Annotated in this window: 883 protein-coding genes, 16 tRNA genes, 3 rRNA genes, 1 other RNA gene, 13 pseudogenes, 1 CRISPR repeat array, 3 riboswitches and 2 other annotated features (2 of these 922 running past the window's edge); of the genes and pseudogenes, 266 read left to right on the top strand and 650 right to left on the bottom strand. The window is 42.7% G+C overall.

Features of this window, described 5'->3' with window-relative positions:
- The 4 genes from MFP28_RS06900 to MFP28_RS06885 form a co-directional block, all read left to right on the top strand.
- On the top strand, nucleotides 1-384 hold the 3' portion of the coding sequence (locus MFP28_RS06900) for an ABC transporter permease/substrate-binding protein (protein WP_002906742.1). It extends 1,137 nt beyond the left edge of the window; the window shows 384 of its 1,521 coding nt (coding positions 1,138-1,521); its start codon lies off the left edge, out of view; the stop codon is at nucleotides 382-384.
- Nucleotides 385-534: 150 nt separating this feature from the next.
- On the top strand, nucleotides 535-852 hold the full coding sequence (locus MFP28_RS06895; protein ID WP_002906741.1) for a TfoX/Sxy family protein: 318 nt from the start codon (nucleotides 535-537) through the stop codon (nucleotides 850-852).
- Between the two features lie 91 nt (nucleotides 853-943).
- Nucleotides 944-1,609, top strand: coding sequence for a SatD family protein (locus MFP28_RS06890; protein ID WP_002906740.1), 666 nt, complete (start codon nucleotides 944-946; stop codon nucleotides 1,607-1,609).
- The gene (locus MFP28_RS06885; protein ID WP_002906739.1) at nucleotides 1,606-2,343 is read left to right on the top strand and encodes a DUF3307 domain-containing protein; all 738 of its coding nucleotides are present in this window, start codon (nucleotides 1,606-1,608) and stop codon (nucleotides 2,341-2,343) included. The genes MFP28_RS06890 and MFP28_RS06885 overlap by 4 nt, the downstream gene beginning before the upstream one ends.
- Before the next feature lie 51 nt (nucleotides 2,344-2,394).
- On the opposite strand, the gene MFP28_RS06880 is transcribed toward MFP28_RS06885, so the two are convergent.
- Nucleotides 2,395-3,156 (bottom strand): DNA/RNA non-specific endonuclease, encoded by a 762-nt coding sequence (locus tag MFP28_RS06880; protein ID WP_002906738.1) that lies wholly within the window; start codon nucleotides 3,154-3,156, stop codon nucleotides 2,395-2,397.
- 193 nt (nucleotides 3,157-3,349) lie between these two features.
- Between MFP28_RS06880 and MFP28_RS06875 the strand changes: the two genes are divergently transcribed.
- From MFP28_RS06875 to MFP28_RS06845, 7 genes and pseudogenes are all read left to right on the top strand, one after another.
- Nucleotides 3,350-3,931 carry a GrpB family protein gene (locus MFP28_RS06875; protein ID WP_002906737.1) on the top strand — a complete coding sequence of 194 codons (582 nt, stop codon included), beginning with the start codon at nucleotides 3,350-3,352 and terminating at the stop codon, nucleotides 3,929-3,931.
- Nucleotides 3,928-4,542, top strand: a pseudogene (locus MFP28_RS06870) (class I SAM-dependent methyltransferase). Before MFP28_RS06875 ends, MFP28_RS06870 begins: the two are co-directional and overlap by 4 nt.
- Before the next feature lie 11 nt (nucleotides 4,543-4,553).
- Nucleotides 4,554-5,177: a Type 1 glutamine amidotransferase-like domain-containing protein gene (locus tag MFP28_RS06865; protein WP_002906735.1), complete on the top strand. Its 624-nt coding sequence runs from the start codon at nucleotides 4,554-4,556 to the stop codon at nucleotides 5,175-5,177.
- Nucleotides 5,178-5,281: 104 nt separating this feature from the next.
- A complete protein-coding gene (locus tag MFP28_RS06860; RefSeq protein ID WP_002906734.1) occupies nucleotides 5,282-6,115 on the top strand; it encodes an alpha/beta fold hydrolase in 834 nt (277 codons plus the stop codon).
- 29 nt (nucleotides 6,116-6,144) lie between these two features.
- Nucleotides 6,145-6,642, top strand: coding sequence for a GAF domain-containing protein (locus tag MFP28_RS06855; protein ID WP_032916261.1), 498 nt, complete (start codon nucleotides 6,145-6,147; stop codon nucleotides 6,640-6,642).
- A complete protein-coding gene (gene dnaX, locus MFP28_RS06850; protein WP_002906731.1) occupies nucleotides 6,642-8,312 on the top strand; it encodes a DNA polymerase III subunit gamma/tau in 1,671 nt (556 codons plus the stop codon). Before MFP28_RS06855 ends, dnaX begins: the two co-directional genes overlap by 1 nt.
- Nucleotides 8,313-8,350: 38 nt before the next feature.
- Nucleotides 8,351-8,542, top strand: coding sequence for a DUF3272 family protein (locus tag MFP28_RS06845; protein WP_002906730.1), 192 nt, complete (start codon nucleotides 8,351-8,353; stop codon nucleotides 8,540-8,542).
- Nucleotides 8,543-8,595: 53 nt separating this feature from the next.
- Here the strand turns inward: MFP28_RS06845 and birA are convergent, their stop codons facing one another.
- Together birA and MFP28_RS06835 are read right to left on the bottom strand one after the other, a co-directional pair.
- A complete protein-coding gene (gene birA / locus MFP28_RS06840) occupies nucleotides 8,596-9,531 on the bottom strand; it encodes a bifunctional biotin--[acetyl-CoA-carboxylase] ligase/biotin operon repressor BirA (protein ID WP_002906729.1) in 936 nt (311 codons plus the stop codon).
- Nucleotides 9,532-9,547: 16 nt separating this feature from the next.
- A complete protein-coding gene (locus tag MFP28_RS06835; protein WP_002906728.1) occupies nucleotides 9,548-10,549 on the bottom strand; it encodes a LacI family DNA-binding transcriptional regulator in 1,002 nt (333 codons plus the stop codon).
- A 194-nt stretch (nucleotides 10,550-10,743) separates the two neighbouring features.
- On the opposite strand from MFP28_RS06835, the gene MFP28_RS06830 reads away from it, so the two are divergent.
- From MFP28_RS06830 to MFP28_RS06755, 16 genes are all read left to right on the top strand, one after another.
- Nucleotides 10,744-11,922 carry a galactokinase gene (locus MFP28_RS06830; RefSeq protein WP_002906727.1) on the top strand — a complete coding sequence of 393 codons (1,179 nt, stop codon included), beginning with the start codon at nucleotides 10,744-10,746 and terminating at the stop codon, nucleotides 11,920-11,922.
- A 219-nt stretch (nucleotides 11,923-12,141) separates the two neighbouring features.
- Complete coding sequence (galT, locus tag MFP28_RS06825; protein WP_002906726.1) at nucleotides 12,142-13,623, top strand: UDP-glucose--hexose-1-phosphate uridylyltransferase; 1,482 nt, start codon at nucleotides 12,142-12,144, stop codon at nucleotides 13,621-13,623.
- A gap of 45 nt (nucleotides 13,624-13,668) precedes the next feature.
- Nucleotides 13,669-14,670, top strand: a complete 1,002-nt coding sequence (gene galE / locus MFP28_RS06820) for a UDP-glucose 4-epimerase GalE (RefSeq protein WP_032915949.1) — start codon at nucleotides 13,669-13,671, stop codon at nucleotides 14,668-14,670.
- A gap of 348 nt (nucleotides 14,671-15,018) precedes the next feature.
- On the top strand, nucleotides 15,019-15,609 hold the full coding sequence (locus MFP28_RS06815) for a CDP-archaeol synthase (RefSeq protein ID WP_002906724.1): 591 nt from the start codon (nucleotides 15,019-15,021) through the stop codon (nucleotides 15,607-15,609).
- Nucleotides 15,610-15,623: 14 nt separating this feature from the next.
- Nucleotides 15,624-18,119, top strand: a complete 2,496-nt coding sequence (locus tag MFP28_RS06810) for a PEP/pyruvate-binding domain-containing protein (protein WP_032915947.1) — start codon at nucleotides 15,624-15,626, stop codon at nucleotides 18,117-18,119.
- Complete coding sequence (locus tag MFP28_RS06805) at nucleotides 18,106-18,738, top strand: CDP-alcohol phosphatidyltransferase family protein (RefSeq protein ID WP_002906721.1); 633 nt, start codon at nucleotides 18,106-18,108, stop codon at nucleotides 18,736-18,738. The genes MFP28_RS06810 and MFP28_RS06805 overlap by 14 nt, the downstream gene beginning before the upstream one ends.
- Entirely contained in the window at nucleotides 18,731-19,603 is an 873-nt protein-coding gene (locus MFP28_RS06800) for a phosphatidylserine decarboxylase (protein WP_002906719.1), read from the top strand. The genes MFP28_RS06805 and MFP28_RS06800 overlap by 8 nt, the downstream gene beginning before the upstream one ends.
- Complete coding sequence (locus MFP28_RS06795; RefSeq protein WP_002906717.1) at nucleotides 19,588-20,487, top strand: UbiA family prenyltransferase; 900 nt, start codon at nucleotides 19,588-19,590, stop codon at nucleotides 20,485-20,487. The genes MFP28_RS06800 and MFP28_RS06795 overlap by 16 nt, the downstream gene beginning before the upstream one ends.
- The gene (locus MFP28_RS06790) at nucleotides 20,487-22,970 is read left to right on the top strand and encodes a phosphoenolpyruvate synthase (protein ID WP_002906716.1); all 2,484 of its coding nucleotides are present in this window, start codon (nucleotides 20,487-20,489) and stop codon (nucleotides 22,968-22,970) included. Before MFP28_RS06795 ends, MFP28_RS06790 begins: the two co-directional genes overlap by 1 nt.
- On the top strand, nucleotides 22,957-24,030 hold the full coding sequence (locus MFP28_RS06785) for a hypothetical protein (RefSeq protein WP_002906715.1): 1,074 nt from the start codon (nucleotides 22,957-22,959) through the stop codon (nucleotides 24,028-24,030). The genes MFP28_RS06790 and MFP28_RS06785 overlap by 14 nt, the downstream gene beginning before the upstream one ends.
- Before the next feature lie 212 nt (nucleotides 24,031-24,242).
- On the top strand, nucleotides 24,243-33,440 hold the full coding sequence (locus tag MFP28_RS06780) for an SIALI-17 repeat-containing surface protein (RefSeq protein ID WP_002906714.1): 9,198 nt from the start codon (nucleotides 24,243-24,245) through the stop codon (nucleotides 33,438-33,440).
- A 129-nt stretch (nucleotides 33,441-33,569) separates the two neighbouring features.
- A complete protein-coding gene (locus MFP28_RS06775; protein ID WP_032915945.1) occupies nucleotides 33,570-34,151 on the top strand; it encodes a TetR-like C-terminal domain-containing protein in 582 nt (193 codons plus the stop codon).
- Nucleotides 34,144-34,824, top strand: a complete 681-nt coding sequence (locus MFP28_RS06770) for an ABC transporter ATP-binding protein (RefSeq protein ID WP_002906712.1) — start codon at nucleotides 34,144-34,146, stop codon at nucleotides 34,822-34,824. Before MFP28_RS06775 ends, MFP28_RS06770 begins: the two co-directional genes overlap by 8 nt.
- A 3-nt stretch (nucleotides 34,825-34,827) precedes the next feature.
- Nucleotides 34,828-35,973: an FtsX-like permease family protein gene (locus MFP28_RS06765; RefSeq protein ID WP_002906711.1), complete on the top strand. Its 1,146-nt coding sequence runs from the start codon at nucleotides 34,828-34,830 to the stop codon at nucleotides 35,971-35,973.
- A 409-nt stretch (nucleotides 35,974-36,382) separates the two neighbouring features.
- Nucleotides 36,383-38,803 carry an SHIRT domain-containing protein gene (locus MFP28_RS06760; protein WP_002906710.1) on the top strand — a complete coding sequence of 807 codons (2,421 nt, stop codon included), beginning with the start codon at nucleotides 36,383-36,385 and terminating at the stop codon, nucleotides 38,801-38,803.
- A gap of 201 nt (nucleotides 38,804-39,004) precedes the next feature.
- Nucleotides 39,005-40,042: a M42 family metallopeptidase gene (locus tag MFP28_RS06755; RefSeq protein WP_002906708.1), complete on the top strand. Its 1,038-nt coding sequence runs from the start codon at nucleotides 39,005-39,007 to the stop codon at nucleotides 40,040-40,042.
- 160 nt (nucleotides 40,043-40,202) lie between these two features.
- Here the strand turns inward: MFP28_RS06755 and MFP28_RS06750 are convergent, their stop codons facing one another.
- Nucleotides 40,203-41,669: an alpha-amylase gene (locus tag MFP28_RS06750; RefSeq protein WP_223331330.1), complete on the bottom strand. Its 1,467-nt coding sequence runs from the start codon at nucleotides 41,667-41,669 to the stop codon at nucleotides 40,203-40,205.
- 180 nt (nucleotides 41,670-41,849) lie between these two features.
- Between MFP28_RS06750 and MFP28_RS06745 the strand changes: the two genes are divergently transcribed.
- From MFP28_RS06745 to MFP28_RS06735, 3 genes are all read left to right on the top strand, one after another.
- On the top strand, nucleotides 41,850-44,801 hold the full coding sequence (locus MFP28_RS06745; protein WP_002906704.1) for a CocE/NonD family hydrolase: 2,952 nt from the start codon (nucleotides 41,850-41,852) through the stop codon (nucleotides 44,799-44,801).
- 153 nt (nucleotides 44,802-44,954) lie between these two features.
- Nucleotides 44,955-45,698 carry an ABC transporter ATP-binding protein gene (locus MFP28_RS06740; protein ID WP_002906701.1) on the top strand — a complete coding sequence of 248 codons (744 nt, stop codon included), beginning with the start codon at nucleotides 44,955-44,957 and terminating at the stop codon, nucleotides 45,696-45,698.
- Nucleotides 45,688-47,325: a hypothetical protein gene (locus MFP28_RS06735; RefSeq protein WP_002906699.1), complete on the top strand. Its 1,638-nt coding sequence runs from the start codon at nucleotides 45,688-45,690 to the stop codon at nucleotides 47,323-47,325. The genes MFP28_RS06740 and MFP28_RS06735 overlap by 11 nt, the downstream gene beginning before the upstream one ends.
- A 75-nt stretch (nucleotides 47,326-47,400) precedes the next feature.
- Here MFP28_RS06735 and MFP28_RS06730 read toward each other — a convergent pair whose 3' ends face one another.
- The gene (locus MFP28_RS06730) at nucleotides 47,401-48,174 is read right to left on the bottom strand and encodes an XRE family transcriptional regulator (protein ID WP_002900492.1); all 774 of its coding nucleotides are present in this window, start codon (nucleotides 48,172-48,174) and stop codon (nucleotides 47,401-47,403) included.
- Between the two features lie 104 nt (nucleotides 48,175-48,278).
- Complete coding sequence (locus tag MFP28_RS06725) at nucleotides 48,279-49,121, bottom strand: DegV family protein (RefSeq protein WP_002906698.1); 843 nt, start codon at nucleotides 49,119-49,121, stop codon at nucleotides 48,279-48,281.
- Between the two features lie 134 nt (nucleotides 49,122-49,255).
- Here MFP28_RS06725 and MFP28_RS06720 point away from each other — a divergent pair, with 134 nt between their 5' ends.
- Nucleotides 49,256-49,840, top strand: coding sequence for a TetR/AcrR family transcriptional regulator (locus tag MFP28_RS06720; protein WP_002906696.1), 585 nt, complete (start codon nucleotides 49,256-49,258; stop codon nucleotides 49,838-49,840).
- Nucleotides 49,841-49,844: 4 nt separating this feature from the next.
- Here the strand turns inward: MFP28_RS06720 and MFP28_RS06715 are convergent, their stop codons facing one another.
- The 3 genes from MFP28_RS06715 to coaA form a co-directional block, all read right to left on the bottom strand.
- Nucleotides 49,845-50,366 (bottom strand): DNA topology modulation protein, encoded by a 522-nt coding sequence (locus tag MFP28_RS06715; RefSeq protein ID WP_002906693.1) that lies wholly within the window; start codon nucleotides 50,364-50,366, stop codon nucleotides 49,845-49,847.
- A 57-nt stretch (nucleotides 50,367-50,423) separates the two neighbouring features.
- Complete coding sequence (gene rpsT, locus MFP28_RS06710; protein WP_002895661.1) at nucleotides 50,424-50,660, bottom strand: 30S ribosomal protein S20; 237 nt, start codon at nucleotides 50,658-50,660, stop codon at nucleotides 50,424-50,426.
- Nucleotides 50,661-50,730: 70 nt separating this feature from the next.
- On the bottom strand, nucleotides 50,731-51,651 hold the full coding sequence (coaA, locus tag MFP28_RS06705; protein WP_002906691.1) for a type I pantothenate kinase: 921 nt from the start codon (nucleotides 51,649-51,651) through the stop codon (nucleotides 50,731-50,733).
- A gap of 94 nt (nucleotides 51,652-51,745) precedes the next feature.
- On the opposite strand from coaA, the gene MFP28_RS06700 reads away from it, so the two are divergent.
- The 8 genes from MFP28_RS06700 (at nucleotide 51,746) to MFP28_RS06665 (ending at nucleotide 59,471) form a co-directional block, all read left to right on the top strand.
- Nucleotides 51,746-52,333: a class I SAM-dependent methyltransferase gene (locus MFP28_RS06700; RefSeq protein ID WP_002906689.1), complete on the top strand. Its 588-nt coding sequence runs from the start codon at nucleotides 51,746-51,748 to the stop codon at nucleotides 52,331-52,333.
- Nucleotide 52,334: 1 nt separating this feature from the next.
- A complete protein-coding gene (locus MFP28_RS06695; RefSeq protein WP_032915940.1) occupies nucleotides 52,335-53,612 on the top strand; it encodes a pyrimidine-nucleoside phosphorylase in 1,278 nt (425 codons plus the stop codon).
- Between the two features lie 17 nt (nucleotides 53,613-53,629).
- Nucleotides 53,630-54,292, top strand: a complete 663-nt coding sequence (gene deoC / locus MFP28_RS06690; protein ID WP_002906686.1) for a deoxyribose-phosphate aldolase — start codon at nucleotides 53,630-53,632, stop codon at nucleotides 54,290-54,292.
- Nucleotides 54,279-54,668 (top strand): cytidine deaminase, encoded by a 390-nt coding sequence (locus MFP28_RS06685; protein ID WP_002906685.1) that lies wholly within the window; start codon nucleotides 54,279-54,281, stop codon nucleotides 54,666-54,668. The genes deoC and MFP28_RS06685 overlap by 14 nt, the downstream gene beginning before the upstream one ends.
- 71 nt (nucleotides 54,669-54,739) lie before the next feature.
- Nucleotides 54,740-55,795, top strand: coding sequence for a BMP family lipoprotein (locus MFP28_RS06680; protein WP_002906684.1), 1,056 nt, complete (start codon nucleotides 54,740-54,742; stop codon nucleotides 55,793-55,795).
- Nucleotides 55,796-55,931: 136 nt separating this feature from the next.
- Nucleotides 55,932-57,464 carry an ABC transporter ATP-binding protein gene (locus tag MFP28_RS06675; protein WP_002900481.1) on the top strand — a complete coding sequence of 511 codons (1,533 nt, stop codon included), beginning with the start codon at nucleotides 55,932-55,934 and terminating at the stop codon, nucleotides 57,462-57,464.
- Complete coding sequence (locus MFP28_RS06670) at nucleotides 57,457-58,512, top strand: ABC transporter permease (protein WP_002906683.1); 1,056 nt, start codon at nucleotides 57,457-57,459, stop codon at nucleotides 58,510-58,512. Before MFP28_RS06675 ends, MFP28_RS06670 begins: the two co-directional genes overlap by 8 nt.
- A gap of 2 nt (nucleotides 58,513-58,514) precedes the next feature.
- Complete coding sequence (locus tag MFP28_RS06665) at nucleotides 58,515-59,471, top strand: ABC transporter permease (RefSeq protein WP_002906682.1); 957 nt, start codon at nucleotides 58,515-58,517, stop codon at nucleotides 59,469-59,471.
- 108 nt (nucleotides 59,472-59,579) lie between these two features.
- Here MFP28_RS06665 and MFP28_RS06660 read toward each other — a convergent pair whose 3' ends face one another.
- Nucleotides 59,580-60,545 (bottom strand): polysaccharide deacetylase family protein, encoded by a 966-nt coding sequence (locus MFP28_RS06660; RefSeq protein ID WP_032915937.1) that lies wholly within the window; start codon nucleotides 60,543-60,545, stop codon nucleotides 59,580-59,582.
- Between the two features lie 141 nt (nucleotides 60,546-60,686).
- On the opposite strand from MFP28_RS06660, the gene MFP28_RS06655 reads away from it, so the two are divergent.
- The 7 genes from MFP28_RS06655 (at nucleotide 60,687) to MFP28_RS06625 (ending at nucleotide 68,042) form a co-directional block, all read left to right on the top strand.
- The gene (locus MFP28_RS06655) at nucleotides 60,687-61,973 is read left to right on the top strand and encodes a homoserine dehydrogenase (RefSeq protein ID WP_002906679.1); all 1,287 of its coding nucleotides are present in this window, start codon (nucleotides 60,687-60,689) and stop codon (nucleotides 61,971-61,973) included.
- Between the two features lies 1 nt (nucleotide 61,974).
- Nucleotides 61,975-62,841, top strand: a complete 867-nt coding sequence (thrB, locus tag MFP28_RS06650) for a homoserine kinase (RefSeq protein ID WP_002906678.1) — start codon at nucleotides 61,975-61,977, stop codon at nucleotides 62,839-62,841.
- Nucleotides 62,842-63,174: 333 nt separating this feature from the next.
- Nucleotides 63,175-64,080: a UDP-N-acetylmuramate dehydrogenase gene (gene murB, locus MFP28_RS06645; RefSeq protein ID WP_002906677.1), complete on the top strand. Its 906-nt coding sequence runs from the start codon at nucleotides 63,175-63,177 to the stop codon at nucleotides 64,078-64,080.
- 180 nt (nucleotides 64,081-64,260) lie between these two features.
- Entirely contained in the window at nucleotides 64,261-65,418 is a 1,158-nt protein-coding gene (locus tag MFP28_RS06640) for an ABC transporter ATP-binding protein (RefSeq protein WP_002906676.1), read from the top strand.
- Complete coding sequence (locus MFP28_RS06635) at nucleotides 65,399-66,205, top strand: ABC transporter permease (protein WP_002895634.1); 807 nt, start codon at nucleotides 65,399-65,401, stop codon at nucleotides 66,203-66,205. The genes MFP28_RS06640 and MFP28_RS06635 overlap by 20 nt, the downstream gene beginning before the upstream one ends.
- Entirely contained in the window at nucleotides 66,202-66,975 is a 774-nt protein-coding gene (locus MFP28_RS06630; RefSeq protein WP_002906675.1) for an ABC transporter permease, read from the top strand. Before MFP28_RS06635 ends, MFP28_RS06630 begins: the two co-directional genes overlap by 4 nt.
- Nucleotides 66,972-68,042 (top strand): ABC transporter substrate-binding protein, encoded by a 1,071-nt coding sequence (locus MFP28_RS06625; protein WP_002906674.1) that lies wholly within the window; start codon nucleotides 66,972-66,974, stop codon nucleotides 68,040-68,042. Before MFP28_RS06630 ends, MFP28_RS06625 begins: the two co-directional genes overlap by 4 nt.
- Nucleotides 68,043-68,113: 71 nt before the next feature.
- Here the strand turns inward: MFP28_RS06625 and MFP28_RS06620 are convergent, their stop codons facing one another.
- From MFP28_RS06620 to ppdK, 3 genes are read right to left on the bottom strand one after another with little or no spacing between them, the layout of a single operon-like run.
- Nucleotides 68,114-68,530, bottom strand: coding sequence for a DUF6556 family protein (locus MFP28_RS06620; RefSeq protein ID WP_002900470.1), 417 nt, complete (start codon nucleotides 68,528-68,530; stop codon nucleotides 68,114-68,116).
- Between the two features lie 18 nt (nucleotides 68,531-68,548).
- Entirely contained in the window at nucleotides 68,549-68,728 is a 180-nt protein-coding gene (locus MFP28_RS06615) for a hypothetical protein (RefSeq protein WP_002906673.1), read from the bottom strand.
- A complete protein-coding gene (gene ppdK, locus MFP28_RS06610; protein ID WP_002906672.1) occupies nucleotides 68,715-71,336 on the bottom strand; it encodes a pyruvate, phosphate dikinase in 2,622 nt (873 codons plus the stop codon). The genes MFP28_RS06615 and ppdK overlap by 14 nt, the downstream gene beginning before the upstream one ends.
- A 245-nt stretch (nucleotides 71,337-71,581) precedes the next feature.
- On the opposite strand from ppdK, the gene MFP28_RS06605 reads away from it, so the two are divergent.
- The 11 genes from MFP28_RS06605 (at nucleotide 71,582) to MFP28_RS06555 (ending at nucleotide 81,589) form a co-directional block, all read left to right on the top strand.
- Nucleotides 71,582-72,211 (top strand): CBS domain-containing protein, encoded by a 630-nt coding sequence (locus MFP28_RS06605; protein ID WP_002906671.1) that lies wholly within the window; start codon nucleotides 71,582-71,584, stop codon nucleotides 72,209-72,211.
- A gap of 5 nt (nucleotides 72,212-72,216) precedes the next feature.
- Nucleotides 72,217-73,035: a pyruvate, water dikinase regulatory protein gene (locus MFP28_RS06600; protein ID WP_002906669.1), complete on the top strand. Its 819-nt coding sequence runs from the start codon at nucleotides 72,217-72,219 to the stop codon at nucleotides 73,033-73,035.
- A 42-nt stretch (nucleotides 73,036-73,077) separates the two neighbouring features.
- On the top strand, nucleotides 73,078-74,988 hold the full coding sequence (locus MFP28_RS06595) for a fructose-bisphosphatase class III (protein WP_002906668.1): 1,911 nt from the start codon (nucleotides 73,078-73,080) through the stop codon (nucleotides 74,986-74,988).
- 100 nt (nucleotides 74,989-75,088) lie between these two features.
- Nucleotides 75,089-76,231: a cysteine desulfurase family protein gene (locus MFP28_RS06590; RefSeq protein WP_002906667.1), complete on the top strand. Its 1,143-nt coding sequence runs from the start codon at nucleotides 75,089-75,091 to the stop codon at nucleotides 76,229-76,231.
- A 3-nt stretch (nucleotides 76,232-76,234) separates the two neighbouring features.
- A complete protein-coding gene (gene thiI, locus MFP28_RS06585; RefSeq protein WP_002906666.1) occupies nucleotides 76,235-77,449 on the top strand; it encodes a tRNA uracil 4-sulfurtransferase ThiI in 1,215 nt (404 codons plus the stop codon).
- Nucleotides 77,450-77,470: 21 nt separating this feature from the next.
- Nucleotides 77,471-77,992, top strand: coding sequence for a methyltransferase family protein (locus tag MFP28_RS06580; RefSeq protein WP_002897666.1), 522 nt, complete (start codon nucleotides 77,471-77,473; stop codon nucleotides 77,990-77,992).
- Between the two features lie 102 nt (nucleotides 77,993-78,094).
- Nucleotides 78,095-78,685 carry a hypothetical protein gene (locus MFP28_RS06575; RefSeq protein WP_223331328.1) on the top strand — a complete coding sequence of 197 codons (591 nt, stop codon included), beginning with the start codon at nucleotides 78,095-78,097 and terminating at the stop codon, nucleotides 78,683-78,685.
- A gap of 315 nt (nucleotides 78,686-79,000) precedes the next feature.
- The gene (gene rplU, locus MFP28_RS06570; RefSeq protein WP_002904398.1) at nucleotides 79,001-79,315 is read left to right on the top strand and encodes a 50S ribosomal protein L21; all 315 of its coding nucleotides are present in this window, start codon (nucleotides 79,001-79,003) and stop codon (nucleotides 79,313-79,315) included.
- A gap of 15 nt (nucleotides 79,316-79,330) precedes the next feature.
- Entirely contained in the window at nucleotides 79,331-79,675 is a 345-nt protein-coding gene (locus MFP28_RS06565; protein ID WP_002900460.1) for a ribosomal-processing cysteine protease Prp, read from the top strand.
- A 17-nt stretch (nucleotides 79,676-79,692) separates the two neighbouring features.
- Nucleotides 79,693-79,986 carry a 50S ribosomal protein L27 gene (gene rpmA / locus MFP28_RS06560; protein WP_002895619.1) on the top strand — a complete coding sequence of 98 codons (294 nt, stop codon included), beginning with the start codon at nucleotides 79,693-79,695 and terminating at the stop codon, nucleotides 79,984-79,986.
- Between the two features lie 250 nt (nucleotides 79,987-80,236).
- Nucleotides 80,237-81,589 (top strand): vWA domain-containing protein, encoded by a 1,353-nt coding sequence (locus MFP28_RS06555; RefSeq protein WP_002906664.1) that lies wholly within the window; start codon nucleotides 80,237-80,239, stop codon nucleotides 81,587-81,589.
- 96 nt (nucleotides 81,590-81,685) lie between these two features.
- On the opposite strand, the gene MFP28_RS06550 is transcribed toward MFP28_RS06555, so the two are convergent.
- Nucleotides 81,686-82,426, bottom strand: coding sequence for a hypothetical protein (locus MFP28_RS06550; RefSeq protein WP_002906663.1), 741 nt, complete (start codon nucleotides 82,424-82,426; stop codon nucleotides 81,686-81,688).
- A 236-nt stretch (nucleotides 82,427-82,662) separates the two neighbouring features.
- Here MFP28_RS06550 and MFP28_RS06545 point away from each other — a divergent pair, with 236 nt between their 5' ends.
- The 52 genes from MFP28_RS06545 to sdbB all read left to right on the top strand — a co-directional run bounded on the left by MFP28_RS06545 (nucleotide 82,663) and on the right by sdbB (nucleotide 140,236).
- Nucleotides 82,663-85,440 (top strand): glycoside hydrolase family 3 N-terminal domain-containing protein, encoded by a 2,778-nt coding sequence (locus MFP28_RS06545; RefSeq protein WP_002906662.1) that lies wholly within the window; start codon nucleotides 82,663-82,665, stop codon nucleotides 85,438-85,440.
- Between the two features lie 283 nt (nucleotides 85,441-85,723).
- Nucleotides 85,724-87,685, top strand: a complete 1,962-nt coding sequence (locus MFP28_RS06540; protein ID WP_002906661.1) for a peptide ABC transporter substrate-binding protein — start codon at nucleotides 85,724-85,726, stop codon at nucleotides 87,683-87,685.
- A 123-nt stretch (nucleotides 87,686-87,808) separates the two neighbouring features.
- Nucleotides 87,809-88,666, top strand: coding sequence for a GNAT family N-acetyltransferase (locus tag MFP28_RS06535; protein WP_002906660.1), 858 nt, complete (start codon nucleotides 87,809-87,811; stop codon nucleotides 88,664-88,666).
- 119 nt (nucleotides 88,667-88,785) lie between these two features.
- Nucleotides 88,786-89,688: a LysR family transcriptional regulator gene (locus MFP28_RS06530; RefSeq protein WP_032912458.1), complete on the top strand. Its 903-nt coding sequence runs from the start codon at nucleotides 88,786-88,788 to the stop codon at nucleotides 89,686-89,688.
- A 3-nt stretch (nucleotides 89,689-89,691) separates the two neighbouring features.
- Entirely contained in the window at nucleotides 89,692-90,159 is a 468-nt protein-coding gene (lspA, locus tag MFP28_RS06525; protein WP_002906659.1) for a signal peptidase II, read from the top strand.
- A complete protein-coding gene (locus tag MFP28_RS06520; RefSeq protein ID WP_002906658.1) occupies nucleotides 90,143-91,039 on the top strand; it encodes an RluA family pseudouridine synthase in 897 nt (298 codons plus the stop codon). The genes lspA and MFP28_RS06520 overlap by 17 nt, the downstream gene beginning before the upstream one ends.
- Nucleotides 91,040-91,152: 113 nt before the next feature.
- Nucleotides 91,153-92,262 (top strand): glutamate 5-kinase, encoded by a 1,110-nt coding sequence (proB, locus tag MFP28_RS06515; protein ID WP_032913389.1) that lies wholly within the window; start codon nucleotides 91,153-91,155, stop codon nucleotides 92,260-92,262.
- A 21-nt stretch (nucleotides 92,263-92,283) separates the two neighbouring features.
- Nucleotides 92,284-93,546 (top strand): glutamate-5-semialdehyde dehydrogenase, encoded by a 1,263-nt coding sequence (locus MFP28_RS06510; protein ID WP_002906656.1) that lies wholly within the window; start codon nucleotides 92,284-92,286, stop codon nucleotides 93,544-93,546.
- 2 nt (nucleotides 93,547-93,548) lie between these two features.
- The gene (proC, locus tag MFP28_RS06505) at nucleotides 93,549-94,352 is read left to right on the top strand and encodes a pyrroline-5-carboxylate reductase (RefSeq protein WP_002906655.1); all 804 of its coding nucleotides are present in this window, start codon (nucleotides 93,549-93,551) and stop codon (nucleotides 94,350-94,352) included.
- A 138-nt stretch (nucleotides 94,353-94,490) separates the two neighbouring features.
- The gene (hemW, locus tag MFP28_RS06500) at nucleotides 94,491-95,621 is read left to right on the top strand and encodes a radical SAM family heme chaperone HemW (protein WP_002906654.1); all 1,131 of its coding nucleotides are present in this window, start codon (nucleotides 94,491-94,493) and stop codon (nucleotides 95,619-95,621) included.
- A gap of 3 nt (nucleotides 95,622-95,624) precedes the next feature.
- Nucleotides 95,625-96,374: an acyl-[acyl-carrier-protein] thioesterase gene (locus MFP28_RS06495; protein ID WP_002906653.1), complete on the top strand. Its 750-nt coding sequence runs from the start codon at nucleotides 95,625-95,627 to the stop codon at nucleotides 96,372-96,374.
- A 2-nt stretch (nucleotides 96,375-96,376) separates the two neighbouring features.
- Entirely contained in the window at nucleotides 96,377-97,147 is a 771-nt protein-coding gene (locus MFP28_RS06490; protein WP_002906652.1) for a TIGR01457 family HAD-type hydrolase, read from the top strand.
- The gene (locus MFP28_RS06485) at nucleotides 97,140-97,763 is read left to right on the top strand and encodes a TIGR01906 family membrane protein (protein WP_002906651.1); all 624 of its coding nucleotides are present in this window, start codon (nucleotides 97,140-97,142) and stop codon (nucleotides 97,761-97,763) included. The genes MFP28_RS06490 and MFP28_RS06485 overlap by 8 nt, the downstream gene beginning before the upstream one ends.
- 19 nt (nucleotides 97,764-97,782) lie before the next feature.
- A complete protein-coding gene (locus MFP28_RS06480; RefSeq protein WP_002906650.1) occupies nucleotides 97,783-98,766 on the top strand; it encodes a CPBP family intramembrane glutamic endopeptidase in 984 nt (327 codons plus the stop codon).
- 169 nt (nucleotides 98,767-98,935) lie between these two features.
- Nucleotides 98,936-99,679: a DeoR/GlpR family DNA-binding transcription regulator gene (locus tag MFP28_RS06475; protein ID WP_002906649.1), complete on the top strand. Its 744-nt coding sequence runs from the start codon at nucleotides 98,936-98,938 to the stop codon at nucleotides 99,677-99,679.
- Entirely contained in the window at nucleotides 99,676-100,587 is a 912-nt protein-coding gene (gene pfkB / locus MFP28_RS06470; RefSeq protein WP_002906648.1) for a 1-phosphofructokinase, read from the top strand. The genes MFP28_RS06475 and pfkB overlap by 4 nt, the downstream gene beginning before the upstream one ends.
- On the top strand, nucleotides 100,584-102,545 hold the full coding sequence (locus MFP28_RS06465; RefSeq protein ID WP_002906647.1) for a PTS fructose transporter subunit IIABC: 1,962 nt from the start codon (nucleotides 100,584-100,586) through the stop codon (nucleotides 102,543-102,545). Before pfkB ends, MFP28_RS06465 begins: the two co-directional genes overlap by 4 nt.
- A 125-nt stretch (nucleotides 102,546-102,670) precedes the next feature.
- A complete protein-coding gene (locus tag MFP28_RS06460; protein ID WP_002915309.1) occupies nucleotides 102,671-103,045 on the top strand; it encodes a DUF1149 family protein in 375 nt (124 codons plus the stop codon).
- 2 nt (nucleotides 103,046-103,047) lie between these two features.
- A complete protein-coding gene (locus tag MFP28_RS06455) occupies nucleotides 103,048-103,896 on the top strand; it encodes a DegV family protein (RefSeq protein WP_002906646.1) in 849 nt (282 codons plus the stop codon).
- 41 nt (nucleotides 103,897-103,937) lie between these two features.
- Nucleotides 103,938-104,705 (top strand): 4-hydroxy-tetrahydrodipicolinate reductase, encoded by a 768-nt coding sequence (dapB, locus tag MFP28_RS06450; protein WP_002906644.1) that lies wholly within the window; start codon nucleotides 103,938-103,940, stop codon nucleotides 104,703-104,705.
- Nucleotides 104,702-105,901, top strand: a complete 1,200-nt coding sequence (locus MFP28_RS06445) for a CCA tRNA nucleotidyltransferase (protein WP_002906643.1) — start codon at nucleotides 104,702-104,704, stop codon at nucleotides 105,899-105,901. Before dapB ends, MFP28_RS06445 begins: the two co-directional genes overlap by 4 nt.
- Nucleotides 105,898-107,766 (top strand): ABC-F family ATP-binding cassette domain-containing protein, encoded by a 1,869-nt coding sequence (locus MFP28_RS06440; RefSeq protein WP_002906642.1) that lies wholly within the window; start codon nucleotides 105,898-105,900, stop codon nucleotides 107,764-107,766. The genes MFP28_RS06445 and MFP28_RS06440 overlap by 4 nt, the downstream gene beginning before the upstream one ends.
- Before the next feature lie 40 nt (nucleotides 107,767-107,806).
- Entirely contained in the window at nucleotides 107,807-108,217 is a 411-nt protein-coding gene (locus MFP28_RS06435; protein ID WP_002906640.1) for a GNAT family N-acetyltransferase, read from the top strand.
- Between the two features lie 82 nt (nucleotides 108,218-108,299).
- A complete protein-coding gene (locus MFP28_RS06430; protein WP_002902862.1) occupies nucleotides 108,300-109,259 on the top strand; it encodes an ROK family glucokinase in 960 nt (319 codons plus the stop codon).
- A 104-nt stretch (nucleotides 109,260-109,363) separates the two neighbouring features.
- Nucleotides 109,364-110,203, top strand: a complete 840-nt coding sequence (locus MFP28_RS06425; RefSeq protein WP_002906639.1) for a thymidylate synthase — start codon at nucleotides 109,364-109,366, stop codon at nucleotides 110,201-110,203.
- Between the two features lie 124 nt (nucleotides 110,204-110,327).
- Entirely contained in the window at nucleotides 110,328-110,840 is a 513-nt protein-coding gene (locus tag MFP28_RS06420) for a dihydrofolate reductase (protein WP_002906638.1), read from the top strand.
- A gap of 2 nt (nucleotides 110,841-110,842) precedes the next feature.
- Nucleotides 110,843-111,013, top strand: a complete 171-nt coding sequence (locus MFP28_RS06415; protein ID WP_002895584.1) for a hypothetical protein — start codon at nucleotides 110,843-110,845, stop codon at nucleotides 111,011-111,013.
- Between the two features lie 51 nt (nucleotides 111,014-111,064).
- Entirely contained in the window at nucleotides 111,065-112,294 is a 1,230-nt protein-coding gene (gene clpX / locus MFP28_RS06410) for an ATP-dependent Clp protease ATP-binding subunit ClpX (RefSeq protein ID WP_002895582.1), read from the top strand.
- Nucleotides 112,295-112,304: 10 nt separating this feature from the next.
- Entirely contained in the window at nucleotides 112,305-112,892 is a 588-nt protein-coding gene (gene yihA, locus MFP28_RS06405; RefSeq protein ID WP_002906637.1) for a ribosome biogenesis GTP-binding protein YihA/YsxC, read from the top strand.
- A 354-nt stretch (nucleotides 112,893-113,246) separates the two neighbouring features.
- Nucleotides 113,247-113,513: a TIGR04197 family type VII secretion effector gene (locus MFP28_RS06400; protein ID WP_002906636.1), complete on the top strand. Its 267-nt coding sequence runs from the start codon at nucleotides 113,247-113,249 to the stop codon at nucleotides 113,511-113,513.
- Between the two features lie 23 nt (nucleotides 113,514-113,536).
- The gene (locus tag MFP28_RS06395) at nucleotides 113,537-115,033 is read left to right on the top strand and encodes a T7SS effector LXG polymorphic toxin (RefSeq protein ID WP_002906635.1); all 1,497 of its coding nucleotides are present in this window, start codon (nucleotides 113,537-113,539) and stop codon (nucleotides 115,031-115,033) included.
- Nucleotides 115,026-115,862, top strand: coding sequence for a hypothetical protein (locus tag MFP28_RS06390; protein WP_002906634.1), 837 nt, complete (start codon nucleotides 115,026-115,028; stop codon nucleotides 115,860-115,862). The genes MFP28_RS06395 and MFP28_RS06390 overlap by 8 nt, the downstream gene beginning before the upstream one ends.
- A 111-nt stretch (nucleotides 115,863-115,973) precedes the next feature.
- On the top strand, nucleotides 115,974-116,672 hold the full coding sequence (locus MFP28_RS06385; RefSeq protein WP_002906633.1) for a glucosaminidase domain-containing protein: 699 nt from the start codon (nucleotides 115,974-115,976) through the stop codon (nucleotides 116,670-116,672).
- A 63-nt stretch (nucleotides 116,673-116,735) separates the two neighbouring features.
- Nucleotides 116,736-117,683 carry a homocysteine S-methyltransferase gene (gene mmuM, locus MFP28_RS06380; RefSeq protein WP_002906632.1) on the top strand — a complete coding sequence of 316 codons (948 nt, stop codon included), beginning with the start codon at nucleotides 116,736-116,738 and terminating at the stop codon, nucleotides 117,681-117,683.
- 114 nt (nucleotides 117,684-117,797) lie between these two features.
- Entirely contained in the window at nucleotides 117,798-118,595 is a 798-nt protein-coding gene (locus MFP28_RS06375; RefSeq protein ID WP_002906631.1) for a formate/nitrite transporter family protein, read from the top strand.
- Between the two features lie 238 nt (nucleotides 118,596-118,833).
- Nucleotides 118,834-119,175, top strand: a complete 342-nt coding sequence (locus MFP28_RS06370; RefSeq protein ID WP_002906630.1) for a hypothetical protein — start codon at nucleotides 118,834-118,836, stop codon at nucleotides 119,173-119,175.
- Nucleotides 119,176-119,281: 106 nt separating this feature from the next.
- Nucleotides 119,282-119,911, top strand: coding sequence for a hypothetical protein (locus MFP28_RS06365; RefSeq protein WP_002906629.1), 630 nt, complete (start codon nucleotides 119,282-119,284; stop codon nucleotides 119,909-119,911).
- A 110-nt stretch (nucleotides 119,912-120,021) separates the two neighbouring features.
- Nucleotides 120,022-120,157 (top strand) — a sequence feature (ribosomal protein L10 leader region).
- A 36-nt stretch (nucleotides 120,158-120,193) separates the two neighbouring features.
- Entirely contained in the window at nucleotides 120,194-120,694 is a 501-nt protein-coding gene (gene rplJ / locus MFP28_RS06360) for a 50S ribosomal protein L10 (protein WP_002897628.1), read from the top strand.
- 72 nt (nucleotides 120,695-120,766) lie between these two features.
- Nucleotides 120,767-121,135, top strand: a complete 369-nt coding sequence (rplL, locus tag MFP28_RS06355) for a 50S ribosomal protein L7/L12 (RefSeq protein WP_002900419.1) — start codon at nucleotides 120,767-120,769, stop codon at nucleotides 121,133-121,135.
- Between the two features lie 287 nt (nucleotides 121,136-121,422).
- Entirely contained in the window at nucleotides 121,423-126,987 is a 5,565-nt protein-coding gene (locus MFP28_RS06350; RefSeq protein ID WP_002906628.1) for a ZmpA/ZmpB/ZmpC family metallo-endopeptidase, read from the top strand.
- A 368-nt stretch (nucleotides 126,988-127,355) separates the two neighbouring features.
- The gene (locus tag MFP28_RS06345) at nucleotides 127,356-129,092 is read left to right on the top strand and encodes an ABC transporter ATP-binding protein (RefSeq protein ID WP_002906627.1); all 1,737 of its coding nucleotides are present in this window, start codon (nucleotides 127,356-127,358) and stop codon (nucleotides 129,090-129,092) included.
- A 13-nt stretch (nucleotides 129,093-129,105) separates the two neighbouring features.
- Nucleotides 129,106-130,884 (top strand): ABC transporter ATP-binding protein, encoded by a 1,779-nt coding sequence (locus MFP28_RS06340; protein ID WP_002906626.1) that lies wholly within the window; start codon nucleotides 129,106-129,108, stop codon nucleotides 130,882-130,884.
- A gap of 56 nt (nucleotides 130,885-130,940) precedes the next feature.
- Nucleotides 130,941-131,495, top strand: coding sequence for a GNAT family N-acetyltransferase (locus tag MFP28_RS06335; RefSeq protein ID WP_002906625.1), 555 nt, complete (start codon nucleotides 130,941-130,943; stop codon nucleotides 131,493-131,495).
- 421 nt (nucleotides 131,496-131,916) lie between these two features.
- Nucleotides 131,917-133,245, top strand: coding sequence for a branched-chain amino acid transport system II carrier protein (gene brnQ, locus MFP28_RS06330; RefSeq protein WP_002906622.1), 1,329 nt, complete (start codon nucleotides 131,917-131,919; stop codon nucleotides 133,243-133,245).
- Nucleotides 133,246-133,402: 157 nt separating this feature from the next.
- Entirely contained in the window at nucleotides 133,403-134,113 is a 711-nt protein-coding gene (gene ccdA2, locus MFP28_RS06325; RefSeq protein ID WP_002906620.1) for a thiol-disulfide oxidoreductase-associated membrane protein CcdA2, read from the top strand.
- 27 nt (nucleotides 134,114-134,140) lie between these two features.
- Nucleotides 134,141-134,461, top strand: a complete 321-nt coding sequence (locus tag MFP28_RS06320; RefSeq protein WP_002906618.1) for a hypothetical protein — start codon at nucleotides 134,141-134,143, stop codon at nucleotides 134,459-134,461.
- 70 nt (nucleotides 134,462-134,531) lie between these two features.
- Complete coding sequence (locus MFP28_RS06315) at nucleotides 134,532-135,095, top strand: redoxin family protein (protein WP_002897617.1); 564 nt, start codon at nucleotides 134,532-134,534, stop codon at nucleotides 135,093-135,095.
- 15 nt (nucleotides 135,096-135,110) lie between these two features.
- A complete protein-coding gene (gene msrB / locus MFP28_RS06310; RefSeq protein WP_002906617.1) occupies nucleotides 135,111-136,220 on the top strand; it encodes a peptide-methionine (R)-S-oxide reductase MsrB in 1,110 nt (369 codons plus the stop codon).
- Nucleotides 136,221-136,279: 59 nt separating this feature from the next.
- Nucleotides 136,280-137,014, top strand: coding sequence for a response regulator transcription factor (locus MFP28_RS06305; RefSeq protein ID WP_032909539.1), 735 nt, complete (start codon nucleotides 136,280-136,282; stop codon nucleotides 137,012-137,014).
- A complete protein-coding gene (locus MFP28_RS06300) occupies nucleotides 137,011-138,714 on the top strand; it encodes a cache domain-containing sensor histidine kinase (protein WP_002906615.1) in 1,704 nt (567 codons plus the stop codon). Before MFP28_RS06305 ends, MFP28_RS06300 begins: the two co-directional genes overlap by 4 nt.
- A 222-nt stretch (nucleotides 138,715-138,936) precedes the next feature.
- On the top strand, nucleotides 138,937-139,644 hold the full coding sequence (ccdA2, locus tag MFP28_RS06295) for a thiol-disulfide oxidoreductase-associated membrane protein CcdA2 (RefSeq protein WP_002906613.1): 708 nt from the start codon (nucleotides 138,937-138,939) through the stop codon (nucleotides 139,642-139,644).
- Nucleotides 139,645-139,660: 16 nt separating this feature from the next.
- Nucleotides 139,661-140,236 carry a thiol-disulfide oxidoreductase-associated lipoprotein SdbB gene (gene sdbB, locus MFP28_RS06290; RefSeq protein ID WP_002906611.1) on the top strand — a complete coding sequence of 192 codons (576 nt, stop codon included), beginning with the start codon at nucleotides 139,661-139,663 and terminating at the stop codon, nucleotides 140,234-140,236.
- Nucleotides 140,237-140,286: 50 nt separating this feature from the next.
- On the opposite strand, the gene MFP28_RS06285 is transcribed toward sdbB, so the two are convergent.
- The 3 genes from MFP28_RS06285 to MFP28_RS06275 form a co-directional block, all read right to left on the bottom strand.
- The gene (locus tag MFP28_RS06285; RefSeq protein WP_002904464.1) at nucleotides 140,287-141,531 is read right to left on the bottom strand and encodes an NAD(P)H-dependent oxidoreductase; all 1,245 of its coding nucleotides are present in this window, start codon (nucleotides 141,529-141,531) and stop codon (nucleotides 140,287-140,289) included.
- 17 nt (nucleotides 141,532-141,548) lie between these two features.
- On the bottom strand, nucleotides 141,549-142,154 hold the full coding sequence (locus MFP28_RS06280; RefSeq protein ID WP_002906610.1) for an NADPH-dependent FMN reductase: 606 nt from the start codon (nucleotides 142,152-142,154) through the stop codon (nucleotides 141,549-141,551).
- 168 nt (nucleotides 142,155-142,322) lie between these two features.
- A complete protein-coding gene (locus MFP28_RS06275) occupies nucleotides 142,323-143,258 on the bottom strand; it encodes an FAD:protein FMN transferase (protein ID WP_002906608.1) in 936 nt (311 codons plus the stop codon).
- Nucleotides 143,259-143,516: 258 nt separating this feature from the next.
- Between MFP28_RS06275 and nox the strand changes: the two genes are divergently transcribed.
- The 14 genes from nox (at nucleotide 143,517) to MFP28_RS06205 (ending at nucleotide 160,921) form a co-directional block, all read left to right on the top strand.
- The gene (nox, locus tag MFP28_RS06270; RefSeq protein WP_002906607.1) at nucleotides 143,517-144,893 is read left to right on the top strand and encodes a H2O-forming NADH oxidase; all 1,377 of its coding nucleotides are present in this window, start codon (nucleotides 143,517-143,519) and stop codon (nucleotides 144,891-144,893) included.
- A gap of 149 nt (nucleotides 144,894-145,042) precedes the next feature.
- On the top strand, nucleotides 145,043-146,599 hold the full coding sequence (locus MFP28_RS06265; RefSeq protein ID WP_002906606.1) for a ClC family H(+)/Cl(-) exchange transporter: 1,557 nt from the start codon (nucleotides 145,043-145,045) through the stop codon (nucleotides 146,597-146,599).
- Between the two features lie 118 nt (nucleotides 146,600-146,717).
- A complete protein-coding gene (efeO, locus tag MFP28_RS06260; RefSeq protein ID WP_002906605.1) occupies nucleotides 146,718-147,590 on the top strand; it encodes an iron uptake system protein EfeO in 873 nt (290 codons plus the stop codon).
- A gap of 4 nt (nucleotides 147,591-147,594) precedes the next feature.
- The gene (gene efeB / locus MFP28_RS06255) at nucleotides 147,595-148,803 is read left to right on the top strand and encodes an iron uptake transporter deferrochelatase/peroxidase subunit (protein WP_002906604.1); all 1,209 of its coding nucleotides are present in this window, start codon (nucleotides 147,595-147,597) and stop codon (nucleotides 148,801-148,803) included.
- Entirely contained in the window at nucleotides 148,781-150,481 is a 1,701-nt protein-coding gene (locus tag MFP28_RS06250) for an FTR1 family protein (RefSeq protein ID WP_002906603.1), read from the top strand. The genes efeB and MFP28_RS06250 overlap by 23 nt, the downstream gene beginning before the upstream one ends.
- Nucleotides 150,474-151,190 (top strand): twin-arginine translocase subunit TatC, encoded by a 717-nt coding sequence (gene tatC, locus MFP28_RS06245; RefSeq protein WP_002906602.1) that lies wholly within the window; start codon nucleotides 150,474-150,476, stop codon nucleotides 151,188-151,190. The genes MFP28_RS06250 and tatC overlap by 8 nt, the downstream gene beginning before the upstream one ends.
- Nucleotides 151,190-151,378, top strand: coding sequence for a twin-arginine translocase TatA/TatE family subunit (locus tag MFP28_RS06240; protein WP_002906601.1), 189 nt, complete (start codon nucleotides 151,190-151,192; stop codon nucleotides 151,376-151,378). Before tatC ends, MFP28_RS06240 begins: the two co-directional genes overlap by 1 nt.
- A 69-nt stretch (nucleotides 151,379-151,447) precedes the next feature.
- The gene (locus tag MFP28_RS06235; protein WP_032915927.1) at nucleotides 151,448-152,029 is read left to right on the top strand and encodes a xanthine phosphoribosyltransferase; all 582 of its coding nucleotides are present in this window, start codon (nucleotides 151,448-151,450) and stop codon (nucleotides 152,027-152,029) included.
- Nucleotides 152,030-152,143: 114 nt separating this feature from the next.
- Nucleotides 152,144-153,487, top strand: a complete 1,344-nt coding sequence (locus MFP28_RS06230; RefSeq protein WP_002906599.1) for an MATE family efflux transporter — start codon at nucleotides 152,144-152,146, stop codon at nucleotides 153,485-153,487.
- A 228-nt stretch (nucleotides 153,488-153,715) separates the two neighbouring features.
- The gene (locus MFP28_RS06225) at nucleotides 153,716-155,959 is read left to right on the top strand and encodes an ATP-dependent Clp protease ATP-binding subunit (protein ID WP_002906598.1); all 2,244 of its coding nucleotides are present in this window, start codon (nucleotides 153,716-153,718) and stop codon (nucleotides 155,957-155,959) included.
- A 209-nt stretch (nucleotides 155,960-156,168) separates the two neighbouring features.
- The gene (gene lpdA, locus MFP28_RS06220; protein ID WP_032915924.1) at nucleotides 156,169-157,509 is read left to right on the top strand and encodes a dihydrolipoyl dehydrogenase; all 1,341 of its coding nucleotides are present in this window, start codon (nucleotides 156,169-156,171) and stop codon (nucleotides 157,507-157,509) included.
- Nucleotides 157,510-157,524: 15 nt separating this feature from the next.
- On the top strand, nucleotides 157,525-158,598 hold the full coding sequence (locus MFP28_RS06215; protein WP_002906595.1) for a thiamine pyrophosphate-dependent dehydrogenase E1 component subunit alpha: 1,074 nt from the start codon (nucleotides 157,525-157,527) through the stop codon (nucleotides 158,596-158,598).
- An 18-nt stretch (nucleotides 158,599-158,616) separates the two neighbouring features.
- Nucleotides 158,617-159,648: an alpha-ketoacid dehydrogenase subunit beta gene (locus MFP28_RS06210; RefSeq protein WP_002906594.1), complete on the top strand. Its 1,032-nt coding sequence runs from the start codon at nucleotides 158,617-158,619 to the stop codon at nucleotides 159,646-159,648.
- A 13-nt stretch (nucleotides 159,649-159,661) separates the two neighbouring features.
- Complete coding sequence (locus MFP28_RS06205) at nucleotides 159,662-160,921, top strand: dihydrolipoamide acetyltransferase family protein (RefSeq protein WP_002906593.1); 1,260 nt, start codon at nucleotides 159,662-159,664, stop codon at nucleotides 160,919-160,921.
- An 87-nt stretch (nucleotides 160,922-161,008) separates the two neighbouring features.
- Here MFP28_RS06205 and MFP28_RS06200 read toward each other — a convergent pair whose 3' ends face one another.
- The gene (locus MFP28_RS06200; RefSeq protein WP_223310287.1) at nucleotides 161,009-161,209 is read right to left on the bottom strand and encodes a 4-oxalocrotonate tautomerase; all 201 of its coding nucleotides are present in this window, start codon (nucleotides 161,207-161,209) and stop codon (nucleotides 161,009-161,011) included.
- A 105-nt stretch (nucleotides 161,210-161,314) separates the two neighbouring features.
- Here MFP28_RS06200 and MFP28_RS06195 point away from each other — a divergent pair, with 105 nt between their 5' ends.
- The 9 genes from MFP28_RS06195 to MFP28_RS06155 all read left to right on the top strand — a co-directional run bounded on the left by MFP28_RS06195 (nucleotide 161,315) and on the right by MFP28_RS06155 (nucleotide 169,528).
- On the top strand, nucleotides 161,315-161,887 hold the full coding sequence (locus tag MFP28_RS06195; RefSeq protein ID WP_002906591.1) for a thymidine kinase: 573 nt from the start codon (nucleotides 161,315-161,317) through the stop codon (nucleotides 161,885-161,887).
- A 35-nt stretch (nucleotides 161,888-161,922) separates the two neighbouring features.
- Nucleotides 161,923-163,002, top strand: a complete 1,080-nt coding sequence (prfA, locus tag MFP28_RS06190) for a peptide chain release factor 1 (protein WP_002906590.1) — start codon at nucleotides 161,923-161,925, stop codon at nucleotides 163,000-163,002.
- Entirely contained in the window at nucleotides 163,002-163,832 is an 831-nt protein-coding gene (prmC, locus tag MFP28_RS06185; protein ID WP_002906589.1) for a peptide chain release factor N(5)-glutamine methyltransferase, read from the top strand. Before prfA ends, prmC begins: the two co-directional genes overlap by 1 nt.
- Complete coding sequence (locus MFP28_RS06180) at nucleotides 163,825-164,415, top strand: L-threonylcarbamoyladenylate synthase (RefSeq protein WP_002906588.1); 591 nt, start codon at nucleotides 163,825-163,827, stop codon at nucleotides 164,413-164,415. The genes prmC and MFP28_RS06180 overlap by 8 nt, the downstream gene beginning before the upstream one ends.
- 47 nt (nucleotides 164,416-164,462) lie before the next feature.
- On the top strand, nucleotides 164,463-165,725 hold the full coding sequence (glyA, locus tag MFP28_RS06175; protein WP_002906587.1) for a serine hydroxymethyltransferase: 1,263 nt from the start codon (nucleotides 164,463-164,465) through the stop codon (nucleotides 165,723-165,725).
- A 1-nt stretch (nucleotide 165,726) separates the two neighbouring features.
- Nucleotides 165,727-166,701, top strand: a complete 975-nt coding sequence (locus tag MFP28_RS06170; protein ID WP_002906586.1) for a nucleoid-associated protein — start codon at nucleotides 165,727-165,729, stop codon at nucleotides 166,699-166,701.
- Nucleotides 166,701-167,303: a lysozyme family protein gene (locus tag MFP28_RS06165; RefSeq protein ID WP_002906585.1), complete on the top strand. Its 603-nt coding sequence runs from the start codon at nucleotides 166,701-166,703 to the stop codon at nucleotides 167,301-167,303. Before MFP28_RS06170 ends, MFP28_RS06165 begins: the two co-directional genes overlap by 1 nt.
- Before the next feature lie 114 nt (nucleotides 167,304-167,417).
- Nucleotides 167,418-168,272, top strand: a complete 855-nt coding sequence (locus MFP28_RS06160) for an alpha/beta hydrolase (protein ID WP_002906584.1) — start codon at nucleotides 167,418-167,420, stop codon at nucleotides 168,270-168,272.
- A gap of 275 nt (nucleotides 168,273-168,547) precedes the next feature.
- On the top strand, nucleotides 168,548-169,528 hold the full coding sequence (locus tag MFP28_RS06155) for a DUF1002 domain-containing protein (RefSeq protein ID WP_002906582.1): 981 nt from the start codon (nucleotides 168,548-168,550) through the stop codon (nucleotides 169,526-169,528).
- A gap of 87 nt (nucleotides 169,529-169,615) precedes the next feature.
- Here MFP28_RS06155 and guaA read toward each other — a convergent pair whose 3' ends face one another.
- Nucleotides 169,616-171,178 (bottom strand): glutamine-hydrolyzing GMP synthase, encoded by a 1,563-nt coding sequence (gene guaA, locus MFP28_RS06150; RefSeq protein ID WP_002906581.1) that lies wholly within the window; start codon nucleotides 171,176-171,178, stop codon nucleotides 169,616-169,618.
- 236 nt (nucleotides 171,179-171,414) lie between these two features.
- On the opposite strand from guaA, the gene MFP28_RS06145 reads away from it, so the two are divergent.
- The 9 genes from MFP28_RS06145 to xerS all read left to right on the top strand — a co-directional run bounded on the left by MFP28_RS06145 (nucleotide 171,415) and on the right by xerS (nucleotide 178,402).
- A complete protein-coding gene (locus MFP28_RS06145; protein ID WP_002895508.1) occupies nucleotides 171,415-172,113 on the top strand; it encodes a GntR family transcriptional regulator in 699 nt (232 codons plus the stop codon).
- 152 nt (nucleotides 172,114-172,265) lie between these two features.
- Complete coding sequence (locus MFP28_RS06140) at nucleotides 172,266-172,598, top strand: putative DNA-binding protein (RefSeq protein WP_032907526.1); 333 nt, start codon at nucleotides 172,266-172,268, stop codon at nucleotides 172,596-172,598.
- A 2-nt stretch (nucleotides 172,599-172,600) separates the two neighbouring features.
- On the top strand, nucleotides 172,601-172,816 hold the full coding sequence (locus MFP28_RS06135; protein ID WP_002906579.1) for a hypothetical protein: 216 nt from the start codon (nucleotides 172,601-172,603) through the stop codon (nucleotides 172,814-172,816).
- A gap of 28 nt (nucleotides 172,817-172,844) precedes the next feature.
- A complete protein-coding gene (gene ffh, locus MFP28_RS06130) occupies nucleotides 172,845-174,419 on the top strand; it encodes a signal recognition particle protein (protein ID WP_002906577.1) in 1,575 nt (524 codons plus the stop codon).
- Nucleotides 174,420-174,497: 78 nt separating this feature from the next.
- Nucleotides 174,498-175,298: an alpha/beta hydrolase gene (locus MFP28_RS06125; RefSeq protein WP_002906576.1), complete on the top strand. Its 801-nt coding sequence runs from the start codon at nucleotides 174,498-174,500 to the stop codon at nucleotides 175,296-175,298.
- A gap of 53 nt (nucleotides 175,299-175,351) precedes the next feature.
- The gene (locus MFP28_RS06120) at nucleotides 175,352-175,795 is read left to right on the top strand and encodes a MepB family protein (RefSeq protein WP_002906575.1); all 444 of its coding nucleotides are present in this window, start codon (nucleotides 175,352-175,354) and stop codon (nucleotides 175,793-175,795) included.
- Nucleotides 175,796-176,134: 339 nt separating this feature from the next.
- Nucleotides 176,135-176,767, top strand: a complete 633-nt coding sequence (locus MFP28_RS06115; protein WP_427191999.1) for a hypothetical protein — start codon at nucleotides 176,135-176,137, stop codon at nucleotides 176,765-176,767.
- On the top strand, nucleotides 176,724-176,918 hold the full coding sequence (locus MFP28_RS06110; RefSeq protein WP_427191998.1) for a hypothetical protein: 195 nt from the start codon (nucleotides 176,724-176,726) through the stop codon (nucleotides 176,916-176,918). The genes MFP28_RS06115 and MFP28_RS06110 overlap by 44 nt, the downstream gene beginning before the upstream one ends.
- Nucleotides 176,919-177,331: 413 nt before the next feature.
- Entirely contained in the window at nucleotides 177,332-178,402 is a 1,071-nt protein-coding gene (gene xerS / locus MFP28_RS06105; RefSeq protein WP_002906573.1) for a tyrosine recombinase XerS, read from the top strand.
- Between the two features lie 87 nt (nucleotides 178,403-178,489).
- Here xerS and MFP28_RS06100 read toward each other — a convergent pair whose 3' ends face one another.
- The 28 genes and pseudogenes from MFP28_RS06100 to MFP28_RS05965 form a co-directional block, all read right to left on the bottom strand.
- Nucleotides 178,490-179,128 carry a hypothetical protein gene (locus MFP28_RS06100; RefSeq protein WP_002906572.1) on the bottom strand — a complete coding sequence of 213 codons (639 nt, stop codon included), beginning with the start codon at nucleotides 179,126-179,128 and terminating at the stop codon, nucleotides 178,490-178,492.
- Nucleotides 179,129-179,293: 165 nt separating this feature from the next.
- The gene (locus MFP28_RS06095; RefSeq protein WP_002906571.1) at nucleotides 179,294-180,283 is read right to left on the bottom strand and encodes a lipoate--protein ligase; all 990 of its coding nucleotides are present in this window, start codon (nucleotides 180,281-180,283) and stop codon (nucleotides 179,294-179,296) included.
- Nucleotides 180,284-180,349: 66 nt separating this feature from the next.
- Nucleotides 180,350-182,056 (bottom strand): dihydrolipoyl dehydrogenase, encoded by a 1,707-nt coding sequence (gene lpdA / locus MFP28_RS06090; protein WP_002906570.1) that lies wholly within the window; start codon nucleotides 182,054-182,056, stop codon nucleotides 180,350-180,352.
- Between the two features lie 78 nt (nucleotides 182,057-182,134).
- The gene (locus tag MFP28_RS06085) at nucleotides 182,135-183,178 is read right to left on the bottom strand and encodes a dihydrolipoamide acetyltransferase (protein WP_002906569.1); all 1,044 of its coding nucleotides are present in this window, start codon (nucleotides 183,176-183,178) and stop codon (nucleotides 182,135-182,137) included.
- Between the two features lie 353 nt (nucleotides 183,179-183,531).
- On the bottom strand, nucleotides 183,532-184,524 hold the full coding sequence (locus tag MFP28_RS06080; RefSeq protein ID WP_002900354.1) for an alpha-ketoacid dehydrogenase subunit beta: 993 nt from the start codon (nucleotides 184,522-184,524) through the stop codon (nucleotides 183,532-183,534).
- A gap of 18 nt (nucleotides 184,525-184,542) precedes the next feature.
- Entirely contained in the window at nucleotides 184,543-185,511 is a 969-nt protein-coding gene (locus MFP28_RS06075; RefSeq protein WP_002906568.1) for a thiamine pyrophosphate-dependent dehydrogenase E1 component subunit alpha, read from the bottom strand.
- Nucleotides 185,512-185,733: 222 nt separating this feature from the next.
- Entirely contained in the window at nucleotides 185,734-186,900 is a 1,167-nt protein-coding gene (locus tag MFP28_RS06070) for an ATP-grasp domain-containing protein (protein ID WP_002906567.1), read from the bottom strand.
- Between the two features lie 12 nt (nucleotides 186,901-186,912).
- Complete coding sequence (locus tag MFP28_RS06065) at nucleotides 186,913-187,653, bottom strand: esterase family protein (protein ID WP_002906565.1); 741 nt, start codon at nucleotides 187,651-187,653, stop codon at nucleotides 186,913-186,915.
- 32 nt (nucleotides 187,654-187,685) lie between these two features.
- Nucleotides 187,686-188,510 (bottom strand): alpha/beta hydrolase, encoded by an 825-nt coding sequence (locus MFP28_RS06060; protein WP_002906563.1) that lies wholly within the window; start codon nucleotides 188,508-188,510, stop codon nucleotides 187,686-187,688.
- Nucleotides 188,511-188,674: 164 nt separating this feature from the next.
- Nucleotides 188,675-189,025: a DUF1801 domain-containing protein gene (locus MFP28_RS06055; protein ID WP_002906562.1), complete on the bottom strand. Its 351-nt coding sequence runs from the start codon at nucleotides 189,023-189,025 to the stop codon at nucleotides 188,675-188,677.
- 98 nt (nucleotides 189,026-189,123) lie between these two features.
- A complete protein-coding gene (trmFO, locus tag MFP28_RS06050; RefSeq protein WP_002906560.1) occupies nucleotides 189,124-190,458 on the bottom strand; it encodes a methylenetetrahydrofolate--tRNA-(uracil(54)-C(5))-methyltransferase (FADH(2)-oxidizing) TrmFO in 1,335 nt (444 codons plus the stop codon).
- Between the two features lie 100 nt (nucleotides 190,459-190,558).
- The gene (locus MFP28_RS06045; RefSeq protein WP_002906558.1) at nucleotides 190,559-191,503 is read right to left on the bottom strand and encodes a hypothetical protein; all 945 of its coding nucleotides are present in this window, start codon (nucleotides 191,501-191,503) and stop codon (nucleotides 190,559-190,561) included.
- Nucleotides 191,500-192,000, bottom strand: coding sequence for a hypothetical protein (locus MFP28_RS06040; protein WP_002906557.1), 501 nt, complete (start codon nucleotides 191,998-192,000; stop codon nucleotides 191,500-191,502). The genes MFP28_RS06045 and MFP28_RS06040 overlap by 4 nt, the downstream gene beginning before the upstream one ends.
- A 58-nt stretch (nucleotides 192,001-192,058) precedes the next feature.
- The gene (gene topA, locus MFP28_RS06035) at nucleotides 192,059-194,152 is read right to left on the bottom strand and encodes a type I DNA topoisomerase (protein ID WP_002906556.1); all 2,094 of its coding nucleotides are present in this window, start codon (nucleotides 194,150-194,152) and stop codon (nucleotides 192,059-192,061) included.
- Between the two features lie 84 nt (nucleotides 194,153-194,236).
- Entirely contained in the window at nucleotides 194,237-195,079 is an 843-nt protein-coding gene (dprA, locus tag MFP28_RS06030) for a DNA-processing protein DprA (protein ID WP_002906555.1), read from the bottom strand.
- Nucleotides 195,080-195,210: 131 nt separating this feature from the next.
- A complete protein-coding gene (locus tag MFP28_RS06025) occupies nucleotides 195,211-195,774 on the bottom strand; it encodes a sugar O-acetyltransferase (protein WP_002906554.1) in 564 nt (187 codons plus the stop codon).
- Nucleotides 195,750-196,591: pseudogene (locus tag MFP28_RS06020) on the bottom strand (PRD domain-containing protein). Before MFP28_RS06020 ends, MFP28_RS06025 begins: the two are co-directional and overlap by 25 nt.
- Nucleotides 196,592-196,608: 17 nt before the next feature.
- Nucleotides 196,609-197,373: a ribonuclease HII gene (locus MFP28_RS06015; RefSeq protein WP_002906550.1), complete on the bottom strand. Its 765-nt coding sequence runs from the start codon at nucleotides 197,371-197,373 to the stop codon at nucleotides 196,609-196,611.
- A complete protein-coding gene (ylqF, locus tag MFP28_RS06010; RefSeq protein WP_002906548.1) occupies nucleotides 197,360-198,211 on the bottom strand; it encodes a ribosome biogenesis GTPase YlqF in 852 nt (283 codons plus the stop codon). The genes MFP28_RS06015 and ylqF overlap by 14 nt, the downstream gene beginning before the upstream one ends.
- Before the next feature lie 142 nt (nucleotides 198,212-198,353).
- Nucleotides 198,354-198,692, bottom strand: a complete 339-nt coding sequence (locus tag MFP28_RS06005; RefSeq protein ID WP_002895476.1) for an ATP cone domain-containing protein — start codon at nucleotides 198,690-198,692, stop codon at nucleotides 198,354-198,356.
- A gap of 242 nt (nucleotides 198,693-198,934) precedes the next feature.
- Nucleotides 198,935-199,870, bottom strand: a complete 936-nt coding sequence (gene dapA, locus MFP28_RS06000) for a 4-hydroxy-tetrahydrodipicolinate synthase (protein ID WP_002902934.1) — start codon at nucleotides 199,868-199,870, stop codon at nucleotides 198,935-198,937.
- A gap of 79 nt (nucleotides 199,871-199,949) precedes the next feature.
- Nucleotides 199,950-201,026 (bottom strand): aspartate-semialdehyde dehydrogenase, encoded by a 1,077-nt coding sequence (locus MFP28_RS05995; protein ID WP_002906543.1) that lies wholly within the window; start codon nucleotides 201,024-201,026, stop codon nucleotides 199,950-199,952.
- Between the two features lie 189 nt (nucleotides 201,027-201,215).
- Nucleotides 201,216-201,341 (bottom strand): hypothetical protein, encoded by a 126-nt coding sequence (locus MFP28_RS05990; RefSeq protein ID WP_002906541.1) that lies wholly within the window; start codon nucleotides 201,339-201,341, stop codon nucleotides 201,216-201,218.
- Between the two features lie 183 nt (nucleotides 201,342-201,524).
- Entirely contained in the window at nucleotides 201,525-202,049 is a 525-nt protein-coding gene (locus MFP28_RS05985; RefSeq protein ID WP_002906540.1) for a GNAT family N-acetyltransferase, read from the bottom strand.
- Nucleotides 202,046-202,699 carry a DNA alkylation repair protein gene (locus MFP28_RS05980; protein ID WP_002906538.1) on the bottom strand — a complete coding sequence of 218 codons (654 nt, stop codon included), beginning with the start codon at nucleotides 202,697-202,699 and terminating at the stop codon, nucleotides 202,046-202,048. Before MFP28_RS05980 ends, MFP28_RS05985 begins: the two co-directional genes overlap by 4 nt.
- A 3-nt stretch (nucleotides 202,700-202,702) precedes the next feature.
- A complete protein-coding gene (locus MFP28_RS05975; RefSeq protein WP_002906536.1) occupies nucleotides 202,703-203,314 on the bottom strand; it encodes a DUF5052 family protein in 612 nt (203 codons plus the stop codon).
- Complete coding sequence (locus tag MFP28_RS05970) at nucleotides 203,311-203,844, bottom strand: GNAT family N-acetyltransferase (RefSeq protein ID WP_221621015.1); 534 nt, start codon at nucleotides 203,842-203,844, stop codon at nucleotides 203,311-203,313. The genes MFP28_RS05975 and MFP28_RS05970 overlap by 4 nt, the downstream gene beginning before the upstream one ends.
- Before the next feature lie 76 nt (nucleotides 203,845-203,920).
- A complete protein-coding gene (locus tag MFP28_RS05965) occupies nucleotides 203,921-205,591 on the bottom strand; it encodes a formate--tetrahydrofolate ligase (RefSeq protein WP_002906534.1) in 1,671 nt (556 codons plus the stop codon).
- Between the two features lie 214 nt (nucleotides 205,592-205,805).
- On the opposite strand from MFP28_RS05965, the gene MFP28_RS05960 reads away from it, so the two are divergent.
- From MFP28_RS05960 to MFP28_RS05940, 5 genes are all read left to right on the top strand, one after another.
- On the top strand, nucleotides 205,806-206,489 hold the full coding sequence (locus MFP28_RS05960) for a phosphopantothenate--cysteine ligase (protein WP_002906533.1): 684 nt from the start codon (nucleotides 205,806-205,808) through the stop codon (nucleotides 206,487-206,489).
- Nucleotides 206,490-206,500: 11 nt separating this feature from the next.
- On the top strand, nucleotides 206,501-207,052 hold the full coding sequence (gene coaC, locus MFP28_RS05955; protein WP_002906532.1) for a phosphopantothenoylcysteine decarboxylase: 552 nt from the start codon (nucleotides 206,501-206,503) through the stop codon (nucleotides 207,050-207,052).
- Complete coding sequence (locus MFP28_RS05950) at nucleotides 207,036-207,599, top strand: ECF transporter S component (protein ID WP_002906531.1); 564 nt, start codon at nucleotides 207,036-207,038, stop codon at nucleotides 207,597-207,599. Before coaC ends, MFP28_RS05950 begins: the two co-directional genes overlap by 17 nt.
- Nucleotides 207,600-207,836: 237 nt before the next feature.
- On the top strand, nucleotides 207,837-209,555 hold the full coding sequence (locus tag MFP28_RS05945) for a phospho-sugar mutase (RefSeq protein WP_002906530.1): 1,719 nt from the start codon (nucleotides 207,837-207,839) through the stop codon (nucleotides 209,553-209,555).
- 124 nt (nucleotides 209,556-209,679) lie between these two features.
- Nucleotides 209,680-210,027 carry a thiol reductase thioredoxin gene (locus MFP28_RS05940; RefSeq protein ID WP_002906528.1) on the top strand — a complete coding sequence of 116 codons (348 nt, stop codon included), beginning with the start codon at nucleotides 209,680-209,682 and terminating at the stop codon, nucleotides 210,025-210,027.
- A 42-nt stretch (nucleotides 210,028-210,069) separates the two neighbouring features.
- On the opposite strand, the gene mutY is transcribed toward MFP28_RS05940, so the two are convergent.
- From mutY to MFP28_RS05915, 5 genes are all read right to left on the bottom strand, one after another.
- Complete coding sequence (mutY, locus tag MFP28_RS05935) at nucleotides 210,070-211,230, bottom strand: A/G-specific adenine glycosylase (protein ID WP_002906527.1); 1,161 nt, start codon at nucleotides 211,228-211,230, stop codon at nucleotides 210,070-210,072.
- Between the two features lie 65 nt (nucleotides 211,231-211,295).
- Nucleotides 211,296-212,273, bottom strand: coding sequence for a phosphate acetyltransferase (gene pta, locus MFP28_RS05930; protein ID WP_002900314.1), 978 nt, complete (start codon nucleotides 212,271-212,273; stop codon nucleotides 211,296-211,298).
- A 23-nt stretch (nucleotides 212,274-212,296) separates the two neighbouring features.
- Nucleotides 212,297-213,184, bottom strand: coding sequence for an RluA family pseudouridine synthase (locus MFP28_RS05925; protein ID WP_002906526.1), 888 nt, complete (start codon nucleotides 213,182-213,184; stop codon nucleotides 212,297-212,299).
- Nucleotides 213,181-214,008, bottom strand: coding sequence for an NAD kinase (locus tag MFP28_RS05920; RefSeq protein ID WP_002906525.1), 828 nt, complete (start codon nucleotides 214,006-214,008; stop codon nucleotides 213,181-213,183). The genes MFP28_RS05925 and MFP28_RS05920 overlap by 4 nt, the downstream gene beginning before the upstream one ends.
- The gene (locus tag MFP28_RS05915; protein WP_002906524.1) at nucleotides 213,983-214,654 is read right to left on the bottom strand and encodes a GTP pyrophosphokinase; all 672 of its coding nucleotides are present in this window, start codon (nucleotides 214,652-214,654) and stop codon (nucleotides 213,983-213,985) included. Before MFP28_RS05915 ends, MFP28_RS05920 begins: the two co-directional genes overlap by 26 nt.
- 95 nt (nucleotides 214,655-214,749) lie before the next feature.
- On the opposite strand from MFP28_RS05915, the gene MFP28_RS05910 reads away from it, so the two are divergent.
- The 7 genes from MFP28_RS05910 (at nucleotide 214,750) to MFP28_RS05880 (ending at nucleotide 219,655) form a co-directional block, all read left to right on the top strand.
- Nucleotides 214,750-215,313, top strand: coding sequence for a CYTH domain-containing protein (locus MFP28_RS05910; protein WP_032916260.1), 564 nt, complete (start codon nucleotides 214,750-214,752; stop codon nucleotides 215,311-215,313).
- A 135-nt stretch (nucleotides 215,314-215,448) separates the two neighbouring features.
- Nucleotides 215,449-216,405: a ribose-phosphate diphosphokinase gene (locus tag MFP28_RS05905; RefSeq protein ID WP_002906522.1), complete on the top strand. Its 957-nt coding sequence runs from the start codon at nucleotides 215,449-215,451 to the stop codon at nucleotides 216,403-216,405.
- Nucleotides 216,406-216,415: 10 nt separating this feature from the next.
- Nucleotides 216,416-217,528 carry a cysteine desulfurase family protein gene (locus tag MFP28_RS05900; RefSeq protein WP_032915914.1) on the top strand — a complete coding sequence of 371 codons (1,113 nt, stop codon included), beginning with the start codon at nucleotides 216,416-216,418 and terminating at the stop codon, nucleotides 217,526-217,528.
- A 1-nt stretch (nucleotide 217,529) separates the two neighbouring features.
- Nucleotides 217,530-217,877: a DUF1831 domain-containing protein gene (locus tag MFP28_RS05895; protein ID WP_002906520.1), complete on the top strand. Its 348-nt coding sequence runs from the start codon at nucleotides 217,530-217,532 to the stop codon at nucleotides 217,875-217,877.
- A 68-nt stretch (nucleotides 217,878-217,945) separates the two neighbouring features.
- Nucleotides 217,946-218,167: a DUF4649 family protein gene (locus MFP28_RS05890; RefSeq protein WP_002906519.1), complete on the top strand. Its 222-nt coding sequence runs from the start codon at nucleotides 217,946-217,948 to the stop codon at nucleotides 218,165-218,167.
- A gap of 123 nt (nucleotides 218,168-218,290) precedes the next feature.
- On the top strand, nucleotides 218,291-218,938 hold the full coding sequence (locus MFP28_RS05885; protein WP_002906518.1) for a redox-sensing transcriptional repressor Rex: 648 nt from the start codon (nucleotides 218,291-218,293) through the stop codon (nucleotides 218,936-218,938).
- 24 nt (nucleotides 218,939-218,962) lie between these two features.
- A complete protein-coding gene (locus MFP28_RS05880) occupies nucleotides 218,963-219,655 on the top strand; it encodes a gamma-glutamyl-gamma-aminobutyrate hydrolase family protein (RefSeq protein WP_002906517.1) in 693 nt (230 codons plus the stop codon).
- 67 nt (nucleotides 219,656-219,722) lie between these two features.
- Here MFP28_RS05880 and radC read toward each other — a convergent pair whose 3' ends face one another.
- The 3 genes from radC to gyrA all read right to left on the bottom strand — a co-directional run bounded on the left by radC (nucleotide 219,723) and on the right by gyrA (nucleotide 223,758).
- On the bottom strand, nucleotides 219,723-220,406 hold the full coding sequence (gene radC, locus MFP28_RS05875; RefSeq protein WP_002906516.1) for a RadC family protein: 684 nt from the start codon (nucleotides 220,404-220,406) through the stop codon (nucleotides 219,723-219,725).
- Nucleotides 220,407-220,528: 122 nt separating this feature from the next.
- A complete protein-coding gene (locus tag MFP28_RS05870; protein ID WP_002906515.1) occupies nucleotides 220,529-221,284 on the bottom strand; it encodes a class A sortase in 756 nt (251 codons plus the stop codon).
- A 14-nt stretch (nucleotides 221,285-221,298) separates the two neighbouring features.
- On the bottom strand, nucleotides 221,299-223,758 hold the full coding sequence (gene gyrA, locus MFP28_RS05865) for a DNA gyrase subunit A (RefSeq protein ID WP_032915911.1): 2,460 nt from the start codon (nucleotides 223,756-223,758) through the stop codon (nucleotides 221,299-221,301).
- A gap of 194 nt (nucleotides 223,759-223,952) precedes the next feature.
- Between gyrA and MFP28_RS05860 the strand changes: the two genes are divergently transcribed.
- A complete protein-coding gene (locus tag MFP28_RS05860; RefSeq protein ID WP_002895436.1) occupies nucleotides 223,953-224,939 on the top strand; it encodes an L-lactate dehydrogenase in 987 nt (328 codons plus the stop codon).
- 44 nt (nucleotides 224,940-224,983) lie between these two features.
- Here the strand turns inward: MFP28_RS05860 and MFP28_RS05855 are convergent, their stop codons facing one another.
- The 14 genes and pseudogenes from MFP28_RS05855 to parE all read right to left on the bottom strand — a co-directional run bounded on the left by MFP28_RS05855 (nucleotide 224,984) and on the right by parE (nucleotide 236,983).
- Complete coding sequence (locus MFP28_RS05855; protein WP_032916259.1) at nucleotides 224,984-225,400, bottom strand: NUDIX hydrolase; 417 nt, start codon at nucleotides 225,398-225,400, stop codon at nucleotides 224,984-224,986.
- 58 nt (nucleotides 225,401-225,458) lie between these two features.
- Nucleotides 225,459-225,530, bottom strand: a tRNA-Arg gene (locus tag MFP28_RS05850).
- Nucleotides 225,531-225,617: 87 nt separating this feature from the next.
- Nucleotides 225,618-226,820 carry a 30S ribosomal protein S1 gene (gene rpsA / locus MFP28_RS05845; RefSeq protein ID WP_002897515.1) on the bottom strand — a complete coding sequence of 401 codons (1,203 nt, stop codon included), beginning with the start codon at nucleotides 226,818-226,820 and terminating at the stop codon, nucleotides 225,618-225,620.
- A gap of 163 nt (nucleotides 226,821-226,983) precedes the next feature.
- Nucleotides 226,984-227,055: transfer RNA gene (locus MFP28_RS05840), tRNA-Gln, on the bottom strand.
- Nucleotides 227,056-227,068: 13 nt separating this feature from the next.
- A tRNA-Tyr gene (locus MFP28_RS05835) sits at nucleotides 227,069-227,149 on the bottom strand.
- A 49-nt stretch (nucleotides 227,150-227,198) separates the two neighbouring features.
- The gene (locus MFP28_RS05830; protein WP_002906512.1) at nucleotides 227,199-227,429 is read right to left on the bottom strand and encodes a DUF2969 domain-containing protein; all 231 of its coding nucleotides are present in this window, start codon (nucleotides 227,427-227,429) and stop codon (nucleotides 227,199-227,201) included.
- 105 nt (nucleotides 227,430-227,534) lie between these two features.
- Nucleotides 227,535-228,560: pseudogene (locus MFP28_RS05825) on the bottom strand (branched-chain amino acid aminotransferase); the annotation flags it as partial.
- A 166-nt stretch (nucleotides 228,561-228,726) separates the two neighbouring features.
- A complete protein-coding gene (parC, locus tag MFP28_RS05820; RefSeq protein WP_002906509.1) occupies nucleotides 228,727-231,177 on the bottom strand; it encodes a DNA topoisomerase IV subunit A in 2,451 nt (816 codons plus the stop codon).
- A gap of 242 nt (nucleotides 231,178-231,419) precedes the next feature.
- Nucleotides 231,420-232,238 carry an aminoglycoside 6-adenylyltransferase gene (locus tag MFP28_RS05815; RefSeq protein WP_032916258.1) on the bottom strand — a complete coding sequence of 273 codons (819 nt, stop codon included), beginning with the start codon at nucleotides 232,236-232,238 and terminating at the stop codon, nucleotides 231,420-231,422.
- Between the two features lie 117 nt (nucleotides 232,239-232,355).
- Nucleotides 232,356-232,466: pseudogene (locus tag MFP28_RS05810) on the bottom strand (GNAT family N-acetyltransferase); the annotation flags it as partial.
- A gap of 72 nt (nucleotides 232,467-232,538) precedes the next feature.
- The gene (locus tag MFP28_RS05805; RefSeq protein ID WP_002906503.1) at nucleotides 232,539-232,913 is read right to left on the bottom strand and encodes a GNAT family N-acetyltransferase; all 375 of its coding nucleotides are present in this window, start codon (nucleotides 232,911-232,913) and stop codon (nucleotides 232,539-232,541) included.
- Between the two features lie 63 nt (nucleotides 232,914-232,976).
- Nucleotides 232,977-233,723, bottom strand: coding sequence for a DUF6261 family protein (locus tag MFP28_RS05800; RefSeq protein ID WP_002906501.1), 747 nt, complete (start codon nucleotides 233,721-233,723; stop codon nucleotides 232,977-232,979).
- A 247-nt stretch (nucleotides 233,724-233,970) separates the two neighbouring features.
- Nucleotides 233,971-235,020 carry a hypothetical protein gene (locus tag MFP28_RS05795; protein ID WP_050540611.1) on the bottom strand — a complete coding sequence of 350 codons (1,050 nt, stop codon included), beginning with the start codon at nucleotides 235,018-235,020 and terminating at the stop codon, nucleotides 233,971-233,973.
- Between the two features lie 13 nt (nucleotides 235,021-235,033).
- Nucleotides 235,034-236,983 carry a DNA topoisomerase IV subunit B gene (gene parE / locus MFP28_RS05790; protein WP_002906498.1) on the bottom strand — a complete coding sequence of 650 codons (1,950 nt, stop codon included), beginning with the start codon at nucleotides 236,981-236,983 and terminating at the stop codon, nucleotides 235,034-235,036.
- A gap of 190 nt (nucleotides 236,984-237,173) precedes the next feature.
- Between parE and plsY the strand changes: the two genes are divergently transcribed.
- Nucleotides 237,174-237,824 (top strand): glycerol-3-phosphate 1-O-acyltransferase PlsY, encoded by a 651-nt coding sequence (gene plsY / locus MFP28_RS05785; protein WP_002906497.1) that lies wholly within the window; start codon nucleotides 237,174-237,176, stop codon nucleotides 237,822-237,824.
- Nucleotides 237,825-237,863: 39 nt separating this feature from the next.
- On the opposite strand, the gene nt5e is transcribed toward plsY, so the two are convergent.
- From nt5e to MFP28_RS05725, 12 genes are all read right to left on the bottom strand, one after another.
- Nucleotides 237,864-240,023: a cell surface ecto-5'-nucleotidase Nt5e gene (gene nt5e, locus MFP28_RS05780; RefSeq protein ID WP_002906496.1), complete on the bottom strand. Its 2,160-nt coding sequence runs from the start codon at nucleotides 240,021-240,023 to the stop codon at nucleotides 237,864-237,866.
- Between the two features lie 162 nt (nucleotides 240,024-240,185).
- A complete protein-coding gene (locus MFP28_RS05775; protein ID WP_002906495.1) occupies nucleotides 240,186-241,454 on the bottom strand; it encodes a dihydroorotase in 1,269 nt (422 codons plus the stop codon).
- Nucleotides 241,455-241,466: 12 nt separating this feature from the next.
- Entirely contained in the window at nucleotides 241,467-241,931 is a 465-nt protein-coding gene (locus MFP28_RS05770; protein ID WP_002906494.1) for an NUDIX hydrolase, read from the bottom strand.
- A gap of 8 nt (nucleotides 241,932-241,939) precedes the next feature.
- A complete protein-coding gene (locus MFP28_RS05765; RefSeq protein ID WP_002906493.1) occupies nucleotides 241,940-242,593 on the bottom strand; it encodes a uracil-DNA glycosylase in 654 nt (217 codons plus the stop codon).
- 36 nt (nucleotides 242,594-242,629) lie between these two features.
- Nucleotides 242,630-243,382, bottom strand: a complete 753-nt coding sequence (locus MFP28_RS05760) for a DUF4336 domain-containing protein (protein ID WP_002906492.1) — start codon at nucleotides 243,380-243,382, stop codon at nucleotides 242,630-242,632.
- The gene (locus MFP28_RS05755; protein ID WP_002906491.1) at nucleotides 243,379-244,917 is read right to left on the bottom strand and encodes a glycosyltransferase family 39 protein; all 1,539 of its coding nucleotides are present in this window, start codon (nucleotides 244,915-244,917) and stop codon (nucleotides 243,379-243,381) included. The genes MFP28_RS05760 and MFP28_RS05755 overlap by 4 nt, the downstream gene beginning before the upstream one ends.
- Before the next feature lie 110 nt (nucleotides 244,918-245,027).
- The gene (pyrE, locus tag MFP28_RS05750) at nucleotides 245,028-245,657 is read right to left on the bottom strand and encodes an orotate phosphoribosyltransferase (protein ID WP_002906489.1); all 630 of its coding nucleotides are present in this window, start codon (nucleotides 245,655-245,657) and stop codon (nucleotides 245,028-245,030) included.
- A 79-nt stretch (nucleotides 245,658-245,736) separates the two neighbouring features.
- Nucleotides 245,737-246,429: an orotidine-5'-phosphate decarboxylase gene (gene pyrF / locus MFP28_RS05745; protein ID WP_002906488.1), complete on the bottom strand. Its 693-nt coding sequence runs from the start codon at nucleotides 246,427-246,429 to the stop codon at nucleotides 245,737-245,739.
- 248 nt (nucleotides 246,430-246,677) lie between these two features.
- Nucleotides 246,678-247,616 carry a dihydroorotate dehydrogenase gene (locus MFP28_RS05740; protein ID WP_002906487.1) on the bottom strand — a complete coding sequence of 313 codons (939 nt, stop codon included), beginning with the start codon at nucleotides 247,614-247,616 and terminating at the stop codon, nucleotides 246,678-246,680.
- Between the two features lie 11 nt (nucleotides 247,617-247,627).
- Nucleotides 247,628-248,434, bottom strand: a complete 807-nt coding sequence (locus MFP28_RS05735; RefSeq protein WP_032915907.1) for a dihydroorotate dehydrogenase electron transfer subunit — start codon at nucleotides 248,432-248,434, stop codon at nucleotides 247,628-247,630.
- 208 nt (nucleotides 248,435-248,642) lie between these two features.
- Nucleotides 248,643-249,617, bottom strand: coding sequence for a hypothetical protein (locus tag MFP28_RS05730; protein WP_002906483.1), 975 nt, complete (start codon nucleotides 249,615-249,617; stop codon nucleotides 248,643-248,645).
- A 30-nt stretch (nucleotides 249,618-249,647) separates the two neighbouring features.
- Entirely contained in the window at nucleotides 249,648-250,493 is an 846-nt protein-coding gene (locus MFP28_RS05725) for a hypothetical protein (protein ID WP_002906481.1), read from the bottom strand.
- Between the two features lie 234 nt (nucleotides 250,494-250,727).
- Between MFP28_RS05725 and MFP28_RS05720 the strand changes: the two genes are divergently transcribed.
- On the top strand, nucleotides 250,728-251,636 hold the full coding sequence (locus MFP28_RS05720; protein WP_002897493.1) for a LysR family transcriptional regulator: 909 nt from the start codon (nucleotides 250,728-250,730) through the stop codon (nucleotides 251,634-251,636).
- A gap of 42 nt (nucleotides 251,637-251,678) precedes the next feature.
- Here MFP28_RS05720 and MFP28_RS05715 read toward each other — a convergent pair whose 3' ends face one another.
- The 6 genes from MFP28_RS05715 to rpiA all read right to left on the bottom strand — a co-directional run bounded on the left by MFP28_RS05715 (nucleotide 251,679) and on the right by rpiA (nucleotide 256,957).
- The gene (locus MFP28_RS05715) at nucleotides 251,679-252,410 is read right to left on the bottom strand and encodes an NAD-dependent protein deacylase (protein WP_002906479.1); all 732 of its coding nucleotides are present in this window, start codon (nucleotides 252,408-252,410) and stop codon (nucleotides 251,679-251,681) included.
- An 11-nt stretch (nucleotides 252,411-252,421) separates the two neighbouring features.
- The gene (locus MFP28_RS05710) at nucleotides 252,422-253,183 is read right to left on the bottom strand and encodes a hypothetical protein (RefSeq protein ID WP_002906478.1); all 762 of its coding nucleotides are present in this window, start codon (nucleotides 253,181-253,183) and stop codon (nucleotides 252,422-252,424) included.
- Nucleotides 253,180-253,893 carry a purine-nucleoside phosphorylase gene (gene deoD, locus MFP28_RS05705; protein ID WP_002906476.1) on the bottom strand — a complete coding sequence of 238 codons (714 nt, stop codon included), beginning with the start codon at nucleotides 253,891-253,893 and terminating at the stop codon, nucleotides 253,180-253,182. The genes MFP28_RS05710 and deoD overlap by 4 nt, the downstream gene beginning before the upstream one ends.
- 319 nt (nucleotides 253,894-254,212) lie before the next feature.
- Complete coding sequence (locus MFP28_RS05700) at nucleotides 254,213-255,025, bottom strand: purine-nucleoside phosphorylase (RefSeq protein ID WP_002906475.1); 813 nt, start codon at nucleotides 255,023-255,025, stop codon at nucleotides 254,213-254,215.
- 29 nt (nucleotides 255,026-255,054) lie between these two features.
- Entirely contained in the window at nucleotides 255,055-256,266 is a 1,212-nt protein-coding gene (locus MFP28_RS05695) for a phosphopentomutase (RefSeq protein WP_002906474.1), read from the bottom strand.
- A 13-nt stretch (nucleotides 256,267-256,279) separates the two neighbouring features.
- Entirely contained in the window at nucleotides 256,280-256,957 is a 678-nt protein-coding gene (gene rpiA / locus MFP28_RS05690; RefSeq protein ID WP_002906472.1) for a ribose-5-phosphate isomerase RpiA, read from the bottom strand.
- A 177-nt stretch (nucleotides 256,958-257,134) separates the two neighbouring features.
- On the opposite strand from rpiA, the gene mnmE reads away from it, so the two are divergent.
- The gene (gene mnmE / locus MFP28_RS05685; protein WP_002906470.1) at nucleotides 257,135-258,508 is read left to right on the top strand and encodes a tRNA uridine-5-carboxymethylaminomethyl(34) synthesis GTPase MnmE; all 1,374 of its coding nucleotides are present in this window, start codon (nucleotides 257,135-257,137) and stop codon (nucleotides 258,506-258,508) included.
- Between the two features lie 99 nt (nucleotides 258,509-258,607).
- Nucleotides 258,608-259,568: direct repeats of the CRISPR family, unit length 36 nt; unit sequence GTTTTGGAACCATTCGAAACAACACAGCTCTAAAAC.
- Between the two features lie 91 nt (nucleotides 259,569-259,659).
- Here the strand turns inward: mnmE and csn2 are convergent.
- The 11 genes from csn2 to MFP28_RS05630 form a co-directional block, all read right to left on the bottom strand.
- Entirely contained in the window at nucleotides 259,660-260,322 is a 663-nt protein-coding gene (gene csn2 / locus MFP28_RS05680) for a type II-A CRISPR-associated protein Csn2 (protein ID WP_002906460.1), read from the bottom strand.
- A complete protein-coding gene (cas2, locus tag MFP28_RS05675; RefSeq protein ID WP_002906458.1) occupies nucleotides 260,312-260,656 on the bottom strand; it encodes a CRISPR-associated endonuclease Cas2 in 345 nt (114 codons plus the stop codon). Before cas2 ends, csn2 begins: the two co-directional genes overlap by 11 nt.
- Complete coding sequence (gene cas1, locus MFP28_RS05670) at nucleotides 260,653-261,519, bottom strand: type II CRISPR-associated endonuclease Cas1 (RefSeq protein WP_002906456.1); 867 nt, start codon at nucleotides 261,517-261,519, stop codon at nucleotides 260,653-260,655. Before cas1 ends, cas2 begins: the two co-directional genes overlap by 4 nt.
- Nucleotides 261,519-265,652 (bottom strand): type II CRISPR RNA-guided endonuclease Cas9, encoded by a 4,134-nt coding sequence (gene cas9 / locus MFP28_RS05665; RefSeq protein WP_002906454.1) that lies wholly within the window; start codon nucleotides 265,650-265,652, stop codon nucleotides 261,519-261,521. The genes cas1 and cas9 overlap by 1 nt, the downstream gene beginning before the upstream one ends.
- Nucleotides 265,653-265,961: 309 nt before the next feature.
- Nucleotides 265,962-266,033 (bottom strand) — tRNA-Arg (locus MFP28_RS05660).
- Nucleotides 266,034-266,073: 40 nt separating this feature from the next.
- The gene (rplS, locus tag MFP28_RS05655; RefSeq protein ID WP_009660455.1) at nucleotides 266,074-266,421 is read right to left on the bottom strand and encodes a 50S ribosomal protein L19; all 348 of its coding nucleotides are present in this window, start codon (nucleotides 266,419-266,421) and stop codon (nucleotides 266,074-266,076) included.
- A 118-nt stretch (nucleotides 266,422-266,539) separates the two neighbouring features.
- On the bottom strand, nucleotides 266,540-266,866 hold the full coding sequence (crcB, locus tag MFP28_RS05650) for a fluoride efflux transporter CrcB (protein WP_002906450.1): 327 nt from the start codon (nucleotides 266,864-266,866) through the stop codon (nucleotides 266,540-266,542).
- Entirely contained in the window at nucleotides 266,863-267,237 is a 375-nt protein-coding gene (crcB, locus tag MFP28_RS05645) for a fluoride efflux transporter CrcB (RefSeq protein WP_002906448.1), read from the bottom strand. The genes crcB (MFP28_RS05650) and crcB (MFP28_RS05645) overlap by 4 nt, the downstream gene beginning before the upstream one ends.
- The gene (locus MFP28_RS05640; RefSeq protein WP_002906446.1) at nucleotides 267,237-267,500 is read right to left on the bottom strand and encodes a chorismate mutase; all 264 of its coding nucleotides are present in this window, start codon (nucleotides 267,498-267,500) and stop codon (nucleotides 267,237-267,239) included. The genes crcB (MFP28_RS05645) and MFP28_RS05640 overlap by 1 nt, the downstream gene beginning before the upstream one ends.
- Before the next feature lie 273 nt (nucleotides 267,501-267,773).
- On the bottom strand, nucleotides 267,774-269,156 hold the full coding sequence (gene sufB, locus MFP28_RS05635) for a Fe-S cluster assembly protein SufB (protein WP_002906444.1): 1,383 nt from the start codon (nucleotides 269,154-269,156) through the stop codon (nucleotides 267,774-267,776).
- A gap of 124 nt (nucleotides 269,157-269,280) precedes the next feature.
- Complete coding sequence (locus tag MFP28_RS05630) at nucleotides 269,281-269,721, bottom strand: flavodoxin (protein ID WP_002906443.1); 441 nt, start codon at nucleotides 269,719-269,721, stop codon at nucleotides 269,281-269,283.
- Between the two features lie 105 nt (nucleotides 269,722-269,826).
- On the opposite strand from MFP28_RS05630, the gene MFP28_RS05625 reads away from it, so the two are divergent.
- Together MFP28_RS05625 and MFP28_RS05620 are read left to right on the top strand one after the other, a co-directional pair.
- The gene (locus tag MFP28_RS05625; protein ID WP_002906441.1) at nucleotides 269,827-270,762 is read left to right on the top strand and encodes a DHH family phosphoesterase; all 936 of its coding nucleotides are present in this window, start codon (nucleotides 269,827-269,829) and stop codon (nucleotides 270,760-270,762) included.
- Between the two features lie 107 nt (nucleotides 270,763-270,869).
- Nucleotides 270,870-271,112 (top strand): type B 50S ribosomal protein L31, encoded by a 243-nt coding sequence (locus tag MFP28_RS05620; protein ID WP_002895374.1) that lies wholly within the window; start codon nucleotides 270,870-270,872, stop codon nucleotides 271,110-271,112.
- A gap of 209 nt (nucleotides 271,113-271,321) precedes the next feature.
- Here MFP28_RS05620 and MFP28_RS05615 read toward each other — a convergent pair whose 3' ends face one another.
- The 13 genes from MFP28_RS05615 to uvrC form a co-directional block, all read right to left on the bottom strand.
- Entirely contained in the window at nucleotides 271,322-273,235 is a 1,914-nt protein-coding gene (locus MFP28_RS05615) for a hypothetical protein (protein WP_002906440.1), read from the bottom strand.
- A gap of 703 nt (nucleotides 273,236-273,938) precedes the next feature.
- On the bottom strand, nucleotides 273,939-274,229 hold the full coding sequence (locus tag MFP28_RS05610) for a cupin domain-containing protein (protein ID WP_002906439.1): 291 nt from the start codon (nucleotides 274,227-274,229) through the stop codon (nucleotides 273,939-273,941).
- A gap of 29 nt (nucleotides 274,230-274,258) precedes the next feature.
- A complete protein-coding gene (gene ldcB / locus MFP28_RS05605) occupies nucleotides 274,259-275,053 on the bottom strand; it encodes an LD-carboxypeptidase LdcB/DacB (RefSeq protein ID WP_398578186.1) in 795 nt (264 codons plus the stop codon).
- A gap of 4 nt (nucleotides 275,054-275,057) precedes the next feature.
- A complete protein-coding gene (locus MFP28_RS05600; protein ID WP_002906437.1) occupies nucleotides 275,058-276,785 on the bottom strand; it encodes a TcaA second domain-containing protein in 1,728 nt (575 codons plus the stop codon).
- A gap of 16 nt (nucleotides 276,786-276,801) precedes the next feature.
- Nucleotides 276,802-277,839 carry a DUF6574 domain-containing protein gene (locus tag MFP28_RS05595; RefSeq protein WP_002906436.1) on the bottom strand — a complete coding sequence of 346 codons (1,038 nt, stop codon included), beginning with the start codon at nucleotides 277,837-277,839 and terminating at the stop codon, nucleotides 276,802-276,804.
- A 98-nt stretch (nucleotides 277,840-277,937) separates the two neighbouring features.
- Entirely contained in the window at nucleotides 277,938-278,234 is a 297-nt protein-coding gene (locus MFP28_RS05590) for a rhodanese-like domain-containing protein (RefSeq protein WP_002906435.1), read from the bottom strand.
- A gap of 11 nt (nucleotides 278,235-278,245) precedes the next feature.
- The gene (locus tag MFP28_RS05585; RefSeq protein ID WP_002906434.1) at nucleotides 278,246-279,208 is read right to left on the bottom strand and encodes a zinc-binding alcohol dehydrogenase family protein; all 963 of its coding nucleotides are present in this window, start codon (nucleotides 279,206-279,208) and stop codon (nucleotides 278,246-278,248) included.
- A gap of 275 nt (nucleotides 279,209-279,483) precedes the next feature.
- The gene (locus MFP28_RS05580) at nucleotides 279,484-279,972 is read right to left on the bottom strand and encodes a prolyl-tRNA synthetase associated domain-containing protein (protein ID WP_002906433.1); all 489 of its coding nucleotides are present in this window, start codon (nucleotides 279,970-279,972) and stop codon (nucleotides 279,484-279,486) included.
- Between the two features lie 12 nt (nucleotides 279,973-279,984).
- Nucleotides 279,985-280,569: a uracil-DNA glycosylase family protein gene (locus MFP28_RS05575; protein WP_002906432.1), complete on the bottom strand. Its 585-nt coding sequence runs from the start codon at nucleotides 280,567-280,569 to the stop codon at nucleotides 279,985-279,987.
- Between the two features lie 53 nt (nucleotides 280,570-280,622).
- Nucleotides 280,623-282,029, bottom strand: coding sequence for a dipeptidase PepV (pepV, locus tag MFP28_RS05570; RefSeq protein WP_002906431.1), 1,407 nt, complete (start codon nucleotides 282,027-282,029; stop codon nucleotides 280,623-280,625).
- A gap of 69 nt (nucleotides 282,030-282,098) precedes the next feature.
- A complete protein-coding gene (locus tag MFP28_RS05565; protein WP_032915902.1) occupies nucleotides 282,099-282,704 on the bottom strand; it encodes a nitroreductase family protein in 606 nt (201 codons plus the stop codon).
- Nucleotides 282,705-282,900: 196 nt separating this feature from the next.
- Nucleotides 282,901-283,446 carry a hypothetical protein gene (locus MFP28_RS05560; RefSeq protein WP_002906429.1) on the bottom strand — a complete coding sequence of 182 codons (546 nt, stop codon included), beginning with the start codon at nucleotides 283,444-283,446 and terminating at the stop codon, nucleotides 282,901-282,903.
- Nucleotides 283,447-283,596: 150 nt separating this feature from the next.
- Nucleotides 283,597-285,432 (bottom strand): excinuclease ABC subunit UvrC, encoded by a 1,836-nt coding sequence (gene uvrC / locus MFP28_RS05555; protein WP_002906428.1) that lies wholly within the window; start codon nucleotides 285,430-285,432, stop codon nucleotides 283,597-283,599.
- 364 nt (nucleotides 285,433-285,796) lie between these two features.
- Here uvrC and MFP28_RS05550 point away from each other — a divergent pair, with 364 nt between their 5' ends.
- The 3 genes from MFP28_RS05550 to MFP28_RS05540 all read left to right on the top strand — a co-directional run bounded on the left by MFP28_RS05550 (nucleotide 285,797) and on the right by MFP28_RS05540 (nucleotide 289,329).
- Nucleotides 285,797-287,053 carry an extracellular solute-binding protein gene (locus MFP28_RS05550; protein WP_002906427.1) on the top strand — a complete coding sequence of 419 codons (1,257 nt, stop codon included), beginning with the start codon at nucleotides 285,797-285,799 and terminating at the stop codon, nucleotides 287,051-287,053.
- Nucleotides 287,054-287,134: 81 nt separating this feature from the next.
- The gene (locus tag MFP28_RS05545) at nucleotides 287,135-288,493 is read left to right on the top strand and encodes a carbohydrate ABC transporter permease (protein WP_002906426.1); all 1,359 of its coding nucleotides are present in this window, start codon (nucleotides 287,135-287,137) and stop codon (nucleotides 288,491-288,493) included.
- Nucleotides 288,493-289,329: a sugar ABC transporter permease gene (locus tag MFP28_RS05540; protein WP_002895328.1), complete on the top strand. Its 837-nt coding sequence runs from the start codon at nucleotides 288,493-288,495 to the stop codon at nucleotides 289,327-289,329. The genes MFP28_RS05545 and MFP28_RS05540 overlap by 1 nt, the downstream gene beginning before the upstream one ends.
- 163 nt (nucleotides 289,330-289,492) lie before the next feature.
- Here the strand turns inward: MFP28_RS05540 and MFP28_RS05535 are convergent, their stop codons facing one another.
- The 3 genes from MFP28_RS05535 to rimM all read right to left on the bottom strand — a co-directional run bounded on the left by MFP28_RS05535 (nucleotide 289,493) and on the right by rimM (nucleotide 293,475).
- Nucleotides 289,493-292,054 carry a CAP domain-containing protein gene (locus MFP28_RS05535; protein WP_002906425.1) on the bottom strand — a complete coding sequence of 854 codons (2,562 nt, stop codon included), beginning with the start codon at nucleotides 292,052-292,054 and terminating at the stop codon, nucleotides 289,493-289,495.
- A gap of 190 nt (nucleotides 292,055-292,244) precedes the next feature.
- Nucleotides 292,245-292,967 (bottom strand): tRNA (guanosine(37)-N1)-methyltransferase TrmD, encoded by a 723-nt coding sequence (trmD, locus tag MFP28_RS05530; RefSeq protein ID WP_002906424.1) that lies wholly within the window; start codon nucleotides 292,965-292,967, stop codon nucleotides 292,245-292,247.
- Nucleotides 292,957-293,475, bottom strand: a complete 519-nt coding sequence (gene rimM / locus MFP28_RS05525; RefSeq protein ID WP_002906423.1) for a ribosome maturation factor RimM — start codon at nucleotides 293,473-293,475, stop codon at nucleotides 292,957-292,959. The genes trmD and rimM overlap by 11 nt, the downstream gene beginning before the upstream one ends.
- A 198-nt stretch (nucleotides 293,476-293,673) precedes the next feature.
- Here rimM and MFP28_RS05520 point away from each other — a divergent pair, with 198 nt between their 5' ends.
- Nucleotides 293,674-294,132 carry a hypothetical protein gene (locus tag MFP28_RS05520; RefSeq protein ID WP_002906422.1) on the top strand — a complete coding sequence of 153 codons (459 nt, stop codon included), beginning with the start codon at nucleotides 293,674-293,676 and terminating at the stop codon, nucleotides 294,130-294,132.
- 85 nt (nucleotides 294,133-294,217) lie between these two features.
- Here the strand turns inward: MFP28_RS05520 and MFP28_RS05515 are convergent.
- The 15 genes and pseudogenes from MFP28_RS05515 to lepA form a co-directional block, all read right to left on the bottom strand.
- Nucleotides 294,218-295,027, bottom strand: a pseudogene (locus MFP28_RS05515) (alpha/beta fold hydrolase).
- Nucleotides 295,028-295,203: 176 nt separating this feature from the next.
- Nucleotides 295,204-295,995, bottom strand: a complete 792-nt coding sequence (locus MFP28_RS05510) for an alpha/beta fold hydrolase (RefSeq protein ID WP_002906420.1) — start codon at nucleotides 295,993-295,995, stop codon at nucleotides 295,204-295,206.
- A gap of 15 nt (nucleotides 295,996-296,010) precedes the next feature.
- Nucleotides 296,011-296,559, bottom strand: coding sequence for a putative immunity protein (locus tag MFP28_RS05505; RefSeq protein WP_002906419.1), 549 nt, complete (start codon nucleotides 296,557-296,559; stop codon nucleotides 296,011-296,013).
- Nucleotides 296,560-296,699: 140 nt separating this feature from the next.
- Nucleotides 296,700-298,472 carry a hypothetical protein gene (locus tag MFP28_RS05500; protein WP_002906418.1) on the bottom strand — a complete coding sequence of 591 codons (1,773 nt, stop codon included), beginning with the start codon at nucleotides 298,470-298,472 and terminating at the stop codon, nucleotides 296,700-296,702.
- A gap of 79 nt (nucleotides 298,473-298,551) precedes the next feature.
- Nucleotides 298,552-298,791 (bottom strand): RNA-binding protein KphA, encoded by a 240-nt coding sequence (kphA, locus tag MFP28_RS05495; RefSeq protein WP_002895313.1) that lies wholly within the window; start codon nucleotides 298,789-298,791, stop codon nucleotides 298,552-298,554.
- A 19-nt stretch (nucleotides 298,792-298,810) separates the two neighbouring features.
- Nucleotides 298,811-299,083: a 30S ribosomal protein S16 gene (rpsP, locus tag MFP28_RS05490; RefSeq protein ID WP_002895310.1), complete on the bottom strand. Its 273-nt coding sequence runs from the start codon at nucleotides 299,081-299,083 to the stop codon at nucleotides 298,811-298,813.
- A 128-nt stretch (nucleotides 299,084-299,211) separates the two neighbouring features.
- Complete coding sequence (locus MFP28_RS05485) at nucleotides 299,212-300,039, bottom strand: hypothetical protein (protein ID WP_002906417.1); 828 nt, start codon at nucleotides 300,037-300,039, stop codon at nucleotides 299,212-299,214.
- 11 nt (nucleotides 300,040-300,050) lie between these two features.
- Nucleotides 300,051-300,740: a YjjG family noncanonical pyrimidine nucleotidase gene (locus MFP28_RS05480; protein WP_032916252.1), complete on the bottom strand. Its 690-nt coding sequence runs from the start codon at nucleotides 300,738-300,740 to the stop codon at nucleotides 300,051-300,053.
- Nucleotides 300,741-300,932: 192 nt separating this feature from the next.
- Nucleotides 300,933-301,859: a hypothetical protein gene (locus MFP28_RS05475; RefSeq protein WP_032915901.1), complete on the bottom strand. Its 927-nt coding sequence runs from the start codon at nucleotides 301,857-301,859 to the stop codon at nucleotides 300,933-300,935.
- A gap of 53 nt (nucleotides 301,860-301,912) precedes the next feature.
- Nucleotides 301,913-302,746 (bottom strand): AraC family transcriptional regulator, encoded by an 834-nt coding sequence (locus tag MFP28_RS05470; protein WP_002906414.1) that lies wholly within the window; start codon nucleotides 302,744-302,746, stop codon nucleotides 301,913-301,915.
- 89 nt (nucleotides 302,747-302,835) lie between these two features.
- A complete protein-coding gene (locus MFP28_RS05465; protein ID WP_002906413.1) occupies nucleotides 302,836-303,330 on the bottom strand; it encodes a YkgJ family cysteine cluster protein in 495 nt (164 codons plus the stop codon).
- 167 nt (nucleotides 303,331-303,497) lie between these two features.
- Complete coding sequence (locus MFP28_RS05460; protein ID WP_080556447.1) at nucleotides 303,498-304,142, bottom strand: hypothetical protein; 645 nt, start codon at nucleotides 304,140-304,142, stop codon at nucleotides 303,498-303,500.
- Between the two features lie 104 nt (nucleotides 304,143-304,246).
- Nucleotides 304,247-305,038 (bottom strand): nicotinamide riboside transporter PnuC, encoded by a 792-nt coding sequence (gene pnuC, locus MFP28_RS05455; protein WP_002895303.1) that lies wholly within the window; start codon nucleotides 305,036-305,038, stop codon nucleotides 304,247-304,249.
- Between the two features lie 328 nt (nucleotides 305,039-305,366).
- Nucleotides 305,367-305,999, bottom strand: a complete 633-nt coding sequence (locus MFP28_RS05450) for a hypothetical protein (RefSeq protein ID WP_002906411.1) — start codon at nucleotides 305,997-305,999, stop codon at nucleotides 305,367-305,369.
- Nucleotides 306,000-306,041: 42 nt separating this feature from the next.
- Complete coding sequence (gene lepA, locus MFP28_RS05445; protein WP_032915898.1) at nucleotides 306,042-307,865, bottom strand: translation elongation factor 4; 1,824 nt, start codon at nucleotides 307,863-307,865, stop codon at nucleotides 306,042-306,044.
- A 122-nt stretch (nucleotides 307,866-307,987) separates the two neighbouring features.
- On the opposite strand from lepA, the gene MFP28_RS05440 reads away from it, so the two are divergent.
- The gene (locus MFP28_RS05440; protein ID WP_002906409.1) at nucleotides 307,988-308,803 is read left to right on the top strand and encodes a Cof-type HAD-IIB family hydrolase; all 816 of its coding nucleotides are present in this window, start codon (nucleotides 307,988-307,990) and stop codon (nucleotides 308,801-308,803) included.
- An 82-nt stretch (nucleotides 308,804-308,885) separates the two neighbouring features.
- On the opposite strand, the gene MFP28_RS05435 is transcribed toward MFP28_RS05440, so the two are convergent.
- The 7 genes from MFP28_RS05435 to MFP28_RS05405 form a co-directional block, all read right to left on the bottom strand.
- Nucleotides 308,886-309,461, bottom strand: coding sequence for an NADPH-dependent F420 reductase (locus MFP28_RS05435; protein WP_002906408.1), 576 nt, complete (start codon nucleotides 309,459-309,461; stop codon nucleotides 308,886-308,888).
- A gap of 236 nt (nucleotides 309,462-309,697) precedes the next feature.
- Complete coding sequence (locus MFP28_RS05430) at nucleotides 309,698-310,063, bottom strand: TIGR02328 family protein (RefSeq protein ID WP_002906407.1); 366 nt, start codon at nucleotides 310,061-310,063, stop codon at nucleotides 309,698-309,700.
- Nucleotides 310,064-310,113: 50 nt separating this feature from the next.
- Entirely contained in the window at nucleotides 310,114-311,208 is a 1,095-nt protein-coding gene (gene hemH, locus MFP28_RS05425; RefSeq protein WP_002906405.1) for a ferrochelatase, read from the bottom strand.
- A gap of 195 nt (nucleotides 311,209-311,403) precedes the next feature.
- Nucleotides 311,404-312,687: a glycosyltransferase gene (locus MFP28_RS05420; protein WP_002906403.1), complete on the bottom strand. Its 1,284-nt coding sequence runs from the start codon at nucleotides 312,685-312,687 to the stop codon at nucleotides 311,404-311,406.
- On the bottom strand, nucleotides 312,656-313,303 hold the full coding sequence (locus MFP28_RS05415; protein ID WP_002906401.1) for a hypothetical protein: 648 nt from the start codon (nucleotides 313,301-313,303) through the stop codon (nucleotides 312,656-312,658). Before MFP28_RS05415 ends, MFP28_RS05420 begins: the two co-directional genes overlap by 32 nt.
- Nucleotides 313,296-314,438 (bottom strand): glycosyltransferase, encoded by a 1,143-nt coding sequence (locus MFP28_RS05410; protein WP_002906400.1) that lies wholly within the window; start codon nucleotides 314,436-314,438, stop codon nucleotides 313,296-313,298. The genes MFP28_RS05415 and MFP28_RS05410 overlap by 8 nt, the downstream gene beginning before the upstream one ends.
- 2 nt (nucleotides 314,439-314,440) lie before the next feature.
- A complete protein-coding gene (locus tag MFP28_RS05405; RefSeq protein ID WP_002906399.1) occupies nucleotides 314,441-315,211 on the bottom strand; it encodes an SDR family NAD(P)-dependent oxidoreductase in 771 nt (256 codons plus the stop codon).
- A 138-nt stretch (nucleotides 315,212-315,349) separates the two neighbouring features.
- Here MFP28_RS05405 and pepT point away from each other — a divergent pair, with 138 nt between their 5' ends.
- A complete protein-coding gene (pepT, locus tag MFP28_RS05400) occupies nucleotides 315,350-316,573 on the top strand; it encodes a peptidase T (RefSeq protein ID WP_002906397.1) in 1,224 nt (407 codons plus the stop codon).
- A 43-nt stretch (nucleotides 316,574-316,616) separates the two neighbouring features.
- Here pepT and MFP28_RS05395 read toward each other — a convergent pair whose 3' ends face one another.
- The 15 genes and pseudogenes from MFP28_RS05395 to MFP28_RS05325 all read right to left on the bottom strand — a co-directional run bounded on the left by MFP28_RS05395 (nucleotide 316,617) and on the right by MFP28_RS05325 (nucleotide 333,456).
- Nucleotides 316,617-317,276 (bottom strand): DUF6572 domain-containing protein, encoded by a 660-nt coding sequence (locus tag MFP28_RS05395; RefSeq protein ID WP_002906396.1) that lies wholly within the window; start codon nucleotides 317,274-317,276, stop codon nucleotides 316,617-316,619.
- 139 nt (nucleotides 317,277-317,415) lie between these two features.
- Nucleotides 317,416-317,970: a hypothetical protein gene (locus MFP28_RS05390; RefSeq protein WP_002906394.1), complete on the bottom strand. Its 555-nt coding sequence runs from the start codon at nucleotides 317,968-317,970 to the stop codon at nucleotides 317,416-317,418.
- A gap of 16 nt (nucleotides 317,971-317,986) precedes the next feature.
- Nucleotides 317,987-318,124, bottom strand: coding sequence for a hypothetical protein (locus tag MFP28_RS05385; protein WP_155114568.1), 138 nt, complete (start codon nucleotides 318,122-318,124; stop codon nucleotides 317,987-317,989).
- A 392-nt stretch (nucleotides 318,125-318,516) separates the two neighbouring features.
- On the bottom strand, nucleotides 318,517-318,858 hold the full coding sequence (locus tag MFP28_RS05380) for a DUF2185 domain-containing protein (RefSeq protein ID WP_032915895.1): 342 nt from the start codon (nucleotides 318,856-318,858) through the stop codon (nucleotides 318,517-318,519).
- Nucleotides 318,845-318,982, bottom strand: a pseudogene (locus MFP28_RS05375) (ankyrin repeat domain-containing protein); the annotation flags it as partial. The gene MFP28_RS05380 and the pseudogene MFP28_RS05375, both read right to left, overlap by 14 nt.
- A 38-nt stretch (nucleotides 318,983-319,020) precedes the next feature.
- On the bottom strand, nucleotides 319,021-319,818 hold the full coding sequence (imm47, locus tag MFP28_RS05370; protein ID WP_002906391.1) for an Imm47 family immunity protein: 798 nt from the start codon (nucleotides 319,816-319,818) through the stop codon (nucleotides 319,021-319,023).
- Between the two features lie 396 nt (nucleotides 319,819-320,214).
- Nucleotides 320,215-323,760, bottom strand: coding sequence for a pneumococcal-type histidine triad protein (locus MFP28_RS05365; RefSeq protein ID WP_002906390.1), 3,546 nt, complete (start codon nucleotides 323,758-323,760; stop codon nucleotides 320,215-320,217).
- Nucleotides 323,761-323,769: 9 nt separating this feature from the next.
- A complete protein-coding gene (locus MFP28_RS05360) occupies nucleotides 323,770-324,708 on the bottom strand; it encodes a metal ABC transporter solute-binding protein, Zn/Mn family (protein ID WP_002906389.1) in 939 nt (312 codons plus the stop codon).
- 268 nt (nucleotides 324,709-324,976) lie between these two features.
- Nucleotides 324,977-328,156, bottom strand: a complete 3,180-nt coding sequence (gene carB, locus MFP28_RS05355) for a carbamoyl-phosphate synthase large subunit (protein WP_002906388.1) — start codon at nucleotides 328,154-328,156, stop codon at nucleotides 324,977-324,979.
- Nucleotides 328,157-328,179: 23 nt separating this feature from the next.
- Complete coding sequence (locus MFP28_RS05350; RefSeq protein ID WP_032909561.1) at nucleotides 328,180-329,256, bottom strand: carbamoyl phosphate synthase small subunit; 1,077 nt, start codon at nucleotides 329,254-329,256, stop codon at nucleotides 328,180-328,182.
- Between the two features lie 114 nt (nucleotides 329,257-329,370).
- Nucleotides 329,371-330,288, bottom strand: a complete 918-nt coding sequence (locus MFP28_RS05345; protein ID WP_002906387.1) for an aspartate carbamoyltransferase catalytic subunit — start codon at nucleotides 330,286-330,288, stop codon at nucleotides 329,371-329,373.
- A gap of 107 nt (nucleotides 330,289-330,395) precedes the next feature.
- A complete protein-coding gene (locus tag MFP28_RS05340) occupies nucleotides 330,396-331,679 on the bottom strand; it encodes a uracil-xanthine permease family protein (protein WP_002906386.1) in 1,284 nt (427 codons plus the stop codon).
- 8 nt (nucleotides 331,680-331,687) lie between these two features.
- A complete protein-coding gene (gene pyrR, locus MFP28_RS05335; protein ID WP_002904664.1) occupies nucleotides 331,688-332,206 on the bottom strand; it encodes a bifunctional pyr operon transcriptional regulator/uracil phosphoribosyltransferase PyrR in 519 nt (172 codons plus the stop codon).
- Nucleotides 332,207-332,477: 271 nt separating this feature from the next.
- Nucleotides 332,478-333,110 (bottom strand): Pr6Pr family membrane protein, encoded by a 633-nt coding sequence (locus MFP28_RS05330; protein WP_002906385.1) that lies wholly within the window; start codon nucleotides 333,108-333,110, stop codon nucleotides 332,478-332,480.
- A gap of 7 nt (nucleotides 333,111-333,117) precedes the next feature.
- Nucleotides 333,118-333,456 carry a zinc ribbon domain-containing protein YjdM gene (locus MFP28_RS05325; protein ID WP_002897401.1) on the bottom strand — a complete coding sequence of 113 codons (339 nt, stop codon included), beginning with the start codon at nucleotides 333,454-333,456 and terminating at the stop codon, nucleotides 333,118-333,120.
- Between the two features lie 274 nt (nucleotides 333,457-333,730).
- Here MFP28_RS05325 and MFP28_RS05320 point away from each other — a divergent pair, with 274 nt between their 5' ends.
- Entirely contained in the window at nucleotides 333,731-334,255 is a 525-nt protein-coding gene (locus MFP28_RS05320; RefSeq protein ID WP_002906384.1) for a membrane protein, read from the top strand.
- Nucleotides 334,256-334,275: 20 nt separating this feature from the next.
- Nucleotides 334,276-334,809, top strand: coding sequence for a transcription repressor NadR (locus MFP28_RS05315; protein WP_002906383.1), 534 nt, complete (start codon nucleotides 334,276-334,278; stop codon nucleotides 334,807-334,809).
- 460 nt (nucleotides 334,810-335,269) lie between these two features.
- On the opposite strand, the gene MFP28_RS05310 is transcribed toward MFP28_RS05315, so the two are convergent.
- From MFP28_RS05310 to MFP28_RS05265, 10 genes and pseudogenes are all read right to left on the bottom strand, one after another.
- A complete protein-coding gene (locus tag MFP28_RS05310) occupies nucleotides 335,270-335,737 on the bottom strand; it encodes an 8-oxo-dGTP diphosphatase (RefSeq protein ID WP_002906382.1) in 468 nt (155 codons plus the stop codon).
- 22 nt (nucleotides 335,738-335,759) lie between these two features.
- Nucleotides 335,760-336,185, bottom strand: coding sequence for a hypothetical protein (locus MFP28_RS05305; RefSeq protein ID WP_223331327.1), 426 nt, complete (start codon nucleotides 336,183-336,185; stop codon nucleotides 335,760-335,762).
- Between the two features lie 74 nt (nucleotides 336,186-336,259).
- A complete protein-coding gene (locus tag MFP28_RS05300; protein ID WP_032915892.1) occupies nucleotides 336,260-336,703 on the bottom strand; it encodes a hypothetical protein in 444 nt (147 codons plus the stop codon).
- Nucleotides 336,681-337,099 (bottom strand): annotated as a pseudogene (locus tag MFP28_RS05295) (hypothetical protein). The gene MFP28_RS05300 and the pseudogene MFP28_RS05295 overlap by 23 nt, the downstream one beginning before the upstream one ends.
- On the bottom strand, nucleotides 337,089-337,634 hold the full coding sequence (locus tag MFP28_RS05290; RefSeq protein WP_002906378.1) for a DUF1697 domain-containing protein: 546 nt from the start codon (nucleotides 337,632-337,634) through the stop codon (nucleotides 337,089-337,091). The pseudogene MFP28_RS05295 and the gene MFP28_RS05290 overlap by 11 nt, the downstream one beginning before the upstream one ends.
- A gap of 100 nt (nucleotides 337,635-337,734) precedes the next feature.
- Nucleotides 337,735-338,337, bottom strand: a complete 603-nt coding sequence (locus MFP28_RS05285) for a hypothetical protein (RefSeq protein WP_002906375.1) — start codon at nucleotides 338,335-338,337, stop codon at nucleotides 337,735-337,737.
- 3 nt (nucleotides 338,338-338,340) lie between these two features.
- Nucleotides 338,341-339,540: an AAA family ATPase gene (locus tag MFP28_RS05280; protein ID WP_032915889.1), complete on the bottom strand. Its 1,200-nt coding sequence runs from the start codon at nucleotides 339,538-339,540 to the stop codon at nucleotides 338,341-338,343.
- Between the two features lie 157 nt (nucleotides 339,541-339,697).
- On the bottom strand, nucleotides 339,698-341,686 hold the full coding sequence (gene uvrB / locus MFP28_RS05275) for an excinuclease ABC subunit UvrB (protein ID WP_002906372.1): 1,989 nt from the start codon (nucleotides 341,684-341,686) through the stop codon (nucleotides 339,698-339,700).
- A 161-nt stretch (nucleotides 341,687-341,847) separates the two neighbouring features.
- Nucleotides 341,848-342,795 (bottom strand): CPBP family intramembrane glutamic endopeptidase, encoded by a 948-nt coding sequence (locus MFP28_RS05270; protein WP_002906371.1) that lies wholly within the window; start codon nucleotides 342,793-342,795, stop codon nucleotides 341,848-341,850.
- 76 nt (nucleotides 342,796-342,871) lie between these two features.
- Complete coding sequence (locus MFP28_RS05265; protein ID WP_002906370.1) at nucleotides 342,872-343,807, bottom strand: CPBP family intramembrane glutamic endopeptidase; 936 nt, start codon at nucleotides 343,805-343,807, stop codon at nucleotides 342,872-342,874.
- 195 nt (nucleotides 343,808-344,002) lie between these two features.
- Here MFP28_RS05265 and MFP28_RS05260 point away from each other — a divergent pair, with 195 nt between their 5' ends.
- A complete protein-coding gene (locus MFP28_RS05260) occupies nucleotides 344,003-346,171 on the top strand; it encodes an ABC transporter substrate-binding protein/permease (RefSeq protein WP_032915887.1) in 2,169 nt (722 codons plus the stop codon).
- Entirely contained in the window at nucleotides 346,171-346,911 is a 741-nt protein-coding gene (locus MFP28_RS05255) for an amino acid ABC transporter ATP-binding protein (protein ID WP_002895249.1), read from the top strand. The genes MFP28_RS05260 and MFP28_RS05255 overlap by 1 nt, the downstream gene beginning before the upstream one ends.
- Nucleotides 346,912-346,969: 58 nt before the next feature.
- Here MFP28_RS05255 and MFP28_RS05250 read toward each other — a convergent pair whose 3' ends face one another.
- The 5 genes from MFP28_RS05250 to MFP28_RS05230 all read right to left on the bottom strand — a co-directional run bounded on the left by MFP28_RS05250 (nucleotide 346,970) and on the right by MFP28_RS05230 (nucleotide 354,562).
- The gene (locus MFP28_RS05250) at nucleotides 346,970-348,748 is read right to left on the bottom strand and encodes a serine hydrolase domain-containing protein (protein ID WP_002906368.1); all 1,779 of its coding nucleotides are present in this window, start codon (nucleotides 348,746-348,748) and stop codon (nucleotides 346,970-346,972) included.
- A 64-nt stretch (nucleotides 348,749-348,812) separates the two neighbouring features.
- A complete protein-coding gene (locus MFP28_RS05245) occupies nucleotides 348,813-350,594 on the bottom strand; it encodes a serine hydrolase domain-containing protein (protein WP_002906366.1) in 1,782 nt (593 codons plus the stop codon).
- Nucleotides 350,595-350,627: 33 nt separating this feature from the next.
- On the bottom strand, nucleotides 350,628-352,412 hold the full coding sequence (locus MFP28_RS05240; RefSeq protein ID WP_002906364.1) for a serine hydrolase domain-containing protein: 1,785 nt from the start codon (nucleotides 352,410-352,412) through the stop codon (nucleotides 350,628-350,630).
- Nucleotides 352,413-352,475: 63 nt separating this feature from the next.
- Nucleotides 352,476-354,257 (bottom strand): serine hydrolase domain-containing protein, encoded by a 1,782-nt coding sequence (locus MFP28_RS05235; protein ID WP_002906363.1) that lies wholly within the window; start codon nucleotides 354,255-354,257, stop codon nucleotides 352,476-352,478.
- A 113-nt stretch (nucleotides 354,258-354,370) separates the two neighbouring features.
- Nucleotides 354,371-354,562, bottom strand: a complete 192-nt coding sequence (locus MFP28_RS05230; protein WP_002906361.1) for a hypothetical protein — start codon at nucleotides 354,560-354,562, stop codon at nucleotides 354,371-354,373.
- Between the two features lie 617 nt (nucleotides 354,563-355,179).
- Between MFP28_RS05230 and MFP28_RS05225 the strand changes: the two genes are divergently transcribed.
- Nucleotides 355,180-356,706: an ATP-binding cassette domain-containing protein gene (locus tag MFP28_RS05225; RefSeq protein ID WP_002906359.1), complete on the top strand. Its 1,527-nt coding sequence runs from the start codon at nucleotides 355,180-355,182 to the stop codon at nucleotides 356,704-356,706.
- Nucleotides 356,707-356,781: 75 nt separating this feature from the next.
- Here MFP28_RS05225 and MFP28_RS05220 read toward each other — a convergent pair whose 3' ends face one another.
- The 11 genes from MFP28_RS05220 to MFP28_RS05170 form a co-directional block, all read right to left on the bottom strand.
- Nucleotides 356,782-358,518, bottom strand: a complete 1,737-nt coding sequence (locus MFP28_RS05220; RefSeq protein ID WP_002906358.1) for an ABC transporter ATP-binding protein — start codon at nucleotides 358,516-358,518, stop codon at nucleotides 356,782-356,784.
- Nucleotides 358,508-360,250 (bottom strand): ABC transporter ATP-binding protein, encoded by a 1,743-nt coding sequence (locus tag MFP28_RS05215; protein ID WP_002906357.1) that lies wholly within the window; start codon nucleotides 360,248-360,250, stop codon nucleotides 358,508-358,510. Before MFP28_RS05215 ends, MFP28_RS05220 begins: the two co-directional genes overlap by 11 nt.
- Before the next feature lie 96 nt (nucleotides 360,251-360,346).
- Nucleotides 360,347-361,534 (bottom strand): MFS transporter, encoded by a 1,188-nt coding sequence (locus MFP28_RS05210; protein WP_032908140.1) that lies wholly within the window; start codon nucleotides 361,532-361,534, stop codon nucleotides 360,347-360,349.
- A 125-nt stretch (nucleotides 361,535-361,659) separates the two neighbouring features.
- On the bottom strand, nucleotides 361,660-363,006 hold the full coding sequence (gene asnS, locus MFP28_RS05205) for an asparagine--tRNA ligase (RefSeq protein ID WP_002906355.1): 1,347 nt from the start codon (nucleotides 363,004-363,006) through the stop codon (nucleotides 361,660-361,662).
- A gap of 21 nt (nucleotides 363,007-363,027) precedes the next feature.
- On the bottom strand, nucleotides 363,028-363,393 hold the full coding sequence (locus MFP28_RS05200) for a VOC family protein (RefSeq protein ID WP_002906354.1): 366 nt from the start codon (nucleotides 363,391-363,393) through the stop codon (nucleotides 363,028-363,030).
- 179 nt (nucleotides 363,394-363,572) lie between these two features.
- Nucleotides 363,573-363,923 (bottom strand): hypothetical protein, encoded by a 351-nt coding sequence (locus tag MFP28_RS05195; RefSeq protein WP_002906353.1) that lies wholly within the window; start codon nucleotides 363,921-363,923, stop codon nucleotides 363,573-363,575.
- A gap of 9 nt (nucleotides 363,924-363,932) precedes the next feature.
- Entirely contained in the window at nucleotides 363,933-364,526 is a 594-nt protein-coding gene (locus tag MFP28_RS05190; RefSeq protein ID WP_002906352.1) for a hypothetical protein, read from the bottom strand.
- Between the two features lie 14 nt (nucleotides 364,527-364,540).
- Complete coding sequence (locus MFP28_RS05185; RefSeq protein ID WP_002900142.1) at nucleotides 364,541-364,960, bottom strand: hypothetical protein; 420 nt, start codon at nucleotides 364,958-364,960, stop codon at nucleotides 364,541-364,543.
- Nucleotides 364,961-365,192: 232 nt separating this feature from the next.
- Nucleotides 365,193-365,669: a hypothetical protein gene (locus MFP28_RS05180; RefSeq protein ID WP_002906350.1), complete on the bottom strand. Its 477-nt coding sequence runs from the start codon at nucleotides 365,667-365,669 to the stop codon at nucleotides 365,193-365,195.
- Between the two features lie 251 nt (nucleotides 365,670-365,920).
- Nucleotides 365,921-367,102: a pyridoxal phosphate-dependent aminotransferase gene (locus MFP28_RS05175; RefSeq protein WP_002906348.1), complete on the bottom strand. Its 1,182-nt coding sequence runs from the start codon at nucleotides 367,100-367,102 to the stop codon at nucleotides 365,921-365,923.
- Nucleotides 367,099-367,587, bottom strand: coding sequence for a DUF5590 domain-containing protein (locus tag MFP28_RS05170; protein WP_002906347.1), 489 nt, complete (start codon nucleotides 367,585-367,587; stop codon nucleotides 367,099-367,101). Before MFP28_RS05170 ends, MFP28_RS05175 begins: the two co-directional genes overlap by 4 nt.
- Nucleotides 367,588-367,701: 114 nt before the next feature.
- On the opposite strand from MFP28_RS05170, the gene MFP28_RS05165 reads away from it, so the two are divergent.
- Together MFP28_RS05165 and MFP28_RS05160 are read left to right on the top strand one after the other, a co-directional pair.
- Complete coding sequence (locus MFP28_RS05165) at nucleotides 367,702-368,148, top strand: MarR family winged helix-turn-helix transcriptional regulator (RefSeq protein WP_002906346.1); 447 nt, start codon at nucleotides 367,702-367,704, stop codon at nucleotides 368,146-368,148.
- An 85-nt stretch (nucleotides 368,149-368,233) separates the two neighbouring features.
- Entirely contained in the window at nucleotides 368,234-368,782 is a 549-nt protein-coding gene (locus tag MFP28_RS05160) for an NADPH-dependent FMN reductase (RefSeq protein ID WP_002906345.1), read from the top strand.
- Nucleotides 368,783-369,056: 274 nt separating this feature from the next.
- On the opposite strand, the gene MFP28_RS05155 is transcribed toward MFP28_RS05160, so the two are convergent.
- The 5 genes and pseudogenes from MFP28_RS05155 to MFP28_RS05135 form a co-directional block, all read right to left on the bottom strand.
- The gene (locus MFP28_RS05155) at nucleotides 369,057-369,587 is read right to left on the bottom strand and encodes a hypothetical protein (RefSeq protein ID WP_002906344.1); all 531 of its coding nucleotides are present in this window, start codon (nucleotides 369,585-369,587) and stop codon (nucleotides 369,057-369,059) included.
- Between the two features lie 12 nt (nucleotides 369,588-369,599).
- Nucleotides 369,600-370,256, bottom strand: coding sequence for a hypothetical protein (locus MFP28_RS05150; RefSeq protein ID WP_032915884.1), 657 nt, complete (start codon nucleotides 370,254-370,256; stop codon nucleotides 369,600-369,602).
- A 59-nt stretch (nucleotides 370,257-370,315) separates the two neighbouring features.
- Nucleotides 370,316-370,420: pseudogene (locus tag MFP28_RS05145) on the bottom strand (TIGR04197 family type VII secretion effector); the annotation flags it as partial.
- Nucleotides 370,417-371,145, bottom strand: coding sequence for a peroxide stress protein YaaA (yaaA, locus tag MFP28_RS05140; protein WP_002906342.1), 729 nt, complete (start codon nucleotides 371,143-371,145; stop codon nucleotides 370,417-370,419). The pseudogene MFP28_RS05145 and the gene yaaA, both read right to left, overlap by 4 nt.
- Nucleotides 371,146-371,161: 16 nt before the next feature.
- Nucleotides 371,162-371,746, bottom strand: a complete 585-nt coding sequence (locus tag MFP28_RS05135) for a VanZ family protein (protein WP_002906341.1) — start codon at nucleotides 371,744-371,746, stop codon at nucleotides 371,162-371,164.
- A 129-nt stretch (nucleotides 371,747-371,875) separates the two neighbouring features.
- Here MFP28_RS05135 and MFP28_RS05130 point away from each other — a divergent pair, with 129 nt between their 5' ends.
- A complete protein-coding gene (locus MFP28_RS05130) occupies nucleotides 371,876-372,337 on the top strand; it encodes a DUF1836 domain-containing protein (protein ID WP_002906340.1) in 462 nt (153 codons plus the stop codon).
- A complete protein-coding gene (gene trhA, locus MFP28_RS05125) occupies nucleotides 372,321-372,968 on the top strand; it encodes a PAQR family membrane homeostasis protein TrhA (protein ID WP_002900134.1) in 648 nt (215 codons plus the stop codon). The genes MFP28_RS05130 and trhA overlap by 17 nt, the downstream gene beginning before the upstream one ends.
- Before the next feature lie 30 nt (nucleotides 372,969-372,998).
- Here the strand turns inward: trhA and MFP28_RS05120 are convergent, their stop codons facing one another.
- Both MFP28_RS05120 and MFP28_RS05115 read right to left on the bottom strand, forming a co-directional pair.
- Nucleotides 372,999-373,598: an ECF transporter S component gene (locus tag MFP28_RS05120; RefSeq protein ID WP_002906339.1), complete on the bottom strand. Its 600-nt coding sequence runs from the start codon at nucleotides 373,596-373,598 to the stop codon at nucleotides 372,999-373,001.
- Nucleotides 373,579-374,445 carry a pyridoxamine kinase gene (locus MFP28_RS05115; protein ID WP_002906338.1) on the bottom strand — a complete coding sequence of 289 codons (867 nt, stop codon included), beginning with the start codon at nucleotides 374,443-374,445 and terminating at the stop codon, nucleotides 373,579-373,581. The genes MFP28_RS05120 and MFP28_RS05115 overlap by 20 nt, the downstream gene beginning before the upstream one ends.
- Nucleotides 374,446-374,484: 39 nt before the next feature.
- On the opposite strand from MFP28_RS05115, the gene MFP28_RS05110 reads away from it, so the two are divergent.
- On the top strand, nucleotides 374,485-375,804 hold the full coding sequence (locus MFP28_RS05110) for a PLP-dependent aminotransferase family protein (protein ID WP_002906337.1): 1,320 nt from the start codon (nucleotides 374,485-374,487) through the stop codon (nucleotides 375,802-375,804).
- A 49-nt stretch (nucleotides 375,805-375,853) separates the two neighbouring features.
- Here the strand turns inward: MFP28_RS05110 and MFP28_RS05105 are convergent, their stop codons facing one another.
- The 27 genes and pseudogenes from MFP28_RS05105 to miaA all read right to left on the bottom strand — a co-directional run bounded on the left by MFP28_RS05105 (nucleotide 375,854) and on the right by miaA (nucleotide 402,315).
- Nucleotides 375,854-377,593: an ABC transporter ATP-binding protein gene (locus tag MFP28_RS05105; RefSeq protein ID WP_002906336.1), complete on the bottom strand. Its 1,740-nt coding sequence runs from the start codon at nucleotides 377,591-377,593 to the stop codon at nucleotides 375,854-375,856.
- 1 nt (nucleotide 377,594) lies between these two features.
- Nucleotides 377,595-379,337: an ABC transporter ATP-binding protein gene (locus tag MFP28_RS05100; protein WP_002906335.1), complete on the bottom strand. Its 1,743-nt coding sequence runs from the start codon at nucleotides 379,335-379,337 to the stop codon at nucleotides 377,595-377,597.
- An 87-nt stretch (nucleotides 379,338-379,424) separates the two neighbouring features.
- A complete protein-coding gene (locus MFP28_RS05095) occupies nucleotides 379,425-380,096 on the bottom strand; it encodes an MmcQ/YjbR family DNA-binding protein (RefSeq protein ID WP_002906334.1) in 672 nt (223 codons plus the stop codon).
- 32 nt (nucleotides 380,097-380,128) lie between these two features.
- Nucleotides 380,129-380,761, bottom strand: coding sequence for a copper homeostasis protein CutC (locus tag MFP28_RS05090; protein WP_032915881.1), 633 nt, complete (start codon nucleotides 380,759-380,761; stop codon nucleotides 380,129-380,131).
- Nucleotides 380,762-380,825: 64 nt separating this feature from the next.
- Nucleotides 380,826-381,686 (bottom strand): GNAT family N-acetyltransferase, encoded by an 861-nt coding sequence (locus MFP28_RS05085; RefSeq protein ID WP_002906332.1) that lies wholly within the window; start codon nucleotides 381,684-381,686, stop codon nucleotides 380,826-380,828.
- A 90-nt stretch (nucleotides 381,687-381,776) separates the two neighbouring features.
- Nucleotides 381,777-382,376, bottom strand: a complete 600-nt coding sequence (locus MFP28_RS05080; protein WP_002906331.1) for a hypothetical protein — start codon at nucleotides 382,374-382,376, stop codon at nucleotides 381,777-381,779.
- 203 nt (nucleotides 382,377-382,579) lie between these two features.
- A complete protein-coding gene (gene rfbB, locus MFP28_RS05075; protein ID WP_002906330.1) occupies nucleotides 382,580-383,626 on the bottom strand; it encodes a dTDP-glucose 4,6-dehydratase in 1,047 nt (348 codons plus the stop codon).
- Nucleotides 383,627-383,866: 240 nt separating this feature from the next.
- Nucleotides 383,867-384,460: a dTDP-4-dehydrorhamnose 3,5-epimerase family protein gene (locus tag MFP28_RS05070; RefSeq protein WP_032915877.1), complete on the bottom strand. Its 594-nt coding sequence runs from the start codon at nucleotides 384,458-384,460 to the stop codon at nucleotides 383,867-383,869.
- A gap of 4 nt (nucleotides 384,461-384,464) precedes the next feature.
- Entirely contained in the window at nucleotides 384,465-385,334 is an 870-nt protein-coding gene (gene rfbA / locus MFP28_RS05065; protein WP_002897349.1) for a glucose-1-phosphate thymidylyltransferase RfbA, read from the bottom strand.
- A 134-nt stretch (nucleotides 385,335-385,468) separates the two neighbouring features.
- Entirely contained in the window at nucleotides 385,469-386,293 is an 825-nt protein-coding gene (gene tmpA / locus MFP28_RS05060; RefSeq protein ID WP_032915874.1) for a ZIP family manganese transporter TmpA, read from the bottom strand.
- Nucleotides 386,294-386,316: 23 nt separating this feature from the next.
- Nucleotides 386,317-386,848, bottom strand: a pseudogene (locus MFP28_RS05055) (NUDIX domain-containing protein).
- Between the two features lies 1 nt (nucleotide 386,849).
- A complete protein-coding gene (locus tag MFP28_RS05050; RefSeq protein WP_002906322.1) occupies nucleotides 386,850-387,944 on the bottom strand; it encodes an NAD(P)/FAD-dependent oxidoreductase in 1,095 nt (364 codons plus the stop codon).
- 11 nt (nucleotides 387,945-387,955) lie between these two features.
- Entirely contained in the window at nucleotides 387,956-388,753 is a 798-nt protein-coding gene (locus MFP28_RS05045) for a Nif3-like dinuclear metal center hexameric protein (RefSeq protein ID WP_002906320.1), read from the bottom strand.
- Nucleotides 388,740-389,429 carry a tRNA (adenine(22)-N(1))-methyltransferase gene (locus tag MFP28_RS05040; RefSeq protein ID WP_002906319.1) on the bottom strand — a complete coding sequence of 230 codons (690 nt, stop codon included), beginning with the start codon at nucleotides 389,427-389,429 and terminating at the stop codon, nucleotides 388,740-388,742. Before MFP28_RS05040 ends, MFP28_RS05045 begins: the two co-directional genes overlap by 14 nt.
- A 140-nt stretch (nucleotides 389,430-389,569) precedes the next feature.
- Nucleotides 389,570-390,358, bottom strand: coding sequence for a glutathione-dependent disulfide-bond oxidoreductase (yghU, locus tag MFP28_RS05035; RefSeq protein WP_002906318.1), 789 nt, complete (start codon nucleotides 390,356-390,358; stop codon nucleotides 389,570-389,572).
- Nucleotides 390,359-390,425: 67 nt separating this feature from the next.
- Nucleotides 390,426-391,106, bottom strand: a complete 681-nt coding sequence (locus MFP28_RS05030) for a DnaD domain-containing protein (RefSeq protein ID WP_002906317.1) — start codon at nucleotides 391,104-391,106, stop codon at nucleotides 390,426-390,428.
- A gap of 8 nt (nucleotides 391,107-391,114) precedes the next feature.
- Entirely contained in the window at nucleotides 391,115-392,056 is a 942-nt protein-coding gene (gene metA, locus MFP28_RS05025) for a homoserine O-acetyltransferase MetA (protein WP_002906316.1), read from the bottom strand.
- A gap of 147 nt (nucleotides 392,057-392,203) precedes the next feature.
- Nucleotides 392,204-392,716 (bottom strand): adenine phosphoribosyltransferase, encoded by a 513-nt coding sequence (locus MFP28_RS05020; RefSeq protein ID WP_002906315.1) that lies wholly within the window; start codon nucleotides 392,714-392,716, stop codon nucleotides 392,204-392,206.
- A 312-nt stretch (nucleotides 392,717-393,028) separates the two neighbouring features.
- Nucleotides 393,029-395,248 carry a single-stranded-DNA-specific exonuclease RecJ gene (gene recJ / locus MFP28_RS05015; RefSeq protein ID WP_002906314.1) on the bottom strand — a complete coding sequence of 740 codons (2,220 nt, stop codon included), beginning with the start codon at nucleotides 395,246-395,248 and terminating at the stop codon, nucleotides 393,029-393,031.
- A gap of 105 nt (nucleotides 395,249-395,353) precedes the next feature.
- Nucleotides 395,354-395,944, bottom strand: a complete 591-nt coding sequence (locus MFP28_RS05010) for an HD domain-containing protein (protein ID WP_002906313.1) — start codon at nucleotides 395,942-395,944, stop codon at nucleotides 395,354-395,356.
- 57 nt (nucleotides 395,945-396,001) lie between these two features.
- Nucleotides 396,002-396,772, bottom strand: a complete 771-nt coding sequence (locus MFP28_RS05005) for a hypothetical protein (RefSeq protein ID WP_002906312.1) — start codon at nucleotides 396,770-396,772, stop codon at nucleotides 396,002-396,004.
- Nucleotides 396,773-397,135: 363 nt separating this feature from the next.
- Nucleotides 397,136-397,846, bottom strand: a complete 711-nt coding sequence (locus tag MFP28_RS05000) for a class I SAM-dependent methyltransferase (RefSeq protein ID WP_002906310.1) — start codon at nucleotides 397,844-397,846, stop codon at nucleotides 397,136-397,138.
- Nucleotides 397,847-397,852: 6 nt separating this feature from the next.
- Entirely contained in the window at nucleotides 397,853-398,608 is a 756-nt protein-coding gene (locus MFP28_RS04995; RefSeq protein ID WP_002906309.1) for an SDR family NAD(P)-dependent oxidoreductase, read from the bottom strand.
- Nucleotides 398,605-399,534 carry a ribonuclease Z gene (gene rnz / locus MFP28_RS04990; protein WP_002906308.1) on the bottom strand — a complete coding sequence of 310 codons (930 nt, stop codon included), beginning with the start codon at nucleotides 399,532-399,534 and terminating at the stop codon, nucleotides 398,605-398,607. The genes MFP28_RS04995 and rnz overlap by 4 nt, the downstream gene beginning before the upstream one ends.
- 10 nt (nucleotides 399,535-399,544) lie before the next feature.
- Complete coding sequence (locus tag MFP28_RS04985; RefSeq protein ID WP_002906307.1) at nucleotides 399,545-400,168, bottom strand: hypothetical protein; 624 nt, start codon at nucleotides 400,166-400,168, stop codon at nucleotides 399,545-399,547.
- A complete protein-coding gene (gene hflX, locus MFP28_RS04980) occupies nucleotides 400,161-401,399 on the bottom strand; it encodes a GTPase HflX (RefSeq protein ID WP_002906306.1) in 1,239 nt (412 codons plus the stop codon). Before hflX ends, MFP28_RS04985 begins: the two co-directional genes overlap by 8 nt.
- 31 nt (nucleotides 401,400-401,430) lie before the next feature.
- Nucleotides 401,431-402,315: a tRNA (adenosine(37)-N6)-dimethylallyltransferase MiaA gene (gene miaA, locus MFP28_RS04975; RefSeq protein ID WP_002906305.1), complete on the bottom strand. Its 885-nt coding sequence runs from the start codon at nucleotides 402,313-402,315 to the stop codon at nucleotides 401,431-401,433.
- An 82-nt stretch (nucleotides 402,316-402,397) separates the two neighbouring features.
- On the opposite strand from miaA, the gene MFP28_RS04970 reads away from it, so the two are divergent.
- Nucleotides 402,398-402,568: a DUF3042 family protein gene (locus MFP28_RS04970; RefSeq protein ID WP_002895160.1), complete on the top strand. Its 171-nt coding sequence runs from the start codon at nucleotides 402,398-402,400 to the stop codon at nucleotides 402,566-402,568.
- Nucleotides 402,569-402,656: 88 nt separating this feature from the next.
- Here MFP28_RS04970 and MFP28_RS04965 read toward each other — a convergent pair whose 3' ends face one another.
- A complete protein-coding gene (locus tag MFP28_RS04965; RefSeq protein WP_002906304.1) occupies nucleotides 402,657-403,055 on the bottom strand; it encodes a hypothetical protein in 399 nt (132 codons plus the stop codon).
- A 227-nt stretch (nucleotides 403,056-403,282) separates the two neighbouring features.
- Between MFP28_RS04965 and MFP28_RS04960 the strand changes: the two genes are divergently transcribed.
- Complete coding sequence (locus MFP28_RS04960; protein WP_002906303.1) at nucleotides 403,283-405,166, top strand: DUF2207 domain-containing protein; 1,884 nt, start codon at nucleotides 403,283-403,285, stop codon at nucleotides 405,164-405,166.
- Between the two features lie 49 nt (nucleotides 405,167-405,215).
- On the opposite strand, the gene MFP28_RS04955 is transcribed toward MFP28_RS04960, so the two are convergent.
- The 24 genes from MFP28_RS04955 to MFP28_RS04840 form a co-directional block, all read right to left on the bottom strand.
- Complete coding sequence (locus MFP28_RS04955; RefSeq protein ID WP_002906301.1) at nucleotides 405,216-405,680, bottom strand: nuclear transport factor 2 family protein; 465 nt, start codon at nucleotides 405,678-405,680, stop codon at nucleotides 405,216-405,218.
- Nucleotides 405,667-406,593: a helix-turn-helix transcriptional regulator gene (locus tag MFP28_RS04950; RefSeq protein WP_002906300.1), complete on the bottom strand. Its 927-nt coding sequence runs from the start codon at nucleotides 406,591-406,593 to the stop codon at nucleotides 405,667-405,669. The genes MFP28_RS04955 and MFP28_RS04950 overlap by 14 nt, the downstream gene beginning before the upstream one ends.
- 13 nt (nucleotides 406,594-406,606) lie before the next feature.
- Entirely contained in the window at nucleotides 406,607-407,083 is a 477-nt protein-coding gene (locus MFP28_RS04945) for a GNAT family N-acetyltransferase (RefSeq protein WP_032915866.1), read from the bottom strand.
- Between the two features lie 8 nt (nucleotides 407,084-407,091).
- A complete protein-coding gene (locus tag MFP28_RS04940; RefSeq protein ID WP_002906298.1) occupies nucleotides 407,092-407,841 on the bottom strand; it encodes a PHP domain-containing protein in 750 nt (249 codons plus the stop codon).
- Nucleotides 407,842-407,874: 33 nt separating this feature from the next.
- The gene (hisE, locus tag MFP28_RS04935; protein WP_002906297.1) at nucleotides 407,875-408,189 is read right to left on the bottom strand and encodes a phosphoribosyl-ATP diphosphatase; all 315 of its coding nucleotides are present in this window, start codon (nucleotides 408,187-408,189) and stop codon (nucleotides 407,875-407,877) included.
- 112 nt (nucleotides 408,190-408,301) lie between these two features.
- Entirely contained in the window at nucleotides 408,302-408,646 is a 345-nt protein-coding gene (gene hisI, locus MFP28_RS04930; protein WP_002906296.1) for a phosphoribosyl-AMP cyclohydrolase, read from the bottom strand.
- Nucleotides 408,646-409,404 carry an imidazole glycerol phosphate synthase subunit HisF gene (gene hisF, locus MFP28_RS04925; RefSeq protein ID WP_002906295.1) on the bottom strand — a complete coding sequence of 253 codons (759 nt, stop codon included), beginning with the start codon at nucleotides 409,402-409,404 and terminating at the stop codon, nucleotides 408,646-408,648. The genes hisI and hisF overlap by 1 nt, the downstream gene beginning before the upstream one ends.
- 2 nt (nucleotides 409,405-409,406) lie before the next feature.
- Nucleotides 409,407-410,129, bottom strand: coding sequence for a 1-(5-phosphoribosyl)-5-[(5-phosphoribosylamino)methylideneamino]imidazole-4-carboxamide isomerase (hisA, locus tag MFP28_RS04920; RefSeq protein ID WP_002906294.1), 723 nt, complete (start codon nucleotides 410,127-410,129; stop codon nucleotides 409,407-409,409).
- Nucleotides 410,107-410,730, bottom strand: coding sequence for an imidazole glycerol phosphate synthase subunit HisH (gene hisH / locus MFP28_RS04915; RefSeq protein WP_032915864.1), 624 nt, complete (start codon nucleotides 410,728-410,730; stop codon nucleotides 410,107-410,109). The genes hisA and hisH overlap by 23 nt, the downstream gene beginning before the upstream one ends.
- Before the next feature lie 34 nt (nucleotides 410,731-410,764).
- Nucleotides 410,765-411,349, bottom strand: coding sequence for an imidazoleglycerol-phosphate dehydratase HisB (gene hisB / locus MFP28_RS04910; RefSeq protein WP_002906292.1), 585 nt, complete (start codon nucleotides 411,347-411,349; stop codon nucleotides 410,765-410,767).
- Between the two features lie 11 nt (nucleotides 411,350-411,360).
- Nucleotides 411,361-412,653, bottom strand: a complete 1,293-nt coding sequence (hisD, locus tag MFP28_RS04905; RefSeq protein ID WP_002906291.1) for a histidinol dehydrogenase — start codon at nucleotides 412,651-412,653, stop codon at nucleotides 411,361-411,363.
- Nucleotides 412,650-413,294 carry an ATP phosphoribosyltransferase gene (gene hisG / locus MFP28_RS04900; protein ID WP_002906290.1) on the bottom strand — a complete coding sequence of 215 codons (645 nt, stop codon included), beginning with the start codon at nucleotides 413,292-413,294 and terminating at the stop codon, nucleotides 412,650-412,652. The genes hisD and hisG overlap by 4 nt, the downstream gene beginning before the upstream one ends.
- The gene (locus MFP28_RS04895; RefSeq protein WP_002906289.1) at nucleotides 413,291-414,280 is read right to left on the bottom strand and encodes an ATP phosphoribosyltransferase regulatory subunit; all 990 of its coding nucleotides are present in this window, start codon (nucleotides 414,278-414,280) and stop codon (nucleotides 413,291-413,293) included. Before MFP28_RS04895 ends, hisG begins: the two co-directional genes overlap by 4 nt.
- Before the next feature lie 55 nt (nucleotides 414,281-414,335).
- Nucleotides 414,336-415,394, bottom strand: coding sequence for a histidinol-phosphate transaminase (gene hisC / locus MFP28_RS04890; RefSeq protein ID WP_002906288.1), 1,059 nt, complete (start codon nucleotides 415,392-415,394; stop codon nucleotides 414,336-414,338).
- Nucleotides 415,395-415,867: 473 nt separating this feature from the next.
- The gene (locus MFP28_RS04885) at nucleotides 415,868-416,173 is read right to left on the bottom strand and encodes a DUF4298 domain-containing protein (protein WP_002906287.1); all 306 of its coding nucleotides are present in this window, start codon (nucleotides 416,171-416,173) and stop codon (nucleotides 415,868-415,870) included.
- 33 nt (nucleotides 416,174-416,206) lie between these two features.
- Nucleotides 416,207-419,881 carry a helicase-exonuclease AddAB subunit AddA gene (gene addA, locus MFP28_RS04880; RefSeq protein WP_002906286.1) on the bottom strand — a complete coding sequence of 1,225 codons (3,675 nt, stop codon included), beginning with the start codon at nucleotides 419,879-419,881 and terminating at the stop codon, nucleotides 416,207-416,209.
- Complete coding sequence (gene rexB / locus MFP28_RS04875) at nucleotides 419,878-423,159, bottom strand: ATP-dependent nuclease subunit B (protein WP_002906285.1); 3,282 nt, start codon at nucleotides 423,157-423,159, stop codon at nucleotides 419,878-419,880. Before rexB ends, addA begins: the two co-directional genes overlap by 4 nt.
- 201 nt (nucleotides 423,160-423,360) lie before the next feature.
- On the bottom strand, nucleotides 423,361-423,672 hold the full coding sequence (locus MFP28_RS04870; protein WP_002906284.1) for a hypothetical protein: 312 nt from the start codon (nucleotides 423,670-423,672) through the stop codon (nucleotides 423,361-423,363).
- Nucleotides 423,673-423,718: 46 nt separating this feature from the next.
- Nucleotides 423,719-424,564 (bottom strand): DUF4300 family protein, encoded by an 846-nt coding sequence (locus MFP28_RS04865; RefSeq protein ID WP_002906283.1) that lies wholly within the window; start codon nucleotides 424,562-424,564, stop codon nucleotides 423,719-423,721.
- 33 nt (nucleotides 424,565-424,597) lie between these two features.
- A complete protein-coding gene (locus MFP28_RS04860; RefSeq protein WP_002906282.1) occupies nucleotides 424,598-425,140 on the bottom strand; it encodes a ClbS/DfsB family four-helix bundle protein in 543 nt (180 codons plus the stop codon).
- A gap of 28 nt (nucleotides 425,141-425,168) precedes the next feature.
- The gene (locus MFP28_RS04855; protein ID WP_002906281.1) at nucleotides 425,169-425,573 is read right to left on the bottom strand and encodes a type II toxin-antitoxin system death-on-curing family toxin; all 405 of its coding nucleotides are present in this window, start codon (nucleotides 425,571-425,573) and stop codon (nucleotides 425,169-425,171) included.
- Nucleotides 425,570-425,806 carry an AbrB family transcriptional regulator gene (locus MFP28_RS04850; protein ID WP_002897305.1) on the bottom strand — a complete coding sequence of 79 codons (237 nt, stop codon included), beginning with the start codon at nucleotides 425,804-425,806 and terminating at the stop codon, nucleotides 425,570-425,572. Before MFP28_RS04850 ends, MFP28_RS04855 begins: the two co-directional genes overlap by 4 nt.
- A gap of 135 nt (nucleotides 425,807-425,941) precedes the next feature.
- Entirely contained in the window at nucleotides 425,942-427,687 is a 1,746-nt protein-coding gene (locus tag MFP28_RS04845; RefSeq protein WP_032915861.1) for a glycoside hydrolase family 13 protein, read from the bottom strand.
- Between the two features lie 385 nt (nucleotides 427,688-428,072).
- Nucleotides 428,073-428,663: a type 1 glutamine amidotransferase family protein gene (locus MFP28_RS04840; RefSeq protein ID WP_002906279.1), complete on the bottom strand. Its 591-nt coding sequence runs from the start codon at nucleotides 428,661-428,663 to the stop codon at nucleotides 428,073-428,075.
- Nucleotides 428,664-428,733: 70 nt separating this feature from the next.
- Between MFP28_RS04840 and MFP28_RS04835 the strand changes: the two genes are divergently transcribed.
- Complete coding sequence (locus MFP28_RS04835; protein ID WP_002906278.1) at nucleotides 428,734-429,687, top strand: helix-turn-helix transcriptional regulator; 954 nt, start codon at nucleotides 428,734-428,736, stop codon at nucleotides 429,685-429,687.
- Nucleotides 429,688-429,887: 200 nt separating this feature from the next.
- Here MFP28_RS04835 and MFP28_RS04830 read toward each other — a convergent pair whose 3' ends face one another.
- The 5 genes and pseudogenes from MFP28_RS04830 to MFP28_RS04810 form a co-directional block, all read right to left on the bottom strand.
- Entirely contained in the window at nucleotides 429,888-430,766 is an 879-nt protein-coding gene (locus MFP28_RS04830; RefSeq protein WP_002906276.1) for an aminoglycoside phosphotransferase family protein, read from the bottom strand.
- A 47-nt stretch (nucleotides 430,767-430,813) separates the two neighbouring features.
- A complete protein-coding gene (locus MFP28_RS04825) occupies nucleotides 430,814-430,945 on the bottom strand; it encodes a hypothetical protein (RefSeq protein ID WP_002906275.1) in 132 nt (43 codons plus the stop codon).
- A gap of 131 nt (nucleotides 430,946-431,076) precedes the next feature.
- Nucleotides 431,077-431,361 (bottom strand): annotated as a pseudogene (locus tag MFP28_RS04820) (ATP-binding cassette domain-containing protein); the annotation flags it as partial.
- A 234-nt stretch (nucleotides 431,362-431,595) separates the two neighbouring features.
- Entirely contained in the window at nucleotides 431,596-432,459 is an 864-nt protein-coding gene (locus tag MFP28_RS04815; protein ID WP_002906273.1) for an MBL fold metallo-hydrolase, read from the bottom strand.
- 12 nt (nucleotides 432,460-432,471) lie between these two features.
- Nucleotides 432,472-433,446: a fumarylacetoacetate hydrolase family protein gene (locus tag MFP28_RS04810; protein WP_002906272.1), complete on the bottom strand. Its 975-nt coding sequence runs from the start codon at nucleotides 433,444-433,446 to the stop codon at nucleotides 432,472-432,474.
- A gap of 126 nt (nucleotides 433,447-433,572) precedes the next feature.
- Here MFP28_RS04810 and MFP28_RS04805 point away from each other — a divergent pair, with 126 nt between their 5' ends.
- Entirely contained in the window at nucleotides 433,573-434,094 is a 522-nt protein-coding gene (locus MFP28_RS04805; RefSeq protein ID WP_002906271.1) for a TetR-like C-terminal domain-containing protein, read from the top strand.
- 240 nt (nucleotides 434,095-434,334) lie between these two features.
- Here the strand turns inward: MFP28_RS04805 and gggC are convergent, their stop codons facing one another.
- From gggC to MFP28_RS04560, 49 genes are all read right to left on the bottom strand, one after another.
- Nucleotides 434,335-435,876 carry a streptosactin export ABC transporter GggC gene (gggC, locus tag MFP28_RS04800; protein ID WP_002906270.1) on the bottom strand — a complete coding sequence of 514 codons (1,542 nt, stop codon included), beginning with the start codon at nucleotides 435,874-435,876 and terminating at the stop codon, nucleotides 434,335-434,337.
- 166 nt (nucleotides 435,877-436,042) lie between these two features.
- The gene (locus MFP28_RS04795; RefSeq protein WP_002906269.1) at nucleotides 436,043-436,624 is read right to left on the bottom strand and encodes a hypothetical protein; all 582 of its coding nucleotides are present in this window, start codon (nucleotides 436,622-436,624) and stop codon (nucleotides 436,043-436,045) included.
- Complete coding sequence (locus tag MFP28_RS04790; RefSeq protein WP_002906268.1) at nucleotides 436,617-437,357, bottom strand: ABC transporter permease; 741 nt, start codon at nucleotides 437,355-437,357, stop codon at nucleotides 436,617-436,619. The genes MFP28_RS04795 and MFP28_RS04790 overlap by 8 nt, the downstream gene beginning before the upstream one ends.
- On the bottom strand, nucleotides 437,347-438,246 hold the full coding sequence (locus MFP28_RS04785; RefSeq protein ID WP_002906266.1) for an ABC transporter ATP-binding protein: 900 nt from the start codon (nucleotides 438,244-438,246) through the stop codon (nucleotides 437,347-437,349). The genes MFP28_RS04790 and MFP28_RS04785 overlap by 11 nt, the downstream gene beginning before the upstream one ends.
- 487 nt (nucleotides 438,247-438,733) lie before the next feature.
- Nucleotides 438,734-439,870: an AlbA family DNA-binding domain-containing protein gene (locus tag MFP28_RS04780; RefSeq protein ID WP_002906264.1), complete on the bottom strand. Its 1,137-nt coding sequence runs from the start codon at nucleotides 439,868-439,870 to the stop codon at nucleotides 438,734-438,736.
- Nucleotides 439,871-440,507: 637 nt separating this feature from the next.
- Nucleotides 440,508-441,731: a hypothetical protein gene (locus MFP28_RS04775; RefSeq protein ID WP_002906260.1), complete on the bottom strand. Its 1,224-nt coding sequence runs from the start codon at nucleotides 441,729-441,731 to the stop codon at nucleotides 440,508-440,510.
- Nucleotides 441,732-441,843: 112 nt separating this feature from the next.
- Nucleotides 441,844-443,076 (bottom strand): ComF family protein, encoded by a 1,233-nt coding sequence (locus tag MFP28_RS04770; RefSeq protein WP_002906259.1) that lies wholly within the window; start codon nucleotides 443,074-443,076, stop codon nucleotides 441,844-441,846.
- On the bottom strand, nucleotides 443,069-444,067 hold the full coding sequence (dprA, locus tag MFP28_RS04765; protein WP_002906258.1) for a DNA-processing protein DprA: 999 nt from the start codon (nucleotides 444,065-444,067) through the stop codon (nucleotides 443,069-443,071). Before dprA (MFP28_RS04765) ends, MFP28_RS04770 begins: the two co-directional genes overlap by 8 nt.
- A gap of 169 nt (nucleotides 444,068-444,236) precedes the next feature.
- Complete coding sequence (locus MFP28_RS04760) at nucleotides 444,237-445,583, bottom strand: recombinase family protein (RefSeq protein WP_427192027.1); 1,347 nt, start codon at nucleotides 445,581-445,583, stop codon at nucleotides 444,237-444,239.
- Nucleotides 445,489-446,712 carry a recombinase family protein gene (locus tag MFP28_RS04755; RefSeq protein WP_002906255.1) on the bottom strand — a complete coding sequence of 408 codons (1,224 nt, stop codon included), beginning with the start codon at nucleotides 446,710-446,712 and terminating at the stop codon, nucleotides 445,489-445,491. The genes MFP28_RS04760 and MFP28_RS04755 overlap by 95 nt, the downstream gene beginning before the upstream one ends.
- A gap of 144 nt (nucleotides 446,713-446,856) precedes the next feature.
- Complete coding sequence (locus MFP28_RS04750; RefSeq protein ID WP_002906254.1) at nucleotides 446,857-447,807, bottom strand: LysM peptidoglycan-binding domain-containing protein; 951 nt, start codon at nucleotides 447,805-447,807, stop codon at nucleotides 446,857-446,859.
- 1 nt (nucleotide 447,808) lies between these two features.
- Entirely contained in the window at nucleotides 447,809-448,210 is a 402-nt protein-coding gene (locus MFP28_RS04745; protein WP_002906253.1) for a phage holin family protein, read from the bottom strand.
- On the bottom strand, nucleotides 448,207-448,548 hold the full coding sequence (locus tag MFP28_RS04740) for a hypothetical protein (protein ID WP_002906251.1): 342 nt from the start codon (nucleotides 448,546-448,548) through the stop codon (nucleotides 448,207-448,209). Before MFP28_RS04740 ends, MFP28_RS04745 begins: the two co-directional genes overlap by 4 nt.
- On the bottom strand, nucleotides 448,523-448,759 hold the full coding sequence (locus MFP28_RS04735; RefSeq protein ID WP_002906249.1) for a hypothetical protein: 237 nt from the start codon (nucleotides 448,757-448,759) through the stop codon (nucleotides 448,523-448,525). Before MFP28_RS04735 ends, MFP28_RS04740 begins: the two co-directional genes overlap by 26 nt.
- Before the next feature lie 12 nt (nucleotides 448,760-448,771).
- Nucleotides 448,772-452,065, bottom strand: coding sequence for a phage tail spike protein (locus tag MFP28_RS04730; protein ID WP_002906248.1), 3,294 nt, complete (start codon nucleotides 452,063-452,065; stop codon nucleotides 448,772-448,774).
- A complete protein-coding gene (locus MFP28_RS04725) occupies nucleotides 452,065-452,793 on the bottom strand; it encodes a hypothetical protein (RefSeq protein WP_002906247.1) in 729 nt (242 codons plus the stop codon). The genes MFP28_RS04730 and MFP28_RS04725 overlap by 1 nt, the downstream gene beginning before the upstream one ends.
- Nucleotides 452,790-455,906 carry a phage tail tape measure protein gene (locus tag MFP28_RS04720; RefSeq protein ID WP_002906246.1) on the bottom strand — a complete coding sequence of 1,039 codons (3,117 nt, stop codon included), beginning with the start codon at nucleotides 455,904-455,906 and terminating at the stop codon, nucleotides 452,790-452,792. The genes MFP28_RS04725 and MFP28_RS04720 overlap by 4 nt, the downstream gene beginning before the upstream one ends.
- Nucleotides 455,907-455,929: 23 nt before the next feature.
- A complete protein-coding gene (locus MFP28_RS04715) occupies nucleotides 455,930-456,055 on the bottom strand; it encodes a hypothetical protein (RefSeq protein ID WP_001281455.1) in 126 nt (41 codons plus the stop codon).
- 38 nt (nucleotides 456,056-456,093) lie between these two features.
- Nucleotides 456,094-456,513 carry a hypothetical protein gene (locus MFP28_RS04710; RefSeq protein ID WP_002906244.1) on the bottom strand — a complete coding sequence of 140 codons (420 nt, stop codon included), beginning with the start codon at nucleotides 456,511-456,513 and terminating at the stop codon, nucleotides 456,094-456,096.
- A 2-nt stretch (nucleotides 456,514-456,515) separates the two neighbouring features.
- Nucleotides 456,516-457,094, bottom strand: a complete 579-nt coding sequence (locus MFP28_RS04705; RefSeq protein ID WP_002906242.1) for a major tail protein — start codon at nucleotides 457,092-457,094, stop codon at nucleotides 456,516-456,518.
- A gap of 14 nt (nucleotides 457,095-457,108) precedes the next feature.
- Nucleotides 457,109-457,426, bottom strand: coding sequence for a hypothetical protein (locus MFP28_RS04700; protein ID WP_002906240.1), 318 nt, complete (start codon nucleotides 457,424-457,426; stop codon nucleotides 457,109-457,111).
- Nucleotides 457,423-457,791 carry an HK97 gp10 family phage protein gene (locus MFP28_RS04695; protein ID WP_002906238.1) on the bottom strand — a complete coding sequence of 123 codons (369 nt, stop codon included), beginning with the start codon at nucleotides 457,789-457,791 and terminating at the stop codon, nucleotides 457,423-457,425. The genes MFP28_RS04700 and MFP28_RS04695 overlap by 4 nt, the downstream gene beginning before the upstream one ends.
- The gene (locus tag MFP28_RS04690; RefSeq protein ID WP_002906236.1) at nucleotides 457,778-458,122 is read right to left on the bottom strand and encodes a head-tail adaptor protein; all 345 of its coding nucleotides are present in this window, start codon (nucleotides 458,120-458,122) and stop codon (nucleotides 457,778-457,780) included. Before MFP28_RS04690 ends, MFP28_RS04695 begins: the two co-directional genes overlap by 14 nt.
- Nucleotides 458,122-458,403: a head-tail connector protein gene (locus tag MFP28_RS04685; RefSeq protein ID WP_008282402.1), complete on the bottom strand. Its 282-nt coding sequence runs from the start codon at nucleotides 458,401-458,403 to the stop codon at nucleotides 458,122-458,124. Before MFP28_RS04685 ends, MFP28_RS04690 begins: the two co-directional genes overlap by 1 nt.
- Before the next feature lie 8 nt (nucleotides 458,404-458,411).
- Nucleotides 458,412-459,593 (bottom strand): phage major capsid protein, encoded by a 1,182-nt coding sequence (locus MFP28_RS04680; RefSeq protein ID WP_000036012.1) that lies wholly within the window; start codon nucleotides 459,591-459,593, stop codon nucleotides 458,412-458,414.
- 13 nt (nucleotides 459,594-459,606) lie between these two features.
- Nucleotides 459,607-460,290 carry a head maturation protease, ClpP-related gene (locus tag MFP28_RS04675; protein ID WP_002906234.1) on the bottom strand — a complete coding sequence of 228 codons (684 nt, stop codon included), beginning with the start codon at nucleotides 460,288-460,290 and terminating at the stop codon, nucleotides 459,607-459,609.
- The gene (locus MFP28_RS04670) at nucleotides 460,283-461,545 is read right to left on the bottom strand and encodes a phage portal protein (RefSeq protein WP_032915859.1); all 1,263 of its coding nucleotides are present in this window, start codon (nucleotides 461,543-461,545) and stop codon (nucleotides 460,283-460,285) included. The genes MFP28_RS04675 and MFP28_RS04670 overlap by 8 nt, the downstream gene beginning before the upstream one ends.
- An 87-nt stretch (nucleotides 461,546-461,632) precedes the next feature.
- Nucleotides 461,633-463,225 carry a terminase large subunit gene (locus MFP28_RS04665; protein WP_002906229.1) on the bottom strand — a complete coding sequence of 531 codons (1,593 nt, stop codon included), beginning with the start codon at nucleotides 463,223-463,225 and terminating at the stop codon, nucleotides 461,633-461,635.
- On the bottom strand, nucleotides 463,222-463,695 hold the full coding sequence (locus MFP28_RS04660; RefSeq protein ID WP_032915857.1) for a phage terminase small subunit P27 family: 474 nt from the start codon (nucleotides 463,693-463,695) through the stop codon (nucleotides 463,222-463,224). Before MFP28_RS04660 ends, MFP28_RS04665 begins: the two co-directional genes overlap by 4 nt.
- A gap of 48 nt (nucleotides 463,696-463,743) precedes the next feature.
- Nucleotides 463,744-463,959 (bottom strand): DUF4314 domain-containing protein, encoded by a 216-nt coding sequence (locus MFP28_RS04655; protein WP_000992184.1) that lies wholly within the window; start codon nucleotides 463,957-463,959, stop codon nucleotides 463,744-463,746.
- 79 nt (nucleotides 463,960-464,038) lie between these two features.
- Nucleotides 464,039-464,278, bottom strand: a complete 240-nt coding sequence (locus MFP28_RS04650) for a hypothetical protein (protein WP_000183781.1) — start codon at nucleotides 464,276-464,278, stop codon at nucleotides 464,039-464,041.
- Nucleotides 464,268-465,440 (bottom strand): DNA cytosine methyltransferase, encoded by a 1,173-nt coding sequence (locus tag MFP28_RS04645; RefSeq protein ID WP_002906225.1) that lies wholly within the window; start codon nucleotides 465,438-465,440, stop codon nucleotides 464,268-464,270. Before MFP28_RS04645 ends, MFP28_RS04650 begins: the two co-directional genes overlap by 11 nt.
- Nucleotides 465,437-466,696, bottom strand: coding sequence for a site-specific DNA-methyltransferase (locus tag MFP28_RS04640; RefSeq protein ID WP_002906224.1), 1,260 nt, complete (start codon nucleotides 466,694-466,696; stop codon nucleotides 465,437-465,439). The genes MFP28_RS04645 and MFP28_RS04640 overlap by 4 nt, the downstream gene beginning before the upstream one ends.
- Before the next feature lie 9 nt (nucleotides 466,697-466,705).
- Nucleotides 466,706-467,128 carry a helix-turn-helix domain-containing protein gene (locus tag MFP28_RS04635; RefSeq protein ID WP_002906223.1) on the bottom strand — a complete coding sequence of 141 codons (423 nt, stop codon included), beginning with the start codon at nucleotides 467,126-467,128 and terminating at the stop codon, nucleotides 466,706-466,708.
- A 209-nt stretch (nucleotides 467,129-467,337) separates the two neighbouring features.
- Nucleotides 467,338-467,703, bottom strand: a complete 366-nt coding sequence (locus tag MFP28_RS04630; RefSeq protein WP_002906222.1) for an HNH endonuclease signature motif containing protein — start codon at nucleotides 467,701-467,703, stop codon at nucleotides 467,338-467,340.
- Nucleotides 467,704-467,915: 212 nt separating this feature from the next.
- Nucleotides 467,916-468,482 (bottom strand): type III toxin-antitoxin system ToxN/AbiQ family toxin, encoded by a 567-nt coding sequence (locus tag MFP28_RS04625; RefSeq protein WP_032915853.1) that lies wholly within the window; start codon nucleotides 468,480-468,482, stop codon nucleotides 467,916-467,918.
- Between the two features lie 852 nt (nucleotides 468,483-469,334).
- Nucleotides 469,335-469,562, bottom strand: coding sequence for a DUF7678 domain-containing protein (locus tag MFP28_RS04620; protein ID WP_002906217.1), 228 nt, complete (start codon nucleotides 469,560-469,562; stop codon nucleotides 469,335-469,337).
- Nucleotides 469,563-469,675: 113 nt separating this feature from the next.
- Nucleotides 469,676-470,026 (bottom strand): type II toxin-antitoxin system PemK/MazF family toxin, encoded by a 351-nt coding sequence (locus MFP28_RS04615; protein ID WP_002906215.1) that lies wholly within the window; start codon nucleotides 470,024-470,026, stop codon nucleotides 469,676-469,678.
- 11 nt (nucleotides 470,027-470,037) lie between these two features.
- Nucleotides 470,038-470,526: a hypothetical protein gene (locus MFP28_RS04610; RefSeq protein WP_002906212.1), complete on the bottom strand. Its 489-nt coding sequence runs from the start codon at nucleotides 470,524-470,526 to the stop codon at nucleotides 470,038-470,040.
- Nucleotides 470,519-471,871 carry a DEAD/DEAH box helicase gene (locus MFP28_RS04605; RefSeq protein ID WP_002906210.1) on the bottom strand — a complete coding sequence of 451 codons (1,353 nt, stop codon included), beginning with the start codon at nucleotides 471,869-471,871 and terminating at the stop codon, nucleotides 470,519-470,521. The genes MFP28_RS04610 and MFP28_RS04605 overlap by 8 nt, the downstream gene beginning before the upstream one ends.
- Complete coding sequence (locus MFP28_RS04600; protein ID WP_002906208.1) at nucleotides 471,822-472,133, bottom strand: VRR-NUC domain-containing protein; 312 nt, start codon at nucleotides 472,131-472,133, stop codon at nucleotides 471,822-471,824. Before MFP28_RS04600 ends, MFP28_RS04605 begins: the two co-directional genes overlap by 50 nt.
- Before the next feature lie 242 nt (nucleotides 472,134-472,375).
- Nucleotides 472,376-474,730, bottom strand: coding sequence for a virulence-associated E family protein (locus MFP28_RS04595; RefSeq protein WP_032916239.1), 2,355 nt, complete (start codon nucleotides 474,728-474,730; stop codon nucleotides 472,376-472,378).
- Between the two features lie 10 nt (nucleotides 474,731-474,740).
- On the bottom strand, nucleotides 474,741-476,678 hold the full coding sequence (locus tag MFP28_RS04590; RefSeq protein ID WP_002906206.1) for a DNA polymerase: 1,938 nt from the start codon (nucleotides 476,676-476,678) through the stop codon (nucleotides 474,741-474,743).
- Nucleotides 476,679-476,720: 42 nt separating this feature from the next.
- A complete protein-coding gene (locus MFP28_RS04585) occupies nucleotides 476,721-477,254 on the bottom strand; it encodes a DUF2815 family protein (RefSeq protein WP_002906205.1) in 534 nt (177 codons plus the stop codon).
- A gap of 1 nt (nucleotide 477,255) precedes the next feature.
- Entirely contained in the window at nucleotides 477,256-478,398 is a 1,143-nt protein-coding gene (locus MFP28_RS04580) for a DUF2800 domain-containing protein (protein ID WP_002906204.1), read from the bottom strand.
- The gene (locus MFP28_RS04575; protein WP_002906203.1) at nucleotides 478,382-478,681 is read right to left on the bottom strand and encodes a hypothetical protein; all 300 of its coding nucleotides are present in this window, start codon (nucleotides 478,679-478,681) and stop codon (nucleotides 478,382-478,384) included. Before MFP28_RS04575 ends, MFP28_RS04580 begins: the two co-directional genes overlap by 17 nt.
- Before the next feature lie 15 nt (nucleotides 478,682-478,696).
- Nucleotides 478,697-479,164 carry a DUF4406 domain-containing protein gene (locus MFP28_RS04570; protein ID WP_032916237.1) on the bottom strand — a complete coding sequence of 156 codons (468 nt, stop codon included), beginning with the start codon at nucleotides 479,162-479,164 and terminating at the stop codon, nucleotides 478,697-478,699.
- Nucleotides 479,165-479,383: 219 nt separating this feature from the next.
- A complete protein-coding gene (locus MFP28_RS04565) occupies nucleotides 479,384-481,246 on the bottom strand; it encodes an XRE family transcriptional regulator (protein WP_002906201.1) in 1,863 nt (620 codons plus the stop codon).
- Nucleotides 481,247-481,497: 251 nt separating this feature from the next.
- Entirely contained in the window at nucleotides 481,498-482,397 is a 900-nt protein-coding gene (locus tag MFP28_RS04560) for an aldose 1-epimerase family protein (RefSeq protein ID WP_002906200.1), read from the bottom strand.
- 306 nt (nucleotides 482,398-482,703) lie between these two features.
- On the opposite strand from MFP28_RS04560, the gene MFP28_RS04555 reads away from it, so the two are divergent.
- The 3 genes from MFP28_RS04555 to MFP28_RS04545 all read left to right on the top strand — a co-directional run bounded on the left by MFP28_RS04555 (nucleotide 482,704) and on the right by MFP28_RS04545 (nucleotide 483,325).
- On the top strand, nucleotides 482,704-482,880 hold the full coding sequence (locus tag MFP28_RS04555) for a hypothetical protein (RefSeq protein WP_155114591.1): 177 nt from the start codon (nucleotides 482,704-482,706) through the stop codon (nucleotides 482,878-482,880).
- A 124-nt stretch (nucleotides 482,881-483,004) separates the two neighbouring features.
- Nucleotides 483,005-483,124, top strand: coding sequence for a class III lanthipeptide (locus MFP28_RS04550; RefSeq protein WP_216725501.1), 120 nt, complete (start codon nucleotides 483,005-483,007; stop codon nucleotides 483,122-483,124).
- Between the two features lie 63 nt (nucleotides 483,125-483,187).
- Nucleotides 483,188-483,325, top strand: a complete 138-nt coding sequence (locus tag MFP28_RS04545) for a class III lanthipeptide (protein ID WP_197709054.1) — start codon at nucleotides 483,188-483,190, stop codon at nucleotides 483,323-483,325.
- Nucleotides 483,326-483,596: 271 nt separating this feature from the next.
- Here MFP28_RS04545 and MFP28_RS04540 read toward each other — a convergent pair whose 3' ends face one another.
- From MFP28_RS04540 to MFP28_RS04445, 20 genes are all read right to left on the bottom strand, one after another.
- Complete coding sequence (locus MFP28_RS04540; protein WP_002904809.1) at nucleotides 483,597-484,049, bottom strand: hypothetical protein; 453 nt, start codon at nucleotides 484,047-484,049, stop codon at nucleotides 483,597-483,599.
- Between the two features lie 4 nt (nucleotides 484,050-484,053).
- Nucleotides 484,054-484,263 (bottom strand): helix-turn-helix domain-containing protein, encoded by a 210-nt coding sequence (locus tag MFP28_RS04535; protein WP_032908247.1) that lies wholly within the window; start codon nucleotides 484,261-484,263, stop codon nucleotides 484,054-484,056.
- Between the two features lie 4 nt (nucleotides 484,264-484,267).
- The gene (locus tag MFP28_RS04530; protein ID WP_002906198.1) at nucleotides 484,268-484,789 is read right to left on the bottom strand and encodes a DUF2975 domain-containing protein; all 522 of its coding nucleotides are present in this window, start codon (nucleotides 484,787-484,789) and stop codon (nucleotides 484,268-484,270) included.
- Nucleotides 484,790-485,170: 381 nt separating this feature from the next.
- Entirely contained in the window at nucleotides 485,171-486,892 is a 1,722-nt protein-coding gene (locus MFP28_RS04525) for an ABC transporter ATP-binding protein (protein ID WP_002906197.1), read from the bottom strand.
- Nucleotides 486,893-486,975: 83 nt separating this feature from the next.
- Nucleotides 486,976-487,089 (bottom strand): class III lanthipeptide, encoded by a 114-nt coding sequence (locus MFP28_RS04520; protein WP_221761899.1) that lies wholly within the window; start codon nucleotides 487,087-487,089, stop codon nucleotides 486,976-486,978.
- A gap of 63 nt (nucleotides 487,090-487,152) precedes the next feature.
- Complete coding sequence (locus tag MFP28_RS04515) at nucleotides 487,153-487,272, bottom strand: class III lanthipeptide (protein ID WP_216725501.1); 120 nt, start codon at nucleotides 487,270-487,272, stop codon at nucleotides 487,153-487,155.
- Nucleotides 487,273-487,396: 124 nt separating this feature from the next.
- Complete coding sequence (gene lanKC, locus MFP28_RS04510; RefSeq protein ID WP_427192005.1) at nucleotides 487,397-489,958, bottom strand: class III lanthionine synthetase LanKC; 2,562 nt, start codon at nucleotides 489,956-489,958, stop codon at nucleotides 487,397-487,399.
- A 2-nt stretch (nucleotides 489,959-489,960) separates the two neighbouring features.
- Complete coding sequence (locus MFP28_RS04505; RefSeq protein ID WP_002906195.1) at nucleotides 489,961-490,656, bottom strand: trypsin-like serine peptidase; 696 nt, start codon at nucleotides 490,654-490,656, stop codon at nucleotides 489,961-489,963.
- Nucleotides 490,657-490,942: 286 nt separating this feature from the next.
- The gene (gene rlmD, locus MFP28_RS04500; RefSeq protein ID WP_080556439.1) at nucleotides 490,943-492,298 is read right to left on the bottom strand and encodes a 23S rRNA (uracil(1939)-C(5))-methyltransferase RlmD; all 1,356 of its coding nucleotides are present in this window, start codon (nucleotides 492,296-492,298) and stop codon (nucleotides 490,943-490,945) included.
- Between the two features lie 84 nt (nucleotides 492,299-492,382).
- Nucleotides 492,383-493,732, bottom strand: a complete 1,350-nt coding sequence (locus MFP28_RS04495) for an LCP family protein (RefSeq protein WP_002906193.1) — start codon at nucleotides 493,730-493,732, stop codon at nucleotides 492,383-492,385.
- A gap of 18 nt (nucleotides 493,733-493,750) precedes the next feature.
- A complete protein-coding gene (pheA, locus tag MFP28_RS04490; RefSeq protein WP_002906192.1) occupies nucleotides 493,751-494,584 on the bottom strand; it encodes a prephenate dehydratase in 834 nt (277 codons plus the stop codon).
- Nucleotides 494,581-495,057 carry a shikimate kinase gene (locus MFP28_RS04485; RefSeq protein ID WP_002906191.1) on the bottom strand — a complete coding sequence of 159 codons (477 nt, stop codon included), beginning with the start codon at nucleotides 495,055-495,057 and terminating at the stop codon, nucleotides 494,581-494,583. The genes pheA and MFP28_RS04485 overlap by 4 nt, the downstream gene beginning before the upstream one ends.
- Nucleotides 495,050-496,333, bottom strand: a complete 1,284-nt coding sequence (aroA, locus tag MFP28_RS04480; RefSeq protein WP_002906190.1) for a 3-phosphoshikimate 1-carboxyvinyltransferase — start codon at nucleotides 496,331-496,333, stop codon at nucleotides 495,050-495,052. The genes MFP28_RS04485 and aroA overlap by 8 nt, the downstream gene beginning before the upstream one ends.
- Before the next feature lie 132 nt (nucleotides 496,334-496,465).
- Nucleotides 496,466-496,804, bottom strand: coding sequence for a YlbF/YmcA family competence regulator (locus tag MFP28_RS04475; protein ID WP_002906188.1), 339 nt, complete (start codon nucleotides 496,802-496,804; stop codon nucleotides 496,466-496,468).
- Between the two features lie 18 nt (nucleotides 496,805-496,822).
- Complete coding sequence (locus tag MFP28_RS04470; protein WP_002906186.1) at nucleotides 496,823-497,929, bottom strand: prephenate dehydrogenase; 1,107 nt, start codon at nucleotides 497,927-497,929, stop codon at nucleotides 496,823-496,825.
- A gap of 15 nt (nucleotides 497,930-497,944) precedes the next feature.
- Entirely contained in the window at nucleotides 497,945-499,111 is a 1,167-nt protein-coding gene (aroC, locus tag MFP28_RS04465; protein WP_002906184.1) for a chorismate synthase, read from the bottom strand.
- Nucleotides 499,112-499,202: 91 nt separating this feature from the next.
- Nucleotides 499,203-500,270 carry a 3-dehydroquinate synthase gene (gene aroB, locus MFP28_RS04460; RefSeq protein WP_002906183.1) on the bottom strand — a complete coding sequence of 356 codons (1,068 nt, stop codon included), beginning with the start codon at nucleotides 500,268-500,270 and terminating at the stop codon, nucleotides 499,203-499,205.
- A 10-nt stretch (nucleotides 500,271-500,280) separates the two neighbouring features.
- A complete protein-coding gene (locus tag MFP28_RS04455; protein ID WP_002906181.1) occupies nucleotides 500,281-501,135 on the bottom strand; it encodes a shikimate dehydrogenase in 855 nt (284 codons plus the stop codon).
- Nucleotides 501,125-501,802, bottom strand: a complete 678-nt coding sequence (aroD, locus tag MFP28_RS04450; protein ID WP_002906180.1) for a type I 3-dehydroquinate dehydratase — start codon at nucleotides 501,800-501,802, stop codon at nucleotides 501,125-501,127. The genes MFP28_RS04455 and aroD overlap by 11 nt, the downstream gene beginning before the upstream one ends.
- On the bottom strand, nucleotides 501,799-502,962 hold the full coding sequence (locus tag MFP28_RS04445) for a class I SAM-dependent rRNA methyltransferase (RefSeq protein ID WP_002906179.1): 1,164 nt from the start codon (nucleotides 502,960-502,962) through the stop codon (nucleotides 501,799-501,801). Before MFP28_RS04445 ends, aroD begins: the two co-directional genes overlap by 4 nt.
- Before the next feature lie 250 nt (nucleotides 502,963-503,212).
- On the opposite strand from MFP28_RS04445, the gene MFP28_RS04440 reads away from it, so the two are divergent.
- Together MFP28_RS04440 and MFP28_RS04435 are read left to right on the top strand one after the other, a co-directional pair.
- Nucleotides 503,213-505,408, top strand: a complete 2,196-nt coding sequence (locus tag MFP28_RS04440; RefSeq protein WP_002906178.1) for an LTA synthase family protein — start codon at nucleotides 503,213-503,215, stop codon at nucleotides 505,406-505,408.
- 163 nt (nucleotides 505,409-505,571) lie between these two features.
- Nucleotides 505,572-506,823: pseudogene (locus tag MFP28_RS04435) on the top strand (ISL3 family transposase).
- A 100-nt stretch (nucleotides 506,824-506,923) separates the two neighbouring features.
- Here the strand turns inward: MFP28_RS04435 and MFP28_RS04430 are convergent.
- The 8 genes from MFP28_RS04430 to MFP28_RS04395 form a co-directional block, all read right to left on the bottom strand.
- The gene (locus MFP28_RS04430; RefSeq protein ID WP_032915845.1) at nucleotides 506,924-507,775 is read right to left on the bottom strand and encodes an alpha/beta fold hydrolase; all 852 of its coding nucleotides are present in this window, start codon (nucleotides 507,773-507,775) and stop codon (nucleotides 506,924-506,926) included.
- 14 nt (nucleotides 507,776-507,789) lie between these two features.
- Nucleotides 507,790-509,583, bottom strand: a complete 1,794-nt coding sequence (locus MFP28_RS04425) for a serine hydrolase domain-containing protein (RefSeq protein WP_002906174.1) — start codon at nucleotides 509,581-509,583, stop codon at nucleotides 507,790-507,792.
- A gap of 16 nt (nucleotides 509,584-509,599) precedes the next feature.
- On the bottom strand, nucleotides 509,600-511,381 hold the full coding sequence (locus MFP28_RS04420; protein ID WP_002906173.1) for a serine hydrolase domain-containing protein: 1,782 nt from the start codon (nucleotides 511,379-511,381) through the stop codon (nucleotides 509,600-509,602).
- A 16-nt stretch (nucleotides 511,382-511,397) separates the two neighbouring features.
- Nucleotides 511,398-513,194 carry a serine hydrolase domain-containing protein gene (locus MFP28_RS04415; protein ID WP_002906172.1) on the bottom strand — a complete coding sequence of 599 codons (1,797 nt, stop codon included), beginning with the start codon at nucleotides 513,192-513,194 and terminating at the stop codon, nucleotides 511,398-511,400.
- Between the two features lie 321 nt (nucleotides 513,195-513,515).
- On the bottom strand, nucleotides 513,516-515,813 hold the full coding sequence (pulA, locus tag MFP28_RS04410; protein ID WP_002906171.1) for a type I pullulanase: 2,298 nt from the start codon (nucleotides 515,811-515,813) through the stop codon (nucleotides 513,516-513,518).
- 23 nt (nucleotides 515,814-515,836) lie between these two features.
- Nucleotides 515,837-516,787, bottom strand: a complete 951-nt coding sequence (locus tag MFP28_RS04405) for a diacylglycerol kinase family lipid kinase (RefSeq protein ID WP_002906169.1) — start codon at nucleotides 516,785-516,787, stop codon at nucleotides 515,837-515,839.
- 9 nt (nucleotides 516,788-516,796) lie between these two features.
- A complete protein-coding gene (gene ligA / locus MFP28_RS04400) occupies nucleotides 516,797-518,755 on the bottom strand; it encodes an NAD-dependent DNA ligase LigA (RefSeq protein WP_002906168.1) in 1,959 nt (652 codons plus the stop codon).
- A gap of 105 nt (nucleotides 518,756-518,860) precedes the next feature.
- A complete protein-coding gene (locus MFP28_RS04395; RefSeq protein ID WP_002906167.1) occupies nucleotides 518,861-519,376 on the bottom strand; it encodes a QueT transporter family protein in 516 nt (171 codons plus the stop codon).
- A riboswitch (PreQ1 riboswitch) is annotated at nucleotides 519,374-519,509 on the bottom strand. Its footprint overlaps the gene before it by 3 nt.
- A 28-nt stretch (nucleotides 519,510-519,537) precedes the next feature.
- Between MFP28_RS04395 and MFP28_RS04390 the strand changes: the two genes are divergently transcribed.
- Complete coding sequence (locus MFP28_RS04390; RefSeq protein WP_002900020.1) at nucleotides 519,538-519,978, top strand: GtrA family protein; 441 nt, start codon at nucleotides 519,538-519,540, stop codon at nucleotides 519,976-519,978.
- 72 nt (nucleotides 519,979-520,050) lie between these two features.
- On the opposite strand, the gene MFP28_RS04385 is transcribed toward MFP28_RS04390, so the two are convergent.
- The 15 genes from MFP28_RS04385 to MFP28_RS04315 form a co-directional block, all read right to left on the bottom strand.
- On the bottom strand, nucleotides 520,051-520,758 hold the full coding sequence (locus MFP28_RS04385; RefSeq protein WP_002906165.1) for a B3/B4 domain-containing protein: 708 nt from the start codon (nucleotides 520,756-520,758) through the stop codon (nucleotides 520,051-520,053).
- 17 nt (nucleotides 520,759-520,775) lie between these two features.
- On the bottom strand, nucleotides 520,776-521,225 hold the full coding sequence (locus tag MFP28_RS04380; RefSeq protein WP_002900018.1) for a MarR family winged helix-turn-helix transcriptional regulator: 450 nt from the start codon (nucleotides 521,223-521,225) through the stop codon (nucleotides 520,776-520,778).
- Between the two features lie 120 nt (nucleotides 521,226-521,345).
- Nucleotides 521,346-522,365: a hypothetical protein gene (locus MFP28_RS04375; protein WP_002906164.1), complete on the bottom strand. Its 1,020-nt coding sequence runs from the start codon at nucleotides 522,363-522,365 to the stop codon at nucleotides 521,346-521,348.
- Nucleotides 522,366-522,397: 32 nt separating this feature from the next.
- Nucleotides 522,398-523,321: a YihY/virulence factor BrkB family protein gene (locus MFP28_RS04370; RefSeq protein WP_002906163.1), complete on the bottom strand. Its 924-nt coding sequence runs from the start codon at nucleotides 523,319-523,321 to the stop codon at nucleotides 522,398-522,400.
- Nucleotides 523,322-523,354: 33 nt separating this feature from the next.
- The gene (locus MFP28_RS04365; RefSeq protein WP_002906162.1) at nucleotides 523,355-524,212 is read right to left on the bottom strand and encodes a methionyl aminopeptidase; all 858 of its coding nucleotides are present in this window, start codon (nucleotides 524,210-524,212) and stop codon (nucleotides 523,355-523,357) included.
- Between the two features lie 21 nt (nucleotides 524,213-524,233).
- Nucleotides 524,234-525,511, bottom strand: a complete 1,278-nt coding sequence (gene spxR, locus MFP28_RS04360) for a CBS-HotDog domain-containing transcription factor SpxR (RefSeq protein ID WP_009659239.1) — start codon at nucleotides 525,509-525,511, stop codon at nucleotides 524,234-524,236.
- Nucleotides 525,504-526,055 carry a GNAT family N-acetyltransferase gene (locus tag MFP28_RS04355; RefSeq protein ID WP_002897261.1) on the bottom strand — a complete coding sequence of 184 codons (552 nt, stop codon included), beginning with the start codon at nucleotides 526,053-526,055 and terminating at the stop codon, nucleotides 525,504-525,506. Before MFP28_RS04355 ends, spxR begins: the two co-directional genes overlap by 8 nt.
- 33 nt (nucleotides 526,056-526,088) lie before the next feature.
- Entirely contained in the window at nucleotides 526,089-527,348 is a 1,260-nt protein-coding gene (locus MFP28_RS04350) for a UDP-N-acetylglucosamine 1-carboxyvinyltransferase (protein WP_002895048.1), read from the bottom strand.
- Between the two features lie 245 nt (nucleotides 527,349-527,593).
- The gene (metK, locus tag MFP28_RS04345; RefSeq protein ID WP_002906161.1) at nucleotides 527,594-528,784 is read right to left on the bottom strand and encodes a methionine adenosyltransferase; all 1,191 of its coding nucleotides are present in this window, start codon (nucleotides 528,782-528,784) and stop codon (nucleotides 527,594-527,596) included.
- 383 nt (nucleotides 528,785-529,167) lie between these two features.
- Nucleotides 529,168-529,635: a deoxycytidylate deaminase gene (locus MFP28_RS04340; RefSeq protein WP_002906160.1), complete on the bottom strand. Its 468-nt coding sequence runs from the start codon at nucleotides 529,633-529,635 to the stop codon at nucleotides 529,168-529,170.
- 245 nt (nucleotides 529,636-529,880) lie between these two features.
- A complete protein-coding gene (gene rplT / locus MFP28_RS04335; RefSeq protein WP_000124830.1) occupies nucleotides 529,881-530,240 on the bottom strand; it encodes a 50S ribosomal protein L20 in 360 nt (119 codons plus the stop codon).
- Between the two features lie 44 nt (nucleotides 530,241-530,284).
- Complete coding sequence (rpmI, locus tag MFP28_RS04330; protein ID WP_002895038.1) at nucleotides 530,285-530,485, bottom strand: 50S ribosomal protein L35; 201 nt, start codon at nucleotides 530,483-530,485, stop codon at nucleotides 530,285-530,287.
- Nucleotides 530,486-530,518: 33 nt separating this feature from the next.
- Nucleotides 530,519-531,049, bottom strand: a complete 531-nt coding sequence (gene infC / locus MFP28_RS04325; RefSeq protein ID WP_002895037.1) for a translation initiation factor IF-3 — start codon at nucleotides 531,047-531,049, stop codon at nucleotides 530,519-530,521.
- A 16-nt stretch (nucleotides 531,050-531,065) separates the two neighbouring features.
- Nucleotides 531,066-531,196, bottom strand: a sequence feature (ribosomal protein L20 leader region).
- Between the two features lie 26 nt (nucleotides 531,197-531,222).
- Complete coding sequence (gene cmk / locus MFP28_RS04320; protein ID WP_002906159.1) at nucleotides 531,223-531,900, bottom strand: (d)CMP kinase; 678 nt, start codon at nucleotides 531,898-531,900, stop codon at nucleotides 531,223-531,225.
- A gap of 9 nt (nucleotides 531,901-531,909) precedes the next feature.
- The gene (locus MFP28_RS04315) at nucleotides 531,910-532,347 is read right to left on the bottom strand and encodes an SAG1386/EF1546 family surface-associated protein (RefSeq protein WP_002906158.1); all 438 of its coding nucleotides are present in this window, start codon (nucleotides 532,345-532,347) and stop codon (nucleotides 531,910-531,912) included.
- A gap of 45 nt (nucleotides 532,348-532,392) precedes the next feature.
- On the opposite strand from MFP28_RS04315, the gene MFP28_RS04310 reads away from it, so the two are divergent.
- Complete coding sequence (locus MFP28_RS04310; protein WP_317627902.1) at nucleotides 532,393-532,590, top strand: ferredoxin; 198 nt, start codon at nucleotides 532,393-532,395, stop codon at nucleotides 532,588-532,590.
- Here the strand turns inward: MFP28_RS04310 and MFP28_RS04305 are convergent.
- The 20 genes from MFP28_RS04305 to ftsW all read right to left on the bottom strand — a co-directional run bounded on the left by MFP28_RS04305 (nucleotide 532,587) and on the right by ftsW (nucleotide 558,675).
- Complete coding sequence (locus MFP28_RS04305) at nucleotides 532,587-533,075, bottom strand: EbsA family protein (RefSeq protein WP_002906156.1); 489 nt, start codon at nucleotides 533,073-533,075, stop codon at nucleotides 532,587-532,589. The two genes, MFP28_RS04310 and MFP28_RS04305, sit on opposite strands and share 4 nt — an antisense overlap.
- A gap of 79 nt (nucleotides 533,076-533,154) precedes the next feature.
- Nucleotides 533,155-535,623, bottom strand: coding sequence for an LTA synthase family protein (locus MFP28_RS04300; RefSeq protein ID WP_002906155.1), 2,469 nt, complete (start codon nucleotides 535,621-535,623; stop codon nucleotides 533,155-533,157).
- A gap of 57 nt (nucleotides 535,624-535,680) precedes the next feature.
- On the bottom strand, nucleotides 535,681-537,351 hold the full coding sequence (locus MFP28_RS04295) for a rhamnan synthesis F family protein (protein ID WP_002906154.1): 1,671 nt from the start codon (nucleotides 537,349-537,351) through the stop codon (nucleotides 535,681-535,683).
- 16 nt (nucleotides 537,352-537,367) lie between these two features.
- Nucleotides 537,368-538,573 carry an ABC transporter ATP-binding protein gene (locus MFP28_RS04290; protein ID WP_002906153.1) on the bottom strand — a complete coding sequence of 402 codons (1,206 nt, stop codon included), beginning with the start codon at nucleotides 538,571-538,573 and terminating at the stop codon, nucleotides 537,368-537,370.
- Nucleotides 538,573-539,379 carry an ABC transporter permease gene (locus MFP28_RS04285; RefSeq protein ID WP_002897250.1) on the bottom strand — a complete coding sequence of 269 codons (807 nt, stop codon included), beginning with the start codon at nucleotides 539,377-539,379 and terminating at the stop codon, nucleotides 538,573-538,575. Before MFP28_RS04285 ends, MFP28_RS04290 begins: the two co-directional genes overlap by 1 nt.
- A gap of 5 nt (nucleotides 539,380-539,384) precedes the next feature.
- Complete coding sequence (locus MFP28_RS04280; RefSeq protein ID WP_002906151.1) at nucleotides 539,385-540,320, bottom strand: glycosyltransferase family 2 protein; 936 nt, start codon at nucleotides 540,318-540,320, stop codon at nucleotides 539,385-539,387.
- Nucleotides 540,317-541,465: a beta 1-4 rhamnosyltransferase Cps2T gene (cps2T, locus tag MFP28_RS04275; protein ID WP_002906149.1), complete on the bottom strand. Its 1,149-nt coding sequence runs from the start codon at nucleotides 541,463-541,465 to the stop codon at nucleotides 540,317-540,319. The genes MFP28_RS04280 and cps2T overlap by 4 nt, the downstream gene beginning before the upstream one ends.
- A 113-nt stretch (nucleotides 541,466-541,578) precedes the next feature.
- A complete protein-coding gene (locus MFP28_RS04270) occupies nucleotides 541,579-542,826 on the bottom strand; it encodes a glycosyltransferase family 4 protein (protein WP_002906147.1) in 1,248 nt (415 codons plus the stop codon).
- Between the two features lie 3 nt (nucleotides 542,827-542,829).
- Nucleotides 542,830-544,137, bottom strand: coding sequence for a DUF2142 domain-containing protein (locus tag MFP28_RS04265; RefSeq protein WP_002906146.1), 1,308 nt, complete (start codon nucleotides 544,135-544,137; stop codon nucleotides 542,830-542,832).
- On the bottom strand, nucleotides 544,124-547,105 hold the full coding sequence (locus MFP28_RS04260; protein ID WP_002906144.1) for a rhamnan synthesis F family protein: 2,982 nt from the start codon (nucleotides 547,103-547,105) through the stop codon (nucleotides 544,124-544,126). The genes MFP28_RS04265 and MFP28_RS04260 overlap by 14 nt, the downstream gene beginning before the upstream one ends.
- A 24-nt stretch (nucleotides 547,106-547,129) precedes the next feature.
- A complete protein-coding gene (locus MFP28_RS04255; RefSeq protein WP_002906143.1) occupies nucleotides 547,130-547,909 on the bottom strand; it encodes a glycosyltransferase family 2 protein in 780 nt (259 codons plus the stop codon).
- Nucleotides 547,899-548,258 (bottom strand): DUF2304 domain-containing protein, encoded by a 360-nt coding sequence (locus tag MFP28_RS04250; protein ID WP_002897243.1) that lies wholly within the window; start codon nucleotides 548,256-548,258, stop codon nucleotides 547,899-547,901. The genes MFP28_RS04255 and MFP28_RS04250 overlap by 11 nt, the downstream gene beginning before the upstream one ends.
- Nucleotides 548,258-548,974 (bottom strand): glycosyltransferase family 2 protein, encoded by a 717-nt coding sequence (locus MFP28_RS04245; protein ID WP_002906141.1) that lies wholly within the window; start codon nucleotides 548,972-548,974, stop codon nucleotides 548,258-548,260. The genes MFP28_RS04250 and MFP28_RS04245 overlap by 1 nt, the downstream gene beginning before the upstream one ends.
- 36 nt (nucleotides 548,975-549,010) lie before the next feature.
- Nucleotides 549,011-550,003 (bottom strand): glycosyltransferase family 8 protein, encoded by a 993-nt coding sequence (locus MFP28_RS04240; RefSeq protein ID WP_002906140.1) that lies wholly within the window; start codon nucleotides 550,001-550,003, stop codon nucleotides 549,011-549,013.
- Nucleotides 550,004-550,009: 6 nt separating this feature from the next.
- On the bottom strand, nucleotides 550,010-551,338 hold the full coding sequence (locus MFP28_RS04235; protein WP_002906138.1) for a lipopolysaccharide biosynthesis protein: 1,329 nt from the start codon (nucleotides 551,336-551,338) through the stop codon (nucleotides 550,010-550,012).
- A 314-nt stretch (nucleotides 551,339-551,652) separates the two neighbouring features.
- The gene (gene tuf, locus MFP28_RS04230; protein WP_002895003.1) at nucleotides 551,653-552,849 is read right to left on the bottom strand and encodes an elongation factor Tu; all 1,197 of its coding nucleotides are present in this window, start codon (nucleotides 552,847-552,849) and stop codon (nucleotides 551,653-551,655) included.
- A gap of 122 nt (nucleotides 552,850-552,971) precedes the next feature.
- Complete coding sequence (locus MFP28_RS04225; RefSeq protein WP_002906137.1) at nucleotides 552,972-553,970, bottom strand: anti sigma factor C-terminal domain-containing protein; 999 nt, start codon at nucleotides 553,968-553,970, stop codon at nucleotides 552,972-552,974.
- Nucleotides 553,957-554,427: an RNA polymerase sigma factor gene (locus MFP28_RS04220; protein ID WP_050540615.1), complete on the bottom strand. Its 471-nt coding sequence runs from the start codon at nucleotides 554,425-554,427 to the stop codon at nucleotides 553,957-553,959. The genes MFP28_RS04225 and MFP28_RS04220 overlap by 14 nt, the downstream gene beginning before the upstream one ends.
- Before the next feature lie 122 nt (nucleotides 554,428-554,549).
- Complete coding sequence (gene ppc, locus MFP28_RS04215; RefSeq protein ID WP_002906134.1) at nucleotides 554,550-557,396, bottom strand: phosphoenolpyruvate carboxylase; 2,847 nt, start codon at nucleotides 557,394-557,396, stop codon at nucleotides 554,550-554,552.
- A 46-nt stretch (nucleotides 557,397-557,442) separates the two neighbouring features.
- Complete coding sequence (gene ftsW / locus MFP28_RS04210; protein ID WP_002906133.1) at nucleotides 557,443-558,675, bottom strand: cell division peptidoglycan polymerase FtsW; 1,233 nt, start codon at nucleotides 558,673-558,675, stop codon at nucleotides 557,443-557,445.
- A gap of 154 nt (nucleotides 558,676-558,829) precedes the next feature.
- On the opposite strand from ftsW, the gene MFP28_RS04205 reads away from it, so the two are divergent.
- The 6 genes from MFP28_RS04205 (at nucleotide 558,830) to lysS (ending at nucleotide 564,127) form a co-directional block, all read left to right on the top strand.
- Nucleotides 558,830-559,303, top strand: a complete 474-nt coding sequence (locus MFP28_RS04205; RefSeq protein ID WP_002906132.1) for a glutathione peroxidase — start codon at nucleotides 558,830-558,832, stop codon at nucleotides 559,301-559,303.
- A 208-nt stretch (nucleotides 559,304-559,511) separates the two neighbouring features.
- Nucleotides 559,512-560,369 (top strand): glycoside hydrolase family 25 protein, encoded by an 858-nt coding sequence (locus tag MFP28_RS04200; protein ID WP_002906131.1) that lies wholly within the window; start codon nucleotides 559,512-559,514, stop codon nucleotides 560,367-560,369.
- A 142-nt stretch (nucleotides 560,370-560,511) separates the two neighbouring features.
- Nucleotides 560,512-561,360, top strand: coding sequence for a DUF368 domain-containing protein (locus MFP28_RS04195; protein WP_032915838.1), 849 nt, complete (start codon nucleotides 560,512-560,514; stop codon nucleotides 561,358-561,360).
- Complete coding sequence (locus MFP28_RS04190) at nucleotides 561,353-561,838, top strand: aminoacyl-tRNA deacylase (protein WP_002906129.1); 486 nt, start codon at nucleotides 561,353-561,355, stop codon at nucleotides 561,836-561,838. Before MFP28_RS04195 ends, MFP28_RS04190 begins: the two co-directional genes overlap by 8 nt.
- A 62-nt stretch (nucleotides 561,839-561,900) precedes the next feature.
- Nucleotides 561,901-562,536 carry a histidine phosphatase family protein gene (locus MFP28_RS04185; RefSeq protein ID WP_002906128.1) on the top strand — a complete coding sequence of 212 codons (636 nt, stop codon included), beginning with the start codon at nucleotides 561,901-561,903 and terminating at the stop codon, nucleotides 562,534-562,536.
- A gap of 100 nt (nucleotides 562,537-562,636) precedes the next feature.
- Nucleotides 562,637-564,127, top strand: coding sequence for a lysine--tRNA ligase (lysS, locus tag MFP28_RS04180; protein ID WP_002894992.1), 1,491 nt, complete (start codon nucleotides 562,637-562,639; stop codon nucleotides 564,125-564,127).
- A 98-nt stretch (nucleotides 564,128-564,225) separates the two neighbouring features.
- Here lysS and MFP28_RS04175 read toward each other — a convergent pair whose 3' ends face one another.
- The 3 genes from MFP28_RS04175 to MFP28_RS04165 are packed head-to-tail and all read right to left on the bottom strand — an operon-like array spanning nucleotide 564,226 to nucleotide 567,339.
- Entirely contained in the window at nucleotides 564,226-565,494 is a 1,269-nt protein-coding gene (locus tag MFP28_RS04175) for an ABC transporter permease (protein WP_002906127.1), read from the bottom strand.
- Nucleotides 565,494-566,192 carry an ABC transporter ATP-binding protein gene (locus MFP28_RS04170; RefSeq protein ID WP_002906126.1) on the bottom strand — a complete coding sequence of 233 codons (699 nt, stop codon included), beginning with the start codon at nucleotides 566,190-566,192 and terminating at the stop codon, nucleotides 565,494-565,496. The genes MFP28_RS04175 and MFP28_RS04170 overlap by 1 nt, the downstream gene beginning before the upstream one ends.
- Nucleotides 566,176-567,339, bottom strand: coding sequence for an efflux RND transporter periplasmic adaptor subunit (locus MFP28_RS04165; protein ID WP_002906124.1), 1,164 nt, complete (start codon nucleotides 567,337-567,339; stop codon nucleotides 566,176-566,178). The genes MFP28_RS04170 and MFP28_RS04165 overlap by 17 nt, the downstream gene beginning before the upstream one ends.
- Before the next feature lie 209 nt (nucleotides 567,340-567,548).
- Here MFP28_RS04165 and gorA point away from each other — a divergent pair, with 209 nt between their 5' ends.
- Nucleotides 567,549-568,898 (top strand): glutathione-disulfide reductase, encoded by a 1,350-nt coding sequence (gorA, locus tag MFP28_RS04160; protein ID WP_032915834.1) that lies wholly within the window; start codon nucleotides 567,549-567,551, stop codon nucleotides 568,896-568,898.
- Nucleotides 568,899-569,263: 365 nt separating this feature from the next.
- Here gorA and MFP28_RS04155 read toward each other — a convergent pair whose 3' ends face one another.
- Nucleotides 569,264-569,995, bottom strand: a complete 732-nt coding sequence (locus MFP28_RS04155; protein WP_032915832.1) for a cyclase family protein — start codon at nucleotides 569,993-569,995, stop codon at nucleotides 569,264-569,266.
- Nucleotides 569,996-570,467: 472 nt separating this feature from the next.
- Here MFP28_RS04155 and MFP28_RS04150 point away from each other — a divergent pair, with 472 nt between their 5' ends.
- Nucleotides 570,468-571,013 (top strand): biotin transporter BioY, encoded by a 546-nt coding sequence (locus MFP28_RS04150; RefSeq protein WP_002906120.1) that lies wholly within the window; start codon nucleotides 570,468-570,470, stop codon nucleotides 571,011-571,013.
- Nucleotides 571,014-571,115: 102 nt separating this feature from the next.
- Nucleotides 571,116-571,661: a biotin transporter BioY gene (locus tag MFP28_RS04145; protein WP_002906117.1), complete on the top strand. Its 546-nt coding sequence runs from the start codon at nucleotides 571,116-571,118 to the stop codon at nucleotides 571,659-571,661.
- 24 nt (nucleotides 571,662-571,685) lie between these two features.
- On the opposite strand, the gene MFP28_RS04140 is transcribed toward MFP28_RS04145, so the two are convergent.
- A complete protein-coding gene (locus tag MFP28_RS04140) occupies nucleotides 571,686-571,898 on the bottom strand; it encodes a YdbC family protein (protein WP_002897227.1) in 213 nt (70 codons plus the stop codon).
- A 90-nt stretch (nucleotides 571,899-571,988) separates the two neighbouring features.
- Between MFP28_RS04140 and MFP28_RS04135 the strand changes: the two genes are divergently transcribed.
- Nucleotides 571,989-572,345 (top strand): hypothetical protein, encoded by a 357-nt coding sequence (locus MFP28_RS04135; protein ID WP_002899965.1) that lies wholly within the window; start codon nucleotides 571,989-571,991, stop codon nucleotides 572,343-572,345.
- 26 nt (nucleotides 572,346-572,371) lie between these two features.
- On the opposite strand, the gene MFP28_RS04130 is transcribed toward MFP28_RS04135, so the two are convergent.
- The 3 genes from MFP28_RS04130 to MFP28_RS04120 form a co-directional block, all read right to left on the bottom strand.
- Entirely contained in the window at nucleotides 572,372-572,695 is a 324-nt protein-coding gene (locus MFP28_RS04130; protein WP_002906115.1) for a CHY zinc finger protein, read from the bottom strand.
- A 72-nt stretch (nucleotides 572,696-572,767) separates the two neighbouring features.
- Nucleotides 572,768-574,054 carry a peptidase U32 family protein gene (locus MFP28_RS04125; RefSeq protein ID WP_032908118.1) on the bottom strand — a complete coding sequence of 429 codons (1,287 nt, stop codon included), beginning with the start codon at nucleotides 574,052-574,054 and terminating at the stop codon, nucleotides 572,768-572,770.
- Nucleotides 574,055-574,281: 227 nt separating this feature from the next.
- Nucleotides 574,282-575,211, bottom strand: a complete 930-nt coding sequence (locus tag MFP28_RS04120; RefSeq protein WP_032916229.1) for a peptidase U32 family protein — start codon at nucleotides 575,209-575,211, stop codon at nucleotides 574,282-574,284.
- A 130-nt stretch (nucleotides 575,212-575,341) separates the two neighbouring features.
- Between MFP28_RS04120 and MFP28_RS04115 the strand changes: the two genes are divergently transcribed.
- Entirely contained in the window at nucleotides 575,342-575,644 is a 303-nt protein-coding gene (locus tag MFP28_RS04115; protein WP_002906112.1) for a DUF3270 family protein, read from the top strand.
- A gap of 127 nt (nucleotides 575,645-575,771) precedes the next feature.
- Here the strand turns inward: MFP28_RS04115 and MFP28_RS04110 are convergent, their stop codons facing one another.
- The 8 genes from MFP28_RS04110 to MFP28_RS04075 all read right to left on the bottom strand — a co-directional run bounded on the left by MFP28_RS04110 (nucleotide 575,772) and on the right by MFP28_RS04075 (nucleotide 582,245).
- Complete coding sequence (locus MFP28_RS04110) at nucleotides 575,772-576,254, bottom strand: YtxH domain-containing protein (RefSeq protein ID WP_002906111.1); 483 nt, start codon at nucleotides 576,252-576,254, stop codon at nucleotides 575,772-575,774.
- A gap of 15 nt (nucleotides 576,255-576,269) precedes the next feature.
- A complete protein-coding gene (locus MFP28_RS04105; protein ID WP_002906108.1) occupies nucleotides 576,270-576,668 on the bottom strand; it encodes a DUF948 domain-containing protein in 399 nt (132 codons plus the stop codon).
- Nucleotides 576,669-576,726: 58 nt separating this feature from the next.
- Entirely contained in the window at nucleotides 576,727-577,512 is a 786-nt protein-coding gene (gene lgt / locus MFP28_RS04100) for a prolipoprotein diacylglyceryl transferase (RefSeq protein ID WP_002897218.1), read from the bottom strand.
- Nucleotides 577,505-578,440, bottom strand: a complete 936-nt coding sequence (gene hprK, locus MFP28_RS04095) for an HPr(Ser) kinase/phosphatase (protein ID WP_002894971.1) — start codon at nucleotides 578,438-578,440, stop codon at nucleotides 577,505-577,507. Before hprK ends, lgt begins: the two co-directional genes overlap by 8 nt.
- A 138-nt stretch (nucleotides 578,441-578,578) precedes the next feature.
- Entirely contained in the window at nucleotides 578,579-579,070 is a 492-nt protein-coding gene (locus MFP28_RS04090; RefSeq protein WP_002906107.1) for an NUDIX hydrolase, read from the bottom strand.
- Between the two features lie 205 nt (nucleotides 579,071-579,275).
- Nucleotides 579,276-579,551, bottom strand: a complete 276-nt coding sequence (locus MFP28_RS04085) for a PspC domain-containing protein (RefSeq protein WP_032907817.1) — start codon at nucleotides 579,549-579,551, stop codon at nucleotides 579,276-579,278.
- Nucleotides 579,552-579,688: 137 nt separating this feature from the next.
- A complete protein-coding gene (locus tag MFP28_RS04080) occupies nucleotides 579,689-580,126 on the bottom strand; it encodes a SprT family protein (protein ID WP_002906106.1) in 438 nt (145 codons plus the stop codon).
- Nucleotides 580,113-582,245: a Tex family protein gene (locus tag MFP28_RS04075; RefSeq protein ID WP_002906105.1), complete on the bottom strand. Its 2,133-nt coding sequence runs from the start codon at nucleotides 582,243-582,245 to the stop codon at nucleotides 580,113-580,115. Before MFP28_RS04075 ends, MFP28_RS04080 begins: the two co-directional genes overlap by 14 nt.
- Nucleotides 582,246-582,422: 177 nt before the next feature.
- Here MFP28_RS04075 and MFP28_RS04070 point away from each other — a divergent pair, with 177 nt between their 5' ends.
- From MFP28_RS04070 to zwf, 4 genes are all read left to right on the top strand, one after another.
- Nucleotides 582,423-582,560 (top strand): SPJ_0845 family protein, encoded by a 138-nt coding sequence (locus MFP28_RS04070; RefSeq protein WP_002897213.1) that lies wholly within the window; start codon nucleotides 582,423-582,425, stop codon nucleotides 582,558-582,560.
- Nucleotides 582,557-583,462 carry a permease gene (locus MFP28_RS04065; RefSeq protein WP_002906104.1) on the top strand — a complete coding sequence of 302 codons (906 nt, stop codon included), beginning with the start codon at nucleotides 582,557-582,559 and terminating at the stop codon, nucleotides 583,460-583,462. The genes MFP28_RS04070 and MFP28_RS04065 overlap by 4 nt, the downstream gene beginning before the upstream one ends.
- Complete coding sequence (locus MFP28_RS04060; RefSeq protein ID WP_002906103.1) at nucleotides 583,459-584,277, top strand: TIGR03943 family putative permease subunit; 819 nt, start codon at nucleotides 583,459-583,461, stop codon at nucleotides 584,275-584,277. The genes MFP28_RS04065 and MFP28_RS04060 overlap by 4 nt, the downstream gene beginning before the upstream one ends.
- A gap of 174 nt (nucleotides 584,278-584,451) precedes the next feature.
- The gene (zwf, locus tag MFP28_RS04055; protein WP_002906102.1) at nucleotides 584,452-585,912 is read left to right on the top strand and encodes a glucose-6-phosphate dehydrogenase; all 1,461 of its coding nucleotides are present in this window, start codon (nucleotides 584,452-584,454) and stop codon (nucleotides 585,910-585,912) included.
- Nucleotides 585,913-585,961: 49 nt separating this feature from the next.
- Here the strand turns inward: zwf and ftsY are convergent, their stop codons facing one another.
- From ftsY to yycF, 9 genes are all read right to left on the bottom strand, one after another.
- Complete coding sequence (ftsY, locus tag MFP28_RS04050; protein WP_002906101.1) at nucleotides 585,962-587,482, bottom strand: signal recognition particle-docking protein FtsY; 1,521 nt, start codon at nucleotides 587,480-587,482, stop codon at nucleotides 585,962-585,964.
- A 3-nt stretch (nucleotides 587,483-587,485) separates the two neighbouring features.
- The gene (locus tag MFP28_RS04045; protein WP_002906100.1) at nucleotides 587,486-588,304 is read right to left on the bottom strand and encodes a Cof-type HAD-IIB family hydrolase; all 819 of its coding nucleotides are present in this window, start codon (nucleotides 588,302-588,304) and stop codon (nucleotides 587,486-587,488) included.
- Nucleotides 588,304-589,098: a Cof-type HAD-IIB family hydrolase gene (locus tag MFP28_RS04040; protein WP_002906098.1), complete on the bottom strand. Its 795-nt coding sequence runs from the start codon at nucleotides 589,096-589,098 to the stop codon at nucleotides 588,304-588,306. Before MFP28_RS04040 ends, MFP28_RS04045 begins: the two co-directional genes overlap by 1 nt.
- Before the next feature lies 1 nt (nucleotide 589,099).
- On the bottom strand, nucleotides 589,100-592,636 hold the full coding sequence (gene smc / locus MFP28_RS04035; RefSeq protein WP_002906097.1) for a chromosome segregation protein SMC: 3,537 nt from the start codon (nucleotides 592,634-592,636) through the stop codon (nucleotides 589,100-589,102).
- Nucleotides 592,627-593,325 carry a ribonuclease III gene (rnc, locus tag MFP28_RS04030; protein ID WP_002899941.1) on the bottom strand — a complete coding sequence of 233 codons (699 nt, stop codon included), beginning with the start codon at nucleotides 593,323-593,325 and terminating at the stop codon, nucleotides 592,627-592,629. The genes smc and rnc overlap by 10 nt, the downstream gene beginning before the upstream one ends.
- Before the next feature lie 121 nt (nucleotides 593,326-593,446).
- Nucleotides 593,447-593,806, bottom strand: coding sequence for a YbaN family protein (locus tag MFP28_RS04025; RefSeq protein ID WP_002906095.1), 360 nt, complete (start codon nucleotides 593,804-593,806; stop codon nucleotides 593,447-593,449).
- A gap of 91 nt (nucleotides 593,807-593,897) precedes the next feature.
- Nucleotides 593,898-594,698 carry an MBL fold metallo-hydrolase gene (locus tag MFP28_RS04020; protein WP_002906094.1) on the bottom strand — a complete coding sequence of 267 codons (801 nt, stop codon included), beginning with the start codon at nucleotides 594,696-594,698 and terminating at the stop codon, nucleotides 593,898-593,900.
- A gap of 9 nt (nucleotides 594,699-594,707) precedes the next feature.
- Complete coding sequence (vicK, locus tag MFP28_RS04015) at nucleotides 594,708-596,054, bottom strand: cell wall metabolism sensor histidine kinase VicK (RefSeq protein WP_002894938.1); 1,347 nt, start codon at nucleotides 596,052-596,054, stop codon at nucleotides 594,708-594,710.
- Nucleotides 596,047-596,748, bottom strand: coding sequence for a response regulator YycF (gene yycF, locus MFP28_RS04010; protein ID WP_002894937.1), 702 nt, complete (start codon nucleotides 596,746-596,748; stop codon nucleotides 596,047-596,049). Before yycF ends, vicK begins: the two co-directional genes overlap by 8 nt.
- 340 nt (nucleotides 596,749-597,088) lie before the next feature.
- On the opposite strand from yycF, the gene MFP28_RS04005 reads away from it, so the two are divergent.
- The 5 genes from MFP28_RS04005 to MFP28_RS03985 all read left to right on the top strand — a co-directional run bounded on the left by MFP28_RS04005 (nucleotide 597,089) and on the right by MFP28_RS03985 (nucleotide 600,547).
- Complete coding sequence (locus MFP28_RS04005; RefSeq protein WP_032913415.1) at nucleotides 597,089-597,850, top strand: amino acid ABC transporter ATP-binding protein; 762 nt, start codon at nucleotides 597,089-597,091, stop codon at nucleotides 597,848-597,850.
- Nucleotides 597,851-597,864: 14 nt separating this feature from the next.
- Nucleotides 597,865-598,677, top strand: a complete 813-nt coding sequence (locus MFP28_RS04000) for a transporter substrate-binding domain-containing protein (protein WP_002906091.1) — start codon at nucleotides 597,865-597,867, stop codon at nucleotides 598,675-598,677.
- A 12-nt stretch (nucleotides 598,678-598,689) separates the two neighbouring features.
- Nucleotides 598,690-599,370: an amino acid ABC transporter permease gene (locus tag MFP28_RS03995; protein ID WP_002906090.1), complete on the top strand. Its 681-nt coding sequence runs from the start codon at nucleotides 598,690-598,692 to the stop codon at nucleotides 599,368-599,370.
- Nucleotides 599,371-599,380: 10 nt separating this feature from the next.
- A complete protein-coding gene (locus MFP28_RS03990) occupies nucleotides 599,381-600,040 on the top strand; it encodes an amino acid ABC transporter permease (protein WP_002906089.1) in 660 nt (219 codons plus the stop codon).
- A 108-nt stretch (nucleotides 600,041-600,148) separates the two neighbouring features.
- Nucleotides 600,149-600,547: a hypothetical protein gene (locus MFP28_RS03985; RefSeq protein ID WP_002906088.1), complete on the top strand. Its 399-nt coding sequence runs from the start codon at nucleotides 600,149-600,151 to the stop codon at nucleotides 600,545-600,547.
- A gap of 38 nt (nucleotides 600,548-600,585) precedes the next feature.
- Here the strand turns inward: MFP28_RS03985 and MFP28_RS03980 are convergent, their stop codons facing one another.
- Nucleotides 600,586-600,963 (bottom strand): carboxymuconolactone decarboxylase family protein, encoded by a 378-nt coding sequence (locus tag MFP28_RS03980; RefSeq protein ID WP_002899930.1) that lies wholly within the window; start codon nucleotides 600,961-600,963, stop codon nucleotides 600,586-600,588.
- Nucleotides 600,964-601,040: 77 nt separating this feature from the next.
- On the opposite strand from MFP28_RS03980, the gene MFP28_RS03975 reads away from it, so the two are divergent.
- Entirely contained in the window at nucleotides 601,041-601,403 is a 363-nt protein-coding gene (locus tag MFP28_RS03975) for a MerR family transcriptional regulator (protein WP_002906087.1), read from the top strand.
- 54 nt (nucleotides 601,404-601,457) lie between these two features.
- Here the strand turns inward: MFP28_RS03975 and thrS are convergent, their stop codons facing one another.
- The 6 genes from thrS to ccpA all read right to left on the bottom strand — a co-directional run bounded on the left by thrS (nucleotide 601,458) and on the right by ccpA (nucleotide 608,427).
- Nucleotides 601,458-603,401: a threonine--tRNA ligase gene (gene thrS / locus MFP28_RS03970; protein WP_002906086.1), complete on the bottom strand. Its 1,944-nt coding sequence runs from the start codon at nucleotides 603,399-603,401 to the stop codon at nucleotides 601,458-601,460.
- Complete coding sequence (locus MFP28_RS03965; RefSeq protein ID WP_032915827.1) at nucleotides 603,394-604,038, bottom strand: ATPase AAA; 645 nt, start codon at nucleotides 604,036-604,038, stop codon at nucleotides 603,394-603,396. Before MFP28_RS03965 ends, thrS begins: the two co-directional genes overlap by 8 nt.
- A 262-nt stretch (nucleotides 604,039-604,300) precedes the next feature.
- Nucleotides 604,301-604,783, bottom strand: coding sequence for a hypothetical protein (locus tag MFP28_RS03960; RefSeq protein ID WP_002906084.1), 483 nt, complete (start codon nucleotides 604,781-604,783; stop codon nucleotides 604,301-604,303).
- Between the two features lie 71 nt (nucleotides 604,784-604,854).
- Entirely contained in the window at nucleotides 604,855-606,177 is a 1,323-nt protein-coding gene (locus MFP28_RS03955; RefSeq protein WP_002906083.1) for a glycosyltransferase family 4 protein, read from the bottom strand.
- Between the two features lies 1 nt (nucleotide 606,178).
- Complete coding sequence (locus tag MFP28_RS03950) at nucleotides 606,179-607,177, bottom strand: glycosyltransferase family 4 protein (RefSeq protein ID WP_032915825.1); 999 nt, start codon at nucleotides 607,175-607,177, stop codon at nucleotides 606,179-606,181.
- Nucleotides 607,178-607,422: 245 nt separating this feature from the next.
- Complete coding sequence (ccpA, locus tag MFP28_RS03945) at nucleotides 607,423-608,427, bottom strand: catabolite control protein A (protein ID WP_002894913.1); 1,005 nt, start codon at nucleotides 608,425-608,427, stop codon at nucleotides 607,423-607,425.
- Between the two features lie 162 nt (nucleotides 608,428-608,589).
- On the opposite strand from ccpA, the gene MFP28_RS03940 reads away from it, so the two are divergent.
- From MFP28_RS03940 to MFP28_RS03920, 5 genes are all read left to right on the top strand, one after another.
- Nucleotides 608,590-609,672 (top strand): M24 family metallopeptidase, encoded by a 1,083-nt coding sequence (locus MFP28_RS03940; protein ID WP_002906081.1) that lies wholly within the window; start codon nucleotides 608,590-608,592, stop codon nucleotides 609,670-609,672.
- Nucleotides 609,673-610,054: 382 nt separating this feature from the next.
- Entirely contained in the window at nucleotides 610,055-611,101 is a 1,047-nt protein-coding gene (locus MFP28_RS03935; protein WP_002906079.1) for a FecCD family ABC transporter permease, read from the top strand.
- 1 nt (nucleotide 611,102) lies between these two features.
- Nucleotides 611,103-611,858 (top strand): ABC transporter ATP-binding protein, encoded by a 756-nt coding sequence (locus tag MFP28_RS03930; protein WP_002906078.1) that lies wholly within the window; start codon nucleotides 611,103-611,105, stop codon nucleotides 611,856-611,858.
- A gap of 55 nt (nucleotides 611,859-611,913) precedes the next feature.
- Nucleotides 611,914-612,942, top strand: coding sequence for an ABC transporter substrate-binding protein (locus MFP28_RS03925; RefSeq protein WP_002906076.1), 1,029 nt, complete (start codon nucleotides 611,914-611,916; stop codon nucleotides 612,940-612,942).
- Complete coding sequence (locus MFP28_RS03920; RefSeq protein WP_002906074.1) at nucleotides 612,923-613,615, top strand: alpha/beta hydrolase-fold protein; 693 nt, start codon at nucleotides 612,923-612,925, stop codon at nucleotides 613,613-613,615. The genes MFP28_RS03925 and MFP28_RS03920 overlap by 20 nt, the downstream gene beginning before the upstream one ends.
- Nucleotides 613,616-613,801: 186 nt before the next feature.
- Here MFP28_RS03920 and MFP28_RS03915 read toward each other — a convergent pair whose 3' ends face one another.
- Together MFP28_RS03915 and MFP28_RS03910 are read right to left on the bottom strand one after the other, a co-directional pair.
- A complete protein-coding gene (locus tag MFP28_RS03915; RefSeq protein ID WP_002906073.1) occupies nucleotides 613,802-616,915 on the bottom strand; it encodes a type I restriction endonuclease subunit R in 3,114 nt (1,037 codons plus the stop codon).
- A gap of 13 nt (nucleotides 616,916-616,928) precedes the next feature.
- Complete coding sequence (locus MFP28_RS03910; RefSeq protein WP_002906072.1) at nucleotides 616,929-617,828, bottom strand: AbiH family protein; 900 nt, start codon at nucleotides 617,826-617,828, stop codon at nucleotides 616,929-616,931.
- A gap of 218 nt (nucleotides 617,829-618,046) precedes the next feature.
- On the opposite strand from MFP28_RS03910, the gene MFP28_RS03905 reads away from it, so the two are divergent.
- Nucleotides 618,047-618,622 (top strand): restriction endonuclease subunit S, encoded by a 576-nt coding sequence (locus MFP28_RS03905; RefSeq protein ID WP_002906071.1) that lies wholly within the window; start codon nucleotides 618,047-618,049, stop codon nucleotides 618,620-618,622.
- Here MFP28_RS03905 and MFP28_RS03900 read toward each other — a convergent pair.
- The 10 genes from MFP28_RS03900 to MFP28_RS03855 form a co-directional block, all read right to left on the bottom strand.
- A complete protein-coding gene (locus MFP28_RS03900) occupies nucleotides 618,607-619,143 on the bottom strand; it encodes a restriction endonuclease subunit S (RefSeq protein WP_002906070.1) in 537 nt (178 codons plus the stop codon). The two genes, MFP28_RS03905 and MFP28_RS03900, sit on opposite strands and share 16 nt — an antisense overlap.
- A 13-nt stretch (nucleotides 619,144-619,156) precedes the next feature.
- Nucleotides 619,157-620,143, bottom strand: a complete 987-nt coding sequence (gene xerA / locus MFP28_RS03895; protein WP_002906069.1) for a site-specific tyrosine recombinase/integron integrase — start codon at nucleotides 620,141-620,143, stop codon at nucleotides 619,157-619,159.
- A 57-nt stretch (nucleotides 620,144-620,200) separates the two neighbouring features.
- The gene (locus MFP28_RS03890) at nucleotides 620,201-621,397 is read right to left on the bottom strand and encodes a restriction endonuclease subunit S (RefSeq protein ID WP_032915822.1); all 1,197 of its coding nucleotides are present in this window, start codon (nucleotides 621,395-621,397) and stop codon (nucleotides 620,201-620,203) included.
- Nucleotides 621,384-622,892: a type I restriction-modification system subunit M gene (locus MFP28_RS03885; protein WP_032915819.1), complete on the bottom strand. Its 1,509-nt coding sequence runs from the start codon at nucleotides 622,890-622,892 to the stop codon at nucleotides 621,384-621,386. Before MFP28_RS03885 ends, MFP28_RS03890 begins: the two co-directional genes overlap by 14 nt.
- 103 nt (nucleotides 622,893-622,995) lie before the next feature.
- Nucleotides 622,996-623,502, bottom strand: a complete 507-nt coding sequence (locus tag MFP28_RS03880; RefSeq protein WP_002906066.1) for a methylated-DNA--[protein]-cysteine S-methyltransferase — start codon at nucleotides 623,500-623,502, stop codon at nucleotides 622,996-622,998.
- Nucleotides 623,503-623,537: 35 nt separating this feature from the next.
- Entirely contained in the window at nucleotides 623,538-624,395 is an 858-nt protein-coding gene (locus MFP28_RS03875; RefSeq protein ID WP_002906065.1) for a VOC family protein, read from the bottom strand.
- A gap of 232 nt (nucleotides 624,396-624,627) precedes the next feature.
- Entirely contained in the window at nucleotides 624,628-625,077 is a 450-nt protein-coding gene (locus MFP28_RS03870; protein ID WP_002912933.1) for an Rrf2 family transcriptional regulator, read from the bottom strand.
- A 56-nt stretch (nucleotides 625,078-625,133) separates the two neighbouring features.
- Nucleotides 625,134-625,982, bottom strand: a complete 849-nt coding sequence (locus MFP28_RS03865) for a metallophosphoesterase family protein (RefSeq protein ID WP_002906063.1) — start codon at nucleotides 625,980-625,982, stop codon at nucleotides 625,134-625,136.
- A 93-nt stretch (nucleotides 625,983-626,075) separates the two neighbouring features.
- Nucleotides 626,076-628,799 (bottom strand): FtsX-like permease family protein, encoded by a 2,724-nt coding sequence (locus MFP28_RS03860; protein ID WP_002906062.1) that lies wholly within the window; start codon nucleotides 628,797-628,799, stop codon nucleotides 626,076-626,078.
- A 1-nt stretch (nucleotide 628,800) separates the two neighbouring features.
- Nucleotides 628,801-629,502, bottom strand: a complete 702-nt coding sequence (locus MFP28_RS03855) for an ABC transporter ATP-binding protein (protein WP_002906061.1) — start codon at nucleotides 629,500-629,502, stop codon at nucleotides 628,801-628,803.
- 142 nt (nucleotides 629,503-629,644) lie between these two features.
- On the opposite strand from MFP28_RS03855, the gene MFP28_RS03850 reads away from it, so the two are divergent.
- On the top strand, nucleotides 629,645-630,205 hold the full coding sequence (locus MFP28_RS03850; RefSeq protein ID WP_002906060.1) for a TetR/AcrR family transcriptional regulator: 561 nt from the start codon (nucleotides 629,645-629,647) through the stop codon (nucleotides 630,203-630,205).
- A 90-nt stretch (nucleotides 630,206-630,295) separates the two neighbouring features.
- Here MFP28_RS03850 and MFP28_RS03845 read toward each other — a convergent pair whose 3' ends face one another.
- The 22 genes and pseudogenes from MFP28_RS03845 to MFP28_RS03740 form a co-directional block, all read right to left on the bottom strand.
- Nucleotides 630,296-632,347, bottom strand: a complete 2,052-nt coding sequence (locus tag MFP28_RS03845; protein WP_002906059.1) for a C69 family dipeptidase — start codon at nucleotides 632,345-632,347, stop codon at nucleotides 630,296-630,298.
- A gap of 318 nt (nucleotides 632,348-632,665) precedes the next feature.
- Nucleotides 632,666-634,735: a M13-type metalloendopeptidase gene (locus MFP28_RS03840; RefSeq protein WP_002906058.1), complete on the bottom strand. Its 2,070-nt coding sequence runs from the start codon at nucleotides 634,733-634,735 to the stop codon at nucleotides 632,666-632,668.
- Between the two features lie 426 nt (nucleotides 634,736-635,161).
- The gene (gene tehB / locus MFP28_RS03835) at nucleotides 635,162-636,025 is read right to left on the bottom strand and encodes an SAM-dependent methyltransferase TehB (RefSeq protein ID WP_002906057.1); all 864 of its coding nucleotides are present in this window, start codon (nucleotides 636,023-636,025) and stop codon (nucleotides 635,162-635,164) included.
- 194 nt (nucleotides 636,026-636,219) lie between these two features.
- Nucleotides 636,220-637,263 carry a hypothetical protein gene (locus tag MFP28_RS03830; protein WP_002906055.1) on the bottom strand — a complete coding sequence of 348 codons (1,044 nt, stop codon included), beginning with the start codon at nucleotides 637,261-637,263 and terminating at the stop codon, nucleotides 636,220-636,222.
- 24 nt (nucleotides 637,264-637,287) lie between these two features.
- The gene (locus MFP28_RS03825; RefSeq protein ID WP_002906053.1) at nucleotides 637,288-638,250 is read right to left on the bottom strand and encodes a hypothetical protein; all 963 of its coding nucleotides are present in this window, start codon (nucleotides 638,248-638,250) and stop codon (nucleotides 637,288-637,290) included.
- Nucleotides 638,251-638,425: 175 nt separating this feature from the next.
- Complete coding sequence (smpB, locus tag MFP28_RS03820; protein ID WP_002906051.1) at nucleotides 638,426-638,893, bottom strand: SsrA-binding protein SmpB; 468 nt, start codon at nucleotides 638,891-638,893, stop codon at nucleotides 638,426-638,428.
- The gene (rnr, locus tag MFP28_RS03815) at nucleotides 638,856-641,204 is read right to left on the bottom strand and encodes a ribonuclease R (RefSeq protein WP_002906050.1); all 2,349 of its coding nucleotides are present in this window, start codon (nucleotides 641,202-641,204) and stop codon (nucleotides 638,856-638,858) included. The genes smpB and rnr overlap by 38 nt, the downstream gene beginning before the upstream one ends.
- A gap of 89 nt (nucleotides 641,205-641,293) precedes the next feature.
- Complete coding sequence (secG, locus tag MFP28_RS03810; RefSeq protein ID WP_002894878.1) at nucleotides 641,294-641,527, bottom strand: preprotein translocase subunit SecG; 234 nt, start codon at nucleotides 641,525-641,527, stop codon at nucleotides 641,294-641,296.
- 42 nt (nucleotides 641,528-641,569) lie between these two features.
- The gene (gene rpmG / locus MFP28_RS03805; RefSeq protein WP_080555633.1) at nucleotides 641,570-641,719 is read right to left on the bottom strand and encodes a 50S ribosomal protein L33; all 150 of its coding nucleotides are present in this window, start codon (nucleotides 641,717-641,719) and stop codon (nucleotides 641,570-641,572) included.
- A complete protein-coding gene (locus MFP28_RS03800; protein WP_317627903.1) occupies nucleotides 641,719-642,921 on the bottom strand; it encodes a multidrug efflux MFS transporter in 1,203 nt (400 codons plus the stop codon). Before MFP28_RS03800 ends, rpmG begins: the two co-directional genes overlap by 1 nt.
- A gap of 3 nt (nucleotides 642,922-642,924) precedes the next feature.
- Complete coding sequence (coaE, locus tag MFP28_RS03795) at nucleotides 642,925-643,521, bottom strand: dephospho-CoA kinase (RefSeq protein ID WP_002906048.1); 597 nt, start codon at nucleotides 643,519-643,521, stop codon at nucleotides 642,925-642,927.
- A 5-nt stretch (nucleotides 643,522-643,526) separates the two neighbouring features.
- Entirely contained in the window at nucleotides 643,527-644,351 is an 825-nt protein-coding gene (mutM, locus tag MFP28_RS03790) for a DNA-formamidopyrimidine glycosylase (protein WP_002906047.1), read from the bottom strand.
- A 25-nt stretch (nucleotides 644,352-644,376) separates the two neighbouring features.
- Entirely contained in the window at nucleotides 644,377-644,586 is a 210-nt protein-coding gene (locus tag MFP28_RS03785) for a helix-turn-helix domain-containing protein (RefSeq protein WP_002906046.1), read from the bottom strand.
- Complete coding sequence (locus MFP28_RS03780; protein WP_002906045.1) at nucleotides 644,586-645,077, bottom strand: hypothetical protein; 492 nt, start codon at nucleotides 645,075-645,077, stop codon at nucleotides 644,586-644,588. The genes MFP28_RS03785 and MFP28_RS03780 overlap by 1 nt, the downstream gene beginning before the upstream one ends.
- Before the next feature lie 152 nt (nucleotides 645,078-645,229).
- Nucleotides 645,230-645,700, bottom strand: a complete 471-nt coding sequence (locus tag MFP28_RS03775; protein WP_002906044.1) for an NUDIX hydrolase — start codon at nucleotides 645,698-645,700, stop codon at nucleotides 645,230-645,232.
- A 1-nt stretch (nucleotide 645,701) separates the two neighbouring features.
- Nucleotides 645,702-645,920, bottom strand: a pseudogene (locus MFP28_RS03770) (hypothetical protein); the annotation flags it as partial.
- A 29-nt stretch (nucleotides 645,921-645,949) separates the two neighbouring features.
- A complete protein-coding gene (locus MFP28_RS03765) occupies nucleotides 645,950-646,855 on the bottom strand; it encodes a Fic family protein (RefSeq protein WP_002906042.1) in 906 nt (301 codons plus the stop codon).
- 221 nt (nucleotides 646,856-647,076) lie between these two features.
- On the bottom strand, nucleotides 647,077-647,976 hold the full coding sequence (era, locus tag MFP28_RS03760; protein ID WP_002894867.1) for a GTPase Era: 900 nt from the start codon (nucleotides 647,974-647,976) through the stop codon (nucleotides 647,077-647,079).
- A 66-nt stretch (nucleotides 647,977-648,042) separates the two neighbouring features.
- Nucleotides 648,043-648,441, bottom strand: coding sequence for a diacylglycerol kinase family protein (locus MFP28_RS03755; protein ID WP_002906040.1), 399 nt, complete (start codon nucleotides 648,439-648,441; stop codon nucleotides 648,043-648,045).
- Complete coding sequence (gene ybeY, locus MFP28_RS03750) at nucleotides 648,422-648,919, bottom strand: rRNA maturation RNase YbeY (RefSeq protein ID WP_002906039.1); 498 nt, start codon at nucleotides 648,917-648,919, stop codon at nucleotides 648,422-648,424. The genes MFP28_RS03755 and ybeY overlap by 20 nt, the downstream gene beginning before the upstream one ends.
- Before the next feature lie 411 nt (nucleotides 648,920-649,330).
- A tRNA-Thr gene (locus MFP28_RS03745) sits at nucleotides 649,331-649,403 on the bottom strand.
- 48 nt (nucleotides 649,404-649,451) lie between these two features.
- Nucleotides 649,452-650,021 carry a GNAT family N-acetyltransferase gene (locus MFP28_RS03740; RefSeq protein ID WP_002906034.1) on the bottom strand — a complete coding sequence of 190 codons (570 nt, stop codon included), beginning with the start codon at nucleotides 650,019-650,021 and terminating at the stop codon, nucleotides 649,452-649,454.
- Between the two features lie 130 nt (nucleotides 650,022-650,151).
- On the opposite strand from MFP28_RS03740, the gene ald reads away from it, so the two are divergent.
- Nucleotides 650,152-651,264 (top strand): alanine dehydrogenase, encoded by a 1,113-nt coding sequence (ald, locus tag MFP28_RS03735; protein WP_002906031.1) that lies wholly within the window; start codon nucleotides 650,152-650,154, stop codon nucleotides 651,262-651,264.
- Between the two features lie 68 nt (nucleotides 651,265-651,332).
- Here ald and MFP28_RS03730 read toward each other — a convergent pair whose 3' ends face one another.
- The 8 genes from MFP28_RS03730 to rplK form a co-directional block, all read right to left on the bottom strand.
- Nucleotides 651,333-652,322, bottom strand: a complete 990-nt coding sequence (locus MFP28_RS03730; protein WP_002906029.1) for a PhoH family protein — start codon at nucleotides 652,320-652,322, stop codon at nucleotides 651,333-651,335.
- A gap of 90 nt (nucleotides 652,323-652,412) precedes the next feature.
- Entirely contained in the window at nucleotides 652,413-652,628 is a 216-nt protein-coding gene (locus MFP28_RS03725) for a YozE family protein (protein ID WP_002906027.1), read from the bottom strand.
- A 68-nt stretch (nucleotides 652,629-652,696) separates the two neighbouring features.
- Nucleotides 652,697-653,551: an RNA-binding virulence regulatory protein CvfB gene (gene cvfB, locus MFP28_RS03720; protein WP_002906025.1), complete on the bottom strand. Its 855-nt coding sequence runs from the start codon at nucleotides 653,549-653,551 to the stop codon at nucleotides 652,697-652,699.
- A gap of 104 nt (nucleotides 653,552-653,655) precedes the next feature.
- Nucleotides 653,656-654,213 (bottom strand): ribosome recycling factor, encoded by a 558-nt coding sequence (gene frr / locus MFP28_RS03715; RefSeq protein WP_002894858.1) that lies wholly within the window; start codon nucleotides 654,211-654,213, stop codon nucleotides 653,656-653,658.
- Between the two features lie 19 nt (nucleotides 654,214-654,232).
- Nucleotides 654,233-654,958 (bottom strand): UMP kinase, encoded by a 726-nt coding sequence (gene pyrH, locus MFP28_RS03710; protein WP_002894857.1) that lies wholly within the window; start codon nucleotides 654,956-654,958, stop codon nucleotides 654,233-654,235.
- Nucleotides 654,959-655,148: 190 nt separating this feature from the next.
- Nucleotides 655,149-656,600 carry an APC family permease gene (locus tag MFP28_RS03705; RefSeq protein WP_002906023.1) on the bottom strand — a complete coding sequence of 484 codons (1,452 nt, stop codon included), beginning with the start codon at nucleotides 656,598-656,600 and terminating at the stop codon, nucleotides 655,149-655,151.
- Nucleotides 656,601-656,729: 129 nt separating this feature from the next.
- Entirely contained in the window at nucleotides 656,730-657,419 is a 690-nt protein-coding gene (rplA, locus tag MFP28_RS03700) for a 50S ribosomal protein L1 (RefSeq protein ID WP_002894855.1), read from the bottom strand.
- Between the two features lie 101 nt (nucleotides 657,420-657,520).
- Nucleotides 657,521-657,946, bottom strand: a complete 426-nt coding sequence (gene rplK, locus MFP28_RS03695; RefSeq protein ID WP_002894851.1) for a 50S ribosomal protein L11 — start codon at nucleotides 657,944-657,946, stop codon at nucleotides 657,521-657,523.
- A gap of 151 nt (nucleotides 657,947-658,097) precedes the next feature.
- Here rplK and MFP28_RS03690 point away from each other — a divergent pair, with 151 nt between their 5' ends.
- Complete coding sequence (locus tag MFP28_RS03690) at nucleotides 658,098-658,445, top strand: DUF3397 domain-containing protein (protein WP_002897148.1); 348 nt, start codon at nucleotides 658,098-658,100, stop codon at nucleotides 658,443-658,445.
- A gap of 110 nt (nucleotides 658,446-658,555) precedes the next feature.
- On the opposite strand, the gene gloA2 is transcribed toward MFP28_RS03690, so the two are convergent.
- From gloA2 to MFP28_RS03675, 3 genes are all read right to left on the bottom strand, one after another.
- A complete protein-coding gene (gene gloA2, locus MFP28_RS03685) occupies nucleotides 658,556-658,942 on the bottom strand; it encodes an SMU1112c/YaeR family gloxylase I-like metalloprotein (RefSeq protein WP_002906019.1) in 387 nt (128 codons plus the stop codon).
- Nucleotides 658,943-659,053: 111 nt separating this feature from the next.
- Nucleotides 659,054-661,354, bottom strand: coding sequence for a DNA translocase FtsK (locus MFP28_RS03680; RefSeq protein ID WP_002906017.1), 2,301 nt, complete (start codon nucleotides 661,352-661,354; stop codon nucleotides 659,054-659,056).
- Nucleotides 661,355-661,484: 130 nt separating this feature from the next.
- Nucleotides 661,485-661,667, bottom strand: a complete 183-nt coding sequence (locus tag MFP28_RS03675) for a PspC domain-containing protein (RefSeq protein ID WP_002897145.1) — start codon at nucleotides 661,665-661,667, stop codon at nucleotides 661,485-661,487.
- 227 nt (nucleotides 661,668-661,894) lie between these two features.
- Here MFP28_RS03675 and MFP28_RS03670 point away from each other — a divergent pair, with 227 nt between their 5' ends.
- From MFP28_RS03670 to MFP28_RS03660, 3 genes are read left to right on the top strand one after another with little or no spacing between them, the layout of a single operon-like run.
- Entirely contained in the window at nucleotides 661,895-662,314 is a 420-nt protein-coding gene (locus MFP28_RS03670; RefSeq protein ID WP_002906014.1) for an NUDIX hydrolase, read from the top strand.
- Between the two features lie 54 nt (nucleotides 662,315-662,368).
- The gene (locus MFP28_RS03665) at nucleotides 662,369-663,187 is read left to right on the top strand and encodes a peptidylprolyl isomerase (RefSeq protein ID WP_002906012.1); all 819 of its coding nucleotides are present in this window, start codon (nucleotides 662,369-662,371) and stop codon (nucleotides 663,185-663,187) included.
- 35 nt (nucleotides 663,188-663,222) lie between these two features.
- Nucleotides 663,223-663,459, top strand: coding sequence for a zinc-ribbon domain-containing protein (locus tag MFP28_RS03660; protein WP_002897142.1), 237 nt, complete (start codon nucleotides 663,223-663,225; stop codon nucleotides 663,457-663,459).
- A gap of 53 nt (nucleotides 663,460-663,512) precedes the next feature.
- Here MFP28_RS03660 and MFP28_RS03655 read toward each other — a convergent pair whose 3' ends face one another.
- The 28 genes from MFP28_RS03655 to MFP28_RS03520 all read right to left on the bottom strand — a co-directional run bounded on the left by MFP28_RS03655 (nucleotide 663,513) and on the right by MFP28_RS03520 (nucleotide 691,408).
- Complete coding sequence (locus MFP28_RS03655) at nucleotides 663,513-665,054, bottom strand: ABC-F family ATP-binding cassette domain-containing protein (protein ID WP_002906008.1); 1,542 nt, start codon at nucleotides 665,052-665,054, stop codon at nucleotides 663,513-663,515.
- A gap of 111 nt (nucleotides 665,055-665,165) precedes the next feature.
- Nucleotides 665,166-665,474 carry a DUF898 family protein gene (locus MFP28_RS03650; RefSeq protein WP_002906005.1) on the bottom strand — a complete coding sequence of 103 codons (309 nt, stop codon included), beginning with the start codon at nucleotides 665,472-665,474 and terminating at the stop codon, nucleotides 665,166-665,168.
- Nucleotides 665,475-665,487: 13 nt separating this feature from the next.
- Nucleotides 665,488-666,180, bottom strand: a complete 693-nt coding sequence (locus MFP28_RS03645; protein WP_002897135.1) for a 5'-methylthioadenosine/adenosylhomocysteine nucleosidase — start codon at nucleotides 666,178-666,180, stop codon at nucleotides 665,488-665,490.
- 76 nt (nucleotides 666,181-666,256) lie between these two features.
- On the bottom strand, nucleotides 666,257-666,679 hold the full coding sequence (gene macP / locus MFP28_RS03640) for a cell wall synthase accessory phosphoprotein MacP (RefSeq protein ID WP_002905026.1): 423 nt from the start codon (nucleotides 666,677-666,679) through the stop codon (nucleotides 666,257-666,259).
- A 12-nt stretch (nucleotides 666,680-666,691) separates the two neighbouring features.
- The gene (locus tag MFP28_RS03635) at nucleotides 666,692-667,243 is read right to left on the bottom strand and encodes an NUDIX hydrolase (protein ID WP_002906003.1); all 552 of its coding nucleotides are present in this window, start codon (nucleotides 667,241-667,243) and stop codon (nucleotides 666,692-666,694) included.
- 8 nt (nucleotides 667,244-667,251) lie between these two features.
- On the bottom strand, nucleotides 667,252-668,631 hold the full coding sequence (gene glmU, locus MFP28_RS03630; RefSeq protein WP_002906002.1) for a bifunctional UDP-N-acetylglucosamine diphosphorylase/glucosamine-1-phosphate N-acetyltransferase GlmU: 1,380 nt from the start codon (nucleotides 668,629-668,631) through the stop codon (nucleotides 667,252-667,254).
- A 127-nt stretch (nucleotides 668,632-668,758) separates the two neighbouring features.
- Nucleotides 668,759-669,553, bottom strand: a complete 795-nt coding sequence (locus MFP28_RS03625) for a hypothetical protein (RefSeq protein WP_002906001.1) — start codon at nucleotides 669,551-669,553, stop codon at nucleotides 668,759-668,761.
- A gap of 285 nt (nucleotides 669,554-669,838) precedes the next feature.
- The gene (locus MFP28_RS03620; RefSeq protein WP_002906000.1) at nucleotides 669,839-670,597 is read right to left on the bottom strand and encodes a GNAT family N-acetyltransferase; all 759 of its coding nucleotides are present in this window, start codon (nucleotides 670,595-670,597) and stop codon (nucleotides 669,839-669,841) included.
- A 4-nt stretch (nucleotides 670,598-670,601) separates the two neighbouring features.
- Nucleotides 670,602-671,300, bottom strand: coding sequence for a 3-oxoacyl-ACP reductase (locus MFP28_RS03615; protein WP_002905999.1), 699 nt, complete (start codon nucleotides 671,298-671,300; stop codon nucleotides 670,602-670,604).
- Nucleotides 671,293-671,529, bottom strand: coding sequence for a DUF2829 domain-containing protein (locus MFP28_RS03610; RefSeq protein ID WP_002899859.1), 237 nt, complete (start codon nucleotides 671,527-671,529; stop codon nucleotides 671,293-671,295). The genes MFP28_RS03615 and MFP28_RS03610 overlap by 8 nt, the downstream gene beginning before the upstream one ends.
- A gap of 130 nt (nucleotides 671,530-671,659) precedes the next feature.
- A complete protein-coding gene (locus MFP28_RS03605; protein ID WP_002905998.1) occupies nucleotides 671,660-672,118 on the bottom strand; it encodes a GNAT family N-acetyltransferase in 459 nt (152 codons plus the stop codon).
- A gap of 15 nt (nucleotides 672,119-672,133) precedes the next feature.
- On the bottom strand, nucleotides 672,134-672,559 hold the full coding sequence (locus MFP28_RS03600) for a GNAT family N-acetyltransferase (protein ID WP_002905997.1): 426 nt from the start codon (nucleotides 672,557-672,559) through the stop codon (nucleotides 672,134-672,136).
- A gap of 63 nt (nucleotides 672,560-672,622) precedes the next feature.
- A complete protein-coding gene (locus MFP28_RS03595) occupies nucleotides 672,623-673,567 on the bottom strand; it encodes a S41 family peptidase (protein WP_002905996.1) in 945 nt (314 codons plus the stop codon).
- Nucleotides 673,568-673,704: 137 nt separating this feature from the next.
- Nucleotides 673,705-673,974, bottom strand: coding sequence for a hypothetical protein (locus MFP28_RS03590; protein ID WP_002905995.1), 270 nt, complete (start codon nucleotides 673,972-673,974; stop codon nucleotides 673,705-673,707).
- Entirely contained in the window at nucleotides 673,961-674,167 is a 207-nt protein-coding gene (locus MFP28_RS03585; protein ID WP_002905994.1) for a hypothetical protein, read from the bottom strand. The genes MFP28_RS03590 and MFP28_RS03585 overlap by 14 nt, the downstream gene beginning before the upstream one ends.
- Nucleotides 674,168-674,716 carry a hypothetical protein gene (locus MFP28_RS03580; protein ID WP_002905993.1) on the bottom strand — a complete coding sequence of 183 codons (549 nt, stop codon included), beginning with the start codon at nucleotides 674,714-674,716 and terminating at the stop codon, nucleotides 674,168-674,170. It lies immediately after the preceding gene.
- Between the two features lie 25 nt (nucleotides 674,717-674,741).
- Nucleotides 674,742-676,142: an amino acid permease gene (locus MFP28_RS03575; RefSeq protein WP_002905991.1), complete on the bottom strand. Its 1,401-nt coding sequence runs from the start codon at nucleotides 676,140-676,142 to the stop codon at nucleotides 674,742-674,744.
- Nucleotides 676,143-676,298: 156 nt separating this feature from the next.
- Entirely contained in the window at nucleotides 676,299-678,287 is a 1,989-nt protein-coding gene (locus MFP28_RS03570; RefSeq protein ID WP_002905990.1) for an ABC transporter permease, read from the bottom strand.
- Nucleotides 678,287-679,048: an ABC transporter ATP-binding protein gene (locus tag MFP28_RS03565; protein WP_002894797.1), complete on the bottom strand. Its 762-nt coding sequence runs from the start codon at nucleotides 679,046-679,048 to the stop codon at nucleotides 678,287-678,289. Before MFP28_RS03565 ends, MFP28_RS03570 begins: the two co-directional genes overlap by 1 nt.
- A 178-nt stretch (nucleotides 679,049-679,226) precedes the next feature.
- Complete coding sequence (locus MFP28_RS03560; RefSeq protein WP_263281503.1) at nucleotides 679,227-679,355, bottom strand: hypothetical protein; 129 nt, start codon at nucleotides 679,353-679,355, stop codon at nucleotides 679,227-679,229.
- Between the two features lie 346 nt (nucleotides 679,356-679,701).
- Nucleotides 679,702-680,889, bottom strand: coding sequence for an NADH-dependent flavin oxidoreductase (locus MFP28_RS03555; RefSeq protein ID WP_002905986.1), 1,188 nt, complete (start codon nucleotides 680,887-680,889; stop codon nucleotides 679,702-679,704).
- 163 nt (nucleotides 680,890-681,052) lie between these two features.
- On the bottom strand, nucleotides 681,053-686,272 hold the full coding sequence (locus tag MFP28_RS03550; RefSeq protein WP_002905985.1) for a SpaA isopeptide-forming pilin-related protein: 5,220 nt from the start codon (nucleotides 686,270-686,272) through the stop codon (nucleotides 681,053-681,055).
- Nucleotides 686,273-686,600: 328 nt separating this feature from the next.
- Nucleotides 686,601-687,341, bottom strand: coding sequence for a class I SAM-dependent methyltransferase (locus MFP28_RS03545; protein WP_002897119.1), 741 nt, complete (start codon nucleotides 687,339-687,341; stop codon nucleotides 686,601-686,603).
- Nucleotides 687,342-687,527: 186 nt separating this feature from the next.
- Nucleotides 687,528-689,381, bottom strand: coding sequence for a SpaA isopeptide-forming pilin-related protein (locus MFP28_RS03540; RefSeq protein ID WP_002905984.1), 1,854 nt, complete (start codon nucleotides 689,379-689,381; stop codon nucleotides 687,528-687,530).
- A gap of 289 nt (nucleotides 689,382-689,670) precedes the next feature.
- Nucleotides 689,671-689,856 carry a hypothetical protein gene (locus tag MFP28_RS03535; protein ID WP_002905982.1) on the bottom strand — a complete coding sequence of 62 codons (186 nt, stop codon included), beginning with the start codon at nucleotides 689,854-689,856 and terminating at the stop codon, nucleotides 689,671-689,673.
- Nucleotides 689,857-689,889: 33 nt separating this feature from the next.
- Nucleotides 689,890-690,246 (bottom strand): class Ib ribonucleoside-diphosphate reductase assembly flavoprotein NrdI, encoded by a 357-nt coding sequence (locus MFP28_RS03530; RefSeq protein WP_002905981.1) that lies wholly within the window; start codon nucleotides 690,244-690,246, stop codon nucleotides 689,890-689,892.
- Nucleotides 690,247-690,594 carry a hypothetical protein gene (locus tag MFP28_RS03525; RefSeq protein ID WP_002905979.1) on the bottom strand — a complete coding sequence of 116 codons (348 nt, stop codon included), beginning with the start codon at nucleotides 690,592-690,594 and terminating at the stop codon, nucleotides 690,247-690,249.
- Nucleotides 690,595-690,796: 202 nt separating this feature from the next.
- A complete protein-coding gene (locus MFP28_RS03520) occupies nucleotides 690,797-691,408 on the bottom strand; it encodes a TetR/AcrR family transcriptional regulator (RefSeq protein ID WP_002905977.1) in 612 nt (203 codons plus the stop codon).
- 107 nt (nucleotides 691,409-691,515) lie between these two features.
- Here MFP28_RS03520 and MFP28_RS03515 point away from each other — a divergent pair, with 107 nt between their 5' ends.
- The gene (locus MFP28_RS03515; RefSeq protein WP_002905976.1) at nucleotides 691,516-692,469 is read left to right on the top strand and encodes a hypothetical protein; all 954 of its coding nucleotides are present in this window, start codon (nucleotides 691,516-691,518) and stop codon (nucleotides 692,467-692,469) included.
- A gap of 122 nt (nucleotides 692,470-692,591) precedes the next feature.
- On the opposite strand, the gene MFP28_RS03510 is transcribed toward MFP28_RS03515, so the two are convergent.
- The 13 genes and pseudogenes from MFP28_RS03510 to MFP28_RS03450 all read right to left on the bottom strand — a co-directional run bounded on the left by MFP28_RS03510 (nucleotide 692,592) and on the right by MFP28_RS03450 (nucleotide 704,491).
- Nucleotides 692,592-693,008, bottom strand: coding sequence for a DUF3021 domain-containing protein (locus MFP28_RS03510; RefSeq protein ID WP_002905975.1), 417 nt, complete (start codon nucleotides 693,006-693,008; stop codon nucleotides 692,592-692,594).
- Between the two features lie 10 nt (nucleotides 693,009-693,018).
- Nucleotides 693,019-693,474, bottom strand: coding sequence for a LytTR family DNA-binding domain-containing protein (locus MFP28_RS03505; RefSeq protein ID WP_002905974.1), 456 nt, complete (start codon nucleotides 693,472-693,474; stop codon nucleotides 693,019-693,021).
- 22 nt (nucleotides 693,475-693,496) lie between these two features.
- Nucleotides 693,497-694,342, bottom strand: a complete 846-nt coding sequence (locus MFP28_RS03500) for an ABC transporter permease (RefSeq protein ID WP_002905972.1) — start codon at nucleotides 694,340-694,342, stop codon at nucleotides 693,497-693,499.
- Nucleotide 694,343: 1 nt separating this feature from the next.
- Nucleotides 694,344-695,210 carry an ABC transporter ATP-binding protein gene (locus MFP28_RS03495; RefSeq protein WP_002905971.1) on the bottom strand — a complete coding sequence of 289 codons (867 nt, stop codon included), beginning with the start codon at nucleotides 695,208-695,210 and terminating at the stop codon, nucleotides 694,344-694,346.
- Between the two features lie 150 nt (nucleotides 695,211-695,360).
- Complete coding sequence (locus tag MFP28_RS03490) at nucleotides 695,361-697,361, bottom strand: ABC transporter permease (RefSeq protein ID WP_002905968.1); 2,001 nt, start codon at nucleotides 697,359-697,361, stop codon at nucleotides 695,361-695,363.
- A complete protein-coding gene (locus tag MFP28_RS03485; protein ID WP_002899832.1) occupies nucleotides 697,342-698,121 on the bottom strand; it encodes an ABC transporter ATP-binding protein in 780 nt (259 codons plus the stop codon). The genes MFP28_RS03490 and MFP28_RS03485 overlap by 20 nt, the downstream gene beginning before the upstream one ends.
- A gap of 169 nt (nucleotides 698,122-698,290) precedes the next feature.
- Nucleotides 698,291-699,046 (bottom strand): TraX family protein, encoded by a 756-nt coding sequence (locus MFP28_RS03480; RefSeq protein WP_002905967.1) that lies wholly within the window; start codon nucleotides 699,044-699,046, stop codon nucleotides 698,291-698,293.
- Nucleotides 699,047-699,153: 107 nt separating this feature from the next.
- Nucleotides 699,154-700,254: an AAA family ATPase gene (locus MFP28_RS03475; protein WP_002905966.1), complete on the bottom strand. Its 1,101-nt coding sequence runs from the start codon at nucleotides 700,252-700,254 to the stop codon at nucleotides 699,154-699,156.
- A 5-nt stretch (nucleotides 700,255-700,259) separates the two neighbouring features.
- Entirely contained in the window at nucleotides 700,260-700,958 is a 699-nt protein-coding gene (locus tag MFP28_RS03470; RefSeq protein WP_002905965.1) for a hypothetical protein, read from the bottom strand.
- Between the two features lie 8 nt (nucleotides 700,959-700,966).
- Nucleotides 700,967-702,595, bottom strand: coding sequence for a hypothetical protein (locus tag MFP28_RS03465; RefSeq protein ID WP_002905964.1), 1,629 nt, complete (start codon nucleotides 702,593-702,595; stop codon nucleotides 700,967-700,969).
- A 147-nt stretch (nucleotides 702,596-702,742) separates the two neighbouring features.
- A pseudogene (locus MFP28_RS03460) lies at nucleotides 702,743-702,829 on the bottom strand (class Ib ribonucleoside-diphosphate reductase assembly flavoprotein NrdI); the annotation flags it as partial.
- Nucleotides 702,830-702,840: 11 nt separating this feature from the next.
- Nucleotides 702,841-703,821 carry a sensor histidine kinase gene (locus MFP28_RS03455; RefSeq protein ID WP_002905962.1) on the bottom strand — a complete coding sequence of 327 codons (981 nt, stop codon included), beginning with the start codon at nucleotides 703,819-703,821 and terminating at the stop codon, nucleotides 702,841-702,843.
- A complete protein-coding gene (locus MFP28_RS03450) occupies nucleotides 703,805-704,491 on the bottom strand; it encodes a response regulator transcription factor (RefSeq protein ID WP_032916226.1) in 687 nt (228 codons plus the stop codon). Before MFP28_RS03450 ends, MFP28_RS03455 begins: the two co-directional genes overlap by 17 nt.
- A 149-nt stretch (nucleotides 704,492-704,640) precedes the next feature.
- Between MFP28_RS03450 and MFP28_RS03445 the strand changes: the two genes are divergently transcribed.
- Complete coding sequence (locus MFP28_RS03445) at nucleotides 704,641-705,855, top strand: DUF2974 domain-containing protein (protein WP_002905959.1); 1,215 nt, start codon at nucleotides 704,641-704,643, stop codon at nucleotides 705,853-705,855.
- Nucleotides 705,856-706,012: 157 nt separating this feature from the next.
- Nucleotides 706,013-707,209, top strand: a complete 1,197-nt coding sequence (locus MFP28_RS03440) for a ferredoxin reductase family protein (RefSeq protein WP_032915805.1) — start codon at nucleotides 706,013-706,015, stop codon at nucleotides 707,207-707,209.
- 151 nt (nucleotides 707,210-707,360) lie between these two features.
- Here MFP28_RS03440 and MFP28_RS03435 read toward each other — a convergent pair whose 3' ends face one another.
- On the bottom strand, nucleotides 707,361-707,921 hold the full coding sequence (locus tag MFP28_RS03435; RefSeq protein WP_002905957.1) for a hypothetical protein: 561 nt from the start codon (nucleotides 707,919-707,921) through the stop codon (nucleotides 707,361-707,363).
- A gap of 76 nt (nucleotides 707,922-707,997) precedes the next feature.
- A complete protein-coding gene (locus MFP28_RS03430) occupies nucleotides 707,998-708,717 on the bottom strand; it encodes a suppressor of fused domain protein (protein WP_002894743.1) in 720 nt (239 codons plus the stop codon).
- 197 nt (nucleotides 708,718-708,914) lie between these two features.
- Here MFP28_RS03430 and MFP28_RS03425 point away from each other — a divergent pair, with 197 nt between their 5' ends.
- Together MFP28_RS03425 and MFP28_RS03420 are read left to right on the top strand one after the other, a co-directional pair.
- Complete coding sequence (locus MFP28_RS03425) at nucleotides 708,915-709,442, top strand: DUF2975 domain-containing protein (protein ID WP_002905955.1); 528 nt, start codon at nucleotides 708,915-708,917, stop codon at nucleotides 709,440-709,442.
- A gap of 12 nt (nucleotides 709,443-709,454) precedes the next feature.
- Nucleotides 709,455-709,664: a helix-turn-helix domain-containing protein gene (locus MFP28_RS03420; RefSeq protein ID WP_002894739.1), complete on the top strand. Its 210-nt coding sequence runs from the start codon at nucleotides 709,455-709,457 to the stop codon at nucleotides 709,662-709,664.
- 54 nt (nucleotides 709,665-709,718) lie between these two features.
- Here the strand turns inward: MFP28_RS03420 and lacG are convergent, their stop codons facing one another.
- The 14 genes from lacG to MFP28_RS03350 form a co-directional block, all read right to left on the bottom strand.
- The gene (lacG, locus tag MFP28_RS03415) at nucleotides 709,719-711,125 is read right to left on the bottom strand and encodes a 6-phospho-beta-galactosidase (RefSeq protein WP_002899825.1); all 1,407 of its coding nucleotides are present in this window, start codon (nucleotides 711,123-711,125) and stop codon (nucleotides 709,719-709,721) included.
- A 98-nt stretch (nucleotides 711,126-711,223) separates the two neighbouring features.
- A complete protein-coding gene (locus MFP28_RS03410) occupies nucleotides 711,224-712,930 on the bottom strand; it encodes a lactose-specific PTS transporter subunit EIIC (RefSeq protein ID WP_002905954.1) in 1,707 nt (568 codons plus the stop codon).
- Nucleotides 712,930-713,247 carry a PTS lactose/cellobiose transporter subunit IIA gene (locus tag MFP28_RS03405; protein ID WP_002894735.1) on the bottom strand — a complete coding sequence of 106 codons (318 nt, stop codon included), beginning with the start codon at nucleotides 713,245-713,247 and terminating at the stop codon, nucleotides 712,930-712,932. Before MFP28_RS03405 ends, MFP28_RS03410 begins: the two co-directional genes overlap by 1 nt.
- Nucleotides 713,248-713,295: 48 nt before the next feature.
- Complete coding sequence (locus MFP28_RS03400) at nucleotides 713,296-714,129, bottom strand: PRD domain-containing protein (protein WP_002905952.1); 834 nt, start codon at nucleotides 714,127-714,129, stop codon at nucleotides 713,296-713,298.
- A 196-nt stretch (nucleotides 714,130-714,325) separates the two neighbouring features.
- Entirely contained in the window at nucleotides 714,326-715,306 is a 981-nt protein-coding gene (gene lacD / locus MFP28_RS03395; RefSeq protein WP_002905075.1) for a tagatose-bisphosphate aldolase, read from the bottom strand.
- Between the two features lie 3 nt (nucleotides 715,307-715,309).
- Nucleotides 715,310-716,239, bottom strand: coding sequence for a tagatose-6-phosphate kinase (locus MFP28_RS03390; protein ID WP_002905951.1), 930 nt, complete (start codon nucleotides 716,237-716,239; stop codon nucleotides 715,310-715,312).
- A gap of 12 nt (nucleotides 716,240-716,251) precedes the next feature.
- Entirely contained in the window at nucleotides 716,252-716,767 is a 516-nt protein-coding gene (gene lacB, locus MFP28_RS03385) for a galactose-6-phosphate isomerase subunit LacB (protein ID WP_002894723.1), read from the bottom strand.
- 16 nt (nucleotides 716,768-716,783) lie between these two features.
- A complete protein-coding gene (lacA, locus tag MFP28_RS03380) occupies nucleotides 716,784-717,209 on the bottom strand; it encodes a galactose-6-phosphate isomerase subunit LacA (RefSeq protein WP_009659075.1) in 426 nt (141 codons plus the stop codon).
- Between the two features lie 208 nt (nucleotides 717,210-717,417).
- Nucleotides 717,418-718,173, bottom strand: coding sequence for a DeoR/GlpR family DNA-binding transcription regulator (locus MFP28_RS03375; RefSeq protein ID WP_002905950.1), 756 nt, complete (start codon nucleotides 718,171-718,173; stop codon nucleotides 717,418-717,420).
- Nucleotides 718,174-718,369: 196 nt separating this feature from the next.
- Nucleotides 718,370-719,026, bottom strand: coding sequence for a DUF4230 domain-containing protein (locus MFP28_RS03370; RefSeq protein ID WP_002899818.1), 657 nt, complete (start codon nucleotides 719,024-719,026; stop codon nucleotides 718,370-718,372).
- A 4-nt stretch (nucleotides 719,027-719,030) separates the two neighbouring features.
- A complete protein-coding gene (locus MFP28_RS03365) occupies nucleotides 719,031-719,165 on the bottom strand; it encodes a hypothetical protein (protein ID WP_002905949.1) in 135 nt (44 codons plus the stop codon).
- A gap of 136 nt (nucleotides 719,166-719,301) precedes the next feature.
- Nucleotides 719,302-721,299 carry a methionine--tRNA ligase gene (gene metG, locus MFP28_RS03360; protein WP_032915804.1) on the bottom strand — a complete coding sequence of 666 codons (1,998 nt, stop codon included), beginning with the start codon at nucleotides 721,297-721,299 and terminating at the stop codon, nucleotides 719,302-719,304.
- Nucleotides 721,300-721,426: 127 nt separating this feature from the next.
- The gene (locus MFP28_RS03355) at nucleotides 721,427-722,059 is read right to left on the bottom strand and encodes a DUF421 domain-containing protein (RefSeq protein ID WP_002905947.1); all 633 of its coding nucleotides are present in this window, start codon (nucleotides 722,057-722,059) and stop codon (nucleotides 721,427-721,429) included.
- Nucleotides 722,056-722,511 (bottom strand): DUF3290 family protein, encoded by a 456-nt coding sequence (locus MFP28_RS03350; protein WP_002905946.1) that lies wholly within the window; start codon nucleotides 722,509-722,511, stop codon nucleotides 722,056-722,058. Before MFP28_RS03350 ends, MFP28_RS03355 begins: the two co-directional genes overlap by 4 nt.
- A gap of 142 nt (nucleotides 722,512-722,653) precedes the next feature.
- Between MFP28_RS03350 and MFP28_RS03345 the strand changes: the two genes are divergently transcribed.
- Entirely contained in the window at nucleotides 722,654-723,481 is an 828-nt protein-coding gene (locus MFP28_RS03345) for an exodeoxyribonuclease III (protein ID WP_002905945.1), read from the top strand.
- Nucleotides 723,482-723,492: 11 nt separating this feature from the next.
- The gene (locus MFP28_RS03340) at nucleotides 723,493-723,879 is read left to right on the top strand and encodes a bleomycin resistance protein (protein ID WP_002905944.1); all 387 of its coding nucleotides are present in this window, start codon (nucleotides 723,493-723,495) and stop codon (nucleotides 723,877-723,879) included.
- A 27-nt stretch (nucleotides 723,880-723,906) separates the two neighbouring features.
- On the opposite strand, the gene nth is transcribed toward MFP28_RS03340, so the two are convergent.
- From nth to tmk, 8 genes are all read right to left on the bottom strand, one after another.
- The gene (gene nth, locus MFP28_RS03335) at nucleotides 723,907-724,536 is read right to left on the bottom strand and encodes an endonuclease III (RefSeq protein ID WP_002905943.1); all 630 of its coding nucleotides are present in this window, start codon (nucleotides 724,534-724,536) and stop codon (nucleotides 723,907-723,909) included.
- Nucleotides 724,537-724,630: 94 nt separating this feature from the next.
- Entirely contained in the window at nucleotides 724,631-724,984 is a 354-nt protein-coding gene (locus tag MFP28_RS03330; protein ID WP_002905942.1) for an arsenate reductase family protein, read from the bottom strand.
- 135 nt (nucleotides 724,985-725,119) lie between these two features.
- Nucleotides 725,120-726,295, bottom strand: coding sequence for a 3-phosphoglycerate dehydrogenase family protein (locus MFP28_RS03325; RefSeq protein ID WP_002905940.1), 1,176 nt, complete (start codon nucleotides 726,293-726,295; stop codon nucleotides 725,120-725,122).
- 12 nt (nucleotides 726,296-726,307) lie between these two features.
- Nucleotides 726,308-727,399, bottom strand: coding sequence for a 3-phosphoserine/phosphohydroxythreonine transaminase (serC, locus tag MFP28_RS03320; RefSeq protein WP_002905939.1), 1,092 nt, complete (start codon nucleotides 727,397-727,399; stop codon nucleotides 726,308-726,310).
- A 259-nt stretch (nucleotides 727,400-727,658) separates the two neighbouring features.
- A complete protein-coding gene (rsmI, locus tag MFP28_RS03315; RefSeq protein WP_002905938.1) occupies nucleotides 727,659-728,525 on the bottom strand; it encodes a 16S rRNA (cytidine(1402)-2'-O)-methyltransferase in 867 nt (288 codons plus the stop codon).
- 2 nt (nucleotides 728,526-728,527) lie between these two features.
- Nucleotides 728,528-728,845, bottom strand: coding sequence for a DNA replication initiation control protein YabA (yabA, locus tag MFP28_RS03310; protein ID WP_002894690.1), 318 nt, complete (start codon nucleotides 728,843-728,845; stop codon nucleotides 728,528-728,530).
- Between the two features lie 24 nt (nucleotides 728,846-728,869).
- The gene (locus tag MFP28_RS03305; protein WP_002905936.1) at nucleotides 728,870-729,760 is read right to left on the bottom strand and encodes a DNA polymerase III subunit delta'; all 891 of its coding nucleotides are present in this window, start codon (nucleotides 729,758-729,760) and stop codon (nucleotides 728,870-728,872) included.
- Nucleotides 729,757-730,395 (bottom strand): dTMP kinase, encoded by a 639-nt coding sequence (tmk, locus tag MFP28_RS03300; RefSeq protein WP_002905934.1) that lies wholly within the window; start codon nucleotides 730,393-730,395, stop codon nucleotides 729,757-729,759. Before tmk ends, MFP28_RS03305 begins: the two co-directional genes overlap by 4 nt.
- 311 nt (nucleotides 730,396-730,706) lie before the next feature.
- Between tmk and MFP28_RS03295 the strand changes: the two genes are divergently transcribed.
- A complete protein-coding gene (locus tag MFP28_RS03295) occupies nucleotides 730,707-731,594 on the top strand; it encodes a YitT family protein (RefSeq protein ID WP_002905933.1) in 888 nt (295 codons plus the stop codon).
- 33 nt (nucleotides 731,595-731,627) lie between these two features.
- Here MFP28_RS03295 and MFP28_RS03290 read toward each other — a convergent pair whose 3' ends face one another.
- The 15 genes from MFP28_RS03290 to MFP28_RS03220 all read right to left on the bottom strand — a co-directional run bounded on the left by MFP28_RS03290 (nucleotide 731,628) and on the right by MFP28_RS03220 (nucleotide 748,032).
- Nucleotides 731,628-732,284 (bottom strand): CBS domain-containing protein, encoded by a 657-nt coding sequence (locus MFP28_RS03290; RefSeq protein WP_002905931.1) that lies wholly within the window; start codon nucleotides 732,282-732,284, stop codon nucleotides 731,628-731,630.
- A gap of 500 nt (nucleotides 732,285-732,784) precedes the next feature.
- Nucleotides 732,785-733,495: an ABC transporter ATP-binding protein gene (locus MFP28_RS03285; RefSeq protein ID WP_002894681.1), complete on the bottom strand. Its 711-nt coding sequence runs from the start codon at nucleotides 733,493-733,495 to the stop codon at nucleotides 732,785-732,787.
- Nucleotides 733,495-734,259 carry an ABC transporter ATP-binding protein gene (locus MFP28_RS03280; RefSeq protein WP_002905930.1) on the bottom strand — a complete coding sequence of 255 codons (765 nt, stop codon included), beginning with the start codon at nucleotides 734,257-734,259 and terminating at the stop codon, nucleotides 733,495-733,497. The genes MFP28_RS03285 and MFP28_RS03280 overlap by 1 nt, the downstream gene beginning before the upstream one ends.
- Nucleotides 734,259-735,212: a branched-chain amino acid ABC transporter permease gene (locus tag MFP28_RS03275; RefSeq protein ID WP_002905928.1), complete on the bottom strand. Its 954-nt coding sequence runs from the start codon at nucleotides 735,210-735,212 to the stop codon at nucleotides 734,259-734,261. Before MFP28_RS03275 ends, MFP28_RS03280 begins: the two co-directional genes overlap by 1 nt.
- Before the next feature lie 3 nt (nucleotides 735,213-735,215).
- Nucleotides 735,216-736,085 (bottom strand): branched-chain amino acid ABC transporter permease, encoded by an 870-nt coding sequence (locus MFP28_RS03270; RefSeq protein ID WP_002897070.1) that lies wholly within the window; start codon nucleotides 736,083-736,085, stop codon nucleotides 735,216-735,218.
- Between the two features lie 245 nt (nucleotides 736,086-736,330).
- Entirely contained in the window at nucleotides 736,331-737,491 is a 1,161-nt protein-coding gene (locus tag MFP28_RS03265) for an ABC transporter substrate-binding protein (protein ID WP_002905927.1), read from the bottom strand.
- A gap of 88 nt (nucleotides 737,492-737,579) precedes the next feature.
- Nucleotides 737,580-737,849 carry a YlbG family protein gene (locus MFP28_RS03260; protein ID WP_002905925.1) on the bottom strand — a complete coding sequence of 90 codons (270 nt, stop codon included), beginning with the start codon at nucleotides 737,847-737,849 and terminating at the stop codon, nucleotides 737,580-737,582.
- A gap of 160 nt (nucleotides 737,850-738,009) precedes the next feature.
- Entirely contained in the window at nucleotides 738,010-738,627 is a 618-nt protein-coding gene (locus MFP28_RS03255; RefSeq protein WP_223310285.1) for an ATP-dependent Clp protease proteolytic subunit, read from the bottom strand.
- Between the two features lie 80 nt (nucleotides 738,628-738,707).
- Nucleotides 738,708-739,337: a uracil phosphoribosyltransferase gene (gene upp / locus MFP28_RS03250; RefSeq protein WP_002894672.1), complete on the bottom strand. Its 630-nt coding sequence runs from the start codon at nucleotides 739,335-739,337 to the stop codon at nucleotides 738,708-738,710.
- Between the two features lie 97 nt (nucleotides 739,338-739,434).
- On the bottom strand, nucleotides 739,435-742,095 hold the full coding sequence (gene mgtA / locus MFP28_RS03245) for a magnesium-translocating P-type ATPase (RefSeq protein ID WP_032915803.1): 2,661 nt from the start codon (nucleotides 742,093-742,095) through the stop codon (nucleotides 739,435-739,437).
- 157 nt (nucleotides 742,096-742,252) lie between these two features.
- On the bottom strand, nucleotides 742,253-742,864 hold the full coding sequence (locus tag MFP28_RS03240) for a glutathione S-transferase family protein (protein WP_002905922.1): 612 nt from the start codon (nucleotides 742,862-742,864) through the stop codon (nucleotides 742,253-742,255).
- 150 nt (nucleotides 742,865-743,014) lie between these two features.
- Nucleotides 743,015-743,171: riboswitch (M-box (ykoK) riboswitch) on the bottom strand.
- A gap of 75 nt (nucleotides 743,172-743,246) precedes the next feature.
- Entirely contained in the window at nucleotides 743,247-744,413 is a 1,167-nt protein-coding gene (locus MFP28_RS03235; RefSeq protein WP_032915802.1) for a MalY/PatB family protein, read from the bottom strand.
- Between the two features lies 1 nt (nucleotide 744,414).
- Nucleotides 744,415-745,572: a cystathionine gamma-synthase gene (locus MFP28_RS03230; RefSeq protein WP_002905920.1), complete on the bottom strand. Its 1,158-nt coding sequence runs from the start codon at nucleotides 745,570-745,572 to the stop codon at nucleotides 744,415-744,417.
- Between the two features lie 119 nt (nucleotides 745,573-745,691).
- On the bottom strand, nucleotides 745,692-746,282 hold the full coding sequence (locus tag MFP28_RS03225; RefSeq protein ID WP_002905919.1) for a hypothetical protein: 591 nt from the start codon (nucleotides 746,280-746,282) through the stop codon (nucleotides 745,692-745,694).
- 121 nt (nucleotides 746,283-746,403) lie between these two features.
- Nucleotides 746,404-748,032: a putative polysaccharide biosynthesis protein gene (locus MFP28_RS03220; protein WP_002905918.1), complete on the bottom strand. Its 1,629-nt coding sequence runs from the start codon at nucleotides 748,030-748,032 to the stop codon at nucleotides 746,404-746,406.
- Nucleotides 748,033-748,118: 86 nt separating this feature from the next.
- Here MFP28_RS03220 and MFP28_RS03215 point away from each other — a divergent pair, with 86 nt between their 5' ends.
- Entirely contained in the window at nucleotides 748,119-749,564 is a 1,446-nt protein-coding gene (locus MFP28_RS03215; protein ID WP_002905917.1) for a UDP-N-acetylmuramoyl-L-alanyl-D-glutamate--L-lysine ligase, read from the top strand.
- Nucleotides 749,565-749,609: 45 nt separating this feature from the next.
- Here the strand turns inward: MFP28_RS03215 and MFP28_RS03210 are convergent, their stop codons facing one another.
- A complete protein-coding gene (locus MFP28_RS03210; protein WP_032915801.1) occupies nucleotides 749,610-750,365 on the bottom strand; it encodes a CPBP family intramembrane glutamic endopeptidase in 756 nt (251 codons plus the stop codon).
- Between the two features lie 220 nt (nucleotides 750,366-750,585).
- Between MFP28_RS03210 and MFP28_RS03205 the strand changes: the two genes are divergently transcribed.
- The 4 genes from MFP28_RS03205 (at nucleotide 750,586) to MFP28_RS03190 (ending at nucleotide 754,499) form a co-directional block, all read left to right on the top strand.
- Nucleotides 750,586-751,371, top strand: a complete 786-nt coding sequence (locus MFP28_RS03205) for an ABC transporter ATP-binding protein (protein WP_002905915.1) — start codon at nucleotides 750,586-750,588, stop codon at nucleotides 751,369-751,371.
- Between the two features lie 79 nt (nucleotides 751,372-751,450).
- Entirely contained in the window at nucleotides 751,451-752,386 is a 936-nt protein-coding gene (locus MFP28_RS03200; protein ID WP_032915800.1) for an iron-hydroxamate ABC transporter substrate-binding protein, read from the top strand.
- A gap of 99 nt (nucleotides 752,387-752,485) precedes the next feature.
- Nucleotides 752,486-753,505, top strand: coding sequence for a FecCD family ABC transporter permease (locus MFP28_RS03195; RefSeq protein ID WP_002905913.1), 1,020 nt, complete (start codon nucleotides 752,486-752,488; stop codon nucleotides 753,503-753,505).
- On the top strand, nucleotides 753,495-754,499 hold the full coding sequence (locus MFP28_RS03190; RefSeq protein WP_002905912.1) for a FecCD family ABC transporter permease: 1,005 nt from the start codon (nucleotides 753,495-753,497) through the stop codon (nucleotides 754,497-754,499). The genes MFP28_RS03195 and MFP28_RS03190 overlap by 11 nt, the downstream gene beginning before the upstream one ends.
- A 28-nt stretch (nucleotides 754,500-754,527) precedes the next feature.
- On the opposite strand, the gene MFP28_RS03185 is transcribed toward MFP28_RS03190, so the two are convergent.
- The 8 genes from MFP28_RS03185 to treP all read right to left on the bottom strand — a co-directional run bounded on the left by MFP28_RS03185 (nucleotide 754,528) and on the right by treP (nucleotide 764,367).
- On the bottom strand, nucleotides 754,528-754,722 hold the full coding sequence (locus MFP28_RS03185) for a CsbD family protein (RefSeq protein WP_002894655.1): 195 nt from the start codon (nucleotides 754,720-754,722) through the stop codon (nucleotides 754,528-754,530).
- Between the two features lie 101 nt (nucleotides 754,723-754,823).
- Nucleotides 754,824-755,477 (bottom strand): DUF1803 domain-containing protein, encoded by a 654-nt coding sequence (locus MFP28_RS03180; RefSeq protein WP_002905911.1) that lies wholly within the window; start codon nucleotides 755,475-755,477, stop codon nucleotides 754,824-754,826.
- Nucleotides 755,470-755,982: a YiiX/YebB-like N1pC/P60 family cysteine hydrolase gene (locus MFP28_RS03175; protein ID WP_002905910.1), complete on the bottom strand. Its 513-nt coding sequence runs from the start codon at nucleotides 755,980-755,982 to the stop codon at nucleotides 755,470-755,472. Before MFP28_RS03175 ends, MFP28_RS03180 begins: the two co-directional genes overlap by 8 nt.
- Before the next feature lie 92 nt (nucleotides 755,983-756,074).
- Nucleotides 756,075-757,010, bottom strand: a complete 936-nt coding sequence (locus MFP28_RS03170; RefSeq protein ID WP_002905909.1) for a manganese-dependent inorganic pyrophosphatase — start codon at nucleotides 757,008-757,010, stop codon at nucleotides 756,075-756,077.
- 138 nt (nucleotides 757,011-757,148) lie between these two features.
- Nucleotides 757,149-757,958 (bottom strand): pyruvate formate-lyase-activating protein, encoded by an 810-nt coding sequence (gene pflA / locus MFP28_RS03165; RefSeq protein ID WP_002905907.1) that lies wholly within the window; start codon nucleotides 757,956-757,958, stop codon nucleotides 757,149-757,151.
- A 222-nt stretch (nucleotides 757,959-758,180) separates the two neighbouring features.
- Nucleotides 758,181-760,430 carry an endonuclease/exonuclease/phosphatase family protein gene (locus MFP28_RS03160; RefSeq protein ID WP_002905906.1) on the bottom strand — a complete coding sequence of 750 codons (2,250 nt, stop codon included), beginning with the start codon at nucleotides 760,428-760,430 and terminating at the stop codon, nucleotides 758,181-758,183.
- A gap of 187 nt (nucleotides 760,431-760,617) precedes the next feature.
- Nucleotides 760,618-762,249, bottom strand: coding sequence for an alpha,alpha-phosphotrehalase (gene treC, locus MFP28_RS03155; RefSeq protein ID WP_002905905.1), 1,632 nt, complete (start codon nucleotides 762,247-762,249; stop codon nucleotides 760,618-760,620).
- A 72-nt stretch (nucleotides 762,250-762,321) separates the two neighbouring features.
- Entirely contained in the window at nucleotides 762,322-764,367 is a 2,046-nt protein-coding gene (treP, locus tag MFP28_RS03150) for a PTS system trehalose-specific EIIBC component (RefSeq protein ID WP_002899775.1), read from the bottom strand.
- Between the two features lie 187 nt (nucleotides 764,368-764,554).
- Here treP and treR point away from each other — a divergent pair, with 187 nt between their 5' ends.
- Nucleotides 764,555-765,268, top strand: a complete 714-nt coding sequence (gene treR / locus MFP28_RS03145) for a trehalose operon repressor (protein ID WP_032909640.1) — start codon at nucleotides 764,555-764,557, stop codon at nucleotides 765,266-765,268.
- Between the two features lie 368 nt (nucleotides 765,269-765,636).
- Here the strand turns inward: treR and MFP28_RS03140 are convergent, their stop codons facing one another.
- Entirely contained in the window at nucleotides 765,637-766,977 is a 1,341-nt protein-coding gene (locus tag MFP28_RS03140) for a hemolysin family protein (protein ID WP_002905904.1), read from the bottom strand.
- A 151-nt stretch (nucleotides 766,978-767,128) separates the two neighbouring features.
- On the bottom strand, nucleotides 767,129-768,253 hold the full coding sequence (locus MFP28_RS03135) for an AI-2E family transporter (RefSeq protein WP_002894636.1): 1,125 nt from the start codon (nucleotides 768,251-768,253) through the stop codon (nucleotides 767,129-767,131).
- Nucleotides 768,254-768,327: 74 nt separating this feature from the next.
- On the opposite strand from MFP28_RS03135, the gene MFP28_RS03130 reads away from it, so the two are divergent.
- From MFP28_RS03130 to MFP28_RS03115, 4 genes are all read left to right on the top strand, one after another.
- The gene (locus MFP28_RS03130; RefSeq protein WP_002905903.1) at nucleotides 768,328-769,122 is read left to right on the top strand and encodes an ABC transporter ATP-binding protein; all 795 of its coding nucleotides are present in this window, start codon (nucleotides 768,328-768,330) and stop codon (nucleotides 769,120-769,122) included.
- Nucleotides 769,119-770,681 carry a hypothetical protein gene (locus MFP28_RS03125; protein WP_002905902.1) on the top strand — a complete coding sequence of 521 codons (1,563 nt, stop codon included), beginning with the start codon at nucleotides 769,119-769,121 and terminating at the stop codon, nucleotides 770,679-770,681. The genes MFP28_RS03130 and MFP28_RS03125 overlap by 4 nt, the downstream gene beginning before the upstream one ends.
- A gap of 111 nt (nucleotides 770,682-770,792) precedes the next feature.
- The gene (locus tag MFP28_RS03120) at nucleotides 770,793-771,167 is read left to right on the top strand and encodes a hypothetical protein (RefSeq protein ID WP_002905901.1); all 375 of its coding nucleotides are present in this window, start codon (nucleotides 770,793-770,795) and stop codon (nucleotides 771,165-771,167) included.
- Nucleotides 771,168-771,286: 119 nt separating this feature from the next.
- A complete protein-coding gene (locus MFP28_RS03115; RefSeq protein ID WP_002905900.1) occupies nucleotides 771,287-772,051 on the top strand; it encodes a class I SAM-dependent methyltransferase in 765 nt (254 codons plus the stop codon).
- Nucleotides 772,052-772,597: 546 nt separating this feature from the next.
- On the opposite strand, the gene MFP28_RS03110 is transcribed toward MFP28_RS03115, so the two are convergent.
- The 7 genes from MFP28_RS03110 to MFP28_RS03080 form a co-directional block, all read right to left on the bottom strand.
- Nucleotides 772,598-773,374, bottom strand: a complete 777-nt coding sequence (locus tag MFP28_RS03110; protein WP_002905898.1) for an ABC transporter permease — start codon at nucleotides 773,372-773,374, stop codon at nucleotides 772,598-772,600.
- The gene (locus MFP28_RS03105; protein WP_002905897.1) at nucleotides 773,361-774,314 is read right to left on the bottom strand and encodes an ABC transporter ATP-binding protein; all 954 of its coding nucleotides are present in this window, start codon (nucleotides 774,312-774,314) and stop codon (nucleotides 773,361-773,363) included. Before MFP28_RS03105 ends, MFP28_RS03110 begins: the two co-directional genes overlap by 14 nt.
- A complete protein-coding gene (locus tag MFP28_RS03100; protein ID WP_002905896.1) occupies nucleotides 774,314-774,910 on the bottom strand; it encodes a TetR/AcrR family transcriptional regulator in 597 nt (198 codons plus the stop codon). The genes MFP28_RS03105 and MFP28_RS03100 overlap by 1 nt, the downstream gene beginning before the upstream one ends.
- Nucleotides 774,911-775,149: 239 nt before the next feature.
- Entirely contained in the window at nucleotides 775,150-775,701 is a 552-nt protein-coding gene (locus tag MFP28_RS03095; RefSeq protein WP_002905895.1) for a tRNA (mnm(5)s(2)U34)-methyltransferase, read from the bottom strand.
- On the bottom strand, nucleotides 775,695-776,642 hold the full coding sequence (locus MFP28_RS03090; RefSeq protein ID WP_002905894.1) for a TIGR01212 family radical SAM protein: 948 nt from the start codon (nucleotides 776,640-776,642) through the stop codon (nucleotides 775,695-775,697). The genes MFP28_RS03095 and MFP28_RS03090 overlap by 7 nt, the downstream gene beginning before the upstream one ends.
- Before the next feature lie 59 nt (nucleotides 776,643-776,701).
- Entirely contained in the window at nucleotides 776,702-777,001 is a 300-nt protein-coding gene (locus tag MFP28_RS03085) for an MGMT family protein (RefSeq protein WP_002905893.1), read from the bottom strand.
- Nucleotides 777,002-777,606: 605 nt separating this feature from the next.
- Nucleotides 777,607-778,950, bottom strand: coding sequence for an MATE family efflux transporter (locus MFP28_RS03080; RefSeq protein WP_002905892.1), 1,344 nt, complete (start codon nucleotides 778,948-778,950; stop codon nucleotides 777,607-777,609).
- A gap of 340 nt (nucleotides 778,951-779,290) precedes the next feature.
- Between MFP28_RS03080 and MFP28_RS03075 the strand changes: the two genes are divergently transcribed.
- Entirely contained in the window at nucleotides 779,291-779,863 is a 573-nt protein-coding gene (locus MFP28_RS03075; protein ID WP_002905891.1) for a TetR/AcrR family transcriptional regulator, read from the top strand.
- Nucleotides 779,864-780,067: 204 nt separating this feature from the next.
- Here MFP28_RS03075 and MFP28_RS03070 read toward each other — a convergent pair whose 3' ends face one another.
- The 3 genes from MFP28_RS03070 to MFP28_RS03060 all read right to left on the bottom strand — a co-directional run bounded on the left by MFP28_RS03070 (nucleotide 780,068) and on the right by MFP28_RS03060 (nucleotide 782,164).
- A complete protein-coding gene (locus MFP28_RS03070) occupies nucleotides 780,068-780,718 on the bottom strand; it encodes a phosphatase PAP2 family protein (protein ID WP_002905890.1) in 651 nt (216 codons plus the stop codon).
- Nucleotides 780,708-781,265 carry an ECF transporter S component gene (locus MFP28_RS03065; RefSeq protein WP_002905889.1) on the bottom strand — a complete coding sequence of 186 codons (558 nt, stop codon included), beginning with the start codon at nucleotides 781,263-781,265 and terminating at the stop codon, nucleotides 780,708-780,710. The genes MFP28_RS03070 and MFP28_RS03065 overlap by 11 nt, the downstream gene beginning before the upstream one ends.
- A 131-nt stretch (nucleotides 781,266-781,396) precedes the next feature.
- Nucleotides 781,397-781,544, bottom strand: a riboswitch (FMN riboswitch).
- A 116-nt stretch (nucleotides 781,545-781,660) separates the two neighbouring features.
- On the bottom strand, nucleotides 781,661-782,164 hold the full coding sequence (locus MFP28_RS03060) for a tRNA (cytidine(34)-2'-O)-methyltransferase (protein ID WP_032915798.1): 504 nt from the start codon (nucleotides 782,162-782,164) through the stop codon (nucleotides 781,661-781,663).
- 341 nt (nucleotides 782,165-782,505) lie between these two features.
- Here MFP28_RS03060 and trkA point away from each other — a divergent pair, with 341 nt between their 5' ends.
- Nucleotides 782,506-783,855: a Trk system potassium transporter TrkA gene (trkA, locus tag MFP28_RS03055; protein ID WP_002905887.1), complete on the top strand. Its 1,350-nt coding sequence runs from the start codon at nucleotides 782,506-782,508 to the stop codon at nucleotides 783,853-783,855.
- Nucleotides 783,856-783,860: 5 nt separating this feature from the next.
- On the top strand, nucleotides 783,861-785,300 hold the full coding sequence (locus tag MFP28_RS03050) for a TrkH family potassium uptake protein (RefSeq protein ID WP_002905886.1): 1,440 nt from the start codon (nucleotides 783,861-783,863) through the stop codon (nucleotides 785,298-785,300).
- Nucleotides 785,301-785,346: 46 nt separating this feature from the next.
- On the opposite strand, the gene yidD is transcribed toward MFP28_RS03050, so the two are convergent.
- From yidD to MFP28_RS02980, 14 genes are all read right to left on the bottom strand, one after another.
- Entirely contained in the window at nucleotides 785,347-785,601 is a 255-nt protein-coding gene (gene yidD, locus MFP28_RS03045) for a membrane protein insertion efficiency factor YidD (protein ID WP_032915796.1), read from the bottom strand.
- On the bottom strand, nucleotides 785,598-786,326 hold the full coding sequence (locus MFP28_RS03040) for a pseudouridine synthase (protein ID WP_002905883.1): 729 nt from the start codon (nucleotides 786,324-786,326) through the stop codon (nucleotides 785,598-785,600). Before MFP28_RS03040 ends, yidD begins: the two co-directional genes overlap by 4 nt.
- Nucleotides 786,313-786,882, bottom strand: coding sequence for an SMC-Scp complex subunit ScpB (scpB, locus tag MFP28_RS03035; RefSeq protein ID WP_002894610.1), 570 nt, complete (start codon nucleotides 786,880-786,882; stop codon nucleotides 786,313-786,315). The genes MFP28_RS03040 and scpB overlap by 14 nt, the downstream gene beginning before the upstream one ends.
- Nucleotides 786,875-787,585 (bottom strand): segregation/condensation protein A, encoded by a 711-nt coding sequence (locus MFP28_RS03030; RefSeq protein WP_002905882.1) that lies wholly within the window; start codon nucleotides 787,583-787,585, stop codon nucleotides 786,875-786,877. Before MFP28_RS03030 ends, scpB begins: the two co-directional genes overlap by 8 nt.
- 2 nt (nucleotides 787,586-787,587) lie before the next feature.
- On the bottom strand, nucleotides 787,588-788,319 hold the full coding sequence (gene xerD / locus MFP28_RS03025) for a site-specific tyrosine recombinase XerD (RefSeq protein ID WP_002905881.1): 732 nt from the start codon (nucleotides 788,317-788,319) through the stop codon (nucleotides 787,588-787,590).
- The gene (cbpB, locus tag MFP28_RS03020) at nucleotides 788,316-788,777 is read right to left on the bottom strand and encodes a cyclic-di-AMP-binding protein CbpB (protein WP_002894606.1); all 462 of its coding nucleotides are present in this window, start codon (nucleotides 788,775-788,777) and stop codon (nucleotides 788,316-788,318) included. Before cbpB ends, xerD begins: the two co-directional genes overlap by 4 nt.
- A complete protein-coding gene (locus MFP28_RS03015) occupies nucleotides 788,774-789,295 on the bottom strand; it encodes a metallophosphoesterase (RefSeq protein WP_002905880.1) in 522 nt (173 codons plus the stop codon). The genes cbpB and MFP28_RS03015 overlap by 4 nt, the downstream gene beginning before the upstream one ends.
- Nucleotides 789,274-790,278 (bottom strand): nucleoside-triphosphate diphosphatase, encoded by a 1,005-nt coding sequence (locus MFP28_RS03010; RefSeq protein ID WP_002905878.1) that lies wholly within the window; start codon nucleotides 790,276-790,278, stop codon nucleotides 789,274-789,276. The genes MFP28_RS03015 and MFP28_RS03010 overlap by 22 nt, the downstream gene beginning before the upstream one ends.
- On the bottom strand, nucleotides 790,275-791,069 hold the full coding sequence (racE, locus tag MFP28_RS03005; RefSeq protein WP_002905877.1) for a glutamate racemase: 795 nt from the start codon (nucleotides 791,067-791,069) through the stop codon (nucleotides 790,275-790,277). The genes MFP28_RS03010 and racE overlap by 4 nt, the downstream gene beginning before the upstream one ends.
- Before the next feature lie 98 nt (nucleotides 791,070-791,167).
- Nucleotides 791,168-791,416, bottom strand: coding sequence for a YneF family protein (locus tag MFP28_RS03000; protein WP_002894600.1), 249 nt, complete (start codon nucleotides 791,414-791,416; stop codon nucleotides 791,168-791,170).
- Nucleotides 791,417-791,472: 56 nt separating this feature from the next.
- Complete coding sequence (locus MFP28_RS02995) at nucleotides 791,473-792,723, bottom strand: diaminopimelate decarboxylase (protein WP_002905876.1); 1,251 nt, start codon at nucleotides 792,721-792,723, stop codon at nucleotides 791,473-791,475.
- Nucleotides 792,724-792,827: 104 nt separating this feature from the next.
- Entirely contained in the window at nucleotides 792,828-793,511 is a 684-nt protein-coding gene (locus tag MFP28_RS02990; RefSeq protein WP_002905875.1) for a Bax inhibitor-1/YccA family protein, read from the bottom strand.
- 25 nt (nucleotides 793,512-793,536) lie between these two features.
- Nucleotides 793,537-794,028: an HD domain-containing protein gene (locus tag MFP28_RS02985; protein WP_002905874.1), complete on the bottom strand. Its 492-nt coding sequence runs from the start codon at nucleotides 794,026-794,028 to the stop codon at nucleotides 793,537-793,539.
- Nucleotides 794,029-794,072: 44 nt separating this feature from the next.
- Nucleotides 794,073-794,813 (bottom strand): TrmH family RNA methyltransferase, encoded by a 741-nt coding sequence (locus tag MFP28_RS02980; protein WP_002905873.1) that lies wholly within the window; start codon nucleotides 794,811-794,813, stop codon nucleotides 794,073-794,075.
- Between the two features lie 84 nt (nucleotides 794,814-794,897).
- Between MFP28_RS02980 and MFP28_RS02975 the strand changes: the two genes are divergently transcribed.
- Together MFP28_RS02975 and yidC are read left to right on the top strand one after the other, a co-directional pair.
- Nucleotides 794,898-795,176 (top strand): acylphosphatase, encoded by a 279-nt coding sequence (locus MFP28_RS02975; RefSeq protein ID WP_002897016.1) that lies wholly within the window; start codon nucleotides 794,898-794,900, stop codon nucleotides 795,174-795,176.
- An 81-nt stretch (nucleotides 795,177-795,257) separates the two neighbouring features.
- Nucleotides 795,258-796,181, top strand: a complete 924-nt coding sequence (gene yidC / locus MFP28_RS02970) for a membrane protein insertase YidC (RefSeq protein ID WP_002905872.1) — start codon at nucleotides 795,258-795,260, stop codon at nucleotides 796,179-796,181.
- A 116-nt stretch (nucleotides 796,182-796,297) separates the two neighbouring features.
- On the opposite strand, the gene MFP28_RS02965 is transcribed toward yidC, so the two are convergent.
- The 27 genes from MFP28_RS02965 to MFP28_RS02835 all read right to left on the bottom strand — a co-directional run bounded on the left by MFP28_RS02965 (nucleotide 796,298) and on the right by MFP28_RS02835 (nucleotide 826,282).
- On the bottom strand, nucleotides 796,298-797,533 hold the full coding sequence (locus MFP28_RS02965) for a sensor histidine kinase (RefSeq protein WP_002905871.1): 1,236 nt from the start codon (nucleotides 797,531-797,533) through the stop codon (nucleotides 796,298-796,300).
- Nucleotides 797,517-798,218, bottom strand: coding sequence for a response regulator transcription factor (locus tag MFP28_RS02960; RefSeq protein ID WP_032916220.1), 702 nt, complete (start codon nucleotides 798,216-798,218; stop codon nucleotides 797,517-797,519). Before MFP28_RS02960 ends, MFP28_RS02965 begins: the two co-directional genes overlap by 17 nt.
- 4 nt (nucleotides 798,219-798,222) lie before the next feature.
- Entirely contained in the window at nucleotides 798,223-798,843 is a 621-nt protein-coding gene (locus MFP28_RS02955; protein ID WP_002905869.1) for a GTP pyrophosphokinase, read from the bottom strand.
- 153 nt (nucleotides 798,844-798,996) lie between these two features.
- Nucleotides 798,997-799,479: a transcription elongation factor GreA gene (gene greA / locus MFP28_RS02950; protein ID WP_002894584.1), complete on the bottom strand. Its 483-nt coding sequence runs from the start codon at nucleotides 799,477-799,479 to the stop codon at nucleotides 798,997-798,999.
- Between the two features lie 145 nt (nucleotides 799,480-799,624).
- Nucleotides 799,625-801,124 (bottom strand): endolytic transglycosylase MltG, encoded by a 1,500-nt coding sequence (gene mltG, locus MFP28_RS02945; RefSeq protein ID WP_002897011.1) that lies wholly within the window; start codon nucleotides 801,122-801,124, stop codon nucleotides 799,625-799,627.
- 50 nt (nucleotides 801,125-801,174) lie between these two features.
- Nucleotides 801,175-801,690, bottom strand: a complete 516-nt coding sequence (locus MFP28_RS02940; protein ID WP_002905868.1) for a GNAT family N-acetyltransferase — start codon at nucleotides 801,688-801,690, stop codon at nucleotides 801,175-801,177.
- On the bottom strand, nucleotides 801,690-802,202 hold the full coding sequence (locus tag MFP28_RS02935) for a GNAT family N-acetyltransferase (protein ID WP_002905866.1): 513 nt from the start codon (nucleotides 802,200-802,202) through the stop codon (nucleotides 801,690-801,692). Before MFP28_RS02935 ends, MFP28_RS02940 begins: the two co-directional genes overlap by 1 nt.
- An 11-nt stretch (nucleotides 802,203-802,213) precedes the next feature.
- A complete protein-coding gene (gene murC, locus MFP28_RS02930; protein ID WP_002905865.1) occupies nucleotides 802,214-803,548 on the bottom strand; it encodes a UDP-N-acetylmuramate--L-alanine ligase in 1,335 nt (444 codons plus the stop codon).
- 280 nt (nucleotides 803,549-803,828) lie between these two features.
- The gene (locus MFP28_RS02925) at nucleotides 803,829-804,488 is read right to left on the bottom strand and encodes a hypothetical protein (protein WP_002905863.1); all 660 of its coding nucleotides are present in this window, start codon (nucleotides 804,486-804,488) and stop codon (nucleotides 803,829-803,831) included.
- Nucleotides 804,489-804,542: 54 nt separating this feature from the next.
- Complete coding sequence (locus MFP28_RS02920) at nucleotides 804,543-807,644, bottom strand: DEAD/DEAH box helicase (protein ID WP_002905862.1); 3,102 nt, start codon at nucleotides 807,642-807,644, stop codon at nucleotides 804,543-804,545.
- Between the two features lie 127 nt (nucleotides 807,645-807,771).
- Nucleotides 807,772-809,082 carry a ribosome biogenesis GTPase Der gene (der, locus tag MFP28_RS02915; RefSeq protein WP_002905861.1) on the bottom strand — a complete coding sequence of 437 codons (1,311 nt, stop codon included), beginning with the start codon at nucleotides 809,080-809,082 and terminating at the stop codon, nucleotides 807,772-807,774.
- A 42-nt stretch (nucleotides 809,083-809,124) separates the two neighbouring features.
- The gene (locus MFP28_RS02910; RefSeq protein ID WP_002905860.1) at nucleotides 809,125-809,841 is read right to left on the bottom strand and encodes an NADPH-dependent oxidoreductase; all 717 of its coding nucleotides are present in this window, start codon (nucleotides 809,839-809,841) and stop codon (nucleotides 809,125-809,127) included.
- Nucleotides 809,838-810,737 (bottom strand): primosomal protein DnaI, encoded by a 900-nt coding sequence (gene dnaI, locus MFP28_RS02905; protein ID WP_002905859.1) that lies wholly within the window; start codon nucleotides 810,735-810,737, stop codon nucleotides 809,838-809,840. Before dnaI ends, MFP28_RS02910 begins: the two co-directional genes overlap by 4 nt.
- Nucleotides 810,738-811,892, bottom strand: a complete 1,155-nt coding sequence (locus MFP28_RS02900; protein ID WP_002905858.1) for a DnaD domain protein — start codon at nucleotides 811,890-811,892, stop codon at nucleotides 810,738-810,740. It lies immediately after the preceding gene.
- Nucleotides 811,893-812,366 (bottom strand): transcriptional regulator NrdR, encoded by a 474-nt coding sequence (gene nrdR, locus MFP28_RS02895; RefSeq protein WP_002894570.1) that lies wholly within the window; start codon nucleotides 812,364-812,366, stop codon nucleotides 811,893-811,895.
- Between the two features lie 170 nt (nucleotides 812,367-812,536).
- Nucleotides 812,537-813,352 carry an endonuclease/exonuclease/phosphatase family protein gene (locus MFP28_RS02890; protein WP_002905856.1) on the bottom strand — a complete coding sequence of 272 codons (816 nt, stop codon included), beginning with the start codon at nucleotides 813,350-813,352 and terminating at the stop codon, nucleotides 812,537-812,539.
- Between the two features lie 17 nt (nucleotides 813,353-813,369).
- Nucleotides 813,370-815,562 carry a PTS transporter subunit IIBC gene (locus MFP28_RS02885; RefSeq protein ID WP_002905855.1) on the bottom strand — a complete coding sequence of 731 codons (2,193 nt, stop codon included), beginning with the start codon at nucleotides 815,560-815,562 and terminating at the stop codon, nucleotides 813,370-813,372.
- 287 nt (nucleotides 815,563-815,849) lie between these two features.
- Entirely contained in the window at nucleotides 815,850-816,539 is a 690-nt protein-coding gene (locus MFP28_RS02880) for a response regulator transcription factor (RefSeq protein WP_002905854.1), read from the bottom strand.
- A gap of 9 nt (nucleotides 816,540-816,548) precedes the next feature.
- The gene (gndA, locus tag MFP28_RS02875; protein ID WP_002905853.1) at nucleotides 816,549-817,973 is read right to left on the bottom strand and encodes an NADP-dependent phosphogluconate dehydrogenase; all 1,425 of its coding nucleotides are present in this window, start codon (nucleotides 817,971-817,973) and stop codon (nucleotides 816,549-816,551) included.
- Between the two features lie 423 nt (nucleotides 817,974-818,396).
- Nucleotides 818,397-819,497 carry a DGQHR domain-containing protein gene (locus MFP28_RS02870; protein ID WP_002905852.1) on the bottom strand — a complete coding sequence of 367 codons (1,101 nt, stop codon included), beginning with the start codon at nucleotides 819,495-819,497 and terminating at the stop codon, nucleotides 818,397-818,399.
- Nucleotides 819,487-820,266, bottom strand: a complete 780-nt coding sequence (locus tag MFP28_RS02865; RefSeq protein WP_002905851.1) for a hypothetical protein — start codon at nucleotides 820,264-820,266, stop codon at nucleotides 819,487-819,489. The genes MFP28_RS02870 and MFP28_RS02865 overlap by 11 nt, the downstream gene beginning before the upstream one ends.
- A gap of 21 nt (nucleotides 820,267-820,287) precedes the next feature.
- Nucleotides 820,288-822,936, bottom strand: a complete 2,649-nt coding sequence (locus MFP28_RS02860) for a valine--tRNA ligase (RefSeq protein ID WP_002905849.1) — start codon at nucleotides 822,934-822,936, stop codon at nucleotides 820,288-820,290.
- A complete protein-coding gene (locus MFP28_RS02855; RefSeq protein ID WP_002905847.1) occupies nucleotides 822,929-823,507 on the bottom strand; it encodes an AAA family ATPase in 579 nt (192 codons plus the stop codon). The genes MFP28_RS02860 and MFP28_RS02855 overlap by 8 nt, the downstream gene beginning before the upstream one ends.
- Entirely contained in the window at nucleotides 823,507-824,067 is a 561-nt protein-coding gene (locus tag MFP28_RS02850) for a GNAT family N-acetyltransferase (protein ID WP_032915792.1), read from the bottom strand. The genes MFP28_RS02855 and MFP28_RS02850 overlap by 1 nt, the downstream gene beginning before the upstream one ends.
- 339 nt (nucleotides 824,068-824,406) lie before the next feature.
- Nucleotides 824,407-824,661, bottom strand: a complete 255-nt coding sequence (locus tag MFP28_RS02845) for a DUF1912 family protein (protein ID WP_002905844.1) — start codon at nucleotides 824,659-824,661, stop codon at nucleotides 824,407-824,409.
- A 26-nt stretch (nucleotides 824,662-824,687) separates the two neighbouring features.
- A complete protein-coding gene (locus MFP28_RS02840; RefSeq protein WP_002905842.1) occupies nucleotides 824,688-826,049 on the bottom strand; it encodes a DUF438 domain-containing protein in 1,362 nt (453 codons plus the stop codon).
- Between the two features lie 2 nt (nucleotides 826,050-826,051).
- Nucleotides 826,052-826,282, bottom strand: coding sequence for a DUF1858 domain-containing protein (locus tag MFP28_RS02835; protein WP_002894544.1), 231 nt, complete (start codon nucleotides 826,280-826,282; stop codon nucleotides 826,052-826,054).
- A 252-nt stretch (nucleotides 826,283-826,534) separates the two neighbouring features.
- On the opposite strand from MFP28_RS02835, the gene MFP28_RS02830 reads away from it, so the two are divergent.
- From MFP28_RS02830 to MFP28_RS02815, 4 genes are all read left to right on the top strand, one after another.
- Nucleotides 826,535-827,962, top strand: a complete 1,428-nt coding sequence (locus MFP28_RS02830) for a helix-turn-helix domain-containing protein (RefSeq protein WP_002905839.1) — start codon at nucleotides 826,535-826,537, stop codon at nucleotides 827,960-827,962.
- A 157-nt stretch (nucleotides 827,963-828,119) separates the two neighbouring features.
- Nucleotides 828,120-829,628, top strand: a complete 1,509-nt coding sequence (gene glpK / locus MFP28_RS02825) for a glycerol kinase GlpK (RefSeq protein ID WP_002905838.1) — start codon at nucleotides 828,120-828,122, stop codon at nucleotides 829,626-829,628.
- Nucleotides 829,629-829,696: 68 nt separating this feature from the next.
- A complete protein-coding gene (gene glpO, locus MFP28_RS02820; RefSeq protein ID WP_002905837.1) occupies nucleotides 829,697-831,523 on the top strand; it encodes a type 1 glycerol-3-phosphate oxidase in 1,827 nt (608 codons plus the stop codon).
- Between the two features lie 67 nt (nucleotides 831,524-831,590).
- Entirely contained in the window at nucleotides 831,591-832,295 is a 705-nt protein-coding gene (locus tag MFP28_RS02815; RefSeq protein ID WP_002905836.1) for an MIP/aquaporin family protein, read from the top strand.
- A 185-nt stretch (nucleotides 832,296-832,480) separates the two neighbouring features.
- Here MFP28_RS02815 and rlmD (MFP28_RS02810) read toward each other — a convergent pair whose 3' ends face one another.
- Nucleotides 832,481-833,851, bottom strand: a complete 1,371-nt coding sequence (rlmD, locus tag MFP28_RS02810) for a 23S rRNA (uracil(1939)-C(5))-methyltransferase RlmD (protein ID WP_002905835.1) — start codon at nucleotides 833,849-833,851, stop codon at nucleotides 832,481-832,483.
- Nucleotides 833,852-833,906: 55 nt separating this feature from the next.
- Here rlmD (MFP28_RS02810) and MFP28_RS02805 point away from each other — a divergent pair, with 55 nt between their 5' ends.
- The 4 genes from MFP28_RS02805 to MFP28_RS02790 all read left to right on the top strand — a co-directional run bounded on the left by MFP28_RS02805 (nucleotide 833,907) and on the right by MFP28_RS02790 (nucleotide 836,551).
- Nucleotides 833,907-834,683, top strand: a complete 777-nt coding sequence (locus MFP28_RS02805) for an aminoglycoside 3'-phosphotransferase (RefSeq protein WP_002905833.1) — start codon at nucleotides 833,907-833,909, stop codon at nucleotides 834,681-834,683.
- Nucleotides 834,684-834,709: 26 nt separating this feature from the next.
- On the top strand, nucleotides 834,710-835,486 hold the full coding sequence (gene recX, locus MFP28_RS02800) for a recombination regulator RecX (protein ID WP_002905832.1): 777 nt from the start codon (nucleotides 834,710-834,712) through the stop codon (nucleotides 835,484-835,486).
- Between the two features lie 86 nt (nucleotides 835,487-835,572).
- Complete coding sequence (ntdP, locus tag MFP28_RS02795; RefSeq protein ID WP_002896978.1) at nucleotides 835,573-836,106, top strand: nucleoside tri-diphosphate phosphatase; 534 nt, start codon at nucleotides 835,573-835,575, stop codon at nucleotides 836,104-836,106.
- 127 nt (nucleotides 836,107-836,233) lie between these two features.
- Nucleotides 836,234-836,551 carry a DUF960 domain-containing protein gene (locus MFP28_RS02790; RefSeq protein ID WP_002905830.1) on the top strand — a complete coding sequence of 106 codons (318 nt, stop codon included), beginning with the start codon at nucleotides 836,234-836,236 and terminating at the stop codon, nucleotides 836,549-836,551.
- 370 nt (nucleotides 836,552-836,921) lie between these two features.
- On the opposite strand, the gene MFP28_RS02785 is transcribed toward MFP28_RS02790, so the two are convergent.
- From MFP28_RS02785 to MFP28_RS02705, 17 genes are all read right to left on the bottom strand, one after another.
- Nucleotides 836,922-836,995: transfer RNA gene (locus MFP28_RS02785), tRNA-Pro, on the bottom strand.
- 46 nt (nucleotides 836,996-837,041) lie between these two features.
- Nucleotides 837,042-837,115, bottom strand: a tRNA-Arg gene (locus MFP28_RS02780).
- Between the two features lie 57 nt (nucleotides 837,116-837,172).
- Nucleotides 837,173-837,246, bottom strand: a tRNA-Arg gene (locus MFP28_RS02775).
- A gap of 31 nt (nucleotides 837,247-837,277) precedes the next feature.
- A tRNA-Leu gene (locus tag MFP28_RS02770) sits at nucleotides 837,278-837,363 on the bottom strand.
- A 7-nt stretch (nucleotides 837,364-837,370) separates the two neighbouring features.
- Nucleotides 837,371-837,442: transfer RNA gene (locus tag MFP28_RS02765), tRNA-Gly, on the bottom strand.
- A 14-nt stretch (nucleotides 837,443-837,456) separates the two neighbouring features.
- Nucleotides 837,457-837,529: transfer RNA gene (locus MFP28_RS02760), tRNA-Thr, on the bottom strand.
- A gap of 16 nt (nucleotides 837,530-837,545) precedes the next feature.
- Nucleotides 837,546-837,627: transfer RNA gene (locus MFP28_RS02755), tRNA-Leu, on the bottom strand.
- Nucleotides 837,628-837,632: 5 nt separating this feature from the next.
- Nucleotides 837,633-837,705: transfer RNA gene (locus MFP28_RS02750), tRNA-Lys, on the bottom strand.
- Nucleotides 837,706-837,737: 32 nt separating this feature from the next.
- Nucleotides 837,738-837,810 (bottom strand) — tRNA-Asp (locus MFP28_RS02745).
- Nucleotides 837,811-837,826: 16 nt separating this feature from the next.
- Nucleotides 837,827-837,899 (bottom strand) — tRNA-Val (locus MFP28_RS02740).
- A gap of 3 nt (nucleotides 837,900-837,902) precedes the next feature.
- Nucleotides 837,903-838,018: ribosomal RNA gene (rrf, locus tag MFP28_RS02735) — 5S ribosomal RNA — on the bottom strand.
- Nucleotides 838,019-838,134: 116 nt separating this feature from the next.
- Nucleotides 838,135-841,035, bottom strand: a 23S ribosomal RNA gene (locus MFP28_RS02730).
- A gap of 127 nt (nucleotides 841,036-841,162) precedes the next feature.
- Nucleotides 841,163-841,235, bottom strand: a tRNA-Ala gene (locus tag MFP28_RS02725).
- Between the two features lie 64 nt (nucleotides 841,236-841,299).
- Nucleotides 841,300-842,847: ribosomal RNA gene (locus MFP28_RS02720) — 16S ribosomal RNA — on the bottom strand.
- The 16S, 23S and 5S rRNA genes sit together here with 11 tRNA genes alongside, the layout of an rRNA operon.
- Nucleotides 842,848-843,182: 335 nt before the next feature.
- A complete protein-coding gene (hpf, locus tag MFP28_RS02715; protein ID WP_002903257.1) occupies nucleotides 843,183-843,725 on the bottom strand; it encodes a ribosome hibernation-promoting factor, HPF/YfiA family in 543 nt (180 codons plus the stop codon).
- A gap of 81 nt (nucleotides 843,726-843,806) precedes the next feature.
- Complete coding sequence (locus tag MFP28_RS02710) at nucleotides 843,807-844,472, bottom strand: ComF family protein (RefSeq protein WP_002896976.1); 666 nt, start codon at nucleotides 844,470-844,472, stop codon at nucleotides 843,807-843,809.
- The gene (locus MFP28_RS02705) at nucleotides 844,469-845,767 is read right to left on the bottom strand and encodes a DEAD/DEAH box helicase (protein WP_002908182.1); all 1,299 of its coding nucleotides are present in this window, start codon (nucleotides 845,765-845,767) and stop codon (nucleotides 844,469-844,471) included. Before MFP28_RS02705 ends, MFP28_RS02710 begins: the two co-directional genes overlap by 4 nt.
- A gap of 55 nt (nucleotides 845,768-845,822) precedes the next feature.
- Between MFP28_RS02705 and MFP28_RS02700 the strand changes: the two genes are divergently transcribed.
- Entirely contained in the window at nucleotides 845,823-846,455 is a 633-nt protein-coding gene (locus MFP28_RS02700) for a YigZ family protein (RefSeq protein WP_002908181.1), read from the top strand.
- Between the two features lie 100 nt (nucleotides 846,456-846,555).
- Complete coding sequence (cysK, locus tag MFP28_RS02695) at nucleotides 846,556-847,485, top strand: cysteine synthase A (protein ID WP_002908179.1); 930 nt, start codon at nucleotides 846,556-846,558, stop codon at nucleotides 847,483-847,485.
- 104 nt (nucleotides 847,486-847,589) lie between these two features.
- On the opposite strand, the gene MFP28_RS02690 is transcribed toward cysK, so the two are convergent.
- The 13 genes from MFP28_RS02690 to MFP28_RS02630 form a co-directional block, all read right to left on the bottom strand.
- Nucleotides 847,590-847,952 carry a S1 RNA-binding domain-containing protein gene (locus MFP28_RS02690; protein WP_002901252.1) on the bottom strand — a complete coding sequence of 121 codons (363 nt, stop codon included), beginning with the start codon at nucleotides 847,950-847,952 and terminating at the stop codon, nucleotides 847,590-847,592.
- On the bottom strand, nucleotides 847,952-849,352 hold the full coding sequence (locus MFP28_RS02685) for a bifunctional Cof-type HAD-IIB family hydrolase/peptidylprolyl isomerase (protein WP_032916322.1): 1,401 nt from the start codon (nucleotides 849,350-849,352) through the stop codon (nucleotides 847,952-847,954). The genes MFP28_RS02690 and MFP28_RS02685 overlap by 1 nt, the downstream gene beginning before the upstream one ends.
- Nucleotides 849,353-849,392: 40 nt before the next feature.
- On the bottom strand, nucleotides 849,393-850,025 hold the full coding sequence (locus MFP28_RS02680) for a response regulator transcription factor (RefSeq protein ID WP_223331434.1): 633 nt from the start codon (nucleotides 850,023-850,025) through the stop codon (nucleotides 849,393-849,395).
- A complete protein-coding gene (locus MFP28_RS02675; RefSeq protein ID WP_002908175.1) occupies nucleotides 850,003-850,899 on the bottom strand; it encodes a sensor histidine kinase in 897 nt (298 codons plus the stop codon). Before MFP28_RS02675 ends, MFP28_RS02680 begins: the two co-directional genes overlap by 23 nt.
- The gene (gene liaF, locus MFP28_RS02670) at nucleotides 850,896-851,591 is read right to left on the bottom strand and encodes a cell wall-active antibiotics response protein LiaF (RefSeq protein WP_002893496.1); all 696 of its coding nucleotides are present in this window, start codon (nucleotides 851,589-851,591) and stop codon (nucleotides 850,896-850,898) included. The genes MFP28_RS02675 and liaF overlap by 4 nt, the downstream gene beginning before the upstream one ends.
- 145 nt (nucleotides 851,592-851,736) lie before the next feature.
- Entirely contained in the window at nucleotides 851,737-853,590 is a 1,854-nt protein-coding gene (gene pknB / locus MFP28_RS02665) for a Stk1 family PASTA domain-containing Ser/Thr kinase (RefSeq protein ID WP_002908174.1), read from the bottom strand.
- Entirely contained in the window at nucleotides 853,587-854,327 is a 741-nt protein-coding gene (locus tag MFP28_RS02660; RefSeq protein ID WP_002908173.1) for a Stp1/IreP family PP2C-type Ser/Thr phosphatase, read from the bottom strand. The genes pknB and MFP28_RS02660 overlap by 4 nt, the downstream gene beginning before the upstream one ends.
- 18 nt (nucleotides 854,328-854,345) lie before the next feature.
- Complete coding sequence (gene rsmB / locus MFP28_RS02655; RefSeq protein ID WP_002908172.1) at nucleotides 854,346-855,662, bottom strand: 16S rRNA (cytosine(967)-C(5))-methyltransferase RsmB; 1,317 nt, start codon at nucleotides 855,660-855,662, stop codon at nucleotides 854,346-854,348.
- Nucleotides 855,652-856,587 carry a methionyl-tRNA formyltransferase gene (gene fmt, locus MFP28_RS02650; protein ID WP_032916217.1) on the bottom strand — a complete coding sequence of 312 codons (936 nt, stop codon included), beginning with the start codon at nucleotides 856,585-856,587 and terminating at the stop codon, nucleotides 855,652-855,654. The genes rsmB and fmt overlap by 11 nt, the downstream gene beginning before the upstream one ends.
- An 83-nt stretch (nucleotides 856,588-856,670) precedes the next feature.
- Nucleotides 856,671-859,058: a primosomal protein N' gene (locus MFP28_RS02645; RefSeq protein ID WP_002908170.1), complete on the bottom strand. Its 2,388-nt coding sequence runs from the start codon at nucleotides 859,056-859,058 to the stop codon at nucleotides 856,671-856,673.
- 60 nt (nucleotides 859,059-859,118) lie between these two features.
- Nucleotides 859,119-859,433 (bottom strand): DNA-directed RNA polymerase subunit omega, encoded by a 315-nt coding sequence (gene rpoZ / locus MFP28_RS02640; RefSeq protein ID WP_002893503.1) that lies wholly within the window; start codon nucleotides 859,431-859,433, stop codon nucleotides 859,119-859,121.
- A gap of 25 nt (nucleotides 859,434-859,458) precedes the next feature.
- The gene (gene gmk, locus MFP28_RS02635; RefSeq protein WP_002893505.1) at nucleotides 859,459-860,091 is read right to left on the bottom strand and encodes a guanylate kinase; all 633 of its coding nucleotides are present in this window, start codon (nucleotides 860,089-860,091) and stop codon (nucleotides 859,459-859,461) included.
- A 186-nt stretch (nucleotides 860,092-860,277) separates the two neighbouring features.
- Nucleotides 860,278-861,891, bottom strand: a complete 1,614-nt coding sequence (locus tag MFP28_RS02630) for a ribonuclease Y (RefSeq protein WP_002893506.1) — start codon at nucleotides 861,889-861,891, stop codon at nucleotides 860,278-860,280.
- 286 nt (nucleotides 861,892-862,177) lie between these two features.
- On the opposite strand from MFP28_RS02630, the gene MFP28_RS02625 reads away from it, so the two are divergent.
- Nucleotides 862,178-862,660, top strand: a complete 483-nt coding sequence (locus MFP28_RS02625) for an S-ribosylhomocysteine lyase (RefSeq protein WP_002908167.1) — start codon at nucleotides 862,178-862,180, stop codon at nucleotides 862,658-862,660.
- A 65-nt stretch (nucleotides 862,661-862,725) separates the two neighbouring features.
- Here the strand turns inward: MFP28_RS02625 and MFP28_RS02620 are convergent, their stop codons facing one another.
- From MFP28_RS02620 to MFP28_RS02600, 5 genes are all read right to left on the bottom strand, one after another.
- Entirely contained in the window at nucleotides 862,726-864,183 is a 1,458-nt protein-coding gene (locus tag MFP28_RS02620; protein WP_002901279.1) for a cell division site-positioning protein MapZ family protein, read from the bottom strand.
- A 12-nt stretch (nucleotides 864,184-864,195) separates the two neighbouring features.
- The gene (locus MFP28_RS02615; RefSeq protein ID WP_002908164.1) at nucleotides 864,196-865,350 is read right to left on the bottom strand and encodes a THUMP domain-containing class I SAM-dependent RNA methyltransferase; all 1,155 of its coding nucleotides are present in this window, start codon (nucleotides 865,348-865,350) and stop codon (nucleotides 864,196-864,198) included.
- Between the two features lie 283 nt (nucleotides 865,351-865,633).
- Nucleotides 865,634-866,001, bottom strand: an RNA gene (gene rnpB, locus MFP28_RS02610) — RNase P RNA component class B.
- Between the two features lie 22 nt (nucleotides 866,002-866,023).
- Nucleotides 866,024-866,386 (bottom strand): cell division regulator GpsB, encoded by a 363-nt coding sequence (gpsB, locus tag MFP28_RS02605; protein ID WP_050540614.1) that lies wholly within the window; start codon nucleotides 866,384-866,386, stop codon nucleotides 866,024-866,026.
- Nucleotides 866,387-866,457: 71 nt separating this feature from the next.
- Nucleotides 866,458-866,985, bottom strand: coding sequence for a DUF1273 domain-containing protein (locus MFP28_RS02600; protein WP_002908159.1), 528 nt, complete (start codon nucleotides 866,983-866,985; stop codon nucleotides 866,458-866,460).
- A gap of 67 nt (nucleotides 866,986-867,052) precedes the next feature.
- Between MFP28_RS02600 and recU the strand changes: the two genes are divergently transcribed.
- Complete coding sequence (gene recU, locus MFP28_RS02595) at nucleotides 867,053-867,655, top strand: Holliday junction resolvase RecU (protein WP_002908157.1); 603 nt, start codon at nucleotides 867,053-867,055, stop codon at nucleotides 867,653-867,655.
- Complete coding sequence (gene pbp1a / locus MFP28_RS02590) at nucleotides 867,648-869,786, top strand: penicillin-binding protein PBP1A (protein WP_002908155.1); 2,139 nt, start codon at nucleotides 867,648-867,650, stop codon at nucleotides 869,784-869,786. Before recU ends, pbp1a begins: the two co-directional genes overlap by 8 nt.
- Nucleotides 869,787-869,862: 76 nt before the next feature.
- Here pbp1a and pepC read toward each other — a convergent pair whose 3' ends face one another.
- The 13 genes from pepC to rsmH all read right to left on the bottom strand — a co-directional run bounded on the left by pepC (nucleotide 869,863) and on the right by rsmH (nucleotide 883,440).
- Nucleotides 869,863-871,197, bottom strand: coding sequence for an aminopeptidase C (gene pepC, locus MFP28_RS02585; RefSeq protein ID WP_032916213.1), 1,335 nt, complete (start codon nucleotides 871,195-871,197; stop codon nucleotides 869,863-869,865).
- Between the two features lie 78 nt (nucleotides 871,198-871,275).
- Nucleotides 871,276-871,836, bottom strand: a complete 561-nt coding sequence (locus MFP28_RS02580) for a GNAT family N-acetyltransferase (protein WP_002908153.1) — start codon at nucleotides 871,834-871,836, stop codon at nucleotides 871,276-871,278.
- Between the two features lie 47 nt (nucleotides 871,837-871,883).
- Complete coding sequence (gene nadE, locus MFP28_RS02575; protein ID WP_002908152.1) at nucleotides 871,884-872,708, bottom strand: ammonia-dependent NAD(+) synthetase; 825 nt, start codon at nucleotides 872,706-872,708, stop codon at nucleotides 871,884-871,886.
- The gene (locus MFP28_RS02570) at nucleotides 872,705-874,165 is read right to left on the bottom strand and encodes a nicotinate phosphoribosyltransferase (RefSeq protein ID WP_002908151.1); all 1,461 of its coding nucleotides are present in this window, start codon (nucleotides 874,163-874,165) and stop codon (nucleotides 872,705-872,707) included. Before MFP28_RS02570 ends, nadE begins: the two co-directional genes overlap by 4 nt.
- Nucleotides 874,166-874,272: 107 nt before the next feature.
- Nucleotides 874,273-875,187, bottom strand: a complete 915-nt coding sequence (gene trxB, locus MFP28_RS02565; RefSeq protein WP_002908150.1) for a thioredoxin-disulfide reductase — start codon at nucleotides 875,185-875,187, stop codon at nucleotides 874,273-874,275.
- A 65-nt stretch (nucleotides 875,188-875,252) separates the two neighbouring features.
- Nucleotides 875,253-875,477: a DUF4059 family protein gene (locus tag MFP28_RS02560; protein ID WP_002896945.1), complete on the bottom strand. Its 225-nt coding sequence runs from the start codon at nucleotides 875,475-875,477 to the stop codon at nucleotides 875,253-875,255.
- Between the two features lie 171 nt (nucleotides 875,478-875,648).
- The gene (locus MFP28_RS02555; protein WP_002893523.1) at nucleotides 875,649-876,392 is read right to left on the bottom strand and encodes an amino acid ABC transporter ATP-binding protein; all 744 of its coding nucleotides are present in this window, start codon (nucleotides 876,390-876,392) and stop codon (nucleotides 875,649-875,651) included.
- Nucleotides 876,392-877,201, bottom strand: a complete 810-nt coding sequence (locus tag MFP28_RS02550) for an amino acid ABC transporter permease (protein ID WP_002923363.1) — start codon at nucleotides 877,199-877,201, stop codon at nucleotides 876,392-876,394. The genes MFP28_RS02555 and MFP28_RS02550 overlap by 1 nt, the downstream gene beginning before the upstream one ends.
- A gap of 246 nt (nucleotides 877,202-877,447) precedes the next feature.
- Complete coding sequence (locus MFP28_RS02545; RefSeq protein ID WP_002908148.1) at nucleotides 877,448-878,791, bottom strand: DEAD/DEAH box helicase; 1,344 nt, start codon at nucleotides 878,789-878,791, stop codon at nucleotides 877,448-877,450.
- Nucleotides 878,792-878,895: 104 nt separating this feature from the next.
- On the bottom strand, nucleotides 878,896-879,879 hold the full coding sequence (mraY, locus tag MFP28_RS02540) for a phospho-N-acetylmuramoyl-pentapeptide-transferase (RefSeq protein ID WP_002908147.1): 984 nt from the start codon (nucleotides 879,877-879,879) through the stop codon (nucleotides 878,896-878,898).
- Nucleotide 879,880: 1 nt separating this feature from the next.
- Nucleotides 879,881-882,169, bottom strand: a complete 2,289-nt coding sequence (gene pbp2X, locus MFP28_RS02535; protein ID WP_002908146.1) for a penicillin-binding protein PBP2X — start codon at nucleotides 882,167-882,169, stop codon at nucleotides 879,881-879,883.
- Nucleotides 882,159-882,482 (bottom strand): cell division protein FtsL, encoded by a 324-nt coding sequence (gene ftsL, locus MFP28_RS02530; protein ID WP_002893529.1) that lies wholly within the window; start codon nucleotides 882,480-882,482, stop codon nucleotides 882,159-882,161. The genes pbp2X and ftsL overlap by 11 nt, the downstream gene beginning before the upstream one ends.
- Nucleotides 882,483-882,489: 7 nt before the next feature.
- Nucleotides 882,490-883,440 carry a 16S rRNA (cytosine(1402)-N(4))-methyltransferase RsmH gene (gene rsmH / locus MFP28_RS02525; RefSeq protein ID WP_002901313.1) on the bottom strand — a complete coding sequence of 317 codons (951 nt, stop codon included), beginning with the start codon at nucleotides 883,438-883,440 and terminating at the stop codon, nucleotides 882,490-882,492.
- A 200-nt stretch (nucleotides 883,441-883,640) separates the two neighbouring features.
- On the opposite strand from rsmH, the gene MFP28_RS02520 reads away from it, so the two are divergent.
- From MFP28_RS02520 to MFP28_RS02510, 3 genes are read left to right on the top strand one after another with little or no spacing between them, the layout of a single operon-like run.
- A complete protein-coding gene (locus MFP28_RS02520; RefSeq protein ID WP_002896937.1) occupies nucleotides 883,641-883,856 on the top strand; it encodes a helix-turn-helix transcriptional regulator in 216 nt (71 codons plus the stop codon).
- Nucleotides 883,857-883,903: 47 nt separating this feature from the next.
- Nucleotides 883,904-884,446: a DUF3278 domain-containing protein gene (locus MFP28_RS02515; protein WP_002908144.1), complete on the top strand. Its 543-nt coding sequence runs from the start codon at nucleotides 883,904-883,906 to the stop codon at nucleotides 884,444-884,446.
- The gene (locus MFP28_RS02510) at nucleotides 884,443-884,619 is read left to right on the top strand and encodes a hypothetical protein (protein WP_002896934.1); all 177 of its coding nucleotides are present in this window, start codon (nucleotides 884,443-884,445) and stop codon (nucleotides 884,617-884,619) included. Before MFP28_RS02515 ends, MFP28_RS02510 begins: the two co-directional genes overlap by 4 nt.
- Nucleotides 884,620-884,676: 57 nt before the next feature.
- Here MFP28_RS02510 and MFP28_RS02505 read toward each other — a convergent pair whose 3' ends face one another.
- From MFP28_RS02505 to MFP28_RS02395, 23 genes are all read right to left on the bottom strand, one after another.
- Nucleotides 884,677-884,934 carry a DUF896 family protein gene (locus MFP28_RS02505; RefSeq protein WP_002908143.1) on the bottom strand — a complete coding sequence of 86 codons (258 nt, stop codon included), beginning with the start codon at nucleotides 884,932-884,934 and terminating at the stop codon, nucleotides 884,677-884,679.
- 20 nt (nucleotides 884,935-884,954) lie between these two features.
- Nucleotides 884,955-886,994: a glycine--tRNA ligase subunit beta gene (gene glyS / locus MFP28_RS02500; protein WP_002908142.1), complete on the bottom strand. Its 2,040-nt coding sequence runs from the start codon at nucleotides 886,992-886,994 to the stop codon at nucleotides 884,955-884,957.
- A 2-nt stretch (nucleotides 886,995-886,996) separates the two neighbouring features.
- Nucleotides 886,997-887,914, bottom strand: a complete 918-nt coding sequence (gene glyQ, locus MFP28_RS02495; RefSeq protein WP_002908141.1) for a glycine--tRNA ligase subunit alpha — start codon at nucleotides 887,912-887,914, stop codon at nucleotides 886,997-886,999.
- A gap of 198 nt (nucleotides 887,915-888,112) precedes the next feature.
- Nucleotides 888,113-888,874 (bottom strand): hypothetical protein, encoded by a 762-nt coding sequence (locus tag MFP28_RS02490; protein ID WP_002908140.1) that lies wholly within the window; start codon nucleotides 888,872-888,874, stop codon nucleotides 888,113-888,115.
- A 311-nt stretch (nucleotides 888,875-889,185) separates the two neighbouring features.
- Nucleotides 889,186-893,703, bottom strand: coding sequence for a S8 family serine peptidase (locus tag MFP28_RS02485; protein WP_002908139.1), 4,518 nt, complete (start codon nucleotides 893,701-893,703; stop codon nucleotides 889,186-889,188).
- A 309-nt stretch (nucleotides 893,704-894,012) separates the two neighbouring features.
- Nucleotides 894,013-894,690: a hydrolase gene (locus MFP28_RS02480; RefSeq protein WP_002908138.1), complete on the bottom strand. Its 678-nt coding sequence runs from the start codon at nucleotides 894,688-894,690 to the stop codon at nucleotides 894,013-894,015.
- Between the two features lie 63 nt (nucleotides 894,691-894,753).
- Nucleotides 894,754-896,409: a vWA domain-containing protein gene (locus MFP28_RS02475; RefSeq protein WP_002908137.1), complete on the bottom strand. Its 1,656-nt coding sequence runs from the start codon at nucleotides 896,407-896,409 to the stop codon at nucleotides 894,754-894,756.
- Nucleotides 896,410-896,422: 13 nt separating this feature from the next.
- Nucleotides 896,423-897,112 carry a hypothetical protein gene (locus MFP28_RS02470; RefSeq protein ID WP_002908135.1) on the bottom strand — a complete coding sequence of 230 codons (690 nt, stop codon included), beginning with the start codon at nucleotides 897,110-897,112 and terminating at the stop codon, nucleotides 896,423-896,425.
- A 5-nt stretch (nucleotides 897,113-897,117) separates the two neighbouring features.
- Nucleotides 897,118-898,275, bottom strand: coding sequence for a toxic anion resistance protein (locus MFP28_RS02465; RefSeq protein WP_002908133.1), 1,158 nt, complete (start codon nucleotides 898,273-898,275; stop codon nucleotides 897,118-897,120).
- 530 nt (nucleotides 898,276-898,805) lie between these two features.
- Nucleotides 898,806-899,258 carry a GNAT family N-acetyltransferase gene (locus MFP28_RS02460; RefSeq protein ID WP_002908131.1) on the bottom strand — a complete coding sequence of 151 codons (453 nt, stop codon included), beginning with the start codon at nucleotides 899,256-899,258 and terminating at the stop codon, nucleotides 898,806-898,808.
- Nucleotides 899,259-900,104 (bottom strand): aldo/keto reductase, encoded by an 846-nt coding sequence (locus MFP28_RS02455; protein ID WP_002908129.1) that lies wholly within the window; start codon nucleotides 900,102-900,104, stop codon nucleotides 899,259-899,261.
- Between the two features lie 76 nt (nucleotides 900,105-900,180).
- Nucleotides 900,181-900,375: a hypothetical protein gene (locus MFP28_RS02450; protein WP_002896920.1), complete on the bottom strand. Its 195-nt coding sequence runs from the start codon at nucleotides 900,373-900,375 to the stop codon at nucleotides 900,181-900,183.
- A gap of 157 nt (nucleotides 900,376-900,532) precedes the next feature.
- On the bottom strand, nucleotides 900,533-901,684 hold the full coding sequence (gene nagA / locus MFP28_RS02445) for an N-acetylglucosamine-6-phosphate deacetylase (protein WP_002908126.1): 1,152 nt from the start codon (nucleotides 901,682-901,684) through the stop codon (nucleotides 900,533-900,535).
- Between the two features lie 240 nt (nucleotides 901,685-901,924).
- Complete coding sequence (gene rbfA, locus MFP28_RS02440; RefSeq protein ID WP_002908125.1) at nucleotides 901,925-902,275, bottom strand: 30S ribosome-binding factor RbfA; 351 nt, start codon at nucleotides 902,273-902,275, stop codon at nucleotides 901,925-901,927.
- A 176-nt stretch (nucleotides 902,276-902,451) separates the two neighbouring features.
- Nucleotides 902,452-905,244: a translation initiation factor IF-2 gene (gene infB / locus MFP28_RS02435; RefSeq protein ID WP_002908124.1), complete on the bottom strand. Its 2,793-nt coding sequence runs from the start codon at nucleotides 905,242-905,244 to the stop codon at nucleotides 902,452-902,454.
- Nucleotides 905,245-905,263: 19 nt separating this feature from the next.
- On the bottom strand, nucleotides 905,264-905,560 hold the full coding sequence (locus MFP28_RS02430; protein ID WP_002893557.1) for a YlxQ-related RNA-binding protein: 297 nt from the start codon (nucleotides 905,558-905,560) through the stop codon (nucleotides 905,264-905,266).
- Nucleotides 905,553-905,849 (bottom strand): RNase P modulator RnpM, encoded by a 297-nt coding sequence (gene rnpM / locus MFP28_RS02425; RefSeq protein WP_002893558.1) that lies wholly within the window; start codon nucleotides 905,847-905,849, stop codon nucleotides 905,553-905,555. Before rnpM ends, MFP28_RS02430 begins: the two co-directional genes overlap by 8 nt.
- Nucleotides 905,850-905,859: 10 nt before the next feature.
- Nucleotides 905,860-907,116 carry a transcription termination factor NusA gene (gene nusA, locus MFP28_RS02420; protein ID WP_223321919.1) on the bottom strand — a complete coding sequence of 419 codons (1,257 nt, stop codon included), beginning with the start codon at nucleotides 907,114-907,116 and terminating at the stop codon, nucleotides 905,860-905,862.
- A 59-nt stretch (nucleotides 907,117-907,175) separates the two neighbouring features.
- Nucleotides 907,176-907,664 carry a ribosome maturation factor RimP gene (rimP, locus tag MFP28_RS02415; RefSeq protein ID WP_032908080.1) on the bottom strand — a complete coding sequence of 163 codons (489 nt, stop codon included), beginning with the start codon at nucleotides 907,662-907,664 and terminating at the stop codon, nucleotides 907,176-907,178.
- A gap of 199 nt (nucleotides 907,665-907,863) precedes the next feature.
- Nucleotides 907,864-908,502: a tRNA (guanosine(46)-N7)-methyltransferase TrmB gene (gene trmB / locus MFP28_RS02410; protein WP_002908121.1), complete on the bottom strand. Its 639-nt coding sequence runs from the start codon at nucleotides 908,500-908,502 to the stop codon at nucleotides 907,864-907,866.
- Nucleotides 908,499-909,293, bottom strand: a complete 795-nt coding sequence (gene ccrZ, locus MFP28_RS02405) for a cell cycle regulator CcrZ (protein WP_002893562.1) — start codon at nucleotides 909,291-909,293, stop codon at nucleotides 908,499-908,501. Before ccrZ ends, trmB begins: the two co-directional genes overlap by 4 nt.
- A gap of 50 nt (nucleotides 909,294-909,343) precedes the next feature.
- Nucleotides 909,344-910,390 carry an ABC transporter permease gene (locus MFP28_RS02400; protein WP_002908120.1) on the bottom strand — a complete coding sequence of 349 codons (1,047 nt, stop codon included), beginning with the start codon at nucleotides 910,388-910,390 and terminating at the stop codon, nucleotides 909,344-909,346.
- Entirely contained in the window at nucleotides 910,387-911,118 is a 732-nt protein-coding gene (locus MFP28_RS02395) for an ABC transporter ATP-binding protein (RefSeq protein ID WP_032916210.1), read from the bottom strand. The genes MFP28_RS02400 and MFP28_RS02395 overlap by 4 nt, the downstream gene beginning before the upstream one ends.
- A 68-nt stretch (nucleotides 911,119-911,186) precedes the next feature.
- Here MFP28_RS02395 and MFP28_RS02390 point away from each other — a divergent pair, with 68 nt between their 5' ends.
- Together MFP28_RS02390 and MFP28_RS02385 are read left to right on the top strand one after the other, a co-directional pair.
- Nucleotides 911,187-911,597 (top strand): HIT family protein, encoded by a 411-nt coding sequence (locus MFP28_RS02390; protein WP_002908118.1) that lies wholly within the window; start codon nucleotides 911,187-911,189, stop codon nucleotides 911,595-911,597.
- Between the two features lie 9 nt (nucleotides 911,598-911,606).
- The gene (locus tag MFP28_RS02385) at nucleotides 911,607-911,894 is read left to right on the top strand and encodes a hypothetical protein (RefSeq protein WP_002908117.1); all 288 of its coding nucleotides are present in this window, start codon (nucleotides 911,607-911,609) and stop codon (nucleotides 911,892-911,894) included.
- A 121-nt stretch (nucleotides 911,895-912,015) separates the two neighbouring features.
- Here the strand turns inward: MFP28_RS02385 and brpA are convergent, their stop codons facing one another.
- The 5 genes from brpA to MFP28_RS02360 form a co-directional block, all read right to left on the bottom strand.
- Entirely contained in the window at nucleotides 912,016-913,254 is a 1,239-nt protein-coding gene (gene brpA / locus MFP28_RS02380) for a biofilm formation/cell division transcriptional regulator BrpA (RefSeq protein WP_002908116.1), read from the bottom strand.
- Between the two features lie 7 nt (nucleotides 913,255-913,261).
- On the bottom strand, nucleotides 913,262-913,783 hold the full coding sequence (locus MFP28_RS02375; RefSeq protein WP_002905251.1) for a GNAT family N-acetyltransferase: 522 nt from the start codon (nucleotides 913,781-913,783) through the stop codon (nucleotides 913,262-913,264).
- Nucleotides 913,776-914,216 (bottom strand): tRNA (adenosine(37)-N6)-threonylcarbamoyltransferase complex ATPase subunit type 1 TsaE, encoded by a 441-nt coding sequence (gene tsaE / locus MFP28_RS02370; protein WP_002908115.1) that lies wholly within the window; start codon nucleotides 914,214-914,216, stop codon nucleotides 913,776-913,778. The genes MFP28_RS02375 and tsaE overlap by 8 nt, the downstream gene beginning before the upstream one ends.
- Nucleotides 914,217-914,355: 139 nt before the next feature.
- The gene (locus MFP28_RS02365; RefSeq protein ID WP_002908114.1) at nucleotides 914,356-915,777 is read right to left on the bottom strand and encodes an NCS2 family permease; all 1,422 of its coding nucleotides are present in this window, start codon (nucleotides 915,775-915,777) and stop codon (nucleotides 914,356-914,358) included.
- A 145-nt stretch (nucleotides 915,778-915,922) separates the two neighbouring features.
- On the bottom strand, nucleotides 915,923-916,552 hold the full coding sequence (locus MFP28_RS02360) for a DUF1361 domain-containing protein (protein ID WP_002908113.1): 630 nt from the start codon (nucleotides 916,550-916,552) through the stop codon (nucleotides 915,923-915,925).
- 96 nt (nucleotides 916,553-916,648) lie between these two features.
- On the opposite strand from MFP28_RS02360, the gene MFP28_RS02355 reads away from it, so the two are divergent.
- From MFP28_RS02355 to MFP28_RS02330, 6 genes are all read left to right on the top strand, one after another.
- Nucleotides 916,649-917,461 (top strand): Cof-type HAD-IIB family hydrolase, encoded by an 813-nt coding sequence (locus tag MFP28_RS02355; RefSeq protein WP_002908111.1) that lies wholly within the window; start codon nucleotides 916,649-916,651, stop codon nucleotides 917,459-917,461.
- 216 nt (nucleotides 917,462-917,677) lie between these two features.
- Nucleotides 917,678-918,697 carry an alcohol dehydrogenase AdhP gene (gene adhP / locus MFP28_RS02350; protein WP_002908110.1) on the top strand — a complete coding sequence of 340 codons (1,020 nt, stop codon included), beginning with the start codon at nucleotides 917,678-917,680 and terminating at the stop codon, nucleotides 918,695-918,697.
- Nucleotides 918,698-919,157: 460 nt separating this feature from the next.
- Complete coding sequence (locus tag MFP28_RS02345; RefSeq protein WP_002893577.1) at nucleotides 919,158-920,153, top strand: PTS sugar transporter subunit IIB; 996 nt, start codon at nucleotides 919,158-919,160, stop codon at nucleotides 920,151-920,153.
- Nucleotides 920,154-920,197: 44 nt separating this feature from the next.
- Nucleotides 920,198-921,001 carry a PTS mannose/fructose/sorbose transporter subunit IIC gene (locus tag MFP28_RS02340; RefSeq protein WP_002908109.1) on the top strand — a complete coding sequence of 268 codons (804 nt, stop codon included), beginning with the start codon at nucleotides 920,198-920,200 and terminating at the stop codon, nucleotides 920,999-921,001.
- Between the two features lie 18 nt (nucleotides 921,002-921,019).
- Complete coding sequence (locus MFP28_RS02335) at nucleotides 921,020-922,039, top strand: PTS system mannose/fructose/sorbose family transporter subunit IID (RefSeq protein ID WP_002908108.1); 1,020 nt, start codon at nucleotides 921,020-921,022, stop codon at nucleotides 922,037-922,039.
- Nucleotides 922,040-922,109: 70 nt separating this feature from the next.
- Nucleotides 922,110-922,472, top strand: coding sequence for a DUF956 family protein (locus MFP28_RS02330; protein ID WP_002908107.1), 363 nt, complete (start codon nucleotides 922,110-922,112; stop codon nucleotides 922,470-922,472).
- A gap of 186 nt (nucleotides 922,473-922,658) precedes the next feature.
- Here MFP28_RS02330 and MFP28_RS02325 read toward each other — a convergent pair whose 3' ends face one another.
- Nucleotides 922,659-922,746, bottom strand: the final stretch of a protein-coding gene (locus MFP28_RS02325; protein WP_002908106.1) for a GNAT family N-acetyltransferase. Its footprint extends 545 nt past the window's final position; the window shows 88 of its 633 coding nt (coding positions 546-633); the start codon falls outside the window, past its right edge — the gene reads right to left on this strand; its stop codon occupies nucleotides 922,659-922,661.

Genomic DNA, 922,746 nt, shown 5'->3' with positions numbered 1-922,746 from the left:
GAAGATGGGAATAAGGGACTTCAATCTGTCTATGGACTGAATCTCAATGTGTCAACCATGGAGCCAGCGCTCCGCTACCAAGCTATCCAGTCGGGTGATATTCAAATCACGGATGCCTATTCGACTGACGCAGAACTTGCGCGTTATGATTTACAAGTTTTAGAAGACGATAAGCACCTTTTCCCTCCTTATCAAGGGGCACCTCTCTTGAAGGCTGAATTGCTAGAAAAACACCCTGAATTGGAAGGTATTCTCAATAAGCTATCTGGCAAAATTACGGAAAGCCAGATGAGTCAGATGAATTATCAAGTTGGCATCGAAGGCAAAAAAGCCGAAGCTGTTGCGCGTGATTATCTGGTTAAGGAAGGACTTTTAAAAAAATAAGAAGTAAAAAAGTTAGACTTGTATGGTCTAGCTTTTTTGCTTACTTGAGGATAGACAGACTAAGGATGGAAGGAGATGAGTTGATCTCTTAGTTAGGAAATCTTCATCCATTTTTGGTATAATAAAGTAACAATTCATGGAGGCGTTCCGATGGCATCTAGTCAAGAATATTTGGATTTTATTCTGAAGCAGCTGCAGGGCTTAGGCCAAGAAATTAGCTTTCGCAAGATGATGGGGGAATATCTGCTCTATTATCGGGGGCGCTTATTCGGTGGGATTTATGACAATCGCTTGCTGCTCAAGCCGGTCCAGCCAGCTCTGGATTTTTTTGAAAATCCGGTTTATGAGTCTCCTTATCTAGGCGCAAAGCCAATGCTTCATATAAAAGAAGTAGAAGATGCTGCCTTTCTCTGTAATTTGATTGAAGCTGCCTATCCTGACTTACCAGCACCTAAAAAGAAAAAATAGTCTTTCCTTTACAATGGATATTCTAAAAAGTTGCCGTTTAAATAGACATTTTTTAAATTTTTCTTTATAATGGACTTAAAGGAGGTTTGGTATGCTTTATATTGCTCTTATTGGAGATTTAATAGAATCCAAACAGCTGAAAAATCGCAAGCAGGCGCAGAAGGACCTGCAGGACATGATGGCAGTGCTAAATCAGGATTATCAGGATTATCTGGTGTCACCTTTCACGGTAACGACTGGAGATGAGTTTCAGGCTTTGCTGCGGCCTAATCCAGAGATCATGCAGCTCCTTGATCAGATTGCCTTGGGCTTTCCTCACCCGATTCGCTTTGGGCTTGGTCTGGGGGAGATTGTGACGGACATCAATCGAGAGCAGAGTATTGGTGCGGACGGTCCGGCCTACTGGAGGGCGCGCGCAGCCATTGAGGCTATTCATGAGAAGAACGACTACGGCAGCAGCCGTATAGCTGTATCCTTGGGAGATGAAGAGCTCAGTCAGGCGGTCAATACGGTGCTGGCAGCTACTTCATTCATCCAGAGTAAGTGGAATAACAGTCAGAGAGAAGTTCTGGAGCGGATGCTCATGGAATATATCTATGACGAGAATTTTTCTCATGGAGAAATAGCAGAGCTGTTGCAGATTAGTCCCAGTGCGCTTAGTAAGCGGCTTAAGTCGTCTGGTCTGAAGATCTATCTGAGAAATCGCCGTTTAGCTATGAGAATGATTCTACAGGCAGCAAAGGAGGCTGAAGAATGACAAATTTTATGGGATTTTCAGAATTTTTCATGCAGAATCCGATTCTTGTTTTGACTTTGCTGGCTCATGTACTAGCTGATTTTCAGCTTCAAAGTCAGAAAATGGCTGACCTAAAAAGCCGGCGGATGAATTTCTTAATTCTCCACTTGGGAATTGTTCTCTTGCCCCTGTTGCTCTTGGGGCTCATCTTACCTAATTATCTGCTATATTTCGCCTTGGTCTGGCTCAGTCATGCGCTTATTGACTTCTTGAAGAATAGGCTGAATTCATCGATTGTCCGCCATCATGCTCAAAAGTCAGCCTTTTTACTAGATCAGGTTTTGCATCTGATTAGCATTTTTGCTCTTTATTTTCTCTTAGGACAGCAGAAAATTCCAGCTCCTAATTGGCTGTCTGAGCGCTATCTCATGCTGCAGGCTCTCTTTTTCTTAGCCCTGACTGGTAAGCCGGTCAATATCCTCTTTAAACTCTTCTTCAGCAAGTATCAGGCAGGAGAAGACAGTGGGGAGACTATTGCAGGGGCTGGTGCTATGATTGGGATATTAGAGCGCTTGATTATGGGACTTTCCCTTATTTTCGGGCAGTTTACTGCCATTGGGCTAGTCTTTACGGCTAAGTCTATCGCCCGCTATAATAAGATTTCAGAAAGCCAGTCCTTTGCTGAATACTACCTGATTGGCTCGCTTTTCAGTATGATTGCAGTCTTGTTGGTTTATGGCTGTCTGTATTGGTAAAAAAACAGATCATCATAGCGATGGTCTGTTTGTATGTTCTGATCTATAACTCTACTCAATCATGGTATTGACAGCAGTGCCTGTCTGGTAGTCAATCTCTGCATTTGGAGAAACATTGTCCAAGAGGACATGAGACATTCCGTCTTCATCTATGGTTTCCTTGCCCCCTAGCTGGATGCTGACAACATTGCCTTCTGCGTCGAGCCCGACATACTGGAGCTCAATCTTGCGAGGAAGAAGCTCATTGTCCGTGTATATCGGAGTAACCTTGTAATCCAGCCAGTAATCCGGATTTTCCTCTAACCAGCGCTCCAAGCGATGTTCATAATAGAGCATGCTGTCTGGGTTATTGTCGTCCAGTCCTTGGAAACTGCCAGAGTTGAGCCAAGCGGTCATCGGAACGAGATTTTTTCCTTCGTTATTGAGGCCGCTGAAAGTGAAGCCAATCAGGTGAGCGCGATTCATGAGCCAAGCCCGATCATCTCCATTTCCGTAGTAAAATTTGTAATTGTGCCAACCGATGGGATTGTAAGTGACCTTGGTCTCCTTTTTCTTTTTGGCTTTGTGTTGCTCCTGCATTTGGACATGAGCAGCAGTAGCCCGACCGAACTTGTCCTTTTTCCCAAGCTTTAGCTGATACTCTCCATTCAACTCCAGAGTGCCGATAGCTGTTTCATCGCTATGGTTAAGCAGCTGGACCTTAATCTGGTTCTTCTGATTAGCAGCGACATTCTCTGCAGGAAGAGCCTGTGAAAGTAACAACAAAGAGCCGGCTGACAGGACAAGCCAAGTGCCAAACCTAAACTTTTTCATAAAGAACTCCTTTTAAATAATATATCTCCGACATCATTCTACTAAAAAATAGATTGTTTGACAACTAAAACTTTTCAAAAATATTACAAAAATAAATATCTGTTCAATAAGTGCAGGGTTTGACTAGGATGTGTATTTTTCCTATAATCATAACTAGAGAAAACGCTTGTATAAATTACCTAAGGAGGTGCTTATGAGTCCATCTTTAGAGGAAATGTCGCTCGAGGAGCTGTGGCAGCTTTTTCCGATTTTTTTAAGAGAGCATCAGGATGAGTGGAAAGATTGGTATGAGGAGGAACGGCTTCAACTCTTGAGTTTTTTGCCAGAACATCAGATCGTTCGTCTTAGCCATATTGGCTCAACATCGGTAAAGACCATCTGGGCTAAGCCTATAGTGGATATTTTACTGGAAATTCCTAAAGAAACAGATATGACGGTAATGAAAGACTTGCTGCTGCAAAATGGTTATCTGCTCATGTCGGAAAGCCAAGGGCGGATGTCATTCAATAAAGGTTACACACTGAGTGGTTTTGCCGAGCGGGTTTTCCATCTGCATCTGCGCTATGAGGGCAATCATGATGAACTTTACTTTAGAGACTATTTACAGGAGCACCCTGTTGTAGCTAAAGACTATGAAAAGCTTAAGCTATCCTTGTGGAAGCAATATGAGCACAACCGTGATGCCTATACAGAGGCGAAAACGGATTTTATCAAGAACTATACAGAGGAAGCTAAAGAGATTTATGTCGGAAGATACGAGAGGGGAGACAGATGATTTATCTAGCAATGATTGGTCTTCTGATTATTTTTGCTTTTCTTTACTTCATTTATCAATCAAAGAGACCGTCTGGCTTTATAGGGCTATGGATGATGAAATTATGGAATCGTGTTTATATGCCCATGGTTGTTTGGGCGGTTAGTCAGCTGGATCGTAAGAAGCGATTTCATGCTATTTTGGATGTTGGAGTTGGAAATGGAGCATCCTCGAAATATTTGAAAATGCACTTTCCTGATAGCCAAGTTTTGGGGATTGATATTTCAACTACAGCAATCAAATCAGCTGAAGAATTGTCTGAGCCTGGCCTATCTTTTGAGGTGCAAAATGTTGAGAAAACAGATCTTCCTGTTGAGGAATTTGATTTGATTACAGCCCTTCAGATTCATTTTCATTGATCGAATCTAACTCAAGCGTTCCTAGAACTTAAGCGGATACTTAAGCCAGATGGAATCATCTTACTGGCATGTGAATGGAGCAAATTAGCTTATTACCAACCAGACTTTACAAAGCAAGAAAAAGTTGAAAACTATTTGACAGATTTGGACTTACATCTCATCGATAGTCAAAGAAAGGATCAATGGATTCTTTATAAGATTGTTAAAAAATAAGGAGGTATCCTATGAAACAATTATTTTTATGTTCATATTTTGCGGGAGTTAAGAACTTATTTAAACAATATGCATCTAAAAAGCAATTGGGCAAACATGTGATTTTTATCCCGACGGCTGGAAATGTAGAAGAGTACAGAGGTTATATTGACGAAGCCCTGCAGACCTTTGCAGATTTGGGATTTCAAGTAGAGGTCTTGGATATTTCGGCTTGTGATAGAGAAACAGCTCAGGCCAAAATTTTCCAAAGCAAACTCCTCTATGTCTCTGGCGGCAATACCTTTTACCTTTTGCAAGAACTTAAGAAAAAGCAACTTCTGTCCTTGATAAAAGAGCAGATTGCGGATGGCATGGTTTATGTGGGTGAATCTGCTGGTGCTATCATCACAGCCAAAGACATTGACTATAATAAGATTATGGACGATAAGGCGGTTGCTAAGGAACTGAATGATACAGAGGCACTAAACGAGGTGGATTTTTATGTCCTGCCTCATGTTGGCGAAGAACCCTTTGTCGAAAGCGCTCAGGCAACTCTGGATACATACAGCGACCAGCTGAATCTGCTTCCCCTCAATAATCGCCAAGCTGTGCTTGTGGAGGGTGAAGAAGTGAAGGTTTTGGAGGAGAATAAGTAAGCAGGGTATATTTTCTAGTGGACCTACTCGAGAAACTCTAATAAGAGGAATGAGTGCAATTGCGATAAACTAGATTAAACAAATTAGAATGCGAGTGTTGAACTTTGATTGAAAAAACATATGAAACACCAAGTGGAATAATTCATTATTGGACAAATGATGCTGTTGAATCAACCCAAAGCAATCTTATCTTTTTACCTGGGCTAATTGCTGATCATAGGTTATTTGAAAAACAAATAGAATATTTTAAAGATACATATAGAGTCTTGGTTTGGGACGCACCTGGACACGCTTCATCTTATCCATTTCGTCTTGATTTTACTTTATTTGATTTAGCAACTTGGCTGGATGAAATATTTGTCAAAGAGAGAATAGAAAATCCAATAGTAATTGGTCAGTCAATGGGAGGATATGTAGGACAGGTTTATGCTCAACTTTTTCCTGAGAAATTAAAAGGTCTTGTTATGATTGATTCACCATCCCTTCAAAGGAAGTATTATACAGCTATGGAATTGTGGCTCTTAAAAAATATGGAGGCAATTTATAGAATCTATCCATGGAACTCTCTTTTGAAATCAGGCCCTAAAAGCGTATCAACAACAGATTATGGAAGAAAACTGATGTATGATATGATGATGGTTTATGATGGCGATCAAGAAAGGTATGCTCGTCTTGCGGGATACGGATATAAGATATTTTCAGAAGCAGTAGAGAAGAAGTTTTCTTATGAAGTAAAATGTCCACAATTGGTTATATGTGGAAAAGAAGATCGTGCAGGGTCTTGTATACGATATTTGAGGGCCTATGAAAGAAATACTGGGAAGCCTGTTCAATGGATTGATAAGGCGGGGCATAATTCTAATACCGACCAACCCGATGTTGTAAATAGACTGATTGATGAATTTTTGGATAACAAAATTAAAGAAAAGCTTGGTTGAAAGACCGGCTTTTTGATATAATAGACTCTATGAACACAAAAGAAAAAATTTCAAATTATCAACTTTTATTGGTTCAGTTGGAAGCCTTGTTGGAGGGTGAGACCAATGCTTTGGCCAATCTGTCCAATGCTAGCGCCTTGCTCAATCAAGCCTTGCCTCATTCGGTTTTTACTGGTTTCTATCTTTTTGATGGGAGCGAGCTGATTTTGGGGCCTTTTCAGGGTGGTGTTTCCTGTGTCCATATTACGCTGGGCAAGGGTGTCTGTGGGGAATCTGCGGAGAAAGAAGAGACGATTATCGTAGATGATGTGACCCAGCATGCTAACTATATCTCCTGTGATAGCAGGGCTAAGAGCGAGATTGTGGTGCCCATGGAAAAAGACGGTCGTCTTCTGGGAGTGCTGGATTTGGATTCAGCCTTAACGGGTGATTATGATAAGGTAGATCAGGAATATCTGGAAAAGTTTGTCCAGATTTTGCTTGAAAAAACTACTTGGAATTTTGAAATGTTTGGAGAAAAAGCCTAATGTATCAAGCTTTATATCGGAAGTACCGCAGTCAGACATTTGGTCAGCTGGTGGGTCAGCAAGTAGTGGCCACCACCCTGCGGCAGGCTGTGGAGCAAGGGAAAATAAGCCATGCCTATCTCTTTTCTGGCCCTCGTGGAACAGGGAAGACCAGTGTTGCCAAGATTTTTGCTAAGGCTATGAACTGTCCGAATCAAAAGGACGGTGAGCCCTGCAATGACTGCTATATCTGCCAGGCTATTACTGAGGGGAGCCTTGAAGATGTCATCGAAATCGACGCTGCTTCTAATAATGGAGTAGATGAGATTCGTGACATTCGGGACAAGTCTACCTATGCACCCAGTCTAGCTAAGCATAAGGTCTATATCATTGACGAGGTCCACATGCTCTCGACTGGGGCCTTTAACGCCTTGCTCAAGACCTTGGAAGAGCCAACGGAAAATGTGGTCTTTATCCTAGCGACGACAGAGCTGCATAAGATTCCAGCGACCATTCTTTCGCGCGTCCAGCGTTTTGAGTTTAAGTCTATCAAGACGCAGGACATTATTGGGCATATTGAGTGGATTTTGGAGCAGGAAGGCATTAATTTTGAGCAAGAAGGTGTGCAGATTATTGCTCGTCGAGCTGAGGGCGGTATGCGGGATGCCTTGTCTATACTCGACCAGGCTCTTAGCTTAACTCAGGAAAATCGTTTGACTACAGACATAGCCGAAGAAATCACGGGCTCTATCAGCTTAGGAGCCTTGGATGCCTATGTAGCAGCCTTGATTGCTCATGATGCAGTAGCAGCCTTGGATAATCTCAATCTGATTTTTGATAGCGGTAAAAACATGGCTCGTTTTGTGACGGACCTCCTGCAATATCTGCGTGACTTGATTATTGTCAAAACTGGCGGGGAGAATCATCATGCCAGTGAGCTCTTTCTGGAAAATCTCAAGACACCGCAGGACACTCTCTTTGCCATGATCGATATGGCGACCAAGAGTTTGGCAGATATCAAGAACAGCCTGCAGCCCAAGATTTATACAGAAATGATGACCATTCGACTGGCAGATACTGTCAGTCATCCTGCAGCGGCAGTCATTCCAGATAATCTAGCTGATGAACTTAAGGGATTGAGACAAGAGATTGATAGTCTTAAACAGCAGCTGGCTAATGGCAATGGGAAACCTGCAGCAGCTGTCAAAACTTCGGATATTCGGCCGCAGAAGTCTAAGGGCTATCGAGCAGACCTCAATAAGGTCAATGCCATCCTAGAAGAGGCTGTTGAGAATCCTAGTCTGGCTCGCAGCAATCTGACTAAGCTACAGAATGCTTGGGGTGAGATTATCGAAAGTCTGGCTGGAGCTGATAGGGCCTTGCTGGCAGGATCGCAGCCGGTGGCGGCCAACGAAAGTCACGCTATCTTAGCTTTTGAGTCTAATTTCAACGCTGAGCAGACCATGAAGCGGGACAATCTCAATACTATGTTTGGTAATATCCTCAGCAATGCGGCAGGATTTTCACCAGAGATTTTGGCCATTTCCTTAGAAGAGTGGACCAAGATTCGGGCGGATTTTTCGGCTCGCAGCCGCAATGGCAAAGCAGAGGTTGAAGAAAAAGAAGAGGAAAGCCTGATTCCCGAGGGATTTGACTTTTTAGCAGAAAAAATTACCATTCAAGAGGATTAAAAAAAGATTTTTCTAGGCTTTCGTGTTATAATAAAACTATGAACAGACGACAATTTATTGTGATGGCTGTTTTCACAGCCTTAGAAACCTATTTTTTCAATGAATCCATCATGGCGGGGCGCTATTTCATGGCTGCTTTTTGGGCAGTTTTGGTGCTGCGCAATCTGCAGATTTCCTATGTCATAGGGCGGATTGTGGATGAAATCGATAAACATTTAGGACCGAAATAATGAAAACAGGACTGAGTCATTAAGACTCAGTCCTTTTGAAATGAAATTTTTGATTACCAACTGGTCAACGAGACTTCGCCACTGTTGAGCCAGATTGCCTGACCATCAGTCAGCTGGACTAAGAGTTGTCCGCTGTCTGAGATGTCTTTGGCTAAACCTTGGTAGTCCACGCCTTTTTGGCTAAAGGTCACTTGTCGTCCCAGCACCAAGGAACGCTCCTTGTAGAGATAGATGAGCTCTTCTGGGTCACTTTCGTAGAAGCATTTCCAAATCTCGGCAATGAGCTCATTGCGACTAATGGCTGGTTTCTCTTCAAAGAGGGAGCCAGCTTTTTCTTTAATCTCAGCTGGAAAGTCTCTAATGAAAAAATTAAAGCCAACACCGATGATGACATCGGTGACGAGTCCTGTCTCGATAGAAGTTGTAGCCTCGGTCAGGATGCCGGAAATTTTCTTGTTTCGATAGTAAATGTCATTGACCCACTTGATATCAACCTCTATAAGGGTTAGATTTTTTACTGCCTTGTAGATAGCTCCTGCGGTCAAGATTGTATAGGAGGGGAGCTGGTCGAAGGGGAGGTTGGGCTTGAGGTGGAGAGACATATAGAAGCCACCTTGGCTGGGACAGAAGAAGACACGACCGAAACGGCCACGACCAGCAGATTGGGCAGCGGCCAGATAAAGAGTGTTGGCCGGGCGTCCGGTCTCCATGCCAGCCTTGGCGTCCATCTGAGTGGACTGGCAGTCAGGATTAAATGAGATCTGAACAGGTGAGTTTGCCTCAATCCAATCAGGAATCAGCAAGTCACCAGTTGTCAATCGATAGCTCCGGTTCTTGACGGATTCGATTTGAATACCTTCTTTTTCCAGTTTTTGGATGGCTTTCCAAATGGAAGTTCGTGAAATGCCCAATTCTTGGGCTATTTTTTCTCCGTTGACATAGTCGTCAGCCTGGCTGAGGATGTCAAAGATTTTTTCGTAGGTTTTCATAGGCGGTCTTTCTAGCTTAAAGGCTGCTTTCTCTTAGTGTCAGCTTGGTTGAGAGCTTGATCATATAAGGGATGGGGCTTTCGTCAGTTTTAATCATCTGGTCCAGCATCTGCAGAGCTTGCTTGCCCATTTCCTCTGTAAAGACTGTCACAGTGCTGAGAGGCGGATAGACGTATTTGGCAATGGATGTGTCATTAAAGGAAATAATCTGGACATCTTGGGGAACAGCTATTCCCGCTTCCTGAAGAGCACGGAGGGCACCGACAGACAGAGCATCGCTGGCTATGAAAAATGCTTTGGGCATCTGTTCTTTTTGTTCGTCAATCATGTCTTTCATCAGCTGGTAGCCCGACTCTGAGGAGAACTTGCCTGTCTTGACATAAGTCGGCTGATAAAGACCTTTGTCACTAAGGTAACGGCAGAAGCAGGCCAAGCGCGGATCGTCAAGACTTGTCGTTCCGTCTGCGGTCTCTTCACGTCCAGCAATCATACCGATTTCTCGAAAGCCCTGCTGAAGAAAATGGTCGAGAACATGAGTAACGGCATGCTCAAAGTCCGTTGTCACACAGCTGTGGCCTTGGTCGAGCGTATCGCTATCCACGAAAACCAGGGCAGGACTGTATTGCTCCAGCTCCTTGACTTGCTTGCTGCTAAATTTTCCGATGGCAATGATGCCGTCAATCTGCTCTAGCTGGCTTAGAGAGTCGTTGTTGAAAATCCGTACGATATCATAGCCCAGTTCCTGGGCTTTCTTTTCAATGCCTAAGCGGATGGAGTAGTAGTAAAGATCATCCAGCTCTTCCAGCTCGGTGTACCATTCAACGATAGCGATGCGATGGGTTTGAGATGCAGTCTTTTTCTGCCTGTTGCTTTTTTTGTAGTTAAGCTGTTCAGCGATATCGAAAATTTTTTTGCGCGTCTCATCGCTGACAGACATGGACTTGTCATAGTTCAAAACCCGAGAAACAGTTGCGGGAGAAACACCAGCAGTTTGGGCGATATCTTTGATAGTAGCCATTTGATTTGGTCCTTTTTAATTTACTGTCTACATAAATTATAACTCAAAAATTAGTAAATAACAAAGAAGAATTTAGTAAACATTTTGTTAAGTAAAATTTTACTAAATTTATTGAAGTTTTACTCGGAAACAGTTATAATAAAGATAAAAAAACGATTACAATATCGATTATTCGTTTTAAAGGAGTTTAGCTTATGTCAAACCTAATTTCAGCGGAGCAAGTCCGAGCAGATTTTGCCAAGGTCTTTGGAGTAGAAGCGGACCACACTTTCTTTTCACCCGGTCGGATCAATCTGATCGGTGAGCATACGGACTATAACGGCGGCCATGTTTTTCCTGCTGCGATTTCTCTAGGAACTTATGGAGCGGCTCGCAAGCGGGACGATCAGCTCTTGAGATTCTTCTCAGGGAATTTTGAAGAAAAAGGGATTATTGAAGTGTCGCTGGAAAACCTGCACTTTGAGCCTGAGCATAACTGGACCAACTATCCGAAAGGAGTTCTGCATTTTCTGCAGGAGGCAGGTCATACAATTGACCGAGGCATGGATGTCTATGTTTATGGAAATATTCCAAATGGTTCTGGCTTGTCTTCTTCTGCATCACTAGAGCTTTTGACGGGTGTCATTGCTGAGAAACTCTTTGACTTGCAGTTGGAACGTCTGGACCTAGTGAAAATCGGTAAATTAACTGAAAATGAGTTTATCGGGGTTAATTCTGGCATCATGGACCAGTTTGCTATCGGAATGGGAGCTGACCAGCGGGCTATTTACCTAGACACCAATACTCTCGAGTATGATTTGGTACCGCTTGATCTCCAGGACAATGTTGTAGTGATTATGAATACCAACAAGCGACGTGAGTTGGCTGACTCTAAGTACAATGAGCGCCGTGCTGAGTGTGAAAAAGCTGTTGAAGAACTGAACCGTAAGCTATCTATCGCAACCTTGGGTGAGTTGGATGAATGGTCCTTTGATGAGTATAGCTATCTGATAGAGGACGAAAATTGTCTCAAACGGGCTCGCCATGCTGTTTTAGAAAATCAACGGACTTTGCAAGCACGGGCAGCTTTGCAGGCAGGCGATCTTGACAAGTTTGGCCGTCTCATGAATGCGTCCCATGTTTCTTTGGAGCATGACTATGAAGTGACTGGTCTAGAGCTGGACACCTTGGTTCACACAGCCTGGGAGCAAGAAGGTGTTTTGGGGGCTCGTATGACCGGAGCAGGCTTCGGTGGCTGCGCCATTGCTTTAGTTGGTAAGGATGCGGTGGAATCTTTCAAAGAAAATATCGGCCGCAAGTATCAAGAAGTCGTTGGCTATGCCCCTAGTTTTTATATAGCAGAAGTAGCTGGTGGAAGCCGAGTGCTGGACTAAATCAGAGAAAAGGAACTTGGGTCTGGGACAAAAGTCCTAGCCTCTCAATTGTCTTTGGATTGTCGAGCAAGACGCAGTGGTTGAGTGGGCTCTATTACGCTGATTTCATCAGCTTTTACAGCCCTAATCAACTGTGCGGAGGTGGGACGACGAAATCGAATTCTAACGAATTACCGATTTCTGTCCCACTCTCTTTACTAGCAAGAGAAAGGAAGAACTATGTCCAAGAAGTTACTGGATGCTTTCGTATCAGCAGTGATTGACAATAGCACTTTTGAGGAAATGGACACCATCTATCTGAGCAATCGTGTCATGGCTTTAGTCGGAGAGGCAGTGGCAGAGCAGGATATGGAGGCTGAGCAGCTAATTGACCTTAAGGATGACTTGGTAGCCGTAGCTGTGAAGAATGGGAAGATTGGTGATACTCTGGCTGAGCAGGATATACTGGGAGCTGAGCTCATGAACTTAATCACACCAGCCCCTAGTCGGCTCAATCAGGACTTCTGGACGACCTATGCCTCAAGTCCCGAGCAAGCTGTAGCTGATTTTTACCAGCTTAGTCAAAAGAATGACTACATCAAGGTCAAGGCTATTGCTAAAAACATTGCTTTCAAAGCACCGACTGAATATGGAGATTTGGAAATCACCATCAATCTCTCTAAGCCAGAAAAGGATCCCAAGGAAATTGCGGCAGCTAAAAAGGCAAAGACCAGCCATTATCCAGCCTGCCAGCTTTGCATGGAAAATGAAGGTTACCAAGGGCGCTTGGACCACCCAGCCCGCGCCAACCATCGGATTGTCCGATTTGACTTGGTTGGACAGGAATGGGGCTTCCAGTATTCACCCTATGCCTACTTTAATGAGCATTGCATCTTTCTCCACAGCCAGCACCTTCCCATGGCTATCAGTCGGCTGACCTTTGAGCGCTTACTGGACATCGTGGAGACCTTTCCGGGTTATTTCGCTGGCTCCAACGCCGATCTGCCGATTGTCGGTGGCTCTATCCTGACCCACGACCACTATCAGGGAGGACGTCACACCTTCCCTATGGAAATAGCAGAGCTGGATTGCAGCTTTACCTTTAGCGGCTTTGAAGAGGTGGAGGCAGGCATTGTCAAGTGGCCTATGTCCGTTATTCGTCTAAGGTTTGAGAAGAAGGAACAGTTGATTGAGTTGGCTGACAAGATCTTGCAAGCTTGGCGGACTTATTCTGACCCGAGTGTGCAGGTCTTGGCAGAGTCTGAGGGTGAGCCTCACCATACTATCACACCGATTGCGCGCAGAAAAGATGGATCTTTTGAGCTAGACTTGGTCTTGCGGGACAATCAAACTTCCCCAGAACATCCAGACGGCATTTATCACCCTCATAAGGATGTGCAGCATATTAAGAAAGAAAATATCGGTCTGATTGAGGTGATGGGACTGGCTATTCTGCCGCCTCGGCTCAAGGAAGAACTCAAGCAGGTGGAACTTTTCTTGCTGGGAGAAGACTGTCAGGTTGCTGCCTATCATCAGGAGTGGGCCAATCAACTCAAAAACCAGCATCCGAATGTTTCCGCTGAGACGGTGGAAGGAGTAGTTCAGGCCTCGGTTGGACAAATTTTCAGCCGAGTACTGGAAGATGCGGGTGTTTACAAGCGAACAGAGGAAGGGCAGGAGGCTTTCATGCGCTTCGTCCAATCCGTCGGCATCCAGCCCTAGGAAATGTGTTATAATGAAACTAGCGTAACAGGGAAAGGAAGTTTTATGGCAATTTTAGTATTAGGTGGAGCTGGATATATCGGCTCGCACATGGTAGACCGTCTGGTAGCAGCAGGCAAGGAAGAGGTAGTCGTCGTTGATAATTTGGTGACTGGCCATCGGGCAGCCGTCCATCCGCAAGCAGTCTTTTATGAGGGGGATTTGGCGGATAAGGACTTTATGCGTGGCGTTTTTGCCAAACATCCATCCATCGATGCAGTCATTCACTTTGCTGCCTTTTCACTGGTCGCAGAGTCAATGGCGGACCCGCTCAAGTATTTTGATAATAATACAGCCGGCATGGTTTCTCTTTTGGAGGTCATGCAGGAATGCGGCGTTAAAAACATTGTCTTTTCTTCAACTGCTGCAACTTATGGCATTCCTGAGGAAGTGCCGATTCTGGAAACAACTCCGCAAAAGCCGATTAATCCTTATGGTGAGAGCAAACTCATGATGGAGACCATTATGCGCTGGGCAGACCAGGCCTATGGTATCAAGTTTGTAGCCCTGCGTTATTTCAATGTAGCCGGTGCCAAGCCCGACGGCTCAATCGGTGAGGACCACGGACCTGAAACCCATCTCCTGCCCATTGTGCTTCAGGTGGCTCAGGGCAAACGTGAGAAGATTGCCGTCTTTGGCGACGACTATGACACTCCGGACGGAACCAATGTCCGCGACTATGTCCATCCTTTCGACTTGGCCGAAGCCCATATTCTGGCTGTCGAGCACCTGCGAGCTGGTCATCCTTCAGAAGCCTTTAACCTTGGCTCTTCGACTGGTTTTTCCAACCTGCAGATTGTAGAAGCAGCACGAAAGGTGACCGGCCATCCTATTCCTTTGGAAATAGCAGAGCGGCGCCCAGGCGATCCGGATACGCTGATTGCTTCCTCTGAGAAAGCAAGAAATGTTCTGGGTTGGCAGCCGAAATTTGACAATATCGAAACCATTATCGAAACTGCTTGGAAATGGCATTCCAGTCATCCAAATGGCTATGATGACAGAAGATAAACTGACAAACCAGCTAGAAAAGCTGGTTTTTTACTTTGAATTATAAAACCCTTCTTTACAAATTTTTAAAAGCCTTTTATAATAAAAAGAAGATTGATTGACATATTATCTACAATCTTGTTTATTTGTTACTAATTATTAGTATTTCTTAAAAAATCAGGCAGTTACAGATGCGACGGGAAGCAACATTTTAGAATAACGAATTTTTGTACAACAATCAGATGTGACAGTTGTTGACAATTTGTTGTGTAAGGGCTTTAGAGACTTATGATATAATGAAGTCATAAAAGTCTGAGAAGTCTCTTAATCTTTTCAAACTGATTTTCATAAAAAGAATAGGAAATAAGTATGCGTTCGATTCTTGCCTTATATATCACCCTGATGCCGGTCATTCTGGCTGGAGTACTGAATATGATCTTTTGCAAGTCTTCACTGCTAGAGGCGGCTTATCGACCAATGGATGCTGGGCTGATTTTAAAGGATGGGAAGAGGCTGTTTGGGGCTAACAAGACCTGGAAAGGTTTCTTGGGTATGATTGTCTGGGGAGCTTTGGCGCAGATCCTTTGGGGATTGTTCTTGAAGAATATTCCTAGCCTAGAGAAGTTGCACATGGTCTATGCTTTCTACGAAAATACCGTGCTCTTTAATCTGGTCCTTGGGGCTCTTTTGGGGCTGGCTTATGTTTTGTTTGAGCTGCCCAATAGCTTTATCAAGCGCCGTTTGGAAATCAGAGAGGGGAAGACGGCGGAGAATGGCTGGAAATGGACCTTTATCTGGATAGACCAGATTGATTCCTTGATTGGCTGTATTATTTTCTTGCTTTTCTATATCCCTCTGTCTTGGCAGCAGATGCTTGGCATACTTATTCTCGGGGCGGGCACGCATCTAGGAGTCAATCGTCTGCTCTACTGGGCTAAGCTTAGAAAAAATCGTATGTGAGATGGGAGTTTTTGATGAAAGAACTATGGCTGGAAAAAGAGCCTTCGGTCGTCTATGGCGGTAAAATCAATCAGTTAATCAACCTCTGTCAGCTGGGGCTTTCGGTTCCTAAGGGTTTGATTTTGCCTGCGGATCAAGTAATGGCTTGGCTAAGAGCGGCTCTGCCAGAATACTCAAAAGAGGGACTTAAAGAGTTAATCAAACTGGGCAAGGAGGAAATTGCCGAGTGTTTGCAGCAATATCCCTTGGAGCCAGCTTGGCTACAGGAGTTAGCAGCTTTTTGTCAGGAAAATCAAGCTTATATTGTTCGCAGCAGTGCCCTTTTAGAAGACGGACAGGCCATGTCATTTGCCGGTCAATATGACTCGATTGGCAACTGCCGGACACTGTCAGAAATCGAACAGGGCATTCGTTCTTGTCTGCTTTCCCTCTTTAATCCAGAAGCCTTGGCTTACTGGCAGCGTCAGGGGCTGGCAGAGCAGGATTTTGCCATGGCAGTGCTGATTCAGGAGCAGATAGAGCCTGACTTCAGTGGCGTCTGCTTTTCCCTTGATGTGGCAACTAATCAGGACCAGACCATGCTGTTGGAGTATGTAAAAGGCTCGGCTGATAGCTTGGTTAGTGGCCAAGTTAATCCTGAGCAGCTGACTCTTCCTTGGTACAATCCGACCTGGAGCCAGTTTGAAAAAGTTGAAATGCCTCGGGCAGTCTTGCAGAAGCTGCATGAACTGGTGTTGGAGATTGTGGCGTATTTTGGTCGGGCAATGGATATTGAGTGGTGTGCCGTACAAGAGCAAGTCTATCTGCTGCAGGCTCGGCCAATCACGACAGTGCCAACTAAAATCTACAGTGGCCGCTGGACGACAGCGAATTTTCGGGACGGTGGCGTCGCGGCCCAGCCCTGTCCAAATCTGATGTGGAGCCTTTACCGCCATTCTTGGCAAGAGGCACTCTCCAGCTTTTTGCTGGCAATTGGCCTAGAGCCAGATGGTGTGATGCCGCCGCTGATGCGCCTGCATTATGCTCGGCCTTTCTGGAACTTAGGCGTGGTCAAGCAAGGTATGGAGCAGATTCCGGGCTATATTGAGCGAGACTTTGATGATGAGCTGGGAGTTAATAAAGACTACCAAGGACAAGGTTTTACTAGTAAATTAAGTCCAGCCTTGCTCTTAAATTTCCTGCGGGTCGCTTTGAAAACGCAAAAAGTAACTAAGACTTTTCTGCATCAGGCGCCAGACAAGCTGCAAGAGCTGCGCCAGCAATTTAACCGCTTGAATCAAGAAATACGAGAACTGAACGACCAAAGTCCGCTCCAGCAAGTCGAGAGTCTTTGGCAGTTAGTGCTAAATCAGGCTTATTTAGACAATGAGGGAACTTATTTCTGGCAGGCCTACATCAATACGGTCCAGCTGTCAATGAAAAAGACAACTCTCCTCAAATGGCTGACGGTCGATGAATTTTTTCAACTAATTGCTAAGTTGGGAAATGTTTCGCATACCAAGCCTTTGACTCGAATGCTGGAAGCTGCGGATCTTATTTTAACAGACGAGAAACTGACAGACGATTGGCTGAAGCTATCGGTGGAAGAATTGCAGGGACTGGCAGCACAATATCCTGAGCGAGCAGATTTTATTAAGATTCAGGATTTCCAAAAGGACTTTGGTTATCACTCGGCTCGGGAGCTGGACTTGCGAGTAGCGAGTTACGAAGAAGATGCTCATCAGGTTCTGACAGCGATTCAGCAGTTGGTTGTTGATTCAGCGTATTACCAGGCAGCCAAAGCTTCGCTCAGTCCTGTCTCAGAGTCTGAGCTGGATCTGGCTCATCTATCTCGAGCCAAGCAGAAAAAGATAGAAAAAATCAGCGAAGACCTTCGGAACTTGCTCTGGTGGCGAGAGGAGTTCAAGGATATTTCCACGCGCTACTACCACCTCATTCGTCAGATTAGCCTCAAACTCGGCCGAGCCTATGAAAAGCAAGGCTTTCTGAAAGATTCTCAAGATATTTTTTACCTTAAGAAAGAAAGTCTGACTGCCTTTATGGAAGGGCAAAAGACTGCAGACCAGCTTCAAGAAGAAGCAGCTGATAATCAGCATTATTGCCAGGCCTATCGGAATTTTGAGCCAGTGGGTGATCTGACCGACAAAGAGATGAGCCTGGAAGAGGTGGCCCATGAGAGTCAGGCCCTGCTGACGGGAATGCCAGCCAGCAGCGGTCAGGTAACCGGTCGGGTTCGAGTCCTCTTGGATTTGGCGGATATTGAGACGATTGAACCGGGAGAAATTCTTGTCACTCGCTATACAGATACGGGCTGGAGCTATGTTTTTGGTATTCTAGGTGGTCTTGTGACAGAGTATGGCGGGGTTCTTTGCCATGCCTCCATTGTCGCTCGGGAATGCGGGATTCCAGCTCTGGTCTGCGCTAAGAATGCAACTCAGCTGCTAGAAACTGGCATGATGGTAACTTTAGATGGAAGAAGAGGAGAAATAAGAATTCATGAAGAAGAATGAACCTTTGTTTATCGGTGAATACGACAAATCTGTTATCCTGACCTATATGGGCGCTGCTTTTGCACTGTTGGCAGTCTATGCCATCATTCAGTCCCAGCTGCGGCTAGCCATGATGGCTTTTATCGTTAGCGGTATCTGTGACCTCTTTGACGGTGTGGTTGCGCGACGGATGAAGCGGACTGAAAGTCAGAAGCGTTTCGGCATTGAAATTGATTCGCTCTGCGACATGATTAGCTTTGCGGCTCTCCCGGCTGTGCTCTTTATGACCCAGCTGCCCTTGGGAGCGGCCAATATCATCTTGGCTGTCCTCTATGTCTTGGCTGCGGTCACGCGCTTGGCTCATTTTAACCGTTTGGCCAAACATGATGAAGGATCTGGCTCTTATTTTATCGGCTTGCCCGTGACCTACAGCGCCCTATTTTTCCCTCTGACCTATCTGGTCTGTCAATGGCTGGCGCCTGGTCTCTTTGCCTGGGTGTGGCTGGGCTTGTCTCTTTTGCTGACCTTCCTATTTGTTTACAACTGCCGGATTCCCAAGCCAAATAAGCTGGCCTATCTGGTCTTTGCGATTTTAGCTGTTGCAAGTCTGATTGGTCTGGGGGGTCTCCCGCATGGTTAAGGTCTATCAGAGAAGGACTGGACAGGTAGTGGAACCGACAGAATACAAGGCGGGTCTGTTAGACAAGCTTTATGGTACTGCTTGGGGTCGCTTCCTATTGCCTATCTTGACCCGACCTAGCCTGTCTTATCTTCTGACTTTGAAAGACTACACTCCTTTTTCTCGCAAGAAAATAGCAGCTTTTGTGGAAAATTATCAGCTGAATCTGGCTGACTATGAGGATGGCCCTTATTCTAGCTTTGCCGCTTTTTTTCAGCGGAAAATCAAGCCTGATTTGCGTCCAATCTGTCCTGACAGTCAAGTACTGGCAGTGGCAGATGCCAAACTAGAGGCTTTTACCATTAGTCAGGATTTGCAGCTGACGATTAAGGGTCAGACATACAGACTAGCTGACTTATTGATGGATGAAGAGTTGGCTCAGCTATTTAGAGGCGGAACAGCGCTTGTCTATCGCTTGGGAGTAGAAGACCTGCACCGATATCTGGCAGCTGAATCCGGCAGCATTATCCAAAGACGAAAAATCAAAGGACGCCTGCATACGGTCAGACAGGTAGCCCAGAAGCGGCGCCTGATTTACAAGGAAAATAAAAGAGAATACTGTCTTTTAGATACCGACTTAGGACCTGTCCTGCAGATGGAAATAGGGGCTCTCTTGGTCGGAAGAATATACAATCATAGTCAGGATTATTTGGTCAGGGGACAGGAAAAGGGCTGCTTTGGTCTGGGCGGCTCAACCATTCTTGTCCTCTATCCAGCAGGCACGATTCGCTTGGATCAGGATATTCTGACTAACTCAGACCTCGGAATAGAAACCCAGATTCAAATGGGTGAAAAGATTGGAGAAAAGCTATGTTTAAACGATTAGCTGTTTATTATAAGGAAATGTTTCCTTTGCTGCCGCGCTTTTTTGTGGCGGCCATCATGTTTTTTGAGATTTATTTTGTCCTCTTGCTCAATGACGGAGTGACCACCTTTCACTTTGATCATCAGGAGTTGATTGGGATTTTTACGATTTTTGTCTTTCTAATGATTCTGCGAATTGCGGATGATTTCAAGGACTATGAGACCGATAGACGTCTCTTTCCTCATCGAGCTCTGCCATCTGGCCGGGTGAAAAAGAAGGACTTGGCTATTGCACTCAGCTTTATCGTAGCTGTGTCTGTACTTCTCAATGTTCTCTTTATGAACAATATTGGCTGGTTCCTCTTTCTCTATATCTACGGAACCCTCATGTCCTTCTGGTTCTTCAAGCGTGACAAGATTCAAAATTCTCTGCCACTGGCTCTAGTGACCCATAATCCGGTCATGATGATTTTGAATCTCTATACTATCTCTTTTGTCTGCTACAAGTACAATCTGCCTCTCTTGTCCCTGCCGACTGTCTTGCTGGCCTTTACCATGTATTTCCCAAGTCTGATCTGGGAAGTCTGCCGCAAGATTCGGGCGCCAAAAGACGAGACAGAGTATGTGACCTATTCTAAGCTTTTTGGCTACAAAAAAGCCACTCGCTTTATCGAGGTGGTGACTCTGCTGGATATCTTGACCAATTTTGCTCTCCTCTGGAATATTTCCCATGTCGGAGTGGTAGTCTTAGTGCTGAATGTTATCTGGATGACTGTCCAGTTTGAGCAGTTTATCAAGGATCCGACTCGCTTTAATATCCGGGAGCGGGTGGAGCGTTATACTTATATCACGGAGACGACCATGGTTCTGTCCGTTGCTGTTTATCTCTTGATGGGGGTACTTTGATGAAAAGAATCAAGCAGACAGGGATAGACCAGGTCGGAGGCAAGGCCTATCATTTGCTGAAAATGCAGGCTGCTGGTTTGCCGGTTCCTGACTTTGCAGTGTTTGCTTTTAAGTTTTTTCAAAAATCTGCCAGCTCTGCTGACTTGGAGCGGATGGAAGCAGCTTATCGGTCTGGAGAGTTGGGCTTGTCCCAACTCAGTCAGCAACTCCAGGACTGGGCTAAAGAGCAATTTGCGCAAGAAGATCTGACAGTGGCAGAAAACTGGATTCGGCAGGAGTTTTCTCAGAAAGACTGTCGCTTCGCAGTCCGATCATCAGCAACCATTGAGGATGGGAAGGCTTCATCATTTGCCGGTCAGTTTGAGAGCCAGCTCAATGTGAAGTCGGATGGACTTAAAGAAGCTATCCAAGCGACCTTGCTCTCTCTTTATCAGGAGTCGGCTCTTAGTTATCTGTTTGAGCAAGGCCTATCTTTGAAGCAGGCGCAGATGATTTGCCTTGTTCAGGTTATGCAGGAGGGAGACTTGTCTGGGATTTACTTCACAGCAAATCCCAAGGGCATTCTGAATGAGCATATCATTGTCATCGGTCGGGGCTTGGGCAATAAGGTTGTCGAGGATAAGATTCCTACGACAATGGTGACCCTCCATCCCAAGGACCAGCTCTTTTATACAGAGCAGACAGAGGACTCACCAGACTTATCACAGGAACAACTTGCGGAGTTACATACCTTGGCAAGTAAGGTAAGTCAGCTTTTCGGACCTTATATGGATATGGAGTTTACCTTCGCCAATGGCCAGCTCTATCTCTTGCAGGCACGACCTATTACTACCTTGCCAGAGGGACAGCAGATTATTCTGGATAACAGCAACATTGTCGAGAGCTATCCGGGCGTTTCCAGTCCTCTGACTATTAGTTTTATCCAAGAGGCTTATGCCAGCATTTTCCTCAGTCTGGCTCAACGCTTGGTTGGCAAGGATGCCCCTGAGTTAGCTGCCTATGAAACCACTTTTCAAAATATGCTGCAGTCTGTCAATAGCCGAGTTTATTACCAGATTCAGAGCTGGTATCAGCTACTGCAGCTTTTGCCTTTTTCGAAGAAAATCATTCCTATCTGGCAGGATATGCTGGGAGTGAGAGAGACGGAGGTGCCTCAGATGCCGGTGCACCTGTCTTCTTTCAAACGCCTACAAATCATGCTCCGTATCATCCGAGAGTTTTGGACAGCACCCAAGCAAATGCGGCAATTGGAAGAGCAGTTTGCCCAGATTCAGCTAGAATACGAAGCGAGCTTTTCTCCCGACGCAGATGCAGAGACTTTGATTGGCTTGGTCAGCAAGCTGAAAGAGGATATTCTGGCTCACTGGGACATTACCCTGGTAAATGATCTCTATGCTTTTGTCTATACTGGACTCCTGAAGAAGTCGCGTCGCGGCGGGGCTGTTCAGGCTGAGATTGCAGGAATTGAGCAGATTGAAAGTATGCAGCCGGCTTTGGCTCTGCAGGCTTTAACAGCTCAGCTGAAAGCAGAAGAAAATGCAGAGATTAGACAGGCCATGGCAAGTGAAAGTCCAGCAGTCTTTCTAAGTCGCCAGCACCCTTTGGTCCAAGAAATTGCCCATTTTATCCATGAATTTGGTGATCGGGCTCCAGAAGAGTTGAAGTTAGAAACACCAACCTTTCGAACGCATCCAGAGCGTCTGCTCAAGCTCCTGCTGCAAATGTGCCAGCAAGAGGAGAAGAAGTTGGCACCTCAGAAACTTGAAGAAGAGGTGCAAAAATCAGACTGGTGGACGAATTATCTTCGCAAGCGAGCCATGGCTGGTGTTAAATATCGGGAAAGCTCCCGCTTAAATCGTACTCGGATCTACGGCATGATGCGGCAGATTTTCCGAACTCTGGGCCAGCAATTAGCCGAGCAAGGGCTGTTGGCTACGCCTGACAATGTTTTTTACCTGACAAAGGAAGAATTGTTTGAGCTGACCAGAAAGCCCAGAGATGTTAGCGACTTAATAGCCGAGCGTCGAGAGAAGTTGGAGGCTGACAAGGAGCTGCCAACATTTAGTCGATATGTTTTTGCTGGACAGGTCTTTGAGAAATACCTGAAACCGCAAAACCATACCAGCAGTCATAATACGGCTAATCACGCCTTACAAGGGATTGGCTGCTCGCCTGGTTTCGTTAAGGCTCAGGTTTTGGTCGTAGAAGATGTGCAGGAGATTGAGTCTGCTCAGGACCGGATTATCGTGACCAAGATGACCGATCCGGGCTGGGTTTATCTTCTGACCCAAGCCAAGGGTGTCATTGCCGAGCAGGGGTCTTTGCTCTCCCACACTGCTATTATTTCCCGCGAGTTGGGTATTCCTTCTATTGTTAATGTCAGAGGTGCCTGCAGCCAGCTGCAAAACGATGATTGGATTGAGATGGATGGCCTTACTGGCAAGATTCGACTGATCAAGGAGGAAGACCATGCTGGAAATTAAACCTGTCAAACCCAATACGACAGAGCTGGACGATTTTCTAGCCCTGCCCAAACAGATTTACCAGCCAGACCACCTCATGCAGTCGGAAGAGGAAGAGCTATCTTTGATTGAAGGCAGTCACCCGCTGAGTTCTGACTTAGAAACCTATGCTTTTATTGGCTATGTGGATAGTCGGCCTTGTATTCGAGGGCTTCTGACCTTCTATCCAGATGATGAGGCTGCTTACTTGGGATTTTTCGAGTCGATCAATGACCAACAGATTGCATCTGCTTTTATCGAGCATTTAGCAGGTTTTGCTCGCAGTCTTGGAGTTAGCAGGATTATCGGTCCCGTACAGGCAAGTTTTTGGCTGGGCTATCGAATGCAGCTGACTGGAACAGAGGAGCTCCCTTTTACTGGAGAACCTCATAATCCAGACTATTATCCTCAGTTGTGGCAGGATGCTGGTTTTGAGCTCAAGGAGCGCTATCTATCCAATTTTTATCCCAAGGTCAGCAATCAAACTCATCAGGACAAGCTGGCTCATCGCTTTGAGTCTTTTGAAGAAGCGGGTTTCACCATTTGCTCTCCCAAAAAGAAGGACTGGGAAGAAGCCTCGCTGCAGGTTTTTGAGCTTCTCAATCGTCTCTATCAAGATTTTCCGATTTATCGGTCAATTTCTAGTCAGCAGTTCAGTCAGATTTTTCAAAAATACCAGTATATTCTTGATTTTTCTATGGTTAAACTAGCCTATAAGGAGGGCAAGCTAGCCGGTTTTCTGATTGCCATGCCGGACTATGGCTCTTTGGTTTATCAAAATCTGACTCCTCTTAACCTAGCCAAGCTTTTTTGGACCAAGCGTTTTCCAAAACGTTATACGATTATGTATCTAGGAGTAGATGAGCAATTCTTGGGGTTGGGCTCTGCCTTGGCCTATCCGATTTTTAAAGAAGCGCAGAAGCGACAAGCTTCAGCTATTGGGGCCTTGATTCATCAAAAAACTGTCACGCGCCACTATGCGGCAGAATTGCAAGGGGAAAAGCATGAGTACGGCCTCTTTGAGTTGAATTTGAACCCCTGACTAACAAAGTAAATCACATTTTAAAAAGCAAATTTTCTAACCGAAGATTTGTTTTTTTATTTTTTTAGTTAAAAATGAACACTATTTTCAGGTTGTTCAAAAATCAAAAGATTTCAGCCTTCAAAGATATATTTTTAAGCAAAAGCATTGAATTTTTGTAGGAAATTCTGTAAAATTTTAAGAGATTATTATATGAAGAAAAGGGAATTATTATGGAAAAAAGAATCACTGGCGATACGCTCCAGCGTTATTCTTTTAGAAAGTTATCAGTAGGATTGGTTTCCGCCACTATCGGAAGCTTCTTTTTGAGTACCGCCATAGGGGGAAATATAAGCACGGTTGAGGCCGCAGAAGTCTCAGCCGGCAAAACCGTTCCAGTTCAGTATCACTACGTAGTAGAGTCTGAACTGACTGAAGCTGAGAAGAATGCAGTTGTTAAGGAGCTTCCAAAGTTTGTGGAAGAAAACTCTGATGCTTATTACCTGGTTTACCGTCCAAAGACCCAGGGGCTTTCGGCAAAAAGTTTGCCAAAGACAGGCTACTCAAGTCTGTGGGAAGTAACTTTTGCAGCTGCTGGACTGACTTTAGCAGTCTTAGTGATTGCACGAGGTAGAAATGGTAAGCGATACCTGTCTTCTATTTTGCTAGTGACAGGTCTAGGCTCTATTCTCCTAGCTCCTTCTGTATTTGCAGTGACCAATATTGAATTAGCCGCCTACAATCAAAGGCTGGATTTGACAGTGGGAGATAAGCTGCCGGAGCCTTTAGAGATTGCTGGTTTTGAGTATGTCGGCTATCTGAAAAGCGGTGAACAGGGCAAGGAGAACGCAGCAGGAAGTCATCAGCTTCCTACGGCACAGAAGGACTTGTCAGCTGTTGAAGTCGATCAGAAGGCGGGCAAATCTGCTAGCCTTTCTGGGAATCCGAGTGCTGCCAACAAGCCGGTATCTACTGAGACAGAGAAACTAACCGAGCAAGAAAGAGAAATCATTGCTGCCAAAGAGCGCGAATTTGCTCGGCTTTCTCCAGTCACTGAAGTACCAGAACTGGAATTCAAGAGCCAAGAAAGCAGCCAAACCCAAGTCCTGCCTTATCAAACAGAATACCAATATTCAAATGAACTCGCAGAGGGGCAATCTCAGGTCATTCGCGCAGGTGCCGCTGGTACACGTACTGTTGTCACTCGCAATTATATTGCAGGTAAAGAAATTGTAAAAAGCGAAGTGGTTTCAGACCAGGTAACTGCAGAGCCAGTTTCAGAAATTGTGTTGGTTGGAACTGCCGCAGTCAAATCTGTACCAAAAGAAGCACCAGTGCAAGAAGTCCCAGAGCTTACCAGCTATGGCACTGCACCAGATACTGCGCCTGTGAATGAAGTTCCCGAATTGACGGCTTATGGAACGACGCCCGATACTGCACCGGTTCAAGAAGTGCCTGAGCTAACGACTTATGGCACTGCACCAGATACCGCACCTGTAAATGAAGTCCCAGAATTGACGACTTATGGAACTGCGCCAGATACCGCACCGGTTCAAGAAGTTCCGGAACTAACCACTTATGGCACTGCACCAGATACCGCTCCAGTACAAGAAGTTCCAGAGCTCACCAGCTATGGTAGCGCGCCAGATACTGCACCGGTTCAAGAAGTCCCGGAATTGACGTCTTATGGCACCGCACCAGATGACGCACCCGTGCATCAAGCCCCAGAATTAGAGCTGACTGCGACGGATGAAACAAGAAGAGAAAAGATAGATTTTTCCGTTGAAGAACAGTATACTGATGAGATTCCAGAAGGCAGTCGCCAAATTGTCACACCAGGAGTACAGGGCGAGCGGGCTATTACCACTCGTATCTATACCTCGAATGGCCAAGAGGTTGACCGCCAAGAGCTATCTAATGAAGAAACATTAGCACCAGTAACGCAAATTGTTAAAGTTGGTACCGCTAAGCCAAGCATGGTACCAAACGATGCGCCAAAAGTAGATACTTTGCCAGAGTACCCTCTGACTTATACGGACGAAACTAGAGTTGAAAAAATCAACTTCACAATTCGTGAAGAAGAGACGGACGAGCTTGTCCGAGATGCTCGCCAAATTGCGACTCCGGGTGTCCAAGGCGAGCGTACGATTAAGACTCGTATTTACAGCTCCAATGGTCAAGAAATTGATCGTCAAGAACTGTCCAACAAGGAAACCCTAGCTCCAGTGACGCAAGTAGTCAAAGTTGGTACAGCTAAACCATATTTGGTTCCAACCGATTCACCAAAAACAGACGCCTTGCCAGAATATCCGCTGACTTATACGGATGAGACTCGTATTGAGAAAATAGCCTTCAACATCGAGGAGCAATATACCGATGAATTGCCTCAGGACGCCCGTCAAATTGCGACTCCAGGTGTGCAGGGCGAGCGAACTATCAAGACCCGTGTCTACAGTTCCAACGGTCAAGAAGTTGACCGTCAAGAACTTTCAAATGAGGAAACTCTCGCTCCAGTAATGCAAGTCGTCAAAGTCGGAACAGCTAAGCCGCATATGATACCGAACGATGCACCAAAAGCAGAGGCTTTGCCAGAGTATCCACTGACCTACACGGACGAAACCCGTGTTGAAAAAGTAGCCTTCAATATTTTGGAACAATATACTGATGAGTTGCCACAGGACGCCCGTCAAATTGCAACTCCAGGTGTCCAAGGAGAGCGCACTATTAAGACTCGTGTCTATAGTTCCAACGGTCAAGAAGTTGACAGCCAAGAGCTTTCTAATGAAGAAACTCTGGCTCCAGTAACGCAAATCGTCAAGGTTGGTACGGCTAAACCAAATATGGTACCGAATGATGCACCAAAAGCAGACGCTTTGCCAGAGTATCCGTTGACTTATACAGATGAAACTCGTGTAGAAAAAATTAATTTCAGCATTCGTGAAGAAGAGTCGGACGAATTGGTTCGTGACGCCCGTCAAATTGCGACTCCAGGTGTGCAAGGCGAGCGAACAATCAAGACCCGTGTTTACAGCTCCAATGGTCAGGAGATCGACCGCCAAGAGTTGTCTAATGAAGAAACTCTGGCTCCAGTAACGCAGGTTGTTAAAGTCGGAACGGCTAAGCCAAGCATGGTACCAAACGATGCGCCAAAAGTAGATACTTTGCCAGAGTACCCTCTGACTTATACGGACGAAACTAGAGTTGAAAAAATCAACTTCACAATTCGTGAAGAAGAGACGGACGAGCTTGTCCGAGATGCTCGCCAAATTGCGACTCCGGGTGTCCAAGGCGAGCGTACGATTAAGACTCGTATTTACAGCTCCAATGGTCAAGAAATTGATCGTCAAGAACTGTCCAACAAGGAGACTCTAGCTCCAGTAACGCAGGTTGTCAAAGTTGGCACGGCTAAGCCAACCATGGTCCCAAACGCTGCGCCAAAAGCAGAAGTTCTTCCAGAGTATCCTCTGACTTATACGGACGAAACCCGAGTAGAGAAAGTTGCTTTCAACATCGAGGAACAATATACCGATGAGTTGCCACAGGATGCCCGTCAAATCGCAACTCCGGGAGTGCAAGGTGAGCGTACGATTAAGACCCGTGTCTACAGTTCTAACGGTCAAGAAATTGATCGTCAAGAACTGTCCAACAAGGAGACTCTAGCTCCAGTAACGCAGGTTGTCAAAGTTGGCACGGCTAAGCCAACCATGGTCCCAAACGCTGCGCCAAAAGCAGAAGTTCTTCCAGAGTATCCTCTGACTTATACGGACGAAACCCGAGTAGAGAAAGTTGCTTTCAACATCGAGGAACAATATACCGATGAGTTGCAACAGGATGCCCGTCAAATCGCAACTCCGGGAGTGCAAGGTGAGCGTACGATTAAGACCCGTGTCTACAGTTCTAACGGTCAAGAAATCGAGCGCCAAGAGCTTTCTAACGAGGAAACATTGGCTCCAGTAACGCAAGTCGTCAAAGTTGGCACGGCTAAGCCGCACATGGTACCAGGTAATGCACCAAAAGTAGATACTTTACCAGAGTACCCGCTGACTTACACCGACGAAACCCGAGTGGAGAAAATTAATTTCACCATTCGTGAAGAAGAAACGGACGAACTTGTTCGAGAAGCCCGTCAAATCGCAACTCCGGGAGTTCAAGGTGAACGCACTATCAAGACCCGCGTCTATAGTTCCAACGGTCAAGAAATTGATCGTCAAGAGCTTTCCAATGAAGAAACTCTAGCTCCAGTAACGCAAGTCGTCAAAGTCGGAACTGCTAAGCCAAATATGGTACCGAGTGATGCACCAAAAGCAGATTCTTTGCCAGAGTATCCACTGACTTTCACAGACGAAACTAGAGTTGAAAAAATTAACTTCACAATTCGTGAGGAAGAGACAGACGAGCTTGTTCGAGATGCCCGTCAAATCGCCATTCCAGGAGTTCAGGGTGAGCGTACGATTAAGACTCGCGTCTATAGTTCCAACGGACAAGAAATCGACCGCCAGGAGCTTTCCAATGAAGAAACTCTAGCTCCGGTAACGCAAGTTGTCAAAGTCGGAACAGCTAAGCCGCACACGGTACCGAACGATGCGCCAAAAGCAGACGCCTTACCAGAATATCCACTGACATCCACTGACGAAACGCGTGTAGAGAAAATCAACTTCACCATTCGTGAAGAAGAAACGGACGAACTTGTTCGCGATGCACGCCAAATCACGACTCCAGGTGTTCAGGGCGAGCGAACGATTAAGACTCGTGTCTACAGCTCCAACGGCCAAGAAATCGACCGCCAAGAGCTTTCGAATGAGGAAACTCTAGCTCCAGTAACGCAAGTTGTTAAAGTTGGTACAGCTAAGCCGCATATGGTACCGAACGATGCGCCAAAAGCAGAGGTTTTAGAAGAGTTCGATTTAATTCCACTGCATAATCTATTAGCAGAAGCGGATCAGATTAAAGCTCAGGCACGTTATTTCAACGATAGTCAGAGCCATCAATCTAGCTATGATGCTGCTTTGACAGCAGGTCAAGCGCTTCTAAGTCAATCAAACGCTAGCCAAGCAGAAGTTAACCAACTGGTGGAACAAATCAACCAAGCCAAGGCTCAGTTAAGCGGTCTTGAGGTTGTCAAAACGGCTCTTCAAAACGAGTACGATTTAAATCCAACTGTTAAAACAACTGCTAAATATAAAAATGCGGATTCAGATAAGCAGACAGCTTATACTGACGAATTGACAAAGGCAGAAGGAGTTCTGAATAATCAAACTGCTACACAAGTGCAGGTTAACCAAGCTTTTGCTAGTCTGACAGCAGCCAAAGAAGCTCTAAATGGAGTGCCTAAAGTCAAGCCTACGGTTTCCATTCTAAGTCTGACAGAAAATGCGGACGATAAGTCGGTTACAGTCCAATATAGATTAGAAGACCAGACCCAGTCCTTCCGTTCAGCAACTGCAGAATTGTACCAGGGTGATCAGCTTGTCCGCACTCTTCCGATTACCAATTTCGCAGGAAGTCTGAAGATTGGCGACTTAGACTACTACACAGGCTATAGCCTGAAAACCAAGCTGACTTATGAACTGGATAATGGCAGCTTCACAGGCCTTGAAACGGACAGCCGCAATTTTGAATTGGAATACAAGAAGATTGCCTTCCGAGATATTGATTCGGCAGAGTTTTACAGAAAAGAAAACGACCAGTTTAAGCGCGTCGTGTCCATGAACTCTATGCCTACGGATCTGTCAAACTACTTCGTCAAAGTCAAATCAAGTGAATCTAAGGAAATGCTCCTGCCAGTTCACAGCATAGCGGAAAGTCATAAGGATGGCAGGGATGTCTATAAGGTGACAGTCTCTCTGCCTGAGCTGGTACAAGAAGGTGAGGCAGGCTATAAGTCTGGCTATGACTTCTATATCAGTAAGGCAGTCCCTAGCCAGCAAAATGTCTACACCAGCTTTGCTGGTTTGATAGACGCCATGAAGCAAAATATGGCTGGTAACTATGTTCTGGGAGCAGATTTGGATGCTAGCGAAGTTAGTCTGGCACCTGCGGACTATGTCTACCTCAAAGGGAACTTCACAGGCAGTCTGACAGGTAACCATAATGGCAAGCAGTACGCGATTTATAATCTAGCCAAGCCTTTATTTGAAAACCTCAAGAGTGGTTCTTCTGTTTCTAATCTGGACCTGAAAGAGGTCAATATTGTAGGCACCTATGACTCAGCTGCCCTGGCTCGCAATGCAGAAAATGCTCGAATCACAGATGTTTCAGTCCAAGGTAGAGTAGAAGTAAAAGAAAATGCTTCACAGGTAGCAGGTTTGGTCGTTATTGCTAACAATACGCAAATTACCAATAGCTCCTTTACTGGAACTATTGTGTCAAATGATAAACAGGGTAAAGAATACAATGTCGGTGGTTTGGTTGCCAATCTTAAGGGAGGAAACTCCTTGATTAGCCAAAGCAGGGCAGATGTGACTATTCTAGCAGGCGCTAGAGCCAACAACCAACGCTTCGGTGGTCTGGTTGGCCGTTTAGAAAACAATGCCCGCATCAGTCGTTCTTATGTAGCTGGAAAAATCAAAAACTCTACTAAAAACGGTCAGATTGGTGGCGTGGTTGGCTCCAATTACTTTAATGGCTTGATCGATAAGGTCATCAGCAATGTCAGCGGTACAAATGTTTACAGTATTTCTGGCGATCAGGGATATGAGAACAACCGTATCACAGAAGCTTATGCCGTTGAAGGAAATAAAACACTGGAAAATGACAAGTTTGTCACTTCAACACTGACTCTGAACGAGGCAGAAGAGAAGCTAGCTAGTTTAGACATTACGACCACTCTAGAAGACACGAATCTCAATATTTATTCTGTCAACTATGCCCAGGAAAAGAATGCTCGAGAAGACCGTCTGATAGCTTATGCTAACATGGAAAAACTCCTTCCATTCTACAATAAGGAGACCATTGTTGCCTATGGAAATAAACTTCCAGATAATCACAAGCTTAATACGGAGTACTTGCTGGATGTTGTTCCAATGAAGGGTGACCAGATTATCACTGATATCAATAGCAACAAGACCGGAATTAACCGCTTGATGCTGCACTTTGAGGATAATACGGTTGAATATCTGGATCTGACCTATAAGGGAGATTTCAAATATAAGGCAATTGCAGAATACAGTGTAAATGGCTTAGATCTCCTTTATACTCCAGAGGCTTTCCTATCAGACTACAGCAGGGTTCTCAATCAAGTGCTGCCAGAGTTGAACAAGGTTGTCCTTGACTCACCGGCTATGCGAACTGTTTTAGGCGTGAATGCTGACACTTCTCTGGATGATCTCTATCTGGATACAGCCTTTGACCAAGTCAAGACCAAGCTGTCAGAAGAGTTGCGCAAAGTTCTGGCTATGGACAAGTCCATCAATACTGAAGGCGATGTCGTGGCTGACTATGTAGCTCAGAAGATTACAGCCAATAAGGAAGCCTTCCTACTGGGTCTAACTTATCTCAAACGTTGGTATAATATCAACTATGACAATATCAATGTTAAGGATTTGTCGGCCTATAAGTTTGACTTCTTTGGAAATCATAATGCTTCAACCTTAGATACCATTATTTCACTTGGTAAGTCAGGCATGAACAATCTTAAAGCTAAGAACAACTATATGGCTTATGATGCCTCGCTTTCTGAAGCGACTGGTAAGCGTGGACTCTTTAACTATCTAGAAGGTTATCGTCAGCTCTTCCTTCCGGACAAGAGCAACAATGAATGGCTCAAGACCAATACAAAAGCCTATATCGTTGAGGCTAAGTCGGATGTGCCAGAAGCTAGACAGCTTCAGGATGGAGCCGAGGACAAGAGCAAGTATTCTGTCGGCGTTTATGACAAGATTACTGCAGATAACTGGGAACACAAGGGCATGCTTCTGCCGCTCTTGACCATGACTGAGAAGGGCGTCTATGCTATCTCCAATATGTCTACCATCTCCATGGGGGCTTATGACCGTTATCGCCTTGATGCCAATGGCAGGGTTCGGACAGATGCAGAGCTAGCTGAATTTGTCGAAGACCGAGTGAGAAAAACAGCTGAATACCAGCGCGATCACTATGACTTCTGGTATAAGATTCTAAGCGATGAAAGCAAGGACAAGCTCTTCCGTTCTGTTCTGGTTTACGATGGATTCTCATTGGTTGACAAGAATGGTCAAAAATATTGGGCTCCAGCTAATGACAAAAAATCACTGGCTATGCAGGAATTCTTTGGACCAGCCGGCAAGTGGTATCCTAGCAAGGGCTATAATGCCTATGCTACAGGAAGTGTAACCCACTTTGATGCAGCTAAATTGTTAGAAGACTATGGTAACTCTGTCTACACGCATGAAATGACCCATAATTCTGACGGTGGCATTTACTTTGAGGGCAATGGCCGCCGCGAAGGTCTGGGAGCTGAGCTTTATGCTCGCGGACTCCTGCAGTCCACTCCAAGTGCAGATGAGGCAACCATTACACTCAATACCCTCTTCAAGGTGGACAAGGACTCTAAGACTCGCCTACACACATATAACTTCAAGGAACGCGTTCAAAATGCAGAAGACCTTCAGCACTATGTCCATGGTATGTTTGACATGATTTACACGCTAGATTACCTAGAAGGTACCTCTATGCTTAAGCAGAGCGATGATGCTAAGCTTCAGTGGTTCAGGAAGATGGAGAATTACTATATTACAGATAAGTATGGTAAGGAGACTCATGCTGGTAACCAGACGCGAAGCTTTACTGCTGAGGAAATCAAGCAGCTGAAGACTTTTGACTCTCTGATTGAAAATGATGTCATCACTCGTCGGGAGAATAAGGATAGTGGGAAATACGGTCGAAATGGCTACCTCAGTCTCAGCCTCTTCTCACCAATCTACTCAGCCTTGAGCAATCCAAATGGAGCTCCGGGTGATGTCATGTTCCGCCGTACAGCCTATGAGTTACTAGCAGCTAAGGGTTACCATGAAGGATTTATCCCGTATGTTTCTGGTAAGTACTCTAAGGAAGCCTTTGATGAAGGTAAGAAAACGTGGGATGGATGGTCCGGAAGAGATGTTGGTCTCGTAACTGACCAGAAAGTCTTGGAAAATGTATTCAAGGGTGAATATGATTCCTGGGTAGTCTTCAAGAAAGCTATGTATAAGGAGCGGATTGATCAGCTGACTAAGCTCAAGCCAATCACTATTGAGTACGAGCTCAGAAACCCAAGCAGTACCAAGAAAGTAACTATTCGCTCTTATGAAGAGATGCAGAAGCTGATGGACGAAGCAGTAGCAGAGGATGTACGAAACATTACCAATGCTACCAGCCGTGTTGATGCTAGCTGGGTCAACTTGCTCAAGAAGAAGATTTACAATGCTTATATTCGTGAGACAGACGACTTCAGACAGTCAATCTTTAATAAGTAAGCATTTTAATACTAGCTAAGGAAACTTGGCTAGTATTTTTTACATTTTCCTTGATTTTTGAATTAGGATATGGTTAAATATTTTAAAAAAACAATCGTTGCGCAACAAATGTATCGGAAAGGGATATCAATGCCTCCAAAAAATAAATTCACCAAAGAAGAAATCATTGAAGCTTGTCTAGATCTTGTTCGAGAAGAGGGGAAGTCGGCTGTCACGGCACGAGCTGTTGCTGCTAGATTGAAGTCTTCACCTAAGGTCATTTTTGGTCTTTTTGATAATATGGATGAGCTGAGCAAGGATATCGTCGTTGCTGCCGAGAGGACCTTTGTCAGACAAGTTGAAATTGCCTTGCAGGAAGAAAAAGCCTTTCGGGCTGTTGGGATCGCTTATATCCGATTTGCAGCAGAGGAGCCCCAGCTTTTTCAATTGATTTTTATGAATGAGTCCGAACGTGCTATTCATCAATTTTCTGAGTTCTTACCAATCAAAGATTACAGTTATGAAAAAATGATTTTGTCCATTCAAGAGGAATATGGACTTTCAAGACAGTTATCAGAGCAACTTTATCAACATCTATTTATTTATTCGCATGGAATTGCCAGTATGACTGCTGCAGGAATCTATCGCTTTTCACCCGCAGAACTAACTACCATGCTGACACAAGTTTTCACAGCACTTATAAAGGAACTATTAGGAGAAAATCATGATTGAACTAAAGGGAGTAAGAAAGTCTTACGGAGCCAATGAGGTTTTAAAAGGTATCGATTTACGGATAGAAGAGCAAGATTATTTAGTGATTTTGGGAGCTTCTGGATCAGGTAAGTCAACCTTACTAAACATTCTTTCAGGTCTTGAAAAACCAGATCAGGGTGAAGTTTTATATGATGGAGGAAATATTGCGTCTTTGAGCGAAAGTCAACTGACAAAGTTTCGCAAAGAGAAGGTCGCTTTTATCTTTCAGCAATATTATTTATTGCAAGAGTTGACGGTGGAGCAAAACGTTAAAATGGGAGCCCATCTTGCAAAGAATCAGGATTACCTTTCAATCATTGAGGCCATGGGTTTAATGGAAAAACTCCATCAATACCCTAGTGAACTATCGGGTGGAGAGCAACAACGCGTAGCGATTGCCAGAGCCTTGGCTAAGAAGCCAAAGGTACTTTTTCTTGACGAGCCTACAGGAGCCCTTGATGAGGCGACAGGCAGCCAGATTCTCTCCTACATTGCTCAAATGAAAAAAGAGCTTGGATTTACCTTAGTGATGGTCACTCATAATGAACATATTGCCCAGCTGGCAAATACTGTGGTGAGGGTGAATAGCGGGCAAATTCAGGACATTGTGGTTAATGAAGAGCCAAAGAGCTTAGAAGAGATTGGGTGGTAGACTATGGTAATCAGTATCAAAGATTTACGGAAATTATCTGTTGTCTCCATTATCAGCTTTTGTGCAGTTTTGGTCTCGACTTTATTTGTCAATTTTTACCTTGATCTTCAATCTATTGAGGTTGAAAAATTATCTCTAACAGCCAAGGCTTATTACGATGCTCAAGTTCTCATTGCTAAATTTGTCTCCTTGGTTAGTGGAGGAGTGCTATCTCTCTTAGCTGCTCTTCTCTTATTCTTTTATATCAAGCAGTTTATTGATGATCATAAGGAAGAGTTAGGGATTCTCAAAGCTCTGGGCTACCACAATGTTGAATTAGCCAAGCATTTCTGGATATTTAGTTGCTCTGTTTTTCTAGGAGCCTTGCTTGGCTTTGCTTCTTCATTCTTCTTTATGAAGGACTTTTATGGCTTACGCAATCAAAAAGCTCTCTTGCCCAACATTGAAATTCATTTTCATTGGCAATTGTTCCTCGCTATGGTCATCTTACCAACTATTCTATTTGCCTTATTAGGAATTGGCTATGCTTTGGTTAAATTGAAGCAGCCTAGCCTTTATTTGCTGAAGAGATTAGAATTAGCACAAGTAAAGCAAAAGCATCACAAAACTAAAGTAAATAGGCCTTTTTTGCAAGAGTTGGGAGCTGTTCATTTTTATAAAAAGAAACTATTGATTTTCTTTGTTATCTTCGCAGCATTTTCTTTTGCAGCCATGATACAGCTTTCCCTAGGGTTAAATGGCTTTATAGATGGCACAATTCAAGTCATGATGATGGGAATAGGAGTTCTTTTGTCCCTTTCTATTTTGCTACTTTGTCTAGGCACTGTCGTCCAAGAAAACAAAGCTAGTCTGGCACTTATGAAGGCCTTTGGCTATAGCCAAAAAGAATGTAGTCAAGTTATTCTCACTCGTTATCGACTGGTGGCTTATCTAGGTTTTGTCTTAGGGACGGCATATCAGTATGGTCTTATGAAGATATTATTTAAAGTTATTGTAAAAGATGCTCAGGGTGTGCCCGCCTATTCATTTGATGTTCAGCTTTGCATAATCACCTTCTTAGCCTTTGCGATTTTATATGAACTTTTAGTCACAAACTATTTCAAAGCAATTAGGCGAATGACACTCAAAGAGATTATGTTAGCTGAATAATACATAATTTCCTTTTATAAGCGAAATCCCCTTAGAGCTAAAAATTCTGGAAAAATATCTAGACTAAAAAAGTCTAGGTATTTTTTCTGCCATTTATTTCTAATATATCAATAATAATCCATCCAAGTCTGAATAAATCCATTTTTTGTGACTTTTTTGTAACGAAAGTAGACAAAGAATAGAAAAATGATAATAAAAATTGCAGTTTACAAGGCGTAAATTATAATTTTTATGTTATAATTGATATGTATATGTCATATTTGCTTATCATATACGAGTACTATCATTTTTAGTTTGGTAATAAATCTTGATTTAAAATCGGCTGAAAATGAGGGGGTAGACAGGTGATGGTGTGCCTGCCAGCATTTGTCTAAAATAAAATATAAAAAGAAGGAGGACCGCATTCAAGGTGAAACAAACTTATCATAAAGTGTCTCATGCTCTGATGACTTTGCTGCTTTTGGTATCAACCTTTCTTCCCTTGTTAAGCTCAAGTCCTAGGGTTTCTGCTGCAGAGTTAGGTGAAAGTGATTATCAGCTAACTACAGATGTCACTATTAATACTAATCCTTTAAAGGATACAGGCTACGGTGAAGGTAAATTTTACATTGCTCCGACCTATACATTTGCAGATAGCAAAGTATTAAATAATGGTGATACCATGGTTTATCGTGTTCCATCACAGTTCAAAATTGAGCGAACTTTGGAGGAAAACATAAGTGCACCGGATGGTACTGTTGTTGCCAAGTTGGTGACAGATCCTGTTACCAATACAGCGACCATTACTGTCACAAATGCTGAGTATTTTGCGAAAATGCCAGATACCAAGCGTATTCAATCTTCTTTCACAGTGGTTTGGGCTGATAATATGCCTTATGATCAAGAGCAAGAAGTTAATTTCCCAGGTGCTAGAACCTATAGGCTGAAGCGTATCAAGGTTGATGAAGAACCTCAGGGGTATTCCAAGTGGGGTGTTCAGGATTCTAAGGATCCAAACTACGTCAACTGGCGTATCCGTGTCAATCGTGATGTCCAAAATCTTGGTCAAGTTGTCATTGAGGACGCTATTCCAGAAGGCCAAGAGCTGGATGAAGATTCAGGGATTACAGGTTACTACTTTACTGAGTGGGAAGGTGCTTCTGGCACACGTAAATCCTTTAACCCAAGTGATGTCGTTTCAATCACAGACTCCAATCATTTCACAGTTAATGCTGGGGATTTGAGTGGAAGAGGTATTTATGTTATCTATCGGACACGTTTGACAGAGCCAGTTGATAAGGTGACCAAAAAAGCCTTTAACGATGTAACCGTTACGGCTAATGGACAAAAGATGCCAGATTTAGTATCACGTCCATTTGCACCTTTGACAACTCTTGATGGTGTCGGGGAAGGTACCCGTTCGGATGAAGTTATCTTCAAAGTCAAAAAGGAATTGACTGGCCGCAATTTGGCAGATGGTGAATTTACTTTTGATTTGATCAATAAGGATGACAACGACAAAGTTGTTCAAACGGTAACCAATAAAGCTGGTGCCGTAACCTTTAAGAAACTTCGTTTCAAAAAAGAAGGAACCTTTAACTACGTTATTCGTGAACGAGCAAGCAATCTGCCGGGTGTGACAAACGATGCCAATTCAGACATCAATGTCACTGTTACTGTAACAGACAATAACGGCGTCAAGACAGCAACTGTTACCTATGACCGTGAGGCTTTCAATAATACATACAAGTTAGAGCCAACAAGTGCAGCAATTACCGCTAAGAAAGTTCTGGATGGTAAAGCACTTGAAGCTGATAAGTACACTTTCAAGCTGACTGAGGTTGGCGGAAATAACGTGGAACTACAAGCAACAAATGATGCCAATGGTAATATCAAGTTTCCTGAAATCAACTATGATAAAGAAGGGACTTATACCTACAAGCTGAAAGAAGTAGCTGGAAATGAAGCTGGAGTGACATATGACAGTGCAGAACATACTGTGACTGTCACAGTGACTGAAAACAACGCTAAATTGGAAGCTGCTGTTACAGACAACAATCCAACATTCACCAATAGTTATAAAGACTATGGTGTCAGCTATGAGTTTCTCAGCTCTAACCCAGCCTATCCAAACCTGCCAAAAGAAGTAACTGATTTGCTTCCAGCAGATACTAATCGCTACACTAGTGGTACTAATGTAGACGCTAAGCAGCCTGCTAAAACAAGTGTTACAGTTACTGAAGGCACATGGACTTTCGAAGGCTATGCAGAAACGAATGCACAGACTGTTGCGGATAAGGACCTTAAATTTACTGGTAAATGGAATTTCACTCCAGCACCGAAATATAAGGTAACGTATGAATTTGTAAGCGCAGATACTAATCGCGCCTTACCAGCAGAGGTAACAGAATTGTTGCCGACCGATGCCAATGAATACACAGATGGTACTACAGTTCAAGCGGTTCAGCCAGCTAAGGATTCTATTGAAGTAACTGGAGGTACTTGGAAATTCCTTAAATATGACGCGGATAGTAAAACTATTGCAGGCTCAGATGTCAAATTTACAGGCACATGGACATTTGAAGCTAGACGTCCACAAGGACCAACACCACCACCATCTTCTTCAGATTCGACACCACCACCGTCATCATCTGGTGATAAACCAAGCGGTTCGACTGATGGAACCCCAGGTAATTCGTCAGATAAAGATGGAAAAGATGTTCGTGGATCAGCAACTGGCAAAAAAGTTTTGCCGAAAACTGGCAGTGAAACATCTATCTTTGCGATGGCAGCAGGATTTGCACTGATTCTTTTATCAGCTCTTGTCTATCGTTTCAAAAAAGCTAATTAATATTAGCCAGACAAATCATCTCAGCTAGCTGAGATGATTTTTTCTTGTCTTTGTGCCTTTTTAGCTTTTCTATGAAGAAGAGCAGCAGTACAGCGATAGTAATTGAGGAGTTTTTGCTGTTAATCATTAAAAGCCTGCTGAAAATCTATTTGCTCAGGCTTTCTTTGTGCTATAATAAAGAAAAACGATGAGGAGACATTCATGAATCAAACTGTTCAATATTTACAAGAATTAACGGCTATCCCTTCCCCAACAGGCTTTACGGCTGAGGTGGCAGACTATTTGGTACACACGTTGGAGGGATTGGGCTATGAGCCTGTCCGGACCAATAAAGGCGGCGTTCATGTTGTGGTTAAGGGGGAAAATGACGCCCAGCATCGGGTAGTGACTGCCCATGTGGATACACTGGGGGCTATTGTTCGGGCTATTAAGTCTGACGGTCGTCTCAAGCTGGATCGGATTGGCGGTTTCCCTTGGAACATGATTGAAGGAGAAAACTGTCTGGTTCATTTGGCCAGTAGTGGAAAGACTATCAGTGGGACTATCTTAGTTCACCAGACTTCCTGCCATGTTTACAAGGATGCTGGGACGGTTGAGCGAACTCAGGACAATATGGAAGTTCGTTTGGACGAAAAGGTGACAAGTGAGAAAGAAACGCGGGATTTAGGAATCGAAGTCGGTGATTTTATTTCCTTTGATCCGCGAACCACAGTTACCAAGTCAGGCTTCATCAAGTCCCGCTTTCTGGACGACAAGGTCAGCGCAGCTATTTTGCTCAATCTTTTGCGCGTTTATAAAGAAGAAAATATTCAGCTGCCGGTGACGACTCATTTTGCTTTCAGTGTCTTTGAAGAGGTTGGTCATGGGGCTAATTCCAGCCTGCCGGCGCAAGCGGTAGAGTATTTGGCGGTTGATATGGGGGCTATGGGTGATGACCAGCAGACGGATGAGTATACTGTCTCCATCTGTGTCAAGGATGCTTCAGGACCTTATCACTATGGCTTCCGCCAGCATTTGGTAAATTTGGCTAAGGAGCAGGGCATTCCATACAAATTGGACATCTATCCATTTTACGGGTCAGACGCCTCTGCAGCCATGAGTGCAGGAGCAGAAGTCAAGCATGCCCTGCTAGGGGCAGGTATCGAATCCAGTCACTCTTATGAGCGGACCCATATTGATTCAGTTGTCGCGACAGAGCGCATGGTGGATGCTTATCTAAGGAGTGGCTTGGTGGAGTAAGTGAACTTCATTCTATCTTATTGGCGGGGATTTTTATGTAATGTCAATTCTATAGAAAACAGGAGCTCTTCCTCAGCTATCTCAAAGGCTAGAAACTTAAAAACCGATTCGTCAGTGTACTGCGAATCGGTTTTTAGTTTGTTATATGTAAGAAAATTGATTACCTAACACTCCAGACACTAACTGATTTTTTCTCCACAGGAAATTCTCCCCAGCCTTGGTCGTCAATGATTACGATTTGGGAGCTGTTGCCTAGATAGTCGCTAAATTCTCTGCCAGCCCATTCTGGACCGACAAGCATGGATTTGCTGGTTGCTTGGTCATTACTGATAAGGACAGCGATTGGCTGACCATCGTCCTTACCTTGGCGGGTCCAGCCAATACAGTTGGCATCGTCAAAGTAGTCGGTCTGCTCACCATAGGCAAGATTGAGGCGGATGTCTAGGAGTTTATCTAGCACATCCTGAAAACTTTCTTGAGCAAATTCTCCGCTAATGCCATAGTAGTCTCCATAAAAGACACATGGTAACCCAGCTTCTCTTAGAAGTATGAGAGCATAGGCCGCAGGCTTGAACCATTCTTCAACTGTAGACTCCAGAGCCTGACCTCTCTGAGTATCGTGATTGTCTACAAAGGTTACAGCCGATTCGGGGTGATTTTTCGCTAGTGTTTGGTCAAAAATAGTTCGCAAGTCATAGTCTGCTCTAGATTTGCTGGCATCAAATAAATTATGATGAAGTTTAACATCAACTAGGTCAAAGCGGTAGTCAATATTTTCTAGATAATCATTATTGGCCTTTTCGTCGCTATTCCAAAATTCCCCAAAAACATAGAAATCTTCACCGTATTTTTCAGTAATATCGCGGATGAAATTTTTCATAAAGAAAGAATCGATGTGCTTGACAGCATCTAAGCGAAAGCCATGTACACCAGTGCTTTCAATGAACCAATGAGCCCAGTCGTAGAGATTTTGGATGACTTCGGGATGTTTGAAATCAATATCCGCATACATCAGATAGTCGTAGTTACCATTCTCGTTGTCCACCAGCTCATCATCTGCCCAACCTTTATTGTCCCCTTGGATGAGAAAAATACCTGACTTGTTGTTTTTGGCATCATAGTCAGTACCGGTGAAGTGGTACCAGTGCCATTCAAAGTCATTATAGGCTTTTTTGCGGCCTGGGAAGACAAACTTAGTCCAGCCTTTGATTTCGAAAGGTTCTGACAAGACCTTTGTGCGGTCGTTAGGATCAACTTCAACAACGGTAAAGCGCTCTTTATAGTCTGCTGCGGCCTTGTGATTGAGAACCACATCAGCAATAGCTTCGATACCGTTCTGGCTAAGTGCTTCAATCGCTCGGAGGTATTCTTCTTTCAATCCATACTTGGTGCGGACGGTCCCTTTTTGATCAAATTCACCCAAATCAAAAAGGTCGTATACACCATAGCCGACGTCATTAGAGCCCGTTCCTTTGAAAGCTGGCGGCATCCAGACTTTGCGAATTCCTTTCGCTGCTAAGTTTGGTGCATCTTCCGCTAATCGATTCCAATGCTGACCGTCATCTGGCAGATACCATTCAAAATACTGCATTAAGGTTTGGTTTTCCATATAAATTTTCCTCTTCATTCTCACTGATTGGCTTTATTGTACCAAAAGAAGCAGAAAGGCGCAATCGTTTGCGTCTTTCTGCTTCTATAGATATTTTGACATCTTTCATAGATAAAAGATAGAATAGATTGAAATAAAAGCGCTTACATAGTATAATGGACTTATTATAAAAGACTTTATCTAAAGAAAGGTGTCTTTATGAGAAAGAAAAGACTAGTTACATTACTCCTACCAAGTTTGTTACTTGCACCTTTGGTATTGACGCAAGCTGTTCAGGCGGATGAGGCGACTCAAGCTAGCAGCGAGCGCACGGACAATCTCAAGACAGAAACAGTTGCAAAGGCTTCTGAAACTGGCTCCAAGGACCAAGAGTCAACGACAGTAGAAACTTCAAATCAGACTTCTTCAGAAGATTCGGTGCAGGAAAAGCAAGACAAGCCACCGCTTGCAGCTGAGGGAACGGTACCTAGTCTTAGCCCAGCGCAGGAGCAGGAGCTTGTTGCTTTGGCTAAAGATGTCAGCTCAGCACCTTCCGCTGCCTCAACTGCTGTGAAAGGTCAAGATTTATCTGCCTATACCGGCGGTCTTTCAAATCCTTCACTCTCAGATAAGGAAATAACCCTGCAGGAGGCTGTAGATGAATTGCTCAAGTGGGCAGCAGTCAGTGATTCTCAGTTGGGGAGCAGTGCCGAGGATAGAGCAAATCTAGCAAAGAGTTTGGGGATGATTGAAAAAGAGGCTGATTTGACAGCCAGTGTCCAGGGTGCTAATCTGCAATCTATGTATTCGGTTGCCAAGCGACTGCATGATGCTTATCGCTCCGAAAAGAAAGAGCCCCTCTTTTTGAATGGACGTTCACAGCCAATTTTTCCATATAGTAGTGGTGAAGACAGATATGAGGAGTATACTTATGAAGGCAGTGAGATTGTTCGTTTCTCAGTCTATGTAGAGACTGACTACGATACGGATGGTGACGGTAAGCGAGATTTAGTCAAGGCTATTGTGCAGCTTCCTAAAGCAGCTGCTAAGGGTGATTATAAGGCTGCGACAATCTTGGAAGCTCGTCCCTATGTCGCTGGAACCTTGGACGAAGACCATGTGACGCTAGAAAGTCTCAATCTGCCGACAAACGGTTCTTATGACATGAAGAGCCTGCGCAATCAGCCAGCTAAGCGCCAGCCAGTTTCTAGCATGAGCAGTATTGATGCAGCAAAAAGAGCAATGTCATCGGCTTGGTATTACTACAGTCCATATGAGGGGATTTATGACTATGAAAACTTGAACTGGTATGATTATTTCCTCGTCCGGGGCTATGCCTTTGTTTCTAGCGCTGGTCTAGGAACCAAAGGTTCTGAAGGTTTTAATACAACTGGCTCTGATTTAGAAATTGAAGCATTTAAAAATATTGTCGAATGGATCAATGGTAAACGAACGGCCTACACAGACAGAACTAACAATATCGAAATCAAGGCCGACTGGGCTAATGGCAAGGTCGGCATGACTGGTCTGTCTTGGGCTGGTACGACAACTTTCGGTGTGGCAACGACTGGCGTTGAAGGCTTGAAAACCATTGTTCCAGCAGCTGGAATTGCCAGCTGGTATGATTATTTCAATAGTCAAGGGTCGGCTTACACCAATCCGCCCTACAGTGATTTATCTTGGCTGTCGCTCTATGTCGCTACACGGTTGCTGGATCAAAAAGACTGGTCTGCTATTAGTAACAAGTATGCTGACTACATTAATCAGTTAAATAAGGACCAGAATGCGCACGGCCGTAACTATAGTCCGGTATGGCAGGAGCGGGATTACACGCTACATCCAGAAAAGATAAAGACCAGTGCCCTGCTAGTTCATGGTTTGAATGATGACAATGTCAAAACCAAACACTTTGAGCTCATGTATGATGCGCTAAAAAAAGCCGGTCAAGATGTGAAACTTTATCTTCACCAAGGAAATCATATCAATCCAGCTGCCGTATCTAGAGGCTTTGGTATTACAGCTAACAAGCAAGATTTTTATGACTTACTCAATACCTGGTTCTCTCATTACCTCTATGATGTAGAAAATGATGTCAGCAAACTTCCAGCTGTTTTAGCGCAAAATAACTATGATCCAAATAAATGGACCAGTTATGATGATTGGAAAAGCAGTAATCGCTTGATTCTGACAGCTCAGTCCAAGCGCTTAGAAGAAACGATTTCCAGTGACTACGCGGGAGCGGGAATTGATACCAGCAAGCGTGATGAAGCGGTTAGCAAAGCTTCTTCTAAAGCTAATTTGACCTTTATGACAGATGTCAAAGAGGATATGACCATTAAAGGACATATCCCAGTCCATTTCAAGGCAGCTCTGGCAAAGTGGGGCGGCAGTAATCTGCAGGTCAATGCCCTCCTAGTAGATGTATCAGACCAAGAGTTTGATGTGGTTGGAAACGGCGCAGCCAGTGATGAAAGTCAGAAAGACGGCTTTTGGATGGGCAGCAATCTCAACAATATGGATATCAAAAATTTTGCGACTATCAAAACCAAATACAAAGTCATTGCAAAAGGATGGGTCAATCTGGCTAATCCAGAATCGGGCTATACACCGTCTAGCTCGCAAAATAGTATTGATCCTCAAATTGGTCAATTCCAAGACTATACAGTCTATTTGCAGCCTAATCTCTATACGGTGAAAAAAGGTCATAAGCTGGCTCTTGTTTTCAACACGTACGACCCAAGCGACCTCACGATTGATCGTCAATATGAAGTAACTTTCAAGACGGACTCCATCAGTGCGCTAATACCTACTTTGGAAGCTAGTCGTTTGCAAAAGGCGAACTATATACCGAATGCTCTTGATACAGCTTATGCAGCTCTACCAGAGATTATTGGTGCCAAATTAGTTGCACCAGCAATTTTAGAAGTTCCTGAGTATATCTTTGACAGCGAAGAAGGAAAAGAAGTTCCGTCAGTTCAGTTGGCGGTTCACTATGCAGAACATTATGATCAGGCAGTAGGAAAAGTTCAGAAGATCAGCAAGCAGCAAGCTCCAGCTGCCTTACCTAAAACCGGAAGCAATTCAGATAAGGGAATCCTGCATCTTGGCCTGGCTCTGCTGGTCAGCACACTAGGCTTATCTAGTTTAGCAAAGAAATACAAACAACCGTAGTCGTTCTGTTTAATAAAGCAGCTGGAATTTCATAGTTAGATGAAGTTCAGCTGCTTTTAGCTTTATCTTGTAGCAGTCGTTAGGCAGAGACGAGACAAAAAGCCGCAAAAAGAGTATACTAATCTGTATAGAAATCGGTAAAGGAGCTCTCTTATGATTGAATTTAAAGATGTCACTAAAGTTTATGAAGGAACGGTAGCTCTCAATCAGCTGAATCTGACCTTGCAGAGCGGAGAAATCGTCGGTCTGATTGGTCACAATGGCGCCGGCAAATCTACTACCATTAAGTCATTGGTCAGCGTTATCAATCCTAGCAGTGGACAGATTTTTGTGGATGGGAAAGAATTATCCGCTAATCGCTTGGAAATCAAGAAAAAAATTGGCTATGTAGCCGATTCGCCAGATCTATTTTTGCGCCTAACTGCCAATGAGTTTTGGGAGCTGGTAGCGACTTCTTACGATATGACAAATGCTGAAGTCGAAGAGCGGTTGGGAAATCTGCTCCATATTTTCGACTTTGGCTCTCATCGGTATGAGGTCATTGATTCATTTTCTCATGGGATGAGGCAAAAAGTCTTCGTCATAGCGGCACTTTTGTCTGATCCGGATATTTGGGTTCTGGATGAGCCGCTGACTGGTCTTGATCCGCAGGCAGCTTTTGACCTCAAGCAGATGATGCGCCAGCATGCAGATAAAGGAAATACAGTTCTCTTTTCAACCCACGTCTTAGAAGTGGCAGAGCAGCTCTGTGATAAGGTGGCCATTCTCAAAAAAGGGAAATTGATTTTCTATGGAACCATTGAAGAACTAAAAGGCCAACATCCAGAACAGTCTCTTGAAACCATTTATCTTGGTCTAGCAGGCCGCAGAGAAGAGGTGAGTCCTGATGCGCATTAAAGCTATAAAAAAACTCGTTGATATCAACATCCTCTATGCTATTCAGCCGTCTCAGCTGCAACAGTACCGCAAGATGCAAGCTAAGAATCCTGAGCGCAAGGTCAATGTATCGCTGAAGGCCATCCGCATGTATCTGATTTTAGGACTGGTCTATCTCTTTCTTTTCGGCTTGATGGGCTCCCTGAACCAACTGGTTGGCAATCCGGGGCTCTTTGCCAATTTGGTTTCCGCTTTTGCTCTCTTTTCTATGTCTCAGGGCTTTCTGGTTTTTTACAATGTCTTTTATGAAAGCAAGGACTTGCAGTCTTATCGTCCCTATGCTTTTAGCGAAGCAGAAATCATTGTCGGCAAAAGCATTTCGGTTATTCTGACCTTGCTGATTGCCATTCTGCCTATGTTCAGTTATTTCTTGGTTCTGGCTTTTCAAGGTGGGAATCCTTTCTTGGGCCTGCCCTTGGCTTTGCTTGCTATTCTGATTTTAAGTTCAGTCATCACCTTTCTGATTTTGATTGCCGTCCACTTTATTACCAAGACAGCCTTTTTCAGAAAGTACAAGACCATCCTGTCCAATGTCATTCTGGCTCTTGTTTCCGTCGGCTCCTTTTTCCTCTATTTTATGATTAATCAAATGAACAGCAGAAGCGTTGTAAATCGTACAGAGGTTAAAGCTTTCTTCCCTCCAGTTCAGGCATTTTATGATTTTATTCTTCATCCTTTTCGTGCAGCTTCCTTGCTGGGATTTTTGGGATGGGTGGCAGTTGCGGCTCTTCTATTTTTCATCGTAAAGACCAAGGTGATTCCAGAATTCTATGAGGCAGCTCTCATGACGGGTTCCTCAGTAGGAAAGCGGGAGCGCGTGCATGACATCAATATTGCGGAAGCAAAAAATCTCAAAAAGTTTGTCTGGCGCTACAATACCAGGCTCTTGAGCGAGGGTTCTGTCATTATGCAAGCTATCTTTATGTCGGCCTTTCTCCCTTACATTGTCATTTTCAGTATGGGAATGGGGATGATACAAGGCGGCCTGTCTTTGACTCCTTATCTGGAACCGCGTTTCCTCTTGCCAATGATGGCTCTGGCTGTTTTGATTGCAACACTAAACTCAGGCGGCAGCAACCTTACGGCTATTGGGATTTCTTTGGAAAGGGAAAATTTTGATTATCTCAAGGTTCTCCCCTTTGATTTGAAGCAGTATATTCATCTGAAGTTTTGGCAGCTCTTTGCCGTCCAGTCTATCCTGCCTCTGACCTTGCTTTTCATAACCAGCCTTGTTTCCGGTATGCATCCAGTCACTTTCTTGGGCATGGTGATTGTTTGGGCCTTAATTAGCCTAATGTGGAGTTCTTGGGGTTACTACCGAGACTACAAGCATTTTGTGACTAATTGGTCCAATGTCACAGAATTGATGAGCCGAGATAATAATATGGTGAAAACTCTCTTAGCCATCGCTCTGATTTTAGGAATGTTGATTGTCATTACTCTTCTCTTCTTTATATCCAATGTTCTTGCGCCTCTGGTAATTTATGTGATAGTTGCTCTAGTTTTAGCAGGCTTAGCTGTGTTGTCTTACATAGTCCACAAACACTACATGAAGAAGCTGAATGAAGATTTAGCAGTATTTTATTAAACAAGCATCAGGAAGTCGAAAGACTTTCTGATTTTTTGACTGTAAAAATAACAGCTCTGTACATTTGCAGAACTGTTATTTGTTTTTCTTTATTTTTTCTACATCCAGTGGCATGAAAGTCGCCATAACTCGACCGATAAGTTTAGGTTCTTCCTCATGCGGGATAAACTTATCACTGTATTTTTTATTAAGGGAAATTAGACGAATACCGGATGGATCGTTGAAGACTCTTTTTATAATGGTTTGACCGTCATAGTCAATAGCATAGATAGCGCCGGCAAGTTCGAAATGAGTCTGCTTGATTAGGGCTACAGAATCTCTCGGATACTTGGGCTCTAACGAGTCAGTTCGTACCCAAAGGGCAATATCGTAGTCAATTTCTCTGTCCAGCCAGACTAAATCAGCTTGTTCAGGCTTATGCTGAGAGAGATAGTAATTTTCATAGACCAAGTAGGGGAAGTAGTCGTCCTTTAAGCTAGCTTGTGTTTCTTGCTCAGTCAGGCTAGCTTCTAGTAGCTTTAATCCTTTCTCCTGTCTGTCTTGGTCAAGTTGCTGATAAATACGATTTAAATCGGGAAATTGTTGAGGGATATCTGCAATTAGTCGGTAACGAGGGTCGATTTCTTCAACCTCTACGTCGAAAAATCTTGCAATCTTTTCTAGATTGGCTGCGATAGGCAGAGATGTCCCTTTGATATAGCCAGTCAGTGTACTAGCGGGAATGCCTGTTTCACGAGATAGCTCAACTTGTTTTTTACCTGTTTCCTTGAGAAGTTCTTTGAGCTTTTTAGAAATGAGAAGACTTGCTTCCTTATCTTGGGGGCTTGCGGCGCCTCTTCCTCTGGCCATAATATCAACTCCTTTACTTGGTTTTATTATAGCGAATTAAATCGAAAAAGTAAAGGATTAGGTCAATTATTTGAGCCTAATCCTTTACTTTTTTAGATACCTTATTAAATTTCGTAGCCCATTAAGATTCCGCCTTCTTCAGCATAGAAGCTGCAGAGACCTGAAGTCGGCACCGTTTCGATTTGAGCTTGAGGATACTTTTCTTGTACCAGTTGACTAAATTGCTGGCAGAATTTTTCGTTATTGCGGTGAGCGATGATGAGTCGGCCACCCTTGTAACCGGCTTTGAGTAGCTCTTCGATTGCAGAAGCAAGGGCCTTTTTGGGACCGCGTGCCTTTTGCAGAAGCTCTAGAGTACCAGTCTGGCTAGCTTCACCGACCATACGGATATTGAGCAAGCCGACAACGGTTCCCAGAAGTTTGCTCAGTCGGCCGTTTTTGACCAAGTTATCTACTTTTGCTAGAACGAAGAGAAGTTTTGTTTTCTCCTGATAGCGATTAATGACTTCAACAACTTCATCAAAGCTTAGGTCTTGCTGAATGAGTTCATTAAGCTTGGTTACAAGCAAGTCTACTTCGCCACCAGCAGAAAGACTATCAATGACATGAATCTGAGCATCAGGATGTTCTTCCAAAAAGATTTTCTTAGCAACCTGTGCACTATTATTGCTGCCAGATAGAGTTCCAGTGATAGTCACCACAAAAATCTTGTCGGCTCCCTCAAAGCTTTTGAGATAGTCATCTGGACTAGGGCAGGCAGACTTAGAAGCGGCAGAAGAAGCATACATCTTCTCCATCATAAAATCAATATCAAGTTGCTTATCATCTACAAAGATTTCATTTTCCACTTGAATGGTCAAGGGAACACTTTCAAACCGGGTGTCTTTGGCCAAGTTTGCCATTTCACGAAAGTCACAGCCAGAGTCAGCTATAATTTTCCAAGTCATATTTTTCTCCTTTTTTGTCAAGTATGTACAATAAAAAAATTGACAAAAAACCTGTCTTTTTTTAAAATTATAACATGAAGAATGCTTACTAAAAAGCGGAAACTGTCAGCTGATACAAGAGGGAAGAAATTGTTATGTCGGAAAAGAAAATATCGGAGAAATCACTCGCAAATTTAAAGAAATACAATCAGGAATCCAATCAAATCACGAGAGAGTCTCTAGAAATCTCTCTCATGCAGTTGCTTGAGAAGAAAGAACTCAAAAAGATCACAATTTCAGAGCTGGTTGAGCGAGCAGGGGTTTCCCGCGCTGCATTTTACCGTAATTATAGCTCTAAAGAGCAGATTCTGGAAGAGATTTTTAAAAACACTGTTCAAGGTATTACGGATAAATTGGAAGAGTTTAACTTTAAAACTGAGATGTACCAAATTTGGCTTTTTCTTTTTAAGGAAGCCAAGAAAGAAGCTCGGGTTATCAGTCTAGCCATTGATTATAATTTTGAAAAGCTGCTGACTCAGGCCGTGTTTGACTTTTTGGAAAAGCGCAATCGCAATGCTAAGAAAACGACTAATTCTTACATGAATTCCTTCTGGAGTTCGGCAGTTGTTTCCGTTCTTTCCAAGTGGATTAAGGATGGCATGAAGGTTCCAGCTGAAAAAATAGCTTCTTTAGGCCTACCTCTTTTCCCACAGAAAAAGAAATCAAATAAAAACAAGTGAGTCATTAGGGCTCGCTTGTTTTTAGGTTCTGTAAGAAGCTGTTCAGTTCTTTTTGGTTCCTTAATTCGTAGAATTTCTGAGGAAAGGTTTGTCGGATTCTCTTATATCTTGCCAGTGCTGTTTGACGCCGTCCTTTCCAAAGAACCCAGCAGATAAACTCCCAGTCAAACTTTTCGGAGCAGCCGGGAGCCATGCTTTCTCTGGTCCGGTTACGGTATTTTAGATAGCGTTTGAAAGCTCGATAGAGGCAGTTCCAGCGAGAGAAGTTCAGAAAGATGATTTGGTCGGCTTCTGCCATCCGGCGTTCATAAAAACACCAAGAATAGTTGCCATCAATAATCCAGTTGGTATTTTTTGATAAAAAATTATCCATCTGTTCACTCATCCAATCACGGTCACTATCCTTCCATCCAGGTTGGAACTGCAATCTATCCATGTGAAGTTTGGGAATGGAGTAGTGGTGGGACAGTTGTGCTGCTAAAGTGGATTTGCCAGAACCGGAATAACCAATAACTGCTATTTTCATCCCTATCTCCTTTATATTAGAAACAAAAAAAGCTCCTGAGAGCTCCCTTTGTATGCATTATTTAGCAAGTTTAGCTGAAAGGCGTGCTTTATCGCGGCTTGCTTTGTTTTTGTGGATCAAACCTTTTGTTTCTGCTTTATCGATAGCTGAGCTAGCAGCACGGAAAAGTTCTTCAGATGGGTTTGCTTCAAATGCTTTGATTGCAGTACGCATAGCTGACTTTTGAGCTGAGTTTTTTTCGTTATGTTTCACGTTCAATTCAGCGCGTTTGATAGCTGATTTAATGTTTGCCAAGTTCTTTCACCTCCATTGAAAATACTAACTATCTAATTATATATGAAAAGTTAGGATTTGACAAGCTTTTTTATTTTTTTAAGTAAATTTCATCAATTTCATGATTTCCAGCTTTGTGCAGGATAATTTCTGCCCGATTGCGGGTTGGCTCAATGTAGTCTAGTAGGTTGACAAGATTAATGCTTTTCCAGACATTATGGGCGAAAGCTACCACTTCCTCTTCTGATTGAGTGGTGAAGCGATGGTAGTAGTTTTTTGGGTCGTTTTCAGCCAGCGTCAGCATTTTTTTAAAGCGATCCAGATACCAGTTTTCAATGTTTTCGACTTCTGCATCGACATAGATAGAAAAGTCAAAGAAGTCTGTCATATAGAGACGCTCGTTCTGAGGATTCTGGAAAACATTGATGCCTTCGACAATAACAAAGTCAGCAGCCTTTACCTCTTGCATTTCCTGAGGGACGATATCGTAAGTCTCATGTGAATAGACGGGAATTTGGAAATCCTGACCGTTTTTTATACTGTCCAGAAAGGAAAGAAGCAGCTCCATATTATAGCTTTCTGGGAAACCCTTGCGATTTAAAATGCCGTTAGCTTCTAAAATTTGATTGGGAAATAAAAAACCGTCTGTGGTAACTAGCTCAACTGTCGCATTTGAAAAAGTCCGAGAAAGCAGAATCTGCAGCAAACGGCTGGTGGTGGATTTCCCAACGGCCACACTGCCAGAAACTCCGATGATAAAGGGCTGTTTCCGGCTCTCTTTTTGTAGAAAAATCCCCTTGGAAAAAGCCAAGTCTTCCTTAGAACGTTTATAAATCTGAATGAGATTGGTCAAGGGGAGGTAAATGTCCGTCACGTCTTGCAGGCTAATTTTGTCATTGAAACTCTTGATAGAATTAAGCTCGGCCTGGGTCAGAGGCGGAGTTGTTTTACGATGCAGGTTTTGCCATGTATGGCGGCTGATTTTTTCAAAGTGAAGAAATTCGTTAGTCATAAGTTACTCCTGTATGATGGACTTTAGTATAACATACTTTTTGGAGAAATGAAAACGATTTACAAATCTAGGAAAATTATGATAAAATGGTTGTATGACTAAAATGTATTTTGCAGAAAATCCTGATGCCAAACATGATATTCATGAATTAAATGTAGAACTGTTAGGACAGCAGCTGACTTTTTTGACAGATGCTGGTGTCTTCAGTAAAAAGATGATTGATTATGGCAGTCGGGTTCTTTTGTCTGTCTTGGACTTTGAAGCTGGAGAACGGGTGCTGGATGTTGGCTGTGGTTATGGCCCATTAGGTTTGACCTTAGCCAAAGCGTACGGAGTGGCTGCGACCATGGTAGATATCAACCAGCGGGCCTTGGACTTGGCTCAGAAGAATGCTGAGAGGAATCAGGTATCTGCTCATATCTTCCAGTCGAATGTTTATGAAAAGGTCAACGGCATTTTCGACCATATTATCAGTAATCCGCCTATCCGTGCTGGTAAGCAAGTTGTACATGAGGTTATCAGCGGAAGCTATGAGCATTTGACAGAAGGTGGTGATTTGACCCTTGTGATTCAGAAGAAGCAAGGAGCACCTAGTGCCAAGTCGAAGATGGAAGCTGTCTTCAGTAACTGTGAGATTGTTAAGAAGGACAAAGGCTACTATATCTTAAGGAGTGAAAAATAAGATGCGTGCAGTTGATATTATCCAAAAGAAGAGAGATGGTCTTGAGCTTACCAGTCAGGAAATCCAGTGGCTGATTGAGGGCTATGTGGATGGGACTGTGCCAGACTATCAGATGGCAGCCTTTGCGATGGCTGTCTATTTTAAGGGCATGACGACTCGGGAAATTTCGGATTTAACCATGACAATGGTTGGAACCGGTGAACAGTTTGACTTGTCAGAAATCTCGGGAATAAAAGTAGATAAACATTCTACTGGCGGTGTTGGTGATAAGGTAACTCTGGTCTTGGTTCCTTTGGTGGCTAGCTTTGGTGTGCCTGTTGCTAAAATGAGCGGCCGCGGTCTGGGTCATACTGGTGGAACCATTGATAAATTGGAATCTATTAAAGGATTTCAGGTAGAGCGCAGTCAGGATGACTTTATCAAGCAGGTGCAGGAAATCGGCTTGTCAGTAATTGGTCAGTCTGATCAGTTGGTTTTGGCGGATAAGCTACTCTATGCCTTGCGAGATGTAACAGCAACTGTTGATACGATTCCGCTGATAGCGAGCTCTGTTATGAGTAAGAAGATTGCGGCTGGTGCCGATAGTATCCTTCTGGATGTAACGGTAGGTGAAGGCGCCTTTATGAAAAATATTGATGACGCTCGTGTACTAGCACGTACTATGGTAGATTTGGGCAAGGCTGTCGGAAGAAAAACGGTAGCTGTTTTGACAGATATGAGTCAGCCTTTGGGAACCAGCATCGGCAATCGTCTGGAAATCTTAGAAGCTTTGGATATCTTGCAGGGCAGGGGTCGTGAAGACATCACAACTTTCATTTGTGAGTTGGCTCAGATTATGCTCGGACTGGCAGATGTTGAGAAAACGGTGGAAGAAGTAAGAGAACAGTTGACCAACGGTGCTGCTTTGAAGAAATTTGAAGCTATGATTGCTGCTCAAGGAGGTGACTTGGAAGACCTCTATCGTCCATCCAGTGCAGCTCATATTATAGAAGTAGAAGCAGAACAGGCTGGCTATATCACTGAACTGCCTGCAATGGAATTCGGACTCTTTGCCATGAGACTTGGAGCAGGACGCGCGGTCAAATCTGACGACTTAAATTATGAAACAGGAATTGTTTTCGAAAAGAAAGTCGGAGACAAGGTCGAAATTGGAGAAGTTTTCGCAAAAATTTATTCAAATGAAAAAATTTCTCAAGAACTAGTTACAGAATTTCAAAAAAATGTTAAAATAGGTGATGAAAGCGTTGCAGTAAGCGAGATTATCGAGGTTATTGCTTAATTCTAGGAGAAGCCAACATGAAATTAAACAAATACATAGACCATACGCTTTTAAAACCAGAAGCGTCAGAAGAGCAGATTCTGAAGTTAATTGAAGAAGCAAAAGTTTATGATTTTGCCAGTATCTGTGTCAATCCAACCTGGATAGAGTTTGCTGCGGAGCAGCTGAAAGGCTCAGATGTCAAGGTTTGTGTGCCAATTGGTTTTCCTTTAGGAGCCAATACTTCCGATGTAAAGGCTTTTGAAACGAAGGACGCAATCCAAAAGGGTGCGGGCGAAGTGGATATGGTCATCAATGTCGGCGCTCTGAAGTCTAAAAATTATGATTTGGTAGAGCGAGACATCCGTGCGGTTGTAGAAGCTGCAAACGGTACCTTGGTCAAGGTGATTCTGGAAACTTGCCTGCTGACAGATGAGGAAAAGGTTAAGGCCTGCCAACTGGCTCAGAAAGCTGGAGCTGATTTTGTTAAGACCTCTACAGGTTTTTCAACTGGCGGTGCGACAGTCGAAGATGTTGCCCTTATGAGAAAAACAGTTGGTCCTGACATGGGCGTCAAGGCTTCTGGCGGTGCTCGTTCTTATGAAGATGCGCTGTCCTTTATTGAAGCAGGTGCGACTCGGATCGGAACTTCGGCCGGAGTGGCGATTATGAAGGGAGAAGAAGCCAGTGGCGACTACTGAGTTGATTGACTTGGCTGTCCAAGCTAGTAAAAATGCTTATGTTCCCTATTCTCATTTCCCCATCGGAGCGGTTTTAGTCGCTAAAGACGGACGAGTATTTACTGGCGTTAACGTTGAAAATGCCAGTTTTGGTTTGACCAACTGCGGAGAACGGACAGCTATTTTTAAGGCAGTTTCAGAAGGAGCTTTAGACTTCGAGGAGCTGATTGTCTACGGTGAGACGGAAAAACCCATATCACCTTGTGGTGCCTGCCGCCAAGTAATGGCAGAATTTTTTGCTGAGGATCTAAAAGTGACCTTGGTCGCTAAAGATAAATCGACGGTCGTGATGACGGTCAAGGAATTACTTCCATATTCTTTTACAGATTTAACATAAGTCTGTTATCGGTCATCTGACCAAACTCAAACTTGCAACTGTGTTGCACATCTTATTTAGGAGGTTCAGAAATGAACAAAAAACAATGGCTAGGTCTTGGTCTAGTAACTGTCGCAGCATTCGGACTTGCTGCATGTGGAAACCGTGCTTCTCGCTCAGATTCTTCAAACGCAAAAACTGATTTGAAGGCTGCTATCGTAACTGATACTGGCGGTGTTGATGATAAGTCATTTAACCAGTCTGCATGGGAAGGTCTGCAAGCTTGGGGTAAAGAAAACGGTCTTTCTAAAGATAACGGCTTTACTTACTATCAGTCTACAAGTGAAGCGGATTTTGCGAATAACTTCAGTCAAGCAGCTACAAATGGCTATAAATTAGTTTATGGCGTTGGTTATAAATTAGCACCTGCTGTTACAGCTGCTGCTGATGAAAATGCTGATATTAATTATGTTATTATTGATTCTGTTATCAAAGACAAGAAGAATGTAGCGTCTGCTGTTTTTGCTGATAATGAAGCTGCTTATCTTGCAGGTGTTGCTGCTGCAAAAACTACGAAGACTAACAAAGTTGGTTTTATTGGAGGGGCACGTGGCGAAGTTATCACTCGTTTTGAAAAAGGCTTTGAAGCAGGAGTGAAGTCTGTTAACAAAGATATTTCAGTTGATATTCAATATGCCGAAGACTTTAATAATCCTGAAAAAGGAAGAACTATTGCTGCAACCCAATATGCCGCAGGAGCTGACGTGGTTTATCAAGCTGCAGGTGGTACTGGAGCAGGTGTCTTTAAAGAAGCAAAAGACTTGAATGAGAAGAAAAATGAAGACGAAAAAGTTTGGGTAATCGGTGTCGATCGTGATCAAGCTGAAGAAGGTAAATATAAGTCTAAAGATGGCAAGGAATCTAACTTTGTACTTGCTTCCAGCTTAAAACAAGTTGGCAAAACTGTTCAAGAGATTGCTACTCAAACAGCTGATGGTAAATTCCCGGGTGGGAAAGTAATTACATTTGGTTTGAAAGATGGTGGAGTTGAATTGACAACTTCTAACCTATCTGAAGATGCTAAAAAAGCTGTAGAAGATGCTAAGAAACAGATTATTGATGGTAGTGTAAAAGCACCTGAAAAATAATAAAGATCCAGAAGCGACCCAACCTTCTTGGGTTGCTTTTTTAGGGTATTGAGACATTTTGTCTCAATAGAACCTACTAACTTGATTAGTAGGCTCTACTGAAATAAAATATAATTTTCTAGAAAGGAATACTCTAATGGCACATGAAAATGTCATTGAGATGCGTGAGATAACCAAAGTTTTTGGTGAATTTGTCGCAAATGACAAAATCAACCTACAACTGCGGAAAGGTGAGATTCATGCACTTCTTGGTGAAAATGGAGCTGGGAAATCTACCTTGATGAATATGTTGGCTGGTCTATTAGAGCCAACTAGTGGAGAAATTTTTGTCAACGGAAAATCGGAAAAATTGGATTCTCCTTCTAGGGCTGCAGCTCTCGGAATAGGAATGGTTCATCAGCACTTTATGTTGGTTGAAGCATTTACTGTTGCTGAAAACATTATTCTTGGTAGCGAAATAACGAATAAAGGTGTATTAGATTTGAAAAAAGCTAATGCAGATATCCTTGAATTATCAGAACGCTATGGTTTAGCTGTTGACCCAACAGCTAAGGTTGAAGATATTTCTGTTGGTGCCCAACAACGTGTAGAAATCCTGAAGACCCTCTATCGTGGTGCCGAAATTTTGATCTTTGATGAGCCAACGGCAGTATTGACCCCTGCTGAAATTTTGGAATTAATGGATATTATGAAAACTCTTGTTAAAGAAGGGAAATCTATTATCCTGATTACTCATAAACTAGATGAAATTCGAGCAGTAGCGGATCGTGTCACAGTTATTCGCCGTGGAAAATCAATTGAAACTGTTAGCATTGAGGGCGTTTCAAATAAAGATTTGGCTGAAATGATGGTTGGACGTTCGGTTTCTTTTGTTACTGAAAAGGAAGAAGCTAAACCGAAAGACGTTGTACTTCAAATTTCTGATTTGATAGTGAATGAGAATCGTGGTGTACCAGCTGTTAAAGAGCTTTCTCTTGATGTTCATGCAGGTGAAATCGTAGGAGTTGCTGGGATTGACGGTAACGGTCAGAGTGAGTTGATTCAGGCTATTACAGGACTTCGAAAAGTAAAATCAGGAAGTATTAAAATCAAAGGAAGGGAAGTTGTAGGACTTTCTCCACGAAAGATTACAGAAATGCAAGTAAGTCATGTACCTGAGGATCGTCATCGTGATGGTTTGGTACTTGAAATGATGCTTTCTGAAAATATTGCTCTCCAGACTTACTATAAAGAACCGCTCAGTAACAAAGGTGTTTTGAATTATAATCAAATTAATTCATATGCCCGTAAATTGATGGAAGAATTTGACGTTAGAGCAGCTAGTGAACTTGTTCCAGCAGGTGCTTTGTCAGGGGGAAATCAACAAAAAGCTATTATTGCTCGAGAAGTTGATCGTAATCCAGATCTATTAATTGTCAGTCAACCTACTCGCGGATTGGATGTTGGTGCGATTGAGTATATTCATAAGCGCTTAATTTCTGAACGTGATAAAGGGAAAGCCGTTCTTGTTGTCAGCTTTGAATTAGATGAAATTCTTAATTTATCAGACCGTATTGCTGTTATTCACGATGGAAAGATCCAAGGAATTGTAAAGCCATCTGAAACTAATAAGCAAGAGCTTGGTATTCTCATGGCTGGTGGAAAAATCAAGGAGGGTTCTAATGGATAAAAAAACACAGCAAATTGCTATTCCTTTTATTTCAGTTCTTTTAGGAATCTTACTTGGCGCCATCATCATGTGGATTTTTGGTTATGATGCCTTGTGGGGTTATGAAGAGTTGTTCAAAACAGCTTTTGGTTCCATTAAAAATATTGGAGAAATTTTCCGAACCATGGGGCCTCTAATTTTGATTGCTCTTGGGTTTGCAGTGGCTAGTCGTGCTGGTTTTTTCAATGTTGGTTTACCTGGTCAAGCTTTGGCAGGTTGGATTGCAGCTGTTTGGTTTGCCCTATCTTTTCCAACCATTCCTCGTTTTGCAATGTTACCGCTGACTGTCCTTGTAGCAGCAGTTGCCGGTGGTTTAATCGGTTTAATTCCGGGTTTGTTAAGAGCATTTTTAGGTACAAGCGAAGTTATTGTTACCATTATGATGAACTATATTGTTCTTTTTGCTGGAAATGAAATTATTCGGAATTTTCCTAAAAAACTAATGGTTGATTCCGAATCGAGTATTCCTGTTTCGGCAAACGCTAGCTATCGTCTAGACTTTCTTACAGAGCTTACTAAGTCACGTATGAATATTGGAATTTTCATTGCTTTGATTGCTGTTGCTGTAATTTGGTTTATCATAAAGAAAACCACACTTGGATTTGAAATTCGCTCAGTAGGTCTCAATCCAAATGCTTCAGATTATGCAGGGATGTCGGCGAAACGTACTATTATTCTTTCAATGGTGATTTCTGGAGCTCTTTGTGGTATTGGAGGAGCAGTTGAGGGTATAGGTACTTTCCAGAACGTTTATGTTCAAGCAGGATCTCTGGCTGTTGGATTTAATGGTATGGCAGTTGCTCTTCTTGCTAGCAACTCTCCTATCGGAATCATTTTTGCTGCGTTTCTACTTGGGACATTGCAAACTGGTGCGCCTGGTATGACAACGGCTACTATTCCTCCAGAACTTGTCAATATTGTAACAGCTTCCATTATCTTCTTTGTAAGTGCTCACTACATTATTGAAAAATATATCAAACCTAAAAAACGAATGAAAGGAGTAGAGTAAAGATGAATATTGTTGCTATTCTAACAATACTTGTATCAAATATGCTGGTCTATGCCGCTCCTCTCATTTTCACCAGTATTGGAGGTGCTTATTCTGAGCATGCTGGTGTTGTTAATGTTGGCTTGGAAGGCATCATGGTCATGGGAGCTTTTACAGGAGTTGTTTTTAACCTGACTTTCGCTGAAAGCTTAGGAGGAATGACTATTTGGTTTTCTCTTCTCGCAGGTGGTTTAGTTGGTCTTATTTTTTCTGCGATTCATGCAGTAGCAACCATTAATTTTCGTGCTGATCATGTTGTTAGCGGTACTGTACTGAACTTGCTGGCGCCAGCTTTAGCTGTCTTTCTTGTGAAAGCTATTTATGGAAAAGGACAAACTAATAATATTGATTTGTCCTTTGGTAAATTTGATTTTCCAATTTTGTCTAATATTCCTGTTATTGGAGATATTTTCTTTAAGAATACTAGCTTGATGGGTTATATTGCTGTTGGATTCTCATTTTTAGCTTGGTTCATCATGTTTAAGACGAAATTTGGGCTTCGCTTACGCTCAGTAGGTGAACATCCTCAAGCTGCTGATACATTAGGGATTAACGTTTATCTCATGCGTTACTACGGAGTGTTGATTTCAGGATTTTTGGGAGGAGTAGGTGGAGCTTTGTATGCTCAATCTGCTTCGGTTAATTTCTCTGCTACGACGATTGTTGGCCCTGGATTTATCGCTTTAGCTGCCATGATTTTTGGCAAATGGAATCCAATAGGTGCTATGCTTTCAAGTCTTTTCTTTGGACTTTCCCAAGCCCTGGCTGTTGTTTCTACACAGATTCCTTTCCTTGCTCATATACCTGCGGTTTATCTTCGTATCGCGCCTTATGCGTTGACAATCATTGTTTTAGCCGCTTTCTTTGGTAAATCAGTTGCACCCAAAGCGGATGGTATCAACTATATCAAGTCTAAATAAAACTTTACACCAGTTCTTTAGAACTGGTGTTTTTTGGTGTTTGAAAGAAGTTATAATCATAGGATAGGAATAGAAAAGCCTGCTTCAAGTGAAGCGAGCTTTTTAAGATTAGTTGGTTGCAATTTCATTTAGCAGGTCTTCTGCAGTGGTGGTTGGATTAACGCGTACTCGGTTAAGTGTGAGCAAGCCATTGGATAGGGAGGCTAGACCGTTATTGGTTGTCAGTCCCATCTTGTAGCCAAGGCTTTCAGCAATCTGCAAGGTTGCATCGCTGTATCGTCCAGATGGATAGGCAACGGTGGTTGTGGTTTGAGATAATTCTTTATCTAAGTAAGACTTGGAGTCTTTTAACTCAATTTTTTGTTGGTCTTCTGCAGTCGCTGAGAGGTCAGGATGGTTGACGGTATGGTCTTCAAAAGACATACCTTTGTCCTTCATTTCCTTTATCTCATCTAGCGTCAGCATATCTTCACGACCAGCTTGAACAAATCCGGTAATGACATTATTGGTTGCTTTCATGTCATATTTCTGGAGAAGTGGAAAGGCATTAGTATAGAAATCCCTTAAACTATCATCGAAGGTCAGCCAGACGACTTTTTTATTTTCTGGCAAGACATTCTCCGTCAGTACCTTGTATGCTTCTGCCGGTGTTAGTGGATAGTAGCCTGCGTCTTTCAAGGCTTTCAGATGGCTTTCAAATGTAGCTGGATCTACAATCAAACCAGCATTAGCTGCTTCTGATGGGTCCATGACGTGAATGGCATGATACATCAAGATAGGAACTTGAACTGGCTGGTCTTGCTTGACCCATTTGACCTTGTCTTTACTGCTGTCATCCGAAGCCGTCTTTTTTTCCCGAGTCGGTGCTGACGAAGTTTTAGATGAAGTATTGACCTGGTTCGTTGACACGTTATTAGCTTCTTTTTGATTATGCGAGTTTTGCAACTTGGCTAGTAAAGAAAAGCCACCTACAATCAGGACGAGAAAAAGTAATAAACTCGTTAAAGAAAGCAAAATAGCCCGTTTCCTAGCTTTGCGTTGCTGCATGCGATTTCCTCGGTGTTTTCCTGTCATAATATCTCCTTTTTTAAAAAAAATTACAATTCCTTGCGGAAATTTACATCTATTATAACAAATAAAGAAGTAGTTTTGTAGGCATTTTTTTATAATTTTGTTATAATATTTTTTATACAAGAAATTTTCAAGGAGTGCTTCATGTCTATTAAAATAGCTTTACTTGGTTTTGGAACAGTGGCTAGCGGTGTGCCTTTTTTGCTGAAAGAAAACGGAGAAAAAATCGTTCAAGCAGCTCATTCAGAGATTGAGGTTGCTAAAGTTTTGGTTAAAGATGATGCTGAAAAAGATCGTCTTTTAGCAGCTGGAAATGACTTTAATTTTGTAACAAATGTTGAAGAAATTCTGAATGATTCTGAGATTACTATCGTTGTGGAATTGATGGGACGGATTGAGCCAGCGAAAACGTTCATCACTCGTGCTCTTGAAGCTGGCAAACATGTAGTAACGGCCAATAAGGACTTGTTGGCTGTTCACGGAGCAGAGTTGCTGGAAATTGCTCAAAAGCAAAATGTAGCTCTCTATTATGAAGCAGCTGTTGCCGGTGGGATTCCGATCCTGCGTACCTTGGTTAATTCACTGGCTTCTGACAAAATTACCCGTATCTTGGGTGTGGTTAATGGGACCTCTAACTTTATGATGACCAAGATGGTGGAAGAGGGTTGGTCTTATGAAGATGCTCTTGCTGAGGCACAACGCCTTGGCTTTGCAGAAAGCGACCCAACCAATGATGTAGATGGCATTGATGCGGCTTACAAGATGGTCATTCTTAGTCAGTTCGCTTTTGGTATGAATGTTAAGTTTGAAGATGTGGGTCATCAGGGAATTCGTCATATCACACCAGAAGATGTGGCTGTTGCTCAAGATCTGGGCTATGTAGTCAAGCTGGTTGGTTCTATCGAAGAAACAGCATCAGGTATTGCAGCAGAAGTGGCTCCAACTTTTCTGCCAAAAGCTCATCCTCTGGCTAGTGTCAATGGGGTGATGAATGCTGTCTTTGTTGAGTCCATCGGTATCGGAGAATCCATGTACTACGGACCAGGAGCAGGTCAAAAACCAACCGCAACTAGTGTTGTGGCAGATATTGTCCGTATTAGCCGCCGTTTGAATGAAGGAACAGTTGGCAAGGCCTTTAATGAATTCAGCCGTGAGCTTGTGCTAGCTAAGCCAGAAGATGTAAAGAGCAGCTATTACTTCTCTATCTTGGCACCTGATTCTAAAGGCCAAGTTCTGCATTTGGCTGAGATTTTCAATGCTGAGGATGTTTCCTTTAAGCAGATTCTGCAGGAAGGTACTGACGGCGAGAAGGCTCGCGTGGTGATTATTACCCATGCTGTCAGCAAGACACAGCTGGAAAATGTCACTGCTAAGCTCAAAGAAGTTGCTGAGTTTGACTTGCTCAATACCTTCAAAGTATTAGGAGATTAAGATGAAAATTATTGTACCAGCGACCAGTGCCAATATCGGTCCTGGCTTTGACTCCGTTGGGGTAGCCCTGTCAAAATATCTGGAAATTGAAGTCTTGGAAGAAAGTCAGGAGTGGGTGATTGAGCATGACCTCAATCCGAGAATTTCTAAGGACCGACGCAATTTACTGGTTAAGATTGCCCTGCAGTTGGCTCCAGATATTCAGCCACGCCGTTTGAAAATGACCAGTGATATTCCATTGGCTCGTGGACTTGGGTCTTCTAGTTCGGTCATTGTGGCTGGGATTGAATTGGCCAACCAGCTGGCTCATCTTAATTTGTCGGATTATCAGAAACTGAAAATCGCTACAAAGATTGAAGGTCATCCTGACAATGTTGCGCCAGCGATTTATGGTAATTTGGTCGTATCTAGCTCATCTAGAAATCAGGTATCTGCTGTGGTAGCGGACTTTCCGGACGCAGACTTCATCGCCTATATCCCAGACTATGAGCTTCGGACGGTTGAGAGCCGCCAAGTCTTACCAAATCGGCTTTCTTACAAGGAAGCTGTTGCGGCCAGCTCCATTGCCAATGTTGCGATTGCAGCCCTTTTAAAAGGTGATATGAAAATCGCTGGTCGGGCTATCGAGTCTGATTTGTTCCACGAAAAATACCGTCAGCCTTTGATTAAGGAATTTTCAGATATTAAGTTCTTGGCCAGAAAAAACGGCTCTTATGCAACCTATATCTCAGGAGCGGGACCAACTGTCATGGTCTTATCGCCTAAGCACAATACAGAGAAGATTTATCAGCTTCTGCAAAAACAGAATTTCAAGGGGCAAATCTTCCGGCTTCGGGTGGATACTGAGGGCGTTCGAGTAGAAAAATAAATTATCAAGAGGTTTTCTATGAACCTCTTTTTTCTTTTCTAAGCTAGGGAGTTGATATCCCTATCTTTTTATACCTAACTGTGCTATAATGGGTCTAGCTTAAAGGAGGATAATTCACTTTATGGACCATTTAGAATTACAGGCTCTAGCGACTGAGTTAGCTTTCGGTGCCATCAGAAATGCTCTTTCTAGTCAAACACAACGTTATGCTACTAGACAATTATAAGCGTTAAAAAGCTGACCTTTATCAGCTTTTTCTTTGTAATCTATCGTAAATGCCATAGATTTTTGATATAATAGAGTGTATTTTGTTTACATAAAAGAGAGAAAATCATGCAAAAACTAGAGAAATTAAAATCTGAATTAGAGGGAATCGACATTCGCTTCAATGAGCCTTTGAGTCAATACACCTACACAAAGGTCGGGGGCGCAGCCGATTTCTTAGTTTTTCCCCGCAATCGTTATGAGCTGGCTCGTATTGTCAATTTTGCCAATCAAGAAAACATTCCTTGGATGGTGCTGGGAAATGCCAGTAATATCATTGTGCGAGATGGCGGTATCCGAGGTTTCGTGATTATGTTTGACAAGCTCAACAATGTAGCGGTAGATGGCTATATGATTGAGGCAGAGGCTGGAGCTAATCTGATTCAGACAACCCATATCGCCTTGCAGAACAGTCTGACTGGCTTTGAGTTCGCTTGTGGTATTCCAGGTAGCGTTGGCGGAGCTGTCTTTATGAACGCTGGGGCTTATGGCGGCGAGATTGCTCATGTCTTGGTGTCTTGCAAGGTACTGACTCCTCAGGGTCAAGTCAAAACGCTGGATGTTCGGGATATGAAGTTCGGCTATCGTCACTCACTGGTTCAGGAAACAGGCGACATTGTTATTTCTGCTAAGTTTGCTCTTTCGCCTGGTGTTCACAGAACGATTCGTCAGGAAATGGAGCGCTTAACCCATCTGCGGGAGCTCAAGCAGCCTTTGGAATATCCATCCTGTGGCTCTGTTTTCAAGCGTCCTTTGGGTCACTTTGCTGGTCAGCTGATTAGCGAAGCAGGCCTCAAGGGTCATCGTATCGGTGGCGTAGAGGTATCAGAGATGCATGCTGGCTTTATGATTAACGTCGATAAAGGAACGGCTCAGGATTATGAAAATCTTATTGCTCATGTGATTGAAAGAGTGCGGGAAAATTCAGGGATTACTCTGGAACGCGAAGTCCGCATCATTGGTGAATCTCTGTAAGATAGATTGTTTTCCAGTAGAAGTATGCTGGATAAGGAACTGCAGCTGGCTGCAACTTAGTAAGGGGGTGAAAGCCTATCGACACGGAATTTATAAAGGGCCTTTACAGCCCTCACGAGGTAGCAGCGGTCTGACAGAACCCTTAATCTGTTAATACGAGAAAGAAGGAATTTATGACAATTGAAAAAACCAATCATCGAGTTTAAAAACGTTTCAAAAGTTTTTGAAGATAATAATACTGTCGTCCTGAAAGATATTAATTTCGAGCTGGAAGAAGGAAAGTTCTATACTTTGCTGGGCTCTTCCGGCTCTGGAAAATCAACGATTCTGAACATCATTGCTGGTCTTTTGGACGCGACAGACGGGGATATTTTTCTTGATGGCGTCCGCATCAATGATATTCCGACTAATAAAAGAGACGTTCATACGGTTTTTCAGTCCTATGCACTGTTTCCGCATATGAATGTTTTTGAAAATGTTGCCTTTCCGTTGCGTCTGCGCAAGGTTGATAAAAAAGAAATTCAAGAGCGGGTTGCAGAAGTGCTGAAAATGGTTCAGCTGGAAGGTTTTGAGCGCCGTTCTATTCGCAAACTGTCGGGCGGTCAGCGCCAGCGTGTAGCTATCGCGCGGGCAATCATTAATCAGCCGCGGGTCGTTTTGCTGGATGAGCCGCTGTCTGCTCTGGATTTGAAGCTGCGTACAGATATGCAGTATGAGCTACGGGAATTGCAGCAGCGTCTCGGCATTACCTTTGTCTTTGTCACGCACGACCAAGAGGAAGCTCTGGCTATGAGCGACTGGATTTTCGTTATGAATGACGGCGAGATTGTTCAGTCGGGGACGCCTGTTGATATTTATGACGAGCCCATCAACCACTTTGTTGCAACCTTCATTGGCGAGTCCAATATTCTGCCAGGTAAGATGATTGAAGACTATCTGGTTGAGTTTAACGGCAAGCGCTTTGAAGCAGTGGATGGTGGGATGCGCCCAAATGAAGCTGTCGAGGTGGTGATTCGGCCGGAGGATTTGCGGATTACTCTGCCAGAAGAAGGCAAGCTGCAGGTTAAAGTTGATACCCAGCTTTTCCGCGGCGTTCACTATGAGATTATCGCTTATGATGAACTGGGCAATGAATGGATGATTCACTCGACTCGCAAGGCCATTGTTGGTGAAGAAATTGGTCTGCATTTCGAGCCTGAAGATATCCATATCATGCGCCTCAATGAAACTGAAGAAGAATTCGATGCCCGTATCGAAGAATATGTTGAAGTAGAAGAGCAAGAAGCGGGTCTGATCAATGCTATTGAGGAGGAACGCGATGAAGAAAACAACCTCTAATCTTTTTCTCTTGCCCTACCTGCTCTGGATTTTCCTCTTTGTCTTGGCACCTGTTGTCATGATTATCTGGAAATCCTTCTTCAACATTGAAGGCCAGTTTACTCTGGAAAATTACCAGACTTACTTTACATCGCAGAACTGGACCTATCTCAAGATGAGTCTGAATTCGGTTCTTTATGCAGGGATTATAACTGTCGTAACCCTGCTGATTTCCTATCCGACTGCATTCTTTTTGACTCAGCTCAAGCACAAGCAGCTCTGGCTGATGCTGATTGTCCTGCCGACCTGGATCAATCTTCTGCTCAAAGCTTATGCTTTCATCGGTATTTTTGGTCAGAATGGCTCAATTAACCAATTTCTGACTTTTATCGGAGTAGGACCGCAGCAGATTCTCTTTACGGACTTTTCATTTATCTTTGTAGCCAGCTACATCGAGCTGCCTTTTATGATTCTGCCCATTTTCAACGTTCTGGATGATTTGGATCCTAATCTTATCAATGCCAGCTATGACTTGGGAGCTAATCGCTGGGAGACTTTCCGTCGGGTTGTTTTCCCTTTGTCCTTGAATGGTGTCAGAAGTGGAGTGCAGTCTGTCTTTATCCCTAGTCTCAGTCTCTTCATGCTGACTCGCTTAATCGGTGGTAATCGGGTAATTACTCTGGGAACTGCCATTGAGCAGCACTTTCTGACTACTCAAAATTGGGGCATGGGCTCTACTATCGGAGTGGTACTGATTGTTGCCATGCTCTTTACCATGTGGGCAACCAAGGAAAGGAGAGGGCGATGAAAAAAATTGCAAATCTCTATCTATCCTTTGTCTTTTTGTTGCTCTACATCCCCATCTTTTACCTGATTGCCTATGCTTTTAATGCTGGGGAAGACATGAATCGCTTTACAGGATTCAGTCTTAGTCATTTTCAAAATCTCTTTGAGGATTCGCGTCTGATTCTGATTTTGGTTCAGACTTTCTTTCTGGCTTTCCTGTCTTCGTTGATTGCGACTTTGATTGGAACTTTTGGAGCTATCTATATTTATCAAGCCCGCAAGAAATATCAGGATGCCTTTCTGTCTATCAATAATATCCTCATGGTAGCACCGGATGTCATGATTGGAGCAAGTTTCCTGATTCTCTTTACCACTGCAAAATTCCAGCTGGGCTTTCTTTCTGTGCTGGCTAGCCATGTGGCCTTTTCCATTCCGATTGTGGTGCTGATGATTCTTCCGCGTCTGAAGGAAATGAATGATGATATGATTAAGGCTGCCTATGACTTAGGTGCCAGCCAATTGCAAATGCTGAAGGAAATCATGCTGCCTTATCTGACTCCAGCCATCATCGCTGGCTACTTCATGGCCTTTACCTACTCACTAGATGACTTTGCTGTGACCTTCTTCGTTACAGGCAATGGTTTCTCTACTCTGTCTGTTGAGATTTACTCCCGCGCTCGTCAGGGAATTTCTCTGGAAATCAATGCCCTGTCAGCCTTGGTCTTTCTCTTCAGCATTGCTTTGGTAATTGGGTATTACTTTATCACCCGTGAGAAGGAGGAGACTGTATGAGAAAACTCTATTCATTTTTAGCGGGAATTCTGCTGATTATCTTAGTCTTGTGGGGTGTCAGCTACCAGATTGAAAGTCGGACGCAGAGTAAGGAAAGCGATAAGCTGGTCATTTACAACTGGGGTGACTATATCGATCCTGAGCTGCTGACTGAGTTTACTAAAGAAACTGGTGTCCAAATCCAGTACGATACCTTTGACTCCAATGAAGCTATGTATACAAAAGTGAAGCAGGGCGGCACAACCTACGACATTGCTATTCCTAGTGAATATATGATTGCCAAGATGATGAAGGAAGGCTTGGTAGAAAAGCTAGATCATAGCCAGATTAAAGGCTTGGAAAATATCGGCTCTGACTTTTTAGACCAGCCTTTCGATCCAGGAAATCAGTACTCGATTCCTTATTTTTGGGGAACGCTGGGTATTGTCTACAATGAAAAAATGGTTGATAAAGCTCCGGAGCATTGGAATGACCTCTGGCGTCCTGAATACAAAAACTCCATCATGATAATTGATGGAGCTCGTGAAGTCATGGGAATTGGTCTGAACTCAGACGGTCATAGTCTCAACTCCAAAGATGCTAATCAGCTGCAGGAAGCTGTCGACAAGCTCTATACTCTGACGCCAAATATCAAGGCTATTGTAGCTGATGAGATGAAGGGATACATGATTCAGAACAATGCAGCTATCGGTGTGACCTTTTCTGGCGAGGCTCGTCAGATGCTGGAGGCTAATGAAGACCTACGCTATGTCGTGCCTACAGAAGCCAGCAACCTTTGGTTTGACAATATTGTCATTCCTAAAACGGTCAAAAATAAAAAAGCAGCCTATCAGTTTATTAACTTTATGCTGAGACCGGAAAATGCTTATAAAAATGCCCTTTATGTTGGTTATGCGACACCAAATCTTCCTGCCAAGGCCATGTTGCCTAAGGAAACTCAGGAAGATGAGGCTTTTTATCCGACTGAGGAAACGATGAAACATCTGGAAGTTTATGAGCAGTTGGGCCCTAAATGGTTGGGAACCTACAATGACCTCTATCTTCAAGTCAAGATGTATCGGAAGTGATAGTCAAGTAAGGTTGCTTGATGAATACAAAAAAAACGCCTGGCTCAATGAGCTGGGCGTTTGCTGCTTGCTTAGTTTGAAGCTTCAGTCTGAGTGTTGGTTGCTGTATCTGCAGCAGAGCTAGAGGCAGTAGTGTCGCCTGCTGCTGTATCAGCCGTAGAGCTAGACGCACTAGTCTCAACTGCTGTTGCATCACTGCTGGAAGCAGCTGTATCAGTTGCAGTTGTTGAAGCAGGGCTGCTTGTTTCTTTTTCGATTTCCTTGATAATAGTAGTCGTTGCAGTAGAGCTACTGGTATCAGTTTTTGATTTTTCATCCTTATGGCCAGTCAGATTCATGATCGTGATGCTGGCAATGATGATAGATAAGATACTGGCAACAGTTGCAATAGTCTTTTGGAAGGCTGAAAGGCCAGTTTTAATATGCTGTTTAGTAGGTTTTTTAGATGATTTTGTCTTGTTTTTATTGCTGCGAGAATAGTTTTCCATGCTCGAAAGAATCTCCTTTTAAAATTTCAATGATTTCTTATCTCTCATTATACGTTTTTTATCTGAAAATGTCTTAAAAAAATCAAATTTTTCTCTATGAAAACGCACACAGAAGATTGCTGTTATGAAAAGAAGCTGCTCAAGTTTTGGTTGAGCAGCTTCTTGAGCTAGAATAGCAAAGTAATTACGCTTTTTCATCTTGGAGTACCGTTTGAGCGACAGCCAGCCTTGCTGCTGGAACCCGATAAGGAGAGCAGGAGACGTAGGTGACACCAATTTCTTGGAAGAAGGGGATGGAAGCCGGATCGCCACCGACCTCACCACAGATGCCGATTGAAAGGTCAGGCTTGACTTGACGGCCCTTGCTGATAGCTATCCGCATCAATTCACCAACACCGGCTTGGTCGACACTTTGGAAAGGATCGAAAGGAAGGATTTCTTTCTCCTTATAATGGCCGATGAATTTTCCAATATCGTCCCGTGAGAAGCCATAGGTCATCTGGGTCAGGTCGTTAGTACCAAAGCTGAAGAAGTCCGCTTCCTGAGCCAGCTGGTCTGCAACCAGACAGGCACGCGGAAGTTCAATCATGGTGCCAATTTCATAAGGGAAAGGCTCCTGACCTTGATGCCTAAAGAGCTTGTTGATATGTTGGGTGAGAAAGGCTTTGACAGAGTCCAGCTCAGCCTTGTCCGCAATCAGCGGAATCATGATTTCTGGCTTGACGGTCAATCCTTCTTGACTCAGCTTGATAGCACTCTTGAAGACGGCTTCAACCTGCATCTTGTAAATCTCTGGTTGCGTAATCCCCAGACGGCAGCCGCGGTGGCCCAGCATTGGATTGCTTTCTTGCAGCTGTTCAATGCGGCGAGTCAGTTTTTCTGGCGATTTATGTAGCTTGTCAGCCAAAGCCTTAATTTCCTGTGAATCTTTAGGTAAAAATTCGTGCATTGGTGGATCCAAAAGACGGATAATCATAGGTTTGTCCTGCACGGCTTGGAACATTTGATAGAAGTCGTTTTCTTGGAACTCTAGTAGTTTTTTGAGGGCGGATCTGGTTTCCAATTCGTTGTCGGCTAGAATCAGGCGCCGCATTTCCAGAATCCGTTCTTGACCAAAGAACATGTGTTCGGTACGAGCCAGACCGATGCCTTTTGCCCCAAACTTAATAGCTGCTTTTAGATCTTGAACGGTCTCTGCGTTGGCACGGACTTTGAGCTGTGCGACTTCGTCTGCCCATGAAAGCAGTCGTTGGAGTTCTTGGTCATTTTCGACTAGGACGGTCGGAATCTCACCGCTATAAATGCGCCCAGAGCTGCCATCAACTGAAATGACGTCACCTTCGGTCAAGACAAGACTTCCGCAGGAAACGGTCTTGCTGTCCTCGCTGATGGTCAGCTCTCCACAGCCAGCCACACAGCAGGTTCCCATTCCCCGGGCTACGACAGCTGCGTGAGAGGTCATACCGCCCTGACTGGTTACGATGGCTTGGCTGACGACCATACCTTCAATGTCTTCAGGTGAAGTTTCCTGACGGACTAAAATGACCTTTTTACCCAAGGAGTGGTAGTCTTGGGCGCGCTCAGCTGTAAAGACAATCTCGCCAGTTGCTGCACCAGGGCTGGCTGGCAGTCCTTGAGCCAAGAAAGGAGCATCTTGCAGAGCTTTTTCTTCAAATACAGGATGGATGAGCTGGCTAATCGTAGTAGGAGATACGCACTGGAGAGCTTCTTTTTTGCTGATAATGCCCTCGTCTACCAGATCTAAGGCGATTTTCAAAGATGCTTTGGCGGTCCGTTTACCGTTTCTAGTTTGGAGAATATAGAGTTTACCCTTTTCGATGGTAAATTCAATATCTTGCATGTCCTTGTAGTGGTTTTCGAGAATCTTAGCATAGTCTTGGAAGGCTGCATAGGCCTGAGGGAGAGCTGTCTCAAGTGCAGCGATAGGCTCAGGTGTTCGAATGCCGGCTACGACATCCTCTCCTTGAGCATTGAGCAAAAATTCACCAAATAGCTGATGCTCACCGCTGGCGGGGTTTCTCGTAAAGACGACTCCTGTACCACTGGCTTGGTCGCTATTGCCAAAGACCATGGCTTGGACATTTACCGCTGTTCCCAGGTCGTGAGGAATATTATTCAAGTTGCGGTAGACCTGAGCTCGGGGATTATTCCAAGACTTGAAGACCGCCTTGATAGCAGCATAAAGCTGCTCTTTCGAGCTTTGGGGGAAGGTTTGATGATGCTCACGATAAAGCTGCTTGTACTGGTCGATTAATGCTTGATGTTCATCCAATGTGAAATCCTTGGCTTGTTTTCCAGCATTTTTTTCAAAATAGCCCAATAGGTCATCGAACTCATCCTTGGAAATGCCATAAACCACATCAGCAAACATTTGCAGCAACCGGCGGTAGCAGTTGTAGGCAAAGTCAGCATTGGTCTGCTCAGCCAAAGTCTGGGTTCTTAAATCGTTCAGACCTAGATTGAGAATAGTGTCCATCATGCCCGGCATGGAAAACTTGGCTCCGCTTCGAACAGACACTAAGAGCAAGGCTGAGTCGTTGCCACTGAAATATTTACCGGTTTTTTCTTCCAATTCAGTAACCGCTTTCAAAACATCTTCTTTTAAAGAAGATTCAAAGAAATAAGGACTTTCTAAATATTCGATACAGCTTTCTGTGGTAATAGTAAAACCTGGAGGGACAGGCAGTCCCAAATTGGTCATTTCAGCTAGGTTGGCACCTTTTCCGCCAAGCAGGGCCTTGTCATCTGCACATCCTTCCTCGAAGGAGTAAATCCATTTCGCCATATTTACCTCCAAAATTATGAAATATGTGTCATATTGTAGGACAAATACATTGTAATATACATCACATATATTTGTCAACAGAAAAAAGCATCCTATTTTATTGACAATTTTTCTTTTTTTGTTATAATGTGTTACAAAATGATGATTATTTAAACGTTTAAAAATAAAATATGAGTTATAATTCCTAAATTTTAAGCGAATTCAGGCTAATCATCTATTATAAAGAACGAAGGAGTCAGACCTATTTGAAATTAAGTGAACGGCAAAAGAAAATTGTAGAAATTGTAAAAGAACACCAGCCACTCAGCGGTGAGAAAATCTCTGAATTACTCGATATTTCTCGGGCGACCTTGCGCTCGGACCTGTCTTTTCTGACCTTGGTTGGGATTTTGAAGGCTACGCCTAAAGTTGGTTACACGTACTCGGGCTCAGATTTAGAGACGCTTTTCTTTTTCGATACCTTTCGAAAGGAAGTGGCAGAGATTATGACTTCGCCTGTTTTGGTATCTCATGATTCTTTTATTCAAGATGCCATTATTACCTTGTTTATGTATGATGCGGATGTTCTCTATGTCATTGATGAGCATAAGCTGCTCTTGGGGATTTTGTCGCGTAAAGACTTGCTGCGGGCTTCGCTCAATACTAACATTGATAGCACTCCTGTAGCGGTCTGCATGACCCGAATGCCCCATATTAAAACTTGCTACAAGGATATGAACATTTTGGAAGCGGCAGCAGTTTTGCAGGATTTTGCCATTGATTCGCTGCCGGTAGTGGATAAGAATAATGAGCGTAAAATCTTAGGAACTGTGACCAAGTCAGCCCTGCTGGATTATATTATTCAAGAGGCCAGAAGCGCTGAGGTTAATAGATAAGAGGAATGAACATGAAGAAAGAAATTATTGTTTACAGCATTTCAGATTCTTTGGGGGGGACTTCGCAGAAGCTGTTGTCTGCAGTGACAGCCCAGTACCCAGATATTATTTTTAATAACAGCTATCGTTTTCCATTTATCAACAAGGAAGAAGAATTGCTGGATATTCTGCGTGATGCCATCAAGGATGATGCCCTTGTGATTAGTACTCTGGTCGATGGCAAGCTAGCAGCTGTAGCTAGAGAGTTCAGTCAGGTCAATGGCCTTGCTTATCTGGATTTGATGCATCCATTTTTTGAGATAATCAGAGAAAAGACAGGAACCAGTCCTATAGAGGTGCCGGGTACCTTGCACAGGCTGGACACTGAGTATTTTAATAAAATTTCCGCTATTGAGTTTGCAGTTAAATACGACGATGGCAAGGCGCCGCAAGGATTTTTAGATTCAGACTTGGTGCTCCTAGGCGTCTCCCGTACATCTAAAACACCACTCAGTATTTATCTGGCTAATAAAGGCTACAAGGTTTCTAACCTGCCTTTGATTCCGGAAGTCCCTCTGCCTCAGGTCTTGGAAAAGGTTGATCCGGAGAGAATTATCGGCCTCTTATGTGAGCCGGAAAAACTGTCTAAGATACGCAGTAATCGCTTGAATTCTCTGGGATTGACCCAGTCGACCAGCTACACAGATCTGGAAAAGATATACGAAGAACTAGACTACTCAAAAGAAGTCTTTAAAAAGTATCGGGCTCATGTCATCAATATCACTGATAAATCAATCGAGGAGACGGCTTTCTTGATTGAAGATCATTTGAAGAAATTGAGATAAGAGAGAAGATTGCAAAAAGCGGTTATAGAGTGAGGGCAGAAGATGGAGCAATATAAGCGTATTTTACTGAAAGAATTTGATACTCGGCAGAAGGTCATTACAGAGCTGACCAACCTAGAGGCAATTTTGAACCTGCCCAAAGGAACGGAGCTGTATATCAGTGACATTCACGGGGAGTTTGCTGCTTTTGACTATATTTTGAGAAGCTGTGCAGGTATCCTCAATGAGAAGATCAAGGACTGTTTTGGGGACAGCTTGTCAGAAGCTCACAAAGACCGCTTGTCAGCGCTGGTTTCCTATCCTGAGCTTGTGCTGGGGGAAGAAACTAAAGGCAAAGACTGGTATCAGGAAACTATTCCCCAGCTCTTGAACTTGCTGGCTTTTGCAGGTGCCAAATACAGTCGCTCCAAGGTTAGAAAGGCCTTGCCGCCTCAGTATGCCTATATTATCGAGGAGTTGCTCTATAGTGACAGGGCTTTGGCTGATAAAAAGTCCTATTTTGAGAATATCCTGACTTATGTGATTGAATTGCGGGAAGCTGTACCGTTTATCCTAGGCTTGTCCCGAAGTATTCGGCAGTTGTTGATCGACCATCTGCATGTGGTTGGAGATATTTTTGACAGAGGAGCTGGTAGTGCTCAGGTCATGGATGAACTGCAGCATTTTCACTCGCTTGATATTCAGTGGGGCAATCATGACATTATCTGGATGGGAGCCTTTTTTGGCTCTAAGGCCTGCTTGCTCAATGTGCTGCGCATCGCAGCTCGCTATGGCTATCTCTGGGATATCGAGAAAGATTATGGTTTAAACCTGCGATCCTTGACCCTTTTTGCGGACAAGACTTACCAGTCTAATCCTAAGTTTAGGCCTATTCTTGGTGGTAGAGAGCAGGAGTTTTCAGATGAGGAAATTCTGCAGCTGGAAAAGGTTCACCAAGCCTTAGCGATTATCCAGTTCAAGCTGGAAAATCAGCTCATCAAACGACGGCCTGAATTCCAGATGCAGGATCATGTTATGCTGGACAAGATTGACTATTGGGAAGAAAGTGTTACGATTGACGATACCAAGCATGCCCTGATTAATACCTGCTTCCAAACTATCAATCCTGAAAATCCGTCAGCTTTGACACCAGAAGAAAATCAAGCTGTAGACAGTATGCTGGCCTCGTTCCAAAGTTCTCTTAAGATGGCAGAACATATGAGTCTTCTGATGAACAAGGGCTCTATGTATAAAATCTACAATAAGCATTTGCTCTTTCACGGCTGCATTCCTTTGGAGCCGTCAGGAGAATTCCAGCCTTTCATTCTCAATCAAGCCCATTATGCGGGCAAGGAATTGCTGGATTTCTTTGAGTATCATATTCGGCAGGCGGCCAAGGACAAGGAAGTGGGGGATGATTTGTCGACTGACTTGATTTGGTATTGCTGGAAAGGTAAGCTGTCTCCTCTGTTTGGCAAAGAAAAGATGACTACCTTGGAGCGCTATTTCATTGAAGATAAGGACACCCACAAGGAAGTGGAGAATTCTTATTTTTCTTATCGAAATTCTGAGAAAGTCTGCCAGCTGATTTTGGAAGAATTTGGCCTCTTTTCTCCAGAGTCTAGGATGGTCAATGGTCATACTCCGGTTAAGACGGGCAAGGGAGAGTCGCCTATCCGTGGTGGCGGTTTGCTCTTTGTCATTGATGGTGGCCTCTGCAAGGCATATCAGAAGAAAACTGGAACGGCCGGCTATTCACTGCTCAATAATTCCTATGGCTTCCAGTTGGTGACTCATCAGCCTTTCCAAAACGCTCAAAAAGTCGTTGAATCTCCTTTTGCTCAGACCTCTCTGAAAAAGGTGATTGAAAATGTAGAGGAACGAACCCTCATCAAATCTACTACCATAGGTCAGAGCTTGTTAGCTCAACAACAGGAACTCTTTGGCTTATTACATGAGTTTTATGACCGGTGAAGTTTAGCCCTAAGTTTTAGCAGAATTTAGGGCTTTTTCTTTCTTGTTCCAGTTTCTCTTTCATGTTACAATAGGAGTATTGAAATTTTGAGGAAAGAACATGATTTATTTAGATAATTCAGCGACAACCAAGCCTTATCCCGAGGCTTTGGCCGCTTACACAGAAGTAGCTTCTAAAATCTGGGGAAATCCATCCAGTCTGCACAGTTTAGGCAGTCAGGCAACCCGGCTCTTAGAAGCTTCACGCAGGCAAATAGCAGAGCTTTTAGGTAAGTCTTCGTCGGAGATTTTTTTTACTTCTGGAGGGACCGAAGGAGACAACTGGGTGCTTAAAGGAGTTGCTTTTGAAAAGATTCCCTTTGGAAAACACATCATCGTATCCAACATTGAGCATCCCGCGGTTAAAGAATCAGCCCTCTGGCTGCAGAATCAAGGCTTTGAAATAGATTTTGCGCCAGTGGACAAGGTAGGTTTTGTTGATGTAGAGAAGCTGGCGAAGCTGATTCGACCAGACACCACTCTGGTCTCGGTAATGGCTGTCAATAATGAAATTGGCAGTATTCAGCCCATTCAGAAAATATCCGAACTACTAGCAGACAAGCCGACTATTTCCTTTCATGTGGACGCTGTACAGGCTGTTACGAAGATTCCGACAGCTTCTTATCTGACGGATCGCGTGGATTTTGCGACATTTTCCAGTCATAAATTTCACGGTGTCCGGGGCGTAGGATTTGTCTATATCAAGTCTGGCAAGAAAATCAGCCCCCTCTTAACTGGCGGTGGTCAGGAGTCAGACAAGCGCTCAACGACGGAGAATTTAGCTGGCATTGCAGCGACGGCCAAAGCACTGCGTTTGTCCATGGAAAAGCAAGAATCATTTGCCCAGCGGACGGCTCAGATGAAGAGAATTCTCCTTGAAGAGCTGCAGAAGTATCCAGATGTGGTAATTTTCTCAGACATGGAAAATTTTGCGCCCCATATACTAACCTTTGGTATCAAGGGAGTGCGGGGTGAAGTTGTCGTCCATGCATTTGAAGACTACGAGATCTATATCTCGACTACTAGTGCTTGCTCTTCTAAGGCCGGTAAGCCAGCGGGAACCCTAATCGCTATGGGCGTCGAAAAGTCTCTGGCTCAAACTGCTTTCCGTATCAGTTTGGATCTTGACAACGATATGAGTCAGATGGAGCAGTTTTTAACAACTTTTAAAATTATTTACGAAAAAACCAGAAAAGTAAGGTAAACAATGCAATATTCAGAAATTATGGTGCGCTATGGTGAGCTCTCAACCAAAGGGAAGAACCGCATGCGCTTTATCAACAAACTTAAACGCAATATCCAGGCTGTCTTGTCAGTCTATCCGCAGGTCCATGTCAAGGCTGACCGTGATCGGACCCATGTTTATCTGCACGGTACAGACTATCAGCCAGTCGCTGAGTCACTCAAGCAGATCTTCGGGATTCAGAATTTCTCGCCGTCTTACAAAATTGAAAAATCTGTACCGGCCCTAATCGAAGCTGTCCAATCTATCATGAAGGAAGTCTATCAAGAGGGCATGACCTTTAAGATTTCCAGCAAGCGCAGTGATCACAGCTTTGAATTGGATAGCCGCGAGCTCAATCAGACATTGGGGGATGCTGTTTTTGAGGCCATTCCCAATGTTCAGGTCAAGATGAAAGCGCCTGATATTGAGCTTCGTGTCGAGATCCGTGAAGAAGCGGCCTATATCTCTTACGAGACGATTCGTGGTGCTGGTGGGTTGCCAGTTGGTACTTCGGGCAAGGGTATGCTCATGCTGTCTGGCGGCATTGACTCACCAGTGGCGGGCTATCTGGCTCTCAAGCGGGGGGTAGATATCGAGGCGGTTCACTTTGCAAGTCCGCCTTACACCAGTCCAGGTGCGTTGAAAAAAGCTCAGGATCTGACTCGGAAATTAACCAAGTTTGGCGGCAATATCAAGTTTATTGAAGTGCCTTTTACAGAGATTCAGGAGGAAATCAAGGCCAAGGCTCCAGAAGCCTATCTCATGACACTGACCCGTCGCTTTATGATGCGTATTACGGACCGGATTCGAGAGGAGCGGAGCGCTCAAGTCATTATCAACGGAGAAAGTCTTGGTCAGGTGGCAAGTCAAACGATTGAGAGTATGCAGGCTATCAACGCTGTAACCAATACACCGATTATACGTCCTGTCGTGACCATGGACAAGCTGGAAATCATTGACATTGCTGAAAAAATCGATACTTTCCAAATCTCTATTCAGCCATTTGAAGACTGCTGTACTATTTTTGCTCCAGACCGTCCTAAGACCAATCCAAAAATCAAGAATGCTGAGAAGTACGAAACTTACCTAGATGTTGAAGGCTTGGTTGAGCGCGCTGTTGCAGGCATTATGATTACAGAAATCACACCAGAAGCTGAGACCGACGAAGTTGATGAGCTGATTGAGGAGCTCTTGTAAAAGCTAGAGAAGGTGACGTTTATGCTTGCTGTTTTTCTCTTAATTCCTTTTCTGCTGATTCGTTTTCCTTTATTAAGTCATTTTGGCAAAAATGCTTTGTCACGCGCAGCTTATTTTGCACCAGTCCAAGGAAAAGAAAAGATAGCTTATATGATTTATCAATTGAGCAATCTAGCCTTGTTCATAACTCCTTTTTTGCTTGAAATTAAGTTTGATTTTTCTGTTTTCTTTTATGCTGGTATAGCTATTTACCTGCTTGGTTTGGTTTTGTGTGCTATCAGTATGAGGGATTTCGCTAGACCAGATGAAAACGGTATGAATACAAAGGGGCTTTATCGCTATTCCCGTAATCCCATGTATGTAGCTTACCTTGTTTGTTTTTTGGGAATAGCTTTTTTGACCAAGTCAATGATTTTCATTTTGATTCTAGTCATGTTTCAGACTGCGGCCCACTGGATTATCCTCTCTGAGGAGCGCTGGTGTCTTGAAAAATTCGGGAAATCTTATCAAGAATATCAAGATAGGGTGCGGCGTTATATTTAGAAATTTTTTATCTAATCATTATTTAACAAGGCGGTTAGCGGATAACAATAGAAATACTATTTATCTGATTTGTAACAAAATTAATACTAGATGGAGTTTGAGATGGGATATTGGGATTATTTTTCGAGAGGCTTGCTTCAATCATTTTCTTGGAAAGACGGCTATGACAATGCTTTGTTAAGAGACGTGCCAGGGGAATCATATTTGTTAGGTGTCTTCTCGCATTCTTTGTTAGCCGTATTGATTACTTTTCTTGTTTTTTATGGTTTAAATATTGCTAAATTAAAAGCAGGTTCTTGGAAAGCTCTTATTAGCAAAGAATATCAAAAGAACCCAGTTAAATCTGTATTAGTTCTTGGTTTTGGTTTACCAATTACGATTCTTGTTCTTGTTTTTCATGAAGTTCATAGACCTATAGAAGCTCTACATGTTTATAAATATTTCAAAGAACAAAACGTGCACGCTGATATTGTTCGCTTAATTGATATAGATATACATACTACGACTGGTAGGTATGGAAGAAAGATATTTAGTAATCTTATCTTCATAGTTGAAACAAAAGAAGGGACTCGTAAAGTGAACATTTCCGATGCCACACAGTATGAGGCAGAATTTTTAAAAGAAAATCTTGAAACGCCAACAAATATTTCCGTTCATGTAAATAGTAAGGGTGAAATAGTCTTTGTTCATTAGTAGATAAAATTTAAAGATAATCCTTGAAAATCCGTTTTCATGAGATGAAAAAGCTTGCTAAAGAGCTGCAGAAGTGCTATACTTATAGAGTTGACTATGCACATTCCTGTGCAACCGCACGATCATCGTTGCTCGTCGTATAACAAATTTAAACTTCGTCATTATCGCCTTGCCTAACACAAGTTATGCCTTCGGCTCAATTCCTAGTTTATTCTTTGTTATACTTAGAGCTCTTCTCTTAAGTGGTTCGTCCCACGATGCTAGGCGAGTCTTCACAAAATTCGGGGAAACCCTAAAAATCATAGGAGGTGCATAATGAGCACATACGCAATCATTAAAACTGGCGGAAAACAAGTTAAAGTTGAAGTTGGTCAAGCAATCTACGTTGAAAAGTTGAACGCTGAAGCTGGTCAAGACGTTACTTTTGACGAAGTTGTTCTTGTTGGTGGTGAAAACACTGTTGTCGGAACTCCGCTTGTTGCTGGAGCTTCTGTTGTCGGAACTGTTGAAAAACAAGGCAAGCAAAAGAAGGTTGTTACTTACAAGTACAAACCTAAAAAAGGCAGCCATCGTAAACAAGGTCACCGTCAACCATATACAAAAGTTGTCATCAACGCTATCAACGCTTAATTTTAAGGAGATTAAATGATACAAGCAGTCTTTGAAAGAGCCGAAGATGGCGAACTGAGGCGTGCAGAAATCACAGGTCACGCCGCGAGTGGTGAATACGGCTTTGATGTCGTATGTGCGTCCGTTTCGACGCTCGCCATTAATTTTGTCAATTCAGTTGAGAAATTCGCAGGCTACGAACCGAACTTAGAATTAAACGAAATAGAAGGCGGCTATCTGAAGGTTGAAATTCCTCAGGATATACCGTCACACCAAAGAGAAATGACTCAGCTTTTCTTTGAATCATTTTTCCTAGGAATGGCAAACTTATCGGAGGACTCATCTGAGTTCGTCCAAACCAGAGTTATCACAGAAAACTAACACGGAGGAAAAACATTATGTTAAAAATGAATCTTGCTAACTTGCAATTATTCGCCCACAAAAAAGGTGGAGGTTCCACATCTAACGGACGTGATTCACAAGCGAAACGTCTGGGAGCTAAAGCAGCTGACGGTCAAACCGTAACAGGCGGCTCTATCCTTTACCGTCAACGCGGCACTCACATCCATGCAGGTGTCAATGTTGGACGCGGCGGAGACGATACTTTGTTTGCAAAAGTTGAAGGCGTAGTACGCTTTGAACGCAAAGGACGCGATAAGAAACAAGTTTCTGTTTACCCAATCGCTAAATAATTAATAAGAAATCCCCATGCTCAAATATCGAGCATGGGGATTTCTTATTAGAGACAGCACGATAAAGCATTTGTTTAATGATTCATGATGATGCTCATCATTTTTAGCATACAAACTCTGATAATATTCTAAAATTTTAATTTTTAGACTAATAAATATCTGAAATCGCTTGCAGGTCCTATTTTTTTATGTTATTCTATATAAAATAGATGCAATCATGTTTCTAAATCTAAAAAGATAAGGAGAAATTATGGAAAAAGAATCATTTAAACTTCCAGGCTTTTCATTGTACAAATTGAAAGTTGGATTAGCATCAGCAACTCTTCTATTTGCCTTTTCACAAGCTTCGCATGTTTTTGCAGACCAGGTTGGGACACCATCTTCAAGCGGTATAGCAAAAACTGAAGCAGTAAGCTCTCCGATTGAAGCTGCTGGTGCTGAAATTGCTGCTGATACGACGAAACCTGTTGTTGAAGAATCTGCAGCGAAACCAGGAGATTTGATTGATGTCTCAAAAAATGTATCGCCTGTTGATGTCAAAGAAAGTCAAGAAGGCAATCAAACAGTCCGTGTAGAAACGGCAACCGTTGATGTTACAAAGACAGAAGTGGCTCCGGCAAAGGTTGATAAGGCGCCAGAGCCAATAACTAGACGTACTGAAAATACTTTATCTGGCACAGATGAAAATGGGAATCCCTATACGCAGTATGAGCGAGTAGATAAGACTACAACCATCACCTACACCTCAACGCCACCAACTGTGACAAAAGCTGGTTCAGCTGATATTGTCTTTGTTGTCGACCGTTCAGGATCCATGGGTGGCACAATTGATATTGTTCGTGCAAATATTAATGAATTTGTGCGAAATATTACTAAAGAGGGGATTACAGCACGTTTTGGCTTGGCGACATTTAGTGATGAAGTCTACGGTCGTAATTCTGGCAGCAAAGATGAAGATACGGTTCTAACACGGTTTGGGTCATCTTATTTTACAACTGATCCGGCTGAGCTCGAAAAAGCATTGGCTGCAATTCGTATAGCGAGTGGAGGAGATACTCCAGAAACACCAACTACTGCCCTGAACCAGATTATTTCAACCTATGATTGGTCTAAGTCATCTAAAAATAAGAAATTCGTCGTTTTATTGACAGATGCTGAAATGAAAGAAGATCCTTCAATTCCAACGGTTGCTGATACACTTGCGGCTCTAAAAGCTGCTGGTATAGAAAGAACTGTAGCGACGGTAAAAGCGATTGAGGGAATTTACAAAAATTTTGCAACAGAAGGCAGAGTGCTTGATATCGAAAATAACTTGGCTGATGCTCTGACAAAGGGAACCACTTCATGGATTGTTGAAAGTGTCAATGAAGCTCGTTACTATAAAATCATAAAAGATAGTTATCAATTCTATCTTGAGCGTCGTACTACAATGCCTACTTCTACCGTCTACCATGTTCAGGCACCAACACTTTTGGCCAAATCTGAACAGACTCTTCCTAAAACAGGAAGTAGCGAAAAGGCGGTCTATAGTGTTGTGGGGCTTGGTTTGCTTCTGGCTGGATTGGGGCTAGGTATTAGTGTAAGAAAATCAAAAGAACTATAAGTATCTGCTTATAAAAAATGATTTTTTATTTAAGTGATTTTGAGTAAAATAAATACCAGAAACGAAGACATACGTCCTTATTTCTGGTATTTTTCGTTATGGTGTAACTTCTTCGTCTTTTATATTGACAACGCCATGCCAATTAGTATAATAGGTCTTTCCTTTGTAGTCGAAAGAACCTTGCCTCAAAAGATCGCCATACTCGGTAAAGTAATAATAGTACTTGCCAATCTTATAAAGTCCGTTTTTATAAGGCGATCCATCTCCTCCGATGTAGAAGGTATATTCAGTGAAATCAATAAATCTGTTTTTAACCAGTCGTCCGTAAGAATCAAAGAAGTATTGCTTGCCATCAACAGTGTAAAAGTTAATGACCCTTTGTCCTTTGTTATCAAAATAATAGACGTTACCAGTTGGGCTGGTATAGAAGGAATTTTTTAGATTCGTCGGAATTTGTTCTGCTGGGTCATCTTGAACTTTGTATGTATAACCAGAGAGGTCCGCGCCGTAGTATTTACCCTCGTGAAGAACGATTCTATTTGTAATTCTTTCGCCAGACTCATCATAAAAAGCATTAGGGAACTCACTCTTAGGTGCTTCCGGAACCTTGATAGGTCCTGGATCATCAAAGATAGTAGGGTCGTCCTCAATATCTGGTACACTAGGATCGTAAATACCAACTTCACGTCTAGAAGCCCAGTCAGGGATTGACTTGTTCTCCGCTCGAACTGTTCCGGTGGAAATCAAAGCAGCGGCTAAAGTCGCAGCAGAAGCCAGGGAAAGCCCCAGCCAGTAGCGGCGGTTGAACATTGCTTTGGTGTTCTTTTCTTGTCTCATAGCAAATCCTTTCTATGCAACTGTTACTATAAGATTAAAGAATCTCATTTTTAACAGTTAGGTTATGTTATTTCTATAAAATTATACCTCTGTAACATTTCTATAATATTGTAATACTATTTCATTTTTATAGAGATTATATTACTAATTGGTGATAAAAACGAACAATCATTAGATAATATGTAAACGTTTACAAACATCGTTTTTTGTGCTATTATTATAGGGATGAAAGGAGAATGCCTATGATGAAAAGGTATAAATTGCTATTGGCGCTTGCCTTATCATTACTAGTTTTTTGGCCAATGGGAGCCATAAAGGCAGATACGGTTAATCAGCCGCCAGAATCTGCTAACCAGTCTGAACAAGCAAGTGCTGCAGTTGTAACAAACTCTTCTGATAGTAGTGCAGGGGCTAGGGGCACGCCAAGTCAGGATAGTCAGATTGCCGAAAAAGCCTTGTCAGTCTCTGATGTTCCGTCAGTTGCAGCTACTGAAACTACTGCTTCAACCAAAGAAGGCAATACTGGTAATTTAGTAGAAGATTCTGCCAAACCAGCGACTGTCCAGGCTGTAGAAGCTTCCTCAGGTGCTAATCAAGATCAAGGTCAGGCTGAGACTGATGCACCGTCTGCTTCTAAGAGAGTGCGGGAGCTTGTGGAGGATATGACGCTTCGTCAGAAGATCACCCAGATGCTGATGCCAGACTTCAGAAAATGGCAGCAAGAGGGCCAAGCTGCCCAGTCCGATATGACGGAGCTTAATAAAGAGGTTGCAGAAGCGGTTGATAAATACGACTTTGGCGGAGTTATTCTTTTTGCTGAGAATGTGAAAGGAACTGCTCAAACCTTGGCCTTGACGCAGGCCCTGCAGCAAGCAGCTATCAGTAACCAAGCTAATAATGGCAAGTTGCCGCTCTTGCTCGCTATTGACCAAGAAGGTGGTATTGTCTATCGTTTGGGCAGCGGGACTGCTCTTCCAGGCAATATGGCAGTTGGCGCGACGCGAGATCCAGAGTTAGCTAATCAAGCAGGTCAAATTATCGGACGGGAGCTATCAGCTCTAGGTTTGAATGTCAACTTTGCTCCTGTTTTTGATACAAATAATAATCCACAGAATCCAGTTATTGGGTTGCGTTCCTTCTCTTCGGATCCTAAGGTGGTTGCCCGTTTGGGAACGGCTATGATGGAGGGGATTCAGAAATACAATGTTGCAGTAGCGGCTAAGCATTTCCCTGGGCATGGTGATACGGCGGTAGATTCTCACACTGGTCTGCCTCTGGTAGATAAGTCCTATGCGGAGTTAGAAGCACTGGAGTTGCTGCCCTTCAAGGCTGCCATTGACAAAAACGCTGACATGCTGATGACTGCCCATATTCAGTATCCTCAGATTGAAAAAGACACGGTTATATCTAAACAAACTGGGGAAACCATCTATATCCCTGCCACCTTGTCTGATGACATTATTACCGGCATTGTTCGCAAGAAATTTGGCTACAAGGGAGTGGTGGTATCTGATGCTATGGGCATGGATGCGATTGCTAAAAACTTCGGAGAATCTGAAGCGGCTATCATGGCAATCAAATCAGGTGTAGATGTGGTGCTGATGCCAACTGTCTTACGCAGCAAGAGTGATTTAGCCAAGATTGATAAGATTATCAACGATATTGAACAGGCGGTTCAGAGAGGTGATATTCCAGTCAGCAGATTGGATGAGTCTGTGACCCGCATCTTGAACCTAAAAGAAAAACGAGGTATTTTAGACTTTAATCCATCTGAGCGAACTCAGTCTAAGGCTGAAGCAATTGTTGGATCAGAGTTAAACAGAGATACCGAGAGAAAAATCGCTGCTAGTGCAGTGACGGTAGTTAAAAACGAAGATACTGTTCTGCCCTTTAAGGTCAAATCTGGCGACAGGATTTTGCTGTTAGCAGCTTACGACGATGAAGTTCCTGGACTAGAGCTGGGCGTCAAGCGTCTGATAGCAGATGGAGTGATTCCAGCTGGAGTTACATATGATGCGTTGAACTACAGTAAGACGACCAAGCTAGAAGATTTGAAAGGAAAAATTGACCAGGCTACTCATCTTATTTTGATTTCTGAGATTGGACGGCAATCTCAACTGGCCAGCGATTTCTGGCTGACAAGAGTTCCGACAGAAGTCGTGGACTATGCAAATGCAACTGGAAAACAGGCGGCTGTCATGAGCATTTCCAAACCTTATGATGTAGCAAATTATCCTAATGCTAAGGCTATTGTAGCAGTTTATGGAAACAAGGGCATGGATCCGACTGAGTCTCTGAAGCCTGACAATGCCTTCGGACCTAATATCCCGGCTGGTGTGGAAGTCATTTTCAATGGTCAAAATCATGTTGGGAAGTTACCGGTAAATGTGCCGAGTATCAAGGATGGTATCATGTCAGAGACAGAGGTGGCCTATCCTATCGGGCATGGTCTCTTTTATACCGATCCAGTTAAGGATATCAAAGTGAATGTCCCTGCATCTGCCCAGCTAGATCAGCCTTTTACAGCTACGGTTACCCTGAGTGGACTAAACGGCCTAGAGAAAAATGGCTACCGTCTTGCTCTTAAGATGGATACTCAGCACTTCAGCATTCTCCCTAGTCCAGATTATACCATCTCTGGTGATACTGTTCTGATTTCTAAAAAAGCCGACGATACCAATCCGGTTGAGCTCAGCTTGAAAGGCTTAGTGGAAGGTCAGTTCAGTCCAGTGCTTTCCCTAACCTTGATTGACAGTCAAGACAGAGAATTCAACATGGGAGAGGGTTATTACAAGGAGCTTGTTCAGATTACTGCAGCTAGGCAGAGCATGATTCCAGGTCAACAAAATCCTCCGCAGTTGAGTTTGCGTTCTGTTGAACCTGTAAGTTCTCGTCGGCAGCTAAGTCAGCTTCCTAAAACAGGAGATAGCAGCAGCTTGTTCTTAACCTTGCTGGGTGCCTTGTTCTTGTTTGGAATTGTCTATCTGTATGGCTTATCATACCGAAGACTATAAGAAATAAAAATGAGAATACAGCAGTAATACTTTCGTAGCTTTACTTATTCTTGATAAAATAACAAAAAGGAAGATTCCACAGCAACTTTGCAGTAAAAGCGGATTCTTCCTTTTTTATTTAGAAATTTGCAGAAATGCAGTAACAAAAAGCCTTGTGAGCTTGCTAAAAGAATCCACCCTTAGATATTTTACTCAACTGTCATCGGTTTACTATTTACTTTTTATACGTTTTTTGGTATAATAGTTTATGTTATAAAATATAACATCAAAGGAGGTTCTATCCATGAAAGCATCTAAATGGCTGATTGCGACTGGAGTTGCACTGAGTGCCGGGCTATTGCTGACGGCTTGTAGCCAATCTTCATCTAGCACAAATAATTATACTTACGTTTATAGTTCAGACCCTGACAGCTTGAACTATCTTGCTACAAACCGTGCAACGACAAATGATGTCATTTCCAACCTGGTTGATGGACTTTTTGAAAATGACGAGTACGGAAATCTGGTTCCCTCTATCGCGAAGTCATGGACGGTTTCTAAGGACGGTCTGACCTATACTTATAAGCTGCGTGATGATGCTAAATGGTACACATCCGATGGTGAAGAATATGCAGAAGTAAAAGCTCAGGACTTTGTGACTGGCTTGAAGTATGCAGCTGATGAAAATTCTGAAGCTATTTATCTAGTTCAGGACTCTGTGAAGGGCTTGGATGCTTATATCAAGGGTGAAGATAAGAATTTTGACAATGTTGGTGTCAAGGCTATTGATGACCATACACTCCAATACACTCTGGCCCGCCCTGAGCCATACTGGAACTCTAAAACGACCAGCACGATTCTTTTCCCAGTCAATGAAGAGTTTCTGAAAGCAGAAGGAAGCAATTTTGGCTCTGTCAAGCCATCTAGCATCCTCTATAATGGTCCTTACTTGCTCAAGTCGCTGACTTCCAAGTCTGTGATGGAATTTGTCAAGAACCAAAACTACTATGACAAAGACAATGTGACTCTGGATAGCATCAAGTTGACTTATTACGATGGAAATGATCAGGAAGCGCTGATTCGTAACTTCAGCGATGGCGTTTACAGCACAGCTCGTCTCTATCCGAATAGCTCAGGCTTTGCTTCAGTCAAGAAGAAATACGCGGACAATATCGTATACAGCCCGCAGGATTCTACTTCTTATTACTATAATTTCAACTACAACCGTCAGTCTTACAATCATACTTCTAAAACAACAGACGCTCAAAAATCTGCGACCAACGAAGCGATCATGAACAAAGACTTCCGTCAGGCTATCAACTTTGCCTTTGACCGTACATCTTATGGTGCGCAAGGAAATGGTGAAGACGGAGCGACTAAGGTCTTGAGAAATACCTTGGTACCACCTAGCTTTGTCCAAATTGGCGACAAGGATTTTGGAACTGTTGTTGGGGAAAAATTAGTTAACTATGGTAGCCAATGGCAAGGAATTGACCTCTCTGACGCGCAAGATCCATACTATAATCCTGAAAAAGCTAAGGCGAAATTTGCAGAAGCGAAGCAAGCCTTACAGGCTAAGGGAGTTGAATTCCCGATTCACTTAGATATGCCAGTGGATCAGTCTAGTACAATTGGCGTTCAATGGGCTAGCTCAACCAAGCAGTCTATCGAATCAGCTCTTGGAGCGGAAAATGTCGTCATTGACCTGCAAAAGATGAGCACAGACGATCTTAATAATATCACCTATTTTGCTAACTCTGCTGCTCAGAAAGACTATGATATGTCTACTGGTGGCTGGACTGGTGACTACCAAGATCCATCTACTTATCTTGATACTCTCAATATCAAGAACGGCGGAAGCTTGCAAAACTTTGGATTTGAACCAGGTCAAGACAATGATAAGATTAAAGAGCTAGGCTTGGATACTTATACCAAGATGCTGGAAGAAGCCAATGCTGAAACCAACGATGTGCAGTTGCGTTACGAAAAGTATGCAGAAGCGGAAGCTTGGTTGCTAGATAGTGGCTTGATTATCCCGACTGTTTCACAAGGGGCAACACCGTCTGTTACTAAATCAGTGCCATTTACAAAGGCCTACTCACCAGTTGGTGTCAAAGGTTCAAGTTACAACTTCAAGCTGACCCAACTTCAGAAGGATGTTGTAACGACCAAAGAATACGAAGCAGCTAAGAAAAAATGGAAAGAAGAAGCTACTGCGGCAAATAAAAAAGCCCAGGAAGAACTTGCTGACCACGTTGAAAAATAAAAAATGATTAACTTAGCGACATTGGGGCTGGATTTTTCCAGCCCCTTTTTGAATGGCTTGGTCTGGCTATTCGTGGTAGATTCGTGGTAGAATAGAAAGAAATACTGGAAGGAAGTGAGACGGATGCAAATAAGAATTTATAGTGCATTGCCTGAGAAAGAAAAGCAGGTTTTGTTTGAATTAGTTCAAGAGTGTAATAAGGTGGATGGAGGCTATCGGCTGCCCTATCTGGATAATAATTATAATACAGATCCTGAAATGCCAGCCTTTTTCGTGGCTGAGATGGGTGGTCGAACCATCGGTTTTTTATCAGTCTACGCAGATGAACCTGGCCAAGCTGAGGTTTCTCTCTGTGTTCTGCCATCGTATCGCCGTCAGGGTGTGGCTAATCAGCTTCTGGCTGCTTTTGCAAAAGTAGCGGATAAGTATGAATTGACCGAGATTGAGTATGTAGCGGAGCTAGCTTTTTTGAACGATCAACCTGACTTTGCTAGGAGATTTGATTACCAAGAGGATGAAGCGGAAATCTGGCTGGCACAGCCTGCTCAAGCTTTTCCTCTAGAAGAAAGAGAAGGGATTGAGGTTTTGCAGGGGAGTTTGGACTTGGCTGAAGAGATTGCAGCCTTTCAGTCACAAGTCTTTGAGACACCACTAGATGTTGCTTTGAAATACGCCAGAGAAGCCGTTAGCAGTGGCTCCAGTTTGCTTTACATCTTGAAGAAAGATGGTCGGGTTGTGGCTTCTGTGTCGGTTGATACGGATTTTGGTACCAATTATTTCTTTGGCTTGGCGGTTGATCAAGACTTTCAGGGGCAGGGGCTAGGAAGCTATCTCTTGCTTGCAAGTATGCAGGATTTGAACGAGCGCAATGGACAGGAGTTTCAGATTGTCGTAGAAAAGCAGAATACCCGAGCTTTGAAACTTTATAAAAAGCTAGGCTTCAAAGAGATGACTGAGGTTGTCTATCTAAAAGAAAAATAGCAAATTTGTCTCAGATTGCTCATTAACTTAAAAGGAGAAACCGGCTTCTTACAGCTGGTTTCTTTTGTTCTGCCTTGGTTTATGGTATAATGAGACGATATGTAAAGAAGGAAAATGTTATGAATATTCAACAATTGCGTTATGTGGTCGCCATTGCTAATAGTGGGACTTTTCGAGAAGCTGCGGAAAAAATGTATGTCAGCCAGCCTAGTCTGTCTATCTCTGTCCGTGATCTGGAAAAAGAGCTGGGTTTCAAGATTTTTCGACGGACCAGCAGCGGGACTTTTCTGACTCGCCGAGGAATGGAGTTTTATGAAAAGGCTCAAGACTTGGTCAAGGGTTTTGATGTCTTTCAAAATCAATATGCCAATCCCGAGGAGGAGCGTGATGAGTTCTCAATTGCCAGCCAGCACTATGATTTTTTGCCGCCTTTGATTACTCAATTTTCTCAGACCTATCCTGAGTATAAGAACTTCCGAATTTTTGAGTCGACAACCGTGCAGATTCTGGATGAAGTAGCGCAAGGCCACAGTGAAATCGGCATTATCTACCTCAATAATCAAAATACCAAGGGCATTATGCAAAGGGTGGAAAAGCTTGGTTTGGAAGTAATTGAGTTGATTCCTTTTCAGACCCACATTTACCTGCGGGAAGATCATCCTCTGACTCAGAAAAATGAGCTTGTCATGGAAGATTTGGCTGCTTTGCCGACTGTTCGCTTCACTCAGGAAAAGGATGAGTACCTCTATTATTCAGAAAATTTTGTCGATACCAGTGCCAGCTCACAGATGTTTAATGTGACGGACCGAGCGACTTTGAATGGGATTTTGGAGCGTACCGATGCTTATGCGACTGGATCTGGCTTTTTGGACAGCAATAGTGTAAATGGTATTACTGTCATCAAACTTCGCGACAACTTGGACAACCACATGGTCTATGTCAAGCGTGAAGATGTGGAGCTGACCCAGGTCGGAGAAGACTTTGTATCAGTTATGAAAGAGTATTTTGCACAGAAAAAATAAAGTATGAAAAGAAAAATTATTATTCCTTTTGCAGTCTTGGTTCTTATTGCTGTGGACCAGCTGGTTAAGTTGTATATCGTCAGCGATTTTAAGCTAGGGCAGGTCAAGAGTTTCATTCCTCGTCTGGTGAGCCTAACCCATCTCCAGAATACTGGTGCAGCCTTCTCCATGCTAGAAAATCAACAATGGCTCTTTACATTGGTGACATTTCTGGTTATCGGCGGAGCTGTTTACTACCTCATCAAGCACCTCCATGCCTCAAAGTGGATATTGGCCGGGCTGACCTTGGTGATTGCTGGCGGTTTGGGGAACTTTATCGACCGGATACGTCAAGGTTTTGTCGTGGACATGTTTCAGTTAGATTTTATCAATTTTGCTATTTTCAATGTGGCAGATATGTATCTGACCTTTGGTGTAGCTATTTTGTTGCTGATAATTTTGAAGGAAGAAAAAGATGGAAGTAAGAATTGAGGCCTCAGTAGTTGGTCAGCGATTGGACAAGGCGGTGGCAGAGCTGACAGACCTATCGCGGAGTTTGGCTAATGAGCAGATTAAGGACGGCCGGATTTTGGTCAATGGACAAGCCAAAAAAGCCAAATATGCTGTCAAAGAAGGTGACATCATCTATTATGAGCTGCCTGAGCCAGAAGTGGTTGAGTATGTGCCTGAGGATATTCCGCTAGAAATCGTCTATCAAGATGAGGACGTGGCAGTCGTCAATAAACCTCAGGGAATGGTGGTCCATCCTTCTGCAGGCCATACCAGCGGTACGCTAGTCAACGCCCTTATGTACCACATCAAAGACTTGTCTGGCATCAATGGGGTCCTACGGCCAGGGATTGTCCATCGGATTGATAAGGACACTTCAGGGCTTCTCATGATTGCAAAAAATGACCAAGCCCATGTGGCTCTAGCTGATGAACTTAAGGATAAGAAATCCCTACGCAAGTATTGGGCTATTGTTCATGGGAATTTGCCTAATGACCGTGGGGTGATTGAGGCTCCGATTGGTCGCAGTGAAAAAGACCGCAAGAAGCAGGCGGTGACGGCTAAAGGCAAGTCAGCTCTGACGCGTTTCCAAGTCTTGGAACGTTTTGGTGACTATAGCTTGGTTGAGCTTCAGCTGGAAACAGGCCGAACCCATCAGATTCGCGTCCATATGGCTTACATTGGACATCCTGTGGCTGGAGATGAAGTCTATGGACCGCGTAAGACGTTGAAAGGACACGGCCAATTTCTGCACGCGCGAACGCTGGGCTTTACCCATCCTCGAACTGGTGAAGTGCTGGAATTTACAGCTGAAGTGCCAGCCATTTTCCAAGAAACCTTGGCAAAAATGCGACAAGAATAGAAAGTTCATTCATTATTAAAATACAATTTTTCTCTGACCGCCTCAATCGCGGTCGTTTTTATTTTACGTAAATCGTGGTATAATAAGACAATCTAGCAGTGAAGGAAAAGGAAATGAAAGCAAAGCGAATCGTATTTAAGGTGGGGACTTCGTCATTGACCAACGCAGATGGCAGTCTGTCACGCGCCAAGGTAAAGGAAATTACTCGGCAGTTGGCTCTCTTGCATGAGGCGGGACATGAGTTGATCTTGGTCTCATCAGGAGCTATTGCGGCGGGTTTTTCTTCTCTGGGCTTTAAAAAGCGACCGACCAAGGTGGCGGATAAACAGGCTTCAGCTGCGGTTGGACAGGGCTTGCTTCTAGAGGAATATACAACCAATCTTCTTTTGAAGCAAATCATTTCTGCTCAGATTCTTTTAACTCAGGATGATTTTGCAGATAAGCGGCGTTACAAGAATGCCCATCAAGCCTTATCTGTCTTGCTGAATCGCGGCGCTATTCCTATCATCAATGAAAATGACTCAGTGGCTATCGAGGAGCTCAAGGTTGGGGATAATGATACATTAAGTGCGCAGGTGGCATCCATGGTTCAGGCGGATCTCTTGGTGCTCTTGACAGATGTAGATGGACTCTACACCGCCAATCCCTCTACCAATCCAGATGCACGTCGACTTGAAAAGATTGAGAAGATTAGCTCTGAGCTGATTGATATGGCAAGCGGTGCAGGAACGAGCAATGGAACTGGCGGCATGCTGACAAAAATTAAGGCTGCAACACTGGCGACCATGTCTGGTGTTCCTGTCTATATCTGCTCCTCGCTCAAGACGGATGCTCTGCTGGAAGCTGCGGAGGAAACCAAGGATGGCAGTCTCTTTTTGGCCCAGGAAAAGGGTCTAAAAACGCAGAAGCAATGGCTGGCTTTCTATGCTAAAAGTCAAGGGGAAATCTATGTAGACCAAGGAGCAGCTGATGCTCTCAGAAATAAGGGAAAAAGTTTGTTGGTGTCTGGTCTTGTATCTGTATCTGGTAGCTTTGCCTATCAAGATACGGTGACGGTTTATGAAGAAGGCAGTGGAGCTATTCTTGGTAAAGGGCGCGTGCGTTTTGGCAAGTCTGCTCTTAGAGATATGCTCAAGTCAAATAAACCTAAAGGTGTTGTCATTCATCGGGATGACTGGATTTCTCTGACACCGGAGTTAAATGATTTATTTGCAGAATTTTAGAAGACGAGGAAAGGAGAAGCTATGACCTCAACACAAGCGATTTTTGAAAAGGTTCAGAAAGTCAAGAAGACGATTAATACAGCCACAACGGCTGAGAAAAACCATGCTTTAGAAGAAATGGCAAAGCAGCTCTGGCTTTCTCGAGCGGATATTTTAGCAGCCAATGAATTGGATATGACCACGGCTAAAGGTAGGATTTCAGATGTGATGCTGGACCGCCTCTATCTGGATGAGGAGCGGATTGCTGCCATGGCAGAGGGCATTCGCCAGTTGATTGACTTGGATGATCCTGTAGGGCAAGTCTTGGAAAGGACCGAGCTTGATAACGGCCTTGTCATCAGTAAAAAGCGGGTGGCTATGGGCGTGATTGGGATTATCTACGAAAGCCGGCCTAACGTCACCTCTGACGCAGCAGCTCTGGCTCTAAAGAGTGGTAGTGCAGTCGTCCTCAGAAGCGGCAAGGATGCCTATCAGACAGCGCTAGCCATTGTCACAGCTTTGAAAGAAGGTTTGGCTCAGACGAAGATTTCGCCGAATTGTATCCAGTTGGTTTCTGATACCAGTCGGGCTTCCGCACAGGCTATGATGAAGGCCAAGGGCTATCTGGATTTGCTTATTCCTCGCGGTGGCGCGGGCTTGATTCAGGCGGTCGTGGAAAATGCAACTGTGCCAGTTATTGAGACAGGTACCGGAATTGTCCATATCTATGTAGATAAGGATGCTGATCAAGATAAGGCTTTGGCGATTATTGAGAATGCCAAGACCAGTCGCCCCTCTGTCTGCAATGCCATGGAAGTTCTACTAGTTCATCAAGAGATTGCAGCTGCATTTTTACCGCGTTTACAAAAGATTTTGGTAACAGATCGTGATGCTGCGCAAGAAAACCCTGTTGAATTGCGTTTGGATGAGAAAGCAGCTCAGTATATCTCGGGCTCGCAAGCTAAACCAGAAGATTTTGACACCGAATTTTTGGACTATATCTTAGCAATCAAGCTGATTTCTTCGCTGGAAGAAGCGGTGGAGCATATTGAAGCTCACAGCACCCATCACTCGGACGCCATTGTGACGGAGAATGAGGCATCGGCAGCTTACTTCTCAGAGCAGGTGGATAGTGCAGCGGTTTATGTCAATGCTTCAACCCGCTTTACAGATGGCGGTCAGTTTGGACTTGGCTGCGAGATGGGGATTTCCACTCAAAAATTGCATGCCAGAGGTCCTATGGGACTGAAAGAGCTGACCAGCTATAAATACGTCATCCAAGGGACTGGTCAAGTGAGGAAGTAAAGATGAAAATTGGATTTATCGGTCTGGGAAATATGGGCGGCAGTTTGGCTCGCCTAGTTGCCCGAGATGAAAGATACAGAAGCGAATTACTACTGGCTAATCGCAGTCGTGACAAGGCTGAAAAGATTGCTGTGGAACTTGGTGGTCAACCGGTCAGTAATGCAGAAGTTTTTTCTCAGGCAGAGGTGATTTTTCTGGGTATCAAACCAGCTCAATTTACTGACTTGCTGGCTGAGTATCAGGAAATTCTAGAAAAACGGGAGTCTATTTTGTTGGTTTCAATGGCTGCTGGTCTGAGTTTGGAAATATTAGAAAAATTGACACCTAGCCACCATCGTTGGATTCGGATGATGCCTAATACACCGGTAGCTGTTGGCGAGGGGGTTATTACCTATGCTTTATCCCCAGAAGCGAATCAAACGGACGAAGACTTGTTGCGTGATTTTCTGTCTTCGGCTGGCCTTTTGGTCAAATTAGAGGAAAAACAGTTGGATGCAGCGACAGCTCTTGCTGGCTGTGGACCAGCTTTCGTCTATCTCTTTATAGAGGCTTTGGCGGATGCTGGGGTGCGGGCAGGACTCAGTCGCGACATTTCGCTTGAACTGGCCAATCAAACTCTCTTAGGTGCTGCCAAGCTAAGTCAGGTCAGTGGGCAACATCCGGCTCAACTCAAAGACCAAGTCTGTAGTCCGGCTGGTTCGACCATCGCTGGGGTAGCTAGTCTGGAAGAAAATGCTTTTCGAGGAACGGTGTTGGATGCTGTCCAAGCTTCTTACAAGAGGACGCAGGAGTTGGGGAAGAAGTGATTTAAATCTTTAATTTTTTAGATTATAGGAAAGGGTGTGACTTGCGAGGACAATTTTTGTCTTTACAGGATCACTCTTTTTTTCTTTGTTTAATAATCAAATAAGTCCTCTCTTTAAAACTGTGGTATAATAAGTACTATGCAAACCAAACCGACTTCTGCTTATGTGCACATTCCTTTTTGTACTCAGATTTGTTATTACTGCGATTTTTCCAAGGTTTTTATCCAAAATCAGCCGGTAGATAGTTATCTGGAGCATTTGATTGAGGAGTATAATTCTTACGATATCAAAAAGCTCCGTACACTCTATATCGGTGGCGGAACTCCGACCGCTCTATCGGCGCATCAGTTGGCTTTTTTGCTAGAAAAGCTGACAGACAAGCTGGACTTGTCTTATCTAGAAGAGCTGACTATTGAAGCCAATCCCGGGGATTTGGACCAGGAGAAGATTGCTGTACTTAAAGACTCGCCTGTCAATCGGGTTTCGCTGGGCGTTCAAACCTTCAATGACCGCATGCTCAGGCAGATTGGCCGCAGTCACTTGGAAAAGGATATCTATGAGAATATTGCCGATCTCAAAAAAGCGGGTTTTGATAATATCTCGATTGACCTGATTTATGCCCTGCCCAAGCAGACCATGGAAGATGTGAAAACCAATGTAGCCAAGGCCATTGCCCTGGACATTCCCCACATGAGTTTGTATAGCTTGATTTTGGAAAATCATACGGTCTTCATGAATCGGATGCGGCGAGGGAAGCTACCTCTGCCTAAAGAAGACTTGGAAGCGGAGATGTTTGAATACATTATAGCTGAGTTGGAAAAGGCCGGCTTTGAGCATTATGAGATTTCCAACTTTTCCAAGCCAGGCTTTGAGAGCCGCCACAATCTCATGTACTGGGACAATGCGGAATATTATGGTATCGGAGCGGGAGCGTCTGGCTATGTCAATGGTGTCCGCTATAAAAACCACGGGCCAATTCGTCATTATCTGCATGCGGTGGAAGCGGGCAATGCCCGAGTGCAGGAAGAAGTGCTGACGCTGAAAGAAAAGATGGAAGAAGAGATGTTTCTAGGACTACGCAAGAGGGCAGGTGTTTCTAAAAAACGTTTTGAGGAAAAATTTGGTGTCTCCTTTGAGGACCAGTACGGAGCTGTTGTGGCTGATCTGACTGAGCGGGGTTTGCTAGTGCCAGACAGAGACATGGTACGCATGACCAAACAAGGCCTCTTTTTGGGCGATACGGTTGCTGAGAAATTTATATTGGAGTAAATCATGGGCTTAACTTATCAAATGAAAATGAAAATTCCTTTTGATATGGCAGATATGAATGGCCATATCAAGCTGCCGGATGTTATCCTGCTGTCCTTGCAGGTATCGGGGATGCAGTCAATCGAGCTTGGCGTCAGTGACAAGGATATGCTGGAGCAGTATAATCTGGTCTGGATTATCACGGACTATGATATTGATGTTACACGTCTGCCACGCTTTGCAGAGGAAATTACCATTGAAACAGAAGCTTTAACCTACAATCGGCTCTTTTGCTACCGTCGCTTCACGATTTTTGATGAAGCAGGTCAGGCTATTATTCAGATGATGGCAACCTTTGTTCTTATGGATCGAGATAGCCGCAAGGTTCGTGCCGTTGATCCGGAGATTGTAGCGCCATATCAATCTGAGTTTTCCAAGAAATTACTGCGCGGTCCTAAGTATCCAGACTTGGAAAATCCTGTCAGCAAGGACTACCATGTACGCTTTTACGACTTGGATATGAACGGCCATGTCAATAATAGCAAGTATTTGGACTGGATCTTTGAGGTTATGGGGGCAGACTTTCTCACCCAGCACATTCCCAAGAAAGTCCATCTCAAGTATGTCAAGGAAGTCCGTCCGGGCGGCATGATTGCTTCTAGCTATGACCTAGAAGGTCTGCAGAGCAATCACCAAATTTCCAGTGATGGCGAAGTAAATGCCCAGGCTTTAGTGACTTGGCAGGAGTTTAAACAGGATAATGAGGAAGAGTAGAAATGACTTATAAAGGATATTTGATTGATTTAGACGGGACGATTTATAAGGGCAAGAGCCGGATTCCGGCTGGTGAAGCCTTTGTGCATGAGCTGCAGAAGCGTCATATTCCCTATCTGTTCGTGACCAATAACACCACGCGCACTCCAGAAACTGTCAAAAACATGTTGGCAGAAAATTTCAATATTGAGACGCCACTAGAGACTATTTACACAGCGACTTTAGCAACTATTGACTATATGCAGGAGAAAAATCTGGGCAAGAAAGTCTACGTCATTGGTGATGTGGGACTTAAACATGCTATTGAAGAAGCTGGATATATAGAAGACACAGAAAATCCAGACTATGTAGTAGTTGGGCTGGACTGGGAAGTGGATTATGAGAAGCTGACAATAGCGACTCTGGCTATTCAAAAGGGTGCTCACTTTATCGGGACCAATCCTGATCTCAATATTCCGACGGAGCGTGGTTTGCAGCCGGGAGCGGGTGCTATAAATGCCCTCTTGGAAGCAGCCACTCGGGTTGAGCCAACCTTTATCGGCAAGCCAAATGCCATCATCATGGAAAAAGCTATAGAGCATCTAGGGTTGGCGCGTGAAGAAGTGGTCATGGTAGGTGATAACTATCTGACAGATATTCGAGCGGGAATTGATAATGGCATTCCGACGCTCTTAGTTACGACAGGCTTTACTCTGCCAGAAGAGGTGCCCAATCTGCCTATCCAACCGACGCATGTCTTGTCCAGTCTAGCGGAGTGGGACTTCGATGCGTGATAAGTTGAGATTTTTAGCCAGCGTCTTGTGCTTGTTGGCAGCAGCAATCTTGCTAACCATTTATCTGGCTTGGCTCTTATACCCGATAGAGATTTCTTATTTCAATTTGCCGGATAAGGTTTATTTGAAAGCAGAGACCATCCAGTATAATTTTAATATTTTGATGAATTACCTGACCAATCCTTTTAGTCAAAAGCTAGCGATGCCAGATTTTCGCTCGTCAGCAGCAGGATTGCATCATTTTCAGGCGGTCAAGTATCTTTTTCACTTGGCGCAAGCTATTTTTCTAGTTGCTCTGCCTGCTTTGATTTTCTTTATCAAAAAAGTGGTTAAAAAGGGATTTTTGAGTCTTTACAGACGGGCTTTTCTGGTGATTAGTCTCTTGCCGCTTGTCTTAGGTGTACTGGCCTTTCTGATTGGCTTTAATAGTTTTTTTACACTCTTTCATCAAGTTCTCTTTGCCGGAGACAATACCTGGATGTTTGACCCGGCAAAGGATCCAGTCATTTGGATTCTGCCAGAAGAATTTTTCATGCACGCCTTTATTCTTTTTGCTTTGCTTTATGAGGGAATCTTTTTGACCTTGTATTTCCTAAGCCGAAAGGGTAAGGAGTAAATTTAATATAGGAGATTTTATGTATTATATACCTGAACCTTTAAATCCTAAAAAAGATCTAGGACGATTTTCAGCGACTTGCTTTACTTATTTATGGGTCATGATTGCAGCTGTTTTCATTTATGTATTTGTTGCCTTTTTTATCATCATGCCAGGACAAGGTATGGACATTCAAAAGACGCAAGACATTGTTACCAAATTCATGGAAAAGGACGGCGGAGCCTATATTCTAGCTTCCTGTCTCGGGGTTCTTACTTTCACGGTGTCTCGGGGCAAGCAGCTCTTTAAATACGACCTTCGTCGCAAGGGGCGGAAGATGACTCCTAAAGTTTTCTTTTATATGATTTGCTTCCTTTTATTCGCCCAAATGTTTACAGCTGTTGTCAATCAGATGATGCAGGCTATCATGCAACTCTTCAATCTAGATCTTTCTAGTATGGAATCAGGGAGCGGTGGTTCTGAGACACTAACCATGCTGATTTATTCATCCTTGATGGCTCCAGTTACGGAGGAAATCATTTTTAGAGGTGCTGGATTGCGAGCATTAGAGAAGCATGGAAAGGTTTTTGCCATTCTTTTGACTGCGATTTTGTTTGGTCTCTTTCACGAAAATCTTTATCAGTTTTATTTTGCTAGTTTGATTGGTTTAGGCTTTGGTTATATCGCTTTTGAGTATTCGATTATCTGGTCTATCATTTTTCATGCTCTCAATAACTTTGTCATAGCAGAAGGTATAGCTTTTCTTTCAAAAAAAGCTCCAGAGCCTATTGTTAACATCGTTTTTTATGGCCTATTAATCGCTGGCAGCACAGTATTTCTTTTGCTTTTAATCTTGAAGTGGCCAAAATTTAAGGAATACATTGACGCCAATCGTTCGCTCCCAAGGACCTACCGACAGGCTTTTAAGTCAGTCTGGTTCTGGGTTCTGGTTGTGTTTACTTTTCTTGGTACTTTTCTGCCTGTCATGGCAGCCTATCTTGTATCCTTGATCAATAATAGCTAATTGCCTTTTATTGGGCAGTTATGCAACGATATGAAAGGAGTTGGACGTAGTCCAGCTCTTTTTTGTTCGATAAAAAGATAGAAATTGAAAGTTTTTGATAGAAAATGCTTGACATTGGAAAATAAAGAGGTATAATAATAATCGTAAACGATTCCAAAGGAGGTGCTTTATGCTGAAGTCGGAAAGAAAGCAAGTTATTCTAGAGACAGTCATAAGAGAAAAATTTGTTTCTTTAGAATATCTAGTACATGCTTTAAACACTTCAGAATCAACTGTCAGAAGAGATTTGGATGAATTGGAATGCGAGCATAAGCTGCGACGAGTTCACGGAGGAGCCGAAAGTCTTCATTTTCTGCAAGAAGAGGAGAGTAATCAGGAAAAATCTATCAAAAGCATTCAAGAAAAGACAGCTATTGCCAAGATGGCAGCAAGCTTGATTCAAGAGCATGATGTGATTTTTATTGATGCGGGGACAACCAATGAGCTTTTAGTCAATGAGCTGCATGATCCAAGAGTGACAGTGGTCACCAACTCCATTCACCATGCGACCAAGTTGGTAGAGCGCAATATCCCGACGGTCATTATCGGCGGAAAGGTCAAGCGCTCAACAGATGCCAGCATCGGAGGTGTGGCTCTGAATCAAATCGGTCAGTTGAATTTCGATAAAGCCTTTATTGGAATGAATGGCATTGACGATGGCTTCTTTACCACTCCAGATATGGAGGAAGGAGCTGTCAAAAGAGCAATTTTAGAGAACGCTAAGAAGACTTATGTCTTGGCTGATCTTTCTAAACTAGGACAGACGTCCTTTGTCAAGGTCGCTCCTCTTGCCAAAGCAAGCATTATTACTATTCAAAATGAATCGGAAGTGATTCAAGCGCTGAAAGAAAAAACGGAGGTGATTGAGGTATGATTTATACTGTCACACTAAACCCTTCCATCGACTATATTGTTCGTCTGGACAAGGTCCTTATAGGAAGCGTCAATCGGATGGACAGTGACGACAAATTCGCTGGCGGGAAGGGAATCAACGTTAGCCGAGTTCTCAAACGTCTAGGTATTGAGAATACAGCGACTGGTTTTATCGGTGGTTTTACTGGCAAGTTCATCACAGATACTCTGGAAGAGGAAGGAATCTCAAGCCATTTTGTAGAAGTTGAGCAGGATACTCGTATCAATGTCAAGATTAAAGCAGATGCTGAGACAGAAATTAATGGACCTGGTCCAGAAATTTCCAGTCAGAAACTAGAAGAACTTGAGAAGTTCCTTTCTTCTCTGACTTCAGAAGATACGGTAGTCTTCGCAGGCAGCAGTCCTAAAAATCTAGGAAATGTTGTCTACAAGGAGTTGATTGGCCTGACCAGAAAGACAGGAGCGCAAGTCGTCTGTGACTTTGAAGGCCAGACGTTGCTTGATTCATTAGAGTTTGAGCCGCTCTTGGTCAAACCTAATAACCACGAACTAGGTGATATTTTCGGAGTCAAGCTCGAAAGCTTGGATCAGATTGAGAGTTATGCCCGTCAAATCTTAGACAAGGGTGCCCAACATGTCATCATTTCCATGGCTGGTGACGGTGCCTTGCTGGTAACTCGAGAGGGTGCCTATTTCGCTAAACCTATCAAGGGCAATGTGAAAAATTCTGTTGGTGCTGGCGACTCTATGGTGGCTGGATTTACCGGAGAGTTTGTCCGCTCTGGTGATGTTATTCAAGCCTTCAAATGGGGAGTGGCCTGCGGAACGGCGACCACCTTCTCAGATGATTTGGCGACAGCTGATTATATAAAAGAAATCTATGAAAAAGTAGAGGTAGAAAAAATATGAAAATTCAAGACTTACTAAGAAAAGATGTGATGTTGCTAGACTTGCAGGCAACAGAGAAAAAAGCTGTTATCGAAGAAATGATTCAGAGCCTAGTGAATCATGGCTATGTGACAGACTTTGAGACTTTCAAAGAAGGGATTTTGGCTCGTGAAGCCTTGACTTCTACAGGTTTGGGTGACGGAATCGCTATGCCCCACAGCAAAAATGCTGCAGTGAAAGAAGCTACTGTCCTTTTTGCCAAGTCAAATAAAGGCGTAGATTACGAAAGTTTGGATGGCCAGCCAACTGATCTTTTCTTCATGATTGCAGCTCCAGAAGGTGCTAACGATACTCACTTGGCTGCCTTAGCTGAATTGTCCCAGTACCTGATGAAGGATGGCTTTGCGGATAAACTGCGTCAAGTGACTTCGCCTGATCAGGTGATTGAGCTTTTTGACCAAGCTTCGGAAAAAGCAGAAGAACCTGCTGTTGTCGAACCTGCCAATGAGGGAGGAGAATTCCTTGTAGCTGTAACAGCTTGTACGACTGGGATTGCACATACCTACATGGCTCAAGAGGCCTTACAAAAGGTCGCAGCTGAAATGGGTGTCGGCATCAAGGTTGAAACCAACGGTGCTAGTGGTGTTGGGAATAAGCTGACAGCAGAAGATATTAAAAAAGCTAAAGCTGTTATCATCGCGGCAGATAAGGCCGTAGAGATGAATCGCTTTGACGGCAAGCCGTTGATCAATCGTCCAGTTGCAGATGGTATTCGTAAGACAGAAGAACTCATCAATCTGGCCCTTTCTGGAAATGCTGAGGTTTACAAGGCAGCTAACGGTGGTGGTGCTGCAGAATCCAGCAATGAGAAACTTAGTCTGGGTGGCGCTTTTTACAAGCACTTGATGAGCGGCGTTTCCCAAATGTTGCCATTCGTTATTGGTGGCGGTATTATGATTGCCATTGCATTCTTGCTGGATCAGATCTTAGGTGTGCCAAAAGATCAGCTTTCTAATCTGGGAAGTTATCATGAAATTGCAGCGCAGTTTAAAGCAATTGGTGGAGCAGCCTTTGGCTTCATGCTGCCAGTATTAGCTGGTTATATCGCATACTCAATCGCTGAAAAGCCAGGTCTGGTTTCTGGTTTCGTAGCTGGTGCAATTGCGAGCAGCGGTGCATCATTTGGTGGTGTTGCTTACGCTGAAGGTGGTCAGAAAACTATTGATTTAGTTGGTGTATCATCTGGTTTCCTTGGAGCTTTGGTAGGCGGCTTCTTAGCTGGTGGTATCATCCTTCTCCTTCGTAAGCTTCTTGCAGGTCTGCCTCGCTCACTTGAAGGTATCCGTTCAATCTTGCTCTTGCCTCTTCTGGGCGTTCTTGTGACTGGATTTGTGATGTTGGCGGTCAATATTCCAATGTCAGCAATCAATACAGCCCTGAATGATTTCTTGGCAAGTCTGAGCGGAAGCTCGGCTGTCCTCCTCGGTCTCTTAGTCGGTGGTATGATGGCTGTCGATATGGGTGGGCCGGTTAATAAGGCTGCTTACGTATTTGGTACTAGTACACTTGCAAGCACTGTTTCAACTGGTGGTTCGCCTGTTATGGCAGCAGTTATGGCAGCTGGTATGGTTCCGCCTTTGGCAGTATTTATTGCAACTCTTTTGTTCAAACATAAATTCACTGAAGAAGAACGCGATTCAGGTTTGACAAACATCGTCATGGGACTATCTTTCATCACAGAAGGAGCGATTCCTTTTGGAGCTGCTGACCCAGCCCGTGCTATTCCAAGCTTTATCGTAGGTTCAGCTCTAACAGGTGCTCTTGTAGGATTGTCAGGTATCAAGCTCATGGCTCCTCACGGAGGAATCTTCGTTATCGGTTTGACAAATAATCCAATCCTTTACTTGGTATATGTATTGATTGGTGCATTAGTCAGCGGTATTATCTTTGGTTACCTGCGCAAACCACTTAAAAAATAATATTTAAAGAATCTCGCTTGTCAGTGAGATTCTTTTTTGTGTTTTCTGGCCTGCAAATTTTAGCATGGAAACTTCGCTCGATATATGGTATAATGGGCCTATCGCATATTTTTAGGAGAATAAAAATGAACATACAGCGCGAAAAAGAATTTGTTAGTCAGTACCATTTTGACGCCCGAAATTTTGAGTGGGAAAAAGAAAATGGAACACCTGAAACCAAGGTTGATGTGAATTTCCAATTGGTCAAGAGAGATGTCGAAGCCCACACAACTTCATTGATTGTGATTTTGACCTTTATGATTGTTTTTGAGAATTTTGTTATCAGTGGAACCATTTCGCAAGCCAACCACATTCACGGTCGTCTTATTGAGGAACCGAGTGAATTTGACCACGATGAAGTAGAAGAGCTGGCTCGTCCTTGCCTAACTATGCTCAATCGCTTGACTTATGAAGTGACAGAAATTGCTCTGGATTTGCCAGGCATTAATTTGGAGTTTTAATCATGAAGTTAGCGGTTATCACAGATTCATCGGCCTATCTGCCGGATTCCCTGCTAGAGAACGAAAATCTTTTTGTTTTGGACATCCCGGTCGTGATTGACGGTGAGCCTTATGTCGAAGGCAGAAACTTAACAGCTAGTGAATTTTATGAAAAAATGGCTCAGTCAGATGAACTGCCCAAGACCAGTCAGCCTAGCATTGCGGACCTAGAAGAGATTCTCACCATTCTAGACGGCAAAGACTATACCCATGTTCTGGGGCTCTTTCTATCTAGCGGTATTTCTGGTTTTTATCAAAATATTCAGTATCTGAAAGATGAATTTCATGGTTTGCAAATTGCCTTTCCGGATTCTAAGATTACCAGCGCTCCGCTCGGTATTATGGCCCAATCAGCTCTAGAATGGGCAGAAGAAGGCCTAGATTTTGAAACAATTTTAGCTAATGTTCAAAAGCAGATCGATGGCACCAGCGCCTTTATCATGGTGGATGACTTGAACCACTTGGTCAAAGGAGGCCGTCTGTCTAACGGCGCAGCTATTTTGGGAAATCTGCTCAGTATCAAGCCTATTCTGTATTTTAACGATCATGGTGTGATAGAGGTTTTTGAAAAGATTCGGACGGAGAAGAAGGCAACTAAGCGTATGCTGGAACTTGTCCAAGAAAGAACAGCAGGGGGTGCTTATCAGATTATGGTTATCCATGGCAATGCACCAGAAAAAGCAGCTGAACTTCAGCAAAATCTGCTAGACAGCGGTATTGCTGGCGAAGTTCCTATCGCAACCTTTGGCAGTGTTATCGGGACGCACCTAGGCAAGGGTAGTGTTGCACTTGCTTATATTCCTGTAATTTGATTGTCTGAGTGCCTGAGCTTGTCTCTGTAAGGAGGAGAAACATGAGTATCAAAGTTATTATTGCTGGTTTTAAAGGGAAAATGGGCCAAGCAGCCTATAAAATGGTGACAGAAGATCCTGAACTAGAATTAGTTGGGCTGCTGGATCCTTTTACGGATGAAAAAGAAGTGGCTGGTGTTCCCGTCTTCAATGCTAAGGAAGAATTGGCTGGACTGGAAGCCCATGTCTGGGTTGATTTTACAACCCCAAAAGTAGCTTATGCCAATACTCGCTTCGCCCTAGAACAGGGATTTTGCCCAGTGTTCGGAACGACAGGTTTTACTCAAGAGCAGTTGGAAGAGTTAATCACATTGTCTAGGGAAAAGAAGCTGGGCGGATTGATTGCACCAAACTTTGCTTTGGGAGCTGTTTTGCTGATGCAGTTTGCGGCTCAGGCAGCCAAGTATTTCCCAAATGTAGAAATCATTGAGCTGCACCATGACCAGAAAAAGGATGCACCGAGTGGGACAGCTATCAAGACAGCCGAGCTCATCAGCCAAGTCAGACCAAGCAAGCAGCAGGGAGCTGCTGATGAGGAAGAGTCTATAGCTGGCGCTCGCGGAGCTGATTTCGATGGCATGCGTATCCATTCAGTTCGCTTGCCTGGTCTGGTTGCCCATCAGGAAGTAATATTTGGCAGCCAGGGAGAGGGATTGACGCTGCGGCATGATTCCTATGACCGCGCTTCCTTTATGACAGGAGTTAATCTTGCCATTAAAGAGGTTGTCAAACGCTCAGAATTAGTCTATGGATTGGAACATTTACTATGAGATTAGAAACTCTGCCTTCTGAATTTCAGGAGGCTTTGCCAGTATTAGAGAAGATAAAAGCGGCTGGCTTTGAAGCTTATTTTGTTGGGGGCTCTGTTCGAGATGCCCTTTTGAAGCGACCTATTCACGATGTGGATATCGCTAGCTCCAGCTATCCTGAGGAAACCAAGCATATCTTTGATCGTACAGTTGATGTGGGGATTGAGCATGGAACCGTCTTGGTCTTGGAAAATAACCGCGAATACGAAGTGACGACTTTCCGGACCGAGGATGTCTATGTGGACTACCGCAGGCCTAGTAAGGTTTCTTTTGTGCGTTCTTTGGAGGAAGACCTCAAGCGACGCGATTTTACCATCAATGCTCTAGCTTTGGATGAAAACGGCCAAGTCATCGATCTTTTCCAAGGCTTGGATGACTTGGAAAATCAGATTTTGCGGGCAGTTGGGACGGCTGCTGAGCGTTTTAATGAAGATGCTCTACGCATCATGCGGGGCTTTCGTTTTCAAGCTGCCTTGGATTTTGACCTAGAGCAAGATACTTTTGTGGCTATGAAGGATTGTGCTCCTTTGCTTGAAAAGATTTCGGTTGAACGAATTTTTATCGAGTTTGATAAGCTCTTGCTGGCTCCATTTTGGCGCAAGGGATTAGAGGCACTCTTGACAAGCGGTGCTATAGAATTTTTGCCAGATTTGAAGGAAAGCAGAGCTAAGTTAGAAAGGCTCTTCGAGTTGGATTCGGAGTTTCGCTTTTCAGCCTCTGAGCAGGCTTGGGCAGCTCTTTTACTGGCCTTGGATGTGCAAAATGTTAAAGGCTTTCTAAAAAAATGGAAGACTTCTCGTGAATTTGCCAAGAAAGTAGAAGATTTGGTTGGGATTGCTGACATTCGTTCAGAACGAGACTTGACCAAGCGAGACTGTTATGACTATGATATTGACTTATTACAACAAGCAGAAGAACTTCGTCAGGCGCAAGGTTTGGCAGTGGATTTCTCTGCGATTAAAAGTCTTGATGCCAGTCTGACTATTCACAACAAGCAGGAAATGGTGGTCAATGGAGGCATGCTGATGCAGGAGTTTGACTTTGAGCCAGGACCAAAACTGGGTCAAATTCTGAAAGAGTTGGAATACGCTATTGTAGATGGCCGCTTGCCTAATGACTTAGAGGCCGTTTACGCCTATATCAAGGAGAAGAAATGAGCGATTTTATCGTTGACAAGCTAACCAAATCAGTAGGAGATAAAACTGTTTTTCGGGATATTTCCTTTATTATTCATGATCTGGATCGGATTGGTCTGATTGGTGTCAATGGAACAGGAAAGACAACGCTGTTGGATGTGTTGTCAGGCAAGTCGGGCTTTGATGGAGATGTCAGCCCTTTTTCTGCTAAGACAGGTTATAAGATTGCTTATCTGACTCAGGAGCCTGATTTCGATGAAGAGCAGACGGTGCTTGATACTGTTTTGTCCAGTGATTTACGGGAAATGCAGTTGATTCGAGAGTATGAGCTGCTCCTGACGGCTTATGATGAAAGTCAGCAGTCTAGACTAGAAGCAGTTATGGCCGAGATGGACTCGCTACATGCTTGGGAAATCGAAAGCCAGGTCAAGACGGTTCTGTGCAAGCTTGGTCTGACAAATCTGTCTCTCAAGGTTAGTCAGTTATCAGGAGGCCTTCGTCGCCGAGTTCAGCTAGCCCAGGTCCTCTTAGGTGATGCCGATTTGCTCTTGCTGGACGAGCCGACCAACCACCTAGATATTGATACCATTGAATGGCTGACGCATTTCTTGAAAAATTCCAAGAAAACCGTTCTTTTCATTACCCACGACCGCTATTTCTTGGATAATATTTCAACACGGATTTTTGAATTGGATGGCGGTCGCTTGATTGAATACCAGGGAAATTATCAAGATTACGTCCGTCTCAAGGCAGAGCAGGATGAGCGAGATGCGGCCTTGCTTCATAAGAAGCAGCAGCTATACAAGCAGGAGTTATCCTGGATGCGGCGGCAGCCTCAGGCTCGGGCAACCAAGCAACAGGCTCGTATAAATCGTTTCCATGACCTCAAGAACGATTTGGCAGACCAGACGACTGACAGCAATCTGGAAATGAACTTCGAAACCAGTCGTATCGGTAAGAAGGTCATCGAGTTTCAAAATGTAGACTTTGCTTATGATCAGAAGCCCATTCTCTCTCAATTTAACCTTTTAATCCAGAACAAGGACCGCATTGGGATTGTTGGAGATAACGGTGTCGGCAAGTCGACCTTGCTCAATCTGATTGCCGGTAAACTTCAGCCTCAGGCTGGTCAGCTCATTATCGGAGAGACAGTTCGAGTGGCTTATTTCTCTCAACAGATTGAGGGCTTGGATGAGTCTAAGCGAGTCATCAATTATCTGCAAGAAGTGGCTGAGGAGGTCAAGATTGGCAGTGGAACGACTTCCATTGCAGAGCTCTTAGAGCAATTTCTCTTCCCTCGTTCTACTCATGGGACTTTGATTGAAAAGCTATCTGGCGGAGAGAAAAAGCGCCTTTATCTGCTCAAGCTTCTTTTGGAAAAGCCGAATGTCTTGCTTCTTGACGAGCCAACCAATGATTTGGATATTGCAACTCTGACGGTCTTGGAAAACTTTCTGCAAGGCTTTGCCGGTCCAGTTATTACAGTCAGCCACGACCGCTATTTCCTAGACAAGGTAGCCGGCAAGATTTTGGCTTTTGAGAATGGAAGTATCAGAGAGTTTTTCGGAAATTACACGGATTACTTAGACGAAAAAGCCTTTCTGGCTGAAAGCTCTGCTATTTCCCAAAAGACTGAAAAGGAAAAATCGACCAAGGTGCGCGAGGATAAAAAGCGCATGACCTACTTTGAAAAGCAGGAGTGGGAGACTATCGAGGCCGATATCGAGGCGCTGGAGGAGCGGATTTCTGAGATTGAAGTGGCCATGCAGGAGAATAGCTCTGACTTTGCTCGCCTGTCTGAACTCCAGCAAGAACTGGATGAGCAGAACGAGAAAATGCTGGAAAAATACGAGCGCTATGAATACCTAAGTGGGTTTGATGGATGAAAGAAGTAGTGTTTAGGCAGAAATCTAAACGGAGGTATCTATGAAACTAAGATTAGAAAATATCGACTCGAAAAAGACACAAGAACTGGGAAACTTAATCAGGGCCTACAATCGATCTAAGAGGGAGCCCTCCAAAAGTGAGCCTCTTAACATATATGTAGAAGACGAACAAGGAAATCTGCTGGCTGGTATGGCGGCCGAAACTTTTGGTAATTGGCTGGAGATTGAATATTTGTATGTGAGCGAAGATTTACGAGGGCAAGGCATAGGCTCAAAAATACTGTGTAGGGCTGAACAAGAAGCCAGAGTAAGAAAATGCAAATATTCATTTGTGGATACGTATCAGTTTCAAGCCCCAGACTTTTATAAAAAGCACGGCTATACAGAAGTGTTTGCGCTGAAAGAATACCCCTATACTGGTGAAAGGTATTATTATACAAAAGACTTGTGAGTTTACTTTTCTTTATGCAAACCTTTTCCTTACTGAAAAAATCTGATATAATGATGATAAATAAAACACAGAGGAGAACATCATGTCGAAAAAAATAATCGGAATTGACCTTGGTGGAACATCTATTAAGTTTGCGATTTTGACTTCAGAGGGCGAAATTCAAGAAAAATGGTCCATCAAAACCAATGTTTTGGACGAAGGCAGCCACATTGTAGAGGATATGATTGAGTCAATCCTGCATCGTTTGGACTTGCTTCAGCTTTCAGCAGAGGATTTTATCGGAATTGGTATGGGCTCGCCAGGAGTTGTTGACCGAGAAAAGGGCACTGTTATTGGTGCTTACAACCTCAATTGGAAGACGCTGCAGCCGGTCAAGGATAAGATTGAAAAAGCGACTGGGATTCCTTTCTATATTGACAATGATGCTAACGTTGCTGCTTTGGGTGAACGCTGGATGGGGGCTGGAGAAAACCAGCCTGATGTAGTCTTCATGACACTAGGTACAGGTGTTGGCGGAGGAATTGTTGCCGAAGGCAAGCTCTTGCATGGACTTGCTGGAGCAGCAGGAGAGTTGGGCCACATCACTGTTGACTTCGATCAGCCGATTCAATGTACCTGTGGCAAGAAAGGCTGCCTAGAGACTGTTGCATCTGCGACTGGTATTGTTAATTTGACTCGTCGCTATGCTGATGAGTATGCTGGTGATGCTGAGCTGAAAAAACTGATTGACAATGGTGAAGATGTCAATGCAAAGGTTGTCTTCGACTTGGCGAAAGAGGGCGATGAGCTGGCTCTGATTGTCTATCGCAATTTCGCGCGTTATCTAGGTATTGCCTGTGCCAATATCGGCTCTATCCTAAATCCATCTACAATTGTTATCGGAGGTGGCGTATCAGCTGCGGGTGATTTCTTACTTGATGGCGTGCGCAAGGTTTATGAAGAAAATAGCTTCCCGCAGGTTCGTACTTCAACCAAGTTGGCCTTGGCTACTCTTGGAAATGATGCTGGCGTTATCGGGGCAGCTTCATTGGTATTACAATAATTCTACAAGTATGCTTCATTTGTTCTCCTGCAGAATGGTCTGTAGGAGAATTTTTATAGAAAATTTGCTATACTAGAAAAAGCTCACTGGACGAAGGAGAAATCATGACGTTAGCAGATACGATTTTCAAAGAGAATATTAAAAAAATTATGGAGCAGGGTGTTTTTTCTGAAAATGCCCGTCCGCGCTACAAGGATGGAAATGTGGCTAATTCCAAATATATCACTGGCTCTTTTGCGGAATACGATTTGAGCAAGGGAGAATTCCCAATCACGACTCTGCGCCCTATTGCTATTAAGTCTGCCATCAAGGAAGTCCTTTGGATCTATCAAGACCAGTCTAATAGCTTGGAATTGCTCAATGACAAATACAATGTTCATTATTGGAATGACTGGGAAGTTGGCGATACAGGTACTATTGGGCAGCGCTACGGAGCTGTTGTCAAGAAGCACAATATAATCAATAAAATTCTCCAACAGTTGGAAGCCAATCCTTGGAACCGTCGCAATATCATCTCTCTCTGGGATTATGAAGCTTTTGAAGAAACAGATGGCTTGCTTCCATGTGCTTTTCAAACTATGTTTGACGTTCGTCGTGTGGATGGAGACATTTATCTGGATGCAACTCTGACTCAGCGCTCAAATGATATGTTGGTTGCTCACCACATTAATGCTATGCAGTACGTGGCTCTGCAGATGATGATTGCCAAGCATTTTGGCTGGAAGGTCGGTAAGTTCTTTTACTTTATCAATAACTTGCACATCTATGATAATCAGTTCGAGCAGGCGGAGGAACTATTACGCCGGGAACCTAGCGACTGTCAGCCACGGCTCGTTTTAAATGTGCCGGATGGGACCAATTTCTTCGATATCAAAGCAGAAGATTTTGAGTTTTTAGACTATGATCCTGTTAAACCTCAGCTGAAGTTTGATTTGGCAATTTAACGATTTTGATAAGTGTATGCGAAAACTGCCAACCTCTGCAAAAGTTCTGCTTGAATCATACTTTAAACATGCCTTTTTACAGCAAATTTGATAGAATAGAGTTACTAATACAAAGGATAAAAGGATGACAAAGAAGATTATTGCCATTTGGGCTCAGGCAGAGGATGGTCTGATTGGAAAAGACAAGGTCATGCCCTGGCATCTACCGGCAGAATTGCAGCATTTTAAGTCAACGACGACTGGACATGCTATTTTGATGGGGCGAGTGACCTTTGATGGTTTGCAGCGTCGCGTTTTGCCAAATCGGATTAGTCTGATTTTGAGCAGGGACAAGAACTATCAAGTTGACAATGAAAATGTCTTGCTGTTCAGCAAGGTGGAAGATGTCTTGGATTGGTACCACAAGCAAGATAGAAACTTGTATATTATCGGCGGAGCGCAGATTATCAGGGCTTTTGAGCCGTTTTTGGAAGAATTGATTCAGACTCAGATTGCTGCTAAACTTGAAGGAGATACCTATTTCCCTGAGACATTTGACTGGGCTCCTTATCAGGAAGTTAGCAGTGAATTTCATGCCAAAGATGAAAAGAATCCTTATGATTTCACTATAAAAAGATACCAAAGGAAGGACTCGTAAGAATGGAACGTAGTATTTTTGGTTTTTTTACGGCCTTTTTATGTGTCATTTGTCTTATTTGTGCCGTTCAAACCTTTCGGAAAAAGCGGTTTGGACTGGCAGCTTTATTTTTGCTGAATGCTTTTACAAACTTGGTAAATTCCATTCATGCTTTTTATATGACACTTTTTTAACATGTACGAAAGAAAATAAATAGATTTAGAATTTTAGAATTGGAGTAAACAATGCCTACAAGTCGTAATGATGATATGATGGTTTTTTGTTCTTTCTGTGGGAAGAACCAAGATGAGGTGCAGAAGATTATCGCTGGTAACAATGCCTTTATCTGTAATGAATGTGTGGAGCTGGCACAGGAGATCATCCGTGAAGAGCTAGCCGAGGAAGTGCTGGCAGATTTATCTGAGGTACCAAAACCTCAGGAGCTGCTGAATATCTTGAACCACTATGTTATCGGGCAAGACCGAGCTAAGCGTGCCTTAGCAGTAGCGGTCTATAATCACTACAAGCGTATTAACTACCACGACAGCCGTGAAGAAGAAGATGTGGAACTGCAAAAGTCAAATATTTTGATGATTGGTCCGACTGGGTCAGGTAAGACCTTCCTGGCGCAGACTCTGGCTCGCAGCCTCAATGTGCCTTTCGCCATTGCGGACGCAACAGCTTTGACTGAAGCTGGTTATGTCGGAGAAGATGTTGAAAATATCCTTCTCAAGCTTTTGCAGGCGGCTGACTTTAATATCGAGCGTGCTGAGCGCGGGATTATCTATGTCGATGAGATTGACAAGATTGCTAAGAAAGGCGAAAATGTCTCTATCACCCGTGATGTTTCTGGTGAAGGAGTTCAGCAAGCTCTGCTGAAGATTATCGAAGGAACAGTAGCTAGTGTACCGCCGCAAGGTGGACGCAAGCATCCGCAGCAGGAAATGATTCAAGTTGATACCAAGAATATTCTCTTCATTGTTGGCGGTGCTTTTGACGGTATCGAAGAAATCGTAAAACAGCGTCTGGGTGAGAAAATCATCGGTTTCGGTCAGAACAACCGAGCAATTGACGAAGATAGTTCCTATATGCAGGAAATCATCTCAGAAGACGTTCAAAAGTTTGGAATTATCCCTGAGTTGATTGGCCGTTTGCCTGTTTTTGCTGCTCTGGAGCAACTGACAGTTGATGATTTGGTTCGTATTCTGAAAGAGCCTAGAAACGCCCTTATTAAGCAGTACCAGGCGCTTCTATCTTATGATGATGTTAAGCTTGAATTTGACGAAGATGCTCTGCAGGAGATTGCCAATAAAGCGATTGAACGTAAAACAGGTGCACGTGGGCTTCGCTCTATCATCGAAGAAACTATGATGGATGTCATGTTTGAAGTTCCGAGTCAGGAAAATGTTAAACTTGTCCGCATTACCAAAGAAGCAGTAGATGGAACAGATAAGCCTATTCTAGAAACTGCCTAACGAGGTGCTTATGGAAATCAATACCCACAACGCAGAGATTTTGCTGAGTGCAGCCAATAAATCGCATTACCCTCAAGACGATATTCCAGAGATTGCCTTAGCTGGCCGCTCCAACGTTGGCAAGTCCAGCTTCATCAATACACTGCTTAATCGTAAGAATTTAGCGCGAACTTCTGGAAAACCTGGGAAAACTCAGCTGCTAAACTTTTTCAACATTGATGATAAACTGCGTTTTGTCGATGTGCCAGGTTACGGCTATGCCCGTGTTTCCAAAAAAGAGCGTGAAAAATGGGGCCGGATGATTGAGGAGTATCTGACCAGTCGTGAAAATCTCAGAGCGGTTGTCAGCCTTGTTGATCTTCGTCATGATCCGAGCGCAGATGATGTGCAAATGTATGAATTTCTGAAATATTATGACATTCCAGTTATTCTAGTAGCGACCAAAGCTGATAAAATCCCTCGCGGAAAATGGAATAAGCACGAGTCAGCTATTAAGAAAAAGCTGGACTTTGACAGAAATGATGATTTCATTCTTTTTTCCTCAGTCACCAAGGATGGCTTAGATGCTTCTTGGGACGCGATTTTGAGTAAGATTTAAACTTTAGTACTGATCTTGAAAGTTAGATAATTGAAGTTTAAAATTATGAGTAAAAAAACAACTTACTTCTGAAAATATCGGAAGTAGTTTTTTTATCAACTCTTTGACAATATAATCTATTATGTTATCTATTCTGAATGAAAAAAAGAAATCCTGTCAAGATAGAATGATAGATTTTATTTGAATTAATAATAAATATATTTTTTTGAGTTTTGGCATTTCTAAATACCTTGCTTATAACTTTTGTGGATAAAAGGGAGATGGGTGCTATTTTTATAGAATGATACTATATTTTTTAGCAAAAAATATATAGTTGTGATAAAATAGTATAAAATACAACTTGGAGAATAGAAAATGAGCGGTACACTTTTGAGTAATAGTGAAATTTCAGCTACCCACAGTAGAGAAATTAAGGTTGTGGCAGCTAAGAAGGAAATCAAGACCAATAAAGATACAGTCAGTCGTTATAGTGGTAATTCTTTAGCTCATAATCACTTAGATAAAGAAAAGCAGATGGTTAGCCAAATGTTGGAGTCTGTTAGTCAGTTTGCAGATTGTATTCAGGAAATAGGCATCAACTTTGATTTGATGGACTCAGATATTGCTTCTAAGATTGGATAAGTAAGGTAATAGGAGGAAATGCAATGGGTGTGAAAGTTGAAATTGGAACGATGAGTGTTCAGTCTACCTCAGCCAAGAGTGTTTTGGATGAACAGGTTAAGACTTGTCAGCTACTTATTGAACGCTTCAATCAATTTTGTGAAGACGATTCTTTAAAGGGTAAAGGCTATACTAGTGCCAAACAATATTCTAAGTCTGTCTATCTTCCTCTTTTGAATGGAATGCTTATTTATCTTGAAACACTTAGTCAAGCTATTTTTAGCTTGCATCCTAAGTATACTAGCGAGGTCGGTAATGAAAGTTTAGATCAAGATATTCTTGAAAAGCAGATTTCTGCCTATGAGATTATTAAACAGGTTCAGGAAGCTGTTCTTTCTCTTCCTGGTGCCAGTAAAATTATGTCAAGTCAAACCAGACAGAGTATTTCAGATAGCATTAATAATCTTTCTGATCAAATCTCAGTTATTCAGGAGAAATTAGATAAACTCTTAGCTTTTGATAGTAGCTCTAGTTCATTGTTTAATCAACTGTCAGATCTTAACCAAGCTATCAAAGAAGGTTTGACTTCAATTCAGCTCAACAAGCAATTCCAAGGAGGTGTTTTTCTTCTTCCGACTAATATGAGTTGGAAGAAGAAATTAGAGTCTGATAGAAAAACATCTTCTTTAAAAACTCCTCAACAACACGATCATTATAAAGGGAAAAGCAATGGAATCTATGGTGGTAATCAAAGTTCTCCTTTAAAAACTTTTCAAAAAGGTAGCAAGGAAGAAAAAAAACAACTAATTGATATTATTCAAAAATATCATCCTGAACTTGATACTAACGATGAAATTGAGGATTTTCTTGCTAAACTGCAGGACGAAGGATGCGCTTATGTAGCAATGACTAATTCTATATTTAGTCGGTTTAAGGGTACTGAAGAAGAGTTTCAAAAAAAGTTTGGCTTTTCAATGTATATAGAGAAGGATGGTAAAAAAATTCCAAATTATGATGCAGCTATTGTTGATTTTTACGCTAGTAAGGACAATAAGGAAAGATTTTTATGGTTTGAATGGACTGATGATAGTAAAGATAAAAATACTGAAAAAGACTATGAAATGGAAAATCCTAATGGAGACTATAAAAATAGAGTTGGTTATGGTATGACTAATGAGGATGTTGAGAAAAGATTCGAAAGTTATATGGAAGAACATAATATTAAAGTGGACTTTATTTACGAGCAAGAAGTTGGCTCGAATGCATTTTTTAAAGAAACTAAGTCGATAGCTCCAACTGTAGAGAATTATAATGAATTAAAAAAAGAAGGAGAAGTATACCTTTCAGCAAAAAGTGGATCTGTCTTTTATCCTGTAGATAATAAAGAAAATATTCAAGAGCTAGAAGGCGGCCATATAGTGACGATAACTGGAGTTACAAACGATGGTCGTTTTATTGTAAGTACATGGGGCGATCAATATACTATAGCTCCCGAAGATATCGAAGGTGGGTCAATTCAGGTAGTAAAGTATTATGAATAAAATTAAATTATTGTTTATTATTTCTTTTATATTAGCATTTATTTTAGGGGTGGTATTTATGTATATCCAAAATGATAATTATTCTCGACCGACAAATATTGATGTGTTTTATCGATTTATGCGAAAGACTGATATTAATCAGATTGATTTTGAAAAAGCTTATGCTTTGGGTCTATCAGATAATAAAAAAGAAATCAATAAAGAGTATTTGAACCAGCAAGATGCCTACCGTGAAATACTTTTCGATTATATCAACCGGCAAATTGATTTTACAGAATTTGATAAGGAGATTTCAAATCTAGAAATTTCACAGTTTTTCCGCTTGGTTAAAAAGCCTTTAAAAGATATTAGTAATCGAGAGATGTATTATTCTAGTTTATCTCACTTAGACTCAAGCTATCTTTATATCCACAATGATATTCATATAGAAAGATTAAGTGAAGAAGAATTCCAAACTTTAGAAGATATAGAAAGTGGTAAAATTGTAGATGAAGTAGAAAAAGAAGAATTTTTGAAAAAAACGCTTGTTAGAGTAATTTCATATTATGGGGAAGGAAAAGATAATTTTGCTGTCCAATATCGCGTACACGGAGGAGGAGCAATAAAATCTGATATACTTCATTCTTCCCTTCTTTTTTCTATTGAATATCGCAAACCTAAAAATGCAGGAACTTCAGATTATTATTCTGATGAGAATACTGCTAAGCGAGAATCTGAGCGTCAAAAATACGAAGAACTCGTTCCTAAATACGAGCATATCTTTTCAGAAAAACTAGGCGTTAAGGTTCAGATTGAGAATTCGCTCTATTCAAACATAAGACTCACATAATTATACTTTTTCTGTTTTTAATTGTTATCAATTTGTAATTTATCAGGACTATTATTCTGCTTTTTAGTATGTTACAATGGTATCATTAACATCTTATTCAGGAGAAGTGCTGTGAAAAAGAGAATTTCAAAAAAAGGTAAGAGAATCCTTTCAGCTTTATTCATCATGACAACGACGATTGCTGTTGGTTTCGTCTTAGCAAAGCATATTAATCCTGCTAGTGCCAATAATAGCGACCAGCAGCCTATGAATCAAACAGACTATTTCATCTCACAAATCGGTGAGCCAGCGCGTCAGTTGGGACAGGACAACGATCTTTATGCTTCTGTTATGATTGCCCAGGCTATTTTAGAAAGTGGATCAGGACAGTCTGGTCTGTCAGGTGAACCTCATCATAACCTTTTCGGTATCAAAGGTAACTATGATGGTCAGTCTGCTAATATGGATACTTGGGAAGATGATGGAGAGGGAAATGCTTATACCATCAACGATAGTTTCCGTTCATATCCTAGCTATGTAGAGTCTCTGCAAGACTATGTTGCGGTTCTCAAACAGGGGCATTTTGCAGGCGCATGGAAGAGTAATGCACCAACCTATCAGGATGCAACAGCTGCCCTGACTGGTGTCTATGCGACAGATACTAATTACAATGCTAAATTGAATTATATTATTGAAAAATACGATTTGACTCGCTTTGATTCACCACTCTATGAGTCTGGTGCTGGCTATATCGTTTACAATCCTTATCGTCAGCAATACACTACTCAAGATATCTTAGACGTCGATACCGCTTGGGCGAATAGATTTTAATAAAGACAACAAAAAAGAGGGAGACCTCTTTTTATGTTTAATCGTAGATTTTAGGAGTATTTCATGGGAAAATTTAAAGATTTGCTTGACAAGCAAGAAATTATTATTTTAGATGGAGCCTTAGGTACAGAGTTGGAAAGCCTGGGTTATGATGTATCTGGTAAGCTTTGGTCCGCTCAATACCTATTAGACCAGCCTCAGATTATTCAAGATATGCATGAAAGCTATGTAAGAGCTGGCAGTGACATCATTACTACATCCAGTTATCAGGCCAGTATTCCAGCATTTATAGAGGCAGGACTAACTTCTGAAAAGGGTTATGATCTTTTAAAAGAGACAGTCTTCTTAGCACAAAAGGCAATCGAAAATGTCTGGACAGGATTATCTCCTGAAGAGCAGAAACAGAGACCTTGTCCTCTAGTTGCAGGCTCGGTAGGGCCTTATGCCGCCTATTTAGCTGATGGTTCGGAGTATACGGGAAACTACCAGCTGAGTGAAGAAGAATATCGAGATTTTCACCGTCCGCGTATCCAAGCTTTACTAGAAGCTGGGAGTGACTTGTTAGCTATTGAAACGATTCCAAATGGAGCAGAAGCGGCAGCAATCCTCCGACTTTTAACTGAGGAATTTCCGCAGGCTGAGACTTATTTGTCCTTTGTTGCCCAGTCGGAGAATGCCATATCAGATGGCACTAAGATTGAGGAATTAGGGAATTTGGCTCAAGAAAGCCCACAAGTCTTGGCAGTTGGTTTTAACTGTACAGCTCCACATTTAATTGCTCCATTATTAGATGCACTTGGACAAGTGTGCAACAAACCTTTTCTGACCTATCCAAACTCTGGCGAAACTTATAATGGCTTGACCAAGACTTGGCATGACGATCCAGAGCAGGAGCGGAGCTTGCTGGAAAATAGTAAACTTTGGCAAAATCAAGGTGTACGGCTTTTTGGCGGTTGCTGCCGAACACGGCCAGAAGATATTGCTCAGTTAGCAAGAGGATTTAAGGGTTGAAAAGTTATTTTTCAATCATTTTTTAGAAAATTTAAAAAGGTTCTCGAAAACGTTATCAAAAGAAAGAACTTTGTGATATACTATACATAGTTTAAATTAATAGGAGAATTTTTTATGCCTGAATCGACATTTATCCCTAAAATTGAAGCAGCTTGCCGCAAGAAAGAAGCTTTGTTTGATACAAGTAAGGCCAAGTACGCTGTTCGTTCCATCTTTGCTGGAGCTTTTCTAACCTTTAGTACTGGTGCTGGAGCTATTGCGGCAGATTTGACGAATAAGATCGTTCCAGGAACTGGGCGCTTTCTCTTTCCTTTCATCTTTGCTTGGGGATTGGCTTACATTGTCTTTCTAAATGCAGAATTGGTGACTTCCAACATGATGTTTCTGACTGTTGGTACCTTTTTGAAGAAGATTGACTGGAAAAAAGCCTTAATGATTTTGCTTTATTGTACCTTTTTCAATCTGATTGGCGCCTTGATTGCCGGCTGGCTCTTTGCTAACTCGGCTGCTTATGCAGGGCTTAGCAAAGATAGTTTCATTTCTGGTGTTGTGCAGATGAAGCTTGCTCGATCTAATGAGCTGATTCTGCTCGAGGGAGTGTTAGCCAATATCTTTGTTAATATCGCTATTCTTTCCTTCGTCTTGGTCAAGGATAGTACAGCTAAGCTCTTCTTAGTTATATCAGCCATTTATATGTTTGTATTCCTGACTAACGAACACTTGGCAGCCAACTTTGCTTCCTTCGCTATCGTGAAATTCAGCTCAGCAGCAGCGGAAGTGCAAAATTTTGGTATTGGAAACATCCTACGCCACTGGGGCGTAACCTTTATCGGTAACCTCATCGGTGGTGGCCTACTCATAGGTTTGCCATACGCTTGGTTTAATAAAAAGGAAGAAAATTACGTGGATTAGAATGCAGCCTTAGGGCTGTATTTTTTTGAAAAAATATTTGAATTTTTACACTTCAGAGGTCTAATTCAAACCAAGTGTAAATTCCTTTCAGTTCTTTAGTACGATCTTTGACTAACTTTCTAGTCTCTTTTTTAATGTTCATTGCCTATCAATCTCTAATATCTAAGCAAAACAGTTGACAGAATTATCGAAGTTTGTTAAATTAATTTGGTATATTATGTAATCAAAAGGAGATGTTATGAATAAGATTACTATTCAGTCACCAGATGGAAGAAAAGTCAAAACCTTGTCACCATCCTACTCTATTACAACCTTACTATTTAGTTTTTTTGTCCCGCTTTTTCGAAAGGACTGGAAATACTTTGGTATTATTTTAGGTTCTTTCTGCGCTTTGCTTGTTATTGCTGTGCTTTTCATTCCAGAAGATTTGTTAAAGCCAACTGGAACAGCCTTTAATTTCTTTTGGACTTTTTTCTATAATCGTTTTTGGATAAAAGATCGTGTTTTCAAAGATGGATGGCTGCCTGCAGATGAAGAAAGCAGAAGTCTGCTTAAAAAGACTTTTCCTAATATGCCATAAAACTACTGGAATAAATTTTTTCTATGATAAACAAAGTTACATACACAAGAGGGGGAATGCGATATAAAAGGAGATAAAGAATTGAGTTTAGGAGGAACTGTGGGAAGTGGGAAAAAGATTTGAGTTTTCGCCGCTTAGAGCTAGAATTTTGATGATGATTGGTCCAGTAATAAGTGCTATCTTCTTTGGTTTATATTCGTGTAGTTTTATTTATTATACATTAAAAGAAGGATTATCATTTTGGCTAGATATGATTCGTGATAATTTTATGTTTATTCTTTTCTTTATTTGGATCCATATGAGTTTAGTCGAGTCTATCTATAGAATGATAAAAAATAATCTTTTGTTAAACAGTAATATTCAGGAATTGAGAGGTTGTTACCCTGAGCTTGAGGAAGACTGGCAAAATCTTAATGATGCGGACTACCTTGACAAAGATTTGCAAGTTTTGGTTTATGGCGATCATCTCATTTGTTACAGGACATTTGATATTGCCTACCTACCAGAATGTTCTAAGATAGGTGCATTTATGAAGGCGTCTGTTTTTCGTCTTTCCCGTTTTCGTGAGGTAAGACGAGTTCATTTTTCTGCATGGTACCTTGATGGCAGTGAATCTGAACTCCGGACAGATGAGTTGCGAAAGTTTATTGGAATGAATCAGAATGCTCATAAAGACGCCTTATTTGATTATTTAAGAGAGAACTTTGATTATATTGAACTCGAAACATACGACTAAGGGAAAGAAGTAGATATTAGTCAAGTAAGAAATTTGCAGAAAATAATGACTAAATTTAAAAAGATTGTATAAAAAGCTTGCAATCTTTTTTTTCTTTTGCTATAATTATCAATGGTTTGAAAAAACTGCCTAAGACAGTAGGGGAGCTCGACTCATAAAGATCCTACCGAGGACAAAACGTATCATGTAAAAAGAAGCGTATTGTACTTTCGTGTCTAGGTTTGGGCGCGTTTTTCTTTTGGAAAATTCCCAAGCAAAATAATTACGGAGGTGAAACACTAAATGAGTGAAGCTATTATTGCTAAAAAAGCGGAACTGGTTGACGCAGTTGCTGAGAAAATGAAAGCTGCTGCATCTATCGTCGTTGTTGACGCTCGTGGTTTGACTGTTGAGCAAGATACCGTTCTTCGTCGTGAGCTTCGTGGAAGTGAAGTTGAGTACAAAGTTATCAAAAACTCAATCTTGCGTCGTGCAGCTGAAAAAGCTGGACTTGAAGACTTGGCATCTGTTTTTGTTGGACCATCTGCAGTAGCATTTTCTAACGAAGATGTTGTTGCTCCAGCGAAAATCTTGAACGACTTTGCTAAGAACGCTGATGCACTTGAAATCAAAGGTGGTGCAATTGAAGGCGCTGTCGCATCAAAAGAAGAGATTCTTGCACTTGCAACTCTTCCAAACCGCGAAGGACTTCTTTCTATGCTCCTTTCTGTACTTCAAGCGCCAGTTCGCAACGTTGCACTTGCTGTCAAAGCAGTTGCAGACAACAAAGAAGACGCAGCTTAATCTTAAGCTACGCAGCGTAGCCTAGCTACGAAAAAATATTATAAATTTAAAAATTATTTGGAGGAAATAACAATGGCATTGAACATTGAAAACATTATTGCTGAAATTAAAGAAGCTTCAATCCTTGAATTGAACGACCTTGTAAAAGCTATCGAAGAAGAATTTGGTGTAACTGCAGCTGCTCCTGTAGCTGTAGCTGCTGCTGGTGCTGGTGAAGCTGCCGCTGCTAAAGATTCATTCGATATCGAATTGACTGCTGCTGGCGACAAGAAAGTCGGCGTTATCAAAGTTGTACGTGAAATCACTGGTCTTGGCCTTAAAGAAGCTAAAGAACTTGTTGATGGTGCACCAAACGTTATCAAAGAAGGCGTTGCTGCAGCAGAAGCTGAAGAACTTAAAGCTAAATTGGAAGAAGCAGGCGCTTCAGTTACTCTTAAATAATAGAGTTTCCAATCATAGAAATCAACCAAGTCGAAAGACTTGGTTTTTTTGTATCCAAAAATCATTTTTATGTTAAAACGCTAACCAAAAATAGGATTCTATGATATAATTTAGACAGATTATTGCGATTTAGGAGATATTATGAATAAAATAAAAGTTATATGAGATTGTTGATTAGGAGATTTTTATTAGGGGGATTCAGATGAATGAATGCAATGGCTTACGGTTGCTCATTCTCTGGTTTAAAGGATTTGTTATTCTTTTTAGAATAATTTGAAAGGGATTTTATGAAAAAGTTTTTTGGGGAGAAGCAAACTCGTTTTGCTTTTAGAAAATTAGCTGTCGGGCTTGTTTCGGCTGCTATTTCTAGTTTGTTTTTTGTGTCTATCGTTGGGGTTGACTCTGTTCAGGCACAGGAAAAGTTGAATGTACACTATAAATACGTGACAGATACTGAAATAACTCCGCAAGAAAAGGAGTTGATTGTAAGTGAATTTCCTAAAATGCCTGAAGGCAATGAGGAGACTTACTATCTTGTCTACAGGTTAAACTCAAATGCTGGATCAAAAACCTTACCGAATACAGGCGACAGTAACAATTCCAATACTATGATGACGGCTGGTTTGTTAACGACGATAGGATTGGTTGTTTTTGTTGTGTCGAAAAGAAAGGTTAAAAGCAAGTTCCTACTGACTGTTTTGGTGGGGGCTAGTGTCGGTGGAGGTTTGATACTATCCGTCAATGCGCTGGAAAATGGGATCTTGCTACAGTATAATGCGGAATATCAAGTGTCGGCTGGGGAAAGTCTGCCGTCACCAAGTGAAATTTCAGGCTATACCTATGTTGGCTACATTAAAGAAGAATCGATTCAGAAATTATTAGACAATAAGATTCTTAACAATCAGCAAAATGCTAATCTAGATAAAGAAACTTTAAACCAAAATAAGAAGCTAGATTATTCTCTTTCTTTTGATAAGAATGGGCTGAAAAATCAAACGCTTGGCGTCAATACAATTGAGCCTCAAGATGAAGTCTTGTCTGGCCGAGTAGCTAAGCCAGAACTATTATATAAAGAAAAGACAATTGAAACTGAGATAGCCTATGAAGAACAAATACAAGAGAATCCGGATTTAGCAGAAGGGACTGTAAGAGTAAAACAAGAAGGCAAACCAGGCCGTAAAATCGAAGTCGTTCGGATTTTCACAGTAGATAATGCGGAAGTTTCTAGGGAAGTTCTTTCGACAAAGATAGAGGAAGCGATTCCTAAAATAGTGGAAAAAGGGACTAAAAAGCTTGACGCGCCTAGCGACAAACCAGTAGCTTCTAACTTAGTGGCACCCGAGCAAGTCGCTCCCTTACCAGAGTACACAGGCGTCCAAGCCGGTGCAATCGTTGAGCCTGAACAAATTGAACCGGAGATTGGAGGTGTCCAATCTGGGGCAATAGTCGAACCTGAGCAAGTTACTCCATTACCTGAATACACAGGTGTTCAATCCGGTGCAGTAGTGTCACCCGAACAAGCGACTCCATTACCTGAATATACAGGAAGTCAAGCGGGAGCGGTTGTCGAAGCTGAGCAAGTTAGTCCATTACCTGAATACACAGGAACGCAAGCAGGTGCAATTATCGAACCCGTGCAAGTTACTCCATTGCCGGAGTATACAGGTGTTCAATCAGGAGCAATCGTAGAACCTGAACAAGTGTCTTCGTTACCAGAATACACAGGAACTCAAGCAGGAGCAGTAGTAGAACCTGAGCAAGTTACTCCATTACCAGAGTACACAGGAGTTCAAGCAGGAGCAATCGTAGAACCTGAACAAGTGTCTTCATTACCAGAATACACAGGAACTCAAGCAGGAGCGATTGTTGAGCCTGAGCAGGTAGAAGCTCCGCAAGAGTATACTGGAAACATCGAACCAGCAGCTCCAGAAGCGGAATATCCTGCTGAAAAAGCTCAAGAACCGAAAGAGCAGAAGCAAGAACCAGAAAAGAATATCGAGCTAAGAAATGTATCTGATGTAGAGCTGTATACTCTAACGGATGGGAAGTACAAGCAGCACGTTTCTCTGGATGCAGTTCCAAGCAATCAAGAGAATTATTTCGTGAAAGTAAAATCTTCTAAATTTAAAGATGTTTTCTTGCCGATTTCTTCAATAGTCGATAGCACGAAAGATGGCCAACCAGTTTATAAAATTACTGCAAGTGCTGAAAAATTAAAACAGGATATCAACAATAAGTACGAGGACAATTTTACTTTCTATTTAGCTAAAAAGGCAGCGAAAGAAGTCACAAACTTTACTTCCTTTAGTAATTTGGTTCAAGCTATAAATAATGATCTTGGTGGAACTTATTATTTAAGTGCTAGTCTGAATGCCAATGAGGTCGAACTAGAAAATGGCGCTAGCAGTTATATAAAGGGTAGATTTACAGGTAAGCTCTTTGGCAGCAAAGACGGAAAAAATTATGCTATTTATAATTTGAAGAAGCCTTTATTTGACACTTTGAGTGGAGCTACTGTAGAAAATCTGGCTCTTAAAGATGTAAATATCTCAGGGAAATCTGACATTGGGGCCCTTGCAAATGAAGCGAATAATGCAACAAGGATTAACAATGTCCATGTAGACGGTGTTCTAGCTGGTGAACGTGGCATTGGTGGCTTGGTTTGGAAGGCTGATAATTCTAAGATTACGAATAGTGGTTTCAAGGGAAGAATTATCAACTCCTATGAAACGAGGTCTCCATACAATATCGGAGGATTAGTAGGTCAACTGACTGGCATCAATGCAGTAGTTGATAAGTCAAAAGCTACAATTACCATCTCATCAAATGCAGATAGTACAAACCAAACTGTCGGCGGCCTTGCAGGTCTTGTTGAGAAGAATGCGCTTATCAGCAATAGTTATGCCGAGGGCAACATTAATAATGTGAAACGCTTTGGAAGTGTTGCTGGTGTGGCTGGCTACTTGTGGGATAGAGACTCTAACGAAGAGAGACATGCTGGAAGATTGCACAATGTTCTTAGCGATGTCAATGTTATGAACGGGAATGCGATTAGTGGCTATCACTATCGAGGAATGAGGATAACTGACTCGTATAGCAACAAAGACAACAGAGTCTACAAAGTGACTCTTGAAAAGGATGAGGTTGTCACCAAGGAATCACTCGAAGAGAGAGGAACAATCCTTGATCCTTCTCAAATTGCAAGCAAGAAATCTGAAATTAACTCTCTTTCTGTACCGAAAGTCGAAACTTTGCTGACTAGCACTAATAAAGAAAGTGATTTTTCTAAGGTTAAAGACTATCAAGCCAGTCGAGCTTTAGCATATAAGAATATTGAAAAATTACTGCCGTTTTATGATAAGGCAACCATTGTCAAATACGGTAATCTGGTAAAAGAAGATAGCGCTTTGTTTGAAAAAGAAGTCTTATCTGCAGTCATGATGAAGGATAATGAAGTGATTACAGATATCGCTTCGCATAAAGAGGCGGCTAATAAGCTCTTACTTCATTATAAAGATCATTCATCTGAAAAGCTAGATCTCACCTACCAATCTGACTTTAGTAAGGTAGCTGAATACCGTGTGGGCGATACAGGTCTAATCTATACGCCAAATCAATTCTTGCATAGTCATAGTTCAATCATTAATGAAGTTTTGCCTGATTTGAGAGCAGTTGATTATCAGTCAGAGGCTATCAGAAACACCCTAGGTATTTCTTCAGGCGTTTCACTGACGGAATTATACTTAGAAGAGCAGTTTGCCAAAACGAAGGAAAATCTAGCAAATACACTGGAAAAACTGTTGTCTGCCGATGCAGTCATTGCCAGCGAAAATCAAACGATTAATGGTTACGTCGTTGATAAAATCAAACGCAACAAGGAAGCCTTGCTTCTAGGTCTGACTTATTTAGAACGCTGGTACAACTTTAACTATGGTGACGTGAATATCAAAGACTTAGTCATGTACCACATGGATTTCTTTGGTAAGGGCAACGTATCACCGCTAGACACAATCATTGAATTAGGTAAATCTGGCTTTAACAATCTTTTGGCCAAGAACAACGTAGATGCTTATAGCATCAGCCTAGCAAACAATAATGCAACAAAAGATTTGTTCAGCACGCTTGCCAATTACCGAGAGGTATTTTTACCAAACAAAACAAATAATCAATGGTTCAAAGAGCAAACCAAGGCTTATATCGTTGAAGAAAAATCAGCTATTGATGAAGTGAGGGTCAAACAAGAGCAGGCTGGTAGCAAATATTCTATCGGGGTGTATGATCGAATTACCAGCGACACTTGGAAATACCGAAATATGGTCCTTCCTTTGCTGACAATGCCTGAAAGATCAGTCTTTGTCATCTCGACTATATCCAGTCTTGGTTTTGGTGCCTATGACAGATATAGAAATAATGAGCACAGAGCAGGAGCAGAACTCAATAAGTTTGTTGAGGATAATGCTCAGGAAACTGCAAAACGTCAACGCGACCATTATGATTATTGGTATAGAATATTAGACGAGCAAGGCCGTGAAAAGCTCTATCGAAATATCTTGGTCTATGATGCCTATAAGTTCGGAGATGATACTACTGTTGACAAGGCTACAGTAGAGGCGCAATTTGACAGTTCTAATCCGGCTATGAAGTATTTCTTTGGACCTGTTGGAAACAAGGTCGTACACAATAAGCACGGAGCTTACGCTACTGGGGACAGTGTTTACTACATGGGCTATCGGATGCTGGACAAGGACGGAGCCATTACCTATACCCATGAAATGACGCATGATTCTGATAATGAGATCTATTTAGGCGGATATGGAAGAAGAAGCGGACTTGGTCCAGAATTCTTCGCTAAGGGCTTGTTGCAAGCACCGGATCATCCGGATGATGCGACAATCACGGTCAACTCAATTCTCAAATATGACAAGAATGATGCGACTGAAAAATCTCGTTTGCAAGTCCTTGATCCAACTAAACGTTTCCAAAATGCGGATGATTTGAAAAACTATGTTCACAACATGTTTGATGTCATTTATATGTTGGAGTACCTAGAAGGGATGTCAATCGTGAGCCGCCTGTCCGATGTGCAGAAAGTGAACGAGCTAAGAAAAATCGATAATAAATATGTCCGAGATGCGGATGGAAATGATGTTTACGCAACGAATGTGATAAAAAATATTACAATGGCGGATGCGCAAAAATTAAACTCATTCGACAGTCTCATTGAAAATGATATTCTTTCAGCGCGTGAGTACAAAAATGGTGATGTAGAAAGAAATGGCTACCATACGATTAAACTCTTCTCTCCGATTTATTCGGCTTTAAGCAGTGAAAAAGGAACGCCTGGTGATCTTATGGGACGGCGTATGGCTTATGAGCTTCTGGCAGCCAAGGGCTTCAAAGATGGTATGGTCCCTTATATCTCTAATCAATATGAAGATGATGCCAAGCAAAATGGAAAAACAATCAGTATCTATGGTAAGACCAGAGGTCTGGTAACAGACGACTTAGTTTTACGCAAGGTCTTCAATGGTCAATTTCATAATTGGACTGATTTTAAGAAAGCTATGTATGAAGAACGTAAAAACAAGTTCGATAGTCTGAACAAAGTCACATTTGATGATACAAGACAACCATGGACAAGCTTTGCTACCAAGACTATAAGTACTGTTGAAGAGTTGCAATCCTTGATGGATGAAGCAGTTCTCAAAGATGCAAATGACAATTGGTATTCTTGGAGCGGCTATAAACCAGAACATGACAGTGCTGTCCACAAGCTTAAAAAAGCAGTCTTCAAAGCTTACCTCGATCAAACCAAAGATTTCAGAAAATCAATCTTTGAAAACCAGAAGTGATTGGTTTGAGATTGTCAACTAGTCTGCAAAGTTGCAAGTCTGAAATGTTAGGGCAGAGCTTGAATTACTCTTAAATTCAGACCTTCTTGCAGATAAGAAATGACGAACCTAGTGAAAACTAGGTTTGTTTTTCTATATAAGTCAAGCAATTAAAACTGTAGCTGGTCTGCTTTCAGGAAGTTTGCTTCTGACAGTCATTTATGAGGCTGATGATAAGCAGAAAAAAGTCTAAAATGACCTTTACCCTCCTTCATATTTTTGTTATAATATTCATATTAAGGCGTGCATTTGCGCGCTCTTTTCTGTGTTTTAAAGGCACTGAGTGCTTTAGAGTGAGTTATTTTTGAATAGATGGTGAAGGAGGAGTTATGTTATACATTTGGTCTTATTTGAAGAGATATCCTAAGTGGCTGGTCTTGGACTTTGTTGCGGCAATCTTTTTTGTGATTGTCAATCTAGGGTTGCCAACGGTGCTGGCTCGGATGATTGATGAGGGAATCAATCCTAAGCAGACAGATCGGCTCTTTTTCTGGGCTTGGGTCATGTTTGGCGTTATTATCTTAGGAGTGCTGGGGCGAATCGTTCTGGCTTATGCGGCTGGGAAGCTAACGACGACCATGGTGCAGGACATGCGCAATGATCTCTATGCCAAGCTGCAAGAGTATTCTCATCATGAGTATGAGCAAATCGGTGTGTCCTCTTTGGTCACGCGCTTGACCTCGGATGCTTTTGTACTCATGCAGTTTGCAGAGCAAACCCTGAAAATGGGTGTCATTACTCCCATGATGATGCTGTCCAGTATTCTCATGATTTTTCTGACCAGCCCATCTCTAGCCTGGATTGTAGCTGTTTCAGTGCCTTTCTTGGCTGTCGTGGTCATTTATGTGGCGGTTAAAACCAAGCCCTTGTCTGAAAAGCAGCAGAAGACCCTTGATAAGATTAACCAGTACGTGAGGGAAAATCTGACTGGTCTGCGCGTTATTCGAGCTTTTGCAAGAGAGGAATTTCAAGAGAAGCGTTTTGCTGACGAAAATGAGGTCTATGCGCAAAACTCCAATAAGCTCTTTAAGCTGACTGGTCTGACTGAGCCGCTCTTTGTGCAGATTATTATTGCGATGATTGTGGCCATTGTCTGGTTTGCCCTAGATCCTTTGCGGGACGGCAGTCTTGAAATCGGAAATCTCGTTGCCTTTATCGAATACAGCTTTCACGCCCTGCTATCCTTCCTCTTCCTGGCCAATCTCTTTACTATGTATCCTCGGACGGCGGTATCGAGCCAGCGGCTCAAGGAAGTCATGGACATGCCCATTTCAATCAATCCTAATGAAGATGGTGTAACCGAGACAGAGACGCAGGGTTATCTGGAGTTCGACAATGTAACCTTCGCTTATCCAGGTGAGACGGAGAGTCCTGTGCTGCATAATATTTCCTTCAAGGCTAAGCCGGGTGAGACTATTGCCTTTATCGGTTCAACTGGTTCTGGTAAGTCTACGCTGGTACAGCTGATTCCGCGCTTTTACGATGTAACACTAGGTAAGATTTTAGTGGACGGTGTGGACGTCCGTGAATACAATCTGAAGGCACTGCGTCAGAAGATTGGCTTTATTCCGCAGAAGGCTCTGCTATTTACTGGAACTATCGCAGCGAACCTACGCTACGGAAAGGAAGAAGCCAGCCAAGAGGAACTGAGTCAGGCGGCTGATGTAGCTCAAGCCAAGGACTTTATCGAGAGTCGGGAAGAGCGTTTTGAGACTCATCTGGCTGAGGGAGGCAGCAATCTATCCGGTGGGCAGAAGCAGCGGCTTTCTATCGCCCGCGCGGTGGTCAAAAAGCCGGAAATTTATATCTTCGACGACTCTTTTTCTGCTCTAGATTATAAGACAGATGCGGTGCTTCGTCGTCGCCTCAAGGAAGTGACAGGTCAGGCAACGGTGCTGATTGTAGCCCAACGGGTGGGAACCATCATGGACGCTGACCAAATTATCGTCTTGGATCAGGGTGAAATCGTTGGACGCGGGAAGCATGAAGAGTTGATGGAAACCAACGATATCTATCGTGAAATTGCGGATTCACAGCTGAAAAATCAAGCTTTGACAGAGGAATAGAAAGGAGACTGACATGAAAAACACATCAAGTTTTGCTCGTCTGTGGAGCTACCTAAAAGTTTATAAATTTGCAGTCGCCTTTGCGATCTTCCTCAAAATCCTCAGCGTCGTTATGAGTGTCGTCGAACCCTTTGTCTTAGGTTTAGCCATTACTGAACTGACAAATAATTTGCTGGATATGGCAAAGGGAGTAGCTGGTGCCCAGATTAATGTGTCCTATGTTGGCTGGGTCATGGTCTTGTATTTTGTGCGGGCGATTTTTTATGAAATCGGTTCTTACTATTCTAATTTCTTTATGACCAATGCAGTGCAGGCTACCATTCGTGACTTGCGCAATGAACTTAGCCATAAGATTAATCGTATCCCCGTTTCTTACTTTGACAAGCATCAGTTTGGTGACTTGCTAGGGCGTTTTACCAGCGATGTCGAAGCTGTTTCAAATGCCTTGCAGCAGTCTTTTCTGCAGGTTATCAATGCAGTCTTCACTCTGATCTTGGTTATCGTCATGGTATTGGTGCTCAATTTGCAACTGGGAGTAATTGTGGTTGTTTCGATTCCGATTACCTACCTTAGTGCTTGCTTTATCGTGAAGAAATCCCAGCCTTACTTTAAACAGCAGGCAGATGCACTGGGAGCTATGAATGGCTTTGTTCAGGAAAATCTGACTGGTTTTAATATTTTGAAGCTCTATGTCAGAGAAGAAAGCTCTCAGGAAGATTTTCGTCAAATTACGCAAAACCTGCAGAAAGTAGGTTTTAAAGCCAGCTTTATTTCTGGTTTGATGATGCCTGTTTTGAATGTTATTTCAGATCTGACCTACCTCTTGCTGGCTCTGCTGGGTGGCCTTCAGGTTATTGCTGGGCGCCTGACAGTCGGGAATATGCAGGCTTTTGTTCAATATGTCTGGCAGATTAACCAGCCTATTCAAAACCTAACTCAGCTAGCAGGTCAGCTACAGAGTGCCAAGTCCTCTTTGGACCGGATTTTCCAAGTGCTGGACGAAGCAGACGAAGTCAATGATAGGGCAGAAAAGCTGGAGCAAGATCTGACAGGTCAGGTTAGCTTCAAGGATGTGGACTTCCAGTATGTAGCAGACAAGCCGCTTATTCGGAATTTCAATCTGGAGGTCAAACCTGGAGAAATGGTCGCCATTGTAGGTCCGACTGGTGCTGGTAAGACCACGCTGATTAATTTGCTCATGCGTTTCTACGATGTGACCAAAGGCGCGATTACTGTGGATGGGCATGACATTCGCCATCTGTCCCGTCAGGACTATCGCAAACAGTTTGGTATGGTGCTGCAGGATGCTTGGCTTTACGAAGGGACTATCAAGGAAAACCTTCGTTTTGGTAATCTGCAAGCCACTGATGAAGAAATTGTAGAGGCAGCAAAGGCAGCTAATGTGGACCATTTTATCCGTACCTTGCCAGGCGGCTACAATATGGAAATGAACCAAGAATCCAGCAATATCTCACTTGGTCAGAAGCAGTTGCTTACGATTGCGAGGGCTCTTTTGGCTAATCCTAAGATTTTGATTTTGGATGAAGCGACCTCGTCTGTCGATACACGGCTGGAGCTCCTGATTCAGAAAGCTATGAAGACACTCATGCAGGGTCGGATCAGTTTTGTCATTGCCCACCGACTGTCGACCATTCAAGAAGCGGATAAGATTTTGGTGCTCAAGGATGGTCAGATTATCGAGCAAGGTAATCATGAGAGCCTCTTGGCTGATAAAGGATTTTATTATGACCTCTATCAGAGTCAATTTTCTAAAAAAGCAGAAGAAGCTTGATAATGCTTGCTAAATTTTTTGACAACTGCTAGAATATTAAGCAAAGTGAGGTAGCAATGTCTTTAACTAGTCAAATTATTACAGCAGAATTTCCCGATTTGGATAAGGTTGAGGCCTTAAACCGCGAGGCTTTTCCTGTAGAGGAATGGGTGCCTATCAGCGAATTTCTCCGTTATACAAACGATAAGCGGTCTCATTTCTTTGCCTTCTACAATGAGGAAGAATTTGTTGGTTTTGCTTTTGCAGTTTATAACGAAAAAATGTTCTATGTCAGCTTCTTTGCGATTATGCCGCACCTTCGCAGCCATGGCTATGGGGGAGAAATTATTCATAAACTGACAGAGTTTTATCAAAAGACCATGGTTCTTGAGGTAGAACGTGTCGATGAAGAATGTGATAATTTAGAGCAACGTCAAGCACGTATGGATTTCTATAAGCATAACGGCTTTCGAACGACCAATGCCTTTCTGGAATATGAAGGATTAAGCTTTGAAATCCTGTATTTGGGAGACCACTTTGATGAGGAGGCTTATCGAGATATTTTCCATATGCTGCAAGAGAAGAACTTTTTTGAATTCGAAATTAAGTACCGAAGATTTAGCGATGTATAAAGAGTGCTAAATGATTTATAGCCATTTTTAAAAGGTTGAGATAGGATGTCTCAACCTTTTCACCTTGAAAAATCTCTTTTATTTTGTTTTGAATCGAGAAGTACAAGATTGCGTTTTTCATGAATTAATCAACAGTAGAGTGTGTCCGTTTAAATAAAGGAAACTATCTAAAATATAGGTAATAGTGGGGTTAGCAGAATACGATTTAAAACAAAAAGCGTTATTTCGTTTTATAACATTCAAAATCTCCAAAAAATCTGTGAATAAGCGAGGAATTTGCTCAAAATTCCAGATAAATGATTCGATTTAAATCATATATTTTTTTGATTTGAATCAATATTCTGAAAAAGTTAAAAGTCTTGCGGAGCGGGCCATTTCCGTATATAATGATAAGGCATGAAAAAATTTAAAGGAGATTCCTGTGATTAAAAAAGGTGCCTTGACAGGCTTGCTCTTATTTGGAATATTTTTTGGTGCTGGGAACTTGATTTTTCCGCCCTCGCTTGGGACATTATCTGGCCAGCATTTTTGGCCAGCTATTGCAGGATTTGTTCTGTCTGGGGTTGGACTTGCTGTTCTGACTTTGATTATTGGAACGCTCAATCCTAAGGGCTATATCCACGAGATTTCTCAGAAGATTGCGCCTTGGTTTGCTATTGTCTATCTTGTAGCTTTGTATCTGTCAATCGGGCCCTTCTTTGCTATCCCGCGGACTGCGACGGTGGCCTATGAAGTTGGTATCGCTCCTATGCTGTCTAAAAATATGACAGGTATCGGGTTGATTGTTTTCACGACCCTTTACTTTGCGGCTGCTTATCTGATTTCTTTGAATCCATCTAAGATTTTGGATCGAATTGGACGTATTCTGACGCCGGTTTTTGCAGTTTTGATCATCATCTTAGTCATTCTAGGAGCTTTGAAATACGGAACAACGACACCTCAGCAGGCTGCGGAAGCTTATTCTGCGTCAGCTTTTGGGCAAGGGTTCTTGGAAGGTTATAACACTTTGGATGCCTTGGCTTCTGTGGCTTTCAGTGTCATTGCGGTAACAACTCTTAACCAGCTAGGTTTCAAGAATAAAAAGGAATATGTTTTAACCATCTGGGTTGTTGGTTTGATGGTAGCCTTGGGTTTTAGCGCCATGTATATCGGTTTGGCTTTTCTGGGCAATCATTTCCCAGTTCCAGCCGAGATTATTGCCAAAGGCAATCCAGGTGTTTATGTCCTATCGCAGGCGACACAGGCTATCTTTGGACCTACAGCACAGATTTTCCTTGCAGCTATGGTTACTGTGACTTGTTTTACAACAACTGCGGGACTTATTGTATCGACTGGGGAATTCTTCCATAAAACTTTCCCTAAGGTATCTTATAAAGTTTACGCAACTGTCTTTACTTTGATTGGATTTGCGATTGCCAATCTTGGCCTCAATGCCATTATCCAATATTCTGTTCCAGTCTTGCAAATTCTCTATCCAATTACCATTGTTATCGTACTGATTGTCATTGTCAATAAATTCTTGCCACTATCCAAAATCGGTATGCAATTGACAGTAGCAGCAGTGACTGTGATTTCCTTTGCGGGCATTCTTGGGCAGCAGTTCAATATTACAAAGGTAAGTGATATTGTAAATGCCCTTCCGTTTGCTCAGACTTCCCTGCCTTGGTTGGTGCCAGCTCTAGTTGGAATCCTACTTTCTCTCTTTTTGCCAAATAAGCAGAAGAGTGAGCGCTTTGAGATAGAAAGCTAATAGATGACATACGCCACAATGTGGTGGATGTTTTTGCCAAATCCAGAAATCTCAAGCAATATAACATCAAATTCAAGTTTTTTCAAATCTATCTCCCTATTTTTAGGGAGATTTTTATTTTATACTAGAGTCAGAAATTGATAGAGAGGTTTTTTAAATGGCAACAAGTTTTTTGTTCTTTATTTCTGTTTTTCTGGCGGGGATTCTCTCTTTTTTCTCGCCCTGTATTTTACCGCTGATGCCAGTCTATGTGGGGATTTTGCTGGATACAGAACATCCGAAAACGGTTCGGTTTATGGGAAAAGACATTTCCTGGTATGGTCTAGCTAAGACGCTCTGCTTTATAGCTGGCTTATCAACTGTATTCTTAGTTTTAGGCTACGGAGCTGGCGCGCTAGGGCAAGTCCTCTATGCCCCTTGGTTTCGCTACTTTTTGGGCGGGTTTGTCATTCTACTGGGAATCCACCAGATGGGAATCATTAATATCCAGCAGCTGCAAAAGCAAAAGAGCATCCAACTTAAAAAGAATAGTAAAAGAAGTGACTTTCTTAACGCTTTTCTCTTGGGGATTACCTTTAGCTTTGGTTGGACGCCCTGTGTGGGACCTGTTCTGAGTTCTGTTTTAGCAATTGCAGCTTCTGGAGGTAACGGCGCTCTTCAGGGAGGCTTGCTTATGTTGGTTTATACACTTGGATTAGCGCTTCCATTTCTAGCAATGGCTTTGGCTTCTGGCTGGGTATTACAGCGCTTTGCAAAACTCAAACCTTATATGGGAACGCTTAAGAAAATCGGCGGAGCACTCATCATTCTCATGGGAATTTTGCTAATGCTTGGAAATTTAAACGCCTTAGCATCATTATTTGGATAAAAATTATATAATTAAAGGAGACACATCATGAAAAAAATCACTACACTTACAATCGCTGCACTTAGTATCTTTGTCCTAGCAGCCTGCTCTAATCAAAAATCAGATTCTGATATGAAGAAGACGGATGACAGTAGCATGATGAAGAAAGATGATATGAAAAAAGACGATATGAAGAAGGAGAATATGAAAGACTCCAGCATGTCTGATGATAAAATGAAAAAGGATGACATGAAGGACTCTTCTATGATGTCCGACAGTAAGTCTGACATGAAAGATGATATGAAATCAAGCGATTCGAGCATGAAGGATGACATGAAAGATTCATCCGAAATGTCATCTGACAAATAAGAATTCCACCATAGGAAAGAAAGTCGTCAGTTTTGTCGGCTTTCTCCTTATTTTGAAAGGAAAGAAAACAATGAAGAAGTTATCAATATTGACTATCAGTCTGCTTTGTGTCGGCTTTTTGGGAGCCTGTTCAAATCAGAAGATGAACTCAGAAGTTTCTAAAAGTGATAAAAGCAATATGCAAACAAAAGCTGATTCTGGGCAATCTACCAAGATGGCAAAAGACTTTAGCCTGCAAGGTGTGGACGGCAAGACCTACAAGTTATCTGATTTCAAAGGCAAGAAAGTATACCTTAAGTTTTGGGCTTCTTGGTGCTCTATCTGTCTATCTACACTTGGTGATACCAATGATTTGGCTAAGGAGCAGTCAGGAAAAGATTATGTTGTCCTGACGGTGGTGTCTCCGACTTTTAATGGAGAAAAGTCTGCCGATGACTTCAAGGAATGGTACAAATCTTTGGATTATAAAGACTTCCCAGTTCTCATGGACACCAAGGGTGAATTGCTGAAAGAATACGGGATTCGCTCTTATCCATCTGCACTTTTCGTAGGCAGCGACGGTTCTCTTGCCAAGACGCATATTGGCTACATGAGCAAGGAAGATATTGAGAAAACATTGAAAGAAATCAAGTAAAAAGGAGCAATAAACATGGAAGGAAAATGGAAGATTCTTCTGGTTCTGCTTGGCTTGCTTGTCTGCTTTGGACTGGTCTATGTGATTGCGGGGAATGGTAAGCAATCGTCACCTGAACAGATCAAGAAAGCTTCAATGAGCAAGACAGAAGCGGTAGCCAAACAAAAGACAGAAGATGTCAAGGAAGAAGACAAGCGGGAGATTTATCTGGCTGGCGGCTGTTTCTGGGGAGTAGAAGAGTACTTTTCTCGTGTGCCAGGTGTAATCGATGCAGTGTCGGGATACGCAAATGGTAAGGGTGACACGACCAAATATGAATTAGTTTCCCAAACTGGTCATGCTGAGACTGTTCACATTACTTACAATGCCAAGAAAATTTCGCTAAAAGAAATTCTGCTTCACTATTTCCGCATTATTGATCCAACTTCTAAAAACAAGCAGGGAAATGATCAGGGTACCCAGTATCGGACAGGCGTCTACTATACGGACGAAGCTGATCTTGAGACTATTAATCAGGTCTTTGATGAGGTTGCTAAGAAATACGATAAGCCTTTAGCTGTCGAAAAAGAAGCTCTGAAAAACTTTATCAAGGCAGAAGATTATCATCAGGATTACCTAAAAAAGAATCCTAATGGATATTGCCATATCGATGTCAATCAAGCTGCTTACCCTGTTATCGAAGCTAGTCGCTATCCTAAGCCTAGCGATGAAGAGATTAAGGCTAAACTCTCGCCAGAAGAATACGCAGTCACACAAAAGAATGATACAGAGCGGGCTTTTTCTAACCGCTATTGGGATAAGTTCGATGCTGGTATCTACGTGGATGTGGTGACGGGAGAGCCTCTCTTTTCATCAAAGGATAAGTTTGACTCAGGCTGCGGTTGGCCGAGTTTCACACGTCCTATCAGTCCAGATGTTGCGACTTACAAAGAAGACAAGAGTTTCAACATGACACGGACGGAAGTTCGTAGCCGAGTTGGAAATTCACATCTGGGCCATGTTTTCACAGACGGCCCTAAGGACAAGGGCGGCTTGCGCTATTGCATCAATAGTCTGTCCATTAAGTTCATTCCAAAAGCTGAGATGGAGGAGAAGGGCTACGGCTATCTTTTGGATTATGTTTAAGAGCATTTTGATTGAAAATTTGCTATAATAAATCCAGTATAAATAAGGAGTTGAATCTTGTGTATTCAATTATGATTGTAGAGGATGAGTATCTGGTAAGACAGGGGATTGCGTCCTTGGTAAACTATGAGCAGTTTGGTATGCAAGTTATTGCCCAGGCTGAAAATGGAATAGAAGCTTGGCAGAAATTTCAGGAAAATCCTGCTGACATCCTGCTGACCGATATCAACATGCCACAGATGAACGGTCTCGAACTGGCCAAGCTAGTCAGAGACCAGGCTCCTAAGTGCCATATCGTTTTTCTGACGGGATATGATGATTTTGACTATGCTCGGACGGCCATTAAGCTCGGTGCAGATGACTATCTTCTCAAGCCATTTTCCAAGGATGATGTTGAGGAAATGTTGGCCAAGGTGCAGACCAAGCTTGATAAAGAACGCAAAAGAGCCCAGATTCAAAACTTAGTCGATCAGGGACAGCGCTCTGAGTTGGAAGAGGCGATTCATGCGCGTCTAGCTGATTCAGAATTAAGCCTGAAAAGTTTGGCTTTCCAATTGGGGTTTAGTCCGTCCTACCTAAGTGTTCTTATCAAAAAAGAACTAGGCTTGCCCTTTCAAGATTATCTGATCCAAGAGCGGATGAAAAAAGCAAAACTCTTACTCCTGACTACAGATTTGAAGATTTATGAAATAGCAGAGCAGGTAGGTTTTGAAGATATGAACTATTTTTCTCAGCGTTTCAAGCAGGTGGTCGGGCTGACACCTCGACAGTTTAAAAAAGGAGAGGAGAAATGAAACGATATCCGCTTCTTATCCAGTTGATTGTCTATATTTTTCTGCTGGTTCTTTTACTCTTGGGGTTTGTTGGGAGTCTTTACTATCAGACTAGCTCGGGGACTATTAGGCAGCTGACAGAGCGGACGACGCGAAATAGCATGGAGCAAAGCGGACAGTTCATTGCTTCCTATTTGCAGAAATTAAAGCAAACTACATCTACACTGAGCAAGGAAGAAACGATTCGGAAGTTTGCTCAGAATCAAGAAAGTAGTGAAAGGTCAGTACAGGCTTTGATGAAAACCATCATTGAAACAGATCCGGATTTGGTGTCGGCAGTATTGGTTACCAAGGACGGGCGCGTGGTCTCAACAGATTCTCAAATCAGCATGCAGACATCCTCTGATATGATGAATGAAAAATGGTATCAGGAAGCTATCCATACCAGGGCCATGCCTGTCTTGACTCCTGCTCGGAAAGAATCTCTGTCATCAGAGAAGGAGAAGTGGGTTGTTTCTGTCACTCAGGAAGTAGTAGATGAAGCAGGGCAGAATCTCGGTGTTTTACGTTTGGATATCGGCTATAAGAGTCTCAAAGCCTATCTGGATCGGCTTCAGCTAGGAAAGAAGGGTTTTAGCTTTATTGTCAATAGCCAGCATGAATTTGTCTATCATCCTAAGAAGAGTGTTTATTCCTCTAGTCAGGAAATGAAAGCTATGCAGTCCTATATCTCGGTCAAGGACGGTTACGCAGACCAGAAGCAGGCGTTTGTCTATCAGATTGATATCGCAGACAGCGACTGGACTTTAATTGGCGTTGCCTCTTTGGAGCAATTGCAAATGCTTCAGTCACAGATGCTTTATTCTTTTGTGGGAATGGGTGTTTTAGCACTCCTGATGTGCTTAACTGGTATTTGGTTTGTCCTGCGTTTGTGGATTAAGCCTCTCCAGAATCTACAAGCAGTTATTCTGAAGATTGGAGCAGGCGACTCAAATCTGCGAGCGGAAGCTAAGGGTTCTCCAGAGTTGGTTGACTTGGCTCAGCAGTTCAATAAAATGCTGGACCAAATTGAACAACTAATGGAAGCTGTCAAGGCTGAAGAACAAAATGTCCGCCGCTATGAGCTCCGAGCTCTCTCAGCTCAAATCAATCCCCATTTCCTTTATAATACCTTGGATACGATTGTCTGGATGGCTGAGTTTAATGACAGCAAACGTGTTGTTGAGGTAACAAAATCACTCGCTCAATATTTCCGCTTGGCGCTCAATCAAGGACATGAACAGATTGCTCTCAAAGATGAGATTGATCACGTTCGTCAGTATCTCTTTATCCAGAAGCAGCGCTATGGTGATAAGCTCCAGTATGAGATTGAAGAGGATGAATCTCTAGCTGATTATAAACTGCCCAAGCTGGTACTACAGCCCTTGGTTGAAAATGCCATCTACCATGGTATCAAGGAAATTGACCGACAAGGCATGATTAGAGTGACATCGGCAGTAGAAGAAGGACAACTGATATTGTCTATCTATGATAACGGCCGCGGCTTTGATGTCAACACCTCTATGGATGCGACTCTCCTTCGCTTAGGTGGTGTCGGCCTGAAAAATGTTGATCAACGTTTAAGATTGCAGTTTGGAGACGACTACCATATGGAAATCCAGTCCGAACCAGATAAATTTACCCAGATTAGTCTTTATTTGCCGCTAGTTACAGATGATTAGGTCTATTAAGTTTTAAAATATTCAAGCCGGTAGAACTTTCTCCGGCTTTTTACTGTTTGAAAAAACTGTACTGGTTTTGCTGTTCATCAAGCGAAATTTTCTCTTTTCCTAGTCTCATGAGTTTGCAAGAAAATTACCGTAGCCGATTTGTGAAAAATCTATAAGATTCATTTATAATGATAAGTGAATGTATTTTCTACGTAAGTAGTTAGAGGAGAGAAAATGGAATCACCTTTATTTTTTGTGTCAGTTTTTTTAGCTGGTATTTTGTCCTTCTTTTCCCCTTGTATTTTTCCTTTGTTGCCGGTTTATATTGGCATTTTATTGGATGACAAGGAGGTCAAGACCCTAAAAGTATTTGGCCGGGAGCTTGCTTGGCAAGGCATGGTCAGAACGCTCTTTTTCATTGCAGGCATCTCGACAGTCTTCTTTTTGCTTGGCTTTGGAGCTGGATTTTTAGGAACTATTATTTACAGTCCGACCTTTCGTTATGTGATGGGCAGCCTCATCATTCTGCTAGGTCTGCATCAGATGGAGCTTATTAATATTCGTCAGTTACAGATTCAAAAGAGCTTGACTTTCAAAAAGAACGGTCAGAAACATCATTTTTGGTCTGCTTTCTTACTGGGGATTACCTTTAGCTTTGGTTGGACTCCCTGCATCGGTCCGATTCTCAGCTCAGTCCTGGCTTTAGCAGCTTCGGGTGGAAATGGTGCTTTTCAGGGAGCAATTTTGACCTTGATTTACACTTTAGGAATGGCTCTGCCTTTCCTAATCCTAGCTTTGGCATCTAGCTTTGTTATGCAGTATTTTAATAAAATCAAGCCTTATATGGGTCTGATGAAGAAAATCGGCGGAGCCCTGATTATTCTGATGGGAATTCTGCTGATGTTAGGACAGCTTAATGCCCTGTCTGGACTTTTTGGATAAAAGGAGAGAAAGAAATATGAAAAAATTCGTTACATTATTAGCAACTGTGTCAGCTGTAGCCTTTTTGGCAGCCTGCTCAGAACAGGAAGAGAAGCCTATGACTATGCCTACAACCAGTAGTTCATCTAGCGAAGTTGCTCAGACAAGTACAGTCGCCCAAGCAGCTGTCGGTCAAGAGGCGCCTGACTTTACTTTGCAGTCTATGGATGGAAAAACAGTCAAACTTTCTGACTACAAAGGCAAGAAAGTTTATCTAAAATTCTGGGCTTCTTGGTGTGGACCTTGTAAGAAGAGTATGCCAGAATTGGTCGAATTGGCTGGTAAAACAGATCGTGATTTTGAAATCTTGACAGTTGTAGCACCAGGTCTCCAAGGAGAGAAGTCTGTCGAGGAATTTCCAAAATGGTTTCAAGAACAAGGTTATAAAGATGTACCAGTTCTATTTGATACTTCAGGAGAAATTTTCCAAGCCTATCAGATCCGCAGTATCCCGACTGAATTCCTCATTGACAGTCAAGGGAAAATCGGTAAAATCCAGTTTGGAGCTATCAGTAATGCTGATGCAGAAGCAGCTTTCAAGGAAATGAAATAAAGCGAAAAAAGAATGGACTTATGATCCATTCTTTTTAGTTTGTAAGGTAATTAAGCGCTAGCACCTGAAGTTGCATCAGCTCCTCCGTCTCCATGACCTCCATCGCCTCCAGCATCAGAAGCACCAGAAGTAGCGTCTGCGTCTCCATGACCTCCGGCAGGAGCAAATGGTCCGCTGCCTCCAACCAAACGTTGGCCAGTCTCTTTTAAGTACCAGTCAAGCCATGGTTGGAAATTAAAGACGATTTCATTGATACCTGCGTATGATCCGTCTGGATAGTACATAGCTTGGTAGTTGTGGGTATTGATAACGCCTGCAGGTGAACCTGGGACGATTGTACGTACGTATTCTTGGTTTCCGTTGCGAAGTGTTCCGATAACCCACTCTACATTCTTCATCCGAGCTGGTGGAAGAGAACCATGAACGGTTGACATGCGGCTACCTGATTGAGGTGGCACACGTTTGGCAAACATGGTGTCTGGATCTTGGTGGGCGTTGTTGTAGTAAAGGAACTGGTTGTTATCGTCAGCGTATGTCAATTCAAATGGCATAGCTTTTAAGAACATATCAATTTGATTAACAGTCAAGATACCATGGTCCAGTTTGACATAAGTATCACCTGAAACAGCGCCAGTGATTGCTGCGACTTTTTCTACCCATTCTGGATCATCTGGATCAACTTCCGTAATTGTCGTAGCGATTGGTTTTCCGCAGTCTAAGTCTTCAGGTTCAATTGGTTTTGGTTTTTTCAATTTTGAAACGACCTCTACATATTTGATAAAATTATCTAAGCATGTTTCAAGGAAATTCACAGTTCCTTCGTTGGTGATATTGCCATCATTGTCAAAAGCTTCTTTGGCTTTGCCCAGCAAGAACTCATTGCCTGGAAGGGTGTAAGCATTGACACCAGGTGCGTCTAGGATTTTACGCAGGTGAACTTGAGCGCGAGATGTTCCTTGGTCGTAGTAAGAAGCACCAACAATCATGACAGGCTTGTTTTCGAAAGGATGAACCTCGTAAGAGAGCCATTCTAAGACACTCTTCAAAGGAGCGCTGATAGTATGATTGTGCTCAGGGGTTGCGATGATGACACCGTCTGCACGTGTGATTTTGTTATACAAATAACGCAACTGGAAACTTTCATCCCATTTTTCATCCTGGTTAAACATTGGGACTTCATCGATTTCTAAGACTTCCAATTCAAATTTAATTTTGAACTGACGACGGATGAATTCCAATAATTTTCGGTTATATGATTGTTCGTAGTTTGATCCTACAATTCCAACAAATTTCATTCTTTCAGTCTCCTATCTTACAATTTTTCCCAGTTAAATTCTTCAGCATCTTTGCGAAGCAATTCTTGTGCGTTGCGCAATTTTTCAGTGATTTTGACAAAGATACGGAAGTCATCAAAGATAGCATCCAATTTTTTGACAACGTCAAGATCTACCAAGTCTCCGCTTTGATCAAAAGCTTGAAGAGAATGTGAAAGCAAGAACTCATCTGGAAGAACAGTTGCCTTGATTTCTGGAGCGTTCAAAATTTGACGGAGCTGCAATTGGGCACGAGAGGAGCCAAGTGTACCATAAGAAGCACCAGTGATCATGACAGGTTTGTTCAGCAATGGATAGATTCCGTAAGAAAGCCAAGCCAGAGCATTCATGAGTACAGCTGGGATAGAGTGGTCATACTCGGGTGTTCCAATGAGCACCCCGTCCGCAGCATCGATTTTTTCGGCAATTTCTGATACCAACTCAGGGACATTTCTGTCAGCAGGTTTATTAAACATTGGGATATCTTTAATCTCTACTAGCTCGATTTCAGCCTTGTCAGCGAAGTGCTTAGACATATATTGAAGAAGTTGCCGGTTTGTAGAACGGTTAGAATTTGTTCCAACAATTGCAATAAGTTTTAACATAAAATTTCCTTTCTGAAATGAAGATACAAATCCCTCGTAGGTGCATTTATTTTTCTTAAGGCAAGTAAAAACCTGAAGAAAAAGAGGGTGTTTTTAAATGGGCATGTTTATAAAAGCTAGAGCGATAGAGTTACCGCTTAGTGTGGCAGCAAATTTATCACTTTTGAATTAAGAAGCAGGAATTATCTGCTCTAAAAGGCCTGAGCTGAAGAAGAGCTGACTGTCTTGGGTGATAATCAAGGCTTCAATCCCTGCTTGCTCTTCAATCTGGGACAGAATCGATGTCGGACTTTCGCCAAATAAACGAGTTGTCCAGATTTCGCCATCTACGGACTTGTCTGAAACAATGGTCAGACTAGCCAATTGATTTTCGATAGGATAGCCTGTTTTGCGGTCCAGAATGTGATGGTAGTTTTGCCCTTCAACTCTAAGGGTTCGCTCGTAGATTCCTGATGTGACCACTGATTGATTAGTGACAGCTAAGATAGCTGAGTGCTTGCCACGAGGCTGCTTGGGATTTTGGATGCCAATTCGCCAGGCGCGCTGGCTGACTGCATTTTGCCCAATCGTCAGAACATTGCCACCGAGATTGATAAGAGCAGAAGTCACTCCCTGACTCAGAAAATAGTCCTTAATTTTATCAGCGATATAGCCTTTAGCCAAAGCGCCTAGATCCAGCTTCATACCTTTCTTAGCCAAAAAGACACTACGGTCTTCTGGATTCAGTGCAAGCAAGTTTGGGTCAGTCAGGCTCAGAACTTGCTGAATCTCCTCTGTACTTGGGAGCCGGGCGTCTGAAAATCCTATCCGCCAAGTCTGGACTAGAGGGCCGATTGTGATATTTAAGTGGCTGCCTTTTGCTAAGCTGTGATATTTTCCCAGCTCAATCAGCTCAAAAAGCTCTGGATGAACTGAGACGCTTTTAACTCCTGCCAAATGGTTGATAGTCATAAGTTCAGAGTCTTCATCATTGGCACTGAAGCGATTTTTATAGACATGAAGCAGTTGGACCACCTCATCTAAGAGTATTTCCGCTCGCTCATGATAGAGAGAGATGCAAATTGTACTCCCCATCAAATGAAGCGAGCGAGAAGCGAAGTCCACATTATCACAACCTTTCTAAAATTAACCTCTCTGACCTTATTATATCAAAAAGATACCGGTTTCACAATCTTAAAATTGTTATATTTTCAGAAAATTAACTTTCGCACAAAGCTGTATTTTCGAAGCGATGAGACAGCGGTAGTATAGCTTTTTAGGCTGTATAAGAATTTTTGAAAATTTCGAGCAAATTTCTTGTAAACGCTCACAGGAGATGATATACTTGTCTAGTAAATTATAAATTAAGGTAGGACTATTCTTATGAGTAAAATCGTTGTAGTTGGTGCAAACCACGCAGGTACAGCGTGTATTAATACAATGTTGGATAATTATGGTGCAGAAAATGAAGTAGTTATTTTTGACCAAAACTCAAACATTTCATTCTTGGCATGCGGAATGGCCCTTTGGATTGGACAGCAAATCAGCAAGCCAGATGGACTTTTTTATGCAGATAAAGAAACTTTTGAAGCAAAAGGCGCAAAAGTTTATATGAATTCACCAGTTGAGTCAATTGATTATGATGCGAAAAAAGTTACAGCTATTGTAGACGGTAAAGAGCATGTAGAATCTTATGACAAATTGATTTTGGCAACAGGTTCTCAGCCAATTCTGCCTCCGATTAAAGGTGCTGAGATGGATCCTAACAGTCGCGAATTTAAGTCAACCTTGGAAAATCTGCAGTTTGTTAAATTGTATCAAAATGCTGCAGATGTTATTGAGAAATTGCAAGACAAGAGCAAACATATCGAACGTGTGGCAGTAGTAGGAGCTGGTTACATTGGGGTTGAGTTGGCAGAAGCCTTCAAGCGCCTAGGTAAAGAAGTGATTCTGATTGATGTTGTGGATACTTGCTTGGCAGGTTACTATGACCACGACTTGTCTGAAATGATGCGTCAAAATCTTGAAGACAATGGTGTTCAATTAGCCTTCGGTCAAACTGTTCAGGCTATTGAAGGTGAAAGCAAGGTAGAACGTATTGTAACGGATAAGGCTAGCTATGATGTAGATATGGTTGTTCTGGCGGTTGGTTTCCGTCCAAACACTGGTCTTGGTGCTGGCAAGTTGGAAACATTCCGCAATGGTGCTTTCTTGGTGGATAAGAAGCAAGAAACTAGCATCAAAGATGTTTATGCAATCGGTGACTGTGCAACTGTTTATGATAACTCTATCAATGATACAAATTACATCGCTTTGGCTTCTAACGCCCTGCGCTCTGGTATCGTAGCAGCTCATAATGCTTGCGGTCATGAATTGGAGTCTAATGGTGTTCAAGGTTCTAACGGTATCGAAATCTTTGGTTTGAAGATGGTTTCAACTGGTCTGACAGAAGAAAAAGCTAAACGCTTTGGTTATAGCCCAGCTGTGGTTGAGTTTAAAGATACTCAAAAACCAACTTTCCTTGAAAAGGTTGAGCATCATGATGTTACAATTAAGATTGTCTATGATAAGGACACGCGTGTAGTTCTTGGGGCTCAGATGGTTTCTAGAGAGGATATGTCTATGGGGATTCACATGTTCTCATTGGCCATTCAGGAAAAGGTTACAATTGATAAATTGGCCTTGCTGGATCTTTTCTTCCTGCCACACTTCAACAAACCGTACAACTACATTACTCAAGCAGCTTTGCGCGCTAAATAAGAAAATAAGTAAGTCTGGGACAATTCCTAGACTTTTTTGTATAGAGCCTTAAAAAAGAAAACTGAAAGAAGAAATTTTTACTTCATCTGTTTATCAGGCCTGCTTTGTGCTAAAATAGTGGTAAAGTAAATATTTAGAGGAGATTGGGAATGGCAAAAGAAGCTAGCTCACGTGAGGACGACATCAAGAGAGAATTTAATTTCGCAACTCATTCAATTATTTCCCAGGTTTTGCGTGGTGTCTTAGTTGGGATTTTTGCTGGACTGGTAGTGGGCGTTTTTCGCTTTCTGATTGAAAAAATCTTTCATTTAGTGCAGGATGTCTACCATTGGAGTCAGCAGTCTATGCTTTGGTTGCTGGCTTTGGTGTTCCTTTATGCTTTCATCGTCTTGCTCAACGCTCGCTGGGTAAAGTCGGAGAAAAATATCAAGGGATCAGGTATTCCGCAGGTCGAAGCAGAGCTGAAGGGCCTGATGTCGCTTTCTTGGTGGAGTGTTCTCTGGAAGAAATTTGTATTGGGGATTTTAGCCATTTCAAGCGGTCTGATGTTGGGTCGAGAAGGACCAAGTATTCAGTTGGGTGCTATGAGCGGCAAAGGCGTCTCTAAATTTCTGAATTTGAGTGCCGCTGAGGAGAGAGCGCTCATTGCTAGCGGTGCGGCGGCAGGCTTAGCAGCAGCTTTTAATGCACCAATCGCAGGACTGCTATTCGTGGTAGAAGAAGTTTACCGCCATTTTTCACGCTTTTTCTGGGTTTCTACGCTAGCGGCCAGTCTAGTTGCGAACTTTGTCTCACTCTCCATGTTTGGACTGACGCCAGTGCTGGAGATGCCGGATAATATCCCGGTCATGAAGCTGGAGCAGTACTGGATCTACCTAGTCATGGGCTTGCTGCTGGGCTTGTCAGGCTATATTTATGAGAAAGTCATTTTGAATATTCAACAGGTTTACCAGTTTTTGGGGCGCTTGTTTCGAATTTCAGAAGCTTATTATCCTATTTTAGCCTTTGCTTTAATTCTTCCGATTGGTTATTTCCTGCCTCACTTGCTGGGTGGGGGCAATCAGTTGATTTTATCCTTGACCGCTAGTCATTATACTGTGGGAACCTTGCTCTTGTTTTTTGTTCTGCGTTTTGTTTGGAGCATGCTGAGTTACGGAAGCGGGCTGCCAGGTGGTATTTTCCTGCCTATCCTTGCTCTGGGTTCACTGCTTGGCAGAGCAATGGGGGCGGTCTGTCTGCAGCTAGGTTTGATTTCTCAGGAGCAATTTCCGATTTTCATTATTCTGGGTATGAGTGGCTACTTCGGTGCCATTTCTAAGGCTCCACTGACAGCCATGATTCTGGTCACAGAGATGGTCGGTGACATCCGTAATCTCATGCCGCTGGGACTGGTCACTCTGACTGCTTACATTATCATGGATCTGCTAAAAGGAGCGCCAGTCTATGAAGCCATGCTGGAAAAAATGTTACCAGACAGTATCGAGGACCAGGGAGATACAACTTTAATTGAAATCCCTGTTTCTGAAAAGATTGCTGGTCGGCAGGTGCATGAGCTAAACTTGCCTGATGGGGTCTTGATTACCATGAATGTCCACAAGGGAAAGACTCAAACGGTCAATGGTAGCACGCGCCTCTATCTGGGAGATACGATTTACTTGGTGCTGAAAAAGACGGAAATCGGAAAAATCAAAGAAGAGCTGCTTTAATGGTCTTAATATAGAGTTTTTGATTAAATTGTCAGACAATTTCTTGAAATATAAGAGAAAAACTGGTATAATTTACAGGAAATAATCTCTATCTAGGAGAGAAAACAAAGGAGTCACCATGAAAAAACTTGGCATCGTCCTATTTTCAACGGCAATTTTACTGACTGGCTGTGCAGCCAACAACTCTTCAAACAAGACTGGCTCAAGCAGTCAAGCGTCCAGCAGCCAAACGGCTGTCAATCAGAAAGAATTGGACAAGGCGACGGCGGATTACAAATCTTTTGTCCAAGGACAAATTGATCAGCTCCTGACAGATACGGAGAAGTTTCGTGATACCCTTAAAGAAGGCAAGCTTGATGAGGCTAAAAAGCAATATCCGCTTATCCGGATGGCCTACGAGCGCTCGGAGCCGATTGCTGAGAGCTTTGGTGAATCAGACGTTAAAATTGACTTCCGCTTAGTCGACTATGTGGATGAAAACAAGACCGAAGAAGGCTGGTCTGGTTTCCACCGCATCGAAAAAATCATGTGGGAGCAAAATACGACCAAAGGAACTGAAAGCTATGCTGATCAGCTGGTCAATGATATCAAGGAGCTAAAAGCTAAAATCGCAACAGTTGAAGTGACTCCGGATATGATGTTGACGGGCGCTGTTGACTTGCTCAATGAAGTAGCGACCAGCAAAATTACAGGTGAGGAAGAAGTATTCTCTCATACTGATCTCTATGATTTCCGAGCAAATATTGAAGGAGCAGAAAAGATTTTTGAGCTCTTCAAGCCATTGATTAAGGACAAGGATGAGAAGCTTGTCAAGACTTTGGAACTTGAGTTTAAAAATGTCAACGGTCTTTTAGACAAGCACATGACTGACTCGGAAAACTACAAGCTCTATACAGAATTGACAAAAGAAGACACCAAGGAGCTAGCAGAAGCTGTGACCAAACTGGGTGAGCCTCTTTCACAAATGGGAGTCATTCTAAACGGGGAGTAATCATATGACAAACGACGAAAAATGGTTTAATAAAAAGATGGATCGTCGTGAATTTCTTAAAAAAGCAGGGATTGGAGGCGCTGGTCTTGCACTGGGTGTCTCTGGTGCATCTGCTTTTTTAGCTAATCAGGAGAAAGAAGATAAGAAATTCGCTGACGGTGAGGAAGAAATCAGCTTTTATGGAGAGCATCAGGCGGGTATTACAACTCCGATGCAGAAGAATATCTACTTTGTTGTGTTGGATTTGCATACGACAGATAGGGAGACCATTATCCAGCTCTTCAAGGACTGGACAGCCTATAGCGAGAAGCTGGTAGATGGAGAATTGGTCAAAAAAGATAATTCCAATGCTCTTTTGCCGCCAACAGACACTGGAGAAACTGTCGGTCTCAACCCTTATCGACTGACCTTGACCTTTGGGGTATCAGCCTCTTTTCTGAAAAAAATGGGCTTATCAGACAAACGACCTAAAGCTTTTCGGGATTTGCCGCCTTTTCCAAAGGAGCAGCTTAAAGAAAAATATACTGGTGGCGATATTGTCATCCAAGCCTGTGCAGATGATGAGCAGGTGGCCTTTCATGCGGTCCGCAATTTGGTCCGCAAGGGGAGAAATGCCATCACTATGAGGTGGAGTCAGTCAGGCTTTGCTGCTATCGGAGACCGGATGTCAACACCTCGTAATCTCTTTGGATTTAAGGACGGCACAGCCAATGTGACCAAGGAAAAAGATTTTGACAAGGTCATTTGGTGCGACAGCAAGGACTGGATGCAGGGCGGCTCTTACATGGCTGTCCGCCGAATACAGATGTTCCTTGAGACCTGGGACCGGACCAATCTGCAGGAGCAGGAAAACACTTTTGGCCGCTATAAAGATAGCGGAGCGCCTTTTGGCAAGAAAGACGAGTTTGATGAGGTTGATTTGGACCTGTTGCCAGAGGATTCACATGTCCGTCTGGCCAAGGAGGTTGATAAACCCATATATCGTCGGTCTTACTCTTACTCGGACGGGATTGACGAAACTACTGGTCAGTTCGATACAGGACTGCTCTTTCTTTCCTTTCAGAAAGATCCAGACAGCTTTGTCAAAGTTCTGACTAATCTAGGCGCTCAAGATAAGATGAATGAATATGTCACGCATATTGGCAGTGGCTTGTTTGCCTGCTTTGGTGGAGTGAAAAAAGGAGAATACCTTGGTCAAAAATTATTTGAATAAAAGCTTACTTGTCTTGGGGTTCTTGCTGATCTTTTTGGCTAAGCCGGTTTTAGCGGATGATAGCTACAGCAGTCTATTCGTCAAAATTACTGATGCTGGCACTGCCGTCAAGCAGAAGGATCAGGAAAAAGCCAAGCAGCTAGTCGGAGAGATCAAGACTGACTTTGAAAGGGTGGCTAACCATGACTCAGCAGCGGGACAAGAGGTAAGTAAGGCACTAGACTTATCGGGTCAGGTGACTGAGGAGAAGTTGACACAGATTTCTTCTGCCCTCTTGAAATTTGAGAAAGAGCAGAATCCAGTCGACTTAGAGGCTGAGAAAAAGAAGCTTCTCAGTAAGCTAGAGCCAAAATTTGAAAATCTACAAAAGGCTATTAGTGCTAAGGATTTAGAAGCGACAAGAGAAGCATACAAGAAGATGAATAGCACCTGGACTACCAATGAAAGCGTGGTGCGAGACAACAGCACAGCTCATTATGGCAAGGTAGAAACAGCCATTTCATTCCTGCGCAGTGCCATTGAGACGGAGCCTACTAACTTTGACATGATTCAGTCTTCTTTTGATGATTTGAAAACCGCCATTGATAGTTTTGTCAAAGGAGAGAAAGTCCAAGAAACTGCTGGCAATCTGACGCTGAAAGATGGGATTAAGCTACTAGAGGAGGCTTTGAGTCTCTTCCAAAGCGGAGATGATAAAAAAGCCGCTACTAAGATGAAAGAGTTCATCACTATTTGGCCAACGATAGAAGGAGATGTCAGTGTCAATAACCCTTCGCTTTATACCAAGGTAGAGAGTCAGACGCCTGTTATTATGGTCAAGGGGAGCGAAGAGAAGTATCAAAAGCAGCTAGAATCCTTGATTAGTGAGTTGTCCCAGATTGACACAACAGCTTTCTATCATTTCTTTGATGCTATGCTGATTTTGCTGCGTGAGGGTGTAGAAGCGCTCTTGATCGTCATGGCTTTGATAACAACTCTGAAAGCCTCTAAGATGAAAAAAGGACTCAAATGGGTTTATGCCGGGGCAGCGAGTGGAGTTCTAGCCAGTGCTGTGATTGCAGCTTTATTGCAGTTTCTTTTCCCGGCAGTTGCTTCTGGATCCAATCGTGAGATTATCGAGGGTGCAGTGGGAATTTTCGCTGTCGTCATGATGATATTGGTTGGTATCTGGCTGCACAGCAAGGCATCTATTGAGAAATGGAATGACTTCATGGAAAGTCAAATGAAGGCTGTAACAGCCACAGGCAGTTTTCTTTCCATGTTTGCTCTTAGCTTTCTGGCAGTTTTCCGTGAAGGGGCTGAGACCATCCTCTTTTATGCAGGAATTCTGCCGCGCATCACTATGACTGATTTCCTTTTGGGAATCGGCTTGGCTGTTCTGGTCTTGGTCTTGCTGGCCTTTATCATGAGCAAGGCGTCTGGTCTTCTCAAGCCACACAGCATTTTCTTCTGGCTGACTTGGCTCATCTATGCCTTGGCCTTTAAAATGCTGGGCGTCAGCATCCATGCCCTTCAGCTGACCAATATCCTACAGACTCACTTAATCAATGGCTTTGTGACAGTAGACTGGATGGGGATTTATCCAAGCCTAGAAGTGGTAGTTAGTCAGGCCCTCTTTATCCTGCTAGTCGTTTATGTTAGCTTTAAAAATCAGAAAAGCGAGCAGCAGCATGGATAAAAAAGAGCAGACTATTATTGAGCATTTGATTGAGTTCAGACAGCGTTTTCTAGCGGTATTAGCTTGCTTCTTCGTGGTTTTTCTGGTTGGCTTGCTCTTTTCAGCCGATATTTATCGATGGCTGACCAGTAATTTTGAGCAGAATCTGCTGGTGTTAGGGCCGGATGACATCCTTTGGATTTATATCAGTCTGGCTAGTCTTGTCGCTTTTTCCCTGACCTTGCCATTTTTGGTTTATCAGGTGTGGGAGTTTGTCCGACCGGCTTTGCGGGCCAATGAAGCACGGGCTGTTTTCACTTATATCCCAGCTACCTTTCTCTGTTTTGTTCTGGGGCTGGCTTTCGGCTTTTACTTTGTGACTCCAGCTATTTTGAAGGTTTTGCTGTCGCTGGGTGAGGGCCTCTTTGAGACACGACTGACAGCGCAGAATTATCTTAGTTTCGTCTTTCATACCACTATTCCGATTGCTTGCCTTTTTGAGTTGCCGGTTCTGGTGTCCTTTTTGACTTCTATCGGTTTGCTCAATCCGAAATTTTTGGTAAAATATAGACGATACGCTTACTTCATTTTGCTGGTTTTAGCAGTTGTCCTGACACCGGCTGACTTTATCAGCGACTTGTCTATGACAGTGCCTTTGATTTTGCTCTATGAAGTCAGCATCCTGCTTAGTCGCATCATTTATCAAAGAAAATCAACGAGGAGAAATTAATGGGACTTTTAAAAGACATCGGAGTACCTGGGGTAATCATTATTGTTCTGGGAGCCCTACTTATTTTCGGACCAAAACGCCTGCCCGAACTGGGGCAATCTATCGGTAAAATGTTTTCAGAATTCAAAAAAGCAGTCAATCATGCTGGAGAAGAAGAAAAGACCGAGAATAAAAACGAAAAAGAGTAAAGGAAAAGCACGGATATCCGTGCTTTTTCTGCTAGAATCAAGATGGATTTTGGAAAGGAAGGAGGACGAATGAAAAAATTAGAAGAACGGATTCTCAGAGATGGACAAGTCTTAGGTGAAAATATCTTGAAAGTTGACTCTTTCCTGACTCATCAGGTTGATTTTTCATTGATGAAAGAGATTGGCCAGGTCTTTGCGGAGGCAGTAAAGGATGCAGGAATTACCAAGGTAGTGACCATTGAGGCTTCTGGTATTGCTCCGGCTGTTTACGTAGCAGAGGCACTGGGTCTACCAATGATTTTTGCTAAGAAGGCCAAAAACATCACAATGACAGAAGGGATTTTGACGGCTGAAGTTTATTCTTTTACCAAGCAAGTGACTTCGACCGTTTCGATTGCTGGGAAATTTCTCAACTCTGATGATAAAGTGCTGATTATTGACGATTTTTTGGCGAATGGTCAGGCAGCCAAGGGATTGATCACCATTATTGAGCAGGCTGGAGCACAGATTGAAGCAGTTGGCATTGTCATTGAAAAATCGTTTCAGGGTGGCCGTCAACTTTTGGAAACTGCTGGTTATCGTGTCCTTTCTTTGGCGCGAATCGCAGGATTTGATAAAGGGCAGATTGTCTTCACCGAGGCAGATATATAATTTCCTTTTCCTTTTGACTATCTGTCTGGCTTATAGTATAGTAAAGATAGTTGATATTCTAAAATCTAAGCTCATTGATTTTACTTGGGTAGAAAAAGTTTTTGAGGGATTTCTATGCACCAAACTCATAATTTAAATCAGCGGATGCGGCTCTTTATTTCTATTTTTTTGCCAATTTTGATCTACCAACTGGCCAATTTTTCAGCCTCATTTGTCGATACGACCATGACTGGCCAGTATGACACTCTGCATCTGGCTGGTGTTTCTATGGCAACTAGTCTTTGGATTCCATTTTTCGACCTGCTGATAGGGATTGTTTCGGCCTTGGTACCCATAATCGGGCATCATTTAGGACAGGGAAAAAAAGAAAAGATTGCTTCTGATTTTTATCAGTTTATTTATCTTTCTTTGGGGCTATCGCTAATTTTATTTGCCTTGGTATTTGTGGGCGCTCCTCTGGTTTTGGCCCACCTTGGCTTAGAGCCCTTGGTAGAAGGAGTAGCTAAGAACTATCTCTGGTATCTGGCGCTTGGTATTATTCCTCTTTTACTCTTTAGCACCATTCGTTCTCTGTTTGATGCTCTGGGGTTGACCAAGCTTTCCATGTATCTCATGCTCTTACTTTTACCTTTGAATGGCACTTTTAATTATGCCCTAATCTACGGAGCATTTGGTTTTCCAGAAATGGGCGGAGCTGGAGCTGGACTTGGGACTTCTTTGGCTTATTGGGGTTTGCTCCTCATATCCTTGTTAGTAGCAGCCAAACATCCAAAAGTTCGAGCCTATGAGCTATGGAAGATTCGACCGCTAGACAAAAAAGGCTTAATCGAAGGCATTCAACTTGGACTGCCTATTGGCGGAACGTTTTTTGCTGAAGTCGTGATTTTCTCGGTTGTTGGCCTGGTCATGGCTAAGTTTTCGTCTCTAATCATTGCCAGCCATCAGGCGGCCATGAATTTTTCAAACTTAATGTATGCCTTTCCTATGAGTATTTCAACTTCAATGTCCATCATTGTTTCTTATGAAATTGGAGCCAATCGTCCTGACGATGTTAAGAAATTCTGTAAACTTGGGCGGCTGACGGCCTTGGGAATTGCTGGATTTACCTTCCTCTTTCTCTATATCTTACGCGACCGTGTGGCTGCTCTCTATGGGTCGGATACCGAGTTTATCCATATGACATCTGTTTTTCTGACCTACAGCCTCTTTTTCCAATTAGCAGATACTTTTGCGGCTCCTTTGCAGGGTATTCTTCGGGGCTACAAGGATACTCAGGTGCCATTTTACTTAGGTTTGATTGCTTATTGGGGAGTTTCGCTGCCTCTGGGGCTCTTCTTAGATTACTATACTAGTTTAGGCCCTTATGGATACTGGATTGGTCTCATTGCCAGCTTGGTGACGAGTGGCATTCTCTTTCAGTGGCGGCTTAATCGTTTGGCTAAAAATATTACAAATTAAAGAGTGTTGGTTTGTCCCTTTAGGATAAATTAGTGCTCTTTTTTTCACAATCTTTTGTTAAAATTAGATTAAAACATGAAAAACGCTTACATTTTTTCTAGTATATTGATTGTGAAAATGATATAATAAACATAAGATTATCAAGTTAAGTTTTTGTTAAAATAGGTTAATTTTTAAAATATTGTTTGCAGTTGACTTTGGTTTTCAGTAGAAAAGCGAGGAAACTATATGACCGAACACTATACCAATCTTTTGCAAGAAGTACTAAATGCTGCAAAGGAATTAGCTATTCAAAAACACAATTATCAAGTGGACATTCCGCATGTCTGGACAGTGCTGACCCAGCCTCAGGCTTTTGCCTTGGAATTCTATACCGGTTTGGACCTTGATATTAATGAATTTATCAGCGTCATCAATCAGGAGCTGGCCAAGATTCCTGTATTTTCACATACAGACAAGAACCGATTTGGACGTCAGTATAGTCAACGCCTCAAGAATCTTTTGGATGATGCAGAGGCTGAAAGGGCGGAACTGAGGGACGAGGTGGTAACAGTAGAGCACCTGATTCTCAGTCTATTTCATCAGCAACGAAATCCGATAACTGTCTTTTTGAAGCAGGCAGGAATTGATAAGGAGCTAGTTGCGGCAAAGTTGAATAAAGTTCGCCAAGGCAAACGAGCAATCTCTCCAAGTCAGGAGAGTCGCTATCAAGCCCTGAGCAAATATGCGACTAACTTTAATCAATGGCTGGCTGACCAGACCGATAGACAGGTAATTGGTCGAAAAGACGAAATTGACGATATTATCCGTGTGCTGTGTAGGAAAGAGAAAAGCAATGCCATTCTCCTAGGTTTTCCAGGTGTTGGAAAATCCAAAGTGATAGAGGGGTTTGTTGGAAGATTACTTACAGATGATGTTCCAGAAAAATTGCAGGGCAAAGAAGTTTTTAAGTTAAATCTAGGCGGATTGATTGCTGGAACTAAATATAGAGGAGAGTTTGAAGAGCGCTTCAAGGCTGTTTTGGATGAGGTGCTGGCTGCTAAGGGGAAGATTATTCTTTACATTGAGGATATTCACCAAATCGTGACAGCAGGGCGGACGGAGGGCTCTCTTGATGCAGGCAATCTTTTAAAGCCACTCTTGGCTCAGGGTCAGATTAATATCATTGGCACAACGACTTTTGCTGCTTATAGAGAAAGCTTCGAGCTGGATCAAGCTCTGGAAGGGCGTTTCCAGCGGGTTCGCATTGAGGAGCCCGATCAAGATAAGGCATTGGCAATTCTGCAAGGACTGCGGGAGAATTATCAGGACTTTCACGGAGTTAGGCTGACGGACGAAGCTTTGCAGGCAGCAATCAGTCTTTCAATTCGTTATCTGTCAGATCGTTATTTGCCTGATAAGGCACTGGACTTGATTGATGAGGCGTGTGCTGTTAAGAAAATTCAGCTAGGTCAAGCGCAAACTGAACGACCAGACGTCAGTCGTGAAGATATAGCTAGTATCGTAGAGCGTATAACAGGAATCAAAGTGCAGGGAATCATGGACAATGAACGCGAACACCTGCTAAATCTAGACAAGCTCCTACGCCAGAGAATTGTAGGGCAAGACCAAGCTGTTCGAAAGGTTTCGGAGGCCATTTTGCGCTCGAGAGCAGGAATTCAAAATCCAAAGCGTCCAATTGGGTCCTTTCTCTTTCTGGGGCCGACTGGAGTCGGGAAGACTGCTCTGGCAAAATCCCTTGCTGAGCGGCTGTTTGGTAATGAGCTGGAAATGGTCCGGCTGGATATGTCTGAGTACATGGAAAAACATGCCGTAGCTCGTTTAGTTGGTCCGCCGCCAGGTTACGTCGGATTTGAAGAGGGAGGACAGCTGACAGAAGCTGTTCGTAGGAGGCTTTATTCGATTGTTTTGCTGGATGAGATTGAAAAAGCCCATCCAGATGTATTCAACTCTCTGCTGCAAGTCTTGGACGAAGGGCGATTGACAGACTCTAAAGGCCGTACTATTGACTTTAAAAATACTATTTTGATTATGACAAGCAATATTGGCTCCCAGCAGATTTTGGAAAGTCTCAAAAGTGAACAGGGACTGACTTCTGAAACGCAGGATGAAGTTCTATCTTTGCTTCAACATAGCTTTAGACCAGAGTTTTTAAATCGGATTGACGAGACGGTTATTTTCAACCCTCTAAGGGCAGAAGATATGGTCAATATCGTAAAGATTATGGTTCGGCAACTTCAGGAAAGGTTGAAACATCAGAAGATTCAGCTTCATCTGAGCGAAGAAGTTTACGCTTTTTTAGCCCAGAAAAACTACCAACCAGAATTTGGTGCTCGCCCTATTCAAAGAAGCATTATGCGCTATCTAGAAACGCCTTTGGCTCGTTATTTGGTCGAAAATAAGGAAACAACTGAAATGACAGTTCATGTCAGTTTGAAAGATGGGCAACTGGATTTTAATTATTTGGTATAAGATTCTTTCAAAAAGTAAGCGCTTACTATATATAGACAAAGAAAAATGAAGAAAGGAGGTTTATCTTTTTCAGAGCAGACTGTATCTTAAGATTTCGAGATGAGTCTTAGATATATGAATAAATAATGAGATGCTTTTTGCATCTATAGCCGACAGTAATCATTTTGATTGTTGGAGTACCCTTTGCATTTTATGAAAGGAGGCCTGTTTTGTCTGTTTATGATGTTTTGATTATCGGTGCTGGACCGGGTGGTTATGTGGCTGCTGAAGAAGCCGCTCGTTCGGGCAAGAAAGTGGCTGTGGTAGAAAAGAAGTCTATCGGCGGAACCTGCCTGAATGTAGGATGTATACCGTCTAAGGCCTATCTCCAGCACGGTCATTGGCTGTTGACAATGGAAGATGCCAGACGTTATGGTATTGAGAGCAAGCTTGAAAGGATTGATTTTGAGAAATTGGTAGACCGAAAGAATCAAGTTGTTGCCAGTTTGCAATCTGGAATTCATGCTAGCTTTAAGTCTTTAGGCATTGAGTATATAGAAGGTCAGGCCAAGTTTGTCAAAGACCGAACCTTCTCCGTCAATGGTAAAGAAATCAGTGGTAAAGATGTTATTTTGGCTACTGGCAGTTATCCTTTTGTGCCTCCTATTAAGGGGTTGAAACAGGTTGACTATCTAACGACGGATACGTTTTTTGACTTGAGGGAGCTTCCTGAGAAGTTAGTCATTATCGGAGGTGGCGTTATCGCAATTGAGCTAGCTTTCGCTATGGCTCCTCTGGGTGTTGCTGTCACTGTTATTGAGGTTGCGCCGGAAATTCTTTTGACCGAAGAAGCTGAAGCGCGGCATGTGATTCAAAAGAAATTAAAGAAAATGGGGGTGATGATTTATCAGGGAGCGCAGATAAAGGAAGTAACTGGTAATTCTGTCTTGCTTGAGAATGAGCAGGTTGCTTTTGACCATCTTTTGGTCGCTACTGGCCGCAAACCAAATCTAGAGCTAGCACAGGATATGGGTTTAGCTTTGACAGAGCGAAATTTTGTCCAGGTGGATCAATACTACGAGACATCAAAAGAGCATGTGTATGCTATTGGTGATCTCTTAGAATCTTATATGCTGGCCCACGTAGCTAGTGCAGAAGGGATAAAAGCTGTGAGAGCTATCTGCCGGAGAGCTGAAGAAGCGGTTGATCCGCTGGGTGTTCCCCGTTCACTCTATACCAATCCTGAAGTGGCTTCTTTTGGGCTCAGTAAGGAGGAGGCTGAGCAGGCGGGCTATGATGTTCTGGTCCAACAGCTGCCTTTCTCTTATAATGGGCGGGCTATCGCTATAGGTGAGACAGAGGGCTATGTCAAGTTAATTTCAGAAAAGAAATATCATCTTCTACTAGGTGCAGTCATCGTCGGTCCGAACGGTACAGATCTTCTGCAGAATTTGATTTTGCTGAGGCAGGCTGAAGCAACGCTGGATCAAGTTCTTGAAACGGTTTTTGCTCATCCGACCACATCAGAACTAATACAAGAAGTCGCAAAAAGACTCGTTCAGGACGATTAATGAGGAGGTAAAAATATGTCACATTATAAAGATTTACCACAAAGATTGACCAAAACAAGAAGCCAAGGGGCTGTATCGGAGCTAGTCGATTTAAAAGTCCATGATGCTACCGAAGTTGAGGTGGAGCAGATTTCCAAAGAAAAAGCCAAGACCATGTATAAAACCATGTGGGATATCCGTAATTTTGAGGAAAATACCCGGCGTTTCTTTGCTGCAGGACAGATTCCTGGTTTTGTTCACCTTTATGCTGGAGAGGAAGCGATTGCTACGGGCGTCTGTGCTAATCTGACAGACCAGGACTATATTACCAGTACTCACCGGGGACACGGTCACTGTGTTGCTAAGGGCGGTGATTTAAAGGGAATGATGGCAGAAATTTTTGGCAAGGAGACTGGACTTGGAAAAGGAAAAGGCGGATCTATGCACATCGCCGATTTGGACAAGGGAATCCTTGGTGCTAACGGTATGGTTGGTGGAGGATTTGGTCTAGCTACTGGTGCTGCTATGCGTAACAAGTACTTGAAAACAGACAGTGTGGCTGTCTGCTTCTTCGGTGACGGTGCGGCCAATGAAGGAAATTTCCACGAATGTCTCAATATGGCATCAATTTGGAAACTGCCAGTTATCTTTGTCAATGAAAATAACCTCTTTGCAGAATCGACACCGCAATGGTATTCTTCAGCGTCTGGTACCATTGCTGAAAGAGCAGCTGCTTATAATATGCCTGGCGTTCGGGTTAATGGTAAGGATTTATTCGCTGTCTACCAAGTAGCCAAGGAAGCTGTAGAGCGGGCTCGTAGAGGGGAAGGACCTACCTTGATTGAAGCTGTAACATATCGGGATCATGGTCACTTTGAAGGGGATGAGCAGAAGTATAAGGCTTTGGAAGGTGAAGAAAAAGACTGGGCTGATGTGGATGCTCTAGATATCTTCCGTGACTACGCTATCGAGCACGGCCTCTTGACTGAAGAGGAACTTGATGCCATATTAGAGGAGTCTCGAAAGGATGTGGAAGAAGCTATTAAATTTGCTCAAGACAGTCCAATTCCTCGTTCCGAGTCTCTGCTGGAAGATGTATTTGCTGATTGATAGAAGGAGGTTGATCAAATGGCTAGACAACTGTTATTTATGAAAGCAATCAATGAGGCGCTGGATCAGGCAATGGCAAAAGATGACACCGTAATCCTTCTGGGAGAAGATATTGCTGGCGGTGTAACAGTCAAGCACTTGGAAGAAGAAAACGAAGATGCTTGGGGCGGTGTAATGGGTGTGACCAAGGGACTCATGCCAAAATACGGCCGAGAGCGGGTGATTGATACTCCGATTTCCGAGCACGGATACGTGTCAGCTTCTGTCGGAATGGCTCTGACTGGCTTACGGCCAGTACCGGAGCTGATGTTCAATGACTTTATCGGTTTCTGCTTTGACGCTATTCTGGGGCAAGGCTCAAAAATGCGCTATATGTTTGGCGGTAAGGCCAAGGTTCCGATGACAATGCGGACCATGCATGGAGCAGGAGCTTCGGCTGCAGCTCAGCACTCGGGTTCTTATTACGGTCTCTTTGGTTCTATTCCTGGTATTAAGGTAGTTGTTCCAGCAACTCCGTATGATGCTAAAGGGTTACTGCTGGCTTCCATTGAAGACGACAATATCGTGATTTATTCAGAAGATAAGACTCTCTATGGTATCAAGGGAAAGGTGCCAGAAGAATATTATACAGTTCCAATTGGAAAGGCTGCTGTCCGCCGTGAAGGAACAGACCTCACTATCGTTACTATCGGTAAAATGCTTTATGTTGCTTATGAGGTAGCGGATCGCTTGGAAAAAGATGGTATTTCGGTCGAAGTAATTGACCTGAGAACAGTAGCTCCTTGGGATGAGGAGACTGTCTTTGAATCAGTCAAGAAAACTGGACGACTGATTATCGTTGATGAATCCAACCCTCACAATAACACAGCGACGGATATAGCAGCTGTAGTGACTGATAAATGCTTTGATTATCTTGATGGTCCGGTAAAATGCGTCTGCGCGCCAAATGTGCCAGTGCCATTTGCTGTGAATCTGGAGCAGCTCTATATCCCTAATGCTGATAAGGTTCTGACTGTTGCTGCAGAATTGATTGACGATCTGAAGAGATAGAAGGGAGGCAAGTATGGCTACAGAAATTGTAATGCCTAAGCTAGGCTTAACAATGACCGAAGGTTTGATAAATAACTGGCTGGTCAAGGAAGGAGACACCGTAGCTGCTGGTCAGCCTGTCTTGGAAATCAGTTCTGAAAAATTGACCAGCGATGTAGAAGCACCAAGCGCAGGAGTGATTTTAAAAATTATCAGTCAGGCGGGCGATACTGTCCCGTGCAAGAAAGTAATTGCATGGATTGGTGAAGCAGGAGAATCTATTCCAGGTATGGAAGCAGATGGAGCCTCTGCGAACCAGTCAGAAAGTGAGCAAGAGGCAGCTGATGCAGGGGTTGGACTAGCAGAAAAAACTGCTGCAGCAAGTTCCAACTCTGTCGGAAACAGTGAACATGGACGTATTTTCATCACTCCTCTTGCCCGCAAGATTGCTAAGGAAAAAGGATATGATATTTCCTTGATTTCAGGAACGGGAGGCAATGGCCGTATTACCCGACGAGATGTGGAAAATTATAAACCAGAGGCGCTTCCAAACCAAACACCTGAAAGTAGCTCAGCAGTCCTTCAGCATGCTGCTCAAGTTGACTATGGTGCAGGATTGATAGGTATGCGCAAGACTATTGCAGAGCGGATGATGAATAGTCTCCAGGCATCTGCTCAGGTGACCTTGCATCGTAAGGTGGCTATCAGTCGACTGATAGCCTTTAGACAGGATATGAAGGATAAGGTCGCTTCTCCACTAGAAAATGGCGAAATCAGCATCACGACTCTGCTTACAAAGGCTGTTGCCAAGGCGTTGAAAGATCACCCTCAGCTCAATGCTTGGTATTTCAATGGTCAATATCAGGAAGTAGAAGATATTCATATTGGTATCGCGACGGCGCTTAGTGATGGTTTGGTGGTTCCGGTCATTCGTCACGTGGATAAGCTAACGCTGGCTGACTTGGGCTTAGCTATCAAAACGGAAGCCAATCAAGCTCGTAAAGGAACTTTGGATCCAGCTCTTTACTCAGGTTCAACCTTCAGTATTACTAATCTCGGGGGAGCAGGGATTGAGTATTTCACTCCTATCCTAAATACACCAGAAGTAGCCATTTTAGGAGTTGGTGCCTTGCAAACGGCGCTGGCTCTTGACAGTCAAGGACAGGTCTACGAGCAAAAATTCCTGCCGCTCAGTTTGACTTTTGACCATCAAGTCGTAGATGGTCAGCCCGCAGCGGAGTTTCTAGCCAGTCTAGCGGACAAATTGGAGTCTCCTTACGACTTGGTTTTCTGATAAAAGAATGAATGGTGAATTTCATTCCTGAATGATAAAGAAAAAAGCCAGCAGTTTATATCTTCACAAACTGCTGGCTTGTCTCTTTTATTTTTCCCGCATTTGACCTTGTGGGAAGTAGGTTCCTTCTGGCATGTCGTTAATAATGACATGGACAGCAGACTGAGGTGCGCCTGTATTTCTGACAACAGCTTCAGTTACTTCCTTGGCAAGAGCTTTTTTCTGCTCCAGAGTACGTCCTTCAAACAAATCAATTCTAACAAATGGCATATTTTCTGCCTCCTTTATTTCGTTATTATTATTTTATCACAAATGAGGTTTTAAAGAGTAGTGAATTATGGTAAAATAATGTGAAGTAAAAATGGAGATAATGAATTAGCAAAGATTTAAATTATGGCTCAGTTATACTACAAATATGGCACGATGAATTCGGGCAAGACCATTGAAATTTTAAAAGTGGCCCACAATTACGAAGAACAAGGCAAGAGCGTAGTCATCATGACCTCAGCTGTTGATACCCGTGACGGTTTTGGCGTTGTTTCTAGTCGCATCGGCATGAAACGAAATGCCGTAGCTATTGAAGAACAGACGGATATTTTTGGCTATATCCAGCAGCTGCCTGAAAAGCCTTATTGCGTTTTGATTGATGAGGCTCAGTTCTTGAAACGCCATCATGTCTATGATTTGGCTAGAGTGGTGGATGAGCTGGATGTTCCAGTTATGGCTTTTGGTCTGAAGAACGATTTTCGCAATGAACTTTTTGAGGGTTCTAAGCACCTCTTGCTCTTGGCTGACAAGATTGAGGAGATTAAAACGATTTGTCAATATTGCTCTCGTAAGGCTACCATGGTTTTACGGACTGATAACGGAAAGCCTGTTTATGATGGTGAGCAGATCAAAATTGGCGGCCACGAGACCTATATCTCAGTCTGCCGCAAGCACTATTTTAACCCCGATATTAAGTAATCCAACGATAGAAAAAAGGAGATGATGAAAAATCTATGAACATCTATGAACAGTTACAAGCGGTTGAAGATCGCTACGAAGAGCTTGGTGAACTCCTAAGTGACCCTGATGTGGTCAGCGATACCAAGCGTTTTATGGAGCTTTCTAAGGAAGAAGCCAGCACCCGAGATACGGTGACGGCATACCGCGAGTATAAAAAAGTCCTGCAAAACATCACAGACGCCGAAGATATGATTAAAGACGCCTCTGGTGATGCAGACTTGGAGGAAATGGCCAAGCAGGAGCTTAAGGATGCCAAGGCTGAAAAAGAAGAATACGAGGAAAAACTAAAAATCCTCCTTTTGCCTAAGGATCCAAATGACGATAAGAATATCATTTTGGAAATCCGCGGGGCTGCAGGAGGAGACGAAGCGCAGTTGTTTGCAGGAGACCTCTTGCAGATGTATCAAAAATATGCTGAAAGCCAAGGTTGGCGCTTTGAAGTCATGGAGGCATCTTATAATGGTGTAGGCGGGATCAAGGAAGTGGTCGCTATGGTCTCAGGTCAGTCGGTCTACTCAAAGCTTAAGTATGAATCTGGCGCTCACCGCGTACAGCGAGTTCCAGTAACCGAAAGCCAAGGTCGTGTTCATACTTCAACAGCAACTGTCTTGGTGATGCCTGAAATAGAAGAAGTAGAATACGACATTGATCCTAAAGATTTGCGGGTGGATATCTACCATGCTTCAGGTGCTGGCGGACAGAATGTCAATAAGGTTGCGACTGCTGTTCGAATCGTTCACTTGCCTACCAATATCAAGGTCGAAATGCAGGAAGAGCGGACCCAGCAGAAGAACCGGGATAAGGCTATGAAAATCATCCGAGCTCGTGTAGCAGACCACTTTGCTCAAATCGCTCAAGATGAGCAGGATGCAGAGCGCAAGTCCACAATTGGTACAGGTGATCGCTCAGAGCGGATTCGCACCTATAATTTCCCGCAAAATCGAGTGACAGATCACCGTATCGGCTTGACCTTGCAAAAGCTGGACACGATTTTAGCTGGCAAACTGGATGAAGTCGTTGACGCTCTGGTTCTCTATGACCAAACGCAAAAACTAGAAGAGCTGAATAAATAATGACATTGGCTCAATATTTGGCGGAGTTAGAGCAAGAGCTGCTAGCAGCGGGAGAAGAAGCAGAAAACCTATCTTTCGTTTATAGGGCTCTCAATGAGCTCTCCTTTACCGACTTTGTTCTCAAACTTCGGACAGAAGTCAGCCAGGAAGACCATAAACAGCTAAAAGCAATTCAAGAGCAGCTGCTTGCTCACAAGCCAGCTCAGTATATCATTGGCAGCAGTGACTTTCACGGCCTGACTCTCAAGGTGGACGAGCGAGTTCTGATTCCGAGGCCTGAGACGGAGGAGCTGGTGGAGCTGATTTTGTCAGAAAATCCCGAAAGTTCTCTGTCTGTCTTGGATATTGGAACGGGTAGCGGAGCCATTGCTCTGACACTGGCAAACAGCCGTCCAGACTGGCAGATTACTGCTTCTGATTTGTCAAATGATGCTCTTGCCTTGGCAGCAGAAAACGCTCAGTTCTGCAGACTTAACCTTGCTTTTGTCCAATCCGATTGCTTGGATGCAATTCAAGGAAAATTTGATATCATTGTCTCCAACCCGCCCTATATTTCAGAAGCGGATAAGGACGAAGTCGGACTTAACGTTCTGACCTCAGAGCCACACATGGCCCTCTTTGCTGAGGAAGATGGCTATGCCGTCTATCGGAAAATAGCCGAGCAGGCAGGAGACTATCTGACAAAAAAAGGAAAAATCTATCTGGAAATTGGTTACAAGCAAGGAGACGGTGTTGCTGATTTGCTAAAAAAATCTTTTCCCCAAAAACGAATCCGAGTCCTGAAAGATCAATTTGGCAAAGATAGAATGGTGGCGGTTGACAATGGATAAGATAGAAAAGAATCTGGCAGCGGGCGGAGCAGTTGTTCTGCCGACAGAAACAGTGTATGGTCTCTTTGCCCAGGCTTTGAATGAAGAGGCGGTTGAGCGAGTCTACGAATTAAAACGAAGACCTAGTGACAAGGCTCTTAATCTCAATGTTGCTAGCTTGGAAGAAATTTACAACTTTTCCAAGAACCGGCCCTGCTATCTGGATCAACTCTACCAAGCTTTTCTGCCTGGACCGCTGACTATTATTCTCCAAGCCAATGACCGAGTGCCAGCTTGGATAAACTCAGGTATGGAAACTGTGGGCTTTAGAATTCCTAATCATCCAGTTACCCTAGATTTGATTCGAAAGTACGGGCCCTTGATTGGTCCATCCGCCAATCTTTCTGGAAAAGCTAGTGGAACTTCTTTCCAGCAGATTATGATGGATTTTCAAGAGGAGGTCTCGGGAGTAGAAGATGATGACTTTTTGACAGGTCAGGATTCAACTATTCTGGACTTGTCTGGAGAAAAGGCTCTTATTTTACGCCAAGGGGCAATCACTCGCGAGGATATTCTCGCCCAAGTAAATGATATAAAATTTTAACTTTTAGGACCTAAGGTCCTATTTTCGCAAAAGAAGGGAGACACCTTATGATTTTTGACCAAGAAGACTACAAAGCATTTGACCCAGAGATTTGGGAAGCAGTTGCTAAAGAAGAAGAACGTCAGCAGCATAATATTGAGCTGATCGCTTCAGAAAATGTCGTTTCTAAAGCTGTCATGGCTGCTCAAGGTTCTATTTTGACCAATAAATATGCTGAGGGCTACCCAGGTCGCCGTTACTATGGTGGGACAGATGTAGTGGATGTGATTGAAAGTCTAGCCATTGAGCGTGCCAAGGAAATCTTTGGTGCCAAGTTTGCCAATGTGCAACCTCACTCAGGTAGCCAGGCTAATTGTGCAGCTTATATGGCTTTGATTGAGCCAGGTGATACAGTTATGGGCATGGATCTGTCTGCTGGCGGTCACTTGACTCATGGTGCATCAGTCAGCTTCTCTGGTCAAACCTATAATTTTGTATCCTATAGTGTTGATCCAGAAACAGAATTGTTGAACTTTGATGCTATCCTCCAGCAAGCCAAAGAAGTTCAGCCTAAGCTGATTGTGGCAGGGGCTTCAGCCTATTCTCACATCATCGACTTTTCAAAATTCCGTGAAATCGCTGATGCAGTGGGTGCCAAGCTTATGGTAGATATGGCTCACATCGCTGGTTTGGTTGCTGCTGGCCTCCATCCTAGCCCTGTGCCTTATGCGGATATCACAACCACGACGACCCACAAGACATTGCGTGGCCCTCGCGGCGGCTTGATCTTGACAAATGATGAAGAATTGGCTAAGAAGATCAACTCAGCTATCTTCCCAGGCATTCAAGGCGGACCATTGGAGCATGTCATTGCAGCCAAAGCAGTTGCATTTAAAGAAGTGCTTGACCCAGCTTTCAAGGTTTATGCCCAGCAGATTTTGGATAATGCCCAAGCTATGGCCCAAGTCTTCCGTCAGCATGATAAGTTCCGTGTGATTTCTGACGGTACTGAAAATCATCTTTTCTTGGTTGATGTCACTAAGGTTGTAGAAAATGGGAAAGTAGCGCAAAATCTCTTGGATGAGGTTAATATCACGCTTAATAAAAACTCCATCCCTTACGAGACTTTGTCACCATTTAAGACTAGCGGAATTCGTATCGGTACTGCAGCTATTGCAGCTCGAGGCTTTGGTGTAACAGAAAGCATCAAGGTAGCCGAGCTCATTATCAAGGCTCTGGAAAACGCTGAAAACGAAGCGGTGCTGAATCAGGTGCGGGCGGAAGTTCGTGAACTAACGGACGCTTTTCCACTCTATGAGGGCTTGAACTAAGATGGATATTTACGTAAAAAAAGCGATTATTCATCAATTCAGTCCAGTTGATACCGAACTGCTGCTGGCGGATAAGTTTCTCAACATTACTCCCAAGATTGAAGAATATCTGCGCAAGAAGATTGAGCGGGTATACTCTGATGATGCTAAGACAGGTGTTTTCGATCCCGAAAACGTCTTTTTAGCCCAGCTTTCAGACGACTTACTGGAAACATCAGTGACAGTGGCCAAGCTTTGGCAGGAGGAGTTTTCTGTCAGTGAAAACCAGAAAACCAACGATCTGATTTTTGTCCAGTTTGACAAAGAAGGTGTGGAGCACTTCGCTTTTCTGCGGATTGCTCTGCGGGAAACCCTAACCCACTTGGGTGGTGAGGTGGACAATCCTATCAAGCTGACGCAGAACAATCTGCCTGGCTTTGGTACTGGTGCGGACGAGGCTTTGGTTATCAATCTCAAGTCTCGCAAGTACCATCTGATTGAAAAACGCATCAAGTATAACGGCGCCTTTCTCAATTATATGTCAGACAATCTCTTGCAGGTCAATCCGACAATCTCAGCCAAGAAATCAATCAAAGCGCTTGAGAAAACTGCTCAAAAAGTTGCCGAAAGTTTCAACAAAGACGATTTCCAGTTCCAGTCCAAGGTCAAATCCAGTATTTTCAAAAATCTGGAAGAAAATGACGAACTGTCGCCTGAGAAATTGGCCGATGATCTTTTTGACAGCAATCTGACTGCCCGACTTACCTTTATTGACCAAGTCAAGGAAGCTATTCCTGAGCCAGTCAAGTTTGATGAGATTGACAGCAGCCGCCAGAAGAAAAAGTTCGAAAATCAGAAACTCTCCCTTTCAAATGGAATTGAGCTCATCGTTCCCAATAATATCTATCAGGACGCAGAGTCGGTAGAATTTATCCAGAACGACAACGGGACCTATTCTATTTTGATTAAGAACATCGAGGATATCCAAAATAAATAATGTTTAAATTTCTAAGAAGACTGATTTTAGTCCTTTTCGTGCTCTTTGCCGGCTATAAGATTTATCAGGTTCATCATGATGTCAAGCAGGTTATGAAGTATCAGAGCTTAGTCAGAGAAGTGCTGGACGAGCAGGACACGGCAGCCAATGAAGAATTGGTACTAGCCATGATCTATACAGAGACCAAGGGAAAAGACACTGATGTCATGCAGTCCAGTGAAAGTGCGACTGGTCAGACTAATGCTATCACGGATAACAAAGAAAGTATTCGCCAGGGCGTCCAGACCCTGTCTGATAACCTAGAGTTAGCCAGCGAGAAAAAGGTAGATGTTTGGACAGCAGTACAAGCCTATAATTTCGGTCAGTCCTATATCGACTACGTCGCTAAAAACGGTGGTGAAAATACGCTAGAGCTGGCTAAGAAATATTCCAAAGATGTAGTAGCGCCAAGTTTAGGAAATGTAACAGGCAAGACCTACGGCTACTATAACCTGATCTCTATTTTTCACGGACCAGAGCTCTATATCAACGGCGGTAATTATTATTATTCCCGTCAGGTCAAGATGAACATGCACATCATGCGCCTCTTAAAATGGTTTTAGAAAGAAGTTTTCAAGCTTCTTTCTTTTTTGATGGTGAAGTAATAATCCGGATATTTGTAACCACGATGGATACATGATATAATTTTGTACATCTATCATAAAAAGGAATGAAAAATGAACAAAAAACTTGGTTTTAAGCTCCTTATTCTAGTTTTGGTGACAATTGCCGGTCTAACAGCTTTTTACAACCATAAAGAAGTCACGGCACTCAATACAAAACAATATGTTCAGTCAACAACGCCGACCTTGTTTTTCCACGGTTTTGGATCCAGCTCTAATGCTGAAAATCATATGACAGAGGCAGCCAAAAAGGCTGGAGTCACTCAGACAATTATCACAGCAAATGTCAGTAAAAACGGGCAAGTAAGCTTATTAGGCGAGATACCGAAAGGTGCAATCAATCCTATTATCAAGGTAAACTATGAAGATAACCGCAATGCCGACTACGCTCAAGATGGTAGGTATGCAGCAGCTGTGATTCGCAAGCTACAAGAAACTTATGGCTTTAAGAAGATGAATCTGGTAGGCCATTCGATGGGAAATATGTCCATCCTCTTTTATATGCTGGAGAACGGTCAGGATGAAAAGCTGCCCGAGCTGCAAAAGCAGGTCAATATTGCCAACCATGTTAATGGTCTGCAAGGAAGGGACTTGCCTGAAGATTTGAGAATCCTAGACGACCAAACTGGCCAGCCTAGTGCTATGAGCCAGACTTATCAAAAACTACTGGGATTACGAGAAGTATATCCACAAGAGCAGGTAGATGTCCTTAATATCTACGGCGATTTCAAAAATGAATCCGACGGTTCTGTACTCAATATTTCTTCTCGCAGCCTTAAATATCTCCTGGTTGAGAATGCCAAATCTTACCAGGAAAAGAAAATCACAGGTCAGTTGGCTCAGCACAGCCAATTGCATGAGAATCCAGAAGTAGACGAATTACTGATTGACTTCCTTTGGAAAAAGTAGAAAAGAGCAGTTACTGGCAAGCAAATCCAGTGACTGTTTTTTCTTTGAACTTCTTTGAGAAATGTTGTAAAATGTATCTATTATCTCAAGCCCTCAATGGATGAGATAATAATAACTCCATCATTGCAGCAACTTACCTGAAGCACTCTGAACATCAAAAGGAGCGAAAATCACAAGCTCAAGAAACAGAAATTCGAGTCAGTCAGATAGAAAGTTTGCTGCGAAAAAAGCTATAGAATTTGGGAAACTATAGCGGGAGGAAAAGAGGAAAAAATATGAAATTCAAAAAAACTTTAATGACAGCAGGAGCCTTGCTGGCTACTCTGTTTACTGTATCGACAGCAGCTGCCGATTCAAATGTTCAGAAAGTCATTGATGAGACTTACGTGCAACCTGAGTATGTGCTGGGTTATTCCTTGGATGAAAGCCAAAAACAGCAGACCTTGCAGATGCTGGGCTACAATTCATCCAGCGACAGCAAGCCTCTCAAGACCATGACTCCAGAAGTCTACTCTAAAATCATGGATGTTGCCAACGACCCTAGCCTGCAGCTTTATTCTTCTGTAAAAATCCAGAAGTTAGGCAGCAATAAGCCATTAGAGGTGAAAATTGTCACTCCGCAAAACATCACTAAGGTTACAGAAGATATGTATCGGAATGCAGCTGTTACTCTAGGTGTTCAGCACGCGCAGATTACCGTTGCGGCACCGATTCCGGTAACAGGTGAGAGCGCCTTGGCAGGGATTTACTACTCTCTGGAAGATAACGGTGCGTCCATTCCTCAGGAAAATAAAAACCTAGCGCAGGAAGAACTAGCTACCCTTTCTGGTATCAATGCTGAAAATACAGGTAAGGAAGGTTATGACGCAGACAAGCTCAACGTAGCCCTGGCTGATATCAAAGCGGCTGTTGCCAATGCCAAGAAGAACAACAGTAATCTGACAGCAGATGATGTCCGTAAGATTGTTGAAAAAACCTTGAAAAACTACGGTCTGACTCAGTCAGTGACCAGTGACCAAATTAACCTCATCGTGAATTTTGCTGTCAATCTTTCAAACAGTGGAGTCATTACGGATTCTGACTTTACAAAGACGCTTAGCGACTTGAAAGACAGCATCGTTTCAAAGGCAGGGGATACCTTTAACAATATTAACCTCAACTTTGATGCAAACGGCCTCCTTCAAGAAGGCGGTAATTTCTTTTCTAATATCTGGAATGCCATTGTCAACTTCTTTAAAGGATTGTTCGGCGGTTAATTTCAAGACTATATAAAACAAGGCTAGGACATTTTAGTCCTAGCCTTGTTTGTTTTTACAGTTATCATTTAAAATAAGATTTGTTTGTTACTCCCACTCTACAGTTGCAGGTGGTTTGCTGGTGATATCATAGACAATGCGGTTGACATGGTCTACTTCGTTGACGATACGAACAGAGATTTTTTGCAGAACATCCCAAGGAATCTTGGCAAAGTCAGCTGTCATGCCATCAATAGAAGTGATGGCGCGAATCGCAATTGTGTAGTCGTAAGTCCGGCCGTCACCCATGACACCAACAGAACGGACTCCAGTATTAACAGTAAAGTATTGCCAGATGTCGCGGTCAAGACCAGCTTTGGCGATTTCTTCGCGGAGAATAGCATCAGATTCGCGAACTGTTTCCAATTTTTCCTCAGTGATTTCTCCCATAACGCGAATAGCAAGTCCTGGTCCTGGGAATGGCTGGCGCCAGACAATTTCATCAGGCATACCAAGCTCGGTACCCAAAGCACGCACTTCATCCTTGTAAAGTGTATTCAACGGCTCAATCAGCTCAAACTGCATATCTTCAGGCAGACCACCAACATTGTGGTGAGACTTGATAGTCTGAGCAGTGTCAGTACCGGATTCGATAACGTCTGTATAGAGAGTACCTTGAGCCAAGAATTTTACATCTTTTAGTTTGCTGGCTTCGTCGTCAAAGACATAGACAAACTCGTTTCCAATGATTTTACGTTTTTGCTCTGGATCTGAGACACCGGCTAGTTTATCAAGGAAACGTTTAGCAGCATATGCCTTAATGATATTTAAACCAAATTTGCCGCCCAGCATATCCATGACCTGATCTGCTTCGCCTTTACGCAAAAGACCATGATCCACAAAGATACAGATTAGTTGATCGCCGATTGCTTTCTGCAGGAGAACACCGACGACAGAAGAGTCTACACCACCAGAAAGTCCCAACAGTACCTTCTTGTCACCAACGGTTTGTCGGATTTTTTGAATTTCCATGTCAATGAAGTTATCCATAGACCAGTCGCCTTTGGCTCCACAAATATTAAGAGCAAAGTTACGAAGAATATCATAGCCAAATTCTGAATGACGAACCTCAGGGTGGAACTGAATACCGTAGATTTTCTTAGTTGGATTTTCAATAGCTGCAAAAGGACAGTCAGCAGAAGTACCAGTACGGACAAAGTCAGCAGGAATTTCTGTTACTGCATCTCCGTGGCTCATAAGAACTAGCTGGCTTTCAGGTGTTCCGTTGAAAAGGCTGGAGTTGGCAGTATGTGACAGAGTTGACTGCCCATATTCTCGATTTCCAGCATGACCAGCAGGGACAACCTTGCCGCCCAGCTTGTGAGTCAAAAGCTGCATACCATAGCAGATTCCCAAAATCGGGATTTCCAACTCGAAAATTTCCGGATCAATATCAAAGGAGCCGTCTTCATATACAGAATTCGGACCGCCGGAAAGGATAATTCCGATAGGCTGGATAGCACGGACTTCGTCAGCGGTAATCTTGTGGCTCTTCAGCTCAGAAAAAACACCGATTTCACGAATGCGGCGTGAAATCAGCTGGTTGTACTGGCTGCCGTAATCAAGCACGATGATCTTTTCGACATCTTGCAATTCAGTTCTAGTAGTCATCTGTTCCCTTTCTTAAAAGAAGTAATCTTTTCCCCTCATTTTATCACAAAAAAGGAATTTTTCCAAGGTAATAAAGCAAGAGTGCTGAAAAAACGAATATGAGTCTTTACTTGGCTAAACAGCTAGAATCGTGAGAAAAGCAAGCATTTGAGAGCTAATCTTTATCATTTAGTTTGACATTTGAAGTATTTGGTACTAAAATAAAGGAAGGTACCAAATAAGAAAGAAGAGTCAACATGTTGCCCGCATATATCAAAATTCATGATCAGATTAAGAAAGACATTGACGATGCCGTTTGGGAGATTGGGGAACGCCTGCCCAGTGAGCGAGATCTAGCCGAAACCTTTAAGGTCAGCCGTATGACCCTGCGTCAAGCTATCACACTCTTGGTTGATGAGGGAGTGCTAGAGCGTCGAGTCGGTAGTGGCACCTTCGTTGCCAGTACACGTGTTCAGGAGAAAATGCGCGGCACCACCAGCTTCACAGAAATCATGAAGGCGCAAGGCAAAACGCCATCCAGCCAGCTTATTTCTTATCGGCGTACCTTGCCGAGCGAGCAGGAAGTGGAAAAGCTAGGCATCCATAAGACAGAAAATGTCATTCGGATGGAGCGGGTTCGCTACGCTGACGATTTGCCGGTGGTCTACGAGGTGGCTTCAATTCCAGAGAAGTTCATTAAGAATTTCAAAAAAGAAGAGGTAACCAGTCATTTCTTCCAGACCTTGCAGGAACATGGCTATAAGATTGGCAAGTCTCAGCAGACGATTTATGCTCGGCTGGCTAAGGAAAAAATTGCCAATTACCTTGATATTCCCCGTGGCCATGCCATCTTAGGACTGACTCAGATTTCTTACTTTGATGACGGAACAGCTTTTGAATATGTAAAAAGTCAGTATGTTGGCGATCGTTTTGAATTTTATTTGGAAAACAATTAATTATTGCAAAACCCTTGGTTATCACCAAGGGTTTTTATCTTGTCTTTTACACAGAAGAAAAAGCTGATTGAAGTTTTGCAATCTCATATTTCGAGTGTTTATTTCCCTTGTCAGACTAGAGTTTATCATGCTTTTCTGGTATAATGTTTCTTATGGAAATTGAAAAAACAAACCGAATGAATGCTCTCTTTGAGTTTTATGCGGCGCTTTTGACTGACAAGCAGATGAACTATATCGAGCTCTACTATGCAGATGATTACAGTCTGGCGGAGATTGCCGAGGAGTTTGGTGTTAGCCGTCAGGCCGTTTATGATAATATCAAGCGGACAGAGAAGATTCTGGAAGACTATGAGAAAAAGCTGCACATGTACTCGGACTACATCGTCAGAAGTCAGATATTTGACCAGATTACAGAGAAATACCCTGACGACAGCTATCTGCAGGAGCAGATTGGGATTCTGTCTGGTATTGACAACCGAGAGTAATCATGGCTAAACAAGTTATCTACAAGGGAATGTCTTGCTGGTTGTTAGAGTTGGAAGAATCTTTTCCTGCCAGAGTACAAATCATCTCCTCTGACGATCTTTCTAAGGCAATGCAAGAAGGCTTCAGCTGCTGGGGCTACCCAAATGAGATTATGAAAGAAGTCTCTGCTGAAGAATACGCTTGTTTAACACGTTTTGGAAAATTTCCACTGAATTGATTGAAATAGAAACTAGGAGAAATAAAAAATGGCATTTGAAAGTTTAACGGAACGTTTGCAGAACGTCTTTAAAAATCTGCGCAGAAAAGGAAAAATCTCAGAGAGCGATGTTCAGGAAGCAACCAAAGAGATTCGTTTGGCCCTCTTAGAAGCCGATGTTGCCCTGCCAGTTGTCAAAGACTTTATCAAGAAAGTCCGTGAGCGCGCTGTCGGTCATGAGGTTATCGACACCCTCAATCCAGCGCAACAGATTATCAAGATTGTTGACGAAGAGCTGACAACTATCCTGGGTTCTGATACTGCTGAGATTATCAAGTCACCAAAAATTCCGACTATTATCATGATGGTTGGTCTGCAAGGGGCTGGTAAGACTACCTTTGCTGGTAAGCTTGCTAATAAGCTCAAGAAAGAAGAAAATGCTCGTCCGCTCATGATTGCGGCGGATATTTATCGTCCGGCGGCTATTGATCAGCTGAAAACACTGGGACAGCAAATTGATGTACCTGTTTTTGCTTTAGGTACGGAAGTTCCAGCTGTTGAGATTGTTCGTCAAGGTTTGGAGCAAGCCAAGGCTAACCACAACGACTATGTCCTGATTGATACGGCTGGGCGCCTTCAGATTGATGAAAAGCTCATGCAGGAGCTGTCAGATGTCAAAGCGCTGGCTAATCCGAATGAAATCCTCTTGGTTGTCGATGCCATGATTGGTCAGGAAGCGGCTAATGTCGCTCGTGAATTTAACAGTCAACTGGAAGTGACCGGGGTTATCCTGACTAAGATTGATGGCGATACCCGTGGTGGTGCAGCCCTGTCTGTTCGTCAGATTACTGGTAAGCCTATTAAATTTACTGGTACCGGTGAAAAAATAACTGATATTGAAACCTTCCACCCAGACCGCATGTCCAGCCGGATTCTGGGCATGGGGGACATGCTGACTCTGATTGAAAAAGCCTCTCAAGAATACGATGAGAAAAAATCGCTTGAAATGGCTGAAAAGATGCGGGAAAACACCTTTGATTTCAATGACTTCATTGATCAGCTGGATCAGGTACAAGGCATGGGGCCTATGGAAGATTTGCTCAAGCTGATCCCAGGTATGGCTAATAATCCTGCCCTCAAAAATATCAAAGTGGATGAGAAAGAAATTGCCCGCAAACGTGCTATCGTATCCTCTATGACACCGGCTGAGCGTGAAAATCCTGACTTGCTGAGTCCTAGCCGTCGCCGTCGGATTGCCAATGGTTCAGGTAACAGCTTTGTTGATGTCAATAAGTTTATCAAAGACTTCAATCAAGCTAAGCAGATGATGCAGGGCGTTCTGTCAGGCGATATGAGCAAGATGATGAAGCAAATGGGGCTCAATCCAAACAATATGCCTAAGAACATGCCTGGTGGCGGAGGGATGCCCGACATGTCAGCTCTGGAAGGCATGATGGGCCAAGGCGGTATGCCAGATATGTCAGGCTTAGGAGGAGCCGGCATGCCGGATATGAGCCAAATGTTCGGCGGCGGACTCAAGGGTAAGGCCGGAGAGTTCCTGATGCGCCGCAGCATGAACAAAATGGCCAAGCAAATGAAGAAAAACAAAAAGAAGCGGAAGTGATAACAAAAAAACAAGTCGCATAACTAAGTTTTATGTGGCTTGTTTTTGGAAACATCAGATTCAGATACGGAGACTAGAATGAAGCCTTTTTTGACTCAATTGATTCATCGACTTGCTAAAACCTTTCAAAAATTATTGAATAAGCTGCCTAGCCACCCTATTTCTCATCTTCCTGACAGCAAGGTCGAAATTCAACCTATTATCATGATTCCAGGTAGTTCGGCGACAGAGAATCGATTTAATCGAATGGTTAAAAAGCTCAACCGCAATCAGCATCCACATCATAGTCTGGTTCGTATTAAAGTCTGGAATGACGGGCATATAACTTACCGAGGGCATTTGAAGCGGAAGGATAGAAATCCCATTTTTGTGGTTGGCTTTCAAAATAATAGCGATGGTTATGAAAACATCAAGCAGCAGGCGGCCATGTTTGACGCTGCCTTGACTATTTTGCGAGAGAAATATTCTTTTGACAGCTTTAAGGCGCTGGGGCATTCTAACGGCGGTCTAATTTATACAGTATTCCTGCAGCAATACCTAGCAAACCATTCTGGGTTAGAGATGGAAAAGCTCCTGACTATTGGCAGTCCTTATAATCTAAACAAGAAAAATCTCAATCATCGAGTTGAGATGTTAGATGATTTTTTAGCCAACCAAGGAAAACTTCCTAAGGAGCTGCAGCATTTATCAATTTTGGGAATTTTTTTCCGAGATGGTGACGGAATTGTCCATAAAAGCAGTGTAGAGGCTGGAAGCTTGGTTTACAAAGGAAAGATTGCTTCACACAGAGAAGTAGTCGTCGTAGGCAAAGATGCACATCATTCATCCCTACCACAAAATGAGCAAGTAGTTGATTTGATTAAAGGGTTTTTATTCTAGTAATTATTTTACATAATTTAATTTTGGTAAAAAATTAGAAAGGCGACAAAACAATGAAAATAACAGAAATTCTTCATAGGTATTATGGTGACTTTGATCTGATAAATGAAAAATGGAATGAAGACTATGAAAGCATTTTGATTAGGCCAAAGGATGATCAAGAATATAAAAGATGCCGTTTGGCAAAGAAAACGCCCAGAAAAGAAGGCTACTTTACAGTCTTTTGGAAAAAAGACCAAGACAACAAGAATATCCCTTATACTGATAAAGACTTGGGTGATGAACTGGTTATTGTCGTCATCGAGGACCGTCATTGCGGTATATTTATAATTCCCAAAGAGGTGGCTATCAGTAAAAAAATTCTTTCTACAAAGGATTGTAAAGGAAAGATGGCTATGCGGTTTTATCCGTCCTGGTGCACAAATTTAAATAAAACAGCTCAGGCAACACAAAAATGGCAACTGGATTATTTTCAAAAAATCGAATTAGAAGAATAAGTTTCAGGTAAAACAAGACAGAGTTTAATTTCTCAATTTTGTCTTGTTTTTATTATCTATTTTGTAGTAAAGTTAGATTGCTTAAAACTAAAAGTTTATGTACAATTGACTTATCAAGGGCTAAACCCTTGATACAACTGAATTATTAGCATAAAGTACATTTTGAGTAGTGATTTATGGTGATTAGGTAGTAGGTTCAATTGTATATTTTGGTGGTTATGGAGTGGGTGAGGGGAGTTGGAATAATGTACATTTTAGTTCTATATTTATCTGTTTAAATCATGTAAAAGCCGTGTTATAATTTAGAAAAGGAAAATTATACTTTTAGGAGGACAACATATGAGCAGTCGTGATAAATACACAGTAGAGTTAAAACCTTCAGTATTAGATATTAAACAAGCTTACTTTGACTACCCTGAATTGAAGAATTTGCTAGAAAATTCTTCATATGATGATGGTGGATTCTTCATTCTGAATAACAATAAGATGTTTGATGATGATAAATGGCCTAATATTTGTCAGCATAAAATTATTTTGGACGAAATACAAAATATTGAAATTAAAACAATAAAGGTATTGTTGTCTAAACGGTTTAATAAAGACAAAGATAATTTTGAAGTTTCCGAGACTCATAAGGATAAAAAAGGGAAGTATTTAGAGTGGACAATTAAACCTGATAATGTCTATGGCAAACAACAAATAGACATTGATTGTTCAGTGTGTCCCAGTGAGGATATTTTTAATCGAGGACATTTAATAGCAGATTCAATTATTGGTTATTGTGACGAATTTGATTACCGTAAACGGGAAGACTTCGTTATGATCACTAATTGGTGTAATCGAGCCAATACTAATCACAAAACTAGAAAAGCTTGTGGTATGTTCTATTTTGAGAATGTTATACTTAATACATTAGAAAAAGGAATTGATGTTGAATATAGAGTTACGCCGAGGTGTTATTTTAGAAGCTAAAACGCCAAACAAAGAAGCGTTTGAAGTAGAAGATGATGATGTTATCATGAATGAATTTAATGTCTTTATTCCAAATGCTCAAAATGGTTTAGCCATCAATTATAAAACAGGTTCAATAAAAGCCACTAGATGCAGAATCAAAAGAGACTGATAACCTAGTCACCTTAAAAGACTTATACGAAGCCGAGGGTTTCAAATGACTAAACTAAGGTTAAGCCATTGATATAACTGAATTAAAAGTATAAAGTACATTATTTAAAAAGTGTATGCTTTTAGCTGGTCATGAAGATGTGACAACTTCATCTCACTATTTTTCAAATTTAAGCCAATTTATTGAATGTCGTAGTTATCAAATGTATCGTAAACTAATGAGGAAAGAAATGTCCCGAATTTAAGTATACGAAGGATTTAGTTTTCACGGGAATAACGTAACGTACATTTTTTGCTTAAAATTTTTTTGTTAATTGCTTACCTCCCTCTATCATCTTTCCGAAAAACTATAATTTTCTTGAAAAATATATCTAGATATGCTATACTACTATTATAGAAAAACGGAGAAATATAATGAGACGTGAACTGTTATTAGAAAGAATTGATAAACTTAAGGCCACTATGCCCTGGTACATTCTAGAATATTACCAATCAAAACTGGCGGTGCCTTATAGTTTTACAACCTTATACGAATATCTCAAAGAATATGATCGATTTTTTAACTGGGTGCTAGAATCTGGTATCACGGATGCTTCGCATATTGCTGAGATTCCTCTTTCTGTCTTGGAAAACATGAGCAAGAAAGACATGGAGGCCTTCATTCTTTATCTGCGAGAGCGGCCGCTTCTCAATGCCAACACGACACAAAACGGTGTTTCTCAGACAACTATCAACCGAACTCTGTCAGCTTTGTCCAGCCTCTACAAATATCTGACTGAGGAAGTTGAAAACGAGCAGGGTGAGCCCTACTTCTATCGAAATGTGATGAAAAAGGTTGCTACTAAGAAGAAAAAGGAAACTCTGGCTGCTCGTGCTGAGAATATTAAGCAGAAGCTCTTTTTAGGAGATGAGACAGAAGAATTCCTCCAGTATATTGATACAGAGTACCCTAAGAAGCTCTCTAATCGCGCTCTGTCCTCCTTCAACAAAAACAAAGAACGTGATCTAGCTATCATTGCCTTGCTGCTAGCCTCTGGTGTTCGTCTGTCTGAAGCTGTTAATCTAGACCTGAAAGACATCAATCTAAAGATGATGGTCATTGAAGTGACAAGAAAAGGCGGAAAAAGGGACTCTGTCAATGTTGCTGCTTTTGCTAAGCCCTATTTAGAAGAGTATCTAAACATTCGGAGTAAGCGATACAAAGCCGAAAAGACTGATACAGCTTTCTTTTTGACTGAATACCGCGGCACTCCTAATCGAATCGATGCTTCCAGTGTTGAAAAAATGGTGGCCAAGTATTCTGAGGACTTCAAGGTGCGAGTGACACCTCACAAACTCCGTCACACGCTTGCTACACGTTTATACGATGCAACCAAATCTCAAGTTCTCGTTAGTCACCAGTTAGGGCATGCTAGCACTCAGGTAACAGACCTCTACACCCACATTGTCAATGATGAGCAAAAGAACGCTTTGGATAAATTATAATATTACATAATTTAAAATATGTGAATTTAATATTAACAATAACAACAAAAGAGCGAAAAATCTATTTTAGATGCTTCGCTCTTTCTTTTATAAAAACTCAATCCAATAATTACGATGGGGTTCAACAATCAACGGTTTGCCCCAGAAGTGCTTGAGATGTTCTAGATTTGCTGCTGTAACTGGTCGATTTTTGGTGTTGTACTTTTCAGCGCTTTCTCTAGTTAGGAAGCATTTGACCGCTTCGTAGGAGCCTTCTGCTGTCTCTCTATTCAGCCCTTCAAAGCTAATTTCATCACCCGGCTGAGGATTATCCGTAAAGAGTTTTCCGATAAAATAGACCGTTTTACTCTTCATCAGATCGTAAGCCTTGATATTCTCTATTCGATTATTAGCCGCTGCAAACATGATACAAAAGCTGTCTACAAGATCCTTCAAGGGCATCAGGTCTTCCTTGGGAACGAAAACATCTACCATGTAGAGCCCGCCAATGACTAGGTTTTGGAAAGAAGGTTGCTGAATAACATTATCCAACGCCATGCCAAGCGGTAATTTCACAGCTTGATAGCCTGATTTTTCAAATTCTTCTTTCTTTTTCTCATAATCTTCTGGAGATATGATAACATAAAAATTGTCTGGATTAGGAGATGGTTTTTTCTTCAGAAAAGCTACAACTGTGCGGTCCAACTGCTCAAACAGACCAAGGCTTTCTACTGGGACTTTCTGCATCAAGGCACCCCTTTCTCTAATTCCCTATCATTTTATCATATCTGGTAGATAAAGCCTAGAGAAAACTAGCTGGTTAAGGAAACGTAAGAATGTTGTTGATTTGAAATATACTGTTTATATGAAAAACCAAACTCTTTGAGAGTTTGGTTTTCTTTATGTCATATTTTAACCAACGATAGCTTCGGCAATCTCTTCTCTGCTGATTCCAGCAAAGTAGCGGCTAATATCAATCGTTTCAAGAGCTCTCAGGACATCTTCGCGTTCGTATTTAACACCGCGCAGCACATCTTCTACTGCTGCTACATCTTCAATGCCAAAGAAATCTCCATAGATTTTAATATCCTGAATCTTGGATTCAACAACATTGGCGAAGATTTCTACCTTACCGCTGGTAAACTTGGTGCCACGACGTACATTGTATTCAGGCGATTTACCATAGTTCCAGTCCCAAGTTCCAAATTTACTATCTCTGATTTGCTTGATTTCTTCCAGTTCTTTCTCGGAAAAGACATATTCTGTCATTTCTGGATACTCTTTCTTCATATAGTCCAGAAGCAGGTCACGGAATTCTTCGACAGTAATCTTTTCTGGCAATTCATTGACAATATTTGTCACGCGTGCACGAACGGATTTAACACCTTTTGATTCGAACTTGTCTTTAGAAACTTTAAGCGCATTGGCCAAGACAGACAAATCAACATCAAAGAGCAGGCAACCATGGTGCATGATACGGCCGTTAATATAGGCCTGCGCATTGCCGCAGAACTTCTTACCGTCAATTTCCAGGTCATTACGGCCAGTGAATTCAGCCTTTACCCCAAGTTCTGCCAAGGTGTTGATAACTGGCGTAGAAAAACTCTTGAAGTCAAAGGCACGATTTTCGCTTTCCTTAGAGATAATGGTGTAGTTGAGGTTGTTTAGATCATGATAAACAGCTCCCCCGCCGCTGATACGACGCACGACTTCAATGCCATGCTCACGAACATAATCACGGTTGATTTCTTCGATGGTGTTTTGGTGACGCCCCACGATGATAGAGGGTTTGTTAATCCAGAGCAGGAAAATTTCATCCTCGTCTAAGAGGTGTTTGAAAGCATATTCCTCCAAAGCAATATTAAAAGCTGTATCATTTGAGTAATTAACAATGTATTTCATAAGCTACCTCTTTATACGATAGAGACTGGAACAATGATGTATGCCCAGTCTAATCTATCTTTTAAATTATTTTTTCTTAGGTGAGTGAACTGCCAATCCCAGTACGTCCGCAAAAGCTTCGTACATAACTTCTGAGAAGGTTGGATGACCGTGGATAGTCTTAAGCATTTCTTCGACAGTGATTTCCATTTCGATGATGGTTGATGCTTCGTTGATCAATTCTGCAGCAGCAGGACCAATGATATGAACACCGAGCACTTCACCATACTTCTTGTCAGCAATGACTTTAACGAAGCCTTGAGCTGCGTCTGAAGCGATAGCACGGCCATTAGCAGCGAAGTTGAACTTACCAATTGTTACATCGTATTTCTCACGAGCTTGCTCTTCTGTCAAACCAACTGCTGCTACTTCTGGCAGGGTGTAGATAGCTGCAGGTGTCAGATTGAGTTTAGCAACATGGTGGTTACCTTTCAGAGCATTTTCAGCAGCGACTTCACCCATACGGAAGGCTGCATGAGCCAGCATCTTAGTACCATTGATATCACCTGGTGCGTAAATACCTGAAACAGAAGTTTCCATGTACTCATTGACCTTGATACGGCCGCGATCCAGTTCGAACTCAACCTCGCCAATGCCTTCTAGGTCTGGCACACGTCCGATAGAAAGCAAGGCCTTATCTGCGACAATATCTTCTTTCCCTTCAACCTTGATACGGAGTTTGCCGTTTTCTTCGACGATTTCTTCCAACTTGGTTTCAGTAAGGATAGTCATACCCTTGCGCTCCAAGATGAGGCGAAGGTTTTTAGAAACTTCCGCATCCATAGCTGGGACGATACGATCCATCATTTCGATAACGGTTACCTTGCTACCGAAAGTCATGAAGGCTTGTCCAAGCTCAATACCGACAACACCACCGCCGATAATTACCAGATTTTCTGGCACTTCGTTCATTTCCAGAATATCATCACTGGTCATAACAAGAGATGATTCCATACCAGGAACATTGATTTTGCTGACTTTTGAACCACCAGCAAGGATGATTTTCTTGGTTTCAAGCAATTCTGAACCATTTACCAAAACATTCTTATCTTTAGTAATGGTACCAATTCCCTTATGAACATCTACGCCATAGCTGCGGAGAAGGCCGGCAACACCGCCAACAAGCGTATTGACAACCTTATTTTTAGTTTCAAGAACCTTGTCCATGTCCACCGAGAAACTTGAATTTTCAATGATGATTCCTCGATTAGCAGCATGACCAAGGTTTTCAATGATTTCAGCATTGTGCAAGTAAGTCTTTGTAGGGATACAACCACGATTCAAGCAGGTTCCGCCCAGCTCAGACTTCTCAACCAAGGCAATCTTGCCACCCAGCTGGGCTGCTTTGATAGCCGCTACATAACCAGCAGGTCCGCCACCGATAACAACGATATCGTAAGCATCATCACTCTTATCTTCATCTGTGCTGGCTGCCGCTGTTGCAGGAGCTGGTGCTTCCGCAGGTGCAGATCCGCCAGCAGTTGGGATATTTTCTCCTTCTTCTCCTAAGTAACCGATGACTTCCGTTACTGGAACAGTTTCTCCGTCACCTTTGAGAATGGCAATCAGGTAGCCATCTTCTTCAGCTTCCAATTCCATGCTGACCTTGTCAGTCATGATTTCCAGAAGAATTTCCCCTTCTTTGACAAATTCGCCGACTTTCTTATTCCATTGGACAATTTGCCCTTCGGTCATATCCACGCCGGCTTTTGGCATAATTACTTCTAAAGCCATTTTTCTTTCCTTTTCTAATTTAATTTTTCATTTGCTGAGTGTTTCGTTTCTTTGTTTTTCAGACTAGCAAAGAAAATCTTATACCAACATTGAAATTGGGTCTTCAATAAGAGCCTTCAAGTCCTTCATAAACTTAGCTCCAGCCATTCCGTCAACTACACGGTGGTCAATGGTCAAGCCTAGGCTCATAATTGGACGGATAACAATTTCGCCATTAACAACGACAGGTTTTTCCACTGTCGAGCTCACACCTAAGATAGCAGAGTTTGGTTGATTGATGATTGGCCCAAAAGACTGAACGCCAAACATACCTAAGTTACTGATTGTGAAAGTTGAGTTTTGCAGCTCGCTCGGAGCTAACTTGCCTTCCAAAGTACGTCCGATTACATCTTTAAAGGCTACCACAAGCTCTGATAAAGTCATTTTCTCTGCATTGTAGACAACCGGTGTCATCAGGCCATTATCCATACCGACTGCCATTGAAAGGTTGACATAGTTGTGTGTGATAATGGTCTTACCATCCTCTGTCAAAGTCGAATTGAGATAAGGATGCTTCATCAATGTCTTCACAACAGCCAGCGAAAGCAGGTCTGTGACAGTTACTTTTTTGCCAGTTGCTTCCATGATTGGATCCAGCACTTTTTTACGCAAGGCCAGCATTTCTGTCATATCAACATCATAGTTAAGGGTGAATGTTGGCGCCGTCAGATAAGATTCTACCATCCGCTGAGCGATAACTTTCCGCATCGGCGTCATTGGAATACGCTCAATTTCACCGTAAGGAGTGACATTATCAGGCACTTCTTCCACTTTTTCAATTTGAGCAGGAGATTTGATTGTATCGCTCTCAACATTCTCAGGCAAGAAAGCAAGAACATCTTTCTTCATAATCTTGCCACGATGGCCAGTTCCTTGAATCTCTTGCCAAGCAATATTGTGTTCTTGGGCAATTCGTTTTGCCAGTGGTGAAATGCGCACCACATTTGTATCTTTATAAGTTTCCACGTCTTCTTTGTGGACACGACCGTTTGCGCCTGAGCCAGAAACATCATAGAGGTTGATTCCCAAATCATCCGCTAACTTTCTAGCTGCAGGAGTCGCTCTTAGCTTATCATCAGCCATGACCTCTCCAATTCTAATTATGATATTAAGGGCGTAAAAAAAATCAAAATGAAAATAGAAAACTTAACGAAGAAATTTTAGTTTCTAGAAAAGTTAATTTTTCACACAGACTTTAGCCCATGTTCAACTCTACAAGTAACTTGGATACGAAACGTATCTCAAGTTACTACGGTTAACGCTATCTGCGACCAACCTAGTAGACTTACTAATTCGTTCATCGGATAAAATCGGTCCGAATAACGATTGTCTGCAATTAGTAAAATTTTAGCTACTTTGACCCTCTACACAAGATTAGATTACATAAAATAATTTATGTAATCTAATTCGTAAGAAAGCCTTTTCTTTATTATACCTTATTCTTTATGATATGTCTTCCGAATAGCGTCTTTAATGCTTTCAACAGTCGGAATCATCGCGTTTTCCAAGTTTTGCGCATAAGGCATTGGCACGTCTTCACCTGCACAACGGCGGATTGGGGCATCTAGATAGTCAAATGCTTCAGACTCAGAAATAATTGCTGAAATTTCACCAATGAAACCGCTAGTTTTGTGGGCGTCATTGACCAAAACGACCTTTCCAGTCTTCTTAACAGAGTTGATGATAATATCCTTATCAAGTGGCACCAATGTACGTGGGTCGACCACTTCTACAGAGATGCCTTCTTCTGCTAATTCTTCAGCCGCCTGCATGACACGGCGAAGCATTTTTCCGTAGGTAACAACTGTTACATCGGTACCTTCTTTTTTGATTTCGCCAACACCGAGTGGGATCACATACTCAGGATCTAGTGGCACTTCGCCTTTTTGGTTAAATTCAGACTTATATTCCAGGATAATGACTGGGTTGTTGTCTCGGATAGAAGCCTTAAGGAGCCCCTTCATATCAGCAGGAGTTCCTGGAGCGACTACCTTAAGTCCTGGAATGTGGGTAAACCAAGATTCCAAAGACTGCGAGTGCTGAGCTGCAGAACCAACTCCATTACCTGCCGCACAACGGACAGTCATTGGCACCTGCCCTTTTCCGCCAAACATATAGCGCGTTTTAGCGGCTTGGTTGACAATAGCATCCATGGCGATTACAGAGAAGTCCATAAAGGTCATGTCTACGATTGGACGCAGCCCTGTCATAGCTGCTCCAGCTGCTGCTCCAGAAATAGCTGCTTCTGAAATCGGACAGTCACGTACACGCTCTGGACCGAACTCTTCCAGCATACCAACAGATGTTCCGAAATCTCCACCAAAGACTCCAACATCTTCTCCCATCAAGAGTACATTTTCATCGCGACGCATTTCCTCAGACATAGCGAGGATGATGGTATCACGAAAAGACATAGTTTTAGTTTCCATTTTCTTTTTCTCCTCTCTTTAGTCTGCGTAAATATCTTCAAAGGCAGATTCAAGCGGTGGGAATGGGCTTTCTTCTGCAAATTTCACAGATGCTTCTACTGCTTCTTTGACTCCAGCTTGGATAGCTTCCAGCTCTTCCTCGCTTGCAATCTTGTTTTCCAGCAAGTATTTACGAAGATTTTCGATTGGATCTTTTTTCTTCCATTCTTCTACTTCTTCACGAGTACGGTATTTACCTGGGTCAGAAGACGAGTGTCCCAACCAACGATAAGTCACACTCTCAATCAAGACAGGTCCTTTACCACTGCGAACATGCTCCACAGCCTTTTGGAAGCCTTCATAGACATCCAGAACATTATTACCATCTTCGATGAACATACCTGGAATGCCATAAGCTGCGCTGCGCTCGTGGATGTGCTCTACATTGGTCATTTTCTTGATGTCAGCAGAAATACCATAGCCGTTATTGATACAATAGAAAATTACGGGTAGATTCCAGATGGAAGCCATGTTGACTGCTTCGTGGAAGACACCTTCGTTAGTAGCACCGTCACCAAAGAAGCAGACAACAATCTTGCCTGTCTTCTGCATTTGCTGGGTCAGAGCTGCTCCGACAGCAATTCCCATGCCGCCACCTACGATACCATTGGCACCAAGATTTCCAGCGTCTAGGTCAGCAATATGCATAGAACCACCTTTTCCTTTACAGGTCCCAGTGTATTTTCCTAGGATTTCAGCCATCATTTCGTTGAGGTTGATTCCTTTTGCGATAGCTTGACCGTGTCCCCGGTGATTAGAAGTCAGCAAATCATCCTCATTCAAAGCCAGCATAGCACCGACATTGGCTGCTTCCTCACCTACTGAGAAGTGAGTCATACCAGGAACCTTTCCTTTTTTTACAAGTTGAGCAATTTTTAAGTCCATGCGACGGATTTCTTCCATCTTACGGAACATCTCTAATAAAAGATCTTTATCTAAAGTTGCCATTTTTTTGCCTTTCTAAGCATAATTCTTCTACTTAATTCTATCTAAAGCTGTAAGCACTGTCAAAACTTTTGCTCACTTGCATTTCACAAAGAAAAACCAGTCAATCCATTGGATAAACTGGTTTTCGATACCAAAATAGAAATTTCACAAACTTTTTGTGCTAGAGTAGTTTTTACTATTTTGAAACTGTTATACGAAAATAATAGCAGAGCATGCTTCCGATTAATCTGCCTGTTTAGCAAAATCTGCAATCATCTGCTCCATTTGCTCACGGCTTGGTGTTGTTAGCATATAGAGGTAGTCACCTTGAAGCTCCGCAAATGCAGCCGGCATGTCTTTTTTAACCTTGAAGTTATCTCTGTATTTCTCCAGCAAGTCAGCCTCAGGGTAAGCATAGTTTGTCGATGCACGGCGTGAGGTTGCCAGACAGAACAAAGGCTCCATGTGGGCAGCTGGGAAAGGCTCTCCTGCTACAATTGCTGCATAGCCTCTGTAAAGATCGATTGAGTGGGCGAAATTATAGACATCAATGGTAAAGCCGCCAGCTGGACGGTTATTGTACTCAATGGCTACATAATCATCACCCTCGCGGAAGAACTCAATATGGAAAAAGCGTTCTTTCATGCCGAAGATTTTGACAATCGCTTCTCCATAAGCACGCAGTTTTGGATCCATATCCTTAAGAACGTAGTAGGAATTGTCCATCTTATAGATCATCAAATCAAGCGGCGTATGAGCATAATCAAAGGTGGTTGCAAAGACGATCTGACCGTCCTTATCTACCAAACCGTCAAAAGTACAGATTTCGCCAGACTGGACAAACTTTTCAAAGAAATAAGCTGTCTGATGGTCCCATTCTTGCTTGAACCGTTCGACATCTTCTGCTGTTTCTAGCTTAAAGGTCGCAGCTGCTCCCACTCCGTTATCAGGCTTGGCAATCAAAGGCAGACCGAGTTTCTTGACAGCCAAATCAGCGCCTGCTTCTGTATTGACAATCTGACCAGGTACGACTGGAACGCCTGCTTTTTTAAAGAGTTTCTTCATTTCTGATTTGAACTTGGTCTTTTTCAAGTCTTTTGGTTTTGCTCCAAAGACATTGAATTGCTCGCGCAACTCAGCATCCAGTTCCAGCCAGTATTCATTATGTGACTCAATCCGATCAATAGGTCCATGCTTGTAGAAGAGAAAGGCAACTGCTCTTTTTACTTCGTCAAGATTTTCAAGATTTTCTACTCTGAAGTATTCAGTCAATGAATCCTTCAAAGGCTGGTCTAGCTGGTCATAAGGCTCCTGACCGATTCCCAGAACAGTGATTCCTTTGTTAGCCAGTTCCACTGTAAACTGCTGAAAATTTTGCGGATAGTAGGGAGAAATAACGATATAATTCATAGGAAACCTCCTTTAAAGATTGAGTTCATTAAGGAAATAAGGTATTTGCTTACGCCACCAAATCCAGTCATGGGAAACATCATGGCCCCATTCAGCAAACCAAGCTGGAATATTCTTATGCTCAAAAGCTTCTTTCAGCGTGTAGAAGGAAGGCAAACCATCCTGCTCCCAGTCGCCCAAGCCAGTACAAACGATAATATCGGCCTGTCGATAGCGGTCAATAAACCAGCCATCATTTTGGTTCCAGATATAGTCGGCTGGTGAGTTTTGATAAATGACTTCGTCGTTCAAATTGTCACCAACAAAGAAACGTGCATCGTAGACACCACTGAGGGCAATCACTTTATTGAAAACATCCGGATGCTGCAGGAAGAAATTAACGGCATGATAAGCACCCATGGAGCAGCCTGTCGTCATCATAGGGTCAAACCAACCTGTCTTATGTTTGACAAAAGGAATAGCTTCCTCGATGACATATAGCTCATAGGCACGATGCATTTCTGCTCGGTCGTGAGGATGCTTCCAGTCCGCCAACCAACTCTCACTATCAACGCTACTGAGAGTGAAAAATTGGACCTTGCCGGCCTCGATAAAACCAGCGCAGGCCTCAATCATACCGAAGTCAGCATATTCATTATGGCTGCCGCCTGATGATGCGAAGACTATAATCGGGAGCCCAGCATGGCCATAGCGATTGACATACATTTCACGACCTAGATTGCCGCTCCAATGACTTAAAAATTCTACATGCATAGTTTTTACCTCTTTCTCACTGTTTGACTAGATTACCATTTCTCGCTGATAAAACGGAAACAGTCTGGCAAGTGCTCTGCCCAAGCGATTTCATTATGAATAGCTCCAGACTGGATCTTAATCTGAATATTTGCCAAATCTACCCCAGACACAAGCAACTGTCGGAAATAGCTGAGCGATGAATCAATATAGGCCTGCTTGATGTTGCCAGCCATCAATGTCTTATCCGTATCATCAGCCTCTTCTGTCCCAACATAAATGAAAACTCGCTGGTCAGCCTGAAGTTTTTTTCTCTCAATATAACGGTCAAAGGCTTCCTGATGCAGCCAATTTGCTGATGAAAAGATGCCCAGACAACCAATCTGATCTTGGTATTCAACGCCGATAAACTGGCTGATATTTCCCCCAAGAGAAGAGCCAATCATGGCCGTATGCAGTCGATCTGACTTGGTCCGATAATGCTGGTCGATAAAAGGCTTGACGACTTCCATGACAAACTCCGCATACTCCGTTCCCTTGCCGCCAAACTGAATGCCAGGAATATTGGACTCTTGGAACTTCCAAGCTGAGTATTCATTCATCCGCCGTTGGCCATCGTTGTCAATAGCCACAACAATCATTTTCTCAATATCAGGATTACGCTTGATTGTCGGAATGACTTTCCACGAATGACCGCTGAAAGACTCCTTGCTATAGAGAACGTTTTGGCCGTCGTGAAAATAAACGACTGGATAGGTCTTGTTTGTATCCTGGCTATAGTTCTTTGGAAGCAAAACGCGGACACGGCGTTTTTGCTTAGTATAAGGAACGACCAACTCATGTGTCTTCATTTCAAGGTAAAAATAGGATTTATTCATTTTCAGAAAACTTTCTATTTTCAAAATTTTTATTTATTATATCACAAATTAAGCAAAAAAGTTAGGAAATTCCTAACTTTTTAATGATTTTTATTAGATAATGATAGAAAATAGATTATTTATCCAAATAAGGCTGTAAATCCTGCAAGGCTCGCTCAGCAATTTTATTCTGCTGCTTTTTGAGCCAATCGCAAGTAATCCGTCAAATGCTTGTTTTCTATATCTTCAAGCGTATGTAATTTCAAATGGCGACGGCCTTTACCCTTGCCTTCCAACAAACCGTATGGGTCTGCCATCTCGGCGCCACGACCAAATTCCACAGTTACATGCTGCTTATAAACAAAAATGCCGCAAAACGGTTCGGGGGCGGCAAACAAAATACCGCCATATTTCACTTCTTCGACTACTGTATCTGACAGTTGCCGTATTTTCGTGCGCACACTATTGGCGATTTCATACAAGGCAGGATTATTAATTAGCCAATCATCCAGCAGATTTTTTACTTTTTGGTTCATGGTCTCCTCCTAATTTGAGATTGTAGGTTGGTCATTGATGTCCGATTTCCAAATTTTTTATTTATTATAGAACAAAATCAAGAAAATCCTAACTTTTTTTAAATTTCTTGATAAAATTGTAAGTCTTTTAATGCTCGCTCGGCGATTTTTTCGTAACGTTCTTTTTTATCACGAATGCGCGGACCTTCCAATTCTTTGATAATCCCAAAATTGACATTCATGGGTTGGAAATGCTTGCTGTCTGCATGGGTAACATAATGTGGCAGGCTACCGATAGCTGTTGTTTCTGGAAAGACAAGTGCTTCTTCTCCCTTGAAGAGTCGAGCGGCATTGATACCAGCAACCAAACCAGAAGCTGCTGACTCGACATAGCCTTCAACTCCAGTCATTTGACCTGCAAAGAAAAGATTTGGCTGTTTCTTAGAGCGGAAAGTCTGTTCTAGCAGATTTGGAGAGTCCATATAGGAGTTTCGATGCATGACGCCATAACGTACAAATTCTGCATTTTCAAGGCCGGGAATCATCTGAAAGACTCGCTTTTGCTCGCCCCACTTGAGATGAGTTTGGAAGCCGACAATGTTGTAAAGACTACCTGCTGCATTGTCCTGACGAAGCTGCACCACAGCGTATGGCGTCTTATATTCACCATCTCGAGGCCCTTGGTAGTCATCTGGATATTCTAAACCAACCGGCTTCATCGGTCCATAAAGCATGGTTTTAATGCCTCGCTTGGCCATAACTTCAATAGGCATGCAGCCTTCAAAGTATTTTTCTTTTTCAAAGGAATTAAGCGGTGCTTCTTCGGCATTGACCAAAGCATCATGGAAATCCATAAATTCTTGCTTGGTCATGGGTGCATTGAGATAGGCTGCTTCTCCCTTATCATAGCGGGATTTGAGATAGACCTTGGTCATATCAATAGTATTGACATCAACAATCGGCGCTGCTGCGTCGTAGAAATAAAAACCGTCACCTCCATTGAGCGCGTGGATTTTTTCTGCTAAAGCATCGCTGGTCAAGGGGCCAGTTGCAATGACTGTGATAACATCCTCTGGAATTTCAGTGATTTCTTCACGAATGACCTCAATCAATGGATGGTTGGTCACTAGCTCCGTCACCATCTGAGAAAATCCTTCTCTATCAACCGCTAGAGCGCCACCCGCTGGCACCCGAGTCGCTTCTGCCGACTTTAAAATGACCGAGTCCAACCGTCGCATTTCTTCTTTGAGCAGACCAACTGCATTGGTCAGCACATCTCCTCGCAAAGAGTTAGAGCAAACCAGTTCTGCAAAGTCCGCAGTTTTGTGTTGAGGAGTTGACTTAACACCCCGCATTTCATAGAGTTTGACTGGGATGCCACGCTTGGCAATCTGGTAAGCTGCTTCACTGCCAGCCAGACCAGCACCGATAACATTGATATAGGATGATGACATGATTCTCTCCCTTGGATATTTCTAGATTTTCACTCTGACCATTATAACAAAAAGATAGTAAAAAAGACAGACAGGAGAATTCCTGAATGTCTTTCCAAAATCATTGTTTATTGAAGCTGAATGACTTATAAGCATACAGATGCTTATTGTCTTCGTAACTTATACCAAAGCCTACTTCTGTATTCCTAGGTAGTTTATCGATTTGAAGTATTTGAACAAGTAAGTATTCAAAATCAGAGTCTGTCCAATTGTCAATATCTTCATTAGCTAATTGTAGGTTTTGTTTTCGTACTTGTTCTATATCAACGCTTATATGAATACTAAAAGTCGAACGATTGTCAGCAACTCTTTTTAAGAGTATATCGCGATTAAGAGCAAGCAAATCTTCATCTAGTTTATTTGCTCTACTTAGGTCTAAGTCCTTGATTAACGGAGCTAGTTCTTTGACATCTGTTTTCAAAATTGCTTCTCTTTTTTCTTGTTCTTCAAGATGAGTTTCTGGGTTGCCGCTATATTCTTCTTTTGGCACCAAAGAATATCCTGAGTCAAAGGAGTGCAATTCAATTGAGTTTTTAATATAAAGCTGTCTAATCATATCTTCGCTCAAAAATGTAGAGGTCAAGCCATCACTTTGAAGTAATCTATTGTATGCTTCTTCAAGTCTATCATAATTGTCATCGCCAGAAACATACTCCATTTCTAAACGATAGACTTTTTTCTTGGCCAAACCAAAGAAAATTTTCTTCTCAACTTCTTTAAGTCTCGGGTTGTATCTGAGGACTGGAGTTTTCTGAACATAATCTTTTTCAAAATCCACATAGACATCAACAAATTTTTTGTTTCCTTCAACGTAAAACGGAAATCCCTGATAGCCAAAAGTATCAGCAGTAGAGTATCCTTCTGCTTCTAGTCCTGCAGCTTCTATTACGGAACTAATATTTGATATAGCCGTACTACTTAAATCATGATCTACACTGTTGTTGCATGCTGACAAAATAAATAATGCGAGAATAGAAAACAGCACACTAATTATTTTCTTAATCACTTTGCTTTTAACATCTCCTCCAAGTAAGCAATCTTAGCAAAATCCTTATGATTGTTATTTTCATTTCGGTAAGAATCTTGGGAAGAAGCACGGTAGATAGCTAAAAATTGCTCTGCAGTTGGCAGTAGAAATTCAACTCCTTCAACTTCTTTTCGAGACAGCTCCGCTATTGGCACACCTGAAAATGGCTCCAAGGTTTCCATGACTCCAAATTCAATAGATAAGTCTTCTTTTTGAAATTCATGCTCGTGCAGATCGACTAAGCGATAGCCCAAGCGTTCCATCATGGGCTCAATCTTATCCATATCATAAATGCGCTCTTCATCTGGTGCTTCCCAGCCACGTTCATCACCATGAACATGAATATCAATATCCCGCGCCTGCCAGTCCTGACCAGTAACCTGCTCCAGCCCCAAGGAGCCCATCAGCAGTGGAACAATTCCCATCTTGTTCAGTTGAGACGCGATTTTTAGAAATTCTGCAAATTTATCTGTCATAAAACTGCACCTCTTCTTCAGAAAATATTTCACGTAATATAAATTATGTAAAAAACAGTTATTTCACTTTTTCTTCTTCGTAATCTCCATTACTGCAGACCACTTGCTTGCCGCCACCACGAACTTTCTTTTCAATCAGATAATGGTCACATTTTGGACAGTTCCGACCGACTGGCTTGTCCCAAGATGTGAAATCACAGTCTGGATAACGATCACAGCCATAGAAAATGCGATTTCGCTTAGTCTTACGCTCGATAACTTGACCTTTCTGGCACTGTGGACAGGTTACGCCGATCTCCTTGACAATAGCCTGAGTGTGACGACAGTCTGGGAAATTGCTGCAGGCGTAGAACTTGCCAAATCGACCCAACTTAATGACCATGGGACTGCCACAGACCTCACAATCAAAACCAGCTGGTTCATCCTTGATTTGGATTTTCTCCATTTCGGTCTCGGCTTTAGCGACTTCCTTTTCAAAAGGTCGATAAAACTCGTCAATAACTTTCTGCCACTGCTCTTTGCCAACTTCTACATCATCCAATTTTGCTTCCATTTCGGCTGTAAATTTCACATTTACGATGCCTGGGAAGAATTCGACAATCAATGAATTGACAATCTCACCTAATTCCGTCGGCTCAAAGCGCTTGGAAACCAGCTTAACGTAATATCGTTTCTGAATGGTCTCAATGGTCGGTGCATAGGTAGACGGACGACCAACACCATTTTCTTCTAAAGTCTTGATGAGAGTCGCTTCAGAATAACGAGCAGGCGGCTGGGTAAAGTGCTGTTCTGGATTGGTATTGACACGTTTGACGGTATCCCCCTTTTCCATATCCGGCAGCATTTTATTCTTGTCAGAGTCATTGTAAATAGCCAGATAGCCATCAAACTTGACCTGACTGCCATTGGCAGCAAATTGGACACCATTTTGCCCCAGCTTAACATTCATTGTATCAAAGACTGCTGCTGTCATTTGGCTGGCTAAAAAGCGGTTCCAGATTAGCGTATAGAGCTTAAGCTGATCCTTGTCCAGATACTTTGCGATGCTTTCTGGTGTATTGAAAACGCTAGAAGGACGAATGGCCTCGTGGGCATCTTGAACGCCAGAAGCGTTCTTAGCCTTGCTGCCATGTTTAGAATATTTAGCGCCAAATTTATCCGTGATAAAGCTTGCTGCTTCATTCTGCGCTACCGGACTGATACGAGTCGAGTCGGTACGCATATACGTAATCAGACCTTGTACGCCAGAACCGATATTAATCCCCTCATAGAGCTGCTGAGCAACCATCATGGTCTTACGTGTCCGGAAATTAATCTTATTAGCGGCATCTTGCTGCATAGAGGAAGTCGTGTAGGGCAGTGGAGCATTGCGTCGACGCTCTTTCTTTTCGACACTGTCGACAGTAAAGTCATCACCCTTGAGGTGAGACAGGACTTCTTTGACCTCGTCGTTGTTAGACAGCTTCATCTTTTTACCATTCATACCATAGAAGCTAGCCTGAAACTGACGAGTTCCCTTCTTGAAGGTTCCATCAATTGTCCAGTATTCTTCTGGTTTGAAGGCATTGATTTCATTTTCCCGGTCGATAATCAGCTTGAGGGCGACAGACTGCACCCGACCAGCTGACAGGCCTTTTTTGACTTTCTTCCAGAGAATAGGAGAAATAGAATAACCAACCAAGCGGTCCAAAACTCGACGAGCCTGCTGTGCATCGACCAGATCCATATCAATCTGGCGCGGCTCTTTAAAAGCGTTCTTGACTGCATCTTTGGTGATTTCATTAAAGACGACACGGTTTTTCTCTTTCTCATCCAGATTCAGAATGTGAGCCAGATGCCAAGAAATAGCTTCTCCTTCGCGGTCCGGGTCACTTGCTAGAAAGACTTGCTTAGCTTTCTTGGCTTCTTTTTTCAAGTCATTAATTAACGGACCTTTACCACGAATATTGATATATTGCGGCTCATAGTTATTCTCAAAATCAATGGACATAGTAGACTTTTTCAGGTCACGAATATGACCGACACTGGCCAGAACCTTGTAGTTTCGTCCCAGATATTTTTCTATTGTTTTTGCCTTAGCAGGCGACTCTACGATGACAAGATTTTTCTTGGTCGTAGACTTTTTCTTTGTTTTTGTTACCAATTTAGACACCTTCTATAAGAAATAAATCTCATAGAGTTTAAACTATTTTTTGATAGATGTCAACTGCTAACTTTTCTTATAGGAAAACTTGTTTTAAAAATCAAACTCAGAAAGGACGTCAGAGCCTGATGTGATGCACTTTGCACCCTCTTGAATCAAATGATGGCAACCGTCAGATTTTCCATCTAAAATTGACCCCGGAATAGCAAAGACATCTCGCCCTTCTTCCATGGCTCGCTCACAGGTAATCAGACTGCCTGAACGCATCTTAGCTTCTGCCACGATGACGCCTCGACAGAGACCAGCGATGATACGATTTCGCTCTGGAAAATGAAATTTCAAAGGCTGTTCACCTGGACCATACTCTGTCAGCAATAAATGATTTTTGCCAATGTAAGCTTGTAATTTTTTGTTAGCCTTGGGATAGAAGACATCTAATCCCGTCCCAATGACAGCAATGGTCTGACCTCCGTTTTGTAGAGCAGCCATGTGAGCTGCTGTATCAATCCCTCGAGCCAGCCCGCTGACGATAACCAATTCATTATTTAGCTCTTTGATAATCTTTTTTACTGAGGCATTTCCTTGCTTGCTGCTGTCTCTACTGCCAACGACCGCAGCTTTGGGCAATTCTAGTAGATTTAGATTTCCCTGATAAAATAACAAAGTCGGGGCATCGTAAATTTCACATAAATCCCAAGGATAAATATCATCCAAGATAGAAAAGGACGGAAAAAGTTCAAATTCTTCCTTCAAAGCTGGTAAATCAAGCCTCTTGTATTTCTCTATAAAGAGTGCAGGATTGCGGCACTCAGATACGACAGCCTTATCTCGCAGAGAAAGCTTGCCATCTTTACTCTCGGCGTATCTCAAAACATTTAAAACCTGATGATTAGTCAAACCAGCTTTTTTCATTTTATAAATCTCAAAATTATTCATTTTTTCACCTCACTTTCTTATTCGTAAAAAAGTTCAAAAAAAGAACTGCAATACAGTTCCTTCTTTACGATTCTATTAAATTTGATGTTGTCAATAGCTGGTTTCTATGCCTATCGCCTTTAACACATCTTTTATTCTTTATGAACAGGGATTTCCTTAATAATCTTAGCAGGATTGCCAGCCAAGACTACATTATCACCAAAAGACTTGGTCACAACCGCTCCTGCTCCGACTACCACATTATCTCCTAGTGTCACGCCTGGCAGAATTGTCACACCTCCGCCAGCCCAAAAGTTATTACCAATAGTGATTGGGGCTCCGTACTCAATTCCGGAATTTCTTTCCACTGGATCAAGCGGATGAAGAGGTGTCAGAAACTGGCAATTTGGACCGAGCATAGCATTGTCTCCGATGCGAATAGGGCAAACGTCCAGCATAGTTAGGTTCCAGTTAGAACAAAAATTTTCTCCTAAATGAATGTTAATTCCGTAGTCGCAAACCAAATCTGGCTTCATAGCAAGATTCTCCCCTGTACTGCCAAACCATTCTTTGATAATAGCACTTCTCTTGTCGCTGTCTTGCTCTTTGTTAAAACGATATTGAAATTCTTTGGATCGGGCTCTAATTTTTCTTAAATCTTCGTCTTGTGGTCGGTAAATCTCTCCAGCAATCATTTTTTCGTATTCGCTTTGCATGTCATCCTCCTTTTCATGCGTGACAAATGGATGGTCAGGTAAAGTTGTTCATCCTCTGATATTTGGTAATTTCTGGTTTGCTTTAAAAATTCAGCAATCTTCCTAGTGGTTTCATAGGCCAAGGGATACTTACATTTAAGTAAGTCAAACATCTCATTGTCCTCTAGGTCACGGTGGCCTCTATCAGTCAGGACTCGCTCACAGAAAAATTTTAGATGGGTCATGAAGCGCTCGAGGTAGATGTCTTCCTCGTCTAAAGAAATTTCCAAACTGTACTTGACAATGGTCATGATTTCCTCCATCATCATAGTCAAATCACGCGCAGCACCGTCGCCATTTTCCAGCTCTGCATTGACCAAGGTCAGCGCCATAATGCTGCTTCATCATCTGGAAGTTCCTTGCTGACATATGCGCTCAAAAGCTGTTTTGCAAACTGACCAACCTCAAACTCGATAGGAAAAAAGCGTTTAATATCCCATATGAGGAAATTCTTGAGATAAATACCATCTTCCAAGCGCAGCAAGACTCCGTGGATATGATCTGCCATCGCCAGAAAAGCACTGTCTTTGAGCTTCTTCTGCAGTTTCTCCTTTGCGAAAGAAATAATCTTATCTGACATTTCCATGACCTCTGCTGGCAACTCCATCAGAAGCTGTCGTCTATTTTCTGACAAGACATACTTTTTCTCAATCAGCTCATCTGGAATCTCCTGGCCAACTTTTCGACCAAAGGCCAGTCCTCGTCCCATGAGAATAACTTCTTCTTGGTTTTCTTCAGAAATCACCACATTATTGTTTAAGATTTTACTGATAAGCATGCCTCACCTCTTCGTGCCTATTCATACATGGATTTTATTGGTTCAAATGTCTTGCGATGAATAGGAGTTACGCCGTTTCGTTCCAATCCTTGCAAATGACTTTTAGTCCCATAACCGGCATTTTGCGCAAAATCATAGCCAGGAAATTCCTTGTCGTAGTCTGTCATCAGCTTATCCCGAGTAACCTTCGCTACAATACTGGCCGCTGCAATAGACAGAGAGTTAGCATCACCTTTGATGATGGACTCTTGCGGAATCTCAACATCCAGTTTCATGGCATCAATCAGCAGATAATCCGGCTTGAGACTCAATTTAGACAAAGCCTCTTTCATAGCAAGCTTGGTCGCTTCGTAGATATTGACTTGATCAATAATCTCATTGTCCATCAGGCCAATACCGACTGCCAAGGCTTTATCCATGACTGCTTGATAGATTTCTTGGTGCTTTTTCTTAGGAATCTTCTTACTGTCGTTGAGCCCCTTAATTTTACATCCTGGAGGTAAGATTACAGCTGCAGCGACAACTGGTCCAGCTAGAGGACCACGACCGACCTCATCAATCCCAGCGATCGCCCGATAGCCGGCTTGATAAAGCTCTTTTTCATACCGTAACATCTGCTCCAGACGCAAATCCTCGTCTAGCTCCGCCTGAATGGCTCTTTTACGCTTTTCAATCGCCTTTTGAACTCCGCTCCGCTGGTCATTAGCTGCTTCGGCCAGAAAAGGATCAGTCAAATCTGTCACTAACTCTAAACGTTGCTGGATTTCTTTAATCGTTGCCATCTAGTTCTCCAACCGTATCCAAACAATAACGACCTAACTTGCCATCGCGGACATCTTTGACAAAAATGCTGTAAAAACGATCGTAGTCATCGCGGAAGCCGAGTTTCTGGGTCATATCCATAATCATATCTGGCGCTTCCTGACTTAGATCCAGCTGCTTGAAGCGTGATGTCAGCTCCTCAGGATAGTGCTCCTTGAAATAATCGAGGCCAAAAATCGTCACCTCATCCATCGGTAGCAGATTATCCTTAATAGCTCCAGTCAGGGCAAGCTTGAGAGCAACCGTCTCATCTTCAAACTTAGGCCAGAGAATCCCTGGTGTATCTAAGATTTCCAAGTCTTTATTTGACTTGAGCCATTGCTGCCCCTTGGTCACACCAGGCTTATTACCTACAACAGCAATTTTCTTGCCTGCCAAGCGATTCATGAGGGTTGATTTTCCGGCATTGGGAATACCGATTATCATGGTGCGCAGGGTTTCGATGCGAATTCCTCTCTCCTTCTGACGCGCCAGTTTATCAGACATAAGTTTCTTAGCTGCATCCGTTACTTTTTTAACAGCAGATTGCTCTTTGGAATTAATAGATAAGGTCGGAATCCCTTGGCTTTCAAAATAGCTCTGCCATTCTTTAATACGAACAGGGTCAGCCAAATCAGCTTTGTTTAAAATCAAAAGCTTGGGTTTATCACCCACAATCTTAGTCAGCATAGGATTTTGACTGGATAAAGGAAGCCTGGCATCAACCAGTATCGTCACAAAATCAACAAACTTAATATTTTCCTGTACCTGTCTCCGTGCCTTGGACATATGCCCCGGAAACCATTGAATCGTTGCCATAATTTATCCTTTCAACGAATATCATTAATGAAATTTTATATCCTTAACTATTTTAACATATTTCTAGAATTTAAGCGGATGAATGCTAAAGTGATCTTCTCTACCTCAAGAGTAAAAAAAGCCCTATTGGGCCTTTTTAACTTTATCTTACTTGTTCAAAATGCAGATGCACAGCGATATGATCTCCATAGCCGTTGCGCTCTAAATCGCGCTGCAAGCGATAGGAAATATAATGCTCTGCAATGGTAATATAACCTGCACCCAAGAGACGGCTTTCAACCATGGACTGAATCATGCTGATTGTCGCACGCTCAACCTTAGCTTCTTCCAAATCCAGAACCACTTTCTTTGTAACTTGCGCTAAATTCTGACGCAAATCATCTGTCAACACATAGACAGTCTGAGCTGCCTTTAAAACTGCTTGATAAATTTTATCTGGGTCAAATTCTACAACCTCACCGCTCCGTTTAATAACTTGCATAAAAAACTCCTTTTATAATATATATTTCTAATCTGATGTATGTCTCTAACATGACTGCTGCCAATCTAGTTATCTATAGTCTGCTCAAAAAGAAATTCCAAAGCTAGACCATACTTTTACATTATATAATTTTTTCCAATATTTTTCAAAGGATGCTTCCATTTTTTTAGCCTTAAAAGACCATATGAAAAAGGACCGCTCTGGGCAATCCTTTCTAGAAATATTTTTTTCAATCTTATCAATCAATAATCCGGTCTCAGGACACCTTTAACCGTCTCTTTGGTTGCTTGGTAGTCGCCATCAACCACGACCTTGATAATACGTTTGGCATCTTCTTCAGGCGCAGGCACAAGCGGTAAGCGGGTTGGACCAGCTGCAAATCCTAAGTAATTAAGGACTGCCTTGACAGGGGCAGGGCTTGGGTAAGAGAAAAGAGCATTGACTTTAGGGATGAATTTCCGTTGGATAGCTGCTGCTTTTTTGATGTCATTGTGCTCAATAGCATCCAGCATTTCAAACATTTCATCACCATTTGTGTGAGAAGCAACTGAAATAACTCCATCAGCTCCCAGATTCATAGCATGAAAGGCATCACCATCCTCACCGGTATAAATCAGAAACTCCTCTGGACGATGCTCAATCAGATAGGCCATATTCGCTAGACTGGTACATTCTTTAACGCCGATAATATTTGGATGTTCTGCCAACCTTAGCATAGTCTCAGGTGTCATCTCAACTACTACCCGTCCAGGTATATTGTAGATAATGATAGGCAGGTTTGAAGCATCCGCAATGGCTTTAAAGTGCTGATACATGCCTTCTTGAGAAGGTTTATTGTAATAGGGTACGATGGCCAAACCAGCCGCAAAACCACCGAATTCATCTACTTCTTTGACGAATTCGATAGAGTCGCGCGTTTCATTGGTACCAACACCCGCAATCAAAGGGACACGCCCCTTGACAACTTTTTGAACTGCCGCAAATAATTCCAACTCTTCATCGTGAGTTAGAGTTGGACTTTCAGCAGTTGTTCCAGCTAACAAAATCCCATCTGTATGATGCGCCAAAAGGTGCTCAATCAAGTCTGGGATAGCTTCAAAATTGATGGAACCATCTTCATGAAAAGGAGTAATAAAAGCTGTGATGATTTTACAGTTTTTCAGATCCGCATATGCCATAAACTTACCTCTCTTTATACGAAAAGAGGGTTGAAAGAACGATTATTCAACCCTGTGCTGTCAAGTTTCCTTGGTCACTTTATTTTAATTCAAAAACAATTTCTGCTGTCGGACGAACTAAACCACGCTCATGCAGTGTCTCTGCAATTTGGACAGAATTCCAAGCTGCGCCTTTAAGAAGATTGTCTGAAACAACCCACATATGGATTCCTTTTTCTGCATCAAGATCTTTACGAATCCGGCCAACAAAGGTTTCTTTCTTACCAACCGCATTGATTGCTTGTGGATAAACCTGATGAGCTACATCATCTTCCAGAACAGCACCTGGGAAAGCTGCGATTGCTGATTTTACCTGAACAATAGGTGCAACTTCCTTAGTCTCGATGTAGACAGACTCTGAGTGAGCAGACAAGATAGGAAGACGGACACAAGTCGCAGAAACAGCAATAGAATCATCTTCCATGATTTTCTTAGTTTCCTTAGTCATCTTCATCTCTTCGTAAGTATAGTCGTTATCTGTGAAGACATCAATCTGAGGTAAGGCATTAAAGGCAATAGGGTAATTTTTTTTATCGCCGCCGCATGGCAGGATATTGGCTTCCGCATCCTTAGGATTTACACCATCATTGAGAACAGAGCGTAATTGTGCTTGGGTTTCAAGAATGGCTCCCATGCCTGCACCAGAAACCGCTTGATAGGTAGACACAATGATGCGCTCCAGACCCCATTTTTGACGAACAGGCTCTAAAGCTACCATCATCTGAATTGTCGAGCAGTTAGGGCAAGCGATAATTCCCTTGTGCTGATCTAAGGCATGGGCGTTGACTTCTGGAACAACTAGAGGAACATCGGGATTTTGACGGAAATAAGAGGTGTTATCGACCACTACCGCTCCAGCTTTGACTGCGTAAGGAGCGAATTTTGCCGAAGTAGAACCACCAGCTGAGAAGAGAGCAATATCTACACCTTCAAAAGCCGTTTCAGTTGTCTCTTCGATAGTAATATCTTGTCCCTTGAACTGGAGAACTTTACCAGCTGAACGAGCAGACGCCAGATAGCGTATTTTATCAATTGGAAGGCTAGATTCTTCCAGCATTTTAATCATTTGAGATCCAACGGCACCAGTGGCACCTACTACAGCAACTGTATATCCCATGCGATAACCTCTCTGAATTTTCAAAAAATTTTTATTGTTAGTATTATACTATTTTTAGGGAAAAATGCAAATATTTCTGAAGAATATAAGTGCGATATTTTGATAAAACACACTAACACTCATGCCTCTCTATGAGAACTTTCAAGGTTTACAGTTTTTGTTCTCACGAACAAAACTGTATCCACTGCTCTATGACTCAACTTCCTCCTGCGGACTCATTTCATCAAGAGCAATAGCACTCACGATGCCAATCGTCTCAGTATCAATGTCTCTAAGCCCAGCTGCGACTAATGGTCTTGCCACTCTAAGAGACATAGAAAAATCCCCAATCCGTAGACTGGGGATAAGGGCACTTTTGTGTGATCAGCAGGTTCACACAACTGATCAAGGTCCGCTCCTGCGTTATGACCTCCCATGCTTCAATTTGCAGAAAATCTGCATATCGACTCATCGCACGAAATATAGTTTACCTTATCTTTTCCCGTTTTGTCAAGGTATTTAATCTAAAATATAAATAAAAACTTGTCTATCCTTCCATTCCTGACCTTCTTTTTGGAATTTTTTTCGTACTCCTTCAAGATAGAAATCAGCTTGCTCCAGTAATTTTTGCGAAGGGATGTTCTGTAGATCAACATGTGCTTCTAAACGATGAAATCCTAGTTCAAGACTAACTTTCTTGAGTTCTTCTAACATAGCTCTGGCGTAGCCCTGACGCCAAAATTGATTATGTATCGTATAACCTATTTCCGCCCATTGGAAATCGTCTCTAGCTAGCACAAATAAATTAACCATACCTACATGTTTTCCGCTTTTTGCATCGTGAATTCCCCAAATATACTGCTGGTCTTTCTCTCGAAAATCGCGGTGCTTTGCCACCAAATCCGCAAACCAACTTTCTGTACAAATTGTCATATCTAAAAGCCCGTCATCAAATGATGATTGGGATGGTAGTCTATTTGAAAATCCTTCCAGCCAAACTGAGTAATCCTTCTCTTCCAGATATTTTAAATAAATATGTTTCATAAATACTTACTTCCCTCTCGAATACTAAGCGCTGCCATTTCTGTCTGATGCCGCTCGATAGAATCTCTGACCCAGTCTGGATTGGTTTTTGAATAATCTCTCAGCGCCCAGCCGATGGCCTTGTTAATAAAGAATTCTGTTCGGCCTAGATTATTCACTAAAATCTTCTCCAAGAGCTCTGTGTCTGTTTTCTCTTTTCGTAGCAGCTGATAATCGATGGCCAAGCGCCGTAACCAAATATCCTCATCACAACTCCAAGCTACAATAATCTCTTTGGTTTCCGGAAATCGAGCAATGATTGATCCAACCAAGCGGTCCAAAAAGTCTATGGTATCCCACCAAGATTTTGTTTGGGCCAGCTTTTTCAAACGTGGCAAGTCAGATGGTGTCAATAGTTTCTTGCGAATCTCCAGATAATCTAGCGCAGTGTACTGCAGTTCTCGATAGGGATTTTTCCAAGCTTCATTTATAAAATTCCAGTCAATGACGGAGTCAGTATGTTGTTTGAAAAAAGCCTTTGTGAGTTTCCGCCTGGCCGGAGTCTTGACTCCTAGAAACTCAAATTTATTTTTCATATAGGCTTTCATAGCCACCACATCATCTGGGTTAGCTACAGCTTTTAACTCTTTAACCAATTCCTCTATATCCATAGTTTACTCCAGCAATTCACGGTCATAAATAGTGTAGTCACAGCGGTAAATCACGAGGCGCTTGCCGTCAATCAGCAACTCAGAGGTTTTAGGAGCATCGGATTTATCTAGAGAAACACGATCGCCAGCATAGGCAGCCAACGGAGTGCCGTTTTGAGAGCGAATCAGAACAACCTTTTTCTTTCCGGTAAAGTCGTTTTTAAAGGCTGAAATCATGCGATTTAAAACAGGGACAGAATGGCTATTCTCCTCAACATCTGCAGTCTTTTGATATTGAGCAAAGACATCTTTCAAGCCTTTTTCTTCTGCAATCAAGGAAGAGCCCACATGGTCAATCTCATACTTACCCAAGGTTATTTTGAGCACAGAAGAATCTTCCTTGGAATTTCCTTCCGCATCAACTGAATCAAACTCCTCGTTACGCGAGATGGATAGTGACTTGCCCGACATCTGGTCAATAAGCTGAGAATTTTCATCATAGGTGCGAACCGTCATCTCCAACCCCAACCATTCCTCCTTGGCATTTTTGAACCAATTTTCAACGGCCTGACAGCCGCTCAAAGTCAAAAGGGCAATGCTTAGAAGAGTTATTAATAAATGTTTCTTTTTCATCATTTCCACTCCATTTCTTTTAAAAGTTTGATGGGGCCAGCTTGCTTGTCCAAGGACTTTTGCAGCCAAACAATGTCATGCCAACGCTCGAATTTATAGCCGATTTTAGGGAAATGCGCTACTTGCTGGTAGCCTCTTTTTTGATGCAAAGCCAGGCTGGCTTCGTTAGGCAGAGAAATACAGGCTAGAAAATGCATATATCCCATCTGATCTAACAGGTCTTCAAGCTCATCATAAAGCCTGCTGCCGACTCCCTTTCCTCGAGCATCTTGACTGACATAGACGGACAATTCCGCAGCCCAATCATAGGCTGCACGCGCATAATAAGTCGAAGCATAGGCATAGCCTAAAATTAAACCATCTTCTTCCGCTACCAGATAAGGATATTTTTCCAACGTTTTCTCAATCCTAGTTGCAAAATCCTCGATGGTCGGGACTTCATACTCAAAAGTGATGGCTGTATTCTCTACAAAAGGCGCGTAAATATCAAGCAAGGTCGCAGCATCTGATGGTCTTGCAAATCTAATGTTCATGTTGTCTCCATATTCTATTCTCATTATTTTCACTATTATACCAAAAAAGACTCGTAAAGAGCCTTTTAAACCAAGATCAAAATAGACCAATCACTGTGCCGTCTGCTGCAACATCCATATTAAGTGCTGCAGGACGTTTTGGCAATCCTGGCATGGTCATGACATCTCCTGTCAAAGCCACGATAAAGCCTGCTCCAAGTTTTGGTACCAGTTCACGAATGGTAATTTCAAAGTTTTCTGGCGCCCCCAGAGCAGCAGGATTGTCAGAGAAGCTATACTGTGTTTTGGCCATACAGATTGGTAGCTTGTCCCAGCCGTTTTTGACAATTCCCCGAATCTGCGTCTGCGCTTTTTTCTCAAAATTCACCTTCGAACCACGATAGATTTCTTTGACAATTTTTTCGATTTTTTCTTCAATAGAGAGATCATTATCATAGAGGCGAGTGTAATGAGCAGGTTCTTCATTAATGGTTTTGACTACAGTCTCAGCCAGAGACATACCGCCTTCAGCGCCATCAGCCCAAACACTGGCTAGCTCAACTGGCACATTGATTTCTGCACAGAGTTCCTTAAGAGTAGCAATTTCAGCTTCTGTATCAGTAACAAATTCATTAATAGCAACAACTGCTGGAATACCGAACTTACGGATATTTTCAACGTGGCGTTTAAGATTAGCAAAACCTGCACGAACTGCTTCTACATTTTCTTCTGTCAGTGCATCTTTCGCAACGCCGCCATTCATCTTAAGTGCACGAAGGGTTGCAACAATGACTACTGCATCTGGAGAGGTTGGCAAGTTTGGCGTCTTAATGTCCAAGAATTTTTCAGCACCAAGGTCCGCACCAAACCCTGCCTCAGTCACTGTATAATCAGCCAAGCGCAGCGCTGTGCTAGTCGCCAAAACAGAGTTACAGCCGTGGGCGATATTAGCAAACGGTCCACCATGAACAAAGGCTGGTGTCCCGTAAATAGTCTGAACTAGATTTGGCTTAATCGCATCTTTCAATACCAAAGCCAAGGCACCTTCGACTTCAAGATCACGGACATAGACTGGTGTACGGTCATATCGATAGCCAATAACAATGTTAGCCAAGCGCCTTTTCAAATCTTCAATATCCGTAGCTAGGCAAAGAATTGCCATAATTTCAGAAGCGACTGTGATATCAAAACCATCTTCGCGCGGAATACCGTTAACTGGACTTCCTAAGCCAACAGTCACATGACGAAGAGCCCGATCATTCAGGTCAACTACCCGCTTCCAGATAATGCGGCGCTGATCGATTCCCAGGGCATTTCCTTGATGTAAATGATTATCAATAAGAGCTGACAGGGCATTATTAGCAGTCGTAATGGCGTGCATATCACCAGTAAAATGCAAGTTGATATCTTCCATCGGTAGAACCTGCGCGTAACCGCCGCCAGCTGCTCCCCCTTTGATGCCCATAACTGGCCCCAGAGACGGTTCCCGGATAGCAATCATAGTTTTCTTGCCAATTTTATTGAGTGCATCAGCTAGTCCAATGGTAATGGTAGACTTACCTTCTCCAGCTGGTGTCGGATTGATTGCCGTTACCAAAATCAGTTTGCCAACAGGATTTTTTTCAACCTCACGAATCTTATCAAAGCTGAGCTTGGCCTTATACTTACCATATAGTTCCAAGTCATCATAGTCGATGCCGACTTTTTTCACCACATCAACAATAGGCTGCAATTCAACACTTTGAGCAATTTCAATATCTGTTTTCATCAAGAACTCCTCTATACAACTAATATAAAGATTATAACAAAAAAGAGCAAAATCTACATGATTAAGCTTTAAATAGATTTTAATGTTCGGGAAAAAGGAAAGTTAGGAAATTCCCGTCCTCTGAAATATAAGATTTTAGAGAATTATTTTCCGCTGTGACACTCTGCAATTAGAATTATTTTACTAAATTTCTTTTTTCTTGTAAAATAGTGCTATGAACATATTGATTACTTCTGGCGGGACCAGCGAGAAAATCGACCGTGTCCGCTCTATTACCAATCATTCAACAGGCCGGCTTGGGAAAATCATAGCTGAAACTTTCCTAGACAAGGGCGATCAGGTGACTCTGGTGACGACTTCCAAGGCTGTTCGATCAGCAGCTCATCCCAATCTTACCATTGTACAGATTGAAAATGTTGCAGAACTGCTTGAAACCCTAGAACCGCTCGTTCACACACATGATGTACTGATTCATGCAATGGCTGTCTCAGACTACACCCCCGTCTACATGACTGGTTTGGAAGCTGTAGCAGCTAGCCATGACATGACTGAATTTCTGAATAAGACTAACTCAGAAAGTAAGATTTCTTCTCAGGATGATGTTCAAGTTCTTTTTCTCAAAAAGACACCAAAAATCATCAGTTTAGTAAAAAAATGGAATTCAGCCATTCGCTTGATTGGATTCAAACTCTTGGTCAATGTTACTAAGGAAGAGTTACTCAAGACCGCACGAGACAGTCTCATAAAAAATCAAGCAGAAATTATCGTCGCCAATGATTTGACAGAGATTTCTAACCATGGGCACAGAGCCTATCTCGTCGGAAAAGATACTGTAACTCAAGCTCAATCCAAAGAAGAAATTGCTCAGCTCCTCTGCCTGCATATACACAATACATAAGGAGGATTAAGATGACTCAGATTACCTTAGCTGTCAGCGGAAGTATATCAGCCTATAAGGCTGCTGACATCACTAGCCGTCTAAAGAAAGAGAACTTTGAAGTAGCTGTCCTCATGACCAATGCTGCGACAGAATTTATCACACCGCTGACCCTGCAAGTCTTGTCACAACGGCCAGTTTCAATTGATATTATGCAAGAACCTGACCCTAGCAAGGTCAATCACATTGACATCGCTAAAGAGTCTGACCTCTTTTTGCTAACGCCAGCTACAGCCAATACCATCGCTAAATTAGCCAACGGCTTAGCCGATAATATGGTAACAGCTACTGCCTTGGCTCTGCCGCCTCATACCAAGAAAGTTTTGGCTCCAGCTATGAACACCAAGATGTATGAAAATCCACTAACTCAGGAGAATCTAGAACGTCTTCAGCGTTTTGGATGGAAAATTATTCAGCCACGTGAAGCAGTGCTAGCCTGTGGCGATCAGGGGACAGGTGCTCTAGCTGAAATTGATACGATTATTGATACAGTAAAGGAACTTATTTATGAAAAAACAGTCTAAAATTGCTCAAATTGCTATTTTCTTTGCCATCATGTTGGTACTGCACCTGCTCAGCTCGGTTATTTTCAACTTACTTCCAGTACCGATTAAACCGACGATTATTCACATCCCAGTGATTATCGCCAGTATCCTCTATGGCCCTAAAGTCGGAGCTGTTCTAGGCGGGCTCATGGGATGTATCAGCGTTGTTACCAATACCTTGGTTTTATTACCAACCAGCTATCTCTTTAGCCCTTTTGTGCCAAACGGAAGCTTTTCTTCGCTTCTTGTTGCCATGGTGCCTCGAATTCTCATTGGTATCACTCCTTATTTCGTATACAAAGCAATGAAAAATAAGGTCGGCTTGATTGTAGCAGGTTCCGTCGGTTCTGCCACCAATACCATTTTTGTCTTGGGCGGTATCTTCTTTCTCTTTGCAAATGTATACCAAGGTGATATCAAAGCACTTCTGGCTGTGATTCTATCAGCAAATTCCATTGCCGAGTTAATCATTTCTGCGGTTTTGACAGCAACTATCATTCCTGCGCTTGAAAAAGCGCAAAAATGATGATGATTTAGTTTTCTGGACCAAGCAATGCTTTGGTCTTTTTTAATCCAGCATTTCCGCTATACCATTCTGAAATTCTTGAAACAATACCTTGAAAAGTATTTCATCGTTTTCTAGGTAACCTCTTTCAAAATTAATGAAAATGTGCTACAATGTAAGCGATTAAGAAAATTTAAGAGCAGGATTTTTTACTAAAATTTCCATCTCTTCATTTCAAAAATAAAGGAGACTCCACCTATGACTTATCAAGATAACTTCAAAAAATGGCTTGATTATGCTGAACTTCCTGACTATCTTCGTGAAGACTTGAATAGTATGGACGAAAAAACTAAGGAAGATGCCTTTTACACCAATCTTGAGTTTGGTACTGCTGGTATGCGTGGTCTGATTGGCGCTGGTACCAATCGTATTAATATTTATGTTGTCCGTCAGGCAACCGAAGGTTTGGCTCGCTTGATTGAAGAAAAAGGTGATGAGTTCAAAAAACGCGGTGTCGCGATTGCTTACGACTCCCGTCATTTCTCACCAGAATTTGCCTTTGAATCTGCTGCTGTTTTAGCAAAACACGGCATCAAGTCCTATGTCTTTGAAAGTCTGCGCCCAACTCCAGAACTTTCATTTGCGGTACGTCATTTAGGAACTTTTGCTGGTATCATGATTACGGCCAGCCACAACCCTGCTCCATTTAACGGCTACAAGGTATATGGTGAAGACGGCGGACAAATGCCTCCGCATGATGCAGATGCATTGACTGACTACATCCGTGCGATTGAAAATCCTTTTGCTATTGAGGTCGCTGATGTTGAAGCTGAAAAAGCTTCTGGCTTGATTGAAGTGATTGGCGATGCTATTGATGCTGAATACCTCAAGGAAGTTAAAGATGTCAATATCAACCAAAAACTGATTGATGAATACGGCAAAGACATGAAGATTGTCTATACTCCGTTGCACGGTACTGGTGAAATGCTGGCTCGTCGCGCTTTGGCTCAAGCTGGATTTGATTCTGTAGAAGTTGTTGAAGCTCAAGCTGTAGCTGATCCTGACTTCTCTACTGTTAAGTCTCCAAACCCTGAAAGCCAAGCAGCCTTTGCCTTGGCTGAAGAATTAGGACGTAAAGTTGGTGCAGATGTCTTGGTCGCAACTGACCCAGATGCTGACCGTGTCGGTGTAGAAGTTCTGCAAAAAGACGGCAGCTATCTCAATCTTTCAGGTAACCAAATCGGAGCCATCATGGCTAAGTACATCTTGGAAGCTCATAAGAGCGCTGGAACTCTGCCAGCTAACGCAGCTCTCTGCAAGTCTATCGTTTCCACTGACTTGGTGACTAAGATTGCTGAAAGCTATGGCGCAACCATGTTCAATGTCTTGACTGGTTTCAAATTTATCGCTGAAAAGATTCAAGAATTCGAAGAAAAGCACAACCACACCTACATGATGGGATTTGAAGAAAGCTTCGGCTATCTGATTAAGCCATTTGTACGTGATAAAGATGCTATCCAAGCTGTTTTGGTTGTGGCTGAGCTTGCTGCCTACTACCGTTCACGCGGCTTGACTCTGGCTGACGGTATTGAAGAAATCTACAAAGAGTATGGTTACTTTGCTGAAAAGACTATTTCTGTAACCCTGTCTGGTGTTGATGGAGCTGAGCAAATCAAGTCTATCATGGCTAAGTTCCGTGACAATGGTCCGAAAGATTTCAACGCTACTGCTATTTCTGTCACAGAAGACTTTAAGGCTCAGACTTCTACCGCTATAGATGGTACAGTTACAGCTCTGACAACTCCTCCAAGCGATGTGCTGAAATACACCTTGGCTGACGGTTCATGGATTGCCGTTCGCCCATCCGGAACAGAACCAAAAATCAAGTTCTACATTGCCGTTGTCGGTGACAGCAATGAAGACGCTCAAGCAAAAATTGCTGCTATTGAAGCAGAGATTAATGCTTTTATCAAGTAAAATAACACTATCAACCAATCAACCAGAGAATGAATTTCACATTCTCTGGTTTTTCGTTTCCAAATCAAGCATTTTTCTGTTTTTTATGGCATACTAGTTTTATCAAAAGAAATGAGGATTATTTATGGAACAATTTGCTCAAAATATTAAAGACCTTGAAGTCACAACTGTTGACCGCGCTCGTCAAGCGATTGCTGACAAAGAGACAGCAACTTTCTTCGTTGGTCGCAAAACTTGCCCTTACTGCCGTAAATTCGCTGCTACTCTTGCTGGCGTTGTCGCTGATACCAAGGCGCATATTTTCTTTATCAATAGCGAAGAAGCTAGCGAATTAGAGAAATTGCAAGCCTTCCGCTCTGAATACAGCATTCCGACGGTTCCTGGTTTTGTTCATGTTCAAGACGGCCAAGTCTCTGTTCGTTGTGATTCTTCTATGACTGCAGATGAAATTAAAGCTTTTGCAAACTTGTAAAATTGATTCAAAAAAATCTGAGACCAATTAGTCTCAGATTTTTTATTTATTTCTAGCTTCCTGAAAAGCCTCCCACATCTTCTGCTGGGGTTTGGCAAAGGGGTAATTGCCAAAATCTTCTGGATGAAGCCACAAGACCTCTCCATCAGCTGCGTGTTGGCTATCTTTGACTCGTCCATAAGCTAGCTGAATATGCCACTTACGATGACTGAAAACATGCTGTACTTTTGAAAAGGACTGCTGCTGCCAATCAACAATCAGATCATAATCCTGCTCAAAACTTTCTTGAGGAGACAAGTCCAGACTTGACTGATTTTCTGCCACCTCAAAGAGGGACATCTGATTTTCAGTTTGAAATTCCTCAATTTCAATCAAGGGAAAATGCCAAAAACCTGATAACAAGCCAGCAGCCTCATTCTTTTCAAGCAAGAATTCTCCCTGTTCATTTTCAATAATCAAGCCCTGCAGATAGACCGGAACCGGCTTCTTTTTAGGGGCTTTAATTGGATATTTATCCATAGTTCCGTGCAAATAGGCCGCGCTGAACTCTTTTACAGGACTGTCTTCTGGATGAGGATTAACAGGAGCTTCGATATCTGACCCCAGATCCATCAGTGCTTGATTGAAATCTCCGGGTCTATCTGGATCAATCAGAATCTCCATCATAGCCTGAAATACCTTCCGATTGCTAGGTTGGCCAATATCTAAATCAACTTCAAATAATCGACTCAGCACCCGCATGACATTGCCATCTACCGCAGGCTCAGCTAGTCCAAAGGCAATACTAGCAATAGCACCAGCAGTATAAGGTCCAATACCTTTGAGGCTAGCAATTCCTTCATAGCTATCAGGAAATTTTCCAGCGAAATCCGTCATTATCTGCTGGGCTGCTTTTTGCATATTTCGCACCCGCGAATAATAGCCCAACCCTTCCCAAGCCTTAAGCAGTCTATCTTCTGGCGCCTGTGCTAAGTCAGCTACTGTCGGAAACAAGTCAAGAAAACGTTCATAGTAAGGAATCACCGTATCCACCCGAGTCTGTTGCAGCATAATCTCAGAAACCCAGATATGATAAGGATTATTTGTTCGGCGCCAAGGGAGGTCACGTTTGTTTTTATCATACCAAGTCAATAATTTCTCACGAAAAGAGGCGATTTTATCTGCCCCCCACATCTCAATTCCATATTCTTTCAAATCTAACATAAATCTAGTATAGCATAAGGCAAGAAAAATAGGAGAGCTTATGCCCTCCAATTGTTTCCTATCGTTTAATAATGACCGACTGCCTGACTGGCTGTAATCAAAGTCAGTTTGTAAACATCATCCGCATTACATCCTCGAGAAAGGTCATTAACTGGATGGTTAAGACCCTGCAAGATAGGTCCTACCGCTGAAAAGCCACCTAAACGCTCTGCCATTTTGTAGCTGATATTCCCAGCCTCAATACTTGGGAAGACAAAGACAGTCGCTTGACCAGCCACAGGGCTGCCAGGTGCTTTCAGCTCTGCTGTTGCGGGAACAAAAGCTGCATCAAACTGCAATTCACCATCGATAGCCAAGTCTGGACGCATTTCCTGAGCCAGCTTAGTCGCTTCCACTACCTTATCAACCTTTTCACCGAATCCAGAGCCCTTGGTCGAATAGCTGAGCATGGCAACTTTGGGATCGATACCGAAAATTTGTGCTGTCAAAGCTGAGTTAACAGCAATCTCCGCCAAAACATTGGCATCTGGATCGATATTGATGGCACAGTCACTGAAAATGTAGCGTTCGTCATCACGCACCATGAGAAAGGCTCCTGAAGTACGAGACACCCAAGGCAGGGTCTTGATGATTTGAAGAGCCGGTCGAACAGTCGCTGCAGTGGAGTGAATCGCGCCAGATACCATCCCTTGAACCTTACCAAGATAAACCAACATAACACCAAAGTAGTTAACGTCTTCCTTTAGCAACTGACGTGCTTCATCTGCAGTGATTTTCCCTTTACGGCGTTCAACGAATGCTTCTACCAGTTCTTCAAAGCAAGAACAGTTTGAAGGATCAATAACCTGATATCCTTCTTTTACTCCCTCAATTTCCAGATAAATACGGATTTTATCAGGATTCCCCAAAAGAACTGGTGTAATATCGGTTTCTTTCACCAAGCGTTTAGTTGCTTGCAAAATCCGTGGCTCCTCACCCTCTGGCAAGACAATTTTTACTTCCTTATCTTTCAAGGCTTCACGAATTGAATCAAAAATTTTCATGTTTCTTAAAACTCCTTTATCTCTTATTCTTTTAATTTCTCAATAACTTGTTTAAAATCTTCTGGCAAAGGACTGGCACGCTCAACTTCCTGTCCGCTAAAAGGGTTATAAAATTTCAAAGAATGACAATGTAAAGCTTGTCGCTCTATTCCGTGTTCCAAACTCCCTCCATAAAGGTCGTCACCCAAAAGCGGAAAGCTAATATGTGAAAAATGAACGCGGATTTGATGAGTCCGCCCAGTATGAAGATGGATATCCACCAGATAGACATCTCCAAATCGCTCTATGACCTTGTAACTGGTATGGGCGTACTTACCATCCTCTGTCACGCGCCTCGTAATGATACTCTCAGGATTACGCCCAATCGGAGCAATAATCTCACCTTGCTCTTCTAAGTCACCAGTCCCCCGAACCAGAGCGTAATAGCGCTTTTCTATCAGCTTCTTCTGCAGCTGCTTATCCAATCTGGCATGAGCATAGCCATGCTTAGCAAAGAGCATGAGCCCACTTGTATCCTTATCCAGACGCGTCACGATATGCACCTGCTGGTTTTCATAGCCCTGACCAATATAATAAGCCTTAACGAAATTAGCCATGGTATTGGAATGATTAACACTGGGAATGCTAGCCACCCCTGCCGGCTTATCTAAAACCAAGAAATGCTCATCTTCATAGATGACAGACAAGTCCTTATCAACAGCTTTCAGACTCTCAAATCCCTTTTCAGACGGGATGTCAATCGTCACTTTATCGCCAATATCCAAGAGATAAATAGCGTTCTGAGGCTGATGGTTGACAAGAATGTTCCCGCCGGAAAATTTTATCTTTGCCAAGAGGCTTTTGGAAATTTCGTGCCGCTTCAAAAAAGTCTTCACCTTGACATGCTCATCAGCAATAAACTCAAACCTCATTCCTTGCACTCTCCAATAAAGGAGTCTCTGACACGATTCCAAAAGCTGGTATGGCTTGGTGAAGCCACAAAATGTATCTTGTGATTGTCAATCTGATACTCAATGCGGACAATGTTTTTGAAAGAGAAAGTCTGATTATCGACCGCAATAGTGTGATAATCACTGCGGGTCGGCACTAACTCAATCTTATCCTTTTTAGGAACAATGACCGACGAGCCCAACGTCCGATAAACCCGATTGTTTAGACTGGCAATCTCTGTCACCTGCAAGGCTTCGATTGTCGGATGCAATACCGCTCCACCTAGAGATTTGTTATAGGCTGTACTGCCTGTCGGAGTAGAAACGGAAATCCCATCTCCTCGGAAACGCTCGAAATGAACCCGATTGATAATGACATCAGCTACCATAGTCCGATCCGAACGCTTGATTGTTGCTTCGTTCAAAGCACGAATGGTGCGTGTATCACCATTTTCAAAAGTGATTTTCACATTTAAAATTGGATAAGAAACCTGAGCGCCAGTATCCAGTTTAAGATTTTCGACCAGCTTATCCAATTCAAAATCACGGTAGTCTGTATAAAAGCCGAGATGCCCTGTATGCACACCGACAAAGCGGACCCGATCCAGCTGTTCTTCATACATATGAAAAGCTGATAGCAGCATGCCGTCACCACCCACCGAAATCACGATGTCGGGATTCTTAGGAGTTAAAATAAAGCCATACTGTTTAAGCTTCTGCTTTAAATCTTGATAAACTTGTTCGCTCTGTCTTTTCCGATTGCGGATAATCGCTATTTTTTTATCTGTATTCTTCATCTGTATCATCACTATTTCCCACACCATCATTTAACTTGCGGTGAAGAGGATCAAAGAGAGCCTGCGCCTCCTGGATAGCATCACGGATTTCTCCCATCTCCTCATCCAGCTGATAGGCAAGGTTAGCTGTGGTTTCCAAGCGACACTTGATCTCCTCGGGAAATTCTCCTTTATACTTGTAATTCAAAGAATGCTCAATCGTAGCCCAAAAATTCATCGAAAGGGTGCGAATCTGAATTTCAGCCAGAATAAGCCTATGACCATTAATCGTATCAACCGGATACTCTATAATCACATGATAGCTTCGATAGCCACTGGCTTTTTTATTTTTAATATAATCCCGCTCCTGCACAATGCGCATATCAGTCCGGTTTCGCAGGACATCTAAAACCTCATCCACATCATCGACAAACTGAACCATGACTCGTAAGCCTGCAATATCCTGCATCTCCTGCTCGATATTTTCCTCGCGAATGCCTCGCAGAACCATCTTTTCTTTAATGCTCTCAATCGGCTTGACGCGTCCGGTCACAAACTCAATCGGAGAATGACGTTGCTGCTTGCGGTATTGCTTTCGCACTCCACGCAGCTTAATTTTCAGCTCTCCAACTGCTTGAATATAGGGGTCTAAAAACTCTTCCCATTCTATTGTCATACACTTACCTTGTCATATCATTATTTTTTGTATAAAATAAACACAACTGTTATTATAACATAAATCGCTTTCAAAAAAAAGAAAAGGATATGAAAATGAATCACTTAGAAATTGAATTCAAAACCATGCTGACCAAAGAAGAGCACGACCGTCTGCTCCAGTTATTTGCTGATATTTCCCCTATTAGCCAGACCAACTACTACATCGAGTCAGATCAACAGAGTATCCGACACGCCCACATGGCTTTTCGAGTACGAACTTTTAAACATCACGAAGCAGAGCTGACGCTCAAGATTCCTCAAGAAGTCGGAGCCTTGGAACTTAATCAGAACTTGACACCAGAAGAAACTGAAAATATTTTACAGAACAATGAATTTCCTACGGGAGAGATTTTAGAAACGCTGCTTCAGAAAGAAATTCCCATCCAAGACTTGAAGATTCTAGGCTCTCTAGAGACTATCCGCTATGAAAAAGAAGACGAAATCGGTCTGCTTGCTCTGGATGAGAGTCACTACTTGGGCAAAACAGACTTCGAACTCGAAGTCGAAGTTGAAGATTTCGAAAAAGGAAAAGAAAATTTCCTCAACTTCCTAAAACAGCACAAGATTGACTACAAACCTGGCAAGAGCAAGATAGCAAGATTTTCTGAAAACTTGTAAACCAACAACCACAAAATAGCTGAAATAATCTAATTTTTTTGGTAAAATAAAAGATAGCAATCTAAATGCTGTTGAAAAATAAATTTCATGGAGCATTAGATATAGAAATGAGACAAAAAGAGGACGGTCCAACTCATGTCAGATAAAAAAAATATGAAGCTTTTTTCCCTCAACTCCAATCATTCCATAGCTGAAAAAATCGCTGAGGCTGCTGGGGTTCCTTTGGGGAAACTTTCCTCCCGTCAATTCTCGGACGGCGAGATTCAGATTAACATCGAAGAAAGTGTTCGTGGCTATGATATATACATCATTCAGTCTACTAGCTTCCCTGTCAATAATCACTTGATGGAGCTCTTGATTATGGTGGATGCCTGCAAGCGTGCAAGTGCCAACACGATTAATGTTGTGATGCCTTATTTTGGTTATGCCCGTCAGGATCGGACTGCTGCCCCTCGCGAGCCAATCACAGCTAAACTGGTTGCCAACATGCTTGTCGGCGCTGGAGTAGATCGTGTGATTTCTCTGGATCTTCATGCCGTGCAGGTCCAAGGATTCTTTGATATCCCAGTTGATAACCTCTTCACTATCCCACTCTTTGCCAAACACTACTGCAACATGGGGCTTACTGGCGATGATGTCGTTGTCGTCAGCCCTAAAAACTCTGGTGTTAAACGCGCTCGCAATCTGGCTGAATATCTGGATGCTCCTATCGCTATCATTGATTATGGCGAAGATGAGGCGGGTCGCTCTGAGGGATATATCATTGGAGATGTCGAAGGTAAGAAAGCAATTCTGATTGACGATATTTTAAATACCGGTCGGACTTTCTCTGAAGCAGCTAAAATTGTCTGTCGCGAAGGCGCAGTCGAAATCTATGCTGTATCCAGTCATGGTCTCTTCGCGGATAAAGCTGCGGAATTGCTGGATGATTCTCCTATCAGGGAAATACTTGTAACAGACTCTGTTGATACCAAAGAAAAAACACCTAAGAGTCTCCACTACATTACAGCAAGTGAACTGATTGGTGATGCTATTGTCCGCATTCAAGAGAGAAAACCAGTCAGCCCACTCTTTGCCTATCAAAAGAAATAAGGTAACCGGAGTGATTTATTTAGATAATGCCGCTACAACTGCTTTGTCGCCCGCTGCAATCCAAGCAATGACCAAGACGATGACTGTCTTTGGAAATCCATCCAGTACGCATAGTCACGGCCGAGAAGCTAGTAAACTCCTCAGACAGGCGCGTGAGGATATTGCTCAAGCTCTGCATACTCAAAGCAATAAGATTATTTTTACTTCAGGCGGTACTGAAAGCAACAATACTACTATCAAAGGCTATGCCCTTCGTCACCAGAACCGAGGGAAGCATATTGTCACCACTGCTATTGAACACCATGCTGTCTTAGAAGTGGTGGAGTACTTAGTAGACAAATTCGGCTTTGAAGCTACTTTTGTTCAGCCGGTGAATGGTCAGATTCGAGCGGAGGATATTAAAAAGGCACTTAGACCTGACACTATTCTTGTGTCCGTCATGGCGGTCAATAACGAGACGGGTGCTGTCCTTCCTATTAAGGAAATTGGTGAATTACTGCAAGAACATCCTGCTGCTTTTCACGTTGATGCTGTTCAAGCAATTGGTAAACTTCCCATCTACCCAGACGAGCTAGGGATTGACTTCCTCTCTGCATCAGCACATAAGTTTCATGGTCCCAAAGGCGTTGGCTTCCTTTATGCTGAGAAGATGAATTTTGACAATTTCATGCATGGTGGTGACCAGGAAGAAAAACACCGGGCCGGAACTGAAAATCTAATCTCTATCACAGGCATGGCGGCGGCTCTGTCAGAGAGCATGGAACATCTAGAGGAAAATCTAGAGCATGCGCAAGACTTAAAAAACAGCTTACTTGCTGACTTATCAGACATTGACTATTACTTAAATGAAAGTCAGCCAAGCCTGCCTTATGTCATCAATTTGGGATTTCCCAATCAAAAAAATGACCTGCTTCTGCTTCAAATGGATTTAAATGGTTTTTCCATTTCAACAGGCTCAGCCTGCACAGCCGGAGCTATACAACCCAGTCATGTTTTGCAGGCAATGTATGGCAAGGATTCCAACCGCTTGCATGAGTCCATTCGGATCAGTACTTCGGACCAGACGACTCTGCAGGAGATTCAATTATTTGCAAAGAAATTAAAAGAAATTTTAGGAGGATAAGATGGCCTTTCAAACATCTGTTAGCTTAGAAAACTGTGAATATACCTATTCACTTCACCCAAATGTCAAGAAATTTACCTTGCGCGACAATACATTCGCTGAAAGCAAGGTTGGCAACTATGAACTCTCTCGTCTGCTGGAATCTGTTCCCAACAGCGGAAATGGTTTTCTGCTGAAAATCATCGTCAATAAAGATTTGAATGGTTTCAAAATCAATATCACTGACAAATCAGGCCTGCGCTTGGTCAATATTTTCAAATCAGAAGACCATCACATTATCCAGCAAAAATTTTATTTCTTGATGGATAGCTTGGTTGAAAGAAATATTTTTGAAAAGACACCACAATAAGCAAGATTCTCGCAATTTTGCTTTTTTGGTTTTGACTCTTCAAACCGAACCCAAAGAAAGGATTAACGATGGTTGAACTGACCTATTTGGACTCATATAAGGTGAAACGGTCACTTACCTATGAAGACTTCGATGAATTTCTTCTAGCCTTCTCTGGCTGCGTCACGGTTCCTGACTCTCTCAAAGTACTTTCCATCACTTATAATGGACACCAACTGCCATTTACAGGGTTAATCGGCGACTTATACCGCCAGATGTACCAGTTAGACTTGACTCCCTACCAGAACTAATCCTTCGCAGTTACAACATAACTTAAACTTTCACTCTTTTCTTTTTTAGTGAATCAAACACTCTTAATTAGTTGATTTTTTCACAAACTTCCTATAAAATAGAATTAGAAAGGTTGTGATTTTGTGAAAACTGAAAAAAATACTACAATTCCCCGAGCTACTGCTAAAAGGCTATCGCTCTACTATCGTATTTTTAAACGTTTTAATGCTGAGAAGATTGAAAAAGCAAACTCCAAACAAATTGCAGAAGCCATTGGTATTGACTCTGCTACTGTCAGACGAGATTTTTCTTATTTCGGTGAACTTGGCCGCAGAGGATTTGGTTATGATGTCAAGAAATTGATGAACTTTTTTGCTGACCTCTTGAACGATAATGCTATTACCAATGTCATGATTGTTGGTGTTGGTAATATGGGACGTGCTCTGCTACACTATCGTTTTCATGAGCGCAATAAAATGAAGGTTGTAATGGCTTTTGACATAGATGACCATCCAGAAGTTGGCAGCACAACCAGCGATGGAATTCCTATCTATGGAATTTCCCAAATCAAAGAAAAAATACAGTCAGGAAATGTGCAAACTGCCATCCTAACTGTACCTAGCGTAAAAGCTCAAGAAGTCGCATCTATCTTAGTTCAGGCTGGTGTCAAGGGCATTCTCTGTTTCTCACCTGTAAACCTATCCCTGCCTAAGGATGTGGTCGTCCAGTATGTTGACCTGACTAGCGAACTGCAGACTCTACTCTACTTCATGAGAAAAAATGAACATTAATTTGAAAGAGGTATTAAACACTCTATGAGTAAACCTATTATTGGAATAACCGGAAATGAAAGAGAAATCCCAGACGATCACTTCATCCATATGAGCTATACGGCGACAGGATTCGTTGAGGGTGTCAAAGAAGTTGGCGGAATTCCAATGATTTTGCCAATCGGTGATGAAGAAATGGCTAAACAGTATGTTTCCATTGTCGATAAATTAATCATCACAGGCGGTCAGAATGTATGCCCTCAATTCTATGGTGAAGAGAAAACCATTGACAGCGATGATTATCTACTCAAACGGGACATTTTTGAATTAGCTTTAATCAGGGAAGCTCGCCGCCAAAATAAACCAATCTTCACTGTCTGCCGCGGAACCCAACTTTATAATGTAGCCCTAGGCGGTACTCTTCATCAAGATATTGAAGATCATTGGCAAGATAGCTCTGCTGAGTACACAACTCAAAGCATGGTGACCAAGAACGGCTCTATTCTGCACGAAATCTATGGCCCTGCATCTGAAATCAACTCCTTCCACCACCAAAGTATCAAGGATTTAGCGACTGGCCTAGAAGTCATCGCCTATGATCCTCGCGATAAGATTATTGAAGCCATCACTTCTACTGACGGCAGTCCTTTCCTTGGCGTTCAATGGCACCCAGAGTTCCTATTCGGCTCCAGAGAAGGAGACCTAGCTCTGTTTGATTATGTTGTCAACAGCCTTTAATACCTCTGTTCATAGATAAACTTCTGTTCTACTCGAATAGAAGTTTTTTATATTCAAGTAAATCAAATTATATCATATCTGTCTCCTCTCGGTAGCTATAGTAGTTGGATTTGGACACAATCAAATGATCCAAAAGGACCAAGCCCATCATCTCACATGCTTCTTTCATATGCTGGGTCACCTCATCGTCATTTCTGCTGGGAACGACTGAGCCTGATGGATGATTGTGTACCAGTATGATAGATGTCGCTAGATGCTTGAGAGCGTAGTGGAGAATCTCTCTTGGCTCAGCAATGCTTCTGCTTACCGTCCCCATAAAAATAGTCTGCTGGTGCAGGATTTGATTTTGACTATTAAGATAAATGGCAACCAAGCACTCCTGCCTCATATCTCCCAATTCCTGCTGCATCTTCTGGGCTAATTTTTGACTGCCCATAATCTGCTCTTTCTGCAGAACCTCTGCTCGGTTAATCCGACGGCCTAATTCGATAATAGCCTGCAGTTCCACAGCCTTAATCGGACCTATTCCAGAAATAGTCTGCAATTCCTGCAAAGTTAAATACTTAAGATCGTTCAAACTGGAAAGCGATGATAAAATTCTTTGAGAAACTTGAAAAACAGTTTCTTTTTTGTTGCCTGTTCTGAGAAAGATTGATAGAAGCTCCTGATTACTGAGTTTTTCAGCCCCTTCTCTCATCAAACGCTCCCGCGGCATCATGCTAATATCATCTTGAAATGAAATGCTATACATAGAAACCTCCTTACCTTATTATTCGGAAAAAGAGTCAAAATCAGCAAGAATTGATATAAAAAAACTCCAAAAGTTAGAGTTCTTTCTAACCTTTGGAGTGAAATTTTTTTAGTCTCTTGCCTTTAAATCTGCATTTGATTATAGGACTTACTGAAAGATTCAAGAACATCCTTAGGAGCCTTGTCATACTCGACAGAGCCTTCTAAGGTTCCCTTGACAATCGTTCGATTGGTTGCCGCAGCATCCTCACAAGTAACCAAAGTAATCTCTGTAACGCCTTCGGTATCCTCAATCAAATCCGTTCGATCTGGAGTTACCGTTTCAACACTAGTGATTACATAAGTATAGACATGCTCTTTATCAGTGATATAGATCTTCATGCCAGCCTTAGCACGATCCAGTGGGGAAAAGAGCATGTTGCTAGCCCCTGTGATGCCAAAGACATGGTGGCTAGCCAAGGCATAATTCCCCTGCCCCATCTGCTGGGTCTCTTTCATCGTACCAGCACCATAATACAATCCAGCATTATCCAGCCCTTTGAAGATCGGCAAATTCATGGATACTTCTGGAATTGAGATACCTCCGATAACAGGCAGTTGCTGGGCTTTCCACTGAGCATTGATAACTGCTTCTGTAGAAAGCGACTCTACCTTATTAAAATCAAAGCTAGTCTCAGCATTTTTATTTTTATTAATAGAGTCTTTGGAAACCTTGCTGACCTGATATTGGTTGGTATGCCAAACCATAATCATGTTTCGAATTTGCGCATTAAAGATTAAGCCCAGAGCCACAATAATTAATAATGTCGCAACAATATTGATAAAAATATTTCTTTTGCTTCTTTGTTTTCTTTTTCGACTTCTTTTTCCTTGTACCATATAGAGGTCCTCTTTTACGATTCGTTTTCTTCCTCTGCTACATCTTCTTTATCGTCTGCTTCGACGCTTGTAAAGGTGACAATCTGTGCATTTTGGTCCAGACGCATGACCTTAACTCCCATGGTTGAGCGGCCTGTCTGAGAAATATTCGCCACACTTGTCCGAATGATGACACCAGTATTAGTGATAATCATCAAATCTTCCTCGCCAGTTACTGTCATCAGACCGGCAAGAGGTCCATTCTTATCAGTGATATTGGCTGTTTTAATCCCTTTACCACCACGGCCCTTGGTTGGATACTCACTGGCAAGAGTTCGCTTACCATAGCCTTTTTCAGTAATGACAAGCACTTCGTCTCCCTCAGCAATCACACCAGCTCCAACAACCTGATCGCCATCTCGAAGATTGACTCCGCGAACACCAGTCGCTATCCGGCTCATGCTCCGGACAGCTGTCTCATTGAAGCGGACAGAATAACCAAACTTAGTACCAATGATAACGTCTGCAGCACCATCCGTCAGAAAGACATTGATTAACTCGTCTTCATCCTTCAAATTCAAAGCTTTGAGACCATTCTGACGAATATTAGCAAATTCTGTTACACTGGTCCGTTTGACCACCCCATGACGGGTAGTAAAGAAGAGATAGGAATCATCACTTCGGTCTTGCTGAACATTTATGATAGTCTGAATAGTCTCTCCTTCATCAAGCTTCAAGAGATTGACTACTGGCAAGCCCTTGGCTGTCCGACCGTACTCAGGAATTTCATATCCTTTGAGACGATAAACTCGACCTTTATTTGTAAAGAAGAGCAGTCTATCGTGGGTGCTTGTTGAAACCAGCTCTTTGACGAAGTCATCATCTTTGACACCAGTTCCTTGAACACCGCGGCCCCCGCGTTTCTGAGCAGTGAATTCAGCCTGATTCAGACGTTTGATATAACCTTTATTAGACAGGGTAATCAAAACATCCGCTTCCTCAATCAAATCTTCATCTTCAAGAGAAAGAACTTCTCCCACCATCAGCTCAGTACGGCGGTCATCCGCAAATTTACGCTTGACCTCATCTAACTCTTCCTTGATAATAGCGATAACGCGCTCTGGCTTAGCCAAAATATCAGCCAGGTCTGCAATCAAGGCAATCAGCTCATCGTATTCTGACTGAATCTTATCACGTTCCAAGCCAGTCAGACGGCGCAGACGCATATCGAGGATAGCCTGACTCTGGCGCTCAGATAGCTCAAACTTAGCCATCAATTCAGCCTGTGCTTCTGCGTCCGTTTCGCTATTACGGATAATCCGAATCACTTCATCAATGTGATCCAGCGCAATCAGCAAACCAGCCAAGATATGAGCTCGAGCTTCTGCCTTTTCTTTATCGAAGACCGTCCGTCGAGTCACTACTTCCTTTTGGTGTTCAATGTAGGCTAACAAAATCTCACGAAGAGACAGAATCTTCGGCACACCATTTTGAATAGCCAGCATATTGAAGCTGAAATTGGTCTGCATCTGAGTCAGCTTGAAAAGGTTGTTTAGAATGACATGTGCAGAGGTATCACGACGAACCTCAATGACAAAACGGACCCCTTCACGGTTAGATTCATCACGAACAGCTGTGATACCATCAATTCGTTTTTCCTGCACCAGACGAACAATATGCTCGTGGACCTTGGTCTTATTAACCATGTATGGAAACTCGGTTACGACAATTCGCTCACGGCCGTTTTTCATTTCTTCAATTTCAGTGCGAGAACGAAGAACAATCGAACCCTTCCCTGTTTCATAAGCCCGGTGAATACCGGACTTGCCCATAACCAATGCTCCTGTCGGAAAATCTGGTCCAGGCAGGACTTCCATAATATCGCGAGTTGTTGCCTCTGGATTATCCATGACAAGCTTAACTGCATCAATAGACTCACCAAGATTATGAGGTGGAATATTTGTCGCCATCCCAACCGCAATCCCTGTCGCACCGTTTACAAGCAAGTTAGGGAAGCGAGCAGGAAGAACTACGGGCTCTCTCTCGCTAGCATCATAGTTGTCAATATAATCAACAGTGTTTTTGTTAATATCACGAAGCATCTCCAGAGCAATCTTGCTCATACGTGCTTCTGTATAACGTTGAGCAGCAGCTCCGTCTCCGTCCATAGAACCGAAGTTTCCATGGCCATCTACAAGCATATAGCGATAGCTCCACCATTGAGCCATCCGCACCATCGCTTCATAAATAGAGGAGTCTCCGTGCGGGTGATACTTACCCATGACATCCCCAGTAATACGAGCTGATTTCTTGTGAGGCTTTTCAGGCGTCACGCCCAGCTCATTCATACCATAGAGAATCCGACGGTGAACTGGCTTTAGTCCATCACGAACATCTGGAAGTGCCCGAGCCACGATAACGCTCATCGCGTAATCGATGAAACTAGTCTTCATTTCACTAGTCAGATTAACATTTACTAAGTTTCTGTCTTGCATTAAAAAATGCCTTTCTTTCATATTAAACTACCCTTTATTATACCACATTTTCTTTAATTTTTCAGTATTTTGAACCGTTTGTAAAAACGTTTACATCGCTAGATACACAAGTTGACCGTGACAAAATATGGCAAAAGTGGTAGAATGAATGTGTACGGGAAATGTTCCCTAAAAAAATAAGGAGATGTTTAGAAATGACTGCTACTAAACAACATAAAAAAGTCATCCTTGTTGGTGACGGTGCTGTAGGTTCATCTTACGCATTTGCTCTTGTAAACCAAGGTATTGCTCAAGAACTTGGTATCATTGAAATCCCTCAATTATTTGAAAAGGCTGTCGGTGATGCTGAAGACCTTAGCCACGCCCTCGCTTTCACTTCACCTAAAAAAATCTACGCTGCTACTTATGCAGACTGTGCGGATGCTGACCTCGTTGTTATCACTGCAGGTGCACCTCAAAAACCAGGTGAAACTCGTCTTGACCTTGTTGGTAAAAACTTGGCTATCAACAAATCTATCGTTACTCAAGTCGTAGAATCAGGCTTCAACGGTATCTTCCTCGTTGCTGCTAACCCAGTTGACGTTTTGACTTACTCAACTTGGAAATTCTCTGGTTTCCCTAAAGAGCGTGTTATCGGTTCAGGTACTTCACTTGACTCAGCTCGCTTCCGTCAAGCTCTTGCTGAAAAGATTGGTATTGATGCTCGTTCTGTCCATGCCTACATCATGGGTGAGCACGGTGACTCTGAGTTTGCGGTTTGGTCACATGCTAACGTTGCAGGTGTCAAATTGGAGCAATGGTTGCAAGCTAACCGCGACTTGAACGAACAAGACTTGGTTGATCTTTTCATCTCCGTCCGTGACGCAGCATACTCAATCATCAACAAAAAAGGAGCAACTTACTACGGTATCGCGGTTGCTTTGGCTCGTATCACAAAAGCTATCCTTGACGATGAAAATGCTGTATTGCCATTATCAGTCTTCCAAGAAGGACAATACGGTGTTGAAAATGTCTTCATCGGTCAACCTGCTATCGTTGGTGCTCACGGTATCGTACGTCCAGTAAACATCCCACTGAACGATGCTGAGACTCAAAAAATGCAAGCTTCTGCTAAAGAATTGCAAGCAATTATTGATGAAGCATGGAAGAATCCAGAATTCCAAGAAGCATCTAAAAACTAATTTAAAAAACATCTCCTGATAAAAGGGGATGTTTTTTAGTTGTTTTATATAGGTTTGTCGGCAAAAATATCTATCAAATAAGGTACGATGAGCTCGCTCTCTATGTCTTTCAAAGAAGAAATCCAGACAAAGTCTGTGTGCTCTTCTGGATCTAATATAATATCACGCTCTTCCAAAATTCTACCCTCATAAACTAAGCGTGTGAAAACAGTATCTTTGCTAGCATCAAACTGACTATCTTCATGGATAATCTTATCAATCCGAATCTTTTGATTAACCTCCTCCATAGCCTCACGTAGAGCTGCCTCTCTAGGCAGTTCATTCTCTTCCACACTTCCGCCTGGAATATCCCAATAAGATGGATAGACATTAGGAAGATCTCGCTTTATCTTAGACCGTTTGATAAGCAAATACTTCCCGTCCTCCTCGATTAAGGTATGAGCGATTAATTTTACTGTCATTGCATTTTCCTCCCAAAAAAGAGCAAAAAAAGACTCCAAAGAGTCCAATTTTAAGTCATCCACCCTGAGAGAATCGAACTCCCATCTCAAGAACCGGAATCTTACGTGATATCCATTACACTAAGGGTGGCAACTAATTCATTATAACTGATTTTCTCTGAAAATACAAGTGAAAATCAGAAAAAGAAGTTGAGATTTCTCAACTTCTTTTAACTAATTACAATTCAATATCGCCAAACAAATCAGCCATTGAGAATCCAGTTTGAGTTTCTGGAAGTTCAAAGTCACGTTTTTCTTGACGTTTTGGACGACGAGGACGTGATTGGCGTTTCTCATCTTTTTGTCCTTCTTCTTGAGCTGGACGTTCTTCAAGAGCCTTGATAGAAAGTGATACACGCTCATCAGCAGCATTCACTTCAAGAACCTTAACAGTTACTTCTTGACCAACCTTAAGGGCATCCTTAGGGCTTTCAACACGTTTGTGAGAAATTTGTGAGATGTGAACTAATCCATCGATACCTGGCAATACTTCAACGAAAGCACCGAAATCAGTCAAACGTTTTACAGTTCCTTCAATCACATCGCCTGCAGCAAGTTTTTGCTCAACGCCATCCCATGGTCCAGGTGTGGTTGCTTTAAGAGAGAGGGATACGCGGCCTTCTTCTTCGTTCAAGTCAAGGACTTTCACTTCGATTTCATCACCAACTGATACAACAGACTTAGGTGATACGTTACGCTCATGTGACAATTCAGTCAAGTGAACCAATCCATCAACTCCGCCAAGGTCAATGAACGCACCGAAGCTAGTGATGCGAGCAACTTTACCAGTTACAATATCACCAACATTCAACTTACCAAAAACTTCAGCACGTGCTGCTGCAGCTTCAGCTTCTACAACCTCACGACGTGAAAGGATGAAGCGGTTTTCTTTTGGATCTACTTCTTTAATCTTAGCATCAAACTCTTGACCTACAAAACGCTCAGTGTTACGAACGAAACGAGTATCAAGCATTGAAGCAGGGATAAATCCACGAAGTCCTTCAAACTCAACTGAAAGTCCACCTTTAACAGCACGAGTGCCCTTAACAGTGACAACTTCTTCTTCACGACCAACCAATTTGTCCCAAGCTTTGCGAGCTTCCAAACGTTTTTTAGATACCAGGTAAGTTACTGTGTCTGTATCTTTACCTACTACTTGACGAAGAACAAGCAATTCAAGTGTTTCACCTGGTTTTACAAGGTCGTTGATATCAGCGTCGCGGTCGTTTGTCAACTCACGAAGAGTCAAAACACCTTCAACACCAGTTCCAGCGATTGCAACATTAGCTTGGTTAGCGTCAACAGTCAATACTTCAGCAGTAACGACGTCACCTGGCTCAACTTGGCTAACACTGTTTAGCAAATCTTCAAATTCATTCATCTAAAAAAATCCTCCAACAATCAAGCTTACGCTTGACATACTACTTATTTATTTTCCTAAGCACCCGCAAATGACATTGATCTATCGTTAACGATTTCCATCCTATAAAGAAATAAAACACCTAAAGACATTTTATTATTTTATCAGATCTATTACCTAAGAACTGGGGTAGCTGGATTCGAACCAACGCATGAGGGAGTCAAAGTCCCTTGCCTTACCGCTTGGCTATACCCCATTAATATAAAGAATGGAGAGAGAGGGATTCGAACCCCCGAACCCGAAGGAGCGGATTTACAGTCCGCCGCGTTTAGCCTCTTCGCTATCTCTCCGACAATCAACGCTATCTATTATAACATTGATACAATGAAAATGCAAGCCCTATTTGCTTAAATTATAGGTTTCAATCAAAGTTTCCACGGCTCTTTCAAGTTTTTTATAAAAACTTTCAGCATTTCCATTTTTGATAATTGCAAACTGGCCATCTAGTTCAGCAATCTCGCCGATAAGCTTCTTGCCAATAGCAAGACTATAACCGTCGAATTGGTCTGCTCCGACTTTCACTTTGCTATCTGTGATTTGAATTTCAATCTTTTTATCTTTTTTACTCATAACTTACCTCTTTCAAATCTCTATTGTACACGAAAAAGGCTGACTTCGCAAGCTATCTTAGGCTAGAATCATAGAAAAACTGCCCAATCAAGGACAGCTTTTAGGTTATATTTTCACAATCCAACCTTCCGGCGCTTCAACATCACCGAATTGGATACCAGTTAATTCGTCATATAGCTTCCGAGTGACTGGTCCGACTTCTGTCTCGCTATAAAAGACATGGAAATCATCGCCGTGCTGGATACCACCGATAGGAGAGATGACTGCAGCTGTTCCACAAGCGCCAGCTTCAGTAAATTTACCTAAGTCTGCCAGTGGAACATCACCCTCAATCGGTTTAAGCCCTAGTCTATGCTCGGCCAGATAAAGCAAAGAATACTTGGTGATGGATGGCAAGATTGAGGGACTGAGCGGCGTTATAAACTCATTATCCTTGGTAATGCCAAAGAAGTTGGCAGAACCCACTTCTTCAATCTTGGTATGGGTTGCTGGATCCAGATAAATCACATCAGAGAAATGCTTATCCTTAGCAATCTTTCCTGGTAATAAGCTAGCAGCGTAATTACCACCCACTTTTGCCGCACCAGTTCCGTTCGGTGCCGCGCGGTCATAGTCATCTGACACAATGAAGTTAGTCGGAGTCAGACCGCCTTTGAAGTAATTGCCGACCGGCATTACAAAGATTGTGAAAATGTATTCTTCAGCTGGTTTCACGCCAATAATATCGCCGACTCCAATCAAGAGAGGTCGAATGTAAAGAGTTCCACCTGTTCCATAAGGTGGAACATATTCTTCATTAGCTCGGACAACCTGCTTGACTGCATCCACAAACATTTCTGTAGGAACTTGCGGCATGAGCAAGCGATCAGCTGTCTGCTGTAAACGTTCCGCATTTTTATCTGGACGGAAAAGCTGAATACTGTCATCCTTAGTTCGATAAGCCTTAAGCCCCTCAAAAGCCTGCTGGCCGTAGTGAAGGCTAGGAGACGACTCAGAGATATGGAGCGTAGCGTCCTCTGTTAACGTTCCTTCTTCCCACTGGCCGTTGCGATAGTATGCTATGTAGCGATAAGGCAGTTTCATATATGAGAATCCTAGATTTTCCCAGTCAAGATTTACAGTCATGGTCTTTCTCCTCTTCTTCCAAACTTCATTTTTAGATACTCCCTATTTTACACCTTTTTGAGATATTTTCAAGTATTATTTTCAATTTTCAGAAAATTTTGTTATTCAGTGTTTTTCTGCTATCAAACTTTTAGAAATTGAAAAAACCAGCTCCTGCGAACTGGTTTGATGATTATTTGATGTAAGCTGAGAAGACTTCTTCGTCTGAAATGGTATCAGAAATGAAGCTGCCGTTGCTAGTTCTCTCAGACAGGCTGAGATCAGCTAAATTAATCTCATAGGCAGCTCCTTTATTAGAAAGCACCTGCAAAATCTGCTCCTCACTGGCTTCTGCTTCAGTAGTAAAGAGGTCAAAGTCCACTGCTTCGCCATAGACTGGTCCAGCTGCAAAGACACGATGGGGCTTGGTCTTAAGCTCTCTCAGAACTTGAAGACCGCGATTTGCTCGACTAGTAACAGGAATGTCTGCGACTGCCATACGCTTGAGCGAACCGCGCTGAGTCAGGAGGTAAAGCGAGTCTGTATTGGCGATAAAGGCCGCTGCTAGGACGTCGTCTTTCTTGAGGTTAATGGCTTTAACACCAGCTGCCTTAGCTCCGATGACAGGTACTTCCTCAATATTGAAGCGAAGGGCATAGCCGTTCTTGGTCACGAGCATAACATCATCCAGCTTAATCGGCGCCAGAGCAATGACCTGGTCATCTTCATTTTTCAGCTTGGCAAACTTGAGTGACTTAGACTTGTAGGTCCGCCAAGGACTGAACTCCTTACGCTCTACACGTTTGATTTGACCTAACTTGGTCGCTGCAAAGTATGTGCCTTCCTCAAAACTGTCCAGCAATTCCGTGTAGATCACTTCTTCTTTGGTATCAAAGTTGCTGATGGTCTGGCTGAGGTGTTCTCCGATTTCTTTCCAGCGGATATCTGACAGCTCATGAACAGGCCGGTAAATAACATTTCCCAGGCTGGTGAAAATCAATAAATGCTGAGTCGTCTTGGCCTGGCTAACAAAAATCAATCGGTCATCGTCACGCTTGCCCATCTCCTCTAAGGTTGAAGCAGAGAAAGAACGCGGACTGGTCCGCTTGATATAACCAGAACGTGTCACGCTGATATAGGTCTCTTCCTCAACAATCAGACTAGCTGTATCAATCTCAATGGTGTTTGCTGTATCCTGCAGCTCGCTGAGACGCGGATTGCCAAACTTCTTCTTGACATCGCGGAGCTCCCGCTTCATAAGGTTATACATGGTGCGCTCATCACCGATAATAGCAGCCAGCATAGCAATCTTCTCGCGGAGCTCTCCTTCTTCCTCTTCCAGAACCACTACGTCTGTATTGGTCAAACGGTAGAGTTGGAGAGTGACAATAGCCTCAGCCTGCTCCTCGGTGAAATCATAGCTGACTTTAAGATTTTCCTTGGCGTCTGCTTTGTTTTCAGAAGCACGAATCAGGGCAATCACTTCGTCCAAGATGGAAATAACCCGAATCAGTCCTTCCACGATATGAAGTCGTTTTTCAGCCTTAGCCTTGTCAAAGCGGCTGCGAGCTAGAATAATCTCCTTGCGGTGGGCAATATAACTGGTCAAGATGGGTACAATTCCCACCAAACGAGGCGTGAAATTGTCAATCGCCACCATGTTGAAGTTGTAATTAACTTGCAAATCAGTGTACTTGAAGAGATAGTTGAGAATCAGCTCAGTATTTGCGTCTTTCTTTAGCTCGATAGCAATGCGAAGACCGTCCCGGTCAGATTCGTCCCGCACCTCAGCAATGCCGGCTACCTTATTATTGACCCGAACATCGTCAATCTTCTTGACCAAGACTGCTTTATTAATCTCGTAAGGAATCTCAGTGATGACGATTTGCTCTTTTCCGCCCTTTAGCTTTTCAATCTCAGTTCTGGAGCGCACTACAACTCGACCTTTACCAGTCTCGTAAGCTTTCTTAATCTCATCTCGACCTTGGACAATAGCTCCTGTCGGGAAGTCTGGACCAGGCAGAAACTCCATGAGTTTGTCCACCTTGGCAGACGGATGGTCAATCATATAGATAACCGCGTCAATGACTTCAGCGAGATTATGGGGTGGAATGTCAGTCGCATAACCAGCGGAAATCCCAGTTGCTCCATTAACCAAGAGGTTAGGAAAGGCTGCCGGCAGAACAGTAGGCTCCTTCTCGGTATCGTCAAAGTTCCAAGCAAAAGGAACAGTATCTTTCTCGATATCCTGCAAAAGATAGCCAGCCATCTCAGACAGGCGCGCCTCAGTATAACGCATAGCCGCCGGTGGATCACCGTCCATGGAACCATTGTTCCCGTGCATCTCAACGAGAATCTCGCGGTTTTTCCAGTCCTGAGACATGCGAACCATGGCATCGTAGATGGAGCTGTCACCATGGGGGTGAAAATTCCCCATGATGTTCCCGACTGACTTGGCAGACTTACGGTAGCCCTTGTCGAAGGTATTGCCGTCCTTGTTCATCGAATAAAGAATACGGCGCTGCACAGGCTTCAAGCCATCTCGAATATCCGGCAAGGCCCGCTCTTGAATAATGTATTTGGAGTAGCGACCAAAGCGCTCTCCCATGATGTCCTCAAGGGACATGTTTTGAATGTTACTCATAGGATACTAAGCCCGTAAAATACAAAGTAAAAATAGGAAATTCTTGCAGTGAGCGATGCTCACAAGAGAATTTATCTTTTTCACACAGTATTTAGGGCGTGTTCAACTCCTTTCAAAGAATGTAGAGTAGTTTTTTATAAAATAAAGGATATTTTACGGAAATTAGTCCCGTGTTCAGTTACTATAAGTAACCAAACTATCCTTTCTGTAGTTTAATGTTTTAAATTACGTTCTTTATTTAGTCAGTGATTGGGAAGTCTAGCCTCAGCATACTCAATCATCTTCTCTGCAGTTTCTTTGTCATAGTGGAAGCCGGTTTTGAGAGAGAAAGCTTGTGCCTCTTTGTGGAAAAAGTGCATGGTAGCTAAGAGAGACTTGGTGATTCTTTTCCGGTCTGAAAAGTCAAGTAAGGCTGTATATTCTTTCTCTTTCTCAGCAGGCAAATGCTGAAAGAGGTACTTGTAGTTCTTGCCAACATCGACCGTTCCCTTTTCTGCTGCCACTTGCCAAGCTAAAAGCTTGAGCAATTCTTGCTGACAGATTCCATACAGATGATCCGTCGCATAGACCAGGTGGTTCCGATGAATGCCCTTGACTACATAAGCTGACACCCACCAGAACTCATTGCAGGATTTGTCAAAGTCAGTCGCACTGGCGGGTGCGGTCCAATAACGCTTGGGTGTCGGTGTATAAGGAGCAAACAGCCCCTGCGGATCATCCAGCACCGTGAAATCTGCTTCGCTATCCACCCACTCTTTGATGTATTCCTTAGGACAAAGGGTCAAATCTATCCGATTGCCATCTTCAAAGAGCATGAGATAGAGACGACGATGGTCAAGTAGGACATGCTGCTCAATCATGCGCTTGCCAAATCCTTCCAACCAAGCAAGGTCGGCTATCAGACCATCCAAATCCTCTACAATGTAGAGCACATCATAGTCTTGGAACTCGTCTTTGGGAGCCTTTGGATTTGTCCGCGAGCCGGACATAGCAACAGCCTCGACCTGTAGCGCTTTTGCAGTTTGCAAAATCACATCAAACATCTTGGGTTCAGTTCTCATGGGAATACCTGCCTTTTTAGTGAAACTCTTGATTCTGTAGAGGACATGTCTATAAAGCGGACTGTCTGCTGGAACTTTTTCGTTATCAAATTCTTTGACAAATTCCATGCTCAGTTTTTGCATGACTTTTTGTGAAGGGAGATTGAGTAAGGATGTAAAAGAGTAAACTTCTGACAAGCCAGCTTGCCGAAAAGCAAAGTCTAGACAGACTTGGGCAGCCTCCGTCGCATAACCATCTTGGCTAGTTCAAGCGAATCCGTCAGACCCAGTTTATTGTCAAGCGTCATTGGCTTGCTCCTCTCATTCAGATTTTCTAAATCCTGTACCAACAGGCTTAAAACCTACTGCCCGATAAAATCCATCTGCTTCAGATATTAATTCAATCCGTGTCAAAGGATATTTTTTGTGGATCTCCTCAATCAGCTGCTGTCCCAGTCCTTTTCTGCGGTGGGATTTAACAATAATCATTTCAGCTAAAAAGGTCGTCAGCACTTCATCCGTCAGATAACGGGCAAAACCAAGGATTTTCTGGTTCTCTTCAACTACCAAGTAATGGGACAGATTTGTTGAAAATAATGATGTCACTTTTTCCTCTGTAAAAGAAAGCCATTTTTCATTTTGATAAAAGGCATAAATAGCTTGACAATCTTTTGTGCTTGCAGGTCTGATTATCATTTTCTACTCCTTTCAAATCCGATGCGACCACTAACAATTTTTCAACTCAAATTTAGTTATATTCTAGTTGCTCTCCGCCACTTCTTCTTTCACCTTCTTAGCTGGTTTGCGTTTTTTGTAGCGGCTGCGGATGGTGTTGAGGTGGTCGCGGAGATTGACCATGTGCGTTCTTTCAGGATAAGCATAAGCAATGATTGCAGTGAAATCCACTAGAAAATCATAGATTTCTTGCAGCTTAAGACGGACGTTCTTATTCTGGCTTGGTGTCTTGCCCTTGAGCTCAGTCAGTCGCTCCTTGTAGACCTTTTCAAAGGCTTTCTGAGCAGCAGTCAGACTGTCGACATGGGCTTCCAGATGAAGCTTAGCCAGCGCTGTCTGGTAGGTTGGTTTTTTCAGCTCTTGGAGCAAGTGGTTGATGCCCTCGGTCTCCTTTTCCAAGCTAGTCGCAGCTAGACCGGTGTAGTTTTTCAGAAGCTGAGACAGGATCTCATAAGCTTCCTTGGTCGCTGCATCCTTGACCCTTGCAAAGGCCCGAACTAAAGACTGGAGCGTGCCCAAGGCATCATCGCGCTCGCAGTCAGCCTGATCCAAACTAGCCACCAGCTTGCTGGACTTGGTCTGATGAAGCCCGCCCTGCAGCTGTTCCAGAAGTTTGTCCATTTCATCCAGCTTGGTCGTGTAAATGCCATCCACCTTATTTTCCTTGATAAATGCCGCAACCTCGCTCCGACTCTCGGACATGAGCTGGAAAAATTCTTTGTTTTCCAAAGTATGAACATCTACACTAGTAATTCCATAAATTTTTTTCATTTTTATAATCTCCTAAATTTTTTATTTATTTTAACTTTAATTCCCTTTTTATCTTTTCTGATTTTCTGAAAAAGTTTTTTGCTTTAAAACCGCTTGCCAGAAAAACAAACGTTCGTCTTTTGCTCAAAAAATACTCGCCAGATTTTCTGCCAAACAGAATTTGCCAAAAAATGCCTTATCAGAAAATCTGACGACCTCACTTTAGCTCTGGCGAGCTTGACAGAAAATCTGGTGAGCGTCTCTAGGACTAAGGAAGACAATTCCTTGTAGGGGATATGCTATTTTGGGGGTTAAACCCTGATTTATAGCTGTATCTATTATTTTTATCTCTTCGAATTAAATACTTTTCACGTTTTTTTATAAGTCTTAAAAACTTTTCTGTGCTTAATAATTTTTCTTTGTATTTTTCACCGCCATGATAGTAACACTTCTTCAACTCTTTGTATCTTGGTTTTTCTAAAAGCAGTTGCTCTTGGAAAATTTCTTGAGCGATTGTATTACTTTTTCTGATTCTCACATCAGCAAACCAGGAAATACAAGCAGTTTGAAAAATTAAAAGAAGAAGAAAAATTCCTAAAGGATTAATTTCATTTATTTCAATACTAATAACAAAAGTTACTATAGACAACAGAGTTATTATAATTGCATTAATATCAATTATATCTTCAACTTCAAAAATTGAAATTCTTTGAATATAAAAATACATCAATACTGTTAAAATAATCATGTTTAATACTACGATATACCAAAATTCTGTAATTTCTTTACTATTAAGTAGCTGTGATTCAAAAATTACGGACCAGATTTTTTTATTAGTATCAATTCTTAAAATTTCTATCAGCAACGTTGTAGGATATCCAGTTTCTGCCCCTAGTAAAATTAATAAATATAAATTTGAAAAAATTTTTCTAATAACTTTTATCATGGGCACAAAGCCACAAATTAGAAAATATACAAATTGTATGGGTAATCTAATGAGAGAAAGAAATGCTGTTAAACCTACGCATAGTAATAGAATTAATAAAAACGAATTCTTAACAACGTTGTTATAAAACGCTAAAAAAACAAACATAAAAACTAGCGAATACAAAGTCTCTAGAATTAAATTGCTTAACTCTATTTTTTTTAGAATTCTCAAATGACTTTCATTCTCAAAAAAAGTAAGAAACTCTAATTTTTTAAATCTGCTAAATTCAGATAAAGTAGACTTGCTTAAAAATTTTTCCAAAACCCAAATTTGAAATTTTTCTAATATATTTTTCAAAAAAATAAGTATTTCTTTAACTTTATTATTCACAATCACTCCTGTATCAAAACACCATCTCCCCACTCTCTTCAAGCGTAAACTTGACATTATCCTCAATCCACTTGCGGCGTGGTTCGACCTTGTCACCCATGAGGACATTGACACGGCGTTCGGCGCGGGCCAGATCTTCGATGGTGACACGAATGAGGGTGCGGGTGTCGGGATTCATGGTGGTCTCCCAGAGTTGGTCGGCGTTCATTTCACCGAGCCCCTTGTAGCGCTGAAGCATAGCACCCTTGCCAAACTTGCGGCGCAGGTCGTCCAGCTCGCCATCGGTCCAGGCATACTCGACAACTTCGCTCTTGCCCTTGCCCTTGGACATCTTGTAGAGAGGCGGCAGGGCAATATAGACGCGGCCAGCCTCGACTAGCGGGCGCATATAGCGATAGAAAAAGGTCAGAAGCAAGGTCTGGATATGGGCACCGTCAGTGTCCGCATCAGTCATGATGATAATCTTGTCATAGTTGGCATCCTCAAGGGTAAAGTCTGACCCAACACCTGCTCCAATCGTGTAGATCATGGTGTTGATTTCTTCGTTCTTGAGAATGTCGGCCATCTTAGCCTTAGCAGTATTGATAACCTTACCGCGCAGAGGCAGGATGGCTTGGAACTTACGGTCACGGCCTTGCTTGGCAGAACCACCGGCAGAGTCTCCCTCGACCAGATAGAGTTCGTTCTTGGCTGGATTCTTGGATTGGGCTGGAGTCAGCTTACCAGAGAGCAAGCCCTTGTCTTTTTTATTCTTCTTGCCATTCCGGCTTTCGTCACGTGCTTTACGGGCTGCTTCTCTGGCATCTCTAGCCTTGATAGCTTTGCGGATGAGATTGGAAGCTAGCTCACCATTTTCCAAGAGGAAGAAAGTCAGCTTGTCAGAGACGATGGAGTCCACGGCCGGACGAGCCAAAGGACTGCCCAGCTTGTCCTTGGTCTGACCCTCAAACTGCAGGTGCGCCTCAGGGACCAGGATGGACAGGACAGCAGCCAAACCTTCGCGGTAGTCCGATCCTTCTAGATTCTTGTCCTTTTCCTTGAGCAGGCCGGTCTTTCTGGCATAGTCGTTCATGGCCTTGGTAATAGCGGTCTTGAGTCCCGTCTCGTGAGTCCCGCCGTCCTTGGTGCGAACATTATTGACAAAGGATAGGATATTATCGGCGTAGCCGTCGTTGTACTGAAGGGCCACCTGAACTTGGAAGCCGCTCTCTTCGCCCTCGAAATAGAGGACAGGGGTCAGGGTTTCCTTGTCTTCATTGAGGTAGCTGACAAAGTCTTCAACTCCGTTTTCATAGTGAAATTCTACTTCTTCGTCAGTCCGCTCATCAGTCAGCGATAGGCGGACGTTCTTGAGCAGGAAGGCTGATTCCTTAAGCCGCTCCGCAATGGTGTTGTACTTGAAGTCTGTCGTTGAAAAAATCGTATCATCCGGCATGAAGGTCACTTTGGTCCCAGACTTAGACTTAGGTGCAGTGCCGATTTTCTTGAGCGTAGTGACTGGTTTCCCACCATTTTCAAAGCGCTGCTTGTAAACAGTCCCATCCCGCGTGATTTCCACTTCCAGCCAGCTGGACAGGGCGTTGACAACAGAGGAACCTACACCGTGGAGACCACCTGAGGTCTTATAGCCACCTTGGCCGAACTTACCTCCGGCGTGGAGAACGGTGAAGATGACTTCAACCGTAGGAATACCCATAGCGTGCTTGCCGACTGGCATCCCGCGTCCGTGGTCTGCGACGGTCAAACTGCCGTCCTTGTTGATCGTCACATCGATCCGGTCGCCGAAGCCTGACAGGGCCTCATCAACAGCATTGTCCACAATCTCCCAGACCAGATGGTGGAGTCCAGCTCCGTCGGTCGATCCGATATACATCCCTGGACGCTTGCGGACGGCATCCAACCCTTCTAATACCTGAATGGCATCGTCATTATAATTGTTAATATTGATTTCCTTTTTTGCCACAAGAACCTCCTAATGATTCATCTTTTCTATCTTACAAGTTTTTGGCAAATATTGCAAAGATTTTTTTGAAAAAACTGCTGATGAGGACTGATTTTACACGAAGAAGAATCCAATATCCGAGTAGACATTTCCTGCTATAAATTCTATCCTTTTCTATTGTAAGAAAGCGAAATAATGGTATAATAAAATCATGATGAACACGATAATTGGATTAATACTAGCATATTTACTGGGCTCTATTCCGACTGGGCTTTGGATTGGGCAAATTTTCTTTAAGAAGAACCTGCGGGAATACGGCAGCGGCAATACCGGAACGACCAATACTTTCCGAATTTTGGGAAAGACAGCGGGGACGGCTACTTTTGCTATCGACTTTCTCAAAGGAACTGCAGCGACCCTGCTGCCTTTCTTTTTGCATATTGAGGGAGTTTCGCCTCTTATCTTTGGCCTCTTGGCTGTGATTGGCCATACCTTTCCTATCTTTGCTGGCTTTAAGGGTGGAAAGGCAGTGGCAACCAGTGCAGGGGTTGTTCTGGGCTTCTCACCAGCCTTCTTTGTCTATCTGATTGTCATCTTTGCCAGCATTCTATATCTAGGAAGTATGATTTCTCTGGCAAGTGTGCTCTCAGCAGTCATCGCTATCCTGTCAGCGCTGCTCTTTCCTCTAGTTGGCTTTATCCTGCCCAGCTATGACCTCTTCTTCACTCTGATTATCATTGCGCTGGCTTTGATTATTATCCTCCGGCACAAGGACAATATCCAACGTATCAAACAGAAAAAAGAAAATTTAATTCCTTGGGGCTTGAATATCACACATCAGAATCCTGAGGCTAAGAAATAAAACGGAAGTGAACAACTTCCGTTTTATTGTGTCTTCTAACTAGTCTTCTTTATGACTTTTCTTAATTCCTGCCAATCCCAAGAATCCTAAAACCATACCAACTAAGCTCAGGGCAACGGCCGATTCGCTGCCTGTCTGTGGCAGTCCTTTAGCTGCAGGATCCTTAGTAAAGGTCTTGGCAACATGGACAGGTACTTGCTTGGTTTGAATTGGCGTGTTAGCCAGTGGAGCTGCCTGTTTTCCAGGATCAGCTGCTTTGGCACCAGCTGGGTAGGAAGCTGCATTAGCTGGATCTGTTCCTTGCTTGATTTCTTCAATATCTGTGTAGCCATCACCATCTGTATCCTTAGTGGATGAAATAGAGATGGCGCGTGAGTTCGGATTGATAACTGCATAGGCTGTCAAATCAGCTTTTGCAAGATAGTCTGCAAAAGCCACATCCATCGATGGTCCTTCCTCGCGAGGACCGCCCAGCATAGTATAGCCGTCACCACCAGCAGCCAGGAAGTCGTTTGTCGTCAGATAGTAGGTCTTATTTGGATCAAGAGGCTCATAAACACCCGTTTCTTTGTTCTTAATCTCAATGTGGAGGACACGCTGATCAGATGGCAGAGTGGTGTCGTAGTAGACTTTAGCTCCAGAGATTTGCAGGTAACCACCACTTGGTTCCAGCAAGGGTTGTCCGTTCTCATCCAGCACAGGATTGCCATCTTTTTCCTGAAGGATAGAGCCCAGAGATTTGGCAAACATATCTGCGATATTTTGACCAGTCACCTTGATTTGAGAAATAGTGTTCCCAAAAGGCAATACGGCGATAACATCTCCCTTGGTGATTGGCTTGTCTTTAGCAATAGTTTCACGCAGGCCGCCTCCGTTAGTAACAGCCAAGTCTGTTTTATTGGCAAAGCCAGTTTGACCATAATCGTAGAGAGCATCGGCTACGACATTACCCAGATTGGTTTCCCGAACGCGGACATTTTCACGATCGCCATTAAGCTCTACAGGACTGTTAGCCACGATAACTTTGGCATTATCTGCGTCGTACCTAGCTTTAATCTTGCTGACCATGTCTGCTACAACTGGGTCTGGAGCGACTTTTTTAGCTGTTTCAGCGGAGATTTGCTGAGGATTTCCCAGAAGTTGATTGGCCTTGAAAGTTACTTTTCCGATATTGTGTAGGTAGCTACCAGTCTGGTTGTAGGTGACATTATCGCCATAAGTCGTAGACTCTACTGTGTGGGAGTGGCCGTCAATAACGGTTACGCGCTTTCCTTTGAGCTTAGGATTTTTAGAAAGAGCTTCAGCCAAGGTTGAACCGCGCCACTCAGTCGGTGTGGTCGTGTCAACACCCAAATGAGCCAGAACAACATAGTTTTTGTAGTTCTTTCCTTCTGCCGCTGCGCGTGCTTCAATTTCGTCAATAACCCGATTAACCTCTGTGATTGGATCAGTGAAGGTCACACCTTGGATGTTTTTAGGGTGAGTTTTTGTAGCAGTTTCTGGTGTTGTCACACCGATTACTACGAATTCGTCTCCCTCAACCGCTGGATCCTTGTCTACAATGGTAGATGCTTGGAAAACTCGAGCATTGTTGGCATAAGTATTGGAGCTGAGGAGTGGGAATTTAAGAATTTCCTTGTATTTTTTCGCCTCATCCAGACCAAAGTCAAACTCATGGTTCCCGACTGCCATAGCATCGTAGCCAATTTCATTGAGGATTTTCGCCCGTTCTTCCCCTTTTGAACTATTAGAAATTGGCAGACCTTGGAAAGCATCACCCGCATCAACAACTAGTACTTTAGGATTTTTAGCGCGCTCTTCTTTGATAACAGTAGCCAATTTAGCATCGCCGATAACGCCTTTTTCCTCTACGATGCGGCCATGCACATCGTTAGTATGGAGAATCGTAGCCTCTGGTAGATTTTCTGACTGGGCTGGTGCTGCAGCGGCTTCTGTCGCAGCTGGACCAGCCGGAGCTGCTGTATTCTGACTATCTGCTGCTGGCTTTTCTTCTGCTGAAGCTGCTGGAGCAGTTGGTTGCACTTCAGAAGCTGTCTCAGCAGCTGGCTGATTGGTCAACTCAGCCTTTGCTGGCTCTGGACTAGCCTGAGCCTCTTCTGCAGAGACTTGATGGGCCAAAAAAGCAGGTGCCAAAAGCACTGTCGATAGAACAGGTAAGATGAAAAATTTCTTCTTCATATAACGAACACTCCTCTTTAGTATTTTGTTATATTATACATCTTTTTGGCTCAAAAAGGAACTAAACCGCTACTATTTCAACAAATATTCGGTTTTTCAGAAAATTACTAGAAAATTTTCTGTGTTAAAAAGACCCTGAAATTCATCAGAGTCTAATCTATATTATCCTTCAAAGACAACTTCCCCATCACAGATGGTAAACTTCACTTGACCCTTAAGCTTTTCACCAACAAAAGGTGAATTAGCTGCCTTGGAGGCAAAGTGGTCAGTTACAAGCCTATCTGCTTCTGGGTCAAATATTGTCAAATCGGCAGGACCGTCCTGAGCGATGAAGCCAGCATCAAAGCCATACAACTGAGCTGGATTGACTGTCATTTTTTCCAAAAGTTCCATCAAACTCAGATGACCAGACTCAACAAGGTAGGTCAGACCTAGAGAAAGCGAAGTCTCAAGACCAGTCATGCCAGAAGGCGCCTGAGTGATATCGGCCACATTTTTCTCATCAGCATGATGTGGAGCATGGTCCGTCGCAATGACAGAAATGACACCAGACTTGAGCCCCTCAATAACCGCCAGACGGTCCGATTCTAAGCGCAGAGGCGGATTCATCTTAGCATTGCTGCCCTTGGTCAATAGCAGAGCTTCTGTTTTAGAGAAGTGTTGAGGTGCTGCTTCAGCGGTGACTTGAGCGCCTAGCTTCTGAGCGAATTCCACCACCTTTACACTCTCAGCCTTGGACAAATGCTGAATATGCACATGGGCCTTTGCATCATAAGCAATCATAACATCGCGGGCAACCATGCTGTACTCTGCCACACCTGTCGCGCCACAGATATGAAAATTCTCTTTAGCAATATGTTCATTGAAACCAAGTATGCCGTTAAGATTAGGATCTTCCTCATGCAAGCTGATAAAGGTGTTATTTTTACGCGCTTCTACGAGCGCTTGACGGACAATGCCAGCGTTGGTCAGTGGAATACCGTCATCAGAAAAACCTACTGCACCAGCTGCCAAGAGACCTTGGAAATCTGTCAGATGCTGTCCATCAAAATTCTCTGTGATTGTCGCGACCGACTTGATATGGATATTTTCCCGACTAGCCGACTCCAGTACTTCTTTCAGAGTTTCAACCGTAGAGATAGTCGGATTGGTATTGGCCATCATAACAACTGTCGTAAAGCCACCTGCTGCTGCTGCCAAAGCCCCCGTATGAATATCTTCCTTATGAGTCTGGCCTGGCTCCCGGAAATGCACATGTATATCCACCAAACCTGGAGCCACAACCAAACCACTCGCGTCAATAACTTTTGCTCCTTCTGCCTGCAAATCTTGACCGATTTTGACAATTTTCTTCCCCTCGACCAAGAGGTCAGTAATTTGGTCAAAACCAGTCTTAGGATCCATAACTCGTCCGTTTTTGATTAATAGCATCGTCTTATCTCCTTATTCGTAAAAGTCCACCTGCGTGTCCAAGAGCTTATCCCCATCATAAACAAACTTTGCAGAAAAGAAAGGCTTGTCTTCTAAAAGCCATTCAACAAAAGTATGATCGCCTTCCCAGGTTGGTTTAGATAAAACCTGGTCATAGGGCACCCATTCCAAAGCCCCTTCGTTGCAGTCAATCAGTTCACCCTCGAACTCAGTCACCTTGAAAACATAGGTGTACCAGTCCAAGTCGGGAGTAAACTCTGGAAAAGTGATAACACCTTTGAGAACAGGCTTAGCCTTTAGACCTGTTTCCTCTAGAATCTCACGTGCAGCGCATTCCTGCGGGGTCTCTCCTCGCTCTAGCTTGCCACCGACACCAATCCACTTCCCAGCATGAACATCATTGGGCTTTTTGTTGCGGTGCAACATAAGAAACTCCCGGCCATTATCGATATAACAAATCGTTGCTAACTGAACCATACTACCTCCTAAGCTAACCAATCGATAGGTTCCAATCCCTTAGCCACTAAGAAATCATTGGTACGTGAAAAAGGTTTGCTGCCAAAGAAACCACGATACGCAGACAGCGGACTTGGGTGAGCTGACTCGATGATCAAATGTTGAGGATTGCTTATCAAGGCTTTTTTCTTGCGGGCGTAAGAACCCCAGAGAATAAAGACAACTGGATTAGTCTTCTCATTAACTACCTTGATAATAGCATCTGTAAAAGGCTCCCAGATTAAGCCGGCATGCGCATTGGCCTGACCAGCAGGCACTGTCAGGCCAGCATTGAGCAAGAGAACACCTTGCTGAGCCCAGGAAGTCAAATCATGCGACTCTTTCACTCCGATATCATCAGCCAGTTCTTTAAGAATATTCTGCAAAGAAGGCGGAGCTGGAATGTCATCAGGTACCGAAAAACTCAATCCCTGTGCCTGTCTCGGTCCGTGGTAGGGATCCTGCCCTAAAATAACCACCTTAACATCTGCTAAATCTGTCGTCTGAATCGCATTAAACACCTTTTCCCGAGGTGGGTAAATGGTTCCTGAAGCATACACTTCGTCTAAAAAATGATTGATTTTTGCAAAATAACCTTCCGGCAGCTGCTCCTTAATCAAAGCATGCCAAGCTGAATGTTGCATACATGTCTCCTCTCATTTCCTACGATAAAAATTCTATTACTTAATCCACCTAAGCGCTCTTTTGAGTTCTGCTCTGCCATTTTCCAGAAAACAAGAACCGTGAGCCAGAATGATTTTTTCTGGTTTCCATGCTAACATCTGCTCTAAGCACTCCTTAGCTTCTTTTTGATGACCGATAAAGGTCATGCGGTAGTCAATAGGTGTCTGGCCATCCGGAGCTGCAACTCGAACTAATTTATAAGCCTTGCCTCGAATCTGACTTGGAAAATGCTCTGTTTCAAAATTCTCAATCAAATCTGTCAAAATCAAGGTTTGACTGTCCTTATGAAAAAAGACAACTTCCTCAATATAAGTACTTCCCTTGAAAACCAACTGATCTATCTGACCTGCCCAAGCTTCTGGAGCCTCATCTGTCAGCTTTTCATCAAAAGAGACTGGTATTTTCTGCTTGACTGCTCTCTCTTCCACTCCTGGGCTAGACCAAGCAATTGCCTCAGGATAACGCTTCTTCCAGTCAGCTATATAGGCATAGTGAATCTTATTAGGTGAAACAAGATGCGCAACTGGTCCCAAAGCGTCCAACTGGTCAAACAAGGCTTGATTTGGTTGGATTGGTGAATGACACCAGAGCTGGCCATTTGCTAACTTGATGACAGTCATGCGGGTAGAAAAAGGCAAATTTGTCAGCACCGCATCCATCTCAATCAAATCACCATCTACAATCCAGATATTCTCAGCAATGGGCTTCAAGGTATAAAGCGGTTCATAGATAGGAACAGGTCTTTTCATTTCAAAGAGTCCTTCTTTCTAGTCCAAAAGCGAAACTTCCCTAGAACTTGAGGATACTGGGCTAATCCTAGGGCGGATAAAATCAAAATCTGTGGCAAAAACTGAATCAGATAACGGGTCTTTCCTCCTTCAAAAATCTGCAAAAAGAGCAGACCGCCAAAAACAGCTAAGGTTAGAAAATTCAGCTCATCACTGGAGCAATATTTCCAAAGAGCAAAGACAAGTCCTGCCGCCATGACAATCCAGACCACCTGCTTGGACAGCGAGAAATAGACAAATTCTGACTTGTCAGTGTTCAGGAAGAAGTCACGGATAAACTGAGTTAAAGGATTATCTTTCGTATCTTGGTAAAAAGGCGATATATAAGGCGTCTTTTCATTTTCGACACTGCGGTAGAGCCAGCCCAAATCTCCTTCTGCTACAGTCAGAGACTGCTTATGGAAGAGATGATGAGCTAAAGTCAAAGGATTATATTCACTTAAGCGCCGCTTGATTTCCTTAATAACATATTCCTTGGCAAACATGCCATTGTTATAGTCATACTGCTTATCGGGCTCAATATACTGCAAGAGCCCTTCTTTCATATCTTCCTGATTGTGGCCATTGAAGGTCAGACCTAGATTGATAAAGAGCAGGGGACCTTTTGCCAATCCCTCTCCCTCTATAATCGGCACTTCCGTTTGATGCTTGGACAAATAATGCAGCGGGGCATAGCTAATCGCAAAACTGCAAGCAAAAACGACTAGTGTCAGAAAGAACTTCTTCCAGTTCTTTTTGAAAAAGAGAACTCCGAAGACAGCTATCAGCAGAATCATTACTGTTGGTCTAAAGAAGAAAGCCAGACTAGTCATCAGTCCAAGCAAGATACTGCGCCAAACCAGCTGTCGGCTTGATTCCTCTCCTTTCAGCAATCCCAGAACTAGGAAAATCTGCAAACTGATGAAAGGAAGGGGCGGAATATCGGTATACATTGAAAAGAAATAAGGAGAAAAGCCCAGTAAAAGCACATAAAGACTAAAGACAGCATCTGCAGCCTTTTGGGAAAAATACTTTTGGCAGCTCTTGTAGAGAATCAAGGCCGTTACGTTAGTATAAACAATATTCAAGGCCTGCATGACCCATAGACCAGATTCCCCAAATACGTTAAAGAAAAAACGCTCGTAGAGAAAGAGTGAGACATTGTTAGGGTTGCGGGTCAGATAGCTGGAAATGGAGCTTTCTTTCAGAGTTTTGAAAGCCCCTGTAAAGACTACTGCTGCATCCCGCCTAATCAAAAGCTCAGCTGAAAAGAGCATTATCAGCTGAAAAATAAAGGCAGCTAGCATAATAAGAAATTTATGCTTCATCAACCAATGATAAGCTTTTTCTAGCAAATGCCGATAGCGATAGGCCAGATAAGCCAAGCCAACAAAGGCAATTATAGCTATACTATTCAGCTCTGCAACATGCCAGATGGCAATCAGAAACCAGTGAACAGCCGTAATTAGCATAACTTTCTGTAATATCGAAAAGGATAGATGATAAATCTTAGACATAGCTCTATTATACCAAATACCGAGACTTTAAGCCATTTTAAAAGGCAAGACAAGGACGTTTTACAGAAAAATGACCTGAATAAGAGTCAGATCATTTTATTTGTATTCGTCTAAACATGCCAATTTTCTTGGTCATGCTTAAATTTCTCAAGCAAGGCCAAGCCCTCAGGACTGACATAACCTTCTGCTTCAGCCAGAGTGATTAGCTCAGTGTAGTTAGAAAGGGTTACTAATTTCACACCCGCATCATTAAAGTTCTTTTCTGCTTTTGGTAGCTCATAGGTAAAGATAGCTGCTGCGCCAATCACATCCGCACCTTCACGTTTCGCTGCAGCAATCGCATCCAAGACCGAACCACCAGTAGAGATTAAGTCTTCAATGACAACCATCTTCTGCCCAGGCGCTACGCGACCTTCGATTTGATTGCCCGCTCCGTGATCTTTTGGTTTGCTGCGGATATAGGCAAATGGCAGGTTCATCTTATCTGCAATAATGGCTCCGTGAGGAATGCCCGCTGTCGCAGTTCCGGCAATGACTTCTACATCTGGAAATTCCGCCCGAATCTTTTCAACGAAACCATCCTCGATCAAGGTCCGAGTCTCTGGATAAGCCAAGGTCACACGGTTGTCCGTATAAATAGGTGATTTGATACCTGATGCCCACGTAAAAGGCTCTTCTGGCTTCAAATACACAGCTTTGATTTTCAATAAATCACGCGCAATCTCTTTTGCTAAAGTCATTTTTTGCTCCTTATAAATTTGAATGTTTATGATGCTGTTAATTTTGTATATCGATTTAAATCGTATCTCTTGTTCTTACTTAGCTATTCCACTGCTTCTTAATCTCGTGGTAAGCATCCCAAGGATTTTTAGCTTGGATAATCGGACGTCCTACTACAATATAATCACTGCCGATTTGATGGGCTTCCTGCGGTGTCATGACCCGTTTTTGGTCGCCGATTTCTGATCCAGCTGGCCGAATACCCGGCGTTACACAGAGAAAGTCTTCCGCAGTTGCCGCCTTAATCAATTCAACTTCTTGAGCTGAGCAAACTACGCCATCCAAACCAGCTTCTTTGGCCTTCCGAGCGTAATTGACGACTGACTCCTGAACCGTAGTCTGGATATTTTGGCAATCACGCATATCTTCCTCACTGGTCGAGGTCAGCTGGGTCACCGCAACCAACTTAGCCTTATCACCCAAGACCTTCTTGGCTTCGCTCATCATCTCCACACCGCCTGCTGCATGAACCGTCACCATGTCGATGCCAAATGTTCCTAAGACAGACATAGCTGAGCGCACAGTATTGGGAATGTCGTGCAGTTTCAGATCCAAGAAAATGCTGTGTCCAAGACCTTTCAGATAATGAACGATTTCTGGACCGATGGCATAGAAGAATTCCATGCCGATTTTGACATAGAGTTTTTCATCTTCCGGAAAATGTTCCAAGAAATCTTTGACATCATCAAAAGATGGAAAGTCGAGGGCGATAATAGGCCGTTCTTCACGCATGAGGGGAAAATCTCCTTTTAAATTATTATCTTCAAAGAAGTTTGCTAGGCATCCATATCTCAAAACCAACCGTCACGTTAGGCTCAGAGACATAGAAAAAACCTTGCCCGAGAGCAAGGTTACACGAAAATGTGGCAGTATCTGCCATTCAAACGTATGTACCTTAGTAGCCTCTCTGGACTTCTTTAAAGGTTATATTTAATTTATTCTATAATTTCACAGCAGTATTGTCAAGTAAAAATGTAACTTTAAAGCAAATTCTCTCGAACTTCTTTACGTAAGCTTTCAAGACTGTCAATACCGTATTTATCCATAACCTTAGGCAGATCTTCAATAATGGTCGGGCAGGCATAAGGATCCGTGAAATTAGCAGTTCCCACTCCAATAGCTGAAGCGCCCGCTATAAACATCTCCAGAGCAGCCTCCGCTGAATCAACTCCACCCATACCAATAATGGGAAGTTTACTTGCCTGCGCCACTTGACGGATTAGCTTGAGCGCTACCGGAAAGACAGCTGGACCCGACATACCACCTGTGCCATTAGCGATAATAGGCTTGCGCGACTTCAAGTCAAATCGCATACCTACTAAGGTGTTAATCATGGTAAAACCATCAGCACCAGCGTCTTCAACAGCCTTAGCTACCTGAGTGACGTCTGCTACGCTCGGAGTCAATTTGACATAGACTGGTACAGCAGAAGTCTCTACTGCTGCTTTGGTTGCTCCGTAAGCCAACTCTGGAACTTGACCAATCAAAAGGCCAGCATTTCCATGGTCAACATTAGGGCAGGAGATATTGAGCTCGATAGCCTTGACATTGGGAGCTTGAGAAATTTTCCCAGCCACTGTGGCATATTCTTGATTGGAAAAGCCCGCTACATTAGCAATGATTGGCAGGTCGGGATAATGCTTTTCCAGCCAGGGCAGTTTTTCAGCTAGAACAACCTCAACACCTGGATTTTGAAGGCCAATGGCATTGAGCATACCAGCTGGCGTTTCTGCCACCCGCGGAGTGGGATTGCCAAAGCGGGGGTTCAAAGTCGTAGCCTTTATCATGATAGAACCCAGTAAGTCCAAGTCATAGTATTTGGCATATTCTTGTCCAAAGCCAAAGCAGCCTGATGCTGGAATAATTGGATTTTTCAAGTCCAAGCCTGGCAAAGAAACTCTTAAACGTTTATCACTCATTCTCTCCCCTCCTAGACAATAATCGTGCCCGTTTCAAAGACCGGACCGTCTTCACAAACGCGCTTATTGACTGACTCGTCCTGACCTGCCACATGAACGACGCAGGCATAGCAAGCGCCCATACCACAAGCCATACGAGACTCCATGGAGAGATAAGCATGCGGATGGTCCTGAAACTTACGATCGACATACTGGAGCATGGCTGGCGCTCCACAGGAATAGACAGCCGCATAGTCTTGAGTCATCTCATCTACCACCGCTGATACATAGCCCTTGCGACCATAGGAACCATTATCCGTCGTGACAATGACATCAGCGTATTTTTTCATTTCTGATTCCAAAATGACAGCAGCTTTATCAGCAAATCCCAATACAGCCGTCACCTGAGCACCCTTGGCATGCAATTCTTTAGCAACCTCAAGCAGAGGTGGAACACCAATCCCACCACCGATAATCAAAGCGTGGTCACCTGCCCTCACAGGACTTAAATCAAAGCCATTTCCCTGAGGCCCCATAACATCAAGAAACGAGCCGAGTGGCAGTTGAGAAAAAATAGCTGTCCCGCCGCCTTCTATCCGATAAATAATGCGACAAGTCAGATTGTCTCGGTCAATCTCTGCGATTGAGATAGGCCGGCGCAAAAGCTTGCTGTCATCTGGTACCCGAATATGTAAAAACTGCCCAGCCTGCATCTGGCTGACCATTTGGCCCTTTAGGAGCATAGAAAAAATATTAGGTGCAATTTCGACTTGCTCCAACAGCTCCATCTGCTCCAGCATAATCTTGCCAAATCTCTTTTTACAACTGTCACTAACCATGACAACCTCACTTTCTAAAAGAAAAACCTCGCCGCAGCAAGGTTTCGCAAAAAACAAGGCAATCTGCTTGCCTCTTATACCGTTTTTCCCACCTTGCAGCCTCACTGGACTTGATTAAAGGTTAAATTGTAAACATTATATCGTTAGAGATAAGGATTGTCAAGACATAAAAATATTAGACTTTTCATGTCTCCGACTTATCACAGCCTTACCAGTCCTTGTCAAATTCACTCTTTGCATCTGCAAGACGAAAGCTGCCATCCTCCTGCCTCTTGAAAATCAAAGACACCCTATCCAATTTTCGTTCAGCAGGTGGACGATGAATATTAAAATAATTCACCCGCAACGATAACGGGCTATAATCTGTATCGCTTCCAGAAAAATTACTATCTGAAGGCAGTCCAAATCGAGCAACAATCTCCTGATATGTCATTCCACCTTTTCCATATTGACTATCACCTACTGTCAATGTATCCATATCTTCTGGCTTCCACTTAAAAACAAACTCATTTTTGATAGCTGGTAGGTTATGAATGTCATCCAAGTAAACTGCCGTTTTAGTTATTAAATAGTACTTTTTTCCATTGGAATCGGGGTCATAAAAACCCAAACTGATTTCCTGAGGATGTCCTGATGAACCATATCTCGGAACATCTACAATTCTTGTCTTATAAGTTAGTGTCAATCCATTTTCGGTAAAACTCACATTTGAACCCTTACCGTATTTCGTAATAACCTCTTCCAAAGTCGGATTATTTTCCCACTCCCCGACTTTGGCTATTTTGAGTTCTACAAAATTGTCTAATGTCCAATTAAAAACAAACTTTTTTTCATCTTCCTCAACAATTTTCTTTTTCAGTTCCTTCTGTTTTTTGTCCATTTCTAACTCAGCTTCATCTTGCTGAGTAGTAGAGCTTTCTTTACTAACTGACGACACTGTCTTATTATATTTGTACTTAAGATTGGCTCTAGGAATCTTTTGAGAAAAATAATAGAAGCCAAAGAATAAAGCAAATGACAAGGTCAAACAAAGAAGAATAAAGGCCGAATTAATCCTTTTTTTCTCCTCCTGTATGGCCATCATGCTAAGTTCTTCTCTTTTTATCTTTTGTTGTTGATAAAGTTCTTTTTTTATGGCTCTAAATGAATTAGCATCATGTTTTTTCTTGCTACTCCTTCTCAAGATTATCTCCTCTGTCTTTTTTATTTTAGTTTACTGGTTTTGTTTAGAAACCAAACGCCATGTTCCATCTTCTTGCTTATAGAATTCTAGATTGACAGACTTCAATTGTTCCGGATTTGTCAAAGAATGAGGATTATGATAAGTAACTCGCATTTGAAGTTGATTGTCCTCTCCCAAAATCGTCTGATACAGCGGCAAACCAACATTTGAAACAATCTCATCATACACCGTACCTTTGTCAGTACCTTCTCTAGCACCAATAACAAGACTATCAATATATTCTTGTGTCCATAAAAAGTTTCTATTAGGATTTTGATCCACCTTAATTTCATCACTTGCAAGGTTAGAATGGTACTTGGAAATGAGCTTATAGACACCATCAAATTCAGCAAAGGTTAAAGAAACATAACCAAGAGCACCATCCTTCTCTTTCCAAAAAAGACGAATATGCTTTTGAATTTCATTATTTGATGAAAAATCAATCCACGAACCAGCTTCAACAGGTCTTCCAAATTCTCTTAAAACATCTTCCAAGGCCGCTCCGCCTTTAGCTTTGTCCATGGGTAGAGAAACTGCCTTGTCAACCGTCCAAAGAAAGGAATCACTTTTTTCTGGAGGAACTGTAAGACTTTCAGCGAATTTTTTTACTTCAGTCTTCTTATCCTCTAATTTTTTTGATGGTGAAATAATCTGACTTGACTGGCTCACCGGTTGCTTAGATTTAGTCTTTTGCGATATAGAAAGCATCAAAAAAACTGCTCCAACGATAGAAAAGCCAATAATGGCTAATAGAACGAATGGTAAGAACTTAGACTTAGATGTCTCCTTCTCTAACTCAAGAGCAATATCTTCAAAAGAATCTTCTTTTCTCTTCATAACTACTCCTTTTACAGTCTAAAAATCATCATATCACGAATAACTTGAAATTGCAAAACCTGTTTCATTATAAAAGACTTGATAAAATCGCTCTATAATTCCGATAAGAATAAACTTCAAAAATGTCACTATATCCAATAGAATTTCTTTTACCATCTGTCCATTTAATAAATTCAATGCTAGCTTTCATTGATTTATCAGGAAAAAATCCCCAGTTTGTGATAAAATAGTCCTATGAGAATTCAACAGTTACACTATATTATCAAAATTGTCGAGACTGGCAGTATGAACGAAGCTGCCAAGCAGCTTTTCATTACTCAGCCTAGTTTGTCTAATGCTGTGCGGGATTTGGAAAATGAAATGGGTATCGAGATTTTCATTCGCAATCCCAAAGGAATTACCTTGACTAAGGACGGCATGGAGTTCCTTTCCTATGCTCGGCAGGTAGTTGAGCAGACGCAGCTTCTAGAGGAGCGATATAAAAATCCAGTCGCCCACCGTGAGCTTTTCAGCGTTTCTGCCCAGCACTATGCCTTTGTAGTCAACGCTTTTGTCTCCCTGCTAAAAAAAAGCGATATGGAGAAATACGAGCTCTTTCTGCGAGAAACTCGGACTTGGGAAATTATTGACGACGTAAAAAACTTCCGCAGCGAAATTGGCGTCCTCTTTCTCAATAGCTACAACCGCGATGTTCTATCCAAGATGCTGGATGACAATCATCTGATTGCCACTCATCTCTTTACAGCTCAGCCCCATATCTTTGTCAGCAAGTCCAATCCGCTGGCCAAGAAAAAGCTGGTCCAATTATCTGATTTAGAAAACTTCCCCTACCTCAGCTACGACCAAGGAACTCACAACTCCTTCTACTTTTCTGAGGAAATTCTCTCTCAGGAACACCATAAAAAATCAATCGTCGTCAGCGACCGTGCGACCCTCTTTAATCTTTTGATCGGTCTGGATGGCTACACGATTGCAACCGGTATCCTCAACAGCAACCTCAACGGAGATAATATCGTGTCAATCCCACTGGACATTGATGATCCGATTGAGCTGGTCTACATCCAACACGAAAAAGCTAGCCTATCCAAAATGGGAGAACGCTTCATTGAGTATCTGATTGAAGAAGTGAAGTTTGATAAATAAACTGCAAAAAAACACCCGAAAAAGCTTTTTCAGGTGTTTTCGCTATTGTTTCAACTTCCCCATCACTTCCCCTATCTTACCCTCAATGACTAGATCTGCCTGGCTGTCTTGAGGGATGCTGGTCTTGTTGATGACAACCAAATGCTTACCTGCAAAATACTGGATGAGGCTGGCTGCGGGATAGACGACTAAGGAAGTCCCACCGATTATCAGCAGGTCTGCTTGATGGATAGCTTGAGCTGCCTGCTGGAAAACTTCCATATCTAGCGGTTCTTCATAGAGAGTCACATCTGGTTTGACAATGCCACCACAGTCAAGACAGTGAGGAACGGTACCCTTCAAAGCTAGAAAACCGGCCAAATCATAGAATCGCTGACAATTCAGACAGTAATTTCTATCCGCACTGCCATGAAGCTTGAGAACCTTTTTCGAACCGGCCATTTCATGCAAGCTATCGATATTTTGAGTCACCACAGCCTTGAGCTTGCTCGTCTTCTCCAAGTCTGCCAAGTAGACATGAGCCACATTGGGCTTAGCATCCGGATAAAGCAGATACTTCTTGTAAAAGTCAAAAAACTCCTGCGGATAGCGCTCAAACATCGTGTGAGAAACCAGCTGCTCTGCTGTAAAATGCCTTCCTAGCTTAACGCTGTATATCCCATCTGAACTTCGAAAGTCTGGAATATTGGATTCCGTCGAAACACCCGCTCCACCGAAAAAGACGATATTTTGACTGTGGTCTATTAATTCTTGCAGTCTTGCAATCTTATCCATCCTGCTACTCCTTATAAGAAACTTTCTATGACCGCATTCGCTCGGTCGAAGTAAAAAGGTTTCCTCTGGTAGACAATGCCTGTCTCCTGCGCCAAATCAATCAAAAGCTCCATAAAGTGCTGAGATGAGAAACCTGTCGTCCTGTGCAATTCTTCCTCATCAAAAGGCTTGATAAGATGAGCCAGTGGATTACGGACTGACTTTTCTAACTCTCTTAGCTGCTGTGCCGACTCTTTGACAGATTCAGACAAATTCAACTGCAAAATCAGCTCCGTCAAACTAGAAGAATTAACCGTGCTTTCTGCATGAAAATTTTGCAGATCAGGATTATCTGAATGTCGCATCTTTTCAAACTTCCATCGGTCGTAACTAGCCCCTCGAGAATTATGAATATAGCTGTCAATATCTGGTATTTGCATGCGAATCAGCCGCATAAAAATCCGATAAATAGCCGGACTGACTGCTCGGATAAAGTCAATCAGCTGCTCATTTCTCAGCTTGGCTTCCAGATCATAAAGGTAATTGACCAGCTGCTCATCCGCTTCATTTTTATGGCAAAAAAGCTGAAAATCAGCTAGGTTAGCCCCGGTGATTTCCAACTTTAGATTCATCATAGATTGGATGTTGAGCTCTCTTCGCTCCGCTAAAGCCTCAAGAAGAAGAACCAAGTCAGACTGGACACTGCTTCCTGCTCGCTCAGCCACCTTATACGCATAAGCATAGTCATAGCGAGAAATAGCAAAGAGAATAGCTTCTTTGACAAATACTTTCATGCTTCTGCAATCAAGGTTTCCAAACCAACCTTCATCATATCTGTAAAGGTATTTTGACGCTCTTCTGCTGTCGTATCCTCTTCAGGATTGACCAAGCTATCAGAAATAGTCATGATAGCAAGAGCATCCACATGGTGTTGAGCAGCCAAATAGTAAAGAGCTGCCGCTTCCATTTCAACTGCCTTAACCCCCCACTTACCAAGCTCGATATTCTTTTCAAAGTAGTTTGAATAAAAGACATCAGACGACAAGACATTCCCAACATGGGTTGTCATACCAAGACCTTTGGCGATATGATAGGCCTTATCTAGTAAATCAAAGCTAGCGATCTGCGGAAAATCATACTGTGGCCAGTCATTACGGATAATGTTGGAGTTAGTTGCAGCCGCCTGCGCCAAAACCAATTCACGGACATGGACATCAGCATTTAGCGAACCAGCTGTTCCGACACGGATCAGCTGGTTCACACCGTAATCAACAATCAGCTCACGCGCGTAGATAGAGATTGATGGCATTCCCATCCCTGTCCCCATAACAGAAACACGCTCACCTTTGTAAGTACCAGTGTAGCCGAACATATTGCGGACTTCATTAAAGCAAACAGCATCTTCCAGGAAATTCTCCGCAATAAACTTAGCCCGAAGCGGATCACCTGGAAGAAGAATTTTATCAGCAATCTCGCCTTGTTTAGCAGCAATATGAATAGACATAGTTAAGATACCAAACCCGTCAAAAGCAAAGGGAAAATAAGAGATGCTCGCTAGACCATCTATCTTTTTCCCACCGCTTTTAGGGTGGGTTCAATTCCTTTCTTTCTTATTTTTAATATTTCATAGAAAGACTAGCCCGAGTTCAATTCAAACTCAGATACCCTTCCTTTCTGTGTTTATTTGAAAGATAGTTTTCCTCTCGTGTTCAAATCTGAACAACTCACTCTACCTTTCTTTAGTTTAATGATTTTATCAGCTAGATAGAAAGGCTGTTCCGGATTTAATTACCAACCCAGACACTCCGCCTTTCAACATTTTTTTACAATTCAGCAAGTGTTTCTTTAAGTAATCGTTTGAAATCACCCTTGACACGTTCTGTTACTTCAACCACTTCCTCATGATTAAGCTCTTCTTGGAAACCAGCAGCAAAGTTTGTAATGCATGAAATTCCAAGGACTTTCAAACCAGAATGTGCTGCTACAATCACTTCAGGAACAGTAGACATGCCAACTGCATCCGCTCCAAGTGTCTTATAAGCGCGGATTTCTGCTGGTGTTTCATAAGTCGGTCCAGTTACACCGATATAGACACCCTCATCCAGCTTGATACCAAGCTTATCAGCAACTTTATGAGCGACGGCACGGTATTCTGGAGTGTAAGATTTAGACATATCAGGGAAACGCGGACCAAATTCATCCAAGTTTTCACCAATCAAAGGATTTTGGCCAGTCATATTGATGTGGTCAGTGATTGCCATAAGCGTACCAGGACCATAGCCAATACCGCCAGCAGCATTGGTAACAATAACACCAGTCGCACCAAGAGCCTTCATCACACGCACTGGGAAAGTAACGATTTCTAAAGGATTTCCTTCATAGAAATGGAAACGGCCTTGCAGTGCCAAGACTTTCCGTCCTGCCAAGTCTCCATAAACTAATTTCCCAGCGTGACCAACAACAGTTGAGCGGCCCCAGTTTGGAATATCCGCATAGTCAAGACTAACGGCATTTTCGATTTCTTCAGCCAATTCTCCCAAACCAGATCCCAAAATCAGACCAAATTCAGGTTCTGTCATACCTTTTTCTTTCAAGAAGGCTGCTGTTGCTTTGATTTTTTCTGATAAGCTTGTCATAAAACATTTTCCTCACTCTCTTATAATGCTTATACCAATTTGTCCAAGAAGCTTTCGCCAATCATCGCCTTGTCCACTCTGAAGTTTTCAGCAACGGTAGCTGAGATATCCGCAAAGTGTCCGACAGGAATATGACCATGACCGCTCAGCGATTTTCCGAAGACCAAAAGCGGAATGTATTCACGAGTGTGGTCGGTTCCAGCATAGGTCGGGTCATTACCATGGTCAGCAGTAATCATGAGCAAATCATTTTCACGCATGTTTTCAATGATTTCTGGGATGCGCGCATCAAACTCTTCCAAACAATCACGGTAGCCATGTGGATCACGGCGGTGACCATAAAGAGCATCAAAGTCTACTAGGTTAGTGAATGAAAAACCTTCTTTGAAATTCTCGTCTTTCAGAGCTTTGACCAAAGTATCTACACCATGATTGTTAGACTTATTGTGTCCCAAGTCATGGTTGATTCCAGCACCGTTGAAGATGTCGTTAATCTTACCAACAGAATAAGTATCAATTCCAGCTTCATTGAGCTTATCAAGTACAGTTGGATTAAACGGAGAAACGGCATAGTCGTGACGGTTGGCTGTACGAGTGAAGTTGCCTGGCTCACCTACATAAGGACGAGCGATGATACGTCCCAGAAGCGCAGGCCGTTCCATGGTAATAGAGCGGGCGAACTCACAGATACGATAGAGCTCTTCCAAAGGAATCACTTCTTCGTGTGCCGCGATTTGTAATACTGGGTCTGCAGAGGTGTAGATAATCAGCTCGCCTGTTTCCATCTGACGAGGACCAAAGTCATCAATAACTGCTGTACCAGAGTATGGCTTGTTAGCCTCACGAATGATCTTGCGACCAGAAAACTCTTCAATCTGAGTCAGGATTTCTTCTGGGAAGCCATTCCAGAAAGTATCAAAAGGCTCAGTAATATTGAGACCCATGATTTCCCAGTGTCCTGTCATCGTGTCTTTTCCAAGAGATACTTCTTCCAGCTTGGTATAGTAACCGCTAGGATTTTCTTCTTGAGGAACGGTCTTCAAAGGAGCAGGACGCTCGATATTTCCCAGGCCGATCTTAGCCATGTTTGGCACATTCAGTCCTACCGTTTTGGAAATATGTCCCAGAGTATCTGAAGCACCATCTGGTACCCCTGCATTGACAAAATTATTAGCATCTGGTGCAGCACCGATACCAACTGAGTCCATGACTACCAAGTGAATACGATTAAATTTTGGCATAAAATACCTCTTTCTATTTATTGGCCTCTAAAACTTGAAGACCCGATTTTCCAGCAACAATGACCTTGTCTACCATTTGATTAAACAGTCCATGCTCCACTACGCCCACTACATGATCTAGTTCTTGCGCAAACTCGACTGGATTTTCAATCACACCTAAATCTAAGTCGATAATGAAATTCTGCATGTCCGTAACAAAACGCTGACCGTCCTTCTGACGAAAGGCTGGGTTATAGCCCGCACGTTCAAAGCGACGAAAGAGCTGCTCAGCACCGTACTGAACAACTTCTACTGGTAGCTTGAAGGCACCTAGCTTCTCTACCATCTTGCTCTCATCGACCACCCAGATATAGTGCTTAGTAGGAACCGCCACGACTTTCTCCATGAGAAGTGCGCCGCCACCGCCCTTGATACCGTTAAAAACTGAATCAACCTCATCAGCACCATCAACAGTGACATCCACCTGATCCACATCGTCGATAGACTTGAGCGGAATGCCCAGCTCTTCAGCCTGTTTGCTAGTGACACTGGAAGTCGTAACAGCTGTAATCTGCAATCCTTCTTCCTGGATACGCCGACCAATCTCTTCGACAAAATAATAAGCAGTTGAACCCGTCCCGAGACCAACAATCATCCCGCTTTGGACAAATTCAGCAGCCTTTATCCCTGCCAGTTTCTTTAGATTTTCCATAGCACCTCCTCGAATCACACTACTTTCATTATATCATGATTCTCACTAACATGAAAGTGTTTTCTTTGCCAGACTTAAATTGCATTCTTTCCGCTTGATAATCGAAAGCCTTGCTCCTCCTTGATTTTTGCGTTACAATTAGGGTAATTGATTTTAAAAAACAAGGAAAAACACAGTATGATTACCAGAGAATTTGATACAATCGCTGCAATTTCTACGCCTCTTGGCGAAGGGGCCATCGGTATCGTCAGACTAAGCGGAACTGACAGCTTTGCTATTGCCCAAAAAATCTTCAAAGGGAAAAATCTGAGCAAAGTGGCCAGTCACACACTCAACTACGGCCATATCGTCGATCCTCAAAATCAGGAAATTCTAGACGAGGTCATGCTTGGTGCTATGCGCTCTCCCAAGACCTTCACGCGCGAGGATATCATTGAGATTAATACCCACGGCGGAATTGCGGTCACTAATGAAATCCTGCAGCTCGCTATCCGCGAGGGCGCTAGAATGGCTGAGCCTGGTGAATTTACCAAGCGGGCCTTTCTCAATGGGCGCGTAGATTTAACTCAGGCCGAGGCCGTTATGGACATCATCCGCGCCAAGACCGATAAAGCCATGAACAATGCTGTCAAGCAGCTGGATGGCTCCCTCTCTGACCTCATTAACAATACCCGTCGGGAAATCCTCAACACACTGGCTCAAGTCGAAGTAAATATTGACTATCCCGAGTACGACGACGTGGAAGAGATGACGACCCAACTTATGCGAGAAAAAACAGCAGAGTTCGAGGCATTGCTGAGCAATCTCCTCAATACTGCACGACGAGGTAAGATTTTACGCGAAGGTATTTCCACTGCTATCATCGGACGGCCTAATGTTGGCAAGTCCAGCCTGCTCAACAATCTCCTGCGCGAGGACAAGGCCATTGTGACTGATATCGAGGGAACGACTCGTGATGTGATCGAGGAGTATGTCAATATCAAGGGCGTGCCGCTCAAGCTCATCGATACCGCAGGCATTCGGGAAACCGACGACCTTGTGGAGCAGATTGGAGTTGAGCGCTCTAAAAAAGCCCTGCAGGAAGCTGACTTGGTTCTATTAGTTTTAAACGCCAGCGAGCTTCTGACGGATCAGGACAAACAATTGCTCGAAATCAGTCAAGATAGCAATCGTATCGTCTTGCTTAACAAGACTGACCTTGAGGAAAAGATTGAGCTGGATCAGCTGCCAGCAGATGCTATCAAGATTTCTGTCCTCCACAATCAAAATATCAATAAAATTGAAGAACGCATCAATCAGCTCTTCTTTAAAAATGCTGGTATCGTCGAGCAAGACGCTACCTACCTGTCCAACGCCCGTCACATTTCCTTGATCGAAAAAGCTCTGGAAAGTCTGCAAGCCGTCAACCAAGGCTTGGAAATGGGTATGCCGGTAGATCTACTCCAAGTCGATATGACCCGCACCTGGGAAATCCTTGGCGAAATCACTGGCGACGCTGCACCAGACGAGCTCATCACCCAACTCTTCAGCCAATTCTGCCTAGGGAAATAGAAAATAAGAGGACTGAATAAAACAGTCCTTTTTATGATAAGTAAAAACGAAACAACACAGCTCTAAAACCATCACTGAATGGCTTCTTAAAAATGGTTAGTTTTGGAACCATTCGAAACAACACAGCTCTAAAACGGATAAATGGCTGGTACGAGGAGAAGAAGAGTTTTGGAACCATTCGAAACAACACAGCTCTAAAACTTAGAGATAGTAATTTATTCGATGAATATAGGTTTTGGAACCATTCGAAACAACACAGCTCTAAAACGTAAGCAACAGGTTTGCTTTTGAGGTTGGGGTTTTGGAACCATTCGAAACAACACAGCTCTAAAACTTTCAGACCATACGAAACCTATTTACAAGGGTTTTGGAACCATTCGAAACAACACAGCTCTAAAACATCAGCAAGGACTTACTAAAAAAAGTGAATGTTTTGGAACCATTCGAAACAACACAGCTCTAAAACATTATGGTGGCAATGGTAATCGATTTTTTGGTTTTGGAACCATTCGAAACAACACAGCTCTAAAACACTGGGTCAGATGGTATCCAGGACAGTATCGTTTTGGAACCATTCGAAACAACACAGCTCTAAAACTCACTAATCTACATCTCTTTTTTTCAAAAAGTTTTGGAACCATTCGAAACAACACAGCTCTAAAACTGCGGAGCATAACCATTAGTCCCCCATATAGTTTTGGAACCATTCGAAACAACACAGCTCTAAAACGTGTCTCTGGTATGAAAGCTGTCTTGAACTGTTTTGGAACCATTCGAAACAACACAGCTCTAAAACTTATTGACGCACTTCCTCAGCTTATTGAAGGTTTTGGAACCATTCGAAACAACACAGCTCTAAAACAAAAACCTATAAAACTTCAAACACTTTAAAGTTTTGGAACCATTCGAAACAACACAGCTCTAAAACAAAACAGCTGTATATGACGATTCAAAGCTTGTTTTGGAACCATTCGAAACAACACAGCTCTAAAACTTGTCTTGGCTCGTTTATGATGAAGATTTTGTTTTGGAACCATTCGAAACAACACAGCTCTAAAACCTCGTAGAAAAATTTTTCTCACGAAATTTCGTAATCGCGCTATTCGTCCCAGCTAGACTTCAGCTCGCCAGATTCCAATTGTTACTCTTAATTATACCATATTTTCAGGGTTCAAGAAATAGTCTTGATCAAGCACATATTGCGGAAAATCATAGACTTTCCGAGGTTCGACAAATAAGACCCTTAGTTGATTGAGTTGGATATACTCTATCAGATTTCCTAACTCATCCTTTGATAGATAGGCGGTCACATTGATGAAAACAAGGAGTTTCTTTTTTGAAAGATATTTAAAAACTTGGACAATTTCTAGCATCTTTTCAAAAGGTGTGTCACTCAGAGTTTCAACTTTGACTCCTAGCGCATCGATCAACTCTAGAATGGTGATTTCATCGTACTCTAGATCCAATTCATTTTCCAAACACTCAAACCCCAGCAGTTCTGTAATCGCAACTAACAACTTTTCGATTTTTGACTTTACTTCTGGTTTATCATTTAGTTGATTTTCCAGATCGGTATGTATCAGTTTGAGCATGGGTGGAGAGTTGAGATTGTAACCCAAAATATCTGTAATCAGAAGCAGCTCTGATTCTTTTAAAGCTTTTAAATGAGTGTCAAATAATTTCAGCTCTCCTTCATCAGAATATTGGTACAATTGCTTGACGATCTTTGAAAAGGTAAACTGATCTTCAAGCACCAAAAAGGTTGCATTTTGAATATCTATCGGTTCATCTAGTACCGGAAAATTAATGTTCATCTATAGGCTCTTCTCCTAGAAAGACTAACCGAGCATCAGAGTTTGCTACGCTGGTATCGTGCTCACCATTTAAGTATATCATCCGAGAAAACTGTTTTTCCGTAACTGTTAAGAGAGTGATGTTTCCCTTTTTGGGATTTCGAGTCTTGAGTCGCTCAATCATGGCATTATTAGCAGAGTTGTTGAGCAAGAGTTTGCTATAGATGGAGAATTGGTGCATGATAAACCCCTCATCTATGAGGAACTTCCGGAATTTCCGATAGGCCTTGCGTTCCTCTGCAGTATCAACAGGCATATCAAACATTAAAATCATACGCATATATCGATAACTCATATCCTAAACTCAGGAACTCCTTTCTCTGGTTGATTGAGAGCTTGGATGACTTTCTTAGTATAGTCACTGACGATATTGGTCAGATACATATCCTTTCCATTGTAGTGGAAGGTGTCTGAGAAAATAGTGAAAAGTTCTCGTTTGATTTTGACAAAAGAACTGTTTCGATTTTCATAGACAATTCTGTCAATAATCGGACGGAAAGGCTCCATAATATCACTAGCTAGGTTGAATTGATTAAACTGATTGGCATGTTTCAAGCCGAACTGGGTCATGCAACCCGACAAAACAATCTCACGCGCAAACATACTTAAAATCAAGGTGTAGCCGTAGTCTAAGGCCGCATTGACATCATTATCTTGCTCACGACTAAAATCATTCCCAAATAAGGTGTTGAAATAAATACGAGCTGCGTGTCCCTCACGGTTACTAGGATCAAATAAATCCAACCTATGATAGAGATCGATGACGGACTGGCTCTTTTCCAGAAAACCACAACTTCCCAGATAAAAAGCTTGATTGAGAATTTTTTGTGCAATAATGGTAGTCCAAACTTGTGCTTTAGCTTCCTCGTTCCATGTGATTTGCCGAGAGAGTTGCAAACTGGAATCGTGTCGACCATAGTAAGGCATTAAGTATGCCGTTGGCAAGCGTTTATCATCACAAAAGATGACCAGAATATTTTCATCCACCAAGCGTTTAATTAGCATAGTGGAGAGAACGATATCTGTCGTCTCCAAAAGTAGGATGTCCACCTCGGACAGATGAATCAACTCTGTCCGAGAGGCATCTTTAAAAATCAAGTGGTTGTTCTTGTAGGAGAGCTTAGAGTGCGTATTGACTACAATGGTTCTCCATCCCATTAGTCTTCTCCCAGTTTGCTTAAGTCAATCCGAGTCTCATAGAGACCAGTAATGGATTGATGGATGAGGGTAGTATCTAAAAATTGTGAATTGGGCTTATACCTTACACTTGACTGACTAATTTCAACACCAAGGAATTTAAAAGCTCCAGGAGCTCCAAATGAGGTGAGTTTCAAAAGCGAGATAAAGGATTCGCTTAACTGATAAATATCTTTATCGGCTTGATCAAACGCTTGTTGTAATAACAATTCAACATTTGGCTTTTGGATATATTTTTTAGATAAAGAAATGATTGTTGTTAATAATTCTTTAAATTCATTTTGATGTGCTTCAACATACTGTTTATGAATTGGTTCACTAATTTTATTAATTCGCTGTGCGTGGTAAAGTAAAGCAGTGAGGTGATAAGGTAAAATTAATTCATTCCCCTTTTGCAACTCAATAGAGCTTGCTAATAATCTTCGCTGTCCATCATTGAACTCAAAGAGACTATACTTAGGTAGTTTTATAATAAGATTAGAATTGATATTTTTATAACCACACTCTTCAAGGTAGGTAACTGGGTTTGATTCAAATTTCTTTTTATCTTGAATGGTTATTCCAACTATCTCTTTAATCCTCTTTAACTTTTTAGCCTTTCCTTTTCCTTTTTCAATATCTGCTATAACAAGGACTGAATAAGCGATTGTAGGTCTTGCGTAGCCGCCATATTTCTCAGGTGATAAACTGGATTTGATAGGGATTAGTTTACTTGCATCAACTACTTTTTTCTTGGACACGATATTGTTATCAAACAAACCACCATTTTGTCCGACGGTTTGTTCTTCTGTCTTCTTCACAATATTCACCTGCGGAAGTGAAAGAACTTTTTTGATTGTGGCAAAGTCTTTTTCTTTATTCCAAGCGATTTCTCCTGTGTCATTAGAATACTCAATATTCTCTCTTTTTTTAATCGTTCCGTCAGCGTAGCGCACCTTTTCTTTGAAGAAATTCAATAAGTTTGAGTAGAAAAAATATTTTTCAGTTGCTTTATCAATAGTATTAGAAGCTTTTGATTTTAAGATGTATCTTTTAAGATCATATTTCTGATAGTCACCATAGACAAATTCAGGCTCAAGTTTAGGATATTTTTTAAGGATAGCCTTTGCAACCACTGCATTCAAGTAGGCATCGTGAGCGTGGTGGTAGTCGTTGATTTCCCGCACTTTGTATAAACCAAATTCTTTACGGAAGTTTGAAACAAGGTTGGATTTCAATGTAATAATTTTGACAGTACGAATTTTCTGGTTCTCCTCATTCACTTCTGTATTGAAGCGGGTATCCAAAAGCTGAGCGACATGTTTTGTGATTTGTCGTGTTTCAACCAACTGACGTTTGATAAATCCAACTTTATCACGCTCATCTAGTCCACCACGTTTAGCCTTAGTTAAATTGTTAAATTTACGCTCTGAAATCAATTTGGAATCCAATAATTGTTGCCAAAAAGCTTTTCTTTTTTGAACAACTTCTATACTTGGAACATTATCTGATTTACCTCGATTATCTTTGGAGCTGGTTAGGACACGGTTATCGAGAGAATCGTCCTTTATAAAAGCCTGTGGAATGATGTGGTCAATGTCATAGTTGCTTAGTTGGTTGATATCAATAGCTTTTCCAGTGTACATATCCTTTCCATTTTGAAGATAGTAAAGGAAGAGACGATCATTTTGCAATTGAATATTATCTGTAGGATTTTCTTTTAAAATATTTGAATCAAGTCCAGGTGCTAGATTTTTTAGTGCATCTTCAATGCGCTTATATCTTTGTTGGGAATTCTTTTTCCCTTTAGCAGTTGTCTGATTTTCTCGTGCCATTTCAATTACAATGGACTCTGGATTGTGCCCCATAACCTTAACAAGTTCATCAACAATCTTGATACTTTGTAAAATTCCTTTTTTGATAGCAGGACTACCTGGGATTTCTTGGACAACTTGCTTCACATCATCTGTCTTGCCAACTACTTGTGCTTTTTGGATAATTTCTTTGAAGGAAAGTCCGTCATCGTTGATTAACTGCATAAAGTTACGATTGCAATCTCCATCATCAATCAAGTATTCAAGGATCGTTTTGCCAGTTTGTTTATCACGGATGCCGTTAATGAGCTTGGCAGAGAGTTTTCCCCAACCAGTATAATGTCGACGAGTCAATGCCTTGATTACTTTCTCATCAAAGAGAGTGTCATATTGAGCAAGGCGTTGCTTAATCATTTCTCGATCTTCAAAGATTGTGAGAGTATGGATAATATTTTCAAGAATCTCTCCATTTTTAGGATTATCCATAAATTCTTTATCCTTGATTATTTTAAGTAAATCATGATAAGTAGAAAGACTAGCGTTAAATTGTTTTTCAATTCCTTTTAGTTCGATTCCATCGTAGCCATCAACATTATGTAGATAATGAATGATGTCTTTTTCAGTTACTTTTCTTTTATCTTTGAATAATTGATTGACAATTTGCTTCTTCTGCCCACTATCAAGGAATTGATAGTCTCTCAATCCTTCTGCAATAAATTTTACTTTTGTTAATTCATTATAGACAGCAAATGTTTCATACAACAGACTATGCTTGGGCAAAACTTTTTCTTCTGGGAGATACAAGTCATAGTTAGTCATCTTATTGATGAAGTCTTCTGCAGAGCTTGCTTTATCAACAACTTCTTCAAAATTCCAAGGTCGGATTGCTTGGTCAGAATTTCGAGTTAGCCAAGCAAAATCACGATTGCCACGAGCCAAAGGGCCAACGTAGTAAGGAATACGGAAGGCCAAGATTTTCTCAATCTTTTCTCTGTTTTCCTTCAGAAATAGATAATGTTCTCCTTGACGACGGAGAATGGCATTCATCTCTTGAAGATGAATTTGGTGAGGAATAGAACCATTATCAAAGGTGCGTTGTTTTCTCAAAAAATCTTCGCGTTCAATTTTATTAAGGAAATAATCTGCTCCTTCTAATTTAGAGAGAAGATTTTTGATATATTTGTAAAATGCTTCTTGAGTGGTCTTGCCATCGATAAACCCAGCATATCCATCTTTAGATTGGTCAGAAAAAACTTCAGCATATTTTTCTGAAAGATTATTTTTGATGAATTGTTTTAAAGCTGCTAAATCTTCTTGGTGGTTTTCATAGCGCTCAATCATAGATGCTGATAGTGGAGCCTTGGTTGAAGGATCTGTGACAGTTAAGATTCCTGATAGAAGAATGGCGTCATAAAGTTTTTTAGCAACTAGGAAAAGGTCTGCAAAACCATCTCCAATTTGTCCGAGTAAGTTTTCCAAATCCTCATCATAGGTATCTTTAGAGAATTGTAGTGGAGCTTTTTCTTCTAAGTCAAAATGTTTTTTAAAATCAGCCTGATTTCCTACAATTAACTTGAGAAATTCTGAAAAGAGACCAGTGGATTTTTCATCAGAAAAGAGTTTTAGAACGCGTTCTCTCTTTGTAGATTTACTAATTTTATCAGTAAAAATTGCTTCTACTTGTGCGTTTTGTCCACTAAGTGAACTTCCTTCAAAGGTGTTGTCGTAAATGCTTATAAATTCATTAAAAATTTTTTGGATATCATTGTTTTTAATATCGAAAGATTCTTCATATAAAAAATGTCCGCGGTATTTAATCATATGAGCTAATGCCAAATAGATTAAGCGCAAGTCAGTTTTTTCTTTTGAGTCCGCCAGGTGTTTTCTCAAATGATAGATAGTCGGGAATTTCTTATGATATTCTTTTTCTTCTTCCAAGGTAGCAAAAATAGGGTATTTACTTCCTCTCTTATCCTCAGGAACTAAAAAGGAGTCATCTAAACGATGGAAGAAACTACTATCCAACTTGCTTATTTCCTCAGAAAAGATTTCTTGAAGATAGCGAAGACGATTTTTTCGACGGGTATAGCGACGGCGCGATGTTCGTTTTAGACGTCTATCTTCAGCAGTAGTCCCTTCATCAAATAATAAAGCTCCAATTAGATTTTTCTTGATAAAGTGTTTATCAGTATTGCCCAGAACTTTCATCTTTTTCGATGGCACCTTATAGTCATCCGTAATGACGGCCCATCCGACGCTGTTAGTTCCGATATCGAGTCCTATTGAATATGGTTTCTTCATAAAAAATCCCCTTTTATAAATTTGTTTTTTATGTCAATATTTTAACACAAAAATGTTTACATTTAAAGAAAAATATTATATAATTACTTTGTTGGAACTATTCGAAACAACACAGCAAGTTAAAATAAGGCAGTGGTACTTAAGCCCAGTTCGTATTCAACTTGAAAAAGTGTGCACCGATTCGGTGCTTTTTTATTTTCTATACTAACCGTATTGTACTCCTATTTCCTAAAAAAACAATTTATTTTATAGATTTTTTATTTAAACATAGAAAAAAACTACGTTTGACAACGTAGTTTTTCATATCCATGTCCCCTGCCGGAATCGAACCAGCAACTACTCCTTAGGAGGGAGTTGTTATATCCATTGAACTAAGGGGACTTAGAGAAAAACTCTGCCCAACGACAGAGTCTTTCTAAGATTAACGGCGAATTTCTTTGATACGTGCTGCCTTACCTTGCAATGCACGAAGGTAGTACAATTTAGCACGACGGACTTTACCGTAACGAACGACTTCAATCTTGTCAACACGTGGAGTGTGGATTGGGAAAGTACGTTCAACACCGATACCGTTAGAGATTTTACGAACGGTGTAAGTTTCTGAGATACCAGCACCTTTACGAGCGATAACCACACCTTCAAAGATCTGGATACGTTCACGAGTTCCTTCGACAACTTTCGCGTGAACGCGGACAGTGTCACCAGGACGGAATGCAGGGATGTCAGTACGAAGTTGACCTTCAGTCAAACTTTGGATTAATGGATTCATTTTTTCTACTCCTATCTTACTAATCTTAAGATTCGAGACCACAGCGGATTAGTCGTTTTTTGTGCTTCCATTAGGCACAAACTATATTATATCAAAATTTCTAAAAATGTAAAGATGTTTAAATGAAAATTCCCAAAAGAATCGCTAAAAATCCGAGGATATAGGTCAAAGCCAAATAGAGAAGAAATTTCTTTCTCTCTGGAAAGAGAGCTGCCAACTCAGCATTCAAGGTGGAAAAAGTCGTCAAACCACCACAGAAGCCTGTTGCTAAAATCACATAAAGCTGCTTATCTTCTATATGATTATAAAAATATCCAATGAGAAAAGCACCTAGCAAGTTTGCCAATAAAGTCCCAATCGGCAGATATGCTCTGCTATTGACCTTGGAGAAAACATAACGCACAAGAGAACCAGCGCCGCAGCAGATTAGTATCGCCCACATCATGGCTTCACCTGCTTTCCAGCCCATAGGGCGATTGCAAGGCCACCACCTACACTTAAGACTAGATAGATAAGAAGCTCCATATAGCGCCCTGAATCTGCTAGTTTGATACTGTCTAGCAGAAGACCAGAAAAAGTCGTCAAACCTCCGCAAAAACCGGTCGAAAGTGCTAAAAGCAGACGCTGGGACTTAACTTTACTGCTAAGATAGCCCTTGATAATATAGAGCAGCAAAAAAGTTCCCAAATAATTGACCAATAAGGCAGCCAGCGGAAATGGATCAGCAAAAACTGATAAGAGAGCTACTTGGTAACGTAGCCAACCGCCTGCCATTGCAGATAAAGCCACAGCTATCGAGTTCTGTACTTCTTTCATTAGATTTTTTTATTCTGAAATTCACGCGAGCGTTTTAAAATGTCAGAAAAGGTCGCAACAACAGTTTCCTTATAGTCTTTGTTTTCAACCTTATCCGCCACTCTGGCAAAAATCACATCTTCTCTCTTGCTATCCAAGACAGCTGCGCCTGTTAATTTTTTTAAAGCTACGACTTGGCCAACCAGATTCATGCGTTGCTCCAACAGGGCAACGATTGCATCATCAACTTGATCGATTTCCTGTCTGATTTCTTCTAACGTCATCTGCTTCCTCCTTGTATTCTATCTATCATATCAAAATATAGTAAAATTTTCTAGTTCAATTCTAAATAAAAAGGTCTCAAGGACCTCGGATTAAGGGGGACTTGAAAAGGCGAGCCCCTATCTACAGATTAAAAAGGATCCCCGAACCTTATTAAAGAGCACTCGCTCAACCGAGTCCTTATCCACAACCTAAAACAGTCCCCCGGACATTATTAAAGGGAACTCGCTTTTGCGAGTTCTCATCAGCAGATTAAAAAGGTCCAGTGGACCTTTTTAACCAACTGAGCCTTCCATACTCATGTTGATGAGTTGGTTGAGCTCGACGGCGTATTCCATTGGAAGTTCTTTGGTAATGGGTTCCATAAATCCATTGATAATCATAGCTGTGGCTTCTTCTTCACTGATGCCGCGACTCATCAGATAGTAGAGCTGATCCTCAGACACTTTGGAAACCTTGGCTTCATGCTCTAGCGCGACATTTGAATTATGGATTTCATTAAAAGGAATAGTATCAGAACTGGACTCGCCATCCATCAGAATGGTATCGCACTCGATATGAGATTTGGAGCCTGCACTATTCTTACCAAAGCGAACCTGACCACGATAGTCTGTCTTACCGCCATCCTTGGCCACTGATTTAGAAATCAAGGTACTGGAAGTCTTGGGTGCATTATGAAATACCTTACAGCCCGCATCTAAGTGCTGACCATAGTTGGCAAAAGACATTGATAGAACAGAAGTTCTTGCATTGCGACCGTTAAGAATGCTACACGGATATTTCATATTGACCTTACTGCCTAAGTTCCCATCAATCCACTCTAAGGTGCCACCCTCTTCAACAACCCCTCGCTCCGTTACAAGATTATAGACATTGTCCGACCAGTTTTGAATGGTCGTATAGCGGAAAAAGGCATCCTTTTTGACAATGATTTCGACATTTGCAGCATGAAGACTATTGCTTGTGTAAGTCGGTGCTGTACAGCCCTCGATATACTGGATAGAGCCCCCCTCCTCGATAATCATCAAGGAGCGCTCAAACTGGCCGGCATTTTCACCATTGATTCGAAAATAGGTCTGAACAGGAACTTGGCACTGGACGTTCTTAGGCACATAGATAAAGGTTCCGCCGGACCAAACCGCACTATTAAGCGCAGAAAATTTATGCTCAGCATTTGAAATCACAGTACCAAAATACTGCTTGACCAAGTCCGGATATTCCTGAACAGCCGTATCCGTATCAGTGAAAATAATCCCCAGCTTGGCAAACTCTTCCTTCATATTGTGATAAACCACTTCAGATTCATACTGAGCCACAGCTCCAGATAGAAAGCGCTTCTCAGCTTCTGGAATTCCCAAGCGGTCGAAGGTTTTCTTAATCTCTTCTGGGACTTCATCCCAACTGCGAGCCCGATCTCCGCTTAGCTTCTGGTAGTAGATAACATCATCAAAGCGAATCCCTGACAAATCAGGGCCAAAGTCGGGCATCGGCAGCTTATGAAAGAGTTCCAAGGAGCGCAGACGATAGTCCAGCATCCACTGGGGCTCATTCTTGATTTCTGAGATTTCTCGAACTACTTCTTCTGTCAGTCCTTTACCAGTCGAAAAGAGCGGCTTGACATCATCATGAAAGCCAAAGGCATAGTCGCGTTCTTTCATAGGAACTCCTCCTTTATCTGACGGATAGCGCTTACTTACATTATACTCCTAATCATGAGAATTGTCAGAAAATAACATTTTCGCAAAACAAAAACGACCGCAGCCGTTTCCTCTATTTATCACTTTAAACTTTATTAACCAAGCCTTCTGCAAAAGCTTCCAAGCGCGCAATATCATCATCTTCTGCAGATAGGTCTACTTTAACGCTTTCTGCACCTTTCTCCGCTCCTGTAGCAGCAAAGGCAGCATCAAAGTCATCAACAGCTTTGCAGAATTCGTCATAGAAAGTATCGCCTGAACCGACCACTCCGTAGACCTTGCCAGACAAATCCAATCCGGACAAGTCTTCGTAGAAGTCCATCATCTCATCAGGTAGCTCACCATCACCATAGGTATAGGTCGCTACAATCGCAATATCTGCTTCCAAGAAATCTTCTGCATCGACAGTGGTGCACTCGTCCACTTCAACTTCTACATCCAGGTCTCTTAGCTTATCCGCCACAATATCAGCAATTTCCTCGGTGTTTCCAGTCATGCTGGCAAATACAATTTTCGCTAAGGTCATAGTTTCCTCCAAATTCTAATCTGCTCTCATTATATCATATCTTTTTTATTTTAAAAATAAAAACTCTTATGCTACAATGGGTAAAGAAAGTTGACGAGGTTATTTATGACTCTTTATCATGATATTTTAAGTAAGATCAAAGAATACGATACTATTATTATCCATCGCCATATGCGGCCAGATCCTGATGCTCTTGGCAGTCAGGTCGGACTGCAAAAGCTGCTTCAGTACCATTTTCCAGAAAAAACAATCAAAACAACAGGCTACAATGAGCCCAATCTCATGTGGTTGGCGCAAATGGACCAAGTTACAGACGAAGAATACCAAGAGGCCTTAGTTATCGTCTGTGACACCGCTAATACAGCTCGCATTGATGATCAACGCTACACAACAGGCGACTTCCTCATCAAAATCGATCATCATCCTGATGATGAGGTTTACGGAGATATTTCTCTAGTTGATACAAGCTCTAGCAGTGCCAGTGAAATGATTGCTCTCTTTGCCTTTGAAAATAACTTAGACTTGAGCAAGGAAGCTGCAGAACTCCTCTATGCTGGTATCATCGGTGACACTGGTCGCTTCCTTTATCCTTCCACTAGCGCCCGCACATTCGAAGTAGCTGCCAAGCTGCGTCAATATGATTTCGACTTATCAGCCTTGTCTCGCAAAATGGACTCTATCAGCCACCAAGTCGCTAAACTGCAAGGCTATGTCTATGAGCAATTGGAAATAGATGAAAATGGTACTGCGCGGGTCATTCTGCCTCAGGAAGTTTTACAAGCCTATCAATTGACCGATGCTGATACTGCGGCCATTGTCGGGGCACCTGGACGAATTGAAGAAGTCGGTCTGTGGGCTATTTTTGTTGAGCAGCCTGAAGGTCACTACCGTGTCCGCATGCGTAGCAAGGTTATTCCTATCAACGGTATTGCTAAAAATCATCATGGTGGAGGACACCCACTAGCCAGCGGAGCCAATGCATTTTCAAAAGAAGAAATAGAGCAAATCTACACCGAGATGAAAGAATTGGCAAAAAAGTAAGAAATTAGTCTAAAAGTCTTGTCAAATCAATCAGAATTTGATAAACTATCAAAGTAACTAATCTATGGCTCGCAAAGAGACCATGGCAGAAAGGAAATTTTTGTAAAATGAGAAAAGATATTCATCCAGAATACCGCCCAGTTGTCTTCATGGACACTTCTACCGGCTACCAGTTCCTTAGTGGTTCAACTAAGCGTTCAAACGAAACAGTTGAGTTCGAAGGGGAAACTTACCCATTGATCCGTGTAGAAATTTCATCAGACTCACACCCATTCTACACTGGACGTCAAAAGTTCACTCAAGCAGATGGACGTGTGGATCGTTTCAACAAAAAATACGGTCTCAAATAATCATAAGCACCAATCGGTGCTTTTTTTGTACTCAAAAGTTTCTTTTCGCCTTTTTAAGCTTTAAAATCTGTTCACAACCGCCACTTTTGCTTCCGAGTTAATACAACAAAAAAACTCCAAAAGTCAGACGATTAAAATCTAACTTTTGGAGTGTGCTTTATATGCAACCAAAGATTAAGAGCACAGATATTTAAGAATACAATTCCTTATTATTTATAGCTGTAAGCCCAGTAGTAAACACCATTTCCGTCTACAACTGTCGCTACTGCCCCTTCAGTTACGTTAGGATCAAGAAGCAATTCTCTCAGACCGCTGTTAGCCCATTTCTTAACGACAACAGATGGATCTTCATCACGACGTCCAACAAAGCCTGAGCTATCGTATTGACGTGAGATTTCATTTACTTTTGGAAGTGCTTGATTTTGATAAATGTCTTCTGACCATGTCAACTCTTTCAAGCCTTGAGCTTTACGCTCTTCATTGATTTTAGCGAAAGCTTCTTTAGCTTTTGAAACATAGTCATAGTTTGTATCGTTTGTTGCTTCAACACGGTAAACAAACTTAACATAACCAAATTCTACATCACTGTATTTCTTATCCTCAACACCACTCTTAAGGTTTGCGATCAAGACATAATCCTTAGCATATGGGTTTTCTTTAGTATTTTCAAAGATTTCTGGATCTTCGATTTCCCATTCAACCTTGGCATCCCATCCTGCGTTATCAAGGAACTTAGGATTCATCTTTTCGATAACGTAGTTCTTGAACTCTTCAACGTTCTTGAATGGCAGCGGTTGACCTGCTTTAGCAGTTGTCACTAGGTTAGTGGAGTACAATTTCACGCTAGAGTTTTTATCACTGTACATGTATTCATCATCAGCAGTGTTTTCGTGAAGTTTTGGATCAACACCTGGATCGTTTGGATCTGTCATACCTTGCAGTTTCCATTTTTGTCCAATCCACTTCCAGTATGCTGAATAACCTGTACGCTCTGTGTTAGATGGTACATAATAGTAGTGTGTACTACCATCGAAGTAGTAATTTTTATCATTCTCAAGGGCTTTATCACCTGGTTTTCCTGGTGGGTAAACCAATTTTGGAGTTTGTCCATTTGGTGCCCACGCCAAATGCTCAAGACCTTCTGCAGGTTTTTCAACGTATGACGGGATTTGATCTTCACTTGGTTTATCAGTCGTTACCAAACCAGGAGTTTCTGGCACAGCAGGTGTTGTTGGAGTTTCTGGTTTTGGTTCTGCTGGTTGCTCTGGTTTCGGAGCAAATGGATCAAACTCACCTTCTGCACCGTTAATTGGAGGATTTTCTGGCAAATCAACACTTGGTACCTCAGGTTTTGGTTCTGCTGGAGTTGTTGGTTGTTCCGGTCTATCATTTGGAGCTGGAGTTGGTTGCTCTGGTTCCGCTGGTGTCGGAGTTGGAACCTCTGGTTTTGGTTCTTCCGGCTGGCTTGGAGTTGTTGGATTAGTTGAGTTATCAGCAGAATCCTTAACAAACACCCACTTACCATTTTGATAGTAGTAATAGTCGCCATTATCTAATACATAGTAATGATAACCATTTTCATAACGATAATGCGGATCGTTTTCCAAGTTGTTATTGGATGTGCTGTTATTGTTAGTATTTGTCAATGGTTTCCACTCACCATCACGATAGATGCGGTAAGAACCATCCGTCATACGGTAGTAATGGTTACCATTCCAGTAAATGTAGTTTTCATCGTTTGCAAGATTGTTGTAATTATTCCAACCATTATAGCCGTAGTTGTTGCTATAGTTGTAATTCCAGTTGTTATAGCCTGGATAATAGTTATTGTAACCATAGTTGTAATTATAGCCATTGTAGCCGTAGTTATAGCTATAATTGTAGTTATTGTAACCATAGTTATAATTGTTGTAACGGTAGTTGCGGTTGTTACGGTAATTATAGTTGTTATAACCATAATTATAATTGTTATAGCCGCCATTCCAGTAATTATAGCCTGGTTGATAGTAATTATAACCATAACCATAATCTTGAGCCTGAACATTATTCACAAGAGCAATTGCTGGAATAATAGCCGCAGCTGCTACAACAGATCTTGATAAGAGTCTGAAACGATTGTTCATATTAATTAAACCTCCAAAGTGACCAACATCACTTCATATTTTTGTGGGGGGGAATTTATCTTTTGTGCACAACTTCATAAAAAAGAATTTTACGAAAATACAGCCAGCTGACAGTTGACTTCTCCATCAATATCAAACGCAAAAAACGAATCACTAGTTAGTGAATCCACCTTGTTAAAGGTTGCACATAAATGTTTTTATAGCATTTGATTTAGAAACAAAGAAGTCAATATGCTTGAAAATACTTTTTTATGCATATCTCACCCTCGAGATGAATTATAGCACAAGAAATTTTTGAATGCAAGCATTTTAGTTAACAAGGTGTAAATTATTTTTATGGGTAATTTTTTATAGTTCGTATTTTTGTTTCATTTTCTATTTTTTATCTATAAAAATCATTAAAATCTTCTCATTTACGAACTAAAAAAATATAAAAATGTTTATAATTTGGTTTACACTGTGTAAATTATTTTTATTACTTATTTATAAAAACTCCTCACCCTATCATTCCGATTTTTTATTTAAGTTTATTTTAAGCTTATATTAAGCCTTTTTTAAGCTAAACTTAAGTTTGTTTTAAGAATCAAAGAATCTGTTTATAAATTTCTTGATTGTGGGTTTTTATTTATATAAATGAATAAGTTTTAAAAAGTAGTAAAAAATACTAGAAGCATTTATTTCAGCTTCTAGTATTTTGAATTTATTAATATTTTAGTTGTTTGATAACCAAGAGGTGGCTATCTTCCTCACCGACCAAGCTATGTGGCTCATTGGGCTCCATCGTTAAAAAGGAACCTGCAACTAGCCGTACGGTTTGTTCTCCGGCAGAAAAGCTTACATTTCCTGATAAACAAACAACTGTTACTAGTGCATCAGCACTGTGCTCTGGTACTTCTTTTCCTTTAGCAAGATGCAGATGATGGATGATTCTGCCTTCTTCTTGCACAGGTGTTTCTGCAAAATCATTATTGGGATTGGTAACAAAAAATTTCATTTTCTTCCTCCTTCTAATGGATGATGTGACTACTGATCTTCATAGCCTCCACCAGTAATGCCGAAATATTCTTCTAAAGATTTGCCTGATTGAGCAATTTCCTTGGCTTCTTGACCAATATAGCGCAGATGCCAGCTTTCAGGCATATAGCCAGTTGAACCTTCCTTACCCTCTAGATAGCGAACGATAAAACCGTATTTATAGGCATTATCTAGAAGCCATTGACTTGCTCCAGCTTCTTGTACGAGATTGCCATTCTTGTCAATCAAGTCAAATGCCAAACCAGTCTGGTGCTCGCTGTAGCCTGGTCGAGCTGAATAGCGGTCTGCAGCTGCCTTACCATCCTGATTGACATAGTTTTGATAGAGCTCGGTTTGAGTATCATAGCTGCGGAAACCACTGTATTGGTCGCTAATGGCATAGCCTTGTGCCCGCATGTCTGCAATCAGTTTGAGCAATTCTGCTTTAGCAGTCGCATTCTCACCTGGGTTATAGGAAGCAGACAAAGGGTAGTGTTTGTTGACAACAAGAATCTCATCATATTTCCCTTTGACACTGTAGTAGCTTCCATTATAAGAAACATTTTGATCAAGAGTTTTGGCCTCGTGATTTTGCTCCTTTTTAGTATCAGTGCTATCTGAAGATGGTGTCATATCTTGGCTAGAATTTTTGTCTTTTTCAGCATCTTGTTTCTTAACTGTACTAGTTGAGCTAGCCGCTTGTTTATCAGAGCTATCTCCAGTAGTGTCTTTACCAGACGAACACGCGCCTAGAACAAGAACAGATGCTGCAAGAAAAATTAGTTTACTGTATTTCATTGTCATAATATCAACCTTCTGAAACTTCAAGATTATAGATTACAAAAGAATCCCCGCTAGGTTTCAAGTAATAAGTCTTATTTTTACGATTTACACTATTTGGAGTGTTATCGACATAGTGGACTGTGTAGTCCTCATATGTTGTCACGATATAGGAACCATTTTCTTCCTTGATTTCGCGGATATCCAAAGCTCCTGGCTCATAATAGTTAATTTTCGCTTTCTTAACACCACCAGTGGTCCACTCAACCATTTCTCGATATACTGCACTAGAGGTATCGTAGTATTGAGAATAGTTGTTGCTTCTGTTAGAAACTGAGCTGAAAACAGCACTGCGGTAGTCATTAAGGAAAGTAGAGACTTTTGCTTTTTGAGCCTCAACCTTTTTCGCTTCTTCGTTCTTTTCTATAATCTTAGAAACTACTTCCTTAGGAAGCGATAATTTCACATTAGTAGTATCATCTTCCACAATCACTGTCTCTTTATTGGTAGTAAAGGTAGTATCAGAGATAGTAAACTTAGCATAAATTTCAAGCTCTTGATAAGGAACAAGCTGCAACTCAGGGGTCAAACTGCTACCACTTTCTTTACCATTAACAACGATTTTAATATCTGTTGCTTTTGAAGTTTCAGAAGGCATCGTAATTTTTAGCTGTTTCTTTTCAGATTTGAGATCCAGTTTGATTTCATTATCTTTAGCCGTAGCTAAATCAAGCTGAACCTTACTTTCTACATCTCCAACATCCGTCTTACCTTTTAGTGTAAGGTCTTGTTTGATGAAGTGATATTCACCCAATTCAGTGTCTGTATTTTTCTTAAGAGTAATAGTTTTTTTCTCACCAGGTTTAATGGTAGCATTATCCAAATTTGTATTGACTTTAACTTTGACTGGATAGGAAACCATTTGATATTCCTGGAAAATACCAAATTTCTTACTCTTTTCAGTAACACCTAAAATCTTATTATTGTTGTCATCAATATAAGCAGATTTGCCATTTGACTCAACAATATTATCTAGCTCAGTTTCGAGATTAATTTCCTGGCTCTCTAGGTGCTCAACTAAAGCTCTTGCTTCAGCACGCGTCCACTTATCGGATTGAGTAGAAAGAAGACTTGCCACTTCATCAAAGTCTTTACTAGAGACGGCTTTTGCAAAATGGTCTGTGACCACTTTAACTCCAGTTATAGAATTTAAATAGAAGAAAGCCCCAATCAAAGCAGCAACTAAAAGGGTTGGCCCTCCAATCATGATTGCTTGCTTCTTTGATATTCCCTTTTTTGCCTTTTTTACTGGTTTCTGTGGCAATTGCGAATCGAGCAGTTCAGACCGAATAGGCAAGTTAGAGAATCCTTGACTCTTAGCTTCTGCAAATTCTTCTTTGGTAGGTTTTCGACCAATATTATTTTCAAAAGCTTGCAGCCAATTCTTACGAAGCTCTTCATATTGACTAGATTCAAATGCGCCTTGCTTCTCATCTTGAGAAGAGGGTTGAACCGATTCTTCTGTGACAGAATCTTCAGAAGGTGTCTCCTGAACAATATCTTGATTATCAGAAGCTTCATCAGTAGTATTTTCTACTGATGAAGTATCTGTGGTTGCTTCCCCTGCTTCGCCTGCAATCTCCTTAATCTTTTTTGGATCAAAGTTAGATTGTTTGCCGGCTTGGAACTCACTTGCAGTTGGTTTTCGACCAATTACTTTTTCAAAGAGATCAACCCATTTTTCTTTTGTTGCCATAAATCTCCTCCAATTATTACATCATTATGATACTAGCTAGTAGAGAAAAAGCGATGAAAGAGAAGATAATTGTAATCACACCATTGATAATAATGGCCAATAGATATTTATAAAAAGGATCCATAGAGTTGTTTGTCTTGGAATAAATCAAAGCAAAGGTAGCTCCAACTCCAATCAACAAGAGTCCAATCCATGTGAAGAACAGAGATAAATGAATAACACCCAACAGAGCAAACAGAGCTGAAGCAGCAATAAATGGAAGAACAATGGCATAAAGTCGACCATACCAATCAAAAGCCTTATTAAAGGTAAAACTTCTATCTTGGTAGACCAAACGCTTCACAACAAAACCACCTAATATAATAGAGAAAAGGAAGAGAGCCGCTGCTATCAGAGAAACAAAGAAGACTTTGAAATTAAAAGTCGGTCCATTATACATACCAAAACTCATGATACCAATGGTACTGAAAATATTGTAGTTTGCAACAATAGCAAAAAAGAACGCTGTCAAACCTAGAGAAAGGTAACCATTCACCTTACTGCTCTCAACTTCAGATGTCGGTGATTTCCAAGCTGAAACGAGCCAAGCCCAGAAACCTTTCATTGTTTTAGAAAACTCGCTGGGTTGAGGAGGTTGCTGACTGTAATAAGCCTGTGGTCCTTGTTGAGGTATTTGTGAATTGAACTGTCCTTGCTGCTGGTTGTTCTGATAAGCTTGTGGACCAGAAGACTGAGGCTGTCCAGCAAAGGGACTTGCTTGCTGAAATCCTTGTTGCTGATAAGCTTGTCCCTGATTTGCAAATTGATTTGGATTTGCTTGTTGCTGAGGAACTTCTTGATATTGTTGAGAAGCCTGCTGAGCAAAAGGCTGTTGGAAGTTTTGCGGCTGTTCAAAGCTTGATGAAGCCGGACTAGCTTCACTAGAGGCTTGCTCCGCACTTACCTGTTCAGCTTCCACAAATTCCCCGGCAGCCAATGCTTGGGCAATTTCTTCCTCTGTAGCCGAGCGTCCATTAACGGCCTCAAAATATTCAAGCCAATCTTCTTTTGACATAGATTTTCTCCTATCCTTAATTTATTATACTACTATAGTATACAAAAAAAGGGCCGGAAATTCAATCTATTCCGGCATTTGCTCTTCTTAATCGCTTGTCATATCGTCAATTTAGCAGGAAAAGCTTCCACTCCTCCTTCGACATTGATTACTTGGTAACCCTTAGCTTCCAAAAATTCGCAGGCACGCGCTGAGCGTCCGCCTTTTTGGCAGATGATATGGTAGGGGATTTGTTTATCTAATTTTCTATAATTTTCAGGCAAGGTGCTGAGAGGCAGATTCTGAGCCCCAGAGATATGTCCAGCAGTAAATTCATCCACCTCGCGAACGTCAATCAACTGCAGTTCTTCTGCCTGTAATTTGTCATATAAATCTTTCGCACTAATTTTTTGCATTCTTTTTTCTCCTATTCATTCATAATCACGATTTTTCCAAAACCTGCCGTCCCCTCGACAAATGCATGAGCTTTGGGCACCTGCTCTAGGGAAAAGACACGCCTTGGTGTAACATTGACCTGATAGCGGTCAATATAGTCAAATAATTCATCCATCAAGTCTTGACTCACATGAGCAGAGTGAAAACTTGTCAGAAAACTGTTATTTCTAATTTCCTCAATTGGGTTGAAACCTGCCAGCTCCCATTGGCAACCCAAGAGGCCGGTCACACAGATAATCCCGCCCTCTGCGATATGGTCAAAAGAATCCTTGACAGTTGCTGGACCGACCAACTCAAGGATTTTATCAAACTTCTCCTCTGTTTCCAGTCGGCCATCCTGATCTATGATGATATCGTCGTAAGCTTGGTGTTTGAGTAGAAATTGTTTGGAACCGCTATTGACCGAACCAACGATATGTGTGTCTGGAAACTGTGCCTTGACCAGACGAGCAAAGGCCAAACCGACACCGCTAGTGGCAGCCCGAACCAAAATCTTGTCATTGGGCTCAATGCGCAGATTTTTCATAGAACCTAGGGCAGTATAATAGGTCTCTGGCACTGCAGCCAGCTCTGTCCAGGTCAGGTTGGTCTCGACTGTATAAATTTGGTCGTTCGGCAGGAGAACATACTCAGCATAAGAACCATCAAAAGCTCGCCCCATTTCGCCCATGATGGAAACCACTTTCTGGCCAATCTCTAAATCTGCTCGAGTCGTCTCGGCAACTTGGCCAACACACTCAATGCCTAAAATCCGAGGAAAGGTGACACTAGGCGATAAACCCTCACGAGTAAAAATCTCCGAGCGGTTAATCCCAAACCCTCTGATCTTGACCAAGGTCCAGCCCTCTTGAAGTTCTGGAATCGGTCTTTCTTCCAGAAGAAGCTTTTCTGGACCACCCGCTTCGTAAATGACTATAGCTTTCATCGTTTCCATAGAATCACCTCGCTTTCTACAAAGTTTAGCATTCTAAGCTTAGACTTATCAAAAAATCAGTCAGCTACTCCTGCAAGTTCTAATAGTTCTTTGAAAAACTCATCAGCCGACTGTTGGAGAATCTCCTGAGGGAAACCAAGTTGCTGGATACTTCCTTCATTCAAGATCAAGATAGAGGTACAGAGGTGCTAGCAAACGAGTGATACCAATCTGCTAGGTTTGACCACCCGAGAGAGAAGCTGGATAATACTACTCTAACTCAGTAAAACGGTTAGTTAAAGCTCAAGAACTTGGTAAGAGTAGCCCAAATCCTCCAAGAATTTAAACAAATCTGTTGTAGAAATAAAGATGGTCTTTTCATTGGTATTGGGATGGAAAGTCATGATATCCTCTGATACGATGTCCTTATCAAAATAAACTTGAATATCTTTTTCCTCATTGTTGAGCAGACCAAAAGGTGAAACCGTTCCTGCTGATAGGCTCATTTTTTCAGCCAAGGAGTCCAATGAAGCCATACGAATTCGGTTGGCTGAAACCAGCTCTTTAAACAAATTCATATCCAAACTCTTCTTATCATCCATAATCAGAAGGTAATACTGAGTTTTCTTCTTATTGGTCAAGAACATGGACTTGGTTCGAACGCCTTCCATACCTTCAATATAGCTATCTGCCTGCTCTGTCGTAAATGCAGGTGGGTGCTCTACTACATCAAAGGTAATCCTCAACTCTTGCAACTTATTAGCTACCTGTTGATAAGCATCCATAGTTTTTCTCCTTTATTGATGAATAATCTTTTGCACCAATGCTTGTAAGTCTGGAACAACCTGCTCTGCAAACCAAGGATTTTTAGCTATCCAGATTTGGTTGCGGGGCGATGGGTGTACCAAAGGGAAAAAATCAGGCAGGTAGTCTTGATAATGCTGAACTGTCTCGGTCAGCTTGATATTTCCTGTTTGATGCAGATAATATTTCTGTGCATACTGACCAATCAAAATGGTCAGCTCAATATCTGGCAAAAGCTCTAAAATCGGCTGATGCCATTTGTCCGCAAAGTCCTTACGAGGCGGTAAATCACCAGATTTCCCATGTCCTGGAAAATAAAAATCCATGGGCAAAACTGCAAAGTAGCCAGAATTATAAAACGTGTCTTCATCAACATCCAGCCATTCCCTCAGTCGGTCACCACTCTTATCTTTCCAGTAAAGCCCTGCCTCTTGAGTTTTCAGCCCCGGCGCTTGACCAACAATGTTAATTCGAGCATTTTTTGGTGCCGCAAAAAGCGGCTTGATCCCTTGCTTCGTAAATTCTTTATTTTCTGGGTCGGCCATGATGGCCTTAGTAATATCATCTAATGTATGCATAGCAGCTCCTTGCAAAGAAACTCATTTGGCAAGACCAAACGAGTTCTTCTTTTTTATTTGATTAATTCGTAGATAGCTTCCGCGTAAATGGCCGCAGCACGGAAAAGGTCTTCTACATCAGTAAATTCGTTGGCTTGGTGCATGGTGTTGACATAGTCTGGGAACATAGCACCAAAAGCCACACCGCGCTTCAAAAGACGGCCAAAAGTTCCACCACCAATGACTTGCTCATGCCCTTTGAGACCTGTTTGTTTTTCATAAACACTCAAAAGAGTTGCTACCAATTCATCATCTGCTGGAACATAGTGTGGAGTGTGTCCGTGTTCAGACAAGCTCACAGACACAACACCAGTAACTTTTTCAAGACCGGCCTGAATTGTTTTCGGATCAGTACCTTGAGGGTAACGGATGTTCAGAGCAATGGTATTGTCAGCCTTGGCACTGTCAAAATGGAAAACACCAGCATTCATGCTGAGAGCACCCATTTTAGCATCTGTATAAGCAATTCCTAACTTCTCACCTGCAAAGTCCTCGTGCAGAACTTGAGCTGCAACTTCCAGATAAGCTTTGGCGTCACCAGCAAAGTCAAATTGGTTAAGGAAGAGAGCTAGATAGGTTGCTCCGTTGATACCGTCCTCTGGTGTAGAACCATGAGCTGATTTCCCAATGACTGTCACTTCAAGAGCGTCGCCACTTGCTTTCAGACTAGCTGAAACCTTTTGCGTAGCAGCAAAGTCTTGTAATTTGGCATCCAATTCCTCTGCATCAACTGGTGATGTAAAAATAGCTGTCGCTGATTCTGGCACCATATTCTCACGAAGTCCACCAGTGAAGCTCTTGAGTTTAAAGCTGCCATCATTACTGTTACCAAAGTGGAGATATTCTGTGATATTCCCTTTTTCACCATTAATGATTGGAAATTCCGCATCTGGTGAGAAACCAAAGTCTGGCTCAGGCAAACCAACATGCTTGAAATAATAGTCCATGTCTTGCCAACCGGATTCCTCGTCTGTCCCCACCACAAAGCGCACACGCTTAGATACTGGCAAGCCCAAGTCTTTGATGATTTTCAAACCGTAGTAACAAGCCATGGTTGGCCCTTTATCATCAGACGAACCACGCGCATAAAGCTTACCATCAATAATTTCAGGTTTGTAAGGATCTGTATTCCAACCACTTCCAGCAGGAACCACATCCATGTGGGCAAAGATTCCCAATTCTTCCTCACCCTCACCAAAAGTAAAGTGGCCAGCATAATTGTCAACGTTCTTGGTTTCATAACCATCGCGTTCAGCGATTTCTAAAAACTTATGCAGAGCTTGAACAGGACCAGGTCCAAAAGGATGTTCCTTGTCTGCCTTGGAATCGTCCCGTTCTGAGTTGATTTCTAAAAGACTGAACAAGTCAGCTAAGAGAGCTTCTCTTCGTTTTTCAACTTCTGCTTTAAAATCAATTGTCATTATATTACCTCAATCTATAATTCGATTTAAATCGATATTGTTACGAATTAAATCACAAATGCAATTATATCAACGTTTCTCAATGATTTCATCAACCGGCAAACGATAACTTGGTTCTAGTTTTTCATCTGTATAACCAACCGTAATCAAGAGTTCCGGACGGAATCGCCCATCAATTTCTAAAACCTCATTAACCTTAGATTTATCGAAACCTAAGATAATGTTAGAGCCGATACCTTGGTCAGTCAGAGCCAGAACAAGATTCATGGCCACCAGACCAGCATTGAGAGATAAATAATCGCTCTTTTGCTGCTCACTATAGCGAGCAAACTCAGCAGGCAGATTCTGCATGTAGAATTGGAGCTGTTCGTCAGAGAAATTCTTAACTCCAGCCACACGCGCAATCTTGCGAGCCCGCTTGGTTAAATCAGTATCAGTAAAGAGTGCAATGGTCACTGGAGCTTCTTTAATCTGATCTTGGTTAGAGCCAAAAGCAATTTCTGCTAAGTCTTGATTGCGCTCTCGTACTACTACAAATTTCCATGGCTGGCTATTGTGGGCACTAGGTGCCAAAGTCGCAATTTCAATCGCTGTACGGACATCCTTTGGATCCACAGGTTTATCATTGAAATGCTTGGTTGCGTGACGCTTTTTATTGAGTTCTAGAAATTTCATAAGTCGCATCCTTTTCTAAATATACTAGCTCCATTTTATCATATTTTGTAAGAGTTTGCAGAAGTTTTTTATTGGGAGAAACTTTACACCGTAACTGTTATGAACATTTTAGGCTTTCTCTCAAATATTCTTTCTTCAATTGATTTTAAATTTTAGGAATAAAAAAAGCAGGTGATAGTCACCTACTTTGTAGATATTACTGAGCTGACGTAAGTGGAGCAAGAGCTTTATAAGCACCTTCAATCGCTTTCTTCATAGTATCACGTCCTGCTTTCAATTGCTGAGCAAATAAAGCACGATTTTGTTCTGGAACTTCTGTATCATCTGAACCAACACTTGAAAGCGTTTCATTAAATGTCTCTCTTGAAGTTTCCATAGACTGAATTGCTGGTTCTACTTGTTGATTGTATGCTTCTTTCCCAGCCTCAGGTACTTTAGCCCCGATTTCATTTATGTACTTTTTATAATTATCAATCAACTTACTAAAGAGGGCTTTCATGTCACCGATTGTTTTAGCATTGTCAATTTCTTCATCTGTCAAAAGAACAATTTCTGGGATTTCTGCATTTGAACTAGCTGTTTTTGATGATGTTTCAGAGCTACTTGATTTATTCTTTGAAGTAGATTTTTTTTCTACAGAACTTGAAGCTTTTTCAGAAGAATCTGAAGTTGTTTTTCCAGAACATGCTGCTAAAGTTATAACCGATAAAAGCGCTACACTAGCCGTAATAATTTTTTTCATTACTGTCTCCTATTAATAAAGAATAGATATATTATAATACAAAATTATTTTATTGTCAAACATTATAGGCATTATACTAGTCACTCTATTTCTGCTATTTTTCTCATTATAGAAAAAATTCAGCATACACAGTCCTCATCTGAGATTTGTCTATTCTAAATCTGCTTGCGTTTCTGCCACCTCTCGCAACTGTGTTTGTTCCCGCTCCTGAGTTTTCGGATTTAACTTCTCCCGCACTGCTTCTGCCACTGCTCGCGGCACGCCGACTTCGACGATTTGGTCGACACTTGCTTCTTTAATCTTGGTTAGAGATTTGAAGTGTTTCATAAGATTTTGCTTGCGCTTAGGTCCCAAGCCTTCAATGCCATCTAGTTGCGACGAGAAGGAATTTTTAGACCGGAGCTGGCGGTGGAAGGTAATAGCAAAGCGGTGGACTTCATCTTGGATACGCTGAAGTAGGAAAAATTCCTGCGAATTGCGGGATAATTCTACAACCTGCAGAGGGTCGCCAAAAAGCAATTCATGAGTTTGGTGCTTGTCATTTTTTTGCAGTCCAGCGATGGGAATATCCAATCCCAACTGCTCCTGAATAACTTCTTTAGCGACATTGACCTGGCCCTGTCCACCATCAATGACAATCAGATCAGGCGGAGTCAGTCCATCCCGAATCACCCGACTATAGCGCCGCTTGATGACCTCACGCATACTAGCGTAATCATCCGGTCCTATGACAGTCTTGATCTTATATTTGCGATAATCCTTCTTGCTAGGTTTACCATTGACAAAGACTACCATAGCTGATACAGGACTGGTCCCCATAATATTGGAGTTATCAAAAGACTCAATACGAACAGGTGTTGGAATGTTAAGGAGCTGCCCTAGATTCTCAATAGCACCTTGGGTCTTTTCAATAGATTTCTCCAAGAGGTCAAATTTCTGCTGGAGACTAACTCGGGCATTTTTGATAGCCAGATTGACCAGCTGTTTCTTTTCGCCTCGCTGGGGCTTAAGCACCTTGGTATCCACCATAGCTCGGACCGCTTCTTCGTCAATATCTGCTGGAATCAAAATTTCATTGGGCTTGAGGTGAGATTTTTCCTGATAAAATTGTCCAATATAGGTTAAGAAATCCTCATCTGGATCATTGTAATAGGGAAAAAGATTGACGTCACGCTCGATTAGCTTGCCCTGGCGGACAAAGAAGACCTGTACGCACATCCAGCCCTTATCCACATGGTAGCCAAAAACATCCCGATTCTGCAAATCCTTGGCCATGACCCGCTGCTTGGTTCGCAGGGTGCCAATGGACTGAATCAAGTCGCGGTACTCAGCTGCTTTTTCAAACTCCATAGCTTGCGCTGCGCCAGCCATTTTCCCCCGTAAATCCTCAATAATCTGGTCATCCTGCCCCTTGAGAAAGGCCGCTACCTCCTGGGCCAGCTCCTTGAAATACTGGCTGTCGACTTGGCAAATAGTGTGGGCCTTGCACTGCCCCAGATGGTAGTAAAAGCAGACCTTTTCAGGTGGATTGGTACACTTGCGGAAAGGAAAGAGCCGATCTAAAAGCCGTTTGATTTCATTGGCCGCGCCGACGTCCGGATAAGGTCCGAAATAAAGCCCGCCATCCTTTTTGACTTGGCGCGTGATGATGAGACGCGGATAGGTTTCGTTGGTAATCTTGATAAATGGATAGGACTTATCGTCCTTGAGCATGATATTGTACTTGGGCTTGTTTTCCTTGATTAGATTAATCTCCAGAAGCAAAGCCTCAATGTTAGACTCGGTGACAATAAACTCAAAATCCTCAATCTCAGAAACCAGGGCCTCAGTTTTGGTGTCATGACTGCCACGGAAATAAGAACGAACCCGATTACGAAGATTCTTGGCTTTTCCGACATAGATAATGGTACCGTTTTTGTCTTTGTGAATGTAACAGCCGGGACTGGTCGGCAACAGTTCCAGCTTTGATTGGATTAGCTTATTCATAGGTCTATTATAGCAGAAAAGAATAGCATACAACAGAAAGACGTTAGAATGTTAGAAGATCAAAAGTTTTATTCCTTTCTTTGGTAATACTGAACTATAACTTGTCTTTATATCTTCTTGCATGTACCAAAAATCTATCTCAAAAGAAACATGATTTTCTTCACAATAAAGCGTTTTCTAGGTAAAAATCAAGCAAGCGATTGCACAGCCATTTTAATAGGCTTTTATTATATAAACAGAAATAAAATAGAAAAATTTTAGAAAAATTAATATATTTTTAAAAAAATTTCAAAAAAAGACTTGACAAAAATTGCAAACGGTTGCATAATAGAATTGTAAATAAAAATTCCGGGAGGAAATAGGAATGAAAACATGGAAAAAAGTGGTATTAGGCAGTGTCAGCTTGCTGGCTGCAGGAACGCTGTTAGCAGCTTGTAGCTCGAATAGCAGCAAGGAGAGCTCTTCTTCTAAAGCCGATAGCAAGACCTTGAAACTTTGGGTACCAACCGGTGCTAAAGATTCTTACTCTGATACAGTTAGCAAGTTCGAGAAAGAATCAGGCTACAAGGTTGACGTAGTCGAAATGGAAGATCCAAACGCTCAGGAAAATCTGACAAAAGATGCTAGTACTGCTGCCGATGTTTTCTCTCTGCCACATGACCAACTTGGTAAATTAGTTGAAGCCGGAGCTATCCAAGAAGTTCCTTCTAATATGGCAGAAGAAATCAAGAAGAACGATACAGAACAAGCAGCTATTGGTGCTCAGTACAAAGGTAAAACTTATGCTTTCCCATTCGGTATCGAGTCACAAGTAACCTACTATAACAAGTCAAAACTTTCTGCTGACGATGTTAAGTCTTATGAAACCATCACTTCTAAAGCTAAATTCGGCGGAAACTTGAAAGAAGTTAATGCCTACGCTACTGCTCCACTCTTCCTTTCTGTTGGCGACACTCTCTTTGGTAAAGATGGTGAGCAAGTAGACGGAACAAACTGGGGTAACGAAGCTGGTGTGAACGTTCTGAAGTTCATCGCAGCTCAAAAGAATAACAGCGGTTTTGTAAACGTAGATGCTTCTAACCTTCTTGCTAAATTTGAAGATGGTTCAGTTGACGCTTTCCAATCAGGCCCATGGGACTACGCAGCTGCTGAAAAAGCTGTCGGCAAAGACAACCTTGGTATCTCTGTTTACCCAACAGTTAACATTGGTGGACAAGACGTTCAACAAAAAGCTTTCCTCGGTGTAAAACTTTACGCAGTTAACCAAACACCATCAAACGGTGACACTGAACGTATCGCAGCAAGCTACAAACTGGCTCAAGCACTTACTAGCAAAGAAAGCCAAGAAAACCAATTCAAGTTTGAAGGACGTCACATCATCCCAGCTAACAAAGAAGTACAAGAGTCTGACGATGTGAAGAAAGATGCCTTGGCACAAGCTGTTATCACAATGGGATCTTCTGATACCTACACAACAGTTATGCCTAAACTTAGCCAAATGTCTGTCTTCTGGACTGAAAGTGCTGCAATCCTCAGCGATGCTTACAATGGTAAATTTGGTGAAGATCAATACCTCGCAAAATTACAACAGTTTGATAAAGATTTAGCAGCAGCTAAATAATCCTCAAACGAATAAAAATAAGCATTGAAGTGAGGAGGGCAGCCTCCTCACTTCTTTCTTTGTAAATATAAGGAGAATACTATGACTCAGTCATCCTATGACAATGCATCCATGGTTCAGGTCTTTAAAGAGGGAACCTGGGATGTCAAACTCTCTTTTCTGGTAATGGGACTGAGCAACCTTGTAAACAAACAATTTATCAAGGGGCTGCTCTTCCTCTTCTCAGAAATTGCTTTCCTGATTGCTTTTGCAGTCCAAATCATACCAGCTATTGGCGGCATGATTACATTGGGGACTCAAGAGCAGGGAGAGGCTATCAAAAAAGTTAACGGTTTGGAAATCACCGTTCAAGTAGCGGGTGACAACTCTATGCTGATGCTGATTTTTGGACTTGCTTCTCTTATCTTCTGTGCAGTCTTCGCCTACATCTACTGGTGTAACCTGAAAAGTGCTCGTCACTTAATAGCTCTCAAGCAGTCCGGTCAGAAGATTCCTAACTTCGTTGAGGACTTCAAAACCCTTGCTGACGGCCGCTTTCACATGGGCCTAATGAGCATCCCTCTTATCGGAGTACTGCTCTTTACCATCTTGCCTCTGATCTATATGATCTGTTTGGCCTTTACTAACTTTGACCATAAGCATCCAGCTCCTAAGTCACTCTTTGACTGGGTTGGCTTCTCTAGCTTTGGCGATGTTTTCTCAGGTCGCATGGCTAGCACCTTCTTCCCACTTTTAGGCTGGACCTTGATTTGGGCGGTTGCTGCGACAGCTACTACTTTCTTCTTCGGTATCGTTTTGGCTCTCTTGCTCAATACCAAAGGCCTCAAGTACAAGAAAGTTTGGCGCACACTCTTCGTTATTACTATCGCAGTTCCACAATTCGTATCCCTGCTCTTGATGCGTAATTTCCTGAATGACAATGGACCTTTGAACGGATTATTGCAAAGCCTCCATCTCATTCAGCATCCAATTCCATTCTTGAGTGACCCTGTTTGGGCTAAGTTCTCAATCATCCTTGTCAATATGTGGATTGGTATTCCATTTACCATGCTGGTAGCGACTGGGATTATCATGAACCTCCCTAGCGAGCAAATCGAGGCTGCTGAGATTGATGGAGCTAGCAAGCTTCAAATCTTCAAGAGCATTACTTTCCCTCAAATTCTCTTGATTATGGCGCCGTCACTCATCCAGCAGTTTATCGGAAACATTAACAACTTCAACGTTATCTACTTCCTGACAGGCGGTGGACCTACTAACTCTTCCTACTATCAGGCAGGCTCAACTGACCTCTTGGTTACCTGGCTCTATAAACTGACCGTTTCTGCCAAGGACTACAATCTAGCATCTGTTATCGGTATCCTGATCTTTGCAATCTCTGCAGCCTTCAGTCTCTTAGCTTATACTAGATCCGCATCATTCAAGGAAGGAACTGCTAAATAATGAAAAATAGAAAAAAACTCAGTTTATTAGGGATTTATGTCTTACTGGCTGTTCTAGCGTTTATCTGGCTAACGCCGATTATCTGGATTTTTCTGACCAGCTTCCGTGGTGAAGGCTCTAATGCAGTCCCTTACTTCTTTCCTAAGACTTATACTCTTGACAACTATATCAGACTGTTTAATAACAACACATATCCTTTTGTTCAGTGGTTTATGAATACCCTGATTGTTGCAACAGCGACCTGTATCCTGTCTACTTTGATTACTGTGGGTATGGCTTACTCACTCAGCCGTATCAAATTCAAGCATAAAAATCGTTTCCTCAAGCTGGCTCTGGTACTTAACATGTTCCCAGGCTTCATGTCTATGATTGCGGTTTACTACATCTTGAAAGCACTCAATTTGACACAAACCCTTACATCACTGATTCTGGTTTATTCAGCTGGAGCGGCTCTAGGCTTCTATATTGCTAAAGGTTTCTTTGATACAATCCCATATTCCTTGGACGAATCCGCTATGATTGACGGAGCGACCCGCTTCCAAATCTTCCGGACTATTACATTGCCGCTTTCAAAACCGATTATCGTCTATACAGCGCTTATGGCTTTCATGGGACCTTGGGTTGACTTCATCTTTGCCTCTGTGATTCTAGGCGATGTCAAGGAAAAATATACAGTGGCTTTGGGACTTTTCCAAATGCTTAATAAGGACGCCATCAATAAATGGTTCTTGCCATTCACATCTGGAGCGATTATCATCGCTATCCCAATCACTCTTCTCTTCATCTTCATGCAGAAATACTACGTAGAAGGTGTAACAGGCGGAGCAGTCAAATAGAATCTATTATGTATATCAAAAACTTCCGACAATTAATATCGGAAGTTTTTATCTTTCTTAGAAAATGTGGAACTTAACTCCTCATCCCTTTTATATGAGATTGCTTATTAACTTGGACAAAAAAATGAGTCTGGAAATCATTCCAATCTCATTTTTTATTTCATTAATTATAATCTTCGTCTCTGCGACGGCGCTTGTTCGTTCCCAAAAAGGCAGCTGCACCAAGTGCCATACCAAAAATTGCAAGGCGTTCTGCTTCTGAGCCAGTATTTGGCAGAATAGCAGGAACTGTTGGAGCCTTATCAGCTGTCGTAGCCACGCTAGCAAGTTGAGCTGCAGGATTTACAACAAAATCAGTAAACGCACCACCACCTGCCGCTTGAACGGCACCCGTAGTGGCTCCTTTGACTTCACGAGTGTTCGCATGAACTTCTGCAGTCTTAGCATCTGAATCTTTCTTAGATTCATCCTCTGCACCTGGACCAGCAGCTCCGCCTTTTACAGCAGTTAGAGTCTGTTTATCTTCACCTGAGCGATAGTTACTATTCAGAGCATTTCCATATAGGAGAGCTGCTTGATTCAAGATATTCAAGAGAGTTTCATAATTCGCTTGAAGACTGTTGTAGGATTCCTCAAGGACAGCTAAAGTTGCAGTCTCTTGATTTAAGATTGCTTGTTTAGCTTCAAAATCAAGCTGCGCTTCTGCCAACTCCCGCTCTGCTTCTGCAAGTAACTGAGGAGCATTTTGAAGGTCAATAACTTTCTTTTTAGCTGCAGCTAATGTTTTTTGAGCAGACAGCAAGTCCTCTTGAGCAGTTGTCAAATTAGCTTTCGCAGCTTCTTGAGCAGACTGAAGTTCTGCCAACTTATCCTTAGCTGCCGCTAGAACTGCCTGAGCATTGCTCAAGTTAGTTTGGTAAGGAGCCAAGCTTGCTGCAATCTTAGCTGTTGCTCTGTCAAGAGCTTCTTGCTTGAGAGCAACATTCTGCTTAGTCAAAGCTAGATTATTTTCAGCAGTTGCTACCTTCTGACGAGCTGCTTCAACTGCTGCAATTTGAGCTGCCGCTGTCTTTTGAGCATCAGCTAATTGAGCATTTAGGATATTGATAGCTGATTCCTGACCAACTTTTTGAGCCTTAAGTTCAGCTAATTGATTCTTAAGTGCTGTAACATTAGCGTTAGAACCTGCAGAACGACCACCACCAGCACGCAACAACTGCTCCATAGCAGCAACAGTCAGCAACGTACCATTATTAACACGCTGGTTAAAGTTGCTAATGTGATGGAAACCAACCTCGGATGTACCATGAGGTGTGCCAAATTGGTTTGGATGCTTATCATAAGCTGCTGAGATAGCATTGGCTTTATTGTCCATCATCTGAACATAGTGACCAATCTGAGCAAACACACCTGCTCCAACTCTCATGTAGATAGCATTAGCATCAATCTGAGTTTCATCAGTAGGCAGTCCATATTGCGCCGCAATCTGCTGGTAAAGTGTTTTTTCTTCATGCCAGAAATTGACAGCTCCTTGTGGGTCAAAGCTAGTCGCTACATTTTCGTTACCAATCAACTTACCCATGTGCCAGTTATTACGCTCAAAGTAGATAGTCTGAATCTGGCTAGCCACATTCGCATACGGATCAACCAACAGCTCTTGTAAGCCGGCATTACGACGGTAAGCATTAATCGCTTTAACCAACTCTAAAGCTTGCAGGTTATTTTCTAGACTAGCTGGACTGGTTGGGTCAGAATTAACTGAGATACCAAATTCATTTTGTCCGCGTTGGTAAACAGCAAGTGCATTGTTAGCAGCATCACGAATTTCTTGATTAGCCGCATTGTTACGAACATTTTCTAAAAATTGAGAATAAGTCGTATTGCGAAGGTCAACAGGAGCTGTTGCTGCTGCTTTCTCAGCAGCAGGAATCTGTCCTTCAAGAGAGCTGATAGCTTGATTGGTTTGGCTCAAAGATGCCTTTGCCTGATTGATTTTATTCTGGATTTCAGCCTGCAATTGTGGAGCAGAAGACGCTGCTTGTTCCGCCTTTGTCAACTCAGTCTTTGCATTGTCTAAAGCGGTCTGTGCTTGACTTTGCTGGCTCTTAGCAGTTGCTACAGCTTGCTCCTCTGAGTTAAGTGGTGTTTTAGCTTGTTTCAATTCAGTCTCGGCAATGTCTACCAGAGATTGGCTCGCCTTAATAGTATTCGCTTGATCTTTAACGGCTTGGTCTGCCTTGGCAGCTTTAGCCGCTGCTTCTCGAACAGCAGTGTCTTTTGCGCCAACCTCTTGCTCTGCTGTTTTTGCTTCCGTCTCCGCCTTAGCAACATTTTCTTCTGTTGCTTCTGCCTGCACTTCTTTAGCAGTCTCAACAGCGGCTTCAGCCACTTTCACACTAGTTTTTGCATCTTCAGCTTCTGTTTTAGCAGTATCTACTATCGATCTTTGCTCATCAAGTTTAGCTTTGGCTACTTCAGCATTTTCTTGGGCAACAGCTACATCTGCTGCTGTCACTGGTTTCTCAGTTACTTCAGTCGCTTTTGGAGCTGTTACAGTTGATTCAACCAACTCATCCGCGTGCACTTGATGGGTCAGTCCACCAGAAATAATAGTTGTAGCCGCGATACCAGTCGCTACAACAGACTTGCCTATTTTCTTTTCCATAATCAATCTCCTTTTTATAATCTCACATACTATAATTAACCTGGGTATAGCAGCCCGCATAGTAATATACTATCACAAAACGCTAGTATTAACTAGTAGCAAACGTATAGTTTTAATAGTTTTTTTATTACATTTTAGTTACAAAAATGTTTTATTAGAAAAATAAGCTGGTTTTTCCAACAAAAATGAGCATTTCTGTATTAAATAAAGCAAAAACTCCTAGATCCTTTCTAAGAGTTAACCTTGCTTGTCAGTCCGATTGAGCTTGTCGAATTTCTTCTAACATCGCTTCTTCTTCGGCCGTCATCTTATAGCCTTCTAGTAAGTCAGGACGTCTTAGATAGGTCTTTTTCAGACTTTCATAGAGACGCCACTTGCGGATGTTTTCATGATGGCCGCTCATAAGGACTTCCGGAACGACCATACCCCGATATTCATAAGGTCGAGTGTACTGAGGATATTCCAAGAGTCCAGATGAAAAACTATCATCTGTATGACTGACTTCCTTGCCAATAACCTCTGGAATCAGGCGAACGGTCGCATCAATCATGGTCATGGCCGCCAATTCTCCTCCAGTAAGGACATAGTCCCCAAGCGAGATCTCATCTGTCACTAAAGTCTTGATCCGCTCATCATAGCCTTCGTAATGGCCACAGATGAAAATGAGTTCTTCTTCCTTAGCCAACTCCTCAGCATAGGCTTGGTCAAAAGTCCGACCAGCAGGATCTAGCAAAATCACGCGCGGTTGCTTCTTTTCAATGGCATCATAGGCATCAAAAATAGGTTGAGCCCGTAGCAGCATACCCTGACCTCCGCCGTATGGCTCGTCATCTACATGCCGCGATTTTTCTGCCTTCTCTCGGAAATTGTGGTAGTTGATTTCTAAAAGGCCTTTTTCCCGCGCTTTACCTACAATCGAGTGCTCCAAGGGAGCAAACATCTCCGGAAAGAGAGTCAAAATATCAATTTTCATCGTCCAGTCCTTCCGGTATCTCTACATCAACGCGACCTTGCTCAATGTCAATCCCCAGTACCACTGGCGGAATGTATGGTAAAAGCAAATCACGCTTGCCTTTGCGTTTGACAACCCAGACATCATTAGCTCCTGGCTGCAGAATTTCCTTAATCCTACCAAGAAGAAGGTCATTTTCATAGACTTCAAGACCGATGATTTCATGGTAGTAAAATTCACCATCTTCCAAGTCCGTCAAATCTTCTTCTCGGACTTTCAGAGTAAAATCACGAAATTTCTCAATGTCATTGATGTGGTACATCCCCTTAAACTTGATAATATCAAAGTTCTTGACCTTACGATGACTAGCAATCTCCACATCCATGACAAACTGATCCTTCTTGTCAAACAGGGCAAGGATATTACCTTTTTTAAAACGCTCTTCTGCAAAATCCGTCACTGACAAAACCCGCATCTCACCTTGCAGACCTTGTGTATTGACGATTTTTCCAACATTAAAATAATTCATCTCGACTCCAACATATTATACTCTGCCTAGTATTTTATCATGATATAGGGGAATGTACAAGGGAGATAAGAGGGATTTCCCTTGCCTATATTTATTTGATTAAAATTGCTGTTTAATGTATAATTATACATATAGAGCCACAACACTATAAACACTCAAGTGTGTTTACGCAAAACTAGAAAGAAGTTGGTGACGACTATGGGAAAAAAGTTAAGTAAACTCCTGCTCTCTACTGCTATTCTAGCCACAACAGCCGCCAGTCTGACTGCTTTGACACAGGTCAAAAAAGGCCAAGCAATGGAAAATGAAACGAGGGAAACTAGAAATCTCTCAGCCCTTGATGAAAAAATTGCTCAAATTGACAATCGAACCATCAAGGCTTTTCTAGAATACTATGCTAGTCAGAACATGACCTCCGCATCGTCTCTTCCAATGATAGATGATCTCGAGTCCAATACTCGCATCATAGTTATTGATACTGATGATGCGGATAAAAGTTTGCCACCAGCCATCGGAACATCTGTGGACGGATCCGAAGGGCCTGTAGGTGGAACTGTTGATGCTGATGGCAAATACATTGAGTTTGATACCAGTGACCATAGCAAATCCGCAACCGTTCAGGAAATTCGAGATGCTATTGCTGAGATTCTAGGATAAAACTCTCATAAATGCGTACTAAATAGCTGAGATAAAAATCTCAGCTATTTTGCATATATATTTACTCCCGCTTTCGATATACCATTTAAAGCTTGTATACCTCTTGTCCATCACACTTCAAAAAAAGCTCAACTATCTTTTCTGACTGACTCCAATGTAAATAATGATGGCTGCTTCCGAAAATTATCTGGATATTTTGTGAAGCAAATTCGGAATCTTTATATTCTTGTTCTCGATAGGCCTGACTCAGGATAAAAATTGGGAATTGAAAAGAGATATCTAAGTTCTGAAAATCGCTTTCTGCGATACTGCAGTAATGTTGAAATCCTTCTTGTACAGATTTTAATCTATCTGAACTCCTTTCTGCCTTAGCCCATAAGATTTTAAAATCAGCTGCTGAAAAACTCTCTTGACCTATTTTTTTCAGATATTCATATCCTCCACCGAGCGTCTAAACTTTCTCCTGTAAGGATAAAAATTCGGGATAAGGATTCTGAGCTAATTCTCCATATAGAACAGAGTAAGTGGTCGGCTCAATCAAGATTAGTCCCTGACAAAACGGCTCTGACTCAGCAATTTTTACTGCTACAAGACCACTAATACTGTGCGCGCAAACAGCATACTGGAGGACTTTAAAATGCGATAAAACCTCTATAATAGATTGAACCAAATCGTCCAAAACAAAATTTTCTTGATTTTCCAGTGGGCTTTGGCCAGCATTAGGGTAATCTATTGTTAAATAGCCCCAATTTTTAGGTAACTTCCGAATGACTGGCAAAAAATTTTCATAGGTCGGCAGACTCCCTGCACCGCTTAAAAATACAGCAATCTTTTCCGCAGTTTGATAAGATACAAATAGCTGTCCTACTTTCGTTTTGATTATTCTTTCTTTCATAATGTTTCCAATCAATTCTTAAAAATATTATCTGGGCACACACTACTATCTGAGAGCTAGCTATTTTACTAGTGGAATAATGGCATACCAATACCCAAAATTATATACCAAAATTTTTTTATATTCAATAAAGCTCCGTGTTACAAGAGGCAGTTGCTAGTTTTGCCTTAGAGGTGTTAGACACTCTCTTCGAAAACCTGTTTAGCAAAGTCCTCCAGCAAAGCATTAAACTTGGCTGGTTGACATAGATTTGACGGATCAAAAGAATCAGCAATGACAACATCTTGAGCATGACTAAGATGTTTCTTAGTTGTTTTCATCATTTGGACTAATTTCCCTGAAAAATCCCCCGCCAGCAAAAGTGTAGGAATCTTGCATTTATCCAAGGCAGCACGATAATCAATGGCTTCAATTGCCCTGCGCTGCAAAACAGACTCCTCAGGTCGCATCCGGTCGAATAAATCAACAAAATAAGAGCGAGCTAAAGGCCATCGTTTATAAATCGGCAAGGTTAATAGCTTCATAAACCATGAGTATTTCACCAAAGGAGCCGTAAGTTGAGCCAGAGTATTCATCATTGGCGACAAATCCGTCGCACAAAAAGTATCGCACAAGAAAGCTCCCTTAAAGATTTGCGGATTTTGAGTCATGAGGTGCATGGTTAAGATACCGCCATAGGAAGTCCCTCCGATAATGGCTTGGCTGATACCTTCTTTTTCCAAAATCGCCAGCACATCTGCTGCCTGTATATCTAAAACCTGATCCGCCTGACAAGTCAGCTGGTTTGATTGCCCATTTCCTCGTAAATCAGGCGCAATAACCTGATAGCGATCCTTAAAAAAATCTATCTGAGGCTGAATCATGCACGAGTCAGCACTCAGACCATGCAGGAGCACAAGCGTTTCTTTATGACCTCGCCCTTCTATCCGATAGAATATCTTAGCATCAGTTCTTTCGATATGGTCCATCCTATTGCCTCCATTCTAGATTTCATTTATACTTTTCTGCCATTCTTTGGCCAGTTCTATCTGTTGCTTTCTTTCTCTGACAACTGCTTGCATATCATCTGGACTCTGCAGATTTATTACTTTCACAGCATAATCAGCCGAGACAATGGCATGACCTCGCATGTGGGCTGTTGCAACCGCTTGGGCAAAGACACGCGCGGCATACTTACTAACTGGTGATTTGGCTTGCTGCGACAGCTGCTGAGCTAAGAAACCAGCCTTTCTCAGCTCATAGGCAGAAACTTTATCCTCAAGTCGCGCCTCAAACACTTCCTGAACTTGAGTCAAGATTTGCTGTTTTTTAAGATCGTCACCAATATCTATCAGAGCTATAAATCGAGTGGCATGTTCCATTGCCCATTGAGCAAGCTGCTTCTGAGGAAGCTGAACCAAGATTTGCTCCAGTTTCAATCTTTTTTGACAATAATCAAGAATCTTGATCTTGTAAGGGCTGGGTAGACTCACTTGTCCATTCTCATAACACTCTCGTTCATGGGCGTTCCAAGCATAATCTTCTGGTTTCATTGCTTTCTCTTTCTCTATTACTAGCTAGCCTAAACTAGGTGAAAAACTCCTTTATTACTGAAAAGAGAATATTCCTAGTTTTCTTGGAGGTTTTCCAAAAATCCTTCCACATTTGACATAATTAGATAATTTTATCAAAACTACAAAATAGTATCATTGATATCTTCTAATATCTTAAAACTTAATGAGATCGTTTTATCACCTATGTTACACTGTATATTTCTATATTTTATTCTTTGCGTAATCAATTCTCTTTTATGATTTGATTGTAAAAGATTTAATAATTGTTCAACAGTTGCCTCACCAGAATACAATTGAGGCAATATATCTATAGAGTGTATATTACCTTTTTCACTAATATGAATCTTAGGAGTTCTCCTATTCATAAAATTAGAAAAATCAATCTCATCAATAATATATACTTCATCTTGTTTTGAATTATACTGACTAACATTGGACACAAACATATTTATCACTCTTTTTATATCACTACTATATATCCCAAGTTTTTTTGCCATTATTTTTTTCTCATTTTCAGTAAAATATTTAGAATTTCTTTTAAATTTTTCTATATAATTATTTAACTCAGCCTCATTCTTATAGAACTCAATGATATTAGTTGGTTGATTTTGTGTTTTAGCTTCTAGAATAACTAATGTCTCATCTTTAAAAAATATTCCGTCAATTTCATATGTCTCCCCATCAATATTCCGTTTTATCCCACCAGACTGTTTAGAAAATTGTTTTTTTGCTAAGCTGTTAATATGAATTTCAAAATTTCTTCCTTTTTGATTTATTCCAGTCTCTTTACTTTGTTGGTTTTTTGATATAACAGATAAAATTGTTCTTGAAAAATCTGTATACAAAACCAAACTAGATAGTAGAACATAAACTTCTTCAAACTCTATAAGTGGACTATCATATAAATCTCTAGAAGAAGTTTTAAAAATCAGTTGCTTAAGCAAGTATTCTGGCAGCCCTTTATCAAAAAATAGCTCTCTTAATTTGTTCTTTGAAATTACTACAATTCTTTCATCGGATTCAAAGCATAATTCGTATAAAAGCCAATAAGCATCCATCCACTGTCTTAGTTTAATACCATCATATTCTTCTTCAAAATTTTTAGTATAAAAATATTCTTTAACCTGCTTCTCTAATAATTTATATAAACTTCGTTTTTCATCAAATTTTTCTAATTTAGTATCAAAATCAAGATTGGGTTTTCTAGCCAAAAGAGCTCTAAAATCTTTTAAATCTAAATAAGTTGCCAAAGCATATAATCGTTTTATACTAAAATCACCTATCTCTTTAATATGAATTTCGTTATCATAAATCTTAAATTCAATGTCACTGTATGTCCATAAGTCAATTACTAAACTAAAAATATTTAAGCGACTAAAAATAGAAAAAATATTTTCAATTTCTGACTGAGTTAAACTAGCGCCTTTTTCCCATTTAAAGACTGTCTTTTTTCGAAGTGAATCTTTTAAAACATCTCCTAATCTTAACCAAATTTCTTCAATTCCATCACTTAAATCTGTAAGCCTGTTGTTACCATTCTTAAAAAATTCATAGTATGCTTGTGCGTAGTATAATGATGATTGTAGAATATTTTTCTTTTTGCTATCTAAAAGAGATTTTTTTTCAATCTGAATCATCTCATAAAGTTGATTCAAGATTGAGACCTCATATAGAAATTTATTTACAATCTGTTCATTCAATATAAAAAATTTCTTCACTAAAATATATTTAGCTATAAGTTTAGTACCATCACTAGAATTTCCACTTGTAAAAACCCCAGATAATTTCAATAACTTGATGTAGTCATTGACATCATGAGCCTCATATAAATGTTTATAAAATTCAACAGTATTAATTTTGTTTTTATATTTATTAATATTCCAATATTTCATAAATTTTTAAAACCATAAAATAGCAAGAAAATATCTTCCGCTCTTCACGAAAAAACGGGACACACCGGTCCCGTTCTTCTTACTTCTCATCAATAACAATGCGAACTTTTTTATATTCAGTTGGGACAGAGTAAACAATCGTCCTTATAGCGGAGATAGTACGACCTTTACGACCGATTACACGTCCAACATCACTCTGATCAAGATCCAGGTGATATTCTAAAAATTCAGGTGTATCCTCAATCTTGATAGTTAAGGCATCTGGCTGTGAAATCAAAGGTTTCACTATCGCAATAATTAGATTTTCAATCGTGTCCATATGTCAACCTACGCTTCTATTATTTAGAGTATTTTGAATCGTGGAATTTCTTCAATACGCCTTCTTTTGAAAGGATGTTGCGTACAGTATCAGAAGGTTGTGCACCATTGCCCAACCACTCAAGGATACGGTCTTCCTTCAAAGTCACTTGGTTTTCAGCTACAAGTGGGTTGTAAGTACCAACTGTTTCGATGAAACGTCCGTCACGAGGTGAACGTGAATCTGCAACATTGATACGGTAGAAAGGTTTTTTCTTAGAACCCATACGAGTCAAACGGATTTTTACTGCCATTATTAAGGTCTCTTTTCTTTATTTTTTTCTTTTGGTGAAATAGCAGAGCTATTAAGCACATGTTCTATTATAGCAGATTAAAAAAAGCTGTCAAGTTTTTTTCTTGACAGAGTTAAAATTTTTTTAGATTAGTCTTTTTGGTTGTTTAAAACTATCTGTTCAGAAAGGTTTTCATATTTTTTAAAAAACAATTTGACTGAAGCGTCTTTAGGAAAAGCACCTAAATCCATATACTTATTAATGGTCTCTGGTGCATAATACTCTGTGTCTCCACTACGACTATTATAAGACCTAGTTTTTACTTCATCTTCAGATATACTTTTCTCATCCAGCACTTGGTCTGAATGAAATTCGAAAAACCATTTTAATAGATCAGATTTATCCATTTTTTTGACAATCTCTTTTAGCTTATCATGATTTTCTGGATTATTCCTGAATTCGACTAAAAACTTACTATATAGCATGAGATATTTATTTAGGCTTTCTGAATCATCAACTTTTTTAGAGGACGAAACGCTTATAGTCTGAAATTGAGCTCTGTCAAATCCTGATTTTTGCTGGCATTCAGCTGTCATGTCATCTTCCATTTCGCCCTCAATCTCATCAATTAAGCTAGTTATTTCTTGGTTTACCAAACAATCCAGTAGCTGATCTGCTGTTCGCTCTCCGTAAAATATCTCATAAAATTCGATTTTACTGCCCTTTCGATCTGGGTGGTATTTTAGAATAGGATACTTTTGGATATCTTCCTCGGTGAAATACAAATCAATTGTCGCACCACCTCCCTCGTAATGATAACTGCCATCAGAACTAACCTTGACGGGCTGAAAAGGGAGCTTTTTAAAAAGAGCCTTCGTTGTTCGTATGCTTTCGTTGACTTCTTCTTTCTTAGCATAACAAGCAGTCAGTAGCAACAAACTGGCAAGAAGTGAAAATAAAACGAGGATTTTTTTCATTTGCAGTCTCCTTATGGGACCAAGAGTCTGATAATGTCGTCATAAGAATAGGCGGCATAGGTCGGCTGAAAAAGACTTTCATTTTCTAGCTGCTTGGGATTGTACCAGAGAGAGTCCAGTCCAGCATTATTAGCGCCAGCAATATCTGCCGTCAAGGAGTCTCCAATCATCAAAGTCTGAGACAGGGCGAAATCTGGTATCTGCTCTGCTATTTTTTCATAAAACAAAGCTTCGGGCTTCTGAGTCCCCATCTTTTCCGAGATGAAAATATGGTTAAAATAGGGCGCAATGTCGGAATGGGCCATGCGACCGTTCTGAATAGCCGTGATGCCATTGGTCGCTCCGTAAATCTCATAATCAGCTTCTGTCAGACTGTCCAAAAGCTCGCTAGCACCAGCGTAGGTTTGTCCTTGCTGAGCAATATGCTGCTGATAGAGAAGGGCTAACTCGGCGCCATCCTTCTCAATGCCAAAATGAGCGAAAAGACGAGAAAAGCGAGTATTGACTAGCTCAGGCTTGGTGATTTTACCCTGCTCCAGTTCCCGCCAAAGCCCCTTGTTCATGGGAATATAATAGTCTTTGTAGGTCTGAATCTCCGTCACGCCCTGCTCCTCCAAAAAATGAGTCAGGGCAATGTCTTCCGCTGTATCAAAATCCAGCAATGTATGGTCAAGGTCGAAAAGTAGAAATTTGTATGACAAGGTAGAAATCCTTTCTGTAATTGTAGCAGCTTCATTATACCACAAGCCATAAAAAAACCAGCCGCTCAAAAATGAACGGCTGATTTCTAATCTATTCCACTACTGGAATCCAGACTTTCATTTGATAGTTTGGTGGCTCTTGTTTTGATTCTGCTGCATTACCAAACAGCATTTTCGTTTTTCCCACTTCTTCTACTCTACTTTATAGCGAAGGCACAAATCTCTAAATTTATTATCTAGTGCTGCAATATCAAACAAGACTTCTGATAGTTTCTGGTAATCTTCCTTGATACAACATAGATGAGCTTGGCCGAACAATTTTGCTAAATTTTCTTTTAGTTCAGATCTGACCGTATCGTGGTCTTTTAAGAAGTTGCTCATGTATAGATTTCTGATAGAAGCTAATTTGAAACTAAAGTATTGATGAAGATGTTTTTGTTCTTCATTCAAGCCATTGTCCGCTACCGACTTAGCATATCTTTTGATCACATTCTCCTCGCCACGTTCATATTGTTGCTTCATCAACATAGATGTTTTCTGGTAAATCTCTTTGGAAGTAGGAGATTTGATTTTTTTAAAGTTTCCCCACATGGAGAAAGAACCTCTTTTATAGTCGATATTTTTAGCTTCCCAGGCATTCGCAAATTCTGACAAACTCATTTTCATACAAGCAAAACCCGCTGGATCATGGAAATAGATAAACTCATCATCTAGATCATAAACTGAAACAAAATGGTCCACCTCATACAAATGAATATGATTGGGATTATAAGTGAGATAACCCATGTCCAAAGGGCCAAGAACAACTGCCCCACTAAGTAAGAACTTACTTAACTTTTCTCTGATAGAGAGAAGATTCACCTCATTTGAATCCTTTATATAGTATTCATCATATGTAAAACCCAGAATGTCTAAAGAATGACTGATAGAACTATCTGGCATCCCATTATCAAAGAAGACTAGCGGGTGTTTTTCATCTTCCTTTACAATACTAGCGCCATTTCCCATTACCATAATGGCTTCCAAAAACTCAGGGCGAACATCATAACCATACGAATGCAGTACCATCGCAAGTGAATATGTATAACAAAGAGAAACGTCCCCAAAATACATCTGCATAGCATCATCCTCCTCTGTAATCAACACCTAAAAAATGACTTGCAAGCACCATTTTATTTCACCACAGGTATCCAGAGTTCTATTTGATAGTCTGGGGAGGACATATCACCCTCGGTGTAAACTTCAAAATCTGGTGCTCCTGAGTGGCGATAGCCAGTTTCTGGAAAAAAGACTTCTAAGACGTATTTCCAAGCATGGTGGATGCTGGCTGGTATAGCCCCCTTGACTGGCACGATGGCATATTCAGCTTCCGGGATTTCCTTGATTGACAGACCTAGTTCTTCTGCTTTCGCTTTATCCGTCACATCATAAGCGGCCATATAGTTGATAATTTCGCCTTCTTTAACATCAGTGCAGACGCCAAAGAATTGGCCACTGCCCAGACTTTCTAGGCTTTCAATGCTGTGATTAGCATAGAGCTGCTCCCATGCAGACGGGCACTGGCTATTGTCAATAGCTTCCAATAGGACGCCTGCTACGGTAAAAGCAGGTTTCTTTTGAATCTTGATATCCATGTTCTTTCCTCCTGTAATCTTTAAGGATAATTGAAGTCTAGGAAAGACGCGATAAGGTTTTCCATTTCGAACTTCTGAGGGAGTCGCACCATGGAATTTCTTGAAGGCTGCGCTAAAAGCATCGGCAGACTCATAGCCGTATTTCATCGCTATGTCAATGACTTTCTCAGAGCTTTCCCGCAAGTCTGTCACAGCTTCTGACAGCCTGCGATTGCGCAAGTATTCCGCTAAAGTCATATCTGCTAGGATGGAAAAGAGCCTGCTAAAGAGAGCATAAGAATAGCCCGATAGCTGCTGAAATTTCTGCAAATCCACTTCTGCGTCCAGCTTACTTTCCAGATATTCCATGGTTCGATTGAATTGATGCATCATATTCTTTTCTTCTTACCTCCTATCTATAGTCTAACAGATATAAGATACTTCTGCCCTAGAATTTTTGTACAAGATTTAGAGGGGGGATTTTACAACCTATCCCGCAGCTTCTCCACAAAGAGATAAGCCGCTGGACAGGTCAGGGTATTTTTGATTGTCAGATGATTAATCTGATGAATCTTCTTGCGGTCTGTGTGAGGGAACTCTCGGCAGGCCTTGGGACGGACATCGTAGATTGAGCAGAGATTGTCTCCACCTAAAAAAGGACAAGGCATAGCCTTGAAAACCTTGTCACCGTCTTCGTCCACCTGTAGAAACTCCTCTTCAAAAGCCGGCAGCTTCATCTTGAAATACTTGGCAATACGGACAATATCGGCATCCTTAAAGTCTGGTCCCAGCGTCTTACAGCAATTGGCACAGGCTGTACAGTCAATCTCCTCAAAGACCTCATCATGGATTTGCTGGGCAATCTTATCTAGATTTTTTGGTGGCTTTTTCTTGAGACTGGCTAAAAATTTTCGGTGCTCTTTCTGCTTCTGCAAAGCTAGTTGATGGTATTTTTCAAGGTCGATTTCTTGAGTCATATATTTTTCTTTCTGTATTCAAATTCTTTTTATTATATCATAAAATGAGCGCTCTTAAATGTTGTCAAACTTAAAGAATATTAGATATTCCATCTCACAAAAAAATCTGAGAACGAGTCCCAGATTTGCTTTTTATGAACTTAGAGAGCAATTATCAAATGCGGTCTCTAAATGCTTTTTCCACCGTCCTTGCTGACGCTCCACGTATCTTCGATATAAGGGATAAATTCATACAGAGTGTCTTCATCGCCTTCAAAGGACATCATATAGACCTTATCGCCTTGTTTGAAGACCCAAACCGTTAGGTTTTGAGTGGATTTTAAAACAACATTAATCTGAAAGGCTTCATTTCCAGCTACTGTACTCTTTGCTCCCCAAAAATCATCGACTTCCTTATTATCCTTCCAGTGGTAAGCGATCCGTTGGGCAATAGTTTCAGCGTTGAATTCTTCACCTTCTCCGATATTGGCTTTTTCTTTTGTATAAGCGTTCATCGTGACAATGTTATAGCCACTTCCATCCGTATACTGGACGCTGTCACCACCATCTACGTCTGTAAACTTAATCCAATTATCAGGAATACTGATATAGCCATAATCATCAGAGCCGACGCGCATAGTACCAGTTGTCTTTGACGAATCTTTTTCTCTACGACTACTACTGCTTGTATCGCTGTCATCTCTCAGGGAAACCCGACTGGAAGAATCAGATGCTTTCCGACTGCTATAGCTCTTAATAAGGCTACAAGAGGACAGGGAGAGGCCGGCTAAGATTATCAGGGAGAGCAGAAAGTACTTCTTTTTCATGGTCATTCCTTCCTAAATCTAATAAATTTTACTAATACTAGTTTACCATATTTTTAGGACGAAAGGAAAGAGAGACATTGTCACATCCGATTTCTTTTCCGTTTATAGGACTATGCTTTTTTAGCGGCCTTATTCCACTGGTACCATCCGACCAAGCTGTTGATTAAATAGATCAAATATTTCCCTTGAATCTGAAGACTTTCACCCCACCAGAGGTAAATAGAAAAAATATTGGTCGCTGCCCAGAAAATCCACTGTTCGCGATAAACAGCCGTCATCAAGATCTGCCCTACACCATTTGTCGCATCTGTGATTGAATCACGATAAGGACGATTGGCACCCACAGACTGATAAATCAAGCCAAAGACCAACCACCAAAGCACACTAAGCGATAGATACTTTGTCCATCCTTTGGCATCTAGCTTACGAGCAACAAACTCTTGCTTTTCTTTTTTGAACTGACCTTGGTAAATCCACACCAAGAGTCCAATTGGCTGCATGATTGTAAAGTAAAGAGTCGTCAGGACCTCGCCATAGAAACCTTTCTGCAAAGCCAAAATCAAGTAAATCACAGAATTGATCAAACCAAAGAGGTAATTGCTAGCCCGTCCTTCAGAGACGAAGATCACACAGATAATCCCAGTCAGACTACAAATCATCCCCGTCCAATCCACGATGCGATGTTCATATATCAGCTCTAGCCAGAGCGGAAAACTCCCTAGAATCAAGAGATAAACCCATTGACCTAGACTGCGATGAGCAAACAAATCGTCCCAGATAAGCTTCAAGGTACCAGAAAAGCCGAGCTTCTTCATGCTAGTCACCATTCGTTTGTAGCCACCAGACATTTCAGAAAGCGTCAGCTTCATGTTTGCGATTTTCTTTTGGATATAAGTATTCATTCTTTCTCCTTTTGTTTTTTAAGAGCCGTGTCAAATTGACTTACGGATGCAACGCTCTATTATTTTCAAACACGCACAAGATTGTCTTATGCAGTGTTCACATTTTATCATATTCCTATTTCAGAAAATGTCAAGTAAAATCCAAAAAAGATTTCCTAACGTTCGGATTTTGATAAAAGACCTACAAATTTCTGTAAGTCTTTTTACTTAGATTTGATAGTAGTCGAACGTTTTTTCTGATTTGTTACTATCTTTTTGTGAAGCATAATTAGCTTCTACACTGAAAAAACAAGAGACTTAATAAATAAGCCTCTTGTTTTTTAAACTATTATTCGCTTACTGCTCCCTTGCCATCAAGGCTCCAAGTATCTTTCATGTTTGTAATGAAATCATCAAGAGTTTCTTCGTCGCCTTCAAAGGATAGTATATAGACTTTGTCATCTTTTTGGAAAACTAATGTATTAGCAAGTTGCCCCGATTTCAGAATGATGTTTATTTGAAAGGCTTCTATTCCTGAGACAGTACTTTTAGAGCCCAACATCTTCTCAATATTATCTTTTTGACTCCAATTATAGGCTACATGCTGAGCAATTGTTTCTGCATTGAAAGTCTCACCATCTGCTACTTCAGCTTCTGCCTTGGAAACAGCATTCATGGTAACGATATTATAAGCAGAACCGTCGGTGTATTGGATAAGTCCCTCAACCTCTGCATCAAAAAATTTAATCCATTTACTTGGGATATCGATATAACCAAACTCTGGAGAACCAACACGTTTTGTTTCTTGATTGGTTTTGTTCTTGCTTTTTTTAGAAGAAGAATTTGAAGACTTCTTTTTCACTTGTGCACTGGAACTGGTTGAAGAACTAGATTGACCAGTCTTTTGTCCAGAATTGGCACACGATGCAAGAGTAAGTGAAGTTAATACCAGAACTGCTCCAAGCAGATACGAGCGTTTCATGATTTTCTCCTTTTGGGATATATTACCTAGAGAGATAAGACTTTATTCCTCATCCATACTCAGGACACTGAGGAAGGCTTCTTGTGGGACTTCGACAGATCCGATAGCTTTCATGCGTTTTTTACCGGCTTTTTGTTTTTCTAGGAGTTTGCGCTTCCGAGAAACGTCACCACCATAACACTTGGCCAAGACATTCTTACGCAGAGCCTTGATGTCTGTACGAGCCACGATTTTCTGTCCGATGGCTGCCTGGATGGGTACTTCAAACTGCTGACGAGGAATGATTTTCTTAAGCTTGTCTACAATCAGCTTACCACGCTCATAGGCAAATTCCTTGTGAACGATAAAGCTGAGAGCATCAACCTTATCGCCATTGAGGAGAATATCCATCTTCACCAGCTTGGACGAGCGATACTCAGAGATTTCATAGTCAAAGCTAGCATAGCCACGAGTAGAGGACTTGAGCTTGTCAAAGAAGTCAAAGACGATTTCAGCAAGCGGGATCTGATAGATGACATTGACCCGATTATCATCGATATAGTCCATGGTCACAAAGTCACCGCGCTTACGCTGAGCCAACTCCATCACTGCTCCGACAAATTCCTGCGGTACCATAATCTGCGCCTTGACATAAGGCTCCTCAATGGAATCAATCTTGGTCGGATCCGGAAACTCACTCGGATTGGACACATCAAGGGAAGCACCATCCGTCATATTGACCTTATAGATAACGGATGGCGCCGTCATAATCAGATCAATATTAAATTCACGCTCCAAGCGCTCCTGAATGACGTCCATGTGTAGCAAGCCTAAGAAACCACAGCGGAATCCAAATCCCAATGCCTGAGATGTTTCCGGCTCAAACTGCAGACTGGCATCGTTTAGCTGGAGCTTTTCGAGCGCCTCGCGCAGGTCATTGTATTTATTGGATTCAATCGGATAGAGACCAGCGAAGACCATAGGATTCATCTGCTTATAGCCAGCTAGTGGCTCTGCAGCTGGATTGTCCGCCAAGGTCACTGTATCCCCGACCCGGGTATCCTGTACAGTCTTGATAGAGGCTGCGATATAACCAACATCCCCTGTTGCTAGGAAATCGCGGCCAATAGCCTTAGGCGTAAAGATTCCGACCTCAGTCACGTCAAAGGTTTTACCGTTACTCATGAGCTGAATGGTATCTCCTGGCTTGACCACACCGTCCATAACCCGTACTTGCAGGATTACCCCACGATAGGCATCGTAGACTGAGTCAAAAATCAAGGCTTTTAGTGGTGCTTCAACATTTCCAGTCGGTGCTGGAACTTTCTCCACAATCTGCTCTAAAATTTCCTCAATTCCGATGCCAGCCTTGGCAGAAGCCAACACGGCTTCGCTTGCATCCAACCCAATCACGTCTTCAATTTCTGTCCGCACCCGCTCTGGGTCCGCAGCTGGAAGGTCAATCTTATTGATAACTGGCAGGATTTCCAAGTCATTGTCCAGCGCTAGATAGACATTTGCCAAGGTCTGAGCTTCAATTCCCTGAGCCGCATCCACGACCAGAATCGCCCCTTCACAGGCCGCTAGCGACCGCGATACCTCATAGGTAAAGTCCACGTGTCCCGGCGTGTCAATCAAGTGGAAAATATAGGTTTCGCCGTCCTTGGCAGTATAATTGAGCTCGATAGCATTGAGCTTAATGGTGATACCGCGCTCCCGCTCCAAGTCCATGCTGTCCAAGAGTTGGGCCTGCATTTCCCGGCTGGAAACCGTTTCGGTTGCCTCCAAAATCCGGTCAGCCAAGGTTGATTTCCCGTGGTCAATGTGGGCAATGATGGAGAAATTGCGAATCTTCTCCTGACGTTTTTTCAAATCTTCTAAATTCATTTTTCTCATCCTTTTAGGGTATTCTATTTATTATAACACAAGACCAGTGATTTTTCCTATTGACTCGGACTTTCTCTGTAAATTATGCTATACTTATCACAGAATAATTTTGGAGATAAACAATGATAAAATTACTTGCACTTGATATGGATGGAACTCTCTTGAATTCTCAAAAAAAGATTTCCCAGGCTCACATCGATGCTCTGCACCGAGCTATTGAAAAAGGAGTCAAATTGGTTCTCTGCACAGGCCGTCCCTTGGTTGGTGTCAAGCCCTATTATGACAAGCTGGGCCTTGCACAAGAAAACGAATATGTCATCGTGGACAATGGCTGCGCTACACACCAGACCAGCGACTGGAGTCTGGTGGACTGGCAAGAGCTTAGCGGTCAGGATATTCGCTATCTCTACTCCCTGTCTGAAAATAGCCCTGTCCAGCTGACTCTCTTTGATGAAGAGCATTATTTCGTTGTCGGAGAAAAAGCCAGTTCCTATGTCGTGAATGATTCTAGCTTAGTATTCACCACTCCAACCGAGATTAGCCTTGAAGAGGCTTGCAGTGGTCAACACAGAATGTTTCAAGCTATGTTTTTAGGCAGCCAAGAGCAGGTAGATGCTTTTGAAGCTGACTTTGGCCAAGAAATCTGCCAGCGTTTCAGTGGTGTTCGCTCTCAGCCGGTCATTTACGAGGCCATGCCATCTGGTGTGACCAAAGCCTTTGCCCTAGAGCGATTGGCTAAACAATTGGACGTCAATCCTCAAGAAATCATGGCAATCGGTGATGCCAATAACGACATCGAAATGCTGGACTATGCAGGTCTCGGTGTAGCTATGGGCAATGCTTCAGACCATGTCAAAAGCCTAGCCGATGCCGTCACGGATAGCTGCGAGGAAAATGGGGTTGCTACAGCTATCGAGAAGTTTATTTTGAATCCGTAAAAGTATAAATCCCCAGAAGTGAAACTTCTGAGGATTTTGTTTTCAGTCTAAGAATTAGCCTGCTTTGAGGCTAATTTTTTCTTTATTTAATAACAGCAAAACCAGCTGTCCAGTTGATTTTCTCACGTACGGCAAGTGTTATTTGCAAGAATCCCATTGCCTCTAATTCACGGGCACGTTTGAGCTCGCCCGCATCAATCGTATCTAAACCACCTTCTTGGATATATCCAGCAAGAATCTTCTTAGCTTCTTGGTCATCAGATGCCAATTGAACAGATGTTTTTGCTTTATCAGCGACTTGTTTCGAAGCAATTGTCGCCGCAAAATTTGTGTTAAAAGCTTTGACCAAACGAGCTTCAGGAATTAACTTAGCAATTTCTTCTGCTGCTGAACTCCCAGCCGGTGTAAGCAATTCATCCATATTCTCAAAGTTTACAGGGTTAGAAATATCTACTAAGATTTTTCCAGCGAGCGCTGCTTTATTAGCTTCAAGAATGCTTGCAATTGCAGCGTATGGAACAGCCAATACAACAATATCACCCGCACGTTTTGTAAGACCTTCTTTACCTACAAAATCAACTTCATGTCCACCTGAAGTGAATACACTTGCGATTGCTTGTCCCATATTTCCTTGTCCAAAAATTGTAATGTTTGCCATATTATATTCCTCCTTTTAAGTTACAAATTTTTATTGTAACATTCTTTGTTACATCTTAAATTATAACACATGGAATTGTAATGCCAATAATTACAACTCAGCAAATTTAAAAAAATTTCGAGTTCCTAAAAGTCACTGATATTTTATCACAAAAAACATATAAAAAAGGAAGAGCACTATATCTTCCTTTTTGTTGTTCTATAACCTTAACACGATGCCGTCTTGGTACTTGGAAATCAGACAATATCCATCCCCTTCTCTTTGAGATTTTCCAGGCATTCTTGCAGATAGGATGCGTCATGCTCCGGATAAATGGGATGTTCAAGCTCCTCAGCTAGCAACTCCTGGTAAGGTGGACAGGTCTTGCCACGGTATTCCTTGTCCAGCCAAAGGCTGTCTGGCTGATAGCCCCGCTTCTGCATCTCCGCCATAATCAAGAGATGATAAGCATACAGGCAATAAGGACTGTGCTCAAAAACGTAGTTGACCGTCGCATGCGGCTTGCCCCACCCTCGTCCTCGTAAGGCTGCGCATTCTCGATGCTGGCCTAAAAGCTGCTGGCGCGGAAGTCTTTCAATCAAATCTTGGTGCCAAAGTCTCACATTTTCTCCTTCTAGAATGATCTTATAAAGTCATCAACGAATATGAACAATCAACTCTTGGGCAGTTTTCCAGCTTTCTCCAACATTTTCTTGACAAAATATGGAATCTTAACATTCTCGCGGCCTTTTTTCTCAATCAGCTTCTTGACGAAATCTGGCATTTTCAGCTCTTCATCCTCTGCAAGAATCTGGCTGCTCTCCTCCGACGGCTGTAATTCATCGAAGGTTTCTTCTTCTGGAAAACATTCTTTGAAGGGTTCATGCTCATGGCGGCGGATAGTTTGAATCAGGGCGTCAATTAAACGGGCATCTGCATTGGGCATAGGCGGTCTATGATAGGCAACTCCCAGATCTTCGCAAAGTTCCTTACACTCCACGTCATTGTCAAAAAGGACCTCTATATGCTCACTGATAAAACTAATCGGCACAAAAATATAATGCTTCGGATGCGTTTCTTGCTGGCGCATGTAGTCCAGCACGTCAGGTTTGATCCAAGGGAGCCCGATGTCACTCTCGCTTTGCCAAACATTGAGATAATCCTCTTCTGTCAGACCTAACCTTTCAACAATCAAACGGGCATTGTCATAGATCTGATCAATGTAAGGATCTCCGAAATCCAATGCCAGAATAGGCACACTGTGGGCTGAGAAGAAAATCTTGAAGGTCTCTTCCCCAACCTCTTCTGTAAGAATCTTTCTCAGCTCCTCTACCCAATAATCAAGAATAGCTTCTTCCTGATACCATTCCTTAATGATATTAAAGCGGATGCGGTCACTCTGGATAAACTTCTCATAACCCATGACAGAATAGTAAGAAAAATGCGGCTCTAGGATCAAACAGATACATTCCTCAATACCATCCTCTTCCATCTGCTCAATCACATCTGGTATAAAAGAACGTGAAAATTTATTGGCAAAATAAACCGCATACTCGCCAGCCAAACGCTGACGGACCTTTTCCACCTCTTCTAGACTGATACGCTGCAGAGGCGTTCCACCAATGAGTACATAGTTATCATAGAGGGTCTGAATTTCATGGTCTTGCGGCCTGACACCGCGGCGAATGTTGGTAAAGAATTCAGCCACTCCCTCAAAGCTAATCTCCTCTGGCGAGCCAAAAGTCATCATTAGAATTGCTTTCTTCATTATCTTTCCTCTTCAGTCACTCCGAGAAAGCCAAGCTGGCTTTCCAACGACTTTCTTGTAATCACTTTCATTTTAACATCTTAAAAAAGACTTGAATAGACCAAAAAACCTATTCCTTGAAAAGAATAGGAAAATTTAATAATTCAGACACTTTAATATTGGAAGTATGCTTTAATAGTTTGTTGAGTTTTCCAGTTATAAATCAAGCTTGAGCAGTCGCCCCAGCTCTTGATAGAGAATCTCTGTAGGCTGATATTCTTTGCTTTGCTGGGAAAGAGTTTTCAACTGAGACCAATCCGTGCGATCTATCAATTCCTTAAAAAGCCGCAGCACTTCTGCATCAGTCTTTCTGCGAGCAACCAGCCCCACCTGAGCTAGCTCAGCACGAACGGCATTGTCAAACTGGTCATAATCCTGAGGCAAAATGAGACTGGGAATCTCGTGCTCAATACAAGACATCATGATGCCCGTTCCTGCGTGGTGAATGGCGAAATCTACCTTATCCAGAATATCTGTATAGGGCAGATAGTCAAAGAGCAGCAGGTTTTCCGCAAGTCTCTTCGGAGCATTGCCTAAGCCACTAGCTTCTCCCAAGGTGACGTAAAAGAGGTAATCTGGGTAGAGTTTGCTTAGCTTTTTCGCTCGCTCCACCATGCGCTCCTTCTCCCATTTCAAATGCGTACCGCAAGTCACTAAAACCCGCTTCTTATCGGTCTCAAAATATGACTCATGATCTACTGGCAAGCGATCAAAGGACAAGCATTTGTAGCCAAGCCAGCGGAGGTGCTTAGGAAAATCATCTCGAAACTCCAGCTCTTTCATGCCCAAAGCTAAGATAGAGTAAGGCGAGTAAATAGCTTCTGTGCCATCTTCCCGATAGAGTTTAAAATCTTGATAGTCTCCCAAACTCTTCCGGACCAAAGCAAAGGCCATTTTCTTTCCACAGCGAATAGCTTGCCTGCCCAAGGCATCTCTGAATTTGTACAGGACACCCTGATGAGGTTTCCAGCCTCCTAAATAAGTCGGAGTTGTCGTCCGGCACTCAATCGCAACCGGACTCGGAATCGTGGTTATCCATGGGATGCCAAAGCGATCAGAAATCAGGCCTGCTGGTGAAGCAACAAAATCCGCTATGGCCAAATCCGGTTTACCGCCCTCTTGCCAAATTCGATTTAACTCATCTATAACTTCTGGAATTAGTCTGGAATTGGCCCGAAACTGCTGATAGGCAATCAAAAGATTGCTTTGCTGCGGAGTATTGGCGATGTCTTCCATCACTGTCGGTCTTTCTGGAAAGAGAGCCAGACAGTCAAAACCAATTTCCTCCACTAACTCTTTCTTTTGGCAGCCAGTGATGACCCGAATCCGAAAACGCGGATCCGTCAGCAGAGGCTTGACTAAGGTCAAAGTAGGCAGCAGGTGCCCACTAAATGGCACACTAATCACATCAATCTTTATCACTTTTTCTAATCCATTCATAAACTAATCCTTTCACATCTTCCCTGTATTCATAATCAAAATGGTTGCTATCCACCATCACATCAGCTGGATGGCCATCTAGAAATCTGCTGTAAATATCCTTCCTGCCCTTGATGACCAGCAAATCAATATCCTTACGATTTAGGAGTCTCCGTGAAACAGGCCCCAGCGCAATCACTCTCATTCTGGAGGGCAGATTTCCCTCAGCCAAGCCCTCCAGCCACTGAGTCAGCATATTGAGCCCCGAGCTCTTGCAAATAATGACAGCCTCCTCAGCATCTAGTAAAGGAGACAAATGCCGTTGCAAAGCCTCCTGAAAGCGAGAATTGTAGAGAGTATGCCAATAGTAACGGATATTGGAAATGGAAGCTGTTAACAAGGAAACTTGGGTTTGTCTCCCATGCTCAAATCTCTGGTTAAACGGAAAATTACTAGCCACCACTGAGAAACCCGGTGGACAAATCTGCTCAAGAAACTCAAGCTGTCCTGCAGTCAGACTAGCACTCTCCAAATGACTGCTGCCACTGAGAAAAAGCAAGACCTTGCTAGATTTCAACATGGTTTGATCTAGCGACAGAGCATCCAACTTATCCAAGTACTGCTTCATCTTACTCATAGCGGATTTTCCCATCCGTCACTCGAATCTTCCTTCCCCGCCAGTTAATCACCCGCGGACTGAGCAAGACATAGAGGAAAAGCCAAGGCAAGAGTAAATCATTCAGGACTTCGTAGAACACCTCATCAGGATGCGGCCGACCGGATAGAATGTGACGACGATAAGCCAGCATCCAAACCGCCTTGACCAAGAGCAAAATCAAAGCCAGCAGCACAAAAGGCCAGCCAAGAAAGAAACTAATGAGCAAGGCAGGAAGGGGCAGGAAACTAGGCAGAGCAATTAAAAAAATAACCTTCCAGTCCAAGTGCTCCTTCAGATAGATAGAGCTAAAAAGCAGCCAACGCTTCATTTGCAGCAGATATTGCTTGGCATCCTTGATCGTAGTCCGGACATTACAGGTCACCCGCGTCTGGATAATCTCCACTCCCTTGCTGCGCAGAAAATCCGCTACAGCCAAATCATCACATAGAAAGTCTTTAATAGCACTGAAGAGCTTCTGCTCCCTAGCCAGTTCAAGTGGCAGGATGTAGAACATTCCATTAATCGAGTGGTTGGCTTTGACTTCTGCCATGGTAAAATAGGTAATGAAAGAATTTCCATTGACAAAAGCCGCTACTAGCTTAGACCAGAAATTACTTCGCTCCTGATTATAGGGAATGCCTGTCAAAATAACATTCTCACCTAGATGAGCTGCCAATTCTCCCATTTTTGAAAAATCAATGACGCTGTCGTCGTCGAGAACAATCAAATAAGGTCGAGTCAGCTCATCTATAATCTGCTCAATCTTATAACTCTTAGGATTAATCCCCTGGGGGACATCCTCCATGAGAAAAATGCGAATGCGCTGGGCATAAGAAGGATTTTGACAAATCTTGTCAGCCACTCGCTGCGCCTCTGGGTCAGACTGATCAATCAGCCAGTAAAACTCAACTGCTTCAGTCTGTTGGAGATTGGCTAATAAATCATTTTCCAAACGAGGATCACCAGATAGGATGGGCTGGACCACCGTATAAAGCTCCTCTTGAAAGTCCGATGAAGAGCTCTGCCCTTTTTTCAAATAAGCCAAAGACAAGAGCCAACGCAAGATAAAGAGAAGCAGGTAAGCAGATGTCAGCAGGAAAAAAATAAGTTTCATGTTCAAAGCCCCTTTCGTAGATATGCGCCAGCCAAATGGATAATCCATCTTTGCGGAAGTAGCTTCATGAGCCAAGCCAGTAGTCGATATCTCTTGCCCACTATAGCATAGGAACGGCCTTGCTGGAGCAGTCCGGTGATGCGTCGTGCTGCTATCTCCAGGCTCATCTGTAATTTAGCACCACCCAAAGCATCCTGCAGCTCTGGAGGAAAGATGGCAGTCCGAACCGGTCCCAGTATATAAAGACAAACTCTCATTTCAGAGCCTTTGAGGCGCATCTCTTCTTGCAAGGCTAGACAGTAAGTCTGCAAAGCGGCCTTACTGGCGCTGTAAGCTGCCAGATAAGGATGGGGACAAAGTGCCGCTAGTGATGAAAGCTGGACAAGTCTTATCTTGCAATTGCGCTCCGCAACTTGCTTGATCAGCCGAATCGGTGCTTGGTAATTGACCTGCCAGAGGGCATTTTCAGCAGCTTCCGAAAGAGATAGCGCTGGACCAAAATTCGCCACACCGCAGCAATTAATCAGTAGATCTGCCTCTAGCTGCTGAGCAAAATCGTCTACCGCAGCCGCATCCAGCAAATCCAAAACTCTGCAGGAAAGCTTAGCTCTAACTCCAGACAAGTCCTCTTGCAACTGAGTGAGCTTCGCTTCATCTCTGCCAACCAAGACCAGCTGGTCTGTCCTTTGAGCCAGTTCTCTAGCCAGCTGACGACCTACACCTCCCGAAGCCCCCAAAATCACAGCTTTGCTGATTGTTTTTTCCATTTGCATAGATATAGTTTACCAGATTTTGACAAGATATAAAACTAATTGCTAGATTTTGCCTTTATACCCAAGAAACGAAAAACATTTCTCACTCTCCCCTGAATATGCTAAAATAGATTTAAATGAAATGAAAAAGGAGCATTTATGAAATATCCTAATCTTTTAGATCGTTTCCTGACGTATGTCAAGGTCAACACGCGCTCAGACGAGACATCTACAACTACACCCAGCACCCAGAGTCAGGTGGACTTTGCCAACAATGTCCTCATTCCTGAGATGAAGCGGGTCGGCTTGGAAAATGTCTACTACCTGCCCAACGGCTTTGCAATTGGAACTCTGCCAGCCAATGACCCTAGCTTTACCCGCAAGATTGGCTTTATTTCCCACATGGATACAGCAGACTTCAACGCAGAGAACATCCAGCCGCAGGTCATTGAGAATTATGATGGCGGTGTGATTCCGCTAGGACAATCTGGCTTTAACTTAGATCCTGCGGACTTCGCCAGTCTCCATAAATACAAGGGCCAAACTCTGATTACGACTGACGGAACCACTCTTTTGGGAGCAGATGATAAGTCAGGTATTGCTGAAATCATGACTGCTATCGAATACCTGTCTGCCCATCCAGAAATCAAGCATGGAGAAATCCGAGTGGGCTTTGGACCGGATGAGGAAATCGGTATCGGGGCTGATGAGTTTGATGCTGAGAACTTCGATGTGGACTTTGCCTACACAGTAGACGGCGGCCCTCTAGGAGAACTCCAGTACGAAACCTTTAGCGCTGCTGGAGCAGAACTGACCTTCCAAGGCCGCAATGTCCATCCGGGAACTGCTAAAGACCAGATGGTTAACGCTCTTCAGCTGGCTATTGACTTCCACAACCAACTGCCAGAAGCCGACCGACCAGAGAAAACTGAGGGCTACCAAGGCTTCTACCACCTGATGAACCTGACCGGTACTGTCGAAGAAGCTCAAGCTAGCTACATTGTCCGTGACTTTGAGACAGAGGCTTTTGAAAATCGCAAAGCTGCTATGCGGGCCATCGCTGATAAGATGAACCAAGAGCTGGGCAACGAACGCGTTATCTTGACCCTCAAAGACCAGTATTACAACATGAAACAGGTCATTGAAAAGGACATGACACCTATCCATATCGCCAAAGCAGTCATGGAAAGTCTGGACATCCAGCCTATTATCGAGCCTATCCGTGGTGGAACTGATGGCTCTAAAATTTCCTTTATGGGCATCCCGACCCCTAACCTCTTTGCCGGCGGCGAAAACATGCACGGCCGCTTCGAATATGTCAGCCTAGAAACCATGGAACGCGCTGTCGATACCATCATCGGCATTGTTACCTACCAAGAGTAAAAGAAAACCACAGAAATTTATGAGGAATTTCTGTGGTTTTTTCTCACTCTGGTAATTCTATCTTCAAACTCATATCTGTATTCTGTAATACCTTCTGAGCAGCAGCTAAGAAGGCTAGTCCATTATCCGATGGAGAATACTGGAATGTGATATGGATGACTTTTTTGTCAAAACTATCGCCATATCTCTCCACATACTGCTTGCTTTCGAGGAAGTAGATGTAGTTGTTGAGTTTTTCTTGCAAAATTTCCAGATGGACTGCTTCTATTTCTTCCTGCCAGTCAACTGGATCCACTAGAAGAAGCTCCAAATGATTATCAACTGTACCAATGGCGTCAAGTTCGCTAGGTTCCAGTTCTGAAACAATGGCTTTGGTGACGATTTGGGTAAATTCTTCAGGAGAAAATATTTTTTGGTTATAAGATAAATCATTGAAAATTAAGTCAGGGTTATTTTGTATAAAAATTTTATTCGACTCTTCTTGTGTATATTGTTTTTTAGATTTCCAAAAACCATATTGCGCATAAGTCATCAACTCTTTGCCAGTATGTTCTCCCGACATGTAACTATCTGCAGCTTCTTTGGGAATTTCTCTAATCACTTCTGGGCAGGTAATATTAAAAGTTGGATAACGCAAGAAATACTTATCACCATCTTGACAAATTTCCAACATATCTTTTTGACTTACATAAATTGATTCCATTCTTATCTCCTTTGCCTTTTACCAAATATCCACTGATTATTTATTCCCTATTTTTTTGCTTTTCTTATGATGTAATCCACCTTACTATAAAGGCCAGTGCCCTGTTTCAGCATAAATCATAACTTTATATGCTCCTCTATTAGTATGCTAAACCAAGTTTTGTCCATTTTCCTGTATCTAGATCTAATAGGAAATGAAAACAATCACGACCGTAGGAATCTCGATTCTCCTCAATAACTGCATCGCAAACAACTTTTATTTGGTTACTAAGAACATCTGTGACATAGACCATAGTATAACCCTCAGGAGATTTAACTTGATAAATGAGATTACCATATAAATCCAATATTTTCATTTCGGTAACCGAAGTCAGTTCAGACGAGATTCTATAAATAACTAAAATCAGTTTTTGATTGGGGTAGAAAGAGACTGATTCTTTATTAGGAATCTCTATTTCATGTTTTTTATTATAGCCCCAGGAAATAATGTCAGTCGACTCATGATATTGGAGTATTAACACCCCATCTATAGAGTAATAATAAAAATCTGATGCAATAAAATTTTTTCCAACTCCAATAAAAATAACATTTTTATCTTTATCAAAGTCTGCAAATATTATATTTTCTATGTGAATTTCTATAGTTTCTCCATTATTCTCCCACTTAACACTTTGGTCAGTATATTTAAACCTCATATAAACTATCCTCTCACTATTCTATATTACGAATTCCAATTATCTCTAAATGTTTCATTTTTTCTCTCCCCATCAACATTTCAATCTGATTGAGACCACCTGGCAAATCTACCTCTAAGTCTGGTATACCACTGCGACCAAACTTTGCATTCATATAATCGCTCGCCTTGCCGAAACCAAAGCCCATATCTTGTCCAAACACTAAGTTCTAAAGCGCCGAGGTCGGATCTTGACCGCATAGACAACTTTAGATACATCGTTCACGTCATCTGCATATTTGCCTGTCGTTGCCAAATTCTTCAATAAGTTTGGACCCAATGTGCCAAACTTCGTCAGATAAGCTAGTGATCCCATTTATGTCAAAGTCGTAGCTGCATCTATCCCAACCCAAATTCGATCCTCTGTTTAAAGACGATCGCCTGTTATCATGTCCTGACCTTGGAGATTATCACTTAATGTAAAAACAGGAACTTGCCTGCAACTAAAAGTGTATAAACAAGTTCCTTACAATACATCATAAAGACTTAGTCGAGATACAAATGATACTCAATTAACGATCTCCTCGATTGTAGTCTCTCTATCTCTCACCAAATCATAAAATCCTACGTGAACACCCTCCTCATATAGCCAGCATAAGTCTGTACCGTATGGAGCTTCAAAAATTTCCAGCATAACGGGAGCAATTTTTACAATGCTATTTGCTCCTAAGATTGAGAAATTTTTTGAATTAGACAAGTAAGCATCGCCATCTTCGATTGATAAAAGTGTCCAACCATTTAACTGTGGAATAGCAGATTTTTCACGATAGGAATATCGAATAGCTTTTCCATCAAGAATGTTGTTTGAAACAACGAAACCGCCAATATCTTTGCTGTTAATTTCTACCATCTTCATACTCCTTTATAATATCAAGCAGACTACTTCTCCAAGAATATTCTTCAGCATAATCTAGACATGATTTACCAGATTTATTTTTTAACTTATAATCCGAACCGGCCTCTAGTAAAAGCTTACGGGATAAAATATTTTACAATGTTTTATCCAATACTTTTAGTTTTCAACAGGATAACCATAAAAATACTTCATGCCTTCTACCCAATGTTTTTTGATTAGTCGATCAATATAACTAATCATCAAATCAATTTCATCTCTTGAAATTACAACATTAGTGTCAACTGGAACTTTTTCGCCCGAATAGATAGACAAAAGTGACGACTGAAGATATAAATGATATTTTTCTTTCTTTTGAGCAGCGATGTATAGAGCAGTCATAATTTCTTGTGTAAATAAACCAGGAAAAGCAAGAGAAGTATTATAATAATAACAATCTAAGTTTTTAGTTTTTACTACATCTATATATAGATTTTCTACTTCCTCTAACGTTGCGTTCTCTGATAAAACAGAGCGATATTCGAGAAAAGAATCCAACGCATCTTGTATAGCAATTTCTAAATCATTATCAGAATCTTCCCATTCTTGCCACAGCGTCAAAAGATATGGAATAACTTGATATGACATTGTTTCAATTGCACCAGTAACGAATGTAAAAGCTCCAAATTCCGATACAGAATCTAAAAAACGAAAATTATTAACATCTTTTAAATCATCATTTGTACACACTGAGCAAAATAACCTGATACATAAATTTAACACAGCTTCATCTTCTGTTTGATTCATTAACTCAATTAAAAGATTTTTAACGGAAAAATCTCCCTTTTTCATTATTTCAACAATTAACAGTATGCACTCACGCTCGTCTTGTACCGAAAGCAAGCTATTCTTTAATTCATCCAAACTTAATTGGCTTACCTCGCCATACCAAATTCCTGGCAGTAATACTTCACTCATCTATCAAGCTCCTATCTTAAACCTTGCTGTCTTTGCCATCTCAATACTTCATTTTGGAAATTAGTGACCTCAGTATGATTTGGATTATTTCCAAATACATATAGCCTCACTTTCTCTTTGATGTATTTTCAATACCTTTGGATCCTTTTTACCATAACCATTTTCATGATAAAAACTAGTATCTAATCCTTCTAATTCTGAATGCCTAATCGTTGATTCTCCAGTAAACTGAATATTTTCCGGAACATTCTCACCACCAAAGCTGTTCTCTGTTTATTTTAACACAATATCAATCAAATAAGTATATGCTTGTGAAAATCAAAAACGAATGATGGTATTAGACTTAGCTTGGTCTTCATCATTCGTTTTATTCTTGTTTTACATCAAAATGTAAGCTTAGCTAATCTGAACAGTTTTCAGCTGGCCGTCAGCTCCTGTAAAGCTGATGCTTCTGGTTGCAGGATTATAGCTGAAAGTCTCTGGGCTGACACCATAGAGCTGAGAAAGCTCCTCCAATTTCTGGTTGAATGCTTCCTCTGTCATGCCAAAACTCGCTGCTAAGCTTGATTGCACAGCTGGATTTGCAGTTGTCGAAGCTTCTGCTGGCTTATCAGATTGGTTTTGAGCTGCTTCTCTAGTGGCAGATTCGGAAGGTAGATTGCCAGTTTGCACAGTTTTTGGAGCACTGCTGCTTGCTGGCTGACCAGAAGTAGGCTGTTCAGCCTGTGCTTTCAGGAAGCCTTTTTGCACCGCATAGGCATCTGCTGCTTGACGCTCGGCTTCTGACAAGTCTTTCTTGTAAATATAGTGCTCGTGATCCAAATGGGCTACCCGATAGCCTTGCTCATCCGCTCCGACCATATCCTGCAGATTAAAATGATAGTCATCATCTTCCCTATGCTGAGAATCGGACTCGTTTGCCCCCTCAGGATGGACGAGTGACTGCTGGAAGGCCAGGATTTCCTTAAGTAGCTCTTTCTTGTCTGTAGCTCTCTGTCCAAGCTTATCAAAAAGCTGGTCCAGCTGCTGGTATTGCTGCTCACTTCCTTGATTCTTTTCCAAATACTGATGAATCGACATGAGCAGATTATAAAGCTGTTGATAAACTTCCTGATTTTCCGTGTTAGCTGGCTCTTCCTTTTGTCCAGCAATGGTTCGGCTCATCTGATCCAAAAGCTTCTGACTCGCTGTCAGTAAAGCTTGCTTATCTGAGCTGCTGCTCTTTAATTCCTTGCCTAGTTCCAAGATTCTAGCTGCATAGTCTGCTCGGCTGTTTTGGTCCTTTACTTCTCCAAGTAATTCCTGCGCTTTTCCAAGAAAGACAAGAGCTTGAGCACTCTTCTCGCTCTCATCCGAGGTGCCAAAATCATCATAAATCCCCTTCAAAAAGTCATAAATCATGGCCTTATAGGTTGGCTGATCTGGCTCTCCCTGATCCAGCTCTGTCTTTTCAGAGGACGGAAAAGGCTGGCCGCTAGCAAGGGCAGCTGCAATCTCTTTCTTAGTCTGATAGAGCGCGGGGAAAAGCTGCTGAAGATTGGTCGCTTCTATAAAGGCTTGGGACTTATAGAGTGTCAAGGTCAGCCCAGCCGCTTTTCTGCGCAGCTCAGGGCTCAAGCGCCCATCCTCTAATGCTTGGTAGAAATAACGAATATAATCAACCGCTGTGACGCCTGTCCGATCATGATAATCTTCTAAAGCGGATAATACTTGTCCTAGCTCTGCCATTTCAGCTTGATTCTGCCCAGCATAAGCATTTTGCAGACGCTGCAGCAAGTCAGCTTTCTTCAGTCCATAGCTATCCGTGTCAAGTCGGTTCATTCTCTCCAAAAGTCCTTGATAGCTCTTGTCTAGCTCTGTCTCTTGGATTGGCTTGACCGTCTGATCCACATGGATAAACTGCTTATCAAAGTTATCCAGACTGCTCAGGTAGCCAGCAGTTGAGTTGCTAGGCAGCTTCTTCATGGTTTCCACGAACTGCCCCAAAGCAAGCTCAATCCGCCGCTGCATAAGAGGATCATCGGCATAGAGACGCTGACTGTCCGCTTTTAGGCTTTCTACTTTTTGCAAAATAACGGCCTCATCATAATCGCCCTGCTCATACTTAGATTGAATCTGAGGCAGACGATTTTTCAAGGCTTCTGCTGCGCCCTTGGACTGAATCTTGATATAGTGGTTATGGTCGCCATGAGGAATGACAAACTGACCATCTTCTACCTGCAGACTGTAAGGCGAAAGACCTGAGCGCAAGGCTGTTGTGTAGAGCTCATTCATGAAGTCCAGCTCTGCATTGCCCGTTACCAGAGGAATGCGGACATGCTCCTTGCGGACAGCATAGGGGTGGATATGAGTCGGATCATAGGCTTGGTCAGGGTTATTAAAGACAAAGAAGCCATTTGAGATGCGAACCGCCTCCTTGGGAACGCCATAGGTTTGGCAGATATAAGCAATCTTTTCCTCATCACTGGCATCGCGTGAATAACGTTCAGCGTCATTGACTGCTGCTGACGGTTTTACTGGTTGCTGCTTAGCCAAGACCCGCTCCGCTGCTTGAATCTGTTCAGCAGTCAAGTCTTTCTTGTAAAAGTAATGAGCATGGTCTCCGTGCGATACCATGTAGCCTTGGTCGTCCTTGCCAATGACAGCCTCCGCATGAAAACCATGGTCGTGATCAAGCTGTGATGGTAGCTGAGGCTTCAAAGCTTGCAGTGGATCGCCCAGCGGCTCATAAGTATAACCAATAGGAATCAAGCGGGCAATCTTCGCTTCCAAGTCTGACAGCTTGTCATAAGGAATGAAATGATGATGGTCTCCGTGGGGTATAACGACCCCATTTTCTGTCCGACGACTGATTTTCAGCGGGTCAAACACCACGCCGTCTCCTTCATGATAGCGCTGAGACTGAGGCAGGGCATAGAGTTGCTGCAGCAGACTTGGTAAAGATGGCTGAGATGGTTGAGTCGGCTGAAGCGGATTTGGCGGATTCGGCTGAGTAACCGCTAAGCCAGGACTTGGCTGCTCAATCTTTGAATGATTTGGCAGCTGTGGAGACGGATTTGAGACTGGCCCACCCTGATTGATAGCACTATTCTGATTCCATGTGTTGGAAGAAGCTATTGTCCTACCGTAGTTAGGCGGATTCACACTTCCTCCGGTCTGCCTGCTATTCCAGTAGCTCTGAGCCGCAGCCAATTCTGCTGGTGACAGGTCGCTCTTAGGAATGTAGTGAAAATGCCCGCCATGCGGCACGATAAAAGCATCACCAGTATCTTCGATGATATCAGACGGACTAAACGTATAACCATCATCCGTCCTATATCCCCCTTGGCCTTGGTAAGAAACTCCTGCAAGGTCTGCTGCCGTCTTTCCCGCAGCTAAGGACTTGCTGGGCTGGCTGAAATCGCGAGTCTTGCTTGATTTTGCAGTGGAAGATTCGCCACTATCGCCTTCTTCCTTGGTCTTATGCAGCTTCTTCTGCCTAGCAATCTCATCCACTGAGCGGACATTACTGGTATGTTTGGCATCCTTGAGGTAGAGATAATACTTCCCCTCCACCTTGATGATATAACCATCCTTGACCTCATTGACAATATCTGTTTGCTGCAGCGTGTAGTTAGGATCTCGGATAATCAACTCTTCGCTGATAATGGCATCAAAAGGCACCTTTCCATCAAAGTAATGATAATGGTCTCCATGGGAAGTGACATAGCCCTGATCTGTGATTTTCACGACAATCTGCTCTGCTTCAATACCTTCCTCATCATTGATTTGGTCAGGTGTCAAATTTTTATCCGTCTTGTCACCCGAAGTCTTGTCCTCAATATAGGCTACTTTGTTATCTTTGGTCTGAGTTCGAGGTTGAACTTGCCATTGGATAAGCCCATAAGTTCCGACGCCGAGAGCTAATACAGCTGCTGAAACAAGGAAATATTTCTTTTTCATGATTGTCTTTTATCCTTTCAAATCTTTAGCTAAAACTGCTAGATTTTTTTCTAAATTTTCTAAATAAGATAGTTGGTTAGCTGGGTCTGCTTCCAGAGGATTCAGCTCCTTAATTTGTACACCTGTTGCCTTGACCAAGGTTTGAGCCACTTTGGAAGAAGCATTGCTTTCCACAAAAATGGTCTTCACCTGGTGCTCCTTGACAAAGTCTTCTATCTCTGTCAGCTGACGCGGACTAGGCTCCTGCTCCGGTGAAATACCCGCAATGCCCAACTGGGTCAGCCCGAAGCGCTTGGCCAGATAAGAAAAGGCTGTATGCTGGGTGACAAAGGTTTTGTTGGGCGCTTTATCGAAAATCTCCTGATAGCGTTCTGTCAGTTTTTTGGCCTCTTCTTGAAATTTTCGAGCATTGGCCTGATAAGTATCCCGATGGTCGCTATCCAGCTCCGACAGTTTGTCAGCGATAATCTGAGCTTCCTCTGCGGCCTTCTGAGGATCCAACCAGGTATGGGGGTCATAGAGCGTCTTCTCATCCACTCCCTCTCCCGCTTGGACATCTTCCAAGCCAGCGACTCGATCCAACTCCATTCCCTGGGAAGCCTCAAGGACTTGAACCTTGGAATTCTTGAGACTAGGATTCAGCTCTCCAGCCCAGGACTCCAAGGTCCGTGAGTGATAGACAAAGACATCTGCCTCATAGATGGCTGCCACATCATTGGCTGAAGGCTCAAAATCATGAATGCCGCTACTAGACTGAATCATGCGCACGTCATTCAGCTCGCCTGATATAGCCTTAACCATAGAGTAGATAGGATAAAAGCTGGTTACGATCTTCAAGCCTTGCGGCGGGCTGGATGGACTAGATTCTTTTTGTGACTGACACCCCCAGAGACACAAGGCCAGGGCCAGCAGACTAAGGCATGCTGAGAATTTTAAAGCGTGTTTCACAATATCTCCTTAACTAATTATTAACCGGTTTATTAACCGGTTAATATCATACACCTTGTCAACTTCTTTGTCAAGTTTTTTTAAGAAAATAAAGCAAAAAGGAAGTAAGATTCTTTCCCACTTCCTCTTTGCTTTTAATTCCAATATATTGAAAGGTTATTTAATATTACTATTCAAGGACAGAATAAGCTTGGACAGATGCTTTTCTCAAAGATTACTTTTCCGACTTGCAGACGGTAAAATGACAATCTGGAAGTCAAAAATCGTTCTATATCGCTTCTGTAGTGAAACTGCGGCTTTCCAGCACTTTCAGCATGGCATCAGCTGTGTCCAAGGCTGTGAAAAGTGGAACTCCGTGCTCAATAACTGAGCTGCGGATTATTTGACCATGCTTATCTGCTGTCCGCTTGGTTCCGACCGTGTTGATAATAGCCTGAACCTTGCCCTTGCGGATATAGGCTGGGATGTCCTTGTTATCATCACTGCCGATTTTTTCTACCAGACGGACGTGTAGGCCATGATTTTCAAAATAAGAGGCTGTTCCCTTGGTTGCCCAGATACCATAGCCAATATTGGCAAAACGCTGAGCCAGCTGCAGGGCTTCTTCCTTGCTATCGTCTGCAATAGTAAAGACGACATTACCAAAGTTTGGCAGATGGAGATAGGAAGCCTCAAAAGCCTTGTAGAGCGCTTTTTCCAAAGTTCGGTCGCTGCCCATAACTTCGCCGGTAGACTTCATTTCAGGTCCCAAGAGACTGTCGACCTTCGCCAGCTTGGTAAAGGAGAAGACTGGCGCCTTGATATGAACCATGGAACTTTCTGGATGAAGACCGTCCTCATAGCCCAGCTCTGCCAAAGTTTCCCCAAGGATCAAACGAGTCGCTACTTGCGCCATCGGAATATCGGTCACCTTGGACAAGAAAGGAACAGTCCGGCTGGCCCGTGGATTGACCTCAATGACATAGACCTGCTCATCTTTGATGACGAACTGAATATTCATCATGCCGATACAGTTGAGTCCCAGAGCCAAACGCTTGGTATAGTCTGCAATAGTATCCTTGACTTTCTGAGATAGGGTTTGTGGAGGATAGGCCGCCATGGAATCCCCTGAGTGAACTCCTGCCCGCTCGATATGCTCCATAATCCCAGGAATCAAGACCTGACGACCATCAGAAATAGCATCAACCTCACACTCATCACCGACAATGTAAGAATCAACCAAAACCGGATGGTCTGGACTGGCCTTAACCGCTGTCCGCATATAAGAGCGTAGATCCGCTTCGTTTTCTACGATTTCCATAGCACGACCACCCAAGACATAGGAAGGTCGCACCAGAACGGGGAAGCCAATCTTACGAGCAGCCTCTACTGCTTCCTCTTCATTAGTGGCTGTCTGACCCGGCGGCTGCGGAATATCCAGTTCCTTCAGCGCTTGCTCAAAGAGATCCCGGTCCTCAGCTCGATCCAAGTCCGCTACTTGGGTACCTAAAATCTTAACACCTGCCTTGGACAGTGGCTCTGCCAGATTAATGGCTGTCTGCCCACCAAACTGTACGATAACTCCTTTAGGCTGCTCCAGCTCAATGACATTCATGACATCTTCAAAGGTCAGCGGCTCAAAGTAGAGCTTGTCAGAGACAGAAAAGTCAGTCGATACAGTCTCTGGATTGCTATTCATGATAATCGCTTCATAGCCAGCTGCCTGAATAGCCTTTACAGAATGAACAGTCGCATAGTCAAACTCGACCCCCTGTCCGATTCGGATAGGACCAGAGCCCAGCACCAGAACTGATTCCTTGCTGGATTTGACAGATTCATTTTCAAAGCCATAGGTAGAATAGAAATAAGGCGTCGCAGACTCGAACTCAGCAGCACAGGTATCCACCATCTTGTAAACCGGCACAATCTTCTGCTCCTGCCGGATGCGACGCACCTGCTCGGCTGTCATGTCCCACAAGGCTGCAATCTTAGTATCCGCAAAGCCATTTTGCTTGGCTTTCTTGAGCACATAGCTATCTCCGATATGACTGGCCAGCTCCTGCTCAATTTCGTAAATATGGAGCAGCTTATCCAGAAAAAAAACATCAATCTTAGTCAACTCAGCAATTTCATCCGGACTGTATCCGCGGCGAATGGCCTCTGAGATATAGAAAAGTCGGTCGTCTTGCGCCTTGACAATCTTCCTCATCAGCTCGTCATCGCTTACTTGACTGAGAGCAGGCAACTCGTTGTGGTCCGCACCAACTTCAAGAGAACGGCAAGCCTTGAGCAGACTCTCCTCAATATTGCGGCCGATAGCCATGACTTCCCCTGTCGCCTTCATCTGGGTTCCCAAACGTCGCTCACCCTGCTCAAATTTATCAAATGGAAAGCGTGGAATCTTAGCGACTACATAGTCCAGAGCCGGCTCAAACATAGCATAGGTAGAGCCTGTCACTGGATTGATGATTTCATCCAATGTAAGTCCGACTGCGATTTTCGCCGCCAACTTGGCAATCGGATAGCCAGTCGCCTTAGAGGCTAGGGCTGATGAGCGGGAAACCCGCGGATTGACCTCAATGACATAGTACTTAAAGCTATGCGGGTCCAGAGCCAGCTGCACATTACAGCCCCCCTCAATCTTCAGCGCACGGATAATCTTGAGGCTGGCGTCCCGCAGCATCTGGTACTCATAGTCTGAGATGGTCTGACTAGGTGCAAAAACGATAGAATCACCTGTGTGGATGCCGACTGGATCAAAGTTTTCCATATTACATACGACCAGCGCATTGTCGGCACCATCCCGCATGACTTCGTATTCAATTTCCTTAAAACCTGCTATAGAGCGCTCAATCAGACATTGAGTAACTGGAGAGAGTTTGAGGCCATTCTCTGCGATTTCCTGCAGCTCTTCTTCATTGCTACAGATACCACCGCCAGTTCCTCCCAGTGTAAATGCCGGACGGACAATGACTGGATAGCCGATGCCAGCCGCAAATTCCAGCGCTTCATCCACTGTATTGACAATTTCTGACTCAGGGATGGGCTGGCCAAGTTCTTCCATCAGCTGCTTGAAGAGATCCCGGTCTTCCGCTTTGTCAATGGCCGATAACTTGGTCCCTAAGAGTTCCACTCCCAGCTCTTCTAAAAGCCCTGACTTGGATAATTCCATAGCCATATTGAGTCCAGTCTGACCGCCCAGAGTAGGCAGAAGAGCATCTGGCCGCTCCTTACGCAATATCCGCGCAACAAACTCCAGCGTGATAGGCTCGATATAAACTCGGTCTGCAATTTCCTTGTCCGTCATGATGGTCGCTGGATTAGAATTAACCAAGACAACACTGTAGCCCTCTTCTTTCAAGGACAGGCAAGCCTGAGTCCCAGCATAGTCAAACTCCGCAGCCTGACCAATAACAATCGGACCAGAACCGATGACCATAATTTTCTGAATATCTTTACGTTTTGGCATAGTGCACCTCTCAATCTTGCTTCCTAGTAAGCCTGATGGGCATCCATCATTTCCATAAACTCATCAAAGAGATAATCTGCATCATGCGGTCCCGGCGCAGCATCCGGGTGGAACTGCACAGAAAAAGCTGGATAGTCCCGATGGCGCACACCTTCGACAGACTTATCATTGATTTCTTCATGAGTCACAATCAGGCATTCTGGCAAATCCTCACGACTGACTGCATAGCCGTGATTTTGACTTGTAAAGTCAACTCGGCCTGTCGCAATCTCACGTACCGCATGGTTGAAGCCACGGTGGCCGAACTTCATCTTATGCGTCTTTGCACCATTAGCCATGGAGAAGAGCTGATGTCCCATGCAGATTCCGAAAATTGGAATCTTGCCCTGAACACCACGAATCATGTCCAGAGCCTCCGGCACATCTTCCGGATTTCCCGGTCCATTTGACAGCATGACGCCGTCAGGATTGAGCTGGAGAATTTCCTCAGCTCTGGTATCATAAGGTACTACTGTCACACTACAGTTGCGTTTGGCTAACTCCCGCAGGATAGAATGCTTGAGACCGAAGTCCACTAATACCACACTGCGACCCGTTCCCGGAGCTGGATAAGACTGCTTGGTAGACACCTGCTTGATGTTATCAGTCGGCAGAACTGTAGCCTGAAGCTGGTCTTGCAAATGCTCAATACTATCATCCGCATTGGCAATGGTCGCCCGCATAGTTCCATGCTGTCGGATAATCTTGGTTAGCGCCCTTGTATCAATTCCCGAAATGCCTGGTATCTTCTTGATTTTGAGGAACTCATCCAAAGACAATTGCTGGCGCCAATTGCTTGCACGACGTGCATACTCATAGACCACCACTCCCTTGCAGGTTGGCAGAATGGATTCATAATCGTCCCGATTGACACCATAATTTCCAACCAAGGGATAGGTAAAGGTCAGAATCTGGCCGTTATAAGACTGGTCCGTAATTGATTCTTGATAGCCTGTCATGCCTGTGTTAAAGACGATTTCGCCTGTCACGAAAAGATCCGCTCCAAAAGCTTCCCCTTCGAAAATCATGCCATTTTCTAATATTAAAAGTCTCTTTGCCATTGTTCCCTCCTGTCCAAGATGCAGACCGCCCATGACCATCCACATAAGATATATAATAATAGGGAGTGGGATTGCTTCACACAGCTTCACCCACTCCCGGCCTACTGTCCGAGATTATTGACGACCTTTCAGAACTGCTTCGATAATAGCCATTCTGACAAAGACGCCGTTGGTCATTTGTTCAACGATACGCGATTTTGGTGCTTCAACCAGATGATCCGCAATTTCTACATCGCGGTTAACTGGAGCTGGATGCATGAGAATCGCTGTATCTTTCATACGGTCATAACGCTCTTGAGTCAGCCCATGCAGTCTGTGGTAATTTTCTTTAGAAAAGATGGACTCGTAGTCATGGCGCTCATGCTGCACGCGCAGGAACATCATGACATCCACTCCTTCAATCACCTCATCAATAGTGACAAACTTACCATAGTCCGCAAACTCTTGGCTCCGCCATTCTTCCGGACCTGCAAAGTAGAGCTCTGCCCCCAAGCGCTTGAGAATTTGCATATTTGACTTAGCCACGCGCGAATGGTCCAAGTCACCAGCAATCGCAACCTTGAGCCCTTCAAAGCGACCAAACTCTTGGTAAATAGTCATCAGGTCCAGCAAGCTCTGGCTAGGATGCTGACCAGAACCGTCTCCTCCGTTAACGATGGAAGTCGTAATTGTTGGACTTTCAACTAGCTCTTTGTAATAATCTACTTCTGGGTGGCGAATGACACAGACATCAACGCCTAGGGCAGACATGGTCAAGATAGTGTCATACAAGGTTTCTCCTTTATTGACCGAGCTGGTCTTGACATCAAAGTCCAGAAGATCGCAGCCTAACTTTAACTCCGCTACCTCAAAGGCCTTGTGGGTCCGAGTCGAAGGCTCAAAGAAGAGGTTAGACACGATATGCTGCTCATCATAATGAACTTTAGCGCCATTTTTAAATTCGATTCCGCGTTTAATCAAGGCCATAACTTCTTCATTTGACAGAGTTTCCATAGAAACAAGGTTCTTAAGAGCGATTTGATTGGATGACATGATGTAATTCTCCTTTATGAAAGAATGAGGGCTTCCAGAGTGCTGCAAGTAAAGTCGCTCTGAGAGCAAGCTATTTTTGAACAAAAGTTAATGATTTATCGCCTGGCTCAATCCTTGGGCTCAGGCAGGACAAGATAGAGGACAATTCCCAGAATAGTTGACAAGGCAACTCCTGAGATTTGCAGACCCGACAACTGCAAGGTCAGACCACCGATACCAGATACCAAGATGACACTGGCAATCAAGAGGTTCTTTTTATTGTCAAAGTTGGTCTGTGCTTCGATCAGAATCTTGAGACCACTCGAAGCAATTACCCCAAAGAGAGCGATGGAAATACCACCCAGCACAGGACTCGGGATGGATTGGAGCAGGGCTGAGACCTTGCCCACAAAGCTCATGACAATGGCCAGCACTGCTGCGCCAGCAATGACATAGACACTGTAGATTTTATTGAGCGCCATAACTCCGATATTCTCTCCGTAGCTAGTCACCGGCGGTGCTCCGAAAAGCCCTGCAATAATCTGAGCCAGACCATCTCCGGTCAAGGTCTTGTCCAGTCCTGGATCCTTGAAGAAATCCTTGCCTGTCAAGCTATTCAGCACCATAACATGCCCGAAGTGTTCTGTCATGGTTACAAAGGCGATAGGCGCCATGGTTAAAATCGCACTAGGATAAAATTTCACATCGTAGTCCAAGAAAGGCAGACTCATAGGCGGAAGGTGGAACCAAGAAGCTTGCCCAACCTTAGCAAAAGAAACGATTTCCTGCCCAGTCACAGCCCCTAAAATCAAGCTAAAAATGTAGCCGACTATCAAGCCTAGCAAGACTGGGATGATTCCCACAATCTTCTTACCATAGATATTAAAGAGAATGACTGCCAAGAGAGTGACCATACCGATAATGAAGTAGGTCAAATCATAAACCTTTTCCCCATTTGCTACAGTCTTATTCATCACATCGCTAACAGCTGTTCCAGCCAAGCTCAGACCGATGACCATGATGATAGGCCCTACCACTACTGGAGGCAGCACCTTGTCAATCCAAGCATTACCAGCAAACTTGACAATCAGTGCCACGATAAAGTAAACCAAACCACCAGTGATGGCTCCCTGAGCAACCGCTCCGATACCATCTGTCTTCATCAGCATCTGCATGGCTGCGATATAAGCAAAGCTGGATCCCATGTAAGCCGGAATCTTGTACTTGGTAACAGTCAGATGGGCCAGTGTCCCCAGACCGCTGGAAAAGAGGGCTACCGCTGGGTCAATTCCCACCAGAATCGGTACCAAGACTGTCGCCCCAAACATGGCGAACAAGTGCTGAAAGGATAGTCCTAAAAGCAGACCTGGCTTTGGCATATCATGCACATCATACTTAACATCTTGACTCATTTAGCTTATTACTCCCCCATAATCAACACGCGATCTTGACCGTCTGTCTCGGTCATCTCAACGATAATCTCCTCAGTTTGGCTAGTCGGAATGTTCTTGCCAACATAGTCTGCCCGTATAGGCAGCTCACGGTGACCACGGTCTACCAAGACAGCCAGACCAACCCTAGACGGCCGTCCGTGACTGACCAGATTGTCAATAGCTGCTCGAATGGTCCGTCCTGTGTAGAGGACATCGTCGATTAGGATTACTTGACGGTCGGTAATATCTACTGGAATCACTGTCGTATCTTCCTCAACCTTGATATCATCTCGGAAAGGCTTGGTATCTACTTCTGCGACCGGAATATCAATATTCTCCAACTGAGCCAACCGCTTCTGAATGCGGTGTGCCAAGTGAACCCCGCGGGTCTTAATGCCAGCCAAGACTACTTGGTTCAAGTCCTTGTTGCGCTCGATGATTTCATAGGTAATCCGCGTAATCGCGCGATTCATGGTGATGTCATCGACAACTTCTTTTGTTTTCATTCTTTCCTCCTCAAACAACAGAAAAAGTCTCCTTATTACAAGGAGACTTCAGAAAAATCTAGTCAGGCAAGCTAAAACAAGACGCACTTGCTTACACTCCACCCATCTTTTTACTTGCTCCTTGTCTATCTCTCTGGATAGAATTAAAGGATTATTTAATTTTTTATACTATATCACAAATTCAAAACTATTTCAAGAAAAAAATTGTATTTTTTCTGTTTGACTAAATAAGGATTAGTGAAATCTGTTTTTCATCTACAAGTACATGTCTCTAAGAAGTCTTCTTCTTTGAGAAAGAGATAGATTTTATCCCATAAAAGACAAAGCCAAATACCAGATAGGCTGCAAAGATAATCATACACATCTGGATGACATAAGGCCAGCCTTTCTTAAAGACATTGAGGAAAAAGTAAGGAAACGGATTGTCCTTGGATCTTGGAATATCTATTTTCAGGAAGAAGCCATTAAAGAGGGCAAAGGCCATGTAGACCAAGGGCACACTTGTCCAAGAAATCGGATCAAACCAGCGGTACTGGCGCGATTTGTCAAAGATTACTGTATCCAGAAGAAAAGCCAAGGGGACTATATAATGACAAAGAAAATTCTCTAAACGGTAAAAATCTGTCGCAATCGGTGCCAGCAAGAGGTGATAAACGACACAAGTAATCATGATGGACATGGTCACCCCGCCCTTGATTCTCAAGATTTTAGGCACCTTCCAAGCATCTCCAGGTCTCGTCATCAGATAGACCAGGTAGCCCGTAAAGAGCAGGACCAAGAGATTGGACAGAACCGTATAGTACATGAGCATGCCCACGCCATACTTAGTGATTTCCAGATACACACCCAAAAAGGCTAGAATAAACAGAATAATTCGATAAATTAAGATAAAACTGCGATTCATAAAGACCTCAAATTTTCTTAACAAACTCTGACTTGAGCTTCATGGCACCGAAGCCGTCAATCTTACAGTCAATATTATGGTCGCCTTCCACGATGCGGATATTTTTCACGCGCGTTCCTTGCTTGAGATCCTTAGGTGCACCTTTGACTTTCAGATCTTTAATCAAGGTAACTGTGTCGCCATCTGCCAGCTTATTGCCATTAGCATCAATCGCTACTGGACCTTCCTCTGCTTCTTGGACCTCAGCTGGATTCCATTCATAGGCGCATTCTGGGCAGACCAAGAGCGTTCCATCTTCGTAGACATACTCTGAATTACATTTGGGACAGTTTGGTAAGTTGTTCATTTTTTCTCCATTTCTAGTCAAGGCTGCTAAATTTCCATACCAGCCTTCTATGTATGATTAAGCTCTTCTTTCATTCTTCAAGTCCAGCAGAACACTAATCGATGTGAAGGTCAACTAAATCCTAAAAATCTAGTTTTCTCCTATTTCCACACCTTTCTAGTATAAGCTATTTTAAGCATTTTGACAAATCTCTTTGAGGATTTCCTACAGGTCTTGACCTTTCTGCAAAAACAGTATACTATACTAGTGTATATACAGATAAAAAGGAGTCACTATGAAACCAAAATCTAAAAATCAGTTTATGACACTGACCGCTTTTTTGACTGCACTAGCTATTGTTATCCCACTAGTTATGCCGATTAAAATTGTCATACCGCCCGCTTCCTTCACCTTAGCCAGCCATGTCGCTATTTTTTTGGCTATGTTTATTTCCCCTCTCATGACGGTGATTGTCGTGATTGGGTCTGCTATTGGGTTTGGAATGTCCGGACTTCCTTTTATCATCACTCTTAGAGCCCTGTCCCACTTGCTCTTTGCTAGCATCGGCGCTCTTTATCTGCAAAAGCACCCGGACACACTGGACAGCCAGAAGAAGACTTGGATATTTAATTTCCTACTGGCCTTGATTCATGCCTTTGGTGAAGTGGTCGTCTGCATCCTCTTTTACACGACTTCTGCCTATCCTGCTAATGCTTTCTATATCTTATTTGGTCTGGTTGGACTTGGTACGGTCATCCATAGCATGGTCGACTTTGTCATTGCTAAGTTCATCTATCAAGCGCTGAAAAAGATTCGCTAGAGCTTGAAGATTCCTGACTTTTGGTTTACAATGAAGCTATGACCAAGCAAAGACGAGAAGAACTATTAAACCTTTTGAAAACATCATCTGCTGCCCTTAACGGCCAGTCACTGGCTGAACATTTCCATGTGACCAGGCAGATTATCGTGCAAGATATTGCCCTCTTGCGGGCTGATGGTGCCCCCATCCTCTCAACCAATCGTGGCTATCTTTATAAAGACCGCCAAGAAAATGCTGCTGTCCATCAGCTCTTCAAGGTTCAGCATGGGGCTGAGGATATGGAGGCCGAGCTGCTGGCTATCGTGGATAATGGCGGACGCGTACAGACTATTTTGATTGAGCATCCAGTTTACGGCGAAATTCAGACTTATCTGAAGCTGACCTGCCGCCGAGATGTCCAGCATTTTCTCCAACAGGTCGCATCCTGTGCCTTTCGCCCCTTATCTGAGTTGACAGATGGAGTCCACTATCACCTAGTACAAGCCGACTCCCAGCAGGATTTGGACTATGTAGAATCTGCCTTGAGAGACCTAGGATTTTTACAGGATAAATAACAAGCAAGAAAAAGACTGATTAGGCCCCAACCTATTCAGTCTTTTTAGTACATACTCTTGCGCCAACCGGCTTTCAAATGATAGATAGTCGCTATAAAAATCACTGATAAAACAATCAAACTATTCTTTAAAAGAAATTAAAAAAATTAATATTCCAGAAAATACAATACTAATAATTGACAAGACCAAGACCCTATTCTCGCTTAAATCTGTGTACAAAGAATAAAGAAAAATGAGCAAATTAAGCAAAATCACTGATCTATAAAACCTAGATTGACTCTGCTTCCATCCTTTTAAAGTATGAAAAGCAAATGGAAATCTCAAACCGAATCCAGCATTTCTAGAAGAAAAAAATGGTTTAAGCCCAAAAGAAAAAATGCAACAATAGCAATCCATAATGAAATCATGACAGTCATCCACCTTTCTATCTTTGCACTTCAGACACAAAAGGAAACATTTTTTAATACATACTCTTGCGCCAGCCGCCTTCGATACGCTCGTGATAGTAATATTCTGACAGTTCCTCATCTTCCATCATACGCAGAAGTTCTAACATATCGTAGGCCAAGTCCAGCTGGGGCAGGCTATCCTTGTCTACCCAAGAAATCTCGCCCTCTTCTGTCGAATGAATCTGACCAGAAAATTCGGTCGCTTTGTAACAAAAAACGATGTAGCGAACTCCTTCATCCGTATGCCAGTTCTTAACCCCAACCAATTTCGGAAGAGAAATAGTCAACCCCGTTTCCTCTAAAATCTCACGGACAACTGAATCATGGAGAGATTCTCCCTTTTCAATATGACCACCCGGAAAAGCATATCCAGACCAACGATAGCGCTCAGGAGAGCGATATTGCATTAGAAGTTTACCGCGCGATACATCTTCAACAAGGCAGATGTTTGTTAGAATTGTTTCTTGGGAACGTGACATAGTTTCACTCGCTTTCTATTTGTTAATATTCAATCCGAAATTTCACTTCGGACTTCATCATAAAAGGATTAACTAAATCGTGGTATTCACGATAACCATGAAGCAAAGTTCCTCTAACGATGATAACTTCTCTATCTACTATTCTAAAATCTACTGTAATTGGAATGCGTGAATCTTCTATAAAAGAAAAAGATAAAAGTGAAACACCCCAGATACAAAAAACTGCAAAAGCACTAAAAAGCTCTAGGATACGATGTCGCTTTTGATCTATCCTTGATTTATAAAATTGAGACCATAAATGAAACAATAAAGTTAAACCAAGACAAAACAACCAGATATTCCACATAGTTGGAATAAATGCTAAACCAAATGTTAATAAAATAAGATGGAAAATGACAAAGGATAACAAGGCAAGATAAACTATTCTAAATAAATTTAAATATCTCAAAATAATTTTTTTCCTCTTCTCGAGATTATGACTAGATCTAAAACGGGCTATGGATTTGCTCACTTTCTAAGTTATTAAAACATATCTTCGTTATATTTCACTTCTGACTTCATGATGAAGAGATTGATCAATTCATGATGTTCATAGGTACTTTGGACCACAAAACCTCTGACAATGATGATTTCTTTATCTTGTATATGATAGTCTATATTGATGGGAATGGCTGGATCCGAGATAATTGACAAAGCAAAGAATGCCGAAAACCAAAGATAAAGCGCCACCAATCCACTGAATAATTGAAAAATAAGGTGATACCAGTGAAAATCTCTTGTCCTAAAAAAGACTATCCAAGGATGGATAAAGATGGTCAAACAAAGAATAAAAAACCAACTATTCCACAAAACTGGAGTAAAGGATAGACCAAAAGGTAACAAAATCAAATGAAGAATGACAAAGGTTAGCAAGGCCAGATAGAGTGTTTTAAATGAAAATAATTTAGACAGATTTTCTTTTGTCATGATTTTTCCTCTTTTTTTCATTATATTTCAAAATCAACATCGTTAACGCTGGCATGAAGAAAAAGATTAAATAAGATAAAGAAAAACTTCTGAAAAACCTTTCAACGTGTTGAAGCCTTCTTCTCTTAGACTTCCAAACCAAGAATAATATGGAAGAACAATCAAGAAAACCAAATTTATATACAAAGGGCTAACATATTTAAACTCACGAAGTGGAGCAGGGATACTCTCATTACCAAATGTTAAATATCCCACTCCAATCGCAACAACTATTAAGACTAAATAATTTAAAAAAGCTTCTACTATCCAATGTTTTTCCAACCAAATACTAAATTTATTTCCCTGAGCTTTTACTTTTCTTTTGTTTTTAGTTTTCTTTTTGGTCTTACTTCTCATTCACCAACTCCACAATCTTCTGGAAAGTCTTGCCGTTTCGGATAGTCAGTTGCTTATAAAAACTAGATTTGAGCAGTTTCTTATGGTAGTTGGACTTGAGATAGTCCGCTTGGTCAGCATTACTATAAAAGAAAGCCGTCTGCCCGAAATGCAGCTGCTCCTTGTCATTCGCCCAGCTGCCTGCCAGCTCTTGAACAGTTTCCCTATCTGTTTCCGGCAGATAAAAGAGAACATCTCGCCGAAAGGCTGTTTCATCCTGCCACCAACTAGGCAGATTTGCTGTTTCTTTTTTAAGCATGGCAGAGCTGACAAGGACAAAAGGCAGAGGGAAATCGTAAGACTGACTGAAATAAGCAGTCAAGCTCTCCCGAATCCTCTCCTCCTGCTCCTCGCTATCAAAGAAAAGATTGCCGCTATTGATGTAGGAAACTGGATTTTCAAAACCCAACTCTACTAAATCCTTCTTCAAATCAGCCATAACGACCTTGTTTTTCCCGCCGACATTGATGCCGCGGAGTAAAAGTGCATAACGCATATAGTGCTCCTTAAAAATATATCTATTATTTCAAAACTAACTGCTAGAGTTTCTCATCATCTAGTTCTTACATTGTCTTACATAATTTGGATCCAATTAATTATTTTAATAAATCAGCTAAAAATATTTCATTATTTTTATTATTCCATTTTGTTGTATCACTTTTACTTTTGTATTTTCTTATAGCATTAACTAAGCCTACACAATGATTTAGATCCTTTTTAATTCTATCATACGATTTTACATGATTAGCTTTTTTCTTTAATTGAGCAGCAAGAAATACACTTGGTCTATCTTGTGATTTCACTTTTTCAAACTGTCCCTCTAATTTACGAAAATATATTTCAATCATTTCAATCTCACTTTTCGTTATTACATGATAGATTCCTCTATCCTGCAATTTATCCAAATAAGGTTGAACAATTTTATATGGTATTCCAGACCTATCTTCAATAATAAAAATAATTATTTTATTTTCTTCATAATCTTGAGTCAAATAATGGTTCGAAAATGTTGTAGGATTACCATAAAATCTATTCGATCCTCTATAAGGAGAATCTAGTCCATCAATTTGATCATAGTTTACAACTTGGCTATAACTAAATTTTAAACAATCATTTTCAAGTAATAACTCAATAATAGCCTTTTCTGTTGCTCCTTCAACAATGATAGCAACAAGTGTATCTGATGTTATATTAACCATAAATCATCTCTCCATTAATTCATGACTCTCTGAACTCAACAATTTAATACTTTTATTCATACTTTCCCTCATCATTTTATAGGAAGAATTTTTCGGAGCCGTTCCTAAACCATAACTACCTGATAAGATTAGATCGCTTTTCTTCCTATCAGATCTATCTTTTTCACCAATAATATTACTCATTTTTTCAATATTTATAAGAGGATTCTTTTTTAATACGTAAATACTATCACTTCTATCAATAAAATCAGTAATCTCAATGTAGTGAGTAGTGAATATCAATGTTGCAGAATTTTTATTTATATTACTATTAAAAAGTTTTATTAATTGTACCGCAATTGATTTATTCAAGTGATTTTCTAACTCATCAATAATTAAATATCCGCCAGAATTTAGAATAAATTGAATATTTAATAAAATCATTATACCTTTAATTGTACCTGATGATAAGAATCTATTTAAATCAACAATATTTGATTCTATCAACTCTTTCGAGTATTTAAATCTAATTTTGAACTTTTTTGTATCCTCTTCGAAAATTAAAGATTCAATACTATCATCTAAAAAATTTACATAAGAAATATCCATATCATTAGCAAAATATTGAATTTTATTAACATCAGTAATATTAGTTAAATCTACAACACTATCTTCAACCAATTGATGGTTTTTTCTATTCAATACACCTGAAAAAATAGAATCTGTCTGTTTTAGATAAGTAACATCAATATCTTTTCGAGAAATAGTCTCCTCAAAGTTTGTAAAAATCTTATCTTTAGATTCTGTTTTCTTCACTTTTTTTCTATAAAGGACTTCATCTTTAAAGTATAATGAATTTGACTTATCTTTAGAAATAATTGATTCAATTTTATAAATCCACTCCTGATTAAAAATATAATTTTCACAAATCACTTCATCATCAAAATAATTTCCAATTTCAGGAATATCATCCTCAGATAAACTTTTATTTTTAATAAATATATTTAGCATTGCCAAAACTAGTTTTAAACTAGTTGTTTTTCCAGATGCATTTATACCTAACAGAGCAATTGAATTTAATTTATATAACTTATTAATTATATGAGAAACACTATTACTTTCTTTCTCATATAAATTAACGTTTTTGCTAGCAAAAAAGTCAAATTCAAACACTCCATTTTTGAAGTAAGACAATCCACGGATTTTTGTTTTCAGTATTTTCATTATTCCATCCTCCTGTATATACTATACCACACTTATTCTTCGTTTTGTTGTTTTTAACGTTATTTTCGATAAAATAACAAACATTTTGATAGAAATATACTTTTTGAAGAATATTTTTACGAAACAATCGATTTTTAAAACCCATTATATTTATCCCTCAATCCATCGTCTTTATTTCCAGAATCATATCGCGAATCTGCGCCGCCAGCTCGAAATCCAGAAGTCCGGCAGCTTCTTGCATTTGGCCTTCCAGTTTCTTGACCATGTCCTTGCGCTCTTGCTTGTTGAGGCTTTCGATTTCGACAGTTTCTTCCTTGTCTGGCAGGGCAGCCTTGGTCACGCTGATCAGGTCACGGATTTCTTTCTTGATGGTCTGCGGTACAATGCCGTGCTCTTCATTATATGCCATCTGGATTGCCCGACGGCGGGCAGTTTCATCAATAGCTCGCTGCATGGACTGGGTGATGGTGTCCGCATACATAATCACATGTCCCTCGCTGTTGCGGGCTGCCCGGCCAATGGTTTGGATTAGGCCACGCTCGTTACGGAGAAAACCTTCCTTATCTGCATCAAGAATTGCAACCAGACTAACCTCAGGCACGTCGATTCCCTCGCGCAGCAGGTTAATCCCAACCAAAACGTCAAAGACACCCAAGCGCAAATCACGGATAATCTCAGTCCGCTCCAAGGTCTTGATATCCGAGTGCATGTACTTGACCTTGACACCCATTTCTTTAAAGTAGTCCGTCAAGTCTTCCGCCATCTTCTTGGTCAGGGTTGTGATAAAGGTTCGCTCATTCTTTTCGACACGGGCATTAATTTCTCCCAAAAGGTCATCAATCTGCCCCATAGTTGGGCGGACTTCCACTTCTGGATCCAGAAGCCCTGTCGGCCGGATAATCTGCTCAATAACAGTATCCGTCTGTTCATTTTCATAGTCACCCGGCGTAGCCGATACATAGACAATCTGGTGAACATGGCTCTCGAACTCCTCCCGGCGCAACGGACGGTTGTCCAAGGCAGACGGCAGGCGGAAACCATAATTAACCAGCATCTCCTTACGAGAGCGGTCGCCATTGTACATGCCCCGAATCTGTCCCATGGTCATGTGACTCTCGTCAATCATAATCAAAAAATCATCCGGGAAAAAGTCCAGAAGGGTATAAGGAGGCTCTCCTTCGCTTCGACCATCCATGTGGCGAGAATAGTTCTCAACACCGTTAGTATAGCCCATCTCGCGCAGCATTTCGATATCATACTCCGTACGCTGTTTCAAGCGTTGGGCTTCCAGAAGCTTGCCTTCCTTCTCAAAGATACCAAGCTGCTCCTCCAGCTCGGCCTGAATCTTAGCAATAGCTACTTCCATGTGGTCTTCATTGGTCACGAAGTGAGTGGCTGGGAAGATGGCCAAATGGTCCACCTCACCCAAGACTCGTCCTGTCAAGGCTTCAACCTCACGAATCCGGTCAATCTCATCTCCGAAAAACTCTACTCGAAAGGCATGCTCATCCCGAGAAGCTGGGAATATCTCTACCACATCACCACGAACCCGAAATTTCCCCCGCTGAAAGTCAATGTCATTGCGCTCAAACTGGATATCTACCAAGTCATTAAGCAGCTTATCACGAGAAATCTCTAGGCCAGGACGCAGGCTAACTACACTATCAGAGTATTCCTTAGGCGAACCCAGACCATAAATACAAGAGACCGAAGCCACGACAATCACATCATTACGCTCCAAGAGGGCTGATGTCGCTGAGTGACGGAGCTTATCAATCTCATCATTAACCGAGCTATCCTTTTCGATATAAGTATCGCTAGAGGGGACATAGGCCTCAGGCTGGTAGTAATCATAGTAGGAAACGAAGTATTCCACTGCGTTATTAGGGAAGAACTCCTTGAACTCACCATAAAGTTGGCCGGCCAGCGTTTTATTATGGGCGATAACCAGAGTTGGCTTGTTGACCTGAGCGATAACCTGGCTCATGGTATAGGTCTTACCAGTACCAGTCGCCCCCATGAGAATCTGAGCCTTCTCGCCCCCCTCGATATTATCCACCAACTGCTCAATAGCCTGTGGCTGGTCACCTGAAGGCTCATATTTAGAAACCAATTCAAATTTATTATCTGTTATTCTGTTAATCATCTTTTATTCCTTAAATTGTGCTTCTATCATTTTACCATATTTGCCCTATTTTCTCTGGATTTGGGTATAACTAAGAGGCTCATACTTCTACCATCGTCTGTCCCTTGTCATACACCTCTTTAAAAGACATAAAAAAAGCCCAGCTCAACTGGGCGAAATGCTTATTTCTTAAACATCAGCGCCTGAGGCAGGCGATTTTCTTTCTTTAGTGACCAGTAAAGATAGGCAATGCAGCCAATCAGGACGATACTGGCAAAAATAGATCCTTCAGCACCGAAAGCTCCGCCGGATAACAAATCCACAGATGATTGTGAGCTATAGTTCAAGATTGAGGTAGATGCTCCTTGGCCACTGACCTGAATACCATAGATATTTCCTTGCACAAAATTCCAAGCGCCGTGCATACCAGCCAGTACCCACATATTGTCATACTTGAGCATAAGGAAACAAGCAAAGATACCGTCTAGTATGATATTGACAATAGAAAGAACGGTCACACCAGGGTTAAAGAGGTGCAGTGCCCCGAATAGAGCACTAGAAATCAAGATACCAATGAAGATATTTGACTTAGCGCTAACGGCTGGAAAGAGCCAACCACGCGTCACTAGCTCTTCTGTCCCACCTTGGAGAATCCAGAAAGGAATGATAGCTACAACAAAAATCAAAGACTGCAAGTTAAGCTGACCTAATTTCAGACTGCCTGTCCCCGTTACCAAGAGCAAGACAACAACCAGTGAAAACTGAACGGCTCCAATAAGGAAGCCTTTAAGTAGATTTTTGAACCAGTCTTGTTTATAAAATCCCAGACTAGAAAAAGGACGCTTCTCACGATATCGAACCCAGAGGAAGACAACAAGAGCGATAAAAAAGAAAGTAAATAGTTCAAAAAATAGACTATAGTGACGGAAAAATTCCATAAGTGCTGCTTGGCCTCCAGCGGGGTTTGTCGCACGGAACAAAATACCAATAACAAGCCCAATCGGAAACATTCCGAACATTCCAGCAAAACGACCTCCATAAACAAAGCCAATAGCAATCAAGATAGCTAACCAAATCGGCGGAATATAACGCGATTGCTTGATAGCATCCAACATACGAGATTTAAACATATAATTATTCCTTTCCTTATTTTAATTTATTATAGCATATTATTTTAGGATGAGCAAAAGAGAACCGTTCGCACAGTTATTGTGTCTTCCCTACTAACTCTGTCAAAACACCATCTTTTTTTATCTTAAAAAGCAAGTAAAACACGGCCAACAAGAGAATGAGCGAACTGAAAATAGAAGCTTCAGCGCCGAAAGCTCCACCAGTCAGCCAGCTCCATTCTGACTTTGGAATAAAGTTCAAGACTGCCGCATCAACACCCGTACCACTAACGCTGAAACCATAGATATTGCCTTGGCTAAAGTTCCAAGCAGTATGAAGTCCTATAATCCGCCAGACATTGTCCGTCCAGAGCAGATAGAGACTTGCAAAGAGCCCGAATAAGGCAATGTTAAGAATGGAAAGAATACCAATATCTGGATTGCCTAGGTGCAAGAGGGCAAAGAGCAGGCTTGAAGTCAGCAAACCGATGGGGAGGTTGGTCTTTTTGACAGCAACTGGCAGCAGCCAAGCCCGTGTCACTAGCTCTTCTGCTCCACCCTGAATCATCCAGAGTGGAAACAAAATCAAGATATAGAGAAAAGGCCCCATTGTCAGCCGTCCCCATTCAAAAGAGCTAGCTCCGATCAACAGCATAAGCAGAGCAACTAGACTAAAGAGGAGAAAACCTACTGCCAATCCTTTGACTAACTCCACCAAGCTTCCTTTTTTAACAAAGCCTAGAGTCGAGAGCGGTCGTCCTTCAGCCCAGCGCACCCAGAGAAAGAGAACCAGTATCATAAATACAAAGCCAAATAAGAGAAAAGGCAGGGCAAAATTGAAGAAGATTTCAAAGAATCCGCCTTGCCCCAAGAAACCTAGCATAAGACTAAGCACAGCCGAAATTGGCTCCAAAGCCAGATAGGCCAATTGTTGTCCTCCTTGCACAAAAATAACAGCCAGTAAAAGAGACAAAATATAAGGAGGGACAAAGCGAGCTTGATTGACTCCGTCTAAGATACGTGATTTTTTCATAAGAACCTCATTCTATCCTTGCTTTCATTCATTTCCAGTATAGCAGACTTTGCTTTAAGTAGAAAGAAAAGTTGCGGCTATCTTTGAGAAACTCAGAGAGTTTATATGTCAGAAAACCTAACATAAAAACAGGAGAAATTTGCCTAATCAGTGATTTTTTGCTATAATGCTAGAATGCTAAAAAGGAGGAAGAAAATGAAGAAAAAATTCTTAGCAGTCTTGCTAACATTATTTCCATTTTTTGCGTTAGGGGCAACAGCCCAGGCAGATACGGTCAAAATCGTGTCCGATACTGCTTACGCACCATTTGAATTTAAAGATTCTGATCAGACTTACAAGGGGATTGACGTTGATATCATTAACAAGGTCGCAGAAATCAAGGGTTGGGACATTGACATGAGCTTCCCGGGCTTCGATGCAGCTGTCAATGCCGTCCAAGCTGGCCAAGCGGACGCTATCATGGCTGGTATGACCAAGACAAGCGAGCGCGAAAAAGTCTTTACCATGTCTGATACCTACTATGACACTAAGGTCGTTATCGCGACGACCAAGGCGAACACCATCAGCAAATACGAACAGCTGAAAGGGAAGAAAGTCGGTGTCAAAACCGGTACAGCTGCCCAACGCTTTCTTGAGAAGAACAAGGATAAGTACGGCTTCACTCTCAAAACCTTTGACACGGGTGACTTGATGTATAACAGCCTTTCTGCTGGTGATGTCGATGCAGTGATGGATGATCAGCCGGTCATTGAGTACGCCATCAATCAAGGCCAAAACCTGAAAATTTCTATGAATGGTGAGGCTGTCGGAAGCTTTGCTTTCGGTGTCAAAAAAGGCAGCAAACATGAGCACTTAGTTACTGAGTTTAACGAGGCTTTGGCGCAGATGAAGGAAGACGGCAGTCTGGAAGAAATCATCAATAAATGGACGGCTTCTAAAGGTAGCTCTGACTCTGCCGTTCCAGAGACTTCTACTCCTGCCGGTCAAAAAGCTAGTCCAACAAAAGACAAATACATCATTGCCAGCGACTCATCTTTTGCTCCATTTGTCTTTCAAGATGACAGTAACCAATATACTGGTATTGACATGGAGCTGATTAAGGCTATTGCCAAAGACCAAGGCTTTACTGTGGAAGTAACCAACCCTGGCTTTGATGCAGCTATCAATAGCGTTCAAACCGGTCAGGCAGATGGAATTATCGCTGGCATGTCTGTCACAGATGCCCGCAAGAAAACTTTTGACTATTCTGAACCTTACTATACAGCCAACTCTATCTTGGCAGTCAAGGACAGCAGCAATATCAAGTCCTACGAGGAACTCAAGGGCAAGACAGTCGGTGTCAAAACTGGTACCGCTTCTCAGACTTTCCTTGAGGAAAACAAGAGCAAGTACGGCTACTCTATTAAAACTTTCTCAGATGCAGCTTCCATGTATGACAGCCTTAATACTGGCTCTGTCGCAGCTGTGATGGATGATGAGCCCGTTGTCAAATACGCTATCAAACAAGGCAAGAAGCTTAAAACACCTATTGAAGGTACACCAAGCGGAAAAGTCGCTTTCGCAGTAAAAAAAGGCAGCAATCCTGAGCTGATTGAGATGTTTAACAATGGGCTGGCCAACCTCAAAGAAAGCGGCAAGTACCAAGAGATTTTAGACAAGTATCTGGCTAGCGAGGAAAAAGAATCCACTGTAGATGAGTCCACTATTTGGGGCTTGCTGCAAAACAACTACCAAGAACTGCTTAAAGGTCTGGGAGTGACGATTGCTTTGGCACTGATTTCATTTGCAATTGCTATGGTTATTGGGATTATCTTTGGTATGTTCAGCGTCAGCCCTTATAAACCGCTGCGCTGGATTGCAGAAATCTTTGTCGATGTCATTCGTGGTATTCCACTGATGATTGTGGCAGCCTTTATCTTCTGGGGTATTCCTAACCTAATCGAATCCATGACTGGTCAACAAAGCCCAATCAATGCTTTCGTTGCAGGAACCATCGCCCTCTCTCTCAATGCTGGCGCCTATATCGCAGAAATTGTCCGTGGAGGTATCCAGGCCGTTCCAGTTGGACAGATGGAAGCTAGCCGCAGCTTGGGGATTTCCTACTCCAAGACCATGCGCAAGATTATCCTGCCACAGGCAACCAAGATTATGTTGCCAAACTTTGTCAATCAGTTTGTCATCGCACTCAAGGATACAACAATTGTCTCAGCTATTGGACTGGCCGAGCTCTTCAAAACGGGTAAGGACATCATCGCCCGCAACTATCAGAGTTTCCGGATGTATGCTATCCTAGCTGTGCTCTATCTCATCATTATCACACTCTTGACCCGCTTGGCAAAACGCTTAGAAAAGAGGATTAAGTAATGGCAAAATTAAAAATCGATGTGAATGATCTTCATAAATATTACGGGGAAAACGAAGTCCTAAAGGGGATTACTGCTAAATTCTACGAGGGCGATGTGGTCTGCATCATCGGTCCTTCTGGATCTGGTAAGTCAACCTTCCTACGCAGTCTCAACCTTCTAGAGGAAGTGACCAGCGGAACCATCACGGTTGATGGCTTTGATTTGACGGACAAAAAGACTGACGTGGATCTGGTCCGTGAAAATATCGGTATGGTCTTCCAGCACTTCAACCTCTTCCCGCACATGACCGTTCTGGAAAACATCACCTTTGCTCCTGTTGAGCACAAGCGCTTGACCCAAGACGAAGCAAACAAGCTGGGTATGGAGCTTTTGGAAAAGGTCGGCTTGGCTGATAAAGCTGATGCTAGTCCAGACAGTCTGTCTGGCGGGCAAAAGCAACGGGTAGCTATTGCTCGCGGTCTGGCTATGAATCCAGACATCATGCTCTTTGACGAGCCTACTTCTGCCCTTGACCCTGAAATGGTCGGCGATGTTCTCAACGTTATGAAGGATCTGGCACAGCAAGGTATGACCATGCTGATTGTGACTCATGAAATGGGCTTTGCCCGTCAGGTAGCCAACCGCGTTATCTTTACCGCTGATGGTGAATTCCTAGAAGACGGCAAGCCTGACCAAATCTTTGACAATCCACAGCATCCACGTCTCAAGGATTTCTTGGACAAGGTACTGAATGTATAAAAACAAACGAAGAGCCAGCTTATATGCCGGCTCTTTTCTTGTTTCAAAATTTTTTAAACTACATCACCCACCATTGGTAAAGTGACCAGTAAAGAATATTAGCTACTATGGCGAGGGCGGATAGACTAGTCAGAACCGTCAAGAAGAGGCGGCCTTTTCTGAGACCCTTTTGAGCCTTGCTAAAGAGCGGATAAACCGCACATCCTGCTAAGAATAGGCCCAGTCCTGCAAAGACCATATAACGCCACTGAGAGATGATACTGAGATCCGTAGCGTTGAAGCTAAGCAGGAGCAACAGTAAATTGCAAGCTACGGTCACTACTCCTGCAGTTGTTAAAATGTGCCACCATTTCCAAGCTCGATTTTGCTTGCTTTTCACCTTGCCAAAGGCCAGTCGATAAAGGACCAGCGCAAGCCGCATAAGTAGATTGACCAAAGCATAAACAAGACTAAGAGCAGCCAAAGCAATCAACCCAAACTTAGTCCAGATTTCCCAGTCAGGGAGTCTCTCCAAATCACTGACTGGAGTAGCAATTCTCGTTTTGCCATTTCCACTTTTATAAATAGTCCAAAACAAATGATCCATTCGCTCCGAGGACGGCTTCTTCATATGAAGCATATTACCTGGAAAGAGCTGGTACAAAGAGAGCGGACCTTGGTTAAAATTCCGAAGAATTTGATAATAGCCTGGTTCGAACTTTTTCTGAGTTTCTGCACTGGCTGTCGGACGTTTTCCGAAAATCAATTCTGGCATGCCACCATTATAAATTTCTTCCAAGCCTTGATTGGTCATGATTACCTGCCCGATACCATTCTTCAGATCCAGCCGAAGAAAGCTGGAAAAACCATTTGTATTACCGCCGTGTCCTAGCACTGTAACGGCAAATTCACTAGCCCAGAAGCCATGAGCATTACGAACGATATCTGTACCAGGATAATACGAAGTGCCAGTGTATAGTTTGTCCCAAGTCTCTGACCGAGCAAAGAGAGTTTTTCGACTTAGCAGGGCCTGAGCAAATTTTTGCAAATCACTCAATGTTCCTGTTGCCCGACCAACTGGATACAGGCCGACTTCATAAAGAGCATCGCCTAACAGGCTGCCATCTGCCGCATATCCTTTTACTTGCTTGCGCTTGGCTTGGACATAAGCATTGTCGGACAAGTCTTGAGCTATGGCTGTTCTCTCCATTCCCAGAGGCTTGAAGATATGCTTATGAGCATAATCAACAAAGGATTGCCTCGAAATTCGCTCCACAATATAGGCAGCCAATCCAGTACTGTAGTTGGAATAAGCTGTCGTTGTACCTGGCTCAAAGGACTGAATCGGCTGATATTGGAGCAGCAAGTCCTCTAAACTCTTATCCCCTTGCATATAGAGAGGGGCTTCGTCAAAGCCAGACTGATGGTTCATCAGATTCAACATAGTGATGGGCTTGTCGTAGCGGAGATTTCTGAGAAAGCCCTCTGGCAAATAGGTGCGAATATCTTCTTCTAGGTTAATCTTGCCCTCTTCCCAGAGCTGCATGACAGAGACCCAGACAGTTAGTTTGGTCACGGACCCCCATTCAAAGACACTATTGTCATCCGTTTGGAGTCCTTTTTCTTTATCCATAAAGCCAAAATTTCCTTGATAGATAGTGCCTTCTTTGTCAAATACCGCCGTTGCCATGCCAGCTGTTGTCTTTTCGTGCTCTTTGACATAGTCTTGGATTTTCTGACCAATTTTGTCTCGTTCCGTACCAGACGGCAACTTCTGCTCTTCAGCTAGCGCGGTGGCTGGGCGAAAAAGCCCCAATGTTAAAATAGTTAAAAGTGTGAGAATAAATGTTTTTTTCATGCGATTCTCCTTTGCAGAATTATGCAGACAAAGCCCACCTTCCCAAAGGAAGACAGGCAACTTATCACATCACCCACCACTGGTAAAGCGACCAGTAGAGAATATTGGCTACGATAGCGAGTGCAGATAGACTAGTCAGAACCGTCAGGAAGAGGCGACCTTTTCCGAGACTCTTTCGAGCCTTGCTAAAGAGCGGATAAACTGCACATCCTGCTAAGAACAGTCCCAGTCCTGCAAAGATCATATAACGCCAAGATTGAACAATTGAGTAATCCTGATTCATGGCAGCCAGTAAAAGCAGAATGAGATTACCAGCAAACAGCAGCATCCCTAGAGAAGTCAGGTAATTCCAAACCTTCCAAGAGCGAGGAGCCGAACTTTTTGCTTTACGCAGGATGAGACGGAAACTGCCAATCAGAAAACTAATCAAGACATTTCCCAGAGCAAACACGAGCGCCAGAGCTCCGAGAAACACGACTAGATAATGCCTAAAGAGAACTGAATCAGAAATCCTTTCTGCATTAAGGACACCGAATTCGAGGCGGTCAGCACCTTGGCTTCGGTCAATAGTCCAGAAAGTGCTTAGCAGATCCGGCTGATCTGAGACTTTGTTAATCTTTTGGATGGCCCCGGGAATCATGAGCATGAAGGACAGTGGCCCCCTATTATAGCTTCTCAGATAGTGGTAAGAGCCAGACTTGAATTGCTTTTTAGTTGCTTCGCTGACAGTCTGCATCTTGCCAAATATCAGCTCCGGCATTTGAACATTGTAAACTTGTTCATACAGTTGATTGGTTAAGATGACTTGGCCGATGCCATTTTTCAGATCCAAGTAAAGATAGCTAGAAAAGCCATCAGCATTACCACTGTGTCCCAGCAAGGTAACACCGTAGTGACTGGCCCAAAAGCCATGAGCATTACGAACAATATCCGTACCAGGGTGGGTAGAGGTTGTTGAGTAAAGCTCGGTCCAAGTTTCTGGACGATGAAAGAGCGTCTTACGTTCCAGCAAGGCCTGGGCGAATTTCTGCAGGTCTCCTAGAGTCCCCACAGCCCCTCCGACTGGGTACATCCAGAGCTTAAATGGTGTATCACCCAAGAGCTTACCTTGGTCATCATAGCCCTTGTCCTCCTTGCGCTTTTCCTGTACATAGGCATTGTCCGATAAGTCAGGCAAGATAGCAGTACGATCCATGCCCAGCGGCTCAAAAACATGCTCATGGACATAGTCTGCATACTTCTGCCCAGATATCCGCTCCACGATATAAGATGCTAAAGCCGTGCTGAAGTTAGAGTATGATGTCGTCGTACCCGGCTCAAAGGACTGAATAGGCTGGTAATCACGGAACTGCTCTTCCAAGTCGCTCTTGTCTCCCTTTTTGTAGAGTGGCATTTCATCAAAGCCAGCCTGATGGTTCATCAGATCCAGCATGGTGATAGGCTTATCGTAGCGAAGATTGCGGAGAAAGCCTTCTGGCAGATAAGTTTTGATGTCTGCTTCTAGGTCGATTTTGCCCTCTTCCCAGAGCTGCATGACCGATACCCAGACCGTCAGTTTAGTGATTGAAGCCCATTCAAAAACACTGTCATCGTCAACTTTGACTTTGTTTTCCTTATCCACATATCCAAAGTTTCCCTTGTAGATGGTCCCGTTTTTATCAAAGACAGCGGTCGTCATTCCGACAGTTGTCTTTTCATGTTCCTTGACAAAACTTTCGATTTTTTGACCGATTTGGCTGCGCTCCGTGCCAGAAGGGAGCTTCTGCGAGTCAGCTAAAACAGCGCTCGGTCGGAAGATTCCTAGCGTCAAAATGGTTAAAAGAATGATTAAAATAGATTTTTTCATGAGAGACTCCTTTGTGCAATGGATCTGCGCTTATTACAGACCCCACCACTGATAAAGTGACCAATAGAGAATATTGACAACGATAGCTAGAGCTGACAGACTAGTCAAGACAGTCAGGTAGAGTCGGCTCTTACTCAGCCCTTTTCTTGCCTTGGTCAGAAGTGGAAAGACTGCACAGCCAGCCAGAATCAATCCCAGACTGGCAAAGACAATATAGCGCCAGCTAGCTAGAAAGCTCAGATCGTCGGTAGCAAATGTGTTGAAGAGGAGGAGGAAGTTTATAGCCACACCTACTCCAGCTAAAGAAGTTAGGTAAGTCCAGATACGAAGAGGTTTTGGTGTTTTAGATTGACCTTTTTTGAAGACCAATCGGAAGAGATCCAGTCCGCCCCGTGCTAAAAAGAGAATGATACTGAAAACAATTCCGGCTGCCGCTGAAATAAGCAAGGACCAGTCTTTCAGAATCTCGCTATCCTTGACTCTGAAGTTGTCGCCATAGGAAGCTGTTACCTTAGTCTCGTCTCCACTACCGCTGACTACTGAAAAATTCTGAGTCAAAAGCGGATTGTCCTTGGATTTCTCAACAAACTGAGTGTAAAGCAAGATTCTGGAGATAGACATAGGACCACTGGCAAAGGAGCGAGCAGATCGGTAATTTCCAGACTGGAATTTGTCAAAGGTGGCTGAGTCCGTCTTTTTCTTAGGTCCAAAAACCAAGGCTGGCATTTCATAGTTATAAACCAACTCATGATCTTGATTCGTCATAACGGTCATACCTATACCATTTTTCAAGTCCAGCAGAATATAAGATGAGTAGCCAGTCGAGTTTCCTCCATGGCCAACAAGCGTCGTGCCGTACTCCCGTGTCCAAAAGCCGTGCATATTGAGCGGCATATCCGTTCCTGGATAATTCGAGGTTGCTGTGTAGAGAGTTGTCCAAGTCTCAGCGTGCTTAAATAGCTTTTCTTTCTTCAAAAGCGCTTGGGCAAACTTCTGGAAGTCAGCCAGAGTAGAGACGGCATTCCCTGCCGGGTAAAGTCCTAAATGAAAATAGCTAGTTCCCATAGATGTCCCGTCCGCCCGATAAGAGATTTGCTCCATCCGCTTCTGGTAAATCTTTGGATTTTCTTTAAAGTCGGCTGATAGAGCAGTGTCTTTCATTCCTAGTGGTTGGAAGATATGCTCATGGACATAGGCCGAGAAGTCCTGACCGGAGATTCTCTCAACGATATAGGCTGCCAGACTAGCTGAAAAGTTCGAGTAGGCTGTCATGGTGCCTGGCTCGTAAGACTGTTCTGGCTGATTAACTGCCAGAATCTCCTCGATAGACAAGCCCTTATCTTCCTTATAGGCGTGGGTAGACTCGCCAAAGCCGGCCTGATGGTTCATGAGGTCTGTCATAGTGACGGGCTTTTCGTAGCGCAAAGTCTTCATAAATCCCTCTGGCAGATAGGTGCGAATGTCTTCGTCAAGGTCAATCTTACCCTCTTCCCAGAGCTGCATGACAGAGACCCAGATAGCTAGTTTCCCGACTGAGCCCCATTCAAAGACGCTGTTGTCGTCGGCTTTAATGCCTTTTTCCTTGTTCATATATCCAAAACTGCCTTGGTAAATAGTCCCATCCTTGTCAAAAATGGTTGTTGCCATACCGGCTGTTGTCTTTTCATGTTCCTTGACAAAGTCTTGGATTTTTTGACCGATCTGGTCACGTTCGATACCAGATGGTAGCTTTTGAGACTCCTCAGCCAGCGCAGTAGCTGGCTGGAAGAGTCCCAGAGTTATAATCGTTAGAAGCGTTAGAATAAATGATTTTTTCATGCGATTCTCCTTACAAAATCACGTAGACAAAGCCCGCATCCCTTCAGAAAGGCAGGCAACTTATCACAGCGCCCAGAACTGATAAAGTGACCAGTAGAGAATATTGGCAACGATGACCAGAGCTGACAGACTAGTCAAGACAGTCAGGAAAAGTCGGCTCTTGCTCAATCCTTTTCTTGCCTTGGTCAGAAGTGGGAAGACTGCACAGCCAGCCAGAATCAATCCCAGACCGGCAAAGACCATGTAGCGCCAGCTAGAAAGGTAGCTAGGGTCACTTGCTCCTAAAGCTAAGAAAAGGAAATAGAAATTGACAGCAACTCCCACTGCTGCTAGGGAAGTCATATATGTCCATATACGAAGTTCTTTAGGTGTTTTAGACTGATTTTTTTTGAATACTAGTCGGAAAAGATCGAGACCGCCTCGCACCAAAAGCTGAAGTAAAGCATAGATAACTCCTACTACCATGGAAATCAATACCGCCCAATCTCTCATCACGTCTATATCTTTTACTTTGAAAGAATCACCATAGGCATATGTTACTTTTGCTGTTCCATTTTGCTCACTGACTACTGCAAAATCACCGTTCAAAAATTTATTATTAGCTGAATTTGTAACATAACTGGTACGTGGGAATATTCTAGTGAAAGACAGGGGGCCTGTTTCATAATACCTTGCTGATCGGTAATTTCCTGCTGGAAATTTGTCGAAAGTTTCCTGCGGAGTCTTTTTCTTAGCTCCAAATACAAGAGCTGGCATATCGTAATTATAGACCTCTTCATGCCCTTGATTAGTCATAATGGTCATACCAATACCATTTTTCAAATCTAACAAGATATAAGAAGAAAAACCATAGGAATTACCACCATGACCGACAACCGTCGTGCCATATTCTTGGGTCCAGAAGCCGTGCATATTGAGCGGCATATCTGTTCCCGGATAGGTAGAGCTAGCAGTGAAAAGCTTCTCCCAAGTTTCTGACTTTTTGAAAAGCTTCTCCTTCTTCAAAAGTGCTTGGGCAAATCTCTGAAAATCACCCATGGTACTCGCTGTAAGACCGACAGGGTAAAGACCGATATTCATGTAATTCACACCTAGAGATTTACCATTGATATCATAAGTCATCTCTTCCTTCCGTTTCTCAAGGACGTAATCATTATCTATATAGCCAGTTAAAAGAGATGTTTTGTTCATACCTAATGGTTGTAAGATATGCTTGCGGGCATAGTCCGCAAAGCTCTGACCGGAGATTCGCTCAACGATATAGGCTGCCAGTCCCGTACTGAAGTTAGAGTATCCAGTCATAGTGCCTGGTTCATAGATTTGAGCTGGCTGATTGATCGCAAGGATTTGTTCAATATTCTGCCCTTTATTTTCTAGATAAGCGTGAGAAGAGTCCTCAAAGCCTGCTTGATGGTTCATTAGATCCAACATAGTAATGGGCTTGTCATAACGGAGGGTCTTGAGAAATCCCTCAGGCAGGTAATTGCGAATATCTTCTTCAAGATTAACCTTGCCCTCTTCCCAGAGCTGCATGACCGATACCCAGACCATTAGCTTCCCAGCAGATCCCCATTCAAAGACACTATCGTCATCGGCCTTGATGCCTTTTTCTTTATCCATATAACCGAAATTTCCTTGATAAATTGTACCATTCTTGTCAAAGATAACAGTCTCCATACCGGCCGTTGTCTTTTCATGTTCCTTGACAAAGTCTTGGATTTTCTGACCGATTTTGTCACGGTCCGTACCAGACGGCAACTTCTGCTCCTCAGCCAAGGCTGTAATTGGTCGGAAGAGTCCTAGAGTTATAATCGTTAAAAGAATTAGAATAAATGATTTTTTCATGATATTTCCTTTCTATTTAGCTTCAACAATCGCATAGGCGATACTTCTGTATACCATTCGGATAAAAATTCTTAACATAGCTTTCTCCTTTCTTATGCAATAATTTACGATATCTAATCAAAGGTCACAGTTTCTACAGCCACCCTTGTCGCTTCATCTTTCTTGACATAGTCCTGAATCTTTTGGCTAATCTGAATGACCGCCGTGTTAGACTTCAAAGATTGCTCCATCGTCTTAGCTTGAGGCGTTTTTACTAGCCCTATGCTTAGGACTGTTAAAAGCCAGAGAAATAAAGTTTTTGGCATGGTTTCTTACTCCTTAGATACAATTTAAAATGACGACCGGAATCTATCACATTCCAGCTCTTCTTATCTTTTACAAATTTTAGGCCTATTTGTATAATCATTTTATATATATAAATTTTATATACAAGACGATTATATATAATTTTCTGGTATATGTCAAATTTTTATATAATTAAAAAATTATATATCAAAATCAGCTTAAAAACCTTGAAACCAATATTCTTAGAGAGTTTATAAAAATTGACTCCAAAAAATTTTTTAAAATTTTTATTTTTTTGAAAGCGCTTGACGAATCTACTATCTTTTGCTAGACTTAAGACAGAATTATTTCGGAGGTACACGGAGACATGAAAAATTAAGTCTATTTTTTAAAGGAAACTTTATTTAGTAGATTTTGTCATGTTTCTGCATATCCGCGGGATGTTCATTTTTTGTGCTTTCTAGCTTCTATTTGCTTATCTTTAGATCAATCCTGTCGCTCCTATGACCGTGTAAGCTGGAAGCCTATGAACGAATAATCCTACTTAGACACTCCTGTGTCTGCTTTGTGCAACTAAAAACAGCTCTGCTAAATAAAGCAGGGCTGTATTTTGTGTTATAAAACGAAGGAGACATCTATGCTTCAAATAAGAAATCTAACGATTACCCACCTAAAAGACCTGAAGGAGCTAGTAAAAGATTTGTCACTGACAGTCAATCAAGGAGACAAGGTCGCTATTATCGGTGAGGAGGGCAATGGCAAGTCCACCCTGCTCAAGCTCTTGCTAGACGAGCGACTGGTCAGCTCCTATGTCAGCTACAGCGGACAGATTGATAAGTCCTATACTGCTGCTGTCTACCTGCCCCAGCAGCTGCCTTCAGAGGATGCCCTACTGACGCTCAATGACTATTTCTTTGCAGATTTTGAGACCGATCTGGACTATGCCAAGCTCTACCGCTATGCTGGAGAGCTCAACTTTGACAGCCAGCGTTTTGCCAGTCAGCAGCAGCTCTCTAGCCTATCTGGAGGAGAAAAGCTCAAGGTCCAGCTCATCAAGAAACTAGCCAGTGATTGGGATATTCTCTTTCTTGACGAGCCCTCTAATGACCTCGATCTTGAAACTCTGACTTGGCTGGAAAACTTTATCAGCCACAGCCAGAGAACGGTTCTTTTCGTCTCTCACGACGAGCACTTTCTCGCTCAAGCTGCGACCAAGATTGTTCATCTGGAGCGAATCAAAAAGAAGCAGGAGGCTAGAACCAGTGTCAAGAGTCTGGACTATGAAAATTACCGCCATCAACGTCAGGAGGCCTTTGAAAAACAAGGTCAATTGGCACGGAAAGAGCGGGAAGAACATGCTAAGACTATGGAAAAACACCGACGGGTTAAGCAAAGTGTGGAGCATACTTTACGAAACACCCATGACGCTACTGCAGGTCGACTGGTGGCTAAGAAGATGAAAAACGTCCTCTCACAGGGCAAACGATTTGAAAAGGCAGGTGCTGAAATGACCGAAATCCCGACACAGGAAGATGCCATCAGCCTTCACTTCTCAAACATAGAAGCTCTGCCATTGACCAAAAGAATCCTCAAATTAGAAGGACTGAAACTGGAAACAGACGAACGACAACTGGCGGAGAACCTGACTCTGGAGATCTGCGGCCAGGAAAAAATCGGACTGATTGGTGCTAATGGTGCAGGAAAATCCACTTTGCTTAAGGAAATATGGAAGATCCTGCGTGAGCAGACAGACATGCGAGTAGGCTACATGCCCCAGCATTATGGTGACTTGCTGGCTGACGAGAGCAGCCCTTTGGATTTTCTGGCTCCCTCTGGCGACAAGTCCCAGGAGGAGAAAATCCTGACGCATCTAGCCAGTCTCCAGTTCACGCGCGACGAGGCCCGCCACCCGATTGGGCAGCTTTCCGGCGGTCAAAAAGCCAAGCTACTCCTGCTCAAACTAGTCCTAGACCGCCCCAATGTCCTCCTGCTGGACGAGCCAACCCGCAACTTCTCTCCCACCTCTCAGCCTCAGGTTCGCCAGCTATTGGGGACCTATCCTGGCGCCATTATCGCTGTCTCCCACGATCGGATCTTTCTCAAAGAAGTCTGCCAGAAGATTTATAAACTGACGGAAACAGGGTTGGAAGAACTTGAACTATAAGCAAAAAGAGTTGGAAATTCCAACTCTTTTAGTTTTGTTTAGCATCAATCTGTGAACTTTAATAAAGCTCCCCTTCTACTCCTGCGCCGTCTGCATTTGGTAATAAACACCTCTGGCTGCCATGAGCTCCTGGTGATTACCATGCTCGACGATATCACCATCTACCATAACGAGGATGATGTCAGCATTTTGAATAGTAGACAGGCGATGGGCGATGATAAAGCTAGTTCGTCCCACCATGAGCTTGCTGAAAGCCTCCTGAATCAAGACTTCTGTCCGAGTATCGATGGAGGAAGTCGCCTCATCCAAGATTAAGATTTTAGGAACAGCCAGGAAGACACGCGCAATGGTCAAGAGCTGCCGCTGACCTTGAGAAAGGGAGTCCCCAGCATCCGCCAGATAGGTGTCATAGCCCTGAGGCAGCTGCTGGATAAAGAAATGAGCGTTGGCCGCCTTGGTAGCTTCAATGACCTCTTCTCGGCTGGCATCTGGCCGACCAAAAGCTATGTTGTCATGAATGGTTGCTGTCTTGAGCCAGGTCTCCTGCAGTACCATACCGAACTGCTGACGATAAGAGGCTCTGGTGTAATGCGTGATGGGAACACCGTCTAAAGAAATCAGACCACTATCAACATTGTAAAAGCGCATGAGGAGATTGATCAAGGTTGACTTACCAGCGCCGGTCGGACCGACAATAGCGACCTTACTAGCTGCTGGAATCCTTATATTCAAATCCTGAATCAGCTCTTTGCCAGGCTCATAACCAAAAGCCACATGCTCAAAGCTAATCTGTCCTCTGACATCTTCCGACTGGAGGATTTCCTGACCAGACTCTGCTATTTCTTCTTGGTCCAAAACGCTGTAAATCCTCTCCGCACAAGCTAAAGCGCTCTGCAATTCCGACATGACTGACGATATATCATTGAAAGGCTTGGTGTACTGGTTGACGTAGTTGAGAAAGGTTACCAACTGCCCAACCGTAAAACCTGTTCCCTGAATGATTCGGACAGCCCCAAAGCCTACAATCAAAGCATAGATCAGGGCATTGATAAAACGAGTCGAAGGATTAACCGTCGAAGAATAGAAAATAGCCGCCTGCGAATAGTCTGCATAGGTTTGATTACTGCGAGTAAAAGCTGTATCAAACTGATCCTGAGCATTAAAAGCCTGAATCAAACTTTCCTGGGTCAGACTTTCCTCAATCAGCTGGGTCTGCGATCCTCTGGCCTGTGTCTGCCGTTGGAAAAAGCTAAAACTCTTTCTGGCAATAAAGCGAGCTAAGAAGAGAGAAAGGGGCGTCAAAAGCAGAACCAAAAGCAGGAGAAAAAAGTCCAATCTGGCCATACTAATGATAGTCACTAAAATTGTCAGCAAACCCACAAAAAATTGATTGAAAACCATAAGCAGGCCATTGCTGAGCTGCTCCAAATCCGTCGTCACCCGACTAACCAAGTCTCCGGTTCCTTGCCGGTCTAGATAGACCAAAGGTAGATAATGAATTTTCTTGATGACACCTTGTCGGAGCTGCTGGCTATAGCGATAGACCAGCTGATTATAGAGCAAGGGATTGAGCCACTGAATCAGCGTATTGGCTAAGATAACCAGCAGCATCTGGCCCAAAATCGGCACCAAATGCTGGTCCGCTTGAGGCAGAAGAACGCTATCGACCGCATTCCCGATTAAAACTGGGAGAAGAACAGTCAGAGCCACTTGAGCCACCGTTCCCAGACTAGCTAGGAGAAAAAGCCAGCGCGCCTGCAGCAAATCGCGAGTCAAGCGCCTCAAGCTGCTAGGTGATGTCTTATGCTTCATGCTTGCCCTCCTCTCCTTGACTATGCTGTGAGTGATGGATTTCTCGGTAAACGGCAGAGCTGACTAAGAGTTCCTCATGGCGACCAAGGGCCACCTGCTCTCCCTTATCCATCACTAAGATTTGATCCGCTGAGCGCAAGCTATTGGTCCGCTGAGAGATCAAGACCAGACTGGTCTCAGTCAATTCATTCTTAATAGACTGCAGGAGTCTTGCCTCTGTCAAATAGTCCAGAGCAGAGGTTGCATCATCTAAAATCAAGAAAGGAGCCTTCCGCAAGACAGCTCTGGCAATGGTTAAACGCTGACGCTGTCCACCAGAAAAATTCCGACCAAAGGCCTCTACAGTCGCATCTAAGCCACCTTCCTTCTGAGAGACAAAGTCTGCCGCCTGAGCAATCTCTAAAGCCTGCCACAAGTCTGCGTCTGTTGGCTTAGTTGACAATCCTAAAGTCAGATTGGAGCGAACGGTTCCTTGGAAAAGCTCTGCCTTCTGAGGTACCAGACTGATCCAAGACCGCCATTCTCTGAGATTTTTAGGACTGCGTCCTTGGGAAAAGATGGTCAACTGACCAGCAGCCACAGGATAGAGATGAGCCAGCAGCTGAACCAGAGTAGACTTACCTGAACCTGTCCCGCCAATAACCCCCAAAGTCTGACCTCTTTTCAAATCAAAAGTCAGACCAGTCAAGGCTGGACCAGCTGCATTTGGATAAGAAAAACTAACCTGCTGGACTTTAATAGCTTGATTTGGCAGAGCCGTTTCCTGCACTAATTCTTGCAGGACATCTTCTTCTGCTTGCTCAAATACCTGACTGATACGACCTGCACTGATATAGCTTTGATTGAGCGAGTTGACCAACATAGCCAGCTTGAGCAATTCCACCAAAATCTGCAATAAATAATTAACCAAGGCCACTAGCATCCCCTGGGTCAGTAAGCCCTTGCCGATAAAGCTATTCCCCTGCCAAATCACAGCAATCAGAGTACCATTGACTGTGAGAAAGGTCAGAGGGCTAATCAGACTAGCCAGAGCTCCCGTCCTGATTTGCCAGGTTTTATAGAGCTCATTGCGATTGCGAAAGGTCTGAACCTCGCGCTGGGTCTGACCGAAAGCTCGTATGACCCGCATGCCCTGCAGCTGCTCACGCGTCAGATTAACCAGTTGGTCCGTCAGCTGGCGAATTTTGGCATAGAGAGGATTCATCAGGCGAGACATGAAAACGATAATAGCCGTTAAAATTGCCACCATGAGCAAGAACCATAAGGTAATGACCGGACTGATAGTAAAGGCCATAATGATGGAGCCAAAAACGATGATAGGAGCTCGCAGAAAGAGACGAAGAAATTGATTGATGCCCGTCTGAATCTGATAGGTGTCGCTGGTCAGCCGGGTCACCAAGCTAGAAGTCGTCAACTCATCCCGACTAGCCTTGGGCAAGCGCAGAATCTTTTGATAGAGATCACCTGTCATCTGACGAGTAAAGCCCACAGCTGCCTTTGATGAATAATACTGGGCCACCACCGCTACCACCACGCCCAGCGCAGCCAAGCCCATCAAAAGAAAAACCATCCAGTAGAGATGGGAGCTGTCGTGTCTAGGAATGGTCTCGTCCACAATCCCCGCAATCAAAATCGGAACCAGCAGTTCAAAACTGGCTTCCAAAAGCTTGAACAAGGGCCCCAGCAAAGACTCCCTGATATAGCCCTTGAAATATTTCAATAAATCTTTCATACTGCCTACTTCTCCATTAAACTGTATTTATTTTACCATAATTTTCAAAGGGTAAAAAATATTCTCCTTCTGAATATCAGAAAGAGAACATTAATCTTAGACTTCTTGTAAATTCTGGCTTATTTTCTTTAATCCCAAATGCAAAAATGGTGTCACTACTAATAAAAAGGTGCCCAAAGCTATAAAAGTCCAATCGAAGCCAAAGTAATCAATCAACCAGCCTGTCACAGGGAAAATGACAATCATACTCAGGCTGAACATCATAGAATAAACACTGAGCATGGTCGCCCGCACTTCACTTGGCAGCTGCTTTTGTAAATCATTGTCAAAAATCGGCTGGAAAAGAGCATACAAGGCGTTGCTGATTAGATAAATCAAAATATAGATGACTGGTGTTCCAAAATAGGACAGCAGGTAGCTTGCTCCAGTTAGAAGAACCACTGAAGGAAAGAGTTTTAAGGCAGAATATTTCTTTCCAATCATACTCGCCAGATAGACCGCCAAGATATTCAAAGCACTGCCAATTAGCATGACTACCGAAATCTGCCAATCTTTTAAATCAGGCAATTGATTTTGATAATAAAAATAAAACATACACATCAGCGTTCCGATGATTTGGGAAAGAATCATCCAGACAAAAAGACTAGGATTTCTCTGCAACTCCTCTTTGACAGCCCAGATAATCTTTTTCATAGTCAGACGTTCTGCTTTCTCTGCTTTGACACTTGGCTCTTTCAGCATCCAGGTCAAGAAAAGAACGATGATAGAGGTGCCAATCATGATATAGTAGGTCAGATGCAATTGTCCATGGACAAAAAATCCAGCCCAGACTGTTCCCAAAGACCGGGTCGCTTCAGCCACCCCAGACATAAAACTGGAGATGGACAAGTAACGTTCCTTGAGTCCGGCCTCCACAGATGAATCATAGACCATAGCTGCGCTTGTCCCCGAATCAAAATTATAGGACCAAGCACTAATCACCATAGCCAACGCATAAACCCAGAAGTTCCCCTGCCCGGCCAACATGAGAACAGAAGACACAATCCCGGCTATCCGGCTCAGATAAAGATTGGTCTTGTAGGAAAAGCGATCCGCCAACATACCAGAAGGAATTTCACAAATAACGCTAGTCGCATGAAAGATACTTTCCAAAAGGCCAATCTGCCAAAGGGACATGCCGTTTTGACTTAGAAATAAAATCCAAAAACTAGTAATGCCTAGAAAGGCAAAAAATTCTACTCCGGCCATAAGACCGATATTTTTCCGATAACTTCTTTTAAACATATTTTCTCCTTTAACAAGTGTTTTTTCATTTCTATCCTTTATCACTTGTTAATCCGCTGGTTACATAATCTCCACCTCTTCTTTCTAGTGCTTTGAAAAAACGCCCCCTGGGCGTTTTTATTGATTTACGGTTTAATACGGTGCAGCATACGTGGGAATGGAATGGCTTCACGGATATGCTTGGTACCTGCTACAAAGGTTACCATGCGCTCGATACCGATACCAAAGCCACCGTGAGGGACTGTTCCATACTTACGAAGATCCAGGTAGAATTCATATTCTGAAGTATCCATACCAAGGTCATTCATCTTAGCAACGAGGGTATCGTAGTCTTCCTCACGCATAGAACCACCGATGATTTCACCGTAGCCTTCTGGAGCAAGCAAGTCTGCACAGAGAACACGGTCAGGATTTCCAGGAACCGGCTTCATATAGAAAGCCTTGATAGCTGCTGGGTAGTTCACGACAAAGGTTGGTACACCAAAATAGTTTGAAATCCATGTTTCATGTGGCGATCCAAAGTCATCACCATGTTCCAGATGCTCATAGTCAGCATCCTCATCATTTTCATGGGCTTGCAAGAGGTCAATCGCTTCATCATAGGTAAAACGCTTGAAAGGCTCTGCAATATAGCGTTTCAAAAGTTCTACATCACGTTCCAGTGTTTCCAAAGCTTGAGGAGCGCGGTTAAGAACACCTTGGATCAAGGCTTTAACATAAGCTTCTTGCAAGTCGAGTGACTCATCATGCGTCAAGTATGAATACTCTGCATCCATCATCCAGAACTCAGTCAAATGACGACGGGTTTTTGATTTTTCTGCACGGAATACAGGACCGAAGTCAAAGACACGACCAAGAGCCATGGCACCTGCTTCCAGATAAAGCTGACCTGACTGACTCAAGTATGCTGGAGTTCCGAAGTAGTCGGTTTCAAATAGTTCAGTAGAGTCTTCTGCCGCATTTCCTGACAAGATTGGGCTGTCAAACTTCATAAAGCCATTCTTATCAAAGAATTCATAAGTAGCATAGATGATGGCATTGCGAATTTGCATCATGGCTACTTGCTTACGAGAACGCAGCCACAAGTGACGGTTGTCCATGAGGAAGTCAGTCCCATGTTCTTTGGGCGTGATTGGATAGTCATTTGACTCGCCAATGATTTCGATGTCTGTGATGTCCAGCTCATAACCAAATTTTGAGCGCTCGTCTTCCTTGACAACCCCTGTCACATAGACAGAAGTTTCTTGGCTAAGCTTTTTAATCGTATCAAACTTCGCCAATCCTTCTTCTTCGCCAAATTTCTCGATGAAGTTAGGCTTGAAGGCCACCCCTTGGAAAAAAGCTGAACCATCGCGCAGCTGCAAGAAAGCAATCTTACCCTTACCTGACTTATTGGTAACCCAAGCACCGATGGTCACTTCTTGACCAACATAATTTTTCACATCAATAATTGTTACGATTTTCTTTGACACGTTTTTTCTCTTTTCTATTTTTTATTCTTTATGACAGACTGCCTCGACATTATTACCATCCGGATCCAAGACAAAGGCTGCATAATATGATGAAAGGTTCCCCCGATAATTTGGCGCACCGTTGTCTTTTCCCCCTGCCTTTAAACCAGCCTCATAACAAGCTTGAACCTGCTCATGGTTTTCTGCCAAAAAAGCAAAGTGAATCGGAGACTGCTCTCCCTCTCCCAACCAAAAATCTCCACCAGGATGTGGGCTGTTGGGAGCAACAAAACTGAGTAGAGAACTACTTCTAAAAGCCAATTTGTAGCCTAGAGGAGAAAGAAAACTTGTATAAAAGTCTTTTGAAATTTGTAGATTCCTGACCTTTATCTCAAAATGATCAATCATATCTGCCTCCTAGATTGGTTGCTAAATGTCACTTTATTTCAAGACAAATCTTTTGGACATCTGTTCTATATTTTACCATAAAGCGATTGCAATAGCTATCCTTGAAGAGGCTAAATCTCAGAAAAATTAAAAAACCAGCCTCCTAAAGGCTGGCGGATAACTCTCTCTGAATAAGAGGACTAATTTTTCGTTCCATATAACAGTCGATCAACCATGTCATCATCATAGTTCAAGACTTTTTTCAAAGCCATCTTAAAGCGCTGATCACTGAGAATCTGACCTCCAGGACTCTGGTCAATCGTCGCATAATTCCCCTCCCCATCCTGAGTAAAGGCTACAGTCAGCTCTTGGTCAGGGTCTTCACAAACATCTCGCTGAGGATCTTTTGAACTGCTTGATGGACGAAAGTCCATTCTTTGCAGACGAAACGACAGTTCTTTATGAAAAGCCGCAATGTCCTTCTGACGATTGGCCACTGGCTCATGTTTGTCCAGCCAAGTCAAAACATCTTCTTTTGTAATATATATCATCTTCCCCTCCTAAACCAAATCAAAGCTCGCCCTGTAAACGACCGTATCATAGCTTGGGCTAGCTGCTGACAGAGCTGCTTGAATGATATGGAGCACGCGCTGCTGTTGACCTTCAAAAGCTAAAGGCAAGAGCATATTGGAGACATTTTTGACAATCACTCCCTTAGTGAATTCCCCATCTTCATAAGAAAAATCCTGCTGATGAAAAATGGTCTTAGTCTTAAATTCAATCACCTGTCCTTGCAAGATTAGCTTATAAGTCTTCTTCCAGTTGGTTCTGCCACCAAAGCGATAAAGGACCAGATAAATCCCCAAATCATGATCTGCAACCCAATCGCCCGTCTCAAAGACTAGCTCGTCATCAATCCCAGCCTTCTTTAAAAGCTCAATCCCTTCTTCAGAAATCATCTCGTGCACGAACTTCCAACTTCCTTCCTGGGGAAGAGTTGCTGTTCCCTCAGTCTCCTTCTGAGGACTACTACTGACTTCTTTATGATGAACTCTTTTAGGGGTAAATTCTTCCTCCCAAGTCATCTCTTCTTCTATGTCACTGACAGCCCGCCTAGTCGGTAAAAAATCCAGACACTTTTCTAATAATCCCATATCCTATCTCCTCTTTATCTGTACTCCACGTGGTTTACTTCCCTTATCTTTGTATCATAATAAGGGTTAATCTGCGACAGGGCATGTTGAATCACTGTTACGATCTTGTCCTCTCGTCCTTTTAAAACCTTGGGAATTACAAGTTGGGAGATTGTTTCTGTTGATAGACCTTTTACACTTTGATCTTCCTCATTGCGAACTGGATATCTATCGGCCCGCTCTTCTTCTAGGCGAAATTCAAGCAAGTGACCACCGAGAATCATGGCTAAAACCTGATATTTCCCTTCCCCAATACGAAATTGCTTGACGCAGAGAAAAATTCCTCTCTTCTCATCCTCTAGTAAAAATGGCAGAGCCAGTTCTTTTTCTTCAATAGAAAAATCCTCGAGAAGCTTCTTCTCCCTTTCCCCTATTTCCTTTCTGATAAAACCCATTTTATCTCCTTTTGTACAAAATAATCTTCATCCCTATTATTACTTAAGTAAAAAGACCATGAGGAACACACTGCATGTCAATAGAATGCAGGGCTAGACCAAATGGACTTCTTTTATTATACACCGAAACACCATCGTCTTCAACTAAATACTCCTCAAATTTTTAAGTCGTCTGGTAATTCCTATCAGAAAGTGACTTATACATAGTTAATCTAGCATGGATAACTGCTATTTAATCAATAGGCGGATCATTCTTTACCTCTTCTTCTGTCTTCCAGTAGGTCATACTGCTCTTCTTAGTGTCTACATCTCCCTTATCATTAACTACAATACGGACCTTAAAATAGGTTCGCTCAATCTGAGGATTATAGCGAGTCTCATAAACCATCGTAAAATCCGCATAGCCCGTCCCAGAAAGTTCCTGCTTTGCAGATCCCCCCTCAGTATTTTTTAATTGCTTACTATTCAAAGTTCGCATCTTTAAATTTAAACCTGGCTGGTAATTATTCAAGTACCAATCCTTACAGGCCGAAGAATTCTCATAATAGTGGATACGATAGCGATTATCTTTTGCTTGTAAGCTGTAGCTTGGTTCATCCGAATTAGACTGGGAAATTGTGGTCCATCCTTGCTCTGAATCAACAAAAGAACAAGCGGTCAATAAAACAAAACTAACTCCCATGAATAAGAAAAGTAAATGACGTTTCATATCCTTCTCCTTTCACTCCTGTTTGCAAGCTCTGAAAGCTAAATTCCAACTCCTCCCAGCTTTTATTTTCTAAACAAAATCTTCTCAATTCGACCAGAAAAATTGAAAGCGATTTTATGATATTCTATATTATTTTACCATTTTGTCAAACTATTTGCCAATGCAGTTGAGGGGAATTGAAAAAGACGAACGCTGAGTTCATCCTTATCTATTGTTTATAAATCTTCGAAAGTAGTGTAAGATTGAGAGATCTATTTGCTCTCCATAAATTGCTGCAGGCGCTGAACGGCTTCTTTGAGCGTATCCAAGTCCGTCGCATAGCTAAGACGGACATTTTCTGGCGCACCGAATCCTGCTCCGGTCACCAGAGCCACGCCAACTTCTTCTAAAATAGCTGTCGTAAAGTCGGTCACATCTGTATAACCTTTCATTTCCATGGCTTTCTTGACATTTGGAAAGAGATAGAAAGCTCCTTGTGGCTTGACAACTTCAAATCCTGGCACCTGAGCCAAGAGAGGATAAATAGTATTCAGACGCTCTTCAAAGGCCTGACGCATAGTCTCAACCGTTTCCTGACTGCCAGTCAGAGCTTCGATAGCTGCATATTGAGCCGCTGCTGTCGGGTTAGATGTTGTCTGACCTGCAATCTTACTCATAGAAGCTATAATCTCCGGCTCACCAACTGCATAGCCAATCCGCCAGCCTGTCATGGAGTAGCTCTTAGAGACACCATTGATGACCACCGTCTGCTTGCGAATCTCCTCAGACAGACTGGAAATTGGCGTAAATTTATTACCGTTATAAACCAGACGTCCATAGATGTCATCTGCCAAAATCAGAATATCATGCTCCACAGCCCAGTTCCCAATCGCCCACAGCTCATCCGCTGTATAAATCATACCCGTCGGATTGGACGGCGAGTTCAAAACCAAAACCTTGGTCTTATCAGTACGAGCAGCTTCTAGCTGTTCCACCGTTACCTTGAAATTATTTTCCTCAGTGGCTTGAACAAAAACAGGAGTCCCCTCGGCCATCTTAATCTGGTCGCCATAGCTGACCCAATAAGGCGTTGGAATGATAGCCTCATCACCTGGATCAAGCACACTCATAAAGAAAGTGTAGAGGGAGAATTTAGCTCCGGTTGCCACCGTCACTTGATTCGGCTGGATGGTGTAGCCATAATAGTTGGCAAAATACTCTACCACTGCTTCTTTTAGCTCTGGTAGACCGCTAGTCACCGTATAAAAGCTAGCACGCCCATCCTCAATGGCAGCTACAGCCGCATCTCGGATGTTCTTAGGCGTCGGAAAATCCGGCTCTCCCAGAGTCAGAGACAGAATATCCCGCCCCTGCGCTTTCAAAGTCTTAGCACGCGCTGCTGTTGCCAAAGTCACGCTTTCTTCCATCTTTAAGACACGATTTGATAATTTCATAGTCCCTCCTTGCTGACCAACTGTCCGCTTTCAAAACCAATCAGGTAGTAGGTGCCTCCCGACTTGACTTCCCAGATGGGCTGATCCTGAAAATAGCCCATGGTCACCTTATCAATAGTTCCGGCTCCATTTTCCTTGGCAATGCTCTCCGCCTCTGTCTGACTGACACCTTGGTCAAGTCGATAGACCCGAATCTCATTGGAATCTTTGGCAATCAAAACAGCTTTTTCGACACCTTTACTGGTCTTACCAAGCAGACTGTAGTAGGATTCCTGCCCATTGTAGATGGCAAAAGAATCCACTTTTTCAAGATCTGCGTATTCCTTGGCCAAGCGTCTGCTTGCTTCCTTAGCTGACTGCCTCGGCTGCATAGACACTTGCAAAACAGCAAAAAATGAAAAGACAAGAACGCTGAGAACGATAAAAATACCGATAAGGTACTGCCAAATTGGAAAACTGGCTTTATTTCTATTTTTATATTTCACTCCGTCATTATACTACAAATACTCCTATTTTTCTATCTTTTTTTGATGAGAATATTCGTAAAATTCTAAAGCAATATCCTTGCATATGATACTATTTATTGGTAAAATATTGTTATGAAGATTACAGACGATTTAAGCAAAGAAACTCTGCTTGATTTGAAAACCATGATTGTCTTTCACAAGGCAGCAAGAACCATCCGTGCCATTGAAGCCCAGATTTTTAAAAAGCATGATTTGACTCCTACTCAGTTTTCCGTCTTAGAAACCTTGTACAGCAAAGGAGAACTGCGCATTCAGGACCTGATTGACCGCATATTGGCTACTTCTGGCAACATGACTGTCGTCATCAAAAATATGGAACGCGACGGCTGGATTGTCCGCACCTGCGACCCAAATGACCGCCGGGCTTTTTTGATTGGCTTGACGGAACAAGGTAAAGCTAAAATTGAAGCCGCCCTGCCTGATCATATTAAAAATATCCAGCAAGCTCTGTCCATTCTCGAAGAAGACGATAAGCAGGATTTGATTCGTATTTTAAAAAATTTCAAAAAATTGAGCTAAATAATTGCTAACTAGTAATTAATGTTGTAACATATATTGTAACAAGAGAAATATCTCTTTATTTTATAAAAAAGGAGACAATGCAATGTCTAAAGTATTATTCATCGTCGGCTCACTTCGTCAAGGTTCTTTCAACCACCAATTGGCTGAGCAAGCTGAAAAAGCTTTGGCTGGCAAGGCAGAAGTTTCATATCTTGATTACAAAGATGTACCATTCTACAACCAAGACATCGAAAGTCCTGCTCCAGCTGCTGTTGCTAAGGTTCGTGAAGAAATTTTGGCTGCTGATGCCATCTGGATTTTCTCACCTGTTTACAACTGGGCTATTCCAGGAGTAGTGAAAAACCTCTTGGACTGGGCTTCACGCGCTCTGGATCTGTCAGATCCAACTGGCCCATCTGCTCTGAATGCTAAGGTTGTTACTGTTTCATCTGTAGCTAACGGCACATCACCAGATGAAGTATTCAAGCACTACCGCAGCCTGCTGCCTTTCATCCGTATGAATGTGGTAGAACCATTCACAGGTGTTGGCATCAACCCAGAAGCATGGGGAACTGGACAACTGACTGTCGCAGAAGACAAACTTGCTGAACTCTCAGCACAGGCTGATGCTCTTTTAGCAGCCCTTAACTAAAAAGAGAAGATTATAAAAAGAAAAGAAAACTTATAAGACACTAACCCCTCGCAATGATTTGCGAGGGGTTTTAGATTGCATTATTGATAAGAGCAAGTAGACAGCCTTAATCATACAAAGTCTGATACATTTTTTTCATAAAGCCATCAATCTCACTTTGAACAATTTTCAACAAGCGGTCTTCTTCGGATTTAATGTTCTAAGACTGCTATTTTATCATCCTGTTTGTTAGTATGTTTTTAGGTCTCAGCATTTTTTCTCCTAACCAAGATTATTACTTATCCACCACTTGAGCCTCAAAGCGTGCTGGTTTGTCGTCCACATTGGTAATGGTAATCGTGTAGGGGATTTCTTCTGTCACCCCAAATACTTCCTTTATTTCCCCTTGAACCACTATTCCATCACTCTCTAAATAGATACTTTTACTCTTATCATTCGGTAAGTCTTTACGCTCTGTTCCATCTTTAGAAATAATAATCTCAGTTATTGACTGCTTCTCAACATTATAAACCGTATTACTTCCTTTCATCCCCCAGCCTTTTCGGCCCGATAATTTTAATTTAGCATCATCTTTTTTATCTAAAATCAATTCCGAATTATATTCAAGCTGATCCGTATTTGGAGACACCCTTAATTCAACACTTTGACCTGGTTGCAAAGTGTATTTGCCGTAGTTTAAAATTGCCTGAACGTACCAGACAACAAACAGACTATACAGCAGGCCAATAATAATTCTTGAACGCCAGCTTTTAAAGCGGCGCAAAAGGAATAATAGAGAGGCAATAAAAATTACTGAAGTTATCATTCTTTATTTTCCTTATAGATTCCGTATCGTTTCAAGATTCCATCCATTCTGCAATATTTCGTTCTCTTTCCTTTTTCTCCGCTGACCCGACAACCTGATACATAGCAACAGTACTATCATACGAAGAATCAAATAGAACAAACGAAGAATTTTCATCTTACCAAGAGCAGACAAGAAGTTCTCCCTTGCATGTCCCACTTCTTGACCTAACTGTTCAACCGTTTTGCCTGTTTCCTCTTTAATAGCAGCTGCATTCTTTGAAATCAAATAATATTTTTTCTCTAAACTAGTGGTATAGGCTCTGGATATTGGCTCGTCTAAGAAAAAATATACTCTATCAGCATACTTATCTTCAGACAGAGTATAGTATATTTCAGCTTCACTCTCCCATTTTTTAGGAAAACTAGTTATTCTAATATTTTCATAGTCCAGATGCATAATGCCATCCAAAATGTCACTAGTCCATTCTTCCGCATAGTGGTATAGATTCGCCTTTCTATCTACTATTGGCCAAACCATAACGTACCGACTATGCATGAATTCCTTGGTCAGAGCCGAGTTGCTAGCTAGACTGGTCACACCAATCTCGTATACTGACCAAACAAGCGCAATGAGCATTAAGAAAGCTTGAGTTGGTTTGTTTTTAAAATAGTTTTTCATTTTTAACATTTTACTCTTTGATTGCATACCTGACGGCCTGCTTCCATCCCAGCAATCACTGTAGCTTAGCTAAACTCTACCTGCTGATTTTGCCTGTCGCTTGTATCTACTCCAACCAATTCACTGATAGCATTTTGATCATAGATAGTACTTGACTTGATTTTTCTTTTCACACTTCCTTCACATAAACAAGCGCTTTTTCACTAGATAGATCAGGTCGGTAGGTGAAGCCTGCAAAGCTTAATTTTCTCATCTGTTCGACTTCTGTCACTTGGTTAGTTATTAGAGTTGTTAAAAACTCACCACGCGCTTTTTTAGAAATGGTCGAATGGACTTTTAGCTTGCCGCCTCGGTCTTCCAGAAACTTGAAGCCTATCATACGCTGACGGCTTTCCTTAGAAAAGACCGTTTCAAACTCGCTGGACAGAAGGGAGAAAATCATCTCATCTTCTGCCAGAGCTTGGTCATATGCTTCTTTCCAAAATGCCTTGAGACTATTCCCATCTAACTTGAGTGGCATCATAAAGTCCAAGCGATGGGGCGCTATGGGCTCCAGGGCTGGGATGACACCGTAAAGCGCTGATGTGATGGCAAGATGCTTCTCGATATACTGACTTTCCTCCTTGGTATAGTCCTGTCTCTTGATATGACGGTACATGAGTCCATCAAAAAGATAAAGGGCTGGAGCATGCTGCGCAGTTCCTTCTCGCAAAGCCTGAATGGCTTGCCACTCTACCTCCGCTCTTTCTGGGGAGATTTTATAAAATGATGCCAAGTCAGTTACTGACATGGTTGCCAACTCATCCAACACAGCCTGAGTTTGTGCTGAAAGTGGATTAGGAGTTGCTGATGGCGCAGTTAGATTCAACTCTTTGGCAGTTGGGATAAGAATTTTCATAGTTTCCTTCTTTCATTTAGTGAATATGACGAACAACCCATTTACCCAAGGCTGTCTCTAGTAGATAGGTGCCGATAATGAATCCTAGCAGATTAGTCAGGATATCACCCAAGTCAAAAATGCCAAGATGAAAGAGATACTGGCTCCCCTCAACCAGACTGATAGCCAAGGTAAAATAAGCTAAATGTTTCCATGACAGCTTGCAGAGAAAGCCCAGCGGAATGAACATAATGATATTCATGGTGGGTACCAGCTTATCTCCGTAAATCCAATTATAGGTAAAAGACTGCAGGTCCAGACTGAAGCCCTGCCTGCCGATATTTTTCAAAAAGAGGGCATAGAATAGAATGAGAAAATAGAGGGTGTAACTGGCCAGCACCAGCCAACGAGGAATGTGCCGACTGTAGAGGCCGCGAATAAAAAGCGAGCTGATGGCTGTCAGAGTCAGGATGATAGAAGCTGGTATCAGCAGGTTCCACTCTGGCTGATTCTTGTAAAATACGACGGCTACGCAGGCATAAAAAAAGCGCATATAGAGCCAAGACCAAAAAATCAGACTGCCTAGGAAGGCTGCCACATCAAAGATTGTTTGTTTTTTCATCTAAAACCTCCCTTTCTTCTTTTTAAAATTATATCAAATTTCAAAGGGACATTCTATTTTTTGCTTGACTTTGATTTACAGAGATGTTATCATCTAGTTATAAAGACTAGATAAGAAAGTGATAAAGATTTGAACGCTCAACAAGTTTTTCCCAAGTGGGACGAAATACCAGAACTAGACCTATATTTAGACCAAGTTCTGCTCTATGTAAACAATGTCTGTGGCTCTTCTATTTCAGCTGCTGACAAGGGACTGACCGCTTCTATGATTAACAACTATGTCAAGCATGGTTATATTGCCAAGCCGGTCAAGAAAAAATATCAACGTCGCCAAGTAGCACGCTTGATTGCCATTACGACCTTAAAAACGGTCTTTTCTATCCAGGAAATCTCGGCTACTTTAAATATGCTGCATAAAGAAGCCGATTCGCGAGAGCTTTATGATGACTTCGTTGACTACATGAATGGCAATAAACTAGAGGTGGCACCCATCATTTCCACAGCCTGCCAGACGGTCAAACTCTATCAAAAGACCTTATCCCTAATTCAAGTACCAAGTGAGGAGGAAGAAAATCTTGAACTACGCGCTTAAACTCAGTAAAAAACTATCCTTCGGTGAAGAAATTGCCAACGCTGTTACACATGCGGTAGGGGCTGTTCTGATGCTGATTCTGCTGCCTATCTCAGCTATTTATAGCTATGAAGGGCATGGGTTGGTGGCTGCTGTCGGAACTTCTATCTTTGTTATCAGCCTCTTTCTTATGTTCCTCTCTTCAACTGTCTACCATTCAATGTCCTATGGCTCGACCCACAAGTATATCTTGCGTATTATCGACCACTCCATGATTTACATCGCCATCGCTGGCAGCTACACGCCAGTCGTGCTGTCACTGATGAATAACTGGTTTGGCTATCTCATCATTGCTATCCAGTGGGGCACGACCATCTTTGGTATTCTCTATAAGATTTTCGCTAAGAAGGTCAATGAAAAATTCAGCTTAGCTCTCTATTTGATTATGGGCTGGCTGGTGGTCTTTATCATTCCGCAGATTATCGGTCAAACCGGACCTGTATTCTGGGGACTCATGCTGGCTGGTGGCCTCTGCTATACTGTAGGAGCTGGCTTCTATGCTCAAAAGAAGCCCTACTTCCACATGATTTGGCATCTTTTCATTCTAGCAGCCTCTGCTCTGCAGTATCTGGCTATCGTATACTTTATGTAAGACAAATACACAAAAACCGTCTGAGGATTCTCAGACAGTTTCTTTTTTTATGCTATTTATTGATTTATCCTTGCTTTTCAGTGGCCCTCTGTGCTTGTGAGCTTTTCTGACTTGCTGAAAGATTGGATATAAGATTGGGACGGCGATAACTGTCGCTAGACTGGAGCCAAATGTACCAGTAATCTTAGCTACTGCCAGCAAAAAGGCTGCTGGTAAACTACTCCCGCCAAACAGTGTTCCTGTCAGAGTGTACTTGAGGATATTAAGCACAATCTTCACTAAAGCTGCGGCTACTGCTGTCACAAGAATATTTCTTAGTTTATCATTTCTCTGAAAGAGTCCTTCATACAGAAAATGAATCACCACGGCCACCGCAAGTGCTTCTAACAAGATAATTGGGATTTCGGCTGCATAACCATTTAGCAAGTCAAATATTCCCAATCCAATAGCAGCCGCTAAAAAACCGAGCTTACTGCCAAAAATCAGACAGCCCACTACCACCAGTGCATTTCCAAAGTGAATAAACTGAGCTCCCACAGGAATTTTAAAAAACTGAATGCTCAAAAAAATCAAAGCAGCAAATAAACTAATCATAGTTAAGGTTTGCAAATCAATTGTTTGTTTCTTCATCTTTTTCCTCCATTAAGGCTTGAAAACCAGCAAAAAGCTCTCCTAGGTAGGGCTGGTAAAAAACGCCCTTCTTTGGATCTATTTGCTCTTTAAAGCTAAGTGCCAAGCTCTTTTCAATAAACTTCAAAATCACAGGCAGGGCTTGATTGATGTCAATCCCCTGAACAAAAGCCGCAGCTACAAGTGTCGTCAGTATATCACCCGTTCCAAAAAATTGCTGGGGCAGAGCTGGACCGGAAAAGAGGTTAAACTCCTCTGTTGTCGCATCAAAATAGGCCACACCAATCTGCTTTTCTTTCATGGGCAAGCCAGTTAGCAAGACCTTGCTCGGTCCTAACTCAGCCAAACGCTTGCAGTAGTCCTCCCATCGATCTTCTGATAAACTCTCTTCGTAGGGTTCCTCTAACAACAAACAGGCTTCCGTCAAATTGGGCAGAACCAAATCGGCATGTTGGCAGAGGCGACGCATATGGTCTAGATGAGCATCTGAAAATCCCTGATAAAATGTTCCCTTATCCCCCATGATAGGATCCACGATAAGGGGCAAACTTTTTTCCTTCTTAAAGCGCAGCAAATTTTCCACCTGAATATCAGACTTCAAATATCCTGTTATCAGAGCTGAAAAGTCGAACTCCAAGCTCTGCCATTGTTTCAAAAAAGCAAGCATCCCATGCGTGTAATCATCCATATAGATGTCTGAAAAACCGCCTGTATGAGATGACAAAATCATGGTTGGCAAGAGGGCCACCTCTAGCTGGCAAATTGCAAAAAGTGGCAGGGCAGCTGTTGCGGCAACCTTACCTAAGCCAGAAATATCTGTGGCTAGAATGACTGTTCTTGTTTTCATGACTCCTCCTACTCGCTCTCTATTGTAAAATATCTGAAAATGAGTTACAATATGAAAAAATCAAATCTGTATGGGGACAGTTTTATGGTTAAAGCAAAATACCAACGCATCGTTGATAAGATTACTAAGGATATTAAAGAGGGAAAATTGGCTACTGGTCAGAAAATTCCTTCTGTCCGAAAGCTTGCAGAGCGTTACCACTGCAGTAAGGATACCGCGCAGAAGGCTCTAATTGAGCTCAAATATCAGAAGTACATCTATGCCGTTCCCAAAAGCGGCTACTATGTACTGGAGAATGCTCAGGAAGAAAAGCAGGATTTGGAGTTGCCTGTGAGGGATGACCGCCACCATGCTTATGAAGATTTCCGACTCTGTGTAAATGAAACTCTGATAGGCCGGGAAAATTATCTCTTCAACTACTACCCTCAGCAGGAAGGACTGGCAGATCTGCGTCACTCTGTGCAAAGACTAATGCTGGACTCTGCTGTCTATGCTTCTAGGGATCAGCTGGTACTGACTTCCGGCACCCAGCAGGCTCTCTATATCCTTTCACAGATTGAATTTCCCAATCAAAAAGAGCATATCTTGGTGGAGCAGCCAACCTACCATCGGATTAATGATCTTCTGCTAGCGCAAAAGCTTCCTTATGAAACCATTGAAAGGACTCCGCAAGGAATCAATCTGCAAGAACTTGAGAAGATTTTTCAAAGCGGAAAGATTAAGTTTTTCTACACTATTCCTCGTTTTCACTATCCCTTGGGTCACTCTTACAGTCGGCAGGAAAAGGAAGAGATTCTTCGGCTGGCACAGCTCTATGATGTCTATATTGTAGAAGATGACTACCTATCAGACTTTGATAGCCGGCGGGAGCTAACCTTTCATTATCTAGACAATAGCCAGCGCGTCATCTACATCAAGTCCTTTTCTACCAGCCTTTTCCCAGCCCTGAGGATTACCGCCCTGCTCCTTCCACCCCAGATTCAAAAGACCTTCATCACTTACAAAAGCGCAGTGGACTATGATAGCAACCTCATCATGCAGAAGGCCCTATCACTCTATATCGACAGTCTCATGTTTGAAAAAAATAGGCTGGCGCTGCTGCAGCTTCAAGAAGAGGAAACAAGAAAAGCCCAGATACTACTGGAACAAGCTCAGCTGCCACTATCCAGCTATCTGACCAAGGATGGCATTCTGTTAGACCTGAGGTCACTTTCTTCCGTTAGCGCTCTCAAACACAGCAACCTGCCGCTTGACTTCTTTGAACAGAGCTACCTTACTAGCTGCCCTTACCAGTATGCTAAACTGCCTTATGATAACTTAGAAGAAAATGTAGAGAAATTAAAAGACTATTTAAAATAGGTGTAGAATTCCAAATGAATTCTACACCTTTCATTTATAATCAAGCATTTCAAGACTCCATCATCCCAGCCTGTAGTTGGTACATTTTCTTATAGGTGCCATCTTGGGCTAACAATTCTTCGTGACGACCGGATTCGATAATGCGACCCTTATCTAAAACATAGATGCAGTCGGCATCTTGAATAGTAGACAATCGGTGGGCTATGGCAATGGTTGTCCGACCCCGCCGCATTTTTCTCAGTGAGGCTTGAATCAGCTCCTCTGTTTCCGAATCAATATTGGCTGTCGCTTCATCCAAAATCAAGATTTTAGGCTTGGTGGCGATGGTTCTGGCAAAGGCTAGAAGCTGCCGCTGACCGCTGGAAAAAGTCGCTCCCCGCTCAGTCACGGGGGCGTCATAGCCTTGAGGTAGCTGACTGATAAAGCCATGAGCATCTACAAACTTAGCCGCTTCTATAATTTCTTCTCGCGTCAGCTGCTTTTGGTAAAGCTGAATATTGGAAGCAACGGTACCGTGATAAAGGAAGGGATCCTGCAAAACAAGGCCAATCTTTCGCCGCAGCTCCTCCTGACTATAGTCTTTAATATCACTGCCATCAATCAAAATCTGTCCCCGCTCAAACTCATAAAAACGCAGGAAAAGATTGATAATAGAGGACTTGCCAGAGCCAGTCGAGCCCACAAAGGCAATCGTCTGCCCTTTTTTGACAGAAAAGGAGATATCCCGCAAAACATCTCGCTTTCCATCATAAGAAAAGGAAACATGCTTGAATTCGATGCTGCCATCTTGGATTTGCAAGTCTTGGTTAGCCTGCTCAGGCTCGTAGTCAGTGCGGTCTATAATTTCAAAAACCCGCTCCGCAGCAACCATAGATGTCTGTAGAACAGAGTAATTCTGCATAACATCAATCAAAGGATTAAAAAGCTGATTAACATACTGGATAAAGGCATACATAATACCTGCCGTAATACCCGCCACTTGCCAAGTCAAGCCAAAGTAAGTCAGAATCACTCCATAAGCCAAGATTTTCAGCAGGGACATGGCCGGCCTCAGAAAGAGACTGTTGATATTGAGATAGCGATTGGTGAAGCCTAAATGCTGACCGTTGATTTCTTCAAATTCCCGCAGCAAGCGCTTCTCTTGCCCAAACGCCTGAATAATCCTCATCCCTTCAATACTCTCAGATAGCTTGACATTTAAATCGCTGAGCTTATTCCGGACCTGCTTCAGCTGACGATTGGATAGATGCTGATAGAGCAATATAGAGGCTACCATCAGAGGTAAAAAGAGAGCGATCATGAAGGTCAATTGCCAGTTGAGGGCAAACATGGCGCTCAAAGTAACAACTAAAATCAGCAAGGAGCTCAAAAAATTAGAAAAAATTTCACTGAACATATCTGCGACTGCCTGAGTATCATTGGTCAGGCGGGAAACGATAGCACCAGCTGGCGTCCTATCAAAATAAGCCATTTGCAGACGCTGGATATTGGCAAAGCTTTCCTGCCGCAAATCCCTCACCACGCTTTGAGCCACGCGCGCAAAGGAATACTTTCCCAAGAAGGTAAAAAGTACCCGCAAGAGGAAAAGACCATAGTAAAGAGCAAGCAAAGGCAGGCCAGCCCAAGCTTGATTGCGGCCGATAAACTGATCAATAAAATAGCGGGCCAGAAGCGGCAATGCTGTTGTGACCAGAGTCGTCATCAGGATGAAGGTCAAGGCCATACTGCTCACTATTCTGTAGCGCCACATATAGCCTAGGAGGCGATGAAAAGTTGCTTTCTTTTTCATATTAATCTTCCTCCTTCAAGCTTTCTGCCAGCTGCTGATTATGGTATGTCTGAGCATACCAGCCCTTTTGCTCCAGCAACTCTTGGTGGGTGCCTCTTTCCTTGATACGACCATTTTCCATGACCAAAATCAAGTCTGCATGCACCAAGGCCGACAGCCGATGAGCTGTGATGATGGTTGTCTTGCCAGCACGCTCAGACTTTAGATTTTCTAAAATCAGGTGCTCCGTCTTAGCATCAACAGCTGACAGAGAGTCATCCAAAATCAGAATATCAGGATTAGTTATAATAGCCCGACTCATCGCCAAGCGCTGCTTCTGCCCACCAGACAGAGACAAGCCACGCTCACCGACAATCGTATCCAACCCCTCTGGCATAGCCTGAATATCCTCATACACACCGCATAGTTGAGCGGCAGCTAGAACCTGACTATCTGTCAGCTGGGGATTCGCAAAGCGGATATTGTCTCGAATGGACAGAGCAAAGAGCATCTGTTCCTGTGGTACATAGCCGATGAGACGACGCAAGTCTTTGAGGCGGTAGTCTCGGATATCATGGCCATTCAGATAGATAGCCCCCTCCTGAATATCCTGCTCCCGCAGCAACAAGCGCAGAAGAGTGGTCTTCCCAGAGCCCGTCTGACCGACAATTCCCAGTGTCTGTCCCTGCTCAATGGAAAAATGAATATCCGATAAACTAGTCTCCTCTGCATAAGCAAACTTCTGAATGTCATAATCTAATCGACCATTTTCCGCATGAGAAAGGGGTTGTTCAGCTTCCTTGACATCTGACTCCTGAGCCAACAGTTTCTCAATCCGCTCATAAGAAACAGCCCCTCGCTGGCCGATGTTAAAAAGATAGCCTGTAGCCTGCAACGGCCAAACCAGCATATCCAGATAGGTGATAAAGGTAACCAACTCTCCTATGGTGAATTGCCCTTGGGAGATGAAAATTCCACCGAAAATCAAGGTCAAAACATAAGAAAGACCGATAAAAAGCAAAACCAAGGGGTCAAAAAGAGAATCGTACTTGGCAGCCAAAACGTTTTTTTCGTAGACCTCTTGATTTGTTTGGGCAAAAGACTGAGTCTCCGCCTCCTGATAGCCAAAGGACTTGGTCACTCGAATCCCTGAAACACTCTCCTGAACCTTATTGTTCAAATCCGAAAATGCCTCTTGAGCAGCCTTAAAACTTTCATGATTTTTTCGGCCAATCAAGCCCGTGCCCCATGACAAGAAGGGCATTGGCACAATGGCAATCAAGGTTAGCCGCCAGTCCAAAACGAAAAACATAGTCAGAAGGGTCACCAGGGCTGTAATAGAAGCATCCACAGCTGACATGACTCCGCCACCAGCCAGACTGACAACTGCATTGATATCGTTGGTCGCATGGGCCATCAAGTCCCCTGTTCGGTATTTCTGATAAAAAGAGGGAGACATGTGAGTAAAGTGCTCGAACAATCGAGAGCGCAAAATCCGTCCCAGACTATTGGACGTTCCTAAGATATAAAGGCGCCAGACATATCGCAGGCCATACATGATAAAAGCTGAAGCAATCAGCAACAGCAAATTAAGGAGCAGCTCTTGAGAAGTCAGATGTTTGCTAGCAATTCGGTCAATAACCTGACCGATGACTCTGGGCGGTATCAGATTGAAGACACTGACCAAGGACAAGGCTAAGATACCGATGATATAGCGCTGTTTTTCCAACTTAAAAAACCAGGCTAATTTTCTAATGAGGTTCATAATTTCTCCTATTCTTACTAGTCTTTTTATTATACTGTTTTTTGAGGAAAAATGAAACACAGCGGATTGGAGCGCTGTGCTTCGATTCTATTTTTTACTTGTCAGCTGGTAACTTACAGCCAGCAAATCAAAGATTTCCTGATCGCTCAAGGTATCATCCAAGGGCAGACTGAGCCAGTATTTCTTATTCATGTGAAAGGCCGGGTAAATACCCTTTGTCTGAATCAGTTCTGCTACATGATCATTCTTAACATTCAGCACCTCAATAGCGCCGCTTCGCTCTGCTTCAAACTTAGACCAGTCTGTGGTCAAAAAAGCTCCGTACCATTTTTTACTGTCCTGGTGACGGAAAACCCCAGCATTGGTCGAGCTATTTCTGGACGACTTCTCCCAGAGGTACTCTATTTGCCCCTGATACACCTCAGCTGCATGATCTCGCAGTCGCTTACTCTGCTCATAGAGAAAGCCAACCTCGTCAAAACAGTGCTGACGGATAGCCAGAAGAGCTGCCTGACAAGCTTCACGAACCTGACCGACAAACTCCCCCGTCACCTGCTCCATCTTGACCTGCAGATAAGCGTCATCAGTGTCACAGTCAAAAACCTGATAGTCTAGGTTCCTACCTCTAATAATTACTTCCAAGCGAAAGTCACCCTTCATAATCTCCTGCGAAAAATGGTAAGCTTCATCAGACTCCTTAAAACCGTAAGTCTGAAGCTTATCTGGATTAGCCTTGTATTTTTCAAATAATTCCAACATTTTATTAGGAGCCGCTAGAGCCCTTCTCCTCCTTAAAATACAATTTTAGTTCCATGCAGCTGGTCAACTGCCAGACTGTCTATTATTTGCTGACGATTTCCCAGATGAATGCCACCACCCGGCATTATATCAATCCGATCAGCAGCATGCTCGATTAATTCATCTAGCCAAGCAAAATGCTCCTCAATCGGCTCATTAGCAGGTCCTCCGTGGGTCAAAATTCGCTGGACACCGTTCTCAATCAGCCAGTCCATTTCGCCAAACTGGTATTCAGCTGGGATTGAATCAAAAGCCATGTGGAAGACTACTTCCAGTCCCTTGCAAGCCTCTAGCAGGCGCTGCATCTTCGAAACATCTATTTCGTTCTTCTCCGTCAAGACACCAAAAACGACTCCCTGACTGCCGGCTTCCTTGGCTTTTTGGATATCTGCCAGCATAATCTCAATTTCAAGATCCGAGTAAACAAAATCTCCGCCCCGAGGCCGAATCATTGTCATCACAGTCGCACCGTAAGGCTTGGCTAAGTCAACTGCTGCTTGAATTACGCCGTAGCTGGGCGTCGTACCACCGACAGCCAGATTATCACAGAGCTCAATCCGTTGAGCTCCCGCCTTCATAGCCTTTTCTAACAAGGTTACATTTTCCGCACAAAATTCATAAAGCATCATCTCACCTCTGACTTAATATATTGACTCCCTCTATCTATTATAACACAAGAGCTTCGCGATATCAGCTCTTATCAAATTTTCTAGCTTCTCTTTTACACCAGTCAAGCCAATGGATCTGATAGTCTTCCTTGGACAAAATGCGGTTCTGTAAGTCAGCTATAGAGAATATGCCTCTTTCTTGACAAGACTGAATACAGTATTGATAAAAGTCCCAATTAAGCTCGTCCCTATCATAATAGATGGGAATATGGGAGAGGCCAGCCTGATATGCCTTAAAGGCTCTGCTATGTCCATCAGTAAAGAAAACTTTTCCATCCATACGCTTGACAGGTAAAGCTTCAAGTTCTTGTTGGTCAAAATCAATACAAATCCTGTCCAGCTTTTCCCGTGAAAGGTAGAACTGACTGGGCTGGATCTGCGCTATGGGCAAGGTCAAATCAAGTGTATAGGACCTACCTCTCTCCCTAGCATGAGTTGGATAGAAACCAAGCGACTCAAATAGACTGCGAGAGGGCTGATTGAAATCGTAAATTTCTTGAACTGCTAGTTTTTGATAGCCTAGATTGCGTGCACGCCGAATCAAAGCAGAAAGAACTTTCTTGCCAACTCCTTTCCTACGGTAGTCCGCATTTCCAATGATAATAGGCAAATCATCTTGCCAAAAGGTCACATCCCCAATAGTCAACCAACACTCCTGCTCCAATACTTCAATAAAATACACTTCACCTCGCGAAGCCAAATACTCATACATCCTTTGAACTCGCTCCGGCGAATAGGGCTCTCTTCTGCCATCAATCATATAAATCATATCTGGATCTTGGTACCAGTCCAAGGCTAGCTCAAACTGACCATCATAGGCCCGCAAACGCAGATTGTCGTCAATAACAATCAGCTCCTCTTGCTGAATATTAGGAATAGGCATCTTCTCTCCCTCACAATGCTATTGCTCAAATAATAGTATAAAAACTCCATTTGATTCGGAAGGGCTCCTCCTCAAATGAAGTTTTCTTTTTTAGATTCCATAACCCATGCTGAACTGGATTTTAGCAGCACCGTTCTGGAAGCTGATTTTATTAATACTGAATTGACTCTGCGGCAGAGCTAGAAGGAAACTATCTCCCTCCGTTGTGATAGATGAATTAGAGGCCTGCATTTGTTGCTTCAGCATGCCTGTCACCCAAGATTTAGGGATAGGAAGAGAGCCTAGCTTGGCACTATCAATTGTGATGTGCAAGACATTATCTCTCACCGTCACATCCACCTCTAGGTCCAGCTTACTGTCAATGAAGAGCAGCTTGACTGGATACTGGATGCGCAGCTTATTGCCTTCAATACTGTAAACACTGTTCAGCAACTCCTGATTCTCAGAGTCAGTCAGAGAAGACTTGAGCACCTGATTAAGCTGGACGCTATTGAGAGAAACTTCCGTGCTGACTCCCTGAGCCGTCACATTGGCATTGCTCAAAGCTGGCTCAATAATACTCATCCAGGAAGCACTGCCTTGAACATTTTTTAATTGTTGACTTTGATTAACAGATGCAGGAACCAGAAACAGCACCGCTGCAAGCAACAGCACCAAAGCAATTCCCACTACTCTTTTTACCATTTTCATGTTTGTATTCCTTTAATTTGAGAAAATCCCTCTAGCTAAAAACACAGAAAGGATTTATCTTATTTTACACTATTTTTGCATAATTTTCTGTAACAAACATATTAAAAAGCTAACAATCCTGTGAGAAAAGGCTGGGATAGATAATCCCAGCCTCTCAATCACATAGCGCTAGTTTTACAAGGCTCATCATAGATAGCCTATTCTTATTTAATCACTTCCTGAGTCTTAGCATAGTTGGCTTCGACTGCTTCTTTTTCAGATTTCCACCAGTCTTGGTTGTCCGTGTACCACTTGATCGTCTCTTTGAGACCCGCTTCAAAGTTGGTGAACTCTGGCTTCCATCCTAGCTCATCGCGGAGCTTGCTGGCATCAATGGCATAGCGGAGGTCGTGGCCGGCACGATCTGTCACATGGTCATAAGCATCTGCTGGCTGTCCCATTTCCTTGAGAATCAGCTCCAGCACTTCCTTGTTGTTCTTCTCACCATCAGCACCAATCAAGTAAGTTTCACCGATTTGACCCTTGGTCAAAATTGTCCAAACACCTGATGAATGGTCATTAGTATGAATCCAGTCACGAACGTTTTTACCTTCGCCATAAAGTTTTGGCTTGATACCGCTCAAGATATTGGTGATCTGGCGCGGAATGAACTTCTCAATGTGCTGGTAAGGACCATAGTTGTTTGAACAGTTAGAAATCGTCGCTTTCACGCCAAATGAACGCACCCAAGCTTTAACGATCAAGTCTGAAGCTGCCTTGGTTGATGAGTAAGGTGAGCTTGGATTGTACTTGGTTTCAGCAGTAAATTTCTCACCTGGTCCTTCGCCATGACCTGGCAAATCTTCACGCAGAGGCAGGTCCCCATAGACTTCGTCAGTCGATACATGGTGGAAACGAATGTCGTATTTACGAGCTGCTTCCAAGAGTGTGTAAGTTCCGATAAAGTTGGTGTGGATAAACGGACTCGGGTCATTGAGTGAGTTGTCATTGTGGCTTTCTGCCGCATAGTGAACGATAGCATCAGCTTCGGAAGCCAGCTTATCTACCAAAGCTGCATCAGCAATATCTCCAACAACCAACTCAACGCGGTCGCCTAAAATTTCTTCAATATTAGCCCGATTACCCGCGTAGGTCAGCTTGTCCAGCACTGTCACATGAACATCTGGAAAGTTATTGTAAACATAGTGGACAAAGTTAGAACCGATAAAACCAGCTCCACCTGTCACGATAATTTTTTTGTATTCAGTCATTTTTATTCCTTAACTTTTTTATAATTGCCTTAAGTGGTAGGGACGCAAGCAAACCTTCGGTTTCATCGCTTATTTTTGAGCCTCATGTCTCAAAAATCCCCTATCATGTAACAAAATAAACAATTTGTTACATGACTTACACCACAGCGGCAATCATTTCTTCCACTCGCTTCGCTCGGATAGGAGCTGAGCTAAATCATATATTTCAATATAAATTAATGCGTCAGAAAAGAATTCTTTTTACAAATCTTCTTTTCTTAAAGGTTTGACATCCTTAAGTAGCGGATGGTTCTTGTCTGCTTCTGAGACTTCTGCTGCTTCTAGGTTTTCCCACTGGATGCCTAAAGCCGGGTCTGCATAGTTGACAAAGGCATACTTAGGTTTGAGTTCCAAAGCCCAGTAGTCATTGACCAGGTAGCTATATGAAACGGTATCAGAAAGCACTTGGAAGCCGTTGGCTACACCCCGAGGTACAAAAATTCCCTTGCTGGCATCAATTACTGTCTGATAGGTATTGCCAAAGGTGTCACCCTCGCGCAAGTCAACCCAAGACCCCAGTACCTTACCGTCATCTGCAACAGAGATGTACTTGTCCCATGGTTCAGCATGAAGACCACGCAGGACATTTTTACGAGAAAAGCTGACATTATTTTGCAGTTTTCCTTCTGCAAAGAAGCTTTCAGGAAAGCCTAGCGGCAGCATTTTTTCCTTTTGGAAATTCTCCTTAAACCAGCCTCGGTTGTCCCCGCGTACAGGGATATCAAACTCCAGCATACCTGGAATTCCAGGAACCTCACGCGCTGCTAATTCCTTATCAAAAAATTGTTCCGTCATCTTCTTATTCTTCTCCAATCAAGCGCAAGAGATAGTGGCCATATTCATTCTTTTTCAATGGCTGCGCCAATTCATGCACTTGCTCTTTAGTGATATAGCCCATACGATAGGCAATTTCTTCCAGATTCGCCACCTGAACGTTCTGCATCCGCTGAACCGTTTCAATATATTGAGCGGCTTCTAAGAGACTTTCGTGGGTTCCTGTATCCAACCAAGCAAAACCACGTCCCATAAGCTCAACAGACAAATCACCACGATCCAAGTAAGCCTTGTTAACATCTGTAATTTCTAATTCTCCGCGAGGACTTGGCTTGATGTTCTTGGCAATTTCTACGACATCATTATCGTAGAAATACAGTCCTGTCACTGCATAGTTAGAGCGCGGCTGTTCCGGTTTTTCTTCGATGGAGATAGCATTCATATTCTCATCAAATTCTACTACACCAAAGCGTTCTGGATCCTTGACATGGTAGCCAAAAACAGTTGCTCCTTTTTCCTTAGCAGCAGCATTTTGGAGCATTTTGCTCAGACCTGGTCCATGGTAAATATTATCCCCAAGAATCAGCGCCACGCGGTCATCTCCAATAAAATCAGCCCCAATGATAAAGGCTTGTGCAAGTCCGTCTGGACTTGGCTGCTCAGCATAAGAAAGCTTGATGCCAAACTCAGAGCCGTCACCCAGCAGATCTTCAAAACGAGGCAGATCCGTCGGAGTGGAGATAATCAAGATGTCCTTGATACCAGCCAGCATAAGAGTTGACAGTGGATAATAAATCATGGGTTTGTCATAAACCGGCATGAGCTGTTTTGACGCAGCGCGGGTCAATGGATACAAACGTGTACCAGAACCACCTGCAAGAATAATACCTTTCATATGAGTTTCCTCTCTTAATGTATTCTCCTTATTCTACCATTTTTGAAAGCGGATGTCATCCTTTTCACTACTCCTAAATAAAAGAAAAATAGCGGAAATTCCGCTTTCTTCCGCTATTTGATTCTAAGTTGGCATCACCCCAAAGCCACATCCAAGACCATCATGAGAACAAAGCCCATCATGAGACCTAAAGTCGCCACATCGGTATTGCCATTGGTCTGCGAATCCGGTATCAGCTCCTCTACCACCACGAAAATCATCGCCCCTGCTGCAAAGGAGAGGGCATAGGGCAGAATAGCCATCATGGCCATGACAGCTACAGCGCCCAAAACAGCACCAATTGGCTCTACAATAGCAGACATGGAGCCCCAGTAAAAGGCTTTAAGTCGAGACTTACCGTCCGTCCGAATCGGAATGGACAGAGCCGCTCCTTCTGGGACGTTTTGCAGGCCAATTCCCAAAGCCAGGCCAATCGCGCCAACAAAGGCTTCTGGACTAGGATTGGCCGCTAAAGCACCAAAGGCTACTCCAACTGCCAAACCTTCTGGAAAATTGTGAATGGTAATGGCTAAAAAGAGCAGAGCCGTCTTGGACAGCTTCTTTCGGCTATGTCCAGGAACACTCTCAGCCTCCGAAATGTCTTTGCTCAAGTGCAAGTGAGGCACTACTGCATCAATCAGCCGCAGGAAAAAACCTCCCACTAAAAAGCCAATTGCTGCAGGCAGCCAGGATAGCTTGCCATAAGAACTTTGGGCATACTCAATCGACGGCGCCAAAAGCGACCAAAAGGAAGCCGCAATCATGACGCCTGCCGCAAAGCCCATCATAATATCCAGCAGCTTGCGACTGACTTGTTTAAAGAAAAATACAACAGCCGAGCCTACAATGGTACATCCCCATGTAAAAAGCCCAGCCAAGAATGCCTGCATAACCACAGGCTGCGATCGTAACCAGTCCATAAACTTCTCCTTATCCTCTGAAATCAATCATACAAAATCGTCTTGGTTTCCCCTATACAGTGTTTTTCCTCATTCCAGTAATGAATCCGCTCGAAAGAGCCTTTCCGCCAGTAGAGAGGCAAACGTTCACGTATGTCATCCTGCATGTGTATTTGGTCAAGTTCCGAAATCTTCCACCATTTGGGCTCCCCTTCATGATCGTTTCCCCTAACTTGTCCTTCAAAGGCAGTACAAAGAAAATCGTAATATACATACCGTTCTTCTTTACTTGGATTAGTGAAGCCTGAAATCCCCTTCAATTCCAAGTTTAGAGCAGTCAGACCCGTTTCTTCTTTTAATTCGCGCCTTGCAGCTTCGAAAAAAGATTCTGGAAACTCTTACGAAGGTAAAAAGCTAAGCTTTTCCCATCCACAACCTTCACCAGTCTATCCCCAGACTGGTGAAGCCGCCTGGTTGTATCCATCCTTTAAAGTTATCATGTTGGCGATTAAGCAGTAAAATTTTATCATCTTTTTTAACACAAACATTGACCCAATTCAAAATAGTTTCTGTCATATCAAACCTTCTTCACATACCGCTCGATAGGATAGTCAGCTAGATTCAGCAGTCCCGCTTCACCTAGAGCCATCTGGACTAATTGGCGTCCGATGAGCGGGCCAGTTGTCAGACCAGAAGAGCCTAACCCACTGGCAGCGTAAACATGCGACAAGTTTGGAACGGCTCCAAAGAAAGGAGAAAAGTCGCTGGTATAAGCTCGCGTTCCCACGCGCTCGCCTAAAATCTCTGCAGTAGCCAACCTCGGCAAGTAAGTTTCCGCTTCTTGCTGCAACAGATCCAGCACTTTCTTATCGATCGTCAAATCAAAGCCCTGATCATTTTCATGACTGGCACCAACACTGACCTTGCCCGCCAGAAAGGGAATGATATCCAGCTCGCCCTCAGGCATAACAACTGGGTAGTCATCCGTCTTTTCAGCCAGCTTAAAATCACGTAGCTGTCCCTTTTGCGGCCTAACATCTGTCTTATAGCCCAGTGGCTGCAAGATTTCTCCCAGCCAAGCTCCCACAGCCAATATAACAAAATCGAAGCTATGACCATCCACCAGAAGTTGCTCTCCTTCTACTGTCAATCTTACCTTTTTCTCAACCAATTCTGCCTTGCTGGCTTTCAGAAGCGTCTCCGTCAAGAGCGCTCCCTCCACACGGGCACCGCCGGAAGCATAGAGAAGTCGCTCAAAGCCTTGCAAGTCTGGAAAATTCTCCTGCGCTTCCTGACGACTGAGAAGACTCAATTCCCCTATTAACGGCGACTCTTCTCGGCGATTAACAGCCAAATCATAAAGCTCCTGCAGCTTGCTCTCATCCTTTTTCAGCAGATAAACACCTGTTTGTTGGTAAAAGTCTGTCTGGATTCCAGCCGCTTTCAGTTCCACAATCAAGTCCTGATAAAAATCAGCGCCCAGACGCGCCATCCTGTACCAAGCCTTATTGCGCCGCTTGGAAAACCAAGGACTGATAATGCCAGCGGCTGCCTTGGTTGCCTGCCCCTTGCCGTCATCAAAGACAGTCACTTCCACATCTGGGGATTGGGACAGATAGTAAGCCGCTGTTGAGCCAACAATCCCAGCACCAATCACTGCTACTCTTTTCATGTCGCATCCTCTCAAATATGTCGGAAGGGATTGGTCGAAGCCTGACTAGCCAGAATCTCAATCTCCCATCCCTCTTCTGCCTTCCAAGTATCAAGCTTTTCTTTTAATTTTTCCGTAAAAAGAACCTCGATATGGTGTCCAGGATCCAGCGCCAAAAGCCCTTCTGTCAGCATTTCCTGGGCAGTATGATAGTAAATATCACCTGTTATGTAGACCTGCGCTCCCTTGGCAATGGCCTCTTGATAAAAGGACTGACCGCTGCCACCGCAGATAGCTACACGCTCAATCACGCGTTCGAGATCCGCTTCTTCATAAGCGACCAGACGCAAACTATCTAGTCCAAAAGTTGCCTTGACCTTAGCCGCAAAGTCCCCAAAAGTCTGAGGAGCAATCTTCCCAACGCGGCCAATACCGTGCTCTGGATCAGTCTGACTAAGAAAACTTGTCTCCTCAATCTCTAAAAGCTGACAGAACCAGTCATTAAGCCCGTCCTCTACAACATCAATATTGGTATGACTGACATAGACAGCAATATCATGCTTGATGAGGTCTAAAATCATCTGATTTTGAGCCTTATCTGCCACTAGGTCCTTAAGAGGGCGAAAGATAGGCGCATGCTTAACGATAATCAGTCCAGCACCTGCCTCAATAGCCTCCGCCACTGTCTGCTCGCGAATATCCAGCGCCACTAGAACCTTATCCACTTCTTTGTCCAGAGTTCCAATTTGCAGACCTGAAATGTCGCCCTCCATGGACAGCTCTTTCGGGCAGTAGGCTTCATAACGGGCGATGATTTCACTTGCTAGCATGGAGTACCTCCTTGATACTTTCGATTTTTTGGGACATAGCAGAGCGTTCCAGCTCATTCTTTTCTGGAATATGAGCCAAAGCTCCTGCAAGTTTCTTCAGTTCTTTCTGCCATCTTAACTGAAAAGCAGGTGACTGTTGCTTCATCAGAAAAGGACCAAAGCGCTTTTCTTGCTCTGTCAAAGTTTGCTGACCTTCTTCTGCTACTAGGATTTCGTAAAACTTCCCTGCCTCTTCTAAGATATCCTCAGCCAGCAAGCGAAAGCCATTAGATACCAGCCAGCTGCGAAGTTCATCCTCTCGGTTATTGGGCTGCAAAATCAAGCGGGAAATGGCTCCAAGCTTAGCTCTGCCATTTTCCAAAATCTCTGAAATCAAGCGACCACCCATGCCAGCGATAACGATGGTGTCAATCTGATCTTCTGCTTCAAAAGCAGCCAGTCCATTGGCCAAGCGAACCTCAATCTGCTCCATCAGAGCATGCTCTACCACATTTTTCTGAGCAGACTGAAAAGGCCCCTCTACCACTTCTCCGGCCAGAGCCTTCTCAATCCGCCCCTCCTGAATCAGGTAAATAGGCAGATAGGCGTGATCGCTCCCAACATCCAGCAACTTTGCCCCATCCGGCACAAAAGCTGCTACTCGCTCCAAGCGTTGGGAAATAGTCTTTTTTTGCATTGCTTACTCTTTTCTAAACATTCTTCTATTCAGTATATCATTTTTAAGGGTTTAAAAAAAGCAGCAGAGGAAAAATCAGCCTGTTGATAAACTGATTTTGTCTCGCCACTTGATGATGGGGTGTTCTACCCATCACTTTTTTATTTGATTTCCTGATACTTGGCAGCTAAACCAAGCTGAACTGCCGGACGAGCTGCAATCTTCTCCGCCCAAGCAGATAGGTGTTTGTAGGATGCAGCATCCAAGAACTCAGCAGCGCCTGGATAGATCTTATCCTGTACTAACTGCCCATACCAAGACCAGATAGCAATATCAGCAATACTGTAGTCATCTCCAGCGATATAAGATTTGTTGGCCAATTCTTTATCTAATAAATCAAGCTGACGCTTGGCTTCCATCGTAAAGCGGTTGATAGGATATTCTAGCTTTTCTGGAGCATAGTTAAAGAAATGACCGAACCCACCACCCAAGAAGGGAGCCGCTCCTGTCTGCCAGAAGAGCCAGTTGAGCACCTCAGTCCGACCAGCCAAATCTGACGGAATGAGCTTTCCAAACTTCTCTGCAAGATAGAGAAGGATATTCGCTGATTCAAAGACAGAAATCGGCTTATGACCTGACTGATCCAACAAGGCCGGAATCTTAGAGTTGGGATTGATTTTCACAAAATCTGAGCCAAACTGGTCGCCATCCATGATGCTAATCTTATAGAGGTCATAGGCTGCCTCAGTGATACCCGCTGCCAGTAGTTCCTCTAGCATAATCGTCACTTTGACCCCATTTGGAGTCCCAAGTGAATAAAGCTGAAAAGGCTCTTTACCGACAGGAAGCTTCTGCTCAAAGCGCGCGCCTGCAGTAGGCTGATTGATACCTGAAAATTTTCCTTGGTCGCTGTTCGCAGCGGACCAGACTTTTGGCAATTGATACGTCATATTTTTCTCCTTTTTTATAAAACCAATGGCCTGTCGTATCTAACAGGCCACCATAAATCTAATAAAATCAGTCCTTCCACAAATTCATGGCATTGAGGAAATCATCTGAAACTGTCACATTTTGAGGATTAGCTGCTTCACGTTCTTCCCGTTTGGCTTCTACCTGAGCAAGTGTAGTGATACCTTCCTTGCGCCAATTGCGCAAGATAGCCTGAATATACTTCCAGTTGGCCTTGCCATTAAACACAGCCTCACGAAGGGCAGCCTTGACCAAGTCAGGATTGGTTTTGTCGTCTTGAACAGTCTTAGTCAAATCCTCAATTTCAAAGGGTGTCAAGAGACGGCCCAGCTCCTGCTGGAAGGTCTCCACCAAGTCTTTCAAGACATTCTGAGGTGCCTTTGCCACAGTCTGCAGACCACTTTTGGCTGCCAGCAGTTCATCCAGCTTTTCCAAAGCCGGCGAAGCATCAAAGATAACCTCTGTCTCTCCATTCAGCTCAATGGTCTTATACTGCAAGAGACCTTTCTCCGTCAAATGGGACATAGAGCGATTGACTTCTGACAGGGTCTTGCCAATATGCTCCGCAATCTGACTAGGCGCCAGCTCTTCCAGAGAAGTAGTATTTTGCAGATAGAAAAACTGCCAGACCAAAAAATCATCGCTGGAATCAAAGATGTCCTTAAAATGTAAAAGAAGAGCACTCGGGATTACAAGATTACCCGATTTAAAAGCTGATAAATAAGTCATGTCACCTCTTATAGATAAGCAAAAAACGATACATCATTTTCAGGACTCTCCCAGTCGAAAGGTGTCTCCTGATAGACAGCGTAATTGACCCAATTGCTGAAAAAGAGTGCCGCGGCCGAACTCCAACGCAAGGCCGGTGTCGCATGGACATCATCGTTTTTGAAATAATTCTCTGGAATGTGTGGATTCTTGCCCGCCTTCAAATCGCGGAAATACTCCTTGGATAGAGTATCGCGGTCGTATTCCATGTGACCGAAGCTATACACCTCTCGCAAGTCCCGGCTAGCCAGCACAGAGAGACCCATATCCTCTCCATACGAGAGAATTTCCAGATTGGTCAGATTGACAATATCTTCCTTCAGAACTTCAGTATGACGGGAATGCGGCGCATAAAACTCATCGTCAAAGCCACGAAAAAGTAGATTACTGCTGTCAGCCAACTGGCTATAAACACCTGATAATTTGCGTGTCATCTGATGCTTGTCAACGCCGTAGCGAGCGTAAAGTCCAGCCTGAGCTCCCCAACAGATATGCAGAGTCGAAAAGACATGGGTCTTGGACCATTCAATCACCTGCTGGAACTCTTCCCAGTAGTCCACCGCTTCAAAAGGCAGATGCTCTACCGGTGCACCAGTGATAATCAAGCCATCAAAATAGCGATTTTTAACCTCATCAAAAGTCTTATAGAAAGTCTCCATATGCTCTGCACGTGTAGTTTTAGACTGATGAGAGCTCATGTAGAGGAAGTCAATAGTCAACTGCAGCGGAGTATTAGCCAAGTGGCGCAGTATCTGAGTCTCCGTCACCATTTTCTGGGGCATGAGATTGAGTACCAGAATATTCAGAGGGCGGATATCCTGATGGTCCGCCCTGTCGTCATCCATGACAAAGATATTCTCAGAACTTAAAATGTCAACAGCTGGCAGTTTCTTATCAATCTTAATTGGCATGAAAATATCTCCTTCAATCGTTAGAAAGGCTTGGAAATACTTTTCCAGCCTATTCTTTGTTTATCCAATGTACTTTCATTATACTGAAAGGAGATATAGTTTTCAATTATACTTTTTCTCTAACTAGATATAGTTAGAAACTATGCATTAATAGTGCATTAGAACCTTGTAATCGTAATCGCCGATAACTTCGCGACCCTTGAGCTCATCCAGCTCAATAAGGAAGGCACAGCCAGCTACTACACCGCCAAGGCGCTCGATCATCTCAATCGTTGCTTTCACTGTTCCACCAGTCGCAAGGAGATCATCGACAATCAGAACGCGCTGACCTGGCTTGATAGCATCGGCATGCATGGTCAGGGTATCCATACCATATTCTTTTTCATAGTCAGCTGAGATAACTTCACGAGGAAGCTTGCCAGGCTTGCGGACTGGAGCAAAGCCGATTCCTAACTCAAAGGCAACAGGACAGCCCACGATAAAGCCACGAGCTTCCGGTCCAACGATCATGTCAATCTTCTTGTCTGTCGCATATTGAACAATCTCACGAACAGCGTAGCTATAAGCATTTCCGTCTGCCATCAATGGACTGATATCGCGGAATGTCACGCCTTCCTTTGGATAATTTTCGATTGTTGCAATGTAGTCTTTTAAATTCATGATATACTTTCTTTCAAAAAAATTTTTTACTCTCTATTATATCACTTTTTCATCCAAATGGTAACAGAAAACTTACTTTTTAAGGGAATGTATTACTTTTATTTGAAATCCTATTCCTCATCCATACAGATAGAAATCTCTATCAAGCTAAAAATCCTCTCCATCAGATGGAGAGGATTAGATTTATTATAGATGCTAAGGTGGTTTCAAATCTATCGAAAAGAGAGAAAAAACTCAGTTTTGACGCTTAGGATAATGTCATTCATCTAATATTTTCTCTTTTGCGGGACTTTGGCTTAGTCTTGTACCATCTCATCTCTCCATCAAATAATCATAAATCTCCTGTACAGTGCCCAGTGCCATGAGTTCTTGTTCTTTGACTAGGCGCTTGAGGTCTTGGTAAATGTGACTGCTGTCAATTTCTTTCTTTTCAGCTTCCTTATTGACCGTCATGACGCCTCCTGTGATGCTGACAAAACCAAGTTCTTCAAAAATCTGAATCATTTTGACCAAGAGAATAGGATCAATTTTCAGATAAGCTGCTAGGTCCTTGAGCTTATAGCGAACGTCAAATTCGGGAAACTGATAGATTGTCTTATAGAGTTTGGCAAACTGCTCACGGTTGCCATAACCAGTCAGATAATATGGCTTAGCAATTTCATTCTTAAAGTAAATAGCTTCAAAATCCTGAGACTGAATAATCTTCTTCAAGTCCTGCAAATCATCGGGAAGGTCATAAACCACGACTGCTCTGCTATTTGTCAAATCTGGTAACTCCTCTGTGAAACGCAAGACTGGAACCTTGTCAGGCAGCGTCGCATTTTTGCTGCGGATATTGAAAAGCTGAACGCCGTCCACACGAGCATCTACCAGCATGAGCTGGAGACTGGTCTGTCCATTCCATTTATTGACAGAGAGGCTGACAGCCAGCTCCAGATTCTTGGTTTGGGCAAACTCTGTCGCCAGGCTTCCTTGCCCAAAAGCTACTACTTCAAAAGATGCATCTTCCTGAGAAATTTTCAGCTTAAGATGACTGTTGCCAGCCCCCATAGTCCGAGTATTGTCCACCTTAAAGTCCTTGAGGTAAAAAAGCGGCTTCTTATTGTCCATACCAAAAGGAGCCAGTTTTTCAAAGCTTTTGAGTGTATCCAGGGTCAGTTCTGGCAGGTGCAGTTCCTCGTCTAAGTACAGGGCTGTTTTGCCAGTCAAATCCAAATCATTGTCTAAGATGTAGGCTGTCAGGATATCAGATAGCTCTGCTAGTTTGTCTGCTTCAAGAGTCATTCCAGCTGCTCCAGCATGGCCACCAAAAGCTACAAAGAGATCACGATGACTGTCCAAGGCCTCAAAAATATTGACTGCTTCAATACTGCGGGCGCTGCCCTTAGCGATGCCATCCTCGATATTAAGCACTATGACCGGCTGGTGCAGCTCTTCCAGCAAGCGACCAGCGACAATCCCTAGCACACCGGGATTCCAGCCTTCCTTGGCCAGCACCTGCACTGGTCTCTTAGGGTCCAGCATGGTTTGTGCTTCTTCATAAATCTGCTGGACGATTTCCTTGCGCTCGTCATTTTTCTGGTTGATCATAAGAGCAATGTCACGAGCTTCTTCGTCATCAAAGCCTGTTAAAAGCTCAACCGCTGGATTTGGATCATCCAGTCGTCCCAAGGCATTGAGTCGGGGGGCAAGCTGGAAGCCAACCGTTTCTTCATCCAGTTCGTCTGGCTGAATGCCTGCAATTTTGAAAAGTTCCTGAAGTCCTACTCGCTGGGTGTTTTTGAGGACGGAAAGACCGTATTTGACTAAAATCCGATTTTCTCCCGTCAGACTAACCATATCAGCAATGGTACCGATGGCAACTAAGTCCAAAAGTTCGACTTGGACTTCTTCCAACAAGGCTGTTGCCAGCTTAAAAGCCACCCCACAACCAGCTAGATGCTTGAAAGGGTAATCCGCTCCGCTATGTTCCGGATGGACAATCGCATAGGCATTTGGCAGCTCCTCAGGCATGGAGTGGTGATCCGTCACGATCACATCCACGCCCAGAGATTGGGCCAGATCGATAGCTTCAAAACCAGCCACTCCATTATCCACTGTAATAATAAGCGAAATACCTTGATTTTCAATAAAATACTTGTAAACACTGCTATTAGGACCATAGCCATCCGTAAAGCGATTAGGCAAGTAGACCTGACACTCAGCCCCCAACTGCTCCAAGGCTTCCTTGACAATAGATGCTGAGGTCATCCCATCAGCATCATAATCGCCATAAATCAAAATCTGCTCGTAATTCTCAATCGCTGCACGAATGCGCTCCACTGCCCGCTCCATATCATGCAGGTCATGAGGGTCATGAAGCTGGTTTAAACTAGGCTCCAAAAATTCCTGTAAAGCTTCTTCAGTCTGCACACCTCTTTGGTAAAGAAGACTGGCAGCGGCGGGGTCCAATCCGGCTTTCTTGGCCTTTTTTAGAAATTTTTCGTCTGTAAAATTAGTGGCAAACTGCCAGTCGTATTTTGAGCTAATCATGATAAGTGAAACACTTTCTCCGTTCAATCTTGTCTGAATATTATAACATGAAAAGACTGGTTCAACCAGTCTCAAACTTCTTATCTTCGAGCAAGGTTCTCAGCCTCACTCATCTAGATAAAGTCCCTTAGCAACGCTTTTATCAATAACTTCCTGAGCTAATCCCCAAAGACTTTCAGAGGTTTCTTGAATAAAGGATTTCTTTGCGATGACCTGCGACTTGGTCAGGCCATGAGGGTTATCATGAGGCTGAGCAACTTCCAAGTGATTGAGCAGGGGAACCAGAGCATCAAGTACTCGGGCATATTTAGCCTCTATGCTAATGCCGGTTTCAAATTCCTGCCAAAGCTCTAAAAAGGAATCCTGCTGATCTAGTGGCAACTTGTCCAAACTGATTTTCAAGGACCCCAGCTCTCTATCATAAGAATCGCTCTTGCCCACGTCGTCAAAGATAAAGGTATCACCAGCATATATTTCGCCCAAATCATGAATCAATAACATTGACATGATCTTTTCCAGATTGACCTCTTCGGGGATATATTCTCGAAAAACTAGCGCCATGAGCGCCCCCTGCCAACTATGCTCAGCAGAATTCTCAAAACGATAAGCGTCCAAGGTCCGATTGTTGCGATGAGTGGCTTTCAGCTTTTCCAGCTCATTGGTAAAAGCTAGCTGCTGTTGTAGACGTTCAAGCATGTGGAACTCCTTTGAAATGTTTTTATAGCTAATTCTATTCAAAATTGATAGTTGCTCTTAACGCTCTATATGATTTTCTTCAAAAACTAAACTTTCACTTCTTTTCTGTTTTTTCCCTCGCCATCGAATCACCAACTCTGACGTCAGGTGGGTCAGGATAATCGTCAGAAGGAAGGCCCAACGGCCATTTTCCCACTTGGTCAGCTGCTGGGATTTGAGCAGAAAAAAAGATAACTCAATAAAGATAGGATGGAGGAAGAAATAAAGGATACTTAGATCTTTTAAATGTCGCCAGTTTTTTTTGCGCTTCCACTGAGTTTTTAACAGCCAATTGAATAAGAAGAGCGTAAAGGGAATGAGAGCAAAGAAAAAATTTTTATCCAGTCCCTGCCTGATGTAAACCAGCACTCCTTCGCCTGCTAGGAAAAGACTTGCCAACAGAAGAGACAGCCAGCGTTTTTTCTGAAATAAGGCTATCTGCCCGTAATCAGCTGGAAAGTAGCCTAAATAGATAAAAATGGACGTATAGAAGAGGCCATTCCTGCTGGTGAAAAAGAGCTTGGCATAAGCATCATACCAGTCTGTCAGCAGACTAGGCGACAGATAGGCGTGATAAGTCTCAATAGCACCTAAGGTGTAGAGAATTAACAAAAGGGCAAATGTTTTCTTGGGCCCCAACTTCCTATACAAAAAATGGACCAGCAGCAAGCCTAAGATAAAGGCGGGGATATACCAGAGCTGGTAACTCATTCCGATGTAGAGGAGCGCTGCTAGAATAGCCAGAGGAGCTAGGTAGAGGGGCAAATGCAGTGATTGGAAATAAGTCAAGGCGTAGGGAAGGTAGACCAGACTTCAAAAACCATAAACCTTTAAAATGCCTTTAATATACAGAGTTAGTTTCACAGCTTGAGGCTCTTGCTTCCAGTGTACTCGGAAAAAATAGGCTGAAGAAATTAAAAAGAAAGGGACCGCCATGCGGCCAAACATACTCTTCTGAATAAAATGTAGAGCTTCATGTTCAAAAAGCCTCTGGCAATGGACCATAATCACCAAAACAGAAGCAATATATTGAAAAAGGCTGAGCAGGGCATAATTGACAGGTTGCTCTGGCTCTATGACTCCTCTCCTTTGCATCAAGCTTTCTCCTTACGAGGTTTGTTTAAGATGTAAATGAACACTTTTTCATTCAATTTAGGACTTGACTAGCCAAACATGCTGAAAGGCAGCGATGTCCCGATAAGGAGATTGGTTGCAGACAACCAGCTCCATCTCAAGCATCTTTTCAGCCCAATCAGGGGCAGTTTTGTAGTCATTGGATTGCAGCCCATAAAAAATTCGTACTCCTTGATAATCCTCAACTTCTAATGGAAGACCTGAAATCACATCTTGGATCTGATAGACCTTAGCAGCCCCCATGCTGTGGGTTTGATATGCCTCACCCGCCAAAAGCTGCTGGGCCTTTTCTGGGTCATTTTCAAAAACCACCGTATGCATAACTCGTCCAACCTCGTGATGCTTAACCAGAGAAATTTTGCCGCCCTTTTTTAATAGTCTGGAAAATTCTGCTAAATAAAGAGCAGGGTCAGATACATACTCTAAGACATTATGACAGACGATGACATCAAAAAACTGGTCTGGCAATGTTTGCAGAAGCTCCAAGCTGCCTTGCAATTGCTCATAGGAAAAGTCCTGCTTGCGCTCAGCAATCATTTCTGAACTAGGCTCGATGGCGGTCACTTGGTTGTTTTTCGCTAGAAAATCAGCCACAATTCCAAAACCACTGCCGAAATCAAGGATTTTCTGGCCCCTCAGCGACTCTAGAAAGGCAAAAACAATATCATACTGAAGCTTGCCCCAAGGCGCCTGCAGATGAGCTTTGTAGGCTTGTAGATTAGCTGTCATAAAACCTCACTTATAATTAAACATATTGGCTGCCATCTTGTCGGCAATTCTTGGAAAAAGAGTATAAAGCTTGTGAGCCAGATTGAGAATTCCAGGTAGATTAATTTCCCGCCTCTTTTTGCCAAAGGAGCTGACAATTTTGCTCGCTACAAAGTCAGGCTCAAGGATATACTTGTCAACTGCTTTTACATAGGAACCATCAGGATCCGCTTGATCGAAAAAGGAAGTTTTAATAGGACCTGGGTTCACCGACGTGACATAAACCCCAAAAGGCAGGAGTTCCAAACGCAGAGCATTGGAAAAGCCAATAGCAGCAAACTTGGTCGCCGAATAAAGACTGGACTTGCTACTTGCAATGAGGCCGGCCATACTAACGATATTGACGATATGTCCTTGACCTGCCTGCTTCATGCGAGCTCCAAAGATACGGGACAGATTCATCAGGGCAAAGGTATTGACTTCAAACATGGCCTCGATATCACTGGAAGTGATTTTGTCAAATTCTTCAAAAATCCCATAGCCAGCGTTATTAACCAGGACATCTACGTGGCCATACTGGCTGTCAATCCGCTCAGCAAATCTTTCCAAAGCTGAACTGTCTGTGATATCCAGCTCCACTAAGTCAAGATTTTCCCTTTCTCTATATAGTTTTTCCAGCTTAGTCTTGCTCCGTCCGACCAAAATCAGTCGGTCATGGGGCAAGAGCTTAACCATTTCCTGAGCCAGCCCACCGCTAGCCCCTGTGATGATGATGGTTCTCATATCTCCACCTCTTCCAAGTCTTTGACCACATGGACCTTTTCAAAGACAGCACTGGCATCGCGGCGCATTTGGCTGATGTCCTTGGCTAGAAAGCGGGCACTGATATGATTGAGCAGGAGGCGCTTAGCGCCGGCCTCCTTGGCTACTTCTGCGGCTTGCATATTGGTAGAATGACCGTGATTGCGGGCAAGTTTTTCATCTCCCTTGCCATAAGTTGCTTCATGGACCAGTACATCTGCTGCCACTGCTAAGCGAACGCTGGCAGCAGTCTTCCGAGTATCACCCAGAATAGCAATGGTCTTGCCCGGACGAGGGGCTGAGATATAGTCGGCTGCAATGATTTTGGTCCCATCTTCTAGGACGATATCCTGACCGTTCTTGACCTTGCCAAAGAGGGGGCCAAAGGGAACACCCGCTGCTCGTAGCTTATCTGCATCCAGCGTTCCTTCCAAATCTTTCTGCATCACCCGATAGCCCACACAGAAAATCGTGTGATCCAGCTTATCCGCATAAACTGTGAACTTGTCCGTTTCAAGAATCTTGCCCAGACTGTTTTCATCAAACTCATGAAAATCAATCCGATAAGGCAGACGAGAACCAGACACGCGCAGGCTAGACAGTACAAAATTCTTAATACCTTTGGGACCATAAATTTCCAAGTCCGTCTGCTCTTCATTAGCCTGAAAAGAACGACTGGATAAAAAGCCCGGCAAGCCAAAAATATGGTCGCCATGCAGATGCGTGATGAAAATCTTGCTGATTTTGCGCGGTTTAATCGTCGTCTCCAAGATCTGGTGCTGGGTACCTTCACCGCAGTCAAACATCCAGACTTCATTGATTTCCTCTAACAGCTTGAGGACAAGGCTGGATACATTGCGAGCCTTGGAGGGCTGACCGGCTCCGGTTCCTAAAAATTGTAATTGCATATTGTTCTTTCTAAATGATATAAATCATGGCAGAGCGATTCTGCGAGTGATAATATTTTCTACCAGCATAGGACTGAGCCAGCTGACTGACTTCATCTTGATTGTAGCCCAGAACTCTTTGGCTGCCATCCGCTAGCTGCTGCCAATCGGTCAAAGCAGTCAGCGCCTGACTGTCCACGACTTGCGACTCAGATTTGAGAGGCACCATTTTTATTCTCCCTGCTTCTTCGTAGACCAAGTATTGTGGAAAGACTTGGGCGATTTCAAAGAGCAAGTCGTCTGTTACCGACTCTGGCTTTTCAGGAAAGACCAAGCCGACTTCCTCGCTCTCATAGCAAAATCCATAGGACTTGCCAGAAAGATTAAGCCGTACAAAAGGTTTATTTTCTACAAAGCTAGGCTCCGTATTCCACAAGTCCAGCGCCTGAGTAATTTCTAGAAAATAGGCTGTTGCGGCTTCCGGACTTTTCTTTTGATAAAGCTCAGCAAAGTAAGCATTGATAACGCTGGGCGGAGGAGTGATGAAGCTACGCTTCTGCTCCTTTGTCAGTCCAGCCAATACTTGCTCTAAGTAGACCCTGTCTAGGCTTGTAAAACCGCCGTATTTCAGGGCCAAGTCAATATAATCAGTCATAAAATTCTTCCAGTTTCCATTTGTTTTTCTCGGCAATCCAGCCTGAAATGACTTCGACATCGTCTATGTATTCTCGATTTCCCATAATCGCGACTTTCTCTAAATCATGAATCTTGTAAGCTTTAGCCGGCGCTACTTTGATGGTAAAAGGCAGGAAAATCTCTTTCATCCGCTCCAGTAGGACTTGCTGCAAAATAGCTCTGCTATTGTCCGCCTTAGCCGAAATTAAAGAATAAGGAGTCAGGGTCGGAGTGAAATACTCCGCCTTGTCTGCTTTGTTATAGAGAGTCAGCCGGGGAATATCCAGCATGTCCAGCTCTTTCATGATGTCGAGTACGGTCTTTTCATGCTCCTCATGATGAGGGTCGCTGGCGTCAATAACATGGACCAGCAAATCGACATTTTTACTCTCTTCTAGTGTGGATTTAAAGCTGGATACCAGCTCTGTCGGCAAATCCTGAATGAAGCCAACTGTGTCTGTCAGAGTGACATTGAGCTGGCCACTGAGGTTGATGTTCTTGGTCGTAGCGTCTAGCGTCGCAAAGAGTTCGTCTGCCTCATACTGGCTCTTGCTGGTCAAGCAGTTCATAATCGTAGACTTTCCCGCATTGGTGTAGCCGATGAGACCGATTTTGAAAATACTGGATTCCAGCCGTTTTTCACGAACAGTAGCCCGATTTTTCTCGACCGCCTTGAGCTGGCGCTCAATATCATGAATCTGATTGCGGACACTACGTCGATTGAGCTCCAGCTGACTTTCACCAGGCCCGCGGGAGCCAATTCCACCAGCCTGACGGCTGAGCATAATCCCCTGGCCAACCAAGCGAGGCAGCAGATACTTGAGCTGGGCTAGATGCACCTGCAGCTTGCCCTCATGACTCCTAGCCCTCATGGCAAAAATATCCAAAATCAGCTGCATACGGTCAATGACCTTAACCCCCAAGCTTTCCTCCAGATTGACATTTTGGCGAGGTGTCAGGCGATTATTGACAATGACAGTCGAAATCTCTTCGGCATCAACCATCTGTCGGATTTCTTCTAACTTGCCAGATCCGACAAAGGTCTTGCTGTCATACTTTTCCCGCTTCTGGCTATAGGAACCGACTACCTCAGCCCCTGCCGTCTTAGCCAGACTTTGCAGTTCCTCCATGGATAGGTCAAAATTCTCCGTGTCTGCTAGTTCCACACCGACCAGAAAGACACGCTCTGTTTTTTTCTCTGTTTCTATCATCTCATATCCTTACTAAGACTTGGTCAGCCAGTTACTTGTCCAAAAAATTCCTGATGTCCTTCATGACCTGATTTTTATAGTCTGGATTTCCCACCTGATAGAAGGTCGCGGACATCCGGTTGCGAAACCAGGTCAGCTGGCGCTTGGCGAAACGACGGGTATTCTGCTTGAGCTTGTCCACTGCCTCTTCTAGGCTCATCTGACCTTTAAAGTAGGGGAAAAGTTCCTTGTAGCCAATCCCCTTACTAGCTTGACTGGTCGGAGCTTTCTCAAACAGCCAGCGAGCTTCTTCTAAAAGTCCGGCTTCTAGCATCAGGTCTACTCTCTGATTGATTCGCTCATAAAGTCGCTCACGCTCATCATCTAGGCAAATCAGCAGCGCTTCATAGTCTGGTTGATTGTTTTCTAGTTGACCGCCCAGATGGGCAATCTCCAGCGCCCTCATAGCCCTGCGTCGATTCATCTGTGGAATTTCGATACCCAGTTCTGCTATTTTTCCAAACAAAGCCTCATCTGACCAACTGTCTAGCTGCGCCCGATAGACCAGAATCTCCTCGTGAGGGACGGAGCCGCCCAGATGGTAGCCCTCAAGCAAGCTCTGGATATAGAGCCCTGTGCCACCGCAAATGATGGGAAGCTGACCTTGAGCCTCAATCTCACGAATAGCCTGAGCTGCCTCAGTCACAAAATCATAGGCAGAGTAGCTTTCTCCAACCTCCCGCACATCCAGCAGATGATGGGGAATGCCCTCTTGCTCCTCCGGACGAATCTTAGCCGTGCCAATATCTAAGCCACGATAGACCTGCTGGCTGTCACCGCTGATGATTTGGCCATTAAAGCGCTTGGCTACCTCGATACTCAGAGCTGTTTTTCCAACTGCCGTAGGCCCCACTATCACAATTATCTTGGTTTTCATCTTTTTTCCTTGAAAAAATTTTGATTTTTCGTTACTATTAATTATAACATAAATAATAAAAGTTCAGAAAAGGAGAAATCACATGGCTAAAGGATTTGGAAAAGGCGTTCTTACAGGAGTTGCAGCTACTGTTGCTGCTGTGGCAGGCGCAGTTTATGCCGTCAAGAAAAAAGTCATCGAACCTGAAGAACAAAAAGCAGCTTTCATTGAAGAAAACCGTAAAAAAGCAGCTCGCAAACGTGTAGCACACTAAGCCTGCACATTTCACTAAAAAGCCTGGAAAAATCCAGGCTTTTTTTTTGAAAAAACAGCAGTCAAATCGACTGCTGCAAACAAAGCAATTAGACTCTAAGAGCCCTCTCTTTCTTGGGCGGTTGAATACCATGAGAGCTTAAGATATAATTGCTTAAGAGTAAGAATACTAACAGCTCAAGAACAAAAAACAAATCGAAAGCAGGATTGGAAGACAGAGAAACGAAAGGAATTGCGAGACACACAATTATGACATAAAAGATTTTCAAGCGTTTGATATAAAGCCAGAAGAGGTCAAGGCTTTGCCTGCCATTGATCTGCGACTTAGACTTGCTTCCCGAGTACCAGATGATAAATGCTTCCGCAAAAAAGAATAGACCTAGCAAAATGATCATTCTCCAAAAATGAACCTGCAGTAGAATTCCCGCTGCTAGCAATAACAAAACACCCAAGCTCAATGCTAGCACTGCTCGCCTAGTATTAGCCATAAAATCAACTCCTTTATATGACTACGAAGAACAGTCAGATTCATTGTTGCTAATTGATTAGATTGCTCTAGGAGAACATATTTTATTTCGGCTTTATTTTACCACTTGGCAAGAAAACTTACAAATAATACGATAAAGCATTTGTAGAAGCCATTGGTTACTGAAAAATAGACTCAGACAGAGCTTTAGAAACGTGTTATAATAAGGCATTAGCGAAAGGAAGATTTATGAAAAACACCTACAGTTTTAACAGACTACTGCTTAGCCTAGCACTTCTTACTTCATTATTTTGCATCTTTGTTCCTCGTCACATATTTGCTGACGATGTCGAGAGCAGGATTATATCCTATGTAGGACAGCTAGAGCTGTATAGCGATAATACAGCAACTTTTACAGAGGAAGTAACTTTTGAATACGACAGTTCCTATAACGGCCAATATATCACGCTGGGCCAGGCTGGCAAGATGCCTAAAGGCTTTCAAATCGAAGACAATCCTAAGATAGATATTATCACCAATGGACAGAAAAAGTCCCCACAAAAGATAAAAGAAGAGGCTGTAAAAGATGGGAAAAAGATTACAATCTATAATTCTGGTAAATCTGGTGATCAAGTCATTATCACTATAACTTGGAAATTACGAAATATGCTTTGGGTGTATCAAGATATAGCTGAGCTGAATTGGATACCTATTTCTGATTGGGATGCGGATATTCGACGATTATATTTTTCTGTTTCTACGGATCGTTTCGATACTAGTGCTCAGCTTTTCGCCCATACAGGCTTCAATAAAAACCAACCAAAGGTAGAAAAATTAAATCAGATTCTGGCGGTTAGGTCAAATAATCTCACAAAAGGAACAAAACTTGAATTGCACGGCGCTTGGGACAAGAGTATATTTACAGATATTGATACTGCCAGTATTATCCCTTCAACCCACCGCAAGCAATTTGAAGAGAAGGAAAAAGAAATTGAACAAAAACAGAAGCAACATAGCTTTATAATTTATGTACTAGGTCCAGTCATTGCTCTCTCGTTTCTGATTATAAGTCTGGCTTGCTTTCTTTACTATTTACTAAGATTTTATTATCTAAACAAGCTTCCTAAAAATACGCGACTCTATGAACCGCCTCAGAATCTTACTCCTCTGCAACTTGCATACAATATCTATAATATATCAATTGAAAAATCTCTTGCTCATACTAGAAAAACAGGAACTCCTAGCTTTTCTAGTTTAGTACAGGCTACTTTAATGGATCTGATTGACAGAGGAAATATAAAATTTCGCATTGGAAGATCAGGAGAGAAACTGGAAATTGTTCACTTAGATAACCTAAGTCGCTACGAGATAAAACTGTTGGAAATGGTCTTTGGCGATAAGGATAAAGTTACTCCTGATACAATGTTCCCAGATTACCAACAAAGCTCCAAGTCTTCTACACGACAGAAATTTCAAGAGGCTCTACGTACTGTTGCGAACTATGTCCGTCAAGAAAGAGTCGATTTAAATCTCCCTATACGATATCGTAAAATAAGCAAAAAAGAAGAAAGACCTGTTTCATTAGCTTATATTTCCTATTATATTGGTATTATTATTCTCTCTTTAGGTTCTCTTTTTTATAATCCTTTTACTACCGGACAGTTTGATTACTCATATTCCTACATTTATCCTTTGCTTCTATTTGTCGCGTGGTTCCTTGGGAAAGCAGCTCAAATAAAATTGAATCGAATGGCAGATAGATACCTAAAAAAGGAATTTAGAGAAGAAGTAATTGAATGGCAGAGCTTCTCCAACATGCTGCGCGATATTGCTCATCTTAGTCAAACTGAGGTAGAGGGAATCATTCTCTGGAATCGAATTCTAGTATATGCGACTCTTTTTGGCTATGCGGAAAAAGTCAGTCAAACATTAAAAGGAAGAGACATTCAATTAAAAGAAACAAATCTTGAAAGTTTCTTCTTCAGTAATATATCTACAGGTTTTGCTACAGGCTTTAGCAATGTTGATATTTCATTGAATCCTCCCAGCTCAAGTAGCTACTTCAGCTTGTCATCTGGTATTTCAGGTGGCTTCTCAGGTGGTGGGGGCGGAGGAGGCGGAGGCTCCTTCTAACATAAACTATAATACAAAAGGCCGCTGTTTGAGCGGTCTTTTGTCATAGTTATTTCCCTTGCATAAACTCTTGGAAACGATGAGTATCAAAGTAAATAGTAGACGCAATCAATTTATCTGATTCGTCAAATTTTAAAAATTCTGCCACATCCAACTCTAGTTCATTTCCTTGTGGTGACTGCAGGCGATAGCCATTTAAAGCCACTACTTCTCGTCCCTCTACCAATAACTTCTTCACTTCAAGATGCTGACTTAAAGCATAGAATTGACCTGCACCTTGCAGATAAACATCACGTCCTTGTCTGATCTCCTGACTATCACACATCCCATAATCAAAATGTTCAGCCACGAAATCTTCCCATCCACCTTTATTGACTGCATTAAAATAGCTTTCTGCTAATGTTTTTGTATCCATATGTTGAACCTCCAAAAATAATATAGGCAAGCACTCAAACAATGAGATTTTCAAGCCATTTAAGATTATACAAAAAGCAATATGACTACAGTCTGTCATATTGCTGAAGATTTTTTTGAAGAGAATCAATTAATTTATCCTGCAGTTCTTTTGGTGATATGACTTTTACTTGATGAGCAAAACTTAAAATCAATTCGAAAAAGGCTGGTGTCAATGCTCTGAAAGCATGGACCTTTATTCTGGTTTGCTCAACAGTGATTTCTTCTTCTGTGAAGTGGTCATAAATCTTTGGGGGCGCAGACTCTGTGAAAATTAGCTCTATTTCTTCTTTACTGCCCTCAACTTTATCTTTGGATGGATTTAAAAAAAGCTCTAACTTTTCTTGAGATAAAAGCGGGTAATCTCCAACATTGACAACCTCTTCTACTGGCTGCAAATCACGAATCCTGCTGAGTTTAAAAAAACGAAAATCTAACTTTTCTAAACAGTAGCCGATAACATACCAAGCATTTAGTTTAAAAATCAGACGGTATGGAAAAATCGTTCTCCGGCTTTGTTCTTGTTTTTTAGAATAGTAGGAAAAGGAAATTTTCTTCCCAGTTTGTATAGCCTGTTCAATCTCAAGTAAATAATTTGTATTAAGAGACCATGAACTGAGATCAAAATAAAATGGATTGACCTTGTCGGTCGCTTCTTGAGAAACAAGCTTATGCTCAATGCTGTCAAAACTAGGATGTCCAACAATTTTGCCGACATTTTGGCTCATATTGATGATAAACTGCTTTTCTTCTTCTGTGAAAAAGCTGCTGTCCATCTTGTAGTCATCCGGTATATAAAAACCACCCTTATCTCCGCGTTCTGAGTAAATAGGGATTCCAGCTAAGCTGAGCGTATCCATATCTCGATATACGGTACGAGTAGATATTTCAAAACGTTCAGCAATTTCTTTAGCTGTTATCTGCCTTTTATTCAAAAGGGCTAGTAGAATATAGATTAATCGTTCTAGTTTCATGAGTTTTCTTTTCTTATTTCAATCGGCACAGCATCAAATAATCATCTTCCCTCTCTTCAACCGTGACAAAGCCCAGTCTTTGATAAAAGCGAACAGCGGGATTGTCTTTGGAAACGGAAAGGGAGACACTTGGGTAGCCTTTGGCCTTGAGCAAGTCCAGCATGGCTGTCATCAACTGCTGACCTAGTCTTTGGCCTCTGAAGTCAGTCAGAAATGAAATAGACAGAGAGGGCGTCTGGTCATCATAATAGCCGTAATCTTTCATGATGCGAACCCAAACGGCTCCGACCAGCTGGCCGTTCACTTCTGCTGCTAAAGTCCAATCATCTGGCTGCTGACCAAAGTCCTTGATATACATCTCTAATTCTGGTTCCTTCAAGATACTTCTGGGCAGCAGCTCTAGACCTGGGGGGATGAAAATAGCTTGGTAAAGAAATTCCTCTAAGAGTGGGATTTCCTCTGATTTTAAAGGCCTAATCTCAGTCTCGATTTCTCCTTCTAGATCAACTGCTCTTCACCTATGCCAGCCTCCGCTAAGATTTTGGCAACTCGGTCAAATTGCAAGCGGAAATGCTCCAGCTTGTGGCCATCTGATCCCACTGAAAAGCGCTGACCGCCCAGCTCCTTAACTAGAGAAAGAGCATAGATATAGAGTTCCTCGTGACCATATAGATACATGGACTTGCAGTTAAGCTCAAAGGCCAGACCATGGTTAATCATCTTTTTAAAAAGCTGTCGTAGCTCTGGTTCAAAAGTTTTTAACTCCTCTACGGTAAGCTCGAATTTGCGGAAACCATAGTCAAAGTGAGCTAGTACATCTGCTGGCACAGCCTCGATAGCCTCTTCTAACTCTCTAAGGTAGGAGGGAATCAGCTCCATCTTATCCAGCTGCAAGACCGGATCTTCCAGATAGTCAAAACTGCCATTGTGGTGGACAGACAGGAGCTTGAGATCATAATCCTTGTCCGCTAGGAAAGCTAGAATATCATCCTTACGCGGAGCGTAATAGCCAATTTCAATGCCCTTCTTGATGCGGTTGCCATATTGCTGGTTCAGCTCTGCTATTTTTGCTGAATAGGCCGCATAGTCAGGTACATCATCATGGGGCGAGGCAGCTTCGTAGGGGTAGGGATTGGACAAATCATAGTGCTCGGTGGTGACAATCTCGCCTTCGTAATGGTCCAGATAATCACAGAAATCCGCCTCAGAATCATAGGAAAAATAGGTATGAAGATGGTTGTCGCGCATGCTGGACCGCCTTTCTGCAAATCTTATATCCGTTTAGTAATGGTCAATTTCAGGTCGGTCATGAATCCGGCTCTGCTTGCCCTGACGGGCCTGGAGGACGGCCTCTACCTCTTCCAGACTGACGCCAGTCTCGACGAGAGCGACCGCCAGATGGTAGAGCAGATCAGCTGTCTCATTGGCCATCTCGTCCTTGTTAGCATTTTTAGCCGCAATGACCACTTCTGTCGCTTCTTCACCGACTTTTTTGAGAATCTTGTCCAGCCCCTTGTCATAGAGATAGCTGGTATAGGAGCCTTCCTTGGGCTCTTTTTTGCGTTTGAGGGCTTCTTGATAGAGAGTTTCTAGCATAGTACCTCCTTGTTACTGTCTTTATTTTACTATAAAAAGTAATTCTTTCCAATGGCAAGCTGATGTCTTTGTTTTATTCTTGCATTAACCAAGTACTAAAGTAAGGGAGCTTTTAGTCAGTTTTGCCGTCTTCTTCATCCCAGATTGTATGGAAAAAGCAGGATTTAGCACCGGTGTGGCAGGCTGCTCCCAGCTGGTCTACCTCGATCAGTAGGGTATCTAGGTCGCAATCAGCTGTGATTTTTTTGACAGTCTGGTAGTGGCCACTGGTGGCTCCCTTATGCCAGAGCTCCTGACGTGACCGGCTCCAGTACCACATCTGACCGCTGGTGCGGGTCAGATGGTAGGCTTCTTCATTGAGATAGGCCAGCATGAGGACTTCTTTGCTGGTGTGGTCTAGGATAATGGCAGGTATAAGACCGCCTTGCTTTTGAAAATCTAACTTCACTTCTGTCATCAGATGCGCACCTCCAATCCAGCTGCCTGCATGGCTTTTTTGGTCTCTGCGATGGAGACCTGACCATAATGGAAAATCGAAGCGGCCAAAGCACCCGTCGCTGCAGTCTTTTCAAAAACTTCTAGGATATGCTGGCTACTGCCAGCACCACCAGAGGCGATAATAGGAACGGAAACCACTTGAGAGACAGCTTCCAGCATTGGCAAGTCAAAACCAGACTTGGTCCCGTCCTTGTCCATACTGGTCAGAAGAATTTCCCCCGCTCCAAGACTGACAGCTTCTTGAACCCAGTCTAACAGATCGCGACCGCTGTCCTTGCGGCCACCAGCCAAATAGACATGCCAGCTGCCATCCGCTTCTTTCTTAGCATCCACGGCTAGCACCACGCATTGACTGCCGAATTTCTCGGCGCAGTCAGCTAAAAGCTGAGGATTTGCCAGCGCTGAGGAATTAACTGCAACCTTATCCGCACCAGCCTGCAGCATCCGCTTCATGTCCTCAACCGTGCGAATGCCGCCCCCGACGGTAAAGGGAATGAAAACCTGCTCCGCCACGCGCCGGACCATCTCGACCGTCGTGTCCCGCTCCTCATGGGTGGCGGTAATGTCCAGAAAGACCAACTCATCGCAGCCGGCTTCATAGTAAGCCTTGGCCGCATCAACTGGATCTCCCACATCAGTCAGATTGACAAAGTTGATACCCTTGACCACCCGGCCGTCCTTGACATCCAGACAGGGAATGATTCGTTTTTTCAGCATGACTAGCCCCTTTCTGCTTCCTTGATCTGCTCTAGGCTAATTCGTCCACTGTAATAGGCCTTGCCCACAATGGCACCAGCCAAGCCCAGTTTTTTCAGCTCTTCTAAGTCATCCGCTGACTGAATACCACCAGAGGCAATGACATGAGCATGCTTGAGAGCTGCCAGCAATTTTTGATAATGCTGGATATTGGGGCCAGTCAGAGTCCCGTCTCGGTCCACATCTGTATAGACAAAGAGACGGACACCGATCTTTTCCATGGCCAGCGCCAGACTGATATAGTACTGATTGCTGGTTTCCAGCCAGCCCTCAGTCGCAACCAGCCCCTCTTTCGCATCAATGCCAATTACAATTTTGCTGCTTCCAAAGCGCTCCAGTGCGGCCTCGACAAAATCAGGATTCTTAACAGCCATGGAGCCAATAATGACACGGTCAATGCCAACCGCCAGGTAATCTTCAATCTGCTCCAGACTGCGAATGCCGCCCCCGACTTGGATGGCTAGACCAGTCTCCGCTTTAATCTGGGCAATCAAATCCCGATTGGCCGCCCGACCTTCTAAGGCCCCGTCCAAGTCAACCACATGAATCATGGTAACGCCGGCTTCTTTGAAAACTCGAGCTTGCTCCAAGACATCGGGATTGACTACCGTCTTCTGACTAAAATCCCCTTTTAAAAGGCGGACGGCCTGACCGTCTTTGATATCAATAGCGGGCAGTATTTTCATAGACATACTCCTTAAACTTCTCTAGAATACCGAGACCGACAGCACCAGACTTTTCTGGGTGAAACTGGCAGCCAAAGACCGAGCCTCTGCGAATCATGGCTGGAATAGGTAACCCATAATCAGCCGTCACATCCAAGTACTCCTCCGGAACATCTGTATAGTAGCTATGGACAAAATAGACTGACTGGCCCTCGAGACCAGCTGTCAAAGCAGACGACCGCTGGACCTGTAAGTCATTCCAGCCCATGTGAGGCACAGGCAGACCAGCCTGATCCGGAATCCGGCGGCAAACACCGGGAATCAAGCCCAGTCCAGAGCTTTGACCATTCTCCAATCCAGACTCCAGCAGGAGCTGCATGCCTAAGCAAATCCCCAAGAGAGGTTTGCCATCGGCCACAGCCTGCTGAATAACTGACACCAGCCCTCGCCTTTCCAACTCCTGCATGGCAGTAGGAAAAGCACCGACACCAGGTAAAACCAAACCATCAGCGTCCAAAATTTCCTGCGGGTCAGCTGACAGATGCGCTTCTACTCCGACCTGAGCCAGAGCGCGGAGGACATTGGCAGTATTTCCCGCGTCATAATCAATAACAATCATCATCTCTACATCAACTCCTTTCACTCAGAAGGACAAGCTAGAGCAAGCCCTTGGTGGAGTTGACTCCATGAATCTCTGGATTTATCGTAATAGCCTCCCGCAGAGCTCGTCCAGTCGCTTTAAAGAGGCTTTCTGCCTTGTGGTGACTGTTCTTGCCATGAAGGATTTTCAGGTGCAGATTCATCTGCAGATTAAAGGCTAGGGCTTGGAAAAATTCCTCCACCAGCTCGGTATCAAAATTCCCTAGCTTGGGATTATCAAAATCCGCCTCAAAGACCAGATAGGAGCGACCTGATAGGTCCAGACTGGCCATACCCAGCGTTTCGTCCATGGGCACAAAGCTAGTGCCGTAGCGGTTGATACCTGCCTTGTCTCCCAAAGCCTGACGCAGAGTCTGTCCTAATACGATGCCCACATCCTCAACCGTATGGTGGCTGTCCACCCATAGGTCGCCTTCAGCCTTAACCGTCAGAGAAATCCGACTGTGGCGGGCAAAAAGGGTCAGCATATGGTCAAAGAATCCGACACCGGTCTTGATAGCTACCGGCTCCTGTTGGTCAAGATTGACAGCCAGTTCAATATCGGTCTCCTGTGTTTTACGCTTGATTTCAGCTTGTCTCATGGCAACTCCTTTTATTTTTCCTGTCTGCGGGCTTCGATGGCCTTAGCATGTCCCTGCAGGCCTTCTGCATAGGCCAGACTGGTAATATCCTTGTCAGCCGCCCCTACAGCAGCACGGCTGTACTGGGTGTACTGGATGCGCTTGATGAAGTCATAGACACCCAGAGCTGATGAAAAACGGCTGGTGCTGGTTGTCGGTAAAACGTGGTTGGCTCCCGCATAGTAGTCACCAATCGGCTCACTGGTATAGTGTCCCAGAAAGACAGAGCCAGCATTTTCAACCTGATCCAGATAGCTGTAAGCATCATCCATGGCAATTTCCAAATGCTCCGGTGCCACCTGATTCATGAGCTCAAACATAGCTTCCTTAGAAGGCGCAAGAATGATGCGGCCATTATTCTCAATCGAAGCACGCGCGATTTCCTCTCGTGGCAGCTCTTTCAGCTGTCTATCCAGCTCTGCTTCGACTTGGTCTGCCAGCTCCTCCGAGTCGGTCACCAGAATAGCTCGAGCTAATTTGTCGTGCTCGGCTTGCGACAGGAGGTCAGCTGCCACATAGATTGGACTGGCTGAACGATCCGCAATGACTCCAATCTCCGAAGGCCCAGCAATCATGTCAATCCCCACGACACCATAAACCATCTTCTTGGCCGTAGCCACAAAGATATTGCCTGGTCCCGTTATCTTATCTACCTTGGGAATGGTCTCAGTTCCATAAGCCAGAGCTGCTACACCTTGGGCTCCGCCAATTTGGAAAATCCGATCCACACCAGCCAGCTTGGCTGCGACCAAAATCGCTGGGGTAAAGTGCTCTTGGGGCGGTGTAATCATGATGATTTCTTTGACACTGGCAATCTTAGCTGGGATAACATTCATGAGGACGGAGGACGGATAGGCTGCGGTGCCGCCAGGTACATAGGTGCCGACCCGCTCAATCGGCCTAATCAACTGACCACGGACAACGCCCTCACTGGGACTGTCCTCAAAACCAGTCTCCAACTGCTGGCGGTGGTAGGATTCGATATTAGCTTGGGCATTTTTCAAGGCGGCCAAGACCTCTGGATCAATCTCCTCAAAGGCCTGGTCAATCAACTCCTGCCCAATCTCAAAGTCTGTCACCTCAACCTTGTCAAAAAGCATGGTATAGTCTCTTAAAGCTTGGTCACCGTCTTGTTTGACCGTTTCAATAATCTCAGCCACCGCTTCTTCCACATCTAAGTTCTGCTGGCTGAGCTGCAGCTGCTCTTCGTATAAAATCCGTGAAATTTCTTCGTTACTTCCGCTTAAACGCTTGATAATTGTCATTTAAAAGCCACCTCTCTTCTTCCTACTAGGGATTCAATCTTTGCCACAAAAGGCATGATATTCGGGTTATTTTTCAGGGAAGCCTGATTGGCAATGAGCCGGGCTGACACCCGACAAATGTCCTCAAAAACCAGCAGGCCGTTAGCTGACAAGGTATGCCCCGTCTCCACAATATCAACAATGGCATCCGCCAAGCCCAGCACCGGTGAAATCTCCACACTGCCTTGGATGGAGATGATTTCCACATCTTCCCCTTTTTGATTAAAATAATCAGTCGCCACTGTCGGATACTTGGTCGCAATCCGCTTGCGCTTGTGATCATGAGGGTCATAGCTGGGCACCGAGGCCAGTGAGAATTTACAAAGGCCAAAGTTCAGATCCAGCAGCTCCAGATAGCCAGTCGGATGCTCAAAGAGAATATCCTTGCCGACAATGCCTAGATCAGCAACTCCGTGGCGCACATAGGTCGTCACGTCAGGCCCTTTGACCAAGAGAAAGCGAAAGCGACTGTCTGGACTTTCAAAAATCAAGCTGCGCCCCTTGTCTGCCATGAAGGACATATCAAAGCCAGCCTGGGTCAAGAGCTTGACCGTATCTTCCTCAATCCGCCCCTTGGTCAGGGCAATGGTAATCTGACTCATCTGCCATCACCTTCCTTTCCACCCTCGTCCGGTAGGTCATCATGAATGGCCTGATAGACACTGTCAATGTCTAGGGACCAGCCGATAGCTGTCAGCTCTGCTGCCCCGAAGCGCTTGAAAAGCTGATCATAGCGACCACCAGATAGAAAAGCATCTGGTACTCGGTCGCCAAAGACCTTGAAGGTCAGGCCGGTATAGTAAGGCATGGTCGCTACCTGCCCCAAGTCCATGGTCGTCTGATCCAGCAAGCCTGATAGACTCTGCAGAACCTGCTCCACATCATCTAGAGCCGTCAATATCTGCTCGTTGTCAACTATTTCTCTAGCCCTAGCTAAAACCTGTTGGCTAGGACCAAACAAATAGGGCAGCTCCTGCAAAAAATCATCAAATTCACTAGGTCTGGTCTGGGTGAATTCAAAGAGTCCCGTCCTGTTTTTCTTGCGAATATAATCAAGCAGCTGGGCCTCCTCCTGCGAATCCAAGGCCAGACTCTCTAGGATGGTCTGCAGGATCGCCGCATGGGAAAACTCGAACTGATAAGACTTAACCTGCGCCAAATCCAGCGATTGCTTGGCTGTCTTGATAGCCTCAAGCACCGCCTCACGAGCTGGATAGCCTATAATCTCAATACCAGCTTGGCTGAGCTCGTTGGCAAGACCACGCAGCTCTTCTTGATAGTGAAAGACCTTGCCTGAATAAGAAAACTTAGTCGGCGTATGGACCCTGGTCGAAGCAATAACCCGACCAATCTGGCTGGTCACATCTGGCCGCAGCACCAATAGCTCGCCTTTTTTATCGAAAAGATGATAATGATTGGGCTCCACATGGTCACTGAAGACCTCGAAGTGCTCCAAAGTCGGCGTGTCAATCCGATTGAAGCCCTGAGCCATCAGGAAATCACTGATGTCCCGCTCAATCTCGTAGGTCACACGCGCCCTCTTGAAAAGCTTGTCATGCATGCCAATCGGAAGGGTGATCTTATTCATAGGCTGCTTTCCTTTCTTGCTCTATTCTTACACTAGCTGGCTTTGAGTCAAACTCTCAGCTGCTGCAAATGTCCTTGATAGCTGCCAAGACTGTCTCCATCTCTTCTCGCCGTCCGATAGAGATACGCAGAGAGTCTTTGATTCGTTCTGCTTTTGGAAAATACCTCACATAAATCCGACGCTCCTCTAGCTGCTGAAAAAGCTCTGCTGCAGAGATTCTAGTAGGCTGGGCTAGGACAAAGTTGGTCTGACTGGGCAGGACTTGGAAATCCAGCGCAGCCAATTCTCCAGCAAACCAATCTCGGGTCTCTTGGATGGCTCTGCCGGTCTCCAAATAATAATCCCAATCTTCCACTGCCGCAAGGGCTAAGCGCTCTGCTAACATATCCACTGAGTAAGGATTGATGGAGTCCTTAACGGCTTTCATGACAGCTATTAAGTCTGGATGACCGATGCCGTAGCCTACCCGCAGACCAGCCAAGGCCGCGTCCTTGGAAAAGGTCCGTGTGATAAAGAGGTTGGGATAGGTTTTTAGAAGAGGCAGGGCAGATTGACCGCCAAAGTGAATATAAGCCTCATCCACCACCACGACCACATCTTGATTGGACGCTAGAATTTCTTCCAACTGATCCAGCGGCAGATAAATCCCCGTCGGGGCATTGGGATTAGCTAGGATAATGCCGCCATTATCTCCAAAATAATCGGAAGGATGGACCTCAAAATCAGCTGTCAGTGGGATTTCTCGAAAAGGCACATGGTAGAGGTCCGCCCAGACCTTGTAAAAACCATAGGTCAAATCCGGAAACAAGACCGACTCGCCGCTGTTAAAGAAAGCCAGGAAAGCCATGGACAAGATGTCGTCACTGCCGTTGCCAATAATGAGCTGATCGGGCGATACACCCAAGTTTGCTGCCAAAGCCTGACAGAGATCCGCCTGATCCAAACTGGAATACTTGCGCAACTCCTGAGCATCAAAGTTCTGCAGGGCCTCTGCCACCTTAGGACTCGGCCCATAAGCATTTTCATTGGTATTGAGCTTAATCATGTCTGGCTCATTGGGCTGTTGCCCCGCTACATAAGGATTGATCTGTCTGAGACCTTTTAGCTTCACCATCTTGCCACCTCTCTTTCACACACTAGCCATTATCTGACTCTGATTATCTTTTAAAACTTCTAATAAATGAAAAACGAAATTTACCGCTTTGCTAAAGGAAAATGGGGGAATCTTCTAGTTTAAATATAATAAAAAGCCCTCGCAAAAAAACTTTGCAAGGACGTTGACACGTGGTTCCACCTTTATTCGGACCCCAGTCGCCTGAGGACCCTCTGGGAGTACGAGACTCCAGATTGATAACGGCAATCAGCCGTCGGACACTAGTTTCAGACTGCTGACTGATTTCGCATCCGCACTCAAGAATGTGTCGTCTAAGGATTGCATGCCGTCTCACCATTAGGCACTCTCTGTTTCTTGTCTTAGACTTTTTCTCTCATCGCTTTCAATTTATTGTTGAATATTCTACATGAATTTTTATTAAAAAGCAAGAGGAAAATTGAAAAAAATTAAATATTTTTTTCTTTCTAAATGAATTAACGCTCTTTCAGCATAGCACTGGACAAATCCAACATATTGATTGCTGTTTCAAAATGCTCCCCCATCAGATCATAGACAGCATCTTCGCTTAAGACGCCGCAAGCTATATTTTTAGGGAAATCCGGGCCATTCGAGAACTCTAAATCATCAAAAAATTCCTGACCAGTATAGTAGTCCCTCAGCTGGATATAATCTGACTGGCAGCGCTCCAGCTCAGCTAAAGCTTCCTGAGCTATTGCCAATACCTGAGAATATTTATTCAGGTGCTTTTCCATTTTTTGAATGCGTTCTAACTGTTCCACAGGCTTCCTTCCTTTCCAGACATGACAAGCTAATCAATCCACCTTAACTACCTGCAGCTGCTCACCGCCAAGCAGAATCAAATATTTTTCAATCTGCGAAATGCCATAAGAACGGCTGAGAGCTTGAGCATATAAGTCTAGCTGGCCACAATAGCGAGCAATCAACTCAGACGAATCCTTGTATTTATCCGTCTTGTAGTCAAAGAGAATGATTCGGTCCTCAAAAAGCAGGTAACCATCCAAAATCCCCCGCAAAACAAAGTTCTGACCGCTAGCGTCATCCCTCTTGAGCATGGCAAATGGTGCTTCTCGACGAACTCTATCACTGTTCTCAATCAAGAGTCGCCCCAAATCCGTCTCGAAAAACGATGCAATCTTAGGCAGCTGAATCTGCTTTTTGACCGCTTCATCGGCCTGAACCTGAGTTAAAGCAGAACGAAGTACAGCCATGCTGGGACTGCTATCCAAAGGAATCCGTTGCATGAGTTCATGAACAGCACTGCCGACTTGCGCTCCAGTCACTTTGGCTTTCTTGCCAAAATCAGGCAAGTCAAAGTTAGGCTGAGGCCGAAAAGCTGCTCGCTCATCCATGATATCCAGGCCATCCGTATCCATGATCGGCTCATAAAACTTCTTAATCTGGCTTGGAGTTCGCACACTAGGAAGCTCAATGGCAGAGCGATACTGGCTATTCAGCCGGTCCACGCTTTCTAAAATATCCAGAGCCCGACGGATATCGTCCGACTGACGATTATCTGCCAAATCATCTGCTGGAAAGAACAGAGGCTCATTAATTCGCCCTATCTCTTCAGCAGTTAGCTCCTCATCAGTAACAAAACGGGTCTCGTAGGCGAGATTCTCATCAGAAAAAACAGCCTGAATAGCATAGAGCCAGTCTTGGAAATTACTGAGCTGGCTACGCAGACTGGCAGACAAACGTCCTTGTTGGCTCTTGCCCCACTGACGCTTGTCCAAGGCCTCTTGACTGCCCTTTCCGACCAGATAAAGCTTGGTTTCAGCCCGCGTCATGGCCACATAAAGCAAACGCATTTGCTCAGACAGACTTGCCAACTGCAGTTCTGCAAGATTCTGCTGATAAGGCAGCGTATCCATGGAAATGCGCAGCTGATTCGGCGCATAGGGGTCTTCCACAGACACCGATACATCCGCCACATACTTGATGCCGACTCCCTTGGTCCGGCTAAGGATAATAGCAGAGCTGCTATCCTGACGGTTGAAGGCCTTGTCCATATTGAGCAGGAAGACATACTTGAACTCCAGCCCCTTACTCTTATGAATGGTCATGAGACGAACGGCGTCCTTAGGCGCCGCCACTGGCACACTGGCCAGATCGTGTTGATTTTCCAAGATACGGTCAATCATCCCGATAAAGCGAGACAGGCCTTTAAAGCTAGACTTTTCATACTCATTAGCCCGCAAAGAGAGAGCATAGAGATTGGCCTGTCTCTGGGCACCATTGGCCAGAGTTCCCACCATGTCATAGTAGAAACGATCCTGATAGATCTTCCAAATCAAATCATACAGGGAGTGCGTCTTGGAATAGGTCCGCCAGTCTTGCAGGGTCTCATGGAAATGCTGCAGCTTTTTCTGCAGTTCCTGAGTGACTAAAGCAGGGTGCAAGCCTCTTCCTTCAAGGGCATTGACAAATTTTTCATAGAGATTTTCCTGAGAATGCTCTTGACTGGCCTGCAGGGACAGTCGAGCCAGCTCGTCCTCACCAAAGTCAAACATGGGAGACTTGAGAAGGGCGGTCAGGGCATAGTCATTCAGCGGATTATTGATGGTCCGCAGGGTATCCAGCATGACTAAGACCTCAACTGACTGCAGATAGTTTGCGGCGCCATCATCTGGTACCAACGGAATCTGGTGCTGCTCAAAGGCAGCTAAAATCAAATCATTGCGGGTTCTGGATGCCGTCAGCAGCGTAATATCTTTAAAAGCCACTCCTTCTTCATTATGCAGGCGGATGATTTCCTTGATGACTAGATCCACTTCTCCAGCTGATACTGCCTGTGGCAAGCCTTCATCAGCCTCCTCTTCCAGACTCTCCTTGGAGCCTTCATAGATTAAGAAGGAAGCGCGGTTAGCTGGATTAGGCTCGCGTTTGGCAGGATTTCCAGCCACCAGATAGTGGGTTTCGTTGTAGTCGATTTCACCAACTTCTTCATCCATCAGACGTTTGAAAACATCATTGGTTGCTTCTAGCACCTCAAGATGACTACGGAAATTTTCCTTAAGGACAATCAGCTTGCCCTGGCTGCTATCCTCTTGATAAGCCTTAAACTTATCACTGAAAATCTGCGGATCCGCTTGACGGAAGCGGTAGATAGACTGCTTGATATCACCTACCATAAAGCGATTTTGCCCTCTGGAAAGCAAGTCCAGCATGCGCTCCTGCGTGTGGTTGGTATCCTGATACTCATCCACCATGACCTCGTGGTAACGTTCCTGATAAAAGCGATGCACCTCTGGGAATCTCTCTAAAATTTCAATAGCAAAATGGCTGATGTCTCCAAATTCAAAGGCATTTTCTGCTTTCTTACGCTCTAAGTAAGCCTGTGCAAAGTCCGCCACAAAATCCCGCAGAAGCTCAACCAGAGGCAGACATTCATCCTGATGCTGCTCAATAAAGTCCAGCTGATAAAGCTGCTGGTCAAAGCTTCGTAGCCGCTCAATCATAGGCTTCCTGGCTTCATTGTAGTCCTTGGCCATTTCTTTTTTGAGCTCATCTGCATTCTTGCCAACCCGAGCTGTAAAGGCTTGGCCATTGGACAGTTGGGAAAGGGCCACGATCTGTTTGAGAATCTGAGCTGTTTCTTCTATCGAGGGCAGTTCATTCAGCCCTGCTAAGGCGGTCAGAGCGTCTTGGACATTCTCCTGATACTTGGCGCCCACAAACTCTCTTCCTTCATGCTCCAGATGGGCAGAAAAGAAAGCTTCCAGCTCCCAAAGGGCTGATTTGATTTGACCAAATATCCGCTCTCTCTCTGCTGCAAAGTCACTGTGCTCATAGCCATAGAGGAAGGTTTCCTCCAGCCAGCGCTGAGGACTGCTGGTTGACTGTAGAAAGCTGTAAATCCGATAAACTTGCTCCCGAAAGCCTGATAAATCCTTGCGCTTACCAGTAAAATTTTTTACCAAACGGCTAAACAAAGCCTGATGCTCGCTGGCATAGTAACAGTCAAACACTTGGCTGAAAACTTCATTTTGCAGAATCAGCTGCTCACTGGCAGACTGGAGAATCCGAAAGTTCGGTGCCAAACCAAGCAGGTAACCATAGCGACTAAACACTTTCTGGGTAAAGGCGTCCATGGTACCAATATCGGCATTGGGCAGATCAGCTAATTGCTGGGCCAAATGTTGCTTGAGTTCAGGACTCTTGGCCTCCTTCAAGGCCTGGCCCAATTCCTTCTCCAGCCTCTCTTTTAGCTCGCCTGCCGCCTTGACGGTAAAGGTTGAGATAAAGAGCTGCCTGACAGCAACACCCCGAAGAATCTGGTCTATGATTCGCTGGACCATGACAAAGGTCTTACCTGATCCGGCCGAAGCGGAGACCAGAATATTCTGGCCAGAGGAGTAGATGGCCTCAATCTGCTCTGCCGTCTTTTTCTGCGACTTGTCCGAAGCAGCTTCTTGGGCTTGCTTAAGAGCAATTTCTTCTGCAGTTAAAAAAGGAATTCTCTTCATTTTTCCATCTCCTCCCTCATCTTTTCTAGCCAGGCCTGGCGCAACTTCTCACCAGTCGGCCGTCTGTCATACTTGCTTGTATCCAGCTTTTCCAGCTGCCGTGCCTGTCCTAGATGGAGATTGGCTTCAAAGCCAGTAATAGCCTTAAACTGCTCTACATAAGGAGCAATGCTGCGCCCATTCTCTGTATAAGGATTGACTGCAAAATGGCCTGATAAAATGCCTTCTGCAGCTTTTTTATAGAGATAAGCATTGTAGGCCAGCAGCAAGTCCAAGTCTTCCTGACTCAGCAAGTTGGTCTTATTTTTCTCATAGAGCGGACCAAGCTCCTTGACAGCGTCAGCCACAAAAAGTCCCTTGTACTGGAGTGGCTTCATAGACTGATTGACTGCATCCGACAAGGTCTTGGTATCTTTAAGCGCCACAATCGGATCGGTCATCTGCAAATACATGGCGCCAAAAGTTCCCTTATCCTCTTGATAGTCTGCTAACTCCTCAATCGCTGCCAGATAGGTCGGCAGCTGAGAATTCAGTCCATTAAAGAACTTTTCAAAGCTGAACTTAATATCGCCAGACTTATAGTCCACCACTCCCAGACTTTCGATCTTGGTCAGACGGTCAATCCGGTCCACCTTACCGCTCACGGTCACGGCTCTGCCATTTTCCAAGGTCAGGAAAGGCTTAGAAGCTGAGCCAAAGCCAGTCTCCTCGCCAATGGTCTCAATCCCAGTTGGATGAGCCAGCACGCGGCCGGTCGCCCGCGCCGTATCTAGCAAGAGCTGGCGCGCAAAACGGGTCTGACCTGACTCACTGTAGATACTCTCAAACTCGGCCTCTCGACTGGTCTCTTCCATAGCCTGCGCTAAACGCCGGTCAAAATCAGCTGACGAATCATCCTGCAGGACCTTTTCAAAGATCCGGTGAAGGAAAATCCCATGACTGCGAGCATCTGGATGAATGGTCCACTCTTCCTGCAAGCGCAGAACATACTTGAGAAAATAAGCATACTGATGCCGGAAATATTCGTTTAGAGCAGACGCTGAAAGTCGGAGAGGCTGCTCCTGAGGGTAGAGGGCTTGCAGAGTTTCCAGTTGTAGAGACTCTGTTTTTAGTTCCTTACTAATTTGCGGAATGCTAATTCCTTCTGCAGCCAATTTCTTGCGGAGAACCCGCACAGCCACCGCCCAAAAAGTCTGCTCCTCTGCTGTCCACTCTCGGTCAATCTCCTCTTGGTGGAGCTCGATGATTTGAGACAAGAGAGCTCGGTAGCTGCCAATATCATCACTGGAAGCCTGAGGCTTTTTGACAATGATGGGCAAGGAAAGTGGAGCTGCAGTCAATTCCAGTAGATAGGTCGACATGCTGTCCTCTACTTCATTGACCAAGGCTGGCGCAGACAAGACCAGCTCTTTGGTAGCAGAATTCATCAGCGACAGAGCCGTATAGCGATTCTTCTTGAGATTTTCTGAGCTAACAATCTGGAGTTCCGCCTGAGAATCCGTTGCGTCATTGAGCCAAGCCCTATCTTCATCACTGAGCAAACTCTTGTTTTGCGCGATTTTCGGGAAACGCTCCTGGGTCAATCCAATCGCATAGACATAAGGAGCAGCTAAAGGCTCTATCAGGTCATAAGACTGGACCTTGACCACATCTACTGTCGCCGGCACCGTCCGATAGTTGGACAAAAGCATACCTGACAGGATCAAGGCTAGAAAATCGTCTAGTTTGACCTTACTATCTGCAAAGACCTGAGCAAACTGCTCTAAGACATGGCTGAAAGCCTTCCAGACTTCCTCATGGCGCTCCTGCTCCTGCTGACTTTCTCCCTGCAGCAGAGCCGTCAAATTGTCAGACAAACGGGCCGCTTGGACAAATTCTGTAAATTTAGCTAAGAGCCCCGACGTTGTCTGGCTACGGGATTTGAAAAAATCTTGCAATGGAGTCATAACCCGACGACGAATATGATTGAGACGGTCTAGGTCAAATTTCCCTTGGCTATTGGCCGTGAAATCCTTGGCTAGCTTGCCGGCTCCCTTAATGTCTGCAAAGCGCAGATATTGCTCAAAATGATCCAGCTCCTCTTGAGCCAAATCGCCATAGAGCTCCGTCTTTAAGAGATTGAGCAGGTCTTCCAGTTGGAAATTATAGCGTTTGAGCCGCTCTAAGGACTCGACAAACTGAACCAGCGGATGCTGGGCCATTGACTCGCTCCGCCCTAAATAGTAGGGAATCTGATATTGGTCAAAAATGGTCTTGAGCTGAAGCTGGTAGGCTTCCACATCTCCCAAAAGCAGACGAATATCCTTATAGCGCACACCATCATGAACCCGCTGCCGGATGGACTTAGCCACATACTCCAACTCTTCTTTCTGGTTCATAGTAGCCCAAATTTGAAGCTGTGAGCGGTCTGTCTCACTAACTTCAACAGCCTGCTCAGAAAAATCATAGCGACTCTCCAAGACCTTGGAAATCCGTCCAAAGGCATCTTCTGCTCCCGCATGAGAGATATAGTCAGGCTTGACCTGATAGTCCTCGGCTAGCTTTCTCAAAAAATCCACGCTGGCCTGATAGAGATTGCCCTCACGAAAGGCTGCTCGATAGGCTTTTTGGCTGGCATAGGTCCCAATGACAATCTCCACACCTTTCCGATGCAGAAGACCGACTAAGTATTCCTCTTCGGCAGAAAAACGAGTAAAGCCATCAATGACCAGGGCCAAAGTCTCCAACTCCTCATCCGTATCACCAGCCAGAATATGCTGGGCAAAAGCAGCAATCTGAGAAGACGAATCAAAATCGCCCTTATTCAGAGCAGCAGTCACCGCTGTAAAAATCTTGACCAGATCCTCTCGCTTCTCAGGCTCCTCAAGAAATTCCAGATCCGCAAAGGACATCTGGGCTGTCTGCAGTTCATGGTAAAGATCCATCAGCTGCTGGATAAACTGGGAATCCTTCTTAATCCGGCCATAGACCTTAAGCTCTCCATCATCTAACTCTGTCAAGGTCCGATAAATCAGCATTCCCAGACCAATATCGTCCAAACTCTGCCCTTGCCGAACATCATTGAGGACAAAATACCGAGCCATCTGGGCAAAGCGCGTCACCGTAATGGCAAAGGAAGCCTGAGTTTTCAGGCACTCCAAAACCGCCCGCTCCTTCTCAAAAGAAAGCGAATTAGGCGCAATATAAAAGACTCGCTTACCAGCCGCCACCAAGCTCTCAGCCTCAGCCACCAAAACCTTGGTCAAAGAATGGCGAATATCTGTATAAAGTAATTTCATAGCCTGCCTTTTCCTCTAGAAAATATAGGAACATTATACCATTTTTGCCAATAATTCTCATGGAGAATAGTCCCAAAGCCCAATTAGAACTCAACGTCCAAATAGAGCTTTAATAACTAGCCTCATCATGCTAAGAAACAAACGAAAAAGCCACTGCTTCCAGTGACTTCCTAAGGCTCTCATTTTTTTCAAAGTAAGAGTTCATTTGATTTTATGCTTATTCATCTTTTCTTCAAAAATGCTTGTCATAATCACGCGCAATTCCTCTCTTTCCTTGTCAGGAAGTTCGCCTTGCTGCTTAGCAACAGCGAATAGTTCAGGATATTGCTTAGCAACTCTCTCAACTGTCTTGGTCGTCGCATGCCCTCTCACGAAGAAAGGAATCCTCTTAATCCATTCCTTGGGCACAAGTGCTAAAATCTTTTGGGCAGCTTCCTTATCGGAAATTTCTGCAGTGCTGAGCCCTTGATTAATCTGCTCCTGTTCCTTTTTTGTAAAATCTTTTAATTCCATACGCTAAATCTCCCAGTTCTATTTTCTTAATGCTAACTAAAGCACACTACTTACCCTCTACCCACTTATCGTTGTCCATGATAAAAGGTTTGGCCAGTCCTTCCCCTGTGTAGTCCTTATATTTGGTCTGCAAGTATTTGTAGACATCTTCCTTGGTCGCAAACTTGATTGCCTGGTATGGCTCTTCAAAGGTCAGCTTTTCGACAAACAGATAGCCGTCTTTATCTGGAACCAAGACGCCGACATGACCTACAAAGAGAGAATCACCGTCAAGATTGTCGTGGACAATGACTGAAAGCATCCGTGCTTTTTCACTAAATTTGAACTGTTTGAAGTATTCCTCCATCTTCTTAGCATGGACTTTTACATCTTGAGTCGCTTCAGTCTTGACTCTTGAAAACAGGATATTAAATTCTTCCTTATCCTTGGCATCAAAGAGCTTGCCCTTGTCAATCGAATCATTATCTATGAACAAGAGTTCGTCATCTTTTTCGATTTGAGGGATGTCGATGCTATTTTTCAACAAAGTGTAAGTATTAATCCGACAATTTGTCCCGATAAAATCGCCCTTTTTTGCCTGCCACAGAGGATTGATTTTTTCTACGTCATATTCAGTTTTGGTAAACTTAGTGAAATCGCCCCTTAATCCAGTAGAGCCGACAAGTCCATTGTAGTCATTGACTAGATTGACAAAGTTATCGACACTGTCTTTATCCAAGTCAGCAGCCAACAAACTCCTCACTTCTTCGACACTCTTTTTACTGTTTAGATTTGAATAAGTCGATGTAGTTTGACTTGTTTCTTTATTTTTCTGCGAACTAGCGCATGCTGCCATCCCAAAAGCTAAAGCTAAGCAGGCGCAGGACATGATTATTTTGCTGTATTTCTTCATTCTTATTTCTCTCCAATTCTTGTCTTCTATAGATTATTTTGCCTTGCAATTTTTTTGATGTGCCTTCAATTTTTTCATGGCCCAGTCATAATGGCTAGAAGTTGCACTTACAAAATAGGAACCTAGTACAGTCCCTCCGACCCATTTATAGACATTTTTTGAAAATAATTCTTCATTTGTAAATGTGTTAGCTAAGTTCAAAACATCTTGATGGGACTGACGAAAGATCTCAGTTGCCTCTTCAAGAGAAGTATTCTGATGTTTCTTCCAAAATTCCAGATTCAGCTCTCCATAGGTCCTCCAGTTGTAGGGCGCAGGAAGAAAGGGCTGCTCTTGCCCCTTTTGATTGGAATACACCCAATCCAACAAGAGCTGATGCCATTCATAGAGGTGAATCAAAACATCTCTTACATTTTTATCTCGTCTCCAATGGGCCTCTTTCTTCTTTTCATCCCGAGAAAAATCAAAAGGGGTATGTAACTCTTGATCAGATAATTTGGAAATGAGAGTTTGTAACTTCTCATAGTTTTCCTTAGCAGCTAGCATCAACTCTTCTTTAGTTTTCGGTCTAGGCATAAGATTGCACTCCTTGCATAGTTAAAGCTTAATCATTACGAAACGAATGTTCAGAAACCCATTTTGAGTAGCTTTTTAAATTTTGCTCCGACAGCGATTCAACCGCTATTCTTACACACATTTCAACCGCTTCTTCAAGTGTAACAGAAAAATGATAACCGTTTAATCGCAAAAATTTTACTAAAACATAAAAAGCCGTTCGTTTATTAGCACTAGCAAAAACATGCTTTTTTATCAATTGAACAAATAAAATTGTCGCCTTATCAAAGATTGATGGATAAAGAGGTTTCCCAAAAACAAATTGTTCAGGTAAGTTCACAATCATATTTAGTGCTGATGGACTAATCGTCTTGATTTGTTCTTTCGGAGAATAGCGCTGAATAACTAAAGTATTAATCTTTGCAATTTGCTTTTCTGTTAAATAGACTGTCATTTTTCCACCAAAGCTTTAAAAATATCATCGTATTCATCAAAAATATTATCTAAATCCAATTCAAAAGATTCGTCAGAAATATAAGTAACCTGATTTTCAGTCTTTTCTGGAGTAAAGACAATTTCGCCACTCGGTAACAATTTAGCATCGTAATGCACGCCACTCGGAATATTAAATTCACTTGGAATCGTTATTGTTATAGAATTCCCTTGTTTTCTAGTTTTTACTGCCATCTTGCTTCCTCCTTAGGGATATTATAACAGATAATTACAGTAATTACAAAATAGAATAATCTTTCGACTTCTCTTATCTTATTTGGAATACATCATGGGATTAAGATATTCGCTAAACACATCTCAAATGTTAGACTAATCACAATAAACTACAAATCCCTTTGGTAAGATGAGAACTTGCTGGTCATCAGTTTGGCATTGACTCACCAAATCAGCTGAATCTCTGTCTAAAAGATAATTCTCATTCGACTGATTAAAAACGGCTCGGATTGCTTGATGATCATGTTGCCATTCTAAAGCCAGCACATCCGGCTTGATTTCTTCTAGGGTAAATTTCCCATACTGAATAATATCCGCAGTTTCCTTGCGAAGCTGAATCAAGTTCTTCATAAAATTAAGCATGACATTATCACCAGAAACCCGGTCCCAAGGCATGACCCGTCTACAATCCGGGTCCATACCTCCGCCCAATTCTAGCTCGGTCCCATAATAGATGCAAGGCGTTCCCCTTTGTAAAAAGAGAAAGGCAAGTGCGGATTTGACAAGCTGGATATCACCTTTGGCAGTCGCCAAAATGCGCTCCGTATCGTGCGAATCCAAGAGATTAAACATAACCTCAGAAATCTGCTGCTTGTAGTACATGGACTGGCAGTTAATCTCAGCTATAAATTGACTGGTCTTCTTGCTCCTGCTCAAAAAGTAGTCCTTGATACTATCGGATAGAGGATAGTTCATGACTGCGTGAAACTCATCTCCATTTAGCCATGGCTGTGATGTATGCCAAACTTCTCCAAGAATATAAAGGTCAGGCTTTTTGGCCAAAACAGCCTTACGAAAATCTCGCCAGAATTGGTGATCAACTTCATTGGCCACATCCAGCCGCCAAGCATCAATATCAAAATGTTCAATCCAATAGGTCGCAACGTTTAAGAGATAGTCTTTCACCTCAGGATTTGCCGTATTCAACTTAGGCATATAGCTGGCAAAGGCAAAGGTATGATAAGGGAGTTCTTTGGGATTCACAAGCTTGTCATTCGTCACTGGGAACTCTTGAATGTGGAACCAGTCTTTGTAAGCTGACTTTTCACCATGCTTGAGAACATCCTGCCATTGAGCGGATTGATCGCCCATATGATTGAAAACTGCATCCAGCATAACCTTCATACCACGCAGATGAGCTTGCTCTACCAGTTGACGGAAAGTCTCCTTGTCCCCAAAGTGTCGATCAATTTCAAAGTAATCAGTCGTATTGTACTTGTGATTGCTTGGCGATTCAAAGATGGGACAGAGATAAAGCCCTGTAATCCCTAGGTCTTGTAAGTAATCCAGATGGTCGATGATCCCCTGTAAATCCCCACCAAAGAAATCCGTAGGTTTAGGTCTGATAGATGAATCCCAAGCTAAAGCTCCTGCTGGTGAAAGTTCAGCATCTCCGTTTGCAAATCGTTCTGGAAAAATCTGATACCAGACCGTTTTGGAGACCCATTCAGGAACCTGGCAGCCGTCAATTTCGTGAATATAAGGGAGTTTAAATCTGTTGCCCTCCGAAGCAAGATTTTCTGGACTATTGTCAACGAAACCTTTATCCCCATACAAGATACTTTGGCCTTCTTTATCTCTCAGCTCAAAGAGATACTGGAGCCGACCAAAATCAACCGACACTGCTACTTGCCAATAATCAAATAGAGCATCTGAGGTCACCTTGACCATCTCTTTCGTATCTTCATAAGCATTCTCGAGAAAAACAAAAGGATCTCCATAGTGCAAAATGATTTTCTCTATATCCTCTTTCTTAGTCCTAATTCTGATATGCACTTGACCTTCTTTATAAAGATAGGCATACTCCGACTCCGGCCTGTGGTAAATGGCTGTTAATTCCATACTTTTCATCTCCTAGATTTCTCTTTTTGAGCTCATCGTAACTTTATGCAAACGATTCCATAACTAGCCCTAGTATACTATTTTAAAAAAAGGATTGCAAGCCATTGTTCAAGTTTGGGAATAGGAGGTAAAGTAGGGAATATTAAAAAGCCTTGAGGACAAGACTTAATATTAGTTTCTATCTTGAGATTTCATTTAATTCTATGTATAGTCGTATACTCTACTTTTACTCCACCTCATATTTCCACTAAAAGTTTCTTTAAATTGATCTTTAGTATAATTCCGTCCATTGACTATAATGTTTCTAGCAATACAAAAAATCAGCTAGTATCAACCTATTAATGTGTTCAAAAGTATAATATTGACGGTATAATCAATAGTTTAATTAAGCAAAAGGGTTTCCATATTTTTTTGAATAATCGTAAAAACCATGCCTATGGAGATAGATTGTTTTTTCTATTTCATTTTTTTCAGCATAATCAATGCTTTCAAGAATTAATTGCTCAAATTCAATTGGTGCTGTACCATTTGCAGTAACAAGGTTCTTATCTCTTACAGCTTGCTTAAATTGAAATTCATCTTTATTTGAATATTGGTCAAAAGTATTCCATAAACTCAAATCATTTCCTGTATGTTTAAAATTATTTAATAAACCATTTCTAGCCATAAAATCAACTGAGCCACAAATTGCGCCGAGAATTATATTGTTGTTTAAAGTATGGTTAACTAGATTAATAATATCAGAATCATCATTTGTCCAAGAGTTCCCACCAATTAAAATTAATAAATCATATTGAGAAGGAATTTCTTCTAATAGATAGTCAATCTTTGTAGTCAGACCTCCTATAGATTTAACTTCTTTCTGAGTAGAAATTGTTTTGACAGTCCATTCTCCACTCATATTGATTGTAGAAGAAATGTAAGCAACTTCCCAGTCAGCATAGTCATTAAGCAGTAATATAAGTACAGTTTTCATTTTCTTTACCTCTTTCTAAAAATATTATACAATTAAATTATGTCATCATATGTCAGTATTAAGGAGTATAATGGTAAAATCAACAAGATTAATAGATATTTGGTTGTATATAAATAATCATAAAAAATTTACAACTACTGAACTTGCAAAAAAGTTTAATGTCTCTACTAGAACTATTCAAAGAGATATAGATGAATTAAGTCTTCTAGGCGTGCCTTTTTATTCCGAGGTTGGTAGAAATGGTGGTTACACTTTGTTACATCAAGAAGTGTTGCCCCCTATTTCTTTTTCAGAAGATGAAATAATTTCAATAATTCTTACCTACAAAAGCATGACACAATACAAAGATTTTCCTTACCAGTTTGAAATCGAAAGTGTCATTACAAAATTACTTTCAAACTCTTCGGATTCTCTACTAAAAAAATTAAACCAAGCTGAAAAGTGTTTCTTTTTAAAAGTTCCTGTGAGAAATGAAAGAAATCCCTTATTGAAAGAGATATTCAATGCTTGTATAAATAATAAGTGTATCGAAATAATATATGATTCTTTAAAAAATTCAGACAAAAAAATACTGTCTCCAATAGGAGTCTATTCCGATAATGGCTATTGGTATTTTTGCGCAATAGATAATCAAGTAATGGAAATGAGAACATATCGAGTAGATAGAATTAAATCTTTAGTTAGCAATGATAATATTCTCAGCGTAAAAGATCAGATAACTATTGAAGAGGCACTAGCTAATCAAACCCAAAGTGATGAAGCAAATAAACTATTGGTCAAAATGAAAATTAATAAAAAAGCAATTAGAATCTTAAATACACCAATTTTAGATTTTTCAAAAATCAAATGGGAGCAGGATAACAACTTTTGGGGTGTATACGAAGACTTATTTAGTCTAAATGAAATAGATTATTTATCATCATTATTAACTGTATATGGAGACAATGTTAAAATAATAGAACCTACAAATCTGATTGAGAAAATGAAAGAACATTTAGCAAAAGTGGTTAATTTATATGACTGATGCCTCTACAAAAATATAAGATTTTCTTAATCGTCATTACAAGTCATAAAAGGGGCATACAGCTTAGCAAATTTACCCCCAAATTTTTTATTGCTTTTATCAATCACTTTCAACACTCCTTGTAAATAAATTAGACTCGTTATAATCTGAACAAGTAATCGTGGCATAATTTTTTCCAAATTGATATTCCAATGTTTAAATTATTCAGTATTATTCTTGTTCTTATACCAACTTGGGACTAATTGGTTCATATAATCATACCATTCTAAAATTTCCTTAGCTTGATTTTGCATTACTGATACTTCTTCTTCTCCATAAGAAATAGCCCATGGAAGAGCACCAACTAGGTTACTTAGAATGTAAACAGCAAGAAGTTTCCAAAATAAATCTGGAACCTTGTCATCAAAATATCCATCTATCATACCTGATGCAAAAGAGGGAGATACTTGAGCTGACCACACAATACGATTGAACTCCTCCCAAGGATCTCCAAAGTCAAAACGATCAAAGTCAATGACATAAATCTCACGATCTTCTCCAATCATGAAATTTCCAATATGATAATCACCATGTTGCAAAACTTGGGGTCTATTCTTTAGCAGTTCACGGTTTTCGTTCAAAAAATCAATGAAGACCTGCCCACTTTCATATTGGGCGGGACATTCTTTGTATTTGGAGATTTTATCATCAATTTTTCGATTAAAAAAGATTTCCCAGTCTTCACAAACTTCTGTAGCAGGAATTGTATGAATCTTTCTAAGTATCCTTCCTGCTTCTATCCCGTAAAGGTATTGTTGTTTTTCTGAATAAGTTAAAATGGTATCTATTGCATCTTTTCCGTCTATCCACTCGTGTATAGAATGCACCTCGTCACCGCAGAGTTCAAATTTAATCGGTTTACACATACGAACTCCAAGAGATGCAACCTTCTCCATCATATCAAATTCAATTTTCTTAGAATCTAACTTCTCTTTATCAGAAACACGCAATAAATATTTTTGCTGGTTCTGGTCTGTAACACAATATTTTTTATCATCTGACCAGCCTTTACTTATGGCTATCTTACTAATAAACTCCATCAATAACTCCTCGATTAACTTTACAACACTACTATATAGTTCAAACTCTAATTCAAGAAAATCGCTTTATTTTTTAAGCTTTTAAAATTATTCAGTTGTTCATCAAGTTCTTCAACATAATCTTCGTTTGACATTTTTGTACTGATATTTTCAGACAGAGTTGTTTTTTTATTATCCATTACATCGCTCTTCTATACTCCTTAGTTAACTTTATTGTATATTATAAATGGAAAAAAAGCTAATCATCTTATTTTCCAGCCCACAAAAAGGAGTGGCCTCTGCCACTCCTTTTTGAAATCTATGCCTCCACCTATCTCTCCAATTTTATCACCTTATCATAGCGCTTCAACTCCTCTTCGCTATAGTGATGAATCACTTCCACAAGTGCTTGTGGGAGAGAGAAGAGAAGCTGGCTGATTTTCTCTTGGTTTTTTAGATCCAGATTGGCCTTGACCTCATCAGCCAGAATAAATTGGCGATTGTGATAGAGCGCGCGGGCAATTTCTAACCGCTGCTTCTCACCACCTGGCAGGGTTTGGTTGCTGGGTGTTTTGCCTTCGAGAGCTTTCAAACCGATTTGCTGCAGGATTTCTTCATTTGCATGACGGTTAATGCTCCCTTAAAAATTTTACCTTTATAGATTACCACATTACCAAACTAACCATCACATTCATAACAAAAGATTTTGTTGGTGAATGGATTGCAAGAATACTGGATAATATAAGCATTGGTTTTGATAACTCTATCTAAACTAAACTTTTTTATTGCCATGAGACAATCATATAGGGTACTAGTGAAAACGATAAAGTGATTATAGTCTCAATTCTACTCACCTCGGTAACGGACCAAAATGTTCTCTATAAATATCTGGGTCATGCGAAGGTATGATTTCCAAATCTGGATTTGCCTTCCAAATTTTATTTAACAGATTATATAAATCATGATATTGCTTTACATTTGCATGTGCAACATTTGTAAGAATAGAACTGTAGGCTATCTCTTCATAATTGCCTCTGCAATAAACCGCGTCCACACATAGGAAGTAACGTTCGCTCTCAGAGCAATTCAAAATAAGCCCCATCTGTCCTACTGAATGTCCAAATAAAGGAACCAGTATCAAACTCCCGTCTTGGAAAATATCAATACTTTTATTAAAAGGCCCATAAGCTTTTCCTTGGTCAAAATCAACAATCTTCATTTGTTCCTGCTTCAACATAGAGAACAAGGGTTTGAGATAGCCTTTTTTGAGTAGCTGCAGATCCGTTTCCTGTCCAAGTTCCCACTCTTCTTTTGAAATATAGACCGGAGCATTTGGAAAGTCACAGACACCTCCAGTATGGTCGATATGCAAATGAGATAAAATAATAGTAACATCATCAGGAGATATTCCTCTTTTTTTAAGTTGTTGTTTTGCATCTTCTTCCTTATGAATTTTGACGGGGAGAATCCAATTTAGAATATTGTATGGAAATTTTTTAGTCACTTCATAATATCGGGAATGGTAGCCTGTATCAAATAGAATCGTTCCATGAGTCGGATGCTCAATAATAAACCAAAAAGCTGGTCCCCAAATATGCTTTCTGGGGCTCCCTTTTTTTATCATATTTAATTTTGTTCCATAAAAACCTGAATTCATCAGAGTGAGCTTACACTTTGGGGTGTTTGTTTTTACGGATGGTAATTTCAGATTCATCGTATTATCCCTCTATAAGATTTTATTTGTCAGGCTTCCTAAGTGTTCGATTTCTAAACGTATTGTATCGCCTTTTTCTAGGAAATGTCCATTTTCAAGGCCACAACAATTTACAACGGTTCCTGAACCAATAAACTCACCAGGGTAAACATTTTCTCCCTTGGAAGCATAAGCAACAGCTGCTCCAAATGAATATTGAAAACACTCAGTCGAACCAGTCGCAACCACTTTACCATTTATTATAACAGTTGTTTTTAACTTATATAAATATGGCAAAACTTCATCTGCCGTTACAACTGTATTTGAAATGGAGCTGGCAAAGTCTTTCGATTTACAAGGACCCGTTGAATTCATTTCTTCATATTGTACGTTCCTAGCACTAAAATCGTTCAAGATACAAAAAGCACCAATTGCATCCATGCCTTCCTGTTCTGTTGCATCATAAATTTCTTTTGTAATAATCATACCTACTTCTAACTCATAGTCTTTTAGAGTTGTATATTCAGGAAAGGCAAGCTCTTCCTTATCACCTAGAAATGAAAGGTGATTCCCTTTATAATAAAGCGGATGTTGATAAAAGGCTTTGCTAGGTTTTAGTTTAGGGAATGGTCTGCGGAAAATCAGTTCATAGCCTTTTACAATAGGGTATAAATTCCTCATAGTCATTTTAACCAGACCACGACCCGCATTAATCATGTGAGTATCTGATAACAAGAAATCACGGTAAAGCAGCGGTTGGAATGGGATTATCTCTTCCATATCAGATGTAACTTCACTAGATACAGAAGCGTTGTGAAGACCTTGAATTAATCGCTCTTTGTGTTCTTCATAATATTGCAGAAATGAAATGAGTTCACCACTGCAAATCTTTAGATCTTCATTATAGGTCTCTTCTGCATATCTGTCTATACGTATCCATCTTTCATTTTCTAATACAGCCAGAGTTTCTACTCCACTCTCAACAAGACGATATTTTCTTATTTTCATATCCCTTATCCTTTCTTTGGATATAATACCAATAATCTGGTATAATTTGTTTCACATACGTATTTTAAGAGACTATAGTCCCAATGTCAATGGGGGAATGTGAAACAAAAAAGGAGAAAATGTTCCATGGATAAAAGAAAAATTGCCAACCAAGAAGTCAGAGACAAATTCTTTCAAGCATTAATGAGCTTGCTAAAAGAAAAGCCTGCCTCAGAAATTACGATTACAGAGCTCATCAACCACTCGGGTGCAGCAAGAGTCTCTTTTTACAGAAACTATAAATCTATTAATGATGTTCTCTATGATAAATTAGACGCCATGATTGAAGAATATAATCAACATAAGCTAACAGATTTTGAGAAATATGATGACTATGAATTTATTCTGAACCTCTTCCTCTTTTATAAAAAATACGCTGATGTCATTCTGACTGCCAATCGTGCCAACATTAGTATTGATGTATTAGATGAAATCAGTGATTACCTTATCAGTATAAACGGAGATATGAAAGAAAATTCTATCAGGAAATATGAATTATACTACTACTCTGGTGCCTGGTACAATGTTGTTATCCATTGGCTTGAATCCGGTATGAAAGAATCTCCAGAAGATATGGCAGCGGAATTTATTCGAATTGGTAAAAACTAAGAATTAGTCTGTAAAATTTAAAGAATCTACAAATCAAAAGATCCTAATAAAAAGCAACGACAAAGAAACCAGCCGCTGCTTTTTTGCTCTATAGAAATAGTTTTGTTCAAATATAGTTATCCCTGAATATCAGAAAAGCTTCCTCATACAAATTCAATATAGTGAAAATCAGACAGATTATTTTCCAACTCACAAAAAGGAATGGTCTCTGCCACTCCTTTCTGAAACCTATACCTCCACCTATTTCTCCAGTTTTATCACCTTATCATAGCGTTTCAAGTCCTCTTCGCTATAGTGATGAATCACTTCTACGAGTGCTTGAGGGAGCGAGAAGAGAAGTTGACTGATTTTCTCTTGATTTTTTAGATCCAAATTGGCTTTGACTTCATCAGCCAGGATAAATTGGCGATTGTGATAGAGAGCACGGGCAATTTCTAGCCGCTGCTTCTCACCGCCTGACAGAGTTTGATTGCTAGATGTTTTCCCTTGGAGATCTTTCAAACCAGTTTGTCGCAGGATTTCATCCATCTTTACTGAATCCAGTTCTTGTCCCAGAGCAATATTTTTTTCTATGCTCAAACCATCAAAGATATGACTAGACTGGAGAATGTAGGCTCCTGCCTGATAGAGTTCATCCGAGGTTAGCTCTTGCCCATGGTAGCGAATCCGACCATGACTGGGCTTAATTTCACCATAAATTAGGTTCAGTAAGGTGGTTTTCCCAGACCCACTTTCTCCGATAATAGCAATCTTTTCGCCTTCCTCAATAGTTAGGTCACAAGGGGCTAGAATTTCTTGACCATTACGCACTACACTTACTTGATTTAACTGGATAGGAAAGACAGAACCTTCGAGAACAGAAGGCATGTCAAAGCCCACTCCCAGCAATTTTTGATATTTATCACAGAGAGACTTAGCTGATTTTCTAGTATTGATAAAATAAGACAACTCCTGAAATTGATAGCCAATATTATACGATACAAGGTAAATCCCTACAAAGCTGGCTGCAGATAGGTAGTTATAATAGGTCATAAAACCACCAATGACAATAGGCGCAACAGAGCAAAAAGCATCAATTCCATTGATAAAGAGACTATTTATGGTCCGTTGCTTCTCATAGGCGATTTCTTCCTTTAGAGCCTTATGCAAATCTTTAGAAAACAGTTTGAAAAACAAACTTTGTCCCCGATAATACCGTATGGAACGAGCACCTGCGATCATATTGGTTGCTTGAGAGACATAGACTTGGTTCGCTAGGGACTTCTCCTTCGTAATTTCATCCAAACGTTTAGAGCCAATTCCACTACAAAGAATAGGTATCGAATAAAAAATGATAAAGAGCAAGCCAAGATAAAAATTAGTCCAAAGAGCATAACAGATAGAGACGGTTGTAAATCCCAAAGAAGAAATGATAATAACAGTCGACTCAATATAGTTATCTTCTAGCTGTTTTACATCATTTTCCAAGTCTGACAAAACTTCTTCATCCGCTATCCGACGGCTATATAGAAAAGTCTGAAAGATAGCCTTCTTAATACCCGACTTGAAGTCTGTCAGCACTCGTGCATAGTAATAACGTTTCCCCGCCAAACCTAGCAAGAGAATAAAATTTCCAACAATCCCCCAAAACAAGACCTGCCACAGCAAATGCAACTGGTGATTGGTAAAACTAGAGACAATATACTGAATCAAAGCTGGTGTAATGATAGCCTCCAGCCAAGTAATCATAATCGCCACAAAATAGAAGAATAAGTGCTTCTTGGTTACATAAGATCTAAGCATAACGTATAAACCTCCTGAAATTATTTACCAACTTAGATAGTCGTTTTTTCTAGACGAGGATATAATAGGAGCCTGAATATTTGAATGAAACCATTAAACGTAAGCCTACTTTATAATTTTTCAGAGAAAGGCTTAAATAACTAGTTCTATACATATCAATTTACTTTTATTTTTTATTCAAAAACATATCCAACACATCTGCATAGCTAACAAAGGGAGCTGGAAATACTAGTCCAGAATAAAATAACATTATCGTATTAAATAAATTCAATAAGACGGATACTCGTTTAAAGCGTTCTGTTAACTTAATTGCCATGGTATATAAGACAAAAAATACAGCATAATTAAGTATTGACATCAAAATCAAATCCACTAAATGGAATGAGGGCATAAAAAATTTTCCATTAAAAAACATATGCGATAGAATGATTGAAGTCAAAAAAATGAGTGTCGACCAAATAAAATAAGTTGTTGATCTAGCAATATAAATCATCATTGGTGTCCGTCTAGTTGTTTTGATATTTGTATATTGATTAGTGCGAATTTCAAATTCCAACTCCTCATTAGCAAGCAATATCACATTAGTTATCGAATAATAAATAAAAAAATAGAGTAGATTTATCGGTTTATCACTATTGAAAATAATAATGATTCCTGTGATAAAAATCATGGAATAAATCACTTCGCAAATACTATCAAACGTGTATCGAACTCTATAATTGAAATATCTTCTTAATTCACTAAACATGGAAAAGGCTCCCTCTTTTTTTAGCAATGTTCAATAAAGTGAAAAATAGGAAAGTTCCAGCTGACCAATATACTGCACAATAGACTATAATAAAAAAGATACTCTGGTAGGACGGAGAAATAATAAAATTCCTCAAGGCATAGTAAGGGAAAAGCTTTCCTATAAAGCCAAATAAACCACCTAGCGGTGTTAGTATGCCAGTAAAATACAGCATGAAATAAGAAATTAACGATGTAATGCTAGAAGTACGATTAAAAATGAAGCAGAGGCTTGATAGGCAAAAGCCCAAACCATACATGCTAATAATAGTTAGCATACATGCAGCGAGGTTTCCAACTAACTTTAAAATACTATCCGGAAAATCAATATCATTTAACGTGGATAAAACGATAAATATAGGGATGGCTTTAACTAGATCCACCAATATCTGAACAATAATTTTAAACATTAAAACATGAAAAACACTCTTACTACTCTGGATTACACTAATCAAAGTTCTGTCATAAAGGTCATCCTCAATAAAAAAAGTTGGGTGCGTAATACTATGACTCGTAAAATACCAAGTAAATAACAAACATAACAATAAAAATTTACTTTGTGTATCTTTAAAATATTGAAGATAAGCTGAAACCATTATCAAAATTCCAAAATTTGAAAAAAATAAATTAAATTTAAACTGCATCATCTCTTGCAGCTGTCTCTTTAACTCCCTTCTTATTTCTTTAATCATCATTGATAACCTCATACAATATTTCTTCGATGCTTTCCTCAACTTCTTCAAAAAATATCATCTCAAAATTATTAAAGATATTATTTTTCACCTGACTATCTTTCACTTCAACAATCAATCTTTCATTTTCTACTTGATAAGATAAATCAGGAAACAATCTCTCAAAAGCATCTTTTTCAGAATCTGAAATACCAATTCTATATTTAATCCATCTGGTATTTTTCCCAAAAACTTCTGAGAAACTACCTTGCTGTATTATTTTCCCTCTACTCATGATACAAATTCTTGTTGATATTTCTTTTGCAAAATAGATATCATGAGTCGTCATGAGAACAATGGTTCCTTTTTCTTGGCTGAGAGTTAGTAACAATTTCGCAAACTGCTTTTTGGCAATGACATCCAGACCATTAGTTGGCTCATCTAAACACAATACTTTTGGCTTACAAAGCAATGCAATAATCAAAGACAATTTTTGTCTCGTTCCTTGTGACAATTCGGACACCAAGACATCAACATAGGGATGGAAAGCTAGTTTATTAAATAAATCCTCCAATTCATCCTTAACCTGACCACGCGAACTTTTATTCAAATGTAAAAAGTAATCAATATTTTGATTTGCCGTCAGATATTCATAGTAGCCTCTACCGCTTTCTAGTACGAGCTTGACATTGTTATGAATACCTTTCGAAGTATTCTTACTACCAAAAACAAATAAATCACCTGCGTCCTGTAACATTAAGCCAGAGATAATTTTTATGAAAGTTGATTTACCTGCACCATTGGTGCCCACTATAGAAACAATCTCTCCTGAATGCGATCCAAAGCTAGGAATGTCCAATACAACTTTACCACGAAAATTTTTCTTTAGATTGCGTACAATAATTTCATTCATACTCGCATTAACCTATTTCGATTACTGATACTTAGACTGCCAAAAATTTAAAAAGAAGGATTTTTGAATGACTTTCACTTGAATATTCCTAGTTTTTCACCAGCAAAGCTACACATTCACCGGTTCGGACTTACCGTATCATTTCGTCGGTTTCCCTCCTCATTCTACGAGTCCTATACCCCAGGGCACCTTCTCGACCTTCGGTCTCACCTTGTCGCATGGGCGGACTCAAAAGGTTCAGTGAACCTTTTAAGGATTAGCTACGTTTCACTAACAAACTTACCGCCTCAACATGTGCTGACGTTATCTTCCTATACTATGAAACGAAATAAAGACCGTCCGAATATTTGAATTAAACCATTAAACGTAACTTATCAGTTTACTTAGTACATCTTCGACATACAAAATAGCAATGAAAATTTTGAGGAAATCGTTCTTACTATTATGCTGGTTTAGTTACTGGCCGCCATACTTCATAGATATACTTTTAAAAGTTTTTATGTGATCTAAAATCCCTTAATTTCGCATTCAAAAACTTGGCCACTTGAATATCGTGGGTATTAATTATTTTTGTTCGATTCGCAGTATCTCCACTCAATTTAGGTTTACGAAAAATATCCAAATTTTCGTATATTAGGTTTTTGACTATGAGTTTATCAAATTCTTCTTTTTCTTGCACTGATTCAAAAACAAGTATCAACTCAAGAAACCTTCTTTGAGCCGAACAAGCTTCTTGGTTTTTTTCGTCAAGAAGAAATTTGTGAATTAGCCATTCTGGACTTCCATCTATAAAATAATTGTAAGAAACATCAATTTTTTGTTCTTTATCAATTGAAAGAATCTCCCACCTAGGACTTGAAGTTGTATATCTACCTGAGTCCATCACAATCAACTCATCCTCATAAATAATTGTCTGATGGTATTTGAATTGATAAGACATGAAATAGTGCCTACTGTTCATCATATTATGAGCGTAGTACACATCTTTACTTCTATCTTCAGAATCCTTATCCTCTACAAAAACAAATTCTGGAAATTGCTTATAATATCTTCCAACAGAATTACTCTCCCATCCATCCTTATCTTCTATGTAATGGAGTAATCTATCAAACGGTGATAAATCAATTCCAAATCGCTTTCTCCATAGATATTCAACTTCTTGTTGACTCGCAACGCTATCAATTGGGGTATTAGTATCCTGCCTTCGTGTATATATTGTCCCAGCTGGAATACATGTTTTCCCATCTTTATACTTCTTTTCTAAATAGAAAGGGGTATTATCGGAATTCTTTATGATTAACACATCAATTTCTTTTGAATTAAGAGTTATGGTTTCAATTGTTATAAACGGTACATTTCCACCAGCAAAACTAGTATTCCTAAGCATATCTACAATCATGGCTTGAGTTTTTCTGCCTTCATCATTGCTGACTCCCTTTATTTCCCCATGATCTGATACTCCAAAAATTAAATAGGAATCATTCCTAGAAGGTATGTTAGAAAGGCATAGAATATCATGGATAAATTTAGCCTTATTTTGATGGTATTTTTCTTTGAAATCCCAATACTCGCCTTCTCTTTTTAGACTAATCAGGTCCATAATAGCAGTCTTGGAAAAACTCATGACTAATTGCTCCTTAGTTTTCTATAAAAGATATGTACATACACAATTTACAAGTTTACAAAATCAACTACTCAGAACGATTATTTGTCTCAAATCTCATTGACCCTCTGGTTTTTCAACCAGTATAGTAATTAGCTTCCAGTCAATTGGGATTATCAATATCAATAATTATTGCTTTTCTGTTTATATTTGTTCTGAATAAAATCATTCATAAACTTATCGACTGTTCCAAACTCAAAATTCAAAATGATACCTCCATTTAAAATCCATTCATAAAGTTTGCACACTTTTCTAGCTTTCCCTTGTTTTCACGAAGAATCTCTACAGCTCTGAAGAAACCTTGCTGAAGCGTTTCCTTATCAATATGTCGATTAGTACAGCCTTGAACACTTTTCACCTTATAGTGGTTGTCACACTGCTAGACTAGCCGTTTCCCTCTGCTTGTGGTCAAGTTCTTTCAGCCAAACAGACCTCCACATTATTTACAAAAAAATTCTTGAATCTTGGCTTTTTTTCATCTATCCACCGGTACATATTATTGATGTACTCTCGATTTCTTATGCTACTCATTTTATATTGAAGATCACTGATTTGCCGTTCAAGATTTGAAATCTGTTCTATTTTGCGGTTGATAGCATCATATTCTATCAAAAATCCCTTCAGCGATAGTATCATACGCTGTTAAATTCATATTTTGTGGGGTAGTATCTAGAGTAGATGTATTTATTTTATAACTATTAACTTTGATTTCTCTTTGACACATTGCACAAGGAGACTTTGTAGTTGATAAATGAATTTTCTGTCTGGTGGAAATATCTTTTATTTCGACTCCATTATTTTCTTCTCGAAGTTTTGCAAATAACTTTCTTTCACAACAAGTAAACATACGCCTATTCTTCTTATCTACATTTTGTGAAACAAAATCTTTATATTCAATATATCGTTTTAGGTCATTCAAATAATATCTAACACCATCCGCAATATCTACAATCTTAACACTTTTTTTATCAAAGGATTCAAGTACCTTTTTAAATTCATTTAATATCCTATTTTTATTGCCATCTAAAGCAATACCATTAACAGCGATATACTTTTCACCGTCAAACTCAATCGTAGCATAACATGAGATATTAGAACTTTCAAACGCTTTCTTATAAATCTTATCATCTGGGTTAGATAAATACTTTTTTATTCTCTGAGGAAATCTTTTGTGGAATATTCTTGTATTTCTAATATTTACAAAATGAAGAGAACCATCAAGCGATAACATACTGTTTTGTAGTGCATTGATACGACCTGAAAATACTTTAGAAAGGTTCCGCGTCAAAAAAATCAAAAATTCAATGCCTCTTTCATCAAGCACACCATGAACCAAATTTTCTCTCAAATCTCGTCTCGTTCGCCAGTAATACCAATCAAACTCGTACATATATTCGAAGAAATTATCCCAATATCTATCAAACACATCCCAAAAGAAAAATAAGATTTCTTCTATTCCTCTACAAAGAATGATAAATTCCAATAATCTATCAGAATTGTCTGAACAATTTGGTATTTCTAAAATATCAGTCAATTTATAAACGTAGATAAACTCTAACTTGAGTAATAAATCATGTAATTCAGAAACTTGAGAAATACTCTCTTTCAAGTCTACTACGTCTACATCTTTACCACAAGTCAAAATAAGTGACTCAGTCGCATAAAACTCCCTAACTGTATTCAGAGCATCAATTATTGTATCTTCATTTTCTAATAAAGAATTATAGACGTCTGAAGCAATATATTTTTTGAATTCCCAATCACAATCTTTTAAGAAATTTTTCAATTTACTTATTTTTTCCCCAATATTTTTATTCTCCATAAATTGAACCTACTATCTATCATTTAACAAACAAAATTCTTAATGAATCTCTAAAGGTATAAATTGACACTCTGAACTATACTAGACAGAAACTTCCGACTTAAATCATAAATTATTTAATTCTTCGATTTAAATCTTCCATGACAGGGTCGAAATCAAAGGTGCGTTGACAATCTGAACAACTATAAAAAGGTAAGTAGGTAGTTGAATTAATATTTAGATATAAGTCTCCCGAACAATCAGGACAGGCTGCTCTATATTCAGAGAATAAGCCAGATTGCTCACGTTGATTAATCGCAAAGACAAAAAAAGACACGTTTTCTGCTCCAGCTTGAAAAAGAGCTTCCGCGCAGGCTTTTAGTGTTGCACCAGTAGTGACAACATCATCAATGACCAGAATGTTTTTCCCGGTTAAATCCTTTGTTACTGTAAAGACGTTTTCTACATTCGTCAACCGTTCTTCAGTGCTTAGATATTTTTGTTTTTCAAAATCCCTTGTCGCAATTAAAAATGGTGAAATATCTTCTAGTTGTTGTAACCATTTATCAGTTCTCGAAAAAATATGGTCAAATATATCACTAAATCTACTTTCCTCTTTAGGACGAGGAGGAACATAACAGAGTGCATCAAGCTTAAAACTACCAGGAAAAGACCCTATTGTTTGGATAATAAGGTCCGAAAGTTTTGTATTAAATTTACCAAATAACTTGCTGCTAGAGCTTTTATTAGAAATAATCACCTTAGAATATGGGTGTAATTCATGCATATAATGTTTAGAACCATAATATCTCCCCAACGAGAACAGTCGAACTCTCTTAGAATCCGAAATAGGATATAATGAATGAATATATCTACTAATGAATTGACTGGTCGACAATGGGATTTGATTTTCACCAAAATAATTTTTTCCCACAAGATTTTTCGCAATTACTTTTTCATAAAGTTCATCAAAGCTGTAGAGTATAACGTCTGGGGTATTGTCTAATTGCTCATATTTCAAAATATTCTCTGTTATCAAGACGACCCCGCATAATAACTTCATTGAACGTTTAGTGAATCGAGGCTCTTTAGAGACTAAAATAATTTCAGAGGTCCGTGCATTGAGGCGTTCCTTAAAAAGATCAAAAAGAGATAATGAGGGCCAAAGAACCATTTTTACTGTTTCAACTTTTATAATATCACTTTCATCAATAAAACCAGGCAGCCCTTCTAAGTCGGTTAAAAACAGACAATTAAACTCGGACTCATATATTTTCTGAATGTCTCTCCAATCATCGGTAGATAAAAGAGGAAGCTCAGAAATATGGAAAACGATACCTTTTATCTCACTAACATTTCTAAGCAAGTCTATTTCCCCCCTCCTCAGAGATAATATCTAACGAAAAGTCCAAAGGGATAAGCTCAAATTCTTCATCAATATCAAACTCCCCTTTAAAGAAACTACTCTCTGCCAAAATCTTTAGTGCATCGCTAGGATTATGCATCACTTTGGCTCCTTTTTTAACAAACTTCTCTGGCCAAGTTATATGTTTATTTTCTAATGCACTCTCAGGTAGAAGAACCAATCTCCCCTGTTTAAGAGCATAATCAGCTTGAATAAGAGAGCCAGATGTTTCCCCTGCTTCCATAACAATAGTCGCAAGAGACAGAGCACTCATAACCCGATTTCTCATTGGGAAGAACCACCGTTGAGTTTTTGATGCTGGAGAGAATTGAGAAACTACTAAGCCTTTCTTCTCTATCTCTAACTGCACTTCTTTGTTTTCTGCTGGATAGTACTGATTTAAATGAGTTCCTATTACAGCAATAGTATCTAAACTTAAATCAAGCGCTGCTTTATGAGCAGAAACATCAATTCCCTTTGCTAAGCCTGATACTATAGTAATTCCGTTTTTACCAAGTTTTTGAGCTAGCCTAGTTGTGTTGTATTTAGCCTTTTCAGTCGCATTTCTTGAACCAACAAGCGAAACCTTTCGTAATTCGTATAGAAGACTTTTTCTGCCTCTAATATATAAAAATCTAGGTGATTTTTCTGTTGATTCCAGCATATCTGGATAATCGCTGGTCCCCCGTTTTATTATCTCATCTGCTTCTTTCAATTTTGAAAACTGAGAAAAAGCAAACGCGTACTCATGATTTAATTGATCTTGATTGATTTTGAAATAAGCGCTATACAAATCTAGATAATCTAAAATAGGAGATGACTCTTTACCTTTATATTCTTCTATAAATGAATCAAAAATTGGCTCAAATTTCCCATCTGTCATTTTTAAACAGTTTTGCAAAGTTGAAAAATTCAAAGCTTCTTGTTTAATCTTATTATCTATTTTAAACATGTGCCCTCCTTTCCAAAAATCAATTTGTGCCTTATCATTATAACATATTCCATGTCAAATTAATTTATATATGTAAAATTGACTTTAAAAATTTAAAACTTATCTTTAATTATAACATTAAAATAGAAAAAAAGCTGTAGTGATAGTATCTCATTCTGTAACTACAGCCTTATAAATTTACTTCTGTTCCTTCTAAAAACTTAACGGTGATGTTACCGTCTTCTCCAAGACTAATCTTCTCGAGAACCTGGCACATTTTTCTTCCATTGAATTCTTCCTGATTACTATTAAGTGTCTCCTTTAATTTAGCCGCATGGTACCTCTCCAGCTTTTGTTCTTCTCTAAAGTTATCCCACTTATCTCGTAGCTTTTCTTTATTTTCCCTTAGAATTTCTAAAGCTCTAAGGAAAGCTTGCTGCAGCGTTTCCTCGTCAATATGGCGATTAGTACAGCCCTGAACACCTTTTACCTTGTACCGGTTATTGCACTGCCAGACAGGCCGCTTGCCCCTGCTCGTGGTCCAGTTCTTACGTCCAAAAGCTGAACCGCATTCTGCACAGAACACCTTGGTAGTAAAAGGGTTGTCCTTATTTTGCATGATGTAAAAGTTTAGTTGATGTTCTTCACGAAATGCTTTTCTCCTTGCTAATTCCAGTTGCACTAGTTCCCATGCTTCTTTATCAATAATAGCTTCATGGCTATCTTCTACATAGTATTGGTTGACTTGACCATCATTAACACTACGTTTTTTTGTCAAAAAATCTACAGTGAAGGTCTTCTGTAATAAGGCATCTCCCTTATACTTTTCATTCTGAAGCATCTTTTGAATGGCACTTGGATACCAATTAGCTTTTCCAGTCCAACCACATATGTCATTTTCATTTAAATACCTAGCTATAGACTCAGGGCTAAATCCCTCTAAAAATTTCTTGTAAATCATTTTAACTGTTTCTGCTTGTTCAGGAACAATGATTAATTTACCATTCTCATCCTTATCATATCCCATAAACTTAGTGGTATTCACACGAACCTCACCACGCTCAAACTTCTTACGGATTCCCCAGGTCGCATTCTCTGAGATAGAACGAGATTCGTCTTGGGCCAAGGAAGAAAGAATGGTCAAGAGCACCTCACCTTTGGCATCCAAGCTGTCAATATTCTCCTTTTCAAAGGTAACTCCAATTCCAAGTTCTTTTAACTCCCGAACATATTTCAAGCAGTCTAGCGTGTTCCTAGAAAAACGGCTGATAGACTTCACAATGATTCTATCTACTTTGCCTTTTCGGCAGTCAGCTATCAACCTATTAAACTCTGTGCGTTTCTTGGTATTAGTTCCTGAAATCCCCTCATCCGCATAAATATCAACCAACTCGTAGAGAGGATTCTGCTGAATATACTCTTTGTAATACCGAACCTGGTTCTCATAGCTTGATAGCTGTTCGTCTTGGTCGGTGGATACTCGGCAGTAGGCCGCCATTCGGATTTTCTGAATGTGTTGCTTCTGCTCGACTTGTATCGTTTTCTTTGCTGGAATAACTGTAATATTTTTTGCCACCGATGTTCTCCTCCTTTACCACTGTGGGCTCATGGATACTCCAATCCTGTACTACACTGTCTGGCACGCGCATGCCGATGCAGGCGACCTTCCCTTCTCGGATATACTTGCTGCAGACCCACACAACCTTTCCTTTGTAGTACTTCTGTCGTTTTAAAGTAGAGCCACAATGCTCGCATTTCAATAAGCCACTCAAAGGATATCGTCTATTGTAATCAATGCTTAGCTTTGCCTTTCGATTCTGTTTCAGTCGCTTTTTAACGGCTTCCCAATCTTCTCTGGATACAATAGCTTCATGGTTATCTGTAATCAGGTACTGCTGCACCTGACCTTGGTTGAGCCGTTGCTTGGCCTTGATTTCCGCAAAATAGTATTTTTGCAGGATTGCATCTCCCTTATACTTTTCGTTTTTTAGAATATTGGTAATGGTGCTTGAATACCATTTCCCACCGTCTACCGTAGAAAGTTTCTCTTCATTGAATAGCTTTGCGATGACATGAACTCCCATACCAGATAAATAAAGGTTATAAATCCGTTTGACGATTTTAGCTTCCTCAGGATTGATGATTAACTCACCGTTCTCATCCTTGTCATAGCCTAAGAAGCGCTTGGTATTAATCACTAGCTCCCCTCGCTGGAACTTCTTCTGAAAAGCCCACCGTTGGTTCTCACTCATGTTGCGAAGTTCTTCTTCTGCGTAGCTGGCAAGAACCGTAAGCATGACCTCACCTTCGTTCGATAAGGTATGAAGATTTTGTTCTTCAAAGAAGATATCCACTTGAATAGTTTTCAGTTCCCGGCTTACTGCAAGTAATAACTCCGTGTTTCTGGAAAAGCGAGAAATGGACTTAGTATGAATGACATCAATCTTTCCCGCCCTGCAATCCTCCAGCATCTGCTGAAAGCCTGGACGCTTGGCCAGTTTGCCCGAAATCCCCTGATCATAATACACCCCGATAAAATCGACATCTTTTTTGTTTTGATAGAAATGATTATAGTAGGCTTGCTGATTGGTGAGGGAATCCTGCTGTTTTTCTGTCATGGTTGAAACCCGCGCATAGGCACAAACTCTTATCTTTCCTGGCTTCATTCCACTCTCCTTTCTTCCTTACTATATATCACTCTAAAGGCCAAATTTATCAAGTATTCAGCCCACTCATTCAAGCATTTTTCTAGTTGAAATGCTGTCTATGTAAAAGGCCTACATGAAAGGTTCCACACAGACCTTAGCATTTTATTCAATCCGTAACACTTGACCGGGGTAAATCAAATCTGGATTTTCAATTCCATTGATAGCTGCTAAGTGCTGATAGTTCGTTCCGTACATATCCGCAATAGCGGAAAGCGTATCTCCGTTTTCAACTGTATAGGTGGTGCTACTAGGTGCTTGCGCACTTCCAGTAACCTGCAGAACTTGCCCCGGATAAATCAAGTCAGGATTGGCAATCCCATTGATAGCGGCTAATTCCTGATAACTTGTTCCATAAAGAGCCGCAATAGCTGATAAGGTATCCCCTTCTTGAACCGTGTAAGTCCCAGTTGACGCTGGGGCTGTTGCTTGCTGTGGCACTTCTGGCCGAGGTTCTGGTACCTGTCCGGTATAAACAGAACGCAAATCCCGGTACATATAGTTGGAATCCACTCGGCCACTGATACCGCCAACAACTCCGTCACTGGTAAATTGCCAGATATCCGTCGGAACAGCACAAGCAGCCACCTGCCACTGAGCTACCCAGTTGGTATAGCGGGACAAGTCGCCCATATTCTGGAACCAGTACAGGCTCGCATACACACCAGTCCAATAACCAGCGGCTTCTACATTGTCACAAAACAGTCGGCAGATAGCCGTAGAGGTTTCCCAGCTTACGCCCCCATTGTTGGCTTTCCAGCTGTCCGCATCTTCCATATCAATGTAAAGCGGCATAGAGGGATGGAATTGTCGGGCAAAATTCAAAAAGGCATTGACCTCAGCTTGTGCTTCTCCCAAGTTTCGAGCATAGCTATAATGGTAGAAACCATATGGAATCCCAACCCGTTCACACTCAGATGCGTTTCGACGTGCTCGCAAATCTTCCGCAAAGATGCCCCAGGACGAACGAATAATCACAAAGTCAACATTGTTTTTCAACTGATCAAAATCAATAAAACCATTGTGTTCACTAATATCTACTCCAAATAAAGCCATCTTATTTTTCCTCCGATTTTAATTGTTTCAAGGTTTGCTTTAGTTTTTCTGGAACTGGTAAACCAATCCGAGCCGCATTTTCAATGATGCTGAGTCCTTCATTGGACAAGTAATAGAAAATAATAGCCGTACGGATAATACCACCCTGTTTTAAAATGTGGGTATCAATAATCTGCCCCATGGCCACCAGCATCAAAATCACAGCCTTTTTAAAGAGACCTCGAAAACCTACTTCACTGGACAGTTTCTTCTCCACCACAGCTGCCATCAGCCCACTAATATAATCAATAGATATGAAGAAAATCAAGGCAAAAATAAAACCATCCCAATCACCAAAAACACTTCCTAAAAGTCCTCCTACTGTGGAAAACAAGACTTTATTCGCAAAAACTAACTGTTTCATGATGCATTTTCCTTTCTATGCGGTTCGCTCCAGTCTGGATTCCCTTTTTCATCAAACTGCATGATATAGAAATTCTTGTGGAATAACTCAGACAAATTCATGGTAGGGACTGTCGCTCCCCACTGAGTCAGAGCTCCCACTGTTTCGACTTCCATCAACTGACGTCGACCTTCTTTAATCACGGGACGCTTTTGTACTTCTCGGTACATATAAAAATCCTCCCCCTCATTTTTGCAGCGAATGAACTCACCATTCTCACGCATATAAGTGAGTGCTGCCACCAAATCAAAAGGTTCTGTAATTCTACTTAGATCAGGTAGTAATTCCTTTTCTTCCATCTTTCTTTCCTCCATCTATTTTTAATGGTGTAGTTGCTTCTTTGAGATCAGCTTCCAATTCTTCTTTCTTCTGAAGGAGAACTTGGTAAGCTTCCTCTTTCTGAGTCAATTGAATGGCTAAGAGGTTCTTTGATGTTACCTCATCAGCCAGCTTTCTGGTCAGCTCTTCAATGGTTAATCGAAGAGCCTGATTAATTTCTTCTGAATTCATTTGTTTCCTTTCTTATAAATGTCCGACTAGGTTTCTGGTATCCCACCAAGATGGATGCCCCTCACTATGGCTAGCCCTGTATTCATAGAGCGCCCCAATGCTATTAGACATCCGTTGTAATACCTCGTGAAGTGAGACATAATTACCGCTTGTATCTAAATAGAGCCAAACATCGCCTGTATTAATGGTTGAATCCCTTCTGTCCTGTTTCCTGCTCGGGCGCAGTTGGAGTTTTCCTGTTGTGGTCATGACCCAACCGTCTTTATTATCATAGGCAGAACTGGCAAAAGATAATTCATCCCCAACCAGATCAAGTGAATCGATATTGTACCCATTCCAAGCTCGAATACCGACAAAGCCACTATCATTGGAGCTTTCAGTGCCATAACGATTGGAGCCAATAACAGTTACACCCGCTCTTCCTTTGCCATCGACATTCCCTGTCGCAAACTTAATAAACTGGGTTGGATAACCAGTCAGAACTCGTTTCAAGGCTGCTTGGTCTGTATAATACAAAATCTGACCTGCATTGAGACTGATTTCCATAGCTCGATTTATGGCTGTTAGGATACCACCTGATATCTTGTTCGCAGATAAAGTTACCGACTGCACCTGGCTGATGAAGGCCTGCTTTGAGAAAAGCTTCCTCAGATAAGCTTCGGTCGCAGATAGCTTGTTAAACAAGGCATCATCTACTTTCAGTTTCTCAGCCGTTACTGCTTCTGCACTTAAGATTGCGGTTGTGACTGATCCCGATTCAAAGTTGGCTGTCTTTAACTTATCCACCATGGCAGACTTAATCACAGCATGGTCAATTAAAGTTTGTCCTGTGATATGAGTGAGTCTACCATGGATATGATTTACTCCATTCGCTAATAGATTCAAACTGTTTAGTACTGCCCCACTTGAAGTCAAATACTGAACCGACCAACTGTTTGCGAGCTGAGTTTGAACAGTAGAAACTTTCTGGGTCAAATCCGTCACCTTGGTCACATAGGAAGAATCTGTCAGGACAATCTGGGCCAAGTTATGTTTGACACTGTCTTCCTTTGAGCCAATGAGCCGTGAGTACAGATTAACTGTTTCCTGAATCTTTTGAAAGTCACTGCTGCTGGTTTTGCTATTGACTGCCTGCATGATTTCTGAAAAACGTCCCTCCAATGTCTGAGAATAAGAAGCAATCTTTGTTTCTGTATACTGCCTATCATCTTCTGGTGCTGGACTTGGTGTTGTCGCAATCGTTCCATCTTCCAATTGAGGGTCACGGATGTAGAGAATATCACCAACCTGCCAGCCATTTGAATAACAGACCCAGGACCAATATTTCTCAAACTTCACGCTAAAGGGGTGAACAAACCGATGCCATTCAGTTTGAAGCGTCACGGTCGAAACACCACCTGTCTCAAAACCAAAGCGAACCGATACCGAACGACTCGCTTTCATATCAGCCGCATAGACCATCTTCTTCCCTTGCCATTCAGTCCCTCTCATATCAAAAATAGGCTTATGAAAACCGCCATTTCCTGCTTTGGTACAAATAGCTTTGAGATAGTAGCCACTTTTGGCATTCGTATCCGGCACCCGTTCAAACTTCCATTCTGATACATTAGACGAGAGGGGTAACAGACCATCAAAATCATAATGACGGATGTAGTTGCGCCCACCAATTTGCAAACTCTCAAAGCGACGATTTAAACCTTTCACATCTTCTGAATAGGAGGCTTTTGCGACATAGTCCTTGGCTACTTGCTCTCGGACAGTTCTGGCCTGATTGGCTGTTTCCGTCCGCACATACTGCTCCAGTCGTTCGCGCCGTTCACCATCTTTTGAAACATACCCCTGAACCTGTTGGAGAGTTGTTTCAAGACCGGATAGAGTTTGCTTGACTTCTGTCTTACTGACAAAAGTACCCATTTTCTGAAGAGTTTCTGTTTGAAAAACTTTCAATTCTGCTGTTGTTCGATTCGTTACTTCTTGGACGTTGTTCAGAACTTTCTGAGTGGATCCTACCTTCCCTAATGCTTCTTCCGTCTTTTGAGTAATCGTATGAAGAGACGACTCTGTCGTTTTCGTAAAAGCAGTAAACGAACTCTGAATCTGTTCACGAGTCTGAGCTGCAATTTCCTCTGCCTTTGCTTTTGCCTTTTCAATGCCATCTAATACAATACTCTCTTGCTTCTCAAAAGCTGCATCAAAGGCTCGATTGGCATTTTCTAAGGCTCGTTCAATCATCAACTCTTGACTGACTTTAGCAAGATTCAAAATGGAATGTGCTGTAGCAGTTATATTTGAAGAGCTCCCATGGCTACTTACTTTTGCAGTATCATCAAAGGTCAATGAGATATATTCTTTAGTCAGCGCATCATATTCATAAGCTATTGCTTGTTTGATGACATCTACATGGTGTTTTCTGCTCTTTAGAGTAATCCAGTCAGCTAAATGAACCGTTTGACCATCTAGCTCATAAGCTTCTATCACAATTGCATCTTGCTCTCGGTCAATCTTATCATGATAGAATTTACTCTCACCCCATTTTCGCAATTCCTCAAGGGTTTTAAGATTGTTATTCGTGAATTCTTTTTCGTTGATATAGGGATAAGCATCAAGCAAAGGACTGTCAACAGTCACGGTTAACGTCTTCTCTTCTTTAGCTCCGTCTGGTTTAAAGGTCGAATGAACATGGATACGTGTCACTACAGTTTGCGAACTTCTATTCCGTTTGTATGATTTCAGGTTCTGATGAGTCGTAACAATGACACCACGATTCTCTCCTCTGTGCTCTTGAATGGAGAATGAGAAATTATCTCGAATGAGCTCCCCTTCCCAGGTTCCGACAATGGAATGAGCACCATCTAACAGAACGTTATAAAGCGTAGTTGTCTCAGTCGTATTAAAATCCCTATGTTTGGTAATATCACTTGTGAAAGAAAAAGGATCAAGACTTGTCTTAGCCGCCTGGACCATGCTAGACAAGGCCGTCATACAACCTACTTGAGAATTTCCAGTTGGCTTAATGGAATGCCGCATGACATCATCCGTAATGTGGTAACACAGAACCTCCACATGGTCATCCATTTCAACTGGTTTCTTAATCCGAAAAAGCTGTTCTCCTAATTCAGGAACAGGAGCCTTAATGAGTTTATCTACGTTCAACAGACGATAAAGATGGCTGTCCGTTATAGGATACTTGAGGGTTAAGGTAAAATCTCCATTCAAGGTTTCTTTTACCCTAGCAGATACCGCTTCATAAAGGGGGATACCGTTCCATTTAACCGTTTGTACTTCCTTATCCAATAAATAAAGCATTAAGCCCACCCCCAGACAATCTCAAAACGAATGGACTGAATCCCAGTTCCCAATACGACTCCCACTGTTTTATCTTTTGAAGAGTCAATCGTCAAAAAGTCACCAGACCAATTGATTCTTTTTCCTGATGAGGTTCTAAAACTTGGTTTGTCAGGGTTGTTATCCATTACTAGTGTTTCACCAGACTCTATTTTCTCCAAACGAATAACCTGACTACCAATCGTAAAACTGGTTTCAGTTGAAGTGTTTCCCATTATTGTCAATTTGGGAAAAGCCAAAGCCGAACCCTTCGTTCGCAAAGCACCATTTTGAGTGAATGACTGACTATCTGTATCTTTAAAGAACTTTGTGGGATGGCATTGGAATGTAGCTTCCATTTCATAAACTCCATTCTTGTCCTTTATCATTTTTGAAACAAGTACCTTATAGCACCAAAGCCGAACTGTCTTCAACTGCTCACTCTCCATCCAAAACTGTTCTTTAGAAAAGAGAGTCAAAAACTGAAAGAGTTCTTCTTCACTTGGTTTGACCACATAAATCTTAAATGTCAACTCCATCACATTGCGATGCTTGTTGGTTTCCATGACGGCACCACTGATCCCCCTATGCTCAAGGAGCTGAGTCTTGCTGCCTTTCATGACAATCGGTGGACTGTTTTCCACTATTACCTTAAAAGGAAACGAAGAAGTATGCACTCCATCAATGACTAATTCATTGTATCGAATCATGTTCCCAATCCTTTCAGTTGTTTTTGCCTAGCGAGTTCTTCTGCCAATCTTCCTGCTACATGTTCTGCCAAGAGTTCTAAATCCCCTTCTTCTCTGATCACAACATCTGAAATAGTGATAGTAATCTGTGGCAGAGCATCCAAGGTAGAAGCAATTCCACGACCAATCTGACCCAATGTTTCTCGGTTTAAGGGAAGAACCGCTTCTCTGCCTGTCTCCCCTCCTGCTAAGAGATTCGTACCATTTAGGCCAAAGATGGTTGGCTTGGTTAAAATCCCACCCTTGGCATACCATTCAATCCCAATCCGTGGAATATCCCCCTTTAACCAATCAAGCGGATTGGCCGACCCGCTGACACTAAAGTGCGGCAATGGAATATGCGGCCAAGAGATATGAAAATTAAAGAGATTCTTTATGGCATTGATTGCAGAGGATACGGCATTTTTAGCCCCATCAATCGCTCCAGAAATGGCATTTTTGATTCCATCCCAAATATTTCGAACAGTTAAGAAGATGTTGTTTAGAACATTTGATATGGTCTGCAAGATCCCATTCCAGATATTGGATAGTGTGCTTGCAATCCCCTGAACAATCCCTGTCACCGTGGATTGAATGGCATTCCAAATGGATGAAAATAAAGAAGAAAGGGCTGATAGAATATTTGAAACACTATCTCTGATACCGTTCCAGCTATTCACTATAAATTGCCAGATGGCATTAAGAATGGTGCCAATGATGGACTGAATCCCTTCCCATACGGTAGATACAATTTGCTTAATGGTTTCCCAGGCACCAGACCAATCCCCAGTGATCACCTGCATGACCAATGTGATAATGCTAAGAATAACATTTAGGACTGTTTCTATTATCGTCTTGATAATATCCCAGGCTGTTGTGACAACAAGCTTGATATTCTCCCAAACAGCTGTTAGATAAGGCCCAATTAAATCCATAATGGTGGTGATTACCGTCGAAATGGCATTCCAGACTGTTGTTGCAGCATCTTGAATCAACTGGTGATTTTCCTGCCACCAAGAAACCAAGGTTCCCCAAATTTCCATCACAAAGTCTACGACTTGCTGAACGATGAAAGAAATAGCTGAATAGATAGCATTCCAAGCTTCAGTAACAGCCGTTCTGAAAGCTTCATTATGTTCCCACAGTTCCTTAATACCAATGACTAATAAAGCAACAGCTGCTATCACTGCAAGAACAATCCCTACAATCGGAGCAGCCGCAGCAAACATTCCTCCAATCGTCGTCCCAAGAGCTAAAGCTGCAGCTTGTAAGGCCACAATAATGGGTAAGAGAATACCCGCAACAGTCACCAGCCCACCCACAACCAGAATGAACTCCCGCACAGGTTCTGGAAGATTCACGAACCATTCCGCAACACTTTTTAAAAGCGGGACAAGTTGTTGGAGAAACGGAGCTAGGGTTTCTGCAATCGCTCCTCCAACTTCGGCCATGGCCTCTTTAGTTGCATTTTGAGCTAAGGTGAACTGATCAATAGGGTCAAGTGTTGCTTCATAGGTGGAAGCAACCACTCCCTTTGCTTTTTCTGCGGTTCCTGCTAAATCATCAAAAGATAGAGCCCCCCGCTTAATGGCATCCACCATCCGTGGAGCAGCTTTAGTACCAAAGATACTGGATGCAAGCGTTAAGGCTTCCGTTTCACTAGTGCTGTTTCGGATTTGTTCGACCGTTTCTTTTAAGCCTTCACTCAGTGTCTTTCCTTTAGCTGCATAGTTGACTGCTGCTTTGGAGAGAGAAGAAAGAGCAGCCGAAGAATCGACCCCACTTTTTTCAAACTGCCCCATAAGAGCCACACCCTCATCAAACGAAAGTCCTAAAGCCTTAATTTGTGGAGCACCTTGGATAGCTTTGTTCATCAAATCCTGAACACTGACTCCAGTCGCCTGGGCCGTATAAGTGACAGTATCTAAGACTCGATTTAAATCACTCGTCTCAAGTCCATAAGCTTCAATAGCTTGTTTTGCAGAAATAGCTGATTCCGTCACGTCCGAACCATTGATTTCTGCGTACTTAATCAAAGTCGCAGAAGCGTCCTTTAAGGCATCACCAGTCAACCCAAACTGGGTATTAAGCTCACCAACAGCACTGCCCACTGTTTGAAAGTCCGTTGGAATTTCAGTCGCAAGGCCTTTTGCAATATCTGTCATCTCATCCAGTGCTTTTCCGCTGGCACCGGTTTTGGTGACGATGATATCCATCCCTTCGTCCACTTCTCGAAAAGCTTCCAGTGTTGCTTTTCCGAAGTCAATCAGCTTCTGACTGATTTCGCTCAGTTTTTCACTGAAGTTGGCTAGAATCTCAGACCTTAGAAGATTGTTAGTTTCTGCTAAGCTGTGGTTAGCATTATCACTTGCCCCACTCATGCTGCTCATCTCATCTTGCAGATGATGATAAGCTGTCTTGGTTTCATTGAGTGACTTTTCTAGTTTATTGGCTTCAACTGAGTTCTCACCGTATTCAGCCTTGGTCAACTCTAACTGCCGTTCTAAATTGGCAATCTGTCTCTCGACAATCTCTGACTGAGACGCAACCTTTTTCTGAGCAAGGGCCAGTTTTTCAGATTCACTGGCATTACGACCTAGCTGACTTTCTTGCAACTTAAAGGAGGAAGCGACTTTCTCACTCTCTGATGCTAGTTGATTTTGTTCAGCTCCTAAAGCAGCTAGTTTACTTTTGTTGCTGGTGACACTGGAGCCATTTTGCTCCAAAGCTCGGTTGACACCCTCTAGCTTATTTTCATAGCTTTTGAGAGTGTTCTGAGTGATTTCGACCTCTCTTTGAAAAGCCCGATACTGATCAGCTCCGATTTTCCCGCTTTGAAACTGAGCTTCTACCTGAGATTGGGCTTGACGTAGTGTCTCTAGCTTCTCTTTGGTTGTTTGAACTTGCTTGGCTAAAACCTCTTGTTTCTGAGTTAAGAGAGTGACATTGCCTGTGTCAAATTTTAGTGCCTTATCAATTTGTCTCAGCTCTCGGCTTGCTTCTAAGGCTTCGTGGTTCACCCCTTTTAGAGCTTTTTGTAAGGGCTGGGTATCGCCTCCAATTTCAATTGTGATTCCTTTAATCGTTCCAGCCATACCGTCACCTCCTTACCACCACATCAAAAATTATCAAAGTCTACCTGCGTAGCCTTGCGAGTTCTATCTGCTTCTTTAGTACGCACTTCCACATAGTCTGTCTGATAGTCCAGTGCCATGCCAATCGTTATCTCTTTTAAATCTGACATGGATAGTCCTGTCTCTTTACAACAGTGAAGATAGGATTCTACCGTGAAGGTTTCGCTGCTCGCTTCTTCCGACGCATCGACTTTTTTCTGGTTGTCATCCCTTGATTTAACAATTCCATCAGAACCGGTCCTACTGTTTGAAGCGGAAATTCTTCTAAGCCCATAAAGAACTCTTCAAAAGGTTCAATAGATGGGTTAGCTGATTTGGCAAAAACCCAAAAGAGCCGGTGGAAAAACGTCATATCAAAATCCGCTAACATGCTCATATCCACATCAGATGCAGATAAAGTTTTGCCTTCTTCTAGCTGTTCAACTTTTTTTAGAATCGACTCAGCCTGCAACATTTGAAACAGGTCCTGGAAATAATCTTTTCCAAATTCTTTTTTATAGGCAATTGGTGTGTAAGCATTGGTCGCAAGCTCAATTTTCTTACCTGATAACTGAATCGTTTTCCGCATGATTAACCTCCCGGTTTCACAGTTGGCTCATAGACTTTTGTAAACCAAGTCTTTTTGACATCTTCTGGGGTATCCTCTGTGGTCCTGCGACGGACGATTTTATCCAGCGGCCGAGGACTGGCTTTGAATTTCAATTCTACTTCGTTGATGTCTGAACCGCTCTTTGTTTTAGAAGCAACGGTTGGCCGGCTTGCATAACAATAATAGAGCACATGAAGCGTTTCTTTCTTATCCCCTTCAAAGCGAAACATTAAAGCAAAGTTTTTCTTTTCGCTGCTTGCAATTTCTGAGATGACTTTACTCTGGGCATCGATAGTTTCTCCCAACACTCGGGTCAAAAATTCCTGTGTCAAAAGAGCCAGTTTCAGAGTTCCTTCATAGCCATCATTGGATTCTGTCGTATAAAAATTGATGTTGTCTGCTTTATATGAACCAGAATCGCCTTGTGGCTCCAAGGTCAGCTCTGCGGCACCCCTAAGTCGCTCCACTGCTCCGTAGGTCAGCGACCCATCATCTCCTTCTTTGGTCACTTCTGCCCAATGGACATCCTGCAAACCAAAGGTGACTTTATTTTTCTCCATCGGATTTTTCCTTTCTATTGACTTAAATGATAAATAACCTGATACAGCTTTTCTGTATCCAGATAGGTTTCTTCCTTGTCAAAAAAGAGAGAATGAATGTCGAGTGCCGCTTCTATTTTCTCTTCTAAACCAAGGTCTTTTTTCTCGGTATAAAGCTCCAGTCTGACTTGACTTCCTTTGTGATAAGCCAGATTATCTGCTCCATAATTCTGAGAAGCAGGAAACCAATACACCAAAAAGGGAGGAGCTGGACTATGCCCCTCCTCAAAATGGTGGTAAGCACAGGACAAACCTAGACTGCTTAAAAATGGAAACCACTCATCTTTTTTCATAACTTCTCCTTCAAGCGCTCTTCAAATTGTCGAATCATCTTTTCTTCAACAGGAGCAATATGCCGAATTCCTTCAACCCTACCACCGCCTCGTTTGGCATGACCATTTTCTAAGAGATGCGTCAGTCCTGGTGTTCGATTATGAATCGTTTTTGTCAAAGCTAGATTCGTTTCTTTAGTCGCGGTAGAGGTCCATCCTCGAGCATATTTTCCCCGATTTTTTGGAGAATGTTGCTTTAACTCATTGACGGCTTCCTGCGTACTGTCTTCCACCACTGCTTTCACTGTTTCAGTAGACCTTTCAACATAATCTTCTAACTCCTTTTGAACAACCCGAGCTAGGTCAGACGGGTCAATTGTTGGCATATTGTACCTCCTCTGTCGCATCTATCAGGATTATCTTCTGAGGATAAGTCAACGAATCAATGGCCTTGATATTATAAACCTTATTATCAAAGCGTAGACGAGTGGTTTTACTATCCAACTCTTGAATAGCTGGGTCATAGCGCAGCGTAAAGCGTAACTGATGAATATTCTTGACCATTACTGTTGCAGTGCCTTCCGTTTCAAGAAGTACCTTGCAGGAACACCACCTAGAAAACAATTGCTGCCACTGACTGCTTTCATTGCCAATAGCATCTTTCACAATGACTCGTTTTTCAAAGAAAACCCGTTTGCTTAATGGAGCTATCTTCATCAGAACACATCCCTTCTGTGAGCAGAAAGAAGAGCCTTGAGGAGTTCTACCAAACTCTCCTGCCCTCCTTCTTCTCGGTGCTCGTAAAGATAAGCTGTCCCAAACAAAACAATCGTCTGAAGGAAGTCAACTTCTTTCTCCTCCGTCACTTCCTCCAGATTCTTGCGTAGGATACTGGAACACAACTCTTCACTGGCAGAAATCATGACTTGAATCAAGTGGTCATCCTCTGAGTGTTCAACCCTTAGATAGTTCTTTGCTTCCTCCAAACTAATCTTCATGAGAAGCCTCATTTCATGGTCAAAACTTTAACCGCTTCATTCAGAATTAACTTACCATCCACACGCTGACTAGCAAGGAAGCCAACTTGACCACTTTCTGCATAGAGCTCATTCAGACGCTTAAAGGAACGTCCTTGACGGTCCGCAATCCAGTAGTAAGAAAAGTCACCGAAAGCCAAAACTTTCTTACCTGTATCAATCGTTGGTACAAAGCTAGAGGTGAAATAAGGACGATTCAGAATCATATCTGGTACACCAGCTTGAACAGATGGCTGCCAGATATAGTTGCCATTATTGTCCTTGAGTTTCCGTAAGGCTTTGACAGTCGAATCGTTCAAAATCCATACTGCATTTTTCCGATAAGGTGATTTAAGCGAGTGATACAAATCCATGACATCGTCAAAGGTAATCGTCGCACCACCACTAGTCGCCCCTTCAGTGACCGTTTGAAAAATTCCAGTTGGCTTACCTGTTCCATCACCAATCAGAAAAGCTTCTTCTTCCTTCACACCAATACGACGAGCAAATTCATTAGCCATATAGCTTTCCAAATCAAAGACGGAATCATAGAGCAGCTCATCAGAAATCTTAATGGCTGTTCCAACCTTATGGGAACCAAGCGTTACTTGACTAAAGGTATCTTCTGATTCCTTAAACTTAGAGTTCTCATCCATCCAAGTGGCTTCACCGTTCCCTGACACAACTGGAATCTTCCGCTCCCCGCTTGAAGTCTGAATGACCGTTGCAAGACTCCGCATGAAGTTTTCTTCTTGAAGAGCCTGAATCAGGCGTTTCTCATATTCATCTGGAACCAAGTAACCGCCACGTGAGTCGTCTCCAATACTGAGGGTATTTTCGATATCATAGAAGTTTTTCTTGCGGATATTGTTCCAAAAAGCTGTGTTATAGGCTTTAGAGGAACGTCCGCCTTTTGGATTTCCTCCGCCTACAGTTGGATTGGCAACAATCGCTTGACTAACCGGACTGGCTAATTCCTTATCCAGTGCTTCCTGCCGCTCCAAGCGTTCAATCTCTTTACCAAGGCGAACAACCTCATCTTCCATTTCTTCATAACGGGCCGTATCTTCTACAGAAACCAGCCCCTTATCATCCCGACAGGTATCCAGAAAGCTTTTTGCTTTCTCCCATACCTGTGCTCGTTTTTCCCGCAATTGTAAAATTTTACTCATGGTTATTCCTTTCTTATTTCAAGAGTGACAACCGTTTCTCTAACTGAGAAACTGGTGTTTTGGGCTGAGGTTTTTTATCAGCCAATTTTAAAAGCAGCTGGTTGGTCACCGCTGCTCGACTAAACATCATACTTTGAACCGTCCCATCTTCATGAGGTGCAGGCTCATACAAAATAGAATCCGCAAATCCAAGTTCAAGAGCCTTCTTAGCATTAAACCAAGACTCAGCATCCATCAAGTGGGATAGCTGTACCCGAGATAAACTAGTCTTAATTTCATAGGCATTGAGAATGGACTCTTTGACTTCCGATAACATAGCAATGGCTCTCTCCATTTCTTTAGAATCGCCAATTGCGACTGTCATCGGATTGTGAATCATCATCATAGCTACTGGACTCATATTGACGGTGGTTCCCGCCATAGCAATGACACTGGCTGCCGAAGCTGCAATGCCATCAATATTGACGGTCACGTCATCTTTGTAGTCCATTAACATGTTGTAGATTTGGGCTGCCGCAAAGACATCTCCACCCGGTGAATTAATCCATAAGGTCAATGGACCACTGCCACTCATGAGTTCATTCTTAAAGATTTGTGGAGTCACATCATCATCCACCCAGGATTCACTGGCGATTGTGCCATTTAGATGCAGTACGCGCCCCATTTCATCCTCGCTGAAATTCCAAAATTTATTCATGACTCTCTCCTTCTTGATTTGTTTTCATAAATCCTCCTGCATCCTTTAACTTGGTCATATTTCCATTAATGAGATAAAGGTCACCACCTTCTTCTGACGGTATAGGGTTAAGTTCTTCTAACTTCCTGATGTCATTGGTTGATAGCCAACCGTTTTGTCGGCCAATCGCATAGCCATTCATCCGACTTTGGTAATCCCCACGAAGCAAGCCGTCCACATTAAATTTGATGAAATGGGTCTTCTTCTCTTCCGGCAGCAGCAAACTTTTCTTAAAAGCCTGTTCAAACCGAACCACCCAGGGGTCCAAGGTATACTTAACAAACTCAAGAGATTGTTGCTCAATATTAGAAAAACTGGACTTCTCTAAATCTCCTACCATGTGCGGTGGAATCCGAAAGAGACGCGCAATCTCATTAATTTGAAATTTGCGTGTTTCCAAGAACTGCGCTTCTTCAGGCGGAATGCCAATTTGCTTATAGCTCATCCCTTCTTCCAGGACTGCGACCTTATGAGCATTTCGTGTCCCCTGATAGACTGCATTCCAGGAATCTCGGACCTTTCCTGGGTCTTTTAAGATACCCGGGTGTTCGAGAACTCCCCCAGGGTTAGCCCCATTGCCAAAGAAACTAGCGCCATATTCTTCACAAGCAAGTGTCATCCCCACTGCATTCTTTGCCAGAGCAATCGGAGAATAACCAATCAGACCATCAAACCCTAATCCCGGAATGTGAAGCACTTCTTCTTGTGATAAGACGATGCTCCCTTTTTCCTGAAAATTAGGATTGTCTTCCTCATAGCGATTGTAAACATAATAGAGCTTGCCCTTTTCACTACGGTGAACACTCATCTGATCCGGCAGCAAAGGATACAGTCCAATCACCTGACCTGAACGGTCACGAAGAATCTGAGAATAGGCATTTCCCCAGATCAAGAGATGGCTCATCAAGGTTTCCCGAAAGACAAAAGATGTCATGTCAGGATTCGGCTCATCATGCAAAAGCGTGTAAAGGACATGTTCCGTATCCTTTGCTTTTCCTCCTTCGGTGTATCGATAAACATGAAGAGGTAAAGATGCAATGGTCTCTGACAGAATCCTTACGCAGGCATAGACCGCTGTCGTTTGTAATGCCGTCCGTTCATTGACCGTTTTCCCACTCGTGGTTCGACCAAAGAGTAGCGAAAAGTCATTCCCTTCATACTTATTTTTGGGCTCTCCCCTCTGTCGTTTTAGTCCTAATCGTTCCAATATTCCCATAGTCATCTCCTTTTCTAGGCATGAAAAAAAGCACCTCGCTTGAGATGCTTTACAATCACTCTTTCAATTGTGGAAAATCTAATAAATTTAAAAGTATAAGATTCCTCGCTCATCATAAATACTACCGTCATTCTTTTGATGTCGAATGCACCTGTCTAAAGCCATAATGGTCGCAATAATCCCGTCAATCTTTTCGACAGATTTTTCTTTATCAGGCTTAATATTTCCGGCTGGGTCCTGTCTCATGACTACGTTTTGGGCCATCCATTTTAGAACCGGATGACCTCCATGCTGGATTTTACCTTCCATCATAAGTTTATAGTACTCTTTGGAAGGTGGACTCATGTCCTTATAGCCCTGACCAAATGGAACCATTGTTAAGCCCATGCCTTCTAAGTTCTGAACCATCTGTGTCGCATTCCAGCGGTCATAGGCAATTTCTTTGATATGATAGATAGTGGACAGTTTTTCAATGTACCGTTCAATAAATCCATAATGAACAACATTCCCTTCCGTGGTAAGAAGAAATCCTTTCTTTTTCCAGACATCGTACAACACATGGTCTCGTCTAGATCTAAGAACCAAGGTTTCTTCAGGCAACCAAAAATATGGAAGAACTTGATAGTTCTCTGCTTCATTTCTTGGTGGGAAGATTAGGACAAAGGCTGTAATATCTGAAGTGGAAGATAAATCCAGACCAGCATAACAATCTCTTCCTTTGAGACTCTCAACATCAATCGGCTGTCTTCCTTTATCGTAGATATGTTCCGGAATCCAAGTCACAGCTGAATTGGTCCAGATATTGAGTCGCAATTGCTTGAATACATTTTCTTCTGCCGGGTTATCTAAGGCATTCAGATAAGCTTCTCGAACCCGGTCAATCCCAATTGTATGACCAAGGGAGGGATTAGCCTTTAGCCAATTCTCTTCATCGTTCCAATCATCTTCTTCTGAAAGGCCATAAACAACTGGATAAAAGGTACTATCTTTTTTTCGCCCCTTTAGTATATCTAAGGCCTTGGTATGCAGTTCATAGCAGATGGAGTTTTTGTCATTTCCTGCTGTCGTGATAATAAAAAAGAGGGGCTGCTCTCTGGCATCACCACTCCCTTTGGTTAAGACATCATACAAATGACGATTGGGCTGGGCATGGATTTCATCAAAGACCAAACCTGATACATTGAGTCCATGCTTGGTTCCAGTTTCAGCCGATAATACTTGATAGAAGCCTGCATTGGAATAATTGATGATACGTTTAGTGGCACCCATGACTTTGGAGCGTTTTTCTAAAGCCCTGCTCATCAAAACCATTTGCTTGGCCACATCAAAAACAATAGAAGCCTGATTTCGGTCACAAGCTGCTCCATACACTTCGGCACTGGCTTCCCCATCTGCGTATAAGAGATAAAGAGCAATTGCAGCAGCCAGTTCAGACTTCCCATTCTTTTTGGGAATCTCTACATAGGCCGTCAGGAACTGTCGATTCCCATCTTCCTTTACGATACCAAAAAGGTCACGTACAATTTGTTCCTGCCAGGGTAATAATAAGAATTTCTGTCCCGCCCAGCGCCCTTTGGTGTGGCAGAGATTCTGAATGAAGGTTACTGCCCGGTCTGCCTTTTTCTCATCATAATGAGAAGTTGGAAGCATGAAGGGAGAAGGGATATAGTGATACGTCATAAGCGACCTCCAAGTAAATCTTCCATTTCATCTCCTGAACCCACTTCTGTATCCATTGAAGCCAGCCGTGTTCTGGCAGATGGCGTTAAGCCAAACTGCTCACAGAACTTGAGCATGATTTTGAGATTGGTCTGAGAAATGGAAACTTGTGGCACTTGTTGGAGATAGCCATTGGGAGTTTTGATGATAGAGCCGTGTTTTGAAAGAAACTCTTCTGCTTCCTTCCAGCGTGCATAAGCTTGGCAGTAACCCGCAAAAGCCATCATATCCATATCAGTTAAAAGTCCCAACCCTTCCAGGATTTTACCTATACGCTTCCATTCTTTTTTAGCATCTTCTTCAAGCCAGGAAGGGCATCTAGGGGCTTTCTTCTTAGGCTGAATTTCATTCTTTGGAAGGGGGCGCTTGCCAGGATTACCTTCCAAGATTTTCAAACTGGTTGGTTTGGGCTTTCTGCCCTTTTGTGCCATGCCCTCACCCCCTTCAGCCCACAAGAAAAAGCCCGAAGGCTTAATTTCTTATGAATCGATTTTCTCTACTTCATCAATACCATGTAACACATGGAGTTGTCGGCCATTGTCCCATTGAACAACCAAGGAACCAATATCATCTACATCTTCCACCGTTCCCAACATACCAATTGGCACTGGATTCGGGTCTTCCATTTTTAAGAGTCGCACCCTTGTTCCAGCAGGATACCGCTTTTTTAATAATTCTACAATCTTCGCATTCATCTTTGTTCTCCTTTGGGGTTCAATTTGTTCAGTGGTATAATAGCTCTATTATACATATTTATCCAGTCACAAGAGATAATTATTCGAATATTTTTTGACTTTCAAGAGTGGTCTCCACAATCAATTGCTCAATCATTTGATTGATATATTTCAATTCTAGATAACCAAACTGATTGGTCTTCAATGCCCTCTTAATATGCATAAGCAGTTCCTGAAGTTGTATTTTGGAAACTGGTGATATCGATGGAAACGACTCCAATTGAACAGCAATTTTTTCAAGATAATGCTTGGTTTCTGATTCAGGAAGATTATTCGTCATGATTTTCCTTTATCGCATTTAGAATGGCTTTCCCAATAGCAAATACAACTGATACTGTCACACCGTTACCTGCTTGTTTATACAACTGAGCATCCGAATTTACGGCACAAGCTTTTTCAAATAACTCATCAGGAAATCCTTGAAGCCTGAAGCATTCTTTAGGAGTCAATCTTCGAATCTTAACTGTTTTTCCCTTCCAGACAACAGCTCCCATTTGCCCTCCGCAAGAAAGGTTATGAGCCAATCCTTTTCCAACTCGTGCTCTTCTTGTTCTGGATCCTGGATAAGATAAATCAACTGAATCTCCAACATTCGCAACTTGATAACCTTTCTTAGTACCATTGCGAACCTTTATCCCCTCTTGCTCAGCAACTTCTAAAACTGCTGTATTCATAGCTGTTCTTTTTGTCACCCCTGATGTATAGCGAGCAGTGATACAGCGTGCTGTATTTGTTACCTTGGGAGCTGTCAAAGATTGGTCAATCATATAAAGTCCTGTTTTAGCACCTACTCCGCCTCCCTCACCAACAAGAGTCGTTGAAATGCCAGAAGTATCATAAACTCTGTAACTTTGCATGCCACCTATAAGCTGCTTAAGATGGCTGCTGCTTTCTCTGCGGACAGGTAATACTTGTCGTCTACCTCTGCTTCTAAGATGTCCGAGAGTATAGACTCGTTCTCTGTTTTGTGCGACTCCGTAATCTTTGGAATTAAAAATCTGCCATTCGAGGTCATACCCTGCTTGCCCCAGACTAGAGAGATAGTCGAGATAATCTCGTCCCCGGCTGCTTGATAAAAGTCCCTTAACATTTTCAAGGAGTATCCACTCGGGTTTATCCTTTTCTTCTTGGCTTTCGAGCAAAGCAACAAATCTAAAAAAGAGTCCACTTCGTTCACCGTATAATCCGGCTCGCTTTCCTGCGATAGACAGATTTTGACAAGGGCTTCCCGCACACCATAAATCTGCTTTTGGAAGTTGTGCTGGGTTGATGCTTGTGATATCGTCATGGAACCATTCTCCTTTCGTTTCATACATGGCTTCATATGATTTTCTTGCAAACTTATCCTTCTCGCAATAGCCAATACATTTCATTCCCGTCAACTCTAATCCACAACGAAAGCCACCGATTCCTGCAAAGAAATCCAGAAAAGTTATCGTCATTGTGCTTCCTCCATTTCATTCACAGCTTCTTCAAAAGATAAGGTCCTGCCTTCACGGATTAGTTTCACATCCGTCTTTTCTGTTGCTTCCATGTAGCGTTTGACAATAACATCCACAAACTTCTCATCCAGTTCAATGCCATAACAAATTCGACCTGTCTGATCAGCCGCAATCAGGGTAGAGCCACTGCCTAAAAATGGGTCTAGAACAAGAGTCCCTCGCATAGAAGAATTTTGAATCGGATAAGCCATGAGCTGAACAGGTTTCATAGTTGGATGCTCTTTGCTGGATTTTGGACGGTCATATTCCCAAATGGTCGTCTGCTTTCTATCAGAAAACCATTGGTGTTTTCCTTTTTGTTTCCAGCCATAGAGCACAGGTTCATGTTGCCACTGGTAAGGGCTTCTACCTAATACCAGAGCATTCTTTTTCCAAACGCAACAACCGCTCAGATAAAAGCCAGCATCCTTAAAGGCCCTTCTGAAATTCAATCCTTCTGTATCTGCATGGAAAACATAGATGGAAGCATCATCCTCCATGGACTGTTCTACATTGACAAACATGTTAAAAAGGAACTGATAAAAATCCGCATCGGACATATCATCATTTTTGATTTTTCCCGCAGTTTCTTCCACATTAACATTGTAAGGAGGGTCAGTTACGACAAGGTTGGCCTTCTTATCTCCCAGGAGAAGCTGATAAGTTTCTAGCTTTGTAGAATCACCACAAATCACTCGGTGTTTCCCAAGATGCCAGATATCTCCTTGTTTTGAGATAGTCGGTTTTGTCAGCTCCCCATCTACATCAAAGTCATCTTCTTTCACTTCCTTGTTGTGAACCTTAGAAAATAGCTGATCGATTTCCGGGGCTTCAAAACCGGTTAGGTCTAAATTGAAATCCGCATCTTGCAAGTCCACCATCAGGTCTGCGAGAAGTTCTTCATTCCACGCGCCTGTGATTTTATTTAAAGCAACATTCAGAGCCTTCACCTTATTCTCATCATAAATCCGAACCTGAACACATTGAACTTCTTTATAGCCTAAGTCAGATAAGACGGTCAGTCGTTGATGGCCTCCAATTACAGTGCCATCGAAATTAACAATAATCGGGTCAACATAACCAAACTCCACAATGGATTTCTTGATTTTTTCGTATTCCTTATCACCCTTCTTGAGTTTCTTTCGTGGGTTATAAGCTGCTGGTTTTAAAGAGTCAACGGGTAAAGAAACCCATGTCATATCTTGTGTGACTTTCATACTACCTCCTTAGTAAAAACGAGATTGAATATAGCAGGCATGGCTACAAAACTTCCGGTTCGCATTGCCGTATGATAAAAAAGACTTACCGCAATGTTTGCAAGTCAATTCATAGTAAGCTGTATTTTGCTTCTGATGTAATTCTGGATGGTTCTGCCACCAGTATCTCCGACAGGCATCTGAACAAAACTTCTTAGGTCGCCCAGTTCCTTTGGGGATAAAGGTTTCTTTACAGTGAAGGCAACAAGGAAGGCCGCTGGCTTGGTCTTTCATCATCTTTGTGACGGCATTTCGATAGCCCAATAGTTCCGGATTGCGTTTGCAGTAATTGCGAACAGAATCCCTAGACAAACCGACTATCTTTCCAATTGATTGGTATCCCAAACCTTCAGAACGTAGTTTTCTAATCTGTTTTCGTTGAAAATCGTCCATTTCTGCCTCCTTTCTTTACTGAAATCTCTAACCTTTTAAACCATAAAACGAAAGAAAAATCAGCCATAACATCTTGTTACAGCTTGTTTCTCAGTTATTTATTTCTTCAAAAAATATACCCCTTTTGCATTTTGCGAAAATGCACGTTTGAGGGGGCCACGGTCTTGTGAGAGACAGCTCACAGAGATTTTATCCCCCCCTCCCCTTCACTAAAAATCATATCCATAAATTGGAGTATGGTCTTCGGTCATGGTTTTATGGTCATGACAGGATTTACAAAGAGGTTGCCAGTTGCCCTCATCCCAGAACAATTTTTGATTTCCTCGATGTGGAACGATATGGTCCACCACCGTCGCCCGCCTGTAACGATTCCGATTCAGGCACCGTACGCAAAATGGATGAATCTTCAAGAAACGAAGTCTGGCTTTGTTCCATCGTGAATCGTACCCTTTTGCCTTTGTGGACTTTACTTCCAGTGAATGAAGGTGGCTATGTTCCTCACAATACTTGGAACCGTAAGGCACTAGCCTTGGACAGTTTGGATGCTTGCAAGGCAGAGCGGGTCGTCTTGGCATGGCCTTCACCCCTCTCTATATTTTTTCACATCTTAATCATATCACAATATTTCGTGCAAAGCAGTACCGACTTAGTACCGTATTAGTTCCGGGGTAGTTACGCTTTAGTACCGCACTAGTTCCACCCTAGTACCGGGGTAGTTCCTTCTTTTTGATTTTTGCAGTTTTTATTTGACAAATAAAAAAGACGCGATTTAAAACGTCTTTCTAACTTATTTATAATTTTGCAAAGCTTTCTCTAGCGCAACATAATCACAATGAAATTTACTCAGAGCGCTCCCTTTTGCTATCGTCTTACTATAGATTTTAGACGCATACGAGATGATTTTGTCTTGTTCGGACTTACAAAACTTATGCTCCTTGTAAAATAGGAATTGGTAGTTCAATTCAAGAGTTTTGAATTCTATTTTCTTATACGCTCCCTCTGCAACTGGAATCATTTTTCTAATATCTAAGACAGCAAGAATGTGATATTTTTCATCTAATGAGTTTGGATGATCACGATAAATTGCATTTTTCTCATTGGAGTTCTTATCAACTAAATCGTAAATCATTAAATAATCACGACTTCGCATTGGTTGCTTTTTATGCTTTTTCTTCGCAGACGTTAATGGAATGAAATACTTGATATTTCCAATATCAACCAGTATACCTACGTATGGCTTTATCGTTGCTCTGTAAGAAGGATGGTAATATACATTGGAATCAACTTGATATAGATATTCAATGTAATCATTGTCAATTTCATAAAAAGCAATAGAATCGTTTAAGAACTTCACTAGAGTTTCTCCGTGTAATTTATATATAAAAAGCTAGGAAACTCCTAGCTTAGTTTCACTTTGGGGTGTAGGCAGTGAATCGCCTCCTTTAACGCTCACATTTGGGATATAGGCAGTGAATCGCCTCCTTTAACGCTCACATTTGGGATATAGGCAGTGAATCGCCTCTTTCTATAGTCATTATACAATAAGAAAGGGGGTTATGCAAGTGATTAGCAAAATTTTTTCCACATTCTAAACAAAAACGGCCTACAGCAAGCTGTAAGCCATTTATTTTAGTCGGTTTATTCTGGTATCTGCCACCCGCTTGGCTCTTATGTCCAAGATTAATATCAGATTGACCATGAGCCGACCACTCAAATTAAAAATTCTCATTTCACACTCGGTTAATTTTTGTTTACCAACAAGTCAGAACCGTCACTTGTCTCATCAAAGTGATGACATGAGAATATCTCATCTACATTATATTATACGTTAAGTAGACCTATTACGCAAATGAACAACGAACCATGCGCCTGTAATAATTCTCCATTATGTATGCTGCCATATCTGAGATGGCTTCCTTTGTCACTGGCATAACCTGCATGCTGTAGGTTTGTTGATTATAAAGTGTTAAGAATTGAAACTTGATATGGTAGATATAAACTCCTGAAACAAATAAAGTAGATAGGGTTTCAACTTCTAAGATTTTCAAGTGTAGCACCTCTTTCTGTTGGTACTTCTAGTATAACTAAAAACAACTGATCAGGGGTTGCTAGCCTCTCAAATGTACAAAAAAATGCCTGAAATGACCATTTCTTGTATCTCAGACATTTTTAAGGCAGAAACTTCAAATATTTCTGCGCTCTATATTTAAGCTGGAAAACGTTCTAGAATCTGGTCCAAAATTTCTTCTAGGCTTTTATCTTCCGGATACATTTCCCAACCCCTGTCGTAACTAATGACTTCCTCACCGTCTACGTCCACTCCCAATTTAAAGATGCGTCCGTTGTCTATTCCATCCTCGAAAGGTTCAGTGCTTACCTTCGCTAGGTAAACCACCTTTCGATTGTGACTTGTAAATATTCCTTCTTGCCACATGTTTCTGCCTCCTTTATTTTTTTAATGGCTTTACCCCTTTTCTTTTTTGTAAATGTATGTTACAGTACTACTCTTTATTTATCAAGTGATTAGCGAAGATTATTCAAAATTTTTTAAACTCCTATCTGCACCCGTAAAGCCCGGTCAATCCGCACCAGCCAGGCTTCTTCTCGAATAGTCATGACCTTATTTTTCAGCTGAAACTTATCCACCGTAAGGACCTGTTCTGCTAAAACCAAGCTGGACCATTTGAGCCCTTTGAAAACTTTCTTAGGTAGATACACATGAGTAGGCAGGTGCTTTTTCTTTTGAACCTGCTTGGTTAGAGGAACAACCGTAACCAAATGAGAATGATCGTTAGCTTTATTATTGCTGACGACGATGGCCGGTCGAATCCCTTGCTGAATATGACTGTTTTTCTGATTTCCAAAATCTACGTAATAAATATCGCCTCGTTTGCACATATGGTTCTCCTCTAGCTAAGTAAAAAATCTTCTAACTGCTGGTTTCTAATGGCATAAATCAATCGCAGTTCCTTAATGGCTTTCTGCTTCCACCTGCTAATGGTACTGCGGCTGATATGGTACTTGACCATGAGATTGTCCCAGCTTTCTGACACAATGACTAAATCCGTCACAAACTCCGCCAAATCATCTGGAAGCTGACTGATAGCTACTTCAAAAAAATGCAATTCCTGAACTAAACGACAGTAGCGCTTTGACAAATATTGATAAAGCTCCCGATTGGCTTTCTCTGTTTCTTCCTTGTAGGATAAAGCAATGATCTCACTGCGATAAGGATTCTTACTGGTCTGTACCCTTGGTTCATCAGACCGACCATAGACCATGGTATCCAGCATCTCATTTTCTGAGATACCGACAAACTGGTCCAACTGACTACGTAAGAGCTTCATCTCCTTTTCCATGTTCTTGTAATCATAGAAAAGGCTCTCTATTTTATCCATCCGCTTCCTCCTCTCTCAATTCATATTTGACGGCATCAATCAGGGATTGCTGAGAGATGTCCTTTTCTTTCAATCGTTTCATGACTTGTTCGTCCATCGTGCTCTTTGTAATGATGTGGTGAACAACCACCGTTTCTTTCTGCCCTTGACGCCAGAGCCTGGCATTAAGTTGCTGGTACAGCTCCAAAGACCAAGTTAAGCCGAACCAACAAATGGTATGACCGCCAGCTTGAAGATTCAGTCCATGACCACTGCTTGCCGGGTGAACCAAACCAAGGACTATCTTTCCCTTGTTCCAGTCCTCAATATCCTGATTGCTTTGAATCACTCTAGCTTCTGAAAAACGTTCCTTGATGCGTTTCAAATCATGCTGGAACCAATAAGCGACTAACAAAGGCCGGTTATTCATACTCTCCACCATTTCTTCAAGAGCCACTAACTTCTGATCATGCAAGAGTACCGCCTTTCGATTCTCATCATAAACCATGCCATTAGACATCTGCAGTAATTTATTCGAAAGGCTGGCACTGTTTACGGCATCAAGTACCTGCCCCTTGATAGAAACCATCATCTCTGTTTTAAACTCTTTATAAACAGCCAGTTCATGCTCCGACATTTCAACCAGTACTTCATTGTCCACTCGTTCTGGCATATTGAGATAATCGACTGCCTTCATAGAAATCGTCATATCCGCTATCTTGTCATAAATCGCTTCTTCTGCGCCATCCTTTGGCTTATAAGAAAAGATAACCTGACCATTTCGTTTGTCGGGGTCAAAATACTGATTGCGAAATCCTGTGATAAAGCGCCCTAAACGCTCTCCGCCATCTAAAATGCCAATCTCAGAAAATAGGTCCATGATGTTTCCAGGAGTTCCCGTCAGACCAACCATGCGCTTGATTTTAAATCGAACTTTCTGTAAAGCTTTGAATCGTTTGGCTTGATAAGACTTGAAGCTAGATAGCTCATCAATCACCACCATATCAAAATCAAAGAGATGATTCTGAATCAACCAGACGATATTTTCCCGGTTAATGGTATAGATAAAGGCTACGCGTGATAAAGCTACTCTCCGTTCTGATTCACTGCCAATGGCTATTGAAATATCAAGGCCCTTTAAATGCTCCCACTTGTCGAGCTCACTCTTCCAAGTATGACTGGCCACTCGAAGCGGGGCAATGACCAAGACTTTTCTGACCTCAAATGAATCCAATATCAAATTCCACAATGCCGTTAAGGTAATCACGGTCTTTCCTAGTCCCATATCAAGAATCAAACAAGCTGTCTCATGCTCCTCAATGAATCGAGTCGCCACCTCTTGATAAGGATGTGCCTTGTATGTCATCTAGTATTTCTCCAATCTTTTCTTTATCGTCCAGCACATAAACCAGAAAACCTAGCTTTCTTAACTGTTCCATACGCCTGACCTGAATTCTTCTCGGCCTTTCTCCTGGGGCTTTTAACTCCACAAAACCAAGCCGGCCTTGAGGTAAAACCACAATGCGATCAGGTACTCCCACCAAACCAGGTGAGACAAACTTCATGGCAAGGCCACCTCGCTTTTTACTTTCTACTCTCAATTTTTCTTCAATTTCTCGTTCTCGCATCTTTCTTCTCCCAGGGTTTCCGATAAGGGTTGCCAAAAGGGTTCAAACTCCTTACGCGCGTATGGGTGCCCATTACCCCTATTTTACTAGTAGTAACACTACTCTCTTAGAGAAAATAGGCAACTAAGGAAACTAGTACTAGAGAAACCACTATTGGCAACGGCTTTGAGAGGTTTCCCATTCGGTTGCTAAAAGGTAAAATCGAAAACCTTTGGAAACCAACTAAGGCTTTCCAAGTTGCCTTACGACACCCGGACAAAAGCTCGTTGAGTGCCATACAGAGAAAATTTCATCTTACCAGTCGTGTTTCCAGTGTACTTATTCCAGCCACCGATCTTATTTAGAATTCCTTCAATTTCATAGGAATCAGCCTTTTTGATATTCTGTCGTTCCTTTCCAAAACACTCACACCAAATTTCCATAATGCAGACCCGGTCACGTTGCTCTGTCCCTTTCAAAGTCTGACTGCCAAAGTCACTACCAGCCAAGAAAGTCCGTCGCTCATATAAGTCCATCTTGGCCCAGTTATCTGGCAATAAGGTATCCAGGTACTCAGCTACAATGCCTTCCCGGTCATCAGATTCCATCGCTTCCTGCCGCTCTCGATTGGCTTCTTTTTCGGCAGTCCCTTTGAGAAAGAGCTCATCTCCCGCTTCATAATAGACCTTGGCTTCGGCCCACAGTTGATCCACATCTGTTAGCTCCCAAGGCTTCAAAGGACTGTTCTCAGACACCCGCACTGGCCAAAAGCGCCGGTTCCCCGTCACATCTCGTAAGAAACCACCTTCTGAATTGGTTGACCCCACAATGATACAGGCGCGTGGATGACTTTCTACATTGACTCCATAAGCCTGACGAAACTTATCGTCCTGCCGAGAGATAAAAGCCTTCACAGTTTCCACATCCGTTTTCCGTATCCCGGTCATCTCGGATATCTCCAGGATCCAATAGCCCTGCAGTTTCTCCGCTGCTGTTTTATCGCGCATATCAGAAATGGCTAAGGAGTCAGAGAACCATTCTTGGCCCAGCTTAAAAAAGAAGGTGGACTTGCCCAGTCCTTGCGGACCATTTAAGACAAGAATCGAATCAAACTTAATACCAGGTTCATAGATCCGGGCAATAGCTGCCACCATGGTCTTTCGCATGACAGCTCTGGTATAAGCTGTATCCTTGGCCCCCAGATAAACAATAAGCAGCGAATCAATCCGCTCGATGCCGTCCCACTCCAAGGGTTCCAGATATTCCTTAATAGGGTGATAAATCCGGTAGGATGTGACCACTGCAAGTAGAGCATCCTTGAACTTGGTCGGGGACCAAATCCCATAGACCCGCTCAAAATAGAGCTTGGCATTGGCCAGATCGGAATCATTCCAACCTGGTCGCGAGCGTCTCCAGGGAAGCTCACCGATCACATCGATGACATTTTTGAACTCATTGTAAACAATATTCTGTAGGTTCGGATCAAAGTGCAGTATGGTCGCAATATTAGAAAGCGTGTCCTTGACGCGCCCCGTCTTATCCAATTCCAAGCTCGACTGCCAGTTATCCCTATCTGTAAACTCGAGGGTCGCATCTGCCAAGCGCTCTCTGGCCAGCGTCTCCCTCGTTGCCACATCCTTTAATACAAAGTCCTGCATGGCTTTATAAGATGGCTGCTTGGTGGTATCCTTCTTGTCCTCATCATCTTGATCCCCAAAGAGGTGCAGACGGACCAGGTCAAATGCTGAAAGCAAACGATGTCCATAAGGATCTGTCGCATGATGGCTATAAGCAAACTTATCATCATAGATGACCAGACCAGCACTGGTTGTCGCATGGACATAGTCAAAGCGCCCTGGGATGCTGGAAGCTTTGTAAACTTCTCCCAGAAACTTCTCAATCGCTTCTGTAATCGTGTAAGTCCGATTGAAGGCCCCAATCAAGCCCGTCTTTTCTAGTGGATCTGATTGCTTGGCCATGGCCCGCTCCAGCAGTTTATTCTGCCGACTGGATACCGGCCACTCAGTCGTATCCTTCCAATTCTGATAACGGGCCAAGACTTGATCAGGGTTGAGGAAATCTCCCTCAAGTTTCTTAAAAACAAATGCTCCGTCTTGTGAGGTGGAAGGCCAGTACATGAGGCGGCTCGGTTCATAGGTCGTATCATCAAAGAGCTCCATCCCAATATCCTCAGCCACTTTTCTTGCGACTGCTTGGTATTCCTCAGCCGTTACTTCTCGTGATAAAGGGATAATGAGCCGCAGTCTTGGATGCTCACTCGTATGCTTATGGGTCGAATAGAAATAAGCAAAGAAGGAAAAGAAAAGCTCAATCTCTTCCATAATGCTGGGAGTCGCAAAGTCCATATCCAGCGTCAGAGCAGAACGCGCAAGAACTGCATCCTTTTTCCGCCTCCCCTTATCCAGCCGTCCAAGAACAAAACCTCCCACATCTTTGATGCTATCTTGCTTAGCCTTAGGCAGCCTTTGGTACTCGGCTACCGTTTCTGCTGTGCGAATCGTCCTTGAGATCCGCGCCTCAAACTGTTCTAGCGAATAGGTCGTTTGTGTCCACACCTTATCTGTTCGTTTATTTCCGAGCGAAATCGAAAGGTCCATTCTTTCCTCCTTAATCTTTCTGATAAAATTGACAGGCATAGCCATCAGCTCTTAGAGGGAGTCCTTCCGCCCAGTCTGGTAGGGTGGCAAATAGCTGACAGACTTCTTCAACACTAGCTTCTCCCTCTTTAACTTCTACCACGGCTTCGTCATGCACATGAAGGACAATGTCAAGTTCTTGTTTCTGTAGTTGCATCATGCCATGAGCCAACAAGTCTCTGGCAATGCCCTGGACGATGTTCTCCACTAGCTTGGGACCATATGTGTCTATACGACTCCATTTCTTATTCTCTCCAATTCCTTCATAAGTGAGCCCTGGCTTCCCAAAAGCATTCAGCTCCATCCGAGGTTTGACATAGGCTAGCTTGCGACCTGAAGGAAGGGCGATGAAAAACATCCCAGCCTGGTAATAAAGAAGCAGATTCCCTACTTTTTGAGGTTCCCTAGTCTCATAGACCTCTTTTGAGGCCTTATCAATGACCCACCAGAAGGCCACAATATGGGGATTGGCCATGCGCCACTGGTTCACCAAAGGCTGTAGTTCCTCTTCGTCTAACCCCATATCCAGGGCACCCATGGCCTTTAAAGCTCCAACGGAGCCTCCATAGCCTAGCGCCAACTCCGCAATCTTTCCCTTTTGCCTCAGATGCCCATTCACACCATGCTTTTCCACCGGCACCCCAAACATGGAAGCAGCCGATGCACAGTAGATGTCCCCGCCTTGTTCAAAGACCTCTAACCGCCAAGTTTCACCAGACAGCCAAGCCAGGACCCGCGCTTCAATCGCCGCAAAATCTGCCACAATGAACTGATGGCCACTCTTTGGCACAAAGGCTGTCCGGATCAATTCCGAGAGAACATTGGGGACATTGTCATAAAGAAGATCCAGGGCCTTCAATTGGCCATCCTTAACCAAAGTGCGAGCCAAGTCTAGATCCTTCAGTTTATTCTGTGGCAGGTTTTGGACCTGGACTAGCCGCCCGGCCCAGCGACCCGTGCGATTAGCCCCATAGAACTGAAGCAGGCCGTGTACTCGATCGTCCGAACAAACACAGCGCTCCATCGCCTGGTATTTCTTCACAGAAGTCTTGGACATTAAGAGACGAAGCTTTAACATCTCAAGGATCTCGCCATCTACTTCTTTTAATTGCTTGGCCACATCCTTCTTTCCCAGTGAATCCATAAAGACTCCCTGATTTTCCAACCAACCTTTGAGCTGGGAAACCGAATTAGGATTGTCTAAACCACTTAGCTCGTAGGCTCGTTGCGTCACTTGTTCTTTATAGGACAAATCCCCCAGAATAGCCTGACTCACCAGCTCCTGATCAACCGCAATGCCTCGATCATTGATGGCTTGATCTAGTTGATAAAGAAGTTGTTCACTCTCAAGTAGCGGGTAGTTGCTCAGCCGTTTTCTAATCGCTTGTTCCACTTCCACATCTCGTTTGCAGTAGCGTTTAAAGAGTTCCCAATCTTCTAGCGCATGGTGTGGCCAGTTACGCTCTCTCATTCCATTCGCTATGGTCGGTCTACAAGGCAGACAGAAATAACGGATCAAACGCTGGCCCTCTTTCATCTTCTGCTCTTCTATGTTCAGAACCCGCCCCACTCCTTCTAGAGATAAGGGTAGACCAAGACTTGCGGCCTGAACAGCAGTACAAGACCAAGAGCGGGCAGACAATTTCTGTTTGAGATACTTGGAAAGACAGACCCGCTCAAAATTGGCATTAAAGGCGGTTTTGACAACAGCGTCATCTCGTAAAGCAGAAAGAATGCCTTTGGGAAGTTCTTCTCCCTGAGCTAGATCCACAATCTGTGTGTTCTCTTCATCGATCTTGTAGGCAAAGAGCAAGATTTCAAACTGCGGGCTATCCACATAACGATAAACACCGCATTTGGTTAAGTCCACATCTGAATAAGTTTCAATATCAATACTGAGTGTTCTCATTTCTCCTCCGTCTATGTAAAGAGGTGGAGCACCACCTCTCTTCTAAGCCAAGAAATCGTCGTCTTCAATCGTGCCAAATTCATCCTCAGCTCGAACCCGACCGCCAAGCGGCTCTCCATCTTTCAGCTTTTGGATATTACCGAGTCCCGCTGCTACTCCACGATTGCCATTGGAATTAAAGCCGTAGAAGGTCACCGACACCCGGCCATAACAGCCCGAATAGACCTCTGCTTGATCCAGGATTGGTTGAACCTGTTGGTCCACGACCTGGGGTTTCTGCTTGGAATTACAATTGATGAAATAACTATTGGCATAGGCTTCATCATCCGGTCGGTCAATATCTCCATCACGAAGAGGGAGTTTGAGATTGGCTGGAATCTTCCCACCGAATTTTGAAATCGCCTCTTGCTTGGCGAGTTCCACAGCTTGCTTGATTTTCTGAATGGTCACCTGATCTGTTTTCGGAATGATGACGGACACGGAGTATTTAGGCTCGGAACCATTAATAGATTGTGGTTCCCATACATTAGCATACGACAGGCGACCTGCCACAATGACTTTTGTTTCTTTTGACATATTAGTTTCCTCCAAATTCAGCTGCCGCTGGAATATATTCTTTTCGTTTATCGCTCTCTGGGACAAGGGTTAGTTTCCCTTGCGGTTTATGAACCAGGTGTCCCAGGACTCGGTTAAATTCTTTCTTGCCCATCCGTTTCTCTAGTTCCGTCAGAGAAACGAGACTTTGTTTATAGAGATCAGTGAAACCTTCTGCTTCTGCCGCTTGAATAACGGCTTCTTCATTCGTAAACTGCCGGATAGAGCGACCTTCTACTAGCTTAAAACCTGCCCAAGACTTATGAGATTCAACGGCGACCTTAGTCGCATAGTCTTTAATCTCAGTCGCCCACTTGACCAAGTCGTCCACATGAGCGAGGATTTCTTCAATCTCCCCATCTGTCAATAAGTGCGGAGAAGATAACTGGAATTTTTCAAGCTGCTTATGATAGTCCATCCGTGCCCGAAGGACGGCATTACAAGTAGAGAACTGGCACCAAGGTCCATAGGTGACCTCCCCTTCTCCCTTAAAGGCTAATTCTGCTTTGGGCTTCAATTCCTTTTCTGCCCAGTCCAGCAAATCTTCTCGTTGCAGGATGGCGGTGGAGATATTGCCTTTTCTTGGTTGAAAAATGGTCATCTTGACTTCTTCAATATCATAAAGAGCGTCATAGAGTTCCAAGGCTCCTAAAGCATAGAGTTTCATCTGCGGATTGTTCTCTGCTTCCACCAGCACGCCTTTGCCATATTTAAAATCCATGACATGAAGAAGTCCTTCAGCTACTAGGACACAGTCTGCTGTCCCAAAGCCCTCTGGCACATAGTGGGAAAAATCAACCATCTGCTCAATCAGGATAATGGGCTCATTTGTCCCCTGTTTCAAGAGTTCCAATTCATCTAAGATGAAGGCCACGTAATCTTCCGTACACTGTTCCATCTCAAGTGTCAGCTCGCCTTCCGGTTCTTCCGCCTTCACTCCAAGAGCCATTCGCAGCTTGTATTCAGCCAGCGCATGGGCCAAGGTCCCTTCTTCTGCGGCAGAGCTGGTCCTTTGTTCAAAGAACTCCTCTAAACGAGCGAGAGGCGGGACCGTTAGCCAGCGGTGGCTGGAAGATGCTGATAACAATGCATGTTGTTTTTCTGCCATATCAGAGTCCTTTCGCATCTTCTAACAGGGAAGGATAGTGCTTCTGTTCTACCGCCGAGAGCTTGTTGGCTCCGTACTGTTGGAGCAAGTCTCGTACCTGTTCTGTTTTACCCGCCCGGGACTTCTCAGCCAGGACCTTACGGATATCTTCAATGGTAACAGTTGGTGAAGCAGCCTTTTCTACTTCTTCCGGTACCTTCTCAACAGTCTCTAGACGGAAGGGGCTGCTCAGCTCCTCTAAGCTATCCGCCAACAGGCGTAAGTTCTTCACTACGGTTTCTAATTTTTTCATTTGAGCCATGCCATTTCTCCTTTCTTACTCTAGGAACATACTGGGAAACTTAGACCAGACAGATTCTTTTGTACTTCTTTGAGTACCTTCTCCAGCATACCGGACCTTATGTCCGCTACACTGAATGGCAAAGAGGGACTCGACCCGATCATCGATGTCCATGGTATGAGGATTGATGGGCTGACCATTCTCATGGAACAGTCGAAAGGGTTTCCCTAGCTCTTTGGCTGTATCAATCTCATACTTCATACCTTGAGAGATGGTGGGACCATAGACCCAGATTTCATCACAGCGCTTCAACAACTCCTGACCCATGGTCAGACCCTGAATCCGCTCATCCGGATTCTGATCATTAAGAAACCGTGTCAAAAGTAAATGTGGAGCCAAGGGCACATAGCCAGCTTTATTAGCTTGCTTAGAGTAGGCGATTGCCTTCTTTTCATTTTCTACAACATTCCCTCGATAGGGTGAACAAATAAATACTGTTTTCATTCGGAAAAATCCGTCCTTCATCATTTTTTGGAGTTACTATCGATGGCCATCTCCAACTCACAAGACTAGTATAGAACCATTTGGCGAAAGGCAACAGAGCAAAGAATGAAGGCTTTTGAACGGAAGAATGCGGGTTTTGAAGTAACCCCTTGCGTAAAAATCCTATTAAAACGCAAAAAAGAACCCCTCAAAATATGAAGGGTCCCAAATAAATTTTTTTCAAATCGTTTTGACATCCATGGATAATAGGAGCTGATTCACCTCTTCCAAGGACAGGTGGTAACAATTCCTAAGTATCATTTTGTAGGCACAATGGTGGGGAACCTGATTGTTAAAACGACAATTGCTTTTCTCAATCAGATCAAAGCTAAAGTCTGGATAAAGTTTTAATGCGATACACACCGCCACAATATTCTCTATCTTATTCACATTGTCATGTTGCGTCTCCATTCGAGCGATGGTAGAGATACTGAGACCACTATGTTCAACCAACTTCTCTTGACTGCAATGTTTTCGATCTCGATGGGAACGCATGGTCCCACAAAAGTGATTGGGGAGCGTAGCCATGATGCGCATAATCTCTGGGAAAATCTGACCTGTGTATTCCGGAAGGGAACGAATCTCGATCAGGTGTTCAGAGAAGTCCAGCTCAATGTTTAACTCAGGTAAGTTTCCACGGTACAGGATGTAGTCATTGAAGTCCTTAGGGCTAATGCTTCTCTTCCCCTTATAGTGAATGTCAAACACTAGGCAACATTCATCCATATGGGAATAAGCATATTCTGTCATCTGGTAAACACCAGGCTCCAACATTTTGACATACTTTTCACTGTTTAAGCAGAAATGCGAGTCAACATAGACATATCTACCTGAGTCCATTAGTTCTCTAAATTGTTCATTTTTCCAATTCAGAAAACAAGCATTGTTAAAAGATATGGTAAAGGTCTGATTATTTTGAATCGCATCAGCTTCACAAGTATAGCTCTTAATGTATTCCTTCCCTACATACTTGTAAATACCTTCAAACTCTGTATAGCCAAGCTGCATCAATCGAATTTTAACAGCCCAGCGTGAGACTTGGAAAAAGTGAGCTAAGTCATCAATGACCTTCTCAAACATCGCCACACGCTGATCAGTATCAAACTCCAAGGAATACTTTGCAAAAAACTCTTGCACCATCATCTTAGTTGTTTTTCCCGGCATTAGGATCCGAGCTGCAATGTTATTCGCTTGCCACTCCATCCAGTCATAAGTATTCCACTGACCTTCCTTAAACGCTGGTCGATGTATGCGACTGGAAATTTTTAGTTCTTGACTGCCTAACAAACTCTTATACTCATGATGAGTACGATGCAATAGCCAATGCACGCACTCATGAATGATGGTGTTGTTATAGCTTCCTTGATTCCGAAGTCCTTTGACCTGAGGATCCACTAAGACAGTCCCGCCTGGCACCATTCTTTTTACTTCTTGATCGTTTTCAAAGAAAGTCACTAGACTATCTTTAAAAACCATCTCACCAAAGATAGATCCATCTTTAGACAAAGTTCCTTCCTCAATAACGACTCCTAGCTTTTCTGCAAAGTCGTAAATCGGAAGGCCCATCGGAGAAACCAGCATATCAGGACAATAAGCCTCTAAAATGCCCTCAGCGATTTTGTCCATATCCTTGGCTCGGATATAAGGAACAAATTCAGTTGAGAAATACGGAATCGGTCCCTTCTCATTTGAATGAACATACGATTTGATTTGTAAGATTTCCAATTGAGATAGTCCATTTTCTAAGTGATACCTAATCCTCACGAACAACTGTATATCCGCATTATCCAATTCCACATCAAACTTCGTCTGAACACGAACGGCCAGATGAGCCATCACTTTCAGGTCCGATTCAATCAAACCATTTACTAGATTACTAGCTAACATCTTTTTGATGGTAAAATCGTCTAACTTGATGGAGAGGATTCTCCCCTTTCGAAGGCTAGGAATTTCAATAGACTCTCTATGGTTAAAAACATAGGAATGAAGCTCAATAAATAAATAATTATAAAAATTATTTTGGATGGTTGATATAAACGACATACGAATGCCTCCTTTGAAATTTATTTATACTCACTAAAAATCTAAAGGAAACTAGAAAGTGAAGCGAGATCTAGCTCACAAAGTTTCACTTCGATTTATTCAGAGTATTATAGGTTTTGTATATCCCATAATAAGTTTGTTATTTCAACCTTTTTATAAGCAGCTTCTATCCTTTATTTTTTATCTTACTATATTTAGTATATCAAATTTAAACATGTTTTTAAAGTATTTTCAAAAAATTTTTTTGAATTCTATCCATCCACTTCAATCACATAGCACTTATGATCCGATTTCCCTGGAGCAATCAAAGTTACATTTTGTTTGAAATCAAAAAATCCAGATTCATTCACGGAAGTTGATAACCCTCCCCATGGCTCAATGGCGATAAACGGACCTTTGTTTGGAGTTGACCAGAGAATTAAATTAGGGAAATCCTGGAAATCAACTTTAATAGTCTTGGTATGATTTCTTGACTTAAGCACCACAGATCGAGAATGAAGTTGGTCTAGCGTAATCGCATCCTTCTCAAACAAAGCATAATCCAAAGGTAACGACTTCTGCTTTACTAAAAATGAATGCCGAGCATTAACATCTATTAAACCTGTATCTGGAAACGACTCTGGAATGGTACAGCTCTCCTCTCTCTCAAATTCGATAGAATAATCTTCATAAGATTCACCCGGGATCAGAGGGCAATTAAAGCCCGGATGCGCTCCAATAAAATAAGGCATTAGATTCTTTGTTCCTAGATTTTCTACTAGATATTCAATCTCAATTTTGGATTCATCTAAAGAGTAAAATATGGTTAATCGAAATGGATACGGATACTGCTCCAACATCTCTTCATTATTTTCAATCGTAAACATGACTTGCCGTTCATTGATTTGCGTAAACTGAAAGTCTTTCTTTCTAACTAATCCATGCCGTGGCAGTATTCCTTCCAGAACCTCCCCATCTTCCATAATATACATAGCCTTATCATTGCGAACACTACCACAATTTGGAAAAAGGACTGGTGCTTGGCCACTCCAATATTCTGGATCACCTTGCCAAAGATACTCCACACCATCCCTATCCTTGATAGATGCTAACTCGCCGCCTCTTTCTTTGAATTGGACGGTTAAAAATTCATTTGATAGTTCAATAACCATGATGCTCACCTCTAATCCTTAAGCTTTTCCAAAAGGCATAAAGTCTTCTTCAAAACGAACGTGGTCTCTCTCTGATTCTTCAACTAATTGTAGAAATAAGTTCTGGAACTCTTCCAAATAACTCTTTTTTTGAAGAAAATCCACAGTGTTTGTTTATTTCAAGCATTTCTGATTTGATTAGCAGATGCGAATGGAATGCTAACAATCTAACACGTTGTTAACCTACTGCTTTTTATTTCCCTTATTGAGCAGGAATATGATATAATAGATAGAGAGAAAACGCTAACATCTCTTAGGACACTCCAAATGTATGCAATAGATATAGATAAAGAATTGATGTTTCCAGGGGATTATGGTTATAAATTGTCTGGAGACTTATTTTCAGGTTCATCAGGTGTGCTTCTTGCTTTAGAGACCTTAGGTGGGAAGAGTTGGAAAAATTTGTTCCCACTCATTCCTGAAACCTTAGATCAATTGCTATAATAGGTTTTGTCTAATTTTAGGGAGGTATTATATTTATATAATATAGGGTATTTTTATGGAAATCAATGCTTTTATAATAGATAAAATTAGAGTAGTTTAACCATAATTAAAAAGGAGAACAGATATGAAAAATATTCTATCTTTACAACAACTCAAAGTAAAAGAAAATACAAAGTTGATGGCTAAATCATCAAGAAGCACAAACTGCAAAAACAGTAGCCATGCTAGTTGGTTTATTTGTTAGGTAGTTTCCTAGTGTAGTGGGTTTACTTCTCATTTTCAATCTTCTTATAAATAGGAGGAAGCAATGAAGAAAATATTATCCTTACAAACTATGCTTTCTACTGAACAAATAAAATTCTGCAGCGCATCTAATATTAGCGTGATGTGTAAAAAGCATAGTTCTATTAGCTTGTTTTTATGTGTGAAAACAATAAATAAATAAAAGACTGTGTTAACAAACTCTATATTCGTTATTTATTATAATGGTTTGAATTTCAGGCTCTCAACTACTCTGAGCAATTAGTTAGGTCATAGTGGTAGGAGGGCCTTTTATTATTCTCCACTTGTCATTTTAAGTTTGACAATTTCATTAACCCCAGAAAGCCATAGGTCGCGATTTTTGTTTATCCAAAACCCTGTCGATAAGATAAAGTCCCGATAAATTAATCTTTACGGGACTTCATAAGAAATGAGATCAAATAATTAAACTGCTACTAACTATTATTTCCCCTCAGAACCAATAAAATCTTACCTGTATAATCTGAGGAAATCTTCAATGAATTAATCGACTCAACTTTTATCTGTTTTATTGCAAAATATGTTTTACCATGATAACGAATATTAAAATCATGATAAGAACCTTTTTCTACAGATTTAAAAGGGTTATTATTAAAACTAAAGTCTGTTTTCCTAATTGTTTCAATGTTTTCTTTTGTGCTCATCACATAAACATATCCAGAAAAATTACTACTTATAGCCAACTCATCCCCAATCTTTTGCTCAGATACTTGAGTTATTCCTAGATCCTCAATATCTTCTTTGGGGGTCTCTTGATTGATTTCTGATTTAATATCTTGCACGGTATCGTTAGCGCCGAAATCACATGATACAAGTATGAATGAAGCGATTAGACAAATCATACCTATAAATATACTTTGTTTTCTCATTATCTTAACTCCTTTTGTATTCAAATATATCACCAGGTTGGCAATCAAGCTCTCTGCAAATATTTAATAATGTAGCAAATCGTACCCCCTTAGCTTTTCCCGTTTTTAATATTGATAAATTCGCTTCTGTAATATTGATTCTATTTGCCAATTCTTTAGAAGTGATATTCCTAGATTTAATTATTTTATCTAAATTTATCTTAATTTCTTCCATCTCATCAAATAATCTCCTCATTTTCTTTCTGTATATAATATCCTTTTTTAAACACTATAATTAAAAAATAATTTAATGCCAAAAATAAAATATTAATCAAGTAATTTTTTATTGAAAAATCAAACAAGCTACTTACATTATCTATATTCAAAATATTAATAACTAGATTAATTAATAACTGTAAAATTGTTGAACTAATTAAAAATAGAAAGGATTGTTTTAGATATTTTAAATTTTTAATTTTAAAATACTTATCGTTGCTAAACTCTAACAATAACCTACTCCATATCCCTAATAATTTTATAAATATAAAGCATATAACTATTGCCATTATAAGAATTAATAAGGGATAAATAATTGGTGCTTCAATTATGAAATCCCCATAGTCAAATATAAAATTCCCCTGACTATTCTGCCCTCCAAAGAAAATTCCCGCTACTCCTACTAACAATAGAAAAATAAGCAGAAAAATTAGGTACCGTGCAAAAGATAGAATAACTCCAATTTTCGTTAAAAGTTTATCCATATGTATACCTCCTTCTAATTATCGTATTAGAATAATTCTCTTTTCAAGATTATTCTAATACAATAATTATTCTTTGTCAATAGTTTTGCCAATTAATCTCAATTACTTAACACATATGAAGCTCACAATCACCTTAAAAAAAGTGATACTACTAAAATAAAAAATACCTCTTAATACTAAATCCGTTTTAAAGAGGTAAATTATTATATTTCTAAAAACTAACATTTGCTAATACTTGATTTACTGAAAAAGTTGATTAAACACAGTGTGCTATAATACACTAAAGTAATGATACTTTCAAGCTCGTCTCGTAAGAAAACTCACCTATCTCTCAAGAGTTAACAATACTCTTTCAATTGTCAGGTATTTATAATTTACACCCTAATGTACACTATCTTCCAGTAATCGATTATACAGCTCACAGGATTCTTTTAAATCATTATGCGTTCCATTATACTCTATTGTTTTATTATTTAATATAACGATTTCATCAGCAGAAATAATTGTCTTCAATCTATGAGCAATTATCAGAACTGTCTTTCCTTTCAAATACCTTTCTAAAGCAATTTGAACAAGCTTTTCTGTATGAGTATCCAAAGCAGATGTAGGTTCATCAAGTAAATAGATATCAGCATCCTGTAAAATCGCTCTAATTAAAGCGATACGTTGCCTTTGTCCACCTGATAATGTTACTCCTTTCTCTCCAATTATAGTTTCATATCCTTGATCCAAGCTATTCACAAAAGATTTCAAGTTAAATTGTTCCACCAATTCATTTAATCTATCCATCGAATAATGACTTACGCCATAAGTTATATTTTCTAGTAATGAACCATATGATAACTCCGTATCTTGTGAAAGGAAAGCAATTCTAGTCCTCCACGCTTTTAAAGGAATACTAGCAATATCTTTTTTGTCAAAGAATATCCTACCGTTTGTAGGAAGATAAAATCTTTCAATTAGCGAAAAAATTGTTGTTTTTCCAGCACCACTTACTCCAATAATAGCAGTAGTTTTATATAGCGGAAATTCATAATTAATATTTGTAAATATAATTTCATCATTATTATATGAAAACTCAATATTTTCTAAAAACAATCCCTTCTTATCTGTAATATTTCTTTCTACATCCTCAGATATCATATTTTTCTCAATAGGTTCTGAAAGTACGTCTTGTATCTTTTGAACAGAAGCTTTAAATTTTTGATAGTTAGCGAAGAAAGAAATTAATTGTGAAAATGGATCAGCCAATTGAAATAGGTATACTATGCTTGCAACTAAAGCTCCATTTGAAAGTGTACCATTTGATAACCTATACGTTCCATAACCAAATGTGATGACTAAAAGAACCATTACCACCATAGACGATATAGGAGAAAGAACGCCTAGTATTTTTCCTTCTTTAACACCAGTATTATACAAAGAATTGAACAAAGCACTTTCTTTTTTTAACTCCTCACTCTCAGATGTAGTCGCCTTAACTAGTCTAATTTTTGAAAGCGTTGAGCTTAGATCATTTTGTAAATTTGAAATATCTTTTCGATATTCTATAGATATTTTATATTCTTGATTCCCAAAATATCCAGTAATCAATACAGCCATTGGTACTGCAATTCCCAATAGCATAGCTAATTTCCAATCTATTGTAACAAGAATTATTATTGAACCTACGATAGAAACAATATTTGTAAAAAAGGAACTAATTTGAGTATTTAAAAATTCTAATATTTCGCCTGTATCGTGGATGATATTTGTTACAACCGCACCCGAACGATTTTTATCAAAATACGCTACAGGTAGTTTTAAAATATGAGACCATATCTTTATACGAATGTCCTTTACGATATTTTCTGATGTTTTATTTACAAAATAAAATGAAAGCGCAGTAAAGAATAATTGAACCAGAAAAAGTACTATAATCAACAGTATGTCAATGAGGTAAAGTCCATTTTTCATATTATCAATTAATTTCATGATAAAAATTGGAATGCTAAGGGAGACAAGGGTGCCAGAAAGTATTAGAAAACTCAAAAAAATAAGATATAGTCTATTTGGAATATACTCCTTTAAAAATAATATGTATAAATTATTCTTTCTTTTCATTCTATTACTCTTTCTATACAACTAGCCTTGAAAGACTTCAAGGCTAGTTAGGGTATTAATAGGTAAACTTTTACAGAAGAATTTTAGCAGAAAAACCAACTATTGTTGCTACTCATACGACAATTTAGACTCATACTAGATTTTGATCTAGTACCACTTGTTTTTTTTAATTGCTGTAAGGATAATATTTTCTTCATTGCTTCCTCCTATTTATAAGAAGATTGAAAATGAGAAGTAAACCCACTACACTAGGAAACTACCTAACAAATAAACCAACTAGCATGGCTACTGTTTTTGCAGTTTGTGCTTCTTGATGATTTAGCCATCAACTTTGTATTTTCTTTTACTTTGAGTTGTTGTAAAGATAGAATATTTTTCATATCTGTTCTCCTTTTTAATTATGGTTAAACTACTCTAATTTTATCTATTATAAAAGCATTGATTTCCATAAAAATACCCTATATTATATAAATATAATACCTCCCTAAAATTAGACAAAACCTATTATAGCAATTGATCTAAGGTTTCAGGAATGAGTGGGAACAAATTTTTCCAACTCTTCCCACCTAAGGTCTCTAAAGCAAGAAGCACACCTGATGAACCTGAAAATAAGTCTCCAGACAATTTATAACCATAATCCCCTGGAAACATCAATTCTTTATCTATATCTATTGCATACATTTGGAGTGTCCTAAGAGATGTTAGCGTTTTCTCTCTATCTATTATATCATATTCCTGCTCAATAAGGGAAATAAAAAGCAAAAAGCCTGCAAAACCTCTAAACAACCCACTATTATAGCAACAAAGAGTCTCGGACAGTGGAATAATTTGTTTAAATTTTTCTAAATAAGAAGTATCACCAGTCTGCTTTTCAAGACAAAGTAGAGCAATTGCAACTCCTACTCCTCCACCTGCAAGATAAGGTAGTAATCTCTGTTCGTCTTCTACATGTAGGATGCCATTATCATCCAATATGCAGCTCTCCAATTCCTTATTTAGCATTAATTCCGCATGGTTGAGCCATTTATTATTTCTTGTTACTCTATATAAAGCATTATAAAATAGAGTTGCTCCACTCCAACCGTCAAACAATCCCTTTGGAAAGAAATCTGGATCCTTTGAATAGATGTCAATATCACTATCAAAGATCTTTTTAATTCTATTAGCTATGTTGGTAGCTTTTTCCAAAAAAGAAGCATCATGTAAAGCAATATAAAACGATAAGTAAGCAAGCCCAATTCCTGACAGTCCCGTCATTAATGTTATATCTGTTTCATCTTCTGAAATATTTATAGAGTCAATAATTCTCATTGAACGTTGAGTTTCTCCGATCTCAAACAACACACAAGCTATGCCTGCCTTACCTGAAAATAGACCACAATCTACTTCAGATAAATACTTATCTTCAGAATATTTTATAGCCCACTCTTTAACTGTTATAGGAATCTCTCCAGTTCTTATTAATGACATTATTACTCCGAACCCACCAGTTAAAACATTATACAGCCCTCCTGAATATTCGTATTGCCTTATATCTCCTGGTATTAATTGTTTCTTCTGAGGCTTTATATGAGACATTATTCCTGCTCTAACTTTTGAAATTAATGTTTGCAAATCATATTCCTGAAAACTATCTTCAGCATTTGAATAATACATTCGTTTTGTCAATGGTAGCTCTGCCTTTAAGTTCACAACATAATCGTATGCTTCCTTGCCAAACGTTATTAAAATCCATTCATCTATTTTTCTTTCATTTTTGATATCAATATCCTGTATCGGGGCTATAGGTACTAGCATAGAATAAACCATTCGATAAAAGCTGAACCAGTCTGATTGTTTTCGTGTTTTGGAATGCTTAGAAATAAATCCTGGAGTAGCTAAACTGGGGGCATATTCTTCATCAATTGGTCCTGCAGTTTCAAAATCAATAACCTTAATTTCTAGTGTCTCGTTATTAATTAATATATTAGAAGGAGACAGATCTCCTATTCCAATACGTTTGTTGTGTATTTTTTGCAGTGCTGCTTTTATGTTCTCAGCGATATCCAATACCTTATAAAAATAATCTTTCCTTTTATTTTTTGAGCCATTAAATGGATAATTCTGGGCAATCCAAGACTGAAGTGGGATCCCATTAATTACCTCTTCAATCAAATAGACATTTTCCCATGCTTTAAAAAAATCATAAACATTCACCACTTCATCAATGTCTAACAACTTGGATAAGGCACTAAATTCAATCGATAATCTTTTAAATCCATCTTTTCCTGTACTGTCTAAACCTGATTCTGGTCTTCCTTCCTTGATAATCACTTCTTCTCCAGAAGACATGACTGTTGCTTTGTAAACTCCTCCTCCGTTACTAAAATGAATAGCTTCAAATATATTATAATCATCTAAATTACTCGCATCTAAGGATTCTCTTTCTTTTTCTGCCTCCATTAATTTTATTTTTTCAGGAATTTCTACAAATGATGGAACAACATAACCGGGTATTCTTTGATCCGGTATAATTTCTCCATATTCATCAATTATACCAGATTGTCCATCTCTAGTACGCATTTCTAAAAATCCGCCATATCTAAAATAGACATTTCCAAAAAACCATCGATTATCGTTTAATATATATGCTCCCAATTCTAAACCAGAAAGTACTTCATTTAGCTCATCCAGTAAAGTAAAAAATAAATAAATTGTGGCTGGATATATCGTAATGAATTTTCCTGAAGCGCTTCTATCCCCATATTTCGAGTTTTTTACAAACAAATCCCATGTACTCATAACAAATTTAAAATGAGTATTCCTAGAAATAAGAAGTTTTGATACAATGTCCAATGTCTTTTGAGTGTTTTCGAGTGTGGAGCTGATATGAATCTTCCATCCCTGTGGGGGTATAGGAATACCAATTGGTCCACAATAATGCCAATGTTTTTCTTTATCAATTTTTGAGTACCATCCTTCCGGCAAATCCTTTACATAAAGCTTTGTTTTCTTTTTATTAGCTTCCCCCGAGCGCTTATAAAATTTACAATTTGGCGTTAAATACATTTCATATCGTAAATCCATAGCTATCCTCCATCATATGTTCTCCAACTGTGAGTTTCAATAAAGCTAGGCCTCTCTTCTTGCTCTTTCACAAGATAGTCAAGTATAAGCTTGAAGTCTTCATTCCAAGGCGCACACCATAAAACACCCTTTTCAGACACAAAAGACAGACTAACTGTCCCAACAATGTTAAATCTATTTTTACTTTGGCATAACAAAGGACCTCCTGACATACCTTCTTTTTTACAAGTTTTAATTCCTATTAAGTTTGAAAAATATAAACGATCTGCTATTCCTATATTATTTTTTTTTATATACAACTTATTCGCAAATATTATCTTTCCTGGAAAACCAGCAATTATAAAACTTTCATTAATTGGAATATTGAAATACGGTGTTAGATAGGATTTATCAAATTTTAGGCAATTATCATCGCAATCTATAGTAAAAAAAGCAATATCATACTCTGGCGCATATAATTCCGACCAATATTTATGTAAAAAAACATCTCCAAGTGTATAAGTTATTTTACTGCTTGGGATAGTAAATTTGAAATCCTTATAAAATACATCATCATTTATATTATAAACGCAGTGTGCAGCTGTTGCTACAATCCATTTGTTTTTATAGTAAAAAATACACCCCGAGCCTTTCTGTCTCCCTTTTCCGTCCCCTTCATAAGAAAGAATACCAATACGATTTTCTAATTTATCAACCATAGCTTCCTCCAAAAGAAACCGCTTACTTAATTGGATTATAACACTTTTTTAAGAATAGTTCAATTTTTTATAAAGCAAGTTAAAATATAATAATAACTAATCATTATTTGATTATAAAATACTATTTATTCCTATCATCAGTCTATAGTAATAAATTTTTCCCAAAAAGTATAGTCGTAAAATTATTCTTACTATTCGAATATAAGTGGCTTTTTTAATACATCCCTACTAATACCAAAAAGCCACTGTTTCCAGTGACTTCGTAAAGCCTTTCGCTAAAAGATTCTTACGCTTTCACCAGCAAAGCTACACACTCGACGTGATGCGTTTGCGGAAATAAGTCCACCGGCTGGACTTTCTTCAATTCATAGCCCAACTCTTGGTAGAGTTTGATATCACGCGCCATGGTCGCAACATTACAGGAGATATAGGCAATGCGGTCAGCTCCTGTTTGGGCACTTGCTTTGATGAAGCTCTCTGTCAGGCCCTTGCGGGGTGGGTCGACAAGGATAGCGGTTGGCTGAATTCCTTCCTTGAGCCAAGTCTTCATGGCATTTTCAGCTGTGTCACAGACATAGTGAGCATTGGTAATGCCATTTAAGGTAGCATTCTTCTGGCTATTTTCTACTGCTTCTGGGATGACTTCTACTCCATAAACTTCCTTGACATGCTTGGCAACTGATAAGCCAATAGTTCCGATTCCTGAGTAGGCATCAATCACCACATCATCTTCTCTTAAGTCCGCAAAGTCAATAGCTGTTTGATAGAGCTTCTCTGCCATTTGAGTATTGACCTGGTAAAAGGCTGGTCCAGAGATTTGGAAGTTGTTACCCAACATTTGGTCCATAATATAATCTTGACCATAGAGAACCCGCCATTCTTTCCCGAAAATAGCATTGGTATTCTGGTCATTGATATTCTGTATGATGGTCTTGATAGCAGGGAAGGCTTCTGTCAAGCGGTCAATCAGCTGCTCTACTCGGAAAATCTTGGGACGGGTTGTGACCAGGATTACCATGATTTCCCCTGAATAATGCCCACGGCGAACAACTAGATTGCGAATGAGTCCAGTCTTTTCTTGCTCGTCGTAAGGTTTGAGGTCAAAGCGACGCAGTAAGTCGCGTGTAAAGAGGATAACTTGGTCAATGACTGGATCCTGAATATAAAAATCTTCAATCGGCAGGAGGTCATGGGAATTTTTCCGGAAAAATCCTGTTTCCAGCTGGCCATTGACACGGCGGACAGGCACTTGAGCCTTATTACGGTAGCCCAACGGCTGCTCCATACCAAGTGTCGGCGGCACCTCTACATCAGACAAACCAGCAATCTTATAGAGACTGTCCTTGACCTGCTTGCGTTTGAAGTCTAACTGGGCTGGATAGTTCAGATGCCCCAAGTCGGCAATCCCCGTACGCAGATAGGCCATATCAAGATTTTCATTGCGCTGATCTGAAGTACGGAAAAATTCCTCCACCTTGCCAAAGCCAATTTTTTTGTTGACCTTGAGCACACGCATGCGGATGAGTTCACCCGGCAGGGCATTTTCCACAAAGAAAACCAGGCCTTCTGCCTTGGCCACCCCTGCTCCCTCATGGCTCAGATCCACAATTTCAACTTCAATCATATCATTCTTTTTTAACATATTTTTCTCTTTCTGCTTTATCGCTCTGCCTCTTCCCAAAAGAAAAGGCAGGACATCGTCCTACCTTTCATTATATCATATATCTTATCTGAGACCCATTTGCTGCAGTCTTTCTTTATAGGCTTCAAAGTCAATCAAGAGCCCTTGGCCACCGTACATGTCATAGGTATCAACCCAGTCGCCATTTTCCGGAATCGTCAGGCGCTCAACCCCATTGCGGGAATCTCCTGCCATAGAGAGACCATTAGTCAAAAGGAAGCTGTAAGTCACATTGGTCGAAGTCAAGGCAAAGACCTTACCAAGAGCCTCTGACCCAGTAAAGAGCTTAGTCGGATCTTTGACCTGCTGGAAAACAGCTGTCAAAACTTCCTGCTGGCGGCGGGTCCGGCCAAAGTCACCTTCGTCATCCTTACGGAAGCGAGCGTAGTTGAGCAAGGTCCGACCGTCCATCTGCTGCTGACCTACCTTGATTGTTTGATTGGGTACCACACCGTCTTTCATATTCAGGTCATCTGGTACTTCAACTTCAGTCACCCTTTCCCCATCAATGGTTGAGAACTGGGCATTCATGCTGACGCCATTTGGGAAAAGGGTGTCAATAGCTGTCGCAAAGGTCTGGAAATCCACCAGTGCATAATATTTGATGTCCAAATCGAAATTGTCCTTGAGCATCTGGCGGACATAGTCTGCACCGCGGTTGTGGTTTTGCTCCCCAATCGTATAGGCAGAATTGAGCTTTTGGTCATAGTAATCGGCCTGCGACGGGTCCGTGTACTCATTGCTGACGCCGTCAATGTGAATAAGAGTATCACGCATAAAGCTGACCAATTTCACCTTGTGGTCCTTATTCCCAACGTTCAAGACCATAATGGAGTCAGTCCGCGTCTCAGTCGAGTCGTCACCAACCCGGCCATCCGTCCCAAGAATGAGGATATTCACTCCGTCCTTAGTATCCTTGCCGTCAAAGAATTCCGTTTCTGCTGGTTTAGAATTGCCAGTATGAGCTGTCGTCAAGCCTTTGATAAACATGAAAATCATGCCCCCCAAGACCATAAGCAGGAAAATCCCTGCCCAGAGCAGAATCCGTTTCAAGCGGATTTTTTTGCGGGGTTTCTTAGGCTTATCTTGTCCCAGACCAGCTCCTGCCAGAGCTTCCGACGCTTTCTTTTGCTTTCTGCTGCGAGAAGAACGCTCAGGGTACTTGGGCAAGAGGCCAGAAGAATCCATTTCCACTGGCTCTTGCTCATAGGCGTCGCTAACTGTATGCGGCTGCTCTTCATGGTCAGGCGCACTGGCTGAACCGCCAATCCCCTTGGACTTCTGACGCAGATAGTCAAATTCTTTCTTTTCTTTAGCGTTTAGATAATAATAATTTTTATAGAGATAATCTAAGCGGAGCTGTTCATGATGGCTAAGATTTTCTGGTTTCTTCATCTCTTCTCCAATCTACTGCTACTTGTCCTGAATCAGAAACACACTGTAGCTACCAAAAATTTTATAAGTAATTCCAAGACTTGTCAACTCTTGATAGGCAAAATCCGCCAATTTTTTCTGTTCGTTGTCAATGTCAATAATGAAGAAATACTCTCCCAAAGCCGTTTTTAGAGGCCGGCTCTCAATCTTGGTCAGGTCAATCCCACGCCAAGCAAAGGTCGACAAAGCCTTATAGAGGGCACCAGGCAAATTGTCCGGCAGGGTCAAAGCCAGTGTCTGCTTGTCTCCTACCTTGACCAGTTCAAGCTCAGGCACCTCATGACCTAGAATCCAGAAGCGGGTATAATTTTCTTCCATTTCCTGAATGTCGCTGGCTGCTACTTTAAGCCCGTATTCTGCTGCAGCCGTGCGCGGGGCAATAGCCGCAAAATTCTTTTCAGGATGTTCTGCCACAAAACGAGCTGCATAGGCCGTACTAGCTGTCACCTCAATGGCAGCCTGCGGATAATGCTGGCGGATGTATTTCTTTCCTTGGGCAATAGCCTGCGGATGAGAAAATATCTTCTTGATCGGCTTCTCCAAATCGGTCACCAAGAGCTGCTGCTTGATGGGCTGTACAATCTCAGCCACCGCCTGAATATCTGCTTGATGAAAGAGATAGTCCAACGTCTCATGGACACTGCCCTCAATGGAATTTTCCACCGGAACAACCGAGTAATCCACTTCCCTAGCCTCATAAGCCTTCATGACCTCGGTGATATTCTGATAGGGCACCAAGTCCTGGCTGGGAAAAGCAGCCTGGGCTACATGGTGAGAAAAGGAGCCTCTAGGACCTAAAAATGCTATTTTCATTGAATTTCCTCAATAATTTCCTGCGGGCTTTTGAGCCTCGTATCAACAATCTGGGTCGCTACTTCCTCATACCAGGCCTGACGCTGCTCAAAAATCTGCTGCAAGTCTGATTTGCTCTGGTTTAAGAACAGAGGCCGCTCTTGCTCAGCATCCTGCTGAATTCGCTGGTAGAGCGTTTCAAAATCTGCTTTCAGGTAGATATTGTCAGCATTCTGAGCCAGCAGTCTGCGATTTTCAGGGCTGACCACCACACCGCCGCCAGTTGAGACCACCAAGTCCGTATCAATCAACTCAGCCAAGAGCTGGACTTCAGCAGCCCGAAAGGCCGCTTCACCATGCTGGTCAAAATAGTCCTTGATTGACATGCCCAGCCGCTGGCAGAGCAGTTCATCCATATCGACAAAGTCTTGGGCTAAGCCTCGGGCCACTGTGGATTTTCCGGCTCCCATAAAGCCTAGCAATATCCTAGCCATGCATCAAGCCCTCCAAGTCGTTGAAGAAGCTTGGATAGCTGGTCTTAATGGCTTCAGACCGCTCAAGTTCTACCTGACCACTTTGAGCCAACAAAGCAGCAATTGCCGTCATCATCCCAATGCGATGGTCACCCAAGGTGTTGACCTGTGCGCCGTGTAAAGGTGTTTTCCCTTCGATAATCATGCCGTCTTCCGTCGGGGTAATAGCTGCGCCCATGCTATTGAGAGCGTCTGCTACTACCTGGATCCGGTCGGTTTCCTTGACTTTGAGCTCCTCTGCATCACGAATGACAGTCCGTCCCTGAGCCTGCGTCGCAAGAAGAGCAATAATCGGCAGCTCATCGATCAAGCGCGGGATAATCTCGCCGCCAATCTCAGTGCCCTTAAGCTCAGAAGTCTCAACGGTAATGGTTGCAGACTTGGCTACTGGATCAACATCTGACAGCGTCATCTGTCCGCCCATGGCCTCTATCACTTCTAGAATCCCTGTACGAGTTTCATTGATGCCGACATTCTCTAAGACAATCTTAGAGTCCGGTACAATCAATCCAGCCACCAGCCAGAAAGCCGCGCTGGAAATGTCTCCTGGGACCGTCACTTCTTGGGCAGTGAATTCCTGACTGCCCTGAATGCGAATTTCCTTCCCCTTGACTTCAATCTGCCCACCAAATTGGGCAATCATATCTTCTGTATGATTACGAGTGATTTCCTTTTCTATAATAATCGACTCTCCCTGAGCCTGCAGGGCAGCAAAAATCAAGGCCGACTTAACCTGAGCAGAAGCCACTGGCAGCTGATAATGAATAGACTTCAGTTCCCTACTGCCCTTCATCTTGAGCGGTGGTAAATCACGCTCAGTCCGACCAGCAATCTCGACTCCCATCTGCCGCAGAGGGATGGTCACCCGATCCATAGGGCGCTTGGATAGACTGTCGTCACCAAACATCTCCGCTTCGAAATCCTGACCAGCCAAAACACCAGAAATCAAACGGATAGACGTTCCAGAATTGCCCATATCCAGCTTATTTTTCGGTGCTTGCAGACCTTCAAATCCTACACCATGTATCTTGACTAGATTTCCATCGTCCTCAATCTGCACGCCTAAGTCACGAAAAACCTGCATGGTAGACAGCACATCTTCTCCTCGCAGAATGTCGCGAACAGTAGTGACCCCCTTGGCCAAACTGCCAAAAATAATGGAACGGTGACTGATAGACTTATCTCCAGGTACGCGGATACGCCCTTTCAGGCCTCTTACATTGGTTGATAATTTCATAGGTGACCTCGTACTTTCCTTTGTTGCTTCTTATTTTATCATAAAAAGACCAGAAATTCTTAAAATTTCTGGAATCCTAGCTGAAGCAAAAAGAATCCAGGTATTCAGCCCAGATTCCTCTTTTTTATTAGCTTACTTAAGCAAATCCTGCACCGGATCAAAGATGATACGCTCAATGTCCGCTAGATAGATGGACAATTGCTGCTGCTTATTGAAGAATTCAGAAAGAACAGCATTGCCCTGAATCTTCTCACCAAAGGAAGTCATCTTGTCCTGTACCTCCTGAGTCGGTACCTGACCAGTATGAGCCAGCTGTTGCAACTCCTGCTGGAAAGTCAGATAATCCGCAAAAATAGCCTTCGCTTCGCTATCAGCATCTACTGCTTTCTTGCTTTCTGCGACTGCTTGGTACTCAGGCAATTCACGCAGATTTCTGCTCAGTTCATTGGCTAAATCATAAATATTTGACATAGAGTTCTCCAATCTATATTAGTCTTCGGACACTAGGTAATCCGTATTTTCTCTTACTATTTTAGCAGATTTTTCCAAATCTTGGTGATTTTTAAAGGTGATTTGCAGAATACCATTTATATCTTCTCGGTTTTCCTCGTTGATACGAATATTGACAACTGAAATTCCGCGCAGAAGCTCCAGAATGCCCAAAATCGCATCTTCTTCGTCAGGCACTTCAATAAAGAGGTCATAAAAGCTGTCCACACCGGCCCGCTTATGAATTTCCATCTGCTTGCGGCTCTGCCGTCCTCGGTCGAAAAATTCCCAGATAGCTGTCTCGTCCTTAGCCTCAATCGCTGCGGCAACCTTGTCTAACTGGTCTTTAAAATCTTCCAGCCGATCCAAGATAGCTTGAGGATTGGTCAAGAGAATAGAGGTCCACATACCAGGCTCACTCTCTGCAATCCGCGTCATATCTCGAAAACCGCCAGCTGCAAAAGACTGGGTCAGCTCATGCTCTTGGCTATAAGCTGCCGCTTGCTCCATAAGACTGGAGGCTAGGATATGCGGAAAATGGCTGATTTGACTGGTCACTCGGTCGTGCTCGGCTGCGTCCACTTGGATAAAGCGGGCATGAAGACCACTCAGCAAGTCTCTCATTTCCTCAAGAGTACCTGACTTGGTTAGGCTAGAGGGCGTAAAGATATAATAGGCATTTTCAAAGAGAGTGACATGGGCAGCCTTGGCTCCGGTCTTGTGACTTCCGGCCATAGGGTGAGCACCAACAAAACGGACGGGCTTATTCTGCAGATACTTTTCTGCTGCTGCCACAATCTCAGCCTTGGTTGATCCAGCATCTGAGATGATAACATTTTCCTTCAGGCTCAGCTCTGCTATATCCTTGATAAATGCTATGGTCTGCTTAATGGGCACAGCTAGAATAATCACATCAGCCAATGGAGCAAAGGCGGCAAAATCATCCGTTACCCGGTCTACCATTCCACGTTCCAAGGCGACTCTGCGCGATTCCTCACCGCGGTTGTAGCCGAGAACTTCATACTCAGGGTGGTCACGCTTGATGCCCAGAGCCAAGGAAGCTCCAATCAGTCCCAGACCTGCGATATAGACAGTTTTTCTCTCCATGCCCACTCCTCTCTTCTAAAAGTTCTTGACAAATTCCCGATGGCGGGCTACCGCATCCTTTAGTTCTTCTAAATTGTCCGAAGAGAACTTCTCCAGAACTTCAGTGGCTAAAACTGTTGCCACCACGCTTTCCATGACAACACCCGCTGCAGGCAGAGCAGTAGGATCGCTCCGTTCTACTGTCGCCTTATAAGGCTCGTGGGTCTCAATATCCACGCTCATCAGTGGCTTGTAAAGGGTTGGAATGGGCTTCATAACACCGCGAACCACGATTGGCTGACCATTGGTCATACCGCCCTCAAAGCCGCCTAGATTATTGGTTCTGCGAGTGAAGCCATCTTCCTCAGACCAGAGGATTTCATCCATGACTTGACTGCCCTTGAGACGACCGGCTTCAAAGCCCACGCCAAACTCAACTCCCTTGAAAGCATTGATAGACACGACTCCTTGAGCAATCTTGGCGTCCAGCTTCTTGTCCCATTGGACATAGGAGCCCAGACCAACCGGAACACCGCCAACGACAGTCTCAATGACACCACCGATGGTATCCCCGTCTTTCTTAATCTGATCAATGTAGGTCTTGATTTCTTCTTCGCGATCGGGATTGACAATGGAAACCTCTGACTGAGCAGCTCTTTCCTTGATTTCTGCTACAGTGAGCTGATCTGGCACATCAATATCAATGCCGCCAAAGGTTACGATATGGCTGGCTACCTCTACACCGATTTCTTCCAGTAAGCGCTTGGCTACTGCTCCGACTGCTACACGCATGGTCGTTTCCCGTGCAGAAGAGCGCTCTAGGGAATTTCGCAAATCATCAAAGCGGTATTTCATACCTCCGACCAAGTCAGCATGGCCAGGGCGTGGTTTGGTAATCTTGCGCAAGCCTTTTTTCTTTTGGTCCACATCAGCTGCGCTCATAATCTCCAGCCACTTCTGGTGATCCAGATTCGTGACATTGAGGGTAATCGGTCCGCCCATGGTCAAGCCATGACGAACCCCAGACGTAATCTCGACTTGATCGCTTTCAATCTTCATGCGGGCACCGCGACCGTAACCACCCTGGCGTCGCTTGAGCTCAGCATTGATATAGTCAGCGGTCAAAGGAAGACCAGCCGGCACTCCCTCAATAATAGCTGTCAGACGTGGTCCGTGGGATTCTCCTGCAGTTAAGTATCTCATACATTTTCTCCTATTCTGAGATGGAAAAAGTTGGACATTCTGTCTATTTTTTCATCCAAACTGTCCAATCGTCTTAAACTCCATCTGGCACTTATTTCTTCAGAAATTCTTTCATCTCTTCCAGCGGAATCTGGTGAATACTTGCCGAACCCAGCTCGGGCACCAATACCAGCTTGATAGAATTGCCTCGAGCCTTCTTATCATGGGTTAAGGCCTGATAAAGAGCATTCTCATTCCATGGCTGATAATCCACCGGCAAGCCAAACTTCTGACACATACGGATGATGTCTTCTGTGATTCCAACTGGCATGAGGCCTTTCTTTTCAGCGACACGAGAAACCTGTACCATGCCAATCGCCACAGCTTCACCATGCATGACTTTTCCATAACCCGCTGTCGCCTCAATAGCGTGCCCAATAGTATGGCCGAAATTCAGATAGAGGCGGACGCCATTATCCAGCTCATCCTCGACCACAATCTTACGCTTGACATCGCAGGAATGGTAGATGATGCTCTCTGCATGCTCCAAAATAGACTCTGGACTTCCATCCATTTCTGAAAGCTCATTCCAGAGTTCCTTATCCTCAATCAAGCCGTACTTGACCACCTCGCCCATGCCTTCAATCAATTCACGTTGCCCTAAGGTCTGCAAGACATCTGGGTCAATCAGAACTCCGTCAGGCTGGGTAAAGGTCCCGACCATATTCTTTGCCCAAGGCGTATTGACACCTGTCTTACCACCGATAGAGGAGTCCACTTGAGCTGTCAGACTGGTCGGAATCTGCACAAAATGAACGCCCCGCATATAGGTAGAGGCAACAAAGCCCGCCAAATCACCGACAACACCGCCACCCAAGGCCACGATACCATCGCTGCGGGTCAGACCAACCTTGACCAAAAACTCATAGACTTTGTTGACCGTCTTTAAGTTCTTGCTGGCTTCACCCTCCAAAAAGTCAAAGACAAAAGTCTCAAATCCAGCCGCTTCCAAGCTCAGCTTGACCTTTTCCGCATAGAGTCGAGCCACTCGATTGTCCGTGACGATAACTACCTTTTGAGGCTGCCAAAGCTGACTCAGCCAACTTCCAGCCTGAGATAAAGACCCCTTTTCGATGAGAATATCATAGGGATGATGCGGGAGATTCACATTCAATTTCATAAGCGCCTCCTTATTTGTATAATTCTTCTAAACACTGCCAAATTTCCTGACTGGGCATGGTCTTGCCGGTCCAAAGCTCAAAGGCTTCTGCTCCCTGATAGAGCAGCATACCAAGTCCATTGACCGCTGTGACATTTTGATTTCTGGCCCATTTGAGAAAGGGCGTTTCAAAAGGTTGGTAGATAACATCCGCAACTAAAATCTGGCTAGGCGACTCAATCTGTTCAGGCAGGGGCATGCTGATGCCATCCATACCTAGACTGGTCCCATTTACCAGAAGGTCTGATTGGTTGATTGTATTCTGCAAGCTATCCGCATCCTCCAAGGTTAGTACTTGGATACGACTCTTGGTTTGGTGGCTGATAACTGCCATTTTGCTGACTGTCTTCTCATAGGAAGCTTGCCGAGTAAAGACGAAAATTTCCTCTGCATTGTCCAAAGCTGCTTGGGCAATAATCGCTGTCGCTGCTCCACCTGCCCCCAAAATCGTCATTTTTTTTCCCCGAATAGCAAAAGAAGGCAAGCTCTTAAAAAATCCCTTGCCATCTGTGTTATAACCAACTAAAATTCCATTTTTATTCACAACGGTATTGACTGCTCCGATAAGGCGGGCGCTGACATCCAGCTCATCCAAATAAGGTATCACTTCCTGCTTGTAGGGCATGGAAAGATTGACACCAAACATATCGTATCTGCGGATATTTTCTATACTGGCCTGCAGATCCTTTGCTTCTACTTCCCAAGCTAGATAAACACCATTGACACCAGTCTTTTCAAAAGCCATATTGTGAATAAGAGGAGAAATACTGTGCTTAATTGGCTTGGCAACCACAGCAGCCATGCGGGTGTGGCCATTAATTCTCATTCAAAATCTCCTGGATTTTCTTCATATTGCTCAGAGAAATCTGACCAGGTGCTGACGCCATATCCTGACTGGCAAATGACCAGCTGGAACCTGTCAAGTCAGCCGCAATGCGTGAAATTTTGCCGACTTTTCCCATGGAAATGGTGACAAAATCCTGCTCAGGATTCAAAGTCTTGAAACCGCGAGTATAGTTCATCAAGTCCAGCACATCCTGCTCATTATGAGCCATGACAGAAACCTTGACCACCTTAGGGGTCAGAGAAGTCAGCTCAGACAGAATTTCCATCATATTTTCAGGTGTTTCTTCGAAATTATGGTAGCTTAACACCAGATTAGGAAACTCTAGCATTTCTTCAAATTTCCCCTTGTGAGAGAAATATTCAAAGTCGATATAATCCGGCTGGTAAAAACCGGCCACTTCCTTTATGAGAGCTACGTATTCATCATCGGATAGTTCGATTTCTCCGCCTTCCTGACGGGTCCGCAGCGTGAAAATCAATTCACGTCCGGCAAATTTTTCAAAAATAGCTGGCGCAACATTTAAAATATCATCCTTGGCCAGAAAATCTGCCCGCCACTCAATAATATCCGCATCTTCATAGCGTGATACATCAATTTCTTGAGCTTCTTCTAAACTCTTGGGCATTACAGAAACGACTAATTTCATTGGTCCACCTTTATTGTAAATACCTTGAGGTAATTACTGCTCCCGTCTTTTTTATTATAGACAAAGTCTGCTGGCAAGCCATACTCCGCAAGATAGCGGTGCTTTCTGCCGGCAAGGCCTTTTTCAATTTCTTGTTTAAACTTACTTTTGGAAAGATTGGCTGCATTGGTACTTAAAATCATGATTCCCTTAGGATTCAGGATTTCCAAAGCTTGTGCAACCAAACGATGATAATCTTTAGCAACTGAAAATGTTCGCTTTTTATTTCTGGCAAAGCTAGGCGGATCTATCACAATGACATCAAAGCTTAGAGCGTGACGCTTAGCGTATTTAAAATAATCAAAGACATCCATCACCTGAAAGCGATGCTGATCCAGTGTCAGACCATTGGCCATAAAATGAGCTTCAGACAGCTCACGGCTTCGCTTGGCCAAATCAACTGATACTGTCTGACTGGCACCGCCCATGGCTGCTGCTACTGAAAAAGCAGCTGTATAGGAAAACATATTGAGTAAACTTTTACCAGCAGCCAGACCATCTACCAGACTGGCACGCACCTCGTGCTGATCCAGAAAGATACCGGTCATGAGACCGTCATTCAGAAAAACCTGATAGCGAACACCGTTCTCCAAGACTGTGAAGGTTTCTGGAGCCTCCTCTCCGTAGAGATGGGCCGATTCATAGTCCAAACCCTTGAAACGAATCTTTTCATAAGCTCCCTGAATCTCTGGGAAAACCTTAGCGAAGGCTGTCAGAATCCGCTCCTTTATAGCAAAGACAAAGTCATTGTACCAAGAAAAAAGCGCAAAGTCATTGTAGAAATCCACTGTGAAGCCACCGAAGCCATCCCCCTCTTGATTAAAGAGTCGAAAGGCTGTCGTGTCAGACGAATGAAAATAAGCAGAACGTCTGCTCTTAGCCTGCTCAAAGAGACCTTGAAAAAAATCCGAGTTCAGCTCTACATTCTTCTGGGAAATCAGCCAGCCAACTCCCTTATTCTGCGGAGAGAGATAGGCTGTGCCTAAAAACTTTCCCTGACGGTTTTGTAGCTCCACACATTGATTCTGAAGCGAGAGAGCGCCAAAATCCTTTTTATCTAATAAAAGAATGCCCTTTCTCAGTTTTTCTTCTGCCTGTTGAGTAACAGTAAGTTTATTCATAAATTATATTATACCAAAGATTGTGAAAATTCTCAAAACATATTTTACATTTGAGTTAATAAAAGATTTCACAAACGAGTGCAAAACGACTATAAACCTCTCTATAGAGAGGATAAGGCTTTCATAGGAATATTACAATTTCGCCGATTTAAAATATCTCAAATACGGCTCAAATTTTCCTTAACTGGAGAAATTATGTTATACTTAGAGGAGAAAATTTTTAGGAAATAAGACAAGGAAGTAACTTTTTGTGAAAAAAATAACCAAGAATTTACTCAATTTCATGAGTACGAGACTAGGTTTTGTCTTGATTTTACTGGTCCTCTATTGGATAAAAACCATGTGGGCCTACACGATTGATTTTAACCTTGATATCCAAGGTGCCTATCAAGTATTTTTAGCTATTATAAACCCTTTCCCTATCAGCCTCTTGCTGCTAGGTCTAGCACTTTATGTAAAACGAACCAAATTATTCTACAGCCTAGCCTTCGGAATCTATCTGCTCCTCTTTGCTTGGCTGGTATCTAATTCCATTTACTACCGCGAGTTCAGTGACTTTGTTACGGTCAACACTATGCTGGCTTCTAGCAGCGTTTCAGCTGGACTTGGGGAAGCAGCACTTGAGCTCTTCCGCCCTTGGGATATTCTTTATCTGATTGATTTCCCGATTTTGGCCTTCTTATTCTTTAAGAAATACATCCGTATGGATGATCGGCCTTTCAATAAACGCGCCAGCTTTGCTGTAACCTCCTTGTCCGCCATGCTTTTCTCAGCCAACCTTTTCTTGGCTGAAATTGACCGGCCTGAGCTCTTGTCACGTGGATTTTCCAACTATTATGTCGTTCGGGCTCTGGGCTTGCCAGCCTTTCTAGGTTACAGTGCCAACCAGACATATACCGCCAATCGTGAGCGCTCCAAAGCATCTGAAAAAGACTTGGAACCAGTAACAGAATATATCCAATCCCATTATGCGGAACCTAATCCAGAATATTACGGGATTGCCAAAGGACGCAATGTCATCTATGTCCATCTGGAAAGCTTCCAGCAGTTCCTGATTGACTATAAGCTGCAGGCAGATGGGAAAGAGTACGAGGTAACACCTTTCCTTAACTCTCTCTACCACTCCAATTCGACTCTGGCTTTCTCTAATGTCTTCAACCAGGTCAAGGCTGGTAAGACTTCTGATGCTGAAACTATGATTGAAACTGGGCTCTTCGGTCTCAACCAAGGATCCTTCATGGTCAACTACGGTGGTACCAATACCCAGCAAGCAGCACCTTTTATTCTTTCCAAAAACGGCGACTATACTTCTGCTGTTTTCCATGGAAATACTGGAAGCTTCTGGAATCGTAATACTGCTTACAAGCAATGGGGTTATAACTATTTCTTCGACGCATCTTACTTTACTAAGCAGGACGATACCAACTCCTTCCAGTATGGTTTGAACGACAAGATTATGCTGAAAGATTCCATCAAATATCTGGAACACCTGCAGCAGCCTTTCTATGCTAAGTATATCACGGTTTCCAATCACTATCCTTACACGACTAGCTTGATTGGTGACGAAATTGGCTTCCCGCTGGCCAAGACCAAGGATGAAACCATCAACGGCTACTTTGCCACTGCCAACTACCTAGATTCTTCTGTCAAGGCCTTATTTGACTATCTCAAAGAATCTGGCCTCTATGACAACTCTATTATCGTTCTATATGGAGACCATTTTGGAATTTCCCAAACCCGCAATCCTAACTTGGCCCCTCTTGTAGGCAAGACTTCTGAGACTTGGTCCAACTACGACAATGCCATGATGCAGCGCGTGCCTTACATGGTTGTAGTCCCTGGCATGGACAAAGGAAAGATAATTGATACCTACGCCGGTCAAGTAGATATGCTGCCAACATTGGAGCATTTACTAGGCATTGACTCTAAAAACTACCTTCAGGTCGGTCAAGATATGTTATCAACTCAGCATCAGCAAATCACAGCATTCCGATCCAGCAATAACTTTGTCACTCCAAAATACACTAGCTTCAACGGACGGACCTACTACACCCAAACCGGTGAGGAAATTACCAATCCTGACGAAACCATCAAGAAAGAACTGGATGAGATTCGTAATGCCGCCAATACTCAGCTGAAGATGAGTGACGCTATTCAGACCGGCGACTTGATTCGTTTCTACAAGGGGAATGACTTAGGCAAGGTCAACCCTAAAGATTACTCTTATCTTAATTCAATGAAGGCCTTGTTGGCTATTGAAAAGGAAAAAGGTGACCAATCAACCAGTCTTTACTCTAAACGAGGCAATGTCTCCACTGTGGACCTCTTTAATTCGCCAAGCTATCGTGCACTGCATCCAGAGCAGTTCCAAACTAGCAGCAGCGACGAAGACAGCAGTCAAGAAGACTCAAGCTCTTCCAGCTCTAGCTCCACAGCCAATCCATAGATAGCAAGAGCCTTAAGTCCAATGGACTTAAGGCTTTTCAGGCTCTATAATTTCTGTAGTGGGTAAAACCGCTGTAGGAATGATGGAGCCTCTTTTGTTGTAGAAAAAAAGTCCCATAAGTCCTATAATGAAAAGCGATGAAACTATCATTAGAAAGACTCTTATGGAACAGTTCAATTTTATCACAAACTTACTGGGAATAAAAGACCAGAATATCACTATCTTGGATGTTCTAGATGCTGGTACACATAAAGAAATCATCGCTAAGCTAGATTATCTAGCTCCTGAATGCCCTCACTGTCAAGGACAAATGGCTAAATATGACTTACAAAAAGAATCAAAAATTCCCTATCTAGAGTGTGCGGGATACAAAACGCTGATTCACTTAAAGAAACGACGTTTCCGCTGTAAAGTCTGTAGGAAAATGGCTGTCGCAGAGACTTCCTTAGTCAAGAAGAAGCACCAAATCGCAACCATCGTCAAGCAGAAAATCGCTCAAAAACTAATCGAGAAAGTCCCTATGACAGCCTTCGCTGAAAGCTTAGCTGTCTCTACTTCCACCGTCATTCGTAAATTGAAAGAATTCAAGTTCAAGACTGACCTTAACTGCCTTCCAGAATACATGAGCTGGGATGTGGAAACAGTCAGGGAAGTGACTGTTTCAATCGGCAGATAGAGATGAGCTTCATTGCACAGGATTTCGATTCCAGAAAGATTATAGCTATCTTAAGATGGGCGGACTCAAGCAACGATTCGCAATCACTTTCTGCGCTATTCCAGACAGGTCCGAAACCAAGTCAAAATCATTACCATGGACATGTTTAGTCCCTACTACGATATTGCCAGAAAACTATTCCCAAACGCTAAAATCGTCCTTGATCGCTTTCACATTGTGCAACATCTCAGCCGTGCTATGAGTCGTGTTCGTGTTCAAATCATGAATCAATTTGATCGAAAATCACACGAATATAAGGCACTGAAACGCTACTGGAAACTCATTCAACAGGAGAGCCGTAAACTCAGCCATAAACGCTTTTACCGTCCAACTTTTCGCATGCACTTGACCAATAGAGAAATTCTGAAAAAGCTACTTTCTTACTCTCAAGAACTCAGAGAACACTATGAACTCTACCAACTCTTACTGTTTCATTTTCAAGAGAAACAGGCTGACCATTTCTTATGTAAATCCTATTTTTCAAACTGTTTTTAAGACCTTCTTGAAAAACAAGGATAAGATCCTGAACGCATTGGAACTGCCCTACTCAAACGCAAAACTAGAAGCTACTAACAACCTCGTCAAGGTCATCAAGCGCAATGCTTTCGGATTTCGGAACTTTGACAATTTTAAAACTAGAATCCTCATCGCTTTGAACATCAAAAAGGAGAGGACTGATTTAGTCCTCTCCAGATTATAACTTTTCATCAACCCACTACAGTTGACAAAGAGCCCGAAAAAGAGGGATAAGTTGCAGATAAGTGAAAACCTCTAAAGTTAGAAAACTTTAGAGGTTCATGCTAAGGTTGAAAATGCTGGTGCAAGATAGCAAAGTAGTCTTCTGGATTGTGGAGAAATGGGAAGTGGCCGCTGTTTTTAATGGTGAACACCTGAGCGCTGGGATAGCGGCTGATGACAAAGTGCATGCTAGCACCAAAAATATCATTGTCACCGAAAGTCACGGTAATAGGAAAAGCAGGATGTTCTAGGCGGGGCAAGAGAGGATAGGCCATAATTTCCTTTCTTGTCTGATTGCCTGCCCGGACTGAAACATTGCTCAAGTTAAACGTCACATCGCGAAAGGCTGGATAGTCGGCATTGTAATTGCGAGCAACCTGACGATAGAGAGCCTGCGAAGCCTTGGAACTGCCAAGACCTCCCAGCAGAGAATAGATTCCCATTTTCAGCCATTCGATAGTCGTGCAGTGATTTTTATTGTAATTCATCATTTCCTTTTCCATTTGTTTCCACTGCTTGCCCGTGCCTGTTCCCGGCGAGGAAAGAAAGAGACTAAGGAGCCGCTCAGGGATTTTGCTGGCGTAGATTTGCGCGTACAATCCACCCCAGGAATGCCCCAAAAGGTGAAATTTATCTACATTGAAGTGGTCGGCGATTGTGTTGATGTCTGCAATGTAGGCCTCCATGCTGTAGTCGCCACTCGGACAGGGCGATTTCCTCGTTCCCCGCTGGTGAAAGACAATCAGTTGATAATCTTTTTCGAGCTTAGGGATAAAGAGCTTGAAGTCATCAGGCGTTCCCGGTCCACCGTGCAGCAGGATAATCGTTTCCTTGTCAGGATTGGGATAGCAAACGGTGTAGAGTTGGTCGGAGCCGTTTTGAATCATTGTTTCGATTTTTTGAGAATGGGTCATAACTTTCCTTTCTTTTAGTAGAGCGTCCACCACTGATATAGGCTCCAGTAGAGGAGATTGAGAACGACGATAAGTGAAGCATTGCTGGTCAAGTAGGTCAAGATTTTTCGACCCTTGCTCACTTGGAATTTTGAGCGCAGGAAGAATGAGGCAATAAGGCTAACCAGGAGGCTAACTCCCACAGCTGCAAAGCCCATAGAAAGCCAAACACGGCTGTTTGGTGAGGAATGTAGACTCAGGACGCTTTGGATAAAGAAGTAAAGCAGGAGCATGGTAGATAGAATGAACCCGCAAGTCAGGTATTGCCAGAGCGACCAAGCAAGCGGTGTAAGTTTGTGATTTTTCCGCTTGAAAAGAAGCCGATAGAGTTTGACCAGTAAAGCAGATACAGGGATGAGGAGGGCATAGAAAGCAGCGAGGCACCACAAGACGAGACTGCCGTAATCCTTGACTACATCCCATGTGGAAAGTTTAAGGTAGTCTGCGATAGGCAATTTCAGCCGTTCTTGCTTGCCGTTTTTCTCCAATTCCCAGTATTTTTGAGTGACAAATTTACTATTTTTCTCAAGATAGTTAGTTATTGGCGGAGCAATGCGCGTGATTGATAAGGCATTGGTGAAAACGCGACTTGAGCGATAAACGCCCGGTTTAAACTCTGCTTTTATCTTCTCTGAAGTAGTTGCCTTGTTTCCATAAATCAGCTCAGGAATTTTTTTAAGATAGTTACTTTCGTATTGTTGATTGGTTAAAATGACGGTAGCGATACCTGATTTGAAATCCAAAGTTAATATGGATGAAAAGCCAGCCGTATTACCACCGTGACCGAGGATAACGCGGTCTTGATAAAGGTCACTCCAAAATCCGTGAGCATTGATTGGGAGTTTGCTATCAGGAAAAGTCGAAGTCGCCGTATAAAGGGTGTCCCAAGTTTCCGCGCGCCTAAAAAGTGTCTTCTTTTGCAGGAGTGCTTGGGCAAAGGTCTTAAAGTCTTTCAAAGTTCCTGTTGCTCGCCCGCTCGGATAGTAAGGATTAGGCTTGTTTGCCTCGCCAATCAGCTGACCGTCTGAGGTGTAGCCCTTGATTTCCTTGCGTTTTTCGACCACATAGTCATTATCCGAAAAATCGGGCAAAATAGCGGTGTGCTTCATACCTAAGGGCTGAAAAATATGCTCGTGCACATAGTCAGCGTAAGATTGTCCGCTAATCCGCTCGACGATGTAGCCAGCAAGCACCGTTCCAAAATTGGAATAAGCAGTTATTGTCCCCGGCTCATAGGCTTGAATAATCGGCGCCTTTTGTAGCGTATGGGCTAGGTCTTTGTCTTCATTTTTGGCCAAGTCAACATCTGCGAAGCCTGCTTGGTGGTTCATGAGGTCAAGCATGGTAATGGGTTTGTCAAATTTGAGCTTGCTTTTGAGAAAATCCTTGGGCAGATACTCTTTGATGTCGGTTTTTAGGTCAATTTTCCCCTCTTCCCAGAGCTGCATGACGCTGACCCAGACGGTTAATTTCGTTACAGAGCCCCACTCGAAAACTGAGTTGTCATCCACCGCCCACTTTTTTTCCTTGTCTACATAGCCAAAATTATTTTGGTAAATGGTTTGACCGTCCTTGTCAAAAATAGATGTTGCCAGTCCTGCGCTGGTTTTCTCGTTTTTCTGATAATAATCCTCAATCTTCTGTCCGATTTGGTCGTAAGATGTCCCCGACGGCAATTTTTGCTCATCGGCTCGAACTTGCGCTACTCCAAAAGCGAGCAAGCCGCAAGTCAGCAGCGCCACAGTGCTCTTCAAAAATGATGTTTTCATGATACTTACCTTTCTATTAAAGTGCCCACCATTGGTACAGGCCCCAATAAAGGATATTGAGAACGACGATAAGTGAAGCGCTGCTGGTCAAGTAGGTCAAGATTTTTCTGCCTTTGCTGACTTGGAATTTTGAACGCAGAAGAATTGGCAAAACAGAACTAGCAAGAAGCAGCAGACCCGTTATTGCAAAGATGACATAGAGCCAAGCACTGTTATTTGGCGAGCCGCTGATGTTCATATTATATTGCACGATGAGAATGGTTATGAGTACAGTGGACAAAACAAGTCCGCAAGTCAGATAATGCCAGAGCGACCAAGCAAGTGTCACAGGTTTGCGGTTTGTCCGCTTGGCAAGGAGCCGGTAGAGCTTGACCAGTAAAGCAGATACCAAACTAAGAAGAGCATAGAAGATTGCTAACCCCCATAGGATGACACTGCCGAATTCTTTGGCAACTTCCCAGTTAGATAGTTTAAAGTAATCAGAAACTGGGCGCTTGATAAATTCTCGCTTACCGACTTTCTCCAAGCTCCAGTAAAATCGATTTTCACTATTTTTATCAATATAGAAGGTCGCCATATTTAGTCGCGCAATGGATAAAGGCCCAAAGAATTGACTAGCGTCACGATAAAAGCCGGGTTTGAGTTCTTCTTTCTTTTTGTTGGGAACATCTTTCTTTTGCCCATAGACCAGCTCGGGAATTTTCTCAACATAATTTTTCTCGCCCAGTTGGTTCGTTAAAATGACAGCAGCGATACCTGATTTTAAGTCTAAGGTCAAACTTGATGAAAAACCAGCTGTATTACCACCGTGCCCGAGGATAACTTGGTCTTGATAAAGGTCACTCCAAAAACCATGAGCATTGGTAGGAAGATCGCTATCAGGATAGTTAGAGGTTGCTGTATAAAGGGTGTCCCAAGTCTCTGAACGCTTAAAAAGTGTCTTCTTTTGCAGGAGTGCCTGAGCGAATGCCTTGAAATCTTCCAAGGTTCCTGTTGCTCGCCCAGCAGGGTACATTTCTATTAGATATGGAGCTTCGCCAATCAACCGACCGTCTCTAGTGTAACCTTTGACTTCCTTACGTTTTTCTACTACATAGGGATTATCTGATAAATCGGGTAAGAGAGCGGTGTGCCTCATATCTAAAGGTTCAAAGATATGCTCGTGGACATAGTCAGCATAAGATTGTCTGCTAATCCGCTCGACGATATATCCTGCCAGAGCCGTCCCAAAGTTAGAGTAGGCTGTCACTGTTCCCGGCTCATAGGCTTGATAGATATGTACTTTTTTGAGCGTATCTCCCAAGTTCTTACTAGTTCCCTTGGCAAGCCCCGTGTCTCCAAAGCCTGCTTGGTGGTTCATCAGATCCAGCATGGTGATTGGCTTGTCGTATGTGAGCTTGCCTTTGAGAAAATCCTTGGGCAGATACTCTTTTATATCTGTTTTAAGGTCAATCTTGCCTTCTTCCCAAAGCTGCATGACGCTGACCCAGACGGTCAACTTGGTGGCAGAGCCCCACTCGAAAACTGAGTTGTCATCCACCGCCAACTTTTTTTCCTTGTCTACATAGCCAAAATTATTTTGGTAAATGGTTTGTCCGTCCTTGTCAAAAACAGATGTCGCCAGTCCCGCACTGGTTTTTTCGTGTTCCTTGTAGTAATCCTCAATTTTCTGACCAATTTGGTCGTAAGGCGTGCCTGACGGCAACTTCTGCTGGTCAGCGTAAGCGTGACCAGCTCCCAGAGCGAGCAAGCCGCAAGTCAGCACAGTTAAGCAATGTTTAAAAAATGATGTTTTCATGATACTTACCTTTCTATTAAAGTGCCCACCATTGGTAGAGGCTCCAGTAGAGGATATTGAGAACGACGATAAGTGAAGCGCTGCTGGTCAAGTAGGTCAAGATTTTTCGACCCTTGCTCACTTGGAAGGTTGAGCGCAGGAAGATGGGCAGCGCAGCATTGACCAGAAAAATCAGTGCTAAGAAGGCAAAGAGAATGGCTTGCCAGCGATAATCGGGCATGTACTTGCCCGAAACGGCAACGATGACGAGACCTGCTAGATTGACTAGGCTAACCAAAATCAGTCCGCAAGTGCCATAATGCCAAATTTTCCAACTTCTTGGAGTCGGTCTTTTGCTTTCTTTTCCAAAAAGTGAGCGATATATCTTGCTCAAAGCAGCTAACAGAAGAACAAGTACGGCATAAACCGATGCCAGTCCCAGCAGAGCGACAGAGCCATAATCCTTTATCACCTCCCAAAGCGAGAGCTTTTCTAAATTATTATAGGTTGTTTCAACTTCTGTTCGGCCTTGGCGCTGTTGCAAAAGCCAATAGTTGCTGACTAATAAATGACCGTCTTTTATCACATCTTTCACATAAAAGGTATAAGCGGGGGCAAGGCGCGAAATAGAGGTCGGGCCTTGCTGAATGGAGCGAGAAGTTCGATACATGCCCTCTTGAAAGTCTTTTTGAGACTGGCTAGGGGCTTGCTTTTTCTTACCAAAGACCAAATCGGGTAGACCAAAAGAATAGGTGGCTTCTTCTCTCTGATTTACCATAGTAACCATGCCAATACCCGATTTGAAATCTAGCGAAATCAGGGTGGAAAAACCGGCAAAAGAATAGCCGCCGTGTCCTAAAATCGCCCCTGTCTCATACTCTGTCACCCAAAAGCCGTGAGCGTTCTTAGCGACTGCTTTATCTGAGAATGTAGAAGTTGTCTGATACAGTTCATTCCAGGTTTCTGGGCGCTTAAAGAGCTTTTCCTTTCTCAAAAGAGCTTGCGCGAACCGTTTGAAATCGGCAAAAGTCCCTGTCGCCTGTCCCGCTGGATAAATATCTGCGGGAAGCAATTTATCTAGATATAAGTTTCCATTTGTATCATAGGTTTTCTCGCCCTGCCGCTTGTCTCGGACATAGGTATTGTCCGACAAATCAGGTAAGAGAGCGGTGTGTTCCATACCCAAGGGCTGAAAAATATGCTCGTGGACATAAGCCGCAAAGTCCTGTCCGCTGATGCGCTCCACGATATAGCCTGCTAGAGCTGTACTGTAATTGGAATAGGATGTCACCGTCCCTGGCTCATAAGTTTGAGCGGGCTGGCTTTTTAGTAATTCTTCCAAGCTCTTGCCTGCTCCTGTGCTCAGCGGCGTTTCATCAAAACCCGCTTGGTGGTTCATCAGATCCAGCATGGTAATGGGCTTGTCGTATTTGAGGTGTTTCAGGAAATCCTTGGGCAAATACTCTTTTATATCTGTTTTTAGGTCAATTTTTCCTTCTTCCCAGAGCTGCATGACGCTGAGCCAGACGGTCAATTTGGTGGCAGAGCCCCACTCAAAAACCGAGTTGTCGTCCACAGCCAGCTTCTTTTCCTTGTCCATATAGCCAAAGTTCTTTTGGTAAATGGTTTGGCCGTCCTTATCAAAGACTGCTGCCGCCAGTCCCGCGCTGGTTTTTTCGTGTTCCTTGTGGAAATTTTCAATTTTCTGACCGATTTGGTCGTAAGGTGTGCCTGACGGCAACTTTTGCTCATCAGCTTGGACTTGCGCCGCTCCAAAAGCGAGCAAGCCACAGCTTACTAACGCCACAGCGTTTTTCAAAAATGATGGTTTCATGATATCCTCCTTAAGATGTATTTTCCCCTTTGCACCCTTATCCTAACAAATGGACAATAGTAAATCTACCCCTTTTCGGTAAGTGGTAAGATTTCCTAAGTAAGTGGTAGAAAAAGTAGCTCTATAATTTCTGTAGTGGGTAAAACCACTGTAGGAATGAGCGAAATGCTTTCGGATTTCGGAACTTTGACAACTTTAAAACTAGAATCCTCATCGCTTTGAATATCAAAAAGGAGAGGACTGATTTAGTCCTCTCCAGATTATAACTTTTCATCAACCCACTACGGTTGACAAAGAGCCGCTTTTCATGTAGCTAATAACTTATTGAATAACTTCAAAAACAGAAACCGTCAGATTTTCAACATAGAAAGGCTTCTTATGACGGCTATTGCCAACTACGAGGCGCAGCTTATCTGCATTCGGCAGATAGTAAGGCAGGCCGCTGGCATTAAAAATGACTTGATAGTGCTTGTCATCCTTGATTTCAAAGATAATCAAACCACTGCCCTGCTCGGCTGATTGGACAAAGACATGCTTATAAATATCTTCATAGGTCTGATAAGAAAAGGCTTTGCAGCTTGTCTTGAGACGAATGATGTCCTTGATAAAATCAATACTCTCTTGATGATCCGGCAAAATATCCCAATTCACCTGATTGACTGCATCTGGCGCATTGTAACTGTTCATAGCCTTTTCTCGATCGCTATGCAGGACTTGACCGTCTTCCCCCGTAGCTACGAGCTTAGTACGGGAAAATTCCTGTCCAACCTCCATGAAAGCCATACCTTGCATGAGTAGGTTCATGGCAGTTGCCAGCTCAATCCGCTTGGTGCGAGTCAGAACATCATCATCAGGATGCAACTCCGCAAGCAAATCATGCAGATTGAAATTGTCGTGAGCCTCCACATAGTTAAGGACTTGATCAGGACTGAGATAGCTGCCTAGCTCACTGCTGCCAAGGATAGACTTAGCGACGATATCCTCCGTCGCCTGACCACTGACAAAGCCAGCCTTGATGCCGCCGTAAACTTCTGCTCCTTTGACCGCATCCCGCTCTGTATCATTGAAAAATCCAATCCGTGGAAGCTGGTAGGCATTGTCTTTCTTGGCCTTGTCTTCTGGCATCAGGCCCGTTCCCATATCCCAACCTTCTCCATAGAGCAGGATTCTCGGATCCACCTTATCCATAGCTTGACGGATGGCATTCATCGTTTCCACATCATGAATGCCCATCAGGTCAAAGCGGAAGCCATCCACATTGAACTCCTCTACCCAGTACAGCAGAGAGTCAATCATAAACTTGCGGAACATCTCGTGCTCGCTAGCTGTCTCACTCCCCACACCAGTTCCGTTTTGGAAAGAGCCGTTAGGATTCATCCGATAGTAATAATCCGGTACCGTAGCTTGGAAAGCAGAATCATAGGTTGAGTAGATGTGATTGTAAACAACATCCAGTGTCACAGAAATCCCCGCATCATGGTAGGCCTGAATCATTGTTTTCAAATCGCGAATGGCCTGCGCTGGGTCGGCAGGATTGCTGGAAAAGCTAGTCTCCGGAGCATGATAGTTCTGCGGGTCATAGCCCCAGTTGTAGATTAGCTCTCCATTTTCATCGTAGTTCTTGTGACGGTCAGAGACAGGCTGAAGTTGGACAACATTAACGCCTAAATCGCTGATATAGTCAAAGCCTGTTTTTTGCCCTAGATGATTGGTAGTGCCTGTTTGACAGGCCCCCAGGAAAGTCCCGCGCAGCTGACTGTCCACGCCTGAAGTCTCCGATTTGGTCAAATCCCGAATATGCATCTCATAAATCACTGCCTGATTTGGATTGTCCAAACGCCAGAGAGCTTCTTTGCCCTGCCGAACTTGAAAACCAGCTACTTCTGTCTCATCTGCTCCAAGAATCGCTGAGCGCTTGCCATCTGGACTGGTCGCAACAGTATAGGGATCACGAGTATAGAAATTGCGGTATTCAAAGCTAACATGATAGTGATAAGTTTTGCCGGTCAAGTCTTCAGCTATTTCAGCTGACCAGACACCAATGGTATTTTCCTTATGGTCGTGAGAATATCGTTCTCCTTTTTGCATTGGGAAGATTTTATAAACAGGAGCTTGATTGTCAGCTGATTCATACACTACCAGCTCTACCTTCCTAGCTGTCGGTGCCCAAACTTTAAAAGTATGTGCACCGTCCGTCTGACGATGTCCCAACCAGCCTTGATAGCCCCAGCATTCATCAAAGTAGTCTGTTCTCAGGGCCATATCAAAGTTATGCGGCCGCCGGCGTGAATACTGGTGACTGGTCGTTGCAGACTGCAGGGAATAATAAACCTGAGCATCTCCCTCAATCAACCAAATCTCCGTCACCAGATGAGGAGGCAACAAATCAATATGATAGTCACAGGACTGGCTAGACCAGTCTGAACGTTTGATAATCACATGAGCGTGATTTAAGGGCTCCCAAGTCTCAAATGATAATTCTCCCTGAATACCAAAATAATCAAGTTTGGAAAAGGCTGCTTCCTTTCCCCATTGGTTTATTTGCCACTGCCACATATCATAGGAGAAATAATCTCCAGTAGGATTGTGGTAATGGACTAAGACTTTATAGTCTAGCATGTTCTTTCATCTCTCATCTATAATTATTCTATTGAAAGGGCCGTCTGACTGATTTCATCGATATTGGCAAAAAATTCCAAATGTCCGTGCAGCACTTCCAGTTCAACAGGCGTATCACCGCCGTATTCTCCATCCAAATTCAGCATAAATGGACCTTTTTTGTCTAAAATTTCTAGCTGCAGCTTGCTTGTTTTGAGGTATTCTACATTGATGTCCCCTACGTGTTGACCACCATTGATAGCCTGCATCATCAGGCTCAGCATATCAAAGAGATTGGCTGTCTTGACCAAAATCAAGGTAAAATTCCCGTCGTCTAATTTAGTATCTGGCGCTAGCTTTTCAAAACCACCAATAGAGTTGGTCAGAGCCGCAAACATCAGCGAAATCTTCCCTTCAAAGACACCGTGATCGTGCTTGATACGGACCTTGCGGAACTTAGAGCGAGGGAGCTTTTTTGCTCCTTCTGCGACATAGGCAAAGTAGCCTAGGCGGGATTTGACCTCGCTAGGTACGCTATAAGTCAGCTCTGTTAAGGTTCCAGCTGCTGCAATATTGATAAAATACTTGTTCCCATAGGCCCGGCCAATATCCATCTTTATGGTCTGGTTCTTTTCAATAATGCGGGCTGCCGCTACCGGATCTCCCATGGGAATCTTCAGAGCACGCGCATAATCGTTGGTTGTGCCAGTTGGAATAAAGGCCAGTTTAGGCCGTTCATCCAGATTCGCCACGCCATTAACTACCTCATTGATGGTACCGTCGCCGCCTGCCGCAATAATCAAATCAAATCCTGCTTTTGCTGCTCTTTCAGCTTCTTTTTGAGCAGAAAGAGGCGCTGGAGTGGTCTGGTAGGCGCTGGTTTCATAGCCCACATCCTCCAAAACATCCAGAACTTCCGCTATATTTTTCTTAATAATTTCCTGTCCCGAAGTCGGGTTATAAATCAATCGTGCTCGTTTAATCTTATCCTTCATACTTCAGCCTCATAAGCTATCAAGCCAATCTTCATCCCGAATTTCAATTCCCAACTCCTGAGCCTTGGCCAGCTTGCTGCCGGCATCTTGGCCAGCCACTACCAGATCCGTTTTTTTAGAAACAGATCCGGAAACATTAGCACCTAGACTCTGCAATTTTTCTTTAGCTTGATTGCGTGTCAATTTTTGTAATTTACCAGTCAAGACAACCGTCATACCAGATAGGGCTGCATCAGCTGCTGCCTTTTGCCCCAGATAGTCCAGATTCACACCTGCTTCCTGCAGCTCCGCCAAAAGAATCTGAGAGCCTTCCTGCTCAAAATAGGTATGCAGGCTTTGGGCAATCACAGTTCCAAGACTGTCAATAGCCGCAATCTCTTCTTGGCTGGCCTGAGACAGCTTAGGAATATCATGGAATTTCTCCAGCAAAATCCGACTGGCCTTGCTTCCCACATGGCGAATCCCCAAGCCGAACAAGAGGCGTTCAGCCGAGTTTTCCTTGGAAGCTTGAATAGCAGTATACAATTTATTTGCTGATTTTTCCTTAAAGTTCCCTAGTTCTAGTAAATTTTCTACCGTCAGCCGATAGATTCCAGCCACATCCTTGACTAGATTTTGAGCAAAGAGCTTCTCTACCACTGCTGGACCAAGGCCGGTAATGTTCATGGCATCCCGGCTAGCAAAGTGAATTAGCCCCTCCTTGATCTGAGCTGGACAGAGCGGGTTAATGCAGCGCAGAGCGACTTCATCTTCAAAGTGCACTAGCTCACTCTCACAGCTCGGACAGTGACTTGGTATTTCCAGAGGCTCCTCTGAGACACGCTTGGACTCGACCACTCGCAAGACAGCAGGAATAATATCTCCCGCTTTATAGACGATAACGGTGTCTTTCTGACGAATATCCTTCTCCGCAATATAGTCCACATTGTGCAAGGTTGCTCTGCTGACAGTCGTTCCCGCTAGCTGCACTGGCGTCAGATTGGCTGTCGGAGTCACAACTCCCGTCCGCCCCACTGTCCAGTCAACAGACAGAAGCTGGGCTTCCTTTTCCTCAGCCGGAAACTTATAGGCAATAGCCCACTTGGGTGCCTTGACAGTAAAGCCAAGCTCCTCTTGCACCGCCAAGTCATTAACCTTGATGACAATACCGTCAATCTCATAAGCCAGACTGTCTCGCTCCTGAGCAATCTTTTCGATAAACTTCCAAACTGCTTCGATAGAATCCGCCAGAATATGAGTAGGATTGACTGAAAAGCCCAAATCTGCCAGCTTGTTTAAGACTTCTTCTTGGCTGTCAGCCTGAGTCGGACTGGCTTCTTGGTAGAGGAAGGTTGCTAGATTGCGCTTGGCCACAACTGCTGTATCCAGCTGGCGCAAGGTTCCCGCTGCCGCATTTCGAGGATTGGCAAACTCTGGCTCACCATTCTCCTGCCGCAGCTGATTGACCGCATCAAAGGAAGCCTTGGGCATGTAGCACTCTCCTCGAACGGTAATGTCCAGCGGCTCTTTCAAGGTCAGCGGAATATCCTTGACCCGCTTGAGATTTTCAGTGATGTTTTCACCAACAGAGCCGTCCCCCCGAGTCGCCCCTGCTACCAATATTCCCTTTTCATAGGTCAGGGAAATAGAGAGCCCGTCAATCTTGAGCTCACAAAGATAAGAGACCTGAGGAAACTCCTTACGAACTCGCTGGTCAAAGGCTATTAATTCTTCACGTGAAAAAGCATCCTGCAAACTAAAGAGAGGATACTGGTGTGGATATTTTTCAAATCCTTCTAAAATCTTCCCTCCCACCCGATGCGTCGGACTGTCAGGCAGGATATCTGTTGGGTACTTTTCTTCTAACTCCGCTAACTCACGATAGAGTCTGTCATACTCGCTATCCGATACACTTGGCCTGTCTGCCGTATAATACTCATGGGCATATCGGTTGAGCAATTCTACTAATTCTGACATTCTTTCTTTCATACTTCTATTTTATCACAAATACACAAAATCTTCCTCTATTTGTTCCGAATTCTTCCTAAAAAACAAGAGGATATAAAAAGAGCGGAAATTCCGCTCTCTGCTGTCTTATTTTGTCAAATCAATACTTTTTGCAATCTGGTTAATAATGATAGCTCCAGCAATCAAGGAAGCAAATTCTCCAATGGCCGTTGTAAACCAAGTCAGGAAGAATGGCAGGCCTTGCAAGAAATGTAACTCTGCAGCAATAGTCACCATCGAAATAGAAAAGAATACTGCAAAATAGAAATGATCCAAACGAATCAAGCCTTTAATCAGATATTGATTCTTATAGCGACTGAAAAAATAGACACCCAGTGACAGGAAGACCAAGGTGGACCCACCGCCAACAAAGACATCAACGATTCCAAAACTATAGAGATTGGCAATCATACAGCCAATGGTCACGCCCATGATATACTTACGATTATAAAAGGCCATAAAGTTCATCATTTCAGAAATTCTGAACTGGTAAGCACCATAGCTAATAGCATTTAAAGGGGGCGTAATCGTAAGGGCTACATAAATGGCAGCAACAATGGCAATCTGAGCCAAATCACGAACTCTCAGTTTTTCTTGTTTCATGTTTTCTCCTTTAGCGGCTTTACCGCGTGTAATATGCTTGGCGAAAGAAGCTAAGCGCCAAGGGTTGCGTCACATGAGAGGAGCATCATTAGTTGATTCCCCACAGATTTGGCAACCCAACTAGTATAGCATAAATCCTAGAAATATGATAGACTATCTTTATGAAAACTTTAATCAAAAAATTCTTTGACAATGAGGTTCTGGCCTATCTTTTCTTTGGTGTGGCAACAACTGTCGTATCCGTTGTCAGTCGGATGCTCTGCTATGAATTGACGGGAAACGAACTACTGGCTACGATAATTGGTGATATTCTTGGCATTCTCTTTGCTTTTGTAACCAACGATACCATCGTTTTCAAGCAAGCAAGGAGTGGCTGGCCTTCTAGACTTATCAAATTTTTCACTGCACGTTTGGCTACTATGGGCTTAAATTTACTGCTAACCTTTATTTTTGTCACTAGCTTCCCACAGATCATAGGCCAGTTTGTCAATAACAATATCAAAATGGTCAATACCATCGAAACCTTCATTGCTCAAGTACTAATCATCGTTCTCAACTATGTCTTTAGTAAGATTTTTGTCTTTAAAAACAAGGAGAAATAACAACAAATCAGTCTATTTCACCCTATAAAAGCAAATCTGGACCAGATAATTCTGATCCAGATTTTTTTATTCCTAAATTTCCAAGCTTGGATTATCAAGCGTCAGATGGGTGATTTCACCTTTGACACCAGAATAGTCCTCAATCAGAGTCTGAAGCTCTATCATAGCTGCTTGAGCACGCACGGCCTGCTCTTCGTTGATGGCCTCGATAACCAAGATGGCATTCTTGGTCTCCTCGGTCAGCATAGTTCGCTGGGCTTCTCGCCAGTTAAGGCAACGGCAGACAGCCCCTTCTTCATCATAGTAGATGATTTCTTCTGGAAGTGCCGGTGCGTCACTCTCAGCACCCAGCGGGAAAAAGGATTCCCCACCCTTGGCTTTTCCTAGATGAAGACCTCCGACAATCTTATCCAAATCCTCACCGCCACATGGAACCGCATAAGACAGCGAGACACTGTTGTAGATATCGACCAAAGGATTGATTGGATGAAATTCCCGTCCCTGACTGACCCGCTTGAGCAGAGCTTCGATAGAGGAACGCGCTCCTTTCTTGGTCTTGAATTGGCTGAAAGCCTGCCGCCACTCCTGAATGACTTCATTTTGAGTGAAGTTCTCATCTAAGATAAAGTCCTCAGCTCGCTTTGCTCCCTTATCCAGCAGGGATTTGAAATATGGATCCTTACTTTCATCCACACTATTATCCAGCCCCTTGACCACTAAAACACTAATCTGACCTTCCGGAAATACTTGCCAAAATTCATGTTCAACTGTAACTTTCATGATGCACCTCTTTAATCTTAATAGTTTCTTTTTTGTCCTTTTTTGACGGCTTCCCAGTCACCTGTGATGTTTTCACGCACTCGGATCAGCATTTTCTCCAAGGCTTGAACTTCCGCTTGAGAAAAGCCCTGCAGGGAAGTCTCTTCAGAATAGTCATTCTCAGCTAGGATCAAAGGATAAAGTTTTTCTCCTTTTTCCGTCACAAACCATTCCTTGTTCTTCTTGTTGCCCTTGGCTGCCTTCTGCTGGACCAAGCCCTTGGCCTCTAGCTTCTTGACAGAGCGGGCAATCGTTGAGCGATCCACCTTGAGAAGCTCCGACAGCTCCTCTTGGATGATCCCTGGATTCTCCGCGATTCGCACCAAATAAAGGTATTGACCTCTTGCTAGCTCTATGTCACGGAACTCAATATTAGCAATGGAATCCAAAGCTCGGGCGATAATCCCAATTTCCCGCAATACTGACATATCCCCTCCTTTTAATTTTGATTTAAATCTATTATACCATTTTTTGTTGCAAATGCAATAAAAATAATTGAAAAGAAAAAAGAGGAAAATCCTCTTTAAATTTGGCAAAAATGTCTTTTTCTAGTTTTCATCTTCCTTATAGTATTTTTGTAATTCTTCCGCTGAATTAATGACATGTTCCTGCCCATCTACTGAATATTCAGCTGGGATAGTTACATTCTCAAATACATTCGTTCCTGGCGGAAAGAAGAGTTCAGCAACCTTCTGAACCAACTTGATATCAGGTTCTTCATTTAAGAAAGCTACACGAGAATCATAGCCTTGCAAAATCTTGTGCAATTCGGGATAATCTTGACCAAGGACTGTTTTTTTAAGATTTTTGCGAGGATACGTATCATTTAAACCAACACTGGTCATAGATACGCTTACTCCTTTCTTAGCGAGGTTATCATAAAAGCTTGTATTGGAAACAAAATTATTTTTAGTAGATAACTTATCAGTTTTCACTTTATCAGCTGGAAGAATCTTTCCCTCATCCAAATCAATGAAGTAAACTTTATAATCCTCATCGTTTTCAGAATGTTTGGGATGAAGAATAATCCTAACGTACTTCTTCTCACTAGTCGCACCTCTCCCCATTCCTATTGAGTCTATTTCAGAAGGAACAAGATTATCATCAAAAGAACGCACCATCTTAAAAATATCAAATTCTTTTCTTTCTAGTTTTTCTCCCACCAGTTTATAAACAGCCAACCTCCAATATTCTCCTTTTTCTGGTACATTCCGATTAAAATCATATAGCCCTTGCTCTGGATTATTCTTCAGCTTCATATAGTTATTTACAAAATAGCCATAACTAAATTCCCTTACACTAGTAAACTTACTTGCTTCTGACTTAACTGTTGCCATTTTCTGCATTTCTTCCGAGTCTACAAGCTCCCAATTATAAAATAAAGCCTTTTTTCCTTCAAAAAATTTATAATTCGGTCTATACTCAGGCACATAGTAGGTATATTGACCATAATTTTCTTGAAATTGTGCCTTTTGACAATTATCCCAGATATAATAGCCTACAAATCCTAGAAGCAAGAGCAGAGTGATCAAAATACTCTTCCATTTTGTTATTTTTTTACTTTTCATACTTATTTATCCTTTTCCACTCTAAAACAACATTAGTCTTCGTCATCCTGCTCTTTCTTCTTGAAAGTAAAACGTCCTGTGCTTTCAACTTGAAACCCTGACTCACAATAGCTCTGGATACTGGCATTGAGCACTGCGCCAACAATCAAAATTTTAGCAATCATGATAAACCAAAACATCATCACAACCATAATAATGGAGCTAAAAAAGCGGACATCAACTAGGTGATTTAAATAATTATCCATGTAAACAGAAAAGATATTCAGTAAAGCCAGAATGGTCAGGAGCACAAAGGCGCTGCCAGGCAGAACATAGCGTTTTTTGTTGATTTTCACGTTAGGCAGGAAATAATAGAACATAACCAAAACCGCAAAGAGTAAGGCATAAATCAGGGGCTCGGTAAAATTCTGCAAGTGCTGATAAAGCTGGTTATCTAGCTTCCAGTAAGTACGGAGGAAATCCAGCGACATATGGCCGAACATGGTCAGAAAGAGGGCCAAGGCAAAGAGAATCTGCAGACCTAGACTCACAAAGAGACTCATGACGCGATGAGAAATCAGCCCCCGACTCTTAGCCACCCCATAGGCTTTGTTAAAGGCAATCTGGAGGAAATTCATGGACTTGGAAAAAGTCCAAAGAGCCGACAAGACTGAGAAGCTCAGCAGACTAGTCGAAGGCTGGGTCAGAACTTCACGCATGACTTTTGCCACAACATCATATAAAGTCTCTGGAAGCATGTCCTTGATAGCTGTCAGAAAATCCGCCACCGGAATGTGAAAATAGGGCAAAATATTCACCACAATCAAGAGCAAGGGAAAAACAGAAATCAACCAATAATAAGCAACTGCAACGCTGCTCAGCTCACTATCTGCCTCTTTATAAAAACGGAAAAATTCTCTTAAAAACTGATTTTCCCGAACCTTACTAAATAATTTCTTCACTCTCTTCTCCTTCAAAAAAAGCTGAGACAAGTGCCCAGCCTTTGATTTCTAATAAGTCCCTTCTTCTCCCTGGCTGGTCAGAATGACAGGACCATCTTTTGTAATGACAAACTGATGCTCATACTGACAGGATAGGCCGCCATCCAGCGTTTTATGTGCCCAGCCGGTCTCAAAGTCCGTATCAATTTCCCAGGTACCTGTATTGATCATGGGCTCGATAGTCAGAACCATTCCCTCACGCAAGCGCAAGCCGCGTCCTGCTCGACCGTAATGCGGCACCATAGGCTCCTCATGCATGGTTGGGCCAACACCGTGCCCCACCAAATCCCGCACAACGCCATAGCCATGACTTTCAGCATATTCCTGAATTGCTGCGCCAATGTCACCGATACGATTGCCAACCTTAGCTGCCGCAATTCCACGGTAGAGACATTTTTTGGTCACATCCATCAGCTGCTGAGCCTCTGGGCTAATCTTCCCTACTGCATAGGTCCAGCAAGAGTCTGCCACACCGCCTCGGAAGCTCTCTGTGTGTTGCTTCATCTCTGCTACATTGTCAAAATCTAGCTTGGACACATCCAGCTCGGCCTTATCGACCAAGCCAACCACCATATCAACGCTGATGACATCACCTTCTACCAGCTTCTGATGACGAGGAAAGGCATGGGCCACTTCGTCATTAAGAGAGCAGCAAGTCGCATAAGGATAGTCCATGATAGAGCCTTCAACACCAATTTGCAGAGGCAGCACATTGTCTTCTTTACAACGCTTGCGGACATACTCTTCGATGTCCCACATGTCAATTCCTGGCTTAATCAAGTCTCTCAAACCAATATGGACCGAAGCCAGAAAATCTCCACTCTTGTCCATCAAGTCAATTTCACGCTGTGATTTTAAAGTAATCATTCTTTCTCTAAATTCCTCTTCTTAATTAATTTTCACTGTAATCGTCGCTTTGGCAACCAGCATCGCTTCCAGATACATCTCAAAGTCAATAATAGCTGTCCGCCTAGTCTGACGGATAATGCGCGGCTGGATATGCAGCAGGTCATCAATCTGAACCGCCTGAAAGAAATAAATCATCAGCTGATCGATTATCAGGCTGCGGCCGCTGTTGACCATGAGCTGCTGGGTAATCCGAGTCAAAATTTCTGTCAGCACACCGTTGGCCAGCACACCATTTTGCTCCAGCATAAATGGCTCAACGGTGAAGGAAAACAAATCATCCTGACGGCTAATCTTCTGTCCCACTTGCTCACTGAAAGTCGGCAGGCTGGAAATCTGAGAACGGCTCATTTTTTCCATAATGTCCCGCCGCGTAATCACACCTAGCAAGGTCTGGTTGCTGCGAACCACTGGTATCATTTCAAAATCTTCTGCAATCATGCGCTGACTGATATTAGCAATATTGGCAGATAAGCCTGTCATAAAGACGTTTTTCGTCATGACCTTGTCCAAGGTTGTCAGAGGAGACTTATCCCCCGCGTCCCGCATGGTTACTACTCCTACCAGCATCTGCTGCTGGTTGATAACCGGAAACCGGCTGGCACGATTGCGACGAACCAAGTCCAAATAGTCACGAACAGTATCAGTATCATGCAAGAAGCCATACTCGTGGCTGGAGCGATAGACCTGCTCCACTGTTAAAATATCGGTCTTGATCTGCATATTGGACAGGGCCCGATTAATCATGGTTGCAACGGTATAGGTATCGTGCTTGGTCCTGAGAACCGGTATATTGAGCAGATTAGCCATCTTCAGAACTTCCGAGCTGACTTCAAAACCTCCAGTAACCAACACCGCATTCTCATTTTCCAGAGCCAAGAGCTGAATTTTCGTCCGGTCTCCGACAATCAGGAGACCGCCCTCTGTCAGATAGCGCAGGATATTCTGCTCCGTCATGGCTCCGATGGAGAACTTATTAAACTCTTTTTCCAGACCGTCTTCTCCGGCCAATACTTCTGAGCCAGTAATATCAACGATTTCCTTGTAGGTCAGATGCTCCAAGACCACTTTCTTGGACTTGACCCGAACCGTACCACTCCGAGGCCTAGTCTCAACAATACCGCGGTTCTCCGCTTCCTTGATAGCTCGATAGGCCGTCCCATCGCTGACTCCCAGGTAGTTTGAAATACTGCGGACACTGACCCTCTTGCCGATTGGAAGATTTTCAAGATAGGTTAAAATTTCCTGATGCTTACTCATTAAAATCTCCTCTCTCATAACGGTACTCCAGATAATCTCGCATCTTCCTCGTGTACCGGTCACTTCCTTTAAACTGCCGGTAGAGGCTGAAGCCAGATTTTTGAGCTACCTTCTGACTGGCTAGGTTCTCTGCATGAGTGATAATGCTGAGACGCTTGAAGTCAAAGCGGGTAAAAGATAGAAAAGCAATTTCTCGAACAATTTCTGTCATCAGCCCTTGTCCCCAGTAGTCTTGCCGCAGAAAATAGCCTAACTCAGCCTCTTTTTTAATCTCGTCCATCTTTTCAAACTTGACAGAGCCAATCATTTCCTGCGTTTCCTTGTGACAAATGGCCCAAATCCCCAGAGGATTTTTCATAAAGAAATTGGCAATGACGTATTCACTTTCCTCTAGGCTTGCTTCTGTCGGAAAAATGAACTGAGTATTTTCCGGATTGGACGCAATCTTATATAGGGCCCCCGCATCTTCAAAGACAATGGGCCGCAAAAAAGCATGCTCCGTCTCAATAAATGAACAGGCCGCCAAATGTGTCCATAAATTCATCTGCTACCTCTACAAAAAATAAGCGAAAAACGCTTATTCTTCTATCAGCTGGATATCTGCACCCAGACTTGTTAATTTTTCAATAATATTAGAATAGCCGCGCAGGATAAACTCGATATTAGTGATCTCTGTCTTTCCTTGAGCCATCAAACCTGCAATAACCAAAGCAGCTCCTGCTCGTAAATCGGTTGCCTTGACCTGAGCTCCCTGCAATTGATTTGGCCCCTCATAGACAATCTGGTCGCTGCTAGTTGAAATCTTGCCTGCCATCTTAGCCAGCTCCGCCACATGGTTAACCCGCTTCTCATAGATGGTGTCCGTAATCTTACCGTGGCCATTAGCCGTCAGTAAGAGCGGAGTGATCGGCTGTTGTAGGTCAGTTGCAAAGCCTGGATAAGGGGAAGTCTTGATGTTTATAGCTCGCAGGTTTTGCTGCTCTTCGACAAAAATGCTGTCTTCAGAAACCGTCATCCGAACACCCATTTCCTCAAGTTTGGCAATAAAACTCTCTAAATGCTCATAAAGGACATTATTAATCTGAATTCCCTGACCAATAGCTGCAGCAAGGGCGATATAAGTCCCTGCCTCGATACGGTCTGGAATTACTTGATGACGAGTTCCATGAAGGTGTGGAACCCCCTCAATCGTGATAATATCAGTTCCTGCTCCACGGATGTGCGCTCCCATATTATTCAAGAGAGTTGCCACATCAATGATTTCAGGCTCCCGCGCTGCATTTTCAATAATAGTCCGACCTTTGGCCTTGACAGCAGCCAACATCGTGTTGATGGTAGCACCCACGCTGACCGTATCCATATAAATGCTAGCGCCTTTCAGCTGCTGGCCTCCTGTGGATAGGTTCATGTAGTTGCCGTCCATGGTCATCTTAGCCCCCATGGCTTCAAAAGCCTTGAGGTGCAAGTCAATAGGACGCGGACCCAAGTCACAGCCACCAGGCAGACCTACCGTCGCTTCACCATAGCGACCAAGCAAGCTGCCATAGAAATAATAAGAAGCCCTTAGACTGTTGATCTTTCCATAAGGCATAGGGACGTTTTGGATACCACGCGGATCAATCGTCAGACTGTCCTCAGAACGAGTAACACTAGCCCCCATGGCAATCATAATATCAATCAGACTATCCACGTCCGAAATATCTGGAACACCATCCAACGTTACAATATCATCCGCCAGAATCACAGCCGGAATCAGGGCAACGACACTGTTTTTAGCACCATTAATAGTCACCTCTCCTTTTAAGGGGCGACCACCATGTATTACAATTTTTTTCATGTTTAAAATAAAGCTCTTTCAAGGTATTGCCATTTATTATACCACAGATTCGGGAAATTTCCTATACTTTTAGATAAATAAGACAATTGAAATTAAAATGAAACAGGGAAAATGGCTTTTTCAACAGTACTTTCAGAAAAATACAGTATTACCAAGACTGAGAGAAGCGCAAGGCTAGACTGCTTGCCTTGCAAATATTACCTATATAAAAAAGCTCTCAACCATTACGATTGAGAACTGTCTTCTTACTGCACTGCTGCTTTCAATGCCTCTACCTTATCCAACTTTTCCCAAGGCAGGTCAATATCTGTCCTACCCATGTGGCCATAAGCTGCTGTCTGACGATAGATTGGATGTTTCAGATCCAGCATTTGAATGATACCGGCCGGACGCAGATCAAAAATCTGACGAACTGCTTCCTGAAGCTTGCTTTCTGCAACAGTACCAGTGCCAAAAGTATCGATGCGTACAGAAACCGGCTGAGCCACACCAATGGCATAGGCTAACTGCACTTCTGCTTTCTTGGCCAGTCCCGCCGCCACGATGTTTTTAGCAATGTAGCGAGCTGCGTATGAAGCAGAGCGGTCGACCTTGGTTGCATCCTTACCAGAGAAGGCACCGCCACCGTGACGAGCATAACCGCCATAAGTATCCACAATAATCTTACGGCCAGTCAAGCCAGAGTCTCCTTGCGGACCGCCAATTACAAAGCGGCCGGTTGGATTGATGAAAAATTTTGTCTTATCATCCAGATACTGGGCTGGGATTACTGCTTTAATCACCTTTTCAATCACATCACGATGAATCTCTTCATTAGTCGCTTCTGGGTCATGCTGAGTCGAAATAACCACCGTATCCACGCGCACAGGCTGGTCATTTTCATCATACTCAACTGTCACCTGTGACTTAGCATCTGGACGAAGATAGGCAATCTCTCCTGATTTGCGCAACTCTGCCAATCGACGGACTAGCTTGTGACTGAGCGAGATAGGAAGCGGCATGAGCTCCGGCGTTTCATCCACTGCAAAGCCAAACATAAGCCCCTGGTCTCCAGCACCAATTAAGTCCAATGGATCTTGATCCACATTCCCACGAACTTCCAGAGCTTCATTGACACCTTGAGCAATATCTGGAGACTGCTCCACCAAAGACGGATGCACACCGACTGTCTCTGCTGAAAATCCATACTCTGTATTGGTGTAGCCAATCTCTGCAATGGTATCACGAACCACACGATTGATATCCACATAAGCTGTGGTCGAAATCTCACCAAAAACATGAACCGAGCCCGTATAAACAGCTGTTTCAGCAGCCACATGGGCATCTGGATCCTGACTCAAGACAGCATCCAAAATAGCATCGGAAATTTGGTCTGCAATCTTGTCAGGATGCCCCTCCGATACAGACTCAGACGTGAAAAGTTTACGTTCTGACATAGAAATGTCCCCCCTTAAAAAATATTAAACAAATAAACAAACTCCAAAATGATGAAAATCTTATCAGCTGCGAGTTACGACGCGAAAGAAATAAAAACGATACCTTTTTATTTCTGAGCTAGTAAAGCGCATAGGGTGACCGCAATATAGCGGCAGCCGTAGAATGACGAGCGGCTTTGAAGCCGTAATTGTTTGCGAGTTACAAAGTACTGATAGAAGTTTCCTACCATCTTATCGGGACTATATAACTTTCTCATTATACCACTTTTCACTAAAAAATTCAGAATTTTTTAAATAGAAAAAGCTATAGCCGAAAACTATAACTTTATTCTTTGGATTTACTTGGATTGAATAGGCCACTAAACTCACATATTCAAAGTACACTAAACCAAATCCGTCTGAGCAATCGCCTTCTTGACATCATCCAGCGGCAGATGAACTAATTCTACCTCTTTCTCCTTGTAGAGATACTGAGCATAGTCATCTATGCGATATTGGTTGATGTAGACTACCCGTTTGCAGCCGACCTGAAGCAGTTGCTTGGTACAATTGAGGCAGGGAAAATGGGTCACATAAGCCGTAAAGCCCTTGGGAACGCCCCGCTCGGCTCCTTGCAAGATGGCATTAACCTCAGCATGCAAGGTCCGAACGCAGTGACCGTCAATAACCAAACAATCATGGTCAATACAGTGCTCAGTCCCCGAAACAGAGCCATTGTAACCAGTTGAAATAACCTTATTATCCTTGACCAAGACAGCGCCAACTTTGGCTCGCTTGCAGGTTGAGCGATTAGCAATTAAGAGAGCCTGAGCCGCAAAATACTGGTCCCAAGCCAAACGATTCTCTGACATGATTTCTCCATTCTATTCTTATTTTTCAGAAAGCAAGCAGATTCGGTAGGTCTAGACTCCAAGTTAAGAGACACATACTGCACTCTCTCTGGCTCTGCTCAGGCCAAATGGATAAGCCAAGCCTTCAAAGTAAGCTTATAACTGCTGGTTTCTCAGCATTTTCTCTATTATAACTTAAATCGGCTTTTTAAACTAGTCAAAAAGGTAAGAAAAAGAACCAAGGAAATCCTCAGTTCTTATTTTAATTATTTACCAAGCTTAGCTTTAGCTGCATCTGCAAGAGCTGTGAAAGCTGCTGCATCGTTAACAGCCAAGTCAGCCAACATTTTACGGTTAACTTCAATCTCAGCCAATTTCAAACCATGCATCAATTGTGAGTATGAAAGTCCGTTCAAACGAGCTGCCGCATTGATACGAGTGATCCAAAGTTTGCGGAAGTCACGTTTTTTCTGACGGCGGTCACGGTATGCATAGTAGTAAGAGTTCATTACTTGCTCTTTTGCAGTACGGAACAAGATATGTTTTGCTCCATAGTAACCTTTAGCTAATTTTAAAATACGTTTACGGCGTTTGCGTGATACAACGCCACCTTTAACACGTGCCATTTATATTTCCTCCAATATTTCCTAGATAATCGTTACAGTAGCTCTTATTTCAGACCTGTAAGCATTGCTTTGATACGCTTGAAGTCTCCTGCATGCACCATTCCTGCTTTGCGAAGATGACGGCGTTGTTTTTTAGTCTTTCCGTGGAAACGGTGAGAAGTGTAAGCACGGAAACGTTTCAAGCCACCAGAACCTGTACGTTTGAAACGTTTAGCTGATGCGCGGTGTGTTTTTTGTTTTGGCATAATGTTTTCTCCTTTTTCTATCTTTCTGACAATCTATTTTTTGTCAGGAATTGGCGCCATCTGCATGAACATCTGACGTCCATCCATCTTAGGCTTTTGCTCAATGATAGCAACATCCTGAGTCGCTTCAGCAAAATCTGCTAAAACTTTAGCCCCGATTTCTTTGTGGGTAATCATCCGGCCTTTGAAGCGGATAGATACCTTTATTTTATTTCCTTTTTCAAGGAATTTGCGTGCGTTGCGAAGTTTAGTGTCAAAGTCTCCCTTGTCAATAGTTGGGCTGAGACGAACTTCTTTCACAGTAACAACACTTTGTTTCTTGCGTTGTTCTTTTTGTTTTTTCTGGTACTCAAATTTGAACTTACCGTAGTCCATAATTTTTGCAACAGGTGGTTTAGCTTGTGGCTGAATCAGGACCAAATCGACATTTGCTTCATCCGCAAGAGACTGCGCTTCGCTCAGCGGTTTAATACCTAATTGTTCGCCGTCAAGACCGATCAAGCGAACTTCACGCACACGAATTTCATCATTGATGAATAAGTCTTGTTTTGCTATGGTTTTCACCTCTTTTTTTATTTTTAGAGAAAAACAAGTGCGGACCTGCTAACGCAAACCCGCACTACACGATAGTATTTCATTACTGAAACTGAATCCTGTAGAGCCAGACAACGTTAGTCGCAAGGCGAGAAGCTCTCACTTCTGCTTTTCTCAACTCTACTATCATACCAATTTTCATTTTATTTGTCAATGATTTTTTTCGCTTTTTCTTCGATAAATGCAACAACTTCAGAAATGCCAATACCAGTTGTATCAAAATGTATGGCATCTTCTGCCGGTCTCAATGGCGAAACTTCGCGGTGACTGTCCTTATAATCCCGCTCTGCAATTTCTTCTTTCAGTTTGTCCAAATCAGCTGGAATTCCTTTCGATAGATTTTCCTTATAACGGCGCTCAGCTCTTTCATCAACCGAGGCTACCAGATAAATCTTGAGCTCAGCCTGTGGCAAGACAACCGTTCCAATATCACGGCCATCCATGACAATCCCTCCCTGAGCTGCAATTTGCTGCTGCAAGGCCACCAGTTTCTCACGGACTTGAGGAATGGCAGATACCCAGGAAACATTATTAGTAACTTCATTTTCCCGAATCGGGAGAGTCACATCCACGTCGCCAACAAAGACTAGCTGCTCGCCATCTTCTGCTCGGCCAAAACTAACTGAATGATTATTGAGCAAGTCTACAATTTCAGTGACATTTGCTTCCGTCAGATGATGCCGCAGAGCCAGATAGGTTGCAGCCCGGTACATGGCTCCTGTATCTAAATAAGTATAGCCAAAGTCCTTGGCAATAATCTTGGCAACAGTCGATTTTCCACTGGAAGCAGGACCGTCAATCGCAATTTGAATCTGTTTCATAGCTGGCTCCTACTCAATCTTCACAACGTCACCTGGATTGGCATACCAAGAACCAGTGGACATATGAGAAGGGTTAAGCTGTTCAAGCTTGGCAATAGAAATACCTGCACGCGCCGCAATGGCTGCCTCACCTTCACCAGGCTGGACAGTCAGAGTTCCTTCAGAGGATTCTGTAGTATTTGCCGCTGGCTGCTCCGCTGTAGAAGACGCTTCACTACTGGAACTTGCTGCTGAAGTGCCGTAGAAACCTTCCATTTGAGTTTGTCTATTACTTCCTCCAGTAGACAGATAGGTCAAGAAGCACACCACCGCAACCACTAAAATAAAGAAAATAATGGTTAATATGGTCAACAAACGATCAGCATTCAAGGCACTAAACTTCTTAGTTCGTTTCAACTTATCTTCTCCGTTATCGTATACATCTTCTTCCCATGGTTCTTTTTCCATGACTTCCTCCTTGAGTTTTTCTTAAAATCTTATTACAATATGGGTATGAAAGTAACACTCATTCCCGAACGGTGCATTGCCTGTGGGCTCTGTCAAACCTACTCTGATCTCTTTGACTATCATGACAATGGCATCGTCAAATTTTACCAGGACGACCAGCTCCTAGAAAAGGAAATCGCTGTGGAACCCGATGTCGTGGAAGCCATCAAAAATTGCCCAACCCGAGCTCTTTTGAAAGACTAGGTTTTTTTGGACTGACTGCCATAGTAAGCTTCAAAATAGTCAATATGGGTAAAATTATCTACTAATTCTACCTCACCCTTAAAATGCTCATTAAGGGCCAGGGCATTAACAAAATATTTCTTAGGCCACTTGCGCATACAAAAACTCCGGCTGCGGCTCTGCCCTTTAAAATATAAGGTAATTGACGTCTTGGTCACTTCGACTTTTTCAATATCTGAAATCTTGACCTTTATCGGAGTAAAGGGATTGGCTGTGATAATTCGCAAGGTTCCATCGTCATAAATGGTAAAATAACGATGAACTCCCATTCCCAGCAAAACCATGAACAAGAAGAAAGAAAACAGAACAAGAGTCGGCACTCGTGAGCTTTCATACATCAAAGCCAGGCCAACAAAAATCGGAATGACCGATAAAGACCAATATATTATCAGGATAGCTACATCTGGCTGCCAGTGATAGCGAACCTTACCGAAAATCTTTATCATGCTCACACCCCCATACTATTAGTTTAGCATAAATTAAGAAAAAATAGAACAGGTAGACTTGCCTATTCTATTTTTTTATTTATGATTTTGCTGTCTTAAAGAAGCTATCAGACAAGTAGCCCTTGCCTCTGACCATATCATACTCAATCAGTTTCAAATCATCTGCTATTTCTTGAGCTTCTTCGTCCAATTCCTTTTTATCCACGCTGGCCTTATGCAATACTTCTGTTAATAAAGCATAGTAAGGTGATACTTTGGAATTTGTCTGCTCCAGCAAGAGAGCGGAGAAATCACTAGAATTGACTCTTGGATAATCGAGTTTAGGAGTTTCATAATTGCTCCAAACGAAATAATCTGTCAGATATTGGCTTTCTGGATCTTCTTTAAAGGCTGACTGAGGATAGAGACCTGGCAGATGATCGCCATAAAAGACGACTGTTACCTTTTTATCTACCTTTGAAAGCTTCTCAAGAAAATCCATGGTTGCCTGATCCGTATGGTAAAGCATTCTGACATAGCTGGAAAGAGATTCGTTCCCTTCCTTGCTAAAATCAGGATAGCTGGCAGACATGTAGACAGGATTGGGCTCACTCCAAGGCATGTGGTTCTGCATGGTCATGACAGAGAAAAATTGCCCCTGCTTGCCATTCAAATGTTCCAAGACCTGATTATAGGTCGTTTTATCGCTGTAATTACCACCTATATTATCACCTTTCAGGCCTTTAGTGCCATAGTGAATAAAGGTATCAAATCCCAAATCCTGATAAATGACATTTCTGGCATAATTGCTAGGGGAGGCCAGATGGATTACTGTCCGATTCTTAGATGAATAAGCATCACTAATGGAAGGAAATCTATTCATCCTCGGGACAATTTCAGTATAGAGAACCGAAATAGATGGAGACAGATTATAAAAAGGCAAACCTGTCAGGGTCTGAAATTCCATGTTGGCCGTTCCTCCACCATAGCCGTCTGACTTCATAAGTCCACTGGTGGTGCGAGTTTTAACTTCCTGAATATAAGGAATTGGATTCTCAGACATAGTAACGCCATCAACCCGAGCAGGGTCAGAAAAACTTTCACTCAGGAGATAAACTACCGTTTGATCTTCGATTTTATTCTGGCGGTCTTTGTTAATAGCTTCCGCAACATTCTTATACTTTTTTTCTATCTCTTGAATCTTTTCCTTAGAATAGCCACGTGGCTCAATCATGGTTGTATCCGACATCTGTGAAAACCAGACAAAAGAAAGGGAGCGCAGCTGTGAATTGACAGTATTTCCCATCCAAGTCAGGTCATGGTAATTATTCAAGACCGAAATGACTGGGATATTCTCTACTATTTTGCCATTCTTTTTAGTGGCAAATATATCCATGACTCCCAAGAAAAAGACCAGGGGCAGGACTAGCAAGAGGAGCTGGTATTGAAGAACGGTAATGAGCTTGCCTGGCAAGATTTTCTTACGCAAATACCAGTAGAAAGCGCCTAAAGCAACTAGTCCCAAGATAGCATAAAATCCATAATTGCCTCCGAGAAAGTCAAAGAGGGTCTTGGGGTTTCTCAGCCAGACCATATCACTAGGTAAAATCGGCTCTTGGCGATACTGAAATTTCAGACTACTGGCTATGGTAGCAACCACCACTAACGCTGTTATCAGCATGGTTGGCAGGAGAAAATGATTGAAAATCAGGTAAAGAGCCATAAAAATCATGAAAAAAACGATGATTTGAAAGAGACTGGCTCCAGTGAAAAGATACTGATCCAAAACAATCACGTCTCCTCGGATACTATTTTGGATTGTATAGTTAAAGACAAGAGCAAACACTGCACTCAGTACAAAAGCTACAGACACACTGGCTTTATTCTGAGCGAGATCGCGCAATCCCTTCACAGCTAGAAAGCTGGGGAGAGAAAGCAAGATAAAGATAAGTGCGATAAGGAAGAGAAGAGTTAGCATAAAATTCTGCGTTATGTCCAACTTGCCTTCCTTAAGGAAATTCACTAAATAGCTTTGGTGGTGTAGCAATTCCGGCATCTTATCGTCCATCAAAGCAAGAAATAGGAAGAGCTGGGATAGAAAAAGATTTTCCAGTACCTCTCTATTTTTCTTATCAACCTGCAAGAACTTACCTGGGAAGCGTTTTTTAAGCTTTGGAAAATGGATAAAAATATACGCAAATAAGAAAATCAAAAGCAAGCCAGGCAGGGAGTTAAGCTGCCAAAAATGATTGCTAAACACTCTATCTACTTTGAACTCAAAATCATTGACATGCTGCGTTACTGTCAGTAAGTAAGAAAATCCTGTATAAAGAGCGTAAATAATAGCTGACCATAGGAAAAATCTTTTGCTGAAGAGCTGAGACAAAAGCTTGCCCAAGCCAAACAAAAGAGGAAGCAACATCAGAAAGGCCAGCCACAAGGCTGGATAGCTCCGCAAATCTTCGCCTTCCTCCAACAATAAGACTGTCGTAACAGCAACTATATCTAAAAGTAAAAAACTAATTAGCAGGTATGAGAACTGCTTATAGTGGTTGAGTAAAAATTTCATTTTTCTTTCTGGTAAATAGTTAAATTCTCTAGCGAGATTTTTTGTAAACCAAGAATCTCACTTTTTCTTTAAAAGATTGGACAAACGATTTCGAATCTTTTGAGATAAATTTTTCTGACCTAATTTTTCTTTTTGCTCGGCCAACTCTGCCTTTTTCCTCTGCCAGTCCAGTAAAGAGGGGAGGGAAGATAAGGGCATAATCTTGAAATCATAATGACTGTCCCAAGCTAGATAAACCAATAAATGCTCTAAAACATCAGACAGCTCCTGCTCAGAGGATGGCAAGCTTTCTAAACTCTTCATCTGGAACAAACTAGCCAAAGCAGAGTATTTAAACCATACAAAGCCACCGTAGACTCTCGTCAGAGAAGGGGGAGTCATAAAGTCAAAAGACTTATGCAAACCAGCTTCCTGCCAGATAGCAGCCAGCCTTGGACGCAGCGGTTCTGACTCAAACAAGCCATCTCTGACTAGACGTGGCAAATCTGGAATAACCAGCCCTACAGCAGACTCCTGTTCTAGCGCTTCTATGCTTGCATCCGCATAATCCACCATCAGATTTATCAAATCAGAGCGCATAGCTTGGTCAAAAACAGCCTGATTTTCCATTATTCTATGAGTAGATAGATGGCCGATATAAGCATAGTCTTGCAGAATTTCCTTCTGCTCCAGCATGGCAAGCCAGGCATGAGATTTCTGGCTTAGTACAAGCTGAACTTTATCGCCCAGATGAGCCAGAGTTGTCTGCAGCTGTTTCAGCATTTCTGGCTGCGTTACAGTCACTAAATACTGATACTGAGACGATAGAGAGAATAGCTTGTTCTGATACTGCTGAAAAATAGGAAGATCCGTTACATGGATATGCAGGAGGACAGGCTGATTTGTCCGATAGTTCGAAGTTGCCTGAGACAAATACTTATCCTGCAGCAAACAAGGAAGGTCTGGACCAAAATGATAGAACAGGTGTTCCCTAATCAGGGAAGTCGGATAGGATGAGTTGGTTTCAAGATCTTCCAGCAAATACCTAGCCAAAAAAGGATTGCCCGTGAGAGCCTTTACCTTTAGAAAAGGAAGCTTTGCTTCCAGAATCCTAAGAGGCTTATAGTATGAAAAATCTGGATGAAGCAATTCTCCTGCTTCTTCCTGACGGGTATCAAGGAGAGCTTGATATCTGAATCCTGCCTCTACAAAACGCTTGGTAAACTTAGTCTCGTAATGGTCTATCACATCTTGAACGTCAGTAAAATCTTCTACCTGCGACCAAAATTCTCGGAAAGCCTTGTCTTTAAGAACTGACTGCTTAAAGGTGACAAAGTAGCTCTGCAGGTGTTCTTCAAAGTATCTGGTCTTGCGAAAATTAGTCATTCCCCAAAAATCGACTTGCGAATCCTCTTCAAAGCGCTGATAAATGGGCGCCAAATCCCATAGTGGACCAAAGCAAGTGTCGTTTATGAGAGTCAGGGAGTCTGAGTTCTCCAAAGTGTCAAAACCCAGCCAGTTAATACCGTCACGCCAGGCTGCAAAATCAAAGCCTCGATTATCACGCTCAAGCAAGTCAGAAATTCCCAAGTCTTCTCTCAGCCGGCATTTGTCCTCATTGCTCAAAGAACTATTTGAAATAAAAAGAATCTTAGAAAAAAGCGGCTTTAGCTGCTCCAATTGATAGAAGACATGACCGCTTATATGATTGCATTTATTGAAATGAACATAGAGTAATATTCGTTCCATGAAAATACCTTATTCTTTATGATTGAGAAATCTTCCAACTGCCATTACGCTGGATTAAGCCAGTGGCAGAATCCTTAGCAGAGACATCGTCATCCTTAATATCCTGGCGATTGACTAAGATAACAGGGTTGTTCTGAGAGTCTGCAAAGGCTAGAATCTGTTCTTCCTGATCCCTCACTGAAACCTGCAGCTTTAACTTAGCGTTATTTATCTGTGACACATGGCACTTATAAGTCAAGCGCTTCTGTCCAGGTCCTTCTGTCGGCTGATCCATGGAATTATCATTGTAAAGCCAGATAGTTCGATCGATATCTGTCAGAGAAAAGGAAACATAGGTCGGGAGGTCTTGATTAACCCGATAAGAAATTTCAAATTCAATCTCTTGTTCAGGTGAAATCTGAGGCGAATGCAAGAGCTTAACCTTCAAATCAGAAACTGCTGCATTCTCAACCTGGAATCCTTCGTTCATGGCTTTTGTTTCAGTCGCATTGTCCAGACTGTACTGGTTTGCCACATCATCAGGATTGCCGATAGCCTTGACCAAGCCATTTTCAATCAAGACGGCCTTATTACAATATTTTTTAACAGCTCCCATGTCATGGGTCACCAGAATGGTCGTCTTACCTGACTCCTTGCGATCTTTGAAATAGTCATTACACTTACGCTGAAAGGCTTCGTCCCCAACAGCCAAAACCTCGTCCAAAATCAGAATATCACCCTGAGCTTTGATGGCCACTGAAAAGGCCAGACGAACCTGCATACCGCTGGAGTAGTTCTTGAGTTTTTGGTTCATAAACTCTCCCAGCTCGGCAAACTCCACGATATCATCGTACATGGCGTCTACTTCTTCTGTTGAGAATCCCAGCATGGCACCGTTCATATAGACATTTTCGCGGCCAGTTAGTTCTGGATTGAATCCGACACCCAGCTCAATAAAGGAAACCAACTTACCATCAATAGTTACCTTGCCCTTCTCCGGAATATAAATCTCAGAGATAATTTTCAGGAGGGTAGACTTACCAGAGCCATTGCGGCCGACAATCCCGTAGAAGTCCCCTTTTTCGACCTCAAAGGAAATATCTTTCAAAACATGCTGTTCTTTGTAGCCTTTAATCCCCTTAAAACGATTGACCAGACTGGTTCTCAAACTCTGAGTAGCCTCAGTAGGCAATCGAAAGAATTTACTTACATGGTCGACTTTTACTGCAATATTATTTGACATTATAAAATCTCCGCAAATCTCTTAGCATTTTTATTAAAGAAGAACAAACCTAGAGCCAATATCACAAAAGGAATCAAGTAAGGGATGAGGGCGATTAGTTTGTTATTCACAATATCCCAGCCTCTGACATTAACAGGAGCAACAATGAAATGGCGCATATCCTGCAGCATCTGGGCAATCGGATTGAGCATCATAATTTTAGCTACAAAAAGTTTTTTACCATCCAAAAGGAAGTTCAGAGAGTAGATAATCGGGCTGGCGTACATTCCTGCTTGAAGAGCCACTTCCCAAATCGGTCCAATATCCCGATACTTCACAAACAAGGAAGAAAGCATGAGGGCACAGCCCATTGCCAAGACCAATACTTCCAGAAAAAGAGGAATAATTACTAGCGTATGCAAGCCGAATTCCACCTGATTGATCAAGGCGAAAAGGAAAACAACGACTAGATTAATCAGAAAATTGATAGCTGCTCCAAGAACCGATGAAAAGACGATGGTATGTTTTGGAAAGTTCAATTTACGAAGCAAATCTCCCCGAGAAACGATGGAAAGCATGCCCATATTGGTGGCTTCAGTAAAGAAAGACCAGAAAACCATCCCCAGCAAAAGCCCTACTGTATAGTGGGGTGTCCCGTCATCAAAGCGCAAAAAGCGGACAAAGACCAAATACATGATGGTAAACATCATCAATGGCTTCAAAATCGACCAGAGATAGCCGACCAAAGATCCTTGATAACGCAACTTAAAATCCGTCTTGATTAATTCTTTCAAAAGAATTCGATTTTTTTTACTAAAAAAATCCATGAATATTACTCCTTATAAGCAAACTTTGTGAGAATGAGGCTTGTAAAAACAAGGGTATGGAAAGTGCGGTTTTTACGGTAGCCATACTGGCGAATCCTGCGCCAGCGCTCCTTGGTAGAAACCTCCATAATGGTCACAAAGTTCTCAATTAACTCTCTATTTTCAGCAGTCAGCGGCAGGACCAGCAAATTTCTAGCCTGGGTCTGACTGTCTTTTATCAATTTCCAATATTTGGTAAAAAGAACATGGGGACGCACCCAGTTTTTTACTCGTTTTCTGAGCGTTCGAGCTCCCAGCACATTATTCGAATGCTGACGATAGAGCTCACCCGGCTTGTCAATATAGACTAGATTGCCAAAAGCCGCAGCCAGCAAGCCCAAATACCAGTCGTGCATGAGCAGTTCATGTTCTTCTTTCCCAGTCCAAAGTTGGGCCAAGGCGCGATTAATCATAGAAACGCCACCCGTCACCGTATTCTCCGTCAACTCTTGGACTAGTTCTGTATTAGCGTGATCTGACTGAGTGCGAATCATACTTTCATGAACAACCTGTAGCTCTTGATCCACGACCTTCAAGTCAGTATACACCAGCAAGGGCTGACTGCTATCATATTTGTCTGCCTCAGCCAATTGCATGGCAATCTTGTCTGGCAGCCAAACGTCATCTTGGTCGCTAAAGAGATAGAAATCCGAATCTTGGTATTGAAGCAGGCTATGAAAACTCTGAATGACACCCAGATTTTGTGGATTTCCCCGATTGATAAAGGCAATGCGGTCATCCTTGCGGCAAAAGTCCTCAATGACAGCCCGCGTCCCATCTGTAGAGCCATCATCACGAATCAGCAGTTGCCAGCCCTTATATGTCTGCTCTTGAATACTCTTAATCTGCTCGGCCAGAAACTGCTCCCCATTATAGGTGGACAGAAGAATGGTCACTTTCATGATAAAAATAAATCCTCGTATTCACCCACAATTTTTTCCCAGGTGTAGTTTTCTTTCATATTTTCTTTGGCGGCTTGACCTAGCTCCGTAAAATCAGTTTGAGCATCTACTCGGTCAATCAGCTGGGCCAGCTGACCAGGTTCTTTTTGCCAGTACAGAGTCGTCTCTTTTGCTACCTTACGGTTAAAGTCCACATCTAGCACCAGATTGGCATCTGTCTGAGCTAGTGCTTCCAAGAGTCCCGGATTGGTCCCGCCAACCTCATGGCCATGTATGTACGCAAAAGCATGGTTACGGATATATTTGAGTAGATTCTGATCATAGACCGTCCCAGCAAATTTAATGCGAGAATCATGGTCAAAGCCTGTTTTCTGCTTGAGATCTTCAAAATAAGGATTGCCCTCATGATTGCAGATAATCAGCAAATCACGTTGGGTCTTGGATTTCATGAATTCTTGAATGATGGTTTCATAGTTGTTTTCCGGAACGAAGCGTCCGACAATGAGGTAATAGTCTTTTTCCTTACTGGCCCACTTTTCAAAGAAGACCCTGACCTTGCCTTCGTTTTCTGTCAAATTGGACAGATAAAGGTCGGTTCCATAAGCGATACAGGTCGTTTTAGACCAAGGATAAGCTTTTTGAATATAGCTTTCAATGCCTTGATTGTCCGCGATAACCAAGTCTGCGTGCTTGGTCATAACCTTCTCAGAATATTTGAGATAGGCTTGGACTGGCTTAGACCACTTGGCCCGCTTCCACTCCAACCCGTCAGGATTGATAAAGAATTTACCGCCTGCCTGATGGATACGACGAGCAAATGGAAAGATAAAAGCACCAATCGTATTTCCAAGAATGTAAAAAATAGGCTGTTCAATCTGCTCTTTTTTAGCAAACTTGAGGGCATAGGAGACAGCCATCATATCATAGGCAATTACTCGGGCTGGGCCAAGCTTAGGTGGCTTGACTGTAAAACAGTCTACCCCCTTGTAATCAAAATGATGAAAAGCTTCATCATCTGATAAGCAAGCCACATGATATTGGATGTGAGAAGAGATTTGATGCTCTGTCAATTTCTCGACAAAGGTTTCAAATCCTCCATATTTGGCAGGAAGTCCCCGACTCCCAATGATGAAGACATGTTTCATGATTTCCCTCAATTCAAGATTTTACAATCCATTCTATTATACCACTTTCTAGTGTGTTTGTATAATACAAAAAGGACAGGTAGAGCCGCGGCTGAACTTGTCCTTTTCTTTCTTTAACCTCTTCTACCAGAAAGCAGCTTATTTTTCACTTTGCGTAAGAAAGAGCTGGCTGGTTGAGAGGGTAAATTTGTATCCAATAAGCACTTGACATGGCGCAAGGAGTTAGCCTGATACATTTCAGTATTTTCAATCTTATCCAATAAGGTCTGGTAAACACTCTGAACTGTGTAGCGCTCTTGAATCTTGCCAAGATTGGCCACCGACTGGTCTTTTAATCTTTCAAAGTTTGCCAAGGAAATATTTATCTTATCAGCCAACTCCTCGATATTGCCAGATGAATACAGCTGGCCTTCTTCAAAGATTTCATAGGCGGATAGATGACCAGGATTATCCGACAAAATGGTCGGAAGGCCATTCATAATCGCTTCAATATAGACTAAACCAAAGGTTTCCATCGCAGAAGGAAATACCACTAAGTCTGCTGCCGTCACGTCTGACCAAGGATTGTCCTTGTGTCCCAGGAAGCTAATATTTTTTACCTGATGTTCAGAGATATAAGTATCGCATCTTTTTTTGTACTCCTCATCCCAGGCACCGATAAAAACTAAGGTCGGTTTTGGCTGAGATAGCTGGTTATAGGCTTTTATCAATTCTAATTGATTTTTCCGCTCTGTCAAACGTCCGACTGACACAATACGCCTTTCGGCTCCATCCTTTTCTCCTGTATTAGTAGGATGAATTTTCGTAAAAGGGGCAAAAGACAAGACTTTTCTGTTTGGCAGCAGCTCCTGTAACTGTCTCTGCAAGGCACCTCTAACTGCAAATATTTCCTGCGAATAATCACTGATAAAATCTAGCTTTTCCTTATAGTAGCCAAACTCTCCGTCAGGAAATTCATGAATCAGCCAGAAATGCGGAACATCCTCGCAGGCCGCTGCCACTGCACCTTGAAACATATTGACCGTATTGGTAATAACCAAATCAATCTTTCGCTCCGTTAGTATCTTTCTGAGCGCTGAGGTATTTTCTTGATAAGACCGAGCTCTAGACTCAGGACTACCTGGCAGGCCACCAGGCGCGTCCTCCCACCACCATTTAACTGAAGGCAAGGCTATAGTCTCAATATCCAAGGCTGCCAGGCTGGATATATAGTCTTGCTGAACGGCTACATGATAATCCGGAATCGCATTGATAACCTGATGGCCCGTCTCTACCAGGTATTCCATCAAATTGACAATAGAGATTTCAGCTCCATTATCCAGCGTTCCAGTCGGCGAAATGAATAATATCTTTTTTTTCATAGCTTATCCTAATACATTCCAATAAAAGGGCACCATCAAGTAGAGGGAAACCAAGAAGTTAGCTACCAGAGTCCCAACCATCATTTGATTCACCACTCTGTCTTTAATATCCAAGGTTCCTAGATTAGCAACAGTTGGTAGCAGTAAGATCAAGAAGGGTGTAAAATAACGTCCCTGAGCACCAACTGATATCATGGCACCTTTACCGAGGACAATGGGTGTCCACTGCAGATACATAATTGACACAACAGCAATCACTTGAACCAGAAACAGATACCGCGACATGACTGCGTAGCCCATGGTCATAAAATCTTTCTGCGACTGCAAAAAGATAAGCGCCAAAACTGCCACATCGATAAAAATCAACCAAAGCGGCAGCTGGATAGTAAAATTCCCCAAAAAGCCAAACATACCAATTGTCAAAATCGTATTCAAGTCGCCATTAACACTTTGCTTAAAGAGCGTATTCAGCAAGACTTGGCCATAGTGCAAGAGCCCTCCCTGATTGCGAAATGCCAGATGCAAGGCAAGAAAGAAAGCGGAAAAGCCAAGTACATAGAAGATAGGGCGATAACGAGCTACAAAAGCTTTGGTTGCAACAAAAGGCTTGTTCAGAACCGCAAGGAATCCTTCAAACTCAAAGTCAACAAAAGGCAGCAAGCCTAATAAAAGGACATTATTCGGTTTAGTGACAAAGAGGCCTATAGAAATCACCAAAAGCTCCAGTACATTTCTATTAGTAAATCTCTTATGGTAGGCAATATTGGTCAAAAAGCCAACCGCCAGCATAATCTCCAGATAGCTCATCACATCATAAGAGAGAGAAGCTGCCTGCTGGACCATAATAGGCAAAAGAGATAGGAAAAGCAGAGCTTTTTTGCCATATTTGAAATATTTAATCAGCAGATAAACCCCGATGATGTATGCCAAGGCATTAAAGAGCCGCCCCATCATCACGATGAAGCCTACTGACGGATAAAGCAAGCTTCCTAAGGTCATACCTATGAGCTGAGGCAGGAAAGAGATAGCCTTGAGATTAAAGCCAAAGGCAAACTCTTCTTGCGCCAGATCTATCTTCTCTGAGAACAGCTGCTTGTACTCTGCCGGCGAAACATTCGGAGTGGATGGGATTTTGTCCATCCATTTATATGTTCGACTGGTAGGTTTATGGAAGATTTCCCATGTCATACGAGCGTGATTGGTCTCATCAGGCACTCGATTAATCGGCTGTGCAATCATAAAAGTCAAGACAAAGATACTTGCCAGCAGCAAGAAAATATTCTCAACTTTTACTTCTTTATTTCTTTTCAAAATAAGTCACCATTTCATCTTTTTTATCTAAACTGCAATTTTCTAATACAAAAGCGTAGGCATTCTCCGCCAGTTCTCTGCGTAAATCCGCAGAAAGAATCAGGCTTTCCAGCTTTTCTTTCCATTCACCATCTTTAGCCAAAAGTCCAGTCTGACCGTCAATCATCATATCAGAAAAAGCACCGATATGACTGGCAATCGTTGGCACCTTGACTAGAGCTGCTTCTATCCACTTGATTTCTGACTTGGCCCGATTAAAGACTGAGTCAACCAGCGGAGCTAGATTAATATCAACCTGGCTAATCAACTGAGGCAAGGCCTTCCAGTCCACATACTCATGGACAACAATACGCTGCGTATATTGTTTCATATCCTGCGGGATATCCAAGTGCCCTACAATATGAAGCTCCACGGATGGGTAGTTGTCCAGCACTTCTTTGATAGCCGGCTTGATGAGCTCAAAATTTTCATTGTGGCTGATGGAGCCAGAGAAATAGCCGATTTTGATTCTATCGTCTTCACCAAAGTCTTCCTTCAAGAACTGCGAGCTAACCGCAATCAATTCGCTGGACGCCAGATTACGATTCAGCAGAACTGAGTCCTTGTATTTGAGCAATTCCTCTTTTAACTGATTAGTGGAGGTAATCGCTCCATCACAAGCCGCCAGCATTTTTCCGTAATTCTTCACCCCAGCATCATAATTGCCCTTTTCCTTCTCAGATAAGCCTTGTGTATAGCTTAGCTGGTCGGTATAAAGGGTATCAAAGACCAAATCATCAATATCAAAATAAACTGGCTTATGCTCCTCCCGAGCCAAATCACATAAAAGCTGGAGTTGAGCGGACCAAGGAGCGCGGTAGATAATGATGTGGCTGGCATACTGGGCCTGATCCAGACTAAACTTAGACGCATTGACCACTTTCACAGCAAAGCCATTCTTTCTAAGCTGCTCTGCCTTATTGAGCACACGGTAGCGCGTACACTGCGGAATGATATTCTCTACACCGTCAATGATGAGGATATATTGATCACGAGGCACATCTTTGAATTTTTGAACAATGTTCTCAAGAATTTCTACTGGATAATCTGTCTTCTCCCGAACGTAGTCCAACAAATCAGGAACTTCCGATTCTCTTTCCAGACCTTGCCACAAAAACTGCTGATCATCATAATTCTTCAAAGAAGTATACTTAATCAGAGGACTGCCCGCCTTTAACATCCTTAATGGGTGAATATACATAGCCGAATCCCGATTTTCGTGAACCAAGGCGTCGTAACGATAGCCCAAGTCAGCAAAGTACTTGGTAAAAGTCGTTTCATGCTTTCCGATAGCTTCTTCCCGTGAATCCGTGTCAGTCAGTACTTGCCAATAGTCGTAGAATTCTTCGGACTGAAGCAGCAAAGGCTCAATCACCAAAAAATAAGACTGTAGGTGGTTGGGAATGTAACCATAGCGGTTAAAACCAGTGATATCTTCCTGAGTTTCACCATAGGAAATTCCCCAAAAATCAAGATTTCGGCCAACCATAGTTTGAAAGACAGCCGCCAGATCACTCATAGGTCCGATATTGGTGTCATTGACGAGCATCAGCTGAGAACAATGCTGTAGCGTTTCCTTTCCTAAGGAAAGAATGCCTTCACGAAAAGCTGCCGTATCATAGCCGGTATTATCCCGCACCAAGACTTGTCCATATTGTCCTAAGATTTCTAAATCTTCTGCAGCCAGTCCGCCGTTAACGACGATGAGAGTCTTATCAGCCAAAGCTGCTAACTTTTCTAAAAAGATTACTTTATATTGCTGCAAGCGTGGCTCGGATTCAAAAATGACATAGACTAAGACTTTTTCGCCGCTTGAAACTGAAGCTAAAGCTTTTTCTCGTTGAGAGTTCCGCAGCCATTGATAATAATGAACCTTAGGAGACTTAACTTGGCGTTTCAAACGAACCAGCTGTTGCTTAATCCGACTTAAAACAGCTTTGATACTGCGAGGATTTTTGACTAATCGAGCCAGACGTTTCAATGGCGTAATCACGCCATTCCCCAGCCGATAGGAAATAGATCGGCGAATACGAAACTGCTCCTGAATAGCCTCATCACGCTGTTCTTTTATCGTTCTCAGTCTGGATTTCAAGGAGTCTAGATTTTTATGTAACTGCCGCTGATCCTCCTGCAGTTCAAGAACATAGTCGTTCACTTTATCCATATGCTGAATCAGTTCATCCAAACGTCCTTCCAGTGTAAATATGTTCTTGCCCAGAGCTTGGTAAATTTCATCTGGTATCTGTTTTACATACTTACGCAGAATTTTCAGATACATTTCGTAATGATATCTCGTAGAATTCCGTTTAGAGATTGATTCCTTATCAAAGACCCGATAATTCAGCTTTGTTTTTGCATCATAAACTGGTTTCGCGCCTTGATTGATAATTAAGTTTAAAAGGAAATCATAGTCTTCCAGTTTTTCACGATTCAGAGCTTCATCATAATAAATACCATCAGCAACCGAACGACGAATGAGAGAACAGTTGGAAATAAAATTTTCCGTTAAGAAAGCTAGCTTGTCATAAGGCCGTGATTTAAGGTAAACTTCCTTTTTATCAGGATCATACAAATCACCGTAGACAATATCTGCCTCCTCTTGCACCATGCTTATATAGAAGCTCTCAATATAGTCTGAATCCAGAAAATCGTCACTATCCACAAAAATAAAATAAGTGCCTTGAATTTGCTGCAAAGCCTTGTTTCTTGTCTTGACGACCCCCATGTTTTCATGGCTTTCAAACCGCGTCGGAAAAGGGGAATCCACCAAAACAGCCTCTATGATTTCAGCAGAATGGTCAGAGGAGCCATCATCCAATACCAGTAACTCAATATTTCGATAGGTCTGAGCAAAAATACTGCGCAAACACTGTTCAATATAATCTTGATGGTTGTAACAAGTTACAACAACAGATATTAAATCTTTCATATACTTTCCTTGTAAATAACTCTATTAGTTTGAGTTAGCATCTTGACTCTTCATGTATGCTTTATTTATCAGATTAGCAACCCACTTAGGCCAGAAAAGCTGGTACATGAACAAGTCCTCTTTGCTTCGAGTATTATCTGAAATAGTCTTGGTTGTTTCAGACTCTCCATGAATCCGGTGGCACATAAGCTTCTCAGAAATATAAGCAAAGCGACCCTTATAGGCGCTAATCTTGTACCAAGCGTACCAATCCAGACTCACGCGCATTTCCTCATCAAATCGAAAATCCCTTAATGCCTCTAAGTTGTAAGTCACTGCCGGACAGGAAATGGGATTGCCAAAAGCCAGGACCCGATTTCTCCAAAAACGGCTGGATGGCATCAGATTCATGGTTTTAAGCATGAGAGTCTTGATTTTCAAATTGGTATTAGCCGGAATTTTAACTCCATTTTTCTCTTCAAAATAGTCTGTATAGGCAATGAGAATCTCCTTCGACTGCTCTATTTTTTGCATCACTGCTTCTAGATAAGTTGGCTCATAGTAGTCATCCTGATGAGCAATGGTAGCATAAGAAGTCTCAACAAAGGTAAGGGCATTATTCCAGTCCTTACCGATACCACCGCCTTCTTTCGTGTAAAAAGGAATACCGTACTTCTGGCACAGCTGCTTAATTGAATCTAGAGGTGTTGAGCTATAGCAGATAATCTTTGATGGCAAGGTTTGAGCTTGCAAAGACAGGATACAAGCTTCTAAAAATTCACTTTCGCCATAGGCGCAAATCACCCAGGTATGGTTATTTTTCATCTTTTTCACTCTCTAACTTGGACATTCTTTGCTTCATGATGGACAGTTCTTGCACCAACTGCTTGATTTGCTCCTTTTGCTTGGAAATGGAAATAGTATGTAAAAAAACAATAACCAGCAGGAAAAAGATGGCCAAGGACATGACAAAGTTTGAGGTCAACTCAAAGCCCAACAATTTGGCAATCGAAACTGGAATCCAATCAAATACAGAAATAACAATCAGTACAAAGCCAATAATAATCCACATAAAGGCTTGCTCAAATAAAATATTATTTTGATTGATATTCCGAAAGACAAAATACAGGAATAGGACTGAAGCCACTAGCATAACAATAGACAAAATGGACATTATTCACTCTCTTTCATAAAAGCAGCAATCAAGATCGAAGAGCAAACTTCAATCATATAGCGAATGGACTTAATCGGAGTAATTGAGGAGACTCCTCCTGCACGTTCAAACATATTGGCTGGTGCTTCCACCACTTTATATTTCCGCTTCAAGATATGGACGATTGATTCTGGCTCAGGATACTTGATAGGATAGCGCGCAGCGAATTGTCGAATAATGTCACGATTGGCCAAACGATAGCCTGATGTGGTATCCAGAATCCTTTTGCCTGTTGTTAATTTAATAAAAGCTGAAATAATGGTAATGCCAAAACGCCGCATAAAAGTCGTCTGAAATTCTGAAGACTTGTCACCGATAAAACGAGAACCAACAACCAAATCAGCCTGCTGACGACGAATAGGCTCCAGCAAAGCATCCAGCGACTCAATATCATGCTGGCCGTCTCCATCAAACTGTACGGCCACATCATAATTCTTCTCAAGAGCATACTTATAGCCCGTCTGAACAGCTCCGCCAATCCCTAAATTCATAACCAAATGAATAGCATTCAGATGATGGCTATCCAAAATCTCCTTAGTTCTGTCAACTGACCCATCATTGATAACTATGTAGTCTAAGTCAAAATCAACTTTCTTCCGATATTCTACAATGCTCATAACCGTATTTAAAATACTTTCTTCCTCATTATAAGCAGGAATTATCATTAAAACTTTCATTAATTTAATCTATTCTTTCTATAACATGTCATTACATTATTTTTTGTTTTTCTGCAACTGTTTTTTTCTATATTTCATAAAGCTCGGGATTAGGGAATTGATAATCTTATATCTTAGCATTGGAAAAGGCTTCATAACAATATTAAAGATTCTAAAACAAACAAAATACAGCTGCCAACCTTCTTCCATTGGTGTATCCTTCCATGGAGTTTTGTGTAGATAATAGAGATACTCCTTTTTAAACCTATGTGTGTTCCCTTTCCGCCAAGGTCTCTCTTCACCAAGATAGTGAATAATTGTAGGTGCTTTTCGGAAATGATTAAAATCTTCCTGTGATATAAACTTAGTTGGCTTACTTAATTCACTCAACGTTTTGTAAGGATAAACATCATAAATATTAAAATAATTAAAGGAAATTGGCAAGGTAAAAATTTGCTCTTTCAAGGCTCCATTTAAGGCATCTTGGTCTGGTGCGAATAGCTTCCCTTCATGAAACTGATAAAATTCTATGACCTTTTTACCAATCTCTTCCCTACGCCATTTTTTTAGATCAATCAATAGGACGCCCGAATTATGATAGGGGTACTCTTTCAAAGCTAGAAATTCCTTTCTTGACTTATCCACAGTTGGTTCGGGACACATACCTATTACCTTATCTCCCAAGTCGCTATAAAACAATGAACCTAAATCTTCTAGAACTAGTGTATCTCCATCGAGATATAAGATCCTATCAACTTCTTGTGGAAGAAGTTTATCTAAAAAAAGACGTGCTAAAATAATTGAAGACCAACCGTTTGTATCAAAATCAAAGTCAATATAGTCTGCGATATTATTTATAGAAATAATACAAACTTTTCTATCGTAACTTTTAACGAATTCTTTTAATTTATTTTGATTCTCTTGGCTTATCCTCTCGCCAATTAAATATACTGTAATATTCTCAGCAGATTTATTATTCTCAAATATAGAACACATACAGGTTGCAACTTGAGGTACAAACGCATCATTTAATGTAAATAAGATATTCATAGAATTCTACTTCTTTCTTTTTTCCTGATTTTTAGCAACGCCATAAATAATCAGACTTGTTGCATAAAAGACGCACATGGAGATTAAAAAGGAATTAGCAGCTCCCAGCAATTTTTGATCACGGATAAATGGTAAAGTAATAAATTTTGAAACAGCAAATGTCAATAAATAGGCTATCATCAGATAATGCTGTTTTCTAAAGATGGTCATAATGATATCAACCACTAGAGCAAAAACATTCAAAATACCGCCTATAAGTAATATTGTGAAAGGAAGTTTATACTCCTGTAATTGGATACCATAGACAGCACTAAGCACTTCTGTACCAATCAGATAGCCCAAAATAACAATAACAAGTCCTAAAACAGTCATTACTAGATTTAGCGTATTGACCTGTTTGAAAAATAGTGTAAATTTCTTTTCATTCCAATAAATGGAAAGCTGTGTAGTCAACGGTCTCAGGACGAAAAATAAAAGGGATAGGACAAAGACAGGCATGAATAGAACATTAAAATCTCTTTGAACCCCAGATGAAAAATAGCCATTTGTCAAAAGGTAATCAATATCAATTTTTGGCTCGTTATAGATATACGTTAGCAAAAATCCATTTAAAAACAAGGGAAAACTATTTTTCAAAATAGAATACACATTTTTTCTGTCATCATGGAGTTTAGGCGAAAACTTTTCCTGAGAAAAATGTAATCTACAGTTTCTGAAATCTAAGGGGAAGGTCAGAATAAAATTCGCACAACAAATAACAATACTAGCTACCATCAATGATTTTGTAAGCACCAGGACTATCGCAAATATTAACATACAAATCCAGCTCCTATAGAATTGCACCTTTCCGGCTAAATCTGATCTATCTTTTTGCTGAAATAATCCTTGAAAAACATCTGAATACGCATCTATAGCCCGATAAACAACAAGCAATAAAATAATACTAGATTTGTAAACATCATACCCTTGCCATAGAGTATAGATAAACGATGTTAAAATCATCAAAAAGACCGTAAAAAGTCTCGTATTATGATAAGAACCAAATTGGTATCTTTCTTTTACATCCGTAGATTGCAGATTTCTAACTTGAAAATAACCTAGAACAAAGAACTGCTGACCAAGAGCATAAGCAATACTAAAAATATCAGAATCTCTTGAATCTAGAAATCTAGAAGCTAGTAGAAGCAAGACGACTGATATCAATGAAGATGAGACTGTCCCCAACATGTTCCATATATAGTTATTTTTCAGTCCTTCTTTTGAGATTATTTTTTCTATTTCTTTATTACCGTCATTATTTTTAGCATAAGGTGATGATCCTGATTTTGAGGGCATTTTTCTTCTCCAAATGTATTCTATTTCTTATTATACTATACTTTCAGTGAAAAGTGAAAATCCTTCTTGAAAGAATCTCTCTTTTAAATGATACTTTCTTCTCCAACCTAATTAAAAAGGACAAAACTTCTATCAAGCTTATATCTATACTTCTTCTCTTTCCGTTTCCTAAATCATCTTAAAGGTGGTTCTGCAAAATCAAGCTATCTATTCTGGAGATTACCGACTACCTTTTATTCTTCTGTATACTAAAAAACCCCGTTTTCACGGGGTTTAGTGTCTGACTATAATTGTTATCTGGGAACGGAATCGAATTAAGCTTCGATTTCTGTAACCATACCTGAACCAACGGTACGTCCACCTTCACGGATAGAGAAAGTAGTACCTTGTTCAACGGCGATTGGGTGGATCAACTCAACGTCGATTGTTACGTTATCACCAGGCATTACCATTTCAGTACCTGCTGGAAGTTCGATTGAACCTGTAACGTCAGTTGTACGGAAGTAGAACTGTGGACGGTAGTTGTTGAAGAATGGAGTGTGACGTCCGCCTTCTTCTTTAGTAAGGATATAAACTTCACCCTTGAATTTAGTGTGTGGGTTGATTGAACCTGGTTTAGCAATAACTTGTCCACGTTCGATTTCATCACGTTGGATACCACGGAGAAGCACACCTACGTTGTCCCCTGCAAGACCTTCGTCAAGCTGTTTACGGAACATTTCAACACCAGTAACAACTGCTTTTTGGATTTCTTCTTTGATACCAACGATTTCGATTTCGTCGTTGACTTTAACGATACCACGGTCGATACGTCCTGAAGCAACTGTACCACGACCAGTGATTGAGAATACGTCTTCGACTGGAAGAAGCAATGGCTTGTCAGTATCGCGTTCTGGTTCTGGGATGTACTCATCAACAGTGTCCATCAATTCCATGATGATGTCTTCATATTTAGAGTCACCTTCAAGAGCTTTAAGAGCTGAACCTTGGATAACTGGAAGATCGTCACCTGGGAAGTCGTATTCTGACAAGAGGTCACGGATTTCCATTTCAACCAATTCAAGCAATTCTTCATCGTCAACCAAGTCAACTTTGTTCATGAAGACGATCAAGTGTTTAACACCAACCTGACGTGAAAGCAAGATGTGCTCACGAGTTTGTGGCATTGGTCCGTCAGTTGAAGCTACTACAAGGATAGCTCCGTCCATTTGAGCGGCACCAGTGATCATGTTTTTAACGTAGTCCGCGTGTCCTGGAGCGTCGATGTGAGCGTAGTGACGCTTAGCAGTTTCATACTCAACGTGCGCAGTGTTGATAGTGATTCCGCGTTCGCGTTCTTCTGGAGCAGCATCGATAGACGCATAGTCCTTAGGTTGGTTAACTGCTGAAGGCAAGCGACGTGCCAATACAGTTGTGATAGCTGCTGTCAAAGTAGTTTTACCGTGGTCAACGTGTCCGATAGTACCAATGTTAACGTGTGGTTTACTACGATCGTATTTTTCTTTTGCCATTTGAGTAAAAGCCTCCAATAAAATATATTTTATAGATAGACAGTAGGCAATACAGTCTAACTTTCCTTACTATTTTATCAAATTTAAATGAAAATGCAAGTCTTTTAGCATTTTTTTGTGAATTATTCCTTGTCTAACTGATAGTAAGGCTGATTGGAAACGGAAGCACCAATACTCGAAGCAGCAATCCATTCTTTCCCTTCTAATTGGCTGAAATTCTCAGCTTTCCCAGTCAGAATAATACCAGAAAAGGTCAATTGATCCCGATTTTCTGCTTCACGAATATCTAGCTGACCAAATTTCTTGAGATAGGACTCAACCTCATTGTACATGTTGTACCCACTAACACTTGGGAAAAGATTTTTATCTGCCTTTTTCAGATAATCCAAGAAAGTCTGCTGCTCTTTCTTAGCCTCTTTTGCCTTCTTCCTAACATCTGAATCATAAGTAAAGAGAAGACTAGCGTTAGCTCCATAGGTCAGCTTGGGATCAGAATACAGTTCAATACCATTTTCACTATCTTCTGACTGACTGCCAATCCAGTACCAGTTGATTTTGAGATTGTTCGGTATCATCTGCTGGATTTCCTTATAGGTATAAGGCTTATCAAAAGTCAAAGCTACTTCCACCAATTGATTCGGCATTTCTTTGACAGAAGCCAACTCTTTAGGCATAGAATTACTATCCTTTGTCCCTTTGGCATTGATATTATAGAAGACCGGATATTTTTGACGCAAGGTTCGCGTATAGGTTCCTGAGAGAGACAAATAAGTCCCTTCCGCAGTCGGATCTCTAAAAGCACCTATGAGTGAATAGTTTCCCTCATAGGAAGGATAAGCCACCTTCACTCCATCTAAATCCTTGAAACGATCGGAACGTAAGGTCCCTGAAAAAAAGGAAGTTTGAGTGTGGTAAAGACTATCATAGTCAACATTAGGATAGGCGATTTCGGACATAACTTCGTACTGTTTTTGTAAGTCTCGTCCGTTACTAGAGGCTAATTCTACCAGCCCCTTTCCTAGAAGACCTAAGAGAACTAAAGATACAAAGGAACTAATGACGACTGTCTTCCAGAGTCTTTTTCTTCTGCTTTTCTTTGCAACATTTTCAAATGTTTCCATTTCGATATCCTTTCTTTTCCAGCTCCTTTCGGAGTTTAGCACGACTGCGCATCAGCTGAATCTTGACCTTGCTCACTGAGTAAAACATAATTTGGGCAATCTCCTTGACCGTGAAATCTTGAAAATAATAGAGTTCTAAAAGCGTAGCTTCCTTGAGTGGCAGATCTTCTATCATACTTCTTAGCAGCTCATAATCTTCATTTTCAAAGGGATTGACCAGATCCTTTCCAAAAAATTCTTTTCGCAAAATCTCCAAATAACGTTTATCTCTCCTATATCTGTCGATATAGCGCCGAATGGAAACTCGATACATCCAAGCTCGCATCTTTTCCGCCGGAATAATAACTTCTGTTTCCAACATCTTGACAAAAACGTCCTGCACTACATCTTCTGCTTCCACTTTAGAAGCCCCTGACTTCTGCAGATAGGAGACAATCTCGCGAGCAAAGCCTATCAAGATTGTTTCATATTCATCTAGTTTGATAAGCTCACCCCCCTCCTTCACTAGTATAACGAATGGAAAAGTCTTTTGGTTACAAAAATAGAAAAAACCGGAACAATTCCGATTTTTTCTTTGTATTAGCCAGAGTTTCTCAGACCTGTCGCAATACCATTGATGGTGATGTGAATCAGCTTTTCTTGATCTGGTGTAAGCTGGCCGTTTCGCTGACGCTTGATTAGTTCTAGTTGGATATAGTTCAAAACATTGAAGTAAGGCATACGATAGTGCAAGCTATCTCTCAGATAGGTGTTTTCTGCTAGGAGCTCATCATGACCTTCAATCTCTAGAATGACATCCTTGGTCAGCTGCCACTCATCTAAGATAATATTGAAAATATCTCGCACATTCTGATCTTCGCAAAGCTGCGCATACTCAAAAGCAATATTCATATTTGACTTAGACAGAACCATGTCTACATTTGACAAGAGTGACTTGAAGAAAGGCCATCTCTTATACATAAATTGCAGAAAGGCTAAGTTATTTTCTGGGTCTTCATCAATGAATTCCTTGAAACTTGACCCAACACCATACCATCCTGGGAACATAACTCGACTTTGAGACCATGAGAAGACCCACGGAATCGCCCTGAGGCCACCGATTTCAGTGATGGTTTTACGGGCAGCTGGACGTGAACCGATATTAAAGCTAGAGATAGCCTTGATCGGGCTAGATTCAAAGAAATAATCGTAAAAACGCTCATCGCCAAAGACCAAATCACGGTAAATCTGATAACTACGATCAACTACTTGGTCCATAATTCGCTCATATTTATCAGACGTATGGCTATCGCTCTTCTTATGAGTTACCATGCGGTTAATGGCAGCAGACACTAGCATTTCCAAGTTATAGTAGGCTGCGTCTTTGTTTCCATATTTATTGCCAATGACTTCCCCTTGCTCGGTCAGACGGATCCGGTCATTGATACTGCGGAGTGGCTGAGAAGTAATGGCTTCATAGGTTGGGCCGCCACCGCGTCCCACTGTCCCTCCCCGGCCATGGAAGAAGGTAATTTTTACGCCAAATTGATCACCGATAGCTGTCAACTGCTGCTGAGCCTTGTAGAGAGTCCAGCAAGAAGACAGGTAGCCACCGTCCTTATTACTGTCTGAATAGCCCAGCATGATTTCCTGATAATTATCCTTAGAAGCAATCCACTTCTGCGCAATCGGCAGAGACAGGTATTTCTCCATAGTATCACAGGAATTGTCCAAGTCCTCAATGGTTTCAAAGAGCGGAACAATCTGGACACGTGCCCCGTTTTCATCAATCAGCCCTACTTCCTTAAGCATAATAGCCAACTCAAGTAGATCTGATACACTGGTCGAGTGAGAGATAATATTCTGCTTAATGACTTCCTCACCAATGGCATCTTTTAGCTGACGGGCTGTTTTGAAAATCTCCAGTTCTTTTTGCAGGAGTTCAGACTTAGGCTCGTGAGTAGCTGATAGGATACGAGGATCTTCAAGCAGCTGCTTGAGCAGTACTTGGCACTTCTCTTCCTCAGACAGACTACTATAATCTTGAACAATATTAGCTGAAGCCAAGAGCTCAGCCACACAGGCCTCATGAACGCTGGAATCCTGACGCATATCAATGCTGGCCAAGAAGAAGCCGAAAACATCAACCGCTTGGAGAAGTTCAGTCAAGTCCCCACTTACCAAGGCTTCGCCATGATGTTCGATAAGAGAATCATAAATAACCTGCAAGTCTTTTTTAAATTCCTGAGCTGTTTTGTAAGAAGGTGTCTCCTCCTTCTTCAGCTCAGTCAGGGTCTCGCTGATACGAGACTGAATATAGTTAGGAATGATTTCTCTTCCTTTATTGCTGACAGAAAGGTTGGCTTTCGCAGACAATTTTTCCTCAGCTCGGTCAGTCAATCGCTGACCGTCAGTTGAAAAGTTGCCTTCTTTAAGGTAAAGCAAGGTCTGAATCAACTTGGACTGGATATAGTGGAAAGCACGGCGGTAAGGCTCATTTTCACGATAAACAGACTTGTCAGTAGATAGAGCTGCCATTTCTGCTACTGCCTGACTGGTTTCTGAGAGATTGGTCGAGAGTGAGAAGGTGCGATAGAGTGTATAAACCTTGTCAATGTAATAGTTGAGGATGACTTCACTCTGGAGGGTGGCTGACAGTTTCAGAGTTTCTGCGGTTACAAAAGGATTGCCATCTCGGTCTCCGCCAATCCACATTCCCATGGTAATAGGCTTAGGATTATCCAGCTTGATACCGCGCTCTTCTGCCAAGCGTCTGTATTCGACCATAAAGTTGGTGATTGCTTGTAGGAAAGAGCTGTTATAGTACTCCATAACATTGGTAATCTCATTGGTCACTTTCAGCTTCTTCTCACGGATCATATCTGTCTGCATCATGAGCTCAATATAGCGGCGGAGATTTCCTAGCCACTTCTTCTCATTGACTAGTCCTGCTTTAACATCTCGATGCTGACGCAGCAAGCTATGGATATGATTGGTTAAGTCCAGAATAGTCTTGCGCTGAACTTGCGTCGGGTGAGCAGTCAGTACTGGAACAACATTCAAATTTTCCAGAATCTCCTGAGCATTTTCCCGCGTTGAAATCAAGTCAATAGTTGTTGACAGTTTCCCAAGATAATCTTGATTAATATTGTTCTGGTGGTTGATTTCATAAGCTAAGTCCACGTCTTCTGAGATATTAATCAAAAGCGGCAAAATAGAGAAATAACGAGAAATATAAACCATTTCATCTGTCGTTAGTTCTTCTACAATCGCTTTTAACTCATGATATTTGGAGTTAACCGCCAGCTCCTCCATGAGGGAGATTTTTTCAAAGGTCTCAGGGCTGAGAAGATTCCGAGTAATATCGGCAAGCAAGTCTGTCAAAATGGCGACTTCTTCTCGAATCACTTCTTTATTGCTGTAGCTTTCTAATTTGTTAAATGACATAATCTGCACCTTTCATTTTTGCAACAACTGTTCACACGAACTGCGATTAAGTTTCCTCAGACTGGCCTTGCGCCTCCGCTTCCATCTGTTCATAGAGGGCATCACGTCGCTCATTGGCATCAATATTAAGTACCAAGGCGATGGCTACTGACAAGACCAGAAGACTGTTCCCTCCTTGCGATAGGAAGGGGAAGGTTACTCCTGTAGACGGAATAAGGCCTGAAATTCCACCGATATTGATGAAGGTCTGCATGAGTATCATACCGCCGATTCCCAAAGCCATCATGGAGTTAAATGGATTCTTGGCCCGAATCCCGACCAAGATAATTCTCAAAATTAGGAAAAAGAGTAAGGCCAGAATCAGACTGGCACCAAAGAAACCAAACTCCTCTATCACGATAGAAAAAACAAAGTCCGTATGAGCTTCCGGCAGATAACCGCGCTTCTCAATAGAGTTCCCCAAGCCTAGACCAAACCAGCCGCCGTTACTCATAGCATAGTAGGAATTAGCCAATTGGTGGCCTGAGCCAGACAGGTCCTTGAAGGGATTGAAGAAAGCACTGAAACGCTTGGCCACATACCCAAAGACTGGAATCTTGGCCACGCGCTCAACCCCAATCAACCAAATGCTCGCCAGAACCAATCCCGAAACACTGACAATGGCTCCCAGCATCGTAGAAAACCATCGATAGCCAATCCCGCTGACAGCAATCATTATCACGACGGTCAAAAATAGAATAGTCGCATTTCCAAGGTCTGGCATAATCGCTACAATCCCAATCAGAATAGCCACCATGGTCCGCCAGTCGTTAAAGGCTTTAGGAAACCAATGGTTATGGGTCAGGGCTTGGTAGTCATAGACCTTTATCTCCTCCTGCCTCTTAGTGAAGCGAAAAGCTAGATACCAGACCAGAATAATCTTCAAATACTCCGCAGGCTGAATACTGAAAGCTCCAAGCTTGAGCCAACCATGGGCACCGTTAATAGTCCCTGTTATAAAACGAGATAAGAGCAAGAGGATAATCTCAGCAAAGATAACTATAGTCAGGATGCCTCCTTTTTTCAGGAAACCCAAGCGGATTCTATATAGGAGCGCAATTATAAAGAGACTTATTACACAAAAAATCCCCTGATTCAAGACCATGCCAAAACCATTTCCTCCGGCCTGAATCGAGGTAGGACTCGTCGTTGAATAGACCACAATCAATCCCAAAACAGATAAAATCAAATAGGGAATCAAGATGGAATAATTCAACAAGTGCTTCTTGTCAATTTTCATATTTCACCATTAAACTTCTAAAAATTCAATTCTCATTATACCACCTTTTGGATTGAAAAAAAAGCATTAGTGCAGAGACTGGAATAATATGAGCTTGCTTTCTATCTTTTGCATGAAAAAGTGTTAAGATAGAGGTCAGATAAAGGAGGATAACATGACAAACATTTATGATATCGAAATCCAAAAACAAGACGGAAGTCTGCAAAAAATGAGTAATTATAAAGGAAAGATTCTGCTGATTGTCAATACAGCGACCGGCTGCGGCTTCACTCCTCAGTACCAAGAACTGCAGGAACTCTATGAGCGCTATCAGAAAGACGGATTTGAAATCCTGGATTTCCCCTGCAATCAGTTTGGCCAGCAGGCTCCTGGAGACGCTGCAGAAATCAATAGCTTTTGCAGCCTTAACTACGGAACGACCTTTCCCCGATTTGCTAAGATCGATGTCAACGGTCCTCATACTGCTCCACTCTTTGACTGGCTCAAAAAAGAAAAGGGCGGTCTTCTGGGTGAAAAGATCAAATGGAATTTCACAAAGTTTCTGGTCAGCCGAGACGGAACAGTCATCAAACGTTTCTCTCCGCAAACTTCTCCCAAAAAGATAGAAGAGCTCATTCAAAAGCTATAAAAGATCAGAAAAGAAAGACGATTTAGCCAACGGAAACTCACCTTCCACAGCTTAGCTAAGCTCTTTTAAAAAAACAAGACATTTTGAGCTTTCAAAATGTCTTGTTTTTGCTTTATAATATTTCAATTATATTACATTTTATTCATTTTCTAGCAATTCTGGGGATATTTTTTGCTTTTTTATTTGTTTTAAGTTAAAATAAACCAGTATGAGGAAGAGGATTAAACCGCTTGCAATCCTAATTTTCTTTGCTTCTTTTATCACTTTTATTTTGATAAGCAAGCAAATTACTGACTCTCAGGAAAAGCAAGCACAGGCAAAAATTTCACAAACTAAACAAACTCCAAGTTCCTCAAAAAAAGAGGAAACATCTGACGATTCGTCCTTGGATGAAGACTTTATTTCCAGACCAATCATTGACATTTCTGGCTGGCAACTGCCAAGTGAGATTAATTACGACTTACTCGCACAGAATGTTTCAGGAGTAATTGTCCGTGTTCATAGTGGAGCGCAGGCAAAAAAAGAAAATGCAGCAACCCATCTGAATGGTCTGGACAAGTCTTATGAAAGACACATCAAAGAATTTCAAAAGCGTAACATCCCTGTTGCTGTCTATGCTTATGTGGCCGCCAATAGCAAAAAGGAAATGGAAAAAGAAGCTGAAAGTTTCTACAAGGCTTCTGCCAAGTACCATCCAACCTATTATTGGCTAGACGTCGAAGAAAAGACCATGTCTGACATGAATGCGGGAGTTGAAGCTTTCCGAGCCAAGCTAGAGTCACTTGGTGTTAAAAATATTGGTATCTATATTGGAACTTATTTTATGGAGGAGCATAGCATCTCTACCGATAAATTCACAGCAATTTGGATTCCAACTTATGGAAACGACGACGGCTACTACAATGCTGCGCCAAATACAGAGCAAGATTACGACTTGCATCAGTACACATCACAAGGTCAGCTGACTGGTTTCTCTCATTATCTTGATTTGAACCAGCTGTCAACCTTGAAAGACCAGACAGCTACCTATCAAAAGCTATTTACAGTTCCTAAAGAAAGTCAATAGCTCAGAACGACAGCTCAATTCTCAAAGACTGCTGTCGTTTTTTATTGTCACAAAATAGGAAATTTCCAGCCATTCCCTCTTAATAAAGCCTATATTTTATGATATAATGATTTGATAAATGAAATTAGAAAAGGAAAATACAATGATTTCTTGGTTGAATAGAATTTTCAAAGGAATGGTCATTGCACTTGGCTTTATTTTGCCGGGAGTTTCAGGCGGTGTTTTAGCAGCTATCTTAGGTATTTACGAGCGCCTGATTCATTTTTTAGCACATTTAAAGGAAAACTTCGTCGAAAACGTTCTCTATTTCATACCAGTTGGAATCGGGATGATTTTGGGAATAGCTGCTTTCTCCTATCCTGTCAATCTGCTGCTCGACAACTACAAAGTGATTGTCCTCTGGGGATTTGCCGGAGCTATTATCGGAACTGTTCCTAGCCTTATTAAAGAGTCTGTTGCTAAAAATGAGCGTGATCGGATTGATATTCTCGTTTTCTGGGTCAGCCTCATCGTCTCAGGAATCTTTCTTTATTCCCTAAACGGTATGGTCGGCACCTTGCCAGCCAACTTTCTCTCTTTCATCTTAGCAGGAGCCTTGATTGCACTGGGCATTTTGATTCCTGGACTCAGTCCGTCCAACCTTCTCTTAATTTTAGGACTCTATGCCCCTATGCTGAATGGATTTCGCAAACTGGATCTCTTGGGAACCTTTCTTCCTATTGGAATCGGAGGCGCCTTGGCTCTGATTCTCTTCTCTAAGCTCATGGATTATATTTTGAAAAACTACTACTCTCGTGTCTATCACTTTATCATTGGCATTGTCCTATCCAGTACACTTCTCATTGTAGTGCCACAAGCAGGAAACAGTGAAAGCATCAGCTATCATGGAGTTTCTATATTGACACTTGTTCTTGCAGCTTTTTTCTTCGGTCTGGGAACCTGGCTGGGACTCTGGATGTCGCAATTAGAAGAGAGATACACTAATGGCTAAAAAAACAAAAATCAAAAAAACACTGGTCGAGCAAATTTTAAGCAAGGCTAAGATTGAACATCGAGGCCTGAAGCTAAATGCCTTAGCTGAACAGCCAGTCGATGGTTCGGACCGTTCGCAGATTTATAAAACCTTGGCCTTGACAGGAGACAAGACTGGTACACTAATCGGTATCCTACCTATCACAGAACATCTGTCCGAAAAGAAAATGGCCAAGATTTCCGGCAATAAAAAAGTCAGTATGATTCCCCAGAAAGACTTGGAAAAGACAACGGGTTATATCCACGGAGCCAATAATCCTGTCGGTATCCGGCAAAAGCACAACTTTCCAATCTATATCGACCAGTCGGCTCTAGAGCGAGATAGCATTATCGTTTCTGCCGGCGAAGTCGGCCGCAGTATCGAAATCAAGGCTCAAGATTTGGCCGATTTTGTTCAAGCTGACTTTGCAGACCTCAAAGAAAATCCTAGCTCATAATTCTTCAATACTGCACCTAATATTCTCAATAAACTCTAATAAGGAAGAAACAATCAACCACTATGAAATTATACTTTGTCCGACACGGAAGAACGGAATGGAATCAGGAAGGCCGCTTTCAGGGAGCCAGCGGTGATTCGCCACTGCTGCCAACCGCCGTTGAAGAACTGCATAACCTAGGAAAACATCTGGCTCAGACACAATTTGACAAGATTTACAGCAGCGATCTCCCACGTGCCGCTCGCTCTGCTGAAATTATTCAAGAAGAAAGCCAGTTTCCGACTGAAATCGTATCAATACCTGAACTGCGAGAATGGCAGTTGGGAAAACTAGAAGGCGCAAAAATTTCTACCATTGAAGCCATCTATCCACATCAGATGGCTGCCTTCCGCCACAACCTTTCGCAATTTAATCATACTTTTTTTGACGCTGAGTCAGTCTACCATACGACCCACCGGACCATTTCCTTTATCAAGACCTTAAAGGACAAGGACTATGAACAAGTGCTCATTGTTGGGCACGGTGCTAACTTAACTGCCAGCATTCGGACCATGCTGGGCTATGACACACCTCTCCTGCGCAAGAATGGCGGCCTGACCAACGCCAGCATCACCATCCTTGAAACAGAAGACTTTGAGAATTTTGAGCTGATCTCTTGGAATAATACGGATTATTTAGTTGAAAAAGCAGAAAATTAAGGCTGGATTTCTAGCTTTTTTTCTTACTTTATAGCCAAATATAGATGAATTTCCCTATCTTTTGTGATAAAATAGGTAGGAAAACTTTTGGAGGAAAAACATGACTACTGAACATATCGAGGAATTAAACGACCAGCAGATTATCCGCCGTGAAAAAATGGCTGCGCTGGCTGAGCAGGGAATTGACCCTTTTGGCAAACGCTTTGAGCGAACTGCTAACTCTGCTCAACTGAAAGAAAAATACAACGATAAAGATAAAGAAGAATTAAACGAACTCAATGAAACAGCTATTATCGCTGGCCGTCTGATGACCAAGCGCGGTAAAGGAAAGGTTGGCTTTGCTCACATCCAAGACCGTGAAGGCCAAATCCAGATTTATGTGCGTAAAGATGCTGTTGGTGAAGAAAATTATGAAATCTTCAAAAAGGCGGACTTAGGGGATTTCCTCGGTATCGAAGGTGAGATTATGCGGACGGATATGGGGGAGCTTTCTATTAAGGCAACCCACCTTACTCATTTGTCTAAGGCTCTGCGCCCCTTGCCTGAAAAATTCCACGGCTTGACAGATGTTGAAACCATCTACCGCAAGCGTTATTTGGACTTGATTTCCAACCGCGAAAGCTTTGAACGCTTTGTTACTCGCTCAAAAATCATCTCAGAAATCCGCCGTTACTTGGATGGCCAAGGCTTCCTTGAAGTTGAAACTCCTGTTCTACATAACGAAGCAGGCGGTGCTGCTGCTCGTCCATTTATCACCCACCACAATGCCCAAAACATTGATATGGTACTGCGGATTGCAACTGAGCTTCATCTTAAACGTCTTATCGTCGGTGGTATGGAGCGAGTTTATGAGATTGGCCGTATCTTCCGTAACGAAGGAATGGACGCAACTCACAATCCAGAGTTCACTTCCATCGAGGTTTACCAAGCCTATGCAGATTTCCAAGATATCATGGACTTGACGGAAGGTATTATCCAACATGCAGCCGTTTCTGTTAATGGAGATGGACCAGTCAACTACCAAGGGACTGAAATCAAGATCAACGAACCATTTAAACGCGTTCACATGGTTGATGCCATCAAGGAAATTACTGGAGTTGATTTCTGGCAAGATATGAGCTTTGAAGAAGCTGCTGCCTTGGCTCAGGAAAAGAAAGTTCCGCTTGAAAAGCACTTCACCGAAGTTGGTCATGTTATCAATGCTTTCTTTGAAGAATTTGTGGAAGAAACCTTGATTCAGCCAACCTTTGTCTACGGTCACCCTGTAGCAGTGTCACCTCTGGCCAAGAAAAATCCAGAAGATCCACGCTTCACGGACCGTTTCGAGCTCTTCATCATGACCAAAGAATATGCTAATGCCTTCACCGAGTTGAACGATCCAATCGATCAATTATCTCGTTTTGAAGCACAGGCCAAAGCCAAAGAACTGGGCGATGACGAAGCAACTGGCATTGACTATGACTTTGTCGAAGCTCTGGAATACGGTATGCCACCAACTGGAGGCCTAGGAATCGGTATCGACCGTCTGGTTATGTTACTAACAGACGTGACTACCATTCGCGATGTTCTGCTCTTCCCAACGATGAAATAATCTGTATTTTATACGATCTTAAGAAAACAGATCCTGCTGGAATCCCAGCAGGATTTTTACATCACAAAAAAGTCTGGTTTCCCAGACTTTTGGTTGTATTATTCATACCTCAGTGCTTCAATTGGATCTAGTTTAGAGGCCTTGTTGGCCGGCAGGATACCGAAGAGAACACCGATAGTCGCTGAGAAGAGAAGGCTAACGATGCTGACTGTGAGTGATACCGTCACTGGAGTTCCTTCCAGCATTTGACTCATGGCCGAGCCTAGTACAGACGCAAGTCCCGCAGCTAGAACCAGTCCAATCAACCCACCAATCAGTGTCAAAATCATAGACTCAATCAAAAATTGCATCAGTATGTTGCCACGTGTTGCTCCCAGAGCTTTCCGCAGACCGATTTCACGGGTCCGCTCAGTGACAGATACCAGCATGATATTCATGACACCGATACCACCTACAAAGAGAGAGATTCCGGCGATGGCACCGATAACTCCTGTCATAGCACCATAAATATTTTGCACTTCCTGATAGAGGGCACTATCATCTGTCACTTGATATTCGCCCTGTTGGAGACCAGCAATTTCTGTTAATTTCTTGGCAACCTTAGGGCCAAGTTCTGGAACTAAGCTTGTATCATTCACTCGAAGAACAATCTCTGATATTTCATCTACTCCAAAGTTTGCGGCTATGAGAGTATTGGTCGTAATGGCATTACCACCATAGACCTGCATGGAGCCCGATGCAGCGGCAGTTTCAGGATCTCTATAAACCCCAATCACCCGATAGTTACTAGCACCTACTGTTACAATCTTATTGATGGCTTCTTCAGCGGAAGAAAAGAGAGTCGCAGCCAGATCTTCGTCCAGCAACACAACACTGGCAAAACCTTGATAGTCTTGCTGCCTCAAAGCACGACCAGCAATGATTTTGTATTTTTTCACCTGAATATAGGTCATGTTTGCACCGACAAAGTTGACGCGCTCAGCCTGCTTATTTTCGTAGCTAAAAGTTTCCATAGCAGAGTTGGTCACATAGTAGCCATCCACTCCCTTGATATGGGTCAATTCCTTAACCCAAGCTTCCTGGGCTTTGGGTGGCTCCACCACTTCTTCGCTTTCATCTTCTACATTTACAGAATAGAGATCAGCCGTTTGTGTGTAGGAGCCGTCCTTGCTCTTTTTAGGAGAAAAGACAAGGCGCATGTTTTTCTGACTTTTGGTAAAACTCTCATTGACCCGCCGGGTAATGGAATCTCCTAAGGCCATGATAACTACAACCGAAGCCACTCCGATAATAATCCCAATCATGGTCAGGAAAGACCGCATTTTGTGTCCAAGAATGGAGCTAATGGCAAATTTCCAGTTTTGCATTAGACTAGTCCTCCTTCCTTAGCGCTATCAGATGAGATGACACCGTCACGGATGACAATCTGCCGTTTGGCATAGGCCGCAATCTCAGGCTCGTGGGTTACCATGATAATGGTTTTCCCTTCTCGATTGAGCTCAGTCAAGAGCTCCATAATTTGCTCACCAGTCTTGGTATCCAAGGCTCCTGTTGGTTCGTCAGCCAGAATCAGAGAAGGATTATTGACCAAAGCACGCGCAATGGCTACCCGCTGCTTCTGTCCACCGGAAAGCTCTGAAGGCAAGTGATGCATCCGCGTGTCTAACTCCACCTTGGTCAGAAACTGCTCGGCCAAGGACTTGCGTTTAGACTGACCGACACCTGCATAGATCAAGGGCAGTTCCACATTTTGCAAGGCATTGAGCTTAGACAAGAGAAAGAACTGCTGAAAGACAAAGCCGATTTGCTTATTTCGAACCTTGGCCAGCTTCTTATCACCTAGCTTAGCTACTTCTTCGCTTCCCAGATGATACTCACCAGTTGTCGGACGATCCAGCATCCCAATGATATTCATCAGAGTAGACTTACCAGATCCAGACGGTCCCATGATGGCAACAAACTCGCCCTCTTCAACCTCCAGACTGATGTCTTTTAATACCTGCAGTTCCTGGTCTCCATTGCGATAGCTCTTATTAATATTTTTTAACTCAATTAGCTTCTTCATAAGATTTCACCTCTTGACCGTCTTTCAAGCTATCTGTCGGATTGATGATAACTTTACTATCCTTTGTCAAACCAGATGAGATTTCTTGATTTTCAGCATCAGCATTTCCGAGCGTTACTTCTGTCTTCTTAGCAACTCCTTTTTCCAGAACCCAAACATAGTTCTTGTCCCCGTCCATTACCACACTGCTAACTGGCACAATGAGTCCCTGAGTATTGTTTTTAACTTCAATATTGACAGAGAAACCTTGTTTGAGCTCACCAATCTCGCTGGTAATATCAATTGTAAATGGATATTTAGAACCTGAAGCTGTTCCGCTGCCACCAGTTCCAGACGGTTGAGCCGCTGCCTGCTGGCCGTCTTTCGGATAGTTGGAAATGTAGCTGATTTTACCAGTCCATTTCTTGTCTGGGTAAACCTTTGATGTAATGGTCACTTCTTGACCAACAGACAAATTAGCCAAATTGTATTCGGACAATTCTCCCTTAATTTGCAGATTACCATTGCTGACGATGTGAACCAAGGTTTGAGTGGCACCAGTTGTTGATTTTGAAACATCACGGTTGACTTCTACGACCGTACCATCTGCAGTGCTGGTCACTGTTAAGGCATTGAGAGTAGCTTGCGCTTTATTCATATTATCAACTGCATCAGCCCGAGCATCGCGCAGGTCAGCTGCCTGAGACTCCACAGAACGCTGAGCCTGAGCTTCAGACGCCCCATCAGCTTCTTCGTCGCCGGTAGTATTTACAGTCACACCATTGGTTTGCAAGTCATGCAATTGACGATCGGCTTTGCTAACCGCCCGAGCAGCTGCATCATAAGCAGCCTGAGCCTCTGAACTTTTATAAGTAACCAATGCTTGACCGGCAGTCACCTGGTCACCGACATTGACCAGTACATTTTCTAAGTCACCCTTGGTGCTGTCATAGTAGATGTACTGCTCGTTGCTGGCTGTGACATTTCCTGTCAGCAAGACTGAAGAAGCTACTGAGCCTTCCTTGGCCTTTTGAACTAAGGGAGTCGTATCGATCGGTGCCTCAGAAGGATTCCCTCCATTTAGAAACATGAAGAGAATTGCTCCTGCAACAACTGCAATCGTAGCTCCAATAATGCTAAATAATTGCCATTTCTTTAACTTTTTCATCTCTTTTCCTCCTCTTGATGAAAACGATTTTCTTTTGTTATATTATATCACAAGGCTATCATAATTCTTCTAAAAAAATTTACAGTTTTTCACAAATGGTTGCTATTTTATCTCAGATAGTCACTCCACTTAAATCCGTAGCAGATTTTTGCATTCACCTGCTAAAAAAGGTACAATTACCTCATATAATAGAAGGAGATTCTAACAAGATGAAAGAATTTGATATGATTGCTATTGGCGGTGGCAGCGGGGGAATTGCTACCATGAATCGAGCCGGCGAATACGGTGCCAAGGTTGCCGTTATTGAAGAAAAGAAACTGGGTGGCACCTGTGTCAATGTTGGCTGTGTCCCAAAGAAGATTATGTGGTACGGAGCTCAAATAGCTGAAGCTATCCAGCATTATGGACCAGACTACGGCTTTACCTCTGATAATCAAGCTTTTGATTTTGCTACCCTTCGGAAAAACCGCGAAGCATACATTGACCGAGCACGTTCATCTTACGATGGCAGCTTCAAGCGGAATGGTGTCGAGCTGATCGAAGGCCGTGCCCGCTTTGTTGACGCAAACACTGTCCAAGTCAACGGCGAGCTCATTCGCGCCAAGCATATCGTTATCGCGACCGGTGCTCATGCTGCTATTCCAAATATACCTGGCGCAGGCTACGGAGAGAATTCCGACGATGTCTTTGCTTGGGAAGAGTTACCTGAATCTGTAGCCATTGTCGGAGCAGGATATATAGCAGTTGAGCTAGCTGGCGTGCTCCATGCTCTAGGAGTTAAAACAGATCTTTTTGTTCGTAAGGATCGACCACTGCGCAACTTTGACAGTTATCTGATTGACGGCCTGCTCCAAGAAATGGAGAACTCTGGACTCCAGCTTCATACCCATAAGATTCCGCAAAAGCTGGAAAAACTGCCTGATGGTCAGCTCAAGCTCTATTTTGAAGATGGCAGCAGCCACACAGCCCAGCATGTTATTTGGGCAATTGGTCGTAAACCAAACGTCCAAGACCTCAATCTAGAAGCAGCTGGCGTCACTCTCAATGAACGTGGCTTCATCGCTGTAGATGAGTACCAAAACACTGTGGTTCCAGGTATCTATGCTCTTGGCGATGTAACTGGTGAAAAAGAATTAACTCCTGTTGCCATCAAGGCTGGACGAACTCTGTCTGAACGTCTTTTCAATGGTAAAACAAATGCTAAAATGGACTACTCAACTATTCCAACTGTTGTCTTCTCCCATCCTGCTATTGGGACAGTCGGCCTAACTGAGGTAGAGGCTGTTAAGACTTACGGAGCTGAAAATATCCACGTTTACACATCTAGCTTCACATCCATGTATTCAGCTGTCACCCAGCACCGCCAACAAGCTAAGTTCAAGCTCATCACAGCTGGTGAGGATGAAAAGGTCGTTGGCCTGCACGGCATTGGCTATGGAGTAGACGAGATGATTCAAGGTTTTGCTGTTGCTATCAAAATGGGCGCTACCAAGGCTGACTTTGATTCTACAGTTGCTATTCACCCGACTGGCTCCGAAGAATTCGTGACCATGCGATAAAAAATTCAAAATCAGAAGAGGTTTGGTATTCCAGCCTCTTTTTGATTTCTGCTACCATTTTATAATAAAGATGATGACCGTTCCATAACCTAATCTTTCATTTTACTGACAATTCTTACATTTTTGTAAGATTGTAAATTTTAGCTATTTCAGGTTCATTTGATATCCCTTTGAAATATCCACTTAATGAAAGAAAGTCAGATTTTTTCAGACCATAAACTTCTACATCACTATTTTAAAAGATAATTATCAAATATCCATCAAGAAATATTAAAGAATTTCTAAAGATTATGAAAAACATGCTTTACTTGCTAATTTTTATAGACGATAAGGAGCCTGAAATGAAATCTCAGACTCCTTTTTCTTTATGGTAAAATAGCTACTGCCCTCACTGGTGAACCGCTGGCTTGATGCCAGTTGGGAAAGCTAATCGAGACGAGAGCACCCTTAGCCGGAAGCTGATCCAGATTGGTCATAACTTCTAGCTGATAAATGTCCTGCTCCAAAAGATAGTATTCATTAAGCAATCCATGCTCCGCTGTAGGGATACCCGCATCTGTATCAAAAGTTTCGTGACCTACCGCCTTGACACCACGCTCATGGATAAGAAACTCTAGAGCATCTCGTCCCCACCCAGGAGTATGCTGAATCTCCTGATCATCCAGATTGCGCATAGCTGATTGACTCGGCCAACGCTTGGACCAGTCTGAGCGAAAAGCAACAAACGTTCCTGACTCAATCTGCCCGTGCTCCGCTTCAAAATCTAAAATATCCTGCTTGCCCAGAATAAAGTCTGGATTCTCTGCTACTTCCTTAGACTTATCAATAACCACCAAAGGCAGGAAAAGATCTTTTAGTTCAATCTCTTCCAACCAGCGACCACCCTCCACAAAGTGAATCGGAGCATCAATATGAGTCCCGTACTGGCCAACTACAGAAAACTGCTGAACATGAAAACCGTCTTTCAAAGTGAAAATGTCCTTCTTCTCCAAGGCAGGTAGAGCTGGAAAATGCGGACTGTCTTCCCTAATCTGATGGGACAAGTTAACCCATTTTTTCTCCTGTAGTTCCTGATAAATTTTTAATAAATCTGTCATAGCCTTCTCCAATCTAGTCAGTCTTGCTTTGGGAAGATGTTGATTACGCACCCACACCTCTAGCAAAAACTCTTATTTACTATTGCATTATTATATCAATCAAAGTGTGCTGCTGCAATTCTTTACAGTTCTTTTAGATAATCCTTTTTTATTGAAAATAATATAGTTTAAAGCTATAGCTAATTTTTCTAATGAGGCCTATTCAAACATTGAAAATTTTGATATGATAGTACAAAGCAATCCAGAAATGAGGAAAACTGATGAGTAAAACAAAAAAACTTCTTGCGGCCTTGGGCATCCTTTTCTTTAATATTTTTGGTCTTATCGCCTTCATCGTCTTGCTCATCAGAAGCAAGAAACGAAAATAAGAATCTGACTGTATAATTGTCTCGTCCGATTAAGAAGGACTTGACTTTTTTTTTATTTAGCTTTTAAAATAGTTACCATAAAATTAAAAATAGGTTTACTATTTATGAACAAGAACAAAGCATTTCTTCTTGCCCTCCCAGCTATTGGAGCTGCCTTCCTAGCTGTCCTGTCCCAATTAACTATTTCCATCGGCCCCGTTCCCATCACGCTGCAGACTTTTGCTGTCGGTTTGATTGCGACGATTTTCAAACCTCGCGAAGCGGTTTTGTCAGTCATTATTTATCTACTGCTGGGAGCTATTGGTCTGCCGGTCTTTGCTGGAGGAAGCGGTGGTTTTCAGGCTCTCTTTGGTCCAAGCGCCGGTTATCTCTGGTTCTTCTTACCCTTTGCGCTTGTGACATCCAGTCTGACTCATAAGGACAGTCCTTTCTATATGATTTTTATAGCTAATGTATTGGGTGCCGCTCTCGTCTTTGTCGGTGGTATCTTAGGGCTGCAGTTCTTTGGAGGACTTGATTTCTCTAAGTCAGTAGAGGTTGGCCTAACTCCTTTTATCCTGCCTGGATTGATAAAAATTATTGCCATCACCATTATCAGCATCCCTATTTTTAAGAATCTGAAATTTCATTCCTACTTTTCAGAGAAATAAGAATCTGTCTGTATAATTGTCTCGTCCGATTAAGAAGGACTTGACTTTTTTTTATTTAGCTTTTAAAATAGTTACCATAAAATAAAAAGAGGTTTACTATTTATGAACAAGAACAAAGCATTTCTTCTTGCCCTCCCAGCTATCGGAGCTGCCTTCCTAGCTGTCCTGTCCCAATTAACTATTTCCATTGGTCCCGTTCCCATCACGCTGCAGACTTTTGCTGTCGGTTTGATTGCAACGATTTTCAAACCTCGCGAAGCTGTTTTGTCAGTCTTTATTTATCTGCTACTAGGAGCTATTGGCCTACCAGTCTTTGCTGGAGGAAGCGGTGGTTTTCAGGCTCTCTTTGGTCCAAGCGCCGGTTATCTCTGGTTCTACTTACTCTTTGCCTTTGTGACATCCAGTCTGACCCATAAGAATAGTCCTTTCTATATGATTTTTATAGCCAATATATTGGGTGACGCTCTCGTCTTTGTCGGCGGTATCCTAGGACTACATTTCTTGGGGGGACTCGATTTCTCTAAGTCAGTCGCGGTTGGCCTTACTCCTTTTATCCTGCCAGACTTGCTAAAAATGGTTGTCATCACCATTATCAGCATTCCTATTTTTAAAAGTCTGAAATTTCATCCCTACTTTTCAGAGAAATAGAAAAAACTGATAGAGCTTTCTCTATCAGTTTTTAAATGCATCCACGAGAACTTGGAATTCTTCATTAGATAGTGTAATTCCCTTGCCCATTTTGCTGTGGTCTGGACTCCAAGTCCGAATATCATACTTAGCTGGTGCTCCGTTAAAGCTAACGCGGTTGAGCTCCTTGGTCCAGCCCTTGTCATTTTCAGACAGGACCAGAAGTTTTTCTTCGATTTCGAATGTAAATTCTGCCATATTTCACCTCTTGTTTTATTTTCCAACTAATAATTCGTAAAAGAATTTACAATTTAGGGAATTTTGTTATATAATATATTGTAACAAGTTATGGAGATTTTAGCTATGAAAAAATATCTCGAAATGATTTTACAAAGAGCCAACGAATTTATCAGTGGCAAAAAGAATGAACAAGGACCAGAGGACAGCGGCCGCATCCTGCGTACCATCGAGCTAGCTCTGCGAAAACAATCTGGTGTCCACGTTATCTTTCTGGATAAAAGCTTCACTGGCGATATTGTTAAATACGATCGCGAGCGCCTGCAGCTGATTATCAAGAATTTCAAGAAAAGTATGACCACTATTATCCGCGTGCAGGACATCAAGCGAATCAGTCTCGTACCCAATAATATCCGTGAAGCCCAAAAGAAGGACATTCGCATCACCAATCGTCGTTTCAAAAGATAACTCTTCTATCCAGCTGGATGGAAGAGTTATTTGTTTGTCTGAAAATAAATTGATTGATGCTTCTTGCATCCTGGATTAAAAGGATGAGCGCAGATAGGACAAGCATCCTTACAGTCAAGATACTGAGAAATAGTCAACTCTGTCCTGCAATGACCGCAGAGAACTACTCGATCTTCTGACCGACTGACAGGATAGGCCAGAAAAGCATGATCTTCGTAGCAGTCATGACAGAGAAAGCAAGGATAGTATTTCTGACAAGCAAAGCACTTAAGGGCTATGATATCTCTCTCACTGTGATAATGCTGGCAGCGAGTCTCCTCATCAAGAATATCGCCATAAACCTGAATCATGCTACTTCCTCTCTGAAAATCTCTATTCATAAAGATGGCTTTTGGATTAAAAAGCCACCTATGAATATAAGATTAAGCTCGGACGGTCACGCTAGTGCCATCTTCCTTGTAAAGATTAATCAAACCTTCCTTGCGAGCCCGCACCATATCGCCGGCCTCTACAGGCTGCTCCAAGTGAATGGTCAGAAGCTCCATCGGATTAGGAGCCCGATCAATTTTATTACCATCAGCATCACGAAGGTCTGTGACAAAGGTTTCAAAATGACGGAAGCCTGGTCCATAAAACTCAACCTGATCTCCTTCATGGATAACATTTCGCTGACGGATAGTCGCTGTCTGACTGTCTGCGTCATAAGCTACTACTTCAGCTACAAATTTGTATTCCGGAATCTTGCGTCGCGCTCCGAACAGCTGCTCATTCTCTGTTGGAGTATGATAGTAAAATCCTGTGGCCAATTCGCGTTGAGCAACCTTCCACATCTCATCAACCAAGTCCTGCTTGATAGCTTCAAACTTTTCAGGACTTTCTAAGTAGGCATTCACAGCTGCTTTATAGCAGTTAGTCACAGTAGAAACGTAATGAATGGACTTCATCCGTCCCTCAATCTTCAAGCTATCCACTCCATTTTCAATCATGTCTGGTATGCGATCAATCATGGACATATCAACCGCGGACATGGAAAATTCTTCTGGAACTTCCCCCTTCAAGCTCTTACGTTCTTGACCAAAAGGCATGTCGTAGAGGTCATATTTCCAACGGCAGGATTGCGAGCAGCCTCCACGATTGGCATCGCGCATACTCATGTGATTGGATAACGTACAGCGTCCAGAGTAGGAAATACACATTGCTCCATGAACAAAGGCTTCTATTTCAACGTCAGTCCGTCGGCGAATTTCTGCTAACTCAGCCATTGACACTTCGCGAGCTAGGACAACGCGTGTTAGTCCTAAGTTCTTCCAAAACTCAAGCGTTTCATAGTTGGTCGCACTGGCCTGAGTCGACAGGTGGATTTCTAGACCAGGTGCTTCTGATGCTGCGATAGCAATCAAAGCTGGATCTGAAACAATGACAGCCGCAATCCCAATGTCCCGCAAACGGCGGAACCACTCACCAGCTCCCTCTTCATTGCCCTCGTGCATGACCATATTGGCCGCTACATAGACCTTGGCACCATAGCTAGCCGCAAACTGAACCCCTTCTTCCATCTGTTCAAAGGTAAAGTTGCCAGCTCGACTGCGCAGACCATAGGCCTGTCCGCCAATAAAAACAGCATCTGCTCCATATCGAACAGCTACTTTTAGCTTTTCCAAAGTACCAGCAGGTGATAACACCTCTGGTCGTTTCAACTTTCTTGCCATCATTTTCTCCTATTTGCAATATAAAAGTGTTGATGTCTAATCCTTATTATTTTATAGTAATTTACCCCTAAAAGCAAGGTTCTTTGAATTATTTTCACAATTCTAATTTTTAAATTATTCGAATTAATTCAAAAAATAGTTTAAAACATCTATTTTTTAGTTCTACCTTATCAATCTTATTTTTGTTTTCAAAAAAGAACTCCTAAAAGGAGCTCTAGTTTCAATGTTTATTTTACCATATCGGGGTCATAGTCATAAAATCCTGTATCAAGAAAACGATTTTTCGGATGTAGTTTATGAATCACCCCATCCAGCACAAAGGCTTGATATGAGCTAAACTTACCTTCTTCAATCAAATCTCTCGCCTCAACAAAAATCTTAGCAATCTCAACAAAGTTGTGGCCAGGTGTGTAGAGACCTTCCAACTTCCAGTTGCAGAAGCCATGGTCAACCAATTCTATCAGCTTGGTCATCAAATCCAAGTCATTATTGGCAAAAATATGAGTACCATGATTGTCCTCAAAAATCGAGTAATGGCTCTGCGGATCGCTTGGTTCTGCTAGAAATAGATCCCGTTCTCTCGTCTTCTCATCATAGATATGAGTAAAATTATAGTAATTCTGCAAAAGAGGACGCTTGGAGTGATGGATGACACTAGCTCCGTAAACCAAGACTTCAGCAGGAATTTCCAGAATCTCTGGCATCTTAAAAAGCTCAGCAGAAGGAATCTCACGCGCTAGGACAGCTTCTGAAACTCCAGCGTTCTTAGCCCAAAAGTTAATCTGACGGCTGCTGGTAACCATGGTAGAGGCATCGTAAATAGTCTTTAATTTATAGCCATCTCGCTGCAGCACATAGAAAACACCAGCATCCCCAACGGTAATATAATCTGCCCCAATCTCCTGCAAAAAATCAAGGTAGGGCTTGATATTATCCATCATTTCCTGATGCATGAGCGCGTTCACTGCAACGGTCAACTCTTTTCCTGCTTGGTGAACTAAGTCAGAAATTCGATTTAATTCGTCTAAACTAAAATTATGAGGCAAACGAAGGCCATAATTTTTCTCGCCGACATAAATTCGATCGACATTTGCCTCTAATAGTTCCTCAACTTGTTCTATACTTTCAGCTGTTGCTGTAATAATTATCTTTTTCATAAAACCATTATAGCAAAAAAATATAAAGGAGTGGTTTTTCATTCGAATTTATTCGTTTTGTAATCCTTTTGTAATATTTAAAACTGCAAAAAAATGGTAGAATTAGAGGGTACTGTAAGGAGAGAGAATTATGCACGTAAGAAAATACCAACAATATGATGACCCAACTGACTACTACTATCAAGAAATTGAATCTGAACAAACACCACTCTATCAAGAATACCTACCGGAAGCAGAAACATCACCAAGATTAAGTGAACTCTTTTTCTTCTTAAATATTGCTGTTTTCTGTATCTTGACAGTTTTGTTTAGCTTTGTATTTTTGAGTTTAAAAATGAATACATTTATGTCCTTCACTTTGGCCATTGCTTCCAGCCTGATTAGCATTCAATCTTATCGTCTGTTCGCAAAGAAACGCCAAACTAGCAAATAAACCGGCCCTGTGATTCTACGATTTTAAAATAAAAATATAAGAAGAAACCGAAGACGCCTTATGTCCTCGGTTCTTTTTTCGTTCTTGCAAACAAAGAAGACTAGCAATTTTGCTAATCTTCTTTGTTTTATTTTTCTTCTTGATTATCAGTTTCAGCAGTCTTTTCTTCTTGACCTTCTGTCGCTTCTGCTCCGAAGTCAATGATGATTTCTTCTGAAGGTTCCTCTTCTTCCTCTTGGAAGATCACAGGCTCTTCCTCTGCAAAGTTACTTTCTTCTTTATCAAATTTTTCTTTGATTTCGTTAAACTTATCCTGCGAGTAGTCCACGACTGATTTTGTCGTTTCTTTGACAGATTCGATGACTGTTTCAGTTGTAATCTCGCCTTTCTCAACCTTTTCCTTGGTTTGTTGAATTGCGCTGACAGCTTGATTTGAAAAGTCTTTAGCAGACTGAACGACAGCTTCGTGGATATCATCAGGATTTTCTTGGTATTCCTTAACAAAGTCCCGAACCTTATCTGTCGTTTCCTTTCCTTTCTTACTGGTCAGAAAATAGGCAGCAGCTGCACCTGTAACGGCGCCCAATAACAGTGATGAAAATTTTCCCATAATAGACCTTCTTTCTTATCTTTTAAACAATTTTGAAGCAAAACGCAAAGCAGATAAACCAGCTGTTGTCTTAACAGATCCCTTGCCAACAGACACAGCTTTTTTACTCAGCGTGCGCGCCTGAACGTTTAAATCTGAAACAGACTCAGACAGGTCCGCTACAGCTGTAAACAAAGGATCAATAGTTGCGACTTTTTGATTGATGTCGTCAGTCAAGACATTGACCTTGGCCAGTAAATCATTGGTTTGGTGAAGGGTCACGTTGACATCAGAAGTCAAGACCTTGATGGTATTTTCTGTTTCATCTAGCATCTTACCAGCTTTCTCGCCCAGATTTTTGACTGTTATCGTCAAGTAAATCACGAAGATAATAAGGGCAACTGCCAGTAAAGCATAAGCAATTTCAATTATCATATTTCTCTCCTTTCATCGCTGACATCTCTTATAAAAGAGTCAACGGATCTATTATTTCTTATTCTTGATAGTAAGGGGCTTTCTTTTTTCTTTGGTAAATGATGATGCCGATTCCGACAAAAATAAGAATCAGAGATAACCATTGGGAAACACGCAGACCAGCAAACATGAGACTGTCTGTCCGCATCCCCTCAATGATCATCCGACCAAATCCATACCAAATTAGATAGAAGGCAGCGATTTCTCCCTGTCTCAGCAACTTAGGCCGACGGCGGAGAACAATAATCAAGATAAAACCAAGTAGGTTCCATAGAGATTCATAGAGGAAAGTTGGCTGTCTGTAGCTGCCTTCGATATACATATTTTCACGAATAAAGCTAGGCAGATAGTCCAAACTCTTAACTGCCGCACCATAGGCCTCATGGTTGGCAAAATTTCCCCAGCGACCAATACTCTGGGCAATCATCACACTTGGTGCTGCAATATCCAGAAAATCAACTGGGTGAATCAGCCTTCTCCTACAAAAAAAGTAGAGAACGATAGCACCAGCTATCAGCCCGCCGTAAATGGCAATACCTGCTATTCCGCCATTCCAGAAATCAATGATTTTTATCAGATTCTTACCGTAATAATCCCACTCGAAGGCCACGTAATAAAGCCGGGCACCCACGATGGCTACGGGAAAAGCCACTAGGATAAAATCCAAAATATCATCAGGAATAATCTTCCGACGCGGAGCCTCTTTCATGGCAAGATAAACGGCTAATACTAAGCCTGTGACAATACAGATGGCATACCAGCGAATACTGATAGGTCCTAGTTGGATAGCTACTGGATCAATCATGTTTCACCTCATTCCGGCTAATTAAATCGGTGAGGCGCTCTTCAAAGATCTTTGTAGCATCATAGCCCATTTGCTTAGCTCGATAGTTCATCGCCGCGGCCTCAATCACGACTGAGATATTGCGGCCAGTCTTTACAGGAATCCGAATACGTGGAATTCTGACACCGGCAACCTCCAGCTCCTCTGTATCATTACCTAGACGGTCAAAAGTCTTTTGAGTATCGTAATTCTCCAAATAGACAGCTATCTGAACTTGAGAAGAATCTTTGACTGCACTGGCTCCGTATAAGCTCATGACATCAATGATACCAACACCACGAATTTCCAATAGGTGGCGCAGTATTTCAGCCGGCTCTCCCCAAAGGGTCACTTCATCCTTGGCATAGATATCCACTCGGTCATCCGCAACCAAACGATGGCCACGCTTAACCAATTCAAGTCCTGTCTCACTTTTACCAATTCCACTGTCCCCTTGGATGAGAACACCCATGCCATAGATATCCATCAGGACCCCATGAACACTGGTTCTCTCAGCCAGCCGAGAATCAAGATAACTGGAAATTTCTCCAGACAAGCGGCTAGTAGAGGCTTTGCTTCTAAGAATAGCAACCTGCTTCTCATCAGCCGCATCAATCATTTCTTTAGGAATCTCTAAATTTCGAGCAATGATAACCACCGGCGTCTCAGGCTGGAACATTTTCAACAGTACTTGATGGCGATTATGAGAGCTCATCTTCATCAGATAAGACCACTCTTTCATCCCAATCAGCTGTATCCGCTCGGGTGTATAAAAATCAAAATATCCAGTCATTTCAAGTCCAGGCCGAGAAATATCTGAAGTTTTAATTTCTTTTTCCAGTAATACTTTATCACCGTACTCCTGAGACAGACGAGACATTTTTAAGAGGTCTTTGACCTTTACTGACATTGTCTTCTCCCTTCAAATTTGTCTGCTTCTATTATAGCAAATTTTTACCTCAAAAGAATCTTTAAGATTGATTTTAGAACGAAAAAATATTTTGATTTAAATCAACTTTTTAGTAAAAATAGAAAAACAGCCATGGTCTTAGTCAAGCAGGCTGTTAAGAATCTTCTTTTGGTTCTTAAAACAAGGATGGTTTTCTACAAAATCTGGGACCTCTTTCAGAGGCAACCAGACATGAGCATCTGTTTCGCCTTCCTGATAGCGGACTTGACTCTTATCGCCAGACACAACCACCTCATAGTAGTCGAAATGGCACTGATCATTGACAGAGCACACCTGCTCCAAAAGTCTGATGCTGTCAGGAACCAAGCCTGTTTCTTCTTCTAATTCACGTAAGGCGGCTGTCAGACTATCCTCTCCAGCCAGCACACTGCCGCCTGCTCCGAACTCATAATAGCCAGGATAAAGGCTTTTATTGGCTGACCGTCGCATAAAGAGAATATCACCATCCTGATGGCGAACCAAGACATTAACACAGAGATGAAACTGTCCTTCAGGAATTTTTTCTCCTCGAACCAGGAGATGAGGGAGTTGATTTCGATTTAAGTCATAGGCATTCCAAACTTCTGTCATATTTCCTCCTTAGATAAATTGCTAATATTTTGGTGAAGTTTTTAAGTGTCAATTTACCTGGTTTTCTATCCTGCTTCTTTTTTAGATTTTATCTAAAAGAAGCAAGCAGAAAATAAATCACGGTATAGAAATGTCTTACTAAAACATTCCCTACTTCAAGTAAAAAATCGGGAGTGCATCCCGAAATTTTCTATTTTATTAAGAATTACCAAAACCAGCCGTCTTTATCGTCTTCGATAGCTTCTGCTTCTTTTCGTTTGCGCGGGCCGGTTCCATACATTTCTTCTTCTATGTCTTCTTTATAGGGCATAACCATGGCCAGCAGGATATAGATGAGAATTCCCAAGCCGAAATTGACCACAGTAAAGATAATAAAGAGGAAGCGCACCAAGCTCAGATCAAAATCAAATTTATCACATAGACCGGACAAGACACCGGAAATCAGTCGATTCTTTTTCAACTTATAGAATTTCACGTTCATGATAGAGACCTCAATGATCATATTTACTTTATTCTACCATATTTCATGAGAAAACAATCGGGCCAAAGGCTGATTATGCCTTAGAAAGTTCATTCTTTAAAAAAGAGAGTTCTTCAAGGAACTCTCTTGCTAATCTATCAAGCATTCTCTGACAAACGGAGCTTGCCCATACAGCGTCCGCAACGGTATTTTTGAAGATTGACTCTACGTCTGCGACGGATAAGTGCTCCGCAGCTCAGGCATTCATAGATGAGAAAAGATTGCGAGTTGGACAACGCGGGAGCGTAGCGCAGGCCATCAACTTTCTTAAGCAGTTCTTTAAAATCTCTATCCCCATGGCGGTAACCTTTGCCCTGATAATAGAGGTGATAGTGAGCTAACTCATGGCGGACAATTTTTCGAAAGATCTCCAGCCCAAAAGTTTCATAGATTTTTGGGTTGAAATCTAGATGACCATCTTTTGGAAAGAAGCGTCCCCCTGTAGTGCGGAGACGCTTGTTCCAATAAGCTTGGTGGCGGAATTCCCAGCCAAAATCCTCAAGCGAAACCCGCTTGACATAGTTAGTTAGATTCATTTGGTGCTATCAGAGAGAGGTTGACCTTCTCCCGATCCACATCCAATTTATCCACCCAGACAGTGACCAAGTCACCAACAGATAGGACTTGACTAGGATGCTTAATATAGTCTGTGCTCAGCTTGGAGATATGGATAAGACCGTCTTCGTGGATACCGATATCCACAAAGGCTCCGAAATCGACAACATTGCGGACGACCCCTTCCAGCTTTTGACCGATGCGCAAGTCCTTGATATCTAAGACATCCTGCCGCAAAACTGGCACGTCAAAGGAATCTCGCAAATCTCTGCCAGGCTTGAGCAAATCAGCAATAATATCTTTTAGGGTTTCTTCTCCCAAGCCTAGCTCTGCAGCCAAACTAGCAGTCTGCACTGCTTTTAATTTGGCTTGGGCTGATTCATCCAAACTGCTAATTTCCAGACGCTTAAAGAGATCCTCCACCGCCTTATAAGACTCTGGGTGAACGCCTGTATTGTCTAGCAGGTTATCACTTTCAGGAATACGCAGGAAGCCGGCCGCCTGTTCAAAAGCTTTTGCGCCCAGACGTGGCACTTTCTTGATAGACTCGCGAGACCGAATCAAACCTTCTGTTTCCCGATATTTGACAATATTTTCTGAGATAGTTTTATTAAGACCAGCTACATGGGCCAGCAGGGCAGGACTGGCGGTGTTAATGTTAACTCCGACTTGGTTGACCACGGTATCAACGACAAAGTCCAGGCTTTCAGACAGCTTTTTCTGGCTGACATCATGCTGGTACTGACCAACTCCGATGGACTTAGGATCAATCTTAACCAACTCTGCTAAAGGATCTTGCAGGCGGCGGGCAATAGAAATAGCTGAGCGCTTTTCAACAGTCAAATCCGGAAACTCATGACGAGCCAGTTCACTAGCAGAGTATACAGATGCTCCGCTTTCATTGACGATGACATAGCTGACATTTGGATGAGATTTCAAAACTTCCGCTACAAAGGCTTCGCTTTCTCGGCTGGCAGTGCCGTTTCCGATGGCAATGATTTCCACGCCAAACTGCTCAATCAGATCTGACAACTCTTTCTTAGAAGCTTCAATCTGAGCTGGTTTTGCTGGTGGCACGGGATAGATGACATGGGTCGTCAGCATCTTGCCTGTCGCATCAACAACAGCCAGCTTGGCTCCTGTTCGAAAGGCTGGGTCAAAGCCCAGTACTACTCGACCTTTGAGAGGGGCAATCAGGAGAAGATGGCGGAGATTATCTGAGAAGAGCTGAATCGCTCCATCCTCAGCGGCCTCAGTCAGCTCGGTCCGAATACGGCGCTCCATGGCTGGAATGATTTTCTTTTTAACAGCTTGCTGGACAGCTTCGATAATATAGGCATTTTTCACCTTGAAACGTACTTCAAAGAAGCGCAGGATCTTCTCAAGATTGTGCTCAAAACCAACCTTGAGAATACCTAGCTTCTCACCACGATTAAGAGCCAGAGTCCTGTAGCCTTGCATAGTCGCTACTTTTTCAGAAAAATCATAATAAATTTGGAAGATCTGCTTTTCATCCAAATCACCGTCTTTGAGACTGGATACGATAGAAGAATTGGTCTGCATCTCATGGTAGGTCCAAGCCCGCAGCTTAGTATCTTCGGAAATTGCTTCAGTCAGAATATCCACTGCTCCAGCTAGAGCAGCTTCTGCTGTTGGAAAGGCTTCACTAGTCAGTTTCTCTGCTTCTTCCTGTAGATTAGCCGCATCCTGTAGGATGAAGCGAGCCAAAGGAAAGAGACCTGCTTCACGCGCAATCGTAGCCTTGGTACGGCGCTTCTCCTTGTAGGGCAGATAAAGTTCTTCCACATCAGCCAGCTTTTCAGCAGCCTCAATCTCAGAGCGAAGAGCATCCGTTAGTTTTCCCTGCTCCTCAATTTTAGCTAAGACCGTCGCTTTACGCTCTGCCAAGGCAGTCATGCTCTTATCTAAGTCAATGATTTCCTTAATCTCGACCTCATCCAGATTTCCTGTCATTTCCTTACGGTAACGAGCAATAAAAGGAATCGTATTTCCTTCAGCAGTCAGATCTAGGACCTGTGATACTTGGCTTTCTTTAAGGCCCAATTTCTGGGCAATTTTTTCAATATTTATATTTTCCATAACAATCCTATTATATCACAAGTGCTTTGAAAGATAGGCAGTTTTAGAACTATTTAGTACTATTTGTACAAAAAAATTAGGGTAAATCAGCGACAAAGAGTCTCTTATGTTTCAAAATTTCATTTTTTGATGATTGGTAGTATAATAGAATTATTATTTTAGAAATGAGGTGCCTTTATGGCTGTTAAATTTACTAGATCAGACGATTTGGACAAGATGTTCGAGGAGTTTGCGACCCTGCCCAAGATGGAAAAGGTAGAGTTCCCTGAGGAAGACAAGAAAAAATCTAAAAACGAGAAGGATAAGAAAGAATGAGCTTCTTCTCTCAGCTACCGGCCAGTGTCCTGCAAGCCGGTGCCATCTTTCTCTCCATTATCATTGAGGCCCTACCTTTTGTTCTGATTGGAAGTATTATTTCTGGCTTTATCGAGGTGTATGTCACGCCAGACAAGGTTTATCGTTTCCTGCCCAAGAACAAATGGGCTCGGATTTTCTTTGGGAGCTTGATTGGTTTTGTCTTCCCCTCTTGCGAGTGCGGAATCGTTCCCATTATAAATCGGTTTTTGGAAAAGAAAGTTCCCAGTTACACGGCTGTGCCTTTTCTGGTAACGGCTCCAGTCATCAACCCCATCGTGCTCTTTGCGACCTACTCAGCCTTTGGTAATTCCTTCCGAATGGCTCTGCTTCGTGCTTTAGGTTCTATGGTCGTGGCTATTCTTTTAGGGATTTTTCTGGGCTTCTTTGCAGATAGCAATATCCAAAAAGAAAATCGCAAGGCTGTTCATGAGCATGATTTTTCACATCTCAGCAAGGGACAAAAGTTTTTTCAGGTCTTTGTGCAGGCCATTGATGAATTTTTCGATACAGGTCGCTATCTGGTCTTTGGCTGTCTCTTCGCCAGCCTGGTCCAAGTCTATGTGCCAACCAGAATCTTGACCTCCATCAGCTCAACACCAGCTGTTGCTATTCTCCTGCTCATGCTGCTGTCCTTCCTGCTCTCACTTTGCAGCGAAGCTGATGCTTTCATCGGGAGCTCCTTGATTGCTAGTTTCGGCTTATCGCCAGTCTTAGCTTTCTTGGTCATTGGGCCTATGCTAGATGTCAAGAATCTGCTGATGATGAAAAACTACTTTAAGACACGCTTTATCTGGCAATTTATCAGCCTGGTTACCGTCGTCGTCTTTCTTTACTCTTGGCTTGTGGGGGTAGTGCTATGATCCGATTTCTAATCTTAGTCGGCTACTTTGAGATCACCATGTACCTACAGCTGACAGGCAAGCTCAACCAATATATCAATCTCCACTACTCCTATCTGGCCTATCTATCTATGATTCTATCTTTTATCTTGGCAGTTGTGCAGCTCATCATCTGGATGAAGAAAATGGAGGTCCACAGTCATTTAAATACTCGCTGGGCCAAGTTAGGCAGCGTGATGCTCCTTGTCATTCCGCTTTTTATGGGAATTTTCTTTCCAACTGTTACCTTGGATTCGACAACAGTTTCGGCCAAAGGATTTCATTTTCCACTAGCTGAGGGAACTTCAACTGCTATTCAGCAGGACGAAGGCACTACCAGTCAATACCTGAAGCCTGACACTAGCACCTACTTTACCAAAGGAGCTTACGAAAAAGAAATGCGGGCAGCCGCCAAGAAATATGTCAAGCAAGATTCCATTCAGGTCACAACTGAGAACTACATGGAAATCATGGAGGTCATCTATGATTATCCCGACGAGTTTGTAGGCAAAACGCTGGAGTTCACTGGATTTGTCTACAATGACCCCAGCGACCAGAAGAGCCAATTTCTCTTTCGTTTCGGTATTATCCATTGTATCGCCGACTCAGGTGTCTATGGCCTCTTGACGACTGGAAATACCCAGCATTTCGAGAATAATACCTGGATTCATGCCAAGGGAAAAATTACCATGCACTACCATAAAAGTCTGGGACAAAGCCTGCCAACTCTAGAAGTTGAAAGCTTTGATAAGGTAGAAAAACCGGACAACCCTTACGTTTATCGGGTATTTGAATAAAGAAAACGAGGCTGGCACAATCGTGTCTTAGCCTCATTTTTTATCTTTGAATATGTTTCAAGCAGCGGTCAATTTCTTTCTATTTATCTCCCTTTTCAGAAACCGAATTTCTGAATACAATCTTTAGAAAAATTGTGATAAAATAGAGACATCATTTAGAAAATAGGTATCAGGATGTCTTCAAAAGTTATTGTAACAATTTTCGGAGCCAGCGGTGACTTGGCCAAAAGAAAACTCTATCCATCCCTCTTCAGGCTCTATAAGTCTGGCAATCTTTCCAAGCATTTTGCAGTCATTGGAACCGCCCGCCGGCCTTGGAGTAAGGAGTATTTTGAGTCTGTCGTTGTCGAAGCAATCGCTGATTTAGCCGACAGCCCCGAGCAAGCCCAAGAGTTTGCCAGCCACTTCTACTATCAAAGCCATGATGTGCAGGATACCGAGCACTACATTGAGCTGCGCAAGCTTCAAAATCAACTCAATGAGCAGTACCAAGCCGAGCACAATAAACTCTTCTTCCTGTCCATGGCTCCGCAATTTTTCGGTACTATTGCCAAACACCTCAAGTCTGAAAATATCGTAGACGGCAAAGGCTTTGAACGTTTGATTGTCGAAAAACCTTTCGGGACAGACTTGGCAACTGCCAGCCAACTTAACGAAGAACTCTTAGCGGCCTTTGATGAAGAGCAGATTTTCCGTATTGACCATTACCTAGGCAAGGAAATGATTCAGAGCATCTTCGCTATCCGCTTTGCCAATCTTCTCTTTGAAAACATCTGGAATCGTGACTACATTGACAATGTCCAGATTACTTTTGCTGAAAAGCTAGGTGTCGAAGAACGTGGCGGTTACTATGACCAGTCCGGTGCTCTACGAGATATGGTGCAGAATCATACTCTGCAACTCCTGTCACTCTTAGCTATGGACAAGCCGAAAAGCTTCAGCAAAGAGGACATTCGGGCAGAGAAAGTCAAAGTTTTTGAACGCTTGGTACAGCCCGATAAAAAAGACTTGAAACGCTTCTTTATCCGCGGTCAATATAAGTCTGGCACAGTCAAAGGCAAGAAATACATCTCCTACCGGAGCGAGCCTAATGTCAATCCTGACTCTATGACCGAAACCTTTGCTTCAGGAGCTTTCTTCGTAAATAGCGAGCGCTTCCGTGATGTTCCATTTTTCTTCCGAACTGGTAAACGCCTCACTGAAAAAGGCACTCTTGTCAATATCGTCTTTAAGCAAATGGAGTCTATCTTTGGTGAGGAATTAGCACCAAATGTTCTGACCATTCATATCCAGCCGACTGAGGGCTTCTCTCTCAGCATGAATGGCAAAGAGGTCGGCGAACGCTTCAGCTTAGCTCCCCTCTCTCTGGACTATCGAACGGACGCAACAGCTAGCGGTGCTTCCCCTGATCCTTACGAAAAATTAATCTTTGACGTCCTTAACAATGACTCAACCAACTTCAGCCACTGGGATGAAGTCCGCTCCAGCTGGGAGCTGATTGATCAGATTGAAGAGCTATGGCGTAGCAACGAAGTGCCTCTTCATGAGTATCCTGTCGGTTCTATGGGACCAGATGCTTCTTTTGAACTCCTTAGAGAATTTGGAGCTGACTGGCAGTGGTCTCCAAACAAATAAAATTTAAAAATTGTTCATAAAAAACCAGTACTCGTACTGGTTTTTTGTTTTATACTAAGCCTTCAAGCAGGCCTTTCATAAAGTTCTCTGAGTTGAACTCACCGATATCATCAATCTTTTCTCCAAAGCCAATCAGCTTCACTGGAATATCCAATTCCTGACGAATGGCTAACACAACCCCACCTCGAGCTGTTCCATCAATCTTTGTCAGTACAATTCCTGTGACTGGAGTAATTTTAGAAAATTCCTTGGCCTGAACCAGAGCATTCTGACCGGTTGAAGCATCGAGAGCTAGGAAAGTCTCATGCGGTGCTTCTGGATCCACCCGCTTAATAATGCGGCCAATTTTCTCCAGCTCAGCCATGAGGTTGTCCTTATTTTGCAGGCGACCAGCCGTGTCAATCATAAGAACATCAACCTGCTCTGACTGAGCGCGCTCCATACCGTCATAAACCACGCTGGCAGGATCACTCTTTTCAGGCCCCGTTACTACTGGAACATCTACGCGCCGACCCCATTCAGCCAGCTGAGCCACTGCTCCAGCTCGGAATGTATCTGCTGCTACCAACATGACTTTCTTGCCTTGTTGTTTGTACTTATAGGCTAGTTTACCGATAGAGGTGGTCTTACCGACTCCGTTGACTCCAACAAAGAGCATGACAGTCAGACCGTTTTGGAAATTGATTTTTTCATTAAAGCGGCCATCTTTCTCATAAATGTCCACCAATTTTTCAATAATCAGCTGGCGCAGAGCAGCTGGTTTTTTAGCATTTTCCAGACGGGCTTCATAGCGTAGTTCCTCAGTCAGACTGGAAGCCACTTGAACCCCTACATCACTAGTGATGAGCAGCTCTTCCAAGTCTTCGAAGAACTCTTCATCTACTGAGCGGAAATTGGCAAAGAAGGCATTAAGCCGTGCTCCAAACCCTGTCCGAGTTTTCTTTAGGCTGCGGTCATATTTTTCCTGAGTAGATTCCTCTTGAGAAAGTTCAGCAGGCTCTTCTGCAGCTGCTACTTCTGATTCTTCAGCAACATCAGCTGCTTGGTCGACCTGTTCTGATTCTGTTAGTGACTCAGCTTCTGTTTCTAGCTCGAACTCATTATTTGAATCAGTTCCCACCTCCTCATAGGGAGCAGCTTCATGCTCGGTATGAGATGGTGCTTCATACGAAAGATCTGTTTGTTCAACAACTTCTTCTACCGTTTCGTCACTGCTTTCAGGTTGGTGCTCTTCTAGAGTTTCTTCAGTCTGACTTGCTCCTTGAGCCACTTCTTGATTTTCTGCAATAATTTCTCTTTCATGCTCTGGCTCCTTGCTTTCTTCTTGGATAGATTGAGATGCTGGCTCTTCAACATCAGCCAAACTATCTTTTGTATCCGAAATTTGGTCATCAAGTTGCTGCTCGTCCTGATAGGACTGAACAGCTTCCGCTTCAAGATTTTCTCCTGCTTCTGGAACAGGCGCTATTTCTTCTTCAAGCTCGCCAATGTTTTCCAATGCTTCCTTGACAACTTCTTCAATCGGTGGTTCTTGTTTTTTTCGGCCGAAAAGGCGGTCAAATAATCCCATCGACTAATCCTCCTTTAATACATATTCTTCAATAGCCCAAGCCACTGCATCCTCATCATTGGTCATAGGTGTCACCACATTGGCTGCTTCTTTGACGCTGGCTACTGCATTCTGCATAGCCACTCCCAAACCAGCCCACTCAATCATAGACAGATCGTTGGCTTCATCACCACAGGCCATGGCCTGACTTCTCTCAATGCCTAAATGGGCAATCAGTTTCTCCAAGCCATTGGCCTTATGGACATTTTTAGGGGACCACTCCAGCAACATTTCTCTAGATTTGAAAATCTCATAGCGCTCAAATAATTCCGGTGAGATTTGCTCAATAGCGGCATCCAGTGGTTCTTGAGCATAAGCGGTGACACATTTATTATAAGTCTGCTGGCTGGACAAATCACTAAAATCAATAGACTCAAAAATTAGAGCAGGATTGAACTGAGCATAAAGCGAATCTTGATCTGATTGAATCTGATAGACAAGCCCTTCGCAGATAGCATCGAGCGGTATGTGGAGCTTATCCGTCTCCTCGTAAATCCGAGCCACATCATCATAAGAAAAGACTGTTTTATCAAGAATTTCTCCAGTATTGCGCTGAACAAGACCACCATTAAAAGTAATGGTGTACTCATCCTCTCGACCGTCTGTTCCTAGCTCATGCAGGAAAAAGTCCATGGCTTTGAGGGGGCGACCCGTAGTCAGAACTACTTTAACTCCCTTGGCCTGAGCTGCTTTTAAAGCCGCTAAATTGCGGTCAGAAATCTTCTTGTCTGAAGTCAGGAGAGTTCCATCCAAGTCCAGAGCAATCAGTTTTATATCTGCCATTACAATCCCTCCATGTAAGTGATAACCGACTGAGCATCATGGTGGCCGATGACTTCCTTGGCGACTTCTAAAATCTCAGGGCGAGCATTTTCAGTCGCGATCGGATAGCCAGCCACCTGCATCATGTGCATATCGTTGAGATTATCGCCAAAAACCATAACCTGAGAAAGATCTATGTCTAGCTTCTTGGCCAGCTCGACAATGGCAACCCCCTTATCCACATGGTCCAGAACGATGTCAATGGACTTGTAGCCAGTTGTCATGGCCTTGACTCCATCGATATTCTCATTGACCCAAGCTTCACCAGCTGCGACTTGGTCCTCAGCAAAATTGGTCGTAAACTTGAAAATTTCATCGTCGATATCAGCCAGGCTAGCTACTTTTTGAATATTTTCATTATAATGAGCACTGAAAGAAAGATAGGTCGGATCCACAGTCTCCAAGACATAGCAGGCACGTTTGCCCGTCAAAAGCAGCTCGTTGACATTGACATAGGGAGATTCCTGCAGCTTGTCAAAAACATTGAGATAAAAATTCCGAGGCATGGTTGCTTCATAGAGATCCTCGCCGTGAAATTCCACTAAACTACCGTTTTCAGCAATAAAAATAATCTCATTGCGTACTTCCTCAAACAGCTTTTCCAGCGACAAGAGACCCCGTCCGCTGGCTACGGCAAAGTACATATCTTTTTCTTTGAAGCGAGCCAAAACTTGCTTGAGGCGGTCCATATCAAACTGACCTTTACTGTCCAAAAAGGTGCCATCCATATCCGTTGCTACTAATTTTATACTCATTTTACATACTTTCTAAATCTTTTAACTTGACCGAGACAATCTTGGAAACCCCAGATTCCTGCATGGTAACTCCGTAAATAGAGTCTGCAGCTGACATGGTTCCCTTACGGTGAGTGACCACGATGAATTGGCTGTCCTTGTCAAATCGATTGAGATAATCCCCAAAGCGTTTAACATTCGCTTCGTCCAGCGCTGCTTCGACCTCGTCCAAGATGACAAAAGGAATGGTCTTAACGCGGATGATAGAGAAGAGTAGAGCCAAAGCTGACAAGGCCTTCTCGCCACCGCTCATCAGATTAAGCGACTGGATTTTCTTTCCCGGTGGCTGCACGGAGATTTCTACACCAGCTGTCAGCAAGTCTCCCTCCGTCAATATCAGGTCTGCCGAACCACCGCCAAACATCTGACGGAAAGTCACTTTGAAGCTTTCACGAATGGCTTCAAAGGTTGATTTAAAACGTTCCTTGACTTCGTCATTCATCTCTTCAATCGTCTCTAAGAGCAGATTTTTGGCTGATAGGACATCGTCTCGCTGCTCATTGAGGAAGTTCAAACGGTTGCTGACTTCTTCAAACTGCTCAACTGCTTCCAGATTGACTGGACCTAAAGCTCGAATGGCTTTTTCCAGATCCTTAACTTGGCTTTCAGCAGCTGGTAAACTTTCTAAAGGCCGAGCCTGGCTGCTTGCTTCATCAAAGCTCATCTGATAGTCATCTGTCAGATTGCTTGCCAGACGGCGCATGACATCCATGAGCTTATCCTTTTCTGCCTCTGCTTTAGCCTGCCGGCGAATCAATTCTTCATTTTGATGGCGGGCTTGCTCCAAACGACTGGCAATATCGTCAGACTGACCTTCTAGATCTTCAAGCTCAAATTTCAGACGAATCAGTCTTTGATCCAGCTCAATCTTTTCTTGCTTGGCGGTCTCTAATTGCTCTTCCAGAATCGTAATATCCACCTTTTGCAAGCTGGACTGCTCCTTTTGCTCCATCAAAAGTTCCAAGGTCGACTGCTCTTTTGCAAGGCTGGCTTTTTCCTCGGACAGACGTTCCAAGTCATTCTTTTCAAAGCGTTGATTGGAGGTCAGCTCTGTCCGCTGGAGCTTGAGTTCTGCTAGGCGAGAGGAAAGCTTGTCGAAACGAGCTTGAACAGCATCTTTGTTCGACTTAACCTGCTCTATTTCTGCTGTGATATCCGTTTTTTCTTGCTCAATCTCAGTCAAGCGGGTCTGCAGTCGGTCTTTCTCTTCTGAAATATCCAAAGCAGATTGATCAGCCAACTCCTGTTCTTGTAGATTTTTCAGACTTGTGAGCTCTTCTACGCGCTTGGCTAACTGTTCATAGGCTAGATTAGCCTTTTGCTCAGCCAAGCGAGCCTGCTCACCATCTGTCTTGATTTGTTCCAATACCTGCTTGGCCTGACTTAGCTGGTTTTGCAGAATTTGCACTGCTTCTTCCTGCTCTTTCAAGCTGAAATTTTTCTGCTTAATCTCTTCAAGCAAAGCATCTAGCTCCGGCTTGATAAAGATAGTATTGTTGTTGCGGTTGGCACCACCAGCATAAGATCCGCCAGTCCGAAGCTCTGTTCCATCCAAAGTCACCATGCGAACCTGATAGCGCACTTGGCGAGCTGCTGCTCTGGCATGCTCCACTGTATCAAAAATAGCAGTCGTTCCCAGCAGATTTTGAAAAATGCTGTCTAACGATGACTTATAGCTGACCAAGGAAGAAGCCAGTCCCAGAAAACCAACACTTTTTTCAATCGTAGCCCGGTTATGGTCAGGCAGCTGACGCGGCTTGATGGTTGTTAAAGGCAGGAAGGTTGCCCGGCCAGCCCGATTTTTCTTCAGAAATTCGATAGCCCGAGTCGCAGCTGCCTCATCTTCCACGATGATATTCTGACTGCTGGCTCCCAACGCAATTTCCAGCGCTGTCTGATAGTGAGGATCGAAGCTGAGTTTTTCGCTGACTGCTCCAACAATGCCACCCAGTCGGCCAGCTTCCTGCAGCACACTCTTGACCCCAGCATAGAAATTGCTGTGATTTTTGAGAATGGCTTCCAAACTATTAGAACGTGCCTGCTTGTTTTTGAGGTCGTCCAAAAGCTCAAACATCTTAGTCTGCTGATGCTTATAATCAGCCTCTAGCTTCTCTACTAACTGGATCTGACTTTGGTAGTCTACTAGTAGATTCTTGAGGGCTTGGCGAGCAATTTCCAACTCCTCCAAACCAGCTTGCTCCTGCGCCTGACTAGCCTTCAAATCAGCCTGCAGCTTAGCATAGTCTGCCTTCTTGCTCTCAGCTAGTTTAAGCTCGCTAGCCAGCTGGCTCTCCAGAGAAGTCAAGTCATTAGAAAGATTTGCCTCTTCCTGCATGAGCTTGACATACTGCTCACGCAGATGTTCAATCAGCTGGTCTGGATCATCTGAGAAGTCTGCTAATTCTGCTTCCAAAGCAGAGATAGACTGCTCATTGTCACTCAGTTTGGCAGCTATTTGGCTCAATTCAGCCTGCTTGTCCTCTATGTTGCTTTCTATCTGAGCCAGTTTTTCTGACAAAGTGGCCAAACGCTCTTCATTTTCCCGGCGGCTCGTCGCTGCCTGGCTGGACTCCAACTTAGAAAGGTCAATCTGCCGCTCCAAATCACTGATTAAGCGGGTCAATTCCAGCAAACTAGCTTGATCATCAGACAAAGTTTGATTGAGCTCATGGCGCTTGGCCTTCAAGGTTTGGTTTTCAACTTCCAGCTCATCGCGCTTGCTGTAGTAGGCTGCCAGCTCCTGCTGGATATTCCTTAAATCTTCTTCAGCCTGAGTCAACTTTTCCTTGTTAGCTGTCAGCTGAGCGACCAAAACATCCAAGTAAAGCTCTCGGCGCTGGCCATCCAGACTCAAGAAGCGCTTAGCAGTTTCAGCCTGCTTCTCCAAGGGCTTAACCTGGCTCTCCAGCTCGTAGATAATGTCTTCCAGTCGATCCAGATTATCCTGAGTTTGACTAAGCTTGCTTTCCGTTTCCTTACGACGTGTCTTATACTTAAGCACTCCAGCAGCTTCTTCAAAGATTGCCCGACGTTCCTCTGGCTTGCTGTTGAAGATTTCCTCAACCTTCCCTTGGGAAATGATGGAGAAGGAATCTCGTCCCAGTCCAGTATCCATGAAGAGATCATGGACATCGCGCAGACGGACTTTTTTGCCGTCAATCTTATACTCACTGTCACCGCTGCGGTAAATGTGACGCTCCACCCGAATCTCATTGGCAGCATCCTTGATAAATTGGTCGCTGTTGTCCAGAACCACTACCACTGATGCGTAATTAAGGGGCTTGCGGGTTTCTGTTCCCGCAAAAATCACATCGGGCATCTTGCCGCCCCGCAGACTTTTCACACTGGACTCTCCCAAGGCCCAGCGCAGGCTCTCCGTAATATTGGACTTGCCGGAACCGTTTGGCCCAACAACCGCAGTCACTCCCTGATCAAAGACAACTTTAGTCTTATCAGCAAATGACTTGAAGCCCTGAATTTCAATTTCCTTTAAAAACATGAAGAACTTTCCTTTTCAAATGCGTTTTTAGCAGCTTCCTGCTCGGCCAGCTTTTTAGAACGCCCCTGGCCTTGACCGGACTTGCGGCCATTGATAAGAACAGCCACCTCGAAATTTTTGGCATGAGCCGGCCCTGTCTCGGAGACGACCTGATAGGTAATTTCCACATCACCATTAATCTGCAGCAACTCCTGCAGCTTGGTCTTATAGTCCGTCACCCGCTCAAAATCTCCCGCTTCCACCTTAGGAATCATGACTTGATAGAGAAAGCTTTTGACTGCTTCCACACCCTTATCTAAGAGCAAGGCACCTAAAAAGGCCTCAAACAAATCTCCTAAAATCGTATCACGATTCCGGCCGCCAGACTTCTCCTCTCCGCGTCCCAGCTTGATAAATTGATCAAACTGACAATCACGGGCAAAGCCTGCCAGGCTCTCCTCCCGAACAATCATGGAGCGCAGCTTGGACAAGTCGCCCTCTGGTCTCTTAGGATACTTGGTATAAAGATACTCCGAAATAATCAGTTGCAGAACAGCGTCTCCTAAAAATTCCAAGCGTTCATTGTGTGAAATTTTTAAGAGGCGGTGCTCATTGGCATAGCTCGTATGGGTAAAAGCTGTTTCCAACAAGGTCTCATCAGAGAAAACCAAGTCAAACTGCTCCAGCAATGCTTTTTTCAAATTTTCCATTACTATTTTACATCATGCTGACTTCAGTCAGATAAGCAGCATGATACCTTTTCCTTTCCAAAGATATACAGTCTCTATTATAACAAAAAACAGGCGCAAACGCACCTGCTGACAGTGATTTCTATTCCTTATCCGGAATTACTTTAAACAAATAATAGGTGATAAAAATGGTCAGACCCAACAGACCAATCTTGACCCAAATAATAGGCGCTAGAAAAATGGAAATGCCCATCAAGATATAGATGGAAACGATGATCTTTTTCTTACGCTCCTTGGCAATCGTTCCTGTCTCTCGAAAATCTGCCACATAGGTCTGATACATCTTTGTATGATAGAGCCAATTCTCAAAACGCTTTGAACTGCGCGAAAAGCAGGCAATGGACAATAGAAGAAATGGTGTCGTAGGCAGGAGAGGCAGAAAAATCCCCAAAACTCCTAACCCTAAAGATAAGAGACCTACCACAAAGTAAATTGGTCGCATACAAGCTCCTTTGCAAAATAAAACCGTTACTTTTTAAATATATAATGGATACCGCACTAGAGCAAGAAAACCAAACCTTTCGGTCTGGCGTTTAAATACTCGTCAAAGGCGTTGCGGTATCAGGCGAGGTATCATAGACTTGGAAGTCGTGACCGACTGCCATATCAGCTTGAGCCAGTTGATTGACCATGGTCATGTGAGCCAATTCCTTGATATTATTTTCTTTACTGAGATGTCCCAGATATATTCGCTTGGTGCGATTGCCCAGAGTCCGAATCATGGTCTCTGCTCCGTCCTCGTTGGACAAGTGGCCCATATCCGACAGAATCCGCTGCTTAAGACTCCAAGGATAGGCACCACTGCGAAGAATTTCAATATCATGGTTGCTCTCAATCAGATAGCCGTCGGCATTTTCGATAATCCCAGCCATCCGGTCACTGACATAGCCCGTATCCGTCAGCATGACAAAGCTTTTGTCATCTTTCATGAAGCGGTAAAACTGTGGACAGACTGCGTCATGACTGACACCAAAGCTCTCCACATCCAAGTCTCCAAAGGTCTTGGTCTTGCCCAATTCAAAGATATGCTTTTGACTAACATCCAGCTTGCCCAAGTCCTTTTCCATAGCCTTCCAAGTAGCCTCATTAGCATAAATATCCAGATGATACTTGCGGGCCAACACTCCAACGCCATGAATGTGGTCCTTGTGCTCATGAGTCACTAAAATAGCATCCAAATCCTCAGGCTTGCGGCCAATTTCGCCCAGCAAGCTCGTAATTTTCTTGCCTGATAAGCCAGCGTCAACCAGAATCCGCTTTTGGTCTGTTTCCAGATAGAAACAATTACCGCTTGATCCTGACGCCAGAATACTGTATTGAAATCCTTTAGTCATGTTTACTTTCTATATATCTTCATTATCCCAGTCGTCATCCCGGACGCCATCATTCTCATAAGGCAAGACAATGGTAAAGGTCGAGCCCACACCATACTCACTCTTAGCCCAGATAAAGCCCTGATGCTGCTTGATAATTTCCTTGGCAATAGCCAGCCCCAGACCCGTTCCGCCCTGTGCGCGGCTGCGTGCCTTGTCCACTCGATAAAAGCGATCAAAAATCTTAGGCAAGTCCTGCTTGGGAATTCCTAGTCCCTCGTCTGCAATAGAGAGAATCAACTGCTCATCCGTTGTCTTGATGGAAACAGTAATGGTTCCACCATCCGGCGAATACTTGATGGCATTGTTCATGATATTATCAATGACCTGGGTCAGCTTATCTGTATCAATCTCTACCCAGATCGGTGTTATAGGATAATCACGGATAATCTCATATTTCTTAGTTTCGTCTTGATTTTTTATCTTGTCAAAGCGATTGAGGATAAAGGTAATAAAGGCCGTGAAGTTCGTCAACTCCACTTCCAGATGGCTGGTCTCATTATCAATACGGGACAGACTAAGCAAGTCCGTCACCATCCGCATCATGCGGTTGGTTTCATTGAGCGATACCTTGACAAAGTCCGGTGCTACTGGCTCAGACAAAGCTCCCTCATCCAGGGCTTCCAGATAGGACTTAACACTGGTCAGCGGAGTCCGCAACTCATGGCTGACGTTGGAGACAAAGAGGCGACGCTCCCGCTCTTCCTTATCCTGCTCTGTCGTATCATGCAAGACAGCTACCAAACCAGAAATAAAGCCCGACTCCCGCCTTACCAAGGCAAAGCGAACCCGCAAACTCAAGTACTCACCATTTTCATCCTGAGAATCAATCGTCAGCTCAGGAACATTGGTAATCAGGTCCCGCAAATCATACTCGTCTGAAATCGAAAGCAGATCCAAAATACTCATATTTTGGACCTCATCTCTCTTAACTCCCAACTGCTTGGTTGCCATATCGTTGATAGTGATAATCTGCCCCCGGCGGTTAGTCGCAAGCACGCCATCTGTCATATAGGACAGGATACTGGAAAGGCGTTTTGTTTCTTGCTCAAGGTTTTCATGTGTCAGTCGAATGACCTCTGAAAGATCATTGATACTGTTGGTCATATCTGTGATTTCTGGACTCCCTTGCATGTCCAGCACTTCAGAATAGTCACCTGCAATCAAATCTTTAACCTTTTGATTAAGCTGTACAAGCTTTTGATTATCCCGGCGATTTTCCAATAAAAGCAAGGCAACAACTACAATGAAGCCGATAATAATGATTGCAAAGACAAAATCCGCAGAAATCACAAATTGTTTAATTGCTTCAATCATTATTTCTCATATAATAGCCAACTCCGCGGCGAGTCAAGATATACTCAGGTCGGCTTGGCGTATCTTCAATCTTTTCACGCAGGCGGCGAATGGTCACATCCACTGTACGGACATCGCCAAAATAGTCATAGCCCCATACTGTTTCCAGCAAGTGCTCACGTGTCATCACCTGACCGATATGTGTCGCCAAATGGTGAAGAAGTTCAAACTCGCGGTGAGTCAACTCCAGCTCCTTGCCATGCTTCTTAGCAACAAAAGCATCTGGCAAAATCTGCAGTTCCCCAATGGTCAGCTCGTTCGGGCCACTTTCTTCTACTTGGTTTTCCACAACAAGGTCTGCCCGACGAAGAAGTGCCTTGACACGCGCCTGCAGCTCACGATTTGAGAAAGGCTTAGTCACATAGTCATCTGCACCGATTTCAAGGCCGATAACCTTGTCAAACTCACTGTCCTTAGCAGACAATACAATAATCGGAACATTGCTGGTCTTACGAATAGTCCGAGCCACTTCCAATCCATCCACTTCTGGCAGCATCAAGTCCAAAATCAAGATATCTGGCTGTTCTGCTTCAAACATTTCCAAGGCTTCCTTACCATCAAAAGCAGTCAAAACCTCATAGCCTTCCTTGGCCATATTAAACTTAATAATATCTGAGATTGGCTTCTCATCATCTACAACTAATATTTTCTTCATATGTTCACCTTAACATAAGATTGGGATTGAATCAACTCCATGATAGAAAAGTTGTGACATAGTCAGCTAAGTCGTCCTGCATCAACACGTGCAAAAGGCAATCTAGTTTGCCTAGCTAGACTCCCAATCCAATTTTATTTATTTATCTAGTCTTATTATACCAAAGTTTTCTTAAAAAACACTAATTCAAGCCATTTTTATTCCACATTTGTAGAAAATGGACAATTCTCATCTAAAAAATTTTTTTCCTAAATGGAAATACTCATTTTTATTCAATTTGACAGTTTATTTATTCTATGGTAAAATCTATGTCATATTATCTAACACAAAGGAGAAAGATATGGCTTTAGTTGAATTTAAAAATGTCGAAAAGTATTACGGAGACTACCATGCTCTGCGCAATATCAATCTCAGTTTTGAAAAAGGGCAAGTAGTTGTACTGCTGGGACCATCCGGCTCAGGAAAATCTACTCTTATCCGTACAATCAACGCTTTAGAAGACATTGACCAGGGAAGCTTAATTGTCAATGGCCACGAGGTCACGAACACTGCTGCCAAAGATTTGGTCAACTTACGCAAAGAAGTCGGAATGGTCTTTCAACATTTTAATCTTTACCCCCACAAAACGGTGTTAGAAAATGTTACCTTGGCGCCTATTAAAGTTCTAGGAATGGATAAACAAGAAGCTAACAAAATCGCTCAAAAATATCTAGAATTTGTCAACATGTGGGACAAGAAAGACTCTTACCCAGGCATGTTATCCGGTGGACAAAAGCAAAGGATTGCCATTGCCCGCGGTTTAGCCATGCATCCTGAGCTCCTGCTCTTTGATGAACCGACTTCTGCCCTTGACCCTGAGACAATCGGGGATGTTCTGGCTGTTATGCAAAAACTAGCCAAAGACGGCATGAATATGATTGTGGTCACACACGAGATGGGATTTGCCCGTGAGGTAGCTGACCGCATTATCTTCATGGCAGACGGCGAGGTGCTAGTAGATACTACTGATGTTGATGCTTTCTTTGACAATCCTACCGAACCTCGTGCTAAGCAGTTTCTCAGTAAAATTATCAACCATGAGAGTGATAATGTGCTTTCTTAAAAAGGAGAAGACCTATGAAACTACAAAAAATACTCATTATCCTACTCTTACTCCTTCTGACTCTTGGCTTAATCAATGCCGCTCCCGCACAAGCCGATTCCAGTACCAGCCAACAGGTCAAGGCCATCCAGAAACGCGGAGTCCTCAATGTCGGTGTCAAGCAGGATGTACCTAACTTTGGTTACCTCAATCCTGATAGCAATACTTACAGCGGCTTAGAAATCGATATTGCAAAGAAGATTGCTAAGGAACTAGGCGTCAAAATCAACTACGTCCCAGTTACTGCACAAACCCGCGGACCACTTCTGGACAACGGACAAGTTGACATGGTCATTGCGACCTTTACCATCACAGATGAGCGTAAGGAAATCTATAATTTCACAACCCCTTACTACACTGATGCTTCTGGTTTTCTAGTTAATAAATCCAGCAAAATTACAGACGTTAAGGACTTGAATAATAAGACTATCGGCGTCGTCCAGGGCTCTATTACTCAAACCTTACTGGAAGAAATCGCCCAAGAGAAAAAACTCAACTTCAAATATGTGGAGTTAGGCTCTTACCCTGAACTTGCTGTTTCCTTGCGAGCTCACCGTATTGATGCCATTTCTGTTGACAAGTCTATCCTGACTGGCTATGTAAGCTCCAAGTCAAACATTCTGGATTACAGCTTCAAAAAAGCCGATTATGGTGTAGTAACAAAAAAATCCAATACTCAATTGAATGACTATGTAGATAGCCTAATTTCTAAATGGAAGGAAGACGGCAGTCTGCAGAAACTTTATGACAAATATAATTTAAAACCATCTGCTTCAACAGATGATTAGAAAGGAGACCCTATGAGTTTTAGTATTTCTTCTTGGCAGGCCTACTTTGCGGACTTTGGCAAGTTTTTCCAAGGATTCCTCTTTACCTTAGCTATTTCTATCGGTGCCCTGACCTTGGCTCTTCTACTAGGGATTTTCTTTGGAGCTATCAGCACAGGTAAGCATAAAGTTCTACGTGGTCTAGCTCGTGTTTTTGTTGAGTTTTATCAGAACACACCACTCTTAGTGCAATTTGTAATTGTCTTTTACGGTCTTCCGCTAGTCAGCAATTACACCATCATGCCCTCAATCTATTGGACTGCGGTTCTCTGTGTGGGACTGTACCACGGTGCTTATATCGCCGAAGTTATCCGATCAGGTATCCAGTCCATTCCTCGCGGGCAGACAGAAGCTGCACTATCTCAGGGCTTTACCTATGTCGAAACCATGCGATACATCATCCTGCCTCAAGCTTTTCGGATTATCCTGCCACCGCTAATCAATCAGGTCGTCAATCTGATAAAAAATACATCTACCGTCGCTATTATCTCTGGTATGGATCTGATGTTCGTGACCAAGTCCTGGTCTGCTCTGAACTCCAACTACATCCCAGCCTTTGCCGGAGCTGCTCTGCTCTACTTCCTCCTTTGCTTCCCAATCGCTAGCTGGGGACGTAAGGTAGAGGAAGCCAATAAACAAGCTTACAGCATCTAAGGAGGTCTCTATGGAAAATATTTTAAAAGTCTTAACCGCAAACAACCTCCTCTTTATCCTTAAGGGACTCTGGCTGACACTGCAAATTTCTTTCATTTCCATTGTTCTATCAACGGTTTTTGGAACCATTCTAGCAGTCATGAGAAACGGAAAAAATAAACTGCTCAAGCTGATTGCCAGCATTTATATCGAATTTGTCCGTAATGTACCCAATCTGCTCTGGATTTTCACCATCTTTTTAGTCTTTCAGATTAAGTCAACACCAGCCGGTATCATCAGCTTCACTGTCTTTACTTCTGCTGCTTTGGCAGAAATTATCCGGGGCGGTCTCAATGCCATTGACCCAGGACAGACTGAAGCTGGCTTATCTCAAGGATTTACTCAGTTTCAGATTCTGCGTTACATCATCCTACCTCAGGCTATTCGGAAAATGCTGCCAGCCATCATTTCTCAGTTTGTCACAGTGATTAAGGATACCAGCCTGCTCTATTCTGTTATTGCGCTCCAAGAACTCTTTGGTTCTGCTCAAATTCTAATGGGGCGCTATTTTGAAGCTGAACAGGTCTTCGCGCTCTACCTACTAGTAGCAGCCATCTATTTCCTGATTAACTTCGCCATTTCCAGCTTCTCGCGCAAGCTATCCCAACGCTGGGCTCAAGCTGCAGAATAAGTAGCTCAGATACAGACCTACTGTGCAAAAGTTGAGTTTACCAACTCAACTTTTTTATTTTTAACATTTGTGGTAGAATAATATCAAAGGATAGACAAGGAGAACGATATGAAAAAACTGACATTGCTTTTCACCACTTTCTTAACACTAATCTTTCTCAGCGCTTGTGGTCATTACGCTAGCTTTCAAGGAAAATGGAAGGCTCAGAAAGCAAATGGAGAGGACATTGACATTGTCTTCAATGACAAGACCGGCAAGCTAGGCGATAAAGAATTTCACTATAAGATAGATAAGTCAGGCTATCAAGATAACACCAAATATTACAGTATCACTGTCAGCGACACCTATCACTACACCATCCTTTTCCCAGATGATGATATGAAAATAGCTACTCTTCTAGAACCTGATGACCCGTCTAGTGACCCTCTCTATGGGGAAATGCTCTATGCCATGAACCGAAATGAGTATCCTGATTTTGATGATTATGTGGATAAATACTTGAATTAAAACTAGAAAGACCACTGATGTAGTCAGCGGCCTTTTTATTATTCTTTTTTAAATAGTTTGTCAGCTAGAAAAACAGCATTTAGTACTCTAGGAAATCCAACGTAAGGGATGCACTGCAAAAAGCATTCTATAATCTTTTCGGGGGTTAAGCCAACATTTAAAGCCGCTTGAATATGTACTTCCAGCTGTGCTTCACAACCTCCCTGTGTCAAAAGGCTAGCAAGAGTGACGATCTCTCGCTCCTGTAGATTCAGTCCCTCACGACTATAGATATCGCCAAAAGCAAATTCTACAATGTAGTCTCCTAGATCGGGAGCTATTTCTTTCAGAGAGGAAATGACCTTCTCACCGCCCTCACCATCAATCTGATTGAGTCTTTCTAATCCACGTTCAAATCGCTTATTTTTCATTTGCATTTACCTCCTTAAACGATTACAATGTCATTATAAATCTTAGACCATACTCTAAGTCAAGAAATCAAAGGAGGTTTTTTATGAAAATCGGTCTATTTGCCCAAAAAGTGAATTTATCAACGCATACACTCCGATATTATGAGAAACGAGGATTGATTAAAGTTGATAGAGATCAAAGCGGTCAGCGTTCCTACGATGAGAACGATCTTGCCTGGGTTCAGTTTATTCAGCGTTTAAAAGATACGGGTATGCATTTGAAAGATATTCAGAGATATGCTGATTTGCGCTATCAGGGTGATGGCAGCCTGAAAGAACGCTTAGAAATGCTGCAGAAGCACCGCAGTTTTGTTCAAGAACAAATTAAAAATTGGCAAACATCACTAAAAAAATTAGATAATAAAATTGAATGGTATCAAGCAGAAATCAGGAATCTTCCTAAATAGTCTATAAACGAAACCCGAGCCAATTGCTCGGGTTTAATTGTTATCTAATGAGTTCTACTTTTCAAGGCGTGATTTGTTGGCAATGTCTGCTAAGATTTGCTCTACAAATTCGTCTACTGGTATTGTATGTGTTTCTTTTTGACCGTAGCGGCGGACATTAACAGTACCGTCTTCAACTTCCTTGTCACCAACGATGAGCTGATAAGGAATCTTGCTAGTTTGTGAGGCACGAATCTTGTACTGCATCTTTTCATTGCGCTCATCCACATCAGCACGAACCCCCTTGTCGCGCAGCTTTTTAGCCACTTGCCAAGCATAGTCAATATGGGCTTCGTTAGAAACTGGAATCAAAGTCACTTGATGCGGAGCCAGCCAGGTCGGAAAGGCACCCTTGTAATTTTCAATCAAGATGGCTGTGAAGCGCTCCATGGTTGAGATAACCCCACGGTGAATCATAACTGGGCGATGCTCTTCACCGTCAGCTCCGACATACTTGAGGTCAAAACGCTCTGGCAAGAGGAAGTCCAGCTGGATAGTTGACAGGGTTTCTTCATTTCCTAGGGCTGTTTTAACCTGGATATCAAGTTTAGGGCCGTAGAAGGCTGCTTCTCCTTCTGCCTCAAAGTAGTCCACGTCCATTTCGTCCAAGGCTGCTCGCAGCATGGTTTGGGCATTTTCCCACATCTCATCGTTATCAAAATACTTATGCGTATCCTGAGGATCACGAAGAGACAGACGGAAACGATATTCTGTCAAGTTGAAGTCAGCGTAAACGTCGATAATCAACTGCAGCGCACGCTGGAATTCTTCTTGAATCTGTTCTGGCGTTACAAACAAGTGGCCATCGTTCAAGGACATTTCACGCACCCGTTGCAAACCAGTCAGGGCACCAGATTTTTCATAGCGGTGCATCATGCCAATCTCAGCGATACGGATTGGCAGCTCGCGGTATGAGTGAACATGGTGTTTGTAGACTTGGATGTGGTGAGGGCAGTTCATGGGACGAAGAACAAACTCTTCTCCATCACCCATATCCATGGTTGGGAACATATCCTCTTGGTAGTGCTCCCAGTGGCCAGAAGTCTTATAAAGCTCCACAGAAGCCAAAGGTGGAGTGTAGACGTGTTGGTAGCCGGAAGCCAACTCTTTATCAACGATGTAGCGCTCTAACTCGCGACGGACCGTCGCACCATTTGGCAGCCAGAATGGCAAACCTTGCCCCACCTCTTGAGAAATCATGAAGAGATCCAGCTCCTTCCCTAACTTACGATGGTCACGTTCTTTAGCCTCTTCCCGCATTTGCAGATATTTCTTCAGGTCTTTCTTGTCAAACCAAGCAGTACCATAGACCCGCTGCATCATGGCATTGTCGCTGTTCCCGCGCCAGTATGCTCCAGCCACGTTCAAGAGATGGAAGATTTGAATCCGACCTGTGGATGGAACGTGAGGCCCACGGCAGAGATCCACATATTCACCCTGACGGTAGATGGTCAAACCACCCTCATCTTCTGAGTGCTCTTCAATCAATTCCAACTTGTAAGGATCGTTTTTGAAAATTTCACGCGCCTCATCCTTAGTCACTTCCTCACGGATGGATGGGAAATTTTCTTTGACGATTTTCTTCATTTCTTCTTCGATACGAGGCAGATCTTCGTTAGAGATTTGACCAGCTTCATTGTCCGTATCGTAGTAGAAACCATCCTGAATGGCAGGACCAACGCCCAAGTGAATATCTGGGAAAAGACGGCGAGCTGCTTGCGCAAAGAGGTGGGCTGCTGAGTGACGCAAGATGTCTAAAGCATCTTCGTGGTCAGGTGTCACGATTTCAATGGCACCATCTTCAGTGATGGCACGAGTCGTATCAATCAGTTTGCCGTTGAATTTACCAGCCAAAGCTTTTTTAGCTAGGGAATTGCTGATAGATTGAGCAATTTCAAAAGTAGTAACACCAGATTCGAATTCACGAACAGCGCCATCTGGGAAAGTAATCTTAATCATGTGTTTTCTCCTTTAATATTATATTGTTTCTGTTAAGCAATTTAAAGATTCGAGCAATCTCTTCCACAGTCTGCTTTTCTGACTGACTACCATCTGTTATGAGGCTAGGATAGCCTAATTTCATCGCTTCCTTACGAACCATTTGGGCAAAAAGAATGTCTCGCTGCATCCAGTTTTCAAAAGCTTGCTCAGGATTGGTTGTTCCCTCTAAGACATAAGGAACCCATTCTCTCTGTCTATAATGCTTTTTCTGAAAATCAGCTGTCGGAGTCAAGCATAGATAGGAAGACGCTGGCCATTCAAGCTCCTTTACCAAGTGAGGCAAAAGTCCTGCCCCCTCAACCAAGAGTGGTCTATCTTGATTTTTTATCAAGTAAGATTTTACATAAGGAAAAATCTCTTCATAAAAGCGCCATTCTTCATCTGCCATCTCTTCTGGATTTCTCATCCAGATTTGTTCCGGATTTCTGTCCTGTCTAAGAAGGCAAATCGGCTGTGAGTCTGCACTTGCTTGACTCATCATCTCGTCTACCAAATCATCCAGTTTGATATGAAGCAGCTGATACTGTCTAGCAAGAAGTGAAGCAATTGTTGACTTCCCACTACAAGGCGATCCGCCAATCATATAAAGCACCATTCTCCCTCCTTCTGACAAAAGAAAAACGACATCCATAAAAGGACGTCGCAACGTGGTTCCACCTTCATTTATGCAAGCCAAAAGACTTACACCTCGAATCGGCTCTAACGTAGCCACCGTTTTATGTTTGCATAAAAGCTAATAGAGTAGTCCCAACTGCATCCTCTACGCGATTTCCAGCTCCACGCGCTCTCTAAAAGATTTCCTGCAGGTGATATGTCTCTAGAAAACATTATAGCACGATTGGAGAAATTTGCAAGAGCTATTGACCATCAAAACCAGAAAAACGATTGAGAGCCTCTTGACTCAAGATAGCTGCTTGACGTTTTTTACGGTGTTGCTCTGCCAAAAGCATTCCTCCCAAAGAAAGGAATAACAAGACATGAATATCCCTAGCATTATAAAGCGTGGAAGTGATTGGATTATAAATCTTGTCTCCTGAGTAAAAAAGTCCGTCAAAAAAGTTTTTGAATAGGTAATAATACTGAACCCCTGGAATCAAAAGAAGAAAGGGCAGTGAAAAGCCTTGGATCCGAGTATTTATATAAACAATCACTGCGCCAATCAAAGGAAGCAGCAAAGCATAATAAAATAAATTAAGATTAGAAAGCCAGCTCAAATCGCTTCCCATACTTTCTGTATTGTCTATAAGATATCTCCAAAGCTCTTGCCAAATCCAATCTGAAGCAATGAAAATGCCATAGAACAAAAGCAACCACGGCAACTGTTTGAGATATTTTTTCATAAGATTTCTCCTCTATTTCTAAACAAAACCTTGCATAAATAGCTATTGCCACAATGATGCAAGGCATGCTTCTATTCTAATAATTTAGTAATATTCCTGATTTTTTTCACTTGCTTACTCGAAGCTTTGAGGATACGAACGGAGCCATTGATTGGAAGAGAAATGACTTTTCCAGGCAGATAGGCCACTGTCTTGGCCAGACGCTTGGCAGCACTTTCCTCTGGGCTGAGCTCGTTATGGAAGTCCTTGGAAATAGTCAAATCTAGATAAAACTCATAGACTCTGCGGCCAAAGTTCTCCGCTGAAATCTCGTAGAGCTTATTTGCTAGCTTCTGCTCATCCATATCAGGCGTCGCAATTATTGCCTCTAAAATAGCGCCTGATAAGTCTCGCTCTTGGTAATAAAGGGTTCCAAAAATCTTGTCGCTGATAACATTATCCAGATAAGGATTTCCATGGGCAATAATCGGTGTGCCGCTGGCTAAGCTTTCCAGATAAGTCAGACCTTGGGTCTCACTGGTTGAGGCAGAGATAAAGAAATCCGCAGCTTTGTAGTAAAGGGCCGTATCACTAGGAGCAATCATCCCCGTAAAGATGACAGCTTCTTCAATCTGAAGCTTAGCAACCAATTCTTTCAAGTCTTCCGCATAGGGGCCGTCGCCGACAATGACTAGCTTGACTTTGTCATTTTCTTCAAGGACGGCAGGCATCGCCTCAACGATAGCCTGGATATTCTTTTCATAAGAAATTCGCGACAGACTGAGCAGCATAATCTCATCTTCAGCCAATCCTAGCTTGAAACGGAGCTTCTTGATATCCTCACGTGAAATTTCCGGCCGCTCAAACTTCGCCAGCTCAATCCCTGTCGGAATCACCCGTTTTTCTGCTTCGATTTTATAATCAACCAAAAGGTCATAAACAATCTCGCTAGGGCAGATAACCCCATCCAAGTCACTCATGAAGCCACGGACGATGTACTTAACCATGCTAGGACGGATGACCATCCCCTTGGCAATATAGTGCACATAATCCTCATACTGGGTATGATAGGTATGTACTACCGGAATCCGCAGCTCTTTGGCAATCCAAATCCCCAGCAGCCCTAATGAAAACTCAGTCTGGGTATGGATAATATCCAGCTGGTACTGGCGGGCAATTTCTAAGGCATGAGAAAATCCTCGATAAGCCACTCTTCGATCCTTAAAGGCAAAGAAAGGTACGCTGGGAATCCGAATAATTTGCCAATCCTCATAACGATTGACATCCTTGTCCGTCGTTGTAAAAATAAATACCGTGTGACCTAATTTTTCCAGCTCCGTCTTCAAAGTCCGAATACTGGTAGCAACCCCAGAGACCTGAGGAAAATAGGTATCTGTAAAAAGACCAATACGCATCTTACATCTCCAAAACTGTTTGATAAGCCTTAACTAACTGATCTGCAACATCGTCAATAGAGCGACTTTTAGCCACCTGATAGCCTGCTTCGCACTTGTCCACCTTTTTATCCAAGATATTTCTCAGAGACTGGACAAACTCGTCTACGTTATGACAGAGCTCGGCTGAATGCTCATCTACCCAGCCATGATAGACCGGGATATCACGCAGCACAACATTCTGCTCACTGGCCAAGGCTTCCAGGACAACAATTCCTTCTGTTTCCTCATAGGACGGGAAAAAGAAGGCATCTGCTCCTGACATGGCTCCCTGGAAAACAGCTCCCTTAAAATAGCCAGGGAATTCGACATTATCAGGGTGGTCAAAGAGAACCAAACGGCGAATCTTGCGCGGAATCAACCAGAGATTAATAGAGCCCAGCCAGATAAAGCGTACATCAGGCATCCTGCGGGCAACCTCTACAAAATCCTCAATCCCCTTGCGGCGGAAATAAAGACCAGCACAAACGACCACCTTCTGCCCTTCTTCAATCTTAAAATACTTTTTAAAAACTTCTTCCTTGCGAGCATCTTTCTTATACTTAGGCAGGTCAATACCGTTTGACACAGCCACCATAGGCGTAGTGACCCCATAAGACTGGATCAGCTGCTTGGAATACTCCGAAGGTGTGATAATGAAATCCGCCTTTTTATACATGTGAGTCAGATATTTACCAAAAAGCGGAGCAAAGAGATTGGATCCAATAAAGGAATTTTCAAAGTCCTCCTTGGTCGAATGCCCATGCATAATCACTTTTTTATTGCCCCTCTTGGCAGCATGCAGAAGAAGCAAGCTACGGGGACCATAGGTATTGATGTGGACCACATCATAATCTCCTAAAACGTCCGTCGTATAAGGAATCCCAGCCAAATCCAAGGCGTGCATCTGGTGCTGGAGGGCTCGGCCGATTCCTGATTTCTCCAAAACGGACTTTCCTTCAAGGTACAGTAATACTTTCATACTTCCTATTATACCGAAAATCAAATAAAAAGGAAAACCACAAGGGCAAATGAGGTAAAAAATCCATCCAAAGCCTGATAGCATATAGAAAACGCTCTAGCTGAACGGAAACACAAAAAAGCTGAGGTACTACACCTCAGCCTCGCTTCATAATCATGAAACTCTCTTAAAGCAGTCATTGACTTAGTCTCTTCAGTCGCTTTTCAAGCTCAGAAGACTTGATAATCAAGCTTCTATCTCACCGCTTATTTCCGAGTTGATTTACGCTCGCTAATGCTGTGAGCTAGGAGAACTTCGCGTTCTTCCAATTCTTCCTTATGCATAATCTTAGTCAGCATGCGCATACTGATTGCGCCGATGTCATAGAGAGGCTGACCGATTGTGGAAAGGTTAGGACGAGTGAAACGAGCTACTTGCGAATCATCACTGGTAATGATTTCAAAATCTTCTGGAACCTTGATGCCTTGATCAGACAGACCATTTAAGAGGCCTGCAGCCAGTTCATCTCCTGTGACAAAAGCAGCTGTTGCTTTGGAAGCAATGACACGCTCTGCCAAGTGGTAGCCATCATCATAAGAATATTTAGATTCAAAAACCAAGCCTTCGCTATATGAAAGTTTCTTGTTCTTCAAGCCATCTTTATAGCCTGATAGACGGATTTTCCCGTTGATATCATCTACAAGCGGTCCGCTAACAAAGGCAATTTTCTTATTGCGCTTAGCCAGTAATTCTACAGCATCAACAGTTGCTTGCTTGTAGTCAATATTGACGCTCGGAAGCTGATGCTCCACATCGACAGTACCCGCCAAAACGACCGGTGTGCGCGAACGTGAAAACTCTGAGCGAATTTTCTCTGTCAGATGATAGCCCATGAAAATAATCCCATCCACCTGTTTAGAAAATAGAGTATTGACAACGGAGACTTCCTTATCATCGTCCTCATCACTGTTAGCCAAGACAATATTGTATTTATACATTTCAGCAATATCATCAATCCCTTTTGCCAGAGTTGAGAAATAGCTATTGGTAATATTTGGAATGACAACGCCGACGGTTGTAGTCTTCTTGCTGGCTAGTCCACGTGCTACTGCGTTTGGACGATAGTCAAGACGATCAATGACCTCTAAAACTTTTTTACGTGTGTTTTCTTTGACGTTCTTGTTTCCATTCACTACCCGACTGACTGTCGCCATCGAAACTCCCGCTTCACGGGCGACATCATAAATGGTTACTGTGTCGTCTGTGTTCATATAGTTTCCTTTCTTCTATTGAAAATATCGTTTTCACTTTCCTACATTCACCATTTTATCACTTCTTGTAAACACTTTCAAGTATTTTGATAAGTTTTTGAAAAGTCTTGCTTTTTTTGACATTTTTTGCCAAAATAGAGGCATAGAAAGAAGGTTGTGACCATGACAAAAATTCAACAAATCACCCACTATCTCGAGAATGAGAAGCTAGATGCTGCTGTTCTGTCTGATCCAGTCACTATCAATTATCTGACTGGTTTCTACAGTGATCCGCATGAGCGGCAGATGTTTTTGTTTGTCTATCCTGACCATGAGCCCCTGCTCTTCGTGCCAGCTTTAGAAGTTGAGCGGGCTTCAGGAGCTGTTCCCTTTTCAGTCCTTGGCTATATGGACTCGGAAAATCCTTGGCAGAAGATTAAAGCAGCCTTGCCGGCTCACTCCTTCAAGACAGTCGCTCTTGAGTTTGATAACTTGATTTTGACCAAATATCATGGATTGAAAACTGTCTTTGATAGTGCAGAATTTGCCAACCTGACACCTTACGTCAACCGCTTGCGCCTAATCAAGTCTGCCGATGAAATTCAGAAAATGCTGGTAGCTGGGCAATATGCGGACAAGGCTGTTAATATCGGTTTTGACAATATCTCACTGGAAAATACCGAAACAGATATCATCGCTCAGATTGACTTTGCCATCAAGCGCGAAGGCTATGAAATGAGCTTTGAAACTATGGTACTGACAGGAAATAATGCAGCTAATCCGCATGGCATTCCCGGAGCAAATAAAGTCGAAAATAACGCCCTCCTGCTCTTTGACCTTGGCTGCATGGTCAATGGCTATGCCAGTGATATGACACGGACCGTTGCTGTTGGCCAGCCGGACCAGTTTAAAAAGGATATTTACCATCTGACATTGGAAGCCCAACAAGCTGCTCTTGACTTTATCAAGCCAGGCGTCACAGCTCATGAAGTAGACCGTGCTGCTCGGCGAGTTATCGAAAAAGCGGGCTACGGTGAGTATTTCAATCACCGCCTCGGCCATGGTATCGGTATGGATGTGCACGAATTTCCATCTATCATGGAGGGTAACGACATGATCATCGAAGAAGGCATGTGCTTCTCTGTTGAACCTGGTATTTACATCCCTGGTAAGGTCGGTGTCCGCATCGAAGACTGCGGCCATGTTACTAAGAATGGTTTTGAACTCTTCACCGAAACTAGCAAGGACTTGTTGTATTTTGAATAGAATTTTATCAGCCTATATTATGTCTTGAATGATTATTGAACATCGTTATAGCTATCTTAGTTCTTAAGCATTTATAATTTCAAAAAACGATAGAAAAGTTTCTGTCGTTTTTTCTTGTTTCCTAGTAATTATAATAAGTCATTTAGATTCACCCACTTTTTCTCCAATGAAGTAGTCTCTAGAGACATTCCGAAAAACTCAATTACTCAGCTCTAACCAGTTCTTACACTAGCAAGATGATTTCATCACTGAAAGGATAAAGCGTCATTAAATCTTGTCATATCAGAGGTTTTTAACCCTTCTTGCCCTTCTGATTTAAAAATGTTATAATTTTTTATGAAATTGTCTAAAAATTCTAATCTTTGCTGTTAAGGAGGTCTGGATGCTCTTCAAAAGGTCAGAAAATCACGGATTTTCTCGCTATATCTGCCTACTCTTGCTTCTCATCATTTTTCTGACTTGCTCCCTCTTTTTAGCTGTATCTTTAGGATCGGTCACTATTGATATACAGGATACTTACCAGATTATTTTCAGCAAGCTCGGAGTTTTCCTTGGCACAGGCAAACTATCGCCTTCTACAATCGCTATTGTTTGGAACATGCGGGTTCCAAGAGTGCTCTTGGGAATCCTAGCTGGTGCCGGGCTGTCTGTCTGTGGCAGCGTCATGCAATCTACTGTCAATAATCCCATCGCAGAGCCTTATATCCTGGGAATTTCAGCGGGTGCAACATTCGGAGCCACACTGAGCATTATCTTAGGGCTCAAATCCATTACTGGCACAGGTGCCTTTATAGGAGCCATTCTGGCATCGGCAGTGGTCCTTTTTATCGCATCCATGCAGGGAAAAATGACGACAAGCAGTCTGATTTTATCAGGAACAGTTGTAAATGCCCTTTTTATCGCCTTTTCCAACTTTATCATTTCTGTCGGTGCTAATGCTGACAGCCTTATGACAATCAAGTTCTGGACCATGGGCTCACTGGCCGGAACTTCTTGGTCAGATCTTGCCTTGCCAGCTCTTGTTGTTGGTCTCTCCTTTTTGTTTTTCTGTTCCCAGTATCGTATTTTCAATACTATGATGATGGGGGACGAAGCAGCTTTGACACTGGGGGTACCTCTGCATTTTTACTGGTTCCTCTATATCACAGTTGTCGCAATAATGACTGCGGTGCTGGTTGCCTGCTGCGGCATTATAGGCTTTGTCGGACTAATCACTCCGCACATTACTCGTAGATTAGTTGGTACCAACTACAAAAGGCTCTTTCCTATCGCTACCCTGCTCGGCTCTCTCTTTCTTGTCTGGGCAGATGTTTTAGCTCGAATTTTGGTCAAAAATGCCGAGCTGCCGATTGGGATCTTCACCGCTTTGGTCGGCGCCCCCTTCTTTATCTACATTGTAGCCAAAAGCCGAAAGGAGGTAAGCAGCTGATATGGATATAACTTGCCAAAATATCCACTATTCTATTGGCTCAAAAGAGATTTTAAAAGGAATTTCGCTCAAGATTGAGGGAAATCAGTTTCATACCATTTTAGGGCCAAACGGAAGCGGCAAAACTAGTCTGCTCAAAACCATCTACCGCCAAATCAAACCCGACAGCGGGAACATTTATCTAGACGGAAGGCCGCTTGAACAGGTCAGCATAAAAAAAGCAGCCCAGAAAATAGCCGTTGTAACTCAGTTTAACCATCTTCAGTTTGACTGTACCGTCCAAGAAATCGTCATGCTGGGCAGGACGCCGCATCTGTCCCTTTTTCAAAAAGAGAGCGAAAAAGACTATGCCCTTGTCCGTCATGCCTTGAGTCAGGTGGACATGCTGGACAAGAGAGAGCGAACCTATCTATCCCTGTCTGGTGGTGAGAAGCAAAGAGTCCTGCTGGCACGAGCTTTGGCTCAACAGCCAAGCCTACTGCTCCTAGACGAGCCGACCAATCATCTGGATATCAAATACCAGCTGGATATGCTACGTATCGTCAAAGACCTGAACATCAATGTTTTGGCTGTTTTACACGATATCCAACTGGCTTGTCGGTATTCAGACTATTTGTACCTCATGAAGGGAGGTGAGATTGCATACCAAGGCGCTCCAAAGGAGGCCATCACCCATGATTCACTGCAAACCGTTTACGGTATTCAGAGCAAAGTGATCTGGACCAAGGATCGACAGGCCATGATTCAGTATCTATAAGAATCTGTTTTCAGCTTTATCTATACAAGCTCCAAGCCCAAGAAAGGAAGGCAATATGAAAAAAACACTCAGTATCTTACTCGTCGCAACTGCTGCACTGACAATGGCAGCCTGCAATTCTTCATCTAAGGAGAGTACGAAAGAAAGCTCAACTTCACAATCTTCCTCCAAAACAGAAAGCGCGAAAAAGAGCACAGCAGAGACAAAATATCCAGTGACAATCAAAACTTACGATGCCGAAGGCAAGGAGATTGATCAGGTCTTTGAAAAGGCACCGGAAAAGGTCATTACCAACAACCTTTCGACGACCGAAATCCTGATTGAACTAGGATTGAAAGACAAGATCGCTGGTATGCTCAATCCAGACAACGATGTCACAGATAAATACAAGGCTGATATTGCTTCCATTCCGCAAGTCGGCGACAAGAAAACCGTATCACAGGAAACTGTGCTATCTTATGAGCCAGATGCTCTTCTTGGCCGAAACATGATGTTTTCTGAGAAGTCTCTGGGGACAGTCAGTGCCTGGAATGAAAACAAAATCCCTGTCTACACACAGAAGGCTTCCCTGTCCAATACCAAGCAAGACCTAGGAAATATCGTTGAAGATGTCAAGAATATAGGAACCATCTTTAATGTCCAAGACAAGGCCAATCAGTATGCTGACCAGCTGCAGACAAGAATTGACACTGTCAAGAAGGCCAATAAAGCTAGCCAAGGTGAAAAGAAAAAAGCGCTCATCATGTGTGCCTACAATGATGAGACTTTCGGTGCTTATAAATCTGCCCTGCAGGAGAGCCTGCTTAACCAGCTCGGATATACCAATGTAGCGACCGGAACCTCTGACTTGACCTTGGAAAATCTGGTCTCTATGGATCCTGAAGTCATCATCTATGTAACCAGCGACCGCAACAAGTCTATGGATGAGCAAGCAGTTGATCTAATGAAAGCCAATCCAGTTCTGGAAGATGTCCCAGCGGTCAAAAATCAGAAAATCATGACCATCTCCTATGATGAGTTCATGGATTATGGTCCTGCTGTAATCGACTCACTCGAGAAAATCAATGACTTTGTCAATAAATAAGACCTTTGTCTGGGAGGGTATCACTGTCAATATTGCCCTGCCCCAAGATTATGACGGATTACGACCTTATCCAGCAATCTTGCTAAATGATGGACAGATAAACTACCTGAGCAGGCTTTCTTCATCGGTAATCTTGATCGGACTGATATCAAACAACAGGCTGGACGATTATACACCCTGGAAAGCCAATGCTCTAAAGCCTGGCAATCCCGATTTTGGCGGCAGAGCAAATAGCTACCACCAGAAACTATTCAAAGGTATATTAACAGAAATCAGACAGCACTACCTACTGGATGACAAGAGAATTGCCTATGGTGGCTACTCTCTTGGTGGACTAGCGGCTGTTCACAGTCTCTATAGTGTCTGCGAAGTTCCCTGTGTCTTTTCTATCTGCGGCTCCTTTTGGTACCCAGGTTTTACCGACTATTGCCAGACACAGGAGTTGAAAAACAAGGACTGTCTAGTCTATTTGCAGAATGGAAAGACTGAAGGCGCAAATCACTCGAACCGACTTTCCAAAGCTCCTTTTTATGCCAAAGAAATTCATCGCTTGATTCAGAAAGAAATCCTTACCACGTGCTCCGTCTTTGATCCTTATGGACATCATGAAGCCCTCAAAGAGCGCTATGCTGCCTTTGCCGACTGGCTGGCCACACAATGGCATATTGACTAACGAAAAACCCCTTTGTCACTTACAGTAGCTGACAAAGGGATTTTTTGTTTATTAATGCAAGCAAAAGACTCTCACCAGTAAAATGGTAAAAGTCTTGAGTAGAAAGATTTATTCCGTTTTCTCCCCCACCTCTAGTTTCAACAAAAAGGCTTTTTTATCAAGGCCGCCAGCATAACCGGTCAAATTTTACTTCGATTCAAATTCTACACTACTTTCAGCAGCCATCAGTTGGTCAGAAAATAAATAGGACTCATAATTATTATCAGGATTATCCGTCCACATTTCACATTGCTTGATAACAGTCACAATGGCATCATCGACACCCTCCGGTGGATATTTGTATTTCCTAAGGAGCCGTTTAACAAGCATGCGCATACGAGCACGCGCAGAATGTTTTTTCTGCCAATCAATAGTTCTGCTTTTGCGCAATGTCTCCGTTAATTCATGAGTCATTGCAACAAGCTCATCATTTTCATAAAAATCTTTGACTGCTTGTGGTTGCGTCAAAGCATCATAGAAAGCTAATTCTTCATCGGTAAGACCTAAAGAATCCCCCTCTTCGTGAGCTTTCGCCATTTCTTTGGCCATTTTCATTAATTCAGCAATAACTTCTTCATTTGAAAGCATGCCATTCAGATATGCTCTCATCGCTCGCGAAAGAATTTCAGAGAACTTTTCGGATTTGACTAAATTTGTTCTTTGATATAAGGTAATCTGCTCTTGTAATAATTTTTTTAAGAGTTCTACCGCTATGTTTTTTTCCTTCATTTTAGAGATTTCGTCTAAAAATTTAGGATCAAATAACGAAAATCCTGTATCAATATCTGAGAATAAATTAATGACACCTTCACTCTTGATAGAAGCTTTTAGTAACTCATTGATACGATCATTAATATCTTTCAGAGAAAGCTTTTTACCCTCCCCAGTTATTCGTGTCAGCAATGTTCTGACTGCTTCAAAATAAGCTGCTTCAAAACGTTGCTCAGGAGTAAGCAAAGAACGACAAAGTGATAACGCTTGGCGTAAGAGTAACGATTCTTTTATGAAGAGCTCTTTCTTCTTCTCCTTGTCTACACTTGACAAGAAGTTTACCCCACCACTAATTGTTTTAGCTCTGATTAAATCACTTGATTTAGAGAGCATGAATTCTGAATAGTCAAACCCATAAAACAAATCACGACAGACTTCTAGTTTTTCAACAAACTTTGGTAAAGCTGTCTTAGCTATATCAGTGTCCCCAAAGTTACCTTTGTCTCGATTTGTATAATCGTTCATGGCTTGCTTTAAAGCACTTGCAATACCGATATAATCAACTACAAGTCCACCCTCTTTATCTTTATATACACGGTTAACACGAGCGATTGCCTGCATAAGATTATGACCTTGCATTGGCTTATATACATACATGGTTGCAAGGCTAGGAACATCAAATCCAGTCAGCCACATATCAACGACGATAGCAATCTTAAATGGGCTTTCATTGTCTTTAAACCTTTTAGCCATCTCTTCTTTATGGCGCTTATTCCCTACTATATCGTGCCATTCTTCCGGATCATTATTACTAGAAGTCATGACAACTCCAATTTTTTCTGTCCAATTCGGACGCTTTTCAAGTAAGGTACGATAAATTTTCATCGCAATCGGACGAGAATAAGCAACAATCATTGCTTTTCCAGTTAATTCCTGCGCACGATTTTCTTCATAATGAGTAATAATATCTTCACACAAGGCACTAATAGTTTGATCGGCCCCTAAAATACTATCAAGACGACCCAATTCCTTCTTGCTTCTATCAATCGCATGTGATTCAGCGCTTTGTGCCATCAAGTCATACTCTGTGTCAATCAAACGCAAGATATTTTCATCTAGTTTTAAATGCATGACGCGACTTTCATAATAGACGGGCCGAGTGGCGCCATCTTCAACCGCCTGTGTCATATCGTAAACATCAATGTAATTACCAAAAACCTCTGTTGTAGACTTATCTTTAGTAGAAATAGGCGTTCCAGTAAATCCAATATAAGTCGCATTTGGCAAGCTATCTCTAATCAATCTGGCTGCTCCGACGACTAGTTTCGCTTCGCTTTCTCCATCTTTTCCTTTGGTAATTTTAATCTTTTCTTCAAGTCCATACTGACCACGATGAGCCTCATCTGCCATGACAACAATGTTTCTTCTATCAGAAAGCGCCTCTTCTGACTCTGAAAACTTCTGCATAGTTGTAAATATAATGCCATTGGCTTGGCGACCAATCAATAGTTCTTTCAGATGTAAACGGCTCTCTGCCCGAATTGGTGTCTGTCTCAGAAAATCTTGGCATTTGGAAAACTGTCCATATAACTGTTCGTCCAAATCATTTCTATCAGTCAAAACGACAATAGTTGGCGAGTCTAAAACTTTCTGCAGCAGATGAGCATAGAAAACCATGGATAGAGATTTCCCACTCCCTTGCGTATGCCAGAAAACACCTCCCCGTCCATCGCTTTTAGTTGCCTTCAAAGTAGATACCGCAGCCTTATTCACTGCAAAATACTGATGATAAGCCGCTAAAATCTTAGCATCCTCAGAAAAGCAGATAAAATTCCTTAAAATATCCAGAAATCTAGTCTTATCAAAAATACCTTCAATGAACGTGGTAAAATTAGCATACTGAGTATCTTCAAAACTACCATCAGTAGTCTTCCACTCCATAAAGCGGTCTTCACCAGCAGTAATTGTCCCCGCCTTTGAAGTGGCTAGATCCGTCATTACGCAAAAAGCATTATAGTTAAATAAATTTGGAATTTCTTTCTGATATGTTTTAAGCTGACGATAGGCATCAGAAGCATCTGTTTCTTGACGAGAAGGACTTTTTAACTCAAAAACAACTACTGGCAAACCATTCAAAAACACTATAATATCAGGACGTTTATTACTCTTCTCTACAATTGTCCATTGATTAATTACAGTAAAAGAATTATTATTTACATTATCGAAATCAACTAAATAAACGAGATTAGATTGTTTTCTTCCTTGATGAAAATAGGAAACTTCTATACCGTTTTGAAGATAATTTGTAAAAATCTTATTTTTTTGAAGCAAGGAACCTGTTTCAAAACGCTGTAACTTTTCAATTGCATCTTGAATTGCAACAGTCGGTAGCTTAGCATTGATCCTTTCCAAAGCAGCATAAAGTTCCTCCAAATATAAAGGTGTTCTATAATCACGCTCTACATCTGGACCATAGACATATGAATAGCCCAAACTATCATGAAAAAGTTCAATGACTGCATGTTCGTAGTTGTCCTCAGTGAATCCCATAAATTAAACTCCTTTATTTCTCTACGACGCTATAATTTCTTATCCCAATATGACATACCATCATCTCAATATTCATAATTGTCCGTTCATCAAATGAGAAAAATTTCCAATTGGCAAGAGGGAAGGTAACATTTAAATACTCAAAATAAGGGAAATCAATTGCACAAGAATGGCCATATACAATAATTTCATTTATTAATTTATGACCACTAAGAAATTCTTCTACAAGCTCAATTTTAAACTCTTTTTTGAAAGACTCAACTTTATTAATTAATATTTCATGAGCTGTTCTAACATAGTAGTCTTCAAGACTGTTAATGTATTCTTTTATTGATGTGTCCCTATATGGCCCTCGTCCCTTTTGCCGTATATCTTCATGAATATCTTCAGGCGAAAAATCCCCTTCGGGATAACCTAACAATAAGTTCTCATTCCCTGATTCTCCATGAACATGTAAAACTCTATCTATTTCAATACCATAAACTTGCTCAAGTGTATGAGTATAATTGAAATTGATATATAGATCTCCATTAGTGAATAAGTCTTTAAAGAATCTCTGAGGTGTAATATTTGCAAGTTTTCCTTCTGCTTGATTTGCAAATTCTTCTAAAGATTCCTTCAAATTGCCACTCATTTCCGCCTCAAGTATTATTCCATCACGGTCACTTTCTCTATCAGATGAATGATCTGGGGCGTAGTATTCAAATATTTCTGCCAAAGAATTAAAATCAGGTTTTGCCAATAGATTTTCAAAATCAGACCAGATATTAGGTTCTGCCGATTGATATAGTTCCCAAAAATACGGATTAGATTCATTCTTTTCAGCAATTTCTCTAAAGTCTGGATCAAATCTTGTCGGCAACCGGTGGGCAAGATCAAAACCATTGCCTATTATAAATAATATATTACTCATAAAAGTATTTCCTTCAAAATTTATCTATCTTGTTCGTACTTTATCTTTTAATTTTTCTTGAACAAATGACTTAATTGAATTCAGTATGATTGCGGCCATCTTATCCTTTTGTCTATCAGATATTTTTCGTTTATTGAACATATCCAATATGAATTGATAATCTTCATAAGTATCAAAATGATTATTTTTTAAGTTAGGTAAATCATCATTTAGAGCAGATGGCTATTACAATATTTGAAAGTATGTTCACTAATGTCTCTTCAGGGCAAACTACAATTGGTAAATATATCATTCCTAAACGAGGTAAAAATCTACTTTCAAAGGATGCGATATTTGGAAGAGTTCCTGTAGTAGCTGGAGGTTTACAGCCTTCGACATTTCATAATATAGCTAATACAGAATATCCGGTCCTTACCATTTCAGCTTCAGGTGCTAACGCAGGTTATGTTAATTTATGGCACGTTCCCGTTTGGGCATCTGACTCATCATATATTGATTCTAAGATGACCAATAATGTATATTTTTGGTATGTCATGTTGAAGAGACGTCAACAGGAGATATATGATTCTCAGACAGGATCAGCACAACCCCATATCTATCCAAAACATATTGAAATTATGCCAACAATTGAACTGTCGAAAAAAGAAATTAATCTTTTTACAAAAAGAGTTACCCCACTGTTTAAAACGGTTGGAAATAACTTAGAGGAGATTAATAACCTCCAAAATCTTCGAGAGAGCCTTCTTTCCAAACTTTTATCAGGAGAGATTTCAGTAAATCAAGCCACTAAATGATGATTTATCTTTTTATTATTCTCAATTTTATCATCTAGCGCCTTAAGAATTTTACCAATTCTAATTTGTTCTTTTAGCGGAGGACATAGAATTTCGTGATTTTTGACAACATCTAGCTGAACTCTTTGTCTACCTGATGTTCCTACCATTGATTTAATAGCAACTTCTCTGATATTTGGAGCAATCATCAAATAATAAACGAAATTTTCATCACTAATATTTTCTTTAGCTCTTACAACAATAAACTCAGTAGACCCAAACCCTACTTCATCTTCGTCTAATAAATTTACCTTAGACGTTTTTCCATTTTCAAGACTTGGAGTAATACGAGCCATTAAAGTATCCCCATTTCTGAATTTGGTACCACCTCTAAATTCTAAATACTCAAACTCGGGAATATCGCGCGTAAAAGGTTCTAATTTTTCCATCGCTATTTTTTTAGCAATAGCTCCCTTGGACAAAGTTTCTCGGGGATTAAATTCTATAATATCCGAAAGTTTCACTTTCTTCCAATTATTCAATTTCTGCTTCTCCTCAACCTATATATTTCCTATGCGAATTTTTTACATTCGCTTGATTGACCATGGCATAGTGCATGGTTGTATCTATTTTGACATGACCAAGCAAGTGCTGGACTTGTTCGATGGGCATGCCTTTATCTATGGCGCGTGTCGCCAATGTCCGTCTGAATTTATGTGGATGGACTTTATTTAAATCTGCTTTTTCACCGAGTTGTCTCAATCTTGTTTCTACCCCTCCGATTAGCAATCTATCATGTGGCGAAGACAAGGAAACGAACAAAGCTGGATTATCATCCTGACGACTGTCCAAGTAGTTTATCAAGTGAATCTTTGTTCTAGCGTCGAAGTAGACGATTCGCTCACTATTCCCTTTACCAAAGACAAGGCATTCTCTTTCATAAAAATTAATATCCTCTCTATTCAATCTCACTAGTTCGCCTACCCGCATTCCAGTTGAAGCCAATAAATCAATCATCGCCAAATCACGAATCTCATCGCAAGCATCTCTTAAAAGTTCCAAACCTTCATCAGAAAAAGTTTCTTTGATCGTTTTATCCGTCTTTATCTTACGAATCCTACGCACAGGGCTTTTGAGAATGAAATCCTCATCTTCAAGCCAACTAAAAAAACTACTAAAAATCCGACGCATATTATCAATAGTTACTTTGCTAGATTTTCGTTCTCGTTGATAATGTGCAAGATAAGTCCGTAAGTCACTAGTCGTTATATCTCTTACAGTCAAATTAAGACTAGTAAACATATTTTCAATGACCATTCTATAGTATTTTAAAGATTTTTCACTACAGCCTTCAATTCTCTTGGCAGAAATAAATAGCTCAAGCAATTTCTCATTACTCTTCTGCTCATTTACTGTTTTAATCTCTGCAACTTCTACATTGATAAAAGTCGCCATTAGTACCTTTTGCAGATTTTCTAACTGTTGAAGACTTAAATGCTTGGCCATATCTGTTGTAATTTGCGTGATTAATTTATCTTTCATAAGCTACCTACCTTTCGTTTTTATTATACTCTACGGGTAGCTTAAAAAGATAAATCATCATTTAGTGGCTTGATTAACAGAAATTTCGCCAGAGAGAAGTTTTGGTAAGAGAGTGTCTCGGAGATTTTGAAGATTTTCAATTTCATATATACTATCTTGTAGAGTCTTAATCAAGGGAGAGACTATTTTTGAAAAATTTTTTATAACTTTTTCTGTAGGTATTGGAATTTTTAACTCTGCTAATCCATTCTCCCAAACAGCATAAGGCATAGTTGATCCTTTGGAGGTGCTCTGAGCGTATTCAATGCTGCTTTTTAAATCACAAGTAAGCAAACAGTATTCTAGATAAATCTTATTAAATGGACGAAGAACAAAGCATGTTGAACGCGTAATTCCTGTAAAAGGAGAGATACAAACTCTATGAAAGTATACACGCATTGCTCCCAATAGAATATCATTTTTCTTAAAAGTAATTAAACTACTTTTTGCTTCATCATTTGATTTATAAGAATTCAAACTTAAAGAATGCATTGGCAAAATATCTATTGGAACATATGGGAGTTTTTGCTTGTCCTTATCATTAATACCGTTTTTAATTAACTTAAGAACATCGCTTAACTTTCCAATTGTCCAATCATTTGGCATCTTTCCTCCAAACGGTTCAAAATCAACAAACCAAGATTTAAAAATAGCTTGTGCCATCTGCTCTAAATGATGATTTATCTGTTTGCTTGTTTCGATTTTATCATCAATAGAACTCAATACATTTGCGATTGCCCTTTGAGTATTCAAATCGGGAATCCTGATATTCATCGATTTCACCATTTTTGTAGTTATACTACCACGAATACTATTTGAATCGGAAATTGCTCGTAGTTCTTCATATCTACTAGATAAATTATAAAACAAAAATTTTTTATCTAATACTTTCTCATTTGCTCTGATTGCTATCACTGATTGATTGATAAAAGTATCAATATTCAAAAAAGAAACTTGTCCTCTTGTGTACCCTTGACCTGCTGAAGCCATTACAACATCACCTTTCAAAGCCTGTCTTGTACTGGAATTTTGGGCACCACTATTTGTTATTGTCTTTTCTGTAACATTGATATATCTATTTCTTGTTTCGCCAGATGACAGCCATGGTAAAGAACCGTTCCAGTAATCACTGTTCTTAGTATTAGGAGTTCCGCCGCTAAATATAGTTTCTATAAGTTCTCCTATTCTATATTCTTTCCAATCACTTAATTTCAAACCCAATCTCCCCCAATCTTTCTCGAATCTCATCTTCTAATTTATGGGATTTAATAAAAAGTTCTGATAGCTCTGTCGTCAGTCGGTCCATCTTCTCTTCAAATGGTTCTCCGTCATCTTCTTTTTCCTCAATACCTACATAACGCCCTGGCGTAAGAATAAAATCTTGCTTTGCAATTTCTGCTGTTTCAACAGATGCACAAAAACCTTTAACATCTTCAAGGTTTCCATTTTGAAAGGCTTCAAAGGTATCTGCTAACTTCTTAATGTCTTCGTCGCTAAAGTCGCGATGCTTACGGTCAATCATTTCTCCCATATTTCGAGCATCGATAAACAGCGTCTTTCCTTTTTGTTTTTTATTTTTACTGATAAACCAGAGACAGGCTGGAATAGTTACACTGTAAAAGAGATTAGCTGGAAGAGCTATAATTCCCTCAATTAAGTCATCTTCGATAATTTTTTTACGAATGTCCCCTTCACCGCTCTGAGTTGATGAGAGTGAGCCATTTGCCAGAACCAAGCCAACCTTGCCATTACTAGGATCCATGTGATGAATCATGTGCTGAATCCAAGCATAGTTTGCATTGCTATTAGGTGGAGTTCCGTATTTCCAGCGAATATCATCTTGCAGTTTATCTGCTCCCCAGTTGGAAATATTAAAAGGGGGATTAGCCATGATATAGTTAGCTTTTAGTGTCGGATGTAAATCATTGAAAAAGCTGTTCGCTTGGTGCTCACCAAAATCCGCATCAATACCTCGGATAACCATGTTCATCTTGGCCATCTTCCAAGTATCTGCATTAGATTCTTGACCAAAAACAGATAAATTATTAATATTCCCACTATGATTCTTTATAAACTTAGCTGACTGAACAAACATACCGCCTGAACCACAAGCAGGATCATAAACACGCCCTCTATAAGGCTTTAATATTTCTACAATCGTTTTTACGATACTGGTCGGAGTATAAAATTCACCACCTCGTTTTCCTTCATATGCCGCAAACTGTTCAATACAATATTCATAAGCACGCCCAAGTAAATCTTTTTCATTCTCACCTTCATACATTTGAATATTAGTAAAAATGTCTACAACTTCCCCTAAAACTCGCTTATCTAAGTCTGGACTGGCATAAATCTGAGGAAGGACATTCTCTAGACTAGGATTATCCTCTTCAATTTCACGCATGGCTTCATCCAAGACTGTGCCAATTTCCGAAGAATGGGCATGACTCGCAATAAATTGCCATCTAGCTATTTCAGGGACAAAGAAAATGTTCTCCTCTGAATATGCATCAGGATCATTCTCAAATCCGTCACCCTCTGCAAGTAATTGTTGGTATTTTTCTTCAAAAGCATCTGATACATATTTTAAAAAGATTAGACCAACAATAACTTTTCTGTACTCTGACGCTGAAATGTGCCCCCGAAGTGAATCTGCAGCATCCCATAGTTCCTTTTCAAATCCAATATTTGCGTTTGATTTTTTCGCCATTTTATACTCTTTTCCTATTTTAATCACATCCATTTTACCATATTTAAAGTAAGTTAAAAAGCACCGAATGGTGCTTTTTTAGCTTATCAATAGTTTAAAATAGTCATCCTCTCGTTTTCTCCGCCGCCTCTAGTTTCAACAGGAAGGCTTTTTTATCAAGACCGCCGGCATAGCCAGTCAGTTTGCCGTCGCTTGCGACAATCCGATGACAAGGAATCAGAAGGGAAATGGGATTATGACCAATGGCACCACCGACTGCTCTAGCGGAGCCAATCTTACCGTACTCGGCTTGTAATTCTCGTAGAATATCTGAATAGGTAGCCGTCTGACCGTAAGGAATCTTCTGCAGTACTGTCAGAACCTTGCTTCTAAACTCAGTCACTTGAGGTGCCAATAGAATTTCATCTGTCGCGGGATTTTCTCCCTTGAAATAAGCATCCAGCCAAGCAGAGACGCGTCGGCTGATTTCTGTCTCCTCCTGCTTCGCTTGCTCCAAATCGTAGCCTGCTCCAAAATATTTCTGGCCCTCAAACCAAAGTCCCAACAAGGCATTTGCGTCTGTCAAGATGAGAATACGGCCAATCGGAGATGTATAATAAGTCTTGTACATATTTTTTCTTTCTTCTAGCTTCTTGATATGCCTTATTATACCACTCTTGTCTTAATTTTTGCCACAATCCCATCTGGGTCTGTGACTTCTAGCTCTTGAGAGCTAATCCATCGGACTAGTGCCTTCAAGTCCAGAGCATTTTCATAAATAGCTACTAGGTCTTCTTTTCCTTCTACTTGCGCCTCAAAATAGGCCAATCCCTGTTGCTTAGGTTGGCGATGATTCAAGTGAGAACCTCCCCATTCATTGACGGCTAAATGATGATGATAGTTTCCGGATGCCAGCCAGCTAGCAGAAGGTACAGAAAATTTATCCTCCAAGTCTAGAAGTTTTTGGTAAAAATGACTGGCAGCTCTGCTATTTTTCACAGACAGGTGGACATGACCCATACGAGTGCCTTCAGCAATACTAAACGGCTGGATTTCCTGACCGAGTTCATAGATTTCTTGAGCCGCTAGCGCTTCCGTCACTCCGATAATGCGGCCATCTTCTCGGATATCCCAATCAGCCTGAGGCTTGTCCCGATAAAGTTCAATGCCGTTGCCTTCTGGGTCCTCCAGATAAATGGCTTCACTATAGCCGTGGTCCGCTCCTCCGATCATAGGAACTTTATTTTCTGATAAATGCTTAAGGATATCCGCCAAAGCTTGACGACTTGGAAGCAAGAGTGCTAGATGATAAAGACCGTAAGCCGACTTGACGGTCTGCCGGTCACTGGTCGCTAAAAGTCTTACCAGAACTTGTCCGTCCCTGCCCAAAGCCACCTGTCCGTCCTGCTCTTCCAAAAGCTCCAGCCCTAAAACACGCTGATAAAAGTCCTTTTGTCTTGTTAGGTCAGCTACATAAAGTGCCACCTCTCCTAGATAAATCTTGCTTTGATATTCAAAAGTCATGTACTTTCTCCTCTCTTAAATTTAAAATTTCAGCAGTTCGCCTGCTCAACCTTTCTTTTTATTTCCTCAAAGCTGAAATACGTTCCATGATATGGATTTCCATACCTCCATTTGCTTCGAAGTCTTATTTTTATATTGTAATTATTTATATTACATCTATTAGTATACCACACCTTAATGTAATGTCAATAATTACATCTCGTAAAATTCTTAACAAAAAACAACCTGCTTCCTAGGAAACAGATTGTTCTTTAATTTCTTTTTCGGTCGCTGCGACAACTTCGTCAAGACTGGTCTGAGCCAATTCAGCTTCCATGGCTGCCTGAATAGCTGCCAAGCGGTCATCTAAAACATTGTGAATGTTCTTGCCGATAGGACAGTCTGGATTGGGCTTGTCATGAAAGCTAAAGAGCTGGCCGCTCTTGCCCAGACACTCAACCGCGCTATAGACGTCCAACAGGCTAATGTCTTTCAAATCTTTGGCAATCTCTGCTCCTCCAGTCCCACGAGCAACGGTAATCATCCCGGCATTCTTGAGCTGAGACAGGGTTTTGCGAATAATAACTGGATTGACGCCAACACTGCCGGCAAGGATATCACTTGTCAGTTTTTGTTTTTTTCCCTCCAAAGCCAGAACAATCAGCATATGAGTGGCAATGGTAAAACGGCTAGAAATCTGCATTTTTTCTCCTCCCTCATCATTTTCTCTCACTATTATATCCCAAAAAGGGTGTAACTTCAAGAGTTACGACTGGACTTTAAGAAAGCTGCAATCTCATCCGCATAGCCTTCCCGCTCACTGATTTCTCGCAGCAGGTCGTGATTGTGGGTATGGTGGATACCATTGACCAAGCTCTCCTGATAAATCTCATAGTAAGGCAAGTGGAGCTCCCGAGCCAAGCTCAGCTCCTGTTCCACATCGTAGGCCACGCGCCGAAGGTCAACATCAGCTAGACCAGTCTCATCTATCTCTAAAATGGCATACTGGGCTCGCAAGTCCTTACGCAAAGCTGAATCTAGAAAGAACGGCTGACCAATAGAGCCGGGATTGATAATCAGCTGTCCATTGGTCCCGTAGCGGAGAAACTGCTGGTGAATATGACCATAAACAGCGACAGCGCAGTCGTTTCCCTCAAAAAGGCGGTCGAAATCGCTCTGCTCGCCAATATGAATCAGCTCCCGCCCCCAATTCTTATCTGGCAGATGATGGCTGACCGCAATCTTCAATCCCTCTACTTCTGTTAGGATTTGCAGAGGAAGTTCCTGCATACGGTCAATCTCTTCAGGCTTGATTTCCTCTAGGACAAAATGGCAGAGCCGGGTCAGGTAGAGATGGCTGGGACGTGTCAAGTCTAACTTTTGATGCAGAGCATGCCAGAGACTCTCTTCCCAATTCCCTCTGACCTGTAGGCTGATGGGCAGCTGCTCCATCCTATCTAGGATATTTCTGCGACCGGTTCCTGGCAGGAGCAAGTCCCCCAAAAACCAATAGTCTGTCACTTGCTGGCTTTCCGCATCCGCCAGTACTGCTTCCAAGGCTGTGCTATTCCCATGCACATCGGATAATAAGGCAATTTTTCGTGTCATAGCGTGTCTTTCTCTTTCTTTACAAGGAATATTATATCAAAGTTCAAAAAAACTTCCACCTCACAAGTGAGGGAAAGTTTTGAAGTATTTTTATCAATCAACAGACTTGAGTGCTTCCAGCATATCCACCCGTCTGAGGCGGTAATTGACAAAGAAGCCAAGCAAGGTCAGAATAAGAGTCACTGCTGTTAGAGGAAACAGATAGACTGAGGGACTTACTTGAGGGTTTAAGCTGATAATGCTAGGCGCAACCTTCTCAATCAAAAAACGATGCAGGAAGAAACCGCCTAGAAGCCCAACTGCCATCCCAATAACTGAAAGAATAATGGTCTCTCGATAGATATAGAGGGTCACTTCCTTATTATGGAAGCCCAAAACCTTGATGGTAGACAGCTCGCGAATCCGCTCAGCCACATTGATATTGGTCAGGTTGTAGAGAATGACGACAGCTAAAAGAATGGAAATCAGGACCAAAACCAGCATTGTATTATTAAGAGAATCAGCTAGAACGTTGAACTGCTTCACCATGCTTGCATTTTGGGAAACACTCTTGACAGACTTGAGGCTCATAAATTCATTGGCCTTATCCACAATTTTTTTACTGGAAGAGTCCTTGAGTCGCACTAAATAAGCGTTTTTCTCAGGCTTTTTGCCGTAAATCTTCTGATAATCAGTTGCTTTCATAAAGGCAAAATGGCCAAAATGATTCTCATTGACTGCTGCAAGCTTGACAGACTTGCCACCCAGCTCTATACTGCTACCAGGTCTAACTCCAGCTATGCGGACCAATTTATCCGAAACAACTATACCGTCCTTGAGAGTCAACTTTTGCTGGTTGTCGGGGCTTTCCAGAGAAATAAAAGGTTCAAAATTTTCCTTGTCCGTAACCATTAAAGTGACTGATTCTGTCTCTTTTTTTCCTTTGTATTTCTCTGTCAAGGTTTCACTATGGATTTCCTGATAATCAGCAATCGAGTCATCTGCCAACATCTTTTTCAGCTCGTCTTGCTCAGCTTGATTCTCCCCAGGATTGACAGCGACAATCAAGTCGTAGCGCAGAATCTCCTCAAACTGACGTTTGGGAATACCACCAATAGAAGATTGGAGTCCTAGTCCGGCAAAGAGCAGGGCAACAGAACCCGCCACACCAAAGATAGTCATAAACATTCGCTGCTTATAGCGAAAGATATTGCGAGCTGTGACCTTCTGAGTAAAGCTAAGACGTCGCCAGATAAGGGTCAGTCTTTCCAAGAAAATCTTGGAGCCCTTGACCGGCGGCTTGGGCAAAAGCAAGTGGGCTGCTTCTTCTGTCAGCTCCCGTCTTGCCACCAAATAGGCAGGGAGAACACTGGATAGAAGGGAAAGTCCAAGGGCCAGTATACTATAGGAAACATAAAAATATGAATGCGGGGCAGAGAGCACCATCCCTCTGGTAATAATAGAAGAAATCACTCCAGACAAGAAATAATGTCCCAGCAGAATCCCTACGAGGGTACCTAGACTCCCCGCCACCAAACCGTAAAGAGCAAACTTGCGAATGATATCTCGACTATGATAGCCTAGAGCCTTGAAGACGCCTGCATTTGTTCGCTCCTCATCGACAAAGCGCGTCATAGTGGTAAAAGTCACCATAGCAGCCACCAGATAGAGCACCACTGGGAAAATATTACCAATCGACGCAATACTATTCATGGAGTTTTTATACATATGATAGCCATTCCCACCTGGCAGAGACTTGCGGTCATAGCTATGATAGGCCGGCTCTTTCAAACGACTCAGGTTTGCCTTAGCGTCTGCTAGCTTGTCCTTGCTAGCTGATAAGTCTTTCTCTGCCTGTGCCAGCTCAGATTTTTTCTGATTGAGCTGGGACTCAGCTTCCTGAATCTGCTGCTGGCTCTGGCTGAGCTGTGCAGGAGGGAGGATAGAAGCGGCTTGAGCTACTGCTAGCTGGCTTTTTTGTTGATCCAGCTGACTCTGAGCTTGCTCTAATTGTTTTTTACCTTGTGTCAGTTCGCTCTCAGCCTGAGCAATCTTATCTTGGCCCTTCTGAATGGTGCTTTTGGCATCTGCCTCTAATCGCTTAAAGCGAGCCACTCCGTTATCTTCCAGGCTCTTGTCCAAAGCTGTCTGGTGCTGCTCCAAACGCTCCTGATAACTTTCAGAGAAGGGAGCCAGCTTTTCTAAATCATGATAGCGCAGGCGGGCAATACTGTAAACATCTGTATCAAAGGCCTTGGGGCTGACTACAGCATAGGCTGATAAAGCCCCGCTGCCACTAGTCGCATTGCCCAAATTTCTATCAGACCAAAGCTCTGCGGAGTTGACAAATCCCACAATCTTATAGGTCTTGTTTTTCAGAACTGACCGACTGCCTGCTTTTTCGGTCAGTTCAATCTCCTGGCCAATTTTATATTTTTTTGACCAAAAGCTAGCCAGGGCAATTTCTTGCTCTTTCTTAGGAAGACGACCGGTGGTCACTTGAAAGTTTGAAATATCCTTGGTATCTGAGAATACTCGGAGGGCCTCCTCGTTCACGGTGACATCTGTCAGATAGCCAAACTCGACATCAGCTCCCTTAACAGCTTCCAGCTCTTTCTGATCCGCTGCATCCAAACCATAGTCCGCCATAACAGCCAAGTCCATGGTTCGCTGTTCTTTCAAGTAATCTGTTGCTGTTCTGCGCATATTGGGAGGAGCGACTTTGAGCCCCACGAGAGCTAGAGAACCCAGCATCATGAGGATTAAAATAGATAGGAAACGTCCTTTAGAGCTAGTGAAGGAGCGCAGAATATCTTTCCAATAAATCTTTCTCTTCATATCAATACTCCAATGTACTTATATCCTGTGGTTGATCATTGACTGTGATACTCTTGACTCTCGCGTCATGCATGCGGATAACCCGGTCAGCAATGGGAGCCAAGGCAGCATTGTGGGTCACGATAATAACTGTCGCTCCTTGATTGCGAGACATGTCCTGTAAGATTTGCAGCACTTGCTTGCCGGTATTGTAGTCCAAAGCCCCTGTCGGCTCATCGCAGAGCAAAATCTTAGGATTTTTTGCCACAGCCCGAGCAATAGAGACCCGCTGCTGCTCCCCACCTGACAACTGCGCTGGAAAATTATTGAGGCGATTTTCCATACCAACTGCGGTTAGAACGGCCACTGGATCTTGAGCATCTTTGACGATTTCAGAAGCCAATTCGACATTTTCCTTGGCCGTCAGGTTGGGCACCAAATTGTAAAACTGAAAGACAAAGCCCACGTCATTGCGGCGATAGTCCGTCAGCTGGTGGGAATTGTAGTCAGCAATATTCTGGCCGTCTATCAGGATATCTCCCTCATCATTGGTATCCATACCTCCAAGGATATTGAGCACCGTAGACTTACCAGCACCAGAAGCGCCTAGGATAATGACCAGTTCCCCCTTTTCAATCTCAAAAGAAATATCATGATTGGCAACAATTTCTGTGTCACCTATCTGATAACGTTTAAAACTATGTTTCATTTCAATATAAGCCATATCGTTTCTCTCCTTTTCAAAGCTCGTCCTCTTAAATCAACAAGGTGTTGATTCTAAATCACAGATATTATATAATGAGCTTAGATAAAAAGCAATAACCAAAAATCAACAAAGTGTTGATTTAAGTAAAAAGGAAGAAAAAATGGTCCAGAAACGAAAAACTAGTACCAAGGAAGACATCAAGGAAGCCTTGATTCAGCTACTATCAGAGGAAAGGTTTGATACTATCTCCATCAGCAAACTCTGCAAGCGGGCTGGGATTAACCGCGGCACCTTCTACCTCCACTACCAAGATAAATATCAGATGGTTGATAGTCTCAAAAACGACATTATCTCCCAACTTTCTAGTTATAGCTTGTTTGAAGCGGAGAACGCATATCCCAAAAAGTTAATGATAGCAAAATTTCATATACTGCGCGCTAATGAACGTCTTATCAATGCCCTGACCAGAAGCCATTATATTGACTTTCGCGAAGCTATTCGGGAGTACATAACCACTATCATTCTGAGTGATAAGCAAAAGGCTGCTACCCAGCGTTTTTTAGAGGAGAACTTTCACATCCCTCAGAAATACGCCTTGGAAATCTTCCTATCCAGTGTTGAGGGGATTATTTCTCTTTGGATAGCCGGCGGAGCTAAAGAAGAACCTGAAGAACTCACTGACATCATTTTGACTACTTATAACTATGATTATTTAAGATAAAGGCTCTAGCTTGAAGGATAGCCTGGACAAAAGTCGTTTTTTCTACTATGAAAGGCCGAGCAATATGTTCGGCCTTCTTTTTATTTTAGATTAGTTTTTCTTTGTTTTCTTCAAAAGGAAGAAGACTCCTGCTAGGATAATCAAGCCTGCAAGGCCCATGATGGTGACTTGCTCACCTGTTGATGGTAGGTCTTTCTTCTTAGCCTTGACGGACTGCTCATTTCGATACTGCACTTGATAAACAGAGAAATGATTGGTCGTGAAGCTAATGGTCTGGTTTTGATTAACCGTTACATCAAATTTCTCAACCTGCTTGCCAGTTTCATCCAGAGCATAGACAGCATCTACTGGCAGGTCTTTGCGGACTGGGATCGTCACAAGGGTCGGACTGACCTGATGCACCGGCTGACCATTCGGATCGGTCAAGCTAATGTCATAAGTATCTGTCGGCTGAATCTTGCTTTCCAGTTTTTTCACTGACAGCTGATGACCGGCCCTGACCAAGTCAGCATTTTTCAAGCGAATGCCAGTTGCGACATCTACCAAGCTATCATCTTCTACATTGACTTCCGTCCGTGTATCTGAACTGCTAGAAGTTGCTGAAGAGGATGAGCTTGACGAACTTTGAGATGACGAAGAGCTGCTCGAATCTTTGCTGGAGCTGGAAGGAGTTGTTTTTGTTGCTTCCTTGATTTTAGCTTCCATTTCAGCTTCTAGCTCTTTCATTTCCTTAAAGACTTGGGCTGCTCGAGCCTGTGTTTCCTCTGTGACTTTGGCTGAAGAGTCTGGCAAAGCTGCATTGGCTGCATCTAGAGCATTTTGCTCCTCAATAAAGCGGGCTTCCAAGGCTTTCCACTTGTCTTGGACAGAAGTACCAAAGAGGTCCTGATGCTTGGCTGCCATATCGTAGATATGAGATGCTACCCAGTACCAAGAGTCTGGACTGTAGCCAGTTGTGTTGACCTTATAAGCATCGTAAGTATCTGTGATATTACCATTATAAGGCAGGTAAGGTGAGAAGCGCGGACTGCCTACCGCCAGCCACATAGTGCCACCGCCCATATTGGCTGGAACACCGTCTTTGAGCTGGAAGATATGAGCTTCCATGACATTTGGGTTGCCCAGCGGATATTTGTAAACAGGGTCTGTCGTACCGCGTTGTGGCAACCCCTTACCATCTAGCTCCATTTGGTCCAGCGGTTTGAACTGAGTACCCTCAAAGCGATTGCGCTGCATAGCCATTACATCTGCTACACTGATCTTTCTGTCTGTGGAGTGCATGAGGTCAAAATAAGAGTCGTTATAAGACACGGCCGCATTTGGATCTAGACTAGTGATACCTGCCCAGGCACGAGAACGATCTGCCTCTGCCATCGGTGGATTATAGGACTGAGAAATGTGGAATTTGCCGTCAATTTCTTTATAAGAGTTAGCTTGCTTAGCTACATCCTGAACACCTTTTGAGGCAATGACGTTTTCTGTATCGTCAAAGTCAACACTGCCCAAGAAGAAAGTATTAGGAAAGACTGCATACTTGTCATCTGGGAATTTAATAGCAACATATTGGTGGCCAGATAGGATTTCCATATACCAGACACCAGTCTTGTCAGCAATGGTGATAATATTACCCTCTGCTGCTCCCTTCTCTCTGACAATCTGCGCCATCAGCTCCACACCCTGACGGGCAGTCTGAACATGGGGCAGAACGACGGTTGTCAGGATAGACTCTGCCAAGCCATTTTCTACATAAGGATCCACTTTTTGGATGGCATCATTAGCCTTGGCAGAAACAGTCGCAGAAATGGAAACACCGTATTCATTGAAGCCAACCTCATCAAAAATACCTTGGGATGGGGTCACATCTGATACCGAAGTATACTTGTAGCTTTCTGCCGGCAGGGTCCATTCAAAACCGTTGGCTTCATCGACTAGTTTGGCACCACTCGCATTAGTCTTTCTCGGATGAACCAGAAAGACCTTATTGTGATTTGGCTCCAAGTCCTCTGTCCGACCGTAAAGCCTTGTGCCGTCTGCCGTCAGGTCTTTCCCGACAATAAATCCTGTGCAGGCTTCGACCACTTGGAAAGGAAAGAGAAAAATGGTCGAAAGAGCTAACAAGGAACGAAACAATATTTTTTTCATAAAAATATCTCCTTTATGTTTTGTAAAAAATTACAAAATTAAATACTATATTCAGTATAGCCTTTTACTCTAGGTTTTGCAAGCGATTTCATTTTTTTGACGTGTAAGATTTACTAGATAAATAATTCATTTCAAAATAGAAAAAAGCCAGATAAAATCTGACTTTAAAGACACGTGGCTGCGGAGGCACAAACCGCAGCCGCGCAAGTATTGCAGGAAAGAATGGATAGGAGAAAAAGGACAAACTTCTCTCCTATTACCAAACTGGTTGTGCTTCATAGATTAGATTATTTTATCGTCTTCTCTAGACAAGCAATCTTACCATACGCTGACCCGCTTATCTGGAGCCAGATACATGGCATCACCTTCTTTGATTTCTGGATAGGTTTCATAGAAGGCCTCTACATTTTTGAGTTGCTGGTTGACCCGCAGTTCGGACGGAGCATGGACATCTACCTTCAGAAGAAGTTGGTTAAATTGCAGACTGGCCTTGCTTCTCCAGATATTGGCATAGTTTTCAAAGTAATTCTTCAAGTCCGCATCTGGATATTTCTTTTTCACAACTTCAAGAGTAGCTGAAAGTCCTCCAGCATCGGCTACATTTTCTGTTACCGTAAGCTTGCCGTTGACCTTGCCACCGTAGATTTCAATACCATCCCACTGCTTGGTAACAGCTTCAATTTTCTTGTCAAAAGCTTTCTTATCTGCTTCAGTCCACCAATTGTTCAAATTCCCCTCTTCATCAAAGTTTGCACCGTTTGAGTCGAAGGCGTGAGTAATCTCATGACCAATAACCATACCAATACCGCCGTAGTTCTTTTCCATCTCTTGCTTAGCATCAAAGAATGGATTCTGCAGGATTGCGGCTGGGAAGTTGATACTGTTATTTTCCTGTGAGTAGTAAGCGTTGATATCATAGGAAGGCATGACCCACTCGTCCTTGTCTACTGGCTCCGAGAAGTGCTCAACATCATATTGATGTTTTGCTTGACTCAAAGCAATTGCATTCTCAAAGAAGGATTTCTTATCGTCTACTTTCAAGGCCTTAGTCACTACGCGAACTTTTTCAGGATAGCCGATATAGAGTTTCATAGTATCCAGCTTCTTGACTGCCTTCTGTTTGGTTTCTTCTGATAGCCATTCGTTTTTCAGCATACGTTCCCGATAGACTTCCTTGATATCCTTGACCATTTGGGTTACTTCTTGCTTGGCTTCCTCACCGAAATATTTACGTCCATAGTAAAGACTGAAGACATCTGAAAAAGTTCCTGTTGTCAGATTGTAGGCTGCATCTTCTTTTGAAGTTGCTTCCTTAGTTCCTTGCAAGGATTTTTGGTACTCTGCAAAAATCAGCCGATAGTCATCGGTTAGAAAACTAGATGCTGATGCTGCCTGCTTCACAAGCATCCAAGATTTGAGCTTGCCAAAGTTCTTGTCATTGACTACCTTGGCAAAATTTTCATAATACTTAGGGTTAGGAACATTGACATCGCCAGATTCCTGGCCTAGATAGTCATTGATAATATCGTGAAACTTAAAGGTATCAGAGTAGGCATTGATGTCTTCTGCCGTCTTAGGATGGTGAAGATTTTTAATTTCCGAAGTTTCTTCATTACTTTGGGCATACTTGGCCAGTTCTCCATCAAATTCTAAGGCTTCTTTGACAATCTTTTCGCTCTCTTTTTTACTGTAGCCCAGCTTTTGCATGGCTTCTTTGAATGCTTTTTCCAGCGGATCCATCATCCTTTTCTTAGCAGCTTCATCTTCATAGTAGCTCTTATCCGGCAGCATAAGACTTGGACTGGACAGATTCACTTGTTTCTGATTGGTATTTTCTAGGTTAGAACTGATTTCAAAGGTAAACGGCAGAGCCAAACCGCGTTTTTCCCAGTCAACAGCCTTGCCAGCTAGGTCCTTTAGATCGGACAAGTCTTCAATTTCCTTGAGATAGGACTTGAGAGGATCTAAGCCATCCTTTTCCCGCTGCTTGAAGTCAGTCGCTTGCTGGTAGTATTTGATAAACTCAGGCATGCCTTCAATCGTTGACTCTTCTTTACCAGAGACTAGATTTTTGACATCCGCCTTCATCTTATCCTTGACCTGCTCGTTCAGTTCATAAAACACACCATTAGACGGCTGGTCGCTAGGGATTTCTGCCTTTTCCAGCCATTTTTTATTGATGGCCTGATAGTAATTGGTCCTCACTGTGGCATTCTTATCAATCGGTGTCTCCTGAGGGACAAAGGTCTTATAAGCCCAGTAGCCACCGGCAGCCAAGATTAGGCCGGTCACAGTCAACGTAGAAGTTAGAATGATTTTCGTTCTTTTCTTCATGAGTTCCTCCTTGTATATTAAGTAAAATATAATTGACTTTTTTATTTTACTCATTTACTTTAACATATTCTTTTTTCCTCGTCAACAGAAAACTGAAGGTCTGGAAAAATTTGCCGCAAGAAGAGAGAATAAGGTCATTCAGTCTGCTTTTAAAAGTGATCTGGTCTAGAGTCACACTTAAAGAAAAACTAAAGTTTTCTACCAGCTGTCCTGTTGCTTCCAGCTCTTTTCTCTCCCCCTTGCACTTTCTAGTATAGCCTCCAAACTTCAGATATTTCTAAAGAAATTCTAAAATATTTCTAAAGTTTTTTACTAAAATAAAAAAAGACTGAGACAAAAATGCCTCAGTCTAGTTTTATTCTGTTCAAAAAATATTGAGGCTGAGACATTTTAAATTATCTCCCAGACCTTTTAAACCAGAACCTCAAAATAAGTGAGCCAAGCTAAATTTTAAAAAATTTGGTTCTTTCCTACTGTCTCCTACTGAACCTTTTTAGCCAGCATCGTCGCAAAGCGCAGCTGAATTCGATTGCCGTTTTCATCCCGGCGATGGAGGTGACCAGGATTTTCATTGTACTTAACCAGCTCCCAGTCCTTGTAATACTCGGCAAGCTCGCCTTCCTTAAAAGTAAAAGGAAAGGGAACAGAGCATGGGAAGTCTTCTGTATCCATAGCACAGACGATGAGATTGTAGCCACCAAGCGCTGTATGCTCTTGCATATTTCGGATAATATCCGGAATCCGCTCCGCCTGTAGGAACATAAGTACAACAGTGGAAACGATCAAATCATAAGTCTGGGTCAGACTAGCTGAGTTGATGTTGTAGCTACCCACTGGCAGATCTAAATCCTCCTGCTCCACAATGCTACGTAGGATCTCCAGTGCCAACTCATTCTGATCTACGGCCGTCACTTCAAAGCCCTGCTTGGCTAGAAAGAGAGCATTACGACCTTGACCACAGCCTAGATCTAATGCCCGCCCTGGTCGGACTGTTTGCATAGCTTCCAAAACCTCTGAGTGAACTGGATTGCTGCCGTATTTCTTAGGAAAATAATCCTCAGGCCGACAGTAAAACTCCAAATACCACTCCAAATCATCTGTTAAGGCTTCAACCCGATGCCAAGCTTGAGGTTGAGCAAAAGGATTGTCCTGACCAGCCTCAAAGATGTGCTCAGCCAGCTCCTCACCCTCCTCTGACATCTCGACAAACTTAAGATGTCCCTTGAGAACAGTGATTTTACCCCAAGTTCCCTCTTTGGTATTGTGCTTTCTCTTTACCGCTTCTGGCATGGTCTCAGCAGTCCACAGCGGCATACGTTTATAGGCTAGCAATTCTTCTGTCATAAAAAATCCTTTCTCTAAAAGCCAAGCTCCGAATAATCTAACTGTCTTTATCATACTCGAAAAGCACAGACTTGACAAGTGGCAAATTGAACGGCCTTCCCTGCAAAAAGAAAGAACTGGTCAATCAGCCAGTTCTTTCTCACATAGGAAGTCTACTTTCTTTTACTTTTCAGCATCTATCTCTTTACGACTCATCAGTATACCCTTTCTTGTAAAATTGATTTATTCTGTTTTTGTTTCATTAATTCCTTATCCTTACTCTCATCATAAAACTGGTTGAATTCCTCTTTAGAGTTAAAAGGATGTTCCAATCCATCTTTACTGATACTTGCTGGAATCACACCTTCATATAAGTCTGTATTCGAAGGAACTAACAGACTATAAAACTCTAGATAGTCTTTAACGCTCTTATCAAGTATATAAAGTTGAGAGTTCGTTTTTTCCAATAATGCCGCTGCCTTTGGGTCTGTTTGCGCCATTAAGATATTTCGAATCCAACTTGTATCCACAGCTTCGCCTAAAGGATATATAATAGGAAATCTAAAATTCCCCAACTTTTCTTTAAATTGTTGCGTATTTAGTTTAAAATTAAAGGTTGGACTTTGAAATTGTGCTGTCTTATTATCTTCCCATTCAATTTTTCGAGTATCAAGATTGTACCAAAGAGTTTGAAACTTCTCATGTTCCCCAGACTCAGAGGCAAGAATAGACAAATAATTATTTCCATCAATGACAGTTAATGTTTCCTCTATTCCTCTAGGTAAATATTTAGAATTATAGTCTGAAACTAATTTATACAAATCTTCTTTATAGCCTTCTAGCTGTTGATTCTTAACGTGGTAAATGGATAAGGTATAATAGTTATCTTCATTTTTTTTATCAAGATAATTCGGTCCTGAAGGAAGTTTCATGTTCTCTCGAACAATATAGTTGGCATTACGCGCACCAATTGTCACTTGCACTGGTCTATCTGCGTTTTTCAGAGTAGCATACTTGCGAACTAAGGCATCTTCCTCTGGATTTTCTGATTTCCAATGAACAGCTACCCCTGTACCATTTTCAAGAAAAGAATAGTCATCAATTGTAAAAGTTCCTGTATAATAATTTAAGGATTCATAAGTTTCTTTTTCTTCCTTAGCTTTTCGAAGCTGATCTTGTTTTAACTGATACTGCCAAGCAAATATAGCAAGTCCCAAGACCGCTAAAGAAAGAAGACTTAACAATAGTTTTCTTATCATTGTTCACCATTCCTCTTATTGTTTCTATTTTTCTTTTTGTGGATGGGTTTCAACCCAATGCTTGAAATCATTAAAAGATCGAATCTGTGTTTTCTCTCCAGTTGTTTCATCTGTGGCATAAAGTTCCATTACATCCTGACCTTCGGGCGCAAACCAATGAATTAAATCATTAAACCACTCCTCCTCATTGTATTGGTCTGGACGGAAATAGATTTTATTCATGTCTCTCATTTTTTTCGCAATTTCAGGATAAATCTTAGCAAAATTAGTACCTGAAACTTCCACATAATCACCTATTTTATACGATGGTATTATGTAGCCAGAAACATACTCCATACCATACTTTAATAGTGCATTATTAATCTGATCCCCTATTCCACCTCTTACAAGATCCATAGTCTTATATATTGTTCCTCTCATATAAGTTCTAGTATCCTTCTGATCTAAAAGTAGATTAATCTCTTTTTCTGACATCTCTTTTTCAATTTTTCCTGACTCCAATGCTAGAATAAAATATTTGATTTTCTCCGGTTTCCCTTTTTCATACGAGTGCATACTAAAAGTTAGAAATTCTTTTCCGTTCCTTGTAAATTGTGCACGAATTTGCTTAAGCCTATAAGTATTCTCTTGTCCTAACAAATCGTAGACATTGACTTCTTTACTAGTTATTTTAGATGGATCCTGCAAATTATAAATCTTGATTTTGAAATATTCCTCTTTACTAACTTTAGACGACGTTAAGCCATCCTCTTCAGTAAGAATATTATACTTGAAATCTGTTATATAATTCTGTCCATAATTGAAAGAACCATCATTTCTGCTAGTAACCAATACATATTTGTTTTGACTGAACAACTCTATTTGATCAACATTATAGTCTTCTTTATCATACTCTTTTTTTCTCCCACTTACTAAAAAAGCGAAAAGAACTACTAAAGTCAGAAGAAGTCCTCCAAGAAATATGAAAAATTTTTTATTGAGTTTCATTTGCTTACCACCAGTTTTTAATTCATCTAGTCATTTATTTTGATAGTCCTTGGAGTCATTCCGCTTTTTCATCAATCATTCACAAAAAGAAATCATCCTTAAACTTGTTCCCTCCCATTATAGCATAAATCAAAAGTCCGAGTTGGATACCAAAAAAGACCGGTCACCCAGTCTTTCATCTTGTATTAAAGTTCTTCATCTGTCTTGCGATGTCGCGGTTTTGCTCGCGGCGTTTGATGGACTCGCGCTTGTCGTAGTCGTGCTTCCCTTTGGCCAGGCCCAGGAGCAGCTTGGCATAGCCATCCTTGAGATAGACCTTGAGCGGCACCAACGTCATACCAGTTCCCTTGGTCTCCTGCTCCAGCTTTTGGATCTGATTCTTATGCAGCAGCAGCTTTCTGCGGCGCTCAGGCTCTTGGTTCCAGATATTGCCCTCTTCATAAGGGGCGATATGGACATTGCTGAGCCAGGCCTCACCGTTCTTGATCTGGGCAAAGCCGTCTTTGAGATTGATGCGGGCGGTACGGACGCTCTTGATTTCCGTCCCAGTCAGCACCATGCCCGCCTCGATGGTATCCACGATGGTGTAGTCGTGTCTGGCCTTTTTATTTTGCGCGACGACCTTTCCTTCTCCCTTTGCCATGCTTGGCTCCTTTCTTGACTAGTTCCTTGTAAAATGCCTTCTGGCTCTTGCCTTTCTTGGACTTCTTATCTTTCTTATCTCTGTTGCCTTTTTCTTTGGAAGAATGGCTGCGCTTGTCATCCTCACGGCGTCTCTTTCTGCCTGACTTGCCTCTGCCACTCTTGCTAGTCTTTTCTACCAGGTCAAATTCACTAGGCAGATACTCAAAGTCAATCTCGCCCGTAGCTTTATCCGCTCGGACCAGCTTGATGCGAATCTGCTGACCTACCTTGAAGATCACGCCAGACTTTTCTCCTTGCAGGGTCATGGTCCGCTCATTGTAGCTGTAAAACTCTGGCAGGTTGGTGACATGAATCAAGCCTTCGACCGTATTGGGCAACTCGACAAAGAGTCCGAACTTCACGACGCTTGAAACCACGCCGGCAAACTCTTCCCCAACAAATTCTTCCATGTACTCAGCCTTCTTCATAGCTTCAACTTCACGCTCGGCCTCGATAGCCCGACGCTCTCGGCTGGAGGACTGACTGGCAATCTCTGGAATCACTTGCTCAAAATGCTCTGCTATTTCTTTAGATTTGCCATAATCCTGTACCATCCGATGAACCAGAAGGTCCGGATAGCGGCGAATCGGACTGGTGAAATGCGTATAAAACTCCGCTGCCAGACCATAGTGCCCGTGATTGTGCTCAGAGTAGCGAGCCTGCTGCATGGAGCGCAAAAGCATCATGGACAGGACTTCCTCATAAGGCTGGTCTTTGACCGCCTCCATAATATCCTGCAGAGCCTGCTGACTCATAGAGCTAGCCATCCCGTATATCCGAATCCCAAAGCTAGAGGCGTAGTCGATAAACTTCTGCACCTTCTCCGCCTTAGGCTCCTCGTGGATCCGATAGATGAAGGGCAGATTTAGCTTAGCAAAATGCTCAGCCACCGTCTCATTCGCCACCAGCATAAAGGACTCAATCATGCGCTCAGCAATTCCCCGCTGACGCAGGACAATATCCACCGGCCGACCTTCTTTGTTGACCATGATTTTGGCTTCATTGGTGTCAAAGTTGAGCGCACCGCGTTTAAAGCGCATGCTTTCCAGAATCTCATGCAGCTGGACCATGCTGTCAATACTGGGCACAATGGCCTTGAACTGCTCAGCTTTTTCCTGATTTCCAGCAATGATGTCGTTGACATCACTGTAAGTCATGCGAAAGGTTGTCTTGATAACAGTCTGAGTGATGATATGCTTGACCACGCGCCCCTTGGCATCTATCTCCATGATAGCCGACTGGGTCAGCCGGTCCACATTGGGATTGAGGGAGCAGATACCGTTGGACAGGCGCTCTGGCAGCATAGGCACCACGCGGTCGGTCACATAGACAGAAGTCGCTCGATTGAGGGCTTCCTTGTCCAGCTCAGAGCCTTCTTTGACATAGTTGGACACATCTGCGATATGGACGCCTAGCTCAAAGTTGCCATTTTTCAGACGCTTGATATGGACAGCATCGTCCAAGTCTTTGGCATCCGCTCCATCAATGGTGAAGATAACCTCTTCACGCAGGTCCAAACGTCCTTCCAAATCACTCTCTGTCGGTGCATCTGGAACTCGCTCTGCCTCTTCCAAGACCTTTTCTGGAAATTCAGAGACAATGTCCATAGACTCCAGCACTTCCAGCACATCAATACCTGGATCGTTGACATGACCGACTACATCGACCAGACTCGCCACAAAGAAATCGTGTTTCTTGGTTGGATATTTGTCAATAGCGACCTTGAGCACCTCTGTACCATCCAGAACCATAGCTGGTTTTTTGACATAAATAGGCTGGCGGATTTTCTGATTTTTCGAGCGGATATAGCCCGCATACTTGGGCTTTTCCTCATCCAGAACCAGCTGGCCAACTGCTGAAGTCAGGCTGTGCTCCAAAATATCGATAATCTTAGCCTCAGCTGATGTTCCCTTGATCCGGTCTGCCACCTTGGTAATGACTACTTCCACCGTATCGCCATCAATGGCATGATTGACATCATTACGGCCGACAAAGAGGTCATCCTCTTCCTCATTCAGGGTGACAAAGCCAAAGCCATTCTTGTGGGCATGAAAAACACCCTTGAGCGTCAGACGCTCTTGCTTTTTCTTCTCATAAAGCTCAATCCGCCCCTTGTCATCAAAGCGAATCTGATGCTTTCTTTCCATCTGGGAAATGGTCTTGACCAAGCTACTAAAATCTTTGGAAGACTCTTTCCCCAAAGCAGCCGCCAGCTCATCTACGCTAGCCTGCTGCCTGTCTTTTAAATATTCAATGATTTCTGATTTCATATTCCTCTTCTCTTGATGAGTTCTTTCTTCATCTCTTTTAAATCTCTTTAAAACTTAAAAAATAGGCCGAGACGAAGTCAGAGCCCATTTTATTTACTAGATAATACTGCTAATACCAATGCAATCAGTAGCCAGAAGAAAATCATGATTCCCGTCATACGCTGCATCACAGCTTCAAAACCGCGTGCCTTAGGACGTTCAAACAAATCGTTGGCACTGGCATCAAAGACGTTGCTAGACTGATTTTTGGTTGGCTGCATGAAAATTGCAATGACAATAATAGCTGATAAAATGACTAAAATGGTTAATAATAGGTTGTACATAAATAAAAACTCCTTAAAATCCTATCTATTTTATCATAAAATCTACTTGGATTCAAGATGTAAAGTCACTTTTCTTTCCTTAGGACAATACTTTAAGACCTCAATTTTGTCCGGATGCGTTTTAGTATTTTTGCTGGTCAGATAGTTCTGACTGCCGCAGCTGGAACATTTTAAATTTATTTTAACGCGCACTAGATATCCTTCTTTTTAAATAAATTTCGAAAACTAAAGAGATTGGCCAGCATACTGACAGCAACTAGCCCTGCTGTTGCATAAAAGACTGAATGATAGCCATAGGCTGCCGCAATGAACGATCCAGACATAGGGCCGACCACCCCACCCAGATAAAAGAAAATCTGATTATAGCTGAAAATCCTAGAGATTCCAAATTTGGGTGTTATCTTACTTAGCAGAGCATTGACACCTGGTATCAGCGCCCCTGTTCCTAGACCAAATAAAAAGCGATAAAAGCCTAGCTGCATAGGGGAGCCAGCATTGGCACAGAGCAGATAAATCAGGATTGAATAGAACTGAGCCAGCACCAGGAGCCTGTGATTTCCGATACGGTCTCCTAACCGCCCCAAAATACTGGAGCTCATCATGCTGGAAAGTCCCATGCTAGAAACGATGAGACCCGAAACAAAAATCAGATTGTCCTTTTGACCCAGTTCTCTGACATAGAGGGCAAGGATAGGGCTGATAGATTGAGCTGCAAACTGGATAACAAAGCTGGTCAGAAAGAGATTAATCAGCATCTTAGGATACCTGAGTTGACGCAGCAATTCCCTATAGCCTACCTCTTCTTGTCGGGTCACTGGCACAAAATCCTCCCGAATCAAATAAAAGGTCATTAAGGCTGATGCTAGAAAAAAGGCGCCAATCAGAAGAAAGACATTGCGAATACCGAACATCTCCGCAATCAGACCGCCAATAAATGGCCCCATAAGATTACCCGCAACGACACCGGTCGAGAGAGTTCCCAGAGCATAACCCGTTTTTTCCTTGGGAGCCTGACTGGCAATCAGAGCTGTGCTGTTGGGAACATAACCAGCGAAAACACCGTTTAGAAAGCGTAGGAGCAAGAGCCAGAAAATATTGGGCACAAAGGCAATACCGCCCATAGTAAAAACCATGGCAAAAGCCGCACGTACCATCATAGGCTTGCGGCCATATCGATCAGCCAGACTTCCCCAAACAGGAGAGAGCAGGGCCGCTGAGATTGCAGAGAGAGAAATCCCTAGCCCAGCGTAATACTCCACCTCATGACCTCTGGCACCCAGCTGCTCCACGAAAAGTGGCATAAAAGGCGTCACCAGAGAAATGCTGGCACCTGTCAGGAAGTTCCCAAACCAAGCGACTTTCAGGTTATGTTTCCAATTTACTTGTGTCGTGATAAATCATCTTCTTTCTAATTTCTGCAAAGCATTGCGAATCTGCTGTCGAGTTTCCTCAAGCGAGCCATTATTATCTATCAGCACATTCGCCCTCTTTCGTTTTTCTCGGAGAGATAGCTGAGCTGCTATGCGTTTTTCTGCCTCTTCCTGACTGAGAGCATTTCGAGACATAAGACGACTGAGCTGAGTTTCCTCTGTCACATCCACCAGCCAGATTTGGTCAAACCAGTCTTCATATTGTAACTCAAACAGCAAGGGAAGATCCATAAAAAAGATATCTTCCGTCTCTGCCAGCAAATCTCGTCTGCCAGCCAGTTCCTCGCGGATAATCTGATTTTGTATTTGACTGGACTGCTCCAAGAGTTCGGGATTCCCAAAAATCATAGCTCCCAGCTTAGGCCGGTCCAAGCGCCCATCTTCCTGTAAGATAGATGAGCCAAAAGTAGATAAAAGAGCTTGATAAAGCCGTCCCCCCGGCTCTTGCAGCTCATGCACTACCTGATCCGCATCAATGACCTGATAACCCTGCCGTCTTAAAAACTCTGTCACAGTTGACTTACCCGAGGCAATGCTGCCAGTGATACCGATAATTCTTACCATGACAGCTACCTCGCTTTCTGGCAGTGAGGACAGAGATGAGTACCGCGTCCACCCAACTTAATTTTTTCAATCGGACTGCTGCATCTAGCACAAGGTTGGCCAGTCTTTCCATAGACCTGCAGAAAATCCTGCATAGTGCCATCTTCACCCAAAGCATTACGATAGGTCCGAATGGTCGATCCTCTCTTTTCAATCCCGAGCTGCAAAACTTCTATAATCTGCTCACGCAGCCGCTTGGCCTCAGCAGGCTTTAGACTAGCTGCAGGCCTGGCCGGATGAATCCGCGCCCGCCAAAGGGCCTCGTCTACATAGATATTGCCCAGTCCAACGACCAAAGTCTGCTCCAGCAAATAGGGTTTTATAGGCTTCTTGGAACGACCCAAAGCTGCTGCAAAAGGCGCCAAAAGAAAGTCCGCCTCTGTCGGCTCAGGACCAAGCTTTCTGGCAGTAAAATAAGTCTCCAGCTGATCCTTTCTCAATAGCTCCATGGTCCCAAACTTACGAACATCCTCATAAACAAGCGTTCCACCATCTGTCATCTCGAAAAAGACATGGGCATGCGTGCGCTCAGGCACCGCATCAGGATAAAAAAGATACTTGCCTTCCATTCGCAGATGGGAAATCAGCACTCCACCCGTCAGGTAAAAAAGCAAATACTTGCCCCGACGGCCAATCCTTTCAATGGTCTGACTTGGCAAGTCATGGACAAAGCTATCCACTCCCGTACCAATCATCTTAGCATAGCGGACCCGCACCTGCCCAATCGTCTTGCCAACAACTAGACGTTCCAAACCACGCCGAACCGTTTCCACTTCAGGTAATTCAGGCATAAAGCTCCTTTCTATCTTCTATTTATTAGTCAGAAATATACTCTAAAATATCAGCAGGCTGACAATCCAACGTTTCACAGATAGTCAGCAAGGTTGCAAAACGAATACCTTTAGCCTTACCTGTTTTTAGAATAGACAAATTTGCTTGTGTAATGCCAATAATTTCCGCCAATTCTTTAGAGGTCAAGCCCTTTTTTTCCAATACTTTATCTAAATTAACTTTGATTTTTCCCATCACACAAAACCATCTACATCTTCTTGAATCGTCTTCCCGTTTTTTATGACAAGATGCAAGACCTCTAAGACAACTACCAAAGCCAGACTATCAATATAGGGCAGAAATATATTATCTACAAACTCTATCCACGACTGTATAGATTTTTGACCGATAAAAATATCCCATATAATACTACCAATAGGTAAACAAGTAACTAAAATCAACAGATATTTACTAATCCTATAACTTTCGTTCGTAAAAAACTGGTGAACTAGCATGCGGTGTAGAAAAGAACGAATCAGACCAAAGAGCAAAATCGGAAGCAAACCCAGCCAAATCATTTCATAAGATACCCTTAATAACTCTGCAAGTGGGGTAGCAGTTGATTGCCAGTTATAAATCATCAAGACAATGGCTACAAAACCTCTAGCTAAAAACCAGAAAGCACAAAATATTTGTACCAAACAAGTAATTATGGTTATTACTTGTTTCAAAATTCGCATCTTCATAGCTTACCTCCTTATTGTTTTACGATAATTTACCCTTACAATTATTATAAAACAATAATTCAACTAGGTCAAGAAATATTGTAAAACGATAATTCAATCAAACTATGCAGTATGATTTTGTTCTAAATAAACGACCTGCTCATAGTAAGTTATCAAAGCCCCATTGCAAAGCTGTCCGAAAAATACTCATCCAGCATCAGGCGGTGTTTATCTGATACATTTTCCAGCTCTGCTATTTCTTCTTTAGAAAAAAAGCCTAACCGTAGTGTTTCCTCATTGTGAAAATTGGAAATATCAACATTCTCCAGTGCCTGCAACTCATACAGAAAGACAACCGTCTGCACTTTGTCACCATTAGGATAAGATTCATCAAAATTAGTATAAACATTCAGCAAGCGCTTGGCTTCAACAGCAATGCCTGTCTCTTCGTGAAATTCACGCAGGGCTGCTTGAAGAGAAGTTTCCCCGAGCTCCATAGCTCCACCAGGAATCGCCCATGTTTTCTTATCACCTCGCAACTGCAGAAGCACACGACCTTCCTCGTCTGCCAGAATTCCACCAGCAAAATTCAGAATAACCTTATCGTGCCCCACCTTAGAGCGAATATAGGAAATATAGTCCATATCAAAATCCTTTCAATTTCTTTGGAAAGGCAGCATTTTGAAAGAAATAGCGCAGCAGCTGAATATGCGTATCCACATCACTAAAAAGCCAAGCATGCCCTTTGTAAGGATAGTAGGCGTATTCAGACCTAACATTTTTCTGTGCCAACCTGCGGTGCCAGTCATGAATGGTTTCGGCTTCTTTCCCCCCTGAGATAAAGAAAGCAGGATTGGCAAAATTTATATCAATCATAAATAAATCTGCTCTCCTTATGCTTCATCACCAAGAGATAGAATCTCCAAATACATATCCAATCTTTCATTGATATATTTGGCAAATAAATCCTCCATTGCCGATAAACTTCCTTTTGAATGAAAGTCATCAAATGCTTGATAATAGGCCAATCTATCCGTAAATTTTATATCAATCGGTGGATAGCCCGCCTTCATCAACTCCAAATTCACCAAGAGCCTCCCCGTTCGGCCATTACCGTCAATAAACGGATGGATACTCTCAAAGGCAATATGAAACTGAGCTAGCTTGGTCACCATATTTTCCTGACTTACAGCATAGTCCACTAGGAGCTTTTCCATCAATGGAGCAATCATATACGGCTGAGCTGGTTCATTGGCTGCTCCCATGATGCGCACCGGGACTCTCCGATAAATACCTCGGTCATTTTTTTTATCCGATAATACTAGATAATGAATATCCTTTATCATCTGTTCTGACAAAGGCTGGTTCTCCTCAACAAGCCTTTGAACATACTGAAAAGCCTCCTGATGACCGATTGCCTCCATATGATCTTTTAAAGGCTTTTGGTCAATAGTCAATCCACGCAGGACCAAATCTGTCTCACGCAAGGTCAGAGTATTGCCCTCAATGGCATTTGAGTTATAAGTATATTCGACTGTGAACTCTTCATTCAGCCGCTCCAGCTCTCCATCCGTCAAAGGGCGAAGTTTTGACAGCTGCATCATCTTTTCATCAATCAAGGGCAAGAGGCTCTCGACTTTTTTATAACGGCCATCTGCTGGCTTTCTGGCATCTGAGGGAATCCTCCACAAACGCCCTTCTTGGACAGCACCCGGAATCTTTCCCTGACTGCACAGAGAGCGAACTCGACGATCAGAAATCCCCCAGAGATCAGCTGCCTGCCTCACTGTCATATACATGAGCACTCCTCACTTTCTCCCTCTATTATACCATAGTTCGGAACAATACGAGGATTAACGGAACAATATTTGTAGATTAACGGAAGGATAATAAATATTAAATAACGTAATATCAACAATTTTCTATCTTGCTGCTAGTTTGTAGTAAAAAGAGATAACAAAATGTTATGCTCTCTTTCACTACTATTTTAAACATATTTTTTCCTAGCTTCCTTAGGGATTCAATACTCCTTCTTATTATAGCCAAAGTCCGCCAAGTCCAGCTTCTTGTCCCGCCAGTTTTTCTTGACCTTGACCCAAGTTTCTAGGAAGACCTTGTCCCCCAGCATGAGCTCAATATCGCGCCGAGCCATGGATCCGATTTTCTTCAGCATGGAACCGCCTTTACCGATGATAATGCCTTTTTGGCTGTCACGCTCCACCATGATAGTCGCTCGGATATGGACCTTGTCCGTCTCCTCGTCTCGCTTCATACTGTCAACGACCACCGCGACTGAGTGGGGAATTTCCTCCCGTGTCAGCATCAACACCTTCTCCCGAATCATCTCAGACACCAGAAACCGCTCCGGATGGTCGGTAATCTGGTCTTCTGGGAAATACTGGAAGCCTTCCTCCAAATTCTCACTAAGGATGTCAATCAGATGGGACACATTATTGCCTTGCAGGGCTGAAATCGGCACGATTTCTTTGAAGTCCATCTGCTGACGGAAATCATCAATTTGCGCTAAAAGCTGATCTGGATGAACTTTATCAATCTTATTAACCACCAAAATAACTGGTACTTTAGCCGCTTTCAGGCGTTCGATAATCATGTCATCGCCCTTGCCACGCGGCTCATCAGCCGGCACCATGAAGAGGACGGTATCCACCTCACGCAGGGTGCTGTAAGCTGCTTCCACCATAAAATCGCCTAGAGCCGTCTTAGGCTTATGGATTCCCGGCGTATCGATAAAGACAATCTGCTCCTTATCCGTCGTGTAAATCCCCATAATTTTATTGCGAGTGGTCTGAGCCTTATCGCTCATGATGGCAATTTTTTGCCCCATAACATGATTCAAAAAGGTTGATTTCCCAACATTAGGACGTCCTAAAATAGCTACAAAACCTGATTTAAAAGTCATAATTTCACCTCTATTATTTCCATTTAAACAGCAGAAAATCGGCAGTCTCCCCCGATTTTCAAATCTTTAAAAAATCCAATCCCAAATCTTGGGAACAAAAATAATCAGCCCTGTCACAACAGCAAAGCCAGACACGACCAGAACAGCTCCCGCTGCCATATCCTTGGCATTCTTTGCCCGCATAGAAAAGTGGTAATCACTGGCCAAATCCACGACATTTTCAATGGCAGAATTGACAATCTCAAAGGCAATGACCAGAAAAATGCTCAAAAAGAGAAAGAGCCATTCTATCGCGGACAAGCCAAAAATCAGTCCCGCAACTATCACCGCCAGAGCCGAAAGTACATGCTTGCGCAGATTGCGCTCCTCTTTAAAGGCTGTAAAAATACCAGTTAAAGCAAATTCCAGACTCGAGACCACATCTCGATTTTTCCATTTGCGTTTGTTATTTCCTTGTGAGTCCATAAGCAGTTAAAATTTCTTCCTGTAAACCAAACATTTCTGCTTCTTCTTCCGGCGTATAGTGATCATAGCCGTTGATATGCAGAAAACCATGCACTGCCAAAAAGCCCATCTCCCGCTCAAAGCTGTGGCCGTATTCTTCAGCCTGCTCACGCGCCTTGTCCACTGAAATGAACAGCTCGCCGATATAGGCGTCAAAATCCTCCAGCATCTCAGCTAGCTCAGGGTGGTCCAGCAAATCCTCCTCGTCAACAGCAATATCCAGCTCAGGCTTGTACTCCAAGCTAATCACATCCGTTGGCCGATCCGTATCTCTATATTCCAAATTGAGTTCATGACTGCGCTCATTGCTGACAAAAGTCACAGCCATTTCCTTATTTTCCTTGCCCGTTTTCTGGGCCGCAAACTCCAAAATTTCCTGGGTCTGTTTAAGAATCTCTTCCGAAACCTGACCCGTTTCATCTACTATTTCGATATACATATCTTACCCGCTTTGCTAGTATTACCTTATTATATCATATTTCGACTCACTTTAGGGAGCCGAGGGCAGGGTTTTGGAAAATAGCAGAGCAGATTTGTCAACCACTCACCGCAAAGACAAAAGCAGTTCTTTTTTTATTTTATACCTTCCCGAAACTTTGCCTTTCACTACCTGCTATCATTGACAAAAAGACAAGGCTGGGAAAACCCAACCTTGTCCTACAAGATGCTAATTGCTGACAAAAACATCACGTTTAAATCAATGAAAGTAAATAAATTGTTTTATTTTATAGTTTTAATATTCTTCTATAAAGTTTTTGGGATAATTTTGGGTTTTAATACGATTTTATTTCAAATCAAACAAAAAAACGACCAATTGGCCGAGATAGTGTATTATTTAAAAGTATTATAATGCTAATTGCCGGGATCGAACCGGCGACCTCATCCTTACCATGGATGCGCTCTGCCAACTGAGCTAAATCAGCGTACCTATCTAATATATCATGTAGATAGGTGCTTGTCAATATCCTTTCTCATTTTTTTGCAAAATAATCTTCCTTAGTCAGATAGTAATAAACCCGTGTCACAATGCGGCCTTTCTCATGTTTGTCTAGTGATGCGTAAGGCTCTTCGTGGGAATATTTCATACCAGACTTGACCATAACCCGGCCAGAAGCGGGATTGTCCACATCATGCAGCGCTACAAGTTTATTCATTCCGACTTCCTCAAAAGCCAGCTTGATGACTGCGCGATTGGCCTCTGTCGTGTAGCCCTGATTCCAGTATCTTTTATTGATTACATATCCGATAGCCGCCGTTTTCAAGTCCAGCCTGATCTTATGCAGGTCAATAGTCCCGATGAATTTGCTGCTTTCCTTTACTTCTATTCCCCAGCGCCCCAAAGGATTGGCCAGATAGAAGAGAGCGATATTGTTGCGTGTTTCTTCCAGGCTTTTGTTAGTCTCAAAGGTATAGCGAGTATTTTCCTCATCCGAAGCGTACTCAAACATCGCTGGGGCATCTTCCAAGGTCACTGGACGCAGAATCAACCGCTCAGTTTCCAGTCTGGTATGACGGGCCAGTTTGACATAAATATTTTCCATCAGGGCCTCCTATTTTTTCTTAACAGAATAGCACAATTCACTAATGAAAGCAAACCGCTCCGATTTTTTCTTGATTTTTGAAGCGTTTTCATATACAATAAAAACATCTTAAAAAAGGAGCATATTTTTTATGTTAATCGGTATTCCAAAAGAAATCAAAAACAATGAAAATCGTGTCGCTCTAACACCAGCTGGTGTTCATAGCCTCGTTGGTAAAGGCCATGAAGTTCTGATTGAGACAAATGCGGGGCTGGGATCTGGTTTTACAGATGCAGACTACCAAAAGCAAGGTGCAAAAATCGTCCCTACTGCTGCAGAAGCGTGGGCAGCTGAGCTAGTGGTCAAGGTCAAAGAACCTCTGGCAGCTGAATATGGCTTCCTGCGTGATGACCTCTTGCTCTTTACCTACCTACACATGGCTGCCGCTCCTGAACTAGCAGATGCTATGACAAGTGCCAAGACAACTGGTCTGGCCTACGAAACCGTTCGCGATCAAGATGGACAACTGCCACTCTTGGTACCTATGAGTGAGGTAGCTGGACGGATGGCTGTCCAAATCGGAGCCCACTTCCTGACTAAGCGCGAAGGTGGATCTGGCGTACTTCTTGGCGGTGTTCCGGGTGTTCCGAAAGGAAAAGTTACCATTATCGGTGGCGGAGTCGTAGGGACCCATGCCGCTCGTATCGCTCTAGGACTAGGTGCTCAAGTGACTATTTTGGATATCAGCGCTAAGCGCCTGTCTGTCCTAGAAGATGTCTTCGGTCATCAAATCCAGACCCTTATGTCTAATCCGTTCAATATCGAAGCTAGCGTTCGAGAGGCAGATGTCGTGATTGGCGCAGTACTCATCCCTGGTGCGAAGGCTCCAAAACTGGTGACAGACGATATGGTTAAGCAAATGCGTCCTGGCTCTGTCATTGTAGACGTAGCTGTTGACCAGGGCGGTGTCATTGAAACAGCCGACCGCGTGACGACCCACACCGAACCTGTCTACGAAAAACATGGTGTCCTCCACTATGCAGTTGCTAATATCCCTGGTGCCGTAGCCCGCACTTCTACCATTGCCCTGACCAATGTCACCCTTCCTTATATTGAAGCCTTGGCAGGAAAAGGCTTCAAACAAGCCATTGCAGATGACCAAGGACTGCGCCAAGGTGTCACAACCTACCAAGGTCACATCACCAGCCAACCAGTTGCAGAAGGCCTCAACAAGGACTACACATCTATTGACGAACTCGTTTAGTTGAAAATTTCGACTTTTAAAATTAATCCTACAAAAAAGAGCAGAAATAAATCTGCTCTTTTCGTATGTTATTTCATTTCTTCTGGCTCAGTTGCTGCCTCTTTAACAGGAGCTGGTTCATAAGCTCGGATAATCTCCGCCACCACTGGATGACGAACGACATCCTTAGCTGAGAAATGTACAAAGTCGATCTGGGAGATGTTCTTTAATTTCTCCTGAGCATCAATGAGACCCGACTTAACATTGCGAGGCAGGTCAATCTGGCTGATGTCTCCATTGACAATCATCTTGGACTGGAAGCCCAGACGTGTAAGAAACATCTTCATCTGCATGATGGTGGTATTCTGTGCCTCGTCCAGAATTACAAAAGCATCATCCAGCGTCCGCCCCCGCATATAGGCTAAAGGTGCAATCTCAATGATTTCTCGCTCCATGAGGCGCGTCGTTTGATCCTTACCCAAAATCTGATACAAGGCATCATAGACCGGCCGCAGATAAGGATCCACCTTTTCCTTAAGGTCACCAGGCAGAAAGCCCAAACTCTCACCAGCTTCCACTGCTGGACGTGTCAGGATAATTCGCTTGACCTGCCCACGCTTGAGAGCTGTCACCGCCAAGGTCACCGCCAGAAAAGTCTTCCCTGTTCCAGCTGGCCCGATCCCAAAGACGATATCATGATTTTTAACGCTGTCCACATAGATTTTTTGGCCAAGTGTCTTGACCCGAATCGGCTTGCCATAGCTGTCCTTGATAATCTCTTCTTCGTAAAGAGCTACAAACTTATCAATTTCATCATTTTTGACCATGGTGATGGCTGTCACAACATCGGGAGTACCGATGGTCATGCCACGATTGACCAAGACCAACAGAGCCTGAATGACCTGTCTGGTCTCTTCACAGGCAGCCTCCGTACCCAAAATCTGCACAATCTCGGTTCGGGCATGAATGGTTACCTTCAATTCCTGCTCCATCAGGCGCAGATGGCGTTCATTAGAGCCAAAGAGATGAAAAGCATCATCTGGATGGCCCAGTTTCAATTCTACTGAATGTTCCTGCAAACAAAGAACCTCTCTATTTTAATTTATTGAATGAATTACCTTTATTATATCAAAGCAAGCAGAAAATGACTATCCCTAGCCACTATCCACTCAATGTGCCTGATACTCTTCCCAAATAGCATCGAACTCGCCCAAGTTAAAGGAAAAATTTGCGTGCTCCTCCAGAAAACGACTGACCTCGTCAAAATCATCCGTATGCTTGGGAAAGGCCGTATCCTGAAAAGCCAAATCCGCCAAAATAGCCTTGGACTCCTTGCTCTTAGGATTGCGTTCTGTCATCAGCCAGCTGTAAAAAGATTTTCTCATAGGTTCCTTTCATTTCTTTAAAATCGTATTTCTATAAGCATCAGCTCTAGATACACGACTCTTTATCCTCACACCAACTCCGTTCCAGTCGGGTCCTGCTTGATTTTACCAGCTTTCATCAGCCCACCTAGAGCTTTTTTAAACTGGCCTTTGGAAATGCCAAAGGTAGCCTTGATGTCGTCTGGTGAAGACTTGTCGTTCAAGGTCATGAAGCCGCCATTGCTCTCCAGATAAGTCAGAATCATCTGAGCATCATTTTCTAGCATTTCAAAGGAGCGAGGCTTGAGGGAGAGGTTAAGCGTGCGGTCTACTTCACGGAAGCCAATCACCCGTGCATCCAAGACTTGTCCTAGACGTGGCTCTGCATAACGCTCACTTGGATGGATGAAGCCCAACATATTATTCTCCGGCAGGTAGACAAAGGTGCCAGAAAGCTTGAGCCGATAAACGATGGCTGGCCAGTTTTGATTTTGCATGTTATTGTAGGCAGGACGAGCCAGACGCTGGAAATCCTCTTGATAAGCCAGTTGGCCCCAGATGCGATCTTTCTTGTCCACATCCAGACGGATATAAAGGCGGTCGCCTTTCTTAGGCCAAAGTTCCTTGATTTCTGGCAAGATGTCAAGTGACACGACGATTTGCTTATCAGGCAGACCGGTATCGACAAAGACGCCTAGATCCTTGCGAACCTCCGTTACTGTTCCCCAGCCAAACTGGTCTTGGGTCGCTGTAACTTCAAGAGTTGTCAGGCGAAGCTTCTGCTTCATATCGCTGTAAGCAAAGCCTTTGACAGACTGACCCAGCTCATGCGCCCCCTCTTCCTTAGAAAGAGCGTAAACCTGACCATCCTTTTGAACAAAGTAAAAACGATCATTTTCATCCGTGATGATACCCACGATGAAGCTGGCAAGATTTGTATTCATATAGACCTATTTTCTACCTTGCTTCTTCAAACCAGGCAAGGATTTTTGATGTTAAAACAACTCAGTCAGCCAAAGCCAACTGAGTTTTGATTCTGATAAAAATGTTAAACTTCTAAAAGTTCTTTTTCTTTATTGGCTGTCATCTCATCGATATGTTTGACAGCATCGTCCGTTACTTTTTGAATATCCTTTTCCAAAGTCTTCAATTCATCTTCAGTGATTTCTTTGGCTTTTTCCTGCTTCTTAGCTTCGTCCATAGCATCGCGGCGGATGTTACGGATGGCAACTTTAGCATTTTCACCGACCTTTTTCACTTCTTTAGCCAAGTCCCGGCGAGTTTCCTCTGTCAGAGCTGGAATGACCAGACGAATCACAGATCCATCGCTGGCTGGCGTAATCCCAAGGTCAGAAGCATTAAGCGCACGCTCAATGTCCTTGATAGAAGACTTGTCAAAAGGTGTGACCAAAAGGACACGTGCTTCCGGAATCGTAATCGAAGCGATTTGATTGAGCGGAGTTTCTACTCCATAGTACTCCACATGGATGCGGTCTAAAAGGCTGGCATTGGCGCGGCCTGCACGGATGCTGCCAAATTCACGAGCCAGACTTTGGTGCGAGTGGGTCATTCTTTCTTTTGCTTTTTCTACAATTGCATTTGCCATGAGTTTCTAATCTCCGTTCTTATAAATTATTTGATACTGTTGTTCCGATTTGCTCACCGATAACAACACGCTTGATATTGCCCGGCTCATTCATATTAAAGACAACTAAGTCAATGTCATTGTCCATAGACAAGGTCGAAGCCGTTGAGTCCATAATCCGCAGTCCCTTGCTGATGACATCCCGGTGGGTCAGCTCATCAAACTTAACTGCGGTCTTGTCTTTCTTAGGATCGGCATTGTAAACACCGTCCACGCCATTTTTGGCCATAAGAATCGCATCTGCTTCAATCTCTGCTGAACGTAAGGCAGCAGTTGTATCGGTTGAAAAATAAGGAGAACCAATACCTGCACCGAAAATGACGATACGGCCTTTTTCCAGATGACGAAGAGCCCGACCTCGGATATAAGGTTCAGCTACCTGCTGCATAGCAATCGCAGTCTGCACGCGCGTATCTACACCGACTTGCTGTAGTGAATCCGCCATTACCAGCGCATTCATGACAGTGCCCAACATACCAGTATAGTCGGCCTGCACGCGGTCCATGCCTGCTTCTGCTGCCGGCTCACCCCGCCAAAGGTTTCCGCCTCCGATAACCAGAGCAATTTGAACTCCCAAATCATGAACTTCTTTGATTTCTTCCGCCATCTTCTGAACAGTCTGAATATCAATACCAACGCCTTTTTCACCGGCAAGAGCTTCACCTGACAACTTAATCAAAATACGCTTATACTTAGGTTCTACCATTTTTTTACTCCTTATTTTATCTGTACTATTTTACCACATTTTGTGATTTTTATATAGTTAAATCACTGAAATTTTTCTTTTTTCCTTTTAGTAAAATAGCAGAGCAGGCAAGCTCATTTCACAGAAAAACCAGCCCCATCATCAGATAGGACTGGGAATGAATACTTTAATCATCTTTTGCTAGGTCTACTCACTGCTTGAATGACTGTTTCTTTTCTCGTTTAGCTAAGAGTGGCAGGATGACACCCAGACTGATCAAGACGATTGGCGTCAGGATATTTGTCAAGAGAGAGAATTGCCATCCAGCTGGATCTTTGGCAAAGTCTACTTTCGGAACCATCCCTAAAATACAGGCAAAGGCTGTAAAGAGGAAGCACCAAGCTCCGATGGCAAAGCCAACTTTTGGATTTTTGGTAAACTTGTACTCAGCATCTTTGTACTTTTTCCAAGCTTTGTTTAATAACATATAGGCCAGGAATACCCAGAGATACCGCATGGGCATAACGATGGAGTTGAGGTTGGTCATCCATTTGACCAGGCCGTCAATTTCTTTGATTCCAAAGATAGGCAGAATAATTAGTAAGCTAACCAAAATCCCAGTCAGGATGTAACCGTTAATGAGGACTCCTTTTGATGTCCGCTTGCGCAGCCAACTTGGGACAAACTCTTCATCGGCATTATTGAGCATGATTTGCAGAGGCGCGTCAATAGAGAAAGCCAGTGCAGCAATCTGTCCAACCATGTTGGTCAGGGCATAGATGACTACTAGTACATTGCCCACTCCCCAGTAGTTGCCCAGCTTTTGGAAGGCTTGGTAAGCGCCGTTTCTCATCAGGTCTTCAGGAATATTGCTGCCATCAAAAAGCATGCCCATAGCAATAGAGCCTAGGATAGCAGATGCTCCAACCATGACAGCCATGACAATCATCCCCTTTGGAAATTCCTTGGCTGGATTGCGTGTTTGGTTAACGTAAGGCGAGATTTTCTCAGCCCCGCCGACCGCAAAGACTAAGAGGGAGATAGTCGTGAAATAAGAAAAATCAAAATTGGGAATGTAAGTGCTAAGCTTATCCATATTGGCCGTCGCAAACTGCATGTCAGGTTTGATAAAAGGCGCCCCGACCGCCAAGAGAACGAAGAGGAAAGACATAATCAGCATGGCACTTCCCGCCAAGCCCCCAATCACCTTGAGCGTGGACAGCCCCTTGGTAGACAAATAGAGAAAGGCACCGAAAATCAGCAAGCTAAGAATAACAATCCAATGAATATCAAGACTGCTCAAAAAGTCGCCATTTCCCTGAATAGCCCAGCCCAGCGGAATCAAAACACCCTGTGGCTTTTGAGCCAGATAAGGAATATGCACCACCCAATAAGTCCAGGCTGCAAAATAAGCCAGCCGCTTGGTAGAGGTTTTCTCCACCCAGTCACTGACACCGCCTCCGCTCTCCTTAAAAGTCGAGCCTAGCTGCCCCACGATGAGGGCATAGGGAATAAAGTAAATAGCTAGGATAAGAATCCAAGAAACAATTACAGAAATGCCTTGCTGGGAGTAGTTATTAACTACATTGCCCAGACCCCAGACCATATTAAAAGCAATCAGAGATACCATCAGCCAGGTTAGCTGGTTCTGATCTTTTTTCATGACACCGTCTCCTTTTATTATAAAATAAATTGATTCGATATTATTATAACATGTTTCTATGAGTTTGTAATCGTTATCAGCATTTTTATTTCAAAAAAAGAACTACCCGAAGGCAGTTCAATTTAATTCTTAAAGTGAGTTTACGTCAACCTTGATACCAACACCTTGTGTAGTAGTGATAGTCAGGTTGGTTACGTAAGTACCTTTAGCAGTAGCTGGTTTCGCTTTTTGGATTGTGTCGTTGAAAGCTTTGAAGTTTTCAACCAACTTGTCAGCTTCAAATGAAACTTTACCAATGATAGCTTGTACGTTACCTGCACGGTCTGCACGGTAAGTAATCTTACCACCTTTAGACTCTTCAACTGCTTTTGCAACGTCCATTGTTACAGTACCAGTCTTAGGGTTTGGCATCAAGTTACGAGGTCCCAGGACACGTCCAAGGCGACCTACAAGAGCCATCATATCAGGTGTAGCGATTACTACGTCAAAGTCCAACCAACCGTCGTTGATTTTTGCAACGAGGTCATCTTCACCAACGAAGTCTGCACCAGCAGCTTTCGCTTCTTCTGCTTTAGCACCACGTGCGAAAACAAGAACACGTGAAGTTTTACCAGTTCCGTTTGGCAATACCATTGCGCCACGGATTTGTTGGTCAGCTTTTTTAACGTCGATGTTCAAGTTGTAAGCAACTTCTACAGTTGCATCGAATTTTGCAAAGTTAGTTTCTTTTGCAAGTGCTACAGCTTCTTCTACGCTGTATGCTTTTGTGCTGTCGATTTTTTCAAGAGCAGCACGAAGTTGTTTGCTTTTTTTAGCCATTTTATCTTTCTCCTTGTAAGTGGTTCAATCGATTTTCATCTCCCACGTCACTCGTCAATCTGATCAAGTGTAGTGCGGGCAAATGGGATGAGCGTTATTGATTAGTCAACAACAGTGAATCCCATAGAACGAGCAGTACCTTCAATCATACGCATTGCAGACTCAATGTTTGCAGCGTTCAAATCTGGCATCTTAGTTTCAGCAATTTCTTGTACTTGCGCACGAGTAACTGTTGCAACTTTCGTTTTGTTTGGCTCACCAGAACCTTTTTCAACGCCTGCAGCTTTCTTCAAAAGAACAGCAGCTGGCGGAGTCTTAGTCACGAAAGTGAATGATTTGTCTTCGTATACTGAGATAACAACTGGAATAATCATACCAGCTTGATCAGCTGTACGAGCATTGAACTCCTTAGTGAATCCCATGATGTTGATACCGGCTTGACCAAGCGCAGGACCAACTGGTGGAGCTGGAGTAGCTTTACCAGCAGGGATTTGCAATTTTACAAGTTTTTCGACTTTTTTAGCCATTTTTAAATCCTCCTTTGTGGTTTTGGCGGTAAATAAAGATTTTTACCTCCCACAAGTATGCTTTTCGCATACCTTTCTATTATACACTAAACTTTGTTAAATGCAAGGAATTTTATCTTCTTTTTTGAATTTTTTGTGGTAAAATAATCTTATGACACTATTAAAGATTGCTTCGATTTTATTTATCTTTTTAACTTTGATTTTAACCACTATTACAGTGCGAGTTTTTCAATTAAGAAAATACGGTTTAAACTTTGCGGATTTGGCTTTTCCGCTTTTTGTTGTGGAATTTTATATTATTTCAGACAAGGCCTACTATCATAGCTTGCTGCCCCAACTGACTCTAGCTCTCTCAGTTCTCGCTATCGCCATCACCATCTATTTTCTCAAGAAAAAACGGAGCTTCTACTACCCTAAGTTCTTTAAGTTCTTCTGGCGAGCAGGTTTTCTTCTGACCTTCTTCATGTACCTAGCCATGGTCATCGGACTCTTTTTGTAGCAATATAAAATAAAACCCATCGGTTATCAGATAGCCGATGGGTTTTTCATATGCGGGACTTACAAGTCCTTCTTTTGCCGTGAAAGAAGGACCTCCCGATTTTCCTAGTTTTATTCATGAATCTCTAAAGGCAGTCCATCCGGATCAAAGAAGAAAGCCATCTTACGGCCGTCGAAGTCGTCATAGCGCAGCTCAGTATGGGGAATCTCCAAACGGTCAAATTCCGCTAGCGTTTCTTCGACATCTTTCACTCGGAAGGCCAGATGCCGTAGACCGGTATGCTCTGGAGCAGGCAGGGCTGGACGCTTGGGAGCTTCTTCCTTGATAAAAATTTCCAGAGTCAGATTTCCCTTGCGGACATTAAAAAGAATATCCTGCTTGTCCGGCCGATGGTGCTCGTCTAGCATATCAAAGCCCAGCTTGTCCACATAAAACTCCCTGGTCTTGGCATAATCATGACCAATGATGGCTATATGGTGAATGGTGTCTAGTTTCATACTTTTTTCCTTTCCTTGGCAATGTGTAAGTAGAGAAAATCTGCCGGCTGACTGCTGGCAGATTTGTTTTTATCAAATGATTATCTTGCTAGCAGACTAGTGAAATTAGAATTAATTCGTCTGCAAAACTTTTCTCGGCTTGGTTCCCTCGGCCGGCCCGATAACGCCTGCCGCTTCCAGCTCTTCCATGAGACGAGTGGCTCGGTTAAAGCCAACCGAGAGTCGTCGCTGAATCATAGATGCACTGGCTTTCTGAGTCTCGATAACCAAGGCCTTGGCTTCTTCAAAGAGGGGATCTCCTCCATCATCTCCACCGCCAGACTCAATATCGCTTTCAGATACTTCACCCGGATCAAAGCTATCGTCATAATCAGCTTCAGCTTGGTTCTTGACAAAGGCTACGATTCGCTCCACATCTTCATCTGAGATAAAGGAGCCCTGCAGACGAACCGGATGGTTTTCATCAATAGGCTTAAAGAGCATATCCCCACGTCCCAAAAGTTTTTCCGCTCCATTTTCATCCAGAATGGTCCGACTGTCTGTCCCACTGGATACAGCAAAGGCAATCCGAGAGGGTACATTGGCCTTAATCAGACCGGAGATAACATCTACTGATGGACGCTGGGTAGCCAGAATCATGTGAATCCCAGCTGCACGCGCTTTTTGTCCCAGACGAATAATGGCATCTTCCACTTCCTTGCTGGCCACCATCATAAGGTCAGCCAGCTCGTCCACGATGACGACGATTAAAGGCAGGGGCACCTGCTTGTATTCTGACTGAGCATTGTACTCGGCTACTTTAGCATTGTAGCCAGCAATGTTACGGGCACCGACCTTGGAGAAGAGTTCATAGCGGTTTTCCATCTCATCTACAACCTTCTGGAGTGCACGGCTAGCCTTGCGAGGATTGGTCACGACTGGGATAAGCAAGTGAGGAATGTCATTATAAACGGACAGCTCCACCATCTTAGGATCCACCATCATAAACTTGACTTCATCCGGTCTGGCTTTCATGAGAATGCTGGCAATAATACCGTTGACGGCCACAGATTTTCCAGAACCAGTAGAGCCCGCTACCAAGAGATGGGGCATCTTAGCCAAGTCAAAGGAGCGGACAGAGCCGTTGACAGCCTTCCCAAGTGGGATTTCTAGGAGCTTGTTGGCATCCGTTTTCGACTGTTCCCAGAGTTCTCGGAAAGTCACGGTCGCAACTTCAGAGTTGGGTACTTCAATCCCGACTAGGGATTTCCCAGGAATTGGTGCCTCAATCCGTACATCCTTGGCAGCTAGGGCAAGAGCCAAGTCATCAGCCAGATTGGAAATCCGATTGACCCGAACACCAACAGCTGGCTTGACCTCGTACTTAGTGACGGAAGGTCCGATTTCAGCCCGCTCAACAGCAGCCTTGATCCCAAAACTAGCAAAGGTCTCTTCCAAAATCTTAATATTGTCGCGGACAATGCGCTTTTCTTTAGACTGATTCTTAGGCTTGTCGGGCGCAAAGAGGTTGATGGTCGGCAGCTTGTAGTCCAGACTTTCCTTGGCAGTAAAGTCCACTTCAACGTCTACATCTGCCTCCTCCGTCTCTTCTTCGCGACCAAAGTCCAGAGGCTCATGAGGATCATACTCTCCCACTTCCTCATAGTCTGCCTCGTCAAAGTCCACAGCTGTATTTGACAAGTCCTCGTCATCTAAAATCTCTCCTGTTTCAGGATCGACTTCAGCTTCTTCCTGCTCTACTTCAATGGCTTGCATAGCTGCCTGTGCAGCTTTCTCTTCCTGCTCCAAGAAACGAAGCTGCCGCTTTTCTTCCTGCTTCTCTCTCCAATTTTGAAAGGCTGCCATAGCCTTTTCTGAAATGTCATAGATAGACCAAGGGCTCATAAGCAGACCGCCCAAAAGAATGAGCAGCAGACCGAAGAAATAAGAACCGATATTTGAAAAAAGGAAAGAGATAGGCGCGTACAGGAGAGAGCCCAGCAGGCCGCCACCCGCGAAGGAGCTGACCTTAAAGGCTGTCAGATCAGTCAAGACCCTGCCTAGAGTTGTGGATAAGACAGCTGCCCCTTCTAGCTTCAACACACTGACGAAATAAGCTTGGAAAATTAACTCCAGTCCCAAAAAAAGGCTGATAAATCCTGAAACCGACCCTTCGTGCTTGTGCAGCCACTTGAAAAAAAAGAGATAGCCAAAGCTGGCCAGAATAGCCAGATAGGCCAAGCTTCCCACCAAGAGGCGAATCATGTTATAAATGGTAACCCCAAAGGCGCCCAGCTTTATCGCTGCAAACAAAAGAATAAGAGCCAACACAAAGGTGGCAATCATTCTCTTTATTGCTTTTTGTCTTTCTAATTCTGCTTTTGTCGGCCGACGAGTTGTCCTGCCTTTTTTCGTGTTTTTCTTAGTTGCCATAACCCTTATTATACCATATTTGAGCCTTAGATGAGAAATCTTTTATCTAGATCAGAAACAAAAAAACTTATTTATCCACGCAAAAAGAACTGGGCTAGCCAGTTCTCATTTCACTATCACATAATTCTTATTAAGCCTCTGGCATAACCGCCCAGGCAATCAAGTAAGCCAAGACACCTGTACCTGCTGCACAGCAAAAAACAATACAAAGAATACGGACCAAGGTTGGATCTAAATCAAAGTAGTTTGCGATACCAGCACATACACCAGCGATTTTTTTGTTGTTGACATCTCTTGTCAGTCTTTTCTCCATGGAAAACACTCCTTATTATTTTTACACTGTTTATTTTACCATAACATTTCTCTATGCACAAGTTCGCCTGCTATTAAACCCTCTCTTCAGATAAAATTTAATTACATCAAGATGAATTTGTTCACTCTACCATACTTTTAGCAAGTCTCAGCAAAACTCTTGTTCTTGTGTTAGAATATAAGGAAATTCTAATTAATTAACAGTAAAAACATATCAGGAGGAAGATAATGCGAGCCGGAGTCATTCTTTACAATCCCCAAACCAAGCAAATACTGCTCATCCACCGCTGGAAAAATGGAGAAGAGTATTTTGTAATACCGGGCGGCGGAGCCGAGTCAGGTGAGACAGCAGTCCAAGTAGCTCAGCGAGAAATTCAGGAAGAGCTGGGTTGGAGCTTGTCTGAAAAGCAGCTTCAGCCAGCCTTTACTTTCAGAAATGGCCACCGCTTAGAAATCTATTTTCGCGCCACTATCAGCCATACATCAACCCCCATGATTAAGGGCGAGGAAGCCCTTCGCAGTCATGCCCAGAATATCTATCAACCTGAATGGCTAGATATAGAAGCAATTCGCAACCTAAACTTACAGCCAGAAGGACTTAAAAATCTGCTCCTGGATTGTCTGACACAGGAGGGTTTGAAAAACTAGCCTAATTGTAGTAAAATATCAGTAGTTTACAATCTAATGTGAGAAAGGTTTTATATGAAAAAAATTCTTCTTATCAGCCTCTTATCAGGACTTGTCTTGGCTGGCTGCTCTGGTAAAGGTAAGAAAGAGGAGACTACTAGCTCCTCCAACTCATCCAGCAGTTCCTCACTAGTGAGCTCTAGCTCTGACCCAGAGGAAACCAGCAAACTCCGTGAGCAATTCAAGGATGCCATGACCAACGAAAATGCCAATTTTCCGCAGCTATCTACAGAAGTTGCTGAAGATGAAGCGGAAGTCAAGTTGGTAACGACTGAAGGCGATATCCGCATCAAGCTCTTTCCAAAACAAGCCCCACTAGCCGTTGAAAACTTCCTGACCCATGCCAAGGAAGGCTACTATGACGGCGTTTTATTCCACCGCGTTATCAATGAATTTATGATTCAGACCGGAGATCCTAAAGGCAACGGCACTGGAGGCGAGTCTATCTGGAAGGGCAAAGACAAGTCTAAAGACTCTGGAAACGGCTTTAAAAATGAGTATTCTCCATATCTCTATAATATTCGTGGTGCCCTATCCATGGCTAATGCAGGCCCTGGTACCAATGGCAGTCAGTTCTTCATCAATCAAAGCAAGAAAGATTTGACTAGCCAAATGTCTACGGATTCCTTCCCAGCTAAAATCATCGAAGCCTATAAAAACGGTGGAAATCCTACTTTAGATGGCGGTGCTTATACCGTATTTGGCCAAGTGTTGGAAGGTATGGATGTGGTGGACAAAATCGCTGCCGCAGAAACAGACAATAATGACAAGCCTAAAAAAGATATCAAGATTGAAAAAATCGAGATTATCAAGGACTATGACTTCAGCAAATAAGCTTGCCGCCCAACCAATAAAGGAGGGAAATCAATATGATTATCTGGGGATATAAAGGTTATCAGAAAAACGTAGGACAGACCCAAAGCAATATCGAGTGTGCCAACTGCCACAACGTCGCACCTTGGGACATTATTGAAACCGGCCGAAAGTTTACACTCTATTGGATTCCTACCTTTCCTTACGGTAGAAAACATTACCTCACCTGCCCAGTCTGCCAGCACGGCAAACAGATTGAAAAGCAGGAAATCGAGCAGTTTTTGAATTATTAGCAACAGAAAGAGACGATTCTCAATGAACCGTCTCTTTTCTTTTTTAAATTTTATCAAGTCAACTGGTTAAAATCCCAGATCTGGTCCATCCAGCCTTCATAGAAATCAGGCTCATGGCAGACCATAAGGATGCTGCCCTTGTATTCTTTCAGAGCTCGTTTGAGCTCTTCCTTGGCATCGACATCCAGGTGGTTGGTCGGCTCGTCCAGCACCAGAACATTATTTTCTCGGTTCATTAGGAGGCAAAGTCGGACCTTGGCCTGCTCTCCACCTGAAAGAACCTGGATCTGGCTCTCGATGTGCTTGGAAGTCAGGCCACATCTGGCCAGAGCTGCTCGGACTTCTGCTTGGTTAAGAGCCGGAAAGGCGTTCCAGACTGCTTCCAGCGGTGTCTGACGATTGCCGCCCTCAACTTCCTGCTCGAAATAACCCAGCTCTAGATAGTCCCCACGCTCGACTTGACCTGCAATAGGCGGAATAATCCCCAGCAAACTCTTGAGCAGGGTTGTTTTTCCAATTCCATTTGCCCCGATGATAGCCACCTTCTGATTGCGCTCAAAGGTCAGGTTAAGGGGCTGGGTTAGCGGTCGGTCGTAACCAATCTGCAAATCCTTGGCTTGGAAGATAAAACGTCCAGGTGTGCGGGCAGGCTTGAAGTCAAAGGTAGGCTTTGGCTTCTCACTTTGTAGCTCAATAATATCCATCTTATCCAGCTTTTTCTGGCGGGACATGGCCATATTACGGGTCGCCACACGGGCTTTGTTGCGAGCCACAAAGTCCTTAAGGTCCGCAATTTCCTTCTGCTGGCGCTCGTAGGCCGCTTCCAGCTGAGATTTTTTCATCTCATAGACCTCTAAAAACTGGTAATAATCCCCAGAATAGCGGGTCAACTGTTGATTTTCCACATGGTAGACGATATTGATCACATCATTCAGGAAAGGAATATCATGCGAGATCAGAACAAAGGCATTTTCATAGTTCTGTAGATAACGCTTGAGCCAGTCAATGTGCTCCGCATCCAGATAGTTGGTTGGCTCGTCTAAGAGCAGGATATCCGGTTTTTCAAGAAGCAGCTTAGCCAAGAGAACCTTGGTCCGCTGCCCACCAGATAGCTCCGTCACATCACTCTCCATACCGTAGTCCATCACACCTAGTGCCCGTGCAACCTCGTCAATCTTGGCATCTAAAGTATAAAAATCTCGGCTCTCCAAGCGGTCCTGCAGCTCGCCCACTTCTTCCATCAGGGCATCAACATCCGCTCCTTCCTCAGCCATGCTCATATAGATTTCATTGATACGAGCCTCCGTCTTGAAAAGCTCGTCAAAGGCCGTGCGCAAGACATCGCGGACAGATTGGCCTTGCTCCAAAACAGCATGCTGGTCCAGATAGCCAGCCGTCACATACTTGGACCACTCGACCTTACCTTCGTCTGGTAGCATTTTACCTGTCACAATGCTCATAAAGGTTGACTTTCCCTCACCATTGGCACCGACCAGGCCGATATGTTCACCCTTGAGCAGGCGGAAGGATACATCCTCAAAAATAGCCCGGTCTCCAAAACCGTGGCTGAGATTTTTCACTTCTAAGATACTCATTTTTTCTCCTCTATCATTGATTGCAGTTCCTTGATTATACCATCAAAAGGGATTTTTTGGCAAGACAGAAGAAAAGGAAAAGCGAGCCACTTAAGTCTCGCTTGCTTGTTTTCAATTCACATGATGCGTATGCTTGGTAATCCACTGGGTCAGTTTGATTTTCAGCCAAAAGCCATAAATACCAAAGGTAACAATGGTCAGGAGCCACCACTTGATCCAATTCCCAAAAAGCTGCATGGCAGTACCATCAAAATAAAGACGGTGCCCGTTAATAACTGTATGTTTTATCTTCCAATTATACAGAATACACATGCCCCAAGGTGCACAAATTCCTAGCGTAAATACTGTAATCAAGGTAGCTAAAATCACATGACCGATGTAAGAAAAGAGACCACCATCAAAATAAGACTCTTTATACATACTATCTCCCCCTTTAAACCAACTCTTTCAGAAATTGAATCAGGGTTTCTGCAGAGCGTTTACCAGCTTCAAGAATGAATTCATCAAAAGTGACATTGGCATCATGGCTAGCTGTGTCGCTCATGGCGCGAATAACCATAAAGGGCAGGCCAATCGAGTGAGTAGCCTGGGCAATAGCTGCCCCTTCCATCTCAACAGCCAAGACATCTGGAAAATGCTCCTTGATGCGGTCAATCTTGTCTTGACCAGCAACAAAGCTGTCACCTGTCGCAATCAAACCTACTCTAGCCTTCTGATGAGTCTTGTCTAAAATTTTCTTCATTTCAGCAACCAGATAGCGACTCGCTTCAAAATAGAGTGGCTGTCGTGCCATCTGACCGTAGTCATAGCCAAAGGCCGTCACATCCACATCATGGTAGACCAGACGATCTGCGACCACCACATCGCCGATAGCCAAACCTTCTGCCACTGCTCCAGCTGAGCCTGTATTAATCACAGCTGTAACCTTGAAATCATTGACCAGAACAGTCACACTCATAGCGGACATAACCTTGCCAATCCCGCTTTCGACTAACACCACTTCATGGTAGCCGATAGAGCCCGTATGATAGACATGGCCCAAACGTAGGTGCTTCTGCGGGTTTTCTAAATGCTCCAGCAGAATCTTCAACTCTTCGGGCATTGCTGCGATAATTCCAATTTTCATATAATACCTCAAATCATCTGATGAAAAAGAAGCTTAGACAGGCTAGGCTTCCTTTTAAGTGCAATAGAGCAGGTTTTTAAGGCCACCAAATAATAGCAGCAATCAAACCAATCAGCAGGATAACTACCCAAAGGAGAATCTTATTGAGTTTGGCTTGAAAGAGGCTCCGCTTTTGGTTTTCAATCCGACGGCTCTTAGTCACGGTCGGATCTACCTCAATGTGCAGAGTCTCATCCGTAAACTCCTCTTGGTTTTGAGCAGTCTGATAACCAAAACGACTCTGATTCTGCTGAGACCGAGCTTCTTCATAACCAAAGCGGTTTTGAGGGCTTTGATAACCAAACTGAGTATCCTGTCGGCTGGACTGCTGCGAGCTAAAGGAGCTTCTGCCAGTTGAAAGAATCTTGGTTTCCTCGTCATCCATGAGAGGCGGCCCCGAAATATCCTCACCGCGGTTGGCCCGCTCAATGATTTCATCTGTTAATAAAGCTTTTCCCATTGATCTACGTTCCTATTTATTCAGATTTTTTTGTTGCCAGTACTGAAGGGCCATGATGGTCTTGGCATCGCAGATGTCACCGTTTTGCAACAACTGATGTGCCTCCTCCAGACTGACTTCAAAAAGTTCCAATGTTTCATCCTCGTCTTGGGGACGAGGGTTTTCGACCTTTGTTAAATGGCTGGCGCTGTAGAGCTTGATTTTTTCATTGCAAAAACCGATAGCAGAGTAGAAATCATAGACCAACTCCAGCTGTCCAGTGTAGCCGGCCTCTTCTTCTAATTCTCGGAGGGCAGCCGCTTGGGGATCTGCATTCTCTCCTACCTCCAGCTTGCCAGCTGGAATCTCGTAAGAAGTCGCTTCAATCGCCTTGCGGTACTGCTTGACTAAAATCATCTTATTTTCCGGGGTGATAGCAATCACAGCAACCGCACCATTATGAAAAATCAAATCCCGTTGGGCTTGACCCTTGCCCTCTGGCAGCTCTACCTGGTCCTGGACAACTTTAAAAATCGGTCCCTGATAAATCTCCGTCCGTTGGACGGTTTTTTCTTCAAATTCCATGATTAAACCTACTTATTTTGAGGGTGATGAGGAAGTCGCTTAGCATAATCTTCCTTGTTAATCTGACGGCCACGTCCCAGAGCAATAGCATCTGCTGGCACGTCCTTCGTAATGGTAGAACCTGCACCGACTAGTGAGTTATCACCTAGCTCAACTGGGGCAATAATGGTCGAGTTGGAACCAACAAAGACATTGTCGCCAATGATAGTCTTGTACTTCTTCTGACCATCATAGTTAACCGTAATCGTACCCGCACCAAAGTTGACATTAGCACCAACTTCAGAGTTTCCAATGTAGGTCAAATGACCAGCCTTGGTATTTTCGCCAATTGACGATCCTTTAACTTCTACAAAGTTGCCGACATGGACATCCTTGGCCAGACTAGAACCTGGACGAATATGAGCGTAAGGTCCGACCGTCACTCCATCCGCAACACTTGACTCTTCAATCATGGAGTTGGTAATGACAGTCCGTTCTCCAATGACAGAGTCCACAATATAAGTACCATTGGTCAGGATAGTCTCTGCCCCAATCTTGGTCTGACCTTTCAGGGTCACATTTGCTTCAACTTGAACCTCTGGCGCAATTTCTACATCCACATCAATATAGGTCGCATGAGGATTGACAAAGCTGACACCATTGACCATATGCTGCTGGTTAATCCGACGGCGCATTACACTCTCAGCTGTAGCAAGAGCCACACGGTCATTAACCCCCAGACTCTCATCAAAGTCTTTCAGCGTATAAGCGCCGACTTTTTCACCATTTTCGCGGAAAATACCAATCACATCTGTGATATAGTATTCGCCTTGAGCATTATTGGTATTGATATTTTTGAGGGCTTCAAGGAGACGGGCATTGTCAAAGACGTAAGTCCCCGTATTGATTTCCTTGATTTGCTGCTCAAAATCAGAAGCATCCTTCTGCTCGACAATTTTCAAAACTTCGTCGTGCTGATTGCGAACGATACGGCCGTAGCCGAAAGGATTATCTGCTTCTGCCGTCAGGATAGTCGCAACATTCTTGTGGTTGATATGGAAGTCAATCAGATTTTTCAGGCTTTCTCCTGTAATCAAAGGAGTGTCGCCAGCAATGACCAGCGTCTGACCTGTCAGATTTTCCAAAACAGGCTCGGCCATCATAACGGCATGACCAGTTCCCAACTGCTCGGTCTGACGGACAAAGTCTGTCTGACCTGCCAAGACTTGCTCAACTAGCTCCGCCTTGTGCCCAACAACTGTCACGGTCTTTTCTGGATTAATAGCATTGACGCTGCGGAAAACATGTTCCAACATGGAAATCCCTGCAACCTTGTGCAGTACCTTTGGCAAATCTGACTTCATGCGAGTACCCTTACCCGCAGCCAAAATAATCGCGTAATTTGTCATCAATTATCTCTTTTCTGTAGGATATCACCTTTATTATATCACTAAAAGGTAATTTTTAAAAATTTAAAATCAAGCCATCCCCTTAAAAATCTGCAACGAAAAAACTTTTGCACAAAAAAATCAGCCTTTAAACAGCTGATTTTGCTTCTTTTTCTTTGATTTTCTTTGGAAGATGGACTTTTGCTTTGCCATAGTCTTTGAAAACAGCCCGCTGCTTGAAGTAAATCAATTCCCCATCTAAGGCTGTATCTTCATCCAAATCCATGGTCATATCAATAGAGCGAATGGTCCGAGTCTTAGGGTCAACCACAAAGGCAACCTGACACTTCTCAATGTCGATGGTCGTATCATAATGCTCATCATTATAAGCATAGTAGAAGGCATCGATAAGGTCATAGGCCAAATCACCTTCTGCCGTCACCGAAAACTCATAGCCCCCGTCCACTTTTTTCTTAGTCAGTTCTGACTCATTATCTACCATGACCTGCAGCAAAGCCTTAAAAGAGGACATGCCCGAATAGCCATCAATATGTTTCCGTGACTCAGTGTCATCAATGGTCTCAAATCCATCCTTTTCTTCCAAGTACATCCGATCTTCGCTGAAATAATGGGTCAGTTCTTGATCATCATAGGTTTCGTAAAGCTTAGCTAAATAAGGTGAATCTGAAACAGTCAGCTGTTTAACCGTCTTGGCTTTTCTTTTTTTGTAGCCTTCTAGATAGGTCGACTCAGACAGCCGATCCATGTAAAAACTATCATGATCGAATTTTTTCAAAGATGCATCCACTACAGCCGATAGCTTAAAGCGGGATTCAAGAGCTTCTGCGATTCCTCCAGGCTTAAAGTAAGTATAGAGAAAGGTTCCGCCAATCAGTACAAAGCAGACACAGCCGTAAATGATAAAAAAATGAACCTTCTTCAAAATTAATCCTCCTAGAAGCCTTCTGTCGTTTTATAGCTTTTATTATAAGCTTTTTTAGACCTATTTTCAATCTTTTTCAGAAACGGTCTTTGAAGACTGTAGCGGAAGAAATGCTAATTGGTTTTTCAAACTCTCAAAGTCATTGCCAAATGTATCTACAAGGCAAGTAGCTGTCCTGAAAATTCAGTTCTCCATTTTCCTTAGCATACAAACAGAAATCATCATCTAGCTTTTCTGATTTCACAGCCTGAATGATATCTTTTAAGTCATAGCTTTGGTTTTTCTTCATTGGTCAAAAGTCCCTTTCCATTCATAGGCCGGATAAGCTCCTAGACTCTGATAGCCCAAGCTTTCTGCAACCTTCTTGGAAGCTTCATTATGCGCATCCCAGAGAGGAAAGAGTGAGCGGTTTTGGGCTTCTAAAATCATCTGGGCACCCAAGATTTTGGCCAAGCCCTGCCTTTGGTAGGATAGCTTGGTAGCAATTTCAATCTCAAGGGCTCCATGATAGACCAAACCTGTTGATACAGCAGCGATGATTTCCTCTCCTGAATAGAGCAAAAAGCCAAAGCCACCCTCCGCTTGAAAATGATCAAAATCAGAAAAATCACCCTGCAAATCCTGAGACCAGGCTTCCCTAGCCAAACACTCATAACACTCCTTATCAATCGGACTAAGGTAGTAATTTGCTGGTAGCCTGCTCTTCCATTTCTCCAAAGCCTCTGTATCAAAATCAGCCCTGTCCGAAAAAGCGTAGCGAGTAAACTGCTGCAACTCACTCTGACTATCTAAAAATTCTCGCCAGCTGAAATCCTCAGAGATGATAATCTTATCAGCCAGACCATACTGGCTACTATAATCCTGCCAAAAATCCCGATCCACCTGACCAACTGGAAAGATGAAATTTCCTAGTTGGTAAAGGCAGGATGTCTCAGGCGCATTCATGAAGAACTGCCCTAGGCCAGCATCCAAACCGTAAATCACCATATTTTTGGTCCAGGTTTGGAAAAGGTTCTTAGCTTTTTCATTGTTTTCATTATTCATTTACTTACTTCAAACTCCAGCCGCCGTCAATTTTGATAATCTCGCCCTGCATAGCAGAAGCCTTACCACTGGCTAGAAAGAGACTAACATCAGATACTTCCTGAGGATCCAGCCAGCGCTTGATAGGCGTTTCCTCAGCAACCCAGTCTGCCAGTCCGCCTGGCTCAAAATCTGCAGCAGTCATAGCTGTCTTGACAGCACCTGGCGCCAAGCCAAACACTTGGATATTTTTATCCGCATAGTCTAAGGCTATCTGCTTGGTCAGGCCAGCCAGAGCATGCTTAGAGGCTGTATAGGCAGCACCGCCACCGCCAGCCAGAAAGCTAGCAATCGAGCACATATTAATGATGATACCAGACTTTTTCTCCAGCATTTTCTGCAGGTAAAAGCGAGTGATTTTCATAGTTGCGGTCAGATTGAGGGCAAAAATCTGCTCCCAGTCCTCGTCGCTGGTCTCGTGCAGGGGACGATAATCGTCCAAAATACCTGCTGTATTACAGAGAATATCCACCTCAGGCAAGCTAGTGAAGAGTGGTGTCAAATCACCTGTCAAATCCATCTTGACAAAACGTAGCTCATTTAGAAAGCCAGGATTTTCATCCTTGTCCACCCCATAAACCCGGTAGCCATTTTCCAAAAAGGTCAGAGCCTGAGCTCGGCCGATGCCAGAGCTAGCTCCCGTCACCAGTACCGTCTTAGTCATCTACTTCCACCCAATCTGTCGCGAGGACATCACAAGGAGTCGGACTCCACATGGAGAAACCCTCCCCTTCACCTGAAACATTGATGAGGAAATAAGGTGTCACCTCAAGAGCCACCCCATTCTGCTCAATCGTATCAAAGAGCTGGACGTAGTTTTCCGCTCCGCCCCAGCCTGTACGTACATATTTTTTCTTGGCCTTAAGGCCTGGTAAAATTTCTTCAAATGTCATGGTTTTCTCCTTTTGTTTATTGGTAATCATTGACAAATTCCCTGCTAGCCGCCAGTAGTCATAAGTATATTGAACGACTTTTTCTTGACTGTCAACAATTTTATCTGCTGCTTTGCAATAAAGTCTAAAATTAGACCTTCTTCTCCATCTCCACAAAGAGATGAATATCGCCATTGCTTTCCTGCGGAATGCGCCTCACCATTTCAAAGCCCATATTGAGATAAAGCTGCTGGGCTCGGTGATTGAAGTCAGCCACGGATAACCTGATGACTTGGGGCGCAAAATTTTCCATGATAAAACCCAGAATTTCCTGCAAAAATGCCGCGCCCTGACCTTTTCCGCAGTGCTCCGGCTTCATCCCCAAACCAAGCTCCAAAATTCGATTTCCTTTCTGCTCTAAGCAGAAAAATCCATAGAGTTCCCCTTCTCTCAGGACTTGATAATAACGGTCCCCACGCGCTTCAGGGGAGACCATTTCTTCATAATCCTCCAAGTCATTTTTCATGTCATAAAAGTCATAAGGCACCTCATAATGCCAGTCCTTAGCAATTTCTAAAGCATGCTGCTGGGTTAGTGGTTCAATCATCATCTACTCCTCTTTTTTCTAAAATCCCCAATAAAAGCGTTTCTGGTCTGCTTTTTCGCTGCAGCCGAGGCTGCGATAAAATTCATGGGCTGCGGAGCGGGAAATGCCTGAATTAATCCGAATTCCTGTGTAGCCTGCTGCTTTTCCCTCTTCACGCAAAGCTTGCATCAGCGCTCTGCCATGTCCCTGCCCTTGAAAATCCTGAGCGACGGCCAAAGCCAAGAGATTGAGCAAGGACGGGAAATAGAGACAGTCGTAGCTAGCAGCATGAGCATAGCCTATGACCTGACCGTCTTCTTCAACTACCAAAATCAAATGCTGGTCATTCTCTAGTAACTTTTTCAGTTGAGCCTTCGTCGCTTCCCTATCGAAATCGTAGCCCAGACACTCATCATTGAGCCGCTGAATGGCTGCAGCATCTCTTAGTTTTACTTTACGAATCATCTGTCACCTCGTTCTTCTCTTTATTATAGCAGAAAAGCAGTCTCTTTGACTGCTTTCAATGAACTATTCTCCTATCTGTCCCTTCAACCAAGACTCCGCCTCTTCTAAAGGCTGGTCTGTTAGGACATCGGGCTGAATTGCCTCATTCTTATAAAGCTTGCCCGTGCGATCTAGGATACTCGAGGTAGTCAAGAGCAAAACCGCTCCATCATATAGTTGATAATAATTATTTCCCGTAGTATAGCTTGCCGTTGGCTGACCAAAAATTTTAACATTTTCAAGTCCCTTAAAAGCTAAAGCAGTCATTTCTCCTGAGCTTCCTGTACGTTCATTGGTAAGGACGGCTATGGGCACTTTCTTTGCTTTATCATCAGTCTGCTCCAAACCAAGCTGTTTCAGAATATCTGATCGAGAAACCGCGCTCTTGCTTCCATTTTTTTCAATGAATTGGAAGAGGTCTTCATCAGGCAGAAGAGAGGATAGTCCAGCAAGCATCGGATACATATTCCCGCCGGTATTATCTCTCAAATCCACAAGAACTGCCTGATAATCATCCTTTTTAAGAGCTGCTGACAGTTTCTTGGCATAAGTCTTCGCCGCTTGTGCATCACCGGTAAAAGCAGGAACTTTTAAATAGAGAATACCCTCCCGATTCTGCACTTCAGGCTGATTTTTGCTTTCCGGACTATTTTCGGGATTATCCTGTGGACTTAAAAAATAAGAATGTTTCCCGCCAGCCTCTTTGGTTAATTTTTCCAAGACAGGATAGGTATCTTGATAAGTCTTGGCAGATTCAAGTTTCTCTAAGGCTTTCTTCTTCTCATTTTCCCAATCTTTATCCGTATAAAGACCGAAATCAAGCTTTTTCACGACCGAGCGAGCGTAGTCTTGCGGACTAGGCGGAAAAAGAAAAATGCCATAGTCTGGACCAAAGTAGGCTAGAAAACCTATTAAAAGAGCAAGCAAAACCAGTACTGTCCCCAAGCAACCTAAAAGGACTTTTTTCATAATTGCACAACCTTTCTTGTGAGGATTTCTGAGCTAATTGTAGCAAAATAGAGACACGTTTTCCATGTCTCTACCTTACATTTATCATCGTCAATCTTACATTTTTGTAAGATGATTTCGTTTAAATCTACAAAAGCTTATTTCCATCTCTCACTCTTGGAAAATGCAATCATCAAACCAGACCCAGCCAGAACTGCCAGAATAACAAGACAGATATTTTTGAGTGGATAGAGCCAGTCTTTATTTTTCTCATGCCAAGTTGTCTTCCAAAGCCCGACATAATCAGCATTCATATCTTCGGGCTGGTTCAGCTGAATATTAATCACAATCGCCAGCAAAATCAGGGCAAACAAAGCAAGGACAAAGAGCCAGATTTTCTTCTTTTGGGTTAGGTTAAGGTTCTTCATTGTTTTCTATTTCTATTAGTTCAAATTCTATCTCTTTGTCTCCACTAACTTCTATACCTCTGAAAAACAAGACTATTCCAATAAAAATAGGTATTAATAAAAAGAATCTGGGCTGAGTAAAAAACATAACAAACAATACTACACTTGATAAAGTGCTTAATACCAATAATTGACGAATGCTAAACCGTTTCATTTACCACACCTCTATTCCGTTAGGCAATTTTTTAATAGGCTCTTTTGTCCTTACTTTTCCAATCAAGCTAAGTTTGCAACCTTTTTTATTTAGAAAAAATTCAAGCCGTTTCTTTCTATAATACTTTACAAGAAACATAGCAAGAACCATCGATCCTATCGCCACACCAATATTTACAAGACCAGTTCCGATATCCATTGGTCGATTTATTGGCCCAAAGAAAAAATTTAGTGGAATTATTTTTCTCAGCATTCTAGCCAAGATAAGACCTATGGAAGTTCCTGCAATAGCAGGTAGATTATTTGATTTGTTTAAAAATTCAGTATGCGGTATGAAAGAATAGTCTGTTTGATAAACCTTTCTAGAACAGCCACAAGACATTGTTCCATTTCTCTCCACGAGATATTCCTGTCCATTATCAGAAATTATTAAGAACCATCCGAGAAAAGTTTTCTTACCATTCAAAGAGATATTATAGCATCGGCCTTTTATACAATTTTTCTTCATAAAACTCTTTCTGCTTTGTTTATAGTTACCAAGTTTCTGCACTTCATCTTCTCAACCAATCTCTTCGCTACTTCTCTTTTACAGCGATTTCTGAGTTTCGATAGCCATAGAAAGCATAGATGAGACTTCCCAGCGCTAGGGCAATTCCAAAGGCCTGCCAGGTTTCCTTGGTATACTGGGTCATGAAGGACAGGCAGATGATAATGGATAAAATCGGTGTCAGAGGTACTAGAGGCGTTTTGAATTCTCCCGCTTTGGGCATTCCTTGATCTTTCCGCAATTTCAAGACAGCAAGTGCCAATAAAATCAGATAGGCCAAGGTACAGATATTGAGGAAAGAGGCGATGCTAGCCAAGGGGAAGATACCGGCACAGACAGCTGAGGCAATCCCTACTAAAATCGTTGCATTCTTTGGCACCCGACTGGTATCTGTCAATTTTTTAAAAGAGCGAGGCAAGAGACCATCACGTGCAATACTGTAAATCATCCGCGACAGGGCGTAGGTCATGGAGATACAGACTGTAATCAGAGTCAAAATAGCGACGATAGAGATATAGTTAGCTGCCCAGCCAAGTCCGACGCTGCGCAGGGCAAAGGCCACCGCATCAGAAACATCCAGCTTGCTATAGTGGACAATCCCGGTTAAGACCAAGGTCACCAAAATATAGAGAATGGTCACGATGCTCAAGGACAAAACAATCCCGCGCGGAACGTTCTTTTGGGGCTCCTTAATTTCATCGACCGCCATGGAAATGGACTCAAAGCCTAGAAAAGCAAAGAACATGAGTGAAGCTCCAGCCATGATGCCGACCTTCCCACCATAAATTTCTCCAAAGCCAAATGGTGCAAAGTTAGACCAATTTTCTGGTTTGATGAAGAAAAATCCTGCAATAATAAAGAGTGCCAAGGCTGAGAATTTCAAAACCACCAAGGCTGAGTTGAAGCGCAGGGCGGCCTTTGAGTTCAAAAGGACAACTCCCGTAACAAAGGCCAAGACCAGAATGGGCAGCAAGTCCACATAAGTACCTGCTTTGGGATTGAAGGTGCCATTCAGAGCTACCGGCAGCTGGATACCAAAGCCGCTCAGCAAGCCCTTCAGATAAGAGCCCCAGCCAGAGGCAACACCTGAGATAGCGGTCATGAACTCCATGATAGTTAGCCAGCCAGCCAGCCAAGCAGGAAATTCTCCCAGAACCGCATAAATATAACTGTAAGCTCCGCCATTAGCCGGAATCCGTGAGGCAAACTCAGCGTAAAAAAGAGCTGAAATACTCACACAAAGAGCTGAAATGACAATCGAAACGGTCAGAGCAGGCCCAGCATATTTGGCTGCTCCAGTCCCTGTAATGGTGAAAATCCCAGTTCCTACCATGGCCCCAATACCAAGCAAAATTAAATCAGGAATTTTCAAGTGACGGCGCATACCCGTTCTGTCCTTACTGGCATCTTTTTTTCTAAAAATATTCATCTATTCTTATTCTCCTAATTGCATTAACGCCCTATTTTATCATATTTCCTCCCTTTTAGGAATCTTTCTCAGAAAAATACCGAAAAGAAAGGCTGAGAAAAATCTCAGCCTAGGTCTTTAAAATAGATGAAAGATATATAGAGCCTGTTTCTGCTATCACATAGCCACAATTTTGCGATAGCTGCGAGAAGTAATGAGAAAGACACCAACATATACTGCAATAAATAGAGCGCAAACACCGAGAGTCACTACTAACATAAGTGTGGCATTCAGCACCCCTAAAGCAGATAAAATCAAGCTCAGCATGTGATAGGCAAAAGCCAAATGAAGAAAGGCAAAGATTAGGGGTAGGAAGAAGACTATCAGAATCTGCCTACGAATCGTTTTCTTAATTTGTTTTTCGTCCAATCCAACCTTTTGTAAAATAACAAAGCCTTCTCGATCTTCATAGCCTTCAGAAATCTGCTTGTAGTAGATGATAAGAACAGTTCCAAGCATAAAAACGATTGATAAGAAAATTCCAATAAAGAACATACCGCCTAGCATTCCTTTTATTTCTTGCTTATCAAAGGCAGTCACCGAACCGTAAATAGCTTGATTTTCAGGTAAGGTGGTATTAAAACTGCTTAGCTTTTCTTGGTATGCTTCTTTGAGTTTTCTCTGTTCTTCTTTTGGAAGCTTGAGATTTAATCCTCCATAATAGTTAACATTGACAGCGTAATCGTTCATCAATGAAGAAAAGATTTGACTCGGATTTTTAGCTACCATATAGATTTTTTCAGGCACTATCATATTCATCGGATCGGGTAGATTACCGAAAACGAAATCTTCTTTTAATTTTCTCTTGATTTTTAAATTTTTATCAGCTAGCTGCAAATCTTTTTTGCTATCTAGTTCCAGTCCTTGCTCAAATATGGCCACTTCATCATCTTTAAGCTGAAGATTTTGACCCGTCATTCCTTGATAATCACTCTCAGAAATGGCCAAAATATAAAGATTTGGAGTGAATGATTTCTGTCCCTTAGAATAAATATCTAGCTGATTACCAGCTCGGCTTCTAACTCCTATCGTATAATACTGGTAAATAACTTTTTTACTAATCTGTAGCTGCTGCTCTTGAACAAACTCTGTCAAAGCTTGGTCCAGCACCTCACCTGTTATTTCTTTTCCTTGGATACTGAAATCATGCGGGAACATGGCATTCTGCATATAATCACCACCAGCATAAATGTTGGCTCCACCAGATAAAGTAACCAGAACCATTGTCGACAAAATAGAAATCGTCGCTAAACCGATTGCATTTTTCTTCATTCGAAAAATTAGATTAGATACTGAAATCATGTTATCAGGCTGATAATAAAACGTCTTCTTCTTTTTCAAAAATTGCAAGAAAACAGTTGTTCCTGCATTAAAAAGCAGATAAGTCCCTAGAATAACAAAAAGTACGGCCACGAAGAAAATGATAATGGCTGCCATCGGATTAGATACACCTAAAGCAAGATAATAGCCAAAAACGAGAGAAGACACACCAATAATAGTTTGCAAGAGTAAAAAACGACTCTTTTTCTCCCCGCTATTTTTTTCTTTGACTAATTGCAGAGCATCAAACTTTCTTAAGTAAAAGCCATTCTTAATCAGCAAGCAGAAAAATACAAAAGCATAGAATATGATAATCAATACCATTACAAAAGGTTGAAATGTCGAAACCAGAACCACCTTGGTACCCATGAGCTTGAGCAAAAAGGCATAAATCAGCTGGTCAAAGAGAAGACCTATAGTCAACCCCAAACTCACAGCCACTAGGCCGAAAATCAGCAGCTCAATAAAAGTCATAACAAAGAGATGGCGTTTATTGAGCCCCAACATGCCGTAAAGCCCCAGCTCTTTAGAGCGATTCTTCATTACAAATTGATTGGCATAGAAGACAATAATTCCAGCTGTGATGTTTACAATAACGACCCCAAGAACCAAAACAAAGATAATAGAGCTGGCACCTGTCATTTTGGATAGGTTGGGATTAAAAGCCAAGGAGTTGAAAATATAAGAAATGGCTACAGCCACACAGGTAGCCAGTGCAAAGGGATAATAGAGACGACGGTTCTTAATCAGATTGGATACCGCCAATTTTGCTGCTAATCGAAACACTAGTCCTTCACCTCACTTGCCATAACTGTCAGAGTATCAGAAATCTCTTGGAACATTTGCCGCTCAGTCTTGTCGCCGCGGAAGATTTGATTGTAGAGAATCCCGTCCTTGATGAAGAGCACCCGCTTGGCGCGGCTAGCCGCTGCTGTTGAGTGAGTCACCATGAGAATAGTTTGACCTCGTGCATTAATGTCGTCAAAGACATCTAGCAGGGCTGCTGAAGACTTGGAATCCAAGGCTCCCGTCGGCTCGTCCGCCAGCAGAATCTCAGGATCTGTGATAATTGCCCGAGCTACTGCAACCCGTTGCTTCTGGCCACCGGAAATCTCATAAGGAAACTTCTCTTGCAGCTTGTTAATCCCTAGCTCGTTGCAGGTCGTAACCAGCTTTTGCATCATCTCGGTAATGGGACGACGAGAGAGGACTAGCGGCAGGAGAATATTATCCTTGACCGACAGGGTATCCAACAGATTGAAATCCTGAAATACAAAGCCTAATTTCTCTCGGCGGAAGCTGGAAGCCTGGCTGTTTTTGATGGTTGCTGTGTCAGTTCCGTTGAGAAAGACGCGGCCCTCAGTCGGCTTGTCCAGCATGGCTAGAATGTTGAGCAGGGTGGATTTCCCAGAACCCGACTCCCCCATGATGGCGACATATTCGCCTTTTTCTACCGTAAAATGAATGTCTTTCAAGGCCTCTACTTGGCTGCCCTGAAAGCGGGTTTTATAAATTTTTTTCACATGCTGTACGTCTAATAATGTCATACTCGAACCTCTTTCTTATTTAACTTGATACTACTATCATACCGGAAAGACAGACAAGTTTCCATAACCTAATCTTTCATTTTGCCTGCCAATCTTACATTTTTGTCATCTTGTGCTTCAAGTCGGATAAAGAGAAAAGCCAACTGACCTTTCTCTTATCCTTAAATACTGGAATCTATCAGTGACTGTACAGCCAGAAATAATATTGACTGGAAGCGCAGCCTAGGCGTGTCTTCTCGATTTCTTCCTTGGAAATCTTTTGAGCTTTAGGTTTATTTTGACGATGGTTAAAAAGATTGATTTTCATAGCAAGCCTCCTTCTTGAAATCTGATTATTAGTTTGGAAGACGTTTATCTTCTTTTTCTTTACACTTATAGGATAGCGAATTCCCAGGCTAGCTGCCATAAGATAACCTTTCATTTTAGCCTTTAAACTTACATTTTTGTCACTTAGAAAAAATAGTTTTTAATTGTCCTTAAACTGCGTCAATAGGCATAAATTCACCGATACCTATCGGCTTCTTTCATCAAGGACATAAAAAACCGGAATTTGTTTCCGGTTTTCATGATATATTTCCTAAATTTAAAGATATAGAAGTTTTCTTCCAGAGGAGGTTCAGACTTCTGTCAATACTATCTTGAGCAGGCTATTCTTACTGCCCCTCATCCCCATATTTACCAGTATGAAGATGGGTAATAGTGTCATGACCAGGTAGAGGAGGCAGCCCGCCAGAATCCTTACGGCTGAACACTTCAAGCAAGCCCGGTGTCAATTGAGAATTTTTCAACTGCTCAGGGCTAATCTCATGGACAATTTCTGCTCCTCGTCCCGTCTGTACTTTATAGCCAAATAGCGGGTCAATCAGGGTACCACGCCCGATTGCAACTAAATCCGCAGCTGTATCCTCAATAGCAGCTTCTGCATCTTCCTGACTAAAGATACCACCGATTGTAATCAGTTTAGTTTGCTCATCCATCACTTCCTTAAAATGATCTGCATAGGTCTTGTCTGATCCTGTAGGTTTTGAAGCATAGCCAGCCAAAAGCGACAAATGGATGTAGTCTAATTCGTGCTTGACCAGCTCCTTGACCAAAAGCTTGGCTTCTTCATAAGTATAGCCCACTTGACCTTTATGGATTTCATCTGGGCTAATCCGATAGCCAATAATAAAATCTTCTGGCGCATACTTGGCTGCAGCACGCTTCACTTCCTCGACTACTGCCAAAGGAAAAGCCATACGTTTTTCCAAAGTTCCACCCCATCTGTCCTGACGAACATTGGAAGTGCTAGAAAAGAATTGCTGCAGCAGATAGTGATTGGCACCATGGATTTCCACTCCTGAAAAACCAGCTTGAACTGCACGTTTGACTGCCCGACCAAAATCCTTGATAATTTCAAGGATTTCTTCATCGGTCAATTCTCTCACCGGATATGGCAAGAAAGAAAAATCTAAGGCACTGGGAGCCAATACTTCCTCACCCTTCAAAGCACGGCCGGAAGCTGCTATCCCACCATGATGAAGCTGCAAAATCGCTTTATTGCCATCTTTTTGAAGGGCAGTAGCTAATTTTCTCTCCCCTTCGATGTGGTCATCAGAGTAAATACCTAATTGAACTGGATAGCCAGTCTGGTAACAAGGCCCTCCTGATGGACTGACATAATGAAATTCAGTAATCAAAAGACTGGCTGCCTGAGAGCGTGCTCCGTAGTATCGCAAAGTATCATCAGACACAAATCCTCCTTCTAAGCCACTAAAAGTATACATAGGGGACAGCACCAAACGGTTGGTTAATTTGGCACCGTGGCGCAATTGAATCGGGTCTATAATTTGTTTAGACATAGTAAAAATATCCTTTCTTCTTTGACAACTATTATAGAAGATTCAGAGGCAAAAACAAGGGCTTTTCAGTAAGTGGTATTAACCATCCGGTATCCGGTAAGAAAACGATGGTCAGTTGCATAAAAAAACAAGCGTCAATTTTCATTGACACTTGCTTTCTGTTTTATTTTTTGAAACGGATTCCGAAATAAACCCCACAACCAACTATCAGAATCAGACCAAAAGCAAGTAGCGTAAAGCTGATTTCTGTACCTGTGAAAGGCAGAATTTTCTTCGTCTTTCCCTTGTCTCCAGGTTTATCTTGGTCTTTTTCTATTGGTTTATCTTGATTTGATTTTTTCGGATCTGGTTCATCTGTTTTTTTAGACGGATCCTTGTCTGGGCCAGTCGGTTTCGTTTGGTCAGTTACGACTAACGTCCCATCCTTGTATTCTACTGTATTTCCGTCAGCATTTACAACTGTTACTGTGCCATCGAGATTCACTTGGAACACAATGTCGGTAACAGCTAGGTAACCGGTTGGGGCTGCAGCTTCATGGAAGGTATATACTCCAGGAGCTAATCCAAGCTCATGCGATGTATTTGCTTCTGAAGTCCATTTTGCTACAGGATTGCCAGTTGCCTCTTTGCCTTGGAAAATTTGAATCTCTGCACCAGCAATTTCTGTACCGCCGAGGTTGACCTTACTGAAGGTTACCTTACGTGGAAGATTATCGTCCTTATCCGTTACTGTAACAGTTGAGCCGTTGGTTACGACCTTGTTCTCTTCACCCTTAGAGTCTTTCTCGCCGACATTGGTTACTTCTACTGTTCCGTCAGTTTTTACTTGGAAAGTAATGTCTGTCACTTTGAGGTAGCCGGTTGGTGCCGCTTCCTCATGGAAGGTGTAAGTACCTGGAGTCAAGTTCAATTCTTTAGACTTACCAGCTTCAGATGTCCAGCTTTCTACTGCTTGGCCTTCTGCCTTGTTGCCCTTGTAGATCTTGATTTGAGCTCCTGCGATTTCTGTACCACCAAGGTTTACTTTACTGAAAGTAATCGCTTTGGGACTATCATCGTCTTTATCCGTTACTGTAACAGTTGAGCCGTTGGTTACGACCTTGTTCTCTTCACCCTTGGAGTCTTTCTCTCCGACATTGGTCACTTCCACCGTTCCATCATGTTTGACTTGGAATGTGATGTCCGTTACTTTGAGGTAACCCGTTGGAGCCGCTTCCTCATGGAAGGTATAAGTGCCAGGTGCCAAGTTGATGTCCTTAGACTTACCTGCTTCGGATGTCCAGCTTTCGACTGCGTTTCCTTCAGCTTTCTCGCCCTTGTAAACCTTGATCTCAGCACCGGCGATTTCAGCACCACCGAGGTTGACTTTGCTGAATGTCACCTTACGTGGGAGATCATCGTCCTTGTCGGTAATAGTTACTGTTGAACCATTGGTTGCAACGGTGTTAGCTTCGCCCTTAGCGTCTTTTTCTCCTACGCTAATCACTTCCACTGTACCGTCATACTTGACTTGGAATGTGATGTCGGTAACCTTAAGGTAACCGGTTGGGGCTGCCTCCTCATGGAAGGTGTAAGTGCCAGGTACTAAATTTATATCCTTAGACTTACCAGCTTCAGAAGTCCAGCTTTCGACTGCTGTGCCTTCAGCCTTGTTGCCCTTGTAGATCTTGATTTGAGCTCCTGCGATTTCTGTACCACCAAGGTTTACTTTACTGAAAGTAATCGCTTTGGGACTGTCATCGTCTTTATCGGTTACAGTTAGAGTTGCACCATTCGCTACAACACGGTTGTCTTCACCCTTAGAGTCTTTCTCTCCGACATTGGTCACTTCTACTGTTCCGTCAGTTTTCACTTTGAAAGTGATGTCGGTCACTTTGAGGTAGCCTGTTGGAGCGGCTTCCTCATGGAAGGTATAAGTACCAGGTGCTAAGTTGATGTCTTTAGACTTACCAGCTTCGGATGTCCAGCTTTCAACTGCATCGCCTTCAGCTTTCTCGCCCTTGTAAATCTTGATCTCAGCACCGGCAATTTCAGTACCGCCAAGGTTGACCTTACTGAAGGTCACCTTACGTGGGAGATCATCGTCCTTGTCAGTCACTGCAACAGTTGAACCGTTTGTCGCTACGGTGTTAGCTTGGCCCTTAGCGTCCTTCTCACCAACATTGGTCACTTCCACTGTGCCGTCATGTTTGACTTGGAAGGTGATATCCGTTACTTTGAGGTAGCCCGTTGGAGCGGCTTCCTCATGGAAGGTATAAGTACCGGGTGCTAAGTTGATGTCCTTAGACTTACCAGCTTCGGATGTCCAGCTTTCTACTGCTTGGCCTTCAGCTTTTTCGCCCTTGTAAATCTTGATTTGAGCACCGGCAATCTCAGTACCGCCTAGGTTTACTTTACTGAAAGTCACCTTACGCGGGAGATCATCATCCTTATCGGTTACTGTAACAGTCGAACCATTTGTCGCAACGGTGTTAGTTTCGCCCTTAGAGTCTTTCTCGCCAACATTGGTCACTTCCACTGTACCATCATGCTTGACTTGGAAGGTGATGTCGGTCACTTTGAGGTAGCCTGTTGGAGCGGCTTCCTCATGGAAAGTATAAGTACCTGGAGTCAAGTTTAATTCTTTAGACTTACCAGCTTCAGAAGTCCAGCTTTCTACTGCTTGGCCTTCAGCTTTTTCGCCCTTGTAGATCTTGATTTCAGCACCTGCAATTTCAGTACCACCTAGGTTAACCTTACTAAAGGTAATCTTACGCGGTAGGTCATCATCTTTGTCAGTCACCGTAACAGTTGAACCATTAGTTGCAACGGTGTTAGATTCACCCTTAGCGTCTTTCTCGCCAACATTAGTCACTTCCACTGTGCCATCTGTTTTGACTTGGAAGGTGATATCAGTAACTTTAAGGTAACCCGTTGGAGCTGCTTCCTCATGGAAGGTATAAGTACCTGGTGCCAAGTTGATGTCCTTAGACTGATTAGCTTCGGATGTCCAGCTTTCTACTGCTTGGCCTTCAGCTTTGTCTCCCTTGTAGATCTTAATCTCTGCACCAGCAATCTCAGTACCGCCGAGATTGACCTTACTGAAAGTAATGGCTTTAAGACTATTGTCCTCTTTATCGGTTACAGTAAGAACCAAGCCATTTGCTTCAACAGAATCTGTTGCTCCTTTAGCATCAACTGTAATGGTGCCATCAGAATGAACTGTGAATTTAATATCTTCTACAGCTACAAATCCAGCAGGAGCAAGGCTCTCTTTCAGAGAATAAGTTCCTGGAGCTAATTTTACTACCTTAGATGCGTTGGCTTCGGATGTCCACTCTGCAAGAGGCTTAGCTTCAGGACGAATCTGACTGCCTTTGTAGAGTTTCAATTTCGCACCAGGAATTTCCTTCCCGTTTGGATCTACTTTCTTGATCGTCACATCTCGTTCTGAGTCGTCATCCTTGTCTGTTACCTTCAAGATTGCTCCGTCAGTCACAACCTTATTGTTTTCACCTTTGGAGTCTTTCTCACCGACATTGGTCACTTCCACTGTGCCGTCATGTTTGACTTGGAAAGTGATGTCGGTTACTTTCAGGTAACCAGTTGGAGCTGCTTCCTCATGGAAGGTGTAAATACCAGGCTCCAAATTGATTGCTTTAGACTGATTAGCTTCGGAAGTCCAGCTTTCTACTGCTTGACCCTGCGCTTTGTTGCCTTTGAAAATCTTAATTTGAGCGCCAGCAATCTCAGTACCGCCCAGGTTGACCTTACTGAAGGTAATGGCTTTAGGACTATTGTCCTCCTTGTCAGTAATCGTCAGAATTGAACCTGCTGCTTGAACGGTATCTTCTGCTCCTTTTTTCACAAGAGCAACAGTACCATTAGCACCTACTGTAAATGTGATATCTTCTACATATTGATAACCAGCAGGAGCGTTAGCTTCAGTCAGTGTATAGGTTCCTGGAGACAATTTTATTACTTTAGAAGTGTCAGCCTCAGAAGTCCAGTCTGCAACGGGAGCTTCTTCCTGAACAACATGATCACCTTTATAGATTTTCAGTTGCGCACCAGGAATTTCTTTCCCATTTGGATCTACTTTTTTGAAAGTTACATCCTGCTCGGTTACCGTCTTCTTATTGACGATCTCGCGCGATACAGATTTGTCTGTTCCAAAATCCTGGGAACCAATCTTAATTTCCTCAGTTAATTTATCATATCCTGTAGGAGGAGTAACTTCACGGATGGTATAATCATCACGCAACAAGTCACCCAAGTTGGCATTCCCGTTAGAATCTGTGGTTAATTTTCCGACAACTGCACCGCTCCGATCACGAACAACTTCAAATTCTGCACCTTGCAAGTTCTCACCATTTTCATTAACCTTATGAAGCTTAATAGTGAAAACATAGCCTTCTCCAACACCGCCGGCAATCTGATAAGAACGATTTTCAGCTGATGTCGTTGTCTGACCACCATTATAGGTCATGGTAGCACTGTTGGAAACGCGCTCACCATCAACTAGATCGTAATCTGCTTTTGTCTTATAGTCCAGCAAATACCCGAAACCATCCATGTCGCCAAGGTCAATCGTGAATCCATCACCAGCAGCATTTTCCGTAATTTTTGATTGGAAATTTGCTGTCACGTCTTCTGTTGAATCCCGCACCCAATCTCCATTATTCCAGCGCCAAGCAATTTTATAGACCCGAATTGAGTCCCTCATGATTTTAAAATTAGGCGAGGTAATCTTGTCAGTTATCGTTACATCGGTATAATGTTCCATATTGCGGTTAATCGCAATATTGTAATGAACTTCATTCTTACCGTCTTCTGCTGCCTGATAAGAGCTCTTTTCAATTTTTGAGTCATATCTTTTGGGCGGTCCGTTATAATGGACGATTCCCGGATACAACATCCGACCTCCTACGGTAAATCCACCATTCAAGTCACCTTCTTGTCTCACAACATCATGGTCAACTCGTGCATAGAAGAAGAATTCTCCTTGGACACCAGACTTTTGCTCAACATAATTTGTATAGGTCAAAGTAATGGTCTTGTTGGTTGAATCCAAAAATCCATTTGCCACTACGTTATCCGAGCTGTCCTTAAGTTCAATAGCTGAAGAGTTCCCAAAAGCATACTCAGAAGGCAAGGTGATTGTTGTCGTATCTCCTTGATGTACTTGGTTATCCGGCAAGACAAACTTTGCGTAAACTCGAAAAGTTTCCCAAATATCAACCCCCTGCGTTAATTCTCCACCAGAAGAATTCTTTATACTCATCTCCGTGATAGCATTACCAATCTCAGCTGCTTGCACCTGAGTCAGTGGAGCCAAAGATGGCAGAATTACTCCTAAAAAAAGAATAATAAGGTGGAGCAATGCTCTAATCCTTTTGTTCATGCAATTTTCCTTTCTCACAATATTCAGTTTTAAATGTACAATGTAATTGTATACTAACTGAGCTTCCCCATCTTGTCAGTGCCCACTTTCTAAAAAGCGAACATTTATAGATACATTACATCTACATTTTATCATACTATAAGAAAAATGGCTATACACAAAAGGAGATTTTTTTTTACATTTGTTTACCTTTTTGTCATTTAGAAAAGGTAGACGATTTGCATAGTTCATTTGCAAATCAGATCAATATTGTTAAGGTCAATCGTGTCTGATAAGCAATGTCCCTAATAAAGCAGAAAAACCGGAAACAAAGTCCGGTTCTTCTGATTTATTTCCTAAACGTCAGGGCATAAAATTTTCCGTCCCAGAGGAGTTTCAACTCCTTCTCTTTGACACCGGCCGGTATAGCGGCCTCAATTTCTCCTAAATCAACAGTAGCGTCCTTAAAATAGTCCTTGCTGAAGTGGTTCTTCTTATATTGCTGGTCCACATAGTCTGCCGTCTCGTCTGAGATCATAATCTTAGTTCCTGGCTTAGCCACTCGCAGCATTTCCTGCATGGCCTTGGCCTTATCGCTAAAGAAATTAATTCCGCCGATATGATAGACGATGTCAAAGCTATTATCCGCAAAGGGCAGGTCCTCTGCACAAGCATGAAAGAGCTTCAGATTGGTCTTCTTGGCGCAGGATTTCTGGCATTTTTTTAGCATGCCTATGGAAATATCCGCCCCAACAAAGTCTAGGCTTTTCAGGTCAATATTTTCAGGAATGTAGCGCAGGTCTTGACCCGTCCCGATAGAGACATAAAGGACGGATAGATGATCCTTCCATTCTATTTCTGCCATCTGGTCCTTTCTCAGCTTGTCAATAGCCTTGCCATGGAGAAGTGGCCCCATCCATTTCTCACCAAAATCATACCAGCGAGCCAAGCGATTGTACATGGTCATATACTTGGCATTGTCCCCTGAGACATAGTCCGGATTCAGCGCCAGATAGATGTCTCCATCTTTTTGAAAATCCGCCAACTTCAAACCTGGCTTCAGCTTCTCTTGTATTTTTGTATCTGTCATATCTTCTGTCTCCTTTTTCTATTTGCCATTTATTATAGAGGATTCTGAGACAAAAACAAGAGTTTTTCCGTAAGTGGCTGCCCTGCATGAGTAACTGGAAGAAATTGCTAAGTAAGCTGCAAAAAAACTAGACAAAAAATGTGCAAACAAAAGAAGATAAAGCATTCTGCTCTATCCTCTCTTTATTTATTTGCTCAGTCGAGTCTTACGGTAAAGTCCTAAAAGAGCCAGGACTACCAGACCAGCAAGAACCAATCCAAGGCTTTCAGCAGAGCCAGTCGCAGGAAGAACTTTTTTAGATTTTCCTTGACTGTCTGCTGCTTTATCAGAATCAGATGATTGATTTGGCTTAATACCGCCTTGAACTGCTTTATCAGGGGTACCAGGTTCAGCTGGTGCCGCTTGGTCAGTAATGAACAACTTACCATCCGTATATTCTACAGCATTGCTATTAGCGTCTAGAACTGTTACAGTACCATCTTCATTAACTTGGAAGATAATATCTGTCACAGCCAAGTAACCTGTCGGAGCCGCTTCTTCATGGAAGGTGTAAATACCCGGCTCTAGGTTAATTTCTTTAGATTTGTTAGCTTCTGAAGTCCAAGATGCGACAGGGCTGCCCTTGCTTTCCCGTCCCTTGAAAATCTGAATCTGAGCACCGGCAATTTCCTCACCAGCTAGATTGACCTTACTGAAAGTAACCTGTTTTTCCGTTGGAGTCTGCGTTTGCTTATTGACCACATTGACTGCAACCAGTCTGCTGTCTCCAGAATCTCCAGATGCCGGACTGCCGACGTTCAAAGTTTTACCAAAGTCTGCTGGACTGATAGTAATATCCTCTGTCAGGCGGTCATAACCAGTTGGAGCAGTCGTTTCACGCAGGATATAAGTGTCGCGTAGAAGATTACCAACTTCCGCATTCCCATCCGCATCTGTCGTGATTGTTCCAACAACCTTATTGGTCGCTTTCCGCACCACTTCAAAGACTGCACCGCTCAGAGAAGCATTAGACTCATCTGTCTTGTGAACCTTAACCTTGAAGTTATAGCCTTCTGACTTTCCGCCAGCAATCTGATAAGAGTATTCATTGGTCACAGACACGGTCTCGGTATTGTTGTAGTTCATGGTAGCTTTATTTCCTACAACCTCTCCATCAGCCAAATCATAATCAGCCAATGTCTTGTACTCAAGCAGGTAACCGAAACCTTCTACGTCACCGAAGTTGATTGTCAAGCTATCACCTTCAGCTCCAAAGGTCATTTTAGACTGGAAGTCTGCTGTTACGTCTTCAGTCGAATCACGTGCCCAATCACCATTATTCCAGCGCCAAGAAACCTTATAAACTCGTACAGAGTCTTGAACAATCTTAGCGTTTGTATTACCCAGCTTGTCCGTCACAGAGACATTTTTGTAGTTGCCCATGTTACGGTTAATGGCTACATTGTAGCGGATTTCATTCTTAGCATCGGCATCCCACTGAAAAGCACTCTTTTCTAGCAGAGACTCATACTTTTTCGGAGGTCCATTATAGTGAATGCTGCCGGCTGGAATTCTATTATTGCCTACCGTGAAAGTAGCTGGAATATCCCTTTCCTCTGTGACAACTTCGTGGTCAATCCGCGAATAGAAGAAAAACTCGCCTCTGACACTGGACTTCTGCTCCACATAGTCTGTGTATGTCAGCGTGATGGTCTTGGCATTGCTATCCAGGACTCCATTAGCCACCAGGGCTCCGTTTTCATCCTTGAGCTCAATAGCTGAGGAATTCCCAAAGGTAAATTCGTTCGGCAAATGAATCACTGTCGTATCACCCGCATGGGCCTGGTTGTCCGGCAGGGCAAACTTAGCATAGACTCGGAAGGTCTGCCAGATATCTACACCATTGGTCAGCTGCTCACCAGAGTTAGTGGTCAGGTGCATCTCAGTGATGACATCATTGAGCTCCGCCGCATGAGCCTTAAGGGTTCCGGCTAGGAAAGGCAGGAACACGCCTAGACAGAGAATGATGAGCTGAAACCATACTCTCAGTTTTTTATTCATGCAATCTTCCTTTCTCACAAGTAAAATTTGTTTAAAAGTACAGCGTATTGGCCAGCCAGTCGAACACGTTCTTTTCATGTTTTTCTGCCTTTTTGACAAACACTGGAAAGACAATACTAATTCATTGTACCATATTGACTATTAAAAAACTATAGGAATGCTCAGAGGGTTTTAACATAAAAAGGAGAAAGAAGATGTTAGTCTTCTCTCTCCTTTTGGTAAGCAAAACAGGCCAAAAGATGACCTAAAAATCATTGAACAACTTCAGCTCTTCTATTTTGACAAAAAGTCAATCTTTCTGTGATGCACTGGAAGTTGCATCTACCTGATTCTGATGTATTTCTTCTTGTTTGGAAGAATTTCTTTCCGTCTCATCTGAAGTGTCGGGCTCTTTCTGTACATGCCCGCAGGCCGTTAGGATAAAGACAGAAATCAGAGCCAGAAACAAGTTCCCAATGTTCTTGAACCTAGACATACGAGTCCTCCATTTATGCGAAACTTGATGAGACTAGCACTCCGCCAAAAATGCCTGCACAGTCTTGACATCTTCTTGACTGCCGCCTCGGTCAATATCGCAGATATGCTGGAGCCCATATTTTTCGATAATCAGGGCAGTCGCCCCGCAGAAGGTCCGGCCGTGTTTAACAGAGTCGCCATTGTTAACAAAACCTTTAATCAGCCCAGGATGTTTCTTGATAAAGCGTTTGGTAGACCAAGGAATTTTCCCAGCTCCAGCATTTCGAGTAATGAGAATACAAGGCTCTTCCAGCTTCTCCTTGATGGTCTGGGTTCGATAGCCCAGTGATTCTGCAAATCGTTTACCAACACCAGTATTTGAATCATAAACTACAATCATCTTCATCACCTACTTTCTTAAAAAAAGAATAGCAAACCAGGCCGCAAAGCCTAAAACCACAACATCTGAGATGAGCATAAGCATGAACTCCAAATCTGGCATCATGTGAATGTACATCAGCAATGCTAAAGTTGTCAAAGCCAGTACCGTCAGCTTAGCAACTGCTGGCAAGCCCGGAATCAAAGCTGCTCCGATTAGGATCACAATGAGACCTCCGACTAAAAATGACTGAAAATCCACACTCAAACTAAAACCAACTGTCACACCGCCGTAGCCAATGGTCAAAAGACCAATCAGCACCAGACACATACCCAAAATAGCCATTCCGCTCATGGCAAATCCTCCTTGCTTATTCATTCTTTTCCTCACTTTCTATTGTTGAATGAACTTTTACGAGTATTCATTCATATCATGATAAAAAATAATGTACTTTATCTAATTACGTTCCTCTCCATTTCCGAATCACAGGACATAACCCATCACCTCCTTTGTTCATAAATAAATGAATGAATGTTTTTATAAATTCATTCATATCTGCTTCTAAGAAAAGGAATTTCCTCTATTTGGAAAAAATTCCCTTAACAAAATATTTAACTAAAGTCTCAAGACTATCGAAGTAGCCTGAAAATTCCTGCTCTGTGACATGCATGTCTATGTAGTAAATCAGGTCATAAACCTTCATGATCTCAGCTATTTTCTCCTTCGAAAAGCCCTCTTCCTGCAAGCGCTGACTGAAGGTCTGAATCAGAAACTGATGAAAGGCATTGGACGCTCGGCCGGAATCCTGATTATAGTAATCATGCAGAATCTGAGAAATGCTTGGCTTGTTCCACTCAGCCAGAATTTTATTGGGTGAAATCAACTCAAAAGTAACTGCAAAAAGTTGTTCAACGATTGCCTCGGGCTCTCCCTGCCAGTCCACACGTCGCATGGTTTCCTCACGTATACGGCTATTTTCAGCAATATAAACCTCCAAGAAGATGGCTTCCTTGGACTCATAATACTTGTAAAAGGATCCGACAGCCATCTGGCTTCTCTTAGCAATATCAGAAATTCCAGCTGCCTTATAGCCTTTTTCTGCAAAGACTTCTCTAGCCGCAGCCAGGAGCTCATTTTTTTTATCCATTTCCACGCCTCTTTTGTGAATGAATTTATTTTTATGTTCATTCATATTTTAACACAATCTTGCCACTTGTCAAGCATTTATGTTATACTATACAAAAAAAGATAGTTTGCTAATCAAATTATTTTTTTAGATTATATTTTGGAGGTTGAGCTATGCTCAAGGAAAGGCGAAACCAGGGTACCATCCCCCTACTGGTAATTTCTCTTATTTTTCTAATTGTTGCTGCAGTGATGGGCTTTATCCAATACCAAAAAGTCAACACCAAGACTGCCTATGACCGAAATAGCGAGTCTGGAGCAGATTCAGCAGTCTATGCTGAAGTGTCATATATTTTCCCAGAGGCCCTGATTGAAGTAGAAGATAATACTCAAGTTTGGCTGGTTGCCTACCAAGACGGATATGTTGGTCTGCAGGCTAAAAAAGGGGACAAGCAGATTGCCCAGCTCTTGGAAAAAGAGAAGAGTGGAGAGCTAGAAAAAAATCCTGTCCGAATTGTTGGCTCCTACGTTAATGCTAACTCCCCTAAAAAAAATCAGGGATATATCTCTAATTATGGCAGCCTCGTTCGCAGTCTCCTAGCAGACAATCCCGAAGTCATCACAGTAATGTCAAGCAGCTCCTATATCTCTATCACTGAATTTGAATCTGACAATCTTGCATTCATGTTCTATATTCTGTTTTTGATTGGACTCAGTGCTTTCTTTGTCGTTATAGGAATTATCGGCCGCAAGAAAAATATCGCTGCCTACGAAGAAATCTATGCAGCCTATCCAGAGGCCAAGGACAATCTCAATATCCTGCTTGAGCAAGCTTCTTTCCACGACGATGTGCTGAAAATTGCTGTTTATAAAGACCATCTCATTACCTACTATCGAGGTTTCAAAGCAATTGATCTCAAACAGGTCGTCCATCTCTACCACCATATTCTCACCATGCATCGCGGCTTCGTTGCTTCAAACAGAAACTCAACCTTAGTTGCTGTTCGAAACAATCAAAAGAAATACCAAATGCCTATTAAGAACATTGGTAAAACAACAGATACCAAACTCCAGTCAACCTTTGACTATCTCTACAACCACTTCCCTCATATCAGATTGGGAGTGTAATATCACATAAAACTCAAGCTAGAAAATCCAGCTTGGGTTTTTTAGATACAAAAAACAGGAGCGGGATACAATCCAGCTCCATTTGTTTTTATAATATGCTTGTCAGAACGTTTTTCAGCAAGTCACTTGCCTTCTTTTTCCTTTCTGCGCTTAGCCAAGGCGCTGTTAATCTTCTTGGTCTTAAGATTTGTATCCAAGTAACGAAAGAGCCATACAAAGAGATAAATCAGAATAAAATTAAACCAGAAATGCCAGCTGGCAATTAAAAATCCCCAGTTATTATAGACCATGAAACAGCATACTAAGACTGCGACAGCGGCGAAATGCAGTAACATCGAGACTGAAAAAGAGAATCGATCTTCAAGAGTTTTTAACATTGAACTGATAATCCCAATCAAGCCGCTCATCACCATGACACTGACGATATTACTTGTTGTGGGCGGATTTTTTTGAATAGAGAGAGCAAGGACAATCAGATAGACTGCACTCCCTGTTTGGATGCCTATTAATATAGCGTGTAGACATTTTTTTATACTCATCACTTACCTCCTAGATTCCCAGATATTCCATCAAGAGTTTGACATAGCGACGGCTAACTTCGGTCTTGATTTGATTGGTCAGCTTGGCCGTCATATTGCCAGAAAAGCTGTCAGACAAAGACTCCAGATGGTCAATATTGATAACAGCATGCCGGGAAACCTGAATAAAGTTCGAGCTGCTAATCCGCTGCTGAAAGCGAGTCAAGGTCTCTGTCGTCTGGTAAATGCCATCTCTACTGTAAATCATCAGAGTTGTCTGGTTGATGTCTGCTAGGATAATATCTTCTGTCCTCAACATGACCAGTTTATCGTCCGACTTGATAGGCAGGACGCCACTTGGCCCTGCCTTGTACTGTTCTAAATAATCTAAGATGGCCTTGGCTTCTGCCCCTAGCTGGTCTGCCTTGACCACAACCAGCGGATCCTTGGATGAAATGGTTGGATCTGTTTCAAATTTTGCTTGCAAGAGGAAGCTCCCTATTCACATTCTATTGTAGTTTCAGCCGGCGGATGGCAATCATATTTTGCACCATCCAAATAAGCGCTATTGCAACTAAAACTACTCCAACTATATAGAAAGTTTCTGTCCTTGTCAAGAGCTCCTGCCATTCAATGCGAATTCCCATTGTTTTTTCAAAAGTTGCTTGTGACTGGCTGCTATTAGTAAAAGTATCTGTTAGACTTTCTTTCATGAGAACCTGTCTGAAAAGAGATGCCATGTAGTTAGAAGGCGTAAGCTTCATCAGGTTTTGCGCCATATTCGGCAAGGTTCCAATGGGGATATAGGTACCCACTAGAAAACCAGAAGTTGCTCCGACTACTGTTGCCAATTTCCCTAAACTATCCACTGATTTGAAGCATTGAACAATCAGAGCATTTATCAGTGTGGCCAAGAGGCTGTTTAAGATCATCAGAAGAACCAGGTAAGGAAGGATTCCCCACTCAAAGGAAATGTTATCCGCTAGCGTAAAATAGCTGAGCATAAAGGCAAACATAATGACCTGCATCAAAAAGCCGATAATAACAGAGCTGACAAGATAACTAAGCTGCAAGCCCCATGGTCCCAAGTCTGTGATAAAGAGGTCGTCTGTCACCTTCCGCTCCCGGTCTTCGACCTGCCGAGAGAAAGCTGCCAATGTGGTCGTTAATCCTGTAACTGCCAACACGCCGCCAATCAGCCACAAGTCCATCAGCTGGCTGGAATGGTCTTTGTAATTATTTTTCAAAAAAATGATATAAAGCACAAAGGGAATAATGGCTCCGAAGAGGGACAAAATTACCCCACTGCGGTTGCGGAAATAAAGTAAAAAATTACGTTTTATCAAAGCGAGCATATTAGCGTACCTCTCTTCCTGTCAGTGCCATAAAGGCATCGTCCATGGTTCCGAGTTGGAATTCAAATTGTTCGATATAGGAACCAGCCTGAGCCAATAAGGTCAGAGCTTCTTGAGTCGTTTTAGGGTGGAGGATAAATTCCCCTTCCTTGACTTGCTCCCAAGCGCAGCCTCTTGGCAAGCTTTTCTCTAAACTTGCTGCATCTTGACTTAAAATCCGTAAGACATTGCGGGCATAGTTTCCCTTAATCTTGTCTGCAGAGCCTTGGGCAATGACCTGACCATGATCTACGATATAGATCTTATCTGCATCATCAGTTTCATTGAGATAGTGGGTTGTCAAGACAATGGTCATCTGCTCTTCTTTCTGAATCCGTTTGAGTAGGCTCCAAATACTCTCCCGAGTCTGAATGTCCAGGCCTGTCGTAGGCTCATCTAGAAAAAGCAGGTCGGGACTGTTGAGCAGGGCTCGCGCAATGTCCACCCGACGCTTTTGGCCGCCAGAAAGTGTCCCGTAGTGCTGGCTGGCGAAGGCTGACAAGCCCAGCTGAGAGACCAAGCGTTCGATTCTACCTGCCGTCATCTCCTTATACTGCTTGGCTCTGATAGTCAGATTTTCCAAAACTGTCAGCCGGGCGTCCAACACACTGTTTTGGAAAACCACACCCAACTTAAGCTTTTCAGCATAGCAAATCTGCCCGGATGTCGGCCGCAAGAGCCCTATCAGCATCTGGATAGTTGTCGATTTTCCTGCACCATTAGGGCCTAGAATAGCTGTAAAACTGCCTCTCTCAATCTGAATATTCAGATCATTAACTGCCACCTTATCGCCATAAACCTTGCTAAGATTTTTCGTTTCTACTAACATGATCTTTTCTCCTTTTCTTTACTTCTGAGACTATGATAGCAAGTCTTTTTTGAAAAATCTCGGCTTTTTGGACAAGCGGTAAAATGAGGGAGATGAGAGGTAAAAATCCAGACATCAAAAAATCCCCGACCAGAGGTCAGGGATTTGCTCTTAGCGGGCGACAATCTTGCGGTAACTGCGTGAAGTCAGTAAGAAAACTAAAATATAGGTCAGGAGGAAGACTCCGCAAGTTGCAAGTGTTGTCTGAATCAAAAGAGGAAGATTGGTCACACCTAGTAGGGCAACTATCAAGCGCAACATGTGAAAGACCGCTGCTACATGTAGAAAAGCAAAGATGAGAGGTAGGAAGAAAACAGTCAAAATCTGCTTGCGAATGGTACTTCTAGTCTGCTTTTCATCTAAACCAACTTTTTGCAAGATGATAAAGCCATCTCGGTCTTCATATCCTTCAGAGATTTGCTTGTAGTAAATTACTAGAACAGCTCCTAGGAGGAAGATAACCGAGAGGAAGACACCGATGAAGAGCAAGGTTCCAGTAAGTTCTTGATAGCTCTTTTCTGAACTATAACGGTCACTAGCCATTGCGAAGCTACCATCTTGAGCTTGTTCCTGATCCAAAGTGTCCCTCAACCCCAGTTGGACTTGCTCGACAAACTTTTTACTTCCCTTAGTCTCTGAAGCAACTCCAATGTAGTAGTAATGATCCACATCGAGATTAACCTCTTTGTTATCATTGACCACCATATAGAGACCCTGCTCCATGGTCACATCGTTTGGATTAGGAATTTCCCCATGCGTGAAATTCGACGATAAAAGCTGCTTAATCTTCCAGTCCTTGCCATTCACTCGAAGAGGCTTGTCCTTATTTAAGGAAATATTTTTCCCGTAAACTAAGGTTTCATTGTCTGCCAAGTCTATCTTTTCCCCTGTCATTTTTTCATAATCCTGACGATTGATAACTGTAATCGTGCCGGCAGACTTGGTCAAGATACTTGTATCCGACTCCAGCTCTCTTTGCATTGGAACTGTCACATCATTACCAGCTAATTTCATGATGAAGGCTGATTGGTAGAGATAGGTAGTATAGCTTGGCTTCTTCAGACCTGTGTCCTGAGCGACTTGCTGGACCTTGTCTAACAGAGCCTCCTTCTGATCGGTCGATTTCGGCAAGACGACGCTGACATTGTAATCCTTTGGATGCAAGGTTGTAATATAATCCTGACCCCCAACATAGATATTGATTGTACCAACCAGAGTCACTAAGAGCATGGTAGATAGAATGGAGATAGTTGCCAATCCTGCTGCATTTTTACGCATCCGCGAGATGAGATTGGAAACAGAAATGAAATTTTGCGTTTTGTAATAGTAGCCTTTGCGCTTTTTGAGAAATTTCAATAGTGTAATCGAACCTGCATTAAAAAGCAGATAGGTTGCGATGATAACCATAACCACAGCTATAAAGAAATTGCCGATAGCAGCGACAGGCTTGGTAACGGTCAAAGCCATATAATAAGCCACACCCATGAGCAGAAGCCCCAGCAAGGTTTGCAGCAAAAGGAAGCGTCCCTTCTTCTCGCCTGCTTTCTTTTCTTTCATTAGATTAAGAGAGCTATAGCGTAGAAGACGCGTAGAGTTGAGCAGCAAAATCACCGCAAAAGCGACACCCAGACTAGCTAGAGTCATCCAGACATTCTGCCATTGGAAGGTCGAGGCAAGAACTGCCGGCATTCCCATCAATTTCAAAAGAACTGCGTAGAGCATCTTATCTAAAGCTAGGCCAGACAAGATACCCAGACCAACTGTAAGTAGATAAAAGACACAGAGTTCAAAGAAGGTCATGACTAGCAGATGCTTTTTCTCCATGCCCAACAGACTATAGACTCCCAACTCTCGGGAGCGGTTTTTCATGACGAAGCTATTGGCATAGGTGATGAGGATAAGGACGGCAATCTGAATGACATGGATACCAAACTGCAAGGTCATGCGAGCAGCTGCACCGCCATAAGAGACCTCCATATTGGGGCTATGAGCTAGTGAGACAAAACTATACAAAATCGCTGTTGCCAGTACCGTCGCCAAAGCAAATGGATAATACAAACTGCGATTTTTAACTAGATTGGACAAAGCTAGTTTACTCGTTAGTTTGAACATAATTGCCCACCTCACTTGCCATAACTGTCAGAGTATCAGAAATCTCTTGGAACATCTGCCGCTCGGTCTTGTCACCGCGGAAGATTTGATTATAAAGAATCCCATCCTTGATAAAGAGCACTCGCTTGGCGCGGCTAGCCGCCGCCGTTGAGTGAGTCACCATGAGAATGGTTTGACCGCGGGCATTGATGTCGTCAAAGACATCCAACAGGGCTGCCGAAGACTTGGAATCCAAGGCTCCCGTCGGCTCATCCGCCAGCAGAATCTCTGGATCTGTGATAATAGCCCGAGCCACTGCGACCCGCTGCTTCTGGCCACCGGAAATCTCATAAGGAAATTTCTCTTGCAGCTTGTTAATCCCCAGTTCGTTGCAGGTTGTAACCAACTTTTGCATCATCTCGGTAATGGGACGGCGAGAGAGGACTAGCGGCAGAAGAATATTATCCTTGACTGACAGGGTGTCCAATAGGTTGAAGTCCTGAAAGACAAAGCCTAATTTCTCTCGGCGGAAGCTGGAAGCCTGGCTGTTTTTGATGGTTGCTGTGTCAGTTCCGTTTAGAAAGACGCGACCCTCAGTCGGCTTGTCCAGCATGGCTAGGATGTTGAGCAGGGTGGATTTACCAGAGCCTGACTCCCCCATGATGGCGACATATTCACCTTTTTCTACTGTAAAGTGAATGTCTTTCAAGGCCTCCACTTGGCTGCCCTGAAATCGAGTTTTATAAATCTTTTTCACGTGTTGTACGTCTAATAATGTCATCTTGCTTCCTTTCTATTCAGCAGGCTCCTATTAAAGCCCTGCTTTTAGCAGTATTTATGAACTGTCTCCTAATTGATAAGTCTATTTTATCTCAATACCAACCGCCCTGCCATAACCTAAGCTTACATTTTAAAGTGCAATCTTACACTTTTGTAAGATGAGATGGACTTTATTTTACCCAAAAGGCAATCAAAGCAATTAGCCAAAGGTGGGCTGGATAGAAAATATAGAAGAAATATTTGCTCCATTTGCTGCTAGATCCTCGCTCACCATTGTAGAAGTGCAAGAGAGGAAGAACACTGATAAAGAGCCAGTCTGAATTATAGAGCAACATCGATAGCGTGTCCTGCAAGGTTGGATAAATTTGAATACTCATGGCAAAGAGAACTCCCGCCCAAACTACATAGGACAAGTTTCTGAAAAAGACTTGGTTTCTAAAAAGGTAGGTCAAGAGCATGAAAGGAAGCAGAGCCATGCCACCTTCGCTAAAGAGAAGCCCAGCCAGCAAAACTAATACTCCTGCTGCTATCCGCAAGCCACGCTTCCTATCCTTAGCAGCTCCGCCATTTTCAGAAAAGCCAAAGAAAAGACTCAGCATGAGGACCCCGCAGGCCAAGGTCAGGAAGATGTTGTGAGTGAGGTAAATGCCCTTCTCCTGAAAGAGAAGCGTCAGGATACAGTTTCCTGTTTGCATCAGGGCTGCCCAAAAGAAGAGCCGCATATTGTAAGCCAGGCGGTTGCGAGTGTGGAGAAAGCCTTCCACTGCCATGAAGGCAAATGCGACTCCGACACAGCGGGTTAGGGCATGCAAGACGCCATCCCAGCCGTCCGGCACTAGCCCCGGTATCTGACTGATATGGTCAAAAACCATAAGAAATGCCATGAAGAGCTTCAACTGAAAAGCATTTATACCTTTTGATTTCATTTTTCTGTCTCCTTCTTATTTCTTGCCTCTATGATAATAAAAAAGAAAGGCCGGTACCATAACCTAACCTTTCATTTCAAACAAAAAACCTTACAAAATTGTAAGATTTAATTCTTTTGTTGAAAATCATCTAACTCTAGTAAGGAGAGTTCGTCTAAAGTAATTCCTTCTTTTCTACTTAAGCGAATAGATTGTTGCATGACTAAATTATCATATATATTCCTAACAAATCTTCCATTCGAAAAATTATCGTTTGACAAACCAAGTTCATCTGAAAAGAAAGATAATAAAACTCTCCTCAAGTCTTCGCTTATTTTATAATCATCTTTTAAACATAGAACATCTAAAATTTCCAATAATTCTAAAGCAGTATAGTCATTAAATTCTATAAATCGATTAAAGCGAGACTTTAACCCGGCGTTTAATTCAAAAAAAGTACACATCGGTTTTGTGTAACCTGCAACAATAACAACCAAATCTTCACGAAAGTCTTCCAAAGCTTTCGTGAGTTCGGTTAAACATTCACGCCCGTACGAATCACTATTTTCATTTTCAGTTATACTGTACGCTTCATCAATAAATAATACTCCACCTTTAGCTTGTTCAATTACTTTTTTTACTTTTAAAGCTGTCTGACCTTGATAACCAGCAATCAAATCTGTTCTCGAAGCCTCAATAAAATGACCTTTCGATAATAAACCTAATTGTTTGTACATTCTTCCTATGATTCTAGCAACAGTTGTCTTTCCTGTTCCCGGATTTCCTGTAAAGGCCATATGTAAAGTACGGAAAGGTATTTTTAAACCTTCTATTTTTCTTAAAGACTGAACCTTTTGATAAGCAACTAAATTATTAATTTCTTTCTTAACATTCTCTAATCCAATTAATTGATTTAACTCTTTTTGCAAATCTTCTAAAGAAATATTTTCATCTAGTTTTGGCTGTATTTTATTTTTGGAATCTCGTATATAAGAATATCCAACAAACTTCAACAAATCATCCGATACAATTTTTGCAAGCTTTCTAGTTTCTCTCCCTGTTGCTTCATTTTTATATATTTTAGAAATCTCTCTTAAAAAAATTGTCGCATTATTATCAGAGTAATTTGAGATAACCTTTTGCACTAGAGAAATAAGGGAACCGTGCGAGCCAGTAATTGCATCTAATTTTATAGTTAAATCCATCAATTCAGTTTGATAACTATTCATAGTGACTACCTCAATAAACTAAAAAATAATATAAATATTAAAGTAGCAATTGTAAATCCTAATAATATAAAGACAGTTGTCAACTTATTAGAAACATTTTGAAACTGTTGATGAGTATTTGTCAACTCTAATTGTAATTTAAAAATTTGATTATCTTTACTCACTTTATATTCATTATTTAAAATGACACTTTTTTCTAACTGCTTCGCCTGAGTCTCCACTTGTTTAATTAAATTAATAGATTCATTTGTATTAATTTTAGAGTTAAAATCATTAATATCATCTTTGAATTTTTTCAAAACTTGAAGAGTAGACTCTTGTCTCTTAATACTATTATCCAGCCTTTTTTGCTCTATTTGAATATTCTGATTTGTTTTTTCTATTGCTTTTACAGTACTCAAAATAGCTTGAATATAATCTTTATCCAGGATCTCAAGTGCTTGATAAACTTGTCCAAACTCCTTAATTAAGTCTTGTTGTCTATCATAAAAATTAGCAAAATAATTTTGTATTTGTTCGATTAACTTATTAAACTCTGTCCCCGTCACACCATGCTCTGAAAATTCTAAATCGAAAATTTTTTCATGAGTACGAACTTTCTCGAACTTCAAATTTTCTGTATCTTGCTCAGCAAATTTCTTTAATTGTTCCTTAGCTACTTCAAAATCATGATTAGTGATTTGTAGACCCAATCTATTTTCCATAATAACTCCTAATTTGATAATTCATCTAATAATGCATCAATATCTGCAAATTCATCCTCCGATTTTTCAGCACAATCCGAGGTCAATTTAGTAAAGCTTTCTTCCATTTTGCTTACAGCAAATTGATGTCTTTCTTCTATCGTACTCAAAGCAGATAATTTATCAGATTGTGACATTAACATTCCTAAATCTGTCAAACGAGCCTGAAGAATTAATTTATCATTATTTCCATCAATTTTTTTATTATTTAACTCATTTATTTGTCTTAATATTATAGTTTGATCAATTAATTTTAACACAAAAGCTCCTGAAACACCTGCTACTGTTGCTCCCATAAAGGTTCCAATAATACTTGCCAGACTCCCCAACAACGGAATTTCTATAGCGAGTGTTGGAACAGCCCCAGCTATACTTGCTGCAATTGTATCACTTAAAACAATAGCACTAGTTGTTGTTACTCCAGCTATAATAATTTTTCCAAGCTCCAACATAATAGTATTTATGTTTTTAGTATTATTTTCAGGATTCCTAAGGTAGTCTATTACATCTTTCAAAGATGACCAACCTTGTTGGACAAACGTCCAGATTCTCATAAAAGTTCCTACAACTGGACCGATAATTGAAGTTGCTAATACTGCAATCATTGATTCCCCAACACTTATAATATGTTGAGATAGTTTAGAGACAAAGGAACTAATGGCTTCTTTGGCTTTTCCAATAAATGTATTGAAGTTCTTTTCTTTTTCACTAAACCAAATGATAAACTTCTTGATAATTTCTTTCAAAAACTCAGATAAAAGCTGGAAAATTGCTGCTTTTAATGCTTTACCAGTTACTTTAAAAGCTTCTTTGCGCCGTGATAATTTGCCAGATTTTATCGCTTTTTCTTTTGCTTCTTTTTTTCTATTCTTTAGTTCTTCTCTAGCTTCTACCTCATCTTTTTCTAATTGTTTTCTATCAATATTGAATCTTTCTTCAGGTCTTTGTCTATTTCTTTCAGAGTTTAAGAACTCTGTCATAGTCTTATCACCTTTTGACATATTTGCGGAAGCATCTAAATCATGCAAATTTTGAGAACTATTTGCAAAATCTTTAACTTCTTCTTTAGAAAAATATGTAGCAAGTTCAATATCATTCAACTGCTCTTTTATAGAAATTGTGTGATCTTTATGAATAGAAGCTGAACCCTTTTCTCTATTCTTATCAAAAAATTTACGAGCACTTTTCTTGAGAACTCTATCGCCTTTTTTATTAAAAGTAAAATTACTTTGCCATACATTATACCTTTCTTTATAATCTACATCCTGATTATGAGTTGCAAATTTAGCTTTCTCAAAATTTTTCGATGTTTGTATGTGCGCTGATTTTCTTAAATCTAATGTCTGACCTCGATTTTCCTTTATAAATTCCTCGCCCAATTGAACAGCTAGTTGATTTTGTACTTGTTCCCAAATGATATCTTGTATAGCTTCTTCAAGATAACGATTATTTTGTAAATTATCTCGTTCTATATCAATTGATGTCAAATCCCCTAATATTCTATCTAAATCACTCTCAAGTTCCTTTTCCAACTCTCTTAGATTATGATAAATTGCATTATTCTCTTGTAATCCTAAATCACTATTCTTATTAACCATTTTATCTCCTCTTATTTAAAGCAATGATTTTCTCCATTTCAACATGATTTCTCACAGTACTTACTATCTCTAAAACTAGATAAACTAGTGTTTATTATTCTCTAAATCTTATATAAAAATTCTTTTACTGCTTTCTTATCTTCATCATTTCCAGACTGACTGGCTAGGCAGTCCCAGACTTTTAGCAAATTTCTTGCCCAAACCAGTCAGACTATCATAAACCACTACTAGCAACTTTCTTCCTCCTACTCAAAGATCAATTTCTTCTCAGGAAAGGCGATGGAAACCGTCGTTCCCTGACCAACTTGAGAGTCTATAGAAATCTTGTGTCCCAACTGGTCAGCAATTTTCTTGGACAGATAAAGACCTAAGCCTGATGACTGCTGGGTCAGACGACCATTGTAGCCTGAGAAACCACGCTCAAAAACCCGCAGCAAATCAGCATTTTGAATGCCCAGACCCGTGTCCTTGATGTAGAGGCTGCCCTCGTGAAAATAAATCTCTATGCTGCCTTCTTTGGTGTATTTAAGACTATTAGACAGGACCTGCTCCAAAATCACTAGAAACCACTTTTTATCAGTGACAATCGTGTGGTCTAGGTCATGAAGATTGAGGCTGAGTCCTTGCTGAATAAAGAAAAGAGCGTATTTCTTGACTACTTCTCTGACCAAATCAGCCAGATTTTCCTGCTTCAGCACTAGATCGTCGTGGAAGCTTTCCAGACGGAGGTACTGAAGCACCAGATGAACGTAGGATTCGATCTTGAAGAGCTCCTGCTCCAACTGAGACTTGGCTTCCTTATCCTTCAAGTCTCCAATCAAAAGTGAACTGGCTGCAATAGGTGTCTTGACTTGATGAACCCAAAGAGTATAGTAGTCCAGCAAATCATTGTATTTCTCCTGTTCAACCAAGAGCTGATTCTTCTGCTCGTACTCCAGCTCCTCCACCCTTTCCTGCAAGAGCTTTTCTAGAGGAGTCTGCGCCTGAGCAGAGGCATGCAGCTTCTGGCTGCGATAGCTCTTAAAGGCCGTCCAAGCATCTGCTCCGATAAACAAGAAAGACAGAAAAGCCAGCAAGAGCGCGACATATTCCAGCAGACTGCGGTAAGTATCAAAGACAAAGGCAAATAGCAGAATAAAGCCTAGCAGCAGAATCAACAGAGCTAGAAAAAATCGCCGTGAATAAAGGTAAGACTTAAAAAAGAAAAAATTATCCTGTGTGTCCATTGATGAGACCGTATCCTATTCCTTTTTTGGTTTCGATGAAATTCTTCAGTCCGTGCTCTTCAAGCTTCTTACGCAGGCGAGCCACATTGACCGATAGGGTATTATCATCGATGAAAAAGTCACTGTTCCAGAGTTCCTTCATCAGATCATCACGCGCCACGATACCATCAGAATGCTCGAATAGAACCCGCAAAATCTGAAATTCGTTCTTTGTCAAGGTCACCACTTTCCCATCAAAGACCAGATCTGTCGACTTGAGATTGAGAATGACACCTTGGTGCTCCAGGAGACTCTGGTCGTTTCCAAACTCATAGGAACGGCGCAGCAAGCCCTGAACCTTAGCCAGAAAGACATTGTTGTCAAAAGGCTTGGTCACATAGTCGTCTGCCCCCATATTGATAGCCATGACAATGTCCATTGACTGATCGCGGGAAGACAGAAACATGATAGGCACCGTTGAAATCTTGCGGATTTCCTGACACCAGTGATAGCCGTTAAACAAGGGCAGACCGATATCCATCAGCACCAGATGCGGCTCCTCTCGGACAAAGACAGTCAGCACATCCATAAAGTCCTCGACTGCCACTACCTGAAAGCCCCACTGTTCCAGCATTTTCTTAACCATCTGACGGATGACCGGATCATCTTCTACTAGTAAAATCTTGTGCATCTTTCCCTCCCGATTGCTTGCTAGTAACATTATACCAAAAAATGCGCTTGCTTGTTTATCATCCTCGGTCTAAGGTATGATTTTTCTGGAAAAGAGAAATTCTATCAGAAAAATATGCTATACTAACTAGTAGAAATTGGAGATATAACATGAGCAATATTTTTACTTACCTTGAAGAAGTGCAGCATGACAGCATTTATGATAAACCTTTCAATGAACTGGATCTGCTAATTCTGACAGAGCTAACCTACTTGCCTTTTGACCAACTAGTGCATGAAGACATGTCCCCCTACTGCGACTGCCGACTGATGGATTTGGCCGACCAAGTACCGCGCGACCTCTCCATGATGGTTAGCAAAAATCGTCTGAAACTATTGGATTTGGCCGCAGCCTCTACCCGCTTTAAAAATCTAAAACTGATGGGCTATGTCAATGACGTTGACCAAGATATCCAGAAGCAATTCGCTGCCTTGATTTTCAAAATCAAGCCTGATACCTATGTCCTGGTCTTTCGCGGTACGGACGACTCCATCGTCGGCTGGAAGGAAGACTTCCACATGACCTATATGGATCAGATCCCTGCTCAGAAAACGGCTGCCCGCTACCTGCAGAAAGCCTTAGAAAATCTGCCCGGTAACTTTATCCTAACCGGTCATTCCAAAGGAGGAAACCTGGCTTCTTATGCAGCCAGTCAGATGGAAACGTCGCTCCAAGACCGCATTGAAGCCATCTACAGCTATGACTCTCCCGGTCTCAATCACTCTGTCATCGAAAGCGATGGCTATCAGGCCGTGGTTGAAAGGATGAAACGCTACCTGCCTCAGAACTCCATCGTCGGCATGATGCTGGAAACACCTAAGGAAGCTAGGATTGTTAAAAGCAGTGCCATCGGCGGCTTTGCCCAGCACGATACCTTTTCATGGAAAATCAAGGGAGCCTCTTTCCTATTGCTGGATACACTAGATGCAGAGAGCCTACAGATAGACAAGACTTTTAAAAATTGGGTCAGCACCGTTTCAGATGAAGAACTTAAAGACTTTTTCGACCTCTTTTTCGGACTGATTTTAGATGCTGGTATCCAATCTGTCGACGAATTGTCCAATGTTGAAAACTTTAACAAAGTCCTCGATATCCTGAAAAATGCTCAATCTCTAACAGAGCAAGAACGTGACATGCTGCTGCGCTTGTCCAAGCTCCTACTGAATATGCGTGTTCAAAGCTGGAAGGACGACATTAGCATACCTAATCTTTCTGAAATTGGCAAAGATATTCGAGAAAATCTATCACGCTGGAGTAAGCAGTTGCCTTTCGGCCAGTCTGAGACTGATAAAGTGGAAGAGACTGCTACAGAAGTTCACGAGTAAAATCGCAAAAGTCCCACTAGCTTGGCTAACGGAAGAATTGACCTATCCATCCCAAAAACAAAACAAGCTCTTATCTTGACAGCTTGTTTTTTCTTTGTTAAAATGTAACAAAAACACTTACAACTAAGTAGTGATAAAAATCAGAAAGGAAACCATCATGAAATCTATCAAAGGGATCGCCCTTATTGCTGTTAGCATAATCCTGACCATCTATGCTTGGGCTTCAGCTGGGATGACCAACTTTATCGTACCCGGTCTGGCCTTGACTACCCTCTCGCTAACTTTTTTACTTGCGACTCGGAACTCCCTATTGGAAAAATGGTTCCATGGCATCGAAAAGATGTACGCCTATCATAAGTTTACAGCTATCTTTTCCGTCGTCCTGCTTGCTCTCCACAATGTTGCCATGGGTGGCAGTCTCTGGGGCTCTCATCTAGCAGCCCAGCTTGGAAATGTCGGCATCTATCTCTTTGTCAGCATTGTTCTGGTGGCCTATCTTGGCAAGCACATCAAGTATGAGGCTTGGCGCTGGATTCACCGCTTTGTCTATCTGGCCTATATCTTTGGTCTCTTCCACGCCTATATGCTGATGGGCGGTCGACTCCTGACACCGACCTTGCTAGGCTTCGTAGTCGGATTCTACGCTATCATCGGTTTAGCTTCTGGCTTTTATATCATCTTCCTCTATCAAAGTTTGGCCTTTCGCCATCTAGGGAAAATTCTGCAGGTCAAACGCCTGAACCACGATACCGTGGAGTTGAAGATCCAGCTTAGTCAAAAGCTAGACTACCAGTATGGGCAGTTTGCCTTTGTCAAGATTTTCCAAGAGGGATTTGAAAAAGCGCCACATCCTTTCTCTATCTCTGGCGGCCATGACAATATCATCTACTTTACCATCAAGAACTCTGGTGACCACACTAAGAAACTTTATAACAACATTCAAGAAGGAACCAAGGTCACCATTGACCGAGCTTATGGTCACATGATTCTTGACCAAGGACAGGAAAAGCAGATTTGGATTGCTGGTGGGATTGGTATTACCCCCTTCATCTCCTATATCCGTGAAAATCCTAATCTGAATCGTCCAGTCAGCTTCTACTATGCTTACACTGGAGCTGAAAATGCAGTCTACCTAGACCTACTCAAAGACTACGCAGCCAAGAATCCGCAGTTTGATCTTCATTTGGTCGATAGCAAGGTCTCCGGCTATTTAGACTTCAAGAATTATCCTTTGGACGACAAAACTACTGTCTTCATGTGCGGACCTGTCAAGATGATGGATAAACTAGCCAACGAATTTAAAAAGACCAATCCTAAAGCAGAGCTGGTCTATGAAGGCTTTAAATTTAAATAAAGAGTATAAAACATCAGGAGCAACGATAAGGTTGCCCCTGATGTTTTATTGTCTAGTAATAAATTGAAATGAACCATGATACAGCTTCGGAAGTCTACCTAATTCGGAAAAATCTTCTCCAAGGAATCAGGAACAATTTCAATAGCTGATGTTACTGTTTTTTAGGCATGTTTGAAACAAAAATATAAGACATTTTCAAAACACTTACCAGTTTATCACGTTTCTCTTTTAAGTTCTGCAGGAACGGATCCCGTACTTCTGCTGGAACTTCTAAATCATCTGAACCATACTGAGATAATTGATCACTAAGAGTCTGTTTTGATTCCTCAAAAGCTTTCAAACCTTCTTCCGCTTCTTTGTCAAAATCTGCTCTTTCAGACTCGGAGAGTTTTTCTTTAATTTCTCCACTATATTTGATGTAATTATCCGCAAGCTTATTGTACACGGTTTTCAAATCGCCAATTGTTGTTGCATTAGCGATTTCTTCGTCTGTAACCAAAACAAAGTCAGGTGTTTCTAAATTGGCACTTGACGAAGTGCTTGAGCTGCTTGAGTTACTTTCTTTACTGCTTGATTTTGAAGACTTTTTAACTGAGCTAGAAGCAGCCTTGCTTTCTGAAGATTTAGAAGTAACGGATGAATGATTATTTGAACATGCTGCTAAGGTAACTGCTGCTAAAAGAGCCACGCTGGCTGAAAAAATCTTTTTCATTTTTATCTCCTTAAATAATAAGTAATTTCATTATAGAATAAAACTAATAAGCTGTCAAAAAGTTGCAGAAAACTCGTCATCCAACAAGCGACTGCCGACCATAGTCTGTTAGGTCACTCCCCAAGCGAGCGTAGAGGCCTTGGGCAGTCTCTTCTTCATTGAGGATTTGCTGTAATTCTGCATCTGTCACACCAACCAACTCAATAAAATCTACCCGGCCGTGGACTGTCTCCAAAGGCTGGGCTTCTACATCCGGAACCGTGATAAAACCTGTCAAAGCAGACTCCTGTTCACGGTCAAAGCCAAGAAGCTGTCCAGTATAAATGTACTCAAAAGGCTGATAAACCTCTCCGGTCTCAAAGGTCCGGCGCGCCAACTCCTGAAAAATCGTGACGATATTGATAAATTCATCATTAGCTTGGTAATTTCCTTTTTTCAGTCGCATGGTAAATTCAAAACCATAGCCACTATAGTTTGGATCTTCACTGAGCTTTTCATACAGCTCAGATAAACCATAACTAACCAAATGCCAAGAGTCACCTGCATCATAGACATCTACACCATCCAGCGGATCCGGCCCGCCAAAACGCCATTTTACAATGGCCTCAATATGGTCTACCGGCTCTTGATTATTATATATCCGAGCAAATTCTGTTGAGATGGCTTCCCATCCCGGAGCTTCCACATAATCTTCTACCGGCTCGACATCTTCTACTACTTCTTCGTACTCTTCATAGACAACTTCCTCAGCTTCCTGATTTTCCGACTGTTTTTTAAAGAAATCAAAAATTCCCATTTTTTCCTCCTTGAATTAATTTGAAAACAGTATAGCATAAAAAATAAGGAATTACTTTTATGATAGAAGGAAATTTATTTTTTGTTTTTATCGTTTTTCGATATATTTTTCTTGAAATACAATAAAAGATAGATTATAATAAGAATAAAAGGAAAAGAAAATCTACTGCCGGCTGATTTTCGATAGAGGTAAGCATCATGAAAAAGATTGAATTAAAAAATAACTCTTTGCTCAAAGATATCGTTACTCTTCTGAATCTTATCATAGTGGGTTATGCTGCGATTCTGGTCTTTCTTACTATCCTAAGTGTGATTTCTTACACCGGCCTTTCTGACAGGTTGGGAATAAAGCTCAATGTTCAATTTCTGCCCTCAGTTGATTTTTCAAATTGGTGGAGTATTATAGCCTTTGTTATAAATCTTCTCACAGCTTCTTTGACTATTTATCTCATCTATCTTGCTCGTAATTTCATCAAAAATTTGATTGGTGGAAAGATTTTTGATTCATCAAACACGCAACTAGCTGATAGGGCATGGAAAGTCTTTCTGGCTCTGACCTTTCTTTCCGTTAAGGTTGCTGCATCAGGCAATCCCATCGCCCTCCCCTTCTCTCTTAATGCCAGTATGAGCTTTACACCTCTCTTGGGCGCTCTGATTATTTGGCTGATGATGAAAATTCTGGAAAAGGGGATTGATATAGCTGAAGAGAATGAATTTACCATCTAGGAGGCTGCTATCATGATTATCGTTAATCTTGATGTCCAGCTGGCCAAGAAAAAGATGAAACTGGGCGAACTGGCTGATATCATCGGTATTACCAACGCCAACCTTTCCATTCTCAAAACGGGCAAGGCTAAGGCTATCCGCTTTAGCACCCTCAATGCTATCTGTCAGGCCCTTGATTGCCAGCCTGGAGACATCCTAGAATTTACAGATGATGAAGAATAAAAAAACTCCCGTCCTAGCCGATTTTATTTAGCTAAGAATGGGAGTTTTGCTTTTCTATTCAATCATTTGTGTTTCAGCTAGTTTCTTATACCAGTGAGCGGATTTTTTCGGATAGCGTTCCTGCGTTTCAAAGTCTACGTAGAATAAGCCGTAGCGTTTTTCATAACCGTTAGACCAAGAAAAGACATCCATCAGAGACCAGATAAAGTAGCCCTTGACATTAGCCCCGTCCGCAATCGCATCGGATAAAACTTCCAAATGCTGCTTGACGTAGTCAATCCGAGCATCGTCGTAAACTGTATTGTCCACAAATTCATCTTTATAACCCAGACCATTTTCTGTGATATAAATCTTCTTGTAGTTTGGATAATCTTTCTTAATCCGCATGATCTGGTCATAGAGACCTTGCGGATAGATAATCCAATCCCAATCAGTTTTTGGTATATGGGTTGGAGATTCTCTGCGCCCTACACCCTTAATCTGGTACTTGGAGCTTCCCTTTTCGCCTTTTCCGTTATGGATAATTTCTGTTTCACCGTCAAAGTCGCGCATCCAGTCACTCATATAGTAGTTGATGCCAAGGAAGTCATTGAGGTCTTTAGCTGCTTCTAAAGCCGCAAAGTCTTCATCTCGTAGATCCAGCTGACCACCATTGACCTTAAGGATATGATTCACTCCTGCCAGAGTTACATCTGAATAGTGCCCCAGATAAGTCGCATCTAGGATAAACTTGTTATGAATAATATCTTCCAACTCTGCTGCTCTGACATCTGCTGGATTTTCTGGGTCGTAAGGGTATTTTGTCGGCAGGGCATGAACGACACCGATTTCACCCTTGTAGCCCTTATCCTTATATAGCTTAACGGCACGGGCATGAGAGACCATCATATTGTGATGGGATTGGAAAACCTTGGCCAAGTCATACTGGATACCCGGCGGGAATTTTCCGACTAAGTACTGACCATCACCAATGGGACCAATTTCATTGAAAGTTGTCCAATAGCGAACTTCTGGAAATTCTTCAAAACAGAAAGCCGCATAGTCCACAAAGTGCTCAATATTTTCTCGATTGAGGAAATCTCCATTTGAATGAAGGGCCTCTGGTGTATCAAAGTGGTGAAGGGTCACAAAAGGTTCTACATGGCGTTTGTGGCATTCTGCGAAAAGATTATGGTAAAATTCCACACCTTTTGGATTGACCTCGCCATAGCCTGTCGGGAAAATCCGTGACCAAGCAATGGAGATCCGAATCCCATTGACGCCATACTCCTCAGCCAATTTCAGATCCACTGGGTATTTATGGTAAAAGTCACTGGCAGGTTCTGCCGTGTACCAGTAGTTATCCTCTAGGTACTTATCCCAGGCAACAGGTCCTTTTCCATCTGTGTGGGTTGCTCCCTCAGCTTGATAGGCTGCTGTTGCACCACCGAAAATAAAATCTTTAGGTAAGCTTTTTGTCATCTTATTTTCCTTTCAATAGCCTTTGAGGTGAAACAAGTAAGTAAATAGGTGAATAACAGGGGAATTGAACTTTGCTTCACCTCAAATGAACTAACAAATTAGTTGTTGAATTGCTCCTGAACGAAGGCCAGTGCTCCTTTACCATCACGGGTTAGTTTGATGTATTGGGCACCTTCAGTCTTAGCCAGCTTGATACCCAATTTATCAGTTTCGGCCTTCATATCTTCAAAGTTGGAGGCAACTTGAGGAGCCAGGATAACTAGGTCAAACTCAGGCAGCATTTCACGGTGAGCACCGTAGCCACCCGCTGCTGCTTTGACAGGAACATTGTATTCAGCTGCTGCTTTATTCAAAGCGTTAGCCAGCAATCCGCTAGTCCCACCGCCTGCACAGAGCACCAGAACATTGGTTTCTTCGCTAATATTGTTTTGCGCTGGAGCTTCTTCATCCACTCCTGCTTTTTCAAGGATAGCATCCGCTTTAGCAGTGTTAAAGTTAGCTGCTACTTTTTCTTTAAGAGCATCGTTAGCTTTGCCAGAACGTTCTTCTTCTAGGATTTGTTCGTCATAAACCTTGACAAATGGATAGTAAATAACCACATCCACTACGACAAGAAGGGCTGCAAGAACAAAGGAAAGAAGCTGGAAGTTGGTACCCAGCACAATTCCCAGAGGTCCAGGTGTCACCCAAGGAAGGTTGGCTGAGAAGGAGTTCATGTTCAAAGTATCAACAAAGAATTTGAAAATCCATACGTTTGCGATAGGAGCAAAGATAAATGGAATAAAGAAAATCGGATTCAGTACGATTGGAGCACCAAAGAGAATTGGCTCATTGACACCGAAGAAAGTTGGAACAACAGATGCCCGTCCAATTGCACGGTTACGCTCGGACTTACAGATCCACATGAAGAGGAATGGAACAATCAAGGTCGCACCAGTACCACCCATAGTAACGATAAACATTTGCGTACCAGAAGTGATGACCTTATCCGCATGCTGCCCAGCTTGTACCAAAGCCAAGTTGGCATCGATATTGGCATAAGTAATGGCAGCAATGGCAGGCTCAACGATAGACGGACCGTGAATTCCCACGAACCAGAAGAAAGCATAAGCACCAAAGATAAGCGTGATTCCCAGATAGCCATCTGCCGCTGAGAAGAGTGGAGCAAGAAGTGTTCCGATGGATTCAGCAACGGTTACTCCTAGACTTGCTTTAACAAGCAGTTCCAAACCGTAGAGTAGAACGACTGAAACAGTGAATGGAATCAAGTCTTTAAATACTTGCGAAATATTTGGTGGAACTTCTTCTGGCATGCGAATGGTGACATTATTTTTTACACAAACCTTGTAGACATTAACCGTAACAAAGGCTGCAATGAAAGCTGTCAAAAGACCTTTGGTTCCCATGAAGGCAGTCAGGAAGCCACCTTCCTTGGCAGGTTCAGCCGCCATGAGGAGGAAGCCGACCATAGAAGCCAGCATAGTAGACAAGAAGTTAATCTGGTTTGTCGCAGGCAGGTCGCGGTTGACAGAGTCTGTCAGCGCCTTGGCAGTGGTCCCACCCACAAAGAATGCCAGAATCCCCATCGAATAGCTATAAGGAGTCATAAGGAAAGTTTCAATATCCTTAGACCAGTGGAAGCCCCAAGCATTTGGCACATAGGCAATCAAGATAAAGATAGATGAGAAGAGGATGACTGGCATACCAGCGATAAAGCCATCCCGAATAGCACGGAGATAGATATTCCGAGAAATCTTCTCAAAGAAAGGCTTCCCTTTCTCAATAAGTCCGATGAGTTTGTTCATTATTTTACTCCTCTTTTGTATAGTTCAATCAAATGGTGCATCATGTCTTTTAGCAAGATAGTAGTCATTAAGTGATCTTGGCCGTGCATCATGGTCACACTGTAAGCCAAGTCCTCACCAGCAGCTTCTTTTGTCAAGAGACTGGTCTGAGCATGGTGAGCTTCAGCGATGCAACCATTGGCTTCTTCTACCAAGGCATCTGCCTTAGCAAAATCCCCAGCCTCTGCGGCTTTCAAAGCTTCTAGGAGCTTGGAGCGAGCGTCACCAGCATAGGCCACAATTTCAAAACCGAGCAATGTTACTTCTTCTCTATTCATGAGAGTTCCTCCTTGTATTCTTGTGTAAAATTTTATTATTATTTTCTATTATAAAAGGCGTTGAATATGCAGCACCAGGTAGACCCGTTCGCTGCGGTAGAGATCAATTCCCGTCTTCTGGGCAATGATGTGGTAAATATCACTTCCGACCTGATAGGCTTGAGGATAGGTCATCTGGATCTGACTTTCCATTTCCAGCAGGGAAACATTGTCATCACGGCTTCTGTCCAGATAGTCCAAAAAGTAGTTCAGGTGAATCATAAAACGGTCATAAAAGTTGCTGTTTTCTGCACTTCTTTTAATGCCATTTTTCTTCAGCTCTGCCTCAACTGCAGCCAGAATATCTTTTCGTCTGCCCAAATGGCTTTGTCCCTCAGGATTGGTCTCCCCTTCGGCATTGATAAAGTGATAAGCAATGCGATTGACCTCGTCGCTAGGGAAATGATCCAACAACCGCTCACGGTATATCGCTACGGCTTCCTGAGCAATTTGATAAGGAACAGGGTATTTGTCAGAAGCATCCGGCAGGTCACTCTCCTTGTACCGCCCCTGCTGCACAGCCTGATAAGAACAGTAGATGTGATCCGTCAGCGTGACATAGATATAGTCCTGGACAGGATAATCATACTTCTTAGAAAGGGTGTCAATCACATCATAAGTCACTGTGATAAAGTCTAGCGGAACATCTTTGAGCAAGGCCACAAAGTTTTCTTTAGACTCTTCCGTTCTTAGGCGAAAGATTTTCTCAATCTTACTTTCCAGAACGATATCACCCTTCTTTTTATTAAAAGCTATGCCACTGCCAATCAGAACAACCTCTTCACCATTTTCATGTTTGGCTAGAGCAACATTGTTGTTCATAGGATGTATGATTCGATACATATCTCCTCCTCTTCATTTTCTAGGGTTCTGGCAAAACAAAAAGACCACAAACAAACCGAGGCTATATCTTCCCTCAATTTATTTGTGGTCACGCCTAATCCAACTTAGTAACGCTCACCCTATTCAATTTCTGATTTCATTATAGCATATCAGTCTCAGAATGTAAACCCTTACTTTATTTATTTTTTAACAAATTTTAGACTCTTTCTTTCCAAGAGGTAGCTGTTTTTTGAAGAACCTTGTTGAGCTCATCAATATTTTCAAATCCTGTTGTACGAAGCCACTTGCGAGCTGCTTCTTCACCTTGCTCAATATAGTCTTTGACACTGCCAGCCCAAGTCGCACGTCCACAAAGAACGCCGTTGAAGTTAGCACCTGACTCATGAGCGAACACAAGTGTTTCTTGGAAGAGTTTCGCTGATACACCCGCACTCAAGTAGATGTATGGCAGGTTCGTTGCCTCATCCTGTTCCTTGAAGAAGGCTGCAGCTTGTTCTTTAGTATGCACCACTTCACCATCGCCAAAGCCTTCAACGTATTTAACGTTGACTGGAACTTCCACTTTCAAGACATCAATGTTGAAACGTGGATCTGAGAAGACCTTCATAGCTCCGATAACCTTGTGAGGTTTCACTTTAGCGTACTCAGCGCTGGAAGCATCCGCAATCTTTTCATCGTAAGCCAAGATTTCAAGGAAGAAAGGAATATCTTCTGCCACACACTCTGAACCTACACGCTCGATATAAGCCTGCTTTTGCTGGTTAAGTTCTTCAGAGCTATCTACATCGTAGTAAAGAAGGAATTTCACTGCATCTGCACCTTGTTCTTTGATGCGTTTTGCAGACCAAACATCCAGACAGTCAGGCAAGCGCTTGGTGCTAGAAGTATCGTAGCCTGTCTTTTCATAGGCCAATAACAGGCCAGCATTTTTGTCCAGAGCTTTAGTAGCAGGCAGGCCATACTCAGGATCCAGCAGCATAGACGAAGCGTAAGGAGTCAGTTCTTCTGCAACCAAAACTTTCAGTTCTTCCATTTGAGCTACTGTTGGTTCTGCTTCCTGGTGTTGAGCCATGAGGCGTTTCAAAGCACCGCGTTGGTCAAATGCCAAGGCAGAAATGATGCCATTCTCATCAGAAAGTTTTTCCATGTACTTGCGTTTTTGTTCTGTTAATACCATTCTTTATACCTCTTTTACTGTAATTTGATTATATAAATTATCATAATTGTAAACATTGACATGACCAGTCATTTTTTCTTGGGCATTGAGCATGCCCAGAACATTTGCTTTCTTCAATAAGGAAGCATCATCTAAGCGAAGACTCAGAGCCGAAGAAATCCCTGCAACAGTTGAGTCGCCGGATCCAACTGGATTAACCACTTGGATTTTAGGGATATCTACTTTATAGAAAGTGTCCCAGTGTTTGGCAAAAGCGCCATCTGCACCGAGTGATACGATGATCCACTCGATTCCTTCAAATAGCGGTTCTGAAAGGACAGCTTTTAATTCATCCAAATCTTTGGAAACCTCGCGACCCAACAACTGAGAAAGTTCCTCATTATTAGGCTTGATGGCAGTTGGTTTGACATCTGATTTAAGCACAGCTTCCAGAGCTGCCCCAGAGCAATCCAGCACCACCTTATTGCCAGCTTGATTAGCCATTTCAATCAGCTGAATATAGTAGTCTTTCGGCAGGCCCGCTGGCAGACTGCCCGAGATACTGACAACATCTGCCTCAGCCATCAAAGACCGGAAGTGTTCTTGGAAATCCCTCGCCTCATCTGCTGTAATAGTCGGACCGGCTTCCAGGATTTCTGTTTGTTTACCTTCGTGTAAGATAGCAATACAGTTTCTCGTATCTCCTGAAATGTTATAAAAGCATTGTTTAACATTAGGATGAAGGTTTTGTAATAAGAACTCTCCATTAGTCCCACCAATCAGTCCCGTCGCAGCGACATTGTCTCCAATTTCTGCCAAGACCCTGGTTACGTTGAGGCCTTTGCCGCCCGCTGTTTTACTGACTTCCGCAACACGATTAACAGTATCTATTTTCAATTCTTCTAAAGGATAGGAAATATCGATAGAAGGATTCATGGTCACTGTAAGAATCATCTGGCTACCTCACTAGTCGTGGTACTCTCCACGATCCCATTTTTCAAGAAATTCTGTAAAGAAGTTGGCATCTGTTTGATGAGCATTGTGAGTCTCAACGTGCTCAATTTTTGCGATCAATTTTTTATTTTCTTCAGTTGGCTTGTACTCCGCATGAATGAAAGCTTCAATGATGTCACACATAAGGAGCTCACCAGTGATTTTTCCGCCAAAACCGATAACGTTGGCGTTGAGCTCTTCTTTAGCATAGAGAGCTGAAGTCATGTCACGTACCAAAGCTGAACGAACACCAGGAACTTTATTTACAGCGTTGTTGATACCGACTCCTGTACCGCAAATACAAACACCAAGATCCGCTTGACCACTAACGACTGCTTCCCCTACTTTTTTACCAAAGATTGGGTAGTGAGTACGAGTATGGTCATAAGTACCAAAATCAAGAACTTCATAGCCTTTTGATTTTAGAAAATCTGAGACTGCCATTTTTTCATTGGTAACGATATGGTCACATCCAATTGCAATTTTCATTTGATTTCTCCTTTTCTTAGCACATCTTGTTGAGCATGTCGACCCGGATTTGGTGGCGGCCACCGTCGTATTTCCCATTGACAAAGCCTTTGGCAATGTTCTTAGCCAGACCTTCACCAACGATTTCAGCTCCCATTGTAATCATGCGAGAGTTGTTATGGCCGCGAGTCATGTAGGCAGAGCGTTCATCTGAGACTTCCGCCGCTACCATACCTTTGATTTTGGTCGCTACCATAAATGGACCAGCACCATAAGCGTCAATGACAATACCAAGATTTTCCTCTTGTTTATTCACCTCAGCCGCAACTGCAAGGGTCACATCAACAAAATCTTGACCTTCTTTCGTCACATCCACCACTTCAAAGTTTTCTCCGACGAGAAAATCCTTGACCACATCTTTCAGCTTGCTTCCAGCAGCATCTGCTCCAATAATAATTGCCATGAGCATTCTCCTTTGTTTGATTTTTTGCACAGAATATTGTTTATAAAAAACACTTTCTGTTTCCTATAAGCATACTATACTCCTTTAAAAGTTATTTGTCAACAGATTTTTGTTTATTTTAATCAAAATATTTTTAAAGATGATTAAAATAAACAAAAAAAGCCCTAAAAAGAGCTTTCTGATAATTTTTTCATCCATTTAAAATAAACTAAGAAATAATCTTGGTATAAACCTCCAGTTCTTCTTGAGCATTTTCAGACATCTGGTCTGTGATAACAGCTGTAATATCAGCCAAAGGACAGATAGAAGTGAAGTCTTCCTTGCCAATCTTAGAAGAATCAATCAGTAGGTAAGTCTCTGTCGAGCGCTCCAAAGCTAGCTTCTGAGTATAGGCCTCCTCAAAAGAAGAGGTCATAATCTGCCCGTTTTTGATACCATTGCCACTGAAAAACATCTTAGTAAAGTACATCTTATCCATGATGGCATTGGTCATCTCGCCGACAAAGGCTTGAGTCGCTTCCCGCATCTCCCCACCAAGTAGAAAGACTTTGAAGGTATCCGACTTCTTCTTCAGAAGATCATGAAAGATCGGAAGACAGTTGGTAATCACGCGCAAGTGCTGATTGCTGATTTCCTCAGCCAGCACTTCTACAGAAGTCCCTGGTCCAAGAAAAATAGTATCGCCATCTTCAATCAGCTCCACAGCCTTCTTGGCAACAGTCCGCTTTGCCTCGATATTCTGATAAAGCTTCTCTTCATGAGGGATTTCTCTGTATTTAAGGTGCTGATTACTTTTAGCCCCACCATGAACTCGAGTCAGCAGCCCTTTACTTTCCAGCTCAATCAAGTCCCGCCGAACCGTCATGTCTGAAACCTTCATACTCTCTACAATCTCAGCAACCGTCACTGTCCCAACTCGATCCACCAGCTTAACTATTTCGTCCTGTCTCTGATTTTTACCCATACTATTCCCTCTCTACACTCTAGTTTTGTTTATTATAACTCATTTTTCTGTTTTTTTCCATGTTTTTTGTTTGTTTTAAACAAAATTGAAGGTTTGTGATATGGTATGGGACATAAAAAAGCACCTTGCAATGATGTGCAAGATGCTTTCTCCAGTTGATAGAACGATATATTTCACTATAAAGAAATTTTGATTCCTATTGATTTACATTTTTAAATGTTAGTTTAGCATCTGGGTCAATACTAGTTACGATATTTGTATAATAGGTTTCTGCTGATTCTGTGATCAGTTCCTTATATTGCTCAAGATATTCTTCTTGCTCTTTATTGCTAAGAGCTTTAACTACATCCTCTCCAGTACCAATATTTTCAGTTGCTCCACTCAACAATTCTCCGCTTGGAGCAAGTATCTTATATTGTTCTTTAGAACTTTTCGACAACTCTATTCCTAGAACTTGATATTTAGGGATGGTTAGCTCATACTCATGCTCAGCGATTTTCTTAACCTTAATTCCTTCTTTTATCCCAAACTTAGCATCGTAATTAAGAATTATGACACCTTTTTTTATAGAGAGCGGAATACTGATATTGGTACCAGGGATTTTCTTATCTTTTTCAACCAGTTCAACTCTTTGAATACCTGTATTTAAAAAAACACTTTCATTGACTTTCTCCAGACGAGTAATTTGCATATATATCTGTTTGCGCTCGTCTGAGGCATTTATCCCCTGAAAATATCCAATGATATTATAAGTTTTCGCAACAACAAAAAAGATAGCGAGAACGGCTACCACAATCCATATGTAAACCTTAGCCCCCAAAACTTTTTTTATGAAATCCTTAACTATTTTCATTATACTACTTCCTCCGAATCAAAAATGCTGCTCCAAGGCTAATAATAGCTAGAAAAGCTGCTAAATAAGGGTTCAGCGGAAAGAGAATGATAACTAAAAGCAACAACAAAATAAGTGATGCAATTTTTACTATTTTCATAATACAACTCCTAAAACTTTTTCAATAAAAATTATATAAATATATATACCTTTTGTCAAGCGGTTTCAAAGAGAATATTACATCAAAAATCCCCCAGCAGAAGGCTGCTGGGGGATTGTCATTAGATCAAAGATTGCTAGCCAATCAAACTTCCATTTGGGACCTTTTCGTCCACAGTAAGGAGAGTCAGTTGGTCGCCGTGCTCGGCTGATAGAATCATACCTTGGCTGATGCGGCCCATCATCTTGCGAGGTTTGAGGTTGGCTACGATTTGGACTTTCTTACCGACCAGTTCTTGCTCATTTGGATAGTATTTAGCAATACCAGAGAGGATTTGGCGATCCTCACCGTCACCTGCATCCAAGCGGAACTGAAGAAGCTTGTCAGAACCTTCAACTTTAGAAACCTCTTTGACTTCTGCAACACGGATTTCCACCTTATCAAAGTCATCAAACTTGATTTCCTTGCGGTTAAGTTTGAGCTCGACTTCTTCGGGATTCCATTCTTTTTCAACCTCAGGTTTGTTGCCTTCCATTTGTCCCTTGATATAGGCAATTTCTTCTTCCATATCCAGACGTGGGAAGATTGGTGTTCCTTTTTCTACAACTGTCAGGCCTGCTGGGAGCTGGTCAATTGCTAGGTTTTCCAGCGAAGCTGCTTGAGGCAAGCCAAGTTGGCTGAGGACAGACTTGCTGGTTTCCATCATGAAAGGCTCAATCATGTGGGCCACAACACGAAGGCTAGCTGCTAAGTGGCTCATGACTGCTGCCAGTTCTTTGACCTTGGAATCATCCTTAGCCAGAACCCAAGGAGCGGTTTCATCGATATATTTATTGGTGCGGGAGATGAGCGTCCAGACTGCTTCTAGGGCGCGTGGGTAGTCTACTGCATCCATGTGTTTGTAGTAGTCAGCGATGGATTCAGATGCCACCTGAGCCAGAGCTCCGTCAAAGTCTGTCACATTTTCTTCGTAGGCTGGCACTTGACCGTCAAAGTACTTGTTAATCATAGAAACAGTACGGTTGAGCAAGTTTCCAAGATCATTAGCTAACTCATAGTTGATACGACCTATATAGTCCTCAGGTGTGAAAGTTCCATCAGATCCCACAGGAAGACTGCGCATGAGGTAATAACGCAATGCATCCAAACCATAGCGTTCTACAAGCATTTCGGGATAGACCACATTGCCCTTAGACTTGGACATCTTGCCATCCTTCATGACAAACCAACCGTGGGCAATCAGGCGGTCAGGCAGCTTAATATCCAGCATCATGAGCAGGATTGGCCAGTAGATAGAGTGGAAACGCAGAATGTCCTTGCCCACCATGTGGAAGACTGTTCCATTCCAGAATTTATCATAGTTAGCATGATCATCCTGACCGTAGCCAAGGGCTGTCGCATAGTTGAGCAAAGCATCAATCCAAACATAGACCACGTGTTTAGGATTAGATGGCACCGGCACACCCCAAGTAAAGGTCGTCCGAGATACGGCCAAGTCTTCGAGACCTGGCTCAATGAAGTTTTTCAGCATTTCATTGAGACGACCGTCCGGCGTAATAAAGTCTGGATGAGATTTGAAAAATTCTACCAAGCGGTCTTGGTACTTGCTGAGACGGAGGAAATAAGACTCTTCTGATACCCACTCAACTTCATGTCCAGATGGTGCGATTCCGCCAATTACTTTCCCGTTTTCATCACGGAAGACTTCTGCCAGCTGGCTTTCAGTGAAAAATTCCTCATCAGATACAGAATACCAGCCTGAATATTCACCCAAGTAGATATCATCTTGGGCTAAGAGTCGTTCAAAAACATCGGCTACAACCTTTTCATGATAGTCATCGGTCGTCCGGATAAATTTATCATAAGAAATGTCTAGCAGTTTCCAGAGTTCCTTGACCCCAACCGCCATACCATCTACATAAGCTTGAGGACTGATACCAGCTTCTTCAGCTTTTTGCTGAATCTTCTGTCCATGCTCGTCAAGGCCAGTCAGATAGAAAACATCGTAGCCCATGAGACGCTTGTAGCGAGCCAGAACATCACAGGCAATGGTCGTATAGGCAGATCCGATGTGAAGCTTACCGCTTGGGTAGTAGATAGGGGTCGTAATATAAAACGATTGTTTTTCAGTCATTTTTAATCCTTTCAAGGCTAATGAAACCTTTTTTAATAGCACTTCATTATATCATATTTTGTTAAGTTTGCGAAAAGACATTCATTAACATTCAAATCAATTAAAAAACCTAGAAAATATTCTAGGTTTAATAGGTTACAACATTCAAGTTTCCACTTTCATACTCGGCGATGAAGATATTTGAAATATCAGTGTATCCGTCTTTAGCCAGTCTCTCCACCAGCCAGTCTTCTGTTTTGTCAATAGACTCCAGAATATCAATTTGGACAACACCATCTGTGATAAGGGGATATTTAGGATTCTCTTCACCAGCCTGTACAATAATCAGCTGGCCGTTTTGCTCTATAACCGCCCGTTTGACCTGCTTGAGCTGGAAAATACCTTGGCTGCGCAGCTTCAAAGCCACATCTGCTGCTGAAAGACCAACAGAACGGCAGGCTTCGGGAATTAATTTCCCATGCTGAATCAACGTTGTCGGCTTGCCATCAATCAAATGCTTAACTGCACGGACATTGTTATTGAGCCACTTTAGGGTCAAGACCAAGATGGTCCACATGATGAGAATGACAGCATACTGAAGAATGTTAATGGAGCTATTATAAATCACCCCACCGATAATGCCACCAAGGACATAGTTTTGAATCTGGTCGATTGCTGAATTGGGCGCCAGATTTCCTTTTCCCGTCACGTTGATGACAAAAACCAGTGAGAAAAGCCCCAGCGCTAGTTTAATTAGGATTTCAAGAAAATTCAATGTCATTTTTCAACCTCCACTATTTCGATATCTGTCATCTTATGCAAGTCAATTTTTTCAAGCAGATATTTATCCGGCTCACTGCCACTCATAGCCCGATAAAAGTTCTTTCCGACCTTCAAAATCGCTCCATCAGTTGCGGCTGAAGTATTGACATAGACCTCCGACTTATCCACACCCAAGTCTTCTGAAATGACCTCAATGAAATGCAGAGAGGTTTGAAACTGGTTGTTAGAGTCTTGGTCAGTCTGAAAATTGCTAATGCCAATCAAGACCATAGCCACTAAGGCCAAAACAGAAATAATGGCTAATTCCCGGAATTTTGAATCACGCTTATTGCGATAGGCCTTAAAAGCAAAAAAACCTGTCACAAGCAGCAGCAAGACAGAAAGCGCAACAGTCACCCAGTTTTGCTGGCTAATCTGACTCAAAACATAATCATAAGAATAGAATTTCATGGTTTCTTCCCTCTATTTTTCTAGGATAATTATAGAAAAATTTTCATTATTTTTCAAGCTTTCTTACAATCACTTTGCTATAAATCAGTCCTAAATTTTGTTATAATAAACTCAGCAAACTTCTACTAGAAAAGGAAATTTTATGAAACTCATCTCTTGGAACATTGACTCTCTCAACGCTGCATTAACCAGTGATTCTGCCCGAGCTAAGCTCTCTCAGGCCGTCCTCCAAACCTTGCAAGCAGAAAATGCAGATATTATCGCCATTCAGGAAACAAAACTGTCTGCGACAGGTCCGACAAAAAAACACTTGGAAATCTTGACAAATCTTTTCCCAGACTATGAAAACACTTGGCGTTCCTCCCAAGAGCCGGCCCGCAAAGGCTATGCAGGAACCATGTTCCTCTACAAAAAAGAACTGACGCCAACCGTAACCTTCCCAGAAATCGGCGCTCCGTCAACCATGGATGTCGAAGGCCGCATCATTACGCTGGAATTTGACGGCTTCTTTGTCACTCAGGTTTATACGCCTAATGCTGGCGATGGACTCAAACGCTTGGATGACCGTCAAGTCTGGGATGTCAAATACGCTGAATACTTGGCAACACTAGATCAACAAAAACCAGTCCTCGCTACTGGCGACTACAATGTGGCCCACAAGGAAATCGACCTGGCCAATCCAGCCAGCAACCGCCGTTCACCAGGCTTTACTGACGAAGAGCGCGCTGGCTTCACCAACCTGCTGGCTAAAGGCTTCACCGATACCTTCCGCCACTTGCACGGCGATATCCCTAACCAATACACTTGGTGGGCACAGCGCAGCAAGACTTCTAAAATCAACAATACAGGCTGGAGAATCGACTACTGGCTAACCAGCAACCGAGTGGCAGACAAGGTGACCAAGTCTGATATGATCGACTCCGGTGCGCGCCAAGACCACACACCGATTGTCATGGAAATTGAGCTCTAAGGAGAAAGCTAATGGACTATCAAGCTGTCATTCCTGAATTCGTGGTATCTGACATCGACAAGTCACGCCACTTCTACTGCGACTTGCTGGGATTCTCTGTCGAATACGAGCGTCCAGAGGACAAATTTCTCTTCCTCTCGCTTGAAGACTGCCAACTTATGCTAGAAGAAGGCAGCACAGAAGAATTAGCCCAACTGACCTATCCTTTCGGACGTGGTGTCAATATTTCCTTCGGCATTGAAGATGTCCCTCAGCTCCACAAAAAACTACTGGAAGCTGACTATCCTATCCATCGTCCGCTGACAAAAAGAGAATTTCGAGTGGGAGATAGCTTTATTTATCCCCATGAATTTGCGATTTTGGATCCAGATGGTTATTTTTTAAGATTTAGTGAATAAGAAAGCGAAGTCATTTGACCTCGCTTTTTAAATGTCTTTAAAGTTATAAAGTTGCGGATAGTGATCGCACTCGGGATTTTTAGGATGGCAGATAGCCCGTCCAAAGTAAATCATGGCCTGATGGGCTGGCAGCCAACGTTCTGGTGGGAGAACATCCATAACTCGCTTTTCTACCTCTAGTGGCGTTGCCGACTTTTTAACGATATCATGGTGCTTGCAAATGCGCTCCACATGAGTATCGACAGCAAAGGCTGGAATACCAAAGCCCACACTCATGACAACATTGGCTGTCTTGCGACCAACACCAGCTAGACTTTCCAATTCCGCCCGCGTTTGTGGTACTTGGCCATCAAAGTCGTCCAAAAGCTGCTGGGCGCATTTCTTCAAAAACTTGGCTTTGTTGCGATAAAGACCTAGGCGGGAGATATATTTAGCAATGTCTGCTTCACCAGCCGCAGCCATGTCCTGTGGACTAGGATAGGCTTCAAACAGAGCCGGCGTTGCCTTATTGACTGCAGCATCTGTCGTCTGAGCCGACAGCATGACCGCTACCAAAAGCTCAAAGTGATTGCGAAAATCTAGACTGGGCTTAGCATCAGGGAAAAGAGCAATAATCTCTTCAATGACATGACGAGCCCGTTTTTTTGATAAAACCATGATTCTTCTTTCTAAGATTGAGATAGATTTATTATATCATGAAAGGAAGAAGCATCCAAAAAACATGATTGAGAATGCAGCTGTTCTTAATACTTTACAAACCTAACTCTTCATACGCCTTCCGGTAGCCAATCTGCAAGATTTGGTTATCTCGCACCAAGAGCGGTCGTTTAATCAACATGCCGTCTGTCGCTAGTAAATCTGCAGCTTCCTGAGCTGTGAAATGTGGCACCTTTTCTTTGAGCCCTAGTTCACGGTATTTGAGACCGCTAGTATTGAAAAAGGCCTTGAGCTCAAAGTCCGAATTCTGAATCCAGTCTAGGAGCTGATCCCGGCTAGGTGTATTTTGGACAATATCCACCGCTTCAAAATCCACTCCTAATTGATTGAGTTCAGCCTTGGCCTTGCGGCAGGTAGAGCATTTTGGGTATTCGATAAATTGTAACATTGTTTTTCCTCCGTCCCTATGATAGCCCAGCTAGCTCCTTCTTGTCAAGCCGAGACTCATTAGAAAAAGCCGACAAGCGAAAGGCTTATCGGCTGATACAGACTTATCCCCTAGGGAAGTATAGTCTGTTTTTTATTATTTCTTAATCAAACGCACGCGCACAATATTATCGCTATTTTCAAATTTATCAACCAACTCCTGAATCTTGCTTTCGTCTGACTCATCCAAATCCAGCAAGGTATAAGCATAATCACCCTTGGAACGATTGATGATATTGTCAATATTGATATTCAAATCACTAACCGCTGTTGAAATTCGAGCCACAATATTCGGTACATTTTTGTTAATCAGGGTAATCCGATAAGGCGCTGAGAGTGCCTGACGGACATTAGGGAAATTCACAGAGTTGATAATCTCGCCCGTTTCCATGAAGCGGCGAATGGTTTTGCCAGCCATAATGGCACAGTTGAGCTCAGCTTCTTCGGTCGATCCACCCAAATGCGGAAAGACTGTAATCTGCGGATGACGGAGCAGCTTTTCTACACCAAAGTCTGTGATATAGCGCTTGACTACACCAGCTTCTATGGCTTCAAAGAGGGCAGCATTGTCCACCAGCTCGCCACGAGCAAAGTTGATGAGAGTTGTTCCCTTTTGCATAAGACCAAAAGCAGCCTGATCAAAAGTAGCGCGTGTATCATCAGTCAGAGGGACGTGGATAGTGATATAATCACTCTTCTCAAAGATTTCCTTAATGTCTGCTACCCGTTTGACATGGCTAGAGATATTCCAAGCTGTTTCAATGGATACATAAGGGTCATAACCCAGGACATTCATCCCCAGACGATAGGCATCGTTGGCAATGCGGCCGCCGATAGCTCCTAACCCAATGACTCCCAAAGTCTTCTCTGCAATTTCTGTCCCAGCAAACTGCTTCTTACCAGCTTCCACTTGCTTGGGAACATCATCACCAGAAAGGCCATTAGCCCAACTGTTAGCTCCGATATAGTCACGTGCAGATAGGAGAATAGAAGCCAAGACTGCTTCTTTTACCGCATTGGCATTAGCTCCTGGCGTATTAAAGACCACAATTCCCTGAGCCGTTGCCTGATCGACAGGAATATTATTGGTTCCTGCCCCCGCTCGCGCAATGGCTTTGAGCTTGCTCGGAAATTCCTGTCCATGCAGGTTTTGACTGCGCAGGATATAAGCATCTGGATTGTCAGACTTGTCTCCGTCAATCTGAAAAGCATTGCCCAGCTCCTTAAGCCCGATTTGATTGATGTTATTAAAGGTTTTGACACTAAAGACCATAGATTCCCTCCCTTAAGAATTTTCTTCTTCAAATTTCTGCATAAAGGCAATCAAGTCCTTGACACCTTGGAGCGGAAAGGCATTGTAGAGACTAGCTCTCATGCCGCCTACGCTGCGGTGCCCCTTGATATTCTTGAATCCCGCTGCTGCAGCCTCTTTGTTAAATTTGGCGTCCAGCTCTTGGCTAGGAGACACAAAGGGAATATTGGCTACTGAGCGCTGCTCCTTGTAATGGACTGGACTGCGATAAAAGTCAGACTGCTCAATGAAGTCGTACAAAAGGCCAGATTTTTCACGATTGCGCTTTTCCATTTCTGCTACGCCACCTAGTTCCTTGACCCACTCAAAGACCAGTTTGGCCATATAGATGGCAAAAGTCGGTGGTGTATTGTAAAGAGAGCCATTGTCCGCCTGAATGCGGTAATCCAACATGCTAGATAGAACTGGTTCGTCATCCAGCAGGTCTTCTCGAATGATGACAACTGTCACGCCGGCAGGTCCGATATTCTTCTGAGCCCCAGCATAAATCAAACCGAAATCCTCTACTCGGTATTGAGCAGCCAGGATATTAGAAGACATGTCCGCCACAATCGGCACGCCATTGGTCGCTGGCAGATCATAAATAGCCGTTCCTTCAATAGTATTATTGGTTGTCAGATGCACATAAGCCGCCTGCGGATCAATCTCCTTTTCATCAAAAGAAGGAATTTCCGTGTAATTTAAATCCTCTGACGAAGCCAAAAGAATAGGCTCAAACGGAATGAACTTAGACAGCTTGACTGCTTCAGTGTAAGCTTTCTTTCCCCAAGATCCAGCCACTAGGTAATAGGCCTTGCCGCCTTGGGCTAGATTAAGGGGAATCATACTAAACTGGGTAGAAGCTCCCCCCTGTAGAAATAGCACGCGGTAATTGTCTGGAATATCCATGAGCTCACGCAGCAAGCTCTCAGCTTCTTTGATAATATCGTCAAATTCTTTGGATCGGTGGGACAGCTCCATCACACTCATGCCACTTTGGGCATAGTCTAAAAACTCAGCCTGAGCTTTTTTCAAGACTTCCTTGGGCAATACTGCCGGTCCAGCAGAAAAATTGTAAATCGTCATATCCTACCTCCAAAATTTATTTTGTATATCATATCACAAAGTTTAGAAAATATCTATTTTATTTCAGAAATCTAGTACTTTTTTAGGTAATTCCCGAACATTGTTGAAATATAGATAAACAAAACCAACTGTCTAATCCAGATAACAAAAAAATCCTGATTTTAAGTCAGGATTAAATAGTCTTACTAAAAAGCTGAGTTACACTTTTTACAATTTTTAAACAGACAACTGGTTGTATTGAGAAATTTATGAGCTTCTATCAATCCTTATTTTCATGATAAACCGCATAGAGCTCGCTCTTGTTCCTGCCGTATTTCTTGGCCACTTCCTTGATAGCCTGATTTTTTTTGCTGCCGGCTTCAACTAAAAGATCAATCTCAGCTAGGATCTGCTCCTGAGATATGTCGTGAGGAGCATCTTCTGCCGCCCCAGCTACAATCAAGAGACACTCTCCTTTAGGCGGATGTTCAGCCGTATAAGCCAACAAGTCTGAAATCAGCCCTCGCTGATACTCCTCGTGAATCTTAGTCAGCTCGCGCACCAAGACGACTTGGCGGTCACCATAAACCGCCAGCATATTTTCCAGCGTCGCCCGAACCCGATGAGGAGATTCGTAGAAAATCTGGGTCTCAGGATAGGATTTTTTGCTAGTGAAAAATTCCTTCTGCTGGCCAGCCTTTCTAGGCAGAAAGCCATAGAAAATATGCGGTTGGGGAGCCAGTCCGCTGGCAATCAAGGCTGTTATTCCAGCACTAGGACCAGGAATTGGCACTACAGTAATTCCAGCTTCTAGCGCTGCCTGAACCAAATCATGTCCAGGATCAGAAATACTGGGCAGACCAGCATCCGAAACCTGAGCTATATCATTTCCGCTTTGAAGCATGTCCAAGAGGATTGGAATTCTTTCCTTGGCATTGTGCTCATGAAAACTGATCTGCTTAGTCTCAATCCCAAAATGCTTGAGCAGAAGGCCCGTATTTCTCGTATCTTCAGCCGCAATCCTGTCAACCTCTTTCAAGGTATTGACCATGCGGAGGCTCATATCGTCCAGATTACCGATAGGAGTCGCGACCAGATAGAGTTTGCCGTAGGCAGTTTCGCCCTTAAAACTTTTTTGAACCTGCATCACTACTCCCTAAATAACAATTCATCGCAGAACATGCACTCTGCGTCATTCTCCCGGCGCTGACCATAGAAATCCGTACAGACATGAAAGCCGTCATAATAAAGCTTACGCAGATTATCCCGGTTTTTCTTGGTCTTGGTCGGAGCTTCTTTCTCCACCTCTCCCAAGCGCTCCCTCAACTTGTCATTTTCCAGATGCAGAGCAATATTTTCCTCTACCACACTCTTGAGATTTTTCTTGACAGCCTCCACCTCAGCAAGGGTCACTAAAAGCGTCTGTGAAAAATCATCTAAGGCGTCAAATAAGTCTTTTTTATCCATTTTATACTCCTGTGCTGCCTCTTTTTACTTTCCCTTCAAAGTCATATATTCTAAAGCGTTTTGAAAAGATACGTTGGCCCGCCACATCTTCCGAGACAGCAAAAGCTGCTCCAAGGCCTGTCGACCGCTCTCTGTTGCTATCTCTTTATAAAATAACACTTCCAAGAGCTTGAAGACCTGTTCCTGCTTCTCCTTATCATCAGCCAGCTTTGCTAGACGCGAAACCTGCAGAAATGCCTGACTGGAGCGATTTTGAAAATCCTTGACAAAGCGCTCGCATTCGCTGACTAATTCAAAAAAGGCATTATTATGAGCCAAGCTTTCCGCTTCTGACTGAGTCTGACTATAAGCAGCTAGTAGCTCCGCTCGACTTTTAATCAAGCCATCCTGTTCCAAGCTGTGCTGCAGAACAGCTGTATTTTTCAAGAAATGATAAACCTGAGTCCGACTCCGAATCGTCGGCAGAATCAGCTGTTCATCAGCAGTCAGGAGAAAGATATAAATCTCGCTCTGCGGTTCCTCAATGACTTTGAGCAAGGAATTGGCTGCATTAACATGCATCCGATCCGCATCGCAGATAATGAAAACCTGCCGACTGCCTTCTAAGCCACTTTGAGAGAAGTTTTGGACCAACTCCCGAACTCGGTCTGTTTTAATAATGTTATTAACCGGTCGCACCACAGTTACATCAGAAAAATCTTCTTCTGCAATCAAACGACAAGAACGACAGGACTGACAAGGCCAGACGCCTTGCTTATTCTCACAAAAGAGACTTTGGGACAGAATTTGGGCCATTTCAAAACTGCCAAAAGCTCCGGTAAACAAGTAGGCATGACTAAGCCGCCCCTGTTCCAGAATATGCTGAAACTGCTCAAACAAGCTGGGCTGGCTTTGCTGTATATCTTTTATCTTCATGACGGATTCCCAAATCGTTCCTGAATGATGGCCAAACTATCAGCCACTACCTTATCCAAAGGTTGGCTGGCATCTACCTTGACAAAGCGCTCAGGCTCCTTGTCAAGAATCGCCAAATAGCCCTGCCGAACCCGCTGATGCAGGTCTAAACCCTCCAGATCAAGCCGATTCACCTCTCGGCTCTCACTCTTAGCAATCCGCGCCAGCCCTTCTTCCACATCAATATCAAAATAGAGGGTCAAATCAGGCTTGAGTCCATCTGTCGCAAACTGATTGAGCCATTCAATATCTGCCACATCCAGACCCCGTCCGTAGCCCTGATAGGCAACTGAACTATCGATAAAACGGTCCATCAAGACAAGCTTTCCTTGCGCCAAAGCTGGCAAAACCCGCTCAGTCAAGTGCTGACGGCGACTGGCAATGTACAGCAAGAGCTCAGTTTTAGCATCCATAGCCGTATGACTAGGTTCCAAAATCACTTCGCGAATGGCCTCCGCAATCTGGACGCCGCCCGGCTCCCGTGTTGTAATCAGACCAGTGCCATAACTTTGCAAAAAAGGAAGCAAGGCTTCCAACACACTCGACTTTCCAGCCCCTTCCGGGCCTTCCAGCGAAATCAAAATACCATTTTTCATCTTTACCTTTAATCTCTAACTTCTATTTTTTGATCATTTTAAGAAAATGCAGATAAGACTTGCCCTAAAGCTTGATATAAGCTACTTTTACAGCATGTCCAAACGGTTGAGCAACCTGACAAGAACCGATTCCGTCAGCTCATTATTTTCACCCTACTCTTTTTTATCTATTGTTTATTTTACCAAAAAAAAAGCCAAAAGCCCATCATAAGAAAAGACTTTAAGAATTTTTTCAAAGTGTTTCACAAAGGCTAAATTTTTGGTAAAATATATTCAGAAGAAATTTCTGGAAATAGATTTAGGAGGATGTTATGTTTAAATTAAAAAACGTACTGGCCATCATTTTTGGGGCTGGAATTTTTTCTTTTGGGATTCATTATTTGGTCATTCCTTTTCATTTATATGAAGGTGGCGCGACGGGTTTGACCTTGATTGCCTACTATCTGTTTAAAATCCCTGTCTCGACGACCAACCTGATTATTAACATTCCTCTCTTTATTATTGCTTGGAAGCTACTGGGCTCGCGAACCCTCTACCTCAGCATTCTGGGAACCTTCTCTGTATCTGCTTGGCTCAAGATTTTTGAAATCCTACCTGCCTCCAAACACCTGCAAGACTATTTTCTTTCAGCTCTGGACGGGGATGTTTTACTGGCCTGTCTTGGAACAGGGATTGTTCTGGGGATTGGACTGGGCATCATCTTCAATGCTGGCGGAACAACTGGAGGTACTGACATTGTAGCCCGCATCTTTAATAAATACACTAGCATTTCCATGGGCAAACTCATGCTGACAGTTGACTTTGTAGTCATTACCTTGGTTCTCCTTGTTTTCAAAGACCTACGCATGGTGTCTTATACCCTAATGTTTGTCTTTATCACCTCGCGCGTCATTGACTTGATTGCAGAAGGAGGCTTTGCCGGCAAGGGATTCCTTATCGTTACCAGCAAACCGGCTGAACTTGCTGAAGCTATCAATAACAAGCTAGATCGTGGAGTGACTTTCCTCAATGGCCAAGGCTTCTATAGCAAGCAGGATCTCCAGATTGTCTACTGCGTTGTATCCCGTAACGAAATGCAACAAATGAAGAAACTTATTAACCAAGTCGATCCATTTGCCTTTACTACTATTACTGAAGCCCATGAGATTTTGGGCGAAGGCTTCACTTTAGATGCCAACAAACAACCTATTGTACGTTAAAAACCTCATCTAATGATGAGGCTTTTTTATCGCTTATAAAGCTTTTGCAGAAGTATGTGTAATCTCAGCTAGCTCAATCGCATGCTCTTCAAATTTTTTCTTGAGAAGAGCTGTATCTATATTACCAGCTAACTGTACTTCAATGACGACTTTGCCATCCTTGCGTGGGATATTGACGGTATTGGAGATGTTGAGATTTTCTTCCACCAGAAGACGGATAATCTGCTCAAGAACCCCCACCTTATTCTCAGTGACAAAGCGCAGACGGACTCCCTCTTCACCATAGCCAGATACTTCTAAGAAAGCCTTGAAAATATCACGGTCAGTGATAACTCCGTAAAGCTGCTCATTATCCACGACAGGCAAGATACCAATCTTATTTTTCAGCATCAGATAGGTCGCATCTTCCAGACTGGCAAACTGAGAAATTGTGACCACATCACGAATCATAACATCACCAACTTTTGTTTTGTTGAGAAGATAGTTCATCTCATAAATGGACAGACTCGTTGCCTTAGATGGACTAGCTTCTGCAATCGTTCCTTCTGTCACCAGTCCCACTAGTTGGTCATTCTCAATCACTGGCAGACGGTGGAGTTTTTGCTCACGCATCATATCTGCCGCATGAGCAATCGTAGTATTTGGGCTGATATAAACCACCTTACGCGTCATAAAATCTTTAACTGCCATAAAAGTTCCCTCTACTTCCTATCCATAATTCTTATACTTATTATACTTTATTTTGCAGCTGATTTCAAACGCTTCCAAGGTCTTTGCCTAAGTTTTCAAAATTTAGAAAAATCCCTCGATTGGAAAAATTTGAAGATAGGAAATGGCTAGCTATACTATCTTAAGCATCTAGGAGAAGAAAAAAGGTCCATTGGACCTTTTCAAAATGTTAAGTTACTATCGTAACTTTCTATCAACAACCTAAAAATGTCTCCCAGACATTTTGAAGAAAACTCGCTCTCGCGAATTCCCATCTGCAACCTGAAACAATCCGGTGGGCATCTTGACGAAAACCTTGTTTTCTTTATCTGCAACTTAAAAAGGTCCATTGGACCTTTTCTAAATGTTAAGTTACTATCGCAACTTTCTATCAACAACCTAAAAATGACTCCCAGACATTTTAAAGAAAACTCGCTACCGCGAGTTCCTATTTGCAACCTGAAACAATCCACCGGATTGTTTCAGCCACCTAGATATGCTTTGCGGACTTCGTCGGAAGCGAGGAGTTCTTGTCCTGTTCCAGACAGAACGATTTTACCTGTTTCAAGAACATAACCACGGTCGGCGATAGAGAGAGCCTTGTTTGCATTTTGCTCAATCAAAAGAACTGTTGTGCCTTGCCGCTGGATATCTTGGATAATATCGAAGATTTCCTGGATAAAGATTGGCGCCAAGCCCATAGAAGGCTCATCCAAGAGCAACAGCTTAGGCGTAGACATCAAAGCACGTCCCATAGCCAGCATCTGCTGCTCACCTCCTGAAAGGGTTGCAGCATCTTGGTTTTTACGCTCTTCCAAGCGTGGGAAACGAGAGAAGACCTTTTTGAGATTGGCTTGATTTTCTTCTCGATTTGTTTTGAGAAAGGCGCCCATTTCCAAATTTTCCAAAACGGTCAAACCTGGAAAGACATGACGTCCTTCTGGTACTTGCGAAAGTCCAGCTGCTACGATTTTTTGAGCAGGAACTTTTTGAATTTCATTGCCTACAAATTCAATTTTACCAGCACTTGGACGAACCAAGCCTGAAATCGTGCGGAGAATGGTCGTTTTCCCAGCGCCATTGGCACCAATCAGGGAAACGACTTCTCCTTCATTGACTTCAAAGCTGACATCACGGACAGCCTGAATCATGCCATAATGGACAGAGAGATTCTCAACTTTAAGCATGGACATTAGGCTTCACCTCCTAGATAAGCTTCAATAACGCGTTTGTCATTCTTGATTTCATCAGGTGTTCCGTGCGCAATCATGCGGCCGTACTCCAACACATAGATTCGCTCAGTAACTTCCATTACCAAACTCATGTCATGCTCAATCAGCATGATAGTAATGTTAAATTCGTTTTTAATCCGTCGAATCAATGCAGTCAGCTCTGCTGTCTCCTGAGGGTTCATCCCTGCAGCCGGCTCATCCAAGAAGAGGATCTTTGGCTCCGTTGCCAAGGCCCGAACAATCTCCAAGCGGCGCTGCTGACCATAAGCTAAGTTCTTAGCCAAGGTTTCTGCTTCCTTGTCCAAGTCAAAAATTTTCAGCAACTCCAAAGCCTTGTCTTTGAGTTCTTCTTCGTTTTTGTAGTAGGCTGGCAGGCGGAAGAAGGAAGCTAACACATGAGCCTTATGATGGTTACCGAAGGCAATCAGAACATTATCCAAAACACTAAGGTCCTTAAAGAGCCGGATGTTCTGGAAGGTCCGCCCTAGCCCTAAAGCAGCAATCTTGTAAGGAACCTTACCATTGAGCAAATGACCATCCAGTGTCACTGTCCCTTCACTCGGCTCATAGACACCCGTTAAGAGATTGAAAAGAGTCGTTTTCCCAGCACCATTAGGGCCAATCAGACCAACCAACTCGCCCTCGTTGAGTTCCAAGATCACATCGCTGACAGCAGTCAAACCACCAAAGTTTTTAGTTAGATTTTTCACATCAAGAAGTGCCATTATTCTTTGACCTCCTTATTCTTTTTGAAGAGCTTAGACAGGCTGAGCTCCCATGTTCCCAAAAGTCCGCCTGGACGGAAAATCATGACCAAGATTAAGGCCAAAGAATAGACAATCATCCGAATGCTGGACACATCCTGCAGCAGCATATTGAGAATTCCCAATACTACTGCAGCCACAATGGTTCCAGTCATAGAGCCTAGACCACCAAAAACGACAATAATCAAGATATTGATAGTGTTGGTAAAGGAATAGTCCTTAGGAACAACTGATCCAACAAAGCCAGCTTGAAGAGAGCCAGCAATAGAAGCCGTGATAGCTCCTAAAACAAAGGCTGTCACTTTGATTCTAGTAGTATTAACCCCAACAGACTCGGCAGCAATCTCATCCTCACGGACAGACAGAGTACTGCGACCGATAGGACTGCGCAGGAAATTCAAGGTCAAAATAGTTGTGATAACAACAAAGACATAGACCATCTGCCAAGAAGTAAAGGGTGGAATGGATAGGATACCAGCTGCGCCATTCGTCAAAGTACCGCCATTAATAATTAGAATCCGGATAATCTCAGAGACACCAAGAGTCGCAATCGCGAGATAGTCCCCTTTAAGACGAAGCGTTGGCAAACCAACTGCCAAAGCTACAATACCAGCAATGACTGCTCCTACCAGCATAGCAATGAAGAAAGCTCCATAAGTTGGCGATTTAGAGCCAATAATTGCTACAGCGTAGGCACCGATAGCCATAAATCCAGCATGGCCAAGAGAGAATTGGCCCGAGAATCCGACGATGAGGTTGAGCCCGACCGCCAGAATAATATTAATTCCGATCTGCTCTAAGATTTGAATGTAAAAAGCGTTGAGAACACCGGCACTAACCAATACTGTCATCAGCAAGTAGCCGATTAAGACAAGGCCAAGCCAGAAAATATTTACCTTTAAATTCTTTTTCATACCTTACACCTTCTCTTTCACATTTTTGCCGAGGATACCAGCTGGACGGATCAGAAGAATGACAATCAAAATCGCATAGACAATGGCATCGCGGAAATCAGATAATCCAAGCGCTGTCGCAAAAGTCTCCAAAAGACCGATAACAAAGCCACCAAGCGCGGCACCAGGAATGATTCCAATACCACCGAGAACGGCCGCTACAAAGGACTTAATACCTGGAGTCATCCCCATCAAAGGCTCCAATGAATTATAGTAAAGGGCAATTAGGACACCAGCAGCCCCTGCAAGAGCTGACCCCAAAGCAAAGGTGAAGCTGATTGTCCGATTGACATTGATTCCCATGAGCTGGGCAGCATCACTGTCTACAGATACAGCTCGCATAGCCTTACCCATCTTTGTCTTCTGCACGATGAACTGCAAAGCCACCATGAGGAAAATCGAAATTCCCAAAATCAGCAACTGAATATTTGAGATAGAAATCGGCCCTAAGTTAAAGCGTACTGTTTTAATAACCTGTGGGAAGGAACGAGTATTGGCACCGACAAAGAAAATCATGCCATACTCGAGGAGAAAGGAGACCCCAATGGCTGTAATCAAAGCCGCAATCCGAGTCGAATTACGCAGAGGACGATAGGCTAAAAACTCAATAACCACACCGAGAATCGCTGTCCCAATCATCGCTAAAATGAGAGAAAGGAAGAAATTAAACTTCAAGATATTAATCAAGTAATAACCCATAAAGGCACCAATCATATAGATATCGCCATGAGCAAAGTTAATCAGCTTAATAATCCCATAAACCATGGTATAACCCAAAGCCAGAAGCGCATAAACACTACCCAGGATTAGACCGTTGACTAATTGTTGGAGCATTAGACACCACTCTTTCTATAATAAAATAAGGAATGGGAGAAAAATCAGCAGACTAGGTCGTGATTTTATCATCCCACTCCCAAAATACGAATAATAGTTGATTGAGAAACGAAGAAGAATAGATTATAAAACAATACTCTCTCAAATCCGCAGATTCATAAAGAAAGAAATCATCTACTAACTTGCTCAAGCAACTAGAAATAGAAAACAAGTCAAAGACTGGGATAGCCCCAGCCTCATAACTCTTATTCCGCTTTAACTGTTTCTACAGTATCTACTTGACCGTCTTTCAAGCCAATCATCAGAGCTGTTTTCACTGGATTGTGGTCTTTATCAATAGTGATTGAACCAGTTACTCCATCGAAACCTTTAAGCTTAGCCAAGTTGTCTTTGATATCTACAGAAGTTTTAGCACCTTTGGCTGCTTCTGCTGCCATATAAACAGAGTCATATGCCAGAGCTGCAAACATAGAAGGCTCTTCTTTGTACTTAGCTTTGTATGCTTCAATAAACTTCTTAGCTTTTTCTGACATTTCACCAGAAGTTGTAAAGCCAGATACATAGTAAACATTTGTAGCTGCAGCTGGAGTTGCTTGCTCAACAAACTTAGCATCACCAAAGCCATCAGGACCAACGATTGTTTGGTCGATACCCAAACCACGCGCTTGATTGACAATTTTACCAGCTTCTGTATAGTAACCTGGAACAACCAGAGCGTCAAATTCTTTGCCCTTAATCTTTGTCAAAGCAGCTTGGAAGTCTGTATCCTTAGATTGGAAAGTTTCTGTTGCTACAATCTCACCCTTGAATTCCTTCTTGAAGGCATCCGCCATTCCTTTAGCGTAGTCACTGGATTGATCGTAGTAAAGAACTACTTTCTTAGCTTTCAAGTTATCAGTAACATACTTAGAAATGATTTTACCTTGGTAGCTATCAATGAAGGTTGCACGGTAAAGATAATCTTGCTTGTTGGTCAAATCATCCTGAGTCGCACTTGGTGTAATGATTGGTACACCTGCTTTAGCAGCATTTGCAGTAGCTGAAGCAGTAGCTCCAGAAGTCGCAGGACCAATGATTGCATTTACCTTGCTTTGGGTAACCAAGCTAGTAGTGATGGTAGATGCTTCAGCTGTTTCTGATTTGTTATCCTTATCAGTAACTTCAATCTTCTTGCCATCTACGCCGCCAGCAGCGTTGATTTCATCAACGGCCAACTGAGCACCATGTTGTTCAGCTGTACCGTAGGCTGCTACTTCACCTGATTCTTCAAAGTTAAAACCAAATTTAATCGTATCGCCAATTTCTGTACCAGTTGCTGTTGAGTTGTTATTGGATACTTCTCCACAAGCTGCGAGAAGAGCCGCACTAGCAAAAGCTACTAGGGATAGTGCAAATTTTTTCTTCATTAGGAAATCTCCTTAAGTGATTTGATTGATGATATAGTAAGAATATATCGAATTATCTGACAATTGTCAACCCTTTATAGAAATTTTATCAAATGATAACGTTTTCTTGCTCTCTATACAGGCTTCCAACAAAGTTTTGATCTAGTTCTTTTATGTGAGAAATCCGAACTTGCTTAACGTAGCGCTCCTTGGGCAGATTTTCCTGTAAGTTCTGGGCTTCCTCTTGATTGACATAGAGATGCAGATAGCGATGCTTCTTAGAATGATAAATAATATCCCCAAAGTTAGCTAGCTTTTTGGCATCTCGATTATAGTAAAGATAGACAATCAAGCCCACTCTTTCTCCTCTCTCTATCATAAAACTCCTTTCCGGTCCATGTAGTTCTTAGATGATTATAGCAAAGATAGGTCAAAAAAACTAGCCCTCAAAAGCTTTATAGTCAGCTTAAAACACCAGAACTTGGTAGCTTGTCAGATTCAAAACAGCAAAAAAGGAGCCGCTTTTGGCTCCTCCTCTGTTAGCTCAGATTGCTATTTTCCATGATTTCGTCAATAAAGCCGTATTCCAAGGTTTCCTGAGCACTCATCCAGTAATCGCGTTCCGCATCCTTATGGATTTGCTCAACGGACTTGCCAGAGTTTTCGGCCAAGATTTTTTCCAAGGTATTCCGAGTTCTAAGCAAGTGCTCAGCTACAATGGCCATATCCGTTTGCTGGGTACCACTTCCAGCTCCGCCCATCGGCTGGTGAATCAGATATTCTGCATTTGGCAGCATGAAGCGTTTGCCCTTAGCGCCACTGGAAGCAATGATTGTTCCCATGCTGGCAGCTACACCCATAACAATGGTCTGAACATCAGACTTGATGAAGTTCATAGTATCCACAATGGCCAGACCTGCTGAGACAGATCCCCCCGGCGTATTTACATAGAGGTAAATATCTTTAGTATTGTCTTGAGCGTCCAAGAAAAGGAGCTGGGCAATGACTGAATTAGCCATATTATCCTCGACTGGGCCAGTCAGCATGATAATCCGATCTTTTAATAGCCGGGAGTAAATATCATAGGAGCGCTCCCCTCGGCTGGTTTGTTCAATAACTACAGGAATCATAGTTTTCTCTCTTTCTCTTTTTAAAATTTTCTATCAAACTAGGAAATAGAATTTCAAATTACGAGACTATTATATCCTTTTGGTCAAAAAAGGTCAAATAGAAACTTTTATTTAGTTCCGAACAGACGATCTCCTGCATCTCCCAGTCCTGGTACGATATAACCATGGTCATTGAGATGGTCATCCAGAGCCGCTGTGAAAATATCAACATCTGGATGAGCTTCCTGCAAGGCTTTTACTCCTTCAGGTGCAGAAACCAAGCAGACAAATGTAATATGGCTAGCACCACGTTTCTTCAGAGAATCCACAGCCAAGATAGCAGAACCACCCGTAGCTAGCATTGGATCTACAACAAAAATCTGACGTTGGTCAATATCTTCTGGCAACTTGACCAGATATTCAACCGGCTTCAGGGTTTCTTCATCACGGTACATTCCGATATGCCCAACTTTAGCTGCTGGAACCAAGCTCAGAAGTCCATCCACCATGCCAATACCAGCCCGCAGGATTGGTACAATAGCTAATTTTTTCCCTGCAATCTGCTTTTGAACTGTTTTCGTAATCGGTGTTTCAATTTCTACATCTTCAAGTGGTAAATCGCGCAAAACTTCATATCCCATGAGCATTGCGATTTCATCAACTAATTCACGAAAAGCCTTGGTAGAGGTATCTGTACGACGCAAGATAGACAATTTATGCTGAATTAGTGGATGAGCAATAACTTCAAGTTTTCCCATGATTGGATTTCCTTCTTTCAATTTATTCTTCTTATTATATCAAAAAAAGAGTGAAAAGGCTTGCTATAAGCAAGCCTTTTCAAAGATTTTCTTCACCTTACAGCCATTCTCTATAGCGCTTGATATAAAGGTGTTTAACAAGGGTTACACTAACCATATAAAGCGCAATAATCAAGAGGAGGAAAAGGAAATAAGTGCCGTTCAGCGGAGCCGTCTTCAGAACTGACGCAAAGAGGCTGTATGGCAAGGAAGTAACAAAGAGAGCTGCTGCCATAGTGGTAACAATGACAGACAAAGCAGGACGGCTTTGCACAAATGGCAACTTAGATGAGCGCAGCATGTAGATAACCATGGTCTGGGTCCACATAGACTCAATGAACCAGCCTGTTTGAAAAAGAGTGATAAAGGTCTCTGCCTGTCCACTACCTGCTTGATAGCTACCTCCTGTTATCATAGGCACGATAATAAAGTAGAGCACCAGATAGGTCAAAACATCAAAAACGGATGAAATCGGTCCAATCCAAGCCATAAAGCGGGTAATAGAGTTAGCAGACCAAATCCGTGGTTTCTTGAGAAATTCACTGTCAACGTTATCGAAAGGTAAAGCTATACAGGACAGGTCATAAACCAGATTGAGGACAATCAGATGAACTGGTGCCATAGGCAGAAAAGGCAGAAAAATGCTGGCGAAGAGAAGAGAAAAGATATTCCCAAAATTGGAACTGACTGTCATCTTGATATACTTGGTCATATTGGCATAGACCTTGCGTCCTTCTACCAGACCTTTCTCCAGAACCATGAGGTCCTTGTCAAGCAGAATGACATCTGCTGTTTCCTTGGCAATATCGACAGCTGTATCAACAGAAATACCAACATCTGCTACTTTCATAGAAGGCGCATCATTGATGCCATCACCCATGTAGCCAACCTTGTGGCCATTGGCCTTGAGTTGGAGAATAATCCGAGCTTTTTGGTCAGGTGAGAGCTTGGCAAAGACTGTTGTGTCCTCCACTGCCTGACTCAATTCTTCATCAGATAAGGAATCCACCTCTACACCCAGCAAGATATTGTCCACATCTAACCCAACCTTTTCACAGACTGCCTGGGTTACCTTATCATTATCACCCGTCAAAATCTTAGTGGCAACACCGTACTCAGCCAAGGTTTCAATAGCTGGAGCCGCAGATGACTTAGGAGGATCTAGAAAGGCCAGATAGCCCGTCAAAATCATGTCAGATTCATCCTTCACTTCATAGTCGTAATCTTCTTCTAAGTCTGACTTGTAGCTAACACCAAGCACGCGCAGGCCTTGCTCATTGAGTTGAGCCACTTCCGCAAGGATTTCTTGACGAATCTCCTCAGTCAATTCCGTAATGCGTTTCTTGTATTCTACATGGCTAGAGATAGCCAGCATTTCCTCCAAGGCCCCCTTGGTCACCATGCTGATGACATCCTCATCATCCTTAACAATAACGCTCATACGACGACGCTCGAAATCAAAGGGCAGTTCATCAATTTTCTTAAAGGTTTGGTCTAGATTACGGACAATCTCATGCTTTTCTGCTTCTTTCTCCGTCCGATTGATAATAGCCCGATCCATGAGATTTTTGAGACCCGTTTGATAGTAGGAATTGAGAAAGGCACGACGGAGCACTGCTAAGTCCAAATCACCATGAATATCCAGCGGGTATTCCAAGACTATCTCGTCCTGGGTCAGTGTACCCGTCTTATCCGTACAGAGGATATCAATAGCTCCTAGGTCTTGGATGGCATTCAGCTTCTTAATCACGACCTTTTCCTGAGCCATGATAATAGAACCTTTAGCCAGGCTCGCTGTGATAATCATGGGCAGCATTTCTGGAGTCAGGCCGACCCCAACACTGAGGGCAAAGACACCTGCTTCCAGCCAGTCGCCGTCTGTCAGACCGTTGATGAAGAACACGACCGGAACCATGACGAGCATCAGACGAATCAAGAGCCAGGAAATGCTATTCATCTCGCGCTCAAAAGAGGTCGGCTCATCATAGGTGTTAAGCGTCTGCTCAATGGCTCCCATCATGGTCTCATCGCCAACCACCAGCACCAGAGATGTAGCTCTTCCGGAAATAACGTTAGTTCCCATAAAGGCCAGCGACTCTGTTTCTAAAAGGCTATCTAGATTTTGCCCATCCGACTTGGCCAGACAGACCTTTTCTACTGCATCACTTTCCCCTGTTAGTCCAGACTGCTGAACAAAGAAATCACGCGAATCCAGTAGCAGCACATCTGCAGGAATCATGTCTCCGGCACTAAGCTTGATGATGTCTCCTACAACAAGCTCATCAATCGGCAGTTCCTGCTCTGTTCCTTCTCGAATAACTGTAGCCGTGTTGACAATCAGCCGAGACAGATTGCTAGCAGCGCGGTCGCTCCGCAATTCCTGAACAAAACGAATGCCTCCAGAAATCAGCACCAGAACAACAATGATGATGGAAGTCGTCGGATCTTCCTCACCAGGCTTAGCCAGCCAAACATTGGTCACTAAAGACACTAGGGCAATCACCAATAAGATGACTGTAAAGGGGTTAATGATAGACTCATAAATTTTCTTTAGAATAGAGTCTTCCTGACCCTTTGTGATGATATTTTCACCATAAAGGTCACGATTTTCTTCAACCTGTTCTTCTGTCAGGCCTCGAAAAGAACTCTTGTAAAAAGCCAGAGTTTCTTTTACAGGAAGCTGCAGGGCAGCAACTAATCTTTCTTTTACTGTTTTCATTGGTTTCTCCTTGATGTATGATTGATAAATTTCATACACAGGAACCAATCACTTTATAAGGACAGAACGACACAAATCAGCGATTGGCTGTGTATGTGCGGTTCCGGATAATCGTCAATTTGCATCGCGTGTCTCCTTTCTTAATTTATAAAAACAATTAAAAGTCCCAAGATGCCTGCAAGACGTCAAAATTGGCATTCATCTTCTGTGTCCAATCTTGCAATTCTGGAAAATTTTCTTTCAAAGAAAATCCAATAACTTCTTCACGTAAATTCCACCAATCTACAAGAGCAACTACTTGGATTGTTGCAATATTTAAAGAGAGCCCTTGCTCAGTAGCCAGTTTCTCTAACAAAGACAAACTCCGTATATTTCTCTCTTCAATTTGCTGATGTCTGTCTTTCCACCAATGTTCTTTTTCATGGAAAAATTTTTCCGCAACAATCGGCATTGTATTTTCCAAAATTCCTTCAGCAACGGACAGTATATTTAAAACATGCCATTTCTCCATTCCATTAGGGAAAAGTGAGACTTCCTGACCTAGTTCGTCTAAATATTGAGAAATTAAATCACTACCATATAACCATTCTCCACTGGAAGCTTGAAAAGCAGGAATTCTACCTAAAGGATTATCTTGATTGTGCGGTGAATTTCTATCAAAAGCCACCTGAACTTTCTGAATATCCACTTGCTCCTCTAAATGATGGTGTAAAATTGTAACATATACTTTACGCGCAAAAGGACTGGTACTAGAATACCAAAATTTCATTATTCCTCCTCTTTCTTGTTTCTTAAGAGGCAGGCAATCAACTATTTACTCTCTTGAAATATTTTCATCAAAAAAAGAATACCCTGCCAATTTCTCGGCAGGGTTGTTTGCATGTCAGGTTATTCGCTTCATTGTTTTAAGCACAGATAAAGCAAGCATTCACCGTTCAAGCTTTAACTCCATAAGGCGATGAAATGAGCTTAGTCTTGACCTTGGCGATCAGGACTGTTAACCAACGAGTAGTGTCTCCACTGCTTTGCGGTAGTCATCCGTATCCTTATGGTAGCCTCACCTACCGATTTTCCACTATTACTATACTCCTCTTTGGGAGGATTGTCAATCATCTTTTCTCGCTTGAGATAAATTTCAAAAATATTTTGATTTATTTTGGCAATACCTCTGCAATACGGGAGCAGATTTCTTCAACCATGGTCTCTGGAGCAGCAACATTTAAGCGGGCATGACCTTTGCCTTCTTGACCAAAATCACTTCCTCTATTCAGGACGACCTTTGCCTCTTCTCGTAGCAGCTGAAAAAGCTGGTCATCTGTCAGGCCATAATCTGAAAAGTCCAGCCAAATCAGATAAGTCCCTTGAGGCTTCATGACCCGCAGACGCGGCGCTTCCTTGGCAAAATAATCAACCACAAAATTCACATTCTTCTCAAGAACTTCCTTGAGCTCCATCAACCAAGACCAACCGTAACGATAGGCTGCTTCTGTAGCTAGAAATCCAAGACCAGGAATTTCATGCTGGTTATTGGCCAGCTGGCGTTTTTTAAACTGATGCCGCAAGTTAGGATTCTCAATCACAGCATAGGAATTTTTAGTCCCAGCAATATTAAAGGTCTTAGTCGCACTTGCTAAAATCAGACTAAAGTCCTTAAAGTCAGGCGAGACAGTATTGAAAGACTGATGCTCATGGCCAAACAGCGTCAAATCTTGGTGAATTTCGTCTGAGACCAGGAGGACGCCATACTTTTGGCAGAGGCGGCCAATTTTCTCTAACACTTCCCGTTCCCAAACTCGACCTCCGGGATTGTGCGGATTACATAAAACATAAATCTTGACTTCATTGTCTGCAATGTCCCGCTCCAACTGCTCAAAGTCAATCTGAAAGAGACCATCCTGCTCTATCAAAGAATTGGTAATAAGCTGACGATTATTGAGCTTGACACTGCGGGCAAAAGGAGGGTATACAGGAGTGTTGATTAGAACGGCATCACCTTCCTTGGTAAAGGCTTGGATAGCCGTTGAAATAGCAGGAACAACCCCCTCTATAAATACCAAAGCATCCCGTTCAAAAGTATAGTCGTGCTCATCCCGCTCCCAATCTAGAACAGCATTGATTAACTCTTCACTGGCATAGGTATAACCATAGACTAACTGATTAGCGTAGTCATGAACGGTTTGCTGGATTTCAGGCAGGACTTCAAAATCCATATCTGCAATCCAGGCTGGCAGAACCTCTTTGTCCTTCTCCGCTTCTTTCCATTTATAAGTATGATACCCTACACGACAGGGTGCTTTTTCAAAATTATATCTTCCCATATTATTCACTCTCCAAGGCTGCGCGTAAATCGTCGACCAAATCTCGACTATCCTCAATTCCAATCGACAGGCGCAGCAAATCATCTGTCAAGCCATAAGAATGACGCACTTCAACTGGAATGTCTGCGTGAGTCTGGGTCGTCGGATAGGTAATCAGGCTCTCCACTCCACCCAAACTTTCCGCAAAGGTAAAGACTTTTAGGCTATTTAAGAGATGAGGAATCTTCCCTTCGTCCACAACTTTAAAGGAAATCATCCCCCCCTTGCCTGGATAGAGAACCTCTTTGACCGCAGGAGATTGCTTCAGAAAAGCGACTACTTCTTGTGCATTCTGAGTAGATCGCTCCATACGAAGAGCCAGTGTCTTGAGACCGCGCAAAAGCAGATAGCTGTCAAAAGGAGACAGGACTGGCCCAGTTGTATTGAGGTTATAGAAAAGCTTGTCATAGATAACAGCATCATTGGTCATGATGGCTCCAGCCAAGACATCATTGTGCCCGCCCAGATACTTGGTCGCAGAGTGCAGAACTATATCAGCTCCATCCTCCAGCGGTCTTTGGTAAATAGGACTGTAGAAGGTATTGTCCACAATGACAGCTGCTCCTCGCTCATGAGCCGCCTGGGAAATGCGGGCAATGTCAAACTCTACCATAAGAGGATTGGTCGGTGTCTCGATATAGACAATATCTATATCCTCTGTTAGACTATTCAGAAGTTCTTCTTCTGTATTGGCATAGGTAAAAGCAAAGCGCCCTTCCGCTTCAGCCTGAGCAAACCAGCGGAAAGAGCCGCCATAGAGATCCCGAACAGCCAAAACCTTGCTGCCGACCGGAAAGGCACTAAAGGCCAGCACAATAGCCGACATACCAGAGCTAGTCGCTAGGGCATAATTTGCACTTTCGATAGCTGCCAGAGTCTCTTCCAAGCTAACCCTTGTTGGATTCTTGGTTCGAGTATAGTCATAACCTGTTGACTGACCAAACTCAGGGTGCTGGTAGGTCGTTGAAAAATGCAGGGGTGTTGTTAAAGCACCGGTTGTTTCATCTTTTTTAACCCCAGCCTGAGCCAGTAGTGTATTTAATTTTACGTCCTTACTCATATTAACCTTCCAATCCTTCGCTAATATTTCACCCTCTATTGTAACATCTTTTGAAAACATTTTTCTTTTTTCTTTTCAAGAGCTAGCTATAGTTTGAAACTATAATGTTAAAGTTTTAGAAAAACAAATCTAAAAATAAAAAAGCCTTATGGCTTTTTAATAGATATGAAAGCGTCTATTTAGGATTTTGACTCTATCTTAGAATTTTTCTTATAGGCATGATATTCGTCATAAGTCTCTAAAGAGGGAATGTTATTCACGTCAGACTGATACTCATCAACATGCTCATGGTATTCTTCTTTAGCAACAAATGGGTTGTTTATATAAACTTTGATATGGATATCTGAACTACTACGTAATAGACCAGAGGAAATAACCTGATTGGTTACAATGGTATAACTGTCTTGTCCATGTTCAAAGTAAGTTATACGATGGTGTTCTGAGACTAGTAAAAGAGCTATAGTTAAAACAAAACTTGTTATAATCCCAGTTAAAGTTAATATTAAGTTAATAAAAAACATCCAACCTCTATTTTCCTTCCTCAGTAGTAAAAACCAAACCGGAAGAACAAAAATACAAACGAAACAAAGTATATAATCTAAGAAATAGAGTCTAATAAAAGTAAAGCCCCAGAGAATAAAACTACCGTATGCAAAAATACTCCTCTTTCCTCCTTTTACATAATAAAGAACGAGGACAGACTCTATCAATAGAGGAATCAGAATATAAGAAAGCATACTTTGGACAAAAACCAGTATGTATAAAAGCATTATTTCCTCCTAGAAATAACTCTTATTTCTATTTTATTGAAAGACAAAACTAAATAAAACAGCCATTTGTGTGATATTTCTTTATAGCAAAACAAGAGTTGCCAGACAACTCTTGTAAAATTTATCTAATTCCAAAGCGTCGACGCAAACTAGCTGCCTTTGATCCAATAAAGCGATCCATAAGGCGAACTTTGAGCGCCAGACCGCCATAGACAGCGAGGCCGATACCCCCAATCAGAGCGATATAGACAAAGCTGGAAATCCGTCCGCTAGGATGAAGGAAGAGACCGATAAGAAGCTCTGCCACCAAGACAAAGATGCACATCAGAACTGTCAGAATCACTGACAGGAGACTCCGTTTAAAGAGGTTCTTAGGATTCAGACCTGTTACCTTGCGAATTTCCTGATACATGAGCAGGATTGGGATAATCAAGCCGACTGTCGTCGCAAGAAGAGGACCATAAGCTTTAAAAATATAAATCAATGGCACTTGAAGCACCAACTTGACTCCTACTCCATAGAGGAAGTAAATAATCGCCTTTCTATTCTGGAAGAGGGCCTGAATCATCGGAGCCAACACCGTATATAGACTGAGGATAATGGTCTGCAGCATAGCAAAGATGAAAAGTCCCAGGGCTAAGCCATCTGGCTTGCCATAGAAGACAGTATACAGAGGCTCAGCAACCAAAACAGCACCAATAGTAGCTGGCAAGATAAAGAAAATCAGCATGCTGAGATTGTCCTGCACCAAGCGGGCAGCCGAGCGAAAATCACCTTTGACATAGTTCTCGGTCAGAAGCGGAATCCCGACACCACCGATAGAAGTAGCCACTGCAATTAAAATCATGGTAATTTTATTAGGATTGGCTGAGAAATAGGCAAACTGAACCAGCAGCTCGGACTTGCTGTACTTGCTGATCCAGCCCATGACATGGATAAAGGTAGCTTGGTCAATAATCTGAAAAAGCTGAATGGCAGATCCTGTGATAATGAAAGGAATAGCTTCTCGGATGGTATCCCAGAGGAGGGCACGGCCATTAATTTCCCCTGCATTGGCAGGCTTATGAAGGATGGAAATCAGCATCCCTGTCTTCCAGAGATAGAAGGCTAAGACAGCCATGCTAGCCAGCATACCGATAAATGCTGCAAATGTTGACTGGGTAACCGCTTCTACATAGTTGCCAGAACCGATTTTCATGATGAAAAAGGCTGTCAGCAGCATCCAGATAACCCGAATGACCTGCTCCGCAATCTGACTGATGGCATAAGGCTTGAGATTGTTAAAACCTTGGAAAAAACCTCGGATAACGCTCATCGATGGGAATATCAAAACAGCCAAAGACAGACTCTGCATGACTGGCACCAAGTCTGAACCACCGCCAGACATAGAAGCGAAAACTGGTGAGAGCAGGTACATAATCACTGCAAAGACAGCTCCCAAAAGTAGCATAAACTTGAGAAACTCGCGAATCAAAGTAAAGCTGTGCTCTTCCTTGTCAATGGTATTGTACTTAGCCACCTGCTTGGCCACTGCCACTGGCACGCCGGCTGTCGAAATCAGTAAAAACCAGGCATAAATATTGTAGCCCATAGTAAAAAGGCCGTTGGCCTCAGCACCGTGCTTGCCCATCCAGATATACCAAGGAATGATATAGATGGCCCCCAGAAGACGACTGATAAAATTGCTGGCAGTTAGCCAGGCAGTTCCCCGCAGCATCTGCTGCTGCTGGCTTGTTGTTTCTTGGCTCATAGAAAACCTCTTCTATTTATTCTTCTTTTATTATAAACTTTTCCTTGCCTCTTGTAAAACCCAGCCATAAGGTTTACAATAGATTTATGATTAAAATTGAAACCGTATTAGATATTTTAAAAGAAGACCATAATTTTCGTGATATTGTTAAAGACGGAGAATACTTCTTCTCCTACAGCGGCTTGACTTTCGATAGTATCAGCTATGACAGCAGGGAAGCGGATGCCTCTACCCTCTTTTTTGTCAAGGGTGAGGCTTTTAAGAAAGAATTTCTAGAAAAAGCCGTCTCAGCTGGCCTGCGCTTTTATATCAGCGAGACAGACTTTCAAGTGGGCATTCCGGTCCTCTTGGTCAACGATGTCAAGCAGGCCATGAGTCTCTTAGCCATGGAATTTTACGGCCATCCGGAGAAGAAACTCAAATTACTTGCCTTTACTGGCACCAAGGGTAAGACAACTACAGCTTATTTTGCCTATCAAATCCTTTCCCAAAGTCATCGCCCTGCCCTGCTCTCGACTATGAACACTACTTTGGATGGAGAGACTTTCTTCAAGTCAACTCTGACTACACCAGAGAGCCTGGATCTTATCAAAATGATGGCCCAAGCCCTTGCTAATGGTCGGACCCATCTCATCATGGAAGTTTCCAGTCAGGCTTATCTCAAGAAAAGGGTCTATGGCCTAACCTTTGATGTCGGTGTCTTTCTCAATATCAGCCCCGACCATATCGGTCCAATCGAGCATCCTACTTTTGAGGATTATTTCTACAATAAGCGGCTCTTGATGGACCATAGCCGAGCAGTTATCGTAAATAGCGACATGGATCATTTCCAAATCGTGAAAGAGCAAGTCGCTTCTATGGAACATGATTTCTATGGAGCAGGCTCAAGCAATACTATCACGGATTCTCAGGCTTTCAGCTTTGAAGCTGCTGGGAAATTAGCTGGCCACTACGATATCCAGCTCATTGGCCGCTTCAATCAGGAAAATGCAATAGCAGCTGGCCTTGCCTGTCTGCGACTGGGCGCTAGCCTAGAAGACATCAAAAAAGGAATTGCCGCAACCCGAGTCCCAGGCCGCATGGAAGTTCTGACTCAGAAAAACGGCGCCAAGGTCTTCGTTGACTACGCTCACAATGGCGTCAGCCTGAGCAACCTACTGTCTGTGGTAGAGGAACACCAAAAGGGCAAGATTATCCTCCTCTTAGGTGCTACAGGCAACAAGGGTGAAAGTCGCCGCAAAGACTTCGGTCTCTTACTCAATCAGCATCCTGAGCTGACTGTTATCTTAACTGCGGATGACCCTAACTATGAAGATCCTATAGCCATTGCGGAGGAAATCGCATCCTACATCTCCTATCCAGTGGAAAAAATAGCCGACCGAGAAGAAGCCATCAAAAAAGCTCTCAGTCTGACAGACCAAGAGGGAGATGCCGTCATTCTGGCCGGTAAAGGAGCAGATGCTTACCAAATCGTAGAAGGAGAAAAAGTAGCCTATCCAGGAGACTATGCTCTTGCAGAAAAGTATTTATAAGGAAAAAGGCGAACATATCGCCTTTTTATTGTCGTTTTGTAAAAATTACCGCCATTTAATCAGCACATACATCAAGCTGGAGCCAAACATATCCGCCAAGGCGTGCATGAGAAAGAAAGGCAAGAGGTTCTTGACCTTGTACTTGTAAATGAAATAGTAAAAGAGACCGTACACCACTCCGATAACCAAGGCCCACAGCATGCCCTGATAGGTGTGGAAAGAAATCCGAATGATAGTAGAGTAGGCCAGCGCCCACCACTTATACTTATCCTTAACAGAGGTCATAAGACCCAGAAAGAAGAATTCTTCATAGAAGCCATTGAGAAGTCCGTAGAGGATGGCCATAGGTGTCAGTTCAGCAAATTTCCGGAAGATTTCCAGAATATCTACATAAGACCAGAGAGTTGGATCAAAGTAATTATACTCGCCGCTCAGCGTCGTCACAATGTCACCAAAGAACCCTACTGCTACAAAAATAAGAGGGGTCCAGAGGAGAACCGACCAGCTCAGACGAATAGGAAGCTGCTTAAAGTCAAAGCGCCGAAACAATAGGTAAAGAATGGTCAAGACCAGCATCAGCAGCTGAAAATTGAAATTGCTAGAAAAAGCCGCTCCTTCAGTGGCTGTATTGGTCACTGTTTCAGTCGCTCCTGTGCTGGAAGCTGGTGCAAAGCTAGCTAAATAAAGCTCCGTTGAGCGGTAAATAAACTGCCCAAACATGAGCAGGGTAATCACAGCAATATCAAACCACCTCAGCTCTTTCAAAGGCGTAGAGGGGCGTAGGTTTGTCAATAATTTCATCATTTCTCCTTTCACCACCTGTAAATTTATATCATCATTGCAGGTTCTTTTTTATATTTCTATCTTAGCATGAAAAGCTTAAATTTTTATTATTTACAATTTTATAAAACTTTTTTATTTTATTTTTATTAAATTGTCAGAAAACTCTTTTTTTAGAAAAATTTTTATGGTATAATAAAAGATGTAATTCTGATAGAAGAATCAGCCAGAAAGGAAGTCTATGTCCACTATCTCTGCAGCAAGTATCCAGGTCGCCTACGATCAAAAGGTTATTATTGACGGACTGGACTGCCAACTAGCCGAGGGAAAGATTACAACTATTATCGGTAGCAATGGCTGCGGTAAGTCCACTCTTCTCAAGGCTTTTACTCGTATTTTACCGACAAAAGCCGGCAACATAACCCTAGATGGACAGTCCATCGCCCTACTGCCGACCAAGGAGGTGGCGCAAAAGATTGCCTTGCTGCCCCAAACCATGGAGGCGACCGATGGCATCACTGTTTATGACCTGGTCTCTTATGGCCGCTTTCCGCATCAAACTGGTTTGGGACGGCTCAGTACAGAAGACCGGGAAAAAATCTGCTGGGCCATGGAAGCAACTCAAGTCAGCGAATTTTCAGACTGGCAGGTGGATGATTTGTCTGGAGGTCAGCGTCAGCGCGTCTGGATTGCTATGGCTTTAGCTCAAGATACAGAGACTATTTTTCTGGACGAGCCGACCACCTATCTGGATATGAATCACCAGCTGGAAATCCTGGAGTTGCTGAATGACCTCAACCGACTCAGCGGAAAAACCATTATCATGGTTCTACATGACATCAACCTAGCTGCCCGCTTTTCCCATCAGCTGATTGCTATGAAAAATGGGCGTATCCGGTATCAAGGAAGTGCTGAGCAGGTCATGACATCGGATATTCTGAGAGACATTTTTCAGATTGAAGCCCAGATTATTCGGGATCCTATTCAGGATAAGCCGCTCTGCCTCAGCTATCAGCTCGTTAAATAAGTCATGTATTCATAGATAAGTTTCCCATATCTTCTTCATGGATACAACTTCTAAACTTTTTATAGAATTGGAGGAAAAAATGAAAAAGTTTTTATCATTTGCCACCCTTACTGTCACCATCTTCCTTTTAGTTGCCTGCGGCAGCTCATCTAAATCCGAAAACTCTGCCTCTTCAGACAAGGTCGAGCTATCCAGCAAGCCCAAAATTGACGGATTCCACTACTACGGCGATATTCCTAAAAATCCAAAACGGATTGCCAGCCTCTCCTCTACCTACACAGGCTATTTGCTGCAACTAGGTTTCGACCCTGTCACTGTAACATCCTATGATGCTAAAAATCCTGTCCTCAAGGAAAAAGTCAAAAATGCCAAGGTTCTGATGCCGGAAGATTTGGAGTCTATCGCCAAGCAAAAGCCAGACCTTATCGTGGTAGATGCCAGTGACAAAAATATCGATGAACTAAAGAAAATCGCTCCAACTATTGCCATTGATTATGGAAAAAATGACTATTTAGAAATCCTGAATCGCTTTGGCCAAATCTTTGGTAAGGAAAAAGACGCTGATCAATGGATTGCTGATTGGAAGAGTAAAACAGCTGATATTGGCAAGCAGTTAAAAGAAAAGCTGGGACAAGATGTCACTTTCACGGTTGTCGGGCTATATGAAAAGGAAATCTACCTCTTCGGTAACAACTGGGGACGAGGCGGAGAAGTTATCTACAAATCTCTGGGATTTGATGCCCCACAAAAGGTGAAGGAGGAAGTATTCCCGAGTGGCTACTTGCAAGTCAGCCAAGAAACGGTGAGTGAGTATACTGGCGATTATGTCCTGGTTGCAGCTGAAGATGATAAAACGGGCAGTGCTCTTTACGAAAGCGATGTTTGGAAATCTATTCCCGCTGTCCAACAGAACCACATCTTAAAAGTGGATGCCAACGCCTTTTATTTCAACGATCCATTGACACTTGAATACGAACTCAAAACCATTCAAGACGGCCTTGAAAAAATGAACTAGGCCATTCCTTGCAGAAAACTTAGACTAGTAAAAAACATTGCTAGTAAGCGATATATCTCCTGACAGCTATTTGATTTTCGACTATATAAAGGATACCAGATGACGCTTCATACACTCTTCACTCAAAAAAATAGGCCAAATATTTTTTGGCTTGTTTTTTTCGCCCTCATTCTCCTGCTGATTAGCGGACTCTATCTCTACCTGCGCTTTGGCATTCCCAGCTACTCCCATCGGCAACTGATAGAAACACTGAGCCATCCCTTCAAGGAAAGTCCAGCGCAGAACATCATCATAGATCTGCGCTTACCTAGAGGAATTGCAGCTCTGCTAGTCGGAGCTAGCTTGGCCGTTTCAGGAGCCATCATGCAGGGGATTACCCGCAATGCCATTGCTGATCCAGGACTTTTGGGAATCAACTCAGGAGCCGGCCTAGCGCTCATCTGCGGTTATGCCTTTTCTAAGAGTATACACTACAGTAGCATCCTCCTGCTCTCACTTGCAGGAGCCTGTCTAGCCAGTATTCTGGTTTTTAGCCTCTCCTACCATCCTAGAAAAGGTTTTGAGCAACTACGTCTCGTCTTATCCGGTGCCATGGTAACAACACTCCTGACTGCCATCGGGCAAGGCTTGACCATTTACCTCAACCTGACCAATGCTGTCATCGGTTGGCAGGCTGGAGGGCTTCTAGGAACCAATTGGAAAATGCTGCAAATCATTGTTCCCTTTATCTTATTAGGCCTCTTACTGGCTCAGCTATTTTCTCACCAACTAACCATTCTCAGCCTCAATGAAACAGTAGCCAAGGGCTTAGGCCAGCGAACGACTCATATGACCCTGCTCTTTCTAAGCCTCGTTCTACTGTTATCAGCGGCAGCCGTTGCCCTAGTAGGAAGCCTTGCCCTCGTCGGACTGATTATTCCACACTTTGTCAAAACCATCAGCGGAAAGAACTACCAAAAAATCTTGCCACTGGCGATGCTAACAGGAGCGTTCTTTCTACTAATCTGTGATTTTGCTGCAAGTCATATGGTCGGTCTGCCTCTTAGCTCTATTATCAGTCTCGTTACGCTGCCAGTCTTCCTGTGGCTGATGAGAAAGGGGGCCTTCTATGAGAGATAAAAAACGGATTCTTTTGCTTCTAATAAGCCTCAGCCTCCTGACTTTCCTAATTTTCCTACTGTCTCTATCATCAGGCGATCAGGAATTTAACGTCGGAGAAGCTTTTCGATATCTGCTGGGGCAAGGAGATGATGGCAGCGCCTTTATCATGGAGCAGATCCGCCTGCCTCGAATTCTGGTCTGCCTTCTAGCAGGAGCTTCGCTAGGGATGAGCGGTGTACTACTGCAGACCTTTACTCGAAACCCACTTGCCGATTCAGGAACCTTGGGAATCAATGCAGGAGCTGGTGTTATCATTACTCTTGCTATCAGCAAGCTAGAAGTGACCGATCCTTTCTATATCCGCTATCTTCCCTTCATCGCGACCTTTGGCGGTATGCTGACAGTAGCCCTCATTTACCTGATTTCACATCAAAAAGGCCAAGCTATCAGTCCCGTCAAGCTCATTATTGCTGGCGTAACCTTGTCAACCATCCTGTCTTCCAGTATGATTGCCATCACCGGCCGTGTCAATCAGAACAAACTGACCTATGTAGTTAGCTGGCTAGCTGGTAAGATTACGGGCAATAACTGGGAAAGTCTAGCTATTTCTGGCCCCTTCTTGCTTTTATTCTGGCTGCTGACCTATCTGCGCTCCCACAAGCTCAATATCCTCAGCCTAAATGATGAAACAGCTCTAGGCCTGGGGCTTCATCTAAAAAGAGAGCGGCAGATAACCCTGTCATTAGCCAGTGCTCTCGTCGCCTTTAGTCTATCCCTAGCTGGAAATATAGTCTTCATCGGTATGTTGGCTAGCCATATCAGCAAACGATTCCTGCCTAGCGATCATCGCTTACTCTTTCCAGCCGCCATGCTGCTAGGCGCCTTTATCATGACAGGGGCAGATACTGTCACAAGAACCTTCCTCATCGGAAGCTCAGTCCCGACAGGCATTTTGATTTCCATTATTGGAGCTCCCTACTTCCTCTACCTTATGTATCAGCAAAAAAAATAATCAGCCGAATAATCGACTGATTGTTTTTTTATTTATCCAAGCTGTTTTTGATACCTTCAACGGCACCTTCTACAGCTTCTTTAGCATCTTCAGCAACTTCTTTGGCTTTAGCAACTGTTTTTTCTACAAAGCCTTCTGCTTCTGTCTTGTTATCTCCTGTAACTTTGCCAACGCCTTCTTTAACAGCGCCTTTAGCTTGATCGAATTTATTTTCTAGTGACATATGATTGCCTCCGTTCTTTTTTTACAGTATCCGATACCGTTTACAGTAGTATATGTTTTTTCTTTTCAAAGGTCAAATATTCTGCTCATTCTACAGGAACATCAGTCCAGATGAAAAGTAAATCTCTCCTTATCAAAGCTTGCCTGTAACTCATACTTGCCTGCTTCGTTTTGCCGGATATAGCCCAAAATCACTAGGCTATCGACAAAAATGTCCCGCCGTTTCTGCATGAGCTCATCCTTGCGGACATACTTAAGAAGAAAGGTCGTCATATACTTTAGTGCATACTCGGGATTGACATCGCCCAAGACAGCATAGAGGGGCTTTTGTGCCTCAGACAGGGGATACTGGCGCTGCATCTTGTAAAAATAATTTGCCAAGGTCAGCTTATCCCGCAAAAAATCCGTCTCTTCCAGCAAGACCGCCGCATTGGTCTGATTGGAAAGCTGGGTCTCAAAGCGCAGCTCCAACAGTTCCTGATAGAGGGGACTGTCATCACGGATAAAGACCTCCTGATCCAAACGCAAATCCTCCAAACTTTCCACAAAAGGCAGCGTCAGGTAATATCGCTTGTTCTCCCGCTTAATGTAGCCAGCTTTGATATAGTCCTCTATTGAGCGGTCAATGTTGGCCACGCTCTCAAAGTCTCTCTTAATCTCCCGCAGAATCACTGCCTCATGCTGATCCAAATAATCAATCAGCTCCTGAAAAAAAGGCTGGCGCGTCAAACGACTGGGATTGATGATTTTAATCATGTAGTTCTCCTTTGTAGATGAGTTTTTTTGACTGAGCCAGCTGGCTAGGATTCGTCCCAGGCTGATTTAAGGGCACATCTAAGCCCAATTCTCGATAGTATGCCTTCCAAAAATCAGAAATCAGATTTTTCTCATCGCCAAACTGCATGGGAATCGTATCAAAAATCGGCAAAATTTCCGCAATATACTCCGAACAGTAAAAACCATCGGACTGCGGATAGAAGCTGAAATTGTATGGCTTTCCTAGATGTAATTTGGCCCTTTTAAAGACTGCTTCTGCTTCAATAGCTGGATAGCAGTACACGTCATAAACATCCTCATCTTGTAAAAAATCAGACAAATCTTGATTGACAACACCATTCTCATGGGTTGCATGATAAATCTCACCATTAAAAAAGATGGCCACGTGGCTATATGAACCAGTTGCTGCTCGGATTGCAGCAGCAATTTCTGAAGCTCCGACTGTAAAAATCAAATCTCCGTCTTGTAAATCTTGAATCTTCATTTCTCTCGCCTATCAAAAAAGGAGCCGAAACTCCTTTTTAGTATGAGGGGAATGGTCCCTCATCTAGTAACTTATTTAACCAAATAAGCTCTTTAAGCACTAAAGCTTTCTGTCAGTTGAGGCACCACTTGCTTCTTACGAGAAACAGCGCCTGCTAGGAAAGCATGGTTGTTTTCAAGAACAAAGTTGAAGGCTGCTTCGACCTTGTCCATATTGCTTCCGATAGCCAAAATTTCTGAGTTTGAGTTAATAATATCTGTAATCATCAAGACAAAGTCAGAGTAGCCATTATCAGCGATTGCTTTTTCAATAGCCGCTTCGATTTCTGCTTGACGCTCCAAGACTTCAGCAATATCAACTGTGTTGACCTGTGCCACACGGACATTGTTTCCGTTCAGCTCAAATGTTTTCGCATCGATGTCAATCAATTCTTCTGCAGACTTGCTAGCCAAGTTTGTACCTGCCTTAAGCATTACCAAACCATACTCTTCCAAGTTGACACCAGCCAGCTCAGCCAATTCTGGTGCAATGACCTTATCAGTTGGATGAGTTGTTGGTGACTTAAGCAAGAGAGTATCAGAGATCAAACCAGACAGCATCAATCCTGCAATTTCTTTTGGAACTTCTACGCCGTGCTCCTTGAACATACGGTAAACAATAGAGGAAGCAGATCCCACTGGCTCCAAGCGCATGTAAAGCGGACTAGCTGTTTCAAAGTTAGCAACACGGTGGTGGTCCACCACGCCATAAACTTCAACTTCAGCAATATCTGCCACAGACTGCTGGAATTCATTGTGGTCTGTCAAGATGACTTGCTCAGCCCCTTCTGCCTTGGCAGATGTAATCACGCGCGGTGCAGCCACGCCAAAATAATCCAATACAAAGGCTGTTTCTTCATTAGGCTCACCCAGAGCAACAGCTTCTGTATCCAAGCCATAAGCTTCGCGAGCCAAATAAGCAAAAGCGTAAGATGAACCGATAGCATCTGAATCAGGATTTTGATGACCGAAAACTAAAATTTTAGACATGATAAACCTCTTCTTTTATATAAACTTATTGCATTTATTTTACCACAATTACAGGCATTTCACAAAAGCAGAAGGACATTTTCTTAAGAAAAATGGACTGGTCAACCCACCAGCCCATTTATTCGTACTCAAAGTAGATTAGCTATTATGCACCCGATTCATATACTCTGTATAGGACTCCGTCTGCATGAGTTCCTTGGCATTCTTGACCCGATCAGCTGTTGGAGGCTTAACTCCTTCCAGTTTGTAAGGGATACCCAGCTCCCGCCATTTGAATTCACCCATGGTATGGTAAGGTAGAATTTCAAACTTATCAACATTCTTCAGAGTCTTTACAAATTTACCTAGCTCAATCAAGTCATCATCACGGTCGGTCAATCCCGGCACCAAGACGTGACGAATCCAGACTGGCTTTCCAATGTCAGACAAGTACTTGGCACAAGCCAAGATATTCTTGTTGGTCTGGCTGGTCACAATTTTGTGCTGTTCTTCGTTAATCTCTTTGATATCTAGCAAGACTAAATCCGTCACTGCCATAAGCTTGTCAAATTTTTTCAGATAGCGAGGCGTATTTCTGAATGGTAGGGCACAGGTATCCAATGTACAGTGGATGCCCAGCTCCTTAGCCTTGGTAAAGAGGGCAATTAGAAAATCAATCTGCAGCAAGGCTTCTCCTCCACTGACAGTAATACCCCCTTTATTCCCCCAGAAACCCTTATAACGGAGAGCTTCTTGCAAGACATCATCCACTGTCCGCAGCTGAGATTTGTTAGTCTCCATCTCCCATGTGTCCGGATTATGGCAGTACTGGCAGCGCATGTGGCATCCCTGCAAAAAAACAATAAAACGGATACCCGGTCCATCAACAGCTCCAAAACTTTCGGTGGAGTGGACCATGCCCGTTACCTTTCCATAATCAACTGCTTCTTCAATTTTCTCTTCAACCATCGCGCAACCTCTTAACTCTGAAAACGTTTTATAACTAACTACATTATAACATGATTAAAGCAAAAATAAACTTAATTTGCCTATTTTTTAGAAAACAAACTGTTTTTCAGTTTCATTTTCAGTGTTTTACAACAGATAAAAATTTTGAGCGAAAGCAGTAGGCAAAAAAATCAGGGCAAAATCTTTATTCCACCCTGATTTCACTTTTTAAATTGATTTTAGTTAATTTCTGCTTCTCTTTTTGAGAGTAAAAGCAAACATTAGCAAGGCCAATCCCAAAACTGCCCAGCCACTGTTATTTTGACCGGTCTGCGGGAGCCCCTTCTTCTTGCTGCTAGCTGTCTGACCTTGTCCAGTTTGATTGGACGATGGAGGATTGGTCTGAGAAGGAACTCCTTGCTCTGCTGCTACAGAAGATTGTCCAGTTGACTGAGACGGCTGGGAACTGTCAGATGTTGAAGCTGCTACATCCTTAGAAAAGTCCAGCTGCACCACTACTGGATCATGGTCTGAAGCTCTGCCATGTTCCTCCATGAAAGAGGCATTGATATGGACAGGTGCAAAGACCGCCTTGCCTGCCAGGTTCTTCGAAATGAAAATATTGTCCAAGCTTTGGTTGCTGCCGCGGTAGAAGTAGGAATAACGGTCAGCCGCATCATGCTCCTGCATGAGATTAATCAGTTCATTGCCCGCCAGTGCTTTAGCTGTTTCGGAAAATTCAAAATCATTGAAATCTCCAGTCAGTACAAACTTAAGGTTAGGATTTTGTCTCAGCCCTTCTTGAACAAAGCTATTTAAAATTTTAGCCTGCTCTATCCGAGCAGCCTGCGTATGCTGAACTGCTGGCTGAGCGGAGCCATAAACGGCATCATCCCCAATCTTGGACTTCAAATGATTGGCGATAACAACGATATGCTGTCCCTTGAATTCAAACTCAGCTGCCAAGGATTTACGAACCTTAGTAAAGGCTGGATTTGTTGGAGCAATCCGGGCAGGATTCTTAACCAAATGGCCACCAGAGAAGCTAGCTGCTTCGTCACTCGTACCAGCTTCTTTTTCGACTAACTTCACCCGATTTGGATCGTAGAGAAAGGCCACGCGGATATTAGAGCCAGGCTTGCCTCCATCTTGACCGTCAAGTGGGGCAACTTCGGTGTACTTATAAGTTTTTCCGCCCAGTTCTTTGATGCGGGCCGCTAGTTTTTCACCACTTTTGACACCGCTGGTCGTTCCGTCATTGACACTGCCATTCTCATCTTGAACCTCAATGAGCGTAATGATATCTGGACTATGGATTTCATTGATAAAGGAATTAGCGATTCTAGTCACTTTTTCCTCAGGCGTTTCACCTTTTTTAGCATTAGCAGAAAAATTCTCGATATTGTAGGAAGCAATAGTCAGCTTGTCCTCGCTTGGATAGATAGGAGAGACCTGTCTCTGCAAGCCACCGTCCACCAAATCAGGCAGCTGAGTCGGCTCCAACTTGTAAATCTTCCCACGATAGGTCACAACACCGACCACATCACCATTGAAATAATCCTTGGCCTTGGCAATAAATTTATTGCCAACATAGACTGGAATGGTTGCGGTATTTTGGGCGTTTGGACGAAGATTGAGACCTCCGATATTGTTTAATGGCAAGGCTTGGTAGCCTTCAGGTAAGAGATAAATGTCTCCACGGTACTGCGGGCCTAAAACGCGGGGCATCTTCACCGTCGTCAACATTCCTTCCAAACTTTCCCAGTAGTCCAACGCTTCACTTTGAGGCTGATAGTTATTAATATCGTTATCGACCGTATCCTGAGGCATATTAGCCACGATGTCTACTGGAGCAGGTAAGTCAGCTTTCCCTTCCTTGATCACCTTGGAAGCGACAAGCATGGTGACTGTCAAGCTATCACTGGGCTTGTTGAAAGTTTGCCCCTGACGAACGCTGAGCTCTTCCATATAGCCTTCTTTGACACGACCTTCAAGACTAAGTTTGTCTCCAACATCGACTTTTTCTTTAGAAACAACATAAAGGGCATCAGAAGTCCTGCTATTTCCATCAGGAGTCACGTCTTGAACATAAAAACCATAGCGGTCTGTTTTCGTCACAACTACATTGGAAACTTGAACTTCTTTGTCCTCATAGGGAGAGGCTTGTGATTCTCCCTGAATGGTTCCCACATTGGGCACAGCTTCTGGTCCGCTAGCCGCAGCTTGTGCTGCAGCAGGGGCTTGGTCTGCCTTTTCCACTGTCTCTGTAGAAGCTGGCCTTGACTCTCCCGATTCTACAGATGGACCCTCCGCTTGACTGGCAACCGACTCATCGCTTATAGTTGGATTCTCTGTAAGAGCTGCCGCATCTGAAGTCGACGAACTTACTGCTTCTTCTGCTCCGACCGGTTGGACAGAAAAAAGCAGGAATAAAAAAGCAACTAGCAAGACCACTGTGGGAAAGAGCTGCTTGTACGAAACTTGTTTTTTCATGAACTTCTCCTTTTCTGTATAAATGTATATTATCCTATTTAATTTTTATTATAAAGAAAAGAATCAAATTTTGCAAAGGCTTTCTTAAAATTCTGTATTATTTTCTCTCGCTTCAGACAAATACTTGTCTAGGCTGGCCCAACAAATAAAAAAGAATCTGGAATTTTTTCCAGATTCTTTCGAGACTTTAGTTTTCACCTATTAAGATTGCCAAGGTTTCGTATGGCTGCAGGGTCAGCACATGGTCAACCTGATTCTTGCCGTAGTTGGATAGGAGAACCTGACCATTTTGATAATCCGGCAGGATGTCCACTGTAATCGGATCAGCATAAAAGTTGTTAAGGACTAAAAGTTTTTGTCCTTGCCACTCCCGCTCAAAGGCATAGACCTGAGGACTGTCCTCATAGGCTGGCTGATAGCTGCCCTCTGCGATGATAGGTAGTTCCTTACGCAGGGCAATCAATTTCTGATAAAAGGTAAAAATCGGTCCCTTGATTTCATTTTCCACATTGATAAGAGGATAGGATTTGCCCGCCTTCAGCCATGGAGTTCCTGTTGTAAAACCTGCATTGACCGAATCATCCCACTGCATAGGCGTCCGAGAATTATCACGAGATTTAGCCTTGATAATCTTGAAAGCTGCTTCTGGCGATTGACCTTCAGCAAGTAAACTCTGGTATGCATTGAGAGACTCGACATCCATATAATCTTCCATGGAGTCATAATCAGGGTCCACCATGCCAATCTCCTCCCCCATGTAGATATAAGGCGTCCCGCGAGACAGATGAATACTGGCTGCCAGCATGGTCGCCCCTTCATTACGAAAATCCTCTACATTGACAAAGCGATTGAGAGCTCGCGGCTGATCATGGTTGTTCCAAAAGAGGGCTGACCAGCCATCATGATCGCTCATTTCCTTACCCCAAGTGTGGAAGAGGCGTTTTAACTCTTCAAAGTCAAAGGCCTTAAGCGTCCATTTCTGTCCAGCTTCATAGTCCACCTTGAGATGATGGAAATTAAAAGCCATGGACAGCTCCTGCCGGTCTGGTGCCGTGTAAAGAATGCAATTGTCAATCGTCGTAGCACTCATTTCGCCAACCGTCATAACGGAATCGTCCTGCCCAAAGGTCGCTTCATTCATCATACGCAGATAGTCATGCACGATTGGCTTATCAGTATAGGCCGGCTTGCCCTCCTGCTCTGGACAGTCCAACAGCACCTCATCTTTTCCGATGACGTTGATGACATCAAAGCGGAAGCCCTTGACGCCCTTGTCCCGCCAAAAATTCACCACTTTAAAGAGCTCTTGACGAACATTGGGGTTGCGCCAGTTAAGATCAGCTTGAGTGACATCATAGAGATGCAGATAATATTTGCCCGTATCGCCAAATGGAGCCCAGGCGCTGCCGCCAAACTTGGACAGCCAGTCCGTCGGCTCATCCCGCAGGATAAAGAAATCCTGATAGTAGGAATCCCCAGCCAGTGCCTTTTGGAACCACTCATGTTCAATCGAGCAGTGGTTAAGAACCATGTCTAGCATGAAGTCAATACCATACTGCTGGCCGACCTTGACCATCTCTTCAAAATCTGCCATATCTCCAAAGATAGGGTCTACCGCAGTATAGTCAGAAATATCATAACCATTGTCCCGCTGCGGACTCGGATAGAAAGGATTGAGCCAAATCATATCTACTCCCAGCTCTTTCAAGTAGGGAAGTTTTTCAATAATCCCTCGAAAATCTCCCAAACCATTGCCAGTTGTGTCTTTAAAAGATTTTGGATAAATTTGGTAGACAACCTTTGTTTTATCAAGTGTCATATTTTCTCCTTTTTTGAGAAAAGGGACAGATTTTAAAGCACCGTCCCTTTCTATAAGTCATTTCATTTTTCTTTAAAGTGGCTTAACGTTCATCAACTGACTTCCTCGCTCAACTGCCCGAGGAAGTTGTTCAAGTTCCTCCACTTGATAACTGTCTGAGTTTGTAATGATGACTGGTGTTTCTGTTACATAGCCTGCTTTCTTAATCATGTCTATATCAAAGGAAATGAGTTTGTCGCCAACCTTGACCTTATCTCCTTGAGATACATAACCTTCAAAGCCTTTGCCCTCCAGATTAACAGTGTCCATTCCGATATGCATCAGGATTTCAACACCTTCATCTGACAAGATGCCGATGGCATGCTTGGTTGGGAAGAAGACGGTTACTCTACCATTAACTGGTGAAACCAACTCACCTTGGCTAGGGACAATGACAACTCCACGCCCCATCAAACCTTGCGCAAAGACAGGATCCGTTGCCTGATTCAATTCTTTGACTTCCCCTGCCAACGGACTAGTAATCGTTACAGGAGCTGATGAATCAGCTGCTTGCACCTCTGGAGATGACTCGGCTTTGGTTTGCCCAGCAAATTCTGCCTCTTCCTGAGCTGCAAATTCTGCTTGCAATTCTGGATCTTCCTCTGCCTTCGTTAAGAAGCCTGTCTTGTGGAAGAAGAAAGTCAGGAACATTGGTACAAGGATTGCTACAAGCATAACTAGAAGGAAAGGAAGCCAATAGTTTGCTTGAATAGAAAGGATGGCTGGTAAGCCACCGACACCAATACCAGTTGCTGTAACATTAAAGCTAAGGGACAAGACTCCGGCAATAGACGAACCAATCATCCCCGCAACAAATGGGTAAACGTACTTGACATTGACCCCAAAGAGAGCCGGCTCAGTAACTCCAAGGTAAGCAGAAATGGTCGCTGGAAGCGAAATTTGTGCCTCTCTTTCATCACGACGATGCATGAGATAGTAGGCAAATACAGCTGAACCTTGAGCAATATTAGACAGAGCAATCATGGGCCAAAGAGCTGTTCCACCATAATCATTAGCTAACTGTGTATCAATCGCATTGGTCATATGGTGAAGACCTGTAATCACAAACGGAGCATAAAGGGCACCAAATACTGCACCAAACAACCATTTGAATGATCCTGTCAAACCAAGAAATACGAACTTAGACATTCCTTGTCCAACCCACCAGCCAAAAGGACCTAAAATCGTGTGAGCCAAAATCAAAGCTGGAAGCAGAGAAAGCAAAGGAACAAAAATCATAGAAATCACTTCCGGAATCCGTTTACGCCAGAAAATTTCTAAGTAAGAGAGAGACAGACCAGACAAGAGAGCCGGAATGACCTGACCTTGGTAACCATATTTGTGAAACTCAAGTATCCCAAAATACCAAGTGTAGTCTTTAGCAATCACAGCTTTAGAGGTATTGGCTACATCATAAGCATTCAGCAAATGTGGAGAAACCAAACAAATACCTAAGACAATCCCAAGAATCTGACTGGTTCCCATCTTACGGGAGATAGACCAAGTAATCCCCACTGGTAAGAAGTGGAAGACTGCTTGTGCCGGCAGCCAAAGAAAGTCATTAACATTGCTCCAGAATTTGGACACATCCACAATTGTATTATAAACCGGTTGTCCATTTTTTACTTGTGCAACTCCATCAACAATCTTTCTACCCAAAGCTTCAATATGCACGCCCTCAAGGACATTGCGGAAGCCAAGGATTAACCCTCCGACAATCAAGGCTGGAATCAAGGGTGTAAAAATTTCCGCCAGAGTGGCCATAACCCGCTGAAGGGGATTTTGCTTGCTCTTGGCAGCAGACTTGGCTGCTTCTTTTGATACTCCTTCAATACCTGATACAGCAGTGAAGTCATTATAAAAGATTGGCACATCATTTCCAATGATGACTTGGAATTGCCCAGCATTTGTGAAAGTTCCCTTGACCACTGGAATTGCCTCAATAGCCTTGACATTGGCCTTTTTATCATCTCCAAGTACAAAGCGCATCCGCGTTGCGCAGTGACTAACTGCTGTGACATTCTCTTTGCCGCCGATTGCATCTAGCAGATCCTTGGCTTCCTTCTCAAATTTTCCCATTTGACTACTGGCTGAATGAGAATCCAGCACTCTCCTTATATTTTTTACGAGTTAGTTTTTCAACACATCTCTACAAATTATTGTAATCGATTTCAAAGATGTATGCAAGTTGTTTGTTGAAAATATCCCTCATTTTTGATAAAATTTTCTATGTTGTATGCAAAAAAGAAAACAAGTGAAGTTTATGATGAAGAAATACAAACAATTGTTCAAACAGATTGAGAAAGATATTTTAGACGAGCGTTATGCTGTCGGAGACTTCTTACCCAGCGAGCATCAGCTGACAGAAGACTACCAGGTCAGCCGCGACACTGTGCGCAAGGCTCTGGCTCTGTTGCAGGAAGAAGGATTGATTGAAAAGGTCCGCGGACAGGGTTCCAAAATCATCAAGCAGGAACAGTTCGACTTTCCAGTGTCTAAGCTGACCAGCTATCAAGAAGTAGTCAAGCAGAATAATATGCAGTCCAAAACCAATGTTGTCAGCTTAGAAAAGATTACCGTAGATCAGAAACTGTCCGACATCACTGGCTTCCCTCCCTACCGACTGGTTTGGCGAATCGTCCGTCAGCGAGTTGTAGACCAAGTCGCCTCTGTATTAGATATTGACTATTTAGACAAGGGCATCGTCCCTGACCTGACAAGGGAAATCGCTGAGCAGTCCATTTATGCCTATTTGGAAAATGACTTAAAGCTCAATATAGCTTATGCCAAGAAGGAATTTACCATTGACCACGCCAATGACCGAGACAAGATTCTCATGGACCTCGGCAAGGACCAGCAAGTCGTCTCTGTCAAATCCCAGGTCTATCTGGCAGACGGCCGCCAGTTTCAATATACCGAGAGCCGTCACAAGCTGGACAAATTTCGCTTTGTGGATTTTGCTAAGCGCCAGAAAGAATAACCTTGAGTTCCCCATCCAGACCACAAAACTACCCCTGCCTTCCAGCTGGCAGAGGTGGTTTCTTTTATGAGTAGTCTATGGCTGCTTTGTTTTGGAGCGACAAAGAGCCTCAAAATTCTTTTTACTTGTTTTAGGAGATTTATATGAAAAAATTAGTTAAGGGCTTCTGCTGCTTTTTAAACGTTACTGATTCTTATTACTTCCTTTCCTGCTTTTGCGCCTGAGGGGAATGTCAATACTTGCTTATCATATAGGGTAACTTTAGATGTCATTGGACTGTCCTCATTTCTATTTTGATGGTATTAGTATAATCCCAGAAACTTAAGACAGACTTATAAAAAACTTGAAAGAAACTTAAAAGGCTAAGTTTATTTCTCAGCCTTTTCTGCTTCTTCAATAATGTCAGAAATTTCAACCTTAACCTTCGTAACACGGCCATTTTTAACCTTGTCATTGGTCAAAATGAGTAGCTTATTTTGACTTTCGACTTCGTAGCTAATGCGTTCCTTCGGATCTGGAATAGTCCCCACACAAGTCAAGTAATAACCAGCTATCGTATCCACATCATCGCTTTCGATTTCGACTTCAAAATATTCATTAAAGTCATTGAGGGTCATGGTTCCTAAGACAATGTAGGTATTCTCACCAATTTCATGAACTTCGATCTCAGCCTTGTCAGTCTCATCGTCAATCTCACCGACAATCTCCTCCAAGAGATCTTCCAGTGTGACCAGACCAGCCATACCTCCATACTCATCCAAGAGAATCGCCATTTGATTTTGCGTATTGCGCAGCTCCTTAAGCAAATCATCGACAAACATGGTTTCCGGTACAAAGAGTGGCTCCTGCAAAATCTTGCGCAGAACGATATTGTCAAAACCATTGATGAACCCTTCATTAAGCAGTCGCTTGGTATGAATCAGTCCAATGACATTGTCCTTATCCCCATCATAGACAGGAATCCGCGAGAAGCTCTGTTTGAGAATGCTTTCGATAATTTCTTTAGTATCGTCCTGAATGTCCACCATAAAGGCATCCGTCCGCGGCACCATCAGTTCACGCGCCATCAGCTCATCCAGAGAGAAAATCCCCTGCAACATCTCAATCTCATCTGCATCCAAGGTCTCTTCGCTCTTGGTCAGCATATACTCAATCTCATCCCGAGTCATCTTTTCATCTGCATCATCAAACTTCATCGGCGTTATCCGGCTCAGAAGATTAGTCGACGCTGACAGCAACCAAACGAAGGGGCTGACAATCTTGCCAAGAAAGATAATGACTGGTGCAGCCCGCACAGCTAGATTGTCTTTCAGGTTCATGGCAATGCGCTTCGGATAAAGCTCGCCCAAAACAATAGAAATATATGTCAACAAGACCAAAGCCAAGAAAGTTCCGATAGCACGTGCTGTTTCGGAATTTCCCATCCAAGAAGAGAACAGTTTTCCCAGATTATCCGCAAAGCTGGCCCCAGACAGGATATTGATAACTGTAATCCCAACCTGAATAGTTGATAAGAAGTTATTGGGGCTTTCTAAGACTGCCAAGAGACGGATATACTTGAGGTCCCCCTCTTCAGCCTTTTGCTCCACACGCGCTCGATTGAGCGATACCATTGCCATCTCAGCTGCTGAGAAAAAGGCATTTAACAAAGTCAATATAAACAGTAGTAAGGCTTGCCATAAAATATTCTGACTGCCAGGGTCTTCCATTGATTCTTTCTCCTCGAAAAGTATAGGTAAATCTGATTATATCATATTTTTAAATTTAGTGCACAGGAAATGAAAATAAGACGGAAGGCCTTCCTTCCGTCTTATTTTCTGGTATCGAGACTCTGGAATCAATCGATTTCCAAACTCATCCTTATTTATTAATAATCCCAAACTCTTCGTTCTTCTTCTGCTGCTGGGCTTCCTTGTGATTATCATAGAGGTTAGCCAAGAACTTGGCGATTTCCTTGAGGATAGAATAGGTCGGGATTGCCACAATCATCCCCAGCACACCATAGATATTGCTGGATAAGAGCAAGAGCACCATGATGGTAATAGGATGGACCTTCATCACACCGCCAACGATACGGGGGTAGAGGATATTACCATCGACCTGCTGGATAATCAACATGTAAATCAAGGCCGCCACCATCTTCTGAGGATCGGTAAAAGCATACGTAATGACCATGGGAATCAAGCCGATACTCGGTCCTACATAAGGAATCAGATTAGCCAGACTGGAGAAAATAGCAAAGACCAAAGCGTACTTGAGCCCAATCACGCTATAGCCAATATAGGCCAGAGCACCGATAATCAGGGCATCGATTGAAATTCCGCTGATATAGCGGGCAACAGTAGCATTGAGATTAGTCAGCAAACTAGAGATATTGAGCTTATCGCGCTTGAGGACTGTCCGCTCCAGCATGGGCAAAAGCTTATGGCCGTCCATGAGGAAGTAAACCAAGAAAATCGGTGTCATAATCAAAATCATCAGCGTATTGACGACTGCTGACAGAACACTACCCAGACTGTTGGTCACACTGTTGAGAATATTCTGCAGAATATCCACATAAGACAGATTGAGCTGCTGGATGGTGGACTGGATATTCAGATTTCGAAAGAGCGGATTTTTAGATAATTGATTAACAAAACTTTGAATTTCCCAATAAAGACCTTGCGTTGAATTAATCAAACTGCTCAGCTGATTAATCAAAATCGGCAAGAGGTAAATAACGCCCAAAGCAATTAAGCCAAACAAAAGGCTGAGCGTGATCAGAATCCCAATCATTCGGTTGATTTTGAGCTTGTCCTGGAGAAATTTCACCAGCGGATTCGTAATATAATAAAGAAATCCTCCCACAAGAAAGGGAATCAAGATGGTATTCACAACGCTAACAATCGGGGTTATCATATCCCCCATTTGGCGCCAGATAAAGAAGATAATCGTTAGCAAAAGGACCTCACTGGTCCAAAACATCAGCTTACTTTTATGAAACATTTGACTCCTCCTATCAGTTATTTTACCATAAATTTTGTTATAATAAAGGAGATTTAACGAAAGAAAGAGTAAAAATGGAAAAGATTATCAAACTAGAAAATGTAAGCTTGGCTAAACAAGGCCGAACCATCTTAAAAGATCTCAACTGGCAGGTGAAAAAGGGGGAGCATTGGGCTATTCTCGGTCTCAACGGTTCTGGAAAGTCTACTCTCCTGCGCTTGCTCATGGCTGAGCATTGGAAGACTAAGGGCAAGGTGACGGTTCTCGGTACAGAATTTGGCGCCGGCGACATTCCTCAACTGCGAACTAAGATTGGAGTAGTTGGCTCCTTCATTGCTGAACGCCTGCCCAGCCGTCTCACAGCTGAAGAAATCGTCCTGACAGGCAAGTATAAAAGCAGTATTCTCTACGCTCCTTACGGGCAAGAGGAGCTGGACCAAGCTAGGGAAATGCTGGCTTCCATTGGCGGGCAAGAATTGATTGGCCGAAGCTACATCAGTCTGTCTCAAGGGGAAAAGCAGCTCCTGCTGATTGCACGCAGTCTCATGGAAAAGCCAGAACTACTTATCCTAGACGAAGCGACCAGCGGTCTGGATCTCTTTGCCCGCGAGCGCCTGCTGGATCAGATTGGTAAGATTACACAGATGGACCAAGCTCCAACCATCCTCTATGTCACCCACCATGTAGAGGAAATCACTGCTGCTATGGATCATGTCCTGCTCCTGAAAGAAGGTGAAATCATAGCCCAAGGTTCTAAAAAAGAAATTTTTCAAAAAGAGGTCATGGATCGATTTTATCCCCAACCAGTCGAGCTGATTGAGCTGGGAGAAGACCGCTATTTCGTCAAGGTGGAGGTCAGGTCCTCATGAAGCAATTTTCTAATACCATCTTCAACCTGGGCTACTTCCTGATTCTGACCATGACTGCGATTGCCTTGCTTTTCCTGTCTGGACAGATTCTGCTGTCCCATACTTACATCCCTTTAAGGATTGCTGAAGGGGTCCAATTCGTCAGTAATCCTTGGTATTTCTACCCTATACTCTTACTTTTTCTCCTCAGCCTCTTTTTAATCCGGCCCCTGTTGGAAAAGGTTCAGACCAAGCATCTTTTTTGGTTTTTGTCCTTCCTCTTTATAGCAGCAGCGATTTTTCTGATAACGGCCTACGATGGCCGCATCCGAGCTGACGCCAAGCACGTTTTCAATGCAGCGCTGGCCTTCAACCGAGGAGATTACAGCTCGCTGACAACCGTTGGAAGCTACATGTATCGCAATCCCCATCAGCTAGGACTGATGACTCTGGAGCGACTTTATGCTTTTATTTCTCCGACGACTCAGTTTGTTTTTAGCATGAATGTCGTCTGGACTTTACTCAGTCATTTCTTAATTTACAAAATCACAGCTCTCCTCAATGCCAGAGAAATGATTCAGAAATACACGATTCTACTGACCTTTCTCTTTTTACCACAGCTCTTTTTCATCCTCTTTGTCTACGGTACCATTCCCGGGCTCTTCTTCTGTCTGCTCAGTCTCTATGCTTTTATCAAGCTGGATCAGAAAGGAAACCTGCTCTATGCCTTGCTGGGAGCGGCCAGTATCAGTCTGGCCTGCCTCCTGCGCAACAACTACATCATCTTTGCCATCATGCTGATTGGAGTCTGCTTCCTGTCCATCTTTTATAAATGGTCTTGGAAGAAACCCTTAGCTATCATCCTGATTTTAGCCGGTATCGTCCTTTCAAACAAGGGTCTGACGGCCTACTATGAGCAGCTGATTGGGGGCAAGATTGGTGTCGGTACCCCAAAAATCGCCTACATCACTATGGGCCTGCGGGATGATCCCAATCGGCAGACCTTGGGAGGCTGGTACGATGCCTACAATACCAAGATTCTCAAGCGCAACAAATACGATGAAAAATTGGCTACAGAAATGGCTACTCGGGATTTGAAGGACATTTTGATTCACTTCAGTAAGCATCCGGCTTATGCGCTCAAATTCTTCTACGAAAAGGTCAAGTCGACCTGGACTGAGCCAACTTTTCAGTCTATTTGGACTGGACCTCAGATTGAGCGCCAGCAATATATGAAACCAGCTGTCCTGCGCAGCATTTATGAGGAAAGAAAAGGTTATCAGATTGTTAATTTCCTGCTCTTGACCCTGCTAGCTAGTATCTATCTGCTCTCCTGTTTCTTTATCCTGCATAAATTTTTCGTCGCCGAGGAAAAGCTGACGCCTTTTGACCTCTATCCCTTCATCTTTCTCTTGGGGGGCGGCCTCTTCCACTTCTTCTGGGAAACCAAGAGCCAGTATGTCTATATCTATGTCCTCCTTCTCATCCCTTCCGCCGCTCAATCCATAGTCGACCTGAGCGATTGGTGGAAGAACAAAGGAAAAGGGAAATCAACAGACCAGCTTGAGAAAGACCTATAAAACTTGAACATTTGACAAGAATTCCTTATAATTTTATAGGAACATTAAGTGAAACAAAGTTGAATTTGTAATTAAAATTTTTTGTATTCTGCGAAGGGAGAATAGTGATTTATGTTTTCAATATTAGGTGCAGTATTATTTGGAATTATAGCAATTATGACAGTTCTTGTTGCTTGCGGTCTGCCTTTGGGCGAATATACAATGGGTGGACAACATAAAATCTTACCTAAGAAATTTAGACTTGCGGCAGTCATTTCGATAGCTATTCAAATTTTTGCCATGATCATTATTTTGCAAGCCGGAGGTTTTATTCCCCTGTGGCTGTCTTTCAAGGTTACTAAATATATTTGTTTCTTCTTTGCCGCTTACCTATCCTTGAATACGATTATGAACATGATTTCAAAAAGTAAGAAAGAAAAATATGTTATGACTCCGATTTCACTTATAGCCGGAATATGTTTTTGGATAACAGCATTTCAGATGTAGTATATGAAATGAAGATCATCTACAGTGCGCCAAATTGGAATTTGTAGAGGTGAGAAAAATGTAATGGCAACATATTCAACTTAAATCGAAATAATATAAAATTATGAGGAGATTATAAGATGAACAATTATATAAAATTAAATGAAGATAGATGGAATAATGTAAAAAATGACTATACTGAGCCATTGACACATGAAGAATTAGAAGAAGTTAGAAAACATCCAATTTCTGTTGCATTAACTGTCGGGAAAAAAGTTCCAAAAGAATGGTTTGAAAAAGCAAACGGAAAAAAGATATTAGGTTTAGCTTGTGGTGGTGGACAGCAGGGACCAGTTTTTGCTATAAAGGGTTATGATGTAACCATAATGGATTTTTCTAAATCACAATTACAAAGAGATGAGTTGGTTGCTAAAAGAGAAAGCTTAAAAATCAATACAGTTCAAGGCGATATGACAAAACCATTTCCATTTGAAAATGAAACTTTTGATATTATTTTTAATCCGGTTTCAAATGCATATATAGAAGATTTAGAAAACATGTATAAAGAAGCCTCTCGAGTATTGAAAAAGGGTGGACTCTTAATGGTCGGATTCATGAATCCTTGGATCTACATGTATGATGCTGACATTGTATGGGACAAACCTGATGAGGAATTGCTTTTAAAGTTTTCAATACCTTTTAATTCAAAAGAGCTTGAAGAGGAAGGCAAGATAACCATAAATCCAGAATATGGATATGAATTTAGCCATACCTTAGAAACTCAGATTAGAGGACAACTCAAAAATGGTCTCGCTATGATAGATTTTTATGAATCGTGTGACAAAAGACATAGATTATCACGCTATGGAAATGACTATATAGCTACACTCTGCATTAAACTATAATATTATAGAAAATGCTTCGGGAGAATAGCCCGTTTTATTTTCCGTGAGGGTTAAAATCTAAAAATCCCAGTTTGTATAATTGAATATAACAATTTGAGAAACAGTAAATCGCAAAGGTTTACTGCTTTTTTGCTCATTTTGAGAAATCATAACCACCCGTGAAAATGAGTGGCTTGTTCACCGGCTATAAACTATTTCCCTCCGGCTACGTCTAAAGACGTTCGCTGAACTTCTTTTAGGTTAATGCTATGTTCTGTTCGTTTAATTAATGCCCATAACAACGGGATTTTACCTTGTTCTAAAACCGCCATCTGAGAACGGTTTGACACTTAACTTATCAAAGACAAGGTCATTTTTTTCCAATCACGTATATTAGAAACTATCTTTTCATTTAGGCAAACGATATTCACATAGCCCCCTCTCCCCCAAAACTTTCGATTGTCATAATATAACCCCTCTTGTTTTTCAATCTGAACAGGAGGGGTTGTTTTGAATGGAAATGAATAAGACTTAGCTTTGTGTTATTAGCATTTTCATCACTTCATTTTAATCGTAATCAGCATATCTCCACCAAGCTATTGTTGCGATAAGACCTAGAATACTTACCCCAAATAAACTGACAATGCTCCCAAAATTCAATAGTGCTTTTCCTGCAATACCACTTGCAAGTGCAGGAATCGCCCATGGAATGTATTTTCCAAAGTTAAGAGCAGAACCAAGTTGAGAAAAAATAATAGTAAAAATGATAAATGCCAATGGTGACAAATATCCCCGGCCTAAACAAGCAAAAAAAGCTACTGGCGTAGAGAGTATGATTGTAAGAGTAGTACAAAAACCAAAAGTAAGTATACCTTTGAAAATCACCGTTAAGTTCCCACCATCAAGTCCAATCAAATTGGCAGCCAACAATCCCAATAAAAGTGCAAAAATTGATAGAATATAGCTCCATAGAGCGATAACGATAAACTTGGATAATACGATTGTATCTCTTTTTATTGGGAGTGCTAATAGGTCTATCATCGTTTTATCAGAATATTCTCTACCAAAAACCCAAGATGCTGTAAATCCAAAAATGAGCAATCCCCCAACAGAAATGACTTGTGATACAGTCATTAAGTACGACGACCAGTCTGTTATCCTCATCATTTCCATTTTTGCAGAAATCAAACCAAGATTTTTAAAATTCTCTGGATATTTCATCATAGTTGCAAACAGCCCAACAATAAAAGGAACTAAACAGATAGAACAAGCAGTTACGATGGAAAGTTTTGATTTTATTAACTTTCTCCATTCAATTAAAATACAGGAACTAAGCTTTTTCATTCGAGATTCCTCCATGATAGTCATTCAGTATTCTTAAGAAATAATGCTCTAAATCTTCTTTCTCAACAGCCAGCGATTTAGGTGGATAACCTTCCTGAACCAGCAATGTAGCAATTTTTTCCGGGTAATCCACAGATTTTGTATCAATTAGTTCTAAGAAATCGATATTATTTTCTGTGTCTGATTGAATGTTTACCTGATAGCCCTGGTTAGATAATACTTCTTTCATGGCCTTATTATTAGAGCCACTTACTAGTAACTTCTTTTCTAAGTACTGTTCTAATTCTTTGCTTTCAACTTCTCTTATAAGTCTGCCCTCATGTATAATGACTATCCTGGTAGCAATTTTAGATATTTCTTCCAGATTATGACTTGAAATAAGAACAGTTGTACCTAGATTATTCGCCAATTCCTTTAATAGTTCCCTAACTTCAATAACTCCAAAAGGGTCTAATCCATTTGTCGGCTCATCAAGAATTAAGATTTTAGGTTTATGAATAATCGCTTTTGCAATTCCTAAACGTGCAACATTTCCTAAAGAAAGATGCTTCTCCTGTTTATGTTCATATTGCTTTAGTTTTAATTTTTCAATTACCCAGTCAATATTATCTTTATTAACCCCTCTTAATTTACTAACTATTTCTAAATTTTCTCTTACAGTTAAGTCTGGATAAGAATAAGGCGTCTCAATAATATAACCTATTTCGTTTCGAAGTTCTAAATTACTCAGATCTAACTTTTTTCCTTGGATATAACATTCTCCTGATGTAGATTTTATCAATCCTAGCATCATTCTCATCGTCGTTGTTTTCCCTGCACCATTCAGTCCTAAAAAACCTACTATTTCACCAGGTTTTATTGATAGATTCAAGTTGTTGACAACATTTTTTGTTCCATATCTTTTAGAAAGGTTTGCGGTTCTAATTGCTTCTTTCACCATTACCTATCCTCCTTAGTAATTTGTTCCACAATTCCTTGTATGACTAACTTCAATGTGGTATCAAATTGTTTTTCGCCGATTTCCTTGATGTGTAGAATAGTCATAGCAATCGTTCTAAATAAAGCAGAGACGATTTCTAACGATACATTTTCTCTAATGTTGATTCGGGATACAATTTTTTTAACCATCCTATCATCTATCAGATGATGATTTGCTATCACTTCTCTTGGCAACTTTCTTACAAGTAATTCCATTTCATGATTTTTAAATATGGTATACATAAATGAATAGCGAAAATCTTGATAAAAATCATAAAGTAACTGTACCAGACGATTTGTATCTATCTTGGCTTCCATATCTAATTGTTCTGTCAGGCGATCCATAACATCTATTTGATATTCTTCTAAGACCGCAAAAAATAACATTTCCTTTGAAGAATAAAAATTATAAAAAGAACCTTTGGAAATATCTGTCATTGCTGCCATTTGGTCAACTGTGGTTTTCTTAACCCCATATCTTTGAAGGCATTCCTTTGCAACTTTATGTAATTTCTTTCTAATTACTTCTTTTTCTTCAGCAGTAAAAGCAGTAGCCATAACTTCCTCCTAAAAACATTGTGACGTTTTTTGTTTTTATAGTCATAGATTATCATATAAACTGAAAAATGTCAAAAGTCTTATATCTTCTATGTAAGAAAATATAAGATTTTAAATTTACACACACCTTAATTATCTTCATTTAGACCTGATTATTCGATTTTCACGATTTAAAAAATAAGGATACAGTACTGAAAGCTCCTATTATCTGGCTTTTCTCTCTGTATCCTTATTGTATCTCAAGTTCCTTCTCTCAATTTTTCAATCATGACCAAAAAAGGCGGATTATTAATCTGATTGATGGTCTTGTAGAGGGCAACAGTGAAATCCTGCTGAGGCAGTTGACTGACAAAGTCTAGGACCGCATCTTTTTCAACTTCGCCACCTTCATGCCCGTAGTAAATCATGATCGCTGCGCGGCCGCCTTTTTCTAAGCCCCAACAGACCTTTTCCAAAGCTTCCAGCGTCGTATCTGGTCGGGTAATGACAGACTTGTCCGCCGAAGGCAGGTAGCCAAGATTAAAAATAGCAGCCTTGAAATGGTCTGTGTATTGGTCCAGGGTCTCATGGCCAGCCAAGATTAGCTGAGCATTGTCCAAATCCGCTTCCGCCAAGCCTTGGCGGGTCTTTTCCACAGCCTGCTCCTGAATGTCAAAAGCATAGACCTGCTTGGCCAACTTAGCCAGAAAGAGGGTGTCGTGCCCATTCCCCATAGTAGCATCCACCACGATATCTTCCTTGGTCACCACTTCTGCCAAAAAGGCATGGGCCATCTGTAAGGGTCTTAACATACGAATCTCTGCTCCTTTGCTTTACAGCCTTGCCTGCTGCCACGGCGACGCATTTCTGCCTCAATGGCATTGAGAACTTCCCATTTATTGAGGCTCCACATAGGGCCAATCAACATATCTCGCGGAGCATCGCCTGTGATACGGTGGATGACAATATGCTCGGGGATAATCTCAAGCTGGTCGCAGACGATGGAGACATATTCCTCCTGACTGAGCAGCTGCAGCCGCCCTTCATGATAATCCCGCTGCATACGGGTATTAGTCATCAAGTGAAGCAAGTGAAGTTTAATTCCTTGAATGTCATTGTCTGTCACACAGCGGCGGACATTCTCCAACATCATCTCATGAGTCTCACCCGGCAGGCCATTGATCAAGTGAGAGACAATCTCCGCCTTGGGAGCCTGCTTACGAACTCGCTGGACCGTCTCCACATAGAGCTCATAAGAATGGGCACGATTGATGAGGTCCGAAGTCTCCTCATAGGTAGTCTGAAGCCCCAGTTCCACGGTCACATGCATACGCTCGGACAAGTCAGCCAAGTAGGCGATGGTCTCATCAGGCAAACAGTCCGGCCGAGTTCCGATATTGAGTCCAACGACACCTGGCTCATTAATGGCCTGCTCATAGCGCTCACGAATCACTTCAAGCTTCTCATGGGTATTGGTGAAGTTCTGGAAATAGACCAGATACTTGCGAACATCCGGCCACTTGCGGTGCATAAAGTCAATTTCCTTGTAAAACTGCTCGCGGATGGGCGCATCTGGTGCCACAATAGCATCACCAGAGCCCGAAACGGTACAAAAAGTGCAGCCTCCATGCGCTACCGTACCATCCCGATTGGGACAGTCAAAGCCCGCATCAATAGGCACCTTAAAAGTCTTTTCTCCAAAAAGTTTGCGATAATAATCATTCAAAGAATTGTAAGATTTCATACCTTTCATTCTACCACAAAAAAGAGTATAGAAACAAAAATTCCCTCTTTCACAAGGAAAGAAGGAAATCACCGTTCCCACAAATAAACTTTTAAATCCACACAGCCATTGGCCTTCAAGTCCACTCCCTCCGCCCAGAGCAAGTGCCTCTGGTCTTCCCAGCCAGGTGCGAGGCGCCCTGCTGCATTAACCACCCGATGGCAAGGATGCTTGCTACCATAAAGTTCCGACTGACTGAGAATCTTTCCCACCAAGCGAGCGTTTTTAGGCCGCCCAATCAAACGGGCAATCTGGCCATAGGTCGCCACGCGCCCAGATGGAATGGTATCTACTAACGCCAAAACGGCATCGATGAGTTCTTGATTCAAAACGGAAATGACCCTCCTTTTTACAAAGTGGATCAGAAAGGCCGGAACACTACCCTTCGTTTTAGAAGCTATATTATTAAACCTCTTTCATTGATGATGTACTCATATCATTTCCGAGCAACTTCCATTCCACTTATAGATATAAAGCTTTCTTACCCTCCAGTTCATGGCAAGATTGTTCCTAAGATAGAAGCAATCGAAACTTACTTCTACAGCCTTATTGATTAGCTAACTCTCTAAAAAACTTCCAATAATAAAGGTTTAAGAGGTTATAAGTTTTTATACATTCCATTCTACCACAAGATCCGGCAGTGACTCGAAAAATCCCTTCTTCCATAAAGAAAAAGGGATATAATTATACTCAAATAATATATATAAAACAAATATAATCAAACTACAGATTTTAATGCTTCTAACATGTTTATATTTTTTAAACAAAAATTTACTACAGAACCTAACCTAGAATAGATAAAATTAAATTATCTCTTTATAGATATACATCGTCTCTCTTATCTATTTTGTAATTCATATTATTATTAGCGACAATCTCGCTGTCTCCTGATTTATATCGTTTAAAAGAATTACCCATCTCTATATAGGTCATTTTATGCCTCCATAATGTTTCTTAATTTAGTCATCATAAATTTTAGCCAAAACATTATAATCACAAGTATCAAAAAATCTGAAATAAAATAAGAGGACCACAGGCCAGTTATTCCAAACAAAATTGGTAAAAATAACGCTAAAGGTATTTGAAAAATGATCTGTCTCAGAATAACTAAAAAAGTAGATATCCGCGAGAAAGAAATATATTGAAAATAGTTAGTTCCGATATTGATGATTCCTTGTACAGGTAACGAAATCATAACAAGTCTTAAGGCTGTACTAGAAAACTTTATAAACTTCGGATCGCTTGAATTAAAAAGTGTAGCTATTTGCACTGCAAAAATTTGAATTACAAGGAACAAGAACAGAGAAAAAATTGTGCTGATTATTAGTGAAAGACTAAGTGATTGCTTTATTCTACTATAATTTTTTGCACCATAATTAAAACTAATTACAGGCTGAACTCCATTTGTAATAGCATTCATCAAAGAAATAATATAGCGATAGATTGAAGAAGTTATAGATAAAGCAGCAATACCATAAGTACCAGCATAATCAAAAGCAACCCTATTATATAATATCAGTAATATCACAGATATGACCGTTGTGAGAAAGAATGGCAGCCCCATTGCAATAATTTTATTAATAAGCTTTTTATCAATAAATAATAAGCTCTTCAAATCTATTTTTAAATCGTTAGATTTTCCAGTGTACTCTCTGAATGTCAAGATAAGTGCAGCAAGATTAGCCAGAACTGTAGATAAAGCTGATCCAAAAAAACCAGTATGAAATACAAGAATTAGAACTGCACCAGTCCCTGCATTCACAAGAAATGAAATAGCATTGATATGTAAAACTTCTTTAATCTTACCTTGGGCCCGCAAACAGTACAAAAGAGTGTGTGAGACAAAATATATAGGTGACCCAATAAGAAATGTAAGGCAAAATTCCTTAACATAATGATACAGTTCTTGTGGTGCCCCAAAAATAATCAATAAGCCTTCTAAGGAAAACCACAAAAGTATCGACTGTAGAATTGATAAAATTAAAGAAACTTGGATAGAGGAATCTAAAATTAATCGGGCATTTTTGTAATCCTTTTTGCCAAGTGAGATTGTCAACAAGGATGCTGTTCCTTCGCTTGCTAGAGCTGAAAAAGCATAGACCAAGGCATATATCATAAATGTATATGTATTAGCAGAATTTCCCTCAATCCCTAAGGTCTGTCCAATGAATATGCCATCAACTAAATTATAAGATCCACTTACTATTGCTGTAACTAATGAGGGAATAATTAGTTGAACTAACAGTTTTTTTACAGATATATTTTCTAATTTATTCATGACTATGTCTCATTTGTTCAAAGCTCTTTCTATTCCTAAAGATTCTTCCAGTCATATACCCTTTTAGACAACATTTCCCCATTTGATAAAGAGCATAGACACAATATAAATTACATAATAACATTTTCATTATACTGCTTCCAGTACCAAAAATTTACAAAATGTAGCCAAAATATCTCGCTTTTACAGAATAATCAAAAGCAATTTAGAAAATTTTTTACAAACTGTAATTTTTTTGTTAGTATTGAATCTAATTAATTATACTTAGACTAAAATAATTTTTTAATAATAACAATAGAAGTACTAGGCTACATATTGACTGACAAGGAGAATAACAGCGATGACCAAAGATACGCGAGAAAATATTATCACTGCTTTCTTTCGACTTTCTGAAAAATATCCTGATAAATCTAACTTTTCTTTTTCTGAGATTGCAGAAGAAGCAGGCATAGCGAGACAAACAATCTATAAAAATCATTTCAACTCTTCTAACGAAATAATTGAAGCTATTCATCATGACATTGACGAACGAATAATGTCAAAAATGCTAGATTTTGTACCAGGTTCAAATGGATCCGATAATGCTCTTCTTATTGACTTCCTTGCTTCTGAAATAATACCATTAATTTATGAGAATAGAATCTGGCTAAAATATCTTTATTCAACTGCAGCTGATCCTAATTGGGAACTTTTTTTAAAGAAACAATATAAGACTTGGATTAGCCAAAACATTCAACTGTCTAGTAAAATGGGTTTATCTAGAGAGTTTACTGAAGAATTACTTGTTAATTATACTCTATCAATTATAAAGTCATGGATTACACAAGCAATTCCAGAATCTCCTGATGTTTTTTCTAAAAAATTCAAATTACTTTGCAAGCTATCTATTCAAGATATTATGCAAAATGCTTAAAACTAAAAAAACACCAAATGAACTACTTACCATGTCCATTTGGTGTTTTTCAATAATTCAATTATAACTCATTTTTTAACGGCCAGTGTATGATAACTGTAAATCCAAAACTAAGTTTGAATTCTAAAACTCAAGAATTATGCCATAAATGATTTTTCGACTCTGTAACTCTGTTTCTATTGATTATTCTTATCAAAGTAAACGCTATTTCTGCTGTCCCTTGAAACGCCACTGAAAACGCAGCTTGTCATAAAAAGGAAATTCGATATTGAGAATGGCAAAGCCCATCAAGGCTCCTCCGATCACATCTGTCGGGTAGTGCACGCCCAGATAGACTCTGGATGCCATAATCGTTAAGATAAAGACCAGAAGCAAACCTTGTACCAAGCGCTTGATTTTTTGGTTTTGAATTCGTTGCTGAGCGATAATAATCAAGGTCCCAAGAACAATGGCTGTCGCCATGGAATGTCCACTCGGGAAAGAGTAACCGCCCTCTTGGACCAAATGCGAAAGACTCGGCCGGCTTCTGTGGTAAACGAGTTTAATCAGCTTAATCAAAATCCCGTGTAAGACCAGATTTCCCGCTAGCAAGGCAGCTTCTAGCTTCCATTTTTTGTAAAGGAAAAAAAGGACAAGAGCTGAAACCCAGATGATAATCCCCATCGGATCAATCACACTGGTCACTAGTTTGAAAAATATCGTCAAAGCTGCAGGCAAGTCTCCCCGCAGCCAGGTCTGAATCGGGGTGTCAAAGCTGGTCAGCTGGTCAGGATAAAACTTGACCATGTAGCCTAGCATGACGAAAAGTAAAAGGGCAAAAGAGCCCTTTGTTAGATAAGATTGTTTATTTTTCATAGCGTTTTAGGACGGGCTGCAAAAGCTTGTATATCAGCCAAAAGACGACAGCCCAGATCACTCCTTCTAATAGGTTAAAAGGGACAATCATGGTCAGCAGATACTTGGAAAGACCGTATGTTTTATAAATATCAAAACCTGCAAACCTTGCAAAGAGAGGAACTGCATAAATAACATTTACAACAATCATTGTAACAGTTAGACCAAGCGTTGCTACCAAAGAAGCCTTTATATAGTCAAACAAGCTCTTCCTTTTTTTCCACAAGAGGGAAAAAGCACAAACAAAGACTGCTACAGCCAGTATATTCATGGGTAGACCGATTAGAGTGCCTACGCCATTATTATTCAAAGCCAGCTTTAAGACAGAGCGAATCAAGAGCACTGCCAGAGAGCTTTTTAAATCCAAGACTACCAAAGCCAGTAAAATCGGAATAATTGAAAAATCCAACTTTAGAAACTCGGTTATCAAGGGAATCTCATAAAGCATGAGTAGAAATGATAGAGCAGATAAAACTGCTACAATCGCCAACTTACGAGTATTTGTCATCACAGGTTCCTCCAATTTATAAAAATTAGAGAAGCCGGAAAGGCCACTGAAAAAAGCTTGTCAGCTAATGATTATTTAGTATAAGGCTCAGCCCTTAAATAAAGATTAAACGGCAAGAATGCTTCACTGCCTCTCGTCTTCTCCCATCCAGACTATACTGTCGGTTGTGGAATCTCACCACATCAGCTTGCGCTCGCGGACTTGATTTGGCATTGAGAAAAAAATTCCAATCCAAAAATTACCGCCGGTCGGGAATTTCACCCTGCCCTGAAGACATCATTATCATAACAAAAAAAACCTGCCAGAGCAAGCATTTTGATTGATGTAATTAAAAATGTTTCAACAATAGTATTCTATCTATTAGAAAAAATTACTGCTTAGATACATTCATCCCACTACTTCAGCTTGTCCGCTTCATACTCATGTACCAAATCTAAGCCAGCAAAATTCTGCTGGCGCAGGGCTTCATAGACAATCATGCAGACAGCATTTGATACATTAAGGCTACGGACATGCTGGTCGTTCATGGGAATACGCAGAGCCTTTTCTGGATGACGACGCATAAATTCCTCTGGCAACCCCTTGTCCTCACGACCAAACATAAAATAGTGCGAACCTTCTGCTGCAAACTTTTCCTCAGAATAGACCTTCTCTGCAAACTTAGAAATCAGATAAAGACGGCCATCCATCTGCTCCATAAAATCGCCTAAACTCTCATAATAGGTGATGTTCAGCTTATCCCAATAGTCCAGCCCAGCCCGCTTCATCTTGCGATCATCAATGGGAAAGCCCATGGGCTTGATGATGTGAAGCGGCGAATTAGTCGCGGCACAAGTACGGGCAATATTTCCGGTATTCTGCGGAATCTGAGGCTCAAAAAGAACGATATGATTTTTCATAATAAGAATATTTTTCCTAGTATTTTTCTTTAGATAAAAAAATAGCCACACTGCCCGGAGTCAAGCTCAGCAAACAGCGTGGTTAAGGCTTCATTAACTTACATCACAACAGGTTTGAGGTAAACCAATGAAGGTACTCATTTAGTATAACACTTTCAGCCTACAAGTCAATAAAAAATGCTCAAAAAGTTGTACTTTTTTTAAAAATATCACAGGAAGATACCATTTTTGTAAAAAAATATTGGCAATTCTATAAATAAGCAAGCTATTCTGTATTTTATAGATGAAATTTAAATGAAAAAAGAGTATGATAGATACATACTTTGGAGGAATCTAAACTTATGAAAATTATCGTTGTTGGCGGCGGGAAGGTCGGAACGGCCCTCTGTCGCTCCTTAGTGGCTGAAAAACATGATGTTATCCTGATTGAGCAGGATGAAGCTGTTCTCAACCAGATTACCAAGCGCTATGACATTATCGGTATTGCTGGCAATGGAGCTAACTTCAAAATCCTAGAACAAGCGGATGTTAGTCACTGTGACATCTTCATCTCCATGACCGAGCATGATGAGGTCAACATGGTTTCAGCTGTTCTGGCCAAACGGATGGGGGCTAAGGAAACTGTCGTTCGGGTGCGTAATCCTGAATATTCCAACCCTTACTTTAAGGAGAAGAACATCCTAGGCTTCTCGCTGGTGGTCAATCCTGAGCTCCTAACTGCTCGCTACATCGCTAATATCATTGACTTCCCTAACGCCCTATCAGTAGAGCACTTTGCCAATGGCCGGGTGGCACTGATGGAGTTCAAACTCAAGGAAGACAGCAATCTCTGCCAGATGAGTATTTCCCAGTTCCGCAAGAAATTTGGAAATATCATTGTCTGTGCTATTGAGAGAAAAGGGCACTTGGAAATTCCTGACGGCGACTTCACTTTGGAGGCCGGCGACAAGATTTATGTCACAGGTAACCGCCTGGACATCGTTCAATTCCATAATATGGTACGACCTAGAGTGGTTAAGAGCCTGATGATTATCGGAGCAGGCAAGATTGCCTACTACCTGCTCAATATTCTCAAGAATAGTAAAATCGAGCTCAAAGTCATTGAATCTAACCATGAACGGGCAACCTTTTTCAGTCAGGAATTTCCTGATCTATATGTCGTCCATGGAGACGGTACTGCCAAGGATATCCTGCTGGAGGAACGCGCCAATAACTTTGATGCCATTGCTACCCTGACTGGTGTAGATGAGGAAAATATCATTACTTCCATGTTTCTTAATAATCTGGGTGTGCAGAAAAACATCACCAAGGTCAACCGGACTAGTTTGTTGGAAATCATTGATAACCAAGACTTTGCCAGCATCGTGACACCTAAAGGTATCGCCGTTGATACGGTTATGCACTTTATCCGCGGTCGCTACAATGCTCAGTTCTCTAACCTAGAAGCTCTGCACCACGTAGCCAACGGCCAAATCGAGACCCTACAATTCCAAATCAAGGAAGAAAACAAGATGACTGGTATTCCTCTATCTCAGCTTCATCTAAAGAAAGATGTCCTGATTGCGGCCATTATCCGCCAAGGTAAAGCTATCTTCCCTACAGGCGATGACAATCTGCAAGTTGGAGATAAAATTGTCGTGACCACTCTGCTGCAAAATATCACGCAGATTTACGATCTGTTAGCGAGGTAGGCCACATGAATAGATCTATGATTCGCTACCTGCTGGCAAAATTACTACTGATTGAGGCGGCTCTGCTAATCGTGCCCATCATCGTCGCTCTAATCTACGGTGAACCTTTAAAGGTCTTTCTCTCTATTGGGGCGACCATGGCTATCCTGCTAGTTTTAGGTGGCATAGGCTCTTATTTTAAGCCCAAGGACCTACATATCTACGCCAAGGAAGGGGTACTGATTGTAGCCCTTTGCTGGATTCTCTGGTCCTTCTTCGGAGCCCTGCCCTTTGTCTTCTCTGGTCAGATACCGGACATCATCGATGCTTTCTTTGAGGTCAGCTCTGGCTTTACAACCACGGGAGCGACTATTCTCAACGATGTCGGCGTTCTCTCTCATTCGCTGCTCTTCTGGCGCAGTTTTACTCACTTAATCGGAGGGATGGGAGTGCTGGTCTTTGCCCTAGCTATTATGGACAATGCTAAAAATGGCCACTTGGAGGTCATGAAAGCAGAAGTTCCGGGCCCAGTCTTTGGCAAGGTTGTGTCTAAGCTCAAGAGTACGGCCCAAATCCTCTATATCATCTATCTGGCTCTCTTTGCTATCTTTGCTCTGCTTTATTTCCTAGCGGGTATGCCGCTCTTTGACAGCCTTGTGATTGCCATGGGAACAGCTGGTACGGGAGGATTCACCGTATACAATGACGGTATTGCCCACTACAACAGCTCACTGATTACTTATCTGGTCAGCTTTGGGGTCTTGGCTTTCGGGGTCAACTTTAATCTCTACTATTACTTGCTGATTCGCAAGTTTAAGGCCTGCTTTGGTGATGAAGAGCTTAGGGGTTATCTCTGGATTGTCTTTCTTTCCACTTCCTTGATTGCCTTTAATGTCTTCCACCTCTATCAAGGCTTTGCCAAGAGTGTGGAGATTTCCTTCTTCCAGGTTTCCAATATCATCACAACGACTGGATTCGGCTATGGTGATACGGTCAAGTGGCCCCTCTTTTCTCAGGTCATCCTGCTTCTGCTCATGTGTATCGGGGGCTCGGCCGGATCAACCGCTGGGGGATTCAAGGTCATTCGGGGGATTATCATTTCCCGCATTGCCAAAAATCAAATTCTCTCTACCCTATCACCCAATCGGGTCCTAACCATGCATGTTAATGGTGCAGTCTTAGATAAGGATACCCAGCACAAGGTCCTCAAATATTTAGCAACCTATGTTTTGATCGTGCTGGCACTCATTTTCATCGTCAGCCTGGATAACAACAATCTCATGACAGTTGTCAGTGGTGTTCTATCCTGCTTCAACAATATCGGTCCTATGATTGGGACGACGGATACTTTTTCTATCTTCAGTCCTTTTTCTAAGCTATTGCTATCCTTTGCCATGATTGGCGGACGTTTGGAAATTTACCCAATTCTCCTGCTCTTCTTGCCTAAGACTTGGTCTAGAAGGTAGGAAACACTCTGAAATTATAGAAAAAAAAGTCACACTAGCTAAATAGCTAGTGTGACTTTTTGCTTGTAGCGTTTCTTTTCAGACTGAAATGGTCTGGTACAGGATCCTCTCCTGACTGAGACCAAGGATGACAGCGGAGAATTCGCGCCAAACCCATCAAAACTCCCTTGGCACCATGCTTCTGGATAGCCTCTATCATATAGTTAGAGCAGGTGGGCCGAAAGCGGCAAGATGGAGGAAAAGCAGGTGAGATGAAACGTTGATAAAAGCGGACAGGAGCAATAAGCAGTTTCTTTATCATTTCTTGGTCTTGGTTACAGCCAGTGTATGCAGCTGGCTGACTTCTTTTTTACTGAGCTTACGATACTCACCAGGCTTGAGGCCAGTCAGGTCCAAATGACCAAAGCGAGTCCGTGACAGCTTATCCACTTGCAGTCCGACTGCTTGGAACATCTTCTTGACCTGATGGTTACGCCCTTCGTGGATGGTCAGCTGAACGACCGAGCGATTTTTCGCCGGATCAACCTTAATAATCTCATAAACTGCTGGCTGGGTTTTGCGCCCCTCGATTTCAATACCGCGAGTCAGAGGACGAAGAACTTCTTTATTGGCCAATCCTTTGACACGCGCCACATAGACCTTGTCAATCTCATTGCGGGGATGAATCATCTCGTCGGTAAAGTCTCCGTCATTGGTCAGAATGAGGATACCAGAAGTGTCCCAGTCCAAACGACCAACCGGATAAATCCGCTCCTTGACCTGGGGCAAGAGATCCACGACTGTCTTGCGACCCTTGTCATCACTGACAGAGGAAATGACCCCGCGTGGCTTATTGAGGAGGTAATAAACCTTCTCTTCATTGTAGATAGGTTGGCCTTCTACTTCCACACGGTCGCCAGACTTAACGTTCGTCGCCAGCTCACGTACCACTTGGCCGTTTATACTGACCTTCCCCTGCCTGATTAGCTCTTCTGCCTTACGGCGGCTGGCTATCCCAGCATGAGCGATGTATTTATTGATTCTCATCGATATCTGTCCTTTCAATAAAGAGCTGGCTTTCTTCAGCAACTAGCTCTGTTTCTTCGACAATCGGCAGCTCATCTAGGTGATTGATCCCCATATAGTCTAAGAAATAATCCGTTGTCACATAGAGATTTGGCCGGCCAATGACTTCCTTTTTACCATCCTCTCGAACCAGTTCAAAAGCCAAGAGTTTGGCCAATGCACCGCTGGAATTAACCCCGCGGATGTCATCTATTTCTACTCTTGTAATCGGCTGCTTATAGGCAATGATAGACAAGGTCTCAAGTGCTGCCCGCGACAGACTTTGATTGATTGGCGCCCGTGAATAGGCCCGAAGAATCTCAGCAAACTCTGGCTTTGTGACCAGCTTGTATGTCTTTGAAGTTTCCAGCAGGGTCAGGCTAGAGTCTGGATTGGCTTCATATTGCTCAGCCAACTTCTCCAAACTCTGAATAACCCCGGTCGGCGGCAAAGAAAGGATTTCTGCCAATTGATGAACCTTGAGTCCATCTTCTCCCGCCACAAAAAGCAGGGCTTCAATCTCTGCTAACTTACTCATTTCCTCTTCCTACTAAATAAATATTTCCAAAATTTTCTTCCTGAATGACTTGCACTTCCTGCACCTTGACCAATTCCAATGTCGCCAGAAAGAGAGTAATAACTTCATTCATGTCCTTGGTCTCTGCAAATATCTCCTGCAGAGCCAGACGGCTCTTACTAGTACAGCGCTGACGCACCACTTCCATCATGTCCTCGATCTTGTACTCATCTCGCACAATGGTCGTATGGCTCTTAGAAAACTCCTCTTGCTTTTTGGCTATAACCTTGGAAAAAGCTAAGAAAAGATCTATCGTTGACTTGTCATGCAGGAGCTCAGCATCTTCATAAACCAGCTCCAGCTTGGGCTTAGAATAATAAAGCGCTCGGTCATCATGCTGGAGCGACATTTTCTCACCCAAGAGCTTGAACCTGCGGTATTCCTCAATCTGACTCAAGAGGTCTTGCTCCAAATCATCTTCCAACTCAGCATTATCCGCCACCTTAGGCAGAAGCTTGCGGCTCTTAATCAGCATGAGCTGGCTTGCCATGACCATGTACTCGCCCGTCACTTCCAGCTTCATGGCCTGCAAGGTGGCCACATAAGCCAGATACTGCTCGATGACCTCCGTAATGGGCACATCATAAATATCCACCTGGTACTTAGATACAAGGTGGAGCAGCAGGTCCAGCGGGCCTTCAAAATCTTTTAGTTTGATATCCATTTCTATCTATATTTTTCTAGTGTAATCATGGTTTTCAAGCCCAAATCTTGGGCAATATCATAAAGGCCAATTCCCTTCTCCCGCTGGCGCAAGATAAACTGCTCACGCAGACTTTGGGCAGATAGACTGGCTTGTCCCTGCTCAATCAAGAAGGCCTCTAACTGACGGAAACCCCATTGACGAGAATAGGATTTGCCGTTTTTCTCAAATAAATACGTCCCCGTCAGATAGTCTTCTAACTCACCCGTCAGGCTCTCAGGAATCTTGATAACCCGCTTCTGACCGGCCTTTTCAATCTTCAAAACCTGAAAGTCCAGATTAACATCTGCCACTCTGACCTGCAGAATCTCGCTGGGCAGCAAGCCCATTTCCAAAATAAGAAGAGCCATCAGACGCCCCCTGGGAACGCTTGATTCCTGCCAAAAAGCAGACAGATCCAGCAGTTCATTTTCCTGCTCCTTCGATACGGAAACCTTGGGCAAGACCAAGCGGTGAAACTCCTCAATAAGCTGCTGCTGATAAAGGAAGTAGAGAAATTGATTGACTGCTGAGAGTTTCCGCTTCTGAACAGCCGCCTTAAAATCCTTGATAGAGGCCTGATAAATCCGCAGATTGGTCTCGGTAATCCGACCATGCACTTCTTCGATAAACTGCTCCAAATCATAAGAATAGGCAATTTTAGAATTTTCTGAGATGTTTTTTTGATTTAAAAACGGTCTAATGTATTCTTTCATTTTTTGCGAATTTCGTACTTCTTGCTAAAGCCGTGCAACAAAGAATTGACAGCTTTCAAAATAGACTTTCTAGTAATAATTCCGTAAAAATGCTGATCCTCGCCCACAACCGGCAGAAAGGACTCGTCGACCAGCTTATGAAGCACATCTGATACAGTATAATCTGGCCCAACTGTCAAGTCGTCCATTTTGGTCATGTGGACGATGTCTGTCATCATGAATTCCTCTTCTGGCAAATCATGGCGCATGCGATAGGACATGATGTCTGTCAGGGAAATCGTGCCAACAAACTTTTTATCTGCCGTCACGACTGGTACACGTGAGTATGTCATCTGACTCAGCAATAGGATAGCATGATCCACATTATGGGTGTCAATCATAACCGCCAGATTCTCCCCAGGCGTCAAAAAAGTTTCTTCATGTTCCAGCAGATAGTCTTCAAATTCCTTAGCAATCATCGGCTAAACTCCTTGGACAAGCTTGGATAAAGTTCATGATTTCGCGTATAGTAATCAACTTTAAAGCGGTCATCATCAATCTCTACCTTAGCGTAGAGACGTTCGTTGATCAGGCCGCGTGGCTGGCTGATGGAGCCCGGATTCAGAAAGAGCGTTTTGCCCTCCATTCGAGCATCTGGAATATGCAGGTGACCATAGAGACAGATGTCTGCATTAACCTCTTGCGCCCACAAATCCAGCTTTTGAAAAGAAAAGTTAATATGGAAGAGATGCCCGTGGGTCTGGGCAATAATGGTCCCCGCCAAATCCGTCACCAAGCGTTCTGGATAGCCGTCGTAAAAGTCCATATTCCCTGCAACAACCTGAATCCCTTGCCATACCTCATCATCAGAAGGAAGCTCAGAATCTCCGTTATGGAAAATCGCATCTACCTTTCCAATATAATGATTCCTAATTTCTTCTACAATAGCACGGTCGCCATGAGAATCACTCATGACTATAATGGTTTGCTTTGCCATGCTGGAAATACCTCCACTAATTTCTTAACTGCCTGAGCTCGATGGGATTGCGCATTTTTTTCTTCCATCGTTAGTTCGGCAGACGTTTTTCCTGTTTCTCCCACTAAAAACAAGGGATCATAGCCAAAGCCATTTTCCCCTTTTGGCTCATGGGCAATGTAGCCCGGCCAATCCGCTTCAACTACCAGAGACTCCCTGTCAGGACTAGCCACCACTAGGGTCGTATGAAAATGGGCAGAGCGGTCCTTGATTTCAAAAACCATAGCCAATTCATGCAGGAGCTTGATGTTGTTTTCATCATCTGTCGCGCCTACTCCAGCGAAGCGAGCCGACCATACTCCAGGCAAGCCGCCTAAAACATCGACCTGCAGACCTGAGTCGTCAGCTAGCACCATTTTACCGGTCAACTTACTGATTGTCTCCGCCTTGAGCCGCGCATTTTCCTCAAAGGTGGTTCCCGTCTCTTCCACTTCTGGCAAATCAGGATAATCATTGAGATTTTCAACCTTATAGCCCAGCTTATCAAAGAGTTTGCGAAACTCTGCTGTCTTTCCTTCGTTACGAGTCGCAATCAAGATGGTATCTCCGACAGCCATCTCGGACTCCTGCCCCTGACCAAAAAAGTCGGTCATCTTAACTCCATCCTTAGACAGGAAGAAGACCTTGCGCAGCAAGTCCTTTTCTGTAATCAGAATAGCTCCCTTATGACTGGTCGCCTTAAAATCCCGCTTCTGGCGGTCGTTAATCATATTGAGGACAAACTGAATATAGGACATGGGCGAGCCGTATTTGACCACAACTGTGGTAAAGGCGTTGTATTCTTCATCCAAATCCCGCTCAATCAGCTCGCTTAACTCTGCATCTATATGCTCCAAGAGCCTGTAAGGGATGTCGTTGAAATGATAGCCAGCCTTGCGAAAGCGGGTCCATTCTCCGATATACCAATTGTTCTCGTCAGTGTATTCATAAATTTTATTTGTCATAAGCTTACATGCTCCACATTCACTTTCAGGTCCAGCCAGCTTTCTGCAATCTCCGAAAAGCTTTTGGCATTGGCAGTTGTGTAAAATTGGTGATTGAGCTCCTGTTTTTCCCGACTGCGGTTGATTTCAAAGTAATTGAGTAGGACAGAAATATCCCGTACGCACTCTGCCCCGCTGTCAATCAGTTTCACATCCGGTCCCATCATGTTTTGAATGATAGGCCGGAGCAAGGGATAGTGGGTACAGCCCAAGACAAGGGTATCTACTCGGCCAGCCAGAGGCTGCAGCGTTTCATAGACCACTTTTTTGGTAAGACTGGAATGGAGTTCATTGGACTCTACCAAAGGTACAAACTTAGGGCAGGCCAAACTTTCCACCTGCATCTCCGGCGAGAGCGCTTCAATCTTCTGACGATAGATATCAGAGGAAACAGTCATTGGCGTTCCAATAACACCGATGCGGCCGCTGGCAGTTGACTTAATAGCCGCGCTAGCCCCCGGCAGAATCACGCCCAGTACTGGAATATCCAGTTTTTCCTTCACTTCTTCCCAGACAACAGCAGTCGCTGTATTGCAGGCAATGACTATCATCTTAACATCCTTGGTTAAGAGGAAGTTGACCAGCTGCCAGGTATAAGCGCGAATCTGCTCAGCAGGCCTAGGACCGTAAGGAGCCCGCGCCGAATCTCCGATATAAATGACCTCTTCGTGGGGGAGCTGCCGCATGAGCTCACGGACTACAGTCAAACCGCCCACTCCTGAGTCTAAAAAACCGATTGGTCGATTATCCATAAGGTCTTCTTTCTAAAACAAGGGACTGGAAGCCGATTCCAAATCCCCATTTTTTTATAGATTTTCTCTACTGGTATTAAAAGCCAGCCTCTAGAAAATTATTTTTTCTTTTTGCTCTTAGCAAGTGCAGCTTTCTGCTGGCTGATAATTTGACGATAAACTTGCTGTACTTTCGCTTCATTTGGCCGTTGGCCGCTAGCGCTAAGCAAGGTCCGAACTGCTTCTACATTCAAACGCGGATTTTCTGCAAATTCCTTCTCCACTTGACGACGAAGCAGATACATACCCAAGATCACGCCTCCAGCAAATGCTGCCATAATCAAGAAAATTGCTAAAACTAAATTCATATCGAGAACTCCTCTATTTCCATTTTTACATTGCTCTTCATTATATCAAATTTTCTCTATTTTTCAAAATCAAAGCCATACAGTGTCGCAAAATAATCTTCTGGTTTTTCTGCCCGACGAATCATGCGAACATTGCCATCTTGTTCCAAGAGAATTTCGCTGGAGCGGAGCTTGGCATTGTACTGATAACCCATAGAGAAACCATGAGCACCAGTATCGTGAATCACCAAAGTATCACCGATTTGGCTGACAGGAAGCGGGCGATTAATAGCAAATTTGTCGTTATTCTCGCAGAGGCTGCCGACAACATCCACAATCTCTGTCTCACCCATAGGTCGATCCATATTAGTAATGTGGTGATAAGAACCGTACATGGCAGGACGTAGCAGATTGACCGCAGAGGCGTCCACTCCCAGATAGGTTCGGTAGGTCTGTTTCTTATGGGTAACTTTGGTGACCAGCAGGCCATAAGGTGCCAACATAAAGCGGCCCAGCTCCGTATAAATCTTGACCTGTCCTAGGCCAGCCGGAGTTAGAATAGCTTCATAGGCCTGACGAACTCCTTGACCGATGACCGCAATGTCATTTTCCTCACCTTCAGGCTGATAATTAATGCCGACACCGCCAGATAGATTGATAAAGTCCAACTCAACTCCTGTCTCAGCCACCACTTCTACAGCCAGCTCAAAAAGCTGACGGGCCAGTTCAGGATAGTAGTCATTGCTGACAGTATTTGAAGCCAAGAGGGCATGAATCCCAAACTTCTCAGCTCCCAACTCCTTGAGCTCTTTGAAAGCTTGAATCAGCTGGTCCTTGGTCATACCAAACTTGGCTTCTTCTGGATTATCCATAATGCTGGTTCCCAGCTCAAAGACACCGCCAGGGTTGTAACGGCAAGAAATAACCTTTGGAATACCCGCGGCTTCCTTTAGAAAAGCCACATCTTCATAGGCATCCAGATTGATAGTCGCTCCCAAGTCACGCGCAAACTGAAATTCCTCAGCTGGTGTGTTATTGGACGAAAACATGATATCCCGTCCAGCAAAGCCCAGCTTTTGGCCCATGAGCAGCTCAACATAGCTGGCACAGTCCACCCCACAGCCTTCTTCTTTGAGGATTTTTAAAATAGCAGGATTGGGAGTAGCCTTGACAGCAAAATACTCTTTAAAACCTGGATTCCAAGAAAAGGCCTCATGCAGGGCACGCGCTCTTTCCCGAATTCCCTTCTCATCATAAAGATGGAAAGGGGTTGGAAACTGATCCGTAATCTCAGCTAGCTTTTCACGACTGACAAAAGGAGTTTTCATACTATTCTCGCTTTCTATTTGCTGGCTTTATTATACCATAAATCCATAGGAGAAACAAAAAGCACTGGAGCAAATGTCCAATGCTTGAGCCTTATTTAGCTTAGTTATTTGTTTCTTCCAAAAATACGCAGCAAGCTGAGGAAGAGATTAATGAAGTCCAGATATAGGTGCAGAGCCAGCGAAATTGCCCAGCCATTTCCTGGATTGCCATTGGTCTGCTCATAGACATAGCGAATCTTCTGATTGTCCCAAGCGATGAGTCCTGAGAAAATAAGGACACCAACGATACTGATGATAAAGTCCAAGCCACTGCTTCTCAAGAAGATATTAAGGACGCTAGCAGCGATAATACCAATCAAACCGGCCATACAAGCTCTGCCCATTCCGGAAAGATCCTTCTTGGTCACCTTGCCGATAAAGCCCATGGCAAAGAACATAACGGTCGTTGTCAGAAAGGCTAAGAGAACAGTTGACTGAAGATACAGCGCCATGATAATACTTAAGGTAAAACCATTGATGGCTGAATAAGCTAAAAACATAGGCAACGCCGCTGGGCTATTGCTCCGAGCAGTTCCAGATGCTACCAACACAAGGATAAACTCAACTGCAATAGCTGCATAATAGATCCAGACAGATCTTGTCAAAATAGTATAAATAGCATCTTGAAAGACAAATAGCATCAAGAGAGACACGACTGCTGAGATTCCAATACCGACACCAACAATAGAATAAATCTTGGCATAGAAAGAATTAATATCTGATTGATCTTGAATAATAGAATGATTCATAGTTACTCCTTTTATAATAAAACATTTACGGTTTCAGCATCTTTCGATGAAAGAGCTTGCGATTACCGCTCTTGCGTCTCCAAGGTGCCGTCGCTTCTTTGACGGCCCAATATTTATCCACCATCGTCACAATATAAGACTCCTTATAGCGCGGCGGAGCAATGGTCGCCCCCCACATGTGCTTGATGATAATGTCCTCTTCGACCTTATTGAGCTTGGTAATCTTGCGGGCGTTACGAACTGCTAGACGGGGATGCACCCAGGCATGACTCTTCTTGAACTTGGTTACACGCCAGTCATAGTAGAATAAGTCATGAAGCAGGGCACCGCGTGCCGTGCTGCGGGCATTCCAACCAAATTTTTTGGCAATTCTGTAACTAGTATAACTTACATTGATGGAATGTTCAAGTCTATTGGAATGAATATGATGGGGAATTTCTTTCAGGCGCTGTACACTGGGCTTTTCAATCAAGTGCCCAACATAGGCCATAAATTCCTCGTCCTTTTTGTAAGGCATAGAATCACCTCCCTTGCCAACTATTATATCTCTTTTTCTGATTTTTAGCTTAAATGAAAGATTAAAATACCAGCAGCGACAGCAACATTGAGACTTTCTGCCTGCCCCTTCATGGAAATATGGACCAGAATATCAGCTGCTGCCGTCATTTCTGGACTAATCCCCTGCCCTTCATTGCCCATAACTAGAGCAAAGCTCTCTTTGCTACCCACCTCTCTATAGTCAATAGACGCAGACGACAAGGTCGACGCTAGAATTGGCAGACCGGAAGACTGAGCCAGTATAATAAAATCAGCCGTATCCATCCGATAAACGGGCAGGTGAAAATGACTCCCCTGCATAGAGCGCAGCGTTTTTAGGTTATAGATATCTGCTGACGAGCTGGAGATGAAGACTCCATCAAAGCCAGCTGCATCTGCTGTCCGAATGATGGTACCGACATTACCTGGATCCTGAACATCCTCCAAGAAAAGATAGTGTCCACTTAACTCCTCCGGTATTTTTTCCCTTTCAAAAGCCACTTCCGCGACAATCCCCTGCGGCGTCTTACTATCAGCCAAATCTGCTAAAATCTCTGGACTGACAAAAATCATTTGAGAAAAATCAGCTAATCGCTCTGCGTATTCCGCTAAAGCAAAAATCCGAATCAGCTCTGCCCCGCTGCTGACAGCTTCCTCAAATAAATGCCAGCCCTCAATCAAATAAGAATCCTTGCGGTATTTTTTGTGATGAAGTTTTTTAGCTTTTTTTACCACATTATTGGCTTTTGAGGTTATAATATTCATAAGAACATTATACCACAATTTAGCAGACTTGCACTCATACTGAGGGCTTAAATCCCCTCGGTCCGCTCACTAAAGGAGGACGCCATGCAGAAAGTAAAAATGATAGCTCAAGGACGAGTACAAGGGGTTGGATTCCGCTGGGGAGTTTATTCTCTAGCGCTGGAAATCGGAGGTATTACCGGCCGGGTCTGGAACAACGACGACGGTACTGTTGGCATTCTGGCTCAGGCTGATGACCCAGCTCTGATGGCCAAATTTATCCAAGAAATCCGCAAGGGACCGACACCTTTTTCTAAGGTCAGTTATTTGGATGTAACCATGGCTAATTTCGACTCCTATCCCGACTTTAAAATTTCAAATTAGGTCTGCAGAACTATTGTATATTTTGCAAAAAAACAGTAGAATAGATAGGTATTATTTTTTAGAAACAAAGGATATGAACTCGTGAAACATTTCAAACGCTTTTTATTCTCCGGTATGGGACTGGCTGCGCTTCTTTTCCTGTCTGGCTGTGTAGGCCGCGACAAGGCCGGTAATCCTTCTGGTCTGATCTGGGACGTGATTGGTCAGCCTATGGCGGATGGTATCCAATTCTTTGCCAAGAATTCAGGTCTGGGTTATGGTCTGGCGATTATCATCGTTACGCTCATCGTGCGGATTATCATTCTGCCGCTGGGAATCTATCAGTCTTGGAAGGCAACGCTTCAGTCTGAAAAGATGAACTACTTCAAGCCGATTTTCGCCCCAATCCAAGAGCGAATCAAAAATGCCGAAACTCAGGAAGAAAAAATGCAGGCTCAGCAAGAACTGATGGCTGCTCAAAAAGAGAATGGACTCAGCATGTTTGGCGGTATAGGCTGTCTGCCTCTGCTCATCCAAATGCCTTTCTTCTCAGCCCTCTTCTTTGCAGCCCAGTATACTCAAGGAGTTGCAGGCAGTTCCTTCCTCTGGATTAAAGACCTGGCCAAAAGCGACTTGGCTTTGACTGCCATTGTCGGTATTCTCTACTATATCCAGTCAGTGCTCTCTCTGCATGGTATTGAAGATGAAACTCAAAGAAACAGCATGAAACAGGCTTCTTATATGAGCCCTATCATGATTGTTGGTTTCTCATTCCTCTCCCCTGCCGCAGTTACTCTCTACTGGGTAGTCGGTGGATTTATCCAAATCATCCAGCAATTTATCATCAACTACATCATTCGACCTCGCTTGAGAAAACAGGTAGCAGAGGAATTTGAAAAAAATCCTCCTAAAGGCTTGAAAAAAGCGAGTCGGGCTAAAGATGTTACTCCAAAAACTCAGCCGGCTATTGAGCAAAAGAACAAAAAGAAAAAGAACCGCAATGCTGGTAAGCAACGGTCAAGATAAAGAAAAATTCTTCTAGTATTAGCTAGAAGAATTTTTTTAATCTCGAGTAAGAATCAGCGTAACCGATACAAAAAGCTCAGCAAACAAAGCAATAACTGATGAACGAGGTGACTCTATCACAATAAAACGGTAAAGCCAATCAAGCCTTTCTTATATGAAACCCAAATCCTGCCCTTGAAAATCCGCACCAGACTTTCTGCCATGGATAGGCCAATCCCGTAGCCAGGCTGCTTCTGATTGTGCGATTCGTCTTCGCGATAAAAACGGTCAAAGAAACGACTGTAATCGACATTTTTGCCGTCCGCGTAACTATTGGCTACCGTCAGACGAGCTCGTTTCCCCCGCTTAGCCTTAGTCAAGGTGACAAAAATTTGCCCATCTTCATCACAATACTTGCAGGCATTGTCAATCAGGATACTAACCAATTCATAAAGTTCATCTTCAGTTGCCTTGACATGGATGTCTTCCTGCAGCTTGATCTCGTACTTCTTTCCTGCTTTCTCGATGACAGACTTGAAGTTTCCAGCCACTTTTTTGACAACTTCTGAGAAATTCACATCTACCAAGGTAACATCTGGCTGCTCTTCCAGACGGGCCAGAACGACCATTTGATTGATTAGGTTGCTGAGGCGCTTGACCTGGTCCTTGGTGCTTTCTGTCCATTCATTTTCGCCAGTCATCAGCTCTTGCAGCTCCGTATTGGCTGAAATGATTGCCAATGGCGTCTTCAGTTCATGTCCCGCATTAGTGATAAAACGCTTCTGATTTTCATAGTTTTTGATATAAGGACGGATGGCAAAGTTGGAAAATCCAGACACGACTAAGACAAAGAAAATAAAGCTATAGAAGCACAACTGGATAGACAGCCAGAAAAAGTCATTGCGGCTTTCGAGATAATTGGTCGAATCTAAGACCACCAGTAAATAGCGCTTAGTCTTGGAATCCTGCGTTATCTGGTAGGAATAAAATTGACTGCCTACCTTAAAAACCCCACTGCTGCGGCTGTTCTTAATCACTTTATTAGCGTAGCTAAGCGCCTGCTCCTTAGATAGATTGGAAAGATGGTCTAAGTTGGTGGAGTAAAGTGTTTTGTCTTCGTTATAGACCACGCTGAAATAGCGGTATTGGTAAATCGTGTCAATGGTGATACGGTCGTTTTGCAAGCTCTCTGCTGTTTCTTCTACGCTGGGAAAATCTCCATTATTGGCAGATAGAATATTGAGAACGGCTTGGATTTCTCCGTTGGTCTGCAGAAAGCGAACGGAGTTTAAGACAGCAATCATGGTCAGCAAAATACAGACAATAGCCGCCGAAGCCAGCAGAATGAACCGAATTTTAAGCTTCCGAAACATGGCTTTCTCCTTCCAGCGGCACCAGAGTGAAACTGCCGCCTTCCTCACCCAAGATAGCAAGGTCAGCATGAATAGCCTTCAGCTTCTGGCGCAAATAGGAAATATAAATCCAGACGAAGCCTTCGTCCAAATCCTCATCCTCGTCATTAGCCCAAACATGACGGAAGATTTCCTGAGTAGAAAGACTTTTCTGGGCATTGAGCATGAGAAATTCCATCATTTTAGATTCCTTACCGGCTAGTCGAATAGAGTTGGAGCTAATGAGCTCATGCTCTCCGACATTGAGGCTGGTTTGGCCAATCTGCAGCAAATTGGGGGTGAAAGTCGCTACCCGTCTGGACATAGAGCGCAGGCGAGCCAGAAGCTCTTTCAGAGAGAAGGGCTTGGTCAGATAATCATCTGCACCGGCATCCAGACCTGTGACCTTGTCATCCACCTCTGACATAGCTGTCAGCATAATAACATGGGTCGTATTGCCGGTTTGGCGGATTTCTTTCAACGCTTCAATGCCTGTCTTGACCGGCATCATGATATCCAGAATCATCAAATCATAGGCATTTCCCTTGGCCAAGTCCACAGCTTCTTGCCCATCAAAGGCTGTATCAACCTGATAGCCTTCATGGGTCATCGCCGTTTCCAAGACACGGGACAGCTGTTGCTCATCTTCAGCTAATAAAATCTTCATCATCTCACTCACTTTCTCGAATCAAATTGCGGATGGTCTGCATGGTCACATCACAGGAAGCCAGCTCATCTGCACAGCGTTTCAGCTCGCGGACAATCCTCTTGCTGTCTTTAATCTCATGCTTGTACTTCATCTGATGCTCTAAGCTGGCCCAAGAGTCCATAGCAATGGTCCGAAGCTGGATTTCTACAAAATAGCGGCCGGGATTTTGACCATGACAGTCCTCATAAGGAGTCTCCACCTCTAATATCAAGTGGTAGGAGCGATACCCATTAGGCTTGGCAGCTCGGATATAGTCCTTTTCCAGAACTATCTCACAGCCCTCCAGCTGACGAAGCACCTCAATAGTCTGATAGATGTCCTCGATAAAACCACAAACAATCCGAATCCCAATCGCATCACGAATTTCTTTCAGGGCAGACTCTGGCACCCTAGGCAGATTCTTGCGTTGACATTTCTCTTCCATACTGGCTGCCTGCTTGACTCGTGCATTAAAATGCTCAAAAAGCTTCTGCCCTGTTTCCTGCTTGACCCGATCATTAGCCTCTTGAATACGCTGGCTAAGATCCTCTAAAATCTTGGGCAGATAGTCCCCATATTTCCCATAAATATCTTGCTCTTGCATACAGTTCTCCTACTTTTCTAGCTTATTCTCATTATAGCATAACCATCTGTCTTTTCTCTATTTTTCCCCTGCTCTTCTTATCTATCCTATACTCTCTGTCTTAAAAGAAACGAAAAAAGAACCAGTCTTCTAGCCAGTTCCTTTTGGTATTTATTAAACGGTTTTTTCAACCTTGAGAATTTTAACGTCGTAGCTGCCAACCGGTGTTTCGACTGTTGCAGTATCACCTGTTTTCTTGCCAATTAGAGCTTGACCAATCGGGCTTTCATTGGATACCTTGCCTGCGAAAGCATCTGCACCAGCAGAACCAACGATAATGTAGACTTCCTCTTCGCTTTCGCCTACTTCTTGAATGGTAACTGTTTTGCCGATAGCCACCTCGTCCTTAGCTACAGCGTCACTGTTTACAATCTCAGCGTAGCGGATCTTGGTTTCCAGACTGGAAATCTGACCTTCCACAAAAGCCTGTTCGTCCTTAGCAGCTTCGTATTCACTGTTTTCGGACAAATCGCCGTAGGAGCGGGCAATCTTAATACGTTCTACCACTTCTGGACGACGCACCAATTTCAATTCTTCTAATTCTTTTTCTAGTTTTTCCTTTTCCTCTAGGGTCATAGGATAAGTTTTTTCAGCCATTTTTTCTCTTTTCTTTTATTTTCTTTTATTTTAAAACTAAAACAAGAGGCTGAGACAAGTCTGTATCAGTCCCTTTTTTATATAGCAGGACTGAGAAAGCTAGAACTAAATGCACTAGCTTTCTCTTATCTGCAATGATAGCAGTCTAATTAGAACTGCTGCTGGATTGAGTGAGCTTGCTGTTGACATGCTCCTCAACATTTTTGGCGTGTTCCTCATAAGTATTAGCGAAGTAAACAGCACCTGTTTCAACATTTGCCACAAAGTAGAGGTAGTCCGTCTTACTTGGATTAATGGTAGCCTCCAGAGCAGATAGGCTAGGACTATCAACTGGCCCAGGCATAAGCCCTTCTTTTTTATAGACATTGAAAGGTGAGTCAATATTGGTATCAATTTCAGCGTCCTCTTTCAGAGTCGTTTTCTTTCCTAGCTTGCCTTGAGCATAAAGGATGGCGATATTACTCTGAAGCGGCATCGCTTGATTGAGACGGTTGTAAAAGACGCTGGCAATATCTTTGCGATCTTGGTCTGTTGAACCTTCTTTTTCCACCAGAGAAGCAAGTGTCAGAACTTCATTAACCGTTAGGTTCTTCGCTTCAATAGTAGAGTAATAAGAAGACAGATTGGTATTCATAGCGCCCAACATCTGGTCAATCAAGCTTTCCAAATCCGCATCCTCACCATAGTTATAAGTGGCAGGGAAGAGGTAACCTTCTAAGCGGTACTTGACTCCACTGTCCTTGCTTGGCAATGTGCCCAGCAGCTGTGGATACTTAGCCGCCATCTTGGAAATGAAAGCTTCATCCTGCACCTTAGCTAGGAAATCGTCCTTACTAAAAGGTGTCTTGCTAGTCTTTTTAGAAGTTGCAGCTGCATTAACCGTCACAGCCTCTGCAATCTGCTCCAGTGTATATCCTTCAGGAATAGTAACCTTGCCAACAACTGGTGGTTGCGGTGTATCTGTTCCACCTTCCTGAAGCTGCCGAGCAATGGTATCTAGGTCCATACTCTTCTGGAGATTGTAATAGCCAGACTGGTAATTGTTAAAGCTTTTAATCTTGGAATAGAGACTAAAAACTTGGGCATTTTTAATCAGCCCCTTTTTCTCGAGGATTTCCCCAATCTGTTTAGAGCTAGAGCCTTCTGGTACTTCAACCGTCACATACTCTGTTGCGTTTGCATCAACAGGTTTAAGAGCTGAAGATACATAAGTATAGCCGACAACTCCTGTGACCACAAGTCCCAGCAGGACAATCAGCAGAACAGTTGTCATAATCCTGCGGGCTAATGTGTTTTGACGTTTTTTCTTGACCGTATTGTTGGCTCGATTAGCCCGAGATAGGACCTCATTGGGCTTCTTATCTTCCTCATCCACTCGGCCATAGACCTGAGGGTGAGCCTTTTCATTCTCTGCAACCTTGTAGGAGACATCTACCGAAGCCGGTCTAGCTTCAAAGTCCTCCGCAGCTGCTGTTTCTTTTGCAGAAGCAGCGTCCGCTTCTGATTGGCTAGTTGAAGAGGGTGTTTGTTCTTCCTTTTCTCCAGCTAAGTCTTTCAAAATCTGCTCTTTAAAGCTCAGATTCTTCTCTTTGTCTTGTGATTTTTCAGTCAAAAATTTGACCTCCTTCATCATAATCCCTAACATTATATCTTAAAAGTCAGATAAATGCAATAAGAGTAGGATTTTCTAGCTTATTATTGGTTTTTTTGCAGTTTGAGACTAGGATTTTCCCAGACCATATCAAACCAAGTAGCGCCTGCATAAGTTGATTGTGACAAACCTTCATTTACAAAGGCATGCTTCTCGTAGTAAGCGGTGAGGTAGTCGTGGCAGGTCAGATTGATGCCGTGGCGTTCATCTGCTATAGCAATCTCTTTCATAGCTTCCAATAGCTTGCGACCGACTCCCATCCCCTGAGCATCCTTCGAGATAGAAAGGCTGGTCAGAGAGATAAAGCCACCGTCCAGATGACCATAATCTTCAATCTCCTCTGTAAAGGAAATGTCCTTTAAATAACGTTCTGGACGAACAGGTCCCTCCAGATAGCCTAGAATCTTACCATCCTTTTCCGCCACCAAAAAAGTCGAAGATAGGGTTTGGATATGAGCTGCTAGACTTTCTCGGCTAACAGCCTCTTCTGGACTGAAATTTTCCAATTCGATAGCATAAATGGCATCTAAGTCAGCCATTTGAGCTTGACGGATAATCATCACTTCTCCTTAAAATTGGGATTTTCCCACACCATATCAGACCAAACAGCCCCACCATGAGTTGAGTCAGAAATCCCTTCGTGGACGAAACCATTCATCTCATAATAAGGTATCAGCTCATCATGACAGGTTAGGCTAATACCTTGCCGGTTTTGCTGAACAGCTGTCTCCTTGAGAGCTGCAAGCAACAAGGTTCCGACCCCCTGCCTCTGAAAATCCGGATGGACGGACAGACTTTGGATAGCAATGAAGCCACCTTCTGGAGAATTAGCACCCACCTTGCTAAAGAGTTCATCTGTCAGATGTCGCACCTGAATAGCTGGTCCAACAATATAGCCCGCCAGCTGACCATGCAGCTCTGCTAGCAAAAAGGTATCTGGAATCTGCTCAATCCGCTCTTTGAGAACTTCTGAACTAGCTGCTTCTGCTGCTGGAAAATTCAGCTGCTCGATTGCAAGAATTTCCTCCCAGTCGCTCAAGTCAGCCTGTCTGATTCGAACCAGAGCTTCCATCAAGTCTCCTCCTACTGAACGTTGCTGGTAAGATTGGACAGGAGACGTTCAAAGGAATATTCATAGGTCTGGATATCTCCAGCTCCCATAAAGACGTAAACGGCATTATCATGGTCAAGAAGCGGAGAAACATTATCCACGTCAATAACCTTGGCCCGCTTCACAATCTTTTCAGCCAGATCTTCGACCTTGACATCACCATTGTCCACTTCACGCGCAGATCCGTAAATCTGAGCTAAATAGACTGAGTCAGCCTGATTGAGGGCTTCCGCAAATTCGTCCAAGAGAGCAATAGTCCGAGTGAAGGTATGCGGTTGGAAAATTGCCACGATTTCCTTGCTTGGATACTTCTGACGTGCTGCATCCAGAGTCGCGATAATTTCCGTCGGATGGTGAGCAAAGTCATCAATGATAACTGTTTCGTTGACAATTTTCTCTGTAAAGCGGCGCTTAACCCCGCCAAAGGTCTTGAGATGTTCCCGAACTAGATTCAGATCAAGACCTGCAGTATACAAGAGGCCGATTACTGCTGTCGCATTCATAATGTTGTGGCGGCCAAAGCTTGGAATCTGGAACTCACCCAGCTCTTGCCCTCGGAAAGAAACTTTAAAGCCTGAACCGCTGGTAGAACGCAAGAGGTCGTGAGCAACAAAGTCATTGCCCTCTTCCTTGAAGCCATAGTAGTAAATCGGGGCATTGGACGTAATCCGGCGTAGCTGCTCGTCTTCTCCATAAATGAAGAGTCCTTTGGTAATCTGCTTGGCATAGTCATTGAAAGCGTTAAAGACATCTTCCAGGCTCGTGAAATAATCCGGATGGTCAAAATCGATATTGGTAATAATCGAATATTCCGGATGATAAGGCATGAAATGACGCTCGTACTCGTCCGACTCAAAGACAAAATACTTGGCATTGGCAGAACCGCGGCCTGTGCCATCCCCAATCAGATAGCTAGTATCCGTGATATTGGACAGAACATGGGAGAGAATCCCCGTTGTAGAAGTCTTCCCATGGGCACCAGCCACTCCCAGGCTGACAAAGTCACGCATGAAGCCACCTAAAAACTCATGGTAGCGTTTATAGCTGATGCCGTTTGCGTCTGCATAGGCAATTTCTACATTGTTATCTGGACGGAAGGCATTGCCGGCAATGATTTCGAAGTCTGGTTGGATATTCTTTTCATCAAAAGGCAGGATGGAAATGCCAGCCTGCTCCAGACCGCGCTGAGTGAAATAATATTTATCAACGTCACTGCCCTGAACCTTATGGCCCATCTGATGCAGCATCAAAGCCAAAGCGCTCATACCAGAGCCCTTAATCCCGATAAAATGATAGGTTTTCGTCATGATTACTCCTTAAGATACAAGGCCATAAAAGCAAGTCCCAAGAGGAAAATCTCCGCAGACCCTCATCAGCCCGCAGGGATTTTCTTTCTTCACAAGCTTTTAGGCACCACCAAAACACCAAAGAAGCCGGACCAATCAATAAGTCCCAGCTTCTGGCATCGATCCTCTTCAACCGATGATGGATGTTATATGCAGATAGATTTTACATTTACATACGCAAACAACAATTTCCTTTTTACATCAGAAAACTGTAGGCAGAAAAGACTCGAGCAAGCCAGCTTTATTCGCTGTCCAAGCCTGTCAAATTCAGCTCTTGAGCCTTGGAATGCTTCAACTGCTCCTCCTTAGCCCTATCCTGATTATAGATCTGACTGGTTTTTAAAAAATCATAATTGTTCTTCTTAGGCTTTTCTTCCGGCTCCTGCGGCTGAGGGCTATACTCAGGCTGAATATCCGCCAAAATATAGTTTTCCTGCTGAAGCCTGTCGCCAAACTTCGTAAATTCGCCCGATGTATTCTTTTGAAAAGGGGCTGTTGGCTTCGGTCTTTCCGCATTAGAAGCTGTCGGAAGCTTTCTGTTGCGGACCTTAGTCGGAAGGTCGCTGGTCAGATAAGACGCTGAACGCTTCTTTTTCAAATCTGCCCGAGCTTCCTCGCGTGCCTGCTCAGCATAACGAATGGCCGGATCTTTCTTATCAATCGGCTTTTTAAAATCCTTGAAAGCAGACTGCTTTTGCAGCGGTCTTCTGATAGCCTGACTGGCAGCGATGGGAGCATGCCTGCTGGAATCCACAATCGGCATCCATTCCAAATAATTACGGTCTGTATAGTCTCCGGTAATGTTGCTAATGAGATCCAGTTCATCATAAAGATTCATATGCGGCATTTCCGTCAGCATGATTTCATCATCTGACACCAGAGGAAATTGTTTATCAGTCATATCTTTTTCCTTTCAACCCTTCATTATTATAAACTATTCAGGCTATTTTTCAAGCTATTCTGCCGAAATTCCCAGAATTTCTCGAATTTCCTCCACAGAGAGACTGGATTTGGCTTCTGCTCCGTCAAGAATAGTCGAAACCAGATTGCGCTTGCTCTCCTGCAGCTCCTGTATCTTCTCCTCAATTGTACCCCGTGTAATCATCCGATAGACTTCGACATTGCGCTCCTGACCGATACGGTGGGCACGGCCGATGGCCTGGGCCTCAACCGCTGGATTCCACCAGAGGTCGACCAAGATGACTGTGTCAGCACCGGTCAGATTGAGACCGACGCCACCAGCCTTGAGGGAGATCAGAAAGGCTGATCGCTGACCGTCATTGAAAGCAGTAGTCATGTCCTGGCGCTCCTTGGCTGGAGTAGAGCCTGTAATCTTAAAGGACTCCATGCCTAGCTTATCCAGCTCACTCTCGATAATATCCAGCATACCACGAAATTGTGAAAATATGAGGACACGACGATTACCATCTTGTATCTGTTCAAGTAATTCACGCAAACTTTCCAGCTTACCGCTCTCGCCCTCGTAATCTTCCATAAACAACTTCGGAGTGTCACAGATCTGACGGAGACGCATAAGACCTGACAGAATCTCTATCTTGCTGCGGTTGATTTCATCTTCTGTCGCATGGATAATTCTGTCCTGCATTTGTTTGAGCAGAGCCAAATAAATAGTCTTCTGGCTATCCGCCAATTCATTGCGATAGGCAACTTCAATCAAATCAGGCAATTCCTGCAGCACATCTTCTTTCTTGCGCCGCATGACAAATGGTTTGATATAGCGAGCGACTTTCTCAGCCGGCAGTTTTAAAAATTCCTTTTTGTTTGGCAAAAGTCCTGGCATGACAATCTGGAAAATAGACCAAAGTTCTCCCAGATTATTCTCAATCGGCGTCCCAGAAAGAGCAAAAGTATGCTCCACTTCAAAATCCCGCAAATACTGGGCAATCTTGGTCTGGTCATTCTTCATCACCTGAGCCTCATCCAAAATCAGATACTGGAAGTGGTTATCCTTGTATTCTTCCACATCCTGCCTGAAAGAAGCATAGCTAGTAATGGTAATCTGATGTTTCTCCGCAATCAGCTCATCACGAACATTTTTCAGACCATACACCACCGCCACATCCAAATGCGGAGCAAATTTAGCGAACTCATCGCTCCAATTGTAAATCAGGCTGGATGGCGCCAAGATTAAGACTTTCTTAGAGTCATCTATACGCGAACTCAGAAAAGAAATCGTCTGCAGGGTTTTTCCTAGTCCCATATCATCAGCCAGAATTCCACCGAAGCCATACTTATCCAGCATGGATAGCCACTTGACACCTGTCTCTTGGTAATCCCGAAGGTCAGCCTTGACTTGCAGCTTAGGAAGAGGGAATGCCTCAGGATGAGTCAGGTCAAAGGCCAGCTGTTGCACATCTTTTGAAAACTGTACTCTATCCTTGCCCTTGAAAAACTCTGCCAGTTGATAAGCAGCTAAACTGCTGGTCTGAATGAAACCATTTTTAGTCCGCTTACTCCGCAGCTGCTGCAAAGTCCGACTCATCTCCTTGGTCTCTTCATCGAAAATCAAGACTTGCCCAGACTTACTGATAAAGAAGTCCTGCTCCTTAAAGAGCGAATCAAGAACTGCGTCAATCTCTGACTGCGCAATGCCAGCAAAATCGAAACCAACATCCAAGAGGCCGCCCTTCATCTTAACAGAGATCCTTGAACTTTCTGTCTGTGCCAGTGCCTCTAACTCTTCTGTCATGCTGACACGGCCCAAAGCCTCAAAGTTGGGAATGACTTCTGAGAAGAAATGGTAAATTTCTTCCGGCTTCAGAGGTGGTCGCTGGCTGTAAAAGTCTGCCACAAAACCTGCCTGCAGCATTTGCTTAAATACTTGCTGCTCATGCTCAAAATTACCTGCAAAAGGCAGACGTTCCAAATCTTTGCGAGTCGTCACTTTCCTGTCTCCATAGTCAAAGACAGTGTCCAAAATCAGACGCTTGTCAGGACCGATGTCAAAGTCAAACTTGGCTGTAAAGTCATGAATCATCATACTTTCAGATGCTTCTACCCGACCAACCTTTTTAAACTCAGACAAACTGGAAGCCAGCTTAGTCCTTTCTGACAAGTCGAATTGCAGGCGCTTCAACCGATCATGCTCTATAGGCAACTCCCGTAAAGCCTTCATCAGTCTAATCTGCTGAGGATTTAGCTGGTAGAAGGTATCTCCATAAAAAATAAACTGGCCATCATAAAGCATCTTATAATTCTTCTCAGCAATAACTAGCTCAAAATGCTCTTCATACTCTTCCACTTGGAAAGTATAAACTTCTGCCTCTTCATGTAAATCTTGGAAAAAGACTTCACTGTAGTCATAAAGGCTGTACTCTAAGCGGAAAGAAGACAGATTCATCAGGAAGGTAACCCCCTCTTCAAAGATACTAGCCGGGAAGAAAAGATTGCGCCCAGCATTTGGGAAAATCAAAGAAGAATCTTGCCCCTGATAGTCAGACACTAGTCCTTGCAGAAAAACGAGCAAATCTTGACTGGCTTCATCAAAATCCTCCAAATGAATAGCCTCATAGTAACTCTTACCAATCTGATAATGCCCGCTCTTTTCCAAGGTCCGAAGGAAGGAAAGAACATCTCGGACAACATAAGAGCGCTCGTCCGGCAAGCGACTGATTCGTAAACTCCAGAGAAACTGTCCTGTATAAGAATCCTCTTGACCAGTAGCCGAGAGCTCATAACGAACCTGTTGATTGGATTTATCCGGCAAGACCTTATCCAAGAACAAGCTTCCGAAAGAAACCAGCTCTTGGGTCTCCTGACTGGTCAACTCCTCTTCTTCCATACTCTTTAGCACATCTTTCCCCGATGGGGCATTTTTCAGATAATACTCCAAGGCTGCCAGATGGGCACAATATTTTTTCTTCTGGAAAAAGTCGCAATAGCAAAAGATGACATCATCATCCAAGCTATAGCGCAGATTGCACTCATCCACACGAGCATATAAAAGAGAATCACTGACCTCAAGGATTACTACCTTATTGTTTTCAACCAGGGCAATTCCTTCTGTCCGAATCTTACCAGGAATTAATTTTGCCATAATTACCACCTTACATTTATCTCACCATTATACCATACTTTCGACATAAAAAAAGAAAAGCAAGCTCTTATGCTTACTTTCATTTTTACATATAAACGTATGTTTGTCAAATTGCTGTTTTACAACTCTACTTCCGCTTCCTTGCAATCAAGTGAATCGGGGTTCCTTCAAAGACAAAAGCCTTGCGGATTTGATTTTCCAGGAAACGCAGATAAGAGAAGTGCATGAGTTCTTCTTCGTTGACAAAGATGACAAAGGTCGGCGGTTTGGTTGCTACCTGAGTCGCATAGAAAATCTTGAGACGCTTGCCCTTGTCAGTCGGTGTCGGATTAATCGCGATAGCATCCATGATAACATCATTGAGGACCGCAGAGGGAATACGGGTATTCTGACTCTGACTGATTTGCTTAATCATATCCGGCAGCTTATGGAGACGCTGCTTGGTCAGGGCAGAGACAAAGATAATCGGTGCATAAGACAAGTACTGGAACTGGTCACGGATATCTTCTTCCCAGTCTTTCATGGTATGGTTGTCTTTTTCCAGTGTGTCCCACTTATTAACAACGATAACAATACCTTTTCCTGCTTCATGGGCAAAGCCAGCGATTCGCTTGTCGTACTCACGAATTCCTTCTTCAGCATTCAGCACCATCAGAACGACATCTGAGCGGTCAATGGCCCGCATAGCCCGCATGACAGAGTATTTCTCCGTATTTTCATAGACCTTGCCTGACTTGCGCATACCAGCCGTGTCGATCATGGTAAATTCCTGACCTTCACTGTCCGTAAAGACCGTATCAATAGCGTCACGCGTAGTACCAGCCACAGGACTGGCAATAACCCTATCCTCACCCAAAATGGCATTGATCAAGCTCGACTTACCGACATTAGGACGGCCAATCAAACTAAACTTAATCATATCAGGATTTTCGACCACTTCTTCATTTGGCAGATTTTCAACGATAGCATCAAGAACATCCCCTGTACCAATCCCGTGGACTGAGGAAACTGGGAATGGATCGCCCAAGCCCAGCGCATAGAAATCAAAAATCTCATTGCGCATTTCAGGATTATCCACCTTATTGACCGCTAAAATAATCGGCTTATGGGTCTTGTAGAGCATGCGAGCCACATACTCGTCCGCATCCGTGATACCTTCCTTGCCAGACACGACAAAAACGATGACATCTGCTTCGTCCATGGCGATCTCAGCTTGGTGTTTGATTTGCTCCATAAAAGGCGCGTCAACATCGTCGATTCCGCCCGTATCAATAATACTAAACTTACGGTTGAGCCAGCTTGCTGTCGCATAAATTCGGTCGCGGGTCACCCCTTCGACATCTTCCACAATGGAAATCCGCTCACCGGCAATCCGATTGAAGAGCGTTGATTTGCCGACATTGGGACGGCCGACAATGGCAATAGTTGGTAAGGCCATGTTTTTCCTCTTTCATTCTTTAGGACAGAGCCAAACTCCACCCTATTTTTCTAATTTCTTTTCTTTGAACAATTGGTCAATAGCCTGATTAGGCTCCTGACCAAATTGAGCAGCTAGGCGCTGACTCCAGGTTTCCTTAGCTCGCTCGCCAGCATATTCAGTCTGTACGCGGTCATAGGCTTGGATAGTTGAACGATCCTGTTCATGATATTCTTCCTCAAATACCACTGCTTCATAAGGCAGCCGCGGCTTGACTGCATGGTTCTGGTTGGGAGTCCCCAGAGCAATCCCAAAGACCGGATAAGTGTAGTCTGGCAGATTGAAAAGCTCTGCGATTTGACTGGAAGCATAACGAACCAGTCCAATGATTACTCCGCCATAACCCAAACTTTCAGCTGCTAAGAGAGTATTTTGTCCAGCTAAAGCAGCATCTACTGAGCTAATCAGGAGATTTTCTGTTCCCTCAGGATAAAAGTCTTCCGAATGCATGTGAACGCCTTTTTGGGCACGATTGAGATCACCAACAAAAAGCAGGAAGGCTGAAGACTGCCGAATGGCTTCTTGGGGGACCAAGTCAAAGAGGGCTTCTTTTTTCTCTTTGCTTCGCACCACAATGATAGAGCAAGACTGGAAATTCTTCCAGCTGGACGCAGCCCGCCCAGCATCAATGATAGCACGTAATTCCTTATCCGAAATCTGCTCCTCCGTAAAGCGGCGGACAGACGTATGAGCTTTCATCAAGTTAATTGTTTCATTCATCGGCGGTTCTCTCCTTCTAGGCGCACCTCCTGAGCCAGAAACTTAATTCGCTCCATAACCCGCTTAGCCTGCCAAGTCTCATCGCCATTCTTAGAGCTGGCAAAGTGACGCTCTAAATCCGCAAAACTAAAGTTAGAAGTAAAGAAAGTTGGCAGATTTTCCTGCATGCGGTGCTGGAGAATGACCTGCAAAATCTCATCGCGCATCCAGGCGCTAGACTGCTCTGCACCGATATCGTCCAAAATCAGCACTTGAGCTGTCTTAACCTGATCAATCTTCTCCTTGACCAAGCCGGAACTGATAGCATTCTTCACATCCAAAACAAAGCTTGGGTAATGTAGCAGAGTCGTTGAAACACTGCGTTTTTCTGACAAATCATGCGCCAGAGCAGCCATCATGTAGCTCTTCCCTACCCCAAAATCACCGTAGAGATAAACAGCCTTCTGATAATGCGGAAACTCAGCAACAAAGTTGGTCAACAGTTCAAAAGCCTTGTAGCGACCAACATCGTCCAGATCCACCTGAGCCAGACTTGCTTCTTTGAGGCTGGCTGGTAGACTGATAAGATTGAGACGGCTTCTAATGGCCTCCTGTCTCTCCTGCTCAATCAACTCAGGCGTCTCTTCATAGGCAACATCTGCATAGCCTTCATTCTTCACCAAGATTGGCTTATAACCCTTGGCAATATAGGTCTCGTCCCCCAGCAAAAAGCGGTTGCGCTCCGTAATATATTGGTTAAACTTGGAGACACTGCGCTGAATCTCAGCTTGGGTCAGATTTTCCTGCTGGATAAAGGCTGCCACATCTGGGTCCGCCATGATTTGCTTGACCAGCTCCTGATAGTCAAACTGCCGCACCTTGCTCATATGAGGCATATTCTGTCCTATTTTCTCCATTTATTCGCCTCCTCCTTCAAGTTTGGCTAAGAGCCGACGTTTCTGCTCTTCTAGCTCGGCCTGCTTCTCTGCACTCGTTTCGTTTTTATAATCTGGCTGACTCCAGTCAGGTACGTTGCTCTTGGTAGAGCCTTGTCCAGATTTAGCTGGACGGTTCTGGGGCTGCTGGTTGCGCTCACGGATTTTCAAGACTGCTTCCTCAGCTGTCGTCACCTTTTGATAAGAAAAATCATTAGCTACCTTGAGGGCATACTTTTCATTGAGATTGGCTGAATCCACCTTATTAAAGGTCAAGAGTAAGACTACGTTGATAACCTCGTCCAAAAGGCCTAATTCAGCTAAATCTAGCAAAAGCTTTCTCTCCGTCCGCGTAATAGCAGCCTGACGAGTTTTCTTAATTTCTGCCAGAAAGACCATTGGCGATGTTCGCTTCGCTTCTTGGATGATAGACTGCTCCTGCTTAGAAAATTGACCTTCTACTGGCTTCTGAGCTAGCTTTTGCTTCATCCGCTTGGTAGAAATGACCTGAGAAACAGCAGTTTCTCTAGCCAAGACATAGGTCTCATACCAAGTCCACTTTTTCTGCTCAGCAATTGCAAACAATTCTAACAAATCTTCCTTTTCATTGGCAAAGCGAAGATTGTCCTGAGCCATCCGTTGCTTGAAATACTCCAAGTCAAAATCATTGGCCTTTCGCACTGTCCTTGCTTGCTCAGCTTCCATACCAAACACCTGCATAAAAGGCTTGACCAATTTCTCTCCGCTAGGATTTTCTGGTCGCAGGGCTTCTGCAGCAGCTTCGCCGATTTTCTTTTCCAAGAGCCGACTGTACACATTATGGCTGAAAAATTCCTCCGCCGTTAAGGTCGGGTGGAGTTGAATCAGATAATGGTCATCTGTTTGATAAAGATCTACTAGCTTAATCGCCGCTAAACGCTCAAAACTTTCTTCTAAAATATTAAGTCCAAAATCTAAATGATTAAGAATCTGACTGAAGAGGTGCTGCTTTTGCCCATTATCCTCAAAAGACAGCAGATAAAGATAAAGTGCTACCGCTTCTCTCCCCAAAATCGGCAGATAGAGCTTGGTCAAGACAGCAATATCTGGGCTGACTGCATTATTGCGCAAGAAAGAAAACTGATGGTTTGGTTTCATTTATTTGTCCTTTTTCTTCTTGGACCCCTTGGTAATCTGCTTGAGCAGGCTTTCCAGCTCGCCCACATCCTTGAAACTCCGGTAAACACTGGCGAAACGAACGTAGGTGATTTCATCCAGCTCGGCCAGTTCATCCATGACTAAGGATCCAATATATTCACTATTGATTTCATTGTCGCTCTGACTGCGGACTTTTTGCTCGATTCGATTGACAATCTCCTCTATTTCGTCACTAGATACTGGTCGCTTTTGAGCGGAGCGAATAATACCGTTAAAAATCTTATCCCGAGAAAATTGCTCGCGTGTCCCGTCCTTTTTGACAACAACTAGGGTTCTCTCTTCAACGCGCTCGTATGTCGTGAAACGATGCTGACATTCTTCACATTCACGACGGCGACGGATTGTATTCCCATCTTCTGCCTGTCTGCTATCAACCACACTTGATTTATTCCCACCACATTTCGGACAACGCATACCATTTCCTCCTAGAATCCTAATACTTCATTATAACACGTTTTCAAGAATAACAAAAGACAGCCGTTTGGGGTGTAATATTTCACCATTTTGCCCTAAAAATATGTTTATCAAAAAGAAAAAGAGAGGCAAACCTGTCTCATTCTCAGTCTTGCCCCATCTTTTTACCATTATAAAGTCACTTGCACTTCTAAACCAAAGTGGTCACTGACAACAGGGGTTTCTTTCCCGTCAAAAACGACAGCGGAACGCTCAACGTCCATCCCTTGGCTAGTGAAAACATAGTCTATCTTCAGAGCATGCTTATTATCATCCCAGCCTGCGATAGTCCCTTCTACAGTTGCCTCTCCGATAGCTTCTTTTGCAGCAGTATGACTATCCTGCAGCTTCAGCGGACTGGCTAAGATGGTCTGGTAGCCTTGCTGGCCGACTGGATTGTTGAAATCGCCCATCAGGACTAGAGGAGTTTCTGCTTTTAGAAGCTCTGCTTCAAGCTTAGCCCATTCCCCCTGAAAGCCTTTGTCCCACCATGACAGATGGCAAGAGGCAATTGTCAGCAATTGACCTTCTACCTCAGTCTCAGCTAGCAAGACCTTGCGGGTATGGTAATCCCTAGGATCATTAGCCTCTGATACCAGAACTTCTCTAGGAGCTAGTGGTTTTCTGGATAGGATTGCCACTCCTTCGTTATAAATATCAAACCCAATATGATTATAGGCCCAGGACCAATGATAGTCCAGTCCTGCCTCAGCCAACTTTTCTACCAGACATAGAGCAAAATGGTCTTGATGGATCTCAATTGCACCCTCAACCGCCTGATAGAAAGGAGCCTGAACAACCTGTTCAGACTCCGTTAATTGATTGACTTCCTGCAGGCAAATGACATCATATTTTTCTTGAAGAATGCGTTCCGCAAGCTGATTAAGCTTGGTTTCTTGCTCTTCTTCCATCCAACTATGAGTATTTAATGTCAGGAATTTTGCCATGATTTCTCTTTTCTATATTACAATTCAACCTTAGCAACAACTGTCTTAGCAGATGATTGACCAAGTTTTTCTACTGTCACAGACTTGATGGCTGCTGCATTAGTGAAGACTACGATAGTTGAAGTTTCGCGTCCTGCTTCCTTGATTGCTCCCAAGTCAGCCGTTACAAGAAGATCTCCAGCTGCAACTTTCTGACCTTCTGAAATATGAACTTCGAAAGGTTTACCTTCAAGGCTAACAGTTTCCAAACCAATGTGTACCAAGACTTCCAGGCCATTATCTGTCACAAGACCGATAGCGTGCTTGCTAGGGAAGACGCTAGTTACTGTACCAGCAACTGGTGAATAAATCTTACCGTTTTCAGGCTCAACTGCAAATCCGTCACCCATCATCTTTTGTGAGAAGACTGGATCTTTAACATCTGCCAAGTCAATGACTTGACCGTCCGCAACAGTTTCAACTTCCTCAGTCACACCTTTGTAAGTAACTTCGGCAGCCGCTGATTCTGCTTTTTGGCTCGGAAGTGTTTCAGGAATCACTTCACCAGAATCCAACAAGTCTTGGATATCAGACTTAAGAACGTCAGCTTTTGGTCCGTAGATAGCCTGAACACCTTGACCTTTCATAACCAAGCCCATAGCGCCTTCAGCTTTCCACTGTTCTTCTGTTCCAACTTTTTCAGCATCTTTGACAGTCACACGCAGACGAGTCATACATGCATCTACATCTACGATATTAGCGCGACCGCCCAGAAGGTTGATAACATTTACTGCTTGAGATGCTTCAGCAACTTTACCGCCAGTTGACTCTGATGAAGAAGCTTCATCTGAACCATCTGCTGTTTCATAGTTACCGTTACGTCCTGGAGTTGCATAGTTGAACTTCTTGATCATGAAGTTAGAAATGAGGTACATCACAACACCAAATAGGATAGTTACCCAAATGAAGTTGATGATATCCATTCCCAAGCCAGCATTGATGGCCATAGGAGTACGGGTCAAGAATTCGATAGAACCGAATGAGTGCACACGAAGGTTAACGATGTCAGCCATTGCAAACGCAGCACCTTGTACAAATGCATAGATGATATACAGCGGTGTTGCAACGAACATGAACATGTACTCGATTGGTTCAGTAACCCCTGTCAAGAAGGTCGCCAAAGCAGTCGCAATCATCATACCTTTGTATTTGTGCTTCTTGTCAGCATCTACATTGTGATAGATAGCCGCCGCTACCCCCATAAGGATACCGAATGAACCAATCATCTGACCAACCTTGAATCGAGCTGGATGAACTGTATCAAGCAAGTGTTGGTAAGTAGAAGGATCAGCTGATTTCGTACCAACCAAGTCAGTTACCCAAGCCAACCATAGTGGATCTTGACCAGCTACAGTTGTTCCCGCACCAGAACCAGTAATAACGTGGTAAACACCACCTAATTCTGTGTAGTTCATCGGAATGGTCAACATGTGGTGCAAACCAAATGGAAGCAAGAGACGTTCCAAAGTACCATAGATGAATGGTGCCAAAACTGGTGCAGTATCTTGTGAGTTAGCAATCCAAATACCAAAGCTGTTGATACCTGATTGAACAACTGGCCATACGAATGACAAAACAATTGCCACGATTACTGAGCGCAAGATAACAACGAAAGGTACAAAACGCTTACCATTGAAGAATGACAAGGCATCTGGCAATTTACGGAAGTTATAGTATTTGTTATAAGCTGTTGCTCCGACAAAACCAGCGATAATTCCGACAAAGACACCCATATTCAGAGCTGGTGACTCCAGAACGCTGATGAAATAATCAGAAACCTTAATTGATGCACCAAACATTGTTTTAACTACAGCTGCCTTATCTGAGAGCATATCGCTGGTAACGCCAAACATAACACCAGTGATACGGTTAATCAGGATAAAGGACAAACCTGCTGCGAAGGCACCGCCAGCACGTTCTTTTGCCCAGCTTCCACCGATAGCCAAAGCAAAGAGGATATGCAGGTTACCGATAACCCCCCAACCAATCTGCTCTAAAACACCGCCAGTAGTGACTAAAACACCTAGATTTGGATTAATCATCGGAATCGATTTACCGATACTAATCATCAGTCCTGCTGCCGGCATAACAGCAACGACCACCATCAAAGCTTTACCGAATTTTTGCCAAAATTCAAAGCTAAAAATGTTCTTGAATGAATCTTTCATCATTCAGACCTCCTTATATTTTTTGCAAACCACTCCTTTTTGTGAAATCGTTTGCATATCGATACATCTATTATAGCACGATTTTTTATTTTGTAAAGGCTTTTATAAAAAAATTTTCTCTTTTTTTGCACCTAAAATACTGCATTTTTTCTTCAAGAGTTATATTTTTGCCATATTCCAACGAAAACGATTGCATGAAATAACCACAAAGTCCGCATTATTTCTCCTATCAATACTGTAACAAGCGCAAAAAAACTCCGTCTCTCAAGGAGAACAGAGTTTTGAATTTTTTATTCTTGCATGGCATAACCAACACCGCGAACGGTTTTGATATAGCTTGGCTGCCCCTCCACATCAATTTTACTGCGCAGATAACGAATATAAACATCTACAACGTTGGTCTCGGTTGCACTCTCGTACTTCCAGACACGCTCCAGCAGTTGCTCACGGCTCATAACCTTATTGCTGCCCATCAGGGTTACCAGCAGATCGTACTCCCGCCGCGTCAGTGCAATAACTTCCTCACCGCGGTAAACCGTGTGATTTTTAATATCTACTCGCAGATTGCGATAAGAGGTCGGAATTTTCAAGAGGCTGCAGTGCTGGTCGATAAAGTCGCGCCCGCGGAAAATGATAGAGACACGCTCCACTAAATCACTGATAATGAAAGGCTTGACCACGTAGGAAACAGCAAAATGCTGGATTGCTTCCTGCTGCTCCGCAATCTCTTCGCGACTAGCCAGAACGATAATAACGGACGCAGGCTTAATCAAGCTCAGCTGCTTAGCAAAATCGCTGGCAGTCATATCTTGAAGATCATAGTTGAGCAAGAGCAAGTCATAATCCACATCCTTAGCCAGAGCCAGCCCCTCTTGACCAGTCTCAGCTAAATCTACAAGAAAGCTTTCCTTTTGCAGTTCCAAACTCACAAATCGGGCAAGATTTTTTTCATTTTCTACTAGTAAAATTCGCTTTGCCATAGGCCTATCCTATTTTTCGTCGTACCAAGAATAGTGGTAGGTACCTTCTTTGTCTTTACGGTTGTATGTATGAGCACCAAAGTAATCACGCTGTGCCTGAATCAGATTAGCTGGCAGATTTTCCGCGCGGTAGCTATCAAAGTAAGCAATGGCACTGGAGAAGGTTGGCACTGGTACTCCTGCCTGCACAGCCAAGCTGACAACATCACGGACTGCCTGCTGATACTTAGCTGTAATATCCATGAAGTATTCATCCAAGAGCAGGTTGGCTAGGTCAGCATCACGGCCATAAGCATCTGTAATCTTTTGCAGGAAGCGGGCACGGATGATACAGCCAGCACGCCAGATAGAAGCAATCTCTCCGAACGGCAGATTCCAATTATTTTCCTTAGAAGCTACACGCAATTGAGCAAAACCTTGAGCATAAGACATGATTTTTGAGAAGTAAAGAGCCTGGCGGATCTTTTCAATCAGCTCTGCCTTATCTCCCTCAAAGGTGAAAGCAGCTGGTTTTGGCAATACCTTGCTGGCAGCCACACGCTCATCTTTGTAGGTAGAAATGTAACGCGCAAAGACTGACTCAGTAATCAATGGCAGTGGTACACCTAAATCCAAAGAAGATTGACTGGTCCACTTACCAGTCCCCTTATTGCCAGCCGCATCCAGAATGTAGTCAACGATTGGGCCAGCTTGACCTTCATCGTCCTTGCGTGTCAAGATATCCGCTGTAATCTCAATCAGATAGCTGTCCAGCTCGCCTTTGTTCCACTCTGTGAAGATGTCAGCCATTTCACTAGCTGAAAGCCCCAGCAAGTGCTGCATAAGGTCATAACTTTCAGCGATAAGCTGCATATCTCCATATTCAATCCCGTTATGGACCATTTTTACATAGTGACCAGCACCATCAGGACCGATATAGGTCACACATGGTGCACCGTCTTCAGGAGCTTTAGCAGAGATTTCTTCCAAGACATCCGCTACCAACTCATAAGCCTCTTTTTGACCACCTGGCATGATAGATGGTCCTTCCAATGCGCCCTTTTCACCACCGGAAACACCTGTACCGATGAAGTTGATACCAGAGTTAGCCAACTCTTCATTACGGCGAATAGTATCTTTGTAGAAAGTATTTCCACCGTCAATCAGGATATCGCCCTTATCCAAGTGAGGGAGCAAGGCCTGAATAGTCGCATCTGTACCGGGACCAGCTTGAACCATCAGCATAATCCGACGTGGCTTTTCAATAGAGTTGACAAAAGACTCTACATCATAGCTTGGCACAAAGTTTTTCTCAGGATGAGAGGCAACGACGTCCTCTGTTTTGTTTGCTGAGCGGTTATAAATGGCAACTGTATAGCCACGAGATTCGATATTTAGGGCAAGGTTACGGCCCATAACAGCCATACCAACAACACCAAAATTTGCTTTAGTCATTATGTTCTCCTATAGTTTGTTTGTCTTATTTTATCATTTTTAAAGCTTAAAAGAAAGTAATAAGTCGGAGAGGGATGAAAGGGGGGATGGGGAGAAAAACCAAGCTCAGATGTAACTGAACTTGGTTTTGGGAGTTTACAGTAAAATAGAGACTTTCATAGTAGTCTCCAAATGCCTAGTTGGAATGTTCTCTGGGTGAACACCGTGAATATCACGGCCATCCAGATGAGTATATAGGTGATTTAACTGATAAGCATAACATGCATACTAATAAACTAATTGATTTACAACATTAGGAACTCGTTAGTCTGTTCAAATCTTAACTCAATTCCCCAATACCTAAGAAGAAGTCTGCAATGATGTACTTCTCAGGACGGTTTGAACTTGCAGGATTTGGCATGTAGTAACCTGTTTTCTAAAATATTAAGGAGCAATTGAAAAATTTTTAAGTTGTTCCTTAATTTCTCTTTGAATTTTTTTCCCAGTTCCTGAAAAATAAGAGTTACTCCAATCAAATTCTTTTCTGCTTTCAAAATATTCTAAATACGTTTTTTGATTATTCATTGGCAAACCAATTTCTTCAATTAAATCAGCTAATAATAGCAATAAAGCCCCCATACCATTAGTTTTAACTAAAAGACTATCTAATTTTTCTTTTTCGTTAATAGAATTCCATTCTTTTTCATATATTCTTGAAATCAAATTAAAATATACAAATGTATTAGAATAAATTTCTTGACTTCCAAAATTAGGATATGATTTATAGCTATTCATTAAATAATCAATCATAAATGCTTGAGAAATAGTCCCATCACCAGTACCCAACATTTTTATTCTTTTATATAATGGTGAAGATTTCTTAGAATTTAGCACTCTAACAGCGCTAGCAAATCTACTGATTAACTCCACTTCTTCCGGATCAGTATTCTCAAATAAATCATAAATCACTGATTTATTGACTTTTCTCTGATTTCCATTAATATCTATAAACATTTTAGAAGCAATTGAAATATTCGCATCTAGTAGGAGAGTAATAGGCATTTCAATATCATTATTAACTTTATCTTTAAAATAAGCTGCTACCAAACCAGCCAATCTATGTTGTCCATCAATTATCGTGAATTCTACATTCTCCGAAAAATAGATCTCATTATCATAAAAAATATAATAGTCTTCCTTTTTCTCATTGTTCTTTTCAAACACATTCAAAGATAAAACTAACGGAGTTGGGAACACTATCCCTTCGGATTCATTCACAAAACTCGAAATATCATTGATTCGCTTTAAATCCGTTCTGCGTTGCAAACCATTTTCAACAGCATCAGTTTCAATTCCTAACTTCTCTAATTTTGCTATATATTGTTCTGCATTTGTGAAACTATCATTTTCAGCAATTCTAAAATGAAAGTTTACAAGTTTTTTTAAAATTGAGACCGGCATTTTAGTTAAATAAACACTCTCTCCCTTTTGATCAACTTCCAAATATGGAAAATGATATGGAAAATTAATTTGTTTACCGAGCATTTCCTCCTCCTTGTTCTATTGTTTCAGGGTCATCGTAATCTTCATCAACTTGACTTAATTTCGCTATCATATCTTCTATGTCTTTATTCAAGTATTCAGTGACAAACGATTCAATATCGATTTCAACATTCTTTTTCTTTGACAAGCAATAATTGACAGTATGTATTATTATAGCTACAATAAACGGTATAATGATTGATAGACTAAACTCAACATGGCCTTTTTTTATAAAGTTGAAGGCTACTATTAAAACACAAACTATAGAGTAGATAATAAATTCACCGTTTAAAAAAGGGGAATTATTTATTTTAAATTTTATATTCAAATCCGGGGTTGTATCAATAGAAGATTGCCTCATAACTTCTTTAGATTTATAAGTTGATGATAAAGACGATTGATCTATCTCAATTTTGGGAAATTTTTCTTGATTAAAACTCGAAGACTTCCAAATATCTTCCAACTTATCTTCTAAAGAATATATTGCCTCTTGAAGTGCATCTCTAAAAGATAGATTATACCAAATCAAATAAATGTCCAAGTAAGGTTTTTGGTGTTCTTGTATAATAACATAGTTACCTGATTTTAGACCAACAATACAAATGGGTTTATTTATTGTAGTTGTCAACCCATCAATCCTATTAAATATTGATGTTATTAAACCAGTATCATTTTTTTCATTACAAAAATCAATAAAATTATTATAGTTTCTAGAATTATCAGAAGATATTGAACCTCTGAATGTTACAAGGCCCTTTAATGGGTATTCCATAACCACTCCTATTCTACATTTCTAGACCAACTTCCTCATCTCATCAATCCGCGCTACGGTCGCTTCGTACTTGGCTTGGTAGTCGGCTTGTTTGTCGCGTTCTTTTTGGACGACTTCTGGTTTGGCATTGGCTACGAAGCGTTCGTTAGAGAGTTTCTTTCCAACCATATCCAGTTCTTTCTGCCACTTGGCTAGTTCTTTTTCGAGACGAGCCAGTTCTTCTTCGATATTGAGGAGATCTGCCAGCGGCAGATAGATTTCTGCTCCTGTAATGATGCTAGACATGACCAGCTCTGGTACTGCAAGGTCTGCTGCGATTTCCAAATGCTCAGGATTAGTGAAACGCTTGATGTAGTTGACATTATCCTTGAAGAAGGTTTCCAGCGCACTATCTGTCGTCTTAATTAAGATGGTAATCGGCTTGCTTGGCGCCACATTGACCTCAGCTCTGCTATTGCGCACCGAACGAATCAGTTCCTTAAGGGATTCCACGCCAGCTGCTGCCTCGGCATTTTCAAACTCTGGACGAACCACTGGATAAGCCGCTGTCACAATGGTGCCTTCTGAGATTTGACCAAAGATTTCCTCAGTCACGAAAGGCATGATTGGGTGAAGCAGGCGCAGGATTTGGTCCAGCGTGTAGAGGAGGACAGAGCGAGTGATGACTTTCTCGTCTTCATTATCGCTGTAAAGCACTTCCTTCGTCAGCTCCACATACCAGTCCGCAAATTCATCCCAAATGAAGTTGTAGAGGATGTGACCAGCCACACCAAACTCAAACTTATCGAAGTTTTCAGTGACCTTACCAATGGTTTCGTTGAGGTTGTGGAGAATCCAGCGGTCAGTGACATTGCCAGCTTCCTTGTTGGCAACTTTTTCAACATTGGCAGTTGCTTGCTCAAGGGTCAAGCCTTCATTGTTCATAAGGATATAGCGGGAAATGTTCCAGATTTTGTTAATAAAGTTCCAAGAAGCATCCATTTTCTCGTAAGAGAAGCGGACGTCTTGGCCAGGGGCAGAGCCATTTGACAGGAACCAACGCAGGGCATCGGCACCGTATTTGTCAATGACATCCATAGGATCAATCCCGTTACCGAGAGATTTCGACATCTTGCGTCCTTCCTCATCCCGAATGAGACCATGGATGAGCACGTTTTGGAATGGCTGACGACCAGTGAACTCCAGAGATTGGAAGATCATCCGAGATACCCAGAAGAAGATGATGTCGTAACCTGTTACCAAGGTTGAAGTTGGGAAGTAACGTTTAAAGTCTTCTGAGTCGACATCAGGCCAGCCCATGGTTGAGAATGGCCAGAGAGCAGAACTGAACCAAGTATCCAAGACGTCTTCGTCCTGAGTCCATCCGTCACCTTCTGGAGCTTCTTCGCCCACATAGATTTCGCCGTCTGCATTATACCAGGCTGGGATTTGGTGACCCCACCAGAGCTGACGGGAAATTACCCAGTCATGGACATTTTCCATCCATTGCAGGAAGGTATCGTTGAAGCGTGGCGGGTAGAACTCAACCTTGTCTTCTGTATCTTGGTTGGCAATGGCATTCTTAGCCAATTGGTCCATCTTGACGAACCATTGGGTAGATAGACGCGGCTCAACCATAACACCAGTCCGCTCTGAGTGACCAACACTATGGACACGTTTTTCGATTTTAACCAGAGCACCGATTTCTTCCAGTTTCTTGACAACCGCTTTGCGGGCTTCAAAACGATCCATGCCTGCAAATTCGAAGGCCAAGTCATTCATGGTCCCGTCGTCATTCATAACATTGACTTGTGGCAAGTTATGGCGTTGACCAACCAAGAAGTCGTTTGGATCGTGGGCAGGCGTGATTTTCACGACACCTGTACCAAATTCAGGATCTGCATGTTCATCCGCCACGATTGGGATTAGTTTATTAGCGATTGGCAGGATAACGTTTTTACCGATCAACTCCTTGTAGCGTGGGTCTTCTGGATTGACTGCAACGGCAACGTCCCCAAACATCGTCTCAGGACGAGTTGTCGCAACTTCAAGGGCGCGTGAGCCATCTTCCAGCATGTAGTTCATGTGGTAGAAAGCACCTTCTACGTCCTTATGGATAACCTCGATATCAGACAGAGCTGTGCGAGCTGCTGGGTCCCAGTTGATGATAAACTCACCACGATAGATCCAGCCTTTCTTGTAAAGTTCGACAAAGACCTTGCGGACGGCTTTTGACAGACCTTCGTCAAGGGTGAATCGCTCACGAGAATAGTCTACAGAGAGCCCCATCTTGCCCCATTGTTCCTTGATGGTCGTAGCGTATTCGTCTTTCCATTCCCAGACTTTATCGAGGAATTTTTCACGACCGAGGTCATAGCGGGAAATGCCTTGCTCACGCAAGCGCTCCTCAACCTTAGCTTGAGTCGCAATCCCCGCGTGGTCCATCCCTGGCAGCCAAAGCGTATCAAAGCCTTGCATGCGCTTCTGACGGATGATAATATCTTGCAAGGTCGTATCCCAAGCGTGACCCAGGTGGAGTTTCCCAGTTACGTTTGGTGGTGGAATCACAATCGAATAAGGCCTAGCCTTTTGATCTCCTGAAGGCTTGAAAACATCGGCATCAAGCCATTTTTGATAACGACCAGCCTCAACCTCGGCTGGATTGTATTTAGGTGAAAGTTCTTTAGACATGTGTGTGTCCTTTCTCTATTGTATTCATTTTATTTTGAATCTGCTTGGCAACTTTGGCTGCAGACAGATTCGTATTATTTATTTTAAGGTAGTGGTGCAACTCATTCGGTTGATTTTGAGAATTTAATTGAAGTGTTTCATTGGTCTCTAAAATTTCTCTTTCAGATACCTTAATATGTCGTTTTAAGGGTTTGTGCTTTAAACGGTTCTCCGTTCTATTTCGACGTAAGAGCTCCTCAAGATTTGTTTCCAACTCAACAAACAGAATCTCTTGATGATAGTCATCTAATAAATCCTGAATTTTCTTCAAATATAGTAGCTGGTACTGATTTGAAAAATCAATTACGTCTGTTAAAATCACAGACCGCTGATTTCTAGCACTTACTCCAAGGAAAGAAAAGGTAATCCCTCGAACAAACTCCCACATTTCCTCTGTAAAGTCCTGATAGATTTCTAGTGCAAAATCTATGGCTTGATGGTTATAAAAGAGGATAGCATCCGTCAGTCGAGATAACTCTTGACCAATCGTCATTTTCCCAGAAGCCGGAGCTCCAATGATGAAAATGTGCATCAAACCACCTCCCACTCACTCCTAAGCAAACCATATCTCAAATCATCACAGCGATTGCCTTGGGCATCTTTGCGGTCTCGAATGCGAGCTTCGAGGGTAAAGCCTAATTTTTCCGCTACTCGTTGACTTTGGACATTGTAGCCAAAGCAGGTCAGCTCAATTTTGTGAAGACCCAGTTCTCTAAAAGCCAGATCAATCAAAGCACGCGCTGCTTCGGGCACATAGCCTCGTCCCCAGTAGTCTGGGTGCAAGATATAGCCAAGCTCCAAGACATCATCCTCGTGACGACGAGGGAAATCAACAGAGCCGATGACTTTATCCGTTCCTTTGACGACAATCCCGTAGCCCGCTGGAAGATTTTCCTTTTGATTTCGCTCAGGCAGAATATGCTCCAGATAATAAATCTCATCTTCCAAGGTCTTGACGGGCGGAAAGCCTGCTGGGTAGGAGACTTCTGGCCGACTGGCATAGTCAAAGATATCCTCAGCATCAGCCACGGTGCGGACTCGTAACACTAGCCGTTCCGTTTCTAGTCGATCTGGTAATTGTACCTGCTCCATCTTCCTGCCTCGCTTTCTACAAAAAATCGCCCCTGCCATCTACATGACAGGGACGAATGTGTTTATCCGCGGTACCACCCAATTTCGGGCAGATGCCCGCAACTTTTCTCTTCTTTCCCTTTTATGACGTCGTTAACTCGCTTTGGCATACGCTAGTATAACCTACAACTCCTTGCCTAGTCCTAAAAGGAAACAAAAAGACACTTTTATTTCAATTTTTCATCTCATCAGCAACCAGCCTTGACGCAATTGTGGACTTCTCAGCACTGCCACTTTCTGTAAAATGCTTGACTCAAAACACCTCTGATGAACATATTCTATCACCTTTCCAGCGAAAAATCAATAATTTCTCTCACCCAAAAGTCCGTCTGGCAGGTCGTGAAATGCTTTGCCCGCCTGATAGTTGGCGAATTTCCCTAAAAGGAACTGGTAGGCATCAAGACGACTTTCATAGCGAATGGCCGCTTCCTTGGCCCGCTTGTCCTGGTCCGCCTCGTAGACCGCCTGACTCTCCTTGAGGGCCATCTCGTTAATCATGACCTGAGTCTTGACCCAAGCTTCAAACTCCTGTAAAAATTCCTGTTCGTAGCTCATTTTTCTCACTTTCTAACTGCAAATACCTAGTCCAAATCTCGGTAAAAATCACTGTCAATGTCACGGAAGGGCTGAATGTCCTGTACATACTCCAGCACCCCTTGAAATTCACCGGCCTCATCCCGCACCGCGGCATAGGTCACATGGACAAACTTGCCCCGCGATTCTGACTTGAACCACATCTCAAACTTGTCCCGCTCTCCCTCGCGCAGAGCCTTGAAAATCCGCCGCACCTTATCCAAAAACTTGGGCGGGTGGCAGAGCTCGACATTGCGCCCTATCTGGGAAGGCGTCCGCTTGAAAATCATCTCGTCCGCCGGCACGCTGTCATTATAATACTGGAAAATATCGTCCTTATTGACAAAGGTAATCTCCATGGGCAGATGGTCCAAAATCAGATTGGCCTCCGCCACTGACAGATAGCCATGACCAAAAGGCTGTTGTGAGTCCCGATTAAAGGTTTGCTCCTTCTTTTCCTTGGGTTTAAAGGAAATGGTGACCTGACCATCCGGCGTATCAATGACCTGCTCAAATCTCCCATCACTTGTCTGTTCTATGCTGGCTGGCGCTTCGCTTCCTTCATCATCAGCAGCCCCAGCTTCCTCCTCCGAGAATGAGTGCCGCGCAGGAATCCATTTCTCTGTCGGCTTGATAATGGCATAGCCATAAGCATCGCTCTCCTCAGCAATCTTGAGCCAGTCATCCTGATGAAAGGACTCCAAGAGAATCATAAGCAAAATGGACTCTTCCTTGAAAATCATAGCTTCAAACTCAGCCACAAAAGCCTCAAACTTGTCCTTGACTTCCTCAATCGAAGTATCCGGCAGTTGCTCTGCAGCAATCTTAGCCTCTTGGAAAAGCTCTCTAATCTGGTCATCTACCCCCCACATGACCTTGGGCGGCGAATCATGACCGTAGCTCTCCATGATGGGAAACATGAGCTCTTCCTTGCGCTGATAGTGGATATCAAACTGACCCACCAAACCCAGCTGGCGCTGGAGTCCCTTGCGGATTTCTGGAAGAAGGTCCTCATCTTCTGTGCTTTCATAGGTAGATAGGAGCCTGCGAACCCTCATAAGGGCTGCCCGCAAGGTTAGATTTTCCTGCTTGAAAACCTGTACCGGATGGCCTGGATGGTCGGTATCAGCCACCACTACATTCTGAATGGCACCTTTAAAGAGGTTGGCATGGACATTGCAGAGGGACATGACATCTTCGAAGGTCACTCCCGTATCCGAGTTCATCAGCTCATGCTCCATCAGGCTGATTTCAATAGCGGATACACCTGCAAAATGCTCGTTGAAAAGCTCCTGAACAGATTCTGCCGAAGCTCCATTATGTAAGTCCAGCAAGATAGACTTGAGGACTTCAATGCGTTCAGTAGCCATGCCTAAATCCCCACCACTTCATAGCCATTTAATTCCAGAGTTTGCTTGATTTTATTAAGGTCAATGCCATTCATACCAGCACCTTTTTTGATAGAAACCACGCGCCCGACTGTATTGCGCATAACGGGATTGGCCAGAGGCGTAAAGCCTAATTCTACCAGAACATCCAAAACCTCGGGCTGCTTCTCAATCACTTCTGCCACCGGGATAGACAAATCAATCACATTATCCATAGCTGCTTCCTTATCGTCATTTTTCTACAATTATACCATAAAAAAGCGATCAGACTCAAAGCAAAGAAGAATTGGATTCTACTCCTCTTACACTGTTCAAACAAAATGGAATAGCGAATTAAGATAGACATGATAACAGACTTCTGCCTTCCATTATTGCCTTAGGAAACGATAAGAAAATATAAAGCACATTGCTTCGTCTTTTTTCCCTTTTGTGATAAGCTAAGATTAGTGAATTGAGAGGGTTTTCGTATGTATCTTGCAGACTTAATGGAAAAGAGTGAAGCGGGGCAGTTTATTGTCCTGTCTTATTTACAGCAGCATTCTACATCCAGTTTGAAGGACGTTATGTCTGAAACCGGCTTCTCGAAAGCAACCTTGACCAAGTACATTAGCCTGATTAACGACAAGGCTATGGACCATCATGCAGCCTTATCCATCCAGCTTCAGGACGAAACGCTCAGTCTGTCCATCGGACCTGATACCAAGGGACGGGACATTTGCAGGCTCTTTTTGGACAATGCCGTCAAATACCAGATTTTAAACCACTTGCTCTATCATCAGCAGTTTTTAGCCCATCAATTAGCCCAAGAGCTCATGATCAGTGAAGCAACACTCGGCCGTCATATATCCGGTTTAAATCAGATTTTATCAGAGTTTGAGCTATCTATCCAAAATGGCCGCTTGAAAGGCCCTGAACACCAAATCCGCTATTTTTATTTCTGCCTCTTTCGCAAGGTCTGGTCCAGCCAAGATTGGGAAAAAGAACTTCAAAAACCAGAAAGAAGGCAGGAAGTTGCCGTCTTAGAAGAACTCTGCGGAGCCCAGCTCTCTCAAGGACAGCAATTGGACTTGGCCCTTTGGGCACATATCACCCAACAGCGCCTAAGAGTCAATGCCTGTCAATTTCAAAATATTGAGCAGAAAATGCAGGGCTACTTTGAAAATATCTTCTACCAGCGCTTGCATCGTCGAACAAATGATTTCTTTGCCGGTCAGCACATCACCCTGAGTCTCGAAGATGGCGAAATGATGATTTTCTTTTCATTTCTGCTTTCCCATCGGATTCTGCCTCTGCACACCATGGAGTATATTCTGGGCTTTGGCGGTGAAATTGCCGGTCTTATTACGCAACTGATTCAAGAGATGAAGGGCCAGGACTTGCTAGATGACTATATTGAGGACCAGGTGACCTACGAACTCAGCCAGCTCTGCGCCCGCGTCTTTCTTTTCAAAGGCTATCTCTTGCAAGATAAATACAAGCATGATCTGGAATTGCGCCATCCTTACTTATGGAGCGAATACGATTATCGACAAGTGGCAGACACGATTTTTAGCAAATTGCCTATTTTCCAGCAGGGAACATCTCTGGATAAAAAGGTGTTGTGGGAATGGCTCCAGCTGATGGAATACATTGCTGAAAACGACGGTCAAGTCATCAAGATAGGCATGGACTTGATAGATAGTTTTATCGTTGTTTCCAGGATGACGGCCATTTTAAGGCGATACTTAGAGTACAATCGTTTTATTACGATTGAATCCTACGACCTTACCAGAAATTATGACCTCATCATCACCAACAATCCCATCCATCAGACCCAGCAAGTTCCCATCTATTATTTAAAAAATGACCTGGATTTGGAAGATTTAGCAAAAATTCGGAACATGATATTTCATTAAGAAACTTGGAGAAATCCAGGTTTCTTTGTGATTTTCGCACAATATCCTCATATTTTTTTAAAAATTAAAAAAAGTTGATAAAAAAGAAAGCGTTTTATTTTATATACTAGTTACTGTAGAGGAAACATCCTCAAGATTTTTACTAGGAGGACAGTTCATGTCACAAGAAAAATACATCATGGCCATCGACCAAGGAACTACTAGTTCCCGCGCCATCATCTTTAACAAAAAAGGAGAAAAAGTTAGCTCCAGTCAAAAAGAATTTACTCAGATTTTCCCTCAAGCTGGATGGGTTGAGCACAATGCCAATGAAATTTGGAACTCCGTGCAGTCCGTTATCGCCGGTGCCTTTATCGAAAGTGGAGTCAAACCCAACCAAATCGAAGCCATCGGAATCACCAACCAGCGTGAAACAACTGTCGTTTGGGATAAGAATACTGGTCTTCCTATCTATAATGCTATCGTTTGGCAATCTCGCCAGACTGCTCCTCTGGCTGAACAGCTGAAAAGCCAAGGCTATGTGGAAAAATTCCATGAAAAGACTGGTTTGATTATTGACGCTTACTTCTCTGCTACCAAGGTTCGCTGGATTTTGGACCATGTTGAGGGAGCGCAAGAAAGAGCTGAAAAGGGTGAATTGCTCTTTGGGACTATTGATACCTGGCTGGTTTGGAAATTGACTGACGGTGCGGCTCACGTGACTGACTACTCAAATGCAGCCCGTACCATGCTCTATAACATCAAGGAACTTAAATGGGATGATGAGATTTTGGAAATTCTTAACATTCCAAAGGCTATGCTTCCAGAAGTTCGTTCTAACTCAGAAATCTATGGTAAGACTGCTCCATTCCATTTCTACGGTGGAGAAGTTCCAATCTCTGGTATGGCCGGTGACCAGCAGGCAGCTCTCTTTGGACAGTTAGCTTTTGAGCCTGGCATGGTCAAGAATACTTACGGAACTGGTTCATTCATAATCATGAATACTGGTGAAGAGATGCAACTATCTGAAAACAACCTCTTAACAACCATCGGCTACGGTATCAACGGAAAAGTTTACTATGCTTTAGAAGGTTCTATCTTCATTGCAGGAAGTGCTATTCAATGGCTACGCGACGGTCTTCGGATGGTTGAAAATTCACCAGAATCTGAAAAATATGCTCTCAATTCTCACAACAATGACGAAGTCTATGTCGTACCTGCCTTTACAGGTCTAGGCGCTCCCTACTGGGATCAAAATGCCCGTGGATCTGTCTTTGGCTTGACCCGCGGAACCAGCAAGGAAGACTTTATCAAGGCTACTCTGCAATCCATCGCTTACCAAGTACGAGACATCATTGATACCATGCAGGTGGATGCCAAGACTGCTATTCAAGTCCTCAAAGTAGACGGCGGTGCTGCTATGAACAACTTCCTCATGCAGTTCCAGGCTGACATTTTGGGAATCGATATTGCCCGTGCTAAAAACTTAGAAACAACTGCTCTCGGTGCAGCCTTCTTGGCAGGCCTGTCAGTAGGCTACTGGAAAGACTTAGACGAACTCCGCACTCTCAATGAAACTGGAGAACTCTTTGAACCGTCTATGAATGAATCCCGCAAGGAACAACTCTACAAAGGATGGAAAAAAGCCGTTAAGGCAACCCAAGTCTTTGCAGAAATCGACGACTGATACTGATTCATATTTTGATAATCAAGTCAGTAGAAGCATGAAATGACTAAGTTAGAAAGTGTGTAATTATGGAATTTTCAAAGAAAACACGTGAATTATCGATTAAAAAGATGCAGGAACGCACCTTGGACCTCCTGATTATTGGTGGTGGGATTACCGGTGCTGGAGTAGCCCTGCAAGCTGCAGCTAGTGGCCTGGAGACCGGTCTGATTGAAATGCAGGACTTTGCCGAAGGGACTTCTAGCCGTTCTACCAAACTGGTCCATGGTGGCCTTCGTTACCTTAAGCAATTCGACGTAGAGGTGGTCTCAGATACAGTTTCTGAGCGTGCTGTGGTACAGCAAATTGCCCCTCATATTCCAAAACCAGATCCTATGTTGCTTCCTGTCTACGAAGAAGAGGGTGCTACCTTCAGCCTCTTCCGTCTCAAAGTGGCTATGGACCTCTACGACCTCTTGGCCGGTGTTAACAACACTCCTGCTGCCAACAAGGTCCTGAGCAAGGAAGAAGTCTTAGAACGGGAACCTGAACTCAAGAAGGAGGGCTTAGTCGGCGGCGGTGTCTATCTTGACTTCCGCAACAACGACGCACGTCTCGTGATTGAAAATATCAAACGCGCCAACCAAGACGGTGCCCTGATTGCCAACCATGTCAAGGCAGAAGGCTTCCTATTTGATGAATCTGGAAAGATTACAGGCGTTGTTGCGCGTGACCTCTTGACGGATGAAGTCTTTGAAATCAAGGCTCGCTTGGTCATCAACACAACTGGACCTTGGAGCGATAAGGTGCGCAATCTATCAAATGACGGTGAGCAATACTCACAAATGCGTCCAACCAAGGGAGTTCACTTGGTAGTTGACTCTAGCAAGATCAAGGTTTCTCAGCCAGTCTACTTTGATACAAGCTTGGGAGACGGCCGGATGGTCTTTGTTCTTCCGCGTGAAAATAAAACCTACTTTGGTACGACTGACACTGACTACACTGGTGACCTGGAGCATCCAAAAGTAACACAAGAAGATGTAGATTACCTCTTGGGCATTGTCAATAATCGCTTCCCAGAAGCAAACATCACGATTGACGATATCGAAAGCAGCTGGGCGGGTCTTCGTCCTCTGATTGCAGGAAACAGCGCTTCTGACTACAATGGCGGAAACAACGGTACCATTAGCGACGAAAGCTTCAATGCACTGATTGCGACCGTTGAAAGCTATTTGGCTAAAGAAAAATCCCGTGAGGATGTCGAGGCGGCTGTTACGCAACTCGAAAGTAGCACTTCTGAAAAACACTTGGATCCATCTGCTGTGTCCCGCGGTTCCAGCTTGGAACGTGATAACAATGGCCTCTTGACCCTTGCTGGCGGTAAAATCACAGACTATCGTAAGATGGCTGAAGGCGCTATGGAGCGTGTGGTTGAAATCCTCAAAGCAGAATTTGACCGCAGCTTCAAGCTCATCAACTCTAAGACCTACCCTGTTTCAGGCGGAGAGCTCAATCCAGCAAATGTGGATTCCGAAATCGAAGCTTTTGCTCAACTTGGTGTATCTCGCGGCTTAGAAAGCAAAGAAGCCTTCTATCTTGCAAATCTTTACGGCTCCAATGCTCCTAAAGTCTTTGCCCTCGCTCACAGTATCGAACAAGCACCAGGTCTTAACCTAGCGGATACCTTGTCGTTGCATTATGCTATGCGTAATGAATTAGCACTCAGCCCAGTTGACTTCTTGCTTCGCCGGACAAATCACATGCTCTTTATGCGGGATAGCTTAGATGCTATTGTAGAGCCTGTTCTGGATGAAATGGGACGATTCTACGACTGGACAGAAGAAGAAAAAGCAGCTTATCGCAATGATGTTCAAGCTGCCCTTGCAAATAACGATTTAGAAGAATTAAAAAAATAGAAAATATGAGAAGAGGCGGTAGACTAACAACTGTCTGTCTCCCCTTCTTTTAAATGGAGTAACATAAATGATGAAAGAAATATTTGGCGAATTTTTAGGAACACTGCTCTTGCTCCTTCTGGGTAATGGTGTAGTTGCAGGTGTGGTTCTTCCCAAAACTAAGAGTCACAATTCAGGCTGGATTGTAATCACCATGGGATGGGGGATTGCTGTTGCCATCGCTGCTTTTGTATCTGGCAACCTTGGCCCAGCCCATCTGAATCCTGCCCTAACTATCGGAGTAGCTCTGAAAGGTGATTTGCCTTGGGCATCTGTTCTTCCTTACGTCCTTGCTCAGTTTGCAGGTGCTATGGTCGGACAGTTCCTAGTCTTCCTACAGTTCAAACCTCACTATCTCGCTGAAGAAAATTCGGCTAACGTCCTGGGTACATTTAGCACAGGCCCAGCTATCAAAGATACCTTCTCTAACCTGATTAGTGAAATCCTTGGAACTTTTGTTCTTGTACTGACTATCTTCGCTCTTGGACTTTATAAGCTGCAAGCAGGCATTGGTACTTTTGCAGTTGGAACACTAATTGTCGGAATTGGTCTCTCGCTTGGTGGAACAACAGGTTATGCCCTAAACCCAGCTCGTGACTTAGGTCCTCGCATCATGCACAGTCTTCTTCCGATTCCAAATAAAGGAAATGGCGATTGGAGCTATGCTTGGATTCCAGTTGTCGGACCAATTATTGGTGCCGTCCTTGCAGTCCTAGTCTTCGGTTTATTCTAATATAACTGATTGCCATTAGAGAACACTTGACGAGTGTTCTCTTTTTGTGACTAATTGATTAGGCGGAAACTGATCTCCCTATAAAACCATTGCGATTTTGACAAAAGAAAAGGCTTAGCTCTGTATTACAAGAAAACTAAGTCCTTTTTAGAATGATTTTGTCAGCTCTTGCGAGCTGCTTACGATTAACTCGAACGAGAGCTATCTCGCTTGGATAATTTCACCACTGCCTCGGTCCGAGCGGTATGCGGAAACATATCAACCGACTGGATATAGTGAACATCGTAGACCTGAGAGAGCTTGACTAAATCCCGAGCCAGAGTTGAGACATTGCAGGAAACGTAGACCATCTTTTCAGGTGCATAGCGGACAATCGTCCCCAGCAGCTTATCATCCAGACCAGTTCGTGGCGGATCGACAATCAAGGCATCCGCCCTATAACCCTCAGCGTACCAGCGAGGAATAATTTCCTCTGCCGTTCCAGCCTCATAGAGTGTATTGTCAAAGCCCATGCGTTTTGCATTGCGTTTAGCGTCTTCAATGGCCTCAGGGATGATGTCCATGCCACGCAGAGACTTGACTCTTTTAGCAAAGGCAAAGCCGATGGTCCCCACTCCGCAATAGGCATCAATCAAATGATCTTCTTTCGTCACATCCAGCGCCTTAACCGCCTCCCCGTAGAGCACCTCTGTCTGCTCAGGATTGAGCTGATAAAAAGCTCGAGGCGACAGGGAGAACTCATAGTCCAGCACTCCTTCTTGGATAGCCTCCTCGCCCCAGATAATCTCTGTCTTATCCCCGTAAATCTCACTGGACTTGCTCGTATGATAATTGACCGCTACTGTCTCCAACTCTGGAAATTCAGCCACTAGGTCTCGGACGACTGGAGAAAAGTCTAGCTTGCGACCTGTCACAAAAATCATCTGCACCTGACCTGTCTTTCTGGCCCTGCGAATCATGACTGTTCGTACCCCAGCAGTCTTTCTCTCATCATAGATGGGCAGCCTATACTTGCCTAAAAGCCGAGCCACCTTATTGATGATCTTTTGCGTTACCTTGTCCTGAACCAGACAGTTTTTCAGCGAGACCAGATAGTGGGAATTCTGGGCATAGAGCCCAGCCTTGACCTCATCCTTGAACTTCCGAGTCTGAAACTGCAGCTTAGCCCGATAATAGAGCGGCTCCTGCATACCAATGGTCGGACGAATCTCGTAGTTTTCGTAACCAGCTGGCGCAAATTTTTTCAATGCCTGACGCAGCAAATCTTCCTTAAACTCTAACTGCTTGTCATAGTGGAGGTGCATGATTTGACAGCCCCCGCAGCTATCATAAATCTCACAAGGCGCTTCCACCCGAAATTTCGAGCGCTTGTTGATGGTCAAGAGCTTGGCCTCGATAAAATTACGCTGAACCTTGGTCACCTGACAGTAGACTTCCTCGCCTTTCAAAGCCCCCGGTACAAAGACCAGCGTTTTCTTATAAAATCCAATCCCTTCACCATTAATCCCCATTTTCTTAATTTTCAAAGGGATTCTTTGCTTCACTTTCACATTCATGCTTCTATTATACCACGCTGCCTCGCATTAGTTGAGAATATGTTACAATAAAAGTATGAAAGCAGAAAAAATATCCCTTCCACTAGCCCAATTCCCTGAGCAAATACGAACTTATCTAGAGGGAGCAAATTTTTACGACAGCTCCTCACATTCTGCAGCCAGTGTTTTCTATGCTGATACGGGCTATTATTTGAAAATCGACCAAAAAGGCCAGTTAGCCCAAGAAGCCACACTGGCCAAATGGTTTGAGAAGCAAGGGCTCGGTGTGCCTGTCATTCACTACCTGACAGCAGATAAAGACTACCTGCTGACTAAAGAAGCCGAGGGCAAGGACGCCCTAGCCTTTCTCCAACAGCCAGAAGATCTTTGCCAAACGATGGCTGCCGCGCTCAGAAAACTTCATAGCATCCAACCCCAGCATTTCCCAATCCAGCATCGCCTCCAACACTATAAAGAGCAAGCAGAGGAAAATTATCGGAAAGGTTGCTTTTATCAAAAAGCCTTGCTGCCTCAATTTCACATCTCAAGTCGTGAGGAAGCCTACCAGCTTATCCAAGAGCAGGGACACTTACTGACGGTGGATGCCTTGATTCATGGAGATGCCTGCTTGCCTAATTTCATTCTGAAAGACGCAGCAACCTTCTCCTGCTTTATTGACGTTGGCCTCTCCGGCCTTAGCGATCGCCACATTGACCTTTACTGGGCGATCTGGTCTCTTACTTATAATTTATCTGACCCCCAATACGCAGAGCTCTTTCTTGACTACTATGGCAGGAAGGATGTTGATACAGACAAACTGCGCTTGATAGCTGCCTTTGAAGCATTTGGCTAAAAGAAAGGATTCTACCAAAATCTCTTATGAAAATCACAAAAATCGAAAAGAAAAAAAGACTCTACCTCTTGGAGTTGGACGGCAGTGAAAAGCTCTATATTACAGAAGACACCATCGTCCGCTTCATGCTGTCCAAAGGAATGGAAATCACAGAGCAGGAGCTATCAGAAATTCAAGATTATGCCCAATTTTCTTACGGAAAAAATCTAGCTCTTTACCATCTCTCCTTCAAGCAAAGAACTGCTAAGGAAGTTAAAGACTACTTAACGCAGCACGACATCCAACCAGAAACCATCAGCCAGGTCTTGGACAATCTAAAAAAGGATAATTGGATTAATGATAAAAGATATGCTCATTCTTTTATCCAATCTAACTTTCTCACCGGTGACAAAGGCGCTTTTGTTCTCAAGCAAAAACTCAGTCAAAAAGGGATTTCTAGCACTATCATAGAAGACGAATTGAGCCAGTTTGATTTCACTGAACTAACAGACAAGGTTGCCCAAAAGCTACTCAGAAAATACCAGGGAAAACTGCCCAGCAAGGCCTTACAAGATAAAATTCTTCAATCCTTGATAAACAAAGGTTTTTCCTATAGTCAAGCCAAAACCGCCTATCAGCATTTGGAAATCGAAGAAGACCAAGAAAACCAGCAAGAACTGCTCTATAAAGAGCTAGAGAAGCAATACCGCAAGTACTCAAAAAAATACGACGGCTATGACTTAAAACAGCGTCTGACCCAAGCTCTAGCTCGCAAAGGCTATGATTTCTCCGACATCGCCAGCGCTCTGAGAGAATATCTTTAAGATTTTCTATGAAAACTTATGCATTTCTATGAAAATATGTTACAATAAAGAAGATAAACTTATAAATTGTAGAAAGTTGGTAAGTTATGAAACTTCCAAAAGAAGGCGACTTTATTACAATTCAAAGTTATAAGCATGATGGGAATCTTCACCGCACCTGGCGAGATACCATGGTACTAAAGACAACAGAAAACGCCATTATTGGTGTTAATGACCACACATTGGTAACAGAAAGTGACGGCCGACGTTGGGTAACACGTGAACCAGCCATTGTCTATTTTCATAAAAAATACTGGTTTAATATCATTGCCATGATTCGAGACAATGGAACTTCATACTACTGCAACCTAGCCAGCCCTTACTATCTGGATAATGAAGCTCTAAAATACATTGACTATGATTTAGACGTCAAAGTCTTTGCTGATGGTGAAAAACGCCTGTTGGATGTAGAAGAATATGAACGCCACAAAAAGCAGATGCACTATTCTGATGATTTGGATTTCATTCTCAAAGAAAATGTCAAAATCCTAGTTGATTGGATTAACAACGGAAGAGGTCCATTTTCAGATGCTTATGTCAATATTTGGTACAAACGTTATGTTGAACTAAAGAATCGATAAAGTTGTCAAAGAGCGTAAGCTCTTTTTCTTTTGTCTAATTCAGACCTGCCAGAGGTCAAATTCTTGCAATCTCAAGCATTTTCGGGTATCATATAAGAAAATCCAGACTGTAAGAAAGGAGTCTCCCATGGCATTTACAAATACTCTCGGCCGATATGCCAGCTTTGGCATCATGACGAGCCTCCCTGAAGAAATTATAGACTCATTCTGGTACGTTATTGATAACAATCTCAAAGGAGTCTTTGAACTTCGCCCAGTCCTCAAGTTCGAAATCATCAATAGCCAAGGAAGAGTATCTCTTCGCTTCTCACAAAAAAACTTCAACACTATTATTTCATTTGATTTAAACTACCAATTTGACCCTTTCTTTCCTAGAAAAGTCTACATCGTTGATAACAAGGGTAAAGAAACCATTATGCTATCTGACGAATACTCTTTGATGTAGTAAACCAAACTCAGCACATATAAAAACCTCTGAAGGCAACTATTCACTGCTATCAGAGGTTTTTATCTTTAGAATTATTCATATCAAATGGAAAGTATATTTCAGCAGCCTGATACAAACTAAACTTCTGGAACACTAGACTTTAAAATCAAACTAAACCTAGTTGAATAATCAAATCCCTTGCTTTCAAATAGGATTATATAAAGAGACAAAACCAGTAGTTCTAAAAGATTGTATTACTTATTAAATCCAACAATAAGTAAGAAGTCTTAATAACAACATATGTTAGCTAAGTCATAGATACTGGACACACTTTTTTCTTAAAAAAGAAAAAAGATAGATAAGTATATCTATCTTCAATGTTATCTAGTCGGGAAGACAGGATTCGAACCTGCGACACCTTGGTCCCAAACCAAGTACTCTACCAAGCTGAGCTACTTCCCGGTGTTTAAACAATCTAAAAACGGAGCCATAAGGCTTCGTTGCCAAATGCACCCTAGAGGAGTCGAACCTCTAACCGCCTGATTCGTAGTCAGGTACTCTATCCAGTTGAGCTAAGGGTGCTCACTATTCATATTATATTCATTATAGCAAAACTTAAGAAAAAATCAAACAATTAAATGCACCCTAGAGGAGTCGAACCTCTAACCGCCTGATTCGTAGTCAGGTACTCTATCCAGTTGAGCTAAGGGTGCTCATCTTCTTCTACTGCCTCTTACAAGTCTATGCCGAGGACCGGAATCGAACCGGTACGATCGTTACCAATCGCAGGATTTTAAGTCCTGTGCGTCTGCCAGTTCCGCCACCCCGGCCGCCTCAAGCGAACGACGGGATTCGAACCCGCGACCCCCACCTTGGCAAGGTGATGTTCTACCACTGAACTACGTTCGCATCCTATTCAAAAATGCCGGCTACATGACTTGAACACGCGACCCTCTGATTACAAATCAGATGCTCTACCAACTGAGCTAAGCCGGCTCATTATTATCTTATATGCGGGTTAAGGGACTTGAACCCCCACGCCCTAAAGCGCCAGATCCTAAATCTGGTGCGTCTGCCAATTTCGCCAAACCCGCTCTTATGACCCGTACTGGGCTCGAACCAGTGACCCTTTGATTAAAAGTCAAATGCTCTACCAACTGAGCTAACGAGTCTCTTACTTTTATTGAAATCTTCTCGACTTCAACGGTCCCGACGGGAATCGAACCCGCGATCTTCGCCGTGACAGGGCGACGTGATAACCGCTACACTACGGGACCTATTCTTTTCAGAATATGGGAGTTAACGGGATCGAACCGCTGACCCTCTGCTTGTAAGGCAGATGCTCTCCCAGCTGAGCTAAACTCCCTTCGCTAAGCGACTACCATATCTCACAGGGGGCAACCCCCAACTACTTCCGGCGTTCTAGGGCTTAACTGCTGTGTTCGGCATGGGTACAGGTGTATCTCCTAGGCTATCGTCACTTAACTATTGAATTAACTGTCCTGTCCTCTCAGACAAGCCTTGTCAACTCAAAATTGAATACAATATCAAATCTCACATTTCTCTAAACCATTCGCTGCACTCTGATGAATTTCTTATTCTAGGATAAGTCCTCGAGCGATTAGTATTAGTCCGCTCCATGTGTCACCACACTTCCACTCCTAACCTATCAACCTGATCTTCTCTCAGGGCTCTTACTAACTTGCGTTATGGGAAATCTCATCTTGAGGTGGGTTTCACACTTAGATGCTTTCAGCGTTTATCCCTTCCCTACATAGCTACCCAGCGATGCTCTTGGCAGAACAACTGGTACACCAGCGGTAAGTCCACTCTGGTCCTCTCGTACTAGGAGCAGATCCTCTCAAATTTCCTACGCCCGCGACGGATAGGGACCGAACTGTCTCACGACGTTCTGAACCCAGCTCGCGTGCCGCTTTAATGGGCGAACAGCCCAACCCTTGGGACCGACTACAGCCCCAGGATGCGACGAGCCGACATCGAGGTGCCAAACCTCCCCGTCGATGTGAACTCTTGGGGGAGATAAGCCTGTTATCCCCAGGGTAGCTTTTATCCGTTGAGCGATGGCCCTTCCATGCGGAACCACCGGATCACTAAGCCCGACTTTCGTCCCTGCTCGAGTTGTAGCTCTCGCAGTCAAGCTCCCTTATACCTTTACACTCTGCGACTGATTTCCAACCAGTCTGAGGGAACCTTTGGGCGCCTCCGTTACCTTTTAGGAGGCGACCGCCCCAGTCAAACTGCCCGTCAGACACTGTCTCCGTAGATGATAAACCTACCGGGTTAGAGTGGCCATAACACAAGGGTAGTATCCCAACAACGCCTCCATCGAAACTGGCGTCCCGATCTCATAGGCTCCTACCTATCCTGTACATGTGGCACAGACACTCAATATCAAACTGCAGTAAAGCTCCATGGGGTCTTTCCGTCCTGTCGCGGGTAACCTGCATCTTCACAGGTACTAAAATTTCACCGAGTCTCTCGTTGAGACAGTGCCCAAATCATTACGCCTTTCGTGCGGGTCGGAACTTACCCGACAAGGAATTTCGCTACCTTAGGACCGTTATAGTTACGGCCGCCGTTTACTGGGGCTTCAATTCATACCTTCGCGTTACCGCTAAGCACTCCTCTTAACCTTCCAGCACCGGGCAGGCGTCACCCCCTATACATCATCTTACGATTTAGCAGAGAGCTGTGTTTTTGATAAACAGTTGCTTGGGCCTATTCACTGCGGCTGACCAAAGTCAGCACCCCTTCTCCCGAAGTTACGGGGTCATTTTGCCGAGTTCCTTAACGAGAGTTCTCTCGCTCACCTGAGGCTACTCGCCTCGACTACCTGTGTCGGTTTGCGGTACGGGTAGAGTATGATACAACGCTAGAAGCTTTTCTTGGCAGTGTGACATCACTCACTCGCTACTAAACTTCGCTCCCCATCACAGCTCAACGTTATAGGTATAAGCATTTGACTCATACCACGCCTCACTGCTTAGACGTACATCCAATCGTACGCACGAGTTAGCCTACTGCGTCCCTCCATCACTTCATACTCTAGTACAGGAATCTCAACCTGTTGGCCATCGGATACACCTTTCGGTCTCTCCTTAGGTCCCGACTAACCCAGGGCGGACGAGCCTTCCCCTGGAAACCTTAGTCTTACGGTGGACAGGATTCTCACCTGTCTTGCGCTACTCATACCGGCATTCTCACTTCTATGCGTTCCAGCGCTCCTCACGGTACACCTTCTCCACACATAGAACGCTCTCCTACCATACCTATAAAAGGTATCCACAGCTTCGGTAAATTGTTTTAGCCCCGGTACATTTTCGGCGCAGGGTCACTCGACTAGTGAGCTATTACGCACTCTTTGAATGAATAGCTGCTTCTAAGCTAACATCCTAGTTGTCTGTGCAACCCCACATCCTTTTCCACTTAACAATTATTTTGGGACCTTAGCTGGTGGTCTGGGCTGTTTCCCTTTCGACTACGGATCTTAGCACTCGCAGTCTGACTGCCGACCATAATTCATTGGCATTCGGAGTTTATCTGAGATTGGTAATCCGGGATGGACCCCTCACCCAAACAGTGCTCTACCTCCAAGAATCTTCATGTCGACGCTAGCCCTAAAGCTATTTCGGAGAGAACCAGCTATCTCCAAGTTCGTTTGGAATTTCTCCGCTACCCACAAGTCATCCAAGCACTTTTCAACGTGCCCTGGTTCGGTCCTCCAGTGCGTTTTACCGCACCTTCAACCTGCTCATGGGTAGGTCACATGGTTTCGGGTCTACATCATGATACTAAAACGCCCTATTCAGACTCGGTTTCCCTACGGCTCCGTCTCTTCAACTTAACCTCGCATCATAACGTAACTCGCCGGTTCATTCTACAAAAGGCACGCTCTCACCCATGAACGGGCTCGAACTTGTTGTAGGCACACGGTTTCAGGTTCTATTTCACTCCCCTCCCGGGGTGCTTTTCACCTTTCCCTCACGGTACTGGTTCACTATCGGTCACTAGGGAGTATTTAGGGTTGGGAGATGGTCCTCCCAGATTCCGACGGGATTTCACGTGTCCCGCCGTACTCAGGATACTGCTAGGTACAGAATCTATTTAAAATACGAGGCTCTTACTCTCTTTGGCAGACTTTCCCAAGTCATTCTTCTATAAATTCTGAGTCCACATTGCAGTCCTACAACCCCGAAGAGTAAACTCTTCGGTTTGCCCTCCTGCCTCTTCGCTCGCCGCTACTAAGGCAATCGCTTTTGCTTTCTCTTCCTGCAGCTACTTAGATGTTTCAGTTCACTGCGTCTTCCTCCTCATTCCCTTAACAGAAATGGGTAACAGGCATCAACCTGTTGGGTTCCCCCATTCGGACATCCCCGGATCAAGTGCTTACTTACAGCTCCCCGAGGCATTTCGTCGTTTGTCACGTCCTTCATCGGCTCCTAGTGCCAAGGCATCCACCGTGCGCCCTTACTAACTTAACCTTATTTTTGACCTTTCAGTCTTAAACTCATTAATATTCACAGCGTTTTCGGTTTATTTTCTTGTTACTATTTGATATCGGTATTCAATTTTCAATGGACAAGTTCTTTATCTAGTCAAACTAGATAATGGAGCCTAGCGGGATCGAACCGCTGACCTCCTGCGTGCAAAGCAGGCGCTCTCCCAGCTGAGCTAAGGCCCCACATAGCCCTCTCAAAACTAAACAAGACTCAAGTGCATTCCGTGTGTCCTTACGGACTCCTTAGAAAGGAGGTGATCCAGCCGCACCTTCCGATACGGCTACCTTGTTACGACTTCACCCCAATCATCTATCCCACCTTAGGCGGCTGGCTCCTTACGGTTACCTCACCGACTTCGGGTGTTACAAACTCTCGTGGTGTGACGGGCGGTGTGTACAAGGCCCGGGAACGTATTCACCGCGGCGTGCTGATCCGCGATTACTAGCGATTCCGACTTCATGTAGGCGAGTTGCAGCCTACAATCCGAACTGAGACTGGCTTTCAGAGATTAGCTTGCCGTCACCGGCTTGCGACTCGTTGTACCAGCCATTGTAGCACGTGTGTAGCCCAGGTCATAAGGGGCATGATGATTTGACGTCATCCCCACCTTCCTCCGGTTTATTACCGGCAGTCTCGCTAGAGTGCCCAACTCAATGATGGCAACTAACAATAGGGGTTGCGCTCGTTGCGGGACTTAACCCAACATCTCACGACACGAGCTGACGACAACCATGCACCACCTGTCACCTCTGTCCCGAAGGAAAACTCTATCTCTAGAGCGGTCAGAGGGATGTCAAGACCTGGTAAGGTTCTTCGCGTTGCTTCGAATTAAACCACATGCTCCACCGCTTGTGCGGGCCCCCGTCAATTCCTTTGAGTTTCAACCTTGCGGTCGTACTCCCCAGGCGGAGTGCTTAATGCGTTAGCTGCGGCACTAAGCCCCGGAAAGGGCCTAACACCTAGCACTCATCGTTTACGGCGTGGACTACCAGGGTATCTAATCCTGTTTGCTCCCCACGCTTTCGAGCCTCAGCGTCAGTTACAGACCAGAGAGCCGCTTTCGCCACCGGTGTTCCTCCATATATCTACGCATTTCACCGCTACACATGGAATTCCACTCTCCCCTTCTGCACTCAAGTTAAACAGTTTCCAAAGCATACTATGGTTAAGCCACAGCCTTTAACTTCAGACTTATCTAACCGCCTGCGCTCGCTTTACGCCCAATAAATCCGGACAACGCTCGGGACCTACGTATTACCGCGGCTGCTGGCACGTAGTTAGCCGTCCCTTTCTGGTAAGATACCGTCACAGTGTGAACTTTCCACTCTCACACCCGTTCTTCTCTTACAACAGAGCTTTACGATCCGAAAACCTTCTTCACTCACGCGGCGTTGCTCGGTCAGGGTTCCCCCCATTGCCGAAGATTCCCTACTGCTGCCTCCCGTAGGAGTCTGGGCCGTGTCTCAGTCCCAGTGTGGCCGATCACCCTCTCAGGTCGGCTATGTATCGTCGCCTTGGTGAGCCGTTACCTCACCAACTAGCTAATACAACGCAGGTCCATCTGGTAGTGATGCAATTGCATCTTTCAATTAATTATCATGCGATAATTAATATCATGCGGTATTAGCTATCGTTTCCAATAGTTATCCCCCGCTACCAGGCAGGTTACCTACGCGTTACTCACCCGTTCGCAACTCATCCAAGAAGAGCAAGCTCCTCTCTTCAGCGTTCTACTTGCATGTATTAGGCACGCCGCCAGCGTTCGTCCTGAGCCAGGATCAAACTCTCATTAAAAAGTTTGAGTTCGCACTCATTACTGTCCACTGACAGATTTATTTTCTCGTTTTTTTGACAGGTTACATATCTCTATGTCACCCTGCACTTGGTTCGTCTTGTTCAGTTTTCAAAGGGCTTTGTCTTTCGCGACAACTATATTAGTATATCACCTATACCTACCAACTGTCAATACCTTTTTTGATCTTTTTTTATTTTTTTAAAAGTTTATTTTTCAGTTCTAAGTATAAAGTTAATTTCTTTGTGAGCAGGAAGCTGGTTTATGTCACCTGAGTGTATGACTTTCTATAATCTAAAAAGGTTGAGAAAACTGCTCTCAACCCTCTTTTCTTACTTTATTTAACCTCTAAAAGGCCAATATCTCCATCCTCGCGACGATATATAACATTTGTGCTGCTGTCCTCAGCATCGGAATATATGAAGAAATCATGACCCAATAAATCCATCTGCAGAATCGCTTCTTCCAAGTCCATCGGCTTCAAATCTATGTGTTTTGAACGGACAACTTTTGACGGAACTTCTTCTGCTTCTTCAGCAAAGGAATCTGTGAAAAGCTGGCTTGTAGCAACCTTATTGCGATTCTTTCTTTCAATCTTGGTCTTATTTTTACGGATTTGGCGCTCAATCTTATCTGTGACCAAATCAATTGATCCATACATGTCCTGAGAGATATCTTCTGCACGAAGAGTGATGGAGCCTAGCGGAATTGTTACTTCCACTTTCGCAGTTTTTTCACGGTAAACCTTGAGGTTCACACGCGCATCAAGTTCTTGCTCTGCTTGGAAATACTTCTCAATCTTCTCAAGTTTAGAAACTACGTAGTCACGGAGAGCATCTGTTACTTCTAGGTTTTCACCACGGATACTATATTTAAGCATATAAGTACCTTCTTTCTAAACATAAATGTTTTATTTATAATATCATTATAACGCTTTCATTCTTTTTTTGCAAATTTTTTCTTATCTTGCGATTGAAAATGTCAAAATTTCTTTCACTCCTGCTTCCAGCAAGATTTGCTTAGCCAATTGCAAGGTTTTTCCAGTCGTATAAATATCATCAACCAGCAAAATTTTATCTGGTAAATCAACTCCATTCTTAATTTTAAAAGCCTGCTGCGTCTGCAGACGCTCCTCACGTGTCTTACTCGACTGTGCCAGGGTGTCTTTTTTCTCCAAGATATTTCTATATGACAAGTTTGCAGCATCTAAAATCCCCTGCACTTGATTAAAACCTCTCACTTGAAATTTTTCGATACTGACTGGAATCGGAACAATGGTATGCTCTCTAAACATTTTGACTGCTTTTTTAGCTGCTTTTGCAAATACAAAGCGCAATACATAGTCTCCCTGAAACTTGTATTGACTGAAATAATTCTTCATTGCTTCATTATAGGTAAATAGTGACTGATGCTGGACTTGATTCCCCTCTTTCTCCCATTTTTGACAATCTGTGCATAAATCTGATTGCCTGTTGCGAAAACATTGAGGGCAATGCTCTTCAGATATGCATTCAAATTTTTGATAGCAAGTTGAGCAGCAGCTTGGTCCTTCTCCTTTTAATAGAAAAAGCTGTAAAAAACTGCCTTTCTCCTCAATTTGCTCCTTGCATAAAAGACACTCTGTCATAATCCTGCCTCTTTATTCATATCCCTCATTTCCCGAATTGCCTTTTCCATAGCAAGGGTAGTCCCATCATGAAAAAATAGCAACTGTCCAGTCGGTCTATCCATACTACGGCCAACTCGGCCTGAAATCTGAACCAGAGCACTACGACTGAACAGGCGATGATTGGCTTCCAAGACAAAAACATCTACACCAGGAAAGGTTACCCCACGCTCTAAGATAGTCGTTGTCACCAAAATAGTGATCTCCTTGCGACGAAACTGCTCGACAATCTCTAGACGATTTTCTGTTGTGGAGGCGACAAAAGCCAGCTTTTCATCCGGCAGAGCAATCTGCAAAGCCTGAGCAAAATCCTCTCCTCTTTGAATTTCTGCAGCAAATATTAAGAGAGGAAATTGAGTCTTTCTCTGTTTTTGTATATAGTTCAAAAGTTTAGGTGCTATTTTCTTCTTCTGAAGATAATTTTGAAAATCAGATAACCAAACTTTCTGAGGGATGGTCAAGGGATTACCATGAAATCTTCTGGGAAGACTCAGGCGTTTCAACTGGCCTTTTTGAACTCTTTTATCCAGTTCATCTGTGGAAGTGGCTGTCAGAAAAATAGTTGTAGCATCCTCTTTAACTGAACGCTCTACAGCGTGATACAGTATGGGATTATCCACATAAGGAAAGGCGTCTACCTCGTCCACAATCAACAAATCAAATGCTTTATAAAATTTTAAGAGCTGGTGAGTAGTGGCAATCACCAAGGGACTGCGAAAATAAGCTTCTGACTCCCCATGCAGAAGGGCTATTTCACAAGAAAAATCTTCTTTAAGGCGCCGATAAAGCTCTAAACAAACATCAATCCGCGGACTGGCCAAACAGACAGAACCTCCTCTATCAATAACTCTTGCAAGCACTTGGTAAATCATTTCTGTTTTTCCAGCGCCAGTAACAGCATGCACTAACGTATTCTGTCTTTTCTCTAAGGCATCAAGCAAGCCTTTGGAGACCTTCCCCTGAAACTCTGTCAGTTGCCCCTGCCATTTAAGCACCTGATTCTTAGGAAAATCCTCTTGGGGAAAATAGTAGAGTTTTTGGTCACTCCGTACCCGACCCAAGATTAAGCATTCTCTGCAATAATAAGCTCCAACAGGCAGTTGATTTTCTCGTTCAATCAAGCTGTTGCAGCGTCCACAGCGGAGCTTGCCTTTTTCTTCTCGGATACTGGGAATTTCTTTTGCTTTTGCTCGCAAGCTAGGCTCTAACTGATTTTCTGTAAATATCCGTCCTAAACAATCTTGTAACTCTAACATACTTATTTATTCGTAATTTTTTGGCAAAATTCATATTTTCTTGTAAAATATAGTTATGGAATTTAAGACAATTAAAGAAGATGGTATGGTTCAAGAGGAAATTAAAAAATCCCGCTTTATCTGCCATGTAAAACGAGTTTACTCCGAGGAAGAAGCTCGCGCTTTTATCGCGGCTATAAAAAAGGAACATTACAAGGCTACTCATAACTGCTCTGCTTTTATCATTGGAGAAAAGAGCGATATTAAGCGGACCAGTGATGATGGGGAGCCCAGCGGAACAGCCGGAGTTCCTATGCTGGGAGTTCTAGAAAAGCACAATTTGACCAATCTTTGCGTTGTGGTTACTCGCTATTTTGGCGGCATTAAGCTAGGAGCCGGCGGTCTAATTCGAGCTTATGCCGGCAGTGTTGCTCTAGCTATTAAGGAGATTGGACTGGTTGAAATAAAAGAACAGGCCGGCCTGCGCCTAAAACTGTCTTACAGCCAATATCAGGATTTTACGAATTTTCTCAAGGCGGAAAATCTTTCTGAATACGATACTGAATTTACAGATACTGTCTCCACTCTTCTTTTCGTTGACAAAGGTGAAAGAGAACTGCTCAAAGATAAACTGACTGAGTTTTTTAAGGGCAAATTGGGGATAATGGATCAAGGACTGCGCCAAGTAGAAGTTCCCTTGACGCTTTGACATAAAGAAAAGCTATGGCTCTCATAGCTTTTTTATATTTTACAAAGCTCTTATTTCATTTTATACTAATTCTATTAAATTATATTGAGGTATGTATTCTATGTCACGTATTTATCAAAACATTACAGAACTAATTGGGCAAACTCCCATCGTCAAATTGAACAACTTGGTTCCAGAAGGAGCTGCTGAGGTTTATGTGAAGTTAGAGGCTTTCAATCCTGGTTCGTCTGTTAAAGACCGGATTGCTCTCAGCATGATTGAGGCGGCTGAGCGCGATGGCCTTATTAAGCCTGGCGATACCATCGTTGAAGCAACCAGCGGAAATACTGGTATTGGCCTTTCATGGGTTGGAGCAGCCAAAGGCTACAAGGTTGTCATTGTTATGCCAGAAACCATGAGTGTGGAACGCCGCAAGATTATCCAAGCTTATGGTGCTGAGTTAGTCTTGACTCCAGGTAGCGAAGGAATGAAAGGTGCCATTGCAAAAGCACAAGAAATCGCACAAGAACGAAATGGCTGGCTGCCACTGCAATTTAACAATCCGGCCAATCCAGAGGTTCACGAACGAACAACAGGAGCAGAAATTATTGCTGCTTTCGGTGAAACTGGACTGGACGCTTTTGTTGGCGGTGTCGGAACTGGCGGAACTATTTCCGGTGTATCTCACGCTCTCAAAAAAGTTAATCCGGACATCCAAATCTACGCAGTTGAAGCAGACGAATCTGCTATCCTTTCTGGTGAGAAGCCAGGCCCTCACAAAATCCAAGGACTTTCAGCTGGATTCATTCCAGAGACCTTGGATACAGAAGCCTACAACGGTATTGTCCGCGTAACTTCTGATCAAGCACTGGAATTCGGACGCTATATTGGCGGTCATGAAGGCTTCCTAGTGGGGATTTCATCTGCCGCTGCTATTTTCGCAGCTATTAAAGTAGCGAAAAAACTAGGAGCTGGCAAAAAAGTCCTTGCTCTGGCTCCTGATAACGGCGAACGCTACCTGTCTACCGCTCTCTACGAATTTGATGCTTAGTATTTTTTGAAAACATGTCCATTTCAACTTAGCAATCGGCTATGAATTGAATAGCAATTCTATCCAAGCAAAATATCCTGTTCTCTTATGGAACAGGATATTTTTTAAACTTTTTCTTCTTTTAAGAATTTTTTTGCCTCTTTGATCCAGATAGGCAGCTGTCTGCCTAAAGGCTCAAAACCAATTTTACAGCGATCATTTGAAAAGCGGTGGCGTCTAGGGAGGCGGTGCTTTTCTTCTTCTAGGGTCCGCATGGACAGACTGGACTTCCCAGAAAATTCATCATAGTCCACAACCTGTACCAAGACTTGCTGGCCAATCTTTACACTATCATGGATATTTTCAATATAACCCGGACGAATTTCTGAGATATGAATCAGACCAATTGTTCCATTTTCCAGCTCAACAAAAGCTCCATAAGGCTGAATCCCTGTGATTTTGCCTTTTAATTTATCACCGATTTTCATCAGTCTTCTACCTCAATCGCCTCAATCACAACATCTTCCACAGGCTTGTCCATAGCACCCGTTTCAACAGCTGCAATCTTGTCCAAAACGTGGTAGGACGCTTCATCAGCCAGCTGACCAAAGACAGTGTGGCGCCGATCCAAATGCGGTGTTCCTCCCTGACTGGCATAGACTTCAGCGATAGCTTCAGGCCAACCGCCGCGGCTCAACTCCTTAGCCGAATAAGGTAGATTTTTATTTTGAACAATGAAGAATTGACTGCCGTTAGTATTTGGCCCAGCGTTTGCCATAGAAAGAGCCCCACGAATATTGTACAGTTCAGGTGAAAACTCATCTTCAAATTTCTCGCCATAAATAGATTGACCACCCATACCAGTACCAGTTGGATCTCCGCCCTGAATCATAAAGTCCTGAATAATGCGGTGGAAAATCACACCGTCATAATAACCATCTTTAGCAAGGGCAATAAAGTTAGCGACTGTTTTTGGTGCCTGTTCTGGAAACAGCTGAACTGTCATGTCCCCATGATTAGTCTTGATAGTCGCTTTTGGACCTTCTGCTGCTGCAAGTTCTACTTGTGGAAAATGTAATTCTTTTTCTACCATACCTAACTCCTCTAAAGCGGCAAAAATACCGTCTTCTTCTACTGTTTTTGTAATATAATCTGCTCTTTTTCGCAGTTCTTCATGGGAAACACCCATGGCAATGCCAATTCCGGCATAGTCAAACAATTCCAGATCATTGAGCCCGTCGCCAAAAACCATGACATTTTCAGGTTTCAAGCCCAGATGCTCGACAACCTTGGAAACTCCGGCTGCCTTGGAACCTTCTGTCGGAACGACATCTGACGAATGAGGATGCCAGCGAACCAAACGCAGATGCTCCGCTAACGCCTCTGGCAGCTGCAGGCTATCTCCTCTATCTTCAAAGGTCCAAAGCTGATAAATATCCTTGTCTAAATGAAAGTCTGGATCAACAGGCAAATCTGGATAAACCACATCAATAGCCTCTGAAATCAGAGAATTTCGATTGGACAAGGCTGCTCCATGGCTACCAACCAGACCATATTCAATTCCTTCCTCCTGAGCCCAAGCAATATAGGATGTCACTCTATCGGACGGGATAACCGTCTGAGAAATCACCTTCCCTTTGCTGTCCTCGACATAGGCTCCGTTCAGTGTAACGAAAAAGTCTGGCTGCAAAGCTCTCAATTCCGGCACGACACCAAACATTCCTCGACCAGACGCAATACCTGTCAAAATCCCTTTGTCCTTCAACTGCTTGAAAACTGTCTGAATAGAATCTGGGATAAAGCCCGTATCCTTGACTCGTAGGGTATCATCTATATCGAAAAAGACAATTTTTATCTTTTTTGCCTTATACTTTAATTTTACGTCCATGTCTTCTTTTGTCCAATCTTTAATCTTTTCTATTATACCATTAAAAGTCTTCTTGTGGGACAAGATGGTGCTGAAAAGCATAAACAACTGCCTGAGTGCGGTCGCTCACCTCCAATTTGGACAGGATATTGGAGACATGAGTCTTGACCGTTTTGAGGGAAATGAAGAGCTCATCCGCAATCCGTTGATTCTCATACCCCTTGGCTAAAAGCCCCAAAATATCACGCTCGCGAGCTGTCAAATCCTCATGGAGCTCAATATGGTTACGATGATACTCTACTTTCTTGCTGACCTCTGTTTCAATGGCAAATTCTCCCTTGGCCACTTTTTTGATAGCACGGAGAATTTCTTCAGCGCTGGAAGTCTTAAGCATATATCCATGAGCGCCTGCATCCAGAACAGGATAAATTTTTTCATTATCCAGATAAGAAGTCAAAATCAGAATCTTTGCTTCCGGCCACTCTTTTAAAATGGCCAGTGTCGCTTCAATCCCATTCATCTCAGGCATGACAATATCCATGATAATCACATCCGGACGACTTGCCAAAGCCTTCTCCACACCTTCTTTGCCATTGACTGCTTCGGATACCTCTGCTATATCCTCTTGCAGTTCCAGATAACTTTTCAATCCCAATCTGACCATCTGATGGTCATCCACTAACAATATCTTCATGATTTTCTCCTTCTAGTAAAGGTATTGTGATTTCAATAGAAAGACCTTTTCTGGGGGCTGTCAAAAGCTTAAAAGTGCCCGCCATATCCCGTACACGGTCTTCCATATTTTTCAAGCCGTAGCTGAGTTCATCCTGGGCCAGCGGATCAAAACCAATGCCATTATCAGATACCTTGATTTTAAGCTCATTAGGTGCCTGATAGAGGTAAATATCCAACCGACTGGCCTGGGCATGCCGCAGTGTGTTGTTGATAATTTCCTGCATGATTCTGAAGACATGCTCCTCCATCTGTTTAGGTAGATGCCCAACCTGATGATTGAAATGAACATCAATGTCGCTTTTATCAGTCAGCTCCTTGATAATCACATCCATACCTTCGACCAGAGTCTTATTTTCCAACTCTGTAGGTCGCAAATGAAGCAGGAGAATCCGCAAATCCTTCTGGGCTGTGTCCAGAATATCGGCAATCCGCCGCCGTTCTTTTTCGATAATTTTTTCTTCTGTCTGCAGGGTTTGATTTTCAGACTTTTGGAGATTCTCTGTCAAACGATGCAGCCTTCTCTCGAGCTGATGCAGAGAGCTATCCAACTCGGGTTGGTCTGTCGGCTCCAGTCTCCGTCCATCCAGCAAAGACCGAAGATTTTTTTGCACATGGGCTACCGATAGATATTGGATTAAGCGGGCCGCAATCACAATCAGAATGGTCAGTGATAAACCGATAATCACAACAAAGAACACAAAAGACTGCAACAGCTCCAAATCATTAAAGAGCTCCTGCCAAGTGAAATCAAAAATATTGAAAATATAGTGGAAAATGATAAATAAAACAAAGAAAGTATAGAGGAGAATGAGAAAATAATTTGATTTCTTCACTTTCTGACAACCTCCACATTTCCTAAGAAGCTGACGAGAACAATCTTCACTGTCTTATTGGCCCGCTTGTAGTCTGGTGTCGTCAGCGAAATGGTTTCATTGCGCAGTTTGCGAGATGGATGATGCAGAAAGTTCAGCTCCCCGTAAAGAGTATTGATTTGCAGCTGAATTTCCACATCCAGTGGCACAATAATCTTGGTATCACCAAAACCTTTTCGAATGACAATGACGTTATCATGGTTAACCAAAATCACGTCTTCCAAATGAATGGTGTCTTTCCCAACAATGCGCAAGAGATTGATGTCGTGAAATTGACAGCTGTCCTTAGAAAAATGCTGCAGGTCCCCCAACCAGCGATTCTTCTCACTCTGAATTTCCACATCTTCTTCGTAAACGAGATGGGTTTCTTGATTTTCCTTATAGATATAAGGGTAGGCCACAATCATTCCATAAACCAGCGCGAATAAAAGGGCAGCAATGACATAGGGATTGAGCATAATAATGAAAAACAGCATAATCATGGAAGCGACCAGCAGAAAATTCCCTTTTTGCTTGCCGAAGTAATAATAGAGCAACAGCAAAAAAAGGACCAAGATAATGACAACACGTGAAAAATCAGCTGCCAACATGGTCACCAATGCCATGGATAGTAAGACTGTTTCAACAAAGACAAATAATTGAACCTTCCACATAGCCTTTTCCTTTCTCTACCTTCCTATTTTAACAAAATTAGGCCAAAAATCCTCCGTCCAAGGCATGAAATAGGGAAATTTGTCCAGCAAAAAAGAAAAAACCATCCGTTTTAAGCTGAAAAACTTAAAATGGATGGTTTATTAATCAACCATCAGATGAGCTGGAATTAGTTCCATGCCCACTATCTTCAGACGATGAGCTGCTCTTTGAGCTGCTACTAGACGACGAAGATGACGAGCTAGATGATGATGGTGTCGTTGCTTCTGTCACGTAAAGAGTGATTTTTTCATTAGACTTGAGGTCAATTGTCTGACCTGCCGCTGGTGACTGAGAAGTCACCAAATCAGCCTGAGTAGAAGTGACCGAACGGTCAACAACTCGTTCAATTCGGGAAGAAGAAATTCCCATTTGAATCAAGTAAGAACGAGCATTGGCGTAGGTGTACTGCATGCTGCCAAAGTCAGGCATGGACACACTAGTTACTTCTTTGGCCACTGTCAGCTTGATCTTATGATTAGAAGTCAAATCATAGGTCGAACCAGCTGCCGGTGACTGGCGAATGACCTGACCTGGCTCGTACTCATCCGATTCCTCCTCAACAATCTCAATCAATTTCTCAGAAACATTATAGTTTGTTTTCAGATTTTCAACTACGGCCGATTTTGCTTGACCGACATAATCTTCCATCACAAAGGTCTTTGGTCCCTTGGAGATAATCAGGTCAATTTTGCTGCCTTCGCGGCGCTGACTGTTGGCCTGTGGATCGGTTTTAATGACTTTACCAGATTCGACATTGTCGCTGTATTCTTCCTTTTCCTCTCCAACAACCAGCTTCTTAGCTTCAATAGCGGAACGAGCCTCTGCTACAGTCTGACCAGAAACATCTGGCACGCTGGTATTGGACGGGCTGTTATAGAGAAGGACAACAAAAGCTGCCAAAACCAATAGGACTGCAAAGAAAAGCACCTTGTAACGCGTTCTCAAACGACGTTTCTTTGGAACTTTCTTAACCGTATCAGCTGTCTCTTCCTTAACTTCATCCGATTCCGTTTTAGCTGGAGTTGGCTTAACAGGTGGAACTGCTGGCTGCGGTACAGGTGAGATTTTTGGTAAGGTCTTGGTGTCTGCTTTCGCTACATCATCAAAAACTAATTTCTTTTCATTGCGACGCTCATAAGATAAGCTGCTGGACAAGTCAACATACATCTCTGCAACTGACTGATAACGATCCGTCAGTTTTTTGGCTGTTGCCTTAATGACGACATTTTCCAAGGCCTGAGGAACATTAGGATTTTCAGAAATGATGGATGGCAGCGGCTTTTGGAAATGCTGAAGGGCAATCGTAACGGCACTATCCCCATCATAAGGGATATGACCTGTCAACATCTCATAAAAAATAATCCCCATCGCATAAATGTCACTCTGAACAGTTGCTTTAGAACCACGCGCCTGCTCAGGCGATAGATAATGAACCGAGCCCAGCATTGAGTTAGTCTGAGTCAGACTTGTCTCCGCAAAGGCCACCGCAATCCCAAAGTCTGTTACCTTGGCATTGCCATCTGGGGTCAAGAGGACATTTTGTGGTTTCAGGTCACGATGGACAATACCGCGTGTATGCGCTAAGCGCATTGCCAGCAAGATTTGTCCCATGATTCTGACTGCTTCTTCATTTGAAATCGGAGAATTCTCTTTGATATAGCGCTTGAGGTCAAGACCTGCCACGTATTCCATAGCCAGATACTGCTGGCCATCTTCTTCCCCAATATCAGTAATCCGAACGATGTGCGGATGGTCCAAGTCAGCCATCGCCTTGGCTTCCCGCTGGAAACGCGCGACAGCGATAGGATCTGTCTGGTAATTGGTCCTAAGAACCTTTACCGCAACTTCCTCACCATCCAAAATCAAGTCCTTGGCCAAATAGACATCTGCCATGCCTCCGCGGCCAATCTGCTTGATGATTTTATATCGCCCGGCAAAGATTTTGCCGATTTGAATCATGCCTTATCCTCCTTGTCAAAGCGAACCAGAGCAACTGTGATGTTATCCAGCCCTCCAGCATTGTTGGCAAAGCGAATTAAGGTTCCAGTTTTTTCAGACAGGCTGATGTCGCTGGTGACAATGTCACAAATTTCACTGTCTGAAATCATATTGGTCAGACCGTCACTATTAAGCAGAAGGTAGTCACCATCTTCCAAGGTAATCATGCCATAGTCAGGCTGTACTTCGTCTTTTTGACCAATAGACTGGGTAATGATATTCTTCTGCGGATGACGCTCTGCTTCTTCTGGAGTAATCTGTCCAGCTTTCAATAAAGCATTAACAAGCGAGTGATCATTAGTCAGCTGACGGTATTCATCACCACGGATCAAACCGATGCGAGAATCACCGATATGGGCATAGATGGCTTGATTATCAATAATAGCCAAGGCTTCCAAAGTCGTTCCCATGCCCTTGTATTCTTCATCTTGACCAAATTGATGAATGCGCTGATTTTCCTCTTCCAAGTGCTCCGCAAACCATTCACGCACCTGATTCACCGAATCAATCTGTGTATCAACCCAGGCAGCTCCTAAGTCTGTCACAGCCATTTCGCTGGCAATGTTTCCAGCTCTGTGACCGCCCATACCATCTGCCAAGATGATTAGGGTCTTGCCAGCCCGATTCACAAAAAGATTGGCATAATCTTGGTTATTTGTACGCTTTTGACCAACATCTGTTAATAATGAAATTTCCATACTGTCAGTTTCCTCCTCTTATTCCGATATCTTCCTAAATTGACTGATAAAAAATCCGTCGCTTTCATATAATTCCGGCGTAATTAAGATACAGCCGTCTTTGACGATATCTTTTCTTTCATGGTCTAATAAGACTTGCTCAAAGTTCGGATGACTGGCCAGAAATTTCTCGACAACCTCAAAATTCTCTTTGGCCATAATCGTGCAAGTACTATAAGCTATTATACCACCTTTACGTAGACTTTGACAAACGCTGTCTAGTATATCCAGCTGAATTTTTTGTAAATTCTCAAAATCTGCATTTTCTTTATTATATTTTATATCCGGTTTGCGGCGAATTAAGCCAATACCTGAGCAAGGAGCGTCCACCAGGATTTTATCGAAAGCATCTGGGCCAAAAGTCTCAAATACCTTGGTCGCGTCCAGCTTTTTAGTTGTGATTTTATCTGCCAAGCCCACTCTTTCTGCATTTTCTTCTACGAGCTCTAACTTATGATCGTAGAGGTCCAAGGCTGTAATGTGGCCGCTCGTCAGATAGGAAGCCATGTGAACAGTCTTGCCCCCCGGTGCACTGCAGGCATCCAAAATCTCCTCCTCTCCTTCGATGTCCAGAGTTGGAGCAACAAGCTGGCTAGACTCATCCTGAATCGTAATCGCTCCGCTTTCAAAGAGCTGATGCCCAGCAAAATGCCCCTGTCTTTTAACCAAGGCTGACGGAGATAAAAGCGAGTTCTCAGCCCCTAAAAGCTGACGAAACTCTGCCTTTCGCGACATATCCGTCACGCGAATGCTGGCCTTACTACGAACAAAGAGACTGGCAAAGATAGCTAGAGCTCTTTCTTCGCCATACTCTTCTATCAGGTCTTTGACCAGCCAGACCGGCAGAGAATACTGAATCGAATAGCGCTTGTTTTTGCGCTTGATTGTTTTAAAATCAGCTACACCCTCACGCTCAATCCTACGTAACAAGGCATTGATAAATTTCTCACTGCCGCGTTTACGGATTTTCGCAATTTCAACAGCCTCATGAACAGTTGCATGCTGAGGGATTTTGTCCAGATAGAGCATCTGGTACAGACTGAGCATAAGCAGAATGTAGAGCCAGTTATCTAATTTGTCCCTATCCTCAATCAGATGGGATAGATACCATTCCAGAGTGATTTTCCGAGCAACTGTGCCGTAAACCAGCTCTGTTACCAGACCTTTATCTGCTTGACTCAGCGGACTTTGACTCAGAGCTCGGTTTAAGGCGATATTGGAATAGGCTCCTTCTTCAAAAACTTCTTCCAAAATTTCCAAGGCCTGCCAACGGGCCGTTTTATGCTTACTTTCCAAAAGTATCTCCTAGGGACAGGCTGCGGCCCAGTCCATTCAAAAAATCAACGATAGCCATCTTGGGCTTGCCAGCAGGCTGAACTGTCTTCAGCGAGAGAGCTCCCTGACCAGCTGCGACCACCAGCTCTTTTTTACTAATAGACAATATCTGTCCAGGCTGACCGTCGCCAGACGCCATATCTGCTTCGTAAATCTTAAAGCGTTGCCCCTGCAGCAAGGTATGAGCTACTGGCCAAGGATACATGCCGCGAATTTGATTGAAAATTTGGCGGTTTGTTTTGCTCCAGTCTATCCGCTCTTCTTCTGGACTGATATTCGGAGAGAAAGTGACCTGGCTAGGATCCTGCGGCTGAGGGATAATCTGCCCTGCCCTATAAGCTGGCAGAACATCCAATAACAGGTCTCGACCGATAAGCGCCAATTTTTCAAAGAGAGTTCCGACATTGTCAGTCTCTTCAATCGGCGTCGCCTTGCTGGCTATCATGTCTCCAGCATCCATTTCCTTGACCATTTCCATAATCGTAACACCCGCTTGCTCATCTCCATTGATCAGAGCATAGTGAATGGGAGCTCCACCTCGGTATTTAGGCAACAAGGAGGCATGAACATTCACCGCAAAGTCAACACTGTCTAGCAAGCGGCTAGGTAAAAACTGCCCAAAAGCAGCTGTGACAATACCGTCTGCTTCTAAGTTCATCAACTCCTCTAAATCCGAGCTTTGAGCCAGCTTCTCCGGTTGATAAACTTGCAGCCCGTATTCCAAGGCCAGCTCTTTTACTGGAGTCATGCAAATCTCTCTTTTTCGACCGACGGCACGGTCCGGCTGCGTTACCACTGCTAACACTTCATATTGACCGCTGTCCAGCAGCCCTTTTAGGACAGTCGCTGAGAAGTCCGGTGTTCCCATAAATATTATTTTCATCATTTTCAACTATTGATTCCTTCTTTGTTCCTTCCCTTATTATATCAGAAGTCGCCTGCAACAACCTTAATCTCGGCTAAAAAGCTTTACATAAAATTTTGTGGTTCATTATCAATTGTCAGGCGTAAATCTTTATTGTCCCGATTCTGCGTCCAGTCCAAGACTTGATTTAGCGTCGCCTGCAGCTTGTCTTCAAAGCGATATTTGAGTAGAATCTGATAATGATAGAGATTGTGGGTGCGGGCAATCGGCTTCGGCGTTGGACCCAGGATTTGCACTTTTTCTGACAGAACGCTTCGCAGAATATCCATAACCTCATAGGCTTTTCGAACTGCTGTCTCTTCGTCCTTGTGCGACAGGGTTAGACCGACCGTAAAGTAATATGGCGGATAGCCTAGCTGCCGGCGGATTCCCATTTCATAAGCATAAAAGCCTTCATAATCCTGCTGCTTGGCAAACTCAATCGCATAATGATGAGGATTGTAGGACTGGATAAAGACCTGACCAGCCTTTTCAGCCCGACCAGCCCGGCCAGCCACTTGAGTCAGCAGCTGGAAGGTTCGCTCTGAAGAGCGAAAGTCCGGTAGATTAAGAGCAGTATCCGCATTGAGAACGCCAACTAGCGTCACATTTGGAAAATCCAATCCCTTGGCAATCATCTGGGTGCCTAAGAGAATATCTGCCTGCCCCTGACCAAAGCTTTCTAAAATGGCTTCATGACTGCCTTTCTTACGGGTCGTATCTACATCCATCCGCAAAATGCGAGCCTGTGGAAAGAGCTGAACTAACTCATCATAAGCTTTCTGCGTCCCAGTGCCATAATAGCGAATGCTGCGGCTGGCACAGTTTGGACAACTCTGAGGAATATTCTTAGTAAAACCACAGTAGTGGCAGTTCATGGTCTTAGTGTCCATATGCAGGGTCAGAGAAATATCACAGTTGGGACAGCTGTCAACGGTCCCACATTCCCGACACATGACAAAGCTGGAATAACCCCGCCTATTAAGCATGAGAACCGTCTGTTCTCCCTTATCCAGACAATCTTGAATAGCCTCTAGCAAGACTGGGGTGAAATTACTGGCTTCATGCTGGCCGATATAATCCCGAAAATCCACCACTTCCACTTGAGGAATCTGAGCTAGCGGATTTGCACGCTTGCTGAGCAGCTGAAAATCATAGACACCACGGCTTGCTCGAGCACGACTCTCCAAGCTCGGAGTCGCCGAACCCAGCACTAAGACAGCTTGATTGTACTGAGCTCGCAAGAGAGCCACCTCTCTGGCATGATAACGAGGATTGGAATCCTGCTTGTAGGAAGATTCATGCTCTTCATCAATGATAATGGCTCCAATATTTGTCAGCGGAGCAAAAATAGCTGAACGCGCACCAACAACAACCTGGGCAGCTCCTCGCTCCACCTTGCGCCACTCATCATATTTCTCACCGTCAGACAGGCCTGAATGCAAAATAGCAACTTGGTCGCCAAATCTAGAAATAAAGCGGTCAGTAACCTGCGGAGTCAGAGAGATCTCTGGAACCAACATGATAGCGGTCTTTCCCTGAGCCAGTGCCTCTGCGATGACCTGCAGGTAAACTTCGGTCTTCCCACTGCCTGTGACCCCTTCTAAAAGGACTGGCTGAGAATGACTCTGACCAATTTTCTGAGTGATTGCCGCAACCGCTGCAGCTTGTTCATCATTTAGGGTCAGACTTTGCTGCTGCCGCTCCTTTTGGAAATAAGCAGCAGAACGGCTGATTTCTCTATCCTCAATGCTAATTAGGTTTTCTTTGATAAAGTAATTAATAATATCGCGCGAAAAGTTTTCTCGCAAATCAGCCAAGAGCTGGCTGTCCTGCTGCTCCAGCAAGACTTCTTTTAATGCTTGTTTTTTCTTGGCTTGCCGGGGAAGATCATGATTTTGCAGAGCGTTATGATTAACCTGATACCATTTCTCAGTCTTAATATGCTTCTTGTCCGTCGCCTGATACTCCAGTCGAATGCGGCCAGTCTGGGTCAGTCGCATCAGCTTGGCCTGACTTTTCTTGTCCAAATCAGAAAAGCGAAGACTGGGCTCCTGACCAAAGATAGCTGAGCGTTCCTTATCATTCAGCAGCTCTGTCGGATAGAGCAGTTTATCATAGCTGGAGTTGAGAAGACTAGGCAACATGGCCTTTAAAAGGCTAATCTTATAAGAAAAGACTGACTTGCGCAGCTCGTCCGCCAGCCAGAGCTGTTCCTGATTCAGCACGGGACTGAAATCAAGGACTTCTGCAATTTCCTTCAGCTCTTCTTGGCCTCCCGTCTCATCAAAGCCGACCACAATCCCCTGAATCAGGCGATTTCCCTGCCCAAAAGGGACATGGACTCGCATGCCAGCTGTCAGCATTCCTGCAAACTCTTCTGGAATAGCATAACTATAGGGCTTGTCCGTCTGCATCAGAGGAACATCCACAATAATCTTTGCCACCTTCATATTCTCACCCCACTTTCCTAAACATCATTACAGAAAAAATAAGATTGAGCATCCCCAACCTTAAATCTTCTCACCTTCTTCTTTTTCTTTAGCGATTTGCTCTTTAATCTTGCGTTCTTCTTCTTCTTTACGCAGGCGCTCTTCTTCTGCCCGACGGCGAACCGCCTCGCGCTTGCCTTCTGGATCTGGATGAATAACAACATTACCGGATTCAATTTCTTCCAAAGCACGAAGAGTGGATTTGACAGACTTGAATTCCTGCGTAGCGGGAGCTCCAGCTTCAAGCTCATGCGCACGCTTAGCTTCTAAAATAACCAAGGAATATTTTGACGGAACCTTGTCTAGCAAAGTGTCAATAGACGGTTTTAACATCATAATTTTCTACCTAATTTCTAACTTTCTATCGAATAATCGTTTCATTTTTGGGAAGCATGTCCTGATAACGGCCGATAACACGGTCTACTCGGAAATGCTCTGCTTCAATCACGCGCTTGACACGGTCGGCAGCCAGCGGCACCTGATCATTGACAATGGCATAATCATACTCGCGCATAAGGGCAATTTCTTCTTTGGCCTTTTCAATGCGCTGGGCGATAATCTCAGCACTGTCTGTTCCACGACCAACCAAGCGGTCTTTAAGTTCTTCTAAGTCTGGAGGAGTCAAAAAAATAAAAACAGCATCTGGAACTTTTTTCTTGACTTGCAAAGCTCCCTGAACTTCAATCTCTAGGAAGACATCAATTCCTTTATCCAGCGTTTCATTGACATAAGTCAGAGGCGTACCGTAGTAGTTTCCTACATACTCTGCGTACTCCAGCATCTGGCCCTGACGAATCAGCTCTTCAAACTCCTCACGAGTGCGGAAGAAATAGTCAACTCCATCCACTTCGCCTGGACGCTGAGGACGAGTCGTCATGGATACCGAGTACTGAAATTGGTTATCAGTGCTTTCAAAAATTTCTCGTCTAACAGTCCCTTTTCCTACACCAGAGGGACCAGAAAAGACGATTAGTAAGCCTCGTTCCGTCATCATGTCTCCTTCACAGTCTTTCTATCTAGTGTAACAAAATTAGGCAGATATTTCAAGAGGATAGGAAGAAATGTATGTGTCTAGAGTTTTGAGAAAATAGAAAAATAATCAAGCAATCATACGGAAAACAAAATAGACCAGCAAATAATTCAAGAAAAAAGCAATCTGTTAACAGACTGCATTTTTTCTTTATTTTGCGTAGTCAACGGCCCGCATCTCACGGATAACCGTTACCTTGATATTGCCCGGATATTCCAAGTTGTTTTCGATCTTTTCACGAACATCGTGAGCCAAAATCGTAATCTTGTCATCCTTAATCTTGTCCGGCTGAACCATAATCCGGATTTCCCGGCCGGCTTGTAAAGCAAAGCTATTCTTGACTCCCTTGAAGCTATTGGCGATTTCTTCCAAATCTTGGAGACGCTTGATATAACTTTCCAGAGATTCACTGCGGGCACCTGGCCGAGCAGCACTGAGTGCGTCTGCTGCAGCTACGATAACAGCAATGACACTTTCTGCTTCCACATCTCCGTGGTGGCTGGCAATGGTATTAACAACAACTGGATGCTCCTTGTACTTACGAGCCAGTTCTGTCCCGATTTCCACGTGGCTGCCTTCAACCTCACGGTCGATAGACTTGCCAATATCATGGAGGAATCCAGCACGGCGAGCTAAATTAGCATTTTCACCCAGCTCAGCAGCGATGATACCGGAAAGCTTGGCCACCTCAATAGAGTGTCGAAGGACGTTCTGACCATAAGAAGTTCGGAACTGCAAGCGCCCCATGATTTTCATCAAATCAGGATGCAGGTTAGGAGCTCCGATTTCATAAGCTGCGGCTTCCCCGTACTCACGGATACGATTGTCAATTTCCAGACGGTTCTTCTCAACCAACTCCTCGATGCGAGCTGGATGAATACGGCCGTCTTTCAAGAGTGCTTCCATGGTCATACGAGCAATTTCGCGACGAATCGGATCAAAACCTGAGAGAGTGACTACTTCAGGCGTATCGTCAATGATGACATCAATACCAGTCAGACTTTCAAAAGTCCGGATATTACGACCTTCACGGCCAATAATCCGACCCTTCATACTGTCATCTGGCAGATGCACCGTTGAGTTGGTTTGCTCAGCGACATAATCACCGGCAATACGCTGCATGGCTTGGACCAAGATATTCTTCGCAACCTTGTCAGACCGCTCTTTGATATCTTGCTCCGCATCCCGAATCCTAGTCGCAATCTCTTTAGAAAGCTTGTCTTCGGTCTGCGTCAAAATAATATCACGCGCTTCTGTCTGCGATAGCGAAGCAACTCGCTCCAGCTCTGCTGCCTTCTGCTTTTCAAGTTCCGCTACTTGTTCTTCACGCGCATCAATGTGTTTAGATTTATCTGAGAGACTTTGTTCTTTTTGCTCCAAAGCCTTTTCTTTGTTGCTTAAATTATCGTCTTTGCGGTCAAGGGTAGAAGCACGCTCTGTCAAGCGGCTTTCGATTTGTTTTAACTCTTGACGTTCAGACTTAAATTCTGCATCAACTTGTTCACGATATTTTCTGGCTTCTTCTTTTGCCTCCAAAAGTGCTTCTTTTTTAAGCGAACTTGTTTCTCGCTTGGCTTCTTTGACAATCAAATCAGCTTCGCGTTCAGCCTGTCCGCGTAAATTGGTTGCTTCTTGTTCAGCATTTAAAAGAGTAAGCTCTGCAGCTTCTTTAGATGATTTCATCTTAGCTGAGACACTTACATATCCAATCACTAAACCAATGATGGCAGCAAAAACAGACATAATTATAGGAAATAGGTCCATGTTTTTACTCCAAATCTATTTAATTGTTGAATTCAAAATTCCATACTATTCTATCACAAATCTAAAAAATTCACAAACCTATTTTTTGAAAAACAAGAAAGCTTTTGTTCAATTTTTTCATTTTCCTAAGACGTAAACTTTATTCCCAAATAAAAAATTTTTATGCTATAATCAGAGAAGAAAATGTGTCTATGAGACAGGTTTTTTCTTCGCTAACAAGACAAACTTATGGCTTGATATCAATAGAAAAACCTTCTCGCACTTGCTATATTGTAAAGGAGAAACCATGTCTAAAGAAGTTATCGTCGAAAGCTTTGAGCTGGATCACACCATTGTCAAAGCGCCTTATGTCCGCCTTATCGGAGAAGAAACTGGCCCTAGAGGCGACATCATTTCCAATTTTGATATCCGCTTGGTTCAGCCTAACGAAGATTCCATTCCAACTGCCGGCCTGCATACCATCGAGCATTTGCTAGCCATGCTGATTCGCAAGCGCATTGATGGTATGATTGACTGCTCGCCTTTTGGCTGCCGCACCGGTTTTCACATGATTATGTGGGGCCAACACAGTTCTAACCAGATTGCTCAGGTTATCAAATCCTGTCTGGAAGAAATTGCTGAAACAACTAGCTGGGAAGATGTCCCTGGAACAACCATTGAATCCTGCGGAAACTACAAGGATCACAGCCTCTTCTCAGCCAAAGAATGGGCTAAACTTATTCTCAGCCAAGGAATCTCAGATGATGCCTTTGAACGCCATGTGATTTAAAACAATAAAAAGTTCTCGAAATCGAGAACTTTTTTTGTGCATATATAATGAAATTCATCAACAAACTAGAAATCAAGTGAGTCAGCATGACCCGGACCATTTCCGACGAAGTAGCCAGTCTTACAGTTGATACTGAAGAGGTAGGTGCCGTCTGGCTTGAAGAGGTTATAGTAGCCGTTTCCTTTAATAATATTGACGCGTTCCAGGATATAGTTATCACCAGAAATATAACCACGCTCACGAGAAGTTTGCAAAATTTTCTCCAGAACGCCAGGGTTGAATGTCCAAGCTGGATTGTTGACGTCATCAATAGCCGCTTGGTTATAAGGGACTCGACTGAGATCTCTCTGCAGATTTACTCCATTGCTTGGAAGACCATAGCCAGAGTATGAGCTGGAAGCGCCTGAACCAGAAGCAGACGAGCTTGAACCGCCGCTTGTACCCGTACCGGTGCCTCCCTGATCAGTAGCAGGCGCTGGTGTTGGTACTTGTTGACTACGTCCTTGGGCAATTGCTGCCTTTAGAACTTCATCTAACTTAGCATTGCCACTTGATACATCTGAGAAGGTCGCATTTGTATTGGCCTTGGCTTCCTTGTTCAAGACACCGTCAGTGATTGCTCCGCCATCAAACTGCGAATTGACACTTTGGATAGCCGAAATCTGCTTGACCAAGGAATCGTACTTGCTCTTGGCTGCATCATAATCTTTGCTGCCTTTTAGCTTTTCAAGTAAGGTTTTTAATTTTTCCAAGTCGCCGAATTTACTGTTTTTGACAGCTGTCTGATTGCTATCTGTGAAAAATGCAGCATATTCATCATTAAAGGCCTTCAAATTCTTGGCAGTATTATCAGAGCTAGACGAAGACGAGTTCTTTTTGCTGGACTGCGATGTTGAAGAGCTGGAGCTTGTTACGGTCTTGTGCCCCCAATTATGCCCCAGAGCAAAGTAAAGCCCCGTGCCCGCTACAGCAATCCCTAAAAGTCCTAAAACTGGATAAAGGAAAGCTTTTTTCTTGTAGAAAGGTGTCTTAGGAACCTGTAATTCCTTTTCATCAAGCGGTTCTGGAATAGGACCGTAAGATGTCTTTTGAACGGGAGCGGCAGGAACCGCATCTTCCTGCTCTGAGCGTTGACTGCGAGAACCTAAGGGATTTGGAGCTGCTTCTGGCTCACTTGCTGTCTCAGTGGCTGTCAACTGAGCTGCTGGAATCTCCTGCTCACTTTCAACCTCTTGCCGTCTTTCTTTGATGAAGTCGGTCAAATCAGAAGAGGCTTGCTCAGCTTGAGCAGCTTCCTGCTCCTGCAGCTTTCTGATTTTCTGAGTTTCAAATTTTCCAGCTTCGATTTCCTGACGGTGCTGCTTGATGTACTTATCCAGCACATTGTCGCTTTCATTCACACCGGCTTCCAGCTCCTCTTTTTTACGAGTAGCTTGACCGACTGTCATTTCCTTGGCCTCTTCAAAATCAAGGACCGACTCTTTCTTTTCTTCTTCCGGTGAGTAGTTTTCTTCTTTCGTCACGGCAAATCCTTTCTAATCTAACTGACGTTTGACACGCTGGCCAAAATACTGATATAAATCCACTTTTAAAGTACCATTATAAAGTTTGCGTTTTTTATCGGCCTGACTGCCATATTTGCTTTCAAAAGCTTCATCGCTAGTCAGGATAAACTTGCTCCAGGTTTTGAGCGGAGCAAAAGTTTCTCCCATCTCCTGATAAAGACGAGTCACAGCCTCATCATCTAGGAGGCGCTCCCCATACGGCGGATTAGAGATAATCACACCATTAATCTTATCTGTATGCAAATCCTGCAGACGCATCTGCTTGAAGTGAATCTGCTCTGCTACTCCTGCTTGCTCAGCATTTTTTCGAGCTAGTTCTACCATACGGCCATCGATATCCGAGCCAGAAATATCCAGCTGGATGGTCTGATCAATCTGATTGAGTGCAGTCGAGCGAGCCTGTGCTACCAAGTCTTTATCCACCCAATTCCAGTCTTCAAAGGCAAAGGAACGATGGAGTCCCGGCGCTATCTTCATCCCAATCATGGCTGCCTCGATACAAAAAGTACCAGAGCCGCAAGTCGGGTCTATCAAAGGCTTATCAGGATACCAATTGGACAGGAGTAAAATGGCTGCTGCCATATTCTCCTTGATCGGTGCACCACCTTTATCGGCCCGATAACCACGTTTGAAGAGGCTGGATCCTGTCGTATCAATCAAGACTGTCGCTACATCTTTTAGAATAGACACCTCTATCCTAAACTCAGCTCCATTTTCCTGCAAAGGAACCCCTTCCGGACGAGCATAATGCTTCTGCAGCTTCTTGACAACTGCCTTTTTAGAAATAGCCTGAACACTGGGCTCATTGTGAAGTTTTGACTTGACGCATTTAGCCTTGGCAATAGGAAATTTAGCTCCCAGCGGTAGATAATTCTCCCAATCCAGAGCAAAAACTCCCTGAAAGAGCTCTTCGAAAGTCTTTGCTGAAAAACTGCCAACTACAATCTTAATCCGATCGGCCGCACGCAGCCAGAGATTGGTTTGAATAATCGTACTGACATCACCCTCGAAGCGAACCCGACCATTTTCGACCTGACAATCAAGTCCCAGCTCTCTGATTTCACGGCCGACGACAGCTTCTAGCCCTGCCGCTGCGGTCGCAATTAAATTAAATTTTTCTTTCATCTCGGCTTTTAAATGGATTCCAATCTATACAAACAAAGGGAGTGAGACAAAAATCGTGATTTCGTCACATCGATTTTCCTCACTCTCCCTTTTTAAATTTTGGGCTGAGAAGGTTTCGCTGCCATTGTCAGCCAGCTCATTCCTTGAAATGTCCATCAGACAAATGAAGCAGCAGCTAGTTGAACTTGGCAGAGAATAGAGCGCTCAGCCACTCTCTTGCTATTCTATTATAAAATTTAAAGAGGACAGGACTTGCCGTCCCAGCCTCAGCCTATATGCAATTTTCTGTAAGCCATGTTTTGTTCCGGAAATGACTAGGTACCATTTCCTTCGATAATCATCTGTCTACTGTTTCCAGTCAGAGTGCTATGTTCGCTTCCACGCACTCCATGCCCCGACCAAAGTTTGGGTTGCTAGCTTGAGGGGTTTACCGCGTTCCACTTCTTCTGTTTCCAAAAGAACTACGTCACTGTGGCACTTTCAGACCTAATCAGACATATCCAAAGACTTAGCCTTTTCAGTCGCCGTAACGGAAAAATCCGTCCCTAGGCTTATTTCTTCGCCTAGCACAAACACTACCGGCATCACAGCCAGTGCTAGCATGGACTTTCCTCATGAAAATCTAAAATTTCCACGCGATTATCCAAAAATTGCACTGTTCTAAAAAGAACCATTATTCACGATCCAGAATTTGTTTTCCGAATACTTCCTTTTCAAGACGGTTCAAGCGCTTCAAGATATCAAAATTAGTCGCAGAAGTCATCTGAGGGAAGCTTTCTGCAGTTGACTGAGTCGCTTGTGTTGATTGGACAGGCTGAGTCGGCTCAACCGGTGCTTTTTCAACTGGCTTCGCAGCTAACTCTTCCTTGAGACGGCGATTCTCCTCACGCAGCTCCTTTACCAAGGCTGCATAAGTCTCATAATCCTTGATAATATCATCCAAAAACTCATCCACTTCGGACTTACTATAGCCGCGTACTTCGCGTTTAAAATCCTGATCAAAAATATCTTTTGCTGTAAAAATAATACTTGCCATCTTCTCTCTCCAATCTAGTTTATCATATTCAATTATAAACAAAATGCACTATAAAAATCAAGATTTATCATCTAATTTCCCGAAAAATTTTCGGCCACTTCATTCAGGTCATCAAATGTTAATTTTTTGATAAAATATTGTTCTTGTTTTTTCATTTCTTGGTAAAGATATTTCAGTTTTGTCTCCTGTTCTTCATCGTAAAACAGGTAGGCTCCGTCCGTATTTTGAATAATGAATTGATTGTAATCACGAAACTGGCTGGGATTTTGATAGGTCGGATAAGCATACTTGACGAAATCCGTCTGCTTAAAAGCAGCTAATTTTGCTTGATTGGCTTCGTTCCAATTTTCACCTTGATTCTCAAAGAGAAAGATGGTTGCCGTCTGAAATTCATAGTCCTTTTTTAGGTCATCAACAAGCTCCAAAACCCAAGACTCAAAGCCCAGATTGCCCATAAAAACCAGCCAGTCCACTCCATCCTCCAAAAAACGGATTAAGTCCCTTTTAGCGGCTTCTTTTATGATGTTTATTCTCATATCTTTTCCCGTCGAAATACCGATTTCAAAGGCTTTGTAGCCTGTAATTAGTAGACTGGTCATTTATTCTCCCTTAAAAAAGTTTTTTGTGGTATAATAGAGTGATGCTATTGTACCAATAAGGAGTTTTATGGTCAACTATCCGCATAAGCTAAAGGCAAAAAGCAGTATCAATAGGCCGGTTTCCGGCATGATTAACTTTGCCAACCGTGGGATGTCTTTTGAAAAGATGATCAACGAATCCAACAACTACTATCTTAGCAGAGGACTCGCTGTCATCCATAAAAAGCCCACCCCCATTCAGATTGTCAAGGTTGATTATCCACACCGTAGCCGAGCCAAGATTGTAGAGGCTTACTTTCGGCAAGCTTCCACAACAGACTATTCTGGCGTCTACAAGGGCCATTATATTGACTTTGAAGCCAAGGAAACCCGACAGAAAAAATCGATGCCCATGAAAAATTTTCATTCGCATCAGATTGAGCACATGGAGGCTGTCCTTGAGCAAAAGGGCATCTGCTTTGTCTTACTACATTTTTCCAGCTTAAGGGAGACTTACCTACTTCCCGCTTCTTATTTAATTGAGTTTTACAAGATCGACAAGGGAGGGAAGTCCATGCCCTTAAGCTATATTCAAGAGCATGGTTATCCGATTGAAATGCAGCAGCTTCCCAGCATCCCTTATCTTGAAATTATCGAACAAAAACTACTAGGTGGTATTATAAATGAATAAACAAACTCTTATGCAGGCTTTAAAATATCTTGCAAGTGCACTTATAACCCTGCTTATGATTGGATTCGTGATCGGCTGTTTGGTATTTACCTACTATGCGGTCAAGGCTCCCAAGCTTTCTGAAAAAGACCTGATTGCGACCACATCCAGTAAGATTTTTGACAGCAATAACAATTTGATTGCGGACCTAGGCGCTGAAAAGCGGGTCAATGCTGAAACAAGTGAAATTCCTACGGATTTGGTCAACGCCATTGTCGCCATCGAAGACCATCGCTTCTTCAATCACCGCGGGGTGGACTTTATTCGGATTGCAGGTGCCCTTGTTAGCAATATCCGCGGAGGTCGCCAAGGGGGATCAACTCTGACCCAGCAGTTGATTAAGTTGTCCTATTTCTCAACTTCTTCTTCGGACGCGACCCTTTCACGTAAAATCCAAGAAGCTTGGCTGGCCGCTCAGCTTGAGCGTAAAGCGACCAAGCAGCAAATCTTGACCTATTATGTCAATAAAGTCTACATGTCTAACAGTAACTACGGTATGCAGACAGCAGCCCGAAGCTACTATGGCAAGGACCTAAAAGACTTGAGCTTACACCAAACAGCTCTGTTGGCAGGAATGCCTCAGGCACCTAACCAATATGACCCTTACACTCACCCAGAGGCTGCGACCAACCGTCGTAATCTGGTACTTCGTGAGATGCATGATCTCAAGTACATCACAGATGAGCAGTATGAGCAAGCTAAGAATACTCCTGTAACCGATGGACTTCAAAGCTTGAAAGCTTCCACTAGCTATCCTGCTTACATGGATAATTATCTTAAGGAAGTAATTGAACAAGTAGAAGAAGAGACTGGCTACAATGTCCTGACAACTGGTATGGAAGTCTATACAAATGTCAACACTGATGCCCAAAAGAAACTCTGGGATATTTACAACACAGGAGATTATGTAGCTTATCCAGATGACGAAATGCAGGTTGCCTCCACTGTTATGGATGTGCAAACTGGTAAAGTCATTGCCCAGCTCGGTTCTCGTAACCAATCTACCAACGTATCCTTTGGTACCAACCAAGCTGTTGAAACCAACCGTGACTTCGGTTCAACAATGAAGCCAATCACCGATTATGCGCCAGCTCTGGAAAATGAAGTCTATACTTCGACAGCTGCTCCTATCACGGATGCTCCATATAATTTCCCGAATTCCAGCACACCAGTCTACAACTGGGATAAAAAATATTATTACGGGATGACGATTCAATACGCTATTCAGGAATCCCGTAACGTTCCTGCCGTGAAAACGCTGGAAGCTGTTGGCTTGGATGAGTCCCTCAAGTTCCTAAATCGTATTGGGATTAACTATCCTGAAATGTTCTATGTTAACGCCTTTTCAAGTAATACCAGCAAATCCGGTAACGAGTACGGAGCCAGCAGTGAAAAAATGGCTGCTGCCTATGCTGCTTTTGCCAATGGCGGTACTTACTACAAACCTCAGTATGTCAATCGCGTCGTCTTCAGTGATGGAACGGAGAAGACTTTCTCCAACAATGGTTCCAAGGCTATGAAGGAAACGACAGCCTACATGATGACCGATATGATGAAAACAGTCTTGCAGTCTGGTACAGGTACAAACGCTGCTATTTCTGGGGTTTATCAGGCTGGTAAGACTGGAACCTCCAACTATGCTGACGATGAATTAGCCAAGCTGACCAAGCCTTACTACTACTCTAGCATTGTCACACCAGACGAGCTCTTCGTTGGTTACACGCCTAAGTATTCAATGGCTGTTTGGACCGGCTACTCTAACCGCCTGACACCAATCCTTGATGACGGGGTTAAGGTTGCAACAGATGTCTACCGCGAAATGATGCTTTACCTAGCTCAAGATGGCTCTGCTTCAGAGGATTGGGAAATGCCAGATGGTCTCTACCGCAGTGGCTCTTATGTCTATCTCAACAGTGGTACCGGCTATAACCGTTACTACAATAATCAGCAGTACTATAACTCTTCTAGCTATAGCAGTTACAGTACAGAAGCTAGCTCTGACACATCAGCTTCTAGTGAACATTCTGGTGATTCAAACAATAACTCTTCTAACCACAATGACTCCTCTTCCGGTAACGGTGGAGATGACTAGAGTGACGAAGATTAAATACAAACTAAAAGAGTAAGAATGAAAAATTCTTACTCTTTTCTTATTCTCTCATCAAAGCTTACTTTGCCAAAGCCCCCATCGGATCCCATGGTGCTAGCACAAGTGGCTCTGCTTCATAAGCAGCTAATTCTGCGGCTGTCAGAAATTCTTTACGAACGACGATTTGATAGGTATATTCGTCCATCCAAGCGTCAGAGGCTACGAAATAGCCCTTGTTACCAACCTTTTCACCCCAAGAGTTTTCGACCTTCCATTTCTTATCCTTACCATTTTCATCCAAGTCTACCCCTGTCAAGACCATGGCGTGGGTCATGAGGCTTTCGCTATAGTCCAAGCGGCCAGCCTTGTCCTGAGTTAGTCGAATATCCATGCTGGCAGTGAAATCGTGCATCCCCTCAACCATAACACCAGCCTTACGATTGCTAGACTGAGCAACATCCGAACCAAACCAAACGGTCTCACCAGCCTGCATTTGCGCAATAGCCAGCTCTTTTAGTCGATTCATTTCAACATTCAAATAACGGACTGGCTTACTGCCAACGACATTGCCCAGCATCTCAACTGTATAGGACCTACCATAAGGCTTGTCTGCAGTCGGCGCATTGATGATAGAGACATAGTCATCTAGCTTTAGATCGACATATTTTTGATAGAAAGTCAGAGGTGTCAATCCGCTCTCGCTATGGAAATGATTGTCCTTATCGCGATAAGAAAAGTCAAACTGGCGAGGCGGCAAGCCTAAATTCATAGCTAGAAAGTTAAAGACTTCCTGTAGGAGTTCTTCTTTTTTAGTTTGAAGTTCAGCCGATTCTGCCCCTTCCGCTCTTAATTCTCGCAAAATCTGCGCATCTTGACGCAGGAGTTTATTGAGAATCTGATTGAGCTCGCGACTGTCACTGGAAGAGATTGACTCTGGATAGACCGACTTGGGTACGACCCCATATTTCTCAAAGAGGGAAACAACCATATCCCACTGACCGCCATCCTGCTGAGGCGTGTCTAAGAGAAACTTGACCTTACGGCTAGTCAATTCTTGATCAGCCGTCGCCAGCACTTGCTCCAAGAACCAGTTGGATTTTTCATACTTATCCCAAAAGAAGGTATGGGCCTGAGATAGCTCAAAATCTTCCAATTGGAAACCAGCAATCATCTTGTGGCGGAAGGTATTAAGAGCTGCAAACATCCAACAGCGTCCTGAAGCTTTCTGGTCACTGACCTTGTCCTTAGTGAGATCCAGTGAAAAGACTGGTGTGTTTTCCACGGCAGCGCTTCGCTTCTCTAAGGAAGCCAAAAGACCATTATGGCTGATGGCATTTTCCATTGCTGCAAATTTGGGATTGGCCTCATAAGCAGCATACAGCTTATCTGTAAAATCTTGTTCTAACGAATGCATAGAATCCTCCTTGTCATTATACATCTATTATAGAACTTTAAAAAAGGAGTGCAAGTAAAAAGGCTAGACAAAAGAGTCCTAGCCTTTTTCTAAATCAGATTTTAGGATGCCATAGACGGAAAAATCTTTGACTTCTCCTTTATGAAATACAGCCTGACGGAAAGTACCTTCGTAGCTCATTCCAGCCTTAGCCATAACACGCCCCGAAGCTGGATTGGCTGTTACAAATCTTGCTGTGACACGATTGAATCCTGCGTCTTGCAAGAGGTAGTTCAAAACAGCTTCCAAAGCTTCTGTCATCAGCCCCTGCCCCCAATAGTCTTTACTTAAAATATAACCGACCTCGCAAGAATTAACTGCCTCATCCATGTCCACCACACTGATGTCCCCGATTACAGAATCAGGATTTTCTTTCAGACAGATACCCCACTTGTAAAAATCCATGTTTTGATAATTCTCAACCCAGCGAGCAATGGACTGTTTGGTGACTTCAGGACTCTCGTGAGCATCCCAGGTCACATGCAGTAAATTATCCGGACGAGAAGCCCAGTTGTCGTACATAGCTTGAGCATCCGATTCCAGAAAAGGTCTTAGTAAAAGACATTTGGTTTCAATGGACTGTGTACCTATCTTTTTCATAGCTTCCTCATTTCTTGGCTCGGACTAAAAAGGTTCGATAGAGATTTTCACTTCCAAAATTCATCAAAAACTGTAATCGGCAAATGCCGTTTGTGCTGGCCTTTATGCCACCATGATTCGATAGTTTCTTTGGCTTGGGTTGAAACGGACTTGCCTTCGAGATAATCATCAATTTCATTATAGGTCACGCCCAGAGCGACTTCATCCGCAATCCCAGGTTTTTCCTCTTCCAAGTCAGCTGTAGGCACCTTTTCATAGAGGGCCGGATCAGCTCCTAAAGCGGCCAAAAGCTGCTTGCCTTGACGTTTATTGAGACGGTAAAGTGGTAAGATATCTGCTCCGCCATCCCCAAACTTGGTGAAAAAGGCCGTGACATTTTCTGCCGCATGATCCGTCCCAATGACAGCCCCACTGTATGAACCAGCCAAAGCATACTGGGCAATCATACGGCTACGAGCCTTGATATTGCCCTTGTTAAAATCAGAGACTTTGGCACCCGTTGCCTCCACAGCCTTTGTCATGGCATCAGCAGATTCCTTGATATTGACTGTCAGACTGACATCAGGCTGGATAAAAGCCAGAGCCTTTTGCGCATCATCTTCATCTGCCTGAACACCGTAAGGCAGGCGGACAGCGATAAAACGATAGCCATTATCGCCTGTCTCAGCCCGCATTTCCTCTACAGCCAGCTGAGCCAAGCGGCCAGCCAAGGTTGAGTCCTGACCACCAGAAATTCCCAAAACATAACTTTTCAAAAAAGGGTGCTTTTTCAGATAGGCCTTGAGAAAATCCACCGACTTGCGGATTTCTTCCTCCGGATCAATGATTGGTTTAACGCCCAGTTGAGCGATGATTTCTTCTTGTAGACTCATTTTTCTGCTCCTGTCTGGTAGGCTTTCTTGCGCATCTGGTCAATCAAATCCATCTTATCCTGCCAGATATCTCGAGCCAGGTCAACTGGATAATCCTGTGGATTGAGAACTCGTTTGTACTCGTCCCAAAGTTTATCAAATTCCTTACGGGCATAGGCTTGAATCTCGGTCAGGCTCGGCTGAGAATAGACCAAATTTCCTTCTTGGAAAATATCCACCAAAAGCGGTACGGCATCAAAATTTTTGACCCTTTTATTGATGTAGGTATAGGTAGGATGGAACATTTCCAGCTCTTCCAAGCTATTGACATCAATGCCATCATAGGTAATGTAGTCTCCCTCAGACTTCTCTTTTTCGCGGCTGGTAATACGCCAAACCTGCTTCTTGCCTGGGGTCGAAACCTTTTCAGCATTATTGGACAGCTTGATGGTATTGCGCAATTCTCCAGTCTCATCTTCAATAGCAACAATCTTATAAACTGCTCCTAAAGCCGGCTGGTCGTAGGCCGTAATGAGCTTGGTTCCCACACCCCAGACATCTATCTTGGCCTTTTGCATTTTCAAGTTGAGAATGGTATTTTCATCCAGATCATTGGACGCATAAATCTTAGCATCAGGGAAGCCAGCTTCATCTAATTGCTGCCGAACCTTCTTAGAAATATAGGCAAGGTCTCCCGAATCAATGCGGACTCCCAGAAACTTAATCTTGTCTCCTAGCTCACGCGCCACCCGAATGGCTGCCGGAACACCTAGGCGCAATGTATCGTAGGTATCTACTAGGAAAACACAGTTATGATGAGTCTCAGCGTAAGCTTTAAAGGCTTCATAATCATTTCCATAGACTTGAACGAGAGCATGGGCATGCGTTCCCAAGACTGGAATATCAAAGAGCTTGCCAGCCCGGACATTGCTGGTGCCATTAGCTCCGCCAATCACCGCAGCCCTGGTCCCCCAAATAGCAGCATCCATTTCCTGAGCCCGGCGCGTACCGAACTCCATCAGGGGTTCATCTTCGATGACAGAGCGGATACGCGCTGCTTTGGTAGCAATCAGGGTCTGAAAATTAACGATATTGAGCAGGGCAGTCTCAACCAGCTGACACTGAGCTAGAGGACCTTCCACCTGCACGATTGGCTCATTGGCAAAAACCAAATCACCTTCCTGAACAGACCTTACTGTCAGGCTCATCTTGAGATTTCGCAAATAATCCAAAAACTCTCCATGATAGCCCAAGGATTGCAAATAATCTAAATCGCTCTGGCTGAACGTCAGATTATTGAGATAGGAAATAATTCTTTCTAAGCCCGCAAAAACTGCGTAGCCGTTATTAAAAGGATTTTTACGGAAAAAAACTTCAAAAACTGCACGCTTGTTGTGAATATTTTGCTTGAAATAAACCTGCATCATGTTGATTTGGTACAAATCAGTGTGCAGAGTTAAACTATCATCTGGGTACATCTTCTTGCTCCTTTATGCTAGATACCTTATATTATATCATAATTCCAAAAAAGCTAAGCAAATCCTGTCAACTCACTTGAATAGACACACTTGCTTAGCTTATATTTTTATGCTTGCTCTGTAAGGTATTTGTAGGCTTCCTGACTGGCAATAGCACCATCGCCAACAGCCGTCGTAATCTGGCGCAGGTCTTTCTGGCGAACATCACCAACAGCGTAAATACCGGCTACTGACGTCTTCATCTGATGATCCGTCAGAATCCAGCCAGCCTCATCAGTGATACCCAAGTCCGCAGCAAATTCACTAACTGGATCCAGGCCAACATAGATAAAGATACCACCAAAATCTGCTTGGCTAGTTTCACCTGTCTTGACATTCTTGAAAGTTACACCAGTCACCTTACGTTCATCACCATGGATACTTTCCACTACAGAATCCCAGACAAAGCGAATCTTTTCGTTGGCAAAGGCGCGATCCTGCAGCACTTTTTGTGCACGCAGCTCATCGCGACGGTGAACAATGGTCACACTTTTTGCAAAGCGCGTCAGGAAAATAGCTTCCTCTACCGCTGAGTCGCCTCCACCGACAACCAGCAGGTCTTCATCGCGGAAGAAGGCACCATCACAGACCGCACAGTAGGAAACCCCGCGGCTGTTGTAGTCTTCCTCACCAGGAACCCCCAGATGACGATGATTGGCACCAGAAGCAATGATGACTGTTTTAGTTTCAAAACGCTCATCTTCTGTGATGATTTCCTTAAAATCGCCTCGGTCTTCAATTTTTTCTACTAGGCCAAATAAATGTTCAACACCCAGGTTCTCCAGAGGTTCAAACATTTTCTCTGCTAGCTCAGGACCGCTGATATTGGCATAGCCTGGATAGTTTTCAATGTCAGCAGTATTATTCATCTGACCACCAGGAATACCACGCTCCAGCAGGGCAACTTTTAGGTTGCTGCGGGCTGCATAGAGGGCAGCTGTCATGCCGGCAGGTCCAGCTCCAATAATAATTGTATCGTACATAACTCTTCTTTCTCCTTGTTGTAACTAGAATTATTCTAACAACTTTTCTACAGTTTTACAAGCATTTAAGCTTTTAGGACAATGAGCAGGCCCAACGTCGCAAAAGACAGGACTGGAATCGTCATAATGACAATCAGAAGGACATCATACAGATGGCTCTGGCGCTCCTTGGCCGTCTTGTCCTTGCGGCGAATCATCCGCAGTCCAATCCATAAACCCGCAATAATCCCTACACCGACTGCAGTATAAATCAAGCTCTCGATATAAAGTGCAAATATTTGATCTAACATGTCAACTCCTCAAAAGTCAATCAGCCTCATAGTGCAAAGAATGGGAACAATTCCAAATCTTGCCTTCTGCATAAAACACCCACTAGACAAGAAAGCCTGCTCCATAGTATGCTAAGACTGAAAACAAACTCAGCTGGTCTAGCCAACTGAGCCTTCACTGTCTCTATTATATCAAATATAGGTCCGTTTGTAACTAGCAAAAAATTCCTTGGTTCTTTCTTCCTTTGGATGATGAATAATTTCATCTGGTGTCCCAGACTCTATGATTTTCCCCTTGTCCAAAAAGAGTACTCTATCCGCAACCTGAGCGACAAAGGACATATCATGACTGACCAGAATCATGGTTTGGCCAGACTTGGCTGCATCAGCGATTGATTTCTCTACTTCTCCGACCAACTCGGGATCCAAGGCTGAGGTCGGCTCGTCTAGCAAAAGAACATCTGGATTCATAGCCAAAGCCCTTGCCAAGGCTACCCGCTGCTTCTGACCGCCTGACAAATGTCTAGGATAGTGATTTTCTCGGTCTGACAAGCCAACTTTTGCTAATTCTTCCTTGGCTATCTTAGTCGCTTCTTGGTCTGACAGTTTCTTAACTACCAGCAGACCTTCCTTAACATTTTCCAGAGCTGTCCGGCGGGAAAAGAGATTAAACTGCTGAAAAACCATGGCTAGCTTGCGGCGCAGCAGCAAGATCTCATCCTTGGAAATCCTTGAAAAATCCACTTTGAAACCGTCGATAGTGATTTTTCCGCTGTCTGGCTGTTCCAGATAGTTAAGGCTACGGAGAAAGGTTGATTTCCCAGCACCTGAAGAGCCAATCAAAGCCACTACTTCGCCTTTTTGAATGTCCAAACTGAGATCATCCAGAACCTTTTGACCTGAAAAAGTCTTACTTAAATGTGAAATATTAATCATCAGATTCCTTCTCCTTCTGCTTGCTGAAGCGATTCAAATTTATCCGGCTGCTTGATATCCATCATCTTTTCGATCCAGCGGCCAAGTTGCTCAATGAGAATATTGACTGCCCAATAAATCAGCGACACCGAGATAAAACGCTCAAAGTAACGGTAGTCTGCCCCCGCGATAGCCTGTGCCTTGGCAAAAATTTCCACTACACCAGCGCTAAAGGCCAGAGAAGTTCCCTTAGTCAAGCCGATCAGGGAATTAATCAGACTAGGTGTCGCGACTACTGCTGCATTGGGGATAATGACACGCATATAAACCTGCTTGTTGGTCATCCCTAAACTGCGAGCAGCTTCAATTTCTCCCGAATCCACGGACAAGATTGCTGCCCGAATGGTCTCACTGGCATAAGCTGCTTCGTTGAAAGCGAAGGCAACAATCGCAAAGACAGACGCTGGAATCTCGTTGATATTAAAGCTTGTGCCATACTTCTGATTGATAGCCTTCAGCAATAAAGGAATCCCAAAATAGGTCAGCATGAGCTGGACCAGCAGCGGTGTTCCTCTCAGAAAGCTGACAAAGAAAGCCTGAATCGGATACAGGACTTTAACCCGATTAATCTTGACGATAGCAAAAACCATGGCAAGCAGAATACCAAAGACTGCACCACCCGCTGTCAAAAGAAGGGTGATTGGCAAATTTTGCAAAATGCCGGGAATAGCCTCAAAAACAGCCCTTAAACTAAATAATTTACCATCTGGAATGAACTTGAGGAACTCCTCATACCAACCAGTTGTCAGAAGATAAGTTGTAACCACCATTATTACTTCCTTTTCTTGATAATGAAATATTTTAACATAATTCTGGAACAAAACAAAGAATTTGCTTCGCTTTTACTGTCTTTTAGCAGTCAAAACGTGAGTAGCTAGTGCAAATCTCGTGTTCCTAAATATCAAATAAGCCACACTAAGCCCAATATAAAAATAGACTAGTTTCACTAGTCTATCATATCTATCTCATAAAGACTAATATATTTTTCTTATCACAGCGATAAGAAAAGTATATCACTAAAAGGTTTGGCGCTTAGCCTTACGCTCTGCCCGGCCACGTGCACGATTCTCTGCTCGCTTGGTCTTGCGGCGCTTTTCGTTAACAGCCCACTGAATTTTTTTCTTGTAGCCTGGCTTGATTTTTTTCTTTTTCTTCTTGACCAGCCCTAGCATTTCCGTATCCAGCTTCTCCCGGCTCTTTTCCCGATTAGCCCGACGGTCTCGGTCGTAAGTATCCTGGAACTCGTCATCTTTTATCATCTTGGGAATGAACTTAATCCCCATCTTTTCTAACTCCCGAATATCTGAGTCATCACTCGGCTGGTAGAGAGTAATGGCTGTACCAGGAAGACCATTACGGCCGGTTCGGCCTACCCGATGGACAAAGAAAGACAAGTCCTGAGGAATGGCATCATTGATAACATGGCTGACACCTTCGATATCAATCCCCCGCGCTGCCAAGTCAGTAGCGACAATATACTCAAAATCCAGATTCTTGACCTGATTCATGATGCGCTTGCGCTCCCGCGGAGCAATATCTCCATGAATTTTAGCAACTTTGAGTCCCTGAGCTGTCAGATAGCTGTGTAGCTCATCTGCCCTCGTCTTGGTATTGACGAAAATCATGGCCAGATAAGGCTGCAGAAGCTGACTGATTTGATAAATCTGAGCATTCTTGTTTCGTCCCTTGGTTGATAGGAGCCAGTTTTCAATGGTGTCGGCAATGACCGTCTTGGTCTTAATCTGCTCAATCACTGGATTAGACAGGTATTTTTTCAAAAAAGGCTGGAGCTTCTGCGGAATGGTCGCTGAAAAAACGAGAAACTGCAGGTCTTTTGGCAGCCGGCCTGCAATCTTATCAACCGTCGCCAAAAAGCCCATGTCCAGTGTCATATCTGCCTCGTCAACGACAAAGGTCTTGGCCTTGTGAATAGCCAAATCGCCAGACTCTACCAGGTCATAAATCCGCCCAGGGGTTCCGATGACGATATGAGGCTGACTAGACTCTAACTTCCCAATCTGACGAGCCTTGTCAGTCCCACCGACATAGTTAGCCACCCGAATCTCTTTTTCAGAAAAACTAGCCAACTGACGAGCAGCCTGATAAATCTGTGCTGCCAGCTCCCGACTTGGGGCTGTAATGACAGCCTGCACACTGTCTGCCTCCTCATCCAGCATTTGAAAGATCGGCAGCAAAAACGTGTGGGTCTTACCAGATCCTGTCTTGGACTCGCCGACCAAATCACGGCCTGACAATACCACCGGAATCAGCTTCTCTTGGACTGGAGTCGCTTCAACGAAGTTCAGATCCCTGAGCGCTTCCTGAATATAATCTTTAAACTTAAATTCTGTAAATTTCATCTTGTCCTCTATTCTATTATCTTAACTATTATACCAAAAAATTGACCATCCTGCTTATCCTCAAATCTAAGAAGCAAAAAAGCGAGCCAGAGACTCGCTTCTTGCTATAGATATAGGATAGCCAGGGTCAAAAGACTGCCCACGATACCGATTCCCCAGAAGAAGAAATCGACCTTCCATTCGCTCCACTCCTTGCCGTGGCCAGTTAGGCCGCCCAGCTCAAAGTGGTGATGAACCGGAGTCATCCGGAAGATCCGCTTGCCACCGGTCAATTTAAAGTAAGTTACCTGCATCATGACTGAGGTCGTTTCAAATACATAGACGATACCAATCAAGAGCAAAGTCCACTCTTGGTGAAGGGAAATGGAGATAGCAGCCAGCATACCGCCCAAAGCCAGGCTTCCCACATCTCCCATGAAGATTTTAGCGGGCTTGTGGTTGAAGACAAAGAAGCCTAGCAAGCCACCAATCATACTGATGATGACAATCAAAATATCAAAACGCTTCTGCTCAACAGCAATCACAGCATAGGCCACCAAGCTAATGACCACAGAAATGCTGGCCAAACCATCAATTCCATCCGTCAGATTGACAGCATTGGAGAAGCCAATCAGCCAAAAAAGGACGAAAAAGACATAGAGGAAGCCTATCTGGACAGGAATGGTGAAGATATTCAGTTGATCACCTGCACCGTGCTGATTGTAAAAGAAGTAAAAGACAACTCCGCCGACCAGCTGCAGAAACAGTTTCTGCTTTGGATTTAGACCCTCGTTAATCTTACGAAACACCTTGAGAAAGTCGTCCAAAAAGCCGACAACGCCATACAGGACCAAGATAAAAAGAATCATGATGAGGCCGTTTGACAGCTGATGCGAAAACAGACCGATAACAAAGCTGGCCAAAACAGATGTCAAAAGAAAGACAGTACCACCCATAGTTGGCGTTCCGGCCTTGGCCTGATGCTGCTTGACATCTTCGTGCATCTGTTGGCCTGTGATACGAGCCTTATGGTAAAAACGAATAAAGGCAGGAATGCCGATGATAGTTAGGATAAAAGTTACGATTCCTGCAATAAGAGCAATAAGCATATTAGTCTCCCATTGTAATTGTTATTTTCTTGAGATTTTTCAGCGAAGTATTGGTCTTCTCGCTCTGCTTGACGACCTTGGAGCCCTCTCCTTTGAAAGTGACTTCAATGCCCTGCCACTTGGCAAAACGTTCAACATTGGCCTTGGTCCAGCCGTACATATCAGGCAGACTTTCTAAATCATCTGACAAGATCAAAATCTGCTGATTGGCCTTGAGATTTTTGCCCTCTTTGACAGATACTTTTTTAATCTTGCCACCTGTTCCCAGTACAATTGGTTGGACGAGGTTGCGGCGCAATTCATCTGCCAGACCGCCAGGACTGACTTGATGTTTCAGACCTAGTTGCTTGGTCAGTTCTTCCAGTGATGGCATTTTATAACTGGTTTCTTCAGTGACTGTTTCAAGAGCCGGAGTCGTTTCCGTTGTCAGATTAAGGCTGTCTTTGAGAGCGACTGCTTCTTCCAAGACCGGATTGACCACTTCCTGCCAGAATATAGGCTGGAATTTTTCCTCGGGCTGCTGAACTGTCACATACATGATAAATTCCGGATTTTCTGCCGGTGTCATGGCAACAACTGAATAGATATAGTCATTCTCACCCTCTAGATAACCATTTTCAGAAGCGATCTGAGCGGTCCCTGACTTGACAGCGACATTCTGACCGGCCACTTGAATGACGGGGTCTCCACCGACATTCAGGGTTCCTTTGTAGGGGTCTGTTCCGACCCGAACCATATAATCCCGAGTGGTTTGAGCTGCTTTTTCTGAGACAGGATTTCCGATAATTTCTGTCGCTGTCTTACGAGCTGTATTGTTTTTTGGATCATGGATGGCATTGATAAACTTAGGCTCTACCATGACGCCGTCATTGGCAACGGACGAGAAGGCACGCAACATCTGCACCTGGGTCACACCAATCCCTTGACCAAAGGAGCTCATGGCAATCGTAACATAGTTATCACCTGGCAGGGAGCCATAGGTTTCATTGCCCATCCCAAATCGGGTCGGCAGACCAAACTTAAACTTACTCAAGTAGTCCAGCCACTTGTCATTGCCCATCTTCTGCTCCAGAATGGTCATACCGACGTTACTGGAATAGGTAAATCCTTGGGCAAAGGTCAGGGTTTCCCCTTCTGAAATCCCCATGTTGACGTTCCAGTCCCGAATGGTCGCATCCATGACCTTGTATTCTCTACTGTCATAGGTATCATTAGGATTAAAGCTACCATTATCAATAGCTGAAGCTAGGGTCATGACCTTCATGGTAGATCCAGGCTCGTACTGGCCTTGATAGAGCATGGTGTTCCAGTTGCCCAGATTTTTCTCATTCAAGCCTTCCTTGGTATCTGCATTATAGGTCGGCCGTTGAGAAGTGGCTAGGATTTCCCCGGTCTTGGCACTGACCAAGGTTGCATTGACAAACTTACCTTTGACTTTTTCCTGAAAGGCGTTCATCCGGGTTTCTAGGTAGGTTTGCAAATCAGCCGACAGCGTTGTATAGACGTCCTTGCCGTCCTCTGCCTGTACAGAGACCTTTTCTGACCCAGGCACAACATTACCATTCCGGTCTTTTTCGTAGGTCACAATCCCATTCTGACCAGCAAGAATCCTATCCAGAGCCTGCTCCATGCCAGAAGTCCCTTTCAGCGTCTTATTGCCTTCCTTATCCTCCTGCAGCTGGGCAAGACCGATAAACTGGGAGGCAAAGACACCGTTGCTATAACTGCGGTTAGGACTGGTAGTAAAGTCAATCCCTTCAATACCAGCAGCTTCAAAGGCTTCCCGCATGGCATTCATATTACTGTAGGTAATGCCATTGCCCTGTGCCCCGAAGGAAACCTGCTTGAGATTTTTCTGCGACAGCTGGGTTTTGACGTAGTCCTTATCCAGTTCTAGGTATTGATTGAAAATCTCTGCCACCTTATCGTACTGGGATTCTTCCACATAAAGAATCTTGCCGGTAGCTGACTTGTAACTCTTGTCAATAATGGCATAAACATTATAAGTCGTGGCATCCTCTGCAATGGGAACTCCATTTCGGTCATAGATTGTTCCCCGTCGGGCAGCGACTGTGACCGTCTTTTGATGGACTACCTCTGCACCCTTTGATAGATTAACACCGAACTTCTGGTCTGTCCCAATAATAATGGCAAAATTAATCAAGAAAACGAAAAAGAGAAAGATAGCTAAGATACTCATGCTCTTTCCCACTTGCCGCCGATTGTATTCAGGGGTTTGCCTATTTTTCAGGGCGTATTTTTTAATTCTTTCAAAAATTCTATTCTTCATCCGTTGAACTCACTGTTTTACGATTTCCCTTCTGGAGTTTCATATCCTGAGAGCTGGCTAACTGAGACAGCCTTTCATAGCGAGTCAGTTCATTGACTTCCTGCTTGATGTCGGCCAGTTCTGTCTGCTCCGCTTCAATCTGGGTATTGACTTCCGTCAAATCCCGGTCCACCTGCAATAGCTTGGTCTGCATAAAGACGATGCTGACCGCTAAAATAATGGCAGTCAAAACGATAGAGCCGTAAAAGGCCTTCTCAACTCGGGAAAATTTTCTCATCTGATCTTGAAGCGGGTTTGGTCTTTTTTCTGACATTTCTTCCTCACTTGTGTATCTTACGGGCCACGCGCAGCTTGGCGGAATGAGCCCGGTTATTGCTTTCTAATTCTTCTTTGCTTGGTAAAATTGGTTTGCGGCTGACCAGCTCCAGCTTAGGCTGCAGTTCATCAGGGATAAAGGGCAGACCCTTGGGAACATCCACTGTCGACGCCTCCTTGAAAAGCTGCTTGGTCAGACGGTCTTCCAGCGAATGAAAAGTAATGACCGCAATCCGGCCGTCTACCGCCAGCAGATCAATAGCCTGCTGAATAGACTCATCCGCCGCTCCCAGTTCATCATTGACCTCAATCCGAATAGCTTGAAAAATCTGCTTGGCCGGGTGGCCTTTCTTCTTCAGCTCCTTAGCTGGCTTGGCTGACTTGATAATTTCAGCCAGTTCTGTCGTTGTTTCAATAGGCTTGACACTTCTAGCCTGCTCAATCTTGCGAGCAATCTGCTTAGAAAACTTATCTTCGCCGTATTTAAAAAAGATTCGTACCAAATCCTGATAGCTATAATGATTGACAACCTCAAAAGCTGTCAAGGCTGCCTCGCGGTTCATGCGCATATCCAAAGGCGCATCCTGTTTATAGGAAAAACCACGCTCACGCTGATCCAGCTGAGGGCTGGAAACGCCTAAATCATAACAAATCCCATCAATTTCTTCCACACCGGCTTCTTGCAAACGGCTCTTGAGGTGGCGGAAATTGTCCTTGATAAAGGTCACCATCCCCCGCTCTACATAAGGAGCCAAACGCTTTTTAGCATTGTCAATAGCCGTCTGGTCCTGATCAAAGGCATAGAGATGCCCCTCATCTCCGAGCTGGCTCAAAAGATATTCGCTGTGACCAGCACCGCCAAGGGTCGCATCGATATAGATGCCGTCAGGCTTAACCGCCAACTGGTCAACCGTTTCATGAAGAAGAACCGTAATGTGATGAAATTCGTTTGTCATATCTTACTTATTATATCACATTCAAAAGCAAAAAAAAATTTAAAAGAAAAAGTAAGCGGATGAAATCCTTTTTTAAATTTTTTGTCAGATATACTTGACACTTTTTCTAAAAAGTATTATACTAGCATAAAATAAAAGTCAAATATAACTGACAAACTTACTGGAAGTTATCAGTTATAGAATTAGAAAGGAAGGGTGTAATGAATCGTGTCAAAGAATTTCGAAAAGAAAAAAAGATGTCTCAGCTAGAGTTGGCCAAGTCTATCGGGGTATCACGGCAAACTATCAATATGATTGAAAACAACAAATACAACCCCACCCTCGAGCTCTGTATCAATCTGGCTAGAGCGCTGGATACTGACCTCAACGCCCTCTTTTGGGAACCCCAGCTGACAGATGAAGATTCAGAGGACTAAGAATTCTTCCCTGCAGCAACATTCATACCTAAAGAAAGGACTCAAACATGAAAAAAGAAACATTCTCAGACAAGATGATCAAACGATTCTACGGCATTACCGGACCTTTGGACGAGCAAAAGCGCCAACAGGCTGAGCATCTAGGAAATATAGGCTTTATCTGGCTTTTCTTTATTCTGATTTTTGGCAATGCCATCGCCTTTCCCCTAGCCTTTCGCTGGCCCAAAATTATCGCTGTTGCCTATCCAATCCTGCTGGAAATCCTTATCCTCGGCTTCTGTGTCTATATAGTCATTCAAGCACGACGCAAAGGAATTGATAATCTAGAGCTAGGACTTCAGGATGCCAAGGAAGAAAGGGCCATGAAACATGCTGGTCTCAAAGCAGGTTTCTCCTATTGGCTGCTCTTTTACCCTCTCTTCAGCATCATGATAGCTGTCATGGAAAAGAAAGATATCCTACAAGTTTTGCTTCAACCTAAACTTATTGTAACTGGATTAGCCGCAGGCCTTGGATTTGGACTGATTATGCATTTCATTGCCAAAGGAAAGATTCGCCAAGCACAAAAAAAGGAGGAAGAAGATCTATGAGACTTAATCTCAAAGAAAAAATGGATCTAGGGATTCTGTCCCTCATTACTGCCATCGCTGCTTATTTCTTTTTCCGTATCACGGAGCCTTGGATTTTCTGGCTGGATGTAGCAATCATCGTTAGTTGCATCTATATAGCCCTCCGCATTTTGAAAAAACATAAACAAGAATAAAAGAATCCCTCGACAGGAACTTTCTAGCTTCCTAGCGAGGGATTCTTTTATATTACTTTAAGACTCTGGGTCATCCAGACTACGGCCGTGAAGGCCTTTCTCGCGCTGAACTTGACGCAATTTTTCAGGCGTTACATCATTGCCATCCTCATCAACAATCTTGATGCCTTCGATGTGATGGCGAACAGAACGACGATAGCCTTCGATGTAGTCTTCACGAAGCTTGGCTTGTTCCACTTTTTCCTCAGCAGTTAGACCTTCAGCTTTTTTCTTTTTAGCTAATTCATTGATACGTTCAATTTTTTTAGGATCCATGATTCCACCTCCCTTACCTTTTATTTGGTATTAATCTGATTAAACTTCGCCAACTGCCCCGCTTTAGACGTCAAAGAGGCCAGGAGAGCTAGACGATTGTTACGCACAGCCTCATCTTCTGCCATGACCATAGTATGGTCAAAGAAAGCGTCAATAACTGGACTGAGAGCAAAGAATTGGTCCAGATTGGCAGCTAAGTCAGATGTCAGCTCTACTTTTTCAATGGCAGCAGCCAAGTCTTTTTCCTCTTGATTTTCAAAGAGAGCTGGATTGACATCCGTTTGCCCTTGGGCTTTCTCAGCTAGATTAAAGACCCGAGACAGGCTTTCGACTGCTGACTTGAAGTTGTCTTCCTGAGCTTTTTCTGCTAGGAGCGCAGCTGTTTCTACCAAATCGCGTACGACAAAGTTAGTGCTTTGAAGAACAGCCGTCACGATGTCTTTCGGAATGCCGCGATCCATCATCTTCTCAACACGGGCACGGAAGAAGTCCAGCACAGCCTCTTGATTGTCATAACTTAGGCTATCAAATTTCAGTTCGTAAAGTCGACCAAGAAGCTGGGCCAAGTCAATGTTCCAGCCAAACTTGTCTAAGATACGCACGACGCCCTGAGTCGCACGGCGCAGTGCATACGGGTCATTAGATCCGCTCGGAATCAAGCCAACTGAGAAGAAAGAAAGAATGGTATCCAACTTATCGGCCAGCGCCAAAACTGCTCCGACCTTGGTGTCAGGCAATTCGCCATCGGCTGATGTCGGCATATAGTGCTCCCGAATGGCAGCTGCCACTGCAGCATTCTCACCAGCCAGAAGAGCATACTTTTCACCCATGATACCTTGCAACTCATCAAACTCACCAACCATGCCAGTCAGCAGGTCAAACTTATAAATAGCTGCTGCACGAGCCAAGTCAGCTGTCTCATCAGCATCCAATCCTGCTTCTTGCGCCAAGAGAGCAGCAATCTTGCCAGTCCGCTCCATGTGCTCTGCCAGAGAGCCAATCTTTTCATGGAAAGTCACATTGCTCAGCTTTTCAACCAAGTCGGCAATAGCTAGTTTTTGGTCTTCCCGCCAGAAGAATTCCCCATCTTCCAGACGAGCCACCAAGACTTTTTCATTTCCTTTGATGACATTTTCTAAGTGCTCTGCATTTCCGTTGCGGACAGAGATAAAGTGCGGCAAAAGCTTGCTTTCAGCATCGCGCACAACAAAGTAACGCTGGTGTTCTTTCATGGAAGTTACCAAGACTTCTTCTGGCACCTCTAAGTATTTAGCATCAAAATTACCCAAGAAAGCAGTTGGATACTCCACTAGATTCAACACTTCATTGAGCAAGTCTTCGTCGATCTCAATAGAAACTCCGTGCTCCGCTTCCAATGCTCGAATCTGCTCGACAATCATATCACCCCGTTCAAGAGGACTGGTAATGACAAACTGAGCCCGCAAGTCATCTTCATAGGAATCCGCTGAAGCAATCTCCGTTTCTTGCCCCAAGAAACGGTGTCCTCGGCTAGTACGGCCGCTCTTGATATCCAAGAAATCCAAATCAAAGGCCTGCTCATCTAGGAGCACAGTCAAGGTGTGAACTGGGCGGATGTATTCAAAGGTGTTGTTGGCCCAGTGCATGCTGACAGGGAAGGTCAGGGCTTGCAAAACTTCTGTCACTGCTGGGATGATTTCTTCTACAGGGCGGCCGATTTCTTCCTTAGTCACATAGACGTATTCTTCGCCCTTAATTTCACGGAAAGTAATATCCTCAACCGTCAAGCCCTTGCCACGGACAAAGCCTTCTGCAGCCTTGGTAAAGTTGCCATCAGCATCCAGAGCAATTTTCTTAGAAGGACCTTTGAAATCTTCGGTCAGATCAGACTGCTTGTCCGCCAAGCCAACCACGCGTACCGCCAAACGACGCGGTGTGGAGAACATTTCAATTTTCTCAAAGGTCAGACGATGGTCTGTCAGGAAGACTCCCATCTTGTCGCGCAGCTGCTTCATGCTCGGTGTCACGACATAGGCTGGCATTTCCTCCAAGCCTAATTCAACTAATAAATTCTTTACCATGATTATTCTCCCTCCTCTGCCAAGAGTTTCTCGCGAGTCTCTGCATCCAAAAGCGGATAGCCCAGACGCTTGCGCTCAGCCACAAAGGTCTTAGCCACGACACGCGCCAGATTACGAATACGGGCAATGTAACCAGCCCGTTCTGTCACAGATACGGCTCCACGCGCATCCAAGAGGTTAAAGGTATGCGAGCATTTGAGAACATAGTCATAGGCTGGGTGTACCAGATGCTCGTCCAGACAGCGCTTAGCCTCCGCCTCAAACTTCTCAAAATTCCCCAAGAGCAAGTCTTGATCGCTGACCTCAAAGCTGTACTTGGAATGCTCATACTCAGGATGAGTGAAAATTTCGCCGTACTTAACGCCATCAGCCCACTCAATGTCATAGACAGAGTCCACTTCTTGGATATAAGAAGCCAGACGCTCCAGACCATAAGTTACCTCAGCAGTCACCGGGTGAGTTGGCAGACCTCCAACCTGCTGGAAGTAAGTGAACTGAGTGATTTCCATACCATCCAGCCAGACTTCCCAGCCTAAACCAGCTGAGCCAGTTGACGGGTTTTCCCAGTTATCCTCGACAAAGCGAATATCGTGCTCCAGCGGATTGATGCCTAAGAGCTCTAAAGACTGCAAGTAAAGTTCTTGGATATTGCTTGGAGAGGGCTTCATAACCACCTGAAATTGGTGGTGCTGATAAAGACGGTTCGGATTTTCCCCATAACGACCATCTGCTGGCCGACGAGACGGCTCTACATAGGCCGCATTCCATGGCTCCGGTCCAATAGCCCGCAGGAAGGTATAGGGACTCATCGTTCCCGCCCCCTTCTCATTATCATAAGCCTGCATGAGCATACAGCCTTGGTCATTCCAGAACTGCTGTAAAGTCAAAATTATTTCCTGAAAGGTAAGTTTCTTAGACATTAGTTACTCCTTTAATTTTTTGAGATTTTTGCGAAGCGTTCAAAAGGGAACGATTATTTCCCTTTTGAAAAGCTAGTACATCGGCTAGACAAAGCGCCCATAGCGGTTGTCGTTAGTCAATTGAACCTTTAGGTTCGCAATTGACTTTGGCGAGGTGAAAGGTTAACTTCTTAGACATTAGTTACTCCTTTAGTTTGTTTATATTTCTTTGTCTATTATTTTCTGCTGTATGAACCAATCCAACAAGGGAAGTGTTTTATCTGTGTTTACCCACCGATGATAAGAATCAAAGACCGTTTGCACACTGCCTAGATTTTCTACTAACTTGTCAACTGTCAAAAAACTGCGCCAGTATTCGTAAAAAATACTAGCATAATTCCCTTGATAAGTCGAAGTGCCGAAATCATTCAATGAGTGCCAACCGTGCTTTTTCTGAAAGAGCTTTACGAGAGACTGATTACAAGCTTTTTCCACTCGAAATTCCTCATCTGTAAAGAAATACTTGCGGCTAATATACTCAACCATCCCTTCTTCAAACCAGATATAGGCACCGTATCCATCAAAGTCATCTAAAAAATGCTCCGACCAATGAGCTAACTCATGGCCGACAATCTGTAAGAGAGAATTTTCAGACAAAGACTGATAATGGCCTTCTATTGCTCGAGTTTGGTGAGAGGACTCGTAATTCTCCAACTGAAGAAGATATAAATCTTTCCAAACCGTCAATTCGGGAGTCATAACCATCCGCCTATCATTTGTATAAGCCGGTACAGGAATTTCCCGAATGATCTGCGTAGCAGAATCAAAATCGGACCAAATGATGGCTTGCGGCAAATCATAAACCGCAAACTCGTCTCTTAAAAAAGCCAGATAATCCTGCAACTTTGCGGCATTCTTTGCGACGAAATCTCGAAAAGCTGCTAATTGGTTCTCGCCTTTTACAAGATAAAGGTTCTCCACGAATCTCCTTTCTTTCGAACAATAGACTCAGTACGCAAAAGAACCACATCCGACACTCCTAGGCTATTTCACCTAGGGGCGTCAAGACGCGGTTCCACCCTAATTTATTACTTCATTACTTTAAAAATTATAACCGAAAGCGCCATCTGCACTGCTTCCCTATCCGGCTCACACTATCCCGAACTCGCTAAAAAGTAGACAATGAGAATTCTTTCTAAGAAAGATTATAGCAGAAAATAGACCTAATGTAAAATACTTATCGAAAAATCCCTCAAGTTTCAACTTAAGGGATTTTAACTAATCTAAACCAATTAGACTTGTTTAGGTTTTTTCGGTCTCACAACTCTTGGCTTTCTGCCATCAAGTTTTCTCTTGGCTGCTCTGAGATTGGCAATGGCTTCTTTGACATCTTCCTGGCTGGCACCTGGATTATCCAAAACTTCCTTAGCCTGTGCATAAGCTTCTAGATAAGCCGCCTTAACCGCGTCAGTCGCATAGATAAACTTATTGCTGATGGCTTGATAATGCACCTCATCATCAACTAGCTTCTTGAGATTGGTAAAGTTAGTCGCCTTACCATCCAGCTTCTTCTCTGCTGTAGTCAGCTGAGCTAGGGCTGTATCGATTTGCTCCTGGGTCACCTTGTCCTGCACCAAGAGCAGAGCAACTGCTTGGAATGCCTTGTCATAAGCACGGCGAGTCCTATCCTTAGCATTGGCATAAGCCCCTGTCTTAGTAGTAGCTGCATAAGCCTCTACTGCCGCTTTAACCGCAGCAATATCAGAGTCCTTGCCGTCTAGATCAGCAGATGCTGTTTCTAGTTTTGCTCTTACGGCATCGACTTGCGTTTGGGTCAGTTTGCTTGTCAAAGCTTCCTTGGCTGCTTGATATGCTTGGTCGTAGGCTGTGCGCTTCGCTGCAGAAGCATTGTAATATTGAGCAGTGCCGACTAGACTAGACTGCTGATTAACAGCTGCCAGCAAGCCTGACTTGACGATAACTCCCAGCTTCAGCAGGTTATTCTTACCTTCTTTGACCTCGACAGTCGGCTCATTTTCCCAGAGCTCATAGCCAGTCGGCAGGTTAACAAAGACTGAGTAGAATCCAGCTGCTACGGATCTTCCAAAGGCATGCTTGCCAAACAGTTCTGCTGGAAGCGTATAGGCATCGCCATTATTATTCTTGAGAACCACTTGGGTATTCTTCGGAACAGCTTGATCAAAGGCAACGCTGACCGGTGCAAAGACCAGCTTCTTGACTAGAAACTCAATCGTCTTAAAGCTATCTTGGGCTGTCAGCTCAAACTCCTGAGTCAGATCGCTGTAGAAACGAAGCCCATCCTTATCATAAGTAAAGATCTCTGCTGTATAGCGGCCAAATGGCAGAGCGTTGATTTGCTTGCCCTTGTCCAGTTCGACATACTTGCCCTTGCTGTCCTTGATTCGATAGACAAAGGTCGACGATACATCTTGATGCGTATTAGCATCTACCAGAGCGACACGGATACGACCATCATTTTCAGCACTGACCAGCTCTGACAGAGCTATGGCATCACGGTTGCCCGCATAGTCCTCTACCACATAGAAAATCTTGGACTTGTCCACTCCTTTTGGCAAGGTATAGCTACCATCTGCATTGGCTGAGATGTAAACTCGACGCTCGTAATCACGCTCAATGCCAAAATCATCCACGGCCTTATAGGTCTCTTTCCCTTTTTCATCTGCCAGCAGATAGAAGACCTGTTCTCTCAAAATACCGCCGTTTCCAACATCTTTTGGCTTGCGAGCCGTAAAGGTTTCCGCACCATCCTTGGTACTGATATAGCCTGAACTAATCAAAGGTTTCTGCGTATCGATCTGCAGCTTAAAGCTAATCTGCTGCTCTTTAGCACCTGGTACATCTGGAGTATAGCGAACCACATAGGTATAGAGGCCATCTTCCAACTTCTCACCCTTGCTATCACGACCATCCCAGTATGTATCTTCTAGTAGGTAGGACTTAGGATTGTCTGACTGACCACTATAATAGTTCTTGCGGCCTTCTCTAACCGTGCTGCTCTGCCAGATTGGGAAGCGATAGTCCGTATCATCTGCCGTATAGACACTAGCTGTCAGATTATTGATATTGCGATAGAGAACTGTCCGATACTGGATGCTGTCCTGATTGCCATCACCATTAGGTGAGAAGGCCAAACGAATCTTGCCATCTGCTCCCAGCTGCAGCACATGCTTACCATCCGCATTTTCTGCAGTTCCCAGTACAATTGAGCTGCGAGCAGCTGTTCGACCGATAGAGTAGAGTGTATCATTTGACTCTGTCACAAGGGAAGAGACATTGTCATCAGACAGGATACTCTTGTCTTTTGGCACTGGGTAATAGAAGCCTGACTTGCCTTCTTGGACCAGATCATAGATTGGTCTTTCTACAGCTGGCAGATCTTGGAATTGCCCACGGAAGCCCATAAATGGCAAACTAACCACATCGCCATCATCCGCTGGATCCACAAACCGGACAAAGCCTTCTAAGAAATAGCCGTTTGGCATCTGCTTGATTAACTCTTCCGCAAACTTAGCAGTATTTACCTTGACCGTCACTTTCTGGCTGCTGTGAGCCTTGACAGTAACTTCTGGCCAGACCGTTTCAGTTAGTTTGCGAGGTGTTAGAGTAAAGTAGCCATCCTTGACCGCATCCGTGTTGGTATTGACAATCATCTTCAGCGTCCGGTCCTTATCCGTGATATTATGAACCGTAACATCAAAGGTGAAGCTGTCTTGAACATTGCCCAAGGAAACGCTAGGATATTGATTATCCCCTGTCACATAGAGGCCGGTAGAAATAGCCGCTGCCGTATCCACAATACCAGCACCCTGCTGACGTGGAGAGGTGTAGACACCAGTTTCCTTGTTGACGTGCAGCTTGGCTGTTGACATGATGAGGGCTTTGACTAAGTCTGCATTCTGGGCAGGTGTTAAGTCTGGATAGTGCTGAAGGAGATATTCCTTGACCAGAGCCGCCACACCAGCCACATGAGGCGTAGCCATACTGGTTCCCTTCATAGAGCCATAGGTATTGTCATTAAGCGAAGAGTAAATATCGCCACCTGGTGCTGTCACATCTGGCTTGAGCAAGCCATCTGTCGTGACACCCCAACTGGAGAAATCAGACAGACTACCTGCTCCTGGATGCGGCCGATTGACCTTAAGACCATTAAAGACCACCTTGTAATTACCAGCTGCCAAAGCCTCTCCATATTCCTTACTGATAAAGGCTGACGGAACCTTTTTAGATTCATTGTCTAGGCTCATCGTTAAGTTAGCTCCGTCGACATTATTGTAGATCAGAGCACCAACAGCACCATGGCTGATAGCATTTCTAACCTTTTCAGCAAAGGTAAAGGAACCACGCTGGATAAGAGCCAGCTTCCCTGTCAAATCCTTACCAGCAAAGTCCTCTTCACGGCCAAGACCAACATGGACATATTCATATTCCTTGCCCTTTTCAAAGGTTGCATTTGTCTCGCCCATGGAGTAGCTGAAATGACCGTTCAAAAGCTTATCGTTCTTTTCCAGACCACGAACTTCCATGACTTCCTCTGTCAGAACAGTGTTATTGACAGAAGCGACTGAGATAGAGCTTTCTGCTGTTGAAGGATTGCCAACTAGACCATAGTCTGGATTTTCAACCAGCGGTTTAGAGTATTCACTTCCGAAGGTGTTATCATTACCCGCCGCAATGATCACACTCACCCCCTTGGCCCGAGCGCGCTCAATAGCGGCCTGCAGACTAGGGCTGACGTCAACCGTTGAACCTGTTGCTGAGCCCAGACTCATATTGATGGTATCAGCCCCTAAAGCCACCGCATCATCAATGGCTTTGATATAGATAGCATCGCTAGTTGTGCGTTGACGGTCAGAGAAGACCCGCATAAACATAACCTGTGCTTCTGGCGCAACACCATAGACATACTCATCATTAGGAGCTTTCTTGTTGGGATTTCCCGCTGTAATCCCTGTGACGTGCATACCATGTGAGTAACTGTTCTTTTCCTTTACATTGTCATCACCGTCGATATAGTTATAGGCATAGACAACCTTGTTGTTGTACCACTTCCCGTAGTCAATGCCGGCCTTTTTCTTGGCTTCTTCCAGAGCTGCCTCTGTCTGATACTTGGCCTTTGACGGATCAGAAATCTTCAGAACCTCGTGATGGACATCCAAACCTGAGTCGATAATGGCTACCACACGGCCTTGACCTTTATAGCCTTGAGACCAGGTTTGAGGAACCTTGATAATCTCATTGGTACTGATGCTGCTTGGCTTAGCATCTCGAGAAGTTGGTGACTCTGCTACTGCATCAGGATTAGCAGCAGGCTTTTCTGAGTTTGCGGCTGACGGAGACTCTGCTGTCGGACTAGCTGGAGCTGTTGGCTTGGTCTGTGTGGCAGATGGCTGAGTTACCTTCTCAGCACTTGAAGAAGCCTCTTCTGATGAAGAAGTCGCTCCTTTTTCTACAGGAGCTGCAGCTGCTTCCTTAGCCTCTGCCGTAGAAGGCTGACTAACCTGATCTGTACTTGAAGCAGCCGATTCAGAAGAAGCTGGTGCTTTCTCCACAGTAGCTGAACTTGCCGGCTGACTCTCAGGTGTAGCTGCTTGAGAAGCAGGCTCAGTTGCTGATACCACAGCGGCAGTCGGCAGGCCTTGCCCTGACGAACTAGCTGTCGCCTGCTCATCCGCCCGAGCCTGTCCAGCACCAAAAACCAGAGCAGTTCCCAGCAGAACAGAAGCCAAACCGAACTTGTATTTACGGAGTGAAAAACGTTGTCTTTGCATAGAAGTCTCCTTACTTTATTTATAAACCATATTATAATAAAAATTTTCTGACAATTCATACACTCCTAACAAATGTAACAAAAACGTAATAATGACGAACGTTATAGTCAAGAAAAGCTATATGATAAAGTTTCAATCATCTATTTATTTGAAATACAGAACAAATACATCTTAAAATCCGGAAATAAGAAAAACCCTCGATTCATTTATGACCGAGAGATTTATTTTATATTGTAAATAGTCCCTAAAACTCATTGAAGCTAAACCGACCAATGACTAGTAATTTTAGGGCTTGTTAACCCTGAAATGTTATTCACTATCACTACGATAAATTTCCATTTTCTTATGGAAGTACTGTTCCATCATTCCATAAGCAGTATAGGTAATCGCGTTGGCACCAGCTGCAATAGTGTCTAAGATATTTTCTTCTGTTTTACCACCAGAAGCAATAATAGGAACATCAGGGTACTGTTCTCTTACCCATTTTACTAATTCAACCGTATCTTTACCTCCGCTGACATTGAAAATATTCACACCAGCTTCAAGGTAAGGTCCCAGCGGTCGAGACTTATCAATCACTGTATAAATCAGAGGGATATCAACATAGGTTCGAACAGCTTTTGTTGTTTCAATATCAACTGGTCCATTGAGTACAATTCCGCCAGCATTGTTTTCTTCTGCGTGAGAGGCTAGTCGAGCTGAACGGTCACCACTGGTCAAACCACCTCCAACACCAACTAAAATCGGAGCCTTCGCAACTAGTGAAACTGCATTTAAAATCTGGGTATTTGGTGTAAAGGGATACACACATAGAATAGCATCTGCATTCGTATTGGCAATAAGAGAGACATCCAGGGAATAGACAATTGATTTAATACGTTTTCCATAGATTATGATCCCTGACGCCTCCTTGATACAAGATGGCATTGCAATAATAGAATCACGCAAGGGGCTGGTTACAACTGGAATTTTTTTATTACTTGTCATTATTTTTTTACACTAATCCTTTATTTAATAATAATCTAACACTCAAATTTAAAGCTGAATTTATTAAAATTCAGCATTAAACAATTCTTTTAATTTATATATAACATCATCATTTGATGCATCAATAGAAACAGATTCATTAATTTTAGACAGCTTGGTCAATTCTTTCAAATCTGCATTGTAACCAATGGTATTAACCGTAATACCTAAAGCTTTAATAATTGGCTCAACTCGTTCAAATTCATAGCCGCCATTAGTCTGACCGTCAGACAGGACAAAGATGACAGGTCTAGCACCTGGATTTTCTTTCATTTTATCCAAAATCATCTTAACCGCTACAAGCGTTCCATCATAAGTAGCTGTTCCACCAGATGGCGTCAATCCTTTAATAGCAGATGTGAAGTAAGATTTTTGCGTGCTATTCATGGTATCAATCGGAACATTAATAGTAACATCATCACTATATGAAACTAGACCTATTTGATTTTCTTCATTGATATATTGCAGGGAATTTAGCAATGACTTCTTCAAATTGTTCATCGGCTCACCGTCCATAGAGCCAGATACATCTGTTACAAAGACACCGACAATAGGTTGGCTATTATTTTTATTCTTTTTCCAAAGGTTCTGCATAGACATAAGCAGATTTCCATCAGTCGTTTGTTCTTCAAAACTATAATCATCCAGTTTATTAAAACCATATGATGTCGCTTTTGATTGATTATTTCCTTCAAGAACATAGCTAGAGAATTTCTTCAATACTTCTTGTTTAGTAGCATCATTTGTTGTTGCATAAAGCGGTGAATCCTGACGAATACCAAAAGGAACATATTCATAATCACTGAATTCCGGAGTATTGATATAAGTTTGATATGAAATAGACAGAATATCAGCGCTACCGTTTTTAGCTGCTTCACGCAACTGAGTTGTCGTTACAAATGTAGATGGAATGTTATTTTGAAATTGTTGGAACTCTGTTTTAGCTTTGTCACTAATTGGATTTTCTTTATCAAAGGTAAACAGTAATTGCGATAACAAACTCAAACCTGTTGATGAAGTGTAAGGATTTGTATAGCCTAACAATTTTCCATCTTTCACAGCTTTAGCTAAGTTTTCAACAGTCACATCACCATAGGCTTTCTTAATCTCATCATAGACATTTTTTTTCATTAAGAGTCCACTGGTGTTACCGAATAACCGTTCTGAAATCTGAGTGGTAGCTGTTCCACGTGCGTTTAGGATATAATTCCATTGTTGATTTGATGGAGTATAGCCATCTGGCACATGATTTTTACTTGCGATATAATCGACTGATGTTCCTGAAGGGATAGAGCGAATCGATACGCTGACTGTTTTCCCGTCAATCGTTTGGTGCTGATTATTAAAGCTTTCAGCAATTTCATTCAAAATACCGTCTTTACCGCTGCCTGCTTTTTCGGAACTAACAAAGATTTCAGCATTGATTTCTCCACTGCCTTTCACAGTATAAGGATAAGTCGCATCAATATCTGGCAATTCTTCATTTTCCTGCAAGGAAGTATTTGAAATATCTTTTTTCAACTCTGCAATCTTGGGGTCAATTTTCTTATAGTAAGCTTCGACTTCCGTTTTAGCATCTTTTTCTGATAGTTTGGAATTGATAGGTCCATCACCAGAACAAGCAGTTAAAAATAAACTAGCACCAAGCGCAAGAAACAGAGAGGTTTTTTTAAGTTTCATAAATAAACTCCTTCTAAATAAGTTTAATAAGCTCTTTAAGTGATTCTGTCAAGTTTTTCAGATCAATTTCACTTGTTGATGTTTTCACATCAATATAGTTAATCGCTTCAACAATTAAACTATCTGCATCATCAAGCAACTTATTATTATGAATTAATTTAGCTTCAATATTTTCAGCATCTTTCGCAATAATTAATCGACGATAAATGCTTTTGGCATCTTGTAGAATACGAACGCGAATAGAAATTAATTCCTTAGCAATATTTTGAATAATCGGTTGGTCGTTATTCTCAACAATCTCAGCGAAATCATCAGATAATGCTTTGGCATCAAGTAGTTGTTTTAAAATACGTTTTGCATAGTCAATGTATTCAGGATTTTCTATTGTTTCTTGAATATCCGTTAATTTTTCAATCATTGACGCTTCATCGTACAATGGATCTTTTCGTTGTTCTTCTTCAAAAGCAACGAGTTGCAATTCTTTGTTTTTGCTTGCAACATAACTCTTGATCACAAAGCCTGCATACAAAATGGTCAGCCCCAAGGCGATGTATGCACCAACATTTATCATTTTAAAAGTTCCAATACCTGAATCAACAATAATATCATCCTTATTAAATATTACTAATTTAAACAGAATGATGGTTAATAAGGTTAATACGCCAGTTACTAAACCATGCTTTATAATAAATTTATTTATCATAACTTCTACCCATTCACATCAGTCTGATTGATTGTTGTTACAAGCTGTGTTTTCAATTCTTCACGTAATTCACCGATACGAAGCGATGCTCTTTCACGATATTCTCGTCCTTTGGCTTGTGCCGCATCAATATCTTTCAAAGAATTAACAATATCAGATGTCATTGACTCCAAGGTTGTAATATCAATCGCTGCACGCTCACTTTGTTCTGCACTACGCTTACTTGTTTGGTGCAAACTCTTTGTAACATCTTTTAATAATTGGTTTGTAGCATCTGTTACGTATTGATCTGCTTGTAAAGCTTTTTCTGTTTGGGTATTATAAAACGCAGCCATCATGTACATATTCCAAGCTGGAATCATAATCGTTTTGCTACGATTAATCTTTTGGATTAGACCTCGGTTAGTATTGGTCAATGTTTCCAACTGAATAGCCATCGCTTGTGATAGAGACATTTGCGCATCTAAGTCATGGATTTGTTTTTCAAACAGATTTAAGGAGTTTTTATATTCAGTAAGTTCATTAATACTTGTTTGGTCACCGCTTTTCGCCTTTTCCTCTAAAGCTGGCAACTCAGACTGATAAGCTTCTTGAATCTTTAATTTACCAGCATCCACATAGACAGATAATCTTTGGAAATTTTCTCTATTACCTTCTTTCATCTGTTCTAAGTCTTTATTGTTCTTAATTAAAGTCAGCTGGTTATTTTCAAGGGTTGCAACTACTCGATCAATATTTTCTTTAGCAGACTCATATCGAATTTGCAAAGTCTTGATATGATCCTTAGCTTTCTTAAAGATCCCAAAAATACCTTTTGGAGCATCCTCTTCAGAAACAGTTAACTGTGTAGCTAAGCTAGATAAAAGTCCTCCAATGTCACCAACATCTGAAGCCTTGACATGCGATAAAGTCTTGTTTGTCAGTGTCATCAAACTATTAGACTCTTGAGTTCCGTATGATAGAATAAGATCTTCATCACTTAGTACAATGGCATTTTTAACTTGTTCTACAGCCGCATTTTGTTCATCAGTTCTTTCAATAGGCTCAAAAGTTTCTTCTGTAACTTCAGAGATTAGTTTTTCTTCCTCCTTAAATTGTTTTTCAATTTCAGGGGTGATTAATGGTGAGCCAACTGTTGTATCACCAACTGTAAATCCTGCCATATGTATTAAACCAAACCTTCCTAGTTTATAACAAAATAAAACTTGCTTAAGATAAAAATTATTTTATTAGTAATTACTTCTTTAAGCTAAGCAATCACATATCTAACTACTTTATCTTCAGTTTTTTAATTTGATTTTTCCAAACTGCAATAACAGCACTAAATCGAGATAACTCTCTTGCTAGAATAGATGCTAATGAATTTCACATATAAAACAAACTATCCACTCAAGTACAATATAAATTGTATTGCAATGGCTCTTTAATCAAATCGTATTTTAATTTTAACACAATTAGGAACTTTGAGCAATATTAGTATCAAGCTATTCGTTGGCTTATTTGGAGGATGGTAAACTTAGATTTTAATTCTCAGATTTCAAACTCATGTTTGGATAATTTAGCAGAATTTTTGGAAGCTAAAATCGATTAACTGATATCTCTTAAAACAAGTAGCCGAAAGTTAATTTATTATGTCATTTCTTTTTAGCTAATAAACTAAAAATCCCCAGCTCTTTTTAAACTGGGGATACTTTTATATTTTTAATTCATACACTTCCTGCCAGCCGGCTGGTCCTAATATGCGCTGGGGCTGTTTGCTAAAGCCGGTCTCTCGGTAGAGATAGGAAGCTACTTGATTTCTCTCATTGACGCCTAGTATGATGCTTTTATACATAGGCAAATGCTCTCTTATGAAATCAGGCAAGAGCTTCAGGGTCTGACTACCGTATCCTCGCATCCGAAAGCCTTCATCCGTTGAAAAGCTACGAAGGAGCAGGCTATCTGGCTGACCGCCATAAGCAAACTTCTTTTCTCCAGCATCCAAGATCAGAAAGGTTACGATTTGATCTTCTTCAAGACCCAAGATGGCATAGCGATTTTCTAAATCAGCGACAGCCTGGCTAGGATAGCTGGTAAATCTCAAGTCGGTTAAATGGTAAGACAGCAATGCTTCTCTATCTGAACTTCGATAGAATCGGATTTTCACCTAAAAATCCATCCCATCCGGATTTGGTGCGCCACCGGCCAAACCGCTGATATTTTTAAGCACTTCCAAGTCCGCATCATCTAGCTTGATGTCAAAGCAATCTAGATTGCTGGCGATCCGGCTCGGAGTGACCGACTTAGGCAGGGGCAGAAAGCCTTCCTGCAAGCTCCAAGCTAGCGCGACTTGAGCAATGGTCTTGCCATACTTATCTGCCACAGCCTGTACGGCTGGATTTTGAAAGAGCTCACCTTGACCAAATGGTCCCCAAGCTTCCAGTAAAATCTCATGCTCACGACAGAAGTTCACCGCTTCTGTCTGATAGACACCTGGAGCCAGGCGGATTTGATTGACAGCAGGAGTCATGCGCGCTGTTGCAAGCAAGGCTTCTAAGTGATGAGGCAGGAAATTGCTGACGCCAATCGCTCGAATCTTACCAAGATTATAGAGGTCTTCCATGGCACGCCAGACTTCGGCATTGCGCTTTTTCCAAGCATCGTTTTCCCTCAGGGGTTTGGGATTAGGCCAGTGGATGAGGTAGAGGTCCAGATAGTCCAGTCCCAACCGCTCCATTGAGGCAGCAAAGGCCTCTTGAGCCTCTTTATAAGTATGGTTGTCGTTCCAAAGCTTAGTCGTGATGAAGAGCTCCTCCCGCGGAATGCCGCTGTCCTTGATTGCCTGTCCGACACTCTCTTCATTCTTATAGATAGCTGCCGTATCAATATGCCGATAGCCTGCCTTGAGAGCGGCTAATGTCGCTTGATAGGCTTCTTCGCCATCCTGAGCCTTCCAAGTACCGAAGCCCAGCACCGGAATGCCTACACCATTGTTCAAAAGATATTCTCTCATCTCATGTCTCCTTTACAAATTCCATCTACTGCCTCCAGCAAGGCAGCTGCTACAGTGATTACAAGAGCAGAACTGCTCACTTCTTTTCCTTTTTCTTCAGTATTGGCTTGGGTTTGAAGATATTTTCCTTAGTCGGCTCCATGCCTTTACTGAAAAAGCTATAGATAATGAAAGCAACTCCTGCAACAAGGATCAAGATTCGACCAAACATCAGTCCCGCCAGCAGTAAAACAAGTCCCATTATCAAAAATTTCGCATCAATTCGTTTCATAGCTTACTCCTGTTTACATTATAGTCTCATTATATCACGCCTAAGAAAGCAATTCAAATCTAGGCGAAGACTATCAAGTAGCTTGCCAATCAAAAAGAACAGGTTGCCCTGCTCTTTCTGAAAAATATAAGGAGACTAATTAAAATACCTGCGGTTCTCATACATGGAATCGTTCTTGACCATCAAGATAAGTAGCTACCAGCTCTAAATCTTTATCTAAAACGATAAAGTCAGCATCGTAGCCTTCCTTGATCTGTCCGCAGACATCATCAATATGGACTGATTTTGCTGGAATCAGGCTAGCCATCATAACCGCCTGATGAGGATTGGCAATGCCCCATTTGACAACATTTTTCAATCCGTCCTTGAGCTTGAGGATAGAGCCAGCTAGATTGCCCGTTGACTTGAGCCGAGCGGTTCCTTCCGCCACAACCACTGGAAATTCTCCCAGCATGTAGTCACCATCTTCAAGACCTCCTGCGGTCATACAGTCTGTTATGAGGGCAATATTTTCATGTCCCTTCTGCTTGAGCAATATGTCACAGGCCTTAGGGTCCACATGGTGGCCATCACAAATCAGCTCCGCATAGGTGTGGGGCAGCTCATACATGGCACCAACCATGCCTAGCTCCCGGTGGGTCAGGCCACGCATACCGTTATAGGCATGCACCCAGACACTGGCACCTGCTTCGACCGCAGTCTTGGCTTCATCATAGGTAGCGTTAGAGTGCCCCAGAGCAACAGTCACACCTTCATCAGTCAGCGTACGGACAAATTCCTCAACGCCATCGCGTTCTGGCGCGAGAGCAATCTTATTGAGCAAGCCATTTGCGGCCTTTTGCCAAGCACGAAACTCATCCATGCTAGGATCTTTCATATAGGCTGGATTTTGAGCACCCTTATACTTCTCGGTGAAGTAAGGCCCTTCAAAATAGAGACCGCGAATCTTGGCCCCGCTAGCTTCTTGATAGCGAGCACCGATATTTTCAGTTACTGCTAAGAGTCGCTCATAGGATGAGGTCAGGGTTGTTGGTAAAAAGCTGGTCACACCGGTAGTCAAGAGACCCTCGCTCATAGTATGAAGAGTTCCTTCGATGTTGTTGTCCATGACATCAACACCGCCGAAGCCGTGAATATGAGTATCCACCAGACCTGGTGCAATCGAGTAGCCACTGTAGTCTATGACTTCTGCATCCTGCGGAACAGACTGCACCAGCTTGCCAAACTTGCCGTCAATCAGCTCTAAATAACCGCCATGACGGATTCCCTGAGGATAGAAAAATTGATCTGCTTTGATATATGTAGGCATAAGACTGCCTCCCTTGTTCTTGAATGCTGTATTCTAGGCCATTCAAAGTGGAAGTCTGTGATAGAGCTAGCATCTTTCTATAGCTGCTTTCTAACCCCCGCTTTTGAATCTCTGAGTTTTCTTGACTATATTATAACTCTTTCTTTTTTATTTGTAAATGGTATATACCTATTTTTGCAAAAAATTGTTATATTAAGTTAAAAAACAAGAAAACCCAGCCATGATAGCTGAGTTTCTGCTTTATTTTTTCTCTAAATCACGCAGCATCTGGTCGATTTTATTGCCATACTCAATGGATTCGTCCTTGACAAAGATCAAATCTGGAATCTTGTACATCTTCAGATTGTGACCCAGCTCTCGTTTGATGGTACCAGTCGCTTTTTCCAGACCGGTTTGAGCTTTTTGATTATCAGAGGCCAGATTGCTCATAATCGTGTAGTAGACCTTGGCCATGGATAGGTCGCCCAGCATTTGGACATCGGTAATGGTCACTCCCTGCACCCTCGGGTCACGAACTTTCTTCTGCAAGATTTCATTGACTTCGCGCTTGATTTCCATGCCTACACGGTCTGTACGAAAATTATTTGCCATGAGATTTCCTTTCTAATTTTTCTCTTCTGCAATATAAGCTAGGCCTAGCCTAGCTTATATTTTAGTTTTAATGAATGAAATTTGATCTAAACTCTTTGTGAAAAAGATGTGGAACTAGAAGTATCAACTTCCACCAACAATGATTTTCACTGCGAGTTTTTAACGGACTTCTTATCTTATTTCTTAATTTCTTCCATGATGTAGGCTTCAATCGTGTCATCTACTTGGATGTCATTGTAGCCATCAATCATGAGTCCACCTTCGCGGCCGTTAGTAACTTCCTTAACATCATCCTTGAAGTGCTTGAGGCTGGCAAGCTCCCCATCGTAAATCACGACGCCGTCACGGATAACGCGAACCTTGGAATCACGGGTAACTTTACCGTTGATAACCATAAATCCACCGATAGTACCAACCTTGGAAACCTTGAAGGTCTCGCGGATAAGAGCTTCCCCAATGATCTTTTCTTCGTATTCTGGGTCCAGCATTCCCTTCATAGCATCTTCCATTTCTTCGATAACCTTGTAGATAATGCTGTGGAGACGGATTTCGACATCATCAGCTTCTGCCTGCTGGCGAGCTTGAGATGTAGGACGCACGTTAAATCCGATGATGAAGGCATTTGAAGCTTCTGCCAGTGTCACGTCAGATTCATTGATAGCACCAACTGCTGAGTGGACGATGGTAATCTTAACGCCTTCCACTTCAATCTTCTGCAGGGAAGCAGACAGGGCTTCTACAGAACCTTGTACATCAGCCTTGATGATAACATTGACAGACTTAACTTCACCAGCTTTGAGGGTATCAAAGAGATTTTCCAGACTGACGCGATGAGTAGCTTGGCGCTGTTTGAGAAGGGCACGTTTGGCACGTTCTTCACCTGCTGCACGCGCAGCTTTTTCATCTTCATAGACCGCAAAGTGGTCACCAGCCATCGGAGTTTCATTGAGACCAGTGATAGAAACCGGTGTAGATGGTCCTGCCACCTTAACACGACGGCCCAGGTCATTAGTCATAGCCCGAACCCGACCGAAAGTATTTCCAACAACGATTGGATCCTGCACATTCAGAGTTCCCTGCTGAACCAGAAGGGTTGCGACAGCACCTTTTCCTTTATCCAGACGGGCCTCGATAACTGTACCAATCGCTCGAACAGTCGGATCTGCCTTGAGTTCTTGGATTTCAGCCACCAAGAGGACTGTTTCCAGCAAGCTGTCGATATTTTGATTGAATTTCGCTGAGATTTCAACAAATTCAGAATCTCCGCCCCAAGCTGTTGACATGACACCATGCTCAGCCAATTCACCAATCACGCGCTCAGGATTCGCTCCTGGCTTATCGATCTTGTTGATAGCTACGATGATTGGGACATCAGCCGCCTTGGAGTGGTTGATAGCTTCAATCGTTTGCGGCATAACACCGTCATCAGCCGCTACGACCAGGATAGTGATATCCGTAACAGAGGCACCGCGGGCCCGCATAGAAGTAAAGGCCGCGTGTCCTGGCGTATCCAAGAAAGTAATCTTCTTGCCGCTTTCCTCAATCTGGTAAGCACCGATGTGCTGAGTGATACCACCTGCTTCGCCTGTAGCTACGCGAGAGTTACGCAAGGTATCCAAGAGGGTTGTTTTACCATGGTCAACGTGTCCCATGATGGTTACAACTGGTGGACGCTCTACCAAGGCATCTTGGTTGATATAACCTTCTTCTACGAAGAAGCGCTCAATGTCAGCTGTGTCAACTTCCACCTTCTTCTTAGCTTCGATACCGTAGTCCACCATGAGGAGCTCAATAGTATCGCCGTCAAGAGATTGGTTTTGCGTTGCCATCACGCCCATCATAAAGAGCTTCTTAACAATTTCAGCTGGCTCGCGCTTGATCCGTTTTGCAATTTCTGCAACGGTCATTCCGTCTGTATATTCAAATTCAGTTGGCAACTCATGGAACTTACGTTCTGTAACAGGTTTTGGTGCCTGATTATTGTTGCCCTTTCCTTTTTTATTTTTCTTGTTTTTATTCCAATTACTATTTCTTTGATTTCTCACTTGATTTTGACTGCTTCGATTCTTTTGTTGTTTTCTTGGACCTTCTTCTTCGCGATCAAAATCATCGCGCTTCTTATCTGGTCGAGCTTGCTTCTTACGACGCGTATCCACAGCAGCTGGCGCTGGGTTTGGATTCGCTGCCGGAGCAGATGGAGCTGGTGCAGGCTGAACTGGTGCACTTGCTTCTGCCTTAGGCTGCTCCTTGCGGCGGTTTTGCCGTTCCATAACTTCTTTTGCTTCCTGAGCTTGCTTAAAGCGTTCCTCGCTGGAGCGAGCGTATTCAGCATTCTGCTCTGCTTTCAAAGCTGCTGCCCGAGCCTTAAAGTCAATCTTCGGTCCTTGAGGCTGTTGGCGGTTTTGACCGTTAAATCCTTGATGATTCTGAACATTGCGGCGGCCATCTTGACCACGATTATCGCGACGGTCATTTGGACGATTGCCCCTATCTCGGTCATTGCGGTTTCCACGATTCTTATTTCGATTATCGCGGTCCTCACGCTTGCCTTGCTCTTTGTTTTGTGGTTTGCGGTTGCCTTGCTGCTTCCGACGCTCTGCCTCTTCCTTGGCTCTCGCTTCACGTTCTGCCTTAAAGTTCCGGCTTTGCGGGCGCTTGACAGGCGCAGCTGTTTCTACTTTCGCTTCTGGCTTAGCAGTTACTTTTGCCTCTGTCTGTTCTGCCTTGACTGGCGCTGCCTCTTTGGCAGGAGTTTTTTGCGGTGACGGCTGAGCTGCTACAGGCTTTTCTGCAGTGGCTTGAGGTGTGGCTGCTTTTGTAAAGCTGGATTTGATTCGCTCACCAGCGTCAGCTTCTACGCTGGATGAATGACTTTTGACATCCAGTCCCAGCTCCTTCGCACGAGCCACTACCTCCTTGCTTTCTTTTCCCAGTTCTTTGGCGATTTCATACAATCTTACTTTAGACAAATCTTGTCCTCCTCTTCTATTACATAAGAGACCTCATTTTCTTTGTAAAACCAGCATCTGTCACGGCGAGCACTTTTCTGGCCTTGCCAATGGCAGAGCTTAATTCCAGTGTTGAAAACACGGTTGATACTTCTACTTGGTAGTAACGACTTTTATCAGTGATTTTCTTGCTGAGATTAGGAGCTGCATCCTGGGCCAAAAAGACCAGATGTGCTTTTCCCTCCTGGATGGCCTTGACGGTTAGCTCCTCACCAGAAATGATGCGGCCAGCCCGCTGAGCCAGTCCCAGCAAATTTGCAAGTTTCTCTTTATTCAAGACCTAACTCTCTTCTTTTGACCTTATGATCGACATAAGCGATTAACTCATCATAGAAAGCCTCATCCACTTCCATACTAAAGCTGCGGTTAAAGACCCGCTTCTTCTTAGCTTGAAGGGCTTCTTGATTGTCCAGCTTGATATAGGCTCCACGGCCGTTGGCCTTGCCTGTCGGATCGATAAAGACTTGACCTTCCTTGTTCTTGACAATCCGCAGCAAATCACGCTTGTCAATCACTTCGTTGGACACCACTGATTTTCTTAAAGGGATTTTTCTTGTTTTTGCCATTCCAGCCCCCTTAATCTAGTTCTTCAGCTTCGCTTTCTATACCAGCTGTTTCTAGTACAGTTTCCTCTGCAGCTGCGTCAAAGTCTGTTGCTTCTGCTGCTGAAACTTCTGTCTCTAGGACATCTGCATCCGCAAGAATTTCTTCAGCTTCCTGAGCAAATCCGCCCAGTTCATTGGCTGCTTCCATTTCTTCAAACTCTGTGGCAGACTTGATATCGATTCTAAAGCCTGTCAAATGAGCTGCCAAGCGTACGTTCTGTCCGCGACGGCCGATAGCCAGAGAAAGCTTGTTGTCCGGTACTACAACCAAAGCCCGCTTGTTATCTTCTTGGTTAAAGATAACTTGGTCAACCTCTGCAGGAGCAATAGCGTTGTAGATAAATTCAGCTGGATCTGCTACCCACTCGATGACGTCGATATTTTCTTCAGTCGGCACCATACGGCCACTCTTCGGATCGTATTTGGCAGGATGGAACTTGCTCGTAATTTTCTTGATATTAGCTCCACCGCGTCCGACGATTGTTCCGATGGCATCCACATTAGGGTTGTGGCTGCGAACGGCTACCTTGGTCCGATCGCCAGCTTCCCGCGATACGCTCATGATTTCCACAGTTCCGTCATAGACTTCTGGGATTTCTTGCTCCATCAAGCGCTTGATCATTTCTGGATGGCTGCGACTGACAAAGACATTGACACCGCGAGGGTTATCTTCTACCTTGTAGACAAAGACTTCGATGCGGTCATGAGAGGCAAAGACCTCACCAGGAATCTGGTCTTGCTTCGATAGTTGCGCTTCGATGCTACCAAGATTGACATAGATAAAGCGATTGTCAAAGCGCTCCACAGTTCCTGACATGATTTCATTTTCATGCTCTTTATAGGTATTGTAGGTGATTGCTCGGGTCTGCTTGCGCATCTTTTCCATGATGGTTTGCTTGGCTGACTGAGCAGCGACACGGCCAAATTCAGCTGGCGCTTCTTCAAACTTGATCTTGTCTCCCAACTCATAGGCTGAACTGATAGCCAAGGCATCTTTGAGACTGATTTCCAAACGGCTGTCAAAGACCTCGTCCACGACTTCGCGAACAGTATAGACACGGAAATCTCCTGACTTTTCGTCAAACTCAATGGCTGCGCTGTCTGCCTGACCATAGCGACGACGATAGGCTGAGCGGAGTGACTCGGTCACCGCGTCAATGATGTCTTCTTTCTTGATTCCTTTATCTTCTTCCAAAATGCGGAAGGCCTCTAGCATTTCTTTACTCATTTTCATGTAACTTTTGCCGAAACAAAAGTGTTCCTTTCTTTTCTATATTGCTTCTGCGGCTAAAACTTAACGGCTAATCTGGCTTTGGAAACCAGACTGTAGGGAATTTCGACTTCTTTTCTGCGAGTCTTGTCCAGATATTCCATGTGCAGAACATCCTCTTCAAAGCTCAGCAAGGTGCCTTCAAAGACTTTCTGCTTGTCAACAGCCTTATAGAGACTGACATGGATATAACTGCCGACTGCATCGGCCAGCTGTTCCTTGGTCTTGAGCGGGCGCTCCAAGCCAGGACTGGTCACTTCCAGAAAATACTGTTCCGGGAAGGGATCTGGTTTAATTTGATCCAAGAGCGGACTGATAATATCCGTCAAATCCGCTGTATCATTGACCGTAATGCCCTCAGGCTTATCTACAAAAACACTGAGAACGTAGTCCCCGCCCATCTTTCCGTACTCAATATCGACTAATTCATAGGGGGCCAAAATGGCTGGTTCAATAACCTCCCTCACCAATTCAACAATCGTTGCGATATGACGACACCTCCTCACAGATAAGAGGCGAAGATACTTCCTCGCCTCTCTTTCCTTATTCATTACTAGTATTATAGCACGACAAGTCCCAGAATGCAAGGGAAATGTGCCGTACAAGCTTTTAAAGACAGAATGCCACTTAAAACGCTCTTATTTTTAAGCAACATTCTTTCCCAATAATAAAGTCTTCAAGGAGTATTTCCTCAAAGACTCTTTCTTATTCAAATGCTGCTTCCACCCGGTAGATGACTTGTCCCTTGTTAGCAAATTTCTGCTCATACTCAGTCAGGACATTGTCCTCAAAGTCGCTGGCATGCAAATCTAACCACACACCCTTTAACTTCATACCATACTGTGAAAAGCTAACTAAGCTATATTCAAAAAGACCTCGGTTGTCCGTTTTGAAGTGGATTTCTCCATTTTTCGGCAAAATCTGCTGATAGGTCGCCAGAAAGGACTGATAGGTCAGACGGCGTTTTTCATGGCGTTTCTTAGGCCAAGGATCTGAAAAGTTCAGATAGAGGCGGTCAATCTCGCCCTCTTCAAAATAATCAGTCAGATCCGAACCGTCCACCCATAGCAACTTGATATTGGGCACACCTGTTGCTAGCACCTTGTCCAAGGCATAGCTGAGGACCGATTTTTGAATATCAATCCCGATGTAGTTAATTTCAGGATTGGCCTTGGCCATACCAGACACAAAGGCTCCTTTGCCACTGCCGACCTCTACATGAATGGGATGGTCGTTGCCAAAAATCTCCTGCCATCTACCCTTGGCATCTGCTGGATTCAAAATCACATACTGGGGATGCGCCTCTAGCAGTTCCGTCGCTCCCTTACGATTCCTTACTCTCATTGTCCTCTTCCGTATTTGGAACGGAAGTTTCGTAATGCGTAAATCTCCCGGTTCACATTTTCTAAATCATTGTTTTCATAATATTTGGCAATCTGCATCAGATAAGAATACTGACCAAACCAGTATAGCTTATTGAAAACAGTCTGATTATACTTATAACCATAGGCGCTCAGCCACTCTTGCCAACCTGAATCAGGCACATAATGGCTCAAAATATGAGCTACATCCATCATCCTATCTGTCAAACGCACAGAATCCCAATCTACCAAGTAAATAAGCCCGCTGTCGGTCTCTACCCAGTTGCTGTGGCGCACATCTCCGTGAACGATGGTTGCATAATCCTCACGAAAGGCCGGCACTGTCTGGCGCAGGTCGCGAATAACTGATTGCAGATATTGATTATTCCTCAAAGCAAGCGGCACTTGATTGAGCCATGCATTCAGCAAATCAGTTGGCGTTTCCAAAGTATAGCCCAGCTTGGTCAGCTGCGTCATCAATGGGCGCGAGCGATGCAGCCGAGTCAAAATATTGATTACCTGCTTTTTGGACATATCATTTGGGGTCAGAATAGTGCCTGAAAGCCACTCCTGCCCGCTCATTACGTTGCCGTCCGGCATCCGACGGCTCCACAAAAGCTGCGGTGCGATTTGTTCTCGAGCTAAGCCTGCTAAGATAGGGGTTGTATTCATCTTGACGAAAACGCGCCCCCCGTCCGGATAAGTCCCCATATAGGCCTTTCCGCTCTTACCAGCTATCGGTGTCAGGGTCAGCTCGTTATCAACCAAGTCCATATTTCCCCTCCGTAAAAAGTTTCTTTATCATTTTACTAATTTTACCTCTTTTAGTCAACCAATCTCCGTAACTTAAACGGCAGATAGAACAGATAGAGTAGGGCAGTTGCTCCCAGCATAGCCAGCACTGCTGTCTTGTCTTGGAGAAATAGCAGTGCAGTCAGCACTTCAGCCAAGAGAACGCTGCTGCCAATAGATGTGATAATTTGTCTTGCTCCCTTCAGCTTTTCCCCTCTTTCTATCGGAAAAAGCTGGGTCAAAAACTGATAATCAAAAGCTTCGTACAAGGCTGTCAATTGGAAGAGCAAGAGGTAATTGAACAAGACCGCAAAAGCTGCAGCAATCCAAGCTTGACTGACAAAAATCAAGGCCAAAAGAGCCAAAAAGAGCAGTCTCAAGGTCAGAGCAAAGAAGTCTCCATTTCGCAAGTAAGAGCGCAAAAAGAGATTCTGCCAGGTCTTACTATGCTGCTTGCCCACAAGTCTCGTCAAACCATCCAGATAGGCCCGGCGCTTGACACTGTTTGAAATGCCTTTAACATTTGTAAAGAGAGCAAAGAAACGGAGAATCGTCTGCTTTCGGGCTGCTTCATAAGCCACCAAAGCCTGCCAATCTAGGCCATTTTCAGTAAAGAACTTCTTAGCCTTAGCCTGAAACAAAAACCATTTCAAAACTAGCATAAAGATGCAGTAGAGCCCGAAGCCCCAAACAGGCAATCCCAGAGCCAGAAAAAGCGGAGCCAGTAACAGTAAGATTCCAGTCTGTAAGACTGCGTACAAGAGATAGGAACGCAGAATCTGAGCCTTGATAAAAGCCCTGACTTCTGCTTCTCTGACCAAGAGAAAAAGAGCATCCGGCTTTTCCAGATAGGTCGCAATCCGTCCAAAAGGCAAGATAAAGACCGATAGAATAACCAGACTGACAATAATGGGTAGGTGATTGGTCGGAAAATGTCGCAAAAGCTGACTGTACTGAACACCTAAAAATCCCATAAAAATCAGCAGAAAGAGCACGAAATGATCATTAAAAACGTAGCGTAGGTACTTCAGACACTGCTGACGAAAATCCTGCTTTCGTTTGGCAAATAATTCTTTCATAGCGCTGCCTCTTCTGTCAGGGCTAGATAGATGTCATTTAGACTAGTATCCGGCATTTGAAATTGAGCACGCAACTCAGCCAAGCTGCCCTTGGCCCTTACTTGCCCCTTGTGCAGAATTACAAAACTATCGCACATCTTCTCGGCAGAGTCCAGAACATGGGTGCTCATCAGTATCGACTTGCCCTTCTTCTTTTCCTCATCTAAGAGTTGGATAAGGTCTGCAATAGCTACCGGATCCAAACCCAGAAAAGGCTCATCTACGATAAAAAGGCTGGGATCAACTACAAAAGCACAGATAATCATCACTTTTTGCTTCATTCCTTTTGAAAAGTGAACAGGGAACCAATCCAGTTTTTCCTTGAGTCGGAACATTTCCAATAGCTTATCCACGCGCTTAAAAGCTCTTTCCTGCTCAATGTCGTATGCCATAGCTACCGTCTCAATGTGCTCGCGCAGGGTTAATTCTTCATAGAGACTAGGCGTTTCCGGAATGAAACCGATTTTCTTGCGGTAATCGCTGGGATTGGTCCGCAGCTCCAGTCCATCAATTTGAATTTGCCCCTTATATGGGGTCAAAAGACCGATAATCTCATTGATAGTCGTGGACTTACCCGCACCGTTGAGACCAATCAGACCAACCAGCTGGCCATTGCCCACTTCAAAGCTGACATCCTTTAAAACCGGGATATTAACATAGCCGCCCGTAAGCTCTTTGATTTCTAACATATTTTCTCCGAATTCTGGTATAATGGTTCTTATATTATAACAAAATCTAGCGAATAGAGGTACCATTTATGGCTGATTGTATTTTTTGTAAAATTATTGCCGGAGAAATCCCTTCTTCTAAAGTCTACGAAGACGAGAAAGTCCTTGCTTTTTTGGATATTTCCCAGGTAACACCAGGTCATACCTTGGTTGTCCCTAAAGAGCATTTCCGAAATGTGCTGGATATGGATACTGACAGCACCAGTCAGCTCTTCGCTCGCGTACCTGACATTGCCCGTAAGGTAATGAAAGCCACAGGTGCAGCTGGTATGAATATTATCAACAACAACGAAGAAATCGCTGGACAGACTGTCTTTCATACCCATGTGCATTTGGCACCGCGCTACAGTGATGCAGATGACCTCAAGATTACTTTCGCAGCCCACGAACCAGACTTTCCAGCTCTAGCCGAATTAGCTGAGAAGATTGCGCAAGCTTAAGGAGGGAATATGAAACTTTCAAATATTTTCCTATTTATCGGTGCCGCAGCAGTCAGTTACAAACTGGTTGAAAACCGTCAAAAAATTCAAGAAGAAATCATTGAAACAACAGATAGTCTAGACAAAGTAAAGGACAGTCTAGCCAATATTCAACGAAATATTGCCATCATTCAAGAGCAAAAAGAGCAAGTCAAAGACATCGCTCAAGATCTTACTTATAAATATAAAGTCCTTGAAAACCAAGCTCAAGTGCAGATCCAGCAAGTCAAAGACATCTGGGAAAAGTACGAGTCGTGATAGAGAAAAGGTGGGTGATAGGGAAACAAAAACTCCAATCCACTACCGCGTCAAGAACCTCCAGTCATTACCAAAAGAGACCGAGACATTTTGTCTCGGCCTCTTTTTATATTTAACTTTTTTACTCTGTAGTCGTATTGACTACTGGCTGACTTTGCGGGGTGCTGACACTGACATCTGCCGCTGGGGCAGAGGAAGCCGCTGGAGCAACTGGAGTTGTATTCGTCGTTCCAACTGTTGTATCTGTCGTTGGATAAGAATAATTCTCATAACCATTATTATAAGTAGGCTGACTATAAGAATTCTGGTAACTGCTATAGCTTTCTGTGCTACTAGATGTACTGCTGCTATTGCTGCTTCTTAGACTGTTGCCGCCCATAATATCTTCATAGAGAACAGCATTGGTCTTCAGACTCTTAACTGTATCCAAGCCCAGAGACTTGCGGATTAGATTCTGCATGCTCAACAAATGCTCCGACGTCACTAGCTGATAGCTTCCACCGTCAGGCAAGGTCGCATCTTCTCCACGCAGCTGTTCAGACTTGATGTTTTTAAAGGCATCCTGATAGCCTAGCAGTTGTGGAATGCTTTTTGAATCAAGCGCGATATTGGTCTGCATGTTGCTGCTGACAGCTTTTAAAATAGCCTGATAATGGCTGACACTGTTGAGACTGAGAACTTTTTCAACCACTTTCTTAATTACTTCACGTTGACGCTTTTGGCGGCCATAGTCACCCTCTGGATCCTGATAGCGCATGCGAGCATAGACAAGCGCCTGATCACCATTGATGGTTTGCTTGCCTGGCTCAACCTTGGCAGTATACTCAGGCTCATTATCCTCAATAGAAATTGGGAAGTCAAAGGTATTATTAACCTCAATACCACCTACTGCGTCTACTAACTGAACCAAGCCCTGCATATTAATCATCACATAGCGGTCAATGTGGATATTCATCAGGCTCTCAATAGTCGAAATGGCTAACTCTGCTCCGCCATTCGCATAGGCAGCATTCAGTTTGGCTTCAACTGTCTGACCGTTCTCATCAATCTGAGTCAAAATATCACGTTCCAAACTCATCATGACTGTTTTCTTGGTCTTTGGATTGACACTCAGGAGAATCATGGTATCGCTGTTCCCAACCCAAGTATCCTCGCGGGAGCCGCTCCCTGTATCCACTCCCATCAGCAAGATGGTCATGGGCTTAGTCGCAGAAATGACATCCGTCTCATTTCCCAAGCCCTTATAAGTCTTGGACAGTTCATCTGTTGACTGACCATAAATCGTCCATGCATAAGTACCAATACCAGCTGTCGTTACGACAAGGAGGCTGAGAAACATCATTATAATCTTTTTAAACATATCTTTTTTAGTCTATCAGTTTACCCATCAGGTAAACATCAAGAAATATCCCTTCTTTTAAATAGGCTCCTCTTTTTTGTAAGCCTTCAATTTCAAATCCTAAATCTTTATAGAGGTGAACCGCTCGTTCATTTCTAACCTGAACGCTCAATTCCAAACGTCTAATATCCTGAGAATCTTCTGCCCAAGCCAGTGCCTCTTCTAGCAATATGCGTCCCAGTCCTTGGTTCCAGAAAGCTTTCTTCACCACGACAAAGACTTGACCAATATGGCGAATTCGCTCATGGAAATCAGCTGTGATGCTGACAAGACCGGCAATCTCACCATTTAAAAGAGCCAACAAGTAAAGCTGATTACTGGAAGCAGCCTGATGCTCAATGAATGAAGCCATCTCCTCTTGATTCATCAAAATTCCAGCTTCATCCAGCGTCATATAATCTGACTCAGACCCGACCTGATTGAGGAAGGCAATCAGCTCAGCTGCATCTGTTTTTTCCGCTTCTCGCAAGCACAATTCATATTCAGTCATTCTGCAGTCCCTCAAGCAGCTCTTGGGCTCGCTTTCCTTGGGCTTCAAAAACCAATTCACGTCCATCTTCCTTTTTCAAGAGGCTTAATTTTAAATAGTTATCAGGCAGATTTTCTCCCAGCAGCTCCCCCCATTCAATGACCGTCACACCCTCCCCGAAGAGAAAGTCATCCAAATCAATGGAATCTGGATCGTCTCCGACGCGGTAGACATCCAGATGATAGAGCGGCAAGCGCCCCTCGTATTCCCGAACAATGGTATAGGTTGGACTTTTAATCATCTGACTGATGCCCAAACCTAGAGCCAGACCCTTAGTAAAGGTTGTCTTCCCTGCTCCTAAATCTCCCGTTAAAACCAGTACGTCCCCTGCCTGAAGCAATTTGCCCAGACGTTGACCCCACTGAATTAATTCTTCCTCATTATGACTAAACATTCTCTTATTATACCAGAAAAAAATTTTTTCTGCTTAATTTTGCAAAAGAAAAATCAGCCGCAAAAAGCTGATTTTTTATACTGAAAATATAAGCTATCCAAACTTCACTAGACACAAGGAAATCCAGCAATGTTTAGACCTAATTTAAAGCCAGATTTACGAAATTCAAAATAAAGAGAAGATCCAAAATCCAAATCATAGAATGCACATCCTTAGCTTGACCTTTGAAGATTTTGACCAAAGTGTAGGTAATAAATCCAGCTGCTATCCCGTGAGTGATAGAGTAGGCAAATCCCATAAAAATAGAAGTAAAGAAAGCTGGAATGGCTTCTGCCATATCATCCCAATGGATATTTTTCAGACTAGCTAGCATCATAATCCCCACAATAATCAGAATCGGTGCAGTTGCAGCGTTAGGAACAATGGCTAAAAGCGGACTAAAGAAGCTTGACACCGTAAAGCAGATGGCTACGACCAAGGCGGTCAGACCTGTTCGGCCTCCAGCTCCGATACCAGCTGCAGACTCCACATAAGTCGTCACGTTAGAGGTTCCAGCAATGGCTCCAATAGAGGTTCCGATGAGGTCCGAGTAAAGCGCCTTATCCAAACCTTCTGATTCATGGTTTTCCCCAGAAGTCGCCACAATCCCGACCTTTTCACCAGTCCCAATCAAAGTACCAATAGTATCAAAAATATCTGTCAAGGAGAAAGCCAGAATGGCCATACAGGTCTGGGGCCAGCGAGCTGAATCTGCCAAAAGGGCACCCAGACCTTTCGGGCCTACTGCCACCCCAAAAATCTGTCCCAGTTCATTAACAGCAGTACCAATGTTATTCTGCCCAAAGTCAATAGCTGACAAATCAACCAAGCCAACCAGAATAGCTACCACTGTCGTTACTAGGATGGATAGGATAACCCCACCCTTGATATTTTTCACGATAAAGAAGATTGTGATGGCCAAACCGACCAGGGCTACTAGGACCGCTGGATTGTTAAAGTCTACCAGACCTGGAGTTGCTGCTGAATTAGCTGTAATAGCCGCTGCAGCCTTATCTGCACCTTTGCCAGCTACTGTATAATTGCCCGGATCGATTGAAAACTTGAGCAAGCCAGCATTTTTAATACCTACATAGGCAAGAAAGACTCCAATCCCTGCCGAGATAGCTGCTCGCAAGGAGCCTGGAATCGACTCGATAATCATCTTACGCACCTTGGTCAAAGTGATAATGAGCGAAATAATCCCGCAGATAAAGACCATAGCCAAGGCTTCCTGCCAAGAGTAGCCCAAGGCAAAGACGACCGTGAAAGTGAAAAAGGCATTCAACCCCATACCCGGCGCCTGCGCATAAGGCAAGTTGGCGAAGAAGGCCATCATCAAGGTTCCGGCAACAGCTCCGATAATCGTAGCTAGGAAAACACCCTGCTTAGGCATACCTGTCTGAGCCAGCATGGCCGGATTGACAAATAAAATGTAGGACATGGCAAAGAAAGTCGTCAGACCAGCCAAAACTTCTGTCCGGACATCTGTCCCTTTTTCGGTCAGTTTGAAAAATTTATCCATTTTTCAATAAATCTCCTTTTGAGTAAAATTTCTAATATCTAGTTCAATAACAAAGAAAAACAGATTTAAATCTGTTTATTTGCGAACGATATTTTAAATTATAATAAAAAACATTCACTTTTTCAAGATGAATGTCTCGCTATTCTTATTTTTTATTATCTCTCATCAGAAATAGCAAACTCATAAACTGCAAAAAGGTAAAACCAAGAATGAATGGCAGTCGATCAGGATGCAAAGTTTGCAAGAGCTTCTGTAGAACCAGCTGAGGATGAAACAATAAATCCCAGCTATTGAGGCGATCATAACGTCCTATGTAGATAGCCAGACTGGACACAGCCGACAGAGCTGTCGTCAGCAATAGATCCAAATACCAGTTAAGTTTCCAACGCTCCTTGATGACATACCAGCTCTCCATACCACAGAAAATCCCGAACAAAATACTGGAAACAAAAGCTAAAAAGAGCAGGAAAACACTTGGCTTACTCAGAACATCTGCCACCCAAGTCATATGAACCAAATCTGTAATCATATAAAAAGTGTTGGGGAAGAAAAGCAACCACAGTAGGAAAAGAATAGGATAAGCCCACTCCTGCTTCTTGAATAAAAGTGTCAAGATAGCCGCATCATAGCTGATTAAGGCCAAGGTCATATTCCAGATGAGATAGGTAGGACCGCCATTTAGAGATTGGATATAGATAAAAAAGGCAATCATCAGAAAAAGAGCATGAATCATGATCGGTTTACGCATACGAAAAGCTCCTCCTTGGTGTGTCATAATTGTGACTGATTAGAGCACCATTATAACATAAGTCGTGTTATTTACACTGAATTCTGTTATAATAGTCTGTATTATCACTGAAAAGAGACTCGCATGACAAAAAAAGTAATCGCTGTGGACTTGGACGGAACCTTGCTGGATTCTAACAGCAATCTGTCTGACTTCACCAAAGAAACCATCAAAAAAATTTCCCAAAAGGGCCACAAGGTCATTATCACAACAGGCCGGCCCTACCGCATGGCTTTGAAATATTATAAAGAATTAGAGCTCAATACGCCCATGATCAACTTCAATGGCTCTTTGACTCACATTCCAGAAAAGAAATGGGACTTTGAAAAATCGCTGACGCTGGACAAGTCCTTTCTGCTAGATATGGTTAAGCGCAGGGATGAGATTGAAGCGGATTTCATTGCCGGCGAATACCGCAATAAATTTTATATCACCAATCCCAATGAAGAAATCGCTGATCCCAAGCTCTTTGGCATCGATGCTTTCAAGCCAGAAAACCAGTTTCAAGCCAATCTGGTAACGGAGAATCCTAACGCTATTCTCCTGCAGACACGAGCAGCTGACAAATATGCTCTGGCAGAGGAAATGAATGCTTTTTACCAGCATGAACTTGCTATCAACTCTTGGGGCGGACCGCTCAACATTCTCGAGTGTGCTCCCAAAGGTGTCAATAAGGCCTTTGCCCTTCAGTACCTGCTTAATGTTCTCAATGTAGATCGCAAAAATCTGATTGCCTTTGGCGATGAGCAAAATGATACTGAGATGCTGTCCTTTGCTGGCACTGGCTATGCCATGAAAAATGCCAATACTGACCTGCTGCCCTACGCCGACCAGCAATTATCTCTGACTAACGACCAAGATGGTGTCGCCCACGAACTCAACAAACTATTTTTATAAAAGTAGACAATTTGGCAAACTCTGTTTGAGAGTTTGTCTTTTCTTTTTTGTCTTCTCTCAACCTCAATCATGCTCGAAAGCTTTAAAAATCGGAGCTTATCCGCCGTATCATAGTTTTAAAGGTTACTTCTGCTTGAAATTGTAAGCGTTTTCTATTTGTTTGAGTTTGTGATATAATTAACATAATTAAAAACTAAATAACAGGAGGGACTACTTATGAAAGCAGTTGTCGTAAATCCAGAGAGTACTGGCGTTGAAATCGTCCAAAACAAAGAACTTCATCCACTTGAAACAGGAGAAGCCCTCGTTGAAATTGAATACTGCGGTGTCTGCCATACGGACCTGCACGTTGCTCACGGCGATTTTGGCAAGGTGCCGGGGCGTGTGCTCGGACATGAAGGTATCGGTATTGTCAAAGAAATCGCACCAGATGTCAAAAGTCTCAAAGTCGGAGACCGCGTCAGTGTCGCTTGGTTCTTTGAAGGATGCGGTGCTTGTGAATACTGTACAACTGGCCGCGAAACCCTTTGCCGGACAGTAAAAAACGCTGGCTATTCCGTTGATGGTGGGATGGCAGAGCAATGTATCGTAACAGCAGACTACGCTGTCAAAGTCCCAGAAGGACTGGATCCTGCCCAAGCTTCTTCTATCACTTGTGCCGGCGTAACTACCTACAAGGCTATCAAAGAAGCCCAGCTGCAGCCAGGCCAATGGACCGTTATTTTTGGAGCAGGTGGTTTGGGTAACCTAGCGGTTCAATATGCCAAGAAAGTCTTTAATGCCCATGTTGTCGCTGTTGATATCAACAATGACAAACTAGCTTTGGCCAAAGAAGTTGGTGCTGATATCGTCATCAATGGTCGCGAAGTTGAAGATGTCGCTGCTCTTATCCAAGAAAAAACTGGCGGTGCGCATTCTTCTGTAGTAACAGCTGTTTCTAAAGTTGCCTTCAACCAAGCTGTTGATTCTGTTCGTGCCGGCGGTCGTGTAGTTGCCGTTGGATTGCCATCTGAAATGATGGACCTCAGCATTGTCAAAACCGTTTTAGATGGTATCCAAGTCATCGGTTCCCTCGTTGGTACACGTAAGGACTTGAAAGAAGCCTTCCAGTTTGGTGCTGAAGGATTGGTGGTTCCTGTCGTTCAAAAGCGCCCTGTTTCAGATGCTGTGGATGTCTTTGACGAAATGGAAGCGGGTACTATTCAGGGACGTATGGTCCTTGACTTCACACACTAATACTTTAAAGCATGTCAGTTCCAACATTTACCTAACTCTTGGAAACTTATGATGGACAGGCTTGATATTATATAGAAACTTTTGCCATTACAGAGGGAGACTAAAGACATAAGATGCAATTTCTTGTCTTTGGTCCTCCTCTTTCTTTTTTGATAAATAAACACTTTCTCAAACACGATTCTTTTCTTTCATTTCAAAAGTCTCTTTCATATTATTTCAATATTTTTCATATATTAATCTGTTATATTTTCTGTTTTCCTAATTTATTAAAACATTTCTATAGCTATGGTTTGCTTATACCTATATTTATCAGGTTTTCAGCAAATACTGACATTTTTGAAAGAAAAAGTCGTTTTTAGGAACAAACGCTTGCATTTTTCATGAAAACGTTTTATAATAAACTTGCCTTAAAGTTTTCTTAAAACTTAAGTCAAACATTTTATAAGGAGGAATGTCAATAATGAGTATCGGAATCATTATTGCTAGCCACGGTGAATTTGCTGCTGGTATTCATCAATCAGGTTCTATGATTTTCGGTGAGCAGGAAAAAGTACAAGTTGTAACTTTCATGCCCAACGAAGGACCAGATGATCTCTATGCAAAGTTCAATGACGCTGTGGCTTCGTTTGATGCGGACGATGAAGTGTTGGTCTTGGCTGACCTTTGGAGTGGCTCTCCATTCAACCAAGCTAGCCGTGTCATGGGTGAAAATCCAGACCGCAAGTTCGCTATCATTACAGGCTTGAACCTGCCTATGCTGATTCAAGCTTATACAGAAAGGATGATGGATGCCAACGCCGGCGTTGAAGCTGTTGTTGCTAACATCATCAAAGAAGCCAAGGAAGGAGTCAAAGCTCTGCCTGAAGAGCTGAATCCTGCTGCTGAAGAAGCAAATGCTCCTGCTGCAGCTGCTCCAGTTGCCCAAGCAGCAATCCCTGAAGGGACTGTAATCGGTGACGGCAAGCTCAAAATCAACCTTGCCCGGATCGACACACGCTTGCTGCACGGTCAGGTAGCAACAGCTTGGACTCCAGATTCAAAAGCAGACCGTATTATCGTTGCTTCTGACTCAGTAGCTCAAGACGAACTTCGTAAAGAATTGATTAAGCAAGCTGCACCAGGTAATGTCAAAGCCAATGTAGTCCCAATCGACAAATTGATTGCTGTTTCAAAAGACCCTCGCTTTGGTAACACTCATGCCTTGATTCTGTTTGAAACTCCTCAAGATGCCCTCCGCGCTGTTGAAGGCGGTGTGCCAATCAAGACCCTTAATGTCGGTTCAATGGCTCACTCTACTGGTAAAACAATGGTCAACAACGTACTTTCAATGGACAAGGAAGACGTTGCTACTTATGAAAAGCTGCGTGACCTTGGCGTTGAATTCGACGTACGTAAAGTACCAAATGACTCTAAAAAAGATTTGTTTGATTTGATTAAGAAAGCCAACGTGCAGTAGAATCAAACGTTTTGCTTTTATTAATTTACGAAAGGATTTAGAACATGTCTATTATTTCTATGGTTTTAGTAGTCTTTGTTGCCTTCTTAGCTGGTCTAGAAGGTATCTTGGACCAATTCCAATTCCACCAACCACTGGTTGCTTGTACCTTGATTGGACTGGTAACTGGTAATTTGGCTGCCGGTGTTATGCTGGGCGGCTCTCTCCAGCTGATTGCTCTTGGCTGGGCTAATATCGGAGCTGCTGTAGCACCTGATGCTGCCCTCGCTTCTGTTGCCGCTGCAATTATCTTTATCAAAGGTGGTGAATTTACTCCAGAGCGCCTTGGAGTTGTTCAAGGATTAGCTGTAACACTTGGTGTTGCTGGACTCTTCTTGACTATGATTGTTCGTACAATTTCAGTTGGGTTAGTTCACGGGGCAGACGCTGCAGCTAAAAAAGGGAACTTCAAAGCCGTTGAACGCGCCCACTTCACAGCTCTCTTTCTTCAAGGTATTCGCATTGCAGTCCCTGCAATCCTCCTACTAGCTATTCCTGCTCAAACTGTTCAACATTACTTAGGATTAATGCCTGAATGGTTATCAAAAGGTATGGAAATTGGTGGAGGAATGGTCGTGGCTGTCGGTTACGCAATGGTTCTTAATATGATGGCTAGTCGCGAAGTGTGGCCTTTCTTTGCTATAGGTTTTGCTCTCGCCGCTGTAAGTCAACTGACTTTAATCGCATTTGGAGCAATTGGAGTAGCTTTAGCTCTTATCTACATCAACCTCTCTAAAAAAGGAGGAAATGGTGGCGGTGGAGCAACTACTTCTAATGACCCAATCGGTGATATCCTAGAAGATTATTAAGAAAGGAGATACACTATCATGACAGAATTAAATACTGTAAAACCTGATGAGTCAGGAAAATTGACTCTTTCAAAGGCTGACCGTCAAAAAGTTTGGTGGCGTTCTACTTTCTTGCAAGGTTCTTGGAACTATGAACGGATGCAAAACTTGGGTTGGGCATATGCGCTTATTCCTGCCATCAAAAAACTCTACACTAAAAAAGAAGATCAAGCTGCTGCTCTTGAACGTCACTTGGAATTCTTCAATACTCACCCATATGTTGCAGCTCCAATTCTAGGCGTAACCTTAGCATTAGAAGAAGAAAAGGCTAATGGAGTTGAAATTGACGATGTAGCTATCCAAGGGGTTAAAATTGGTATGATGGGACCTCTGGCTGGTATCGGAGACCCTGTCTTCTGGTTTACAGTTCGTCCTATTCTTGGAGCTCTGGGAGCATCTCTTGCTTTAACAGGAAATATTCTTGGCCCTGTTATCTTCTTCCTAGCTTGGAATGCTATCCGGATGGCTTTCTTGTGGTACACACAAGAATTGGGATACAAGGCTGGCTCAGAAATCACTAAGGATCTTTCTGGAGGAATTCTCCAAGATATTACTAAAGGTGCATCGATTTTAGGTATGTTTATTATTGGTGTTCTTATCAAACAATGGGTATCTATTAAATTTATCTTTAACGTATCATCTGTCAAGTTAGAAGACAAAGCCTATATTCATTGGGATAAGCTTGTTTCCTTTAGTAAAGAATTGACTGACAAATTGAGCGGAGGCAAAGGACTATCTCCTGAGGAAATAACAAATTTCCAATCGTCTATTAATAATGGAATACACAGTGCTTTTAAACAAGTAGCTGAGGGGGCTTCTCAAACTCCTGAAAAGGTCACAACTTTCCAACAAAACTTAGACTCTTTGATTCCAGGTTTAATGGGATTGATTCTGACTTTCCTCTGCATGTGGTTGCTTAAGAAGAAAGTATCCCCTATCACTATCATCGTTGCTCTCTTCATAGTCGGCATTCTAGCTCATGTAGTTGGTTTGATGTAAGCAAAAAGAAGGTTTCGACCTTCTTTTTATTGTGGTATAATAGCTATATTATTTAAAAGGGAGTTACTCTATGGCACAGTCACAAAACAAAACAGTTGAATTTAATACCACTGGCGTTTCCTATCTTGGATTAGGCGGTAAAGTTGGGAAATTTTTAATCGGCGAGACAGCGCTGGAGTTTTACGCTGATGCCAATGTAGAAGATTATATCCAGCTGCCTTGGACTAGCATCACTGCTATCGGCGCCAATGTTTCTGGCAAGAAAGTCAGCCGCCACTTTGAAATCTGGACTGACAAAGGAAAGTTTCTCTTTGCCTCCAAAGACTCTGGCAAGATTCTCAAAATTGCACGAGAACATATTGGCAACGACAAGGTCGTTAGATTGCCGACTCTGTTACAAAAAATTGCTGAAATCTTTAAGAAGAAAAAATAGGGTTGAAAAAGTTTCAACCTTATTTTTTATATTTTCGACTAAGACAAAAGCTGCTTGTATCAGCAAGATGGAGCTAGCACAAAAAATTGGAAAGTGAAACAATCTGAGAATGCACTATTTCAGCCCCTTGAAATGATAGGGTGGGGTAAGCTAACATTATCAATGCAAAACCGCATCATTAGATTTTTAAAAAGTATAAACATCAGCTAAATTTTTCTCGAAAGTCCATGTCTTAACACCTTCAACATCACGGACATCTAGTTGTTTAAATCCG

It is taken from the genome of Streptococcus sanguinis, assembly GCF_050234405.1.
Lineage (GTDB): Bacteria > Bacillota > Bacilli > Lactobacillales > Streptococcaceae > Streptococcus > Streptococcus sanguinis_W.
Note: the sequence above shows the minus strand (reverse complement) of the source record. Positions and strands in the feature narration are given on the sequence as shown.

What these genes read in the sequence shown, in the direction of transcription:
- MFP28_RS03950 (WP_032915825.1), bottom strand. Translation starts at nt 607,177, where the DNA reads ATGAAAGTATTACTGTACCTTGAAGGAAAGTCCGTTTTGGAGAAATCA.
- MFP28_RS05620 (WP_002895374.1), top strand. Translation starts at nt 270,870, where the DNA reads ATGAGAAAAGATATTCATCCAGAATACCGCCCAGTTGTCTTCATGGAC.
- ccdA2 (WP_002906613.1), top strand. Translation starts at nt 138,937, where the DNA reads ATGGAATCACCTTTATTTTTTGTGTCAGTTTTTTTAGCTGGTATTTTG.
- MFP28_RS02455 (WP_002908129.1), bottom strand. Translation starts at nt 900,104, where the DNA reads ATGAGAGAATATCTTTTGAACAATGGTGTAGGCATTCCGGTGCTGGGC.
- MFP28_RS02985 (WP_002905874.1), bottom strand. Translation starts at nt 794,028, where the DNA reads ATGCCTTACAAAAAGGACGAGGAATTTATGGCCTATGTTGGGCACTTG.
- MFP28_RS05135 (WP_002906341.1), bottom strand. Translation starts at nt 371,746, where the DNA reads ATGAAAAAACAAACAATCTTTGATGTGGCAGCCTTCCTAGGCAGTCTG.
- pknB (WP_002908174.1), bottom strand. Translation starts at nt 853,590, where the DNA reads ATGATTCAAATCGGCAAAATCTTTGCCGGGCGATATAAAATCATCAAG.
- rpiA (WP_002906472.1), bottom strand. Translation starts at nt 256,957, where the DNA reads ATGGAAAATCTAAAGAAACTGGCAGGGATAAAGGCTGCTGAATTTGTC.
- MFP28_RS06490 (WP_002906652.1), top strand. Translation starts at nt 96,377, where the DNA reads ATGACTTATAAAGGATATTTGATTGATTTAGACGGGACGATTTATAAG.
- MFP28_RS06230 (WP_002906599.1), top strand. Translation starts at nt 152,144, where the DNA reads ATGCACCAAACTCATAATTTAAATCAGCGGATGCGGCTCTTTATTTCT.
- MFP28_RS05395 (WP_002906396.1), bottom strand. Translation starts at nt 317,276, where the DNA reads ATGGAATCAATTTATGTAAGTCAAAAAGATATGTTGGAAATTTGTCAA.
- MFP28_RS03390 (WP_002905951.1), bottom strand. Translation starts at nt 716,239, where the DNA reads ATGATTCTTACAGTGACCATGAATCCTTCTATCGATATTTCCTATCCT.
- MFP28_RS04150 (WP_002906120.1), top strand. Translation starts at nt 570,468, where the DNA reads ATGAACAAGAACAAAGCATTTCTTCTTGCCCTCCCAGCTATTGGAGCT.
- recJ (WP_002906314.1), bottom strand. Translation starts at nt 395,248, where the DNA reads ATGATTAGCTCAAAATACGACTGGCAGTTTGCCACTAATTTTACAGAC.
- MFP28_RS06625 (WP_002906674.1), top strand. Translation starts at nt 66,972, where the DNA reads ATGAGAAAACTCTATTCATTTTTAGCGGGAATTCTGCTGATTATCTTA.
- era (WP_002894867.1), bottom strand. Translation starts at nt 647,976, where the DNA reads ATGACTTTTAAATCAGGTTTTGTAGCTATTTTAGGACGTCCTAATGTT.
- MFP28_RS06445 (WP_002906643.1), top strand. Translation starts at nt 104,702, where the DNA reads ATGAGATTAGAAACTCTGCCTTCTGAATTTCAGGAGGCTTTGCCAGTA.
- MFP28_RS03180 (WP_002905911.1), bottom strand. Translation starts at nt 755,477, where the DNA reads ATGATTAAAATCATCAATCCCAGTCGTTTGACGCGCCAGCCTTTTTTT.
- pyrR (WP_002904664.1), bottom strand. Translation starts at nt 332,206, where the DNA reads ATGAAAACAAAAGAAGTTGTCGATGACATCACCATGAATCGCGCGATT.
- MFP28_RS04635 (WP_002906223.1), bottom strand. Translation starts at nt 467,128, where the DNA reads ATGGACGATTTTCAACGAAAACAGATTAGAAAACTACGTTCTGAAGGT.
- MFP28_RS04525 (WP_002906197.1), bottom strand. Translation starts at nt 486,892, where the DNA reads ATGAAAAGAAAGAATAATTTATACATATTATTTTTAAAGGAGTATATT.
- MFP28_RS03125 (WP_002905902.1), top strand. Translation starts at nt 769,119, where the DNA reads ATGAAGCAATTTTCTAATACCATCTTCAACCTGGGCTACTTCCTGATT.
- MFP28_RS03280 (WP_002905930.1), bottom strand. Translation starts at nt 734,259, where the DNA reads ATGGCACTTCTTGATGTGAAAAATCTAACTAAAAACTTTGGTGGTTTG.
- MFP28_RS04750 (WP_002906254.1), bottom strand. Translation starts at nt 447,807, where the DNA reads ATGGCTTTATTTGGAGTAGATATTAGTGAACACAATGGTTTTATTGAT.
- MFP28_RS06065 (WP_002906565.1), bottom strand. Translation starts at nt 187,653, where the DNA reads ATGCATGTAGAATTTTTAAGTCATTGGAGCGGCAATCTAGGTCGTGAA.
- yidD (WP_032915796.1), bottom strand. Translation starts at nt 785,601, where the DNA reads ATGATAAAGAAACTGCTTATTGCTCCTGTCCGCTTTTATCAACGTTTC.
- MFP28_RS03635 (WP_002906003.1), bottom strand. Translation starts at nt 667,243, where the DNA reads ATGGAATTTGAAGAAAAAACCGTCCAACGGACGGAGATTTATCAGGGA.
- MFP28_RS02680 (WP_223331434.1), bottom strand. Translation starts at nt 850,025, where the DNA reads ATGAAGATATTGTTAGTGGATGACCATCAGATGGTCAGATTGGGATTG.
- MFP28_RS05345 (WP_002906387.1), bottom strand. Translation starts at nt 330,288, where the DNA reads ATGTCATCCAATCAAATCGCTCTTAAGAACCTTGTTTCTATGGAAACT.
- MFP28_RS04260 (WP_002906144.1), bottom strand. Translation starts at nt 547,105, where the DNA reads ATGAAAGATTTAATATCTGTTGTTGTAACTTGTTACAACCATCAAGAT.
- MFP28_RS04405 (WP_002906169.1), bottom strand. Translation starts at nt 516,787, where the DNA reads ATGAAGGATAAGATTAAACGAGCACGATTGATTTATAACCCGACTTCG.
- MFP28_RS04995 (WP_002906309.1), bottom strand. Translation starts at nt 398,608, where the DNA reads ATGAGAACCATCATCATCACAGGGGCTAGCGGTGGGCTGGCTCAGGAA.
- MFP28_RS03865 (WP_002906063.1), bottom strand. Translation starts at nt 625,982, where the DNA reads ATGACACGAAAAATTGCCTTATTATCCGATGTGCATGGGAATAGCACA.
- cysK (WP_002908179.1), top strand. Translation starts at nt 846,556, where the DNA reads ATGTCACGTATTTATCAAAACATTACAGAACTAATTGGGCAAACTCCC.
- MFP28_RS03510 (WP_002905975.1), bottom strand. Translation starts at nt 693,008, where the DNA reads ATGAGTATAAAAAAATGTCTACACGCTATATTAATAGGCATCCAAACA.
- MFP28_RS05310 (WP_002906382.1), bottom strand. Translation starts at nt 335,737, where the DNA reads ATGTCACGTTCCCAAGAAACAATTCTAACAAACATCTGCCTTGTTGAA.
- MFP28_RS05940 (WP_002906528.1), top strand. Translation starts at nt 209,680, where the DNA reads ATGGAACAATTTGCTCAAAATATTAAAGACCTTGAAGTCACAACTGTT.
- rplA (WP_002894855.1), bottom strand. Translation starts at nt 657,419, where the DNA reads ATGGCTAAAAAAAGCAAACAACTTCGTGCTGCTCTTGAAAAAATCGAC.
- MFP28_RS03365 (WP_002905949.1), bottom strand. Translation starts at nt 719,165, where the DNA reads ATGAAAATAGTAAAAATTGCATCACTTATTTTGTTGTTGCTTTTAGTT.
- MFP28_RS06205 (WP_002906593.1), top strand. Translation starts at nt 159,662, where the DNA reads ATGGCTACAGAAATTGTAATGCCTAAGCTAGGCTTAACAATGACCGAA.
- MFP28_RS03355 (WP_002905947.1), bottom strand. Translation starts at nt 722,059, where the DNA reads ATGACATTGAATTTTCTTGAAATCCTAATTAAACTAGCGCTGGGGCTT.
- MFP28_RS04340 (WP_002906160.1), bottom strand. Translation starts at nt 529,635, where the DNA reads ATGTCAGAGAATCGTTTGGCTTGGGACCAGTATTTTGCGGCTCAGGCT.
- MFP28_RS02920 (WP_002905862.1), bottom strand. Translation starts at nt 807,644, where the DNA reads ATGGCAAAATTAATTCCTGGTAAGATTCGGACAGAAGGAATTGCCCTG.
- MFP28_RS06100 (WP_002906572.1), bottom strand. Translation starts at nt 179,128, where the DNA reads ATGCAGAAAGTCCCAGTAGAAAGCCTTGGTCTGTTTGAGCAGTTGGAC.
- MFP28_RS03855 (WP_002906061.1), bottom strand. Translation starts at nt 629,502, where the DNA reads ATGGCTTATATTGAAATGAAACATAGTTTTAAACGTTATCAGATAGGT.
- MFP28_RS06680 (WP_002906684.1), top strand. Translation starts at nt 54,740, where the DNA reads ATGAACAAAAAACAATGGCTAGGTCTTGGTCTAGTAACTGTCGCAGCA.
- MFP28_RS03705 (WP_002906023.1), bottom strand. Translation starts at nt 656,600, where the DNA reads ATGAAAAAAGATCAGAACCAGCTAACCTGGCTGATGGTATCTCTGATT.
- MFP28_RS06800 (WP_002906719.1), top strand. Translation starts at nt 18,731, where the DNA reads ATGGTTAAGGTCTATCAGAGAAGGACTGGACAGGTAGTGGAACCGACA.
- MFP28_RS05920 (WP_002906525.1), bottom strand. Translation starts at nt 214,008, where the DNA reads ATGATACAGATGAAGAATACAGATAAAAAAATAGCGATTATCCGCAAT.
- MFP28_RS06420 (WP_002906638.1), top strand. Translation starts at nt 110,328, where the DNA reads ATGACAAAGAAGATTATTGCCATTTGGGCTCAGGCAGAGGATGGTCTG.
- MFP28_RS03120 (WP_002905901.1), top strand. Translation starts at nt 770,793, where the DNA reads ATGTTTTCAATATTAGGTGCAGTATTATTTGGAATTATAGCAATTATG.
- rnr (WP_002906050.1), bottom strand. Translation starts at nt 641,204, where the DNA reads ATGAAATCAGAAATCATTGAATATTTAAAAGACAGGCAGCAGGCTAGC.
- MFP28_RS05045 (WP_002906320.1), bottom strand. Translation starts at nt 388,753, where the DNA reads ATGCTAGCAAGTGAAATCATCGCCCGTTATGAAGCCTACTGCCCGAAA.
- MFP28_RS04470 (WP_002906186.1), bottom strand. Translation starts at nt 497,929, where the DNA reads ATGGAGAGAAAAACTGTCTATATCGCAGGTCTGGGACTGATTGGAGCT.
- MFP28_RS02545 (WP_002908148.1), bottom strand. Translation starts at nt 878,791, where the DNA reads ATGAAATTTACAGAATTTAAGTTTAAAGATTATATTCAGGAAGCGCTC.
- nusA (WP_223321919.1), bottom strand. Translation starts at nt 907,116, where the DNA reads ATGAGTAAAGAAATGCTAGAGGCCTTCCGCATTTTGGAAGAAGATAAA.
- MFP28_RS05090 (WP_032915881.1), bottom strand. Translation starts at nt 380,761, where the DNA reads ATGCTTTATGAATTTTGTGCGGAAAATGTAACCTTGTTAGAAAAGGCT.
- MFP28_RS04455 (WP_002906181.1), bottom strand. Translation starts at nt 501,135, where the DNA reads ATGAGAATTAATGGCCACACCCGCATGGCTGCTGTGGTTGCCAAGCCA.
- MFP28_RS02685 (WP_032916322.1), bottom strand. Translation starts at nt 849,352, where the DNA reads ATGGACGTAAAATTAAAGTATAAGGCAAAAAAGATAAAAATTGTCTTT.
- MFP28_RS04200 (WP_002906131.1), top strand. Translation starts at nt 559,512, where the DNA reads ATGAGGAAGAGGATTAAACCGCTTGCAATCCTAATTTTCTTTGCTTCT.
- MFP28_RS04790 (WP_002906268.1), bottom strand. Translation starts at nt 437,357, where the DNA reads ATGATGATTAAAGAAATAAGAAGGGAGTTAAAGAGACAGCTGCAAGAG.
- MFP28_RS06770 (WP_002906712.1), top strand. Translation starts at nt 34,144, where the DNA reads ATGATTGAACTAAAGGGAGTAAGAAAGTCTTACGGAGCCAATGAGGTT.
- yghU (WP_002906318.1), bottom strand. Translation starts at nt 390,358, where the DNA reads ATGACGTATCAATTGCCAAAAGTCTGGTCCGCTGCGAACAGCGACCAA.
- MFP28_RS05280 (WP_032915889.1), bottom strand. Translation starts at nt 339,540, where the DNA reads ATGAAAATACTGAAAACAAAAATCCGTGGATTGTCTTACTTCAAAAAT.
- MFP28_RS04110 (WP_002906111.1), bottom strand. Translation starts at nt 576,254, where the DNA reads ATGGGAAAATTTTCATCACTGTTATTGGGCGCCGTTACAGGTGCAGCT.
- nadE (WP_002908152.1), bottom strand. Translation starts at nt 872,708, where the DNA reads ATGAGTCTACAAGAAGAAATCATCGCTCAACTGGGCGTTAAACCAATC.
- MFP28_RS06465 (WP_002906647.1), top strand. Translation starts at nt 100,584, where the DNA reads ATGAAAATTCAAGACTTACTAAGAAAAGATGTGATGTTGCTAGACTTG.
- hemH (WP_002906405.1), bottom strand. Translation starts at nt 311,208, where the DNA reads ATGAAGAAAGCAATTCTAATGATGACTTTTGGCTCGCCAGAGGAGATT.
- MFP28_RS04830 (WP_002906276.1), bottom strand. Translation starts at nt 430,766, where the DNA reads ATGGAGTTTATTAGTAAGATAGCCATAAGTAAAGGCTGGTCAGATGAT.
- MFP28_RS04075 (WP_002906105.1), bottom strand. Translation starts at nt 582,245, where the DNA reads ATGGAAAATATAAATATTGAAAAAATTGCCCAGAAATTGGGCCTTAAA.
- MFP28_RS05410 (WP_002906400.1), bottom strand. Translation starts at nt 314,438, where the DNA reads ATGAAACTTATTTTTTTCCTGCTGACATCTGCTTACCTGCTTCTCTTT.
- MFP28_RS04620 (WP_002906217.1), bottom strand. Translation starts at nt 469,562, where the DNA reads ATGTGGCAAGAAGGAATATTTACAAGTCACAATCGAAAGGTGGTTTAC.
- nrdR (WP_002894570.1), bottom strand. Translation starts at nt 812,366, where the DNA reads ATGCGTTGTCCGAAATGTGGTGGGAATAAATCAAGTGTGGTTGATAGC.
- yihA (WP_002906637.1), top strand. Translation starts at nt 112,305, where the DNA reads ATGGAAATCAATACCCACAACGCAGAGATTTTGCTGAGTGCAGCCAAT.
- MFP28_RS06835 (WP_002906728.1), bottom strand. Translation starts at nt 10,549, where the DNA reads ATGGCTACTATCAAAGATATCGCCCAAACTGCTGGTGTTTCTCCCGCA.
- MFP28_RS05985 (WP_002906540.1), bottom strand. Translation starts at nt 202,049, where the DNA reads ATGAAACATATTTATTTAAAATATCTGGAAGAGAAGGATTACTCAGTT.
- rplL (WP_002900419.1), top strand. Translation starts at nt 120,767, where the DNA reads ATGGCATTGAACATTGAAAACATTATTGCTGAAATTAAAGAAGCTTCA.
- rnz (WP_002906308.1), bottom strand. Translation starts at nt 399,534, where the DNA reads ATGCAATTACAATTTTTAGGAACCGGAGCCGGTCAGCCCTCCAAGGCT.
- MFP28_RS06235 (WP_032915927.1), top strand. Translation starts at nt 151,448, where the DNA reads ATGAAAAAATTAGAAGAACGGATTCTCAGAGATGGACAAGTCTTAGGT.
- hpf (WP_002903257.1), bottom strand. Translation starts at nt 843,725, where the DNA reads ATGCTTAAATATAGTATCCGTGGTGAAAACCTAGAAGTAACAGATGCT.
- MFP28_RS05115 (WP_002906338.1), bottom strand. Translation starts at nt 374,445, where the DNA reads ATGAAAACAAGAACAGTCATTCTAGCCACAGATATTTCTGGCTTAGGT.
- cvfB (WP_002906025.1), bottom strand. Translation starts at nt 653,551, where the DNA reads ATGAATACAAATCTTGCCAGCTTCATCGTGGGTATCATCACGGATGAA.
- MFP28_RS04505 (WP_002906195.1), bottom strand. Translation starts at nt 490,656, where the DNA reads ATGGTTGATAAATTAGAAAATCGTATTGGTATTCTTTCTTATGAAGGG.
- MFP28_RS03100 (WP_002905896.1), bottom strand. Translation starts at nt 774,910, where the DNA reads ATGGCTACTGCTTTTACTGCTGAAGAAAAAGAAGTAATTAGAAAGAAA.
- MFP28_RS03285 (WP_002894681.1), bottom strand. Translation starts at nt 733,495, where the DNA reads ATGTCCATGCTTAAAGTTGAGAATCTCTCTGTCCATTATGGCATGATT.
- MFP28_RS06750 (WP_223331330.1), bottom strand. Translation starts at nt 41,669, where the DNA reads ATGAAGAGGAAAATTTATATGGAAAACCAAACCTTAATGCAGTATTTT.
- MFP28_RS03130 (WP_002905903.1), top strand. Translation starts at nt 768,328, where the DNA reads ATGGAAAAGATTATCAAACTAGAAAATGTAAGCTTGGCTAAACAAGGC.
- rsmI (WP_002905938.1), bottom strand. Translation starts at nt 728,525, where the DNA reads ATGCAGGTTCAAAAAAGTTTTAAGGGCGAAACTGCCTACGGCAAACTC.
- carB (WP_002906388.1), bottom strand. Translation starts at nt 328,156, where the DNA reads ATGCCAAAACGTAAAGATATTCAGAAAATTATGGTCATCGGTTCTGGT.
- MFP28_RS02880 (WP_002905854.1), bottom strand. Translation starts at nt 816,539, where the DNA reads ATGGCAAAGCGAATTTTACTAGTAGAAAATGAAAAAAATCTTGCCCGA.
- MFP28_RS02450 (WP_002896920.1), bottom strand. Translation starts at nt 900,375, where the DNA reads ATGAAACGAATTGATGCGAAATTTTTGATAATGGGACTTGTTTTACTG.
- mraY (WP_002908147.1), bottom strand. Translation starts at nt 879,879, where the DNA reads ATGCTTATTGCTCTTATTGCAGGAATCGTAACTTTTATCCTAACTATC.
- MFP28_RS05285 (WP_002906375.1), bottom strand. Translation starts at nt 338,337, where the DNA reads ATGGTTAATATAACATCAGATACACTTGTTGCTATCATTGTTGAAGGA.
- MFP28_RS04825 (WP_002906275.1), bottom strand. Translation starts at nt 430,945, where the DNA reads ATGGATAATAAAAAAACAACTCTGTCTGAAAATATCAGTACAAAAATG.
- MFP28_RS03645 (WP_002897135.1), bottom strand. Translation starts at nt 666,180, where the DNA reads ATGAAAATTGGAATTATCGCAGCAATGCCCGAAGAGTTGAAGATTCTG.
- MFP28_RS03345 (WP_002905945.1), top strand. Translation starts at nt 722,654, where the DNA reads ATGAAACTCATCTCTTGGAACATTGACTCTCTCAACGCTGCATTAACC.
- MFP28_RS05390 (WP_002906394.1), bottom strand. Translation starts at nt 317,970, where the DNA reads ATGAGGTTTAAATATACTGACCAAAGTGTTAAGTGGGAGAATAATGGA.
- MFP28_RS06475 (WP_002906649.1), top strand. Translation starts at nt 98,936, where the DNA reads ATGCTGAAGTCGGAAAGAAAGCAAGTTATTCTAGAGACAGTCATAAGA.
- MFP28_RS06280 (WP_002906610.1), bottom strand. Translation starts at nt 142,154, where the DNA reads ATGTTAAAACTTATTGCAATTGTTGGAACAAATTCTAACCGTTCTACA.
- MFP28_RS04005 (WP_032913415.1), top strand. Translation starts at nt 597,089, where the DNA reads ATGGCTTTAGTTGAATTTAAAAATGTCGAAAAGTATTACGGAGACTAC.
- upp (WP_002894672.1), bottom strand. Translation starts at nt 739,337, where the DNA reads ATGGGAAAACTTGAAGTTATTGCTCATCCACTAATTCAGCATAAATTG.
- MFP28_RS05975 (WP_002906536.1), bottom strand. Translation starts at nt 203,314, where the DNA reads ATGATGAAAAAGAAACATTTATTAATAACTCTTCTAAGCATTGCCCTT.
- MFP28_RS02870 (WP_002905852.1), bottom strand. Translation starts at nt 819,497, where the DNA reads ATGCTCGGTAAACAAATTAATTTTCCATATCATTTTCCATATTTGGAA.
- MFP28_RS03555 (WP_002905986.1), bottom strand. Translation starts at nt 680,889, where the DNA reads ATGTCTAAACAAATTATAGACCCGATTCAATTGCGCCACGGTGCCAAA.
- MFP28_RS04080 (WP_002906106.1), bottom strand. Translation starts at nt 580,126, where the DNA reads ATGAATCTAACTAACTATGTCAAGCGGGTTTCGCTTGAGGATTTTGGC.
- MFP28_RS03135 (WP_002894636.1), bottom strand. Translation starts at nt 768,253, where the DNA reads ATGTTTCATAAAAGTAAGCTGATGTTTTGGACCAGTGAGGTCCTTTTG.
- MFP28_RS03560 (WP_263281503.1), bottom strand. Translation starts at nt 679,355, where the DNA reads ATGAAAATCAATCTTTTTAACCATCGTCAAAATAAACCTAAAGCTCAA.
- MFP28_RS02615 (WP_002908164.1), bottom strand. Translation starts at nt 865,350, where the DNA reads ATGAAAGAAAAATTTAATTTAATTGCGACCGCAGCGGCAGGGCTAGAA.
- MFP28_RS02515 (WP_002908144.1), top strand. Translation starts at nt 883,904, where the DNA reads ATGAAAAAAGAAACATTCTCAGACAAGATGATCAAACGATTCTACGGC.
- proB (WP_032913389.1), top strand. Translation starts at nt 91,153, where the DNA reads ATGAAAGCAAAGCGAATCGTATTTAAGGTGGGGACTTCGTCATTGACC.
- MFP28_RS06210 (WP_002906594.1), top strand. Translation starts at nt 158,617, where the DNA reads ATGGCTAGACAACTGTTATTTATGAAAGCAATCAATGAGGCGCTGGAT.
- MFP28_RS04485 (WP_002906191.1), bottom strand. Translation starts at nt 495,057, where the DNA reads ATGGCTAGGATATTGCTAGGCTTTATGGGAGCCGGAAAATCCACAGTG.
- MFP28_RS04895 (WP_002906289.1), bottom strand. Translation starts at nt 414,280, where the DNA reads ATGAATAAGATCACCCTTCCGATTGGCATGCATGACAAGCTTTTCAAG.
- MFP28_RS06510 (WP_002906656.1), top strand. Translation starts at nt 92,284, where the DNA reads ATGACCTCAACACAAGCGATTTTTGAAAAGGTTCAGAAAGTCAAGAAG.
- MFP28_RS06845 (WP_002906730.1), top strand. Translation starts at nt 8,351, where the DNA reads ATGAACAGACGACAATTTATTGTGATGGCTGTTTTCACAGCCTTAGAA.
- MFP28_RS03545 (WP_002897119.1), bottom strand. Translation starts at nt 687,341, where the DNA reads ATGACAGATACAAAAATACAAGAGAAGCTGAAGCCAGGTTTGAAGTTG.
- MFP28_RS06075 (WP_002906568.1), bottom strand. Translation starts at nt 185,511, where the DNA reads ATGGCAACTTTAGATAAAGATCTTTTATTAGAGATGTTCCGTAAGATG.
- MFP28_RS06120 (WP_002906575.1), top strand. Translation starts at nt 175,352, where the DNA reads ATGAAAATAACAGAAATTCTTCATAGGTATTATGGTGACTTTGATCTG.
- MFP28_RS04000 (WP_002906091.1), top strand. Translation starts at nt 597,865, where the DNA reads ATGAAACTACAAAAAATACTCATTATCCTACTCTTACTCCTTCTGACT.
- MFP28_RS05960 (WP_002906533.1), top strand. Translation starts at nt 205,806, where the DNA reads ATGAACATATTGATTACTTCTGGCGGGACCAGCGAGAAAATCGACCGT.
- MFP28_RS03565 (WP_002894797.1), bottom strand. Translation starts at nt 679,048, where the DNA reads ATGACATTATTAGACGTACAGCATGTGAAAAAAATTTATAAAACCCGC.
- MFP28_RS05890 (WP_002906519.1), top strand. Translation starts at nt 217,946, where the DNA reads ATGGTTGAACTGACCTATTTGGACTCATATAAGGTGAAACGGTCACTT.
- MFP28_RS02910 (WP_002905860.1), bottom strand. Translation starts at nt 809,841, where the DNA reads ATGAATGAAACAATTAACTTGATGAAAGCTCATACGTCTGTCCGCCGC.
- zwf (WP_002906102.1), top strand. Translation starts at nt 584,452, where the DNA reads ATGTCTTCAAAAGTTATTGTAACAATTTTCGGAGCCAGCGGTGACTTG.
- MFP28_RS06885 (WP_002906739.1), top strand. Translation starts at nt 1,606, where the DNA reads ATGACAAATTTTATGGGATTTTCAGAATTTTTCATGCAGAATCCGATT.
- macP (WP_002905026.1), bottom strand. Translation starts at nt 666,679, where the DNA reads ATGGGAAAAGCTTTATTAACAGATGAAATCATTGAGCGGGCCAACCGC.
- MFP28_RS05450 (WP_002906411.1), bottom strand. Translation starts at nt 305,999, where the DNA reads ATGAAACGCTCGTATCTGCTTGGAGCAGTTCTGGTATTAACTTCACTT.
- MFP28_RS04970 (WP_002895160.1), top strand. Translation starts at nt 402,398, where the DNA reads ATGGCTAAAGGATTTGGAAAAGGCGTTCTTACAGGAGTTGCAGCTACT.
- MFP28_RS06110 (WP_427191998.1), top strand. Translation starts at nt 176,724, where the DNA reads ATGTTGAATATAGAGTTACGCCGAGGTGTTATTTTAGAAGCTAAAACG.
- radC (WP_002906516.1), bottom strand. Translation starts at nt 220,406, where the DNA reads ATGTATAGCATTTCATTTCAAGATGATATTAGCATGATGCCGCGGGAG.
- MFP28_RS05380 (WP_032915895.1), bottom strand. Translation starts at nt 318,858, where the DNA reads ATGGTAGAAATTAACAGCAAAGATATTGGCGGTTTCGTTGTTTCAAAC.
- ldcB (WP_398578186.1), bottom strand. Translation starts at nt 275,053, where the DNA reads ATGACAATGAAATACAGTAAACTAATTTTTCTTGCAGCATCTGTTCTT.
- kphA (WP_002895313.1), bottom strand. Translation starts at nt 298,791, where the DNA reads ATGGACACGATTGAAAATCTAATTATTGCGATAGTGAAACCTTTGATT.
- glpK (WP_002905838.1), top strand. Translation starts at nt 828,120, where the DNA reads ATGTCACAAGAAAAATACATCATGGCCATCGACCAAGGAACTACTAGT.
- MFP28_RS04255 (WP_002906143.1), bottom strand. Translation starts at nt 547,909, where the DNA reads ATGAAAAATAACCATACCTGGGTGATTTGCGCCTATGGCGAAAGTGAA.
- MFP28_RS03875 (WP_002906065.1), bottom strand. Translation starts at nt 624,395, where the DNA reads ATGACTTTTGAATATCAAAGCAAGATTTATCTAGGAGAGGTGGCACTT.
- MFP28_RS02550 (WP_002923363.1), bottom strand. Translation starts at nt 877,201, where the DNA reads ATGGTGGTTACAACTTATCTTCTGACAACTGGTTGGTATGAGGAGTTC.
- MFP28_RS03660 (WP_002897142.1), top strand. Translation starts at nt 663,223, where the DNA reads ATGATTATCTGGGGATATAAAGGTTATCAGAAAAACGTAGGACAGACC.
- MFP28_RS05545 (WP_002906426.1), top strand. Translation starts at nt 287,135, where the DNA reads ATGACTCAGTCATCCTATGACAATGCATCCATGGTTCAGGTCTTTAAA.
- MFP28_RS03785 (WP_002906046.1), bottom strand. Translation starts at nt 644,586, where the DNA reads ATGGGAAAAATCAAAGTTAATTTAGATAAAGTATTGGAAAAAAAGGGC.
- gloA2 (WP_002906019.1), bottom strand. Translation starts at nt 658,942, where the DNA reads ATGAAACTAGACACCATTCACCATATAGCCATCATTGGTCATGATTAT.
- MFP28_RS06395 (WP_002906635.1), top strand. Translation starts at nt 113,537, where the DNA reads ATGGGTGTGAAAGTTGAAATTGGAACGATGAGTGTTCAGTCTACCTCA.
- MFP28_RS04350 (WP_002895048.1), bottom strand. Translation starts at nt 527,348, where the DNA reads ATGAAAAAAATTGTAATACATGGTGGTCGCCCCTTAAAAGGAGAGGTG.
- MFP28_RS05110 (WP_002906337.1), top strand. Translation starts at nt 374,485, where the DNA reads ATGAGTTACAATATGAAAAAATCAAATCTGTATGGGGACAGTTTTATG.
- MFP28_RS04610 (WP_002906212.1), bottom strand. Translation starts at nt 470,526, where the DNA reads ATGGATAAAATAGAGAGCCTTTTCTATGATTACAAGAACATGGAAAAG.
- cps2T (WP_002906149.1), bottom strand. Translation starts at nt 541,465, where the DNA reads ATGAAACATGTCTTCATCATTGGGAGTCGGGGACTTCCTGCCAAATAT.
- MFP28_RS05640 (WP_002906446.1), bottom strand. Translation starts at nt 267,500, where the DNA reads ATGACGTTAGAAGAAATCAGACAGGAAATCGATCAAGTTGATGATGCA.
- MFP28_RS04475 (WP_002906188.1), bottom strand. Translation starts at nt 496,804, where the DNA reads ATGTCAAATATTTATGATTTAGCCAATGAACTGAGCAGAAATCTGCGT.
- MFP28_RS03015 (WP_002905880.1), bottom strand. Translation starts at nt 789,295, where the DNA reads ATGGCAAAGCAAACCATTATAGTCATGAGTGATTCTCATGGCGACCGT.
- MFP28_RS04735 (WP_002906249.1), bottom strand. Translation starts at nt 448,759, where the DNA reads ATGAATTCAGAAGAAATTAATCAGGCTCTTCGATTAACCATTGAAGAG.
- MFP28_RS05950 (WP_002906531.1), top strand. Translation starts at nt 207,036, where the DNA reads ATGAAAAAACAGTCTAAAATTGCTCAAATTGCTATTTTCTTTGCCATC.
- MFP28_RS06890 (WP_002906740.1), top strand. Translation starts at nt 944, where the DNA reads ATGCTTTATATTGCTCTTATTGGAGATTTAATAGAATCCAAACAGCTG.
- MFP28_RS05095 (WP_002906334.1), bottom strand. Translation starts at nt 380,096, where the DNA reads ATGTTGGAATTATTTGAAAAATACAAGGCTAATCCAGATAAGCTTCAG.
- MFP28_RS03775 (WP_002906044.1), bottom strand. Translation starts at nt 645,700, where the DNA reads ATGGACTATATTTCCTATATTCGCTCTAAGGTGGGGCACGATAAGGTT.
- MFP28_RS04355 (WP_002897261.1), bottom strand. Translation starts at nt 526,055, where the DNA reads ATGAATTTATGGACACATTTGGCGGCCTGTTCATTTATTGAGACGGAG.
- MFP28_RS04065 (WP_002906104.1), top strand. Translation starts at nt 582,557, where the DNA reads ATGAGCTTCTTCTCTCAGCTACCGGCCAGTGTCCTGCAAGCCGGTGCC.
- rnc (WP_002899941.1), bottom strand. Translation starts at nt 593,325, where the DNA reads ATGGAAAATTTGAAAAAAGCATTGCTGGAGCAGTTTGACTTGGTTTTC.
- MFP28_RS04025 (WP_002906095.1), bottom strand. Translation starts at nt 593,806, where the DNA reads ATGCGACCAATTTACTTTGTGGTAGGTCTCTTATCTTTAGGGTTAGGA.
- pulA (WP_002906171.1), bottom strand. Translation starts at nt 515,813, where the DNA reads ATGCTAGACTATAAAGTCTTAGTCCATTACCACAATCCTACTGGAGAT.
- MFP28_RS05615 (WP_002906440.1), bottom strand. Translation starts at nt 273,235, where the DNA reads ATGAACAATCGTTTCAGACTCTTATCAAGATCTGTTGTAGCAGCTGCG.
- MFP28_RS04310 (WP_317627902.1), top strand. Translation starts at nt 532,393, where the DNA reads ATGAAAGTAACACTCATTCCCGAACGGTGCATTGCCTGTGGGCTCTGT.
- MFP28_RS06545 (WP_002906662.1), top strand. Translation starts at nt 82,663, where the DNA reads ATGCCTATGATGAAAAGGTATAAATTGCTATTGGCGCTTGCCTTATCA.
- MFP28_RS05150 (WP_032915884.1), bottom strand. Translation starts at nt 370,256, where the DNA reads ATGTTAAAAATGAAAAACTATTTTAAAAACAAACCAACTCAAGCTTTC.
- MFP28_RS04660 (WP_032915857.1), bottom strand. Translation starts at nt 463,695, where the DNA reads ATGGCACAAAAGGGCAGAAAGCCCAAACCAACCAGTTTGAAAATCTTG.
- MFP28_RS03605 (WP_002905998.1), bottom strand. Translation starts at nt 672,118, where the DNA reads ATGATGATTGAACCACTAACCCAGCAGCATGCTTTAGAAATTGCTAAG.
- MFP28_RS03080 (WP_002905892.1), bottom strand. Translation starts at nt 778,950, where the DNA reads ATGAATAAATTAGAAAATATATCTGTAAAAAAACTGTTAGTTCAACTA.
- MFP28_RS05350 (WP_032909561.1), bottom strand. Translation starts at nt 329,256, where the DNA reads ATGGCAAAGAGACTTTTAATATTAGAAAATGGCATGATTTTCGAAGGG.
- MFP28_RS03860 (WP_002906062.1), bottom strand. Translation starts at nt 628,799, where the DNA reads ATGAAGAGAAAGATTTATTGGAAAGATATTCTGCGCTCCTTCACTAGC.
- efeB (WP_002906604.1), top strand. Translation starts at nt 147,595, where the DNA reads ATGACAAACGACGAAAAATGGTTTAATAAAAAGATGGATCGTCGTGAA.
- guaA (WP_002906581.1), bottom strand. Translation starts at nt 171,178, where the DNA reads ATGACTACTAGAACTGAATTGCAAGATGTCGAAAAGATCATCGTGCTT.
- MFP28_RS05540 (WP_002895328.1), top strand. Translation starts at nt 288,493, where the DNA reads ATGAAAAATAGAAAAAAACTCAGTTTATTAGGGATTTATGTCTTACTG.
- MFP28_RS05980 (WP_002906538.1), bottom strand. Translation starts at nt 202,699, where the DNA reads ATGGATATAGAGGAATTGGTTAAAGAGTTAAAAGCTGTAGCTAACCCA.
- MFP28_RS04040 (WP_002906098.1), bottom strand. Translation starts at nt 589,098, where the DNA reads ATGAGTATAAAATTAGTAGCAACGGATATGGATGGCACCTTTTTGGAC.
- MFP28_RS06135 (WP_002906579.1), top strand. Translation starts at nt 172,601, where the DNA reads ATGGCTAAACAAGTTATCTACAAGGGAATGTCTTGCTGGTTGTTAGAG.
- MFP28_RS03425 (WP_002905955.1), top strand. Translation starts at nt 708,915, where the DNA reads ATGAAAAAGATTGAATTAAAAAATAACTCTTTGCTCAAAGATATCGTT.
- MFP28_RS05460 (WP_080556447.1), bottom strand. Translation starts at nt 304,142, where the DNA reads ATGACCATGAAAAAGAAGTACTTTCTGCTCTCCCTGATAATCTTAGCC.
- lacB (WP_002894723.1), bottom strand. Translation starts at nt 716,767, where the DNA reads ATGAAAATTGCAATTGGATGTGACCATATCGTTACCAATGAAAAAATG.
- tmpA (WP_032915874.1), bottom strand. Translation starts at nt 386,293, where the DNA reads ATGGACTGGTTACGATCGCAGCCTGTGGTTATGCAGGCATTCTTGGCT.
- MFP28_RS02865 (WP_002905851.1), bottom strand. Translation starts at nt 820,266, where the DNA reads ATGGAATACCCATTAAAGGGCCTTGTAACATTCAGAGGTTCAATATCT.
- cas2 (WP_002906458.1), bottom strand. Translation starts at nt 260,656, where the DNA reads ATGAGTTATCGATATATGCGTATGATTTTAATGTTTGATATGCCTGTT.
- MFP28_RS05245 (WP_002906366.1), bottom strand. Translation starts at nt 350,594, where the DNA reads ATGAAAAAATCTATTTTAATCATTCTTTTAACCATTTTGACGCTAGGA.
- MFP28_RS03830 (WP_002906055.1), bottom strand. Translation starts at nt 637,263, where the DNA reads ATGATAAGAAAACTATTGTTAAGTCTTCTTTCTTTAGCGGTCTTGGGA.
- MFP28_RS05255 (WP_002895249.1), top strand. Translation starts at nt 346,171, where the DNA reads ATGGCAAAATTAAAAATCGATGTGAATGATCTTCATAAATATTACGGG.
- MFP28_RS04445 (WP_002906179.1), bottom strand. Translation starts at nt 502,962, where the DNA reads ATGAATAAACTTACTGTTACTCAACAGGCAGAAGAAAAACTGAGAAAG.
- MFP28_RS06755 (WP_002906708.1), top strand. Translation starts at nt 39,005, where the DNA reads ATGAATCAAACTGTTCAATATTTACAAGAATTAACGGCTATCCCTTCC.
- MFP28_RS04835 (WP_002906278.1), top strand. Translation starts at nt 428,734, where the DNA reads ATGGTAAAATCAACAAGATTAATAGATATTTGGTTGTATATAAATAAT.
- trmFO (WP_002906560.1), bottom strand. Translation starts at nt 190,458, where the DNA reads ATGTCATCATCCTATATCAATGTTATCGGTGCTGGTCTGGCTGGCAGT.
- MFP28_RS04195 (WP_032915838.1), top strand. Translation starts at nt 560,512, where the DNA reads ATGATTTCTTGGTTGAATAGAATTTTCAAAGGAATGGTCATTGCACTT.
- MFP28_RS03520 (WP_002905977.1), bottom strand. Translation starts at nt 691,408, where the DNA reads ATGAATGAACATAAAAATAAATTCATTCACAAAAGAGGCGTGGAAATG.
- MFP28_RS05485 (WP_002906417.1), bottom strand. Translation starts at nt 300,039, where the DNA reads ATGAAAAAAATCCTCGTTTTATTTTCACTTCTTGCCAGTTTGTTGCTA.
- MFP28_RS03850 (WP_002906060.1), top strand. Translation starts at nt 629,645, where the DNA reads ATGGTCCAGAAACGAAAAACTAGTACCAAGGAAGACATCAAGGAAGCC.
- MFP28_RS04725 (WP_002906247.1), bottom strand. Translation starts at nt 452,793, where the DNA reads ATGATTCGATACAATGAATTAGTCATTGATGGAGTGCATACTTCTTCG.
- MFP28_RS03465 (WP_002905964.1), bottom strand. Translation starts at nt 702,595, where the DNA reads ATGGTTAATAAGAATAGTGATTTAGGATTACAAGAGAATAATGCAATT.
- MFP28_RS04665 (WP_002906229.1), bottom strand. Translation starts at nt 463,225, where the DNA reads ATGACGTATCACTATATCCCTTCTCCCTTCATGCTTCCAACTTCTCAT.
- MFP28_RS05720 (WP_002897493.1), top strand. Translation starts at nt 250,728, where the DNA reads ATGAGAATTCAACAGTTACACTATATTATCAAAATTGTCGAGACTGGC.
- MFP28_RS04960 (WP_002906303.1), top strand. Translation starts at nt 403,283, where the DNA reads ATGAAAAACACCTACAGTTTTAACAGACTACTGCTTAGCCTAGCACTT.
- MFP28_RS03410 (WP_002905954.1), bottom strand. Translation starts at nt 712,930, where the DNA reads ATGAACAAACTCATCGGACTTATTGAGAAAGGGAAGCCTTTCTTTGAG.
- rpmA (WP_002895619.1), top strand. Translation starts at nt 79,693, where the DNA reads ATGTTAAAAATGAATCTTGCTAACTTGCAATTATTCGCCCACAAAAAA.
- MFP28_RS05230 (WP_002906361.1), bottom strand. Translation starts at nt 354,562, where the DNA reads ATGCCAAAAACTTTATTTCTCTGGCTTTTAACAGTCCTAAGCATAGGG.
- MFP28_RS03940 (WP_002906081.1), top strand. Translation starts at nt 608,590, where the DNA reads ATGACAAAAATTCAACAAATCACCCACTATCTCGAGAATGAGAAGCTA.
- der (WP_002905861.1), bottom strand. Translation starts at nt 809,082, where the DNA reads ATGGCCTTACCAACTATTGCCATTGTCGGCCGTCCCAATGTCGGCAAA.
- MFP28_RS04430 (WP_032915845.1), bottom strand. Translation starts at nt 507,775, where the DNA reads ATGACCCATTCTCAAAAAATCGAAACAATGATTCAAAACGGCTCCGAC.
- MFP28_RS04675 (WP_002906234.1), bottom strand. Translation starts at nt 460,290, where the DNA reads ATGAATAAATTTTGGAATTTCAGCGAGGATGAAATGGGGCGCGTACTG.
- dprA (WP_002906258.1), bottom strand. Translation starts at nt 444,067, where the DNA reads ATGTTTAAAATAGATAATAAGATTAAACAAGAAGCTTTGAATTTTTCA.
- MFP28_RS02815 (WP_002905836.1), top strand. Translation starts at nt 831,591, where the DNA reads ATGATGAAAGAAATATTTGGCGAATTTTTAGGAACACTGCTCTTGCTC.
- crcB (WP_002906448.1), bottom strand. Translation starts at nt 267,237, where the DNA reads ATGAAAGAAGTACAGAACTCGATAGCTGTGGCTTTATCTGCAATGGCA.
- sdbB (WP_002906611.1), top strand. Translation starts at nt 139,661, where the DNA reads ATGAAAAAATTCGTTACATTATTAGCAACTGTGTCAGCTGTAGCCTTT.
- MFP28_RS05565 (WP_032915902.1), bottom strand. Translation starts at nt 282,704, where the DNA reads ATGAAATTTCTAGAACTCAATAAAAAGCGTCACGCAACCAAGCATTTC.
- MFP28_RS05465 (WP_002906413.1), bottom strand. Translation starts at nt 303,330, where the DNA reads ATGACTCAAGAAATCGACCTTGAAAAATACCATCAACTAGCTTTGCAG.
- trxB (WP_002908150.1), bottom strand. Translation starts at nt 875,187, where the DNA reads ATGTACGATACAATTATTATTGGAGCTGGACCTGCCGGCATGACAGCT.
- MFP28_RS02995 (WP_002905876.1), bottom strand. Translation starts at nt 792,723, where the DNA reads ATGAAAACTCCTTTTGTCAGTCGTGAAAAGCTAGCTGAGATTACGGAT.
- secG (WP_002894878.1), bottom strand. Translation starts at nt 641,527, where the DNA reads ATGTACAACCTATTATTAACCATTTTAGTCATTTTATCAGCTATTATT.
- rfbB (WP_002906330.1), bottom strand. Translation starts at nt 383,626, where the DNA reads ATGACTGAATACAAAAAAATTATCGTGACAGGTGGAGCTGGTTTTATC.
- MFP28_RS04225 (WP_002906137.1), bottom strand. Translation starts at nt 553,970, where the DNA reads ATGGAAACATTTGAAAATGTTGCAAAGAAAAGCAGAAGAAAAAGACTC.
- MFP28_RS02660 (WP_002908173.1), bottom strand. Translation starts at nt 854,327, where the DNA reads ATGGAAATTTCATTATTAACAGATGTTGGTCAAAAGCGTACAAATAAC.
- MFP28_RS03445 (WP_002905959.1), top strand. Translation starts at nt 704,641, where the DNA reads ATGAGCAATATTTTTACTTACCTTGAAGAAGTGCAGCATGACAGCATT.
- MFP28_RS05715 (WP_002906479.1), bottom strand. Translation starts at nt 252,410, where the DNA reads ATGGATAAGATTGCAAGACTGCAAGAATTAATAGACCACAGTCAAAAT.
- MFP28_RS04375 (WP_002906164.1), bottom strand. Translation starts at nt 522,365, where the DNA reads ATGAAAAGTAAAAAAATAACAAAATGGAAGAGTATTTTGATCACTCTG.
- thrB (WP_002906678.1), top strand. Translation starts at nt 61,975, where the DNA reads ATGAAAATTATTGTACCAGCGACCAGTGCCAATATCGGTCCTGGCTTT.
- ffh (WP_002906577.1), top strand. Translation starts at nt 172,845, where the DNA reads ATGGCATTTGAAAGTTTAACGGAACGTTTGCAGAACGTCTTTAAAAAT.
- MFP28_RS04175 (WP_002906127.1), bottom strand. Translation starts at nt 565,494, where the DNA reads ATGCAAAACTGGAAATTTGCCATTAGCTCCATTCTTGGACACAAAATG.
- MFP28_RS06415 (WP_002895584.1), top strand. Translation starts at nt 110,843, where the DNA reads ATGGAACGTAGTATTTTTGGTTTTTTTACGGCCTTTTTATGTGTCATT.
- yaaA (WP_002906342.1), bottom strand. Translation starts at nt 371,145, where the DNA reads ATGAAAATTCTTATCCCAACTGCCAAAGAGTTGAATCTAACTGCGCCA.
- MFP28_RS03680 (WP_002906017.1), bottom strand. Translation starts at nt 661,354, where the DNA reads ATGGCAACTAAGAAAAACACGAAAAAAGGCAGGACAACTCGTCGGCCG.
- MFP28_RS03490 (WP_002905968.1), bottom strand. Translation starts at nt 697,361, where the DNA reads ATGTTCAAACTAACGAGTAAACTAGCTTTGTCCAATCTAGTTAAAAAT.
- MFP28_RS04290 (WP_002906153.1), bottom strand. Translation starts at nt 538,573, where the DNA reads ATGTCAAATAATATTGCAGTAAAAGTCGACCATGTAAGTAAATTCTTT.
- MFP28_RS04425 (WP_002906174.1), bottom strand. Translation starts at nt 509,583, where the DNA reads ATGAAAACATCATTTTTGAAGAGCACTGTGGCGCTGCTGACTTGCGGC.
- MFP28_RS05085 (WP_002906332.1), bottom strand. Translation starts at nt 381,686, where the DNA reads ATGCCTATTCCTAATATTCAGCAAGAGGAGCTGATTGTTATTGACGAC.
- uvrB (WP_002906372.1), bottom strand. Translation starts at nt 341,686, where the DNA reads ATGATTAACAGAATAACAGATAATAAATTTGAATTGGTTTCTAAATAT.
- trkA (WP_002905887.1), top strand. Translation starts at nt 782,506, where the DNA reads ATGAAAATTATCGTTGTTGGCGGCGGGAAGGTCGGAACGGCCCTCTGT.
- MFP28_RS03610 (WP_002899859.1), bottom strand. Translation starts at nt 671,529, where the DNA reads ATGACATTTGAAGAAATTTTACCAGGCCTTAAGGCCAAGAAAAAATAT.
- MFP28_RS02885 (WP_002905855.1), bottom strand. Translation starts at nt 815,562, where the DNA reads ATGATGAAAGATTCATTCAAGAACATTTTTAGCTTTGAATTTTGGCAA.
- pepC (WP_032916213.1), bottom strand. Translation starts at nt 871,197, where the DNA reads ATGCATTCGTTAGAACAAGATTTTACAGATAAGCTGTATGCTGCTTAT.
- MFP28_RS03370 (WP_002899818.1), bottom strand. Translation starts at nt 719,026, where the DNA reads ATGAAAATAGTTAAGGATTTCATAAAAAAAGTTTTGGGGGCTAAGGTT.
- MFP28_RS06875 (WP_002906737.1), top strand. Translation starts at nt 3,350, where the DNA reads ATGAGTCCATCTTTAGAGGAAATGTCGCTCGAGGAGCTGTGGCAGCTT.
- MFP28_RS06485 (WP_002906651.1), top strand. Translation starts at nt 97,140, where the DNA reads ATGCGTGATAAGTTGAGATTTTTAGCCAGCGTCTTGTGCTTGTTGGCA.
- MFP28_RS02890 (WP_002905856.1), bottom strand. Translation starts at nt 813,352, where the DNA reads ATGGCAAAATTCCTGACATTAAATACTCATAGTTGGATGGAAGAAGAG.
- MFP28_RS04600 (WP_002906208.1), bottom strand. Translation starts at nt 472,133, where the DNA reads ATGCGAGAACGAGAAATTGAAGAAAAATTGAGAGTAGAAAGTAAAAAG.
- MFP28_RS06660 (WP_032915937.1), bottom strand. Translation starts at nt 60,545, where the DNA reads ATGACAGGAAAACACCGAGGAAATCGCATGCAGCAACGCAAAGCTAGG.
- MFP28_RS04840 (WP_002906279.1), bottom strand. Translation starts at nt 428,663, where the DNA reads ATGAAAACTGTACTTATATTACTGCTTAATGACTATGCTGACTGGGAA.
- MFP28_RS04630 (WP_002906222.1), bottom strand. Translation starts at nt 467,703, where the DNA reads ATGCCAAGACGACCCGCTCTGCCTTGCAAGCATCCAAACTGTCCAAGG.
- MFP28_RS05915 (WP_002906524.1), bottom strand. Translation starts at nt 214,654, where the DNA reads ATGACAATAGAATGGGAAGAGTTTTTAGACCCCTATATTCAAGCAGTT.
- ald (WP_002906031.1), top strand. Translation starts at nt 650,152, where the DNA reads ATGTTAATCGGTATTCCAAAAGAAATCAAAAACAATGAAAATCGTGTC.
- MFP28_RS03525 (WP_002905979.1), bottom strand. Translation starts at nt 690,594, where the DNA reads ATGAATAAGCAAGGAGGATTTGCCATGAGCGGAATGGCTATTTTGGGT.
- yycF (WP_002894937.1), bottom strand. Translation starts at nt 596,748, where the DNA reads ATGAAGAAAATATTAGTTGTAGATGATGAGAAGCCAATCTCAGATATT.
- MFP28_RS05630 (WP_002906443.1), bottom strand. Translation starts at nt 269,721, where the DNA reads ATGACCTTAGCGAAAATTGTATTTGCCAGCATGACTGGAAACACCGAG.
- rlmD (WP_002905835.1), bottom strand. Translation starts at nt 833,851, where the DNA reads ATGAATGTGAAAGTGAAGCAAAGAATCCCTTTGAAAATTAAGAAAATG.
- MFP28_RS05510 (WP_002906420.1), bottom strand. Translation starts at nt 295,995, where the DNA reads ATGGACCATATCGAAAGAACTGATGCTAAGATATTCTATCGGATAGAA.
- MFP28_RS04745 (WP_002906253.1), bottom strand. Translation starts at nt 448,210, where the DNA reads ATGAAACAGTTAGTTTTTGCGAATAAAGTCTTGTTTTCCACAGTAGGA.
- MFP28_RS04115 (WP_002906112.1), top strand. Translation starts at nt 575,342, where the DNA reads ATGCACGTAAGAAAATACCAACAATATGATGACCCAACTGACTACTAC.
- MFP28_RS06810 (WP_032915947.1), top strand. Translation starts at nt 15,624, where the DNA reads ATGAAAGAACTATGGCTGGAAAAAGAGCCTTCGGTCGTCTATGGCGGT.
- MFP28_RS06620 (WP_002900470.1), bottom strand. Translation starts at nt 68,530, where the DNA reads ATGGAAAACTATTCTCGCAGCAATAAAAACAAGACAAAATCATCTAAA.
- MFP28_RS04380 (WP_002900018.1), bottom strand. Translation starts at nt 521,225, where the DNA reads ATGTCAGTATTGCGGGAAATTGGGATTATCGCCCGAGCTTTGGATTCC.
- MFP28_RS05815 (WP_032916258.1), bottom strand. Translation starts at nt 232,238, where the DNA reads ATGAGAACTGAACCCAAGATGTTTGATGTGATTTTGCAAACTGCAAAA.
- MFP28_RS04595 (WP_032916239.1), bottom strand. Translation starts at nt 474,730, where the DNA reads ATGGACCTTTCGATTTCGCTCGGAAATAAACGAACAGATAAGGTGTGG.
- MFP28_RS03050 (WP_002905886.1), top strand. Translation starts at nt 783,861, where the DNA reads ATGAATAGATCTATGATTCGCTACCTGCTGGCAAAATTACTACTGATT.
- MFP28_RS05595 (WP_002906436.1), bottom strand. Translation starts at nt 277,839, where the DNA reads ATGTCAAAAGAAGATTGGCTTGAATATTTTGAGGCCGTTAATGGACGC.
- MFP28_RS03755 (WP_002906040.1), bottom strand. Translation starts at nt 648,441, where the DNA reads ATGGACTCACAAGGAAATAACAAACGCAAATGGAAAAATCGAGATGTG.
- MFP28_RS05175 (WP_002906348.1), bottom strand. Translation starts at nt 367,102, where the DNA reads ATGAAATTATCAAATCGTGTCTTAAAGATGGAAGAAAGCGTGACTTTG.
- MFP28_RS04605 (WP_002906210.1), bottom strand. Translation starts at nt 471,871, where the DNA reads ATGACATACAAGGCACATCCTTATCAAGAGGTGGCGACTCGATTCATT.
- rpmI (WP_002895038.1), bottom strand. Translation starts at nt 530,485, where the DNA reads ATGCCAAAACAAAAAACACACCGCGCATCAGCTAAACGTTTCAAACGT.
- MFP28_RS05180 (WP_002906350.1), bottom strand. Translation starts at nt 365,669, where the DNA reads ATGAAACGTCATTTACTTTTCTTATTCATGGGAGTTAGTTTTGTTTTA.
- MFP28_RS03160 (WP_002905906.1), bottom strand. Translation starts at nt 760,430, where the DNA reads ATGAAAAAACAAGTTTCGTACAAGCAGCTCTTTCCCACAGTGGTCTTG.
- rplK (WP_002894851.1), bottom strand. Translation starts at nt 657,946, where the DNA reads ATGGCTAAAAAAGTCGAAAAACTTGTAAAATTGCAAATCCCTGCTGGT.
- MFP28_RS05160 (WP_002906345.1), top strand. Translation starts at nt 368,234, where the DNA reads ATGTCTAAAGTATTATTCATCGTCGGCTCACTTCGTCAAGGTTCTTTC.
- MFP28_RS04245 (WP_002906141.1), bottom strand. Translation starts at nt 548,974, where the DNA reads ATGAAAGTTTTAATGATAATTCCTGCTTATAATGAGGAAGAAAGTATT.
- MFP28_RS02330 (WP_002908107.1), top strand. Translation starts at nt 922,110, where the DNA reads ATGGCACAGTCACAAAACAAAACAGTTGAATTTAATACCACTGGCGTT.
- MFP28_RS05625 (WP_002906441.1), top strand. Translation starts at nt 269,827, where the DNA reads ATGACTCTTTATCATGATATTTTAAGTAAGATCAAAGAATACGATACT.
- deoC (WP_002906686.1), top strand. Translation starts at nt 53,630, where the DNA reads ATGAAATTAAACAAATACATAGACCATACGCTTTTAAAACCAGAAGCG.
- MFP28_RS03215 (WP_002905917.1), top strand. Translation starts at nt 748,119, where the DNA reads ATGATTAAAATTGAAACCGTATTAGATATTTTAAAAGAAGACCATAAT.
- MFP28_RS03870 (WP_002912933.1), bottom strand. Translation starts at nt 625,077, where the DNA reads ATGCAGATTTCTAGCCGTTTTACCATTGCCACTCATATGCTGATTGTT.
- MFP28_RS05010 (WP_002906313.1), bottom strand. Translation starts at nt 395,944, where the DNA reads ATGCTTGAACGTCTACAACAGCAGCTAGCTTTTACCAATGAGCTGGAA.
- rpsP (WP_002895310.1), bottom strand. Translation starts at nt 299,083, where the DNA reads ATGGCAGTAAAAATCCGTTTGACTCGTATGGGTTCTAAGAAAAAACCT.
- metK (WP_002906161.1), bottom strand. Translation starts at nt 528,784, where the DNA reads ATGTCAGAACGTAAACTTTTCACGTCTGAGTCTGTATCGGAGGGGCAT.
- MFP28_RS02560 (WP_002896945.1), bottom strand. Translation starts at nt 875,477, where the DNA reads ATGTTAGATCAAATATTTGCACTTTATATCGAGAGCTTGATTTATACT.
- MFP28_RS05610 (WP_002906439.1), bottom strand. Translation starts at nt 274,229, where the DNA reads ATGAAATTTTTTGTTACCAATCCCAATAATGATTTTGCAGAAACACCT.
- MFP28_RS04020 (WP_002906094.1), bottom strand. Translation starts at nt 594,698, where the DNA reads ATGACTAAAGGATTTCAATACAGTATTCTGGCGTCAGGATCAAGCGGT.
- MFP28_RS03955 (WP_002906083.1), bottom strand. Translation starts at nt 606,177, where the DNA reads ATGCGTATTGGTCTTTTTACAGATACCTATTTTCCTCAGGTCTCTGGG.
- gyrA (WP_032915911.1), bottom strand. Translation starts at nt 223,758, where the DNA reads ATGCAAGACAGAAACTTAGTAAATGTTAATCTGACTAGTGAAATGAAG.
- hisG (WP_002906290.1), bottom strand. Translation starts at nt 413,294, where the DNA reads ATGAGTCAGATTACCATTGCCCTGACCAAGGGGCGGATTGAGGAAGAT.
- plsY (WP_002906497.1), top strand. Translation starts at nt 237,174, where the DNA reads ATGATGAACACGATAATTGGATTAATACTAGCATATTTACTGGGCTCT.
- rplT (WP_000124830.1), bottom strand. Translation starts at nt 530,240, where the DNA reads ATGGCACGTGTTAAAGGTGGCGTTGTATCACGCAAACGCCGTAAACGT.
- MFP28_RS06615 (WP_002906673.1), bottom strand. Translation starts at nt 68,728, where the DNA reads ATGAAAAAGCGTAATTACTTTGCTATTCTAGCTCAAGAAGCTGCTCAA.
- MFP28_RS06455 (WP_002906646.1), top strand. Translation starts at nt 103,048, where the DNA reads ATGAAGTTAGCGGTTATCACAGATTCATCGGCCTATCTGCCGGATTCC.
- MFP28_RS06790 (WP_002906716.1), top strand. Translation starts at nt 20,487, where the DNA reads ATGAAAAGAATCAAGCAGACAGGGATAGACCAGGTCGGAGGCAAGGCC.
- MFP28_RS06265 (WP_002906606.1), top strand. Translation starts at nt 145,043, where the DNA reads ATGGCAAAAGAAGCTAGCTCACGTGAGGACGACATCAAGAGAGAATTT.
- MFP28_RS06795 (WP_002906717.1), top strand. Translation starts at nt 19,588, where the DNA reads ATGTTTAAACGATTAGCTGTTTATTATAAGGAAATGTTTCCTTTGCTG.
- MFP28_RS05200 (WP_002906354.1), bottom strand. Translation starts at nt 363,393, where the DNA reads ATGATTGATCATTTTGAGATAAAGGTCAGGAATCTACAAATTTCAAAA.
- MFP28_RS02975 (WP_002897016.1), top strand. Translation starts at nt 794,898, where the DNA reads ATGCAGAAAGTAAAAATGATAGCTCAAGGACGAGTACAAGGGGTTGGA.
- MFP28_RS04385 (WP_002906165.1), bottom strand. Translation starts at nt 520,758, where the DNA reads ATGAAAGTTACAGTTGAACATGAATTTTGGCAAGTATTTCCGGAAGGT.
- MFP28_RS06060 (WP_002906563.1), bottom strand. Translation starts at nt 188,510, where the DNA reads ATGAATAAATCCTATTTTTACCTTGAAATGAAGACACATGAGTTGGTC.
- birA (WP_002906729.1), bottom strand. Translation starts at nt 9,531, where the DNA reads ATGAAAACCTACGAAAAAATCTTTGACATCCTCAGCCAGGCTGACGAC.
- MFP28_RS03210 (WP_032915801.1), bottom strand. Translation starts at nt 750,365, where the DNA reads ATGAAATTATTGACAAACCTACGCCCCTCTACGCCTTTGAAAGAGCTG.
- MFP28_RS06240 (WP_002906601.1), top strand. Translation starts at nt 151,190, where the DNA reads ATGGGACTTTTAAAAGACATCGGAGTACCTGGGGTAATCATTATTGTT.
- MFP28_RS03725 (WP_002906027.1), bottom strand. Translation starts at nt 652,628, where the DNA reads ATGAGAAAATCTTTTTACAGCTGGCTGATGACAGAACGCAATCCTAAG.
- MFP28_RS05435 (WP_002906408.1), bottom strand. Translation starts at nt 309,461, where the DNA reads ATGGCAAACATTACAATTTTTGGACAAGGAAATATGGGACAAGCAATC.
- MFP28_RS02470 (WP_002908135.1), bottom strand. Translation starts at nt 897,112, where the DNA reads ATGATAAATAAATTTATTATAAAGCATGGTTTAGTAACTGGCGTATTA.
- gmk (WP_002893505.1), bottom strand. Translation starts at nt 860,091, where the DNA reads ATGATGACGGAACGAGGCTTACTAATCGTCTTTTCTGGTCCCTCTGGT.
- pepT (WP_002906397.1), top strand. Translation starts at nt 315,350, where the DNA reads ATGAAATATCCTAATCTTTTAGATCGTTTCCTGACGTATGTCAAGGTC.
- lysS (WP_002894992.1), top strand. Translation starts at nt 562,637, where the DNA reads ATGACTACTGAACATATCGAGGAATTAAACGACCAGCAGATTATCCGC.
- rlmD (WP_080556439.1), bottom strand. Translation starts at nt 492,298, where the DNA reads ATGTTAAAAAAGAATGATATGATTGAAGTTGAAATTGTGGATCTGAGC.
- MFP28_RS04515 (WP_216725501.1), bottom strand. Translation starts at nt 487,272, where the DNA reads ATGAAAAATATTCTATCTTTACAACAACTCAAAGTAAAAGAAAATACA.
- MFP28_RS03420 (WP_002894739.1), top strand. Translation starts at nt 709,455, where the DNA reads ATGATTATCGTTAATCTTGATGTCCAGCTGGCCAAGAAAAAGATGAAA.
- MFP28_RS04300 (WP_002906155.1), bottom strand. Translation starts at nt 535,623, where the DNA reads ATGAAATTTTTACTCAACCACTATAAGCAGTTCTCATACCTGCTAATT.
- MFP28_RS06565 (WP_002900460.1), top strand. Translation starts at nt 79,331, where the DNA reads ATGATACAAGCAGTCTTTGAAAGAGCCGAAGATGGCGAACTGAGGCGT.
- MFP28_RS04365 (WP_002906162.1), bottom strand. Translation starts at nt 524,212, where the DNA reads ATGATTACTTTAAAATCACAGCGTGAAATTGACTTGATGGACAAGAGT.
- MFP28_RS06125 (WP_002906576.1), top strand. Translation starts at nt 174,498, where the DNA reads ATGAAGCCTTTTTTGACTCAATTGATTCATCGACTTGCTAAAACCTTT.
- MFP28_RS05725 (WP_002906481.1), bottom strand. Translation starts at nt 250,493, where the DNA reads ATGAAGAGAAAAGAAGATTCTTTTGAAGATATTGCTCTTGAGTTAGAG.
- MFP28_RS03980 (WP_002899930.1), bottom strand. Translation starts at nt 600,963, where the DNA reads ATGCAAATGAAAAATAAGCGATTTGAACGTGGATTAGAAAGACTCAAT.
- MFP28_RS05330 (WP_002906385.1), bottom strand. Translation starts at nt 333,110, where the DNA reads ATGAATCGCAGTTTTATCTTAATTTATCGAATTATTCTGTTTATTCTA.
- MFP28_RS06390 (WP_002906634.1), top strand. Translation starts at nt 115,026, where the DNA reads ATGAATAAAATTAAATTATTGTTTATTATTTCTTTTATATTAGCATTT.
- MFP28_RS05165 (WP_002906346.1), top strand. Translation starts at nt 367,702, where the DNA reads ATGAAGATTACAGACGATTTAAGCAAAGAAACTCTGCTTGATTTGAAA.
- cbpB (WP_002894606.1), bottom strand. Translation starts at nt 788,777, where the DNA reads ATGATTGCTAAGGAATTTGAAGACTATCTGCTGGAACATGAAGAAACT.
- MFP28_RS04680 (WP_000036012.1), bottom strand. Translation starts at nt 459,593, where the DNA reads ATGAGTAAAATTTTACAATTGCGGGAAAAACGAGCACAGGTATGGGAG.
- MFP28_RS05760 (WP_002906492.1), bottom strand. Translation starts at nt 243,382, where the DNA reads ATGAAAAGACCTGTTCCTATCTATGAACCGCTTTATACCTTGAAGCCC.
- MFP28_RS05470 (WP_002906414.1), bottom strand. Translation starts at nt 302,746, where the DNA reads ATGATGCATCAATTCAATCGAACCATGGAATATCTGGAAAGTAAGCTG.
- MFP28_RS02700 (WP_002908181.1), top strand. Translation starts at nt 845,823, where the DNA reads ATGGAATTTAAGACAATTAAAGAAGATGGTATGGTTCAAGAGGAAATT.
- MFP28_RS03840 (WP_002906058.1), bottom strand. Translation starts at nt 634,735, where the DNA reads ATGAGTAAAATAAAAAAGTCAATTATATTTTACTTAATATACAAGGAG.
- MFP28_RS05995 (WP_002906543.1), bottom strand. Translation starts at nt 201,026, where the DNA reads ATGGGATATACAGTTGCTGTAGTAGGTGCCACTGGTGCCGTTGGATCT.
- dnaI (WP_002905859.1), bottom strand. Translation starts at nt 810,737, where the DNA reads ATGGAGAAAATAGGACAGAATATGCCTCATATGAGCAAGGTGCGGCAG.
- MFP28_RS06195 (WP_002906591.1), top strand. Translation starts at nt 161,315, where the DNA reads ATGGCTCAGTTATACTACAAATATGGCACGATGAATTCGGGCAAGACC.
- MFP28_RS03040 (WP_002905883.1), bottom strand. Translation starts at nt 786,326, where the DNA reads ATGAGAATCAATAAATACATCGCTCATGCTGGGATAGCCAGCCGCCGT.
- MFP28_RS05050 (WP_002906322.1), bottom strand. Translation starts at nt 387,944, where the DNA reads ATGAAAAGAGTAGCAGTGATTGGTGCTGGGATTGTTGGCTCAACAGCG.
- MFP28_RS03205 (WP_002905915.1), top strand. Translation starts at nt 750,586, where the DNA reads ATGTCCACTATCTCTGCAGCAAGTATCCAGGTCGCCTACGATCAAAAG.
- MFP28_RS06340 (WP_002906626.1), top strand. Translation starts at nt 129,106, where the DNA reads ATGAAAAACACATCAAGTTTTGCTCGTCTGTGGAGCTACCTAAAAGTT.
- MFP28_RS06855 (WP_032916261.1), top strand. Translation starts at nt 6,145, where the DNA reads ATGAACACAAAAGAAAAAATTTCAAATTATCAACTTTTATTGGTTCAG.
- MFP28_RS04640 (WP_002906224.1), bottom strand. Translation starts at nt 466,696, where the DNA reads ATGAAAGTCACACAAGATATGACATGGGTTTCTTTACCCGTTGACTCT.
- MFP28_RS05300 (WP_032915892.1), bottom strand. Translation starts at nt 336,703, where the DNA reads ATGACAAAAGAAAATCTGTCTAAATTATTTTCATTTAAAACACTCTAT.
- MFP28_RS05905 (WP_002906522.1), top strand. Translation starts at nt 215,449, where the DNA reads ATGTCAGATAAAAAAAATATGAAGCTTTTTTCCCTCAACTCCAATCAT.
- MFP28_RS05405 (WP_002906399.1), bottom strand. Translation starts at nt 315,211, where the DNA reads ATGCAAATGGAAAAAACAATCAGCAAAGCTGTGATTTTGGGGGCTTCG.
- MFP28_RS05990 (WP_002906541.1), bottom strand. Translation starts at nt 201,341, where the DNA reads ATGTCTCTTAGAGTGGCAAGACCATTAGTCGCAGCTGGGCTTAGAGAC.
- csn2 (WP_002906460.1), bottom strand. Translation starts at nt 260,322, where the DNA reads ATGAACATTAATTTTCCGGTACTAGATGAACCGATAGATATTCAAAAT.
- MFP28_RS04315 (WP_002906158.1), bottom strand. Translation starts at nt 532,347, where the DNA reads ATGGAAAAAGAACCATGGGAAGAAGATGTATACGATAACGGAGAAGAT.
- MFP28_RS04720 (WP_002906246.1), bottom strand. Translation starts at nt 455,906, where the DNA reads ATGGCTGGAACGATTAAAGGAATCACAATTGAAATTGGAGGCGATACC.
- MFP28_RS05580 (WP_002906433.1), bottom strand. Translation starts at nt 279,972, where the DNA reads ATGGATGCTTATCAACAGGTAGCTAATAAGTTGCAAGAGTTGAGGATT.
- MFP28_RS02630 (WP_002893506.1), bottom strand. Translation starts at nt 861,891, where the DNA reads ATGGACCTATTTCCTATAATTATGTCTGTTTTTGCTGCCATCATTGGT.
- MFP28_RS02390 (WP_002908118.1), top strand. Translation starts at nt 911,187, where the DNA reads ATGGCTGATTGTATTTTTTGTAAAATTATTGCCGGAGAAATCCCTTCT.
- MFP28_RS04185 (WP_002906128.1), top strand. Translation starts at nt 561,901, where the DNA reads ATGAAATTATACTTTGTCCGACACGGAAGAACGGAATGGAATCAGGAA.
- proC (WP_002906655.1), top strand. Translation starts at nt 93,549, where the DNA reads ATGAAAATTGGATTTATCGGTCTGGGAAATATGGGCGGCAGTTTGGCT.
- MFP28_RS06730 (WP_002900492.1), bottom strand. Translation starts at nt 48,174, where the DNA reads ATGGCCAGAGGAAGAGGCGCCGCAAGCCCCCAAGATAAGGAAGCAAGT.
- MFP28_RS06720 (WP_002906696.1), top strand. Translation starts at nt 49,256, where the DNA reads ATGTCGGAAAAGAAAATATCGGAGAAATCACTCGCAAATTTAAAGAAA.
- MFP28_RS05440 (WP_002906409.1), top strand. Translation starts at nt 307,988, where the DNA reads ATGATAAAATTACTTGCACTTGATATGGATGGAACTCTCTTGAATTCT.
- MFP28_RS03765 (WP_002906042.1), bottom strand. Translation starts at nt 646,855, where the DNA reads ATGTATATGACAGTGAGGCAGGCAGCTGATCTCTGGGGGATTTCTGAT.
- MFP28_RS04395 (WP_002906167.1), bottom strand. Translation starts at nt 519,376, where the DNA reads ATGAAACAAGAAAAACTGAGAGTTCGTGATTTGGCTCAGATTGCCATT.
- MFP28_RS06115 (WP_427191999.1), top strand. Translation starts at nt 176,135, where the DNA reads ATGAGCAGTCGTGATAAATACACAGTAGAGTTAAAACCTTCAGTATTA.
- mltG (WP_002897011.1), bottom strand. Translation starts at nt 801,124, where the DNA reads ATGTTAGGGATTATGATGAAGGAGGTCAAATTTTTGACTGAAAAATCA.
- MFP28_RS05775 (WP_002906495.1), bottom strand. Translation starts at nt 241,454, where the DNA reads ATGCTATTAATCAAAAACGGACGAGTTATGGATCCTAAGACTGGTTTT.
- MFP28_RS05325 (WP_002897401.1), bottom strand. Translation starts at nt 333,456, where the DNA reads ATGAACAACTTACCAAACTGTCCCAAATGTAATTCAGAGTATGTCTAC.
- MFP28_RS04710 (WP_002906244.1), bottom strand. Translation starts at nt 456,513, where the DNA reads ATGCGGAAAACGATTCAGTTATCAGGTAAGAAAATTGAGCTTGCGACC.
- MFP28_RS05520 (WP_002906422.1), top strand. Translation starts at nt 293,674, where the DNA reads ATGGGAAAAAAGTTAAGTAAACTCCTGCTCTCTACTGCTATTCTAGCC.
- MFP28_RS04205 (WP_002906132.1), top strand. Translation starts at nt 558,830, where the DNA reads ATGACAAACATTTATGATATCGAAATCCAAAAACAAGACGGAAGTCTG.
- yabA (WP_002894690.1), bottom strand. Translation starts at nt 728,845, where the DNA reads ATGGATAAAAAAGACTTATTTGACGCCTTAGATGATTTTTCACAGACG.
- MFP28_RS04125 (WP_032908118.1), bottom strand. Translation starts at nt 574,054, where the DNA reads ATGGCAAGAAAGTTGAAACGACCAGAGGTGTTATCACCTGCTGGTACT.
- MFP28_RS06520 (WP_002906658.1), top strand. Translation starts at nt 90,143, where the DNA reads ATGGAAGTAAGAATTGAGGCCTCAGTAGTTGGTCAGCGATTGGACAAG.
- MFP28_RS02830 (WP_002905839.1), top strand. Translation starts at nt 826,535, where the DNA reads ATGTATCTTGCAGACTTAATGGAAAAGAGTGAAGCGGGGCAGTTTATT.
- MFP28_RS05910 (WP_032916260.1), top strand. Translation starts at nt 214,750, where the DNA reads ATGAATCACTTAGAAATTGAATTCAAAACCATGCTGACCAAAGAAGAG.
- MFP28_RS03670 (WP_002906014.1), top strand. Translation starts at nt 661,895, where the DNA reads ATGCGAGCCGGAGTCATTCTTTACAATCCCCAAACCAAGCAAATACTG.
- MFP28_RS03270 (WP_002897070.1), bottom strand. Translation starts at nt 736,085, where the DNA reads ATGCTCCAACAATTAGTCAACGGTCTAATCCTGGGTAGTGTTTATGCG.
- xerD (WP_002905881.1), bottom strand. Translation starts at nt 788,319, where the DNA reads ATGAAAGAATACATTAGACCGTTTTTAAATCAAAAAAACATCTCAGAA.
- MFP28_RS06655 (WP_002906679.1), top strand. Translation starts at nt 60,687, where the DNA reads ATGTCTATTAAAATAGCTTTACTTGGTTTTGGAACAGTGGCTAGCGGT.
- MFP28_RS04965 (WP_002906304.1), bottom strand. Translation starts at nt 403,055, where the DNA reads ATGGCTAATACTAGGCGAGCAGTGCTAGCATTGAGCTTGGGTGTTTTG.
- MFP28_RS04685 (WP_008282402.1), bottom strand. Translation starts at nt 458,403, where the DNA reads ATGAAGATTAGTTTGGAGGAAGCAAAGAACTATCTAAGGGTTGAACAC.
- MFP28_RS06635 (WP_002895634.1), top strand. Translation starts at nt 65,399, where the DNA reads ATGAAGAAAACAACCTCTAATCTTTTTCTCTTGCCCTACCTGCTCTGG.
- MFP28_RS04270 (WP_002906147.1), bottom strand. Translation starts at nt 542,826, where the DNA reads ATGAAAAAAAAGATATTATTCATTTCGCCGACTGGAACGCTGGATAAT.
- brpA (WP_002908116.1), bottom strand. Translation starts at nt 913,254, where the DNA reads ATGTTTAAAAAGATTATAATGATGTTTCTCAGCCTCCTTGTCGTAACG.
- MFP28_RS03825 (WP_002906053.1), bottom strand. Translation starts at nt 638,250, where the DNA reads ATGAAACTCAATAAAAAATTTTTCATATTTCTTGGAGGACTTCTTCTG.
- MFP28_RS03615 (WP_002905999.1), bottom strand. Translation starts at nt 671,300, where the DNA reads ATGACTAAGACGGTACTGGTGACGGGAGCTAGCTCTGGCATCGGCCGA.
- MFP28_RS05000 (WP_002906310.1), bottom strand. Translation starts at nt 397,846, where the DNA reads ATGACAGCTAATCTACAAGCCTACAAAGCTCATCTGCAGGCGCCTTGG.
- racE (WP_002905877.1), bottom strand. Translation starts at nt 791,069, where the DNA reads ATGGATAATCGACCAATCGGTTTTTTAGACTCAGGAGTGGGCGGTTTG.
- gndA (WP_002905853.1), bottom strand. Translation starts at nt 817,973, where the DNA reads ATGACTAAAGCAAATTTTGGTGTTGTTGGTATGGCTGTTATGGGCCGT.
- aroD (WP_002906180.1), bottom strand. Translation starts at nt 501,802, where the DNA reads ATGAAATTAGTCGTTTCTGTAATGCCCAAGAGTTTAGAAGAAGCTCAA.
- MFP28_RS06715 (WP_002906693.1), bottom strand. Translation starts at nt 50,366, where the DNA reads ATGAAAATAGCAGTTATTGGTTATTCCGGTTCTGGCAAATCCACTTTA.
- MFP28_RS02645 (WP_002908170.1), bottom strand. Translation starts at nt 859,058, where the DNA reads ATGAAGGTGGCAAAGATTATTGTGGATGTTCCTCTGATGCAGACGGAC.
- MFP28_RS05340 (WP_002906386.1), bottom strand. Translation starts at nt 331,679, where the DNA reads ATGAGTCAAGATGTTAAGTATGATGTGCATGATATGCCAAAGCCAGGT.
- MFP28_RS02340 (WP_002908109.1), top strand. Translation starts at nt 920,198, where the DNA reads ATGTCTATTATTTCTATGGTTTTAGTAGTCTTTGTTGCCTTCTTAGCT.
- MFP28_RS05805 (WP_002906503.1), bottom strand. Translation starts at nt 232,913, where the DNA reads ATGATAATCAGACCTGCAAGCACAAAAGATTGTCAAGCTATTTATGCC.
- cmk (WP_002906159.1), bottom strand. Translation starts at nt 531,900, where the DNA reads ATGAAACAGATTCAAATTGCGATTGACGGTCCTGCTTCCAGTGGAAAA.
- MFP28_RS06055 (WP_002906562.1), bottom strand. Translation starts at nt 189,025, where the DNA reads ATGAACCAAAAAGTAAAAAATCTGCTGGATGATTGGCTAATTAATAAT.
- MFP28_RS05830 (WP_002906512.1), bottom strand. Translation starts at nt 227,429, where the DNA reads ATGAGTAAAAAAGATAAAAAGATTGAAATTCAAATCACAGATAGCAAA.
- MFP28_RS04985 (WP_002906307.1), bottom strand. Translation starts at nt 400,168, where the DNA reads ATGACTGATTATATTGACTTGGCCCTGAAATACGGCGGTTTTACAAGC.
- lanKC (WP_427192005.1), bottom strand. Translation starts at nt 489,958, where the DNA reads ATGGATTTACGATATGAAATGTATTTAACGCCAAATTGTAAATTTTAT.
- nt5e (WP_002906496.1), bottom strand. Translation starts at nt 240,023, where the DNA reads ATGAAGAAGAAATTTTTCATCTTACCTGTTCTATCGACAGTGCTTTTG.
- rbfA (WP_002908125.1), bottom strand. Translation starts at nt 902,275, where the DNA reads ATGGCAAATAATTTTCGTACAGACCGTGTAGGCATGGAAATCAAGCGC.
- MFP28_RS04295 (WP_002906154.1), bottom strand. Translation starts at nt 537,351, where the DNA reads ATGGAACGAATATTACTCTATGTTCATTTCAATAAATGCAATCATATA.
- MFP28_RS06315 (WP_002897617.1), top strand. Translation starts at nt 134,532, where the DNA reads ATGAAGAAGTTATCAATATTGACTATCAGTCTGCTTTGTGTCGGCTTT.
- efeO (WP_002906605.1), top strand. Translation starts at nt 146,718, where the DNA reads ATGAAAAAACTTGGCATCGTCCTATTTTCAACGGCAATTTTACTGACT.
- glmU (WP_002906002.1), bottom strand. Translation starts at nt 668,631, where the DNA reads ATGACAAATTACGCGATTATTTTGGCTGCGGGTAAGGGTACTCGCATG.
- MFP28_RS03650 (WP_002906005.1), bottom strand. Translation starts at nt 665,474, where the DNA reads ATGTATAAAGAGTCTTATTTTGATGGTGGTCTCTTTTCTTACATCGGT.
- clpX (WP_002895582.1), top strand. Translation starts at nt 111,065, where the DNA reads ATGCCTACAAGTCGTAATGATGATATGATGGTTTTTTGTTCTTTCTGT.
- MFP28_RS05100 (WP_002906335.1), bottom strand. Translation starts at nt 379,337, where the DNA reads ATGAACCTCATTAGAAAATTAGCCTGGTTTTTTAAGTTGGAAAAACAG.
- metG (WP_032915804.1), bottom strand. Translation starts at nt 721,299, where the DNA reads ATGACTGAAAAACAATCGTTTTATATTACGACCCCTATCTACTACCCA.
- MFP28_RS04645 (WP_002906225.1), bottom strand. Translation starts at nt 465,440, where the DNA reads ATGACGATAACTTTTCTGGATTTCTTTGCAGGAATCGGTGGCTTTCGT.
- MFP28_RS06435 (WP_002906640.1), top strand. Translation starts at nt 107,807, where the DNA reads ATGAAACTAAGATTAGAAAATATCGACTCGAAAAAGACACAAGAACTG.
- cas1 (WP_002906456.1), bottom strand. Translation starts at nt 261,519, where the DNA reads ATGGGATGGAGAACCATTGTAGTCAATACGCACTCTAAGCTCTCCTAC.
- prfA (WP_002906590.1), top strand. Translation starts at nt 161,923, where the DNA reads ATGAACATCTATGAACAGTTACAAGCGGTTGAAGATCGCTACGAAGAG.
- MFP28_RS06225 (WP_002906598.1), top strand. Translation starts at nt 153,716, where the DNA reads ATGACCGAACACTATACCAATCTTTTGCAAGAAGTACTAAATGCTGCA.
- pyrH (WP_002894857.1), bottom strand. Translation starts at nt 654,958, where the DNA reads ATGGTAGAACCTAAGTATAAGCGTATTTTGATTAAGTTGTCAGGTGAA.
- sufB (WP_002906444.1), bottom strand. Translation starts at nt 269,156, where the DNA reads ATGAAAGAACGCGACTATGCCTTTGGCTTTCATGATGATGTCAAGCCG.
- MFP28_RS04530 (WP_002906198.1), bottom strand. Translation starts at nt 484,789, where the DNA reads ATGGATAAACTTTTAACGAAAATTGGAGTTATTCTATCTTTTGCACGG.
- MFP28_RS04565 (WP_002906201.1), bottom strand. Translation starts at nt 481,246, where the DNA reads ATGTCGTTTATATCAACCATCCAAAATAATTTTTATAATTATTTATTT.
- MFP28_RS02805 (WP_002905833.1), top strand. Translation starts at nt 833,907, where the DNA reads ATGAAAGCAGAAAAAATATCCCTTCCACTAGCCCAATTCCCTGAGCAA.
- MFP28_RS04865 (WP_002906283.1), bottom strand. Translation starts at nt 424,564, where the DNA reads ATGAAGAAATACAGCAAAATAATCATGTCCTGCGCCTGCTTAGCTTTA.
- hisF (WP_002906295.1), bottom strand. Translation starts at nt 409,404, where the DNA reads ATGCTGAAAAAACGAATCATTCCCTGTCTGGATGTCAAGGACGGCCGG.
- MFP28_RS03090 (WP_002905894.1), bottom strand. Translation starts at nt 776,642, where the DNA reads ATGAAAGGTATGAAATCTTACAATTCTTTGAATGATTATTATCGCAAA.
- MFP28_RS04940 (WP_002906298.1), bottom strand. Translation starts at nt 407,841, where the DNA reads ATGCGCGACAACCATCTTCATACCTATTTTTCCTATGATTCTGAGGCG.
- MFP28_RS06700 (WP_002906689.1), top strand. Translation starts at nt 51,746, where the DNA reads ATGACTAAAATGTATTTTGCAGAAAATCCTGATGCCAAACATGATATT.
- MFP28_RS03575 (WP_002905991.1), bottom strand. Translation starts at nt 676,142, where the DNA reads ATGAATATTTTTAGAAAAAAAGATGCCAGTAAGGACAGAACGGGTATG.
- MFP28_RS05190 (WP_002906352.1), bottom strand. Translation starts at nt 364,526, where the DNA reads ATGGGATTATTAGAAAAGTGTCTGGATTTTTTACCGACTAGGCGGGCT.
- MFP28_RS06370 (WP_002906630.1), top strand. Translation starts at nt 118,834, where the DNA reads ATGAATAAGATTACTATTCAGTCACCAGATGGAAGAAAAGTCAAAACC.
- MFP28_RS02400 (WP_002908120.1), bottom strand. Translation starts at nt 910,390, where the DNA reads ATGAAAGAATTATTTGCCAAACGAAAGCAGGATTTTCGTCAGCAGTGT.
- MFP28_RS04810 (WP_002906272.1), bottom strand. Translation starts at nt 433,446, where the DNA reads ATGAAAATAAGAAAATATCGTCTTGTTGAGAGTGGAGTAGAAACTCTG.
- gorA (WP_032915834.1), top strand. Translation starts at nt 567,549, where the DNA reads ATGAAAGAATTTGATATGATTGCTATTGGCGGTGGCAGCGGGGGAATT.
- rplJ (WP_002897628.1), top strand. Translation starts at nt 120,194, where the DNA reads ATGAGTGAAGCTATTATTGCTAAAAAAGCGGAACTGGTTGACGCAGTT.
- MFP28_RS03935 (WP_002906079.1), top strand. Translation starts at nt 610,055, where the DNA reads ATGCTCTTCAAAAGGTCAGAAAATCACGGATTTTCTCGCTATATCTGC.
- MFP28_RS05260 (WP_032915887.1), top strand. Translation starts at nt 344,003, where the DNA reads ATGAAGAAAAAATTCTTAGCAGTCTTGCTAACATTATTTCCATTTTTT.
- MFP28_RS05945 (WP_002906530.1), top strand. Translation starts at nt 207,837, where the DNA reads ATGACTTATCAAGATAACTTCAAAAAATGGCTTGATTATGCTGAACTT.
- MFP28_RS02510 (WP_002896934.1), top strand. Translation starts at nt 884,443, where the DNA reads ATGAGACTTAATCTCAAAGAAAAAATGGATCTAGGGATTCTGTCCCTC.
- lpdA (WP_002906570.1), bottom strand. Translation starts at nt 182,056, where the DNA reads ATGGCTTTAGAAGTAATTATGCCAAAAGCCGGCGTGGATATGACCGAA.
- MFP28_RS02955 (WP_002905869.1), bottom strand. Translation starts at nt 798,843, where the DNA reads ATGCAAGAGCAAGATATTTATGGGAAATATGGGGACTATCTGCCCAAG.
- MFP28_RS04815 (WP_002906273.1), bottom strand. Translation starts at nt 432,459, where the DNA reads ATGAATCTGAAATTACCATCCGTAAAAACAAACACCCCAAAGTGTAAG.
- MFP28_RS04740 (WP_002906251.1), bottom strand. Translation starts at nt 448,548, where the DNA reads ATGGAAGAAAAGGAATTACTACCTGATCTAAGTAGAATTACAGAACCT.
- ccdA2 (WP_002906620.1), top strand. Translation starts at nt 133,403, where the DNA reads ATGGCAACAAGTTTTTTGTTCTTTATTTCTGTTTTTCTGGCGGGGATT.
- MFP28_RS03975 (WP_002906087.1), top strand. Translation starts at nt 601,041, where the DNA reads ATGAAAATCGGTCTATTTGCCCAAAAAGTGAATTTATCAACGCATACA.
- pyrE (WP_002906489.1), bottom strand. Translation starts at nt 245,657, where the DNA reads ATGACTTTAGCAAAAGAGATTGCGCGTGATTTATTGAAAATCAAAGCT.
- MFP28_RS05590 (WP_002906435.1), bottom strand. Translation starts at nt 278,234, where the DNA reads ATGCAAAAAATTAGTGCGAAAGATTTATATGACAAATTACAGGCAGAA.
- MFP28_RS03925 (WP_002906076.1), top strand. Translation starts at nt 611,914, where the DNA reads ATGAAAAAAACACTCAGTATCTTACTCGTCGCAACTGCTGCACTGACA.
- MFP28_RS06785 (WP_002906715.1), top strand. Translation starts at nt 22,957, where the DNA reads ATGCTGGAAATTAAACCTGTCAAACCCAATACGACAGAGCTGGACGAT.
- prmC (WP_002906589.1), top strand. Translation starts at nt 163,002, where the DNA reads ATGACATTGGCTCAATATTTGGCGGAGTTAGAGCAAGAGCTGCTAGCA.
- MFP28_RS05195 (WP_002906353.1), bottom strand. Translation starts at nt 363,923, where the DNA reads ATGATATATATTACAAAAGAAGATGTTTTGACTTGGCTGGACAAACAT.
- addA (WP_002906286.1), bottom strand. Translation starts at nt 419,881, where the DNA reads ATGAAGAGAATTCCTTTTTTAACTGCAGAAGAAATTGCTCTTAAGCAA.
- xerA (WP_002906069.1), bottom strand. Translation starts at nt 620,143, where the DNA reads ATGAAAGATAAATTAATCACGCAAATTACAACAGATATGGCCAAGCAT.
- MFP28_RS03070 (WP_002905890.1), bottom strand. Translation starts at nt 780,718, where the DNA reads ATGAAAAATAAACAATCTTATCTAACAAAGGGCTCTTTTGCCCTTTTA.
- MFP28_RS02395 (WP_032916210.1), bottom strand. Translation starts at nt 911,118, where the DNA reads ATGTTAGAAATCAAAGAGCTTACGGGCGGCTATGTTAATATCCCGGTT.
- pbp2X (WP_002908146.1), bottom strand. Translation starts at nt 882,169, where the DNA reads ATGAAGAATAGAATTTTTGAAAGAATTAAAAAATACGCCCTGAAAAAT.
- MFP28_RS02465 (WP_002908133.1), bottom strand. Translation starts at nt 898,275, where the DNA reads ATGGCAGGATTTACAGTTGGTGATACAACAGTTGGCTCACCATTAATC.
- MFP28_RS06160 (WP_002906584.1), top strand. Translation starts at nt 167,418, where the DNA reads ATGAACAAAAAACTTGGTTTTAAGCTCCTTATTCTAGTTTTGGTGACA.
- MFP28_RS03095 (WP_002905895.1), bottom strand. Translation starts at nt 775,701, where the DNA reads ATGTTAAGACCCTTACAGATGGCCCATGCCTTTTTGGCAGAAGTGGTG.
- mmuM (WP_002906632.1), top strand. Translation starts at nt 116,736, where the DNA reads ATGGGAAAATTTAAAGATTTGCTTGACAAGCAAGAAATTATTATTTTA.
- MFP28_RS05695 (WP_002906474.1), bottom strand. Translation starts at nt 256,266, where the DNA reads ATGCCAAAATTTAATCGTATTCACTTGGTAGTCATGGACTCAGTTGGT.
- MFP28_RS05895 (WP_002906520.1), top strand. Translation starts at nt 217,530, where the DNA reads ATGGCCTTTCAAACATCTGTTAGCTTAGAAAACTGTGAATATACCTAT.
- MFP28_RS06780 (WP_002906714.1), top strand. Translation starts at nt 24,243, where the DNA reads ATGGAAAAAAGAATCACTGGCGATACGCTCCAGCGTTATTCTTTTAGA.
- MFP28_RS03295 (WP_002905933.1), top strand. Translation starts at nt 730,707, where the DNA reads ATGTTTAAATTAAAAAACGTACTGGCCATCATTTTTGGGGCTGGAATT.
- spxR (WP_009659239.1), bottom strand. Translation starts at nt 525,511, where the DNA reads ATGAGTAAGCATCAGGAAATTTTAACCTATCTTGAAAATCTTCCAATC.
- MFP28_RS02835 (WP_002894544.1), bottom strand. Translation starts at nt 826,282, where the DNA reads ATGGATAATGTGATTGATTTGTCTATCCCGGTGGCAGAAGTGATTGAG.
- hflX (WP_002906306.1), bottom strand. Translation starts at nt 401,399, where the DNA reads ATGATAGAAACAGAGAAAAAAACAGAGCGTGTCTTTCTGGTCGGTGTG.
- MFP28_RS04705 (WP_002906242.1), bottom strand. Translation starts at nt 457,094, where the DNA reads ATGGAGAAAAATAAAGTCACCTTTGGTTTGCAGGATGTCCATTGGGCA.
- coaE (WP_002906048.1), bottom strand. Translation starts at nt 643,521, where the DNA reads ATGGTAAGAATTATCGGTATCACTGGCAGCATTGCCTCGGGTAAGTCA.
- MFP28_RS04860 (WP_002906282.1), bottom strand. Translation starts at nt 425,140, where the DNA reads ATGCCTAGACCGAAAACTAAAGAAGAGTTGATGCTAGCTGCTAAGGAA.
- MFP28_RS03880 (WP_002906066.1), bottom strand. Translation starts at nt 623,502, where the DNA reads ATGTACAAGACTTATTATACATCTCCGATTGGCCGTATTCTCATCTTG.
- MFP28_RS06085 (WP_002906569.1), bottom strand. Translation starts at nt 183,178, where the DNA reads ATGGCTGATGATAAGCTAAGAGCGACTCCTGCAGCTAGAAAGTTAGCG.
- MFP28_RS06775 (WP_032915945.1), top strand. Translation starts at nt 33,570, where the DNA reads ATGCCTCCAAAAAATAAATTCACCAAAGAAGAAATCATTGAAGCTTGT.
- MFP28_RS05800 (WP_002906501.1), bottom strand. Translation starts at nt 233,723, where the DNA reads ATGAAAAAAATTTATGGAATTACTAGTGTAGATGTTCATACTTTGGAA.
- MFP28_RS06025 (WP_002906554.1), bottom strand. Translation starts at nt 195,774, where the DNA reads ATGCAAAGCGAATACGAAAAAATGATTGCTGGAGAGATTTACCGACCA.
- MFP28_RS06535 (WP_002906660.1), top strand. Translation starts at nt 87,809, where the DNA reads ATGCAAATAAGAATTTATAGTGCATTGCCTGAGAAAGAAAAGCAGGTT.
- MFP28_RS05475 (WP_032915901.1), bottom strand. Translation starts at nt 301,859, where the DNA reads ATGCAGATGTATTTTGGGGACGTTTCTCTTTGTTATACATATTCACTT.
- MFP28_RS02710 (WP_002896976.1), bottom strand. Translation starts at nt 844,472, where the DNA reads ATGACAGAGTGTCTTTTATGCAAGGAGCAAATTGAGGAGAAAGGCAGT.
- MFP28_RS03195 (WP_002905913.1), top strand. Translation starts at nt 752,486, where the DNA reads ATGACGCTTCATACACTCTTCACTCAAAAAAATAGGCCAAATATTTTT.
- glpO (WP_002905837.1), top strand. Translation starts at nt 829,697, where the DNA reads ATGGAATTTTCAAAGAAAACACGTGAATTATCGATTAAAAAGATGCAG.
- MFP28_RS02360 (WP_002908113.1), bottom strand. Translation starts at nt 916,552, where the DNA reads ATGACACACCAAGGAGGAGCTTTTCGTATGCGTAAACCGATCATGATT.
- vicK (WP_002894938.1), bottom strand. Translation starts at nt 596,054, where the DNA reads ATGATTGAAGCAATTAAACAATTTGTGATTTCTGCGGATTTTGTCTTT.
- MFP28_RS04415 (WP_002906172.1), bottom strand. Translation starts at nt 513,194, where the DNA reads ATGAAACCATCATTTTTGAAAAACGCTGTGGCGTTAGTAAGCTGTGGC.
- MFP28_RS02505 (WP_002908143.1), bottom strand. Translation starts at nt 884,934, where the DNA reads ATGGATCCTAAAAAAATTGAACGTATCAATGAATTAGCTAAAAAGAAA.
- MFP28_RS05880 (WP_002906517.1), top strand. Translation starts at nt 218,963, where the DNA reads ATGAGTAAACCTATTATTGGAATAACCGGAAATGAAAGAGAAATCCCA.
- MFP28_RS02980 (WP_002905873.1), bottom strand. Translation starts at nt 794,813, where the DNA reads ATGAATATTATAACCTCAAAAGCCAATAATGTGGTAAAAAAAGCTAAA.
- ybeY (WP_002906039.1), bottom strand. Translation starts at nt 648,919, where the DNA reads ATGTATATCGAAATAGTAGATGAAACGGGTCAGGTTTCGGAAGAGATT.
- glyQ (WP_002908141.1), bottom strand. Translation starts at nt 887,914, where the DNA reads ATGTCTAAGAAACTTACCTTTCAGGAAATAATTTTGACTTTACAGCAG.
- MFP28_RS03780 (WP_002906045.1), bottom strand. Translation starts at nt 645,077, where the DNA reads ATGAAGATGCGAATTTTGAAACAAGTAATAACCATAATTACTTGTTTG.
- MFP28_RS03375 (WP_002905950.1), bottom strand. Translation starts at nt 718,173, where the DNA reads ATGGGTAAAAATCAGAGACAGGACGAAATAGTTAAGCTGGTGGATCGA.
- MFP28_RS05225 (WP_002906359.1), top strand. Translation starts at nt 355,180, where the DNA reads ATGCTTCAAATAAGAAATCTAACGATTACCCACCTAAAAGACCTGAAG.
- pyrF (WP_002906488.1), bottom strand. Translation starts at nt 246,429, where the DNA reads ATGCGTGAAGAACGGCCTATTATCGCCCTCGACTTTCCATCTTTTGAT.
- MFP28_RS03885 (WP_032915819.1), bottom strand. Translation starts at nt 622,892, where the DNA reads ATGGCGAAAAAATCAAACGCAAATATTGGATTTGAAAAGGAACTATGG.
- MFP28_RS04090 (WP_002906107.1), bottom strand. Translation starts at nt 579,070, where the DNA reads ATGACAGAAGTTTGGAATGCCTATGACTTAAATCGAAATCAACTCCCT.
- MFP28_RS03995 (WP_002906090.1), top strand. Translation starts at nt 598,690, where the DNA reads ATGAGTTTTAGTATTTCTTCTTGGCAGGCCTACTTTGCGGACTTTGGC.
- MFP28_RS03075 (WP_002905891.1), top strand. Translation starts at nt 779,291, where the DNA reads ATGACCAAAGATACGCGAGAAAATATTATCACTGCTTTCTTTCGACTT.
- MFP28_RS04250 (WP_002897243.1), bottom strand. Translation starts at nt 548,258, where the DNA reads ATGTCCATTTTGTCTATTGTTATGCTAGTGGCTTCAGTCCTATTCCTG.
- MFP28_RS03990 (WP_002906089.1), top strand. Translation starts at nt 599,381, where the DNA reads ATGGAAAATATTTTAAAAGTCTTAACCGCAAACAACCTCCTCTTTATC.
- MFP28_RS06480 (WP_002906650.1), top strand. Translation starts at nt 97,783, where the DNA reads ATGTATTATATACCTGAACCTTTAAATCCTAAAAAAGATCTAGGACGA.
- MFP28_RS02385 (WP_002908117.1), top strand. Translation starts at nt 911,607, where the DNA reads ATGAAACTTTCAAATATTTTCCTATTTATCGGTGCCGCAGCAGTCAGT.
- MFP28_RS03405 (WP_002894735.1), bottom strand. Translation starts at nt 713,247, where the DNA reads ATGAATAGAGAAGAAGTAACATTGCTCGGTTTTGAAATTGTGGCCTAT.
- MFP28_RS06140 (WP_032907526.1), top strand. Translation starts at nt 172,266, where the DNA reads ATGGAAATTGAAAAAACAAACCGAATGAATGCTCTCTTTGAGTTTTAT.
- MFP28_RS03540 (WP_002905984.1), bottom strand. Translation starts at nt 689,381, where the DNA reads ATGAATAAAAAACTGAGAGTATGGTTTCAGCTCATCATTCTCTGTCTA.
- MFP28_RS04715 (WP_001281455.1), bottom strand. Translation starts at nt 456,055, where the DNA reads ATGTCAGATTTAAAAGAGATAACGATTGGCATGGCACTGGACTATCAG.
- MFP28_RS03905 (WP_002906071.1), top strand. Translation starts at nt 618,047, where the DNA reads ATGGCTATTACAATATTTGAAAGTATGTTCACTAATGTCTCTTCAGGG.
- rplS (WP_009660455.1), bottom strand. Translation starts at nt 266,421, where the DNA reads ATGAATCCATTAATCCAAAGTTTGACTGAAGGTCAACTTCGTACTGAC.
- MFP28_RS05030 (WP_002906317.1), bottom strand. Translation starts at nt 391,106, where the DNA reads ATGACTTATTTATCAGCTTTTAAATCGGGTAATCTTGTAATCCCGAGT.
- MFP28_RS05500 (WP_002906418.1), bottom strand. Translation starts at nt 298,472, where the DNA reads ATGAAATATTGGAATATTAATAAATATAAAAACAAAATTAATACTGTT.
- MFP28_RS05965 (WP_002906534.1), bottom strand. Translation starts at nt 205,591, where the DNA reads ATGAAAACAGATATTGAAATTGCTCAAAGTGTTGAATTGCAGCCTATT.
- MFP28_RS04060 (WP_002906103.1), top strand. Translation starts at nt 583,459, where the DNA reads ATGATCCGATTTCTAATCTTAGTCGGCTACTTTGAGATCACCATGTAC.
- MFP28_RS02940 (WP_002905868.1), bottom strand. Translation starts at nt 801,690, where the DNA reads ATGATTATCCGTCAAGCTCAAATGGCTGACTTAGATGCCATTTATGCT.
- MFP28_RS04805 (WP_002906271.1), top strand. Translation starts at nt 433,573, where the DNA reads ATGGATAAAAGAAAAATTGCCAACCAAGAAGTCAGAGACAAATTCTTT.
- MFP28_RS03500 (WP_002905972.1), bottom strand. Translation starts at nt 694,342, where the DNA reads ATGCTCGCTTTGATAAAACGTAATTTTTTACTTTATTTCCGCAACCGC.
- dapA (WP_002902934.1), bottom strand. Translation starts at nt 199,870, where the DNA reads ATGGCATATGCGGATCTGAAAAACTGTAAAATCATCACAGCTTTTATT.
- MFP28_RS05600 (WP_002906437.1), bottom strand. Translation starts at nt 276,785, where the DNA reads ATGGCAACAAAAGAAAAATGGGTTGATCTCTTTGAAAAAGTAATTGGT.
- MFP28_RS03920 (WP_002906074.1), top strand. Translation starts at nt 612,923, where the DNA reads ATGACTTTGTCAATAAATAAGACCTTTGTCTGGGAGGGTATCACTGTC.
- MFP28_RS06285 (WP_002904464.1), bottom strand. Translation starts at nt 141,531, where the DNA reads ATGAAATTTGTTGGAATTGTAGGATCAAACTACGAACAATCATATAAC.
- MFP28_RS06005 (WP_002895476.1), bottom strand. Translation starts at nt 198,692, where the DNA reads ATGCAAGTTATTAAACGGAGCGGTGAGGTTGTAGAATTTGACCCAGAT.
- MFP28_RS03740 (WP_002906034.1), bottom strand. Translation starts at nt 650,021, where the DNA reads ATGGAAAATATTTATGTCAAACTGGCCCGTCATACCAGACTGGAAACT.
- MFP28_RS04285 (WP_002897250.1), bottom strand. Translation starts at nt 539,379, where the DNA reads ATGGATTTTTTTAGTAAAAAAAATCGAATTCTTTTGAAAGAATTAATC.
- mutY (WP_002906527.1), bottom strand. Translation starts at nt 211,230, where the DNA reads ATGTTAGATTTGAAAGAATATGGAATTGAGATGTGGGGGGCAGATAAA.
- uvrC (WP_002906428.1), bottom strand. Translation starts at nt 285,432, where the DNA reads ATGAATAAGCTAATCCAATCAAAGCTGGAACTGTTGCCGACCAGTCCC.
- MFP28_RS04240 (WP_002906140.1), bottom strand. Translation starts at nt 550,003, where the DNA reads ATGAATATCTTATTTACATTAAATGATGCGTTTGTACCTCAAGTTGCA.
- MFP28_RS03475 (WP_002905966.1), bottom strand. Translation starts at nt 700,254, where the DNA reads ATGAATAGTTATCAAACTGAATTGATGGATTTAACTATAAAATTAGAT.
- MFP28_RS06630 (WP_002906675.1), top strand. Translation starts at nt 66,202, where the DNA reads ATGAAAAAAATTGCAAATCTCTATCTATCCTTTGTCTTTTTGTTGCTC.
- MFP28_RS04755 (WP_002906255.1), bottom strand. Translation starts at nt 446,712, where the DNA reads ATGAAGCCAGGAAAGATAAGAGTTTGTGCCTATGCGCGGGTTTCAACC.
- galT (WP_002906726.1), top strand. Translation starts at nt 12,142, where the DNA reads ATGTCCAAGAAGTTACTGGATGCTTTCGTATCAGCAGTGATTGACAAT.
- MFP28_RS06765 (WP_002906711.1), top strand. Translation starts at nt 34,828, where the DNA reads ATGGTAATCAGTATCAAAGATTTACGGAAATTATCTGTTGTCTCCATT.
- murC (WP_002905865.1), bottom strand. Translation starts at nt 803,548, where the DNA reads ATGACGAAAACCTATCATTTTATCGGGATTAAGGGCTCTGGTATGAGC.
- MFP28_RS05860 (WP_002895436.1), top strand. Translation starts at nt 223,953, where the DNA reads ATGACTGCTACTAAACAACATAAAAAAGTCATCCTTGTTGGTGACGGT.
- MFP28_RS05240 (WP_002906364.1), bottom strand. Translation starts at nt 352,412, where the DNA reads ATGAAAAAATCATTTATTCTAACGCTTCTAACGATTATAACTCTGGGA.
- MFP28_RS02365 (WP_002908114.1), bottom strand. Translation starts at nt 915,777, where the DNA reads ATGGATAAATTTTTCAAACTGACCGAAAAAGGGACAGATGTCCGGACA.
- ftsY (WP_002906101.1), bottom strand. Translation starts at nt 587,482, where the DNA reads ATGGGATTATTTGACCGCCTTTTCGGCCGAAAAAAACAAGAACCACCG.
- MFP28_RS03220 (WP_002905918.1), bottom strand. Translation starts at nt 748,032, where the DNA reads ATGAGCCAAGAAACAACAAGCCAGCAGCAGCAGATGCTGCGGGGAACT.
- miaA (WP_002906305.1), bottom strand. Translation starts at nt 402,315, where the DNA reads ATGAAAACCAAGATAATTGTGATAGTGGGGCCTACGGCAGTTGGAAAA.
- rimM (WP_002906423.1), bottom strand. Translation starts at nt 293,475, where the DNA reads ATGAATTATTTTAATGTTGGAAAAATCGTCAATACACAAGGTCTGCAA.
- MFP28_RS03450 (WP_032916226.1), bottom strand. Translation starts at nt 704,491, where the DNA reads ATGCACAAGATTTTACTAGTAGAAGATGATCCGGTCATCCGTCAGATG.
- glyA (WP_002906587.1), top strand. Translation starts at nt 164,463, where the DNA reads ATGATTTTTGACCAAGAAGACTACAAAGCATTTGACCCAGAGATTTGG.
- MFP28_RS04785 (WP_002906266.1), bottom strand. Translation starts at nt 438,246, where the DNA reads ATGAATGAAATTATTGTACGCAATCTAAAGAAAAATTTTCGTGGTAAA.
- MFP28_RS06745 (WP_002906704.1), top strand. Translation starts at nt 41,850, where the DNA reads ATGAGAAAGAAAAGACTAGTTACATTACTCCTACCAAGTTTGTTACTT.
- dprA (WP_002906555.1), bottom strand. Translation starts at nt 195,079, where the DNA reads ATGAATAATTTTGAGATTTATAAAATGAAAAAAGCTGGTTTGACTAAT.
- parC (WP_002906509.1), bottom strand. Translation starts at nt 231,177, where the DNA reads ATGAGTAACATTCAAAACATGTCCCTTGAGGACATCATGGGAGAGCGC.
- MFP28_RS05415 (WP_002906401.1), bottom strand. Translation starts at nt 313,303, where the DNA reads ATGAGTAAGATGAAGCAGTACTTGGATAAGTTGGATGCTCTGTCGCTA.
- mgtA (WP_032915803.1), bottom strand. Translation starts at nt 742,095, where the DNA reads ATGAAAACAGTAAAAGAAAGATTAGTTGCTGCCCTGCAGCTTCCTGTA.
- MFP28_RS03400 (WP_002905952.1), bottom strand. Translation starts at nt 714,129, where the DNA reads ATGTATCGAATCATACATCCTATGAACAACAATGTTGCTCTAGCCAAA.
- dapB (WP_002906644.1), top strand. Translation starts at nt 103,938, where the DNA reads ATGAGTATCAAAGTTATTATTGCTGGTTTTAAAGGGAAAATGGGCCAA.
- MFP28_RS06375 (WP_002906631.1), top strand. Translation starts at nt 117,798, where the DNA reads ATGCCTGAATCGACATTTATCCCTAAAATTGAAGCAGCTTGCCGCAAG.
- MFP28_RS04695 (WP_002906238.1), bottom strand. Translation starts at nt 457,791, where the DNA reads ATGCCAACAATTGACCCGTCTGACCTAGCTCGGGTTGTTCAAAAGGAG.
- MFP28_RS05270 (WP_002906371.1), bottom strand. Translation starts at nt 342,795, where the DNA reads ATGTTTAAATCTCGTATGTTGGATGCTATCAAGCAATCGCGTTATATT.
- ylqF (WP_002906548.1), bottom strand. Translation starts at nt 198,211, where the DNA reads ATGGCAACGATTCAATGGTTTCCGGGGCATATGTCCAAGGCACGGAGA.
- MFP28_RS03185 (WP_002894655.1), bottom strand. Translation starts at nt 754,722, where the DNA reads ATGTCACTAGAAAATAAATTCGATCAAGCTAAAGGCGCTGTTAAAGAA.
- coaC (WP_002906532.1), top strand. Translation starts at nt 206,501, where the DNA reads ATGACTCAGATTACCTTAGCTGTCAGCGGAAGTATATCAGCCTATAAG.
- MFP28_RS02965 (WP_002905871.1), bottom strand. Translation starts at nt 797,533, where the DNA reads ATGTTTCGGAAGCTTAAAATTCGGTTCATTCTGCTGGCTTCGGCGGCT.
- MFP28_RS06015 (WP_002906550.1), bottom strand. Translation starts at nt 197,373, where the DNA reads ATGGCAACGATTAAAGAAATCCAGCAACGTTTAGAGTTAGTGACAGAT.
- MFP28_RS05755 (WP_002906491.1), bottom strand. Translation starts at nt 244,917, where the DNA reads ATGTCTAAGATTTATCATCTATCCTTTTCGATATTACAGAAAGTTATG.
- smpB (WP_002906051.1), bottom strand. Translation starts at nt 638,893, where the DNA reads ATGGCAAAGGGAGAAGGAAAGGTCGTCGCGCAAAATAAAAAGGCCAGA.
- MFP28_RS04555 (WP_155114591.1), top strand. Translation starts at nt 482,704, where the DNA reads ATGTATGCAATAGATATAGATAAAGAATTGATGTTTCCAGGGGATTAT.
- MFP28_RS04520 (WP_221761899.1), bottom strand. Translation starts at nt 487,089, where the DNA reads ATGAAGAAAATATTATCCTTACAGCAATTAAAAAAAACAAGTGGTACT.
- MFP28_RS04690 (WP_002906236.1), bottom strand. Translation starts at nt 458,122, where the DNA reads ATGAAGATAGCTCCATTAAGCAAACGGGTTTTCTTTGAAAAACGAGTC.
- MFP28_RS05765 (WP_002906493.1), bottom strand. Translation starts at nt 242,593, where the DNA reads ATGCAACATTCAGCTTGGCATGCTTTGATTAAGGAGCAGCTGCCGGAA.
- MFP28_RS03620 (WP_002906000.1), bottom strand. Translation starts at nt 670,597, where the DNA reads ATGAATAATGAAAACAATGAAAAAGCTAAGAACCTTTTCCAAACCTGG.
- MFP28_RS04590 (WP_002906206.1), bottom strand. Translation starts at nt 476,678, where the DNA reads ATGAGAACACTCAGTATTGATATTGAAACTTATTCAGATGTGGACTTA.
- lacA (WP_009659075.1), bottom strand. Translation starts at nt 717,209, where the DNA reads ATGGCAATTATTATTGGAGCAGATGCTGCTGGAAGCAAGCTGAAAGAT.
- MFP28_RS04780 (WP_002906264.1), bottom strand. Translation starts at nt 439,870, where the DNA reads ATGAGTTTTTCCAAGACTGCTATTATGGACCTGATTAGTCTAAAAAGA.
- ftsL (WP_002893529.1), bottom strand. Translation starts at nt 882,482, where the DNA reads ATGTCAGAAAAAAGACCAAACCCGCTTCAAGATCAGATGAGAAAATTT.
- MFP28_RS05575 (WP_002906432.1), bottom strand. Translation starts at nt 280,569, where the DNA reads ATGCATACATTAGATGATATTACTAAGGCCATCATGGCCGACCCAGAA.
- mutM (WP_002906047.1), bottom strand. Translation starts at nt 644,351, where the DNA reads ATGCCTGAATTACCTGAAGTGGAAACGGTTCGGCGTGGTTTGGAACGT.
- MFP28_RS05505 (WP_002906419.1), bottom strand. Translation starts at nt 296,559, where the DNA reads ATGAAACCAGAAGATTATGCTTGGAACGCCCATGAACGAGAGTGTTAT.
- MFP28_RS05970 (WP_221621015.1), bottom strand. Translation starts at nt 203,844, where the DNA reads ATGAACATTAGATTTGCAAGACCATCAGATGCTGCGACCTTGCTTGAT.
- MFP28_RS06165 (WP_002906585.1), top strand. Translation starts at nt 166,701, where the DNA reads ATGTTTAAATTTCTAAGAAGACTGATTTTAGTCCTTTTCGTGCTCTTT.
- MFP28_RS06495 (WP_002906653.1), top strand. Translation starts at nt 95,625, where the DNA reads ATGGGCTTAACTTATCAAATGAAAATGAAAATTCCTTTTGATATGGCA.
- MFP28_RS05235 (WP_002906363.1), bottom strand. Translation starts at nt 354,257, where the DNA reads ATGAAAAAATCATTTATTCTAATTCTTTTAACGATTATAACTCTAGGA.
- deoD (WP_002906476.1), bottom strand. Translation starts at nt 253,893, where the DNA reads ATGTCTATTCATATTGCTGCTAAACAAGGCGAGATTGCTGATAAAATT.
- pheA (WP_002906192.1), bottom strand. Translation starts at nt 494,584, where the DNA reads ATGAAAATAGCATTTTTAGGTCCTAGAGGCTCCTTTTCTCACCATGTA.
- MFP28_RS06670 (WP_002906683.1), top strand. Translation starts at nt 57,457, where the DNA reads ATGGATAAAAAAACACAGCAAATTGCTATTCCTTTTATTTCAGTTCTT.
- MFP28_RS06590 (WP_002906667.1), top strand. Translation starts at nt 75,089, where the DNA reads ATGATTTATTTAGATAATTCAGCGACAACCAAGCCTTATCCCGAGGCT.
- MFP28_RS03550 (WP_002905985.1), bottom strand. Translation starts at nt 686,272, where the DNA reads ATGAACAAAAGGATTAGAGCATTGCTCCACCTTATTATTCTTTTTTTA.
- MFP28_RS05420 (WP_002906403.1), bottom strand. Translation starts at nt 312,687, where the DNA reads ATGAATGGATTAGAAAAAGTGATAAAGATTGATGTGATTAGTGTGCCA.
- MFP28_RS04235 (WP_002906138.1), bottom strand. Translation starts at nt 551,338, where the DNA reads ATGCCCTCAAAATCAGGATCATCACCTTATGCTAAAAATAATGACGGT.
- ntdP (WP_002896978.1), top strand. Translation starts at nt 835,573, where the DNA reads ATGAAACTTCCAAAAGAAGGCGACTTTATTACAATTCAAAGTTATAAG.
- MFP28_RS03330 (WP_002905942.1), bottom strand. Translation starts at nt 724,984, where the DNA reads ATGTTACAATTTATCGAATACCCAAAATGCTCTACCTGCCGCAAGGCC.
- crcB (WP_002906450.1), bottom strand. Translation starts at nt 266,866, where the DNA reads ATGATGTGGGCGATACTAATCTGCTGCGGCGCTGGTTCTCTTGTGCGT.
- lspA (WP_002906659.1), top strand. Translation starts at nt 89,692, where the DNA reads ATGAAAAGAAAAATTATTATTCCTTTTGCAGTCTTGGTTCTTATTGCT.
- MFP28_RS06440 (WP_002906642.1), top strand. Translation starts at nt 105,898, where the DNA reads ATGAGCGATTTTATCGTTGACAAGCTAACCAAATCAGTAGGAGATAAA.
- MFP28_RS06805 (WP_002906721.1), top strand. Translation starts at nt 18,106, where the DNA reads ATGAAGAAGAATGAACCTTTGTTTATCGGTGAATACGACAAATCTGTT.
- MFP28_RS02935 (WP_002905866.1), bottom strand. Translation starts at nt 802,202, where the DNA reads ATGGAAGCTCTGGTTCGAATCAGACAGGCTGACTTGAGCGACTGGGAG.
- MFP28_RS04585 (WP_002906205.1), bottom strand. Translation starts at nt 477,254, where the DNA reads ATGTCAAAAGAAACAAAAGTCATTGTGGCAGGTCGCCTGTCGTATGCT.
- hisI (WP_002906296.1), bottom strand. Translation starts at nt 408,646, where the DNA reads ATGACAGAAGTGAAGTTAGATTTTCAAAAGCAAGGCGGTCTTATACCT.
- MFP28_RS02345 (WP_002893577.1), top strand. Translation starts at nt 919,158, where the DNA reads ATGAGTATCGGAATCATTATTGCTAGCCACGGTGAATTTGCTGCTGGT.
- msrB (WP_002906617.1), top strand. Translation starts at nt 135,111, where the DNA reads ATGGAAGGAAAATGGAAGATTCTTCTGGTTCTGCTTGGCTTGCTTGTC.
- MFP28_RS04085 (WP_032907817.1), bottom strand. Translation starts at nt 579,551, where the DNA reads ATGAACGTGAAATTCTATAAGTTGAAAAAGAATCGACTGATTTCCGGT.
- MFP28_RS04120 (WP_032916229.1), bottom strand. Translation starts at nt 575,211, where the DNA reads ATGAAAAAGATAATTATTACAGCAACAGCTGAAAGTATAGAACAAGTT.
- MFP28_RS06740 (WP_002906701.1), top strand. Translation starts at nt 44,955, where the DNA reads ATGATTGAATTTAAAGATGTCACTAAAGTTTATGAAGGAACGGTAGCT.
- pepV (WP_002906431.1), bottom strand. Translation starts at nt 282,029, where the DNA reads ATGACAATTGATTTTAAAGCAGAAGTTGAAAAACGAAGAGAAGCTCTC.
- MFP28_RS03110 (WP_002905898.1), bottom strand. Translation starts at nt 773,374, where the DNA reads ATGAAAAAGCTTAGTTCCTGTATTTTAATTGAATGGAGAAAGTTAATA.
- MFP28_RS06595 (WP_002906668.1), top strand. Translation starts at nt 73,078, where the DNA reads ATGGAGCAATATAAGCGTATTTTACTGAAAGAATTTGATACTCGGCAG.
- rnpM (WP_002893558.1), bottom strand. Translation starts at nt 905,849, where the DNA reads ATGGCAAAAACAAGAAAAATCCCTTTAAGAAAATCAGTGGTGTCCAAC.
- MFP28_RS06815 (WP_002906724.1), top strand. Translation starts at nt 15,019, where the DNA reads ATGCGTTCGATTCTTGCCTTATATATCACCCTGATGCCGGTCATTCTG.
- hisD (WP_002906291.1), bottom strand. Translation starts at nt 412,653, where the DNA reads ATGACAATTATCAAGCGTTTAAGCGGAAGTAACGAAGAAATTTCACGG.
- MFP28_RS04045 (WP_002906100.1), bottom strand. Translation starts at nt 588,304, where the DNA reads ATGGCAGATATAAAACTGATTGCTCTGGACTTGGATGGAACTCTCCTG.
- metA (WP_002906316.1), bottom strand. Translation starts at nt 392,056, where the DNA reads ATGCCAATTAAGATTGATAAGAAACTGCCAGCTGTTGACATTTTAAGT.
- MFP28_RS03515 (WP_002905976.1), top strand. Translation starts at nt 691,516, where the DNA reads ATGCTCAAGGAAAGGCGAAACCAGGGTACCATCCCCCTACTGGTAATT.
- MFP28_RS03675 (WP_002897145.1), bottom strand. Translation starts at nt 661,667, where the DNA reads ATGGAGAAAAGACTGACAAGAGATGTCAACAACAAAAAAATCGCTGGT.
- MFP28_RS03290 (WP_002905931.1), bottom strand. Translation starts at nt 732,284, where the DNA reads ATGGCAGTTAAAGATTTTATGACGCGTAAGGTGGTTTATATCAGCCCA.
- MFP28_RS04650 (WP_000183781.1), bottom strand. Translation starts at nt 464,278, where the DNA reads ATGACGAATAATCTTCCTGAATCAGAAACCAAGCATTATCTTGAAAAA.
- MFP28_RS06530 (WP_032912458.1), top strand. Translation starts at nt 88,786, where the DNA reads ATGAATATTCAACAATTGCGTTATGTGGTCGCCATTGCTAATAGTGGG.
- MFP28_RS02925 (WP_002905863.1), bottom strand. Translation starts at nt 804,488, where the DNA reads ATGACTGATAAACAATTTCCTCTGGTGTCAGATGATGAAATCATGCTG.
- MFP28_RS06040 (WP_002906557.1), bottom strand. Translation starts at nt 192,000, where the DNA reads ATGACAGATAAATTTGCAGAATTTCTAAAAATCGCGTCTCAACTGAAC.
- recX (WP_002905832.1), top strand. Translation starts at nt 834,710, where the DNA reads ATGAAAATCACAAAAATCGAAAAGAAAAAAAGACTCTACCTCTTGGAG.
- ftsW (WP_002906133.1), bottom strand. Translation starts at nt 558,675, where the DNA reads ATGAAAATTGACAAGAAGCACTTGTTGAATTATTCCATCTTGATTCCC.
- nth (WP_002905943.1), bottom strand. Translation starts at nt 724,536, where the DNA reads ATGGTTTTATCAAAAAAACGGGCTCGTCATGTCATTGAAGAGATTATT.
- MFP28_RS05220 (WP_002906358.1), bottom strand. Translation starts at nt 358,518, where the DNA reads ATGAAGCATAAGACATCACCTAGCAGCTTGAGGCGCTTGACTCGCGAT.
- MFP28_RS02860 (WP_002905849.1), bottom strand. Translation starts at nt 822,936, where the DNA reads ATGTCTAAAGAACTTTCACCTAAATACAATCCAGCCGAGGTTGAGGCT.
- lacG (WP_002899825.1), bottom strand. Translation starts at nt 711,125, where the DNA reads ATGACAAAAAGCTTACCTAAAGATTTTATTTTCGGTGGTGCAACAGCA.
- murB (WP_002906677.1), top strand. Translation starts at nt 63,175, where the DNA reads ATGCAAAAACTAGAGAAATTAAAATCTGAATTAGAGGGAATCGACATT.
- rpsA (WP_002897515.1), bottom strand. Translation starts at nt 226,820, where the DNA reads ATGAATGAATTTGAAGATTTGCTAAACAGTGTTAGCCAAGTTGAGCCA.
- rsmH (WP_002901313.1), bottom strand. Translation starts at nt 883,440, where the DNA reads ATGACAAACGAATTTCATCACATTACGGTTCTTCTTCATGAAACGGTT.
- MFP28_RS06460 (WP_002915309.1), top strand. Translation starts at nt 102,671, where the DNA reads ATGAACATACAGCGCGAAAAAGAATTTGTTAGTCAGTACCATTTTGAC.
- MFP28_RS06865 (WP_002906735.1), top strand. Translation starts at nt 4,554, where the DNA reads ATGAAACAATTATTTTTATGTTCATATTTTGCGGGAGTTAAGAACTTA.
- pfkB (WP_002906648.1), top strand. Translation starts at nt 99,676, where the DNA reads ATGATTTATACTGTCACACTAAACCCTTCCATCGACTATATTGTTCGT.
- MFP28_RS04670 (WP_032915859.1), bottom strand. Translation starts at nt 461,545, where the DNA reads ATGGGAATATTGGAACGATTAGGACTAAAACGACAGAGGGGAGAGCCC.
- MFP28_RS02555 (WP_002893523.1), bottom strand. Translation starts at nt 876,392, where the DNA reads ATGATTAATATTTCACATTTAAGTAAGACTTTTTCAGGTCAAAAGGTT.
- tsaE (WP_002908115.1), bottom strand. Translation starts at nt 914,216, where the DNA reads ATGTTTAGTCATAATGAGGAAGAATTAATTCAGTGGGGTCAACGTCTG.
- MFP28_RS03595 (WP_002905996.1), bottom strand. Translation starts at nt 673,567, where the DNA reads ATGAAAAAAGTCCTTTTAGGTTGCTTGGGGACAGTACTGGTTTTGCTT.
- mnmE (WP_002906470.1), top strand. Translation starts at nt 257,135, where the DNA reads ATGATTACCAGAGAATTTGATACAATCGCTGCAATTTCTACGCCTCTT.
- MFP28_RS06550 (WP_002906663.1), bottom strand. Translation starts at nt 82,426, where the DNA reads ATGAGACAAGAAAAGAACACCAAAGCAATGTTCAACCGCCGCTACTGG.
- MFP28_RS03470 (WP_002905965.1), bottom strand. Translation starts at nt 700,958, where the DNA reads ATGGAAAATAGATTGGGTCTACAAATCACTAATCATGATTTTGAAGTA.
- MFP28_RS06880 (WP_002906738.1), bottom strand. Translation starts at nt 3,156, where the DNA reads ATGAAAAAGTTTAGGTTTGGCACTTGGCTTGTCCTGTCAGCCGGCTCT.
- xerS (WP_002906573.1), top strand. Translation starts at nt 177,332, where the DNA reads ATGAGACGTGAACTGTTATTAGAAAGAATTGATAAACTTAAGGCCACT.
- MFP28_RS04535 (WP_032908247.1), bottom strand. Translation starts at nt 484,263, where the DNA reads ATGGAAGAAATTAAGATAAATTTAGATAAAATAATTAAATCTAGGAAT.
- MFP28_RS05105 (WP_002906336.1), bottom strand. Translation starts at nt 377,593, where the DNA reads ATGAAAAAGAAAGCAACTTTTCATCGCCTCCTAGGCTATATGTGGCGC.
- trmB (WP_002908121.1), bottom strand. Translation starts at nt 908,502, where the DNA reads ATGAGAGTAAGGAATCGTAAGGGAGCGACGGAACTGCTAGAGGCGCAT.
- aroB (WP_002906183.1), bottom strand. Translation starts at nt 500,270, where the DNA reads ATGAAATTGAATGTGAATCTCCCGCATCATCCCTATGATATTCTCATC.
- MFP28_RS04950 (WP_002906300.1), bottom strand. Translation starts at nt 406,593, where the DNA reads ATGAAACTAGAACGATTAATCTATATTCTACTAGCCCTTTTGAATAAA.
- MFP28_RS04305 (WP_002906156.1), bottom strand. Translation starts at nt 533,075, where the DNA reads ATGATAAAGATTTTCGGTAAGGTTCGCTATCACTGGCAGCCAGATGTA.
- MFP28_RS04420 (WP_002906173.1), bottom strand. Translation starts at nt 511,381, where the DNA reads ATGAAAACATCATTTTTTAAACATTGCTTAACTGTGCTGACTTGCGGC.
- MFP28_RS02520 (WP_002896937.1), top strand. Translation starts at nt 883,641, where the DNA reads ATGAATCGTGTCAAAGAATTTCGAAAAGAAAAAAAGATGTCTCAGCTA.
- smc (WP_002906097.1), bottom strand. Translation starts at nt 592,636, where the DNA reads ATGTTTTTAAAGGAAATTGAAATTCAGGGCTTCAAGTCATTTGCTGAT.
- MFP28_RS03430 (WP_002894743.1), bottom strand. Translation starts at nt 708,717, where the DNA reads ATGGGAATTTTTGATTTCTTTAAAAAACAGTCGGAAAATCAGGAAGCT.
- liaF (WP_002893496.1), bottom strand. Translation starts at nt 851,591, where the DNA reads ATGTGGAAGGTTCAATTATTTGTCTTTGTTGAAACAGTCTTACTATCC.
- MFP28_RS06735 (WP_002906699.1), top strand. Translation starts at nt 45,688, where the DNA reads ATGCGCATTAAAGCTATAAAAAAACTCGTTGATATCAACATCCTCTAT.
- ligA (WP_002906168.1), bottom strand. Translation starts at nt 518,755, where the DNA reads ATGAAAGAAAGAATGTCAGAATTAGTAGAATTGCTCAACCGATATGCC.
- rplU (WP_002904398.1), top strand. Translation starts at nt 79,001, where the DNA reads ATGAGCACATACGCAATCATTAAAACTGGCGGAAAACAAGTTAAAGTT.
- pbp1a (WP_002908155.1), top strand. Translation starts at nt 867,648, where the DNA reads ATGAATAAACAAACTCTTATGCAGGCTTTAAAATATCTTGCAAGTGCA.
- MFP28_RS05735 (WP_032915907.1), bottom strand. Translation starts at nt 248,434, where the DNA reads ATGGTTAGTGACAGTTGTAAAAAGAGATTTGGCAAGATTATGCTGGAG.
- tatC (WP_002906602.1), top strand. Translation starts at nt 150,474, where the DNA reads ATGGATAAAAAAGAGCAGACTATTATTGAGCATTTGATTGAGTTCAGA.
- MFP28_RS05365 (WP_002906390.1), bottom strand. Translation starts at nt 323,760, where the DNA reads ATGAAAAAGAAATATTTCCTTGTTTCAGCAGCTGTATTAGCTCTCGGC.
- MFP28_RS04170 (WP_002906126.1), bottom strand. Translation starts at nt 566,192, where the DNA reads ATGAAGAAGCTAATTGAGTTAAAAAATATTAATAAGAGCTATCGCAAT.
- lacD (WP_002905075.1), bottom strand. Translation starts at nt 715,306, where the DNA reads ATGGTATTAACAGAACAAAAACGCAAGTACATGGAAAAACTTTCTGAT.
- tmk (WP_002905934.1), bottom strand. Translation starts at nt 730,395, where the DNA reads ATGAAAAATGGTATTTTGATTTCGCTGGAAGGCCCGGAAGGGGCTGGA.
- nagA (WP_002908126.1), bottom strand. Translation starts at nt 901,684, where the DNA reads ATGCCTACATATATCAAAGCAGATCAATTTTTCTATCCTCAGGGAATC.
- MFP28_RS03985 (WP_002906088.1), top strand. Translation starts at nt 600,149, where the DNA reads ATGAAAAAACTGACATTGCTTTTCACCACTTTCTTAACACTAATCTTT.
- MFP28_RS04850 (WP_002897305.1), bottom strand. Translation starts at nt 425,806, where the DNA reads ATGGCAGTAAAAACTAGAAAACAAGGGAATTCTATAACAATAACGATT.
- hprK (WP_002894971.1), bottom strand. Translation starts at nt 578,440, where the DNA reads ATGTCAGTAAAGGTCAAAGACCTCTTAAAAATGTCTCGTCTGTCTCAG.
- MFP28_RS03350 (WP_002905946.1), bottom strand. Translation starts at nt 722,511, where the DNA reads ATGAAATTCTATTCTTATGATTATGTTTTGAGTCAGATTAGCCAGCAA.
- MFP28_RS05385 (WP_155114568.1), bottom strand. Translation starts at nt 318,124, where the DNA reads ATGAATGCAAAGTTTGGTCGCAGTGGTATACCAGACTTAGAGGTAGAT.
- MFP28_RS05040 (WP_002906319.1), bottom strand. Translation starts at nt 389,429, where the DNA reads ATGCAAAAAAAGACTATTTCCCAACGCTTGGAGCGAGTAGCAGCTTTT.
- scpB (WP_002894610.1), bottom strand. Translation starts at nt 786,882, where the DNA reads ATGAGTAAGTTAGCAGAGATTGAAGCCCTGCTTTTTGTGGCGGGAGAA.
- MFP28_RS05585 (WP_002906434.1), bottom strand. Translation starts at nt 279,208, where the DNA reads ATGGAAACGATGAAAGCTATAGTCATTTACGAAGCGGGTGGTCCAGAA.
- MFP28_RS06425 (WP_002906639.1), top strand. Translation starts at nt 109,364, where the DNA reads ATGACGTTAGCAGATACGATTTTCAAAGAGAATATTAAAAAAATTATG.
- MFP28_RS03915 (WP_002906073.1), bottom strand. Translation starts at nt 616,915, where the DNA reads ATGGGATTCACTGAGGACAACTACGAACATGCAGTCATTGAACTTTTT.
- MFP28_RS02475 (WP_002908137.1), bottom strand. Translation starts at nt 896,409, where the DNA reads ATGAAACTTAAAAAAACCTCTCTGTTTCTTGCGCTTGGTGCTAGTTTA.
- MFP28_RS03170 (WP_002905909.1), bottom strand. Translation starts at nt 757,010, where the DNA reads ATGTCTAAAATTTTAGTTTTCGGTCATCAAAATCCTGATTCAGATGCT.
- MFP28_RS03065 (WP_002905889.1), bottom strand. Translation starts at nt 781,265, where the DNA reads ATGACAAATACTCGTAAGTTGGCGATTGTAGCAGTTTTATCTGCTCTA.
- MFP28_RS03000 (WP_002894600.1), bottom strand. Translation starts at nt 791,416, where the DNA reads ATGAATTTAGTTTTAGCAATTTTCTTGATTATGGCAGCATTTGCTGGA.
- MFP28_RS04730 (WP_002906248.1), bottom strand. Translation starts at nt 452,065, where the DNA reads ATGCTTTATTTATTGGATAAGGAAGTACAAACGGTTAAATGGAACGGT.
- aroA (WP_002906190.1), bottom strand. Translation starts at nt 496,333, where the DNA reads ATGAAATTATCAACCAATGTAAGAGGCCTGAAAGGGCGTATCCGCGTA.
- MFP28_RS06320 (WP_002906618.1), top strand. Translation starts at nt 134,141, where the DNA reads ATGAAAAAAATCACTACACTTACAATCGCTGCACTTAGTATCTTTGTC.
- MFP28_RS03455 (WP_002905962.1), bottom strand. Translation starts at nt 703,821, where the DNA reads ATGGACACACAGGATAATTTTTTCTTTTTTAAGTCTTACCTTTATTCA.
- MFP28_RS02485 (WP_002908139.1), bottom strand. Translation starts at nt 893,703, where the DNA reads ATGCAAAGACAACGTTTTTCACTCCGTAAATACAAGTTCGGTTTGGCT.
- MFP28_RS06070 (WP_002906567.1), bottom strand. Translation starts at nt 186,900, where the DNA reads ATGAATTATATCGTTATTTCTCCCTACTATCCGCAAAATTTTCAGCAG.
- glyS (WP_002908142.1), bottom strand. Translation starts at nt 886,994, where the DNA reads ATGGTAAAGAATTTATTAGTTGAATTAGGCTTGGAGGAAATGCCAGCC.
- MFP28_RS05080 (WP_002906331.1), bottom strand. Translation starts at nt 382,376, where the DNA reads ATGAAAATGGTAAAAAGAGTAGTGGGAATTGCTTTGGTGCTGTTGCTT.
- MFP28_RS03480 (WP_002905967.1), bottom strand. Translation starts at nt 699,046, where the DNA reads ATGAAATCAAAAGGTATAAATGCTTTTCAGTTGAAGCTCTTCATGGCA.
- MFP28_RS03535 (WP_002905982.1), bottom strand. Translation starts at nt 689,856, where the DNA reads ATGTCTAGGTTCAAGAACATTGGGAACTTGTTTCTGGCTCTGATTTCT.
- treP (WP_002899775.1), bottom strand. Translation starts at nt 764,367, where the DNA reads ATGGGAAAATTTGAGAAGGAAGCCAAGGATCTGCTAGATGCAATCGGC.
- MFP28_RS04070 (WP_002897213.1), top strand. Translation starts at nt 582,423, where the DNA reads ATGGCTGTTAAATTTACTAGATCAGACGATTTGGACAAGATGTTCGAG.
- MFP28_RS05770 (WP_002906494.1), bottom strand. Translation starts at nt 241,931, where the DNA reads ATGGTTCAGTTAGCAACGATTTGTTATATCGATAATGGCCGGGAGTTT.
- MFP28_RS04855 (WP_002906281.1), bottom strand. Translation starts at nt 425,573, where the DNA reads ATGACAGTCTATTTAACAGAAAAGCAAATTGCAAAGATTAATACTTTA.
- tehB (WP_002906057.1), bottom strand. Translation starts at nt 636,025, where the DNA reads ATGACAGAAGAATTGCTAGCCTATAAACGTATGCCGCTGTGGACTGCT.
- MFP28_RS02480 (WP_002908138.1), bottom strand. Translation starts at nt 894,690, where the DNA reads ATGACAAGTAATAAAAAAATTCCAGTTGTAACCAGCCCCTTGCGTGAT.
- ccpA (WP_002894913.1), bottom strand. Translation starts at nt 608,427, where the DNA reads ATGAACACAGACGACACAGTAACCATTTATGATGTCGCCCGTGAAGCG.
- MFP28_RS02580 (WP_002908153.1), bottom strand. Translation starts at nt 871,836, where the DNA reads ATGAAAAAGATAGGTACACAGTCCATTGAAACCAAATGTCTTTTACTA.
- MFP28_RS06080 (WP_002900354.1), bottom strand. Translation starts at nt 184,524, where the DNA reads ATGGAAACTAAAACTATGTCTTTTCGTGATACCATCATCCTCGCTATG.
- MFP28_RS03140 (WP_002905904.1), bottom strand. Translation starts at nt 766,977, where the DNA reads ATGGAAGACCCTGGCAGTCAGAATATTTTATGGCAAGCCTTACTACTG.
- MFP28_RS03960 (WP_002906084.1), bottom strand. Translation starts at nt 604,783, where the DNA reads ATGAAAAAATATCTCAAACAGTTGCCGTGGTTGCTTTTGTTCTATGGC.
- MFP28_RS04155 (WP_032915832.1), bottom strand. Translation starts at nt 569,995, where the DNA reads ATGACAGATTTATTAAAAATTTATCAGGAACTACAGGAGAAAAAATGG.
- MFP28_RS04955 (WP_002906301.1), bottom strand. Translation starts at nt 405,680, where the DNA reads ATGACAGACTGTAGTCATATTGCTTTTTGTATAATCTTAAATGGCTTG.
- rfbA (WP_002897349.1), bottom strand. Translation starts at nt 385,334, where the DNA reads ATGAAAGGTATTATTCTTGCAGGTGGTTCTGGTACACGTTTGTATCCA.
- MFP28_RS05215 (WP_002906357.1), bottom strand. Translation starts at nt 360,250, where the DNA reads ATGAAAGATTTATTGAAATATTTCAAGGGCTATATCAGGGAGTCTTTG.
- MFP28_RS06170 (WP_002906586.1), top strand. Translation starts at nt 165,727, where the DNA reads ATGGATATTTACGTAAAAAAAGCGATTATTCATCAATTCAGTCCAGTT.
- MFP28_RS04560 (WP_002906200.1), bottom strand. Translation starts at nt 482,397, where the DNA reads ATGGTTATTGAACTATCAAATGAATTTTTAACCGTCCAATTCAAAGAA.
- MFP28_RS04540 (WP_002904809.1), bottom strand. Translation starts at nt 484,049, where the DNA reads ATGAGAAAACAAAGTATATTTATAGGTATGATTTGTCTAATCGCTTCA.
- MFP28_RS03325 (WP_002905940.1), bottom strand. Translation starts at nt 726,295, where the DNA reads ATGGTCTTTAGTGTCAAAACCTTTAATAACATCAATCAAATCGGGCTT.
- MFP28_RS05265 (WP_002906370.1), bottom strand. Translation starts at nt 343,807, where the DNA reads ATGAAAAAATCACGTATCTTAGACGGAGTCAATCAAGCTCGCTTTGTC.
- ccrZ (WP_002893562.1), bottom strand. Translation starts at nt 909,293, where the DNA reads ATGGACTTGGTTGATAACGAGCTGACCCTGACACCGATAGCTGGTAAG.
- aroC (WP_002906184.1), bottom strand. Translation starts at nt 499,111, where the DNA reads ATGAGATACTTAACTGCAGGAGAATCCCACGGACCACGTCTGACAGCT.
- MFP28_RS03965 (WP_032915827.1), bottom strand. Translation starts at nt 604,038, where the DNA reads ATGGTGCTTTATATGATTGGCGGATCGCCTTGTAGTGGGAAGTCAACA.
- hisA (WP_002906294.1), bottom strand. Translation starts at nt 410,129, where the DNA reads ATGAAAATACTGCCCGCTATTGATATCAAAGACGGTCAGGCCGTCCGC.
- MFP28_RS05120 (WP_002906339.1), bottom strand. Translation starts at nt 373,598, where the DNA reads ATGAAGAAACAAACAATTGATTTGCAAACCTTAACTATGATTAGTTTA.
- MFP28_RS03930 (WP_002906078.1), top strand. Translation starts at nt 611,103, where the DNA reads ATGGATATAACTTGCCAAAATATCCACTATTCTATTGGCTCAAAAGAG.
- MFP28_RS02705 (WP_002908182.1), bottom strand. Translation starts at nt 845,767, where the DNA reads ATGTTAGAGTTACAAGATTGTTTAGGACGGATATTTACAGAAAATCAG.
- greA (WP_002894584.1), bottom strand. Translation starts at nt 799,479, where the DNA reads ATGGCTGAAAAAACTTATCCTATGACCCTAGAGGAAAAGGAAAAACTA.
- MFP28_RS04845 (WP_032915861.1), bottom strand. Translation starts at nt 427,687, where the DNA reads ATGGAATTAACAGCCATTTACCACAGGCCGGAGTCGGAGTATGCCTAT.
- pflA (WP_002905907.1), bottom strand. Translation starts at nt 757,958, where the DNA reads ATGGTTGAAGAGAAAATTGAAGAAGCAGTTGATTATGGAAAGGTAACG.
- lgt (WP_002897218.1), bottom strand. Translation starts at nt 577,512, where the DNA reads ATGATTGATCCAGTAGCTATCCAACTAGGACCTATCAGTATTCGCTGG.
- MFP28_RS02570 (WP_002908151.1), bottom strand. Translation starts at nt 874,165, where the DNA reads ATGTACCCAGATGATAGTTTAACTCTGCACACTGATTTGTACCAAATC.
- MFP28_RS03590 (WP_002905995.1), bottom strand. Translation starts at nt 673,974, where the DNA reads ATGAAGAACCTTAACCTAACCCAAAAGAAGAAAATCTGGCTCTTTGTC.
- hemW (WP_002906654.1), top strand. Translation starts at nt 94,491, where the DNA reads ATGCAAACCAAACCGACTTCTGCTTATGTGCACATTCCTTTTTGTACT.
- MFP28_RS03305 (WP_002905936.1), bottom strand. Translation starts at nt 729,760, where the DNA reads ATGAAGATAAAAGATATACAGCAAAGCCAGCCCAGCTTGTTTGAGCAG.
- hisE (WP_002906297.1), bottom strand. Translation starts at nt 408,189, where the DNA reads ATGCTAGAAACTCTCTATCAAGAAGCCCTCAAACGCAAAAAAGAGCCC.
- MFP28_RS03190 (WP_002905912.1), top strand. Translation starts at nt 753,495, where the DNA reads ATGAGAGATAAAAAACGGATTCTTTTGCTTCTAATAAGCCTCAGCCTC.
- MFP28_RS02850 (WP_032915792.1), bottom strand. Translation starts at nt 824,067, where the DNA reads ATGGAGCAGGTACAATTACCAGATCGACTAGAAACGGAACGGCTAGTG.
- MFP28_RS05070 (WP_032915877.1), bottom strand. Translation starts at nt 384,460, where the DNA reads ATGACGGAACAATTTTTTGATAAGGAATTAGCAGCGCGTGAGGTTCCT.
- MFP28_RS06430 (WP_002902862.1), top strand. Translation starts at nt 108,300, where the DNA reads ATGTCGAAAAAAATAATCGGAATTGACCTTGGTGGAACATCTATTAAG.
- MFP28_RS06180 (WP_002906588.1), top strand. Translation starts at nt 163,825, where the DNA reads ATGGATAAGATAGAAAAGAATCTGGCAGCGGGCGGAGCAGTTGTTCTG.
- MFP28_RS03060 (WP_032915798.1), bottom strand. Translation starts at nt 782,164, where the DNA reads ATGAAAAATCATATCGTTCTTTTTGAGCCTCAGATTCCGCAGAATACC.
- ppc (WP_002906134.1), bottom strand. Translation starts at nt 557,396, where the DNA reads ATGTCATTTAACAAATTAGAAAGCTACAGCAATAAAGAAGTGATTCGA.
- MFP28_RS05925 (WP_002906526.1), bottom strand. Translation starts at nt 213,184, where the DNA reads ATGAGGTTTGAGTTTATTGCTGATGAGCATGTCAAGGTGAAGACTTTT.
- MFP28_RS06830 (WP_002906727.1), top strand. Translation starts at nt 10,744, where the DNA reads ATGTCAAACCTAATTTCAGCGGAGCAAGTCCGAGCAGATTTTGCCAAG.
- MFP28_RS06555 (WP_002906664.1), top strand. Translation starts at nt 80,237, where the DNA reads ATGGAAAAAGAATCATTTAAACTTCCAGGCTTTTCATTGTACAAATTG.
- MFP28_RS06665 (WP_002906682.1), top strand. Translation starts at nt 58,515, where the DNA reads ATGAATATTGTTGCTATTCTAACAATACTTGTATCAAATATGCTGGTC.
- MFP28_RS04105 (WP_002906108.1), bottom strand. Translation starts at nt 576,668, where the DNA reads ATGATAATTGAAATTGCTTATGCTTTACTGGCAGTTGCCCTTATTATC.
- MFP28_RS06300 (WP_002906615.1), top strand. Translation starts at nt 137,011, where the DNA reads ATGAAACGATATCCGCTTCTTATCCAGTTGATTGTCTATATTTTTCTG.
- MFP28_RS06350 (WP_002906628.1), top strand. Translation starts at nt 121,423, where the DNA reads ATGAAAAAGTTTTTTGGGGAGAAGCAAACTCGTTTTGCTTTTAGAAAA.
- MFP28_RS03440 (WP_032915805.1), top strand. Translation starts at nt 706,013, where the DNA reads ATGAAATCTATCAAAGGGATCGCCCTTATTGCTGTTAGCATAATCCTG.
- MFP28_RS06345 (WP_002906627.1), top strand. Translation starts at nt 127,356, where the DNA reads ATGTTATACATTTGGTCTTATTTGAAGAGATATCCTAAGTGGCTGGTC.
- treC (WP_002905905.1), bottom strand. Translation starts at nt 762,249, where the DNA reads ATGACACTTGATAAAACAAAGGTTGTCTACCAAATTTATCCAAAATCT.
- MFP28_RS03235 (WP_032915802.1), bottom strand. Translation starts at nt 744,413, where the DNA reads ATGGGAAGATATAATTTTGAAAAAGCACCCTGTCGTGTAGGGTATCAT.
- MFP28_RS04575 (WP_002906203.1), bottom strand. Translation starts at nt 478,681, where the DNA reads ATGGCTCAAATGAAAAAATTAGAAACCGTAGTGAAGAACTTACGCCTG.
- tuf (WP_002895003.1), bottom strand. Translation starts at nt 552,849, where the DNA reads ATGGCAAAAGAAAAATACGATCGTAGTAAACCACACGTTAACATTGGT.
- MFP28_RS05250 (WP_002906368.1), bottom strand. Translation starts at nt 348,748, where the DNA reads ATGAAAAAAACATTTATTCTCACACTTTTAACTATTTTAACATTGGGG.
- MFP28_RS03260 (WP_002905925.1), bottom strand. Translation starts at nt 737,849, where the DNA reads ATGATAGAGAGAGGAGAAAGAGTGGGCTTGATTGTCTATCTTTACTAT.
- MFP28_RS04390 (WP_002900020.1), top strand. Translation starts at nt 519,538, where the DNA reads ATGAAAACTTTAATCAAAAAATTCTTTGACAATGAGGTTCTGGCCTAT.
- MFP28_RS03845 (WP_002906059.1), bottom strand. Translation starts at nt 632,347, where the DNA reads ATGAAAAAAATATTGTTTCGTTCCTTGTTAGCTCTTTCGACCATTTTT.
- MFP28_RS06725 (WP_002906698.1), bottom strand. Translation starts at nt 49,121, where the DNA reads ATGACTTGGAAAATTATAGCTGACTCTGGCTGTGACTTTCGTGAAATG.
- MFP28_RS03265 (WP_002905927.1), bottom strand. Translation starts at nt 737,491, where the DNA reads ATGAAGAAAAAATTTGCACTATCCCTAGTAGCTTTTGCTAGTGCGGCT.
- MFP28_RS05560 (WP_002906429.1), bottom strand. Translation starts at nt 283,446, where the DNA reads ATGAAAAAAATTATTACGGCTAGTGTAGCGCTTTTATCGGTTATAACT.
- MFP28_RS02335 (WP_002908108.1), top strand. Translation starts at nt 921,020, where the DNA reads ATGACAGAATTAAATACTGTAAAACCTGATGAGTCAGGAAAATTGACT.
- MFP28_RS04140 (WP_002897227.1), bottom strand. Translation starts at nt 571,898, where the DNA reads ATGGCAGAATTTACATTCGAAATCGAAGAAAAACTTCTGGTCCTGTCT.
- MFP28_RS04700 (WP_002906240.1), bottom strand. Translation starts at nt 457,426, where the DNA reads ATGAAAAAAGATGAGTGGTTTCCATTTTTAAGCAGTCTAGGTTTGTCC.
- MFP28_RS02690 (WP_002901252.1), bottom strand. Translation starts at nt 847,952, where the DNA reads ATGAAAATCGGTGATAAATTAAAAGGCAAAATCACAGGGATTCAGCCT.
- trmD (WP_002906424.1), bottom strand. Translation starts at nt 292,967, where the DNA reads ATGAAAATTGATATTTTGACTCTCTTTCCGGAGATGTTTGCTCCCTTG.
- MFP28_RS06145 (WP_002895508.1), top strand. Translation starts at nt 171,415, where the DNA reads ATGTTGCCCGCATATATCAAAATTCATGATCAGATTAAGAAAGACATT.
- MFP28_RS04495 (WP_002906193.1), bottom strand. Translation starts at nt 493,732, where the DNA reads ATGAAGAAACCAGAAAATCTTAGCCATCATGAACAGCTCCGCTTAGAT.
- MFP28_RS05855 (WP_032916259.1), bottom strand. Translation starts at nt 225,400, where the DNA reads ATGACAGTAAAATTAATCGCTCATACCTTAATCGAGGAGGACGGGAAG.
- MFP28_RS06400 (WP_002906636.1), top strand. Translation starts at nt 113,247, where the DNA reads ATGAGCGGTACACTTTTGAGTAATAGTGAAATTTCAGCTACCCACAGT.
- hisH (WP_032915864.1), bottom strand. Translation starts at nt 410,730, where the DNA reads ATGATGATTGTTATTGATTATGACGCGGGAAATACTGCCAATGTCCTC.
- MFP28_RS03910 (WP_002906072.1), bottom strand. Translation starts at nt 617,828, where the DNA reads ATGAGTAATATATTATTTATAATAGGCAATGGTTTTGATCTTGCCCAC.
- MFP28_RS04545 (WP_197709054.1), top strand. Translation starts at nt 483,188, where the DNA reads ATGAAGAAAATATTATCCTTACAAACTATGCTTTCTACTGAACAAATA.
- MFP28_RS05155 (WP_002906344.1), bottom strand. Translation starts at nt 369,587, where the DNA reads ATGATAACTTCAGTAATTTTTATTGCCTCTCTATTATTCCTTTTGCGC.
- MFP28_RS02355 (WP_002908111.1), top strand. Translation starts at nt 916,649, where the DNA reads ATGACAAAAAAAGTAATCGCTGTGGACTTGGACGGAACCTTGCTGGAT.
- MFP28_RS05185 (WP_002900142.1), bottom strand. Translation starts at nt 364,960, where the DNA reads ATGGGTTTTATCAGAAAGGAAATAGGGGAAAGGGAGAAGAAGCTTCTC.
- MFP28_RS04795 (WP_002906269.1), bottom strand. Translation starts at nt 436,624, where the DNA reads ATGTTTAGTGAATTAAGAAGATATTTCAATTATAGAGTTCGATACACG.
- thrS (WP_002906086.1), bottom strand. Translation starts at nt 603,401, where the DNA reads ATGATTAAGATTACTTTCCCAGATGGCGCTGTTCGTGAATTCGAATCT.
- frr (WP_002894858.1), bottom strand. Translation starts at nt 654,213, where the DNA reads ATGGCAAATGCAATTGTAGAAAAAGCAAAAGAAAGAATGACCCACTCG.
- gpsB (WP_050540614.1), bottom strand. Translation starts at nt 866,386, where the DNA reads ATGGCAAGTATTATTTTTACAGCAAAAGATATTTTTGATCAGGATTTT.
- treR (WP_032909640.1), top strand. Translation starts at nt 764,555, where the DNA reads ATGAAGAAATACAAACAATTGTTCAAACAGATTGAGAAAGATATTTTA.
- MFP28_RS04135 (WP_002899965.1), top strand. Translation starts at nt 571,989, where the DNA reads ATGGAGATTTTAGCTATGAAAAAATATCTCGAAATGATTTTACAAAGA.
- MFP28_RS06675 (WP_002900481.1), top strand. Translation starts at nt 55,932, where the DNA reads ATGGCACATGAAAATGTCATTGAGATGCGTGAGATAACCAAAGTTTTT.
- MFP28_RS04130 (WP_002906115.1), bottom strand. Translation starts at nt 572,695, where the DNA reads ATGATTCAGGTTTATGGCGATATTCTTGATGAGGAGACTCGCTGCCAG.
- MFP28_RS05870 (WP_002906515.1), bottom strand. Translation starts at nt 221,284, where the DNA reads ATGGTACAAGGAAAAAGAAGTCGAAAAAGAAAACAAAGAAGCAAAAGA.
- cas9 (WP_002906454.1), bottom strand. Translation starts at nt 265,652, where the DNA reads ATGAAGAAACCATATTCAATAGGACTCGATATCGGAACTAACAGCGTC.
- hisB (WP_002906292.1), bottom strand. Translation starts at nt 411,349, where the DNA reads ATGAGACAAGCTGAAATCAAGCGTAAAACACAGGAGACCGATATTGAA.
- MFP28_RS02840 (WP_002905842.1), bottom strand. Translation starts at nt 826,049, where the DNA reads ATGGCTACTGAACGCATTGAAGTCCTCAAGTCTATCTTGCTGGACTTA.
- fmt (WP_032916217.1), bottom strand. Translation starts at nt 856,587, where the DNA reads ATGATGAAAATAATATTTATGGGAACACCGGACTTCTCAGCGACTGTC.
- MFP28_RS05740 (WP_002906487.1), bottom strand. Translation starts at nt 247,616, where the DNA reads ATGAGTGATAAACGTTTAAGAGTTTCTTTGCCAGGCTTGGACTTGAAA.
- MFP28_RS06215 (WP_002906595.1), top strand. Translation starts at nt 157,525, where the DNA reads ATGTCACATTATAAAGATTTACCACAAAGATTGACCAAAACAAGAAGC.
- MFP28_RS03030 (WP_002905882.1), bottom strand. Translation starts at nt 787,585, where the DNA reads ATGGATATCAAACTAAAAGATTTTGAAGGCCCGCTGGACCTGCTGCTC.
- MFP28_RS04615 (WP_002906215.1), bottom strand. Translation starts at nt 470,026, where the DNA reads ATGTGCAAACGAGGCGATATTTATTACGTAGATTTTGGAAATCAGAAA.
- coaA (WP_002906691.1), bottom strand. Translation starts at nt 51,651, where the DNA reads ATGACTAACGAATTTCTTCACTTTGAAAAAATCAGCCGCCATACATGG.
- MFP28_RS03495 (WP_002905971.1), bottom strand. Translation starts at nt 695,210, where the DNA reads ATGTTAGTAGAAACGAAAAATCTTAGCAAGGTTTATGGCGATAAGGTG.
- MFP28_RS06580 (WP_002897666.1), top strand. Translation starts at nt 77,471, where the DNA reads ATGCTTGCTGTTTTTCTCTTAATTCCTTTTCTGCTGATTCGTTTTCCT.
- MFP28_RS03655 (WP_002906008.1), bottom strand. Translation starts at nt 665,054, where the DNA reads ATGAGTATCTTAGAAGTGAAAAATCTCAGCCACGGTTTTGGAGACCGG.
- MFP28_RS03105 (WP_002905897.1), bottom strand. Translation starts at nt 774,314, where the DNA reads ATGGTGAAAGAAGCAATTAGAACCGCAAACCTTTCTAAAAGATATGGA.
- MFP28_RS05700 (WP_002906475.1), bottom strand. Translation starts at nt 255,025, where the DNA reads ATGACAAGCTTATCAGAAAAAATCAAAGCAACAGCAGCCTTCTTGAAA.
- MFP28_RS05020 (WP_002906315.1), bottom strand. Translation starts at nt 392,716, where the DNA reads ATGAATTTAAAAGACTACATTGCAACAATCGAAAATTATCCAAAGGAA.
- thiI (WP_002906666.1), top strand. Translation starts at nt 76,235, where the DNA reads ATGCAATATTCAGAAATTATGGTGCGCTATGGTGAGCTCTCAACCAAA.
- hisC (WP_002906288.1), bottom strand. Translation starts at nt 415,394, where the DNA reads ATGGTGAAGCTAAAAGGTCTCAGACAGATCAATCCTTATGTAGCGGGG.
- MFP28_RS05210 (WP_032908140.1), bottom strand. Translation starts at nt 361,534, where the DNA reads ATGTTTAAAAGAAGTTATCGGAAAAATATCGGTCTTATGGCCGGAGTA.
- MFP28_RS03230 (WP_002905920.1), bottom strand. Translation starts at nt 745,572, where the DNA reads ATGTTTTCAAAAGATGTTACAATAGAGGGTGAAATATTAGCGAAGGAT.
- MFP28_RS03585 (WP_002905994.1), bottom strand. Translation starts at nt 674,167, where the DNA reads ATGAAACGGTTTAGCATTCGTCAATTATTGGTATTAAGCACTTTATCA.
- MFP28_RS06095 (WP_002906571.1), bottom strand. Translation starts at nt 180,283, where the DNA reads ATGAAATACATTGTTAATTACTCAAATGATACAGCTTTTAATATTGCT.
- MFP28_RS04550 (WP_216725501.1), top strand. Translation starts at nt 483,005, where the DNA reads ATGAAAAATATTCTATCTTTACAACAACTCAAAGTAAAAGAAAATACA.
- MFP28_RS06600 (WP_002906669.1), top strand. Translation starts at nt 72,217, where the DNA reads ATGAACATGAAGAAAGAAATTATTGTTTACAGCATTTCAGATTCTTTG.
- MFP28_RS02960 (WP_032916220.1), bottom strand. Translation starts at nt 798,218, where the DNA reads ATGAAGATTTTATTAGCTGAAGATGAGCAACAGCTGTCCCGTGTCTTG.
- MFP28_RS06540 (WP_002906661.1), top strand. Translation starts at nt 85,724, where the DNA reads ATGAAAGCATCTAAATGGCTGATTGCGACTGGAGTTGCACTGAGTGCC.
- MFP28_RS04655 (WP_000992184.1), bottom strand. Translation starts at nt 463,959, where the DNA reads ATGAATGCGAAGATTGTAGAATTATTAAAAAAGCGGTATCCTGCTGGA.
- MFP28_RS02600 (WP_002908159.1), bottom strand. Translation starts at nt 866,985, where the DNA reads ATGACCAGTCTACTAATTACAGGCTACAAAGCCTTTGAAATCGGTATT.
- ppdK (WP_002906672.1), bottom strand. Translation starts at nt 71,336, where the DNA reads ATGGCGAAATGGATTTACTCCTTCGAGGAAGGATGTGCAGATGACAAG.
- MFP28_RS04570 (WP_032916237.1), bottom strand. Translation starts at nt 479,164, where the DNA reads ATGAAAACAGTATTTATTTGTTCACCCTATCGAGGGAATGTTGTAGAA.
- MFP28_RS03600 (WP_002905997.1), bottom strand. Translation starts at nt 672,559, where the DNA reads ATGATTCGTAAAGTAAAACTAAGAGATGCTGCAGCCATTCAGCGGCTC.
- MFP28_RS04280 (WP_002906151.1), bottom strand. Translation starts at nt 540,320, where the DNA reads ATGAAAGTGACCATTCTTCTGTCCACCTATAATGGGGAGCAGTTTCTG.
- nox (WP_002906607.1), top strand. Translation starts at nt 143,517, where the DNA reads ATGAGTAAAATCGTTGTAGTTGGTGCAAACCACGCAGGTACAGCGTGT.
- MFP28_RS06895 (WP_002906741.1), top strand. Translation starts at nt 535, where the DNA reads ATGGCATCTAGTCAAGAATATTTGGATTTTATTCTGAAGCAGCTGCAG.
- MFP28_RS06155 (WP_002906582.1), top strand. Translation starts at nt 168,548, where the DNA reads ATGAAATTCAAAAAAACTTTAATGACAGCAGGAGCCTTGCTGGCTACT.
- MFP28_RS03115 (WP_002905900.1), top strand. Translation starts at nt 771,287, where the DNA reads ATGAACAATTATATAAAATTAAATGAAGATAGATGGAATAATGTAAAA.
- MFP28_RS05535 (WP_002906425.1), bottom strand. Translation starts at nt 292,054, where the DNA reads ATGCGGGCTGCTATACCCAGGTTAATTATAGTATGTGAGATTATAAAA.
- MFP28_RS02900 (WP_002905858.1), bottom strand. Translation starts at nt 811,892, where the DNA reads ATGAAACCAAACCATCAGTTTTCTTTCTTGCGCAATAATGCAGTCAGC.
- dnaX (WP_002906731.1), top strand. Translation starts at nt 6,642, where the DNA reads ATGTATCAAGCTTTATATCGGAAGTACCGCAGTCAGACATTTGGTCAG.
- pta (WP_002900314.1), bottom strand. Translation starts at nt 212,273, where the DNA reads ATGAAAATTTTTGATTCAATTCGTGAAGCCTTGAAAGATAAGGAAGTA.
- MFP28_RS04145 (WP_002906117.1), top strand. Translation starts at nt 571,116, where the DNA reads ATGAACAAGAACAAAGCATTTCTTCTTGCCCTCCCAGCTATCGGAGCT.
- MFP28_RS03225 (WP_002905919.1), bottom strand. Translation starts at nt 746,282, where the DNA reads ATGCTTTTATACATACTGGTTTTTGTCCAAAGTATGCTTTCTTATATT.
- lepA (WP_032915898.1), bottom strand. Translation starts at nt 307,865, where the DNA reads ATGAATTTAGAAGATTTGAAAAAACGTCAGGAGAAGATTCGCAATTTC.
- recU (WP_002908157.1), top strand. Translation starts at nt 867,053, where the DNA reads ATGGTCAACTATCCGCATAAGCTAAAGGCAAAAAGCAGTATCAATAGG.
- MFP28_RS05290 (WP_002906378.1), bottom strand. Translation starts at nt 337,634, where the DNA reads ATGCGTTATGCACTTTTACTCCGCGGCATCAATGTCGGCGGGAAAAAC.
- MFP28_RS03340 (WP_002905944.1), top strand. Translation starts at nt 723,493, where the DNA reads ATGGACTATCAAGCTGTCATTCCTGAATTCGTGGTATCTGACATCGAC.
- rpoZ (WP_002893503.1), bottom strand. Translation starts at nt 859,433, where the DNA reads ATGATGTTAAAACCGTCTATTGACACTTTGCTAGACAAGGTTCCGTCA.
- MFP28_RS02625 (WP_002908167.1), top strand. Translation starts at nt 862,178, where the DNA reads ATGTCTAAAGAAGTTATCGTCGAAAGCTTTGAGCTGGATCACACCATT.
- MFP28_RS02990 (WP_002905875.1), bottom strand. Translation starts at nt 793,511, where the DNA reads ATGAATCATTCTATTATTCAAGATCAATCAGATATTAATTCTTTCTAT.
- MFP28_RS06695 (WP_032915940.1), top strand. Translation starts at nt 52,335, where the DNA reads ATGCGTGCAGTTGATATTATCCAAAAGAAGAGAGATGGTCTTGAGCTT.
- MFP28_RS06335 (WP_002906625.1), top strand. Translation starts at nt 130,941, where the DNA reads ATGTCTTTAACTAGTCAAATTATTACAGCAGAATTTCCCGATTTGGAT.
- MFP28_RS05550 (WP_002906427.1), top strand. Translation starts at nt 285,797, where the DNA reads ATGAAAACATGGAAAAAAGTGGTATTAGGCAGTGTCAGCTTGCTGGCT.
- MFP28_RS02845 (WP_002905844.1), bottom strand. Translation starts at nt 824,661, where the DNA reads ATGAGCTACGAACAGGAATTTTTACAGGAGTTTGAAGCTTGGGTCAAG.
- MFP28_RS03200 (WP_032915800.1), top strand. Translation starts at nt 751,451, where the DNA reads ATGAAAAAGTTTTTATCATTTGCCACCCTTACTGTCACCATCTTCCTT.
- MFP28_RS04580 (WP_002906204.1), bottom strand. Translation starts at nt 478,398, where the DNA reads ATGCGAAAGGACTCTGATATGGCAGAAAAACAACATGCATTGTTATCA.
- MFP28_RS04190 (WP_002906129.1), top strand. Translation starts at nt 561,353, where the DNA reads ATGGCTAAAAAAACAAAAATCAAAAAAACACTGGTCGAGCAAATTTTA.
- MFP28_RS06575 (WP_223331328.1), top strand. Translation starts at nt 78,095, where the DNA reads ATGGGATATTGGGATTATTTTTCGAGAGGCTTGCTTCAATCATTTTCT.
- serC (WP_002905939.1), bottom strand. Translation starts at nt 727,399, where the DNA reads ATGACGATTTACAATTTTTCTGCTGGACCGGCAGTATTGCCCAAGGAA.
- MFP28_RS03240 (WP_002905922.1), bottom strand. Translation starts at nt 742,864, where the DNA reads ATGAAATTTTGGTATTCTAGTACCAGTCCTTTTGCGCGTAAAGTATAT.
- MFP28_RS03435 (WP_002905957.1), bottom strand. Translation starts at nt 707,921, where the DNA reads ATGAAAAAGATTTTTTCAGCCAGCGTGGCTCTTTTAGCAGCAGTTACC.
- adhP (WP_002908110.1), top strand. Translation starts at nt 917,678, where the DNA reads ATGAAAGCAGTTGTCGTAAATCCAGAGAGTACTGGCGTTGAAATCGTC.
- MFP28_RS05710 (WP_002906478.1), bottom strand. Translation starts at nt 253,183, where the DNA reads ATGAAAGTATTTGTCAAAGAAGCTATTCTCTTTGCTATTTCTCGCTAT.
- MFP28_RS03485 (WP_002899832.1), bottom strand. Translation starts at nt 698,121, where the DNA reads ATGACATTATTAGACGTACAACACGTGAAAAAGATTTATAAAACTCGA.
- MFP28_RS02855 (WP_002905847.1), bottom strand. Translation starts at nt 823,507, where the DNA reads ATGCACATTTTCATCATTGGAGCTCCGGCTTCTGGGAAAATGACGATT.
- gggC (WP_002906270.1), bottom strand. Translation starts at nt 435,876, where the DNA reads ATGCTTAGATCTTATGTAACCAAGAAGCACTTATTCTTCTATTTTGTG.
- MFP28_RS02375 (WP_002905251.1), bottom strand. Translation starts at nt 913,783, where the DNA reads ATGACTGAATATGAATTGTGCTTGCGAGAAGCGGAAAAAACAGATGCA.
- pnuC (WP_002895303.1), bottom strand. Translation starts at nt 305,038, where the DNA reads ATGAATACTTATATCCAAAAGAAAATCGCAAACATGAAGCTGACGCTT.
- MFP28_RS05320 (WP_002906384.1), top strand. Translation starts at nt 333,731, where the DNA reads ATGAAACCAAAATCTAAAAATCAGTTTATGACACTGACCGCTTTTTTG.
- imm47 (WP_002906391.1), bottom strand. Translation starts at nt 319,818, where the DNA reads ATGAGTGAAGTATTACTGCCAGGAATTTGGTATGGCGAGGTAAGCCAA.
- MFP28_RS04165 (WP_002906124.1), bottom strand. Translation starts at nt 567,339, where the DNA reads ATGAAAAAGTTAAAGAAATGGCAATTATTTAGCATTATTGGAGCTACG.
- galE (WP_032915949.1), top strand. Translation starts at nt 13,669, where the DNA reads ATGGCAATTTTAGTATTAGGTGGAGCTGGATATATCGGCTCGCACATG.
- MFP28_RS04870 (WP_002906284.1), bottom strand. Translation starts at nt 423,672, where the DNA reads ATGGAATTAAAAGATTTTACAAAAAAGGAACAGGAGCAGATTAATCAA.
- MFP28_RS03175 (WP_002905910.1), bottom strand. Translation starts at nt 755,982, where the DNA reads ATGAAGATTCAAGATTTACAAGACGGAGATTTGATTTTTACAGTCGGA.
- MFP28_RS03010 (WP_002905878.1), bottom strand. Translation starts at nt 790,278, where the DNA reads ATGACAAATAAAATTTATGAATACACTGACGAGAACAATTGGTATATC.
- MFP28_RS03665 (WP_002906012.1), top strand. Translation starts at nt 662,369, where the DNA reads ATGAAAAAAATTCTTCTTATCAGCCTCTTATCAGGACTTGTCTTGGCT.
- MFP28_RS03690 (WP_002897148.1), top strand. Translation starts at nt 658,098, where the DNA reads ATGACACTATTAAAGATTGCTTCGATTTTATTTATCTTTTTAACTTTG.
- MFP28_RS02790 (WP_002905830.1), top strand. Translation starts at nt 836,234, where the DNA reads ATGGCATTTACAAATACTCTCGGCCGATATGCCAGCTTTGGCATCATG.
- rexB (WP_002906285.1), bottom strand. Translation starts at nt 423,159, where the DNA reads ATGAAATTACTTTATACAGATATTCGCCATTCTTTGACCAAGGTTTTG.
- MFP28_RS03275 (WP_002905928.1), bottom strand. Translation starts at nt 735,212, where the DNA reads ATGAAAAAGAATTTAAAGGTAAATATTTTCTGGCTTGGCCTTGTCTTA.
- MFP28_RS04775 (WP_002906260.1), bottom strand. Translation starts at nt 441,731, where the DNA reads ATGGAGAATAAAAATATTGGGGAAAAAATAAGTAAATTGAAAAATTTC.